The organism is Desulfosarcina variabilis str. Montpellier (assembly GCF_048565275.1).
GTDB classification, from domain to species: domain Bacteria; phylum Desulfobacterota; class Desulfobacteria; order Desulfobacterales; family Desulfosarcinaceae; genus Desulfosarcina; species Desulfosarcina variabilis.
In genome coordinates, this window is sequence record NZ_CP159846.1 from 7,609,613 (window position 1) to 8,532,358 (window position 922,746).

At 51.0% G+C, this 922,746-nt stretch carries 823 protein-coding genes, 1 other RNA gene, 9 pseudogenes and 10 riboswitches (2 of these 843 only partly in view); of the genes and pseudogenes, 344 read left to right on the top strand and 489 right to left on the bottom strand.

All coding sequences use genetic code 11. From position 1 onward, the window contains the following. The 11 genes from Dvar_RS34325 to gshB form a co-directional block, all read right to left on the bottom strand. A protein-coding gene (locus tag Dvar_RS34325) for an Npt1/Npt2 family nucleotide transporter (protein WP_419657630.1) crosses the window boundary here: on the bottom strand, window positions 1–774 show its 5' end (the start). It extends 2,457 nt beyond the left edge of the window; 774 of the gene's 3,231 nt are visible here — the first part of the coding sequence; the start codon lies at window positions 772–774; the stop codon falls past the left edge of the window. A 121-nt stretch (window positions 775–895) separates the two neighbouring features. After that, complete coding sequence (locus tag Dvar_RS34330; RefSeq protein WP_419657631.1) at window positions 896–1,792, bottom strand: formylglycine-generating enzyme family protein; 897 nt, start codon at window positions 1,790–1,792, stop codon at window positions 896–898. 12 nt (window positions 1,793–1,804) lie between these two features. Beyond that, a complete protein-coding gene (locus Dvar_RS34335) occupies window positions 1,805–2,083 on the bottom strand; it encodes a hypothetical protein (protein WP_419657632.1) in 279 nt (92 codons plus the stop codon). A 16-nt stretch (window positions 2,084–2,099) separates the two neighbouring features. Further along, a complete protein-coding gene (locus tag Dvar_RS34340) occupies window positions 2,100–3,368 on the bottom strand; it encodes a GAF domain-containing protein (RefSeq protein ID WP_419657633.1) in 1,269 nt (422 codons plus the stop codon). Further along, window positions 3,365–4,840, bottom strand: coding sequence for an adenylate/guanylate cyclase domain-containing protein (locus Dvar_RS34345; RefSeq protein WP_419657634.1), 1,476 nt, complete (start codon window positions 4,838–4,840; stop codon window positions 3,365–3,367). The genes Dvar_RS34340 and Dvar_RS34345 overlap by 4 nt, the downstream gene beginning before the upstream one ends. 26 nt (window positions 4,841–4,866) lie before the next feature. Further along, entirely contained in the window at window positions 4,867–5,853 is a 987-nt protein-coding gene (locus tag Dvar_RS34350; protein ID WP_419657635.1) for an oligopeptide/dipeptide ABC transporter ATP-binding protein, read from the bottom strand. After that, window positions 5,850–6,833, bottom strand: a complete 984-nt coding sequence (locus tag Dvar_RS34355; RefSeq protein ID WP_419657636.1) for an ABC transporter ATP-binding protein — start codon at window positions 6,831–6,833, stop codon at window positions 5,850–5,852. Before Dvar_RS34355 ends, Dvar_RS34350 begins: the two co-directional genes overlap by 4 nt. Beyond that, the gene (locus Dvar_RS34360; RefSeq protein WP_419657637.1) at window positions 6,830–7,786 is read right to left on the bottom strand and encodes an ABC transporter permease; all 957 of its coding nucleotides are present in this window, start codon (window positions 7,784–7,786) and stop codon (window positions 6,830–6,832) included. The genes Dvar_RS34355 and Dvar_RS34360 overlap by 4 nt, the downstream gene beginning before the upstream one ends. A 1-nt stretch (window position 7,787) precedes the next feature. Next, window positions 7,788–8,765: an ABC transporter permease gene (locus Dvar_RS34365; RefSeq protein WP_419657638.1), complete on the bottom strand. Its 978-nt coding sequence runs from the start codon at window positions 8,763–8,765 to the stop codon at window positions 7,788–7,790. Between the two features lie 89 nt (window positions 8,766–8,854). Continuing rightward, window positions 8,855–10,516 carry an ABC transporter substrate-binding protein gene (locus tag Dvar_RS34370; RefSeq protein ID WP_419657639.1) on the bottom strand — a complete coding sequence of 554 codons (1,662 nt, stop codon included), beginning with the start codon at window positions 10,514–10,516 and terminating at the stop codon, window positions 8,855–8,857. A 53-nt stretch (window positions 10,517–10,569) separates the two neighbouring features. Next, window positions 10,570–11,580, bottom strand: a complete 1,011-nt coding sequence (gene gshB / locus Dvar_RS34375; protein WP_419657640.1) for a glutathione synthase — start codon at window positions 11,578–11,580, stop codon at window positions 10,570–10,572. A gap of 385 nt (window positions 11,581–11,965) precedes the next feature. On the opposite strand from gshB, the gene Dvar_RS34380 reads away from it, so the two are divergent. Genes Dvar_RS34380 through Dvar_RS34390 form a run of 3 tightly spaced genes read left to right on the top strand, consistent with a single transcriptional unit; the run spans window position 11,966 to window position 15,251 of the window. Continuing rightward, window positions 11,966–13,198 (top strand): GNAT family N-acetyltransferase, encoded by a 1,233-nt coding sequence (locus tag Dvar_RS34380; RefSeq protein ID WP_419657641.1) that lies wholly within the window; start codon window positions 11,966–11,968, stop codon window positions 13,196–13,198. Next, window positions 13,191–14,102, top strand: a complete 912-nt coding sequence (locus Dvar_RS34385; RefSeq protein ID WP_419657642.1) for an ATP-grasp domain-containing protein — start codon at window positions 13,191–13,193, stop codon at window positions 14,100–14,102. The genes Dvar_RS34380 and Dvar_RS34385 overlap by 8 nt, the downstream gene beginning before the upstream one ends. Before the next feature lie 6 nt (window positions 14,103–14,108). Beyond that, window positions 14,109–15,251, top strand: a complete 1,143-nt coding sequence (locus Dvar_RS34390; protein WP_419657643.1) for a hypothetical protein — start codon at window positions 14,109–14,111, stop codon at window positions 15,249–15,251. A gap of 104 nt (window positions 15,252–15,355) precedes the next feature. Here the strand turns inward: Dvar_RS34390 and Dvar_RS34395 are convergent, their stop codons facing one another. Together Dvar_RS34395 and Dvar_RS34400 are read right to left on the bottom strand one after the other, a co-directional pair. Beyond that, window positions 15,356–15,613 carry a BrnA antitoxin family protein gene (locus Dvar_RS34395; RefSeq protein WP_419657644.1) on the bottom strand — a complete coding sequence of 86 codons (258 nt, stop codon included), beginning with the start codon at window positions 15,611–15,613 and terminating at the stop codon, window positions 15,356–15,358. 39 nt (window positions 15,614–15,652) lie between these two features. Next, window positions 15,653–15,838: a BrnT family toxin gene (locus Dvar_RS34400; RefSeq protein ID WP_419664204.1), complete on the bottom strand. Its 186-nt coding sequence runs from the start codon at window positions 15,836–15,838 to the stop codon at window positions 15,653–15,655. A 558-nt stretch (window positions 15,839–16,396) separates the two neighbouring features. On the opposite strand from Dvar_RS34400, the gene Dvar_RS34405 reads away from it, so the two are divergent. The 4 genes from Dvar_RS34405 (at window position 16,397) to Dvar_RS34420 (ending at window position 22,387) form a co-directional block, all read left to right on the top strand. Beyond that, window positions 16,397–17,125 carry an Ig-like domain-containing protein gene (locus tag Dvar_RS34405; RefSeq protein WP_419657645.1) on the top strand — a complete coding sequence of 243 codons (729 nt, stop codon included), beginning with the start codon at window positions 16,397–16,399 and terminating at the stop codon, window positions 17,123–17,125. A 206-nt stretch (window positions 17,126–17,331) separates the two neighbouring features. Then, window positions 17,332–21,477: an RHS repeat-associated core domain-containing protein gene (locus tag Dvar_RS34410; RefSeq protein WP_419657646.1), complete on the top strand. Its 4,146-nt coding sequence runs from the start codon at window positions 17,332–17,334 to the stop codon at window positions 21,475–21,477. Window positions 21,478–21,517: 40 nt separating this feature from the next. Then, window positions 21,518–21,829, top strand: coding sequence for a hypothetical protein (locus tag Dvar_RS34415; protein ID WP_419657647.1), 312 nt, complete (start codon window positions 21,518–21,520; stop codon window positions 21,827–21,829). 273 nt (window positions 21,830–22,102) lie between these two features. Next, the gene (locus Dvar_RS34420; RefSeq protein WP_419657648.1) at window positions 22,103–22,387 is read left to right on the top strand and encodes an IS110 family transposase; all 285 of its coding nucleotides are present in this window, start codon (window positions 22,103–22,105) and stop codon (window positions 22,385–22,387) included. Window positions 22,388–22,502: 115 nt separating this feature from the next. On the opposite strand, the gene Dvar_RS34425 is transcribed toward Dvar_RS34420, so the two are convergent. The 8 genes from Dvar_RS34425 to Dvar_RS34460 all read right to left on the bottom strand — a co-directional run bounded on the left by Dvar_RS34425 (window position 22,503) and on the right by Dvar_RS34460 (window position 28,176). Then, on the bottom strand, window positions 22,503–23,312 hold the full coding sequence (locus tag Dvar_RS34425; protein WP_419657649.1) for a transposase: 810 nt from the start codon (window positions 23,310–23,312) through the stop codon (window positions 22,503–22,505). A 261-nt stretch (window positions 23,313–23,573) separates the two neighbouring features. Continuing rightward, window positions 23,574–24,047: a hypothetical protein gene (locus Dvar_RS34430; RefSeq protein WP_419657650.1), complete on the bottom strand. Its 474-nt coding sequence runs from the start codon at window positions 24,045–24,047 to the stop codon at window positions 23,574–23,576. A gap of 214 nt (window positions 24,048–24,261) precedes the next feature. Next, the gene (locus Dvar_RS34435) at window positions 24,262–24,939 is read right to left on the bottom strand and encodes an ATP-binding protein (RefSeq protein WP_419656561.1); all 678 of its coding nucleotides are present in this window, start codon (window positions 24,937–24,939) and stop codon (window positions 24,262–24,264) included. Then, window positions 24,936–25,616 carry a hypothetical protein gene (locus Dvar_RS34440; RefSeq protein ID WP_419657651.1) on the bottom strand — a complete coding sequence of 227 codons (681 nt, stop codon included), beginning with the start codon at window positions 25,614–25,616 and terminating at the stop codon, window positions 24,936–24,938. Before Dvar_RS34440 ends, Dvar_RS34435 begins: the two co-directional genes overlap by 4 nt. Window positions 25,617–25,734: 118 nt before the next feature. Continuing rightward, complete coding sequence (locus tag Dvar_RS34445) at window positions 25,735–26,613, bottom strand: hypothetical protein (protein ID WP_419657652.1); 879 nt, start codon at window positions 26,611–26,613, stop codon at window positions 25,735–25,737. 66 nt (window positions 26,614–26,679) lie between these two features. Next, window positions 26,680–26,952, bottom strand: coding sequence for a hypothetical protein (locus Dvar_RS34450; RefSeq protein WP_419657654.1), 273 nt, complete (start codon window positions 26,950–26,952; stop codon window positions 26,680–26,682). Between the two features lie 224 nt (window positions 26,953–27,176). Continuing rightward, on the bottom strand, window positions 27,177–27,440 hold the full coding sequence (locus Dvar_RS34455) for a CHC2 zinc finger domain-containing protein (RefSeq protein ID WP_419664205.1): 264 nt from the start codon (window positions 27,438–27,440) through the stop codon (window positions 27,177–27,179). Between the two features lie 100 nt (window positions 27,441–27,540). Continuing rightward, window positions 27,541–28,176: a hypothetical protein gene (locus Dvar_RS34460; protein ID WP_419656557.1), complete on the bottom strand. Its 636-nt coding sequence runs from the start codon at window positions 28,174–28,176 to the stop codon at window positions 27,541–27,543. 214 nt (window positions 28,177–28,390) lie between these two features. Between Dvar_RS34460 and Dvar_RS34465 the strand changes: the two genes are divergently transcribed. Together Dvar_RS34465 and Dvar_RS34470 are read left to right on the top strand one after the other, a co-directional pair. Continuing rightward, window positions 28,391–28,714 (top strand): transposase, encoded by a 324-nt coding sequence (locus Dvar_RS34465; protein ID WP_419657655.1) that lies wholly within the window; start codon window positions 28,391–28,393, stop codon window positions 28,712–28,714. Between the two features lie 404 nt (window positions 28,715–29,118). Further along, window positions 29,119–29,760 carry a hypothetical protein gene (locus tag Dvar_RS34470; protein WP_419657657.1) on the top strand — a complete coding sequence of 214 codons (642 nt, stop codon included), beginning with the start codon at window positions 29,119–29,121 and terminating at the stop codon, window positions 29,758–29,760. 437 nt (window positions 29,761–30,197) lie between these two features. On the opposite strand, the gene Dvar_RS34475 is transcribed toward Dvar_RS34470, so the two are convergent. The 34 genes from Dvar_RS34475 to Dvar_RS34640 form a co-directional block, all read right to left on the bottom strand. Beyond that, a complete protein-coding gene (locus tag Dvar_RS34475) occupies window positions 30,198–30,818 on the bottom strand; it encodes a hypothetical protein (protein ID WP_419657659.1) in 621 nt (206 codons plus the stop codon). Between the two features lie 84 nt (window positions 30,819–30,902). Then, on the bottom strand, window positions 30,903–31,817 hold the full coding sequence (locus tag Dvar_RS34480) for a hypothetical protein (protein ID WP_419657661.1): 915 nt from the start codon (window positions 31,815–31,817) through the stop codon (window positions 30,903–30,905). Between the two features lie 398 nt (window positions 31,818–32,215). Beyond that, a complete protein-coding gene (locus Dvar_RS34485) occupies window positions 32,216–32,974 on the bottom strand; it encodes a DNA adenine methylase (protein ID WP_419657663.1) in 759 nt (252 codons plus the stop codon). Window positions 32,975–33,127: 153 nt separating this feature from the next. Continuing rightward, window positions 33,128–33,823, bottom strand: coding sequence for a hypothetical protein (locus Dvar_RS34490; RefSeq protein ID WP_419657664.1), 696 nt, complete (start codon window positions 33,821–33,823; stop codon window positions 33,128–33,130). Further along, entirely contained in the window at window positions 33,823–34,368 is a 546-nt protein-coding gene (locus Dvar_RS34495; protein ID WP_419657666.1) for a YmfQ family protein, read from the bottom strand. Before Dvar_RS34495 ends, Dvar_RS34490 begins: the two co-directional genes overlap by 1 nt. After that, on the bottom strand, window positions 34,359–35,441 hold the full coding sequence (locus Dvar_RS34500) for a baseplate J/gp47 family protein (RefSeq protein WP_419657667.1): 1,083 nt from the start codon (window positions 35,439–35,441) through the stop codon (window positions 34,359–34,361). The genes Dvar_RS34495 and Dvar_RS34500 overlap by 10 nt, the downstream gene beginning before the upstream one ends. A gap of 2 nt (window positions 35,442–35,443) precedes the next feature. Next, window positions 35,444–35,989 (bottom strand): phage GP46 family protein, encoded by a 546-nt coding sequence (locus Dvar_RS34505; RefSeq protein ID WP_419657669.1) that lies wholly within the window; start codon window positions 35,987–35,989, stop codon window positions 35,444–35,446. A gap of 9 nt (window positions 35,990–35,998) precedes the next feature. Beyond that, window positions 35,999–36,694, bottom strand: coding sequence for a phage baseplate assembly protein V (locus Dvar_RS34510; RefSeq protein ID WP_419657670.1), 696 nt, complete (start codon window positions 36,692–36,694; stop codon window positions 35,999–36,001). Next, window positions 36,688–37,725 (bottom strand): phage baseplate assembly protein, encoded by a 1,038-nt coding sequence (locus tag Dvar_RS34515; protein ID WP_419657671.1) that lies wholly within the window; start codon window positions 37,723–37,725, stop codon window positions 36,688–36,690. Before Dvar_RS34515 ends, Dvar_RS34510 begins: the two co-directional genes overlap by 7 nt. After that, on the bottom strand, window positions 37,718–38,935 hold the full coding sequence (locus Dvar_RS34520) for a DNA circularization protein (protein WP_419657672.1): 1,218 nt from the start codon (window positions 38,933–38,935) through the stop codon (window positions 37,718–37,720). The genes Dvar_RS34515 and Dvar_RS34520 overlap by 8 nt, the downstream gene beginning before the upstream one ends. Next, a complete protein-coding gene (locus tag Dvar_RS34525) occupies window positions 38,935–40,707 on the bottom strand; it encodes a phage tail tape measure protein (protein ID WP_419657673.1) in 1,773 nt (590 codons plus the stop codon). The genes Dvar_RS34520 and Dvar_RS34525 overlap by 1 nt, the downstream gene beginning before the upstream one ends. Window positions 40,708–40,843: 136 nt before the next feature. After that, entirely contained in the window at window positions 40,844–41,188 is a 345-nt protein-coding gene (locus Dvar_RS34530; RefSeq protein WP_419657675.1) for a phage tail assembly protein, read from the bottom strand. Then, on the bottom strand, window positions 41,188–41,550 hold the full coding sequence (locus Dvar_RS34535) for a phage tail tube protein (RefSeq protein WP_419657677.1): 363 nt from the start codon (window positions 41,548–41,550) through the stop codon (window positions 41,188–41,190). The genes Dvar_RS34530 and Dvar_RS34535 overlap by 1 nt, the downstream gene beginning before the upstream one ends. A 38-nt stretch (window positions 41,551–41,588) precedes the next feature. Then, window positions 41,589–43,055, bottom strand: a complete 1,467-nt coding sequence (locus tag Dvar_RS34540; RefSeq protein ID WP_419657679.1) for a phage tail sheath subtilisin-like domain-containing protein — start codon at window positions 43,053–43,055, stop codon at window positions 41,589–41,591. Continuing rightward, complete coding sequence (locus tag Dvar_RS34545; RefSeq protein ID WP_419657681.1) at window positions 43,052–43,237, bottom strand: DUF2635 domain-containing protein; 186 nt, start codon at window positions 43,235–43,237, stop codon at window positions 43,052–43,054. Before Dvar_RS34545 ends, Dvar_RS34540 begins: the two co-directional genes overlap by 4 nt. 66 nt (window positions 43,238–43,303) lie before the next feature. Beyond that, window positions 43,304–43,687, bottom strand: a complete 384-nt coding sequence (locus Dvar_RS34550) for a hypothetical protein (RefSeq protein ID WP_419657682.1) — start codon at window positions 43,685–43,687, stop codon at window positions 43,304–43,306. Then, the gene (locus tag Dvar_RS34555) at window positions 43,684–44,022 is read right to left on the bottom strand and encodes a hypothetical protein (RefSeq protein ID WP_419657684.1); all 339 of its coding nucleotides are present in this window, start codon (window positions 44,020–44,022) and stop codon (window positions 43,684–43,686) included. The genes Dvar_RS34550 and Dvar_RS34555 overlap by 4 nt, the downstream gene beginning before the upstream one ends. A 13-nt stretch (window positions 44,023–44,035) precedes the next feature. After that, entirely contained in the window at window positions 44,036–46,267 is a 2,232-nt protein-coding gene (locus tag Dvar_RS34560) for a hypothetical protein (RefSeq protein WP_419657686.1), read from the bottom strand. A 14-nt stretch (window positions 46,268–46,281) separates the two neighbouring features. Continuing rightward, window positions 46,282–46,824: a hypothetical protein gene (locus Dvar_RS34565; protein ID WP_419657687.1), complete on the bottom strand. Its 543-nt coding sequence runs from the start codon at window positions 46,822–46,824 to the stop codon at window positions 46,282–46,284. After that, on the bottom strand, window positions 46,821–47,360 hold the full coding sequence (locus tag Dvar_RS34570) for a phage virion morphogenesis protein (protein WP_419657688.1): 540 nt from the start codon (window positions 47,358–47,360) through the stop codon (window positions 46,821–46,823). The genes Dvar_RS34565 and Dvar_RS34570 overlap by 4 nt, the downstream gene beginning before the upstream one ends. Next, complete coding sequence (locus tag Dvar_RS34575; RefSeq protein ID WP_419657689.1) at window positions 47,357–47,779, bottom strand: gp436 family protein; 423 nt, start codon at window positions 47,777–47,779, stop codon at window positions 47,357–47,359. Before Dvar_RS34575 ends, Dvar_RS34570 begins: the two co-directional genes overlap by 4 nt. Before the next feature lie 3 nt (window positions 47,780–47,782). Continuing rightward, window positions 47,783–48,070, bottom strand: coding sequence for an HI1506-related protein (locus Dvar_RS34580; protein WP_419657691.1), 288 nt, complete (start codon window positions 48,068–48,070; stop codon window positions 47,783–47,785). 63 nt (window positions 48,071–48,133) lie between these two features. Continuing rightward, window positions 48,134–49,054 (bottom strand): Mu-like prophage major head subunit gpT family protein, encoded by a 921-nt coding sequence (locus Dvar_RS34585; RefSeq protein ID WP_419657693.1) that lies wholly within the window; start codon window positions 49,052–49,054, stop codon window positions 48,134–48,136. Between the two features lie 50 nt (window positions 49,055–49,104). Further along, window positions 49,105–49,497: a hypothetical protein gene (locus Dvar_RS34590; protein WP_419657695.1), complete on the bottom strand. Its 393-nt coding sequence runs from the start codon at window positions 49,495–49,497 to the stop codon at window positions 49,105–49,107. 30 nt (window positions 49,498–49,527) lie between these two features. After that, the gene (locus Dvar_RS34595) at window positions 49,528–50,538 is read right to left on the bottom strand and encodes a phage protease (protein WP_419657696.1); all 1,011 of its coding nucleotides are present in this window, start codon (window positions 50,536–50,538) and stop codon (window positions 49,528–49,530) included. A gap of 83 nt (window positions 50,539–50,621) precedes the next feature. Continuing rightward, window positions 50,622–51,527 carry a phage minor head protein gene (locus Dvar_RS34600; RefSeq protein WP_419657698.1) on the bottom strand — a complete coding sequence of 302 codons (906 nt, stop codon included), beginning with the start codon at window positions 51,525–51,527 and terminating at the stop codon, window positions 50,622–50,624. Continuing rightward, the gene (locus Dvar_RS34605; protein WP_419657699.1) at window positions 51,517–52,986 is read right to left on the bottom strand and encodes a DUF935 domain-containing protein; all 1,470 of its coding nucleotides are present in this window, start codon (window positions 52,984–52,986) and stop codon (window positions 51,517–51,519) included. The genes Dvar_RS34600 and Dvar_RS34605 overlap by 11 nt, the downstream gene beginning before the upstream one ends. Before the next feature lie 80 nt (window positions 52,987–53,066). Beyond that, a complete protein-coding gene (locus tag Dvar_RS34610; protein WP_419657700.1) occupies window positions 53,067–54,410 on the bottom strand; it encodes a terminase large subunit domain-containing protein in 1,344 nt (447 codons plus the stop codon). Next, a complete protein-coding gene (locus tag Dvar_RS34615) occupies window positions 54,403–54,966 on the bottom strand; it encodes a DUF3486 family protein (RefSeq protein WP_419657701.1) in 564 nt (187 codons plus the stop codon). The genes Dvar_RS34610 and Dvar_RS34615 overlap by 8 nt, the downstream gene beginning before the upstream one ends. A gap of 3 nt (window positions 54,967–54,969) precedes the next feature. Next, on the bottom strand, window positions 54,970–55,266 hold the full coding sequence (locus Dvar_RS34620; RefSeq protein ID WP_419657702.1) for a hypothetical protein: 297 nt from the start codon (window positions 55,264–55,266) through the stop codon (window positions 54,970–54,972). A gap of 2 nt (window positions 55,267–55,268) precedes the next feature. Further along, window positions 55,269–55,694: a DUF2730 family protein gene (locus Dvar_RS34625; protein WP_419657704.1), complete on the bottom strand. Its 426-nt coding sequence runs from the start codon at window positions 55,692–55,694 to the stop codon at window positions 55,269–55,271. Next, window positions 55,684–55,890 carry a TraR/DksA C4-type zinc finger protein gene (locus tag Dvar_RS34630; RefSeq protein WP_419657706.1) on the bottom strand — a complete coding sequence of 69 codons (207 nt, stop codon included), beginning with the start codon at window positions 55,888–55,890 and terminating at the stop codon, window positions 55,684–55,686. Before Dvar_RS34630 ends, Dvar_RS34625 begins: the two co-directional genes overlap by 11 nt. Before the next feature lie 4 nt (window positions 55,891–55,894). Then, window positions 55,895–56,155 carry a hypothetical protein gene (locus tag Dvar_RS34635; RefSeq protein ID WP_419657708.1) on the bottom strand — a complete coding sequence of 87 codons (261 nt, stop codon included), beginning with the start codon at window positions 56,153–56,155 and terminating at the stop codon, window positions 55,895–55,897. A 116-nt stretch (window positions 56,156–56,271) separates the two neighbouring features. Next, entirely contained in the window at window positions 56,272–56,583 is a 312-nt protein-coding gene (locus Dvar_RS34640; protein WP_419657709.1) for a Mor transcription activator family protein, read from the bottom strand. A gap of 367 nt (window positions 56,584–56,950) precedes the next feature. Here Dvar_RS34640 and Dvar_RS34645 point away from each other — a divergent pair, with 367 nt between their 5' ends. After that, window positions 56,951–57,439: an N-acetyltransferase family protein gene (locus Dvar_RS34645; RefSeq protein ID WP_419657711.1), complete on the top strand. Its 489-nt coding sequence runs from the start codon at window positions 56,951–56,953 to the stop codon at window positions 57,437–57,439. Between the two features lie 310 nt (window positions 57,440–57,749). Here the strand turns inward: Dvar_RS34645 and Dvar_RS34650 are convergent, their stop codons facing one another. The 15 genes from Dvar_RS34650 to Dvar_RS34720 form a co-directional block, all read right to left on the bottom strand. After that, window positions 57,750–57,938, bottom strand: a complete 189-nt coding sequence (locus Dvar_RS34650) for a hypothetical protein (RefSeq protein WP_419657713.1) — start codon at window positions 57,936–57,938, stop codon at window positions 57,750–57,752. Beyond that, the gene (locus Dvar_RS34655; RefSeq protein ID WP_419657715.1) at window positions 57,935–58,489 is read right to left on the bottom strand and encodes a hypothetical protein; all 555 of its coding nucleotides are present in this window, start codon (window positions 58,487–58,489) and stop codon (window positions 57,935–57,937) included. Before Dvar_RS34655 ends, Dvar_RS34650 begins: the two co-directional genes overlap by 4 nt. Before the next feature lie 43 nt (window positions 58,490–58,532). Further along, on the bottom strand, window positions 58,533–58,985 hold the full coding sequence (locus Dvar_RS34660) for a gp16 family protein (protein WP_419657716.1): 453 nt from the start codon (window positions 58,983–58,985) through the stop codon (window positions 58,533–58,535). Between the two features lie 4 nt (window positions 58,986–58,989). After that, the gene (locus tag Dvar_RS34665; protein WP_419657718.1) at window positions 58,990–59,382 is read right to left on the bottom strand and encodes a helix-turn-helix domain-containing protein; all 393 of its coding nucleotides are present in this window, start codon (window positions 59,380–59,382) and stop codon (window positions 58,990–58,992) included. A gap of 11 nt (window positions 59,383–59,393) precedes the next feature. Continuing rightward, an RNA gene (locus tag Dvar_RS34670) (hammerhead ribozyme type II) lies at window positions 59,394–59,456 on the bottom strand. Further along, on the bottom strand, window positions 59,456–60,067 hold the full coding sequence (locus Dvar_RS34675) for a DUF3164 family protein (RefSeq protein WP_419657720.1): 612 nt from the start codon (window positions 60,065–60,067) through the stop codon (window positions 59,456–59,458). The genes Dvar_RS34670 and Dvar_RS34675 overlap by 1 nt, the downstream gene beginning before the upstream one ends. Then, a complete protein-coding gene (locus Dvar_RS34680; protein WP_419657722.1) occupies window positions 60,051–60,260 on the bottom strand; it encodes a hypothetical protein in 210 nt (69 codons plus the stop codon). Before Dvar_RS34680 ends, Dvar_RS34675 begins: the two co-directional genes overlap by 17 nt. A 2-nt stretch (window positions 60,261–60,262) precedes the next feature. After that, entirely contained in the window at window positions 60,263–60,565 is a 303-nt protein-coding gene (locus tag Dvar_RS34685; protein WP_419657724.1) for a helix-turn-helix domain-containing protein, read from the bottom strand. Next, a complete protein-coding gene (locus tag Dvar_RS34690) occupies window positions 60,555–60,887 on the bottom strand; it encodes a hypothetical protein (RefSeq protein ID WP_419657725.1) in 333 nt (110 codons plus the stop codon). The genes Dvar_RS34685 and Dvar_RS34690 overlap by 11 nt, the downstream gene beginning before the upstream one ends. Further along, window positions 60,887–61,606, bottom strand: a complete 720-nt coding sequence (locus tag Dvar_RS34695) for an AAA family ATPase (RefSeq protein ID WP_419657727.1) — start codon at window positions 61,604–61,606, stop codon at window positions 60,887–60,889. Before Dvar_RS34695 ends, Dvar_RS34690 begins: the two co-directional genes overlap by 1 nt. A 49-nt stretch (window positions 61,607–61,655) precedes the next feature. Beyond that, complete coding sequence (locus Dvar_RS34700) at window positions 61,656–62,006, bottom strand: hypothetical protein (protein WP_419657729.1); 351 nt, start codon at window positions 62,004–62,006, stop codon at window positions 61,656–61,658. A 50-nt stretch (window positions 62,007–62,056) separates the two neighbouring features. Next, window positions 62,057–64,168, bottom strand: a complete 2,112-nt coding sequence (locus tag Dvar_RS34705; protein WP_419657730.1) for a Mu transposase C-terminal domain-containing protein — start codon at window positions 64,166–64,168, stop codon at window positions 62,057–62,059. A 40-nt stretch (window positions 64,169–64,208) separates the two neighbouring features. Then, complete coding sequence (locus Dvar_RS34710; protein WP_419657732.1) at window positions 64,209–64,985, bottom strand: hypothetical protein; 777 nt, start codon at window positions 64,983–64,985, stop codon at window positions 64,209–64,211. A 10-nt stretch (window positions 64,986–64,995) separates the two neighbouring features. Then, complete coding sequence (locus Dvar_RS34715; RefSeq protein ID WP_419657733.1) at window positions 64,996–65,529, bottom strand: hypothetical protein; 534 nt, start codon at window positions 65,527–65,529, stop codon at window positions 64,996–64,998. Between the two features lie 110 nt (window positions 65,530–65,639). Next, entirely contained in the window at window positions 65,640–65,858 is a 219-nt protein-coding gene (locus Dvar_RS34720) for a hypothetical protein (RefSeq protein WP_419657735.1), read from the bottom strand. On the opposite strand from Dvar_RS34720, the gene Dvar_RS34725 reads away from it, so the two are divergent. From Dvar_RS34725 to Dvar_RS34750, 6 genes are all read left to right on the top strand, one after another. Next, window positions 65,857–66,342, top strand: a complete 486-nt coding sequence (locus Dvar_RS34725; RefSeq protein WP_419657736.1) for a hypothetical protein — start codon at window positions 65,857–65,859, stop codon at window positions 66,340–66,342. The two genes, Dvar_RS34720 and Dvar_RS34725, sit on opposite strands and share 2 nt — an antisense overlap. Window positions 66,343–66,597: 255 nt before the next feature. Beyond that, complete coding sequence (locus Dvar_RS34730) at window positions 66,598–67,137, top strand: helix-turn-helix domain-containing protein (protein WP_419657738.1); 540 nt, start codon at window positions 66,598–66,600, stop codon at window positions 67,135–67,137. Window positions 67,138–67,842: 705 nt separating this feature from the next. Further along, window positions 67,843–68,517: a hypothetical protein gene (locus tag Dvar_RS34735; RefSeq protein ID WP_419657739.1), complete on the top strand. Its 675-nt coding sequence runs from the start codon at window positions 67,843–67,845 to the stop codon at window positions 68,515–68,517. Window positions 68,518–68,610: 93 nt separating this feature from the next. Continuing rightward, window positions 68,611–69,177 carry a hypothetical protein gene (locus Dvar_RS34740; protein WP_419657740.1) on the top strand — a complete coding sequence of 189 codons (567 nt, stop codon included), beginning with the start codon at window positions 68,611–68,613 and terminating at the stop codon, window positions 69,175–69,177. A gap of 102 nt (window positions 69,178–69,279) precedes the next feature. Then, window positions 69,280–69,891: a hypothetical protein gene (locus Dvar_RS34745; protein WP_419657742.1), complete on the top strand. Its 612-nt coding sequence runs from the start codon at window positions 69,280–69,282 to the stop codon at window positions 69,889–69,891. Beyond that, a complete protein-coding gene (locus tag Dvar_RS34750) occupies window positions 69,891–70,880 on the top strand; it encodes a DUF262 domain-containing protein (RefSeq protein WP_419657744.1) in 990 nt (329 codons plus the stop codon). The genes Dvar_RS34745 and Dvar_RS34750 overlap by 1 nt, the downstream gene beginning before the upstream one ends. A 551-nt stretch (window positions 70,881–71,431) precedes the next feature. On the opposite strand, the gene Dvar_RS34755 is transcribed toward Dvar_RS34750, so the two are convergent. From Dvar_RS34755 to Dvar_RS34765, 3 genes are all read right to left on the bottom strand, one after another. Continuing rightward, the gene (locus Dvar_RS34755; protein ID WP_419657746.1) at window positions 71,432–71,602 is read right to left on the bottom strand and encodes a hypothetical protein; all 171 of its coding nucleotides are present in this window, start codon (window positions 71,600–71,602) and stop codon (window positions 71,432–71,434) included. A 334-nt stretch (window positions 71,603–71,936) separates the two neighbouring features. Then, window positions 71,937–72,149 carry a YgiT-type zinc finger protein gene (locus Dvar_RS34760; RefSeq protein ID WP_419657748.1) on the bottom strand — a complete coding sequence of 71 codons (213 nt, stop codon included), beginning with the start codon at window positions 72,147–72,149 and terminating at the stop codon, window positions 71,937–71,939. Further along, entirely contained in the window at window positions 72,146–72,535 is a 390-nt protein-coding gene (locus tag Dvar_RS34765) for a DUF4258 domain-containing protein (RefSeq protein ID WP_419657749.1), read from the bottom strand. Before Dvar_RS34765 ends, Dvar_RS34760 begins: the two co-directional genes overlap by 4 nt. A 471-nt stretch (window positions 72,536–73,006) precedes the next feature. On the opposite strand from Dvar_RS34765, the gene Dvar_RS34770 reads away from it, so the two are divergent. Both Dvar_RS34770 and Dvar_RS34775 read left to right on the top strand, forming a co-directional pair. Beyond that, window positions 73,007–73,240: a type II toxin-antitoxin system Phd/YefM family antitoxin gene (locus Dvar_RS34770; RefSeq protein ID WP_419657750.1), complete on the top strand. Its 234-nt coding sequence runs from the start codon at window positions 73,007–73,009 to the stop codon at window positions 73,238–73,240. After that, the gene (locus Dvar_RS34775) at window positions 73,237–73,665 is read left to right on the top strand and encodes a type II toxin-antitoxin system VapC family toxin (protein ID WP_419657752.1); all 429 of its coding nucleotides are present in this window, start codon (window positions 73,237–73,239) and stop codon (window positions 73,663–73,665) included. Before Dvar_RS34770 ends, Dvar_RS34775 begins: the two co-directional genes overlap by 4 nt. Here the strand turns inward: Dvar_RS34775 and Dvar_RS34780 are convergent, their stop codons facing one another. Together Dvar_RS34780 and Dvar_RS34785 are read right to left on the bottom strand one after the other, a co-directional pair. Next, window positions 73,666–75,033 (bottom strand): sigma-54-dependent transcriptional regulator, encoded by a 1,368-nt coding sequence (locus tag Dvar_RS34780; protein WP_419657753.1) that lies wholly within the window; start codon window positions 75,031–75,033, stop codon window positions 73,666–73,668. Continuing rightward, entirely contained in the window at window positions 75,030–76,763 is a 1,734-nt protein-coding gene (locus tag Dvar_RS34785; RefSeq protein WP_419657754.1) for a two-component system sensor histidine kinase NtrB, read from the bottom strand. The genes Dvar_RS34780 and Dvar_RS34785 overlap by 4 nt, the downstream gene beginning before the upstream one ends. 410 nt (window positions 76,764–77,173) lie before the next feature. Here Dvar_RS34785 and Dvar_RS34790 point away from each other — a divergent pair, with 410 nt between their 5' ends. The 7 genes from Dvar_RS34790 (at window position 77,174) to Dvar_RS34820 (ending at window position 86,112) form a co-directional block, all read left to right on the top strand. Further along, window positions 77,174–78,583, top strand: coding sequence for a TolC family protein (locus tag Dvar_RS34790; protein ID WP_419657755.1), 1,410 nt, complete (start codon window positions 77,174–77,176; stop codon window positions 78,581–78,583). Beyond that, complete coding sequence (locus tag Dvar_RS34795; protein ID WP_419657756.1) at window positions 78,580–80,148, top strand: TolC family protein; 1,569 nt, start codon at window positions 78,580–78,582, stop codon at window positions 80,146–80,148. The genes Dvar_RS34790 and Dvar_RS34795 overlap by 4 nt, the downstream gene beginning before the upstream one ends. Window positions 80,149–80,249: 101 nt before the next feature. After that, complete coding sequence (locus Dvar_RS34800) at window positions 80,250–81,719, top strand: efflux RND transporter periplasmic adaptor subunit (RefSeq protein WP_419657757.1); 1,470 nt, start codon at window positions 80,250–80,252, stop codon at window positions 81,717–81,719. Then, the gene (locus tag Dvar_RS34805; RefSeq protein WP_419657759.1) at window positions 81,716–84,871 is read left to right on the top strand and encodes an efflux RND transporter permease subunit; all 3,156 of its coding nucleotides are present in this window, start codon (window positions 81,716–81,718) and stop codon (window positions 84,869–84,871) included. Before Dvar_RS34800 ends, Dvar_RS34805 begins: the two co-directional genes overlap by 4 nt. Next, window positions 84,868–85,377, top strand: coding sequence for a hypothetical protein (locus tag Dvar_RS34810; protein WP_419657761.1), 510 nt, complete (start codon window positions 84,868–84,870; stop codon window positions 85,375–85,377). The genes Dvar_RS34805 and Dvar_RS34810 overlap by 4 nt, the downstream gene beginning before the upstream one ends. Window positions 85,378–85,388: 11 nt before the next feature. Beyond that, the gene (locus tag Dvar_RS34815; RefSeq protein WP_419657763.1) at window positions 85,389–85,844 is read left to right on the top strand and encodes an adenylate/guanylate cyclase domain-containing protein; all 456 of its coding nucleotides are present in this window, start codon (window positions 85,389–85,391) and stop codon (window positions 85,842–85,844) included. Between the two features lie 4 nt (window positions 85,845–85,848). Further along, entirely contained in the window at window positions 85,849–86,112 is a 264-nt protein-coding gene (locus tag Dvar_RS34820; RefSeq protein ID WP_419657764.1) for a DMT family transporter, read from the top strand. A 302-nt stretch (window positions 86,113–86,414) separates the two neighbouring features. Here the strand turns inward: Dvar_RS34820 and Dvar_RS34825 are convergent, their stop codons facing one another. After that, window positions 86,415–87,482, bottom strand: a complete 1,068-nt coding sequence (locus Dvar_RS34825) for a GGDEF domain-containing protein (protein ID WP_419657765.1) — start codon at window positions 87,480–87,482, stop codon at window positions 86,415–86,417. Between the two features lie 69 nt (window positions 87,483–87,551). Further along, window positions 87,552–88,124, bottom strand: coding sequence for a carboxymuconolactone decarboxylase family protein (locus tag Dvar_RS34830; RefSeq protein ID WP_419657767.1), 573 nt, complete (start codon window positions 88,122–88,124; stop codon window positions 87,552–87,554). A gap of 440 nt (window positions 88,125–88,564) precedes the next feature. Between Dvar_RS34830 and Dvar_RS34835 the strand changes: the two genes are divergently transcribed. After that, on the top strand, window positions 88,565–88,750 hold the full coding sequence (locus tag Dvar_RS34835) for a hypothetical protein (protein WP_419657769.1): 186 nt from the start codon (window positions 88,565–88,567) through the stop codon (window positions 88,748–88,750). Window positions 88,751–88,752: 2 nt separating this feature from the next. Here the strand turns inward: Dvar_RS34835 and Dvar_RS34840 are convergent, their stop codons facing one another. Then, the gene (locus Dvar_RS34840; RefSeq protein ID WP_419657770.1) at window positions 88,753–89,172 is read right to left on the bottom strand and encodes a VOC family protein; all 420 of its coding nucleotides are present in this window, start codon (window positions 89,170–89,172) and stop codon (window positions 88,753–88,755) included. Between the two features lie 204 nt (window positions 89,173–89,376). Next, the gene (locus Dvar_RS34845; protein ID WP_419657771.1) at window positions 89,377–89,571 is read right to left on the bottom strand and encodes a hypothetical protein; all 195 of its coding nucleotides are present in this window, start codon (window positions 89,569–89,571) and stop codon (window positions 89,377–89,379) included. A gap of 128 nt (window positions 89,572–89,699) precedes the next feature. Between Dvar_RS34845 and Dvar_RS34850 the strand changes: the two genes are divergently transcribed. Beyond that, on the top strand, window positions 89,700–90,773 hold the full coding sequence (locus Dvar_RS34850; protein WP_419657773.1) for an XdhC family protein: 1,074 nt from the start codon (window positions 89,700–89,702) through the stop codon (window positions 90,771–90,773). A 14-nt stretch (window positions 90,774–90,787) separates the two neighbouring features. Here Dvar_RS34850 and Dvar_RS34855 read toward each other — a convergent pair whose 3' ends face one another. The 6 genes from Dvar_RS34855 to Dvar_RS34880 all read right to left on the bottom strand — a co-directional run bounded on the left by Dvar_RS34855 (window position 90,788) and on the right by Dvar_RS34880 (window position 97,662). Continuing rightward, window positions 90,788–92,008, bottom strand: coding sequence for a CynX/NimT family MFS transporter (locus tag Dvar_RS34855; protein ID WP_419657775.1), 1,221 nt, complete (start codon window positions 92,006–92,008; stop codon window positions 90,788–90,790). Window positions 92,009–92,161: 153 nt separating this feature from the next. Next, window positions 92,162–93,046, bottom strand: coding sequence for a transporter (locus Dvar_RS34860; RefSeq protein WP_419657777.1), 885 nt, complete (start codon window positions 93,044–93,046; stop codon window positions 92,162–92,164). Window positions 93,047–93,328: 282 nt separating this feature from the next. Continuing rightward, on the bottom strand, window positions 93,329–94,663 hold the full coding sequence (locus Dvar_RS34865; RefSeq protein WP_419657778.1) for a uroporphyrinogen decarboxylase family protein: 1,335 nt from the start codon (window positions 94,661–94,663) through the stop codon (window positions 93,329–93,331). An 85-nt stretch (window positions 94,664–94,748) separates the two neighbouring features. Beyond that, window positions 94,749–95,381 carry a cobalamin B12-binding domain-containing protein gene (locus Dvar_RS34870; RefSeq protein ID WP_419657780.1) on the bottom strand — a complete coding sequence of 211 codons (633 nt, stop codon included), beginning with the start codon at window positions 95,379–95,381 and terminating at the stop codon, window positions 94,749–94,751. A gap of 415 nt (window positions 95,382–95,796) precedes the next feature. Further along, on the bottom strand, window positions 95,797–96,582 hold the full coding sequence (locus Dvar_RS34875; protein ID WP_419657781.1) for a transporter: 786 nt from the start codon (window positions 96,580–96,582) through the stop codon (window positions 95,797–95,799). 273 nt (window positions 96,583–96,855) lie between these two features. After that, entirely contained in the window at window positions 96,856–97,662 is an 807-nt protein-coding gene (locus tag Dvar_RS34880) for a dihydropteroate synthase (protein ID WP_419657783.1), read from the bottom strand. Between the two features lie 287 nt (window positions 97,663–97,949). On the opposite strand from Dvar_RS34880, the gene Dvar_RS34885 reads away from it, so the two are divergent. The 6 genes from Dvar_RS34885 to Dvar_RS34910 all read left to right on the top strand — a co-directional run bounded on the left by Dvar_RS34885 (window position 97,950) and on the right by Dvar_RS34910 (window position 104,931). Next, a complete protein-coding gene (locus Dvar_RS34885; RefSeq protein WP_419657785.1) occupies window positions 97,950–98,741 on the top strand; it encodes a GntR family transcriptional regulator in 792 nt (263 codons plus the stop codon). Further along, the gene (locus tag Dvar_RS34890; RefSeq protein ID WP_419657787.1) at window positions 98,734–99,459 is read left to right on the top strand and encodes a cobalamin B12-binding domain-containing protein; all 726 of its coding nucleotides are present in this window, start codon (window positions 98,734–98,736) and stop codon (window positions 99,457–99,459) included. The genes Dvar_RS34885 and Dvar_RS34890 overlap by 8 nt, the downstream gene beginning before the upstream one ends. A 354-nt stretch (window positions 99,460–99,813) precedes the next feature. Beyond that, complete coding sequence (locus tag Dvar_RS34895) at window positions 99,814–100,614, top strand: class I SAM-dependent methyltransferase (protein ID WP_419657789.1); 801 nt, start codon at window positions 99,814–99,816, stop codon at window positions 100,612–100,614. Beyond that, entirely contained in the window at window positions 100,608–102,035 is a 1,428-nt protein-coding gene (locus Dvar_RS34900; RefSeq protein WP_419657791.1) for a sigma-54-dependent transcriptional regulator, read from the top strand. The genes Dvar_RS34895 and Dvar_RS34900 overlap by 7 nt, the downstream gene beginning before the upstream one ends. A gap of 518 nt (window positions 102,036–102,553) precedes the next feature. Next, a complete protein-coding gene (locus tag Dvar_RS34905) occupies window positions 102,554–102,724 on the top strand; it encodes a transporter (protein WP_419657793.1) in 171 nt (56 codons plus the stop codon). A gap of 95 nt (window positions 102,725–102,819) precedes the next feature. Further along, a complete protein-coding gene (locus Dvar_RS34910) occupies window positions 102,820–104,931 on the top strand; it encodes an ATP-binding protein (RefSeq protein WP_419657795.1) in 2,112 nt (703 codons plus the stop codon). A 13-nt stretch (window positions 104,932–104,944) separates the two neighbouring features. On the opposite strand, the gene Dvar_RS34915 is transcribed toward Dvar_RS34910, so the two are convergent. The 5 genes from Dvar_RS34915 to Dvar_RS34935 form a co-directional block, all read right to left on the bottom strand. Beyond that, complete coding sequence (locus tag Dvar_RS34915; protein WP_419657797.1) at window positions 104,945–105,754, bottom strand: SDR family NAD(P)-dependent oxidoreductase; 810 nt, start codon at window positions 105,752–105,754, stop codon at window positions 104,945–104,947. A 224-nt stretch (window positions 105,755–105,978) separates the two neighbouring features. Beyond that, a complete protein-coding gene (locus Dvar_RS34920) occupies window positions 105,979–107,619 on the bottom strand; it encodes a phytoene desaturase family protein (RefSeq protein WP_419657799.1) in 1,641 nt (546 codons plus the stop codon). 62 nt (window positions 107,620–107,681) lie between these two features. After that, window positions 107,682–108,470: an electron transfer flavoprotein subunit beta/FixA family protein gene (locus tag Dvar_RS34925; RefSeq protein WP_419657801.1), complete on the bottom strand. Its 789-nt coding sequence runs from the start codon at window positions 108,468–108,470 to the stop codon at window positions 107,682–107,684. Further along, on the bottom strand, window positions 108,470–109,459 hold the full coding sequence (locus Dvar_RS34930) for an electron transfer flavoprotein subunit alpha/FixB family protein (protein WP_419657803.1): 990 nt from the start codon (window positions 109,457–109,459) through the stop codon (window positions 108,470–108,472). Before Dvar_RS34930 ends, Dvar_RS34925 begins: the two co-directional genes overlap by 1 nt. Before the next feature lie 39 nt (window positions 109,460–109,498). Beyond that, the gene (locus Dvar_RS34935; protein WP_419657805.1) at window positions 109,499–111,433 is read right to left on the bottom strand and encodes a heterodisulfide reductase-related iron-sulfur binding cluster; all 1,935 of its coding nucleotides are present in this window, start codon (window positions 111,431–111,433) and stop codon (window positions 109,499–109,501) included. A 198-nt stretch (window positions 111,434–111,631) separates the two neighbouring features. On the opposite strand from Dvar_RS34935, the gene Dvar_RS34940 reads away from it, so the two are divergent. Then, a complete protein-coding gene (locus tag Dvar_RS34940) occupies window positions 111,632–112,543 on the top strand; it encodes a LysR family transcriptional regulator (protein WP_419657806.1) in 912 nt (303 codons plus the stop codon). 210 nt (window positions 112,544–112,753) lie between these two features. Here Dvar_RS34940 and Dvar_RS34945 read toward each other — a convergent pair whose 3' ends face one another. The 11 genes from Dvar_RS34945 to Dvar_RS34995 form a co-directional block, all read right to left on the bottom strand. Beyond that, window positions 112,754–113,365: a hypothetical protein gene (locus tag Dvar_RS34945; RefSeq protein WP_419657808.1), complete on the bottom strand. Its 612-nt coding sequence runs from the start codon at window positions 113,363–113,365 to the stop codon at window positions 112,754–112,756. Between the two features lie 85 nt (window positions 113,366–113,450). Next, window positions 113,451–114,464, bottom strand: a complete 1,014-nt coding sequence (locus Dvar_RS34950; protein ID WP_419657810.1) for a zinc-dependent alcohol dehydrogenase family protein — start codon at window positions 114,462–114,464, stop codon at window positions 113,451–113,453. Between the two features lie 71 nt (window positions 114,465–114,535). Beyond that, the gene (locus Dvar_RS34955) at window positions 114,536–115,639 is read right to left on the bottom strand and encodes an NAD(P)/FAD-dependent oxidoreductase (RefSeq protein ID WP_419657811.1); all 1,104 of its coding nucleotides are present in this window, start codon (window positions 115,637–115,639) and stop codon (window positions 114,536–114,538) included. 38 nt (window positions 115,640–115,677) lie between these two features. Then, window positions 115,678–116,217 carry a universal stress protein gene (locus Dvar_RS34960; RefSeq protein WP_419657813.1) on the bottom strand — a complete coding sequence of 180 codons (540 nt, stop codon included), beginning with the start codon at window positions 116,215–116,217 and terminating at the stop codon, window positions 115,678–115,680. Window positions 116,218–116,276: 59 nt separating this feature from the next. Next, the gene (locus Dvar_RS34965) at window positions 116,277–117,506 is read right to left on the bottom strand and encodes a Tm-1-like ATP-binding domain-containing protein (RefSeq protein WP_419657815.1); all 1,230 of its coding nucleotides are present in this window, start codon (window positions 117,504–117,506) and stop codon (window positions 116,277–116,279) included. A gap of 194 nt (window positions 117,507–117,700) precedes the next feature. Next, a complete protein-coding gene (locus Dvar_RS34970; protein ID WP_419657816.1) occupies window positions 117,701–118,951 on the bottom strand; it encodes a Tm-1-like ATP-binding domain-containing protein in 1,251 nt (416 codons plus the stop codon). Between the two features lie 57 nt (window positions 118,952–119,008). Further along, window positions 119,009–120,607 carry an AMP-binding protein gene (locus Dvar_RS34975; protein ID WP_419657818.1) on the bottom strand — a complete coding sequence of 533 codons (1,599 nt, stop codon included), beginning with the start codon at window positions 120,605–120,607 and terminating at the stop codon, window positions 119,009–119,011. 33 nt (window positions 120,608–120,640) lie between these two features. Continuing rightward, window positions 120,641–121,834 (bottom strand): acetyl-CoA acetyltransferase, encoded by a 1,194-nt coding sequence (locus tag Dvar_RS34980; protein WP_419657820.1) that lies wholly within the window; start codon window positions 121,832–121,834, stop codon window positions 120,641–120,643. A 60-nt stretch (window positions 121,835–121,894) separates the two neighbouring features. Continuing rightward, window positions 121,895–123,313: an OB-fold domain-containing protein gene (locus Dvar_RS34985; protein WP_419657822.1), complete on the bottom strand. Its 1,419-nt coding sequence runs from the start codon at window positions 123,311–123,313 to the stop codon at window positions 121,895–121,897. A 113-nt stretch (window positions 123,314–123,426) separates the two neighbouring features. Next, the gene (locus Dvar_RS34990) at window positions 123,427–124,914 is read right to left on the bottom strand and encodes an acetyl-CoA carboxylase biotin carboxylase subunit (protein ID WP_419657823.1); all 1,488 of its coding nucleotides are present in this window, start codon (window positions 124,912–124,914) and stop codon (window positions 123,427–123,429) included. Next, the gene (locus tag Dvar_RS34995; RefSeq protein ID WP_419657825.1) at window positions 124,907–126,667 is read right to left on the bottom strand and encodes a pyruvate carboxylase subunit B; all 1,761 of its coding nucleotides are present in this window, start codon (window positions 126,665–126,667) and stop codon (window positions 124,907–124,909) included. Before Dvar_RS34995 ends, Dvar_RS34990 begins: the two co-directional genes overlap by 8 nt. Window positions 126,668–127,006: 339 nt before the next feature. On the opposite strand from Dvar_RS34995, the gene Dvar_RS35000 reads away from it, so the two are divergent. Further along, window positions 127,007–127,954 (top strand): LysR family transcriptional regulator, encoded by a 948-nt coding sequence (locus tag Dvar_RS35000; protein ID WP_419657826.1) that lies wholly within the window; start codon window positions 127,007–127,009, stop codon window positions 127,952–127,954. Window positions 127,955–128,048: 94 nt separating this feature from the next. On the opposite strand, the gene Dvar_RS35005 is transcribed toward Dvar_RS35000, so the two are convergent. Both Dvar_RS35005 and Dvar_RS35010 read right to left on the bottom strand, forming a co-directional pair. After that, window positions 128,049–128,339: a hypothetical protein gene (locus Dvar_RS35005; RefSeq protein WP_419657828.1), complete on the bottom strand. Its 291-nt coding sequence runs from the start codon at window positions 128,337–128,339 to the stop codon at window positions 128,049–128,051. A gap of 101 nt (window positions 128,340–128,440) precedes the next feature. Next, window positions 128,441–129,283, bottom strand: coding sequence for a SphA family protein (locus Dvar_RS35010; RefSeq protein ID WP_419657829.1), 843 nt, complete (start codon window positions 129,281–129,283; stop codon window positions 128,441–128,443). Between the two features lie 833 nt (window positions 129,284–130,116). On the opposite strand from Dvar_RS35010, the gene Dvar_RS35015 reads away from it, so the two are divergent. The 5 genes from Dvar_RS35015 (at window position 130,117) to Dvar_RS35035 (ending at window position 133,635) form a co-directional block, all read left to right on the top strand. Continuing rightward, the gene (locus Dvar_RS35015) at window positions 130,117–131,409 is read left to right on the top strand and encodes an acyl-CoA dehydrogenase family protein (protein WP_419657831.1); all 1,293 of its coding nucleotides are present in this window, start codon (window positions 130,117–130,119) and stop codon (window positions 131,407–131,409) included. Window positions 131,410–131,466: 57 nt separating this feature from the next. Continuing rightward, window positions 131,467–131,823, top strand: coding sequence for a hypothetical protein (locus Dvar_RS35020; protein ID WP_419657833.1), 357 nt, complete (start codon window positions 131,467–131,469; stop codon window positions 131,821–131,823). Continuing rightward, complete coding sequence (locus Dvar_RS35025; protein WP_419657834.1) at window positions 131,807–132,385, top strand: aldehyde dehydrogenase family protein; 579 nt, start codon at window positions 131,807–131,809, stop codon at window positions 132,383–132,385. The genes Dvar_RS35020 and Dvar_RS35025 overlap by 17 nt, the downstream gene beginning before the upstream one ends. A 132-nt stretch (window positions 132,386–132,517) precedes the next feature. After that, window positions 132,518–132,964, top strand: a complete 447-nt coding sequence (locus tag Dvar_RS35030) for a hypothetical protein (RefSeq protein ID WP_419657835.1) — start codon at window positions 132,518–132,520, stop codon at window positions 132,962–132,964. A gap of 104 nt (window positions 132,965–133,068) precedes the next feature. Beyond that, on the top strand, window positions 133,069–133,635 hold the full coding sequence (locus Dvar_RS35035; protein WP_419657836.1) for a hypothetical protein: 567 nt from the start codon (window positions 133,069–133,071) through the stop codon (window positions 133,633–133,635). A gap of 97 nt (window positions 133,636–133,732) precedes the next feature. On the opposite strand, the gene Dvar_RS35040 is transcribed toward Dvar_RS35035, so the two are convergent. The 8 genes from Dvar_RS35040 to Dvar_RS35075 form a co-directional block, all read right to left on the bottom strand. Beyond that, complete coding sequence (locus Dvar_RS35040; protein ID WP_419657837.1) at window positions 133,733–135,547, bottom strand: acyl-CoA dehydrogenase; 1,815 nt, start codon at window positions 135,545–135,547, stop codon at window positions 133,733–133,735. Window positions 135,548–135,603: 56 nt separating this feature from the next. Further along, window positions 135,604–136,461 carry a 3-hydroxyacyl-CoA dehydrogenase family protein gene (locus Dvar_RS35045; RefSeq protein ID WP_419657838.1) on the bottom strand — a complete coding sequence of 286 codons (858 nt, stop codon included), beginning with the start codon at window positions 136,459–136,461 and terminating at the stop codon, window positions 135,604–135,606. Window positions 136,462–136,762: 301 nt separating this feature from the next. Then, window positions 136,763–137,959 carry a thiolase family protein gene (locus Dvar_RS35050; RefSeq protein ID WP_419657840.1) on the bottom strand — a complete coding sequence of 399 codons (1,197 nt, stop codon included), beginning with the start codon at window positions 137,957–137,959 and terminating at the stop codon, window positions 136,763–136,765. Window positions 137,960–137,972: 13 nt separating this feature from the next. Beyond that, a complete protein-coding gene (locus Dvar_RS35055) occupies window positions 137,973–139,286 on the bottom strand; it encodes a TRAP transporter large permease (RefSeq protein ID WP_419657841.1) in 1,314 nt (437 codons plus the stop codon). A 2-nt stretch (window positions 139,287–139,288) separates the two neighbouring features. Continuing rightward, window positions 139,289–139,801 carry a TRAP transporter small permease subunit gene (locus Dvar_RS35060; protein WP_419657843.1) on the bottom strand — a complete coding sequence of 171 codons (513 nt, stop codon included), beginning with the start codon at window positions 139,799–139,801 and terminating at the stop codon, window positions 139,289–139,291. Between the two features lie 141 nt (window positions 139,802–139,942). Further along, complete coding sequence (dctP, locus tag Dvar_RS35065; protein ID WP_419657845.1) at window positions 139,943–140,956, bottom strand: TRAP transporter substrate-binding protein DctP; 1,014 nt, start codon at window positions 140,954–140,956, stop codon at window positions 139,943–139,945. Between the two features lie 144 nt (window positions 140,957–141,100). Then, the gene (locus Dvar_RS35070) at window positions 141,101–142,735 is read right to left on the bottom strand and encodes an AMP-binding protein (protein ID WP_419657847.1); all 1,635 of its coding nucleotides are present in this window, start codon (window positions 142,733–142,735) and stop codon (window positions 141,101–141,103) included. A 259-nt stretch (window positions 142,736–142,994) separates the two neighbouring features. Further along, on the bottom strand, window positions 142,995–143,573 hold the full coding sequence (locus tag Dvar_RS35075; protein WP_419657848.1) for a TetR/AcrR family transcriptional regulator: 579 nt from the start codon (window positions 143,571–143,573) through the stop codon (window positions 142,995–142,997). A 468-nt stretch (window positions 143,574–144,041) separates the two neighbouring features. On the opposite strand from Dvar_RS35075, the gene Dvar_RS35080 reads away from it, so the two are divergent. From Dvar_RS35080 to Dvar_RS35090, 3 genes are all read left to right on the top strand, one after another. Then, window positions 144,042–145,535 (top strand): succinate CoA transferase, encoded by a 1,494-nt coding sequence (locus Dvar_RS35080; RefSeq protein ID WP_419657850.1) that lies wholly within the window; start codon window positions 144,042–144,044, stop codon window positions 145,533–145,535. A 107-nt stretch (window positions 145,536–145,642) separates the two neighbouring features. Then, a complete protein-coding gene (locus Dvar_RS35085) occupies window positions 145,643–146,044 on the top strand; it encodes an HIT family protein (RefSeq protein WP_419657852.1) in 402 nt (133 codons plus the stop codon). Between the two features lie 156 nt (window positions 146,045–146,200). Beyond that, window positions 146,201–146,992 (top strand): metallophosphoesterase family protein, encoded by a 792-nt coding sequence (locus Dvar_RS35090; protein WP_419657854.1) that lies wholly within the window; start codon window positions 146,201–146,203, stop codon window positions 146,990–146,992. Between the two features lie 25 nt (window positions 146,993–147,017). On the opposite strand, the gene Dvar_RS35095 is transcribed toward Dvar_RS35090, so the two are convergent. The 3 genes from Dvar_RS35095 to Dvar_RS35105 all read right to left on the bottom strand — a co-directional run bounded on the left by Dvar_RS35095 (window position 147,018) and on the right by Dvar_RS35105 (window position 149,445). Beyond that, complete coding sequence (locus tag Dvar_RS35095) at window positions 147,018–147,674, bottom strand: class I SAM-dependent methyltransferase (protein ID WP_419657855.1); 657 nt, start codon at window positions 147,672–147,674, stop codon at window positions 147,018–147,020. 271 nt (window positions 147,675–147,945) lie between these two features. Then, window positions 147,946–148,401 carry a GNAT family N-acetyltransferase gene (locus tag Dvar_RS35100; protein ID WP_419657857.1) on the bottom strand — a complete coding sequence of 152 codons (456 nt, stop codon included), beginning with the start codon at window positions 148,399–148,401 and terminating at the stop codon, window positions 147,946–147,948. A 588-nt stretch (window positions 148,402–148,989) separates the two neighbouring features. Then, a complete protein-coding gene (locus Dvar_RS35105; protein WP_419657859.1) occupies window positions 148,990–149,445 on the bottom strand; it encodes an IS1096 element passenger TnpR family protein in 456 nt (151 codons plus the stop codon). A 329-nt stretch (window positions 149,446–149,774) separates the two neighbouring features. On the opposite strand from Dvar_RS35105, the gene Dvar_RS35110 reads away from it, so the two are divergent. Further along, on the top strand, window positions 149,775–150,572 hold the full coding sequence (locus tag Dvar_RS35110) for an IS110 family transposase (RefSeq protein ID WP_419657861.1): 798 nt from the start codon (window positions 149,775–149,777) through the stop codon (window positions 150,570–150,572). Between the two features lie 441 nt (window positions 150,573–151,013). Here the strand turns inward: Dvar_RS35110 and Dvar_RS35115 are convergent, their stop codons facing one another. Then, window positions 151,014–151,277, bottom strand: a complete 264-nt coding sequence (locus Dvar_RS35115; RefSeq protein ID WP_419664206.1) for a HigA family addiction module antitoxin — start codon at window positions 151,275–151,277, stop codon at window positions 151,014–151,016. Window positions 151,278–151,293: 16 nt separating this feature from the next. On the opposite strand from Dvar_RS35115, the gene Dvar_RS35120 reads away from it, so the two are divergent. From Dvar_RS35120 to Dvar_RS35135, 4 genes are all read left to right on the top strand, one after another. Continuing rightward, window positions 151,294–151,581: a metallophosphoesterase family protein gene (locus Dvar_RS35120; RefSeq protein WP_419657862.1), complete on the top strand. Its 288-nt coding sequence runs from the start codon at window positions 151,294–151,296 to the stop codon at window positions 151,579–151,581. A 10-nt stretch (window positions 151,582–151,591) separates the two neighbouring features. Beyond that, the gene (locus Dvar_RS35125) at window positions 151,592–151,879 is read left to right on the top strand and encodes a hypothetical protein (RefSeq protein ID WP_419657864.1); all 288 of its coding nucleotides are present in this window, start codon (window positions 151,592–151,594) and stop codon (window positions 151,877–151,879) included. A gap of 308 nt (window positions 151,880–152,187) precedes the next feature. Further along, a complete protein-coding gene (locus Dvar_RS35130) occupies window positions 152,188–153,864 on the top strand; it encodes a methyl-accepting chemotaxis protein (RefSeq protein WP_419657866.1) in 1,677 nt (558 codons plus the stop codon). A gap of 32 nt (window positions 153,865–153,896) precedes the next feature. Further along, window positions 153,897–154,247 carry a hypothetical protein gene (locus tag Dvar_RS35135; RefSeq protein WP_419657868.1) on the top strand — a complete coding sequence of 117 codons (351 nt, stop codon included), beginning with the start codon at window positions 153,897–153,899 and terminating at the stop codon, window positions 154,245–154,247. 270 nt (window positions 154,248–154,517) lie between these two features. Here the strand turns inward: Dvar_RS35135 and Dvar_RS35140 are convergent, their stop codons facing one another. From Dvar_RS35140 to Dvar_RS35155, 4 genes are all read right to left on the bottom strand, one after another. Then, a complete protein-coding gene (locus Dvar_RS35140; protein ID WP_419657870.1) occupies window positions 154,518–154,784 on the bottom strand; it encodes a Txe/YoeB family addiction module toxin in 267 nt (88 codons plus the stop codon). Then, on the bottom strand, window positions 154,778–155,020 hold the full coding sequence (locus Dvar_RS35145) for a type II toxin-antitoxin system Phd/YefM family antitoxin (protein ID WP_419657872.1): 243 nt from the start codon (window positions 155,018–155,020) through the stop codon (window positions 154,778–154,780). The genes Dvar_RS35140 and Dvar_RS35145 overlap by 7 nt, the downstream gene beginning before the upstream one ends. A 129-nt stretch (window positions 155,021–155,149) precedes the next feature. After that, window positions 155,150–155,365 (bottom strand): hypothetical protein, encoded by a 216-nt coding sequence (locus tag Dvar_RS35150; protein WP_419657874.1) that lies wholly within the window; start codon window positions 155,363–155,365, stop codon window positions 155,150–155,152. Window positions 155,366–155,553: 188 nt separating this feature from the next. Then, window positions 155,554–156,531, bottom strand: a complete 978-nt coding sequence (locus Dvar_RS35155; protein ID WP_419657876.1) for a transposase — start codon at window positions 156,529–156,531, stop codon at window positions 155,554–155,556. A 226-nt stretch (window positions 156,532–156,757) separates the two neighbouring features. Here Dvar_RS35155 and Dvar_RS35160 point away from each other — a divergent pair, with 226 nt between their 5' ends. The 9 genes from Dvar_RS35160 (at window position 156,758) to Dvar_RS35200 (ending at window position 162,440) form a co-directional block, all read left to right on the top strand. After that, window positions 156,758–157,177, top strand: coding sequence for an IS110 family transposase (locus Dvar_RS35160; protein WP_419657877.1), 420 nt, complete (start codon window positions 156,758–156,760; stop codon window positions 157,175–157,177). 36 nt (window positions 157,178–157,213) lie between these two features. Further along, a complete protein-coding gene (locus Dvar_RS35165) occupies window positions 157,214–157,534 on the top strand; it encodes a hypothetical protein (RefSeq protein ID WP_419657879.1) in 321 nt (106 codons plus the stop codon). Between the two features lie 201 nt (window positions 157,535–157,735). Next, window positions 157,736–158,371, top strand: a complete 636-nt coding sequence (locus Dvar_RS35170; RefSeq protein WP_419656557.1) for a hypothetical protein — start codon at window positions 157,736–157,738, stop codon at window positions 158,369–158,371. A gap of 66 nt (window positions 158,372–158,437) precedes the next feature. Further along, window positions 158,438–158,734: a CHC2 zinc finger domain-containing protein gene (locus tag Dvar_RS35175; protein WP_419656558.1), complete on the top strand. Its 297-nt coding sequence runs from the start codon at window positions 158,438–158,440 to the stop codon at window positions 158,732–158,734. Window positions 158,735–158,750: 16 nt separating this feature from the next. Beyond that, window positions 158,751–159,305, top strand: coding sequence for a DNA methylase (locus tag Dvar_RS35180; RefSeq protein WP_419656559.1), 555 nt, complete (start codon window positions 158,751–158,753; stop codon window positions 159,303–159,305). Further along, entirely contained in the window at window positions 159,296–160,042 is a 747-nt protein-coding gene (locus Dvar_RS35185) for a hypothetical protein (RefSeq protein ID WP_419657881.1), read from the top strand. Before Dvar_RS35180 ends, Dvar_RS35185 begins: the two co-directional genes overlap by 10 nt. 166 nt (window positions 160,043–160,208) lie before the next feature. Continuing rightward, window positions 160,209–160,970: a hypothetical protein gene (locus Dvar_RS35190; RefSeq protein ID WP_419657882.1), complete on the top strand. Its 762-nt coding sequence runs from the start codon at window positions 160,209–160,211 to the stop codon at window positions 160,968–160,970. Next, window positions 160,967–161,644: an ATP-binding protein gene (locus tag Dvar_RS35195; RefSeq protein ID WP_419656561.1), complete on the top strand. Its 678-nt coding sequence runs from the start codon at window positions 160,967–160,969 to the stop codon at window positions 161,642–161,644. The genes Dvar_RS35190 and Dvar_RS35195 overlap by 4 nt, the downstream gene beginning before the upstream one ends. 214 nt (window positions 161,645–161,858) lie before the next feature. Further along, a complete protein-coding gene (locus Dvar_RS35200) occupies window positions 161,859–162,440 on the top strand; it encodes a transposase (protein ID WP_419657884.1) in 582 nt (193 codons plus the stop codon). 412 nt (window positions 162,441–162,852) lie between these two features. Here Dvar_RS35200 and Dvar_RS35205 read toward each other — a convergent pair whose 3' ends face one another. Continuing rightward, entirely contained in the window at window positions 162,853–163,131 is a 279-nt protein-coding gene (locus tag Dvar_RS35205; protein ID WP_419657886.1) for a transposase, read from the bottom strand. A gap of 190 nt (window positions 163,132–163,321) precedes the next feature. Between Dvar_RS35205 and Dvar_RS35210 the strand changes: the two genes are divergently transcribed. Beyond that, entirely contained in the window at window positions 163,322–164,617 is a 1,296-nt protein-coding gene (locus tag Dvar_RS35210) for an IS110 family transposase (protein ID WP_419657888.1), read from the top strand. Window positions 164,618–165,031: 414 nt separating this feature from the next. Here Dvar_RS35210 and Dvar_RS35215 read toward each other — a convergent pair. The 7 genes and pseudogenes from Dvar_RS35215 to Dvar_RS35245 all read right to left on the bottom strand — a co-directional run. Then, window positions 165,032–165,376, bottom strand: a pseudogene (locus tag Dvar_RS35215) (IS1380 family transposase); the annotation flags it as partial. A gap of 201 nt (window positions 165,377–165,577) precedes the next feature. Next, window positions 165,578–165,862 (bottom strand): hypothetical protein, encoded by a 285-nt coding sequence (locus Dvar_RS35220; RefSeq protein ID WP_419657890.1) that lies wholly within the window; start codon window positions 165,860–165,862, stop codon window positions 165,578–165,580. A 19-nt stretch (window positions 165,863–165,881) separates the two neighbouring features. After that, window positions 165,882–172,808, bottom strand: coding sequence for an RHS repeat-associated core domain-containing protein (locus Dvar_RS35225; RefSeq protein WP_419657892.1), 6,927 nt, complete (start codon window positions 172,806–172,808; stop codon window positions 165,882–165,884). Window positions 172,809–173,520: 712 nt separating this feature from the next. Further along, window positions 173,521–175,230, bottom strand: a complete 1,710-nt coding sequence (gene ade / locus Dvar_RS35230) for an adenine deaminase (RefSeq protein ID WP_419657894.1) — start codon at window positions 175,228–175,230, stop codon at window positions 173,521–173,523. Between the two features lie 198 nt (window positions 175,231–175,428). After that, window positions 175,429–176,745: an amidohydrolase family protein gene (locus Dvar_RS35235; protein ID WP_419657896.1), complete on the bottom strand. Its 1,317-nt coding sequence runs from the start codon at window positions 176,743–176,745 to the stop codon at window positions 175,429–175,431. Beyond that, window positions 176,742–178,058, bottom strand: a complete 1,317-nt coding sequence (locus tag Dvar_RS35240; protein ID WP_419657898.1) for an amidohydrolase — start codon at window positions 178,056–178,058, stop codon at window positions 176,742–176,744. Before Dvar_RS35240 ends, Dvar_RS35235 begins: the two co-directional genes overlap by 4 nt. After that, window positions 178,055–178,894, bottom strand: a complete 840-nt coding sequence (locus Dvar_RS35245) for a purine-nucleoside phosphorylase (RefSeq protein WP_419657899.1) — start codon at window positions 178,892–178,894, stop codon at window positions 178,055–178,057. The genes Dvar_RS35240 and Dvar_RS35245 overlap by 4 nt, the downstream gene beginning before the upstream one ends. Window positions 178,895–179,365: 471 nt before the next feature. Between Dvar_RS35245 and Dvar_RS35250 the strand changes: the two genes are divergently transcribed. From Dvar_RS35250 to Dvar_RS35285, 8 genes are all read left to right on the top strand, one after another. Next, on the top strand, window positions 179,366–179,719 hold the full coding sequence (locus tag Dvar_RS35250) for a DRTGG domain-containing protein (protein ID WP_419657901.1): 354 nt from the start codon (window positions 179,366–179,368) through the stop codon (window positions 179,717–179,719). Between the two features lie 207 nt (window positions 179,720–179,926). Beyond that, complete coding sequence (locus Dvar_RS35255) at window positions 179,927–181,978, top strand: RnfABCDGE type electron transport complex subunit B (protein WP_419657903.1); 2,052 nt, start codon at window positions 179,927–179,929, stop codon at window positions 181,976–181,978. Window positions 181,979–182,122: 144 nt separating this feature from the next. Continuing rightward, entirely contained in the window at window positions 182,123–182,605 is a 483-nt protein-coding gene (locus Dvar_RS35260; RefSeq protein WP_419657905.1) for a SoxR reducing system RseC family protein, read from the top strand. A gap of 3 nt (window positions 182,606–182,608) precedes the next feature. Further along, window positions 182,609–183,085 carry a PilZ domain-containing protein gene (locus tag Dvar_RS35265; RefSeq protein WP_419657906.1) on the top strand — a complete coding sequence of 159 codons (477 nt, stop codon included), beginning with the start codon at window positions 182,609–182,611 and terminating at the stop codon, window positions 183,083–183,085. Window positions 183,086–183,364: 279 nt separating this feature from the next. Continuing rightward, complete coding sequence (locus Dvar_RS35270; protein WP_419657908.1) at window positions 183,365–184,276, top strand: iron transporter; 912 nt, start codon at window positions 183,365–183,367, stop codon at window positions 184,274–184,276. Between the two features lie 13 nt (window positions 184,277–184,289). Further along, complete coding sequence (locus Dvar_RS35275; RefSeq protein WP_419657909.1) at window positions 184,290–185,150, top strand: DUF3108 domain-containing protein; 861 nt, start codon at window positions 184,290–184,292, stop codon at window positions 185,148–185,150. A gap of 9 nt (window positions 185,151–185,159) precedes the next feature. Further along, window positions 185,160–186,158, top strand: a complete 999-nt coding sequence (locus Dvar_RS35280; RefSeq protein ID WP_419657910.1) for a peptidylprolyl isomerase — start codon at window positions 185,160–185,162, stop codon at window positions 186,156–186,158. A 176-nt stretch (window positions 186,159–186,334) separates the two neighbouring features. Further along, on the top strand, window positions 186,335–186,538 hold the full coding sequence (locus Dvar_RS35285) for a cold-shock protein (protein WP_419657911.1): 204 nt from the start codon (window positions 186,335–186,337) through the stop codon (window positions 186,536–186,538). A 263-nt stretch (window positions 186,539–186,801) separates the two neighbouring features. Here Dvar_RS35285 and Dvar_RS35290 read toward each other — a convergent pair whose 3' ends face one another. After that, complete coding sequence (locus tag Dvar_RS35290) at window positions 186,802–187,218, bottom strand: secondary thiamine-phosphate synthase enzyme YjbQ (RefSeq protein ID WP_419657912.1); 417 nt, start codon at window positions 187,216–187,218, stop codon at window positions 186,802–186,804. 124 nt (window positions 187,219–187,342) lie between these two features. On the opposite strand from Dvar_RS35290, the gene Dvar_RS35295 reads away from it, so the two are divergent. The 3 genes from Dvar_RS35295 to Dvar_RS35305 all read left to right on the top strand — a co-directional run bounded on the left by Dvar_RS35295 (window position 187,343) and on the right by Dvar_RS35305 (window position 190,499). After that, window positions 187,343–187,645, top strand: coding sequence for a hypothetical protein (locus Dvar_RS35295; RefSeq protein ID WP_419657914.1), 303 nt, complete (start codon window positions 187,343–187,345; stop codon window positions 187,643–187,645). Between the two features lie 207 nt (window positions 187,646–187,852). Beyond that, window positions 187,853–188,389: a hypothetical protein gene (locus Dvar_RS35300; RefSeq protein ID WP_419657915.1), complete on the top strand. Its 537-nt coding sequence runs from the start codon at window positions 187,853–187,855 to the stop codon at window positions 188,387–188,389. Between the two features lie 451 nt (window positions 188,390–188,840). After that, entirely contained in the window at window positions 188,841–190,499 is a 1,659-nt protein-coding gene (locus Dvar_RS35305; protein WP_419657917.1) for a protein adenylyltransferase SelO, read from the top strand. Window positions 190,500–190,521: 22 nt separating this feature from the next. Here Dvar_RS35305 and Dvar_RS35310 read toward each other — a convergent pair whose 3' ends face one another. From Dvar_RS35310 to Dvar_RS35320, 3 genes are all read right to left on the bottom strand, one after another. Beyond that, complete coding sequence (locus Dvar_RS35310) at window positions 190,522–191,100, bottom strand: FmdE family protein (RefSeq protein WP_419657919.1); 579 nt, start codon at window positions 191,098–191,100, stop codon at window positions 190,522–190,524. A 139-nt stretch (window positions 191,101–191,239) separates the two neighbouring features. Continuing rightward, window positions 191,240–191,710 (bottom strand): TerB family tellurite resistance protein, encoded by a 471-nt coding sequence (locus Dvar_RS35315; RefSeq protein WP_419657921.1) that lies wholly within the window; start codon window positions 191,708–191,710, stop codon window positions 191,240–191,242. Window positions 191,711–191,960: 250 nt separating this feature from the next. After that, window positions 191,961–192,992, bottom strand: a complete 1,032-nt coding sequence (locus Dvar_RS35320; RefSeq protein WP_419657923.1) for a radical SAM protein — start codon at window positions 192,990–192,992, stop codon at window positions 191,961–191,963. Window positions 192,993–193,397: 405 nt separating this feature from the next. Here Dvar_RS35320 and Dvar_RS35325 point away from each other — a divergent pair, with 405 nt between their 5' ends. Both Dvar_RS35325 and Dvar_RS35330 read left to right on the top strand, forming a co-directional pair. Further along, window positions 193,398–193,616: a hypothetical protein gene (locus tag Dvar_RS35325; protein WP_419657925.1), complete on the top strand. Its 219-nt coding sequence runs from the start codon at window positions 193,398–193,400 to the stop codon at window positions 193,614–193,616. 254 nt (window positions 193,617–193,870) lie between these two features. Next, the gene (locus tag Dvar_RS35330) at window positions 193,871–198,130 is read left to right on the top strand and encodes a transporter substrate-binding domain-containing protein (RefSeq protein ID WP_419657926.1); all 4,260 of its coding nucleotides are present in this window, start codon (window positions 193,871–193,873) and stop codon (window positions 198,128–198,130) included. 4 nt (window positions 198,131–198,134) lie between these two features. Here the strand turns inward: Dvar_RS35330 and Dvar_RS35335 are convergent, their stop codons facing one another. Continuing rightward, window positions 198,135–198,905, bottom strand: a complete 771-nt coding sequence (locus tag Dvar_RS35335; RefSeq protein WP_419657928.1) for an ADP-ribosylglycohydrolase family protein — start codon at window positions 198,903–198,905, stop codon at window positions 198,135–198,137. 305 nt (window positions 198,906–199,210) lie between these two features. On the opposite strand from Dvar_RS35335, the gene Dvar_RS35340 reads away from it, so the two are divergent. From Dvar_RS35340 to Dvar_RS35365, 6 genes are all read left to right on the top strand, one after another. Then, on the top strand, window positions 199,211–201,157 hold the full coding sequence (locus Dvar_RS35340) for an ASKHA domain-containing protein (RefSeq protein WP_419657930.1): 1,947 nt from the start codon (window positions 199,211–199,213) through the stop codon (window positions 201,155–201,157). A gap of 642 nt (window positions 201,158–201,799) precedes the next feature. Then, entirely contained in the window at window positions 201,800–203,380 is a 1,581-nt protein-coding gene (locus Dvar_RS35345) for an acetyl-CoA decarbonylase/synthase complex subunit delta (RefSeq protein ID WP_419657932.1), read from the top strand. A 42-nt stretch (window positions 203,381–203,422) separates the two neighbouring features. Beyond that, window positions 203,423–205,456: an anaerobic carbon-monoxide dehydrogenase catalytic subunit gene (gene cooS / locus Dvar_RS35350; protein ID WP_419657934.1), complete on the top strand. Its 2,034-nt coding sequence runs from the start codon at window positions 203,423–203,425 to the stop codon at window positions 205,454–205,456. Between the two features lie 40 nt (window positions 205,457–205,496). Beyond that, window positions 205,497–207,713 (top strand): acetyl-CoA decarbonylase/synthase complex subunit alpha/beta, encoded by a 2,217-nt coding sequence (acsB, locus tag Dvar_RS35355; RefSeq protein WP_419657936.1) that lies wholly within the window; start codon window positions 205,497–205,499, stop codon window positions 207,711–207,713. A 106-nt stretch (window positions 207,714–207,819) separates the two neighbouring features. Further along, window positions 207,820–209,157, top strand: coding sequence for an acetyl-CoA decarbonylase/synthase complex subunit gamma (gene acsC, locus Dvar_RS35360; RefSeq protein WP_419657938.1), 1,338 nt, complete (start codon window positions 207,820–207,822; stop codon window positions 209,155–209,157). Window positions 209,158–209,304: 147 nt separating this feature from the next. Then, window positions 209,305–210,201: a dihydropteroate synthase gene (locus Dvar_RS35365; RefSeq protein WP_419657940.1), complete on the top strand. Its 897-nt coding sequence runs from the start codon at window positions 209,305–209,307 to the stop codon at window positions 210,199–210,201. Between the two features lie 74 nt (window positions 210,202–210,275). Here Dvar_RS35365 and Dvar_RS35370 read toward each other — a convergent pair whose 3' ends face one another. The 5 genes from Dvar_RS35370 to Dvar_RS35390 all read right to left on the bottom strand — a co-directional run bounded on the left by Dvar_RS35370 (window position 210,276) and on the right by Dvar_RS35390 (window position 214,672). After that, on the bottom strand, window positions 210,276–211,055 hold the full coding sequence (locus tag Dvar_RS35370; RefSeq protein WP_419657942.1) for a 2Fe-2S iron-sulfur cluster-binding protein: 780 nt from the start codon (window positions 211,053–211,055) through the stop codon (window positions 210,276–210,278). Between the two features lie 3 nt (window positions 211,056–211,058). Beyond that, on the bottom strand, window positions 211,059–211,508 hold the full coding sequence (locus tag Dvar_RS35375) for a CBS domain-containing protein (protein WP_419657943.1): 450 nt from the start codon (window positions 211,506–211,508) through the stop codon (window positions 211,059–211,061). A gap of 32 nt (window positions 211,509–211,540) precedes the next feature. After that, window positions 211,541–211,753 (bottom strand): hypothetical protein, encoded by a 213-nt coding sequence (locus Dvar_RS35380; protein WP_419657945.1) that lies wholly within the window; start codon window positions 211,751–211,753, stop codon window positions 211,541–211,543. 59 nt (window positions 211,754–211,812) lie between these two features. Continuing rightward, window positions 211,813–213,966 carry an FAD-dependent oxidoreductase gene (locus tag Dvar_RS35385; RefSeq protein ID WP_419657947.1) on the bottom strand — a complete coding sequence of 718 codons (2,154 nt, stop codon included), beginning with the start codon at window positions 213,964–213,966 and terminating at the stop codon, window positions 211,813–211,815. Window positions 213,967–214,156: 190 nt separating this feature from the next. Next, window positions 214,157–214,672, bottom strand: a complete 516-nt coding sequence (locus Dvar_RS35390; protein WP_419657949.1) for a 4Fe-4S dicluster domain-containing protein — start codon at window positions 214,670–214,672, stop codon at window positions 214,157–214,159. Between the two features lie 697 nt (window positions 214,673–215,369). On the opposite strand from Dvar_RS35390, the gene Dvar_RS35395 reads away from it, so the two are divergent. The 5 genes from Dvar_RS35395 to Dvar_RS35415 all read left to right on the top strand — a co-directional run bounded on the left by Dvar_RS35395 (window position 215,370) and on the right by Dvar_RS35415 (window position 220,799). Then, complete coding sequence (locus tag Dvar_RS35395; protein ID WP_419657951.1) at window positions 215,370–216,533, top strand: sulfite exporter TauE/SafE family protein; 1,164 nt, start codon at window positions 215,370–215,372, stop codon at window positions 216,531–216,533. Window positions 216,534–216,704: 171 nt separating this feature from the next. Continuing rightward, window positions 216,705–217,319: a hypothetical protein gene (locus Dvar_RS35400; RefSeq protein WP_419657952.1), complete on the top strand. Its 615-nt coding sequence runs from the start codon at window positions 216,705–216,707 to the stop codon at window positions 217,317–217,319. A 73-nt stretch (window positions 217,320–217,392) separates the two neighbouring features. After that, window positions 217,393–217,881, top strand: coding sequence for a hypothetical protein (locus tag Dvar_RS35405; protein WP_419657954.1), 489 nt, complete (start codon window positions 217,393–217,395; stop codon window positions 217,879–217,881). Then, a complete protein-coding gene (locus tag Dvar_RS35410; RefSeq protein WP_419657956.1) occupies window positions 217,881–219,398 on the top strand; it encodes a two-component system sensor histidine kinase NtrB in 1,518 nt (505 codons plus the stop codon). Before Dvar_RS35405 ends, Dvar_RS35410 begins: the two co-directional genes overlap by 1 nt. A gap of 3 nt (window positions 219,399–219,401) precedes the next feature. Continuing rightward, window positions 219,402–220,799 (top strand): sigma-54-dependent transcriptional regulator, encoded by a 1,398-nt coding sequence (locus Dvar_RS35415; protein ID WP_419657957.1) that lies wholly within the window; start codon window positions 219,402–219,404, stop codon window positions 220,797–220,799. 36 nt (window positions 220,800–220,835) lie between these two features. Here the strand turns inward: Dvar_RS35415 and Dvar_RS35420 are convergent, their stop codons facing one another. Beyond that, on the bottom strand, window positions 220,836–221,246 hold the full coding sequence (locus Dvar_RS35420) for an Hsp20/alpha crystallin family protein (RefSeq protein ID WP_419657959.1): 411 nt from the start codon (window positions 221,244–221,246) through the stop codon (window positions 220,836–220,838). Between the two features lie 24 nt (window positions 221,247–221,270). Further along, on the bottom strand, window positions 221,271–221,747 hold the full coding sequence (locus Dvar_RS35425; protein WP_419657961.1) for a rhodanese-like domain-containing protein: 477 nt from the start codon (window positions 221,745–221,747) through the stop codon (window positions 221,271–221,273). A 321-nt stretch (window positions 221,748–222,068) separates the two neighbouring features. On the opposite strand from Dvar_RS35425, the gene Dvar_RS35430 reads away from it, so the two are divergent. Continuing rightward, window positions 222,069–222,257: a CooT family nickel-binding protein gene (locus Dvar_RS35430; protein ID WP_419657963.1), complete on the top strand. Its 189-nt coding sequence runs from the start codon at window positions 222,069–222,071 to the stop codon at window positions 222,255–222,257. A gap of 5 nt (window positions 222,258–222,262) precedes the next feature. On the opposite strand, the gene Dvar_RS35435 is transcribed toward Dvar_RS35430, so the two are convergent. Beyond that, window positions 222,263–222,736 (bottom strand): hypothetical protein, encoded by a 474-nt coding sequence (locus tag Dvar_RS35435; RefSeq protein ID WP_419657965.1) that lies wholly within the window; start codon window positions 222,734–222,736, stop codon window positions 222,263–222,265. Window positions 222,737–222,855: 119 nt separating this feature from the next. Here Dvar_RS35435 and Dvar_RS35440 point away from each other — a divergent pair, with 119 nt between their 5' ends. After that, on the top strand, window positions 222,856–223,335 hold the full coding sequence (locus tag Dvar_RS35440) for a hypothetical protein (RefSeq protein ID WP_419657966.1): 480 nt from the start codon (window positions 222,856–222,858) through the stop codon (window positions 223,333–223,335). Window positions 223,336–223,405: 70 nt separating this feature from the next. Next, window positions 223,406–223,906: a hypothetical protein gene (locus tag Dvar_RS35445; RefSeq protein WP_419657968.1), complete on the top strand. Its 501-nt coding sequence runs from the start codon at window positions 223,406–223,408 to the stop codon at window positions 223,904–223,906. A gap of 1 nt (window position 223,907) precedes the next feature. Here the strand turns inward: Dvar_RS35445 and Dvar_RS35450 are convergent, their stop codons facing one another. After that, on the bottom strand, window positions 223,908–224,525 hold the full coding sequence (locus Dvar_RS35450; protein ID WP_419657970.1) for a DUF3786 domain-containing protein: 618 nt from the start codon (window positions 224,523–224,525) through the stop codon (window positions 223,908–223,910). A 274-nt stretch (window positions 224,526–224,799) separates the two neighbouring features. On the opposite strand from Dvar_RS35450, the gene uvrA reads away from it, so the two are divergent. Together uvrA and Dvar_RS35460 are read left to right on the top strand one after the other, a co-directional pair. Beyond that, window positions 224,800–227,709, top strand: coding sequence for an excinuclease ABC subunit UvrA (gene uvrA / locus Dvar_RS35455; RefSeq protein WP_419657972.1), 2,910 nt, complete (start codon window positions 224,800–224,802; stop codon window positions 227,707–227,709). A gap of 225 nt (window positions 227,710–227,934) precedes the next feature. After that, window positions 227,935–230,001 carry a methyl-accepting chemotaxis protein gene (locus Dvar_RS35460; RefSeq protein ID WP_419657974.1) on the top strand — a complete coding sequence of 689 codons (2,067 nt, stop codon included), beginning with the start codon at window positions 227,935–227,937 and terminating at the stop codon, window positions 229,999–230,001. A gap of 11 nt (window positions 230,002–230,012) precedes the next feature. Here the strand turns inward: Dvar_RS35460 and Dvar_RS35465 are convergent, their stop codons facing one another. The 4 genes from Dvar_RS35465 to Dvar_RS35480 form a co-directional block, all read right to left on the bottom strand. Next, window positions 230,013–231,092, bottom strand: a complete 1,080-nt coding sequence (locus tag Dvar_RS35465) for a response regulator (protein WP_419657976.1) — start codon at window positions 231,090–231,092, stop codon at window positions 230,013–230,015. 3 nt (window positions 231,093–231,095) lie between these two features. Then, window positions 231,096–234,788 carry a PAS domain S-box protein gene (locus Dvar_RS35470; protein ID WP_419657977.1) on the bottom strand — a complete coding sequence of 1,231 codons (3,693 nt, stop codon included), beginning with the start codon at window positions 234,786–234,788 and terminating at the stop codon, window positions 231,096–231,098. After that, the gene (locus Dvar_RS35475) at window positions 234,788–235,639 is read right to left on the bottom strand and encodes a PhnD/SsuA/transferrin family substrate-binding protein (protein WP_419657979.1); all 852 of its coding nucleotides are present in this window, start codon (window positions 235,637–235,639) and stop codon (window positions 234,788–234,790) included. The genes Dvar_RS35470 and Dvar_RS35475 overlap by 1 nt, the downstream gene beginning before the upstream one ends. 134 nt (window positions 235,640–235,773) lie before the next feature. Next, window positions 235,774–237,033 carry a serpin family protein gene (locus Dvar_RS35480; protein ID WP_419657981.1) on the bottom strand — a complete coding sequence of 420 codons (1,260 nt, stop codon included), beginning with the start codon at window positions 237,031–237,033 and terminating at the stop codon, window positions 235,774–235,776. Window positions 237,034–237,365: 332 nt separating this feature from the next. On the opposite strand from Dvar_RS35480, the gene Dvar_RS35485 reads away from it, so the two are divergent. Both Dvar_RS35485 and Dvar_RS35490 read left to right on the top strand, forming a co-directional pair. Next, complete coding sequence (locus Dvar_RS35485) at window positions 237,366–238,628, top strand: NAD(P)/FAD-dependent oxidoreductase (protein WP_419657982.1); 1,263 nt, start codon at window positions 237,366–237,368, stop codon at window positions 238,626–238,628. After that, a complete protein-coding gene (locus Dvar_RS35490; protein ID WP_419657984.1) occupies window positions 238,618–240,603 on the top strand; it encodes a DUF1365 family protein in 1,986 nt (661 codons plus the stop codon). The genes Dvar_RS35485 and Dvar_RS35490 overlap by 11 nt, the downstream gene beginning before the upstream one ends. 28 nt (window positions 240,604–240,631) lie before the next feature. On the opposite strand, the gene Dvar_RS35495 is transcribed toward Dvar_RS35490, so the two are convergent. Then, on the bottom strand, window positions 240,632–242,017 hold the full coding sequence (locus Dvar_RS35495) for an SDR family NAD(P)-dependent oxidoreductase (protein ID WP_419657985.1): 1,386 nt from the start codon (window positions 242,015–242,017) through the stop codon (window positions 240,632–240,634). A 407-nt stretch (window positions 242,018–242,424) separates the two neighbouring features. Continuing rightward, complete coding sequence (locus Dvar_RS35500) at window positions 242,425–243,063, bottom strand: SOUL family heme-binding protein (protein WP_419657986.1); 639 nt, start codon at window positions 243,061–243,063, stop codon at window positions 242,425–242,427. A gap of 258 nt (window positions 243,064–243,321) precedes the next feature. Between Dvar_RS35500 and Dvar_RS35505 the strand changes: the two genes are divergently transcribed. Continuing rightward, window positions 243,322–244,761, top strand: a complete 1,440-nt coding sequence (locus tag Dvar_RS35505; RefSeq protein ID WP_419657988.1) for an ISNCY family transposase — start codon at window positions 243,322–243,324, stop codon at window positions 244,759–244,761. Window positions 244,762–244,925: 164 nt separating this feature from the next. On the opposite strand, the gene Dvar_RS35510 is transcribed toward Dvar_RS35505, so the two are convergent. The 11 genes from Dvar_RS35510 to Dvar_RS35560 all read right to left on the bottom strand — a co-directional run bounded on the left by Dvar_RS35510 (window position 244,926) and on the right by Dvar_RS35560 (window position 253,931). Beyond that, window positions 244,926–245,945, bottom strand: a complete 1,020-nt coding sequence (locus Dvar_RS35510; protein WP_419657990.1) for a hypothetical protein — start codon at window positions 245,943–245,945, stop codon at window positions 244,926–244,928. A 288-nt stretch (window positions 245,946–246,233) separates the two neighbouring features. Further along, the gene (locus tag Dvar_RS35515) at window positions 246,234–246,560 is read right to left on the bottom strand and encodes a hypothetical protein (RefSeq protein WP_419657992.1); all 327 of its coding nucleotides are present in this window, start codon (window positions 246,558–246,560) and stop codon (window positions 246,234–246,236) included. Between the two features lie 227 nt (window positions 246,561–246,787). Continuing rightward, window positions 246,788–247,009 carry a hypothetical protein gene (locus Dvar_RS35520; protein WP_419657994.1) on the bottom strand — a complete coding sequence of 74 codons (222 nt, stop codon included), beginning with the start codon at window positions 247,007–247,009 and terminating at the stop codon, window positions 246,788–246,790. A 462-nt stretch (window positions 247,010–247,471) separates the two neighbouring features. After that, window positions 247,472–248,197, bottom strand: coding sequence for a hypothetical protein (locus tag Dvar_RS35525; RefSeq protein WP_419657995.1), 726 nt, complete (start codon window positions 248,195–248,197; stop codon window positions 247,472–247,474). Window positions 248,198–248,713: 516 nt separating this feature from the next. After that, window positions 248,714–249,157, bottom strand: coding sequence for a GNAT family N-acetyltransferase (locus Dvar_RS35530; protein WP_419657997.1), 444 nt, complete (start codon window positions 249,155–249,157; stop codon window positions 248,714–248,716). An 18-nt stretch (window positions 249,158–249,175) separates the two neighbouring features. After that, on the bottom strand, window positions 249,176–249,928 hold the full coding sequence (locus tag Dvar_RS35535) for a class I SAM-dependent methyltransferase (protein ID WP_419657999.1): 753 nt from the start codon (window positions 249,926–249,928) through the stop codon (window positions 249,176–249,178). A gap of 266 nt (window positions 249,929–250,194) precedes the next feature. After that, complete coding sequence (locus Dvar_RS35540; protein ID WP_419658001.1) at window positions 250,195–250,740, bottom strand: SelL-related redox protein; 546 nt, start codon at window positions 250,738–250,740, stop codon at window positions 250,195–250,197. Between the two features lie 15 nt (window positions 250,741–250,755). Next, a complete protein-coding gene (locus Dvar_RS35545) occupies window positions 250,756–251,169 on the bottom strand; it encodes a CBS domain-containing protein (protein WP_419658003.1) in 414 nt (137 codons plus the stop codon). Window positions 251,170–251,251: 82 nt separating this feature from the next. Then, complete coding sequence (locus Dvar_RS35550) at window positions 251,252–252,343, bottom strand: S1C family serine protease (RefSeq protein ID WP_419658005.1); 1,092 nt, start codon at window positions 252,341–252,343, stop codon at window positions 251,252–251,254. A gap of 198 nt (window positions 252,344–252,541) precedes the next feature. Continuing rightward, complete coding sequence (locus Dvar_RS35555; protein ID WP_419658006.1) at window positions 252,542–253,510, bottom strand: alpha/beta hydrolase family esterase; 969 nt, start codon at window positions 253,508–253,510, stop codon at window positions 252,542–252,544. Window positions 253,511–253,619: 109 nt separating this feature from the next. Beyond that, entirely contained in the window at window positions 253,620–253,931 is a 312-nt protein-coding gene (locus tag Dvar_RS35560) for a hypothetical protein (protein WP_419658008.1), read from the bottom strand. 923 nt (window positions 253,932–254,854) lie between these two features. Between Dvar_RS35560 and Dvar_RS35565 the strand changes: the two genes are divergently transcribed. From Dvar_RS35565 to Dvar_RS35610, 10 genes are all read left to right on the top strand, one after another. After that, window positions 254,855–255,841, top strand: coding sequence for a fasciclin domain-containing protein (locus Dvar_RS35565; RefSeq protein WP_419658010.1), 987 nt, complete (start codon window positions 254,855–254,857; stop codon window positions 255,839–255,841). A gap of 445 nt (window positions 255,842–256,286) precedes the next feature. Beyond that, window positions 256,287–257,450 carry a sensor histidine kinase gene (locus Dvar_RS35570; protein WP_419664207.1) on the top strand — a complete coding sequence of 388 codons (1,164 nt, stop codon included), beginning with the start codon at window positions 256,287–256,289 and terminating at the stop codon, window positions 257,448–257,450. A gap of 18 nt (window positions 257,451–257,468) precedes the next feature. Beyond that, on the top strand, window positions 257,469–258,818 hold the full coding sequence (locus tag Dvar_RS35575) for a sigma-54-dependent transcriptional regulator (RefSeq protein ID WP_419658012.1): 1,350 nt from the start codon (window positions 257,469–257,471) through the stop codon (window positions 258,816–258,818). 360 nt (window positions 258,819–259,178) lie between these two features. Further along, entirely contained in the window at window positions 259,179–261,953 is a 2,775-nt protein-coding gene (locus Dvar_RS35580) for a monovalent cation/H+ antiporter subunit A (RefSeq protein ID WP_419658014.1), read from the top strand. 19 nt (window positions 261,954–261,972) lie between these two features. Further along, window positions 261,973–262,332, top strand: a complete 360-nt coding sequence (locus Dvar_RS35585; protein ID WP_419658016.1) for a Na+/H+ antiporter subunit C — start codon at window positions 261,973–261,975, stop codon at window positions 262,330–262,332. Further along, complete coding sequence (locus tag Dvar_RS35590) at window positions 262,332–263,864, top strand: monovalent cation/H+ antiporter subunit D (RefSeq protein WP_419658018.1); 1,533 nt, start codon at window positions 262,332–262,334, stop codon at window positions 263,862–263,864. Before Dvar_RS35585 ends, Dvar_RS35590 begins: the two co-directional genes overlap by 1 nt. Further along, window positions 263,845–264,348, top strand: a complete 504-nt coding sequence (locus Dvar_RS35595) for a Na+/H+ antiporter subunit E (RefSeq protein WP_419658020.1) — start codon at window positions 263,845–263,847, stop codon at window positions 264,346–264,348. Before Dvar_RS35590 ends, Dvar_RS35595 begins: the two co-directional genes overlap by 20 nt. Beyond that, window positions 264,342–264,611 (top strand): K+/H+ antiporter subunit F, encoded by a 270-nt coding sequence (locus Dvar_RS35600; RefSeq protein WP_419658022.1) that lies wholly within the window; start codon window positions 264,342–264,344, stop codon window positions 264,609–264,611. Before Dvar_RS35595 ends, Dvar_RS35600 begins: the two co-directional genes overlap by 7 nt. Before the next feature lie 12 nt (window positions 264,612–264,623). Next, a complete protein-coding gene (locus tag Dvar_RS35605; RefSeq protein WP_419658024.1) occupies window positions 264,624–264,974 on the top strand; it encodes a Na+/H+ antiporter subunit G in 351 nt (116 codons plus the stop codon). A 152-nt stretch (window positions 264,975–265,126) separates the two neighbouring features. After that, window positions 265,127–266,248: a hemolysin family protein gene (locus tag Dvar_RS35610; protein ID WP_419658026.1), complete on the top strand. Its 1,122-nt coding sequence runs from the start codon at window positions 265,127–265,129 to the stop codon at window positions 266,246–266,248. Window positions 266,249–266,387: 139 nt separating this feature from the next. On the opposite strand, the gene Dvar_RS35615 is transcribed toward Dvar_RS35610, so the two are convergent. The 13 genes and pseudogenes from Dvar_RS35615 to Dvar_RS35675 form a co-directional block, all read right to left on the bottom strand. Further along, complete coding sequence (locus Dvar_RS35615; RefSeq protein WP_419658027.1) at window positions 266,388–266,897, bottom strand: HPP family protein; 510 nt, start codon at window positions 266,895–266,897, stop codon at window positions 266,388–266,390. Between the two features lie 178 nt (window positions 266,898–267,075). Then, complete coding sequence (locus Dvar_RS35620; RefSeq protein WP_419658029.1) at window positions 267,076–267,417, bottom strand: cation:proton antiporter; 342 nt, start codon at window positions 267,415–267,417, stop codon at window positions 267,076–267,078. 365 nt (window positions 267,418–267,782) lie between these two features. Then, window positions 267,783–268,592, bottom strand: a complete 810-nt coding sequence (locus Dvar_RS35625) for a M48 family metallopeptidase (protein ID WP_419658031.1) — start codon at window positions 268,590–268,592, stop codon at window positions 267,783–267,785. A 156-nt stretch (window positions 268,593–268,748) separates the two neighbouring features. After that, window positions 268,749–269,216 (bottom strand): annotated as a pseudogene (gene ccsB, locus Dvar_RS35630) (c-type cytochrome biogenesis protein CcsB); the annotation flags it as partial. 151 nt (window positions 269,217–269,367) lie between these two features. Next, window positions 269,368–269,841 (bottom strand): DUF2294 domain-containing protein, encoded by a 474-nt coding sequence (locus Dvar_RS35635; RefSeq protein WP_419658032.1) that lies wholly within the window; start codon window positions 269,839–269,841, stop codon window positions 269,368–269,370. A 310-nt stretch (window positions 269,842–270,151) separates the two neighbouring features. Further along, window positions 270,152–270,769, bottom strand: coding sequence for a hypothetical protein (locus Dvar_RS35640; protein ID WP_419658034.1), 618 nt, complete (start codon window positions 270,767–270,769; stop codon window positions 270,152–270,154). 138 nt (window positions 270,770–270,907) lie between these two features. Continuing rightward, window positions 270,908–271,054, bottom strand: coding sequence for a hypothetical protein (locus Dvar_RS35645; RefSeq protein ID WP_419658036.1), 147 nt, complete (start codon window positions 271,052–271,054; stop codon window positions 270,908–270,910). 61 nt (window positions 271,055–271,115) lie between these two features. Beyond that, window positions 271,116–271,676, bottom strand: a complete 561-nt coding sequence (locus Dvar_RS35650; RefSeq protein ID WP_419658038.1) for an HPP family protein — start codon at window positions 271,674–271,676, stop codon at window positions 271,116–271,118. Window positions 271,677–271,688: 12 nt separating this feature from the next. Continuing rightward, a complete protein-coding gene (locus Dvar_RS35655) occupies window positions 271,689–272,129 on the bottom strand; it encodes a response regulator (RefSeq protein ID WP_419658040.1) in 441 nt (146 codons plus the stop codon). Between the two features lie 192 nt (window positions 272,130–272,321). Next, on the bottom strand, window positions 272,322–273,902 hold the full coding sequence (locus tag Dvar_RS35660; protein ID WP_419664208.1) for an SLC13 family permease: 1,581 nt from the start codon (window positions 273,900–273,902) through the stop codon (window positions 272,322–272,324). Between the two features lie 123 nt (window positions 273,903–274,025). Beyond that, entirely contained in the window at window positions 274,026–274,427 is a 402-nt protein-coding gene (locus tag Dvar_RS35665; protein WP_419658042.1) for a response regulator, read from the bottom strand. Between the two features lie 25 nt (window positions 274,428–274,452). Further along, the gene (locus tag Dvar_RS35670; protein ID WP_419658044.1) at window positions 274,453–274,884 is read right to left on the bottom strand and encodes a response regulator; all 432 of its coding nucleotides are present in this window, start codon (window positions 274,882–274,884) and stop codon (window positions 274,453–274,455) included. Between the two features lie 68 nt (window positions 274,885–274,952). Continuing rightward, a complete protein-coding gene (locus Dvar_RS35675; protein WP_419664209.1) occupies window positions 274,953–276,770 on the bottom strand; it encodes a sensor histidine kinase in 1,818 nt (605 codons plus the stop codon). A 278-nt stretch (window positions 276,771–277,048) separates the two neighbouring features. Between Dvar_RS35675 and Dvar_RS35680 the strand changes: the two are divergent. Both Dvar_RS35680 and Dvar_RS35685 read left to right on the top strand, forming a co-directional pair. Next, window positions 277,049–277,333 (top strand): annotated as a pseudogene (locus Dvar_RS35680) (DUF533 domain-containing protein); the annotation flags it as partial. A 29-nt stretch (window positions 277,334–277,362) separates the two neighbouring features. Next, window positions 277,363–277,455: a hypothetical protein gene (locus Dvar_RS35685; RefSeq protein ID WP_419658045.1), complete on the top strand. Its 93-nt coding sequence runs from the start codon at window positions 277,363–277,365 to the stop codon at window positions 277,453–277,455. Between the two features lie 38 nt (window positions 277,456–277,493). Here the strand turns inward: Dvar_RS35685 and Dvar_RS35690 are convergent, their stop codons facing one another. The 5 genes from Dvar_RS35690 to Dvar_RS35710 all read right to left on the bottom strand — a co-directional run bounded on the left by Dvar_RS35690 (window position 277,494) and on the right by Dvar_RS35710 (window position 280,661). Next, window positions 277,494–278,036, bottom strand: coding sequence for a hypothetical protein (locus Dvar_RS35690; RefSeq protein WP_419658047.1), 543 nt, complete (start codon window positions 278,034–278,036; stop codon window positions 277,494–277,496). Between the two features lie 66 nt (window positions 278,037–278,102). Beyond that, window positions 278,103–278,426, bottom strand: coding sequence for a P-II family nitrogen regulator (locus Dvar_RS35695; RefSeq protein WP_419658048.1), 324 nt, complete (start codon window positions 278,424–278,426; stop codon window positions 278,103–278,105). A 117-nt stretch (window positions 278,427–278,543) separates the two neighbouring features. Beyond that, entirely contained in the window at window positions 278,544–279,311 is a 768-nt protein-coding gene (locus tag Dvar_RS35700) for a DUF1538 domain-containing protein (RefSeq protein WP_419658050.1), read from the bottom strand. A gap of 87 nt (window positions 279,312–279,398) precedes the next feature. After that, on the bottom strand, window positions 279,399–280,151 hold the full coding sequence (locus tag Dvar_RS35705; RefSeq protein ID WP_419658052.1) for a DUF1538 family protein: 753 nt from the start codon (window positions 280,149–280,151) through the stop codon (window positions 279,399–279,401). 441 nt (window positions 280,152–280,592) lie between these two features. Further along, window positions 280,593–280,661 carry an Hsp20/alpha crystallin family protein gene (locus Dvar_RS35710; protein ID WP_419664210.1) on the bottom strand — a complete coding sequence of 23 codons (69 nt, stop codon included), beginning with the start codon at window positions 280,659–280,661 and terminating at the stop codon, window positions 280,593–280,595. 51 nt (window positions 280,662–280,712) lie between these two features. Here Dvar_RS35710 and Dvar_RS35715 point away from each other — a divergent pair, with 51 nt between their 5' ends. The 4 genes from Dvar_RS35715 to Dvar_RS35730 all read left to right on the top strand — a co-directional run bounded on the left by Dvar_RS35715 (window position 280,713) and on the right by Dvar_RS35730 (window position 283,897). Then, on the top strand, window positions 280,713–280,856 hold the full coding sequence (locus tag Dvar_RS35715; protein WP_419658053.1) for a hypothetical protein: 144 nt from the start codon (window positions 280,713–280,715) through the stop codon (window positions 280,854–280,856). Between the two features lie 213 nt (window positions 280,857–281,069). Next, window positions 281,070–283,040 carry a putative DNA modification/repair radical SAM protein gene (locus Dvar_RS35720; protein ID WP_419658055.1) on the top strand — a complete coding sequence of 657 codons (1,971 nt, stop codon included), beginning with the start codon at window positions 281,070–281,072 and terminating at the stop codon, window positions 283,038–283,040. A gap of 274 nt (window positions 283,041–283,314) precedes the next feature. Next, window positions 283,315–283,566, top strand: coding sequence for a hypothetical protein (locus tag Dvar_RS35725; protein WP_419658057.1), 252 nt, complete (start codon window positions 283,315–283,317; stop codon window positions 283,564–283,566). A gap of 112 nt (window positions 283,567–283,678) precedes the next feature. Beyond that, on the top strand, window positions 283,679–283,897 hold the full coding sequence (locus tag Dvar_RS35730) for a hypothetical protein (RefSeq protein ID WP_419658059.1): 219 nt from the start codon (window positions 283,679–283,681) through the stop codon (window positions 283,895–283,897). 339 nt (window positions 283,898–284,236) lie between these two features. Here Dvar_RS35730 and Dvar_RS35735 read toward each other — a convergent pair whose 3' ends face one another. Next, window positions 284,237–284,476 (bottom strand): MoaD/ThiS family protein, encoded by a 240-nt coding sequence (locus tag Dvar_RS35735; RefSeq protein WP_419658060.1) that lies wholly within the window; start codon window positions 284,474–284,476, stop codon window positions 284,237–284,239. Window positions 284,477–284,967: 491 nt separating this feature from the next. On the opposite strand from Dvar_RS35735, the gene Dvar_RS35740 reads away from it, so the two are divergent. The 3 genes from Dvar_RS35740 (at window position 284,968) to Dvar_RS35750 (ending at window position 287,124) form a co-directional block, all read left to right on the top strand. Continuing rightward, the gene (locus Dvar_RS35740; RefSeq protein ID WP_419658062.1) at window positions 284,968–285,492 is read left to right on the top strand and encodes a hypothetical protein; all 525 of its coding nucleotides are present in this window, start codon (window positions 284,968–284,970) and stop codon (window positions 285,490–285,492) included. Window positions 285,493–285,506: 14 nt separating this feature from the next. Next, the gene (locus Dvar_RS35745; RefSeq protein ID WP_419658064.1) at window positions 285,507–286,010 is read left to right on the top strand and encodes an SDR family NAD(P)-dependent oxidoreductase; all 504 of its coding nucleotides are present in this window, start codon (window positions 285,507–285,509) and stop codon (window positions 286,008–286,010) included. A 61-nt stretch (window positions 286,011–286,071) separates the two neighbouring features. Then, window positions 286,072–287,124 (top strand): ADP-ribosylglycohydrolase family protein, encoded by a 1,053-nt coding sequence (locus Dvar_RS35750; RefSeq protein ID WP_419658066.1) that lies wholly within the window; start codon window positions 286,072–286,074, stop codon window positions 287,122–287,124. Window positions 287,125–287,242: 118 nt separating this feature from the next. On the opposite strand, the gene Dvar_RS35755 is transcribed toward Dvar_RS35750, so the two are convergent. The 7 genes from Dvar_RS35755 to Dvar_RS35785 form a co-directional block, all read right to left on the bottom strand. Then, window positions 287,243–288,097: a hypothetical protein gene (locus tag Dvar_RS35755; protein ID WP_419658068.1), complete on the bottom strand. Its 855-nt coding sequence runs from the start codon at window positions 288,095–288,097 to the stop codon at window positions 287,243–287,245. Window positions 288,098–288,188: 91 nt separating this feature from the next. Next, window positions 288,189–288,350, bottom strand: coding sequence for a hypothetical protein (locus tag Dvar_RS35760; protein ID WP_419658069.1), 162 nt, complete (start codon window positions 288,348–288,350; stop codon window positions 288,189–288,191). A gap of 94 nt (window positions 288,351–288,444) precedes the next feature. Further along, complete coding sequence (gene aprB / locus Dvar_RS35765; RefSeq protein WP_419658071.1) at window positions 288,445–288,882, bottom strand: adenylyl-sulfate reductase subunit beta; 438 nt, start codon at window positions 288,880–288,882, stop codon at window positions 288,445–288,447. Between the two features lie 365 nt (window positions 288,883–289,247). Continuing rightward, window positions 289,248–289,865 carry a class I SAM-dependent methyltransferase gene (locus Dvar_RS35770; RefSeq protein WP_419658073.1) on the bottom strand — a complete coding sequence of 206 codons (618 nt, stop codon included), beginning with the start codon at window positions 289,863–289,865 and terminating at the stop codon, window positions 289,248–289,250. Window positions 289,866–290,127: 262 nt separating this feature from the next. Further along, on the bottom strand, window positions 290,128–290,406 hold the full coding sequence (locus Dvar_RS35775) for an AhpC/TSA family protein (protein ID WP_419658075.1): 279 nt from the start codon (window positions 290,404–290,406) through the stop codon (window positions 290,128–290,130). Beyond that, window positions 290,403–290,837 carry a site-2 protease family protein gene (locus Dvar_RS35780; protein ID WP_419658077.1) on the bottom strand — a complete coding sequence of 145 codons (435 nt, stop codon included), beginning with the start codon at window positions 290,835–290,837 and terminating at the stop codon, window positions 290,403–290,405. Before Dvar_RS35780 ends, Dvar_RS35775 begins: the two co-directional genes overlap by 4 nt. A 285-nt stretch (window positions 290,838–291,122) precedes the next feature. Continuing rightward, complete coding sequence (locus tag Dvar_RS35785) at window positions 291,123–291,884, bottom strand: hypothetical protein (RefSeq protein WP_419658079.1); 762 nt, start codon at window positions 291,882–291,884, stop codon at window positions 291,123–291,125. Here Dvar_RS35785 and Dvar_RS35790 point away from each other — a divergent pair. Beyond that, window positions 291,884–292,435, top strand: a complete 552-nt coding sequence (locus tag Dvar_RS35790; protein WP_419658081.1) for a fasciclin domain-containing protein — start codon at window positions 291,884–291,886, stop codon at window positions 292,433–292,435. The two genes, Dvar_RS35785 and Dvar_RS35790, sit on opposite strands and share 1 nt — an antisense overlap. 567 nt (window positions 292,436–293,002) lie before the next feature. After that, window positions 293,003–294,346 carry a clostripain-related cysteine peptidase gene (locus Dvar_RS35795; protein ID WP_419664211.1) on the top strand — a complete coding sequence of 448 codons (1,344 nt, stop codon included), beginning with the start codon at window positions 293,003–293,005 and terminating at the stop codon, window positions 294,344–294,346. 115 nt (window positions 294,347–294,461) lie between these two features. On the opposite strand, the gene Dvar_RS35800 is transcribed toward Dvar_RS35795, so the two are convergent. After that, window positions 294,462–294,857, bottom strand: coding sequence for a fasciclin domain-containing protein (locus Dvar_RS35800; protein ID WP_419658083.1), 396 nt, complete (start codon window positions 294,855–294,857; stop codon window positions 294,462–294,464). Between the two features lie 698 nt (window positions 294,858–295,555). Here Dvar_RS35800 and Dvar_RS35805 point away from each other — a divergent pair. Then, a complete protein-coding gene (locus tag Dvar_RS35805; protein ID WP_419658084.1) occupies window positions 295,556–295,789 on the top strand; it encodes a hypothetical protein in 234 nt (77 codons plus the stop codon). Between the two features lie 53 nt (window positions 295,790–295,842). Here the strand turns inward: Dvar_RS35805 and Dvar_RS35810 are convergent, their stop codons facing one another. Beyond that, window positions 295,843–296,694 carry a ChaN family lipoprotein gene (locus Dvar_RS35810; protein ID WP_419658085.1) on the bottom strand — a complete coding sequence of 284 codons (852 nt, stop codon included), beginning with the start codon at window positions 296,692–296,694 and terminating at the stop codon, window positions 295,843–295,845. After that, window positions 296,691–298,811, bottom strand: coding sequence for a M1 family metallopeptidase (locus Dvar_RS35815; RefSeq protein ID WP_419658086.1), 2,121 nt, complete (start codon window positions 298,809–298,811; stop codon window positions 296,691–296,693). Before Dvar_RS35815 ends, Dvar_RS35810 begins: the two co-directional genes overlap by 4 nt. 379 nt (window positions 298,812–299,190) lie before the next feature. On the opposite strand from Dvar_RS35815, the gene Dvar_RS35820 reads away from it, so the two are divergent. Then, entirely contained in the window at window positions 299,191–300,477 is a 1,287-nt protein-coding gene (locus Dvar_RS35820; RefSeq protein WP_419658088.1) for a PQQ-dependent sugar dehydrogenase, read from the top strand. Window positions 300,478–300,547: 70 nt separating this feature from the next. Here the strand turns inward: Dvar_RS35820 and Dvar_RS35825 are convergent, their stop codons facing one another. The 3 genes from Dvar_RS35825 to Dvar_RS35835 form a co-directional block, all read right to left on the bottom strand. Beyond that, the gene (locus Dvar_RS35825) at window positions 300,548–301,573 is read right to left on the bottom strand and encodes a dihydroorotate dehydrogenase-like protein (RefSeq protein ID WP_419658090.1); all 1,026 of its coding nucleotides are present in this window, start codon (window positions 301,571–301,573) and stop codon (window positions 300,548–300,550) included. A gap of 8 nt (window positions 301,574–301,581) precedes the next feature. After that, window positions 301,582–301,770 carry a hypothetical protein gene (locus tag Dvar_RS35830; RefSeq protein WP_419658092.1) on the bottom strand — a complete coding sequence of 63 codons (189 nt, stop codon included), beginning with the start codon at window positions 301,768–301,770 and terminating at the stop codon, window positions 301,582–301,584. A gap of 214 nt (window positions 301,771–301,984) precedes the next feature. Beyond that, window positions 301,985–302,767 (bottom strand): hypothetical protein, encoded by a 783-nt coding sequence (locus tag Dvar_RS35835; protein WP_419658094.1) that lies wholly within the window; start codon window positions 302,765–302,767, stop codon window positions 301,985–301,987. 281 nt (window positions 302,768–303,048) lie between these two features. Here Dvar_RS35835 and Dvar_RS35840 point away from each other — a divergent pair, with 281 nt between their 5' ends. Continuing rightward, window positions 303,049–303,324, top strand: a complete 276-nt coding sequence (locus Dvar_RS35840) for a fasciclin domain-containing protein (protein ID WP_419664212.1) — start codon at window positions 303,049–303,051, stop codon at window positions 303,322–303,324. A gap of 283 nt (window positions 303,325–303,607) precedes the next feature. After that, window positions 303,608–303,859: a TAXI family TRAP transporter solute-binding subunit gene (locus Dvar_RS35845; RefSeq protein ID WP_419658096.1), complete on the top strand. Its 252-nt coding sequence runs from the start codon at window positions 303,608–303,610 to the stop codon at window positions 303,857–303,859. Here Dvar_RS35845 and Dvar_RS35850 read toward each other — a convergent pair. The 9 genes from Dvar_RS35850 to Dvar_RS35890 all read right to left on the bottom strand — a co-directional run bounded on the left by Dvar_RS35850 (window position 303,793) and on the right by Dvar_RS35890 (window position 312,136). Continuing rightward, on the bottom strand, window positions 303,793–304,104 hold the full coding sequence (locus tag Dvar_RS35850; RefSeq protein ID WP_419664213.1) for a S1C family serine protease: 312 nt from the start codon (window positions 304,102–304,104) through the stop codon (window positions 303,793–303,795). The genes Dvar_RS35845 and Dvar_RS35850 overlap by 67 nt on opposite strands. Continuing rightward, window positions 304,104–304,397: a HAMP domain-containing protein gene (locus Dvar_RS35855; protein ID WP_419658098.1), complete on the bottom strand. Its 294-nt coding sequence runs from the start codon at window positions 304,395–304,397 to the stop codon at window positions 304,104–304,106. The genes Dvar_RS35850 and Dvar_RS35855 overlap by 1 nt, the downstream gene beginning before the upstream one ends. Further along, window positions 304,306–306,222, bottom strand: a complete 1,917-nt coding sequence (locus Dvar_RS35860; protein ID WP_419658099.1) for a UbiD family decarboxylase — start codon at window positions 306,220–306,222, stop codon at window positions 304,306–304,308. Before Dvar_RS35860 ends, Dvar_RS35855 begins: the two co-directional genes overlap by 92 nt. Before the next feature lie 298 nt (window positions 306,223–306,520). Further along, a complete protein-coding gene (groL, locus tag Dvar_RS35865; protein WP_419658101.1) occupies window positions 306,521–308,146 on the bottom strand; it encodes a chaperonin GroEL in 1,626 nt (541 codons plus the stop codon). A gap of 17 nt (window positions 308,147–308,163) precedes the next feature. Next, window positions 308,164–308,451 carry a co-chaperone GroES gene (gene groES, locus Dvar_RS35870; protein ID WP_419658103.1) on the bottom strand — a complete coding sequence of 96 codons (288 nt, stop codon included), beginning with the start codon at window positions 308,449–308,451 and terminating at the stop codon, window positions 308,164–308,166. A 403-nt stretch (window positions 308,452–308,854) separates the two neighbouring features. Beyond that, complete coding sequence (locus Dvar_RS35875) at window positions 308,855–309,193, bottom strand: hypothetical protein (RefSeq protein ID WP_419658105.1); 339 nt, start codon at window positions 309,191–309,193, stop codon at window positions 308,855–308,857. Between the two features lie 397 nt (window positions 309,194–309,590). Further along, window positions 309,591–311,015, bottom strand: a complete 1,425-nt coding sequence (locus Dvar_RS35880) for a sigma 54-interacting transcriptional regulator (protein ID WP_419658107.1) — start codon at window positions 311,013–311,015, stop codon at window positions 309,591–309,593. Window positions 311,016–311,433: 418 nt separating this feature from the next. Then, window positions 311,434–311,697 (bottom strand): hypothetical protein, encoded by a 264-nt coding sequence (locus tag Dvar_RS35885; RefSeq protein WP_419658109.1) that lies wholly within the window; start codon window positions 311,695–311,697, stop codon window positions 311,434–311,436. A gap of 265 nt (window positions 311,698–311,962) precedes the next feature. Continuing rightward, on the bottom strand, window positions 311,963–312,136 hold the full coding sequence (locus tag Dvar_RS35890) for a hypothetical protein (RefSeq protein ID WP_419658111.1): 174 nt from the start codon (window positions 312,134–312,136) through the stop codon (window positions 311,963–311,965). Window positions 312,137–312,429: 293 nt separating this feature from the next. Between Dvar_RS35890 and Dvar_RS35895 the strand changes: the two genes are divergently transcribed. The 5 genes from Dvar_RS35895 (at window position 312,430) to Dvar_RS35915 (ending at window position 319,663) form a co-directional block, all read left to right on the top strand. Next, the gene (locus tag Dvar_RS35895; RefSeq protein ID WP_419658112.1) at window positions 312,430–313,527 is read left to right on the top strand and encodes a pyridoxal-phosphate dependent enzyme; all 1,098 of its coding nucleotides are present in this window, start codon (window positions 312,430–312,432) and stop codon (window positions 313,525–313,527) included. Then, a complete protein-coding gene (locus tag Dvar_RS35900; protein WP_419658114.1) occupies window positions 313,524–314,612 on the top strand; it encodes a DUF1611 domain-containing protein in 1,089 nt (362 codons plus the stop codon). Before Dvar_RS35895 ends, Dvar_RS35900 begins: the two co-directional genes overlap by 4 nt. A 2-nt stretch (window positions 314,613–314,614) precedes the next feature. Continuing rightward, window positions 314,615–316,975 carry a creatininase family protein gene (locus tag Dvar_RS35905; protein ID WP_419658115.1) on the top strand — a complete coding sequence of 787 codons (2,361 nt, stop codon included), beginning with the start codon at window positions 314,615–314,617 and terminating at the stop codon, window positions 316,973–316,975. Window positions 316,976–317,116: 141 nt separating this feature from the next. Then, window positions 317,117–318,187 carry a mandelate racemase/muconate lactonizing enzyme family protein gene (locus Dvar_RS35910; RefSeq protein ID WP_419658117.1) on the top strand — a complete coding sequence of 357 codons (1,071 nt, stop codon included), beginning with the start codon at window positions 317,117–317,119 and terminating at the stop codon, window positions 318,185–318,187. A gap of 195 nt (window positions 318,188–318,382) precedes the next feature. Then, entirely contained in the window at window positions 318,383–319,663 is a 1,281-nt protein-coding gene (locus Dvar_RS35915) for a 4Fe-4S dicluster domain-containing protein (protein ID WP_419658119.1), read from the top strand. Between the two features lie 21 nt (window positions 319,664–319,684). Here Dvar_RS35915 and Dvar_RS35920 read toward each other — a convergent pair whose 3' ends face one another. The 10 genes from Dvar_RS35920 to Dvar_RS35965 form a co-directional block, all read right to left on the bottom strand. Then, window positions 319,685–321,697, bottom strand: a complete 2,013-nt coding sequence (locus Dvar_RS35920) for an ATP-binding protein (RefSeq protein ID WP_419658121.1) — start codon at window positions 321,695–321,697, stop codon at window positions 319,685–319,687. Between the two features lie 370 nt (window positions 321,698–322,067). Then, window positions 322,068–325,709, bottom strand: coding sequence for a DUF748 domain-containing protein (locus Dvar_RS35925; RefSeq protein ID WP_419658122.1), 3,642 nt, complete (start codon window positions 325,707–325,709; stop codon window positions 322,068–322,070). Window positions 325,710–325,911: 202 nt separating this feature from the next. Beyond that, complete coding sequence (locus tag Dvar_RS35930; RefSeq protein WP_419658124.1) at window positions 325,912–326,994, bottom strand: pyridoxal-phosphate-dependent aminotransferase family protein; 1,083 nt, start codon at window positions 326,992–326,994, stop codon at window positions 325,912–325,914. A gap of 28 nt (window positions 326,995–327,022) precedes the next feature. Further along, window positions 327,023–327,706, bottom strand: a complete 684-nt coding sequence (locus tag Dvar_RS35935; protein WP_419658126.1) for a YkgJ family cysteine cluster protein — start codon at window positions 327,704–327,706, stop codon at window positions 327,023–327,025. 84 nt (window positions 327,707–327,790) lie between these two features. After that, window positions 327,791–328,273 carry a cyclic nucleotide-binding domain-containing protein gene (locus Dvar_RS35940; protein ID WP_419658128.1) on the bottom strand — a complete coding sequence of 161 codons (483 nt, stop codon included), beginning with the start codon at window positions 328,271–328,273 and terminating at the stop codon, window positions 327,791–327,793. A 273-nt stretch (window positions 328,274–328,546) separates the two neighbouring features. Next, entirely contained in the window at window positions 328,547–329,620 is a 1,074-nt protein-coding gene (locus Dvar_RS35945) for an AI-2E family transporter (protein WP_419658130.1), read from the bottom strand. A 115-nt stretch (window positions 329,621–329,735) separates the two neighbouring features. Further along, entirely contained in the window at window positions 329,736–330,383 is a 648-nt protein-coding gene (locus Dvar_RS35950; RefSeq protein WP_419658132.1) for an acyloxyacyl hydrolase, read from the bottom strand. Beyond that, the gene (gene trxB, locus Dvar_RS35955; RefSeq protein WP_419658134.1) at window positions 330,355–331,332 is read right to left on the bottom strand and encodes a thioredoxin-disulfide reductase; all 978 of its coding nucleotides are present in this window, start codon (window positions 331,330–331,332) and stop codon (window positions 330,355–330,357) included. Before trxB ends, Dvar_RS35950 begins: the two co-directional genes overlap by 29 nt. A 2-nt stretch (window positions 331,333–331,334) precedes the next feature. Further along, window positions 331,335–332,810, bottom strand: a complete 1,476-nt coding sequence (locus tag Dvar_RS35960; RefSeq protein WP_419658136.1) for a 30S ribosomal protein S1 — start codon at window positions 332,808–332,810, stop codon at window positions 331,335–331,337. Between the two features lie 128 nt (window positions 332,811–332,938). Further along, window positions 332,939–333,142, bottom strand: a complete 204-nt coding sequence (locus Dvar_RS35965; protein WP_419658137.1) for a hypothetical protein — start codon at window positions 333,140–333,142, stop codon at window positions 332,939–332,941. 69 nt (window positions 333,143–333,211) lie between these two features. Here Dvar_RS35965 and Dvar_RS35970 point away from each other — a divergent pair, with 69 nt between their 5' ends. The 6 genes from Dvar_RS35970 (at window position 333,212) to cobT (ending at window position 339,924) form a co-directional block, all read left to right on the top strand. Continuing rightward, window positions 333,212–333,661, top strand: coding sequence for an Hsp20/alpha crystallin family protein (locus Dvar_RS35970; protein WP_419658139.1), 450 nt, complete (start codon window positions 333,212–333,214; stop codon window positions 333,659–333,661). Window positions 333,662–333,665: 4 nt separating this feature from the next. Further along, entirely contained in the window at window positions 333,666–334,634 is a 969-nt protein-coding gene (locus Dvar_RS35975) for a class I SAM-dependent methyltransferase (protein WP_419658140.1), read from the top strand. A 239-nt stretch (window positions 334,635–334,873) separates the two neighbouring features. Further along, entirely contained in the window at window positions 334,874–335,941 is a 1,068-nt protein-coding gene (locus Dvar_RS35980; protein ID WP_419658141.1) for an alkane 1-monooxygenase, read from the top strand. A gap of 30 nt (window positions 335,942–335,971) precedes the next feature. Further along, window positions 335,972–336,282, top strand: a riboswitch (cobalamin riboswitch). 202 nt (window positions 336,283–336,484) lie between these two features. After that, a complete protein-coding gene (gene trpD / locus Dvar_RS35985; RefSeq protein ID WP_419658143.1) occupies window positions 336,485–337,585 on the top strand; it encodes an anthranilate phosphoribosyltransferase in 1,101 nt (366 codons plus the stop codon). An 18-nt stretch (window positions 337,586–337,603) separates the two neighbouring features. Next, the gene (locus Dvar_RS35990) at window positions 337,604–337,825 is read left to right on the top strand and encodes a hypothetical protein (protein ID WP_419658145.1); all 222 of its coding nucleotides are present in this window, start codon (window positions 337,604–337,606) and stop codon (window positions 337,823–337,825) included. After that, the gene (gene cobT / locus Dvar_RS35995; RefSeq protein ID WP_419658147.1) at window positions 337,816–339,924 is read left to right on the top strand and encodes a nicotinate-nucleotide--dimethylbenzimidazole phosphoribosyltransferase; all 2,109 of its coding nucleotides are present in this window, start codon (window positions 337,816–337,818) and stop codon (window positions 339,922–339,924) included. Before Dvar_RS35990 ends, cobT begins: the two co-directional genes overlap by 10 nt. Window positions 339,925–340,067: 143 nt before the next feature. On the opposite strand, the gene Dvar_RS36000 is transcribed toward cobT, so the two are convergent. Then, window positions 340,068–340,655 (bottom strand): hypothetical protein, encoded by a 588-nt coding sequence (locus Dvar_RS36000; RefSeq protein ID WP_419658148.1) that lies wholly within the window; start codon window positions 340,653–340,655, stop codon window positions 340,068–340,070. A gap of 719 nt (window positions 340,656–341,374) precedes the next feature. Here Dvar_RS36000 and Dvar_RS36005 point away from each other — a divergent pair. From Dvar_RS36005 to Dvar_RS36035, 7 genes are all read left to right on the top strand, one after another. After that, complete coding sequence (locus tag Dvar_RS36005; RefSeq protein ID WP_419658150.1) at window positions 341,375–342,022, top strand: TetR/AcrR family transcriptional regulator; 648 nt, start codon at window positions 341,375–341,377, stop codon at window positions 342,020–342,022. A 232-nt stretch (window positions 342,023–342,254) separates the two neighbouring features. After that, window positions 342,255–345,542: a fused isobutyryl-CoA mutase/GTPase IcmF gene (icmF, locus tag Dvar_RS36010; RefSeq protein WP_419658152.1), complete on the top strand. Its 3,288-nt coding sequence runs from the start codon at window positions 342,255–342,257 to the stop codon at window positions 345,540–345,542. Window positions 345,543–345,727: 185 nt separating this feature from the next. Beyond that, window positions 345,728–346,903 carry an acetyl-CoA C-acetyltransferase gene (locus Dvar_RS36015; RefSeq protein ID WP_419658153.1) on the top strand — a complete coding sequence of 392 codons (1,176 nt, stop codon included), beginning with the start codon at window positions 345,728–345,730 and terminating at the stop codon, window positions 346,901–346,903. Between the two features lie 237 nt (window positions 346,904–347,140). Further along, the gene (locus Dvar_RS36020; RefSeq protein ID WP_419658155.1) at window positions 347,141–347,989 is read left to right on the top strand and encodes a 3-hydroxybutyryl-CoA dehydrogenase; all 849 of its coding nucleotides are present in this window, start codon (window positions 347,141–347,143) and stop codon (window positions 347,987–347,989) included. A 185-nt stretch (window positions 347,990–348,174) separates the two neighbouring features. Next, a complete protein-coding gene (locus tag Dvar_RS36025) occupies window positions 348,175–348,726 on the top strand; it encodes a helix-turn-helix domain-containing protein (protein ID WP_419658156.1) in 552 nt (183 codons plus the stop codon). 305 nt (window positions 348,727–349,031) lie between these two features. Next, the gene (locus Dvar_RS36030; protein ID WP_419658158.1) at window positions 349,032–350,186 is read left to right on the top strand and encodes an acyl-CoA dehydrogenase; all 1,155 of its coding nucleotides are present in this window, start codon (window positions 349,032–349,034) and stop codon (window positions 350,184–350,186) included. A gap of 51 nt (window positions 350,187–350,237) precedes the next feature. Beyond that, window positions 350,238–350,738, top strand: a complete 501-nt coding sequence (locus Dvar_RS36035) for an amino acid-binding protein (RefSeq protein WP_419658160.1) — start codon at window positions 350,238–350,240, stop codon at window positions 350,736–350,738. Window positions 350,739–350,922: 184 nt separating this feature from the next. Here the strand turns inward: Dvar_RS36035 and Dvar_RS36040 are convergent, their stop codons facing one another. The 11 genes from Dvar_RS36040 to Dvar_RS36090 all read right to left on the bottom strand — a co-directional run bounded on the left by Dvar_RS36040 (window position 350,923) and on the right by Dvar_RS36090 (window position 362,454). Then, window positions 350,923–352,764 carry a hypothetical protein gene (locus Dvar_RS36040; RefSeq protein WP_419658162.1) on the bottom strand — a complete coding sequence of 614 codons (1,842 nt, stop codon included), beginning with the start codon at window positions 352,762–352,764 and terminating at the stop codon, window positions 350,923–350,925. A 12-nt stretch (window positions 352,765–352,776) separates the two neighbouring features. Next, window positions 352,777–353,433, bottom strand: coding sequence for a hypothetical protein (locus Dvar_RS36045; protein ID WP_419658164.1), 657 nt, complete (start codon window positions 353,431–353,433; stop codon window positions 352,777–352,779). A gap of 2 nt (window positions 353,434–353,435) precedes the next feature. Next, window positions 353,436–353,924 (bottom strand): hypothetical protein, encoded by a 489-nt coding sequence (locus tag Dvar_RS36050; RefSeq protein ID WP_419658166.1) that lies wholly within the window; start codon window positions 353,922–353,924, stop codon window positions 353,436–353,438. A gap of 1 nt (window position 353,925) precedes the next feature. Then, window positions 353,926–354,636, bottom strand: a complete 711-nt coding sequence (locus Dvar_RS36055; RefSeq protein ID WP_419658168.1) for an ATP-binding cassette domain-containing protein — start codon at window positions 354,634–354,636, stop codon at window positions 353,926–353,928. Window positions 354,637–355,065: 429 nt separating this feature from the next. Continuing rightward, window positions 355,066–356,124: a hypothetical protein gene (locus Dvar_RS36060; protein WP_419658170.1), complete on the bottom strand. Its 1,059-nt coding sequence runs from the start codon at window positions 356,122–356,124 to the stop codon at window positions 355,066–355,068. A 4-nt stretch (window positions 356,125–356,128) separates the two neighbouring features. Next, on the bottom strand, window positions 356,129–357,205 hold the full coding sequence (locus Dvar_RS36065) for a hypothetical protein (protein WP_419658171.1): 1,077 nt from the start codon (window positions 357,203–357,205) through the stop codon (window positions 356,129–356,131). Continuing rightward, window positions 357,192–357,926 (bottom strand): hypothetical protein, encoded by a 735-nt coding sequence (locus Dvar_RS36070; protein ID WP_419658173.1) that lies wholly within the window; start codon window positions 357,924–357,926, stop codon window positions 357,192–357,194. The genes Dvar_RS36065 and Dvar_RS36070 overlap by 14 nt, the downstream gene beginning before the upstream one ends. Next, the gene (locus Dvar_RS36075; protein ID WP_419658175.1) at window positions 357,901–358,614 is read right to left on the bottom strand and encodes a hypothetical protein; all 714 of its coding nucleotides are present in this window, start codon (window positions 358,612–358,614) and stop codon (window positions 357,901–357,903) included. Before Dvar_RS36075 ends, Dvar_RS36070 begins: the two co-directional genes overlap by 26 nt. Before the next feature lie 11 nt (window positions 358,615–358,625). Further along, window positions 358,626–360,437 carry a hypothetical protein gene (locus Dvar_RS36080; RefSeq protein WP_419658177.1) on the bottom strand — a complete coding sequence of 604 codons (1,812 nt, stop codon included), beginning with the start codon at window positions 360,435–360,437 and terminating at the stop codon, window positions 358,626–358,628. A gap of 61 nt (window positions 360,438–360,498) precedes the next feature. Continuing rightward, window positions 360,499–361,269, bottom strand: coding sequence for a hypothetical protein (locus Dvar_RS36085; protein WP_419658179.1), 771 nt, complete (start codon window positions 361,267–361,269; stop codon window positions 360,499–360,501). 48 nt (window positions 361,270–361,317) lie between these two features. Further along, a complete protein-coding gene (locus Dvar_RS36090; protein WP_419658180.1) occupies window positions 361,318–362,454 on the bottom strand; it encodes an OmpP1/FadL family transporter in 1,137 nt (378 codons plus the stop codon). A 1,063-nt stretch (window positions 362,455–363,517) separates the two neighbouring features. Here Dvar_RS36090 and acs point away from each other — a divergent pair. Continuing rightward, window positions 363,518–365,506: an acetate--CoA ligase gene (acs, locus tag Dvar_RS36095; protein ID WP_419658181.1), complete on the top strand. Its 1,989-nt coding sequence runs from the start codon at window positions 363,518–363,520 to the stop codon at window positions 365,504–365,506. 82 nt (window positions 365,507–365,588) lie between these two features. Here the strand turns inward: acs and Dvar_RS36100 are convergent, their stop codons facing one another. Together Dvar_RS36100 and Dvar_RS36105 are read right to left on the bottom strand one after the other, a co-directional pair. Beyond that, on the bottom strand, window positions 365,589–365,792 hold the full coding sequence (locus tag Dvar_RS36100) for a DUF6485 family protein (RefSeq protein ID WP_419658182.1): 204 nt from the start codon (window positions 365,790–365,792) through the stop codon (window positions 365,589–365,591). A gap of 1 nt (window position 365,793) precedes the next feature. Continuing rightward, window positions 365,794–366,375, bottom strand: coding sequence for an HDIG domain-containing metalloprotein (locus Dvar_RS36105; RefSeq protein ID WP_419658184.1), 582 nt, complete (start codon window positions 366,373–366,375; stop codon window positions 365,794–365,796). Between the two features lie 173 nt (window positions 366,376–366,548). Between Dvar_RS36105 and Dvar_RS36110 the strand changes: the two genes are divergently transcribed. The 4 genes and pseudogenes from Dvar_RS36110 to Dvar_RS36125 all read left to right on the top strand — a co-directional run bounded on the left by Dvar_RS36110 (window position 366,549) and on the right by Dvar_RS36125 (window position 370,237). After that, window positions 366,549–368,078, top strand: coding sequence for a hypothetical protein (locus Dvar_RS36110; protein ID WP_419658186.1), 1,530 nt, complete (start codon window positions 366,549–366,551; stop codon window positions 368,076–368,078). Window positions 368,079–368,160: 82 nt separating this feature from the next. Further along, on the top strand, window positions 368,161–368,841 hold the full coding sequence (surE, locus tag Dvar_RS36115; protein ID WP_419658188.1) for a 5'/3'-nucleotidase SurE: 681 nt from the start codon (window positions 368,161–368,163) through the stop codon (window positions 368,839–368,841). Window positions 368,842–368,912: 71 nt separating this feature from the next. Then, window positions 368,913–369,637: pseudogene (locus Dvar_RS36120) on the top strand (transposase); the annotation flags it as partial. A 45-nt stretch (window positions 369,638–369,682) separates the two neighbouring features. After that, window positions 369,683–370,237, top strand: coding sequence for an NUDIX hydrolase (locus Dvar_RS36125; protein WP_419658189.1), 555 nt, complete (start codon window positions 369,683–369,685; stop codon window positions 370,235–370,237). A gap of 70 nt (window positions 370,238–370,307) precedes the next feature. Here Dvar_RS36125 and Dvar_RS36130 read toward each other — a convergent pair whose 3' ends face one another. The 41 genes from Dvar_RS36130 to Dvar_RS36330 all read right to left on the bottom strand — a co-directional run bounded on the left by Dvar_RS36130 (window position 370,308) and on the right by Dvar_RS36330 (window position 424,958). Then, window positions 370,308–372,101, bottom strand: a complete 1,794-nt coding sequence (locus Dvar_RS36130) for a KamA family radical SAM protein (protein WP_419658190.1) — start codon at window positions 372,099–372,101, stop codon at window positions 370,308–370,310. A gap of 318 nt (window positions 372,102–372,419) precedes the next feature. Continuing rightward, a complete protein-coding gene (locus Dvar_RS36135) occupies window positions 372,420–374,477 on the bottom strand; it encodes a fibronectin type III domain-containing protein (protein WP_419658191.1) in 2,058 nt (685 codons plus the stop codon). A 418-nt stretch (window positions 374,478–374,895) separates the two neighbouring features. Next, window positions 374,896–375,657 carry a fibronectin type III domain-containing protein gene (locus Dvar_RS36140; protein ID WP_419658192.1) on the bottom strand — a complete coding sequence of 254 codons (762 nt, stop codon included), beginning with the start codon at window positions 375,655–375,657 and terminating at the stop codon, window positions 374,896–374,898. 365 nt (window positions 375,658–376,022) lie between these two features. Next, the gene (locus Dvar_RS36145) at window positions 376,023–377,300 is read right to left on the bottom strand and encodes a hypothetical protein (RefSeq protein ID WP_419658193.1); all 1,278 of its coding nucleotides are present in this window, start codon (window positions 377,298–377,300) and stop codon (window positions 376,023–376,025) included. Window positions 377,301–377,342: 42 nt separating this feature from the next. After that, entirely contained in the window at window positions 377,343–378,578 is a 1,236-nt protein-coding gene (locus Dvar_RS36150) for a polysaccharide biosynthesis tyrosine autokinase (RefSeq protein WP_419658195.1), read from the bottom strand. 314 nt (window positions 378,579–378,892) lie between these two features. Continuing rightward, window positions 378,893–380,665: a hypothetical protein gene (locus Dvar_RS36155; RefSeq protein ID WP_419658197.1), complete on the bottom strand. Its 1,773-nt coding sequence runs from the start codon at window positions 380,663–380,665 to the stop codon at window positions 378,893–378,895. 307 nt (window positions 380,666–380,972) lie between these two features. Further along, on the bottom strand, window positions 380,973–381,527 hold the full coding sequence (locus Dvar_RS36160; RefSeq protein ID WP_419658199.1) for a polysaccharide biosynthesis/export family protein: 555 nt from the start codon (window positions 381,525–381,527) through the stop codon (window positions 380,973–380,975). Window positions 381,528–381,639: 112 nt separating this feature from the next. Beyond that, window positions 381,640–383,232 carry a glycosyltransferase family 4 protein gene (locus Dvar_RS36165; RefSeq protein ID WP_419658200.1) on the bottom strand — a complete coding sequence of 531 codons (1,593 nt, stop codon included), beginning with the start codon at window positions 383,230–383,232 and terminating at the stop codon, window positions 381,640–381,642. Window positions 383,233–383,520: 288 nt separating this feature from the next. After that, window positions 383,521–384,624, bottom strand: coding sequence for a glycosyltransferase family 4 protein (locus tag Dvar_RS36170; protein ID WP_419658202.1), 1,104 nt, complete (start codon window positions 384,622–384,624; stop codon window positions 383,521–383,523). Window positions 384,625–384,660: 36 nt separating this feature from the next. Further along, the gene (locus Dvar_RS36175; RefSeq protein ID WP_419658204.1) at window positions 384,661–385,749 is read right to left on the bottom strand and encodes a polysaccharide pyruvyl transferase family protein; all 1,089 of its coding nucleotides are present in this window, start codon (window positions 385,747–385,749) and stop codon (window positions 384,661–384,663) included. 173 nt (window positions 385,750–385,922) lie between these two features. Beyond that, entirely contained in the window at window positions 385,923–387,053 is a 1,131-nt protein-coding gene (locus Dvar_RS36180; protein WP_419658206.1) for a glycosyltransferase family 1 protein, read from the bottom strand. Window positions 387,054–387,076: 23 nt separating this feature from the next. After that, the gene (locus tag Dvar_RS36185; protein WP_419658208.1) at window positions 387,077–388,252 is read right to left on the bottom strand and encodes a glycosyltransferase; all 1,176 of its coding nucleotides are present in this window, start codon (window positions 388,250–388,252) and stop codon (window positions 387,077–387,079) included. Between the two features lie 61 nt (window positions 388,253–388,313). Beyond that, the gene (locus tag Dvar_RS36190; protein ID WP_419658209.1) at window positions 388,314–389,660 is read right to left on the bottom strand and encodes a hypothetical protein; all 1,347 of its coding nucleotides are present in this window, start codon (window positions 389,658–389,660) and stop codon (window positions 388,314–388,316) included. A 620-nt stretch (window positions 389,661–390,280) separates the two neighbouring features. Beyond that, window positions 390,281–390,799, bottom strand: coding sequence for a hypothetical protein (locus Dvar_RS36195; protein WP_419658211.1), 519 nt, complete (start codon window positions 390,797–390,799; stop codon window positions 390,281–390,283). Between the two features lie 136 nt (window positions 390,800–390,935). Continuing rightward, window positions 390,936–391,739 carry a sulfotransferase family protein gene (locus tag Dvar_RS36200; protein ID WP_419658212.1) on the bottom strand — a complete coding sequence of 268 codons (804 nt, stop codon included), beginning with the start codon at window positions 391,737–391,739 and terminating at the stop codon, window positions 390,936–390,938. A 1,221-nt stretch (window positions 391,740–392,960) separates the two neighbouring features. Then, window positions 392,961–394,529 carry a right-handed parallel beta-helix repeat-containing protein gene (locus tag Dvar_RS36205; RefSeq protein ID WP_419658214.1) on the bottom strand — a complete coding sequence of 523 codons (1,569 nt, stop codon included), beginning with the start codon at window positions 394,527–394,529 and terminating at the stop codon, window positions 392,961–392,963. Window positions 394,530–395,720: 1,191 nt separating this feature from the next. Beyond that, a complete protein-coding gene (locus Dvar_RS36210; RefSeq protein ID WP_419658215.1) occupies window positions 395,721–396,839 on the bottom strand; it encodes a glycosyltransferase family 4 protein in 1,119 nt (372 codons plus the stop codon). 74 nt (window positions 396,840–396,913) lie between these two features. Then, window positions 396,914–397,930 (bottom strand): nitroreductase family protein, encoded by a 1,017-nt coding sequence (locus tag Dvar_RS36215; RefSeq protein ID WP_419658217.1) that lies wholly within the window; start codon window positions 397,928–397,930, stop codon window positions 396,914–396,916. A gap of 169 nt (window positions 397,931–398,099) precedes the next feature. Then, on the bottom strand, window positions 398,100–399,260 hold the full coding sequence (locus Dvar_RS36220; RefSeq protein ID WP_419658219.1) for a glycosyltransferase family 4 protein: 1,161 nt from the start codon (window positions 399,258–399,260) through the stop codon (window positions 398,100–398,102). A 78-nt stretch (window positions 399,261–399,338) separates the two neighbouring features. Next, the gene (locus tag Dvar_RS36225) at window positions 399,339–400,316 is read right to left on the bottom strand and encodes a glycosyltransferase family 2 protein (RefSeq protein WP_419658220.1); all 978 of its coding nucleotides are present in this window, start codon (window positions 400,314–400,316) and stop codon (window positions 399,339–399,341) included. 147 nt (window positions 400,317–400,463) lie between these two features. Beyond that, on the bottom strand, window positions 400,464–401,696 hold the full coding sequence (locus Dvar_RS36230) for a glycosyltransferase (RefSeq protein WP_419658222.1): 1,233 nt from the start codon (window positions 401,694–401,696) through the stop codon (window positions 400,464–400,466). Further along, window positions 401,696–402,652: a glycosyltransferase family 2 protein gene (locus Dvar_RS36235; RefSeq protein WP_419658224.1), complete on the bottom strand. Its 957-nt coding sequence runs from the start codon at window positions 402,650–402,652 to the stop codon at window positions 401,696–401,698. The genes Dvar_RS36230 and Dvar_RS36235 overlap by 1 nt, the downstream gene beginning before the upstream one ends. A 22-nt stretch (window positions 402,653–402,674) precedes the next feature. Then, window positions 402,675–404,201, bottom strand: a complete 1,527-nt coding sequence (locus Dvar_RS36240; protein ID WP_419658225.1) for a hypothetical protein — start codon at window positions 404,199–404,201, stop codon at window positions 402,675–402,677. Further along, complete coding sequence (locus Dvar_RS36245; RefSeq protein ID WP_419658227.1) at window positions 404,198–405,037, bottom strand: acyltransferase; 840 nt, start codon at window positions 405,035–405,037, stop codon at window positions 404,198–404,200. The genes Dvar_RS36240 and Dvar_RS36245 overlap by 4 nt, the downstream gene beginning before the upstream one ends. Beyond that, window positions 404,967–405,869 carry a hypothetical protein gene (locus Dvar_RS36250; protein WP_419658229.1) on the bottom strand — a complete coding sequence of 301 codons (903 nt, stop codon included), beginning with the start codon at window positions 405,867–405,869 and terminating at the stop codon, window positions 404,967–404,969. Before Dvar_RS36250 ends, Dvar_RS36245 begins: the two co-directional genes overlap by 71 nt. After that, entirely contained in the window at window positions 405,870–406,532 is a 663-nt protein-coding gene (locus tag Dvar_RS36255) for a 4Fe-4S dicluster domain-containing protein (protein ID WP_419658231.1), read from the bottom strand. A 74-nt stretch (window positions 406,533–406,606) separates the two neighbouring features. Beyond that, window positions 406,607–408,277 (bottom strand): GMC oxidoreductase, encoded by a 1,671-nt coding sequence (locus Dvar_RS36260; RefSeq protein WP_419658233.1) that lies wholly within the window; start codon window positions 408,275–408,277, stop codon window positions 406,607–406,609. Window positions 408,278–408,349: 72 nt separating this feature from the next. After that, window positions 408,350–409,513: a sugar-transfer associated ATP-grasp domain-containing protein gene (locus Dvar_RS36265; protein WP_419658234.1), complete on the bottom strand. Its 1,164-nt coding sequence runs from the start codon at window positions 409,511–409,513 to the stop codon at window positions 408,350–408,352. Window positions 409,514–409,718: 205 nt separating this feature from the next. After that, complete coding sequence (locus Dvar_RS36270) at window positions 409,719–410,966, bottom strand: hypothetical protein (protein WP_419658236.1); 1,248 nt, start codon at window positions 410,964–410,966, stop codon at window positions 409,719–409,721. A 25-nt stretch (window positions 410,967–410,991) separates the two neighbouring features. Beyond that, window positions 410,992–412,245: a hypothetical protein gene (locus Dvar_RS36275; RefSeq protein WP_419658238.1), complete on the bottom strand. Its 1,254-nt coding sequence runs from the start codon at window positions 412,243–412,245 to the stop codon at window positions 410,992–410,994. 37 nt (window positions 412,246–412,282) lie between these two features. Beyond that, complete coding sequence (locus Dvar_RS36280) at window positions 412,283–413,032, bottom strand: sulfotransferase domain-containing protein (protein ID WP_419658240.1); 750 nt, start codon at window positions 413,030–413,032, stop codon at window positions 412,283–412,285. 111 nt (window positions 413,033–413,143) lie between these two features. After that, window positions 413,144–414,481 carry a polysaccharide ABC transporter ATP-binding protein gene (locus Dvar_RS36285; protein ID WP_419658241.1) on the bottom strand — a complete coding sequence of 446 codons (1,338 nt, stop codon included), beginning with the start codon at window positions 414,479–414,481 and terminating at the stop codon, window positions 413,144–413,146. Window positions 414,482–414,534: 53 nt separating this feature from the next. After that, window positions 414,535–415,395, bottom strand: coding sequence for an ABC transporter permease (locus tag Dvar_RS36290; RefSeq protein ID WP_419658242.1), 861 nt, complete (start codon window positions 415,393–415,395; stop codon window positions 414,535–414,537). Window positions 415,396–415,444: 49 nt separating this feature from the next. Next, window positions 415,445–416,731 carry an NAD(P)H-dependent oxidoreductase gene (locus Dvar_RS36295; protein ID WP_419658244.1) on the bottom strand — a complete coding sequence of 429 codons (1,287 nt, stop codon included), beginning with the start codon at window positions 416,729–416,731 and terminating at the stop codon, window positions 415,445–415,447. Window positions 416,732–416,744: 13 nt separating this feature from the next. Further along, window positions 416,745–417,566, bottom strand: coding sequence for a sugar phosphate nucleotidyltransferase (locus Dvar_RS36300; protein WP_419658245.1), 822 nt, complete (start codon window positions 417,564–417,566; stop codon window positions 416,745–416,747). A gap of 37 nt (window positions 417,567–417,603) precedes the next feature. Continuing rightward, complete coding sequence (gene rfbC / locus Dvar_RS36305; RefSeq protein ID WP_419658247.1) at window positions 417,604–418,137, bottom strand: dTDP-4-dehydrorhamnose 3,5-epimerase; 534 nt, start codon at window positions 418,135–418,137, stop codon at window positions 417,604–417,606. Between the two features lie 7 nt (window positions 418,138–418,144). Further along, window positions 418,145–419,479, bottom strand: a complete 1,335-nt coding sequence (locus Dvar_RS36310; protein ID WP_419658249.1) for a UDP-glucose dehydrogenase family protein — start codon at window positions 419,477–419,479, stop codon at window positions 418,145–418,147. Continuing rightward, complete coding sequence (locus tag Dvar_RS36315; RefSeq protein ID WP_419658251.1) at window positions 419,479–420,597, bottom strand: NAD-dependent epimerase/dehydratase family protein; 1,119 nt, start codon at window positions 420,595–420,597, stop codon at window positions 419,479–419,481. Before Dvar_RS36315 ends, Dvar_RS36310 begins: the two co-directional genes overlap by 1 nt. A 55-nt stretch (window positions 420,598–420,652) precedes the next feature. Next, complete coding sequence (rfbF, locus tag Dvar_RS36320) at window positions 420,653–421,429, bottom strand: glucose-1-phosphate cytidylyltransferase (RefSeq protein WP_419658253.1); 777 nt, start codon at window positions 421,427–421,429, stop codon at window positions 420,653–420,655. A gap of 662 nt (window positions 421,430–422,091) precedes the next feature. Beyond that, window positions 422,092–424,617, bottom strand: a complete 2,526-nt coding sequence (locus tag Dvar_RS36325; RefSeq protein WP_419658255.1) for a PKD domain-containing protein — start codon at window positions 424,615–424,617, stop codon at window positions 422,092–422,094. A gap of 194 nt (window positions 424,618–424,811) precedes the next feature. After that, a complete protein-coding gene (locus Dvar_RS36330; RefSeq protein WP_419658257.1) occupies window positions 424,812–424,958 on the bottom strand; it encodes a hypothetical protein in 147 nt (48 codons plus the stop codon). 528 nt (window positions 424,959–425,486) lie between these two features. Between Dvar_RS36330 and Dvar_RS36335 the strand changes: the two genes are divergently transcribed. The 4 genes from Dvar_RS36335 (at window position 425,487) to Dvar_RS36350 (ending at window position 431,996) form a co-directional block, all read left to right on the top strand. Next, complete coding sequence (locus tag Dvar_RS36335; protein ID WP_419658258.1) at window positions 425,487–428,216, top strand: PKD domain-containing protein; 2,730 nt, start codon at window positions 425,487–425,489, stop codon at window positions 428,214–428,216. Window positions 428,217–428,808: 592 nt separating this feature from the next. Further along, window positions 428,809–430,233 carry a VWA domain-containing protein gene (locus Dvar_RS36340; protein WP_419658259.1) on the top strand — a complete coding sequence of 475 codons (1,425 nt, stop codon included), beginning with the start codon at window positions 428,809–428,811 and terminating at the stop codon, window positions 430,231–430,233. A gap of 408 nt (window positions 430,234–430,641) precedes the next feature. After that, window positions 430,642–431,193 carry a DJ-1 family glyoxalase III gene (locus Dvar_RS36345; protein ID WP_419658260.1) on the top strand — a complete coding sequence of 184 codons (552 nt, stop codon included), beginning with the start codon at window positions 430,642–430,644 and terminating at the stop codon, window positions 431,191–431,193. Window positions 431,194–431,210: 17 nt separating this feature from the next. After that, complete coding sequence (locus Dvar_RS36350) at window positions 431,211–431,996, top strand: P-loop NTPase (RefSeq protein WP_419658261.1); 786 nt, start codon at window positions 431,211–431,213, stop codon at window positions 431,994–431,996. Here Dvar_RS36350 and Dvar_RS36355 read toward each other — a convergent pair. Then, complete coding sequence (locus Dvar_RS36355; RefSeq protein ID WP_419658262.1) at window positions 431,983–432,921, bottom strand: LuxR C-terminal-related transcriptional regulator; 939 nt, start codon at window positions 432,919–432,921, stop codon at window positions 431,983–431,985. The genes Dvar_RS36350 and Dvar_RS36355 overlap by 14 nt on opposite strands. A gap of 331 nt (window positions 432,922–433,252) precedes the next feature. Between Dvar_RS36355 and Dvar_RS36360 the strand changes: the two genes are divergently transcribed. The 3 genes from Dvar_RS36360 to Dvar_RS36370 all read left to right on the top strand — a co-directional run bounded on the left by Dvar_RS36360 (window position 433,253) and on the right by Dvar_RS36370 (window position 438,238). After that, window positions 433,253–434,062 carry a DUF3786 domain-containing protein gene (locus Dvar_RS36360; RefSeq protein ID WP_419658263.1) on the top strand — a complete coding sequence of 270 codons (810 nt, stop codon included), beginning with the start codon at window positions 433,253–433,255 and terminating at the stop codon, window positions 434,060–434,062. A gap of 19 nt (window positions 434,063–434,081) precedes the next feature. Beyond that, the gene (locus Dvar_RS36365) at window positions 434,082–434,705 is read left to right on the top strand and encodes a DUF3786 domain-containing protein (RefSeq protein WP_419658264.1); all 624 of its coding nucleotides are present in this window, start codon (window positions 434,082–434,084) and stop codon (window positions 434,703–434,705) included. A gap of 1,478 nt (window positions 434,706–436,183) precedes the next feature. Then, window positions 436,184–438,238 (top strand): polysaccharide deacetylase family protein, encoded by a 2,055-nt coding sequence (locus Dvar_RS36370; RefSeq protein WP_419658265.1) that lies wholly within the window; start codon window positions 436,184–436,186, stop codon window positions 438,236–438,238. A 756-nt stretch (window positions 438,239–438,994) separates the two neighbouring features. Here Dvar_RS36370 and Dvar_RS36375 read toward each other — a convergent pair. Continuing rightward, window positions 438,995–440,104 (bottom strand): IS110 family transposase, encoded by a 1,110-nt coding sequence (locus Dvar_RS36375; RefSeq protein WP_419658267.1) that lies wholly within the window; start codon window positions 440,102–440,104, stop codon window positions 438,995–438,997. 286 nt (window positions 440,105–440,390) lie between these two features. On the opposite strand from Dvar_RS36375, the gene Dvar_RS36380 reads away from it, so the two are divergent. From Dvar_RS36380 to Dvar_RS36485, 22 genes are all read left to right on the top strand, one after another. Beyond that, window positions 440,391–441,470: a Druantia anti-phage system protein DruA gene (locus Dvar_RS36380; protein ID WP_419657124.1), complete on the top strand. Its 1,080-nt coding sequence runs from the start codon at window positions 440,391–440,393 to the stop codon at window positions 441,468–441,470. Window positions 441,471–441,475: 5 nt separating this feature from the next. Further along, complete coding sequence (locus Dvar_RS36385) at window positions 441,476–442,195, top strand: ISAs1 family transposase (RefSeq protein ID WP_419664188.1); 720 nt, start codon at window positions 441,476–441,478, stop codon at window positions 442,193–442,195. Between the two features lie 131 nt (window positions 442,196–442,326). After that, window positions 442,327–443,112: a transposase gene (locus tag Dvar_RS36390; protein WP_419658269.1), complete on the top strand. Its 786-nt coding sequence runs from the start codon at window positions 442,327–442,329 to the stop codon at window positions 443,110–443,112. A gap of 280 nt (window positions 443,113–443,392) precedes the next feature. Next, window positions 443,393–444,409, top strand: a complete 1,017-nt coding sequence (locus Dvar_RS36395) for an IS110 family transposase (RefSeq protein WP_419658271.1) — start codon at window positions 443,393–443,395, stop codon at window positions 444,407–444,409. A 723-nt stretch (window positions 444,410–445,132) separates the two neighbouring features. Then, the gene (locus Dvar_RS36400; protein ID WP_419658273.1) at window positions 445,133–445,933 is read left to right on the top strand and encodes a hypothetical protein; all 801 of its coding nucleotides are present in this window, start codon (window positions 445,133–445,135) and stop codon (window positions 445,931–445,933) included. Between the two features lie 358 nt (window positions 445,934–446,291). Beyond that, on the top strand, window positions 446,292–450,401 hold the full coding sequence (locus Dvar_RS36405; RefSeq protein WP_419658275.1) for an ABC transporter substrate-binding protein: 4,110 nt from the start codon (window positions 446,292–446,294) through the stop codon (window positions 450,399–450,401). Beyond that, window positions 450,398–451,021 carry a response regulator transcription factor gene (locus tag Dvar_RS36410; RefSeq protein WP_419658277.1) on the top strand — a complete coding sequence of 208 codons (624 nt, stop codon included), beginning with the start codon at window positions 450,398–450,400 and terminating at the stop codon, window positions 451,019–451,021. The genes Dvar_RS36405 and Dvar_RS36410 overlap by 4 nt, the downstream gene beginning before the upstream one ends. A gap of 424 nt (window positions 451,022–451,445) precedes the next feature. After that, the gene (locus tag Dvar_RS36415; RefSeq protein WP_419658279.1) at window positions 451,446–451,817 is read left to right on the top strand and encodes a response regulator transcription factor; all 372 of its coding nucleotides are present in this window, start codon (window positions 451,446–451,448) and stop codon (window positions 451,815–451,817) included. 15 nt (window positions 451,818–451,832) lie between these two features. Next, on the top strand, window positions 451,833–452,768 hold the full coding sequence (locus Dvar_RS36420) for a hypothetical protein (RefSeq protein ID WP_419658280.1): 936 nt from the start codon (window positions 451,833–451,835) through the stop codon (window positions 452,766–452,768). Window positions 452,769–452,902: 134 nt separating this feature from the next. Beyond that, window positions 452,903–454,591: an amidohydrolase family protein gene (locus tag Dvar_RS36425; RefSeq protein ID WP_419658282.1), complete on the top strand. Its 1,689-nt coding sequence runs from the start codon at window positions 452,903–452,905 to the stop codon at window positions 454,589–454,591. A 25-nt stretch (window positions 454,592–454,616) separates the two neighbouring features. Further along, a complete protein-coding gene (locus Dvar_RS36430; RefSeq protein ID WP_419658284.1) occupies window positions 454,617–455,975 on the top strand; it encodes an amidohydrolase family protein in 1,359 nt (452 codons plus the stop codon). 50 nt (window positions 455,976–456,025) lie between these two features. Further along, complete coding sequence (locus tag Dvar_RS36435; RefSeq protein ID WP_419658286.1) at window positions 456,026–457,174, top strand: membrane dipeptidase; 1,149 nt, start codon at window positions 456,026–456,028, stop codon at window positions 457,172–457,174. Between the two features lie 123 nt (window positions 457,175–457,297). Further along, window positions 457,298–457,618, top strand: coding sequence for a hypothetical protein (locus Dvar_RS36440; RefSeq protein WP_419658288.1), 321 nt, complete (start codon window positions 457,298–457,300; stop codon window positions 457,616–457,618). 36 nt (window positions 457,619–457,654) lie between these two features. Beyond that, window positions 457,655–459,031 carry a serine hydrolase domain-containing protein gene (locus Dvar_RS36445; protein WP_419658289.1) on the top strand — a complete coding sequence of 459 codons (1,377 nt, stop codon included), beginning with the start codon at window positions 457,655–457,657 and terminating at the stop codon, window positions 459,029–459,031. 57 nt (window positions 459,032–459,088) lie between these two features. Beyond that, window positions 459,089–459,301: a serine hydrolase gene (locus tag Dvar_RS36450; protein ID WP_419664214.1), complete on the top strand. Its 213-nt coding sequence runs from the start codon at window positions 459,089–459,091 to the stop codon at window positions 459,299–459,301. A 204-nt stretch (window positions 459,302–459,505) separates the two neighbouring features. Beyond that, complete coding sequence (locus Dvar_RS36455; RefSeq protein ID WP_419658291.1) at window positions 459,506–459,883, top strand: hypothetical protein; 378 nt, start codon at window positions 459,506–459,508, stop codon at window positions 459,881–459,883. Beyond that, on the top strand, window positions 459,816–461,219 hold the full coding sequence (locus Dvar_RS36460; RefSeq protein WP_419658293.1) for a M81 family metallopeptidase: 1,404 nt from the start codon (window positions 459,816–459,818) through the stop codon (window positions 461,217–461,219). The genes Dvar_RS36455 and Dvar_RS36460 overlap by 68 nt, the downstream gene beginning before the upstream one ends. Before the next feature lie 86 nt (window positions 461,220–461,305). Next, a complete protein-coding gene (locus Dvar_RS36465; RefSeq protein WP_419658295.1) occupies window positions 461,306–462,745 on the top strand; it encodes a serine hydrolase domain-containing protein in 1,440 nt (479 codons plus the stop codon). 55 nt (window positions 462,746–462,800) lie between these two features. Beyond that, complete coding sequence (gene bla / locus Dvar_RS36470; RefSeq protein ID WP_419658296.1) at window positions 462,801–463,799, top strand: class A beta-lactamase; 999 nt, start codon at window positions 462,801–462,803, stop codon at window positions 463,797–463,799. A gap of 48 nt (window positions 463,800–463,847) precedes the next feature. Continuing rightward, complete coding sequence (locus Dvar_RS36475; protein ID WP_419658298.1) at window positions 463,848–465,251, top strand: dipeptidase; 1,404 nt, start codon at window positions 463,848–463,850, stop codon at window positions 465,249–465,251. A gap of 202 nt (window positions 465,252–465,453) precedes the next feature. Then, window positions 465,454–465,936, top strand: coding sequence for an HdeD family acid-resistance protein (locus tag Dvar_RS36480; RefSeq protein ID WP_419658300.1), 483 nt, complete (start codon window positions 465,454–465,456; stop codon window positions 465,934–465,936). 375 nt (window positions 465,937–466,311) lie between these two features. Then, window positions 466,312–467,964 (top strand): amidohydrolase family protein, encoded by a 1,653-nt coding sequence (locus Dvar_RS36485; RefSeq protein ID WP_419658302.1) that lies wholly within the window; start codon window positions 466,312–466,314, stop codon window positions 467,962–467,964. Between the two features lie 528 nt (window positions 467,965–468,492). On the opposite strand, the gene Dvar_RS36490 is transcribed toward Dvar_RS36485, so the two are convergent. The 4 genes from Dvar_RS36490 to Dvar_RS36505 all read right to left on the bottom strand — a co-directional run bounded on the left by Dvar_RS36490 (window position 468,493) and on the right by Dvar_RS36505 (window position 472,253). Continuing rightward, window positions 468,493–468,825: a gamma-glutamylcyclotransferase family protein gene (locus Dvar_RS36490; protein ID WP_419658303.1), complete on the bottom strand. Its 333-nt coding sequence runs from the start codon at window positions 468,823–468,825 to the stop codon at window positions 468,493–468,495. 1,001 nt (window positions 468,826–469,826) lie between these two features. Beyond that, window positions 469,827–470,198, bottom strand: a complete 372-nt coding sequence (locus tag Dvar_RS36495; RefSeq protein WP_419658305.1) for a hypothetical protein — start codon at window positions 470,196–470,198, stop codon at window positions 469,827–469,829. A gap of 326 nt (window positions 470,199–470,524) precedes the next feature. Further along, a complete protein-coding gene (locus Dvar_RS36500; protein WP_419658306.1) occupies window positions 470,525–471,550 on the bottom strand; it encodes an ankyrin repeat domain-containing protein in 1,026 nt (341 codons plus the stop codon). 484 nt (window positions 471,551–472,034) lie between these two features. Then, window positions 472,035–472,253, bottom strand: a complete 219-nt coding sequence (locus Dvar_RS36505) for an ankyrin repeat domain-containing protein (protein ID WP_419658307.1) — start codon at window positions 472,251–472,253, stop codon at window positions 472,035–472,037. Here Dvar_RS36505 and Dvar_RS36510 point away from each other — a divergent pair. Next, entirely contained in the window at window positions 472,180–472,494 is a 315-nt protein-coding gene (locus Dvar_RS36510; protein ID WP_419664250.1) for a hypothetical protein, read from the top strand. The two genes, Dvar_RS36505 and Dvar_RS36510, sit on opposite strands and share 74 nt — an antisense overlap. A 627-nt stretch (window positions 472,495–473,121) precedes the next feature. On the opposite strand, the gene Dvar_RS36515 is transcribed toward Dvar_RS36510, so the two are convergent. The 4 genes from Dvar_RS36515 to Dvar_RS36530 form a co-directional block, all read right to left on the bottom strand. Next, on the bottom strand, window positions 473,122–473,967 hold the full coding sequence (locus Dvar_RS36515; RefSeq protein ID WP_419658308.1) for a leucine-rich repeat domain-containing protein: 846 nt from the start codon (window positions 473,965–473,967) through the stop codon (window positions 473,122–473,124). 60 nt (window positions 473,968–474,027) lie between these two features. Further along, entirely contained in the window at window positions 474,028–474,729 is a 702-nt protein-coding gene (locus Dvar_RS36520) for an immunity 49 family protein (RefSeq protein WP_419658310.1), read from the bottom strand. Between the two features lie 161 nt (window positions 474,730–474,890). After that, on the bottom strand, window positions 474,891–477,347 hold the full coding sequence (locus Dvar_RS36525; protein ID WP_419658312.1) for a hypothetical protein: 2,457 nt from the start codon (window positions 477,345–477,347) through the stop codon (window positions 474,891–474,893). A gap of 642 nt (window positions 477,348–477,989) precedes the next feature. Further along, window positions 477,990–479,792: a clostripain-related cysteine peptidase gene (locus Dvar_RS36530; RefSeq protein ID WP_419658314.1), complete on the bottom strand. Its 1,803-nt coding sequence runs from the start codon at window positions 479,790–479,792 to the stop codon at window positions 477,990–477,992. 376 nt (window positions 479,793–480,168) lie between these two features. Here Dvar_RS36530 and Dvar_RS36535 point away from each other — a divergent pair, with 376 nt between their 5' ends. Then, window positions 480,169–480,369: a hypothetical protein gene (locus tag Dvar_RS36535; RefSeq protein ID WP_419658315.1), complete on the top strand. Its 201-nt coding sequence runs from the start codon at window positions 480,169–480,171 to the stop codon at window positions 480,367–480,369. A 134-nt stretch (window positions 480,370–480,503) separates the two neighbouring features. On the opposite strand, the gene Dvar_RS36540 is transcribed toward Dvar_RS36535, so the two are convergent. The 26 genes from Dvar_RS36540 to ftsH form a co-directional block, all read right to left on the bottom strand. Continuing rightward, a complete protein-coding gene (locus Dvar_RS36540; protein ID WP_419658317.1) occupies window positions 480,504–482,402 on the bottom strand; it encodes a hypothetical protein in 1,899 nt (632 codons plus the stop codon). A 629-nt stretch (window positions 482,403–483,031) separates the two neighbouring features. Then, window positions 483,032–484,966, bottom strand: coding sequence for a hypothetical protein (locus Dvar_RS36545; RefSeq protein ID WP_419658319.1), 1,935 nt, complete (start codon window positions 484,964–484,966; stop codon window positions 483,032–483,034). Between the two features lie 190 nt (window positions 484,967–485,156). After that, window positions 485,157–487,688, bottom strand: a complete 2,532-nt coding sequence (locus tag Dvar_RS36550) for a hypothetical protein (protein WP_419658321.1) — start codon at window positions 487,686–487,688, stop codon at window positions 485,157–485,159. A gap of 316 nt (window positions 487,689–488,004) precedes the next feature. Next, a complete protein-coding gene (locus Dvar_RS36555; RefSeq protein ID WP_419658322.1) occupies window positions 488,005–488,406 on the bottom strand; it encodes a prefoldin subunit in 402 nt (133 codons plus the stop codon). 76 nt (window positions 488,407–488,482) lie between these two features. Beyond that, window positions 488,483–489,049 carry a FliH/SctL family protein gene (locus Dvar_RS36560; protein ID WP_419658324.1) on the bottom strand — a complete coding sequence of 189 codons (567 nt, stop codon included), beginning with the start codon at window positions 489,047–489,049 and terminating at the stop codon, window positions 488,483–488,485. Between the two features lie 260 nt (window positions 489,050–489,309). Next, window positions 489,310–490,125 carry a type III secretion system inner membrane ring lipoprotein SctJ gene (gene sctJ, locus Dvar_RS36565; RefSeq protein ID WP_419658327.1) on the bottom strand — a complete coding sequence of 272 codons (816 nt, stop codon included), beginning with the start codon at window positions 490,123–490,125 and terminating at the stop codon, window positions 489,310–489,312. 8 nt (window positions 490,126–490,133) lie between these two features. Then, entirely contained in the window at window positions 490,134–491,168 is a 1,035-nt protein-coding gene (locus Dvar_RS36570) for an EscU/YscU/HrcU family type III secretion system export apparatus switch protein (RefSeq protein WP_419658329.1), read from the bottom strand. Then, window positions 491,165–491,953: a type III secretion system export apparatus subunit SctT gene (gene sctT / locus Dvar_RS36575; protein WP_419658331.1), complete on the bottom strand. Its 789-nt coding sequence runs from the start codon at window positions 491,951–491,953 to the stop codon at window positions 491,165–491,167. Before sctT ends, Dvar_RS36570 begins: the two co-directional genes overlap by 4 nt. After that, the gene (sctS, locus tag Dvar_RS36580) at window positions 491,950–492,216 is read right to left on the bottom strand and encodes a type III secretion system export apparatus subunit SctS (RefSeq protein ID WP_419658333.1); all 267 of its coding nucleotides are present in this window, start codon (window positions 492,214–492,216) and stop codon (window positions 491,950–491,952) included. Before sctS ends, sctT begins: the two co-directional genes overlap by 4 nt. Before the next feature lie 13 nt (window positions 492,217–492,229). Then, entirely contained in the window at window positions 492,230–492,886 is a 657-nt protein-coding gene (gene sctR / locus Dvar_RS36585; protein ID WP_419658335.1) for a type III secretion system export apparatus subunit SctR, read from the bottom strand. Continuing rightward, window positions 492,886–493,911, bottom strand: coding sequence for a type III secretion system cytoplasmic ring protein SctQ (gene sctQ, locus Dvar_RS36590; RefSeq protein WP_419658336.1), 1,026 nt, complete (start codon window positions 493,909–493,911; stop codon window positions 492,886–492,888). Before sctQ ends, sctR begins: the two co-directional genes overlap by 1 nt. Window positions 493,912–493,928: 17 nt before the next feature. Beyond that, window positions 493,929–494,414, bottom strand: coding sequence for a type III secretion system stalk subunit SctO (gene sctO, locus Dvar_RS36595; RefSeq protein WP_419658338.1), 486 nt, complete (start codon window positions 494,412–494,414; stop codon window positions 493,929–493,931). Then, window positions 494,411–495,763: a type III secretion system ATPase SctN gene (gene sctN / locus Dvar_RS36600; protein WP_419658339.1), complete on the bottom strand. Its 1,353-nt coding sequence runs from the start codon at window positions 495,761–495,763 to the stop codon at window positions 494,411–494,413. The genes sctO and sctN overlap by 4 nt, the downstream gene beginning before the upstream one ends. Before the next feature lie 42 nt (window positions 495,764–495,805). Further along, entirely contained in the window at window positions 495,806–496,510 is a 705-nt protein-coding gene (locus Dvar_RS36605; protein ID WP_419658341.1) for a SctK family type III secretion system sorting platform protein, read from the bottom strand. Window positions 496,511–496,535: 25 nt separating this feature from the next. After that, window positions 496,536–496,934 (bottom strand): hypothetical protein, encoded by a 399-nt coding sequence (locus tag Dvar_RS36610; protein WP_419658343.1) that lies wholly within the window; start codon window positions 496,932–496,934, stop codon window positions 496,536–496,538. Between the two features lie 63 nt (window positions 496,935–496,997). Then, a complete protein-coding gene (locus tag Dvar_RS36615) occupies window positions 496,998–497,378 on the bottom strand; it encodes a tetratricopeptide repeat protein (protein ID WP_419658345.1) in 381 nt (126 codons plus the stop codon). 188 nt (window positions 497,379–497,566) lie between these two features. Beyond that, the gene (locus tag Dvar_RS36620; protein ID WP_419658347.1) at window positions 497,567–497,755 is read right to left on the bottom strand and encodes a hypothetical protein; all 189 of its coding nucleotides are present in this window, start codon (window positions 497,753–497,755) and stop codon (window positions 497,567–497,569) included. Between the two features lie 94 nt (window positions 497,756–497,849). Further along, window positions 497,850–498,107: a hypothetical protein gene (locus Dvar_RS36625; protein ID WP_419658349.1), complete on the bottom strand. Its 258-nt coding sequence runs from the start codon at window positions 498,105–498,107 to the stop codon at window positions 497,850–497,852. Continuing rightward, on the bottom strand, window positions 498,104–499,459 hold the full coding sequence (locus Dvar_RS36630; protein ID WP_419658351.1) for an FHA domain-containing protein: 1,356 nt from the start codon (window positions 499,457–499,459) through the stop codon (window positions 498,104–498,106). The genes Dvar_RS36625 and Dvar_RS36630 overlap by 4 nt, the downstream gene beginning before the upstream one ends. 37 nt (window positions 499,460–499,496) lie before the next feature. Further along, a complete protein-coding gene (gene sctV / locus Dvar_RS36635) occupies window positions 499,497–501,587 on the bottom strand; it encodes a type III secretion system export apparatus subunit SctV (protein ID WP_419658353.1) in 2,091 nt (696 codons plus the stop codon). Window positions 501,588–501,692: 105 nt separating this feature from the next. Next, a complete protein-coding gene (locus Dvar_RS36640) occupies window positions 501,693–502,040 on the bottom strand; it encodes a hypothetical protein (RefSeq protein ID WP_419658355.1) in 348 nt (115 codons plus the stop codon). 4 nt (window positions 502,041–502,044) lie between these two features. Continuing rightward, on the bottom strand, window positions 502,045–502,449 hold the full coding sequence (locus tag Dvar_RS36645) for a hypothetical protein (protein WP_419658357.1): 405 nt from the start codon (window positions 502,447–502,449) through the stop codon (window positions 502,045–502,047). Between the two features lie 84 nt (window positions 502,450–502,533). Further along, window positions 502,534–503,049, bottom strand: a complete 516-nt coding sequence (locus tag Dvar_RS36650; RefSeq protein ID WP_419658359.1) for a SctD/MshK family protein — start codon at window positions 503,047–503,049, stop codon at window positions 502,534–502,536. Between the two features lie 80 nt (window positions 503,050–503,129). Further along, entirely contained in the window at window positions 503,130–504,923 is a 1,794-nt protein-coding gene (gene sctC, locus Dvar_RS36655; protein WP_419658361.1) for a type III secretion system outer membrane ring subunit SctC, read from the bottom strand. Between the two features lie 1,657 nt (window positions 504,924–506,580). Continuing rightward, on the bottom strand, window positions 506,581–508,017 hold the full coding sequence (gene cls, locus Dvar_RS36660; protein ID WP_419658362.1) for a cardiolipin synthase: 1,437 nt from the start codon (window positions 508,015–508,017) through the stop codon (window positions 506,581–506,583). Window positions 508,018–508,035: 18 nt separating this feature from the next. Next, the gene (ftsH, locus tag Dvar_RS36665; RefSeq protein WP_419658363.1) at window positions 508,036–509,838 is read right to left on the bottom strand and encodes an ATP-dependent zinc metalloprotease FtsH; all 1,803 of its coding nucleotides are present in this window, start codon (window positions 509,836–509,838) and stop codon (window positions 508,036–508,038) included. 374 nt (window positions 509,839–510,212) lie between these two features. Here ftsH and Dvar_RS36670 point away from each other — a divergent pair, with 374 nt between their 5' ends. Continuing rightward, complete coding sequence (locus tag Dvar_RS36670; protein ID WP_419658364.1) at window positions 510,213–510,647, top strand: DUF4124 domain-containing protein; 435 nt, start codon at window positions 510,213–510,215, stop codon at window positions 510,645–510,647. Window positions 510,648–510,660: 13 nt separating this feature from the next. Here Dvar_RS36670 and Dvar_RS36675 read toward each other — a convergent pair whose 3' ends face one another. Continuing rightward, complete coding sequence (locus Dvar_RS36675; RefSeq protein ID WP_419658365.1) at window positions 510,661–511,491, bottom strand: OmpA family protein; 831 nt, start codon at window positions 511,489–511,491, stop codon at window positions 510,661–510,663. A gap of 7 nt (window positions 511,492–511,498) precedes the next feature. Beyond that, window positions 511,499–511,885 (bottom strand): hypothetical protein, encoded by a 387-nt coding sequence (locus Dvar_RS36680; RefSeq protein WP_419658367.1) that lies wholly within the window; start codon window positions 511,883–511,885, stop codon window positions 511,499–511,501. Between the two features lie 104 nt (window positions 511,886–511,989). Here Dvar_RS36680 and Dvar_RS36685 point away from each other — a divergent pair, with 104 nt between their 5' ends. From Dvar_RS36685 to Dvar_RS36735, 11 genes are all read left to right on the top strand, one after another. After that, on the top strand, window positions 511,990–512,433 hold the full coding sequence (locus Dvar_RS36685) for an Lrp/AsnC family transcriptional regulator (RefSeq protein WP_419658369.1): 444 nt from the start codon (window positions 511,990–511,992) through the stop codon (window positions 512,431–512,433). Between the two features lie 13 nt (window positions 512,434–512,446). Then, window positions 512,447–512,845 (top strand): glycine cleavage system protein GcvH, encoded by a 399-nt coding sequence (gene gcvH / locus Dvar_RS36690; RefSeq protein ID WP_419658370.1) that lies wholly within the window; start codon window positions 512,447–512,449, stop codon window positions 512,843–512,845. A gap of 5 nt (window positions 512,846–512,850) precedes the next feature. Continuing rightward, on the top strand, window positions 512,851–514,185 hold the full coding sequence (gene gcvPA / locus Dvar_RS36695) for an aminomethyl-transferring glycine dehydrogenase subunit GcvPA (protein WP_419658372.1): 1,335 nt from the start codon (window positions 512,851–512,853) through the stop codon (window positions 514,183–514,185). Then, complete coding sequence (gene gcvPB, locus Dvar_RS36700) at window positions 514,182–515,636, top strand: aminomethyl-transferring glycine dehydrogenase subunit GcvPB (RefSeq protein WP_419658373.1); 1,455 nt, start codon at window positions 514,182–514,184, stop codon at window positions 515,634–515,636. The genes gcvPA (Dvar_RS36695) and gcvPB (Dvar_RS36700) overlap by 4 nt, the downstream gene beginning before the upstream one ends. Window positions 515,637–515,707: 71 nt before the next feature. Continuing rightward, window positions 515,708–516,457: a lipoyl(octanoyl) transferase LipB gene (gene lipB / locus Dvar_RS36705; RefSeq protein WP_419658375.1), complete on the top strand. Its 750-nt coding sequence runs from the start codon at window positions 515,708–515,710 to the stop codon at window positions 516,455–516,457. Continuing rightward, on the top strand, window positions 516,454–517,332 hold the full coding sequence (gene lipA, locus Dvar_RS36710) for a lipoyl synthase (RefSeq protein WP_419658377.1): 879 nt from the start codon (window positions 516,454–516,456) through the stop codon (window positions 517,330–517,332). Before lipB ends, lipA begins: the two co-directional genes overlap by 4 nt. 139 nt (window positions 517,333–517,471) lie before the next feature. After that, complete coding sequence (locus tag Dvar_RS36715; protein WP_419658379.1) at window positions 517,472–518,065, top strand: TetR/AcrR family transcriptional regulator; 594 nt, start codon at window positions 517,472–517,474, stop codon at window positions 518,063–518,065. Between the two features lie 94 nt (window positions 518,066–518,159). Then, entirely contained in the window at window positions 518,160–519,308 is a 1,149-nt protein-coding gene (locus tag Dvar_RS36720; protein ID WP_419658380.1) for an acyl-CoA dehydrogenase family protein, read from the top strand. Between the two features lie 31 nt (window positions 519,309–519,339). Next, window positions 519,340–520,122, top strand: a complete 783-nt coding sequence (locus tag Dvar_RS36725) for an enoyl-CoA hydratase-related protein (protein ID WP_419658382.1) — start codon at window positions 519,340–519,342, stop codon at window positions 520,120–520,122. A 27-nt stretch (window positions 520,123–520,149) separates the two neighbouring features. Further along, window positions 520,150–521,316, top strand: coding sequence for a pyruvate carboxyltransferase (locus Dvar_RS36730; RefSeq protein ID WP_419658383.1), 1,167 nt, complete (start codon window positions 520,150–520,152; stop codon window positions 521,314–521,316). 99 nt (window positions 521,317–521,415) lie between these two features. Continuing rightward, window positions 521,416–522,069, top strand: a complete 654-nt coding sequence (locus Dvar_RS36735) for a cupin domain-containing protein (protein WP_419658385.1) — start codon at window positions 521,416–521,418, stop codon at window positions 522,067–522,069. A 79-nt stretch (window positions 522,070–522,148) separates the two neighbouring features. Here the strand turns inward: Dvar_RS36735 and Dvar_RS36740 are convergent, their stop codons facing one another. The 7 genes from Dvar_RS36740 to Dvar_RS36770 form a co-directional block, all read right to left on the bottom strand. After that, the gene (locus tag Dvar_RS36740; protein WP_419658387.1) at window positions 522,149–524,242 is read right to left on the bottom strand and encodes an invasin domain 3-containing protein; all 2,094 of its coding nucleotides are present in this window, start codon (window positions 524,240–524,242) and stop codon (window positions 522,149–522,151) included. 70 nt (window positions 524,243–524,312) lie between these two features. Beyond that, a complete protein-coding gene (locus Dvar_RS36745) occupies window positions 524,313–526,562 on the bottom strand; it encodes a type IV pilus secretin PilQ (protein WP_419658389.1) in 2,250 nt (749 codons plus the stop codon). A 166-nt stretch (window positions 526,563–526,728) separates the two neighbouring features. Continuing rightward, window positions 526,729–527,343: a pilus assembly protein PilP gene (locus Dvar_RS36750; RefSeq protein ID WP_419658390.1), complete on the bottom strand. Its 615-nt coding sequence runs from the start codon at window positions 527,341–527,343 to the stop codon at window positions 526,729–526,731. 19 nt (window positions 527,344–527,362) lie between these two features. Beyond that, window positions 527,363–528,001: a type 4a pilus biogenesis protein PilO gene (locus Dvar_RS36755; RefSeq protein WP_419658391.1), complete on the bottom strand. Its 639-nt coding sequence runs from the start codon at window positions 527,999–528,001 to the stop codon at window positions 527,363–527,365. 15 nt (window positions 528,002–528,016) lie between these two features. After that, window positions 528,017–528,499, bottom strand: coding sequence for a PilN domain-containing protein (locus Dvar_RS36760; protein ID WP_419658392.1), 483 nt, complete (start codon window positions 528,497–528,499; stop codon window positions 528,017–528,019). A 74-nt stretch (window positions 528,500–528,573) separates the two neighbouring features. Next, complete coding sequence (pilM, locus tag Dvar_RS36765; protein ID WP_419658393.1) at window positions 528,574–529,632, bottom strand: type IV pilus biogenesis protein PilM; 1,059 nt, start codon at window positions 529,630–529,632, stop codon at window positions 528,574–528,576. An 11-nt stretch (window positions 529,633–529,643) separates the two neighbouring features. Continuing rightward, the gene (locus Dvar_RS36770; protein ID WP_419658394.1) at window positions 529,644–529,841 is read right to left on the bottom strand and encodes a helix-turn-helix transcriptional regulator; all 198 of its coding nucleotides are present in this window, start codon (window positions 529,839–529,841) and stop codon (window positions 529,644–529,646) included. A gap of 650 nt (window positions 529,842–530,491) precedes the next feature. Between Dvar_RS36770 and Dvar_RS36775 the strand changes: the two genes are divergently transcribed. Together Dvar_RS36775 and Dvar_RS36780 are read left to right on the top strand one after the other, a co-directional pair. Beyond that, window positions 530,492–531,916, top strand: coding sequence for a sensor histidine kinase (locus Dvar_RS36775; RefSeq protein WP_419658396.1), 1,425 nt, complete (start codon window positions 530,492–530,494; stop codon window positions 531,914–531,916). After that, window positions 531,916–533,304, top strand: coding sequence for a sigma-54-dependent transcriptional regulator (locus Dvar_RS36780; protein ID WP_419658398.1), 1,389 nt, complete (start codon window positions 531,916–531,918; stop codon window positions 533,302–533,304). The genes Dvar_RS36775 and Dvar_RS36780 overlap by 1 nt, the downstream gene beginning before the upstream one ends. Before the next feature lie 126 nt (window positions 533,305–533,430). Here Dvar_RS36780 and Dvar_RS36785 read toward each other — a convergent pair whose 3' ends face one another. The 6 genes from Dvar_RS36785 to recN form a co-directional block, all read right to left on the bottom strand. Then, window positions 533,431–534,117 (bottom strand): tetratricopeptide repeat protein, encoded by a 687-nt coding sequence (locus tag Dvar_RS36785; protein ID WP_419658400.1) that lies wholly within the window; start codon window positions 534,115–534,117, stop codon window positions 533,431–533,433. Next, window positions 534,117–535,106 (bottom strand): adenosine kinase, encoded by a 990-nt coding sequence (locus Dvar_RS36790; protein ID WP_419658402.1) that lies wholly within the window; start codon window positions 535,104–535,106, stop codon window positions 534,117–534,119. The genes Dvar_RS36785 and Dvar_RS36790 overlap by 1 nt, the downstream gene beginning before the upstream one ends. A gap of 109 nt (window positions 535,107–535,215) precedes the next feature. After that, window positions 535,216–535,653, bottom strand: coding sequence for an SH3 domain-containing protein (locus Dvar_RS36795; protein ID WP_419658404.1), 438 nt, complete (start codon window positions 535,651–535,653; stop codon window positions 535,216–535,218). 5 nt (window positions 535,654–535,658) lie between these two features. Then, window positions 535,659–536,351 carry a transcriptional repressor gene (locus Dvar_RS36800; protein ID WP_419658406.1) on the bottom strand — a complete coding sequence of 231 codons (693 nt, stop codon included), beginning with the start codon at window positions 536,349–536,351 and terminating at the stop codon, window positions 535,659–535,661. A gap of 48 nt (window positions 536,352–536,399) precedes the next feature. Continuing rightward, window positions 536,400–536,648, bottom strand: coding sequence for an FmdB family zinc ribbon protein (locus Dvar_RS36805; RefSeq protein WP_419658407.1), 249 nt, complete (start codon window positions 536,646–536,648; stop codon window positions 536,400–536,402). Between the two features lie 53 nt (window positions 536,649–536,701). After that, the gene (gene recN, locus Dvar_RS36810) at window positions 536,702–538,465 is read right to left on the bottom strand and encodes a DNA repair protein RecN (protein WP_419658408.1); all 1,764 of its coding nucleotides are present in this window, start codon (window positions 538,463–538,465) and stop codon (window positions 536,702–536,704) included. Between the two features lie 607 nt (window positions 538,466–539,072). Here recN and Dvar_RS36815 point away from each other — a divergent pair. From Dvar_RS36815 to Dvar_RS36895, 17 genes are all read left to right on the top strand, one after another. Next, on the top strand, window positions 539,073–541,130 hold the full coding sequence (locus tag Dvar_RS36815; RefSeq protein WP_419658409.1) for a serine protein kinase PrkA: 2,058 nt from the start codon (window positions 539,073–539,075) through the stop codon (window positions 541,128–541,130). A gap of 40 nt (window positions 541,131–541,170) precedes the next feature. After that, window positions 541,171–542,565 carry a DUF444 family protein gene (locus Dvar_RS36820; protein WP_419658411.1) on the top strand — a complete coding sequence of 465 codons (1,395 nt, stop codon included), beginning with the start codon at window positions 541,171–541,173 and terminating at the stop codon, window positions 542,563–542,565. Between the two features lie 17 nt (window positions 542,566–542,582). After that, a complete protein-coding gene (locus tag Dvar_RS36825) occupies window positions 542,583–544,235 on the top strand; it encodes a SpoVR family protein (protein WP_419658413.1) in 1,653 nt (550 codons plus the stop codon). A 37-nt stretch (window positions 544,236–544,272) separates the two neighbouring features. After that, window positions 544,273–546,561: a serine protein kinase PrkA gene (locus Dvar_RS36830; protein WP_419658414.1), complete on the top strand. Its 2,289-nt coding sequence runs from the start codon at window positions 544,273–544,275 to the stop codon at window positions 546,559–546,561. Between the two features lie 134 nt (window positions 546,562–546,695). Continuing rightward, window positions 546,696–547,256 (top strand): GNA1162 family protein, encoded by a 561-nt coding sequence (locus tag Dvar_RS36835; RefSeq protein ID WP_419658416.1) that lies wholly within the window; start codon window positions 546,696–546,698, stop codon window positions 547,254–547,256. A 26-nt stretch (window positions 547,257–547,282) separates the two neighbouring features. Further along, complete coding sequence (locus Dvar_RS36840) at window positions 547,283–548,146, top strand: endo alpha-1,4 polygalactosaminidase (protein ID WP_419658418.1); 864 nt, start codon at window positions 547,283–547,285, stop codon at window positions 548,144–548,146. A gap of 55 nt (window positions 548,147–548,201) precedes the next feature. After that, window positions 548,202–550,229 carry a polysaccharide deacetylase family protein gene (locus tag Dvar_RS36845; RefSeq protein ID WP_419658420.1) on the top strand — a complete coding sequence of 676 codons (2,028 nt, stop codon included), beginning with the start codon at window positions 548,202–548,204 and terminating at the stop codon, window positions 550,227–550,229. Next, the gene (locus Dvar_RS36850) at window positions 550,226–552,661 is read left to right on the top strand and encodes a tetratricopeptide repeat protein (protein ID WP_419658421.1); all 2,436 of its coding nucleotides are present in this window, start codon (window positions 550,226–550,228) and stop codon (window positions 552,659–552,661) included. Before Dvar_RS36845 ends, Dvar_RS36850 begins: the two co-directional genes overlap by 4 nt. Further along, complete coding sequence (locus Dvar_RS36855) at window positions 552,658–554,139, top strand: tetratricopeptide repeat protein (RefSeq protein ID WP_419658423.1); 1,482 nt, start codon at window positions 552,658–552,660, stop codon at window positions 554,137–554,139. The genes Dvar_RS36850 and Dvar_RS36855 overlap by 4 nt, the downstream gene beginning before the upstream one ends. A gap of 192 nt (window positions 554,140–554,331) precedes the next feature. After that, window positions 554,332–555,774 carry a GAF domain-containing protein gene (locus Dvar_RS36860; protein WP_419658425.1) on the top strand — a complete coding sequence of 481 codons (1,443 nt, stop codon included), beginning with the start codon at window positions 554,332–554,334 and terminating at the stop codon, window positions 555,772–555,774. Then, complete coding sequence (locus Dvar_RS36865; RefSeq protein ID WP_419658426.1) at window positions 555,761–556,852, top strand: HEAT repeat domain-containing protein; 1,092 nt, start codon at window positions 555,761–555,763, stop codon at window positions 556,850–556,852. The genes Dvar_RS36860 and Dvar_RS36865 overlap by 14 nt, the downstream gene beginning before the upstream one ends. Before the next feature lie 3 nt (window positions 556,853–556,855). Next, window positions 556,856–558,376 (top strand): GT4 family glycosyltransferase PelF, encoded by a 1,521-nt coding sequence (gene pelF, locus Dvar_RS36870; RefSeq protein ID WP_419658428.1) that lies wholly within the window; start codon window positions 556,856–556,858, stop codon window positions 558,374–558,376. Beyond that, complete coding sequence (gene pelG, locus Dvar_RS36875) at window positions 558,376–559,749, top strand: exopolysaccharide Pel transporter PelG (RefSeq protein ID WP_419658430.1); 1,374 nt, start codon at window positions 558,376–558,378, stop codon at window positions 559,747–559,749. The genes pelF and pelG overlap by 1 nt, the downstream gene beginning before the upstream one ends. Window positions 559,750–559,943: 194 nt before the next feature. Then, window positions 559,944–560,930 (top strand): HAD family hydrolase, encoded by a 987-nt coding sequence (locus Dvar_RS36880; RefSeq protein WP_419658432.1) that lies wholly within the window; start codon window positions 559,944–559,946, stop codon window positions 560,928–560,930. 262 nt (window positions 560,931–561,192) lie between these two features. Beyond that, on the top strand, window positions 561,193–562,542 hold the full coding sequence (locus Dvar_RS36885) for a cytochrome b N-terminal domain-containing protein (RefSeq protein WP_419658434.1): 1,350 nt from the start codon (window positions 561,193–561,195) through the stop codon (window positions 562,540–562,542). A gap of 8 nt (window positions 562,543–562,550) precedes the next feature. After that, on the top strand, window positions 562,551–563,072 hold the full coding sequence (locus Dvar_RS36890; RefSeq protein ID WP_419658435.1) for a ubiquinol-cytochrome c reductase iron-sulfur subunit: 522 nt from the start codon (window positions 562,551–562,553) through the stop codon (window positions 563,070–563,072). Between the two features lie 9 nt (window positions 563,073–563,081). Then, complete coding sequence (locus tag Dvar_RS36895; protein ID WP_419658436.1) at window positions 563,082–565,400, top strand: tetratricopeptide repeat protein; 2,319 nt, start codon at window positions 563,082–563,084, stop codon at window positions 565,398–565,400. A 75-nt stretch (window positions 565,401–565,475) separates the two neighbouring features. Here the strand turns inward: Dvar_RS36895 and Dvar_RS36900 are convergent, their stop codons facing one another. Both Dvar_RS36900 and Dvar_RS36905 read right to left on the bottom strand, forming a co-directional pair. Beyond that, window positions 565,476–565,814 (bottom strand): STAS domain-containing protein, encoded by a 339-nt coding sequence (locus tag Dvar_RS36900; protein WP_419658438.1) that lies wholly within the window; start codon window positions 565,812–565,814, stop codon window positions 565,476–565,478. A gap of 24 nt (window positions 565,815–565,838) precedes the next feature. After that, window positions 565,839–567,506, bottom strand: coding sequence for an ATP-binding SpoIIE family protein phosphatase (locus tag Dvar_RS36905; RefSeq protein ID WP_419658440.1), 1,668 nt, complete (start codon window positions 567,504–567,506; stop codon window positions 565,839–565,841). 105 nt (window positions 567,507–567,611) lie between these two features. Between Dvar_RS36905 and Dvar_RS36910 the strand changes: the two genes are divergently transcribed. The 14 genes from Dvar_RS36910 to Dvar_RS36975 all read left to right on the top strand — a co-directional run bounded on the left by Dvar_RS36910 (window position 567,612) and on the right by Dvar_RS36975 (window position 581,051). Then, on the top strand, window positions 567,612–567,746 hold the full coding sequence (locus tag Dvar_RS36910; RefSeq protein ID WP_419664215.1) for a four helix bundle protein: 135 nt from the start codon (window positions 567,612–567,614) through the stop codon (window positions 567,744–567,746). A 210-nt stretch (window positions 567,747–567,956) separates the two neighbouring features. Continuing rightward, window positions 567,957–568,142 carry a four helix bundle protein gene (locus tag Dvar_RS36915; RefSeq protein WP_419664216.1) on the top strand — a complete coding sequence of 62 codons (186 nt, stop codon included), beginning with the start codon at window positions 567,957–567,959 and terminating at the stop codon, window positions 568,140–568,142. Between the two features lie 143 nt (window positions 568,143–568,285). Further along, a complete protein-coding gene (locus tag Dvar_RS36920; protein WP_419658441.1) occupies window positions 568,286–568,888 on the top strand; it encodes an alpha/beta hydrolase in 603 nt (200 codons plus the stop codon). A 339-nt stretch (window positions 568,889–569,227) separates the two neighbouring features. After that, window positions 569,228–570,283, top strand: coding sequence for an acyltransferase (locus Dvar_RS36925; protein ID WP_419658443.1), 1,056 nt, complete (start codon window positions 569,228–569,230; stop codon window positions 570,281–570,283). 284 nt (window positions 570,284–570,567) lie between these two features. Further along, complete coding sequence (locus Dvar_RS36930; protein WP_419658445.1) at window positions 570,568–571,113, top strand: MarR family winged helix-turn-helix transcriptional regulator; 546 nt, start codon at window positions 570,568–570,570, stop codon at window positions 571,111–571,113. A 46-nt stretch (window positions 571,114–571,159) separates the two neighbouring features. Continuing rightward, window positions 571,160–572,377: a glycine betaine/L-proline ABC transporter ATP-binding protein ProV gene (gene proV, locus Dvar_RS36935; protein WP_419658447.1), complete on the top strand. Its 1,218-nt coding sequence runs from the start codon at window positions 571,160–571,162 to the stop codon at window positions 572,375–572,377. 86 nt (window positions 572,378–572,463) lie between these two features. Further along, complete coding sequence (locus tag Dvar_RS36940; protein ID WP_419658448.1) at window positions 572,464–573,294, top strand: ABC transporter permease; 831 nt, start codon at window positions 572,464–572,466, stop codon at window positions 573,292–573,294. 78 nt (window positions 573,295–573,372) lie between these two features. After that, window positions 573,373–574,407 carry a glycine betaine/L-proline ABC transporter substrate-binding protein ProX gene (gene proX / locus Dvar_RS36945; RefSeq protein ID WP_419658450.1) on the top strand — a complete coding sequence of 345 codons (1,035 nt, stop codon included), beginning with the start codon at window positions 573,373–573,375 and terminating at the stop codon, window positions 574,405–574,407. A 382-nt stretch (window positions 574,408–574,789) separates the two neighbouring features. Then, window positions 574,790–575,443, top strand: coding sequence for an AAA family ATPase (locus tag Dvar_RS36950; RefSeq protein ID WP_419658452.1), 654 nt, complete (start codon window positions 574,790–574,792; stop codon window positions 575,441–575,443). 43 nt (window positions 575,444–575,486) lie between these two features. Continuing rightward, window positions 575,487–576,080: a putative metalloprotease CJM1_0395 family protein gene (locus tag Dvar_RS36955; protein WP_419658454.1), complete on the top strand. Its 594-nt coding sequence runs from the start codon at window positions 575,487–575,489 to the stop codon at window positions 576,078–576,080. A 250-nt stretch (window positions 576,081–576,330) separates the two neighbouring features. Further along, a complete protein-coding gene (locus Dvar_RS36960; RefSeq protein ID WP_419658456.1) occupies window positions 576,331–577,575 on the top strand; it encodes a DUF2202 domain-containing protein in 1,245 nt (414 codons plus the stop codon). 149 nt (window positions 577,576–577,724) lie between these two features. After that, window positions 577,725–578,126: a hypothetical protein gene (locus Dvar_RS36965; RefSeq protein WP_419658458.1), complete on the top strand. Its 402-nt coding sequence runs from the start codon at window positions 577,725–577,727 to the stop codon at window positions 578,124–578,126. After that, complete coding sequence (locus Dvar_RS36970; protein WP_419658460.1) at window positions 578,123–579,706, top strand: sensor histidine kinase; 1,584 nt, start codon at window positions 578,123–578,125, stop codon at window positions 579,704–579,706. The genes Dvar_RS36965 and Dvar_RS36970 overlap by 4 nt, the downstream gene beginning before the upstream one ends. A 16-nt stretch (window positions 579,707–579,722) precedes the next feature. Further along, the gene (locus tag Dvar_RS36975) at window positions 579,723–581,051 is read left to right on the top strand and encodes a sigma-54-dependent transcriptional regulator (RefSeq protein ID WP_419658462.1); all 1,329 of its coding nucleotides are present in this window, start codon (window positions 579,723–579,725) and stop codon (window positions 581,049–581,051) included. 32 nt (window positions 581,052–581,083) lie between these two features. Here Dvar_RS36975 and Dvar_RS36980 read toward each other — a convergent pair whose 3' ends face one another. Continuing rightward, on the bottom strand, window positions 581,084–582,004 hold the full coding sequence (locus Dvar_RS36980) for a DMT family transporter (protein ID WP_419658463.1): 921 nt from the start codon (window positions 582,002–582,004) through the stop codon (window positions 581,084–581,086). Continuing rightward, window positions 582,004–582,306, bottom strand: coding sequence for a hypothetical protein (locus Dvar_RS36985; protein WP_419658465.1), 303 nt, complete (start codon window positions 582,304–582,306; stop codon window positions 582,004–582,006). The genes Dvar_RS36980 and Dvar_RS36985 overlap by 1 nt, the downstream gene beginning before the upstream one ends. 46 nt (window positions 582,307–582,352) lie before the next feature. Between Dvar_RS36985 and polA the strand changes: the two genes are divergently transcribed. Further along, on the top strand, window positions 582,353–585,058 hold the full coding sequence (gene polA, locus Dvar_RS36990; protein ID WP_419658466.1) for a DNA polymerase I: 2,706 nt from the start codon (window positions 582,353–582,355) through the stop codon (window positions 585,056–585,058). 20 nt (window positions 585,059–585,078) lie between these two features. Beyond that, entirely contained in the window at window positions 585,079–586,068 is a 990-nt protein-coding gene (gene sppA / locus Dvar_RS36995; RefSeq protein ID WP_419658468.1) for a signal peptide peptidase SppA, read from the top strand. Between the two features lie 22 nt (window positions 586,069–586,090). Here sppA and Dvar_RS37000 read toward each other — a convergent pair whose 3' ends face one another. The 6 genes from Dvar_RS37000 to Dvar_RS37025 all read right to left on the bottom strand — a co-directional run bounded on the left by Dvar_RS37000 (window position 586,091) and on the right by Dvar_RS37025 (window position 588,688). Next, entirely contained in the window at window positions 586,091–586,435 is a 345-nt protein-coding gene (locus Dvar_RS37000; RefSeq protein ID WP_419658470.1) for an alpha/beta fold hydrolase, read from the bottom strand. Between the two features lie 181 nt (window positions 586,436–586,616). Further along, window positions 586,617–586,901, bottom strand: coding sequence for a hypothetical protein (locus Dvar_RS37005; protein ID WP_419658472.1), 285 nt, complete (start codon window positions 586,899–586,901; stop codon window positions 586,617–586,619). A gap of 2 nt (window positions 586,902–586,903) precedes the next feature. Beyond that, complete coding sequence (locus Dvar_RS37010) at window positions 586,904–587,638, bottom strand: alpha/beta fold hydrolase (RefSeq protein ID WP_419658474.1); 735 nt, start codon at window positions 587,636–587,638, stop codon at window positions 586,904–586,906. Continuing rightward, window positions 587,628–588,056, bottom strand: coding sequence for a hypothetical protein (locus Dvar_RS37015; protein WP_419658475.1), 429 nt, complete (start codon window positions 588,054–588,056; stop codon window positions 587,628–587,630). The genes Dvar_RS37010 and Dvar_RS37015 overlap by 11 nt, the downstream gene beginning before the upstream one ends. Next, window positions 587,951–588,319, bottom strand: coding sequence for a hypothetical protein (locus Dvar_RS37020; protein ID WP_419658476.1), 369 nt, complete (start codon window positions 588,317–588,319; stop codon window positions 587,951–587,953). Before Dvar_RS37020 ends, Dvar_RS37015 begins: the two co-directional genes overlap by 106 nt. Window positions 588,320–588,379: 60 nt before the next feature. After that, window positions 588,380–588,688, bottom strand: coding sequence for a hypothetical protein (locus Dvar_RS37025; protein WP_419658478.1), 309 nt, complete (start codon window positions 588,686–588,688; stop codon window positions 588,380–588,382). Window positions 588,689–589,235: 547 nt separating this feature from the next. On the opposite strand from Dvar_RS37025, the gene Dvar_RS37030 reads away from it, so the two are divergent. After that, window positions 589,236–590,024, top strand: coding sequence for a hypothetical protein (locus Dvar_RS37030; RefSeq protein WP_419658479.1), 789 nt, complete (start codon window positions 589,236–589,238; stop codon window positions 590,022–590,024). Window positions 590,025–590,191: 167 nt separating this feature from the next. On the opposite strand, the gene Dvar_RS37035 is transcribed toward Dvar_RS37030, so the two are convergent. Together Dvar_RS37035 and Dvar_RS37040 are read right to left on the bottom strand one after the other, a co-directional pair. Continuing rightward, window positions 590,192–590,383 (bottom strand): hypothetical protein, encoded by a 192-nt coding sequence (locus Dvar_RS37035; RefSeq protein WP_419658480.1) that lies wholly within the window; start codon window positions 590,381–590,383, stop codon window positions 590,192–590,194. A gap of 305 nt (window positions 590,384–590,688) precedes the next feature. Further along, window positions 590,689–591,618: a LysR family transcriptional regulator gene (locus tag Dvar_RS37040; RefSeq protein WP_419658482.1), complete on the bottom strand. Its 930-nt coding sequence runs from the start codon at window positions 591,616–591,618 to the stop codon at window positions 590,689–590,691. A 118-nt stretch (window positions 591,619–591,736) separates the two neighbouring features. Between Dvar_RS37040 and Dvar_RS37045 the strand changes: the two genes are divergently transcribed. The 3 genes from Dvar_RS37045 to Dvar_RS37055 all read left to right on the top strand — a co-directional run bounded on the left by Dvar_RS37045 (window position 591,737) and on the right by Dvar_RS37055 (window position 594,905). Further along, entirely contained in the window at window positions 591,737–592,987 is a 1,251-nt protein-coding gene (locus Dvar_RS37045) for an adenosylhomocysteinase (protein ID WP_419658484.1), read from the top strand. 66 nt (window positions 592,988–593,053) lie between these two features. Continuing rightward, window positions 593,054–594,124, top strand: a complete 1,071-nt coding sequence (locus tag Dvar_RS37050) for a hypothetical protein (protein ID WP_419658486.1) — start codon at window positions 593,054–593,056, stop codon at window positions 594,122–594,124. Between the two features lie 151 nt (window positions 594,125–594,275). Next, complete coding sequence (locus tag Dvar_RS37055; protein WP_419658488.1) at window positions 594,276–594,905, top strand: ABC transporter ATP-binding protein; 630 nt, start codon at window positions 594,276–594,278, stop codon at window positions 594,903–594,905. Here Dvar_RS37055 and Dvar_RS37060 read toward each other — a convergent pair. Further along, entirely contained in the window at window positions 594,902–596,833 is a 1,932-nt protein-coding gene (locus Dvar_RS37060; RefSeq protein WP_419658490.1) for a serine hydrolase domain-containing protein, read from the bottom strand. The genes Dvar_RS37055 and Dvar_RS37060 overlap by 4 nt on opposite strands. A gap of 800 nt (window positions 596,834–597,633) precedes the next feature. Continuing rightward, a complete protein-coding gene (locus Dvar_RS37065; protein ID WP_419658492.1) occupies window positions 597,634–598,488 on the bottom strand; it encodes a hypothetical protein in 855 nt (284 codons plus the stop codon). Window positions 598,489–599,279: 791 nt separating this feature from the next. On the opposite strand from Dvar_RS37065, the gene Dvar_RS37070 reads away from it, so the two are divergent. The 5 genes from Dvar_RS37070 to Dvar_RS37090 all read left to right on the top strand — a co-directional run bounded on the left by Dvar_RS37070 (window position 599,280) and on the right by Dvar_RS37090 (window position 603,416). Further along, the gene (locus tag Dvar_RS37070; protein ID WP_419658494.1) at window positions 599,280–599,924 is read left to right on the top strand and encodes a heme exporter protein CcmB; all 645 of its coding nucleotides are present in this window, start codon (window positions 599,280–599,282) and stop codon (window positions 599,922–599,924) included. Between the two features lie 7 nt (window positions 599,925–599,931). Continuing rightward, window positions 599,932–600,606 carry a cytochrome c biogenesis protein gene (locus Dvar_RS37075; protein WP_419658496.1) on the top strand — a complete coding sequence of 225 codons (675 nt, stop codon included), beginning with the start codon at window positions 599,932–599,934 and terminating at the stop codon, window positions 600,604–600,606. Window positions 600,607–600,667: 61 nt separating this feature from the next. Further along, entirely contained in the window at window positions 600,668–600,796 is a 129-nt protein-coding gene (locus tag Dvar_RS37080; protein ID WP_419658498.1) for a CcmD family protein, read from the top strand. Continuing rightward, a complete protein-coding gene (locus Dvar_RS37085) occupies window positions 600,793–601,179 on the top strand; it encodes a cytochrome c maturation protein CcmE (protein WP_419658500.1) in 387 nt (128 codons plus the stop codon). Before Dvar_RS37080 ends, Dvar_RS37085 begins: the two co-directional genes overlap by 4 nt. Next, entirely contained in the window at window positions 601,176–603,416 is a 2,241-nt protein-coding gene (locus tag Dvar_RS37090; RefSeq protein ID WP_419658501.1) for a heme lyase CcmF/NrfE family subunit, read from the top strand. Before Dvar_RS37085 ends, Dvar_RS37090 begins: the two co-directional genes overlap by 4 nt. A gap of 140 nt (window positions 603,417–603,556) precedes the next feature. Here Dvar_RS37090 and Dvar_RS37095 read toward each other — a convergent pair whose 3' ends face one another. The 3 genes from Dvar_RS37095 to Dvar_RS37105 all read right to left on the bottom strand — a co-directional run bounded on the left by Dvar_RS37095 (window position 603,557) and on the right by Dvar_RS37105 (window position 605,339). Beyond that, entirely contained in the window at window positions 603,557–604,696 is a 1,140-nt protein-coding gene (locus tag Dvar_RS37095; protein ID WP_419658503.1) for an AAA family ATPase, read from the bottom strand. Window positions 604,697–604,801: 105 nt separating this feature from the next. After that, complete coding sequence (locus Dvar_RS37100; protein ID WP_419664217.1) at window positions 604,802–604,915, bottom strand: hypothetical protein; 114 nt, start codon at window positions 604,913–604,915, stop codon at window positions 604,802–604,804. Window positions 604,916–604,919: 4 nt separating this feature from the next. Continuing rightward, window positions 604,920–605,339 (bottom strand): hypothetical protein, encoded by a 420-nt coding sequence (locus Dvar_RS37105; protein WP_419658505.1) that lies wholly within the window; start codon window positions 605,337–605,339, stop codon window positions 604,920–604,922. A 6-nt stretch (window positions 605,340–605,345) separates the two neighbouring features. Between Dvar_RS37105 and Dvar_RS37110 the strand changes: the two genes are divergently transcribed. The 5 genes from Dvar_RS37110 (at window position 605,346) to Dvar_RS37130 (ending at window position 608,199) form a co-directional block, all read left to right on the top strand. Further along, window positions 605,346–605,471, top strand: a complete 126-nt coding sequence (locus tag Dvar_RS37110) for a 4Fe-4S binding protein (RefSeq protein WP_419658507.1) — start codon at window positions 605,346–605,348, stop codon at window positions 605,469–605,471. Window positions 605,472–605,984: 513 nt separating this feature from the next. Further along, window positions 605,985–606,167, top strand: a complete 183-nt coding sequence (locus Dvar_RS37115) for a hypothetical protein (RefSeq protein WP_419658509.1) — start codon at window positions 605,985–605,987, stop codon at window positions 606,165–606,167. A 231-nt stretch (window positions 606,168–606,398) separates the two neighbouring features. Then, on the top strand, window positions 606,399–606,566 hold the full coding sequence (locus Dvar_RS37120; protein WP_419658510.1) for a hypothetical protein: 168 nt from the start codon (window positions 606,399–606,401) through the stop codon (window positions 606,564–606,566). A 286-nt stretch (window positions 606,567–606,852) separates the two neighbouring features. Further along, window positions 606,853–607,788, top strand: coding sequence for a zinc dependent phospholipase C family protein (locus Dvar_RS37125; protein ID WP_419658511.1), 936 nt, complete (start codon window positions 606,853–606,855; stop codon window positions 607,786–607,788). Between the two features lie 3 nt (window positions 607,789–607,791). Next, on the top strand, window positions 607,792–608,199 hold the full coding sequence (locus tag Dvar_RS37130; protein ID WP_419658512.1) for a hypothetical protein: 408 nt from the start codon (window positions 607,792–607,794) through the stop codon (window positions 608,197–608,199). 250 nt (window positions 608,200–608,449) lie between these two features. Here Dvar_RS37130 and Dvar_RS37135 read toward each other — a convergent pair whose 3' ends face one another. The 8 genes from Dvar_RS37135 to Dvar_RS37170 all read right to left on the bottom strand — a co-directional run bounded on the left by Dvar_RS37135 (window position 608,450) and on the right by Dvar_RS37170 (window position 614,159). Continuing rightward, window positions 608,450–608,818 (bottom strand): hypothetical protein, encoded by a 369-nt coding sequence (locus tag Dvar_RS37135; protein WP_419658513.1) that lies wholly within the window; start codon window positions 608,816–608,818, stop codon window positions 608,450–608,452. Between the two features lie 256 nt (window positions 608,819–609,074). Then, the gene (locus Dvar_RS37140) at window positions 609,075–609,341 is read right to left on the bottom strand and encodes a BrnA antitoxin family protein (RefSeq protein ID WP_419658514.1); all 267 of its coding nucleotides are present in this window, start codon (window positions 609,339–609,341) and stop codon (window positions 609,075–609,077) included. Beyond that, on the bottom strand, window positions 609,338–609,640 hold the full coding sequence (locus tag Dvar_RS37145; RefSeq protein ID WP_419658515.1) for a BrnT family toxin: 303 nt from the start codon (window positions 609,638–609,640) through the stop codon (window positions 609,338–609,340). Before Dvar_RS37145 ends, Dvar_RS37140 begins: the two co-directional genes overlap by 4 nt. 475 nt (window positions 609,641–610,115) lie before the next feature. Continuing rightward, complete coding sequence (locus Dvar_RS37150) at window positions 610,116–610,961, bottom strand: leucine-rich repeat domain-containing protein (protein WP_419658516.1); 846 nt, start codon at window positions 610,959–610,961, stop codon at window positions 610,116–610,118. A gap of 60 nt (window positions 610,962–611,021) precedes the next feature. Beyond that, window positions 611,022–611,867 (bottom strand): immunity 49 family protein, encoded by an 846-nt coding sequence (locus Dvar_RS37155; protein ID WP_419658517.1) that lies wholly within the window; start codon window positions 611,865–611,867, stop codon window positions 611,022–611,024. Between the two features lie 17 nt (window positions 611,868–611,884). Continuing rightward, complete coding sequence (locus Dvar_RS37160; RefSeq protein ID WP_419658518.1) at window positions 611,885–612,316, bottom strand: hypothetical protein; 432 nt, start codon at window positions 612,314–612,316, stop codon at window positions 611,885–611,887. Window positions 612,317–612,870: 554 nt separating this feature from the next. After that, window positions 612,871–613,860, bottom strand: a complete 990-nt coding sequence (locus Dvar_RS37165; protein ID WP_419658519.1) for an MBL fold metallo-hydrolase — start codon at window positions 613,858–613,860, stop codon at window positions 612,871–612,873. 101 nt (window positions 613,861–613,961) lie between these two features. Beyond that, window positions 613,962–614,159 carry a hypothetical protein gene (locus Dvar_RS37170; RefSeq protein ID WP_419658520.1) on the bottom strand — a complete coding sequence of 66 codons (198 nt, stop codon included), beginning with the start codon at window positions 614,157–614,159 and terminating at the stop codon, window positions 613,962–613,964. Window positions 614,160–614,207: 48 nt separating this feature from the next. Between Dvar_RS37170 and Dvar_RS37175 the strand changes: the two genes are divergently transcribed. Continuing rightward, complete coding sequence (locus tag Dvar_RS37175; protein WP_419658521.1) at window positions 614,208–614,798, top strand: methyltransferase family protein; 591 nt, start codon at window positions 614,208–614,210, stop codon at window positions 614,796–614,798. 87 nt (window positions 614,799–614,885) lie between these two features. Continuing rightward, on the top strand, window positions 614,886–615,098 hold the full coding sequence (locus tag Dvar_RS37180; RefSeq protein ID WP_419658522.1) for an amidohydrolase family protein: 213 nt from the start codon (window positions 614,886–614,888) through the stop codon (window positions 615,096–615,098). A 321-nt stretch (window positions 615,099–615,419) separates the two neighbouring features. Here the strand turns inward: Dvar_RS37180 and Dvar_RS37185 are convergent, their stop codons facing one another. The 3 genes from Dvar_RS37185 to Dvar_RS37195 form a co-directional block, all read right to left on the bottom strand. Next, window positions 615,420–617,162, bottom strand: a complete 1,743-nt coding sequence (locus tag Dvar_RS37185; RefSeq protein ID WP_419658523.1) for a serine hydrolase — start codon at window positions 617,160–617,162, stop codon at window positions 615,420–615,422. 559 nt (window positions 617,163–617,721) lie between these two features. Then, entirely contained in the window at window positions 617,722–618,855 is a 1,134-nt protein-coding gene (gene eboE / locus Dvar_RS37190; protein ID WP_419658524.1) for a metabolite traffic protein EboE, read from the bottom strand. 38 nt (window positions 618,856–618,893) lie between these two features. After that, entirely contained in the window at window positions 618,894–620,093 is a 1,200-nt protein-coding gene (locus Dvar_RS37195; RefSeq protein ID WP_419658525.1) for a 3-dehydroquinate synthase, read from the bottom strand. Between the two features lie 255 nt (window positions 620,094–620,348). On the opposite strand from Dvar_RS37195, the gene Dvar_RS37200 reads away from it, so the two are divergent. After that, the gene (locus Dvar_RS37200) at window positions 620,349–622,244 is read left to right on the top strand and encodes an acetyl-CoA hydrolase/transferase family protein (RefSeq protein ID WP_419658526.1); all 1,896 of its coding nucleotides are present in this window, start codon (window positions 620,349–620,351) and stop codon (window positions 622,242–622,244) included. 19 nt (window positions 622,245–622,263) lie between these two features. Here the strand turns inward: Dvar_RS37200 and Dvar_RS37205 are convergent, their stop codons facing one another. After that, window positions 622,264–622,536 (bottom strand): hypothetical protein, encoded by a 273-nt coding sequence (locus Dvar_RS37205; RefSeq protein WP_419658527.1) that lies wholly within the window; start codon window positions 622,534–622,536, stop codon window positions 622,264–622,266. Beyond that, window positions 622,533–622,784 carry a hypothetical protein gene (locus Dvar_RS37210; protein ID WP_419658528.1) on the bottom strand — a complete coding sequence of 84 codons (252 nt, stop codon included), beginning with the start codon at window positions 622,782–622,784 and terminating at the stop codon, window positions 622,533–622,535. Before Dvar_RS37210 ends, Dvar_RS37205 begins: the two co-directional genes overlap by 4 nt. 65 nt (window positions 622,785–622,849) lie before the next feature. Here Dvar_RS37210 and Dvar_RS37215 point away from each other — a divergent pair, with 65 nt between their 5' ends. Next, a complete protein-coding gene (locus tag Dvar_RS37215) occupies window positions 622,850–623,239 on the top strand; it encodes a DUF1186 domain-containing protein (RefSeq protein ID WP_419658529.1) in 390 nt (129 codons plus the stop codon). Here the strand turns inward: Dvar_RS37215 and Dvar_RS37220 are convergent. The 7 genes from Dvar_RS37220 to Dvar_RS37250 form a co-directional block, all read right to left on the bottom strand. Further along, window positions 623,236–623,454: a hypothetical protein gene (locus Dvar_RS37220; RefSeq protein ID WP_419658530.1), complete on the bottom strand. Its 219-nt coding sequence runs from the start codon at window positions 623,452–623,454 to the stop codon at window positions 623,236–623,238. The genes Dvar_RS37215 and Dvar_RS37220 overlap by 4 nt on opposite strands. A 303-nt stretch (window positions 623,455–623,757) precedes the next feature. Further along, the gene (locus tag Dvar_RS37225; RefSeq protein ID WP_419658531.1) at window positions 623,758–623,979 is read right to left on the bottom strand and encodes a hypothetical protein; all 222 of its coding nucleotides are present in this window, start codon (window positions 623,977–623,979) and stop codon (window positions 623,758–623,760) included. Window positions 623,980–623,986: 7 nt separating this feature from the next. Continuing rightward, window positions 623,987–624,196, bottom strand: a complete 210-nt coding sequence (locus tag Dvar_RS37230) for a hypothetical protein (RefSeq protein WP_419658532.1) — start codon at window positions 624,194–624,196, stop codon at window positions 623,987–623,989. A gap of 173 nt (window positions 624,197–624,369) precedes the next feature. Then, window positions 624,370–625,890: a carbon-nitrogen hydrolase family protein gene (locus Dvar_RS37235; RefSeq protein ID WP_419658533.1), complete on the bottom strand. Its 1,521-nt coding sequence runs from the start codon at window positions 625,888–625,890 to the stop codon at window positions 624,370–624,372. A gap of 60 nt (window positions 625,891–625,950) precedes the next feature. After that, entirely contained in the window at window positions 625,951–626,964 is a 1,014-nt protein-coding gene (locus Dvar_RS37240; protein WP_419658534.1) for a radical SAM protein, read from the bottom strand. 128 nt (window positions 626,965–627,092) lie between these two features. Further along, window positions 627,093–627,317: riboswitch (cobalamin riboswitch) on the bottom strand. 178 nt (window positions 627,318–627,495) lie between these two features. After that, entirely contained in the window at window positions 627,496–627,693 is a 198-nt protein-coding gene (locus Dvar_RS37245) for a hypothetical protein (protein ID WP_419658535.1), read from the bottom strand. Between the two features lie 153 nt (window positions 627,694–627,846). Beyond that, the gene (locus Dvar_RS37250) at window positions 627,847–628,788 is read right to left on the bottom strand and encodes a LuxR C-terminal-related transcriptional regulator (protein ID WP_419658536.1); all 942 of its coding nucleotides are present in this window, start codon (window positions 628,786–628,788) and stop codon (window positions 627,847–627,849) included. Between the two features lie 150 nt (window positions 628,789–628,938). Between Dvar_RS37250 and Dvar_RS37255 the strand changes: the two genes are divergently transcribed. Together Dvar_RS37255 and Dvar_RS37260 are read left to right on the top strand one after the other, a co-directional pair. Continuing rightward, a complete protein-coding gene (locus Dvar_RS37255) occupies window positions 628,939–629,109 on the top strand; it encodes a TonB-dependent receptor plug domain-containing protein (protein ID WP_419664218.1) in 171 nt (56 codons plus the stop codon). Between the two features lie 2 nt (window positions 629,110–629,111). Continuing rightward, complete coding sequence (locus Dvar_RS37260; RefSeq protein ID WP_419658537.1) at window positions 629,112–629,534, top strand: hypothetical protein; 423 nt, start codon at window positions 629,112–629,114, stop codon at window positions 629,532–629,534. Between the two features lie 263 nt (window positions 629,535–629,797). Here the strand turns inward: Dvar_RS37260 and pepF are convergent, their stop codons facing one another. The 7 genes from pepF to Dvar_RS37295 form a co-directional block, all read right to left on the bottom strand. Continuing rightward, window positions 629,798–631,603 (bottom strand): oligoendopeptidase F, encoded by a 1,806-nt coding sequence (pepF, locus tag Dvar_RS37265; RefSeq protein WP_419658538.1) that lies wholly within the window; start codon window positions 631,601–631,603, stop codon window positions 629,798–629,800. Window positions 631,604–632,084: 481 nt separating this feature from the next. Next, complete coding sequence (gene bchH / locus Dvar_RS37270; protein WP_419658539.1) at window positions 632,085–635,855, bottom strand: magnesium chelatase subunit H; 3,771 nt, start codon at window positions 635,853–635,855, stop codon at window positions 632,085–632,087. Next, a complete protein-coding gene (locus Dvar_RS37275) occupies window positions 635,840–636,643 on the bottom strand; it encodes an ABC transporter ATP-binding protein (protein WP_419658540.1) in 804 nt (267 codons plus the stop codon). The genes bchH and Dvar_RS37275 overlap by 16 nt, the downstream gene beginning before the upstream one ends. Further along, on the bottom strand, window positions 636,609–637,589 hold the full coding sequence (locus Dvar_RS37280) for an ABC transporter ATP-binding protein (RefSeq protein WP_419658541.1): 981 nt from the start codon (window positions 637,587–637,589) through the stop codon (window positions 636,609–636,611). The genes Dvar_RS37275 and Dvar_RS37280 overlap by 35 nt, the downstream gene beginning before the upstream one ends. Then, window positions 637,586–638,374 (bottom strand): ABC transporter permease, encoded by a 789-nt coding sequence (locus Dvar_RS37285; protein WP_419658542.1) that lies wholly within the window; start codon window positions 638,372–638,374, stop codon window positions 637,586–637,588. Before Dvar_RS37285 ends, Dvar_RS37280 begins: the two co-directional genes overlap by 4 nt. Then, complete coding sequence (locus tag Dvar_RS37290) at window positions 638,371–639,324, bottom strand: ABC transporter permease (RefSeq protein ID WP_419658543.1); 954 nt, start codon at window positions 639,322–639,324, stop codon at window positions 638,371–638,373. The genes Dvar_RS37285 and Dvar_RS37290 overlap by 4 nt, the downstream gene beginning before the upstream one ends. Window positions 639,325–639,327: 3 nt before the next feature. Beyond that, window positions 639,328–640,986 (bottom strand): ABC transporter substrate-binding protein, encoded by a 1,659-nt coding sequence (locus Dvar_RS37295; RefSeq protein ID WP_419658544.1) that lies wholly within the window; start codon window positions 640,984–640,986, stop codon window positions 639,328–639,330. 772 nt (window positions 640,987–641,758) lie between these two features. Next, window positions 641,759–641,992, top strand: a riboswitch (cobalamin riboswitch). 299 nt (window positions 641,993–642,291) lie between these two features. Here Dvar_RS37295 and Dvar_RS37300 point away from each other — a divergent pair. The 11 genes and pseudogenes from Dvar_RS37300 (at window position 642,292) to Dvar_RS37350 (ending at window position 660,919) form a co-directional block, all read left to right on the top strand. Continuing rightward, window positions 642,292–644,328, top strand: a pseudogene (locus tag Dvar_RS37300) (TonB-dependent receptor). Window positions 644,329–644,532: 204 nt separating this feature from the next. Next, a riboswitch (cobalamin riboswitch) is annotated at window positions 644,533–644,740 on the top strand. Between the two features lie 244 nt (window positions 644,741–644,984). Beyond that, window positions 644,985–647,192: a TonB-dependent receptor gene (locus Dvar_RS37305; RefSeq protein WP_419658545.1), complete on the top strand. Its 2,208-nt coding sequence runs from the start codon at window positions 644,985–644,987 to the stop codon at window positions 647,190–647,192. Window positions 647,193–647,208: 16 nt separating this feature from the next. After that, complete coding sequence (locus tag Dvar_RS37310) at window positions 647,209–647,991, top strand: DUF4198 domain-containing protein (protein ID WP_419658546.1); 783 nt, start codon at window positions 647,209–647,211, stop codon at window positions 647,989–647,991. Between the two features lie 237 nt (window positions 647,992–648,228). Beyond that, window positions 648,229–650,424: a TonB-dependent receptor plug domain-containing protein gene (locus Dvar_RS37315; protein ID WP_419658547.1), complete on the top strand. Its 2,196-nt coding sequence runs from the start codon at window positions 648,229–648,231 to the stop codon at window positions 650,422–650,424. Window positions 650,425–650,741: 317 nt separating this feature from the next. Further along, window positions 650,742–652,850 (top strand): TonB-dependent receptor, encoded by a 2,109-nt coding sequence (locus Dvar_RS37320; protein WP_419658548.1) that lies wholly within the window; start codon window positions 650,742–650,744, stop codon window positions 652,848–652,850. Between the two features lie 282 nt (window positions 652,851–653,132). After that, a complete protein-coding gene (locus tag Dvar_RS37325; protein WP_419658549.1) occupies window positions 653,133–653,432 on the top strand; it encodes a hypothetical protein in 300 nt (99 codons plus the stop codon). Window positions 653,433–653,497: 65 nt separating this feature from the next. Further along, window positions 653,498–653,708: riboswitch (cobalamin riboswitch) on the top strand. A 215-nt stretch (window positions 653,709–653,923) separates the two neighbouring features. Further along, window positions 653,924–655,693 (top strand): ABC transporter ATP-binding protein, encoded by a 1,770-nt coding sequence (locus Dvar_RS37330; RefSeq protein ID WP_419658550.1) that lies wholly within the window; start codon window positions 653,924–653,926, stop codon window positions 655,691–655,693. Window positions 655,694–655,703: 10 nt separating this feature from the next. Next, window positions 655,704–657,824: an ABC transporter ATP-binding protein gene (locus Dvar_RS37335; protein ID WP_419658551.1), complete on the top strand. Its 2,121-nt coding sequence runs from the start codon at window positions 655,704–655,706 to the stop codon at window positions 657,822–657,824. 466 nt (window positions 657,825–658,290) lie between these two features. Continuing rightward, window positions 658,291–659,001 (top strand): response regulator, encoded by a 711-nt coding sequence (locus Dvar_RS37340; protein ID WP_419658552.1) that lies wholly within the window; start codon window positions 658,291–658,293, stop codon window positions 658,999–659,001. Between the two features lie 2 nt (window positions 659,002–659,003). Then, window positions 659,004–660,077 (top strand): sensor histidine kinase, encoded by a 1,074-nt coding sequence (locus Dvar_RS37345; protein ID WP_419658553.1) that lies wholly within the window; start codon window positions 659,004–659,006, stop codon window positions 660,075–660,077. Between the two features lie 38 nt (window positions 660,078–660,115). Further along, window positions 660,116–660,919, top strand: a complete 804-nt coding sequence (locus Dvar_RS37350) for a substrate-binding periplasmic protein (RefSeq protein ID WP_419658554.1) — start codon at window positions 660,116–660,118, stop codon at window positions 660,917–660,919. Window positions 660,920–660,929: 10 nt separating this feature from the next. Here the strand turns inward: Dvar_RS37350 and Dvar_RS37355 are convergent, their stop codons facing one another. The 3 genes from Dvar_RS37355 to Dvar_RS37365 all read right to left on the bottom strand — a co-directional run bounded on the left by Dvar_RS37355 (window position 660,930) and on the right by Dvar_RS37365 (window position 665,610). After that, window positions 660,930–661,484: an NUDIX domain-containing protein gene (locus Dvar_RS37355; RefSeq protein ID WP_419658555.1), complete on the bottom strand. Its 555-nt coding sequence runs from the start codon at window positions 661,482–661,484 to the stop codon at window positions 660,930–660,932. Between the two features lie 69 nt (window positions 661,485–661,553). Continuing rightward, a complete protein-coding gene (locus tag Dvar_RS37360; protein WP_419658556.1) occupies window positions 661,554–663,476 on the bottom strand; it encodes an alpha/beta hydrolase in 1,923 nt (640 codons plus the stop codon). Between the two features lie 151 nt (window positions 663,477–663,627). Continuing rightward, window positions 663,628–665,610, bottom strand: a complete 1,983-nt coding sequence (locus tag Dvar_RS37365; RefSeq protein ID WP_419658557.1) for a molybdopterin-containing oxidoreductase family protein — start codon at window positions 665,608–665,610, stop codon at window positions 663,628–663,630. A gap of 272 nt (window positions 665,611–665,882) precedes the next feature. Between Dvar_RS37365 and Dvar_RS37370 the strand changes: the two genes are divergently transcribed. Genes Dvar_RS37370 through Dvar_RS37380 form a run of 3 tightly spaced genes read left to right on the top strand, consistent with a single transcriptional unit; the run spans window position 665,883 to window position 669,289 of the window. Next, window positions 665,883–667,256: an FAD-binding oxidoreductase gene (locus Dvar_RS37370; RefSeq protein ID WP_419658558.1), complete on the top strand. Its 1,374-nt coding sequence runs from the start codon at window positions 665,883–665,885 to the stop codon at window positions 667,254–667,256. Window positions 667,257–667,267: 11 nt separating this feature from the next. After that, window positions 667,268–668,500, top strand: a complete 1,233-nt coding sequence (locus Dvar_RS37375) for a (Fe-S)-binding protein (RefSeq protein ID WP_419658559.1) — start codon at window positions 667,268–667,270, stop codon at window positions 668,498–668,500. A 48-nt stretch (window positions 668,501–668,548) separates the two neighbouring features. Beyond that, window positions 668,549–669,289 (top strand): (Fe-S)-binding protein, encoded by a 741-nt coding sequence (locus Dvar_RS37380; protein ID WP_419658560.1) that lies wholly within the window; start codon window positions 668,549–668,551, stop codon window positions 669,287–669,289. A gap of 129 nt (window positions 669,290–669,418) precedes the next feature. Here the strand turns inward: Dvar_RS37380 and Dvar_RS37385 are convergent, their stop codons facing one another. Next, the gene (locus tag Dvar_RS37385) at window positions 669,419–670,591 is read right to left on the bottom strand and encodes a double-cubane-cluster-containing anaerobic reductase (protein WP_419658561.1); all 1,173 of its coding nucleotides are present in this window, start codon (window positions 670,589–670,591) and stop codon (window positions 669,419–669,421) included. 282 nt (window positions 670,592–670,873) lie between these two features. Here Dvar_RS37385 and Dvar_RS37390 point away from each other — a divergent pair, with 282 nt between their 5' ends. Both Dvar_RS37390 and Dvar_RS37395 read left to right on the top strand, forming a co-directional pair. Then, entirely contained in the window at window positions 670,874–671,326 is a 453-nt protein-coding gene (locus Dvar_RS37390; RefSeq protein ID WP_419658562.1) for an acyl-CoA thioesterase, read from the top strand. Window positions 671,327–671,431: 105 nt separating this feature from the next. Beyond that, window positions 671,432–672,391 carry a YitT family protein gene (locus Dvar_RS37395; protein ID WP_419658563.1) on the top strand — a complete coding sequence of 320 codons (960 nt, stop codon included), beginning with the start codon at window positions 671,432–671,434 and terminating at the stop codon, window positions 672,389–672,391. 48 nt (window positions 672,392–672,439) lie between these two features. On the opposite strand, the gene Dvar_RS37400 is transcribed toward Dvar_RS37395, so the two are convergent. The 6 genes from Dvar_RS37400 to Dvar_RS37425 all read right to left on the bottom strand — a co-directional run bounded on the left by Dvar_RS37400 (window position 672,440) and on the right by Dvar_RS37425 (window position 677,622). After that, complete coding sequence (locus tag Dvar_RS37400) at window positions 672,440–673,474, bottom strand: galactose-1-phosphate uridylyltransferase (protein WP_419658564.1); 1,035 nt, start codon at window positions 673,472–673,474, stop codon at window positions 672,440–672,442. A gap of 44 nt (window positions 673,475–673,518) precedes the next feature. After that, window positions 673,519–674,424: a HAMP domain-containing protein gene (locus Dvar_RS37405; RefSeq protein ID WP_419658565.1), complete on the bottom strand. Its 906-nt coding sequence runs from the start codon at window positions 674,422–674,424 to the stop codon at window positions 673,519–673,521. A gap of 144 nt (window positions 674,425–674,568) precedes the next feature. Continuing rightward, the gene (locus Dvar_RS37410; protein ID WP_419658566.1) at window positions 674,569–675,105 is read right to left on the bottom strand and encodes a hypothetical protein; all 537 of its coding nucleotides are present in this window, start codon (window positions 675,103–675,105) and stop codon (window positions 674,569–674,571) included. Window positions 675,106–675,191: 86 nt separating this feature from the next. Then, on the bottom strand, window positions 675,192–675,536 hold the full coding sequence (locus tag Dvar_RS37415) for a hypothetical protein (protein ID WP_419658567.1): 345 nt from the start codon (window positions 675,534–675,536) through the stop codon (window positions 675,192–675,194). Window positions 675,537–675,644: 108 nt separating this feature from the next. After that, window positions 675,645–676,334, bottom strand: coding sequence for a hypothetical protein (locus Dvar_RS37420; RefSeq protein WP_419658568.1), 690 nt, complete (start codon window positions 676,332–676,334; stop codon window positions 675,645–675,647). A 91-nt stretch (window positions 676,335–676,425) separates the two neighbouring features. After that, complete coding sequence (locus tag Dvar_RS37425; RefSeq protein WP_419658569.1) at window positions 676,426–677,622, bottom strand: response regulator; 1,197 nt, start codon at window positions 677,620–677,622, stop codon at window positions 676,426–676,428. Window positions 677,623–678,423: 801 nt separating this feature from the next. On the opposite strand from Dvar_RS37425, the gene Dvar_RS37430 reads away from it, so the two are divergent. Further along, window positions 678,424–678,882 (top strand): DUF5658 family protein, encoded by a 459-nt coding sequence (locus tag Dvar_RS37430; RefSeq protein ID WP_419658570.1) that lies wholly within the window; start codon window positions 678,424–678,426, stop codon window positions 678,880–678,882. Window positions 678,883–678,998: 116 nt separating this feature from the next. On the opposite strand, the gene Dvar_RS37435 is transcribed toward Dvar_RS37430, so the two are convergent. Then, window positions 678,999–680,984 (bottom strand): hypothetical protein, encoded by a 1,986-nt coding sequence (locus tag Dvar_RS37435; RefSeq protein WP_419658571.1) that lies wholly within the window; start codon window positions 680,982–680,984, stop codon window positions 678,999–679,001. Window positions 680,985–681,046: 62 nt separating this feature from the next. Beyond that, window positions 681,047–681,140, bottom strand: a riboswitch (cyclic di-GMP riboswitch). Window positions 681,141–681,528: 388 nt separating this feature from the next. Here Dvar_RS37435 and Dvar_RS37440 point away from each other — a divergent pair. From Dvar_RS37440 to Dvar_RS37450, 3 genes are all read left to right on the top strand, one after another. Next, entirely contained in the window at window positions 681,529–682,713 is a 1,185-nt protein-coding gene (locus Dvar_RS37440; RefSeq protein ID WP_419658572.1) for a methyltransferase domain-containing protein, read from the top strand. Between the two features lie 58 nt (window positions 682,714–682,771). Next, complete coding sequence (locus Dvar_RS37445; protein ID WP_419658573.1) at window positions 682,772–683,161, top strand: pyridoxamine 5'-phosphate oxidase family protein; 390 nt, start codon at window positions 682,772–682,774, stop codon at window positions 683,159–683,161. Window positions 683,162–683,431: 270 nt separating this feature from the next. Further along, window positions 683,432–684,382 carry a YbgA family protein gene (locus Dvar_RS37450; RefSeq protein ID WP_419658574.1) on the top strand — a complete coding sequence of 317 codons (951 nt, stop codon included), beginning with the start codon at window positions 683,432–683,434 and terminating at the stop codon, window positions 684,380–684,382. A 65-nt stretch (window positions 684,383–684,447) separates the two neighbouring features. On the opposite strand, the gene Dvar_RS37455 is transcribed toward Dvar_RS37450, so the two are convergent. Further along, window positions 684,448–684,714, bottom strand: a complete 267-nt coding sequence (locus Dvar_RS37455; protein ID WP_419658575.1) for a hypothetical protein — start codon at window positions 684,712–684,714, stop codon at window positions 684,448–684,450. On the opposite strand from Dvar_RS37455, the gene Dvar_RS37460 reads away from it, so the two are divergent. The 3 genes from Dvar_RS37460 (at window position 684,713) to Dvar_RS37470 (ending at window position 686,750) form a co-directional block, all read left to right on the top strand. Beyond that, window positions 684,713–685,252: a hypothetical protein gene (locus Dvar_RS37460; RefSeq protein WP_419658576.1), complete on the top strand. Its 540-nt coding sequence runs from the start codon at window positions 684,713–684,715 to the stop codon at window positions 685,250–685,252. The genes Dvar_RS37455 and Dvar_RS37460 overlap by 2 nt on opposite strands. Before the next feature lies 1 nt (window position 685,253). Next, on the top strand, window positions 685,254–686,345 hold the full coding sequence (locus Dvar_RS37465) for a cytochrome ubiquinol oxidase subunit I (RefSeq protein ID WP_419658577.1): 1,092 nt from the start codon (window positions 685,254–685,256) through the stop codon (window positions 686,343–686,345). 204 nt (window positions 686,346–686,549) lie between these two features. After that, window positions 686,550–686,750: a hypothetical protein gene (locus Dvar_RS37470; RefSeq protein ID WP_419658578.1), complete on the top strand. Its 201-nt coding sequence runs from the start codon at window positions 686,550–686,552 to the stop codon at window positions 686,748–686,750. Window positions 686,751–686,822: 72 nt separating this feature from the next. Here Dvar_RS37470 and Dvar_RS37475 read toward each other — a convergent pair whose 3' ends face one another. The 4 genes from Dvar_RS37475 to Dvar_RS37490 form a co-directional block, all read right to left on the bottom strand. Beyond that, window positions 686,823–688,673: a GNAT family N-acetyltransferase gene (locus tag Dvar_RS37475; protein ID WP_419658579.1), complete on the bottom strand. Its 1,851-nt coding sequence runs from the start codon at window positions 688,671–688,673 to the stop codon at window positions 686,823–686,825. Between the two features lie 65 nt (window positions 688,674–688,738). Beyond that, a complete protein-coding gene (locus Dvar_RS37480; RefSeq protein WP_419658580.1) occupies window positions 688,739–690,655 on the bottom strand; it encodes an ATP-binding protein in 1,917 nt (638 codons plus the stop codon). A 325-nt stretch (window positions 690,656–690,980) separates the two neighbouring features. Next, the gene (locus Dvar_RS37485; RefSeq protein ID WP_419658581.1) at window positions 690,981–691,235 is read right to left on the bottom strand and encodes a hypothetical protein; all 255 of its coding nucleotides are present in this window, start codon (window positions 691,233–691,235) and stop codon (window positions 690,981–690,983) included. A 14-nt stretch (window positions 691,236–691,249) separates the two neighbouring features. Further along, on the bottom strand, window positions 691,250–691,549 hold the full coding sequence (locus Dvar_RS37490; RefSeq protein WP_419658582.1) for a hypothetical protein: 300 nt from the start codon (window positions 691,547–691,549) through the stop codon (window positions 691,250–691,252). A 497-nt stretch (window positions 691,550–692,046) separates the two neighbouring features. Here Dvar_RS37490 and Dvar_RS37495 point away from each other — a divergent pair, with 497 nt between their 5' ends. From Dvar_RS37495 to phaC (Dvar_RS37510), 4 genes are all read left to right on the top strand, one after another. Beyond that, the gene (locus Dvar_RS37495) at window positions 692,047–692,232 is read left to right on the top strand and encodes a hypothetical protein (RefSeq protein ID WP_419658583.1); all 186 of its coding nucleotides are present in this window, start codon (window positions 692,047–692,049) and stop codon (window positions 692,230–692,232) included. 424 nt (window positions 692,233–692,656) lie between these two features. Further along, a complete protein-coding gene (locus tag Dvar_RS37500; RefSeq protein WP_419658584.1) occupies window positions 692,657–694,525 on the top strand; it encodes a metal transporter in 1,869 nt (622 codons plus the stop codon). Between the two features lie 106 nt (window positions 694,526–694,631). Continuing rightward, window positions 694,632–695,534 carry a poly(R)-hydroxyalkanoic acid synthase subunit PhaE gene (locus tag Dvar_RS37505; protein ID WP_419658585.1) on the top strand — a complete coding sequence of 301 codons (903 nt, stop codon included), beginning with the start codon at window positions 694,632–694,634 and terminating at the stop codon, window positions 695,532–695,534. Between the two features lie 223 nt (window positions 695,535–695,757). After that, on the top strand, window positions 695,758–697,014 hold the full coding sequence (phaC, locus tag Dvar_RS37510; RefSeq protein ID WP_419658586.1) for a class III poly(R)-hydroxyalkanoic acid synthase subunit PhaC: 1,257 nt from the start codon (window positions 695,758–695,760) through the stop codon (window positions 697,012–697,014). A 156-nt stretch (window positions 697,015–697,170) separates the two neighbouring features. On the opposite strand, the gene Dvar_RS37515 is transcribed toward phaC (Dvar_RS37510), so the two are convergent. The 3 genes from Dvar_RS37515 to Dvar_RS37525 all read right to left on the bottom strand — a co-directional run bounded on the left by Dvar_RS37515 (window position 697,171) and on the right by Dvar_RS37525 (window position 700,173). Next, window positions 697,171–697,944, bottom strand: a complete 774-nt coding sequence (locus Dvar_RS37515; protein ID WP_419658587.1) for a TIGR04219 family outer membrane beta-barrel protein — start codon at window positions 697,942–697,944, stop codon at window positions 697,171–697,173. A 94-nt stretch (window positions 697,945–698,038) separates the two neighbouring features. After that, window positions 698,039–699,091 carry a KamA family radical SAM protein gene (locus Dvar_RS37520; RefSeq protein WP_419658588.1) on the bottom strand — a complete coding sequence of 351 codons (1,053 nt, stop codon included), beginning with the start codon at window positions 699,089–699,091 and terminating at the stop codon, window positions 698,039–698,041. 47 nt (window positions 699,092–699,138) lie between these two features. Further along, window positions 699,139–700,173, bottom strand: coding sequence for a DUF933 domain-containing protein (locus Dvar_RS37525; protein WP_419658589.1), 1,035 nt, complete (start codon window positions 700,171–700,173; stop codon window positions 699,139–699,141). A 575-nt stretch (window positions 700,174–700,748) separates the two neighbouring features. Between Dvar_RS37525 and Dvar_RS37530 the strand changes: the two genes are divergently transcribed. After that, on the top strand, window positions 700,749–702,452 hold the full coding sequence (locus tag Dvar_RS37530) for a C1 family peptidase (RefSeq protein ID WP_419658590.1): 1,704 nt from the start codon (window positions 700,749–700,751) through the stop codon (window positions 702,450–702,452). 489 nt (window positions 702,453–702,941) lie between these two features. Here Dvar_RS37530 and Dvar_RS37535 read toward each other — a convergent pair. Continuing rightward, window positions 702,942–704,387 (bottom strand): annotated as a pseudogene (locus Dvar_RS37535) (DNA translocase FtsK); the annotation flags it as partial. A 274-nt stretch (window positions 704,388–704,661) separates the two neighbouring features. On the opposite strand from Dvar_RS37535, the gene Dvar_RS37540 reads away from it, so the two are divergent. The 3 genes from Dvar_RS37540 to Dvar_RS37550 all read left to right on the top strand — a co-directional run bounded on the left by Dvar_RS37540 (window position 704,662) and on the right by Dvar_RS37550 (window position 706,319). Then, window positions 704,662–704,916 (top strand): hypothetical protein, encoded by a 255-nt coding sequence (locus Dvar_RS37540; protein ID WP_419658591.1) that lies wholly within the window; start codon window positions 704,662–704,664, stop codon window positions 704,914–704,916. Next, window positions 704,917–705,147 carry a hypothetical protein gene (locus tag Dvar_RS37545; protein ID WP_419658592.1) on the top strand — a complete coding sequence of 77 codons (231 nt, stop codon included), beginning with the start codon at window positions 704,917–704,919 and terminating at the stop codon, window positions 705,145–705,147. A 587-nt stretch (window positions 705,148–705,734) separates the two neighbouring features. Next, window positions 705,735–706,319 (top strand): hypothetical protein, encoded by a 585-nt coding sequence (locus Dvar_RS37550; protein ID WP_419658593.1) that lies wholly within the window; start codon window positions 705,735–705,737, stop codon window positions 706,317–706,319. Between the two features lie 127 nt (window positions 706,320–706,446). Here Dvar_RS37550 and Dvar_RS37555 read toward each other — a convergent pair whose 3' ends face one another. Beyond that, window positions 706,447–707,241 (bottom strand): hypothetical protein, encoded by a 795-nt coding sequence (locus tag Dvar_RS37555; RefSeq protein ID WP_419658594.1) that lies wholly within the window; start codon window positions 707,239–707,241, stop codon window positions 706,447–706,449. Window positions 707,242–707,675: 434 nt separating this feature from the next. On the opposite strand from Dvar_RS37555, the gene Dvar_RS37560 reads away from it, so the two are divergent. Continuing rightward, entirely contained in the window at window positions 707,676–708,011 is a 336-nt protein-coding gene (locus tag Dvar_RS37560; RefSeq protein ID WP_419658595.1) for a hypothetical protein, read from the top strand. A 51-nt stretch (window positions 708,012–708,062) separates the two neighbouring features. Here the strand turns inward: Dvar_RS37560 and Dvar_RS37565 are convergent, their stop codons facing one another. Further along, complete coding sequence (locus Dvar_RS37565; protein ID WP_419658596.1) at window positions 708,063–708,257, bottom strand: mechanosensitive ion channel domain-containing protein; 195 nt, start codon at window positions 708,255–708,257, stop codon at window positions 708,063–708,065. A 302-nt stretch (window positions 708,258–708,559) separates the two neighbouring features. On the opposite strand from Dvar_RS37565, the gene Dvar_RS37570 reads away from it, so the two are divergent. Next, window positions 708,560–709,561 carry a YhdH/YhfP family quinone oxidoreductase gene (locus Dvar_RS37570; protein WP_419658597.1) on the top strand — a complete coding sequence of 334 codons (1,002 nt, stop codon included), beginning with the start codon at window positions 708,560–708,562 and terminating at the stop codon, window positions 709,559–709,561. A gap of 26 nt (window positions 709,562–709,587) precedes the next feature. On the opposite strand, the gene Dvar_RS37575 is transcribed toward Dvar_RS37570, so the two are convergent. After that, entirely contained in the window at window positions 709,588–712,599 is a 3,012-nt protein-coding gene (locus Dvar_RS37575) for a hypothetical protein (protein ID WP_419658598.1), read from the bottom strand. Window positions 712,600–712,746: 147 nt separating this feature from the next. Here Dvar_RS37575 and Dvar_RS37580 point away from each other — a divergent pair, with 147 nt between their 5' ends. Next, window positions 712,747–713,625, top strand: a complete 879-nt coding sequence (locus Dvar_RS37580) for a diacylglycerol/lipid kinase family protein (protein ID WP_419658599.1) — start codon at window positions 712,747–712,749, stop codon at window positions 713,623–713,625. Between the two features lie 178 nt (window positions 713,626–713,803). After that, entirely contained in the window at window positions 713,804–714,373 is a 570-nt protein-coding gene (locus Dvar_RS37585) for a hypothetical protein (RefSeq protein ID WP_419658600.1), read from the top strand. Here Dvar_RS37585 and Dvar_RS37590 read toward each other — a convergent pair whose 3' ends face one another. Further along, window positions 714,374–716,779 (bottom strand): sucrose synthase, encoded by a 2,406-nt coding sequence (locus Dvar_RS37590; RefSeq protein WP_419658601.1) that lies wholly within the window; start codon window positions 716,777–716,779, stop codon window positions 714,374–714,376. It lies immediately after the preceding gene. Window positions 716,780–717,237: 458 nt separating this feature from the next. Between Dvar_RS37590 and Dvar_RS37595 the strand changes: the two genes are divergently transcribed. Next, the gene (locus tag Dvar_RS37595; protein WP_419658602.1) at window positions 717,238–717,882 is read left to right on the top strand and encodes a CerR family C-terminal domain-containing protein; all 645 of its coding nucleotides are present in this window, start codon (window positions 717,238–717,240) and stop codon (window positions 717,880–717,882) included. Between the two features lie 3 nt (window positions 717,883–717,885). Beyond that, entirely contained in the window at window positions 717,886–719,040 is a 1,155-nt protein-coding gene (locus Dvar_RS37600; protein ID WP_419658603.1) for a sulfotransferase family protein, read from the top strand. A gap of 245 nt (window positions 719,041–719,285) precedes the next feature. On the opposite strand, the gene Dvar_RS37605 is transcribed toward Dvar_RS37600, so the two are convergent. The 5 genes from Dvar_RS37605 to Dvar_RS37625 form a co-directional block, all read right to left on the bottom strand. Continuing rightward, window positions 719,286–719,627: a ComEA family DNA-binding protein gene (locus tag Dvar_RS37605; protein ID WP_419658604.1), complete on the bottom strand. Its 342-nt coding sequence runs from the start codon at window positions 719,625–719,627 to the stop codon at window positions 719,286–719,288. A gap of 33 nt (window positions 719,628–719,660) precedes the next feature. After that, window positions 719,661–721,112: an aryl-sulfate sulfotransferase gene (locus Dvar_RS37610; RefSeq protein WP_419658605.1), complete on the bottom strand. Its 1,452-nt coding sequence runs from the start codon at window positions 721,110–721,112 to the stop codon at window positions 719,661–719,663. Between the two features lie 37 nt (window positions 721,113–721,149). Then, window positions 721,150–722,652 (bottom strand): aryl-sulfate sulfotransferase, encoded by a 1,503-nt coding sequence (locus Dvar_RS37615; RefSeq protein WP_419658606.1) that lies wholly within the window; start codon window positions 722,650–722,652, stop codon window positions 721,150–721,152. A 288-nt stretch (window positions 722,653–722,940) separates the two neighbouring features. Further along, the gene (locus Dvar_RS37620; protein WP_419658607.1) at window positions 722,941–724,290 is read right to left on the bottom strand and encodes a sigma-54-dependent transcriptional regulator; all 1,350 of its coding nucleotides are present in this window, start codon (window positions 724,288–724,290) and stop codon (window positions 722,941–722,943) included. After that, a complete protein-coding gene (locus Dvar_RS37625; protein WP_419658608.1) occupies window positions 724,287–726,263 on the bottom strand; it encodes an ATP-binding protein in 1,977 nt (658 codons plus the stop codon). The genes Dvar_RS37620 and Dvar_RS37625 overlap by 4 nt, the downstream gene beginning before the upstream one ends. Before the next feature lie 453 nt (window positions 726,264–726,716). Between Dvar_RS37625 and Dvar_RS37630 the strand changes: the two genes are divergently transcribed. The 9 genes from Dvar_RS37630 to Dvar_RS37670 all read left to right on the top strand — a co-directional run bounded on the left by Dvar_RS37630 (window position 726,717) and on the right by Dvar_RS37670 (window position 733,955). Continuing rightward, window positions 726,717–729,638: a hypothetical protein gene (locus Dvar_RS37630; RefSeq protein ID WP_419658609.1), complete on the top strand. Its 2,922-nt coding sequence runs from the start codon at window positions 726,717–726,719 to the stop codon at window positions 729,636–729,638. Between the two features lie 184 nt (window positions 729,639–729,822). Next, entirely contained in the window at window positions 729,823–730,980 is a 1,158-nt protein-coding gene (locus Dvar_RS37635) for a putative sulfate exporter family transporter (RefSeq protein ID WP_419658610.1), read from the top strand. Between the two features lie 36 nt (window positions 730,981–731,016). Beyond that, window positions 731,017–731,169, top strand: a complete 153-nt coding sequence (locus Dvar_RS37640) for a hypothetical protein (RefSeq protein ID WP_419658611.1) — start codon at window positions 731,017–731,019, stop codon at window positions 731,167–731,169. A 106-nt stretch (window positions 731,170–731,275) separates the two neighbouring features. After that, window positions 731,276–731,473: a hypothetical protein gene (locus Dvar_RS37645; RefSeq protein ID WP_419658612.1), complete on the top strand. Its 198-nt coding sequence runs from the start codon at window positions 731,276–731,278 to the stop codon at window positions 731,471–731,473. A gap of 104 nt (window positions 731,474–731,577) precedes the next feature. Further along, on the top strand, window positions 731,578–731,883 hold the full coding sequence (locus Dvar_RS37650; RefSeq protein WP_419658613.1) for a ComEA family DNA-binding protein: 306 nt from the start codon (window positions 731,578–731,580) through the stop codon (window positions 731,881–731,883). Between the two features lie 8 nt (window positions 731,884–731,891). Then, window positions 731,892–732,524: a multiheme c-type cytochrome gene (locus Dvar_RS37655; RefSeq protein ID WP_419658614.1), complete on the top strand. Its 633-nt coding sequence runs from the start codon at window positions 731,892–731,894 to the stop codon at window positions 732,522–732,524. 15 nt (window positions 732,525–732,539) lie between these two features. Then, the gene (locus tag Dvar_RS37660) at window positions 732,540–733,022 is read left to right on the top strand and encodes a DUF1573 domain-containing protein (RefSeq protein WP_419658615.1); all 483 of its coding nucleotides are present in this window, start codon (window positions 732,540–732,542) and stop codon (window positions 733,020–733,022) included. A gap of 10 nt (window positions 733,023–733,032) precedes the next feature. Beyond that, the gene (locus Dvar_RS37665; protein ID WP_419658616.1) at window positions 733,033–733,419 is read left to right on the top strand and encodes a PDZ domain-containing protein; all 387 of its coding nucleotides are present in this window, start codon (window positions 733,033–733,035) and stop codon (window positions 733,417–733,419) included. Between the two features lie 281 nt (window positions 733,420–733,700). After that, a complete protein-coding gene (locus tag Dvar_RS37670) occupies window positions 733,701–733,955 on the top strand; it encodes a hypothetical protein (protein WP_419658617.1) in 255 nt (84 codons plus the stop codon). Window positions 733,956–734,069: 114 nt separating this feature from the next. Here the strand turns inward: Dvar_RS37670 and Dvar_RS37675 are convergent, their stop codons facing one another. The 7 genes and pseudogenes from Dvar_RS37675 to Dvar_RS37705 form a co-directional block, all read right to left on the bottom strand. Beyond that, window positions 734,070–734,240, bottom strand: coding sequence for a hypothetical protein (locus tag Dvar_RS37675; RefSeq protein ID WP_419658618.1), 171 nt, complete (start codon window positions 734,238–734,240; stop codon window positions 734,070–734,072). A gap of 444 nt (window positions 734,241–734,684) precedes the next feature. After that, complete coding sequence (locus Dvar_RS37680) at window positions 734,685–736,223, bottom strand: benzoate-CoA ligase family protein (RefSeq protein ID WP_419658619.1); 1,539 nt, start codon at window positions 736,221–736,223, stop codon at window positions 734,685–734,687. 188 nt (window positions 736,224–736,411) lie between these two features. After that, window positions 736,412–737,383 (bottom strand): annotated as a pseudogene (locus tag Dvar_RS37685) (sodium:solute symporter family protein); the annotation flags it as partial. Next, window positions 737,295–737,627: a hypothetical protein gene (locus tag Dvar_RS37690; protein ID WP_419658620.1), complete on the bottom strand. Its 333-nt coding sequence runs from the start codon at window positions 737,625–737,627 to the stop codon at window positions 737,295–737,297. The pseudogene Dvar_RS37685 and the gene Dvar_RS37690, both read right to left, overlap by 89 nt. A 374-nt stretch (window positions 737,628–738,001) precedes the next feature. Then, window positions 738,002–739,048: a GAF domain-containing protein gene (locus tag Dvar_RS37695; protein WP_419658621.1), complete on the bottom strand. Its 1,047-nt coding sequence runs from the start codon at window positions 739,046–739,048 to the stop codon at window positions 738,002–738,004. A 239-nt stretch (window positions 739,049–739,287) separates the two neighbouring features. Next, window positions 739,288–740,499, bottom strand: coding sequence for a class III poly(R)-hydroxyalkanoic acid synthase subunit PhaC (phaC, locus tag Dvar_RS37700; protein ID WP_419658622.1), 1,212 nt, complete (start codon window positions 740,497–740,499; stop codon window positions 739,288–739,290). A gap of 192 nt (window positions 740,500–740,691) precedes the next feature. Beyond that, on the bottom strand, window positions 740,692–740,904 hold the full coding sequence (locus Dvar_RS37705; RefSeq protein ID WP_419658623.1) for a dodecin family protein: 213 nt from the start codon (window positions 740,902–740,904) through the stop codon (window positions 740,692–740,694). A gap of 895 nt (window positions 740,905–741,799) precedes the next feature. Here Dvar_RS37705 and Dvar_RS37710 point away from each other — a divergent pair. The 11 genes from Dvar_RS37710 (at window position 741,800) to Dvar_RS37760 (ending at window position 753,190) form a co-directional block, all read left to right on the top strand. Continuing rightward, a complete protein-coding gene (locus Dvar_RS37710; protein ID WP_419658624.1) occupies window positions 741,800–742,345 on the top strand; it encodes a hypothetical protein in 546 nt (181 codons plus the stop codon). A 455-nt stretch (window positions 742,346–742,800) separates the two neighbouring features. Further along, window positions 742,801–743,520: a DUF5058 family protein gene (locus tag Dvar_RS37715; RefSeq protein ID WP_419658625.1), complete on the top strand. Its 720-nt coding sequence runs from the start codon at window positions 742,801–742,803 to the stop codon at window positions 743,518–743,520. Window positions 743,521–743,534: 14 nt separating this feature from the next. Next, window positions 743,535–744,239, top strand: a complete 705-nt coding sequence (locus Dvar_RS37720; protein WP_419658626.1) for a hypothetical protein — start codon at window positions 743,535–743,537, stop codon at window positions 744,237–744,239. Between the two features lie 26 nt (window positions 744,240–744,265). Continuing rightward, a complete protein-coding gene (locus Dvar_RS37725) occupies window positions 744,266–745,423 on the top strand; it encodes a M20 aminoacylase family protein (protein ID WP_419658627.1) in 1,158 nt (385 codons plus the stop codon). An 83-nt stretch (window positions 745,424–745,506) separates the two neighbouring features. Continuing rightward, a complete protein-coding gene (gene lpdA / locus Dvar_RS37730) occupies window positions 745,507–746,940 on the top strand; it encodes a dihydrolipoyl dehydrogenase (RefSeq protein ID WP_419658628.1) in 1,434 nt (477 codons plus the stop codon). A gap of 61 nt (window positions 746,941–747,001) precedes the next feature. Further along, window positions 747,002–748,267, top strand: a complete 1,266-nt coding sequence (locus tag Dvar_RS37735; protein ID WP_419658629.1) for an aminomethyltransferase family protein — start codon at window positions 747,002–747,004, stop codon at window positions 748,265–748,267. A gap of 57 nt (window positions 748,268–748,324) precedes the next feature. After that, on the top strand, window positions 748,325–748,735 hold the full coding sequence (gene gcvH, locus Dvar_RS37740; RefSeq protein WP_419658630.1) for a glycine cleavage system protein GcvH: 411 nt from the start codon (window positions 748,325–748,327) through the stop codon (window positions 748,733–748,735). After that, window positions 748,732–750,066, top strand: a complete 1,335-nt coding sequence (gene gcvPA / locus Dvar_RS37745) for an aminomethyl-transferring glycine dehydrogenase subunit GcvPA (RefSeq protein WP_419658631.1) — start codon at window positions 748,732–748,734, stop codon at window positions 750,064–750,066. Before gcvH (Dvar_RS37740) ends, gcvPA (Dvar_RS37745) begins: the two co-directional genes overlap by 4 nt. Next, complete coding sequence (gene gcvPB / locus Dvar_RS37750; protein WP_419658632.1) at window positions 750,063–751,526, top strand: aminomethyl-transferring glycine dehydrogenase subunit GcvPB; 1,464 nt, start codon at window positions 750,063–750,065, stop codon at window positions 751,524–751,526. The genes gcvPA (Dvar_RS37745) and gcvPB (Dvar_RS37750) overlap by 4 nt, the downstream gene beginning before the upstream one ends. Before the next feature lie 279 nt (window positions 751,527–751,805). Further along, a complete protein-coding gene (locus Dvar_RS37755) occupies window positions 751,806–752,345 on the top strand; it encodes a glycine cleavage system protein R (RefSeq protein WP_419658633.1) in 540 nt (179 codons plus the stop codon). Between the two features lie 167 nt (window positions 752,346–752,512). Then, on the top strand, window positions 752,513–753,190 hold the full coding sequence (locus Dvar_RS37760) for a TetR/AcrR family transcriptional regulator (RefSeq protein WP_419658634.1): 678 nt from the start codon (window positions 752,513–752,515) through the stop codon (window positions 753,188–753,190). 61 nt (window positions 753,191–753,251) lie between these two features. Here Dvar_RS37760 and Dvar_RS37765 read toward each other — a convergent pair whose 3' ends face one another. The 5 genes from Dvar_RS37765 to Dvar_RS37785 form a co-directional block, all read right to left on the bottom strand. Continuing rightward, window positions 753,252–754,478: an FAD-binding protein gene (locus Dvar_RS37765; RefSeq protein ID WP_419658635.1), complete on the bottom strand. Its 1,227-nt coding sequence runs from the start codon at window positions 754,476–754,478 to the stop codon at window positions 753,252–753,254. A gap of 30 nt (window positions 754,479–754,508) precedes the next feature. Then, a complete protein-coding gene (locus tag Dvar_RS37770; protein WP_419658636.1) occupies window positions 754,509–755,300 on the bottom strand; it encodes an electron transfer flavoprotein subunit beta/FixA family protein in 792 nt (263 codons plus the stop codon). Window positions 755,301–755,534: 234 nt separating this feature from the next. Beyond that, window positions 755,535–756,701, bottom strand: a complete 1,167-nt coding sequence (locus tag Dvar_RS37775; RefSeq protein ID WP_419658637.1) for an acyl-CoA dehydrogenase family protein — start codon at window positions 756,699–756,701, stop codon at window positions 755,535–755,537. A 179-nt stretch (window positions 756,702–756,880) separates the two neighbouring features. Next, the gene (locus Dvar_RS37780; protein WP_419658638.1) at window positions 756,881–757,954 is read right to left on the bottom strand and encodes an HD domain-containing phosphohydrolase; all 1,074 of its coding nucleotides are present in this window, start codon (window positions 757,952–757,954) and stop codon (window positions 756,881–756,883) included. 157 nt (window positions 757,955–758,111) lie between these two features. After that, window positions 758,112–759,080, bottom strand: coding sequence for a calcium/sodium antiporter (locus Dvar_RS37785; RefSeq protein WP_419658639.1), 969 nt, complete (start codon window positions 759,078–759,080; stop codon window positions 758,112–758,114). Window positions 759,081–759,894: 814 nt separating this feature from the next. Between Dvar_RS37785 and Dvar_RS37790 the strand changes: the two genes are divergently transcribed. Further along, window positions 759,895–760,191, top strand: a complete 297-nt coding sequence (locus Dvar_RS37790; protein ID WP_419658640.1) for a transposase — start codon at window positions 759,895–759,897, stop codon at window positions 760,189–760,191. On the opposite strand, the gene Dvar_RS37795 is transcribed toward Dvar_RS37790, so the two are convergent. Then, a complete protein-coding gene (locus Dvar_RS37795; protein ID WP_419658641.1) occupies window positions 760,182–761,108 on the bottom strand; it encodes a nitroreductase family protein in 927 nt (308 codons plus the stop codon). The genes Dvar_RS37790 and Dvar_RS37795 overlap by 10 nt on opposite strands. Before the next feature lie 171 nt (window positions 761,109–761,279). Between Dvar_RS37795 and Dvar_RS37800 the strand changes: the two genes are divergently transcribed. After that, a complete protein-coding gene (locus tag Dvar_RS37800; protein ID WP_419658642.1) occupies window positions 761,280–762,146 on the top strand; it encodes a YitT family protein in 867 nt (288 codons plus the stop codon). A 110-nt stretch (window positions 762,147–762,256) separates the two neighbouring features. On the opposite strand, the gene Dvar_RS37805 is transcribed toward Dvar_RS37800, so the two are convergent. The 5 genes from Dvar_RS37805 to Dvar_RS37825 all read right to left on the bottom strand — a co-directional run bounded on the left by Dvar_RS37805 (window position 762,257) and on the right by Dvar_RS37825 (window position 766,793). Next, complete coding sequence (locus Dvar_RS37805) at window positions 762,257–762,481, bottom strand: hypothetical protein (RefSeq protein ID WP_419658643.1); 225 nt, start codon at window positions 762,479–762,481, stop codon at window positions 762,257–762,259. 156 nt (window positions 762,482–762,637) lie between these two features. Continuing rightward, window positions 762,638–763,900 (bottom strand): porin, encoded by a 1,263-nt coding sequence (locus tag Dvar_RS37810; RefSeq protein ID WP_419658644.1) that lies wholly within the window; start codon window positions 763,898–763,900, stop codon window positions 762,638–762,640. Between the two features lie 284 nt (window positions 763,901–764,184). Beyond that, complete coding sequence (locus Dvar_RS37815; protein WP_419658645.1) at window positions 764,185–764,517, bottom strand: cupin domain-containing protein; 333 nt, start codon at window positions 764,515–764,517, stop codon at window positions 764,185–764,187. After that, entirely contained in the window at window positions 764,498–766,024 is a 1,527-nt protein-coding gene (gene rmuC / locus Dvar_RS37820; RefSeq protein WP_419658646.1) for a DNA recombination protein RmuC, read from the bottom strand. Before rmuC ends, Dvar_RS37815 begins: the two co-directional genes overlap by 20 nt. A gap of 511 nt (window positions 766,025–766,535) precedes the next feature. Beyond that, window positions 766,536–766,793, bottom strand: a complete 258-nt coding sequence (locus Dvar_RS37825; protein ID WP_419658647.1) for a hypothetical protein — start codon at window positions 766,791–766,793, stop codon at window positions 766,536–766,538. Here Dvar_RS37825 and Dvar_RS37830 point away from each other — a divergent pair. Both Dvar_RS37830 and Dvar_RS37835 read left to right on the top strand, forming a co-directional pair. Next, window positions 766,792–767,046, top strand: coding sequence for a hypothetical protein (locus tag Dvar_RS37830; protein WP_419658648.1), 255 nt, complete (start codon window positions 766,792–766,794; stop codon window positions 767,044–767,046). The genes Dvar_RS37825 and Dvar_RS37830 overlap by 2 nt on opposite strands. A gap of 311 nt (window positions 767,047–767,357) precedes the next feature. Beyond that, window positions 767,358–768,581 carry a fibronectin type III domain-containing protein gene (locus Dvar_RS37835; protein WP_419658649.1) on the top strand — a complete coding sequence of 408 codons (1,224 nt, stop codon included), beginning with the start codon at window positions 767,358–767,360 and terminating at the stop codon, window positions 768,579–768,581. Window positions 768,582–768,678: 97 nt separating this feature from the next. Here the strand turns inward: Dvar_RS37835 and Dvar_RS37840 are convergent, their stop codons facing one another. The 8 genes and pseudogenes from Dvar_RS37840 to Dvar_RS37875 form a co-directional block, all read right to left on the bottom strand. After that, the gene (locus Dvar_RS37840; protein ID WP_419658650.1) at window positions 768,679–769,017 is read right to left on the bottom strand and encodes a hypothetical protein; all 339 of its coding nucleotides are present in this window, start codon (window positions 769,015–769,017) and stop codon (window positions 768,679–768,681) included. A gap of 218 nt (window positions 769,018–769,235) precedes the next feature. Beyond that, window positions 769,236–769,871, bottom strand: coding sequence for a Crp/Fnr family transcriptional regulator (locus tag Dvar_RS37845; RefSeq protein ID WP_419658651.1), 636 nt, complete (start codon window positions 769,869–769,871; stop codon window positions 769,236–769,238). A gap of 452 nt (window positions 769,872–770,323) precedes the next feature. Further along, entirely contained in the window at window positions 770,324–770,590 is a 267-nt protein-coding gene (locus Dvar_RS37850) for a hypothetical protein (RefSeq protein WP_419658652.1), read from the bottom strand. 47 nt (window positions 770,591–770,637) lie between these two features. Further along, complete coding sequence (locus tag Dvar_RS37855; protein ID WP_419664219.1) at window positions 770,638–773,376, bottom strand: TonB-dependent receptor domain-containing protein; 2,739 nt, start codon at window positions 773,374–773,376, stop codon at window positions 770,638–770,640. Between the two features lie 216 nt (window positions 773,377–773,592). Further along, window positions 773,593–774,027: pseudogene (locus Dvar_RS37860) on the bottom strand (FecR domain-containing protein); the annotation flags it as partial. Between the two features lie 1,299 nt (window positions 774,028–775,326). Further along, window positions 775,327–775,902 (bottom strand): hypothetical protein, encoded by a 576-nt coding sequence (locus Dvar_RS37865; protein WP_419658653.1) that lies wholly within the window; start codon window positions 775,900–775,902, stop codon window positions 775,327–775,329. Window positions 775,903–776,133: 231 nt separating this feature from the next. After that, window positions 776,134–779,511, bottom strand: a complete 3,378-nt coding sequence (locus Dvar_RS37870; RefSeq protein ID WP_419658654.1) for a tetratricopeptide repeat protein — start codon at window positions 779,509–779,511, stop codon at window positions 776,134–776,136. Window positions 779,512–779,562: 51 nt separating this feature from the next. Next, window positions 779,563–781,827, bottom strand: a complete 2,265-nt coding sequence (locus tag Dvar_RS37875) for a CHASE2 domain-containing protein (RefSeq protein WP_419658655.1) — start codon at window positions 781,825–781,827, stop codon at window positions 779,563–779,565. 571 nt (window positions 781,828–782,398) lie between these two features. Here Dvar_RS37875 and Dvar_RS37880 point away from each other — a divergent pair. Together Dvar_RS37880 and Dvar_RS37885 are read left to right on the top strand one after the other, a co-directional pair. Then, window positions 782,399–783,211 carry a lipase family protein gene (locus tag Dvar_RS37880; RefSeq protein WP_419658656.1) on the top strand — a complete coding sequence of 271 codons (813 nt, stop codon included), beginning with the start codon at window positions 782,399–782,401 and terminating at the stop codon, window positions 783,209–783,211. Window positions 783,212–783,600: 389 nt separating this feature from the next. Beyond that, complete coding sequence (locus tag Dvar_RS37885; protein ID WP_419658657.1) at window positions 783,601–784,506, top strand: alpha/beta hydrolase; 906 nt, start codon at window positions 783,601–783,603, stop codon at window positions 784,504–784,506. A 34-nt stretch (window positions 784,507–784,540) separates the two neighbouring features. On the opposite strand, the gene Dvar_RS37890 is transcribed toward Dvar_RS37885, so the two are convergent. From Dvar_RS37890 to Dvar_RS37900, 3 genes are all read right to left on the bottom strand, one after another. Then, a complete protein-coding gene (locus Dvar_RS37890; protein WP_419658658.1) occupies window positions 784,541–785,284 on the bottom strand; it encodes a hypothetical protein in 744 nt (247 codons plus the stop codon). A 222-nt stretch (window positions 785,285–785,506) separates the two neighbouring features. After that, the gene (gene mtgA, locus Dvar_RS37895; RefSeq protein ID WP_419658659.1) at window positions 785,507–786,238 is read right to left on the bottom strand and encodes a monofunctional biosynthetic peptidoglycan transglycosylase; all 732 of its coding nucleotides are present in this window, start codon (window positions 786,236–786,238) and stop codon (window positions 785,507–785,509) included. An 8-nt stretch (window positions 786,239–786,246) separates the two neighbouring features. Beyond that, the gene (locus tag Dvar_RS37900; protein WP_419658660.1) at window positions 786,247–787,044 is read right to left on the bottom strand and encodes a TatD family hydrolase; all 798 of its coding nucleotides are present in this window, start codon (window positions 787,042–787,044) and stop codon (window positions 786,247–786,249) included. 259 nt (window positions 787,045–787,303) lie between these two features. On the opposite strand from Dvar_RS37900, the gene Dvar_RS37905 reads away from it, so the two are divergent. The 19 genes from Dvar_RS37905 to Dvar_RS37995 all read left to right on the top strand — a co-directional run bounded on the left by Dvar_RS37905 (window position 787,304) and on the right by Dvar_RS37995 (window position 810,242). After that, window positions 787,304–787,747: a DNA-3-methyladenine glycosylase I gene (locus tag Dvar_RS37905; protein WP_419658661.1), complete on the top strand. Its 444-nt coding sequence runs from the start codon at window positions 787,304–787,306 to the stop codon at window positions 787,745–787,747. A gap of 637 nt (window positions 787,748–788,384) precedes the next feature. After that, window positions 788,385–788,592: riboswitch (cobalamin riboswitch) on the top strand. A 111-nt stretch (window positions 788,593–788,703) separates the two neighbouring features. After that, window positions 788,704–789,741: a hypothetical protein gene (locus Dvar_RS37910; protein ID WP_419658662.1), complete on the top strand. Its 1,038-nt coding sequence runs from the start codon at window positions 788,704–788,706 to the stop codon at window positions 789,739–789,741. Continuing rightward, window positions 789,738–790,694, top strand: a complete 957-nt coding sequence (locus Dvar_RS37915) for a 4Fe-4S binding protein (protein ID WP_419658663.1) — start codon at window positions 789,738–789,740, stop codon at window positions 790,692–790,694. Before Dvar_RS37910 ends, Dvar_RS37915 begins: the two co-directional genes overlap by 4 nt. Window positions 790,695–790,701: 7 nt before the next feature. Further along, window positions 790,702–792,024 (top strand): 2-hydroxyacyl-CoA dehydratase, encoded by a 1,323-nt coding sequence (locus tag Dvar_RS37920; RefSeq protein ID WP_419658664.1) that lies wholly within the window; start codon window positions 790,702–790,704, stop codon window positions 792,022–792,024. A gap of 112 nt (window positions 792,025–792,136) precedes the next feature. Beyond that, on the top strand, window positions 792,137–792,922 hold the full coding sequence (locus Dvar_RS37925; RefSeq protein WP_419658665.1) for a DUF4198 domain-containing protein: 786 nt from the start codon (window positions 792,137–792,139) through the stop codon (window positions 792,920–792,922). Between the two features lie 266 nt (window positions 792,923–793,188). Further along, on the top strand, window positions 793,189–794,010 hold the full coding sequence (locus Dvar_RS37930) for an acyl-CoA dehydratase activase (protein ID WP_419658666.1): 822 nt from the start codon (window positions 793,189–793,191) through the stop codon (window positions 794,008–794,010). 13 nt (window positions 794,011–794,023) lie between these two features. After that, window positions 794,024–797,758: a cobaltochelatase subunit CobN gene (cobN, locus tag Dvar_RS37935; RefSeq protein ID WP_419658667.1), complete on the top strand. Its 3,735-nt coding sequence runs from the start codon at window positions 794,024–794,026 to the stop codon at window positions 797,756–797,758. Between the two features lie 120 nt (window positions 797,759–797,878). Beyond that, window positions 797,879–798,736: a glycerophosphodiester phosphodiesterase family protein gene (locus Dvar_RS37940; RefSeq protein ID WP_419658668.1), complete on the top strand. Its 858-nt coding sequence runs from the start codon at window positions 797,879–797,881 to the stop codon at window positions 798,734–798,736. A gap of 31 nt (window positions 798,737–798,767) precedes the next feature. Beyond that, window positions 798,768–799,451 (top strand): tetratricopeptide repeat protein, encoded by a 684-nt coding sequence (locus tag Dvar_RS37945; protein WP_419658669.1) that lies wholly within the window; start codon window positions 798,768–798,770, stop codon window positions 799,449–799,451. Between the two features lie 23 nt (window positions 799,452–799,474). Further along, on the top strand, window positions 799,475–799,978 hold the full coding sequence (locus Dvar_RS37950; protein WP_419658670.1) for a GNAT family N-acetyltransferase: 504 nt from the start codon (window positions 799,475–799,477) through the stop codon (window positions 799,976–799,978). Between the two features lie 87 nt (window positions 799,979–800,065). After that, window positions 800,066–800,512 (top strand): hypothetical protein, encoded by a 447-nt coding sequence (locus tag Dvar_RS37955; protein ID WP_419658671.1) that lies wholly within the window; start codon window positions 800,066–800,068, stop codon window positions 800,510–800,512. Window positions 800,513–800,539: 27 nt separating this feature from the next. Then, window positions 800,540–804,265 carry a cobaltochelatase subunit CobN gene (cobN, locus tag Dvar_RS37960; RefSeq protein ID WP_419658672.1) on the top strand — a complete coding sequence of 1,242 codons (3,726 nt, stop codon included), beginning with the start codon at window positions 800,540–800,542 and terminating at the stop codon, window positions 804,263–804,265. 28 nt (window positions 804,266–804,293) lie between these two features. Beyond that, window positions 804,294–804,641, top strand: a complete 348-nt coding sequence (locus Dvar_RS37965) for a prolyl oligopeptidase family serine peptidase (RefSeq protein ID WP_419664220.1) — start codon at window positions 804,294–804,296, stop codon at window positions 804,639–804,641. Between the two features lie 66 nt (window positions 804,642–804,707). Further along, on the top strand, window positions 804,708–805,337 hold the full coding sequence (gene cbiM, locus Dvar_RS37970) for a cobalt transporter CbiM (RefSeq protein WP_419658673.1): 630 nt from the start codon (window positions 804,708–804,710) through the stop codon (window positions 805,335–805,337). 9 nt (window positions 805,338–805,346) lie between these two features. Then, on the top strand, window positions 805,347–805,994 hold the full coding sequence (locus Dvar_RS37975) for a hypothetical protein (protein WP_419658674.1): 648 nt from the start codon (window positions 805,347–805,349) through the stop codon (window positions 805,992–805,994). Window positions 805,995–806,041: 47 nt separating this feature from the next. Further along, window positions 806,042–806,488, top strand: coding sequence for an ATP-binding cassette domain-containing protein (locus Dvar_RS37980; protein ID WP_419658675.1), 447 nt, complete (start codon window positions 806,042–806,044; stop codon window positions 806,486–806,488). Next, window positions 806,412–807,899, top strand: a complete 1,488-nt coding sequence (locus tag Dvar_RS37985; protein ID WP_419658676.1) for a TldD/PmbA family protein — start codon at window positions 806,412–806,414, stop codon at window positions 807,897–807,899. Before Dvar_RS37980 ends, Dvar_RS37985 begins: the two co-directional genes overlap by 77 nt. Continuing rightward, window positions 807,896–809,212 (top strand): TldD/PmbA family protein, encoded by a 1,317-nt coding sequence (locus Dvar_RS37990; RefSeq protein ID WP_419658677.1) that lies wholly within the window; start codon window positions 807,896–807,898, stop codon window positions 809,210–809,212. Before Dvar_RS37985 ends, Dvar_RS37990 begins: the two co-directional genes overlap by 4 nt. A gap of 577 nt (window positions 809,213–809,789) precedes the next feature. Continuing rightward, window positions 809,790–810,242 (top strand): GNAT family N-acetyltransferase, encoded by a 453-nt coding sequence (locus tag Dvar_RS37995; RefSeq protein ID WP_419658678.1) that lies wholly within the window; start codon window positions 809,790–809,792, stop codon window positions 810,240–810,242. Between the two features lie 15 nt (window positions 810,243–810,257). On the opposite strand, the gene Dvar_RS38000 is transcribed toward Dvar_RS37995, so the two are convergent. The 3 genes from Dvar_RS38000 to Dvar_RS38010 form a co-directional block, all read right to left on the bottom strand. After that, on the bottom strand, window positions 810,258–811,286 hold the full coding sequence (locus tag Dvar_RS38000; protein ID WP_419658679.1) for an efflux RND transporter periplasmic adaptor subunit: 1,029 nt from the start codon (window positions 811,284–811,286) through the stop codon (window positions 810,258–810,260). Between the two features lie 237 nt (window positions 811,287–811,523). After that, window positions 811,524–812,774 carry an ABC transporter permease gene (locus tag Dvar_RS38005; protein ID WP_419658680.1) on the bottom strand — a complete coding sequence of 417 codons (1,251 nt, stop codon included), beginning with the start codon at window positions 812,772–812,774 and terminating at the stop codon, window positions 811,524–811,526. Beyond that, window positions 812,767–813,447, bottom strand: coding sequence for an ABC transporter ATP-binding protein (locus Dvar_RS38010; protein ID WP_419658681.1), 681 nt, complete (start codon window positions 813,445–813,447; stop codon window positions 812,767–812,769). Before Dvar_RS38010 ends, Dvar_RS38005 begins: the two co-directional genes overlap by 8 nt. Before the next feature lie 629 nt (window positions 813,448–814,076). On the opposite strand from Dvar_RS38010, the gene Dvar_RS38015 reads away from it, so the two are divergent. Both Dvar_RS38015 and Dvar_RS38020 read left to right on the top strand, forming a co-directional pair. After that, window positions 814,077–814,283, top strand: a complete 207-nt coding sequence (locus Dvar_RS38015; protein WP_419658682.1) for an AbrB/MazE/SpoVT family DNA-binding domain-containing protein — start codon at window positions 814,077–814,079, stop codon at window positions 814,281–814,283. Next, window positions 814,283–814,657: a type II toxin-antitoxin system VapC family toxin gene (locus Dvar_RS38020; RefSeq protein WP_419658683.1), complete on the top strand. Its 375-nt coding sequence runs from the start codon at window positions 814,283–814,285 to the stop codon at window positions 814,655–814,657. The genes Dvar_RS38015 and Dvar_RS38020 overlap by 1 nt, the downstream gene beginning before the upstream one ends. 41 nt (window positions 814,658–814,698) lie before the next feature. Here the strand turns inward: Dvar_RS38020 and Dvar_RS38025 are convergent, their stop codons facing one another. Then, window positions 814,699–814,893 (bottom strand): SEC-C metal-binding domain-containing protein, encoded by a 195-nt coding sequence (locus tag Dvar_RS38025; RefSeq protein ID WP_419658684.1) that lies wholly within the window; start codon window positions 814,891–814,893, stop codon window positions 814,699–814,701. 935 nt (window positions 814,894–815,828) lie between these two features. Between Dvar_RS38025 and Dvar_RS38030 the strand changes: the two genes are divergently transcribed. From Dvar_RS38030 to cobN (Dvar_RS38055), 6 genes are all read left to right on the top strand, one after another. Beyond that, the gene (locus Dvar_RS38030) at window positions 815,829–816,065 is read left to right on the top strand and encodes a hypothetical protein (protein ID WP_419657311.1); all 237 of its coding nucleotides are present in this window, start codon (window positions 815,829–815,831) and stop codon (window positions 816,063–816,065) included. 344 nt (window positions 816,066–816,409) lie between these two features. After that, window positions 816,410–816,553: a hypothetical protein gene (locus Dvar_RS38035; protein ID WP_419658685.1), complete on the top strand. Its 144-nt coding sequence runs from the start codon at window positions 816,410–816,412 to the stop codon at window positions 816,551–816,553. Between the two features lie 4 nt (window positions 816,554–816,557). Next, window positions 816,558–817,133, top strand: a complete 576-nt coding sequence (locus Dvar_RS38040) for a DNA methylase (RefSeq protein WP_419657312.1) — start codon at window positions 816,558–816,560, stop codon at window positions 817,131–817,133. Continuing rightward, window positions 817,114–818,793: an integrase gene (locus Dvar_RS38045; protein ID WP_419658686.1), complete on the top strand. Its 1,680-nt coding sequence runs from the start codon at window positions 817,114–817,116 to the stop codon at window positions 818,791–818,793. Before Dvar_RS38040 ends, Dvar_RS38045 begins: the two co-directional genes overlap by 20 nt. Next, entirely contained in the window at window positions 818,769–819,437 is a 669-nt protein-coding gene (locus Dvar_RS38050; protein ID WP_419657314.1) for an AAA family ATPase, read from the top strand. Before Dvar_RS38045 ends, Dvar_RS38050 begins: the two co-directional genes overlap by 25 nt. A 972-nt stretch (window positions 819,438–820,409) precedes the next feature. Continuing rightward, a complete protein-coding gene (cobN, locus tag Dvar_RS38055; protein WP_419658687.1) occupies window positions 820,410–824,177 on the top strand; it encodes a cobaltochelatase subunit CobN in 3,768 nt (1,255 codons plus the stop codon). A gap of 486 nt (window positions 824,178–824,663) precedes the next feature. Here cobN (Dvar_RS38055) and Dvar_RS38060 read toward each other — a convergent pair whose 3' ends face one another. Further along, on the bottom strand, window positions 824,664–824,927 hold the full coding sequence (locus tag Dvar_RS38060) for a hypothetical protein (protein WP_419658688.1): 264 nt from the start codon (window positions 824,925–824,927) through the stop codon (window positions 824,664–824,666). A 228-nt stretch (window positions 824,928–825,155) separates the two neighbouring features. Here Dvar_RS38060 and Dvar_RS38065 point away from each other — a divergent pair, with 228 nt between their 5' ends. Then, complete coding sequence (locus Dvar_RS38065; RefSeq protein ID WP_419658689.1) at window positions 825,156–826,610, top strand: FIST signal transduction protein; 1,455 nt, start codon at window positions 825,156–825,158, stop codon at window positions 826,608–826,610. A 159-nt stretch (window positions 826,611–826,769) separates the two neighbouring features. On the opposite strand, the gene Dvar_RS38070 is transcribed toward Dvar_RS38065, so the two are convergent. The 13 genes from Dvar_RS38070 to Dvar_RS38130 form a co-directional block, all read right to left on the bottom strand. After that, on the bottom strand, window positions 826,770–828,230 hold the full coding sequence (locus tag Dvar_RS38070; protein WP_419664221.1) for a nucleoside hydrolase: 1,461 nt from the start codon (window positions 828,228–828,230) through the stop codon (window positions 826,770–826,772). 339 nt (window positions 828,231–828,569) lie between these two features. After that, window positions 828,570–829,487 carry a radical SAM protein gene (locus tag Dvar_RS38075; protein WP_419658690.1) on the bottom strand — a complete coding sequence of 306 codons (918 nt, stop codon included), beginning with the start codon at window positions 829,485–829,487 and terminating at the stop codon, window positions 828,570–828,572. Between the two features lie 35 nt (window positions 829,488–829,522). Next, a complete protein-coding gene (locus Dvar_RS38080) occupies window positions 829,523–829,870 on the bottom strand; it encodes a hypothetical protein (protein WP_419658691.1) in 348 nt (115 codons plus the stop codon). Between the two features lie 60 nt (window positions 829,871–829,930). Then, window positions 829,931–830,056 (bottom strand): hypothetical protein, encoded by a 126-nt coding sequence (locus tag Dvar_RS38085; RefSeq protein ID WP_419658692.1) that lies wholly within the window; start codon window positions 830,054–830,056, stop codon window positions 829,931–829,933. A 14-nt stretch (window positions 830,057–830,070) separates the two neighbouring features. After that, window positions 830,071–830,301 carry a hypothetical protein gene (locus tag Dvar_RS38090; RefSeq protein WP_419658693.1) on the bottom strand — a complete coding sequence of 77 codons (231 nt, stop codon included), beginning with the start codon at window positions 830,299–830,301 and terminating at the stop codon, window positions 830,071–830,073. 68 nt (window positions 830,302–830,369) lie between these two features. Then, entirely contained in the window at window positions 830,370–830,708 is a 339-nt protein-coding gene (locus Dvar_RS38095) for an SdpI family protein (RefSeq protein WP_419658694.1), read from the bottom strand. A gap of 20 nt (window positions 830,709–830,728) precedes the next feature. After that, a complete protein-coding gene (locus Dvar_RS38100) occupies window positions 830,729–831,370 on the bottom strand; it encodes a hypothetical protein (RefSeq protein WP_419658695.1) in 642 nt (213 codons plus the stop codon). Continuing rightward, the gene (locus tag Dvar_RS38105) at window positions 831,363–831,668 is read right to left on the bottom strand and encodes a DUF2089 family protein (RefSeq protein ID WP_419658696.1); all 306 of its coding nucleotides are present in this window, start codon (window positions 831,666–831,668) and stop codon (window positions 831,363–831,365) included. Before Dvar_RS38105 ends, Dvar_RS38100 begins: the two co-directional genes overlap by 8 nt. Window positions 831,669–831,761: 93 nt before the next feature. Continuing rightward, window positions 831,762–832,496, bottom strand: a complete 735-nt coding sequence (locus tag Dvar_RS38110) for a methyltransferase (protein WP_419658697.1) — start codon at window positions 832,494–832,496, stop codon at window positions 831,762–831,764. 284 nt (window positions 832,497–832,780) lie between these two features. Further along, window positions 832,781–833,128, bottom strand: a riboswitch (cobalamin riboswitch). 67 nt (window positions 833,129–833,195) lie between these two features. Next, the gene (locus tag Dvar_RS38115) at window positions 833,196–833,753 is read right to left on the bottom strand and encodes a hypothetical protein (protein ID WP_419658698.1); all 558 of its coding nucleotides are present in this window, start codon (window positions 833,751–833,753) and stop codon (window positions 833,196–833,198) included. After that, window positions 833,754–834,107 (bottom strand): AAA family ATPase, encoded by a 354-nt coding sequence (locus Dvar_RS38120; protein WP_419658699.1) that lies wholly within the window; start codon window positions 834,105–834,107, stop codon window positions 833,754–833,756. It lies immediately after the preceding gene. 67 nt (window positions 834,108–834,174) lie between these two features. Beyond that, window positions 834,175–834,459 (bottom strand): transposase-like zinc-binding domain-containing protein, encoded by a 285-nt coding sequence (locus Dvar_RS38125; RefSeq protein WP_419658700.1) that lies wholly within the window; start codon window positions 834,457–834,459, stop codon window positions 834,175–834,177. 53 nt (window positions 834,460–834,512) lie between these two features. Then, a complete protein-coding gene (locus Dvar_RS38130; RefSeq protein ID WP_419658701.1) occupies window positions 834,513–834,812 on the bottom strand; it encodes a hypothetical protein in 300 nt (99 codons plus the stop codon). A gap of 467 nt (window positions 834,813–835,279) precedes the next feature. Here Dvar_RS38130 and Dvar_RS38135 point away from each other — a divergent pair, with 467 nt between their 5' ends. Then, window positions 835,280–835,501 carry a hypothetical protein gene (locus Dvar_RS38135; RefSeq protein ID WP_419658702.1) on the top strand — a complete coding sequence of 74 codons (222 nt, stop codon included), beginning with the start codon at window positions 835,280–835,282 and terminating at the stop codon, window positions 835,499–835,501. A 122-nt stretch (window positions 835,502–835,623) separates the two neighbouring features. Here Dvar_RS38135 and Dvar_RS38140 read toward each other — a convergent pair whose 3' ends face one another. The 29 genes and pseudogenes from Dvar_RS38140 to Dvar_RS38280 all read right to left on the bottom strand — a co-directional run bounded on the left by Dvar_RS38140 (window position 835,624) and on the right by Dvar_RS38280 (window position 878,532). Continuing rightward, window positions 835,624–836,916, bottom strand: coding sequence for a nitrogenase component 1 (locus Dvar_RS38140; RefSeq protein WP_419658703.1), 1,293 nt, complete (start codon window positions 836,914–836,916; stop codon window positions 835,624–835,626). After that, window positions 836,894–839,104 carry a nitrogenase component 1 gene (locus tag Dvar_RS38145; protein ID WP_419658704.1) on the bottom strand — a complete coding sequence of 737 codons (2,211 nt, stop codon included), beginning with the start codon at window positions 839,102–839,104 and terminating at the stop codon, window positions 836,894–836,896. The genes Dvar_RS38140 and Dvar_RS38145 overlap by 23 nt, the downstream gene beginning before the upstream one ends. A gap of 562 nt (window positions 839,105–839,666) precedes the next feature. Next, window positions 839,667–840,821 carry an iron chelate uptake ABC transporter family permease subunit gene (locus Dvar_RS38150; RefSeq protein ID WP_419658705.1) on the bottom strand — a complete coding sequence of 385 codons (1,155 nt, stop codon included), beginning with the start codon at window positions 840,819–840,821 and terminating at the stop codon, window positions 839,667–839,669. 106 nt (window positions 840,822–840,927) lie between these two features. Beyond that, entirely contained in the window at window positions 840,928–842,079 is a 1,152-nt protein-coding gene (locus Dvar_RS38155; RefSeq protein ID WP_419658706.1) for an ABC transporter substrate-binding protein, read from the bottom strand. 23 nt (window positions 842,080–842,102) lie between these two features. Then, window positions 842,103–843,095 carry a TIM barrel protein gene (locus Dvar_RS38160; protein ID WP_419658707.1) on the bottom strand — a complete coding sequence of 331 codons (993 nt, stop codon included), beginning with the start codon at window positions 843,093–843,095 and terminating at the stop codon, window positions 842,103–842,105. Then, window positions 843,096–843,644 (bottom strand): annotated as a pseudogene (gene cobO / locus Dvar_RS38165) (cob(I)yrinic acid a,c-diamide adenosyltransferase); the annotation flags it as partial. It lies immediately after the preceding gene. Window positions 843,645–844,052: 408 nt separating this feature from the next. Beyond that, window positions 844,053–847,799, bottom strand: a complete 3,747-nt coding sequence (locus Dvar_RS38170) for a cobaltochelatase subunit CobN (RefSeq protein ID WP_419658708.1) — start codon at window positions 847,797–847,799, stop codon at window positions 844,053–844,055. A gap of 144 nt (window positions 847,800–847,943) precedes the next feature. Further along, entirely contained in the window at window positions 847,944–849,938 is a 1,995-nt protein-coding gene (locus Dvar_RS38175) for a TonB-dependent receptor plug domain-containing protein (protein ID WP_419658709.1), read from the bottom strand. Between the two features lie 72 nt (window positions 849,939–850,010). Then, window positions 850,011–852,068 carry a TonB-dependent receptor plug domain-containing protein gene (locus Dvar_RS38180; RefSeq protein ID WP_419658710.1) on the bottom strand — a complete coding sequence of 686 codons (2,058 nt, stop codon included), beginning with the start codon at window positions 852,066–852,068 and terminating at the stop codon, window positions 850,011–850,013. Window positions 852,069–852,185: 117 nt separating this feature from the next. Beyond that, window positions 852,186–854,189, bottom strand: a complete 2,004-nt coding sequence (locus tag Dvar_RS38185) for a TonB-dependent receptor plug domain-containing protein (protein ID WP_419658711.1) — start codon at window positions 854,187–854,189, stop codon at window positions 852,186–852,188. 199 nt (window positions 854,190–854,388) lie between these two features. Then, window positions 854,389–854,773: riboswitch (cobalamin riboswitch) on the bottom strand. A 177-nt stretch (window positions 854,774–854,950) separates the two neighbouring features. Further along, window positions 854,951–856,114: an adenosylcobinamide amidohydrolase gene (locus Dvar_RS38190; protein WP_419658712.1), complete on the bottom strand. Its 1,164-nt coding sequence runs from the start codon at window positions 856,112–856,114 to the stop codon at window positions 854,951–854,953. A gap of 85 nt (window positions 856,115–856,199) precedes the next feature. Then, window positions 856,200–856,934: an ABC transporter permease gene (locus Dvar_RS38195; protein WP_419658713.1), complete on the bottom strand. Its 735-nt coding sequence runs from the start codon at window positions 856,932–856,934 to the stop codon at window positions 856,200–856,202. A gap of 197 nt (window positions 856,935–857,131) precedes the next feature. Continuing rightward, window positions 857,132–858,091, bottom strand: a complete 960-nt coding sequence (locus tag Dvar_RS38200) for an ABC transporter ATP-binding protein (protein ID WP_419658714.1) — start codon at window positions 858,089–858,091, stop codon at window positions 857,132–857,134. Between the two features lie 102 nt (window positions 858,092–858,193). Then, entirely contained in the window at window positions 858,194–859,237 is a 1,044-nt protein-coding gene (locus Dvar_RS38205; protein ID WP_419658715.1) for an ATP-binding protein, read from the bottom strand. Beyond that, window positions 859,234–861,360, bottom strand: coding sequence for a putative cobaltochelatase (locus Dvar_RS38210; protein WP_419658716.1), 2,127 nt, complete (start codon window positions 861,358–861,360; stop codon window positions 859,234–859,236). The genes Dvar_RS38205 and Dvar_RS38210 overlap by 4 nt, the downstream gene beginning before the upstream one ends. Further along, window positions 861,345–861,722: a four helix bundle protein gene (locus Dvar_RS38215; RefSeq protein WP_419658717.1), complete on the bottom strand. Its 378-nt coding sequence runs from the start codon at window positions 861,720–861,722 to the stop codon at window positions 861,345–861,347. Before Dvar_RS38215 ends, Dvar_RS38210 begins: the two co-directional genes overlap by 16 nt. A 108-nt stretch (window positions 861,723–861,830) precedes the next feature. Next, window positions 861,831–863,597, bottom strand: a complete 1,767-nt coding sequence (locus tag Dvar_RS38220) for a TonB-dependent receptor plug domain-containing protein (RefSeq protein ID WP_419658718.1) — start codon at window positions 863,595–863,597, stop codon at window positions 861,831–861,833. A 96-nt stretch (window positions 863,598–863,693) separates the two neighbouring features. Continuing rightward, on the bottom strand, window positions 863,694–867,503 hold the full coding sequence (gene cobN / locus Dvar_RS38225) for a cobaltochelatase subunit CobN (RefSeq protein ID WP_419658719.1): 3,810 nt from the start codon (window positions 867,501–867,503) through the stop codon (window positions 863,694–863,696). A gap of 26 nt (window positions 867,504–867,529) precedes the next feature. Beyond that, entirely contained in the window at window positions 867,530–868,795 is a 1,266-nt protein-coding gene (locus Dvar_RS38230) for an ABC transporter ATP-binding protein (RefSeq protein ID WP_419658720.1), read from the bottom strand. 129 nt (window positions 868,796–868,924) lie between these two features. Further along, window positions 868,925–869,974: a FecCD family ABC transporter permease gene (locus Dvar_RS38235; protein WP_419658721.1), complete on the bottom strand. Its 1,050-nt coding sequence runs from the start codon at window positions 869,972–869,974 to the stop codon at window positions 868,925–868,927. Then, entirely contained in the window at window positions 869,971–871,098 is a 1,128-nt protein-coding gene (locus Dvar_RS38240) for an ABC transporter substrate-binding protein (protein ID WP_419658722.1), read from the bottom strand. Before Dvar_RS38240 ends, Dvar_RS38235 begins: the two co-directional genes overlap by 4 nt. A gap of 113 nt (window positions 871,099–871,211) precedes the next feature. Beyond that, the gene (locus Dvar_RS38245; RefSeq protein ID WP_419658723.1) at window positions 871,212–872,054 is read right to left on the bottom strand and encodes a hypothetical protein; all 843 of its coding nucleotides are present in this window, start codon (window positions 872,052–872,054) and stop codon (window positions 871,212–871,214) included. Window positions 872,055–872,103: 49 nt separating this feature from the next. Continuing rightward, the gene (gene ccsA, locus Dvar_RS38250; protein ID WP_419658724.1) at window positions 872,104–872,958 is read right to left on the bottom strand and encodes a cytochrome c biogenesis protein CcsA; all 855 of its coding nucleotides are present in this window, start codon (window positions 872,956–872,958) and stop codon (window positions 872,104–872,106) included. A gap of 11 nt (window positions 872,959–872,969) precedes the next feature. Then, on the bottom strand, window positions 872,970–874,346 hold the full coding sequence (locus Dvar_RS38255) for a tetratricopeptide repeat protein (RefSeq protein ID WP_419658725.1): 1,377 nt from the start codon (window positions 874,344–874,346) through the stop codon (window positions 872,970–872,972). Next, entirely contained in the window at window positions 874,346–875,050 is a 705-nt protein-coding gene (locus Dvar_RS38260) for an energy transducer TonB (protein ID WP_419658726.1), read from the bottom strand. Before Dvar_RS38260 ends, Dvar_RS38255 begins: the two co-directional genes overlap by 1 nt. Before the next feature lie 122 nt (window positions 875,051–875,172). Next, the gene (locus Dvar_RS38265) at window positions 875,173–875,589 is read right to left on the bottom strand and encodes an ExbD/TolR family protein (protein ID WP_419658727.1); all 417 of its coding nucleotides are present in this window, start codon (window positions 875,587–875,589) and stop codon (window positions 875,173–875,175) included. Between the two features lie 125 nt (window positions 875,590–875,714). Further along, window positions 875,715–876,326: a MotA/TolQ/ExbB proton channel family protein gene (locus tag Dvar_RS38270; RefSeq protein WP_419658728.1), complete on the bottom strand. Its 612-nt coding sequence runs from the start codon at window positions 876,324–876,326 to the stop codon at window positions 875,715–875,717. Next, on the bottom strand, window positions 876,323–877,762 hold the full coding sequence (locus tag Dvar_RS38275; protein WP_419658729.1) for a MotA/TolQ/ExbB proton channel family protein: 1,440 nt from the start codon (window positions 877,760–877,762) through the stop codon (window positions 876,323–876,325). The genes Dvar_RS38270 and Dvar_RS38275 overlap by 4 nt, the downstream gene beginning before the upstream one ends. Beyond that, window positions 877,759–878,532 carry a DUF3450 domain-containing protein gene (locus Dvar_RS38280; protein ID WP_419657429.1) on the bottom strand — a complete coding sequence of 258 codons (774 nt, stop codon included), beginning with the start codon at window positions 878,530–878,532 and terminating at the stop codon, window positions 877,759–877,761. The genes Dvar_RS38275 and Dvar_RS38280 overlap by 4 nt, the downstream gene beginning before the upstream one ends. A 138-nt stretch (window positions 878,533–878,670) precedes the next feature. Next, window positions 878,671–878,854: riboswitch (cobalamin riboswitch) on the bottom strand. A 128-nt stretch (window positions 878,855–878,982) separates the two neighbouring features. On the opposite strand from Dvar_RS38280, the gene queF reads away from it, so the two are divergent. Beyond that, window positions 878,983–879,387 carry a preQ(1) synthase gene (gene queF / locus Dvar_RS38285; protein ID WP_419658730.1) on the top strand — a complete coding sequence of 135 codons (405 nt, stop codon included), beginning with the start codon at window positions 878,983–878,985 and terminating at the stop codon, window positions 879,385–879,387. Continuing rightward, window positions 879,384–880,325 carry a hypothetical protein gene (locus Dvar_RS38290; protein ID WP_419658731.1) on the top strand — a complete coding sequence of 314 codons (942 nt, stop codon included), beginning with the start codon at window positions 879,384–879,386 and terminating at the stop codon, window positions 880,323–880,325. Before queF ends, Dvar_RS38290 begins: the two co-directional genes overlap by 4 nt. Before the next feature lie 102 nt (window positions 880,326–880,427). Here the strand turns inward: Dvar_RS38290 and dusB are convergent, their stop codons facing one another. The 3 genes from dusB to Dvar_RS38305 are packed head-to-tail and all read right to left on the bottom strand — an operon-like array spanning window position 880,428 to window position 882,677. Beyond that, window positions 880,428–881,411 carry a tRNA dihydrouridine synthase DusB gene (dusB, locus tag Dvar_RS38295; RefSeq protein WP_419658732.1) on the bottom strand — a complete coding sequence of 328 codons (984 nt, stop codon included), beginning with the start codon at window positions 881,409–881,411 and terminating at the stop codon, window positions 880,428–880,430. 8 nt (window positions 881,412–881,419) lie between these two features. Further along, on the bottom strand, window positions 881,420–882,295 hold the full coding sequence (locus Dvar_RS38300; RefSeq protein WP_419658733.1) for a DUF1848 family protein: 876 nt from the start codon (window positions 882,293–882,295) through the stop codon (window positions 881,420–881,422). 37 nt (window positions 882,296–882,332) lie between these two features. Beyond that, window positions 882,333–882,677 (bottom strand): hypothetical protein, encoded by a 345-nt coding sequence (locus Dvar_RS38305; RefSeq protein ID WP_419658734.1) that lies wholly within the window; start codon window positions 882,675–882,677, stop codon window positions 882,333–882,335. 472 nt (window positions 882,678–883,149) lie between these two features. Here Dvar_RS38305 and Dvar_RS38310 point away from each other — a divergent pair, with 472 nt between their 5' ends. The 4 genes from Dvar_RS38310 to Dvar_RS38325 all read left to right on the top strand — a co-directional run bounded on the left by Dvar_RS38310 (window position 883,150) and on the right by Dvar_RS38325 (window position 889,386). Next, window positions 883,150–883,896 carry an N-acyl homoserine lactonase family protein gene (locus Dvar_RS38310; RefSeq protein ID WP_419658735.1) on the top strand — a complete coding sequence of 249 codons (747 nt, stop codon included), beginning with the start codon at window positions 883,150–883,152 and terminating at the stop codon, window positions 883,894–883,896. Between the two features lie 341 nt (window positions 883,897–884,237). Continuing rightward, the gene (locus tag Dvar_RS38315) at window positions 884,238–886,646 is read left to right on the top strand and encodes a 3-hydroxyacyl-CoA dehydrogenase/enoyl-CoA hydratase family protein (RefSeq protein WP_419658736.1); all 2,409 of its coding nucleotides are present in this window, start codon (window positions 884,238–884,240) and stop codon (window positions 886,644–886,646) included. Between the two features lie 14 nt (window positions 886,647–886,660). Next, complete coding sequence (locus tag Dvar_RS38320; protein WP_419658737.1) at window positions 886,661–887,842, top strand: thiolase family protein; 1,182 nt, start codon at window positions 886,661–886,663, stop codon at window positions 887,840–887,842. A 452-nt stretch (window positions 887,843–888,294) separates the two neighbouring features. Further along, window positions 888,295–889,386, top strand: a complete 1,092-nt coding sequence (locus Dvar_RS38325; protein ID WP_419658738.1) for a 3-deoxy-7-phosphoheptulonate synthase — start codon at window positions 888,295–888,297, stop codon at window positions 889,384–889,386. 184 nt (window positions 889,387–889,570) lie between these two features. Here Dvar_RS38325 and Dvar_RS38330 read toward each other — a convergent pair whose 3' ends face one another. The 9 genes from Dvar_RS38330 to Dvar_RS38370 form a co-directional block, all read right to left on the bottom strand. Then, window positions 889,571–890,167, bottom strand: a complete 597-nt coding sequence (locus Dvar_RS38330) for a hypothetical protein (protein ID WP_419658739.1) — start codon at window positions 890,165–890,167, stop codon at window positions 889,571–889,573. Between the two features lie 124 nt (window positions 890,168–890,291). Further along, on the bottom strand, window positions 890,292–890,720 hold the full coding sequence (locus tag Dvar_RS38335) for a prepilin-type cleavage/methylation domain-containing protein (protein WP_419658740.1): 429 nt from the start codon (window positions 890,718–890,720) through the stop codon (window positions 890,292–890,294). A 458-nt stretch (window positions 890,721–891,178) separates the two neighbouring features. Beyond that, window positions 891,179–892,513 (bottom strand): YihY/virulence factor BrkB family protein, encoded by a 1,335-nt coding sequence (locus Dvar_RS38340; protein WP_419658741.1) that lies wholly within the window; start codon window positions 892,511–892,513, stop codon window positions 891,179–891,181. A 17-nt stretch (window positions 892,514–892,530) separates the two neighbouring features. After that, window positions 892,531–893,133, bottom strand: coding sequence for a nucleoside deaminase (locus Dvar_RS38345; protein WP_419658742.1), 603 nt, complete (start codon window positions 893,131–893,133; stop codon window positions 892,531–892,533). Window positions 893,134–893,252: 119 nt separating this feature from the next. Then, complete coding sequence (gene ettA, locus Dvar_RS38350) at window positions 893,253–894,935, bottom strand: energy-dependent translational throttle protein EttA (RefSeq protein ID WP_419658743.1); 1,683 nt, start codon at window positions 894,933–894,935, stop codon at window positions 893,253–893,255. A 198-nt stretch (window positions 894,936–895,133) separates the two neighbouring features. Further along, on the bottom strand, window positions 895,134–895,931 hold the full coding sequence (locus Dvar_RS38355; protein ID WP_419658744.1) for a methyltetrahydrofolate cobalamin methyltransferase: 798 nt from the start codon (window positions 895,929–895,931) through the stop codon (window positions 895,134–895,136). Between the two features lie 126 nt (window positions 895,932–896,057). Further along, complete coding sequence (locus Dvar_RS38360; protein ID WP_419658745.1) at window positions 896,058–896,681, bottom strand: corrinoid protein; 624 nt, start codon at window positions 896,679–896,681, stop codon at window positions 896,058–896,060. 228 nt (window positions 896,682–896,909) lie between these two features. Beyond that, window positions 896,910–897,836, bottom strand: coding sequence for a VanZ family protein (locus tag Dvar_RS38365; RefSeq protein WP_419658746.1), 927 nt, complete (start codon window positions 897,834–897,836; stop codon window positions 896,910–896,912). A gap of 15 nt (window positions 897,837–897,851) precedes the next feature. Further along, window positions 897,852–898,880 (bottom strand): 3-oxoacyl-ACP synthase III, encoded by a 1,029-nt coding sequence (locus Dvar_RS38370; RefSeq protein ID WP_419658747.1) that lies wholly within the window; start codon window positions 898,878–898,880, stop codon window positions 897,852–897,854. Window positions 898,881–899,219: 339 nt separating this feature from the next. Between Dvar_RS38370 and Dvar_RS38375 the strand changes: the two genes are divergently transcribed. Then, entirely contained in the window at window positions 899,220–900,161 is a 942-nt protein-coding gene (locus Dvar_RS38375; RefSeq protein ID WP_419658748.1) for an MBL fold metallo-hydrolase, read from the top strand. A 23-nt stretch (window positions 900,162–900,184) separates the two neighbouring features. Here Dvar_RS38375 and Dvar_RS38380 read toward each other — a convergent pair whose 3' ends face one another. Then, a complete protein-coding gene (locus tag Dvar_RS38380) occupies window positions 900,185–900,334 on the bottom strand; it encodes a hypothetical protein (RefSeq protein ID WP_419658749.1) in 150 nt (49 codons plus the stop codon). A gap of 246 nt (window positions 900,335–900,580) precedes the next feature. Here Dvar_RS38380 and Dvar_RS38385 point away from each other — a divergent pair, with 246 nt between their 5' ends. Continuing rightward, window positions 900,581–901,336, top strand: coding sequence for a CAP domain-containing protein (locus Dvar_RS38385; protein WP_419658750.1), 756 nt, complete (start codon window positions 900,581–900,583; stop codon window positions 901,334–901,336). Window positions 901,337–901,563: 227 nt separating this feature from the next. Here Dvar_RS38385 and Dvar_RS38390 read toward each other — a convergent pair whose 3' ends face one another. Next, the gene (locus Dvar_RS38390) at window positions 901,564–903,447 is read right to left on the bottom strand and encodes a GNAT family N-acetyltransferase (RefSeq protein WP_419658751.1); all 1,884 of its coding nucleotides are present in this window, start codon (window positions 903,445–903,447) and stop codon (window positions 901,564–901,566) included. Between the two features lie 91 nt (window positions 903,448–903,538). On the opposite strand from Dvar_RS38390, the gene Dvar_RS38395 reads away from it, so the two are divergent. Beyond that, a complete protein-coding gene (locus tag Dvar_RS38395) occupies window positions 903,539–904,243 on the top strand; it encodes an HAD family hydrolase (protein ID WP_419658752.1) in 705 nt (234 codons plus the stop codon). Between the two features lie 19 nt (window positions 904,244–904,262). Here Dvar_RS38395 and Dvar_RS38400 read toward each other — a convergent pair whose 3' ends face one another. The 10 genes from Dvar_RS38400 to Dvar_RS38445 all read right to left on the bottom strand — a co-directional run bounded on the left by Dvar_RS38400 (window position 904,263) and on the right by Dvar_RS38445 (window position 916,223). Then, window positions 904,263–905,777: an AMP-binding protein gene (locus tag Dvar_RS38400; RefSeq protein WP_419658753.1), complete on the bottom strand. Its 1,515-nt coding sequence runs from the start codon at window positions 905,775–905,777 to the stop codon at window positions 904,263–904,265. 239 nt (window positions 905,778–906,016) lie between these two features. After that, entirely contained in the window at window positions 906,017–906,613 is a 597-nt protein-coding gene (locus Dvar_RS38405) for a hypothetical protein (protein ID WP_419658754.1), read from the bottom strand. Between the two features lie 184 nt (window positions 906,614–906,797). Then, complete coding sequence (locus Dvar_RS38410; protein WP_419658755.1) at window positions 906,798–907,610, bottom strand: ABC transporter ATP-binding protein; 813 nt, start codon at window positions 907,608–907,610, stop codon at window positions 906,798–906,800. 28 nt (window positions 907,611–907,638) lie between these two features. Next, window positions 907,639–908,880 (bottom strand): ABC transporter substrate-binding protein, encoded by a 1,242-nt coding sequence (locus tag Dvar_RS38415; protein WP_419658756.1) that lies wholly within the window; start codon window positions 908,878–908,880, stop codon window positions 907,639–907,641. A 25-nt stretch (window positions 908,881–908,905) separates the two neighbouring features. Then, a complete protein-coding gene (locus Dvar_RS38420) occupies window positions 908,906–910,006 on the bottom strand; it encodes a branched-chain amino acid ABC transporter permease (RefSeq protein WP_419658757.1) in 1,101 nt (366 codons plus the stop codon). A gap of 179 nt (window positions 910,007–910,185) precedes the next feature. Further along, complete coding sequence (locus Dvar_RS38425) at window positions 910,186–911,070, bottom strand: branched-chain amino acid ABC transporter permease (protein ID WP_419658758.1); 885 nt, start codon at window positions 911,068–911,070, stop codon at window positions 910,186–910,188. A 32-nt stretch (window positions 911,071–911,102) separates the two neighbouring features. After that, on the bottom strand, window positions 911,103–913,043 hold the full coding sequence (locus Dvar_RS38430; RefSeq protein ID WP_419658759.1) for an AMP-binding protein: 1,941 nt from the start codon (window positions 913,041–913,043) through the stop codon (window positions 911,103–911,105). After that, window positions 913,027–913,848: an ABC transporter ATP-binding protein gene (locus tag Dvar_RS38435; RefSeq protein ID WP_419658760.1), complete on the bottom strand. Its 822-nt coding sequence runs from the start codon at window positions 913,846–913,848 to the stop codon at window positions 913,027–913,029. The genes Dvar_RS38430 and Dvar_RS38435 overlap by 17 nt, the downstream gene beginning before the upstream one ends. 164 nt (window positions 913,849–914,012) lie before the next feature. After that, window positions 914,013–915,551: a PAS domain S-box protein gene (locus tag Dvar_RS38440; protein WP_419658761.1), complete on the bottom strand. Its 1,539-nt coding sequence runs from the start codon at window positions 915,549–915,551 to the stop codon at window positions 914,013–914,015. Between the two features lie 9 nt (window positions 915,552–915,560). Then, window positions 915,561–916,223 carry a TIGR00730 family Rossman fold protein gene (locus Dvar_RS38445; protein WP_419658762.1) on the bottom strand — a complete coding sequence of 221 codons (663 nt, stop codon included), beginning with the start codon at window positions 916,221–916,223 and terminating at the stop codon, window positions 915,561–915,563. 226 nt (window positions 916,224–916,449) lie between these two features. On the opposite strand from Dvar_RS38445, the gene Dvar_RS38450 reads away from it, so the two are divergent. The 5 genes from Dvar_RS38450 (at window position 916,450) to rsmA (ending at window position 920,418) form a co-directional block, all read left to right on the top strand. After that, entirely contained in the window at window positions 916,450–916,722 is a 273-nt protein-coding gene (locus Dvar_RS38450; RefSeq protein ID WP_419658763.1) for an HPr family phosphocarrier protein, read from the top strand. 6 nt (window positions 916,723–916,728) lie between these two features. Next, on the top strand, window positions 916,729–918,495 hold the full coding sequence (ptsP, locus tag Dvar_RS38455) for a phosphoenolpyruvate--protein phosphotransferase (RefSeq protein ID WP_419658764.1): 1,767 nt from the start codon (window positions 916,729–916,731) through the stop codon (window positions 918,493–918,495). A 17-nt stretch (window positions 918,496–918,512) separates the two neighbouring features. Then, a complete protein-coding gene (gene smpB, locus Dvar_RS38460) occupies window positions 918,513–918,974 on the top strand; it encodes an SsrA-binding protein SmpB (protein ID WP_419658765.1) in 462 nt (153 codons plus the stop codon). Between the two features lie 77 nt (window positions 918,975–919,051). Further along, window positions 919,052–919,570: a DUF2062 domain-containing protein gene (locus Dvar_RS38465; protein WP_419658766.1), complete on the top strand. Its 519-nt coding sequence runs from the start codon at window positions 919,052–919,054 to the stop codon at window positions 919,568–919,570. After that, entirely contained in the window at window positions 919,567–920,418 is an 852-nt protein-coding gene (gene rsmA / locus Dvar_RS38470) for a 16S rRNA (adenine(1518)-N(6)/adenine(1519)-N(6))-dimethyltransferase RsmA (protein ID WP_419658767.1), read from the top strand. The genes Dvar_RS38465 and rsmA overlap by 4 nt, the downstream gene beginning before the upstream one ends. A 19-nt stretch (window positions 920,419–920,437) precedes the next feature. Here rsmA and Dvar_RS38475 read toward each other — a convergent pair whose 3' ends face one another. Further along, entirely contained in the window at window positions 920,438–920,983 is a 546-nt protein-coding gene (locus tag Dvar_RS38475) for a DUF2889 domain-containing protein (RefSeq protein ID WP_419658768.1), read from the bottom strand. A gap of 240 nt (window positions 920,984–921,223) precedes the next feature. On the opposite strand from Dvar_RS38475, the gene Dvar_RS38480 reads away from it, so the two are divergent. Beyond that, on the top strand, window positions 921,224–921,418 hold the full coding sequence (locus tag Dvar_RS38480; protein ID WP_419658769.1) for a hypothetical protein: 195 nt from the start codon (window positions 921,224–921,226) through the stop codon (window positions 921,416–921,418). A gap of 47 nt (window positions 921,419–921,465) precedes the next feature. Beyond that, a protein-coding gene (locus Dvar_RS38485; protein WP_419658770.1) for a response regulator crosses the window boundary here: on the top strand, window positions 921,466–922,746 show its 5' portion. Its footprint extends 3,552 nt past the window's final position; the window shows 1,281 of its 4,833 coding nt (coding positions 1–1,281); its start codon is at window positions 921,466–921,468; its stop codon lies off the right edge, out of view.

Here is a 922,746-nt window from a genome sequence, read left to right on the forward strand (position 1 = left end):
AAAGTTAAACTGGTAGTTCATGATGGGGATCACCACATTGGGCATGAAGGTGAGCACCACCAGTATTTTCAACAGGACCGATGACCGCAGCAGCGGGAAAATCGTTTTGAATTCCTTGACCAGCGAGGACCGCTGTTTCTCCATCCCCTTTTCTTGTTGCTGGAACAAAAGCGTGGGATAGCGCTGGCCCATGGCATGCACCACCCAGGCACCGGCCAGGGCGGTGACCGCGTATACCATCAGCAGATTGTCGACATAAAGCCAGCGCGCCACCATGGGAGTGGCAAAGCTGCCAAGAATCTGCCCGATTACCCCACCGGCGGTGATCAGCGGGAAAAGCCGCTTGGACTGACGGGTGTTGAACAAGTCGTTGGCCAGATTCCAGAACAGCAATCCGAGTAGAACTTCGTACTGGGATTTGAGCATGAACAGCAACGGGTAAATCAGTTCAACACCGAAAGGCACTGCCACGCGTATGGCCGCCACGGAAAGGCCGCAAAACACAAACAAGCGGGAGAGCAGACGCGCACCCGGCAGTCGGGTCGTCAAGCCGGTGATGATGCCCATCACAAAAAACGTCAGCACCGCATTGATCATGGTTACGATGGGCATATATTCCACGCCGTAACGCTTTAAAAAGGCCGTTTCGGCGTAGTTGTTCAAAAAGATCCCCGCACTGCGCACCAAGAACAAAAGGATCACGGTCCACAGGAACAGCCCGAGTTCCTCTTCGTGGACATTTATCCAACGCCCGACTGTTTTTAGCAGTGCCAATGCGGCGGTTCCTTTGTTCGGAAAATAGTAAATCCGGATCAGTCAGTGGTTCACGGCTGGTATTTCCCCCCACCTGGCGAACACGGAAGGAAATCGCTTTGCTGTAGGCATGAAATAGCCATCAGTCGGGTGAATCGGTCCGGACCGGCCGGACCGGTGGGAGCATGACCACTCGAAATCCTGTATTTTGCATCCGGCTCATGGGATGTCCATAAGCCCGGTTGGCACTACGACAGGCATATCCAGGGCTGAACCAGCTGCCGCCGCGGCGCACCCGGTCCTGACCGGAATCATCCTTGCACGGATCAACCTCGGATGCCTTGGAATAGCGCTGGAAAAAATCCGCACACCATTCCCACACATTGCCGTGCATATCGTAGAGCCCCCAGGCATTGGGGGGATACTGCTTGACCGGTGCCCGGCAACCGGGTTCCCACCCCCGGTCCCGATTGACGCTGACGCAGGCGTCATATTTCATCGGGTTGTTGGCGTACATGGCCCGGCGGCAATCGATCTGATCGCCCCAAAAATAGGCTGTGACGCTGCCGGCCCGCGCAGCATACTCCCACTGCGCCTCGGTTGGCAACCCATAATGCGCCCCGGTCATCCGGCTCAGCTTGCGGATGAATTTCTGGCAGTCCTTCCAGGAAACCTTGATCACCGGCATATCGCCTGCGCCCCGTTTGCGGGCAAAAAAACGCCGCCCCATGACCGCCCGCCATTGCGCAACGGTCACCTCCGTGGTCTGCAAATAAAAGGGCTGGCTGATGGTCACGGGGTGTTGAATTTCCGATGTGCCCCGATCGATCTCCGTTTCGGGGCTGCCCATCATGAAATCTCCGGCCGGGATCAGAACAAAGGTCATGCCCAGCCGGTTGGTCACCATCGGGTCTTGGGCAGCCGCCGGCAATCGGGTGCCATGCCCCATCAAGACCGCTGCGACCAGCACCAGCACCACTATCGACCACGACTGGCAACACCATTGGGGTAGACGTTTGGAGGGGAATCGCTGTGTCATGAAAACATGCCTTTAGCCGGGCGCTTGTTCGAGGTTGATGGTGGCGCGCAAGGCCTTCAGTCCGTAAACGCCCGGCAGATCCTCGATCTCCAGAAAATCGGTTTCTCCGGTCAGGGTCCCCTGCCCGCTTAAAAAATCAATATTGCGCCTGATTTCTTGCTCCTCTTCAGGATGGGAAAAAACCACGGCAACCTTGCCCGGTTGGGTCAATCGCTCATGGCTGCCTTTGACGTGCGCTTTGTCAAGCCTGGATTTAATAATTTCATAGCGCACATCATAGGCGCCGTCCACATCAAACCGTTTTTCATCATAGCGAAAACGGATCGACGTCGGTGTATTTCTCCTTGATGATACTCTGAACCTGAAGTTCCAGATCGCTCAAGGCCTTGTTGACGGCCACGGCAAACAGCGGCCCCAGCTGGCTCATCTGAAGCGTATCCATGGCGCTGAAGGCATCGGTTTGCGGGTCATTAACGGCCAGGGTGCCGATCACCGCATCCTGATAGATCAGGGGGACGATCATCATCGAACGGGCCTCGGGTATATATTGTTTGTGCCCGCTTGGCTGCTTGCCAAAGCTCTCGGCCACATCCCGGACCAGGACGCTACGCCGATTCCTGACCGCCTGCGCCCAGGGCGTGTCAACAAATTCCGACATCGGAACATGTCGGCTGCTCTGGAAAATGCAGTGGTCGACCATTTTCGAGCCGGTATTGATGAGCAGCACCTGGTCATCCTGAAGGGCCGAAATACCAGCGATCAGGTTCTTTTTGCGAAACAGAGAGCGCAACAGTTGCTGGATGCGGGCAAACCCGTCCTTGGAGATCAACGCCAACCGGTCGATCAGCTCACGTTCCAGGGCCGACACGATGCTGGCCACGGTCACATCCACGGCGCTGTGAACGATAAAACCGTGCAATTCAAAATTATCCGGAGGAATCAGTTCCATCAACCGGTTAGCGTCATTTAAGTGCTGACGAATGCGCGAAAGCATCTCGGGCGTTGGGGGATCGGGCATTTTTTTGGCGTTGACATCCAGAAAGCGGAAATCAAACCGGATGTCGTAATACCGGTCCAGTCCGCTCTCCGGGTCCTGGATGCGCCTGACAATCGGGACCCTCAATTCCTCTTGAATCCCGTAGTACTTTTCGAGGATGGACAGATAGCTGACAATGCGCTTGCCCTCCTCCAGTTGCCCGGCGTCCATGGTCATCTCACCTTTGAGCCGTCCCTGTCCATCCAGAAAAAGCGCTTCAAAACGGGGGGTGGCAAAAAACGGCCGGTCCGAAAAAGGCATCATGGCACAGGCGATCTCGCGTTCCCGGTACAAGAGCGGAAAAACCAATTCCATCAGGGCATTCATCAATCGGGGATGACGGGCAAGGATGGCATGATCCGTAATCGGCGCCATAAATTCCGGCACGTCGCCAAGCATGGCGGTCAATTCAGCAGAAAGGCAACTGCAGATTGATTCGCCCGGGATGGGAATCTTTTCAGCATGCCGGATCAGCGGCGCAAAACTCATCATACTGGTGATGGGTGCATCCGGATTGTCGAAGCGGGCGGCGGCGGTCATGGCCAAATAAACTCCTCTCCATGGGGTTTGGAGACGTCGATCCATCGGTTTAAGACAACTTTGTCAGCCTGGTCCATGTAGGTAATGTCCAGGCGATGAAGCGGCTGCTCCCGGCTGTCCTCGCTGTCCGCAATGGCGCTCACCTTGGCGTAAATATCCGAGAAACAATGCGCTTCACGGCAGACCGTAAATAACAGTTTCACATTTGTCAACGGCTCCAGCCGCACGGGAAGCCGCACGCTCAGCGTGGTGGGGCCGAGCCGTCGCGTTTCACCGGCAATGCTCTCGGACACCACCCGCTTGCCCGCCAGCCGCCACAACAAAAAAGGCAGATGAATCTCTGCCGCCTGTGTCGGGTCGCGCGTGACCCTCAGGTTCACTGCATAGGGCCCACCGATGGCCGTCACCGCATAGCACACCACCGGCCGCCTGAGCCCTTTCATCATCACCATCAAGGGGGGATCCGCCGATGCCATGTCCCTCACCTGATCAAAGGTCGCCTCCCCCACCAACACCTGCCCGCCGATGGTATTGGACTCAATGCGCGAAGCGATGTTGACCACCGCGCCCACGATACCGTACTTGGTGCGCGCCTCCGACCCCAGATTGCCCACCACCACCGGCCCGGTGTTGATGCCGATGCCCATCTCCAGGGGCGGCAACCCGTCACGCAACAGGTCCTGGTTCAAATCGGCCAGGGTATTTTGCATGGCCAGGGCGCAGGCAACAGCCCGGGCCGGGTCGTCTGGCTTCTCATCGGGGATCCCAAAAACGGTCAGAATCGCATCCCCGATGAATTCGTCGATCACCCCGTCATAGCGTTGGATGACCCGGGTCATGGCCTCCAGATAGCGGTTTAAAATACGCACCATCTCTTCCGGGTCGCGGGAGTCGGACAGATCCGAAAAGCCCCGCAGATCGGACATGAGGACGGTAACGGTCTGCCGGCGGCCACCGATGCGCCGGCCCTCGGGCGACTGAAGAATTTCATCGACAATTTTGCGGCTCATGTACCGGCCAAAGGTTTCGCGGATGAATTTGACCAGTTGAAGGCGCTGGTTGGACACGTTTAAAATGGCCTCGAGCATGCGCGCCCGGGTGGAGACAATGTCGCGGATTTCAATGGCGGCATCGTCATCCAAGGGAACATCATCCAATTCCGGATGGGCCACATTCAGACGCCGGTTGGCCTCGGAGACGGCCTCCATGGGCCGGATAATTTTTTTTTCCAGAAACCGTCGCAGGCTCAGCATCATGAACAGCAAAATGATGATCACCAGACCAATGATTCGCAGCGCATACCAGACAAGGTCCATGCCGCTTGCATCCTGGGCGACCATCCGGTAGCCCACCGACCAGACCAGAAGAATCATCTCAATGGTCAGAATGCGCCAGAACACCCCGGCCAGAAGGACATTGCGAATGCCCCTGTTCCTGTTTTTTTTGCTTGATGGTGAGGATGAGGATGGCATGGCATCCACTCCCATGATCGTCGGGGTTATTCAAAGCGGAAACAGGCCACCCGATGGCCGGGTTCAAGCTGTCTCAAGGTCGGCGCTTGTCGGTCACACACCGCGTCCAGGGCCATCCGGCAGCGGGGGTAAAAGGCACAGTGGGAGGCGTCCGGAACAGGCCGCTCTTCTTCACGCAGGGTGCTCAAGGGCTTTGGGTCATGATTGCCGAATCGGGGATGGGCCTCCAACAGCGCCTTGGTATACGGGTGGCGGGGACCCAGAATCGTTTCTGTAGCCGTCCCCTCCTCCACCAGTCGTCCCCGATAAATCACCCCCACGCGGTCGCACAAATGTCTTGCCGCTGCCAGGCTATGGGTAATGAACAACATGGTCACGGAAAACGTTTTGCGCAAGCGGTGCAGCAGCTGAAAGATCTGAAACGAGATGGAGGCGTCGAGCATGGATGTAGGCTCGTCGGCAATCAAAAAGTCAGGCTCCAGGACCATGGCCCGGGCAATGGCCACCCGCTGGCGCTGGCCGCCGGAAAGCTGGTGGGGGTAGCGATTCAAAAAGGATTCCGGTGGCTGCAGGCCTGCGACCTGCAGGGTCTGGCAGACCTTGGTCAAACGCTCGCTGCTGTTGCCGAGGCCATGGATCACCAGGGGCTCGCACACGGTATCGAAAACAGAAAAATGCGCATTCAAACTCTGGTAAGGATCCTGGAAAATCAACTGCACGGCGCGGGTAAAGGCCTTGCGCTGAGTTCCGCCAAGGCCAATAATCGAGGCGCCGGAAAAGTCGATCCGGCCGCCATCGGGCTTTTCCAGGCCGACAATGAGCCGGCTGACCGTGGTCTTTCCGCTACCACTTTCGCCGACCAGGCCGTAGATTTCTCCCGGTTGCACACTCATGCTGAAACGATCCAGGGCGATTACCGGATCACCCGCCCGGCCAAACAACCCTTGCCTCGCATGGTAAACCTTGGTCACCTCGGTGAGCGTGAGAATCGGGGGCGTATCCAATGCGCTCATCCTTCCCTCTTTTTCGCAGCAAGGCTGCATCGTACCCGGTGGGTAGCGGTCAAGTCCACCCATTCGGTTTGGGCCTGGCGACAGATGGCCCCGGCATCCGGACAGACCTGAGGAGAAAATCGGCAGCCCTTGTCCGCTGACGGCCCGTTTTTTTCCATGGTGCCCATGCCAGCCGAAAAATCAACGGGATCATCGGACAAGGTGATCAGGCTACCCAAAAGCATCCGGGTATAGGGATGCCCCGGACAGTCCAGAACTTCCCGCCGGGAACCGATCTCCACCAACCGGCCGTCGTGCATCACGCCGATGTGGCTGCACACATCCGCCACCACGGCAATATCATGGGAGATAAAAATCATGCCGATGTTCATCTCCCGTTGGAAAGTGGCGATGGCCGCTAAAATCTGATTCTGCACGATCACATCCAAAGCCGTGGTGGGTTCGTCGGCAATGATCAACGAGGGATTGCAGGCCAGGGCCATGGCGATAATCACCCGTTGGCGCATTCCGCCGGAAAACTGGTGCGGATAATCGGTAAGACGCTTTTCCGGAATCCTTACCAGGTTGGCCAGAGAGCGCACACGGTGGCTCACGGCATGGGCGGAAAGCTCAGGCTCGTGGGTAATGATCGCCTCGGCAATCTGGTCGGCAATGGGATGCACCGGGTTCAGGGCGTTCATGGCGGCCTGAAAAATCATGGAAATCTGTCGCCAGCGGATCTGCCGCATGCGGGCATCGCTGACAGCCGTCAAGTCTTCACCATCCAGCCGGGCCTGTCCCCCAACAATCCTGGCATTGGACGCCAGAAGGCCCATCAGGGCCATCCCGATGGTGGTCTTGCCGCACCCGGACTCACCCACCAGTCCCAAGGCGTCCCCCCGTTCCAGGCGAAACGATACATCGTCCACCGCCCGGTGGGTGCCACCGGCAGTGCGATAAGCGATGGAAAGATGATCGACTTCCAGGAGGGCGGGGCTCATGGTTTGGTCTCCTCCTTGCGCAAGCGCGGGTCCAGCACATCCTCCATGGCCCGGCCGGTCATGTAAAAGGCCATGGTGATCAGGGAAATGCACAGCCCCGGAGGCAGCAGCCAATAGGGCGCCTGGAACATGTGGCCGGTCTTCCAGACCCATTGCAGCATCATCCCCCAACTGACCGTCCCCGGATCACCAAACCCCAGAAAAGCCAGGGCCGCCTCGATGATGATGGCCGAGGTCACCCGGAAGGTCATGTAAAGCAGGGCCAGGGGCATCACATTGGGCAGGATGTGTCTGAAAATGATCCGCCGATGCGACGCGCCGGACACGCGGGCCGCCTCGATAAACGGCCGATGCCGCAGGCTAAGGGTCTGGGCACGGATCATGCGGGCCACGCCGGGCCAGCGAAACAGGGCGATCACCAGCACGATGACCCAGATGTTGAGCTGGCCGAACAGGGCCGACAGGATCAACACCACCAGCAGGGTGGGCATGACCATGATCATGTCCGCCAGGCGCATCAATACCAGATCGAGGGTTTTTCCCGCATACCCGGCAACCATGCCGATGGTGGTGCCGAAAATGATGCTCATCAGGGCCGATGAGATGCCCACCATGAAGGCAATCCGGGCACCGGCCAGCAGCTGGCTGAAAATATCCCGGCCGATATAGTCCGTTCCCAGGAAGTGGCGCAGGCTTGGACCGGTGCTGTAGGAAATGTCCGGGTCCACCCCGCTCATGGGATGGTAAATGGGGTCGATCCATTGGGGAATGAAGCTGGCGGCCGCCATCATAGCGAAAAGGGTCAGCAGCACCAACCCGATCCGGCCTACCAGATTCCGGCGATAAACGGCCCAACCGTCTTTCACACGTTCCAGCCAGTGGGACCGGCGACTGGCCACGACAATATCGTGGATCGGTTCGATTGTCGGATCAGGATGGGCAGGCTCGGTCATATCAGTATCGGATCCTCGGGTCTAAATAGGCGTAAAGCACGTCCACCAGCAGATTGGCAAAAAGGACCACGATGGCAATCAACAGGAAGGCGGCCTGGGCCAGGGGATAGTCGCTGTGACTGATGGCAAACACGAGCTCCTGGCCGATCCCCGGCCAGGAAAAAACGGTCTCGGTCAGAGCACCGCCGTTAATGGAAAAGGCCAGGCTAAGCCCCACGCTGGTCACCACCGGCAAGGCTGCGTTGGGTGCCGCGTGGCGGTCGCGGATGGTTTTCTCGTCCAGCCCCTTGGCCCGGGCGGTAAGGATGTAATCCTCCCGCAAGGTATCGAGCATGCTGGAGCGCATCACCAACAGGTAGCTGCCGAAATGAATCAGGACCAGAGTCAACAGCGGCAGCGCCATGTGATGCAGCACATCCAGGGTCTTGGCCACCACCCCGGCCTGCGGGTCGATCCATACCTGGGGCGAAACCATGCCGGTGATGGGGAACCATCCCACCTGGTAGGCGAAAAACCAGATCATCAAAAGGGCCAGCCAGGGCAAAAACAGGGTATGGAAAAACAGGGCACCGATGGTCATGATCGTATCCGTGCGCCCCCCCCGCTGCCAGGCGGCAATCTTACCCAGAAAGATGCCTAAAAGGGCCGAAAGAATAATGGACGTGGTAAAAAGCAAAATCGTATTGGGCAGGCGCTGCATCAGGATGCGGGTCACCGGCTCGCCGTAGTGAAACGACACGCCCATGTGACCGGTAAACACGTTTTTCAGGTAGATACGGTACTGGGTCAACAGGGGCTCGTCCAATCCCATGCTTTGCCTGAGCGCCTGGGCATCCTCGGGAGTCATGGACGGATCAACCATACGCTCCACCGGATCACCCGGCGCCAGCCTGAACAACAGAAACAGGACCGTCATGATGATGAAAAAGATCACTGTGATCTCTGTCAGGCGTTTTATGAGAAAAGCTCTTAAACCCATAATTGATAATTGGAAATGGATAATGGATAATTAATGTATTCTATCATTTTTTATTCCTTCATTCTCCATTTTCAATTAATTTCCCATTTTCAATTAGTCACTGGTTTGACCGTGCAAAGCGACCAAATATTACCAATGCCTTCCAGCATCGGCACCCACCCTTCGAAGCGGTCCGCCCGCACGGCCTCCACCACCGAAGGTTTGTAAAGGGGAATGTAAGGCAGATCGCGGGCAATGAGCATCTGCATCTGAATGACCAGCTCCCGGCGTTTTTCAGGGTCCATTTCGGATCTTGAGCGGTCGGCCAGGCGATCGAATTCCGGATTATGGTAGCCGCTCATGTTCCATCCGCCGGACTTGGCGCTGGACGAATGAAACAAATTGCGAACGTAATCCGGGTCCAGGCGAAGCCGCCCATAACCGAGAATAAATGCATCGAAATCGTGATTGCGCTTGACCTGCTGCAGCATGGAGGCAAAGGCCATGGGCCGGGCGTAGGCAGGCATGCCCAGCTCACGCAGCCACTCCTGGATCATCAATCCGCTGGTGGCTCGATGGGGATCGTAGTCGGCCGGCGGTGTAAGGATGGTAAAACGTGCCATGGGCCGGCCGTCGGGCATGCGGATCCCGGTGGCTGCCTGAAGATTACCGGCTGCATCCACGGGGGGGACGTCCCAGGTGTATCCGGCATCACTCAAAAGGCCATAGGCGGTTCGAACGCGCGCATCATGAGACATGCCATCGCCGTAGCGGGGCAATGTCGTACAGCACCAGAACCGGTTTTCCGCCGGCACCACCGAAAACATTTTGGTTCCCTGTCCCTGGAGGATGCGGGAGACGATGAAATCCTTGTCGATCATATAGGCCACGGCTTGGCGCAGGACCAGATCGTCAAAGGGCGGTTTGCGAAGGTTGAACCCTATAAAGTAGAGCGCGCTCTTTTCATTGGTGAACAGGCGAATATCCTGACGGCTCTCCAGGTCATCCATGTATCCAGGTTGGATCGGCCACCAGAACATGTCGATACTGCCTTTTTTAAGGGCCAGGATGGCCACATCGGAGGTGCCGAATACGGAATAGATCAGGTCGTCGACAAAAGGCCCCAAACGCATTCCATTGATCACCTTCCCGTCGGCGAAAAAATGTGGATTTTTTTTTAAGTGCAAGAATGCGCCTTGGCGCCACTGGGCCAGCGTGAATGGCCCGGTGCCAATGGGATGTTGCAAGCGGTGGTTGAGCAGTGTGGCCAGGGGGTTTTCGGTGGTCTGGGCGTGCTTGGCAATCGCCGCCCACTCCCGCTCCTGAACAATGGGCGTGGCCAGTGTCGATGAAAGAAAGGCGGCCATGGGTTTTTTGAGGTGAAAAACCACCGTGTGAGGGGTTGGTGTGTCGACCCGCGCGATAAAACTCCACTTGGACGCGTACCGGGGAACCTTGAATGTTTGAATCAGCCATCCGGTAAACACCACATCCGCCGCAGTGAAAGGGGTACCGTCGGACCACTTTAGCGAACGCAGCGTCACGGTGTACGTCAACGCATTCGGATCGTAGACCGGCATGGACTGAGCAAGCCAGGGGACCAATCCCAGGGTCTCTGGGTCGTTCATGTAAAGGGGTTGGTAAATCAGGGAGAGCACCTTGCGGGAGTTGGCGTCACTGGCCAGCCATATGTTAGTCGTGCGCGGTTCCTCGGCCAGACCGATGTTCAGGGCGTCGGGCCGGCCACCCTCATGGCATGCGGTCAGTGTCATCACGGTAACCAATAGGAAAACAATGCCAAGCCAACATCTTCCCGCTCCCATGATCACGCCCGCTTTCGTTGAGGCGGATGTTTAATCGCATCCACACGTCTTTCAATGAAATCGATCACGTTACATTCCAGTCGCACATTGTTGAGCCGGTTGATGCGCGGAATGCCGCCGGGGCTGACACAATTGATTTCCACCAACCGGCCGGCAATAATATCGATGCCCACGAAATAAAGTCCATCAGCAATCAACTTGTCTTTGATGGTCTCACAGATCCGCCGCTCCCTGGCCGTGACCCGATGGGCATGAACCTGGCCGCCCGCGTGCACATTGGTCCTGAAATCCCCTCTTTTTGGTTTTCTGCGCATGGCCCCGATGATTTCTCCGTTGAGCAGAAGAATGCGCACATCGCCGTCTTTTTTAACACTTTTGAGATACTCCTGCACCATGATCGGCTCACGCCGGGCATAGGTTTCATAGGCCCGGACATAGTAGTGAATCAAAGAGTTGAGATTGGTCCGGTCGCGGGTACTGACCTTGATCACGCCTTCTCCGCCAAATCGCTGCAGGGGCTTGACCACCATGTCGCCGCCAAAATCGTCAATGATTTTGCGCAGGCGCGAGGGATCACGGGAAACATGGGTTTCGGGAATGATTTCCGGAAAATTCAACGTATAGAGTTTACTGTTGCCCAGAATCTGGCCGGTGGTGCTGTTAATAATGAAAACGTGTTTATTAGCGGCTTGCAAAAACTCCAGAGTCTGATAATTAAGCGGTGGATTGCTGCGCAAGAACAACGCATCCAGGTCGGTAACGGTTTCGAACACCAGATGCTCCTGTTTGGCACAACGAATAATCGCCTGCCAGTAAGCTTCCATTCCCAGCCCCGGCTGAACACTGATATTGCGCATGCGGGCCACGACCTGACCTTTGCGGATATAAACGTCATGGGGCTCCAAAAAATAAATGGTATGCCCCCGTTCGTTGGATTCATACATCAGGTGGCTGGTGGTCTCGTTTTCCGGCTGGATGCTTTCCAGCGGGTCCATCAGGTAGGCAATCTTCATTATCCACACATCCACAGTTGTAGGGTTGGTGACAAAGACTGGATGATTATTTTTATATCGATTTTAGCGGATTGGCAACCCTGACGGATTAGTCTACCCAGGGTAACCGCATTTGGATGGTTGTGATGTTTTTCACGGGCATGGCCCGCTCCAACCGCCAACTGCTTAGCCATGTGTGGTTTTTTGTAGGAGCTGGCCATGCCTGCGACCCTTTTATTGCAGGATTCGGTTCCAAATGCGGTCACCCTGATTAGTCTACCGGTCAGATCTTGCCACCCAGCGATCGGACGCGTACAATGAGCAGGATTTTGTTTTTACCGATTTAGACCTCGGGTGTTTGTCAATCCCTTTAGAGCCTGTTTGAGAAAATGGAAGGCGTTTTTATATGTCCATGGCATCGCCATCGCCAGTACTGCTGCTCCAGATACCGTCTGATCAGAGGTTTTTGCGGCCCCCGGGCACCGTGTCGGAACTGACGGCCTTTGTCGCCGCCATCGTCGTAACCCCGTTTGACGGACCGTTGATCCCGGAAGGTGGCAGCAGGCAGGTTGAAGCACTGCTGAACATGATAGAATCGGTCGCAGCTGATGGAACTGCGGTGCGTTGTTTTTATCGACAAGCGCTTCACCCGGCATCGTTGCGGGCCTTGATGGGTGCATTGCCTGCCCGTGCGCACAACCTGAGCCTGTCGCTCATCTGCCGTCTGGGTGACAGGGCCGATGAAAAACCGGCCGTTCCCGCAAAGAGTGGCAATAGTGGTATTGTTCAAATCCAATGGCAGGTAACGAGGCGGCTGCCGGACATTGGTTTTTTCAAGGCGGTTTCCAAGGCCGGTATCTGGAATCACCTGATCCTGGACGGCCCGGCGGCAACCGAGGCCAATCGCAACACCATTGTCCGTCAGCCCAACATTATCAACAGCTGGGAAGATACGACCACCGGTGGCGGCAACACTATGGCCGATGACGGATATGGCCGGTTAACGCCGCTGCCCGGCCGGCCCTTGTGGCAAATCGCTTCCGATCCGCTCCACCGTTTCATGCTCATCGACCGGTTCGGGAAAAACTGGCTGATGCGATCCCGGGCAGAGGACGACACAGGCGAAATCATCACCCTGGGCGAGCGCATGGTCTACTATTTCTGCGCACCGGATCAGCTTCCCGACGGCTATCTGGACGAGATCTGCGCCATGGTCGCGGCGGGCGGTACGGTCGCCGCAACCCATGTACGATCCAACCTGCAAAAGGCCTATTTGATCGGCTACGTGTTGGAAAACGGGGTAATTGTGGGCAATTCCAGTCTCAAGCATCCGCGGCCGCAGTACATTCAAAGCGTGCGCCGAAAATCGGGTCTGGACCTGACCGGTTTTGTGGAGCGCGGCTACACGTCGGTACGCCCCGAGTATCGGGGCCTTGGCATCGGCACCCGGCTTTTGGAAGGGCTTACCGCCCGGGCCGGCAAGCGCAAGATCTTCTCGGTCATCGCCGAAGATAACGAGGCCACCAAAATCATCGCCCGCCGCAACCGCACCCGCCAGGTGGCCAGCTATTATAGCGAGAAAGCCGGCAAACCCGTAGGCATTTGGATGCCCGAATGGATGATCGACAACCATGAGTAAATCCCAAGGCAAAACAGGTACTCGCATTGGCATCATCACGGTCCGGGAGCGCACTTACCATCCCAACCGCAGACTTTTGGAAGCCGCCGGCAGGGCCGGTTGCCAGGCAATGCTGATCCATCCCTACCATCTGTGGCCGACGATTGAAGGCAACGCATTGGGTCTGATCGGCGAGCATGCCGACCGGCTGCCCCAGGTCGTGCTGCCCCGCCAGGGTGCCGAGATCGGTGATACCTGCCTGGCACTGATCAGCCATTTTCAGCACATGGGCATTGCCCTGGTCAATGACCATCAGGCGGTTTCCATCGCACGCAACAAATTTCTTACCCTGCAGACACTCTGCGCTGCCGGCCTGCCCTGCCCTGCCACGGTCTTTGTCAACGATACGCTGGGATTCCAACCGGCCGTGGATCATTTGGGCGGCTATCCGGTGGTGGTTAAACCGGTCAACGCCCGCCAGGGTGAAGGCGTCATGCTGGTGAAGGATGAAAGTGATGCGAATGGCTGCGTCCTGCCCACCCTGAATCGCCAGCAGGGGTTGATGGTCCAGCGTTATATGGTACCGGATGGGCGCCGCGATATTCGCGTTCTGGTCGTTGGCGGTGAGTCGGTGTGCGCGGCATGTCTCACGCCCCAAAAAGGAGAATTCCGCGCCAACTTTCATTTGGGTGGTGACATCCGTGCCATGGATCTGTCCGCCGATCTGGAAAAGCCGGCCGTGGCAGCGGCGGCGGCCGTGGGCTGCGATGTGGCCGGTGTGGACATGATGGTGGACAAAGACGGCTTGCCGCAAATTATCGAGGTCAACTACTCACCCGGATTCCGAGGGATGGAAGCGGCCAGCGGACTGGATATCGCCGGCCGTATAATTGACCTTTCCATAAAAAAATACCAGAAGAAGTAAAAATATATGAAATTATCCAACTTTCACATGGGAAAAGACAAAGGTCTTGCGTGCGCGACAGCCACCGTCCATTTTGAGGAAAGCGACCGCCCCCCCAAAAATATCTTCATTGAAACCGAAGCGACATTTGCAGACGCCCTGGCGGCCAGTCCCCATGCCTTTGCCGTGGGCTGTCTGATTCCGGCACTTTACTTTGCTGAACGGCGACTGGCCATTGACGAAGCCATCTGCCCGGTTCTGAAGGAAGGGCTGGAGACCGTCATGGCCATTATGAAGCACTGGAGTGCAGGTGCCCTTCGACCGCTCTCAATCGAGGCGCCCTTGCTAAAAACGCCGCTGTACGGGGAAATGCCGCGCCAGGCGGCCATTTTCCTGTCCGGCGGCATGGATTCGCTGGCCGCCCTGAAATGTATGATGGACACCTATGACCGGTCCCACCCCGCCTATCCCCGCGATGCACTTCTGATTCACGGATTTGATATCGGCGGCGTCATCTCTCGCGGGGCCAAGTATCATGTCTTTGAGCGTGCCAAGGCGGCCATGGCCAAGGTTGCCGCGGACGCCGGCCTGACCATGATTCCCATTTACACCAACATCCGCCACCTGTGCGATGATCGCGATTTGTGGCTCAACTATTTTTTTGGCGCGGTCCTGGCGGCAACGGCCCATGCCCTGGCCCCGCGCATCAATCTGGCCTGGCTGGCCTCGTCCTATGAAATGCCCCATTTGCCCCCCTGCGGCTCCCACCCGATACTGGACCCGGCGTACGGCAGCGCTGACCTTGCCATTCGCCACCGGGACATCAACCTCTCGCGCATGGACAAGCTGAAGATCGTTTCCGGTTGGGATACGGCATTCCAGAATATTCGCGTGTGCCTGGCCAACGTGCCGGATAAACTCAATTGCGGTCGTTGTGAGAAGTGTGTACGCACGATGATGGGCCTGGAAGCATTAGGGCTGCTGAACAAAACCCGGGCATTTGATGATGATACCGTTGATCCGGCCTGGCTGGACGCCTTCAGCATTACCATCCGCGGCCGCGAGCCCTTCTACGTCGAACTCATCGACCCATTGAAGAAGTGCGGGCGGACGGATCTGGCAAAAAAGATTGAAGAGAAATTAATGCAGCGGATCGAATACGAGAACTGAAATGCGTTAAAATGTATGGAAACCAGCGTAGATTTCAGTTTCGGGGATAGAAGCCCACTTGGGCTTCTAAATCGATTTCGTCTGCAAAATGGGCGTACGAATTATTAATGATTGGCTGCTCGGTCCAATTCTTCTCGAATTACTTGACGAATAACCGTCTCGTTGAGAGTTTTGCCGCTTTTAGAAAGATATTCTCTGAGGGCTTCGTTAATCATCGTTTGATAACCATATCCAGCTTTTTCAGCTCGTGCGCGAAAGTTATCAATGATGTCCGTATCAAGGTACATTGTAATTCTGGTTTTTCCTTTTGTAGGAACAACCTGGCCTCTTTTAGCTTTTGTATAATCATATTCCTTTTTCATATTGTTTCCTTTCCGTTGGTGTCGCCTTTCGGGCCAAAATCAAACGGATGTTATCTGGACGGTATATATATATACAACGGTGATTATTCGACCGACTGCATCAGAACCAACGGTCACGAATCGTTTTTCACCGGCAACCCAATGGTCTTCCAGGGTCATGGCAAATGGATCAAAAAGCACAAACTCTGCATCGGAAAAACGGACCCCATGTTTTTTAAAGTTGATTTCAGCTTAATTTGGATCCCAAGTTATGTCCATGTCAAAAGACATATGCATACAATATATGTATATGTCAATGGTTTTTAGTGAGACTTTGATGTAACACTATGAATATAAAAGATTTGATTCAAAAGACGCGGTTATATCCCAGCCCGTCAGGCCGCCCACCTGGATTCCATTGACGCGTTGCGCCACGAGTGACTATGTAGTAAATTACACATCCTGAAGTAGTTCACGGAACTTCATTTCACAATTATCGAATTCTTTTTCGCCGGAATTGACATCAATCATCTTCCAGGTACGACCCTATCCATCCGATTAAATAGGTATTTTAAACAGATCAAAATCTCTATTTTACTATTGGCATTATCTATGCTGTCGGATCATTCTTCGATTTTTTATGGGGGCGCTTGCTGCGTTTCTCAGCAAGGCAATGGAGAAGGAGTAGTAATAGCAAGATTTTATACGAAATACTGTTTTTAGTAATCGATTGACATAGATCATGGTTCACAGTGGGGTCTTGAAGCTGGTCTGCCATTGTTGAAAGGTGAAGGAGATGGAAGAATGATGAAGCGTTTTTTAGTGATATGTGCGTTGTGTGTAATTCTATGCTGGTCTGGAATTGCTTCGGCAGCGTGGGTGTTGGATTCTGTAGAGGGAGAAACAGCCGCCAATGTTTCAGTTATCGAAAATGAAGGATGGTTGGAAGTATCCTGCAATTCAACTTATGCGAAATATACATACTGCTGGAGTGGTCAAAACCCACCGTATTGTGTAACATATCAAAACGGATATATAAAACTTCTCCGTGATAAGATTTACAACGTATGTATCTCATATGGTAATGGTTGCACAGCTAAAATAAACCCCACTTCATTAGCCGATGGAACGTATCTAATAAAAGCAGAGGTAGGCGATAGTAATGGAACTTATGCCTTACAAACAATACCCTTCACCATAGATAACAAACCACAAATAGAAATAACAAGCCCCTCAAACAATGAAACTGTAGAAGGTACTTTCGATATAGCCGGCACAGTAGATTTTAAAGATAACCCGGAGGGTATAGAGGGCACAATTTCTTATTACATTGATGGTTCAAACCCTTATTCCAAATCGTTCGAAGGCACCAATGTATCTTTTAGCTATAATAACGGCAGCACCAAGGCTGACTTAAATGCGGCGACGAAATCCAACGGAGAACATACAATCAGGGTCGTTGCAAGAGCGTATAATATGGTAACAAGCGAAAAGTCACTAACTAAATTGTTGATAACACGCCTGAAATTTTAATCAATAAGCCTACACCATATCAACACTTGAACGACGAATTCGATTTTACCGGCACAACAACTTTCAAAGACAACCCGGAGGGAATGGAAGGCACACTATATTTCTACGTAGATGGAGCATATAGATACGGTAAGGGGTACGAAGGGACGAGTGTAGATTTCAGCTATAATAATGACAGTACCAGAGCTGACTTAGATGCTGCATTAATGAGTAACGGAATTCATGAGCTGAAGGTCAGTGCAAGCTCCTATAATGGCTCAAGTTCCAATAGTACGGTAAAATTTATCGTGGGTTGTAAGGATGAGGACTACGACCTTGATTTTGATGAAGACGGCGTCGTCGATTGCATCGATGCCTGCCCAACGGAGTACGGCAAAGGCACGGACGGCTGCCCTGATCATGGCCTTGATCCAACCGATCCCAAAATATGCAAGAATGGTAAGTTGGTCGCCGTATCCGAGCAAGGCAACCCGATCTCCATTTATACGGGTAACAAAGTAGAATCTGAAAAGGACCTGAATTTTACTTCTCCCTTTGCTGAAGGGCTCACTTTTAGACGATTCTACAACAGCCAGAGTGAAATTCACGGCCCAATGGGATATGGCTGGACCCATAATTACAATGTCACCTTAACAGAAGTCACCAATTCCAATGGCGAATATTTGCGGATCATGGATGAAACCGGATTCAGTCGGTATTTTAACAGAAAACCAGATCCGGAAACCGGGGCGTTTTTGCCCCGGGGTGGAGAACGAACCAGCCTGACGGCCCGGGATAATACCTACATATGGCAGCGCCATGATGGGACCACTTATACATTCCACATGGTGTCCAAGCAGTTGCTGCATATCGAGGACCCGCTGGGCAACCGATTGAACGTATTCTACTCATCAACCAATAACCAACTTATCGAAACGGTTACCGACGAAGCCGGCGACCGAGCCCTGGAGTTCTCCTATACAAGCGGCCTGCTCAGCACCATACGCCTTGTCTCTGGAGGTATTGACGCCGGTGTCCAGGTCACCTATGGCCATGATGAAAACAGAAACCTGACAACGGTGACCTTTGCTGACGGATCGGGATTTGTCTATACCTACGACGATACGAATAATGGTACCAGCGCAAAGCCATTCATCAACAACCTTACCCGAAAAGTGGATGCCGCCGGTCACTTTCTGGCCGGCTGGGCCTATAACAGTGCGGATCGCTGTTATTTCAATGAAACCCCGGACGGCAGGGGTGTGACCATCGATTACGACAGCACGGCCGATGGCGTCATCGTGACCGATGCCTACGGTGTATCCAGGACTTATGGTTTTGCCACGATCAGCGCCCGCAAACGCATCGCGACAGTTTCCGGTGGGGCCGGCTGCTCCAGTTGTTCGGATGAACCGATCCGCTGGGAATACGACCTGCAGTTGAACGTCACTGAAATTGAGTACGCCAACGGACGAATCGACCGGTTCGCGGATTTCGATGCGCGGGGCAATGCCGGTACAGCCATCCGGGCGGTGGGCACGGCCGACGAACAGACCATGACGTCCACCTGGCATCCGCTCTTGAACAAGCCATTGACGCGCGCGCAAGAGAGCGTAATGGGCGGCGGGACAAAAGTCACAACCTGGGATTATGATGATGACGGCAATGAAATCGCCAATGAGAATCCGACTCCCCTTCTCCATCGGATCGTCGTCAGTGGATACACCCGAAACGCATCGGGTGCGTTGACTGCGGTCGAATCGGTCACGTTATTTTCCTATGACAGCCGTGGCCTGCTTCTAGGCGTGGACGGTCCACTTGAAGGCGCCGGTGACACGACCACCTTTGCCTATGATTCGGCAACCGGAGATCTGCTCAGCGTCACCCGGCCGGTATCCGGCAGCACGACATTCAGCGAGTATGACGCCGCCGGCAGGCCTGGGCGTATCACCGATCCCAACCTAAACAGCATCGACTATGCCTATGACGGCCGGGGCCGGGTTTCATCCATGACCCGGATGTGGGACAGTGCAGTAACGAATTTCACCTACACCCCGGCCGGCAAGCCGGATACGGTTTCCCTGCCCAACGGCATTATCCTGAATTACGAGTATGACTCTACCACCGGCAGGCTGGTGAGTATTACCGACGTCCTGGGTAATCGTGTGGCGCACGGCTACGACGACCAGGGCAATATTATCGAAACCGGCTATCTGCTTGCTTCGGGAACGCGCACTTTCCTGGAACGGTTCGATTACCAGCACCCGAACCGGCCCGGTAAACTGTGGAAGCAAATCAACCCGGACGACAGTTTCTTTGAATACGCCTACGACAGCGTGGGCAATCTGTATCAGGTCACCGACCCGGAAGGACGCACGACCACTTACGGCCATGATCTGCTGGGCCGTCAGGCATCGGTTGTCCAGCCGGGAACCGTGGCCACGGATTTGAACTACGATGTCCAGGGCAACCTGGTGTTGGTCACCGATCCCGAATCGCGCACCACCGAGTATGTGGTGGACGATCTGGGCCGCACGGTGACGGTCAATTCGCCTGATACCGGCACCACGCGATATGCTTACGATGCCGCCGGCAACCTGACCTCAAAAACCGATGCCAACGGTATCACCAGCACTTATACCTACGACGATGAGTACCGGCTCACCGGCATTCACTACCCGGATGCGGGTCAAGATGTGACTTACACCTATGATCAGGGCGCTGACGGCGTGGGCCGTCTGACCGGCATGAGCGATGCCTCCGGCAGTTATGTGTATGGCTGGGACGAGGCCGGCAATATAGTCTCCGAAGAGAAAACCATCGACGGAATCGTCTACACCACCGAATATGCTTACGATGCGGCCGGTTTGCTCACGGCAATGACCTATCCGGACGGCACGGTGGTTTCCTATCAGCGGGATGCGGCCGGCAATGTCAGCCAGGTGAGTGCGGTGCATAACGGCACCACCACAGTCCTGGCCAGTGGCATCGATTACCTGCCCTTCGGCCCCATGCAGACCATGACCCTGGGCAACGGCATTGGTGTGAACCGGTCCTTTGATCTGCTTTACCGCATGACCGGCAACATCTCCACCGGCGTTCAGAATTCAGACTATGGTCATGATCGATTGGGCAATGTCACCGCGGTCACCGACAATCTGAATTCCACCCGCGACCTTTCCTTTGACTACGATGACCTGTATCGCCTCACCGGTGCCGGCGGGATCTATGGAACCTTAAGCTTCAGCATGGACGATACGGGCAACCGCCTGTCGCGCACGGCAGACGGTGTTACCGAAACCTATGCCTACACCACCGGCACCAGCCTTCTGGACCAGATCGTGGGTTCCGGGACCGTGGACATCACCACCGATGCGGCCGGCAACACCACGGTCTATGGCAATCGCACCCTTGACTATGATCAGGACAACCGGCTGGTTCGGGTTCAGGAAGACGGGATTACCCTGGCCACCTACGTCACCAGCGCCGACGGCCGACGCATGATGAAAACGGTGGATGGAAGTGTGACCGTGTACCACTACGATCTCGAAGGCCATCTGATTGCAGAAAGCGATGGACAGGGTAACCTGACCCGGTTATACATTTATCTTAACGGGGCACCGCTTTCGATGGTTGTCGCGGATGGTGAAACCGATGGCGTTTATTATTACCACAACGACCATCTGGGCACGCCCCAGCGGTTGACCGACGTCACCGGCACTGTTGCCTGGGCCGCCGATTATCTGCCCTTTGGCGGAGTGGATATCACCGTTGAAACGGTTGAGAACAACTTGCGGTTTGCGGGCCAATACTACGACGCCGAGACCGGGCTGCATTATAACTACCACCGGTATTATGATCCGGATACTGGAAGGTACCTGACTGCTGATCCGATTGGGTTGGCTGGGGGGATAAATCTCTTTGCTTATGTTTCAAATGATCCGGTGAATTATATTGATCCAACTGGAGAACTTGGCTTTAGTTTAGCAAGAAGAGTTTGGAAAAAAATCGTTGCTAAGCATATATTGGGAACAAAGCCCGCAGGCACTCTATTCAATCAAGAAGCATCTACAGTAAAAAAATTGATTCGAAAAACTATAAAAGATGGAGAAATGACTGAATTGGGTGGCAAACATGGTACTCATTTTACATACAATTTTAAAAGGCCCATTGGAACGGAAGGAGAAACTACTGTTCTAGTGACTGTAAAAAAAGGTTCAATTCGGTCTGCATATCCTGTTGCTGGTACCATATTAGGAATTATAGGAGTTTTGGTTGATCCTTTTGATGCGATATCAGGAGAATTAAGTAACAGCGAAACTGGTGCAATAACATGGGACTGGAGACAAAATAGAACGTCACAATGCCCTTAGCACACGAAAACTGTTCCAGAGAAGATAGAAGGAGCCTAAAATGGGTGCCATTCTTTCAGTTATTGACGATGATTTTCAGAAAATAAAAAATTATGGATACATCGAAGATAAATTTTTAACAACTATAACAAAAATAGCTGACGACAATTCATGCATATGTTTAAGTTACATTTTAGGTTTTGAGAATACGGTTTTCAATTCAGCTCAGATGGAAGATATAATAGCTGAACTAAAAAAAATTTACCCGTTTTTTAATGATGATAAAACAATTAAAATTTTAGATAATATTAAAGCTGCTATCGACTTTGCTTTGAAAGACCCACCTCTCTATTTATTATTTGAAGGTGATTAGCACGTAGGTTGAGTTGAGGAACGAAACCTAATATTGACTTTATAGTTTAACAGACGGCGGTGAAAAATTTTGGGGACGGGGATGAAATTATGCGTTTCTTAAACGAGAGATGACAAAACGCATAATTTCATCCCCGTTATATATTAAAATCATTACGGAATACACCGCCACAAGTAGTATAAAAATAGAAGCCTTTTCGCGTAGAAAAAGAGAAAACTTCCTGATAGATAATGAGAAATAATTGGGTTTATAGGATTACAGGAGGTTACAGAAATGGACGACATTGCCCGCTTTGAAATGTTTTGTAAACTTCGCGCTGAAATTCGCGGCTCGGACAACCACCTGATCGTCGGAATCGATATTGCCAAAGATAAACATCACGCTTTTTTCGGTACAGCCAAAGGTCAGTCACTATGGCGGCGCCTGATTTTTACCAACGATCTGACAGGATTTAACCGGCTCATCGAACAGGCGAATACACTCATGACCCAGCATAACCTGACATCGGCCGTGTTCGGCATGGAACCAACCAGCAACTACCACAAGCCGCTGGTCTAGCTTTGGTAGCTTTGGGGTCCCACCAAATTAAACAATTGTAATTAAATGAAAAAGGTTGATTTTTATAGCCCTTATTATTGCTTAGCTGGCCTGTTTTGACCGCAAAAACACCATTTTAAGGTCCTGGCTGGAAAATCCACGGGAAAGTATTGTCCCAAGACATTTTTAACTCGTCCATCTTCTGCGGATAGCCATCCCCATTTCCGTAATTTTCTATGGTTTCCCGTAGATGATATTCATCCCTTCGTAATTGACATTTCTTTTTGCCTAAAGCGTTAATACCCAAAGCTGTCTGTAGTTTCTTGATAAATGGTTCGCCACCAACAGCAATACTTTCCACGAAATGTTTTTGACGCTCCGGTTTTTCTTTCAGCTGGCTGGATATCCATCCAGAGTGGGATGTGGCCAAGGCTTCATTTGAACCCACATTGAGAAACCTTTGCAACGCATTGTGATCGATCAATCGGTAACGGTCCTTAGGATGTTGGATTTCATGATATCCACTCCATTTCCATTCTGACGGGTGGTTCACCACTCCAGCGCGAACCATGTTCAAATCGACATATACCATGCACCGCCACAGATGTTCTCCAGACTCGATGGCGGTTGCATGATAACGGTCTTGCCAAAAGGCACCTTTTCGTTTTTTGCGTCGATTATATTCCTGCGCCGTCCTGCCGGCTATAAGCTGCATGGCTTTGGGAATGGCCTGGATATTTTCACTTGAAGAAAGAATGAGATGGGTATGATTGGATGTAACGATAAAATTGAGGATGGACAGCCGAAACTTCATTTTTGCTTCGAAAAGGAGTTCGATCCAACGATTGCGATCTTTTGCAAATTTTAAAAGGAAATCTCTCTTATGGCATCGGTGGGTGATATGCCAAATATATCCCGGTATAAAATGTCGATAAGCACGTGCCATCGCTCATATTCGCTTAGAATAGGTTTTTTACCCCCAAAAGTGGTCGCCTAAGGTACTTCCAGATATCATTTTTTCACCTTTTATCTTTTTATGTCAATTGGTTAATTTGGTGCGACCCAAGTACCCACAAATTCGATCTCGGCCTTTGCGCAGAGCTTTGGGGTCGCACCAAATTAAACAATTGTAATTAAATGAAAAAGGTTGATTTTTATAGCCCTTATTATTGCTTAGCTGGCCTGTTTTGACCGCAAAAACACCATTTTAAGGTCCTGGCTGGAAAATCCACGGGAAAGTATTGTCCCAAGACATTTTTAACTCGTCCATCTTCTGCGGATAGCCATCCCCATTTCCGTAATTTTCTATGGTTTCCCGTAGATGATATTCATCCCTTCGTAATTGACGTTTCTTTTTGCCTAAAGCGTTAATACCCAAAGCTGTCTGTAGTTTCTTGATAAATGGTTCGCCACCAACAGCAATACTTTCCACGAAATGTTTTTGACGCTCCGGTTTTTCTTTCAGCTGGCTGGATATCCATCCAGAGTGGGATGTGGCCAAGGCTTCATTTGAATCCACATTGAGAAACCTTTGTAATGCATTGTGATCGATTAATCGGTAACGGTCTTTAGGATGTTGGATTTCATGATATCCACTCCATTCCCATTCTGACGGGTGGTTCACCACTAAGCGCTGGCGAATAGTGTAACGCCAATGTTCGCAAAATAATAATGCTCGCATTTTGCATGCCCCTAAGATATCGATAGTTTACTTCTCTTACAAGATGACATCCAAATGCAAAAAACCGGCTCGGTTTTCTGTCATTTTTCATTTTTTGACTGATTCCGGTCAAAAGCCCCCGGAAGTATGCAATCTAAATGATGGGGATTTTGTTCAGATCCTCGGGTTAAAGCTTAAAATGAAGGGGGTTGGATCGGTATCGGCTAAAGTCGGATCAATGGTTGGAGGGAAGATCGGTGAGGACTGTCAGGGCTAAATTGATATCCACAAGGCTATACTTGAGCTCCTTGGCCTTATCCTGGCATTCTATGCAGATTTCTTCAAATTTTCGCATATCACCGTCGGTGGCGGCATATATCTGCTCAATGGCTTCCGAAGAAAAATTTTTATACTCGGCAATAAAGTCTTCAACGATGATAGGATAAATCGTCAGTACCTTTAAACGGCTGAGAATATCCGGATGTTCACTGGCCAGATACGTTCTGACCTTGGGCAAGCCTGCAAAAACCATCGGGATGTATGCATCAATAATTCTTTTAAAATACGGCCAGACCCGGCGATCCAGATCATTGGCCTCATCGATTACAATAAAAAAACCGGTCAGGCTGCAGATTTTTTTCAGATTCCGGGACGTGTGCCAATGGGTTGCCACACCTTCATAATTTAGCTCCTGAAGGATTGATGCCAGGATTTCATGTTTGTTGTCCAGTGATTCGAGCCAAACCGGTTTTAATTTTTTCGGCTGGATCAATTGTAAAAAGCGGGTCTTGCCGGCGCCGTAGGCGCCCTCAATCAACACGCTTTTGCCCCGGTACATGCGGGTATAGACGCTGCTCAGATACGATACCCGACGCTTGTCATTGATGAAGTGTTCTTTGCGCTTTTTTTTCATGGCCCACTCGCCTTGCCCGGTGCAAGCTGATTTCGCCGATACCGATAATAATCGATGGCAAATGCGTTGAAGCGCACAAAACCGGCTCTGTCTGGCTCGTCTAGCTTGGCCACAAGCCGATCATAGCGTTTCGTGTTGTTTTCAAAGACGGCCTTTGCGATATCAAACGTCAGTCCGTTTCGGTAGCAGGCAATCAGGCTTTTCATATCAACGCTCATTTGCCTGGCTTCAAGATATGCAGCAATCTGTTCAACCTCATTTTGTTTCAGCCTTTTTTCTGACTTTTCCACCACGGATTTGGGTTTTTCCGACCGCTGCTGGCACAATGCCTCGCCCAAAAAAACGCCGTCTTTTTGGGGCTCAAAAATATAGAGTTTGTTGTTGCAGCAAGACACCTGAACGGGCGTGCTTTTGTGCGAACTGAATTTCTCAGCCCCCACAACCACGGTATATTTCTGTTTGTCGTAGGTGATGGTTTTTTGCGTGGAGACAACGGCTTTTCGCTTATCAAATCCATAGCGGATAAAGCCCTGCACGTGATCCGGATCAAATGCCAGGGTATCCTGATCCGACAAATATGCCGCAAGCTTTTCCCTGGGTACCCATTTTACCGATTTACCGGCCTCGGTAAATCGGTGAAGGCTTTCATTGTGCTGCCGGCGATACAATTCAAGCATCCGGCTGTGTCTTAACTGATCGAGGCTGATGTCCAGAAAGGTAACGACAATGGGCTCTTTTTTATTGCCTTTAAAGGCCCATCCCGGTTCGGTTTTTAAGATTTTGTCGGCAAACTTTTTAATGATACGGATCTACAAAATGATGCAGACTGCGATGGCTCGACTCCAGATGCACCTTGTGCTTCGGTGACCTTGGGCCGGTAAAGTCCGGCTCCATATAAAATCCATCGGGCAGCGAGTATTTGATGTTCAGTTCGTGGATAGGCCGCTTCAGGTTCAAAAACCCTTTGGCGCGATCCGGACGCAGCCGGATGCGTTTTTTGGGAAACGGCCCGTACAGTAAAAACCGGGTAAACAGATCCAGCGCATTGAGGCTGGTTTCCGAAAAATACAGTTCCAATACGAACATATACCGCGATCCGGTATCATAAAATTCGATCACCTGCGGTTTACGCCACTTTCCGTTTTCATCTTTGATTTTGATGTACTGAAAGCTGCAGCCGTCAACCTGCACCAAATCAAAAATGTCCTCGGGGTTGAAAAACCCCTTGGCCGGCAGTTCATCAAAATCGGGCTTTTTCAAATACAGATGCAGGTTTTCCTGGCGAACCAGACGGTAAAGGGCGTGTATGGAGATCTTTTTCTCAAATTCTTCTTCCAGAAATTGATGAAAGATCGTGATCTTTCGCGCCTTTCGGGTAACGTAGATAAAATTGTCGTCATCGGCATCACAGGCGGCTTTGACCATTTGAATAAAGCGGTTTTTTACGTCACAAGACAGCGCACGCGGCCGTCCGCTGCATTTTCGGCCCTCCATGATGCCGCGGCCGGCAAGCAGCAGTGGCTTGGGGATGATACCTGTTTTTTTATACTGGTCCACATAATACTTTTTGGCGCGGCGCTTGGCCGAACCGGTCTTGTTCATAATCTTTTTATGCAGCAAGATCATGAATTGATCATCTAAAGAAAGCGTTGAGATGTCCTGCTCTATCGCCACAATATTTTCTCTTTCATCACATTGTTCCAATACAAAGCGGTTTTTTGTGACGTTTTTCTCCAGCCGTCATTTTGCGCAATGCGGATCTGACAGAGCATCGCACGCACGGCTTTTTGGTAATCGGTGCTGATGACCTCGCGAAAGGCCGTCTTTGGTTTTTTGCTCACCCAAGTGAGCCGATACGAACTTTTTGATATTCACCGCGGTGAGCGTTTGGCCGGTTTCTAAAAAATCGCGCCACACCCTTCTTTGGCTAAAGGCATCTATCCGGGTGAGGGGCCGGGCCTGTGATTCGTTTTTGGGCAACACCTCCCCAATTGGCGACAGGTTATCGATCACCGCAGCGGCCTCAATGAGCCGGTAGGCAGTAGAGCGGCCCATATCCCATCGACGCCTGAGATAACTTTCAAAGCTGTTAAAGGTCAGCTTGTGATAATGCCGGCCATCGCGGATCTCTCTGAGCGCTTTTCCAACGGCATAAAAAATCCTGTCGATATTGTTTAATCACCGATTCCAGCTGCGAAAGGCGCCTTTTGGACAGAGCCATTTTCTGTACCCGATTCCTATCCATTTGTGCGGGTATCGGTCAGATGAGGTTTCAAATACTCAACCGTTTCCACGAAGCTTTGGGCGGTGACCGCCATGACCAAATCAATGGGATTAAAATTAATTTTGCACTCGAAGCATCTAGCCAGGTTGGTTTTTGGGTTGGTCGCCGTGTGAAATCCGTGGCAAACCGGACAGCGAAACCGGAGGTAGTTTGTACCGGTTCGCGTTTCTAGTGCCAAGGTGTGGATCATCTGGTCAATATCGATCTCATTGCGCAGCCTTTTTTAAAAAACCATCCGTGTATGAACCCATAATCGCAGCCTCCTTTTGTGCTCGCCCGTTCAAGTTGGGGCGTTATGAAGGCACCGTATATCAAGTTCACACAGATGTTATTGCAAAGTCGGTGAAATCCGATTTGTTCAAAAACGCCACCGTCTTGAAAAACCACCAGCAGACAAAAAGGCAATGCTTCCTTTTGGGGGTTTTGTACTTTCTTTCAGGGATTTGTATCAGATCCAGATTTTCAAAAGACTGTGCAACGCTGCTTTTTGGAAGTGATTTTTTTATCCCATCGCAGGTAAGATCGGCTAATGTGCTGATCCAGCGATGGACGCTCGATGGTGCCAGGGCCTGGCCGCTGACCGGCCGTTCGGGGACACCATCATCGGTCATTACCGCATCTTCGTAGGTCTTGTGATCATCTTGCACATAGGCGCGGCTGAAGCTTTCAATGCTCTGGCGGGTGTAATGCTTGTTAGCAATGGCAAAATCCGGATAGCACGTGATGGTCTTTCCGCAATCCGGGCACCTGAAGCGCACCAATGTGCAAAGCACGGCTTCGACAAGCAACTCAACGATAATCAAAAACCGGCGTTCGCGGTATGCATGCAATTTGAAAAATCTGGACTCAACCTGACAGCGCGGGCATGGCGGAAGGCTGTGCGGTGTGATTTTATCCTTTTCTACTTTTTCCTGATATGCTCTAATATCATTGTATGTCGCTGTCGGCGGCATCGCTTATCCCTCCTGTTTATTAGTGTTTTGTGGTGATTCACTTCATAATACAGGGGGGATATTTTTTCAAAAGTGCGGGGTATGTCCATTTCATTCCCGGGCGGGATATCCGGATCGCACAGCAGCGGGGTAGCTTTGCCAGCGGGGTATAAATTTGTTACTGTATTTTGTAAAACCTTCCGTTACACTATTCGCCAGCGCTTAGTTCAAGCAGGTGATCCAGCTGGCCGGTCTGGATCTCAACGCCAGCCGCAGCGGAAAGAAGAGCCAGGAGAAGGTTCCGGTAATTTCCAAACGAGGTGATGCTGAACTTCGCTACGGCCTGTATCAGGCCGCCCTGATCGCCTCTTATCACAACGATGCCTTCCGCCGTATATACAACCGCATGCTGGAAGGTCGCCAGGGAGAGCGGGTAATCAAGACCAAGGCCCGCGTCAAGATCGCAGCCAAGATGCTGGAGATTGCCTGGACCATGCTGAAAAATAACGAATCGTTCAATCCAAACTATCTGCTGGCAGAGCCCGTTCATCCCCGTTGAAGCATCGATTTCGGGAGGGACAATCCTGGGCCTGCCAGCTCCGTATTAGAAGTAATACATCTCAAAAAAATGAGGATTAGATTGAGTAGCTCAGTATAAGCACCGCTTTAACATTTTCGGCGAGAGAGCCCGATTAAGGACGTTGAGGTGAAATAACCTCGGGAGGGACAATCAGAGGGCCTCTCTTTCGAACTTGAGAATCTGGATAAGGAATGATTGGCGGTTCCGCTGGTTCGGATCATGCCGGATAAACGTAACGATCAGATCATAAGTTCGCCGAAGGAAGAGAATACCTCGCCACCAATTTTGTCAGAATCAATAGGAGATGTGCGTATTTTGAACCAGTCCGTTTATAACCAACTGTTTTTAAGGTATTATTTTTTTATTGACATAAGGAATATAGAATGTCCCCAATTCATTTGCAGGGGTTGAAAACCCTTTTTCTTCTTGTAGGTGGGTTTCACGCCATGCCGGCATTTTGCATCGTCATTGTCCAGGACCATTGTATCGATGCCCAGTTCGATTACATCGGGATCCGTAATGCGCAAGCGCCAGATAAAAAGGGTCTGCAAAAGGCGCCGAAACAAAAACACGCGCGTCCAGGCAAATGCTTTGAAAAAACGTTTAACCTGATAAGAGGAAGCCATGTTCTCTTTTGGCGTCTCTATACTACCGGCATAGCCTTCATCGCGAGAAATCTGGTCGAAGTAGGTCAGGCGTCGGCTGCTGCCATCGACAAAAAAGCACAGCACTTGTTTGAAAAGTTCAGTAATTGTGAGACCTTTTCGGCTTTTTCGGATGGAGCCGAACCACCGATCCAGCCAGCTGAAAATTTGGATGCTGTGCATATATGTCACGAACAGGCCCAGCCCCGCCCTTCCTGTCAATCGGTCGGAGGTGGCTTCAATACGTCGGATTTTGGTTTCATTTTGTCGGTAGTTTTTGCTATGCTTGTTCATAGAGTCCTTTACCTGTTGGGTGTGTTAAATCTTGTTGTAAACTTGGTGGTTTTTAACAATTATTATAACACTTTATCCAACAATTGAGGACTCTTTTCTTTTAAAAATCGCCTACTTTAGGTATCAGTCTTATATCGGGGTAGGGAATAGCCTCACTGCTCCCCTCCTTCCATCACCACCCGTCATACGGATCGGATACTGTTTTCTTGCTAACCCGAGCCGTGATAGATACGATCCGGTAAAATTCCATAAATTTTGAATATGAACGGTGGTGGGAAAATGATTTTTTTCTTTAATCGCTGTTTTTTCGTTTATTTTAGGACGCGATTATGTAACGCGCCACATGGTTTGAACCCAGTTAACGGATGGTTTGAAACCGCGTAAATGGCACTTAAATTGTGTCCCCCAAGATGATCTGCTGAAATCTGATTCAGAATCGATCGAATCGTTGTTACTAAATCCTGGGGAGCTCGAAATCCAAGAAAATTAAATCTGTCGAACTGGGGTCCTGTTGTAGAAAGTGGTTAAGCGCGATCGTTTTCGGGTATCATTGGTTTTTCATATGCTTCAATCTGCCATTTATCGTCATAACGCATTTGATCGGAAATTTTTGGGATTACAGTGTCAGCAATCTTCGAAACTTGAACGAGACACCTATGCAGGTGAGCTCGAAGCATCTCCAGCGCAGCAAAGTACTGTTCGCGAATTAGAGGTGGACGTCTAAAATCACGCGGTAAATCAATTGGCGTGGAGTTTAGCGTCGCTGACTGATTCAATCTTTGTTCAAAGGTCATAAATTGGCGAATTGCCTCCACCTGCAACTCAATAAGCAAATATAATGGACTATCTGGAATGACCGAAAGCTCAACCTGTTTATCAACCAGGATTCGACGGATTTCCTGCAACGAGGAAAGTGCATGGTTAATACAATTGTCACAGCACTCAAAAGCATTTAACACGCGTCTATCTGCCAGTCGGATAACGATTTCTCTTGCAACTCGCCTTTCGAGATCCTCTGGATTCACGGAAAATGAAAAAAATGGGAGATTTATTGAAACCGAACCTATGCGTGTATTTAGTTTTCGACGCGCATCTTTTAGTTGTGTTTTTAAATCAAATTTGAAAGGCGGTTTTGATTCTCGCATATTTTTTTCTTAACACTTATTAGCCTTCACCGGTGCAATGAAGCGCAGTGAAATTGACATCCGATTTTAATGCATGGTTAGTGCTCACTCGAGTCCATAATACTTTGCAATGGCTTTCGTTAATAGCGTTCCAGCAGAGCTATTGGCTATTTTCCAAGCTGAAGTTCCAGCTTTCTTTAACATTGTTGATATCCACCCCGAGACACTTTTCCCAATTCTTGCCTGATTTTCAGAAACTTTATCCTTGGAAATTGCCTTTTCTAATAAATTTATGTCATCTTCCGAAACGTCGTTATCTTTCAAAAATGCTTTAAGGCTTGAAAAATCACCTTTTCCAATTGCTATTTGAACACTCTGAGAAAAATTGGAACTCCCTGTAGCGATATTGTGTACATTGCCAAGGATATATGTATTGAATACTTTGGTTACCTTATTTTCGGGGATAGGTTTGGTATTCGGCGGCGCTTCCCCAGCATTTGGAGCTTCCTTTTCTATTTCAAGTGAAAAACTTAGAATACGATTTCTTACTGAGTCTAAAATCGCTACGACATCTCCTTTTGAAACCCTGAGCCAAGCACCATATAGACTATATCCATGATAAATTTTATCAGCAACTGATGCTACTAAATCCCCAGGCCAGTCACAATGAATCTCATCACCCTCTCCTTGAGCTAATTGCTCTAATGAACTAATGGGTTGTACTAATAATACTCTTCTTGCCCAATCTCTTGCCTTTTCCGGAAGGCAAGAAACAGGTATTGTAATGTTTCTCATTTCCGCGCCAAAAGGGCCTCCCAAATTACCAATAGCGGAACATTCGATCATTCTATATTTTGGCAAAGTATCATGTGAAGGATAGCCGTTTAATTCGTTTTCTACCCACTGATCTAATTCGGCATGATGGAGTCGCGCTGCTAAAATTTTACATTTACGCAACAAATCAGAAAGGCTATTCTTAGAGTCAATTGCCGAATTTTGTATATCTCTCAAAAGCGTCATTTTATTATCCAATAAAAACTTGCATTAATCAGTTTTTTTGAAGATCTATACATCATCACCTTTTGAACCACAGATGTATCAAGATTACCTTGCATCGCAAACCCTGTCAAATTTTGTGATAAACTGGTCTATGTAACCTCGTTTAAAAATGACTTCGAGTAAACATTACAGGATATTCTGATAAAACTTAGCCCATTATATTGTTTGATTACATCCCAATATCTGCAAGTGGGCTGTTCTCTGCGCCTCCTTCATCTGCCGGTCACCAGTTTAGTTGGTATAACTCGCCAGATGGTTTGAAAAAAATGTAAAACATATTTAAACGGTAGGTGAAAACATAAAATGTTAATGCAATACCCGCCAGGTTATCATTGCGACATTTTAGAAAATAACCTCCTTTAAAAGTTTGTGATTATCAACTCCCTTCCTTTAGTCTGTTTTCCCCTGGCCACGGTGTAATTCAAGGAGACCGGTTTGATTTCGAATGATCCGAAAACATCCCGAATATCCGGATGATCGTTAATGCTCAAAATAAACTGGCTTTTAATCCCTATAAGGATGGAGGCCATGCTCTGAAAATCGGCCAACTCCATGTTATGCTGATAGAAAGGACACTTGTAATATGGCGGGTCACAATAAAACAGCGTGCCAGACTTATCGTACCGTCTTAAAAAATCCTCCCAACTCAGATGTTCGATACTGACGCCGATAAGACGCAGGTGAACCGCAGAAAGTTCCTCTTCCATGCGTAACAGATTGATCCGTGGCTTATGCAACGGACCGGCACCGAATGTTCGCCCCCGTACCCGCCCCCCAAAACAGAGCCGCTGCAGGTAATAGTAGCGGGCGGCCCGCTGGATATCGGTGAGCCCGCCGGCTTCCTGCTGGCGCTTCCAGTCCTCAAACCACTCCCGTGATGATAGCAACCATTTGAACTGTTTTAAAAATTCCTCAAGGTGATTCTGCAGAACCCGATAAAAAGTAACGAGATCGCTGTCGAGATCGTTGATGACTTCGTATTTCGAGATAGGCTTTTTGAAGAACACCCAGGCCGCCCCGGCGAACACTTCGCAGTAGGCTTTATGCTCGGGCATCATGTCGATAATGGTGTTGGCAAGTTTAGACTTTCCGCCAATGTAGGCTAATGGGCTGTTCACGGCGTCTCCTTTTCGCATTGGCCCCATACCTGGGCCGTCTGTTTTCAGATGTCTGGTTGTCCGCTATCAGCCATTCGCCCCGGGGATGTTGGAGCATCCACCGGGGCGGCCCTTTTTTATATCAATTCCGTTGTTTGGATGTAATCAGCATGGTTAACCCCGGTTGATGCCGTACCCGACCAATGACAAGTAGAAATAGAGATTGGGGAATTCTGTATCCCCGGCCAATTCACCATAATTTAGGAGGAATCGTCTCGAATTCACCGGTATTTTCCGTGTCAGTTGGAAATGTTGTTCACAATCGCCGTTACCATTAGTATATCCTGCGATATCAAACAGCCCTGCGACCTGAGTGGCCTGGGATGGCGTCCCTCCATATTCAACGATAAAGCCATACGATCTGAAATAGGCGTACGCGGTTTGCGAATATGCTCCGACGTGTCCAGTCACAAAAACTTCAATCCAATCTATGTCCTCTGGGACACTGTTAAGCGCGGTCCAAATATTGTCCGCGCCCGACCCGGTCGGACCAATCGAAACAAACAGTTGGCCCGTTGTCGGCACAACCGATAGATGGTTAGGTACCTGCAAATAGCTATCAGCTATATTCGGGTGGCCGTTCGAATTATTGACGAATACGGATTTCGTCAACTGCCGCACTGCCTGCAATATCTGCGTGTCGTCGGCATCATCCAGCGTCAACCCGGCGCTTTCAACAAGATTCACGCCCTCACGCTGGATCGTGTTGAACCATTTGGCCCACAGTTCCGTGGCCAGAATCCCGGATGCCTCGTCTCCATCGGTAAACTCGTTGTCTTCAGTGGCGTTGGGCGAATCGATCTTGTGCATCAGGTTCCTCCATAGGCGAATAAAACGGTTAAATGGGCCGGGTTGACGGACAGGATGGCGCACTCCAGGATCTCATTGCCCCAGGTGCGGATCTTGTCGCCCGCACGTGCCTGGCCGGCCCTGGCCCAGCGCACGGAGGTTTCCGGGGCGTTGACGCGCCAGACCGTCGGATCCCCGTCAACGTTCTCGTCGATGGTGATCGTATACCCGAGCGATTCGGCCAGGCGGATGAAGAATCCCGGCGACTGGCCGCCCACTGACCGCACCCGCGCCAGTAACGCGGCCCGGCGATCGCCCAGGGTGTCGAGCGGGCCGGTGCAGGGATCGGGCAGCCCCCACACGGTTTCCCATTCGGTGAGCAGTTCCACGGTCTTTGATGGGTCCATTTCGTCCAGCAGGTCCTCGATGCGCTCGTGGATCCGGGCCGGCTCGGCGGATAGCCCCGTCATAAAAAGGTGCATGTCGGATCCCGTGTCACGGGTCCAGGCCCATCCGGGCGGCAAGAGGGCCTTCAGTTGAGAGGCATATCTATCGATCAGGGCCATGTGATCGTCCCCATTACCGGTATGGCAACGCTGGAACAGACAACATCGTTCGCCGGCACCGAAACAATGTGGCTGGTTTCGCCATTGGCCAGACTGATCGCCTCATGGATGCGCGACAGGCAAATGGTCCCCCCGGGGTCGCCGTCATTGCGCAACAAGGCGGTCAGTTCGGCTTCGATAGCGGCCCTTACCGCTGCCGTGTTGGGCGTGGGCGTGATCGTAAAATCAATCGCCTCCTCATCCGGGGCGTCAACCACCATGGTCACGTTGACGGCCCGGCCCACCAGTTGGCCGGTGTTGGCGTCCGTGTGCTCCTCGATGTAGTCGCCGACCTCGGTGATCTTGTTCGCATCAGGAATAATCGGATTGCTATCATCGCAGACGAACAGCAGGGTCACCGATCCATCGGCCGGCGTGTTCTCATACACCCAGGCCCGGGTCACGCCGGCGCATTCCAGCGCCCACTGCTTGTACACGGCGGCATTGGCGCCGGTAAAATACGTCGCCGTGCGCTGCATAACTCTCTGACGGTAGGCATCGACGGTTTCAACGTCCCGCCCGCCCGAGATCCCGCCGCTGTCGATGGTGGCCGAGGCGTTGACGCCATCGATGGGTGACACCAGATCCAATGTCTCACCCGCATCGGTGTTTGTGCCATCCCCGATCTCCTCGGCGCGCAGAGAAACCGTCGCCGAGCCACCGGAGATTTCCGTCTCGGCCAGGGTGGTGAAGGTAACGCCGTCCGACCGCTGCCAGAGCGTATCGCTGGGGATCACGGATCCGTTGGTGCCCGTGGCCGTAACCGTTCCTGTGGCATAGGCACCCTCGGTGCGCGTCACACCGAAGATGGCGCCGTAGCGCAGCAGGATGTCTTCGTCCTGGGTGTCGGGCAGGATCTGGAGCGATGCCCAGTTGACATACCCGTACAGGCCGTGGGCCAGCCCGGCCAGCACGCGGCCGAATACCCGCGCCACCATGCGCCGCAGCAGGTTGTTGGTCGTTGTGAAACGGCTGGTGATGTCCGTTACCGTGCGCGATATCAACGTCTTCAAGTCAGGCCGGTCAAACGCCACAGCTAAATCCTCCCCAGGTGGTTGTCCATAATCACGGATCCCGATTGATCGGTGAGCGCCGAGCCCGATTCATCGTCAATGGACAGATCGGACGGGTAAAAGCGGACCACCGTACCGGTGCCGGACACGGCGGCCGTGTAATCGTATTCCTGGCCACTCCGGTCCCGAAGCCGCAGGCTCAACAACAGCACGCCGGTGTATGGATAAGATGCGGTCACCGCCAGATAGGTGATCTCGCCGTCATCCAGCATCCACTGCAAGCCCTCGCGGGCATAAGTCTCCGCCAAACGAAGGTTGGCCTTGGTCTGCTTGGCGCGAGACAGCAGCCACAGGCGTGAACCGATCAGGTCGCCCTCCACGTCCGGATAAACATCCCCCCACCATCCGCGCCGGTCGTTGGTGCCATCCGGCAGTACGTCGGCGTCATTGGCACGCCGGTCGGAAAACAGGCTGATGATCACGGCCGTGCGCAGGCCCTCGTCGGTGACCGTGCCGGCGAAGTCCAGGTCGAAAATTCCATCCTTATATATGAGAGCCAGGTCCGGCATGCTTTGTCCTTACATGGTCTGGTTCGGTGTGCTTGTGACGCTTTCGGTTTCGTTGTGGTCATGGCCGTTGTAGATCGCCCGGTCGGCGGCCATGCTGCGTGTGGCATCGGAGATATTGCCGGGCGTGGTGATGTCGCCACTGCCGCTGGCGCCGGTCATGGTCAAGCCGCCGCCAAAAGACCCGTTTCCGGTAACGGACAGGTTGCCGCCAACGGACATATTCTGGGTGCACTGCACCAGCGGCGTGTCCAGCGTGACCTGGGTGGAGGCGGTAACGGTAACCTCCGGGCAAGTAATGACCGCATCCGCGCCCACATCGGCCACCAGATGGTCGGTGCCATAGACATGGATCGTGTTGTCGCGCATCAAATGGACAACCTGTCCCTGGTCGTCGTAAATGGCTACCTCCCCCTGGGATAGGCCCACCAGCCGATATCGGCGGTCATCCACACGGACCGTGGCCCCATGATCCGTGTTCCCACCAAGAGCCAGCACCAGAGCCTCGGCACCAGGGTGCGGATGACTCGTCATCCCATAATCCTGCCAGCGCTCCACCTTGTCGCGGACCTCACCTGCAAAGATCGCCAGCTGCAGTTCCTGCATTCTCGGATCGTCATACACCAGCCGCACCACAGCTCGCCGGGCCATCAGGCGCACGCGCCGGGCGATCGGGGCCAGCAGGCGATTGATTGCACGGGCTACCATGGTGACCCTCCGTCGCCCTCCGGCACCGGCAGCAGTTCGAAAGCCTCCGGCCGGCACAGCTCGATGTCCGCATGGGTGCCGCTGCTGTCCAGCCGGTAGGCGACCGCCACGATCAGCATGTCCCGGTCCAGGTACAGGTAAGGGCACTCCACGCGCACCAGAGTGTTGGGCAGCCACAGGCCATCGGCATGATGCCAGCCCTGCACGGTGATCAGCGGACGGGCGCTGCGTCCCATGCGCACCGCCGCCTCCCATAGCGCACGATCCTTCAAACCTGCTTTATCCGAGATATCCTCAGCCACGATGATCAGCGGGCGGTACCGGCTGACGTTGTTATCGCTGGCTTCGCCTTTAGGCCCGGCGTTCTGGTCCGCCGTGCTGGTGTCGAACCCGATATTCTGCCCTTTGCACACATACTGGCTGTAACGGTCGCGCATGCTGAAGGTGGCGCGAGCAGCCTTGATGTTCTGCCCCTGAACCAGAGAAGTGGCCACGCGGTCGGTACCGGCGCGGGTGATGATCAGCCCGCCTTGGGCATTGGACACCACCAGCACGCCGCGCATGCGAGCGGCCCGCTCGATGGCCTCCCAGGCCGTCTCGCCTTCCTGGATGGCGGCGGTTTTGAACTTGGTGCCCACGCTGGTTTCGGTGCGCACGGATATGCCAAATGGACGGGCGATGTCCGTGGCCACTTGCAGCAGGGTGCGGCCGCGCCACTGCCCGCTGGCCGCGATCGCACTGCAGTCGACCAGGTCGCCGGTCTTGTCCCGGCCGACAATGGTCACCCCGTGGCGGGCGTTATCGAAAAACGGCAAAACTTCGTCGACATATCCGGTAATGACCGTCACGCCGTCCACGGAAAGCGTGCACGCACTGCCGTGCATGATCGGCCAGGCATCATCCTGCCCAACCCACCGGTCGGTGACGGTGACTTCGAAGGTCCCGGCCACCTGCTCGATGCCTCGGCGGATTTTTATTTCCTCCCACCCGGCGTAATCCTGGCCGTCAACGCTCAGCACTACATCAGTCATCGATCAACACCTCCAGGGACTCCCCGCCGGGGACAAATCCCGGATGGGCGATGTTGTTGCGGGTGACGATGGCGTCGGCCTCGGTGGCGTCACCATAGATGGTCTGGGCAATCACCAGGGCCGGCAGTGTAGCGGCCGGGGTGTAGGTGTCGACCCTGGCCAGATCCGCGCCGCGTGCGGTAAAATCGGTGACCATTGCCGCACGCAGGTCGCAAATGGCGACAAAGCAGGCATCGTCACCGGCCAGTTCCGCCTCTGCATCAAGCCGGTCCGCCAGTGTGTCCCGGTCGGTCTCCGCATCATCGACGCTCTCGTATTCGATGCCGGCCGTGGTGCGGACCGCCTCGACCACGGCCGCACGCCGGACCAGGGCGTTGATGGCGATCTCGTTGCGCGCCTGCCGCGTCAACCCCACGGATTCCACACCGGCTATGCTGACCGTTTCCGTCACGGCCCTCTCGTCGCTGAACAGGTCGGCCAGCTGGCCGTAGGCGTCCAGGGCACGCTCGATGCGGTCCGGCAGGCCGGCGATGTCCGCCACGATACCGTAAATGTCCGCCGCCAGATCCGCCGGTGCGCGAATCAGCGACTCCGCCGATTGAGCAAGCGATTGAAGATCGTCCACAAAATCCGTAACCATCTCCGGCACGCTGGGAATCAATCGCCGAACGGCATCGATTTTATCGGCGACTCTTGAAACCAGTGATTGGGCGTTGTCCATGACGTACCCTGGAGAGGACGCATCGAAATTTTGAGAGAACTCACGTTTGGTGTAATACGCGGTCACTTGGGCGTCATCATCCACAGCCTGGGTGGTGTCGGCCGTGGCTTTCGGAAAAACCTTGTCTCCGGATTCGGCAAAGGTCACGGAAAACCGCGCCATGCCGCCCTCGCGGGTGCTTTCTCGCGGGCCGCGCACCTCGGTGGCCGTAACGGTCAACTCTCCCAGGTAGGGGTGGATCAGCTTGCCAGGTCCGGGCTCCTCGAACGCGGCGATCAGCGCATCCCTGGCGGACATATAGTCGGCGCCGATGACATAGATGGTCATCGAGAAACGCCGGGCCTTGCGGCCCAGGTCCTCGGCATAGGGCTTATCGCGCAGGGGAAACTCGTGCAGGGCCGTGCGCCGTCCGATCTCGCCGTCGGTCGATTCGGTGACGAACGGCACCTCGCGAAACGATCCGGCAAGCAGAGAATCTTTCCAGCTCATCAGTGGGCCACCATCATCCTTCCGCTGTCAAAGTCCATGTCGAGGTTTTCTCCTTGAAGTTTATCGACGGTGACGAACCCGCGCGGGTCAATGCTGATTTTGAGCTCACCGCGCATCTGTGCGTCCTTGAGTCTGGTCTTGGCCTGACGGTACTCGTACATGTGCGTCGATCCCAATTTTGCCCATTTGTTCATCGTGTTGGCCAGGGTTTCCAGGTCATAGTCGGACAGGCGCTTGTCGACCTGGGATCTGGCGAAATCCTTGGCCATGTCAAACGCCACCACGGTGGCGCCGATTTGCGTCATGGCGCCTAAAACTTTTGCACCCGTCCCCAGGCCGCCTGGTCTTGATGTCTTCGAGGGGGATGCTTTCCCGGGCTTGCTGCCAGGTGCGTCCGGGTTCCATATGGATGCCGGGCCATTGACCACATATACCGGCACGGCGTCACCGAACCGTCCTGCCCCCAGCTCACCGGCGCTCGACATGGCGCCCTTCTTGCCTCGGGAGAGAAGTTTTTTGCCCAGCTTGAAAACACCCAGTTTTTGCGCTGCCACCAGCCCCCCACCGATCATGCCGATATTCTTGCCCAGCTCCAGCCAGCGCTCCACCGTGCCAGGCTTCAGGCCGTCCAGGTACTCGGTCAGCTTTTTGATCGGTTCGGTTAGCTGGTCGTCAGAGAATTTATGCCAGACCGTATAAAGGCCACGAAGCGCGGCATTGAACGTTTTGGCAGCCCGGATCGAATCCCTGGTGATCGTGGTGCCGTCGGCCTGCACGCCATAGAACCGGTCCAAACTCTCCACGCCGCCGATGCGCAGGAACTCCGATATAGCCGCGTTGAAGGCCCGCACCGCCTCGCTGTCGCCGAGCACCTGCTGGATGATCGACCGGTCGCCCTTTGTGCGCTCGACCAGCTCTTTCATCAGCTCGTTGATCGGCCGGAGCACCTTGCGCCCTTCCTTCAGCGCCTCCGGATCGAACACCTTGATGCCGCCGCTCTGGAACAGTTCGATCTTCTTTTTATCGCCCAGCACCCGCATCAAAGCCTCGAATGATGTCGCGGCCTGCTCGGACGACCCGGTGCCCTGGCGGATTACCTGCAGTACGGCGCCCATTTCGCGGATCGCCGTCACGCCGCCGCGTCCCATGGCCGTGTAGGCGGTCACCACACGCGGACCCAGCGCGGCCAGGTTCTGAAGGGTGAATGCGCCCTGTTTGCCCTGCACGGTGAGAATATCCAGGGCTTCGAAGGCCTCCCTGGCGCCCATCTCCATTTTCTGAAATTCGGCCAGAATACCGCCAATGGAGAGACCTTCCGCGCCTGTTGCCGATATGGCCAGGCCGATGTTGCGGATGTTCTCCTCGGCGAATTTCAGGTCGCCGGTTTTCTCGATGATCTCCTCGACTGCGGACAGGATCTGGCCCGGATCGACACGGATGTCCGGGGCCTTGGCTACCTCGAAAATCCGATTTTTCAGGCCGTCGATTTTTTCCTCGCCCACATCGGCCTGGATCCCCAGCCGGGTCAGCCGTTCTTCCAGATTCCCCACCTGGCGGATGGCGCCGATACCAGCTGCCCCGGTGATCAATGCGGTGTAGCGATTCCCCAGGCGGGCCAGCCCACGGCCGGCCACGGCCACGCCCCGGCCCAGCAGACGCATGCTGGCCGATCCCCGGCGCCCCAAGCGGTCCAAGCCGTTGGTGAACTGCCGGGCGCGGGACTGCAGGTTGCCCGAAAGATTGAGGAGAATGGATGTTCTTAAATCGCCCATTTAATCGCGCTTTAAAAAGAATTGAAGGGTAGTTAAAAAACGCCTCAATGACAGACCAATAAGCTCCGACCGGGTGAACCCGGTGCGGGCGGCCAGAATCAGCAGGCCGGGTGCCACCGTGTTATCCACCGCCTGCCTAATCTCGCCCCCGGTCGGTGATCTCCGCCATGGTCACCGCGTCCATGGCCTGCGCCGTTTCCTGGAGCAGGGACAGGTCCGTGGCACTGAGCTTTTTCAGCTCGGCCATGGAAAGCGGTCCCTTGTAGTCGCCCACGCTAACGATCTGGCGGCGCAGGGTGTTGAGGCCCACCTGTGTCGGGCTAGCTATCAGCTGGTACCCGTCAGGCGTCTTGACGATCTTCTCGCTCTCGTCGGTGGCATCGATCAGGTCGGCGGCCGTGGCTTCCCGTATCGTGGCCGTTGTGTGCGTTTTCTCGCCAATGGTCAGGCCCCTGGTCAGATCAACATTCATCGTAGCCATCAGAGCATCTCCTCAGCGGGCGGGCCTTCGAACTCAAGCGGTATGCGACCACCTTCGCTGGCGGTCATTTTCGGGGTATTGGTCAACCATGCGCCCTGGACAACGTACTGCTGGCCGGTGTCGCACTCGAACGATAGCGTGACATCATCCCAATCGCGCATCTTTGCCAGGCTTGTTTCTTTTCCGACAGGGATCTCGCATTCCGCCCGGCTTTGCTTGGGCGTCTCATAATTGCCTTCCACCTTGTTGGCGCCCACAACGGTGGTCCGTTCACTCCCGCCGATGTCCAGGCTTGCCCCGGGCAGGGACTGCAGCTGGGCCCCGTCCACCTTAATGACAAACTTGCCTAATAACTTGGCCATTTCGACCTCCTATATGCGTCGCATGGGGCGACTTGCCCCTACAGAATAAACTGCACCTTGGCCGCGAAAATTCTCAGCTGGTTGACGATGTCGGGCGGGATCATCAGGTCGGCGCGGTTGCGGTCGCTATCGTTGCGCTCGACAATCAGATCCTGCTTGTACTGATCGAGATTTTCCACCAGGCCGTCTCTTTCCCATTCCAGGGCCAGGGCGATAAGCTCGGCACGCAGCGTGGACGGGGTGACGATGGCCTGGCCCGGTCCGAAGTTGGTGCCATCGTCGGCCAGCTTATGACGCGGGTATTTATTGGTAATGCGCGCACGCACGCTGTACCGCAGATAGCTGAGCGTGGCCTGGGTGGTGATGTCCAGATAGCTGGGATCGTCCACACCAAAGGCGTTGGTCTGGTACATGCTCACCTCACGCTCGATGCGCACCTGACCGCCGCTGTCCACCATGGTGGTGGCGATACCGTCGTAGAGCAGCAGATTGCGTTCTTCCATGGTCCAGCGGTCGGCCTCCATTGGCGGCAGGATGCCGTTCATCACCAGGGTCTGCAGCGGCCGGGCCGGGTCCGTGGAAAGCGCGGCCGCCGCCTGGCCGGCATAGGCCGAGGCCCACAGATAAGCCGGCATGGGGCTGTCGCCGGTGCCCATGCAGGTCACGTGCGGCGAGTTGCGGCCATTGCCGTAGGTCCCCGTGACGCTGTGCGTGCCGCGATAGGCGCAATATGCAATGCCGTCTATCTGGCGCGTGCCGCCGAACCGGTCGGACAGCTCGGTTTCCAAGAGGGTCATGTTGGCCGCGTCCGTGTATGGCATGACAATGGCCTGGTACCACTCATCCCCCATGGCCGCGATGGCGTTGGTGATGTCCGGGTTGCCGGCGCCCGATGCCATCTGCACCACGGCTGCCGTCAGGCCGCTGGGCAGGGTCTCGCCCTGGTAGTAATTGATGCGGATGTCGATGTCGTTGCACCATTCGCCCATGTTGCGGGATGTAAGTGTAACCACGCCCTCGGCCGCCGCAGCCGTTACCGGCAGGCTGGTATCGGCGTTGATCGCAGCTGCCAGGGCCGTGGCAATCACCGCCGGCGTGTCTCCGGCAGCAATGGATATGCGCACCCGCGTACCGGCGATGTAGCAGTAGATGATCCCGCTGGTGGTGGGCAACCCGCTGAAGGTGATGGTCCCCGTGGCGGCCACGCCGGCATCATCGTCCTCAAGCGGGATGGCCCAGCTTTCGGTGTACCGGTTATTGCCCTTGAGCACGGCGAACATGCCCGCCAGCTGGGATCCCCGGCCGAACAGGGCTTCGGCCTGGTCATAACTGGTGATGCGCACCGGCGTTTCCACGGCTGCCGATCCGCCGGACAGCATCTGCCCCAGTACCAGGATTTTGTAGGGTATGTCGGGCGTGCCCAGCAGCGCCCGCGTGTTGTCGAACTCAATGTATGCCAGAGGCACGCGCAGCGTGGACGGTATGGTGTTGAAGGATACGCTCATTTACTGGTCTCCTTTTTCTTGGCGGTTTTCAGGTTCACCCGCTCCAGCGAGCCCTCACGGATCCGGCGCAGATAGTACTGTCTGGCCGGAACATCGATGGCGGTCTCGGGCAGGAATTCTCCTGGCTTTTCGATCCGTCTGATCCGCATGCCCTTGGCCGGTTTGACGCGAATGGTGTTCATGTAATCCTCCGTGCGTTACGATGGTTTCGATAAAGCAGCCGGCATCATCCGCAGTGCCGGAGATGCTTATTCCGGCGTCCCCTGAATCCGCAGAATCGTCGGGGACGTTACCGAAAAAGGGTATGAGATTTCTCCATTGTCAAAGGTGATGCCGGCTTCGCCGGATCTGGACGACTCCGTCCCGTTGACCGAAATCACGGCCGCAATGCAGAACCAGTACGTGCCGTCGTCGAGGCCTGGGATCTCCGCCAGGCGTTCATCCGCCGCAGGCGTTGCAACCGGATCATCGGGATACTCACCGCCATCGGTTCGCATATAAATTGAAAACCCGCTGATGTTGCTCTCCTCGTCAAAGGAAAAATCCCACTCCAACTGCACCCTGTTGGCCGCCATGGCCGGCACGGCGCTCAACAACAGAACCGCCAATAAAAAGATGAAATTCCCTTTCATGAATTTCCTCCGATATGCGTGATTTTTGGGATCGACACCGACGTGTTGGTGTAGCTCACTTCGTTCGAATCCACGCTTTCCAGGTTTCCATCGTAGGCACGCACAACGTAATAATGCGTTTGTCCGAACAGGGGACCGCCCAGCACAACATTGTTTTCGGCGCCCTGCCAGGCCGGCTGGGTGTAGTCGTAGGCATCGCCTTCAAGCCGGATGAAAACCCGGTATCCCTCCGGCGCCGGATTGTTGGGATCCCAACAAAGCATTACAGATGCGCCGTGTGCCATGATCGATAACAGGGCCAGCAAGGCCGTGATAAAAAGCGTTTTAATCTTCATCACCAAGAATGCATTATTGGGTTGTTCCAACAAAACCTACTAATGATTGAATCCACAGTGTTCCATCGGTTGACAATGTTACACTTGAAGATTCAGTTGCACTGTTGATTTTATAAGCAACGGGTCTTCCAAAAGTGGACTCACCGTCATAAAGCCAGGTCCAATCCTCAGTCACATAGCATGCGCCACCATAGTCATTATGCCCACCGATAAGCAGGATCTCATTTGCGGCGCTTGTGGTGTACGAAATCTCATTTTCTGAAGACAGTGTGCCGGTAACATCTATGGGGTTAGATGTATCTACGCCAGACAGCTCAAACACTTCGATGCTTCTATATCTGCCACTATTAGCCATTGTGACAGTATTTTCATTGGACGTTGACGCAACTGCATAATACCAGACACCATGGACTTGATTAGTAACAGATGTCCCTGAAATTGCGGTATAAGTATTGCCCTCTGTATCACTAATGCCTGTAACAGATCCGCTATAACAGGCTGCAAAAACTGCTACCACATTACCGGCAGTGAAAGTCATCGCAGGTGCGTCCAAAGATCCTTCAGCCGACGAAAAATCTGTTGTCCTGTTGTATTGCACGATCGATAGACTTGATGATGCACCTTGAGTAGAATTGTTGCTCACGCTTGCCCCGGTAAATGTAGCCAGGTCGTTACCATCGGCATCCTCGATGCCATCGCCGGGTTGGGTGTAATCCAGCCCGCTGGATACGGTATCACCACTTTGAACCGTGACATCTCCGGTGTAGACCAGCGTGCTTGTGCCGTCTCCGGAAGAATAAGTGAGCGTAATGGCGCCGGCATTGGTCATGGTGACCGAGAAGCCTCCGCTGCCGCCGCTTCCGATGGTAACCGCCTCGGAAAATACCAACGTCCACGTTGTGCCGTCAGACCCTATGGCAGCCGAAGACAGGTTGGGTGTGGCCGACCCATTGACGGTCACCGTCCACCCTTTGCCTTCCAAATTTGCCTGGGAAGTCAAACCCGCAGTTGAAGGAGAAGAAGAGGTTCCGCCGGACAGATCCACTTCGCCATTGCTGGCGCCATTGGCATCCAGCGTTGCCAGAATGTAATCGATGTTGGTCTGGGTAAGCGCGCACCCGCTGGCATCCAGTTCGGTCAATCCAGGGCAATTGTCGATGGTGATCGTTGTGCAATTCGGGTTATCATAGGCGTCGACATAGTGGGTGCCGCTGGGAAACGCGCCGGACAGATCGATGGTTGAAAAATCATTGTCGTAGAGCCATGCGGATGTAATCGAGGTCGATGTGATACTCAGGTCGCCCGTCAATCCATTGCCGGATATCCACATATCCTCCAAAACGGGGAACTGCTCCATGTCCGGCCATGTGGACGGATCAAGCGTGCCGTCGTTTTCACGAACACACATATGCCATAGATGCTGTCCAGTCGTTCCCCATCTGATTTCCGTCAGATCGCAGTAGGATCCGCGCACATCCTCCATCAGTGGTGAAGCCGAGAAATCGAGAAAACCGACCGGACTGTGTTCGAAACAGGCCCTTCGCAGGTTGGATGTTCCGTAAATATCCGCTGCCACAAGGTCGTCACAATCGTAAAATTCGAGCGTGTGCAGGGCGGTAAAATTTCGGACATCCAACGATGTGATGGGGCAGCCGCATGCAGCCAGATACACCAGGCTATCCTGTACCAAATCCAGGTTAGTGATCGCCGTAACCGGCTGTGAAGCCACCTGTTCAAATGTATTGCCCAATGCGTCGGTTGAGGCACCACCGTCAGCGCCCGCGTATCCGATATTGATACGATAAAGGTTTGCCCACGGTGTTACCTTGAGACGCTGCTGTCTGGTGGAAGCCGACCCGAAATCGACGGTCGGTGTGGTTGAATCGGACGTTGTACCATCGGAGAAAGTCCATTCAACGGTTGCCGCACCATTGAGTACAATGGTTGGTGCAAACGCAGAGCCAGTGGTCGTGAAAACGATTTCTCCGGGATAGATTCCCTGCTCATTAAGCGCTGCGATAATTTCCGTGTAATCCTGACTGCCCCCTTCACCTTCAAACTCCGAGGATGGAATCCGGATAATTCGCCATTGATTGCTGGTCGGGTTTTGGAGCGCTAAAATATGCTCGCTCCCGTCCGGCGATTCCACCAACGGGTAGGATATTGCCGAATCGGCGTGACAGATGGACGCGGCCGCGATGAGCATGGCCAGGATCAAACCGATAATGATGCTTAAACGTCTCATTTTCTCCTCACATGTTAGTCGGCCGGCAGCGAGATGATGTCGCTCGCATCGGTCTCGCCGTCCTGGTCAATGTCCCAGTCCACATGGGCACGCAGGAAATCATCCAGGCTGCTGATATCGGTCGGGTCGATATCCACCTTGTGGCGCCAGGTCACGGCCCACAGGGCCACGCCGATCCTGTCGATGTCCCGCGAGAAAAGATTGTCCGCCCGCACCTGGCTGGCGCCGTCGACACGCTCATCCAATCCCCATGTGGCCGTGGGAATGATGGCGGCCAGGCCGGTCACCAGATCCAGCGCCAGACTGTCGCGCGGCGCCTCCGCCTGGTCACCGCAGACCACGAACGCACCCCACATCACGTCGGCTTGGATGCCAATAGATGCCTGTTCAATGCCCGTTATCCCCAGGCAGGCCACGCGCACCGACGGGCTGCGTGCCGCGATGGCCTTGATCTCCGCGAGCGTGAACCGCCCGCCATGGCTCTTGACTTCGCGCAGGGAGGAAATCCCGGTGCCGATACCGGAAACAATCGCATCGCGTAAATCGGCCAGGATCATTTCAGCACCTCCAATAGAAAATCTTCGATCACGTCTTCCAGCTCGGCCTGGTTGTCCTCGGACAGGCCCAGATACGGCCGGGCCGGAATATTCTGGTTGAAGGCATACGCCTTTACATTGGCCCATACCGGAAAAGGCAGATCCCGTCCGAATGCTTTGGTTATTCGCCGCTGGTGGGCCGGCACGTTCACCGGCTCGTCTCCGGATCCATCCTGGTGGATGCGCGCATAGATCAGGTTGCTGCCGATCTCCACCGCGTCGGCCGACACTTCGTGGGTCAGGCTGTCGATCAGATTGCCATCGCCTTCGAGCAGGCCATGGCCGCCATGCCGGGTGCCGGCGTATTGCTCGGACCACGCCTCCCATGGTGTTCCGTCCGGCGAGCGTTTCTCGTTGGCAAGGCGCTTGCGGGTCTGGGATTCTACAACAGCACCGATCGTTTGCATCAGGCCGCGCCGGTCCAGATCGGCAAGCCTGGCGATGCGCTGGTTCAGCCGGTTGATGGCGGAAAGGTCGTATTCCAGACGCACGCTCATCGCAGATCCCTCATGGAGTCGCGCGTAAACTTACGGTCGCCGGCGCTGAAACTGGCCCCGCTGCCGCCCATTGGCGCGCTCGGATCGTCGGGCAGCAACCGGATCTTGCCCTCCGCCACCCGCGTCAGGTAGGTTACCGCGTCCTGGTACCGTCGCCGGCGCTCATCCGTGACCACGGTCTCCACCGACCCCTTGTAAAGCGCGATGTCCACGGCCAGAAAAGTGAGAATTCTGGGCGGATCGGCCAGAGGCAGGTTGTAGCGCCCGGCCAGGTAGCCGTCGATCTCGTCGGATGCATCGGCCAGGGCAGCTGTTACCGCGTCCTCGTCAACGGCCCCGTCGTTGTCGCGGTCGAAGGCGATGGTCAGCTGCTCCTCACCGTAGCGGTCGATGATGTCCTGCTGGGTGGCGTAGGCCATGGGTTACTCCGATTTCTCCTTTTTTTCCTTAATGGCGTCGAGAATGGCCTTGAGCTCGGCCTTTTTCGCCCCGGCCGGGTAGTCGACCTTCATCTCGTCGAGAAGGTCCTTGATGTCCTGGACGGTCATTTCCTGCTCCTGGACGATTTCCACCGCCAGCAAGGGCTCGGCCTGGAGTTTTTTAATTTGTTCATCGCTGAAGGTGCCGTCCGGATGTTCCGTGGCCTCCTTGGGATGCGCCATCCCGCAGCGCCTGAAGCCGTCCTGCATTGCCGTGATTCTGATCATCATGGTCTCCTGTCGGGTTTATTATGGGACGACCGGCCGGCCGCCCCTACATGCGATAATGATTGATCATCCCTGTCCGGTTGAACCGTAACTCATCTGCCACAGCCCATACCCGCCGTTCCCGGAAGACTCCGCACCGAACTTGTACTCACCGCGATCGAACACATTGTCGCTGTCCATGTTCGTCTGCTGCACGAACACAGGCGCCTTACGCCGTTGGAAAATGTATGGCTTTATGGGGCGGTTGGTAACGTGAAGGAACCATGCGGTGGTGCTGGTCAGCCATGGATTGACCAGCAGCTTGGCCGTGCCCTTGTACGGGTTGGGTGTATCGTCGGCCAGCTTGTCGTTTTCCATCAGCATGCGGCCCGTGGTCGCCAGGGCCGGGGGCACTTCGAGCGTGTCGGGGAGCAATCCCAATGGCCGGCCCTCGTCGTCTTTGAAGGACATGATTGCCAGGTGGGCCGCACCGTAGCCGTCCGCCGCGGCAGCCTGGGTGGCGTTTGAAAGCACGGCCGTGCCCCTGTTGGAAACGCTCTGCTCCACGCCGTCAGCACCCTTGACCGGGTGGTCCGTGTCGTAGAAATACTGCCCGTCATAGCACAGACTGTTGAAAGCGTTGTTCTTCAGCGCGGCCACCAGCTCGTCAGGCCACTGCTTGGCTGAAAATCCGGCATCTTGAGCCATCGGCGCATAGATTCCAAGATTGTCAGTCTCGATATCGACCCGCCGCACGCCAACGGTCGCTTCCCATTCCTTGTTGACGATGGTGTATCCCTGGGCCGCCAGCGCCTTGACCACCTTGTCGCCGATCCACTCCCGCATCTTGGGAAAGCGGTCCAGCCAGGCGTAGTCGTTTTGCACGCCGGTCGACGGAACCAACATCGCGGTCTGCGCCCAATTGGACGGGGCGCCGTCAAATGCCTTGTTGAAAGTGGTTTTCAAGTTAATAAACACCTGTGACAGATTTTCTCTATTGACCAGCATGTTTTATCTCCTTTTATCCATGATACTTCGAGTTGATGCGCCGTTGACGGCTATCGGATTTCGACCCACACGCCGTCGGTGTCCACGCCCATGCACACACCGGCCACGATGCTGTTGGTCGTGGCGGATGCCACGGTCTCGCTATCCTCCACGTAGACATTGGATCCTACTTGAGCCTGGGTTACAGCGGAGGTGGACGAGTTTTTGAATTTGAACACCTTTTTCCGGCGCACGCGGATAATCTTGTCCCCATCGGCGCCGGACGTATTGTCCACGGTTTCGTCGGCCACGCCGGCCACGACGATGGACGCCGTATCCGACGCCATGACCGCATACCCGTCAGCATTGAGCGCCGCCATATTGCCGGCTTCGATTTCAGTCGCCGCCGCCAGTTTAAACGGCAGCAGCTGCCCGTCCTTGAAGTGTGTATTTCTCTCGGCCATGATTTCTCTCCTTGATTATTTTTGGTGCAACTATTTTCCGTAATTGGCGATATCCTCGGCGCTGTTGCCGAACATCTCCGCGATCATCTTTTGCTCGGTGTTCAGGGCCTTTCCATCGTCCGCCGGGGGCCGCTTTCCGTCCAACCCGGACGGGTCGCCGATCACCGGTGCGGATTCCAGGAACTTCTTGAACTCGACAAGCCCGTTCTCCTGCCGGCACATGGCCGTGTAGTAGTCCCTTGTGGCCGGGGTGATCTTGCCCGCCTTGAGCGCCGCGTCGACCGTTTCGGTGATCTCGCTTTCGAGAACTTCCTTTTCCTTGTCCGCCAGCGTTTTCTCCGCATTGGTGGCACGGGCCAGCGCAGCGTCGTAGTCTGCGCGCGGGACAAATTTGGCCAGGTCAGGCGTTTCGGCACGGTTGGTGGCGACTTCAAGATCGCTTTGCAGCTTTGATACGGCATTGAGCGCCTGATCTTCGGTGGCGTCCTCGGAAAGCCCCAGGGCCTTTAAAAGTCTCTTCCACATGGTGTTTTCCTCCTGTGTTTGCTGATGGTTTAACGCCTTCAGGCGCAAATTGGGTTTGTTGGTCAACGCGACACTGGACAGCTTGCGGATGCGAAGTGTGTCCTTCTCGTATGCGAACGCCGGGCTGTAGTATCGGTACCGGCGGTTGGCAATGTGATCACGGCCTTCGCCGTTCCATGAGACATGCCCCCAGACGGCGCCGTCACGCATTTCCAGTTTGTCGATCCATCCAACGGCTGGGGCTTCTTCTCCGATGGGCGCCTTGATCTCCGTGGCGTGCTCAATGTCGAAAACGATATCTCTCCCATCTGCGTTGAAGGCGGTCAGGATCGATTCAGGGACGTCGTTCAACCACTGGCGGCCGTCGCGACCTCTCACCAGTCTGTCGGCAGGGATCAGCTCAAGCCATTCCGGAGGATCGCCGTCCGGGAGCTGGAAATTCAGCGCCACATGCTCGCACGCGTCAGAAATGCTTTCAGCGTTCAGCGCCATACTCATAAACCGTATTAAAACCATCTTTAAATTCCTCCACATTTAACGCTCGAGCCTTGGTGCGACCCGTTAGGCGTAAAATTCGAGATCGTTCAATTTTAGGCTTCTCAGGCGCTCGCCCGGTTTTGATAGAAATCAATGTCTCTCTTCGCCACGGCGACGACTTCCCTGGGCATGCCGGCCAGCTTTCCAGCCAGCACTTCTTCAAGGTTTTGCTGCCTGGCCTTGCCGGGGTTGGTGTCCCATCCCGGATCGATGCCTTCGGGCACCATTTCGGTGACGCCGGTGCGCTTGTTTTTCCAGGCCACGTGGTGGATTGCTGGGGCCGTGGTCTTCACCGGGGTGGTCTTCTCTTCCCGGTGTCCGGTGGGCAGCCCGGTATCCGAATCGATGACCTGGGCACGGCCTGGCGCTGGCGTGCCGTTTTTAACCAGCCGGTCATACTCCCGTTGGGTGACCTGTCGCACCCGGCACTTGCAGCCCCAGCCGTTGGGCGGCATGTGGGTGTCCCACCATGGATCGTCGACGGGCAACAGGGTGCCGTGCCAGGCCTCATGCTCGGCGCGGTGCTCGCGGCTGGGGCCGAGTTCGTAGATCAGGTACGGCAGGGCCTTTTTGGTGCGCTGGGCGCGCTGCCACTGGCCGGCCGCGCGGGCCGTGCGCATGTTGGCCCGGTAGATGGTTTTCAGCCGCCGGGGGCTGCCCAGTTGCACGCCTTTGACTTCTCCGGTGAGCGGATCCTCCATGATGGCTTTGCCCCACCAGCCCATGCGCTGCAGCTCCGGCGTCAGCTCCCTGGCGAATTGGCGGTAGGTCCGCCCCTCGGCCAGGGCCTTGTCCAGGGCCTCGCGAATACTGTCCAACACGTCAAGCTGGGTGGCCTTGGCCACGGTAAAGGCGTGTGCGTGTTCCTCGCGCCAGATGTCGCGCCAGTCGAATTCTGGTTTTGAAACCTTGGCCTTGAAATACTGCAGGGCGTCGGATGGTATAGGTCCGGGGCCTTTAATCAACATTCTCGGCCCCCTTCAGGCGTGCGCGGAACAGGGCCTCGGCCAGGCTGTCGACCAGCGATTCCGGATTCTGATTCTCAAAGATGCCGGCCAGGCGGGCCTGGAAATCGGCCGCGTCCGCCGATGCCTCCAGGGCCTCGCGGATTGGATCCACCAGGGGCCGCATGACAGGCTGCCATTCGTCCAGGGCCTCCTCGGCGTACCGGTCGATATCATCCTCACGGTTCAATGCAGCCCGTAGAGGCGACCGGCCGGCCACCTTCAATGCGTGATTTATTGCCTCTTCAACCTGTGTTGACACACCCGGAGCGGTGAGGATCTCGGCATCATCGTCCGGATCAGGCAGGCCCAGCTTGTCGCGGATCACGCTTTGTTCCACACGCAGGCCCAGGGGCACCAGCTTGGCCAGGGAGTCGGACAGGGCAACGACGTCTTCCTTCTCGGCCATGCGCAGCTGGACTTCCGGATAGTTTTCCTGGGGGCCGAAGTTGAGATCGATAAACGGTTTGACCAGGTCGCGGCCCAGGGTCGCTTCCAACTGCTCGGCGTCGTCGTCGCGGATGTCCTCGCGGACTTCCTTCTGGGCCTCCTCGTTGCCGAGTTTCCCGGGCGTGCCCTGGGTGGTGGCCGTCTGCCCCAGGATGCCGCGCGACACCTGGGCGTCCAGGTAATCAGCCAGCAGCTGAAAAAAGTCGGTGCTGCCGGCCTTGGCCGCCTCCACCAGCTCCACTTCCATGGAGGCTGGGAAAATGGCAGCGGCATCGCTGCCCAGGTTGGCCACTGCCATGCGCAGCACGGCCTTATCGTCCTCGCTGGCGCCGGCCTGGTATTTTCCTAACCGCAAAGGCATGCCGAACACCTCGGCGAAGGCCAGCCAGTCCTTGATCGTGTATCCCTTGCACATCCAGGCCCAGGCCGCGATGCGGGCGATGCCGCCCCGGATGGGGATGCCGCTCTTGATGCGCGGGAGATGGCGGATAAACTTGTAGGCCGCCAGGTCGATGCCTTCGGCCATGTTTTCCTCGTCGCGCAGGCGGATCTTGGACAATGACACGTGGTCGAAGAGGAAAAAATGAGGATCGCGCCATTCGTATCCGGCCGGTGTCCAGCGCTTGCTGCTGCGGTCCCACATGATCTCGCAGACGGAAAAACCCTTGCCCAGGGCGTCCAGCATGTCCTTGAGCAGGTTGCGGAACCCCGGTTTTCTCACGATGTCTCGCACCGCGTCGGCCATCTCCACGTCTTTGGATGCGTCGCTGTAGGATTCTACCGTGATCGGCAGCCGGGACACGGCCAGTTTGCGCTTGGACAGCTCACAGGCGTAGTGCAGATCCCGCTCTTCCATTTCCTCGGCCAGGGTCAGGTAAGTGTCGTGATCGCCGTCGGCTGCGTCGCGTAGCACTGCCGCCAGGCGCATGGGCGTCAGGCCGCCAGCCACGGTTTCGTTCCAGATCGTGCGCACGCCGGTCAATGTCGGCGCCGCGTGCTCGCGGGTCAGGTCCTGCGTTTTGATCGGCCGGCCGTACGCGTCGTAGAGAGGCATCACCACAATCCTTTCCCCATGCCGAGCCCGGCCGTGGCCCGCACCGGACGGTCATTGTGGTTTCTGAGATGTCGGCCGACGGGTTCGTAGGCGTATTCAACAGCCGGGACGGCAGAGGCGTTGACAGCGAGAAAGCAGGCCCATGTCCGATCGGCATGGCCGGCGCTGTCCGACTCGGCCACAAAACGTGGTGTGCCGGTCGGCCCGGTCACCCGCTGAAGCTTGTGCAGGTCGGCGCGCAGGGCCACATCGCCCATGGGAATGCGTATCCGGCGGTCTTCGAATGTTTCCTTGCCGCGCGTTGCCAAAGTGATCTTGTTAGCGACGGTGAAGAGAACGCCCTCCACCCGGTACTCGCCGTGTTTACGCTGGGCGTCCTCAACCGGTTTTTCACCCATGCCAGTCTGGTCCATGCAGCAGCGCACCACGCGGTAGCGAAGGAACACATCGTCCAGCAGCATCTCCTGCTCGGCGAATTTGATCCGCCTGCGCGCGATGATCTCCCGCGTCCACAGCACGTCTCCGATCTGCTCCAGCACGACAATCACAAACAGGTCGTTGCGCGCCCCGATGTCCACGCCTACGTAAACAGGGCCGCCCTGGTAGGCGTCCGGATCGCCGGCCTGATCGTGCTCGCATGAGGAGATCAGTTCAAAGGACAGCCAGGCGCTGGCCTCATCGAGCCACTTCAGTTCGTATTCCTGTTCCCAGGCGTCATCGTCGGCAATCCCGATGCGCAGCTCCTCGATGTTGCGCGGCAGGCCGTCGGCCACGGCCTGATAGATATCGCAAGTTTGCCGGTACCAGATCTTGTCGTCACCGGTCATCAGGTCGTAGAATTTGTTGCCCTTGCCGTTGGGCGTGCTGACCACGCGCAGTTTCCAGCCGGCGGAGATCACGGGAAAAAGGGCCGTCCAGATCTTGCGGCTGTCCTGATGAAAGGCGAACTCGTCAAGGAACACGTTGGCGGAAAAGCCGCGCGCCGTGTCCGGGTTGGCCGGCAGGGCCGTGATCCGGCTGCCGTTGGGATACTCCACTTCCATGGCGCGGTAGGTGGCCTCGTTTGTGCGGTATTCCTGCTCGTAAGCCCTGACGATGCTGCCCAGGGCCTGGGCGTGGCGTTTGACGCCTTCCTCCATGGCCTCCTTGGCTTGGCGTTCCCCGCGCGAGAGGATCACCCAGCGCGTCCGGCCGGCGTCCAGGTCGGCCAGCTGGCAATCCTCGGCCACCTCGAACGTGGTGCCGAAGGTCTTTCCGGTCTGGCGCGCGAACATGCCGATCTTGAACCGGGCTTTCTCGCTGATCCAGCGGCGCTGGTATGGGTAGAACAAAGCGTCAGACACCGTACACCTCGCGGATCTTTTCCTTGAGCGCCTCGGCGGTCATGGGGCCGGATGCGGTGGCCTTTTCAACGACCTTCATGGTTTCTTGTTTCAACCGTTCGCGTTCAATTCGCCGGATTTCCTCCTCACGCTTCACATTCTCGCTGGCCGCCCGCTCCAACCGGTCGATGGCAATGGCCATGTCCTTGAGCATCTTGGGTTCCACCGGGGCCTCGCCCTCGGCCATGGCCACGGTGGCGTCAAAGGCGAGATTACGGACCATCTCATTGAGTAGTTTGCCCACCTCGCCCTGTGGTTCAGCGCCCAGGCGGCCGATCCACATTTTGGCCACCTCGCGGCTCTGGCGGATCTTTTCGCCCACCTTGTCCATTTTCAGCTTGTAGCGGTTGATTGCGCTGTAGCTGAGTTGTTCCTCGTGACCATCATCTTCCAGAATGGCGTTGATCTTCTCGCGCACCGCGATCTGGGTAAGGCGCGGATCCCGCAGCATCTCGTTGAGCTTTTCGCGGATATCGTCAGGAAGGCGGTCGATGCTCGATTGCTGGTCCCTGGGCATGGGCTATCCCTTCGGCCGGGGGCGCTTCACGCCGTCGACATGGGACCGGCCGCAGGCAACATCGGCCCCGCGCCCGGTCAGGTTGGCCACCAGGATCCCGGCCACTTCATTGATGCGCACCAGTCCCTGTTCCTCCAGCCAGCGCATTTCCGTGCGCACCCGGTCCCGGCTGACCGCATGGCCGAAATAGCCCAGCACGTCCTGGAGCATGGACTCGTTGAGGGAATCGCCGTCATCATCGATGCTGCGCAGGATCACCAGGCGCATGTCCTCGGTTTTAAGCTGGCTGAAACTCAACATGATTACGCCTTCCCCTGATTGATGAGATATTCGTTCATCAAATCAACGGCCCGGTTAATCCCCTTTAAACGGCCGTTGAATTCGGATAGAGAGCCATGCAGCTGGTCAATGCGGCTGGAGAGTTCTTTCATATCCCTGTGGCTTGGCATGAGATCCAGCTTGGTGCGCATGATACGGGCCTCTTTTTCGACATCGTCGATGCGCCGTTCCCGTGGCCCGCAGCGGGCATCGATCTTTTCGATGGTTGGGAGCATGGATGTCATGGTCGACTCCATTTCCGACTGGCGGGCCTCGATGCCGGAGAGGCGCTTTTCAGTAATCTTTTTGCGGTTGACCCACCAGACATAAGCGCCGATGGCTATTGTGCCGGCTGTCTGGACGACATCGAACCAAAAACGCCAGGCTGTGTAGTTGATATCAACACCCATCCTGTTCCGCCTTCTGTTGGCAAGAAATGCATCGCTGGCAACCCGGCACGGCTTTTCTCCTCTCCTCGGGAATGACTTTGTCACAATCGATACACGTCATCCGGCTATCCCCGCGTGGTGTTTTCGATCGCTGATGGGCCAGGGCATTGGCCAGCATGAAATCGGCCGCCGCCCGGCCGCGATCGCCATCGTCCATGCCATTAATTCAACATGCCGGTTCGAAGGAAGATGCCGATGAGCGACGTGATGCCGGTTTGGATCGCCTCTGCGGATGACATGTCACCGGTAAAGAATGCGCCGGCTGCTGCAACGCATCCGGCGATGCCGGTCCATACGGTTTTGGATTGGTACCAGTTTTTGCTACTTTGTTCGCTGTCCGCCATTTTCTGCTCCTTTACTTTGGTAAAGCATTGGTGGGGAAGGACATTAAAAATGCCCTCCCCACCGAACAAACTCGCCATAAGCACACCCCTATGCTTGGATAAGGGGTACCTCGACTGGCCGAAAAGTGTCCAAAAAAGGAGTTAAAAAAATGGGTTTACTGGTGGGGTTTAGGTGAGGAAAATATTGCGGATGGTTAGAACAGTGATTGTTGCTTGTCAATAATATCGACGCCGGTCTTGCTGGACTTTCCGCCACCGACGATGGTGCGGATCCAGACCACGGTAAGGCCATATTTCTTTGCCAGCTCCCTGTAATTGTGCCCATCGAATTCTGCGCGGATAGCACGGTCCCTGGCTGCACGGCTGATCTGGTCGGCCTTTGGGACGTATATGCCGTCCCCACCGCGCAGTTCCACCAGGTGTAGGGCCGCATCCATACCGATTGCCTCGGCAATGGTACGGAATTCTGGGGGGAGATCCTCTAATTGAATGTCGTTATAAATCATTCTGGCCTCATCATCCTTGCATTATATTAAAGACGACCTGTGAGCGTCCGTTTAAGCATCGTAGCTAAATAACCTATTGAGAATTTGTGATGGCACTGAATGACATTCCCTGCAAACTCGTATCCCGGAATTATCTGTAAATACGATAAGTAACCATATTTGGGGTCAAATCCGCCGTTTTTCTTGCACATTACTAATTGAGAATTCACAGCAGTTTATAGAATAGTGTATTGATTAATCGATAGAATTTGCTAATAATTTGGAAAATTCGAAGTTATTTCCATGTTTTCATAAAAATAATCGATTTTTTGATAATCGGTGCTCATCGTATTGCGGTGAGCAACAATGTGCGTTTCAAAGGTTTTCAATGATTAGAGAGGCAAAAGAATCTGACTGCATCAATTTGGTAGCACTATCTTTGGAGGTGTGGCTAACAACATATTCCATTGATGGCATTCGAACTGAAAATTCAAAATACGCTTTATCTACTTTCACAGAAGATTATTTCAAAGCTCTGTTAAATGATCCCAAATGTCCATTATTGGTTTCTATAGACGGGGTTTATCTTAGAGGTTTTGCTCTCTTAAATCTCGAATCTCAATTTGAGAAAGCTGAGAATGGTTTTGAAATTCAGAAACTTTATGTACATGGTCCTTTCCGAGGTCAAGGTATTGGGCAGAATTTACTGTCCGAAATAATAGCTCGATACGGAAATAAATTTTGGCTCTATACTTGGGTTCGAAATAAGTCTATAGCGTTTTATAAAAAATACGGCTTTGTAGACATTGGGCAATACGATTTTATTTTTGGTAATCATATTATTGAAAACCGTGTCTTGGCCTATGGCCGCACATAACAATCATTTCCACCAGAGCACAGGGGCCTTGGCATTTTTGAAGTACTTAATTTCATATAAGCTTTTTTCATCTCAAAAGCTTTTGATATTCATTGCCTGCGCCCTGGTGAAATGAGGCGTTACCATCACAAATTTTCAAAGAGCGATAAGGCCGGATCAATAACCGGCTTTTTTCATCTCAATAGGTTTCGAACTCCCCATGACTACCAAACAAACCAAGTGTAAAAAATTAGCAGACTGATCAATGGAACGATGATCCGCACCCGGTCCCAATCGCGAATTAGCGGAGCTATGAGTGATCTTAATATTTTCATGATGTGATCGTCGCCTCCATTGACGTGACAGCCCGCCGGGCCATAATATCGGCCAGATCGTCCACAGTGTGGCACCAATTGGCGCCATCCCAGCCGAAGCCATCGGTTTCCCTGGCCTCCGCGACAAGTTCCCTGGCGATGTCCCGCAGTTCGTTCTCAAGCGCTATCTTTTGCAGTTTGTTCATCGCTTTTTCCCCATGTTCTTTTCCCGGATCGCCTTCATCTCATCCATCGTCATCGCCGGTTCCAACTCCGCTTGGGCTGCCGGCCGGTCAACCATCACGGCTGCTCGAAATGATCCATCTCGCTCCACCTGATTGTGCCGCACCTCCCTGGCCCGGTCCGCCTCGTCTGCGAGATCATAGGCGATGGAAGTCAGGTATCCATGGGATTCAAGCGGCAACCGACGCGGCGGAGAATTGACCATCCGCTCCATAGATAGCCCCCAAAGATGAGCGTCGATGGGCCTGGATGGCTTTCCCTTCCATTGGATGTGCGTCTCGGCGACAAGCTGAGCCACCTCACCGGCCAGGCGCAGGGCTCTGTTCCATACAAGCCCCCTGTATCCTTTCGCCCCGTTATACTGCGACCTGAAAAGCGATAGATAGGGCAGGATGTTCCTCGATACGCTGGACGGCATTACGGCAACGGCCTTCAGGCATTGCCTGGCATCTGCATTACCGGTCCACGCCTCGGCGCTGGCCACGGCCCCACAAGATGGGCAGATCAACTTCATTCGCTTCCTTCCAGAAAATCGGTCCCAAACACAACCAGTGGTTTCACTTCTGCCTCCGTTCACCGGACAGGTCCCACCCCCCGCGCTGCGCCTGATACCGCAACGCCGTGATGATTTTATAGAGTTTGCCATCCGGCACCCACTCTATCCGGTCCGCCTTGCAGATGCGTTTGGCAAGCGCATGGGCGTATCCCCAGGGCTTGCCGCCAACAGTCAGTAGCGCCTCTATCTTCTTCAGTTGATCGGCCCGGCTGCCGCCCCGGTCCATATTCATCGGCCGGCCTGGATATTTGCTCCGGCGCCGGGCACTGAACCCGGCCTGGCCAAGGTGCGCCAGCACCTGTCGGCGGCCGGCGGCATTCAGATCAGCGGCGCTTTCCACCCCGGCCACCTGCATGAGCATTTCGCGGTATGTGGCATCATCCAGGCCAAGCTGTTTTTTTGCGATGTGTATCTTCGCCAGGTCCTTCTGGCGATTGGTTTTGACATTTTTCATGGTGTTAATTTCTCTTTGCGAGAAGTTTAATTATTCTATTCAGTTTTTCTGAAATGTCATAAAGCAAACCTAAAGCCGTAAATTCCATGCCTGGCCTTGATTCAATTCTACCGAGTCCATCGCCTAAAGCGTATGCTCCATCTTGTCTATTGACCTGTCTTTTGTCCTCTGTCCTTCCGAGTAGGAGGAACTCTGTTGAACATCCAAAAACTTCGCATATACGTTTGAGATTGTTTTTGTTCGGGAAATTACCAGCCTCAAATCGTTGGTATGTGCTGTATGCGACACCAATTGCCATTGCGGCTTCTTTTTGAGTTAAATGGTGCTCACATCGAAGTTTTTTTAATCGTTCTGCGAAGTGGATTTTGGCCAGATCCCGCTGGCGTTTGTCTTTCATGTCCTTACTGTTTCTGGCTGCTCGTCAGGCCCAGGCCGCCGCGCCCGGACGACGCCCCGCAGGGCGTTTCGCATCAACAGGCCGCGATATCCAATGGGATCGTCTCCCAGCGGCCATTCTCATCCTTGGTGGAGAAACGCAGGTACGCTCTCGACCCGACAACCACAATGCTGTCGTAGATGATATCCATGGCCTTGGCCCAGTCCTTGTCTTTGATATTCAATTTCTTCAGGCCCAGGACACGGTCCCGATCGATGTTGCCTTTTTTGTCGACCTTAAACGCATCCATGACCAATGCCTTTATCTTGTCATCAGAGCCTTTTGACCATTTGCGGATGCAGTCGTCGATGATCGATTTGGCCAGCGCCAGGCGCTCGTCGAACTCGATGAATTTGTTGATCCGCACCTCCATGCGAATGCTGTTCGAGAAGTTGGAAAGCATCTTATTGCCTTCCTTGGTGCGCGCCTCGACATCATAGTGCGTCTCAAGGTCACTGAGATATTTTTCCACGTCGTCCAACACTTTCCGGCGAAACACCGACAAGCGCTTGTTCAGATCCATCGCGGTTTTGTGCAGCCGCTCCACAAGGGCATCCCGTTTTTTATCCACCGGGCTGACATATTTCGGAGGCACTGGCTGCCCGGCGGCGTCTATCCATCGTCCGTCATCATCCTTGATCGCCATGGGTACCTCCCTGGATTGCCAGATCATGCCGCAGCCCCATGTCATCCACATGCCGGCGTAAACCGATAACGCCGAAAATGGCCTTCTCTCTGCGTTTTCGGCTGTCGTCATCACTCACTTTAACCTCCACGATATCGGAGAAGACATCGTTGATCAGTTCATGCAGTTTCTTCACTTGCTCCTGGTTTTCCATAATTATCTCTCCTTACATCGTTGACATTCGAGAAAAAGCTTCGCCCGCTGGGGGCTGGTCGCCCCGAACGCCTTGCGCCGTTCAGCGGCGCATCGCCGCAATGGGATTTCTCCCATCACCGGGCAATGAACTGTCCCGTCCCCATATGTCTCGGCCACCCGCTGCAGCATATTCTCCAGGCTGCTGCCATAGGTGCCTTTCAGGGCCTGATTGATGGCCGATGGCGAGTAGCACAGTTTTCTGGCCACCGCCGCCTGGCCGTGCCTTTCAACAGCCTTTAAGAGCAGTTCCATGTTATCGTTCATCGTTTTTCTCCGGCTCGCAAGGTTCGCCCAGCACACGGCCGCAGCGCTCGCACTTCATCGGATATTCACGGCCGATATTCTTGACTAATCTCCAACAATGGTAGGATCCGGTCTGGCCGGAGACATTGGGTTGATGCATGGCTACGTAACCGTGCTCTACCAATCGATGGATGAACTTTCGGACGTTACTAGACGACGCCCCGGATGTACGGCACAGATCCGGTATGGTAAACCGGCCCATGATGCGCATGCTTTGCCATACCTTCATGCGGACAGCTGTCCTTCTGGGTCTGCTATCAGTCATGCCTTTGATGCCGGGCATCAGCGTTTTCTCCCAAAAGTCGGTTGATCGAAGAATAGGGGACGGTCACCCCAAACGTCCAACGACATGGATTCTAATTTATTGAACTTTGCCAACCGTTCGATGCGCGATAGGCCAGTGGTCATGCGTCCGATATTGGCTCTCGATGCCTCGTGCAACCGGTTGAGAAGGTCGTCTTCCACCGCCACTTCGCAGATCGTGTCGGCCAGGGTGCGGGCGTCTTTCAAGGATATTCCCCGAAACTCGACCCATTGGGTGATGCGCCGACCGAATCGGCCTTCAGCCTGGACTTTGCGGGCCATCTCCTCCATGCCGATCAAAATAACGGGTGAACCGGTGTTGTCGTATATGTCGCGCATTTCATCCAACATATTCGTCTGGCGGAGCAAGTAGTCCGCCTCGTCAATGAAGATCGGTCGCGGATGCTCCATAAGGCATTTTACAGCTGTATCGTGCATTGGGGTTCGGAATCGTCCACGGGGTTGCCCAAGTTCGATCATCAGGGCGCCCAGCATACTGGTAAGTGTCCAGCAGACGTTGGCCCGTAGGAAAATGCCGTCCAGGGTGTTGGTGGCATAGGCGACCGTGGTGCTCTTGCCCTCGCCGGGCTGGCCCCACAAAAGCCCCATCCCCTCTACCGTAAAAGAACGGTCGTTCAGTTCACGAACTGCGGCCAGAAAGCGCCGCACGTTCGTGGTCATTGCCATTTCGTGCTTCATTTGCTATCCTCCTGTCATTGTGTAGGGTCGATTTTTTCGACCGTTCCCATCAGGCCGGTGTTGGCGCACCGGCCGCCTCTTTTTCAGCCCCAAAATACTTTTCCGTCAGACCGTTCTCGGCGGCCATTCGTTTGGCCGAGGCGAACAGCGTCTCGGCATTGTAAATCTGGCGCCGGGCATCAACATTGAGCCCGCGTCGTTTGACAGCCGATTTACAGGTTTTCATCTTCTTGACGGTCTTTTCATACTGGTCCGCAAAACCTGCCGCCTTTTTCAGTCGTGCTTCGATGATTGCCCCGGCGATCAGATCCTGGCGAACCGGCACCCCGGCCGCTTCCACAATCGCCACCAGGGCATCTTTGGGCAGATCCTTGATCTGCAGTTTTCTTTTCTCTACCATCGCGCCTTGTCCTCTCTGATATCGATGTGCGTCCAGTTCGGATCCCTCTTTTAAAATCCCAACGTTTCCTTCTTTCCCGTTTCCATGTAGATCTCGTACCGTTTCATCCACGCCAGGTCCGCGTCGTCCAGGTCGCGGCCGGCGGCCAATTCATTGATTAGGTATTCGTATTTCTCGAATGGCATCATGTTCTCCAGTGCCCGCGTTTTCTTCTCGGCAAGTTCGATCACCGCGCTGGCCTGGCGTTCTTCATGCTCGCTGATGCCGATGGGTGTCGGGCCTAACTCACGCTGGCGAACATCCTCCACGGCCCGCGCCGCCTGGTCGAGCATGGGCGTGGTATAGGGTTCGGACGCCTTCGGCATTTCCCTGATGTTGGCGATCTGGGCCTCGCGGTAGCCCAAAATCTCTTCAAAGATGAATTTGGTCTTGGCCTCGCGCGCGACCTTTTTGGCTTCGGCGGCCATTTCATTGATCACCCGTTTCTGCACTGCCTTGGCCTTGGCCGAAATCTCGGACCGGTCATGGCCCGAGCGGGCCGGGTTGACTGCCCGGCAGATAAAGGCCCCGTCCTGGGCGAACACATAGATGGTGCCGTAGTCTGTTCGGTCCATCAGCACCCGCACGGTCTCGTCTTCATGACCGGCCAGTTCTGGCGCGATGAAATAGGCGTTCTCGACTTTGATTCCTTTCTTACCCACAACCCGCATGCCGTTTTGATCCGGTGCGGGACAAAGCAGGATATCCAGCGCCCGTTCATTGGTGATGTAGCGCACCGGGCCGGTCCACTCGCGGGCCACCTGGGCCGGCGTTTTCCCTTTCAGGCCGCTGTGAGGATTGTGATGGTAGATCGCATCGACCCAGCGGTCGCAGATAGACTGGAATTCTTCGGAGGAGAGTTTGATTTCCACCGGGTCCGCGTCACGGTTCATCAACCGGCTGGCGAACGTCCGGCGGGCCTCGATGGCCTTGCGGTCCGCCACGCTATGCCCGATGTAGCCGGGCAGCAGTTCGACAATGGAGTGCAGATAGGTTTGAAAAAACCGTTCTATATGAGGCTTTTGCTCGGGGTGGAACGGATCGCAAAGGATCTGCTTGATTTCAAGATCCTCAAACACTCTGACCATATGCTTGGAAACGTAGTCCTGCCCATTGTCCGTCTTGGCGTTTTCCTCGACCCCCCAGTGGAGCATGGCCCGCCGGTTTAAAGCGGCGATCGATTCGGCTTTTGAAGTCGGCGATACAAGAAGCTTGGCCCGCCGCGAGTACACGTCGATCACCCCGATCAGCGTATGCCGGCCATCGGTAAGCATCACGTCGCCCGGCGTCGAGTCGAACTCCCATAGCTGGTTCAGTCGCACAACCGTTTCGGATGCATCGCCAAAGGCGAACATATTGCGGTTCTTCCATTCGTCCGGGTTGGTCAGGAAGAGAAGCAGCGATTTGTTTTGCTCTTTCCATCGCACCACGAACCGCCGCAGCGCCGAATTGCTGGGGATGTTTTGGCCGTCGAAACGCGCCTTGATGGCCTGGCGCAGATCAGGAATGGAAACGTGTGGGTGATCGGTCAGCATGGCCTGGATAAATTGCTGCATGTGTTCCGGCACCGATGTGGCCTGCTTGCTGACATACTGCCCGGCCAGACCGGCGCGGCCCTGCTCCTGATATGCCTTTTCCCACCGGCAGATTGTCGACCATGACAGAACCATCTTGCCCTTGCGGCGCGGGATGGCCCTCATTACATCATCCGGCAGGCTGACTGTTCCGGCCTTGAGTTCCTTTATATATAGGAGGGTGCCTTTCTTTTTTTGCAGTTTGGTGGCGGTCAGAAAGGCGTCCCTTGACTGCAATACTGCGTGTCTGGCATCGGCTTCAGCTTTTTTTTCCGGCGGTAGCGCGTTATATGCGGCCAATCCGGCCTCGCGCGCCGCCATGTGCTCGGCATTCACTCTCACACCGCAGGAGAATCCGGCGGCCGAACTTTCCGACGCGCGGTTATATATCTTGGCCCGCACGTCGTCCGGCAGCGATGATTCCGGGAACAGGTAGCGGTACCCGCCGCGGACCCTCTGGCGGACCATCGGCCAGGATTCTCTTTTGGCCCGCATGCCGATCATCCGAGATGACAGCCCGACATATTCGGCGATTGATTCTTTGGTCAAACACTGCTCCATGAATATTCCCCGGTCGCCTTTATCATCTTCACAGCGGGTGCTGTATCGCCTGCAGAAGTGCATGAACAAACCGCGCCGCCTCGTTGGGATCGGTTTCCTTCCAGTCCTTCAGGCGTTCATCATTGATGGCGTCCATCATGGCGTTGAAGGCCTGGCGGAAAGCGTTGCTCATCTTCACGGCCGGGCTTGATGTTTCTGTCTTGGCCTTTTTAATCGTATTCTTCACGATCTCGCCGTGGATCCGCCGCGCGGTCTGTTTGATGTGGGCCGCCGTGATACGGCCGTCGGCGGTTTCAACTGCCTCGCGCCAGATCTGGATTTGTTTGTCTTCGGGGTATTTGGCCAGGGCTCTGGCTTGACGTTCGTTTTGAGGGAGTACCATTTTTGATTGTCCACCATGGTAGACAACTTCATTTCGTCTACAATTTGTGGATAACTCTTCTTCAAGAGGCAATAAACGATCTACGATATTAGCGGCATCAATCATTTGATAAGCGCGTGCCCTGGCCATATCCCAGAGATCCTTCACATAATCAGCGAAATTGGAATGCGTTTCACGATAAAGCAATGACTCGCTAATCTCGCGCAGCGCACTCCCAACCTCATAAAACGCCTTGAAATTCCTGGTGACGACATCTTCCAGCTCCGCCAGGCGCTTCTTTTCCCTTACCGACATCGGCGGCATGCCGGGAAATGTCTCATTCATGGGGATGATGTCCGCGCCGCCTTCATCATCAACGATTTCAGGCTCGAGAGCTGGCTGCGGCGTGGTACGTCGTATTAAAGGGTTGGTCCGTTTTGACATGGTTCCTCCTTCATCTCTTCTTTAATTCCCGTTTAAGCCTCTGGGTCTCGGTAAGGATCTGCTCCAACTTGCCCAGTTTCATCTGCCTGATCTCCGCGCCGGTAGCCACTTTTGCGTTTTCCGCAGACACAATCGTTTCTGCCGGCTCAAGGCTGCCAGTGACATGGTGCACCGCGTACAGATAGTATGCGGGGATGGGATACTCCGTAGGCTTCGATAAATAGTTGTTGAACATATGGATGGAGAGCGGTTTGCGACAAACTGGCGGATCTTCGGCTGCCCCCGCTTCGCTGCGGCCGAAATAGGTGTTGATTCCATCAACAACCTGGTCCCGGCTCATGCCTGACTGGCGAATGGCCCGTTTGACCGCAGCAGCGATTTCTACACAGGCCTCGAATTCGTTCTCTATGGCCAGGGTTGGCGCTTGTTCGTTTTCGACTGCATCGAGAATGTCCTGTTTGGCGCTGATATAGCTGTCAAGCTTGTCCTCGAATCTGAACTCGAAGTTGAGCTGGTTCGGATCGGGGCGGGCTCGTTTGGTCATTGACGCGTTGACTCCTGGTGGGTTAGATTAACTTGTTAACCTGTGACGTCTATTTTTTTCCTCGGCATTGACGTTGACCGGACACTGAAAAGCGGGATAACCTGCAACCATCAGGCGCATTCCGCTTCACGGCATTGGTAATACTCGGACCAGATATCCTCGACTCGTCTGCCGATTGCTCTGGCGACGGCACGCCGAACACGGTCAGACACACACTGGTCATGGATCACGCGGTGCACCTGGGCACGGGAACGTTTGCACGCCCTGGCAATGTCTGCCTGGGTGATGTCGGCTCTCAACAATTCGATTTTGATGTCCTTTGGGGTCATGATGAATTTTCCTTTGGATCTGAATTTCAAAAAATGCATCAAAGAGTGTGATTTAGTTGAAACGGAACTTCGCAGTTGTCTGTCGCCGATGGAGATCAAAGTGCTGCGCGCTGAAATGAAATCTCTCGGGCGAGATGAATGGCTGCTTTGGTCTTGCACGCACGCCGCATCAATCGATGAGTTTCTCGCCGAGCCACCTTCGATAAGGCGGCGGCAGCCACACTGGAAGATGGACGAAGTTCGGCAACGTTTTCTGCTGGCGGCCATTCAACGGGTCCGTCAGGCCCGCAGAATGCTTCTTCACATTGATCGGCACTGTCTGTTCCCGTGGGCAGGCGGTTCGGGCCGGGACGCTGCTGTTCGAGCGGCCCAGGCATTGGACGATGTGGAGAATTACCCGGAACCGTATTGGCCGTTTGAAGGTCCGGATCCTTTTGAAGGTGCTGGTGAATCGGCCCGTTCCGTTGAAAATCATCAAGGATGATTTCCGTAATATACCGCTTGACGGTTTTCATTATGAATCGTGATGACTGATGAAACATCTCGACTCCTTTTTTGATAGAGGTAAATCAACCAGGCCATTGACCTCGAATAGGGAAAGGCATCTGTTTTGAATCAGGATGGGTAGCATGGTGGTCCTTTTTGTAATCTGAACGTTACACGGGCTTTGTTACGCATTGGATACGGCGCTTATATACACGTATTCGTTACCCTGTCAAGGCAAACAGTAAACACTTTCATGGATTTTAAAGATATAATAAAGCGCATAAAAGACTATACTGGTTTTTCTCAAAAAATTATTGCGCAAAAAATATTTGACATTTCAGACAAAAACCTTTCAAACAAAATAAGAAGAGGTAGTGTTGACCTGGCGGCACTTTTAAGTTGGGCAAGTAACGAAAACGTAGATTTAAATTGGCTTTTTACCGGAGAAGGATCACCGATTTCTGGTCAAGTCTCAGACACACAAACGCTGGGAGGCAAAACAACAGTCGACCATATTTGCATTGTAAAAGACTTCAAGAACAAAGAAGAGGCGATGCAAATTAGCAAAATATTGAGGGAAATAGAGAGCATTGATGAACGCCAGTTCTTCAGAATTCTTGGTCGATTAGAAATAGAATTGGAAAAAATTAAAACCGAGGCAATTCCGAAGGATAATAATCCCAATCGGCGCAGGAGCGAACGACGTTTGAAGAAAGACCCAGAAAGTATTCCAGGGGGAAAGGATCGCCGCAGTGGCCGGGATCGCAGGAAGGCCGCGGGCGGCGATCATTGATGGGGTGTGACCGGAGCGGTCCCTGGCCGTGCCCATTTAAAGAGGTTTGTGTATCGGAAAATAAATACTGCATTTGGAAAGTGATCTGCGATTGCTATATTCTCGAAAAAATTGAGAATCAGGGATAGTTTTTACCTGACGTTATTTATTTTAGACACAATTTAAGCAAAGACAACTATTTTGTAACACATTGAAACTTGAAACGGCTGCAGCAGCTGAGTGGTATTATGGTGGTGGAAGACTAACGCTTTGCCTGGGACAACGGAGAACGCCTTCAACTTAGGGTGCGTAAATGCCTGATTAACAAGTTGGTGTGAATCAATCAAAACTTCAACTTAAGGAGTGTAACAATCGATTTTGATAAGGATTCAGTGCTTTTTTTAAGCAATATCACAAATAATTGAAGCGAAATCATCTTGCAGATCGCTCTGTACAAAATCTATATCTTTGAGCAATTTCTGACGAGATTACATAACCCCATCTATCACAACATTTGACATGGTTGGCTGGCGCAAGGTAATCTCTATGTGTCTGTAAACTTAATCTCCTGATAAAAATATGTTCCAAATACGATGACAGGCTAAAAAAGTCAATTTTATGCCCCTATTTGGAATGTTATCAAGACGTCCATATAACATCACTATATGGTATATAAAATAGACCTCTTCAGAATATCAATGTTCGGTGTGGATGAGAGGCCAAGCAATGGCGAATCAGAAAAATCAGGGAGTTTTTTCTGGATATACAACCTTGGAGGCCAAAACAGAAAGAATACTTGATGCTTATAAAATTCAATTAGATTTCTGGAAAGTACAGAATGACAATTACTTTAAAAGAGTACAAATATTGATGGTGGTAATCCAAGTAACTTTATTGACAGCCGCATTCAAATTTATTCCCGTGAAAACTGGATCGTGTTATGAGGTTTTTGCCTTGATGGGGATAGCGATATTAGGCATTCTTTCATCGTGGCACTGGTCTTCCCTAAATGTGAAGCAGAACCAGTACATGGAATTTTGTCGTCGTAATCTTAGGAACTTAGAGTCAAAGCTCGTTGATTTGGGTGTGCCTCTCAGATATTTTACACTTGAGGCGCATGTCTTTGGGCCTTTACGCACAGAGATTACAAGCTCTGCCGGAACATCCGTACAGGAGATAAATAATCGCCACATTACACAATTTGACTGGAGTAAAGAGGTTTACCCAGATCCTGATACGAAAGATGCCAATATTCATGAGCTCACCCGGGTTAGTGGTGGGATGATCGCCTTCGAAAAAGGAATTGCAATAGGCTTAATCTGGATATGGGCTATAGCTCTTATTTTACTGATTATTATATGTAATTCTCGGATAGTGTTTCAATATTGGAAAGCAATTTAATTTTAACATCGATCCTTATGCTTTACTCGGACTGGTGCTTCGCTGCCGCTTCGCACCAGCCGGTAAGCTTGGCCGTTATAAGTTGAAGAATAAATGACAGATAAATTTTACTCAGTTGATCGAAGAGGATTTTATCAAACTGGTCTTTCTCTTGACCTTATGAAAGCAGACCCATTAAAACGTCCTCTTTTGCATTTAGATGGATGTTATACAGAGGATGATCTCAAAGCCCATCTTCAAACGCTTTTTCCTGAGGGCTTGTCGCTGCATGGCTGGCACTATTCAGTAGAAATGCATAACGCCGTAGCTCACGCTCACGAGGAAATAGAAACCCTTTATGTAAATCACGCAATTACAGTTGAGCTTCTTTTTGAATATGTTAGGCGTGCGTATTTCCCACAGGAACGGTCGAGGTTTCAATCATTTTTTGCATGGGAATCACTGGAAAAAGCGATCGAATTTCGGCAGGATGACCAGCCTATCTATCTGATAGAATCAGACCATATTCTGCGTGCGGATCAACGTTGGCTCAGTATTGGTGTTCAAAACATTGCAGGCTCACTCACAGCCCACAATTATTGGCGTGGCATTCCGACAGATCAACCTTGTTGGGAAGCAGTTTTATCATGTCCTGTGAAAGTCAAAGAGCGTGTAGTGTGAAAGTCTGATGTGAGCAAGCTTTTAACCTGGCACTTGTGAGGACGCAGAGGGCGCGCCGCACAGTACCGCGAAGACAGTTGTTGATAAAAATTAGGTTTAAAAATGGTGCTTGAAGAATTTTTTTCCTTATTAGATTCAATAAGTTCTGATGAATCTATATTGGATTTTTGTCGCAAACACGTCTTGCACGGTACCCCTTTTATTTTTGCAGAAAGAGATGATGACTTTTATGAATTTCGAAAAAGAATTGGTGATAAATTTAGAATACCTTTTCATGAGATATATATTACGGGTTCGGCCAAATTAGGATTTAGTCCTTTTAAAAGAAAGAGTTTTGATTACGATTCTGATATTGATGTGGCACTGATTTCTCTTAATTTGTTCGATTCTATAATGAATGATATTTCAAATTACCAGATGTCATTTAGAAAGAACAGGCAAGTCGTTCGGGAAGTTGAACTAAAGATGTATCATGATTTTTTAGAATACACAGCTCTTGGTTGGATTAGGCCAGATAAACTTCCGATTTCTTTCCAGATGAAAGCTTTTAAAGATGACTGGTTTGATTTTTTTAGAAGTATCTCATATGGAAAATCTGAAGTTGGAAATTATCAGGTTAATGCCGGTGTTTTTAAAAGTTATCAACATTTTGAATCTTATGTTTTTTCTGGCATTAAAGATCTTAAGAGACACAAGGTAGCGAGGGGAAGTTAATGGCAACTCAAATTAAACCATCGGTTACAAATCCTACAATTGCAGATATCTATGAAAAAATTGATACAAACCGACTTATTCTATCACCAGACTTTCAGCGGAAGTTTGTTTGGACGCATGAACACCAGGAAGAATTTCTTGATACAATTCTCAATGGATATCCTTTTCCTGAAATTTATGTATGTCAAGGAGAGACTGACATAAAAAAGCTGCGCACTACACAAAAAGTTATTGATGGACAGCAACGCCTAACAACCATAAAGAATTATATTGAACACACTTTCAAAAAAGATTTAAAGATTGTCCCAAGCTTTGATAGTTTGTCAGAGGACCAAAGAGATGACTTTTTATCATACCAAGTTGTAGTTCGAGATATAGGAAAGGTTGATGCGGACTTAGTAAAGGAAATATTTAGAAGGATTAATTTAACGAAATTTAAGCTTGAAGACATTGAAATACACAATGCGATTTATGACGGGAAGTTCATTCAAATTGCAAAAGAACTTTCGAAGGAAGTAGAATTACAGCAATTCGGAGTTTTTCATGAGTCTGAGTTCACTCGAATGGCTGACATTCATTTTTTTTTAATTGTAATGGCGACTCTACAACGCGGCGGCTATTTCCCTAGGGATAATGAACTTGAAAAATGTGTTGCCGAATTTAATGATGAATTCCCAAATGCGCATAAAATAAAATCTAAAATATTACACGCGATTTCGGTGATTCAGGAGCTAAAACTTGATTTAGACTCTATATGGTTTAGGAAGTCCTGTTTTTTTACACTTGTAATTGAAATCTGTAATGCAGATTCTTTACCTGATAATTTTCGAAATAAATTAATTGAATTTGATAGCATTGTTTTAAATAGCAAGAATAAAAAAGAATCAGATACAGGCCTTTTTTACCATTATATGTATTCTGGAACAAACGATAGAAAAGCAAGGGTTACTAGGTCAGAAATATTTAAAAAACACATATTAGATAAATAGCTTCTAACCTTTTGCTTCTCCAAATTCGGGCCAAAAAGCGGCCCTCTCTGGTGGGCAATACGATGGCGTGGACGCTTCGCGCCACACCATCGGGCTGCGGATTGCCATCCGCTTGATGACTGTCGCTAATTCGCAGCCCGTTACTGATATTTCCAAATAAGTTCAAGTCTGCTCTGATTACAGATAAATACATTTCATTCATCCGAAACCTTCCAGTGCACCAACATAACAATACCGTACCTTTTGATTGCCTTGATTTCAGATACACTCAGAATCCAGGATAAAAAAGCTACCGAATACCTGAATTGGTTCCGAACTCTCAAGGATTAGTCAGATAGCGTAAAGTAGATTTTCGAAAAAAATCATCTAATAGCATTTCCAGCTTTCACGAACCACACAATGCACCTTTACGATTTGAAAACATTACAAAAAGACCATTTTTACCCCAGCTTGAAATCATTTCTTCACATTTCCTGACTTTTTTAATTTCGAAATTTCACTAAACAGCCTTTCAAACGCCATTTAAAGCCACAATCAACGCGCGTTCATGTCTATTTCAAGCCCCCACCGTAGACAATTCCACTGGTTTCAAACCATCCGTCAAATCCCCCTAAAAACGCGAAATTGGTTTCAAACCTCTTTTTGCCACTATCCAACGCATCAAAAACGCCCAACTCACCAACATCATAACATAATCGCCATTCACCACCCATCACCGCCATTCACCGCCATTCACCGCCTTGGGTTCAAACCATCTGGTGGGTCACAGATTACGCGGTTTCAAACCGAGTGTCAGATTACATCTTTGCCTACGTATCCAACGACCCCATTAACTTTATTGAGCCTCTGGATAGCGGGGATACGATTTTACATAACATTCGATCTCGGCCTTTGCCCTTATTTGACGTAACCCCACCCCGGTCGTTAGCGGGGCACGATTTGACATAAGGCCCAAATCCGGTCATCTACCAGGTTCGATTTGACCTCCCCCCACGCCGGCCATGACAGTCCGCTTCTTGGGAAGCAGATCTTAAGCGGTGGCATAGGTGGGTTGGGTCATGCAGCGGCGGTCAATTTCTTGGTTCGATCCTCAATGGCCCGGATAATCTCTTGAATCGAATCAACCTCCGGCTCATCAAAATAGACCTCACCGCATTGCTGGCACACCCAGGCCGGGACAGCATCGAGGGTCAAATGATATTCCTGGCGGTCAATATGAAACGGTGCCGATCCTCTTTTCATGGTTCCTTGGCAATGCATGCACTTCATTGTTTTTTCCTCTTTCGATAACCGCGTTCCCATTCCTGATCGCTGGGAAGATACGCAGTGATGATGGCTAAATAATCGTCCTTGGGTGCGCATACAATGTGAAGGGGTCGTAGGTTCGCACCCCCCAATATGAGGCAGCTATGCCCCCTCACATCATTTGGGTAATCCTCGATGATCTCACCGGTTTCAATGACCATTCGTATTTCTGCCGTGGTGATCATTCGATCCGGCTTGGCCATCTGCCGTATTGCATGCGGAAGGAACAGAATTCTTTTGGCCGCGCTATTACGAACTTGCATTAAAATGGTTGAATAATCAGTCATTACCCCGATCAAACGGTAGTGGTCAATTTTGGACACACTGAAGCCAGCCGCCCAGTACATCATTCGCCAAATATCAACGATTTAAATGTAACGTAAAATCGATCGGTAATCAATCGGCGGCAATGAAGTTGCCATCGATGCTGTCGAAGGTCCAATTACCGCTGGTTGTCTTTCAAAAAAATGCCAACCCTTCTGGCAAATTCATTTTTTCCACCGCTACAGGCCCGTTTACGCGGTTTCAAACCAAGTGTAAAATGGTTTCAAACCGAGTGTCAGATTACAGGTGGGTCACACCTCTGATATCAAAACATAATCACCATCCACCACCCATCACCGACATTCATCGCCTTGGTTTCAAACCACTTGGTGGGTCACTAGAGCGCCGGACTTCGAATCAGTAGTCCGCAAGTTTGAATCCTGCACCCTCCATGGAACGGACAGAACTGCCGCTCATCTCGCGCCCATTGACCTTTAAAACAGCTTGACATAATGCCCTCCTATATGTACATTACAGTGTACACATGGGAGGGCATTATGAAAACAGTCAATTTTACTGATTTTAGAAAAAAAGCATCCAGTTTTATTACTGAAGTAGAGCATGGCGAAACGATAATCCTTGTGAGGCGTGGAAAGCCAATAGCAGAGGTTGTTCCATTTACTGACCGGCATACACGAACACCATCCTGGAAAGAGCCAGGTATTCATTTACAGATTAGCGGAGCAGATTTATCATCGGCTATTGTGGAGGATCGTGAGGCAGAATCATGAAGCTTTTTTGTGATTCATCCGCTCTTGCTAAAAGATATGTATATGAGCAAGGTTCTGAGAGTATGGACTCTCTTTTGCAGAAGGCGTCTCAGTTAGCACTGTGTACAATTTTAGTGCCTGAAATAATTTCTGCGCTAAATCGAAGACGGAGAGAGCAAAATTTATCGTTGCGCGAATATCGCACGATTAAGAGACAATTGCTGGAAGATGTCCGTGACGCAATCGTTCTTCAAATTACCCCCGCGGTCATTTCCCGTTCTGTGCAGCTATTAGAAAATAATAACTTAAGGGCAATGGATGCTTTGCATGTCGCCTGCGCCCTTGAATGGCAGACCGAAATTTTTGCAACTTCTGATAAAAGACAGTTTGTTGCAGCTCAGAACGCTGGACTTCTGACTGAGTTCATAGGCCAACAAGGCAGTTGATCAGTTGATGCCATATTCCTTTAGTTTCAGCTGCAGCGTCCGGCGGCTGATCCCCAGGATTTTTGATGTCTTCGTCCGATTCCCGCCCATATCATCGAGAGTTTTGAGTATCATGTCCTTCTCCACGGCTTTGAGCGAACGACCTGATGCCAGGATGGCCGACGAATCTGTTTTTGAACGGTCCTGATCGCCAATGGTGCCGGGGAAGTGCTCAGGGCCGATGCGCTCACTCCTGGCCATGATGACCGAACGCTCGATGACGTTTTCCAATTCCCGGACATTGCCCGGCCAGGCATATCCCATGAGAAGATCCATCGCCCGGGGCTGGAAGCCTTTGAATGTGCGACGATTCTTGGCGGCATAGTGGCTGAGAAAATGCTCCGCCAGTAAAGGAATGTCTGAGGTCCGGTCTCTTAACGGCGGCACCGTCAGGGTGACCACATTCAGGCGATAGTACAGATCCTCACGGAATCGATCCGCTTCAATCTCCTCTTCCAGATGACGATTGGTCGCCGATATGATGCGGGTGTCGACCCGGATCGTTCGGGTGCCGCCCACCGGTTCAAACTCACGCTCCTGAAGGACGCGAAGGATTTTGGCCTGCGTGGCCGGCGTCATTTCGGCGATCTCATCCAGAAACAGCGTGCCCTGATCGGCCAGCTGAAAGCGGCCCTTTTTGGGACCGGTGGCACCCGTGAAGGCCCCTTTTTCGTGCCCGAAAAGTTCATTTTCAAGCAGCGTTTCCGGCAGCGCCGCACAATTAACCTTGATGAACGGCCTGTCTTTCCGGGGACTGTTGTGATGAATGGCACTGGCCACCAGCTCTTTGCCGGTGCCGCTTTCCCCCTGAATCAGTACGGTGGCCTCGGACGGGGCCACCAGGGTCAGGGTTTCGATCAATTCCCGCATGGCCGAACTGCTGCCGATGATATTGCCGAGATCAAACGTTTGGCCCAGTTGCTCTTTGAGGGTGAGGTTTTCTGCCTCCAACTGATGCTGGCGCAGTGTTTTTGCGACCGTGATAATCAGCTCGTCAATGTCGATCGGTTTGGTCAGATAATTTTCAGCGCCCGATTTGAGCGCCTCCACAGCCGAGCGCACCGATCCATAGGCGGTCATGATCACCACCGGAAGATCCGGATTGATGCGGACCATTTTCTTCTGGGCGATATCCCCGTCCATTCGTTTCATGCGCAGATCCATGAGCACCAGATCGAAAATATCGTTCTCCACCATGGTGCAGGCCGTGTCGCCGTCATCGGCTTCATGAACATGGTACCCCTTATCGGAAAGCACAGCCTTGAGCATGGTCCGGTGTGCGGCGTCATCATCGACAATCAATATCCTGGCAGCGTCGGGCGTGTTCATCGGTCAATATCCTTCAGTGAAATGGTAAACCGGGTTCCGCGGCTTTTTCCTGGCGGCGGACTTTCTACCGTAACGCCGCCGCCATGGTGCTCAGCGATTTTTCTCACCATGGCCAGCCCTACTCCGGTTCCCCGTTCACGGGTGGTGTAGAAGGGCTCGAATATTTTTTCCGTTAAATCCGGTGCGATTCCCGGTCCGTTGTCTTCCACGTCAATAATAACGCCTTTTTCCTGATCAGCGTTGCCGGCGCGCACATCGATCACGCCGCCGTCTTCCAGTGCATGAATGGCATTGAGTATCAGGTTGAGGATCGCCTGAGTGAGTTGATTGGGGTCTGCCATGATCCGGGAACAATCGGGGTCGATGTGAGTCTGAACGTCGATGCTTTTCGCGTCGGTATCCGCGGATACCAACACGAGCACATGCGCGATGATGTCGGCAAGGCAGATCTCTTCCGGTTCCAGGGTCATCGGCCGGGCAAAGTTGAGCAGGTCTGAAACCACATGGTTGATGCGGTCGATTTCACGCACCATTACATCGGCATACTCGCGTTCAGGGGATTCTTCATCGTGGCCTTTACCGAGCAGGTAGGCAAAACCACGGATGGAACTCAAGGGGTTGCGGATTTCATGGGCCACACCAGCGGCCAGGCGACCGATTGCCGCCAGTCTTTCCGTTCGCTGGACCTGTTTTTCGAGCTGTTTGATGGCGCTCATGTCCCTGACGACCACCACGGCGCCGCGTCGATCGCCGGCTTCGTCCTTTATGGGCGTGGCCGTGAGCATCAGCGGGAGTGCGTCCCCGGCGCGCCGCCCGAACCGGATTTCATGGTTCAGTACAGGTACCCCTGCATCTAATGTCCGGGCGATGCCGGTGGCATCGAAATTAAATATCTCACCAAGGTCCAGACCGTCCACATCCGCTTCCGGAATGTCCAGCAGCGCCAGGGCCTGGTGATTGAAGGAGACCACGCGGCCATCCGTATCGATACTCAGCACGCCATGGGCCATGCTGGCGATCACCTGACGGGTGTAATCCCGGGTTTCCTGCAATGTCCGGCTGAGCATATAGTAACTGCGCAGCACGATGAAAAAATAGATCACGCCGCCGCCCAGCACCAGAACGATGCCGCCCATGATGACGGCATGCTGCAAATCCGATCGGCGGGCCGTTTCATAGGCCGTCATGCTCATGCCCAGGTAGACGGTGGCACGCGCGTGAAAATGGGCCGGCGTCCCGTCTGCCGGGTTCTTCCCGGATGGCAGTGCAATTTCTTTTCGGGTCCCCAGAGGGTCGAACGGCTTGGCCACTTCGTACACCCGGCTGCTGTTCGGAAGTTGTCTTACCCGCGTGTGAACATCATCCAAACGGTCAAATATAGGAATCCATGAGGTAAGTGTGCCCTCCAGTGAGGGAATGGAGTGGTGCACCACACGACCGTTTTCATCAACCAGGAAGATGTAATTGATGTCTTCCGAGCGTCCGATTTCATGAATCAGACTGCCGATGGCATCCATCCCGGCCATCTGCATCATCATGCCCGCCCTTGCGCCGGCTTCGAGCGCATTTATCAGCGTCAGTGCCTGGCGATGGACGGTCTGCCTGGCCGCGTTGCGTTCCCGATTCAGATTGTGCACGGTCGAGATGCTGATGAAGACAAGCAAAAGCAGAACGACAAACAGAATCGAAAGTGCGGTCAGATAGAGTTGTCGGCGGGGTACGGCGTTCATGGAAGATGAATCCTTTTACCCAGAATATCCAAAACCAGAAACGGCACCTCTCACCCGATTTCGGCGTTGGGCAACAAATTCAAATCCTCAAAATATAACCAATATTCATCCAGTTTGAATTTATTGCCCGCCTTGAACTCGGGCGAGATTCACCATTTCTGTAAAAGCACCCAATAAGGATAATGCGGTATTACTTCAGGTGCAAATTTTTTTCGCACCCGGCCGGATGATACGCTTCAAGCGAGTAATTTTTTCGCACCCCCATCCCTGCAAAAAAAATCCAAATCAACATGTAATCGTTGAATTATCAAATAGTTATCAATGTGGCACGGCAATTGATGAGACTATTCTTCTGAAAAGGTTGGAATCGGCTTTTTCACGCACCCATCATCAAGTGCCAGGAGTTCAACATGGGTTTTCAATTTTTATGCTCTTTACAGATTATGGTGGCCACGCCACTGTTCGGTCGGAAAAGGCGGCGCGTCACGGTCCCCCTTGCCATGATAATGCTTCTGGTCGGGGCCCAGGTATCGGCCGGTGATGTCAATCCTAATCCCAACCGCGCAAGCCTCACCACGTCACCGACGGTGGGCCTTGCCGATCTTATCGATCATGCCTATGCCCACAATCCATCGATCCGGAAGGCGCGTGAAGCCTGGCGGGCAACGGTGGAACGCTATCGGGTGACCACCGGTTACCCGGACCCGCAGCTGATGGTGACCTGGTTTCCCGAACCCATCGAAACCCGCCTGGGCCCCCAGGACTGGAACGCCCAGATCTCGCAGATGATTCCCTTTCCGGGCAAGCTGTCCAAGGCCGGGGAGCTGGTGGCAGCCGACGCCCGCATCGCCCGCCTCAATCTGGACAAGACCGTCAAGGAAACCATCCGGGCCGTCAAGGCGTCCTACTTTGAGTTGTGGTATATCCGTCAGGCCAGAGCCATCACCGGGCAGAACACCGACCTGTTGAAGCACATCCGCAAAATCGCCGAGACTGCCCATGCCGATGACCGGGCCACCCTCACCGATGTGATCAAAGCCCAGTCCCAGGGCGGCCAGCTGCAATACGATGCCCTGCTGCTGGAAGAACTGGAGCAGACGGAAATCACCCGTCTCAACGGACTCCTGGACCGTGATCCCGATGCAGCCATCGGAAATCTGGTCACGCCGGTCATCCATCCCCTCGCAGTCGACCTTTCCGCCATCTACCGCCTGGCCGAAGCCAATCAGGAAGACATTCTTATGGCCCAGGTGGGGGTGGAAAAAGGCGATACCCAGGTGTCTCTGGCCCGGTTCCAGAACCTGCCCGACTTTAAAATCGGCTTGTTTTACGCCGGTATCGGCAATCCCGACATGCCGGTCCCCCCCGAGGATGCCGGACGGGACGCGATCGGCGTCCAGGCGGGCTTTTCCATTCCCTTGTGGTTCGGCAAAAACAACAGCCGCGTGGACAAAGCCATGGCGGAAAAAGAAAAGGCCCGGGCCGATAGAAAGCTGCGCATCAACACGGTGCAGACAGACATTCGCACGCTGTATTTCAAGACCCGCAATGCATTACGCGTGGTTCAATTGTACGAAAACGATCTGTTGCCCCAGGCGGCCAGATCCATGCAGATCGCCGAGGTCTGGTACCGGGAAGGCGAGTCGTCGTTTACCGATTTCATCGAGACCCAGTCCGTCTGGTACAACTTTCAACTGGCCCTGGCCCGCGCCAAAGCGGACTACGGCATCAGCCTGGCCGGGCTCGAACGCCTGGCCGGCACCCATCTGACCGGTGATGTTCAGTTGCCGTCGCCACCCGATGCAAAGGAGGCGCAATGAAGACCCTGGTTTTACTGGTTGCCGGCATTCTTGCCGTCTGGTTTTCCGGGATGGCCGGGACAGCCGTTGGCGGATACCGTGATCTGAAACAGGACATTGAAGCCTATTCCCCGCCGGCATTGCTGCATGTGTCGGCTGCGCCCCAATCCCCGGACACAGTCACGGCCGATGCGTTCGATGGTGAGACGCAGTCCATCAATGCCATGCGCGATCGCTGGGCCGAGGCACTGCGCTGCCGCATCCAGCCTGCCCATGCAGGAGAACTGGCCGTTGTAGCCAGGGATGATGCGAACACACTTTCCATTCTCAAGCATCAATTCTCACTCGAGGCGACCCGGCAGCTGATCCTGCTGCGCAATCCGTCGATCAAAGCGGCTGCCACCCGCGTTAAGGCAGCACTGGAAGGCTTCGGCCAGGTCGAGCAATTGGATGCAATCCTGCGCCAGTATTCCGCCTTTACCGAAGGCGTCATGGCCGGGGTCGGACCGATGCGCGGCGGGGCGGACACGATCCAGATGAAATTCCCTTTCCCCGGTGTGACGGCCCTGAAAGGCCAGATCGCCGAGAAGAATGTGGAAGACAGGGTTCACCAGCTCGATCGAGTTCGGCGGGATGTGGTTGCCCAGGGCAGCAAGGCCTACTGGAACCTGCTTTACACCCACCAGGCGCTTGCCATTACCCGCGACACGCTGGATCGGCTGAGCCACCTGGAGTCGGTGGCCACCACCCGTTACGGGGCGGGCAAGGCCAGCTACCAGGATGTGGTCAAGATCCGCATCGGCCGTGAGAAATTGATCGAGCAGCTGACCACCCTTGAAAAACAGCGCGTCAATCTGGAAACCGAACTGCTGACCCTGATGGATATGGAGCCCGGGCCGTCTCTTGGATGGCCGCAGTCGACCGTCCCGGACACCCGGATTCCCAGCCTGGAAGATTTGTATCCCCTGGCGCTTGCCAACCGCCAGGAGCTCAGCCGCATGCGCACCCTGATCGCCAGGATGCAGCGCATGATCGAGATGGCCGAGACCATGATCCAGCCGGCGCTTTCCCGGAATACCGCACTGTTCACGGATGAGGCCGCTGTCCAGGTGGGCAGCGGCGGCATGAAACCGTCGTTCGCGACCAACCTGTCGCCGACACGGGGCAAGGGGCTGCCCCAAAATGCCTGGTTCGGCAGCCGGGACGCCTATCTTCGCGAAACCCGCCGCAAACTGGTCGCCCTGAAGGCGGATCTGGCCGAGGCCGAAGCACGCACCCGGCTGATGGTCCGCACCGGCTGGTTCGATCTGGACAAAGCCAGGCGTGAGCGATCCCTGTTCAACAACCGGCTGCTGGAACTGGCCCGGACCTCCCTGGACGTGTCGACCCGCGGGTATGAATCCGGCAAGGTATCCTTTGCCGACGTGATCGCCTCCTACACCGGCTGGCTGGACGTCAACCTGGCCGGCCAGCGCCGCAACAGTGATGTGGGCATTGCCCGGCTTGAACTGGAGTGCCGCGTCGGCACGCCACTATTAAAAAAGCCGGCGGACGCCAGATCCGGCGTTGCCAGGGGATCGCAGTAAAATGGTTACGGCTTCACCCTTGACGCATTGGCGCTGACACCCTTCGACCTTTTGATCAGCGAGGCCGTCTGGTTGGGTTACATTGGAAAGGAATTTTGATAATGTCTGCAAATCAAATCATCACTGCCATTGCCGCATCGTCTATCGCCCTTGTATTGACCCTTTATCCGTCACCTTGGGCAAGCGATGGGTCTTTGTTTTCTCTTCCGGCACCGGCAAATGCCCGGGCGGAAGAAAGTCTTAAGGCCGGCATGCTGGATCCTGCGACCGGCAAGAAGATCAAGTACTGGGTGGCGCCCATGGACCCGACTTACATCCGTAACGAGCCGGGCCAATCCCCCATGGGCATGGACCTGGTGCCGGTCTACGAAGAAGAAGGCGGGGAAAAAGAACCCACCTCCACGATCCGCATCGATCCGGTTACCCGCCAGAACATGGGCATCCGGCTGGGGCGCGTCGAAAAAAGGCGCCTTTCCAAAACGATCCGCACATTCGGCACGATCACATACGATGAAACCGGGCTCTATTCGGTGAACACCAAGTTCAACGGCTGGATCGAGACCCTGTACGTTGATTTTCTGGGGGAACCGGTGGAAAAAGGCCAGCCCCTGTTCGATATCTACAGCCCCGACTTACTGACCGCCCAGCAGGAATACCTGATTGCCGTTCGCCAGCAAAACGGACGCAAGAAAAACGCCCGGCAGGAAAGCGACAGTCTGCTGGACGCCTCCCGCACCCGGCTCGCCTACTGGGATCTTACCAATGCGCAAATCGCCCAACTGGAAAAAGACGGCCAGATCCAGAAAACCATAACGATCTACTCGCCGGCCTCGGGTGTGGTCATCAAGAAAAGCGCCCTCAAGGGGCATTACGTCAAGGCCGGGGAACACCAGTACGAGATTGCCGACCTGTCCACCGTGTGGGTGGATGTGGACATCTACGAATACGAACTGCCCTGGGTGCATAAGGGCATGGCCGCCAAGATGGAGCTGGCCTATATTCCCGGGAAACGCTATGCCGGTGAAGTACTCTTCATCTACCCGTTTCTGGATCCCAAAACCCGCACGGCCCGCCTGCGGCTCTCCTTTCCCAATCCGGACAACCTGCTCAAACCGGGGATGTACGCCAATGTAGTTCTGAAAAGCGTTCTGCCCGGACCACGGCTGGTGGTCCCCCAGGAGGCGGTCATCGACAGCGGGGTGAGAAAGCGGGTCTTCGTCTCCCGCGGCAAAGGCAAATTCGATGCCCGGGAGGTCACCCTGGGCGTCGAGGGCGGCGACTATCTGTTTGAAGTGATCGACGGCCTTACCGAAGGTGAGCAGATCGTCGTCTCCGGCCAGTTCATGCTGGATTCGGAGAGCCGGCTCAAGGAAGCCATCGCCAAAATGCTCGAGGCACGCACCGGAGCAGGCAGCGAGGATGCCGACGGCCTGGATATGCAGGGGCTTACCATGGACGACGATCTCGACATAGAGGGACTCACCATGGAAGCGGACATGGACATGGAAGGTTTGAATATGGACGCGGAGAATCCGGCAGATTCGAAGACGTCGGAAGGGGCGACACCATGATCGGAAAAATCATCGACCTGTCGATCCAGAACAAGTTCCTGGTGATCCTGGGCACCGCCTTTGTCGTCGCCGCCGGCATTTATGCCATCGCCCGCACGCCCCTGGACGCCATTCCCGACCTGTCCGACGTGCAGGTGATCATCCTCACCGAGTATCCGGGCCAGGCCCCCCAGGTGGTTGAGGACCAGGTCACCTATCCGCTGACCACGGCCATGCTGTCGGTGCCCTTTGCCAAGGTCGTGCGCGGGTTCTCCTTTTTCGGGATCTCCTTCGTCTATATCATCTTCGAAGACGGCACTGATCTGTACTGGTCGCGCAGCCGTGTGCTGGAGTACATGAACGTTGTCGCCGGACGGCTGCCCGACGGGGTGAATCCCACCCTTGGGCCGGATGCCACCGGTGTGGGCTGGGTCTACGCCTACACCTTAGAGAGCGACCGCCACGACCTGGCCCAGCTGCGATCCATTCAGGACTGGTTCCTGCGCTATGAGCTGGCCAGTGTTCCCGGGGTGTCCGAGGTGGCCTCCATCGGCGGATTCGTCAAGCAGTACCAGGTGGTGGTGGATCCCAACAAGCTTCGCGCCTACAACATTCCCATCCAGAAAATCCGCAAGGCCATCCAGCGCAGCAATACGGACGTGGGCGGCCGGCTGGTGGAGATGGGCGAGACCGAGTTCATGGTTCGCGGGCTGGGGTATATCAAAACCATCGAGGACCTGAACACCGTGCCCCTGGGCGTGGACCAGCGGGGCATTCCCATCCTGCTGCGCAACGTGGCCACGGTGAGGATCGGACCGGAACTGCGCCGGGGCATCGCCGACTACAATGGTGACGGCGAGGTGGTGGGCGGCATCATCGTCATGCGCTATGGTGAGAACGCCCTGAAGGTGATCGACAACGTGAAAACGCGCCTGCAGCAGCTTGAAGCCGGCCTTCCCGATGGGGTGAGGATAAAAAGTGTATACGACCGGTCGGGGCTCATCCTGAGGGCGGTGAACAACCTCAAGACCACGCTGATCGAAGAGAACCTGATCGTCGCCATTGTCTGCATCGTCTTTCTGTTTCACTTTCGCAGCGCCCTGGTGGGCATTTTCACCCTGCCGGTGGGGGTACTGATCAGCTTCATCATCATGCAGCGCCAGGGCATCAACGCCAACATCATGAGCCTGGGCGGCATCGCCATCGCCATCGGCGCCATGGTCGACGGCGCCATTGTCATGATCGAAAACGCCCACAAGCACATCGAACGCGACGGCGGCAAAAAGCCCCATTGGGAACTGATTGCCGAGGCTGCAAAAGAGGTCGGCCCGGCCCTGTTCTTCTCCTTGTTGATCATCGCCGTGAGCTTTCTGCCCGTGTTCACTCTTCAGGCTCAGGAGGGACGCCTGTTCCGTCCCCTGGCCTACACCAAAACGTATGCCATGGTTGGCGCGGCCCTATTGGCCATTACCATCGTGCCCGTTCTCATGGGCTACCTGATCCGGGGCAGAATCAAACCCGAGAGCGAAAACCCGGTCAACCGATTTCTCATCTGGATCTACCATCCGGTGATCAAAGTGGTATTGCGCAAAAAGGCCCTGGTTATCGCCGGAGCCCTCGTGGTGCTGGCCGTGACCGTGATTCCCATCAAACGCATGGGATCCGAATTCATGCCCCCGCTCAATGAAGGCGATCTGTTGTACATGCCCACCACCCTGCCGGGTATTTCGATCACCAAGGCCAGGGAACTGCTACAGCAGACCGACCGCATCATCGCCACGTTTCCGGAAGTCGAACATACCTTCGGCAAAATCGGCCGGGCGGAGAGCGCCACCGATCCGGCGCCCCTGACCATGATCGAAACCACCATTACCCTCAAGCCCGAGTCTGAATGGCGGCAGGGGATGACCATGGAGAAGCTGGTCGACGAGCTGGACAAGGCCATCCAGTTTCCCGGCCTGACCAATGCCTGGACCATGCCCATCAAGACCCGTATCGACATGCTCTCCACGGGCATCAAAACCCCCGTGGGCATCAAGATCATGGGCGAGGACTTGAGCGTGCTGAGCAGTCTGGGAGAAAAAGTGGAGGCCATCATCCGCCAGGTGCCGGGAACCCTGAGCGTGTATGCCGAGCGGGTCACCGGCGGAAAGTTCCTGGACTACGACATCCGTCGTGAAGCGGCCGCCCGCTACGGGCTCACCGTGGGAGACGTGCAGGACATCATCATGACCGCCATCGGCGGCATGAACATCACCCAAACCGTGGAGGGGCTGGCGCGCTATCCGGTCAACCTGCGCTACGGCAGCGAACTGCGCGATACACCGGAAAAGCTGCGGCGCATCCTGGTTCCGACACCGGCCGGTGCCCATATCCCAATCGGCCAGCTGGCCGACATCCGCATCGTCAAGGGACCGCCGGTGGTCAAAAGCGAGAACGCCCGTAACAGCGCCTTCGTCTATATCGACATTACCGGCATCGACGTGGGCACCTATGTCAAGGTCGCCCAGAAGACCGTGAAGGAAAAGCTGGAACTGCCGGCAGGCTATTCTCTGGTGTGGAGCGGCCAGTACGAGTATATGGTCCGCGCCCAAAAACGTCTGATGATCGTGGTCCCCATGACCCTGCTGATCATTTTCCTGCTGCTCTACTTCAACTTCAAGAATATGTCCGAAAGTCTTCTGGTCATGCTCAGCGTGCCCTTCTCACTGACCGGCGGGTTCTGGCTGATGTACCTTTTGGGATACAACATGAGCGTGGCCGTGGGCGTGGGCTTCATCGCCCTGGCCGGCGTGGCCGCCGAAACCGGCGTGGTCATGCTGATCTATCTGGACATATCGTACCGGAATTTCAAAGCCCGGTACGGCCGGCACTTCAACCGGCGCCACCTGTACATGGCCATCGAGGAGGGCGCGGCCCTGCGGGTACGCCCCAAAATGATGACCGTGGTGGCCACCATGGCCGGGCTGGCCCCCATCATGTGGAGCCACGGGACCGGCTCCCAGGTGATGAAACGCATTGCCGCGCCCATGATCGGCGGCATGGTCAGTGCCACCGTATTGACCCTGATCGTGGTGCCGGTGATCTATGCACTATGGAAAGGATGGCGGCTGCCGGAGGGAAACGGCGATGACGAATCACTATTTAATTCAACCTTGGAGGTCAAACCATGAAAAAACCATTATTTCTCATTTCACTTTCAATCATCATTCTTATCGCCGTACCGGTCATGGGGATGCAGGAGCACGGCAGCCACGGATCCGGTGGCGGGCATGACATGCAGTCAGACGAGCAAATGGATCACACGGCTCACGGTAAATCCATGGATCATGGTGGCATGGGCGGCACCTTCAAACATACGGCCACCGAAGGAGGAATCGAAGCGGCGTTCGAGGTGATGAGCCTGGCCAGCATGAACATGACCTCGGACAAGGGCGACACCCATCACATCATGGTCAACTTGAAGGAGGCGGAAAGCGGTGCGCCCATCAAAAACGCCATCGGCAAGATCAAGGTCATCGCTCCGGACAAGACGGAGCAGATCAGTCCCTTGAAAAACTACAGCGGCATCCTGGCCGCGAACTTCACCTTTGATAAACCGGGGAAATACGGCGTCATCTGCCTGCTTAAAGAAAGCGACAAAAAGCAGGTGTTCAAATTCTGGTACCATCATATGTAGCCGTCGAGGCCATGTCTGCGGCCATCACCGTCAACAACGGCCTGGTGCTGCAGTTTATCGGCGATGAAATAGAGGCGGTTTTCGGTGCTCCGATAGCCATGGAAAATCACCAGGAATGCGCCATCCATGCAGCCATCGAGATGCGCAAGCGCCTGTCTCAGGTCAACCAGACGCTCACCAGCCAGGGCTATCCGCCCCTTCAGCATGGCATCGGCCTGCACGCCGGCAAGGTCGTAGCGGCCAATATCGGCAGTGCGCAGCGGCTTTCCTATGCCCTGGTTGGCGAAACGGTGAACGTCGCCTCTCGAATTCAAGACCTCAACAAAACGTTGGGCACGGACATTCTACTCAGTGATGCGGTCCAAAAAAAGGCGGGATCGAAAATTGCGCTGCATCCACTGGAACCGGTTTCCGTCAGCGGCGTCCGTGACCCGCTTCGGCTGTTCACCGTTCAATCTATGGGTTGATCTTTTGCACCTGGAGATCTTATCGGTTCCCCTGTATTACTACCGCGGGGGCATCTACGGCGTGATATTCGTCCCCACGATCCTGATGCTGGCGCCGCGCATCGGCATCGCCAACACCCTTGTGGCCACCATTGTCGGTCAATTGATCCTGTCGGTTATTTTCGACCATTTTGGGGTATTCGGCCTGGCCAGATATCCAATCAGTGTTCCCCGCATTCTGGGATGCGCCGGACTGCTGTTGAGTTTGTATCTGATTCAATACCGGTAACATTGACGGATTCGTAAAAAGCCCGATATCGGCGTTACGCTTCATCCTTCGTCACTGCGGAGTACTCTATGTACGCCTCATTCCTCAGGATTCGCAAGCCTTGATCTCGGGCTTTTTACGAATCCGCCCGAACGGCAACTTTTTACGAGTGCATCAACATTGATAAGCGTATAAAAAGTGCCTGACGCGTCATGCCGGACTGGATCCGGCATCCAGAACAGATTGAACTGCCTGAATTAGGCTGATGGTAGCTTTTACCGCCTTTCCTGGGATAGATGAGGACATTCTCATATTACCTTGTTTCACAACGATCTGCCATTTGTCCCCCCCATGGTCGCACGATTGCGCCCGTTTGCCTTTGATCGATAAAGCGCATCATCGGCCTGCTTGAGGAGGGCGTCGGTCCTCACACCCGCATGGATGCTGGTGCTTGATATGCCAAGGCTGATCGTCACATCGACCGGCCTGCTCGAGTTCCCGCCTGGAATAATCGGTGAGTCGGCAATGGCTTGTCGGACACGCTCGGCCACCGTTAACGCCCCTTCGGTATCGCATGGATAAAGGAGGAACAGGAATTCTTCTCCACCGTAACGTCCCACGCTATCGTTGTCACGCAGTTGCGCCTGAAACCGGCGTGACACTTCACGGAGCACGGCATCGCCCACAAGATGCCCGTGGCAATCGTTGATGACTTTAAAAAAATCGATGTCCGCGAGAATCACACTCAACGGTTGATGACTATGATTGGAAAGTTCCAGGCACGCCTGGAGCCTTTCAATGATGGCACCGCGGTTCAGCAGGCCGGTCAGGGCATCGTGTGATGCTTTCTGTATCAATGCTTCGGTCGCCTGGCGGCGAAGCAAGATATCCGAAATCCGATCCGCGAAGTGAGAACCAAAGATACGGATGAACCTGGTGTCGAGTTCGCTGAAAGGTTCATTTCTGGCGGCAACACTCAAGAGCGCAATCCAGCGGTCTGCGCGTTTGAACGGGAACACCCGGACCTCTGCGATCCGCTTGCCGGCCAGGTGCTCGGGCGGCGGTGGGTGCCCCGGAATCAAATTGCCCCGCATATGGCTGGCGCACGGGCGTTGCAATGACCGGTGATAGGCATCCCAGCGCGACAGGGTGGTCTTTTTTTGGACATGCGCTTCACCCCGAAAGCCGTCAATCACGCAGAAGCGACGCTCATGAAAAACAACCATCCGCCAACTGCTGACGCTGGCAAAATATTTCCACTGCATGGCGACCTGGTGCGACATCGCGGGAATTTCATCAAGCCCCTGGATATCATCGAGAAGCTTGAAAAGCGCTTCGTATCTCACCAACTGCTGAGCGGCGAGTTCTCTCCAGGTTGATCCGGTATCCATGGCGGTCGGGACCTCAGTAGTAAAGAACTGAGCATTTTAAATTTTGGCATTTTTGAAATGTGTCAAAAATCACAGAACCGCGCAGTAATCCGGATCCAGGTCCAACCGCAAGGTACTCGTGTAGATGTTGAACATGGCGGCCAGATCAATGACAGCGATAATTTCGCAGACCTCCTGTTTGCTGAACCCTTCATCCAGCAGATCTTCGAAATCTTCATCGGTCATGGAATTCGCATCTTCGGCAACCTTGGATGCAAAATCGACGACGATTCGATAGTAGGCGGGCATCTCGAAATCAGAATTGGATTTGACCGCAGATTTAAGGTCGTCGAGGGAGAACGCCTTATCCAGATTCAACACGCACTGGGCATGGCAGGCGGAACAATAGCGGGCGCCGTTTTTGGCGGAAACGATAAATACAATCATTTCCTTTAGTGGCAGAGGGAGGCTACCGCTAAAAAGCGTTCCTTTGGCCCGTTCCCAGTAGGCCTTGGTCAGGGCACTGCTATGCCCCATGCTCTTTAGCCATACGGGCACCGATGTTGATCCGGTGGTGCGCAGATAGTCGTCATAAACTGCTTGCGTTTGTGTGGAAGCATCTTCGTATTCGGTCAGTGTATAGCGCTGCATCTTGGTGTCCATCCTTCCTGCTATGATTTAAAATCAAATTCCTAGGAAAAAAACCGCAACTTTGTGGCACTATGGTCTGAACCGTTTTTTGAAAAACAAGTCAATTTTTCACAACCATCTGAAATAAAACGTTTTATTGTCATTTACCCAATTCTTGAATTTTACATTGAGAAAATATTTTAAAGAACAATGAGAACTATTGATGAAAACGATTTAGGATTTCTCATGAACATATCGGCTGAAAAGGATACTTCTTTAAAAAAAATTGCACGCTTCGAATGGCTATGCAAACGGTGCAGTCAAATTCGCGGCTCGGACAACCACCTGATCCTCGTAAAGAACGGGTTCCCTGTCCGCCCTGTTTTTGACATCAGACGAGCCTGTATTAGATTTCCGTGTAACGATTTTACAGGACGAGCATCACCAACCCGTCAAGCAAAGGAGCGTCAGCCATGCTGAGTACAGATAAGATATCCAGCGCATTCAAGGCAATTTGTGAAGAGGCAGAAAAAATTCAGGCCCAGGAGATCCCGGAATCGGTCAAGACAGGCATTTCAACAATCATATCCATCGCCAAGCATCAAAGTGATATCCGTCAATCGCCCAAGGGCAGTTGTTCGGCCCACGACAAGGGATAGGGTTATTTCTTGAGTTCATCCCATTTGTAATCGATAAGTTCCAAAAGGACGCCGTTGACCTTTTGGGGATGAATGAATGCATATTCACAATCCCTGAAAGGTCGGGCGCCACCGATAAATGGATAGCCCTTGTTCTTAAGCGTTTCCATGGATTCACGCGTGTCGTCGACGTTCAGGCTGAGCAGCATGATGCCTTCGCCATGTTTTTCTATGTATTTGGCGACATCGCCGTCCGGCGTGGTGGATTCCATCAATTCGAACCCGACCTCTCCCACCCAATACCGGGCGACATTTATTTTTTCCGGCTCATCGATGTATTCATCATCCGGCGCGCTCTTGCCCAGGATCGGCTCCCAGATTTTACGCGCGGCGGCCAGATCTTTTACGGCGATACAGATGTGATCGATCTTGTTGACTGTCATCCTTATCATCTCCCCAAGCTGAGCGTTTTTTTAATCGTAAACAAACACAAGTCCGGTACGTGACATTGCCTTTCAACTGGTAAACAAAAAATGACGGTTGCTTGACGTCATCGCCTCGGCATTCATAACAAAAAAAGGCTGATTGTGCCAGATGCGTGATGCGTCTGGGGCCCATGCTCCGCAGGGGGGCATCAACTGGATTGATTATTTTTTTTCGCGGGCATGGCCCGCTCTTACAACCGGCAACAGCTTGTTCATGTACTGTTTTTTGTGGAGCTGGCCATGCCGGCGATTATAGGCGGATAGCCGTTTGGGCTGAAGGCTGAAGGGCAAGCGGAATGCTATCGATTCGATTTCTCCTAAGCGCAATCCATCACCCGATCTGTAGGCGCTGGCCATGCCTGCGACCCAATGCGGTTACTCAGCGCGGAAAAAAATAATCGTTTGCATCTTAAATCCTTTCCTTATAGTCTTGCCGAATTTTGGCGTGTCCATATACAATCAGCGACCATAAGGAAAGTTTTACCATGAGTTCGAGCAACGACTATGTCAGAATCGCACGTTTTTTAGCCCAGGGCCGCTCAATGGTCTGGATTCGGATTATCAACAGGGACGGATCTGCGCCCCGCGATGTCGGGGCAAGCTGTTTGTTGCTCGGTGGCAGTACACTGGTCGGCAGCATTGGCGGCGGCCAAATGGAATATGAGGTGCTGGAAAAAGCCAGACAACTCGATCTGCAAAAAGGTCCCCAGGTCATCCATTACAGCATGATCGGAAAAGAAGCGGACGATTCCGGGATGATTTGCGGTGGCAGCGTCGATATTTTGATGGTACCGCTTCCGCATACCGATGCTGAGGTGGTTTCCTTTTTTGAGGCGACAAAGCAACACATTCTGGATGGTATCCCCGGCACCTTTGTGTCCCTGGTCAAAACCGCCGGAGGAGAAGCCCCGCTAACGGGTGAGCGGATGTTTGTGGGAATGGACGGCCAGGCGCTCGGCACCATTTCCGGCGGGATATCCTCGCTTGGTGATCTGGCCCACATCGAATCGCCGGGTTTGATCCGCTGCCCTGAAACCGGACGGGAATTTTTTATCGATCCCCTTGAACGGACACCGGTACTGCTGCTTTTCGGGGCCGGTCATATTTCGATCTGTCTTGCGCCCCTGGCGAAAAGGCTTGGGTTTCGCATCATCGTCGTCGATGATCGGGCCGAATACGCCAACGCCGATCGATTCCCAGATGCCGACGAGATTCATGCCATGCCGATCGAGCAGGCCGTAAGGCAGATTCAGACGACTTACGCCACGTATATCGCGATCATGACCCGGGGTCACGCCCATGACCGGCTCGTTCTGGAAGCGATGCTACCAAAGCCCCACGCCTACCTGGGAATGATCGGCAGCGTCAACAAGCGTGATGTAATTTACGATGTGCTGATGAAAAGCGGTTTTTCACCGGACGCCTTGTCCGCCGTTTATTCTCCCATTGGATTGGATATCGGGGCGGAAACACCAGATGAAATTGCTGTGAGTATTATCGCCGAAATCATTTCACTGCGCGCTGAAAAACGAAATGCATGGAAGACGGCTTCGGCATGAGAAGAACCGTTTTTTTAACAGCCTTGAAAGTTGCCTTCCGAAGCGGGGGCCATGTTTTTCTCACATCGGCTGAACCGCGCGTAGACCAGGCCGGCAAGGATCACAACCATGGCGCCGATTTCCACGACCAGTGTACCGGCGCCCCACCCTTTGCTTTCCACCATGGCGCCCACAGCAACGGGAGCGATCATGATCGCCAAAAAGCAACCGAAATTGGCGATGGCAACGGCCCAGGGGATTTCCGACGGATCGGCGGACTCTCCGGCCGCGCCCGTAAAACAGCTGATCACAATAAATCCGGCCATCAGCCCCACGACAAACATGAAGGGCAAAATCCATAAGGCGGGCAAGGAAAAGGAGAACGCGGCGACAACCGCCGTCGACACACCCGAAACCATTAGCAACACTTTTCGGCTGACGCCCCGGTCAATCAGCATACCGCCAACGATGGTTCCCACCAGCTGAACCAGATAAGCAAAACTGTTTAAGAAGTTTGCCCTCGAGGCGCCAATGGATAAAACGTCCTGAAAATATTTGGGCGCCCAGGTGGAAAACCCGACATCCCTGAATGCGGTCCCGAAAAAGGCCAGTCCCAGCGCCAAAATGGCAACATTCTTAAAAGCGGAAAGGCCGCTGCCGGTTTTTTGCGTATCGCTCCGGCTGACGCTGGCCGGCGTATCTTTTTCGATACAAATGAGAAAAAGGATAAAGAAGATGGTGTTTAAGCCCGCACAACACCACCACAGACTACGCCAGCCACCAAAAATGGTGCACAACGGAACAGCCAGATTAAAAATGAGAACCACGCCAATGGGTACCCACCCGGCCCAGATGCCCATGGGTTTTCCGCGTTCCTTTGCATTAAAACTGCGGGCGATGATGGTCGGGGCCACCACACTGATAAATGCGGAGCCCACGCCCTCGATCACCCGGCTGATCAGCAAGAGATGGAAGTTGGACGTCAGCACGCCGAGCAACGGTCCCACGGCCGAACATCCGATGGCCACCAGTCCGGTTGTTTTCGCGCCGATCCGGGACAACACGAAAGCGGCCGGGAACACCAGAATGATCACCGTCAGCGCATAGACCGACATGACCATTCCGCCGGCAATCATATCCAGGTTCAGCGCCCCCATCATCTCCACCATCACCGGGGGCACTTTGAACTGATTCATGGCAATAGTGATGCTTGCCAGAAAAACGACCGTAAATCCAATCCACCTGTTTGCCGCCATTGTCTGTTTTTTCCTCTTTATTCGTTTGGCAAAAAAAAGGCCCGCCGCGCGGCAAAAAGAGCAATTCTGCCGTTTGGCGGGCCTTGGGGTAGTCAATGAATATGATCAAAAAACAATTCCTCAAACAACCCATTGATCATTTAACAAAAACGACTACCAAAAATATGCCAGCCGGGTACCGATGTAATTCTGCTCGACACCGTTTTCCCGTTCCAGCTCGGTATGGTATTGAAGGAGCAGTTGGACCTGGGGCGCCAATTTTATTGCCCCGGTGAATCTCAGGGCCTGGGTTTCAGTCTTGTCATCCATATCGACACCGTCCACGGTCGTTTCACCGCCGGTATAAAAGTAGTGGCTGACGCCGACCCAAAAGGAGTCGTTGATATCATAGCTCAGATGGGTCTGGAGCCCAAACAGCGGATCCTGTTCCTGGTTGGACAAGGCGGGGGTATACTCGTCATTATCGGTGTAGAACTGAGCATCACCGGTAAGCTCTAACACCAGGGGCCCCATCTGCCAGATCACGGGAGTAAACTCGAATTTGTACGCCCACCGGTTGGCGCCCAAATTCACCGCTTCGTCCGCATCATAATCGCCTGTTGGCGCCGTCAGATAAAAGCCGGCAGACATGCCGTATTTCATGGTTTCTGATGGCATCAACCACGGCGTATTAATGTGGGTGGCCACGCAGGTATCCCCCAGTCCGTTACCGGCGCCATCGATCCCGAGCGCCTCGACTTCAAGATCCATGCTGCCGAAAGGCTGAACAATATCGTAGCTCCAGGTCCAATTTCCAAGGCTGACAAAATGGGCATACCGTGCGATGGCCAGCTCAAATTCAAAATCGGTTTTGCCATCCAGTTTGTCTCCATCGACAAAAAAATCGTTCCCGTTGTAGTGCCGGTAGTAAAAAAGAAAAATATCCGTTCCACCGGGCGCCGGAACACCGTCTCTGGGATCATTATCCGCAATGGCAAGAGCAGGCAGCAGCAGTGATGCAATAACAATTGTCAATACCAGCAGTTTTTTTGTCTTCATCAAGGTTCTCTCTCTATATTTTCTTATGTTGCGTGTGCGTATTACCGTGGTTCTATATTCTAACCTGGGGACCGCGAATCTTCCTTTTTCCGCGGTCCCCAGGCATCCAGCAGCAGAACACCAAGCCGCTGGTTAGTCCCCATACAGAAACGGCGCCTCTCACCCGATTCCGGCGTTGGGCAACAAATTCAAATCCTCAAAATATTACCAATATTCCTCCGGTTTGAATTTTTTGGCCGCCTTGGACTCGGGCGAAATTCACCATTTCTGGTCAGATATTAGTTAGTATTTACCATAGGTTTTTCCAGCCTCCACGAATGCTTTCATGGTATCGTGTTTGGCTTCATCAAGGGCGCATCCAATGCTGAGAATATAACCTTTGTCAGCGGCGGCCGTGTCGATGAGTTTCTTGGTTTCCTCTTTCACCTGGTCTACGGTTCCGGTCAGAATCAAGGACACCGGAAAGCCCCCGGCGATGCAGACTTTACCGCCCAGCACCTGGCTGGCCTTTGCCATATCGGTGCGGTCAAACAGGTACATGGAGCGAATGTCGGCGGTCTCGCCCAGATACTCGATACGCTGATTATACCCGCCTTCCACAAAGCAGGCCGGCACACATCCCGCCTCGGCCAGACCGTACATGACGGCTTTGAGAGTCGGCCAGTAGAACTTCTGGAACTGTTCATCGGACATGAACCCGTCGGCCCCCTTGTGCAACGGGATGAATACAATGGGATTGCCATTGGCCACGGCGCCGCTCACTCCCTGGTCGATCATGGGCTGGACCAGACGCTGGGTCGCCTCGATCACTTTTTCAGGACGACGGTAAAGGTCCATCATCAGCGGCGTGGTGCCGCGGAAGGAGTCGCTGAGCACGTCAAACGGTGCTTTCGTGGCCCCGCCGGCGCCGAACGGAAAGCCGCTGGCCATGATCTGGCCCAGGATCGGGCCCATGGTGTTGATCCAATCAAAGCATTGTTTGCCCGCCTTCATCAGCGCCTGGAGCGCCTCCTGTACCGGCGGAGTCCCCATGGCAACCAGCCAGGGGCCAAGCATGGGCAGTTCCATGGCGCCGTATATGGGAGGAATGTTGGCCAGGGGTGCCAGGGCACCGTGGGTTTTGGGCATCCAGGAACGCAGGTAGAAATCCGTCGGATCACTGATCAGGTGATCGTATTCTTCGGGTTTCATGTACTCTTTTTCGTTAAACTGATAGGACAGATTTTCGGCAACCCCGTGCCCGGGCCATTTGTAAAGATTGTACTGCAGGGTTTCCAGGGCCGGACCATACATCAGCATCGGTGCGGCACCGGCGGTATCCGGCTGGTAGGTGGTGCAGAAGTCAAAATATGCCTGACCGGCGGCTTCCGGATTGTACATGGCTTCACGGCCGCTGAGACCTTTGAGCATGGTCGGTGCAAAGGTGGTCAGGGGCATGATCGGCACCCGTTTGATGTCCGGGCTGATCTTCAGTGCATCGGCAACCAGGCCGGCACGCTCCTGATAGGCAGCCTTGCTTTCCGGGCTTGCGAATTCAATGCCTTCTCCCGATGCCCACTGGGCTAAAAACGCATCCTGTCGCTCTGTGACCGACAGTTTGTTGTTTTGGTCTACCATAATTTTCCTCCCGTGGTTATGTTGTGCCCATCCAGAAATGGCTGATTTATAGACGGACACTGGATATATTTTTTTACTATCGGCCTTAGGCGACCCATTGTTTACATTGGTTGATGCCGGCCACCGCATCGGTCACAAAGGCATCGGCACCGATGTAGTCACAAACCTGCTGATCCAGCTGGGCACCGCCGACAATCACCTTGTATTGGTCACGCAAACCGGCGTCCTTCAATTTGTCCACCAGCCCCTTCATGGGATCGAATGCCAGCGTCAACAGCCCGCTCACACCGATGATGTCCGCGCCGAATTCCTTGGCCTTCTCGATAATCGTGTCCGCCGGTACATCCACGCCCAGGTCCAGGACCTCGAAGCCGTTCAAATCCATCATCATGGCAACGATGTTTTTACCGATGTCATGAATGTCCCCTTCAATGGTCGCCAGCAGAAACTTGCCGATTTTTTCCGTGCCTGCGCCCGATTCCGATCCATTCAGATACGGCTTGATGACTTCGCTGCCGGACTTCATCATTTCGCCGGACATGATCAGCTCAGGAATAAAGTAGGTGCCACCCTCAAACCGTTTGCCGATTTCTTCCATGGCACTCTGATAGGCCCGGAATACTTCCACCGGATCTTTGCCGTCTTCCAGATACTGTTTCGTCAATTCCAGCACCTTGTCTTCCATCATCTCTACCATGGCATCAATTAGTTCTTGCATCGCGGCTCCTTTTTGTTCAGTTCCCATGCACCTGAATCAACGTTGTTTGAATTGGTTATCCGATAATAAGTAAACCCGATTAAAGCGGCCTGGAAACCCGGCTGGATCAGGCAAGGGAGGAGTCTTTCCAACCGGGTTTCAGGGCCGCATAGCCAATAACAGCCAAATCAATATATTCTTATAGATGACTATAGCATCCGACCCACCATAAACTAGTCCATCGGCTAAATGTCAAGCATTTTTTTTAATATCCGGTTTTTTCAGCGAAATGGCATCCGCAATCCGTTTCGCCCGCTCCTGGTAGGTAGATTCTGAATCAGTCATAAACTTAGATTCCTTTCGTTTAGCGATGCCAATGCCGGCGGGCAGGTCCAATGTTGACCGTATTTTCCGCAAGCATAAGGTACTTGACGCCTTAAAATGACCCCGTAATCGCGAAGGTCGCATTGTCGCCTTCGGTCTGGTTTTCCACGCCATACTCAAACTCGTAACGAAAGGTAAGATTGATAAACGGCTTGAATATGGTCAGCTGGATTTCCGGTCCGACGCCATGGCCGGAGAACTTGGTGTCGGCTGCCTCCGGCCCGCTGTCCGCCGTCAACTGGTAGTAGGAGTATCCGGCCACACCGATCGTGGCCAGAAGGTTCTGACTCAAGGAGAAATCCTTGCCAAGACCGTATTCAAAAATCATTTCATCACCGGCGGTCGTGTCGGTGTCATCATCTTTTGTACTCTGTTCAAACCGGACCCGCGCCGCAGCCGTTAAGGTGCGGGCCGTATCGAAATACACGGTGCCCCCAACCTGCTCCATAAAGGTCCAGTACCCTTTGCCCGGTGATGTCGGCTCGTCATGCTCGCCGGTTGGCATGTAGGCCCCGGCGGCCAGAAAGGCGTCCCACTGCTTACCGTGCCATCCCAATACCAACGGATCGATGAACATGTCGCCCAGACCGAACGTATTTTCATCAATACCGGCCGGTACGACCTCAAGATCCGAGTAAACAAAAGGGATGAAGAAATCCAGGCCATAATCGGCACCGAACAGCTTTTTCTCGGTCATCCAGCATAGTTGGGTCACGTTGGCATAAACCATCAGGTCCGTTCCCGCACCCTCGACCGCGTTGCCACTGTCATCCATTGTTGTATCGGCACCGATGTAGTCACAAACCTGCTGATCCAGCTGGGCACCGCCGACAATCACCTTTATACAGTTTCCGGCTGGTCTGAAATGTTGCAAAACCCGGAAGACACCAGAACCAGGGCTTTAGGGGAGCCCTTATCGTCGTCTGCCGCAACCGGTAGGCAACGCCGGGGCCGGCATCTTCCGGATTTTCCCGAAAGGGAAAAAAGATTGAGAAAAATAAAAAATATTTTGGGAGAACACAGAAGAAAAAAGGGATGTGGCTTAGCGAGAACATTCATTTTGATCAGCTACTTTTCCTCAATCTTTATGATGCAACGTTATGAATTGGAATTAATCGGGTTTGGGACCGATCTTACCGGCCCGAAACGCTTTGTTAAACGTGAGACAGTATTTGTCGCGGTCCATCAGCATTTCCGCAGTCATGATGGCGGCTTTGAGTTCCCTGTCATTGGGATTGATGATGGCGCTGTCCAATCCAGCCTGAATGGCCAGGGCCATGAAATAGCGGTTGATGATGGGCCGCAGGGGCATGCCAAAGGAAATATTGCTGGCCCCGCCGGTAATATGAACATCGGGGAACTCGCTTCTGATGGCGCGGATGGTGTCAAAGGTCAAGATGGCGTTGCCCGTACCGGTGCTGATGGCCGTGACCAACGGATCGATATGCAACTTTGCCTGGGTGAGCCCACCGTCCAGGGCCATGCCGACCAGTTTGCGAACGATTTCCATGCGGCCTTCCACGGTTTCCGGAATGCCCTTGTCATCCAGGGCAAGCAGGATCAGGTCGGTCTGATGCGCCAGGGCCAAGGGCAGCACGCCGTCGATCCTGGCCTGCTCGCCGCTGACCGAGTTGATCATCGGGGAGGTGTTGACGACGTCCAGGCCGGCTTTGAGGGCCGCGGGATTGGCGCTGTCCAGGCAAAGTGGAAGGTCACAAACCGCTTGAATGGTGCTGACCAGCCACGCCATGTCATCGGGTTCCCGTTCCGGGGCCGTGCCGGCATTTACGTCAAGATAGGTGGACCCGCCCTCTGCCTGGCTCGTTGCCAGATCACGGATGAACTGCGCATCTTTTTCCCGAATGGCGGCGGCTACGGCTTTGCGCGTACCATTAATTTTTTCTCCAATGATAATCATGCTTAGGACCTCTTTTGCATTCATTTAAAAAGGAAAATCACATTGGCATCCAACCAAAACTCCATACTTATATTCTTATAGATGACTTTATCGTCTTGACAGGAATAAACAAGTCTTATAGAGGAATGTCAAGCGTTTTTTTGGAAATTGATACGAACGGTCCGGCTGGTGTTCCCATCTGTCAGGGGCGCTTTATATGAGCAAGATCGTGTCGGTTTTGAAAACAGATGGGCGCAAGGCCCGTTTTTACATTTACAGTCAGTTCTCCAGACGGCAGGATGCCATTCATGGTGCGAAGTTTTTTTGATCAATCGCGGATATCACCAACTGAATCCGGTAAAACGGAAAAAATAGACAAGAAGAGCTATTTGCCGGCCTATGTCCAGCTGGCCACTATACTGAAACAGCGTATCTCGGCGGGCACCTACGAGCCGGGCAGCCGTCTGCCGTCGGAGGCATCCCTGGCCAAACATTTTGGTCTTTCCGCCATGACCGCACGTCAGGCCGTTGGTGTGCTCGCTGAAGAGGGGCTGGTCAAACGGGTTCAGGGCAGCGGGACTTTTGTCCAGCGCATTGGTGTTGCCACCAGCCACTTTGGCCTCGATGCGCTACGGAATGTTTTTATGGACAAGGACCACCTGGATGTGCGCATTATTAAAGCCACGGTTGAATCTGCCCAGGGCGCCCCATGCAAGGCCCTGGAGGTGGAAAATGGCGAGCGGCTGGTGGTGGTCGAACGGCTCATTTTACACCAGGGCCACCCGTTTACCATCCAGGTCGGATACGCCCGTTTCGATCCGGAGTCCCCCATCGTGGAGACCATGCTGGACACCAAGATGCTCACCGGGCTTTTTTTCGAACATGGTCCCTCATGCTTCATGAAAGGTGAACTTCGCCTGCTGCCCGCATGCTTTAACGAAAAAGAAGCCGAACTGCTCAACAGTAAGGCGGGAGATAGTGCGTTCAGGCTGGAACATATATTCTACGATTTCTCAGACCAGCCCGCCTCATTCGGCTGGTTCACCGTCAGTCCAGAGAAGATGCCGTTGATCAGCAAAGTGGGGGTGTGGAATGAATAAGGGACGTAATCCAGGCAAAACGAATTCGGTCAGCGCAGCACGGCTGAAAAAACTGGTTCAGCTGGTTGTCGATCTGAAGGAAACGCAATGCATCGCCGAAGTCAACGATATGCTTGACGCCGGCGCCCCCCCTCAGGATCTTCTGGACAGCTGTCTTGAAGGAATGCAGGAAATCGGGCAACGCTTCGAAGATGGCCGCTACTATATTTCCGCGCTGATCATGGCCGGTGCCATCATGCGCCAGATCACCGAACTGCTCGAGCCCCATTTGGAAACGGAGAAGACCGCCCCTGTTATCGGCACCCTGTTGCTGGGAACCGTGGCCGGTGACATCCACGATCTGGGAAAAAATCTATTTGCCATCCTGGCCCGCTGCAAGGGGATTCATGTGATCGATCTGGGGGTGGATGTACCGCCGGCCACATTTTTATCCAAAGCCCAGGAACACAAACCCACAATGATCGGCATCAGCTGCGTGTTGACCACGGGATGGCCGAAACTGGAGGAAACCGTATCCTTGCTGCACAAGCACCTGCCGGAACCCAGGCCGTCGATTATCATTGGGGGTACCAGTATAGATGAGCACGTGTGTCGCCACGTCAACTCGGATTTTTGTGTCAAGGATGCTTCAGAGGGGTTGGCGATTTGCCATCAGGTGATGAATAAATCAGAAAATACGCCCTCTCAGGAAGAAACGGAGGAAAACGCGCAAAGTTAGGGTGCAGGTAAAAAATAATTCCTCCAGATGGCGCCGGATTTGTGTTCGTCTACAAGGCACATCTGCCGGTGCATATCAGGATATGTGCCGGTGGTAGACGGACGCAAGGACAAGCAAGATGGTGGAATTATTTCTTGCCTGCACCCTTAGTCCTACCCCCCAAGAAACAAACCGCTTTTGATTTTTTTTGACTTTTTGACCATCACAATCAAATGGTCCCGTCAAAATTTTCTGGCACATCCGCTTCAAGTTTTGATACACTGCTTGCCGATTCGATTATTGATTGACAATTATTCACACCCGTGCCGCATTCGCCGGACATGGGCCGGACTGTTTCAACGATGGGGGGAACGGATGAGCAAAACGGCTTTCAAAGATAAAGTCAAGCGTAACGTTGCAGGCAATTTTGATCAAAGTTTTCAAATTTATCAGGACTTTGAAGATAAGTACCGGTTTTTTAACCGCCTGACCCTGAAAATGGCCGAATCGATCGGTTTGAAAAAAGGGTCCTCGGTTCTGGATGTGGGTTGTGGAAATGGCATTTCCCCCAAGGCCCTCAACGATCAGTTTGGCTGCCGCGTGCTGGGTGTGGATTTATCCGAGCAGATGATTGCCGCGGGAAAGGCACTTTGCACATCGCCGGACATCCGCCTGATCCAGGGCGACGGTGAAACGCTGTCGCGGATTGTGGACGATCAACGCTTTGATTACGTGCTTTACAACGCCTCGATCTTTATTTTTCCTGATGTTGATGCCACCCTCGATGAATCCGTCAAGTGCCTTCGTGCGGGCGGAAAAATCGCCTTTTCCTTCTATCCTCAGCTGCTGGGCGAAAGCGATGAGGATTTGATGAGCGTGGCCTATAAGCGATTGGGCGAGCCGGAACCCCGGTTTCGCGTGATTACCGATTACGACAAGGCCAGCCGGGCACTGGAGGACCGTTGCGGTAACATCCGCCATCATCAATGGGTCAGGCCCTTTGATGTCGGTTTCCTGCAGGATTTTTTCTCTATTCCGGCCCAATCCGCATCCCTTTTTCCAGGCCTTGGGTATGAAGCGCGGCGTGAGCGGGTCATCCAGCTGTTCTCCGGTCTGGGTGATATGCAAGACACTGGACGCATCGTCTGGCGAATTGCGGAAGCGGTTAAGTGTTAAGAGAAAGAAAAAAACCGGACTTCCCGATCCTCGTGGTCGATGATGAAGCGCATTCCCTGAAAAGCTTTGAGCTATCCCTGCGCTCCCACGGACTGAACCATATCATTCTATGCTCGGACAGTCTTAAGGTCATGGATATCCTCGGGGATACCGAAGTTGAATTGATTCTGCTCGACATCCTGATGCCGGGACTGACCGGCGAAGCGCTGCTTCAACAAATCGTCGAGCAGTATCCACAGATTCCGGTGTTTATGGTGACCGGACTAAACGAGGTGGAAACGGCGGTGCGCTGCATGCAGGCAGGCGCGTTCGACTATGTGCTCAAGCCCGTTGACAAGAACCGGTTGATGGCCAGCGTGAAAAAGGCCATCGAACTTCGCCACCTGCGACGCGAAAATGCTCGGCTGACCGAGCATTTTTTGTCCGATACCGTTGAGAATCCCGAGGCCTTCGCCCCGATTCTGACCCGCAATCGCAAGCTGATGTCGATTTTCAAATACTGCGAGGCCATCGGCAAAGGCAGCCGTCCAATTCTGATCACCGGTGAAACGGGTGTGGGCAAAGAGCTGATGGCCGAAGCCATTCACGCCGTCAGTGGCCGGGAGCAGGCAATGGTCGCCGTCAATGTTGCCGGTTTGGATGACAATGTTTTTTCCGATACGCTTTTCGGCCACATCAAGGGGGCATTTACCGGCGCGGCCAGCATTCGCCGTGGGTATATCGAAAAAGCCGCAAGCGGAAGCCTTTTTATGGATGAAATCGGCGATCTGTCGATGGCCTCCCAGGTCAAATTGTTGCGTCTATTGGACAAGCGCGAATATGTTCCCCTGGGCGCGGATATGGCCAAGGCCACCGATGCCCGGTTTATTTTTGCCACCCATAAAGACCTTCCCGGTCTTGTCAAATCCAACGCGCTCCGCAAGGACCTGTTCTTCAGGCTTCAGACCCATCACATTCACATCCCCCCGTTGCGGGAGCGCCGGGATGATCTGCCCGTGTTGCTGGATCATTTTATCGCCGCGGCCGCGGCGGAATTCCAGAAAGAAACGCCCGTCTTCGAAACCGAGCTGGTGGAGTATCTGGCCCAGTACCGGTTTCCCGGTAACGTCCGGGAACTCAAATCCATGGTGTTTGACGCGGTCGGCAGGACCACCGCCGACATCATCTCCCCCCATTGTTTTGCCGGCGCCATCGAAAAAGGCGGGCAAAATCTGTTGGACGCTTCGTCCCCAAGCCTTCCTTTGGCCGGAGAAAATGGTCAGGCATGGCTCTCCGGACTGGTGCCACTACCGAAACTCAAGGCGATGACCGAAGATCTGATTGCCGAGGCGCTGCGCCGAACCAAAAACAATCAGCGGCAGGCCGCTCGAATACTGGGCATCACCCCGCAGGCATTGAATCAGCGCTTAAAAAGGAAGTAAAAGGATTTCTGTGTTGACCATATAACAAATCCGATTGTATAGCGATTTTTGATAAATACCGATTCTCAATGCGACTTCTTCTTTTTGATGTAATCACTCCTTCCCATTACCTTGTGCTTTCGCTGACAACCGAAAACGCCATTTATTTAGTGCCCATCCACGAATGGCCAATTTGCCCGATATCGGCGTTGCGCGAAAAATTTTATCCTCGGAATATCAACCATATGCCTGTGGTAAAATTTTTCGGGCGCCTTGATCTCGACCAAATTTTCCTATTCGTGGATCGACACTATTTAGATGTCCACGACATGTTGCAAATGATGCCAATGCATTTTGGGGCACCTTGAAGGGCTGCGATAGACAAGCCGTTCCATGGTGTACGGATGACGCCGTTCCCCTTATATCAACAAGTTATGAAAGGAAAAAACATGTCCGAGGAATGAGAAAAATTATGGGTTTTCTTAATCGGTTGCGCGTTGTTCTTGGCCGGAACGATCATGCCGGTCCAGGCGGCAACAATGGGTTCTCACTCCCGATACAAGGACGACAACGGTGATGATCTACCCGTCGAGGTCGACCTGGACGTCCTGGCCACGGTGCACCGCTTCCTTCACGTCACAAAGTTTCAAATCCTGGGCGCCAACTACGCTTACGAAATGGTCGTGCCGATTGTCGAAACGGTTACATGACCAACCAAAGGGTTTCAAATTTTGGAAGATGATATTAAGGTAACCCGCAGTCGGCATAGCTAATGTTCAACAAAACCGATAACAGGACATGTTTAATGGCAACGTCAGATGATTCTTCCAAGATTTGCCTTCTCCAATCGAGTCGTTTTTCCACGTCCGCGCCACCAGTGGATCTGCGATCGCCTGGCGCCGATTCACAGATTCCTTTCGAATCCCTGCTCGATTCCATGCCCGAGTTTATCATTTACTATGATCAAAATTTAAATGTGTTGTGGGCCAACCATGCTGCTGCCGCGGATCATGGGCTGAAACCCGACGATATGATCGGCAGGCCTTTTTTCGAGGTCAGTTGTATGCTCAAAGAGCCTTGCGAAGGCTGCCCGGTGATCATGGGTATGAATTCCGACAGTGCTGAAGCCATTGAAAACAATCCGTATGTCGGCCGCCTGTTTTACACACGCAGCTATCCCGTATTCAGGCAGGGCAAACTGATCCCCAGCCGGCTTTTTGTGGCCCAGGATATCTCCAACCTGAAAAATCGATATAGCGTTACAGAAATTCTCAATCAGATCAATGAACTGTTTCATACCCGGGATGAGTTGCCCCGCATCTGCAAAAAATTGATCAGAAGCATCGTCAGTAGCTTCGGTTATGTCTATGGTGCCATCGCCCTGTCCGATGACAATCCCGAGCAAATCATCGCCATGGGCCTCGTCGATTTCTCCGGCAATTTTTCCAACATCGGCAAACGGCTGCCTGCGTCCAGATGCTTTACCGGCAAAGTGATGGCCGATGGTGAAATGCTGAATATCACCCATTTGAGTCAAATCGATGAATTTGACGGATACCTGCTCAAGCAAAACGGGGCGGAAACGGTTTTGGCGGTCCCGCTGAAAATAGAAGACAGAACCATTGGTGCCATTGTTCTGGCGGACCTTATTCCGCGCATGGAAACCCGCCTGATCATGGAACGGCTCTGCACCGTTGCCAATCGGCTTGCCGCAGAAGTTCAACGCAAACAGGCCGAGGATCGCCTGCGGGAAGAACGCAACTTTACCACCGCCGTGCTGGACAATGCCGGACCGCTGATCATGGTCATGGACCGGCTGGGCCGCATCGTGCGTTTCAACAAAACCTGTGAACGGTTGACCGGATACTCCTACAAAGACGTGATTGGACGTTATGTGTGGGAAATCGGCATCGCCGAGACCAATGGCGATGGGGATACCATGAAAAATCTGTTCCCTTTCACCAGGGACAAAACACTGCCTCCTGCTTTTGAAAGCACGATTATCACCAAATCGGCCGAGAAACGACTCATCTCCTGGTCAAACAGTATCATGGGCGGCGCCCCGCATCCTCACGTGCACATCGTATCCATCGGCATGGACATCACGGAAAAAATCGCGGCCCAGGAAGAAGCCGATATTCGCCGGCGTCAGCTGGTTGAAGCAGACAAGATGGTATCACTGGGAATTCTCGCCTCGGAAGTGGCCCATGAAATCAACAATCCCAATAATTTCATCGCCATGAATGCGCCCATCCTCAGAAAGGCGTGGGAAGACATTGCTGTCATTTTAAACAAATACAATGACGCCTGTGGCGATTTTCTGGTTGCCAATGTCCCCTACTCCGAGATGTCCCGGGAAATACCGGCCCTTTTCGACGGTATTGAAAACGGCTCCGAACGCATCCGCAAGATTGTCAAAAACATGAAAAACTATGCGCGTATGGATGAACCGGCCAGCGTTGAACCGGTGAATATGAACACGGTGATCCATACGGCCCTGACCCTGCTCTCAACGCAGATCAAAAGCAGCGCCGGTGGGATTTCTCAACACCTGTGTGAGCCGTTGCCACCGGTGATGGGAAATTTTCAGCGACTGGAGCAGGTCATCGTCAATCTGATTCAAAACGCCTGTCAGGCGCTTTCGGGAAAAGGTAGCCCGATTACCATCAAGACATCTGTTGATCCTGAACGTAATCTTGTATGTGTGCGCATCTGTGATCAAGGCGCCGGCATCCGCCCGGAACATGTATCGCGCATTTTCGACCCCTTTTTCACCACCAAAGCCGATAGCGGTGGAACGGGCCTGGGACTCAGCGTGTGCGCGGCCATCGTAAAAGAGCATAAAGGAGATCTGGCCTTTGACTCCAGCGTGGGCAAGGGAACGACGGTCACCCTTTGCCTGCCGGCCTGCCAGTAATTACCACATCCCATCAATGCGCTGTCCACCCCCCATCGGAAGCGATGACCTGCCCGGTGATATAGGAGGACGCATCCGATGCGAGGAAAAGCAACAATCCCTGCAGTTCTTCAATTCGCCCCCGTCTTCTCATTGGGGTACGAGCGACGAGCCTTTCTTCTCTTTCATCTTGCTCTTTTGTTGTTTGAACATCGGACCTAGCCTTTGAAAGAGAAGTACCTGAATGCCAAGCCGGAGCAATGGCATTGACGCGAATGCCGTATTCAGCATATTCGACAGCACCCTGTTTAGTGAGTCCATTAACGCCATGTTTGGACGCGATATAATTGACACGCGGATTCATATCGGCGAACAGCCCGACCAGCCCCAAGATAGAAGAATTATTGATGATGCTCCCTCCGCTTTCCTGCTTCATCATCAGTTCGATCTCCTTTTGCATGCACAGGAAAAGACCGGTAAGGTTCACGGAAACAACCTTCTCCCAGTCTTCAAAACGCATTTCATGAAAACGTACCGGCGGTGAGACGATTCCGGCGTTGTTAACAGCAATATCCAACTTTTTAAAGACGGATGCCGTCTCGTCGATCATTCTGGCCACATCCTCTGGTCTGGAAACATCGGCAGCAATGCATAGGGCTTTTCTTCCGGCCTTTTTTATAATCCCTTCAGTTTCTTTCAGGCGTGCCAGGTCCCGGGCGGTAATGACGACATCGGCTCCGGCCTCAGCCAATGTCTGCGCAAAACTTTGTCCCAGTCCATATGAGGCACCCGTAACAAGGGCTGTTTTGCCCTCCAAATTGAACAGGTCTTTTTTCGAAGGCATCGTTATTTCTCCTATATTCTTCTTGTCACTCCAATCTGTTAAGCAAACCCCGCAAGAACTACGGTCATAATTGCGATCGCGTTGACAAACTGGTTCATCCCAACTTTATCTTCCGGTTGATGGCCCTTTTCTGAGCCATCAACCGGTATCTTGGATGAGCCATCCTTGATTTAGCATACCCTTGCTGAAATCACGGAAGTCTTTCCTTGTGGCGCCCTTTGTCTCTAGTCAGGCTGACGTAATCCAAAATCATTGGCGATCATCTTATAGCAATTATAGCTTGATCCCCGTGCGATTCCGCCGCCACCGAACATGGCCGACGAACACATGTAAATGTTATCGATAAATGTCCGGAAACCATCCACAGGTGTTCCTCGAAACCGACCCGCCTGGGAACCGGCCATGCTGCCCACACTCCAGCACCCGCCTTTCATATCCAAGTGGGTATCCTGCAGGTCGACGGGATTGATCACGCGGTAGCCGATCACATTGCTCTTTTTCATATTGGGGGCGTATTTTACCCATTGGCTGAGGAGCTCTGTAAAAAATTCTTCCGACATCTGGCGCCACTCTTTCCTGGATTGAAAATACAAGGGCCAGGTGTAATCCTCGTAAGCCACGGAATGCTTGCCCTCGGGTACGCGCGTGGGATCCCAGACGCTGTCGGGCGCCGACAGGCAGAAGAACTTGGAGGCCATGCCCAAAACCATGATTTCATGCATGTATTTGTCTTCAATGTATGCCAGGTCTTTGGGCCCCCAATAGGTTCGAGGCGTGGCATTGATATCCGGATTGTTTTTTGCCGCAATATAATCAGGGAGTTCATGGACGCCCATGGTTCCCCACCAGGCATGACCCCGGTCATATAAATTGGTATCCAGTCGACGCTGCATATCGTCCGTTTTGAGATCCGGATTAAGCATGCGATCGAACAACTGGGCGTTACCGATATCACCGATGACCATTTGCTTGGCGGCGATTTCAGTACCGTCCATCAGTCTGATGCCGGTGGCTTTACCGTTTTCAACGATGATCTGGTTGACTTCGGAATTGACAAAATATTCTACCCCGAGTTTTTTCCCAGCGGAAACCAGCGCCTTGGTGATCTCTCCTGTTCCGCCCTTGGCAATGGCGGCCGATTCCCATCCGAGCACCAGATGGATCGCCGCGATCATCATGCCAATTCCCGGGACATCATTGGGGTAGATGCCAGCTGAGGTCAAAAACCCCCTATTGGCCAAGATTCGCAACTCGTCGCTTTTAAAAAAATAACGGGCAAACTGTTTGCAGTTCCAGAACTGCATTGACGGCTCAATCAGACTGCCTGGATCATCGAACAACTCTTCAAAGGAGTCAGGGGTGCCCCAGGGTGTCGGCGGACGATAGCGGAACCGTTTGAATGCCGGACGCCATTTTTCCTTGTATATCTCTGTCAGCCGAAGATAGTTTTCGGCATCCTCCTTTGAAAACTGGGCGATCTGATCATATGTTTTTTTCATATTTGTTTCGCTGAATTCCACCTGCCCGGTATCAGGGTCGACGCACCGCCACGTGGCATAGCTGGCGTAAGACGTTCCGTCGTCAAAAATCATGCACTCATTTGTTTCTGGGAAAATATATTCCAGTCCTTCATCGCGAAGGTTGAACTCCTTGTAGGCCGGGTGGCCGAAAAAGCGGGTAAAATGCGCGCAGAAGTTCATCTTGTATCCCGGTGCCGGCCCTTCCTCCGTCACCGCACCGCCGCCGAGATGGTCCAGCCGTTCAAAAACGCCGACGGATAAGCCGGCCTTAGCCAAATAAGGCGCAATGATGGTACCGTGATGTCCGCCGCCAATAATAATCGCATCATAGGATTTGTCAGCCATGGGATCTACCTCCTCTTATTGAATGTTAATATAACCGATGTGATTCAACTTGAAATCGTGCCCTAGCGCAGGGACGTAAAAACCTCGGCCAGTGCTGCAGCCTGCTGATCGGGCGAGCCTTCAAGATACTGGCAATCCCGGGTCATGTCCGGCGGTGTGCTCAGGGAGACGATCTGCATCTTGTCGATGGCATCGCCGGCGATGCCGATTTCACCGGCGTCCCAAGACGGGATGTTACCCCCACGCATCATCTTCAGCATCCGGGTTCTTGAGATGTAGCGCAGCTCACCCACCTCGTTGCTCACCGTGATCAGGGCGGGCAGCTTGGCCTTGACCCGCTCGTAGCCCTCGGGCACGGTCTTTTTGACGATGACGCTGCCGTCTTCGACTTGAATTTCGCGTGCCAGGCTGATGCAGGGCAGATCCAGCATCTCACTCAAAATCAATCCCACCTGACTGGAATCCCAATCGCCGGCCTGACGACCGGTTAGCACCAGGTCATAGTATCCGATTTTTTTTATGGCTGCCGCCAGAACCGCAGCCGTGGAATGACTGTCCAGCTTTTCGAATCCGCTGTCTTCTAAAAGGACCAATTCATCGGCGCCGGCCGCCAGGGCTTTTCTCAGCACGCTGTCCGATAGTTTTTTGCCCATACTCAAGACAGTGATTTTCCCATCGTGTTCTTCACACAATTGGATGGCGACTTCCAGGGCATTTTCATCAAAGGGGCTGATGACCTGGGGCGCATCAACGAGGACCTCCATGTTGTCGGCGTCGATGCTCACATCGGACAGCGGTGCTTCAGGGTCGGGGATCTGTTTGACACAGACGATAATATTCATTTCACTCATTACAGTACCTCCTCCAGTTTCTTTACCAAGGCTGGCACAACCTGTTCGAAGTCTTCGACAATGCCGTAATCGGCGACCTTGAATATGTTGCAGCTCGGATCGGTGTTGATGGCAATGATCTTCTTGGAGTGGACCATGCCCACGAGATGATGGATCGCTCCGGATATCCCCACGGCCACATAAATATCCGGAGCGATAATGGTACCGGTGAGGCCGATCTGATGGTCGGAGGAGATCCATCCTTTATCGACGGCCATACGGCTGCAGCCGATCATCACGGAACCAAATGACTTGCCGAGGGCCTCAGCCAGTTCCTCGAGCATCTCAAACCCATCTTCATCACCAAGGCCCGCACCGCCGGCGATCACGACATTGGCTTTGTCCAGGGCGATCGTATCCTCTGCGACAATTTCAAGCGATTCCAGGCGGGACATGGATTCGTCGATGGTAACGTTGATGGGAATGATGGCACCACCGGTGCTGCCGGCTTCGGCCGGCTCGAACACATTGCCCCTGACCGTCACCATCTGGGTCGCGCCTTTGCATTTAAACACGCACATGGCATTGCCGCCCGATACCGGTTTGGTTGCCAACAGCCCTTCATCATCCGGATCAATGGACAGGTCGATACAATCGGTGGTCAAACGACTGCCAAGGCGGCAGGCCAATCGGGGCGCCAGTTCCATGCCGATAAACGAATGACTGATTATAAGCTTCGTGGGTTTGATCTCCGCGCAGGCCTGCTCCAAGGCCGCCAACCAGAGATCCGGGTTGAATCCTTTCAGCAGCGGGTTTTCAAGCTTGTAGACGGTGTCCGGGCCATACCCTGTGGCCTCATCGGCGAGGTCTCCTATCCCATCCCCCATGAGAAGGACCGACAGCTTGTCCCCCGAGACGTCGGTCAGTTTTTTTCCAGCGCCCAGTAGCTCGAGTGTTCTCGAGTCCAGGGATGCGTCTTTCACTTCCCCTAAAATTAATAACTCACTCATTGCCAACCTCCTTACCATGCGTTTTCGCCTGAGTTGCGATTATTCGTTTTGCATTGCTTCCAGAAGCAGTTCATTGAGGTCCATGACCCGAAACCCCTCCTTGGTCCCGGCGGCCTTGCGGGCATCCTCCATCATGATGAGGCATAAGGGGCAGGCCGTAATCAGAATCTGCGCGCCCGTGGCCTCGGCTTCCCCGATGCGGACCTCACTCATCTTGCGCTCCCCGGAAAGGTCCTGCCACATACGGCCCCCGCCCCCACCACAGCACAGACTGTTTTCCCGTGTATGCTCCATCTCCACCAGCCTGACGCCCGGAATGGCGCGAATCACATCCCTGGGTTCATCGAAAATGCGGTTGTGCCGCCCGAGGTAGCAGGGATCATGAAAAGTGACGGTCACGTTCAGGCGCTTGTCAAAAGAAAGCTTTTTATTGTCCAGGAGTTCTTTGAGAGCCATGGTGTAATGGCGGGCCTTGAACGGTGTGTCCGTGTAATCATTGGCCAGCGTGTGAAAGCAGTGGGGGGACGATGTCACGACATCGGAGATGCCGTATTTTTCAAACAAGGATTCACATTTTTCCTTTTGTTCTTCAAAAAGTCCGAATTCTCCGACTCTGCGGCCGATGTCACCGCAGCAGGGTTCCTTTTTACCCAGGATGCCGAAGCTCACGTCGGCATGTTGCAGGACTTTCGAAAACGATTTGGCGATCGCCATGGCCCGGTCGTCAAAAGAGGTGGTGCAGCCCACGAAATAGCAAAGGTCGGCCTCTGCTCCCCGTTTACTCAGATCGCTAATCTCAAGCCCGTCAGCCCATGCGCCGCGTTGCTTTTTGGACGATTCCCAGGGGTTGTCATAGCGGAACAGTTTTTCCAGGGTCTGGTTCAGCAATGCGGGCACCAGGGTGCCTTCCTCCACGGCCTGCCGCCTTTCCTTGGCCACCGCCTCGAAGGCCGCTCCGTAAACAGGGCATACTTCCAGGCAGGCCCGGCAGGTCGTGCAGTACCACAAACTCTCATTGACACCGTCGGTATTGCCGCCACTAAGCAACCGGACGTCCGGGTAGGGAAACTGGGTCTGCCACATCTGTTTGCGCGCCCACTGAACAAAATCACGCGGTGCATAGGATTCTCCGGCGCCGGCGGACGGGCAGGCTTCCACACATCGTCCGCAGCGCATACAACCATCGTAGAAAACCGCCTCGGCCACGTCTATCTTGCCGGCTTCGTCATCGAGGCTCGGCGGTGAGACTTGGGAGGCACTGCTGAAGAAGATGCTGGCTGGCGCACCGATAATGTGAAACATCTTTGAATAACACGCCACCGCGATAAAACCCAAGCAAAGCAGCGCGTGCACCCACCAGAAGGTTGGGTAGAATTTTTCGGATGCGGCGGCAGGGATAATACCGGCGGTCCAATTACCGACAAAGGACCAGGCCGCCCATTGAGGGGGATTCGCGGCCAGCCTAGCGCCTTCCAGCAAGAACCCGGAAAGGACCATTAAAATGAACCACAGCGGCAACACCGCATCCTCCGCTCGCCTTTCCAGCCGGGGAACGCGTTGCAGGTAGCGACGAATAATGGCCCAGACAATACCGACCAGGAGCGAAACCCCGCCAATTTCCATCAACAAAGAAAACCAAAGGTATAATCTGCCCTCAAGGAACTTAACCAGGTATTCATGGGCAGCCAGCACACAAGTACCAACAAAGAGTAGAAAAAAACCCCAGAAGATTAAAAAATGCATCAGCCCTGCCGCCAGGTCACCCCGGAGCAGTCGTCTTCCGCTAAAGATATCGACAATCATCCGGGTTAACGCCTGGCCAACGTTTGCAATGGACAACGATTTACTGCTTCTTCTCCATACCCATATGTGGCTGCCGGCACCAATGAGAAACAAGACGACGGCGATCGCCGACAAAAGATAAAAGAGCCAGGTGTGTTCAATTTGCCAGTACATAACACGGTGAGCTGACATAGTTATTTCTCCTCTAACTTCTTTTTATAATCCTACTACGAAATATCTTGGAGTGGCGTATGATAAGCATTTCGTTCTGCATAGTATTTGTTGATGAGCTAATTTATCCTAAGATAACCACGAAGCTTCTTGACAAAGCAAATTAGAAAAAATAAATAAAAATTAAGAAAAACTTAAAAACACCGTATAGGATTTTTTATGCCTCTGAACATCAATCAGCTGCGTTCTTTTTATACTGCCGCCAAGTATGAAAGCATTACTATGGCTGCCTCGGAATTGATGGTGACGCCTGCCGCTATAACCTCACAGGTAAAGATTTTAGAGGAGAGTATTGGACTCAAACTCCTTTTTCGATCGGGGCACTCAATGCGCCTCACAGATTCCGGCCGGAAGGTGTATGAAGAAACAAAAGAAATATTTGAAAAAATCGATAAACTCGAAGTGTTCATGTCAAACCTGAGTAAAGGAAAAACAGGAACGGTTAAAATCGGATGCTCGGAAACCGCTGCATTATATGTAATTCCCAAGCTTCTGACTGTTTTTCAAATGGAATATCCGGAAATCAGGGTCATCATCGATCGTGGCACCACGCATGATATGCTGAGAAACCTGATGGATCGGAAAATTGATTTGATTTTAGCTCACTACCTGACTGGCGACAAAAGGCTCAAGATGAGGTATTTGGGGAAAAAAAGAATTTCCTTGATTACCGCCACGCAGTGTTCCCACCTGAAACATGAGAACATATCGGTCAACGATTTGGATAGGATTCCGCTTATTTTACCGGTCAAGGGGTCCGCCACTCGAAAGATCATCCAAAAATATCTGCAGCAACACGGCGTGACCCCCAAGATAGTAATGGAAACCCCAAGCATCGTGCTTACCAAGACGCTGGTTCAAAATGATGAAGGCGTCAGCTTCGTATGCCGTCAAGGTGTTGAAGAAGAACTTGCCAATAAAAAGCTGAAAGAGATTCATATACAGGAATCAGTGCCCGACATTCCCTATGGCATAGGCTATTTAAAGAGACGCGACCTGTCCGAGGCATCCCTCGCTTTCATCCGGATTATCGAAAAGGTGAAACAGGAGAATGTTCTGGAAACGGAATAGACCCCAAATTTTTTTAGAGCCTGTTTGAGAAGTCTGGATCAGGCCCGATAACAAGGCGGAAAGTGGCTCAATTGCTGCGCATATATGTAATATGTGAGCATTTTGAGACAGTTTCCAACGCCGTTAGCGGGCCTTAGACGGATTTATCAAACAGGCTCTTATGCAACATTGGGGTCGAGACAACTTCTCTTATCGGTCCGGCACCCCTAATTACACACTCAATTCCGGGTTATCCACCAGCCGTTTGACGATGTTTGGTATCCCCATGGTCAAAAGCATTTCCACCTCTTCAATTGTTTTGGATACATGTTTTAAATTTTCCTCCCAATATTCCCAGATATGGTCTTGCTTAAAGGCGTCGGAAGCATCTTCGCTGACTGCAGCGCCCTCCCATTTTGCAATTTCTTTGAGGGTAACCATGTTTTGCTGGTAATCAGGATACAGCTCCGCTAATTCCTTTTTCTGTTCAGGCAGGGAAACCACGATCAGGTCCGCCTTTTTTACCATTTCAGGGCTAACGTATTTTGACTGCCAGACATTGGGCACGGCAATTCCTTTTTTAAGTAGCAGGTTGCGAACATGCATGCTCATATCACACCCATAAAACGGATCTGGAGGCGCAGCGTTGAGTTTATCTAAAAACGCCTTGACCTCCTCCGGGAAAAAGCCGGCAGACCTGACCGTAATTTTTTGTGATAATTCTCCCCCCATCGTTTTGAGCTTTTCTCTTGTAAAGAGCTCGGCAAAAACACTTCGAACCCGGTTACGTATGCAAAGAAACAACAGGTTGGAAGACGTTGGACTTTTTTTATTGTTTTCCATGATTTGATTTTATCCGTCCTTGATCTTTCATTGCAGGAAGAAACGATTAGGGTCTTACCTTGTTTTTTGTCCTCCACATACTCGCTTAAAGTGTATCCAACTTCAATACAATTTTTCCGAAATGCTTGCCTTTTTGCATGAATTCAAAGGCATCGTGTATCTCGTTGAATGAAAATACACGATCGATGACTGGATTGATTCTGTTCACGTATAGATAGTTATGCAGCTGTTTTTGCATATCACGGCTTCCCACATAGATCCCTTTTACAGATAATGATTTCCTGATGATGGGCATGGGATTGACAGCGCCTTCAGTCCCCGTCAACACGCCTACCATGCTGATACGTCCATTGATCTTGGCAGCCGCCATCGACTTGCTAAAGGTTCCGACCCCTCCCAACTCCAATACCAAATCAACGCCTTGCCCGTTGGTTTGCTCTAGTACATTTTTTTCCCAATCCGGATTCTTTTTATAGTTAACCAAACCATCGGCACCCAGCTTTCTTGCCATCTCCAGCTTCTCATCGCTGCTGGAAAGTAAAATAACCCTTGCCCCTGTCTTTTTTGCAAGCTGCAAGGCAAATAGCGCCACGCCGCCTGTTCCGAGAACAAGCAGCGTTTCACCGGGTTTTAAGTTCCCGTTGACGATCAATGCATTCCAGGCCGTCACTGCCGCGCACGGCAATGTTGCGGCTTCTTCATAGGAAAGGTATTCAGGGAATTTTACAAAACCGTCTGCATGACCGGTTACCGATTGCGCCAGCATGCCATCGACGCCGGCACTACCTCTTACACAACCAAATTTGGTTTCATCGATTTCCCCGCTTTGCCATAACGGAAAAAAGAGACCAACCACCCTGTCACCCGGTTTTAGTCCGTTTACCTCTGGGCCCACTTCCTCTACAACGCCTGCCCCATCGGATAATGGTATCAATTCCTGGTCCACGCCCCGTGTAAGGGCGACAATATCCTTATAATTGATCGATGCGGCATGCACCTTGATTCTCACCTCGTTTGCGCCTGGTTTGCGAGGTTTCATGTCCTGGATGGCAAGCGCACCCATTCCGGTTTGGCCAGGCATGATAACAGCCTTTTTCATATTTTTACCTCTTTGGATAAACAACGGGGAAAATAGTATTTATATTGTAATTCAGATGATTCGATTTCATCTCACGGTTGTTGTAGCTTAAGCGTTTCTTCATAAGCGCGAACAAGCGCATCGAGAATTTTTTCTTTATTGCCGGCTGCCTCTTTTTCAGCTTTTTTGTTCACATGCACCAAATGACCAATGGCCTGAACGATGGGTTGTATTTTTTCAAGATACTGATCGGCGGTTTCTTTCTTTTTGTTTGAAACCGCCTTTATGGCTTCAGCGGCCATCTTCCCGCTTTTCAGCGCCGTACCGATCCCCTCGAAAGTGATCGGCAAAATCAATCCGGCGGCATCGCCCACGAGCAGGACGTTGCCTTTTACCGGTACAAAAGAGCCGGATATCAGTGCTTCATGCAGAACCGGCTCCACGCAGCCATCCCGCCAAACCGGCTTTTTATTGGGATCAAAGCCATATTGCGCCAGGATGGTATTGATTTCGGGCCGCAGTTCCTTGATGCCGCTGCCTTCAATCAAGAAAACCTCGCCTTTATGATTAACATTGAACCGTGGCCGTGGCTGTAGTTTAGGGAAGAACCAATGGATGTAGTCTTTTTTCAAATCCAGTGCGCCCCGGTAACACTCTCGGAGGGGCGTCGTGTATTTTACCGAAAGTTTTGGGAAAAGGCACTTTCGGGTTCGTGATGCGGCTCCGTCGGCACCGATCATATGGCTGCACTCCAATTCAACGGATGCATTGCCCCGATCTATTGAGAGATTGACCTTCCCGTTGGTATTCAAGACGGAAACCAGCCTGGTTCTATCCCAAACATCGACATCCTCTGCCACGGCTTTCTCCGTAAGCCATGAATCAAGGTCCAGTCTCCAGGCAATTGGCGTATGCCATTCAAGAGATTTTGGCTGCATGCCAGGAACGTGAAACATGTTCCCGGAAAGGTACTTTGGTTGGGTGAGAATTTCTTCCGGTATGGTTCCAAAGTGCTCCTCGATCAGGTTTTTGGCCCACGCGCCCATGACCATTCCTGAACAAACTTTGTCACGGGGAAGCCTTTTCTTTTCGATCATCAGCGTCTTGAATCCTGCCTGAGCACATAATAGCGACGCTAATGAACCGCCCGGACCAGCGCCGACAACGATTACATCGTACTTTCGATTGACTGTCATTAAATGCCTCGCTGGATCAATTCCGTTCCAATTTGGTTTTAGTCAGCCAACCCGGCAATCGCCGGATTTTTCGGGGGAGGTATAATGAATGTCGGTATTGTCGAGGCTTTAACGACCTCCTTAATGGTTTGGGATATCAATGTTCCTGGAAGGCTGCTTTCATGCGGACTCAAAATAATCATATCACATTCAATTTCATGAGCCGTGGATAGGATTTCATCCACGACCTTGCCTTTTTTAACCAGAATTTCGTCGGGTTCTAAAAACTCAGGATTGTTCTCTTTTGACTCTTCACAAAATTTTGAAAGGGCGGTTAGAATAATCTTGCTGTCTTTTCTCTTTGCAATCAGAATATTTCTTGCATCATTTTCATGCTCTTCCATGATTTCATCAAATCGATGTTCACCGAACAGCTTTTTAACTCGATCTTCTAGAGAAATCGGAAGATCTTCGATAACGTGCAGCAAGGTGATGGACCCGTTTAAGGCCATGGCCAAATGGACGGCCATAATGTATGACTGTTGACACTCTTTCGACAAATCGGTTGCAAATAGTATCTTTTTTGGTGCGTTAATCATGGCAAACCTCATTTATAGTTAAATTTCCCGCGGTAAGCGATTGTTCTATCTGCCAGTGTTTAAATTTCAGCAAAATACTCAACAGACAATTCGCCAACCCTGACAAGGTACTCCAGATCATCCCAATGGCAATCCAATATTTCCAAATGAATTTTAGGGTCCAAATTCTTTTCAATCGTTTCTATAAAGGCTTCTCTTCCTTCAGGATTGTGATACATCTGGCCTTCCTTGTCATAAATGAAAAAGCCTCTTCTTGGAATTACAAAGGCCACCTTGCCTTTGGATCGATTCAATCTGTCCGCCATAATTTCAGCTGTCTTGATCATTTCATCTATTGTCGCTTTCGCTGTTCCAATAATTTCATTGTGGGTAATCGTAAACCGCCCCTGCTTATCGAACTTGGTCATGTCCCGGGCGGTAGGGGCAAAGGCGCCGATGTTCCCTGGTCCAACAATTGTGGGGATCCCCATTTCCGCAGCAGCGGTGAGCCTGTTCTGGGCATGACAAGCCGCTCCGGTTATTTCGTGAAGGATCTCAAACGAACATAGATCAATCATTCCCTTGATCACACCTTGTCGAATCAAATCCTCCAAAATCGAACTTTGCATGCTGATGGAGTGGGCAACGGCGACTTTGAAACCTTTTTCTTCTAGAAGTTTTTTTAGTGGTCCCGCACAGGAAGCCACCCAGCCAATGGCTGTCAACCCAATCCATTTTCCCTCCTCCAGCGGATCTTCTTCGGCAACGACGGTGCATAAGCTTAACGCGGCACGTTTCAAATCCCTTTCGGACCATTGGGTCAGGCCAAAAAAATCTGAGATGGGTTGAACAAGGATGATGTCTGATCGAATAAACTGCGGGTGAAGGTAGTCGGATACGGCAACAGTGGAAACCAATACTTTGGGAAAACCAACGGGCAAGACCCTGAGCGTTCTCAATGCCAACGCAGTTCCCATACTTCCACCGATGGACAACACACCATCTATTTTTCGATCTTCCACCAATTCTTTCATTATAATTTCAGCGCCGCCGCCTAGCTTTTCAACAGCGACTTCATAACGCCCTGCCTTTGCTTCTTCCATTAGCTCTTCCAAAGAAGACCCGATGGCCTGGCTTAGATCATACCTTGTATAATCGGGTGTAAACTGAGCCGGGTCTGATTTTAATCCAAGGTCCAAAACCAAACAGTTAATGCCCTTTGATTCAATCAGTTTTTTCATATAGAGAATTTCATCGCCTTTAGTGTCACAGGTCCCTGTAATAAGAATCGTTTTTTGCGGCTGTGTCATTTCAATTCACTCCTCATTTGGCTGTCCATGTCCGGCTCCCGGCAAGCTATCATTGTCGATATCCATCAGTCTTCAACGGGAACCGTTCCCCCCCCCCTTTGCCATCCGACTTGCCAGCGAAATGCGATCATACGTTATGAACTGGTTGATGCACAAGTCGTCTGTTGCCACCAAAGCCTAAATCAATATATTAATCAGGCATTTACGACCCCTTTTATTGCCCCGGACACCATCATGGCATCCAGGCTGTTGACCATTCGTTTTGCTGTTTCCATCTCTTCCAGATTCGCATCAATCGCTTCGATTTCAATGGGTTTTTTCAGTTGGTTTTTAAGCGATTCAATAAAATAAGCATCTTGCTCGGGGTCATAAAGAACACTCCCCGGCTTATCGATTGAAGACCACCCCTTCAAAGGGACCACCAGTTTTACAGGCCCTTTGGCATTGTTGAGCTTCTCGGCATAGAGGCTGGCTCCGATTTCGAGTTCGTCTTTCGGAAAACGGGCCATGGCTCGCATGTCGTCAATTCTCAGCACCCGACCGGAGGCTTCGTATTTTTCTCGGTTTACCCTCGTCGGACCAGCGCCCGTGATATTCAGGCAGCATGGTGCCCATACCTGGGGGATGCCTCGATTCCCGGCGGCATCCAATCGGTTCATATCCGCAGCTCGATTGCCGTTGGTTTTTGCTTCTATGAGCCCTGCAGGAACGATGTCGATCACACCATCGAAGAATCCTTGGCTGATCAGTTTGTCCATGGCCCGGTCACTGATTCCCTGGGCATGGAACGGGAATACGGTATATCCTTTTTCTTCCAGCAAGGTTTCCACGTTTTTCGCGCAACGATCTGAAAACCCGATTTGGGTGATGGCGATGGACCCTTTGGGCAGTTTTAATTGGCGGTGGTCGGCTGATGCGGCAGCCATACCGCAAATGGCACCGGCCACTTGTGAAATGGCATTTTCAATCAAATCGTTGGTTCCGGCGATTTCCATGATCAGCTGCATCACCGTAATGTCGGTTGCCCCGAACAATTTTCCGACATAAGCAGGCATGGCTGCGGTGGTGCCAATCACTTTTGGTATCCCAAACGGCAGTTGTGACATGATCCTGGCACCAATCAACGCGATGCTCATGCCGCCCACGGCAACGATGCCGTCAAGCGAATTTTCACCGAGCAACGCCCGTGCCTTTGCCACGGCCCCCTGGGTCATCCAGCCGGTGATGACCGATCGGTCCGTTTCAGCAAAAACATCCTCCATTTGTTTTCCCGCGAGCGCTGCAATCTCACCAGGCCCGATATCTGCTTCATAACCGTGTTTTCCGCCCATGCTAAGATCCATCAACAAGGGCTGATGACCGATCGCGCCAATTTTTTCCTTGAGCATCATCAACTGCTCGCCCTTGGTGTCCATGGTTCCGACAATGACTATTTTTTTCCCCATTTTTCGTCCTTGATAATCGTTTCAACCGTTATTTCGCAATATTAGAGTTACCGTTAGCTACCCGCGGCCGATCTTTATTCCGGCCTGTTCCCGATCCCAGGTGCTGGCCGTAACACCGGCTTTCTTGAGCAAGTGTTTCTGGATTCTTTCAGTCGGTGTTTTGGGAAGCGTTTCCATGAATTCGACAAAGCGGGGAACGGCAAAATAGGGCATCCGGTCATTGGCATAGGCAATCAGTTCCCCATAATCGAGGGTCTCGCCGGGCTGAAGGACAACGCAGATTTTCACTTCGTCTTCGGCAAGCTCGGATTTCACAGCCACCGCCGCCGACTCCAGGATTTTGGGGTGCGTGTTGATGGCCCTTTCCACTTCAAAGGAGGAAATATTTTCTCCTCGCCGGCGCAGGGCGTCTTTTTTGCGGTCAACAAAATAAAAATATCCGTCCGCGTCCTTTTTGGCCAGGTCGCCTGAGTGAAACCAGAGATTGCGGCACGCCTCCAGGGTTTTTTCAGGCATATTGTAATATTCGAGCATCATGACAAAGGACTCCTTGGGCCGGAAAACGATTTCTCCGATCTGTCCCACCGGCACTTCATTGTCGTCATCGTCGACAAGCCTGATTTCATAGATATCCATGGGTTTGCCGCACGATCCCTTACGCCGGTCCCCCACCTTCACATGGATGGGGATGCCGATTTCGGTCATGCCAAACCCTTCGAGACATTTGATACCAAAACGGGCCTCCACCTCGGCCATCACATCGGCCGGACATCCCGCGCCCAAAGCGATGACCGCCGGGTTGTCAAGGTCGGCATCCTTTTTGGGCTGTTTGGCCAGAATCGGCATGACCGCCCCCAGGTAATTGAATTGGGTCGCCCCGTATTTGCGGATATCGTCCCAGAAGCCCGAAGCGCTGAAGTGGTCGGAAAGCACCATCTGGGCTCCGGCCACCAGGGCCGTCAGGGTTGTGAGCACCTGGGCGTTGAAATGGTAGAGCGGCAAGAAAGTGTAGAAGATATCGTCTTTTCCGCCATTTCGATACTCAAGCATCTTTTCCGCGCAAACGATCCAGAATTTGTGCGGCTCCAAGGCCCCCTTGGAAAGGCCTGTAGTCCCTGATGTGTAGATGATGCTGACCGGATCACTGGGCAAGACCTTGATGTCGACGGCTGCGTCAGAGGCATTGAAAAAGTTTTCATAAAAAACTGCCGGAATGCTGAATTTCTTCGTGTCAACATCCCCGGAAGCACCGAAAACGATGATTTTCTCTAGTTTGGCAAGATCAGTCTCGATCAGCTTTACCCGGTCCAGATACTGTGCATCGATCACCAATATCTTCGAATCGGACTGGTCGACGATGTGCCTTAAAAATTCACCTTTATAATTGGTATTGACCGGGACTTCGACGGCACCGATTTTGGACAATCCCATCCACAGGTAGATGAACTCAGGGCAGTTGGGGAGCATGATACTGACTTTATCTCCCTTCTTGACGCCCAAATCGGCAAAGGCGTTCGCACAGCGATTCGAAAAAAGATCGAGCTGCCTGTAGGTAATCGATTCATCCTTGAATCGCATGAAAATTTTGTCGGCATTTTCTTTTACTCTATCGGCAAGAAGCTCGCCGAGAACCTTTGGTAGATCAGACTTTTTCATGGTTATCCTTTGGTTTTCCTTTTGCATCACAGGTTATGATTTCTCATTGCCAAGCACCACACAGCTGGCGATGCCCATGCCGGCGTTTCCACCCAGATTGTGGGCCAGGCCCAATCTTGGATTTTTCACCTGCCGGGGGCCTGCCTTTTCCTGCAATTGTTTATAGATTTCGTACATCATCCGTAAACCGCTTGCGCCGAGCGGATGGCCGAAGCATTTAAGCCCACCGTCCGTATTGACCGGCAGTTCTCCGCTTAATGTGAAGGTTCCCGCTTCGATGTCCGCTCCGGCCCCACCTCTGCGGCTGAACCCCAGATCCTCATAAAGAATCAGCTCATGGGTGGTAAAACAGTCGTGGACCTCGGCAAGACTGATCTCTTTTCTGGGGTCGGTGACACCCGCCTGATCATAGGCCATTTTCGATGCACGAACGTTCTCTTCCACATGGACGTAATCATAATCCTGGCGCATGACCCCTTGCCTGGCGCCTACGCTGATCGCGAGACCTTTGACATAGATCGGATCCGGCCGGAATTTTTTGGCCATGTCGGCACGGACGACAATCGCGGCGGCGGCGCCATCGCTGACCCCGCAGCAATCGAACAAGCCCAGCGGCCAGGCCACAATCGGGGCCTTGACGACCTGCTGTACCGACAGCTTGTTGTGGAAATGGGCCTTGGGATTTAAAGCGCCGTTGTCATGGTTTTTTACCGCAATCCTTGCAATCAGTTCTTTTCCGTATTCGGGTGCCAGATGGTAGTGATGGAAATAGCGCGTACCGAGATAGGCAAACGAAGCAGGTGCGCTGAAACCCGAACCGATTGCGGAACTGCCATCGGGGTTGTCGCCCACAATCGCCGGCCCCTTCACGCCAGTTTGCCCCGAGTCCTTGAGTTTTTCCACCCCGATGGCCAGGGCGATATCGCAGGCGCCGGAGGCAACGGCATACGCCGCTCCCCGCAGCGCCTCCGAACCTGTGGCGCACATGTTCTCGACCCTGGTCATGGGTATATACTGCAACCCCAAGGGCGACATGGTAATGGCCGTAACCCCTGAAAAGACGGTTCCCAACCAGGCGGCCTGGACGTCTGACGGCACAATACCGGCATCTTCAAAAGCTTCATGGGCAGCTTCAACCAGAAGATCTTCAACCCCCATATCCCAGCGTTCGCCGAAATGCGTGCAGCCCATGCCGACGATGGCGACTTTGTCTCTGATACTTTCCATAGTTACCTCTTTACGAACCAAGACGTGTAGGTTTGCCAGAAAATACTTCTTTACCTGTTCTTATCGTGCAACGGGTCTGGCCTTCCAAAAATAGTTGACAATGCCTTCTCCCTGGGAAAGCTTCCGAAAGGTCATTTCCAAAGGCATGCCGATTTCAACGCGGTTCAGATCATAATCGGTCAACTCGCAGATCAATCGGCCACCGCCTTCAAAATCAATAACGCCATTGAGTCCTGGAGGATTTTTGGTCGGTTGAAGATGATCCACGGCATAGGTAAACAAAGACGCCTTTTTATCTGAAAAACAATAGGGGTCGAAATCGTCTTTTGTCTGACAGCCAACGCATATTCTGATGTTTTGTCCCAGCGTGTGAATTTGCGGCAACCCGCAGTTTCTGCATTTAACGCCGGACAGCGTTGAAATGACATGGCGCTGGCGCCACCGACTGGATAGCGACGGTTCTCCCCTGGGAGGCAGACTCGGCGCTTCGAGCTGCATCAGATTGCGCCAATTCAGATACGTACCATAATCAATCGACCGGGATGACGCCACTGGCTTCTCCAATCCGGCCTGAAATGGGCGTACCGCTTCGGTTATCCGCAATACAAAGGCGTCTGCCCCATCACCATAATTGGCCAGCATTATCCGATCTCCCGGCTTGGCCTCGCCCAAGGCCATGCTCAGCATGATCATTGGCCCGGCTGCACCGGCATTGCCGATACGGTCAAATAGGGGATCCTGGATCTGCCCGGCTTTGAAACCGAGCTTGCCAGCGAGTTTGGCATGCGTCCGGGAATCAGATGCCGGAAATACAATTTTTGAGAAATCTTCCGGTTGTAGATTGCCGGCTTTCAGCAACCCGCTGATGGTTTCGATCAGGATGGGTTGATACCCTTGCTCCTCGACAAAGCGCCCTTCACCGGATTTGACAAAACGATCGGCTGTGGTTCGCCAAACACCGGTGAACTCACTGTTTAAACAGTGACTGGATTCCACTTCGGCGATAACGTCCTCGCGGCCGATTTCCAGACAAGCCGCCGCATCACCAAAAAGCTGTTCGTGCATTCCTTTGGGCGCACCCAAGCGGCAATCCGAAGCAACCACCAGTACATTTCCGGCAGATCCGGAATCCACAGCGTCTAGGGCTGTTCTCAGCGCAGTTGTGCCCGCCCTTAGGGAATTGGTAATATCCGCCGTGACGGCATGGCGACCCATTTGGACGGCACTGGCAATGATGGCTGCGCTTTGCTTTTCCTGGTAGGGCGCGGTTGTGGTCGCAAAGTAAAGCCTGTCCGGTCCGGATGAATTATGCGTCAAGCATTCCTGAGCCGCGGCCACGGCCATGGTGACTGCATCCTCGTCATATCCAGCCACCGCTTTTTGTCCTCCGATTGATCGCGTTCCCCACATTCTGGCGATCTCTTCGCGGTGCAGCCTGTATATGGGAATGTAAGTCCCTAATGATATTATCCCGGTCATCCTTGTCCTCCCTGTAAATTATGATCAACCGTTGCCGGAATTTGTTTGGTTACCCATGGTTACATGAAAATGAACACTTCGCCGCCTGCAACTTGACGTTGCTATTGCTCATCTCAGCTTTTATACTGACGGTAGATCTGGTTCACCACGGCCGCCGCGGCAAGGGCGGCAACCCGTTCTTTCTGCATCGACTTATTGGGTAGCTTATCAACAAGCATTTGTTTCTGTTCTTTAATCATCTTCATGTCTTCAAACAGTCCGGTTTCTTCCTCTATAAAATGGGTGTCAAATTTGCCCTCAAGGAAGCGCGGGTTTTCCAGCACCGCTTGATGAAACAAAATGTTGGTTTTAATGCCGCTGATGATATATTCGTACAACGCACGGCGCATCCGCGCCACGGCTTCATTCCGGTCTCTGCCCCAGGCAAGGAGCTTTGATATCATGGAATCATAGAACGGCGGTATGGCGAACCCCGCATAGACACCACTGTCCACGCGTATCCCGGTTCCACCCGGAGACCGGTAGTTTTTCAGCTTTCCGAAACAGGGCGCAAAATCATTTGCCGGATCCTCGGCATTGATCCGACACTCTATGGCCCAGCCGTTGATTCGGACATCTTCCTGCCCAAAACTAAGGGGATTACCAGATGCGATGCTGATCTGCTCCTTGACGATATCAATCCCGGTGATCATTTCCGTTACCGGATGCTCCACCTGAACCCGGGTGTTCATTTCAAGAAAGTAAAAATCCCCATTCGAATAAATGAACTCCATGGTGCCGGCCCCTTGATAGCCGATCCATTTGGCCGCGTTGACCGCTGTTTCACCCATTTTTTGGCGGACTTCCGGCGTCAACGCGGTTGATGGTGCTTCCTCGATCACCTTCTGATATCTTCGCTGAATCGAGCATTCCCGCTCATTTAGATGAACCGCGTTACCATAGGCGTCACCCAGTATCTGAATTTCAATATGCCTGGGATTTAAAACGTATTTCTCGATAAAAACGTCGGCGGTCCCAAAGGCGTTGGCCGCCATCGCCTTGGAGGCTTCTATCGCCTTCAAAAGATCATCCCGGGAATGAACAATCGACATCCCGATCCCGCCGCCGCCATCGGCCGGCTTGACGATCACCGGATACCCGATCTCCTCTGCGATGCGCAGCGCCTGTTCATGGTCGGCGGTTGCCTCATCTGTGCCCGGAACCACCGGTGTACCGGCCTTTTTCATCTCTTTTCGAGCCGATATCTTGTTTCCCATGACTTCGAGCACTTTTGGGGAAGGTCCGATAAATATTATACCCTCTTCTTCGCATCGCCGGGAAAAGGTTGGATTCTCGGCCAGAAATCCATAACCGGGATGAATCGCCTCGGCACCGGTTTCATGGGCCACCTGAATTATTTTCTCAATATCCAGATAGCTCAAATTCGGCGATGGCGGACCGATAAGAACGGACTCATCCGCATACTTGACAAACAGGGCCTCCTTGTCCGCTTCCGAATAGACAGCAACCGTATCAATCCCCAACTCTCGGCAGGCACGCATCACCCTGATGGCAATCTCGCCACGATTGGCAACGAGTATTTTATTCATCTTTTTATTCATCTTTCTGCTCCACGACAATTAACGGATCCTCGGCATCGATCATATCCCCCACCTGAACGTAGATATCCGACACCGTCCCGTCATGGGGCGCCAACACCTCCCGTATCATTTTCATTGCTTCTGTTTTCGCCAGCAAATCCCCTTTGCAAACGGCCTGGCCCTTTTCAGCGTCAACGGAGACCACCAGACCGGCCATGGGTGCCAGTACAGCCCCTGGAGAAATCTCCCTCGGCTTTGCCGATCCCATCGACTCGCTCGCGCTCCCTTGCCCATCATCGTCTAATGGTGTGATTTTCACGTTGAAGGTCTCACCATCCACATCAATGGCAAAAGCGTTCGGTATGCTTGAAAAACCGCCGATGGGTAGGCCCTGCTGTTTTGTCTTTGGTGTCGGCCTCGTTTGCCTGGGATTCTTGCCGGTACCGGGTCTTGCCGTCAGCCCCGGAATAAGAACCCGAAGCAGGAACTCGTCATCATCATATGCATGCCCAATTTCATCCCGCAGGACGGAAAGGGGTTTGCCCCGTCCCTCAGGTGTCCAGTTCAGCAATTTCTGGGTTTCCGGCGAGGTTTTGATACGTTCCATGAGGCCTTCGTCGATGGGGCCGACAACTTCACCATAATGTCCCATCACGTATTTGACGGTTTGATCAAGTATCTTTTTGTAACGCTCACCTTGCATTACATTCTCCACCGCCTGGGTGCCCACCACCTGTGAATATGGGGTGGCCATGATCGGATAGCCGAGATCCTTGCGAACCTGAACGATTTCAGTGAGAAATTCATCCAGCCGATCCTCCATCTTCATTTCCGCAAGCTGACGCTTCAGGTTCGTCATCATGCCCCCCGGCACCTGGTGCTCGAAATGAAAAAGATCGTATTCTTCGGGCACACCGATTGGAAATCCGTTTTCTTGGGCAACCTTTGTAAAATGCGCCGTCACGGTCTCAAGCGCCTCATCATTGATGTCTGTCTGATACCCCATGTGACGCACATTCTTCAGGATGTTTTGAATCGCCGGCAAGGACGTTCCGTTAGCAAGGGGCGCAACTGCCGTGTGCAATATGTCGGCACCCGCCTTCACCGCCTCCAAGTAGCACAGCGGCGCCAGCCCCGAGTTGCAATGGGAATGGAACTCAATTGGAATACCGTTGCTGTTCGCCTTGACGGTTGACACAAACTCATATGCCTTGTCTGGCGTTAAAACCCCGCTGGCATCCTCAATGTAGATGGCATCGATCATATCGCCGGCTTCAACAAGTAGCTTAGTCCGCTTCGCCCAGAGTTCCGGCGTATGATAGGGGCTTTCGGAGTACATCAAGGAAGGGACGCAGCGTGCGCCCAGATCCTTTACGGTTTTGGCAAAATAATAAAATCGTTCCATATCGGTCTGGTAATCGCACACCCAAAAGCTTTTCACCCCATTAACCACTTGATTCTTAATCCACAGATCGATCACATCCCGGGGTGTATCCACGTCAAAAGAAGCAAGCGCCGCCGTCATAAAAGATCCCCGAATCGGCGTGTTGGGCATCAATTTGGCAAGCAACCGAATCCGCTCCCAGGGATCCGTGTCGTAGTAACGAATTTCCACTACAAAACCGTTGCTTCCGTTGGTTGCAATCTCATGATAGCCGATCTCATCCATGACGGGGGCAATGGGCGTTATCATGTCCGTGCTCATCAGAAGGCCCCAAAGACTTTGTTGGGCATCACGGATGGTCTGATCTACAAAATGAATTTTCCTGCTCATGCTCAGCATTCCTTTCTTTCTGATCTAAATTCTATTCGAACATGCCGCCATCGATGAACCGGGTGATATTTCAAACCCTGTTGGCATTTTGCGCAATCTGGTTATGGTCTATAAACAGGCCGCGGCTTGATGCGATACCAAATGCTTATTTTTTGAAGAGTGTTTATTTTATTAGCGCGAAATGAATTTATTAAGAATACCAATTACCTAATACTTATATAACCAAATTATAAATTTGTGTATTGACAATGGGTTACAAAATCTTATAAATCCAGACAAAAAATTGCGTTTAACAATTTGGGATCGGACAATCTACAGCATGGCGGGTCTGGAATTCAAATGGGACGTTTTCAGCTCAACCTGCATCACATCATATCTTTTTATTTCCTGGCAAAAGCACAAAGCTTCAGCGGCGCCGCTGAACAATTGGGGATCACTCAGCCAGCGGTTACCCAACATGTTCGCGGCCTTGAGACGCAATTTGGCATAAAACTGATCAATTTAAAGAAGCAGCGGGTCTACCTTACAAAGGCCGGAGAAAATTTAATTGCCTATGCTGAAGATCTGTTCAACCAAGCCGTCTTGACGGAAAATTTTCTAAAAAATTATCGCTCAAATAATCTCTCCATCGGCATCGCCGGTGGGTTGATTTTATCTTTTACCAGTCTGATCGACCATTTCAAAGAGATCTATCCTTCTATTAAGGTTTCACTAAGGGAAGCGCCTTCCAAAATTTTAGTCGAAGAACTGCTCGGTTACCAGCATGATATTTGCATCGCCGGAACAATGTCTTTATATAGCGATCAGTTAAAATGTTACCGAATCAATTGGGATAAACCGATGGTTTTCGTGGCCAGCCCGAATTATCCGATTGACTGGTCAGTACCGGCGAAATGGGCAGAACTGGCTTCTCACCCCCTTATCATTCCTTCGGAAGGTTCGGACGGGAGAGCCATCACGCTGTATGAATTTAAAAAAAGAGGCTTGAAGCCTAATATCGGCACCGAGGTCAGCAATATCGAAATCGCCAAGGAGCTTGCCAAGCAAAATAAAGGGATCGCTCTATTATTCGAGCCTAATATACGCCGACAAGTTGAAAAGGACGAACTGAGAATAATTCGAGCCGAAGATGACGAAATAAGGATGGGCGCGTTCTATGTCATGACCCACCGTGAAGTAAAGCTCTCTCCTCCCGCCAGATCTTTTCTTTCATTGATAAAGAAGCAATTTAATAAAGATTTTCATGATCTTTTGGATGATTACAAGCCCGAAGTATGGAAGCAGTAGGCATTTGTTTCATCCAAGCACAAACATTTCAAAAGAAATTGTGTATTCCACAAAAATGACGGTTCCGTAAAAAGTCGAAAATCCCATTTTGGCGTCATTCCGGCGTAGGCCGGAATCCAGTTTTTTCAATATGTTCTGGATGACGGATCAAGTCCGGCATGACGAATCCGGAACTTTTTACGAGTTCATCAAAAAATGGTATTGGAAAAATACGATTTTTTAAATCATTGTCTCTTTTGTCTGATTTAAGCCCCTTCACACCTGTTGGAGGATTTTTTTTGGGAAGGTATGAAGGGGTATGCAGGAGGTTGTATCGCTCAGAGCCTGTTTGATAAATCCGTCTAAGGCCCGCTAACGGCGTTGGAAAGTGTCTCAAAATGCTCACATATTACGTATATGCTCCGCTTTTGAGCCACTTTCCGCCTTGTTATCGGGCCTGATCCAGACTTCTCAAACAGCCTCTAAGACTACTTTTAATGGATTTAGCTACCACGACTTGGTTAGCGTCAGGCACACCTGGGATCCCTGGGTGGTATTTTTGGCGCCGAATTCGCGTAGTACTCTTACGTTAAGCTGAAACAGCTTGGGCGGCAGCCAGAAAAAGTTAATTTCCGCGCCCAAGGAAAAGGCCTCCTTGCGCTCATCGGCAACGGTTGCCGGCCCATCGTCACTGTCGTCTTCAATCTGCCAATAGGCCGACCCGCAGATACCCGGCCGGATGGAGAGCTTGTCGTTGATGCCGATCTCCTTGCCCAACCCATACTCGACGACGAATTCCGAACCGGGGGTCACCTTGGTTTCATCCTGTTCGGTGTGCATCAGCGTACGCGTCATGGCGCTCAGCGACAATGTCCGGTCGGCATCGAAAAACACCGTCCCGCCCAGCGTCAACATACCCGACCAGTATCCCAGGCCGGGTGAGGCGAGTTTTGTACTGTCGTATTCACCGGTCGGGGCGTAGACGCCCAAGGTAAATGTGGCGTCCCAGCGCGGGCGATTCCAGGCCAGGGCCAGGGGCTCGAAAAAAACATCGCCCAAGGACAGGGACTTGCTGTCGGACAGCGCCCCGAAGGTAACATCTTTTTCGACAATCGGCACGACCACTTCGTAAGCGTAGTTGGCGCCCAGGATTTGAAACTTTGTGACGTGAAGGAAGCGGTGCACCGTGGCCACGACGTCGACGTTGACATCGACGGGTAGAGCATCACCGTTGTCGTCCTTGTACTTGGTGGGATTGGTAAACGTCAGATAACCCCGGTAATGAAATCCCGGTGGTGGTGCGCTTCCCGCGGTAACGCCTTCGCCGCCGAACGGGTAGTGCGAACCCATGGTTGCGGCCTGGGATTGCAAGCCACTTGCAAATAGAAACAGCACGAAAAAGCTGGCCATTATTGGAATTCGGCTATTTTCTTTAATCAAATCCCGGATGTCCCATGTATTGGTATAATTGAATAAGATTGAAATAAAATGACCTTTAGACATCTTTTCTTTCACAATCCCCTCCTTGATTTAATTCAAAACTTGAACCGTCTTCATCTGGTTAGCTTAAAACAGCTTGAGAGGGAATATAGATTACGTAATACTTTTATTAGCTAATAATGAAAAGATTGTTTTATTTATAAGTTATAATCATTTTTAAAAAAAAATGGGCTTTACTGCAATGAGTACTCTGGCTTTGAATCCAATGGTCAAGGCTGGTCTATAAATAATATTCAAAGTTGCTCTAATGGTGCCTGCGACCCGTCAAGATTCGTTGATCAATCAAGAGATGTTGATATTGCCTGTCTTGCGGTTGTCTGTCCTGTTCATCAACCGATTAACCTGTGGCATAAAGATATCTTGATATCCTGATACCACTGTCGCCCCGCTTCATCCCATCATAACAAACTGATATTATAGATCTAAATAAAATTGTAAAGCATGGCACAGTTTTTCCTATTGTACGCGTAATGGCGTGTTCGAAAATTGATGGACTCGTAAAATGAGCCAGACTCGTCATGCCGGACTTGATCCGGCATCCATAAATTATTTACCCCTCGTTCCCACACTCTGCGTGGGAACGAGGGGTAAATGGGCGAAGTTAGAACCAAGCCCAACATTTAACAAGACGTGCTCCAGCAGATCACCCCGGATTGCACAAATCAAATTAAAGGAGGTCGGGCATGGCAGATTTAAGCCAAGTTGAGAAAACAAAATGTAAAGGCATCGACGATTTCATGAAACCGCATCATCTGATTTCTGATGAAACACGCAGGTTCTGCGAAGCCTTGCGCGAATTCGCCAATAAGGAAATCATTCCCAACGAGGATGAATTTGACAACTACTGGGACTGGACCGAACGGGATGATGCCTCACTGGTTCAAGGCATCTGGAAACGGTTGTTGATCGATATTGGACTGCAGCATACCTTCATTCCACCGGAATTCGGCGGTATGGGGGGCGGCTCTATCGTCGAGGCATGCGCAACGGTGTCTGAGGTGTCCCGGGCCGATTTTGGTTTGGCCTGTTCAGGCTTTATCAGTTCATGGTCCATTGCCTCCATATCCATGCCCAAACCCAATGCAGAACTATTGCAAAAATTGGGCAAGGCGCTGTGTGGCAACGATGTCTGCATGATCTGCAGTGCCATCACCGAACCCCATGCGGGCGGGTCGGTGGAAGACATCCGGCTGAAGGGGGCGCATATCCGCACCACGGCTCGTCTGGACGGCGACAAATGGGTGATCAACGGCCATAAATTATGGCCGTCGGCGTTCAGGGAAGCAAAATGGTTCAGGGTAATCTGTAGGGTCGAAGGGGAGGATTATCCGCGAAACATTGCCCAGATATTCGTTCCCGCCGATACCCCCGGCGTGTCCACCAGCAAACCCTATCAAAAAATGGGAGCCAGCCTGGACACCAACGGAGACATCTGGTTCAATGATGTCAGGGTGCCCAAAGCATACCGTGCCCAGGAGGATCCCGAGGACGATCTTTTGTCAGTGGCGGGCAATATCGCCATCGGTCGCCTGACCTCGGCGGCATTTCCGATGGGAATTATGAAAAGAGCCTATGAAGTCATTAAGGCATATGCTGATATCAGGGAGATTGCCGGCGTACCGATGAGAGAACACGGTGTGATCGTTCACGAACTGGGCACGATTGCCAAGGAATTGCTGATGGCCGAAAGCTTTTTATACGCCGTGGCCGAAAAGTTTGATCATCCTGAGGTCTATGGCCCTCCCTGGAGTCAGAAAAACGTCGCTTTGGCCAGCGCCTGCCAGAACGCCGTGAGCGATCTGGGATGGCGTGTGGTGAATCGCTGTCTGGACCTGATGGGATCCTACGGTTACTCCAAGGAAGGCAAAATCGAAAAGCTGCTCAGGGATCTTAAAATCACCCAGATCATCGTCGGCGGTCCCATGCTGCGTCTGACGGAACTGTCACGCTATTTTTTCGGTACGCAGACCATTTAATCAAAGGCGCTCTTTCAATGCTCCACATCAACGATCTTAATCAATATGGAGGTATCAATGGCAAAACAGATTATCCTGTACAACCTGCGAGACGATGTGACCGATGAGGACTACGCAAAATGGTGCAACACGTATAAAGGGCCGCTCCTTTTGGGCCTGGACTCGGTAAAACAGTTCACGCTGGTCAATATGCTCGGCGGCATCAAGGGCAACGGCAGCAAAGGCATGGCACCGGAAGAAACACCATCGCCATACAAATATATCGGCATCGTGGATTGCACCGATCTGGAGGCCATGCAAAAAGACAGTCAGACCAAGGCGTTTAAAGAGGAATTCTTTCCCCAGTGGTTTTCAAAATGGGTGGGGGATTTTTATGTGCTGGTGGGAATGGAGGTTTTTGACGGTAAAAAATGACGACCGGTCGGTTGAAAAAGAATTTCTCGAGCGGTTCGTGGACGGTGTAAAACAATTAAAAGTGGGCAATCCGGCGGAACCGGATACCATCATCGGCCCGATCATCAACCAATCCCAGTTGGACGGGCTGAACCAAAAGATAAAATCTTCGCAAAGCGGCGATGTCAAGTTGGTGTATGGCGGTGAAGCAGAGGGGTTATTGCTCCCGCCGCATGTTTTCAGCCCGGTGGAGGAAAGCCATCAACTGTGCCATGAGGAAACATTCGGCCCGCTGGTCCCGATCACCATCGCCGATAATGAAGCCCATGCCCTGCAATTGGCCAACGATACGAAGCATGGGTTGTCCAGTGCGGTGTTTACCGAAAACATGGAGCGGGGTTTGAACTTTGCCAGGGGCATCTATGCCGGGATGACCCATATTAATGATATTACCGTGGACGACCAACCCTTGGCGCCCTTTGGCGGTGAAAAAAATTCCGGCACCGGCCGATTCAACGGGGATTATATCATGGAAGAATTTACCCGAGCCCATTGGATCACCTGGCAAGGCACGGGGCAGTAGCAACTCATGCGGTTGCCCTTTCAAAATGTACTTTTTAACTTGATTTGAATTCATTTTTATGGAAAGGTTTGGTTTTGAGCAAAAGTTTATAATTGACGGCAGCTTCTTTCCCATGGATGGCAAGGAGATTCAATGAAGCATTTTTCAATCTGGCTGGTTCTTCTATGCTTGGGTTCATGTTTCACGGCCTGTGCACCCTATCAAGTCAATCACAAGGTTGTCGGTAATGCGGACCTTTCCCAAGCCAAGCGTTTCTACATTGCACACAATCCCGACGATACCACCCCGCTTGATGTTATCATCGAAGCGGAGTTAAACAAGCAAGGTTTTTACGCTACGCATGGTGACAAGGCGGATCTTCCAGAAGATACGGACATTCTAATAACCTATGAGTTCCATTGGTATTGGGATTTTACCAACTACCTTTTGCAATTCGAGATCGAACTTAGAGACCCGAATACCGGCGTCCCACTCGCAAGGGGAGAATCATGGCGAGCTTCTCTGGCGAGACGAACACCGGAAGAAATGGCGAATGAGATCCTTGAACCGCTATTGAAGCCCTCATCAGCAACCGAGTAAATGGGGCCTGGGGGCCGCGTCTCTACCCCCTATGGTTGCATAAAACGATCCGTTCTACCAACCGCCAAACCGGATTCTTTGGCGACCACAAAAGGGAATTAGAAATGAAATGTCGGTTATCACGATTGAAGGAAAACATCGGTTGGGGATTCGTCTTTTTTATGATCATCACCATGCTGACGGCTTGTGGCCCCAGCAGCCATGCAATCAGGCCTGATAAAATCACACCCGATGCAGTCAACATCCCACAAGGCCATCATGGCCGTGTGGTGTTTAAAGTCGACGGAGGGTGGGAAGAAGCAATCCTCGGTTTACAGGCTATGCCCAATAGCGCGGTAATGGAAGCACTTAGTAAAGCCGTAAAGGAATCAAAACTTTTTGATGAAATCACTTCCGCAGATAATGCAGACTATTGTCTGCAGGCTTTCATCTACGATGTCGACCAACCACTGATGGGGGCAACGGCAAATGTAGCGGTAGAGATGGTCTGGTGGCTGACCGATATAAAAACAAAGGCAGTCATCTGGCAGGAATCCATAGAGACAACCAATACCGTTGGACGGGGTGTTGCGATGGGGTTGAGAACAAAATGCAATTGGGCGGCTGAAGCCGCTACCAAAGAAAACATTAAAATCGCTCTGGAAAAAATAGCTGCCCTGCAACTCATGTAAGCGCTGCCATCGCCCTCAAAGCAATCAACACGCATTTACAAACAACCATAAAACAGGCAGAGCACCCAAATCGGTGTCTCTGCCTGTTTTTTACGTTTCACCCCCCAAAGGCCTCCTCACTGATATTCACCACGGCATCACCGCCGGAGACAATGGCATCCATCTGCCCCAGGGTTTCGGGTAGAACTGATTTGATAAAATACTCGGCACTGAAAATCTGTCCCTGATAGAAGGCCTGATCCTTGCCTTTGCTGGCTTTCTCCAGCTTTTCACCGGCAATGCTCGCCCGCCAGAGCAGCATCCAGGCCATGATCACATCCCCCATGACCATGAGAAACGGTACTGAATTGGCGAAGGCGACCTTCATCGATGCCGACTGCATGGTCTCCAGGATGTGTTTGGTCAGCGTTTCCAGACGGGTGATGGTCTTGCCAACCTCAACGGCCAATGGTTCCAACGGCTTGATGGCCGCCGCCCGATCGACGGCATCGCGCATTTCCTTGATGAACGCCTGAAACACCGCGCCTTTGTTCATGAGCAGCTTACGGCCGATCAAATCCATGGCTTGTATGCCATCGGTGCCCTCATAGATGGAAGTAATCTTGACGTCCCGGGCCAGCTGCTCCACCGGAAAGTCCTTGGAATAACCGTAACCACCGTAAATCTGGATAGCTTTAACGCAGACGTCGAATCCTTTAGCTGCACAATAGGTTTTCAGCACCGGTGTGAGCAGTGCGGTCACGCCATCGTAATAGGCCTTGGCGTCGGCATCGTCTGTGGTTTCGAGCAGATCAAAGCTGCGGGCAATATAGTAATCGAGGCTGCGCATGCCTTCCACATGGGATTTCATCCACAACAACATCCGCCGTACGTCCGGATGCCGGATAATCGGCACCTGCTCGTCATCCCCTGTCTGCTTTTTGCCCAGATCATACCCTTGCCGACGCTCGCGGGAATAAGCCAGCGCATACTGATAAGCCGCCGACCCGTGAATAAGTCCCTGAAAACCGACTTTTAGACGGGCTTCGTTCATCATGTGGAACATGATCATCATACCCTGGCCAGGCTTGCCCAACAGAACGCCACGGCATTTGCCCTTGCTGCCCAGGGCCAGGCTGCAGGTCGCACTGCCGTGGCTGCCCATTTTCTCCTCAACGCCTGTACACACCACATCGTTGAATTCACCCAGACTGCCGTCGTCATTGACCCAGTATTTTGGCACGATGAACAGTGAAAGGCCCTTGCTGCCCGGCGGATCTCCATCGATACGGGCCAGCACGGGGTGGATGATATTCTCGGTCAGGTCATGATCACCGTTGGTGATGAATATCTTGTCTCCAGTGATGGAATAGGTCCCATCCGGGTTAGGCGCCGCCGATGTACTCAAAGCACCCACGTTGGATCCGGCATGGGCCTCGGTCAGCAGCATGGTACCGCCCCAGTGGGCGGTGTAGAGTTTTTCGAGAAAACGTTTCTTCTGGTCGTCGGTACCGAAAAGCTCGATCATCTTGGCGGTCCCGCCACCGAAGGTCGCATAGCTGTTACAGGCCAAGTTGGCTCCTACGAGAAATTCGTCGGCAGCCACGCTAATGGTGATCGGCAGTCCCTGCCCGCCCCATTCGGGACTCTCTGCCAGCGCAGACCACTCTCCCTCGCGCAGGAGCCGAAAGGCGCGATGAAACGAAGGCGGCACCTTTACCTGACCGTTCTCGAAGGTCACGCCGATACGATCCCCGTCCACCCAGGTAGGCAATAGTTCCTTGAGGGCAAAATTTCTCGCCTCATTGATGATCAGATCAAAGGTCTTGCGGTTGTAACCTTTATATTTGGATAGTTTGGTCAGTGCCAGAACGTCCAGCTGTTCGTAGAGCACAAAATCGATATCCCGCCGGTCTGAAATCAAGTTTGCCATAATTGTTATCCTTATTTTGTAGAAACTTTCTCAAAAAACAGGGTTTGAGAGGAGTTCTAATTGTACGTATGCCATCCCTGGCCGGTCTTGCGTCCCAGGTGACCGGCGGCAATACGCTGCCGCAGGGCTGTGCCGAAGCGGAACCGCTCCCCGTAATTCTCCAAAAGCAGGTTGCCCACATCCAAGGCCATGTTTAGATCAGCCATGTCCATCAGGGCAAAAGGCCCGATGGGATGCCCCAGTCCCAACTGGCAGGCCATGTCAATGTCCTCCAGGCTGGCCACCCCTTCGTCAGCCAAGCGCACGGCTTCGTTGAACAGGGAAAAAAGCAGCCGATTGACCACGAAACCGGCCGAATCCTTGACCTGGATCGGCTGTTTCTTGATCATTTTGCAGGCCGCCAGCACTGCCTCAACCGTCTCCGGCGCGGTTTCCAGTGCGGGAATCACCTCCACCAGTTTCATGATGAAGGCCGGGGCAAAGAAATGGGCACCGATAAACCGTGGATGCCGCTGTTTCTCCACAGACGTGGCCAACAGGGTAATGGGAATAGAAGACGTATTGGTGGCGATGATGCATTCGGGTTTGACCACCTTGTCCACCTCGGCCAGAATAGTCTTCTTCAACTCGATTTTCTCAAACACCGCCTCGACCACCATATCGGCATCGGCCATGGGCGCATAGTCACCGGTGGGCTGGATGCGATCCAACGTGGCATCGCGCTGGTCCGCCGGAAAACGGCCTTTGTTAACCGCCTTGTCCACCACCTTGACCAGCCGGGCCTTGCCTTTATCCGCCGCGGCCTGGTCCACATCTTTCAAAATCACCGCACAACCAGCGACTGCGAAACAAAGACCGATCTCAGCCCCCATCATGCCGGCGCCCAATACGCCAACCGTTTTAATACTGCTCATTTGCATTGCCTTTCCGTGTTCCAAATGCGTTATTTTTCTTAAAGGCGTTGGGTTTCGTTCTTCAACCCAACCTACGATGCTGCTCAGTTTGGGTTCCCACGCAATAGCGTGGGAACCAGGCAGTGAGAATCGTGGCTATTCAGAAATGGTAGCTTTCGCCCGAGTTCAAGGCGGGTGACGGCTTCGAACCGGAGGCGCCCCGCAGGAAGTGCCCTTGGGGTAAATATATGGAATATTTTGAGGATTCGAAACCGTCGCCCAACGCCGAAATCGGGTGAAAGATGCCGTTTCTGGATGGGCACTACTCTACGCGTTCTATTATTATGGCCTGCCCATGCCCACCGCCACCGCATAGAGAGGCCAGCCCCCGGCTCAACCCCCGCTTCTCCATCTCGTGAATCAGGCTGACCGTGATGCGGCAACCGGTATCACCGATGGGATGGCCCAGGGCGATGCCGCTGCCGTTGACATTGACAATGTCCCGGTTGAGCCCCAATTCCTTTTCTACGGCTACCGAAGGCGCGGCAAAGGCCTCGTTGATTTCGATCAATTCGATATCGTCGATCGTGTACCCGGTCTGCTTGAACAGTTTGCGGACCGCATCGATGGGGCCGATGCCCATGATCTTAGGATCGACACCGACGGCCGCCGATCCGACCACGCGCCACTGACTTTTCATCTGGTACTGGTCTGCCATGGCCTTGGACATCACCAGCACCGCGCTGGCGCCGTCGTTGAGCCCCGAGGCATTACCGGCGGTAACACTGCCGTCCTTTTTGAATGCCGGCTTCAGATTGCTCAGCTCCTCCAGGGTGGTCTGCGGCTTGGGATGCTCGTCCGTATCGATAATCTTATCGGGTTTGCCGCGCTTGCCGGGAATGACCACGGGCACGATCTCATCCTTGAAACGGCCGGTCTCCAGGGCTTTTTTGGCGCGCATCTGGCTGGTGTAGGCGAATTCATCCTGCATCTCGCGAGTAATCCCGTATTTCTCGGCCACGTTTTCCGCGGTCATGCCCATGATCAGGCCGGTGTGATGGTCGAACAAGCCATCCCAGATGCCGTCGGACAGTTCCTGATGGCGCCAGCCCAATCCCCAGCGGGCATTCTTGATGCTGTAGGAGACATTGCTCATGCTCTCCCCACCGCCGGCCACCACCGCCTGGGACTCGCCCAACCGGATTTCCATGGACGCAATGCGGATGGCCTCCATACTCGAGCAGCAGGCACGGTTGAGCTGAACAGCGGACACATTGTCCGGATATCCGGCTTTGAGTACCGCACCCCGGGCCAGGCCGTTTTCATCACTTCTGACCATAACGGTGCCCCAATACACATCGTCAACCAGATCCTTGGAGAAATCCACCCGCTCGCAGACTTCCTTCAAGACCGTCACAGCCAAATGCTCATGGCTGGCCGCTTTCAGTGATCCGCCAAAAACGCCGATGGGGGTTCTTACCGCCGATACAATGATCGGGTCATTTGCTTTGTCTGTCATCTTCACGTTCCTTCTATTTGATTAACAAATTAGGTAGCCACATAACGATCTGTGGGAAAAATATGAGCAGAATCAGGGTTAGTAACTGGAGTAGAACAAACGGTATGATCGACCGGTAGATGTCCATCATGGTTACATCGGTCGGCACGATGGTTTTCATGTAGAACAGGTTGAACCCAAAAGGTGGCGTCAAGTAGGCCATTTCCATGTTGACGATGAAAAGAACACCGAACCACACCGGATCGAATCCCAGCGATTTGACGAGCGGCACGAAAACGGGCGTACAGATCATGATGATGCCGCCCGGGTCAAGCACCATGCCCAGTAAAAACAAAGAGGATTGTAGTCCGATCAGCACTACATATCTGGATACCGGCAGCATGGTAACCAGTTCCTTGATCAGGTCAACGGCGCCGATGGCGGTGTAGACCGATGTCAGACAGGAACCGCCAATGATAATCCATATGATCATGCATGACAGGCTGAGCGTAAAATAGCAGGCCATCTTGATGATCTTCCAGTTCAGGCTGCCGTTGACCAAGGCGCACACCAATGATCCCATCGCCCCAACGGCAGCGGCTTCGGTGGGTGTGGCGACACCTTTGAAAATGCTTCCCAAAACGACCATGACAAGGATAATCGGAAGCAAGACCCCCTTCAGGGCACTTATCTTCTCACTCCAGGTGGCGCGCTCGTCCTTTGGCACCGGAGGAGCCAAGGCCGGATTGATCCATGCCCGAATACCGATATAAACGATGAAAAAAACGGCCAGCATCAAACCGGGAAAAACCCCTCCGGCAAACAGCTTTCCAATGGACTCATCGGCAAAAAGGCCGTAGATAATCATCAGAACGCTGGGCGGGATGAGAATCCCCAAGGCACCACCGGCCGATATGGAACCGACGGCAAGGTCCTTGTGGTAGTTGTATTTAAACATGGACGGCAGGGCGATGGTTCCCATGGTCACCGTGGCAGCGGCGCTGATTCCGGCCATCGCGGCAAAAATGGTGCATATCACCACCGTCCCCATGGCCAGTCCGCCGGGAAGACCGCCAATCCATTTTTGAATCATCTCGTAAAGCTTCTCAGCGATCCCGGAATGCTGTAGAACGACGCCCATGAAGACGAAAAGAGGGATGGAAATCAGGATAAAGTTATCCATGATTCCGAAGGCAGTGGATGCCGAGAAATAAAGCATCTCGGGCCCCAAAAAGAAATAGGTGAAGACGACCGCCACACCGCCAAGCACAAAGACAAGCGGAATACCCAAGGCCAGAAAGAAAATGATGCTGGCGAAAAGAAGAATGGTCACGATCCCAGTACCCATGCTTATCGCTCCTTTCCACGGCCAAAGAGGATAAGAACATCACGGAAAAACGTGACCGTGATCTGCAGCAAAAAGAGAAATGCACCCACGGGCAGCATCAATTTGAACGGCCAGATCGGCGGTCCCCACGGTGTTGAGGCATGCTCCAACTCGGATATGGACTGCAGGGCATTACGTCCCCCTTCCCAGACCAATACCCCTAAAAAGCAAAGCCCCAATGCAAAGCCGATGATATCGATCAATGCCCGGCCGCGTTTACTTCTTCGTGAATAGAAAATATCCATGTTGGCGTGCCCTTTTGTATAAAAGGTATAGGCCCCACCAATAATAAAGAAGGTTCCGTAAAACATGGTCGACAATTCATGACACCACAGGGTCGGCCGGTTGAACGCATACCGCGCAACGACTTCGTAGCAAATGATACTGCAAAGAATAATGATCAAAAAACTGGCCAATCGTCCTGACCACAGGCTGATCGCCCCGACAATCCGTTCAATGTGATCCAATACTTTCATGATGGACCTTTCGCTGTAGCTCAAGCTACGATCAGAGGATACCGTGCAAACCGCTTTATTGATCACTGCGATACTCGGCCCCCCTGCCCTTTCGGGCGGGATTGCCGAGTATTTAGGCCAACACTTCACCAATGGAACAATTTACTTCAGATATCCCAATTCTTTCATATACACTTTGAGTAGATCGATTCCCTTGGCGCTGAGTTCGTCTTTCTTGGCAACATCCTCCCAGACTTTCATGGAAGCGGCCTGCATTTTCTCAACTTCTGCTTCAGGAAGTACATTGACCGTTACGCCGGCTTCATCAACCATTTTATGCAAGGAGCTTTTGCCTAGAATACGTGTTGCACTGGATGAAACAGCATTGCCACACCCCATGGCCGCGGTTTCGATCATGGTCCGCTGCCTCGGTGTCAAGGACTCCCAGAATTTCAGGTTAAAGGCCAGGCTGGCCCAGGAGACCACCGGCTCGGGCACCATGTAGTTTTTCAAAACCTCATGAAACCGCATTACGTACATGGGGCCGGCATCGCCCCAGTGGGCGCCTTCCACGACACCGGTCGACAAGGCCGTGTAGAGTTCTCCACCAGGAATGTAGATGGTCGAAGCCCCCATTTTCATCAGCCATTCGGCAAAGGGGCCATAGGAACGCAGTTTCATTCCTTTGAAATCATCCATTTTCGTGATCGGTTTATTGGTCATCAGGCCTACGCGGTAGGTTTCATAAGGGATGATATAAACGCCCAGCTTGAGGTAAGCCTTTCTAAGCAGATCAACAAATCCTTTCTCGCGCATGAAGTACCGGGCTTCATCCAGATCGCGGCAGGCAAAAGGCAGTCCGGAGGCGATGGTGCTCACGGGGACCTGCTTCTCATAGTAGCCTTCCGGGAACAGCGAAACCTTTACTGCGCCACGCCGGGTAGCTTCCAGGTAATCCTTGATCGGAATCAACGCATTGATGGGAAAAGGCTTGATATCAACAGCACCATCGGTGACCTCCGATACCACGCTGATGAATTTGGGCAGACAACGTTCGACGTCCGTGGGCGTAAAATAAGTCGGCATGTTGATCTTTTTGGCAACGCTTTGCGCTGGCAGGATCAATCCCAGTGACAGAACAACGATGAGAGCAAACAATTTCATTCTTCCACGCATTTTAGTCCTCCATTTCCCCTCGAATTAGAAAAAAGGCCAACCGATTGGCCCGAACACACGACACAAAGAGATGTCCCGATGAGCGCAAGTATTTCCAATCGTGCTCATCCATCAATGTACACGGTCTATCTTGAGCGGTTACGATTAAAGCAATCTTTTTAAAATCTTGCCGGCGCCGGATTTTGGCAGTGAGTCCCGGAACTCAATTTCTCGGGGACGCTTGTAGGTCGCCATGTTTTCCTTGCACCAATTGATAATGTCATCTTCCGTCACTTCTTCCTGATATTCCCCTTTCAAGACGACATGGGCCTTGGGCGATTCTCCCCGGTAATCATCTGGTACGCCGGTCACGGCAACTTCGAGGATAGCCGGATGCTGGCTCAAGATATTCTCAAGATCACTGGGGTAGACATTGAAACCGGAGCACAGAATCAGCTCCTTTTTACGGTCGACAATTTTCAGATAGCCCTCTTCATCCAACAACCCGATGTCGCCGGTATAGAACCACCCGTCACGGATGACCGCCTCGGTTTCCTCAGGCTGATTCCAGTATCCCAGCATTACCGTAGGGCCTTTGATGAGAATTTCCCCCTCCTGGTTGGCTGGCATTTCCTGTGTTCCCATTTCGAGATCAACAATTTTAAGGTCGTTGATCATGGGAATCCCGCAAAAGCCCTGTTTCCAGCGACCAAGGGGGGTATGGACCCCGCCCGCGGCCAGGATCTCGGTCATGCCATAGCCCTCACCCAACTGGCTGTTGGGGGCAAGTTCTTGAAAACGCTGTTGCAGACTGAGTGGAACGGGCGAACCACCGGTCACGATGATCCTCAAGGAGGAAAAGTCAAAAGTTTCGACGTCCGGCATATTGACCAGGGCGGTCAGCATGGTCGGTGCCGCCACCCAGACCGTACAGCCTTGCTTGGCGATGGCCTGAGCGATGGTTTGTGGGACGAACCGGCTCATCACCAGAAGGGTGCAACCGGCCACCAGGCACGGCACCATGGTCACCTGCAGCCCCATGATGTGGAAAAATGGTGCCACCCCCAAGCTGATATCCGCCGGCGTCAACCGATACCAGTTGCAGCAGACCGCCACAGCCATTCCAAAGGACCGAACGCTGATCATGGCTGCCTTGGGCACTCCCGTGGTGCCGCCGGTCAGCTGAAGCATGGCCAGATCCGTGTCCATATTCTCTATGCGACATACCGGCACCGGCTCCCCTGCAGCCAGAATATCTTTGAAGTCAACCGTTCCGGGAAAGCTGTCGGTGGCGCCCATGGCTTCGGCCGGAGGTGAAAACAATGGATCTTCAGGAATAAAATCAGCAAACCGGGCCACAATAACCGTTTCAATTTTGCCGGCGTTGCCGGCCTTTTTGAATTCCGAGCACAGCGTGTCCTGCACGATGATCGTTTTAAAACCGGTTTTTTCGATGATCGGCGCAAGTTCCATGGCTTTGAACATAGGATTGAGATTGACCACGACGCCGCCGGCCCGGATGATCCCGAAAAAGGAAATCACATAGTGGGGACTGTTTTGCATAAAGATGCCAACCCGGTCCCCCTTGGTCAGTCCCCTTTCGATCAAGGCATTGGCAAATTGATCGACCATACGATTCAAGTCCCCATAACGGATCTCGTAGCCATAGAAACCGATCGCCACAGCATCCGGCCTCTCGGTTGCCTGGTCCCGAAAATACTCGGTAAACGGTTTGTCCACTTCGGCGTAACGCGGTACTCCATCCGGCCATACCTGCTCCCAACACTGATGTCTGTCCATGCCTCCCCTCCTCCTTGCGACAAATGCCAATGACCATTGTAATGTGACCGTCCGACCGGTCAGCGTTAAAAGAATAAAAATGAAACCATACGGCTCAGCCCACGGTTCTCCCAGCCTAATGCGAGTCAGCGCCCTTTTTGACGATCGATACAAGCGCACATCTGCCAATGGCAGATGTAACCGTCCGACCGGTCAGGTCTGAATGCAAAAAAAAGCACGCCATGGGGTAGTACGTCTTTAAACCCATGGCGACAAAAAACTAAGGTGTGTCGTTATGAGCGTTCAATAATCCGTTAAAAAACAAATCGGCAAAGGTTTCAGCCAACTGATCGGCAGTTTCTTTGCGTTCATAGTCAAACCAGTAAAAGATCCATGAACACATGCCGATCGCGGCAAACGTCGAAAATGCCTTGTGTGGTGCCTTGATTTTTCCCTGAGACTCCATTTGAGCAATGGCGTCGTGAATCAGTTGATACACCCGAAGATGACGGGCTTTTATTATTTTTGAATGTTGGGGATCCAGACGATGGGCCTCATGCAGTACGATACGTGATTGCCTATCGCTGGCCAGCAGTAGTGTATATTTTTTGATAAAATAACGCAGCCTTTCCTCAGGATCCGCAATGGCTGCGGCATGGCCCAAAATCGGCGATAGTTTTTCCTCCATCGAGCAATCAATGATGAAAAAAAGCAGTTCTTCCTTGTTGGAGAAATAGTGGTAGAGAATTGCTTTGCTGGCGCCGAGCGCTTTGGCAATGTGGGACATGGGCGTGTTGTCATAGCCCCGTTCACAGAAAAGCTCCATTGCCTTTTCACAGATTTCCTGCTTTTTTGACATCGTGGTGGACCTTGCTGGTGTTAGTATTGACCGGTCGGTCGGTTAAGCAAACATTAGATCGACGCGATGATTTTGTCAACACCTATTTTGCCATGACCAATGTAAAAGCAGCAACGCTGCATGGCTGAAACCAAATGGGGGGATTCGTCATGTAGCTTGTTCACCGCCCCTTGACAAGAGAAATCGATTTTTTAAATTCACACGCAAAATGACCAATGCAACATAACAAAACCTTAACCATCGCGTGTTAGCAGACGATAAGCGTGTTGTTCCCAATCAAGTTGTTGTGGGGATTTTATGGCTGGACGATATGGATAGGCATTTAATTTATCAAAAAAAGGGGTGTTAAATGGTATATAGAGGTGTCAGTTAAAGCAAGGGGGATGATCGATAGCTGTAGTATGCATCCGGCAAGACAAACCACACCCACAAGGGTCAAAGGGTACTTTTAAAAAAACGGAGAACCAAATGCTCGAAAATCGAATTCGCTTCAAGCCGCTGCTGGATAAGGTCACTGATCCGGACACGGCATGTCGCCACATACAAAATGGAACCAATGTGTTTATCTCCGGCTTTACCGCCGGCTATCCCAAACTGATTCCCCCGGCCCTGGTTCGCCGTGCCAATCAAGGGGAACGGTTCAAGATCAATCTGTTTGCCGGCGCATCCACCGGAGATGCCGTGGACGGCGTGCTGGCCGACGCCGATCTGATCGCCTGGCGGCGCCCCTATATGAGCAACCGTGGTATGCGCGAAAAAATCAATCATGAGCAGATCCGTTTCAAGGATGACCACCTTTCCCGATTGTCCGCCCAGGTTCGCGACGGCGGCTGGGGTGAAGCCCATGTGGCTGTGGTGGAAGCCATCGCCATAACGGAAAAAGGCCATCTGATTCCCACCATGAGCGTCGGGAATACGCCGACCTATGTGCAGGAAGCAGAAAAGATCATCATTGAAATATCATCGGAACCGCCCGAACTGGAGGGGATCCATGATATTTTCATTCCCGAGGACCCGCCCTACCGGATGCCCATTCCCATTTACCGCGCCGGCGATCGTATCGGCAAACCGTTCATCGATATGGACCCGAACAAAGTGGTGGCCATTCTTTACAGCCGGGAGGAGGACAGTTGTGCGGTGTTCACCGAACCTGACACCGTATCAAAACGGATTGCCGATCACATCCTGGATTTTGTTATGCATGAAATCCGCCACGACCGCATGCCCCCTTCCCTGCCCTGGCAGTCCGGTGTGGGCGATGTAGCCAATGCGGTACTGAGCGGATTTATAGAAAACGACTTCTTTCATACCATTGATATCTATTCCGAGGTTCTGCAGGATGCCGTCCTGGACCTGATCGATTTAGGCAAGGTGCGGGCCGCCTCCGGTTCCGCCATGACGCTTTCCCACAAGGCCAGAGACCGTTTTCTCAATGAGATATATCGCTATCGGGATAAAGTTGTGTTGCGGCCGGTGGAAATATCCAACGCCCCGGAAGTGGTCAGACGCCTGGGGGTGATTGCCATCAATACGGCCATCGAGGTCGACATCTACGGTCACGTCAACTCCACCCATGTCATGGGGTCCCAGATGATGAACGGTATCGGCGGTTCCGGCGATTTCATCCGCAACGGCGCCTTGTCGTTCATCGTTACCCCCAGTACGGCCAAGGGCGGAAAAATATCGGCCATCGTCCCCATGGTCTCCCATGTGGATCACAGTGAGCACTCGGTGGATGTGGTCGTCACCGAATACGGCCTGGTTGACACCCGCCCCCTGACCCCGCGTCAGGTGGCCGAACAGGTGATCAAAAAATGCGCGCATCCGGATTATCGGGATCTTTTATGGGACTATTACCAGAATGCCATCCGTGCCTCAGGCGGCCATGAACCGCACATCCTGAGTGATGCTTTCGGCTTTCATGAACGCTTTATGGCCACCGGTGACATGCGGGCCCGATAACAGCAATGTCACATGCCAATTGAAGGCATTCTCTCGTTTGGAGCATTATCAATCGGCGTTATTCTTCAATTGGCATTTTTAATAGGACACTCAATAGGAATATTGTGATGATCGATCATGGCGCGCATCGTGAAGAAGAATGCCTGTTTTGCCGGTGGATTCGGGAAGGTGCCGTGGTTGACCGCCTGGGCACGGTGGCGGCCGTCAAGGACGGCTTTCCGGTCACCGACGGCCACCTGTTGATCATTCCCCGAAGACACACCCCGGACTGGTTTTCCATGACCGACGAAGAGATGGCCGATTGCAGGGCACTGATCCACCACCTCGCCGAAAGTATCAAGAAAGATGATCCCAGTGTGACCGGATTCAATATCGGCACCAATAGCGGTGCCTCGGCCGGACAGACCGTGTTTCATGCTCACATTCATCTGATTCCGCGGCGTGACGGGGATTGCGCCAACCCCCGGGGCGGTGTAAGAGGAGTCATCGATGGGATGCGCATCTACTAAATAGTGCCATCCACGAATGACCAATTTGCCCGATATCGGCGTTGCACAAAAAATTTTATCCTCGGAATATCAACCATATGCCTGTGGTAAAATTTTTTGTGCGCCTTGATCTCGACCCAATTTTCCTATTCGTGGATGAACACTAAATAAGGAACCATGACTACTTTTGCTCACATTTCCGATTTGCACTTTGGACGGGAAGTTCCAAAGGTGATTGACGGCATGCTGGAAAGTCTCCATCAAGTTACCCCGGACCTTATCATCATCAGTGGCGATCTGACCCAACGCGCCAGGGCCAGCCAATTTCAGAAGGCCGAACGGTTTCTCAATCGACTGCCGTGCCCCTTTCTGATCGTACCGGGCAATCACGATCTGCCACTTTACAATCTGTTCAAACGGTTCCACCGCCCCTGGGGAAACTGGACCCATTTTGTTTCCACTGACCTTGCGCCGGTGGTTCACGGAGATGATTTCATTGTTGCCGGCGTCAACACGGCCCGGCGCTGGGCCACCCTCTTCGATCAGACCCGCGGCCGGATCAGTTCGTCTCAGACCGGTTCTGCAATCAACCACCTCAAGGCGGCGCCGGATACGCATCTGCGTATTCTGGTGGCCCACCACCCCTTCTGGCTGCCTGCCGATCAGATGCGGCGGCATCTGATCGGCGGCAGGGATAAAGCCCTGACCGATCTCGCCCAAGCCGGCGTAGACATGATTCTAAGCGGTCATGTGCATGTGGCCTTCTCCCAACTGGTCGACGGAATCATCGTTGTTCACGCCGGCACCGGTATATCCAACCGCTACCACGGCCAGGCCAACAGCTTTAACATCATCCGCAACGACCGTCACCGCATCACCATCGATGTCAGAGTATGGGATGAGAAGTGCTTCAACGAGGCTGAAAAGCGAACCTTTGTACGCGCCAATAATCAGTGGACGGTCGCTTAAACAGGATATATATTTTTCCCGTCTGTTAAGTTTCAACTTTAAGGATTTGAATAATCATTTTGTCTTCGCATACTATTGGATCTGAATTAATCTTTTCCCCTAAAAAGTTAGAAATTTCTTTAGTAGTATCATAATCAAAAGGCATATCGTAATATTCAAACACAGAATTAAACAGATCAATTTTATTCTCAAACACCCAATCTGATGTAAAGACTTCTGATTTTCCAATTTTCAATCCACTCATATCGATGCAATTCTGAGCAAAATATTTCTCTTTGTTTTCGTTATGAAGAAACGAAAATATTATTTCAATTTCTCCTTCAGGAATAGGCTCTATAACTAAAATTTTTCCACCTGTTTTTAATACTCTCGTAGCTTCGTTAAGCGCTTTTTGAGAATCCTGATGGTGTAATGAAAGAGTAAATATTACTATGTCAAAAAAAGCGGCAGGAAAATCAAGCGCTTCTCCAGAACCAGTTCTAAAATCAACCCCAGAAACATTCGCTCTGGCTTTTTTGATCGCGTTTTCATCCGGGTCAATAGCAACCAATAAATTTGTTTTTGTAGATAAAATTGAAGATATTCTCCCAGTACCACATCCGATTTCAAGAATTTTCAGATTTTTTAACTCCGTATATTCAAATATCTTTTCGCATATTTTCTGACCACTATACTCTTTCATAATAAATTTTACCCTTTTTGATGCACACCGGCCCGAACTGACCTGCCGGACCGATAAGGAACGTTGATGGCAAGCCATCCTTTTATACCCGAGTTGCTGACATGCTTTATCAGCGCCAGCCAGTGACAGCCACCACGGCGTTGGAGCGGCGTGCCGCTCAACTCGGGCCGGTGGCGCCGCGCGCAGCGGGGCACCCCCGGCCCGGCTCATTTGGCGCAGGGGTTTGCAGAAACCATGCAGGAGCCAAAACCTTTGTTTAACCTAAATTCTTTCAAAACGCCTCGGCCCCTGTGCTCAAGTGGAGCCGGTTGTTCGCAAACTTTCGTCTTTCCAGTATTTTTTCTGGAAATGCAGGTACTTGAAAACCGAATTTTTGGTAAAGCCCATGAGCGTCCTTTGTATCAAGGAGCCATCGGAGATTTTTTAAAGATTCATCGTTGACGATATAATTTACCAAACTTTTGCCAAACCCACGACTTCTGTGACTTTCCAAAATGAAAAGGTCCAATAAATAGGCAAATACAGTATAATCCGTTACAACGCGAGCAAATCCGACAAAAAAACCGTCTTTGTCGTAAACGCCATAGCACAAAGAGTTGTCAATACTTTTCCTTACTGTTTCTATTGTTCTACCTTTTCCCCAATATGACCTATTGCATAGATAATCATGGATTGTAGAAATATCTAATTCATTTTTATCAGTGGATATTGTGAAATCATTTTCCATGGATGATTCCTTTTGGTTGCGAACGCTTCAGTTCACCAGGGCGCAGGGATTGTTGAAAGCCTTTTAAAAGAAAAAATGTATTTAAAAAGCGACGTAGTTCAAAAATGCCATGGCCCCTGCACTCTGGTGGAACTGATTGTTATGATTTCAAACTGCCTATAAAAAAATCATCTCTATTGCTTTTTTCTTTCGCCCTTTGTTTCCGAATCATCGGAACAGGCTTTATCACCTTGAATATCTATTGTAATTGATAAGATTGAATACACGATCAAGGCTATGCCAATAAACAATAAGGCGAGAAATTCGCGTTCCTCAAGATAGGCTACACGGCTTGTTGAAGAATCTGAAGGAATAAATTCGAATATCGTATTAACCCAGACCATGCCAGCATAAACTATTATGGCTAACCCTGAAATTAGAGATATTATCCTACATATCAGATTTGTAGCCATTCTTTTCATTTTATGGAATCAAATCGGGCCGGCAACAAACGTTACCGATGCTTTCGGAAGACCGCAAATTTCAATAAAGAAAGACGGTCTGAGTGGCATCGTTTCTCCCGGTCCGATTAAGCGTTTGGTTGGCAAACTAAAAATCATAGTTCTTATATTGAATTAATTTAACACCGTTGTCCGAGACAACACGTGGATATGTATTGTCTTGATTAGGTTTTGTCTTTTTCCTGCTCTTGCGTATTTCGAAAATCCAATTGTCGCCGTAGTCGAAAAGATAATAAAGTTTCAATCCATTAAGAGGGTAGATGTCTTTTAATAAGGTATCTTCATACTTTCCACCCTCGTATGGCGTTCCGGAGTCTTCAGAAAAAATTACTTTGCGGTTTTTATCGTTTCGACCTGCATAAAAATCAAACAAATGATCATTATCGAAAGAAACAATCTTTTGAATGAAAAGGTGAAAACCAAATAAAGAAAGAATGTCTGGAATTTCAATGGTAGCTTCCCAGAAGTTCTTATCCTCAACAGGATCCCATATATTGCAAATATTCAAAGTATATAAATCAAATTTTGCTTCAATGATTTCCATGACATCTCTTTTGTCAACGTTTCAGTTCGCCAATGCGCAGGGCTTTTTGTTAGCCTTTATGAGAAAAATAGCATTTAAAAAAAAGATGCAATTTAAAAATGCCTCGGCCCCTGCGCTCTGGTGAAACTGATTGATACTAGTTATGGCCTCCCGAAGAAACGGGGCCGAAGTTAAACCCTGCATCATGTTTCCTGTGCTTTTTAAGAGTCACTGGAATGAAATGACATCTGATGCACAGAAAACATGATGCAGGGTTGCCCCCTCTTACTTGCACCGGTAAACTTCTGTTACCCCTAACATTAGTTTTCCAAAGCAAAAGGAGGCATAGCATGAAATTTTACAATCAGCAGCACAAGTATTATTGCGGTATCGATCTGCATGCCAGGAAAATGTACGTTTGTATCCTGAACCACAAGGGAAAGGTCGTCGTCCATGAAAACATCAAAACCGATCCCGAACTCTTTTTCGAACTGATCTTCTCCTTTCTTGAAGACGTCGTTGTCGGGGTTGAATGCGTCTTCTGCTGGTACTGGCTTGCTGATCTTTGTAGTGATCACAAAATTGACTTTGTCCTTGGACATGCATTGTACATGAAAGCCATACATGGCGGCAAAACAAAAAACGATAAAATCGATTCCTACAAGATCGCCATGTTACTTAAAGGTGGCAATTTCCCAACCGCCTATCCCTATCCAGCAAAATGGCGGGCCACGCGGCATCTTTTGCGAAGACGCATGTACATTTCAAGACGATGCAGTGAACTGGTCGCCCATATCACCAATACCAACACCCAATACAATCTGCCGGCATTCAAGAAAAAGCTGTCTCGCAAATATAATCACGACGGTGTTGCCGAACGGTTTGACGATCCCGAAGTCAGAAAGAGCATTGAGGTGGATCTGGAAATGATCAATGCCATGAACCAAACCCTTAAGAAACTCGAATGGCATATTGAGAAAACCGCCCGTCAGCATGATTATCATACCTTGTATCTACTTGGGAATCTTTACACACAAAATGGGCCGAGTCATCTATTTCATGCTCAAAAACAAAGAGGCATTCGATATGAAACGATTCTTCGATCAATAGGTTTGGAACCGGAGGGTGATAGCTTGTCGCCTAACTGAGATCATACGGGCGGATCTGATTCTCTCGATTCATGACATGCAGCCCAGACTGCGAAAAAAGAGTGGACCATTTGCCCGAAACTCAATGTGATTGATTGGCAGCACCTTCCGGTTCCATACACGGATACGGATTGCTTAACAGGTGATGATCACGTTCTGCCCCTTATCCGAGTGACACCCTAACTGGACGCCCATAGCGGCGAGCCGATTCTTTTGACTGCGCCGGAATAAGGGAACCGAAATATATTCTGAAGCCGTCCTAAGACGGCACGCTGATTGTCAAAGAACCTTTATGGCAGATCAGTCAATCCCGATAGATGTTTGGTGCAGACGTGTTATCCAAACGCTCTGACGCCCGCGATCGAAGACGCAAGTCAGAACCAGCGAGTTGCTTGTTGAGAAATCTGAATTAAGAGACGGAACAAGTCGCATTAGATTTTTTTACCTTTCCGATCCGCGGGTGAAGTTTTTTCTTGACAAGGGGAGGCCATATAGATGTTGGGCGCTGGACTTATTCGTATCAAGATGGTTCAAAGGCAGCGGTTTTATATCATTCAATGCATCTGATTCAGATTTCATTGCGAAATAAAGATCCCATCTGAGTTGAATATTCATCCAAAAATCAGCCGAAACCCCAAAAACCTTAGCAAGCCTTAAAGCCGTGCTGGGCGTAATACCACGCCTGCCATTGATTATTTCATTAATCCGTTAGTAAAGAACCATGACGACTTTTGCTCACTTTTCCGATTTGCATTTTGGGCGGGGAGTTACAGCGGTGATCGACGGCTTGCTGGAAAGTCTCCATCAAGCGACCCCGGACCTTATCATCATCAGTGGCGATCTGACCCAACGCGCCAGGGCCAGCCAATTTCAGAAGGCCGAACGGTTTCTCAATCGACTGCCGTGCCCCTTTCTGATCGTACCGGGCAATCACGATCTGCCCCCTTTACAATCTGTTCAAACGGTTCCACCGCCCCTGGGGAAACTGGACCCATTTTGTTTCCACTGACCTTGCGCCGGTGGTTCAAGGAGATGATTTCATTGTTGCCGGCGTCAACACGGCCCGGCGTTGGGCCACCCTCTTCGATCAGACCCGCGGCCGGATCAGTTCGTCTCAGACCGGTTCTGCAATCAACCACCTCAAGGCGGCGCCGGATACGCATCTGCGTATTCTGGTGGCCCACCACCCCTTCTGGCTGCCTGCAGAGCAGATGCGGCGGCATCTGATCGGCGGCAGGGATAAAGCCTTTGCCACCCTTCGCCAAGGGAAAGTGGACATGATTCTAAGCGGTCAGGCAGTCCATTAACCGCTCCCCAAAAAAGAGAAAAGGGACAGGCACTTTATGTACTCTGCGCAAAAAAAGCCCCATTTGTATTGGTGCCAAGCAAAGCTCGACATTTATCAAACACAAAAAAACGATTGAAACTACATTATCTCTTGGAATTTACAGACGGCGATTTTTTTCAATCTATTTTATGCAATATTGAGGTAAAGTTTCGAAAGTGAAAGGCGATATATTTTAAAAGGTTGCAAACGTTTTTTATGGTTGGTGGTCCCCACACGTTAACATAAATGTAGCAATTTCAGATCACCGGAAAGGAAAAGGTAACTGAAATGGGTATTTTCAAACTGTTTGCCAACATGCAAATCAAATTCAAACTGATTGCTGCCTTTTTTTTCGTGACGATCCTTTTTACGGTTGTCGCCGGAATCTACCAGTTCTCCAACCAGTCCATTATCAAAGGGTATGACTTTGCCATCGATAATCCCATCGCCGGGGCATTTCGCCTATATGAGGCCAGGTTGCAAATCAACCAGAGTCTGACAAATGGCGAAAAATTTAAAAATACACAAAATATCGAAAACTTAAGAAAAATGGATGAAAACATGAATCAGATGATCACCATCGTCAAGGACGTGCGGAGACTCGCCAAGGCTTCCGGACGAGAAGATCTGATGAAAGTGTTTGACGCCATAATGAAAAAATACGAAGGGTACGAAAAATTATTCGGCCGCTTGATGACGGCGTCGAACAATTCCCATTCATCGGAAACCATCCAGCATCTGATTGAAGAGGAGAGTCAGGTGTTGATGGACCTCGAATCGGAAATTGGAACCATTCAGAATGCCGCATTCAATGATCAAAAATTATTTGTAAAGATGACACAGGACAAATCGAGGAAAATGTCATCCACAGCCATGATTATCGCCGTGTCCGTCGTTTTGGTGGGATTGTGCGTCAGTGTGTTGATGAGCCTCAGCATTTCCAGGCCAATCGTTAAGGCCATAAGGTTTGCCGAAAAAATTGCCCAAGGTGATTTTTCCTCTTCGTTGGAAATCCAGCAAAAGGATGAAATCGGTACACTTTCTGTTTCGCTGAACACGATGAAAGGCAATCTTTCGAACATGATCAACGAATTGAAAGGAACGGCACAACGATTGTCAGGATCCGCCACGCAGTTATCCACCATATCCTCGCAAATGGCTTCCACGTCGGATGAATCCGCCAACATGGCCAACAACGTCGCTGCTGCCTCCGAAGAGATGAGCACCAATTTGAACTCCGTTGCAGCAGCCATGGAAGAGGCCAGCACCAATACCGGAATGGTTGCAACCGCGGCCGAGGAGATGTCATCAACAATCAATGAGATCGCTCAGAATGCAGAGAAGGCCCGCTTGGTTTCTGAGGATGCCGTCGATAAATCCAAAAAAACAGGCATGAAGATGAACGAATTGGGGAACGCCGCCCAGGCCATCGGAAAAGTAACGGAAACCATTACCGAAATTTCCGAGCAGACCAACCTGCTGGCTCTGAATGCAACCATTGAGGCCGCCCGGGCAGGCGAGGCTGGAAAGGGGTTTGCCGTGGTTGCAAATGAAATTAAGGAGTTAGCCAAACAAACGGCCGAAGCGACACTGGATATCAAGACCAAGATCGAAAGTGTCCAGCATACGACCAGTGAAAGCACTTCCCAAATCGATAAAATTTCCAGTGTTATCAACGACATTAATTCAATTGTCGAAACGATCGCCACCGCAGTGGAAGAACAATCTTCCGCAACCCAGGAGATCGCCAGCAACATTGCCCAAGCCTCCACCGGTATCCATGAGGTCAATGAAAATGTCAATAACAGTTCCGAGGCTGCATCGACCATTACCGAAAATATAACACAGGTCAGTACCAAGGTGCATGACGTGGCCGATGCCAGTGGGCAAGTCAACAACAATGCCGAGGAGTTGAATCAACTTTCGGCAACGATAAATGAAATGGTCAATCAATTCAAAGTCTGAAGGAATACAAACTTGTCAAGAAGGGAAAAACATTGGATGCAAATACTGTCTTCAAACGGAATACAAGTACAGATTACAGCCTGATTAATCAAAATCCCAGACTGATTAGAGCCTTTTTAGCAATCGATGGGAAAAGCTCCCTCGAGACGATTGCCAGCACGAATAATTACGAAATTGATGCTCTGATCTCGATCGTTGATCAGATTGAAAAAATGGGATTGATTACCCCGGAGGATGACACCCAAACAAAAGACGACGCGATCCTTTCCGACACATCCTCTGTTGAGTCGCCTGCCGAGGGTCATACGCAAATCGAAGCTGCCGGCGAGCAGCATCATGGTAACCGTACTTATATTTTCCGAGGGGTGCGTGTCGAAGAGTAGACAAGTAAAGATCCGCATCCAAAGGGCATGGCGTTAAAAGATCACCCTTTAAGTGAGACAAGGCCCTGCTCCCAAAATGGGGGCGGGCCGTGTAAGTTGTGCCGCTGGTATAATACTCAGTCGATTGCGGTGTCACCCAAAAACTGGACAATGTGATAAGCTATAGACTATGCCAAAGTCTAAGGAGGATCTGACCATGGGTAAAAAGCGAAACACACACAGCCCCCGATTCAAAGCTAAAGTCCCGCTGGCCGCAGTTGTTCTGCGCAACTATTCATAATGAGTCCACATTCGGATAACCTTCACTATTTTTTCATCCTCAATTACTTCATAGACTAACCGATGCTGGATATTGATACGACGGGAATAGGCGCCAGCCAAATCTCCCACAAGCTTCTCGTAGAAAGGCGGCGTTTGATAAGGATTGTCTCGTAGGATCTCAAGAATTTGTTCAGCCTTTGCCTTAAGGCCGGAGGCAAACAATTTTTTCGCGTCTTTTTGCGCTTGTTTTGTAAAAACGACCTTGTAATTTACCAATCGAGTTCCTCTTTGCAATCCTCAACTGGTGTTGCCAAACCTTCACGAATTGACTCGCGCATGCCTGGGATGTTTAACAGGTACATTGTTTCTTGGATTGCCCGCCAATCGTCCTCGGACAGCAGAACAGCATTACCTCTTTTACTTGTAATTACAATAGGTTCATGAGAAATGGATGTTTGGTCAATAAGACGGTAAAGTTTCGATCTTGCCTCAGTGGCTGATAAAGTCGGCATAAATCACCTCAACGTATTTTTAGATAACGTACGCCAATACGTACGTTTTGTCAAGAACTTTACAGGCGGAACGATAAGTCGTACATTCCGCACCCCAACGAACACCTCTGTGGGTCATTTAATTGTTGTTCAAGGAACGGTAAACGCGTCAGCAGTGACGCCCAGCGCCTTCAAATACTCCAACTGAAATGGTTTTAAAGGTTTCGCCAACTGCCTGTGTTTGCCGATGGTAATGACCATGATCGAAGTAAACTTGGTTGTCATCATGAGGGCGGTCGGTTTTCTTGTTTGCCGGCGCACCCATCCGGGCATTTCGCAGTCGTTGGTTTCGACATACTGGCGCATGGAACGCTCCATCAAGCGCCAAATAAAAAGAGAGATTAACAATACCAAACCCAATACTTCGATCCGCCGGGCCTTCTTCAAAAAGATGCTGTTTACGATGGCTGGATCTTTCAGGAAACTGAAATTTTTTTCAATACCGATTTGGCTTTTGTACAACGAAAGGGGGTATAATAGGGACGTCTATGCTTTCATACTTTCTTAGTTATCAGCTCGAATCGATTCTCTTTTTCAATTCGTTCGCCGCGTTTTGAAGAGCGACTCGCCGCTGGCTGGCTTATGTTGAGCCGCTTGGAGATCTCGATGGTGGTCATACCAAGTTTCCGATGCGCCCAAAAACATAACAGCGAGCGGGCCTGGACGGTCTGGGGAGACTTCCCGTAGGCGGTTACCTGGTCCGGCTCAATGTTCATCACTTCCGCAACTCTTCGTATCACCTGGTCAAAATCAATTCCCCGGGATTTCAACAGATACTTTTCTTCAAGTGCCTCCTGGGCCGATGCAAGAACAGTTTCAACAAAATCACTGTCACCCAGGATACGCTCATCCCCTTTGACGCGAATGCCTGCTTTCCGTAAGTTCTTGAGTCCTGTCCAACCGCCTATACTTCGCAATAGTCCGCCGCCTGTTAAATCCGGGCGCTTCCCTTCGGAAATGCCATTTACCACAAATCTTCGGTAGCTTATACGGGCTTCCCTTTTTCGGCTGGAAAACAGGCGGTAGACGTATTCGATATTCTGCCACGGCTGTTCGCTTTTTCCCATAAGCACACTGTGACCACACCATGGATAGGCATCTAAGGCTTTAATGTCATCCACTAAACCGGCTCTCAATGGATTCAGGTGAATATAGCGGACCAGTTCTCTAAGGTAAGGATCTTCCTGACACAAAATGGATTTGTAGCGGTTCTGAAAAAGCTGTCCGTGACGCTTGTATTTACGATTAAACCAACCGGCGTACCCAGTAAGGAGGCGGCTCATGAAAACGGAAATGGGAGCGGAGCCGGTTCTCAGCAATAAATGCACATGGTTGTCGAGCATTGCCCAGGCAAAACAATTGGTACTCGTCTCGGAAACCAGAACCGGCATACGGTTCAAAAAGTTTTTCCGATCAAAATCGGAGCGGAATATTTTCCGTCGCTCGATTCCCCTGATGATAACATGATGCAACGCCCCTGCGGCATCGATTCTTGCTTTCCGTGGCATGCTTACTCTTTATCATAGGTGGGCATGCACTGTAAAGTATGAAAGCATAGACGTTATATATTAAAATCATTACGGAATACACCGCCACAAGTAGTATAAAAATAGAAGCCTTTTCGCGTAGAAAAAGAGAAAACTTCCTGATAGATAATGAGAAATAATTGGGCTTATAGGATTACAGGAGGTTACAGAAATGGACGACATTGCCCGCTTTGAAATGTTTTGTAAACTTCGCGCTGAAATTCGCGGCTCGGACAACCACCTGATCGTCGGAATCGATATTGCCAAAGATAAACATCACGCTTTTTTCGGTACAGCCAAAGGTCAGTCACTATGGCGGCGCCTGATTTTTACCAACGATCTGACAGGATTTAACCGGCTCATCGAACAGGCGAATACACTCATGACCCAGCATAACCTGACATCGGCCGTGTTCGGCATGGAACCGACCAGCAACTACCACAAGCCGCTGGTCCACTGGCTTACCGAGCAAGGTCATTTGGCTGTCCTTGTGGGCGGCAAGGCGGTGAAGGATAACCGTGAACTGCTCGATGGGCGCTGGGACAAAAACGATACCAAGGATAGCGCCAATGTGGCTGATCTGATCAGTTAAGGCAAGTGCCTGTTCTATGAAAATCCAGAGGCAGACATGCTAACCCTGCGCAACCTTTTGTCAGTCCGCCGGCAGCTGAAAAAAGAAGATCATCGCTTACGAATGCGCATCCGCAACGGCTTGCTGGCCAAATACTTCCCTGAAATGGATCGCCACTGGGGATCGTGCTTAACTGAAAACCTGGCCATCGTCCGGTGGTATCTGGACCCGCGTCAGATTGCCGCAACCGAGTTCGACGTTTTTGTTCGCCATGTCACAACAACCACTCGGGGGGCACGTCAGGTGAGTCGTTTGAGAAAAATCTACAATGCAGCTGAACATTCCATCGGGCTTCCCGTGGATGACGCAGCCCGATAAGCGCTGGCGAATAGTGTAACGGAAGGTTTTACAAAATACAGTAACAAATTTATACCCCGCTGGCAAAGCTACCCCGCTGCTGTGCGATCCGGATATCCCGCCCGGGAATGAAATGGACATACCCCGCACTTTTGAAAAAATATCCCCCCTGTATTATGAAGTGAATCACCACAAAACACTAATAAACAGGAGGGATAAGCGATGCCGCCGACAGCGACATACAATGATATTAGAGCATATCAGGAAAAAGTAGAAAAGGATAAAATCACACCGCACAGCCTTCCGCCATGCCCGCGCTGTCAGGTTGAGTCCAGATTTTTCAAATTGCATGCATACCGCGAACGCCGGTTTTTGATTATCGTTGAGTTGCTTGTCGAAGCCGTGCTTTGCACATTGGTGCGCTTCAGGTGCCCGGATTGCGGAAAGACCATCACGTGCTATCCGGATTTTGCCATTGCTAACAAGCATTACACCCGCCAGAGCATTGAAAGCTTCAGCCGCGCCTATGTGCAAGATGATCACAAGACCTACGAAGATGCGGTAATGACCGATGATGGTGTCCCCGAACGGCCGGTCAGCGGCCAGGCCCTGGCACCATCGAGCGTCCATCGCTGGATCAGCACATTAGCCGATCTTACCTGCGATGGGATAAAAAAATCACTTCCAAAAAGCAGCGTTGCACAGTCTTTTGAAAATCTGGATCTGATACAAATCCCTGAAAGAAAGTACAAAACCCCCAAAAGGAAGCATTGCCTTTTTGTCTGCTGGTGGTTTTTCAAGACGGTGGCGTTTTTGAACAAATCGGATTTCACCGACTTTGCAATAACATCTGTGTGAACTTGATATACGGTGCCTTCATAACGCCCCAACTTGAACGGGCGAGCACAAAAGGAGACTGCGATTATGGGTTCATACACGGATGGTTTTTTAAAAAGGCTGCGCAATGAGATCGATATTGACCAGATGATCCACACCTTGGCACTAGAAACGCGAACCGGTACAAACTACCTCCGGTTTCGCTGTCCGGTTTGCCACGGATTTCACACGGCGACCAACCCAAAAACCAACCTGGCTAGATGCTTCGAGTGCAAAATTAATTTTAATCCCATTGATTTGGTCATGGCGGTCACCGCCCAAAGCTTCGTGGAAACGGTTGAGTATTTGAAACCTCATCTGACCGATACCCGCACAAATGGATAGGAATCGGGTACAGAAAATGGCTCTGTCCAAAAGGCGCCTTTCGCAGCTGGAATCGGTGATTAAACAATATCGACAGGATTTTTATGCCGTTGGAAAAGCGCTCAGAGAGATCCGCGATGGCCGGCATTATCACAAGCTGACCTTTAACAGCTTTGAAAGTTATCTCAGGCGTCGATGGGATATGGGCCGCTCTACTGCCTACCGGCTCATTGAGGCCGCTGCGGTGATCGATAACCTGTCGCCAATTGGGGAGGTGTTGCCCAAAAACGAATCACAGGCCCGGCCCCTCACCCGGATAGATGCCTTTAGCCAAAGAAGGGTGTGGCGCGATTTTTTAGAAACCGGCCAAACGCTCACCGCGGTGAATATCAAAAAGTTCGTATCGGCTCACTTGGGTGAGCAAAAAACCAAAGCGGCCTTTCGCGAGGTCATCAGCACCGATTACCAAAAAGCCGTGCGTGCGATGCTCTGTCAGATCCGCATTGCGCAAAATGACGGCTGGAGAAAAACGTCACAAAAAACCGCTTTGTATTGGAACAATGTGATGAAAGAGAAAATATTGTGGCGATAGAGCAGGACATCTCAACGCTTTCTTTAGATGATCAATTCATGATCTTGCTGCATAAAAAGATTATGAACAAGACCGGTTCGGCCAAGCGCCGCGCCAAAAAGTATTATGTGGACCAGTATAAAAAAACAGGTATCATCCCCAAGCCACTGCTGCTTGCCGGCCGCGGCATCATGGAGGGCCGAAAATGCAGCGGACGGCCGCGTGCGCTGTCTTGTGACGTAAAAAACCGCTTTATTCAAATGGTCAAAGCCGCCTGTGATGCCGATGACGACAATTTTATCTACGTTACCCGAAAGGCGCGAAAGATCACGATCTTTCATCAATTTCTGGAAGAAGAATTTGAGAAAAAGATCTCCATACACGCCCTTTACCGTCTGGTTCGCCAGGAAAACCTGCATCTGTATTTGAAAAAGCCCGATTTTGATGAACTGCCGGCCAAGGGGTTTTTCAACCCCGAGGACATTTTTGATTTGGTGCAGGTTGACGGCTGCAGCTTTCAGTACATCAAAATCAAAGATGAAAACGGAAAGTGGCGTAAACCGCAGGTGATCGAATTTTATGATACCGGATCGCGGTATATGTTCGTATTGGAACTGTATTTTTCGGAAACCAGCCTCAATGCGCTGGATCTGTTTACCCGGTTTTTACTGTACGGGCCGTTTCCCAAAAAACGCATCCGGCTGCGTCCGGATCGCGCCAAAGGGTTTTTGAACCTGAAGCGGCTATCCACGAACTGAACATCAAATACTCGCTGCCCGATGGATTTTATATGGAGCCGGACTTTACCGGCCCAAGGTCACCGAAGCACAAGGTGCATCTGGAGTCGAGCCATCGCAGTCTGCATCATTTTGAGATCCGTATCATTAAAAAGTTTGCCGACAAAATCTTAAAAACCGAACCGGGATGGGCCTTAAAGGCAATAAAAAAGAGCCCATTGTCGTTACCTTTCTGGACATCAGCCTCGATCAGTTAAGACACAGCCGGATGCTTGAATTGTATCGCCGGCAGCACAATGAAAGCCTTCACCGATTTACCGAGGCCGGTAAATCGGTAAAATGGGTACCCAGGGAAAAGCTTGCGGCATATTTGTCGGATCAGGATACCCTGGCATTTGATCCGGATCACGTGCAGGGCTTTATCCGCTATGGATTTGATAAGCGAAAAGCCGTTGTCTCCACGCAAAAAACCATCACCTACGACAAACAGAAATATACCGTGGTTGTGGGGGCTGAGAAATTCAGTTCGCACAAAAGCACGCCCGTTCAGGTGTCTTGCTGCAACAACAAACTCTATATTTTTGAGCCCCAAAAAGACGGCGTTTTTTTGGGCGAGGCATTGTGCCAGCAGCGGTCGGAAAAACCCAAATCCGTGGTGGAAAAGTCAGAAAAAAGGCTGAAACAAAATGAGGTTGAACAGATTGCTGCATATCTTGAAGCCAGGCAAATGAGCGTTGATATGAAAAGCCTGATTGCCTGCTACCGAAACGGACTGACGTTTGATATCGCAAAGGCCGTCTTTGAAAACAACACGAAACGCTATGATCGGCTTGTGGCCAAGCTAGACGAGCCAGACAGAGCCGGTTTTGTGCGCTTCAACGCATTTGCCATCGATTATTATCGGTATCGGCGAAATCAGCTTGCACCGGGCAAGGCGAGTGGGCCATGAAAAAAAAGCGCAAAGAACACTTCATCAATGACAAGCGTCGGGTATCGTATCTGAGCAGCGTCTATACCCGCATGTACCGGGGCAAAAGCGTGTTGATTGAGGGCGCCTACGGCGCCGGCAAGACCCGCTTTTTACAATTGATCCAGCCGAAAAAATTAAAACCGGTTTGGCTCGAATCACTGGACAACAAACATGAAATCCTGGCATCAATCCTTCAGGAGCTAAATTATGAAGGTGTGGCAACCCATTGGCACACGTCCCGGAATCTGAAAAAAATCTGCAGCCTGACCGGTTTTTTTATTGTAATCGATGAGGCCAATGATCTGGATCGCCGGGTCTGGCCGTATTTTAAAAGAATTATTGATGCATACATCCCGATGGTTTTTGCAGGCTTGCCCAAGGTCAGAACGTATCTGGCCAGTGAACATCCGGATATTCTCAGCCGTTTAAAGGTACTGACGATTTATCCTATCATCGTTGAAGACTTTATTGCCGAGTATAAAAATTTTTCTTCGGAAGCCATTGAGCAGATATATGCCGCCACCGACGGTGATATGCGAAAATTTGAAGAAATCTGCATAGAATGCCAGGATAAGGCCAAGGAGCTCAAGTATAGCCTTGTGGATATCAATTTAGCCCTGACAGTCCTCACCGATCTTCCCTCCAACCATTGATCCGACTTTAGCCGATACCGATCCAACCCCCTTCATTTTAAGCTTTAACCCGAGGATCTGAACAAAATCCCCATCATTTAGATTGCATACTTCCGGGGGCTTTTGACCGGAATCAGTCAAAAAATGAAAAATGACAGAAAACCGAGCCGGTTTTTTGCATTTGGATGTCATCTTGTAAGAGAAGTAAACTATCGATATCTTAGGGGCATGCAAAATGCGAGCATTATTATTTTGCGAACATTGGCGTTACACTATTCGCCAGCGCTTAGCCCGATATGAAGCGACCATGCTGGTGGAGCGCTTCAAGTCTGTCGAGGAACAACTTGCCAGTGTCATGGATCAGGTAAAGTCCGTATGTAATCGTTTGCCTGCATACAAGCTGTTACTGACTATTCCCGGGTTCGGTGTTTACATTGCGCCCCTGGTACTATCTGCCCTGGCCAATCCCATGCGGTTTAAAAGCCGCAAGCAAGTGATCCGTCTGGCCGGTCTGGATCTCAACGCCAGCCGCAGTGGGAAAAAAAGCAAGGAGAAGGTTCCGGTGATTTCCAAAAGAGGCGATTCTGAGCTGCGCTACGGGCTGTATCAGGCTGCGTTAATCGCCTCCTATCACAATGATGCCTTCCGCCGTATCTACAACCGCATGCTGGAAGGCCGCCAAGGGGAGCGAGGAATCAAGACAAAGGCCCGCGTAAAGATCGCAGCCAAAATGCTGGTGATTGCCTGGACCATGCTGAAAAATAACGAACCGTTCAATCCAAACTATCTGCTGGCAGAGCCCGTTCATCCCCGTTGAAACATTGATTTCGGGAGGGACAATCCTGGGCCTGCCAGCTCCATCTAAGAAGTAATACATCTCGATGAAGTGAGGATGAGATTGAACAGCTGACACAAGCACCGCTTTAACATTTTCGGCGAGAGAGCCCGTCCATAGACGTAGAGGCGAAAGAACCTCGTGAGGGACAATCAGTGGGCCTCTCTTCCGAACTTGAGAATCTGGATAAGGAATGATTGGCGGATCCGCAGGTTCGGGTCATGCCGGATAAACGTAACGATCAGATCAAAAGTTCGCCGAAGGAAGAGAATACCTCGCCAACCCTTTTATAAAATCAACAAGAGAGGTGCGTATTTTAAACCAGTCCGTTTATAAACAATTGTTTTTACAGTATTAATTTTTTTGTTGACATAAGGAATATAGAATATCCCTATTATATCCCTTTACGATTAAACCAACCGGCGTACCCAGTAAGGAGGCGGCTCATGAAAACGGAAATGGGAGCGGAGCCGGTTCTCAGCAATAGATGCACATGGTTGTCGAGCATTGCCCAGGCAAAACAATTGGTACTCGTCTCGGAAACCAGAACCGGCATACGGTTCAAAAAGTTTTTCCGATCAAAATCGGAGCGGAATATTTTCCGTCGCTCGATTCCCCTGATGATAACATGATGCAACGCCCCTGCGGCATCGATTCTTGCTTTCCGTGGCATGCTTACTCTTTATCATAGGTGGGCATGCACTGTAAAGTATGAAAGCATAGACGTTATATATTAAAATCATTACAGAATACACCGCCACAAGTAGTATAAAAATAGAATCTTTTTCGCGTAGAAAAAGAGAAAACCTCCTGATAGATAATGAGAAAAAATTGGGCTTATAGGATTACAGGAGGTTAAAGAAATGGACGACATTGCCCGCTTTGAATTGTTTTGTAAACTCCGTAGCCAGATTCGGGGCTCGGACAACCACCTGATCGTCGGAATCGATATTGCCAAGGACAAGCACCATGCTTTTTTCGGCACCCCCAAAGGCCAGTCACTGTGGCGGCGCCTGATTTTTACCAACGATCTGACAGGGTTTAACCGGCTCATCGAACAGGCGGATACACTCATGACCCAGCACAACCTGAAATCGGCCGTGTTCGGCATGGAACCGACCAGCAACTACCACAAACCGCTGATCCACTGGCTTACCGAGCAAGGTCATTTGGTTGTCCTTGTGGGTGGCAAGGCGGTGAAGGACAACCGGGAACTGCTCGATGGGCGCTGGGACAAAAACGATACCAAGGACAGCGCTAATGTGGCTGATCTGATCAGTCAGGGCAAGTGCCTGTTCTATGAAAATCCAGAGGCCGACATGTTGGCCCTGCGCAACCTTTTGTCAGTCCGCCGGCAGCTGAAAAAAGAAGATCATCGCCTACGAATGCGCATCCGCAACGGTCTGCTGGCCAAATACTTCCCTGAAATGGATCGCCACTGGGGATCGTGCATAACTGAAAACCTGGCCATCGTCCGGTGGTATCTGGACCCGCGTCAGATTGCCGCAACCGAGTTCGACGTTTTTGTCCGCCATGTCACGACCACCGACCGGGGCGCACGTCAGGCGAGTCGTTTGAGAAAAATCTACAATGCGGCTGAACATACCATCGGGCTTCCCGTGGATGACGCAGCCCGATATGAAGCGACAATGCTGGTGGAGCGTTTCAAGTCTGTCGAGGAACAACTTGCCAGTGTCATGGATCAGGTAAAGTCCGTATGTAATCGTTTGCCCGCATACAAGCTGTTACTGACCATTCCCGGGTTCGGTGTTTATATTGCGCCCCTGGTACTATCTGCCTTGGCCAATCCAATGCGGTTTAAAAGTCGCAAGCAGGTGATCCGGCTGGCCGGTCTGGATCTCAACGCCAGCCGCAGCGGCAAAAAAAGTAAGGAGAAGGTTCCGGTGATTTCCAAAAGAGGCGATTCTGAGCTGCGCTACGGGCTGTATCAGGCTGCGTTAATCGCCTCCTATCACAATGATGCCTTCCGCCGTATCTACAACCGCATGCTGGAAGGCCGCCAAGGGGAGCGAGGAATCAAGACAAAGGCCCGCGTAAAGATCGCAGCCAAAATGCTGGTGATTGCCTGGACCATGCTGAAAAATAACGAACCGTTCAATCCAAACTATCTGCTGGCAGAGCCCGTTCATCCCCGTTGAAACATTGATTTCGGGAGGGACAATCCTGGGCCTGCCAGCTCCATCTAAGAAGTAATACATCTCGATGAAGTGAGGATGAGATTGAACAGCTGACACAAGCACCGCTTTAACATTTTCGGCGAGAGAGCCCGTCCATAGACGTAGAGGCGAAAGAACCTCGTGAGGGACAATCAGTGGGCCTCTCTTCCGAACTTGAGAATCTGGATAAGGAATGATTGGCGGATCCGCAGGTTCGGGTCATGCCGGATAAACGTAACGATCAGATCAAAAGTTCGCCGAAGGAAGAGAATACCTCGCCAACCCTTTTATAAAATCAACAAGAGAGGTGCGTATTTTAAACCAGTCCGCTTATAAACAATTGTTTTTACAGTATTAATTTTTTTATTGACATAAGGAATATAGAATGTCCCTATTATATCCTTCATCGTTTCTCAATAGTTCGATGTCCTGTAGGCAGGATCCGCCAACCAGGTAATTATAGCTAATATTGAGGATATGGTCAGATTCATGATATGGCAGGTGGCGTTCGAGCAATTGCATGTGATTATCGATTTCATCGATCAAGCCACTACGAACAGCTAACTGATGGATGTTGCCGATTCCGCCATAGGCAGTACCCTGATGACGTCCGTCGATGTCATAGACAATATTACTTCCGGTCATCATCGGTTTCAGTTGATGTGGCCATTGTTTCTTTTTGATGCGCTTATTGATTTTTTGCTTGCGTTTTGCCAACTTTTTGATGATACTTTTTTTCACTCGAAATGTTCCTTTCTCTTCAGTTATTTTTTTTGATCAAACATCTAATAAACTGAATTAAAGGATATTTCGAGTTTTTTTTGAGAAATGAGTAAAAAATTCTCGCTTATTTTGGGATTAGCCAAATGGCTTCTGGTTTGGGTGCCGAATATACGTTATGTACCCTCTACGCAAAAAAAAAGCGCCCCATTCGCTGTTTTCTCAACGAAAGACTGGAATAAAAATTAGTACAAAAAAAATAACTACTAAAAAGCAGTAAATAATTTTTTCTGCATAACTTTTACTTAAAAACTCTTTTAGTACAAACAAGGAATACAAAAGAGCTGTAACAGCTCCAACTATCCATATTATATCAAAAATACGGTTGTAGTCTTCTTTACTGAACTCATAAATTACATTTATCATTGGTAAAATAACAACCCCACCAGCTCCCATAACGATAAAGAAAATACAAAAAGGCGCTACTATATTTCGTTCAAGTTTCATTGTTTATACCTTAGTAAATTTAATTATATGGGGTATTTTGAAGTAAGGCATCAGCTGCATTTATTGAGCCTAAGCTGTTTAAATACTGATCCGCATTTCCCCAGTAAGTATTACCAAATTTACCTCCTCCCTCTAGTAAACGATATCCAAACTCATTGTATCTATGAGGAACTGTCGCCATCCTTGATGCACGGATACTCATTAAGTCTATTGTTAAATCTGTAATAGTTGCAAGCTGCTGTGCAGTTTCATTACACGGGGCAGCGATATCAGCTATATCGTTCAAAAATGCCCCTCTACTGACAGGTCCTTCATCTTGTAAAGCAGCTGTTAAATTTCTGAAATTAGCTGTTGCTGCATAAGAGGATTTAAAAACAACCACACCACCTAATACTGCGCCAGTTCCACCAGTTCCAACGGCAAACACAGCACCACCAATTACACCTAAAGAATTCCCAATTAATGCGGAGCCTGAACGAAGTGCTTGCCCAAAATCTACTAATCCAAAGGGGTCAATAGAATTAACCGGATCATTTTGGGCATATCCAAAAAGATCAGTATCGCCACCGGCGAATCCGATTGGGTCTTTGGCAGTCCAACGCCCAGTATCCGGATCATAGTCCCGATAGCCGAATCTTACAAGTCCAGTGTCCCGATCATGCAATCCTCCGGCAAATCCAAAGGGAATAGCAAAGGAACTGTCGGTGTCGGCCAGGATGTTTCCAAATGAATCGTAATCGATGCGCTTGACCACATTTCCGGATCCGTCGGTGACGGTACGCAGTGAACCAACCTGGTCATAAGCCAGATAATAGGTGACCCCACCCTGGATCATTGCAACAGGTATGCGGGCGTCGGCATATTCAAAACGCTGGATCAGATTGTCGGAACCATCGTAAACGGCCAGCAGCCTTGTCATCCCTTGCCAAAGGTATTTTTCCACTATAATGCCGTCAATGCGCTTGGCGATCCGTCGGCCCAGGGGATCGTGGTCGTAGATAACGACGCTTCCATCCGGAAGGTTTACCTGTAGCAACTCTCCTCGGAGGGAATAACGGTAGGTGGTAACATCAGAGCCGGCTGTTTTGCTGGTTAAAAAACCGTCCAGGTCGTACTGATAGCTTGCACTGCCGGCTGTTAGTAGATGGTCTTCATCTGAATAGCTGAGACTGCGACTGTTGATGCCTTTTAAAGTGTTGGTTTCCGAGATGCGCGTACCGTTCAAATCATAGGTATAGTTCTCTACCAGAGCACCGTCTTTATTCACGGTTACCAATCGTCCCATTAAATCGTAGGAGTAATCGTAATTGGCGGTGATACCATCGACGGCCTCGGTCTTCTGGATGATGCGTCCGCTATTGTCGCGGGTCACGGTCCACTGCACGATTGTGTTGCCGCTTACATTAACGGTTTGACCGTCCAATTCACCATAGCCGTTGAAGGTGCGGTCGATAGTAAGAGAATTTCCAGTGATTGCTTCCGGCAAACCGTTGCCAGCGTTTCGCGTGATGGTATAAGCGCCAGCCGAGGTCAATAACCCGTCATTGTCATACTCATAGGAAGCGGAATCACCTGCGTAGGCAAAGTCGGCAACGGCGAAATCATTATTGTATTCGTAGGCCAAAGTCTGGCTCAGTGTCCCGCTGATTATTTCGGAAGTTACCAATTTGCCATCATATTCATAGGTAATGGACTGGAAACCGCTTGTAATCGAATTGATCTTCGTGCCACATAAATAGCTGTAGTCGATATTACCTTCCGGAGTCTGTACCTGCATCAGCCTGGTAGTATCGTAGACATTGAAAAGCTGCTTGCCGGATGGAAATTTTGTTTGAATCAAGCGGCGATCAGCATCATAGAGGTATGAATAGCTGCCGCTAATGGGCGTCTGATATGACTTTGTCAAATTGACTCCATTAAATCCAAAACCATGGCTGACATCCGACGGGTTGGTGAGTACAGTCATATTACCGTTCCCATCGTATGAGAAAAAGATATTGCTGAAATCCGGTCGATAGGCAGCGGTCAATCGTCCAACGGAATCGTAGCCATAGGTGGTCGTAGACCCTCGCGGATCGGTGATAGTCTCAATGTTCCCCTCATTATCATAAGTAAAACGGATTTGGCGGGCATTTGTCAGAATCGAAGTCAACCGCCCTCGATTGTCGTAGCCATATTCAGTATCAAATAAATTCGGGATGCTGATGCTGTTGGTCAATAAATTATCGGCGTCATAGTTGATGGTAACCGTCCTTCCTACAGGAGAGGATATGGTTCTCTGAGATTGGAGGATATCATTCTGGATGGTTATCGATTTATAGTTGATGGATACGGTTTCGGTGATCAGATCCGAGACTTCATCAAAATCGGTATCCTCATAGCTCTTATCCTTTTGTGTTACCCTTGACAGCCCACTGGGCGTAGTTTCGGTCATTTCTTTAACAAATTTAAATTTGTATTCAGAATCAAGATCATATTTAAAATATAGGTCCATTCCGCAAGGAAGGGATTTGTTCACTTTTAAGCCATCACCAGTCCTACTAAATACCGTTTGAGCACCCGTTGGTTGGGTTATGGTGGAGTTGTAAGCCCCCCATGAGTAAGACTTATCCAAATACGTCGTCAAATTTCCTTCGCCGGTCAACACCTCTGTCAGAACGGCACCGTTTTCTTGAGCAGTCCTTTTATACCTCCAGTGCCCACCTTCATCATCAGTGGCATCGGTTAGCCTTCCAGATTCATCATATTGGTGTTCGAAGCGGTTCCTTCCTGGTTCTACTTTAGCAAGCAACAAGCCATCATTTGTATATTCAAATTCATATGCGCTTCCATCCGGATATGTGATATGAGTCAAATCATTATCAGAATTTATTGTCAGCTTCGTTGTAAGACCATCTGGAGAAATAATTGAGGAGGGAGTGCCATCTCCAAACCGGTTAATCGTTATCTGATTGCCGAACTGATCGGCAATTGATATAAGGTGATCGTTTTCATCATACTCGAATTCACGTAGGGTTACTCCGTTATCAAGATCAATTGTGGATTGATGAAGTCCGGATATGGAAATGATGTGACCGATACCGCTTTTCTCCGCAAAAGGGACATCTCCTATGTTCAGTGAAGCTTCAAATATGGAAGGAGGACATATTTTTCTGACACGACTGTTATTTGTATCGGCGATAAAAAGGCTCCCCGCACTGTCAATGGCAACTCCAAAAGGCTGATAAAGACCGGCATTTATAGCAATCCCTCCATCTCCATAAAACCCCCACGAGCCAGTACCTGCGACTGTGCTAATAATTCCATTTGCATCCACTTTCCGAATACATTGATTATTCGAATCTGCAATAAATAAGCTACCGACACTGTCAACCGTAATACCACGTGGATCATTCAATTTGGCAGTGATCGCCGGATCGTTATCGCCACTATAGCCTGCTTCCCCCGTACCTGCTACAGTAATGATAATTCCACTCGGAGTAACCTTGCGAATACGGTTATTCGATGAATCGGCAATAAATAGGTTACCATCATGGTCTACAACTACACTTCGCGGAAAATACAAATTAGCTTCAATGGCGAAGCCACCGTCTCCGCCAAAATTTCCTTCACCGTTTCCTGCTATGGTAGTGATACAACCGCTTGGGTCAACTTTTCGGATTCGATGGTTGCAGGAATCAGCAATATATAAATTCCCAACATTGTCTACGGCAACACCATGCGGTGAACACAATCCGGAGTTAGTTGCAGGACCATCATCACCGCTAAACCCAGGAGATCCATTACCTGCTATTGTGGTAATATTTCCGTTAATGTCAAGTTTTCGAACGCGATGGTTTTCTGAATCGGCGATAAAGAGGTTCCCAAGGCTATCCGTTGCCATACCGATAGGCCTTGAAAGAGTATTATCAGTGGGGAACCCCTCACCTTCACTGTTTTCCTCGGCACCAACCCCAGCTACAGTAGTGATGATGCCGTTGCTACAATGTACCTTACGAACACGGTTGTTCTCGGTATCGGCGATAAAAACATTTCCGGCACTGTCCACAGCTACAGCTTCGGGGAAAAAAAGGCTAGCGTCAGTTGCCAAACTGCCATCGCCACACAAGTCATCGTCTGACGCGTCCTCTTCACCACCCTCAGGCAACTCCCCTGTGATTGCAGCAATAGAAAAGATTGAAGGATTAACATCGTCGCAGATACCATAACCTACAGCACCATTTCCCGCTACAGTTTCGATAATTCGGATACTATTTTTGAGTATTGTACCGTCACCTTTCTTTAAAAGGTTAGGATTGGTAGGGCTAACTTGGTGATATGAAGACAGTGTCCACCCCTTAGCAATGTCATTTTCCCCTCCATATTTACAATCGACTAGTAATTCATTATGCTTCCATAAAACCATTTCTTTTCGGGCGGGAATGTCTGTGATTTCATTTCCAGCTTGTGCAAAAGCTTTTGTAGTGGTTGTGGATGCACCACTATAGTTGTATTTATATGCAAAACCAACGCTAATATGGGCTATTGTTCGGCCTCTGACTATTCGGCCCAAATAGTCCAAACCATCCCAAATAAACTGTGTTTTTTGATTTGGTAAAGTTTCCAATTCTTTTTCAAACCGTCTACCTGCCAATTCTACTTTTACATGTATTCTCTGGATAAAGGATTGAATTTTATCCCCACTGGCAGGAACGGATACTATTGTTTTATATCCTTCTACTCGGTTACTTTCATAGTGAAGTTCAATATCAGTTCCAGGCAAATAAACATCTTCGTGAAAAATTCGGCTTCTATCCTCAACAAAAGAACCGGTAAAAGTTAAGCAATCCTCCTCAAGTTCTTGGTCAATATCCGGCTCACCTTTTGGGTTTGGAATCATTGCAGGTGCAGGAAGCCCCGGAGAAAAGTTGCCATCCCAGGGGGTGAAATGAGAGGCCAATATTCGCCAAAATGTACTATTTGGCTGGTATACGTTTTTATTATTAAGGCCGATTACTTCATTGTGATATCTTCCGTCCTTGTCAAGATCGTTTGGTTGGTCATCGCCATCCGAATCCAAGGCATCTATCACCCCGTCTGAATCCGTATCTAATAGCCGTACTACGATTCCGTTATCCGCTGGTACCCAAACGCCGTGATCACGGTCATAGTACCCCACCGGCACGACTTCTCCCACATCAAATCCAAGAAAGTTGTCAACATAGGTCACCACTGGTTTATCAAAACGAACCCGCTGGGCCTCATCAACACTAAACTCTACACAGTAAGTAAATGCTGAATTTGGCGGCAGTTTAGCCGGCATGGATTCAGGTGTCACAAATTCTGTTGCACGTGTAGTAATTGTTGTTAATTCCTGAATGTCATTGCCGTTTTCATCCACCAGCCAAGCACGGTTGTCCCCAGTAAATATCACAGTGGTAGATCTGGATCCGAATTCGTCGGATACCAGTGTACTGCGATGGGTCACCACCGTATCCGCGTTACCATCGAAAACTACAGTCGTGGCCACGGTATCCTGGGGTATCATTTGAATAGTCTCAGCAATGGCGATGTCGTTCCAGGGTACATTAACCTGACGATGGGAAGTGATCAGTCCGTCTTTTTGATAAACGACGGTCATTACGGAACCACCCTCAACGGGTATTGAGAAACGCCCCTGGTCATCCGTGGTTGCCGTGCCATATTGTGAATGGCCGTGAATGGTCACGGATACACCAGCAATCGGCAGATCAAAAGCATCCTGGACTAAACCGGTGATAACCGAAAAGCGTTTCGAATCATAGGCTTCGATGATCGCATCCGGTGGAATCAGATCCTCGTACTGTTGACCGAAGGAGCCGTCCGGTTGGGGATCGACGACCGATTTTACCATAACCATGGCTTGGGCGCTGGCCGTACCTCCAGGACCGGTTACGGTGATTGTATAGGTGGTGGTCCCTTCAGGGGTGACCGTGATCGAACCGGTTATATCAACACTGCCGATTTCCTGATCGATACTTGCGGCATCCGCATCAGATGAATCCCAAGACAAAGTGGTTGGCTCACCGTATGTAATGGTCTGCGGGCTAACTGAAAGGCTCACTGTCGGTGGATTGTAAACCGTAATGGTCACTTCATCAGTAATCGTCCATCCGGAACCACTGGCGGTAATGGTATAAATGGTGGTCTCGTTGGGTGACACAGATACCGAACCTTCAGGGGCTACACTGCCGATATCCGGCTCGATCACGCAACTGTCGGAATAGGATGAAGTCCATGACAAAGTTGTCGATTCACCGGCGAGAATGCTAATGGCACCGGCACTGATACTCACTGCCGGTGGATAATTGACCATAACGGTGACCGCAGCGGTCGTCGTTCCTCCCGGTCCAGTGGCCGTCATGGTATAGGTCGTCGTTTCTGTCGGAAAGACATCGGTTGAGCCATTGGTGTCCACTTCTCCGATGCCGTTATCGATGCCGACGCTTTCCGCATCAGAGGTTTCCCAAGTCAGAGTGGCTGATTCACCGCTGAGAATAGTATCGGGATCGGCAGAAAAAGTAACCCGTGGTTGGATAACCGTCCCCCCTGCTTGACTGACCAAGATGCTCACCGAGGCACCAGGCTTGCCTCTCAGAAACACCACTATCCGATTGCGTGCCTTTGGTAAGCATGCTTTCTGATAAGTAATTTCATCTCCCTTGAAAAAAGACCCCAGGGAAATATATCTGCCATTGAACAGGACAAACCCGCCGTTGATTTCTTTGTCAGGCGTGTTTTTAGTAACAGTAATGCTTCCGTCGCCGGGATCATCAACGCTAAAGACGTGGTTGGAAAAGTGCATATGCCATCTGCTGATCTGTAAGGATTCAGGTCCGAATACGATCTGGTCATTTGCCGACAAGGCCGTTATAGAAGTTAAAGAGACCACACAAACAGCAAGATAAAAGAAAAGATTTCGAGACATTAGATCCCTCCTGCAAAGATGAAGGTTCTGCTGTCTTTTCAGAGCTGGTCAGGTCTGAAGACAGCAGTCTGATCTACTGTTGCTGAATCTGAATAGATGAATACCAGTGTGGAAAAGTATTTGATGGCAAAGGTAGAGCAGACTAACTTCCAGGATGAGATCCGACAGGCTTGTTAAACTATGGTAGAAAATACACAGATCAAACTAACATCAATAAATTATATTATTTAATCATATTGATGTTGACAGAAGAAGTAAAGGGAAAAGAGCTCCAGCGGCCATTTTTATCCATACTTCCATAAAAACGGCCGGTCTATCGTTTGCCCAGGGTAACCGCATTTGGATCGCGTTGATGTTTTTCGCTTTTAATGCTGATCCGGGCACGCCTCCGATCCGGATGGATATCCAGCAAGGTCAAACGATATTGGGGAAAGATAGGTACACGTAACTTCGCAGCTTGGAAGCGGTCGCCGGAAGGGTTTCAAGTTTTGAAGAGTGATATTGGCGTTACAAGGTATTGATGGACTACCTTTCTGAAATAGCCAAATTTGATGCTCTCGTAAAAAGTAAAAAATTTTAGTTTGGCGTCATTCCGGCGTAGGCCGGAATCCAGTCTCTTCAATAATTTCTGGATACCGGATCAAGTCCGGTATGACGGGCCGGGCATTTTTTACGAGTTCATCAAATTTGCAGGGCTCGGCTAAAAGGAGCATCAGACAAACAGCGGCACCACCTCAAACCGGGTAACATCCACAAGCCCCCTGTCGGTCAACTTCAGGTCCGGAATCACCGGCAAGGCCAGAAACCCCAAAGTCATGAAAGGGTCGCTAAGGGTGGCACCCAGGTCACGGCTGGCGGCGATCAAACGATCCATCTGATTCCGGACGGTCTCCAGCGGTTGGTCGGACATCAGCCCGGCTACCGGCAGGGGCAGGTCCGCGATGGTCCGGCCGTCACTCACGGCCACGAGCCCTCCCCCCATTTCCGCGACCCGCGCCACGGCGGCAATCATATCCGCATCATTGGTACCGGCAACGATGATGTTGTGGGAATCGTGAGCCACGCTGGAGGCGACGGCGCCGCGTTTCAGCCCCAGACCGGTCACGAACCCCAGACCGGTACGCGCCTCACCGGTATAGCGATCCACCACGGCCAGCTTGACGATGTCGCGGGTCACGTCGGCCACGGCCAGTCCCTGGTGGTCGGTAACATCCATGATCTCGCAGCCGGTAACCACCTGGTCGGCAATGGCCCGGATGACGCGCATGCGTTTGCCTTGCCTGCGGATTGAGAAATCGAGATGGCCAGGATCGATGTTCATGGCCGGCGGCACCGCCACCGGCGGCACGGTGGCAACGTCCGGCAGCAGATGACCATTTTCAGCCACCAACTGTCCCCGATGATACACGGCCTGGGCCCGGATGTCGGTCAGGTTGGAAAAAACAATCAGATCGGCCTTGCGCCCCGGGGCAATGGCGCCGGCATCCCGGATACCGAAATAATCGGCCGGGTTGATGGTGCCCATGCGGATGGCTGTGACCGGGTCCAGTCCCTTGGTCACGGCCTTGCGCACGATGGCGTCCACGTGGCCGTCGGAAAGAATATCATGGGGGTGGCGGTCGTCGGTGCACCACATCATGCGCGGCCAGGTTTTGCCATCGATGACCGGGAACAGGGCATCCAGATTACGGGCGCAGGTGCCTTCGCGAACCATGATGTGCATGCCCAGCTCGAGCTTTTCCAGGGCCTCTTTGCACCGGGTGCACTCATGATCCGAGGCGATACCGGCCGCCACGTAGGCATGCAGCTGGGCTCCGGACACACCGGGCGCGTGCCCGTCCATGGGCCGGCGGTGGCGTCTGGCCAGGTCCAGCTTGGCCATCACTGCCGGATCTGCAAAAATTACCCCAGGATAGTTCATCATCTCGGCCAGGGCCACAATGCGCGGATGATCGAAAAACGGCGCCAGATCGGCGTCCGTCAGTCGGGCACCGGCGGTTTCCATGTCCGTGGCCGGCACGCACGACGGCAGGGCGAACAGACAGTCCATGGGTTGCCCCTCGGCCGAGCGCAGCATGTAATCGATACCCTGGGTGCCCAGCACGTTGGCGATTTCGTGGGGATCGGCCACGACCGTGGTCGTTCCCAAAGGGGCCACGGCACGGGCGAACTCGGTGACGCAAACCATTGCACTTTCGATGTGCACATGGGCGTCAATGAATCCCGGAGCCACATAGCGGCCCTGCATGTCCGTGGTCTGGTCCGCCGGGTAATCACCAAACCCCACAATGGTGCCGTCCTTGATGGCAATACTGCCCTTGACAATGCGACCGGAAAACACATTGACAATCCTGGCATTGGTTAAAAGCAGATCAGCCGGGGCATCACCCCGGGCAGCGCTGATGATGGTTTTCAAATCCATATAGGTTCCCTTCCGACGATTTCAAATTTGACGGATTCGTAAAAGGTCCGATATCGGCGTTTAAGCGTATCCTTCGTCACTGCGGAGTACTCTATGTACGCCTCATTCCTCAGGATTCGCAAGCCTTGATCTCGGACCTTTTACGAATCCGTCCGAGTGGCGACTTTTTACGAGAGCATCAAATTTGGGATTTGAAATTCAGCCGGCCTCGCCGGCCTGAATCCGATGGGCGATTCGATTCACCTGTCCCATGATCGCATCGACATCGATGCCCGTCAACCGTCGATCTCGAACCAATCGATTTCCAGCCACCAATACATGGGATACGTCGCTGCCGCCGGCGGCATAAACGATGTGGGATTCCGGATGATAGAGAGGGGTCAGATGCGGGGCATGGGTGTCGAGTACGATGATGTCGGCCTGCTTGCCGGTTTCAAGGGAGCCGATACGATCGTCCAGCCCGATGCTGCGGGCACCGTCGATGGTGGCCATGCGCAGGACCGTGGCGGCGGAAAGAGCGGTCGGATCACCGGTGGCCACCTTGTGCAGCTTGGCGGCCGTGCCCATTTCACCGAACAGGCTCAGGTCGTTGTTGCTGGCGCAGCCATCGGTGCCCAGCCCCACGCACACCCCCCGGGCCATCAGGCCGGCAATCGGGGCGATGCCCGAGGCCAGTTTCATATTGCTTTCCGGACAATGGGTGACCGTGCATCCCCTATCGGCCAGGATCTTCATGTCCGCGTCGTCGACCCACACACAATGGGCCAGAAGCGTCTGCGGGTCAAGCAGTCCCAGTCGGTCAAGGTGGGCCACGGGACTGAGCCCCTTTTCCTGAATCGATTGATCGCGTTCGAAACAGGTTTCGGCGGTGTGCACCTGGAACAAAAGACCCAAACGCGTCGCAGCAGCCTTGGCCGCCTGCAGGGTGTCGTCACTGCAGGTGTAAGGCGCATGGCAGAAAATCGAAGGCGTGATCAGCGGATGCCGGTCCAGCCAGTGTCTGGCATAGCCTTCGGCATGGGCGATGTTCTGCGACGGGTCGGGCACGCCCGGCGCCGGGAAATCGATCACCCCCTGGGCCAGCACGGCCCGCATCCCGGTCTCAGCCACGGCCCGGGCCACCGCGTCTTCATGAAAATAGCCCCCGCAGCAGCAGGTGGTGCCGGACAACAGCATCTCGGCGCAGGCCAGCAGCGTGCCCCAATGCACGCTGTCGGGGGTGATGTGACTGGCTTCGGCCGGAAAGATATGCTCGTTCAGCCAGGTCATCAGCGGCAAATCATCGGCCAGGCCCCGGAACAGGGTCATGGGCAGATGGGTGTGCGTGTTAACCAGACCGGGCATGACGATGCCACCGGCCGCATCAATGCGCTCCCGGGCTGAAGGCGGTGCGGATCCGGTGTCGATGGCCTGAATGCGGCCATCTCCAATACCGATCCAACCGGACCGGATAATCCGCATGTCCATGTCCACGGTCACCAGGGTGCCGTTATAGATAATGGTATCGAACATCATGCTTTCTTCGCTCTGATCTGGTCGGCGATCTGCCGGGCGTCGGCCATGATTTTCGAAAGGTCCAGGTGCATCAGCTGGCGGTCCTTCATCAACACCCGGCCGCCGACAATGGTGGTACTGACATCCCCGCCGCCCACGGCGTATACCAGGTGGGAAACCGGGTTGTACATGGGGGTCAGATGCGGTTTGCGGGTGTCGATGATGATCAGATCGGCTTTTTTACCGACCTCGAGGCTGCCGATCTGCCGGTCCAGTCCCAGGGCGCGGGCCCCGTCAATGGTGGCCATGCGCAATACCGTGGCCGCATCCAGAACAGTGGGATCCAGGCTGCTGGCCTTGTGCAGCTTGGCAGCCATGTCCATCTCGGCAAACAGATCCAGGTTGTTGTTGCTGGAGCAGCCGTCGGTGCCCAGCCCCACGCACACCCCGCGGCCGATCAACTCGGCGATTGGCGCAATACCCGAGGCCAGCTTCATGTTGCTCTCCGGGTTGTGGGCCACCTTGACATCATGCTCGGCCAGCAGCGCCATGTCCGCGTCACCGACCACCACGCAGTGGCAGGCCAGAAGATTGGGTGCCAGCACGCCCAGGTCAGCCAGGTGCTGAACCGGGGTAACCCCGTATCGCTCACGGATCGTATCGACCTCGGTTTGGGTCTCGGACAGATGGATCACCAGGGGCACGCCGTTTTCTCCGGCGATGTCCGCCGCCTGAACAAGCAGTTCCGGGGCGCACAGGTAAGGCGAATGGGGTTCCACGGCAATGGTGACCAACGGATCACCCCGCCACCGGTCGATCAGCCGGCGGGTGTAGTCAAATCCCTTTTCAATGGGCCCGTAATTGGGTGACGGAAAGTCATAGAGCACCTCGCCCACCACAGCCCGCATGCCGGCCGTCCGGGCAGCCCGGGCCACGCGATCTTCGAACAGATACATATCGCAAAAGCAGGTGGTGCCCGAGAAAATCATTTCCACGCAGCCGAGCAGGCTGCCGGCATAAACCTTGTCCGGATCCAGCAGGGCCTCGGCCGGGAAAATATGTTCATTGAGCCAGGTCATCAGGGGCAGGTCGTCGGCCAGTCCCCGGAACAGGGTCATGGCCGCATGGGTATGGGTGTTGATCAGGCCGGGCATGATGATGCCGCCGGCCGCATCGATGGTTTCTCTGGCGGCCAGCGTCCCCAGACTGGCCGCGGAATCGACGGCCGTGATAGTATCCCCCGTGATCGCCACCGCACCGTTGTCGATCATGGGGCGTTGTGGGTCCATGGTCAGAACGATGCCGTTGGTGATGAAAAGGTCCGCAACGGTCATGACTGGTCTCCCCGGCCGATCCCCGCCACAACGGCCTCGATCAGCGATCTGAGTCGGGGCGCGGCCTGGTTGGCGACCTCCACAATCTCCTCCAGGGTTGCCGGTTGGGGATGATCCGGGTCATTGATATTGGTAATGGTGGAAATGCCAAGCACCCGCATGCCGGCGTGCACTGCGGCAATGGCCTCCATGACCGTTGACATTCCCACCGCATCGGCGCCGATGGTCTTCAAGAAACGAATCTCGGCCGGCGTTTCCAATGACGGCCCTTTCAGCCCGGCATACACACCGTCCTGCACCGCGATACCAAGGCCATCGGCAGCCTGTCGGCACAATGCAACCAACAGAGGGTCCCAGGCCGCCGTCATCTCGGGAAAACGGGGTCCCCAATCATCTAAATTGGGCCCGACCAGCGGATTTTCACCGGTAAGGTTGATGTGGTCGCCAATGATCATCAGGTCCCCTTGGGAAAAGGAGAGATTCAACCCGCCGGCCGCATTGGACAGAATCAGATGCCGCACCCCCAGGGCCTGCATGACCCGCACGGGAAAGGTCACCTGGATGGGCGTGTAGCCTTCATAAAGATGAAAGCGGCCCTGCATAACCATGACCTGCTGCCCGGCGAGCGTGCCGACCATCAATTGTCCCGAATGCCCTACTACGGTGGAAACGGGGAAATGGGGCATGTCCCCATAGTTGATAGTAAAGGCGCCCTCCAGCGTGCCGACAGCGCTTCCCAGTCCTGTTCCGGTGATCACGCCGATGGTGGGCGCATGGCTCAATCTGGAGGATAGAAATTCAGCCGCTTCTTTCACATTTTCTTGGAGTTGGTTCAAAGGACGCCTCCGATTTTTCTTTGTGGGATCGTACGCTTGATTCTGGTCAAAAGGCCGCTTAACGGGGTCATCATACGCGGGTTTTCAATGGGTTATAGACCAGCTTGAAGGCCGCCGTCAAGCGGTCTGCCGCAGACACTGACAGCCACGATATCGTTGACATTTTTATGCGATTATGAAATGTTTTCATGCGGTCACTTACGGCATGGGTTGATTGCCGGGCCCATGACCCATTCGGTGGAGAAAGGCACCAACAGAAAGATTGCTCCCCTTACGGTCATCGGAATAGTGTAAACATGCCCCACAATCACCACCCGAAACACCACTTGAACCACCCTGATATTAATGCTGACATAAGGGCACGAATCGATACGGTTATCGATGAACACAGAACCGATCAAGATCCTTTATTGCGGAGAACGCTTCTTATGAAAGCTTAACCAATAACCCATTTTGCACAAACAGATGACCATGAAAATTTCAGAAATCAAAGACATCCTAAAAGCCAATGTGCTTTGCGGAGAAGATCAGCTGGACACAGTCGTTGTGGCCGGTGGGGCGGCGGACCTGATGGACGATGTACTGGCTGCGGCCGCCAAAGGCTGTGCGCTTTTAACGGGTGTCACAACCGACCATGTTATTCGGACCTCAAAAATTGTTGGTGTGGGTGCAATCGTTATCGTCAGAGGGAAAAACCCACCCAAAGAGTTCATTGATATGGCCAAATCATTCCAAATCCCTCTGATGGTAACCGACTATTCCTTGTTTGTAGCCTGTGGCAGGCTCTATATGAACGGCATTCGAGGATTGGACGGTTCCTGGTAAAAATCGCTCAATGACAATACATGTTTCAATTGTCCGACCGGCTGACACATTAGCCGGTTTGATGTCATATTTTAATTTTTGCTTTCCATTTCCGAAAGGGCCCAATACGGCAATGGAGGCGATAGTTGCATCACTCCTCAACGCCGGCTATCCAAAGTCGATATGGATGGGGATTGGATGCGATACCGGAATAGGGGGAGTGAGGAAATGACAATAGCGATTATCTTGATGGGTGCATTGGGACTCGTAGTGGGGATTGGATTGGCGCTGGCTTCCAAAATTTTTTACGTCTACGTGGATCCCAAAATTGTCGCCGTTGAAGATGTTCTACCCGGCGCCAATTGCGGTGGTTGCGGTTATCCCGGTTGCAGTGCCAATGCCGAAGCCATTGTGGCCGGAAAAGCCTCGCCCAACTCGTGTGTGGCGGCCGGTGAAGAAGTGGCGCTTGCCATTGCCGGCATCCTGGGTGTCAGCGTGGAAGCCAAGGAACCGGATATCGCCCTGCCCGGCTGTACCTATGGCGTGGCCGATGCAGCGGTCAAATACAAATACGATGGATTGAACGACTGCCGGGCCGCCGCCCTGCTCGCGGGCGGGATGAAAGTGTGCAACATCGGCTGTCTGGGACTCGGGACCTGCGCCGCGGCCTGCCCGTTTGGCGCCATCACCATGGGGCCCAACGGCCTGCCCGTGGTGGACGAGATCAAATGCACCGGCTGCGGGACATGCGAGCGGGTCTGCCCGAAACACATCATCACCCTTTCCTCGGTCACCCGCCGCATCCTCAAAGAGTACACCACCGAGGACTGCACCACGCCCTGCCAGCGGGCCTGCCCGGCCGGCATCAATATCAGTCGCTACATTGAGCAGATCGCCGATAGTGACTATCTGGGTGCAGTGCAAACCATTAAAGAGCGCAACCCTTTCCCCACGGTCATCGGCAGAATCTGTCCACGGCCGTGTGAAAATGACTGCCGCCGTAAATATGTGGATGAACCCGTGGCGATCAACTTTCTCAAACGCTTTGCCGCTGACTACGAACGGGCCCAGGGTGAGCGGGTCCAGCCGTTCAAGGCACCTGAGACCGGTCGGCGTGTGGCCGTGATCGGCGGTGGCGTGCAGGGACTTTCCACAGCCTTTTTCACCGCTCGCCTGGGTCATACGACCACGGTGTACGAAGGCACGGACCGTCTCGGCGGCCTGCTCAATACCGCCATCGCCAAATACCGTCTGCCTGAAGATATCCTTGCGTGGGATATCGACGGGATACTGGAAATGGGTGTGGAGGCCCGCACCGGACAGATGCTGGGAAGCGATGTAACGGTTGCCGGTCTTCTGGACGAAGGCTATCAGGCGGTATTTCTGGCTACCGGCGGATGGGACAGCCGTCTGTCCCGTGGCGCGGAGAAGGCCGTGGAGACGCCCCTGCCGGGTGGGTATCTGCTGCTTGACCTGTTGCGGTCCGGAAAAGAGGGGCATGGCACGGTCTCCTGCAAAGCCGATACCGTGATTGTCGGTGGTGAGAACCTGGCCGCCGAAAGTCTGGCCAAAGCCCGTTCGCTGGGCGCTCAGAACGTCACCTTTATCTTCCGTGATCATCCGGGTGAAGCCGCTGCCACGGCGCTTGCCGAGGATGGTGCGACGGTTCTGACCGGTGTCGGTATCATCCGCCTTTCCGGTGAAGGCGACGAACTGAATGCCATCGAGGTGATGGATACGGCGACCAAGGAGATCAGCCAACTGCCCGTACAGACCCTGATCTTTTCCGCGGGTCGATTTCCTGAACTGATTTTCACCCGCCCGGGCGAAGAAACAGAAAACGAGAACTCGCAGGCCTGGTCAGCGATCCCGCCGTATAAGAATCCGGCCCTGGCCACCGAAGCGGGGTTGTTTGCCAAGGGCGATTCCCTGACCGATTTCAGTGCTGCCATCAGAGCCATTGGTGCCGGACGCCGGGCCGCGGCCACCGTTCATAAGCTGCTTTATGACATTGACATTGATCTGCCGGAAAATGTGCTCAAACCGAACGCGGTGATTCAGAATGTCGACCATGTGGACACCGTCACACCCGACCAGCGGCGGATCATGCCCCTGGCCCAGCAACGCGACATCGAGCAACTGATGGAACTGGAAAAAGGATTCGAAACAAAAACCGCCATGGAGGAAGCGTCACGCTGCCTCAATTGCGGATTGATCTGTTATCAGCACGAAGAAAATCAACCGTCCGTCCAGCAGATTCGCGAGACGGTCAACGCCTGATTTGTAGGGGCAGGCCCCTGTGCCTGCCCTCAAACCAGCAGGCCCTTTCGGCCTGCCCCGACATTAACCCTTGCAGGCCCTGTCGGCCTGCCCTAAGATCTGTTGTAACCACGTTCAGGCACAACGACAAAAAGAGAAACAGCTATGGCCATCGAAGAAGGTGTTGTTTTTAAAATGGGAACAGCGGGTAAGGCGTGGGTTCGAACCACCCGGTCCAGCGCATGTGAATCCTGTTCATCCCGGGATACCTGCCAGGGCGAGGGTGCTGGGCAGGAAATGGAAGTGGAAGCCATCAATACCGCCCAGGCCCGGGTGGGGGATCGCATCGTGCTCAACATCAAAACCGCCTCTTTGTTGAAAGCCACCTTCTTATTGTATGTATTTCCGATCCTGGCCATGTTGGCCGGTGCGATCATCGGGCAACGCATAGCCGAGGGGCGTGGATCGGACCCATCGGCCATGGCCGCTTTGTTTGCATTTGGTTTTTTCGGGTTGGCCTTTGTGGTGATTCGCATCACCGGTCGACGTCTGGCCAAGGACAACAGCTACAGACCCGAAATTATAAAGGTCCGCAACCATCCACCACAGCCGTCAGAGGATTTGATGGCCCACCAGGCAGAGCCTTAATTTATGGATCAGACTGTATTCATATCCAGCAACAATACCGCTACATTTCGTTGTCCGCAATGTGGTAAGACAAAAACAGCGGATGTGAGTCAACAGGCTACAAGTAACAAAAGAATTTCAGTCACCTGCACCTGTGTTTGCGGTCACAAATTTCGGTGTCGGCTGGAGAAGCGTCGGCAGTATCGCAAGACCGTTGATTTCCCGGGGAAATTTATCCTCCTGGGAAAAGACGGCCCTGCGGATACCGGTTTGATGACCATCGTGGACATTTCAACAAGCGGGTTGAAATTCAAAACCACGGTTCCCCGTAATTTTGCGACCGGCACTGAACTGCGGGTCGAGTTTTGCTTGGATGATCGTAACCGGACCCTGATGGAAAAACGGGTCATTGTCCGCAATGTCAGCGGTTCTTTTGTCGGTGTATCCTTTCACCCGAAGGAACTGGAAGACCCTGCCCTGGGGTTTTATTTGATGCCTTGATCGATTTTCATTTCGACACCAACAGAAGATCAATGCGCTCATACCTGAAGATTATCAACAACAATGGCCGATACCGCCATCAAGGATTCCGACCTTCATTGCCTACCTGTTTAAGCTGTGATATCACTAAGTCGATCATTGATTATACTGGCACGATTATGATCGATTTAACAAAAATCCATTAATACCGCACAAAGGCACGGCATGACACTCCCCCTTCGACCCATCACCATTGCAACGCGACGTGGCGCCGTTAAAGGATGGCGGGGATTTATCTGGATGCTTAAAATCATTCTGCCGGTTTCTTTGGCCACCTTTCTACTGGACTATTCCGGTTGGATTCATCAGTTGGACGGCATTCTCGAACCGTTGATGGGTGCGATCCATCTGCCGGCCACGGCGGCACTGCCATTGCTGGCCGGTCTCTTGACCGGCATTTACGGTGCCATTGCTGCCATGAGCGTTCTTCCTTTCACGGTCGAGCAGATGACGTTAATGGCCATCTTTTTGCTGATCGCGCATAGCCTGATCCAGGAGGGAATGGTTCAACACCGATCTGGGTGCTCGGCCTGGACGGCCACCCTGGTGCGACTGACCGCTGCCGTATTGACCGTTATCGTTGTGGGCTGGATAATCGGTCCGGTCGCCACACAGCAGCTGTCCGGAGACGTGATCATCGCCCCAAGGGATTCGTTCTGGCCAGAACTTTCCGATTGGGCGGGGCAAATGGGCATTTTGAGTCTAAAAATTCTGCTCATTATCACCGCCCTGATGATGGTTATGGAAATCCTCAAGCAATTTTCTCTGATCGATAAAATGATCCTGGGCATCAAACCGCTCATGGGTGTGTTGGGCCTGGATCGAGAGGTCGGCATGCTGTGGTTGACGGCGGCAATCTTTGGGATCACTTATGGCGGCGCTGTGATTGTGGAAGAGGCCGAGGATCGTCATCTATCTTCGGAACAATTGAAAACACTGCATATTTCTATCGGGATCAACCATGCCATGGTAGAAGATCCGGCACTGTTTTTACCCTTGGGTATTCATCCTTTCTGGCTATGGGTTCCCCGGTTGGTTACCGCATTCGTGTTCACCGTCATTTACCGTATGTGGCGATGGATGAAACCCCACCACCGGGCGATGACTGTAAAAACGGCTCCATCTGTGAGTACGGCACCATCTGATGGTTAACGAAGGCGATTCGATGCAATGTCCATCTCCCACCGTCAACAGACCGTTCAATCCAAAACGCATCCAGCCGATCATCACACAGGCGATCTGCATGGGGATACTGGTGGTGGCGCTGTGTCTGGCCACAATTTCAACGGGCAGGGCCAGTGACCCAACCATCCTTCCAGTTGCATTCACCCCCGGCGAACGGTTGACCTTCGAGCTCAAATGGACCATTATCCCCGCTGGAGAAGCGGTTTTGGAAATATTGCCCCTTGAACACATGGCCGGGCGCAATGCTTATCATTTTGTTCTCACTGCAAAATCCAACGCATTTGTCGATGTCTTCTACATGGTCCGTGACCGTATCGATGCCTGGGCGGACACGAATCTTGACCAGTCACTGTTATACCGCAAGAAACAACATGAAGGCGATAGCCGGCGAGACATCACCGTCTCATTTGATTGGGATGAAATGACCGCCCAATACATCAATCGGGGAACCAACAAGCGCGAAGTCGGCACCCCCATTCCAATCTCAAGCGGCACGTTTGACCCGCTTTCCATCTTCTATTGGTGCCGGTCGGTCGACTTGGCCGTTAATAAACAAATTCAACGTGCTGTGACTGACGGCAAAAAACACATCATGGGGGTGGCCGTCATCATTCGTAAGGAAACAGTAACGGTTCCGGCCGGAACCTTCGAGACTTTTCTGCTTGAGCCGGAACTATCCCAGGTGGGTGGCGTGTTCGAAAAAAGCCCGGATGCCAGCATCCAGATTTGGGTAACCACGGATCATCGGCATTTGCCCATCAAGCTGGCCAGCAAGGTGGTGGTGGGTAAGTTTACCGGTGAGCTGACAAGCATGACGGGAACAGCCCTGCACAACCATTAAGGAGAAAATATGAAGAAAATAATGATCATCCATGCAAACAACACCGTGTTGTCGATACTCGCTTCAATCCTGGCCATCGTGATTATCGGGCCTGTATTTTCCGCGGCCGCCGCCCCACCTGACGGAAAGATTGCCATGGTGAACAACGCGACCGTATCTCGCCAGGACCTGGATCGGGAAATGAAGATGTATGCCCTGAAACTGAATACTCAGGGACGTCCCATCAATGACCAAGAATTGAAACGCTACGAGGGCAATTTCCGTGAAACACTGATCAATCAAGTGCTATTGTTACAACAGTCTGAATCCGAGGGCGTCACGGTCAAAGATAGTCAAGTGACCCAGTCCGTGAACGAATTCAAAGCCAATTTCAAAAATGAAAAAGACTACCAAAATGAACTAAAACAGATGGGCTTCACCGAGGAACAACTAAACGATTGGTTCAAAGATAAACTCACCATTGAAGCAGTATTCGAAAAAAACATCACTCTCAACACGCCCATATCAGACAAAGAGATTCGTGCCTTCTATGACAAGCGCCCCGATCTGTTCCGTCAGCCGGAGCGGGTCAGGGCCTCTCACATCCTGATTCAGGTCCCAACAGATGCCGATGAGGCTAAAAAGGAAACGGCTTTGGCATCCATTAAGTCGCTTAAACAGCGGATCGACAATGGAGAGTCGTTTGCCAACCTGGCCATGGAATACTCCGATTGCCCCAGCAAAGCCAAAGGGGGAGATTTAGGTTTTTTCAGCCGCGAACAAATGGTTCAACCTTTTTCAGAAGCGGCCTTTGCCCTGCAACCCGGACAGGTCAGCGATGTGGTGACTACCCAATACGGTTATCACCTGATTCGTATCGTCGAACGGCAAGATGCTCAGATGATGGCTTTTAATGATGTAAAAGAGGAAATTTCCAACATTCTTCGGCGAGAACAAAAAATGAAACAGATTGGCGATTACATAGAAAAAATAAAGAAAAAAGCAGATATTCAAAGATTCCCAATGTAGTTTTTCTCTTGACAACGAGAAATATAGAAGTTAGAAAAATTTGCGGATGATATCTTGGCCGTAAACAATCTCTGATCTGATATCTTCTGAGCGGTAACTTTCCATGCGCCGGAGTATCGTCTGCAAGGGCAAGGGACATTTTGGGGGAGAACTACCGAGAAGAGGAGGTCAGTGTTTTGGCGAACGGGATCGTAAAATGGTTTAATGACAAAAAGGGGTATGGCTTTATTAATGAGGATCAAGGACGAGACATTTTTGTCCACTTTTCCGCCATTGACATGCAAGGATTCAAAACCCTTTCCGAAGGGGACGTGGTCATGTTTGACGTAGAAGAAAGTGATCGCGGCCCTGAAGCCAAAAACGTTAAAAAAACCAATTAACCCTTTACCTAAGTTTTATTGCCGGGGTCCTTGAATCGATTCAGGGACCCCGGCTTTTTTTTGTGCCCTTCGCCCAACATGTCGTATCGCCAGCAAATTCCTTTTCGCAAAATTCGATTAATTGTGGTTTTAAAAGCCGCTTATTGTGGTAAGCTTATTATAGTATTCAAGATACGGATAGCATTAGCTGGCACAATAATGAGTGTTAGTCAATGCTAGCAGTATTCACTATTGATTTTTTTGATTACTAATGAGAAATTCGTTTACTCTCCGATGATCTTGACCAGCACGCGTTTTTTTCTTCGCCCGTCAAATTCTCCATAGAAAATCCGTTCCCAGGTACCAAAATCAAGCCTGCCATCGGTAATGGCGACCACCACTTCCCGACCCATGATCTGCCGTTTCATGTGGGCATCGGCATTATCCTCACCAATATTGTGATGATATTGGGATACCGGTTCATGGGGCGCCAATTTCTCCAGCCAGACATCGTAATCGTGGTGCAAGCCGCTCTCATCGTCATTAATGAAAACGCTGGCTGTGATGTGCATGGCATTGACCAGTACCAACCCCTCCTTGACCCCGCTTTGGTCAATGCATTGTTGGACCTGGCCGGTGATGTTGATAAACGCTCTCCGGGTGGGCACTTCAAACCACAGTTCTTTGCGATAGTTTTTCATTTTTGGATTCCCTTTGGTCTAATCAATGGCCTAAAATTGTTTTATATAGTAGCAATCTGTTATTCTGAGAAAATATCCATGTCAATCTTTTTGATTGCATAGGACACAACACCGGAGTCGATCCATGGAAAACGGGTTTGAATTTCATTGGTCAATGCTGCTCTGGTTCCTGGCCGCCATCGCCTATTTTGAAATCATGCGACGCCTTGACCGGTACTGGGCCAAGCGCACACCGCTAACCGATGAGGAACGGCTGTGGAACCACGCCCGTAACCAGCGAATCAGTGAACACGAGGTGTTCAAACAGGCCGCAGCCACATGGTCGCTCGGCCCACAAACGGCTGATGCGGACTTTCACGACTACCTGAAAAAAGGACGCTTGCCCCACTATGTCCGCGACTACCTTCGAAAAATGGATCACCATTAAACGATCAGACGATTTTGCTTATTTTTTAGCATTCAGTCGTTGAGAATACGGATAAAATAGATTAAAGAAAGATGACCCTGAACCGTTCGCTCAAGGGACATATTTGTATGACCAGTTCCAGCTGGCAACCCACAAGTCTTTGGTAACCAAATGAATTCAATTGTCCGTTTGATCCTATACTTTTTTGCCCTTTTTGGATTGGGAAACATGGCAATGCAACCGGCCCTGGCTCAGCAACCGTCACCGGACCCGATCGTCAGCCTGTCCGTGAAGGACGAAGCCCTGGTCAGCGCCCTGGAGACCATTGCCTCACAAACCGGATACCAGTTCGACTTGACCCCCAAATGGGAAAAACACATGGTCAGTGCCACCATCGACCACCAACCGTTAGAGCAGGTGCTCAAGCGTCTGCTTCGTAGCCTGAACTACACGATCCTCTGGGAAGCGGATAAAGTCGTTGTCATTAAGGTTTATGGCAAGGCCGACGCATCTACGTCCAGTGGAATCTCCTTTGCCGCCCCTCCCCAAGAGATTCTGGAGGAAGAGTTAACGCCCATCGAGTCCGATGACGAATCGCTCGAGGAAGAAGGTGAAGAAGACGATGAGTCTGAGGCCGAGGCTGATGAGGCCGATGAAAAAGAACAACCTGATCTTCAAGACAAGCCAGGTCCTAAAGGCAAAAACCCGGCAATTAAAAAGCCCGCTGCCGTTGGCCGCCTGATCGATTCCAAACGCAATGAGTGATGAAATTTCCCGGCTGCCGGTATTATCACTGACGGCAAACACTTTTTTCGTCCTGTTCCGGAACCAAAGCCGGCAACCAAGCTCTCGATTCAGGTCTGCGCTGACTAGTATCCATCCAGAAACAGGCAAAGCCTATTTCTGGATGCGCACCAACTACAACGGATCGATTTTACTATAGCATCCCCCGTCCTGTCACTGGGCCGTGAAATTCACACGCCCTCGTCGCATTCCCCCAATAGGTATCATTGCCATCACCCAATCAATGCTTACACTGATTGAACAATGCAAAAAAAAGCAATCTGGTTATTTGGAAAGCTCCAGCTGACATCTGTTCCAGCATAGCAGAACATAAAGAACAATAGCGTCCCCTCATCGCGCGGTGTGGTTGGCCATCATCGGAAACACAGCGCTGCAAACATCGATCCCAACGGAAAAAGAAAGGACGCCTGCCATGAAATATATGCAATCAGCGGGTTTAACCGCTACCCGTCAAGCCGCGACGCAATCATCAGGGGGGCTTGACGCGCTGATATTCGATAACCGATTCACAGACCAGCTACCCGGTGATCCCGACCCGGTCAATCGACGCCGTCAGGTACCGGATGCCTGTTACTCGCTTGTTGCGCCCACTCCGGTAAACGCACCGCAACTGGCGGCATATTCCCGGGAAGTGGCCGACCTGGTGGACCTTTCACCCGAGACCTGCCAATCCAAGGAATTTACAGAAGTCTTTACCGGCAACCGACTGCTCCCGGGCATGAAACCCTTTGCCATGTGTTACGGCGGTCATCAGTTCGGCAATTGGGCCGGGCAATTGGGTGATGGCCGAGCCATCAACCTGGGCGAGGTGATCAACACCCATGGCGACCGTTTGATCTTACAACTCAAGGGTGCCGGCCCCACCCCCTATTCACGCAATGCGGATGGCCTTGCGGTATTGCGCTCATCCATCCGTGAGTTTCTGTGCAGTGAGGCCATGTTTCATTTGGGCGTGCCCACCACCCGGGCCTTGAGCCTGACCCTGACCGGCGAAAAAGTCGAAAGGGACATGTTCTACGACGGCCATCCAAAAATGGAACCGGGCGCCGTGGTGTGCCGGGTGGCCCCCTCTTTCCTGCGGTTCGGCAATTTCCAGATTCATGCGGCTCGCGGTGAGATCGACCTGTTGAAAAAGCTGGTGGATTATACCATTGCGACCGATTTTCCAGACTTAGGCAAACCGTCAGCCCGGACATACGCACAATGGTTTGATGACGTGTGTCGCCGCACCGCCGAAATGATCGTCCACTGGATGCGTGTGGGCTTTGTCCATGGGGTGATGAATACGGACAACATGTCCATTCTCGGTTTGACCATCGATTACGGTCCCTACGGCTGGCTTGAAAATTACGACCCCACCTGGACCCCCAACACAACCGATGCCGTGGGCCGGCGTTACCGGTTCGGCCACCAGCCGGCCGTTGCCCATTGGAATCTGGTCCAGCTGGCAAACGCCATTTATCCACTGATTGGTGAAATCGACCCGTTGCAGACCGCTCTGGACCACTATGCCCATGCCTACCAGTCCGGCTGGCAGGAGATGATGGCCGGCAAACTGGGGTTCACCCGGTATGAACCACACAGTGATCAAGCATTGATCACGGATCTGCTCGCGATCCTTGCCCAGGCCGAAACCGACATGACCATTTTTTTCCGCCGGCTCGCCGGCCTCGACGGGCATGATCCGGCAGCGGAGGAAAAAACCGATGATGAACTGATGGCCCCTTTGATGGAGGCCTATTACGTTCCCGACCAGTTGACGACCGACCTGCGCCGCCAAACCGCCGACTGGATCCGCCGCTACATGACGCGCACCCGTCAGGATGACATGCTGCCGGCAGCGCGCCGCACGCGCATGAATGCGGTCAATCCCAAGTATGTGCTGCGTAACTACCTGGCCCAATTGGCCATTGACAAAGCCGAGGCCGGTGACGTGACAATGATCGATGAATTACTTGAGCTGCTGCGCCATCCCTATGACGAGCAGCCCGGTAAAGAAGGATTCGCCGCCAAACGGCCCGACTGGGCCCGCCACCGGCCCGGCTGTTCAATGTTGTCGTGCAGTTCATGAAAGGAATCAAATTTTGAAACGCTCAGCTTGGCAGGTAATACGCCTTACCCTGGCAGGCGCTGCACACAGGGCCGCACCTGAGGTTGTAGGATTCACCGCATTTCTCACAAATGCCGGTCTTTTTCTTTTTAAACACATGATCCTCGCCCACGATACGAACATCACGCACCCCGATCAGATCATTGCGGGCCTCAAAAAAAACAGGCACCAGGTCATCGAATTTCGGTGAATCCCCTTTTCTCTGGGCAGGGTTGAACCAGTCGTTGATCAATGGCCATTTGGCCACGGCATCGGCAATCACCCACGTACGGACGCCTTGCATGGTTTCCCGGTTGGAAGCGGTCAGGGCAAACTTGCCCCAGTCATAGACCTTCAGGCGGCCGTTGCCGGTGGTGCAGGATGTGAGCACCTGGGCCGCATCCGGCAGGCAGGTAACGGTTTCAACGGTAATCACCAGATCAGGGGACTCCGGGACCTTTTCAAGCACCGTGTCCAGCATCAGGGCACCAACAATGATACCCGGTGCCCGGGCACCATGAAAATCCTCCATATCATAAACAAATTGTTCAAAATCCATTCCGCAAATGGTCTGGCTGGTCATCGTTATCGTCTCCTTGAGCAGAAATATTTTACAATGCCGATATGGGCCAACGCCAAAATTGGTTTGGCCATTGATAGACGGGCACTAATTAACGTATGACCGGCTGTATCGTCAATGGCCGTCATCAGGCAAGGATAGGTTATCGGTCTGCGGATTCATCCCCGTGCAGGACTTTCAGCTTGGCATCGATCATCTGTTTGTGGGAAAGGCGCAGCAGATTGGAAAGTTTGTTCATCAAATAATGCTCGTGCGCGTCCATTTTCCCGTCGACATAAACAATCCGCCACAGGCGCTCAATCAATTTTTCCTTGCGGCCATTACTGAAATTATCATTGATCACCCGGGCGAACTGCCATAGGTCGACACTTTCCTTCAATTCACGGTCCGCTTCTGCCATCAAGGCATCGATTTCTTCCCGGGCGAGACCGTATTTTTCGGTCAGAATATCAATCACCGCCACCATTTCCTTTTTGGTGAAGGTTTCATCGATACGTCCCATCTCAACAAACAAGGCGCAAATCGCCACCGTTAGATCATGTTCATTGTTCAGGCCACCGGCTTTGTGACCATTGTCGTTGTTACCCAAAAGCCGTTTTAATATATCGATCATCGTATTGGCTCCCACTTTTAATGGATAAGACTCACAAAAAGTATTAACATACTGTTTATTGCAACTAATATAGACGTCATTGATGAATTGTCGAGTCAATCCAATGGGAGAAGGAACCAAACGCCGCCTTTGGAAAACAAGGACGGCTACCGGATTCACGATCACGGCCACCAAACCCTCAGAGGAAGACAAACTCCACTGCAGGTTTACGAGGTGCAAATGCCAAGCAAGGGATAACACCGACGCATGTTCACCGCATCAATCCTTCGTCGATCAAATCCAGCACCCGCTGTTTTTCCTCGGGGAATTTGTATCCTTCGTAGCTTTGGGAAAATAAAAGTCGGCCCTGCCGGTTGCGCCAGTGATTGCCGGCATGGTCGAAACACACGCGTCCGGTGACCGACAGTTCCTGCATGGTCAGGCGCAATTCCTCCAGCTGCTGCCGTGACGTCAACATTTCAAACCGTTGTTCGGCCACCGCCTCGGCCAAGGGGGTGCCGTTCCATGGCCTTAAGGGACGTGATCGGATATAGTGCGGATCAATGGCGCTGAGGACCCGGGCCGTATTGCGGGCATGGTCCTGCCACAAGGCGTTGCCCCCCAGCCCGGGCATCCAGTACTCCGAGAGCTGAAACCCGGCGGCAAGGGCCTTTTGCCCGCCTTTGATATGGATCTCGGCGGTGGCGCCTTTTTTAATGTTCGCAAGGACGGTATCATCTCCGCTCTCGAGCCCCACGTGCAACCGATCCAGGCCGGCCTGACGAATGGCCTTCAGGTCATCTATCGATTTTTGTACGATGGTTTTTGACCGGGCATAGGTGGTCACGCGAACAATCGAGGGAAATGTCCGGCGCAGGTATTCGAGCACCTCAAGCAGTTGATCGGTTTTCATGATCAGGCTGTTGGCGTCCTGCAAAAACACGGTTTTGGCACCGGACACCAGCCAGTGGTAGAGCATGGCAAAACCCTGGTGGGTATTGAGATGAGGATTTTTTTCGATCAGGGCAATAGCGGCCTGGTGGGTGATTTCACCGCCGTGACCCAATTGCCGTGAGAGCGCCGCCAGATCATCGCGCACGGCCGCCATGGCATCGATATCCTGTTTGATTTCGTCGACCGACCGCAACTGGAATTTCTCGGTTTTGTACATCCCGCAAAACGTACACCGATTCCAGGGGCAGTTGCGGGTCAGCCGAACCAGCAAGGAGTTGCTGCCGCCTTCGCTGGGGGGCCGATAAATTCCTGTCTCAAAATCATATTTTTTAGCCGCTGATGCAATCATAACTCATCCTCTTTTCCATTTTTTGAATGTGGGCGCCTGTTTGTGAATGCGCTGAATAGGGTATGTTCCATCAAGACTCCCATAGCACTTGTGCGCCTTGATGATAAAGGCCCCGGCAACATTTTGTTTTTCCCTAAACTGGGCGATTCAAATTCTGGTATGTATGAAAATGGGTAAGCATGGTAATAAGATAGGTCAATATTGCCTCCCAGAATTTGAATCGCCCAGTTTAGTTTTCGTATCCGCTATCCGAGGCATCGAATATTACCATTTGATAATCCTGCTGTCACATTAGTGCAAGCTTTGGGCGGTAAGGTGTTTTCTCGAATTAACCGTCTCTGGTTTTGCACCAGGAGGCTTTTACCCCCACCTCAAGTGTAAAGAAAGGAAAGGATAACGAGCCCCATGCAACCCATCAATGTTGATATGATTGTACAGGAAATCCTGACCGATATGTCTCTGAAAGATAAAGCCGCCATCGCCAATACCGGCCCGGCCTCGGACCCGCAGCTTGACACGGTGTTCGAAGAGCTGACCCGTGAAGATGATGAAACCAGCAAAGCTGTTTTACGTAAAATCTGGCAGGAATTGCATGAGAGTTATCGAATCAGGCGTGTAAAATAACCCAAATAACCGTGACCGTTTCATCAAATGGCGGTCAGAATCAACTCCTCTGACCGCTTTCCCTTCCCTTCCGATTCGTTCGACCACTCGAGATAAGCCTTGATATTGAATAAAATTAGAGATATAAACTTCCTATCCGTCAATTCACATGACTGAGTACCCATTTGTGCACCCCATCTGCTACGGAAGCTGAAGTGATTTTTCTCTTGGCGGCAATGGCTCAACTTCAGATCAAAAGATTTCAAGGTGACCATATGCTCAAGCGGGTTCTCAGCATTCGGACCGCTGCTTTATGGGCAGTGATGATCTTGGTATGGGTGATCGTTTTACCCATCCCATGGGCCCGGGCCGCAGCGTCGCCCCCCACAACCGTCCGTGTCGGAATCTACGAAAACCCACCCAAGGTGTATACCAATCCGGACGGTATCGTGGCCGGTATTTTCCCTGATATCCTTGATACCATTGCCCACGAAAAAGGATGGCACATCGATTATTTATTCGGGACCTGGGAGCAGTGCCTTCAGCGACTGGAAGAAAATAAAATCGACATCATGGTCGATATCGCCTTTTCTAGAGCACGAGGGAAAAAATTTCTTTTCTCGGATGAATCCGTCTTTTTGAACTGGGCGGCCGTTTACACTCAAAACGGCACCATCGCCGAGAGTCTGCTGGACCTGAAAGGAAAAACCATTGCCGTGGTCAGCGCCGATATTCACACCGTCGGCGATAACGGCATTGAGCAATTGGATAATAAATTTGAACTGAATCTCTCCTACGTGCATGTGGACAGCTATCGCCAGGTTTTTGAAGCGCTCGATCGCGGCGACGTGGAAGCCGGAATCGTCAACCGGCTATATGGTTCCGTTTCCGAAAAAAAGTACGACATTACCCGCTCGCCCCTGATCTTCAATCCGGTACGGCTTAAATTTGCCTTTTCCCGAACCAATCCCCGGGCGGTCAATCTGCGCCGGGATATCGACCAGGTGGTCGGCGAACTGAAAAAAGATTCTGATTCTGTTTTCCATGAAATCATCAATTCCTATCTGGCCGGGGTTGAATTTGACCGGCGCTTTAAAGGCGAGATGCGAACGGTTGTACTGACCAAGACCGAAAAGATCTGGCTCAGACAGCATCCCACGCTGCGTATCGGCGTCGATCCAAACTATCCACCGTACAGTTTTATCGATCCGGATGGCCACTACCAGGGCGTCGCCATGGATTTCATCCGTCTGATCGGTGACCACCTGGGACTGAATATCGAGGTGGTCGATGGGTTGGACTGGCCCCGGATACTGGACGGCGCCAGGAACCGCTCGCTGGACTTGGTGCTGACCGCCACCAACCGCGAGGACAGAAAAGATTATCTCGCCTTCAGCGATATCTATATCCCGACCCCCCTGGTCATCATGGCCCGGGAAAACGACGACAAAATGGATGGTCCGGAAGACCTGGACGGCCAGACGGTCGCCCTGGTCAACCGCTATGCATCCGCCGAGCAGGTGATGAAAGCGCACCCCACGGTGAATCCGGTGATGGTCCCCACCCCCATCGAAGGCCTGACCAAGGTTTGCGTGGGGGAAGCGGATTATTATGTAGGGGTACTGGGCATCAACGATTATCTGATGCACCAACACGGCATTTCCAATCTCAAGGTGGCGGCCCGCTACGATATGCGCTTTGGCGGCCAGAGCGTTGGCGTCCGCAGCGATTGGCCCGAGTTGATAGCGATTCTGAACAAGGCCCTTACGTGCATTCCGGAAAAAAAGAAAATCGCGATGTTCAACGCTTGGATTCCCATGGGGGCCCACCTTGACGGCCCCGCGGCGCTGCAGCACCAATATGCCCTGACGGCCGAGGAGACGGCCTGGATCAAAGACCATCCGGTCATTCGCTGTGGAATTGATCCGGAGTTTTTGCCATTCGAATATGTTGCCAAGGACGGCAGCATGGCCGGCATCGCCTCCGACTACATCAACATTTTAAGCAGCCGGCTGGGGCTCAACTTTGAGGTGGCAACGGGTCTTTCCTGGAGGGAAGTCACAACCCAGGCCGAAAATCGTGAGATCGATGTACTGCCCTGTGTGGCCCGGACCCGTGAAAGAGAAAAATATCACCGCTTTTCGATTCCCTACGCCAAGTTTCACCGGGTGATCATCACGCCGACGGATACGCCTTTCCTTTCCTCCCTGGACGACATTCGGGACCGCCGTGTGGCCGTGCAGGCCAACTCATCCCATGCCGGCTACCTCAAGGATCACACGGATATCACGCCCATCCGTTTTGATACCCTTCAAGAAGCGCTAAGAGCGGTTTCCGAAGGCTCGGCCGATGCCTTTGTCGGCAATATCGCATCGGCCACCTATTGGATTCGCAAGCAGCATCTGACCAATCTGAAAGTCGCCGCACCGGTTTCCTATGAGGTTCAGAAACTGCACTTCGCAGTGCGCAAAGACTGGCCCACCCTGGTGGGGATCATCGATAAGGGGCTGTCCTCGATCAGTTTGGCCAAAGAAGACAAAATCAGAAAAAAATGGATCGATGTGGAGTACAAACCCGGGCTCAATCCCGGTGATATCTGGAAATACATGCTAAAAGGGCTTGGTGGTGCGCTTTTTATTCTGATCGCTATCCTGGCCTGGAACTATCAGCTCAAAAAAGAAATCGTCAAACGCAAAAAAGTCGAGCAAGATCTGACCTACCGCCTTGAATTCGAAACCCTGCTGCTGGAGATGTCATCGCTGTTCATCAGCCTGAAAACCGAACAGATCAGCAACGAACTGAACATTGCCCTGAAACACATCGCCGAATTCATCTCCGCGGATTCCGGTTTTGTATTTCGCCTCTCGGATGACGGAAGCTGTATATCCAACACCCACGGCTGGTTTTCCGGCACGACCAAAACCAGTTTGCACGCGTTTCAGGAAATGGATGTGACCCAGATGCCTTTTCTCACCGATTTACTCAAAAAAGGAGAAGTGCTTTCTGTGCCTGCTGTTGATAATCTTCCGCCAACCGCCGCCAATGAAAAACACTTTTTGTTGTCGCTGGGTATCAAAGCCATTGTAAGCATCCCCATGAAAATGGGTGGCAGCACCATCGGCTTTCTGGGTATCGCATCCACTCAGGCGCGCAGGGTGTGGAGTGACGATGAAATTGCACTGTTGGAAGCGGTCGGACAGATTTTCTGCAACGCATTGCAACGCAAAAAAACGGAAGAGGCCTTGCAGCAGACCCATAACGAGCTGGAGTGTCGTATCGAGGAACGGACCGCCGATCTGGCCATGGCCAACCGTACCCTGCAGCAGGAAATCAACGACCGTAAACAAATGGAGATCGAAAAAGAGAATCTGGCCAAACAACTGATGCAGTCCCAAAAAATGGAGGCCATCGGCACCATGGCCGGCGGAATCGCCCACGACTTCAACAATATCCTGATGCCCATCATGGGATATACGGAATTGACCCTCAGCAATTTGGACACCGGTTCCAAGGACCGCGATTATCTTCAGCAGGTGATTCGCGCCAGCCACCGTGCCAAGGACCTGGTCAAACAAATTCTCACCTTCAGCAGGCAAGATGAGAATGAGAAACGGCCCATCGAAATCAATCCGCTGGTCAAGGAAACCGTCAAACTGCTCCGCTCGTCGCTCCCCTCAACTATTGAAATCCGCGAAACCATTGATTCCTCGGACGGCTGCATCCTGGGCTGCCCGACCCAAATTCACCAGGTGGTGATGAATCTGTGCACCAACGCCTACCATGCCATGCGCATGCAAGGCGGCGTGCTCGGGGTCACCGTAAGCCATACCCTGCCAACCCCAGTCGATGACACGGTTCCCCCGGCGTTGATCGATGATGGATTTGTACGCCTTACCATCAGCGATACGGGCCACGGTATCGATCCGTCCATCAAAGATCGCATACTGGAGCCCTATTTCACCACCAAGCCTGCCGAAGAGGGAACAGGACTGGGGCTTTCCGTTGTACACGGCATCGTTAAAAGCCACAAAGGGCATCTGACCTTTGAAAGCGAGCCGGAAAAAGGAACCACCTTTCATCTCTTTTTTCCCCGGATCGCCCGGTCTGACGTCCCTGTCGAAACGGGTATGGTCAAACAGATCCGCGGCGGCCATGAAACCATCTGGGTCCTCGACGATGACGCCATGATCGCCCACATGGAAAAAAGCATGTTGGCCCATTTCGGGTACCCCGTGCGTGTCTTTACGGACAGTCAGAGCCTGTGGGAGGCGTTCCAGTCGTCCACGAACGAGGTTGATCTGGTGGTGACCGACATGACCATGCCCAAGATGACCGGAGCCGAACTGGCGGAGAAAATCATTGGCGTCAGGCCGGATCTGCCCATTGTCATCTGCTCCGGTTTCAGTGAGACCATCAACGATCAGAAAGCCCGGGCCAAGGGCATCTGTGAATTTATCATGAAGCCGGTGGTCATGAACGATCTGGCCGAGGCGGTCCGGCGCCTGTTGGACGAAAAGGCCCGGCCGGCCAGCTGAGATGTCAATATGCACAGTTGAATTGCTCGGCAAACCGGTCCACCACCGCCAGCAGTAACGGGGGCAGTTTCTCACGAATCTGGATAATGATATCAGAAGGGACGGTTTTGTAATAGGCTTGGGCGATGGCACCGGCAATACAGGCCATGGTATCCGCATCACCGCCCAGGGAGATGGCATTTTTAATGGCGGACTCGAAATCCTTGCTGTCCAGGAAGGCAATGATCGACTCGGGGACCGATCCCTGGCTGGTCACATCAAAGGCATAGACAGGTCTGATCTCATCCAGGCAACGGCCCAGGTCATAGGCAAACCATTTTTCGATCTGCCTGCGGATACAGGCTTTATCCTCTCCTTTACGGGCCAGAAAGACGGCCAGCGCCGTTGCCTGGGCGCCCTTGATGCCTTCAGGATGGTTATGGCTCACCGCAGCGGTTCGCAACGCCTGGTCCATCACCATGTCAATGGATTCAAAGGCAAACCCCACCGGGGACACGCGCATGGCCGAGCCGTTGCCATAGCTATAGTAAGGCAGGCAGTTGGGATCCCAAATCCAATGCCAAAACGATCCCCCGTATGGCAAATTGGGATATTGCCGGGCGAAGGACTGGATTGATTGGCCATAGTCCTGGCCATGCAGAATGGCGTCGGCCACGGCAATGGACAGCACCGTGTCGTCGGTAAAATCCGCCACCACCATGGGAAAGGCAACGGTCTTGATGGGGTCGTGCTCGTAAGGAGAGCCGATCATGTCGCCTGCTATCGCGCCGATCATTTTCTAACCCTCTTGTTAATAAAATGGTAATATGTTATTGAAAATCGGGAATGCATCGAAAAACAGAGGGGAAGCAGAAAACAGCGTGTCGCGGAGCATCAACATGGAGAAAAACCATTATTTCTTTCTTTTACTGAAATTAAGGACAAATTTCAATGTGTAATTCCTCGCCATTAAATGATAATAGAAAGCTTGATTCGCGAATTTAACCGGTCTGCACCCGATACGTCAATTGTATGGCCGCCGCTGCCCTGGCGACTGTGGGGAAAGCTATCCATAAAGCAAAAAATGGAGGGAATCGACTGATGGTCCATACGATTACATTTCTCCCCCATAACCGGGAGATACAGGTAAACGACGGTGAGAAGCTGATTCGCGCGGCCATGGATGCCGGCGTGCATATCAATGCGTCCTGCGGTGGTGAAGGGGTCTGCGGCAAGTGCCGGGTTATCATCGAAGCCGGCACGGTGGAAGGCGGGCTGAGTGAACAGGTCAGCCCCGAGGACCGTGACAAAGGGGTTCGCCTGGCCTGCCGGTCGACGGTCACCGGGGATGTGACGGTCCGCGTGCCGGTGGAGTCGACCATCGACGCCAGTGTGCTCCGCCAAAGCTATGTCCCGCGGCGCACGGCGCGTATCCAGCAAAAGGATCTGAACGATCTCAAAGAAGCGGGTCTGTTCCTGCCGCCGGTGGAAAAGATTTATATTGAACTGCCCAAACCGGACAACCAGGACCATCTGCCCGACGTGACTCGGCTGGTCAGCCACCTGAAACTTCATCACGATGAGCACCGCATGACGGTCAGCCTGCCGGTGATCCGCAAAATTCCTGATGTGTTACGTGAAGCTGAATTCCGGGTAACCGCAACCATGGCCAGGCCGATCATAGAAACTGGCAAGACCGAAATCATCAACGTCCAGCCCGGCGACACCACCGACTACAACTACGGCATCGCCATGGACATCGGCACGACGACCATTTATGGTCAGCTGATCGACTTGAAAACCGGCGAGGTGCTGTCCGATCACGGTGAGTTCAACGGCCAGATTAGCTATGGGGAGGATGTGATCAGCCGCATCGTGTTTGCCGAAAAAGGCGATGGCCTGGACCGGCTGCAACGGGTCGTGGCCAACACCATCAATACCATCATCAATAAGATCATAAAACGGGCCAAGGTCGATCCGGACAACATCTCCGCCATCACCCTGGCTGGCAACACCACCATGACTCAGCTGTTTCTGAAGGTCAATCCGCGCTATATCCGGCGCGCCCCGTATGTGCCGGCATCCACGCTCTACCCGCCCATCCGGGCCAAGGATCTGGGTCTGGACGTGGAAGATCATGTCACCGCCTTGGTCTATCCAGCCGTATCGAGCTACGTGGGTGGCGATATCGTGGCCGGCGTCATGGGCTCGGGGCTATATCTCGACGAGCCACTGACCCTGTTTATGGACATCGGCACCAATGCCGAGATTGTCATCGGTAACCGTGACTGGTTGGCCTGTGCAGCCTGCAGTGCGGGACCGGCCTTTGAAGGCGGTGGCATCAAATTCGGCATGCGGGCGGCCAAGGGTGCCATCGAGGATTTTTCACTGGACCCGGTGACCTGGGAACCGATGCTCATGACCATCGGCAATGTACGCCCTAAGGGTATCTGCGGCAGCGGCCTGATCATCATGACCGCCGTGATGTTCGAACTGGGCTTGATTAACAACCTTGGCAAATTCAACCGTGACCTGGCCACCGATCGCCTGCGAGAAGATGAGGGCGTGTGGGAATATGTGCTGGCCTGGGCCGAGGAAACACAGATCGACCGTGACATTACCCTCACGGAAATCGATATTGAGAACCTGATCCGTGCCAAAGGTGCCATCTACAGCGGCTGCATGACCCTTTTGGCCGAGGTGGGCATGGGCATGCAGGATATCGAACGCATCATCCTGGCCGGCGGGTTCGGCAGCTACGTGGATCTGGAAAAAGCCATGACCATTGGTCTCTTGCCTGAAATCGATCCGGAGAAGGTGACCTTTATCGGCAACAGTTCCCTGATGGGGGCCAAAATGAGCAGCCTGACCAACCGTATCCGACGCGATGTCGGAGAAGTGACCCGCAGCATGACCAGCTTCGAGCTCTCCGAGACACCATCGTATATGGACAACTACATCGCCGCGCTGTTCCTGCCCCACACGGATCTGGACCAATTTCCGCGTCTCAAGGCGCGGCTTGCCAACCGATCATCGAAAGTCAACTGATATTGAAAAAAATGACGCGCCGGTTTACAACAAAACCGGCGTTGTTGCTTAAGGTTCCGTTATCGAGGACCTGATCTGCTGATAAGATCTGTTTTCTCACACCGCTTAGTTTTGAGTTTTTGTTCAAAAAATACATTTTTGTTTTTTTCTTCTAAAGCACATTTTTTTCTCGTCCCACAAAGCCCATAGATGAAGCCAATCTAGTAGGAAATTGGGATTTAATCACTTTCATCTATTGACAAATAAACCAGCCAAGATATAAGAATAACGTCTGGTTTTCTGCCTTAGGGAAGCAGCGAGCCACCTTGAACCAAACGACTATTTCGTTATTTTTACAACCTATTGTTGCGGCAGGCAAATAAGTCATTATTTGCACACCCGAGGACTGTTTATACGATGAGGCATTGTTTGAATAGGAGAAAAAACAACCACATCTGCCGCTGTCTGATTCACTGCCCACCTATACGATTCCCTGGCTTTCTATCTACCGTCGTAGATTTTACATATATAAAATACATTATGAAAGGGGGCCTAAGATTTTCAGTTCCAGGCTGATATTCTGCGCATCGGCCGCGACACGCATCATTTCAAACAGTTGTAGATAACCTCGATTATTAACCGGTAGCTGATAAGGAGGTAACGTTGAGTTTCGAATTTTACAAAGAATCCTATGCAGGGGGGATCAAGGCGATCTCCATCGGTAAGGGTGACAAGGCCATTACCGTTGGCGGCGAGACCTGCTATCCATTCTATCAGTTTGAGGGGGAGATGCCCCACAAACCAAGGATTGCCATGGAAATTTGGGACATGGAACCTGAGGAATGGCCAGCAGCAGCCTTGGAACCGTTCAAGGACGTGGTATCCGATCCAGCCGCATGGGCCAAAAAATGCGTGGACGAATATGGTGCTGAAATCATCGTCCTGCAACTCAAAAGCACCGATCCCAACGGCAATGACGCCAGCCCGGCGGATGCATCGGCCACAGTCAAGAAGGTACTGGGCGCCGTCGATGTTCCCCTGATTGTCTGGGGTGTTGCCAATCATGAAAAAGACGAAGCGGTCTTCAAGCAGATTGCTGAGGACTGCCAGGATGTTCAGCTGACCCTGGGCCCCGTCGAAGACAAAAACCATAAAGGTATTGGCGCCGCCGCCATGGGCTACGGTCATGCCATTATCAGTTCGTCTCCGATCGACGTCAACCTGGCCAAGCAAGTCAACATCCTGCTCGAAAACCTGGGTATGCCCATGGACCGCGTGATCATCGATCCAACCACCGGTGGTTTGGGCTACGGGATGGAGTACTCCTACTCGGTTATGGAACGTCTCAGAATGGCGGCCATGGCTCAGGGGGATGACAAACTCCAGATGCCGATGATCAACAACCTGGGTAATGAAGTCTGGAAGTGCAAGGAAGCCAAGCAGACGGTCGAAGACGCCCCGACCCTGGGTGATCCGGAACGCCGTGGCATCCTGATGGAAGCCGTGGGAGCAGTCACCTATCTGATGGCTGGCTCTGATGTTTTGATCATGCGCCATCCTGAGTCGATCCGCCTGGTCAAGGCCTATATCGATGTGGCCATGGATGGCGGCAGCCTCGAAGATCTGGCACCCATTGCCAAACGCCTGGATGGGGTCGACGTAGATCTGGCCGCCCTGGCACCGGAACCGGACCTGACCATCGAGGAAGAAGAGAAGAAAGCCGCACCGGCTGCCAAGGCCGCACCGAAAGCTGCTGCCAAACCGGCTGCCAAGGCCGCCGCTAAACCTGCTGCCGCTGCCCCGGCTGCTAAACCTGCTGAACCTGCCCCGGCCGCTGCCCCGGCTGCACCCGCAGCCGATCCCGAAGCTGAAGCCAAAGCCAAGGCTGAAGCCGCGGCCAAGGCCGAAGCCGACGCCAAGGCCAAGGCAGAAGCCGACGCCAAGGCCAAAGCAGATGCAGAAGCCAAGGCCAAAGCGGATGCAGAAGCCAAAGCCAAGGCTGACGCCGAAGCCAAAGTCAAGGCTGAAAAGGAAGCCGCAGCCAAGGCTGCCGCCGAACGTGAAGCCGCTGAAGACGCCCTGCGCCAGAAGCGTGCCGCCGAGCGTGAGGCACATGCTGCCCAGCGTGCCACCGGTGCCAAGGACGAGGTCATTGCCATGACCCCCGCCGCCGAACAGAAGAGCGATGTCGAAAAAATTCTGGACAAGCTCAACTGGGTGCACAGGCGTGTACCGCTGTACTAAATCGCTAACCCTTGCCAAAACCAATACGAGGAGGAACCTCTGATGGCAGAAATTAAAAAACCAGTCGCGAAGAAAGCCGCGGCCCCGAAATTGGCCGATCCTATCGCCGCAACCATTGATCCGGCCAGCCAGGAAATGATCGTCCGCGCCCAGAAAATGGGTATCGATACGGTATTCGACCGCGCCGTGCAGATGAAACCCTGTAACATCGGTGTTCAGGGCATCTGCTGTAAAAACTGTTCCATGGGCCCCTGCCGCCTGCCGCTGCCCAAGGGCGGCATCCAAGGCGAGGATACCCGCAAGGGCCTGTGCGGGGCCACGGCCAACACCATCGCCGCGCGTAACTTCATCCGCATGATCGCCGGCGGTGCCTCCGCGCACTCCGACCACGGCCGTTGCGTGGCCGAGGTGTTTTTGAGCGCGGCTCGCAAGGAGACCGAGGCGTATAGGATCAAAGACACCAACAAACTGCTGCAGATCGCTCCCTGGCTGGGCGTCGAGATCACCGTTGAGGAAGACGGCGAGGTCAAGGATCGCGACATCGACGAAATCGCCCTGGAAGTGGCCGAGAAGGCCATGAACGAGTGGGGCAAGGCCGAAGGACAGCTGCTCTTCGCCAAGCGCGCCCCGGAGGCACTGTACGAAAAATGGAAGAAAAACGGCGTGATTCCGCGCAATATCGACCGTGAAATCGTCGAGATCATGCACCGCACCCACATCGGCGTGGATATGGATTACAAAAACCTGATGAAGCAGGGTACCCGCGCCGCCATCGCCGACGGCTGGGGCGGATCCATGCTGGCCACCGACCTGCAGGACGTGCTCTTCGGCACCCCCTACCCCCTGCAGTCCGAGGCCAACCTGGGCGTGATGAAGGAAGACCACGTCAACATCGTCGTTCATGGCCATGAGCCGGTGCTCTCCGAGATGATCGTGGCCGTCTGCCAACGACCCGAAATCATCGAATACGCCAAGTCCAAGGGCGCCAAGGGCATTCAGCTGAGCGGCATCTGCTGTACGGCCAACGAAGTCCTGCAGCGCCACGGCATCCCGTCGGCCACCACCTTCCTGTCCCAGGAACTGGCCATCATCACCGGCGCCTGCGACGCCATGGTGGTGGACATCCAATGTATCATGCAGAACCTGGCCAACGTGGCCGCGTGTTTCCACACCAAGCTGATCACCACCCACCCCATCGCCAAGATGGAACAGGACAACGTGATCCACATCGAATTTGACGAGCATTACGCCCTGGAAGACGCCGAGAAGATCGTACGAATGGGCATAGACAACTTCGAAAACCGCGGCGCCGAGGTAATGATTCCCCAGCAAAAGTGCACCCAGATCGCCGGGTTCGGCGTGGAGTCGATCCAGTATCACCTGGGCGGCACCTTCCGCGGCAGTTACTATACCCTGAACGACAACATCATCAACGGCCGCATCCGCGGCATCGCCGGTGTGGTGGGCTGCAACAACGCCCGCACCCGTCATAACGAAGCCCACATCGAAGTCGTTAAGGAACTGATCAAGAACGACGTCATCGTCCTGACCACCGGCTGCAACGGCATCGCCTGTGCCATGGCGGGCCTGTTGACCCCGGAATCCGCCGCGGTGCATTGTGGCCCGGGCCTGGCCGAGGTATGTGAGGTCGTGGGTATCCCGCCGGTCCTTCATATGGGATCCTGCGTGGACAACAGCCGCATCCTGCTGGCGGCCACCGAAGTGGTCAAGGCCGGCGGACTGGGCAAAGACATCTGTGACCTGCCGGCCGCGGGTAGCGCGCCCGAGTGGATGAGCGAGAAAGCCATCTCCATCGGTCACTACTTCGTCGTTTCCGGCGTGTACACGGTCTTCGGCGTCACCCTGCCCACCTCCGGTGCGCCGGTGTTCCACAATCACATTTGCAAGGAATATGAAAAGCTCTACGGCGGCATGTGGGATATCGAGGCCGATCCGATCAAGCACGCCCACCTGATGATCGCCCATATCGACAAGAAGCGCCAGGAACTGGGCATCGACAAGGCCCGGGAACGCGTCCTCATGGATATGGCCGACCGCCAGGCACTGGAAGGGTAGTTGATCTTCAACCAGATCCTCAACGAAGGAGGAATACGATATGTCTAAATTAGTCGCATTTGCCGCCATTCAGGGTGGATACAAGGTGGTTTCCACCGCTGAAGGCCGTTACAAAAAAGCACTGGATACCTACAACGCCGATACCAAGATCGGGTTTCCCAACACGGCTTACTACCTGCCGGTGATCTACTCGCTGACCGGCATGAAGGTCGAGACCCTGGAAGACCTGAAAAAACCCCTGGAATTTGCCCGCGGCCTGCTGCCCCCGCACGTCAAAGGTAAAAACCACCTGCCCTACCTCGGGCCCCTGCTGGACGCCGGCATGGCCGCCATCTTCTCCTACGAGATCATCGAAGCCCTGCGGATTCTGGACCAGCCGGATTTCTACCAGCCTGAAGCGGAGGACCCGGACATCGACAATGGCAAGATCTGGTTGGGACCGGCCGACGACGCTATCCTGAGAAAGCGTGGCGTGGAGTTCGTGGACGGTTCTGCCCCCGGCTTCGCCGCCGTCGTGGGCGCCGCCCCCACACCGGAAATCGCCAAGGACATTATCGAGGACTATCAGCGGCGCAGCCTTTACATGTTCTGTGCAGCCAACCACAACGGCACTTCCGTTATCGAACAGTTGCTCGAACTGGGTGTGCAAGTCGGATGGAATACGCGCATCGTGCCCTTCGGCCCGGACATCAGTTCGGCCGTGTTCGCCCTCGGGTTCGCCAACCGCGCCGCTATGTCCTTTGGTGGGGTAAAACCCGGCGATCATAAAAAGATCCTGCTCTACAACAAGGATCGAATCTTTGCCTTCGTCAACGCCCTGGGCGACATCGGCACAGAATGGGGCGTAGCCGCTGCCGGTTGCGTCAACTGGGGTTTCCCGACCCTGGCCGATACCGACATCCCCGAGATCCTGCCCACGGGTATCTGTACCTACGAGCATGTGGTCGCCAATGTGCCCCATGACGAGATCTGCCAAAAATCGGTGGAAGTCCGCGGTCTCAAGACCATCGTCTCCGACATCGAAATCCCCTGCGCCTTTGGTCCGGCTTACGAGGGTGAGCGTGTGCGCGGCGCCGACCTGTATGTTCAGTGCGGTGGCGGCAAGACCCAGTGCACCGAGCTGGTCAAGATGGCCGAAATGAACGAGATCGAAGACGGCAAGGTCATCGTCGACGGTCCCGATGTAGGTGATCTGAAAAAAGGCGACACCTTTCCCATGGGTATATTCATACAGGTGGCCGGCCGCGAAATGCAGCCCGACTTCGAGCCGATCCTCGAGCGCCAATGCCATCATTTGATCAACTACATCCAGGGGATCATGCATATCGGCCAGCGCGATATCTCCTGGGTACGCATCAGCGACAGCGCCATCGAAAAGGGTTTTACCCTGAAGGACATCGGCGTGGTGCTGCATGCCAAGTTCCATCAGGATTTCGGTAAAATCCTCGACAAGGTCCAGGTCACCCTGATGACCAAGAAGGAAGACGTGGACAAACTCACCACCCGAGCCCGTGCCGAGTACAAGATGCGTGACGAGCGCGTTGAGAAGATGACTGACGAGGATGTGGAGATCTTTTACTCCTGCACCCTTTGCCAGTCCTTCGCCCCCAACCACGTGTGTTCGGTCAGCCCCGAACGGACCGGTCTGTGCGGTGCCTACAACTGGATGGACTGCAAGGCCTCTTACGAGATCAACCCCACCGGCCCCAACCAGCCCATCGAAAAGGGCGAGTGCATCGATCCGGTGCTGGGCCAGTGGAAAGGCGTCAACGACTTTGTCTACAAAGCCTCCCGCGGCGCCGTCACTCATTATAACTTCTACTCCATGGTCCATGACCCCATGACCACCTGCGGGTGCTGCGAGTGCATCGCCGCCATGCTGCCCTCGTGCAACGGCGTCATGACCGTCAACCGCGACTACTCCGGGGAAACCCCCTGCGGTATGAAATTCACCACCCTGGCCGGGGTCATGGGCGGTGGGGCATCTTCGCCCGGGTTTGTGGGCCACTCCAAGTTCAACATCACCCAGAAAAAATTCATCAAGGGTGACGGCGGCCTGCACCGCATGGTCTGGATGCCCAAAATCCTCAAGGAAGAGATCAAGGAGCGTATAGAAAGATACGGCAAGGAAAATGGTATCGATAATTTTTACGACATGATCGCCGATGAAACCGTGGGTACCACCGAGGAGGAGATCCTGCCCTACCTCCAGGAAAAAGGCCATCCGGCCCTGTCCATGGATCCGATCATCGGATAAACGACATAATGACGGGGTGGGCATGGGCTGTCTGCCCCGTTTATGCGAAACGATTCCCCGGCCCATTGCGGCCGGGTGAATTGCCCATACAGATAAGGAGAAGAGTATGGCATTAACCGGTATTCAGATATTTAAACTCCTGCCCAAGACCAACTGTAAAGAGTGCGGGGTTCCCACCTGCCTTGCCTTTGCCATGAACCTGGCATCCGGTAAGGCCGAACTGGACAGTTGCCCCTATGTTTCCGACGAAGCCCGGGCCCAACTCTCAGAGGCATCCGCCCCCCCCATCCGTCCCTTCACGATCGGCAAGGGTGTGCGCAAGGCGGGTACCGGTGGCGAAACCGTACAGTATCGTCATGAGAAAACCTTCTACAGCCCGACCCTGTTGGCCGCCCAGGTGGGTAGCGACATCGCTGCCGCGGACCTGGAAACCAAGCTCAAAACCTGGAACGCCTTCCAGTTTGAACGCGTGGGATTCAACCTGCGCCCCGAACTGGTGGCGGTTAAGGATGCCGGCGGCGATGCTGCGGCATTTGCCGCCGTGGCCAAACAGATCGCCGAAACATCGGAATTCAACGTGATCCTGATCACCGAGGATGCCGCTGTAATGAAAGCCGGCGTGGAAGCCTGCGGGTTCAAACGGCCCCTGATGTACGCGGCCACCGAAGCCAATGCCGACGATTTCGGTGCCATCGCCCTGGAAAACGATCTGCCCCTGGCGATCAAAGCCGATTCGGTTGACGGCCTGACCGCCCTGTCGGAAAAACTCACCGGCATGGGCATCAAGGACCTGGTGCTGGATCCGGGTTCCCGTGATCCCAAGCAGTCCAACCAGGATATGATCGGCATCCGCCGCGCCGCCCTGAAGGACAGCAACCGTGCCGTGGGTTTTCCCACCATCGCCTTCCCGTGTGAGATGGCCTCCAACATCGACGTGGAAACCATGCTGGCCGCCATGTACATCGCCAAATACGGCAGCATCGTGGTGTTGTCCGACTTTACCGGTGAAAACGTCTTCCCGCTGCTGCTCGAGCGGCTCAACATCTTCACCGACCCGCAGCGGCCCATGACCGTTACCGAGGGCATCTACCCGATCAACAACCCGGATGAGAACTCCAGGGTGCTGATAACCACCAACTTTGCTCTGACCTACTTCATCGTTTCCGGCGAAATCGAGGCCAGCAAGGTTCCCACCTGGCTGCTGATCAAAGATTCCGAAGGCCTGTCGGTTCTCACGGCCTGGGCCGCCGGCAAATTCGCGGGCGACGATGTGGGTATGTTCGTTAAAAAAAGCGGCATCACCGACAAGATCAAACATCAGGAAATCGTCATTCCCGGCTATGCCGCCGCCATCGTTGGCGACGTGGAAGAGGAACTGCCCGGCTGGACCATCACCGTAGGTCCCCGGGAAGCCGCGCACATCCCCGGCTTCCTCAAAGCGTAACCGCTACATGATAATCAAACGGTCAGGGTCACAGGCCCTGACCGTCATTTCCTGGCCGGCTTGCCGGCCATTTATTGGCAATAGCGTCATTCGTGGCCGGAACACTGGCCGGAACATGATGCCGAGTAAAAGAAAGGAAGTGAGAGTATGTTACTGATCGGCGAAAGCTTGAACGTTATCTCTACAAAGATCGGCCGCGCCTTCAAAGAGCGTGATCCCAAACCGATCCAGGAAGAGGCCCTCTTCCAGAAAGAAAAACGGATGGACTACATCGACATCAACCTCGGACCGGCCAAGAAAGACGGCCACGAGTTGATGCCGTGGGTGGTTGAAGTGGTTCAGGATGTGGTTCCGGATGTTCCCCTGGCCCTGGACACCTCCAATATCGATGCAATCGAAGCGGCCCTCAAGGTCATCAAGCAGGTTCCCGATGGAACCCCGCACATCGTTAATTCCATCATGTGCCGTCCGGAACGCTACGAGCGCATGGTCCCCATGACCGCCGAGCACAATGCGGACTTCGTCGCCCTGATGTGGGGTCCCGATGGCTTGCCCCGTGACGAGAACGAACGCGCCGCCCTGTGCGTGGAACTGCTCTACTTCGCCAACGAAGCCGGCATTCCCAATGAGAAAATCTGGGTCGACGGCATCGTCACCCCGGTCAACATCCAGCAGCCCCAGGCCATCAGCCTGATGGAATTCCAGAAGATGCTTCCGGATATGGCACCGGGCGCCAAAAGCACCTGCGGCCTGTCCAACATCTCCAATGGACCGCCCGATCACCTGCGTCCGATCCTCAACCAGACCTATACCGTGATGCTGATGAAATGCGGCATGTACTCCATCATCTCCGATCCCCGCGACGAGCTGCTGACCCAGATCTGCAAGGGTGAGCGTCAGGACATCGTTGATCTGATCTACGGCATGATGGACGGCAATCAGCCGGATCGCAGCAGCCTCTCCAAAGAAATGCTGGACTACGCCAAGACCGTGGATGTCATCCTCGGCAACACCCTGTTCTCCGACTCCTGGCTGGAAGTCTAACAACACCACCATCTACCAATAAAAAAAGCCCCTTCCCGCTGGAAGGGGCTTTTTTTATTGGTAGATGGTGGGTCTTAATGGCCGGGCATACGGGTCTTGATCGAATGCTCAACAGCCGCCCGGGTGCGATCGGAAAACAGCTTGGCGCAGGTCGGGCAATAGTGGTGGGTTTCCTTGACATGGGGATGCGGAGCCGTACGACGCTCGATGAAGTCCATAAATCGGGTGGTCGCAAACCAGCGGCCACACCCCTGACAGCGTTCCAGCGGATGCTTGCCGATAATTTCGTCACGGATGATGATCGATCGGACATTCTCATTGTCTTCCACCCGTATGGCACCGGTGGGACAGAGGTTGGCGCATGTTCCGCAACCGATACAACGATCAGGCTCGGGCACGACAAACGGTACCCCATCGATCTTCTTCATTTTGAGCGCACCGGCCCCGACGATTTCCTTGCACACCCGGATACACAGGCGACAGCGCACACAACCGTCCGGCGGAGGCCCCAGGTCAACACCGTACTCGGCGGCCATGCGGCGCAGCCGCGTGGACTGGGGCGCCATGCGCAATAAGTTTTTAAAGGCTTTGCTGCGGGCGGCATCCACGATGGGGCCACTGGTTTGGATTTCAAGGCCATCCGAAACTTTGAGAATGCAGGAAAGCATGGCAATCTGACGGCCACCGGTGCGGCCGCTCATTTCCACCGCGCATAGTTTGCATGCCCCGGATGGTTTCAGGGCCGGATGATAGCACAAGGTGGGGATGTTGATCCCATTGGCGCGCGCCACCTCAAGTGCACTCTGTCCTTCTTCTGCCTGGTAAGCCGTGCCGTCGATAACCACAGTAATCATAATTTAGTCCTGTACGGCGTCTTGTAGATCCGTAATGTATTCCTGAAGGTAATGGAGTTCAGCGGTCAGTTCACCCACATGATGCTTGACCAGATCGGAAATGGTGAGCATTGCGGCAATCTGCCGATCCTTGACCACCGGCAGGTGCCGGATATCGGCCTGGATCATCATGGCCATGGCGCTGCTGACCAGGTCCTCGGGCTGAGCCACAATCAGTTTGGCCACCATGGCTTCCCGCAGGGGCATTTCCCGGAAAAGCCGGCCGCGCCAGGCCACATGGCAGCGCAACACGTCCCGTTCGGTAAAAATCCCAACCGGTTTTTCACCATCCATGACAATCAGGGCCGAAGTCTGCTGCTCGGTCATCTGAACGATGGCGTCCTCGGCGGTTTTTTCAACCGGAATGGTATGCACCGTCCGGATTGCTTGCTTCATCACGTCTTGAACCCGCATGGTGATGGCGCTCCTTGTACTTGTATTCTGATTCACTCATCAATGGCCCGCAAACAATCCTGGGGCAACCGGTGGGTTCCCTTGCCATCCAGGCTCACCTCCACCAGGGCATCCGGGTCGTTGATAGCCGTATCCGGATCCGTGATAATGCCGTGCAGGCCGACAAAGCGGTCCATATAGGATTCCCAGCTTTCGTCTTTGCTGCGCTGGTACACTTCAACCTTCTGTCCCTTGCGAAACCCCATGGCGCCCCCTTTTTTTAAGATACAATTCAAACGAAGGAAATCACAAATTCTAAATATTTCTATACCGGTAGCGTGTCCACATTGAACCGGGCGGTTTTTTTACGGGCACAGTCCTCGCACACCATGACCTGTTCAGACACCTGGCCCACCGATTTTACACGCTTGTTGATGAAGTCAAGATACTTACGCGGTCCCATGGCCTTGCCGCAGGAATCGCAAAAGACCAGCTTTTGCCGGTTTAAGATTGTACCGCACAAGAGCAACAGGCGTTCATCGCCCCGATCCTCGATGCGCATGGCGCCGGTAGGACAGTTGGCCGCACAGGCTCCACAAAGGATACAACGCTCCTCGGTGATACGCAGATCCGTGGGCACGGGATGATCAAAGTCCATGTAACCCATGTTCAGGGCGCTGATGCCCATTTTGTCCCGGCAGACCTCGATACAGCGGCCACAACGGCGGCAGATATCGCATCGCAGGCAGCGGCGGGCCTCTTCGCGGACCATGTTTTCCGTATAGCCCAACTCCACCTGTTGAAACGTGGTCCGGCGGCGGTCCATACCAAGCATATCCATGACCGGCCTTTTGATGACGGTTTTGGTGCTGGCCGGCACTTCAATGCATTCTTCACGGCGCCTGCGCACCGGCACCGGCGGCATTTGCGGCTGGGGAATCCCCAGCAGGTAACGATCAATGGCTTCGGCCGCTCGCTTACCGCCGCCAATGGCCTCAATCACCGTGGCCGGCCCGGTCACCGCATCACCGGCGGCAAACACGCCATCAATGGACGTTTGCATGGTCACTGAATTCACATCAATGGTCCCGCGCCGGGTCCATCCCATAGTTTTCATCTCTCCCATGCACAATTGATCCACCTTCTGGCCGATGGCACTGATCACCACATCCGCGTTCATCGTATACTCACTACCCAGAATCGGTACGGGGGACATGCGGGTGGAGCCATCGCGCTGCACCAATTCGGCCCGCACGCAAGCAAGGCCTGTGATGCAGTTATCCTGTCCCACAATCTTGGCTGGAATGGTAAGAAACGAAAAACGTACGCCTTCTTCTTCGGCCTGCTCGACCTCTTCCTCATCGGCCGGCATTTCATGGCGCGTCCGGCGATAGGCAATGGTCACCTCGGGACAGCCCAGGCGCAGGCAGGTACGGGCCGCATCAATGGCCACATTTCCGCCCCCCACCACCACGACCTGTTTGCCGGGCTTGCGCCGGTCGCCCAGGGCCACGCGACGCAACAGATCGATGGCTTCCATGGTCTGAGGGAAGTCATCTTCTCCGGGAATGCCAAGCTTATAGGCCTTGTGGGCGCCGATGGCAAAGAAAAAGGCAACATACCCTTCGGCTTTCAAGGCATCCAGGGTCACATCCTGGCCAAAGCGGGTGTTGAAGGCAAAGGTGACGCCCAGTTCCTCCAGCATGGCCACTTCCCGGTCGATCACTTCCCGGGGCAGCCGGTAGCGCGGAATCCCCACCATGATCATCCCCCCGGCCATGGGCAGGGCTTCGATCACATGCACCCCATAGCCTTTGAGCGCCAGGTAATAGGCCGCGCTAAGGCCACCCGGACCGGCACCGATCACGCAAACCCGCTTGCCTTTGTCAGGCTCCTTGTCAGGATTGCGATAGGTGCCTTCGCTCATGGCCCGTTCAGCGGCAAAGGCTTTTAAAAATTTAATGGATACCGGCGTATCCATGCGCCCCCGCACGCACATGAACTCACAGGGCCGGGTGCACACCAGACCGCAAACCCAAGGGAACGGATTGTCACGACGGATCACATCGATGGCTTCGGCATCCCGCCCCTGGCCGATCAGGGTCACATAGGTGGGGACATCAATTCCCGCTGGACAGGCCATCTGACAGGGTGCCGGCGTCAACCATTCGCAGGTTTCCGTCGGACAGTTGTGGGTTTTGACGTGACTTTCAAACACCTCCATGTTGTCGGCAAGGGTTTGATTGAGGTGCTGGCCAAGGCGCCTGCCTTGCGGTTCTTTTTTTTCCAGTAATTCCTGGATTAAATCTTGAACCGCCGGCAAATGATCATCACCGGCACGGCCCCAGGCCACATCATTCAACAGGCTGTGGATTTCCTCGGCGATTCGCCGGCTGCGAGGGTGTGTCAATCCCCCCGAAGCAATGGTGTCATCAATAAAAAGAATACTTTCCGTGACCGGACATTGGTTGCTTACCATGCATGACCTCATAAGGCACCTTGATCCCGCCAACCGTTACTTTCGGGCCATGTACCGGAACAACAGATGCCATGATCATTGCACCGGTCATGGAAAAGGCCCCTCTTCGGGACCGGCCCTTAAGAATAATCCAGGATGGCGGGGTGGCGCTAGAAACATCGGTAATAAAATATTTCTATCAAAAAATCCGTCAGAATGCGGTGTGCTCCAGGGAAGCAACAGTCTGGGCATGACGTTCTCGACGAATCTGTGTCATATCTTCCACTTTGCCGAACTTCAGGCAGTGGGTCGTGCAGGTGGTAACGCAGGCCGGATCCAGCCCCTGATCGATGCGGTCCATACAATAGTCACACTTGACCACTTTACCGGTTTCCGGATTCCACTGCGGTGCTCCCCAGGGACAGGCTGAGATACAGGTTTTACAGCCTACGCAAAGGTTGTGATCAACAAAGACAATTCCATCACTGCTGCGCTGTTGCATGGCACCGGTGGGGCATGCCGCCACACACCATGGATTTTCACAATGAAAGCAGGGCATGAAAATATAGGCCGCACGGGGTAGCCCGCCGATCATTTTAGGCCCCACCTGAATAATCTGACATAATCGCGGACCGATGGTCAGCCCTTTATTGGCTTTACACTGCACTTCACAGGCATGACATCCAATGCATTTTTTGGTGTCCTGGAATAAATAGTATTTACTCATAATCCTCGCATCCTCGGTGAAGGCCGGCATCCAAGACCAATGGCCGGGCAGACCTTATATTAAAAAGCTGAACAGTTGAGTGGCCCCAATACGTTACCCGACAACGTATCGGTTGATTAAACGCGAAAGAATCGATTGTTCAATCAAGCAAGAGCTATACCACATATAAATCTATTATATACGGGTATATGGATACCGCAATAAAAAAAAATTTCTTTAAATTCAATTAGATCCAACTTGATTTTCAGAATCAGGAGAGACACGGATGACGCCCGGGGCGGATCGCAAGCAACAGAACGCAATTTTTTGTTAGCACCGAAATATTTTTATTGCATTTTTTTACTTACTGAAAATATAGTATATTCAATGCAATAAACAAATGGCAACAAAAACATTGCACAATATATTTGATGCGGTTCACGTATCGGATCCTTCGCGCACGCTAAACTGACTCACGATCTTCCTATCAAACTGTTAATATTGCGTTTTCAAGCATTTATAGCATTGTTTGCGCCTATCTTTGCCTGGCATGCAACTTGCTGGTCAACAAACAATTTTTTGTTTTAGTCTGACAGGAGGTGATGTCCCAAACACGTTAAGGACTGAAAGAAAAGGAGGATGAGAACCATTCATCCGTGAATTTAAAATTGGTCGAGCGGGTGTTCGGCCAGCACCATTAACATCCGGGAGGATAACCATGAAAAGAAAGTGTATTTTGCCCATCGTACTGTTGATGCTGTTTTCAATTATGGTTGCACCGGCATTGATCGACACCAATGCGTATGCCGGACAACTGGAAGATGCCATTGCAGCCACCCCCCAAGGAACCGAGCCCGGCCAGATTGATCCCAACGCCAAACCCGGGTTTTTAGGGATTCCCGGTGCCCCCGCACCCAGTATGATCGCCGGTTTTCTCTGGGCCATCTGGGTCGGCTGGATTTTCTCCACCGTGGGCGCCTTTGGCGGCATCATGTCCGGTGTCGGCCACATCACTGTTTTCGGCTTGGCCGACTATGGTAAGGGATTCAAACAGACCTCGCCCATGCTCAATAAATTGATCACCGATAGCATCCGTGTATCCAACCAGTGGATGGTGGGCCTCTCCGGCGCCGTATCGAGCTGGAATTACTATAAAATGGGACGTCTGGTCCTGCCTTTGGGCCTCATGCTGGCCATCGGCTCCATTTCGGGTAGCTTTTTGATTCCCGTCATCACGGCCGGCAAGATTTCCCTGAAAGCCTATCTGGGCTACTTCGGCTTGGTGGTGTTCGTCATCGGCGGTTTTCTGTTCTATGAAACCACGCCCAAGGGTCAGGCCGGCAAAAAAGAGGCCAAAGCAGCGGCCAAGGCCTTTGAAGAATCTCACATGAAAGGCGGCGCCAAGGTCGATGAGTCCGAACAGGGTGTCAAGGTCAAATCCTGGGGGTTCGGCAAGATCACCTTCACCTTTTATGGCGTCGAGTTCAGCTTCAATCCCATTGTCCCCATTATCGGCGGTTTTCTTATCGCCGCGCTGGCTTCTTTCTTGGGTGTCGGTGGCGGATTCCTGTTTGTTCCGTTCTTGACCAGCGTTGCCGGACTGCCCATGTTCCTCGTGGCCGGCACCTCGGCCCTGACTGTTCTGGTGGGCATGATCATCAGTATCTTCACCTACATGGTCGTTAAAGGCATACCGGTGTTCTGGCCCCTGATCGGCGTCGAGCTAATCGGCATTTTCGTGGGCTCCATGATCGGACCGCGCACCTCCAAATATATCCCGGACATCTGGCTCAAACGCCTGTTCGTCGTTTTGGCCATTTACGTGGGGCTGCGTTACACCACCAAGGGTTTCCTGGGGTACAGCATCGTTCCGCCGTTTTAATGGTTTAATGGGTATACCACCCGCAAACAGCATCTTTTGGTCCAGGCCGGCGCTCTCGCTCGGCTGATGTCCTCAACCTGAGGCATACAAAGCAATTGCAATTCCCGGGGTCAGCACCGACCGCTGCCCCGGGAACATTTCGGATCATTACAGCGTCCAAGGAAAGTGTCAATGGAATTACTCAGCGCCATATATAACGGGATCGACGGATTTTTAATTTCATTCTACCGCCTTGTCGAGATTCCGATCCTTGGGTACTACATCGGGACCGGTGTCCTGTGCCTGATCTGCGTCGTTGTTGGCCAGATGACCTATTGTTGGGCCTACCGCCGCAATCACCGGTTTTTCAGCTCGGATAGCAGCGAAATGATCCATATGCACAATTTGTCCATCAAGGCGCTTGGTGCCAAAAACAAAGCAGCATATAAAAGTTGTAACAAGCAGGCCAATGATGCCTTTGGTAAATATTTTTTCTCCCAGGTGGCGATTAATATTTCGTCGCTATGGCCGGTTCCCTTTGCTCTGGGATGGATGCAAAATCGTTTTGGTGACGTCGAGTTTGCACTTCCCATTTCACTCCCCGGTTTCGGTACGTCAGTCGGGTTCATGTTTACGTTCTTCCCCATCTATGTGCTGACGTACATTTTGTTCGGAAAAATAAAGCACAAAGTCCCCTACTTTTCATCTTTCGAACAATGGCGCAAGGTGAGCCATTCAGAAGCCGAGGAAATGATGAGCTTTTCCGATTTGGCCGGCCCCAAGGCGCCAGATTCAACCATCTCATAATCTGTCCACACGCCATTTCGTGCAGGTATTATCCTTGCGCTGGCGGTGCTGCAGTCGACCGTTTTGAGATCCTATGCAACCGACCTCGCATCATTCACACGCAATCGTAACGCTTATCATCGTCTGTGTCCTTTGGCCGGTGGATAGCCTGGCCACTCAGGGTCATGCCGGCATCGAAGGCGTATTGGTCCACCAGTTCGCCCATTTGTTTTTTCTTTTCTCCATGGGGCTTTTGATTTTCTGGCTGCGCCAGGCCGGATTGGTCAAAGCGCCGGGATGGCGTTACATTCAATATGCCGCCGTTTTTTTCATTCTCTGGAACCTTGATGCGTTTTTGGTGCATTATCTGGACGAACAGTGCCTGGCCGTGACGGTCACCTCCATCGACTCCTGGCACATTCGCATTGAGGCCATGAAAGGTCCGGATTGGCTGGCAGGATTGTACTATCTGACCAAGCTGGATCATTTGCTGTGTGTACCGGGTATGGCCTGCCTCATGCTGGGATTGCGCCACATGCTTCGGGAAACCCGCCAAACCGACCCGGGTGGGGGGACACCATAATGACCGTCACCGTTTTTCCCATCTGGTTCGTCGATGTTGTCGGGTCGGTTCTGATGATCTTTTTTTCCTTCATCAGCCTGGCCTATTGTCTCCAGCTGAAAAAAAAAGACCCCACCAACATCATTATCAATTATTTGTTGTGGGTATGCGTTGCCCTGGCCGTGTTCGCGATTTCCCGTTCCGCCGGGCATCTGCTCAAACAGATTCTCATCCTGACCGACCATCACGACTGGTGGACACAAATCCGGCCTTTCTCCGGAGCCGTTAACACATTCACCTTTATCGTTGTCGCCTCGGTAACACTCTTTTTCGAGCGCACATGGTCCATCTATGGGACCATTCTCAAAGATCGCCAGGCACTGCAGACCGCCCATGAGGGACTGATTTACCTCAACCAAAATTTAGAGCAACTGGTGGAACAGCGCACCGAGGCCCTGGCCATCTCGGAACAAAAATACCGGCGCATATTCGAGGTATCCAAGGATATGATCCTGGTCACCCGCACCGACGGTCGCATCGTCAACATCAACCCGGCCGGCAAACAGCTGATTGGCCTGTCTGCCGTCAGTGATCCCCATATCAGCGGACGGTTTTTCCAGGAGTACCTGTCAGCGCCCGAGGACTGGACAACGATCACCCAACATATCGAAAATCGGAGTTTTATTTCCAGTGAGGAATTCGACCTTTGTCTGGAAGACGGTGGCCGGCGGCGCGTGCTGCTATCCGGTTCTCTGGCAAAAAGTCCCAGCGAAGAGGGCGAAACCATCCATTTTCTGATCAAGGATATCGAGCAGCGCCGGCTGATGCAAAAACAGATGGCCCAGGCAGACAAACTGGCGTCCATTGGCGAGCTCTCTTCGGGAATCGCCCATGAAATCAACAATCCACTGGGCATTATCCTGGGCTACACCCAGTTGCTGTTAAGGGGTGAAGACCCGCAATCGGCCCGGTTCAATGACCTAAAAACCATTGAAAAACATGTTAAATCATGCAAGGCCATTGTCGAAGATCTGCTCAATTTTGCCCGGACATCCCGTTCTCAAAAAAAACGCCTGGATATCCACCCCATCATCGACGACGTGATTGGTTTTGTGCGCCACCATAGTAATGTGGAAAACATCCAAATCGAAACCCATTTTGCATTCGGCATTCCGGATGTTCTCATGGATGAAAAAAAGATCAAACAGGTTCTGATCAATCTGTTGATGAATGCCATCCATGCCGTCACCCCCGAGGGAACCATTCGGATCACCACGGGGCTGAATGGAAAAAACAATCGGGTAATGGTGGAAATTAGCGATACGGGACATGGCATTGCCAAAGAAAACCTGCCCAGGGTGTTTGATCCCTTTTTTACCACCAAGCCTACGGGAGAAGGAACGGGCTTGGGGCTTTCGGTCAGTTACGGCATCATTAAGGGGCATGGGGGTAACATCACCGTCTGGAGTAAACCAGACCAGGGTGCGACGTTCACCATCCTTTTACCGGTCAACCCGCCATCGCTTTCAGGGAGATAGATCATGCCACAGCAAATGCTAATTGTTGACGATGAGCCTGACATGCTCACCCTGCTTAAACGCAGCCTGGAACCGGAAATGGGATGCCGTGTGGATGTCGCCGCATCCGGCGAAGCCGCGTTAGAAATGATCCGCACCACCGACTATGATCTGGTCCTGGCCGACATCAAAATGCCGGGGATCAGCGGTCTTGATTTATTGGAACAGATCAAGACCGATCACGGTGAGGCAATTACCGTGGTGATGATGACCGCCTACGGCCAGATTGAACTTGCCGTGGATGCCATGAAACGCGGCGCTTACGATTTTATCACCAAACCCTTTGATCACGACGCGCTGGTCCTGCGACTGGAAAAGGCGTTTGAGCGCAGCCGCCTGCTCAAGGAGAATATCCAGCTGCACAATGTTTGCCAAGCTTCTGATATGTTTCAGAACATCGTCGGCAAAAGCCCACAGATGCTAAGGGTTTTTGAAACCATCCAGATGGTGGCCAAAAACGATCTGACCGTGCTGATCACCGGAGAATCCGGGACCGGCAAGGATCTGACAGCGCGCGCCATCCATGCACTCAGTAATCGCAAAAAGCGGCCCTTTATTGCCGTTAACTGCCCCACCGTGCCGGAACACATTCTGGAAAGCGAACTGTTCGGTTACAAAAAAGGGGCTTTCACCCACGCCACCCGAGATAAAAAGGGACTGTTTCAGGAGGCCCACAAAGGCACCATCTTTCTTGATGAAATCGGTGACATCACCCCCACCATCCAGACCAAGCTGCTCAGGGTGCTGCAGGAAAAAGAAATCAAACCGTTGGGGGATGCACGGCCGATTCATATCGATGTCAGAATTATCGCTTCGACCAATCAGCCATTGGCCGAAAAAATCAAATCCGGTGATTTCCGGGAGGATTTTTTCTACCGCCTCAACGTGTTGCCGATACACCTGCCCCCGCTTCGCGAACGGCCATCGGATATCCCGCTGATTGCCACCCATCTTTTGGAAAAGCACTGCGCCAAATTAGGCAAGCCCTTGAAACACTTTTCCCAGGAGCTGATGGATGCCCTCGTCAGCCGGCGCTGGGACGGCAATGTACGTGAGATGGAAAATATGATCATGCAGGGCATTCTTTTCTCCGGGGACGATGAAATAACGCCCAAGGATGTGGGTATCGGCCGCCCGCCAATCCCTACGATCGTAGCGGAAATCTCGCCGCTGCTCGACCTGCCTTACAAAGCCGCCAAGGAAAACAACCTCAAGGCCTTCAACGCCGCTTACATCGGGCACATGCTGACCCTAAGCAACGGCAATGTGACCCAGGCCGCCAAGGCCTGCGGTCTCGAGCGCCAGGCCCTGCAGCAGATCATGCGTCGCTACGGCATCACCGCGGATCCGTACCGGCAATAAAAAATGCGGGCCGGCTTTTATGCCGACCCGCATTTTTTACTGAACTGTAATTTTCTTGGCCTTGCTTGTTTCAGGCTTGGGGATATTCAGCTTAAGCACCCCGTCCTTGTACTCAGCCTTGTTTTTTTCCGAATCCGTCTCTTCGGGAAGGGTGAAAGAACGCTGAAAGGTTCCGTAAGTGCATTCCCGACGGTAGTAGTTTTTCTCCTTGACCTCTTTTTCGCCCGATCTTTCGCCCTTTACAGTCAGCACACGGCCATCCACGTCGATGGCAATCTTGTCTTTTTCGACGCCGGGCAGTTCAGCTTTGACCACAAACTGGTCGTCTTCTTCAAAGATGTCCACTTTGGGATTCCAGCCCTGGACCCAATCGGCACGCGGGTCGCTTAACAGATCACCGAAAAAATCATCGAAAAGGCTGTCAAACCGCCGTCTGAAAGGAGTCAAGCCTCTGGTTGGGTTAATAAGGTCCTACTCCACCGGATACCCATGATCACGCCAGCGCGTCCACCCATTTTCAAGATAAAAGACGTGATCAAACCCGTTAAAAAAGAGAAACTCGGCCAACTCCGGTGCCAGGTGGCAGTTCGGTCCATCGCAATAGGTGATGATCACGGATTGCGGATCCGTAGTGGCGATAAAATCAGAAAGCCAGGATTCGGCTTGATCAGTGGTCAGGTGAATCGCCCCACTAATGTGGCCGGCAGCATAATCAACCGCATGGCGCGCATCGATAAAAATCGCTTTGTTGGCTTGATACAGGTCAAAGGCCTGGTCGATAGGAATATCGGCAACCTGTTGGTCTTCCACTGCCAACGATTGCTGATCGGGGTCCTCGATCCCGACCGGCTTAGTAATCTTATCGGGCCGGACCCCATACACGACAAGGCCGAGGACACTGGCAACCACAAGGATGATGACGGCTTGTTTAACAGACTGTTTAAGCATCTTTGGTGTCTTTGATCACATCTATGCACGGTTAATTTTAAAGAAATGGATTGAAATGCCTGCTCATAATATCCATTTTAGGACAACAATCAACCGGCAATTGCCATCAAGACGGATATGATAGGGTGAGCAATCCGTTTGCGTATTTTATTGGCGACAGGACTAGTGCTCGTCCAGAAACAGGCAAATTAGCCATTTCACGATGGGTAATAGATTATCCACATTGACGAGTCTGGATTCAACCGATATACAATCGTCATCCCTTGAGCGAAATACGTTCCAAATGAATTTTACATAACAACCCACCAAAGGAGATTTACAATGTGTGACGTCAACGTATTTATCCTCAATAACGGCGTGGAAGAAAAAATCCTCGAAAATGTGGATTTGATCGAAGAAGTGGCCGAAGGAATGCATCTGGTCAACATTTTTGGGGAAGAACGGACGCTAAAAGCCAGGATGGTCCACTACAATAACAGTGAAAAACGAATGGTTTTTCAACCGGTATAGACGGTTCAAGCCGTTACACAAACAATACCGTGCAGGACGCCGGCGATAACTCTCTTCATCTGACCGATAACTGATTCTGATATGGCAAACGAGGTGTGCACGCGCAAATCATTCCGGGCTCGGCCGCACGACAGCATTTTCCCTTTCTTCAACCCATTTGTTTTGTTTTTCTTGGCCCTGATGGCAACCCTTGTGACTGCGGGATCGCCGTATGCTGCCGATCCCTTTGTACCAGCGGACATTCGGGTAACCGACACCGTTTTAACGCAAAATGTCGAGCCCATCGGCGCCAATCTGACCACCATCGCCGGCGGAACCAATTTTGCCATCAACAACCACGTCTGGAACAGCGGATTCGAGCCGATGATGCTGCGCAAATTCATTCGCATCGACCGGGCCGGGTCCAACTGGTTCGAATGGGACAATATGTGTACTACAAGTGCGATGACGACCAGGGACAGTGGTACAGCCAGCTGCATCCTGGCGCCGCCTACCGGGTGTCGGTGTGGATGCGCCAGGAGGGCCTCGGCGATAACGGCAACGTGCGCTTCATGTTTCTCAACAGCAACACCTACGCGGCGGTCAGCCAGAGCACACCGTGGACGGATACCAGCACCAGTGCTATCTGGGCTTTTCCAGTGGCAAATGGTGGTCTTCCCATACCCTGCCCGAAGCCTGCGGGTTCCGCGCCCACCCGGGCTGGCTGGCTCTGAAGCTGAGAAACCGGTATGCACCCGGTGAAACCATGCTGGCAACGGTTCACAACCAGCAGCCGACCATCCAGACCGACGGCGAGGATATCCCGCTGATATCCAGCTATGCGTTGACCGACGGAGACACGGTGTCGGTGTTTCTGCTCTCGCGCAAACTGGACGGGGTCCACGACAGCATCGATTTTGATGAGACCACCGGCGCAGAAGCAGGCGGCCTGCCGCCCGGCAGCATCAACCTGTACGTCTTCTCGCCAGTGGATGACAGCACGTGCATACTGGACAGCGAGTCGGAAAGGTCGATGCGGCATAATTACAATTTCTGGCAATTTGTTACAGGGGTAGGCAGAAAAGGTAAAGTATGGTAGAACCGTATCGGTTCAAAACATATTAGATATGTCCGTCCAGACCATGGACGGAGTGTAAGGAGTCATTTGCATGCTGCTGTCCAAGTTCTCCAATGAAGTCCTTTCCCGCGGTCCAGGCGCTGTTTTACCGCAAAACTTAGATCATTTCTGGCTGAAAACGATTCAAAAACTATGCGACGATTTTCTCGACAGGAATTTCGCCGTTGACCAGTGCACCTCGACACTGGATACGGGGGACCCGGTTCTGGTTGCCTGCGTTCATGAGGCCCTCAGGCATAGCCAGGGCCAAGGCATCGAGATCTCATCGGATGAGTTGGCCGAGGATGTAACCATTTATGCCCTGTCCGTCACCATGGAAACCATCCGCCGGGAATCCGATATACAAATGCCCCTGCCAACCATGCAAGACCTGCTTTCCATCGACAGGATTGTCCAGTTTGGTAAAATCAATTCAAAATTCGGTCGTTTTCTGGAACGCGCCTGCATTATCTCCGAAAATGAAAAGCAAGGGGAAGAAAACTGGTTTCAACGCCTCAAGAAAAAAATCCTCTCCCGCATTTCCAATAGCTGATCTATTTTACGAATAATAACCGTTGAGTCAATGCATGGCCCAGTATGGCCTGGCTCTCCGCATCCAGATAGCTGGCAGCGCGCTTTTCGAACAGCAGGGAGGCTGCAGCCGGAAATTCGTCATCCCTATCGTTGAACACCAACAGCAGGGGCACGTTGGGCAGGGGCAGAAAACGTCGGCACAGGTCGCAGGAAATATCCGTGTCCGGCAAATCCCCCGCCAAGACATTGCAGGCCATATCGAGCTTGTCGAGATGGCCGCCAAAGGTCTGCGCGATTGGCGCCTCCACAGTATCCCGCCAGAATACCGTCAACGGCCCGGCATCGGGAAAATCACGATAGGCCACCCAGGTTTTGTCTTTGGGTTCGACCGCCGGCGCCATGATCAGGTACCGGCAGATCACCACACAGTCGGAAAAATCAGGCCGCAGTCCGTTTTCATCCAACAGCCCGTCGGGCGTCAAGCGGATCGGATGATTGAAATAGGGCACCACCACAGTTTCGCCTTCAATGGTGATCCCCAGAACATCCGCTTTTTCTTTCAAGGGGTTGTTTTTCAATTCGTCCAGGTAATGCCGATAGGTCTGATCATAAACCGATTCGTCAGCGATCTGCGTCATAACAACGCCCTTTTAATTTATCCGGTTCATCGGAAAGCTCCAGCTGACATCTGTTCCAGCATGGTTGCATCATTTATCGGAGAACCGCTTTGCATTAAACTACTATCATAGACAAAGCGGGGATCGGGACTTATTTTTACGGACTCTATGACAACCAGCGGATATTTGGCAACCGGTTTATGGGCCCATGGGAAACATGCGGCACCCGGTATAACGCCAAATCAGTTGATAACAAGCGATCGTGAACACTCAAGACACGCACGGAAAGCAGCAAATGAAGAATCGTCCCAACGGCATCGCCCCGGTGGTAGCGCCCCGGCAACGTAAAAAACGCTCAACCATCGAACTGGATACGATCGAGGTCAGGGGGGCCCGCGAGCATAATCTCAAACATATTGACGTGAGCCTGCCCAAAAAGAAACTGATTGTCTTTACCGGTGTTTCCGGATCGGGAAAATCCAGTCTGGCCTTTGACACCATTTTTGCCGAAGGGCAGCGCCGCTATGTTGAGTCATTGTCGGCCTATGCCCGCCAGTTCATTGGACAGATGGAAAAACCGCGCTACGATACCATCCGTGGGCTGTCACCGACCATCTCCATCGAGCAAAAATCGGCCAGCAAAAATCCCCGTTCCACAGTGGGCACCATCACTGAAATATACGACTACCTGCGGGTGCTGTTCGCCCGCATCGGCCAGCAGACCTGTATCCACTGCCACAAGCCGGTTGGCAAGGGGGATGCCCAGGGCATGGTCGAGCGGATCCTTACAATGCCCGAAGCGACAAAAATTCTCATCCTGGCACCGGTGATCGACAATCGCAAGGGTGAGCACAAAGAGGTAATCGCCCGGCTCCAGCAACAGGGATTCGCCCGCCTGCGCGTGGACGGCGTGGTGCAGCCGATCGAGTCGGTGCAAAGTCTGGCGCGGTACAAAAAGCACACCATCGAAGCCGTGGTGGACCGCCTGAAAGTAGCCCGCACGGCAAATTTTCGCAAGCGGCTCACCGACTCTGTAGAAACCGCGTTGAAGCTGGGTGAAGGCCGCATCATTGTGCACCGCATGGACAGTGGCGACATTCCCATGAGCGAAGCGCGTTCGTGTTGCGGCGTGGCCTACCCGGAGCTGGACCCACCGATTTTCTCATTTAATTCGCCTTTGGGCATGTGCCCGGACTGTAACGGCATCGGTTCACGGCTGGCCATGGACGAAGACAAGGTCATCGCCGACGGTAAGCTGAGTATCCGACAAGGCGCGGTCATTCCCTGGCAGGGCCATTTTACCGGCAAAGGACGGCTCAACGGTTCCTGGACCGCCGAGCAACTCCGGGCCATGGAAACCCAGTGGGGGATCGATTTGGACACGCCCTGGAACAAGTTGCCCAAACGGCAGCGACAACTGATTCTTCACGGTTCCGGTGGGCGTGAGCTGACCGTCAGCTGGAATGCGGAAAAGATCCAGGGTTCCTTTACCACCACCTTCGAAGGGCTGCTCAATACCCTGATGCGGCGCTATACCCAGACCGAATCGGAAAAGGCCAAGAAATATTACGGCCGGTTTCTTTCCACGCGTCCCTGCGAGACCTGCGGGGGACGGCGTCTCAAACCCGAGGTGCTGGCCGTAAAAGTCGGCGACCGGTCCATTATCGACGTCACTGAAATGACCATCCGCGAAGCCCGGGATTTTCTGACCGGCCTGAAACTGACCGGTAACCGACGCATTATCGCCGACGAACTGCTTAAAGAAATCGGCGGCCGGCTGGGTTTTCTGATCAACGTGGGGCTGGATTACCTGTCGCTCAGCCGTAAAGGCCCGACCCTTTCCGGTGGTGAATCCCAGCGTATCCGTCTGGCCTCTCAGGTGGGCTCGGAACTGACCGGTGTGCTCTACATCCTGGACGAGCCCTCCATTGGCCTGCATCAGCGTGATAACATCAAACTGTTGCACACCCTTTGCCACCTGCGGGACATCGGCAACACCCTGATCGTGGTCGAGCACGACCGCGAAACCATGGCATCAGCGGACTGGATCGTGGATTTCGGCCCCGGTGCCGGGCATCTGGGCGGAGAAATCGTGGCCCTGGGCACACCCAAACAGATCATGCGCCGCAAGGCCTCGCTGACCGGGCGTTATCTCAGCGACAGGGAATGCATCGACATGCCGGCCCAACGCCGCACCATCAAAGCGAGCGGCAATCGGCGGATTACCATTGAAGGCGCCGTCGAAAACAATCTGGACAACCTCACGGTGGACATCCCCCTGGGCCTTCTGGTGGCGGTGACCGGCGTGTCCGGGGCCGGCAAATCCACCCTGATCAACCAGATCCTTTACCCGGCCCTGGCCGGCAAGCTTCACGGCGCCTTGCTTGAAACCGGCCGCCACAAGCGGATCAAAGGCCTGTCCCACCTGGACAAGGTCATCAATATCGATCAGAAGGCCATCGGCCGTACCCCCCGCAGCAATCCGGCCACCTATACCAAAGTGTTTGACTTTATCCGTGATTTTTTCGCCCAACTGCCGGAATCGAACATGCGCGGTTACAAGAAGGGACGCTATTCCTTTAACGTCAAAGGGGGGCGTTGCGAGGCCTGCAGCGGCGATGGGTACATCAAGGTGGAAATGCACTTTCTGGCCGACGTCTATGTTCCCTGCGAAACCTGTCAGGGCCGCCGGTTCAACGAGGCCACCCTGGAAATCAAATACAAGGATCACTCCATTGCCGACGTCCTTGATCTGTCGGTCATGCAAGCCCGCGACCTGTTCGCCAACCATCCGCAAATCCGCCGCATTCTGGATACCCTGATGGATGTCGGGCTCTCATACATCAAATTAGGCCAAGCCGCCACCACCCTGTCCGGTGGCGAGGCCCAACGCATCAAACTGGCCCGCGAACTGGCCAAGCGGTCCACGGGACGCACCCTGTACATTCTGGACGAACCCACCACGGGGCTGCACTTCGAAGACGTCAAAATGCTGCTTGCCGTGCTCCAGCGATTGGTGGACGGCGGTAACACCGTAGTAGTCATCGAACATAACCTGGATGTCATCAAAACCGCCGACTGGATCATTGATCTGGGACCCGAAGGCGGCAAGGAAGGTGGTCGTGTGGTCGCCCAGGGGCCGCCGGAAACCGTCGCCGAGGTCAAAAAAAGTTATACCGGCCAGTTCCTGCAGGAACTTCTGTAAGCGATAGGATCGCGTTTTCCGCACCGTTTTCGGTGTGGGCCGCGTTTTCCGGCAGGCCACAACAGTCGTTTTCTTTTCTTCCATAAATACTTCTTTTAACGCTTTAACACTAAAGTATTTTTTTAATACTACCGAAGTACCACTTAATACCACGGCAAGACAGATCCAGAACTATGCTTAAAATGGATTTCTGATTGATTTAACGGCCAATCGATGGACAAGCATATGAAAAAAATAAGCACCCGAATTTTACTTCCCGCCATCAGCGCAACCCTCCTTTTTTCCATTGTCCTTTATTTTGTTGCGGTATCCATTGTCGACAACATGGTGGAAGACAACCTGCACCAGATCGCCCGCTCAAAATTCGGTGATATTACGAGCAGCGAAAAACGCATTGCCGACAGGATGCTAGGTCAGGCGGCTCTGTTCAGTCAGGCAAAAGCCGTCCAGAACGCTTATGAAACAGCGTATCAGGGGAATCTCAACAATGCGGATGACCCGAATATGGAAACCGCCAGGCAGCAATTGCGGGACTATTTTAAAGCGATTGAAAAAGGTTACCGCGAGACTTATCCCGGCACGGACCTGCGCATCCATTTTCATGTTCCGCCTGCCAGAAGCCTGCTGCGCCTGTGGAAAAAAGGTCAGAATAAAAGCGATGACCTGAGCACATTTCGCGACACCGTGGCGACCATCAGCAGCGGCAGCCATCAGCCGATCACGGGTATTGAAATCGGTCGAGGGGGGTTTGCCATTCGTGGGATCGCCCCTGTAATTGCCGATGGCGGCAAATTTTTAGGATCTGTGGAGGCGCTGTCCACTTATGACCCACTGGTCAAGTTCAGTGTCAGCAATGACAAGGAATATATTGCCGTCTACATGAACAAGGCCTTCCTGCCCATTGCGACCCGCCTTCAGGATCCTGGGAAAAACCCGGTTATCGGCAATCAATTTGTTTTTATCTCCTCAACCAATAAAAAAATTACCGACACAATCGTAACCACGGATCTCCTTGTTCAGGGACAGGCGGGGATGAAATCAGTCCGGAGCGGCAATTTTTTTACCACGGCATCACCGATCATGGATTTCAGCGGAAAGCAGATCGGCGTCTTGGTGTACAGTTATGATGCCGGCCATCTGTATGCCAGGGTCGATCAAATCCAATCGAGAATCGCCATCTTGTGCGTGGTCCTGCTGGCTGCGATCATCGTTCCGCTGTTTCTCAGTGCCCGCTCCGTAACCGGGCCCATCAACCGCACGGTGTTGATGCTCAAAGATATCGCCCAAGGCGAGGGGGACCTGACCAAGCGCCTGGATGTTTTAAAAAAGGATGAGATCGGCGAATTGGCCGGCTGGTTCAACACCTTTCTCGACAAGCTCCAGTCAATGATCCGAAAAATCGCCGAGAATACCCGCGTCATCAACAGTGCGTCCGAAGACTTCTCCCAAATCGCGATCCAGTTGTCAGAGGGCGCCGGTGACACCTCTGCCCGAGCCAACAATGTGTCGACAGCCGCCGAAGAGATGAGCGCCAATTTAAGTAGTGTGGCCGCCGCCATGGAAGAGTCCACCACCAATATCAATGTCGTTGCCACGGCCACCGAAGAAATGAGCGCCACGGTCAACGAAATCGCCCAGAATGCCGAAAAGGCCAGAAGTGTTGTTGATCAGGCGATCCAAAAGGCGGGTACGACCTCTGGCCAGATGGACACCTTGAATCAGGCCGCCATGGGCATCGGCAAGGTGGTGGAAACGATTACTGAAATCTCCGAGCAGGTCAACCTTCTGGCCCTCAACGCCACCATTGAAGCCGCCAGAGCCGGTGAAGCGGGTAAAGGCTTTGCCGTGGTGGCCAATGAGATCAAGGAACTGGCCAAGCAGACCTCGGCGGCCACCCTGGAAATCAAGGAGAAAATCGAAAACATCCAGGGCAGCACCGACGGCACCGTCAAAGGCATCAGTGAAATTTCTGAAGTGATCCAACAGGTGAATGAAATTGTGGGAACCATTGCCACGGCCGTGGAGGAGCAATCCACGGCGACAAGCGAAATCGCGTCCAATATCGCCCAGGCATCCCAGGGCATGCAGGAAGTCAACCAAAACGTCAACCAAAGCTCCACCGTGGCTACGAAAATATCCAACGATATCGCTGTGGTCAATGAAAGTTCAAGCGGAATCGCAGGCAACAGCGACCAGGTCCGAAGCAGCGCCGAAAATCTACGCCGGATGGCCGGAGAACTCAAGACCATTGTTGGCAGCTTTAAAGTAGGGGATGGTGATGAGTCTGCCTGAGGTGGGATTTGCTATTCGTCCACCATGGAATCATAGAAGTTTTCGAAATCCGCCTCGATACTGAGAAACCCGTCGACAATTTTCGGTTCAAAATGCTTGCCACTCCCCTCGATGATGATGGCTTTGGATTTTTCATGGGGAAATGGCTCTTTGTAAGGCCGACGGGCCCGAAGGGCTTCATAGACATCGACCAGGGCCATGATGCGGGCGCTCAAGGGAATCGACTCACCGGACAGGCCTTCCGGATAACCGTTACCATCCCATTTTTCGTGATGGTATTTGGCAATTTCAATCCCCATTTTGATGAATTCATTTTTCGGGTATTGCTTGTGCACCGACTCCAGCGTCTCGGCCCCAATGGTGGTGTGGGTTTTCATGGTTTCAAATTCGTCATCGGTCAATCTGCCGGGCTTTAACAGAATTGCGTCGACAATCCCCACCTTTCCCAGATCATGCAGCGGGCTGGTATGAAAAATAGTAGTGATAAACTCAGGCGTAATTTTATACATAAATGCCGGTGTCTCGGCAAGGGCGGAAGCAAGCAGTTTGCATAGGTATTGCACACGTTCCAGATGAAGACCGGTATCATCATCACGGGTATGGGATAATTTGGCCAAAGCAAAAAGCATGGCCAACTGGGCGCTGTTGATTTCCTCAACCTGTTGGGCCACCTTGGCCTTGAGCTGCTCGTTGAACTGATACATGACCTTTCGCGCATTATGCAATTGCAGATGGGTATCCACCCGGGCATACACTTCTTCCATCTGGAAGGGTTTGGAAATATAGTCCACTCCGCCGCACTTCAACGCCCGCACTTTATCATCGGTATCGCTCAGCGCACTAATGAAAATAATCGGCACATCTTTCAAGTTAGGCTTTGATTTGAAGCTTTCACACACCTCATACCCATTCATCTCCGGCATGTTGATGTCCAGCAAGACCAAATCCGGCAGCTTGCGCTGCGCTGCCGCCAGGGCCATTTTACCCCGTGGAAAAGCAGAGACCATGTACCCTTTGCGCCCAAGCATGGCACTGAGTATCTGGAGGTTTTCAGGAGTATCGTCAACGATCATGATGTTTTCGGATTGCATGATTCATCCTTGTTCTGCCGGCACAGGCGAGGCTTCGAGCAGTTCCAGCAGTTTGATGTAGTCGTATTGATTTGCCAATTCCACAAGTTGGCGTTCCAGGCCGTTGTCAATCGTTGCCACCTGTTCAACCAGGCGGTTGAATTCCACCATATCGCCCAGTTCCACACTGGATCTGAGTGCTTCACGCAAATCGCCAGGCAGCGCGACATGGCCGGCACTGTCTGGTTGTTGCCTTTCAGACTTAACCGGGGCGGACTCGAACCGCGTTTCAACCGTGTACATCACCCCACAAAGCGATTGAATATGATTAAGAATATCTGCAATTTTGAAGGGTTTCACCACCAGTGCGTCAATTCCCACGGCGTCCGCCTGATGGCGCAGTTCATCCACGTTGATCCCACTGGCGGTGACAGCAATGATCTTGAGGCGCTGACCGGTGGGGAGTTCGCGGATGCGCCGTGCGGTCTCGTAACCGTCCATGCCTTCCATGACGATGTCCATCAGGACCACCTGTGGGGCAACCTGTTCCAGCATATCCAGGGCCGCTTCGCCGCTTTTGACCACATAAACATCAAATCCCACTTTTTGGAGTAATTTGGATAATAATTTGCTGCTCACAGGATCATCTTCAACAATCAGCGTCCGCAGTACCGGCTGCCCCGGCATCAATCCAGTGATAATTTGTTGTGATGAGCCTTTTTCAACATCCCATTGGGCGTTATCGATCTTGCCGGCCGGAAAGGTTAAGCGAAATACAGTGCCCTCATCGAGCCCACTTTTTACCAGTTGCAGGTCTCCGCCCATGGCCCTGGCATAGGCGCGACTGATGGAAAGTCCTAAACCCGTTCCCTCGGAGGTCTTCTGGCCACTTTCAGTCTGCTCAAACGCCTGGAAAAGCCGCCCCTGTTCGTCTTCGGCAATACCATGTCCGCTGTCAATGATATCGATGCCCACCATCCATCGCTGCCCACCATCCACGGTTGCCGCCGCGTGAAGGGTGATGCCGCCTTGACTGGTAAACTTGACCGCATTGGACATCAGGTTGATTAAAATCTGGCGAATCTTTCCGTGATCGGCAATAATCCGATCAGGCAACTGGCTGTCGGTTTCAGTTTTCAAGCTTATCTCTTTGCTCTGGCAGGAAAGCTGAAAAATTGAGTTGATGTCTTCGATCAAACGGGCCAGGTCCATGGACTCGTTATTGACTTTGATTTGTCCCGCCTCGATTTTGGACATCTCCAAAATGCCGTTGATCAGTTCCAACAGATGGTCACCACTGCGATTAATGGTTCGAATTTGCTCGAGATGGTCCGGCCCTAAAGATAGATCCTGCTGGAGTAATTGCGAATACCCCAAAATGGCGTTCAGCGGTGTACGAATTTCGTGACTCATGTTCGCCAGAAACACACTTTTGGATCGATTGGCGGCGTCGGCTTTCTCAGCCATCGCCTCAGCCTGGGCAATGGCGCCCGTCAGCTGCTGGTTGGCCTCTTTAAGGGCTTTCTCTGCAGCAATCCGGCTGCGGATATCGATAATGCATTCCAGCAATTTTTCTTCTGATTGGATAGATATACGGGTGACTGTTTTTAACACCAGCATTCTTTCTCCATCATGCCGGATCAATACCCGGTCCGAACTGTCAACGGTCTGCTTAAGATCCAGAATCGGGCAGGACGTTTCATCGGCCGGACACATGAACTGGTGGCAGCGATTCCCGACAATCCTGTCCATGGGGGCCCCGAACAGCTTGGCCGCCGTTGGATTGACCCGTTCGATAACACGCGTTTTGGCATCGATGATGATAAACCCGACGGGCAGACTTTCCATCAATGTGCGCTGGATATGCTCCTTTTCGCGCAGTTCAGTTTCCATGCGTTTGCGCTCGGTGATATCTTCCTTGATGGCCAGATAATGGGTCGCCAGGCCTTTTTCATCCCGAATGGGGGAAATGGAAACCGATTCCCAGAACTTCTCACCGTTCTTATGCCGATTGTGCAATTCCCCCTTCCACTCCTTGCCCGCCGAAATCGCGGTCCACATTTGCCTGTAAACAGACGGGGATACCGTACCGGCCTGAAGAATGCGCGGATTCTGACCGATGGCTTCGTCGGCAGAATAACCGGTTTTCTCCACAAATTTGGGATTGACATATTCGATGGTCCCATCAAGATCGGTGATGATGACACTGGCTGGATTCTGCTCCACCGCTGTCGACAGTTTACGGGCGGTCTCTTCACTCTTTTTCAGCGCTTCTTCCGTGCGTTTGCGTTCAGTAATATCATGAAACGCCGTTACCGATCCGATCCAACGACGCTGAGAAAAAATCGGCCGGCTGGCCACCTCAACCACCAACACGCGTCCATCCTTGCACTGGAAAAGTTCTTCCCCATCATGGTGTTGGGCTTGGCTTACGTGGCGGTAAAAAAGACAGTCGTGCTTGTCGACATACTCATTTTGCGCATGGCGATGAATACGGTCATGCACCGGCTGGCCAATCAATTCGTCAGGCGCATACCCCAGCATCCGGCAAGCCGCGGGGTTGATGCGCAGAATCAGGCCGTTTCGATCAGACACATAGACCCCTTCGGCCAGGGTATCGTTCATGACTTTCAGGTTATGCTGCTCCTGGCTGAGTGCGATCGTGCGCCGGCGCAGCCCCATTAAAAGCGCACTGATCATTCCGATAAAGGCGCCTGCCGTGGCAATGTAAATGAAAAATTCCTGCTGGTGCTCGGCCAATACCGGATCCGGTGCATAGGCAATCAGATAACCGGCCACCCGGTGCAAAAAATCGTGAATCGGCAGTAAAGAGATAATATAGGGTTGCCCACCGGCAAACGTACTGACGGTAACGGCCTCTCCCTTTTTCATGACATCTTGAACCATCGCGTTGCGCGCGAGGCGGCGGTTAAGCATCACCGCCGCTGACGAAAGGGGTGGCGGGCTGTCCGGCAGCAAGGCATCGGCATCCTCGACCATGAAATCCGGATGAAGATCGGACGGCCGATACAGCCAGCGTTGTTCAGGGAAAATAATGGGCTCGGTAAGCTGGCGGCTGAGCACAAAGGCGTATTCCTGGTGAGGATCCAATTCCGCCATGACGTCCCGGATGGCCTTTATCGTAACACTGACCTCCACGGAGCCCACATGCTTTGCCTGCCAGAAAATCGGGTAGACATAGCGAAAGCCGGAACGGACCCGTCCGGCTTCAAATCCATATACCGGCTGCTGCTTTTCATTGACCACATGAACAGAAGGCCGAATGTCCATCAACGAATCCCCATAGCGGTCTGGTTTGTGGAAACGCAGGAAACTCTTGCCAATGGTTGTATGAAAATGTAGTTGCACCAAGTTATGCGACTTCATGGACGCGTATTGCGCATATAACCGCCGATACAACCGTCCCCGCGCCAGATCCTGTTTTGCCTTGTCCGTAGCATTGATCCCCTCGGCAAAAAGCGCGGCGATTTCCGGACGGCTGATCGTATTGGCGTAAAAGGAATCCATGGCCAGCCGATAGGTCTGCAGACTGGCCTTGTAGGCTGTGGATAGGACTTCCTGGTGTTGAGAGAAATGGCTGTTTTGTTGGGCCATCCGGTTATAATGCAAAAAAAAGCCCAATCCGACGGTCACCAGGCTCAGCACCAGGAACATGAATACAGCGTTGTTCAGCAGGCGTTGCAATAAGCGAGGCACTAGAAATTCCCCGTGTTAGGAATGACCGCGTCGGCCAAAAAATCCCGCACCACCTGATAGTCATCATCGCTGGCCATTACCGCGCCGAAGCGGATGTTATCTCCCCAGGATGCAAGTAGCGCGCTGTCTTTCCCATCAGGGACCAAGGCAATCAGCGCCTGGCAAATATTGGATATCAGTCTAGGGGACACCGTTCTGGTATTGGCCACCAAGGCAAAAGAAGGCAGTGGCGGTGTCTCGACCAAAATCTGCAGCCCCAGATGGGCATATTTACGGGCAATGGCGGTTTTCACCCCTCCAGCGTCAAATTCCCCCCGGATGACAGACAAAGCCACAGCATCGTGCTTGCCCACATAGCGATAGTAATTGTTACCCAGGGAACTGCCATGGGCTCGCATCAGACCGCTGACCGACAGATATCCGCAAGTGGACAGCGGCTGGGTCAGAGCGATCTTCCTCTGGTTTGCGTTCTGGAGGTGAAAATCGGCATCCGGCACCGTAATCAGTGCACAGGTATATGTCGTATTACCTGACTTTTCCTTGAAATGAACCATGGGTTGAGCCTGGGCATAAGATGCCCTCAGTTCCACGTAAGGCAATGGTCCCAGGTAGGCCACATCCACTGTTGACTGGCGAAACTTGGCCAGGATATCGGCATAATTGTCCGAGTAGACATAATCGATGATCAGGTTAAGACGCTGTTCCAAAAAGGTGGTCATGGGCCGGAATTGTTTGACCACGGTTTCCCGGTTTTCCATAGGCAGCGGTGCGAAACGGATGGTTTCGGCATGCACCGCATTTCCAAAGGCCACCCAGGCGGCCATTACCGTTATTGCAAATGCCTTGATCATCTTTCGGCACCTAATTTGAGTGAAGGGATTTACCGTTTACCGTCTCTTCAGTAAAAACAGCGTTGCATCAACGATCAATATCGGTGTTTGTAGCCTTTTTCTTTAGGCTTGGAGATATCGACAAAGACGATTATTTAGTTGGTATTGGGATCTGACAACCTGCCAATGAACAGGATCTTTCTGGAGGGGTTGTGGCGAATGCAGAATAGAAACGGGTGATCAGCTTTGAAAACCTTAGGGTCTGGTTTGGGCATGGGCATTGCGGTAGCTCCCAGCATCACCGCGGTTGCCGCTGCGGCCGTGGTCCCGTCTTCGTCGACGACCACGAATGCTTTGTGAATGACCTCGGCAATGAAGATCCTTTCCGCTGTAGTCATGCCTGAAAAATCGGCCAACGTCTGCGAGAATGCATCCACCATGCCCAAGGCTTTTAGGATATTGGATAGACTGAAGCTGCTGGTAATCTTAAGCCTCGGAAAATACACCTTGACCTCTTCGCGACGAAGGGCTGCCATCCAGCCATCCAATTTCTCGGATGACAGGGATTTTTCTAAATCCACGAGACCGTCAACGGTTTTTGGCAAAAACACGATCATGGACAGTTCGTTGGCCTTATAAGGCATCTCCAGGGCCTGAAAGCGCTCGGTTTCCATGTACCGGAAATCATTCTTCTGGACCATCATCGATACAGGAACCTGGCTGGATCCGGAAACATGAAAGGGCATCTTTTGGGTTGCATGGTCGGGAAATCTGTTGTCCCAAGCAGCCTTGAAATAGATCGCGTTCGTCAGAATCAGGCGCATCATGGAACTGATGGCGCCTTTGGCAATCAAATCCTTGATCTGATCCCGGGTTTTCTCTTCAACCCAGCTGTTTATGGTGTTGCGGGCTTCTTCCGGCTGGTTGGCAAAATCGACCTCACGCATGCCTGCGCCGTACTTGGATTTGGTTAGGCTCAGAAATTCCTGTTTCCAGGGATAGCCCTGCTGCCCCCAAAGCGCATTGGCGATAACCAGTTCATACGCGGGTTTTTCGACCGTTTTGATCTCATCGCCGACCTGTTCGTAGGATGTTATCATCCGGGGGGCGTTGAGTTGTTGCAGCAGGGATTGGATTTCCGAGTGGATTCCCTGACCGGCGTTGCCAAAATGCAAAGCCTTGGCCATCTGTATGGCCGTTTGTTCCTTTGCGCCGGCGTAGGCCATGGCCAGGGCGGTCTGGATGCTCGCCGGTGAAAAAAACAGGTTGCCATTGGTCTTTGACAATAGACCATACAGATCCAGGGCGAAGTTGTTTCCGGCGTCGGGAGCGAATTCAGTTTTTGCGGAGGCTGTGCAGGCCACGGAACCAAATAAAAGCATCAGGCAAAGGGTTAAGGCAAGCTTTTTTCTCATTGGTCTTCCACCTTGGCTTAATTCTCATTTACTGGTATCGGCGGCAGCCAAGTCTGGCGGCTATTGGAACTATCTATCTTTAATCGGTCCAACGTTGTCATAGAGTATTACACGCTGTGCCGGCGCAAAGCAATCAAATGTTAGAATATCACAAACAGATCTGAAGACCACTTTTCGTTTCTTTAGTGCAGCGAAGGGACATATACCCACTGGTTGCACGATTTCTTTCTATCTGTTATTTTTTAAATGGCCGCCTATGATTGGGAATACTCGAAAAAATAGCCTCTAAAATCGTTTTTTTCTAATTACTTTTTTTTATAAGGATACCTCAAATGCGGATTGCAATTGTCGGCGGCGGCGTTGCTGGTATCGCCGCGGCCTATCTGATTCAACGAATTCATCAGGTCTCGCTTTATGAGAAGAATGATTATATCGGTGGTCATACCCACACCATTACGATACCCGACGGTCCGGATGCCGGTACACCGGTGGACACCGGGTTCATCGTCTTCAATGATCGCACCTATCCAATATTGAATCGGTTATTCTGTGAGCTGGGTGTTTCCAGCCGCAAAAGCGACATGTCTTTTGGCTATTTCCACGAGAAGGGCGGATTCCAGTATGCCACCAGTAACTTCAACAGCCTTTTCGCCCAGCGCCGCAACCTCCTCGCCCCCGGTTACTGGTCCATGCTGGCTGAAATTCTGCTGTTCAACCGGCTGGTACGGCGCAGATTGCAAAAAGACTTGCTGGAAGGCATTTCCCTCGGTCAGTTTTTGCGTCGGTTTCGATTTTCGGACCGCTTCAGAAAGCAGTACCTGTTCCCCATGGTGGCTGCCATCTGGTCGGCACCGGACGTGGATGTGGGCCAGTTTCCCATGCTCACCTTCGCACGCTTTTTTGACAATCATGGGTTGTTGACAATCCACCGCCATCCGCAATGGTACTATGTGGCAGGCGGCAGCCACACCTATGTCAAGGCGTTTCTCGATCAATTCCAGGGCGAGGTATATACGCGAGCCGATATTGTATCCATTCATCGCAATACCAATGGCGTCATCCTGAAACATGCTGACGGCTCGACGCAACCGTTTGACCGGGTAGTGATTGCCACCCATGCGGATGAGGCCTGCCAACTACTGGCCGACCCGTCCGATGACGAACGACGCCTTTTGGGTACCTGGCGATACAGCACCAATCAAATATACCTGCATACGGACCTCGCATGGATGCCTTCCAACCCCAATGCCTGGGCCTCGTGGAATATTATCCGTGGAATCCATTCTGACAACCGTTCGCCCGTAACCCTGACCTACCATATGAATCGCCTCCAGCAGCTGAAAACCAGGAATCAATACCTGGTCACCTTGAATCCTTTCAGGCCAATCGCCGAAGAGGAGGTCATTGCCCAGATGACCTATACGCATCCCGTTTTTACTTTCGAGAGCCTCAGGACCCAGCCCGAGCTTCCCGACCTGAACGGCGTGCGCAACACTTTTTTCTGCGGCAGCTATTTCGGATATGGTTTCCATGAAGATGCGGCCCGGTCCGGCGTTCAGGTAGCTGCCGCCATGGGGGTTCGGCATGAACTCTAAACTGTATACCGGAAGCGTGGAGCACGAACGATTCCAACCGGTCAGTCATCGGCTGGTCTACAAACTTAATATGTACGCTTTGGATCTGTCAGAGTTGGAGATCTTGGATCAACGTTTCCACTTGTTCGGATACAACCGCCTGCGACCCGTTTCGCTATACGATCGGGACTATCTGGGTCAGCAATCGGTAAGTATTCGTCGTAAAGTGCTCGAGCATTTATCGGCACATATCTCGACAGACGATGTAAAACAGATCATTTTGGTTACGTCCCCGAGATGGATGGGCTATGTCTTCAATCCGGCGAGTTTTTATTTCTGTTTCTCACCAAGCGGTCGCTTGCTGGCTGCGGTGACTGAGGTCAACAACACGTTTGGTGAAAAGCATGTCTATGCGCTCTCAACCCAATTGCAGGCAGACGGCGATTTTCCGGCCCGTTTTCAGGCGGACAAGGCCTTTCACGTATCGCCGTTCAACACTATGGAAGGGGCCTACCAGTTTACTTTCGCCGACATTCGAGAGAAACTGGACATCTGCATTGACCTGCATCGCAAGGGAGAACATATCCTGCGAGCCCACCTGCAGGGAGATCCTTTGCCGCTGACACCTTACAATCAAATGAAAACAGTGCTCCGACACCCCATCAGGCCTCACTTAACCATTCCCAGAATCTATCGGGAAGCGTTTAAACTGTTTTTCATTCGCAGGGTTGACTTCTTCAGCAAGCCGGTACCCCGCAGCCCCATGACCATTGGGAGGCTGCCACCCACAACGATCCAGCGCTACTGCATGAAATTAATCCTTGATCACCTGACCCGATCAAACCGCGGTCGGTTGCGCATCACCTTGCCGGATGGTTCGCATGTCGCGTTCGGGGAACAGGACCTTCAACACCAGGCCCACATGACGATCAACGACTACCGTTTTTTTTCGAGGGTGGTGCTGGGATCGGATATTGGCCTGGGTGAAGCCTTCATGTTCGATGAATGGGATACCGAGGATATCTCCTCGGTTCTATGCTTTTTTATCCGTAACCGCCAATCCGTCAAAGATGGCGATTTTAAAGCAGGGATACTGATAAAGGCGCTGGAGAAATTGCGTTTTTTGTCGCGCGCCAATACACTGAGCGGGAGCCGCCGCAACATCAGACGTCACTACGATCTGTCCAATGCTTTTTTCCAGACCTTCCTGGATGACTCCATGGCCTATTCGTGTGCCATCTATAGCCATCCGGGGGAGCACCTGGAAGCGGCTCAGAAAAATAAGTACCGAACCATCATGGATAAACTACGATTGCGCGCCGAGGATCATCTGCTTGAGATCGGCTGCGGATGGGGCGGGTTTGCCATTGAAGCCGTTCGACGAACCGGATGCCGGATCACCGGCATTACGATCTCCAAAGACCAATACCATCTCGCCCGGGAGCGGGTTCGCCAAGCCGGTCTACAGGATCGTATCCACATCCTTTTTCGTGATTACCGCAAAATGAATGGACACTTTGACAAAATCGTCTCTATCGAGATGCTGGAAGCCGTAGGGCATGCCTACTATGGCACCTTTTTCCGGCAGCTGGATCGCCTGCTGGCCTCCGATGGCATTGCTGTCATCCAGACCATCACCATCCCCGACCAGCGCTATGATACCTACCGAAAAACGCATGACTGGATTCAAAAGCACATTTTTCCCGGAGGCCTGTTGCCTTCATTGACGGTTCTGACCCGCGCCATGACCCGTCACTCCAGCCTGATGGTCGACCACGTGGAAAACATTGGCAACCACTATGCCACCACACTGGCCCAATGGCAGCGTCGATTTAAAGAGAACCAGGACCAGGTAACCCAATTAGGTTTTGACCGCGTATTTCTTCGGAAATGGGCATACTATCTGGGAAGCTGCGAAGCTGGATTCCGCGAACGGGTGCTGGGGGATTTGCAGTTGGTGCTAACCCGGGAAGGCAATCGTCGGCTGGCTGATTAAGCCAGACCGGACACTTCATCCAAAGCCTTTACCAGTTCAAGATTGTCTTTTGATGAACTGCGTGTGTGGCCAAAAACATGGGTCGTACGGATTTTTCGATCCAGCCAGAACTGCCGGATGCACGATGGGCGTCTGGCGCAGCCGCAAGCCAGACGATTGTATCGGCGCCCTGCGCCGGTGTCCGCAGCCAGGGGCGCAGCTGTCGGTGAAAGGCCGGTAGAGACCGTTCCAGGCCGGGGGTGTCGACCCAACCAGGATGCATGGCATGCACGCTGATTCCCGAAGCAGCCCACTTCCGGGCCCACGTCTCGGCAAGAATGACCAGGCCCCGCTTGGCCTGCGCGTAGGCCGTGGGACCATCGTAATCGGAGGGACGCGGAGTGAGCCCTTCCGCGCGCATCCCCTGGGTGTACATGCCCCCGGAGGCCACGTTAATGATCCGGGCGTCGCCGGAGGCTTTCAGCGGGGGAAGCAACAGGCGGGTCAGCAGGTAGGGGCTAACCAGATCCGTGGCCATGGTCCGCTCGATACCCTCTCGGGTTCGATGGTAGCGGTTGAACAGAGCGCCGGCATTGTTGATCAGGACGTCGATATGATCATGGCGGCGAAGCAGGCGCGCGGCCAGGTCCCGCACCTCGGCCAGCAGGCTCAAATCGGCCTGCTCGGTTTCGATGGTGCCCTCGGCAGGCAGCCCTGCCAGCTCTTTGCGCAGTTGGTTCAGTTTTTCGGCATCCCGGCCGACGACCACCAGTTTGGCTCCCCGGCGAACCAGTTCGCGGGCAACCGCCCTGCCGATGCCGGATGTTCCGCCGGTGAGCACCATGGTCCGCCCGGCGTACAGGGCGGACGCCACCGGCCGGCGATGTTTTCCCAGCGTGTAGCCCAGGGAGGTGAAACCTATAAGGCCGGGCAGGATGGCCCGGTCGGCCAAACGGGTCATGGGGGTGAGCGTCGGCACGGATCGGGGGAATCCGTTCAATACCGCCTGCAACCGTCGGATGGTCCAGCTGGCATAATGATCGAAGAGCGCCCGCCCGATGCGGTCAGCCAATGGGGAATGGCGCTGGTCGAAGGTTATCTCGACCGCGTAGGTCAGCCGGGTGCCGACCGGCCGCGGCTCCAGTCGGATCCGATCAACGGCGCGAAAGCCGGCCCCCTGGCCGGCCATTACGATCAGACGCGGCGGGGCCATCTCCCGGATGCGGTAGATCATGGGGATCCGCTTCCATCCCATGCGCAGGTTGACCGCGAAGCGGCTGCCCACACCCGGCATTCCCTTAGTGAGTTTACGCGCCGCGAAAACCGTGGGGTCCCACTCCTCCACCGTGTCCCACCGGCACAAATAGGCGAAGACCCGATCCGCAGGCAGGTCCAGGTCGATGGTCTTGTTGATGTGCCACACGCTTTTCGTCATTCACCCGTCCCTTCTTTAACTGGTTGGTCAATCCTATCATTTTAATCCCAATAATAATTCAATCTTTGGCCGCTGTTCATGCTTGTCAAACCAACTCGGGCAACTATTTTAAGAGCCACAACATGTATATTCCCAGCTATAGAGTAACCGGAGGGCAACGACGATATGGAATACTATCATCCCATATCCAGCGAAGACTTCGTTGAAATCGATTTTTACAGCCGAATATCTTGCGAAAACCAGATTGTTCGGTGTTTGTAACACTTCGCCCCGAAGCCAGTTCTTCAAAAAGTACCAATGCCTATGGAACGGGATATGTAATTCAAAAGCCAGTCAAGAGGGAGTCATTTCTTCCCTCCATCATTGCTTTGGTTAAAAAATGATTTTAGATAAAACTCACTGATGATTTATTGGCTTTGAACTGGAATCAAAATTTCGTTTCTTCTCATAAACCATGGCACAAAGGGTGGATTGTATCGCGCCCATATCGCCGCGCCGATAATTTTCCAGTCTTTTTTGGATATCCATTCTATGAGTTTGGTTGCATGTTCCTCATATCGCTTTTTACCCCAGGTTCCGGAATATCTGATAACCGCCACGGTTTTTTCTTTCTCTTCCCTCAACGCAATCCGCTCGTCATCCGGAATTGGCAGTGTATCCATGGTGTAGGCGGATGGCATCATAAACGCAATGCGCCAGCGACCGTTTTCCCGCGCCTGGCTGACTGGGGCGGTCATGGCAATTTTTTCGGATGCAGGATCCTGGCTGACGGGGGCAGTCATTGAAATGGATTCCTTTTTTTGGTTCTTTCCCCCGATGTAATCTGCCAAACGTCGAAAGCCTTCACTCCCGACCGCTTCGAAATCCCCTTGCACGTAGGTCTCTGCCACAATATATGGTGAATACTTGCGCAATTCAAAGTCGCCTTGGGTTTCCAGAACGCGGTAGCTTGGCTCTTCGATTGCCATGGCGGGCGCTCCCATTGAAATGAGCAGGGCTGCTATAAAGATGCCTACGCGCGTCGTGTCTTTAAAATTGTAAATCATCAACTTTTTCCGTTTTTTTTACATTTTTTTTGGCACCGTCTAACTAGTGCCTGGCCGGAAAGCCGAAAAGGATAGAATTTCAATGAATTAGCCTGGAAAATAAAAACGAAGATTTTTCGATTCGGTGCAGTTTTTACTTGCATCCGAAGGCCATAGTCGATAGTTAACATGTTGGTTAAACAAGAAAAATCAACTTTTACTGATTTTAGCGAATCAGCTTTTCAGACCAAAAACGAAAAATCTTCGTGAAAAAAGGCTATGAGAAAAATCATCGAAAATCAACTGAAAATTGGCCAAGTGGATATCTCAAAAATCGAACTGGATCTTCGCTCTCGGGACGAAATCCCGCAACTTCTATTGGGTCTGCAGGCCATCTACAATGATCGTCCGACTCGGCAGAGGGTATTTGAGATTTTGGAACAGGTCGTACCGGATGATATCGATACTGGAAACGGCAGGCCCGGTATGGAATTGTGGTCCATTTTAGTGCTGGGTACGTTACGGCTCAACTGCAATTGGGATTACGACAAGCTGTTGGAGATCGCCAACAATCATAAAACCGTGCGAGAATTTTTAGGCCATACGATTTTCGATTTTGATGCCCGGTATGCGTTGCAAACCCTAAAGGACAACGTCTCCCTGTTTACCCCGGAGCATATCGACCAGATCAATCAAGTGGTGGTAAAGGCCGGCCACAAAATGCTGGGATGTGATACAGAATCCTTAAGAGGAAGATGCGATTCCTTCGTGGTAGAAACCGATGTCCATTATCCAACCGATATCAATTTACTTTGGGATGCGATACGAAAAATAATTACCTTGATCGCCGTGGAGTGTTTTTCAATGGGGATTACCGAATGGCGTCAAAGCGAGTATATCCTTCGTAAAATCAAAAAGGCGTTTAACCTGGCCCTTAGACTCAAACGGTCGAATGCGAAAAGCGAAAAACGCAAAGCGGAACAAGAACAGCGGATCATAAAGGCCCACCAGCAATATATCGATTTGGTCAGTTCGTATGTTGAACGAGCCAAATTTTCGCTTGCATTTTTAAAGCAGTCCGGCATGGGAAATATAGCGAAAATCATGATGATCGAAAAATTTATCCTCCATGCAGAACGCCAAATCGATCAGATTTTCCGCAGGGTGGTAAAAGGCGAAAAGATTCCCCATAGCGAAAAGGTATTTTCGATATTTGAAGAACATACCGAATGGATCAGCAAAGGCAAGGCGGGTGTGCCACAGGAGTTGGGGCTAAAAGTTTGTATTCTTGAAGATCAGCACGGCTTTATCCTTCATCACCATGTGATGGTAGATCAGACGGACGATCAGATAGCAGTGGAAATGGTTGCTGATACCCAGAAAAAGTATAACGGGCTGACCAACTGCAGCTTCGATAAAGGATTTCACAGCCCGCAAAATCAACAGGAACTTAAACCGCTGCTGGATCAAGTCGTGCTGCCGCGAAAGGGGCGACTTTCAAAAGAAGCACATCAAATCGAAAATACAGAAGATTTTATCCATGCCCGGCGTAAACATGCAGCCGTGGAGTCTGCGATCAATGCATTGGAAAACCATGGTCTGGACCGCTGTCCCGACCATGGCCTCGACGGATTCAGCCGATATGTTGGGCTGGCAGTATTGTCCCGGAATATTCAAAAAACCGATTGCCGGCTTCACCCCACTCAGACTTTCAAATAAAGATACGCAGAACTAAGCGTTGATTTTATCGGGAAATTGGAGCCACAAGATCTTGTATGATGTGGCTTAATATATTGAATTAATATATATAAACGTCCATAGCAGTTGTGTTGCATTTGACAGATCACGATGTATGTTAACGCCATCTTTTGTCTTCCATTCTTCTAAGGGGCCCATTGATTGATTTGCACACGAAAACCATGCAATTCAGCCAAATGAGAAATTTCGTCTATCTGATCGACGGATATATCTCGACCGATTGTATAGCTTTCATAACGTCCTTCCAATGCCAATACCATCGTTTCCGCCATACAGGCATAAGCCATTCGAGGGGGTAAACCGAAATCAAAACGAAAATCGACCTTTCCCGGAATTTCTATCATCCCGCCATTGATAACGCGAACGTCTTTGCGGTGATGGCGTACATCGGCGGTAACATTAAAAGGCCGTGCAACATCACAGATGATTGCACCGCTGGATAAATGTGACGACTCTATGAATCCTTGTCTGGCGTTTGTAGCCGTTATTATCAACTGCGCATCAGCCAGTGCGTTGCAAGTCGTAGCCCATCGCACCCGCTTAGCACCAAATTGAGTGGATAGGCGTTTAACTGCCGCCAGGCGTTCGTCGGAACGACCAATGAGTATAATTTCTTTGACCAGAGGACTTAATTTTTTCACACAGGCTTGGCCTATTGATCCGGTTGCACCCACAACTGCCGCGACAGCCTCTTCCAGACGATAACCCTCCAGCCGGGCCGCATCAATGATGGCTTGAACGGTTGCAGCTACAGTATAGCTGTTGCCGGTTGTGATTGGTGTGTCCAGCATGCGGGATATGCTGATACCCGCATCGCCAACGCTTGATGTAAATGCCCCCAAACCGATAATCTTGGCCCCCATTCGCTGGCCTAATCTGCAAGCTTGAGCGATTTTATGGTAAGCTTCTTCGACTGGAATCGTCATCATTCGACGCGTAGTCAATGGACAACCAACAAACCAGCCCTCGATTTGTTTTCCGTTTGCAGCTGAACGAATACCGGTAATGTGGGACAGGTATGCGGGTGGGAAATAGCGAGAAATAAAATTGATCAACGATTCTGGGAAATATCGTAAAAATTTATATTTTTTCGCTACATCGGCTTTTGTGTTTATAGGGTGTAAAACAAATGCAAAATTATCCATAATCAAACAGCCGATATGGTCTATTCACTTATAACGTATCCGATTACATCAATATATACGATGTCCGTCAAAAATAAGACTTCATGCCAATTATAAGTAACAGTGTTTTGATCATTTTGGTTGATGCTTGGGATATCAATATTCTCATAATTACGCTCATTCCAAATATAAAGTAGCCCCAGCAAACGCTTTTTGTCAAATGTTAGAATAGAAGGTCAATGATAAAGGGAATGGAATATTAATGGACAGTCATGCAGGTGCTGGCTATCCAGCCCTTTATAGGTAGTACTATTGCTTATTCCTTTCTTGGAGCAATTTAAAAGTCGAAACGTGTGGCTTGTTTTTTATCTTTTTTCGTTTTGGTTTCGGTTTTTTCGGTCCTCGGGGATGCTTTTTGAATTTTGAAAGCTCTACCTTTGATGCAAGATCTCTGAGCACCTTCACCATTTGGGCATCTGTCATCTTATGAAACACTTGCCAATGGTCAGATTTAATGGCGATCTTCATGCCTGGATAAATGGTTGAAATTTCATTTGAAACATAATAGCCCGATAACTGTTGGTCTATAACGTCAGCACCATGTACGCTACCTAATGCAGCTTTGATGACTGACATGATGATATACGCCACCAAAGCGACACAAAAACCGAACAATGCGGCCCGAGGGTAGCCCAAGGTGTTTATTTCTGAGTTCAGATCTTGAGCCAGATGCTGAAACGCTGTTTCGATTGTCCACCGATCTTGATATAATAAAGTAATGGTTTTAGCGTTGGCGGCACCCTTGGATAAATTTGAAATGATACATATCTCGGTGTCGCCATTGCGTGTTTTTTTCTTCAGTTTTACGCGAATGCGCCTGAAGATGTGTTCTTTGCCATTATCGCCGTGAACCGATATGGAATGACTTCGATGGGCAAACGTCGCTCGATGTCGTATACAACCAATGATTTACCCGGAAGTGGACCGGAACTGATATCGCGCAGCTCTTTGAGCCGATGCTGACTTTTTTCAATGCAATTGCCATCGAGCAGTTTGATCCGTTTTCCCGGCAACAGTGGCGGCATGGTGCCCCCAAGATCACGAATAGTTGAACAACTCGTTCAGTTGGTCCGGATTCAATACACGTTCCATAAGGCCCCGGGCCATGACGCAAATCGGGCTTTGTTCCACAAACGGCTCGAACACAGAACTCAACATAATGATCCCCCCAAGTATGATTTTCGGCCATGCTTTATCTCAAACCGAGAGAAATGTTAATCATTATTATGAGTTCTCATAATCTCATTAGAGAATTTATAGTACTACCTTGAAAGGGCTGGATTTATTCACCAACGTAACGGTGTCCACGTCGAAGCTTTCAGGCAGGCCTTCGAGCCAGAAGCTACGACGACGTTAATCTCCATCTAATAAATCTAATTTCGATTCTTAAAAATTTGGTGCCCATGTCATAGCGTTTTTTTCGGTACTCATAAATAGGCTATACTGAGTGTTATCTACGAATAATTGGATCTTTAACAGTGGCATTTTCAAATTCTATTGCTGGCGGTTCTTATCACTTCAAAAGCATGAACTTTTATCTCTATTAATATTGGCCAATTCATGGGTTTGCCGCTGAGGCCTCTTGGTGTTACTTTTCTTACTGAAGGAAATAGTACGCCATTTTTTTCTTCATGCTTTAAAACAACATTGGTTGCCTGGGCATACTTGCTTATTATATCGGCTGTGTAATCATGCTGAAATAAAAGTCCATTATCCACATCAAAATGAAACGATTGTATGGCATTGTGAGTGGGAATCGAGTTGGGAAAGGTTGCTTGCAGGCAACTATCGGTCTTTTCTTCCCAGATTATTTCTTTATTCATTAATAGAGCAGGGAATGTAAAATAATTCCAAAACGCATAATTGGCAAAGTATGCCATATCCAGGTCGTCCCAGTAAAATAGTCTTCGCCCATATGGGAAATACGTCCTGGCATTTTTCCTTTCTGCAATTATTTCATTTCTTTGATTTTCTAATCTAACATTGCCATTATCAAGTATTCCAGAAATCCTTTTATCATTACCAATTGGTGTAAGTATTGAATATGGCCGATTTATTGCCATTTTTATGTTGGCGCGATTAAAAAACTGTCTTCTTTTAAGTGTAAAGGCTAATCCTTTAACACTTACTTCTGCTTCAATAACATCGGAATTTAGCCAAAGGTTAGCACCGCCATACACTTCAATCGCCTTTTTTGCTATCGGGCTCAGCATAACTATCCTTTTATTTTTCGTTCGTCCTCAAGTCTCATGAATCTCATATTCACGAATACTTTCAGTATCCGTGAATAAGGAATGTTTCAACAAAAGGGTTGCTATTCGAAGACCAATCTTAATCCGTCATTCTGTTAATTGCCAGCGATTCTATGGGATACACATCAACAGCAATCTCTCAGGTTAGACTTATTGCAGTATATCAGATTGTAACGGAGATAGGTGTTGATTTGGGGCATGGCGATAGTTCAGATGTTATAAATTGAAATTTCTTGGGGCGGCGAGCTTAATTAAAAGATTGAATAGTTGCTTAGCGGGCATTGATATTAAAATCATCCGGCCCGGAAGGTATGTTTTGGTTATCCCACGAAAAACGGCATGTTCGAAATTTCATGTATCTTGCCAGAACCCATAAATGTCAAGGAATACAGAAAATATGCATTTAGCAAATGGATATCGTAGGCAGCACCTTTGCTGCTGTCATATTAATTCGTCATTCAGATTGATTTGTACCTGCTATTTTTGGATCATGATCCTGTATTTCGAAAAAGTGAAATTCGCTTTACCGTAGGCCTTTATGGCAGCCTGGTTATTCTCATGTACATATAGCCGTAATTCCAAACCATTTTGTTCCTTCATTTCCGATCTAATCGCATCCAACAGTAAATCCATATACCCTTTTCCACGATAGTCCGGTTTGATGTACATACTTTGAATCCACCAATAATATCCAGCACTCCAATCACTCCACTCTTTCAGAGCGGATGCGCTGCCTACCGGTTCATTGTTCTGATTCATCAGCACCCAATACATGGCAATTGAACGGTCCTCAAGTGCCGCTTTGATTCCGTCCCTTAATGTCTTGGTATCCTTTTCGTGTCCCTCAGCTTCTCGCGCTTCTGCTGCGGTGAATTCGACAAGTTGATCCAGATCATTTATTTCAGTTCTTCTAACCTTCAAACTGGCCTCCGATATCAACTAAACTAATTTTCTGGCAATATAGACACCATAGCTGTATTGAGCTTTGTATTTCTCATACAGAGCGATTTCTTTTTTTTCGGCATTCACGATTGCCTGTGCTTTTTCACTGTTACCGTTCCGCTTTAGAAACGCTTCAAAACCGTCCTGCATAGGTCGGTAATAATTATCCAACCAGCAATGCTCCGGTAAAACAAAGTAGGCAACTGGTGAATAGCCGTTATTTTCCAGAATATCTATCTTTGAGGATGCCATGTCGATTTCTGGATATTCGTTTTTCCAATATTCCTGAAGTCCGGACGGACGGTCAGCCGTTAGCCAGGTGATCTCCGAAACGACGATCATTCCGCCCGTTTTGAGAAAACGCTTCCAGTCCTTTACGCCCTTTTCAAAACCGATATTGTATATCGATCCCTCGGACCAGATGACGTCATATTCCTCGTCGCCAAACGGCAGATTGTCCATCGAACAGCAAACGGTCGTTATTTTATCGGAAAGCCCCATGCGTTCTGCCCTGCCTTCAAGCACGTCAAGAAAATCCTGAAGGAAGTCCACTGCCGTAATTCGAGCGTCCAATAAGCGGGCCAGCAACAGGGTAGAAGCCCCCGTGCCACAACCGATATCGGCAATTTTTAACGGCGCAGTTCGGTCTATCATCGCCAAATTGAGGGCTTTCTCCGACTCTGCATCACCACCTGGGCCTTGCCGGTTCGCATTTTTATGAAGGTCTATCAAAAGTTGAAAGTCATCCAATGCTTTTTCCTTATCTGGTTGATGAAATGAAAGTGTTTCAATGATTTTCTTTATATCCTTGCTGCCTAATCACCAGTGGCCCGATGGTGCACACGTCAACGATGGTCATTCAAGCATGGATTTGCAGAGCATATCAGATTGTATAGAAAATACAAGATATTGAGGTGGCCGAAATGCCCGTTCGGTGCAGATTAGACCAGCAAAAAGAATCTATCACAGAAATATGCCGACCTGAGATTTATTGAGATAAGTGTCGCACCAAATGATCATGTAGCGCTTTCACTGCTCAGCACATCCAGCAGTACATCAGGCGACGGATGATCAGCCGGTCCGGAAGCATGGTGGCTGAACAGGATGCGGCCGTCGGTGCCGATGATGAAGACCCCTGGGAGCTGGCGCACGTCGCCTTGGGGAACGCCCATACCGTGCCCCTTGGCCATGGCCGTGACCCCCCGGAATACCATTTTGGCAGAGAGCAGGGCCACAGCCGAGGCCTGTTTGAGACGAAAAGCCTCGAAGAGCCGTTTTTCCGGGTCGGCAATCATAGGAAAAGGAACGTTGAACCGTTCTTTGAATGCCGCCGTTTGCTCGACGCTGCCCAGCCCAACAAGCACCACGTCAGCACCGAGGCGGTCAAAGGATTTTTTTTCGCGGCGCAACTGCGCCACCTGTTGGCGACAAAACGGTCAGCCGTAATGCCTTAAAAAAACCAGCACCAGTGGTTTCTGACGCCAGAAGTCGCCCAGCGACGCCTGCGAATGATCCCAAAGCTGAACCGCTTGTTGGCCGATTGCATGTATATCCAGTTCCATGGTCGACTCCTTTTCTCATTGGTTGGCCGTAGCTTCCCGAAGCCGTATGAGCGCACTTAAGCTGTCTGTCGTCACAACACCGACGAGCTTCCCCTCCCGGGTTACAGGCAGCAGATCGCATCGACATTCACTCAGTTTGGTGACGACCGAGTCCAGCATTTCCGTTGATTCGACGGAAGCGGCATCCCTGCGGATGATCGATACCACCGTTGCCTGGTCATCCTTACTGGACAATGCCGTGAGAAGGTCGGTCTGCCGCAGAACCCCCTCCAGAATGGCGTCGCTGACGACCGGGAAATCTTTCTGGGTGCCGGCCAGCGTAAACGCCGCCGCGCGCTGCAAACTGTCATCGGGGGCGAAGGCCTTGAATTCGCTGACCATCACCTGGTCAACCAGGATGCCACCAACAAGGGTAATGCGGCGTTTCAAGGGATGCGGTCCTTGTGAAATGGGTGGCCGGAAACCCGCAGTCGTCGCACCGCCTGCGGGAACCGACGGACGACCCGCTGAATCAGGAGATATCCATGATTGTCACCGTCACCGGACGCTCGCGATCACCCCGCCGAACCGTCAGACGGATGGATTGACCGATCTCAAATGTCTGCAGCATGCGCACGAAATCGTCGGTGTCGGCGACGGGTTGGTCCTCCACGGCGACAATGATGTCTCCCAGGATGCGCTGCCGGTAATCGATACCCTCGAGCCCGGCGCGATCGGCTTCCGAGCCGGGCATGACCCGGTCGATCACCACGCCGACGACGCCCATACTGGCGGCGGCCTGATCATCCAGAACGGCGATTCCGATTCCCGGCCGGGGGAATTTGCCCCTGGCGATCAATTGCGGCACCACCGTATTGACCACGTCCGCCGGTACGGCAAAACCGATGCCGGCGGAACTGCCGGATCCGGAGATGATCGCGGTATTGACGCCGATCAACAGTCCGCTCGAATCCAGCAGCGGCCCACCGGAATTGCCCGGATTGATGGCCGCATCGGTCTGAATCACGCCGGCCACCTCTCTTCCGGTGGCCGTGGGCAAGCGTCGGTTCAGGGCGCTGATCACACCGGTGGTTAGCGTGCGCGACAAACCAAAGGGATTGCCGATGGCCAGCACGCTCTGGCCAACCTGCAGGTCGCCGGATGTGCCCACGGGGATCGGTCGGATGTCGGTCGGTTGCCGCCGAAGACGGATCACCGCCAGGTCGTAATCCGGCGCACCGCCGACAAAGGTGGTGTCGATGGCTTCGCCGCTGTCCAGCCGGACCTGGATGCGTCGGGCCCCCTCAATGACATGGTAATTGGTCACCACATGCCCTTTATCGTCCCACAAAAATCCCGAACCGGCGCCCTGGCGGACCTGCCGGGCACCAAAAAAACCGGAGACCGCGTTTTCGGTGAAGATGTAGACCACCGACGGTGCGGCGGCGTTGAAAATGGAGATGGTCGTTTTTTCAATATCCGCCAGACTTCCCCGCGGGGTGATGATACGGGTATGGTCTTGAATACGGCCGCGCTCATCGGCCTGGCGGTTCCAGAAAAAAAGCCCTCCCGCAAGGGCAGCACCAAACAGTACAATTAAAAGGATGCGATGGGATGATTGCATTCGACAAGGTCCTTGTATGCGATTCGCGATGATGGTTTAAAGAGAATTCTCTTCAAATGCATATGAGAAATTGGGCCATCGTCTCTATCGAATATATCAAAAACAGCATGACCGGGTTTCATCGTTTGCTCTCCTTAACCGTTGCATGGACAATAGAAAGATCGGCCTGTCATTTTTACGTGTTGTGAAACATAGAGGTCAAGGGAATTGCTTGAAAAATGACCAGATCATTTCTGCGATATCAAAATCCAACAGGGGGTCATCATCTGGCAGTTGGGCGGTGAAATATGGACCTGGCCAACGATGTCCCCACTTTTTAACTTTGCACAAGACCGTAGCGCATGCATTCATGCAGTGGTCCCACCGCTGGACTTCGACCGCTCCATGGTAGAGACCGGATAAGGCCGGTGAGCCCTTGCAGCCGTTGGCTTCAATCCAAAATTGAGCCGAATCGTGAACGGAGATAAATGTTCGTTCACCCTTGCGGGCCCTCGATCGTCCGCCCTCGAAGGGGATATCGTCATCATCCATGCCATGAACGATAAGAATGGGCAGTGGTTTTTGGGGGGCTGGGATACACCATTGGGGGGCGTCGGCAGTTGGGCGGCCGCCGATGCTGGCGGCGATGGGGGCAACTGCGGCAAGCATATCACTGTGTTCGGCTGCAAATCGATAGGTCATCATCCCACCGTTTGAAAAGCCCGTCATGTAAACACGGCGTCGATCAACCGCCAGGCGCATACAGACATCGTCGATGGCCTTTTTCAGATAGGTCACGTCGTCGATCTGGTCTTCGGCGGCTTTTCCGCAGCAGTGTCCCGCATTCCAATGTTGCAGAAAGCCTAAGATACCGATGCCTTCCGGGTAAAGGACGATGAACTGTTCCCGATCGGCGAGGTCACTGAATCCGGAGAACCGCTCCATGCCCTTGGCCGTATCGAAGGCGCCGTGGATGACCACGACCAGCGGCAATTGAATCGAACCGTCATATCCGGAAGGAATGTGCACACGGTAATCGCGCTGAAATCCACCGGTGACAAGATCCATGTCTTGGCGGTAAGTGGACGGACCTTTTATGCTTGCCGATGGCAACGATCCGGTGCAAGCGTTCAGGAAAAGGATTGACGTCACCACGCCGAGCAAAACGAATTGAATGGGTCGGATCATATTTACCATAACCCTGTTAAGGCAAGACGTATCGGGAAGGCCCAATAATCACATGGTAAAAAGGCCGAATGATCGCATCCGGCCTTTATCGTATCGATGGGCGCCTCGATTATCCGGGAACGGAAACCGGAGCGGCTTTGCCGACGTATTCCATGGTTTCCTCATACTTGCCGCGCATGTCGATGGAACCCTGTTCCAGTTCTTTTTTAATGGGGCTCCAATCCGACGGACACTCCGTACGAAGTTGTTCAACCCGTTTGGCCATATCGTCCACCAGCATGTTAAGATCCTGAATGTTCATTAGCATCTTCTCTTTTTCGGCCGTTCCGAGTTTATCGATCTTTCGCATGGCATCGTACATTTTGGCTTTCCACGAGGTCATCTCCGATTCCATTGCCGAACAAAAGTCTTTAACATCCATTCCCATTCCTCCTTGTTTTTCAATAATGAGACATCGAAACAAATATGGAGAAAACTACAAGGTGGACCATGCTCAAAAAGAACGGCAAGATTGTTTATGAACAAGACAAAAGAGAGGCGCGAACCATAGGATCGGTATCTTGATTGGGAGCAATCCTTGTAGCAATTGATTGGATCATAGTACCAAGATCATGCTAAGGTCAAGGTTTGAAGTAGTGTGTTGGCGGCTGAATCGTCCCAACGAAACTGATAGGGGTCAAAAAGGGTCGGTTTTAATGGCATTTCATGTTATGGACATTTATCGAATCCTTCTGGTGTTGGCATCAACAACCGGACCCGTCAAAATTGATATCCCACAGTTGCAACCCCATAATTGAACCAGCTTAAATTGTATACATCATCACCATCGACGCCACCTTCCAGTATCCGGTAACCGGTAACCGCCTCATAGGCTCAGGCGATCATTCAGATCGTATCGCCATTTTAACGCCAGATCCAATGCCCGACCCGGTCCGCCCGCGAGTCCTTCGAAGTCGAAAATGGCTGCTTACCGTTCGGCAAAGGCCCACTCGGTAGTGAAGTTTAACAGGGAGGGCGAAGCCCACGTTGCCGTCAGATGCTGCTATAAACGCCCTGCCCGAGTCCTATGAAGAAGGCCAATGACAAATACTACTATTCAAAATAGAATATGGATGTTGTATAGGTCAAGGCGCAAGATGGTCAGGAATCATTGGATGTTCAGCTCAACCCATCGGGACAATTGAACTATTCCCTATATTTACTTCGAATGAAGTATCAGTAAAACAGGTGTTCCGGCAGTATTCACCTACCACTACATTCCTTTTCTCCTATCATTGCATCCAGTTAATTGATGTCAATACTGTCTCTTAACGATTTGATCAATAGCAAAAGGAAGGAAAGCCAATGAAATCTATCGACTCAAAATTCTTATCAATTATATCTTTGTTTTTACTATCTGTTTTCCTGCTTGCATGCAGTGATAGCGATGATCATGCACCGGTCAGTTCGGAACCAACGCTGAACATCGTGGAAACCGCCGTAGACGACGGACGATTTACCACCTTGGTCGCTGCCCTGCAGGCTGCCGAGCTTGACGATGACCTGTCCGGAGACGGTCCGTTCACGGTTTTCGCTCCCACCGATGATGCCTTCGACCTGTTGCCTGCGGGAACCGTGGATGCGCTTCTTGAACCGGCCAATAAGGCTACACTGATCGATCTGCTGCTGTATCATGTGATCGACGGCGAGGTCCCGGCAAGCGATGCAATTGCCTTGGACGGGACCAGTGCGGTGATGCTCAACGCCCTGAATGTCAGAATCGATGTAGTCGACGGCGACCTGATCCTTAACCTCAATGGAAACAGGGAGGCCATGGTGACGGTCACCGATATTGAGTGCACCAATGGTGTCATTCATGTAATCGACGCTGTTCTCGACCCCGGCGATGCGGTGGATAACATCGTCGATACTGCTGCTGCAAATGGAAATTTCGGTACGCTGGTTGCCGCCTTGCAGGCTGCTGAGCTTGACGATGACTTATCCGGAACGGGCCCGTTCACGGTTTTCGCGCCCACCGATGATGCCTTTGACCTCTTGCCTGCCGGCACCGTTGATTTTCTTTTGGATGAAGCCAATCAGTCGACGTTGATTGATGTATTGCTGTACCACGTCTTTGATGGATCTGTACTGTCAACCGCAGCGATCGCTTTGGATGGACAAAGCGTTACCATGTTGAATGGTGGAACCATGAGCCTTGACCTGGCAGCCAGTGAGCTGATATTGAATCTCGGAGGGAATCGACAGGCAACGGTAACCATAACCGATGTGCTCTGTTCCAACGGTGTGATTCATGTCATTGATGCGGTTCTTGATCCCGCCGATTCACCGTAACCTATATGAATATAAAGTGATAGTAAAAATCAGCCAATTGGCTATACATAAAAATGGCGATACGGAAAGGATTTGAAATGTTCTGTATCGTCGTTTTTGTTTTCGATTTCTGCTCTTATTGGAACTCGTATGCCATTTTTATTTTTTAACTGCAATTTTGGATGGTTAATGACCGCTCAAGTCAGCTGCAAACTGGGCGATAAATAGACTACATACAATCACTTCTTGTTTGGCATGGTAAAGAGGCCCGTGTTTTAGAAAGTAGATTTGCTTCACCAATAAGCTGTCATCATAATCGAGTTGAGATCCAAATTTTGATCGTGGCACTTCCTGCGGGGCGCCTGTGGCAAAATTTTTCCTGCGCCTTGATCTCGACCTAATTTTTCTATTTTCGGATGGTCACTAAATTCTTTGATAAAGATTTAGAAATTTGAGGACAGTGCAAATGGCGGTACACGACGAAAATCTTAATTATGTCAATCAGCACGGGGACAAACGTTCATGCAACCTTTCAACTGATGAAAAAGCCGGACTCATTGAAAAAATCCGAGTACTAAAATGCCTGTATCAGATTTCCGAGCTGGTGGTCGATGGTACCAATGCATTTGAAAAAACCATACTATCCATCATCGAGTTGGTACCGCAGGCCTTCGAATATCCCGAGAAGATTGCTGCGTCTATTTCGATTGGCGAAACGTGTTATCGATCCCCCGGTTTTAAGTTCTCTACGTCCAGCACACAAAAATCTATTGTCGTAAATGGTGAAGTTCGTGGGCAGCTTGAAATTGGCTGTGTTGAGGACGGATCCTTTGCACTAAGCGCAGAGGGCAACTGTACCATTGAAGAAAACAACCTGCTGGAGGCTGTAGCAAAAAAGGTTGCTTACATCATCGACCGAAAAGAGGCATTGGACAAAAAGAAAATCCTGGAGGAACAACTCAGACATGCGGACCGTTTAGCGACCATCGGTCAATTGGCCGCAGGAATCGCCCATGAATTGAACAACCCATTGGGAGATATTCTGGGGTTTGCCCAATTGGCGTCCAATTCTCCTGATTTGAATGATGATGTTTATCGAGACTTGGTCAAAATAGTAAAATCAACGTTGTATGCAAGAGAAATTATAAAGAAAGTATTGTATTTTGGTAGACAGACACATCCAAAGGAAGCACAGTCCGATCTGAATAAACTGGTTGGTGATTGGATCGATTTCTTTGAATCGCAATGTGCAAAAAGGGGAATCCAGATCGTTGTGGAGAGAGATGAAGGACTGCCGATCGTGAAAGGCGACCCTGCACAGCTTAATCAAGTGATTGTCAATGTCGTGATCAATGCCATCCAGGCCATGCCTGACGGCGGTACGCTGACCATCAGGACCATATCACAGGAAGACTGGGCGTCGATCCGCGTCGAGGACACTGGGCAAGGTATCGAAGAAGAGAATAAGGATAAGATTTTTCTTCCCTTCTTTACCACCAAAGACGTCGATGAAGGTACCGGACTGGGACTCTCCGTGGTTTATGGGATTGTCAATGAGCATGGTGGATGCATCGAGGTTGACAGCAAAAGAGGACACGGCTCAACGTTTGAGATCAAGTTTCCCATATAGATAAGACAAAAGGATTAAATGACGACTCAATCTGAACATGGATTTTCGATTTTGGCAGTTGACGACAACCGCAATGCATTGGAAATCATCAAACGAATTTTAGCCCGGTCGGGCTACGAAGTGATCACCTGTGAGGGGGTACCGGAGGCCGTCAACATATTGAATGATCAGCGAGTTGATCTGGTGATTACGGACATGAAAATGCCAAAGTACAGCGGGTTTGAACTCGTCCGCCACGTGAGCGAAAATTTTAACGATACGGCCGTTATCATGGTCACCGGCTATCCGTCCATCGAGGGTGCGGTCGAGGCGATTAAGATCGGTGCGGATGATTTTCTGGCCAAGCCTTATACCGATGATGAATTGCTTTCTGTTGTTCGACGGGCGCTTGACCGGTTGACAGCGCAGCGTGCGGCACAGAGTGTATTGGAATTGGACGTATCCTTTGGCATCGTCGGCAACAGCGACCCCATGAAAAAGGTATCCAAGCTGATTGCCAAGGCGGCTACCATGACAGCCAACGTTCTGATTTCAGGTGAAAGCGGAACGGGCAAGGAACTGGTCGCCCGGGCCATTCACTACCACAGTCCACGTTCATCGGCAGCATTTGTCCCGGTGAACTGCACGGCAATCCCCGAGAGTCTCATTGAGAGTGAGCTTTTCGGCCACGAGAAAGGCGCCTTTACCGGTGCGAATGCGACCCGTTCAGGTTTTTTTGAAGTGGCCGACGGTGGCACCTTGTTTCTGGATGAAATCGGAGACGCCAGCCAAAACCTTCAGGCCAAGCTGCTCCGCGTGCTGCAAAACAAGGAGATCATCAAAGTCGGTTCCAGTCAGATCATCAAAGTCGATGCAAGAATTGTAGCGGCCACGAACAAAGGCCTTCTGGACCTCATCAATAGGAAATTGTTCCGGGAAGATCTGTATTACCGCATCGATGTGATCGACATTCCCATACCGCCATTGCGCGAACGCGGCGAGGACGTGCCTTTGCTCATCCAGCACTTCGCGGCCCAACTCTGTAAGGAGATGGGTCGTGAACCGTTGTCTTTCTCGGATCGCGCAATGAATGCCATGACAGCCTATTCATGGCCGGGAAATGTCAGAGAATTGGAAAACCTGGTTCAAAAACTGATCGTCAGCGTGGACGGAAATAACGTGGATATTGTTGATTTACCCGGGAGAATGCGTTTTTCGATCGAACACCAGGCGGGCCTGAATCGTTCATTGGCGGCTGTCGAACACGAGTACATTCAGAATGTGCTGGCCAGTGTCGGCGGCAACAAAACGCAAGCCGCAAAAATTTTGAAAATAGACAGAAAGACCTTGCGGGAAAAACTGAAAAAAATAGCTTCCAATCAACAATAGCGGTGCGTTTCTCCCCACCGAGGCCGCTTTCCCCTCGGCCACCTTCCCTCTGACATCCTTTCCGTGTCGCCCCCCTGAAAGCACTATGTATTGAAATCTTAGTAAAAAATGACATTGGATCAGAGCCGGTCATGCCGCATGCCAATTGGTATCTCTTTTGCTTTCTGGAAAAACCATGTAATATATAAGCCCCTCCCACCAGGGACGGCGTGAACCCCCGGCACCAGAATCGCGATGACGACACGTGTGCCGGCCACTGGAGCGGATTCACATGGCAATGATGTCCGTATCTTACAAGCCGATGATACATCGTCATTCTAAAATGCACCCCGTCGCCAGGGATGCGAAGATCGGGGACATATGAGTCTTTTTTGGATTCCCACGGTATTGGTCCTGGGTGCGATCGGACCATTGATGGCCGCGCGTTGGGGACGCAGCGCCTGCACGACAATCACCGCGCTTTCTCCGGCAATCGCTATGGCCGCCGTGGCTTTCCGAATCCCGCGCATTTTCGACGGACATGTTTTTCGCTATGATACGGACTGGATCCCCATGCTCGGTTTGAACATCGCTTTCCGCCTGGATGGCCTCTCCTTATTGTTTTCTACCCTGATCCTCGGTATCGGCCTGCTGGTCATCCTGTATGCCCGCTACTACTTGTCTGCTGCGGATCCGGCCGGTCGATTTTATGCCTATTTGTTGCTGTTCATGGCATCCATGGTTGGTATCGTGCTCGCCAACAATCTGCTTTTGCTCTGGTTTTTCTGGGAGCTCACCAGCATCAGTTCATTCTTGCTGATTGGATACTGGCACCATCGCAGTGACGCCCGCAAAGGGGCACGCATGGCCCTGACGATCACGGGTGCCGGTGGACTGGCATTGCTGGGCGGCTTTATCCTCATGGGCCAAATCGTCGGTTCTTTCAACATCGATCAGGTGCTTTCAAGCGGCGAATTGATACGCCATTCCAGCCGATATCACACCATCCTCCTTCTACTTTTATTGGGGGCGTTTACCAAATCGGCACAATTTCCGTTTCATCTTTGGCTTCCGCATGCCATGGCTGCACCGACACCGGTCAGCGCGTATCTGCATTCGGCAACCATGGTAAAAGCAGGCATCTTCCTGCTGGCGCGATTGTACCCCGTCCTTTCCGGGACCACGAGCTGGTTCTTGATCGTCAGCGTTACCGGCATGCTGACGATGCTCTTTGGCGCTTACCATGCACTGTTCAAACACGATCTGAAAGGACTGCTCGCCTATTCCACGATCAGCCACCTGGGTTTGATCACGTTGCTGTTTGGCATGGGAACCGCGCTTGCTGCGGTAGCCGCCGTCTTTCATGTCATTAACCATGCCATTTTCAAGGCATCTTTGTTCATGGCGGCCGGCATCATTGATCATGAAACCGGCTCCCGGGACATGCGCAAACTAAACGGTCTCTGGAACCATATGCCTATCACGGCCACCCTGGCCATGGTGGCCGCCGCGGCGATGGCCGGCGTACCGCTGCTCAACGGATTCTTGTCCAAAGAGATGTTTTTTACGGAAACGTTGTACCAAAGCACGCTGGGGTCCATTTCCTGGATGGTGCCTGTGTTTGCCACCATCGGTGGTGCTTTCTCCGTCGCCTACTCGCTTCGGTTCATCCACGATGTGTTCTTCAACGGCGAGCCGAAGAATTTGCCCAGAACGCCCCATGAACCGCCCCGCTATATGCGCGTACCGGTCGAGATCCTGGTTGCGCTGTGTCTGATTGTAGGCATTTTCCCGGAATATACCGTTGGGGATGTGCTCGCCACCGCCTCAACGGTCGTGTTGGGTGACCGTTTGCCCGAATACCACCTGAGCATTTGGCATGGATTGAATCTTCCGTTGCTGATGAGCGTCTTGGCTCTTCTCGGCGGCGGTCTCCTCTATTATAACCGGCAGCGGCTCTTCAGGCTTCAAACCTATTTTCCGGAGTACAACGAGAGCCAACGGTTCGATGATGCGCTCAACAGGCTGCAGCAGCGCATGCGCCGCAGCCTGGACTGGTTTGACAACGGCGCCATGCAGCGCGCCGTGTTTTGGCTCTTTTTCGTGGCCCTGGTTTTTTCGATGGTGCCGTTGATGGAACTCGACATGACCATCGGTGCAAGACCCCAAATCCCCATCGATTTTGTCATGATCGCTGGTGCCACCTTGCTTTGTGTCAGTTCCGTCGCCACCGTCGTCTGGCATCACCAGCGATTGATTGCGATCCTGCTGCTTTCCGTGGTGGGCATGGTGGTCGCCATTGCCTTTGCGCTGTTTTCTGCACCCGATTTGGCATTGACCCAATTGGCCGTGGAAGTGGTCACGATTGTGCTGCTTTTGCTGGCCCTTCACTTCCTGCCTCAGCGGATCCGCAATTTTTCTTCCCCGAACAGAATCATCAGAGATACATCGCTGGCGGTGTTGATCGGTGGTGTCTTCGGGACCATCACCTTTGCACTCATCACCCGACCGCTCGAATCCATCTCCGGGTATTTCGTGGAAAATGCCAAAGCCCTGGGAGGCGGCACGAACATTGTGAACGTTATCTTGGTCGACTTCCGCGGATTTGACACCTATGGCGAGATCAGTGTGCTGGCCATCGCCGCCCTGGGAATCAGCAAACTGGTTGAAGGCATGCGTCCGGTTCGAACTGAGGTGGATGCCGATGGGTTGCGTTGGGCGAGCGACAGACATCCGATGATGCTGTCCGTCGTTTCCCAGGCGTTATTGCCGCTGGCCATAATGGTATCGGTCTATATTTTCATGCGTGGACATAATTTGCCCGGAGGGGGTTTCATCGCCGGTCTGATCACTTCAGTGGCGATGGTGCAGCAATATATTGCGCAAGGACACGCCTGGTTGAAAGCCCGGTTATCCATCAATTATCAATATCTGATCGGCAGTGGTTTACTGATTGCTGCTGCGACCGGCGTCGGCAGTTTTTTCTGGCGACAACCATTTTTGAAGAGCTGGCACGGTCATTTGCACGTCTCCGTGTTGGGTGAGATCGAGTTGGCCAGTGCGATGGCCTTTGATCTGGGTGTATACCTCACCGTTGTGGGCGCTTGCATGATGATCCTGTCCAGACTCGGGCGTTTAACAACCATCCCCGAGTAACCATGAAAGGATACCCGTTATGGAGTTGATTTTCGCTCTCTGCGTTGGCGTGATGACCAGTTGCGGTGTTTATCTGTGCCTTCGCGGGACCACGTTTACCATTGTCATCGGTCTGACCTTGCTCTCTTATGCCGTCAACTTATTCCTCTTCGCCAGTGGTCGCCTTCATCTCAATGCCGCGCCCATATTGGGGGTATCCCAGCGAATCGCCGATCCGCTGCCGCAGGCACTCGTCCTAACGGCAATCGTTATCGGTTTTGGAATGACGGCGTTTCTCGTCGTACTTGCCATGCGAACCTGTGCCGACTGGGGCAACGACCATGTCGATGGGAAGCCGCAAGCCATAGAGAACATCATTCAACAGGGGAACGGGCGTTGATGAACCATTTGTCGATTCTTCCGGTATTGTTGCCATCGTTGGCAGGCATCGTGATGCTGTTGCCGCCCTTATCCACACGGCTCAAAATGCAACGCTGGGTTGCCTGGGGGGTACTCATCGCGCTAGTGGCCATCGGGGGAATATTGGTTCTTCAGGCACAGCGTGAAACGCTTACCTACGCCTTGGGGGGCTGGCAACCGCCGTTCGGCATCGTGTTTGTCGTTGACCGCCTGGCAGCCTTGCTGATCGCTCTGACCGCAGTGCTTGCCTTTTGCGCCGGGTTGTACAGTGCCGAAAAAGAAGATCGAAAGGGGTCTTTCTACTATCCGCTGTTCCTGTTTCAGGTCATGGGCATCAATGGCGCGTTCCTGACCGGAGACCTTTTCAATCTTTTCGTATTCTTCGAAATACTGTTGATTGCATCGTATGCACTGATCGTGCACGGGGGCGGGCGTGAGAGAACAAAGGCGGGTTTTCATTACGTCACCTTGAATCTAATCGGATCGGCGCTCTTTCTGGTCGGTCTGGGTACCCTTTATGGAACCATCGGCTCGCTTAACATGGCAGACATGTCCTATCGGGTCGGACAACTCCTGCCCGAAGATCAGACTTTGGCCAAAACCGGCGCCTTGCTTTTGCTGCTGGTATTCAGCTTGAAATCGGCCTTGCTGCCGCTGCATTTCTGGTTGCCCAAGACTTATGGTGCGGCCTCAGCCGCGGTGGTTGCGTTGTTTGCCGTCATGACCAAAGTGGGGTTCTATTCGATCTGCCGGGTTTTCGCCGGTATTTTCGGAAACGAGGCCGGTGCATTGGCGAATCTCGCCACGCCCTGGATTTGGCCGCTGGCCATCGCCACCATTGCCATTGGAAGTGTGGGGGTTTATGCCGCAGCCTCCCTGCGGTTGATAACGGCAAACATAGTAATCGTTTCGGTTGGAACGTTGCTGCTTGCCGTTGTGATCGACGGCGGGCAATCCCTGTTCGTCGGTTTTTACTATATGCTGCATTCCACCATTGTCACCGGCGCGTTGTTCCTGATCGCCGATCTGATCGGAAAGCAGCGGGGAGTCGCCATGGATGAGATGGTCAGGGCACGTCCGGTAAACCAGGCAACGCTCTTATCAGGGGTGTTTTTCGCCTTTGCCATTGCTGCCATCGGCTTGCCGCCCCTGTCCGGTTTTGTCGGCAAAGCCTTACTCTTGCAGTCAACGAGCCGCTTTGCAGAGCAGGTGTGGGTGTGGCCGGCCCTCTTGATCAGCAGCCTGATGGTGCTGGTCGCGTTTTCGAGGGCGGGCAGTACTTTTTTTTGGCACGTTTCCCCCAAAGACGCGTCGGGCGGCCAGAACGTGCGGTTGAACCAAATGGTTGCTATATCCATTTTGCTGTCGGCAACCGTATTGATGACCGTTTTCGCTGATTCAATTTTGGCCTACGGCCAGGGTGCCGCCAGAGATATTCGCCAGCGGCCGACAATCATACAACCGCAGACCCAGAGCGACAGGAGTCAAATCCATGAGACCCATGAATCTTAGGCGCTATTTTCCCGATCCATTTAATTTCGCATTGTTGTTGGTCGTCTGGTTGTTGTTGACCCACCGATTTACGGTCGGCAATCTTTTGCTTGCTGCAATTCTGGCCTGGCTCATCCCATTGGGTGTCAGCAGAATTCGAACGACCACGACGCCCGTCAGAAAACCAATCCGACTGTTTGCTTTTTTAGGGGTGCTGGTGGGTGATATTGTTGTCTCCAATATTGTCGTTGCCAAACAGGTGCTGGGGGTGCCGGAGCGCTTGCAGCCCGGATTTGTCGCCATACCGCTGGACCTGAAAGAGGCCCTGCCAATTACGATACTGGCAAGCACGATTTCGCTGACACCGGGCACCGTGAGCATCGAAATCACCAAAGATCGAAAAACACTCTATGTGCACGCGCTGCATGTGGAGAGCGAAACCGAGTTGGTTGATCGTATCAAATATCGGTATGAGAAACCGCTGAAGGAGATTTTCGGATGTTAAACGCGATTATTTTGGCCGTCAGTGCGATCATTGGCGTCTCGCTGCTGTTGAATCTGTGGCGTTTCATGATAGGGCCCCATACGCTGGACCGCGTGATCGCCCTTGATACCATGTACATTAACGCCATCGCCCTGATCGTCATTCTGGGTATTTTTATGGAATCCCCGCTTTACTATGAAGGGGCACTGATCATCGCCATGCTGGGATTCGTTAGTACAACCGCGGTGTGTAAATTCATCCTGCGGGGTGATATTGTCGAATAGGAGGGGCATACCATGCCAATGGCAGAATTGATCACCGGATTTTTCCTCATCGTGGGCGGCGTGTTCCTGTTGGTCGGGTCCATCGGATTGTTTCGACTGCCTGATTTTTACATGCGCCTGCATGGCCCCACCAAGGCATCGACCCTCGGAATCGGGGCCATCCTGATGGCATCGATCGTCTTCTTCTCATTCAAGGAGGGCGGCATCAGCATCAAAGAGTTTTTGATCATTTTGTTTATTTTTTTATCGGCCCCGATCACCGCCAACATGCTGGCGAAGGCCGCCCTGCATGTCAGAAGAAAGCCCCGCGGCGATACGTTGAACCATGACCGGCTGGAGGCGATTCGGGAGCGCAAGCATTGATCACCGGCAGTTGGTATTGAAATCATCTCCGCCGAAATGATAACGCCACCAAAACCAATACAATGAAGATCGATCGACATTTTGCCATTGAGTTGCTCAGTCCTGCACTTGCGGGTGAGGCATAGAGTCTGGCGCAACCAAACTGTGAATCTATGAGTTCTGATATTTTGCAATTGATCGCATATGTGTTTCTGGCATTGGGCTTCTCATTTCTCTGTTCTGTTGCAGAAGCGGTTCTCTTGAGTGTCACACCTTCATACATCGAAGGACTGAAAGAGAAACGACCAAAACGCGCGGCAATTTTGAAACGGTTGAAGCAGGAAAAAGTGGATCAAGCGTTAGCAGCCATTTTGACGTTGAATACGATTGCCCATACGGTTGGGGCCATCGGCGCCGGGGCCAAAGCCACCGTGGTTTTTGGGACCTATTGGTTTGGTCTTTTTTCGGCGTTCATGACATTCATGATCCTTTTTATTTCCGAAATCATTCCCAAAACGGTCGGAGCTGTCTACTGGGCAAAGCTCACTGGCCCAACAGCGTTTTTTGTGCAACTGCTGATGGTATTGCTTTTTCCTGTGGTGTGGATTTCGGAAAAAATAACGAAGATGATTGCACGCAGAAAAAATGTGTACGTCTTTAGCCGTGAAGAGTTCGCCGCCATGGCAAGGATCGGCGAACACACCGGTCATATCAAAAAGCGTGAGTCACGGATAATTCGAAATCTATTCCGTTTCGAGTCCATAAGAATTACAGATATTATGACGCCACGAACGGTAATCTCGGCATTTTCTGAAAACATGTCGCTCATTGATGCATTGACGAACGTAACGACAACGCCTTTCTCCCGTTTGCCGATATACAGGAACGGTATAGACGACATAACCGGCTTCGTTCTCAAAGACGATGTCCTGGCATTGAATGCGCTGGGGCAGGGAAATAAAGAGCTCCACTCTTTGAGGCGTGACATTCTTGCAGTCCCGAACTTGATATCGTTATCAACGTTGTTCGAACAATTTCTCACGGATCATCAGCACATTGCCGTCGTTGTCGACGAGCATGGGGGAACGCAAGGACTGATAACACTCGAAGATCTGATCGAAACACTGATGGGAATGGAAATCGTGGATGAGACAGACAATGTCGAAGATATGCGAGCGCTGGCGCGGAAGAAATGGGTTGAACGTGTCAAGGCACTGGGTATCAGTAGTGAAATAGCTGAACAGAGCAAGGCATACAAAGGGGCTTCACCGGATGCAGCCAAGCCACGCCGGTGAGCACGGATTTTCCTCCAGATTAAAGTTGACGTAAACCTATCTTCAGTTTCTAAAAAATCCGCATAATTTCTCAAGGTAGTTATTCAACTTCCTTGATTTTTCAAGCCTACTTGATTCCAGCAGTGGATAGTACAGGGTACTACAGAAGGCGCATCTGTGCAGACAGCAGATCATTGTGGCGTACGACACCCACTAGTTTTTTGGAATTGTCTTTATCTACAACAAAGCGGTATTTGTCATTCGGGTGATCTTTGAGTGAGGCCATGGCTCTTTCAAGAGTGTCCTCAGGAGTGAGCGTCAAGTATCTTTGGGTGGTCATGTCATCGGCTACAACCAGATTTCTTAGGATAGGGTCATAGAGCGCATCCGCAATATCGGCGTATTTGATCACACCGACCAGTTCGTTTTGATCATTGACCACCGGCAAACTATCGTAACGAGAGTGACCGAGCGTTTTCAACACTTCATTAAATAAAGCCTTATTCGATAGTACTTCCACGTTTTGTCGCATTATATGGCCAATTCGTATGCTTGAAGGGTTCTTTTCGGCAGAGATGGCTGAAATGCCGAGGGTGTTTTTGACATGGATGATGATCTGATGCACGCCCTCGCTATACCCCACCGGACTTCGTTGGGATAGTAGATTCAATACCGGTACCTCTCCGGCATTAATCAGGGATATGCGTGTGAGTAAGGGCCCCCACTACCTCAAAGACCACCACAGATGCCAAAATGATCGTCTGCAAGGCATCACCAGGACCAGGCCATTCCATTGCCAGAGTGTTGGCCAAACCGATGGCAAGGCCGGCTTGAGCTAACATTGCCGGTCATAGCCAAGTCTGTATGGTTTGGGATGACCTGGCCACTCTGGCACCAAGCCGACAGCCGGAATATTTACCGATGGCCCGCATGGCCACGTATACCATTCCAATGGCACCAATTTGGCCAAGGGTTTCGAGGTGGAGTTCCGCTCCAGCCATGATGAAGAAAAGCACGTAGAATGGATAATCAATATCTGAAAGTTCATTGAGGATCCGCTTCTTGGTCGACGTAGCATTGACAGCAACGACACCGGCGAACAAGACTGCAAGCATGGCAAAGACATCGAGGAGCAATGCCATCCCGGTAGTAATGGCCACAGACGCAAGCACCAATATCTGCCGCTCCACCTGCCGGGTGAGGCGCTAATCCATCATGGCAATTACCACGCCCATGAACGCTCCCAGACCGAATGGCGCAAAAACCTGCACTATTACCATCATGAACGAAACATCAAAGATAAGACGCTGTTCTTAACTATTCGGAATGCTCTATGTTAACATTATATTTGCGTTACATCAAAGCACTATACTTAGCGATGTGCCGTGGTGTTTAAGATCGCCGCATAACGATATGCCTGCATATTGGGCGAGAGAGAATACTACCGCATGTTTGCTGATTATATTACACACAGGTATGACGATGCTTATCAAATTTAAAAATCAATCCATTGATTGCCTCGTTCGGCTATATATTACAAATTCAAACGGATACGTTATTTAATGAAGTCTTTCAGCCAATACCAATAGCGTTTCCAAACAGACGGTTTGGCCGCTGTATGAGGGCCATAATGATTATTGCTTAGGCGTTTTGCCCTAGCTTCCGGGGCCGGATGGCTGGAGAGGAAGGAGTGCTCGTTGCCAAGGGTGGCCAGTTTGGTCAGGGCCGAGATCGCCGGCTGCCGGTCATGGCCCAGCTTCCTCAGGTATATAATGCCGTAATCGTCCGCTTCCCGTTCCTCTTGTCGGGAAAATTGGGCGTTGAGTACTTTTTCGGCCAAAGCGCCCAGGCTGGAACGGGCAATTTCGCCGGCCTCGTTGCGCTGTGAGGCGATCGCCTTGCGAACCGCGCTGCTTGCATAGGCCAGCCGGATCTTGTTTTGGATGTGCCTTTGCACCACATGGCCCATTTCATGGCCGACGACGAAGAGCAGCTCACGGTCGTCCAGCATATCCATCAGCCCGCTGTATATCCGAATGGTACCATCGGCCATGGCAAAGGCGTTTACCGTAGGGGACAGGTACGCGTTAATGTTGAACTCATGGCCATCATATTCAACGTTGGTGCCGATGATGCGCTGTAGCCTTTGTGAATAGGGATTGTCAGCCGGCGCCACGGCGTGTTTCCGGTCCGATTGTTTGGCGACCTCATCGCCCAGGCGTCTGACATCCTCATTCGACAGAGTGACCGCCCGCACGGCGTCCGCGCTGGCCTGAACCATCATCCCGACATCCGCGTCTTCACAGGCCGTGAGGAGGATGAAGAGGAACAGGCAGGACCATCTGAATATGATCTTCCACTTCATGAGGTGCGTACCTTCAGTTATTTGGACCGCCCACTGCGGTTTTTCTTGCCCTTTCAAGAAGCGCACCTCGCCGACGATGAAAGCAAAGCGCCTTGCGGCTAAGGTATGCTGCGCCTTGTATGCAACCAAAAGCCTGGCTGCACAAACCGACCAAACTTACATGCTTCCATAGCTGTGCAGGCCAGGCAGCAGATTGACACCTAAATAGGTGAACAGCACGGCGCCAAACCCGACAATCGAAAGGATCGCGGCCTTTCGTCCCTGCCATCCGCGCATTAAACGGGCATGAAGGAACGTGGCATAAATGAACCAGGTGATCAGTGACCAGGTCTCTTTGGGATCCCATCCCCAGTAGCGGCCCCAGGCGGAATTGGCCCAAACCGCGCCGGTGATAATCCCCAGTGTTAGGAATAAGAAGCCCAGCATCACCATCTTGTGTGTCAGATCATCCAGCGAGCGGCGATCAGGAATTTTTGTCCAGATCGATCCCCTACCGTCCCGCGTCTCCTTCCTTGCGAGAAGCATCAGGCTGAGACAGAATGCAATTGCAAATCCCGCATAACCGATAAAGCAGGTAACAACATGCGCAATCAGCCAGTTGCTTTTAAGCGCCGGTAAAAGGGGAAGATCCAGGCGATGATATAAAGAAGGGCGGCCGTACCATAGACAAAAGTTGTGACCGAAAGTAAAAGAGAACTGTTCATAACCATGATTCTCTGCTTTTGATTGTAATAACACCGTTGTCTTGCACCGTAATCCAGGATGTCTTTCCACCTCACGGAAATCTTTCCCCAATCGCTATACAACGGAAAAATCCGGGTGCTTCTCCAGGGCCGGAAAACGAGCGGTACTCAAAGACCCGGCCGTCTTCCAGGGCAAGCAGGGATAAAACCGACGAATCCATAGTGAAAAGAATCACCCGTTCTCCGGTGACCGTACTGATATCCGTATGGAGGCTCTTTACTTTGATGCCCAGTATGTTCTCCACCGCTGCCTCAAGCAATGGTCTGCCCTGTTCCAAGAGTGTGATCCGAATGCGCTTGACCAGCTCTCGTCCGTCCTTGCTTTCGCGCACATCGGCCAGCTTCAACTCGGCTTGGGTGAGAACATTTTTTAGCCTCACCAACACCATGCCATCAATGATATAAGCCTTGGTTTCCAGGGGGCCTCTGCCCATAAACTCCTTTTCAAATTTAATGACGGTCTCGCAAATTTCTGCCTCTAACTGCCCTTTGGTTTTCTTTTTCATTTGAAGTCTTTTGGTTAATTTTATAATCAGTCTACAAAATTCGGGTTAATAAGCAATAAAAAGAGTCCCCAATCGATTGCATTTCTCCACAAATTTCTTCTTTTTGGAACCTCATCATAGGAGAACATGTTTCGCATCAGGTTTGGTTCGTCAACATCCTAAAGCGGAGGGGTTGACCCTGTATACGTCATTTGCCAATTTGTTTTCATGCTAATTCCCTCTTTTATTGTTCAATGGTTCACCTATCAGCCATCGGCGTGCTTTATCTTGAAGCTACCCACGGAAGGCTGGAGAATATATGGTGACGATGTCACGCCGGTTCAGGTGGCTTTGTTCGTGACTCAGCTACATTTGGGAAACACCCCGTTTGCATGCCGTCCCATTCTCGGTGGGTAGCCAATTTCTCTAGCAAATCGCTTGGATTATGTCCTTTCTCTGAAAGATACGGATCTACAAAGCTAACCTCAGATAAGATATGCAAAATTTTTGATATGTTTTGACTGGCTGTCTCAATGGCTTCAGAGGTTTTCAGGCCTTGGCGGCGTTGATATTCTATTTTGCTTAAAATCTGATTGTTATTAGTCGCAATATGCTCTGCCATAAGCGCCATAATTTTCTGAAAAGTTTCTACGGTTGTTTCATGTTTTTCATTTTTCACATCCAATTCATGAGCACGCTTTAAGGCCTTTTGCATGGAAAACCATAAAAAACAGGTCAGTATGGAAAACAGAATTTCAGCAATGAGAATCGGTAAAAATGGAAATGAAAAAGCTGACTGAATGAATTTTTTTTCAAAATCAATATTGACCGGCTTTTCAATCAGAAAAACATCTATTCCCACCACACCCAGATGTATTAATAGTCCAAGAAATGATCCGGTTATCAACAGCAAGCTGTATTTTTTAAATACTAAAATCGTAGATTTCATATTCATCCTGGACAGGCTGTAAACTCGGCTGTTTCTTATTCGATGCAGTATTATTAGGCTATACTTACCTTCCGTCTGGAATATTCCGCCTGATCTGGCCGCATAACTTCGGTGTCAGGTAGAGGATCAGACGGGACGTTAGGCAACGAAATTGGCCATGATAAGAATGGAAACGACACCATCAATATCGGCAATTTTTCTTTTTAAAAAAAGAACGTCTTCCGGATGATTCAGGGTGATCAGCACATTCACCGCACCGGCCTTGACGGTAACGTTAATGCTCACACCCTGGAACCGATCATAGGTTTGAACAATGTCTTTAACTCGGTGTTTGAGTACCTTGGCATCAGACTCGAGCCGGAGACATTAGCGGTTGTAAAACTGCTGAAAAGACATCGGTGAGCCTCAGGATACCGACGATTTTGTCATCCCACCGAACCAGTAAGGATTGTTGGTGCCCCATAACCAATAAATGGATGGCCTCATCCAGCCTTGAATCCTCGCTCACACATTCATCTGCAGACAACGTATGCATGAAATCACGGACATGGATATTGGCGGCCTTTTTCCTCAGATCCTCCAACGAGCCGTCAAAAAGGCGATCGTATTCGATCATTGAGTTCAGAAACATGCGGCTGAAATGACGAAATGCCCCTCGTGTATCTTGATTCTGTATCTCTTTGTATTTGGGTTCCAATGCTCGCAACGCATCGATTTGGCTGATTTTCCCTATCGGCTGCGGGTTGGTGTCCAGCACCAGGATCGCCCGATGGCGATATTTGTTCTGACAATAGGTCTCCTGGGCATGATCCAGCGCCTGAATGGCATCCGCCAAGGTTGCATCATTGGAAACCGTTGCATACTCGTCTAACGGAACCATCAGTTCCTTGATTGATACTGTCTGCATAATTCACTCCGATTATATGTTGCCGCCTTTGCGAAGCAGTTGCCTGGCTTCGGCTTTTCTGATGCGTTCGTCCTGTTCGGCCTTTCTTTGTTTGGCCCGATCAAGAATGCTTTTCAGTTCCTCGAAATCGGCGGGTTTCAGGAGATAGTCGAAGGCACCCAGCTTCATGCCTTGTATGGCGGTTTCTGTGGTTCCATGCCCCGTTAGCAGAATGACTTCGATCAGCGGATACCGGGATTTGATCTCTCTTAATGTTTGAATCCCATCCATCCCCGGCATTTTGATATCGAGGATGATCACATCAATGGGGGTATCTTTGAGCGTTTCTAAACACATGTTGCCATCATAGGCCGGTGTAACCTTGTCACCAGCATCCTCGAGCCGCATCGACAGCATTTCCACGAAATCTTTTTCATCGTCGACCAGTAATATGTTTGTGGGAACATGAATCATTGTCACCCTCTCCTCTTTACAAAGATTGATTACTTGAGACCGGGTGCATCACCGCTGAAAAGGAAGTCCTCTTTTCAGCAGCCTTTTGGCCAATGCATTTCGAAACTCGCTTTCGTCATCCACCAGTATCAAGGTGATTTGTTTCAATTGATCCGGGTCCATGTCTGTATCCTCGAAGTTGCAGAAACGGTATTATACGAGTCCCAGAATGTTCCACCATACCACGGCGACGACGATCAGCAAGATCAGCAGAACGGGTGTCGCCACCAATCCGGCGCGGGTGATATCAGCGGCCTTGAACTCCTTGAAACTGTATGCGATTGCATTGGGCGGACAGCCGATGACCAGCAGCATGGCAAAGGACGTGGCGGTTCCCATGCACAAGGCCAGTACCCTGGGATCCACGCCTTCCAGTTGTGCCATCGGAATGACGATGGGTAAAATCAACGCTGCCGCCGCCACATTGGCCATGGCATTGGTAACGAGGGCCCCGAAAATGGCTACACCGGCGAAGAGCAACAACCAGCCACCCCCTTCAACAAGGGGAAAAAACAGATTGGCAAAATAGGTCGCTGCTCCAGACTCCCCCATCGCCAAGCCCAAAGAAATGCCGCCTCCGAATATGAAAAGAGCGGTTCCCCATTCTAAGTTTTCATGGACGTCATCCCATTTCAAAATTCCGGCAAGTACGAGTGCAGCCACACCCAACATACCGGTCACCGAGTAGTGCAGCCCATGAAATTCCTTGGTCAGCCACAATATGAAGCTACTCACAATGATAATGAGTGTCACGATCTCATTCTTTGACCACGGTGGAACCTCGTCATCAAATTTTGGCAATCTTATCGCGGGATCGGGGCGAAAGACAAGGTAGACCACTCCCACTGCAGCCGGTACGGTAACGATGGCCATGGGCATCGCATACTTGATCCAGTCCATGAAGGATATCTCAATACCGGTGAACTCCTTTAAAAAAGCCGCGGAAACCATCGTTCGACCACCGCCAACCAGCGTGCCCATGCCACCGCATGAACAAGCGAATGCCAATGAAATCAACATAAACTTGGCTGTACGCGAGTGGGGTTCGATACCGGCGCTTCGCATGAGTGGCAGCATGGTAACGATACCGATGGACACCGCCGCCGCGTCATGCATGAAAGAGGAGGCCAGCCCCAGTCCCACGCTGATGATGAAGGTAAATTTCGTCACGCTGGTGCCCGCCTTGGCCACAATGAAGTGTCCCAGCCGTTTCGTAATTCCCGCCTTATCCAGCGCGATGGCGAAAATCAGGCAGCACATGATGAAGACCACGACCGGATGCATGTAGGGCGCCCACGCGGTTTTGACATCTACGATTTGCATCACAGCCAGAAGAACACCGATCAAAATGGCAGTAATCTCCAACGGAATGGGCTCAAACATAAACAAGAAAATCAGCACCGCCAATATCGCCAGAAATCGTTGTGCCTTCGGTGAAAGTCCGTCCTGATGCACCACCTCTATGTCGCTGTTTGGATGATTGGACGCCTGCTGTTTCAGGTACGTGCCCAACGGTTCCGGTTGTTGGTCTACTGTGGCGCGTACGGTATAAGCGTCGGGATTGGAACCAGCATTGGATATGATTTCAAATCGGTCACTAACCTTTTGGAAAAAAGAGCGATCAATGTCGCCTACGATCTTGAACGTCGTCCCGTCGGGCCTGGGTAGCACCAAGATGATAGCGCCCAATAAAATCGATATACAGAGCTGAAGCCCTCTATGTTTAAGGATCATCGTCATCTATTCATCTCCGCTCAATTGTCATTTTTACAGAAGTTGCACAAATCGCGCAGCCACCTTCATTGATTGGCGGTATGCCTATACAAAAACGTTTTTCGGCTTCACCCATGCCACCGGTCATAGCATGGGTCGTTTCTCGTACGCTTCCATGATTTTCGGGATTAACGCATTCAATTCACACGGTTTTGTCAGGTAATCGTAGGCACCTTGGCGAATCCCTTCCTGAGCTGCCTCCGCAGAGCCGTGTCCGGTGAGCATAATCACAACCATTTCAGGGGCCATTTTTTTTAGGACTTTAAGGACTTCTATACCGTCCATGTCAGCCATTTTTAAATCCAAAATGGCGACATCAAAACTGCGCTGGCGCAGAATCTGAAGCGCTTCAGAACCGCTGTTGGCCTTACCAACGTCGAATCCACGCTTTGAAAGCCTATTGGACAATACGTTTACGTAATCACGTTCGTCATCAATTAGCAGCAATCTTACTGGTGAATTCCGGGTATCCTCAACGGTCAGCATCCTATTCCCCTATTTTGTCGTTTACTTAGGGCCGACGCAAGGTAATCGCTTGCATCCGGGCTTCCATTATTTTCTCTTCCTGGTCCCGTTTGCGTTTGGCCGCTTCATTTACTTTCGCAATCAATTGGTCCATATCGCAGGGTTTCATAAGGTAATCGAAAGCGCCCATTTTCATTCCTTCGATTCCGCTTTCAACTGTGGCATGACCGGTGAGCATAATCACTTCAATTAGCGGAAACTTGCTTTTAATCTCTTTGAGAGCAGTCATTCCATCCATGTTTGGCATTTTAATATCCAGAATGACCACTTCGACACCCCTGTTCTCCTCCAAGCAAGATAATGCTTCAAAACCGTCATGGGCTGGAATAACCTCAATTTCTCGCTTTTTCAGACGTTTTGTCATGGTATCGACAAAAGGTTTTTCATCGTCTACCAAAAGAATCTTAATCGTGTTCATATTCGCTACCTCCGTGTCTACCGGACATGACCGGCGTCTTAGGTGGACCACCCACCGGTTGGTAATCGCTACCCTTCTAACTGCTGCGTATTCGAGTTTACTGACGCTTTTTGAGCTTCATTATTGTCAAAATCTATCTTGGGCGATGCGGATGCTTGTTTAATGGGAAAGCGGATCTCAAATGTCGCTCCTTCACCCTTTGTACTGTGGACGTTAATGTCCCCGCCGATTTTATTGATGATCCCGTAACAGATAGAAAGTCCCAAGCCCGTTCCTTTGCCGACGGGTTTGGTTGTGTAAAACGGATCGAACACGCGTGCTATATTGGCGTCCGCAATTCCCGGTCCGTCATCGCTTACGGTGATGATGATATGGTTAACGGTTTGTTTGGCGCCCAGCGTAATGATTCCTCCGGTTTTTTCCATCGCATCCAGTGCGTTGTTCACAAGGTTCAGGAAGACCTGCTGCATTTCGGTTTCGGATGCTGGAATCGGTGGCAGGTTTTCTTCGAAATCGGTTTTGATCTCGACATTGCTGTACTTTGCTCTCTGGGATGAAAGATGGGCAATTTCTGCAAGCAGGGTCGCCACCGATATTTCAACTATCCGCGAGTCGGTTTTACGGGCGAAACTCAATAGTTTGTGCGTAATTTCCTTACACCGCCGGCCCTGGGTTTTTATTTGAGACAATGCACGATAGAATTCCTCTTCGTTCTTACTTCCATTAAGTTCCTCATCCTCCAGAAGATCTTCGATCCAGCCGGCCTCTTCGATCATGATGGCAATTGGATTATTGATCTCATGGGCGATACCGGCAGCCAATTCTCCGACTGATGCCAGCTTGCCGGTTTCAATAACCTGCTGAGACATCATTTCCTTATTTCTAAGCGCCTGTTCTTTTTCCATATCAGCTTGCGAGATACGGTTAACAAGACGATTTGAAAGGATCAGGCTTGCGGCGATAATGCCAAGGCCACCAATCATAATGAAAAACAACACAATTCTCTGGGTTTTCTTCAATTCTGAAAAGGCATCCGACGCATCCTGTTGAATCACCAGAATCCAATCACCATTTTTCAGGGTGGTCATGGCATATATGATTTCGTTTCCACCGGGTGTGCGTTTCCTGGTTATCATGTTCGATTGATTGACGATCCTGCTGTCTTCAAAGAGACCAACCCATTCATCAGTATTGATGTCGGCGAAGGGGTTGGTCTGAAACTGGCCGTTTGTATTAAGAATGAAAGCGAATCCAGTTTTACCGATGCGTAGAAATTCAACCAGATCATTGAACTCTCTAAAATCTATGGTTGCTCTGAGAATCCATGGCCTGCCATCGCGTTCTTGGCGCACCGATACGATAAAATGAGGCGCCCCACGCATCCCCTTGAACACGTCACTGATGAAAAACGGGCTGCTGATCGCCTCTTCGAACCACTTGGCACTGGAATAGTTCACTCCGGTAAGCTCCAGCGGACCTGCATAGGCAATTTGGTAACCCTGATGATCCACAACCCCCAAATCAACGAATGAACGATCAAAGGCTCGCTGCAGTTCATTGAACCGTTGATTCAGGATGGCTTGATCAGTCAAATCCTCAAACCGGTTTGTCCTTGCTAAAAGGCGAATGTCCATTAACTTTTCTTCCAGAAAGATATCGATGCTGCGTTTGTGCTTTCGGGTCAGGACGTCGAAATGATCATAGACTTTTTGTTCATAGGAAACGCGAAATGCATCCAGGATAAAGATACTGATCACTACAGTGGGTGTAATTGACGTTAATAATATTGTGAGAACAATATTTCGCATAAGCGATCTGTAATAACTGCTTCTTTGTATCTCGGTATTCATTCCTAAGACTATTCCCAAAATTTGTCGGCACATCATCAATTCAACTTTTAATCGTTCAGTGGAGCAGTATTTGTGCCACATCAATTATTGACAATCTCATGTGCCATTTGACTGAATATCTATTTGTTTTTATATTTTAATACTGTTTTTACGAAATACATTGACAAATCGTTGTTTCATCATGTCGAGTGATGGAGATCGGGGAAGTTGGCCTCGGCGGGGCGAAACGCCCCAGGGCAAAGTGGATGTCTAAAGGCTAAATGGTTCGCGCAATGATTGCAGCGGCACGCTCGGATTGACGGCTCGATGCGAAGAAAAGCCAGGCCATATTCCAACGCATCGAAACGTTGGGGCTCGATCCCGATAGCCAATCCCTCATAGTAGCGGAAATGGGCCGTCCGGTTGATATGGATGCAATCGTCAACAGTGCGACTAGTCCCGAAGTGGCAGCCGAAATCTATATTGCGTCATTGCTTGCGATTGATATGGACACGCCGGCCGAGCAGTCGTATTTGGCTATGCTCGCCGCCCGTCTGAATATTCCGCCTGATCTGGCCGCAGAACTTCGGCGTCAGGTAGAGGCTCAGGCGGGAAGTTAGTCAACGAAATTCACCAGACCATGATTACCATGGAAAAATCCAGTGTGGTATACGAACTCTTTATGCAATCCCGCAATAAAGCCGTTGACGAACATAAAGAAACGATTCGCGCACCTATCTGATTAAGTGAACACGATGGGTCTTGATGGTGATGCGCTGATCATTGCCGGCTACCCTTGGTAATAGAATTGACACATCGCACTTGCTTTGCAAATTTTGTTGAGTCGCCGGAAACCGGTTTTAGTTTGGAAGCATCTTCCGGGGTAAGTATCGTCGCCATGGCTGGGACTTCCCTATCAGCCTTTATCGAAACCCATTCGACCAAAGCTTGGTGCTGAACGACAACCCCTTTTTCCAAATAGGCCTTGAAAACCAGGCTCTTAAAACCGATAAAACAGTTTTCCCCCACATCACAAGGACCAATGATCACAGTTTCGTGTGCCAATGTGGCCCCCTTTCCGATACGAACCAAAGTTCCGTTCAATGCGTGAATGATGACGCTGTCTTGGATGTGCACATCTGGTTCAACAACGATTCCTTCGAAATTTCCTTCAAGACAGGGTTCGTCGGCGCGTATCACGGCATTGGGCCCAATATAAACGTTCTCGCCAATATAAACGTTGCCAATGATCTTGGCCGACTCATTGATAGTAGCCGAATCCGCCACTGTGGGCTTCATTCCGGCAGGATTTTTATAGAGCATCAATATACCTCCACATAGTGCGTTACAGGCCTTTTGCGTACTTTGCCATGACCCCAAAAAGGTCAACTATTGCTCATTGGTCATCTGGCTTTCGATGCCGATGGCCGATTCTACACCGAGCACAAAAGCAATTCCGGTACCGGGTTCTTGAAATCGACCGGCTTTGTGAATGGCCGACAGCACCGGTGCAACCCCATCCTCACTGACAAGAAACAGCACCACCTCAGTGCGAATGTCGAGGCTCAATCCAAAAAACGTCTTGGCTTCTCGCGCACCGGTACCTGCTGCGTCGATGATGGTGGCCCCTGTTGCGCCGGCTCCTTTCGCCGAGTCGACGACCTTGTCGGTGAGATTTGGTTTGACCATGGCTACGATGCATTTAAAGGCCACGTTTGTCCTCCTCTGTGAATCAATTTCCGCAAGATACACGATAACATTACATTTCCATTGGGCGTTGCCAACCGGTTGCTTTTGGCGGTGCACTTTACCTCGTTTTATCAGGCCCCATCATGAGAAATCATTCCATCGGTCTTTCCTCCGGGCCATCCAATGGGCAAACTGTGCGTAGCCCAGTACGCTTATGATGGGAAACAGGCTGGCAAAGGCAATCAGGCCAAAGCCGTCCAGAACCGGACTGCGGTCCGGTACGTTGGAGGCGATCCCCAACCCCAACGCGGTCACCAGCGGAACCGTAACCGTGGACGTGGTGACGCCCCCCGAATCGTAGGCCAGTGGAACGATGACCTTCGGAGCAACCACGGTTTGAATGGCCACCACAGAATAACCGACAAGAATGTAAAGATAAAGCGGTGTGCCGGTGACAATGCGAAACGTGCCCAGGGAAATACCGACGGCGACACCCAGGGCCACGGCGACACGCAGACCGATGGCCGACACGGTTCTTTTGGATGCCTCCTGGGCTTTGTTGGCTACGGCGATCAGGGAGGGTTCGGCAATGGTGGTGGAAAACCCCACCAGGAATGCAAAGAGATACACCCACCCGTAAGCCGTCCAGGACACCGCGCTGACGAAACCCGCATTTTCGGTGAGCATTTTGGCCATGCTTCGTCCCACGGGGAAAAGCGCCAGATCGAGGCCGCCCAGAAAACAAGCCATCCCAACGAGGACCAGAAAAAAACCGAAGACAATGCGCCTGGGCCGGGGGATTGGCTGGCGAAGCACGACCATCTGAAAAAAGACCAGGAGCGCCAGCACCGGCACCACGTCTTTGGCGGTGGCAAGAAGCAGTCGAACCGGATTGAAAAGTATTTCCATGGTATCGTCATCTCCCGATGTGGCGGGTGGCCTTTTCGAATGGCGGTATTTGCGCCTTCAACCTGGGACCCTTTTCGACCCATCCGATCAGTGCATGACCAGGCCATAAACCATAACAAAAATCATCGGCGTCAGCGACGCCAGAGCGATGAGGCCGAATCCGTCCGTCAACGGGTCCCGACCTCGTATGGTGCGGGCGAGTCCCACGCCCAAAGCGGTCACAAGGGGCACGGTCACCGTCGAGGTCGTCACCCCACCGAGATCGTAGGCCAGTCCGATGATCTCTTTCGGGGCGAAAAGGGTCATCAGCATGACCATGCCGTAACCGCCTAAAATGAAATACGGCAGGGGCCACCCACGAAGGATTCGTAAAACACCGATGACGATCGCTGCGCCCACTGAGACAGCCACCGTCAAGCGGACACCCAGTGCGTATCCCGTAATGGATGCCTGGGTGCGGGGAATGAGTCCGGCATCCGACACGGCGAGTGCACCCTCGCGGGTAATGGCGATCAACGCTGGCTCGGCCACTGTTGTTCCTGATCCCAGCATAAAGGAAAACACCAGCAGCCAAGTAAGGCTTCCTTTTCGGGCAAACTCTTCGGCAAGCGCCTCACCCAAAGGGAAAAGGCCGATATCCAACCCAACGACGAAGAGGGCCAGCCCCACGACAACCAGCCCAAGCCCCATTGCAATAGAAAAAAACGCTGGAAAGGGCTGACGCAGGATTATCACCTGGAACACGGCGATGACGACCACAATCGGTGCAAGGTCACGGCAAGATCCCAGAATCGCTATGCCCAGCGCAGTAATGGTTTGCTTTATCATGGACACCGGCATATGGAAAAACCTCTCATCGATGAGGCGGCAGTGGACGACCCCATGGTGGCATCATGCCTATGTAAGACATCTACGTGAAAGGTGCCGCACGCCTTCGAGACAATTACCGGCATTATCTTTTCCTCCCTGCCATGGCAGCATCATTCTGGTGGTGTTTTAAACAATTGTTATTCAAAAATACTTTCATTATCCATGATTTCGGCAATTTATTCACCTTCGAATTGGTATCCTGTCGTCAATTCTGACCTATGAAATTATCAATGACAAGCGCTCCGAGTGGGCATGAATAACGAAAGCGTTGGGTATGATTTTATGAGCATAACAGTTTGATTGGGAAATGCAAGATGTCGGGGAATGGGATTTCATCATGGTCAATACACAACACAATAATGCATCTGAGCTTTCGGGATCATCTTCATCCTTGTCTTCAAAGGCCTTGACTTATCCCGTAACGCTCAGCACGTTGTCGTTCAGATCGATGGTGATATCATCGGAAGCCACACCGGGCATGTCGGCCAGCAGGGTAATCTGCTTGCATTCTCAAAGATATCCACGTCCGGAGTGAATACCACGCCGGGACGCGTCTGTTCTGTGGGAATCAAGCAAAAATCACTGTTCGATTACCTCATGGAAGACAAGGATGCCCTGCACGCGATTGTGGAATCGCGGCCGACGGATAGCGCGTACATGGCGCAATTCATCTGACCGGATAATGAGGACGGCTTCCCGATGCCAACAATGCCTCCTGAGCCAGAGGCGTCAATTCGATCTGATGTGTCGGCCGGTTTTTTGGCTTGATCGGTATTGGCTTGACGGATGATGCGGGTTCGCATTATTCATGTTTTATCAAAATTGCCGCCCGGCTTTGCGATGCCAGGATGATGGTTGTGATCCAATTCCAACCCTCAGGACGAGACGATGCGAATTGAAGCCAAGCTGACCATACTGGCCAATGCGGCCAAATACGATGCGTCCTGTGCGTCCAGTGGCAGCCGGCGGCGCAACAGCGGAAGGAAACTGGGGCATGCCGCCGCCTCGGGCATCTGCCACAGCTACACCGAAGACGGCCGCTGCGTCTCCTTGCTGAAGATTCTGTACACGAATGCCTGTATCTACGATTGCGCCTATTGCGTTAACCGCAGCAGCAACGACATCCCCCGCGCCATGTTCACCCCCCGAGAAATTGTCGACCTGACGATCGACTTCTACCGTCGCAACTACATCGAGGGCCTCTTTCTGAGTTCGGGCGTCATGCGCAGTCCCGACGATACCATGGAGCGTCTGGTCCGAACCGCCCAAGGGCTTCGAAAGCAGGGATTCAACGGCTATATTCATCTCAAATGCGTCCCCTTTGCCAGTCGCCGATTGATTCGGGCGGCCGGACGGCATGCCGATCGACTGAGCGTCAATATCGAGCTTCCCACCGAAACCAGCCTCAAGCGCCTCACCGGGCAAAAGACTTTCGCGGCCGTACTGACCCCCATGGATGTCATCCGAGAAACCATCGCCGAGACCCGCGAAGACCGCAAGCGGCTGCGTCACGTACCCGCTTTTGCCCCCGCCGGCCAGAGCACCCAGCTGATCGTCGGCGCCAGTCCGGAGTCCGATTTCGAGGTGCTGGCCTTGGCGGATCGGCTGTACCGGCAACAGTCTCTGAAGCGGGTCTACTATTCGGCCTACGTTCCGGTCTACCCCCCTGGCGGTCGTCTGCCGGATGTGAATCAACCGCCCCTGCAACGGGAGAATCGGCTCTATCAGGCCGACTGGCTGATGCGGTTGTACGGCTTTTCCATGGATGAGGTGATCAGCCGGTCATCGCCCTGGCTGGAGCTGGACATCGATCCCAAACAGGCCTTTGCCCGACAGCACCCGGAACTGTTTCCGGTGGACATCAATACCGCCGACCGGGAGATGATATTGCGGACACCGGGCATCGGCCTGAAAACGGCCCATCGAATCGTTGGCTTACGCAAAAAGGGACGGCTTCGATTCGAACACCTCAAACAGCTGGGCGCCGTGGTTTCTCGCGCCAAGCCCTTCATCCGCTGCGACGGCATGGAAACGACCCAGTGGACGGGGCCCCCAACGCGCCACCGGCCGAAGGCTGCAGCGCCTTCCCGCCGCACGGTATTCGAAACCGATGGCAGTTTTGAGGGGCTTTTGACCGCCGTCTTTCATGCTTACGCGACGTCTCTGATACCCGATGCGATCGCATCGACCGGCAACGGTCAGCGGGGCCTGTTCGACGACTGCGTACGAATCGACACCGACCCGGCGAGTGCCGGCCGTGTGTGGCGTGGGCTGAAGCGACATCTGGGCGCCAGCCAGCGGCAACGGCTGGTCCAGGCCCATCTCTCGGAACATGCCGACGTGGAAACGCTGATTATGCGGCGTATCGCAGAGGCCATTCCCGGCCGCCGAGGCCTCGCGCCATCAGTCGATCTGACGGTGGGCATCCGCATCGATCAACTCAGCCAGAAGGTTCGCCGCGAGGCCCATCGGATGAAAGGTTTCATTCGCTTCCAGAAGGCCGGCGACGATTCCTACCTGGCGCTGATCGCACCCCGCTATGATGTGCTGCCTTTGATTCGGCGCCACTTCGAAATCCGCTACGCCGACCAGGATTGGATCATTTACGATACGGCCAGAAAATACGGTCTTGGATACCATCGGCAGACGACGAGAGAAATTCGCTGGGACGGCCCGGTGCCGGACGCAATCGAGTTGGAAGCCGATGAACAGGAAATGGACTGCCAGGCATTATGGCAGCGCTACTTTGCCGCCGCTACAATCCGATCCCGAAACAATCCCCGGTTGCACCGCCGGCAGCTGCCGCGCCGCTATTGGCGATATCTTACCGAAAAGAATCCCAAGGGCAAGACCCCATGACCGCTTCCGCGACCGTTGAACCGCCACTCGTGAAATGGTAGGTATAGACTGCTACAATACAATTAGCCGCCCATCGTTGTATCTCCCTCCTGATGTCTTAAATTAATGGTGCGTATGTTGATCTATGGGCCAGAAACCGGAATTAATGGTGCATTGGCCGATTTCCAAGTTTGCATACTGGAAAGCTCCCGATGACATCTGTTTCAGCATGGCAGCAAGAATGAACGGGTCTCTATGCCGATGAAAAGGGTTAAAATTTAGAGGAATAAAGACAATGAACAACGGGATTCACAAGATTCGCGTCATCAAAGAAAAAGAGAAAATCAGGCAGGTCACGCATTGGGACTTGGACTATCTGCCGATCGATGAGGTACAGGATCTCTATGAACGCAAAACAGTCAACGGACGACAAAAAGAAAAAACCAGACATGCATCCGGAGAAAGCAATCAGAAACTGTCCTTGCTTCTGATCATGATCGGACTTTTTCTATTGGCCGCATCTCTCTACGTTGCCTCTTTGACTTGACGCTGACGATTAAAAGTCCATCAACCGTTCCCCAGGGATTGACTGTTCGCGATGATAAAATTCAAGACCGGCTTAGACAAAGCAAATTGACGATACCAATGGGAGGTTAAACATGAACAAAATAAATTGCATAACTGAAAAATACTCCAGCCGTGTGATCGGCCTGATCATGCTGCCACTGGCCCTGGCGCTCGGCTTTCTGGGGTTTCTGATTGTTCCTGTTGTGGGGCTCATCTTTTCCGTGCCCCTGTTTATTCTCGCATTCACATTCATTGCGGCACCTGAAAGCAAGGTATGCCGGATGATACTGAAGAAGGATTCCGAAACGTAATTCTTAGCGTTCTTTTCTCCAGCCAGCTTCGCTCGAAAACGCAGAAGGGGTTTGTTTCTGATCCGATGATTAGATCGTTCGTATCGGCGATACCCCTTTTTGCTTTTGGGCGAAGCCCACGCCATTCAATCGACAAGATTCATACGACCAAAAACCTTCATCCCTATACCGTCGGGGTGTTATCAGCCTGTGGCGCCGTGACTCTGCGACATATTGCCAATCGTTGGGACCGTTCGCAAATGACAAACGGTCCTTCACCCTAACGTTTCACAACGGCCCAACGACGATCGATTGACCAGTGACAGCACCCAACCACCGGTATTGGCATACGAAACCGATCTACATGCCTCCGGTGGGTGGCACGAACGCGACGCGATCCCCCTCGGAGAGTGTTGAATCCAAGCTGGCGTGCTTCCCGTTGACGAATACCACGGAGACATCCTTCTCGGAGATCGAAATCTGTTGGGCGAGTTGGTCGACCCTGGCCGCATCCTTTTCCATTGATATCATTCTTGACCGATCATACCGGCAATGATCACCATCTGCCAGTGTAGAAAAACATTTTACTGTGACTTTCATTTTACACCTCACCTGTTGATTCTGAAGAGTTATACCATCTTTGTGTTTTCTCCCCACCATTGATCCCATTGATCATTTTGTTTTCTCAACCGCACCACAACAGACACAGCCATTTACGGCTGACCTGCTTCGGTCCCGGTTGGCTTTTTTGTTTCTCATCAATATATAGTTGGCAGTTTTCGCGGACAAACAATACGAGCAAGTTGACCGTATGTTGGCAGGACAAAACTCCCCATCCAGAATCGACGCACCAAGAGTCTTTTGGGCATTCAGTAATAGGCCGAACCTACCGCCCAGCATTCTATCCACTTTAAATATGCTATCAATACAGGTACCTATCGACTCCCTCAATCACGACACCACTGGCATGAACCCGATCACGGCGGCTTGCAGATCCGGAACACGGTGTATAGCATGGGAGTACAAACAACGGAAAAACCTGACTTCCAGTAGAGACTGACGGCTGACGATTGACGAAAGGATGGATTTTGATGGGACACAATCGATTTCAGGAGAACCAGCGAATCGCGCGTGTGGTTGAAGAACGCGCCGGGGTTGGTACCACGGAAGTTGTTGCCGGATGGCAGGCGATGTTGGTGGATCTCTTGCGTCGAATGAGACCGTTCATGCGGCCTGGGGTCTTGGTCACCTTCAAGGACCTGTTGGAATCGGAAATCGCTTTCTTCGAGCGTTTGCACCGCGGCGTACGCATACCGCAATCGGCGGTCGCGATTTACCTTCCGCCCAGCGTCCGGCAACAGATGCTGGGTGAGGCTCCGGCCTCCATCGATGGCACCGGTCAACCTGACGCCGGGGTAGTGGTCGCCAGTCACCACGGTGCATTCGATGTCATCGTCAACGCATTGTTCGCATATCCCCCATACACCCCGGCGATTGACGTCTATGACCAGGGAGAACTGGCGGCGGGATATCAGTTTAAAGACATCGATGCATGCCGTAAGGAGTTGCCGCATGTACTTGGCCGTCATCTGGGGGTCCCGTTCACGAAATCATAACCCGATTTGGGTTGGTGTATTGCCCCGGATCCATCCGTCTGCGACCATTCCATCGGCTAAAGAGGGATGATTTCCTGGCAGACCTTGAAATCAACCTGCTGGGAGCGATCAACGCCATACAGGCCTGCCTGCCGGGTTTAAAGAGGGCCACCGAGCCGTCTTCCATCGTCCTTTTCAGCACGGTGGCCGTAGAAACGGGCATGCCCTTTCATGCATCCATCGCCAGCGCCAAGGGCGCCATCGAACGGTTGACGCGTTCCCTGGCTGCCGAGTTGGCTCCCAAAATAAGGGTCAATGCCATCGCGCCCTCACTGACGGATACGAATCTGGCCAAAACGCTGCTGTCCGATGACGGCAAGCGATCTGCAGCCGCGGCACGGCACCCCCTCAAGCGATTCGGAAGTGCTGCCGACATTGCTGCCGCGGCAACGTTCCTGCTCGAGGATTCATCCTCATGGATTTCCGGCCAGATCCTGGCCGTGGATGGCGGTATGGGCGCACTACGGACCTTCAAATGACGCCGATCCGACAGCAACCCCGGACCTGACTGTTTTGCTTTGCGCACATCGAGGAGGCAAGATGAAAGCAAGCGTTGATTTTCAATCCCGACAAAAAGGCGCGATTCTTGGGATGTTCATCGGAGATGCGTTGGCCATGCCGGTGCACTGGTACTATGATCGGCGGGCGCTGTACCGGGATTACGGCCGGGTGACCGATTATCAGGCCCCCAGAAATCCTCACCCTGACAGCATATTGTGGCGCTCGGCGTATGAGGCGGCCAACCCGTCGGCCGATATTCTCCACGACCAGAAAAAGTATTGGGGACGACATGGGGTTCATTACCATCAGTTTTTGAAAGCGGGTGAAAACACGCTCAACCTGAAACTCTGTGCACAGCTGATCGATAGCATTGTCGAAAACGGCACCTACGACAGCGATGCGTTCCTGAAACGCTACATCGATTTTATGACCACGCCAGGCAGGCACCGGGATACCTATGTGGAGGAATATCACCGCCATTTTTTTACCAACTATGCCAATGGCAGGCCGCTTCGGGCTTGTGGGATCGTCGAAAAGCATATCAGCGGCATCATCGGCATGATTCCGTTGATTGTGCGCTACGCCGACGATCCGCCCACGGCCAAGCGGCTGGCGCTTCAGCACCTGCGCCTCACCCACCTGGGGGGTAAAATGGCAGCGGCGGGTGATTTGCTTTTGGATATTCTGCTTCCGGTTTTAAAGGAAGCGTCGCTCAAAGATACCATCGTCGACAAGATCAAAAGCCAGGACAATCCCCTGATGGGCTTCCCATTTTTGCGCTGGCTGGCCGACCCCGACGAAACGGTCATCGGCAGCCGCCTCAGCAGCGCCTGTTACGTCGAAGACGCCCTGCCATCAGTCATATACCTGGCCTTGAAATATCCTCACAATGCCGCTGGTGCGCTGATCGCCAATACCAATCTGGGCGGCGACAACGCCGGACGGGGAGCGGTGTTGGGGGCGCTGCTGGGGGCGGCAAACGGGTCTCAGGCTTTCCCGAAAGCGTGGGTGGATGGATTGCGTCATCCACCGCCAAACCTGGAGCCTTTTGTCAGCGCGGCATTGGATGGGCGTCGATCTCATGCGGTTTAAAAGCAAAAACGGTTCTCGTGGACAGGCATACCCAACGAAACCGTCCGGGTGAAAGCAACAAATAGGGCCGGCAGCAATTTCCTCCTCCTCTGCCATGTCCCCACAAAGGGCGCCGGCCTCAGGAAACCGGGTTAATCGCTTCACCGGTGGTCAACTGATTCATAATGTTCTGCTGGGGCGACTGCGGGTAGTCACGCTCGAGAATCAGGGACATCAGCCGGTCGAAATTTTCGCGGTCCGTGTGTGGATCGATCGCCCCCAACAGGTGGGCCACCTTGCGAATGCGGTCCAGTGACTGGATCGACTTCTGGTAGTCGGAATAGAAATGGCCCAGCTCGCAGAGCAAATCGTTGTCGAAGGCAGTCTCTGGTGGCAGCCAATCATCGGCCTGGCCCTCCTGAATGCGTCGCCACCCCAGGTATGCACAGGCAACCTCGCGGTAAACCGCCTCAATTCGCCGCTGGACCGGCACGGGCAGCCGCGTCACATCCCCCAAATCGGATATCATCACCGCACGGATCCAGCCGCTCTCCTGGCCCCTGGACACAGAATGGCGTTTGCCGGCGGATTCTTGGCCAGAGGCCCTGAGCCCCTGCAAGATACGTTGATACAGGTGGATCATCTCCGCTTCACCGGTCGCTGACTGGCCGGCCGATCGGTCCCAATCCGCGCCGGGATCCGCAATCCGCAGGCGCCGGAGGACCTGCCGGGCCTGGTACCAGGTGGGCAGCCAGACCAGATGGCGCTTCATCTTTTCCTGATCGCCAAAAATGGCGAGAAAGCGCTGCATGCTGAGAATGAAGTAGATCCGTTTGGGAAAAGGCGACGGTTGGGCAATGATCCCCTCACGATCCCAGACGAAACATCCGACCTCGGGTTCCCACGGCAGGCCGGCCTGTTTCATTTGCAGCGCCAGCGCCATGATCCGATCGTCCATGGGGATGGGGGCCAAGCGGTGGGTTGTGTGGTCCATGGGTTCCCCCCTTTATGTGCGTTCGACACCACCCCGGTTGCGGGTGATGCCGGCCGGTGGATACGCGTCGTCGTCGCAGCCGCACCGGCGACTATTCTCCGACGAGATCGGCGATGGCACGGAAACAGGCGTCGACCGCCTCGTCCGGCCCATCCAGATTAATCATGCGACGATCAAGATCCAGGTCGACGATCCGGCAACCATGGTTCTCAACCGTCATCTGGAGTACATTCAAAAAGGTTGTTTCATCCATAAGAATATCCTTTCCGGTTGTTGAGCGGGCATGGGGAACCGGCGTTCCCCATGCGCGATTGAGCAGGCGCCCTGCGGTCAAAAACCGTCGATGCTCAACCTACCGTCTCGGGCCGCGGAATGAGATATCCATCGGCCTCTTGGGTGGACAGCAGGTTGCTCTCGAGGTCCTTGCCCTTAAGGTCGGTGTAAGCATTGGCCTGGCCTTCAGGCGTCGTACGGATGGGGAACTTGAACCGTTTGATGGTCCCGTTTCGAAACTTACAGGTCCACATGACGTCCTCGGTCCCCATCATGGGCATGATACTGCTGCCCAAGGGCACAAAATCGGCATATCCCCTGACCTCAATCGCTTGCGTCGGGCAGATCTTTACGCACGAGAAACATTCCCAACATTGGTCGGGTTCCTGGTTGTACGCTTTCATTTGATTCGGATCCAGGACCATCAGGTCGTTGGGGCAAATGTACATACACGCGGTTTTGTCCCCGCCCTTGCAACCATCGCATTTTTCAGCGATCACGAAACTCGGCATGATCCCTCCTTGCCTGTTCGAGTGAATGCGACGCGGAAAGCCATCTGTGGTCCGGTGGCGATCCGTGTCACGTTTCGAGCTATGCCCATCATAGCACTGGACTAAAATAGGTTCGCACACCTTATTGTCAATATTTTGTCTATTGTTTGTCTAATATTTGTATAGTTTTTCCATGTACGATCGCATGGCCAGCTAATTAACAGGGCAACCGGGGAAGGCAAGCTGTCTGAATCAGCCCTCTGCGGCCACTTCCGGGATAGCGTCGCCGGGCCATCGATTGATTCCCGGCAGCGCGATCATCGCCGGTGGCCAAATGCGCACCGCGTGGCGGCAGGTTCAAGCAGGTTCCGCGGTTTTGCTGAGAATCATCGGGGGGTCGCAACCGCAACGTCGGGCTTGATCGCCACGACCCAGAGGTACAAGTCCCCCCATTGCCGGCAGGCACGGATCTGGAACCCGCTGCGCTGCAATGCGAGGATGAACTGGGGCCGATCGAAGCGATCCGCTTGCGGATGATCCATGAGCCGGCCCAGCAACGGGTGGGTAATGTAGCGGCTGAGAATTTCTTCGCAGTAGAACGCACCGCCGGGTTTCAGGACCCGAACAATTTCGCCGATTGCCTGGCGCCAACGCACCACGTGGTGGATCGCCCCGAAATTGACGACCGCGTCGTAGGACGCGTCGGCCACCGGAATGTGCCGGAGGTTGCCCACCCACAGCCGGGTCCGGCGACTGCCGGCCCGTTGTCGCCGGCGAACAAGCGCAATCATCTTCGGATCGAGATCGAAGGCATCGACCCGGACCGCCTTGAACCGACGGTAAAGCGAATCGATGCCTAAACCGGGCCCGCAGCCGGTTTCCAATACATGGGCACCCGTCAGTGGGCCGCCCATGACCAGCAATTGCCGGGCTTCCCAGTGACGCTGCAAAAAGGACCGAACGGGACTGAGAATAAACAAACGTTCGATCCAATTCAGTTGCATGCCGACAAACTCCTTCTTTTTGCTTTGCGCTTGTCGAAGACCACGGTTAGGTTGACCATGGAGACCATAAACACACATTCATCGGCGACCGTCGGGAGTCTTCGTCTGCGGGGAATACGTCAGCCTGCCGGGCATTCAATGGGCGTTGCTGTCCGGTCGGCGAGCCGCCGATGCCGTCCAGGCTCATCTGCATGGCCAGCCCATTCGGCGGTAGTGATGACGGGCAGGCCCGCCCTGCAGCGCCGGTAAAAGAAGGGGTGGTTCAGGCGACGGCATCGGCACCGAGTGCCGTCAGCAACGTTTCTGGCCGGGGGTGATCATCCGGTCCGGATGCATGGTGGCTGAACAGGATACGGCCGTCGGTGCCGATGATGAAGACTCCTGGGAGCTGGCGCACGTCACCTCGGGGAGCGCCCAAACCATGACCCTTGGCCATGGCCGTGCCCCCCCGGAATACCGTTTTGGCAGAAAACAGCGCCCCAGTGGCGGCCCGTTTGAGACGAAAGGCCTCGAAAAGCCGCTTTTCCGGGTCGGCAATCATGGCAAAGGGAACGTCGAACCGCTCGTGGTGACCGTCAGACGCTGCATCGGCTCCCAGGCGGCCGTTGCCTGCAACCAGACAAACAAGGCCACGGCGATAACCGCGTTGACCGCAGGTCCGGCCAGGGCCACCCAAAATTCCTGCATGGGTTGGGAAGGAATCTTCTCCAAACGCGCCACACCGCCGATTGGCAGCAGAATGATGTCACGGGTAGCGATCCCATACCGCCTGGCCATCAGGGCATGGCCGAATTCATGCAGCACCACACACATGAAGATGGCGAGAATGAACAAAACACCCACCAGCACGGCGCCCACACTTTGACCACGCTGCCAGTGCACCAGCGCAACCCAACCGACGAGCAAAAGAAAGGTAAGATGCATATACACGTCGATGCCGACGAATTTTCCGATTCTAATGGACCATTTCATGGTAACACCTCCTGCAAGCGAGCGATCTTGAAAAGGACACGGCCTCTGTTCGATATCCTCGTAAAAAAAATATGGCCGCTCGAGATGGCTGCAATATGAAATGTTTGATCGGTTGCCGGTAGGCCAATCCTACCCATACCCGTATGCGGTTTGCCGTCTGGCGAAAAATCGCAACAACCGGCATCCGGTGCCCATGGGCTTGCCGTGCAGGCCGCCTGGAAAAGCACCGGTCAGCGATCCGGGAAGACACGGTTCAATCCTGAAGCGGTTCGTAAAATCTGCGCCTCAGAGGGTGTTCAGCGCCGCCCGGTAATGGTCGGCCTGGGCCAGCAGCGCATCCCGTTTACCGGCCGACATCCGATCCCAGGTCCGAACCATCATCGCCACGCGCGGATTGCCGGCCAGCGTCTGCCGGTGACGATGGACAAAGGCCCAGTAGAAACTGTTAAACGGGCAGGCCCGCGTCCCCACGGGGATCCGCCACCGGTAATGGCAGCGATCGCAATAGTCGCTCATCTTGTGGATATAATTGGCGGAGGAAATATAAGGCTTGGTGGCGACCAGGCCCCCATCGGCATATTGGCTCATGCCCCGCGTATTGACGATCTCCACCCATTGAACCGCATCCATGTATATGCCCAGGTACCACCGGTCGACCTCGTCCGGATCGATGCCCGCCAACAGGGCGAAATTGCCCGTGATCATGAGCCGCTGGATATGGTGGGCATAGGCTTGCGTCAGGGATTGGGATATGACCGTGTGCAGGCAGTTCATGCGGGTCTCGGCGGTCCAGTAGAAATCCGGCAGGCCGGCGGTGTGACCGAAGTGGTTCAGGGACGCGTAGTCGGGCATTCGGGCCCAGTAAATGCCACGCATGTATTCCCGCCAGCCGAGAATCTGGCGAACAAAGCCTTCCAGTTGTTCGATGCTCACCGCCTGACCGGATGCGGATCGGGCACGGGCGATGGCCGCCTGGATCACCTCCATGGGGTGGAGCATCTTGGTGTTGAGGGCAAAGGAGAGCAGCGAATGAAAAAGGGAAGACAATGAAACATACCAACCACAAAGTAGGTACACTTGTTCTGGCAATATTACTATCTGTTTCCCTGCTTGCATGCAGTGACGGCGATGATCATGCACCGGTTAGTTCGGAACCGACGCTGAACATCGTGGAAACCGCCGTAGACGACGGACGATTTACCACATTGGTGGCCGCACTGCAGGCTGCCGAGCTTGACGATGACCTGTCCGGAACCGGCCCGTTCACGGTCTTCGCCCCCACCGATGACGCCTTCGATCTGTTGCCTGTGGGAACCGTGACTGCGCTTCTTGAGCCTGACAATAAGGCCACGCTGATCGATCTGCTGCTGTATCACATGATCGACGCCGAAGTTCCTGCAAGCGATGCAATTGCCTTGGACGGGACCAGTGCGGTGATGCTCAACGCGCTGAATGTCAGGATCGATGTCGTCAACGACGACATGATCCTTAATCTTAACGGAAACAGGGAGGCCATGGTGACGGTCACCGATATTGAGTGCACCAATGGTGTCATTCATGTCATCGATGCGGTTCTCGACCCCGCCGATTCACCGTAACCCGTATGATCATAAAGCAATAGCAAGCGTTGGCCAGTTGGATGGATATAAAAACGGCGATACAGAACGTGTTTAGAATGTCTGTATCGCCGTTTTCATCTTCGAATTCTTTTTCAACGGGGATTCGTATTTTATGTTTCCGGTTCTCTGCGAAGCTCAAGTTGACGGGTTCCCACGCTGATGCGCATCCCCGTCAACTTAAGCGCATAGGAAGAGCCGTTATCTCGCTCCCATGCTCCGCGTGGGAGCACCCACCGCTGTTCACTTTTACAGGATGAGGGTTCCCAAGCGGAGCTTTAGAACCCGTTCCGTTGGCGGGGTTGTGCTCGGCATGGGAGCAAGATGATACATCCACTCACTGTTCCTGAATAAGCGGATTACAGTTCTATATTTTTGATTTAATTTTGGATAGTTAATCCTGCTCAAGTCAGCCGCAAACTGGGCGATAAATAGATTACATACAATCATTTCTTGGTTGAAATGGCAAAAGAGGCCCGTGGTTGAGAAAGTCAGTCAGCTCCGCAGATAAGCTGTCATCATAATCGAGTCGAGATTCAGATTTTGATCGTGACCATCAGACAAATTACCACCATTACACTATTATTTACTTTTTTGGTCCTCTGCTTCGGTAGTTTTGCCCCCGTACTCGGTACGGTATCTGAAAAGGCCGGTAACCAAACGGTCACTGTCCTTTGCTATATGAACGGGGATAATGATCTTTCAGAAGAGGTGTTTTACTCCCTCGATTTAATCGAAACCGCCGGTTCATCGGATAACGTGAATGTAATCGCCCTTGTGGATGGAAACCCGGAATGGATGGGACAATATGATATTTCATGGGCGGACACACGAATGTTGAAAGTCGAATTCGACGCCCAAATTGGAGTGATAAACGCTACTGTTTTAGAGGATTGGGAAGAAGCCAATCTTGCAGACCCCAAAACATTGGAGCAATTTGTTAGCGCCGCCATCGATCGTTATCCAGCCGACAGGTATATTTTATATACCTTCGCCCACAGCCAGGGGATCATCGATACCCGCACGTTTTCCATAAAACAACAAGTAAAAAACCTATCCATCTCCAACGATGACACCAGCAAGCAAAAAATGGATCTGAAACAGTTTCATGATGCGATAAAGCGTGGACTTGATGGTCGTCAATTTGATTTAATAGTCCTCTTTTCGTGTCTGACAAACATGGTGGAGATCGGATACGCGTTTTCTGATATCACACACTATTTCATAGCGAGCCAAGATGAAATAAGGCTTCTTAATGAACCGTCCGGAAGTTTCCAGATTCGCGGCCTTCAATTCGAAACCGCAATTGAATCACTTATCGAGGATCCCCATATAAACGCGACAGAACTCGGCCGAATGTTGGTGGACAGTCATGTTGACAGCTATATACACAAAGTGGCGGTGAATTCCGATTCGTCAAAACCTGCCGGCAATCAACTCTCGGCGGGCATGGCATTGGTGGCATGCAAAGCGTTGCCAATATTGGCTCAAAATTTGGACGAACTGGCTCGATCAATGATAGCGCATGCCGATGATCCCTCGGTTTTATATGCAATGCGTGATGCCTTGAATCGTACGCCCCGGTTTCCCAGTTTCTTGAATCTGGAATATTATGACCTCCATCTTTTTGTACAGAATTTACGGAATAACCTGCAGCAAGTGGAGACGATTCGAGCCTGTAATGCGGTGCTTCATCGGTTGGCAGACCAAATCGTGATCTACGAACGTCACACCCTTGATTACGGCGGAAAAGGTATGTCCATCTATCTGTCCAATCCGCTGGTCCCGGATAACATCTATGACGCCCATCAATTCATGTATTCGAGATCCCGATTCTCCCAAGACACCCAATGGGATGAAATGATAGCGTGCTTTCGACATCGCCTAAAATAATGTCTCTAAAATATTGATCTCCCTCCCTTCGGTGAATACGTAAAGAAAACAAAAGGGCGGGAACACCATAACGGTTCCCGCCCAATCTGAATTACCCCTGTAAATCGGTTACGATTCAAGGCATAATCACATGATCAATGACGTGTATGACACCATTGCTCGTCATAATATCTGTTTTTATAACCTTTGCATTATCGATCATCAAATCGTTACCGGACTGGGTTATTTTGAAGTCCTTGCCATTGACCGTTTTTGCCGAAGTCAAGTTTACCGCATCCTCGGCCATTACCTTGCCGGGAACGACATGGTAGGTTAGGATTGATTGAAGCTTTTCCTTGTTTTCGGGTTTAAGCAAATCATCGACCGTTCCTTCGGGCAATTTGGCAAACGCATCATCTGTCGGTGCAAAGACGGTAAAAGGCCCACTTCCCTTCAGAACATCAACGAGATCCGCGGCCTGAATTGCCGCAACCAATGTTTCAAAAGAACCGGCAGCACTTGCGGTATCCACAATATCCTTGGTCGCCTTGGATTGGGTGTAGTTGCCGGCTACTGCCAGCGCGGGAACCGATATCAAAAGAATAAAAATCGAAGCTTTGATTAGAGTATTCATAGTGCATCCTCACTTGTTCTTGGTTGAGATTGTTTGTGATAATGGAAAAAACGGTTGGCTAAACCGTCATCGACTGCAGGCCTAAAGTACGAACAAGATCCTCACTGGACAAGCGGGAAAAAAGTGGGGCAAAATGATAGGTGAATCCTACCGACATTTTCTTGCGAGCATATTATTCATTCGAGATAAAATCAGCAGGGTTGTCGTTTTACATCATCTTTAATTATGAATTCGGATTTGAAACCCTTTCGGGACTGCCGATCTCACCGCATCTGCGGCGTCAGATGGCTTACCGCATAGGCGATTATGGCGAAAAGCCATCTTCCTTGTAACTGCGGCAATTTCGACCATCGCTAACATGACCATCCGGTAATCTTGGTGTCACATATTCGTAAGGTTCAGGCAATAGAATGGTAAACCAATTTGAATACTAAGCTGACCATGCACAAGTTCCATTGATTTCGTTCTTTTTAAATCACATCAAACGACCCATTCAATCAAGATTGGCCCCATTTTTCCATAGGATGGTTTTGCTTATGAAAACTTCAACTTCCGATTCAATATCAACCATTTCCGATCAAGACATAAAGCCGATCATGAGATCCACCCGAGCCCTGTTTGTCGCCATATTGTCACGGGCACTCAAGGACATATTCAAACCCACCTGTGACGATTATGATCTTTGCAGAAGACAGGCGCTGCATTGGATTGAAGTCAATGATCCGGAATCGTTTACAAGTTTTGTGAACATATGTAATTATTTGGACATAGATGCGGATCGAGTTCGCCGTATCGTTATCTTGAAAACCGTCGAAAATGCATGCAATTGACCTGTCGTGTACGGTATCATCGAACCCAAAAGGCTCCCCGGCCGGCTGCGGGGCTAATCCTCCAGGCCGAGGATCAGGTAGTCGGCGTCCTGTTTTGATACGCTTCCGGGCGTCCAGCGGCCTTTCAAGGAGGGTTGAATCACTGCCTGTTCGACCCCGGCATTCTCTCGGGCGGCCTGTTCGGGTGCGGCTTTCTTCCAGGCGTGGATCATGCCGCAAAGAACGACAACCGTGCGCTCGGGATGATTCTTGAGGTGTTCCAGGGCATAAACGGCCATGGCGGTGTCCCAGACGAGCTGGGCTTCACAGAAGCGGCGAAAGCCCGACTCCGAGCCGTGGCTGCCCAGTACATGGCGCAGAAATTCCTCGTATTCCCGGTCCACGCGACAAACGATGGGGGGCAGTTTGCCGATCTCCTCGGGCGTCAGGGACTCGAAGCCGTTTCGCGCCACCTTGCGCGTGATGCTTCGCGGCACATTCAAGCCGATCATAGGGATCCGCCGGTCCCGGCAGTACAAGAAGATATCCCGGTACAAACCCCAATCCTCGCTCCAATTGCGGGCAAATGCCCGGCGCATCTCCGCCTCGCTCAACGCTCTGGCGATCCAGGCGTCGAGGATGCTTTGTTCGATGTGTTGAAACATCTCCAGCCCCACGGCCAGCGGGCGTTTGCGTTTGTCCAGGCTTTGGATCACAGCCAACTGGGCGGCGTGGTGGGCGGCATTGTCGTGGAATTCGCCGACATAGACGATGCCCGGTGACGGCAGTTTCCCGGCGGCCTGGTCCAGGCTGATTTCGGCTTTGCCGGCAACGTCCCACAGGGCGATTTCCGCGGCCTGAAGAATGGTGCCGGGGATGAACAGGAATAAAAACAGTAACGTTGGAGCAACAATACGCATTCTCATGAATCGTCTCCCAGATCGACGACAAGGGGCGATCCGGACACCGCGCCGACGCCTTTGCCGATATTTACGCTGCTTTTGAAGGACAGCCGGCCATAGCGGCCGTAATGGGTAATCTTACGGGCCGTCCGTGCCACAGTCTCGACGTCGGTGCCCGCGACGGGTAGGAACACGGCCACCATCCGCTGTTTGCGCTTGAAGACCGCAAACAGCGTGTCGGCATCGCGGCTTGAAATTTCCTCACCCACCCGAAACGCCCCGGATGAGAGCGCCACCCCATCGCCCAGCTGCGACAGCATGGCCCGGCCCTTTTCGCGTCTGGGCATGCCGAAGAAGAGGACGTCTTTACTGGCGGTATCCTCGGCAGCGAATCTGCTTTCACTCCAGACGGGTGTGCCACCGTGGTTGAGCCCCATCAGGAGGCCTCGGAAAACTTCCGCCCAGGGCTGGGAGGTATCTTCGGTTATCACGGCGGCGAGGGCGCCGGAGCCCTTTACCGCGTCGACGGTGGCCGGAATTTCCTCGGGGTAAAGAAGACGAAAAACGTCGAAGTTGGGGTCGGCGGCTACGGTTCTGGGCGCCTCTGGCATTTGGATGCTGAATGTCGCCGTGGCATCATCCAGAACAACGATCTCCTTTCGGCTCACCGGGGCACCGGTCACCGCTACCGGCACGCGGGCGTTGAAGTGTGGGGATTTTTGGATGAGTCCCCCCTCCACTTGCAAACGACCTGCCGCGGAAACCACCCGGGGACGATCCATGGCCAATTGCAGAGCACCTGGGCGGGTGATCCACTGATCGTGGAATGTACGCACCGCAACGCGACTCAAGCCGCCGTGTTCGGCAAAAGCATCCATGAAATGGCCCCAGTTGGTTCTCTGGTAAAGCCGCTTGGAATAAATGTCGCGCAAAGCAGCCCAGAACGCCGCGTCGCCGATTCTAAGGCGCATCATATGGAACACGAACATGGCCTTTCCGTAACCGATCGCCTGGCTGGCTGGATTGTAGCGACTGCGGAACATCGACAGGGGAAAGTCCTGCGCGCCTGCGGCGAGGAGCGCGTACTTTTCGAGCGTGCGCAGGCGATAGCCCCGGGCTTCCGCCAAGGACTGCTCCTCCTTGGAAAGGTAATCGGCCACATAGGTGGCCAGCCCCTCGCACCAATTGCCCCCGGTGGCATCCACCAACACGCCGTTGCCCCACCAGCAGTGGGCCACCTCGTGTCTGAGACTGGTATCGGGAATGAAGGGCAGTCTCAACACGCGGCTGCCCAGCAGCGTAAACGATGGAAAACCGTATCCGGTGGGAAAGAAATTTTCCACCACGGCGAATTTGGCAAATGGATAGGGCCCGTGAAGCGCTTCATAGCGGCCGATGTGACGCTGCACGGCGTCCAGATATCGGGTTGAAAGCCCGGCATTGGCTGGAAAGAAGTAGGTGGCGATGCGCACCTTGTCATGCATGCGTTCGCCGACGACGTAGCGCCCTGCAAACATGGCCAGCGGCCCCGATGGCCGATCCACCGACCAGATCGAAAGGCTCCTGTCTGCGTCATCGGTATGGGCTTCGAGTTTGCCTTCCATCACCGCATAGATGCCCTTGGGCGCAGTCACAACCACCCGAAAAGTCTCGGGGATATCTTCCATAATCATCGGGTACCAGCCGCTGCCGGCCAGGAAAAAAGCAGCATCCCGGGTGATGGTCCCCATGACACCCTGACCGGGGTTGTCCATGGAAAATGGCTCAGCCTCGAAGGGGTCGTCGAAGACACCCTCGTAGCGCAGGACCACGGTCTGCGAAGGCGCATCTGCGGTCTCTGTATTCAGATGCAGCACACCCGCTTTGAGTGTGTACGTGGCGCCCTGCACGGTAAGAATGCGCACACCGGGGCGCAAGGCCACGCGAAGGCGCGACATCCCCTTTGGTAGACGGATAGTGTCAATGCCGCGCAGGGTTTTGGCATCGTGAAGGATTTCCACCTCGAGCGCGTGGTGGAGGGCCGGCTGGGCCGCGGAACCGAAGGCCGCCGGGAAAAGGATGCACAGACTTGCCACGGCAGCGATGAAAAGAGAGCGCAGGCCGCGTAAGGGTTGCGTATGTCGACAATCGGATTCCATCATGGAAATAGTTTACGCATCAAAGTGGAATTTGCAATGGGTATCATTCTGATCGCCGAGTTTTCGGCCGGCCGTATTCTGCAAACTTTTATTTTCAGTGTTCTGGCATAGGGTTCCAGATTCTTTTCCATCGTGGGATATTTTCCCCTGATTCTGGTCAGTGGCGCCGGCGCGGCTGCACGAAATTCCATTGGCCTGTTTTTGGTGGGGAGAATGACGGTGGTCCATTGCCTGTGAAAAAAGATAGGATGCGGCGAATTCGGCATAGACGGTACAATCATTTTACTTCCGGCTTGACGGACCGGGAACGGATGCGGTAGCTACAACATAAGCGTTTCCGATACGATATATTCATTTAACCCCAGACCTAAGGGCGATTGGCATGCATATTACCAGATCCAAACCGCATGTAATCGCTGGCATTCGTTACTATAAGCCCACCGTTGATCGTTCAGAATACAGGGAAAAGGATCGATTGATGAAAGCACTCCCATTTCAGGTTATGATTGTATTTATGGCAACGGTTGTCGCATCCGGTCTTGCGGCACAACCCGTGGTCATTGATGGCGAGGTCCCTGCCGAAGGTGGTTTTCGTAGCGTCACTCTGCTGCAAGGGTTGGAACATCCATGGTCGATGGCGTGGTTGCCCAATGGGAATCTGCTTATCACCGAACGGCCGGGGCGGTTGCGCTTGGTGAAAGGCGGACGACTTGTAGCTGCTCCCGTCGATGGTGTCCCCGATGTATTTGCCGCTGGTCAGGGTGGCCTGCTTGATATCCGTTTACACCCCCGTTTTTCTGAAAATCGCCGGATCTATTTTTCATATGCTCACGGCAATGCCAAGGCGAACCATACGCGAGTCGCCGCGGCCCAATTCAATGGTGACCGCCTTGAACGCTGGACGATGATCTTTCAGGTCGGAATTCAGAAATCAGGCAGACAACATTTTGGTTCGCGGTTGCTGTGGCTTCCCGATGAAAGCCTATTGGTCTCCATCGGGGATGGTGGGAATCCACCGGTTCGACTCGCGGGTGATTGGATCCGCAAGCAGGCCCAGAACAAACAAAGCCATTTGGGGAAAATACTGCGGCTTGACGATACCGGCAATGCGACCTCGGATAATCCGTTTTCCGGCATGGTCGATGCCGAGAAAACAATTTGGAGCTATGGCCATCGGAACATCCAGGGATTGGCCTACGATTCACTCCGAAAAGTGGTGTGGGCATCGGAACATGGGGCGCTTGGCGGAGATGAGTTGAACCGCATTGTCAAGGGCGGGAATTATGGATGGCCGACGGTTACCTTCAGCCGCGAGTACTTGGGCGGTTTCAAAATCTCAGACCACGTCTCGAGACCTGGCATGGTGGATCCAAAGGTGGTCTGGATGACGGCCATTGCCCCCTCCGGGTTGATGGTCTACACCGGCGAGCGGTTTTCCCGGTGGCACGGCGATATATTCGTTGGCGGACTCAAATCCCAGGACATCCGACGAATCGACTTGGATCATTCCGGCCAAGTGATGGGCCAAACGGCCCTGCGCATCGGCCATCGGGTGCGAGACGTTCGTCAAGGGCCGGATGGACTGATTTACGTTCTCACGGATGAATCCGACGGCCATCTCATTCGCCTCGAACCGACCGTGGATAACCAGTCGCCGCCCTCACCATGAAAACGGAATCAGTGTAACCTCACTTCTTCTCCCATGTGGTTGTTTTTGATAATTTCGGTTCACCTGCCGTTTAGGTGACGACGTTCTTTTTTCCGCCATAGTAGCGCATAAACTGAACCCGGTCGTAAATGGACGGGTCTACAGTTTTTTTCTGACTCATTTTGCCTTTGAAATCACCAATCGTATTGAACCGGTTATCGGCCATCCAGGATTGAAGTCGTCCGATCATTTCACCCAGGTAGTCGATTCCGTTCTTGTACAGACAAGAGGCGACCTGAACTGCATCCGCGCCGGCCAAGAGCTGTTTGATCACTGCGTCCCCGTCGTGGATACCCGTGGAAGCGGCAAGGTCACAATCGACCTTCCCAGCCATAATGGCGATCCAGCGTAAAGACATGGAAAGGTCCGAGGGTGTGCTGAAAACAAATCCTTTGGTGATTGTAAATTTGTCGATGTCGATGTCCGGGCTGAAATAGCGGTTGAAGAGCACCAGGCCAGCAATTCCGGTCTGCGACAATTTTTGGATCATGGGACCCAGATCGGAAAAATAGTAGCTGATCTTCAGCGCCGTTGGAATGGCAAGCTTTTGGGTGACCGCCTCCGTGGCCTTGAAATAGATGCTTTTACGATCCACACGCGTTTTCTTGAAATCCGTGGGAGGAAAAAACATATTCAATTCCAACGCATCGGCACCGGCTGCTTCCAGTTGTTGGGCATAAGATATCCATTCAACAGACTGCAGAAAGCAGTTGATGCTGGCAATGACCGGTATCGAGACGGCCTTCTTGCTCTCTGCGACGAGGGTGGCGTACTTTTTCAGATTTTCCTCGCGAACGATATAGTCGTAGTACTCGATGGGAATTTTTCGCCCGTCGTAATCGAAATACTGGCTCTCCTTGGGAAACTGCCTGGCCGTCTTCATGAAGTCGGCGTACTCCAACGCCACTTCCTCCTCGAAGATCGATTTCAGGACCACCGCAGCGGCTCCGGCTGCTTCTGCCCTTTTGACGCTCTCCACCGAACTGGTCATCCCTGAGCTACCCACAATGATCGGATTTTTTAACTCAAGTCCCATATACTTTGTAGACAGATCCATAATTCCTCCTAATCAATGAATTGATTACACCCTTCTTCATGCACTGGATAGTCGTCAATGGTCGTATTGTGCAGTCCTTCTCTGAGTCCGGTCTTAAAAAATTTTTCTTTATGTAAATACTGTCCACCACGGATCAGCGCAAAGCCGATTAAAGCCACGACACAAATTAAAATAATTGTTATCATTTTGACGATCACTGCTTGCGTCTCCACCCATCTGGGATTTGATGCAGCCTTTGCTGCCGGCGTTGGCGACAATTTGGGATCAATCGGACATTCAGATTACAGCGGTGGCACCCAGCCCGGCACTTGTGCCGATGTCCGGAGAGATGTTTACTTTGGCTACCGGGAGCTTTCTGGCGAGTGCTTTCATTTTGTTCGTATTGAAAATAAACTACCGTATTCAACAACGCTAAAATTGATATCCTACATTCGCAAATCCATAATTGAACCAGCTAAAATTGTAAACATCATCATTATCCACGCCACCTTCCAGCATTCGGTAACCACCGCCGATGCTCCATCGATCCGAAAGATCGTAACGAATTTTCAAAGCCAGATCGAGTGCCCGACCGGGTCCCCCGGCAAGTCCTTCAAAGTCGACAATGGCTGCCCACCGTTCGGCAAAGGCCCACGCGGTTGAAAAGTTTAAAAGAGGGGCGACGCCCACGTTGCTGTCAGACGCTTTTATGCCGGCCTGCTCGAGTTCTATTTTGGCATCACGCACCAGAAGGGTCACGCCGACATGTAGGCGCAATGAACTTTTGTTGAGAAATAAATAGCGATAGGAAAGCCGGTATGTATCAAATTTGTATTGGCCTTCGGTTGGCGTCCCAGACGCAAACGTTGTGCCTGCAAAGGATACCGGTTGATCAAGCTGACCGTTTCCGTCGATTCTCAGCGGAGCCACCTCCAAACGCAATCCGTGCCGCTGTCTGATATTCCAGTCGACGGTTAATCGACCAGCAGCATAGGGCCCGCTTCCAGTCAAGTCCTTGAAAGAAAAATCGGTGCCGCTGTTTCCAGGTATGCGCACGTCATTCTTGGCTTGCCAAACTGGCCCGCCTTCCAACTCGAAACGAAAACGCCTCCAATCGTTCTGTTCATCCGCTGATGCGGCAATGGCCCCGAACCATGTTAAGACGCATAGACAACCGATATAAAATTCAACTTTCAGTAACAATGACAATGACATTTTATCTCCGGAATGATCGAAATCGATTTGGTTTAGGGTCGATGATGGCTAACTTTGGTTTTTAAACAGGAAAGAAGACCAATTACAAATACTACTGTTAAAAATAGAATAGAGATAATGTAAAGGTCAAGGCGCAAAATGGTCAGACATGATTGGAGGTTCTGCTCAACCAATTATAACCGTTGAAATCTTTTGGGTGCGTCTCCCCAACAAAACGATCATTGAGATCGTTATACTGGCAGTCTCCACCTACCATTGCAATCCTTTTCGCTTATCATTGAATTCAGTCGGTTGATGCCAATCAGTCGACGTTGATTGATGTATTGCTGTACCACGTCTTTGATGGATCTGTACTGTCAACCGCAGCGATCGCTTTGGATGGACAAAGCGTTGACATGTTGAATGGTGGAACCATGAGCCTTGACCTGGCAGCCAGTGAACTGATTTTGAACCTCGGCGGGAATCGGCAGGCAACGGTAACCATAACCGATGTGCTGTGCGCCAACGGTGTGATCCATGTGATTGACGCGGTCCTCGACCCAGCGGATTCCCCATGAAAGGTAAATCATGGGCGGCCGCACTTTTCAGTGCCTGGCGGCCCGACCGCTTTACCCGGGTGGACTGCACCTTGTGCCATGGCGCAGGCGCCTACACCGGGAATTTCAACATGCCCACGACTCATCTGCCCCGTCTCAGCGGAGATGCTTTCCTGGGGCCTGAGTTTGCAAAATACCCGGAAACCACCCGTTTGAAGCTGGATCGATTGGTGCCTACGATGTCTGAAGCCCTCGGCCTGAAGTCCTTCAACCTCTTTACCCGAAGAGGATTCGGCTGTTACTCATGTTGTTGGAGCAGGGCACTCTGGATGTGGCTCTGGCTGCCAGTCTGCCTGCCCGCGAAGCTTTCGAAGGAATCGAGCGCGATGCACCGACCCCGCTCAAGATCATCACTGCCATATACCCCACCTTCGGCACCTTCGCTGTCAAGAGGGGCTGCCCGGCGAATACGTTCTCCGATCTGGTCGGTCAGAAAGTAGCCTGGGGCACCAAGTCTTCGGGCCTGACCTTGCTTGGACAAGAGGTAACGGTGTGATTGAGCCCGAATGGATTGCCGATGGCCACTACCCAATCGCCGACCTGTAAGTGTTCGGAATCGCCCATGGCGGCTGCAGGAAAGGGCTTTTTGGCGTCGATTTTCAGCATGGCCAGGTCTGTTTTGGGACCGCGCCCTACGACCTGAGCTTCATGATAGTTCTTGTTGGCGAGGATGACGGTTACCTCGCTGGCATCTTCGACGACATGATTGTTGGTCAGGATAATGCCGTCACCGCTGATAATTACCCCGGAACCGGCCCCTTGGAATCTATGGGTTTAGGGTTGGCAAACATTTTATTTCTCCTTCTAAAGGAATCATCCAGCCGGTTTAGCATGTCGTTGAGTGTTTGGGCCAATCGGTCCAATTCGTCACCATTGCCCGTCATCGGGAGACGTGCGTCGATGCGTGTCGCGCTGATTTGCTGTGCCGTTCTTGTTATAAAATCAAATGAAGTTTGAACATCGCTCGGCAGCGCGTTTCTCCACAGTGGGGTCGGGTTGCAACAAAGAGGTGTGATGCGGTTTGATTCTGGCATCGGTGACCAAGGATTGGCGGCAGCCCCAATGTTTGGCCTCGAAAAAGGCCTGGATACCGTATGTATCGTGGCTGGGGTTGGATCGCAGAAAACACACCCATAAAAAATTGTCCAGGGTTTGCGCGCAGAATTCACTATCGTCAACCAGTACGATCCAGGCGACGCCTTGCTGGCGCATGAGGTTGGGGGTCAGACGATCCATTTGGGCGCAATAATCTTTGACCGGTGTCCTTGGATCGGCCAATGCCCCGTCGTGTGAATCTTCTTGATTGGACGTCCACGATGGTGCCTGCACAACCAAAAGGCCGGGTAAAATCAGACGCGGGTGGTCATAACCATCCGGCAGAACAAGACTTTCCGGGACTTCTAAGCACAGTGAACGACGCTTTTCCCCGGCTACGGCAACGACCAGCTTGGATCCCTTGTTGAGTTCAGGACCGGTATAATCCAGGGTATCCATGGTGGTCTGGGTCTGAAAATGAAGATCTTTGCGCCAATCCACCCGTTCCAGAATGTGCTGAAAATACGCTTTTACATCCGTTGCCTTGAGCGTGGGGGCATCCTCACCGGCACAGATAAACAGGTACTTGGCCAGTGAAATTTGATTGAAGCCCAATAGTGCGTTGGCCTGAGTCAATATCTCACGGGGCTGCCTCGGCGCATAGGGGACATAGCGTTCGGATCCAATGGCCAGCAGCAGACTGTGCACCCCTGCGGCATCCACGGCATTCACCTCGCGTACGCCCTTGACCTGGGTAGGCAACACATTTCCGGTCAGGCGGTGAACGAATTTGCCAAAAACACTGTCTTCCTGGGGCGGACGCCCCACCACGGTAAAGGGCCAGACGGCACCGTTGCGATGGAAGACTTTTTCCACGTTCAGGTAGGGAAACGGGTGCTTCAAGGAATAATATCCCAGGTGATCGCCAAAAGGACCTTCCGGTTTGGTGTCCGGTGCAACCGTGCCCAGGATGCAAAAATCCGCGTCGGCCGAGATCACCCAGCCATCAATCAAGGCATATCGAAAAGCCCTTGAAGCAAGCATGCCGGCAAAGGTAAGCTCGCTGAGGCCTTCAGGCATGGGCATCATGGCCGCAACCGTATGCGCCGGCGGACCGCCGACAAAGATGCTGACTTTCAGCGGCCGGCCCGATTCGATGGCCTGGGTATGGTGGATGCCGATCCCCCGGTGGATCTGGTAATGAAGGCCCACTTCTTGATTGGTAATATAATCGTTGCCGGACAGTTGTACCCGATACATGCCCAGGTTGGATTGCATTATTCTCTGTCGGTCTGCCGGGGCCATCGATAAAACCTGGGGGAGGGTAATGAAACTGCCGCCATCCATGGGCCAGGATTGAATCTGAGGCAGGTCCTGGATGCGGCATTCACATTCCAAAACCGGCAGCCTCGCACGCCAATGGGAGCGCATGTCGGCATTCACATCCCTTAACCGGATGGCAGCCGGAAGTCCTGTGCGAACACGGCGCGGAAGCGCGTTCAGGGCGGTTGCGGCAAGGGGGACCCATTGTCTGACCCGAGGCAACAGCGCTAGTGGATTACCGTAGTTATCCATGAGCGACTGCAGCGGCCCCTGGGATTTACGAAAAAGAAATTCCATACGCGCCATGGTGCCAAACAGATTGGAAACCGCCGGGAATGGTGTTCCCTTGATTTTCTCAAAGTAAATGGCCGGGCCATGATCACGGTGAACCTGACGGTGAATGGCAGCCATCTCCAGATAGGGATCGACGGCCTGCCCTATTCTCAGCAGCTGTCCGGTTTGTTCCAGTTCATCGATGCATTGGCGCATGGACTTGTACATTCTCGGCTCCCTGATAAATAAGCGTGCGCCATTATCTGTTGTCGATCAAAAAAAAGCAACCCCGCCCTGTTTCGCGTCATCGATTACGAGCACCGCTTCGCTGAGCACGAGCACGAATGACGGGCATTGGCGTTTTTTCGTGCTCGTGCTCGCAATCGATCATCATTTTGTACTATCAATCGATGGTATTCCTAAGGAAGGGCGCGCTCCCACGCAGAAGCATGGGAGCGAGAGGCAGGAAAAAATTCCAAATGCGGGTGCCCTGTTTAAGGTGATCTACGCAGCAACAGGACGGACGCTAGTACATATCATCGCCCATGGGCGGCATCCCCGCTCCGCCTTTTTTCTTTGCGGGCTTGTCGGCGATCATGGCTTCGGTGGTCAGCATCAGCCCCGCGACCGAAGCCGCATTTTGCAGGGCATAGCGTACGACCTTGGTCGGGTCGATGATACCGGCAGCCAGCATGTTTTCAAACTGGTCGGTGGCAGCGTTGTAACCGAAATCGTCTTTGCCCTCGATCACCTTGTTGATCACCACCGAGCCTTCCACTCCCGCATTGCAGGCGATCTGACGCAAGGGTTCCTGCAGGACGCGTTTGAGGAGTTTGATCCCGTTATTTACCTCGCCCTTGGCATCCACCGCCTCCAGGGCGCTGATGCAGCGCACCAGGGCCACGCCGCCACCGGGCACGATTCCCTCTTCCACCGCGGCCCGGGTGGCGTTGAGGGCATCTTCCAGGCGGGCTTTTTTCTCTTTCATCTCGGTTTCGGTCGCCGCACCGATGTTGATCACCGCCACGCCGCCGATCAGTTTGGCCAGACGTTCCTGCAATTTCTCACGATCGTAATCGGATTTGGTTTCTTCAATCTGGGCACGGATCTGCTTGACGCGGCCTTCGATGGCGCTTTTGGTACCGGCGCCGTCGACGATCGTGGTGTTGTCCTTATCGATCTTGACCGTACGGCATTTCCCCAAATCATTGATGGTGATGTTCTCCAGCTTGACCCCCAACTCCTCGGAAACCACCTGCCCACCGGTCAATACAGCGATGTCCTGCAGCATGGCCTTGCGGCGGTCACCGAAACCAGGCGCCTTGACAGCCGCGACCTTGAGGGTACCACGCAGCTTGTTGACGATCAGTGTGGCCAATGCCTCACCATCCACGTCCTCGGCAACGATCAATAGGGGTTTGCCTGTTTTGGCGACCGACTCCAATAGCGGAACCATGTCCTTCATGTTGGATACTTTCTTCTCATTGATCAAAATGAGAGGCTCCTCCAGTTCGGCAACCATCTTCTCAGTGTCGGTCACAAAATAGGGAGATAGATAGCCGCGATCGAACTGCATGCCCTCGACAATGTCCAGGGTGGTTTCCATCCCCTTGGCCTCTTCGACGGTGATCACGCCCTCTTTGCCCACTTTTTCCATGGCGTCGGAGATCATCTTGCCCACGGCTTCATCATTATTGGCCGAAACGGTCCCCACCTGCTCGATTTCCATACGGTCCTTGGTGGGTTTGGACAATTTTTTAAGGGCATCGATCACCGCGGCAGTGCCCATGTCAATACCCCGCTTGATGGCCATGGGATTGGCGCCGGCAGCCACCAGTTTCTGCCCTTGGGTATAGATGGCCTGGGCCAGCACCGTGGCCGTGGTGGTTCCGTCACCGGCCATATCGCTGGTCTTGCTGGCCACTTCCTTGACCATCTGAGCGCCCATGTTCTCGAACTTGTCGGTCAGTTCGATCTCCTTGGCAACGGTCACACCATCTTTGGTCACCAGCGGAGAGCCAAAGGATTTGTCCAACACCACATTGTTGCCCTTGGGGCCAAGGGTGACCTTCACCGCATTGGCCAGGGTGTTGACGCCTTTGAGCATCGATTCCCGCGCACTGGTCCCATAAATAATCATTTTTGCAGCCATGTTCTTTTCCTCCTGCCTTATTCGATAACGCCGAGGATATCATCCTCGCGCATGAACAGATGTTCAACACCGTTTATTTTTATTTCAGTGCCCGCATACTTGGAAAAAAGCACCCGCTCCCCTTCTTTGAGTTCCATAGGAACGTGTTTGCCTTTGTCATCCAGCTTGCCGGGCCCGGCGGCCACGACTTTGCCTTCCATGGGCTTTTCCTTGGCCGTGTCCGGGATGATGATCCCCCCGGCAGTTTTTTGTTCCTCTTCGACACGAACAACCAATACTCTATCATTCATTGGTTTGACCTTCATTTGTTCCTCCTCTTTTACGAAACGTGCTAAAAACCAACTAACATGAATGCCGTCCACCGACCACGGACGGACAAACCGTGAAAGACTGCAAGAATGCTCACCTGTCCATTTGTCAATGGGTATAGTAAAGGCGCCTTTTGATCAAAAAAGATACGCCAAATTAAAGCTGAATTGATTGTTGTCAAGCCCTGTTTGAACTATTTTATTAACATCAATTTCAACATGTTAAAAAATTTTCGTCAAACACTGATAAAATAGTGGAAAGTACTTGAAGACAAGCGGTGGCCCCCTATGGCAATGGGATAAAAAATGCCCACAATTTCTTCTATCGTGAGCATTTTATCATCAACTCGGCAGGCTTTACCAATATTTACCTTGAAAAGGGCACTTTTCGAATAACAGTTCAGGCGTCGTGGAATTTAACCTGGCCTGAAGATCTATCAAATTGACCGGTGTGCATAACCAGTTCCGGTCTTTCATCCAAAGAAGTCCAGTTCTTGACCACAAGTCCCGCCAGGTTCACTTTCGAAGGGTTATAGATTCTGAATTCTCTATTTTTCGAGTTACCTTCCAGAGGCCGGCTCACATACTTGAGCGACCACACCAGATCCGGATCCATATTCATCTCCACAACCATCTTGCGCCCCACCGCATCCGGTAAGTCCTTGGGCTTGTCAAATTTAATGGCGGTTGCGCTTCCACCGCTGCCAGCGTCTTGTTTTTTCCAGAATTTCCAGTTCATTGTTTGGTACCCTTTCCATCGTTCAACGATATTGGCCGTGCTGCACGGAATCGTTCAGCGCCATCGATGAGTCCGACCCACACGGAGTTGGAATCGCAAAAACACTCAAATCAAAAATCGTACCACATTCAACAACCAATTAATGAGCAATAGACGGTTGGAAAGGCCAGCCCCCGCCAAGGTCAGGTAAAAGGTGTCGCTACCGATTCATTTCTTTGGATTTTATGAACCAGATGGGCGTGGGAGAGCAGGTTTTCAAGGCGCAGCATAAGGGCAGGCGGGAAACTCTCATCCCATCTTAGCGTACCGATCCAGACAAAAGAGTTCCGATAAATTGGCGCAATAGGAATTGTGAGTTCTGGTTTCGTGCGGCCTCAACCGGATAATCCACGCTGCGCTATTTAGTATGACGGGGCTTGAAAGCGGATTTTTGCAGATTGTATTTGTGCATCAGCTTGTTTAACTGCCGTGCGCCCACCCCCGCTTCCAGTGCAGATGCGTTGATCTTCCCCTGGTTGCGCGACAGCAGTTCCTCAAGATAGCGGCGTTCGATGGCCGCCAGACCTCTTTTCCTCGCCTCGGCCAATGAGGCTGTGATGTCAATGGGGATGTCCCCTGACGGTGGGGATGAATCGAAAAGTTCGGAAGGAAAATTCTCCGGTGTCAGAACCGGACCGGTCTCCAGGATATAGGCGCGCTCAAGTAAATTTTCGAGTTCTCGGATATTGCCGGGCCATGCGTAGCCAAGCAAGGCATCCATGACCTCAGGGTGAACGCCCTGGATGGATTTGGTTCCAAATTGGTTGAATTTTTTCAGAAAGTTTTCCACGAAAAGGGGAATGTCCTCACTGCGCCGGCACAATTCCGGAATGTGGATCGGGAACACATTGAGACGATAATAAAGATCTTTTCTGAATTGCCCCTGGTCGCACATGTCTTTCAAATCAACATTGGACGCCGCAATCACCCGCACATTGGCGGTCAACGTCTGATCGCCGCCCACACGCTGAAAGATTGCCTCCTGGAGCACCATCAGCAGTTTGACCTGCGCCGCCATTGAAATGGTGCCGATCTCGTCCAGAAAAATCGTACCACCGGAAGCCACTTCGAACTTTCCCAACTTTCGTCGATGCGCACCGGTAAAAGAGCCTTTCTCGTGGCCGAAAAGTTCGCTCTCGATCAGGGTCTCAGGGATGGCACCGCAATGTACACTGATAAACGGCCCATTTTTACGGTTGCTTTGGCGGTGGATGCGCTTGGCCATAAAACTTTTGCCCGTGCCGGTTTCACCTAACAGGAGAACAGTTGTCTTGGTGGGCGCTACGGAAAGCACGTTATCATAAACCTTCTTCATGATGGGACTGAGGGTTCTGATAATGTCCAGGGAATCATCCTGCCAAAGCTGCTGGCGAAGATAAGCCAGTTCGGACTGCTGAAGCCGCTCCTTGGCAATCTCATCGACCACCAACCTGACCTCTTCCGCATCAATGGGAGCGGTAATGTAGTTGCTGGCCCCGTTTTTGACGTAATCCACCGCCTTGCGGACGTCCACGTTGGCCACAATGATGACAACGGCCATCAGCGGCCGCAGGCGTTTGAAATGGCTGATCAGTGCTTTGGGTGTTGCCAGATGGGGCGCGTCAGCCGACAGCGCCTCAAGCTGGATCAGGTCGATAAAAAGAAAATCACAGGTGTTAACGTTGATGGCATCGAACAACTGATCCGCCGAGTCGACGATCTGGATACGACAATCCCGGGCAAAAATGTGCCGGATGGTGTTAATCGTTCGCGTATTTTGCGTCGATATGAGTATGCTATCCATGGTATGCAATTAGAAAAATGGCGAAAACAGAGCCTGAACCAGGCTGAATATCGGTCATTGCCGCCTACCTAGTGTCCATCCACGAATAGGCAAATTGGGTCGAGATCAAGGCGCCCGAAAAATTTAACCACAGGCATATAGTTGATATTCCGAGGATAAAATTTTTCGCGCAACGCCGATATCGGGCAAATTGGTCATTCGTGGATGGACACTACCCAACCGCCTTTGTCACAAAGGCCTTACAAAGACAAGCAAAAAAGGCTTACGGGTGAGACCTTTTCAGAAAAATCCGGGTGTGTTGATGGGATTTAATCCTTGATGGGAAAACAGGCATGGCAAACTTAGGGTCACAAGACGGTCATGCTAGGCACCGGGAAAGGGCGGTGATGATATCCACCTCCCCTTCCCGGGGTGCCGTCTATTCGTCAAATGGCGCGCTTTCCAGCAATTCGTATTTTTTTATGTTGATCGCCCGGTGAACTTTTTTGCCGATTTTGACCAATCCCACGGCCCGGATGGGTTTTTGCACCAGATCCAGAAAACCCTGACTATTTTCAATAATGTATTCTTCGTCATCCGTTGCCGAAAGCGATACTTCACACACCTGATCGCTTTCATCCCATGCATAAGGGGTAACAATACCAACGAGTGTCTGGGTGGTGGCGCTTAACTTCTTTTTCATGTGTACTCCTGACCCCAAAAGGGAGTTCCGGCCAAAGCCCGATCCAGGCTTTGGGAACTCAATCGAAAATAAAGTTATTTTTGGAACTGATCGTATGTTGCTTGTCCGTCTTTTTTCGGATCATATCTCCCGGCCGGTCATTGTCCGACAGCTTTTTTCTACCATAGCAATCTACGCGCCAAAACAGTATCCATCCGATATTGTATTCATTTCCATCAGCTCGAAATCGAACCGGAACTCGTTGTTCGCATTTGGACCGAATTTGTCATTGCACGGCATGGATGGCTGGCAATTGCTCATCTTCACCATCGATTTTCCTTTCCGAAACGATGCAAAAGTCTTCATCACAAGCAATGCCCATCCAAATCAAAAAAAGCTTAACAACTTGTAATCCATATGATTTAAAATGACTTCCAACAGCAATTGAAAAACAGGCCATATCCCTACCCGTAAAAAGGGTGATCCATCCGGGGTATTGTCACGGTTATTGCTATTCCGGCAGCGTTTGCACCCATGAAGGACCATTGCCCCGGTCGTGTCCGTCAACGTGCATATAGCATTCAAGATAATGTTTTTGGACTGCGTTATCGGTCGAAAGCGGTATTGACTATACAGCTTGCTCCCTTAAGGCCTTGCCAAAAACATTATCTTGAACACTATGGAAGGTCGGCTGACCATTGATGGATGGACCCATTTTAAAAGCCTTTCTATAAACTGGGGATCGAATTCAAAATGTTAGATGAAAACAAAATATCAGACGGGCCTTTCGACCTGATGGACGGTGCCGTGGGCGAGTTTCAGCAGATCCAGCAGGATGTCAACCGGCAGCGCGCCATTGCCGCCGATATATCCCGACCGATGGCGCAGCGGCTGGAAGCCTATGAGGACATCATCGATTCGGAAGTGGGGGATACGGCTTTCATCCGCGCCCGCAACATTGAGCGTGAAACCGGCCTGCGCCAGATCTATTTAAAATTCGAGGGTGGCAATCCCACCGGCACTCAGAAGGATCGGGTGGCCTTTGCCCAGGCCATGGATGCCTTAAGACGGCAGTTTGACACGATCACTCTGGCCACCTGCGGAAATTTCGGCGTGGCCCAGGCCCTGGCCGCGTCCCTGGCCGGCATCCGCTGCGTGATTTTTATTCCGGGCACCTATCACACACGGCGCATTCAGGAAATGGAGCAGTTGGGCGCCGAAATCGTCCGTGTGCCGGGTGATTATGAGGGGGCGGTCAACATCTCCAGCCAGCGCGCGCTTGAAAATGAATGGTATGACGCCAATCCCGGCGGCAGCAACACCATGATGCAGCTCACGGCGTATGGCGGCATCTCCTATGAAATTTATGATGAGCTGAGCGATGCCCCGGCGGCAGTGGCGGCCCCCGTCTCCAACGGGACGACCTTTGCCGGGATTTACAAAGGATTTATCAGTCTATACCGCCGGGGCAAGACCTCGCGGATGCCCCGCATGGTAGCGGGCTCATCCTTTGGAAAAAATCCCATTGTCCAGGCGGTGCTCAAAAACAAGGCCACCTGTGAAGATCTGGTTCCCGGAAAAATCCACGAAACCCGGGTCAACGAGCCGTTGATCAACTGGCATGCCATCGACGGCAACCTGGCCTTAAGGGCCGTGCGCGACACCGGCGGCTGGGCCGGCAATGCCACCGACAAGGCCATGCGTCGCTATTCACGCCTGATCCGTGAACGGGAGGGGCTTGATGTGCTTCCCGCCTCCACGGCCGGTCTGATCGCCCTGATCGAACATCATAAATCCAATCCACTGCCCAACGACCGCTATGTGGTTGTGCTGACCGGGAGGAAATCATGAACAAGCCAATCCACACCGACGGCAACGCCATCGTTTATTGCCAAGGCGCCTTTAACACCCTCAACGGAAAAACCGCCCATGGCCTGGTAAGATTCTGCCGCCGTTACCAGGTGGTGGCCGTGGTGGACAAGACCTATGCCGGTCAGGATGCGGGTCAGGTGCTGGATGGCAAGCCGGCGGGCATTCCCGTGACGGCGTCCATCGACGCGGCCCTTGAAACCGCTGCTGCCGCCGGCAATCCCGCCTCTCATCTGGTGGTAGGCATTGCCCCGGACGGCGGCCGATTGTCGACCAGCGCCCGGCAGGACGTCATGCACGCCATCGACCAGGGACTCAACGTGGACTGCGGGCTGCACGATTTTCTGACCGAGGATGAGCAAATCGTCGCTCTGGCCCAAAAGCGGTCAATCATCATCCGCGATATCCGCAAGCCCCCCGAGAGGAACCAGCTGCACTTTTTCTCGGGCAAAATCGAGGCGGTGGACGCACTCAAGATCGCCATCCTGGGCACCGACTCGGCCGTGGGCAAACGCACCACGGCCTGGCTGATCGTCCAGGCGTTCGAGCGTCTGGGATACCAGGCCGAGCTGGTCGGCACCGGTCAGACCGCATGGATGCAGGGTGCCCGCTACAGCATGATTCTGGATTCGTTGATCAACGATTTCGTGGCCGGTGAGATCGAGCATGCCGTGTGGTCGGCCTGGAACGACCTGCACCCCGATGTGATCGTCCTCGAAGGCCAGGGCAGCCTGATGAATCCCGCCTATCCGGGCGGGTTCGAGCTATTGGCTGCCGGCCGCCCGGATCTGGTGGTTCTGCAGCATGCCCCGGCCAGAAAGGAGTACGACGGGTTTCCCGGTTATCCGATCCAACCCCTGGCCAGGCAGATCGAAGCCATCGAAATCCTGTCCGGCAAACCGGTGGCAGCCGTTACCGTCAACCATGAAGATCTCAGCGATGATCAGGTGCCGGCGGTCTGTGAAGCCATTGAAATGGTGGTGGGGCTGCCGACCCTGGACGTGCTACGGGATCGCGCCGACCGGTTGGTGAGCCTGTTGACCCCTTATCTCAAAGGAAAAGCCTGACCATGGCCGATGAAAAAATATCCAAAGCAAACAGTGAAAATGATCCGCTGTCAGCTCTGGTGGTCTTTGACCGGCTGGAGGTGGGACCGGTCAAACTGGAACCTAAACGGCTGGTGGCCCCCTATCGTCTGGTGACCGGCGGCAACACCGAGCAGACCGAGCTGATCTACACCTACGAAGAGGCTGTTTTCGATCCCGACACAGCCGAGTCGCGCAACCTGGCCGATATGATCGCGGCTCAGGTGGCCCTGAACTACGGCCTGTTCTGCCGCGAAATCGTCTATAATGGTCTGTTCGACAAAACCGACCGGCAGTTTCTGCGCGACATGGCGGAAAACACGGCCCGTGAAATCTACGTCAAAAAATTTCTGGAGCCCAACCCGTTTCTGGTGGGCGCCGTTGTCGGCCTTCCGGCAACAGTGGCCAAATCCTATCTGAAAGCCCGGTTGGTTTTTCCCCGTTCACCGCGGGTGGTGTCCCTGCGGCCCTGGCATCCCCATGCCGACCGCCACTGTGTGCTCTCCAGCGGGGGCAAGGACAGTCTGCTCAGTTTCGGCCTGATGGATGAACTGGGATGTGACGTGCATCCCATATTCGTCAATGAATCGGGTCGCCACTGGTTTACGGCCCTGAATGCCTACCGCCACTTTCGCGACAACATCCCGGGCACCGCCCGGGTGTGGGTCAACGCGGATCGCTTTTTCGCCTGGATGCTGCGCCGGATGCCCTTCATCCGCAAGGATTTTGCCAGCCTGCGCGCCGACGAATACCCGATTCGGCTCTGGACCGTGGCGGTTTTTCTCTTTGGCGTGCTCCCCTTGATGCAAAAACGCGGCATCGGCCGCCTGATCATCGGCGATGAATTTGACACGTCCCGGCGGATCACGACCTCGGGTATCCGCCACTATGACGGCCTGTACGATCAGAGCCGCTGGTTCGATGACGCCCTAAGCCGCTATTTCATGCGCAAAGGCTGGTCCATCGCCCAGTTCTCGATCCTGCGTCCCCTGTCCGAGCTGCTCATCGAGAAAATCCTGGTCAAGCGCTATCCCCATCTTCAGGAGCACCAGACTTCATGCCATGCCACCCACAAAAAGGATGACCGCATACGGCCCTGCGGACGGTGTGAGAAGTGTCGCCGCATTGTCGGCATGCTGACGGCCCTTGCCGAGGATCCCACCCGCTGCGGATACACCACTGAGCAGATCCATGCCTGCCTGAACGATCTTTTTAAAAAGGGGGTCTACTCCCAGGCATCGGCCGAAGCCGGCCAGCTGTTTTACCTGCTTTCACAGATCGAGCACATCAAAATTCCCGATGATGTGGTGCAAACGGTCAAGGAATATCCCGAAATCTTGCAGCTGCGCTTCGATCCCAAAGTGTCGCCCATAAACGGCATTCCCGCCGATCTGCGCACCGCGCTGTATCGCATTTATCTGGAATATGCCGACGGCGCGGTCGAAGCCAAGGGAAAAGGCTGGCAGCCGATCGACGCGCTCACCCATCCGGCCCTGAAGGCACCCTATGCCTTTGATACAGGAGAAAGGCACACGCCGGCCCAACCGGAGGCGGACACATCTTCGGGCACCTACTTTTGGGGGGAGCTGTGCTGGCCCCAGGCCGCCCGGCGTCTTGATATTGTCGACACGGCCCTGCTTCCCGTCGGGGCGGTGGAACAGCACGGTCCGCACCTGCCCCTGGACACGGACGCCTTTGACGCCGAATACCTGGCAAGGCAGGTTGCCGAGGGCTGCAGTGATCCCAAACCCCTCGTCTTACCGCTCATCGCCTATGGTGTGAGCTACCATCACGAGGCCTTCAAAGGCACCATCAGCATCAACAACGACACCCTGGCCAACCTGGTTTACGATGTGGGCATCAGCGTGGCCAAAAACGGGATCAAAAAACTGGTAATCATCAACGGTCATGGGGGCAATGCGCCGTCTCTCAATTTCGCGGCCCAGCGAATCAACCAGGATGCCCGCATCTTCGTGTGCGTGGACACCGGAGAAACCAGTGATGTGGATGTGGACAATCTCATCGAAACCCCCAACGATGTGCATGCCGGTGAGATCGAAACCAGTACCAGCCTGGCCATCCGACCCCACCTGGTGCGCATGGACCACCTGCAGATGGAAGTGCCCACCTTCACCAGCCGCTACCTGGATTTTTCTTCCAAACGCGGGGTGTCCTGGTATGCGCATACCCATAAAATCTCGAGCAGCGGGGTCATGGGCGATCCCACCAAGGCCAGCCGGGAAAAAGGCCAGAAAATGTGGGCCATGATGATCAGCCACCTGGTCAGCTTTGTGGACCAATTGAAACAGATGACGCTAAAGGAAATCTACCAGCGCAAATACTGACGACTTCCTTAAGACACCCGATATCGGCGTTATACGGATCACCCGTCACTGCGGCGTACTTGTATGTACGCCTCATTCCTTGGTGATCCGAAAGCCTTGATCTCAGGCGCCTTAAGAAAGTCGTCCAAAAAACAAAAGCATATGAAAATAAAACGCATTGAAGCATGGCCGGTGGTCATGAAACTGGCCGAGCCGTACACCATCGCCTATGAAACCGTTTCCACGGCGGCCAATGTGTTCCTGCGCATGGAAACATCATCGGGGATCATTGGGTACGGCTGCGGCGCACCGGATCTGTCGGTGACTGGAGAAACCGTTGATACCGTGATGGCCGCCTGCCACGATGTGATCGTGCCCGCCTTCAAGGGATCGGACCCCTTGCGGCCGGCCATGCTCATGACGCGACTCCGCAAGCCCCTCAAGGCGCATCCATCGGCCATGGCCATGGCCGACATGGCTCTTTTCGACGTCATGGGCAAGGCTGCCGGATTGCCGCTCTATAGGCTTCTCGGCGGCTTTCGCACCCGCATGCGCACCAGCATCACCATTGGTATCCTGCCGGTTCAGGAAACGGTGGATCGTGCACGGCAATGGGTGGCAAAAGGCTTTAAAGCGCTGAAAATCAAAGGCGGGATGGATGTGGACGCCGACATCGAGCGATTGATGCGGGTACGGCAGGCCGTGGGTGAGCGCATCGAACTGCGCTTTGATGCCAATCAGGGGTATACGGAAAACGATGCACTGCGGTTTGTCGACGCGGTCCGCACGGTAAAGATTGAGCTCGTCGAACAGCCTACGCCCAGGGCACGGGACGCGCTTTTGGGCCGCATTACCCAGGCAGTGCCTTTGCCGATCATGGCCGACGAAAGCCTCATGGATCTGAAGGATGCCTTTCGCCTGGCCCGCCGGTCACTGGTGGATATGATCAATATCAAACTGATGAAGGTGGGCGGCATCGACGAAGCCATGAAAATCAATGCCGTCTCACGCGCTGCGGGCATGGAAGTGATGGTCGGCTGCATGGACGAGTCGGCCCTGGCCATTGCCGCCGGCCTGCATTTTGCCCTGGCCCGGCCCAACGTCGCCTATGCCGATCTGGACGGCCATCTGGATCTTTTGGATGACCCGGCGGCCGGTGCGGTGATCCTGAAAAAGGGTGTACTCTACCCCACCGGACAGCCAGGCCTGGGATTCACCCCGGATCACGGGTGAGCCCAAAAGCGCCGATGCCCGTCGTACTCGTGCTCATAATCGTAATCGGAAAGGTCGACATGGCATAATACCAATCGCTGAAGACGCATCTGAGAGTTTGAACCTCAGGCCAAATTTTGATATAATGAGTTATGGTTCATATATGAGACGAAAAATATCACTGACCCGTAAACGGTTCGCGAACAGGAACATACCATGGCTCATATCGTCTCTCAATCCGCCTATCAGCGTCTCACCGATCGTCTTAACCGATTTCCTCAGGGGGCACCGCCGTCTGAACTGCTGACCCGTATCCTGATGGTCCTGTTTGACCGTCGGGACGCCGAATTGGTCTCACTGTTGCCGATCAAGCCGTTTACGGCACGGCAGGCAGCCCGTATCTGGCACCGACCGGAAAACGAAACCCGCCGGACCCTGGACCGGTTGGCCGACAAGGCCCTGCTGGTGGACATAGAAGTACATGGACAGATGAATTATGTTCTCCCGCCGCCCATGGCCGGATTCTTTGAATTCTCCATGATGCGCATCCGCAAAGACGTCGACCAGAAACTGCTGGCCGAGCTGTTCTACCAATACCTGAATGTGGAAGAGGATTTCGTCCGGGCCCTGTTTACCGATGGCCAGACCCAGCTGGGCCGCGCCTTTGTCAATGAAACCGTGCTTCCCGACCAGCAGAGCCTGATCGTTCTGGATTGGGAGCGTGCCAGCCATGTGATCCAAACCGCCTCCCACCGGGGGATCAGTACCTGCTACTGCCGTCATAAAATGTCGCATCTGGATAAGGCCTGTGATGCGCCCCTGGAAATCTGCATGACCTTTAACACCTCGGCCGCCGCATTGATCCGCCATGGTCATGCAAGGGCAGTCGGTGTGTCCGAAGCCCTCGACCTACTATCCCAAGCGCGCGACCATCATCTGGTGCAATTCGGCGAGAATGTGCGCCAAGGGGTCAACTTTATCTGCAATTGCTGTGGATGCTGCTGTGAGGCGATGCTGGCCGCGCGTCGGTTTGCCTTCATGCATCCGGTACATACCACCAGCTTTCTACCCCAGGTGGACAAAAACACCTGCAGCGGCTGCGGCAAATGCGTAGAACGCTGTCCGGTGGCAGCCATGGGCCTGGTATCGGCCAATGATCCGGAGCATCCCAAGCGAAAAGTGGCCCAGGTCGACCCTGAGCGCTGTTTGGGCTGCGGCGTATGCATTGACGCATGTGAGAAAACAGAGAGTCTCCAATTAAAACATCGTTCAAGAAGAGTTCTCACCCCTTTGAACACGGTTCACCGCTCGGTCATCATGGCGGTCGAACGCGGCAAACTGCAGCATTTGATCTTCGACAACCGCGTGTTGTGGTATCATCGTGCGCTTGCCGCCGTGTTGGGTGCGATCCTGCGCCTTGGGCCGGTAAAACGGGCCATGGCCACCGATCAGGTTAAGTCCCGTTATCTGGAAACATTGGCGCGACACTATTCATGAATGCTTAACTTTACGGGCCGCTCAATTTCTCAGCAGTGTTTTACCGATGGTTTGATCAAGCACCTGGCGCACGGTCGTACAAATTTGGTGCCGGAGAATCGGTTTATGCACAAACGCACGGATGCCAATGGCTTTGGCCCGCTCTTCGTCAACCGTGGCACTGAAGCCAGTGCAAAGAATGATGGGAATATCGGCTCTGATTTTGAGCATTTCCATGGCCAACCGATCGCCGGTCAGTTTGGGCATGGTCAGATCGGTCAAGATCAGATCAAACTGGTGAGGATTTTGTTGAAAAAGGGACAGGGCATCGGAGCTGGTTCGAGTCGCCGTCACTTGATAGCCCTGGGTCTCGAGCATACATTTTCCAAGTGTGCATAGCGGTTCTTCATCATCCACCAAAAGGATACGTTCCGTTCCTTTGGGCAGTTCTTTCAGAGGCCTGGTTTCAATGGCCACGCGCCTTTCGATGGCGGGCAAAAACACATGAAAAGAAGAGCCTTTTCCCGGCACACTATAAGCATTGATAACACCGCCGTGGCTTTTGACAATGCCATGCACCACCGCCAGCCCCATTCCCGTTCCGTCCCCTTTTTCCTTGGTGGTAAAAAATGGATCGAATATCCGTTCCATAACCTGATGGGGAATACCGCAGCCGTCATCACTGACGGTCAGTTTGATATGATACCCCACCTGCAGTCCGGGGTGCCGGTTGACGAATTCAGCATCCAATTCCAGACTTTCCAGCTCGACTTCCAGGGTACCGCCGTTTTCTCGCATGGCGTAACCGGCATTGGTGCACAAATTCAGGATCACCTGATGCACTTGGGTGGCATCGGCAAAAACATAGGCATCACTGTTGATGTGTGCTTTGATATCAATGGTCGCCGGTAGTGAGGCTCTAAGAAGCTTGAGGGTTTCTTTGATGATAATCTTGATCTGCACCGGTTTGAAAGACTGTTCCGTTTGACGGCTGAACGTGAGAATTTGAGAGACCAGATCCTTGGCGCGGTTGCCGGCCACGATAACTTGATGCAGGTCCTTTTGGATTTCACTGTCATCCGGCAATTTTAGCTGGGCCAGCTCGGTGTACCCGAGAATTGCCGATAAAATGTTGTTGAAGTCATGGGCAATTCCGCCGGCCAGGGTTCCAATGGCTTCCATTTTTTGCGTTTGCCGAAGCCTTTTGGACACCTTCTGGTCTTCATGGTGTGTTTTTATGCGGTCTACCAGTCGCCAGATGATCTGCACGAAAAAGGACATCAGAATCAGGCAGCCAAGCCCGCTGCACCACAGAATCAAACGATTTGACCATGGCGGCTGGGCGGCATGGGTCACCCAATTGAGCATCAGGGTCCATTGTTGATCGGCAACAAAAACCGGCAGGTGAACCGCACCGTGTCTAAAACAGTCCTTTCCGGAAAAAATGGTCCCTTCCCCGTCCAACAGGCAGCAGTTCAACTGATCGAAGTTGATTCCATCCATAGCCTCAGAAAGGAGAACAGGCACGTCATAGACAGCAATGGCCAGGCCGAAAAATGCGTCTGCGCTGAAGATGGGAACCCGCAAAACGACACCATTTCCACCTTGACGCAGGGCAAAAGGCCCCTGAAGGGTTGCCTGCCGAGTATCGATGGCTTTTTTCACAAAAGGTCCGCGTTGGGCGTCCGACAGCAAAACGTTGGGCTGTGAAATTGTTATTTCATTTCCCCTGGCCGGGTAAACATATTTGACACGTGTATCGCGATCTGCGAACTGAAGCGCACGGATGGGGGGATTGGCTTGAAGCAGATGGGCAGCAAACCCAGAGAAACCATCCGCATTGGTCTTTGGATGGGCCGCAAAAAGGGCGGCCAGTGCCTCGACGGCATTGAGCCGGGCAGTAATTGAATCCTCGATACGCACCTTGAGCAGTTGAGCCGATGCGTTCAGTGCGCTTTCCCGGTCCTTGAGCCAGTCATGGGTTTGCCATCGATCCACAACGATCATAAGACTGATCATCATGAATCCCAACGTAATAAAAATGACTGTCTTCATGAAACCATCCTTGTTAAAGATTTTGGTTAATCTTCAGAACAGTATCATGTCCGGCAAGCTGAATCCGGAACGTACAGTCGGAGTAAGATACGCAGAAAGGGGTCAGATAATCACGCTCAAGATGAACACATACGATGATTTGCCACCAGTAAATCAGCAAACTTACTGACACACAAGCAAACCCGCATCGTAAGAGCAAGAGAAGTGATGGGCTACCCTTTACAGTAAAAAGGCCCCTACAATGAAAAATTCAGAAGCGACGGTTGTCACGGTTTATAACAAATAAGTGCATCAACCGCTGGTATTGTTTTCTGATATGTAACATACATGTAATCATGTTGGCAACAATTGGAGCAAAATGATTACAGAACTATCTCAGGCTGAAAACAACACGGCCGGTTGCAGCCGTTTCCTGCCCCGTATCGGCAAGGCCGATTCGAGGCTCAACGATAAAAAGGCGGTGCCGCGCCACCTGGCCATGCTTGATGAGGTAATCCTTGGCATTCAAGGCACGCAGGTTCGCCAGATGGCGATAATCATTCTCAGTGACGGGGGTATGCTCAAGCAGTAATTGTTCCATGATTGAAGGCGTCAGGTCTACCGGTTTTCCGCTGCTGTCCACCGGCGCAGGAATGTCGGCGGAATCAAACACCGAGCCGATCAGGGACACTCGCTCCTTAGCACTGATCGTAATATCTTCAAGCGGCACAGCACTTTTTCCTGATTTCATCATCTCCCGCAATTTCTTGGCCTTGAGACGGTTTTCAAGCAAGATGGATTGCAGCCCTTGCCGGTCCGCCTGTGAAACGGCCTCGCCCTTTATATCCAGGTTCAATGCGGGCCGTTCAAACAAAATGGTGGCCAGTTTGTCCAACTTTGCGGAATTCTCTGCATTGATTACACTGCCGCCGGATTCAAATTCCAGGAAGCGCAATGCTTCGCCTTGTCCGCCGGCCAGATTGCTCAGGGCGGCAAAGGGAGAGGAAACGATTTTGACGACGAGGTTTTTCAGGACCGTCAGGACGACTTTGCTGACTTTAAAACGGGGATCGTCGAGACTGCCGCTCACCGGCAGATCCAACTGGATGTTTCCATCACGGTCCTTGAGCAGGGCAACGGCCAGTTTGATGGGCAGGTCCACGGCATCCGGGCTGTCCACCGAATCACCGAGGGTCAGCTGGTCGATGGAAATGCTGTTCTTTCCCTCCAGTTTGCGGTTCTCCAAAAAATAATCCACATTGAAGGTCAGTTTCCCTTTTTCCAGAATGTAGCCGATGTATTTTCCAGAATAGGGCGAGAAGGGGCTTAGCTCAATATCTGAGATGTTCAGGGTCAAATCCACGAACGGGTTGTCGATCAGCGGATTGATCTGGCCGCTGATTTTCACCGGGGCATGACTGCCCCACATCCCCTCCAGAAGTACATCGGCCTTTTTTTCTTCAATGGAAGCAAGGCCGGATACCTGTCCGCTTAATTTTTGGAATCGTGCCCTGAAATTGGGTTTGATGAACTGGTCGGAAAGGTCCACATCGCCACCGTTGAAGTGAATTTGGCCGATCTGGATTTTTGGCTGGTCACTGTTGTCCCCCGCATTGTCAACCGTCCCGGTTGAGGCGGTGGACGGATCGTCGTTTGTTGAGGGGGCGACCGGTGGCTCAAGCATGGTGATCAGGTTAAGATTGCCTTGCGGATCGACAATCACGCGGGCAAAAAAATCATTCATTTGAATCTGACCCACGGATACCGCCAACGGATTTGTCGTGACGCGGAGCGTATCAAACCGCAATCCCTCCCAGTTGAGAAAGTCATTGGCGTTTTTCCTATCGATGGAGGCAAAATGGCCGATCTGGGCATCCCCCTGGTAAACAATCTCAGGCAGATCATCGGTCTTTTTGTGGCTCAGTTGCAACTGTCCGCCGATGTTGAACAATCCCTGGGTGACGATAACCCCGGCATGCTCGGAAAGATAGGGCTGAAAAGGACGCATATCCAGGGAGTCGATATTGACGCTCAAATCCAGCGCAACCGGATTGAGGGCCACCTTGCCCCCGATCTGGACCTGTCCCTTGTCCGCCCAATTGAAACCCAACTCCGCCCGGCCCGTTTGGCCCGAGGCACTGGATAGATCCGTGGCCGACAGGGTAAGTTTGTCCATCCGCAGGTGAACCGGTTCTGAAGGCACGGCATCCACGACATCCACCGTCACATCGGAAATACCAAGGTTGGCCATGTTGACCACAAAGGACTCGGCGGGGCGTTTTGTTTCGGATTCAACATCCGGGGTCGGTGTCCTCCCATGCGTCTTGGAACCGTCGCAGGCAAACGGGCTGAAGGCCTCCACCCAATTCAGCCGGCCGTCTTTTTCCCGGCGGCAAAAAAGCTGGGTATCGTCAAGGGCAACACGGCCCAGGCTGATTTGTTGGCCGGACAGATCGAAAGTGGTGTCGGCCACATCCAACCGGCCCAGGCAAAGCAGCGGGGCATCGTTTTTATTATCTTGCAGGTTCAGGTCTTCAGCCTGCAGATGAAGCCCGGAAAAGGTCACCTGGGTGGAGTCAGCCTGGGAAAAACGAACGTTGCCACTTAGCGACAGCCGCCCCGAGGTGGTTTTGAACCCAAACCGGTCCTGAACATACGGTGCATAACGGGGGACCTTGATGTCCGTTAAAGAGACCTTGCCAACAGCCTGCAAGGGCTTTAAACAGGCAGTCCCCCGGAGGCTTGCCGCTTCTCCGGCATCGGTTTCCAGGGACAACCGGTAAGCAGCCATTCGGTCGCTGTTGAGTTCAATATTTTCAACGGCCAGGTCAAGGCGGGAAATGGTGGTGGAAAACGGCTGACGGTTCGACAGATCCGTCAGGTGCACGACAGCCCGGGACAGGTTCAAGGTGTTGATGGTCACCTCTGGCTGGAACATCCCCGTGGCATCGGTTTTTGCCTTCTCCTCGGCTTTTTCGAATGCGGTTTCAGCCAAAAATGGCAGATACACATTACCCGAGGCAAGGCGTTTCAAGTGATATTCCGGCCTATCGCTTTCGATCCTGCCGAACCGAAGTTCGCCAGTCAGTATTTTCGAGGGCAGCAGGTCAAATGAGAGGCGGGGGTGGTAAACAAAGGGGGCACCACGGCCGTCGGTCGCCCGTACATCATTGAATGTGGTCTGCCCGGCCACCACCAGTTCCGGCTGACCATCGGCCAGCAACCTGAAATCGATTTCGTTTTCCGTTTCCAGGCCGAAGGATTGGATGATCAAATTGGGCGGCAGGGTCACGTAGGGCAGATAGTAAAGCAGGCTGACCGTCGTCAGATGCATCGATGCGTGCGTCTGACGGTCAGTCCGAAAGGGTCGACTCTGCCCTTTCAAAACAACACCGGCATCGTTGATGCGCGCCGACAAGTCGAAATCGGTGGCGTCATCCACATCCGCCGGCCGAAAAGAGAGATGCCGAATGTTCAGATTGAGGTCTTCGATACGGTGGTTCACCGAGACCACCCGATCGTCCAGGGCGATGTGACCGCCCGTGATGGTTAGATCGCCGATCATCAGCCCGGTCCCGCCGGCATCGGTTGTTTGCTCGGCATCAGGGGGCTGGGCCGCAGCGTCCTGGCCGATATCCGAAAAATTAAACGCCGTATCGCCAAATCGCACCAGATGGATGTCCGGGGTGATCAGCCGAATGGTTTTCAGCACCACCGCCCGCCTGAAAACGGATGAAACCTGAAGGTTGGCATAGGCTTCATCCACCTGGATAAATGGCGTATCGTCCTTTTCGCTGGCTTTTAAATCTCGAAACGTAACCGACAAGGTCAGTGGGTTGACACGCACCGTTGCCACCGACACGGGGCGGCCGATAATCTTGGCCACTTTTTTTTCCAGAACACCACGCACGATCAGTGGTGCACCGAAAAAGCCAAAAAGAAGATAGAAAATAAAAACAGAAGCGACGATGATAACAATCCGCTTCTGACGAGGGGGCAACTTAGAAAGAGAGGGCAGCTTAAACAATGGCAACAACATCTCAGCGTATACTCTAAGAACAGCTGTTTATTGGGCGTTAATCTTGATGAACTCGTAAAAAGTCTTTGTTCGGACGGATTCGTAAAAAGCCCGAGATCAAGGCTTGCGAATCCTGAGGAAGGAGGCGTACTTTATTGTACTCCGCAGTGACGAAGGATACGCGTAACGCCGATATCGGACTTTTTACGAATCCGTCTTAAAGTGCGGCGGCAATCACATCCAATGCCTCATCGACCATTTCCAGATTCGCCTGGGACCCCATGTGTCCGATCCGGAATACTTTTTCAGCCAGCGGACCGTAACTTCCCGCCACCACCAGTCCACCGTCGCGCAAGCGCCGATCCCAGCTGTCCCAGGTAAACCCCTCGGGAATCTTTGCCGCCGTTACCGTGGGCGACGGGACGGCACCGGGTGCGGGGAACAGATCGATCCCCAGGTCCACCAAACGCTGGCGGCACCGGCGGGCCACTTGATCGTGACGCTTGAAACTGTTTTCCAGGCCTTCATCCAAAAGCAGCCCGGCTGCGGCAAATAGGGCGGCCACGCCCTGCCAACTGGGCGTGTAGGGGAAATAGCGGTTATCAACAGCCTGTTTAAAAGGCTTCAAGGCATCATATCCCACATAATCGACGGCCTCGATAATTTCCCAGGCCTTGGGACTTACCGACAAAAAGGTCATGTCCGGTGGCGCGGACAGGCATTTCTGGGATCCACCCAGACACAAATCAATATGCCAGTCGTCGGCAAGCACCGGTACACCACCGGCACCCGCCACGGTGTCCACATAAAACAACGGTACGTTGGATGTGTTTTTCAGTTCTCCCAACGCTTCCAGCGGGTTCAGGGTGCCTGATGGTGTTTCACAATGGACGGCCGTTATCATGCGCGGTTTAAAATCAGCAATGGCCGCTTCGATGCGGGCCATATCATTGATGGTCTCATCGTAGCTGAATCCGATGGTTTTCACATCGGCACCAATGGATTGGGCCATTTCACCGATACCATACCCAAACACCCCGGTCGCCACCGCCAATACGCGGTCACCCGGTACCAGACAGCTTTTCAAGGCGCTCCACAGGCCGAGCATGCCCTCTCCGGACATGATCACGATGTCGTCACGGGTGGTAAAAATTTCCTTCAACCGGCGCTGGGCGCGGGTATAGAGGTCAACAAATTCCGTTTCCAAATCACCGGAACCGTAAGGCTGTAGATACACTTGCCGGATGGTTTCGGGGACAAGAACGGGTCCGGGAACCATGGGAATGGGATAGGTTTGCATGACGTCCCTTTTCTCGGATAGGGTAAAATTAAACCTGGATGCTTCTGATCTGTTCGAGCAGGGGCTGAATCCGCTCGCGGTGCTCTGGTGGGATCATGAGTACGAACACGGGTTGATTGGCAATCAGGCCGTCTGGTGCCGGTCCAAGCCTGCCGCCGGCATAGTCGGCGCGATTTTCCGCGGATGCCAGGAATTTCATCACATCGGCAAAGTTACCGGTGTATCCCTGCGCGTCAATATGTTCCAGGTGTTGGAGAAACACATCATTGACCGTCAGGATAAAGGGATCCATATCGGCAGCACCGGTCTGCCCACAATTTCTGGCCGACACCATGCACCGACACCCATAGGGCCGTACCGCGTACAATGGACAGGCGTCTTTTTCCAAAATCGGACACGGGCCGGCCTCAGGGTTAAAATGTTCTTCCGGAGGATCGCCATCCTTGGCGCAGATGTCGGCCAGGTGATTGATTGTCACCTGGGGCACAAAACGGTCGGGATGCGCGTGTTTGCTGATTGTTTCCAGATATTGGCGTTGACCGGTCTTTTCCAGGTGAGCGAAAATCCGAGCCCCTTCCAGTGTGGTCATGGTAACATTGGCGGTGCAGCAGTGGGCACAGTATTTTTCGCATGCCAGATCAAATTGGCTGATAAATTTTTCATAAATATCGTCCAGCCTTGCCAGTATTGTCAATTTCGTGTCGAGATCCATAAGGTTCTTTCCTGATCAAAGGTGTTCAATTTCAGTTTCGTTTCCTTATAGCTCAAACGACACCTTTTTTCCAGTGACTCGAAACTAACCCCCAAACAAACTACGCCCCCCCAACAGTTGCGACGTGGTCGTTCTGAGACGCCCGGCCAGAACGCTCGCCAAAACTCGATAAATCACATATCCAAACGCCAGCTTTTCCGTTCCAGAAAGCTGCTCAATATAATAAATATCCGATGCCAGACAAACCGTTTCTCCGTGGGCAACCGCCGATGCGCTGCGTGGCGCGCAATCGATGGCCCCCATTTCACCAAATACATCCCCGCGGCTTTCGAGCATCGTCACGGGCTTGCCGTCCTTGACCAACCGCACTTTTCCGTAGATTAAAAAATAGAGCCACGTGTCGGCGCTGCCTTGGTTGAAGATAACTTCTCCAGGCTTATACTGCCGGATCTTGCTCATGGACAGCAGGTTGAGCAGCTCCTCTTCCTGAAAGGGCTCGAAAACAGGTAACTTTCTAATGTCGTTCAGAACTCTGGTGTTGTGCGTCAAAAAACTGGTTTCTTTCATGGTGGTCCTCGCTGGCCCCTCTATTCTCCATCAATCGCAGAGCATGGCGCCGAGATGAATAAAGGTTAACGAAACTATTGGTTACAGGTATCTTGCATTTTTGTCGACAATATCAATTCCGGACTGCGCTGAACAAAAGCAAATGGTGTTGATTTTCAAGGCGCATTCCAAACCGACAACGATCTGTTTCATACCTGAAGCAGCCGATTTGCAATTTACAAACCAAAACTGACAAAAAACAACAAATATTAGGATGGGAAATCAGGAAAGTAACTAAATAGTATCATCAGAGCGATGTTCCAATCTGGCAAACCAGGCTTTGATCACTGCATTGGCCAGGGTAGCCAATGGAATGGCGAAAAACAGCCCCCAAAGGCCCCATAAGCCTCCGAAAAGAAGGACGGCCACAACAATCGCCACCGGATGAAGGTTGACGACCCCGGACAGCAGAAGCGGCGCCAACACGTTGCCATCTAAAATCTGGATCACCGCATAGGCAACCATGGCCCAGGCAAATTCGCTGCTCCAGCCAAATTGGATAAATGCAATCAGGGCCATGACAAACCCCATGACCGTCACGCCAATATAAGGAATGATCACGGAAAGGCCCACAAAAAGCGAGATCAATAGTGAGAATTGCAGGTTCAACAACCGGAACACAGCATAACTGATCCCCCAGATGATCAGCAGCTCCCATCCCTTGCCACGGATGTAATTGGTCACCTGATCATTGGCCTCTAGCCAGACAGATTCGGTCAGGTCCATGTTGTCGGGCAGAAAACGCTTCCCCCAAGCCAGGATCATCCGCTTGTCCTTGAGCAGGAAAAAGACCATAAACGGCACCAACACCAAATACACGACCAGATGCATCAGCCCCACCACCGAGGCCAATGAAAGGGTCAAGACTTGTCGGCCCAGGGTGGAGATACCGGTGTTGAGGAAACTGATGAACTCCTGAACCTGGCTTTCGGAAATCAGATCCGGATATCGGGTGGGCAATTGCAGCAGTTGGTGGTTGACCATGTACAGCATACCCGGCAATTGCTGCACCAGCTGGCTGATCTGTTTGACGGTCAGAGGCATCAGCCACAACAGCATCACCACCATGCTGAGCATAAACACCGCAAAAACAATGGAGACGGCGGCGATTCGCGGCAAATGCGACCGCTGGAGCAATCCGACCATGCCGTCCAGCAGATAAGCGATAATGATACTGATAAAAACCGGCGTCAGCAGACCACCCAGAAAGTAAATCAAGCCCGCTCCGGCCAGCAGCATGAAGCCCAGAATCACTCGCTGGGGATCGGAAAAGTGTCTGTCTTTCCACTGTTTGAACAGTTCAAACATAATCGGCTTAAAATTCCTTCTGTTATTACATTGAGAACTTTTTAGACGAGGCCGAGATTGAATCAGCAGGGCATTTCAGGATGGACACAAATCATTTTTTCGGCAGGAAATCGCTTTAAAACCGGTACCCCACCATCACCCCCAGCGTATCCATCCCCTGGTTGGGGGAAAACAGATACGCATTGGATATGTGATCAAAAGCAAGCACAAGCCGGTAACGGGAATTGAGCACCCAACCGATTTCGATGGGAATCCTGAAAAGCACCTGTGCCCCCAAGGATTTCCGGTCAGCCAGATCCGTGTCGCGCTTACCGTTGTGCAGCGCCAGCCCCAAACCGGTCGACAACATGAGGGCGGTTAGCGGCTGCCATTCCAGCCGAAAACCGCCATACACCTTACTGGTGTCCCCACGGGTGTTGATTGAGATACCCGCATTCGGGTAAACGCCGATATCGATCCAATCGAACAACGAATCCAACAACGACCGGTTAAAAAGCACCTCGGCGCAAAGGTCCGGCCCTTTTTCTTTTGAATCACCACTCCACAGCCCATCAACATCGTGGGCCGCCACCCCGAAACGCATTTCTCGCATCAGGCGGGCGGGTGATGGCACGTCAAAGGCATTGACAGCATCACCGCCTACAATTAGCAAAAGGAGAACCGTCCCCAGCACCATGCAGGGGAAATAGCAGCGTCGACCTTGCCCTTTTTCGGCAAGGCCGCATGACCAACTACTATTGGTCACTACCCGGCGGCAACTCACAGGTGTCTCCCTGAACCGATTTTTTTTCTTCCACAAAATGGGCTGCCGCCAGCGCGGCCGTGCAGCCGTCAGCTGCCGAGAGTACGATCTGGCGGGCATACTTTTCCCGCAGATCCCCAATCACGTAAATACCGGGCGTGCGGGTTTCACATTTTTCATCGGTCACCACCAGACCATCGGCGTTCATCCGGGTACCGGCGGGGACCAGTTCATTGTTGGGGTTGAAGCCAATAAAAATAAAAACACCATCAACGTCCAGATCACGCGTGGCAGCGGTCACCGTGTCTTTCAGGCCGACCTTTTCGACGCCATCGCTTCCGGCCTTGATCTGGGTCACAACGGTGTTCCAGAGCATTTCGATGTTGCAGTCATCAAAAATACGCTGTTGGAGGATCTTGCTGGCCCGCAGCTCATCCCTGCGATGGGCGATATACACCTTTTTGCACAGTTTTGCCAGATAAAGGGCTTCTTCCGCCGCGCTGTCACCACCGCCGACGACGACAACGGTCTTGCCTCTGAAAAAGAACCCGTCACAGGTCGCGCAATACGACACACCTTTACCGTAAAGATCCTGCTCGCCGGGAACATTGAGTTTTTTGGGGTTACCGCCGGTGGCCAGAATGACGGCATGGGCTTTTATCATGTCCCCATTGGCCATTCGTACGGTGTGGTAATTCAGTCCCGGATCCACGGCGGTCACTTCCTGGGAAATCATTTCCAAATCGTAGGATTGGGCATGCTCGGAAAATTTCATGGATAATTCAGCGCCGCTGATATGGATGAAGCCGGGGTAATTTTCCACTTCATCACTCATGGTCACCTGGCCGCCAGGCACCCCTTTTTCGATCAGAACGGTCTTGAGGGCCGCCCGCATTGCATAGATGGCCGCCGAAAGCCCGCCCGGTCCGCCACCAATGATGATCAAATCGTGAATCGTGTCAGTTACCATGATCAGCCTCCATTTTTTTTCTGGGATAGTGCTTTTTTCAATTGGTCGCCCAGTGACCCCAATGAATCAGACCCGCCGCCGGAATAGTCCTGCCAGCTTTGATCGTCGGCGACATCTCCGGTGCCCAGGGATATTTTTCGTTCGGCGACGTTGATCTGATCAATGGTCACATTGATGATTGCGCCGGGCTTGGCGGATTCAATTTCGGACGCCTTTTCCGAGGCGGCGATTTTGGATTTGGGAAGCAACCCGGTGATGCCGGGTGCCAGGTTGACAAAAATACCAAAGCCTTCCTTTTTTTCCACCTGTCCCTTGACGGTCTTTCCAGGCTTGAATTTTTCTTCAACATCGGCCCAGGGGTCGCCTTCGGCATCTTTGATACTCAGCGAAATGCGTTTTCGATCCGGATCCACCTCTTTGACCATGACCATGATCTCGTCACCGGGGGCAACGACTTCTTCAGGTCGCATTACCCGTCTAGTGTAACTCATTTCACTGATGTGCACCAACCCTTCAATGCCGGGAGAAAGTTCGACAAACGCACCAAAATTGGCACAACGCGTCACCTTGCCCATGCGTTTTTGTCCCACCTGGACGTGCTGCAACACATCGGCCCAGGGATCGCCCATGGCCTGTTTGACGGACAGAGAAATTTTTTGGGAACCGGGTTTTTCGCCTGCTTTGATACCCAGCACCTTCACCTGCAACTGGTCGCCCACTTTTACCACCTGCTCCGGGGTGTCCAGGCGGGACCAGCTTAATTCACTGATATGAACCAGACCTTCCACACCCGGTGCCAGGGAGACAAAGGCCCCAAAAGGAACCAGGCGAACCACCTTGCCCGCATAGACGGCATCCTCGGTCATCTCGGCCATGAATGCCTTGCGGCTGGCATCCAATTCTTTTTGCAGGATTTCACGCCGCGATACCACGATGTTGCGCCCGTTTTCTTCAAACCGCTTGATTATAAACGTCAAGGTCTGACCCACATAGGTGGCGGGATCTTCAACATAAATCACGTCCATCTGGCTGATTGGACAAAAGGCCCGCCGCTTGACCACCTCCACATGAAACCCACCCTTGATGGAGGCAACGACCTTGCCTTCAACCGGAATGCGCTGCTGCCAGGCATCCCTTAGCATGTTCAACCCGCCGATACCGGAAATCGCCTTTGACAGCCGAATTTCGCTCTCATCGGCGGCAACCACATACAGATCCAGCTCATCGCCAACATCAAATGGAAGCTCGCCGTTTTCATCAAGCAGTTCGCTGCGCTCCACCACACCATCCACTTTGGTGCCGGTATCCACAAACACATTCGTGCTGCCGATGGAAATAATTCGCCCGCGGATGCTATCGCCGACATTGATATTTTCGTTCATGCCGGCGCTGTACGATTCAAACAGCTCGGCAAAACTTTCTTCATCCTCGGAAGGTTCTTTTTCAACCCCATCCTTTTCAAACTCGTCCTCGTTCATGCGTGTTCTCCCCATTTATTAAAATATCCAGCAACTTCACCAGAAAATGACTGGTTTTGCAAGCCAATTGTGGCATGCACGCCCTACTAAAAAAAGCATTTTCATATGACCCAAATATTGATGAACTCCTAAAAAGTCTCTATTCTTACGAATCCATCAGATATTGGTCCCCTTGGCACTTTTTGAGGCAGACCAGCCAGTACCGTTCCATCAATGGTCAATGGCTTATTCATGGATGGCAATTCAGCTTGGGGCTTGACAAGCATCGGTGGATGGATATGCTTTTCCCCAACGTTGCATAAAAAAGATTGAGAAAAATCGCCGATTGCCATATCCACCTTTTATCTTATTGGCTGCAACAATCACCAACGCCTGAATTCAGCAAAAACGGGAGGGCCGCCATGGCGATCATCAAATGGGATCCTTTAGGCAACATCGCAACCTTGCAGGACCGCATCAACAAACTGTTTGACGACTCATTTCCACGGCAGATGGACGAGAATGGCGACTTGTCCCTGTGTGCCTGGACCCCCAGTGCGGATATTTACGAAACAGATCTGGGGGTGGTTGTCGCAATTGACCTGCCCGGTGTCAGCAAAGAAGATGTAATGGTGGAGGTCAAAGACAACGTGATGACCATTAGTGGGGAGCGAACCACCGATCCCACCGGACAGGCCGTGAACTATTATCGCCGTGAACGCCTGTGCGGGAAGTTTCAACGCTCATTCACGCTGCATGCCATGGTCTCACCGGAACAGATCAAGGCCAAGTTCAAGAATGGGGTTCTGCTTGTTGAAATCCCCAAGCCCGAAGCAGACAGACCCCGGCAGATATCAGTGGATATAGAGTAGAAAATTGAGCACAGACGTCAATCCGACAAATCACTCTCATCGCCAGGCAGAAATGTTGGCCAACCGCGTAAAAAAGCGATTCCGGCATTTTTACAAGCGCTTTAGCAAGCAGAATATCGAGGTCTTCAGGCTATACGATTGGGATATCCCCGAAATCAGGGCTGTCGTGGATTGGTATGGGGGGCATCTGGTCATTGGTGAATACATGCGGCGCCAGTCTACTGCCGAGTGGCTGCCGTTAATGGCTCGGTTTGTTGCCGACGCACTGGCCGTGCCGCCTGATCGGGTGCATCTGAAACAGCGCTGGGCCGGCAAACAGGATGGCCAGCGCTATCAACGCATCGATTATACCGATCAAAAGATCATCCTTCGTGAACGGGATCTGAAATTTCTGGTCAATCCCAGTGATTATGTTGACACAGGCCTGTTTGCCGACCACCGCGACACCCGCCAGATGATACGCGACATGGCATCCGGCAAAGATTTCCTCAACCTGTACTGTTATACCGCGTCCTTCTCCTGTTATGCGGCCAAAGGCGGTGCTCGCTCAACGGTTTCCGTGGACCGTTCGGAAAGCACCATCGGGTGGGCAAAGAAAAACCTGATCCTCAACGGGCTCGATATGTCTGCCCACCACCTGGTACATGACCACACCTTTGATTTTTTGGAAAGCGCCCGCCGCAAAGGCATGCGTTTCGACCTGGCCGTGGTTGATCCCCCCTCCTACTCGAGCACCAAAACCCGCAACATCACTTTCGACGTTCTCAAGGATCATCCCCGGCTCCTGAAGGCGGTGGTGGCGATTCTTCGCCCGGGTGCCAGGCTGTTTTTCTCCACCAATCATCAAGATTTCACCGCCCGCATGGAAGCCCTCGACGTATCTCAGATAGAGGAAATCACTGCCCGCACGATTCCTGAAGATTATGTACACAAACGCAAGACCATTCATCGTTGCTGGGAAATCGTGGTTTAAACCGATCAACGCTATTTTTTCACCTGCGGTTTGTAAAGGTTGGAATAATTCTCATTTTTCAGACGATAAACAGCCAGGGTTGTTGCACTGTAACGGCGACAAGGCTATAATGCGATTCCATTTACTCAAACCCAATTTCAGTTTGAGCTAAAGTCCGAAATAACGGGTCTGGACCTGTTGCTCATTTTCATAGCCTATTTGTAAGCCCCCATGAAGCCAAACCGTATAAGGAGCATTCTATGAAGGCGTTGGAGTATGCGTTGATTTATCTCGTTCCCGTCAGTGTGATCATCGGGTTGATGTCCGGCAACCTGTTTATCTTTTTAACGCCTTTGCTTGTTTTTGGCCTGGTTCCCCTGTTGGACCTGGCCTTTGCCAAGGATATCGACAATCCAACGGCCGACCAGGCACAGGCCCTTTCCGGCAACTTGATCTATCGCCTTGTTTTCTGGGGGTGTGTTCCCCTTCAGGTGGTCATGGTCGTGTGGGGCGCATCGGTGGCAACCGAGTGGTCCCTGTCTGTGGAGGAACTGATTGGGTTTACCCTGTCCATGGGCATCAGTTCAGCGGTCATGGGCCTTACCGTGGCCCATGAATTGGCCCATCGGGAAAAAGGCAGTCTTGAATACCTGCTCTCGAAAATCGTGCTGGCCACCGTCCTTTACGCCCACTGGGGCATGGACCATGTGATCGGCCACCACCAGGATTTAGGGACCCCCAAGGATCCATCCACAGCCAAAATGGGCGAATCGCTGTACCATTTCCTGCCCCGATCGATTTCCGGCGGGTTCAACCGCATATGGAGCATTGAAGCCGCACGCCAGGAACAAAAGCGGCGTCCCGTATGGAATCTTAACAATCCCATGGTTACGGTTTTGCTTGGGCAGGTGGTCTTGCTGATCGGAATTGCCCTGGCCTTTGGTGCGCCGGGCTTTTTCTACTTCGTTTTCCAGGCCATGATCGCCGTGTGCCTGCTTGAGACGGTCAATTATATCGGCCATTACGGCCTGGCCCGCGAAATCGCGTCCGACGGTAGATATGAAGACGTCGCTTTTCACCACAGCTGGAATGCCGGAGGCCGCCTGACCAGTCGATTTCTTTTCAACCTTGGGCGCCATTCGGATCACTATGCCCATCCGGGCCGGCATTACCAATTATTGCACCACCACGCGCACAGTCCCCAATTGCCCGCTGGTTATCCCGCCATGGTATTGCTGGCCCTGGTTCCACCGCTGTGGCGCTCGACAATGGACAACCGGGCCAGTAATTCATCCATTCAAAGGCTTCTGGCCCGGCCTGAAGACTGAAACATTGACAAAAGCAATCAATTTTGCTTATAGCCTTCTCGGCTGACAGGTGCGGGGCCGATTGTCAAATGCGGCCCCGTTAAAAGGAAAGATGGTGAAAAGCCATCGCATACCAGCCATTGCTGTGATCGGGAACGAGGTGCCGCTTTGCGCAATTGTTTAAAAAAACATTGCCAGGCCACTGTCGACAGGGTGTCGATGGGAAGGCGCGGCCAGTAGGAACAGCCCCCCATTTATCACCGATGAATGGGAGGGTATGTGTTTTTTGCTTGATTGTTAAACACAATCCCTTTTACCAATGCCCGTAAGCCAGAAAGCCTGCCTGTCCATTGCCTGGCAACATGCGTGTTATCATCGTATCACTGTATGCCGCCCCACGGATACCCGCTGGAAGCTGTCCGTATCGATTTCGTCCGGCCGTTCAGACGAAGGGATACAGGATTGGTTCAAAGCGGGTTTTTAATTGATACGCCCAGCATCGTCCCGTCTCCTCACCTGTCCGGCTCTTAAATTCGATTGACCCTAAATGGAGTAAAAAAGAGCATGCATACGGACAAATCCTTTGGCGAGTTGATCACCCACCTGATCGCCCGGAAGGACATGACCCGGGATGAATCCCGCAGGGCGTTCACCTTTATCCTGGAAGACAAAACCACGGCCATGCAGCAGGGTGCATTTTTGGCGGCCCTTACTGCCAAGGGGGAAACCGAAGCCGAAGTGGCCGGCGCCTGGGAAGCGATCTATGCACTGGACACGGTCAAAGTTTCGGCATCCGGCATGCCCCTGATGGAAAACAGCGGCACCGGCATGGACGCGTTTAACACCTTTAACATCAGCACGGCCGCCGCCATTGTGGCCGCATCCGCCGGCGTGCCCATGGCGCGTCACGGCGCCCGGGCCATCACCTCGGTCTGCGGCACCGTGGACATGGCCGAATCCCTGGGCGTGGACGTGGAATGCAACGCCGAGCTGGTGGCCCACAGCATTGCAGAAGCCGGCATCGGCCTGTTCAATGGAATGAGTCCGGCCATTCATCCCATGGCCCTGGGCCGTATTCTGTCCCAGATTCATTTTGGTTCCACCCTGAACATCGCCGCGTCCCTGGCCAATCCGGCCATGCCCCGCCACGGCGTACGGGGCGTTTATGCCCGGGAAATGATTGGGCCGGTGATCCGGGTCATGAAAGCAATCGGTTATCAACGCGCTCTGGTTTACCACGGCGCTGTTGACGGAACCGACAAGGGGATGGACGAGGCCTCGGTATGCGGCCCCACCTGGTGCGCTGAATTAGCGGAAGACGGCAGTATTCGCGAGTATCAATTAACGCCCGCCGAGCTGGGCATCGCGCGCCATGCGCCGGGCGATCTGGCGCCGGAAAGCGATCCGCAGCAGGAAACCAGGCGTTTCGTGGCCTTGATCCGGGGGCGGGAAAACGGCACCGGTGCCCGCCGCCAGGCTTTGGTCCTCAACACGGCCCTGATTCTGAATGTGGCCGGCAAGGCGGCATCGATTGATGAAGGTATGGTCATGGCCGGCAACGCCATCGATGACGGCCAGGCCTTTGCCACGCTCAAACGCTGGGTCAAGGCCCAGAATCGTCAACCGGAAGCGGGCCTGGCAACGCTTGGGCAACTAACCGACTGAAGAAGGAAAAAAGCGCCAATGGATCTGTTAATCATCAAATGCGGCGACGACTATATCCGCATCAAGGAAGACGCATTTTTTACCGTGGGCCTGGACAAGGCCAGTGTTTTTCCAATGCATCAGCTGGATCAAGTCAGGGATCGGTTAAAACAGGTTCAGTCCGGCGGATTTGTCCAGGCGGCCATCTATCGCTTGACCCTGACCGAACGACCCTTTGAGGAGGCAGGCGCATGCAATTAATACTCAGAGGATTGAAACAGATCCATATGGGTCCGGCAAAGGAGCTGGAATCTGTAGCCGGCATGACCCGCCTCAGGGTCCAATACTGCGGTATCTGCCGCACGGATGCCAAAATGTGGAACGAGGGTCACCGGGACCTGATTTTTCCGCGGGTTCCCGGCCATGAACTGATTGGCCAGGATGCCAAGGGCAATCGTTTTACGGTCTGGCCCGGCCGCGCCTGCGGCCATTGCCGGTACTGCACATCCGGCCGTGAAAATTTATGTGAATCCATGCAGATCATGGGCTTTCATTTTGACGGCGGGTTCAGTGACCACGTGCTGGCGCCGACGCAAAGCCTGATTGCGGTGCCAGGCGATATGGCCCCGCACCTGGTCTGTTTTGCGGAACCGGTCGGCTGCACGATCAACGCCATAGACAAGCTGGATATACGGACCGGCGAGCGGGTGATCATCTACGGCGGCGGCAGTGTCGGGTTGATTGCCGCCCTGGTGGTTCAATCCCGCGGCGGCATTCCCCTGGTCATCGAAAAAAACGCCCAAAAAATCGCCAAGGCCGAACCGTTTTTGAAAACCTGCCGGATCGACTGCCACAGGGAAACCCATCAGAGCGAATTCGATGCGGCCATCAATGCCTGTCCGGATCCCATTGCCTTCAGTCAAAGCGTTGTCAAGCTGGCCAAAGGCGGACGCCTGGCCTTTTTCAGTGGATTGGGCAAAAACCAGTCCATTGAAACCAACCTGCTCAATCTGATCCACTATCGGGAAGCATCCCTGTTTGGCGCCTACGGCCTGACCCGGCAGAACATGACTGCAGCTCTGTCCATCATCCAGTCCCATCAACCCGCCTTTGAGCACTTGGTTGAAGCCATCGTGGTACCGGCCCGGATAGGTGATATGCTGCCCCGGGTCCTGGCCGGCGAGGTGTTGAAAGTGATTCTGGATTTTACCGGAACCGCCCATCAGCCCGCAACAACCGTCCGGCCATCGCCGACAGCCGCCCCGCCATCGGATATTGGAGCCGGCCCTTCCTCCACGTCCGGCCTTTTTCGGCAAATCGGCGAGGCTGTCACAGCTGTTGAAAAAACCCTGCTGCCGGCCATCCAGCACAAGATGGACAACAAGACCAAGCCCCTTGGCGCATTGGGACGGCTGGAGGCACTGGCCATCCAAATCTGCCGGATTCAGCAAACCCTCTTACCGCGGGTGGACAACAAATTTGTGTTTGTCTTTGCCGCCGATCACGGCATCACCGAAGAAGGCGTATCGGCCTACCCGTCCGAAGTCACCGGGCAAATGGTCACCAATTTTCTGAACGGCGGTGCCGCCATCAACGTGCTGTGTCGCCATCATGGGATTGACCTGCGCATTGTGGACATGGGCGTGAGCACCCCAATCGATCCCCATCCGCTTCTGATCGACAAAAAAGTGCGCCCCGGAACACGGAATTTCGCCTTGGCGCCGGCCATGACCGATGCCGAAGCCATCCAGGCCCTCGAGGCTGGGATGACCTGTTTTTTGGATGCCCATACCCGGCAGCCACTGGATATTATCGGCCTGGGCGAGATGGGGATCGGCAATACCACCGCCGCATCGGCCATCATCAGCGCGGCAACCCATATTGCGCCTGAACAGGCCACCGGACGCGGCACGGGTGTGGATGATGCAGGCATGCGCCATAAGATCAAGGTCATTAGAAAGGTACTTGATTTCCAGCAGCCGGTTCCCACCGATGGTATGGACATCCTGTGCAAAGTGGGTGGATTCGAGATTGCCGGGATGGCCGGCGCAACCCTGGCCGCAGCGTCCAAGGGCGTTGCCGTCGTCCTCGACGGCGTCATTTCCACTGCCGCCGGTCTGATTGCCTATCTGATCAAGCCTGAAGTAAAAGATTATCTGATCAGCGGCCACCGGTCCGTGGAAACCGCCCAGGCCGCAGCGCTAAAAATGATGGGGCTCACCCCGGTGGTGGATCTGGACATGCGGTTGGGTGAAGGGACCGGCGCGGCCTTGACCATGGATATTGTCGATGCCGCCTGCCGGGTCATGCGCGAAATGGCTTCCTTTGATGAGGCCGGGGTGTCTAAACAAAAAGAATAAGGCGTTTAACCTCACGTTTCAGACGGTTTCGTAAAAAGTTCGAGATCAAGGCTTGTGGATTCCGAGGAATGAGGCGTACACAAAAGTACTCCGCAGTGACGAGGGATACGCATAACGCCGATATCGGGCTTTTTACGGAACCGTCAAAAAAACAACCGTAGTCCGGCACATAGAGCATTAGACCCGCCATCCTCGGCCATGGTGCCGAATCCATCGGAACGATGGTGCAGGCGCAACAGAAATTCCCAGGCAGCTGTTGGTTTTGCAAAGGTCAGTTCACCGAACCAGTAGATCAACCAACGGCTGCTTTCATCATTGGTTTCAAGCTCAATTTCAGGGATTTGGGTGGCATAGGAAAGTCCGATGCCGTAGGCGAAACTCGTTGCCAACCAATGATCCCAGGGAAACCGGTGCCAGCGTAGTCCAAAAAGGGGCAGATTGAATTCCCAATGGTCCTGATCACCGATGTATTTGCCCACCTGAGCCTCAATTTCAAGGGAGAGCCGGCCGGACCAGAATTTTGCAAATCTACTGGTGCCGGCAACCACGAAGAGGGCGGCATCGGCAAATTCAGCGCCCGGAAATATGGACCGCTCCCACGTTTCCTTGGTCAACTGCCCTCCGTAAACCGCCAGCCCCCACTCCTGCGCCGCGGTGGATTCAATCCCCACGCCCGAAACAACGACCCAAAGGGCCACACAAAGGAAACGATGGCATGTCTTTTCAAGCATGTTAAAGGATTATCATCAAACCGGGCGCCAGGCAAGCTTCAGGACTCGTCACGGCCAGGGTAACCGCATTTGGAATTTCTCTTCTATTTTTTCTGAATGCCCGGATTTGCCCGCTGTTTTTGAGTCTGAAAAGGGCGGTTTAAGAAACCCAAGGTCAGCTTTCAGCAATCAGCCGTTAGGCCTGTTTTTTCTTTGATGACATGGTGATACCTGGTTGAAGCCCATTCACGGCATTGTGGTTATCACGGCCACCGTAGGGGCAACCCCCCGTGGTTGCCCTTTACCCCTCCCATTTATTTTGTTAGCCGATCCACACAACAAGATGATGGCCCGACTTCAAAACCAGGGCAGGCACAGGGGCCTGAAAAAACAGGGCAGGCACAGGGGCCTGAAAAAACAGGGCAGGCACAGAGGCCTGCCCCTACGACCCGATCGACCGCATATTTTTAATCATTTTAATTCGTTATAAAAATCTGGATTTTTAGCCTATTTTTACTACCATGTGAGTCGGCATGAATTATTATAAATGCGGTTACCCTGCTCGTCACGGCAGGGTAATGGCATCGGTTAATTTGCTAATCGCTAACATCGAACGGCTAATCGCTCAATTTCCGATTGACAAAACCGGGGTCGATGGCTTACAAGGAAATACGACTGAGCGTTCGCTCGGATTTTTCATTTGTATTGAAGAATTTCAATTAATTTTCTACGATTTGGATATGCCGCAAAAGAAACAAACAAACAAGGAAATTCCGACCCTGGTCAAAAACCAGGCATTGGTGGAGCAACGGCGTCGCCAGATCGTGGATGCCGCCGTCACCCTTTTTATCCAGAATGGATTCCATAAAACCACCACCCGCCAGATTGCCCAGGCCGCCGGTATTTCCATTGGCTCGCTGTACGAATACATCGCCACCAAAGATGATGTGCTCTATCTGGTGTGCGATGCCATTCACGCGGAAATCGAGCAAGGCGTGGCCGACGCACTGGAACGGGCCAAACGGGGCAAGAACCCGCTGGCCGAGGTGATCCGCGAATATTTCATGGTCTGCCATCGCATGAACGACCATATCCTTTTGATTTACCAGGAAACCCAATCATTGCCCAACAAATGGCGGCGCATCGTGCTGGAAAACGAAATCCGCATCACCGGCATTTTCACCAGTGTTCTGGCCAAACTCATGACATCCGGAGATATGCCGCGGATTTCCCCGCAGCAGCTCGACCTGATGGCCCACAACATCTCCGTTTTGGGCCACATGTGGACCTTCCGGCGCTGGTTCCTGGCCAATCACTATGCCATTGAGGAGTATATCGATTATCAGACCCGCAACATTCTGGGGATGTGCCATGAGAATGCATCTTAATTGGCTTTTTAGAATTTAACGATGTTTGCATTGAAAATGTTAAGATATTGTTTCCCGGCCTTTTCCGGGTAACCCCAACGTGTTCATTGACGCTGCGGCCTGAGTCATGCAGCCGTTACAATCAGCAACTTTCCATGCTTGTCCGGACTGACCCCATCGGTCTGATCACGGAAAAAAGGAAAGTCACCCGCTCGACGGCACGCAATCACCAGGACCAGCCACAGGAGGACGCATGAACGACACCATCCAGGTTTATCGGCCAGCCAACAATGTGCGGGTCGTGACGGCAACATCCCTTTTTGACGGCCACGACGCCTCGATCAATATCTTTCGCCGTATTTTACAGAGCACCGGCGCAGAAGTGATCCATCTGGGCCACAATCGCTCGGTCAAGGAAATCGTGGATGCCGCCATCGAAGAAGATGCCCAAGGGATCGCCGTTTCCAGCTATCAAGGCGGCCATATCGAGTTTTTCAAGTATATGGTGGATCTGCTTAAAGAGGGCGGCGCGCCGCATATCAAAGTGTTTGGCGGCGGCGGCGGCGTAATCGTGCCCGAAGAGATCAAGGAGCTGGAAAAATACGGGGTGGCCAAGATCTACGCCCCGGAAGACGGCGCCCGCATGGGGCTGCAGGGCATCATCAACCACATGGTCGAGTTGATGGACTTTCCCCGGGCCAACCAGAGCGCCCCGGATCTGTCGGATCTGACATCCGACAATAAACTCATGGTGGCCAATCTGATCACCACCCTTGAACAGGCCAAAGCCAAACAAAACGGTCATCTGGCAAATTTCCGGCAAACGCTGAAAGAAAAGATCGCCGATCGCAAGGTTCCCGTCATCGGCATTACCGGCACCGGCGGCGCCGGCAAATCGTCCCTCACCGACGAACTGATCCTGCGCATGCTCCATGATCTCAAAGATATCCGGATTGCCATCGTCAGTGCCGATCCCTCACGCCGTAAAACCGGCGGCGCCCTTCTAGGCGACCGGATCCGCATGAACGCCATCGGCAGTCCGCGGGTGTACATGCGCTCCATTGCCACCCGGCGCTCGCATACGGAAATCCCCGAGGCGTTGGGGGAGGTGCTCGATGTGGTCAAGGCCGCCGGCTATGATCTGGTCATCGCCGAAACCGCCGGCATCGGCCAGGGCGACTCCCACATCATCGACCTGGTGGACCTGTCCATGTATGTGATGACCAGCGATTTTGGCGCCGCGTCCCAGCTGGAAAAAATCGACATGCTCGATTTTGCCGATCTGGTGGTGGTCAACAAGTTTGAAAAACGCGGCGGCGAAGATGCCGTGCGCGACGTGCGCAAACAGGTGCAACGCAACCGCATGGTGTTCGATCGTATGCCGGATGACATGCCGGTGTTCGGTACCATCGCCTCCAAATTCAACGATGATGGCGTCACCGCGCTTTACCATGCCCTTCTGGACACCATCAAAGAAAAAACCGGTGTGGCCTTCGATTCCAGCCTGCCGCGTCCGGATTCCAAGCAGTCCTCTTCCAAAACCATTATCATTCCTCCGGAACGCACCCGTTATCTGGCGGAAATCGCCGACACAGTAAGAAATTATCACAAGGAAACCCAGGCCCAGGCCGACGCCATCAGGCGGGTATGGCAATTGGAAGAGACCGCCAAGACCCTGTCGCAGGAGGCGCTCTCTGGAGATACGGCAGCCCTGGTCGATCGCCTGAAAAACGAAATCGCCAAGGCTCGCAAGGCGCTCAATGAGGAAACCGAAGCGTTGGTGAATGCGTGGCAGACCACCAAAGCCGCCTACTCCGGTGACGAGTTGGTCTATACAGTGCGCGGCAAGGAAATCCGCGTTCCTTTGTATACCGAGTCCCTGTCTCATCAGAAAATTCCCAAGATCTCCCTGCCCCGCTATACGGATCCTGGCGAGATCTACAGCTGGCTGCGACGGGAAAACTTACCGGGCTACTTCCCCTTTACCGCCGGTGTGTTTCCCATGAAGCGTGTGGGCGAGGATCCCACGCGCATGTTCGCCGGCGAGGGGGACCCGGCCCGCACCAACCGCCGTTTCAAGCTGCTCTCGGCCAACAGCGATGCCAAACGCCTGTCCACGGCCTTTGACTCGGTGACCTTGTATGGGTATGATCCGGACCGGCGCCCCGACATTTACGGCAAGATCGGCAATTCCGGTGTCAGCGTCTGCACCATCGACGATGTCAAGGTCCTTTACGATGGATTCGAGCTGTGCGCACCGAGCACCTCGGTATCCATGACCATCAACGGCCCGGCGCCCATCATGCTGGCCATGTTTCTCAACACGGCCATCAATCAGCAGGTGGAAAAATACACCGCGGAAAAAGGCCGGCAGCCATCTGCCGATGAATATGAAAAAATCAAGGCCATGGTCCTTGAAAATGTGCGCGGCACGGTTCAGGCGGATATTCTTAAAGAAGATCAGGGCCAGAACACCTGTATCTTCTCCATCGATTTCGCCTTGAAAATGATGGGCGACATTCAGGAATATTTCATCGAGAAAAACGTTCGCAATTTTTACTCGGTATCCATTTCCGGATACCATATTGCCGAAGCCGGGGCCAACCCCATCAGTCAGCTGGCGTTTACCCTGGCCAATGGCTTTACCTATCTAGAGTACTACCTGTCCCGGGGCATGCCCCTGGACAGCTTTGCACCGAACCTGTCCTATTTCTTCTCCAACGGCATGGACCCCGAATACACGGTGATCGGCCGGGTGGCCCGCCGGATCTGGGCCGTCGCCCTCAGGGAGAAATACGGGGCATCGGTGCGCAGTCAGATGCTTAAGTATCATATCCAAACCTCGGGCAGAAGCCTGCACAGCCAGGATATTCAGTTCAACGATATCCGCACCACCTTGCAGGCCCTTTGCGCTATCTACGATAACGCCCAGAGCCTGCACACCAATGCCTTCGACGAGGCCATCACCACCCCCACGGAAGAATCAGTGCGCCGCGCCTTGGCCATTCAGCTGATCATCAACCGCGAATGGGGCCTGGCCAAAAACGAGAACCCCTACCAGGGCAGCTTTATTGTCGACGATTTGACCGATCTGGTGGAAGAGGCCGTGCTCATGGAGTATGACAAGATCACCTCTCGCGGCGGCGTGCTGGGAGCCATGGAAACCGGGTACCAGCGCAGCAAGATCCAGGAAGAGTCCATGTACTATGAGATACTCAAACACACTGGTGAGTATCCCATCGTGGGCGTCAATACATTCCGGGATCCCCATGCCGACGGTGCGGATCTTGTCGAAGGCGCCTCGTGCATCGACCTGGCCCGGGCAACACCTGAGGAAAAGGAATCCCAACTGACGCGACTGGCTGACTTTCAGGCCCGCCACAAAGACCAGGCCCCCGAGGCTCTGGCACGGCTCCAGAACGTGGCCCTTTCCGGCGGCAACATCTTTGCTGAACTGATGGAAACGGTCAAAACCTGCAGTCTGGGGCAGATTACCGGCGCGCTTTATGATGTGGGCGGGCAATACAGGCGGAATATGTGATCGAAAGTGTTAAGTTTGAAGTGTTAAGTGTTAAGCAAAGGCACATCGTCGATTTTAACCTATTAATCAGACCCAGAGCCGTTGCTTAACACTTAAAACGTAACACTTAAAACCAAACAACAGCTGCTGAGCATTCATTCGAACGCCGAATGAGCCGGCAGTCCACTGATTTCAGGAGAAATTCCATGAACGAAGCAGTTATTGTCAGCGCTGTGCGAACACCGCTGGGCAGTTTTAACGGGTCCCTGGCCGGCATCGGCGCCACGGATCTGGGTGCCATGGTAATCGAAGAAGCGATCAAGCGCGCCGGAATAGAAAAAGAGAGTGTTGATGAAGTCCTCATGGGCCAGGTACTGCCCTGCGGTTACGGCCAGAATCCGGCCAAGCAGGCGGCGGTCAAGGCCGGCATGCCCTGGGAGGCGGAGTGCATCACCGTCAACAAGGTGTGCGGCTCGGCCCTGAAGACCGTAATGCTGGGCGCCCAGGCCATTCAACTGGGTGACGCCGATATCGTGGTCGCCGGTGGTATGGAGAATATGAGCCGGGCGCCCTACTACCTGGAAAAAGCGCGCTTCGGGTACCGCATGGGACCCGGTCAGTTGCAGGATTCCATGATTCACGACGGCCTGTGGGATATCGTCAATGATTTTCATATGGGCCTGTCCAATGAACTGTGTTCCGAGCGCTACAATATTAGCCGCGAGGACCAGGACCGCTATGCAGCCGAATCCTACAGCCGGGCCATGGAAGCCATTGAAAGCGGACGCTTTGATGCTGAAATCGTTCCCGTGCCGATTCCCCAGCGCAAAGGCGAGCCCAAACTGTTCAGCCGCGACGAATGCCCCAGAGACACGCCTTACGAGGCCCTGGTCAAAATGAAAGCAGCATTCAAAAAGGACGGATTGGGAACCGCCGGTAATGCATCCATTATCAGCGATGGTGCGGCGGCAGTGGTGCTCATGTCCCGGGAAAAAGCCGAGGCTCTGGGTTGCACGATCATGGCCACTGTCGGTGCCCAGGCCTCCTATGGCATCGATATGAAATACGTGCTGGTAGCGCCCATCTGGGCGATTCCCAAATGCCTGAAAAAAGAAGGCATCGGCATCGACGAGGTGGACCTGTACGAAGTCAATGAGGCCTTTTCCGGTTCCACCGTGGCCGTGATGAACGAGTTGGGGCTTTCCGCCGACAAAACCAATGTCAACGGCGGCAGCGTGGCCCTGGGACACCCCATCGGCGCCAGTGGCTGCCGGGTATTGGTGACCCTGTTGTATGAAATGATTCGCCGCGATCAAAAGACCGGACTGGCATCCCTGTGCCTGGGTGGCGGTGAGGCCGTGGCCATGGTGGTCAAACGATAGCCCCGTGAACCGAACACCTTATGGCTTATACCTTACACCTTATGGCTTATACCTTAAGCCTTACAGCTTATAGCTTATAACTTACACCTTAAAGCTTAACGCTTATATCAATAATACGTTATGGAGTTTAGTCGTTAAATGAGCTAAAATGCCGAAATTTTATGCGCTGTGCCATCGCACAGCATATCTATTCGGCATTTTACGCTGAACAACGACGAACAAAGGAGGAAGGAAAACATGGCAATCAACACGTATGGCGTGATCGGCGCCGGTCAGATGGGCAACGGCATCGCTCAAGTGGCAGCAACCGCGGGTCTCAACGTAATCATGAGCGATATCAAGATCGAGTTTGCCGAAAAAGGACTGGCCAACATTACCAAGCTGCTCAGCAAAGGTGTGGATAAGGGCAAAATCACGGCCGAGGACAAGGAAGCCATCCTGGGCCGCATTAAAATCACCGCTGATCTGAAAGATATGGCCGATGCCGATTTCGTTGTCGAGGCAGCCACAGAAAATGAAACCCTCAAGTTCAAGATTTTTCAGGATATCGATGAAATCTGCAAGCCCGATATAATCCTGGCCAGCAATACCTCGTCCATCCCCATTGGACGCATCGCCGCACAGACCAAACGCCCGGAGAAAGTCATCGGCATGCACTTCATGAACCCGGTGCCGGTGATGAAACTGGTCGAGGTAATCCGCGGTATCGCCACCTCCGACGAGACCTTCCAGACGACCTGGGACCTTTCTCTGAAGTTCGGCAAAACCCCTGCCCTGTCCCATGATTATCCCGGATTCATCGCCAACCGTATTCTGCTGCCCATGATCAATGAAGCGGTATTTGCCCTTTACCATGGCGTCGGCACCCGGGAAGACATCGATACGGTCATGAAACTGGGCATGAACCATCCCATGGGCCCGCTGACCCTGGCCGACCTGATCGGTCTGGATACCTGCCTGGCCATCATGGAAACCCTGTATGAAGGCTTTAAGGATTCCAAATATCGGCCCTGCCCGCTGCTTCGCAAATATGTGGAAGCCGGCTGGTTGGGTAGAAAAACCGGCAGAGGATTTTACGAGTATTAATAAAAAGGGTTGAGGATTCGAGGGGTCAAGGGAGGCTGGATCAAGGCCCCCAAGCCCTCGGCCCCTTGACGCCTCGGCCCCTGATTATTGGAGGGTTCAAGGGTATCTGGATCAAGGCTCCCAAACACTCGACCCCTTGAATCCTTGAACCCTTGACCCCTTGAATCCTCCCAAGGAGATAACCCATGCCCCCCAAAAAAACGGGCCGTCTCACACCAGTCGGCAAAAAGATTAAAAAAGCACGTACCGACAAGAAAATCACCTTCGACACCCTGGCCAACGAAACCGGCTTTTCAATCGACTTTTTAAAAAAAGTGGAAGCCGGCAAAATCACCCCACCGGTAGGCTCACTGCTTCAAATTTCACGGGCTCTGGAAATTGACTCCGGAGATCTGCTCAAAGATGAAGAAGATCGCATGCAGGATCGTATCAAGGCCTATACCAAGCGTACGGCCAGCTATGCTTATACGACGCTTACGCCGGGTGCCGAAAACAAGCACCTCAAGGCGTTTCGTGTAAAAATCGACGCCATGAAAGACCATGAAGGCGTCAGTTATAATCATGAAGGCGAGGAGTTCGTCTATGTGCTTGACGGCACCATCGAAGTGGTGGTGGGAGAACATGTCAACACGGTTGCCGCCGGTGAATCATTGCACTTTAATTCCGGTATCCAGCATCTCTTGCGCAACGTCGGAGACACGGACGCCGAACTGATTGTGGTCATATATAATCCATGATGAAATAGTAAAAAGTCACCGTTCGGACGGATTCGTAAAAAGCCCGAGATCAAGGCTTGCGAATCCTGAGGAATGAGGCGTACTGTTCGTACTCCGCAGTGACGAAGGATGAAGCGTAACGCCGATATCGGACTTTTTACGAATCCGTCAATCCATAATCGATTGCATCAAAACGGCGATACACACTTGCCCGGGCCGGCCTTGCATATGACTCACCCTGTCATTGGGCTGGCACGTATCGAACCATCCACACCCTTAGTCGAAGCGCGTGTCGCCAATGGTTATATCATACAAAGGATGAGGCTATGTCTTTCAAGCTGACCGACGAACAACTGATGATTCAGTCCATGGTGCGTGAATTTTCGCGCAAGGTTCTGGCTGAAACTGCGGCGCAGCGGGATAAAACCAAGGAATTCCCTGCCGCCAACCTGAAAAAAATGGCCGAGTTGGGCCTTTTGGGAATGATGGTCCCCTTCGACTATGAAGGGTCTGACTCGGATAGCGTGGGCTATGTGCTGGCCCTTTCTGAAGTCGCCTATTCCTGCGCCTCGACAGCCGTGGTCATGTCCGTGCACAACTCGATTGTATGCGAAAGCATTCTCAATTTCGGTACCGAAGATCAGAAACAGCACTATCTCAAAGACCTGGCCATGGGCAAGTATATCGGTGCCTTTGCCCTGACCGAACCGGAAGCCGGATCAGATCCGGTAAGCCAGCAGACCACTGCCGTACGGGACGGGGATCACTACATTATCAACGGCACCAAACGATTCATCACCACCGGGAAAAACTGCGGTTTGGTGATCGTGACGGCCAAAACAGATCCGGATGCGCGCCACAAGGGCATCAGTGCATTTATCGTCACCAAGGACAACCCGGGGCTGGTGGTGGGTAACGTGGAGGACAAAATGGGGCTTCGCGCCTCGGACACCACCGATCTGCATTTCGAGGAATGCCGGGTACCCGCCTCGGATATGCTGGGCAAGGAAGGCGAAGGCTTCAAGATCGCCATGAAAGGCCTGGATGGCGGGCGCATCGGTATTGCCGCCCAGAGTCTGGGTGTGGCCCAGGCCGCCTTTGACGCGGCGGTCCGCTACGCCAAACAGCGGGACCAGTTCGGGCAAAAGATTTCCAAGTTTCAGGGCCTGCGCTGGATCATTGCCGATATGGCCACCCAGATCGAAGCCGCACGGCAATTGACCCTTTCTGCGGCCGCCATGAAGGATCGCAAGGAGCGCTATACCATGCAAGCATCCATGGCCAAGCTGTTTGCCTCTGAAATGGTCAACCAGATTACCGCCAAAGCCCTGCAAATGCATGGCGGATATGGCTTTATTTCCGATTATCCGGTGGAGCGCTATTATCGGGATGCCCGGGTGTTTACCATTTATGAAGGCACGTCCGAAATTCAGCGCGTAGTGATCTCCAACAATATCCTCAAAGATAAACGCACGCCTTGAAAAACCAACCATCCGTTGTATCGGCAGTTTAGGGCCACAAAGGAGGCAGTCATGGTCAGAACAGAAATATCCTTATTCCTAAAAAACGAACCCGGTGAACTGGGCAAACTAGCCCAGCTGATGGCTGACAGCAACATCAATATCGATGCCTTGACCATTCAGGATGCATCGGCCTATGTGATGGAACTGTTCAAAGCCCGGGGCAAGTCCCTCAAGCGTATTGCCTCGGCAGCCAGCTACAATTCCATGCGCAAGGATTCAGCGCAGTTCGCCCTGATCCGCTTGCTGGCCGAAGACGGGAAAACCAATGCGGCCATCGATTTGTTGTCCCAGCACGATTATACCTTCGACATAATGCCGGTAATCGCTGTTCAACTGGATAACAAGCCCGGTGAATTGGCACGTCTCTCTTCAAAGTTCGGCGAAGAAGGCATTAACATCAACTATGTTTACGGCTCGGTCGCCGGCCCGGATGCAAAATGCCTGTTTGTTTTTTGCCCCGAAGATATTGAACTGGCTTCATCTATTTTTGATAGGGAAAATTGTTCATAATATAGTCGTTTTTCGATTTTTTTGGGAGGGAAAAAAGAGGCTTTTTGGTATTTCCACCGATATGGTTTACCAGCAGATGTATAATATCTGAGTTCGATCGACAGTTACGATAGGGTTTCAAATTTTGGTAGCAAGCTTTCGACAAACTGCATTTTAAATCAAAATTTGAAGCCCTCAGATATTATTATTTATCTGAAATAATGCGAAATCCTTCACCTTTGAAAATACCATATTTCATTGTTTTTATCTCATCTTTAGAAGTCATTAGTCTATATTTCTTAACACTATTTTGATTGATCCATTTAATGAATTGATTTATACTTCGTTTTTCCATGCATAACATCGCATACTCTTTTGGATAGTCTTTTATAATTTCAATGCAATCTCTGTCCTTGATAATATCGTGGTAATTTAAATTATTATGGGATAAAAATATATCTACTGTTGCTTTTCTTATTTCATTTTCTGAAATGTAAAAAAAACTATCTCCAGTAGCTATTTTTTTCATTTTAATGTTTATTCCACAACAATTTTCATTATAAGTTTCATCATATTTTGTAATAGAATAAGGATCAGGTTTTGTGTGAGTAACATCTGAATATTTTCTTGAATCTGCGCTACGTTTTTCATAATTTACAGTTAAAGTAAACAATACCCCAATTTCGCTTCTATCGGTATAAGTTTGGATATAACTATTTTTGAATATAGGTATAAAAACTGATGATGCTTTATTATATTCTATTAGTGTTCCATTATTGACAATAGTTTGGATGTTGATCGTTTGTTTTTTGATTAAGTCACTAATTTCAATTAGTATTTCAGAAAGCGTGTTTTTGACTCCATTAATAAAGTCTTTTGAATATCTTTGTTCCATATGAACAAATTTATACTCAAAGCTTTTTTCGATCATTTTACGTTCATTTAGTTTACTTTTTTGAATGTTTATTAATAAATCTATGTCTTCAGTATTTTTAAGATTGAGCTTGCTCAGTAAATTGTAATTTGTTCTTTCTTTTTCATTTTTTAAATAAATTTTATTTTTTATTTCTGTTGTGTATTTTAGGTTAATCCTTTGTATTTTTTCTAAAACATTATTGACTCTTTTTTCTGCGGATTGAATTTTTGAAGTGATGTCACCAAAGGATCTTAAATATCCATCAAGCTCATTTAAATATCTTTCCGATTCATGCCCAAAAATTTGTTTTATAAATATAATTAATTCTGATTTTTCTTTTGGGTTAGCTAAATTCCAATGCTTAGTGGAATAGTTTTGAAGTTTTTTCTCAACGAGATTCTGCTTAACGCCTTTTCTCCTTTCTGTAAAAGGTTTGAATCTATACATATGATTAAAAAGAAACATAGACATATTATTTATTCTTAAAACCAAATCTTTTCCATCAAAACTTCTGACACCATCAATTTCAACAGAACCATTCTGTTCAGAAATTATTGTATCATCTTTCAAAGTAAAAAGATTTGTGTTTGATTGATTGATTATTTTAGTTATACCGTATTCTTCAATGATTTCTGGAACAATTTCTAAATCTATAAGCTTATTTTTAAATCGTTCATATTTAAGTGGAATTTCTATAAATGAAGCATATAAAACTGGTATATAGACATCATTATTACTTTTAATGAGGGATGAAATTGATTTCTGCTTATTTTGTTTAAGTATTTCAATTTGCTTTTTTAACGATTTTATTTCGTCTATATTGTTAATAACTTCTTCTAAGGTAATATATTCTTCGTTAAGGGTTCTAATTCTATCTTTGTAAACTTCAAATTTTTCTTCAAATTCATTAGCAATTTTGAACTTAATCTGTTGCGCCGTTTCTTTTTCGATGTTTTCTGTAGGATCAATTAGATTTATATTATCCATTATTTTTTGATCCATCAAATGGAAATCTTCAATATTTTTAAAGTTAATAGTTAAAGCATAAATGAACTTATTTTCTGTATCGTATAAACTATTAATTAAAAAAAATATTGTTAAAAATAATATTAATTTAATATAATTTATCATTGCTTTTCTTTTTTATTTAATTATTTTTTTTATATGTTCATTATATTTTTTGTTAATCCTAGTATTGTTTGTATTATTGTATTCGATTTTTATATTTGATATCATATTTTTTTTAAGATATTTGATATATTCCTCTTGATTTTCAAAATAGGTTATTCCTTCTTCGTTAACAATTTTAGCTGGCATCCAAATTGCCATCAATTTTTTATAAATTTTCTTGATAATTATTTTTTCTTTAAGGTATTCAGAACATATAATTTCAATTTCAAAAAGCGCTTTATTATCCAATAAATATATTATTGGCAATTCCAAATGCAGGTTTAAGGTTACAGAACTATCTTTTATTTCTTTTTGGTATTCAGATCCATATAAAAGATATCTTGAAATATTCAGTTTATATTTTTCTTTTAACTTTATTGCATAAATATCTTCAATTCCTTCAAAATTGAAATTAAATTGTATTATTTGAGGAACATCGTATATGTTGAAAATGATTAATTCACCGTCGTCATCAATATTAATTTCTTTTGTTGTTCTTTCTTTAAATATTTTTTCAAAATTAATTATTTTATTTGACATTAAATTTTCATTTTTTTTTAAAATTTGCTTGCATCCATAAGAAGAAAGAATAACTATAGCAAATATTATAGATAAGCTTTTAATTCTCATTTTTAATAAATTCTATTATTATATAGTAGTTCAGTATTATTTTTCTGAATTATATTAATAAATGAAAGATATGACGACACAGTAATATCATCTAAAATTTCATTACTAAGATTTTCAGCATTGGGAATATATTCGACAATTTTTTCACCTATTGCATTCCACCCTTCGAGACTAATAATACCTGATTTTAATTTTCTTTGATATAATAATATATCAGCTTCATTTTGGAGTAAAAATTTTTTAACATAATCTTCATTATCTGTAGCTATATGATTTATAATTTCATTGTAATTAGAGTCGATATGAAAAATTATATTTGAATTAAAATGATCCTTAAGTATCATTTTTAATTTGTAATTAAAAAGTGATACTTCACCTTTTTTTGACTTAGTCAATAAAATAATTTTTGTAAAACTGTTCTCATCACAGTTTCCAATATTGGCCATCATTGTGGCAATCATAAAAAGTAGTATTAATGTCTTAATTTTCAAACTATACCTCAAAAAGCTTCTTGTTTTTTATTGTCAATAAACGATCTATTCTATGATCTTTCTTTAGATGTTCTTTATGTGAAATGAAAAAAAGACCTTTTCTTTTTCCTATACCTATTTCTTTTGAAAGCAACCTTTCCCATATCGCCATTTCATCTTCTATAGGACATGATCTTAACATTTCATCTGCGAAGATGAAAGGAGAATCAATCATTAAGGCCCTTGCAATTGAAACCATTTCTTTTTGTCCGTTTGACAAACCAATAATCTTTTTTCTTTTTGCTAAACTTTTGAGATTTAAAAAGTTGTCAATTTCACTCCCTTTATCAAAGGAAAAAACATCATATAATAACGAAAGTTTGTTTTCAATTATATTTTTTGGTTGTTTAGTAAATACCGCTGGAAGGATAATGTTTTCTACTACGCTAAGATTGTTTAGAAAATAAAAATTAGAATAAATCATACTTATATATTTGTATCTAACTTTATTTGCTTCATAAATATTCCTGACCTTGTAATTGTTCCAGTAGATTTCGGATTTATTGCTTTGGGCTTTTACCAATCCGGAAAGTATGTTGAATATGGTTGTTTTTCCGGATCCTGAAGGACCATAAAGCAAAGTAATTTTTTTTTCAGAAAGTTCAATATCACAATTATCAAGATAACAGCGATTATCATAATAAACACTTAAATTTTTACAATAAATACTCATATTATCAATTCTCACTACAGACCATTTTATTGTTAAGTGTTTTCTCAAAAATCATTACAATAAATAAAATAATAACTGTTGATATAAATATCGCTATATAATTATCGATACTTAACTTTAGAGGTGCAAAATAAAATTGCTTCAAAATTTTATTGCTGTAATAATGAATACTTAAAATTAGTATTTGCGAAAAGGCTAAAGACAATAGCAATATAGCGGCTGTTAACCAAGTAAAAATATAGGTTTTTAGACCATTTATTATCATCAAATACAAATCCGATTTAAATATTATATAAAATTTAAATAATCTAACCGTGACAGCAATAATCATTATTATGTTAAATAACAAAGTTAGGCAAAAGAGTGCAATATAGATAACTTTTCGTTGAAGTCCCATATTTGGATAGCTTTCTATTTTTGCTACGACTTTCAAATTGGAAAATTTTTTATTAATAAATTCGAAAATTTTTTTTCTTTAAATATATCACAATAAATATTGATTAAATTGAATTTATTCTTAGTATTAAAAATAGAATCAAAATTCTTTTTATTCATTAAAATAAGATTTGTATTATAATTTTTTTCTGGCTCGAATTCAAATGATTCTATTATTTCTAAATCAATGGTTGTATTATCGTTTTGAAGAATTGTGCTTGTAATATAGCCATATGAACTAACATCCCTCATTAAGTTTCTTGTTATTAAAACTGGATTAGAATCATATGATTTCCCGAAGATCAAATTGAAATATGCAAGGATGCGTTTTTCTGAGTATACACTAAAACTATTTTGTTCTTCACTCTTATTAATATTATGAGCGTAATTATCAATGCCTATACCAGTATATCGAATATCTATAAAACGATTTAAAAAATCGTTTAGAAAGTTTCCAAAAATTGGTAAAAATTCATTACTAATCAGTCTTAACTTTGCATTATCATCTTTATTATAAACTTCCATATCTATAATTTTATCTTTATATCTAATTGTACATTTTCCATCTTGAAGATATTCAGGTTTTGATATTTCGATAAACCATCGTCCAAATTTTCCAATATTAATAACTTTGCACCGGAATTTTTTAGTATCTTGATATATTTCTATTTCCTGCTTATCATCAAAATCAATAGCCCATAACACTATATTTTTCTTTAAAGTTTGGCACAGGTTTCCTGTATCCTTATTTTCAAGCACAAAAAAACCATCGTCTAATTCTTTAAAATAGCCTTTATAGGTTATATCAACATCATTTTTGCTTTTTATATTTTCTATAATTTTGTCTACTTCTTTTTTACTTATACTATTATTGAATTGAGCAGAAATATTAGGCGTGAATCCAGTGTTCAAAGAGTAATAATAGCTATAAAGGCCTAATGTTAAAAAAATTAAATACTGTAGAACAAATAATGATATTAATGAAAGAAATAATCCAAAAATTTGCCACAGATATCCTTTAATGAAATTATAAAGAATTTTTATGAAATTCATATCCCTAGCTTATAAAATTTTTATTACTTTCATTATTAACAACTCGAATACATGCAAAATTACATAATAACAAAACCATTATCAACACTGATAGAGAAGATTGATTATAAATTATGATATTTGAACAGTTAAATTTCAATAATTTTTCTATTGAATACAAAATAAACAGGCCTAAAAAATATGACAAAAGCAAATTTGCTAGGAAATAAACATTAATAGCACTACAAAAAAAAGTAAGTATAAATTTCTTACTAATTCCATAAAATACAGAAAAAGATATTAATTTTTTTATTTCATCGATAGAATCTTTTGTGATTCCCATAATCATTATGCATACGACTATAAATAAACATATAGTAAAGATATAAAATGCCATATTCATTAATTTATAAAACATTTCATCGGAAAATGGTATTCTTTCTGTCCACCGCACAACTTGAAAATTTATCCCACTATTACTTACTATCTTTTCTATATTGTCATAATTTTCAGTATAGATTGATGTAATATTCTCTCCCAAATTAAGTTCTTTACTTAATGAATCAGGCATATAGATCCATGGCTTACTTCCTGCCATATCAAATTTCATAACCTTTACATAAACCAACTTATTTTTATCACCAACTAAATACAGTTTTTTTTGGTCTTGTTCATGGTTCTTATAAATTCTTTTCCACAAGTCGCTATTAAATAAAACACTTTTTTCATCTTTTAATGATTTACGAACTAATTTGGGTGCAAACTGAGATTTTGTTGATCTAAAACCAACGTTAAAAATTATGACACTATTCGTATTTTCGCTAAATTTAATTTCTAAATTTTTAGATAAATATAGAATTTCTTTTTCTAAATCTAATCCAACATCATCGATGTCTACTTTTTGCCCATGCGTCAGCAAAAATGCATTCGGATATAAACCCTTTAATTGTTCGATAAATGTGTTTTTAAAAGATTTTACAATATTGTTACAAACTAAAAAAATTGAAAAAAAAAGAATTAAGTTAAAAAATACAAAATACTGTCTATAGGAAGTTAAAAAATGATTTCTAATAACCGAGACATATATATTAGTAATTTTCATTCTGACCTATAAAATCTGATGTAAATTCAATATTAATATTTTCACTTGGATTTTGCTTTAGAAAATTGTATATCGTTTCTTCCAATACATTCTTAGATCTTCCTGAAAATTCCATATAATCAGTTTTAAATTTTAACAAAACCGTCTTTTCAGTAATTTTTTCATTTTGATATAAATATAAATTTAGTTCGACATATTTATCTTTTTTTTCCCTAAAAAGGCTGTTTTCAATTTTCATTTGCAATTTTTTCTCAAAAATTGACCATACCAATTTATCTATTTTTTTTTGTATTAATGTTTGTTGTAATTTGTACTGATCACTATTGATTATATTATAAAATTTGAAAATATCATCTTTTGTCAAACAACGTGGACCAATACCAATTAATACGTATTTTTCATTGTTATTTACGTTGCTCAACTCCCGGTTATATCTATTTATACCAGCACTCATACTATTATATACGTCAAGGCCGATATCGGATAATACGGTGTTGATTAGTTTTTTAGATTGAACTTTGCATTTTTTTAATTTTGTTAATTGATTATTTGAAAACTGATTTAAATTTCCGTCATATTCATTACCGTTGCAATAATTATAAGGAGGAGGTATTATCAGTATATTTTTTGCATATAATAAGTTGGCATCTATAGAAAAAAGAGCTGTTAAAGATAACAATATTGTCAAATAATAATCAATCCCAAAACGAATTTGGCTCATTTTCCTTTCTCCCACTGTCATCAACACTGATGTTGTTACCAGAATTCTCATCTTTTATATCTTCTTCATAATTGGATGGCTCAAAGTTCTCTTGAAGTGCCTCATCAAATGCCTCAGATATCGCCAAATGAATTTTTTGTTTTAGTTTATTGAAATGGACAAATGATTTTTTATCAATTTGTATATACTGCATTCCTAAAGTATTGCTATCCAAATTATAAACTCTGATAACAAAATTCAATTCATCTGTTTTTCCGTTTATGAATCTTTCGATATGATGTTTTTTTATTTGGTCAAAAATTAACAGTTTTGCTCTATTACATTTTGTAATCAACTGAAGATACTTATCAGCAGAACGTCGAACTGAATCGTGAAAATATTTGACTGCTTTGCTATTACTTGGTAAAAGAGCAATATTATTTAAGCTGCATTCCACTGCACTTTTTGGCTTTATTGATTTATTATTGATTTTGGCTGCTACCCTTTTAAAGGAAGTGTATTTCATCCAATAGCTTTCTTCCATCAAATCTTCAAAATTTAAAGCCCATTCTTTATTTTTTATGTCATTAAAATTTTCCATGCTTGCAAATATTATATAATTAGGACTTTTTGACAAAGCTACAGATGGAATAACTAAAAGAGAAAAAGTTGTTAAAACAATCCAATATAAAAGCCATAGATGTTTCATTGAAAAAGCTCCTAATTACAAATTTTTTTAGCATTTTTTATAATAGGATATTGCAATAACATATAATCTTCGCTGTACACGACTTCGTGCGATCTATTTCTAACCTTTTTATTATTAAGCAGAAAATTCTGCTTGACTCTTTCTCCATATTTTTTCAAATCAATTGAAGACGTTCCATAAATCCAACATTGACGATCTTTACAACTTACATTTGCATCGCAGCCTCTTAATTTCGTATGAACGATTTCATTGAATTTAAGATTAATTATATTGGTCAAATATTTTTCAAAATCAGATCTTTCAATGGAATAGATATACGCTTCGTTTTCTATGAATAATTGTTTTTTAATTTTTTCTAATATTTGTACTCGATTTAAATTTCCTTCATACCCCATTATCTGCCTATAAAAATAATTTGCAGCAAAATCCAAGTATTCATAGTTTTGAATATTTTCTTTATAAGCATATTGAATACTTATTGCTTGCGATCTATCAGAATATGATCTTTCCATGTTGTAAATATCAACTTCTGAATTATTTAGCTTTGTTTCTAAAATTACTTTTATTATTGGTCTAAATTCCACCTCAGTTATTTTCTCATTTTGAGAATTTAAAACGACAGCATACAGATCATTGCCAAGTCCAAGATACTTATTTTTGATTTCGTATTTTTCACCTTCCAACAATTTGTGCTTATAATTTATTAAGTCTTCAACATTATAGACGACGCTTTTATTTATTTTTTTATAATTACATGATTCATAGTTATAGCTAATTTTTATATCTGCACACAGAACTTTTTCTGGTATAATTATGTAAATTTTATCATCTATATTTTTTAAAAGTAATTTATCATTTAATTTAATTGATGAAAAAACTCCGGTAGAACCTGTTAAATTTTCAAATAAATAATTACGATAATGAATCCTATCGATTTTTTCCATTGGCTTACTGTTAATGGAAAAATCATATTTCATCATTGCGTTATTTATTTCTGTTTTATTTACTGTTAATTTGTAGTCGTTTCCAATTCTTCTGCTTAATTCTTCTTCAGCAATGTTCAAGAAATCATTTGACGTGTCATAACTGTTTATTATTTCCTCGCCAAGCTGATTGATCCTAAATTCCCATCGTCTTGAAAGGGATGAGATAGTTATTGGGATTCCTTCGTTTGTCACGTCTATCGAAAAAATTTTTTGATCATCTTTGTCACTCATTGTTCTAACCGCATAAAACCGAATTACTCCGTTACATTTGTAATCACTATAATTAATTGGTTCAATTAGTGTTTTCTCTTTTTCAAAATATATTCTAAATTTTGTTTTACTACCTGGCTCAAACAAAATCATTTTCTTATTTTCTTTAATTTTTCCCTTCATAAAAGCATAAATTATATTTTCAATTGTTACCAAAGGGATTCTATCGAAACTTAATATTGGTTTATTTATTTTATCATTTACGATAACGGATCGATTGGTTTTGTCACCTAAAATATAATCTAATACTTGTTCAGGGACAGAACCCGATTTTAAGTCATAATAAACAGAAAATTCATTATCATCGACAGACAGCTTGACGGCTTTATTACTTTCCTTAAAAAATCCTTCTTTTTTCTCACTATAAAAAGGTATTCGATCATCTTCTTTAATATTGTAGAATCGTGAAGAGAATTTATTATCAGAATATTTAATCGTAAAAGCACCTTTTTCTTTGTTATTAACTAAAACATTGTAATCTGCCGTAAAATTAATTTTTGCTATACAATGCTCAACCCCATTAAATAATAAAAAAATTGCGAATATTAAACGAATAAAATATTTCATACAGTCTCCAAATAATAAAATATCTTTAAAATCTAATATTAAATTATTTAAACAAAACATATTAATTATTTTGATAAAAGCCAACCGCTAATATTGGGTTTAACGCTTGAAATTTTTCAATTTTCATAAATAAAAAATTGATTTTACAGGGATTGTAATTGTATTTTTCCGATATTTTTATTGTGCTGCCTGTTTTGATTATCTTTTCCGGAAAAATAAATTTATTTTTCATCGACTTACCAGGCAATATCTCATCGATACTCATTAATTCTTTAGTACCCACTGCGAAATTTTGTTCTAAAACTTTTACATTTTCCATTCTGGTTTTTCCAATATTACTAATTTTTAAAAAGCCTTCTCCTTTACTTGGATTTATAACCATTAAAAAATATGGCGATGGCGGGAAATGACCTCGGATTTTTTTTATATATCGATTTGGATGGTATTGTTTTATGTAATTGACTCTAACATCCTCAAATTCTGGCCATCTTCCTTTTCCTGGTATTATTTTACTCTCAATTTCACTCCAGCTTAATCTTTCATTATCGTTAGGTACAATCTGTCTTGCTTTCATAAATATTTTTTCAGCTTTAAACATATCGGATTCTTTTTTATCCACCGAAGACTCATATATTTTTTTTCCTTCTTCGTATAATTTCCATGCTTTTTTTTCTATACCTTCAGCGATCGAAGACTCTACACTGATAAATAATGAAAAATATAAAATATAAAACATAAAGGAAATTAATCTTTCGACACTGTAACATTTTTTAAAAAAATTCATTTTATTTAATTTTTCTAAAAGCAGTTTTTTTACATCTATTTTTTTCAAGTTAACTATTCTCAATTTTAAATATTTATCATTTGTTTAAAGCAGTTATCATTTAGACCAGGTAAGCGCAACAGAATACAACCCAACCCTTTGATTATAATTGTAAAAATACGATTCCATTTCCATATTTCTATTCTCATAGGTGGCCTCTATTGCGAAATATTTTCCCAATTTAAGACCAACACCTCCCGTTATTCCGGTAACTTCAGGATAATAATAATCTTCATCTGGTTTTGAACTGTAATACCCGGCTCTCAATGATAAATACTTAATGCCCCCTTCCAGCATTTTTGTCCATTCTAATCCAAATGATACTTTATCATATCTATTTTCCATTACCCGGTAGGAATAATCGTTGGAATTTGCCTCTGACCAATCCGTATTGCCATACTGAACCGATGCAGTAATTGTTGATTTAAACCTCGTTATTCCTTTAGCCATGGACAATCCAAGCTCATAGCTTGGCGGCCTTCCAAATAAGATATTATCTTCTATTTCATCATCTGTTTTGGTATCACCAACAGAAGTCTTGAATCTATATACACCGCCAATTTTCATAGTAAATGCAGATGAATCAATTTTAATCGCATCCAAAAGGACTCCGATTGAACCTGAAAATCCCGAGGTTGAGCTATCACTGTTTGACTCCTGATACGTATATCCGTAACTATCACGATACAAGCTGCTGTCGCCATAATCGATTGTCACTAGCTCAACCGTTCCACCTATTTTCAGTCTTTCATTAAATGATGGAAACGCTAATCCAAAGCTTAGAACATTTATATCTTCTTTTAAGGTTCCATATATTGAGTTGGTTGATTCCGGATAATTCCAACTAATTGTATAAGGAGAAAAATAAGCTATGCCTAATCCAATTTTTTTACCTCTAAAATCTGCCGCTACAAAAAATTTGTTTTCCCCATTGGTAAATTCTGAATTTTCTATATCAACGGCTTGGCTATATTCAACGATTACATCAATTCCCTTTTTGCCGGTCAACCCCGCTGGATTATACCATATTGCTGATGAGTCATCTGCAACTGCAGTGAAAGCTCCCCCCATTGATCTTGCCCTCGTCCCAGGGTAACTTATCCAGGGGTCGGCAAGTACTGGTAAATTTGTGAAAATAAATACTAAAATCGAATAAATACAACCTTTCAAAATACGATTCGAAAGCCAATTCATTAAATTCTCCTCTTCGATCATTATTGTTGAGAATGACAAAATAGTAGTAGTATTTATTTTAATTTTTTTGGTGATAAAAATTATACCGTTAGGATGATGTGAACAGATTGACGCCTTTTTGATTGTTAGTTGGTAGAATTTGCATCATCAACATGACAATCCGGCACAAATTTCACTTTAACGATTGGTATGGACAAGTTCACAAAAAACCACGGCTCCTGATTACACTGCCCCCCAGCTAATAAAGCCTAATCAAACAAAGAAACCAGCTATTCCAGCAATCTTACGTGTCGTACCATCTTAAGGCATCCTTTTTGTGGCATAGGACTTTTGTAGGTGATGAAAATCATGCCTGATAAGTAGGCCTTTTTTCAAGTACTAATCGAATTGTTGTATTATTTATTTTTTTATTGGAATATTAGTTTATCGGCAGATTATCATAAAACATAACACCGATACGGGAAAAAGGGTAGAAGAGTTAGGAGACTATCGGAATGATTACTCTGCCGCTAACATCTTCCCTCAACAATTGTTGTTCGTTGTTTTGGATAGTTTTGTCGATTATTTTGCATATTGTTTATTAACAACAACTTAGGACTTTGATAGATATTTTTGCCACCGGATCCATCACAGTTGTACCTACAACATTAGTTGTAAATAAAAGGCATTCATTTAATAATCTGCACCTTACACATTTATCCACTTTCACCGACCACAACTTTTATTGTGGACTCCGCCGATACTCGTCATCTTTTTAAAATTCAATTTTTCATAGCCAATTATCTGTCCCATCTTTATATCCCATTAACATGCTGTTTTTATATTATATTTAAATAACTCAGCCTGCAGTATGAGGACATATATATTCGGATGGCATGCAATTTGTATATGAGTATCAAATACTGGTTGCAAAAAACTTTTTGAATTATATTCATTTTGCAGCTTTCAGAAGTTTGTCTGCAACAACGTTGCCGGTAATTGCAAAAAATAGGTTTAGTTTGCGCAATCTCGCGCATGTCGTATAGGTCATTCCACCCACTATTTTTATCACGCGGAGGTTTTTATGACAGAAGTGACCCTCAAAGAGATTTATCCGGTTCCCGAAGATTTCAGAAAAAAAGCCTACATCAACAGCTACGATCAGTACAAAGAAATGTGGCAGGAGTCCATCGACAATCCGGATGGCTTTTGGGGCAAGGTCGCCGAAGAGCAAGTCACATGGTTTAAAAAATGGGATAAAGTAGCAGATTTCAATTATGGCACCAATGCCGATGATCTTTACATCCGGTGGTTCACCAATGCCAAACTCAATGTGTCCTATAACTGTCTGGATCGGCATCTGGAAACCCGTGGCGATCAGGTGGCGCTCATCTGGGAAGGCAATGATCCCAGCGAAAGCAAGCAATTCACCTACAAAGACTTGCATGCCGAAGTTTGTAAATTCGCCAACGTATTAAAAAACAACGGTATCAAAAAAGGCGATGTGGTCACTTTTTACCTGCCCATGATTCCTGAACTGGCCATCGGCATCATGGCCTGCTCACGCATCGGCGCCATCCACGCGGTGGTATTCGGAGGGTTCTCCGCCGACGCGCTGGCCAGCCGTATCAATGATAGCGAAAGTGTCTTGGTCATTTCCTGCGATGGCACCTTCCGCGGTGCCAAAGCGATCCCCCAAAAAGCCAATGCGGACAAGGCCATCGAAGCATGTCCGTCGATAAAAACGCATCTGGTGGTTGAACGGGTGGGCGCTGACAAGGTTCAGGTGGACTGGAACAAGGATGTGGACAAATGGTATCATGAGGAAGTCGCCAAGGTCGACGCCGACTGTCCGCCCGAAGAGATGGATGCCGAGGATCCCCTCTTTATTCTCTATACATCAGGGTCCACGGGTACGCCCAAGGGCGTCATGCACACCACCGGTGGCTACCTGACCTATGTGTCCTACACCCACAAGATGATCTTCGACTACCACGACGGAGACATCTACTGGTGTACGGCCGATATCGGTTGGGTGACCGGTCATTCGTATATTGTGTACGGCCCGCTGTGCAACGGTGCCACCTCGATTATGTTCGAAGGGGTGCCCAACTATCCGGACTTCGGCCGGTTCTGGGCCATTGTCGAAAAATATAAAGTCGATATCTTTTACACCGCCCCCACGGCCATCCGCGCCCTGGCCAAGGAAGGCGACGCCTGGGTCAAACAGCACGATATTTCATCGCTGCGTCTGCTGGGCTCCGTTGGGGAACCACTCAACCCCGAAGCCTGGAACTGGTATTATCAGACCATTGGCCGCAGCGAATGCCCCATTGTCGATACCTGGTGGCAGACAGAAACCGGCGGTATCCTGATTACACCGCTGCCCGGGGCCATTGACATCAAACCGGCCCAGGCCACGGTACCGTTCTTTGGTGTCGAGCCGGCCATCGTGGATGATGCGGGCACCGAGCTGGAAGGCGAATGCCAGGGCAATTTAATCATCAAACGATCCTGGCCCGGACAGATGCGCGGCGTGTACAAAAACCCGCAGCGTTTCTTTGAAACCTATTTCACCCAGTTCGACGGGGTCTACACCACCGGTGATGGCTGCCGACGGGACAAGGACGGGTATTATCAAATCACCGGCCGCGTGGATGACGTGATCAATGTTTCCGGCCACCGCATGGGAACCGCCGAAGTCGAGTCAGCACTGGTCTCCCATCCAATGGTTGCCGAATCAGCGGTCGTTGGCTACCCGCATCCGGTGAAGGGTCAATCCATTTACGCCTTTGTGACCCTGAACTCCGGTGTTGAAAAAACCGATGAACTGAAAAAAGAGCTTGTGGCGCATGTCCGCAAAGAAATCGGTCCGATTGCCACACCGGAAATGATCCAATGGTCGGATTTTCTGCCCAAGACGCGTTCCGGGAAAATCATGCGGCGCATCCTCAAAAAAATCGCCGCCGGCGACTTTGACAAGGCTGCAATGGGCGACACCTCGACCCTGGCCGATCCGACCACCGTTGATCTGGCCATCGAAGGTGCCAAGAAACTTCAAACAGCCAATTAAATTAAGATGATGTAAACCAAACGGATAAAACTTCAGCCAAGGGTCGGGGTATGTTGCCCCGACCCTTTTTTATCGAAACGATCTACACCCGCCCTTCGCTTACCAGGCGTGCAAAATGCTCATAGCTGCGATCATAGGTTCGTTCGGCATCATTGGGGAATACGCAAGCCGGGAGCTGGCGCATCTTAATATGGTATTTAATACAATCGCAGCAGACGCCTTTGCGTGAGCAGGGCTCGTAGGAACAATTGCATCGCTGCAGGTTTGTCTCTTTTTTGCACTCCATCTTATGCATCTCCTTTCAAGCCGATGTCTTCGGCCACGTCACGCATGCCCATGATCGTATCGGTGATCAAATCGCCCAGCTCAACGCCTAGCATATCAGCCCCCTTTTGGATAATCGTGCGATCCACACCAGCAGCGAATCGTTTATCCTTCCATTTTTTCTTGACTGATTTGGCTTTCATGTCCATAACGCTCTTTGTCGGCCGCACAAGCGCTGAAGTCGCCACCAAACCGGTCAGCTCGTCAATGGCAAACAGCACTTTTTCCATGGTGCTTTCAGGCTTCACATCCGTACAGATGCCCCACCCATGGCTGACCACAGCGCGGATCAGATCATCGGGCCAGTTGTTTTCCTTGAGAATTTCTTCTGTTTTTTTACAGTGCTGATCAGGAAACTGCTCATAATCCAAATCATGAATCAGGCCGACGACGCCCCACACCGCTTCATCTTCTCCGTATTTTCTGGCCATATAGCGCATCACCCCTTCAACGGCTAAGGCATGCTTGATGAGACTTTCACTTTTGTTGTACATTTTTAAAAGGCTCAAGGCGGTTTCCCGAGAGGGAATTGGGTTGCTCATCATTCGTCTCCTTTTTGGCTTTAATAGGGTTGCACTGCCATCTTTATTCGATTACTTAATGGCGGGAGGGTGACCAGCTCAAATCGGGGTAACATCCGTATTGTAACTATCATCACAGTTGGAAATGGTTTACCACATTGCCCGGCTGTGCAACAACCCCTTACCAATGGATCGCCATGATTTACCGTGCACCTGAAATCCGTTCCGACCAACTGGCAATCGCCGTTCACACCCTTAACCGGCGTTGGGGCAAACATGCCCTTGCCATTTGGCAGGGGCATCGACCAGCCGCCTCCCCCGAGCTAATCTACAATGGTTTTGAATCCGTACTCACGCCTGAAATGATCGCTGCAACGGAAACGATTCCCGACTCCAGCCACCGTCTGCGTATCCGCCACGGCCTGATCGATCATTACCTGCAGCGCGAACTCATGCCCCATGAAACGGAAATGCAAGCCTGGAGCCGTGGCGCGGCCGCCCATGTGGATGGTGAAAAAATATATTTTCGGGATATCATTCCCTGGTGCCAGAAATCCAGTACCCTGGCCAAACGTCAGAAGCTCCAGCAGGAAACCAGTCCGCTTTGCAAACTGCTCAGGCCCTTTGCCGTCAACTATTGGGACATTGTTCTGAAAACCCTGACCAACACACTGGGCTTTGATGGCTATATCAACTACTGCCAATCGAAAAAGGGCATTGATTACCACCACCTGTATCAATTAACCCAGCAAATGGTACACCATACCGATGGATTTTATTACAACGCCATGGAAGCCTGGTGTCAGGACCGGTTCCGCGTTCCGCTGGACCACCTGACCCGCTTCGATGCCATGAACCTGCTCAGTTTGAGCCAGTGGGATCATTTGTGTCCGGTGGATCATGTGGAGACAACCCTTGACTTTTTCAACCGCTGGGAAATCGATCCCGCCCATCACCCCGGGTTGTATCTCGACATTGACGCATCACCCGCAAAAAGCGCCCAGGCCATCACCATGATAATCGCCATTCCCGATGAAATTCATCTGTTGATGCGTCCGGAAGGCGGCTGGGGTGACCTGGAAACCCTATGGCACGAATTGGGGCACGGGCTGTCCGCTGTGTTTACGGATCCGAGCTTGCCGTTGGTGGATCGCGAATTGGCAACCGCCTTCAATCTCTCCGAGGTCTATGCGTTTTTGCTGCAGCGCATGGTCCTTTCCCGGCCGGTGTTGGAGGCCCTGATGGACCTACCAGAATCGGTTATTGATACAATCGGTTTATACAAAGATTTGAAGGATCTTTCCGTATTTCGCCGGTATGCCGCCAAATTTATCAGTGAATATGAGATGTTTCGGGATGGGGATATTTCCGATGGGGTCCCCTATGCCGATACCATGGCCCGCATTACCGGTTTCTATCATCAACCGGAAAGTCATCTGTTCGATCTGGTACCGGAATTTTACTGTGCGGATTACCTTTTGGGATGGATCGGTGAGGCGCTTTTGGAGCAGTATCTGCAAACCCACCTGGGTCGTTACTGGTGCATGACCGAACGTGCCGGCAAATGGCTCAAAGGACTTTGGCAACAGGGAAATCAGCTGGACATCGATTCCTTCTTTAGGAAAAACGACATGGGTGAACTGGCTCCCACGGCCCTGCTCAATCGCTGGGATCGGCTGTCCGGCAGGATATCAACGACGGTATCCGGTTCACCATCCAATGTATAGCACAATCATGGGCTTGCATTCTATCCCATGGCTGGTATGATTGAGCGGTTTTGTCCCCCTCATTTTGAGCATGGAGTCAGCATTGAAAATTGTTGTCACCAATGATGATGGATACGATCAACCGGGATTGACGGCCCTGGCGGACGCGGTGCGACCATTGGGATCGGTAACCATTGTTGCCCCTGCCACGCCCCAATCCAACGTGGGCCATCGGGTAACCATGAGAACCCCGATCAAGGTTGAACAGCCAACTAGTGACACCTATGTGGTTCATGCCACACCGGCAGACTGCACCCGGCTGGCCATCAAATCGCTGGTCAAGGACGTGGATTGGATCATCGCCGGCATCAACCCCGGTGCCAACCTGGGCAGTGATGTCTATCAGTCCGGAACCGTGGCTGCAGCCCGGGAAGCCGCCATCCTTGGTGTTCGTGCCATGGCCGTATCCCAATACATCGCACCGGACTGGACCGTCGATTGGCCAGCGGCAACAGAGCAAGCCATCCGGTTGATTCCTCAATTCGTGTCCAAGCCTCTGGCTTTAGGGAAATTCTGGAATATCAACCTGCCCAGTCCCATCACGGTGGGTTCCACATTATCCCACCACAGGTGTCCATTGGACAAACATCCCCACCACTATCGATACATTGAAGATGAGGGCGTCTATCATTATGAGGGCATTATCCACAATCGCCCCCGGTCGACAGGCAGCGATGTAGACATCTGCTTTAAAGGGATGATTTCCATTAGGGGCTGTTTCTAAAAAAAGCCTTAACATTTTTACTCAGTTATGCTGGTATGCCCAGCATGAGAAGACATGAGATATCAGATGAGAAATGGAAAATTATAGGCCCTTTGCTGGTTCGTGAAAAAAAGGATCCGCGTGGCAGACCGCCTAAAGACGACCGATTAATGTTTAACGGAATTCTTTGGATCATGAAAACAGGAGCTCCTTGGCGCGATTTGCCTGAATCGTTCGGCCCATGGCAGACCGTTTACAAACGGTTTGCCATGTGGGCCAAATTGGCCATTTGGGATGACATCCTCTTGGTGGTATCGAAGGATGCCGACTTAGAATCGATCATGATCGACGCTTCTTATGTAAAGGTCCACCAGCATGGGACCGGCGCAAAAGGGGGCACTTCAATCAGGACATCGGCCGAAGCGCGGGTGGCCTGACAACTAAAGTCCATGCTTTGGTAGACGCATTGGGCAATCCTTTGCGTATTGGTTTGACCGGTGGAAACGTTCACGACATTGTTCCAGCTCCGGATTTGGTTTCCAGCCAATCGGCTGATAACCTTCTCGGGGATAAAGCCTATGACGCAGATCAGTTCATTGCTCAGGTGCAATCTCAGGGAATAAAGATTGTAATCCCGCCCAAACGCAACAGACAAGAAATGCGGGATTACGACCGCCATATTTACAAAGAGCGGCATCTGGTGGAATGCTTTTTTGCCAAGATTAAACAATGCCGTCGTGTTGCCACTCGTTATGAAAAATTGGCCCTAACATTTAAAGCCGTTGTCATGATAGCTGCTTGCTTGGTTTGGTTAGATTGATTTTTTTAGAAACAGCCCCTACTCAATTGGAGATTTAACCGGATGAACTTTTGCTCCCAGTGCGGCAGTCCAGTATCGCTGACAGTACCCGCCGATGATGACCGACCACGCTATGTTTGTTCATCCTGCGGCACCATTCATTATCAAAACCCAAAGGTTGTTGTCGGCAGCATCCCCATCTGGGAGGATCGAATTCTCATGTGCCGCCGAGATATCGAGCCCCGTAAAGGGTATTGGACCCTGCCGGCCGGTTACCTGGAAAATGGCGAAACCGCCGCCGATGGCGCTCGGCGCGAAACATTGGAGGAGACCGGTGCCACCATCGTTGATCTGGTTCCCTACCTGATGGTCGATATCATCCATATTGGGCAAATCTACCTGATGTACCGCTGCCACCTTTCAGCCCCGACCTTTCATCCCACCCGGGAAAGTGCCGAGGTAAAATTGGTGGATGTTGCTGAAATTCCATGGGACGATATTGCCTTCAAGGTTATTGAAAAGACCTTGCACCATTTTCTTCAGGACCGGAACGCTGGAGATTTTGCTTTCCGCACAGATATGATCGATTTAAATAAAAAACAAACGCCAACCGCTTAGAGGCAGTTGGCGTTTGTTTTTTGTGGAATGATTCGTTTGAATTGAATTATCAGTCGGTCTGCATGGATCATCAATAGTAGTACCATATCGTGCCATAATCGTGAACATTTTCTCCGATTGCATCCAGTTTTAAAAGGTAGTCGAGGATAGGCACATCTTCACTGAGGTGCGTTCTGGCCGCATTGGAAATATTTTTCTCCCACGGATGAAATTCGTATAAACGGGACCCATCCGGCAAAATGGATATCAGATCGCGGTGAACATTGGCGCGGAGATAATTCTTTCCCAAACCGGGAACATTATAAACCGCCTCGTCCGTTCGCGAAAGGCCTGGTAAAAGTCGGGTCTCTTCTTTTTGTTCCTGAAGCAACCTGGCGATTGGAACCCGATAGTCGATGGTCTCCTCCTTGCCTTTGGTATTAAATGTATAGTAAGGGTCAATCCCAATCCGGGTCAGCGTCCGGCGCAAAAAAGCGGCCTCGAATCGACGTGAGGTAAAAAACGTGTAGACCAGTTGATTGTAAACCGGTATGCCTCTTTTTCTCAGTCGTTCCACTGCCGAAACGGTTTGGGGGGTAAGTTCATAGCTGCTCTGAGCGTGAGTGACCACCGCGACCTGGCGCCGCCCAGGATCCCGAAACCGGGCAAAAATATCGGCAAGCTTGTCAGTGATGCGCATCGGCAAGGTAACCAGGGTACGTGATCCAATGCGAATGCGTTCAAGCGTGGGTATGTCGGCCAAACGCGTTAGGATCTGTTCAATTTGATCATCGGTCATGGCCAGGGGGTCCCCACCCGTCACCAGCACTTCATGAATGGCCGGATGGCTGCGAATCCATTGAATGGCTGCGTCGATCTTTTTTTGTGGAGCCATGGCGCCAGGCTCCATGGCATCGTCAATTTCCCAGTTGCGCTGACAGTAAACGCAAATCTGGGGACAGGTGTTAAATGGCTTGAAAATGCAAATGGACGGATACCGACGGGTAATCAGATCAATCGGTGACGTATCGGATTCGAGCATAAAATCCAGGCAATGTCCGAAACGCTGAGCCTCAGCCATTTTTTCCACATAGAAGCCCGAAGGGATCACCTGGGCCCGAATGGCTCGATCCCGCCCATCTTCAGGCTCGTCATCCATAAGGGACAAGTAATAAGGCGTGATACCAAATGGTATCCTTTTTTTCCGCGCCATTTTAATGGCGTTGTACTCTGATTTACTCAGGTTCAGCAAACGGGCGATCTCATCCGCGTCTCGAAGAATATGCTGGACCTGCCATGTCCAGTCGTTCCAATCGGATTCCGATCCCTGCATGGCATCCAAAAGCCGATCACGACGCGCCTTCCTGCGCTTGATGGATTCATCGTCCAAACCGGATGTGAATTTTGACAGGCGCCACTGCACTTCGACATGCAGTTCATCAAGTTGTCGGGATCGTTCCAGAGCCGCCTCACGATTTTCATAGCGGCTTGGAATCAAATGTAAATCCGCCAGTGTGGTCCCCGGACCACGTCCCTGAAGGCCGAGTATCAAATATAGCAGTTCGGCATAGAATGCCGGCGTTAGATCTGGCCTCCTTTTCCCACGGGCTAAATCCATAATGGCTTTCGCAACAGAAAAATTTGCCATATCTTCGCTGCGCCTTGTCATCAACCGAATCATCACTTTTGCACAGTCTCTGACTCTGATGACGGACCCTTCAGAAAAACTGTCATAGTCATCAAAGGCGTCGAACATCATATCGTTGGCTAATCTGGACAAACTAGCCCTGAGATCGTCCACCTCAGATAGATTGTTGGCGATGGTAAAAATTTCCGGCGCCTTTGCCTGAAGATAGGTTGGGTTGAATTTTGAAATATTAATCATCGCTTCCTCTGATTTGTATAAACATTCAGGGTTTTTAAACGCAATCATTATTACCGGCTAATTAATTTTTATAAATCTAACATATTTAGCATTTTTATACCATTAGGCGAAGCCCCCATTTTTTAGCAAAAAAGAGTGTAATTTTAATAAGCTGTTAGAACGTCAGGGATGATCGATAATTTTTCGATACAATGCAAATATGTTACAAATGGTGAGATAATTGGTAGGATGTGATGAGACTGGCAAGAATATTTTCCCGTACCATTTTATTAGGAAACAAACAGTGAAATTTCTGCAATAATCTATAATTTAGACATTTTAATAAAACACTAAATAATTGCTAACCGTGCCGCCGGAAAAACCGGTTGCCTTGTTGGCCCCCAAGTTCACGGTTGCACCCGCAGCATAGCTTTTCTGATATACTTTTAAATAAGGTTGAGTACTCAAAGAGGTGTATATCCGCTTACCGGTATTGCTGAAACCACGCAACCAGTTGGGAAGGCTGTTGGCGCGGCTGTCATAGGCCACGTATACCACCCCATCCTCCGGCATTGCAAAGGTCAGATAACCACTGGCTGCGGTATTGTTCCGTTCATCGTTAGGCGTCAAAATAGCTTCAGAATTCAGGTAGGCTGAAGGAATGTTGGTCAGTGTATAGTTCCTGTCAGTATAGTAGGTCATGCTTGTTGTGAGAATGTCTTGCTCAAACTTGGAAGCCAAATCGTTGGTTGAACTTGAGGTGGTCGAGGAACTTGTATCAGTGCTTTGGCCGTCTATTCCAAGCTCATATAAAACAAGATAGTTGCTAACCGTTCCTCCAGAAAAACCGGTCGCCTTGTTGGCACCCAAATTCACGGTTGCACCCGCTGCATACCATTTTTCAAAAACAACCAGATAGGGCTGTGTGCTTAAAGATGTGTATATTCTCTCGCCCGTTGCGCTGAAACTGCTCATCCAGTTAGGAAGACTCTTTGCCCGGCTGTCATAACCCACATAAACCATGCCGTCATCCGGCATTTCAAAGGTCAGATAGCCGCTTACTTTGGTGTTGTTTCGTTCATCATTCGGTGTCAAAATCGCACCCAAACCGGAATAATCAGAAGGAATATTGTTCAACGTATAAGCACGATCGGTATAGTACGCCATCCCTTTGCTGAGAACGGTTTTCGTAAACTTTGAACTTACACTGAGCGTCGGTGTGGTCGGTGTAGTTGATGTGCTATCACTGGTGTTATCGACACCCGTCTCATAAAAAACAAGGTAATTGCTCACTGTGCTGCCGGAAAAACCGGTTGCCTTGTTGCCGCCCAAATTCACAGTGGCACCAGCGGCATACCACTTTTCAAAGACCACCAAATAGGGCTGAGAACTCAAGGAGGTATAAATTCTGTCACCTGTTGCGGAAAATCCGCTCATCCAGTTGGGAAGACTCTTAGCCCGGCTGTCGTAGGCCACATAAACCATGCCGTCATCTGGCATGACAAAGGTCAGATAGCCACTACTGATAGTATTGTTCCGGCCATCATTAGGTAAAAGGATGGCACTCAATCCCAAGTAATCGGAAGGGACATTGGTTAATTTGTAGTCTCTATCGGTATAGTATGCCAATTTATTGGTGAGCGTAGTATTCTCGAAATTGGTGCTCAAACCAATACTACTGTCAGATGATTTGGATATATCCGTGCTGGTGGTCGGAGTAACCGTCAGGGTACTGGTATTGGCGTCCTCATTGCCGGATTGATCTTCAGCGCGAACGCCGATAGTATAACTCACGCCAGTGGTAAGGTTATTCAGGTTTGCAGCATAGGTAAAAATACCGCCAGTGGATGTGCTGATATGTGTTATTGTGTTATTTTCTGTCCAGTCTGATTTATTCCAGGTTTGAGTCGGAGCATAATAGACGTTAAAATTTAAGTTTGTTCCATCAACCGCATCTGTGGCTGTATCAAATTCGATGGTAACGCTACCCCCCGCACCGTTATCTTCCGCGGCACCGATGCCACTGGTAGCGCCACTCCAGGATGGTGGGGTTGTATCTGTTTCAGAACTAGTGTTCTCACTAGCTTTGAAAGTGACTTCGTTGGAGTCCATGCTTTCCAGATTACCATTATAGGCCCGAACGACAAAACAATACGTGTTCCCGCTTTTTAAATCTTTTATGACGCATGAGGTAGATGAGCCTTGCCAGGTCGGATTGTCATAGTCGTATTCCTGGTGGGCAAGACGATAGAAAACCTTGTAACCTTCAGGTGATGGTGTATTGGCATCCCAGTTTAGACTAACGCTAGCCGCATTAGCAGAGTTTGTATTAGCTAAAATAAAAAAAAGTACAGAAAGTAAAAGGACGACAGGGCACAGAATTTTTTTCTTGTCCATAGTCAAAAGCAGTTTTTCCGTTTCAGGTCTGAATAAATAATTCCAATTCAATAAATACACAGGGGAATGTCTAAAATAACTGTAGTGAGCAAATTAAGTGCCACTCATACAGACTTCTCCCTTATAATCCATAATCATTTAAAATATTTATACATTTTATCTTCAAACCCTCCGAAATTCAAACCAATCTTCAATCAAAAAAATTTGAACCGGAAATTTTCGTAACCACCCAAGTAAAAATATCGTAACTGGATGAACAAAAAAAACCCTGTGAGCATTTTATGCTCACAGGGTTTCTTAAAAATATCTCAGTGCGTTTAGTTCCAGAAAGCTAAATTCGAATCGCCTTCATTCATATAATATAAACCAGGGGGGGCACTGTTGAGTTTTTATTGTCTATCGGCACAGCAATGCCATTTTACTGACTAACATAACGCCCTCGAACTTGGGATTTAGTATTAGTATTACTGTCAGATGCTAAATCCGTGCTGACGGTCGGAATGACCGTCATGGTACTAGTATTGGTATCCTCATTGCCGGACTGATCTTCAGCGCGAACACCGATGGTATAACTCACGTCATTGGTCAGGTTATTCACACTTACAGCATAGGTAAAAAAACTGCCAGTTGATGTGCTAATAGATGTGATTGTGCTGTTTTGTGTCCAGTCTGATTGATTCCAGCTTTGCGTTGGAGCATAATAAACGTTGTAATTTAAGTTATTTCCATCAATCGCATCTGTGGCTGTATCAAATTCAATGGTGACGCTGCCACTTGAACCGTTACTTTCCACCGCACCGATGCCATTGGTAGCGCCGCTCCAGGATGGGGGGGTTGTATCTGTTTCAGAGCTTGTGTCATCAGCAACAGTAACAGTGACCTCATCAGAATCTATGCTTTCCAGACTGCCATCATAGGCCCGAACGACAAAACAATACGTGCTCCCGCTTTCTAAATTATTTATTACGCACGAATTAGATGAGCCTTGCCAGGTCGGGTTCTCATAGTCGTATTCTAGATTGTCAAGGCGAGAGAAAACCTTGTAACCCTCGGGTGATGGTGTATTAGCATCCCACTGGATACTTACGTTAGCCGCATTCACAGAGGTTGTATTGGCTAAAATGAGTAAAATGAAAGGGAGGAACAGGACGGCCGGGCACAGAAATTTTTTCTTGTCCATAGTCAAAAGCAGCTCTTTCAGTTTCAGATCTGAATTAATATTTCAAAGTCAACAAATGCACAGGGAAATGTTTAACACGATTATAGTGAGCAAATTAAGTGCCACGAATATGAACCATCACCTTATATTTAGTATATATTTGAAAAATAAATATATTATATTCTCCATGCTCCCAAAATCCAGGCCAATTACCAAATAAAAAAATTAAACGGGAAATTTTCGTAACCCAATAAGTGAAAATTTCGTAACCCAATAAAAAGCCCGTGAGCATTTCATGCTCACGGGCTTTCTCACAGTATAAAAATTCTCACTTATTATTCCTGTATCAGCTTGCCTAAGTTTCTATATGCTATATTTCAATATCTTTACAAGATTAACGGAATTTCATAAGCGAACTCAATCCAAAACCGGTTACGCTCTCTTGTGTTTTCACTATCGACGATATCCTCGGAGCTGTTTTGATATGCGTAATTTATTGACACATCTAGATTTTCAGTCAGCCGGTAACCCAAAAAAGGTCTTATTTCCAAATACCTTGAATCCTCAACATAATTTTCCTCATCGCTGCTCGTGCCCAATAGATCGTAGCTCAGTACGAATCGGCTGTATAATCCCATGCTAAATCGCTCAGTCAATCGGTAATTGTATCGCAATTTAAAATTGTCTACATTAATGTCGGTGCCTGCAGCAGTTGTATCAACATCATGGTAATACATAAATTCTAATGAGGAAGCAGGCCCTTTATGTCTTACTCTTAAGCTGGCCCGAACCCCCCATTTATCAAGATCATCATCGCTCTGTTGCTTTTCGACCATCGCGTATCGGCCACCAATCGTAGCGAGGCTGTTCGTGATTGGGCTCCAATCACGTTCCCAACCCAAATCAAGGGAAATGTAGTCAGTGTCGTTTACATTATTGGTACGGTGGTAGAAAGAGGGTCCGATGGAAATCGCGTCCTGCTGATTTTTCAAGCGGCTTTTATATCTCAAGTCGACCCGGTGCCGATTGTAATCGGTGTAACGGCTACTATCATAAATTGATTTTTCAAATCGATATTGAGTATCAATTGTGGATATTGTCGATATGTTATACGCCATACCTCCCATCGCATAAAAATACTCACGATCGATTTGATTAATTTCCTCAACGCGACCTGTTTCCTCAAGATAAGTTCTTAAGATATTGTCATTATAATAGTTAAAGCCAGCCCTTGAATCCCATCGTTGTCCAAAACGGTGGTTAGCCGTCAAACGATAATATTGATTCTCACGGTCAAATTCCTCTTCCTCTAAATAGCGTAAAACTTCCAAATCAGCGGAGAGATGGATGGAAGAGCGGAGAGATTCATATTCCACTTCAAGGCCAGGTTCTACGTTGACGACAGTTGAGGAAAGCTTTTCTTGTCCTTTAAATAGGATATTGTCATCATATCCTCCATAAACACCAATTTTTGGTACCAGTTTCCAATCAGCGGCGATAATAGGCGCAGGAAGACACAAAACGATGACGGCGACAAGCAAAAAAATGGCAACGGCTATTACCGATCTAACAGTGGGATTCGGTTTCTGCATAAAAATACCTCCACGTATCCTGAAATTCTGCCATGGGTCGCCACTGGCTTTTTGACCATTTGTCATTTCCACACAACCTTTTCCAAAGGAATTGTTTAGAAGGAAGAAAGCGTCTTACTCTTTATTTTTGTTTTTGTTTAGCACCGTACCAAATACGGTAACATCTTTCAATCGTGCCACCATCTTTTTCAGGTCATCTACGGATGTCCGTTCCGACTCGACAACGGCTAAAACGCCATCGACGTATTTAGAGAGGATCATCACGTCAGGGAATGGCAAAAGCGCCGGCCCATCAACAATGACAATTCGATCCGAGGGATAACGGCTTTTGATTTCAGCCATCATTGTTTCCATCTGTGATGAATTCAATAACTCAGGAGCATTATTGACTGGGAGGCCTGCCGGAATCAGCGTGAGTTTTTCAATTCCAGGGTTGATTAGAATATCAGAAATATCCACATCCCCCATTAAATAATCAGTGAGCCCCTTCTCAACCTCCAATGAAAAGAATTGAGTGGAAAAAGCCGTATGATTCTCGGTGGGTTTTCGAATGTCCGCATCAATGATCAGAACGGTCCGGTCAAACTCTTTAGCAATACTCACACCAAGGTTGATGCTGGTAAAGGTCTTACCCTCGTAAGGATTGGCGCTGGTAATCAGTACGCTGTTACCTCCCATCACTTTTAGTTTTCGCAACAACTGCGTTCGCAGCATTTTTATCTGATCGGTAGATTCGTAATCATCAAAAATGGAAAAAATTCTATTGTCTACCAACTGGTGAGGATCGTTCACTTGAACTTTAGTTCGTGAATAACGAACTTTGACCGGCTTGCCCGTTGGCGTTGTTGAAATAGTTTTCTTTTTATTTTGTGGTTCAATGGCATGTGGTTGCTCTGTAGCGACCGATTCTGCCAGTTCTTTCTTTAGCAGTGTTATATTCACACTTTCGGAAGCTTGAGTCATGGCCGGCCTGGCAGATGGAGCCTCCTTTTTCAATGGTTCAACGTAGCCCTGAACCTTTTCTACGCGCGATTGAGTATCCGTACTTTTAGAAAAATCTGATCTTCGCTGGACATTTTGCCGCTGCGCCCTTTGGAGCCCCGAATCGACGGCACTTTTTGTTTCTTTAAGCAAGATGTCGTGTGCTCTTTGCTTAAGCCGATGCTCCACTGTATTAGCACGCATCCCATGCTTCGCTCCGTCAAGGACCACTTTGCCTGGCTGACCCGGTGATGTCTTTTTTTGAGCAACGGAAGACTTTGTATTGATTTCCGGTATGGCACGCTTTGGAACCGGTCGCCGGGTTGTTTGTTTTTCTGCTTTCTCAAGTGCTTTAAAAATTTTTCCCATTTTATTATCCCACCAAAGGTCGATGAATCATGAATTCCACCTAAACTGGGCGATTGTCGAGCTTGCCGCATATACAAGGCAGATGTCTTTCCGCTATAGTCGACTATGCGGGAAGGCATCTAACGCCGTAGATGCGGTGAGATCGGCAACCCCGCCAGGGGTTCAAATTCTGGGAGGCAATAATGACCTACTGTATTACCATGCTTACCAATTTTCATGTATACCAGAATTTGAATCGCCCAGTTTAGGTTCCAAAAAATAGGATAGTGGCCATCCAGAAATAGCAAATTTCCTATTTCTGGACAGACATTAGTCTATGACTGATCGATAGTTTGTAGTTTTATTGATTCTCTCTCGATTGGCACACCGATCTCAAACAACCGATCCTCAAATTTGTCCCATAAATCACCAATTGGCATAACGAGCAAATTGACAAAAAAAGAAACTGTCATGATAACTAACAATACTATAGTTAATAACATCAGCCTTCTATTGCGACGCCTACGCCTTTGAAATGGAGAATCAACATAAGAAACCGCAGCCAAGACCGGAAAACCTGCGATACTTTCCAATTGCTTGGCCTCTTTTACGGAGGAGTCCATACCTTCCAATAATGCAGCCAATGTAGTTCCACCACCAATTCCCAAAGCAAACCCCAATAGGATGATAAATACGCGATTCGGTTTTGAAGGCTTGTCTGGTAAATGGGCAGGATGTTCTATCCGAAACCGTTCTCCACTTTCCGATTCATCCATTTCTTGCGCAATTCTAGCGGAATGCAGTTTATTTGCGACTTCGTTATATTCTTTTCTCGCATTGTCATAATCCAAAGTCAAAGAATTATATTCTTCATCAATAAATGGAGCTATTTCTAATTTTTTTTGATAATCATCTCTTTTTCTTTCGAGATTTTCTTTTTCTTTGGTTAAAGCGTTAATTTCTGATTCAGCAACGATAATTTGTGCTTTGATGTTCATGTACTCAGGATTATCGGTTCGATCTTCTTCGATATTTTGGTTGGATGGAGCTTCATTTATCTGTTTTCTCAACAATTCAGCTTCGTTGGTCAACCTTATGATTTCAGGATGTTTATCTCCGTATGTGGCCTTTAATTCCGCAATCTCTTTCTCTACCATAGTAAGGCGATCTATTTTTTCAGATGTCGTGTCTTGTCCACCGCCTTGAGCTTCTAATTTGGCAATTTCACTTTTCAATCGAATAATATCGGGATGTTTGTCAGATAGATTGGCTCGCATGCGGATCAATTGCAGCCTCAAATATTTCAGCCGATTATTAGGATTGCTGGCAACCTTTCCGTTCTCGGTTAGAATAGGGACAAGCCGATCGATATTCGCTAGTTGACTCTTAAGATAAACCGTCTTTTCCTTTAATGTGCGGATTCTAGTGGTAATTCCATCTAATTCTTGATCCATCCGTAGGATTGTCTGTTGAAAAATACCTGTTGACCCTGGAAGTTGATGGATATTTTCAGCTTTGAAGCGGCTTATCTTTTCCTCATTCATCTTGACCAACCGACGAAGATCTTCCAATTCCCTTTCAAGAAAGACTGTTGTTGCACTTGCTCGTTTTTTACGCCGAGCCTGGTCTTCTTCTACAAATAGCCCCCCTAAGGTATCAGCAACTATTTTTGCTTTTTCCGGGGATTTATTGATATACGCAAGTGTGAACGCAATGGTTGCCGAGGTTCGGCGTTGATCACCCACTGAAACATCAATGGTTTCTAGGGTGGTATCCTTCCGGAACCTACTAACTTTCTCACCGTTAGAATCCAGTTCAGCGTAAAGGTTATTTTCCTTAACAATTTCTAACAATTTTGTATAGCTTAGTATTTTTCTTTCTAGTAACTCAAGGCGTTCACTGATATATGACCTTGTCGTCGATTTAACATATTCCTCTGGAATTTCTTGATTTTCGACAACAATCATCACCTTTGATTCATACATGGAAGGCAGAACAAAGGCAATAATCAAGCACATGCTAAAAACCCCTATAAACGTGTATAGGAATACATTTCTACGGCGCCTGATAATTCCCTTTAATTCCGCGATGCTTATTTCATTGGACATTCAATTATACTCCACCTGGATATAACCAGCTACTATAGATGAAAATTTTACCTTTACCTAAACTGGGCGATTCAAATTCTGGTATACATGAAAATGGGTAAGCATGGTAACACGATAGGTCATTATTGCCTCCCAGAATTTGAACCCCTAACGGGGTTGCCGATCTTATCGCATCTTCGTCGTTAGATGTCTTCCCGCATAGGCGACTATAGCGGAAAGACATCTGCCTTGTATATGCGGCAAGCTCGACAATCGCCCAGTTTAGGTTTTAATAACCAAAAATTTCAAATTTCTCATCACCAATAGCCTATGGAACAACAATCACATCACCACGTTTTAATATGGGATCTTGATCTAAATTTTTACCCTTAAGTATTGATTTGTAGTCAAAATCAATTTTTATCGTTTTGCCCTTCATATACCGAAGAATATGAATGTCCCGTTCCGAAGCGAATGGTGTCAATCCTTGCGCCTGAGCTAATACCTGCATAACACGGGTTTCCTGTGTTATGGAAAAAGCGCCTGGGTTCTTCACTTGCCCGATCACATACACTTTTAGACTATTGATTTCTTTCAGTATGACGGCAACAGATGCCTCCGGTACATACTCTGATAATTTTTGCCTAATAGTCTCCCTTATTTGGGCTACAGACATTTCGTTCACGTCCACATCGCCAATAAGTGGGAAAGACAGTACTCCATCCGGAGGAACAATCAACTCACGGCTAAGCTCTTCATCTCTCCATATGGAAATTTCCAGGACATCGCCGGGCCCGACATGATAAGGTGCAGCAAAAACCACAGAGCCCATAGATATTAATGAATATATAAAAATGACATAGCAAAATATAATTTTTTTCATCCGTTCTCCTTCATACTTTCAATTTTTTCTTACCTAAACAGGGCGATTCAAATTCTGGTATGCATGACAATTGATAAGCATGGTAATATTGCTTATATATAATTGTTATAGATTATTTTAAAATTGTAAATAGTCCTTTTGCGATCACTAATACCAGAGCTATCGAAATGGAACACATCACAGAAGGCCTTTTTCTTAGCTCACCGACTAAAACCTCATAGCTATAATAAATAATTACTGTCTTAACTGCAACAAGTCCTAAAAGATGCCCCTTGATATTTTCTGCCGGCAAGTTAGGGATTAAGATAATTATAAAAATCACTAAAAAATCTAAGGTTGAGCTTTTAAAACCATTAGCCCTCCTTGTAAATTTCATCGTTACAAAAACGGCCAATAAAAGTATAAAATAAAATAAATTATATACCATATTTAAAAAAATGCTAATGGATGCAGTCAATTCTTGATCACAATTCAAAATAATGAATGGTGTAAAAAGATAAAGTGCAATTTTTGAAATCTTATTTAAAACATCGTTATTCGTTGACCAGGCAACCAACAAAAAGATCAATATTATGATAGATAAAATAAAATAGTTTGCATTTCCAGGAAGTTGATAAATTATGTTAAACATGAGCAGCGTTGGGACACCAATTTTCACGATCCCGAAAGAATACTTTATTACTTGACCTCTATCTTTTAATGGGCTCAGTTGCAATTTGATAGAATTAATAAAACCATCACGGTTAATACGGTATTCTGTCTTATTAAATAAGTGAAAAATCAGCAATACGCTGATGGAAAAAGCGAAATAAAATGAGATTATAAGCCAATCATTTGCCGAGCGATACAAGATCGCGAATAATATCAACACTGCTTGGACCAAGTAAATGGTCAATACTGATTCAGTATGAAATAAACCGATTTTCATCAACTGGTGGTGAAAATGATTCCGGTCCGCTGAAAAAGGAGAACGGCCTTGGATCATTCTTTTAAACATTACCGTTAAAGTATCCAGAACAGGAACGCCCAGTATGACCAAAGGCAGGGTTGCGCTAATGTCTGACGATTGTTGTGATAGCTTGATCAAAAGCACGGCGGCAACAAAGCCAAGGAGCTGACTGCCTGCGTCTCCCATAAAAAGCTGGGCGGGGTAACTGTTAAATCTTAAGAAACCGAGTACGCTGCCACCCACGGCAATAGCGATCATTGTCGTCACCCAATCATTCTGACTTAAGCCCAAGTAGCCGATGCATAACAGAATCATAAGCGACATGCCACCTGCCAAGCCATCGAGTCCATCGGAAAGGTTGGTAGCGTTGGTCACCCCTACGATAACAAAAATGGTCAGCGGTATGGCAACCCAGATAGGCATTCGGATTCCCTCTGCCACTAAGTTTCCTAAATCGGCAATTTGGACACCGCCAACCAGCGTAACAACCACTGCGGCCATAACCTGACCCAATAGTTTTAAGTTGGGCGCCAAGTCCTTCATGTCATCGGCAACACCGAAGATAACAATAATCAAGGCGCCGAGCAGAAGGGCATTCATAAAATTCGTTTTCGGTGCCCAGAGCATTATCGGAACGGACGCACCAACAGCCATCGCGATGCCACCGCATTTAGGCATGATACCTTTGTGAATTTTTCGATGATTTGGCTTATCCATAGCCTGTAGCTTGACTGCCAGTGCTTTTGAATATGGCATTATGACTATTGTTATAACTATGGATACCAATAAGGTAGTTAAATATGTCATTAGCTTCTATTTTATAATTTCTGCTGTATTTGATCTTTTTTCTACTAGGTAATAGCTGGACAGCAAATTCTGAGCCAACAAAGAGATAATTTAATCAAACCAGATTAATCGCTAATATTTTTGATTATTCATCCTTAAATGGAAGGCACGGAACAAATTGAATGGTGAACTGAGAAAATGTTTTCATAAAATCCTGGAAACTTTTTTCATAAGTGAAAATCAGAGAAAACCAGTACATTATTTAGAAATTAATGTCATGTAAAGATCATTCAACTGATCGGCTATCTTATCCCAGGAATAATTCCGGATAACATACTCTTGAGCGGTTCTTTTCATATTTTCTACCTTTTCAGGATGTTTTATGAGATCATTGAGCACTGCCCTGAGATCCTCAACATTACGATTTGCAAAAAAGTAACCATAATTTTTCATAGCTTCCACATTTTCAGGGATATTGCTAGCCAAACAACAGTTACCATAGCTCATCGCTTCGAGTAGGGCAATTGGCAGCCCCTCAATAGTGGATGGTAAACAAAAAATGTACGCGTTGCTGAACAGTTCCTCCAAATTCGCCCCAGAAACAAAACCAGGGAATAGGAATCGATCGTCCCCTGCGGCCATTTTTTTTAGTTTTGATTTATAACTTTCCGAATAGGCGGCATCACCTGCCACGACCATTTTAAAATCCGTATTGATGGAACGAAATGCCTCGATTAAAAAATGGGCTCCCTTTTCCTCAACTAACCTTGCAGCAAATAGAATATAGCGGTTCGGCATCAGGCCCTGCTTAATGATCCAGTCTGGCACCCGCCGCCTGACCCGATTTACTCCGGTGGGAATGTATACGATAGGCTTTTTGAACTTTTTTTCGTAATATGCTTTTTGGACCTGGGATACGGCGGTTGTGGCATGGGGAAAAAAAACCGCCGTCAGATCGGCGAGTTTGAAAAACAATCGACCAGCCGGTCCCCACTTGTCACGTTTCCACTCCAGCCCGTGAGTCTGAACGACGGTTGGAATGCCCATCAGGCGGGTAAACAGGGCAAACAAAGAAGGACCCACGGCGTGGATATGCACCATATCAAAGTGTCTTTTATCTTTTCGAACATCCAAAACGGCATTCAGGCAAATGGATAGTTTGTGCAGTGTTTTAGTATTTGCGGAAGGCACCGTCTTTATTTTCATGCCTTTGTAAATACAGTCCACTGTTCCATAGTCCCGACTGGAATAAACCACAACCTCATGACCGCGGGCCGCCATACGCGAACCGATTTCTTCGGTAAGCTTTTCAATACCACCGCCAATAGGCATCCCTTTTATCGCAATATATGCTATTTTCACACTGTAGCCCTCCATTTGTTATTATGGTAAGGGCAATTAGTTTATCATACCGATAGCATTTCTAATAAATTGTTCACTATTGTTTTCCATGATTTTCCTAATACCATTAACTTTTTCATAATTAATTTTTGAGTTAAAAAGTTTTTCAATTTTGAAATAATTTCTCTCTTCTATAATTCTTTCTGCTATATCAAATTGTTTTAGCAACGATCTGACTTTTGTAGATCTGCTCTTATTATTAGGTGTCAAATACATTAGGAAGTTTTTATTCATAATTATAGAAAAGACAGCTCCATGAAATGTTCCTGAAAGAATAAATTTTGCGTTTCTAAACATTTCAACCCATTGAAAAGGCGACATGTTTACAGTAATATCAGAATAATATGCTGCATATTCTCCGGCACCATATATCTTTAAATTTTCCCTTTTACAGTATGACTTTATTTTTTCAATTAATTCCTTAGGCATGCCAACACAATGATACATCAAAAAGTAGTTTTCTTTTTTAATCCTTTTTGTAAAATCATCTTCAATAATTGGAAATTTATACATTAAAGTGGGATCTAAAACTCTCACAGCCTTAAACCCCAAAACTTTTTCTACAAGTTTTTCCGACAATTCATCACGAACAGATATAAAAGAGAAGTTAGAAAGTCCTTCTCTAACAAAATCAGGTATTGGATGACTCAAATTAATACTACCAGAACTAGGTGCGTAAGATATAATATTTTTCGCTTTTAAGCCTAAAGAAAATTTTACTGGATCTATAGCATCTGATTCGTAGTGCCAGACTTCATCACTTCCAATTATAATACAATCAAAATTTTGATTGTTTATTTCTTCAATACTATAAACCCTTTTGGTTAAATTTAAATATTTACGTTCAGCGTTTTTAAAAGAACTTATAAGTTTAATTTTTTCAAAATATGATCTAAGACGTTCATTTTTTAAAGATATTCTAAAATAACCACCAATATTGATTATTTTATGTTTACGAACTATATAGTTAATAATGAATATCTCTGAATTGGGGAAAGCACTTTTAAGATATTCTTGCAAAGCATAAACCTGAAGAAATGCACCAAAATTTTTAATGTAATGGTGTGTGATAATTCCTATTTTCATGCGTTACCTTTAAAATAAGTTCATTCGTTTAAAGGAAGATTTTCTTTTTATAAAAAGGATCTCACTTTTCTACCATTCTAAAAAAGAAAAGCCATAAAAAATTTAATATATTTAGTCGAATAAAATAATTTTCTCAATCATGTTATTTCTAGAATTTATTTAAATAATTATTTTTAGTTTATCCTATTATTACAACTATTTTTTGCGAGCTTTATATATATGTCTTCCAATCTTTTTGCTTCGATTTTTATGTCATATCCCCCAAATTTCATTTCTTCCGCTACATCTCTCCTTACATAACCATTTACAGTCTTTAATATTAGTTCCGCCCATCTTTCTGGAGGCTTTTTAAGCGAATAGAATTCAGTGCTATCTGTAATCTTCGCTTCTAGTGTTATTGTATCTGAGAAAATACATGGCAAACCAGATGCTTGAGCTTCAATACCAACAACAGGTAATCCTTCATACCAAGATGGCATCACTAAAGCATCCATCGCTTGGTAGTATTCATTAACATTTGAAATTGAACCAAGAAAATATATTTTATCAGAAAGTCCTAAAGCAAAAGCTTTCTCTTGAATTCTATTTTTTAATTCTCCATCACCGATAAGGATTAATATAGAGTTTGGGTTTTTATTGTTTAATTTTTTAAATATATCAATAAGATAAGAATGGTTCTTTTGATGCATAAATCTACCAACATGACCGATTATGAGTTTATTTTCCCATCCATTACTTTTTCTAATATTATTTCTAACACTTATATTATAAGTAAATTTTTCTAATTCAATAGCATTCCTTATAAGTGTATAATTTTTTTCTTTTACTATATCTGATCCAAAGTAAAAACTGGCTGCAAGTTCACTACAAGCAAAAAAAATATTGGCTGTTTTAGTTAATCTACTTTTACAGAATTTTTTAATGAACCATTTTGCATCGAAATTTATATTAGTGTTATGACTGTGAGCGATTCTTATAGGTACTCCTGATTTCATAGCTGCAAATAAAGGAAAGAAAGATAAAGCGCCGTTATGTCCATGAACAATTTTTATTTCCGGATTTTTTCGAAAAAGAGTATCCATGAATTGTCTAAATTTGTGGTATTTATATGGTTGGTAACCAGGAGATCTAAAAATACGTGCTCCTAAATCTATTGCATCTTTTTCATATTCACCAACAATTTCCGAATTAACAAGAAAATCGAATTGAATTCTTTTTTTATCTATATGTTTATAATAATTCATCAACATTGTTTCAATTCCAGCTCGTCTTAAAAAACTTACTGAGTGTAAGACTCTATACATAGATAAAATACCAATTAAATTTTTTATTCGTTTAACAATTCGTTAAAAAATTTTTTAATTTTTAAAGCCTGCTGTTCTAACGTAAACTTTTCCAAAGCAGCAGATCTTGCTATTTTTCCTAATTCGTGCAATTCTGATCTACTATTTATAATTTTAAATATTCCTTTTGCTATATTTTCTGGTTGATGATCTTTGACAAAAATACCACATTTTAGGTTTCCAAGTGCTTCCCTATGCGCCTCAATATCAGTCACAATCACCGGTTTCCCCATTGAAAGATATTCAGTCAATTTAATGGGACTGCTAGTATTCCACGCATGTATATCAGGAAAAGGTAAAAGTCCCACTTTTGCAGACTTAATATAGTCAGGAACATGTTCATACGAAACTGCATCGTGAATCATTATATTATTTTGTAAATTTAGATTATTTATCAATTTTTCGAGCTCTGCTTTAGCTCTTCCTTTTCCTAATAGAAGAAACAAAACCTCTGGATGATATTTCTTCACAATTTTAATTGCCTTTATTGCCTGCTGTAGACCTCTTTGAAAAGAAAAAACTCCATGATACATTATGACAAAACGATTATTTATTTTTAATTTGTCACTAATATCAATTGCTTTTTCTGGATCAAACATATCCGGATTAACTCCAGAAGACCAAATTCCAATCTTTTTGTTAAAATTATTTACAACGTTTTGAATATCTTTCTTCATTATCTTTGTGATCATGGTCAGACCATCAAAATAGCAAAAAGCAAATTTTACGCTAAACCAGAATCTCATTTTGCGCTGAAGATGTTTTATGTAAACAGGGTCATCAGTGACTATACTTCTGATGTCTAAAACGAATTTAGGAAGTTTCCGACCCAAAATTTTTTTCCAAAAGAACCATATTGGAAGAGATTCGATCAAATTGAATGGTCTTAAAACAACAACATCAGCATCTAAATTTTTTATGAGAGTAATTTGCTGTTCAATATTAAGTAAAATTTTCCCTAAGATACCTTTTTGCCTTAGCTTAATATAATAAACTTTATCTATCTCATTTATAGCTATTTTATCATTTATATAATTAAAATTTGCTCTGACAGAGACTCCCTGTTTTGATAATTCAATTAAAATGTTTTTTCTAAAGTTTACCTCAATGTCACGATCTATCATAGCTATATTTAGCCAGAAGCATTTGCAGTTCTTCATTTTAAATCCTTTGAAATTTTGGATTCCTTTTCTCTTTAAAATTTATTTTTCGACCAAACAGCTAAGATATTGGGTTAATTCGTGGAAATGTTTCTAAACCGCCATAATATTTACTATGACGATTCTTTCTTGTATAAATAACTGCCATTACATAAAAATATAACGCTGGATAAGTATCTCCCCAAACTGAAGACGTGTTATAAGCAAAAAAGAAGAATAACATTGAAAATGAAAAGCCTACTGATCCATAAGCAAAGGCTTTCCAATATGGATCATCTTCTTGTTTTGAATATTTAATAGCCATCATTGTGAGATTTAAAATTATGTATAAATATGCTATAACACCCAATACACCATATTCAAAAGCAATTCTTGTAAATGCAGTCATACCGTAGCTAATCATTATTTCATCTTTCAATTCAATTTGTTTTTTAATATCTTTTTTTGTGTCAAAAAAAGATTTTGTTCTAGATCCAGGACCTAAACCCAAAAATATATTTATGATACCTTTTTTTGATAATATCTCAAATACTCTAATAGTAGTGGTAGTTCGGCCATAAGAATAACCATAACCATCAACTCCATCCATATAGTCTTTTGTATAATTCAAAGCGTATTTATAATTAATACTACCACCAACTTCTTCTTCAGGATTTAATGATCGATTCAAATAGACTACTGAACTAGACAAAATTAAAATGAAGATTAAAAAAAACACGAAAATACTGATTTTTTTTGTCCAATCTATTTCAAATCCCTTAAAATAAAAATAATAGTAAATAAAAACAAATTGAATTGGAAAAAGGTACAAAACTGCTCTTTTAGCACCTACAATAGAAATTATTATATAAACTAATCCAACAAGCAAATAGATAATACTCTTCTTATGAAATCTGTAAAAAGAAGCCATGAAAAAAATTACGGTAATAGGAATAGTTGTAGATAAAGAACCGTCAGGAGTCGAATATGCTCCCATGGTTCTTTCAGCGATTCCATATTTTATGAATTTTATAGCAACTACAGGAAACTGTAATATTAAATAAATAAACAATATCTTATTTAAAAATTTTAATGAATCATCACTAAGATCGAGAAGCGTAATTGCAATATAAAAAAAATAAAATCTATATAGCAACCTTATACTAAAAATCATTCTATGGTAAGATGTTTCATTCAGAGATATAGAACATAGCCCTATCATTATCATTATAAATAAGCTAAAAATCAAATGGGGGAAATATAACCCTTTAATTTTACGAGAAAATAGAGAAATTACAAAAAGAGTATATATCAGTATTTCTGTTAAGATAACTATAACATTAGGCAGGCCTAAATATAGTCTAATACCGCCTAACAAAGCGATAAAAAGTACAAAAGATATAATTGTTTTATTTAGAGAAAAAGTCATCTATAAAAGTAGTATTTTTTTGAAAATTAAAATATTAATATGAGCTTTGTTTTCTTTATCAAGCAATGCCTATCATAAACTTTTTTATTATATTATTTAATTTTTCCTATTTTAAAATCAGAATAATAATGCCATTTTGTAAAAATATATGACATTGTAAAAATCATAGCAAGAACTATAAAATTATATATAGTTCCGGAATTTTCCGGCACTAAAATGAAACCTAAAAAAAGATTAGAAATCACGTAAAATGAGAGACTTTTAACTCCTATCAGTGTTAAATTTTTACTATTAAGAAAAACATAAAATTTTTTATAAGACAAACACAATCTTAATGTTATAATAAATGCTACTATTAAACATGATGTTATTAATAACCATATCTCTCTAAAATGTATTATTTCTTTATATTCTGGATATGACACAATTAAAAATGAATGTAAAATTATTGTGAGCATAGAAATAAAACCTATTTTTTTATTAAACAAGACATTATATCTATGCTCACAAAATGATACGTAGAATCCAAAACAGTATACTATTAATGAAGCTACAAAAGGATAATAAATTGATTTATACCCTATTCCGAAAAATATTCCTAAAAAATTATTAGAAGAATTTTACATTGAATAATTTTGCACATATACTAAATAAACTATTATAAATAAGATAATTGATACAATCTTATTCACTTTGAATATTTTTAGTATTACTGGAGACATTATGTAAACAAAAGAAAAAGTTACTAACACCTTTGCATAAAATCTATGATTCCAAAAAAAATCAAAAAAATTATTTGGAATATTTGTATTCGTTAAAACTCTCATAAATGTTACAAATGAACAGTATACAAAAAGAATATAAAATCCTTTTTTTATCGACTTTATAGAATCATATTGTATATTTCGTTTATTATTTTTGTAATAATTTAAATACCCCATATACCCTGCAGTAAAGAAAAAAAAATTCCCAACATTGAATAAATGAGAATCAATAAATCTAAAGGGATATGCAAAAACGCCTAATGTGAATCGATTGTTAAAATGCAAAACAATGGCTGATGTAATTATTAATGAACGGAAAATATCAAAACTAATATCTCTATTTTCTACTATCATTTTTTCTTTTACAGTTTTCATTCATTTGATAGTTATATCCTAAAATTTTAGATAATTGCTACCAATGTTTACTAATAATTATGTAAAGGTATACAAATACAAAAACTTTTGAACAAAATTTATAGTTCTTTTTCAAATGGATAAATCAAAAAATATTTTATTTATATTTTAATGACCAACTATTGTCTGGCTCATAATTTAGATCAATTAACACCTGACACAATTCAGGCATTTCCTTCTCAATCAAAGACTTAATTTTTTTATGATGCTTTGGATTTTTCCATTTTTGGATAGTTGATAAATCAATCGGTCTAATACTATTTAATGCGTCCGTTCGAAATTTATCAGGAATTATTTTGTAAAAATTCCTAAAAGAATTAATGAAATTGCAGCCTATAAAACCCATCAATTCTCTTTGAATTTTATCTGTTTCTTTTACTAAATCTTCAAAGCGTAAAATAAATAAATCTTTTGTATTTTTTAGAGAAACAAGCGCGGAATATATAGATCGCCATCTATCAACAGAAACATAATAGTTTGAACTGCTATGATGAAAAGATGTTAAAATTGACCGTGGATCTCTTACCAAAATGATAAACTTTGGAGAAGTTATTTTATCTTTATAATATTTTTGTATTTCATCTATTAAAAATATATCATTTGGTCTTTTAGTAACAAGTATTGGGTGATTTCTTAATTTAAAATTTGCTACATCTAATGCATTGAGCTCTTTGCCAAAAGATAAAGCACCAGGAAGATTAGTTTCTAAAATTGCCTGAAGGAGAGTTGTACCTCCACGCGGAAAACCGCATATTACAACATGAGTTTCAAGCGGTTTTAATCCGAAAAGTCCTCTGTCTATTATATCATGGCAAAAATTAATAAAAGATTTGTGCAAAAATTTAATAAATTTTACTTTACCATAAACTTTTTTGATTTTTTCTGATATTAACATACTCATATCACTATTTTCTTTTTATAAATAGATACACCAACATTCAATCTTGAATGCTGATTAATCATTTTACAATACTTTTTATCAGAGACTCAGATAAATACTTAATATTGTTTTTATTTTTTTTCTCTGTGCTTTTACCCACCTCTATTGACTAATTCCTGCTTACAAATATAGACATTTGGACAAGAAAGCAAATTATACCAACGTAAGCCAACTGCAACCAATTTTATATGAGTAGTCTTCAAGTTGTTCATTCAGAAAGAGTGCTATCATAAATTTACTGTATTTAGCGATACCACGATAATCAAATAAGTATGCCAAATAAAAAATAGAACCAATGGATATATTACCAATAGTCGCTTGTTTATGGACTGACGAGTCATTAACTAAATGTATTATTTTTTAAGGATTTTCTTTTTGATAAAGATAATTTCTAATTAATTTTTGATTTAATCTGGCATTAAGCCACCACTTTTATTGGTGACGCGGATAGGCTCCACCGATCCAGCGAGAAATAGAATAGGTTCTTCCTTGGGAACATAGGAAAGCAACCTTGGAGGCATAAAGGAGAAAGAACCTATCCTGACAGGCAAAGTTCATCTCATGTACGATTGTACGGTAATTAGCATTTGGTAATTATACTAATACATTAAAAGAGAAACCTGTATGGCAAATTCAAACGCAAGGTTGGTGAAATATCGAAAAACCCGTGCAGGCAAAGAGTGCTGGAATTTCTGGAACAGTTGGTCTTGAAGAGCAACTATAAGGAACTATATCCGCCAGCAAGAAGCGCTTGAGAAACAACAAATAGAACTTGATTTCGAATAGGTAATTGAACCAAGCCCCAGCGGGCTTTTCCCGACGTCAACGCCGCCTTTGAGGGGGCATCCCGATACCATCTGCTATGTAGGTGGAGAACATTATTTCGCAAAATTAGTTTCATCGGTTTTTGCATACTTCATATTGATTCTCTGTTATCAATATAAATTTCTAATCTACCCACATCAAAGAAGAACGACCAAAGCGTAGCTTCCTTGACATGGGCTGATCAGAAAAATACATTCGAATTGGCAGTTTAAAAGAAAAGATCATAACCAGAAAAAGTGGTTACACACTTACGGTTTTTTTAACCATGGCTGAGTCCATAATTATGTAAATTTCCTTTCAAACTGATAGCCGCTATTTAAAATCAAAAGTAAGTAAGAACCAAATAAACTAATATTTTTAATTTAAAGGAGAAATTTCTACATTTTCCACTCGTTTTAGTTCAACCGTGGAATTATTAAAAAAAGCACCAATTACTTCATTAGTTGCAATTGTCGTACTTACAGAAAATGGATTACTTTTGAAGTCAACACTATGGAGTCTATCCTTTTTATGGTCTTCAAAGTATTTACCCATTGTGAATGCAATACTGTCAATATTTGGTATAAATTCATTTCCAGTCAATTCTCCAACAATTTTTCTCCAACCGGACATTTTTGTTAACTTTGGATTGTCCGTGATTGCACTTTTTGCTGCGTTTCCAGAAATAGCCCCACCGTAAAATATGTTGTTATCCCAATCAGCGCCAGTTGCACTTGCTCGGTCAGTATGCTTGCACGAACTCAAGTTTTCATTAGTTATTATTGATATGTTGTTTTTTATTTCGTATGAATCTCCAACAGTCCGTGTACCAAGATGGATGTTTATGTCGTTGTCTATAAAAATATTGTTATAAATCTTCTCGTTAGGATGGCAAACAATGTCATTATAATCATTTACAGATTCAACAACGCAACTAAGGCTCATACCACGACGCATTCCAGCTACGATATTGCCGTACCACTCATTATAGCCATTATATCTCTCACTTGACCTTGTTTCTTCAATACCACTAGCAAAAGCAAATGAGGATCGACTTCCTTTATACTGTGGAGAGGAAGGATCAGACCATCTAGAATTAGATTCTTCATAAACTATATTGTATCTAAAAATATTGTTTTTTGAAGCGCCATTGTATATATGATAAGATCTTATATTATATACTACATTCTTCTCAATGATGCAGCCATTTACATTTTTATATAGGCCTATACCTTCATGCTTACTGTCAAAGACTTTGTTCTTAGTTACGGTTATGTCATGTGTAGCACCATCTACATATGCAGAAGTCAATTCAAGCGCTGCCCCCACACCGTTCCAATCAGGATATCCTATCTGTTCGAAGGTTGAATTACTTATAGTTCCATTTTCAACTTTTATGTAAACTAGTCCTCCACGTGATTGATAAAAGTAGCAATTGTCAACATCTATGTAATCGCTACTTTCTACAAACAAAGCTGTAGTTGAAACACCTGCCTTACCAATATTTTCAAATTGAATGCCTTGGAAAGTCACATAAGACTGTTTATAGACTCTTACAGGGTAAGAATAATTCGTTTCAGGATAGCTATTATTGTCCCCACTTATAATGGCCCTGTTTCCACTTTCATGTGGGACGGCCCCACATTCAAAGTCATCTTTTTCATCATAACTACCTATAATAACCCTATCATTTGAAGTTCCTGACCACTCGATTTTAAGTCTATCATTATCTGAATTTATTTTACATGTAGTATTGTTTTTAAAATATACATCATCACCTGATTGAAAACTGTGCTGGTTTACAGCCTCAATCGTATTCCATGGATTATAGTAACTGCCATCACCATTCGTATTTGAACTGCAATCAACATAATAGGCTGTTCCTGCAAAGGAAGAAACAGGGATAGCGATAATAAAAAAAATTGTTAAAAAATTAATTATTTTCATTTTACCACCTTTGTATAGCACCAATTCGAAGAAAAATTGTAATATTTTTTGAAACCCAATTTAAAAGAATCTAATAATAGTCAAAATCATAAATCACCTAAAACAGATATATGCTCTTTCCTACCATTGACAACACAACCATCTATCATCATTGTAATATTAGTTCAATAAGCTCCTCCTTTAAACTTTCAAAATACCCGTTGATTCATCACTACCACAAGAACTGTTATCAGCCATACAGGATCTGTGCCAAAAAAAAGTGGGCAAAAAGGTGGGGGGGATTGATGAGGTCGCATTAGAGGATACGCAAATTCACAGAAGGATAACTTTATTGCTTGGATTTTTTAAAAATTGTCTGCCGCTGTCTTTATATCTGAATTTCTGTCTCCCATTATAAACGCTGCAGTTTTTGACTGTGTTTAGTCAATGTCATCGACATCAAGCATTCTCATTGCATAACATTCTGATAAATTAACTATATTTTTTATACCAAAAATTTAACTAGCGCTGCACAAAATTATAAAAAAGAAAGGGGCACTAATCAAAACCAGAGAAAATCGCAAATGCTCATAACATCTATCTCAATTCTGAAGATTTATTTTTGCTGATCATAGCTATGAGAGTTTTTGGCTATTTTAGCTGATCCTGGAAAGTTGAGCAAATATTCGTGCCCGCATATCTTGCAATAATCTTAAAATTGTCAAGGCGTTTTTACGGTCTGGAGAGCCGCAGCGCACAAGCAAATACGCCTGTACGCCCAGTTTGGCACGCAAGTACGACGAATTTAACTTGAATAAAAACCGCTGCAGTTCCGTCTGGTGCGCATTGATCTGCCGACGGGTGGAACCGAAGTGTTGACCACTTCGTTAACCGACTAGAAAAAGTATCCGCACGATGATTGTGGCGATTTATATCACCATCGCTGTCAGGTGAAAAAAGATTATAAGTTCATGAAATCGCCTATCAAAATCGTAAATTATAGAGACAGAACGCTTCACTCAATGTATCTGATTTTTTACGCCAAGATATTCACCATAAATTTTACAGCCATCTTGATCCAAATCGTCAATGATCGGACTGAAGCAATTACGGCCAAACTGTCTTTATGCTTACAAGGCTAATTTTAGCAATGTCTTGGCGATGACCCCATATAGGGAATTTCACTTTGGGCAATTAAAAATTCTCTCCTCTTTAAGTTTCAAAAAGTTCTATTGCAGAACTAAAACCATCAGCCATTTTAATATAATTGTTTTTACTTTCGAAAAGCATTCTAGAGTTATTGCCCATTTTTATCGTATCTAATTTTTTAATTTTAGTCATCGCATTGTATAATGATTTAATATTATGCTCTTTTACTATAAATCCATTATATCCGTCTATTATTAGGTCAAATGACGCACCTACAGCTGTGGTCGAAATGACTGGAAGACTCATACTAATTGCTTCATTTACAACAAGGCCCCAAGATTCATATTGATTATCTTTAAAATAACAAGGTAAAATAAAAACATCAGCCTGTTCATAAATATCTCCAACATTTTGTCGATCGACAACACCTAAAAAAGTAATGTTTTGAGTTTTCAACTTTTTTGCTAATCTTTCACATTGTGAACGAAAAGGACCATCTCCACCTATAACTAGCGACACATCTTCCTGTAATTTTTCTATTTTTGAAAAGGCTTTTATAAGTAAATCCAAACCTTTTAACGGTATAATTCTACTTAGATATAGATATGTAAAATTTTTTTTATTATTTTGAGTTTTAAAAAATATAGTACTTTTTCCTCTACTAATATCATTTGAACATTGAAATGCAACAAAAATGCTATTTTTATTTTTTCCTAAAGATAGAGCTAGATTCTTTGATGCTGATCCACCAACAACGAGAGCATCAGACATTTTTATGAGGTTAGTACTAACTGTCCATCTAATAAATCTCCAAAAATCAACCAGAATTCGATTCGAAAATGAAGGTCTATTTTTCCATTGAAGACTCCAAAGAATAAAATTCTTCTTAAAAATTTTTGAATAGATAAATGAAATAAAGCTATTCATTGAAGTTGGATTTGAGGAAATGACTATTTTAGGTTTAAATTTTAACAGATAGTATATTAGACCTATCCACCATTTACTAAATTCTTGATCTAAGAAAGTGCAAGGCAATTTTCCGGTTGTGATATTGCCAGGATAGGTATTTTTTGAACGTTCAAAGAAAAAATGTATATCGTGTCGCTCAGAAAGTAACTCAAAAAGACGCTTTCTATAGTGAGCATACCCCGGCTGAATAAAAAAGATTTTATTTTTTAACATTCTATTCTGTACCTTCTGTCAGGTGTTTCTTGCATCAGACTATGCTGACAGACATAACGCACAAAAGCCTATTATTATGTATTATTATGAACGATAAAAAGTTCTTCAACTGGACGTTTCTCAGAGTTTGCAACTGTCACTGTATCAGGAACAGTACCGGCAACAATAAACATGATAATAACTTCCGAATCGGAAATGTTAAGTATTTTTCTAACCTTTCGATCCTTTTTGGTTTTTACACACCAGTTCAGGGCACATGTACCTAATCCTTCATCATGGAGGGCATAAATTAATGACATTGAAAAAAGCCCGCCATCTACGTATGCTTCATTGCGTTCTTTGACGCTGTTAAACACAGCCAAATCCATTGTTATGATGAGTAGCCAGGATGCGTCACATCCAAAGCCCCTACAGCCCCCTTGAATATCTAAAAGCCTATTTTTTATATTCTCATCTGATAAAGCGTGTACACGCCATGCTTGACGATTACAGACTGAAGGTGTGAACCTTGCTATACTGATCGCTTTTTCTATAACTTCTCGTCTAATTGGATTTTTAGTAAAAATCCTAATGCTTGAACGCTTTCTTGCTATTTTCTCAAAACCATTCAAATCATTAAAATCATCAGCTTTAATTTTTTTTGTTACAACTGATGGTGTATCTGAAGGCAACAAATTTTCTATTTTTTTTTCTAACTTCCCCAAAGGAAATCCAACGCGATTATGTTCGTCAAGATAGTAACGTAAGGATCTGATGGCCATACGATAACCAAGTGTATTTTTCGAATAGTTTCTCTTTTTGTATATGCCAATCAGCTTCGACAATTCAAAAATTGTATCACGGCCGAACCCATTTCTTGTCTCTGACAAAGCGTACGCTTTTTCTATTCGATGCGACAACACTATCAAACGATTTTCTAAACTACTTTGAGAATAATTGCGTCTTATTGATGAAGACCAGACTACATAACGCCAAACATCATAAGTTAAAATTTCGAGTCCCCACCAAAACTGTGCTAACCAATCTATTTTCAAAAAAATCCATGTCCCTAAAGGACTTTTTTTAGAAAAGTTAATCATTATTTCTTTCATCTTCTATTCCTATTTTCTCTAAGTCATTTTTTCTAAAAAGATAGATATTTTGCAAAATATTTATGTCAACCACAATCCTTGCATTTTACTTTCGGATTTTTCTTATAAACTCGTCATTCCATGGTTTAGCGATGTCAGGCTACAAGTGGCAATTGAACATCATTTTCGCTCATATCGACGACAGCAACTCATCGTAAAGTGGAAGAAAATACTTTTTGCTAATATAGTTGAAATCGTAATGCAAAATGCTATTACGTGCGTTCCTTGCTATTAGTGTCCGCAGATTTTTATCGGTCAATAATTTTTTGATCGCCATGGCATAATCATCTGGAGTATCGCTGGCGATCGATCCGTTATAGCCATCTACGATGACCTTACAATTGCTTTCAGTGTTCGTCGCAATGGTCGCCAAACCACAGGCCATATATTCATATGTTTTGAGGGGTGGATTGTAATTATAGCTGTAATTCACCGGAATATAAGACAGCCCAATGTCCGCCATTGCGATCAATTTCCGGACATAGCGATAAGGAACCCTTCCGGTGAAGATAACCTGTTCTTCAATATTCATCCTTTTTACTAATGCCTTAATATCCGAAAGCGCAACGCCATATCCAACCATTAGCAATTTTACATCTGGTTGAGAATCCAGCACCTGTTTGAAAGCTTGAATCAAATAGTCAATTCGTCGATGATGGGAAATCGCCCCACAATAAACCAAAACCGGTTGGTCTTCCCGCAAACCGAACCTTGCTCTCATTCTTGATCGTTCGGCAATCGATCCAGGATAAAAGTCATCCTTGTTAAACCCCACAGGTATGACTATTGCTCTACTGAATTTACGCAATCCAATCCAGTTTCTTTTCAGCTCTTCGCTTTGGACTGCCACTTTATCTAAAAAGTAACATTGAAATGCTGTGCCCAGCATACGCCTTTGTGATTTACGTAAGATGCTGGAAATCGGATAAGATAGAATCTGAAAAATGGATTTAGCATAAAAGAATGTTAATAGCCTGATAAGAATGAAGAATGAACATGTGCTCGTAATTTGGACAATCGAATAACGATTGCGATTAATTATTAGGATGGCTTTCCACAAGAAAATTAAGCGGTTGAAGAAATGGTAAGTATGAAATCTATTGCAAAGAGAAATTTTGTAAAACGTCCGTCCGCCATCTATCTCATATTCCTTTTCTCCCTTTCCACGTAACCTGATAACTGTTACATCATAGCCAGCATTATTTGCCGCTTTTGAAAAATTATCAACAACTGTGCACTGGACCTTTCTATACGATAAAAAACATATTTTCTTTTTTCCGGAAGGATTCATATATTAATCTCAAGGCGAGCTGTTAAGCTTTCAAAATTACTGTTATACTATATACTCACAATTTTCGCTTTTTTACACTCACCTCGCCCCTCTTCCAAAGAGAGAAGAGTTAAAGGATTTGTGTAAAACCCGTTCGGATATCGCTTGCGATACCGCCACAATGAACAGAAAGGGATGGGATAGAATATCCTTTGAAAAAGATATAATTCGCTGGCAATAATTATTAAACTCCAGATTTTGGCTTTTCAAAGACCGCAATACAGAGTAGAGATAGCGATTAAACAAAAAGGTCAAGCGATTACTGGATAGACTATTATCGCAAGCCCAGTTGAACAGCATCTTCCAGTAGAGATACTTATCGAGGTGTTTATCTTTTTGGTTCAGAATACGATTTTCATCATGAAAAGTCCGCATGGCCACAGGTTTACTTAAATGCCCAGGAACAAGTTTGCCCCAAACAGACATCTTTACAATCAAAGCGGTATCTTGATGCACTTTTAGGCTTTCGGGAAAGTACCCGCATTTTTCGAATAGGCTCTTCTTGACCGTCAGACCATTTAGATGAATTGTGCCTTTTCCATTGACCAATGTCTCGAAAAGGTTATCAGGTTTAGCACAATCTACCATGTGACCATTATGATGAAAGCCTTTGGCCAGCCACTTTTGCCTTCCCGCCTCGGTGAGGAACTCAAAACCCACAGCTTCATATACGCCGTCTACATCGGAAGATTTTTCAAATAGCACCTTGGTATGCGCGAAACGGTTCTCTAAAAAAAAATCGTCGGCATCCAAAAAGGCGATATACAAAGATTTTGCGTTCAATATGCCTAAATTTCTAGACGCGCCCGCACCATGGTTCCCGTGATCTGGGTGTCGTAACAAACGGACGCGCTTAAATTCGTTTTCTAATTCCCGGCAAATTTTCAGCGCGTTATCCGGAGAAGCATCCTCGACCAGCAGAACTTCCGCCGTTTCTGGTTGTGCGAGTGCCGATTCAACGGCTCGTCGCATATACCTTTCTGCATTGTAAATTGGTATGACAACTGATACTTCCATTAAAAACTCCGAGCTAAATAAACCCTAAACGGGGCGATTCAAATACAGAAGAAGAAATTCTGTATAAAATATGGCGCTATCAGGAATAGGAACGATCAAGTTGGCTATGCAGCCCTCTTGATAACCATCAGGAGGCCGCCTTTTTTGTCATTGTTGGGATAACTTCCGAAAACATTTAGCCAAATCGTCATTCAGTGTCTGAATATTATAATTAGCCGCCACTATTTTTCGCCCTTCGGCTCCAAATCTCGCCAACACATCAGGGTTTGAAATAAGAAAGGTTATTTTTTCCGCCAATCCTTTTACATCTCTTTCGTCGACGAGAAAACCAGTCTTATTATTGATCACCAGTTCTGGAATGCCGCTATGATATGTGCTAACCACCGGCAATTCATGGGCCATCGCTTCCATGATCACAACCGGGATACCTTCCTGGTCACCGGTTTTACTTGTTACACTTGGTGCGAGGAAAATATCTGAACGGTTCATATTATCAAAAATTTCCTCTTGCTTCATCTCTCCCACGAGTTTAACATTCTCGTTCAATCCCAAACGATTTATCAGACTTTGAAGTTCGTCTTTAAGAGGTCCGCCGCCAATTATCAAGTACTCAATATCCCTAAAGTTCTCGATTACCTTTGAAAAAGCTTTTATTCCATACGCCAGGCCTTTTTTATCAACCAGACGTGCAACCGACAATATCCTCAGGCATCTATCATGATATGTTTCTTTTTTTATCGTTTTAATTTTATCAAGATCTATGCCCATTCGATGAACTTTGATTTTATTTCTACTGCACCCCAGCTCAATCAGCTTTCTCTCCCACCGATTGCTTATCGGTTGAAACAAATCACCTTTTAAAAATAGTTTTTGGTAAATTTGGGGATCATTTTTTTCCAGATAACTGGTTAAATCATAACCGTGGAACACGGTTACAATTTTTCCAGAAATGACTCCGGCATCCCGCAGCACAGTAGCGATATTCCCGTTGATTCCAAAATGGCAATGAATTATATCAAATTTATTATCTTTTAAAAATGGTATGGTTTGGAAAAGCAGAGACAGTGAGGCTGATAGTTTTCCGTGTTTACCAATATTCAATGCATTTAGTATTGCTTTTACATTGCCTGGTAGATATTTAGCGACTAATTTAAATCCATTTATTACGCGAAACACTCTGGACTGCGGTAGTTTTTGAAAATAGTGGGTGCATTTTATTAGCCCGTACTTTATTACATCATCATGAACTTTTATATCCTTTCCTTCCCTTCGTGAGAAAATACTTACCTCATGCCCACGATCTATGAGACCCGTTATCTGATTTAGAACAAATGTCTGGGATAACGATGGAAATTCAGAAACGATAAATGCAATTTTCATTACGATTTCATCAATCTTTTTGGTCGTAGGAATTCAATGGCAGAGGTGCGCAAACATTGAACAAACCGACGCAAAACGAAATATTCATAACCAAATTGGTTCAGCACAGTCAACAATGCCTTAAATCTACCGACAGGGGAGGCAACCGCCATCGCCCGTTTAAAGTTCAAAAGTGCAAAAAAGTGAGTTCCTTTTCTTCGAATAAAGGGGACCTGCTCCTCCGATATTCTGCACATGAGCTCAAGCAAATCAAGGGAATCTTCGCACCACGCCTTGACCTTGACTTTAAAAGTCCTTTCTTCTTCATGTTTACGGAACCCCGCTTTTACATCCTTTACATCAATACGACCATAATTTGCAGCCATTTGGACTTCAGCCATCACATCCTGGAAAAGATTATGCCGGGAGGAAAATCCGCCTAAAGATTTCAAATTTTCAGTATGGAATAATGTGCTACACAGATACAATGCTGTTTTGTCATTGAACCAGCCAAGAAAAAAATCCTCAGTTGAAAGGCCGTTAACATTATTGGGCATCTCTTTTATAGAGTGCCCTTTTGAATCAATCAGGCGGGTTCCGGTTCGGATTAAGCCGACCATATTTTGGTTGCCGGCAGCTTGCATACAAATTTCAACGAAATCCTCGTCTATCAGATCATCGTCATGAAGCAGAAGGAAATACACGCCCCTGGCCTGCTCCAGGCAATAGTTAAAATTGTTGTTGGCCCCGATATTTTGTTCGTGCCTAAAGTAGCGAATTCTCGGATCGTCAATACCATTGACCAGATCCGGTGTTCCGTCACTGGAGCAATTGTCCGAGATGATAATCTCGATGTTCGTATAGGTCTGTTGGATGGCACTTTCAATGCACTCCCGTAAATACCCATCGGCACGATTGTAGGTAGGAATTCCAATGGAAACCAAGGGACCGTCTGACTGGTGTTGCGTATCTGGCATTCGATATCCTCGTCGGCAATGCTTATCTTCTTCTCAGCAGTTGTTTGATTGATTTTTTAATTGGGTATGGAATCTTGGATATTACCACCGCCGTCAGCCTGGGTTTGCTTTGATAGTGAGGGTTGATGGGAACCTGCAGAACATCCGGCCAAAGGGTGTTGATCAGCTCGTTATAGAGCCTGCAGTCCGTCCCTTGGCGATGCCGGCTGTCCACTGAAAGCAATAAGGTCAGCAGGTTTCTGCAATTGAACGGTGAGTAGAGATCCTTCCAGGCCATGTCGAATTCCGTGTGGCACATGGCCAGCCAGTTACCGTGCCCTTGCTCCCACTCGAACATGTCCAGCAGCGGAACATTGTGAATATTGCCCAGACCGGACTGCCATTCACCGAACGCTTTCACCGCATAGGCCTGGCGTCCCATTTTTTGCAGCCGGGCAAGATCGTAGGCATCGATCGGTTCGGTCTCGGGTTTTCTAAGCAGCATTCGAAAAGAGAGCCGACCGATTTCGGAGATGCTACCGGTCACGGCCACTCGCTTGCGCTGATAGCGGTTGTAAATCGCCTGCGCATCCGGAACATAAATATAGTGGGGCAAGGCCGTGTGCTGTTTGAAGCTTTGCAAAAAGGCGTCATCGATGATCAGTGAACTCTTGATGATATCGTGGCCAAGCCCCAGCAGGGATGCCAGTTGGGAAGCCACCTGAACATCGGCATGATCGTCCGGCTTGTCGATCTGACGCACGGTCATGACCGGGTTCTTCCCCACCACATTCCGAGCGGCCGCCAAGACGGTACGACTGTCCAGACCTGCGGTCAGGGACACGGCCAGGTCGAACCGACGCGCCACCGCCTCCACGCCCCCTTTGAGATAGGCCGCCACTTTCGGCACCGCCGCTTCAACCGACACCTGCGGCAGGGGCCGATCCGGCCAGTAGCGTTGACATTTGCCCGAGTTCAGATCGAGACGATGGTTTGGCAACAGATGAAATACCCCCTTGTATGGGGATCCCGCACCTGGCCAGCGATACTCTAAATTTTTTCGGAATTCATAACTGTCGATGAAAGATGCGGCGTCGGCATCCATTTGTTGATCGGTCAGCTCGGCCAGGATACGGGGTTGGGAGGCACACCACAGGGGAAGGCCTTCGGTCACGGCCGTATAGAAAACCTGCCGGTGGCCCACCGCATCGGTAATCAACTCCATGGTTGAAGCCGTTCTGGCGATCAACACCCACCGTCCGCCCAGGTCACCCGTCGCATCGACATACCCTTGGCCAGCCGCCATTCGTTCATGCACCCGCTGCAGAACCGCTTCGTCGGAAGCCTGCGGGTTCAACGGGTCGATCATATAGCCCACCGCGGTCAGGGCAATTCCCCCCGCCTCAATCTGAGTCACGTGCAGGTTTGGATGAGCGCTCAGGTGGCAGGTGCTTGTCACCGGCACATGCTGCCACCCGCCATAGCGGGTGAGTGGTTCAGGCCCGAGAACAAATTGATTATGGCATAGAAGATGAGGCATGCCATTATCCGGTTTAGCCATTGGGCTCATTGCTGGGATGCTCCTTCCGGTATGGGGGGATTTTTGGACAACTCGCTGCGCAAACGGACTGTACGGGCCGGATTACCCACCGCGATGCCGTCGGGGGGAACGTCTTCGCTTACCAGAGAACCGGCGCCGACAACCGCCCCGGCCCCGATGGTGACACCGCCGAGGACGATCGCGCCAACCCCCAGCCATGCGTTGTCACCGATAATGATGGGGCCTTTGGAAACCAGGGCCTGCTCACGAATCGGCGTTCCCGGAACGATACCATGATCATAGGGATAAAGGGCACAATTGGGCGCCAGCATCACCCCTTTCCCAATGCGAATATCCGAAACATAGGCATTCAACTGACAACGGGGATGGATACTGGTATCGTCGTCGATCTGCAGTCCCCCGCCATACCCCGTTTCCAAAATAGTGTCACGATAGATGTAGACCCGGTCTCCGAAAGTAATGGGCTTGCCCTGTTCCCGCTGAAACAGAACCACCCGGTCATCGAGAAACACATGCCCGCCATGGTAGAAATCTCCGTGATGGAGGACCGCCTTGGGAGAAATGAATCCCTGCTTGTTCATGCGCGCCAGATACACACGGGCCTTGTGTGGGTGGGCGCAAAGGGCCGCCAGACGGCTGGCCAGACGACCATGCCAGCTCACTCCCGCCCATCGCATCCAAAACCGCATCCAGCGCATTTGCCACCGGCTGTTTTTCATGGACTGGCACCGATGGTAAGCGTTTTTCTGTAATAAATCCGTTTGCCGGGATAGATTATTCACCATGGGCACCGTATCGATGGAAGAAGTTCTCGCCACGCTGGATGGGACGAAGGCTGTTCCCATCCAGGACCACATCCGCTTTTTGAGCCAACCCGCCGGCCAGCACCATCAGTACGGTCATGGGTATCAGCGAATGCATCAGAACGCCTTGGCCGTCTCCAATGGCATTGATCACCAATACTGCAACCAAAAGCAGGAATGGCAGCAGATGACCGACGCCGAGAGCGATGAGGAAAGATGAGGTCTTGAAGAGCGGTATGCGGGCATTGCGGTGCTCAGTTGTCGGCCGGTGGCGAAGCAACACAACCCACGCCCCACCATCAACAAGTATCAGCACCATGGTTGCGGCCATCAACACCATCTGTGCCGTGCCCGTCCACAACGCCACCCCAAGCAGGAGGGCTGCAGCCGCAAGCAGATTCGCCGACAGGCATTGAAGGGGAACGATGGCAGCGCTCCATAATGTCACGCCCTTGCTGTCGTACAACATCATGGCTTGGCAGACAGACAGGCAAACGGCAGCGGCAATGGCCAGCCATTTTAAAGCCGGCAGAGACGAGAGGGCATATCCCACGGCACCACCGATAAACAAACCACCGGCCAGGACCTCGCGCGACATCCATGAACGGTGCAGATGCTGCAACAAGAAAACGGCATGCCGGGGTTTACCGGCTTCGGTGACCACGGCTAAAAAGCCCAGCGCGCTCAGGCCGGGACCAATCAGCCGCCAAAAGCCCCATTCGTTCCCAGGCGCATGGGCCGACAAAGAACCATCAAACAGGAAAGAAACCGCATAGAACAGCGAGCCCATTCCCCCGAGAAAAAAATTCAGCACCGCCGGCCAGCCCCAGATCGTGTGTCGGACGGCACCGACGAACGGAAAAAATCGTGCCATCTATTTCTCGTCCTCTTCAAGGGTATGAATATAGAAAAGATGGGGATTCGTATTGAGCTCGGGTTGAAGCGTGCAGACCTTGCTTTCGGCCATCAGGCGACGAACCGGGCTGTCGGCATCCTCGATGTCTCCGAAAGTCAGGGCCTCGGATGTGCAATTGATCACGCAGGCCGGGGTGGCCTCTTTGTCTACTCCGGGAACCAGCCCCGCGGACATCCCGTGTTCGACACGATCCCGGCAGAAATTGCATTTGGTACAGACCCCCAGGTAGGTGTTCTCGGGCAGGGTGTTTTCATTGTCAGATGCCATGCGCGCCTGTTCACTGGCGGTTTCATTCTGATACAGAATTACCCTCGCCAGGTATGGACAGGCGACCATGCAATAGCCGCATCCAATGCATTTTTCCGGATCGATATCGACGATTCCATCCGAACGCACGTAGGTTGCCGTTGTAGGGCAAACCTTGTGGCAGGGAGGATCGGCGCAGTGCATGCAAGACATCGGAACGTAAAGGTGCACTCGATCCGGCCCGGGACCTGAACCACAATCGAAAACCCTTCTCCAAGAGTTGGAATCAACATGGTTATGCATCCCACAGGCAACCGCGCAAGCACCGCATCCAATACATCGGTCTAAATTGATGATCATGGCCCAGCGAGCCATGGCAACTCCTTTTGTATATTCATCCCCGTCCCGCCGACAGCCCGCGATGCGGGTGTCCGTGGGACAAGAGGTCGTTATTGTTTCAAATGGTCAGCCAGCCGAACAGATAGCGCAACGATCGTAAGCAGTGGATTGGCGTAGCCACTGGTCGGAAAAACCGAGGGACCGGCAATAAAAAGATTATCAACACCATGCACCCTGCAATCCGAGTCCACAACGCCTTTACGTTGATCCGCATGCATTCGCGTGGTTCCCATGTGATGCCATCCACCCTGGATATTATTATCCAACCGCCTCACATCCGCATCGATCTTCAGATGCCCCAGACCGGCCTGGCGCAATTCTTCGTCGATCAGTTGCTGGGACCGGATGATGCTGCGCAGGTCCAGTTCGGTTAAGCGCCAGTCCAGTTCGATCCGGCGCCGCCCAAAGCGGTCCTTTTCCGATCCAAGATAGACCCGGCTGTCCGGATTCGGCACTTGTTCGGACATATGGTTGATTTTAAAGTCCATGGGGGTGGGGCGCAGCCGATCAGCAAGCCCCCCCAAAAGGTGGCGGGCAATTTTGCCCCCTCCCGCACGCAGGGCCCGGATTCTTTTCACCAGTTCCCCGGTCACCATCGACGTTGGGGGCTGGCAATCCCCATCGGCAGCAACGATCCCAGTTCCCTCCGCTCGATGGCCCTGCCGGTAGGCATCCGAAACAAAAAGCGGCCAGCTGTTGATGGGCCACTGAGGGGCGACATTGGTCCGATGCCGCTTCACGTTCAAATGCAGTGAGATGCAGTGATTTAATAATTCATATTTTCGTTGGGCGGCATCCGTTGTTTTCAGTTTCCCCAATATGGACATTTTCCCGGCCTGGTGATGTGAATAAAACCGGAGCTGATCGACATTCATCTGGGATGAGGCCATGTAGCGGCCGGTCCAGACATGGGGGTGTTCCATAAAATAGCGTCCGACCAAATCGTGTTGATTGCCCAGACCGCGCTGATGAACCCGGTCACTTAAAAGCAGTAAACGGGCAGACTCCAATGCGCCGGCGGCGAGTACGAAACGCTTGGCGCTGACCTTAAGCATCTGCCCCGTTCCAGTAGCCAGGCGCAGGCCCTGCACCTGGGTTCCGGCATCGTTGGTATCAAGATCAAGGGCCGTGGCATGCGTCAATAAATTGATCGTTGGCGATGCTTTGATTGCTTCCAGGGGATGATGAATAAACGCATCCCTTGATGCGAACTGAAAAACCGTTGACTCGACGTTCCGGCCCGGCAAGGGCAGCGTCGGCGTTCGATCCGCCTGGGACCATGGACTGGGATCATAGCTGAATGGGCCAGCCATGCAATATTGCTGGGCAGCCTCGTAATAAGGCACCAATTGCTCGTAACTGAATGGCCAGCCGCTGTTGGGCACCCAGGATCGGGTTTCAAAATCAATCGGTTCAAGGGGATGGAGTCTCGCCCCCAGTGTTTTGTCGGGCAATTGAATCAGCCATTTGTGGCTGGACCCACCGACGCCGCAACAACGCGCGGTATCCAATCCGTAATAGCTGTGCCCGACATTGCGCCCCCAAAACATGCTTTGTGCCAGCTTTTCGGGACGTCGTCCGCCAGCTTCAATGACCAGCACATTCACTGTATCGGTGGACAAGGCGCGCGCAAGGGTGATTCCCGCCACGCCTGCACCGACAATGCACACATCGGTATCAAGCAAATGGCCATCGGCCAATTCTCGTGCGTCGGTAATCAAACGGCAGTCCTCCAGCTATTCAACGTCGGATTCAAGTATTGGGAATACGCCATCTTCACGCCTCACCCGAATTCAATAAAACTGAATCCCATATTGGGCGAACAGTTTTTGGTTCTTTTCCGTGAGCAACCCGCCATTGGCCGCCTGAATCCCGGTGGTTCCCCAGCTTTCATTGCCTTCGAGAATAACCGGACCCGTCGGCGTAATCGCAATATCAATGGCATTGGCCTTGCCATGGCTAAATACCATCTGCGCTTTGATCGCCGTGTTGAGGACCTCATTCCAATATGGCAACTGAAATCCTTCGAATTTAAAATCGGTCAGCGGATGGCGTTTGAATACTCTGCCGGGATGCTTGGACGTCATCGTCTTTATCTCGTTCAAAATCTCCTGAATCGTATCCGGGTCGGTGGTCTGGCGATTGTCGATCACAGCGTCCGGCGAATAAAATTTGACGTAGCCATCGCTTCTCAGCCGTCCTGTCGTCAAGTCAATGCCGACGCCGATACCGCCCAAGCTGAAATTGTCGATGGGTATCGAGGAGGCACTGGCCTTGAGCATCCCTGACATGACATCGACCGTTCCATCCGGACTCAGAAAAGTGATGAGCCGGATGGAATTCACCGAGTGGGGATTAATTGCATTCAATTCAGGATGCTGCTCGATGGCCTCTTCGATCAGAAAGGCTTCCCGGTGCAAGTTCTTATCCGCACAGATGGATTCCAATTGGTCGGGACTGAAAAACTGGATACCGACACCGTTCTGGCCGAGGATCGGTTTTAAAACCAATGTCTTGGGGTTGTGCCGCGCAATAAGGGTCAACGGGCTTTCCTTGCCCCCCTCGAGTTTTCCGAATCTCAAATGACCGTAGTGACGGGGAATCGGCAGATTGTTATAATCGCATATCAGTTTAAAAATTTCCTTATCCCGAAGAATAATGCCGTTACGCCAGAGTGTTCCGATTTTGCGCCGGACAAACGGCTCGTCCCAGGGCTCGCCAAGATAATTTTTAAACTCACTTCGCTTTTTGCCATCGAACCCGAAAAGGTGGTAGTTCTCGGGCATTATTTTAAGTCCGAAAAAAATATATAGGTAGTCCATCACCTTCTCGGCCAGTGATTTTCTATCTTTCGGATTCTCCAGAAAGCTCTTTGACCAAAAACCGCCAAAGAGTCTGTTGATTCTCTTGTAATGCGCAATGTAAAGCTTCGCTTTACCGGCCAATCCAAATAGCATGATTCAATCCATCCTTTTGGCTTAGGGCTCGCGCAAAAATAACTTCACATTTTCAGCGCCGATCCATCCCGCTCAGCGGTGTTGCGAAAACACGGAATATGCCTGATATTCCTTTGTCTTCGCGCCTTGCTGAGCGGGCGCCTGAACACTGACAATTTGCGAATTTATTTTTGCGCGAACCCTTAGAATCGGGAATATTATAAGTTCAACGAGTAAACAGACTGTTCGCCGGACGGACAATACAGCGGTTTTTATATGCTTCAGGAATCGCCGCTTCAATGGCACCGGCCTGATCGCCGAAGACATACAGCACCATCTTCTCAATCCCGTTAATCAGATACGATTTACACACCTTTTTGAATTTTTTAGGTGTCAACGGCTGATCGGGATTGATGAACACCGCGCTGTTCAGGCAACCTGATTCAAGATAGATGAAAGGAAAATCAGTGAGAAATTGTATGGTTGCGGCGGATGCCGAGAGGACCTGCAGATTGAAGCCCTGCTGGGTGAAACCGGCGTTCTGCAGTGGCCATTTCTTTTTATAGTTCAACACGCCGTCACTATGAAACGGACGCGTCCCGCCAAAATGAACCCAATCATACCCTTTCTCTTTCAGATACACGATAAGGTAATAATAAAGCGCACCCACCGCACCCGTTTTCATGTAATCCGGATTGGCATCCGTTACTCCCACGGCCCAGTTTCGGGGATATTTTTCGATTTTAACGATATTGGGCCCGGCATTTTTTACGCCGACATCCCAGTTTTTGGAATATTCCGTCTCATATTTTATTAACATGCCGCTGAGATATTCCTGCCCCTGTTTGATAAACATCAACTCGCAGTTCTCACGATCAGCCTGAATTTCTTCTCGGGTCAAAAAGTGCGCCGTGCTGTCAAATCGCCTCTTGATGTAAGGCAAATACATGGAATCGTAAAACAACGCATGGGCCTCATCGTTGTCCACAATTTCGTACTCCAGGTTGTTGGTTCTGATTTTGCCCAGATTGTATTCAAGCGTCCGGGCGGATTTGACCATTTTTTTCATATCGCCGGAAATATCAGCGATCCAGCCCAACCAGAACGGCAGCATGAATCCGGCATGGTTTGAATCCATGGAATTTTGATCGGCATCATACTCGGAAATGAGAAGCGATGCATCAGGACCGATGGCGCGGCGCAGCCGATGGTTCCAGACCCGTCCTAAATTTTCTTCCTGACAGTTGCCGTCGAAAATCACTTCTTTGAGATATTCCTTGTTTTTCTCACTACCCGCATAACCAAGCATCAGTTGATGGTCTTCATTCCAAGCGCCCTTCAAACGCCAAAGATTTGTCCGCTGGGAGGAAATATAAGACCGGAATCGCCGGTAGAACGATTTCGGAGAGTATCGGTTCGGCCTGTGTTCCTGATGTGAGCCTGCCGTCGTTTCATCGTTGTTGTCTAACTTCATCACGCCTCATTACAAAATAATTGGGTTACCGCCTGGCGGACCGTAGCTTGCGCAAACTGGAAAACGCCTTGACGCATTTTCCATTAAAAAAGGTTTGATCGAGCTGTTTGATGCCGCGTTTCAAAAATGACGCTTTATCCTGGTATCGCTTCAGGCAAAAGCGAACCGCGTCGGCAAGTTCAGGATATCCCTTTGCAGCCAGCGGTTCGATCAGGTCTTGATAGGTAGCTTCGGTATAATCATCATATATGTAGGCACTTCCCCTCACCAGACCCGGATCGATTCTCGGATCTTCAAACACCGTGGTTTTATCCAGTGCATCCAGGGCCAGCAGCGCCAGTTTGGTTTTCACGCATTTTGCACAAACACCGCAATTCTGCGCATTCGAAGTATATTGCTTGATCAGATTGCACACCCTCAAATATTTAAGCGGGACCGCCTGATCATGAATCAACGCTGTTTTTTCGAAGCGACTGCGATTGGCGCCGTCATGACGAATTTTTAAATCACAGCTGCTGTAGTTGGCGTCCAGCAGCGGGTGGGAGCCCCAGGGTTCCAGATGGGCGATATCGGCATTGGAGGCAATCGAAACCACCGACAACCGCTTGGAAAACGCATGGGCGATGGCGGCAAACGTCGCCCCCATCAGCTCATTGATCCAAAATGAGAAATTTTGCCTCGTATCTTCTTCCCGATATTCCAAATAAATATTGGTATACACCGGAATGAGCATAATTCCCAACGCTTCGGTAGCCTGCTTCAAACTGTCATAGACGTAGCTGAAGGCCTGGGGGTCATCTATTTCCAGACCATACACCAGCAGACCGTCCTTGATGAAATAAGGATGGTCCGGGGCAAATCGTTTTCGATTACCGTAAAAAGAGGAGTATGCATCAATACCGCCGGAAAAGAAAAGCCCTGCCCGCCCCACTTTATCTGCGTACATCACCTTTTTGCTGATCGGTGCCTCGATACGGACCAGATCCTTGGCAGGCGGATAAAACCAGCGCCGGATCCATTGCATGGCGCTGACCAGCCCCTCATACAGCTCCGGGCAGATGTCGTGATTAAGAAGGACCCTTTTTTCTCCATAATGCATTGCCGGCAGCAACGTGCCGACCAGGAAAGCATGCGGATTCAATGTCAGATCGTCCGCAAACGCGGCGTCGGTCTCAAAATACAGCGTATAGGGCGATCGCTGGCAATCTTCCCATGTAATATCCGCTGCCACTCCCGGCCGGTTATTTTCTGTAGTATGTCTGAGATTATCGATTTTCAATTATTCACCCAGATGGCAAGGCACGTCCCATTGATTGTTAACAAAAATGTTCCAATGCATGCCGATAGATCATAAGGTCATAGCGGCAAAGGTGTTCGACTTTTTCGCGAACGGCGGGGGTAATCTCATTTCGTTGGGTATAGTTGGGCGTCGGATTTTTGCGCATGTTTCGGATATTCAGTGAAATTCCATAGCGCTCCTTGAAGCGTGTGACAAATTGATCCATATGCTCCAGGCATCCCACCAAATGAAAACGGTTCAAGTTCTCAATGGCATTTTGTACCGTCTGTTCAGGATCCACCTCCCAATTATTCTCATCCCCCTCTAGCATGGTGGAATAGGTACCGGCCGAATTTTGACCGTGGGGCGATGCCAGATAGGCCTCCAGACTTAAATCGGTTTTTAAAAATTGATTCGATTTATTACGGTTGAAATAATACTGTGAAAACCAGCGCGCCACAGGGTCTCTTAAAATCGTGATGAAGTCCCAGGTATCGCCGAAATGTTCATGGGCGGTCTGGCTGAAAAAATAATGACCGGTGATGTAGGTGGTCTGTGGATTAGCCATGGCATAAAGCAATAGGGTTTCGTTGTAAGCTTTCCATGTCATTTTGCTTAGACGGGCAGCTGTAGCGGCAGCCTCTGCGTTCATGTGGAATTGATGCCGGACGCTATTGTTATGGCGGTGAAGCCGGATGGCATAATCCACCGATGTACCACCACATTTGGGAAAATGCATAAAAAACAGTCTGGTGTCAAAGTGTCGGACCAGACGTTTTTTGATCATCAAATAAGTATTCTTGGCGAGACGCATATTCATGATTTCTTATCTCAGGAAAGAATCAGACTTGGAGTTACCATGTTCGTGTTGGGTCACAGCAATAAACAACGTCTATGATTAGGCCACAATGGTCTCCCAATTGAGATAGGGCCGCACAACCCCTGGAATCTTTGCGCTGTAGTCGACCCGAGCCGTGTCGCCGTCTAGATTATCACTCACGTTGAATGAGACCACCGCCCGTTCGATAAATTGTGATTCATTGGGCTCCAGGGTCATCATCGCACTGTTAATGATGTACATGCCTTCGGCCAGCAGATTACCCGGAACGTATACCCGGCTGACAAAAACACCTGCCGGCCGTTTTTTGCCGCGCCATGCATTGTCATTGTCAATGGTGACAAAAACCTTGATGCCCTGATCATTGACCAGATGAATATGGGACTGCAAAATGTAGCCGGCATCCAATGTCTCATATTCCATTTCAATGCTGAACGTCTGCTTGATATCAATGTTTTCCGACACCTCGCCCTTGGCATTGCGGACCCTCACGGCAATCAGTCGTACGGCTTTACCGGTAGGTGCCCTCTGGGAGTCGTTCCACTCACGCGCCGCCGATGTACCTAGCTCGGAAGTCAGGTAGCGGCCGACGACATCACCGGCAGGCCCGTCGTCTTTTACCTGGCCGTTTTCGATGAGTAGCCCCCGCTGACACAAACGGGTGACCGCAGGCATGTTATGGGACACGAACAGCACGGTTCGTCCGCCCTCGCCCACGTCCTGCATTTTATCGATGCACTTTCTCTGAAATGCTGCATCACCCACAGCCAGAACTTCATCAACGATCAACAGCTCCGGTTCAAGATGGGCGGCAACGGCAAACCCCAGACGGACGCGCATTCCGCTGGAGTAGCGCTTAACCGGCGTATCGATAAACCGTTCCACCCCCGAGAAATCGACGATCTCGTCGAATTTCTGGTCCACTTCACGCTTGGTCATGCCCAAAATGGTACCATTGAGGTAGACGTTCTCCCGGCCGGTGAGTTCCGGATGAAACCCCGTGCCGACTTCCAGCAGGCTGGAAATCCGCCCCCGGATACTGGCGGTCCCCCTGGTGGGGTGGGTAATCTTGCAAAGGACTTTCAGCAAGGTTGACTTACCGGCCCCGTTTTTGCCGATAATGCCGACAATTTCCCCCTTTTTTACCTCAAAGGAAACCCCCTTCAATGCCCAGAGCACATCATCCCGCTCTTGGATCTGATCACCGGCCATCACTACATCATCAAACTTGTAGAGAGACCGGTAGTAGCGGTAATTGGTCAGGGGACTTCTGATGAATTCAATCGCCGATGAAAGGAAATTGTCATGCTGTTTTTCCTTCATTCCGAGGCGGTACATCTTACTGATATCGGACACTTTGATAGCAAGGTCTTTGGCAATCATTGTTTTCACATGCATTTAAAGTTCGTTTGGTAGGGTTCTGGTCGTCTTGCCCGTGGACGCGATCCTGATCAGATCACATCGACAAAGATTCGCTCCATGCGTTTGAAATATAGGGCACCGCCCAACAACATAATGGTACAGGTGATCATTCCCGGGAAAATATAGGTCCAGGGGATGGGTGTGCCTAAAAGACAGGCGCGGAATCCTTCGATCACACCAACGATCGGGTTGAGGGAATATAAGAAACGATACTTGCCGGGTATGGAAGAGGCCGAATAAACGATCGGCGCCGAATAGATCAACATCCGGATCACGAAGGGCATGGCGTGCTTCACATCCCTGAAACGGATGGCCATCGCCGACAACCATAACCCGACACTCAATGGGATACAGATCATCATTCCAAAAAACAGGGGAAAAAACAGCAGATTCCAGGTCGGCATGACCTTGTAGTAGATGGCCACGGCCAACACGACCACCAATGAGATGGCAAAATCCACCAGCCGGGCCAGTACCGGCGTCACCGGGAAAATCAGACGGGGAAAATAAATTTTTCCCAGCATGCTTTGGCCGCTCACCAGGCTCATGCTCGACTGACTCATGGCCTGGGAAATATAGGTCCAGGGAATGATGGCAATCGTTGAAAAAAGCATATAGGGGTAACCATCGGTGGAAACCTTGGCCACCTTGCCAAAAACAATCGTGAAAATCACGATCTGAACCAACGGCTGCAGGATGGCCCATGAAAACCCCATGATCGTCTGGGCGTAGAGCACTTTGATCTCTCGCCAGACCATGAAGAAAAATAGATCCCGGTATTGTTTGAGTTCACTAAAATTCGCTATCTGCCAACCCGATGTGGGCGCGATCAGCGTAACCATTTCAGAAAGCCCCGCATCGGGAGGCATTTGTTTTTCTTTTCTAAACATACCCATTCATTTCCATTTGAGACGATGCCGATTGCCGGTGCAGATCAGATCACACCGCAGGAAAAAAGCTGTCCTGCTCCCTACGCAATTTATCAGATAGACGTCCATCGGGCACTTGAACATCAGCATAGCCAATGGCCCGGTCTTTGGGTATATCCCTTGTCAATCTACAACCTTCGCTTAGGCCCATGGGCAGCAGGTTGTCACTTCGGCAGACACTCGAATTTTCAATCATGCCGTAGCAGGTAAAGCCGCCGATGCCGTCCAGGGTTTCGCCTTTTTTAAGATCCCGCTTGGCGATGGTGATGACATCGCACACCGGACCGGCAATGGGCGCCACCGCTGCATCGTGAAACAGCACCGCCCGGGCAACCGTCAGCGGTACTTCCAGATGCGGCAGATGGTAAGGCACATAGAACGAATACAGCGGGCCATCGCCCATCTTGAAATATTTCATGTAGTTTCGACGTTCCGGATGGTCGTTGTATCCCAGCACAAAAACACCGGGGCCAGGTTCCGCACCGATGATATAATCCACCAGACCGTCGGCCATCAGCTTATCCATGGGAAACAGGTTGACCGCCTCGTTGGCATGCTTGCACCGGGGGCCGTACATGCCACGTTTACCGACCTTGAAACCGGTAGCGTTGGCCACGATGGCGTTTTCCATGGAAATTTTGGTCCCGTCCGCAAAAGAGGTGGCCATTTCCGGAGAAAGGCCATGCGCGTCGGCGAATCCTTTCTGGGTTTCAGGGGTCCGGTAATAATCCTGAAGCCCTTTGATATTTCCGGCAAGCACAGGATGATACCCGATGGATTTTACGAACCGGTAAAGGTTCATCATTACCCCCGGCTGATCACCGTCGGCATTGGTCACGATCACACCGGCCCGGTCGGCGTAGACTTTGAGAATCGGCCCCACCGTGGCATCCAGTTCCGCATTCATCAGGATCATGTGTTTTTTGTTTTTTATCCCGTTCAACGCCACATGGGCGCTGAATTCCACATGCCCGGTGGCTTCGATGATCGCATCGATCCCTTCGGCTTCGCATAATAATTGGGGATCATCGGTCACGGCACGCTCGCCCTTGGCAAGGCAATCATTGATCTGGTCGGTGCTGGTCACCGTTCGCACCGATTCGATACCGGCTTCGTTAAACGCACGGGTCGCTGATGACAGCGTCCGGTTGGCAATGGCCGCAACCGTCATCCCGGGCACATGCTTTTCGATTTGCAGGGTTGTTCCGCGTCCGATATATCCAGCCCCCACCAGGCCCACCTTGATGGGCTGATTGGCTTCGTCTCGTTTTTTTAACGCTGTATCGACGATAATCATCTCTACTCCTTAATTATATTATCCTGTTCGTCATTGCTGACACCAGACTGTCAGGTGTTCCGATATCTGTATAGGTTTCATTGTCAAAAATCACATGCGCAATCTTAAGATTCGATTTCAGCGCCTCCTGGATTACCTGCCCCACATAGTACTCGGATAATCGGTCCGTTGGTGGGCGCTGAAATTCACGTCGCACAGACGGCTCAATCCGATCGAGATAGGCCTTCATGAAGGCGGTGAATGCAGGTGACCAAACCGCAATAATCCATGTGTAAATCAAGTCCGTTGCTTTCGGTTTGATCTCGATGGCCTTGATCGCTTTGTTGTCATCGAAATCAACCATGTCCATCTTTGCCGGTTCAGTGGCCTTGAACAACCCCAATACCAAATCCGCACCGGTACCGGCTTTTTTTTCCAACAAGCGGTCAAAGCCATCCACCGCAGACATGATAATATCAGGAAATCCAAGCAGGATGGTGGCATCCGACACAAAAGGGAATGCCTGCTTCAAACTAAAGGGCGCTCCATAAGGGTAATCCGTAACCACATAGGCCAGATCGATTCCGGTCAACGTACCGGGACCATAATAGGCGGGGATGTCCCATTTCCCGCGATTGATCACCACATAAGCCTGCCGGACGCCGGCATGATGCATACTCTCCAAAAGATAATGGCTGACGGTTTTGGGACGCAGACTCTCCTCTCCCTTCCCTCCCACCGGTTGAAAACCGATGGGCAACAGCTCCTTGCTGCAAGGCAGGGGTTGGATTCGGCTGGCTTTCCCGGCAGCCGGCAGCAGACCGACCAGACGCGGCGTTGAAAGCGAGTGACTCATGGATAGCTCACGATTCGACAGGTCGCAATACCATCATTCAGGGGTTAAAATCCGGCCATGCACGGTCTTTGTCCGATAACAGGATGTCATCACTGATCGGCCATGCGATGTCGAACCGTGGATCGTTCCATCTCACGCCCTTTTCCGCCTGGGGGGTATAAAACTGGGACACCAGGTAAAACAGTTCCGTATTGTCCGCCAGCGCTTGATACCCATGGGCGAAGCCCTCGGGAACATATAATAGTCGGTTGTTTTCTGCAGTGAGTTCAACGCCGACCCACTGGCAGTAGGTTGCAGATGCAGGTCTCAGGTCAATGGCGACATCAAATACGGCACCACGGATGCAACGGACCAGTTTGGCTTCCGCATAGGGCGCCTGTTGATAGTGCATCCCCCGCAATGTCCCCTTGCGGTGGCTGACCGCGGTATTGCCCTGGACAAAATCCGATTTAAGACCCTGGTCATCAAATTCCTTTTTACAAAATGCACGCGCAAAAGAGCCGCGCTCATCCTCGATTTTCTTGAGCTCAACAACAACTACGCCGTCTATTTCAGTAGGTGTAAAAATCATAAAGTTCTCACATGCCGATGCCTACATAGCGCTCGAAGGCTGTTTTGTCCAGCATTCGCCGGCCGTCGATGACCAGCGGCTGGGGTTTTATGGACTGAATCAAGCGGGGCAGATCCTGGAATATCTCCCAACGGGTGAGCAAAACGACCGCATCACAGGATTGCAACGTCTCTTCAACGGTGTCCGCATAGTGGATCGTATCTCCGAACAGTTTGGCGGCTTCATGCCTGGCAACGGGATCAAAGGCCGATACCGTCGCGCCCTGCTCGACGAGCGTACGAACCACCGGGATAGCCGGGGATTCCCGCATATCATCGGTTTCAGGCTTGAATGCCAAGCCAAGAATGGCGATGCGCAGCCCGTTGAGGGATGGGAATTGTTTTTGCAGCATGGCGATGATCTGCCCTGGCTGCATTTGGTTGATCTTGATCACGGAATCGAGCAGATGCATCGGTTCGCCCAGGGCCTTGCCATAGGAGATCAGCGCTTTGACATCCTTGGGAAAACAACTGCCACCAAAACCGCACCCGGCCTCGATGTAGGTGGTAAAGGCGGGAACCACCCGCCGGCCGCTTTCCAGAATGGGACTCAACCGCTTGTCCAGATGGACGCCCTGCATCACTTCGGTAACATCCACATTCCCGGATCTCTGGCACAAATTACCGATCTCGTTTGAAAAGGAAATCATGGTGGCCAGCAGGGAATTGGCGGTGTATTTAATCATTTCCGCGGTTTTGGGCGAGGTGCTGAGAACATCCACGGATTCAAAGGGAGTATAAAGCTGTTGCATCACCGCCAGAGTCCGGTCATCACAGGCGCCCAGCACGATCCGATCCGGCGACATGAAATCGACGACCGCATCGCCTTCGCGAAGAAACTCGGGGTTCATGCCCACACCAAAATCCGGACCGACCTTTTTACCGGACGCGCTTTCAAGCAGCGGCGTCACCACGGTGTCGGTGGTGCCGGGCACCACCGTGCTCTTGACCACCACGACATGGTAGCCGGGTTTGGTTTTCAGCGCGCGCCCAATATCCTTGGCGACTTCACGAATGTAGGTCAGATCGATCTGTTGACCGTCAAAGGGTGTTCCCACGGCAATCAGCGACAAATCGGTGTCGTGAACCGCCTGCTCCAGGTTTGTCGATGCCGTCAGGCGTGTGCCGACATTCTTTTCGAGCAATGCATCCAGGCCTTTTTCGTAAATTGGCGCCACACCGTTGTTGATCTGTTCAACCTTGGACGCATCCACATCCACACAGGTTACCGTGTGTCCCACTTCCGCCAGGCAAACACCGGAAACCAGGCCCACATATCCTGTACCGACAACTGAGATTTTCATCAGGCCTCCTCCGCGACCGGATTGCCCTGATACCACAGCAACGATCGCCTCAACCCCTCGTCAATATCGGTTTGCGGGCAATAACCGATTTCGTTGACGGCTTTATCGATCACCGGACAGCGCCGGTTGGGATTATCCACCAGATACTCTTTTTCATCACTGGTGGTGGTAATCACGCGCCCCGTATAGCCGAACAACTGTTTTGCCTGATCAGCCATGCGCCGGGCCAGCTCGGCCATGGAAATTTCCGGTGTCTTTGTGCCAATGTTGTATGCCTCTGCCTTGCCGCCATTGACGAGGATTTTGTAATATCCCACCACCGCATCGGCGACATAGCAAAAGGTACGCGTCGGCTTGCCGTCCGAAAGCATGACGATATCCTGGTTGCCCAAAATGTTGCGCGCAAAATCAGGAATCACCCGGCGATCGCTGATTTTCAGGCCGGGGCCGTAGTTGTTGAATGGACGGGCGATTTTGATCGGCAGATCAAACTGACGGGCAAAATTCACGCAAAGGGTTTCGCCGTATCGTTTGGATTCATCATAACAGGCACGCGGGCCGGTAAACGATACATTGCCATTGTAGTTTTCCGCCGTGGGTATCTGATCCGGTGTCGGATCACCGTAAACTTCGCTGCTCGAGTAAAAAAGGAACCCCCCGGGAGGGTATTGGCCGCTGGCCTGCTGTTTTTTAAGATACTCCAGCAGGTGTCGCAGACCATTCACATTGGCATCCATCGTTTCAATGGGATGTTTCCGATAAAATGTCGGAGATGCGATGGACGCAGCATGAATGATGAATCCAAAATCATCGTCCATGTCATCCGGAAGGGGCCGAGAAATGTCATGTTGGATGAGCCGGATAGCGGATTGCCCTTCAAGCTGCGCGAGCCATTCCGGCAGCCCGCGAATCAGATTATCGAAAACGGTGAGAGGAATCTTTTCCGATGGGCGAAATTCACGATTCCAGAAATCGACGACTTGAACGAGGTAATACCCGAGAAAGCCGGCACCGCCGGTGATTAACAATTTTCTGCCCCCCATGGCGCCCAATTCCGTTTCCAACTGCCGGCACATGGAGGCTAAATCTTGTTGGACGATCGTATTTGCGTTTTCCATTGTCTCGTCTATAGTTTATGGTATTAAAAAATTCATGAAATTGAAGGTGTTTAGACTACCAGACCATCCAGGGGGCCTTGCCTGAACGCCACAAATCGTCCAAAACATTCTTGTCCCGCAGGGTATCCATTGGATGCCAGAACCCGTAGTGACGGTATGCGGCAAGTTTCTTTTCCCGGGCCAGGGCCTCCATCGGCTCACGTTCCCAAACCGCGTCATCTCCGCTGATGAAATTCATGACGGCAGGCTCCAGCACAAAAAAGCCGCCATTGATCCAGGCGCCGTCGCCGTGTGGCTTTTCCTTGAAAGAATCCACAATATGATTGTTCTTTTTTAAATTGAACGCACCAAATCGACCCGGGGGTTGAACAGCAGTCAGCGTTGCCAGGGCCTTCTGGGCGTGGTGAAAATCAACCAGTTCCTTGATATTGACATCACTCACACCGTCGCCGTAGGTCAGGCAGAAGGTTTCATCCCCAATATACTTTTGCACCCGTTTGAGCCGGCCGCCGGTCATGGTCGATTCGCCGGTATCGACCAGCGTCACCTTCCACGGTTCGGTGCCGTTCTGATGAACCTCAATGCCGTTGTTGCGCAGATCAAAGGTAACGTCAGAACAATGAAGGGTGTACTTGGCGAAATATTCCTTGATCATATAGCCCTTGTACCCCAGGCAAATGATGAAATCGTTGATCCCATGTGCTGAGTAGATCTTCAAGATATGCCACAGAATCGGTCGCTCGCCGATTTCAACCATCGGTTTCGGCCTGACGCCCGTTTCTTCAGACAATCGCGTTCCGAAGCCGCCTGCCAAAATCACTGCCTTCATCATACCCCCTATAAATTCCTTACGTATTTTTTGACTCGTCTACTATCTAATCGTCACATAGCTCCGCCTTCTCAGTTACAACATCGAACCAAGCCTTCCAGCCCGAACGCTGTCAAACGGAAAACGCTGTCATCTAATCGTATTGATCTGCCAAAAACTTAGTATTGTAGGCGCTTGCCAGTGCACGATCAATATCATGAATATGGTTTGGATGCTATGCTGATCGCTCCAATTCCTTGCTCAGTTAATATCGACCGGTAAACCGATATTAATATACCAATCTACAAAGATATTGAAGTGCAAAAACAAAGCAAAAAATATGCAAAGATATCAAATCATTTAAAAAAAGCAGAATTTTTCATTAATTGTAAGCGGTTAACCAAACACCTGCGCAGGACGAACAGCGAAGCGACAATATCCTTGAGTAATATTTACCACCATTTTAGGAACAACTATCACCTATAGGTAACAGGACATCAATCGACCCCAAAAACGGTATCGCAAAATATTATGCATGGCCAATGGCCATATCCAATCGATCATTTATCCATTTTTCGGGTAAACGTAAAATGAAATCACCATAAGTGGAGCGGGAACTTGTCGCCACTCCGCTTATGGTGAATCAATGAACCTGCTGACAGGATACGTTTGTTGGTAATTTCCGTTTAGAACATGGAATCGATAAAACAACCGCCGCCGCCGCCATCGCCGCCATCGCCGCCGCTGTCACCGCTACTATCGCCGCTACTATCACTGTCGCTATCACTTGAAGAGGCAACATCGTTAATAAGAATATCTACAGTGTCGGTTGCCGTTAGCCCGCCGTCGTCGGTGACCGTCAGCTGGAAGGTCAGGGTCGCCCCCGCCGCATCGACCTCCGGTGCGGTAAAGGTGGGCTGGGCAATGGCCGCGTCGGACAGTGGCGCCTCAAGACCGGTGTTATCCGTCCGAGTCCAGGCATAGGTCAGGGTCCCGTCTGCACTGGCTGCACTGGAAGCGCTGCCATCCAAGGTCACAGTAGCCCCTTCTTCCACTTCCTGATCCGCGCCGGCATCAGCATCTGGACTGGTCGTAACATCCCCCACGGTAATATTGACCGTGGCCGGAGCGCTGCTGGTGCCGTCCTCAGTAACGATCAATTGAAAGGTCAAAACGGCGCCGTTTACATCAACCTCCGGTGCGGTAAAAGTCGGTTGGGCAACGGTCGCATCAGACAGTGTCACAGCAAGCCCAGTCGTATCGGTCTGCGTCCAGGCATAGGTCAACGTGCCGCCTGCACCGGCGGTGGACGCCCGACCGTCAAGGGTGACGGTATCTCCCTCGGTTACACTCTGATCCGCACCGGCATCGGCGGTGGGTGCCGTGACCGCTGCGGCGGATACCACCACATTGACACTGGCTGCGCTGGACGTCTGGCCGTCTGCGGCGGTGACCGTCAACTCAAAGGTCAATGTACCTTCCTCTGCTGGTGCGGTGAATGTGGGTTGAGCCGCAGTGGCATCGGAGAGCGTGACCGTTTCTTCAGGTGTTTGCGTCCACTGGTAACCCGTGATCTGAGCATCATCATAGCCAGGCGTGGAACCGGTGCCATCCAACGTAACCTCGGCACCCGTAGACACGGTTTGCTCTGTGCCGGCGTTGGCTGTCGGCGCAGGTCTGGCCGTCTCAATGCTGTTGCCCCCGGAGCCGGCCGTGTAGTTGTCATCGATTTCCTCTGCGGTCAGCGCCTTATTGTAGACGGCGACTTCGTCGATATACCCGTCAAAATAGTACCCCAGCGAGCCATCATTGTTCAGGAAACCCAGGGTAAGCGGCGCATCCGCGGACGCAAAACCGTTTACAAAGTCCCCGGAACCGCCCGTTGTCGGCAAATCCACCGCCGTGTTGTCCACATAAAAGGTGTTGACATTGTTGACGCCGTCTCTGGTAAACACCACGTGATGGGGATTGCCGTCTGAAATGTCGGCCCCTTGGCCAACACCGTTGATCCTCGCACCGCTGCCGTCCTGTACCCAAACGGACGCAAGCCCGTCACCGTTCATCCCAATCCACCACTGAATGCTACCCTCATCCCTTGCAATGGCGACCATGGTGCTGCCGGGGGTGGTGTCGCCTTCGGTCTGGATCCACAGCTCAATGGAAAAATCGTCGTTGCTGGTCCAGTTGAAAGCACTGCTCGCACCGACCTGCAACCCGTCCGGACTGCCGGCCACAAACCGCTGCGCGCCGTTGATCATTACGCCGGTAGCAGGATCCGGATCACCAGGGTCACCATCAGCCGTCACGGCATTGTTGCCGCCAATGACATCCGTATAAGTCGATCCACCGGTTTCATCCAGATGCCACAGGCCGGTGATGTTATTCGGGTAAGGCGCAAAGGCGGAGGATGCGGCGCTGCTTCCGCAGTAATCTGTTCCCGACGCATAATTGGTGCTGATTTCCGCAGCGGTCAGGACCTTATTGTAGACGGCGACTTCGTCGATATACCCGTCAAAATAGTACCCCAGCGAGCCATCGTTATTCATGTGCCCCAGGGTAAGCGGCGCATCCGCAGAGGTAAAACCATTTACAAAGTCCCCGGCACCGCCCGTTGTCGCTATCTCCACGCCCGCGTTATCGTCCACATAAAAAGTGTTGATATTGTTGATGCCGTCTCTGGTAAACACCACGTGATGGGGATTGCCGTCTGAAATGTCGGCCCCAGCGCCGACGCCGGAGATCCTCGCACCACTGCCGTCCTGCACCCAAACGGAAGCCAGCCCGTCACCGTTCATCCCAATCCACCACTGGCTGTTACCCTCGTCCCTTGCAATGGCGACCATGGTGCCGGAGGGGTCGATGTCGCCTTCGGTCTGAATCCACAGCTCAATGGAAAAATCGTCGTTGCTGGTCCAGTTGAAAGCACTGCTCGCACTGACTTGCAGCCTGTCCTGATCACCGGCCACAAACCGCTGCGCACCATTGATCAGAAGACCGGCAGCAGGATCAGGGCCATTGGCACCTTCGGGCACGACGGCACCGTTGCCGCCGATAAAATCCGCAAACGTCGAACCAGAGGTCTCATCCAGTTTCCAGTAACCGGTGATCCCATCCGGACAGGCTGCCATGGCAAGCCCGGTCACCGTCAATGTAAACATGGCAGCCATCCCAGTCAGAAATAGGCTGAACAAAAACACTCTCATTTTTTTCATTTTTACCTTCCTTTGTTGATAAATTGATCAATACCGATCACCCAATCCACCTGTTTTTCTTGATCAACCAGCCACCTATTATAGCCAGATGGGAAGGTGATCTCGTAATGGTGTCGATTACAATAAAACTTGATAGCCTCACGATAGCAATTGGCATACCAACGCCACAAAACATTCAAGTGATATCATTTATTTTATATTATTTCAGGTAGTAATGGCGAAGGCCAACTGAGGCCATTTACTTTCAGATAAACATGTCCGCAAAAAGAAAAGGCTGATTCAAGCATAAAAATTAGGAAAAATGGTATTTTTTTTCCCATAGCATGGGAAACATCTTTCATTGATCCTCATCAACCTGTCGGAACCGCACTGCTTTTCCTAACGGTATCCAAAAAAATTCAGCAGACAACCAAACGCCGATTTCCTGCTGTTTATAGGTCCTGATCCAACGCAACCCTGATGGTAAAAGCATTACCGGCAATGCATCTTCATATGTTTGTGAGTATGGCTAAAGTATAGTGGCTTGTTTTTTGCTTAGAAAAATTCTGTCGTTACTGGAGATATTGCCTGGCAATGTACCACAATCGTCAAAGATAAAAAACAGATTAGTTGGCTTAATAACACTTGACAAGATACGCTGCTTCAACCATTTGATAGATTCCTGATGGCAGGTTGGACCGTTTTGCCCCTTCGGCCAAAAGTAAAGTCGTGCAGTGTCACGCCACACATGCCGGCAATAAGCATGTTGTCAAAAAGGGATAATATGGTTAATGTGCCGCAGATCGAATTAGTCACCACCACACCGGAACAGGAAAATCAATTATAGCGTTTGAGCGGATCAGGATGGGATTTCAAGGAGGATAGGAATAGTGGGTTTACAGGTAAAAAAATCAATCGGCTGTTGTCTTATCGTGTTGTTGCTTTTTGGCTGCGGTGGCAGTGGCGGTGATTCGGAAGAAACAGAGAACCGTACCCCATCGGTCTCCGCCGGTGCGGATCAAACCGTTTATATTATCGATTCTGAAACGCAAACCATCACGCTTTCAGGAACGTCCAGCGACAGCGACGGCACCATCGTCTCCCACCTGTGGGAATCCAGCGATGGCAATGTGTCCTTAAGCGGCGCCGATACCAGTACGGCCACATTTACCGCTGATGCGACGGCACAGACCTATACCTTCACCTACACGGTGACCGACGATGATGGGGCCAGTGCATCGGATGAAGTCAGTATTACCGTGATCAACAATAGTGCACCGACAGTGGATGCCGGTGCGGATCAAACAGTGTTGATCGAGGATTCTGAAACGCAAACAATCACGCTTTCAGGAACGTCCAGCTACGAATACGCGGCCATCGTCTCCCACCAGTGGGAATGCACCAATGGCGATGTGTCGTTAATCGGCGCCAATACCAGTTCGGCCACATTTACCGTTGATGCGACGAACCAGACCTATACCTTCACCTACACGGTGACCTACGGTGATGGGGCCAGCGCCTCGGATGAAGTCAGCGTTACCGTAATCAACAGCAATCCCCCGACAGTGGATGCCGGTACGGATCAGAGCCTGTCCATAAACGCCTCACAAACGCTTACGGTCACCCTTTCCGGGACAGCCAGCGACAGCGACGGCACCATCGCCACCTATCAGTGGGAGCAGACCGAAGGAACAACAGTGACGCTCACCGGAGCAGATTCGGCAACGGCCACCTTCACGGCTGAGGCAACCGCGCAAACCTACACCTTCCGTCTGACGGTGACCGACAACGACGGCGTTCAAAGCTCGGATGAAGTCAGTGTTGTGGTCACCCTCAACGAATCGCCAACCGCCGAAGCCACCGCGGATGACGGCATTGACGAGCCCATTACATTGGCCGCTTCAGGTTCACAAACGATTACGCTTTCAGGAACCGCCACTGATAGTGACGGCGCCATCGCCACTCATCAATGGGAGCAGACCGACGGAACAACAGTCACGCTAACCGGAGCAGATTCGGCAACAGCCACCTTCACGGTCAGCGGAACGACCGATGCCTATACCTTTACCTACACGGTAACCGATGATGGCGGGGCCCAGGCCAGCGACACGGTTACCGTTTACGTCACCCGCATCATGTACGCGGATGATTTTGCCAACGCTAACAACTGGACGTACACGGATGACACCGGAGGGGGGGTCAACTGGGGCGTGGTAAACGGCCAGCTTCGTCAAACCATGTACGATGTCGGCCGGTTTGACTCCGACACCACGACCTATCAGCTGGGCACCTACGCATTGCTTGGCGCATCCAACATCACCAGCGCTTCGTATCGCGTCAGCGTGGATATCACCCCACTAACCAATGGTACCGGCGAGGCCGCCAGCCAGGGCAATGATGTGGGCATCATGTTCCGCTATAGTTCAGGTAATTACTACCGCGTGGCGATGAACGCCAAATTCGGCTATACCCGGTTCGAAAAATACAGCGGGGGCAGTTTTGAACCCCTGGCGGTCAATGCCATCGGCTATGTGGAAGACCAGCAACTGACCATGCAGGCTGAAGTCAACGGCAGCACCATTATCGTCTGGATCGATGATGTACCAATTTTTGCGGTGGTGGATGACGATCCCATCACCTCGGGAACCGTGGCGCTCTACTGCCAGGACAATGCCCAGTTCGACAATGTCGTGATCACCGAAGCGACCTTGCAACCAACCGTGGCCATCGCCACGCCGCTGGCCTATTCGGTCGCGCTGACCGAGGACGATGGCAGCTCGCTGTCGGTTGAGGCCGTGGCGCTCAACATGCCCAGTGGTGGAAGCGTCGGCTTTACCCTCAACGATAATGCGGAAGTTGCAGCAGAGTCATCAGATGATTACTATACCACCCAGTACACCGGTGTGGCGAATGGCAATCACACGATCACGGCGGTCTTGAGGGATGCCGAGGGGCAATCCGTGGCCAGTGCGACCAATGACACCGTCGGTGTCGGGGGTAACTATTATATCGCCATCGGAGACAGCATCACAAACGGCGAGGGGGACGAGGACGATTCCAACAACTGGACCGAACGGATCGTGGCCAACCGGGGTTACGAGGCCCCGCTGGCCGATTTGCTCACAGACGCAACCGGTCGGCCACAGATCGTTTTCAACGAAGGCATCCCCGGTGACGAGAGCGGTGATCTGGAAAACAGAATCGCTTCCATTCTGGAGCGTCACCCCGGGGCGAACCGGGTGCTGATGATGATCGGAACCAATGACAGCGACGGCAATGCTGCAACGCTAGCAGCTTACCAAGGCCATATCAGTAACATCGCCACGGCCATCGTCAACAATGGCAAGGACCTTTGGATCGCCTATCCATTGCCGACCTATACGGATTCTCCGCCAACGACCCTGGACGGCACCAGAAACGGTAACATCGAGGACTTTATTACAGATATCAATACCGTTGTCGCAGGCAATTCGAATATCAGCGTTGGGCCGAACTTTTATGATAGTGAGTTTCGCATCGATAATAATCCCGCTGTTGCTGCTTATTTTTATGACAGCCTGCATCCCAACGACGCCGGATATGAGGTTATGGCTGTTGAATGGGCTGATATATTGCCCTGATCCTGATTTTAAAAGGATTCAATAAAACAACCGTCCCATGGCTGCCTTTTCATAACCAAAGCCGTGAGGGCTTCAAACATCGTGTTGCCGAGTGATGGGGGTAGAAACCAGTACCGCTTTGCCCACTCGCGCCTTGTATTTGAAACCTTGCGGCTTTCGTGTTTTACTACTTATCAATGCAATAATTTTTAATCCCTGCCTCATTTTCAAGCATTTTATGCGTTGCATTGTTTTGAAGCAAAATAATTTATTATAAACAATAACAATCAATTTCCCCTCCTTCTTTTTTTGTCTGCTCCATTTTAAAGCAAAGTTTGCATTTACCAATAACGACAAAAAGTCCTATTCGCAAAAGCGCATAACTTTCCAACACACAAAAGAGGAAAATACTGCCAACAGCCGATAGGAAAAATAGTAAATAGTAGCAATAAGGGTAGAGAAAAAAAATTCCTAAACCCGCCACTAATGGGAACAGCAACATGCTACAAGTACTTAAATTAATTCCTTTATAATCAAAAAAGAAAAAGAGGCACGCTCTTTGCTTTTTACTACCGCAAAACAAACTTCATTACAATCAGGAGCAAATAGAATTATGATGACCAAGAAAAATTTTATCCTTTTGGCACTATTTCTTTCAATGATCTTTTCCTTCTCACTGATGGGTTGTGGCGGTGGCGGTGGCGATGATTCTGATGAATCGGCGGCATCCAACTCAACCACAACGACGAACACAACCACGACGACTACCACAACATCGACGGCACCTGAAATATCGGTGCTACCGGAAAGCTTTGATTTCGGCATCGTAACGGATGTTAATTCTGTCGAGCCTCTGGAAGTCACCATCCAGAACAACGGTGCGGCGAATCTGGTTGTATCTGACATCACGTTGTCGGATACAGTCAACTTCAGCCTGGATTTAAACGGTGGTACCACCCCATGCGGATCCAGCACACCCACCATCGCGGCTGACGCAAACTGTACCGTGATTATTGATTTTGATCCTCAAGATACGACGATCCCCGCAGAGGGTATTGATTATCCAGCGGTTCTTAGCGTCCTGTCCAACGACACCACATCACCGCAGGTCGACATCGACTTAGCGGGCAAGCGGCAGGATATCACTGAGATCAATGTCACCATCAATCAAATCGATGCCTGCCCGCGTAGTGTCGGCGAGCAGGTGAAGGCCTATGTATCGGTTACGGATCAAGGCGGATTCCCGGTAACCACACTGGAGGCCACCGATTTTGCCTTGACCGAGACCGTGAGAGGCGCCTCAACAGCCTACAGTCCATCAGCGGATGCCACTTTCATTGACGCGGATAGCGCCAACCCTGTCACCATTTCCATCGCACTGTTAATGGACTACAGCTTCAGTATTACGCAAGAACCCGACAATGTCACCGATATGGAAAATGCCGCGCTCAGCTTTGTCTCTCAACTGGGAGAAAACGATGAGGCGGAAGTCATTAAGTATTCAACAACAATAGAGAGAGTCCAACCATTTACAAGTGATCAAACATCGCTGAGTACGGCAATTCAATCCACTTGGAGCGGCGCCGGTGGAAAAACAGCCCTCTACGACGCCATCGCACTGGCGGTCGAGGATATTTCGGCCAGCACCAAGGATAGAACCGCTATCATCATCATCACTGACGGTGAGGATAATGACGGCTCGGGCGAACCGCTGTCGGACAGTACACTGGAAGAGGTCATTATTGATGCCAAGTTAGACGGAGTTCCGGTTTTTACCGTTGGTCTCGGTGATCGAGTCAACCCTGATCTTTTGCAGTTCATTGCGGATCAGACCGGCGGGACCTTTTCTGCTTCGACGACGTCGGACAATCTGGCGACCGTTTATCAGCAATTGGCAAGCCTTCTGTTTACCAACCAGTATGTATTGACCTACAATACAACCCTGGATAGCACCCAGATCGGAGCGCTCCAGGTAACCGCCACATACGCAACAGGAATTACGGGAACCGATACAATCGATATCCTTACATGCGATTGATCCCTTAGAGCCTGTTTGATAAATCCGTCTAAGGCCCGCTAGCGGCGTTGGAAAGTGTCTCAAAATGCTCACATATTACATGATTAAGCTGGTCTATGGGCCAGTGTTAAGTTTAAAGTGTTAAGGAAAGGCATCCTATCGATTCCTATATAAAATCAGATCCGATCCACCACTTAAAACTTAACACTTGAAACTTAACACTTTTACAAAACAACCTTGCCGCGAGCTTTTCGTCTCTAACTTGAGCTTTCTGGAGAACCGCGTAGCAGAAAACCACCGGGCATATGCCCGGTGGTTTTTTATTGGCCTGATTCACGGTTTCAGGCACCTGGGCTTTGAAAAAGACGCCTTGCTGGTGTATATAATTCTGTGAAATTCCTTCCTACAATCCCAATCAAGGAGTCGGACATGGAAAAATCCGTATTGGTGCCCGTTGCCGACGGGACCGAAGAGTTGGAAGCCGTGGCCATCGTCGATATTCTGCGCCGGGCCGGAGCGACGGTCACTGTGGCCTCGGTCAGCGGTAATCTGCAAATCACCGCCTCGCGAGGGGTTGTCATCACCGCCGACACCCTGATCCAAGACTGCGTGGACAGCGATTACGACCTGGTCGTACTGCCCGGTGGAATCCCCGGTGCCCAGCACCTGCGTGACGCCCCGGATCTGATTCGCATCCTTAAAAAACAACGTGAAGATGGAAAACTGTACGGCGCCATTTGTGCCAGCCCGGCCATTGTCCTGGATCATCACGGGCTACTCGAAGGACACCGTGCCACCTGCCACCCGGGTTTTGCAAAGGAGATGAACGAAAAACACCATAAGGACGAGCGTGTCCTGCTGGATGGCAATTGTTTGACCAGCCGGGGGGCGGGAACGGCCGTGGAATTTGCTTTGGCGCTGGTGGAAACGCTATATGATCAGGCAACGCGGCAGGAAGTCGCCGGTTCACTGGCGCTATAATAATAAGGAAAACCATCGTGAAGATATTGATCTGTGGAAAAGGCGGCAGCGGAAAAAGCACCCTGACCTCGATTCTGGCCCGGGCATTGAATAAAAACGGAAAAACCGTTCTGGTGGTTGATGCGGACGAATCCAATCTTTGCCTCAACCGGCTACTGGGTGCCCGCATGCCCGATGTTCTCATGGACGCCATGGGCGGACGAAAAGGGGTTAAGGAAAAATTGAATCCCCCGCTGCCGGTTCAGCCGGAGGAGGCGTTTCTGAAAGATCCGTTGACGCTTGCCGACATCCCCGAGGCATGTCTGGCTGACGCGAATGGCGTCAAGTTGCTGGTAGTGGGCAAAATCCGTGCATTTGGCGAAGGATGCGCCTGCATGATCGGTAACATTTCCAAGACCGTTCTCAATCGTTTGCAAACAAAGCCAAACGAAATTGTGCTGATTGATGCCGAGGCCGGCCTGGAGCATTTCGGGCGGCGCGTGGATGCCGGCTGCGATTTGATCCTGTGCGTGGTCGACCCGACCTTCGAATCCTTCACCCTTGTTGACAGCGTCCAGCGCATGGCCGAGTCCGCCGGCATTGAGGTAGCCTATGTTCTCAATAAGGTCGACGACACCGTCCGTCAGCCCATGACCGAACGCCTGGATTCGCGTCAGGTACTCACCGCCATCCCCAAAAGTGAAGTGCTGTTCACGAAAAGCCTCAACGGTGACCCCCTGGACGTGGACTTTCAGGAGATTCAACCGATTTGCGATTTCATTGAAAGGTTCGAGAAACCATCGGTGACATTTAAAATTCTATAGGGTCCGCCAGGTCCACGACCCCGTTGAGAGCTCCCCAGGCAGAGGCCTGGGCGCGGTCATTGACCCCGATCTTGTTGAAAATATGAATCACATGGCTTTTCACGGTATGCGGAGAGATATCCAGATGTCTTGAAATCTCATTGTTTGTGGCCCCTTTGGTGATCCAACGCAGGACCTGGATTTCACGCGGGGTGAGGGGGGTTGGCAGTTGGGCGTTGGCCAGGGCGATGTCCGCTTGCCGGCGACGCTCAAAGGCCGACACCTGCGCCTCAAGGGCCTCGATGTGCGCTTGTTTCTGACTTATTTTACGGCGCAGGCAGGTGGTATCGATATCCAGTGAAATCGTACGAGCAATGCCGCCTTTTTCGTCATAGACCGGAAATGTGGCTTTTTCCTCCATGGGGTTGGCCAGATGGGGGCAGTTGACCATGGATGTACGCCCGCGTGAAAGCGCTGCGGCAAAGGCCATGCAGGTGAGAAAGCCACAGTCCCGGCAATTGGAACCAGGCAACAGCCGGTAGATATCCAAGGCTGAAACAGGCTTGAACTTCTTGTGGTTGGGGGTGATCTGCGGACGGCGTCTGCTCAGATCCCGAATAAAATCCAAAAGGGTCGGCAAAAACGCCATGGCCTCGGTCAATGTCCGCACCGGAGCAAACGCGCCTTCGGTGGAATAAAAGGCACAAAGCCGCTCCGCAAGCATGAATCTGATGTAAACCGGCTTTTCATAGTACTGGGCATGATCGGCCACAGCATTGATATACGGGAAAAGCGAGGCCAGCTCGCAGTCCAATTCAAAGCGCGCACCATTGGCTCCGCAATCGATTTCCGCGTTCTGGCCAGCCAACGGACCGGATGTAAAAAGGCTCAAGGTTGCGTAGGCTGTGGAGAAATCATGGTTCGCAAGGAAAATGTCTTGACGCATATCGCCATCCATGGGGGTTGCCACGAAATCATCTAAAATCGATGAACTCGTAAAAAGTCGCTGTTCGGACGGATTCGTAAAAAAATTGAGCAGTCGTTGAAATACTCAGAGCCTGGGAAGCTGCATTCATCCCTCCTATATTCCCTTCCCCAAAAAGTAAAGATTTTTAGGCTGGCCGATCGGTAAACCATTCCCTATTCCTTCCGACGGTTTCATAAAAATACAATGAAATGCTCAAAAAAAAGGGGAAATCGCCCAAATGGGGGATTTCAGACGCGGCCTTTCTTTTTATGATCGCCGGCATTGACCAATCAATAGAAAGGAGCTCCCCATGCCCCGATTCAACACGCTCATGGATGTGTTCAAGCTGCTGGAAAAATCCAATTGCCGCAAGTGCAATGAAAAAACCTGCCTGGCCTTTGCCGCCGCCGTAATCGGTGGTCGTCGGCCGCTTTCGGATTGTCCCCTGGTGGATCCCGAGATCGCCCGAGAGGTTGACGGCCAAGCCCCCAAACGGGTCAATGTCCAACAGGAAGTCGAAAACCAGTTGGCCAAGCTCAAAGCGCAGCTGCGGCAAGTCGATTTCACCGATGCCGCCCGACGCATTGGCGCTGCGTATGATGGCAGGAGACTGGTTGTTAAGGTGATGGGTAAGGATTTTGGGTTGGATGCCGACGGCACGGTCTACACGGACATCCATGCCAATCCATGGGTGACGACCCCGATTGTCAATTATATTCTGCACTGCAAAGGAACCCCGGTCAAAGGTGAATGGGTCCCGTTACGCGAATTGCCCAGCGGCGCGGATTGGTACCGATTGTTCGGCCAGCGCTGCGAAAAACCCATGCAAAAAGTAGCCGATGGATATCCTGACCTGTTCAGCGATCTGGTGGACCTGTTCAATGGCCGGCCGGCCGGGGAGCAATTTCAGTCGGATGTGGCCCTGATTCTTTTTCCCTTGCCGCTGGTACCGCTTTTGGTCTGTTACTGGCAGGCGGAAGACGGCATGGATTCCAACCTTAATCTTTTCTTTGATGTCACGGCCGAGGAAAATCTGGGTATTGGTGGCCTGTATGCTCTGGGCGCCGGGATCACTCGCATGTTTGAAAAGCTTGCCCTGCGGCATGGCATAAGCGCATAGCTGAAAATGGAGGTATTCAATGACAACACGGGCACCTATTTTTGATCAGATTTTAGCGGATTATCGACAAAAGGTAAAAGACCTTGGCGAGGACGCCGGGCGGTGCGAGACACTGGGGGTCACGCAAACGCAAACCGGGTTCACGGTTCCCCTTTTCAACCAGTCCATCACCATCACCCCGGATCGAATCGTTGATGAAAACGGTGTTCCCCCCAGCCATTCGGCCAGTGTCCTGGTCTGCCAATATTTGCTGCTTTGCCCCGACTATCCGCAAACCGATCGCACACTGGTCACCTACAAGGATTTCAAGGACGCCGCCCCTTATGTGATCGGTTTTAAAAACACGGCCGAGCATGCAATCGCCAAGACATTTTCAGGCCGGTTAGATGCACTTGAAATGGCTTGCCAGGCACTGGACGGACAGCCCTTCGACACGGATGTGGCCTGCCAGACGGCCTTTCAATTCCAAGCCCTGCCCCGGGTGCCGATCTTTTTGCTTTTCAACGATGCGGACGATGATTTCCCGGCCCAGTGCACGCTGTTGTTCTGGAAAAATGCGGCCGGTTATCTGGATATGGAGTGCCTGGCCATGATCGGTGGAATGTTGGCGCACCGGCTTCAGGAAAGCTATAAGCTCAGATAAGGCCGGTTTTATCGCCCCTCACCCCGGCCCTCTCCCCTCGCGGGGCGAGGGAGTGATGGTCTGGTGGTACCGTGCCCGGGATCAACATTCGGCATCGTCAGGCAACACCAAGTTACCGGCTTATTGCCGGTACCCTCATCCAAACGTCCCCTCGCCCCATCGGGGAGAGGATAGGGTGAGGGGGATTGACCGATTTCCGATATCAAGGTCTAAAACCATGGGAGTGGCATGCAACCGATTTTGACGTCCAACCACTTTTTAATGAAATCGTAAAGAGTCCAATTTTCGGTGGGTGACTTCCTTAGAAGTCCTTTTCCAGAGGCCGTTATTACCAAACCAAGAATCCGTGGTAATGATAATTCACACTTGACGAAAAACCCGGGCGATGTCCACAATCATTTCTATACTGAGAGCAAACTTGCTTTTGAATGACTCGCCATTTTTCGGAATCATTTCCCAGCGTGTCTGCCATAATAATCGTTTCCATAGAATTTGGGGGGGAAGCCATGAATGTGTAAAATCTTTTTCGGGGTATCCCTGAAAATCCGAAAAGTGTTTTGAGACTTCGAAAGATAACAGATTAAATACTACCAACGGTCATTCCCTTTTTGCTGGTCTTGATCGGTTCTGCCCCTCAATGTTGATAGTGTGCCCAAATGGTTGCTCTATTTTTTGCTTTCCGATAGAAAACAAATCATTCACTGAGAGATGCTGCGTGTATCTCGTTTTTATTGACATGTTTCAGTAAAAATAATATCATTAAATACTATTTAAACGAAAACCTTTTTTAGATATTTTCGTTTAATATAATAAATAGTTACATTCATAGAAGGCCAATTTTAGCATCTCCATAAAATGAAGATTTGCACGTGAAGAAGTAATTCTTGTAAGTATTATTTCTGCTACATGCTAATCAATAAAAAATGTTGTGTTCTATATTCTACTATAGATACTTTTGCCACAACAGATCTTCGGTTTGCAAAAGACAAAAAGATGCTGATATCAAATTAAAAAGCATCTTTCCAGTCAAGCACTATATAGCTTATATTCTTTGGTAGAAATTCCAAAGTGTTCGATAGTTATTTTTGATCTGCTTCGCTGGACAGCAATAGCACAGATATACCAGAAAGATACCTAAACTGGGCGATTGTCGAGCTTGCCGCATATACAAGGCAGATGTCTTTCCGCTATAGTCGACTATGCGGGAAGGCATCTAACGCCGTAGATGCGGTGAGATCGGCAACCCCGCCAGGGGTTCAAATTCTGGGAGGCAATAATGACCTACTGTATTACCATGCTTACCAATTTTCATGTATACCAGAATTTGAATCGCCCAGTTTAGGAGATATAAGTTGATAGACGATTATATCTTTCGAGGGAGTCATTGCATCTTACGGTTGTGATTAATCATACATTAACTTTCTGAAGTAATAATAAAAACAAGTTCTTCAAATTCAAAATATTCACAGGAGGAATGTATGAAAAAAACAATATTAATTATGACAATCTGCTGTTTTTTGTATTCTGTTGCTAATGTCGGCGCTTCAGGATTTATTACTTACTCTTTTGATGACGGCGATACAAACACATACAATGTAGCCTATCCTATCCTCGCCGCCCATGGACAGATTGGAACTGTGAATCCAGTGCTAAATCGTGTTCTTTCAGGCACTTATTCCTCGATGAATGTTCAGCAGTTGCTTGATCTTCAAGCAGCAGGTTGGGAAATTTGCTCTCATAGTGTCATTCATGTAAATATGGAATACCTGCCATTAACTTATGAAGATGAAACTTCGGGATCTTCTAACTCTGCTGAACGAGAGTTGGAAATGTCAAAAATCGGTTTCAATGACTTGGGATTGAACGTGCAAAACTTTGTTGTTCCAGGTAGTCGATGGAATAATGACTTGGCTGCCATTGCAGCCAGGTACTACAATAGTGCAGCAACAGGGGGAGTATCCGCAAACACATTGCCCTTGGAGAATCGATGGGCGATAAAACGCAGATGTGTCAATGCTAAATATAGTGTAAGCGATATTATTGCCTGGATCAATAATGCCGTTAATAATGATGAATGGTTAATCTTGATGTTCCACAACATTTGTGAAAGCGAAACATGCGGGTATGCGCCCTGGGCTGAATCCAAACTTGACGCACTGGCCACCTGGGTGGAAAATCAAGGAATAACGGTTGTTACTCAACAGCAAGGCTTAGCGTTATCAAACACACCTATTAATGATAATTTTGCTTGCGGAGCCTTAATAGACACCTATTTTTTGAGAGATACCCTTAATAATGGAATGGAATGCTACACAGATCGCAATTATACGCTGACCAGTGTCCCTTCCGCCTATATCGGCATGGATGCAATCCTGACGCCCAACGATGATCGTAACGACACCGATGCCACTGACTACCTGACCTTTACCATGCCCGACAATGGCATGGTATATGTGGCCTATGATGCCCGTGCCACCGCTTTGCCGACATGGATGAGCGGTTTTAGCCGTACCGGAGATAGGATATATACCTCGCTGAGCACACAGCCTTATTTGAACGTTTACAGTCGCAGTTATAACGCTGGAGAATGTGTTAACCTTGGCGCAAATAAAGGCAGCGGTTTTTCAGGCAATACGGTTAGCAATTATCTGGTGTTTTATGGTGATGGAGCAAATTTGCCATCTCCTACTTGTATTTTGGATTACGATTTCGAACAGACAACCCTTGCAGCGAATATGGAATACTACACAGATCGCAATTATACGCTGACCAGTGTTCCTTCCGGATATATCGGTATGGATGCAATCCTGACGCCCAACGATGAGCGTAACTACACCGATGCCACCGACTACCTGACCTTTACCATGCCCGACAATGGCATGGTATATGTGGCCTATGATGCCCGTGCCACCGCTTTACCGAATTGGATGAGCGGTTTTAGCCGTACCGGAGATAGGATATATACTTCGCTAAGCACACAGCCTTATTTGAACGTTTACAGTCGCAGTTATAACGCCGGAGAATGTGTTAACCTTGGCGCAAATAAAGGCAGCGGTTTTTCAGGCAATACGGTTAGCAATTTTATGGTGTTTTATGGTGATGGAGCAAATTTGCCCTCTCCTACTTGCATTTTGGATTACGATTTCGAACAGACATCCCTTGCAGCGAATATGGAATACTACACAGATCGCAATTATACGCTGACCAGTGTTCCTTACGGCTATATCGGTATGGATGCAATCCTGACGCCCAACGATGAGCGTAACTACACCGATGCCACCGACTACCTGACCTTTACCATGCCCGACAATGGCATGGTATATGTGGCCTATGATGCCCGTGCCACCGCTTTACCGAATTGGATGAGCGGTTTTAGCAGTACCGGAGATAGGATATATACCTCGCTGAGCACACAGCCTTATTTGAACGTTTACAGTCGCAGTTATAACGCCGGAGAATGTGTTAACCTTGGCGCAAATAAAGGCGAAGGTTTTTCGGGACAGACGGTTAGCAATTATCTGGTGTTTTATTAGCAGATAGTGAATTTCAATCCACTCCATTCTCGCATCATCGCGTTCCCTCGCCCCCGGGGGAGAGGGACAGGGTGAGGGGGCAAAAATGGAAGATTGCCGATCAGAGTAAAGTTGAAACAAAAAATCCGTCACCATCAACCCACCGAGTGGCCAAAACGATGATCAAGGCCACTCTTCAGCCTTCAGCCGAAACGGCTACGGCCTATAATCGCAGGCATGGCCAGCTCCTGATATGGTTGAACATTTGTCAAGGGAAAAACCGATCCATAACCAAAAAAATGGGTTGATGCTTTTCATCGAGCGTTTGGATTGAGGCGGGGTTTGCAATAACGACGGTTGAGCACTCTGATATTCGCGGATTGGGTACCGCCTGACTAGGCTTCGTCGTGGAGCTGCCTCGGTCTACAAGCGGGAGTTTCAGCCGCAAGGCTTATTCCGATAGGAGCAACGAGGGTTCTCCAAACCGCAACCGCGCCTCCATCCAAACGCTCGATGGCTATGTTTGTTCTTTGATAAAGCGAGTCCTTTCAGCTCTATTTTTTGGGTTGCTAAAACCGTTTAAGAAGAAGTATTCTTCCAGCTTCTTGAGCCGGAGCGACAGTCGCGCTTCTCTCGCCGTCGCTAAGTTTCATCCAGCGTGGAAATTCAGGACTGTCAAGGCTGCGAGCTTAAGCGAGCACCCGTAGGGCTTGGCCTTGATAGTCCTGGGTTTCCACGCTATACCTCCGCATCAATTAGCGGCGTCCATCTCAACCTTTAAACCGCTATTGGAACGGCACGAGCAATGGCCCAGATGAAGCCGGACAATTCTCGCGCGATCGCGGTGACAACCACGTTATGGTTCTTTCCCTTTGCGATCAGCCGACGGTAACGCTGGCACAGCCGCAACTGCGCATTCCAGGCGATCTCAAGCACTTCTTCGGGTAAGCCTTCCTGACGCTTGCGGATAGCCTTACTTTTCCGTGCCGGCAAGCGATAGGATTGGGCCGATTCAATCAATGTCCTCCGGGCATGGCTATTACCGGTTTTGGTAATGGGTCCCCTTTTGATGGTTGGGCCGCTTGAATGTTCCGATGGAACCAGGCCCAAATAGGCCATCAGTTGTGAGGGGTGATCAAAACGGGTTAGATCTCCCAGTTCAGTAACGACAGTTACCGCGCTGATCAAACTGATTCCCCTGAGCGCTTGCAGGGCCTCGACAACCGGAAGAAGACGCCAGTTTTGGCAAGATGCCACAATTGATTTTTCGAGTCGTTTGATTCGGGCCTCTTGGTTTTCCATGGCATCCAGATACTCGGTAAGGGCAATCTGTTGGGCCGGATGCGGCATCTTCAAATCTGCCAACCAGGTCAAATGGCCTTTACTCCATTTGCTTTTGCCCGAATAGCTCATCCCTTGGCGCAACACGAATGCATTGATCTGTTGTTTAACCGTTTTACGCGCGGTTGTAATATCTTTTCGGGTACGAACCAGGTCACGAAGGACTTCATCGCTTTCATCAGGGACATACACCGGCGTGAGATCTCCGGAGCGGTGAAGCGTTGCCAGGTTGGTCGCATCCCGGCGATCATTCTTAATCCGATCGCCCGTTTTTTTGGGGATCAGCGCCGGGGCCACAACAACGCAATCGATCCCCTGATTTGTTAAATGCCTGCAAATCGTGTAGCCGCAGGGACCTGCTTCATAGACACAATGCAATTCACTGTTTTTTGAAATCAGCTTACGCATGACCTTATCAATCTGCCCCAGGTCGTTGTGGATTTTACCATACACCCGAACGTTTCCGTCACGGCCTTCATCGGCAATAGCAATGGTAATCGAATCTTTGTGGACATCCAAACCAACATACTTTATTATCTTGCTCACGGCCTGCCTCCTTGATTTTGGCTCTGTAGTTAGGGTTTGTAAAAATGCTTACTATAACCCACGTTTTCAAGGTTTGGCAGGCTTTTCTATTGGCTGCGTTGGTTAACGTTCAACCATATTGTCTACATGGGGGCACGGAGGATGGGGGCGAATGGGTAATTTACTGGGGTTTTACTGGGGGTCGCCAACACGGTGATTTTGTTCTGATGTAAAAATATCCGAATTAACAAAATTTTGTATGCATATATGGACAATCCCCTCTAAATGAGGTATGTAAGCAGTCATTATGACATTTCATTCAGAGGCCGTAGTGTCTGATTTAAGCGAAATCATTGTCCGTCCTGCTGTTCCGTCTGAAGAGCATCGTTTCAAACACCTGATGCAGTCCCACCATTATCTGGGATCTTTACCCAAAATCAGTGAAACTATCTGGTACATTGCCACTTGTGGTGACGCCTGGGTTGCGTTACTTACTTTTTCCGCCTCAGCTTTAAAATGCTCAGTCAGGGACCGTTGGATCGGTTGGGATCTTCGTTATCAATACGGTCGCCTAAAACTGATCACCAATAACAGTCGTTTTTTAATCCTTCCCGATTGGCATTTGCCAAACTTGGCCTCCCGGGTATTATCATTGTGCCAAAAAAGACTACCGGACGACTGGCAGAAAAGGTTTGGTCACCCTTTATTACTGCTGGAGACATTTGTCGACCCACAGCGATTTCACGGCACCATCTATAAAGCCACCAACTGGATTTATTTAGGCGAAACCAAAGGCTTCCGACGAACTCGAGAAGGTTATAGCGCCAAAGACAACTCACCGAAAATGGTTTTTGTTAAGCCGTTAACTTCCCACGCGCAAATACGATTATCTCAACCATCCCTTCATCCAGACTATCGTATCGGAGGTACTAAAATGATGCTCACGGCACAGCATATGCGAACCTTACCAGACTTTTTTACCGAGATTCCTGATCCGCGCCGTGCCCAAGGCCGGCGACATCGACTGACAACGATTTTGGCTATTGCCGCTGCTGCAACGCTTTGTGGGATGCACGGATACCAGGCCATCGCGGATTGGGCCAAAGACCTCGGCCAAAGAGCGCGACGCCGATTTGGTTGCCGTAAAGTTAACGGAAAGTTCCTTGTCCCTAGCCTGAGTATCATCCGTGATGTACTCATCCGCGTCGATCCCGTCCATCTTGATCGCGCATTGGGGCAGTGGAATGCAGCGCATGCACAAGATGACGAAAGCCTGGCTATCGATGGCAAAACAATGTGCAATGCGATTGATGCCGATGGATATCGCACCCATATCTTAAGCGCCATCGGGCATCAGAGTAAAAACTGCTATACCCAAAAAAAGTAGGCACTCTGCCGGGAAACGATGACACCGTAAAACGTACTAATGAAATCAATACGATCATCCCTATGTTGGATGCCATCAACATCCAAGGCAAGAACATCACCACGGATGCTTTATTGACCCAACGCAAAGTCGCCACTTACTTGGTCGAAGAACGCCACGCCCACTACCATTTTACCGTTAAAAACAATCAGCCAGGACTTTTTCAAGACATCGCCTTGTACTTTGACGATCGAGAAGAACCCGATTTTATAATTTGTGATCCGCCAGACCATGGCCGCATTGAAATCCGAAAAATCTGGATAACAACCGAACTCAACGGGTATTTAAAATTCCCTTATGTCCGGCAAGCGTTTGTCATTGAGAGAGAATCCACAACCAAAAAAACTGGCAACGTCTCTCATGACATTGCATACGGCATCACTAGTCAACCCCCGGAACAAGCATCCCCCCAAAAAGTCCTTGAAACTAATCGTGGTCACTGGAGTATCGAGAACAGTTGCCATTACATCATCGATTGGAATTTTGACGAGGACCGAAGCCGTATTCGTACCGGCTATGGCCCCGAAAACGTATCCCGCTTACGCCGTTTTGCTGTAGGGCTCATCAAATCCAAAGGGGTACGCAGTGTCTCTCAAAAAATGCAGCAACTTAATCGCAACATCCGAGCGGTATTTGACTTTCTCCGCATGACTAAAAATGCCATGCCATGCAAATTAAGCCATTAGAACAAATTTACCGTGGGGTCGCCAAATTAACCGATTGACATAAATAGATAAATGGTGGAAAAATAAGCCCTGAAATAGTCTTAGGCGAACACTTTTGGGGTTAAAAAACCTATTTTAAGCGAATATGAGCGATGGCACGCGCTTATCGACATTTTACCCACCGATGCCATAAGAGAGATTTCCTTTTAAAATTTGCAAAAGATCGCAACCGTTGGATCGAACTCCTTTTCGAAGCAAAAATGAAGTTTCGGCTGTCCATCCTCAATTTTATCGTTACATCCAATCACACCCATCTCATTCTTTCTACAAGTGAAAATATCCAGGCCATTCCTAAAGCCATGCAGCTTATAGCCGGCAGAACGGCGCAGGAATATAATAGACGCAAAAAAAGAAAAGGCGCGTTTTGGCAAGACCGTTACCATGCGACCGCCATCGAGTCCGGAGAACATCTGTGGCGGTGCCTGGTATATGTCGATTTGAACATGGTTCGGGCAGGAGTGGTGAATCACCCATCAGAATGGAAATGGAGTGGATATCATGAAATCCAACGTCCTAAGGACCGTTACCGCTTGATCGATCACGATGCTTTACAACGATTTCTCAACGTGGATTCAAATGAAGCCGTGGCCATATCCCACTCTGGATGGATATCCAGCCAGTTGAAAGACAAACCTGAGCGACAAAAACATTTCGTGGAAAGTATTGCTGTCGGTGGCGAACCATTTATCAAGAGACTCCAGACAGTTTTGGGTATTAATGCTTTAGGTAAAAAGAAGCGTCAATTGCGAAGTGATGAATATCCTCTACGAGAAGCCATAGAAAACTACGGCAATGAGGACGGTAATCCGCAGAACAGGGACGACATTAAAATATCTTGGAACAATACTTTCCCGTGGATTTTCCAGTCAGGACCTTAAAGTGGTGTTTTTGCGGTCAAAACAGGCCGGCTAAGCAATAATAACGGGTATAAAAATCAACCTTTTTCATTTAATTACAAACGGTTAATTTGGTGTGATAATCATTAAAGTGCGGTTGCGGCCAGCAGAGAACCATCATGAACTCTGAAGAGCTGTTACGATTTTACCTCAATGCATGATGGTTCTCTGCTGGCCGCTAAAAAGAAAGGCACCTCCTTTCCATAGCGACCATCGCTGTGGAATAATAGAGTAACCAATCAACCAAATTGGGAGGTGCCATATGAAAACTTACGCTGGAATCGATCTTCATTCAAGTAACAGTTTTATCGGGGTAATCAACCAGAATGACGAAACGCTCCACAGTCGTCGTCATAACAACAATCTCAAAGAGATTTTGAAGGTGCTCAGAAAGTATAAAAAAAGCCTTCAAGGGGTTGTCGTCGAATCAACCTATAACTGGTATTGGCTGGTAGATGGGTTGCTGGAGCAGGGGTACAAGGTTCATTTAGCCAACCCGGCCGCCATCCAGCAATACAAGGGGTTGAAAAACAGGGATGACAAATATGATGCATTTTGGCTTGCGCACTTGCTTAGACTTGGCATCCTGCCACAAGGCTACATTTATCCCAAGTCATTACGTCCGATAAGAGATCTATTTCGGAGGAGAATAATGTTCGTTAAACAACGGACAGCTCAAATTCTCAGTTTACAAAGCATGATTGCCCGCAATAAAGGGGTGGAGCAAAGCGCAAGTGCCATAGCTCGATTCCGCGACGATTTCATCAATCAGATGTTCGATAGCCCACATCTGGTATCCACCGCCCGTCACCAAATGGAAACAATTCGTTTTCTCGACAATCAAATCAAAGAAATTGAGGCAGAAATAGAGGGCATCGTAGAAATAGACAACGCTTATCAAAATTTACTCACCATTACCGGAATCGGGAGAATTTTGGCCACAACCATCATGCTTGAGGTTGGAGATATTCATAGATTTAAAAATGTGGGTAACTATTCATCTTATTGCCGCTGCGTCAAGGCGCAGAGCACATCCAACGGAAAAAAGAAAGGAAACAACAACCGTAAAAACGGAAACCGCTACTTGGCTTGGGCCTATGTGGAAGCCGCTAATCATAACAAGAGAAATTGCCCTCGTGCACGGAAATTTGTCGAGCGCAAAACGGCCGAGAAAAACTACACAGTGGCTATCAAGGCCCTTGCCAACAAGCTGAGTAAAGCATCGTATTTTATCATGCGAGATCAAACAACTTACGATCCATCGCTGTTGTTTGGGTAAAATTAGGGTACGGCAGCAACCCAAGCGTAGGGACTGGTACAATCCATATGGTCTGATTGGTGCTGCCGTATCCCGTCTGTTTTCGATTCGTCCGCCCATGCCGTGAACCACACAATGGGCGTGAACCACACAATGGGTGGCATCAACCACAGGTCTGAAAATACATTTGGAACCGGTATGGTACCGAAGGTCTTCTGGGGCTCTTTGAGCCAGGGATGGCATAGACCATCTTGATCCCGATGGGTGACTGGTGCGGATCGACCACAGTCGATCTAACCGACCAAATTGAAGCTACGGGCGCGGAAGAAAAGAAACAGCGAAAACGTCGTTTAAACAAATAATATTGGCCAAGCGAAAAAAGTCTATTTTTTCGGACGGGATGGTGTTTTTTTACTTGACCCGCACTTTAATGGGTGACCCCAAGGTAGATCATTGCCGTTATTTTCGAAAGCTGAAGCCACACCATCCCTGTGTTTCTGTGTCTCCAGTACAAATCAATCTATGGATCCGGTCGCTCGGCAAGGCGGAGTGACGGATACCTGTGAATCGTGTATAGAGCAGAGATGTGACCGGCAATAGGGCCAACATGTCCCGCCCAAGCGACGAAGCTGAAGCCGTAGGCGTTGAAATTCAATGATTTTTTCCATGCCCGAATTTCCGATATGGGATGGAAAATTGATGAACTGCGGGAATTGCCATGATATCGACGGGTGAAAATTGGGGATGAAAGGATCTATCCTTTACACCAAATTGCAACGGCCGCCCGTGGCGACGGATATTGTGCCGCGGGACCGTCTGCTGGATCAGCTTAATGAGGGGCTTCACCGGCCCTTGACATTGATTTCGGCGCCGGCCGGCTATGGCAAGAGCACCTTGGCCAGTCGCTGGGTCGTTGCATGCGATCGCCCGAGCGTGTGGGTGTCGCTGGACAATGACGAAAACGACCTGCGCCAGTTTTTAAACTATCTACTTGCCGGCATTAAACAACGCTTCCCCAAAAGCAAACTACGCAGCGAAACATTTTTGGATGCCGACCGGCTGCCGGCTACCAAGGAGCTGGCACGATGCCTACTCAATGACCTGAGCCAGGTGCCAGATTCGTTCATCATAGTCTTTGATGATTACCAGCACATTACAGAGATCTCCGTCCATGATTTGGTTGCCTCACTGCTGGAACATCCAGTCCAGACCATGCATTTGGTCCTGCTGACACGGCATGATCCTTCACTGCCGATCGCCACCATGCGGGGCCGCGGGTTGGTGACAGAGATCCGTGCGTCCGATTTGCGATTTACTCCCGACGAAGCGGCGGCATTCCTGAGCCGGATGCTCAATGTCGTGGTTGATGAAACCACGGCCACCCTCCTGGAAATCAAAACCGAAGGATGGGCTACGGGTTTGCGGCTGGCCGGCCTCTACCTGAAAGGTAAGAAAGAGCTGAAACGGTCATTACAGCAATTGAGCGGAAACTCAAGGCATATTGCCGAGTATCTATTGGCCGAAGTTGTGTCCACCTGTCTGTAATACATTCGGTATGCGCTGAACTATCATTTCATGCTGGTAGAAAAAGAGAATCAAAATGAAAACTGTCATTGCGGTTTTGAGTACTCTGGCCCTGTTACTGGTAGATGCACGCTCTAACCGTGCTCATTGTTTTGCCTGGCTTCACTCAAGACTACGTCCCCGAGCTTGCAGGAACAAACAACTGGCGGCCAGTCCGGCCTTAATTCATTGACATTCACCGGTCAGAGACCCTATTTTAATAATGGCGATCGCTTAAGTTCAGTCAGCAAGACGTAAAAAGATGACAGGGCAATCCCAACCACCAACCGTAACGAAAACCATCAGATGTCTCGGTGGTCGTTTGCTCGGATGGTTTACCATGAAAAAAGATTTTAGACTGAAGATCCTTCTCTTTGTTGGGATTCTCATTTGCCTTTTTGATTCGGGCACGAGTGTTGCCACCGTGGAAATTCCCGAAAAGGAGGCGGTGACGATTCAGCTGCGCTGGTCGCACCAATTCCAGTTCGCCGGTTACTATGCGGCCATCGAAAAGGGTTTCTATGCTGACGAAGGGCTTGCGGTCACGCTCGCAGCGGCGGCCCCCGGAACAGATCGGATTTCGCCGGTACTGGATGGACGGGCCCAGTACGGGGTCGGTGATGCAGGGGTCCTGGCACTGAGGACCGACGGCCTCCCACTGGTCGTGCTGGCCCAGATTTTTCAGAATTCCCCCAGTGTGCTGATTGCCAAACGGTCAAGCAATATCCTGGGCCCAGGTGACTTGGCTGGCAAAAAGATCATGCTGTCCGGCGACGCCATCGGTAGTGCAGCCATTCCCACCATGATAACGGAAACACTGGGCGGGATGGACCGTGTTCGCGTGGTTCCCCGCACCCAAGGGGTTGCAGGCCTGATCAGCGGCAAAGTGGATGCCATGGCCGGCTATCTGTCGAATGAGCCCTTTTTTTTGAAGCAAATGGGCGTGGATGTCAACGTCATCGATCCGCGCAGCTTCGGCGTCGACTTTTACGGTGACAACCTGTTTACCACCGAACGTGAGCTCGCCGACCATCCCGAACGGGTAGAGAAGGTCTTGCGGGCCACCCTTAAGGGCTGGGATTATGCGCTGAAGAACAAGGACGAAATCATCCGATTGATTCTGGCCCGCTACAATCCGCACCTCACCCGCGACCAGCTGGCCTTCGAGGCCAAAGTGATCGACCAGATGATCATGGCCGATCTGGTACCTATCGGGGACATCAACCCCCGACGCTATCGGTTCGTAGCAATTAGCCTTTATCGTCTCGGCCTGTGCACATCGCCCGACGTTCCGGAGGGCTTTATCCACAATGAAAGGCCTGAGGCTACCGTCGCCTTGAGCGCGGAAGAGCGCGCCTGGCTGAAAGCCCACCCCGATATCCGATTTGCTTATTCGGATGATTTTCACCCGGCCCTGATTGTTCATGAAGACGGCCGCCTGACCGGCATCTTCAGGGACATGCTTGATCTTCTGAACCAGCGGCTGGGGACCGATTTTACCATTGTTGTCGACAATCTTCCTACTATTCGCAACATGATCAAAAACCGCGAGGTGGCCGGCCCCCTGGCCATGAGTCCTATCGCCGGGAAACGCTATCAACTGCTTCAGACCAGCGCCCTTTTAACAAGCTTCCCGGTGGTCTATGCCAGGTCCAATACGGGTGGCACGATCGGCGGGGTCGAAGACCTCTCCGGCCGGACCTGTGCCATCATCGGCGGCAGTCCGGAGATCGAAAGGCTGGTAAAACCCTATGATGACCGCATCACGATCACCCGAACCAAGACGGCGAACCAAGCCCTCAAACTGCTTTACGAAGGCAAGGTTGATTTTTTTATCGGCTTTGCTCAGCACAATTACATCGTTCATACCAACCAGCTCGTGGGCATTCGGCCGATCCTGGCTCTGACGGACCATACGTTCGACGCTGTGATGGGGGTTAGAGATGACTGGCCGGAGCTGGTCGGGATCCTCGACAAAGGGTTGGCCGCCATCTCGGATGACGAACGCAACGCCATTTATGCCCGATGGGTAAAACTCCCCCGATCTATTAAAGGATTTCCGCTGGTTCTCTCTGCGCAGGAAAAAAGCTGGCTGGCAGAAAAACACACGGTGCGGGTTGGACTCATTGACCTTCCACCGTTTATTTTCGCCAGGCAAGGGCAGCGGCCTGCCGGAATATCCATTGACATCCTCGACAGGATCGCTCAGCGAACCGGACTGAAATTCAGCTATGACGATTTGTCACCCCCTGTGGATGACGCAACTGAAACCGAAGCCAGCCCTGTCGGTCCCGACTTGGTCCCCTGCCTGGAAACCCCAGCGGAATCCAGCGATTCTATACTGCATTCCAAAGCCTATATGCAGACCCCCCTGGTCGTGTTCACCGATCAGAACGCACTGCCCGTCAACGGCATGCAGGATCTACTCAAGCGGACCGTCAGTGTAAAACAAGGGTCCACCCTGCAGGCGTTGATCTCGCGGTTGTATCCCCAGATCAAACTGAGGCGCTTCGAGACGGAACAAGATGCCCTGAAAGCCGTGACATTAGGCAGGACCGAAGCTTATATTGGCGGACTGATGATGGCTTCCCAAATGATTTCGCATAACGGTTGGACCAATCTCAAGGTGGCCGGTCCTTCAGGGCTGAAGGATCTGGAACTGTTTTTCGAAATCCGCAGCGACAGGCCCGAGCTTCTCAGCATCGTCGACAAAGGGCTTGACAGCATTTCGGAGGAAGAGCGCACGAAGATTCGCAACCAGTACATGGCCATGCGGTACGATCACGGCGTCTCCCCCCGGGATGTGATCAAGTGGATAGCGATTGTCGCCGGGGTGTTCGGCGGATTGCTGGTGATGGCCTTCCTCTGGAACAGGACCCTGGCCAGGCGCGTTCGCCACCGCACGGCTGACCTGGATCTTGCCAATAAACACCTGCAGGACGAAATTGGCGAGCGGTCACGGGCGGAAGCGTCGCTTGAAGAAAGTGAGCAGTTGGCGCGCGTGCTGCTGAACGCAACCACCGACCTGACGCACCTTCTCGACGAAGACGGCACGATTATAGATCTCAACGATGCCATGGCGGACGTGCTGGGGGGCGCACGGGAGGATCTGATCGGCACTTGTGTTTTCGACAGGTTTGCCGAAGAAACAGGCAATTTGCGGAGGAAATTGCTGGAAAGGGCTATTTCAGAAAAGAAAACGGTAAAAGTGACCGATGAAGCGCAGGGGGGGAAGGCATACGATGTCCATATCTATCCGATCGAGACACCCCCTGGACAAAAGCATCAGGCCGTTTTGTTCGCACACGATATTACCGCGCGCAAGCGAATGGAAGAAAATCTCAAAGCGAGCGAGGAGAGGCTGCGCAAAGCACAGGAAATCGTCCATCTGGGAAACTGGGAACTCGATCCCTTGAACGGCACTTTTACATGGTCGGATGAGGTTTTCCGGATTCTTGAAGTTGACCCGGCGCATTTCAGTACATCATACCAAGCGTATTTGAATGCCATTCATCCGGATGATCGCGACAGGGCCGACAGTGCATTCAAATCGTTACTGGAAGCGCGAAAATCATTCAATATCAAACACCGGCTCCTGTTGCCGGATGGCAGGATCAAATACGTCCGCGCAAAGGGTGAGACCGCAGACAGCCCCGAGGGTAAGGCACAGGGGGCGATCGGGACCCTTCAGGATGTCACTGAGCGCGAGAATTTTGAAATTGAGGCAACCATGCTGCGGCGTGATCTGGCGCATCTCAACCGGGTCTTGACCATGGGCGAACTGTCCGGCTACCTGGCTCATGAAATCAACCAGCCATTGGGTGCCATCCTGAACAATGCCTCCGCCGCTCAAGTGATCCATTCTCAGTTGTCGGAGAGGGATGACGTGTTGGGCGAGATTCTGGAAGATATTTCCAAAGACGCCTATCGCGCAGGACAGATCATGCGCAAGATTCGTGGCACTATCAAAAAAGAGGAAGCCAAATTTGAGCGATTGAATATCAATGACCTGCTGGATGAGGTTGTGGGATTGCTTCAAAACGTGTTCAGTCTGGATGGTATCTCAGTTCGGCTGGATAAACACCCGGGGCTGCCTCTGATCAGAGGGGATCGCGTCCGTTTGCAGCAGGTGGTGATCAATATCGTGACCAATGCCGTGGAAGCCATGCGCGATAGCAGCCCGATGATCCTGACCATCCGCTCAGCCGTGAAACCTGATGCCGGTGTTGTCGTCAGCATCACTGATTCAGGTCCCGGCATCAATGGCGCATTGAAAGATGAATTGTTCCAAGCGTTTTTTACCACAAAAAAGTCCGGCTTGGGTGTCGGGCTTCGCATCTGCCGTTCCATCATCGAGGAGCACGGCGGTCAGATAATAGCGGAAAACAATCCGGACAGGGGGGCAAGCTTTCACTTCACATTGCCGACGGATCAAGGAGCTATTCAATGAATGATTCCGAAGGGATTGTCTATATTGTAGAGGACGATGCCGCTTTCCGCCGCAGCGTGGCACGGTTGATCCAGGTCAGCGGGTTTGCGGTCGAGGCCTACGCGTCGGCTGAAGACTTTTTGGCGAACGCCGCTATCAGGTACCCCGGATGCATTCTGTTGGATGTTCGGCTTCCGGATATTGACGGACTGAGCCTTCAAAAGTCCCTCAGAGAAAATGGCTGTTATCTGCCCATTGTTTTTATGACCGGACATGGCGATATCCCCATGAGTGTCAATGCCATAAAAAACGGAGCGATCAATTTTTTACCCAAACCGTTCAAACCGGATGAACTGCTGAGCACCATCCACGAAGCGTTCGCGTTCAATATCGGCGACATGCAAAAAAAACGCGAAACGGAACGTATCCGCGCGCTGATCGGCACTTTAACCCCCCGGGAGGAAGAAGTTTTTCGGTGGGTGATCGCCGGCAAATTAAACAAACAGATTGCCTATGAATTGGGTACAAGCGAGAAAACCATCAAAGTCCACCGTAGCCGCGTCATGCAAAAAACGCGTGCAGCCTCTCTGGCGGAGCTCGTCCGCCTGGCGGAAAAAGCCGGTATTTCCCCGGCTGAATGATCACCCGGCGATCCCCCTGTCGTAACTGCCTGCCAAATTTCCTGAAACCCTGACAAGCTCCCGCACCATTGGAATCCGCTTTATCGGCACGTTTGTGACGGGTCGCGACAAACCGCCGGGGCAACCGGTATTGGACTAAGGTCCAATAGACAAGAGACGCATGGTGACATAATTTACAAACAGTTTGTTTGAAAAAACGGTTTTATTGCCGGTTATGCGAATTTCCTATCCTTGGATCGCGTGGCTGGGCGGCAGTTCGTTCAGGGCTGAGTCGTTCAAAACGGGTAGGACCTTCTTATCTGACACTCCTATTTCCCCATTTTCATTCTGACTCCCATTAGACTCGGTTCCTCCATATAAATCGTTCGATGATCGGGAAATGATCAATTTTTAAGTAGCCGGCGGCAGGTGTCAAGGTCGAATAATGAAAAAGCCTCGAATATGCGTATTTGTTGTCGATGATGACTGTTCTTTCAGAAAATCCCTCCAGCGGATGCTGCAAAGCAGGGGCATGTCTGTTTGCTGTTTCGAATCGGCCTCGGCTTTCCTGGATTCGGTCCCATCCGGTCAGAAAGGCATCGCCATCGTAGATATCCATCTGCCCTTGTTCGATGGATTTTCCCTGATGGATAGCATGAAAAAAATGGGCTACGGCATGCCGGTGATTCTGGTTACCGGGAAAACGGAGGCCAACACACGAGATCTGGCCATGGAAGGGGGCGCGGTTGGGTTCCTGCAGAAGCCTTTTCTTGCAAGCTCGCTGATGACCCTTATCGAAGAATTGCAAAACCAGTAATAAAGGAGACTGCGGATGACAGACAAACCCATTTACAGACAATATCAAAGTGGCATCCACTTACCGTTTACCGTATTTTTTCTTGCGTTGTTAGTCTTTGGCATTTCCTCGTTTGCTGCAGTTTCTGAAACAAGCGGGCAGGAACAATCGGCTGATGCCGTGGCACGTGAGCTTGCCAATCCAAACTCCTCTTTGGCAACCCTGACACTGAAAAACCAGTATCGATGGTACACCGGGGACCTGCCAGGTGCCGATGACCAGAACAACTTCACCATGGTATTCCAGCCCATTTTTCCTCTTTCAATGCCTAAGGATGACAACGGCAACGCCAGGACCGTGTTCTTTCGGCCAGGCTTTCCGCTGCTTTTCGATCAACCCGTACCGCGGGTGGAGAACGGTGCGCTCGATTGGGACGGGATAACGGCGCTCGGTGATATTGGATTTGACATCGGCTACGGCGTCTCATCAAAAAGCGGTTTCATATGGGCTGTGGGCATGGTGGGTACCCTGCCTACCGCAACCGACGATGATGTGGGAGGAAAACAGCTGCGGCTTGGACCGGAGTTTCTGCTGGCAAAGTTTGAGAAGTGGGGTATCTACGGTATCTTCCCGAGCCACCAATGGAATGTTACGGGCTGGTCTGATGAATCTTTCAGCACGACCCAGTTCCAACCCGTTCTCAAATTCCTTCTGAAAGATGGATGGACAGTAGGGACTTCACCCATTGGATTTTACAACTGGGAAAGCTCCGACTGGACCATCCCGATCAACCTGAATGTTTCCAAGACAGTCATACTCGGCAAGACACCTTGGAAGTTCGCTCTGGAAGCCAATTACTACGTCGAGCAACCGGATGCTTTCGGCCCGCAATGGATGATCGGCTTCGACATTTCTCCCGTCGTCAAAAACCCGTTCCAGAAAGGGTTTAATCGACTGATTGGAGCCAATTAATTGAGGTAGGTCGCCTACCGGGCAGTTCCGCTGGCTGGCAGCCAAACAACATTGGTATCTTATTCAAACTGAATATTCAGTAAGCTGATCAAGAACCTTGCTCAAGGTTCTCAACCCTAACAAGGAAAAATGAAATGAAACGACTTGGAGTACTTATGAGCTTGTTGGCTCTAAACCTCATTATGGTCCTGCCGGCAGTGGCCACGGATTACGATGTCGTGATCAACAACGGCAGGGTCATGGACCCGGAAACTATGTTTGATGATGTAGCAAATGTTGGGATCAAAGACGGGAAAATCGTTGCCATAACTAAAGCCCTAATTAAAGGTAAGCAAACCATCGACGCCACCGGGCATGTGGTAGCACCCGGTTTCATTGACACGCACTACCATGCAACAGACGTCTTCGCAAGCAAGATGGCGCTCAGAGATGGTGTCACCACAGGTATGGACCTTGAAGCTGGTTCATTCAATGTAAAGGGTTGGTACGATGAGAAAGCAAAGTCTGGTTGGCAAGTCAACTACGGAACGTCTGCGAGCTTGTTATATTCCAGAATGGCTGTCCTTGATCCTGAGACTGAGCTTAGCGCTCCTATCGACTTTGCGGATATTCAAGTTTATGCAGCCAAAGCTTTAGCAGATGGTGTTCAAGGCTGGGCAGATAAAAAATCTTCAATTGAAGAAATGAATAAAATCATGCAGATAGTGGATGAGGATTTACGACAAGGAGCTATTGGTATTGCTGCTCCTCTTGCTTATATGGCTAAGGGGATGACCAGCTACGAAGTTTTTGAAGGGCAAAGGGTTGGTGCAAATTATGGTCGTCTCACGTCTGTTCATACAAGGTATCATCTTTTATCAGAAACACCCACTGAAGCGCCGATAGCCTTTGATGAGGTGTTTACAAATGCAATGTTATTAGACGCCCCATTACTCATGGCACACAACAATGATTATGGCTGGTGGGAAATTGAGGAAAAATTGCAATTAGCAAGAGAAAAAGGACTGAATATGTGGTCTGAATACTATCCTTATGCTGCTGGTTCAACAGCCATCACAGCAGCGTTCTTAAGACCTTCTGAATGGGTGGAGAAAAAAGGCTATAAATATGAGGATACCATATATGACCCTATTGATGATAAATACCTTACTAACGAAACCTATGCAGCACTGATGAAAAATGATCCAGGTCGGTCGGTTGTGGTTGAATTTCCTTATCGAAAAGCGTGGATGAATCACTGGTTGGCCATTCCTCACATGACCATTGCGAGTGATGCCATGGCCGGTGTTGGTGAAGATGGTAAATTGCTGCCATGGGATGCGGATTGGTCTGAATACCGTGGCCATCCACGTACGTCTGGATCGCGTGGTGCTTGCTTTAGAATGGGACGTGAACAGGGTATTCCACTGATGTTTACGATTGCACAGGCAAGTTACTGGCCAGCCAAACACTTAGGTGATTCAGGCCTTGAATCCATGAAAGAACGTGGTCGCCTGCAAAAAGGTAAAGTTGCCGATATCACCATTTTTGACCCAAAAACGATTACAGATAATTCAGGCTTTAAAGTCGGTCAGCACGGTATTCCATCAACAGGTATCCCTTATGTTATTGTTAACGGCACGATTGTGGTGAAGGACAGCAAGGTGCTTCGCGTGAAACCAGGTCAGGAAATTCGCTTTCCAGTCGAAGCTAAGGGTAGATTTAAGCCTCTTAAGCTTGATGGTTGGTTGGACAAACATACGATTGGTCTAAACCCTGATCTTCTTGAGCATCTGCATGATGACACTGGTGCTGGCGTGATTCTGAAAGGCGACAAAAAATAACTTTGCATTCAGTCATGGTTCATTAATGGAAAACATGATGAAAAAGATAGCACTATTATTTAGTGTAATAGTCTCGTCATTTGTTGCAGTTCAACCGGCATTTGCTCAGGAGCAGCAACAGGTGCCGACGCTCGTGCTCATCAGCAACGTCAATATTTTCGACGGCAGCGACAAGCTCGTCGCCGATATGAGCGTGCTCGTCGAGGGCAACAAGATCGCGAAAATCGCCAAGTCGATCGAAGCGCCTGCCGGGGCGACGGTGATCGACGCGAAAGGCCGCACGATGACTCCGGGGCTGATCGACTGTCACGTCCACCTTGCCTGGGTCATCTCGAGCCCGTATGCCATGTTCGATACTCCGGCTGATTACCAGGCCGCTCTCGCGCTCGTGGAGGCAAAAGCCATGCTGATGCGCGGCTACACGAGTATCCGTGATACTGCCGGGCAGGTTTTCGGTACGAAGCGAGCCATTGACGAGGGGCTCTTCCCGGGGCCGCGCATCTGGGGCTGCGGCGCCGCGATCAGCATGACCTCCGGGCATGGGGACTTCAGGACGCTCAATACCGAGTCTCGCCAGATGGGCGGTTCGAATTTCACTGAGGTCGAACGCATCCAGTTGGTCATCTTCGCGGACGGCGTCCCGGAGGTGCTGACCGCAGCGCGGATGCAGATGCGCAAGGGTGCTCATTTCGTGAAGATGTTTACCGGTGGCGCCGTCAGCGGACTGCGTGATCCATTGGATATCACCGAGTATTCATTCGACGAGATCAAGGCGGCGGCGGACGAAGCCAAGCGCTGGAATACCTATCTGTCGGTGCACTCCTACACGGACGCCTCCGTCAAGCTGGCGCTCGAGGCCGGCGCCATGTCGATCGAGCACGGCAATCTTCTGACGGACTCAACGATGAAACTGCTTGCCGAAAAAGGTGCCTTCCTCAGCACCCAGACCGGACTTTTCCTCGGCGAAGCACCAGCCGACTGGAACCCGGAGCAGAAAGCCAAGCAAAAGGCCACAAAGGATGGCTTGGACACCATGTTTGCCGCGGCGAAAAAGTACAAGGTGAAGATCGCCCTGGGAAGCGATCTGGTTGGTCCGCCTGCGGCCAAGGCGGAACAGGCCAAGGAGCTCTCATTCCGTCTCCCCTGGTTCACCCCCGTGGAAATCCTCAACCAGGCCACGACGAACAACGCGGAATTGTTGGCCATGTCCGGACCGCGCAATCCCTACCCGGGCAAACTCGGAGTGATCGAGGAAGGCGCCTATGCGGATCTCCTGCTGGTCGATGGCAATCCGCTCGAGAACCTCCACCTCTTCGATGAGCCTGAAAAGAACCTCGCCCTGATCATGAAGGACGGCAAAATCTACAAGAACACTGTTAACTAAACTGATCGAGAGCCTTGCTAATGGTTCTCTCCACTAAAAAGGAGATGAAGATGAAGACTATAGATGATGTTGTTATGACCCGCAGAGACTTTTCCAAACTCGCAATTGCCGGCGCAATTGGCGCTGCTTTACCAGGGTCTGTATGGGCGCAGCAGCCTGCGCAACCAGGCGGACCGTATCCAGCGAACTTTCGGGCTATCCACGACGAGATGATCGCCATCGATGGAACTGCTCCGTTGCTTGGCTACCCACCGCCGGGACAAATCCTAGTCGATCCCTGGGACCTCTATAAGAAGGGAGGCGCTGACATCGTTTTTACTACAGTAAGCAGCGGCAATTTAGAAGATACATTGAACTTTCTAACCTATGTCGCCAAGCATATGGCTAAGGACCCAGACACATTGCTGATCAAAAAGGTCGCCGATGCCCATGAGGCCAAGAAGACTGGCAAGTTGGGCGTGGTCTACCAATTTCAACCACCCCATGCGTTGTATGGCAACCTCGAGTGGGCCTGGTTTTTCAAGCAGGCTGGCATCGGAATCTGCCAAATGACCTACAACCAGAAGACTGAGTTCGGGTACGGAAGTGGTGAGAAGGTGGACAAGGGACTAACCCAGAAAGGTCGTGATTTGATCAAAGTTCTGGATGAGGCGAAAATAATCGTGGATGTAGCACACGGTGGTGTAAAAACGGCGCTGGACACGATCGATGCAGGATCTACTATCGTCGTTTGCTCCCACGGTAACGCGCGCGCGGTGATCAATAGCGACCGTAACTTTCCCGATGAAGTGCTTAAAGCCGTCGCTCAAAAAGGCGGCATATGTGGCGTTGCGGGCTGGCCACCGTTCATTTCTAACAACAACCGTCCGAGTATGGACGATATGATTCGCATGATCGACTATATGGTCGAGCTCGTTGGAGTCGACCATGTTGGGATCGGTATGGACTACATGCTGGGACAGGCTGGTACAATTCCCGACGAAGATGCCAAGGCTCTCTATAAGCAATTAGTCGATAAAGGGGACTGGAGCCCTAAAACCTATCCGCCACCGCCATGGTATTACCCCGAGGGAATTGAACTCCCAAGCACGCTTTTTAACCTGACCGGGGCCTTGCTTGCCCGCGGCTACAAGAAGGAGGATATCGCCAAGATCTGGGGCGGTAACTGGCTGCGTATTATGGGCCAGGTCTGGGGTTGAGTTAAAGAGTCGTGAGGCCGACATTTTGGTGGGCCTCATTTGCCAGACTGGAACACCGTTGAGTAAACATGCAGAACTGAACAAAGACCATGATTAAAGTAAAGCGTAATAGCGGAGCTTAAAATGAAAAACAAAGGCAGAATTAACGATATTTTGGACAAACAAATGCAAGAAGCTGCGGTAAGCAACCAGTGGTCCTCCGCCAACGAAACGAATGTGGGGCGCCGTGAGTTTATCAAGACCGCGGGCTTGAGTGCGATCGCGTTAGGCGCTGGATTCAGCGCAATCCCCGCCTTTGCGAAGGAGGCTTCCTCGGCCACGTACAAACCTGTCACCTCGAACTACATGCAGGTTCACAAAGATCTGGTGGTCATCGACGGTACGACCAACCTGACGGGACTCGGAACAGGATCTCGCAGATGCCGTTCCGAACTCAACGGGTAAAATTCTAGTAAAACCAAAAAAACGAGGAGTGTGCTGATGTACAAGTTTCTAAACTCGGTGGCCGTGATTGCCACCATTCTAACGCTTTCTGGAACGGCCGCACTTGCCCAGGATCCGCCTCAGGTCGTGGAAGCCCTGAAGGTCGAGGGTGCGCGCGTAACCTTGCCGGTGAGCGTGGCAATCACCAAGGATGTCTTTACGCCGGAGTTCATTCGCAGCGCGCGCGAGAACTGGGGCAACTTCCATTTCCAGATGGGCGGCGATCACGCGCTTTACTACTCGATGCACCTGGGCGAGTTCATGCCCTCGGCCGAAGCCTCGCCAAACGTCAACTATAAGGTTCTGGAACGGGATCTCCGGCCCGAGTTGCTCCATCTCAAGCAGTCCACGAGCAAGGGCGATTTAACGCTCCAGGAATACATGGTCGATCCGCTCTACCGTGCACAGGCCATGATCATGGTGCATAAGGGCAAGGTCGTTTACGAGAACTATCCGGGTATGCGCCCGACCGACCGTCACCTGACGGCCTCGACCGGCAAGATCACCGTTGGCGCGGTCCTTATGCAGTTGATCGCCGAGGGTAAGGTCGATCTCAAGAAACCGTTTACCGAGTATGTGACGGAACTGAAGGGCACCGTCTGGGATGATGTGTCCACCTACGCCGTGGCTAATATGACCACGGGCCTCGACAACGAGGAAACGGTCGAAGCCCTTCTGCAGCCGGACTCGCCCGTCACGCGCTTCCTCGCCGCCACCTTGGGCTCCCCTCGTGCGACCACGGGTGTAGTCGAGGGCTGGATCGACGTGGCGCGTGACCAGAAGAAGTTGGGTAATGGCGAGAAGCCAGGTGATGTGACGCGCTATGCCTCGCTCAACACGACTGTCTTGACACGGTTGATCGAGAATATCGAGAACAAACCCTTCGTTGAAGTTTTCGAGGAACGGTTCTGGTCGAAGCTTTATGCCCGTCAGTCGATGATGTTCGGCCTTACGCCCGATGGAACCGCGCTGCCGGTGGGTTTAGCCATGGCGACCCCCGAGGATTATGCGAAATTCGGGGTGATGTTCACGCCAAGCTGGAGTGCAGTGGCGTCCAAGCGCGTCGTGACCGACGAGATGATGAAGATCCTGTACGACAATGTCGACAAGGAGCGTTACGCAAAGGGGGCCAAGCTGAAGTCGTCGAAAGCACAGTTCAACGAAGCGGCCCAGGGCTACGCACTTCAGTTCGATTACGTCTGGGATGACGGTGCGATCGCCAAGAGCGGCAACATGGGGCAGATGATCTATATCGACCCCAAGCGTGATTTCGTCAGCGTCTATTTCTCGACCATCCCGTTCGTTGACGGCTACGGCGAATTCAAAGCGGGCGCCTATCAACGTGCCGCAGCCAAGATGTTGGCCGGGGAATAATGGTTCAATGCGTTGCAGTTGGCGGTATGGTCACATAAATAAACTTATAAAGGTCTTCTGCCAAAAGGAACGCCAGTCGCCCACAAAACAGGGACTATTGGCGGTGTTGCTAATGACGTGGGCTTCATTACTCTACCCGATGGTCGTCGTTTTGCTATTGTGGTATTCACCAATAGCAGTACAACTTCCACAGCTGACCAGGATCGAGCCATTGCAGAAATAAGCCGGATTTTATACGACTTTTATTATTTAACGGCACAAGACAAATAACCTTTGTCATGTCTGACGCCTTGGTTGCAGCGGACGGCTGGCTGAACGAACACACCATCGGTCTAAACCCCGATCTGGCTAAGATCAAGTTGCATGACGACACTGGCGCAGGGCTGCAGTTGTTGCACAAAAGCGAATGAACGCTGTTAATTAAGCTGGTCGAGAGCCTTGCTAATGGTTTTCTCCACTAAAAAGGAGATGAAGATGAAGACTATAGAGAATGTTGTTATGACCCGCAGAGACTTTTCCAAACTCGCAATTGCCGGCGGAATTGGCGTTGCTTTACCAGGGTCTTTATTGGCACAACAGGAGCCAAAACAACAAGGCGGGCCGTATCCAAAGAACTCTCGGAATATCCACGACAAGTTAAGAGTCTCCTATGTTGGTTTTTTCCATGAAACCAACACCTACCTTACCGAAGGCATGGGCGAAACCACGCTCGACAGAATGCGCACTTTCCGGGGCGATCAGATCAAGAAGCAGTTGAAAGGGACTGCCATTGGCGGGGCAGTGGATGTGTGCGAGGAAAAAAGGCTGGGAGCTGCTCCCGGGTGTCCTGTTCTATATAGACTGGTGCTTTAGCACGGTGAATGATCAGGCTTGGAAAGATGCGAAAAAGGAGATCATGGACACGCTGAAAACACAGTTACCGATGGACATCGTCTACCTTGGTGTTCACGGTGCCGGTATGGTGAATAGCACGCACGATCTTGAAGGAGACTTAGCGGAGTCGGTCAGAGCCCTGGTCGGAAAGGACACGATGATCGTCTGGTCGGGCGACCTGCATGGCAAGATCACAGATAAAATGAAGGACAATATGAATTTCTTCAGTGCCTGCAAACAATATCCTCATATGGATATGAATGCATGCGCACGTGATGCAATGTATCGTGGCGCTGCTATCCTGGCAGGACAATCGCATCCTACCCCCGCCTATCGCAAAGTGCCCCTGATGATGCCGGTGAGTAATACCGAAGAGGAGGGCACCTTTGCAAATCGACTTAAAGAAAAGTGCATTGAAATAGAAAAGCGACCCGGTGTTCTCAACTGCTCTGTTATGCATGGTTTTCCATACCAGGACAGCGATTTTTGTGGCGTGTACCCGATGGCCACTACCGAAAACAACCTCAAGCTGGCACAAGAACTGGTGGACGAACTGGCGCAGTGGATATGGGATCACCGAGAAGAATCCATCCTCCAACTGGAAACTTTGGACAAAACGATGAGCACTGTGCTGGCCATGCTCGAGAAGGACGGCCACTATGTGCGTAAATTGCCAACGAAAGGCGATGTCATCGACCATACCCCGATCGTGATTGGGGACGCTGCGGATAACCCGGGTGGCGGAGCCGGTGGTGGCGGCACCCACCTGCTGAAGGCCCTTATGGAGACCAAAGGCTTGGGGAAAGTCGCTTTCATGTCCATACACGATCCGGAAACCGCAAAGGCCGCAGTCGCTGCCGGTGTCGGAGCGACAATCGATGTGAGCCTCGGTGGAAAATTTGAGACATTGGCGGGCGAACCGATCAAGACCAAAGCCTATGTCAAGTCAATTTCGGATGGGAATGAGACCGTTCGTGGAGGGACCGCTTTCAACGGCCCATTCCAGCTTGGCCCTACCGCCAGGTTGGTCATCGAAGCGGTGAATACAGTAGATGTCATCGTTATTTCCGGCCTATGCCAGACCTATGATGATACGCAGGGACGGCCACATGGCATCATCATTCAGGAATATGACGTTATAGGTGTCAAAAGCGGGATGCACTTTCGAGCGTTCTATGAAAACTTCACCGACAAGTTGTTGATCGCTGATGTTCCCGGAACCACTAGTCGCGACATAAGTATTTTCAAACATACCCAGCTAAAGAGTCCTATCTATCCGCTGGACGCAAATACGACTTTTAATATTAAGGATTAGTGAAAATCTATAAAAACACTCTTCACTAGGTAACTGGTTCGTAATGCTTCGAAACCTGTAAGTTTTAAAAATAGAGAATGGAAAACATGATGAAAAAGATAGCAGCATTATTCACTTGTTTGGTCATCGGCGTAATGCTGACCGTTCCAGTGCCGGCAGCTGCCCAGAAAAACATGGACACGCGGTTTGAGGAAATTAGGAGCGAAGCTCAGCGACTCATGGACGAGATCAAAGTCCCAGGTATAGCCATTGGGATCATTCGCGATGGCAAGGTCCAAATGGCCGGCCTCGGCATTACCAATCTTAACGATCCTCAGGCTGTCACTGAAGACACCGTGTTTTATATCGGTTCCGTGACGAAGCCTTTTACGTCCACCGTAGTTCTTAAAATGTCAGAACGCGGAGAGCTCGACCTCGAAGCCCCGGTTCGGAAGTATCTCCCGGAGTTTTCGGTCCTGGATAGAGAGGCTTCAGAAAAGGCGAAGGTCATCGACCTTTTCCAGCACCGGACTGGCTGGCAAGGCGACTACTTTGAGGATCCCAGTTCGGGGGAAGATGCCTTGGAGAAGGCCGTGCGGGCTTTTCGATTCCTACCGCAACGCACACCTTATGGCGAGGTCTGGGCCTACAACAATATCAACTTCGTCATTGCAGGACGCCTCATTCAAGTCGTAAGCCGTGCAAAATCTTATGAACAAAAAGTTAAGGACGAGTTGTTTCTGCCCCTGGGTATGACGCACACCTCCTTCTTCATGTCGGAACTAATGGCAGACCGCTTTGCTGTTGGCCATGCCGGAGTATATGACGGGACGTCCGAACCTCAGGTCAGCTTTGCGCCTTTTCCGCGCAGCGTCTATCCGGCCGGAGCCATACTCAGTAATGCCAGTGATATGATGAAGTGGATCCAATTTCAGTTTGACGGTAAGGACAAGGACGGCACTCAACTGTTGTCTACAAAGTTGCTGGACATGGCGCACAGTCCCTTGGTCGAAGGCGAGCTGAGTGAATACATCGGCGTTACGTGGTTCGTTGAGGATATCGGCGGTGTGCGAACCGTTTTTCATGCCGGTCGGTCGGCAGGGGCTACCGCCAAGATGCTGTTTGCACCGGATAAGAAATTTGGGATCGTTGTTCTTACGAACAGCGACCGTGGTATTGAGGTGTACGATGCGGTAATCGCACTGGCTCTCAAAAAGTATTTAGATATTGAGAAAATACCCTTGGTTGCAATCACTGCAGATCGTAGTTCCCTTGAACCTTTCGAAGGTCTTTGGTTAGGGGATAATGAAGACTACAAAATCTATTTTGACAACGACCAGCTCATGGCTGAGCGCTTGTACAAACCACTAGGAGGAGTCCAAATTTATGAGAACCCTCCACCGATTTCGATGAGTAGCGCGGGTGAAGACATGGTTATCATGACAGATGGTCCCTATAAAGGAACGGTTGGTGAGTTGCTGCGTGACAAGTCCGGAAAGCCGGCGTTCCTTAGCATGCAGCACCGGATCTTCCGTCGTGCGGAATAGGTTTCATGGTTTTTGCCCTAATGAGATAAACACAATGATTCAAAGGAGAAGTCCCATGAAACGAAACATAGCACTAATTTTTATTGTAATGGTCTCGTCATTTTTTGCAGTTCAACCGGCATTTGCTCAGAAACATAATTTCCAAGATATTTCTCAGAAGATTGAGAAACTTTCGCAGGGGCTGGTTGGCCGCATTGGTGTGGCTGCACAGGAAATTGGCTCAGGTGTGAGTGTCACAGTAAACGGTGACGAAACGTTTGTTATGGCGAGCACCTATAAAGTGGCAATTGCGGTCACCTTGCTAGACCGCGTTGATAAGGGCCAAATTAAACTCTCTGATTTAATTGATCTCCCACAAGACGAGATGGTCGTAGGTGCCAATGCGATCGCAGAGAGCTACGTTCATCCCGGTGTACAGTTTTCTGTGGCCAACTTGATTGAAGTGATGATAACGGAAAGCGACAACACGGCGACGGACTTCAGTTTAAAGATAGCGGGAGGTCCGGAAGCGGTCACTAAGAAATTGCGCAGCCTTGGGATTACAGATCAACGCGTTGATCGGTCTACTTCCGAAATCTTAAGAGATTTCTATGGTTTGCCCGACAAGGCCTTTTTTCCCGTCGTGACAAAAGCCATTGCTAATGACCCCACACTCCTAGTAAAGATGACTCAACCAAACATGGAGTTCGAAAAGGACCCACGTGACCACTCAACACCCAAAGCAATGTTGCAACTGCTTCTAGCTATCGACAGCGGAAAGGGCTTAAGTGCGAAAAGGCGCGAATTCCTGCTTGCTACAATGTCTCGCACACGTACAGGCCCAGGTAGGCTAAAAGGTCTTCTCCCAAAAGGAACGCCAGTCGCCCACAAAACAGGGACTATTGGCGGTGTTGCTAATGACGTGGGCTTCATTACTCTACCCGATGGTCGTCGTTTTGCGATTGTGGTATTCACCAATAGCAGTACAACTTCCACAGCTGACCAGGATCGAGCCATTGCGGAAGTTAGCCGGACTTTATACGACTTTTATTATTTAACGGCACAAGACAAATAATCTTTGACTATACCCTGATATTAACCAAATTATAAAAGAGATTAAATCATGACTAAAGACACGCTCCCTGGGATTGACTCAGATAAAATTGTAAAAAACACAGGTTCAATTGACTTGGTTGGAAAGGAGAAGAACGATTCAATTTTCTCTCCAGAGGTGACAGACCTGAGCCGCCGGACGATGCTCAAGGCAGTGATGGGAACTATGGTCGGAGGGGCCGCAGCAATGCTACTCTCGCCCGGCATATCACGTGCCGCCGATGTGGTTCCCAACGCTGCGCAGGGGAGGAATCCGTACGCAACCAAAGACAATCCATACGCAACCAAAGACAATCCGCGTGCGACTCAATATAATCCATATGCAACTGGCACGGATTATTCCAAAATACCACAGCGTTTACACAAATACCCCTCTTCTAATAAAGCGAAAAAAATCGTACATGACTCCATAACCATAGACACTCTCTTTTCCGGTACTTGGCCAGAGCAGTGGTCAACTCCTGAAGCCCCTGAGTTTCATGACGAGATGGATCGTTGTATTGCTGGAGGCATGAAGATCATGGCTGTATGCCCCTCAGCTGATGCATTAAACACCTCTTCTGCAGTAGCGATGAAGGCTTTGCAATTCTATCTAAAGAAGATCAACGAACGCCCTGACAAGTACAAGATTGTCCGTACAACCAAAGATATTGATGATGCAATCAAGGAAAAGAAACTAGGATTGTATTTTACGCATCAGGGTACAGGACTTTTTGAAGGTGATGTCGATAATGTCGCAATTTGGCGTCAACTCGGTTATGGATACTGTTTATTGGCTTACAATCAGCGAAATCCTGTGGGAGACGGCTGTTTTGTAAAAGAAAACGGAGGGCTTACTGCCTATGGAAAGACATTGATTGATGCCTACAACCATTACGGCATGCTCGTAGATGTGAGCCATACGGGTGAGCGTACATCACTAGATGCTATTGAGCGTAGTAGTCAGCCGGTCATATCATCCCACGCAGTAGCCATGGCGATAGCAAACTATCCTCGTAGTTTATATGATTCGGTTATCAAAGCGATCGCCAAGAGCGGTGGGGTCTGTTCCATCAATATGGTTGGTGCTTTTGTTGATACCTCCAACCCGGATATCGTGACGACTGACATGCTTTTCAGACATATCGATTATATGGCTAACCTTGTTGGTATTGACCATGTTGGTTTCGGTTCTGATTATATCCCGGACATCACCTTCACAGCTGATGGGATGAAAACACCGGCTGGCCAAGAAATCTTCCCTGATGGTGGCTATACCACCAAAACGGCGTACAAAGGATTCCCAACACCTTCTTCTTATCAGATCCTCCCAGCATTATTAGATAAGATGCTATCAAAAGGTTATACTGAAGAAGATTGTCAAAAATTCATCGGTGGCAATATGTACCGTGTCATGAAGCAGGTCTGGAAGTAAGCTTGCAGATATGGCGCCACACTTGGCTTTCATGATTCATCCGCAAGCAACCAAATGCTCCGCTAATAGACGTCCATGGACGACAGGCTCGATTAAAATGACAGCCGGATGCCATACGCTGACGGAGAGTGAAAAATTAAAGGTTAAAACAATGAATGAAGAACCCCCCATTTTACAGAAAGTTAGCAGCAGGATGAGACTCATGGGCTGGCTGTCCATCATTTTTGGTGCCCTGGCGATCGCCATGCCCTGGATTGCAGGTCAATCGATACTGCTGATGGTCGGCGCACTGGTCATTGCCGCAGGTATCATGCGCATGATCTGGGCTTTCCAGGCAGGCAGCCTGGGCAAGGGTGTCCTGGTTTTCCTGATCGGCGTTTTGACCTTGCTGGCAGGCGTTACCGTTATCGCGAGTCCACTGGTGTCGTCAGCAATATTGACCATCATTTTGAGTATCTACTTCTTCGTTGATGGGCTCTCCGAGTTGTTCGCGGCATTCTCATTACAGGATGGTAAAGGCTGGCTGCTGTTCGACGCAGTGGTTACGATTCTCCTGAGCATCATGATTTTTACAGGCTTTCCGCTGGCCGGGACGGTTGCGATTGGGGTGTTCCTCGGCATCAAGCTCATATTTGTTGGTGTGACGATGTTGTCGATAAGGTCGCTAATCCATAAAGGAGTGTAAAAATGAAAAACTAACAGACGATGAAAAATGGGAAAAAGCCCAAAAAGAAATTGCAGAAATAAGTAAAAAGCCAGGGGCTTTTGTTTCAGAAGTTTCAACACCTATGATCCGATCGAGTTGATTGTCTGTGTAGCTGCCTCGCTCTTGACCTTCTTCTTCATCACGAGCGACATCCCGCGTCGCAAGGGCATAGTGTGGTCGGACACCCTTGGCGGTGTGGTGGTGGGGATATTGCCAGCGATGCGTTGCTACCGCCGTTCACTCTCTGACGGGCTCAGCCCCGAGATTGGAGGTTGATCATTATTTACGAATACTTGAGCAGTCAGTATTACCGGTAAAATGAATCGATATATTAACTTAAAAAGGAGAATTCAAATGAAGAACTTGAAAGTGGTTTTGGGCTTGATAGCACTCAGCCTGATGATGGTCATGCCGGCCATGGCGGCCGATTATGACCTGGTTATCAACAATGGCCGGGTCATGGACCCGGAAACCAAGTATGACGCCGTCGCCAACGTCGGTGTCAAGGACGGCAAGATCGCTGTCATCACTAAAGACAAGATTACAGGCAAGGAAACCATCGATGCCAAAGGGCTTGTGGTTGCGCCGGGATTTATCGATGGCCACCAACATTGTATTGAGCCCTATCAATACCGGTTGATGCTACGCGACGGTCGTACGACGCTTCTGGACACAGAGATCGGTGCTCACGGACCAAAGCTGGGCGAGTGGTACAAACGACGAGAAGGAAACGCACCGGTGAATTTCGGTGTGGCGGTGGCTCACGAATTTGCCCGTGCGGAGGTCCTTGATGGCTTTAAAGACTGGAAACATCTTTACACTCCCGACGCCGCGCAAACCCGTTCCACAAAGGAGGGGTGGTCGAAGACCCGGCCCACCCTGGAGCAGGGTAACCAGATCCTGGCCCTGATTGACCAAGGCCTGCAGCAGGGAGGGCTGGGAATTGGTTCTACCGTTGGCTACATGCGCGCGGGGGTATCGGCCCGCGAGATATTCGAACTGCAAAAGCTGGGCGGGCGCTATGGCCGTTTTATCGCCATGCATTTCCGTTATACGCCCGGTGATGATACCAGCGAAGTCAACGGTATCCAGGAGATGCTGGCCAATGCGGCGGCATTAGGGACACCGGCCATCGCCTCCCATTTCAACAATCCGGGATACAATATGGTGCATGAGCTTTTGGTGCGGATGCGGGAACGGGGCTACAACGTCTGGGGTGAAATCTATCCATACGCTGCAGGTTCTACAGCTTTGAATGCCGTGTTTCTCGAACCTGAAGTCTGGGTAAAGGCCCTGGGCCACAAATACGAAGAGACGCTTCAGGATGTTGCCACCGGCGAATTCTACACCCAGAAATCCCGTGAGGAGATGCTCAAAAAAGAACCCACACGTCTCGTGGTTGTCTACAAGATCCCCGAATCGGCGATTGTTGACTGGATCAAAATGCCCGGCGTTGCCATTGGCAGTGATGGCATGCCAATGATCCCCGACGACAACCTGACCTGGGACACTCCCTATGAAGATCTGCCCAATACCCACCCGCGGACTTCCGGGTCTTTTGCCACAGTGCTTCGCCTTGCCAGGGAAAACAATATTCCGCTGATGCAGGCCGTATCCATGACCAGTTATAATTATGCCAAGCCTCTGGGCGATATGGGCTTAAAAGCCATGCAGGTACGCGGCCGTATGCAGAAAGGCATGGTGGCCGACATCACGATGTTCGATCCTGAAACGGTAAGGGACAATTCGACCTACGCCAAAGGGACGCTTCCGTCCACAGGAATTCTGCATGTGATTGTCAACGGGACGATTGTCATGAAAGACCAGGAACCTCTGAAAGGGGTGAATCCTGGACAGCCGATCCGCTTCGAGCCGGTTGAGAGCAAGTTCGAGCCGCTCACCAAAGAGGGGTGGACCCAGACCTACTATGCCTCCCCGATCGATTCCGGAGGTGGGATTCCTGGTTCTCAGCCGAATCAAGGGGGATCGCCCGCCACGCCACGGTAAATTTGTTCTAATCCTAACCCACTGAAATGATGGATTCGCTTTGCATTCCACAGGCATGTAAAATCAATGAGTTACAAATAGAACAAATTTACCCTGCCCGCCACGCTGCCTCATGTAGACTGACAAGGGGAGCGAAAACACGAGATACCTATCAACAGACTGAACACGGATTGGGGAAAGCAGTGCGACGAAAGTAGCTCTGCTTTCTCCATCCGGTTAAGCGCCTACACAAAAATTGTGAAACAATTGGAAAAGACATTCAATTAGGGAGGGTTTATTTATTCTGGGGATGTTCGGCAACCGGTCCGGAGATCGACTACCATATGTTGTATATGAAGAAAACAAGGTCTGGCAACAGATACCTTGCCATCGAATTTAACTATCAAGGATCATGTAGAATTTGCATTTAGCATCTGGATATCATAGTCAATCTTTACGTGCTGCCCAAATACAAAAACCCTATAGAAAAACGGAGTGGATTAATTGTTATAGTTGCAGGCATGCCTTCTATGCAACGGCTTCGGCAACTTACTTTTCTCTAAGCTCATAAATGTAAGCGTCCACGGTTTTATTGTTTTCAAGCTTTACTTCGGTCAGTACACGCTCATAACCTTCGCCTTCAAACTCGTCGAGCCGAGCCCAATGGTCGGATAGCTTTTTCGAGCTAAATAGAAACCCTTGAACTTCATTGCCATGTTTGTCCAGTATTATTCCTGGATAACCCATCGCAGCGCCCCAACCCTCCTCGTGTAATATTCCAGTGACGGTACCGGCCTCCCAAGTACCTCCTATTTCACTGAGAACCTGCTCGTTCGGTCCTCCCGGGACCAAGGTTCCGTATACAAATAGTCGTTGAGTCATCAATTCTCCATGTAAAATGAAAATTCCATCTGTATTATTGATACCCGCCCTACATTAATTTTTCAATGGGTAGGTGTCTCACTTACATTGGCACAGAGGGCTCAGCGTTTAACGTCAGCTGTTGAAAATAACCGGGAATTGATTGCTTTAAGAAAGCAGGGTGCAGAATAGATCACAAAAATTGAATCTATCTGGCTCAACGCTTTTTCCAGATAGCTTGCCATCATCTGCAGTTTACAGCCGGAAGTAGGAACCCCAAGATATTGTGGTCGGCTCAAAGCAAGTAAAAGTTGTGATTACATACCAGTATCGCCATCCAATATCCTTTGCAGATTATTGAACATCCTTTTCGCACCGGGAAATAATGGTGGTAATCGGGCACAGCCAGCCTGCCTTTCAAACACATATATTTAAAGGAAGTCCACGGGGCGGAGAAGTGTTGAGACTCAGGCTGAAAGACCTTCAGGATCAAAAACTGGTCCTTGAAGCGCAGAAGGTAGCCCCCCTGTGTCAAGATAGTTGTCGCATGAACTGAAAAACTTTTTTTCAAATGGTTATGACAGTCCAGTACTTAATATGCATTGCATCAGTTCTGATTCTCCAAATAGATCAACCAAAAATCTTATAAAACTAACAGATTGACGATATCCAATTTACCATGATGCTGGTGATGCCAACGGTTAAAGCTGACCACATATCCAGTCAATGATCCTTGCATCAAACCTGAAAGTCCAATAGATCCGAAGCGGAATAAAAATTGGGCGTTATTGCTGAGCAAGGTCCAGACGTAGCAACTTGTTTGCGTGTTTGGGCTGAGCTTAGCATAGTACTCAAATTAGCAAATTTTGTCTTCCAGCCCCCTTGCTATAGGCTCATCTAATTCGAAAATCCATTTCCGTTTATCAATGATTGTGAAATTTAGGCGGTTACTACACCCTTAATTGCGGTATTCTACATCGGCTATCCGAAACTTTTTAGGCTACTAAAGTTAAACCAAAATCTTATGGATTTATATGCATTTGTTCTCTAAGAAAATTTAGAATCGTGTCTTTATCAATGGAGTATCTTCCAAGAAAAAGGACGCCAAAGAGATCAGGAATCTTTGGTTTTACCCATTGGATTTCAATGAGCGTACCCGAGTTACCGACCTTAAGTGAGCCATGTGCCCGGAGAGAAAAAAAAGGGTCCTTACGGTTTCTCAATTCAAACATGTTCCCAGCAAAAGTGCCGCAAACACTTGAAGTTCCAATATATCTAGCAGCGTTGAGAGAAACAACACACTGAAAAATGCTGGGCGTTTGATCGATCTGCTCGGCAAGAATTCGAAGTATTCTTTTTTCTGAAAAAGGTGAATAATACGTATCTGTTTTCATGTCAAAAATGATATTGGTTCCTTATTCAGTGATCCAATCCCACAAGGATGATAGATCTTCATACATATCGGCAAATGAATAGCTATCCGTATAAGTCGCAGAAGCAGATAAGCCCAAGCCGGGGCCACCCGAAATACCAATACCATTAAATCCTTGGTCACTACCGCTTATGGTTGGAGAAATAGACCATAAAGTTTAAACGTGATATCCGTTCTGAACTTCGGACTCAAGTCTCCTGACCAGACACCAGTTGCATTCGAGTCTATCGCGATGCGGCCCATGTCCCGTATAGCTTCACTTAAACACATTACTTCAACCTGCGTTTTCTATTCCACCGCACCAACTTCTTCGAGTATTTTTGAAACGGCTTTTTTCTTTGCTTTATTTGCGACCCCTAAGGCGGTTAATTGAAGCCTATCGGTTGTCCTGGCATTGACATCCGCCCCATTTTCCAGCAACAGTTTAACAACCTTCGCATGACCATTTTGTGATGCCAGCATAAGGGCGGTGGCACCGGTTTTCGGCAGTCTTGCCTCAACATCAGCCCCCCCGGCCAATAACAGGTCTACAACATCCACATGGCCTTTTTCCGATGCGATCAGCAGGGATGTATAGCCGTTTACCGTTTCTCTATGGTCGATATTAGCCCCTTTTTCCAACAGCAGTTTAACAACCTTTGTATGGCCGTTAAAGGAAGCCAACATAAGGGCTGTGTCACTGCCTTTCGTTCCCTTTGCTTCAATATTCGCTCCACCGGCCAGCAACAGTTCAACCACATCTGCATGACCATTTTGTGATGCCTTCATAAGGGCGGTGGCGCCGTTTCTCGTCTGTCTTTCTTCAACATCAGCCCCCCCGGCCAATAACAGGTCAACAACATCCACATGGCCCTTTTCCGAAGCGATCAGCAGGGATGTTTTGCCGTTTACCGTTTCTCTATGGTCGGTATTAGCCCCTTTATCCAACAGCAGTTTAACAATCTTTGCATGGCCGTTATAGGAGGCTAGCATAATAGCCGTTGCACCATCTTTGGTGCTTTTTAGATATAGATTAGGATCTGCGCCGCAGTCCAAGAGGAGTTCGACGATTTTAAGAAGGCCTTTCTTCGATGCCAGCATAAGTGACGTCATGTCGTCATGATCACTCCATTTTGCATCGACATCGGCACCGTCATGGATGGCGGCCTGCGCTTTGTCCAAGTCGGCATTTTGTATAGCGTCTAACAGGCGATCATTTTTCTCTATTTGTGAGTTATCTCCGCTGTTAATAGTGCATGAAGCCAAAATGAAAACAGCCCCAATGATGAACAACATCCTGTTTGAAATGAGAATCTGGTTTATTTTAGATTGCAAGACATCCCTCTTTCATCGAACTGAGTAAAAATAAAAAAAAGGCCTTATCCAAAAGTGTCCTGGAAGCACTGATATCTGTTTATGTTTACATTAGAAACCGGATGGCCATAAAGGGAGCCAGCGCCCATCCGGCTGCACATATGGCCGTGCCGGTCACGAATGAGCAGCGCAATCGGGAACGTCAGGAACTCAGAAACCATGTGGCGGCAATGAGCCGGTAGCGAGGAAGACCAGTTGAAGCTTGATCGGCTCCACTGGGTTATTCGCCATCATGGTCTCGATGTGTCACCCGAGGCACTGAAGCGCGCCCAGCGAAGCATAAAGGCAGATGAACTCGAAGCTATTCGGTAGACTGAAGCCGCATTTTTAAAAGCAATCTTACAATCGAGCAAAAGCAAAAGGCATGGGAGCTGTTTTGTCAGTTCCTGAACAATAAAAACTTGGAGAGCAGTGTTACCACCTCTTCATGATTTTGTTTGAATTTTTATTGCCCTATCACAAATAAGAATTTGACCATGTCTAAATGATGGTTGGCCGATGCTATAATAAGCGCCGTGATATTGTGATAATGATTCCATTTGGCATTGATATCGGCACCCTCATCCAAAGCAGTCTGTGCTTGTGCAATATTGCCACGTTCTGATGCGCCAAATAAGAGAAGGTTTTTATCGTGCTGCGATTTTACTCCACTGTTACCGCTCACATCAAAAAGAGGCGATGCCGAGCTGCGCTACGGCCTGTATCAGGCCGCCCAGATCGCCTCTTATCACAACGATGCCTTCCGCCGCATCTACAACCGGATGCTGGAAGGCCGCCAGGAAGAGCGTGGGATCAGGACCAAAGCCCGTGTCAAAATCGCCGCCAAGATGTTGGTGATCGTCTGGCCTATGCTGAAAAAGAACGAACCCTTCAATCCTGGTTATCTGCTGGCAGAGCCCATGTAACAATGTAGAGACATTGATTTCGGGAGGGACAATCCTGGGCCTGCCAGCACCATAAGAAGTAATTCATCTCTATGAAGTGAAGAGGCGATTGAAAAATTGACACAAGCACCGCTTTAACATTTTCGGCGAGAGAGCCCGTTTATAGACGTTGAGGCGAAATGACCGCGAGAGGGACAATCAATTGGCCTCTCTTCCGAACTTGAGAATCTGGATAAGGAATGATTGGCAGTTCCGCTGGTTCGGATCATGCCGGATAAACGTAACGATCAGATCGTAAGTTCGCCGAAGGAAGAGAATACCTCGCCAACCCTTTTATAAAATCAACAAGAGAGGTGCGTATTTAGAACCAGATCGTTTATAACCAATTGTTTTTAAAATATTATTTTTGTTGACATAAGGAATACAGAATATCCCAAAACTACACATCGCCTATAATGCGATTTTTATGGCTGAAAATCGCAAGAAGGCCCCAAATAGACTAACTTTTTTTGACACTTTAAATTTTAATTTCAATTGGTTGGCATTGCCCGTCCCGAATCTTTAAATCGAATTTTCCGAATCTGTGTCACGTACGTGAACGATTAATTCATAAAGCTCCATCACACTATTTGCGTCTTAGCAGACGGTTTATCCATACGCTCTGTCCGTTACCAATATTTCGCAATCTTTGAGAACCGCCCGGGCATAATCGATTTGGTCTGGCTCCACCGGTGTGCGACGCAGGTCCAGCCAGCGCAGCGATGTCAGGCGGCCGATTTTTTCCGGCAGGAAGACGATCTGGTTCTCGCGAAGACTGAGACACTCCAGGTTACGGCATTCAAGCACGCTTTCGGGAATATCCGGGAAATCGTTGTTATCAAGGTAAAGGGCGCGAAGTTTCGTGAGCTGGGAAAAATCAAAGGATACCGGCCAGCCGATCTCATCGTCATTGTAGTGGCCGCCCAGAGCAAGGGACATGATGTTGGGGCAGGCACTCAGCTCGGCAAGGTCTCCGTGGAGCGGGGCATCGTTGAGGTTGACGCGGCAGGCATCCTGGCCCGCCCGGACCGCCTCGTCAACGCCGGGAAAAATATTGGCGCAGGGAGCGATGCAGGTCAACCAGTTCTCGTAAAACCTTATGTCGTCGGCCAGGCCTTCGGCCCCGGCACGCGCGATGCGCCCGGCTTGGGCCAGGAGCGCGTTCAGCCGCGCCACGCACTCCGCCTCGTGATCGGCGTCCTTGAAGGTCACCGTGCGGGGCAGGCTGAAAATATCATGTTCCATGCTGTCGCAGACCGACTCGAGCTCGGCCATGATCGCCTCGTAGTCGAGCTCGGGTTCACGCATCAGGATCGGCTCGGCCGTCGGTATCATCCCGCCAGGCGCAATCAGCATCACCAGTTCCCAGATGTGCCCGGCCACGGAGGTGTCCTTCATGGTCCAGGCGCGTTTCACCCCGGCACCTTGCGGTGTTGACGGGAATTTACTGTTCATCCTGTTTCCTTTTCATGGTTTTTGATTTTTCCAGAATGATGCCGGCAGACTTTCGTTTTTCTAAAACAGATAGGTGCCTTCGATGAGAAAGCGGGGAATATAGTCCGATTCCACGGTCACCGGATCACCCTTATCATGGGCCATGCAGGCCATGCCTAAAAGCGCGATGGCGATCCAGCTGTCCACCGGCTCGATATTTTCCGGCGTGTGGCGCTCGTAGTAGCGCCGGTGAGAGCCCAGGTGCTTGGCCAGGATCGCGTTAAAGTCCAGATCCAGTATTTGGGTCAGGGCAACCATGGTCTCGAATTTGCCCATGGTGATGTACATGATCCAGTCGCTGGCGGATCGCATATCGAACGTGCGCGTAAATCCGGTCATCCGGGTTTCATAGTCGGGCCGCCCCAGGTGCAGGCTTTGAATGGCCTCTACCAGCAGGTACTCCGGCGACTCGTTTTTCGTGGCGCTCTTGCGCAGCAGATCCACGGGAAAACGGGCCAGGGAATCCATGCTCTCCCGGTCGCGCATGACCGCGGCTAGAAAGTAGGCCTCCTGCCAGTCCAAGGCAGATATCATTCCATCGTCGATAATCCCGCGCCCGTCCCAGGTGACCGGCGGCAGGTCCAGGATCCGGATGGTCTGCTTTTTTTTCGGCTCGCGGGCCAGCTCGAAGTAGGCCGCATAGGCCTTGCTGCCGTAGCGCAGCCACTCCACGGCCAGGCGGTCGTTCTCCTCGGACCGGCGGTAGCTCAGATGACGGGCCATCCAGAGGGATTCTTCCCCAATCCTCTTGATGTTGTTTCTGACGATACCTATCTTTTTTCGGACATCCCTGTTGATTACGTGATTAATTGTTATATCAAGTCCTTCTTGCCACGGCTCATATACCCGCCGGTGATCCACTTCCATGGGTTCTGCTCCTTGTTCTACTGTGAATTGGCGATGGCCTTTTGATCGACCTTGAACTCGCTCATTTTTACGTCCTCGATCATGGCCTTGCCCTGGGCGTCGAAACCGATTTGTGTTTCGACTTTATAGTATCTCAGTTTGCCTCTGTCGGCGGCCTCTGTAATGGCATCTGCGGCATTTTTCGCTGCAGCAGCATCCGCAACCGAAACATTGCCGCCAGGTTTCATAGACGCCATATTTCGGGTAGTCGCCTGGGCGTATGGGGTTGTGCCTTGCTCGAAGTACTGTCCGTTGAGTTTTATTTTCCCAAGGGACTGGGGCGCTGACGTTCCACCCTTGAACTCCACGACCCAGACCTCGTCATTGACTTTAAAGACCTTATCGAATTCTCCTGTTGTGTTGCTGAACGTTGCAGTTGTTGTTGCGTTTGGATAGATGGGGGTCGCATTTTCGAATTTACTCATAAAAGCCGACCCGACTTTCTCACCGATATTGCCCGACAAGGGGGCAATTTCTCCGCCGTTGACCTTATTCCATTCAGACTTTGTTGTGGTATTGTTCCTTTTCGTTAATAGATTGTCATAGGTGCTCAGGTCGGTCTCAAGCCCCAACTTAGCGTCACCCATGGCATCGTTTATAACCGCCGAAGAATCAATACCCGAATCAAAAGATGTATAGCTTGCTTTGTTGACTGTTACATCCGGCCTTTTCAATTTCCCATTGACAACATCAAGGTCTTCGGTGGACCAAAAAGCTCCCGGCGATTTCCTAAGTTCGACCTCACCAGCCTTGCCACCGGAATTGTGAGTGTATTTATAATAGCCTGCATCTTTAAGTTCTTGTTTAGATACTTCCGATAAATTATTATTTAACAAATACTTTTCAACGTAGCCGGAATTATCTGCCAAGTTTTCTTTGGCACTTAAATTTTTGAAAGGGTATTGTCTTTCGATTACACCATTTTCGTTGATATTTAATTCTTCGGTAGAAAAATCATTGTTTCCATTTCTTCTGAGTTCAACGGTACCTTCCTTGTCGCCTTTATGGTAAGTGTATTTGTGGTACCCTCCCTTCGTAAGTACGTTTTCGGATACATCGGAGAGTTTCCGACCATCCAAATATTTTTCAACATAGCCGGAATTATCTTTAAATTTGTGCAAGGCATTTAAACCTTTAAAGGCATTTTTACCTTTTGTGGCAACACCTGCAACTACCGCAGCCCCCTTGATCGATCCAAGCGCAGCGGAACCCGCATTACCTAAACCAATACCAGCGCCAACAGTCAAGGATTTTTCCCAGCTTTCAGCTGAAAAACCAGTGGTAAGGATCTCCCTGATCGTATCCATATCAGGGTCGGTCAGGAAATTCATGAGCTCTGTCGGGCCATCTTTAACAATTGTATTGATTGTGCTTGTCGTCTCGCCAGCCCAGTTCATTAAATCATCTGTTCTCTTTTCGATATAGGGCCCCACCCCCTTATCCATAATATATTGAGAATCGTGCAAAACGGTATTTGTCGTATCAACATACTGATTCCACAAATTATTGGCGGCGTTTGGGGGCACTTTCAATGCGTTCAAGGCAATGTTGTTACCATAGGAGTAATTATCCACGTAGGCATCTATTTGATAATAATTCTGATCTGATGCAGAATTTTGAGCAAGCGAGGTATCCACAACTTCTAATGGACCGCCTTCCTGAAAGGTATCAGGATCAAAGGAATCAACCATCTGGATATCGACGCCGGCAGTGGATGAGTCTATAGGATAACCACTAAACAAGTTCGTGAAATTTGTTTCATTACCGGGGCTGCTGTTGTCTGTTTGTCCGCTGAAATAGGAGCTCGGGTTGGCAAGACCGACGAGGCTGTCGTAGCTTGACGGACTATCACTATCTATTCCTCCAATACCTGGGTTATTACCTGAGCTGCCTAAACCACTATCATCGCCTGGAGGACGAGTACTTAAATCAATATAATTTACATTTTGCCCCGTCAAACTATCTTTAAATGTGTTATTGGATATTGTAAGATAAGTTCCTGTATCAGGATCATAAATTGTATTAGAGCCTGTATTTGACGAACCTAAATCAGAGCCTATATCCCACGAACCGTAATTAAGGCCCGTATCCAATGAATTGTAATTAAGGCCCGTATCCCACGAATTGTAATTAAGGCCCGTATCCCATGAACCGTAATCAAGGCCCGTATCCCATGAACCGTAATCAAGGCCCGTATCCCATGAACCGTAATCAAGGCCCGTATCCCATGAACCGAAATTAAGGCCCGTATCCCATGAACCGAAATTAAGGCCCGTATCCCATGAACCGAAATTAAGGCCCGTATCCCATGAACCGAAATCAAGGCCCGTATCCCATGAACCGAAATCAAGGCCCGTATCCCATGAACCGTAATCAGAGCCCGTATCCCACGAACCGTAATCAGAGCCCGTATCCCACGAACCGTAATCAGACATAGCACCTCCTTTAATCCTAAAATAGGCGAGCATTAAGTAAAGAGAGCAGCAAACTCGTCGGCCAGCTTTTAGCAGTATTTAATGCTACATTGTAATTGATTTTGCTGCTAATTAAATGATAATTGTTGCAAGTTTTTATAGTACTACTTTAAAAGGACTGATCCCTGTGGGAGTACTTAGGGCATCCTGTGTTTACGGCTGCCATCATGGGGCTTGAAATGAAGAAGGTCGAATAAAGAGAATTTGATCCGCCATAAGAGCCCGGATTGCCAATTCCGAGGCCACTATAATCACCCTCACTATCTATACTGTCAACCATTTCAGCATCCTCTTCTTTTATGTACGAATGATATGACCGCCCCGGGCTATAGACACTACCGGGGCGGTGGTTTAAGAAGATGTTCGGGCAAACGGAATGACCCTTTCGATTATTCGGATATGGGCACCGTTGTTATGCAGGGGAGGATTCCCAGAGTTTTCTGAAAGGTGAGATTGTCGGTCGAAGGATCCATATTCAGAAAAGAGGGACTATACGGCTTCGAACTGTACGCTCGTCATCCGCAATCTTGATCACTTGACATATTGCTTTACGAATGATTAGCGCTATCGAAAAAACGACTCGCTCTTCTTGCATGCCGGGCCTCATTTCATAGGGATAAAATGTAAATTAAATTTCTTATTGCCTGACTCAAATGTGAGTTCGCTTCTATCACCTTCACCTGCGGTGATTGTCATTGGCCACCACCAGTTGCTGTAATCGTTAAGATCTTCCAATGTACCGTCGAAATCATCCGGATTTGGATTGCTGAGGTCCATCCTTACGGGATCTATCTCTTGCCACCCCGTCGAATCCAACATATATCGCAAAGAAACATTCGCATAATCGGCATCGACCCCGCTGCCATCATAATTGATCGTGATTTCATATTCGCCTGCTTCTCTGTCCTCATTGGCGACGTAATACTCTTCAGACACACCGCTGAAAGTTGAATCCAACGAAAACTGCCCATTGGGAGTAGTCAGTACCGTATTGCTGCCGTCATACCAAGTCCCGTCGGGTTCACGGACAAAAAGATCGACATCTGCATCGGTATCCCATTGGATATCAACCGCAAAGGATGCGCCATCAATGTCAGGATCCGGATCATCCGGAGCATTTTCAACGATCATATTAATCGCATCCAGCCATGTACTTCCTCCGTCCGCATTACAGGCCAGCTGACCGTATTGCGATAAGTCACCGTCAGCAAGTTGATCTTCGGTGGGCACGTAGATCGCCAGTCCATTGGAACCTGCCACCCTATCGCCATGGTATTGATTGGCGATGATGGCCTCGTCCAGCACAGATGCAACAGTAGCCGCGGCTGTTTTGGCATTTCCCGATTCAAGCGCCTGATCAAGATAGTTTGCGAAATCGAATAGATCGTGATTCGCCGGCAATACATATGCTTGCGTTCCAGCCTGCGCTTCAGAAATGGCCGTAGAGACATTATCGTACTCCTCAATGATTCCGTCAGCCAACGCGGTGAGACTTTGGTGAAGCGAGTCGATTTTTGACATATCGATCGCAGACTTGGTGATTGCCGCATTATCTTCTGAAAGTGAAAAGCTATAGAATTCATAATATTTATCCACAATCGTCTTCGCCAGGGCACTACCAGACATGGTCGGATCTGCGTTGAGCGCCGCAAGGATGGTATCGTAGGGATCTCCTACTCCGGGCTCCGATTCTTCGGAAAAGACCATGTAATCGGTCAGCCCCCTGAATTCATACGCGACTTCGTACATCCCCATAAAACAGGCATCAAAGTTGATCAGATCAAACTTGACCCCTGAATCCGAAACAGCCTGGGCCAGTTCCGGCAGCGTCATCATGGAGTTATTCGTTGTATCGACAACCGCCCCCCGCGACGGCGCCGCCGCCAACCTTGCCGCTTTCCATCCCGCCCCATGATCCCAAATGACGAGTGCGTATTTATCCGCGGGATAATTTTCCTTGGCCCAAGTGATAAAATCGCTTAGCTTATCAGGGGATGCCGAATTCAGGTTCAGCCCGATGGATGTGGCAGACGACAGATCAAGATCATCTTCATTGGTATCATTTTGCACCAGCATACGAATTGTATGACCCATGTATTCCAAATGGTTTTGCCAAAAATCCATATGTCCACTCCAACTCAGAGCGTAACTTAATTCCGTTTGAAGCACAATGTTCACGTTTGCACTGGATCCCACCATCTCCATCTCGTTCAAGTCGGCAAAGCCATAATCACAAAGATCGTTGTCGGCCCCCATATAGACCATATATGTCCATGTGCTACTTATCTCTTGATCATCAGTAGGCGAACCTTCATCGCCACCACCACAGCATGCAACAAGAATAACAAGTGTCGACAGAAACAATCCAACCCTCAAACTATTTGGCTTAATTCCAACCCTTTTCATAACTTCTTCATCTTCATTTTCTTTATTGATTCACACGCAGTTCCGGCGTATCGGATCACTCAGATACTTTCATCCAACACATAAAAAAAGCCATGGGAGTGATGGCAAAAGGCCGCTTAGTCCAAACCCTTTGCTAATTGAAAAGCAGGAAAAACGAAAATGGACGGCATTACACGCTTCGAATGGTTTTGCACAGACTGCGCAACCAGATTCGCGGCTTGGACAACCACCTGATCGTCGGAATCGATATTTCCAAGGACAGGCACGATGCTTTTTTTCGGCCCCCCAAAGGGCAGTCACTGTAGCGGCGCCTGATTTTTACCAACGATCTGACAGGGCCGCTTCCGAACTTGAGAATCTGGCTAAGGAATGATTAGTGGTTCCGCCGTTTCGGGTCATGCCGGAGAACCGAAACGATCAGATAAAAAGTTCACCGAAGGAAGAGAATCCCTCGCCAACCCTTTTATCAAAATTAACAGGAAAAGACCTGGCCTTCCCTTTTTATGCAGGTTTTGGATTAAGCGGCGGTATTGTCGGGTTGCGCCTACCACCTTTTATCAGCATGATTTTTCGCTGATTTTAATAAAGGTGTGTTTGCCGTGACGCAACTCAACACCGAATGCCGCTTAACCCAATCTACACTCCATAACTACTCAGGATTCCTTTGTGGGGGTAGTCTTCCACAAAAATATCATTACACCAGAGATACTATCAAGCATTCTGGAATTCGGGAGTGTTCATCCATGCTGGTGTTTGCCAGAGATTATTAGCGGGCTGCGCCTGTTCAGAATCTCCTTGACCATTAAGTCTTGCTCCCAAAATACCACCCGGCGCAACGCCATCTGCCATAGTACCTTGATCACCTACATCAATTATAATTAAATCTTCCCAGTTAACATTAGCTTTCTCATAAATGGTATACCCACCATTTGTATGAATAACAGGATTAGGTTGATCTCCTGGACGAGCTTCAATACCAACGGTACTGCCATCTGCTAGCTCAATGGGTGTTTCAGACAAGTCTATTCCATCCTCCCAAACGTAAATACCTTCATTGTTCCGAGTGCCCTGAAAGACTTTATTACCATCAACAATCGATATGCGCTTTCCATCATCACTGTACGCATATATCCGCTGAGAACCAATACGACCATGGGCAGTGATCGTAGCCACCATCTCGAGGTTTCTCTCTTTAAATAAAGTATATGATTTATTAGCTTCGAATCCAGATCCCGGTTCCCGATGGTTCAATTTGGCCTGAGCACCTGCATTCACACCATAAGAAGGAACACCATCAGTGGTAAGACCGGTGTTCGATACTGTAAACTCTACATTTTCAACATCAGCATATACACGGATTACATCCCCAGTTTGCCGTTGAATATAATCGGTATAGTCAATGGTGTGAGTTCCACCATTATCAGTAGTAATTTGATGTGCCTGAATTTTATAATCACCTGAAGCACCCTGCAATCTTACAGTGTCATTTTCTCCTTCACCACCATGTACATTCCCTGTAAAGGTTGGAATTGTCCCATTCACTAAAGACGCTACTCTACCTTCAAGATTATAAATTGATAGATCAATATAGTCATCACCGGCACCACCATCAACATCACTAGTTGATCCTTCATCAGAGGCTGCAAAACCAACGGCAATATTGTCATTGCCGCCGCCGCCGGCAACAGTGCTGTTAACTAATTGCGTGACATTAATCTCATCTACACCTTCACCGCCGGCAATATTACTGCTTCCTTCCGCACAAGTGATAGCAATTACATCCGCTCCGGTGCCACCGTCAACCGTACTTGCTCTGACAGTATCAGCAATGATTAGATCATTACCATCATTTCCCTCAATTAGTGAGTTTTCAACCTCCAACTGCCCTCCCTCAGTATTAGTCTGAAGGGTAATACTATCATCACCACCATCTCCATGAATATACCATGAGTCCATGTAATCTTGATTTTCATCCCCATGGAATGAGATTCCGTTATTATTGTCATCAGCATCATTATATGTATTCTCATATTCAGAGGCTCGGGTATCATCATCACTGTCGTCCGTTGAAGCGGTATCATCACTGTCGTCCGTTGGAGCGGTATCATCACTGTCGTCCGTTGGAGCGGTATCATCACTGTCGTCCGTTGGAGCGGTATCATCACTGTCGTCCGTTGGAGCGGTATCATCACTGTCGTCCGTTGGAGCGGTATCATCACTGTCGTCCGTTGGAGCGGTATCATCACTGTCGTCCGTTGGAGCGGTATCATCACCGCCTGAATTATTGGAATCTCGAAATGAGAGCAATTCACTATTAGATATATAGCAATCGCGTTCTGAACCATCAAAACCATCAAGTTGCATAAGATCCGACCAAGAGATTCCGTCTTCACCATCCTGGGCGGCAATGTTTTTACCTAGTTCAGTTAAATTACCGTTCGCATCAAAAAGAAGCAGTTTAAATTTACTTGCCTGTTCTTTTATACCTTCATCCGAATTTGTAAATTCATCAAAGTTTCCTATTTCTTCCTCTAAAAGAACGCAGTCTCCTTCACCAGTAACTTTATCCCAAAAGTTATATAAATTATTTACCTCTGAACTAGTAGCCATGTTTGAATTCCTTCCAATTGGTTTGTTTTAGAAAAATGATTATTTTGCCAAGTTGTAATAGGTTGTTTTTACCACCTCCTTTCAAAATACTTTTCTTATTCCGCAAATGGTAAACAGAAGTACGCGATCCCTCGCGGAGAATGGGAGCACGATGGACAACAGCCCTTCATACACGCTCAGGTTGGCGGATATGCGCAGAGGGTGGGAACGAGAGATGAAAAAAGGAATAGTTCGAGACAAGAAAAGCATCAGCAAAAATATAAACTGGTAGCAACAGCCGAAACCAATGATGACCGATAGTAATAATGGGTGTATATTAAACGCATCGGTTGCCGAACCGATACCGGTGAAAAACGTTAAAGGGCACTCATTAATTTTTGCCTGCGCCTTTGCTCCAAGGTAGTGAATTCCAGGGTGTTTCAGCTTATCGTGGTTATGGCTGATTCCGCATTCAGGGTGCAGGCAAAAAAGTAGTAACTGAATCTTTCATAAAAGAATAAGGCCATTCGATTTGTGAAAGATTCAGGCATTAAGCGTTCTTGCTTCCCATCGATTTTTTAATGACGGTAGTATTGAAAAAGAGAAGTGGTTAGTGGTGCGTGTTTAATTATGCTTTGCCCTCAATGTTATCATTGCATAGCTGCAGCATTGCGTGGCTCGGTCCCGCGGCCAGCCTGAAGCATCTTGTCAAATGTGTTCCCGGCATTGACATCCCCCTGATCGGCGGCCTTCCGATACCACTTCAACGCCTCATTATCATTTCGATCGGTTCCCCGGCCGAGTTGATACATGATTGCCAACCGGTATTGCGCATCAACATGCCCCTGCTCTGCGGCTGCCTGGTACCATTTCACGGCCTTGGCGTCGTTTTGCCTGACCCCGCGGCCGTTTGAATACATCTCACCCAGTGCGTATTGAGCGCCGGCATGACCATGGTCTGCCGCTTGTTGATACCGCCTTACAGCCTTGGCATCGTTTTGCTCAACCCCGAGACCGGCAACATACATATCACCGGTATCGTATCTGGTGTCGGCAAGCGCTGCGTCGGCAGCCCGTTCGCACCATTTGAAGGCCTCATTTCTGTCTTTCTCAACGCCGTGGCCGGTTAAATACATATCTCCTAATTTGGACTGAGCAATGGCATGCCCCTGGTCGGCGGCTTTGTGATACCATCCGGCGGCCTCGGTATTGCTTTGCTCCACTCCCAGTCCGTTTAAATACATTCTCCCCATCGTATACTGTGCACCGGCATCACCTTGAACCGCTGCCTTTCGGTACCATTTAACCGCTTCTGGATAGTTTTGCTCAATACCGCGGCCCTTTTCGACCATGACACCCACGTTGAATTGAGCATCGACATACCCCTTGTCGGCAGCCTTACGATACCACTTCACGGCTTCGGCATCGCTTTGCTCAACCCCGCGACCTGTAAAATACATCCCGGCAAGGTTGTACTGGGCGATTGTATCCCCTTTTTCGGCGGCCCGTTTATACCACCTCGCAGCCTCTGTATCGCTCTTTTCAGCGCCCTTCCCCGCCTCGTACATCGTAGCCAGATTTTTTTGGGCTTGAACAAAGCTCTGGACTGCGGCTTTTTGAAACCAGCTGACGGCCTCGGTATCGTTCTGTTCAACACCCCACCCATTTAAACACATCATCCCCAACGAATACTGGGCACCGGCATCACCCTGATTGGCGGCCTGTCGATACCATTTCAACGCTTCGGCATGGTTTGGACCAACGCGACGTCCTGCTTCATAAACAACACCCAGCTTGTATTGGGCGACGGCCACGCCTTTGCCTGCCACCCGTTTGTACCACTTGATGGCCTCGGCCTCGTCCGGCGCCACCCCGCGTCCCATCAGATACATTTCTCCCAATTTGTACTGCGCATTGGTGTGCCCTTTGTCCGCGGCCCGCTGGTACCATGTTGCGGCCTCGGCATCACTCTTTTTAACCCCGCGTCCCGCTTCGTACATCCCACCCAGGGTGTATTGGGCGACGGTCAGCCCCTGCTCTGCAGCCTTACGATACCATTTCACAGCCCTGGCATCGCTCTTTTCAACCCCGCGTCCCCGTAGATACATCTCACCCAGCATGTAGCAGGCGCAGGCATCCCCTTGATCGGCGGCTTTTTGAAACCACCTTGCGGCCTCGGTATCGTTTGGCAAAATGCCCTGTCCGTTTAAATACATCATCGCCAGGGCAAGCTGAGCAACAGAATCGCCCTGCTCGGCGGCCTTGCGGTACCACTTCACGGCCTCGGCATCGCTCGCAGTGATCCCGCGCCCCGTTTCGTACATCACTCCCAGGGTGTACCGGGAAGCCGTTACCCGCTGCTCGGCAGCTTTGCGATACCACTTCACGGCTTCGGCATCGTCTATCTCCACCTTGCTGCCGTTGAGGCGGCCATTTAAATAAATCCCTCCGAGCTCGTATTGGGCCTCGGCGTCCCCCTTTTCGGCCTTTTTCCTGATGGCTGACAGGCTTTCTTCGCCGCTGCAGGGATAAGTGAAAAGCGCTATCATCAAAACAATGGCACATGGAACCATTAAACGCTGCATCTGTTAAATCTCCTGGATTTTACCGGTGCTGCTCACTGATGCTTTTTAGAAAACAGCCGCCGCCATCGTCATTTTATTCCTCCCAGGACACCACCATAATTTCAGTCCACTCAAATCTCGCATTGTTGCGTGCCCTCGCCCCCCGGGGGGAGAGGGACAGGGTGAGGGGGCAAAAATGGAAGATTACCGATCAAAATAAGGCTGAAATAAAACATCCGCCACTTCCACCACCACCACCACCACCATCACCACCACCATCATCGTTGTCATCGTTATCGTTGTCGTTGTCATCATCGTCATCGACGTCATCATTTTCACATGTGCCGGCTTCACATTCTCCTTGATAATCGAGCTCTGACCAAAAGTCCTCTACGGTACAACTACTGTCCGTACCACCCGGATTAATGTGAAGGACTAATCGTTCTTCATTTTGTTTAAAAATAACAAAGGGGACATTCGTACAATCATCACCGATATCTATTGTCCCCTTGGAATTATCAAAATCTATGGTGCCGGATACCGGGTTCGGCTGGAATTCATCTGCAATGCTGCAGATAGTCGATGAAATGCAATAGTACATTCGCCATTGACCGCTAAACGTGCCATCATCGCAAATATTGACATCAAGGTGAATACTGTCTGCGCTGCCAGTCTCGTGCGACAGCCAATATCCAGGCCCTGCAGATGGCAGGGTCTCCGGCGTTTCATCGGCATTGAACCGGCAGACAAAGGCATCAGACGTAGTAATACCAATGGTCTCTATCATATAGGGAAAATCAGAGGACCATGTTTCTCCGGCAACAAGAATGTCATCATTGTTAGCCAAAATTGCCGCAGCGTGGTCATGCGAGTTTCCGCCAAGATAGGTTGATCCGATCAAGGTAGTAAGCGCTTGATCCATAATGGTTAAGAATCCATCGCCCTCATAAAAGTCATCCGTATTGCCCCCATTGAAAGCGCCGTCATGACAGTCCTCGGTCACAGGGAAGTCGGAAGAGCCTGTACCGCCGCACAGAAACACCGTGCCGTCATCCTGAATCACCATATCGCTTACCTGATCGGTGCCGCTTCCCCCAATAAAAGTGGACGCCGAGATTGCGGTAAGGTCGCTATTCAGCCGGCTCACAAAACCGTCTTCATACACGCTGTAGCTGGTATCGTAATTGCCTTGAACGACCGGGAAATCAGAAGACTTGGTCCATCCGGCGACAACGATCTCGTTGTTCGCATCGATCGCCAGCACATTGGCTTTTTCTTCATTGGCACCGCCCAAAAAGGTGGATGCCAGCAATTGCTGAAGGTTTGGATCGAACTTTGCAGCAAAGGCCTCTGATTCTCCCTGAAAACTCGCGTCCGCGCAGTTGTCGGTTACCGGAAAATCCGCTGAGCGGGTTCTACCCGCCACGACGATGTTGCCATCGGCGTCGATGACAACGTCAAAGGCGCTGTCATTCACATACCAGTCATTTCCGTTCTCTTCACCATTACTGCCCAGCAGGGTTGAGGCCTGAAGGGTCTGCAATCCACTGTCCAGTCGCGCGATAAACGCTTTTGTTTTACAATACTGACCGGGGCTGGTGTCATAGGCACCAGGTGTGGTTGGGAAAGGGGTGTCGTCTTCAGCAGCTGAAGCACTATTTACCGGATTTTTCGTTCCGCCTACCACATACACATCGTCGTTGGCGTCAATTGCCAGTCCAAAGGCAACATCACCCCCATCCTCACCAATGAACGTCGATGCCAGAATCGTGTTTAGATCGGCATTATATTTAATGATAAATCCATCCGCATCGAAGTAATAGTCATCTCCACGTTGTAAAGCAGTGTCAAATGAGCCCTCGGTAACAGGAAAATTTTCATCTTCTGTACCACCGACAAGGTAAACGGCATCCTGACTGTCGATTGCGATGTCGTAAACACTGGGATTACCATCCCTGGACCAGGTTCCGGAATCACTGAAAAGCGCAGATCCCAGCAATGTTTCTAGCCGGCTGTCAAACTTGAAAACAACCAGCTGTTTTGCTGAATGCCCAGCAACATAAATGTTACCCTGGCTGTCAGCAGCCATGCATTTGGGCATCGTGCATTCATCCGTGGTGCCTTGGAAAACCGCAGTGATCAGTGGATCGATGATCAGCTCCTTTGTACGATCGTATGCGGCTACCTGGAACCCGTATGATTTTTTACTTACCGCGTAAGCCACATCCACTGGTTTTTTTTTGCCTTCGATGTGTTGATAGGCCACCGGCCGGGTAAAACGCATCGATCTCGTACCGGCAGTGACCTCCAGTTCCCCTTGTGGCGTCAGCTGCAGTGCATCGGCCCCTTCAACGGTCAACTGGATCGATTGCGGGTCCGCACCCGGTTGAACATGGAATATTTTCTCTACATTATTGCCGTGGGCTTGCAGGTTGAGCCGGATTCCCTTGTAGATTTCTCCCATATCAACAGTGTTGAATGTGGAAAGATCCCTGCCCCATTTTGCAGGATCCTTGCCCCTGAAATGGCTAACCTTGGCGAAGGCCTTCTGCTCGCCTGAGGGTAACGGTTTCAATGCGCCGCCAAGCTTTTCCCTTATGGAATGGTGCTGTTTTTCTTTATCTCCACTGGATGTTCCAAGCTCATAGCCGATGCTTGCATCCTTGTTTACCGACACTCTGCCGATAAACGTATTTGAATAGAATAAAGTTTTCGAATCCTCCAGCTGACCTTTGTTTTCCACAAACGGAATCTTAATGCGATTAACTTTGGTTATTACCTCTGCTTCGTTTTTTTTAGATACCGCACCCGATGCGATCGTTGTCAAAAAGATCAGCGCGATGAATGATAGGACGGCTGGTTTTACTCGGCCCATAGTTTTCCTCTTTTATTCTCTTTTAACGCTTGTGCCAAAAATTGGTCTGGTTATTCCTTTTTATTGGTCGCAGGCATGGCCAACGCCTACAGGCCGAAGTTTAGATGAAAGGTGTAAATTCTAAAAGCTGTTGGATTTTCTTTTAATGCCGATATCTGGCAAATGGGTTGTTTTCGGAGGGGGATCAGTTATCTGTATCTTTGATGAGCTTGGACATATCAAATATAGATTTATCATCATCCAATGTATGATCATTTGAAGGCATGTTATGATTTGTATTGAATTCAGCACCAAATCTTTTATATTTTAAAAGATTGGTTTCAAATTCCGTTTCGGTTTTTTTCAGCTCTGATGCCATCATTGTCTTGTTTTCTTCAAGTTCCTTAATTAACATATCGACATTCTTTTTTATCAGGATATTGCCTATAATTTTATAGACATGGGTTTCATCGGTTTTATGCAACTCAACCAGTGCCTTTTCAGTCGTTGAAATTTGTGTATATATCATTTTTTTCTTATTGCTTAAAATGCCCAGCCTTTTTTGAAGCATGTAAAGTTCACGATTATAGTTTATTTTTTTTTCCATTATTACAACTCCTTTTAAGTTCCTGTATTTTGAATAAATCGGAAAAATGGAAATTATATTTTATTTTATTTTTTTATCATTCATTAAAACAATGAGAAAAAGCATCTTTAATAGCAGCCAACTGCGTTTCAATGCTTGCATCCACAATACCGATAGGACTTTCCAAAATCAATTGATTTTCATCCAGTCGATCATCAGCTAAAATTTCTATTTCATGAATATTTGGGTATGATATTATAATTTCATCAACTTTTAGATTTAAATAATCTAAATGAATCGGTGAAATCTTAAGTTTAATTTTCTTGTGGTTTTTCATCACGTTGAGCGACTTTTTTACCAAACCACTAATCATCTCCCTATTGTCCATTCCATCGATGATTTTTTTTACTGTACCCAAAACAAGTTCAGTAATTTTATCCTCAATAGAATGTATATATCGATCTGAATTAATAATAGTTCTATTGATTACACTTGCCATTTTATCCTGGCTTTTCTTTAAGCCTTCCTTATAGCCTTTTTCTTTTTCTAAAACATATGCTTTGTTTGCTTGTAATTTTATTTTCTCAGATTCCATTTTGGCATCATGAATAATTTCATCCGCTTTTTCCTTGGCCTTCAAAAGTATATCTTCTACTTCAACCATTACAGTATATTCATTGGACTTTATCAATTGTGTTGAGGCAGGGACTCTAATTTTATTATTTTCAATAAATATATACATATTGATCAAAAAAACAGTTTCACTTTGGTTGTTATTGAATAAGTTGATCGTTTATCAGTTAGCAAAAAAATGTCAAAGAAATCAATGTATCATGGCATTTAAAGTAAAATTAAAAAGTGAAATTAATGATAAAAGATTAACAGCTAATTGCTAAAAGCTAACCGCTCACCTTGGGTATTTGTCTATCTAACAATTTGATTAACACCATCTTTTAATAGCATCTTTTTGTTTACAGAATTTTCGAACTTATATATTTTCCAAAGCAGATAACCGCAGGCAAGAAATGCGATAGCAAGAAAGAAAATCAACCCATAAACCAACAGACGTAATCTTGGTAAATATTCATAGACTACTTCAATACCAAAAATTCTTGCATGTCGCTGCGTGGCTATCTTCACCACAGAACTTGCAAAAGGAACGACAGATACCTTATCATAGCTTAACCCTTCGACACTATTGACTACGAGCTGTTTTACTTGATGAACATGAGATTGAATATCAAAATTTTGCAGATGCTTAATAAATACAGAAGCAGACGAAGGCTGAAAATATTCACTCAAAGGATCATTTTCCGGTAGAACAATGTGAACCCTGGCAGTTATCACACCGTCGATTTTTGACAGGGTTTGTGCCATTTCTTGGGACAAAGCATAAATATACCTGATTCTCTCTTCCAAAGGCGAAGAGACAAGCCCTTCTTTTTTAAACATTGTTCCCATATCAGAAAACTCATCTTTTGGATAACCATTGCTTTTCAGTATATCAATAGCTTCTGATAATTGGTTTTTGGAAACCCTTATTTCACATAGGTTATCTTTTCTGTTAATCTTGTCACAATCAATTCCTTGCCGCAATAAAATCGCCTGCATCTCCACAGCTTCTTTTTCTTCAATGTTCGAGTATAAATTGGCATCATCGCAACCCAAACAGATAGCCCATACTAAAAATAAAATTACTAATAGCGAATGTTTCTTCATATCTTGCAAATCACGTTTCATTTTGATGTTTAAACACGGACAATTGATCGAAGCAAGTTTGCCATGGGAGCTATCAATTCACCAAAGATAAACCCATTTTCCTTTCCAATTTCAAATAACTTATTAGCCAAATACATATCATGAACGATAGGGATATTATTTTTTCTAGCGATTTCAATGATTCGTTCCGCCACAAAGTATTTCCCTTTTGCAGAAACGATGGGTAGCTTGGTCTTTCCATGTACGTAGTGAATGGCAACGGCTGTCTCATTTGAATCTGCTATGATGACAGCAGACTTTTGGATGCGAGTAACAAGATTTTCAACAACTGCGAATTCCTGCTGGATTTTCCGCCGTTTGCTTTTTATTTTTGGATCCCCCTCTCTATCCTTGTACTCTTGTTTAACATCATCGATGCTCATTTTCATTTTATGCATAAATATTTTTTTTTGAAAAAAATGGTCTAAAATCGCAAAAAAAATAAATACACATGATACATACAGCATCAATTTCCCAAAAATCGTTGCCAGAAGAGGCATAATCTCTTTAACACTTGAATTAGGAAGATGCACAAGAACTTTGATATGAGAACGTATAATGATATAGATTATTCCTCCGAGCAATCCTATTTTGAGAATTGTTTTTATAAGTTCGAGCATGTTTTTCCATGAGAAAATACTTTTAAACCCCTCGACCGGATTGATCCTATTGAAATCGGGTTTTATAGGTTCGAAGGCGAATAAGACACCGAATTGAAGCATGTAGGAAAGCATTGTAGCTATTGTCGCACAAATTGCAAATGGGACTGACAACAGAATAAACTCTTTGATTAATATTTTTGAAATTTCAATGTAAGCCCATGAAAAATCAGTTTCATATAAAACAGTTGGTGTGCTGATTATTTTGCAAAGGTGTGAAAAATAATGCTTTGAGCAAATCCACAATATTAAAAATAGTGTAACGATTGTAGCGCAAGTAGCAATTTCCTTGCTTTTTGCGATCTGTCCTTTTTTTCTAGCATCTCGCAGTCTTTTGGGTGTTGGTAGCTGCGTTTTTTCTTTCATTTCATCACAATCTTTAATATATTGAGAACATTAGCATTTTGGACGATATAATTTTTAAGGTAAAAGAGAAAATATGGCAGGTATAGTATTAATAAAAGTATTCCTAAAACACTTTTTATTGGCATACTCAGAAATAATATATTTAGTTGTGGGGCAAACCGATTGATTATCCCCATGCCAATATCACTAATAAACATTAGGATAATCAAGGGAGCAGTGAGCAGGAGTACCATCTCCATAAAATCGTCAATCTTGTTTAAAGAAAAAATTGCCACCTTCGAACTTGGTACAGGCAGATAAGAAAATATCGGCCATGCTTGAAAGCTTTCGTATATAGCGGATAAAAAGACGATAAAGCCACCGCTTGAAAAGAAAATCATTATGAATAGCGGCATGAGCAAATTTCCAATGGGCGACATCTCTCCCCCGAAACTCGGGTCATATGCCTCTGCGACATGAGCCCCCCTTTGGTAGTCAATAATCTTCCCAACAGCTTGAATACCCCAGAATAATAGCCCAACCATATACCCCAGGGCTGCGCCGATGACACTTTCCTTTGCTATTATGGCTAAAAAAACCAGTGCTGAGATGTTTTTCTCTCTAACCACAGGAAAAATAATCGGGAAGAGAATCAACGAAAAACTTACAGCGATACAATTGCGTGTGACTCCGGTAACATACCCCTGACGAAGAAAAGGCACTACAGTAAAAGCGGCCAGGATCCGCGGCATGCATAGTGCCACTGCAAGGACTAATTGCGTAAACGCGCTGAATGAATCGCTCATTGAACAAAATATGGGATATTATCGAAAATGTTGGCCGCAAATATCAATACCTGCCCACCAAGCCATCGCACTGTGAATATTAATGTTATGGTAACACTGATGAGTTTAAATGCAAAGGAAATGGTCTGGTCCTGGATTTGTGTCACAGCCTGAATAACACTTACAGCAACCGCAACCAAAGATGCCACGATAATCGGTGGCAATGAGACAACTAAAACCAATATTAGCGCTTTATAGGTAAGCTCGGCTATCCGTGCATCCATAGTCTTCAATCCTTTATTGAAACGATAGAACCAAACCGTGGATGAGTTTGGTCCAGCCGTCAAGCAATACGAAAAGCAGAAGCTTAAAAGGCACGGAAATCATAATTGGCGAAACCATTATCATTCCCATGGCTAATAATATGTTGGATACAATTAGGTCGATGATTACAAATGGAAGATAAATTAGAAAGCCAATTTTAAAGGCCCTTGTCAGCTCGTTTACAGTAAATGCAGGAACCAAGACAATTAGATCATCCTCCTTCAGATTTTTGGCCTCCTCGTTTTTCCAAAGCTTTATCGATGACTGAACAAAAAAAAGTCTCTCCTTGGCATTGGAGTGCCTCATTAAGAATTCTCTTAGTGGTTCCTTGGCCTTTACAACCTCTTTCATCAGCTCCTGAAAATTTTCTTCTTTTTTCAAAGCATCAGTTACAATGTTGAACATGTCTTGTCCAACCGGAGCCATTATATAGAATGTCAAAATTAAAGCAAGGCCATGAATAACCATGTTTGGAGGAACCTGTTGTAAACCCAATGCATTACGAACCAGTTCCAAGACGATTGAAATTTTAATGAATGAGGTTACCATTAACGCGGCAAATGGTGCCAAGCCGAGCCCAAGCAAAACGATTGTAATATATACTGGATCAAAACTGTTGGCTGAGAACATTATTTTTCCGTTTCAAATTCCAATACCCTTACGCCCAACCGATCACCGATCTCCACCAATTCGCCCATCCCCACCGATTTACCATTGGCCTTTATTTCCACTGGCTTTTCCAGACCATTATTCATTTCAAATATGTAACCCGGTTGAAGATCCATCAACTCGGCGAACGTAATCTGAGTCTCACCCACTTTGAAGGTAAGCTTAACCGGGATATCACCAATTAACGGTTCGGCAAGACGCCTGGGTTTATTCTCTTCTTTTTCCATATCTTCCCCAATTCTTTGAATGGCTTTGTTACCGAGTACAATTTTTCCTGCCGGATTATTGTGACCATCGAAAATAATTAAGTCACCCATATTAACGATGACATGCGATTTCTGCGGCGATAATCGATTATCAATTAAGATGATATCATTTAGTTCGATGCCATCGATTTCTTCTATACTCATTAATGTATACCCGATTTCAAAATTGACTTTTAAGGGTATTTGAAAGCCTTTTCTTTCATGAAGACTTGGTAATTGATCATATTTTTCCAAAAACCAAACCATTCCTTCAGGATTGGTTTCGATACTGCCATGAAAACATGCACTATCTTTTTCACGCAACAGTTCAAATTGAAGGTAAATTCGCTCTTCTTCAGACTCAACTATTTTTGAAGATTCAACGATGGTACTTTTGCAATTGCAATATTTTTCAAAACTATCAAGAATTTGCTCTGCAGCGATTTCTAATGCAATATTTCTAAGGTAAACTGGAATTTTATTTAATTCCGCCATGCTTTGATGCTCACCGAACGTATTGCTGATAAATTCATTTTCCAAAGTTAAAATATAGAATAAGCGATCATCAATACAAACAACTATATTAGTGCTTGACTCTATTCTTTTCTTAAAGAATGAAAAATTGACTGAATATTTTTCTTCACCTAAATCAAATTCTAAATGCCGTTTGCATTTAAACATTCGATTAAATATATGGATGTATTTGGGGTTAATTTTTTTAATTATTATCCGGTTCTCCATGAAGCTTCAGTTGTTTTTTAGAGTAAACGCATAGCATTGAATCTCATGCTGTTTATCTCATCTATTTTGTTTTCTTCACTGTGTTGATCAAACGTCATTTTATTCATCAACCATTGTTCCTTATGCTCTTCCAGTTTTCTTTTTTCACGATGACATAATTGATAATCTTCATATGATTTTTTAACTGCTTCGTCGGCTTGTACTACGTTCTGTTTAGCTTGGTTTAGTTGATCAGTAAGTTTGTTTTGTTCCTTTCTTAATGAATCCACACATTGATTGTAGTAAATTAACTGATAAATGGTATTATATTTTCTTTGTATTTCATCAAACAACCGATCTTCTTCATTCTTGCGCCATTGAATAAAATTTGATAATTGGTCGGCCTTTTTTTTTGCTGCGTCTTTCGCCTCTACCAAACTTTTTCTGGCTTGAATTATACTGTTCAAAGCGGATTGTTCTCTGCGCTTACGTATTCTCAGCAAATCTTCTAAAATGTAGGTCATTGATCCACTATAAGGTCAAGCGTTTTTAATGTCTGCTTAAAATTTGATGATTCACTAAAATCCTGTTTGAGAAATTTATTGACAGCACCTATTTTCGATATCGCTTCGTCAGCATATTTATCTGCACCTTGTTTATACTCGCCGACCTTTACCAGCAACTCCATTTCTTTGTATTTAGCAATTATTTGTCTGGCTTTAGAGGCGTTTTTTTTGTGCTTTTCATCAACTATGGAATTCATTACACGACTGATGCTATTAAGAACATCAATTGCCGGATAGTGATTTTTCGCTGCCAATTCTCTTGACAGAACAATATGTCCGTCTAAAATGGATCGCGTTTCATCAGCTACCGGCTCGTTCATATCATCCCCTTCAACCAATACCGTATAAATTCCTGTGATAGAGCCTTTTTCCGATGTTCCGGCCCGCTCTAGTAGTTTCGGCAAAATATTAAAAACTGAAGGAGGGAATCCTCTTCGTGTGGGTGGCTCACCAGCGGAAAGTCCAATTTCGCGTTGTGCTCTCGCGAATCGTGTTATTGAATCGATCATAAGCAACACGCTTTTTCCATTGTCTCTGAAATATTCTGCAATGGCGGTAGCCGTATAAGCAGCCTTTAACCGTTCCATACTGGATTTATCCGAAGTAGCGACCACAACCACGGACCTTTTCATGCCCTCTTCTCCAAGGTCTTTTTCAATGAACTCCCTTACCTCCCGGCCACGCTCCCCGATTAGGGCCAGAACATTGACGTCCGCGATGGCGTTTTTCGCCAAAGTTGCCAAAAACTGGCTTTTACCAACGCCTGCTGCGCCATAAATCCCGAGGCGTTGCCCTTCGCCACAAGTCAACAATCCATCCATTACACGAAGACCTAAGCAGAGTGGCTTTGAAATTATCCTTCTGCTTAAAGGCGTAGGTGTATTTTGATGTAGTGGATAGTATCCGACCGGCTTTATAGGGCCTTTTTCTTTTACATCCATCGGATAGCCCAATCCATCCAAAATTCGACCAAGCAAGTTTGCCCCAACAGGAGCCATCAGATATTTGCCAGATGGATAGACATGAGCATCATGAGCAAGTCCGGAAATATCGCCTATGGGAGATAACAAAGTTTCATTTTTGGTAAACCCAACGACTTCGGCAAAAAGATGTGAGCTTTCAAATAGATTCTTAACGATACACAATTCCCCGATTTTTAGACCTGAAACGGTTGCCCTGATCATCGTACCGGACGCATGAATGACTCTCCCGTTAATCTTAAGCGGTTGTACTCTTTTTAAGGCTGCACTCAGGGATTTATCAATATATTGCAAATCTTTATTGAATTTATGTTCATTCAAATCCATTGAATGCCTTTTTTATTGCGCCAACAAATAGTGTACCACAAGCTAACATATGAACTGTTGCCAGCGCGTATCAATGACATGCTTCATAATTCGTAAGAAAAAAGTTAAAATGATTGACGGATCAATACCGAATTCAAGAAAGTTATCAACCAGATCGATATTTATATCTTTCGGAAATTTTAACAATAAGCGCTTGTAAAATGAGTTCTGTTCGTTTTTATATGCAAATAAAAGAAAAGCAGATCCGCATTCTTGTAAAAATCTTTTTGGATCATCCGACTGAATTATTGTATCCGGTTTAGGCATTAAATTTCCAACCAGTAAAGGAGAACTTACAGTAGCGAATCGATATGCACTATCTCCGATCTTTTCGACTATTTTTACTTTTCTATTTTTAGAAATACAAGTTTTTATCTCTTTGTGCCATAATGCAAGACCACCATAAAAAGTCAATTTTTTTAGTACATCACAAGGTAGCAACGCTAATCGATATTTTTTTTCATAGAAATTGTAATAAAAATCTTGGTCAAGATTGTGATGCTGCAAAATCAGTTTTGATAGTTTTTTCAGACCTCTTTTTGACTTTGACAACCGGGTGAACCAGTGATTTGAGATAATGGGCGCAATCCAGCTCATATGTGCGTAGCTTGTTGGAGCCATATTAAACTCATAAATTAAATGAAATAATTCATTCTTATTCTTTATCAGTTTAACGTAATCATTTTTTCTATCAGATTCTTTTTTCATATTATAGCATTAACTAAACATAATGCTATTGAGTCTGAAAAAGTGTAGTAATTCCATTACTGACTTTATCGCTTGTGTTAGTAACAAGTGTGACTTCAATAACATATGATCCAAGTTCACATTGCAATTTAAGCAAATCCGTTAAACTGTATTCTGCCGGGCTGTTAATAAAGCTACTTAGTTCATCTCTTTTTTGATCAACGGATAATTTATATTCACCAACTTTCTCAAATAAAGCATTATCGAAATTGGTAACAACATTTTCAACGTTAAGGCTGTTAAACTCATCAATTCCGTTTAATTTGAATGCCTGTTCGAAGGCTTGAACATCTTGGTCAAAATCAACACCTTTCATTGGCTTTATTTCAAGTTGAACCATATTTCCATATGATTCGATAGACCCTATATTTTGATATATCTCCATCCCTTTCTTTTCTCCATTTTATTTTTAACCAAATTCATTAATAAACCTAACCTACTGAAATCCTCACTTTTTGATTTCAAATAATAGATCACTAGCGAACCTTATCGCAACATCATATTTCCCTTGCTCAACTATATTGTTTAATATTGTGTAAGCTTCCTCTCGGTAATCAGCAAGGATTAAGGCTTTACCTAAGAAACTATCGCGAAGTTCTCGTTGCATGTAATCCTGACAAGACGCATTGCGAAGAGTGCTTATCGCGTTTTCAAACTCTCCCTTATACATTTGTACGCGCGCGATTCCAATTAATGGATAAGCGCTTTCCGGCTTACAATAAGAAACAGCGTCAAATATAATACTGGATTCATTTAGGAATCCTTTGTTATAATTCAACATAGCGATTTCCATCAACAAACTGAGCAGCTTTCCATCAACATTTGTCATGGTTTCACGTTTTCTTTTTATCGATATACAATTTTCAATCATTCATTTATTAATTTATAACTTGCTATTTAGAAGGAAAGCTGGAATGAAAGACACTCTACTTACGCGTCCTTTAAATATGCTTTAGCAAATTATAATTACCTTTCATTCCAACTTTTTGTAGTACTAATTACGCGTAAACAGCCATGTTACTGACCAAGGTTTTTCGCAGCAGTCTTGGCCGCTTCTTCCTCAGATTCAATGGCACTTGATGCTGTCTGATACATTGCCGTCCACTCTGCAACTGCTTGTTGCGATTCCAACAACGATTGTGATGAGCTAGTATCAACCTCTGGTTGAGAACCAATACCAGAGACATCAACACTAATTAAAGACATTGCTTTTCTCCTTTTTTGATATTTAACAATTTAACTACATTTATATCTATTTTAGCAGAAATTAATCGTGTCTATTTTCCTCCTTTCATTCGGGTTAATAAAATAAATTATTGAAAACACCATTCTGTTCGATCCCAGGTCTTTTGCTTTCAATAATATTAATCGCTGCGTTTATTGCATGGATCAAATATTCACATTGTTCATACTCGTCTGCTGGAAGCATTTTACCTTTAAATTCCTCGAAATGATTTTTATGCTGCCTCAATTCATCAAGAAGCCAATTTTTATAATTCCCTGTTGTATCTTTTGCAAGTTTTGTCTCTACATCATCAGATGAATTCTGGCTATTCATGATTTTTCTCCTAACTTGTAGTCAACTTTCGAGCCACTACAGTCAAGTTGGACTCTATTGGATTGTATATGCTCAATTATACACCCGTTTTCAAGCCTTCCGCCTTTAAATACTTTGCTGCCGTCATCTAATTTAACATATTCATTAACGCCTGTATTTGCTCCAACAATATTCAATTCCTTAGGTAAAAACCGGATTTGATTATCTACCGTTATTTCAGGAATAGTTTTAGCAATAACTTTTTCAATTTTTGGAATAATATTTAGATTTTCCGTAATTCCATTTAATGTTGCTATTTTATTTTCAATATCAAATTCAACGATTGGATCTTTAATTTCTTTTTTCCTCAATATCTTTTTACATGCATCTGAAATATCTTCGGCCGCGACAACTTGAAACCTTACAATATCCCCTAAATTAGCCAATAGCCCTTCGCGATCATCTTTTTTCAATGTAAAGCCTTCAACCGTAAATGTTTCATCGCTTTCTTTTTTTAAAGTAATATCAAGGTCTGTTATATTTAATATATTTTTTCCTTGATAATTAATCTCTTTTCCACTTTTTATATCTTCTAACAATCTATATCGCCATTTTTCATAAAGATATTCTCTCACTTTTTGCAATGGCTCTATTTTACATGCACCATCCGTATCTATCTTTAACGCCGGTTCTTTAATTCCAGACCCAACCAATCCACAGTCAGCAAATTTGTTTAATATTGAGTTTGCATTTATAAATAAACTTCCATCGTTTATTTTATTTAGTGCTGAATTTCCATTTGAGTAACAAGATTTATTTATTCCAGATTGCACAAAATCAATCCAAAACGAGAGAAATATAATACAAAATATTATTATTCCCGTTATCAATTTTTTATCGAATTTCTGAATTGCATTTTTAGCTAATTGAGAGAGATCTTTCGAAATCCTTTTAAAATCTTGCAACCACAATGTTCGGCCTTTAATATCAATCGGAACTAAATCTCGACAATTTGAAAAATTTTGGCCTTTTTTTATTATAGCAGGAGCTAATATGGGCCATTTTTCCTCAACGGGTCCAATGGTAAAATGTGCATCTCCAATAGTGATTACTTGGTATGCGTCTATTTTCTTTTCTTGTTCAATCAGGATTTCTCCATCAATAAAAATATTGTTGGATTTTTTGACGACCATAAAATTATTTTCTTGTGAGTATAAACATATATGTTCTTTATCGACTCCATTATCAACCAAAATGATATCGCAATTGTCACTGCTGCCAATTGAATATTTTTCATTAGGATCGATGATTAGTTCAGCACTTTTGTGGATTCCCGCCAACACTTTTAATTTATATTTCGAAGCATAACTCATTTATTTCAACCATCTGTTTAATTTATATTCATGAGCTTTATGACGTAAGTTGTATACGGCCCAACGGCTGGACCAAAACATCTTGAGATATTTCCTGATATGAAAGAACTGATAAATTTTTAATTTCTTGCTCAATAAATTTTTTTACATACCTTCGAATATCCATCGAAGTTAGCAGAACCGGATTTGTTGCATTACCATTATTTGTACCAATTTCTTTTTTAATTGCATCCAATATTTTTTTTCTTTTATCTGGACCAAGAACCAAATAATTTGTACCCGAGCTTTTTCGTATGGAATTCCGTATCTCTTCTTCTATCTGCCTATCAAACATGTAAACCGCAATCATATTTTTTCCGGCACTGTATCGATGACTTATATACCGTTTAAGTTCAACCCTTATATATTCCGTAAGCAGGATAATGTCTTTTTCTTTTTGTCCCCATTCAATTAGATGATGAAATATAAGTTTCAAATTTCTTATTGAAACTTCCTCTTCTACCAATCTTTTTAAAACATTTGTTATTTGGGATACATTTAATATCTTATTCATTTCCTGAACTAGATCAGGGTATTTTTCTTCGGTCTTTTTTATTAAATATTTTGTTTCTTGTAAACCTATGAATTCTGAAGCATTATCCTTTAAAACAACCGCAAGGTGATAGGTTAATATTTCAGATGGCCCCATATGTTTAATATTAGCTATTTCAAGTTGACGCTTGTAATCTTTGGGCACCCAAATAGATGTCTTGTCTGATATAAATGGTTTTTCGTATTTCGTTTCTATACCCAGTATTGATAGCGTAGTTTCGGACTCCATCACCAAATAATGTCCAGGGATTATGTAACCATGGGAGACAGGAATTTCATTAACCAAAATTGTATATTGTCCATTTTTACCTGATTCAGTGATGTTTAGATTTATTTTAGGAAAAAGGATTCCAATATCTTGATATAGCGCTCTTCTAACCTGTATTAATTTACTATTGAAGCTAATTGGATTTAGAAACTTTTGAATTTCCATATCCATGTCAATTTGTAATGGTATGGTTACTAATAAAGTATCTTCTTTATCTTTTTTTGTATATATATCTTTTGAAATGTGAGATAATAAGTATTCATTGATATCAATTTGATTATTGGAGGGGCTTTTAAAACTAATATGGAATATTAGACCAATTGTCAAAATCAGCCCACCTATAATCATAAATTGAAATGCTGGAAAGCCTGGTATCACTGAAAATGAGCATAGAATAATTCCACTGATTAATATGCTTTTTGGTTGAGATAAAACCTGAAAACCGATTTCACTTCCCAAATTAGGAATTTTATTATCATTACTACGTGTAATTATTATTCCAGCGGCAATTGAAATTAACAAAGCCGGTATCTGTGCTATCAACCCATCACCAACAGTTAACACAGAATACGTTTCTACGGCTTTATTTATTTGCATTCCTTTTTGAAATATGCCAATACATATTCCAGCCAAAATATTGATAACAGTTACAATCAACCCAGCAATGGCATCTCCTTTGACAAACTTCATGGCACCGTCCATGGCGCCATAAAGAGAGCTTTCCATCTGGATCAATGTTCGTCTATTTTTAGCCTCTGTGATATCGATTATTCCAGCTCTCAAATCGGCATCAATACTCATCTGTTTTCCAGGCATTGCATCCAGCGTGAACCTTGCTGCAACTTCGGCAACTCTTTCAGTTCCCTTGGCAATTACCAGAAATTGAACAATTGTGATGATTAAAAATACAACTGCGCCGACGACAAAATTGCCTGCTACAACAAAATTGCCAAAAGTATCAATTATTTTTCCAGCATCTGCATCAAGCAGAATCAGCCGTGTGCTGGCAATATTTAAGGAGAGTCTGAAAAGTGTTGCCAAAAGCAAAAGAGTTGGAAAAGTTGATAGAGCAGTCGAGTTTGGTATATATGTAGATAACATCAATAAACTAATTGAGACGCCGAGATTTATAGAAATAAAGGTATCCATTAAAGCTGTTGGAAGGGGTAAAACGATAAGAGAAATTATAGCAACAACAAGCACTGCCAAAAGGATATCATTATGACGAGTAATGTAGATAACAAACGTTTTTGCGTTGTTTAGTAACATAGGTTGTGCCTAATAAAGAACTTTATGAAACACCTTTGATATATATTTTTTTGTTATCGAATATTCGAAATTTAATGATCCATTAATTTTTCAATATCTTTATATTTATTTTGTATCGTAAATTTTTCTTGCACATTCTTTCGCCTCATCCACCAGTCCCAACGCAAAAAGGGCCTTGCTTTTAATAAGACGCCCTTGTTTGAGTTTACCCTTCCGGTTTGTTAAATAAATCTCTGCATAAAAAAGTGTATCCTCATAATTGTTAAGTTTGAGATATATATAACTCAAACACAAACAAAAAATATCAATGTCTGGATATAAATGATATAGCGCTTTAAAAATAATGACAGATTTCTCCAGCTTATTACTTTTTAGATAATTATATCCAAGCAGCAATAGGAATTTCTTTTGCTGTTCCTTAATTAATGGATTCCTTTCTTGATACTCATTCATTAGTTTAAGCCTTTTGCAACCAGTTCGAATAACTTTGAAATAGTGATGCTAAATTGGTATTTTCCATAAGCAGCTCAACAAGATCGGTTAGCGATTGTTGTATTTTTGAATCCTGTACATTTTCAATTTCATGTTTTATTGCTAAAAGCGTTTTTTCTAACAATACTGAAAACTTATTCGTATCAATATTTTCCATATCATCGATAACAGATAGAATTATCTTTTCGATTTGATATTCCAAAGATTCTCCCGAAACTGTGGACATGGCCGATGGTATAAAATCCGAATTTTCATTGGTAATTAAATTGTTGTTTATTCCTATCTGGTTTGTTGTTATACCATTAAATATCTCTTCCAAGTTATATATTCCGGAATCAAATGCAAAAAGCCTATTGATTGAATCATTCATAATCTTTCCAATCTATCCTATGCACTAATTTGTTATATATTTGCCGCGTATTTTTAAAACATCCGAATTCATTACCTCATATATTTACAAAATTATTTTTTGCTTTAGTCCATTGCAATTGATAACAATAGAATCTGTATCTATCTCTTCAATAATGCATTGGTTGTCTAACCTACCACCTTCGAAAACTTTTTTACCGTTACTAAGAATAACATAAGGAAGATTCCCAATACTTAAACCACAAATGCTTTTCTTTTTATATTTTTTAACATTGTTATTTGTCTTATAAAAAATTTCTGATAGAAGACTAATATTTTTGTTTTTTCCTTTGTTTTCTTTATCAGTTTTTTCTTCTAATTCTTGATCATATTTCAGATTTCTGTTATTTTTAATCCTACTTAGCCACGCTTTATTTTCATCATATTTTTTTGTTTTTTTGGCAACACCTTCATTATTTTTTTTCTTTAATAATTTTATATTTTTTTTCTTCTTCTTTGGTAATTTTTTGTTTTCTGTCTTATCATTTGATATTTTAAAATTGGACTCTGCCATCACTATTGACAATTGACATATTTGCATAACGCGGTAGTCTATTGACATCGAAATGATCATTTTAATTAATAAAAAATTAACGAAAATTTTGACTATTCGACTGATTGACAGCACCATTATTTTAAATATTAATTGCTTCTTTTAAATTTAAAATTGTTTCGATTTTCATTATTATTTAATCTTACTCTTGTATCACTACTGCCATAAGGCTTTATGGTTGGTGTTATAAGAAAAAGCCGTTCAATTTCCTTGCCTTCCATGAACTTTGTTTTGAATAACCAACCGATGAAAGGAATTTTTCCCAAACATGGAATTGATTGATCGATATCAACGTTGGTTTCTTTTAGGTAACCACCAAGTAATAGGCTTTCATTGTGACCAATAATGGCCTGTGTATTGACCACACTTTTTTTCACTGTCGGGATATCATCGACCTGTTCATCCAACAACAACTCTCCATCCTCTATCTGTATGGAAAGCTTTATCAGGGATGAATAATTTTCTTCAATAATATGCGGGGTAACTTTTAGCACCACACCTGTGTTAATGTCATAGAGGTCAACTTCATTTTCGCCTTCCAAACGAACGTACATGGTCTGGCTGTTTTCTAATTGTGCCTCGATATTGTTAAGGGTTAATACTGAAGGCCTAGATAATATTTTTGCATGATTTCTCTCTTCCAAAGCATGCACTTTCGCAAGAAAATAATCTGCTGCGTCACCGATAACCGTAGCCAGATTCAAGCCATTTCCTACCGGAAGTTGCAATCCGTTATCCATTGAGAATTGATCGCTAGTATCACTAGTATTCCATACCCCTTGGTATACATTCTCACCATCTCCGGTTGTCGATTTAAACTCCCATTCTACGCCTAAATCCTCGACACTGCCTCTATCAATATCGATTATGGTTGCCTTGATTTCCACCAATCCAGTCGGTACATCCAGCGAATCTATTATTTCCTTATAATAGGGCATTTTCTCTTCACGGTCTCTAACCGCAACAGCGTTTTGCCTTATATCTGCTTTAATCACACCAATGTCATTTTCTTCATCGTATACAGTAGGGTATTGATAAATCTCTTGTTCTAATTGCTCGTCTGTTTGACCATTATCTGATTTTTCCCTATTTATATTTTTTTCCTGTTTATTTTTTCTCCTCGCTAATCCTTGACCCTTTAATTTTATAAGATTTGTGCTTAGTTGCCTTGGCTGTTCGGTTTGCACTTGGTTTGGAGCCGTATTTCCAGATAATAAATCTCTAAGAATTGTTGCCACTCCTGGAACGGTTAACTCCCTATCACGAAATATTATGGTTTTATCTTCCGCCCATGCATATTTAAGCTTAAATACTTTTACGATATCGTTTTCACCTCGCATTGCCCAGGCTTTCTCATCTAATTGTTCAGCCAAATTTGAAATGAGCTCTACGTAACGTTGGGGGCCCGAAATATAGACAATGCGATCCTTGTCAATTATTCGAACAACAAACTTAGAATCAAGAATATCCAATTCATCCAAGTTCTTTCTAAGCTGTTGCATGTTCAGGTATCTCAGATTCAGTATTTTCGACGTCATTTCATGTGCAGAGTATATATATACTGCTGCGCCGTCATAATACCAAATCAGATTATATGCATTAGAAATGTTAATAAAAAAATTTTTTGGCTTTTCATTCTTAAAATTTCCGCTTACTGCCCCCTTCACATCCTCGCTAAAAACGACCCCGATACCTTGAGATGCAAAAAAATCTGTCAGCAAATCTTTGATATCCTCTTTTTCTGAATAATGGCTATATCTTTTTTTATTCCAATTTACCTCAGATCCAAGAGCATTTGTATTTTGCCATATAAAGATCACAATGAAGAGAAATAAGACAATGTCTAAAATAGATGATATAATTTTTTTTTTGTATTTAAGCATAGATTAAGTACGATTCGAAAATATCTTTAAATGACATACACTATAACCTAAGGAATAGAAAAAATTTATGTTGCCAACTTGTCGTTTTTCAAAGCAAATATTATAGCTCCGCCCTTTCGCTTACATCCAGCTGCAAAATATGCAAAAAATGCGACGTTGATTGTTGATAATAACGATTTTTCGGGAGGTTATGCCAAATTTTGGATTCAGATAGATGTTCAATTGTCAACTTTAATCGATTACTCTGGGCAAACGGTTTGTTTGGCACAAACATATCCCTGGTTCCTTGAAGACCTGATAGAAAAAAAGGATCCATTATCATCGATTATTGAACGGAGATCGGAGAGTGGAATTGTAGGGCAGCGTATTAATCGATGAATCAAAAACTAGTTTATTTTTGATTTCTTTTTTGTGGAACTTGAGAGCAGTCTTAATACCTCTTATATCAATCTGACTTTCTCAAAGTAGAGCAATGGTGAATTTTACTTATAAATGTTAAATAGATGTTACGAAATTATCAAGATGATGCTATTTTTTTTCGTCCCAATGCCTCCTTCACGAATGGTCATGAACCATGAGAATAAAGCCTTTCGGGTGCCATTGACTCAACTTCTCACCGAAGATCTATAAGCCAATCATTCGCTTAAATGTGAATTTGAGTTATCAGGCATAATCGCTATTGTCAAGCTCTGTTTCAATATGTAATATTACTTTTTTATCTTCTCTCTGATTCACCCGAAAACTTTCTATCTACATGTTTTTATTGACTATCCTATTTTTCTATTTAATGGCCTATGGATAACAAAAAATTATGTCAACACACGCATCAATCCACTACTCTCTAATAAAGGGTTTAATATCAATACGTTTTGTTTGTTTTAACAAGAATCATAGATTCTCAATGATTTTTAAAGATCTAAAAATAAATATTTTCACCGATAATGAATTTTACAAATCAGACAATACCTGCTAACTAAGTTAGGTATTCGAAGTAATCATTCTTTTTCTAAGTACTCATTACAGCCTTATTATTTAAATGAGGGAAAAAATGGTAACTGGTTCTTAAAAAAGTACGATTTTTTCTCACCTTACACACTTAATCCCACAGTTGCAAAAGCCAGAAAGGGAACGCACCAGGGGTGAAGGCTATTATCGCTGGCCGCGATCCATTGGCAACGTCTGATCTGGTGTCCTTTTCACTTTCCGATTTGTCAGGTCGTGTTTATGAGAAGCCTTGAGACAAAAATATGAAAAAATTCACTTCAGCCTGTGATTCACCGGTGGTTGATTTCAAAAATGATTAACAGATGTGTCTCTTAATCCAACAAGAATCCGTATCATCGTTTTTTTGTTTAAGCTTGAAGTGTAAAATGCTATCTCTAACACCAGATCGATGAACCCAACGATCAACGAATTGTACGTATCTTTTTTGGTACAGAACGTGATGAAAGTCTTATCACAGCCTTGATTCAGGTGACTTTCTCTAAAAAACGACGATGTGTTTAACTTGAATGCGTTAGCCAAGCGTTACAATATTGTTAAATTTTAGTAGGTCTTTTGTTAGCATTGTTTCATTTCTTAATCATTCACTTTATTGTTAAAGATTTGCTCTTAATTGCTTTTCTGCTGTTGTGAATGATTGGCTTGGGAAGTAAAATTACAAAATGGGTGAGAATAGTCTTGCGGCACGGATTGCCAATCGGAAACCAAATGAGCGCCGATAAACATCATCCGTGGTCAGGGGATTGGATACGGCAAAATCAGCCAGGCACATTTTCTCTATTTTTTTAAGAAAGGCCGGCGCGGTAAAAACCATGGTGATCTCAAAATTGATTCTTAGCGAACGGTTGTCAAGATTAGCGGTGCCGATGCCGGCAAGCGCATCGTCAACCAAAAACACCTTTTGATGCATAAAGCCTTCCCGGTAGGTGTACATCCTCACACCCGCCACGGCAACTTCGGACAAATAGCTGTGGGCGGCCCACCACACGACCCGTTTATCCGGGTTGGCCGGTATGACAATCCGCACATCCACCCCGCGCATGGCCGCCAGTTGCAGAGCCTTGATTACGGCCACGTCCGGCACAAAATAGGGGCTGAACATCCAGCACCGCCGTGTAGCGGCATTAATAGCCTGGACGATCATCAGCGAACAGCTCTCCACCAGATCGCCTGGACCGGTGGGAATGCAAAGCACCGGTTCGGCGCCCACAGTCGGTGGCGGCGCCCAGGAGACCTCGGGAAGTCTGCCACAAGCCCAGTGCCAGTCCTCCACAAAAGATAGCTGTACGGCCAGCGTCACCGGTCCCGCCATCATTACATGGGTATCCCGCCAGGTTTTAAAACGCCGGCTTTTCCCCAGGTAAACATCACCGATGTTGTGACCACCCACCCAGCTTTTTTCACCATCGACAACAATGACTTTGCGATGATTGCGAAAATTGACACGAAAGCGGTTCAACCAGCCGCGCCCGACCCGAAAAACCCCCACATGCACACCGGCATCCCTCAAATCAGCGATATACGCGCGGGGCAGCCGCACCGAGCCGACCTTGTCATAAAGAAAATAGACGTTAACGCCGGCCCTGGCACGCTCGATCAGGGCGGCCTTGATTCGATTGCCCAAGTCATCCGCGTGGACGATGAAAAATTGAATCAGGATATAATGTTGCGCAGTGGCAATGCCATTTAAAATGGAATCGAACGTGGCCTGGCCGTTAATCAGGAGGCTGCAGTGGTTCCCCTTCATAATGGGAAACTGGTAAATATCACTGAGCACATCAATCTGCGGCGTTTCCCTGACCATCAGATTGCGCAGTTGACGGTCCTGCCGCAGTTGTTTGCCCAGGTGGTGGATGTCGGTTGTACCGGACTGGTGGGCGGCAGCATAATCGTCGATGCGCCGTGCACCGAACATCATATAGAGAAAAACGGCCAAATAGGGGAAGAAAAACAGTGCCATCACCCAGGCGATGGTTCCCTGACTGGTTCGACCGTGCATGAGGACATCGAAAATAAAAACGATACCCACACCATGAAGAATCAGAGGCACCAGCAGCACCCAATATTCAATCACCAATTCTACTGAAGGCATATCACCAAGCTTTTGTTATCATCCATTGGAATTGACCATCTTCATGAATTCATCTTCCATGATCACTTCCTTTTCGAGTAGCAGTCTTGCAACAGCAACAAGCACATCTTTTTTCTCATTTAACAAGTCGGTCACCCGCGTTTCACGTTGATGAAGAATCTGTCGCACCTCATCATCCAGCCTGGCAGCCGTCTGCTCACTGTACTCTCGTGATCCGCCACCACCAAACTGGTTATTCAGGAACCCCGGCCCCTGGTTACGCGGGTAGGTTGATAACCCCAGCGTCTCCCCCATGCCGTATTCGGAAACGATGGCCCGGGCAATATCCGTGGCTCGCTGCAAATCATTATGCGCACCGGTAGTAACATCTTCAAACATGATCTTCTCGGCCACACGGCCACCCAACAGAACATCGATTTTGGACAACAGCTCCTGACGGCTCATCAGATATCGGTCTTCCGTGGGGCGCTGCTGAGTATAGCCCAAGGCGGCAAGTCCTCTGGGAATAATTGAAATTTTGTGAACGGCATCGCATCCCGGCGTCAGGGCGGCCACCAGCGCGTGGCCAACCTCGTGATGGGCCACGATTTCCTTTTCTTTGGGATTGATCACCCGGTTTTTCTTCTCCAACCCGCCGATCAGCCGGTCGACCGCTTCATCCAGTTCCTCAAGACCTACTGCAGATTTATGTTTTCTGGCTGCCAGCAGTGCCGCTTCGTTGATCACGTTGGCCAAATCGGCACCAGAGAACCCGGGTGTTTTCTGAGCGATCACCACTAAATCGACCGTATCATCCAGCTTTATATTCTTAGCGTGAATCTTTAAAATTTCTTCACGGCCCTTCACATCCGGACGGTCCACCAGTACCTGGCGGTCAAATCGCCCGGAACGCAAAAGCGCCGGGTCAAGTACTTCAGGACGGTTGGTGGCGGCCATGATCACCACCCCTTTACGGGAGTCAAACCCGTCCATCTCCACCAGCAGTTGATTGAGGGTCTGTTCGCGTTCATCATGCCCGCCAACCATTCCGGCCCCGCGGGCCTTGCCCAGGGCGTCCAGTTCATCGATAAAGATAATGCATGGTGCTTTGTCCCGGGCCTGGGTAAACAGATCCCGAACCCGAGCCGCGCCCATGCCCACGAACATTTCGACAAAATCCGAGCCGCTGATGGAAAAAAACGGTACGCCGGCCTCGCCGGCCACCGCCCGGGCCAAAAGGGTTTTGCCGGTTCCCGGCGGTCCGACCAAAAGGATTCCCTTGGGCATACGGCCACCCAAGTTTTGGTAACGTTGGGGTTCGGTAAGAAAACTCACAATTTCGTCAAGCTCTTCCTTGGCTTCGTCGGCACCCGCCACATCTAAAAAGCGGGTTTCAATATCGTTTTCACCGATCAATTTGGCTTTGTTCTTCCCCAGGGTCATCATCCCGGCTGCACCGGTTTGCATACGCCGCATCAGGAAAAACCAGATCACATAAAAGATGGAGATCGGTATCAACCAGGAAAAAAGGGTTTTGAAAAAAGTATTTTCAACCTCACCGGAATATTTTACCTGGTGCTGCGACAGCTTGTTGGCCAGGTCATTATCTACGCGGACGGTTTTGAAAAAAATTTCATCGCCTTTTTCATCTTTCATTTTTCCATGAATAGCGGTCTCACTGATAGAAATCTCCTTTACCCGATCGTCAATGACCGCCTGAACAAATTCGCTGTAAGGAATAATTTGGGGCCTGAACTGGGCCATGAGCAAATTCTGCAAAATCAGAACGCCCAAGATGGCCATCAAGACATATGACAGATTGAATTGGTGTTTTTTATCCATGCGCTTTCCTTAATGAATTTCTGATTAATGCTCAGCAGAAACGGGCTAACAGTTCATCGCTAAAGGCGAATCTAACCTTGGGTAAAGTAAATATAGTATGAGTTGATATTTTTTCTACCATAGAACCCAATTTGTTGACAATAAATCATGGCCGAATCATCACATGGCCAGTGACGATATTTGATGCAGATTGTCATATTTGGGTTGACTTGCAGTATTGATCGTTTATAATTTACTTGTATTTTCATATAGTTGAATATTTTTAGAAAGAAGCGTCAAACAAGTTTTCAAGCTTTCAGTCAATATTCGCTTGACCTTCACAGGAGGCACAAATGGATAGAATAATAGCATTATTCTGCTTGGTTGGCTTTTTCATGCTCGGCAATGCGGCCTTGGCGGGCACCATTTATACATGGACGGATGCGGATGGCGTCAAACGGTATTCCAACGCCCAGCCTCCGGAAGATGCTCAGGATTTTGAAATTATTAATGAATTTCGGACTGATCAAGATCACAGCGATCAGCTTCGGCAAGAATATGACCGCATGGTAGAAGAAGCGAGTCAGGAAGCCGACCGTCATTTTGAAGAGCAGTCTGAAAGAAAAGCAAAGGCCAGACAAGCTGCACAGCAGCAAAAGGATGAGAAACATATCCAACAGCTTGAACAGGAACGGCAAAAACTCCAAAAAGAGCTCGAAGGCATCCGCAACCGAGGCCTTGGCCCCACCTTTTCCACCGGCCAGAAAGAGCATTTAATCAAGCAGGTTCAGGACAAACTCGATCAGCTTGATAAACAACTGGAGCCCTGACCCAGCAAATATTTTATTTACTGATCAACGAGATCTCCACTCGTCGGTTGCGGCGTCTATTCTCTTGATTCGTATTGGGAACAAGGGGATTGAATTGCGACTGTCCCTGAATGACCAACTGACCAGGAGAGACACCGCTTTGCACCAGCGCTTTGGCCACGCTGGCGGCACGAGCTGCAGACAACTCCCAATTGGATGGAAAGGCACTGGTATGAATGGGGCAGTTATCGGTATGCCCGGTGACAACAACCTGGCAGTTGTCAAGCTCACTGATCAGCTGAGCCACGCGCCTCAATGCATCATGCGCGTCGACAAGCAGGATTGCCTCGCCAGCATTGAAAGTGATCCGTTCCCCGAGTACAATGACCGGCTGGCGGTCATCCCATCGCACATAAAAATCGTTGCTAAACCCATCCTCCAGATTCGCCAGCATCCGATGGTTCACGCCTTCATCCGTTTGAAGCACGTCAGGCTGCATGGCAACAGGCGCCTTTTCCACTGACATCTCAGGTTGCTTGTTACCAGGCTCACCCGCCTCGATGTCCAGCACCGGCATTTCTTTGCTGCGTTCTGAAAATACGCCAACCAGACTATCATGGGACATGGTTGTACCGGGTTTTTCTTGTTCCGCAGCGTGTACCGGCCCATCCAACAATTGACTGACGGCGTTGGAATAAAGCATGATAAAGAAAACAAGTAAGAGCGTCATTAAATCGGCAAGACTCCACAAAAAAGCGTCGTTTTCTCCGCTCTTTTGGCCACAAGCTGTCTGAAATCTGGCCTCCTTCGTGCAGCCGGAAATTCGGTGAATACGCCAGGCAATAGATGGTCTGCTTGCCTGCATCACTTTTTTACCTCACCAAACCGTTTGTTTTCATCATTGATGACCACTTTTGCCAGATGCCAAACGGCTTTGACGAGCCGACGGCGTGGGTAATCATCCCGTCGGTTTCAACATACGATAGCAACAGATGAGATATTTCTACAGACGTACATTTATCGAAAATGGCCAACACGCCCTCGATGACAATATTCAAAATCAGGGTTTCACGTTGAATGTATGCAGCCAGCCTGCCAGCCAGATCTACTGCGGCCATCAACGGGAACCAAAAATGTTTTTTGCCCCCTGGCCTGGAAAAATTTTTCCATAAAAGTGTGCCTTTCATTTGTTTTTGTATTTTATTCTGAAGATTTCTGCATAAAATTAAAATATATTTGACAGTTTTTTCATATAGCATGTAAAATTAAAATTATCTCCAAGGTTGTTAACCAGGTATTCGGTATAATTTAAAATGGAGGTAAGGACAGCTTCCGAAAATCCACTATCCCTAAAAAAATACATATGAAAATCGACGAGTTGAACATCTCCATCATCCGGCATCTGCAACAGGGGCGAAAATCCTACAAGGTCATCGCCGATGAACTTGGCGTATCGGAAAATACGGTCCGGTCAAGAGTCAGTAAACTGGAATACGAACACGTGCTTGAAATCAAAGGCCTGGTGGATCCAGAGGCCATCCCCCGACATCGAATCGTAATGGTGGGTGTCAAACTGAGCACCATGGACCTGGTCAAAAAAGGCGAGGAGTTCAGTCGCATTCGTGGCGTGGTATCCGTCAGCGTGGTTACCGGTCGTTTCGACCTGATCCTTGTGGTGCTGCTCAAAGAAGGTTTTGGTCTACTCGAATTCTACACCCAAGAAGTTTCTAAACTGGATGGCGTACAGTCGGTAGAGACATTTGTGGTTTATAAGAGCTATAATTTAAAGATACCGTACATTTTTTAAAGGGAGGAAAACCATGAAAGAGATCAGTGAACTGAATCTGCCGGAGGATGTCCGATACGCCGATGACCATGAGTGGGCCAAAGAAAGCGGCGATACGGTGCGCATCGGTATTTCCGATTACGCTCAGGATCAACTGGGAGATATTGTCTTCGTCGAGCTGCCCGAGGTCGGCAGCACATTTAGCAAGGGCGATGAATTTGGCACGGTGGAATCCGTCAAGGCCGTGTCAGAACTCTATATGCCCATCAGTGGCGAAATCACCACCATCAATGAGACATTGACCGATCAACCTGAATTGGTCAACACGGATCCATATGGCGGTGGTTGGATGATTGAAGTCAAGGCCAGCGATCCAGCTGAAATGGATTCGCTTAAATCCAAGGCCGATTATCTTGCAATGCTGAAAGGATAATTACCATGCGATACCTGCCCCATACCCAGGAAGACATCAAGCAGATGCTTCAGGTGGTGGGCGCCAAGGATCTGGATGGGCTCTTCGCCAGCATCCCCGACGACTGCCGCCGCAAGGAAGCGATGAACCTGCCCGAGCCCCTGACCGAATGGGAGCTCAACCGGCATATGGATCAGATGGCCGCCGCCATGGGTGCCGCCTCCACCCATAAGGTGTTCATGGGCGCCGGCAGCTATCATCATTATATTCCCGAAATCACCCGCCAGCTCTTGCTGCGGGGTGAACTTTTTACCGCCTACACCCCCTACCAGCCGGAAATCAGCCAGGGCACCTTGCAGACCATCTACGAATATCAGACCCTGGTCTGCCGCCTGCTGGGCATGGATGTGGCCAATGCCTCCATGTACGACGGGGCATCGGGACTGGCCGAAGCCATGCTGATGACCATCCGGGTTAGCCGACGCAAGAAAGTGGCCGTGTCCAGCGCCATTCACCCCCTGTACCGCAAAGTGGTACAGACGTATTTTGCACCCACCGGCTTCGAGGTGGTGGAGCTTCCCGTGGGTAAAGACGGTCGTACGGACCTCTCAACCTTGAAGGATCTTGGGGAACTGGCTGGTGTGGCCCTACAAAGCCCCAATTTTTTCGGCTGCATCGAGGACCTTACCGCCGCCGGCAAAATCATTCATGCCGATTCCAAGACGCTTTTTGTGGTTGCCTTCAGTGAGCCGCTGGCCTATGGCCTGCTCAAAAGCCCCGGTATTTGCGGCGCCGACATTGCCTGCGGCGAAGGCCAAAGCATGGGTATTCCCCAGAGTTTCGGCGGTCCCGGCCTGGGTATGTTCGCGGCTAAACAGCAGTACCTGCGCACCATGCCAGGGCGCTTGATCGGCAAAACCATGGACCGGGACGGCAAGACGGGTTTTGTTCTCACCCTGGCCACGCGGGAGCAGCATATCCGGCGTGAAAAGGCCACGTCCAATATCTGTTCCAATCAAGGACTGTGCGCCACGGCATCGACCATGTACATGGCGGCCCTGGGCGGTACGGGTATCCGGCAACTATCAAGGCTCAATCGAGACCGGGCAGAATATCTCAAGGCCAGCCTGGCCAAGGCCGGTTACGCCTCGCCGTTCAGCGCCCCCACATTCAACGAGTTCGTGGTGCGTTTTCCAGGTGGGTTTGAGGGCACCTGGGAGCGGCTGTTGGAGAAAAAGATCGTCGCCGGTCTGCACCTTTCACCGTACTATCCCGAGCTTTCCGACTGCTGGCTATTGTGTGTGACCGAAACCATCGACAAAGCCGACATCGACACCCTGGTCAAGGAGGTGGCCAAATGAAAGAAAAAATGGGAACCACCGGCCTGATTTTTAACGAACCACTGCTTTGGGAGAAAGGCTCTCCCGGGCGCACGGGCATTTCCCTGCCCAAGCGCGATGTGGATGAAGCCCCGTTGGACAAACAGCTCGTGGGTGACGGCCCTGATTTTCCAGATCTTTCCGAGCTTGATGTGGTGCGCCACTTTACCAAACTCTCCCAGTGGAACTTTGGTGTCGACAGCGGCATGTATCCGCTGGGATCATGCACCATGAAATATAACCCCAAGACCAATGAACGTCAGGCAACCCTGCCCGGTTTTGCCGGCGCCCATCCCTTGCTGCCGAAACGCCTTTCTCAGGGTATTCTCTCACTGATGTTCGAACTACAACACCTGCTGGGTGAGATTACCGGTCTGCCGGCGGTCACCCTGCAACCGGCTGCCGGTTCCCACGGCGAGCTGACCGGCATGCTGATTTTTGCCGCCTACCATAAACACCAGGGCAAGCCGCGCAGTAAAGTTCTCATACCAGATACGGCCCACGGCACCAATCCGGCCAGTGCCGCCCTGTGTGGATTCAAGGCCGTGGCGGTGCAGTCCGGTCCGAACGGTGTTCTCGTGCCGGAAGCGGTGGACGCACTGATGGACGAGGATACGGCCGGGATCATGATCACCAATCCCAACACCTTGGGCCTTTTCGAGGACAATATCCGACAGGTCGCCGACATCGTTCATAAAAAAGGCGGGCTGGTCTATGGCGACGGAGCCAACATGAACGCGGTGATGGGAATCGTCAATGTCGGCAAGACTGGCGTGGATGTGCTGCACCTGAACCTGCACAAAACCTTTTCCACGCCCCATGGCGGGGGGGGGCCGGGGGCCGGGCCGGTTTGTGTCACCCCGCAACTGGAGCCCTTCCTGCCGACTCCGCGGATAGTTAAAGAGAAAGAGATATACCGCTTGGACGACAATCATCCGCTTTCGGTGGGCAAGGTACACGCCTTTTATGGTAATGTGGGCATTCTCATCCGTGCCTACAGTTATATTCGAAGTTTAGGCAGGCATCTCAAAAAGGTCAGCCAATACGCCGTGCTCAACGCCAATTATATCAAGCAGCGCCTCAAGGACGTCTATCACCTGCCCTATGACCGCCCCTGCATGCATGAATGCGTATTCACCGACAAGCATCAGCAGGCCCATCATGTGGCCACCCTGGACATTGCCAAAAGGCTGATGGACCACGGGTTCCATCCGCCCACGATCTATTTCCCGCTGGTGGTCAGCGGCGCCATCATGATCGAGCCCACGGAATCCGAATCCAAAGAAACGCTGGACCTTTTTATCGATGCCATGCGGCAGATTGCCCAGGAGGCCGAGGCCTGTCCCGACTGCCTGCACGAATCGCCTCAATATCCCAAAGTGCGTCGGTTGGATGAAACCTTGGCAGCCAGGAAGCCCTGCCTTAAGGGGTAAAGCAATAATTTGAAAAAGTGTAGCCGATAGGCCTGTCTTGTATTTTTCCGGTAGGGATCTTAAAAGGGCTTATGCAAACGGAATATACATCATCGCCAATCCCTTCTTGTTGGTGGGTCGATCTGCCTGAAACCGCCTATGACAAGGCCCTTGAATTACAGCTGGCCATTGTTTCCGCCAAAACGGATGGACGGCTTGTTGCTGACGTGATTCTGTGCCTGGAGCACCCCCGCGTATTCACCCTGGGCCGGCGCGGCGGCCGAGAAAATCTGTGCGTCAGTGATCAATTTCTCGCCGAAAAAGGTGTACAGGTGATACCCACACATCGCGGCGGCAACATCACCTATCACGGCCCGGGCCAGTTGGTGGTCTATCCGATCATCCACTTAAGCCGGCGTCGGCTGAAAGTGGTGGAATTCGTCAGTGGACTTGAGCAGGCCATGATACGCACCGCCGCCCATTGGCAAATCCGTGCCCAAACCGATCCAGCCAATCGCGGGGTCTGGCTGAGCGGCGACAAGCTGGGCAGCATCGGCATCACCGTACGGCGGGGGGTGAGTTTTCACGGACTGGCGCTGAACGTCAACACGGACATGGTCCCCTTTGGCTGGATCAATCCCTGCGGGTTGAAACAGGTCCGCATGACATCCATTGAACGCTTCCTGGGCCACGCCGTTTCCATGGCAGAGGCCAGGCGGGTCATGGCGAAAAGCGTTGCCGAAATATTCGGTTTCGATTTAGACTGTCTATCACCAGAGCAGCTTTGTAGAGATCTGAACGTGACCCTCGACCCCTTAACCAATAAAGGCCACCCATCATGACCAAATCCGCCACAAGACCTATCCGCACCGGCAAGCCTGCCTGGTTAAGACGCAAACTGCCCACCGGTGCCGACTACGAAAAAATCCGCCGCATGATCGACAGAGGCCAGCTTCACACGGCGTGCCAGGAAGCCAATTGCCCCAACCAGTTCGAGTGCTTCAGCGCCCACACCGCCACCTTTTTGATCATGGGGGCCACGTGTACGCGTAACTGCCGGTTTTGTAATATCGACGGCGGCAAGCCGGGTCCCCTGGATGCCGACGAGCCCCGACGGGTCGCCGAAGCCGCAGCCCGGATGAAGCTGCGCTACGTTGTTGTGACCGCGGTGACCCGCGACGACCTGCCCGATGGGGGGGCCGGGCATTTCGTCGCCACCATCCATGCTTTAAAAGAAACAATCGCCGGTGTACAAATCGAAGTCCTCATCCCCGATTTTCAGGGCGATCCAAAAGCCCTTCAGACTGTACTCGAGGCGGGTCCCAATGTACTCAACCACAATATGGAAACCGTTCGGCGCCTTTACAGCAGCGTGCGCCCCCAGGCCGATTACGATCGCTCTTTGGAACTGCTGGCCCGGGTGAAGCCCATGGCGCCGTCAATCCCTGCCAAATCCGGTATCATGCTGGGCCTTGGTGAAACAAAACAGGAAGTCCGGCAGGTCATCCGTGACATCCACCATACCGGCTGCCGCATGCTCACCATCGGCCAATATCTTCAGCCCACAGCCGAGCATCTTCCCGTGGTGGAATACATTCCGCCGGAATCATTTGACCAATGGCGCGAGTTCGCCCTGCAAACCGGTTTTGCAAAAGTGGCCTCGGGGCCGTTTGTCAGAAGCTCCTACCATGCCGGCGCGATGTATGGTGGCAGATAATGATCATCATCTAACTGAATCACTTTCACTTTTTAGACTTGACAACAATACAAGGACTACGTTAATTAAAATATACCTAACGACCGGTCGGTAAAATAATCTTTTCATGCCCTCTTATGTCAGGAGTTCCAACCTCACCATGACCGAGATGAAAGCAAAAATAAAAGCGGTATCCATCAATCTCTTTTTCAAGAAAGGTTACTTTGCAACCAGTATCAGTGACATCGCCAAAGGCAGTGGCATCCAAAAAGCCAGCATTTATTATCATTATGCCAGCAAAGAGGAACTGCTTTTCCATATTTTGGAATCCACCATGCTCGAGTTAACCGCTTTTTTAAAAAAATGTCTGGAACGAACCGAAGACATTGAGAATCAGATGCGGGCCGCCATCCGCGGTCACGTTCGTTTTCACCTGGAACGTCAAAAGGAAAACTTCATTGCCAACAGCGAACTGCGTGGCCTCAGCGCCGAGCACTACCGGGCCATTGTCAACATTCGAGACGAGTACGAGTTGATATTTCAGGATCTGATCCACAAAGGCGCTGAAGAAGGGGTGTTCAAGGAGGCAGACGTCAAGATTCTCTCTTATGCCATCTTGACCCTGTGTACAGCCGGCGCCTCATGGTACAAACCCGGCGGGCGCCTGAAAGTTGATGAAATATCTGATATTTATGAGAATTTTATCATCAGCGGACTGAAACAGGGATCGCTTGACGCCCCTGCCAGCCCCTGAAATTCTCTATCTTCAACGACGTTTTAAAAAAGGCCGGCAATGCGTCATGAAAACATCGCGCTGCCAGCCAAAATGGCGCGGAAAGGAGGTCTTCGTGGACTTTGACTTAACCAAAGAGCAGGAAATGATCCGCAAAGAGGTCCGCAGGTTCGCCCAAAGCGAGATCGCACCAGTGGCCCTCGAACTGGACGAGAATGAGCAATTCTCCTGCGAACTCACACAAAAAATGGGAGAGATTGGGCTGTTCGGCATGTTTGTTTCCGAAGCGTATGAGGGACAAGCCATGGACTATATCTCCTATATCATCGCTGTTGAAGAAATTGCCAGAGTAGATGGATCCCAGGCCGCCACTATCGCGGCAGGCAATTCATTAGGCATCGGCCCGCTTTATTATTTCGGCAGTGAGGAACAAAAAAAACGCTACCTGCCCAAATTGTGTCGCGGTGAAGCACTGTGGGGATTCGGACTGACCGAGCCGACTGCCGGGTCCGATGCCGGTGGATCGAAAACCACAGCCGTTCGCGATGGAAATGCCTGGGTGATCAACGGTTCCAAAATCTTTATCACCAATGCGGCCAGTGAAATGACGCTGGGCGTAACGGTTCAGGCTATCACCGGCACGCGCCCAAGCGGAAAGCCCGAATACACCTGTTTTATCGTTGAAAGCGGGACCAACGGATTCAAAGCCGTGCCCATGAAAAAGAAAATGATGTGGCGGTCCTCCAACACCGCCGAGCTTTATTTTGATGATGTTCGCGTTCCGGCAAAAAACATTTTGGGTAAGCAGGGCGATGGTTTTCATCAGATGTTGAAAACGCTTGACGGCGGCCGGCTTTCCATCGGTGCCATGGGCCTGGGGGGGGCTCAGGGCGCCTATGATATTGCCCTTAAATATGCTCAGCAGCGGGAGCAGTTTGGCCAGCCGATCTCCAAATTTCAGGCCGTGGCGTTCAAACTGGCGGATTGTGCCATGGAAATCGAATGCGCTCGCAACCTGCTTTATAAAGCCTGCTGGCTTAGGAACCAACACAGGCCTTTTGAGAAAGAGGCCGCCATGGCCAAACTTTACTGTTCCGAACTCATGGGCCGGGTGGCCAATCATGCCGTCCAGATTCATGGGGGCTATGGATTGATGAAGGAGTATGACGTGGAACGGTTCTACCGCGACCAAAAGCTGCTGGACATCGGAGAAGGGACCTCCGAAGTTCAGCGAATTGTCATCTCCCGGCACATCGGTTGCTGAACTTGCCCCACTATCATTCAAGGAGGATGGGATGAACGATTCTATTTTGCTTACCGAGCAGAAGGATGGCGTAATGGTCATCACCTTGAACCGACCCGAGGTGATGAATTCTTTCAACTGGGCGTTGTTGCACGCCATGGAAGCCAAAATCGCCGAAATTCGCTTCGATCCGAGCATCAGAGTGGTCATCATTACCGGCGCGGGTGAGCGTGCCTTTTGTACGGGTGCGGATCTGAAAGAGCGCCGCTCTTATACGCCCATGCAGGTCAAGGAATACGTATTCACGATTCGCAACCTGTTTACCGCCGTTGAACAGCTCAACAAGCCGGTTATTACGGCAATCAACGGCATCGCTTTAGGAGGCGGTACCGAACTGGCGCTGGCATCAGACATCCGCATTGCTTCGCAAACGGCAAGTATGGGCCTCACCGAAACAAGGCTGGCAGTGATCCCCGGTGCCGGCGGCACGCAACGTCTTCCGCGTCTGGTGGGTAAGGGCCATGCCAAAGAAATGATTTTCACAGCCAAGCGAATCAATGCGGACGAAGCCCTGTCCATTGGACTGGTCAATCGTGTGTGCGCAGCGGGCACACTGTTGGAGACCTGTCGACAACTGGCTGCAAAAATATGTGAAAATGCTCCCATCGCCATCGAACAGGCCAAATATGCCATCAATTACGGCATGGAAACCGACCTTTCCACTGGGCTGTCCATTGAATCCAATGCCTACTGGGTCTGCATCCCCACCGAGGATCGGCTCGAAGGTCTGGCTGCTTTCAGGGAGAAACGGAATCCCGTATTCAAAGGACAATAGTTCAAATGCACCCCAACAGGAGGAATCATGACTGAATACGACTATTGGAAAATCTTTCCGCGGATGCCCAAAAAAGTAACCCTTGGCGATATTACCGTCAGGGACGGCTTTCAGCACCTTGAAAAATTTATCTCCACACGCGCCAAAATTTTTTACGCCGAAGAGATGATTTTTGCCGGTTGCCAAAACATCGAGGTAACCAACCTGGGCAACGCCTATCTGATGCCTCAGTTTTCGGATGCAGAAGCGATCCTGGCCCACCTGCGCAGTGAGCGTTTCCGTAAGCGCTGCATTAAAAAAGGGGTCAATCCGGATGATCTGACCATCACCGCCGTAACCATCCGCGAATCAGCCGTGGACCGCGCCATTGCCTTGGCCGGGCAAGGGGTTGGCCCGGACCGCTGTTTGATGATGGTCTCCACCGAAGAAGAGCATCATTTTGCCAACTCTGGCACCACATTACCCGACTACTGGAGAGAATGCGAACGCGCCATCAAAAAATGCCGGGATGCCGGATTGAAGATGTGCGGCACGGTCAGTACCATTTGGGGCAGTCCCATTGCCGGGGCAACCGAGCTTAAAGATGCCGTTGAGTTCACCAAGCGCTGGCTTGAAATCGGCGCCACCGACATCGAGCATGCCGACCACGACGGCAGCGCATCGGCACCCGAGGTGTACCGCTATTTTTCCATGATTCTCGACGAAATTCCCGATACGTCGGTGCATATCGCTCATTTTCATGAAACCAAACGCATTGCGTCGGCTTCCGTGCTGGCCGCCCTGCAGGCCGGCATCTGCCACTTCGAAGGCACCCTAGGTGGATTGGGTGGACAGCCAGCCAATTTTTTGGATGACTGCCCGGTACCGGGAACCGGTGAGTACTACTATGAAGACCCCCGTTATGTGGGCTTGACCTGCCTTGAAGATATGCTGGTCCAAATTGACGAGATGGGTATCGATCACGGGTACAACGTGGATCGTGTGCTGTGGCTGGGCCGCCAGCTTGAACGCACCGTTGGCCAACGCCTAAGGAGTGAAGCGGTGATCAACGGCCGTACCCTCAAGAAGGGCCATCCCAAATTTGCCCGACCGGGATTGAAGACGCTCAAGGAAAAGTTCGGTGAAAAGCCGGGGCAGAATCTGCCCGCCGAATGGAGAGAAAAGGCGGTCCTTCCTGAACAGTATCGCCCCTGATTGATTTATATGCTATGGAACCGGTATGCGAAATTACCCACGCTTTGAATTTAAAACAACCGTAATCAAGGGATAAAATCCCAAGCCAGGAGCATTGTTATGGAAACAGGCGAAAAGAAACCCCACATCAATGTGGATTATTTCGAGGACCTGACCGGAGACATCACCCCTGATACGTGCAGCCAGGCCGAAGGCAGCGAGGCGGATATCGGCCAACGAATTAAAACCATTCGCCAAGCCAAAGGTATTTCACTGGATGAGCTGTCCAACCTGACCGGTTTTGACGTTGACCTTTTGGCAAGCATCGAGAACTGTGAGGTCCAACCCCAACTGGGAACGGCCATCAAGCTTTCCAAGGCCCTGGACAGTGCCTTTGGCCGGCTGGTGTCAGGCGTTGGCGAGCAGCTTTACGCGATCACCCGCAAAAGCGATCAGAAAATCGTGCATCGCTCGACATCACAGAAAGGTAAAAAACAAGCGTACACTTACAAAAGTCTGGCTCCGGAAGTAAAAGGCAGACACATGGAATCCTTGATTGTCGAACTGGAGGAGGCCGCCTCGGATGCGGATCGTTCAATCCACGATGGGGAAGAGTTTATCTATGTGCTGGAGGGCAGCGTCTCCCTGGATATTGGTGACGATCATTTTGAGCTTTCACCCGGAGACAGCGCCTATTACTTGTCAACCACACCGCATCTGATCGCTGCGGCCATTGGAACGGCAACCATTCTGGCGGTGCTTTACGAGGGATGATGGGAAGGCTGGAGACAGAAATGGCTGCCGGTTATCCGGCAGCCATTTTTGTATCCCTTAACACCGAGAATCAGTGGAATTAGTAGATTTGACCGGAGAACGCAGTCTCATAGGTACCGCCCTCCCAACTGACCGTGATGACAATGGTAACATTCCTAAGCTTTGTTTCATCGGCTGCATCGTCGGAAATGGTGGCCGTATATTCGATTCGGCCCAAATGCAGCGCTAAGGCCGTGGCATCGGCAAGATTGTCTTTTTCGCCTGCTACGAAGCTGTAATCCGGAGGTTCTGTCAGGCCTGAATTAATCCTGACTTTTCCCCCACCTTCGGCCGCCACCGATATCGTACTACCCGCGCTAATGTAGTTCAGGTTGCGGTCACAAACGATAAACGTAAACGATTGACTTCCGGCATTAGCGATAGAAAAACCGGGGATTGTCGGCACATAGGTAATAATCGGCTCTCCTGTGATCAGGAGCCTGTTACTGCTGAAAATATCTTTCTGGCTGTCCCAAACACCGTTATAGCTGTCCCAGCCTGGATTGACATTGCTGTCGGAATACTCTTCAAAGGGATCAACGCCGCTTCCGTCATCGTGCGTGTCATTATCGTTGACATCGATGAAGGGATCATCGTGGGTGTCATCATAATCCTCGCCAGTATCGTAAATACCATTGGCATTATCATCACGGAAATATTCCTCTCCCTGGGTAATGGCCAGTATGGAAACCTGACCATCCCGTGGATGTGTTGCATTGGGTAGACTGGGAGAAGTAAAATTGTAAGTTGTCAGCAAATAGGACGCAAGATTAAGCTCCCACTGCAATGGTTCGACATTCAGTCCACCGGTGCTGGATGCAAGAACCGGATGCTGCGTCCGGGCACTGACCGTGGCGGTCCCGTCCTCATCCACCGTGGCTTCCGACGCGTCAACGGACAGCGCTGTTTCCGACCAGAAGGAAACCGTTGTTCCCGACAAAATGTTGTAGTTACCGTAGCGATCGGACATCCAGGCCGTGATATCGGTGGTCACGCCATTTAAATCCAACCCAGGGATATTGCGTGGATCTGCGGAAATGGAAAACCGCGACGAGGTTGGCACCCCACCACCGATGGAAACCACCGAGGCGTTGGTCGAGAAAGTCACGCCGTCCACGGTGATGGCCCCTTTGAGGGTCACCGCGCCGGGTATCGTTCCGCTTCGAAGGGTCACAAGGGCAAGCCCATCGGCATCAGAAGATATGACAATTTCTTTGGGTGTTGCATCGTCGTCGATATATTCTCCGCCGTTTGGCCCTTTTTCGATATTCACGGCCACGCTCACACCCTGGACAGCCTCGCCATTACCATCAACCACTTTAAATGTTACATCCGAGCTTTCGTTTCCACCGGATCCCTGGAGCGCAATCCGCTGGGGATCAGCGGAAACGAATTGCAGGGCAGCCGGCTCGGTGGCATTGATCAGGATATCAACGCTGTTGTTAATGGCGCCAACCGATACTTCAACGGTAGCAGTGCCTGGCTGCTCGAGAGCGGTGAAGGTTGCAGAGGCCGTTCCACCGGAAGTGGTTGCCAGGTCTGCTGACATGGTGCCAAAGTTAGAATTGGAAACAGTAAAAGACACCGCCGTACCATCCGCAATAAAAGCGCCGGTTTCGTCAACCACTGTAGCCTCAATATTTGAGGTTCCGCGGATCAATATGGTACTTGGGGTTGCCGTCACATTGATCGTATCGGGTGAGACCCCCGAAAGGATGCCCAGCGATGCTTCATTGCTGGTCACGTCTCCGCTGGTGGCGGTGATCACTACGTTCCCCTGGTTATCGCGGGCGGTCAATGTTGCACGAGCGACGCCGTTTGCATCTGTTGTGACAAGACTCGGTGAAATTGAAGCCAATGATGGCAAATCAAGGTAGAATTGAACTTGAACACCTGATATGGGACTGCCGCTTGAATCGTAAACCGTGGCGGTGACTGCACTTGTTTCCGATACGTTGATTGAGCTCGGATCGGCTTCGACGTATATTTCGGTTATATTGACATCTTCCGGATCGACTATAGTTCCGTCTCCTTCATCATCATCGGCACCGGAAGAACAACCTATGACAAAAAGCAGCATCAATGTAAAAACGAAAACTATTTTCATTGACGGTATCTCAAAACGGTATTTCATTTAAATTCCTCCGGATATGGCCCCATTTATAGCTAATGACGGTATTCTTTTCAGGTACCCAAAGAATTGTTTAGTTAACATATTGGCGTTGTTCCAACTGGACGATCTTGGGATTCATGAAAATGAGCAGTTCCTTTTTCTCTGTTTCATCCAGATTGTTTTGAAACAACCAGCCCAAAACCGGAATCTTGTAAAGTCCAGGGAAAGCCGTTTTTTCTTTGGTTTCAGAATTTTTGATAATACCACCGATCACCACGGTATCCCCATCATTGACCAGCAGCTCGGTTGTGGCCTCGTTGGTGGAAATAATCGGTACGCCGTCGACATAATCAGTAACATCGTTTTTGGTAATAAAGATCGTCATGGAAATGCGATTGTCGGGCGTCACGTGAGGCGTCACTTCAAGCTTCAGATCGACCTTCTTGAATTTCACGGATGATCCACCCGCTGAATCCCTTTCAAGATATCCGACTTCCGACCCCTGGCTGATCATCGCTTTTTTGTTGTTGAGCGTGACAATCTTGGGCGCTGATAGAATTTTTCCATTTCCATTGGCTTCTATGGCAGTCAGTTTGGCGTCAAGATAAAACGGTGTCCCGGCAATTTTATCGTAAATCAGTTCAAAGCCGTTGGTCGTATTGGCGGCAGCATAGTTCATGGCAATATTATTTGTATATTCGGTTCCATGCTCGTTCATATTTACCGGCCCGATACTTCCCGACCAATTGATACCGATCTCTTTGGTAAAGTTTTCTTCGACTTCCACCACACGGGCCTCAATAATCACCTGAGCGGTCACCTTATCAATCAGCATGGCGATTTCGCTTGCCTGACCGACCTTGTCTGCGGTATCGGTAATGATCACTTGATTGTTCTTTTCATCCACCGTCGCAGTTCCTCTATCTTTGGTAAGAATATTTTCGATATGAGGAAGGATTTCCGTCTTGGCATCCGAATAACTGATTGGAATGTAACGCGTTTCCAATGGTTCGAGAGCTTTAATTTGTTCTTTTTCTTTTTGAAGGGCGGCAATCTGGGCTTTTCTCAGATCATTCTCCTTTTTCAGTGTGGCCAGGGTGGCAATTCGATAGATGTCACCTTCGACAATCATGCCCAATTGATTCATGCGCAACACCAAATCCAACACCTGGTCCCAGGGAACCGGCTTTTCCAACGTCAAGGTCACTTTGCCGCTGACGTCCTTATCGATGGCAAAGTTTTTTCCACTGACCTCACGCAGAATCCTAAATACATTTTTGATATCTGTCTGAAAGAAATCCAGGGCGATTTTTTCACCGGTAAACTTTTTGGTCTTTTTCTTTAACACCATGGCCTCATCAACGTCATAGACCTTCTCAGCGGTGTCAGCATCCTGGAGTTGCCCAGGCGAACCTGGCGTTTCTATTTTTTCAGTATCGCCAGTCAGATTCTCGGCGGAGGCAAGTGATGCAACATCAACCGGGCCGATGGCTTCCTCGAGCGCCCTTTTCCATGCTGGCAGATTAGTCTCATCGGCTGGCGCGGGTGGAATCGATGACGCATCAAAGTGAATCAAAAGGAGTCCTTCGACCTGCTCGGTATAGTAAGCCACTGGTTCGCGCAACTCGATGGAGAACAGTGAAAAATCTTTCATTGTCGGTAGTTGAACCGGCATGATGCGGTTTACCGCACTTTGGAATCGGGTAGTGATTAGGGGACGCTGCCTAAATTCAGCAATATTCGTATTTAGCAACCGCAATTCCAGCATTGTGTCTGATACCTTTCGGATATCGAAATCAACCTTTTCCGTTGTTTCAATAGATAAGGTCGACCGCCCGCCGGGCTCACCGAGAAAGTCAATTCGATTGACCCATATCTGGTTTTCGATCCCAACTGGGCGTCCCGTGCCCTGATATACATCAGACGGCCTAACGACCCCTTTTTCATTTTGAGATTGTTGGACAGGCTGCGGATTATTCTCCGCCGGAACAGGTGCATCAGCCTCGGCCAGGGCCGCAGAAACGTCCTCGCTTTGGTCTTTCACCAAACTGGGTTTGGCAAACTGAAGTTTAAGCGCATTGCCATCTTGAATTACATTATACGCGACATCAGACGCCAGATTGATCTCGACTCTTGAAGTATTGCTGGCCGAATCAACCTGGTCCGCGTGAATCTCAGTAACCGGTGGAATCCCGACTGGCAGATTGGTATCGTCAAGGGCTAACCGGGTGTTGGGGAAATAAAGGACCACACCAAGTGGCACCGGCTGCTTGACCGACGTATAAGTAAGCGGCATGGAACCGCTAATTCTTACATTGACTGCATCGATTGTTTCTGACAAGCCAACAGAAATGATTTCCAAAGATGAGGAAGGATCAACATCAGCAGCGCCTGTCTGTTTTACTGAATTTTGTGTTGCACAGCCTATGAGCAAGATAGTAACGGCCAATCCAAAGCAAAAGGCGTGTACCGATCTCCCTAAACGTGTGATCCTGAAAATGCACATATTACTCTCCAGTTTTTTTCTGAAGTTTTATCTCGGTATTCTGAAGAACCAGTTCACCCATTAAGTTTTCTATTTCTTCTTCAATGACGATACTTTCGGCATTGATCTGGGTGACAATCCCTGAATTCAGACCGATATAGGTCCCATTTTTAATGATATATCCTTTGCCGCTATTGTCCTCGACAAGCGCCCTATTCCCGGAGGGTGCACGGATAACCGCTCTGAGATGGAGTTGTTCAAGGCTTATTCTTTCCAGCGGTGTCTGTGGCACTCGTTTTTTTCTTTTGGAGGTATTCGGTAATGCAGCTGAATTTTTCTCCTGGTCGGGCTTAAACAAAGGAATGAACGGATTTAAGCGGTTCGCAGGATCGTATATTCGCTTTGAGGCGATTACCTCTTCAGCAGCCTCTGTATCGGCGATATCCTTTGCAAGAGCTTCTTCTTGTTTGGTATCCGCCACAGCTTCCGGTTTCGGTTTCGGTTTGTCTTTATCCGAGATCTTTTGGCTGACGACGAGAGGCTTGGATTTTTCTGTGGGTTGGTCACCACAGCTCCAAAGCAAAGACGTGGCAAGCAAAGTAAGCGCTACAATTCCATGAAAATATCTATATTGCATTCGCATGCCTCTATTGATTTTATTTTCGTCTAGACCTGGCTCTAGACTTTTTTTCCGGTTTTTTGGAGGGTTCAATGAACTTATATGTTACCGCCGTACAGGTGGTGCTGAGATTACTACTGTCCTTGTCAGGCGTTATCGTAATGTCTCTGATGTTTACGATTCGATTCAAACCCGCCACACTTTCGAAAAAGGTGGCCACACCATGATAGTCTCCGCTCACCTTCATCGCGACCGGAATTTCAGCATAAAATTCCTTTTCAACATCAGGCTTGGGTTGAAATAATACAAAATTTAAACCAGAATCTTTGCCAGCCTTTGATATTCCGGTAAGCAACGTCGGGATTTCCTCTTTTTCCGGAAGGGCGCGCATTACAATTTTGAATTGTTCTTCGGCATCCTGCATCTTTTTTCTGTATTCATTGAGTTGACGCGCATTTTTTTTGGCAACCTGGAGTTCCTTCTCAACTTTTTTTAAATTTGTATTCAACCTGTCTATTTTCGTATATTTCGGAACGTATGCGAAATAAACAAAGCCAGCGATGAGTAAAACCATTACTCCGGCCCAAATGGCGATGCGCTGTATTTTTGAAAGTTGCTCAAGCTTTTCAAAAACCGGGGAAGCTTTTTCGATCGCAACCGCTTTATTCTTTTTCATTTCCTGTATACCTGTTTAGGTTGTTTTGTCGGGGGTTGCTTTTTTGAAACTAATTTCAAAACGTTTGAGCTGAAGCCCTTTGATACTATTATCCTGATTGATTGACTTGAGCTTGACATCAATATACTTTTTCGATGTCTCGATGCGAGTCATGTATTCTGCAATCGTCGGATTGTCTAAAGCAATTCCAACAATTTTCACACCATCTGATTTTTCGGACAGCTCAATCAGCCACATTTGCTTATCGACCACGAGTTTCGACATATCATCAAGCAGTTCAACCGGTGCTTTTCGCGTCAAATCCAGTGACTGAATCACATCAATCTTTTTATTCAGCACGTCCAACTTCTTTTTTATTTCGGCAATTTCTTTATTGATCTTGTTGTACTTTTCTACCTGTGCCTTGGTATCTTTAATCCGTTTATCCAATGTTTCTATTTTACTGGACAACAGCCAGTTAAACCATAAGGCGGCAATGGTCACCAATACAAGCGACAAGAAAAATATGGATACCTGCCGCCTTATGTTCTCTTTCTTTCGTGCTGCTCGAAATGGGAGTAAATTTATGCGTATCATTTATCGTCAACTTTTCTTGTTGCCAACCCCATGCTAATCGAAGCCTGGGGAGCGATTCGTTTTAAAAACTCCACATCAAACCGGTTTTCATCTATGGAGAACATCTCAAATGGATTAATGGTGGTCACTTCGGCAGATGTTTCAACAGACAACAACTGTCTGAGTTCCTTAATATTACCACCACCACCACTCAACACTATTTTCTTTATTTGATCATCAGGATACGTTGAATAGAAAAAATCAAGAGCTCGCCTGATCTCCGTACACCAATCTGAAACAACTGATGAAATGATGTCGGATAAATCGCCACTGGTTATTTTATCTGATTGACCACCAAATTTTATTTGTTCTGCTTCAATAATCGAGCAGTCAATCAACGAAGCGATCTTCTGATTGATCTGGCCACATCCAAGAGAAACATCCCGCATAAAAACAGATGTTTTACCTTTTAGTATATTAAGCGATGTTTTGCTTGCACCAATATCGATCAACGCAATATTCTCACCATCTTCAGGAGAATGATTAAGTTCATAAATATTTTGGAGTGCAAACGCATCAACATCGACAATGCAGGGATTCAATCCAGCCATTTGGGCAAGGTTTACATAATCATTAACCATCTCTTTTTTTGCGGCAACCAGCAAAACGTTCATTTGGTTGGGATTGTTTATATTTTCTCCCAAAATTTGGAAATCAAGATTTACATCTGATATGTCAAATGGGATGTATTGTTCCGCTTCAAAACTGATTGTCTCCTGAAGCTGTTCTTCCGACATGGATTGGACATTTATTTTTTTAACGATGACCGAGTATCCGCCAACCGACATGGCAACATTTTGGCCTTTTATACCGTAATCTTTAAAAAGGCCACGGATCATTCCCGCTATCTGCTCTGCATCTTTTATGGCACCATCTTCGATGAGACCAGGGGGAATATCAACGATGCCAAAGCGTCCAAGCGCATACCCTTTTTTGGTTTCTGCGATCTGAGCCGCTTTAATGGATCTTGATCCAATGTCCAGGCCAATAAGTCGGTCTTTTTTTCCAAAAAACATGGTTTGCTCTTCTATTCACTAAAAATTTTTTTACTGTCTGAAAGGCTATATCCCAGTGCAAGCAAAATTTTTCTTTTTGTTTCCAACCGGCACGGTTTTCCCTCTTCAATCCGCGAAATCGTAATCGGCGATACATTCGCTTCTCTGGCTAGCTCCGATTTACTCATCAAAAGGGATTCTCTGATTTTTTTTAAAGAATTCTTCGCCATTTGAACCATCGTCTTTATGGCAATCATTTTAAAATAATTGCCATCTTCGCTTGTCTACACCAATCAAGCATTTCATTAAAAGTTGCAAATAGTTGTCACCTTCTTATGATGATTCAAAACCCAAAATTATATGTTGTCAAGTAAAATTAAATAACTTTTATATATAATTCTATCTATTTAAGCTATATTGTGGTGCTATAAAATTTCATAACCTTTATCTTGTGACATGGCTGTATTTTTAATTTTTATTTAGACATTAGACATGAAGCGAATGTATCATTTTTCTTCGTTATTTTTGGCAATTCCATAATGGCGTGTGAACTGCCGATGGATTGGAACGTTAATTCAATGATTAAATACTTCATTCTCATGGTATACTATTAATTTGCCTGTTAACGATCCCGTTTAACGATTTGTGATACATTTCGGTCACCGCACATTGACATGCAGCACCTGTTGTTTTACATGGCAATACGGTTATTATTGGAGGTACAATTTCAAATTCGGCATTAATGTCCAAAACTTTAGTGTGATATTAACTTCTCAATAAAAAAAGATCCAAAACATCTCCTGGCCTGATCAAATCACGGACCTTGACGTCATCAGGCCTGAGCCATCGATCGATCTCGATGTATGAGGGCCACGGATTTATGGAACCGTCCACACTGACAGAGCGTGCTAAACCATTTCGCCTGGTAAAATATTTTACTTTTTCCAGTTTGATTGTGATTTTTATTGGAACCATTATTCTTTCCGTGCTCAGCACCCATTGGGTCCGATCAATGCAATACGAAAAAAGCGAAGACTATGCGCTTTTGCTGATCGAGAACCTAAACCATCAGGTATTTTTGCAATTCATCCTTCCAGTGGGGTTAAAATATGGGAAAATCGAATTGAGCAACCAGGAACAATTCGAAAGAATGGATAGTGTTGTTCGTAGCACCCTGCACAGCTTTAAGATTGAAATGGTCAACATCTACAGTAAAGACGACATCATCGCCTATAGCTTTTCCAAAGAGCTGGTTGGTATGCAAAACGCTGGAGGGACTTTCTATAAAAATGCCCTGGAAGGCAAAGCATCTTCCAAATTGGTTCAAAACGGTACATTCTGGGAAATTTTGTTAGGTATTCCCAAAGAGATCAGTATTGTTACCTTTGCCCCACTGCGAGCGGAAAAGCCACTTTCGCCCATCTCGGGGCCTGTATTGGGGGTCGTCGAAATCAGGCAAAACCTGTATCAGGAATACAGAAAAATATTCAAATTTCAAGTTGTTGTGATATGTACCATTAGTTTTGTAATGAGCATTTTGCTGCTGATATTGATTTTCGTCGTGAAACGGGGAGAAAGTATCATCGAAAAGCGGGCTGTTGAACGGATCCGGCTCAAAGATCAGCTATCAAAAGCCAAACATCTGTCATCATTGGGAGAAATGGTGGCCGGTGTTTCCCATGAGATTCGAAATCCATTGGGAATTATCAGTAGTTCTGCAGAATTATTAAAGAAAAAAATGAATCCAGAGGGACCTTTAAATGCCATCGCCGATATCATCGTGGCTGAGTCGCATCGGTTGAATGATATCATCACCGATTTTTTAGACTACGCGCGGCCCAAAGCCCCGAACCAAAATCCTTGCCGGATTGATGAGGTAATCGCAAAAAATATCCATTTCCTGGATCAACAGCTCAAGGAAAACGGTTATGTCATTCGAACTGATTTTAGTGCGGATACGCCGGTAATCAGGGGCGATGCAGACATGCTGTATCAGGCGTTTTTGAACTTGTTGATCAATGCGATGCAATCCATGCCCGAAGGGGGGCTGATTGATGTAACGATTAAAAATAAAGACCGGTTGTTGTGTGTCACGATCGAAGATTTAGGAGAGGGAATTTCTCCATCTGTTATGGAAAAAATATGGGATCCTTTTTTTACCACTAAAGAAAAGGGGACAGGGTTAGGCCTGGGAATTGTACGTAATATTATTGAAGCGCATGATGGAATGATTCACCTTGAAAATCGCCGGGAAAAAGGTGCCCGGGTTTTAGTCCAATTCCCGTTAAACCAGGAGACGTCGTAATGGAAACCATTTTGATTGTGGATGATGAGCTAAACTATACACTGATTCTCGCAGCCGTGCTTGAGGATGTCGGATTCGAAACGTTGACGGCCAACAGCGGTCCTGAAGCCATTCGCATTTTGTCTGATTCTGATGTGGATCTGGTATTGACGGACATGAAAATGCCATCCATGGACGGTATCGAATTACTCGAGCATATAAAAAAAGCGGATGCCGACCTTCCCGTCATTATGATGACCGCTCACGGAACGGTCGAAAAAGCCGTGGAGGCCATGCAAAAGGGGGCTTACAACTATATTCTCAAACCCTTCGATAATGAACAACTCGTCTTGTATGTAAACAAAGCCGTTTCCATGTATCGGGTCGTCAAAGAAAACCGCCACCTCAGAGACGCCGTGGAAAGCCGCTATAGTTTCCACAATATCATTGGCAAAAGCAAATCCATGCAGGATGTTTTCCAAACCATCCGTAAAGTTGCACCGGCGTCGGCAACAGTCTTGATCGAGGGGGCCAGTGGTACCGGGAAAGAGTTGGTGGCCAATGCGCTTCACTTTAACAGCCCCCGCAAGGACAAGCCGTTTATTGCTGTCAATTGCTCAGCTTTGGCAGAAACCCTTTTGGAAAGTGAATTATTCGGTCATGAAAAAGGAGCGTTTACCGGTGCGGTATCCATGAAAAAGGGCCGCTTTGAAATTGCCGACGAAGGAACATTGTTTTTGGATGAAATTGGAGAGTTGTCCGCCGGATTGCAGGTAAAGTTGCTACGCGTATTGCAGGAAAGAGTGATCGAAAGGGTTGGCGGGGTTAAGCCTATTCCCGTTAATATCCGCCTCATCGCGGCCACCAATAAGTCATTAAAGGAAGAGGTGGCCGGAGGTAATTTCAGAGAGGATCTGTTTTACCGTCTTAATGTTGTGCCCATCACCCTTCCCCCACTTCGCGACCGGTTAGAGGACATCCGACCGCTGGTCAAGCATTTCATCGACAAATACAGTAATGAACGAACTACGGGCGCACCGATAACCGGGATTGATCGAGAAGTCGAACGCCTTTTTTATGAATACGATTGGCCGGGAAACATTCGGGAACTGGAAAATGTGATTGAACGGGCCGTCGTGCTGAGCCCTGAATCGATTATTCAAGTCTCTGATCTTCCAAAAGACTTTGTTGATAACGCCCATAGCACCCTTCATATGGACGGTATCCCCGTGGATGCCAATTTATATGACACGCTGGCCCTGGTCGAAAAGAACATGATCATCCGCGCCCTGAAGAAAGCCAATTATGTCCAGACACATGCAGCGGACATGTTGGGTATTGGTAAAAGTGGATTAAATCAAAAAATAAAGAAATACAAATTGTTTCAAAAAAAGCACCATGGCCTGTAGGCCATGACAAATGGTAAGCACCGATGTCCTTGCGTGAAGGTTTATTTGACTAAAATCAAGGCAGGCGGAGAATTATAGCCGACGTAAGATAAAGAAAATTGGGCTGCCAGTGCCCACAAATAAGGCTTATCCCCCAATCTTTTCTTTAATGAGTTCCCCATACGATGTGTCAGGAAAGTCAGCCAATATCTGTTTATATTGGGCAACGCTACGCTCTTTTTCACCGTTGGTTTCATAAAGCCAAGCCAAATTAAAAAGGGCGTCGCTGCGTAGCGTTTTTTCTTCGGAAGCCGTGATCATTTCAAAATAGCGAATTGATTGCGGGTATTCTTTCTTCAAAAGATAAGCATACCCCAAGCCGCTTAGAATAATATTTTTCAATCCTTGGGATTGGGTGAAATCGTCGAGGGCGTGACTGTACATAGCGATGGCGGTGTCGGCGTCACCGGCGGAATAGCTCATATCCCCATAAACGATACGGGCAATTTTGACCGCACGCTTCGACCCGTAAACATCAAAAAGATCATTAAAATCGCTTTTCACCTGCTCATAAGCCACCTTGGCATCCTCATCTTGCAAAACAGAACTGTATTTGGCCACCAATTTTTCAACACGCTCCGACGCCTTGACTTCATTGCGGCGAGAAACCTGGCTCACCGTTGCAATAATGATCAGCGAAACAAAAATGACGGCCGCGCAGCTCAAAATGACTTTAAGATGGGACTTTGCATAGGCAATCAATTTACCTGTGAAAGTCATAAACTTGTCAGGCTCATTGAGCAGTTGTTTTCTTGACACGCCCCCTTTGGCCATTATGCCTCCAAATTGCGTTTGATTCTCATCCATCCATCGTCGGGTATATCCGCACCAACCACCTGACAGACTTCATACCCACAGGCTGAGGCCAATGCACCACTCTTCTCATGGGTAAAGCCTTGAACCAATCCGTATAAAAAGCCGGACGCCCAGAGATCACCAGCACCCGTGGTATCAACCGCCGCACCGTTTCCCAAGGGGGCAATGCGACAAATTCCGGTACTGTTTTGGATGTAGCTGCCTTTGGCACCAACTTTCAAAGCAGCGATGTCCACGTACCTGGATAATCGCTGGATCGCCTCTTCTTCAACCTTAATACCGGTATAGGCCAAGGCTTCGTCCTCATTGGCAATAAGAATATCGACATAATCATGGACAATATCCTCGAGAACCGATTTAGACTGCTCGACCACGGTAAAGCTGGCTAGATCCAAAGAAACCAGTGCCCCGGCTGATTTGGCGGCTTTTAAGGAAGCCAGCATCAAATCAGGGTTAAACAGCAAATAGCCTTCGATATGGACAACCGCACAGTCAGCGAAACAATCCGATGTAATCTCCTCTGGTTGGGTATCCGCAGACGCTCCCAGGTAAGTGAGCATGGTGCGCTGCGCGTCGGGTGTGATAATGGACAGCACCCGGCCGGTAGGAAGTGACGAAATCATCAGCTGAGGGTCGACGTCGCACTGTACCAATGCATTCTCAAAAAATCGGCCAAGGTCGTCATCTCCGCGTTTTCCCACAAAGCGTGACAAGCCCCCCAATTGCCCAACCCCCACAGCGGTATTGCATGCCGATCCACCTGGGACAGTGGTTGTGTCCGTTGAAACCTGGGATAAGATGTCCTCCAGTGCCGATACATCCACAAGGGTCATCCCCCCCTTTTCAACACCGACACGCTGAATAAAATCATCGCTTTCATGAACCAGAATATCCACCAGCGCGGATCCAAGTCCTGCGATCCGATTTTTACCATTTTGAAATTTCAAACTGACTCCTTACCAACTTTTATCCATCAAGGGTCATCGCCATTGGTGGATCATAATTGAAGACTTAAATTATGGAAACATCTTTTAATCAAAACTGTATCGTATCTATCTACCAAACCAGCGAATTATGAATCCACCCGTCATCGCCATCCGCATGAACAATATGGATCCACCGGCCTTGTTCTCCCAACACTTTGAAAGGGACGCCACGGTCAACGGTAAATCGGACATCGGCATTTGTGTCTGGTTCCGTTCGGACATTGCATTTTTCTTTTGTTACAATAACCGTTCGGGTATCGTCCAACAGTGAGCAGGCAATCCAGCCGCGGTCACCCTCAAAATCTTCGAACAAACACCACGCACCCTGCCTCTGCGTCACATTCAATGGATGGTATTTTTCCACCTGCCAAATGACGGTTTCCTTGGTATCAGGTCCCGTACGGATATTGGCAACCCCGACGTTGACGCTGAGTCGTTCCGCCCATGCGGCAGTAGGCCCACTCAAAATCAGACTGATTGCTAAAAAAAAATAAACACGTTTAAACATAGGATTCATTCTGCGTCGTTGGGTTTCACTTGAACCAATAGTTTTGCAGCCAATCCGCGACCCAGCACGATCCGCTTGTAATCCACACCGATAACCAGTTGCCCCTGGCCGGAATTAACAATAACATCGACTTCATCGCCAATACGAAGCCCCATGGCCATTAACCGGGCACGCGCTCTGGGGCCACCGTCAATCCGGGCGATAATCAACCGCTCACCGTTGGGGGCCTCGGACAGCCTGAGCAGTTCCTTGCGCTTGGCCATACATTGTGCACAGATGCCATACATTTCCATTTTATGCTGCAACAAGTGGAAACCATGGCGCTCAGCAGTTTGGATTTGGATCCGTTCCAACTGGGGATCTTCAAACTCCACGATTTTTCCGCACTTGGTGCAAACCATATGGTCATGGTGTTGTCCAAGATGCAGGTGCTCGTATAGTGTTTCACCATTATTGAACTGTTGCTTGCTGGCGAAACCATATTGACACATCAATTTCAGCGTGTCACGGACAAATTCAGGTTCCAGTTGATACCCCAATTCGTTTAGCCGCTGTACCATCTGCGAAGATGAAATGTGCCCTTCAACTTGCAAGAAGGCTTCCATCACGGCGAATCGATTTTCAAAGTCTGTGATCTGATCCTGTTTAAACAGTTTGCTGAATTGTTCTTTTTCCCGTTTGTGCAATTTATGTGGCATGCAATGACCTTGATTGGACAATACAATCGATGTGGAAACAAACGCCAATCAGGGGCCAGGGATCGTATAGGTCGTACATGATCCCGAACTGCAAGTCCGTGTTTGTGACGTCGCACCGGAATTCGCCGAGGCCCCGCCCCCCCCGCCGGCAATGGCATGGTTGGTGGTCGAAAGGATCCGTTCCAGGTTCCCCGAGCCGCAATGCGAACAAACCATTTCAATTTCTTCTTGTTTGTTCATGACCAAAATTTCCATATATTGGTCACAATCTACACATTTGAATTCGAAAATGGGCATATTGGTCTCCTTGTAAATAAAAAGGTCTTTTTTCTTACATTATCCGTAAATTGTCAAGTATCAGCAGCATGGCTTCGTGTGGCCACCAAATTGCGAGCATGTTCCAGGGCCGTCGGGGTTATTTTTTCGCCACCCAACATCCGGGCAATCTCCTTGATCCGCTCTTCAGTGTCCATGGGCCGGATCGTGGTGATCGTCCGACCTTTTTTGACCTGCTTTTGAATATAATAATGATGATCACCGTAGCGGGCAATCTGAGGCAGGTGGGTAATGCAAATCAACTGGTGCTTTTTAGACAAGGCCGTCAGCTTTTTTCCCACCACATCGGCCACGGCACCACCGATTCCGGCATCCACCTCATCGAAAATGACCGTGCCCACCATGTCGGTTGACGCTAAAATGGCTTTTAACGCCAACACCACACGCGATAATTCCCCGCCTGATGCCGTCGCTGAAAGGGGCTTTAAGGGCTCCCCGACATTGGGAGCGATCATAAACACCGCCTGATCAATGCCCGTGGCCGATAACTGGCTGCCATCCACACCCAGCCAGGCGCTATCGGAAGAGCCATATGGTAATAAGGAAAATTGAACCTCGAAATGGGTTCCGGACATCCTCAAACTTCCCAATTCCGTTTCTACGGCGCGGGCGAAATCCGCAGCCACATGCTTGCGCTTTTTGGAAAGCCGCCTGGCCAGATCCGCGATCTGGTCATAGCAATCGTTAATCTGCCCCCGGCGCGTTTCGATATCGTCATCCAGATGATCAATCGCCCTCAGCTGGGCGTCGATCCCATCACGGGTTTGAAAAAGCGTTTCCAGGGTTCCGCCGTATTTTCGTTTTAAACGATTGATCAGATCCAACCGGGCCTCCACCGACTCAAGACGATCCCCTTCCATATCCATTGTGTTCAGCCGGTCTTGCAGCATCTGGGTAACATCTTCAAGGCCATATAAATGATCGGAAAGGCGGTCTACCGCTGTCGAGAGCATATCGTCCAGCTGTGAGGCTTTCTCCAGGCTCTTGCGCACTTCGCCCAGCTGCTCGACAATGGCCCCATCGGCACGCTGAAGGGTTTCAATGGCCGTTTGAATGGACCATTGCAGGCTCTGGGCGTTTTTTAGGCGAAGCCGATCTTTTTCCAGCTGTTCGTCTTCCCCCGGCTGGATGTCGGCATCGTTGATTTCATCGAGCTGGAACTGGAAAAGCGCTTTTTCTTTGTCTTGATTTTCTTTCTTTTCGATCAGCGCCTTGAGCGTTTGCAGCATGGGCACGAATTTCTCGTACAAATCAGACACTTTTCGAACCATTGGCAAAAGCGCGCCAAACTGATCCAAAATCGTCAGATGGGAATTTTCTTTGAGCAGTCCCTGATGCGCATGCTGACTTGAAATACTGGCCAGACCGGATGTGACCGCAGACAGCATCTGCATGGTTGCCATGCGGTCGTTGACGTAAATGCGGTGGCGGTCATTGGCAGCGATCACCCGCCGGACCAGCAGGCCTTCATCGGGATCGTAACCGTTTTGGTTCATGATTGCGGCAGCGGCGGAGTCTTTAGGAACATCGAAAAAGGCGGACAACTCTGCACTGTCACAGCCGTCACGAATCATTTTGGCACTGGCCCGCGATCCTAATAACAGATTCACGGCGTTGATAATAATGGATTTACCGGCGCCGGTTTCACCGCTTAAAATAGTTAATCCATCGTCAAAACGAATATTCAAGTCATCAATAATGGCAAAATTCTTGATCAACAACTCTCTGAGCATGGTTTTCTCCGGCCGGGGGATCGTTTGACAGATTGCCGTCATCATAAAAAAGCCAACCCGGGGAATCAAGCATTATCGTCGGTCTATCACCGGTGGTCTGGGTCATTTTGGATAACCTGTGATTTCAACAATTTTTTTGTACAGCGGCTTCAACCGGCCATACATTCGTTTATATACACAAAGGTTTTGCCTAAATAAGATTTTCCAACACCACCAAGAATGGCATGCCACGCTCGGCATCATTTGTCCATAGCAATGACACCGTCGTCAGCCGCGCCGTCCTTCTGATGAATTGCTGCCTTTTTTCGGGTTGAAGTTTAACCATCAAGTGCTATACTCATTTCATGGCAATGGATTTCTCATTCTGATTTGTCTGTACCATAAATTCTTTTTGCATTGTAGGCTGCCGCCCAGCACCGATCCTTGCCAGCTGCACCTTTCGTTGAAGTCAAATGGAACCTTACCCGCATCCGGATGAATGACGAATGTCGTCGACCACGCAATATCCGCGGATGCAATGAATTGACGACCAGATCGGGAGCCCGGCGGGAAATCTCTTCATCACGATCTTGTTACGACGCGATAACAAGGTGATGCCTGGAAACGGATTATACCTTTTTTGTGCCGGTCATCTAAAATTTAGGGGGAAACCATGGGAAAGAACACATCAGCGCTTCACCAGCACCTGTTGGAAGTCAAGGAGGGAAAACGCTGTTTCGAAAACGCCTTTCAGGGTGTAGCCCGGATGATTCTTGAAAGCGACATCCAAAAAGTGGTTGTAAATGGAAAAACGACCTATGATTTCAGCATCTTCAGAGAAGGCAAAAAACATATCATCGGCATGTATGATGAAATCAACAGTTTTGTTTCCTATGTCAAGGATGCCGCAGAAAATGGGTCCTCCAAAGAAATGGCCTTCGTGCTGGTCGGCGAGCCCGGCAATGGGAAGACCTTTTTGGTGGATTATATATGCAATAAATACAGAAACTTTTTGTCTATTGACGGCAATCGTAAATATTCTTTCCGCTTCGTTGGTCTGGATAAAATCGGTGGTTACGGCAAAATCAATGCCATTGAATCCCAAACCTATGAAGACCCCATGATATTGGGGATGAACATTCACGATAATTCAGATAAAAACCGTGAATTTTTAGCCGAAGAGATCGGCTTTTCCGATAACGAGTTGGAAAGACTCTGGGTGGATTATCGGCCATTGGGCGCCTGCTCGGCATTCATATGGAACGATATCAGAAACGTTACCAACGGAGACCTATCTCAAATGCTTGATTTTGTGGAGATTATACCGGTCCCCATGACCGAGAGTCTGGGTACCGTGACCGGAAAATACCCGGCCAAGGACAAAATCACGAGTTCGGCGGTGGATCTGTTGGGAGAGGAGTCCATCCAGCGCTTGATGCACATCACGGAAACCAACAATCCCTACCGGTTTGATCTGCGGCGCGGTGCGCTGGCCCGTGTCGCCGGTGGCGGGGTTCATTTCTCCGATGAAATTTTCAAGAATAAAAAAGATTTGGTTCAGGTGTATTTAGGGGTGATCCAAAACCGCAATATTGAAATTGACGGGTACAAATGGCCCATTGACACGCTGATCATCGCCACCAGCAACAGCTCCGAATTCAACCGCTTTCTGGCCGAAAAGGAAGAAGCCCCCATTGTCGACCGCTGCCGCATCTGCTATGTGTCCCACAACACCAACTACAAGCTTCAAAAAGATCTGACCACCTATGCCATCGGCAATGAAACCCGCACGACCCTCAACCGCGAGTATCTGCATCAGGATCCCAACGTCAACTACGCGGCCTCGGTTGCCGTGGTGCTGACCCGCCTGGCCCGCTCGGAAAAACTGACCCCCATAGAAACCATGAAACTGGCCGCCGGTGAAGTGGCCGGTGAAAAAAGCATCAAAACCCTGGCCGAAGTCATTGATACGCTCAATCAAAACCCGGATATCACCAAACGCTTTGGTCAGAAAGGGCTGGGGCAACGCAATTTGGGGCGGGCCATCCAGCTGCTTTTTGAAAGCTCGGAGACCAATGAAGGCAAGTGCATGTTTGCCTATGACATTTTCAAGGCCCTGGAGCGCATCATTTTGGACTATGTGACCGAAGCCAACGATCGCGCCAAATACCTGGAAGACCTGAAAACCGCCAAAGGGCTTTACCGGGAACGCATCATGACCGAGATGTTCAATGCCTACATGGATGAACCCCTGGCCATCCGCAAAGACGTGATGAACTATGTCAACATGATCATCGGCATTGATGCCGAGAACCTGGGGCCAGACAAGATGTGGAAATACAAAGACCCGCAAACCGGTGAACTGCGGGCACTGAAAATCGATGAACGCTATATCAAAAGCGTGGAAGAGCGCCTGGGGCTGAAAACAGCGGAACAGCGGGAAACCTTTCGCACCTCCATCCGTAAGATCTATGGTCAAAAAATCTCGGTGGATCCCAACTACGATTTCATGGACAACCTGGAACTGGTCAAGGCGGTCACCGACGTGCGCCTGAAATCGGACATTGCCGGTGCCGGCAGCCTGATCGGGGCCCTGGCCAACCGGACCAACGAAGAAAACCAGAAACTTTACGATCGGATGGTGGACACCATGCTCAACAAGCTGGGCTATTGTCAGACTTGCGCGCAGAAAACGATCGAATATTTCTGTTCGCAAGAGGACGAAAATTAAACTGCACGCCCACAGTGTCTGCAAATATGGAACTTAAGCCATGGAACCTAAACTCGAAAAACTATATAGCGATCTGAAAAAGGCCGGACTCACGCCTGAGCAGGAGCAGAAAATGCTCCTGGAACTCAGCGATGACCGGCAGCACGGCATGCCGGCGGTGGCGGGCAACATGGCCATCGTCACCACGGATGAAGGTGAGATTCGGCTGCTCAACCTGTATGATTATCACGATCTGATGACCCTGCAGGCCATGAGCCAGCCCAAAGGCTCGTATGTCAGCCATATTCGCTCCATCGATGAACTTCTGGAAAAAGACCGTCAGCGGGAAAAAGATGGATTTCCACGCAAAATCCGGGTGGGCAAAATGATCAAACCCGGCAAGGCCGGAAAAGGCAAAGTGGTGGTTGTCCCTACCACGGTCGAAGAGAAGTTTATTCATGATCCCAATTTTGCCGAGCAGGAAGAAGGCCAGGGGCAAGGCGGCAGCGGTGATGGAGAAGAAGGTGAAGTCATCGGCGAACAACCGGTACGCGATCCTGACCAGTCCGGTGAGGGCGGGCCGGGCCAAGGGGAAGGCGGCCAGCATGAAATGGAATCATCGGCCTATGACCTGGGTAAAATCCTCACTGAACAATTTGAACTGCCCAACCTCCAGGAAAAAGGCAAAAAACGATCCCTGACCCGCTATACCTACGACATGACCGATCGCAATCGCGGTTTTGGTCAGGTACTCGATAAAAAAGCGACCCTGCGTGAAATTTTGGAGACCAACATTCACCTGGGCAATGTTCCCGATGTGACCAACATCGACCCCTCCACGTTTATCATTTCTCCCAAGGACAAGATATATCGCATCCTGTCCAAAGAGAAAGATTTCGAATCCCAGGCCGTGGTCTTTTTCCTGCGGGATTACTCGGGCTCCATGTCCGGCAAGGTGACCGAGCTGGTGGTCACCCAGCACGTATTGATTTACAGCTGGCTGCTCTATCAGTACGCCAACCAGGTGGAATCCCGATTTATCCTGCACGACACCGAGGCCAAGGAAGTTGAAAACTTTTATACCTACTACAACTCCAAAGTGGCCGGCGGCACCCAGGTGTTCTCCGCTTTTGAAATGGTCAACCGCATCGTCAAAGAGGAAAATCTGGCCTCGGATTACAATATCTATGTATTTCATGGCACCGATGGCGATGACTGGGACACGGAAGGCAAAAAAGCCCTACCGGCCATCAAAGAGATGATCGGCTATGCCAGCCGCATTGGTGTAACCATCGCCGAGCATGCCAGCACCTCCCAGAATAATACAGAAGTCGAACGCTACTTGAAAAAATCAGGCATTCTGAAAGAGCACCCCAAACATATCCGATTGGATGTCATCAATGAAAGCAGCGATGAACCCAGACTGATAGAGGGGATTAAAAAACTGATTTCCTGAGGCGAAACGGTTAGATTATGGAACTGATTGATCAGCACACCAAAAAAATAATGGAAGGCTGCAAGGCCCGAGCCCGCGACGCCGGCTTGACCTTTGAAGATGAAAGCCTGGAATATATTGTCACCAATCGGGATCTTATCGAGCTGTCCCCCAAAGTCATGATTCCCACCTTATACGACTACTGGGTCCAGGACGTGGAGGTGCTCAAGGAAAAAGGGAAATACGAACTCTATCCCGGCAACCCTTACGAAACGGTGATCAATACCCGTCCGGCGATCTCTTTTTACAATGACAACAATCCGGACTGGCTCAACGTGATGATCTTCTACCACGTGATCGGCCATATTGATTTTTTCCAGAACAACCTCTATTTCCGGCACACCTGGGACTATGATTTCAACGGCGAAGCCCTGTCGGACAAGCGCACCATCGCCAAGCTGCGCTCCGAGCGGGGACGCTGGGTGGATTATGTGATCGAATTCACCCGTGGGATCGATAATCTCGTGGGCTACCACAGCCTGCTTTCCGATCTTTTTTCATCTCCGAACAACGGATTTTCGGCCAAGGTCAATTATTATTTTGATGTTTATTTGCAGGAAATCGTCAAGGTCAACATCAGTAAATACATCAAACAGCTGGAAACCTACAACACCTGTGTTACAGAAGACCCGGTCCTGGGTGAAGAGACCTTTTTTTCAAAAATCGAACGCCGCCACCCGGAATTCGGCAATCTGTTTAAAAAGTATCAGGAAGAAAAACGGAAAAAACCTCAGGATCTGATTCAGTTCCTCATGGAGCATTCCAAAATGCTTCGCAAGGAAGAGAATCAGTGGATGCTGATGGTTATGCATGTGGTGCGCAAGACCGGTCTGTTTTTTCAGCCCCAAATTCGTACCAAAATCATGAACGAGGGATGGGCATCCTACTGGCATGAAACCCTGTACCTGAATGATGACCGCATTAAAGGTCATGAAGTTGATTTTGCCAGGGTCAATGCCGGCGTGACGGCCATGCCCCGCGTGGGCCTGAACCCTTACGCCCTGGGTATGCGCCTGTTTTATTTCCTGGAAAAAATGGCCGAAAAAGGCAAAATTTCTTGGGATTTCCAGCGCATGAACGATGCCAAAATGCGCGATGATTTCGATACCCATACCGGCCAGGGAAGAGATTTTATTTTCAAGGTCCGGGAAAATTTTTGCGATTTTACCTTCATCCATAATTTTGTCGACCAGGATTTTGTGACCACCAACAAACTTTTCGTGGCCGGCAGACGCTTGAACCAGAAAAAGATGGTCTGGGAATATTTCGTGAAAAGCCGCAGTGCCCAGGATTACCGTAAGATGCTCATGGAATCCCTTTACCATCCACCCCACATCGAGATCGATTTGGAAAAAACCAAAGACAATGCGCTTTATCTGATTCATCAATTTGAAGGCAAGCCCCTGCTGACCGAATACATTCCCAATACCATGCTGGGGATTGAATACTTGTGGGGAGGGCCGGTACAACTGGAAACCATGGAAGTCGTGTCCACCCCCCAGGCAAGCCGGACGCCTTCCATTCCGGGCCTTCCCGGACCGGCCACAGATCCTCCGAAACCGCGCAAAATAAAATGGAAACGGGTGTTATACACAATGAAAAATCGGAAGCTGAGCAAAAATACCCTGTAGACCGTAACCCCAATCCATTGGTTTAAAAAGGCTATCCATGGAAAATATCAAAAAAGCCATGCGGCATATCGATATCAGTGATGAAGGATCGAATCATCGCCACGCTATCCCATTCAGCGAATTTCTTGAGGTGGTGCTGAAAAACCCGACAGGTACAATACGCAACGTGTTTCAGGTGTTTCACGATTTGTTCACCGAACACGTTGGCGAAGGCGTGGATGAATATCCCAATGATCCGGAATCGATTCAATATGTCAGCTATGATTGCAGCAAATTGCTTGTCGAAGGCGCTGACCATCCGTTTTTTGCCGACCGCCTGTTTGCCAACCGGCTGGTGAACATTGTCGAAGCCCTTAGGACCGGGGCCCAGCAGAATAAGATCTATATTTTTGACGGCCCTCACGGATGCGGGAAAAGCACCTTCCTCAACAACCTGCTCAAACGCTTTGAAGAGTACGCCAACACCGATTCGGGCACCCGATACGAAACCGTGTGGCGCCTGGACCGCCGGCAATTGGCGGAAAAGGGCGGCAATGAAACCGCTTCCATTCTGGAAAGTCTGTTTCGCATGCAACAAAACCCCAACAAAAAGCAGTTTGACACCATTCGCACCATGGCCCTGCCGGAATCGGACGGGCAATTCATCGAGGTCCCCTGCCCCTGCCATGATAACCCGCTATTGCTGATCCCCAAAGCCCTTCGCCGGCAGTTTCTGGATGACCTGTTCGACAACAATGAATTCAAATACACCCTGTTCACCGACAAGGCCTATGAATGGATTTTTCAGGATGTCCCCTGTACCATCTGCGGGTCCCTGTACGATGCGCTGCTGACCCGCCTGAAGAGCCCGGCCAAGGTTTTTGAGATGGTGCATGCGGTTCCCTATACCTTTAATCGCCGATTGGGCAAAGGCATCAGTGTATTTTCTCCCGGAGACCGCCCGGTCAAGCAGATCATCCTGACCAACGAGTATCTGCAACGCACGATCAATCAGCTGTTTTCCGACAGCAACCAGGTTCGCTATATCCATTCCCGGTATGCCAAAACCAACAACGGCATCTACGCCCTGATGGACATCAAATCCCACAATATCGAGCGGTTGATCGAGCTGCACAATATCATCAGCGAGGGGGTGCATAAGGTCGAAGACATCGAAGAAAACGTCAGCAGTTTGTTCATGGCGTTGATGAACCCCGAAGATAAAAAAAATATCAAGGAGTTTCAGTCTTTTTCCGATCGGATCGTCTACATCAACATTCCGTATGTGCTTGATTTGAATACCGAGGTGGAAATCTATCGCAACATTTTCGGTGTGCGCATCGATGACAGCTTCCTGCCCCGGGTGTTGCATAACTTTGCCCGGGTGATCATCTCATCCCGGATCAGTTTGCGATCCGAAGCCATGCTCGAATGGATCCCCAAACCGGAAAAATACAGTCGCTACTGTGATAAAAACCTTCAGCTGCTGAAAATGGAAATCTATACCGGATATATCCCGGAGTGGCTCTCGGAAGAGGATCGCAAGGCCCTGACCGCCAAACGGCGTCGCCGGATCATCGGGGAATCGGAAAATGAGGGCCGGCAGGGCATTTCAGGCCGCGACTCCATTAAAATTTTCAATAGCTTCTACACCGCGTACGCAAAATCCGGTGAAATGATCGACATGGCCATGCTTTGCAAGTTTTTCCACTCGCAAAAGGATCTGAAGTCCTCCATTCCGGATGGTTTTTTGGACTCCCTGCTCCTGCTTTACGACTTCTCCATTCTTCAGGAAGTCAAAGAGTCGCTGTATTATTACAACGAGGACCAGATTCATCGTGAAATCTTAAATTACATGTTTGCCGTCAATTTCGAACCGGGAACCTCCGAAACCTGTAAGTTTACCGGTGACAAAGTTCATATCACCGACGAACTGCTGGAGGGATTTGAACGGCGCATGCTGGGCAGCAAGGCAGACAAAGAAAAGCTGCTCAACCTGCGCAAAGACACGCAAAAAGAATATACCTCCAGAACGCTGACCCAGGAAATCCTGGTCAGTGGCACCCCCCCCACCGAAACCCGCCTGTTTGAATCACTCAAAGACCGATATGTTTTCAACCTGAAAGAAAAGGTCCTGGACCCCTTCCTGGAAAACGAAAATTTCAGGCGGGCCATCAAAGATTATGCCGAAGAGGATTTTAAAACCTACGATAAAAAAATCCGCGATGATGTCACCTTTTTGATGGACAACCTGATGAAAAAATATCGTTACACCGAAGCTGGCGCCAAGGCGATCGGTATATATGTGATTGACAATGACCTGGCCAGAAAATTTACCAATCCTTAGATTTTAACCTGTAGGCAATCGGCGAAAACTTAATCTTTTTCGCGAATGACCGATATCGTTAACAATTCGGTCACATGTCAAGGTTCGTCCCAATACAGCAACAATCTTTATCATCGCCAGGGAGATATCGAAAAATGTCCGCATCTGTCAGATATTTGGTTTTGGCCCCCCTTTTATTGATGCTGATGGCATGCGCCTACGAACAACAGTACGTCCGCCACGCACAGATTCAATCCAGGGCCCGGTATGTCGCGGTGCTGCCCATGGTCAACCTGTCGTCCTATCCCCACGCCGGCCGTATCGTGAGCGATATCCTGGCCACGGAATTGTACGCACAGTCCACCTTTCAGCTCATGGAGGAATCCGCGGTCATCAACCAGATTCGAGGTAATGCCCTTGATCTTGATGACGTGCTCGACAAAATGGTGGTAATGGATGCGGCCAACGATTTGGGCGTCGACACCGTGATTTATGGCTCGGTCAGTGAGTACCGCTACAAACGCGGCCTCAACGAAGATCCGGTCGTGGGCGTCAATTTGCGCATGCTGGATGTTAAAACACAAAAAATTCTGTGGGCCGGGAGCAAATCCCGCACGGGCGGCTGTTTCTGGTTTTGCGAAGACTCGCTGAACCGGCTGGCCCAACAGGTCTGTCACGAACTCGTCGCCACCATGCTGGCGGATGAATCGCGGTAGGACCGCCCTTACCACCGGGAGGAGCATTGAAGACCATTCGACATCCGTGTTGGTGCCTGATATGGATCGTTATTATGGTCCTTTGGCCGCTTGGCGGCTTAGCCGAGACGCCGCCGGTAATCCACAACTGGCTGTGCTATTACGGCGATGTGTTCGGCCCTGACATTTATTCCCGATTCGATCTGGTGGTGCTGGACAGCCATCATCATCCCCCGCTTCCCACCACATCTGAGCACCCCCCGATGCTTGGCTATCTCTCTGTCGGCGAGGTGGATGAAAATGGCCCCTATTGGAAGATGGCCCGCCATCAGGATTTCCTGGTCATCAAGAACGCATTCTGGAATGCCTGGATGGTCGATGTCCGCGATACGGCCTGGCAGCGGCTGCTGCTGTCTGTTGCCGTGCCGGCCATTTTTGAAAAAGGATTCGAGGGGGTGTTCCTGGACACCTTTGACTCCAGTCTGCACCTGCTCACCCTTGGCGATGGTCAGCGCTTCAAGGGGGTTGACGATGCGCTTTTAAAAATCGTCAAATCCATCAAGTCCGCCTTTCCGGACAAGTGGATCGCCGTCAACCGGGGGCTACCAATTCTGCCGGAGATCGCCCCCTGGATTGATTTCGTTGTTTATGAAGACCTGTACAGTTACTACAACGATCAAACAAAGACCTATGAAAAAGTATCCGACGCATCACGGGCGGCACTCATGCCGTACGTTAAAAAGGGTCTGGCGGCCAATCCGAATCTGGTCCTGCTCAGTATCGACTACGCTGATGCCGACCAGCCGGAGATGGCCCTGGAAGCGATCCGCTTCGCCCGCAGCAAAGGATTCATCCCCTATGTCAGCACCATTGAACTGGATCAGATTTTTTATTATTCCCTTGATCATTAGCCTCTTGGTGATACCGGGATCATCAAACCGAACACGGGCTGCCGAAACGGTTCGGATGGAACCGGTCTCGCGCCGGATCCTGGCCCTTTACGACAGCAATGAAGGCGTTACCGCCGACACCAACACCATTGTTGAAAACTGTCAGACGATTCTCAATTATCTTGGATTGGTTGTGGACTACCAGGATGTCAACCAGCCCCTTCCCGATCACAAGGCCATGGCCGGCTACCGGGGCATTTTAACCTGGTTTGAATCCGATGGCATCAAAAAGCCCCAGGGCTACCTGTCCTGGCTGGACAAGCAGATCCGCCGAGGCACGAAGCTGGTTGTTTTTGGGTCACTGGGCGTCACTGACAAAAATTTGCCCGCCGAATTCCAGCAACTCGCCAAAGCAATCTATGCTCACCTGGGACTTGGGCATGGCGGAGATTTCACCAACCAGCGCATGCGTCTGCGGTACGCAAAAAAAGATACAGCCATGGTGGGCTTCGAGCGGGCCTATCCACCGGTGCCCATGCAGTATGAACAATTTTTTGCCTTGACCCCTTCGGTAAAGACATACTTGAGTCTGACGCGGACCGATCGCCCCGGCAACGAAAGCGTGGTGGTCTCCACCAGCCCGGGCGGCGGCATGATCTGGGGCCCTTATATGCTCTGGCGGGAGGCCGGGCCGCCCTATCGCCGGCAATGGTATGTGAACCCTTTTGCCTATTTCACCCATGCTTTTGATCTAGTGTCCCTGCCCAAACCCGATCCTACGACCCTCAACGGCCGTCGCATCGCCTTTTCGCACATCGATGGCGACGCCTTTGCCGGTTTCACCGAGGTGCGAAACAATGCCGTGTGCGCGGATATCATTCGTGACCGTATTTTGACACGCTATCCGTTTCCGGTCACCGTGTCGGTGATCGTTGCCGAAATCGACCCATCGGCCAAGGGCAGCGAAAAGCGCGTGGCCCTGGCGCGTCAGATATTCGCTCTGCCCAACGTGCAGCCCGCCTCACACGCGTACTCCCATCCGTTTTACTGGGATCCGGATTTTGACAACACCCAGGCCGACTACCCCAGCCAATATGGAATGAAAATTCCCGGATATGAATTCGATGCCGGCATGGAGATCGACTATAGTGTGCGCTACATCAGCGACGTCCTGGCCCCACCGTCAAAGCCCTGTCGGGTCTTTTTATGGACCGGCAACTGCGAGCCGCTGGCCACGCACATCAAGCGCTGCGACGATCTGGGGCTATTCAACATGAACGGTGGGGATACGATCTTCGATGCCATCTTCGATTCCTATACCGGTGTGGCGCCCCTGTATCGAAAGGTGGGCGGCCGCTATCAATACTATACCGGCCAGGCCAATGAAAATATCCTGACCAATTTGTGGGAAGGGCCTTATTACGGTTTCCGGGAAATCATCACCACCATGCAGCGCACGGGAACTCCCAGGCGCGTCAAGCCCATCGATATTTACTACCACTTTTACTCGGGTCAGTACGCGGCATCGGTCCAGGCTCTTGAAACGGTTTACCAGTGGGCGCTGGACCAGCCCATCGCGCCCATGTTCACCTCAGCCTACATCCAGATTGTCAAAAGCTGGCTGGACTGCCGTTTGTTGGCCGATCCTTCGGGCGGGCGTTACCAGGTGAAAAATTACGGCCAATGCCTGACCGTCCGTTTTGACGCGGAAAAACGGGTCCCTGATCTTGGAAAGTCGCGCAACGTGCTGGGCTTTGTCAATGATCCGCAGGGCCTTTACGTTCATTTGGCGCCGGGCGCCTCAAGCGCTGAAATTGTTTTTGCAGACCCGTCAAAGCAAGCGTCGGCCGATGAATCCCGCCCCTACCTGCATCAGGCCAGTGGATGGGTCCGTGATTTCCAGTCCACGGACAAGCACATTGCTTTCCAGTTTGAAGGATTCGGCAATGGTATGGTTGAGCTGGCCGGCATGCCGCCGGGCAGTCGCTGGCAGCCCGCAGGCAATACCAAGGCGTCATCGGCAATTATCCATGAAGTAGATCAACAAGGCCGTCTGGTTCTATCACCGCTAAAAACCGGGACTGTGGAGATCGGACGCCGTTGAATGTCAACCTATGGCAAATTCTATGTTTTCTGGCCGTTATCATAGGGGCGACGATCGTGGTGTTTCCCACCCAAAGAAGCATGCTGCCCCACCTGATCGATAACGGAAAATACGCCGCCGCCGGAATCATTATTGAAAAGCTGTTGAACAAAACCCACCGGGATGGGTCTGTGGTGGACCAATCCGTTCGGCTGTACCTCCTGCAAGGCCATCCGGAAAAGGCCATCGACTGCCTGGAAACACTCCACCGGCAAGCGCCGCTCACTGCCGAGCGTTTTGAACAGCTGGCCAGACTTTACGAATGGAACCGCCAGCCGGCAAAGGCCCAAGACACCTGGAAGCGCCTGCTATCCATCGCCCCCGATCACCCGGCAGCCTTGAAACGGCTGATCGGATACTATCGCTACAACGGCGATTTGACCCGGGAAAGCACCACCATTGGTCAACTGGTCCGCCTGCAGGGAACCCTGGGCCGGTGGCAGGACAATGGGAAGCGGTTGACCGACCTGATCGCGGTGCAGATCAGCCGGCTGGAACCGGTTTTAACCCAACCGTCCGTGCCGCCGCTGACCGCCATGCTGGCCAGCGGCCTTTACCAGTTATACGAAAAGGAACTGGCCGAGCCCTCAATGCAAGCAACGACAAGTGACCAAGCGGCCATGCATCGCTGTCTGGAGCAGTTTGTCTGGACCGGGCATCTTGCCGATGGCCAGGCCTTTGCCGCACGCGCCGATCAGTTGTGGGACACCGGCATCGACCAGCAGATGCGGTTGGTGGATGTACTGCGCTGGGCCCAGATGGACCAAGAAGCCCTTGCCCTGTTAGAGCAACTTCATCAAGAGGCTCCAGAGAATCGCCGGGTGCTGGTGGCCATGGCCGAAACCGCGAAACTGGCGGACAACGCAGCGGCCGGCATCGCCGCCTATCAGGCCCTGATACGCATGGCACCGTCCAAGCCCGGCTACCGGCAACAATTGATGTCGCTTTACCAGGAAACCAGTCAAACCGCTTCCCTGTTCGATGAATACGAGCGCCAGCTGCATGCCACGGGCGATGCGCGTCTGATCGATCAGTTGTTCAAACTGGCCCGGCAATCAGGTGATCCAAAGCTGCAACAGCGCGCCCTCGACCTGGCTGCCCGGACAGATGCCGATGATTCGGAATTGCTCAAGCAGCAAGCTGACCTTTACCTGGCCATGGACCAGCCGGGAAAGGCATATCCGCTGTTAAAACGCATTGCCACCGGACCCGATGGGTCAGCAGCGGATCTTAAAGCCATGATCCAGGTGGCCGGTTACACAGGGAAACCGGCCCTGCTTGGCGACGCACTGCAAACCGGCATTGCGCTTGCGCCCCAGGATGCCGACTTGACACTTCGCCTGGCCAGGCTTCATCTGGCCCAGTCCAGGCAGCCCCAGGCCATCGACGCCTTTAAACGGTATCTCGAGATAAAACCTGATGATGTCAAGGTCCAAAAGGAGCTGGCCCAGGTCTACGAATGGCAGGGCCAACCGCAACAGGCCCTGGCCATTTACCGGCAAGTTGTCCGCGATCACCCCGAGGATGCTTCGGCCACCACCACGCTGGCCCGCCTGATGGCCGAAACCGGTGACCAGGCAGGCCTGATCGCGCTTGCCATACAAAAGGCCGACGCCGCCCCGCAAAATGCCGACCTGGCCCTGGCCGCCGGGCGGGCGCTGGTGGCCGAGGGTCAGCTGGAAAAAGGCGCGCTGTATCTGAAGCGGGCTGCGGCACTGGCCCCCGGTCAATCCGTCGTCTGGCGGGAATTAGCCAATGTTTACCAATGGACCGGCGAGTCTGACCGGTTGATCGACGCGCTCGAGCACCTGGCCGCCACCGGCGGGTTGGATCAGCGCCAGACCCTGCTTCTGGCCGAGTCGTATTCAAACCGCCGCCGCTGGGCCGATGTGGTAACGCTGTTGGTTCCCGTTGAAAACCAACGTGTGCTTCCCCGCCGTGAAGGACTCAAGCTGGTTGATGCTTATATGCAGACGGGCAGGCAGGCGCAGGCCCTGGATCTGATCCAGCGCCTTTTTGATGAGAACAGGAATGATCCGGTTTTTCTGGCCGATCTGGGTCAGCGGGCCCAATGGCAGCAACGCTTGAATCTGGCCCTTCTCGTTTATGAAGCGGTGTTGCAAAAGGACCCTGTCAATCTCAAGGCCCTGAAGGGCAGCGGCCAGATCTATGCCTGGACCCATGCCCCCAAACCGGCCATCAAGGCCCTTGAAACCTATAACCGGCTTTATCCGCACGACTATGAAACCCAGTACCTGTTGGGTGAGCTTTACATGGCGGCCCACCGTGACGCCGATGCGCAGAAACAGTACCGCAAGGCCATGCGACTGATCAATTCCGGCAGGCGGGAAGATGGCGCCGACCCGCCTGTCCAGGAGCCAGCACGACCATGAACCGGAATCTTTTCCATTGGGGGAACCAACGGTGGTGGGTATGGATGCTCATGCTGCCGGCCTTTTGCATCGGCGCCCCCGCACTGCCGGTTTGGGGCGCAGAGCCAAACGCTGCTGTCCAGGCACCCATGCCTGATTTCAACCACCGGCAGGCGGCCCTGATCGAAGCCCGCATTTACAGCCATGCCGGCGACGTGGCCAAGGCCATGGCCATCTACCGGCGTCTGAGGGCCACCGATCCCTCGGATCGCGAAATTCACATGGAATATTGCACCTTTTTGGTGGATCAGCGACAATATGCCTTGGCTCAGGCTCAGTTGACGGATCTGTTGACCGTTGATCCCATGAATCAGCGCGCCCAGCACCTGCAGGCCCGCCTGTACAGTGAACAGGCACAGTATGGCTGGTCGGTCTATCTGTATGACCGCATTGTTCAATCAGACCCCAACGACAGCAACGTCTGGTCCGACTATGCCGGCGCCCGCCTGGCCAGCGCCCAGTGGGCCGCCGCCCTGGCCACTTACAGCCGGGTACTGGAGCAGGACCCGGACAACCGGGATGTTCGTCAATTGGTCCATGAAATCATTAAAACCCATGGCCCCCGACTGGACATCACCCATCGCCGCTATGAACAATTGGCCGACGATACAACCATCGACACCGGGTCCATCGGCTGGACCACCCCTGTTTCCGAAGCCACGCGTCTTTTCGCGGATTATCGCTATATTGACCTGGCCCGTCCGGCACAGCCCTTTGCCGGCAGCGTCGACGGGTATTTCAGCGATATTGTGCTGAAACTGGACCACCAGTTCAACCAACGCTGGTCGGCCGCTGCCGGCATCGGCGGATACAAGGGCGCATCGCGTGATACCAGCGTCCTGGTCGGCGCAGGGCTGACACCGCTCACGGGCATCAACATCAATGCCGAATACCAGGTGAACCGTCCCTGGTATGATCCGGTGGATGCGGTGGAAAACGGCGGGGCCTATGATCGCTTACGCCTGTCTGTGGACTGGAACGACGGCCGGCGAACCAGTGTGCTGGTACAAGGGGAAGACTGGCGCTACCATACCGATGGCGCCGCCCACTATGGCCGGCAGCAAACGATTCTGGCGATGCTTTCCCTGCGGGTCTTGCCGTCCCCGGAACTGGTCGCCGGGTATTCCTACTACCGGGCCGGGTTTGAGTACGAAACGGATGATTACCGCCCGGTGGCCATGGTGGAAGATCAGGGCTGGCACAGCCTTTTTGTATCCTTGGCTCACCGCCCCTGGGACTACGGGTCCTGGGGGGCATATGCGGGGTTGCGCTATGATCATGTGCGCAACTTAAGCGGCTGGTTCGTCCAGCCGGCCTTCAACCTGTCCCTGGGCAACCGCCTGGAGCTGGACGCCAGCTATGACTATGCCAGTGAATCCACGGGAACCGTGGGCGGCGAAACCCAAACGTTTCAGGTGGCGGCGCGCCTGTACTTTTGACGGATTCGTAAAAAGTCCGATATCGGCGTTACGCTTCATCCTTCGTCACTGCGGAGTACGAACAGTACGCTGCCTTCGGCACCCGCGATAGCGGTATTCCTAAGGATTCGCAAGCCTTGATCTCGGACTTTTTACGAATCCGTCCGAACGTAGACTTTTTACAAGTCCATCATTTTTGAATTCGGTGAAAAAATGACTGAGAACGCTCAACCCACATTAACAGCAGCCGACACCAACCCCACACCGGTGTTGTTGAAGCTGCCCAAATCCGAGTACACCGGCAGTATTTTGGGGTTGGCGGTTCTGGTGGCGATCAATTTTCTCTGGTTTTCCGATCGCCTCGGCTTCAGCGGTTTTTCCCCCCACCCGTTCTGGCTGGTGGTGCTGCCCATGGCGGCGCGCTATGGTTTCAAGGCCGGAGCCACCAGCGGTCTTCTGGCCGGCCTGCTCCTGCTCGGTCTGCAGCAATTGGACCGTCCCCACCAGTCGTGGCGGACCTTGCTGGCGCTGTCCAACCTGACCCTGCCGATCCTGTTCGTCGGCGGCGGCATCCTGCTGGGCGAAATCCGTGAAGCCCAGAAAAAACGCTACCAGACGCTGGTCGATGCGTTCAATCATCTGACCAGCACCCACGCGGACCTGGGCCAGCGCTATGATGCCTTGAGCCGGGCCAAACAGGAGCTCGACACCCACATTATCTCCCAGGAGCAAACCCTGACCACGGTTTACGAGGCGGCCAAGGGCCTCAAATCCCTTGACGAAGAGGATATTTTTCCGGCAGTGGTGGAAATTATGGTCGATTTTCTCGCGGCCGAAGCCTGCAGTGTGTATGTACTCACCGAAGACCGGTTGGTGCTGGCTGCCGGACATGATCCGGAAGGCGAATTCAAGCGCCGCAATGAACTGATTGTGGACGAAGGCATGGTGGCCGAGGCCGTGACCTCCCGCCAGACCGTATCGCTCAATGCCCTTACGCCATCGACAAATTTCACCGACCTGGCCGCAGAGGGTATTGTCATCTGCGTGCCCCTGCTCAACAGCAAGAACCAGGTTCTGGGCGTATTGAACATCGAACGGCTGCCCTTTATCAAATTCAACCCCCAGACCGTCAGGCTGGCGTCCATCATCGGTGAGTGGTGCGGCAGTGCCATCGAAAATGCCCGCACCTACCAGGACACCCGGGATAAGAATATCTCCGATGACATTACCGGCGCCTACACCTACACCTATTTTCTCAAACGCCTGCAGGAAGAGTTCATGCGCGCCCGGCGCTACAGCCAGGAAATGAGCCTGATCGCCTTTGAAATTGCTGATTTTCAAAAAATCGACAAGGGCCATCAACAAGACATTCTCACCGTGGTCAGCCTGGTCTTTAAAAACAAACTGCGGGCGGTGGATCTTTTCTTCCATGACCATGACGCATCACGCTATTTTATCCTTTTGCCGGGGACACCGCGCGCCGGCGCCCAGGTGGCCAACCAAAAAATGATAGAAGAGATCAACGCATTTAAATTCCGGCCGTACACGGATAACGATGAGCGGGCACTGGCCATCCGTACTGGTACCACCGCCTTTGCGCAAACCATGCAACAACCCGATGAAATGATTACACAGGCCGTCAATGAAATCCAATAGATCTACCGCCACCGATCCATTACCGCATGCAGCCGCGCATATCGCAGGCGCCTGGCTGGGTGCCGTGGTCCTTGAAGGCACAGCCGTGTTCCTGGCATGGCGGGTGGCGCCGGCCGGCGGATATGGATGGTGGATCGGTGCCGCTATCTGTCATCTACTTAGCGCCGGCGCCCTTCTGGCTCTGGGCGTTACCAAACGCACACCGGCAAAGGCCGTATCAACGGATCAATACCGCGCGCGCCTGTACGGCTGGCTGGCCATGCTTCTTCCCGTCGTAGGCCTTATCGGCAGCCTGATTCTGCAACTGGTTTGTGACCGGTGGATCCGCGCCCGCGGACTGGTTGAGGATTTCCAGGCGGAAACCGAACACCGGGTCATCGAACCCCGGCGTATGGACGTTCAAAAGGACCTGACAGCCTATCTGGATGAAGAATTGTCCGTGCAGCCCGTGATGGATATTCTGGCCGGCTCCGATGACAACCTGAAACGCGGCGCCATCGACACCCTGCGGCGGATCGGCACCCCCGAGGCCATCGTCATTCTCAAAAAATGTCTCACCGACACCAGCCCCGAAGTCCGCTACAGCGCCCACACGGCCCTGACCCGGCTGGACGAAACCTACATCAAAGCAATCAAGGCAGCCACGGCGGCCCTTGAAACCGGCCGGTCAACACCAGCCCATGATTTGGATTACGCCAGGCAGTGCCTTCGTTACGGTCAAAGCGGTCTGTTGGATGAGGATACCCGTCACCACTACCTGCAGATGGCACGCGATGCATTCATGGCGGCCCAGGCCAAGGGGGTATGGGATGCGGCCCTGGCCCTGGATCTGGGGCGATTGGAAATACTGCTCGGCGACTATGATGATGCTGCCGTCCATTTTCAATCCATTCTGGATCAGGATGCGTTAAACATCAACGCCTTGATCGGCCTGGCCGAAGTCCACTACAACCGTGGTGATGCCCAGGGGCTGAAAACCATTGCCGGCCGGATGAACGCCGCGTTGACCACCAACGTGGAATCGGTCAACGAAAGCATCCTGCTCCATTTCTGGGCATTCGAGGAAAAGGCGACCTGACCCATGCAATCATCCCAGCCATATGATGTGTGCCTGATTCTGGAGGGGACCTACCCCTTCGTATCCGGCGGTGTGAGCACCTGGGTCCACAATCTGATCCGGGCCCTGCCGGACATTCGCTTTTGCGCGGTATCCATCTTCCCTTCAAAAAAGGAAACCCGGGAGCTCAAGTACGACCTGCCGGAGAATTTTCACCTGGCGCAGATTGTCTACATTCACGAATACGACCTGGGCCCTGCCGGCACTGCCAGCCGGCGGCAACAGCGGCAACATGTGGCCGCGATCGCCGATTTCCATCACCGGATCAAAGGTGGCGATTTCAGCCAGTTTGAGAAAATCGTAACCTTGTTCCAACATCCCGAGAAAAGCGGACTTGCCGTTCACAATCTGATTCACGGCAAAAAGGCCTGGTCCTTTCTGGTAGAGCAGTATGGCCCTGAAGATAACACGGTTTCCTTTATCGACTACTTCTGGACATTCCGCTTCACGCATCTGCCCGTCTTTAAATTGCTGGGCGCCCCGATCCCCCGTGCCAGGGTCTACCACACCATCTCGACAGGGTTTGCCGGCATGCTTGCCGCCATGGCCAAGCATGTCCATCAGCGCCCCATGCTGCTGACCGAGCACGGGATTTACACCAAGGAGCGCAAGATCGAAATCGCCCAGGCCGAGTGGATTTACGTTGCCGGTGGTGAACGGGTACGGGTCAAAAAGGACGTCAATGCCTTTCAGCAGTTGTGGATCAATATGTTCGAATCATTGGGACGCATGACCTACCAGATGGCCGATCGTATTTTCACGCTTTACAGCGGCAACCGCAAACTGGAAATTTCCGAGGGAGCGGATCCCGAGAAAATTGAAATCATTCCCAACGGCATCGACATCGCGCGTTTCAGCACCTTGAAACCAGCGATCTTCGATGAAGCGGAGAAAAGCAAAACCCGGTTTAAGGTGGGATTTGTGGGCCGCGTGGTGGCCATCAAGGATGTCAAAACCTTCTTGCGGGCTTGCAAAATCGTAGCCCTGCAAATGCCTTCCGTGCAGTTTTTCATCCTGGGCCCCACGGATGAAGATCCACAATACTACCAGGAATGCAAGGAATTGGTGAAACTGCTGCGCCTGGGGGATGGGGTGATCTTCAGCGGTCGCATCAATGTCATGGAATACTATCCCAAACTGGATCTGCTGGTGCTGACCAGTGTCAGCGAAGCCCAGCCCCTGGTGATCCTGGAGGCCAATTGTGCCGGCATCCCCGTGGTCGCCTCGGATGTGGGATCATGCCGGGAACTGATCGAAGGTCGCACCCGCAACGACCGCATGATCGGCCCGTCGGGTATCGTCACCCCCGTGGCCGACCCGGTCGGCACGGCGGGCGGCATCATTCGCATCCTGTCCGATCCGAAAACACGGGAGCAAATGGCCCTGGCCGGCCGTGAACGGGTGCGTCGCTATTATCAGGAACGGGATCTGAACCGAAAGTATGATGCCATCTATAAACAGTATATGAGTAAAGAGGAGATATAATGGCCGGCATCGGGTTCGAGCTGAAAAAAATCCTCAATCGCCAGACGTTTCTGGGCGATCTGACGGCCTATTTGTATGCCGCCATGGTCTCATCCGGCCCATGGCTGATGTCCATCGTCTGCCTGGCCGTGCTCGGCGTCTATCAGGGCGCCGGCCTGACCCGCATAGAACATGCCCTGTTCCGGTCAACAGTGGTTTACACCTATGCCTTTTCCCTGATCCTGGTGGGCATCGTTCAGATGATCGCCACCCGTTACATGGCCGATCGCCTGTATGAGAAAAAGATCGACGTCATCCTGCCGACCCTGTATACCCTGACGCTGTTGGTGCTGTTTGCCGGTAGCGTGTTTGCCGCCGGCAGCTATCTGTTCTTCAAGGTTTCCCTGCTGCACAAGGTATTGGGCGTGATGTTGTTTCTGGTGGTCAGCCTGATCTGGTTGTGCATGATTTTTCTGTCGGCCATCAAGGACTACAACGGCATCGTCAACGCCTTTGCGCTGGGCGCCGGCATCAGCATTGCCGGAGCGATTTATCTGGGCCGCCCTTTGGGAACCGAAGGATATATCGCGGGATATTTGCTGGGCCAAACAGTGACCCTGTTCTGGATCATGGCCAAGATTATGGTGGAATTTCCGCCAACCATATTCTGGAACGCCGATTTTCTGGGCTATTTCATCCGTTACTGGGATCTGGTGGGCATCGGTTTTTTGTTCAACCTGGGCATCTGGGCGGATAAGTTCGTGTTCTGGCTGGCGCCGGACGCCCGGGTAATCGTCCCCTGGTTCACCACCCACGATATTTACGAAGGGCCGGTCTTTTTCGCCTACCTGACCATTGTGCCGGCCATGGCCATCTTTTTGCTCAAAATCGAAACGGTTTTCTATCAACACTACCGTCAATACTACGCCAAGGTTGTCGGCAAACGCTCGCTGGCCGATATCCTGGCCGAAAAAAAAGCCATGGTGGATGCCCTAAAAGGCAGCATGCGCGATGTTTTCGTGATCCAGGGCACGGTATCCGTCTTCTGCCTGATATTCGCCCCCCGGCTGGTGGCCTGGGCACGTCTGTCAACCCTGCAGGTCCCCTTGTTCCGCATCGTATTGATCGGCTCATTTCTGCAGATTCTGCTGTGTATCAATGTCATCATTCTGTTTTACTTCGACCTGCGACGGTCAGTCCTGCTGGTCAGCGTCGTTTTCGTCGTCGCCAATGCAGGGCTCAGCGCCCTGAGTATTGTCTTGGGCATGTCGTTTTACGGCTATGGCTATACCTACGCCTGCCTGATCGCCTTGATGGTGGCCTTTCATCAATTGCACGTCAATGTGCGTGATCTGGAGTATATTACCTTTGCCCAGCAGCCGGTGGCCTCCTGAGAACCTAAAAGTATTGCATGATCGGGCTTTTAAGGTTAGACTTGTCTATAATTCCTTTGAAACCGTCGTCTCTTGAGAAAAAGATTACACGCAGCATGACCATGGGGGGTCTCTAATCGTATGGTCTCCACCGCAGGGCGCCCTAATGGGGTGCCCTTTCTTATTTTCCCAATATAGAAAGGAAAGGACGGACCATGAAAATGCGCTTCTTTTGGCTGCTCAGCACAATCATCATTGTCATCAGTGCCATTGCCGCCCAGGCGGCCGGCCCGTTACCCGCCTGGAACGACACGATGTCCAAAAGGGCCATTATCGCCTTTGTCGAAAAGGTTACCATACCGGGCTCGCCCGATTATGTTCCGCCCGCCGAGCGGATCGCCGTCTTTGACAACGACGGAACCCTCTGGTCTGAGCAGCCGCTTTATTTTCAATTTTACTTTGCCATTGACCGCGTCAAGGAACTTTCCGCCAACCATCCTGAATGGAAAACCCAACACCCCTTTCAGGCCGTGCTGGAAGGGGATATGAAGGCATTGGCAACATCGGGCAAAAAAGGGCTGGTTGAGTTGATCATGGCAACCCATGCCGGCATGACCACCGACGAATTTGCCGGCATTGTTTCCGACTGGGTTCAAACCGCCAGGCACCCCGCCTTGAACAGGCCCTACACCAGTCTTGTGTTTCAGCCGATGCTCGAATTGCTGGACTACCTGCGCGCAAAATTTTTCAAGACGTATATTGTCTCGGGCGGCGGCATCGAATTCATGCGCCCCTGGACGGAAGCAGTCTATGGTATCCCACCGGAGCAGGTGGTGGGCAGTTCGATTGTCACAAAATTTGAAATGCGCGATGGAAAGCCGGTTTTGGTGCGGGAGCCCAAGGTTCATTTTATTGACGACAAAGAAGGCAAACCAGTGGGTATCAACCAACATATCGGCCGGCGGCCGATTCTTGCCTTCGGCAACTCCGACGGCGACCTGCAGATGCTGCAATGGACCATGGCCGGGCAAGGTACTCGACTCGCCCTGTTGGTCCACCACACGGATGGCAAGCGCGAGTGGGCCTATGATCGCGAATCGCACATCGGCCGCCTGGACAAGGCCCTCGATGAAGCCCGGGCAAAAGGCTGGACCGTAGTAGATATGAAAAACGACTGGAAGCAAATCTACCCGGGCAAATAATGCCAACAAGCAATTGGCTAAAGGTGTTAGAGACGGATTTACCAAACAGGCTCTTAGAGCTTTTTTGAAAAGTCTGGATCAGGCTCTTAGAGCCTGTTTTGGAAGTCTGGATCAGGCCCGATAACAAGGCGGAAAGTGGCTCAAAAGCGGAGCATATATGTAATATGTGAGCATTTTGAGACACTTTCCAACGCCGTTAGCGGGCCTTAGACGGATTTACCAAACAGGCTCTTAAAGGCGACCCCCTCAACGGAGAACAACCTTGCCGCAGCAGGTTTTCAAATCCATTTTTCCCCCGTCATGGGGCCCCCACGCCGGGCACCGGCATCGCCGTTACCTGTTGAGAAATCTGGCCCTTCATTTCAGGCCGACGACCATCCCGCGGGAAACCATGCGGTTTTCTCTCACCTGGGGCCTGGGCGGCATGGCCGCCACCCTGGTGATGCTCCAGTTGGGAAGCGGCTTGTTGCTCAAGTTTATCTATGAGCCGACACCGGCTGCCGCCTATTCCTCCGTCAAGGCCCTGATCACCGGCACGCCTTACGGCAAATTGATCCGCAACCTGCACTACTGGTGCGCCCACCTGTTGGTGGCCATGATGCTTCTGCACATGTTGCGGGTCTTTTGCACCGGCGCCTTTCACCGGCCGCGCCGGTTCAACTGGGTTGTGGGTCTTGGCGTGATGGCTGTCGTGTTGGGTGCCAATTTCACCGGCTACCTGCTGCCCTGGGACCAGCTCGCCTACTGGGCCGTCACCGTCTCCACCGGCATGCTGGAATATATTCCTCCGATTGGCGCCTATCTTAGAGAAACAATCCTCAGCAACGGAGAACTCGGTCCACAGACCCTGCAACTTTTTTATGCCCTGCATACCGCTGTGTTGCCGGCGTTGCTAATCGGCCTGATGGCCTATCACTTCTGGCGCATCCGTAAAGCCAAGGGCCTTGTGATCCCCCGGCCGTTGCATACACCGGTGGTAGAAAAACCGGTCCGTGCGAATGTGGTTCCGGATCTTTTGCTGCGCGAAACCACCACAGCGCTGGTGCTGATTGCCGCCGTGTTGCTGCTCTCGAGTCTTGTGGACGCCCCCCTGGGCGACCCGGGCAATCCCGGCCTGAGCCCCAATCCGGTCCGGGCCCCCTGGTACTTTGCCGGTTTGCAAGAGCTTCTGCTGCATTTCCATCCGGTGTTTGCGGTTTTTATCATTCCGCTCATCGTCGGTCTGGGACTGCTGGCGGTTCCCTATTTGAAGTACGATGCAGATACAAAAGGAATCTGGTTTGCATCCCGCAGGGGCCGGAAGATGGCGGGCGTGGCCGCTGCAACGGCCATGGTCGCCGTGCCGCTGCTGATTTTGGCCGACACCTGGTTTGCCGCTGCCGGATCAGTTCCCGGCGCGATTGCCCCGGTCCTGGTAAAGGGATGGATTCCAACCCTGGCGGTACTGCTGGCCATTGGCGGGTATACCATCATCATCAAAAAAACCTTTGCCGCCACGACCAACGATACCGTCCAATCGGTCTTTATTTTGCTGGTGACATCGTATGCCATCCTGACCATTACCGGTGTGTGGTTTCGGGGGGAAGGAATGGTCCTGACGTTGCCTTGGTAAGAAAAGAGATGCGTTTGGAAAAATCGGAAAACAACTATAATGATATGCTGGCTCGCAGGCGGTTCCTGTCTTTTCTCTGGGTGGGGTTGGGGTTGGCGGCCCTGGTGGAGCTTTTCTGGGTCATGGGATCTTTTCTGCGCCCTGGCCGCTGGACCAGGCAGGGCGGGAAACCGGAAACATTCATCAAAGCCGGAGGAGTAGACACCTTTGCGCGCGGGACAGTGACCGCTTTTCCCAGGGGCCGGTTTTACCTGGCCAGATTGGCCGACGGCGGATTTCTGGCGCTGTCCCGGCGGTGTCCGCACCTGGGGTGCACGCTTCCCTGGGTTGCGGAAGAGAAGAAGTTTTTGTGCCCTTGCCATTCCTCGGCCTTCGATATCCATGGCGATGTCCTGCGCTCGCCGGCCCCCCGGGCCATGGCCCTGCATCCGGTGGTCATCGAAAATAATGTTGTACTGGTGGATACAGCCAGAACGATCAAAAGGGACCGGTTCAGACAAGACCAGGTCGTCTATCCGAAAAAGGCTTGAATCCAGCCGATGATCAAAGACCCCAACACCACCTGGAAGATCGTCGGTATGATTGCCACCCTGGTGATCGTCCTGAGCCTTCCGATCTATCACCTCAAAAACCGGCCCTCCCTTTCCGTTTCCATGGGGGACAATCATGAACAGGCCGCCGAATTCACGGGCAGCGAGGCCTGCCGGGACTGCCATAAAACAGAATACGACAAGTGGTCCGATTCGCACCATCGTTGGGCCATGGCACCGGCAAGCGAGAACACCGTCCTGGGCGATTTTGACAATGCCGAATTCACCCACTTCGGCCAGACCTCCCGGTTTTACCGCCGCGACGGCAATTATTTCGTGCATACCCAGGGCGTGGACGGCAAGCCTGGCGATTTCCAGATCACCCATACCTTTGGCTGGTATCCGCTGCAGCAATATCTGGTGCCCTTTCCCGGCGGACGCCTGCAATGCCTGCCCATTGCCTGGGACGTGGTCAAACAGCGATGGTATCATCTTTATCCGGACACGCCCCTGGATCCTGGGGACTGGCTCTATTGGACCAACAATGGACAGAACTGGAACGGCATGTGTGCCGAGTGCCACGCCACGGATCTGAAAAAAGGGTACGACTACCGCACCGACACCTATGCCACCACCTTCTCGGAAATCAGCGTGGGCTGCGAGGCCTGCCATGGGCCCGGCTCGGCACATGTCGCCTGGGCCCGGCTTCCGGAAATGGGCCGCCCGGCGGTGGAGAACCTGGCCCTTGCCGTGAGAACACGGGATCTCACCGCCGGGCAACAGATCGACCTGTGCGCCCCCTGTCACTCCCGGCGCATGTCCATGGATGACAACATCCATCGTCATGCCGATTTTCTGGACTACGGCCTCCCGCAGCTTTTGACCGAAGGGCTGTATTATCCCGACGGGCAGATCCTGGATGAAGTGTATGTGTACGGGTCATTCATGCAGAGCAAGATGTACGCCCGGGACGTTCGCTGCAGCGACTGCCACGACGTGCACAGCATTCGGCGCATCAAGGACGGAAATGACCTGTGCCTGCAATGTCATCGGGCAGCCATCTACGACCAGAAGGGACATCATTTTCACAAGACCAAGGACGAGGCCGGCGAGCCGATTCGATCCGCATCGGGAGCGGTGCTTTTCGAGGTCGGCAGCGGTGCCCGGTGCGAAGCCTGCCACATGCCCGGCCGCCATTACATGGGCATTGATTATCGTCCAGACCACAGCTTCCGCCTGCCGCGACCGGATTTGACCTTGCGCATGGGTGTCCCCAACGCCTGCGATCGCTGCCATGTGGACAAAAAGACCGCGTGGTCGGTGGACGCCATGGCCAAGTGGTACGGACAAACGCGGCGGCCCCATTATGGAGAAGTACTCGATGCCGGTCGGAAGCGCCGGCCGGAAGCGGTCAATGCCCTGGCATCTTTGGCCAAGGACCGGCTCTACCCGACCATCGTTAGGGCCACGGCCCTGTCCGAGCTGGCAGGCTATGGGGGTGATGCGGCCCTTTCTGAGTTGGCGGCAGCGCTAAGCGATGAGGAATCCATGGTTCGGCAGACAGCAGTGCGCCGGCTGCCCCAGGGTGATCCCGGCCAGCGGCTGAAACTGCTCTCGCCCATGCTCTATGATCCGGTCCGGGCGGTGCGCATCGAAGCCGCGGCTGCGCTGGCCGCCATTCCCAAAGAGGAACTGCCCCCGGATACCCGCCGGCAGTTCGAAACAGCCCTGGCCGAGTACCTTCGGGCCATGGAGAGAACCGCCGATTTTGCCCCCTCCCGTCACAATCTGGGCAATTTATACGTCAGCCTCGGTCGTTTATCCGACGCCGAGCAGCACTACCTCAAGGCCATTGCCATCGACCGGCAATTCTACCCGGCCAAGGTCAACCTGGCCATGCTCTACAATGGCCAGGGCAAAAACAGTGAGGCGGAGCGGCTGCTCAGGGAGGTCGCCGCCGACCACCCCGACTTTTACGAAATCAAATACTCACTGGGGCTTTTGCTGGCCGAGAAAAACCAACTGGATGAAGCAGTGGTGTTCCTGGGTGATGCAGCCGCCGGTTTGCCGCAGCGTTCACGGATTCAATACAACCTGGGGCTTCTTCTGCAGAAGATCAAACGCGACGATGAAGCTGAAAGTGCGCTGAAGCGCGCCCTTGGTGTGGAGCCTGACAATCCGGACTATCTTTATGCGCTGGCGGTCTTTTACATGCAGCGCGGCCGCTGGGATCAAGCGCGGCTGATGGCCGAGCGCCTTCAGACCGCCAGGCCGGAGATGACCGCCGCCCGTGAGATGCTGACCATCATCGAAAAAAAAGGGCATTGATGGTTATCAGGGTCACCGTATTTAAAATAGAATGGAAAGGGGCTTGATCCCGTAAAACACTATTGGCCACCCTTTTTACTCCTCGAAAGCGGCAATGGCCTCCTCCCGGGTGGCCATAATATCCATCAAGCGGTCAAACGCCATCAGGCGGAACAGGGCCGCCAGTTTGTCCGACAACCCGCAGATCTTCAATTCGCCGTCTTTTTCACTCAGCCGTTTGACACAGTTGGGAAAGATTCCACAACCGGTGCTGTCGATAAAATCCACTTGTGACAAATCAAAAATCAGTTGGGTAGCGTCATCCAGCAACGGGTCGATCTCATCCCATAGCGCCGGGACATTGCCGGCTTCAACGGTGGCCTGGACAAAGGTGATAATGGTGGTCCGATCGATTTTCTCAATTTTCAGGGACATAGGAATGCTCCTGTTACGAATCCGTTATGATTGGGCAGAATGGTTTTTAACCAGACGAATGCACTTCTCGCCTGGCCGTTTGGTCCGGTAGTCAATCACATCCACACAGCGGTTGACCAGGTATAGACCAAAATGGGCGGTCTGCGACCCGTCCAGAAGCGGTTCGGGAACCCGATCCGGATCAAAGGCCCGGCCGTCATAGGTGATCAAGAATTCGGTGCGGTCGCTAAAGGCCAACCCATCGATTCGAATCATATGGCTTCCACCGTCGCCGATGGCGTGCCGGATAATATTGGTCACCGTCTCATGCACGGCCAGTTCCATCGACCACGCCGCCTGGTCTGTTTTCTCGGCAAAACGAACCTGTTTGCAAAACGCGTCCACAAAACGACGCACCATTACGGCTTGATCGAGGGTCCCCTCAATCTCGATCACCCGGTGAATCAACGGCGGTTCTTCTGCATCGGCAAAAAAAATCGACGCACCGGTATACTCAATCGCAAGCAGGGTCATATCATCGCCAAATACCCTCGGGCCATTCCACTGGCGTAACTGGCGGCTCAAGGTCTGCACGGTGGTCACCAGACTTTCCTGGCGGGTTTTGACCAACAGGCGGATCAGGCGGTCCTGGCTGAATTCCTCTTGCCGGGCATTCATGCATCCGGTGATGCCGTCCGAGTATAGGATCAGCCGATCCCCTGGCGCCAGTTGCACCGCATAACTTGAGTAATCCAGATTGGGCAGGATGCCCACGGGAAATCCACTTTGTCCAACGCTCCGGGCCTGTCCGCTGCCTTGCACCAGCACCGGATGGGGATGTCCCGCCTGACACAGCCGCACCGCACCGGTGGTTCGGTTGATGATACCGTATATCATGGTGAAGTAGCGGCTGAATGTCTCATGGCTCTGAAAGCGGTCATTCAGGTCACGGACCACGTCCTCCGGCGGCACCAGCTGGTAATAGGGCGGATCGGGCAGGGATCGTTTGAGTAGATTGTCCTGGGCGGTGTCCGGCACCAGCAATTTACCGATCATCACCGACAGCATGGCCGCAGGGATACCGTGCCCGGAGACATCCAAAAGGTAAAACCCCAGATGGTTCTCGTCCATGGAGAAGCAGTTAAAGATGTCTCCGGCCACGTGCGCGCAGGGTTGAAACATCCAGTGAAACCGCACACCGGGATGCACGGTGCTTTTTCTGGGGATCAGACTCTTTTGAACTCGTGCCGCCGCCTCCAGGTCTTTCTGCATGATGCTGTAGGCATGCTGCAGGCGGTCTCTGGATTCCTTGAGCTTGCGGTTCCGTTCCTCTAGCCGGCGCTCCAGTGCCAGGATGCGTTCGCCGGCCCGAATGCAGGCCCCCAACACCTCCCGGTTGACCGGTTTGACCAGAAAGTCATCGGCACCGGCATCCATGCCGTGAATCAGATCCTGTTGCTCATCCTTGGAGGTGACGATAATCGTGTAGATGTAGCGGTCAAAATGGGTTTGACGGATTTTATGGCACAGTTCGATGCCGTCCATGCGCGGCATGATCCAGTCGGTCACCACCAGGGAGATCTCCTCGGACCCGATGATCTCCCAGGCCGCTTCACCGTCGGCACAGGCGACCACCTCGTATCCCGACGCCGTCAGGTGATGAGAGATAATCTGCCGGTTTACCCGATCATCGTCGACAACCAGAATCCGCATGGGTGCCAAACCTCTTCTGAATTGCTGTTTTTATTGAAATTATTGTATATTTTCAGCCACCAGGAATGGTTTGTCAAGTCCCAAGGTAACTGCATTTGAAACATAATACGACTTTCTGCTACTTTGCCGGATACTCAAGAAGGACGAGTCCTCCGTAATCAATTGACAAAGTCCGGCACTTCTGTTGGTGCGAACTATCGGGAAGCAAACAAGTCCAGAAGTAAACCAGACCTAAGCTGAGCGTTTCAAATTTTGGTTAGATTGAGATTTACTGTAATGGCAACGTGCTACGTGACGATAATACCACCTTCCAAAATTTGAAACCCTTTCGGGATTGCCGATCTCACCGCATCTTCTCGACGGCGGGATCTTCGAACCGCGTTAGATGGCTTACCGCATAGGCTACTATAGCGGAAAGCCATCTTCCTTGTACCTGCGGCAAGCTCGACAATCGCTCAACTTAGGTCAGAGTTTTTTAGTCGAATTCGCATTTGCGAAAGCGAGGCCAGTGAAACGCAATACTGGATTGAAATCATAATGGAAATTGCGTGGATTACCGGGGAAAATATACAATCGATTCACAGTGAATGTTCAGAACTGCTCGCCCTATTTTCATCAATCGGAAAACAAAAATAGACAGAATCCCTCAACTTTAGGCACTTTAGCGCACTTGTAACTTTAGGCACTCCGAACACCCCCTCCCCCTTCAAACCCACCCTCAAATATGATATGCCAACGCATCATTCATTTTACCCGTTCCCCAATAACCGAGGTAAAGCATGCAAGAAACAAAAGTCCATTTTCGATCCGGTGATTGCGAGATCCAAGGTTTGTATCAGGATGGCAATACCGGCATGGGCGTTGCCATTACGCATCCGCATCCGTTGTATGGTGGAGATATGTACAATCCGGTGGTGGAGGCCATTGTCACGGCCTATACAAGAAAGGGATTTGCCACGCTGCGATTCGATTTCAGAGGCACGGGCAACAGCACCGGCAGCCATGCTCAGGGAATTGGCGAACAGACCGATGTCGCGGCCGCGGTGACATTTTTAAAATCCAGGGGCAGCCAGCACGTCCACCTGTCGGGCTATTCCTTTGGCACCTGGGTCAACGCCATGGCCGTGACGGGCGGCCTGACCGTCGAGGCCATGACCATGGTGGCCCCGCCGGTGGCGTTCATGGATTTTGGAACGGACATCCGGTTGCCACAGCTTTTCTTTGTAGTGGCCGGCGGCCGCGATGAATTTGGCCCACCCAAGCTGATTCGCCGGGCCATTGACCATTGGAATCCCGATGCCCGGCTTGAGGTCCTGCCTGACGCAGACCACTTTTTCTTTGGGTATCTGGATGAGGTGACCCAAAAATTGATGAACTCGTAAAAAGTCGCTGTTCGGACGGATTCGTAAAAAGCCCGAGATCAAGGCTTGCGAATCCTGAGGAATGAGGCGTACTTACCGTACTCCGCAGTGACGAAGGATGAAGCGTAACGCCGATATCGGGCTTTTTTACGAATCTGTCAAAAATTGGTTGATTCGATTTGATACCCGCATCAGTACGACTATTGGACAAGCTCCAGTTCCTGGTTTGGTTCCCATTGTTAAAGCGAATTTGTTGAGTTGTACGTGCCCATTGTTCCCAGCGACCCGTTGAAAGGAAAGCGCATGTCCCCATTTCGTAATCGTCTTAGATCAACGCTCCCATCCCAGCTAAAAGATGGAATGCAACCGAATAGCAATCTTTTTTATGTCGATATGATCCGGGCCTACGCCATTATCATGGTAGTCCTTTTGCATACCGCTGCGCCGGCCATGTTGAATTTTTCATCGATTTCCACGTCCTCCTGGTGGGTTACCAACATATTGTTTTCATTTGCGCATCAAGGCGTTCCGTTGTTTATTTTTATAAGCGGTTTACTGCTGCTTGATCCCCAAAAGACCGAATCCACGACAACTTTTTTTCGGAAAAGAATGAGTAAAGTTCTTTGGCCCTTCCTGTTTTGGAGTGCGTTTTACTATTTTTGGCGACTTTTCTATCAAGACCAGAACCTCACCACCAGTGATGCGTTTGCCCTCGTGGTCAAAGGCCCCATGTATTATCATTTGTGGTTCGTTTACGTGATCATCGGGCTTTACCTGGCGACACCGATTTTGCGTTCCTATACAAGAAATGCACCCGTTGCCAATATCCTTTATTTTGTGGCTGTTTGGGCGATATTTTACAGCTTTTTCCCTTTGTTTTCGTATTTTACCGGATCCCATATCGGTATTCGCAACGTCCTGTTCAACAGTTTGGTGGGTTATTTTTTACTGGGCCCCTTGCTCAAGGAATTCAATGTACCAAGAAAATATAGCTGGTGGATTGCCATTACCGTTGTCGCGGCAACCCTTTTCACGGCCACCGGCACCCATTGGCTGACCCTGCACTCCGATGGACAATACCAGGACAAATTCATCAGACTTTACATGCCCAATATCAATGTCATCTCCATGGGTATGTTTGTGCTGCTGTTAAAATGCCGCCATGCCGGCATTTTAAAAAAGCAATGCATTGCCGTGCCGATTAAGCACATTGCAATGTACTCTTTTGGTATCTATTTGCTTCATCCTGCCATCATCGAACTATTGGATGCCGGATGGCTCGGCTTTTCACTGCATGCCATGATCATTCACCCGGTCGTTGGCATCCCGTTAACGGTAATGGCCACCATAGCCATATCCTTTTTGGTGGTCGCCATGCTCAGGCAGATTCCTGTCTTGAGGAACGTTGTGCCCTAAGGGCGCAGGAAAAAAATCGCTAAATTAATTTGAGCTGAAAATGTTTATTTCCCTTTAGTAAAAAGGAAAATATAGCTGTTTTCTATCCCTCAAGTAAGCCAACGATTGACCTTTCAGTTAAAAAATTATAATATTTCTGTTGAGTTGACAGTATTTATCTGGTAGACAGTATCTATTCAAAAAATTGAAAAGGAAAGTTTTTAGCCCTATTTTATCGAAGAAATTATAGTTAGTTTCTTTGAACTCAACATTATAGGGTTGTATCTTTCAATGAGCGACACACAATGGCACCACCCACAGACCAAGCTTCCTCCTCCAGCCGATCCGTCTCCGACAATGTCATCATCAGCCTTCGCAAAATCATTCAGGCAATCGACATGAATTCCAAAAAGCTGAATAAACGTGTGGGACTGACAGGACCACAACTTGTCCTGCTTCAGGAAATCGCACGATCCGGTGAAGTCACCGCCGGAGAGATCGCGCGAGCGGTAAGTCTCAGTCAGGCCACGGTTACCGGCATTCTGGAACGTTTGGAAAAGCGGGGTCTGCTCGTCCGCCAGCGCAGTGAACGCGACCGGCGGCGCATCATGGTCAGTATCACCGAAGCCGGCCAAAAGATTCTGGAAACCGGACCGCCCCTGATGCAGGAAGCGTTTGTGGAAAAATTTTCCAGCCTTCAGGAATGGGAACAGACAATGATTCTGAGCGCACTGCAGCGTCTGGTCACCATCATGGATGCCAAAGCGATCGATGCGGCACCTTTTTTATCGACCGGCCCGGTCGACAGCCAAACCGACAAATCTGGGGAGGAACCGCCAACATCGTTTTGACAGGCCATCGTGTTAAGCAAACCATTAAATCGGAAAAGGTGTATCCGTGGATAAAATCGTAGTCGAAAATCTGTACAAAATTTTTGGTGACAACCCGAAAAAAGCCATGCAGCTCCTAAAAGAGGGGCACAACAAGGAATCCGTGCACGATAAAACGGGTATGAACGTCGGCGTTGACAATGCCAACTTTACCATTCAGGCCGGCGAAATCTTCGTTATCATGGGCCTGTCCGGCTCTGGCAAGTCCACCATTGTACGCATGCTCAATCGGCTGATCGAACCCACCGCCGGCAATGTTATCGTGGACGGTGAAAATGTAACCCAAATGAACCAGGATGAACTGGTTCAGTTTCGCCTGAAGAACATGAGCATGGTCTTTCAATCCTTTGCCCTCATGCCGCATCTGACGGTTCTGGACAATGCCGCATTCGGCCTGCAGCTTGCCAAGGTCGACAAGGAAACGCGCAATAAACGCGCCATGGAAGCCCTGGAGCAGGTCGGCCTGGCCGGCTGGGAAAAATCGTATCCCAAGGAACTCAGCGGTGGCATGCAGCAACGGGTGGGCCTGGCGCGTGGCCTGGCCGTTGACCCGGACATCCTGCTCATGGACGAAGCCTTTTCCGCCCTGGATCCCCTGATCCGGACGGAAATGCAAGATGAGCTGCTCAAACTCCAGGAAGAAGACCAGCGCACGATCGTATTTATTTCCCATGATCTGGATGAAGCCCTGCGCATCGGTGACCGCATTGCCATCATGGAGGGCGGCAGAGTCGTTCAGGTGGGCCCCCCCGAAGAAATTCTGCAGAACCCGGCAGACGATTACGTCCGTGCCTTTTTCCGGGGCGTCGACCCGACCAACGTGATTTCGGCCGGCGATATCGTGCGTGACACTTACCCGACTCTGGTCGTTACCAAAAAGGGAAGTCTGCGCACGACCCATGAACTATTGAGCAGCAGTGAGCGCGATTACCTGTATGTGCTGGATGCCAAACATCGGTTTCTTGGCATTGCCTCCTCGGATTCGGTGCGTGAGGCCCTGGAAAGCGGCAAGCCCGACAACCCGGTCAGTCAGGCGTTTATCGATGACGCAAATGCCGTGAATTTAGGCGACTCCATGCAGGATATTCTGCCGCAGGTCGCTTCCAGCGCCTGGCCGATTCCGGTGGTGGACGACCAGAACGTGTACAAAGGGGTCGTGTCTAAAAATCGTTTCCTGCGCACCCTGCACCGTACCGAAGAGCAACTGGAGGCATCGGCCTCATAAAGGAAATGGACTTAAGCGGTGGCTTCCCCCGGTCACCGACAACTCATTAAAACCAGGCAAATCACCTGGTGAGCGGAGAATCAATTATGTTTGAAGACAAAGTTATCCCCCTGGATATTTGGGTGTCCCAATTCGTGGACTACCTGGTCGACAATTATCGGGATATTTTCCAGGCCCTCAAATGGCCGGTAGAGCAAACCCTTTCCGGTCTGGACGCCGGTTTGAATGCCCTTTCCCCGATCATTGTCATCGTGGTGATGGTACTGGCCGCCTGGCGGTTTTCCGGCAAAGGGCTGGCCATCTTCACCGCCATTACCATGACCTTCGTCGGCCTCTTGGGTCTATGGGAAGAAACCATGACAACGCTTGCCATGGTGTTATCATCGGTGATTTTCTGCGCCATCGCCGGCATCCCGCTGGGCATCTGGGCAGGTCGCAGCGACGCCTTTGAGGCCGGCATCCGGCCGGTGCTCGATGCCATGCAGACCACGCCGGCCTTCGTCTACCTGGTGCCCATTGTCATGCTCTTTTCGGTCGGCAATGTGGCCGGCGTGCTGGCCACCATCATCTTCGCCCTGCCCCCCATTATCCGCCTTACCTGCCTGGGTATCCGCCAGGTTCATCCCGAATTGGTCGAAGCGGCGCAGGCCTTTGGCGCCACTCGCAGCCAGGTGCTGATCCGCGTCCAGGTCCCGCTGGCCATGCCCACTATCCTGGCCGGATTGAACCAGACCATCATGATGGCGCTGTCCATGGTCGTCATCGCCGCACTCATTGGTGCAGGCGGGCTGGGTTCACCGGTTATCCTGGGCCTCAACACCCTGGATATCGGTCGCGCCGTAATCGGCGGCCTGAGCATCGTCCTGATGGCTATTGTGCTCGATCGAATCACCCAATCCGTGGCTCAGAGAAAATAGGACTCGTGTCCCGATAGGATCATCGGGACTCGGGATATCAAATCCCAATATAGCGCCAAAAACAAAGAGGAGGTAGGAATGAAAAGGTTAGTTCGTCTGGTACTGTTGACAGCGGTCTGCTTGTCGTTGGCGGTCATCCCCGTATCTGCGGATGACATGAAGCCCGGCAAGGGCATCAAGGTCGAGCCTGCCCGGGCCACATGGAACACCGGTTTTTTCCAGGAAGCCCTGGTACGCAAGGCCCTTACCGAGCTCGGCTACAAGGTCAAAGCCCCCAAAGACCTGCAGAACCCGATTTTCTACAAATCCGTCGCCCTTGGCGATGTGGATTACTGGACCAACGGCTGGTTCCCCAACCACGACAGCCAGCTGCCCAAGGGATTCTATGACGATGCCGGTGTATACGGCTATGTTGTGAAAGCCGGTGGCCTGCAGGGTTATCTGGTGTCCAAAGACGCCGTGGAAAAATTCGGGATCAAATCCCTGGACGATTTCAAGCGTCCTGAAGTCATGGAAGCCTTCGATAAAAACGGTGACGGCAAGGCCGATCTGACCGCCTGCCCGCCGGGCTGGGGCTGTGAAAACGTGATTGCCCACCATATGAAGGTTTACGGTCTGGACGACTACATCAATCCGGTCAAAGCCTCCTATGAAGCCGGCATGGCCTCTGCCCTGGGTGACTTCAAAGGCGGCAAGCCGATTTTCTTTTACACCTGGGCCCCCAACTGGACCATCTTCAAGCTGGAACCCGGCAAGGACGTGATGTGGATTAACGTTCCCGAAATTATGCCCAAGGATTCTCAAAAATCGGCCGTCGACCGTATGACTGTTTCCGGCGTCGAAGGTGCGGTCAGTGATCCGATCAAACTCGGATTTGTGGTTTCCGACATCCGCATTGTGGCCAACAAAAAGTTTGTTGAAAAGAATCCGGCCGTCAAAAAGTTTTTCGAGGTCTTCACCCTGCCACTGGCAGACATCAACGCCCAGAACGCGCGCATGAACGCAGGCGAGAAGTCCGAAAAAGACATCCAGAAACATGTGGATGAATGGATTGCCCGAAATACGGACAAATGGAACGGCTGGCTGACCGAGGCGCGTAACGCGGCCAAGTAATCCACCCTGTAATTTAGTTGCCATTCGCAAAAAAAAAGCCCGAACCCGCTGGAAAGCGGCTTCGGGCTTTTCGTTGACTATATTGGCGTTGTTGACTATAGTTTTCTTAGAAGTCGGTAATTTACCGGTGAGTCAACAGCGCCTGGTTTTAACCTGCTCGTTCCTTTCTTCCAAGGGTGCTTCGCTCCATCGATTTGGTAACATCCATATCACGCTCCGGATTCAACCCGCTTATGCTTTGGTTTCAAGGTTCCTCCTCAGCTCCCGGTGAATAACCGCCATCGGGCATCACTTCTGTTTTAATGAACGGTGGCAGATTGTGCCCTCGTTAGCGGCCTAACGACCGGCCGACAGAATAACCCATAAACAGGAAGGAGGCGCCATGAAAGCCATTCATCAACTCATCGAAGAACAGGTGCGGCGCTGGGAAATCCAGAGAAAGGAAAAACAAGATCTCAAACCGCAGCCCGTCATCACCCTTTCCCGTGAACCGGGCAGCGGCGGCAGACTGGTGGCCCAAGCCGTTGCAGACCGATTGGGCCTGGATCTGTTTCATCAGCAAATCATCAATGCCATGGCCCAAAATGCGGACACCACGACCCGCGTCATCCGGACCCTTGATGAACGCGGCATCTCCATGATCGATGACTGGGTCTCGGCCGCCATCAGCGACCGGCATTTATGGCCGGACGAAATGGCCAAGGTACTGATGCGGGTAATCGGAGCCATTGGCAACCACGGCAAGGCAATCATTGTAGGCCGGGGCGCCAATTTCGTCCTTCCGCCGGAAAACCGCTTCCGGGTACGCATCATCGCCCCCATGAAAAAACGGGTGGATTGTGTGGCGGAGTCCTTCGGCATTTCCAAGGAAGAGGCCAAGCGGCGGGTCATGCGGACTGAATCCGATCGCCGGGCATTTATTCGCAAATATTTTCATAGTGACATCGCTGATCCGGCAAATTATGATATGATACTCAATACCGGAACGCTATCCATTGAATCGGCCGCCAACGCCATTTGCAGCGCGGTTGGTTGACGATGGGCATACAAAACGTTAATAGTAAATCATGATCGATCGTGTGCAAAACCATGCCGTCGTCTCTAATGCTTTTGCCCGAGATGAAGGCACCCGTCAATCCGGCGGTCTCCAGCGCGGCACGGCAAGTCCTGATCAGACAGACGAAAGCCAAGCCCAGGGAGACCGCCTCGAGCTGTCGGAATCCGAAGAGCGGCAGGTTCGGAAGCTGCAAAAGCGGGATCGGGAAGTCCGTGCCCATGAGCACGCCCATATGGCGGCCGGTGCCGGTGTTGTTCAGGGGGGCGCCAGCTTTACCTACCAGCGTGGACCGGACGGCCGGAATTACGCCGTGGGCGGTGAAGTCAAGATTGACACCTCGTCGGAATCCGACCCGGATGATACGATCCGCAAAATGCAGCAGGTGAAACGGGCGGCCCTGGCCCCGGCTGAACCATCGGGCACCGATCGTGCGGTGGCGGCTCAGGCCGGCCGAATCGAAGCCCAGGCACGCCAGGAAAAAACCAAGCTTGAAAAGGAAGAACAACAGGCCGCCCAAAACGAGGAAGACACTGCCCCCCAAACCGCCGGCGCAATGCCGGGCAGACGCCCCTACAGCACCGAAGATGTGGGGCAGATGCTGAATATTGCCGTGTAGCTCGTTTGGATCATTAAAGAAATAGGGTAGGTTGCAAGTTTTTCAATTATTAATCCCCCCCAATGCCTACCCCATCCCTGACACCGTCCCCGTCGACAATATTGTCGAGCCCCTGCAGCCGTTTGTCGAATCAAATCCCATCAAATAGCTATTAAATATTTGAAATAATATCATATTTTATTGTGGCACGAACTTTGTAGTAGTATTGGGCAAGATTTTGAAAATTCTTACCCCCAAGGAGAAGACTAAAATGAAAAAAACGATGATCAAAATGGCGGTGACCGGTGCAATGGCCGGTTTGATGGCGACCACGGCATGGGCGGGCAATATGGGAACCTCTCAGCCCTATGGCCAGGGATCGGGAATGACGGCTTACGTGATGACCCTGCCGGCCGGCGAGCTGAGCGAGGCCGAAATGGCAACCCTGCTCCACATGCGGGAGGAGGAGAAGCTGGCCCGTGACGTCTACACCACCCTTTACCATACCTGGAACCACTGGGCCTTCGAACGGATCTCCAATAGTGAACAGCGGCACATGGATGCCGTTCTGGCACTGATGGAGAAGTACGATGTGGCCGATCCGGTTACCGATGATGCAACCGGCACCTTTGCAGACGCTGATATGGCAGACCTGTATGAACAGATGGTGGAAACCGGGACCCAATCCCTGGCCGATGCCCTGCGTATGGGTGCGACCATCGAGGACCTGGACATTGCCGACCTGCTGGATGCCATTGATGAAGCCGACGATGAAGATTTGGTGGCCGTTTATCAGAACCTGCTCAAAGGATCCCGCAACCACCTGCGTAGCTTCGTGTACCAACTCGGGGTCCTGGGGGAAACCTATACGCCTCAGTACATTTCAACCGAAACGTTCACGGCCATCGTCACCTCGGCCCGGGAACGCGGTCTGGTGGATGCGGATGGCAATCCTGTGGTTACCGGTAATGGTCAGGGACGCCGCGGCCGTGGCAAGGGCACCGGGGATTGTCCTACCACCATTACCGATGATACGGAAGCGGACACCTCCACAAACCTGTCGGCCATCTTGCCGATCGACCACACACCGCTGTTGGCCCGTGGCGGCAAAGGTGGCGGCGGACGCGGCCCCGGTGACGGCACCGGCAACGGTGGCAAGGGGCCAAAAGATGGCAGTGGCAATGGCCGTAAGCGCGGTACCTGCATCAACACGGATGCGGCGTCTGCGGGTACGGACATGCTCCTGGCCCGTGGCGGCAATGGTGGCGGTGGGCGCGGCCCCGGTGACGGTACCGGAAACGGTGGCAAGGGACCCAAAGATGGCAGTGGCAATGGCCGCAAAAGCGGTACCTGTATCAACACGGATGCGGTGTCTGCGGGTGCGGACATGATCCTGGCCCGTGGCGGTAACGGTGGTGGCGGCCATGGTTCCGGCAATGGCTCCGGAAACGGTGGTGATGGCCCGGGAGATGGCACCGGTAACGGCAGCACCGCCGGTGACTGCTCCAGTGTTTGATGCAGATTTTTCAACCTGGCTTGTGCGATCTTCCGCCGTGGCATCCTCCCCGCAGCGGAAGATCGATATTTTGATGCTTCTGGAATCATGACCGTTCGTGTATATTAGTCGACGTGGGTGCGACAATCCGATTCCAACATGGTGATCCGATGCGGCGTACATTGTTATTTTTAGCGCTGTTGACCGTCTGGACCGCCCTTGCCGGTGGGAATCCCCTTCTGGCAGGTCAGGTGATGCTCGGCCGCGTCCTCTCTATCGACAAGGAGCGAGCAGAGGTGGTGGTGACCCCTGTAGGTGGCGAAGCCAAAGGCGAGGGGATGGTGAACGATCAGGAAATCCGGGTCACGTATCCCCCCGATGGCATCCCGCGCCGGCTGAAAGAAGGCGATTTGGTGCGCATCCGGGGGGATTATTCAACCTCGGACCCATCCCGGTTCGATGCCTCCCACATGGGATACGGCCACGGTCGGGTGGATCCCACCGGGGTGCGCTCCCGCATCGGACGCACCCGCAGGATGGGGCGTGGCGGTGGTAACGGAGGGTGCCAGTGACTTCTGTTGCCCCCTTGCGGCCGTTGTGGAAGACCAATGCCGTAGTGATCACCTTCCTGATTCTGATTTTCCTGGCTTACTACTACTGGCAGATTCGTCAAGCGACCCAGGCGTTCTCCAGCCATGTGCAGGACCATGTGCAGATGGTTGCCGGAGCCATCCGCATGAACGCGGACCGCGCCCTTTTATCCCGGGAAACCATCGAGGAGATCCTGACGACCTTTCTGGGCAGCTCGGCCCGGTTTGTGGATTATCTGGACGCCGTCGAGCCTTTTTCCGATGACGAGCTTGCTGCATTCGCCAGGGAAGCGGGGCTGCTGGGCATCCGGGTGGAGCGTGCTGCTGGGGTTGCCCAGGGCCCGGCCGGCTGGTTCCCGGCCGAGGCAGAGGCTGTCGAATGCACTGAAAACCGCCTGCGCCATTTTGCAGGCCACCATCTCTATCTTTTCAGCGCACCGGCGACCAGAGGTGGCGGCTGCATCCGGGTGGCCCTGGCCGACCGCCGTCTGGCGGAGCTGCAGCAACGGATCGGCCTGGACGCGCTGATCGAACAGATCTCCCGCCTGGCGGGAATTCGCTACATTCACTTCGCCCCCATCGTCGAGGCCGACAAGGCAGATACGGCGCCGCCGGAGGCGATTCCCCAGGTCCGCTTCGAGGGGTCAGGGGAAAACAAAACGGCTCGGGCCACCATGCGGTTGGGCCGGAATCTGTTGGTGGTCGGCGTGGAAGCCAGCCATTTTTCCATAAGGATGACACAACTCCGCCATGAGTTTCTGGCCTTCACGGTAGTGATCGTGGCCCTGGGCCTGCTGTTTTCCTGGCTGCTGAACCGCTTTCAGCGGGCCCACATCGACGCGGTGCAGCGCTTCGAGCAGCGTTTGGCCCGCGAAAAGGAGGACGCCGCCCTGGGCAGGGCCTCCGCCACCATTACCCACGAGATCCGCAACCCGCTCAACGCCATCAGCATGGGGCTCCAGCGCCTGCGTATGGAAGCGGCCGAGCTGACGCCCCAACACCAGGCCCTGCTCGATTCTTTAGGACAGGCCGTGCGTCGTACCGACACCATTGTGGGAGAGTTGAAACGCTACACCCGTCCCCTCTCTCCCCGGCACCAGCCTGTCGAGCCGGGGACGCTGGTGGAGCAGATCCTCATTCTCTACCGGGAAACCTGCGCCGCAAACGGCATCGCGGTGACCGGCAGCGCCCATGACGCCGGCAGTCTTGTGGGCGATCCGGATCTTCTGGCCGAGGTCTTCGAAAATCTGATCAAAAACGCCGTGGAGGCCCAGCCCCAGGGCGGTGATCTGCAGATCAGCGCCTGGCGTACCCAGGAGCAGGCCGTGGTGCGCATGGAAAACGGCGGTTTTTCCAAAGGGGAGGATGTGGCCAGGCGTCTGATGGAACCCTATTTTACCACCAAAACCAGAGGCTCCGGCCTGGGCCTGGCCATTGCCCAGCGCATCGTCCAGGCCCACGGTGGCACCATCACCCTCACCCAGGTTCCTCCGGAGCGGCTGCGCATCGACGTGGCCCTGCCCCTGTTAAAACCACGCCCGGCTGCTTCGGCGGACGCCTGAACGGAAAAGGAGCGCCATGCGGATTCTCATTGTGGATGACGAGCCCCTGCAGCGGGAGTTGCTCAAGGGCTTTCTGGAAAACCAGGGTTACCCGGTCGAGGACGCGGAGGATGGCCCTGCGGCCCTTAAACGCTTTCGGGAGGTCCCTTTTCAGCTGGTGCTCTTGGATCACCGCATGCCCGGCATGACCGGGGACCAGCTTTTGGAAGAGATGAAAGCCCTCAATCCCATGGTACGCAGCATCATGATCACCGCCCACGGCTGTGTGGATACGGCGGTGACGGTGATGAAGCTGGGAGCGGACGATTTTCTGGAAAAGCCGGTGGACCTGACCGATCTTCTTGAGCGTATCCGCCGTATCGAAGAGTCCATCAGCATTGCGGAAGAGGCGGCGGAGGTTTCCGATGCGGCCGAATCCGCACCGCTGCCCCTGCAGGTGATCGGCGACAGCCCGGCCATGCGCGAGGTGCTCTCCCTGGTCAGCCGCGTCGCCCCCACCCGGTGGGCGTCCATTATCACCGGTGAGACCGGCACCGGCAAGGAGCTCATCGCCCGCCTGGTCCACCTGTTGAGCCCCCGGCGGGACCAGCCGTTCATCGAGGTCAACTGCGCCGCCATCCCCGAAAACCTTTTCGAATCCGAACTGTTCGGCCACGAGAAAGGCGCCTTTACCGGCGCAGCATCCCGGCGCAAGGGCCGCTTCGAGTTGGCGGACCAGGGCACCCTTTTTCTGGACGAAGTGGGGGAATTACCCCAGCCCCTGCAAGCCAAGCTATTGCACGCCCTCCAGGAAGGCCGCATTACCCGGGTGGGCAGCGAATCCGACATGGCCGTGGATGTGCGGGTGCTGGCTGCCACCAACCGGGATCTCAAGGCAATGAGCGCCGACGGCCGGTTCCGCGAGGATCTTTACTACCGCCTCAATGTCCTGGAGATCCCCATCCCCGCCCTCCGGCAGCGACGGGAGGATATCCCCGCCCTGGCGGCCTTTTTTCTTGACAAATACAGCGGCCGCCCCATGTCCCTGCATCCCGACGCCCTGGCCACCCTGGTCAAATACAGCTTCCCCGGTAATGTCCGGGAGCTCGAACACCTGATCCAGCGCATGACCACCCTGGTGCGGGGCAGCGTGATCCGTCCCGCCGATCTGCCCCCCGAGGTCCGCTTCCACACGGCCGACGACAAAGGCACTCTCCAAGAGCGTCTGGAGGCGGTCGAGCGGGAGATGCTGATCACCGCCCTGGAAACCCATGACGGGATCCAGACCCGTGCCGCCGAACACCTGGGTATCAGCGAGCGGGTGCTGCGCTACAAGATGAAAAAGTTCAGGATTCAGCGGGAGTAATCAAAGGATCAATCAGATATCAGCAGATCCTCTTATTGCGCCGATCCCGGCGCAGGCTCGCCCTTAACCACAAATCCATACAACTGTGATACCAGCATGCCACCAAACATCAGCAGGCATCCCAACATGCCGCGGCCGGTCATGGTTTCATCCAGGATAAGCCAGCCGCCCACGGCGGCAAATACCGATTCCAGGCTGAGCAGGATGGCGGCATGGGCCGGGTGGGCGTTACGCTGGGCCACCACCTGAAGGGTGTAGGCCACGCCTACGGAAAGCACACCGCCGTAAAGGATTGGCAGCGCTGCGGCCAGGATATCGCTGACTCCGGCCGATTCGATGGCCACTGCCGTCAGCAGGCTGGCAAGCGCACAGGTCATAAACTGGGTGAAGGCCAGCGTCAATGCGTCTGTTTTGGGTGACATCCAACCAATCAAATGGATATGCGTGGCCCAGATCACGGCCCCGATCAATTGCAGCAAATCTCCGAAACCGATCGTCAGGTCTTCGTTGATACTGAGAAAGTACATGCCCACAGCAGCCAGCAGCGCGCCGATCCAGGTACCGGTGTTGGTGCGCTGTCGCCACAACAGGGCCATGATGGGCACGATGACCACATACAGCCCGGTGATGAAGCCGGCTTTGCCTGCGGTGGTATAGATCAGGCCGACCTGTTGAAGTGAAGCGGCGCTGAAAAGGGCCAGACCGGCCAGGCCCCCATAAACGATCACGCTTCCTGTGCTGCGCGGACCAAGGGATTGATTGGCAAAAACCGATTGGTGTCGACGGCGATAGATAAAGGGCACCAGGACGATGGCGCCCAGAAAGAAACGGATGCCGTTATAGGTGTAGGGGCCGACATGATCCATGCCCATCCGCTGGGCCACGAAGGCAAATCCCCAAATGGTGGCGCTGAGGAGGAACAGGAGATCGGATCTGAGGTAATGTGTTCTCACTATTGGTTGCCGAATCCGTTCAGCCCCCCACAATCCGGGCACTGCCAGGTAATCCCGTTGCAGGACAGCCCCCACACATTTTCATACATACAGTCCTGGCACATCATAAAACCGCAACGGCAGGTCCAGCAAAAAGGAAATTCTTTTCCGCAGCAGTGGCAAATTTGGGGTCCTTTTTTACGGCGCCCGTAACGACGCTTCTTTTTTGGTGTCTGATCGTTCATTGTTATCGTTAGTTCGTCCACATCTTGTTGTTTGTAGTGGTTAATGGTACCATGCGCCAAATCAATATTCGATCTCATCTCAAGGCCCATCAAAGAAAAAAATACTTAATGCAGGAGCGCAATCGTGTCAACGCCAATGGATGAAAGCCGGAACAATTCCTCGCCGACCTTGTACCTGATCGACGGCAGTGCATATATTTACCGCGCCTACCACGCGGTCAGAGGGTTGTCCAACAGCACGGGTCTGCCCACCAACGCCACGTTTGGATTCACCCGCATGCTGATCAAGCTCATGGCCGACCGCAAGCCCAGCCACGTGGCCATGTTTTTCGATGCCAAAGGCCCCACATTTCGCCATGAACGCTACACCGAATACAAGGCCAACCGCCCCCCCATGCCCGATGACCTGGTATCCCAACTGCCCTGGATCCATAAAGTCACCGAGGCATTCAACATCCCCATTTTCGAGCAGCAAGGCTACGAAGCCGACGATTTGATCGGCACCCTGGCCCGGCAGGCAGAGGAAAACGGCTTTCAGGTGGTCATGGTCACCGGCGACAAGGACTTCATGCAACTGGTCACCGATCGCTGCACGATCTGGGACCCCATGAAGGACAAGGTCATCGATCCTGCATTTGTCCAGGAATCCTTTGAGCTTACGCCGAGCCAGATGATCGACGTCATGGGCCTGTCCGGCGACACCGCCGACAACATTCCCGGCGTGCCCGGTGTGGGGCAGAAAACAGCGGTCAAGCTGATCAAGACCTTTGGCAGTATGGCCGCCGTGTATGAGGGGATCGATACCATCACGGCCAAGAAACAGCGTGAAAAACTGATTGCCAACAAGGAGCAGGCTCTGCTCAGCCGTGAGCTGGTGACCATCGACCGGCACGCGCCCATCGAATTTAATGCAGACCAGTTGAAAAGTCAGGAGCCGGATGAGAAAGCGCTGGGCAGTCTGTTCGCCGAGCTGGAATTCAGGCAGTTGCAGCAGGAATACGCCCAGAAAGACAAATCCATCGAACGGGACTACCAGGCCATCATGGACGAAAAGGGGCTGGAGGCGCTGTTGGAACAGTTGAAAAACGCCAAGCGCTTCGCCCTGGACACGGAAACCACCGCTACGGATCCCATGCAGGCGCGGCTGGTGGGACTCTCCTTTTGCATCACGCCCGGCCAGGCCTGGTACATCCCGGTGGGTCACAACTATTTAGGGGCGCCGGACCAACTTGACCTGAAAACAGTGCTGGACCGTCTGCAGCCGATTCTTTGCGATCCGACCATCGAAAAGATCGGGCAGAATATCAAGTACGACTGGATGGTACTGCGCCGCCACGGCGCGGACCTTTGTGGGGTGACGTTTGACACCATGATCGCTTCCTACCTCTTAAGTCCCGGCAAGCGTGCCCACGGCCTGGACCAGATCGCCCTGGATTACCTGGGACACAAGAATATCAAATACGAAGAGGTAGCCGGCAAGGGCAAAAACGCCGTCACCTTTGACCAGGTGATGGTTGAAAAGGCGGTGCCCTATGCCTGTGAAGATGCCGACGTCACCCTTTCGGCCTATGAAATATTTCTACCGCTGCTCGAGGAAGGCGGGCTGACCGGCCTGATGAAGGACGTGGAGATGCCGCTGGTGCCGGTCTTGCTGGAAATGGAGATGAGCGGCGTGTGCGTGGATCAGGACAAGCTGCATGACCTGTCCAAATCCTTTGCAGGGCAGCTGGATCAACTGGAAAAAGAAATTCACGCTCAGGCTGGTGAGCCGTTCAACATCAACTCGTCCCAGCAGTTGGGACATATCCTGTTTGAGAAAATGAAGTTGCCGGTACAAAAGAAGACAAAGAAAAAAACCGGCTATTCAACGGATGTGGAAGTCCTCACCACCCTGGCCCGCAAGCATGAGCTGCCGGCTCTGGTACTGCGGCATCGGTCTCTGGCCAAGCTCAAGTCCACCTATGCCGACGCGCTTATCGAACTGATTCACCCGGAAACCAAACGCATCCACACCTCTTTCAACCAGACCGTGGCCGCCACCGGCCGTCTGAGCAGCAGTGATCCCAATCTGCAGAACATTCCCATCCGAACCGAGGAGGGGCGTGAGATCAGAAAGGCCTTCATTCCCCGCAAAGGCTGGCAGCTTCTCTCGGCCGACTACTCCCAGATCGAGCTGCGCATCCTGGCCCACTGCTCAGGCGATCCGATCCTGATCCAGTCCTTTCAGGAAGACGAGGATATCCACAGCCGCACGGCGGCCGAGGTTTTTCAGGTGTTTCCGCAAATGATCACCGACGATCTGCGCCGCCAGGCCAAGGCCATCAACTTCGGCATCATCTACGGGATGAGCGCTTACGGGCTGGCCAAAGACCTTGAGATCAGCAACAAAATGGCCCAGACTTACATCGATCACTATTTTGCCCGCTACCAGGGCGTCAAGGCCTTCATCGATCAAACCATCGAGACGGCTCGCGAAACTCGCCGTACCAGCACCTTGTTAGGGCGCATCCGCCAGTTGCCGGACATTGCCAGCAGCAACCGTAACGTCCGCCAGTTTGCCGAACGCACCGCCATCAATACGCCCATCCAGGGATCGGCGGCCGATCTGATCAAGCTGGCCATGATCCATGTACACCAAGCCCTGCATGAGAAAAAGATGCGCACCACCATGCTGCTGTCGGTGCACGACGAGATGATCTTCGAAGTGCCGCCCGAAGAGCTGGACGATGCCAAGGCCCTGGTTCGCGAAAAGATGGAAGGGGTCTGGGATTTGGCTGTTCCCCTGAAAGTCAATATGGAGAGCGGTGTCAACTGGGCTGAAGCCCATTAGTTAACAAAAGGAGAATAACCATGCAAGCATTCAAATGGACATTTGTGGCCGCATTCGTTGTCATCCTATGTTTCGGCTGCGCCGGACCGCGCATCACCCTGTTTCCCAGTGCGTCGGACCCATTGCGCGAAGTGACGCTGGAAGGCACTGCCGACGATAAAATCCAGGTGATCCCCATCACCGGATTTATTTCCGATACACCCAAGGAGCGCATGGTGGGAACAAAGCCCAGTGTGGTCCAAGAAGTCGTGTCTCATTTGCGTCTGGCTGAAAAAGACGAAAAGGTCAAGGCGGTTTTGCTGAAAATCGACTCCCCCGGCGGCTCCAGCACAGCCAGTGATATTCTTTACCACGAGATTGTCGCTTTCAAGGAACGTACCGGCAAAAAGGTGGTGGTTTGCATGATGAATATCGCCGCCTCCGGCGGCTACTATGTCGCCCTGCCGGCCGAGATGATCATGGCCCACCCCACGACGGTCACCGGATCGGTGGGCGTGATCCTGATACGGCCGGAAGTGTCACAGTTGATGGAAAAAATCGGGGTGGGCGTTCAGGTCAATAAATCCGGCGTAAACAAAGACATGGGATCACCCTTTCGGCCCATCACACCGGCCGAGGAAAACATGCTGCAGGACCTGGCCGATACACTGGGCAAACGCTTTGTCGACCTTGTGGCACAGCACCGGAAACTGGACGGAGAGCACCTGGCCACTGTGGCCGACGCCCGTCTCTTTCTGGCCGATGCAGCGCTCGCCGCCGGAATGATCGACAAAATCGGTTACCTGTCGGATGCCATTGCGCAGGCCAAACAGATTGCCGGGATCGATGCCGATGCCCGGGTGGTCACCTACCGGCGCACTGAATATGCCGACGACAACCTTTACAACACCCTTACCAGCGCCGCCCGAACCGAACCGGTGGCATTGGTCGATATGGGCCCCCTTGCCGACCTTTTCGCCCTGGACGCCGGCTTTTATTATCTGTGGCCCCAGGCGCTTGGATCGCGCTAAGCGCCTGTTTGAAAATTCTGAATCAGGCCTCGAAGAATTCCTCAAAAATTTTTGCGAATGCGTCTGGATCCTCCAGGTTCAGCGAATGCCCGGCATTGGGAATCACTTTGAGCACACAATTGGGAAGCAGCTTGACCATTTCCTCTACATGGGCTCTGGGGATCCATGCATCCGATTCCCCCCACAGGACCAGGTGCGGATGCGTAATTTGTTTGAGCTGATCGGTGAGTTCGCCAGCGTTGAATTCTTTGGCCAGTTGAATGGGGGTGCCAAACCAGATGCCATCACTCAATTTCCTGGTCTTTTCCACGATGGTATGAAACAGCTCTTTTTGGGAATCGGTGGTTTGGCTGGAAAACGACGGCATTTGACCGGGCTTGAGACTGTCGGCATCGAACAGGGTCGGTGTGGTGCCGGCCAGACTAGGTTCATCCAGTCATGGCAGCCCAGGTTGCCGTGCACAAAAACGATTGTTTTGTCACCCGAGCCAAACTCGGCATAGTGGAGCCGGATATCTCCGGCGTTTACAAATGGCATCATACCCTCCTTTAGCGCCTGTTTGATGATAAAAAATGGATCACCACTGACCAAACGGCCACCAGCCACCCAGCGGGTTGAGCAATCCAGTGGCATCGGTTCCCTCCCGGCACACCGCTGCCAGCAGATCGCAAAAAAGGTCGCCGACGATTTGCCGTTTCGTATTTACAATCTGCTCCGGCCTGCTTGAGCGTTGTCAGAAACAGGCTGATGCGGGTCTGCGCGTCCGCCCCCAAGGCATGGGTGGCAAAATAATCGGTGGCAATGGCTTTGATATCCCTGGCATTGTCTAACATATTCACCCCGCACGATAGCTTTTGAAAAAAGGAATGTTGCGTGTGTGATCCCCTTGGCACGGCAAGGCGATCTCATCGGCCTCTGGATCATCGGTGGCCACCCAGACGGACTTGTCGCCCACCCACTTACCGGATTCCACCTGATCGACGAAATCGGCAATCACCCGGCAGGTGATCTCCGGGATTTCAATGGTAAAGGCGTGGCAGACATGCTGCATGAGCATCAGTCTGGAATTGCTGATATGGATGCGCAACAATTCATGGGCCCAGCGCGGGGTCAGGCAGTCGAATTCGCCGTTGAGAATAAGCGTCGGACAGGCGATCTTGCAAAGTTCATGAGTAAACGGCTTAAAATCCCGGATCGATTCCATGAGATTTTGAATGCCGTAAAGGTCATTGTAGGATGCGGCATTACGTTCCAGAAGCGGGATGCTCTCCTGATTCTCGGCCATCCAGCGGGAACTGAAGTTAATGGGAATCAGCAGGCTGACCAGATATTCGAAACCGACATTGACCATCCCGGTGTACAGGTTGCCGCCGATCTTGTACAATTGTGCGTCCATCTGTGTAAAACAGCTCATGGGGATCAAGCCCTTGACCCGCTCGGGATACAAAATGCCGAAACGCAGCACGATGATGCCGCCGAAGGAGACGCCGCCAAGATAGGTCTGCTCGACGTGCAAATGGTCCAGCAAACTGGCCAGGATTTGCGGGTTCTCGTCAAAATCAACGAACAAGACCGGCTTGGAAATTGTATTTCAGGCAGGTTCGATTGCGCACGATCATGTCGTTGATGTCAAAATCCTCGGCCCGGGCAACCAGATTCTCGCCCGCGCCGTTTCGGGGCTGCCAGTAAAACACATCGCCCTTGACATCATCCCAGGCCTGCTGTGAGCGATAGTCAAAAGTCAGGGCGGTGAGGCTCAGGATCGACCAGCCAAACATCAGGCCCTGGCCGGGCTGTTTGTTACGGGGCAGGTGGTAGTAATTTCCCCCGGTGGCGCGCCAGACCGGGTCGGACTGCAGGCCGGCATTCATCAGCAGAAAAATCAAGCGGGCAACGTTGTCGGGCGTCGAGTTGGCGGCAATGGGCATGATGGCATCGACGAATTCAGGATGCAGCAGGGCCCAGACATAACAGACCGATCCGCCCATGGAGCCCCCCCCGTGGCCAGCTTGATCCGGGCGAGGTTCAGCTTGTCCCTGAGCAGCCGATAACTGGCCTGCACCATGTCGAAATAGCTGTATTGAGGAAACCGCATGCCCAGGCCGTCGCTGGGCTTGCTGGCCCCCCACAGGCCGATGGCATCCAAAAGGACCACAAAGAATTGATCCGTATCGATCAGTTTGCCCGGCCCGATTACCGCGCCTTGGCAAAAGGCATTGCCGGGTTGCCCATCCACCCATTTTTCATACACGGAGGTGGAATCTGCCGAATAGTAGCTGTTGACAATTATTGCATTGACAATCTTTCCTTTTTAATCCTTCTTTAGGGTGCCAAGGGCAATGTACCCGATGCGAAGCGACCCATGGCCCAGGGATTCAAGCGTCACGCCGCCGTTGCCGCCACTGGCAAAGGAGGCCGGATCATCAAGATCATATTCACCGCCGATCTTGAAGTTTGGGATCTTGTAGTACTTCTTTAAATGGGCCAGGGACGCGATTTCAGCCGAACGGGTAATCGGCGCATCAAGACCGGTTGTGGCCCAGCCTACCGTTGATAACAAGAGTATTCCCAAGACGGCAATACACCCGAGACAACCCCTCTTCTTCCATGTTGATGCCATACACACGTTCCTTTCCTTTGGTAAATCACCATCAATGATTACACTGACAATTGTTATGGATTGGGCTATCATCGCAGGCATCTTGCAAAAACAGGAAATCGTTCAGCAAAACGGCCTGCCGAACCCGATCTTTAAATGAGACTATTGTTGCAAGGTGGAGAACGTTATTTCATTCAATCATGGGAGGAACTTGACCGGCTACAATCAATAAAACCGCGCCGATTAGCGGAGCAAAGATTGAAACGTATGCTGCCCGGTGTTTAGACATCCATTTTAAAAAAATGAAAAGAGAAGAGTAGATTTTTCTGGTACACTGGCAATACACGTGCCAGAAAATGGATCAATTAATAGAGAGCATGGAATATGGTATGGATGTTGGCAAATTTTTAATGCAGAGGCCAATCCAGCCTAATGGGAAAGAGGCTGAAGTGGCCTTTTGTCCCAGGAATTCATCGTTTGAAACGGATCTGACAATCATTTTTGATAAAGAATTTATATCGACGGCCGATATGTTATCATAAGCAAATCGATCCATGAGGTGCCTCAGATGAATCCCATTTTCAATTCAGAATCGGTTATCCCCTTTTCGAGCGGCCCCTTTGCCACCACCGGAAATGCTCAGCGTCAGCAGACGGTCGTCGGCTCAGCATCCCTTTCACAAAGCACAGATGTGACCCTGACCACCGATGAAGGCGACACTGTCACACTGAACCTGGCATCGTTTGTGGAAACCCATGCCGGTATTGATCAGGGCACGCTTGACCAGGGCGATCGACAGGTGTTTTCCCGGACTACCTATTTTGAATCTTCCCGCCAGGATGAGATGGCCATTGAAATAAACGGCGATCTCAATGCGGATGAAAGGGAAGATATCCGGGCGGCCCTTCAAACCATCGGCACGATGATTGACGATTTTTTAAACGGTAATCTCGATGAAATGGTAAAGGACGCAACCCTGTTGGAGGAGTTGGATACGATTTCCAGCCTGGAGGCGTCATTCTCTTACGATCGTCAGGCCATGGTGGCAACAGAAGAATCCGTCGTCATAGAAAGCGCCATGCATCATGCGCCGCGTGGTCGCCTCCAGGCACTGATGCGTCATATCGACAACTTTTCCGATGACTTGGTTCAGGCCGTCAAGGATTTCGGCGGACGCCAGGATCGACTGGCCACATCCGTTGCCGCCTTGCTGCACAGCCGCCGTGATGAGAACACGGCCAGCCCAACCATGCAGCATCTGACCGACCAGGTTCTGCAAACCACCCGGTCCGCATATATTCAGAAAATGGAATTGGCCAGCATAACGGGTGGCTTTGAATTAGCGGTCAGCGCCTGATTAGTGCCCATCCAGAAATGGCCAATTTGCCCGATATCAGCGTTGCGCGAAAAATTTTATCCTCGGAATATCAACTATATGCCTGTGGTAAAATTTTTCGGGAGGCTTAATCTCAACCAAATTTTCCTATTTCTGGATGGACACTAATTATCCAGCCAATGGATCCATCAATCATCAGAACAAGCGTCCGTGTCCTGAACGGTGGCCGCCTGCTTGACGGTGTCATTCACCGTTCGATAAATGGATTTGAACGCTTCGGGAAAACCGGTCGGAGACAGGCGCCCGGTTTCGATGAATTTGACCACGATCTCCTTGCTTGCCCTTAAAATCTGTTCGTCTTGATTTGCTATCTTTCGCATTCTCACCCACCTTGTCCATTGCTGTCACTGAGTCGTGATTAACTAAACTGGGCGATTGCCGAGCTTGCCGCATGTACAAGGCAGGTGTCTTTCCGCTATAGTCGCCTATGCGGGAAGACATCTAACGCCGTAGATGCGGTGAGACCGGCAACCCCGTCAGAGGTTCAAATTTTGGGACGCAATAATGAGCTATCGTGTTACCATGCTTGCCCATTTTCATGCATACCAAAATTTGAATCGCCCAGTTTAGGCAGGAATCTTGATGTATAACAAGCCCGCTGATCCGGGTCAAAGTTTTTCATGGGTTATTCGGATTCCACCGTCCACCGCTTTTCCACATACCCGATAAAGCTCTTTTCCGTAATGGTGGGAATCTTGTTGGCCAGCTGGACAACGGCGATATGATTGATCATCGGCCGGTGTCCCAATTCGATACCGGTCAGGTCTCCCCGATCCAAAGCGGCTTGCACCAGATGGGCGGGCACGACGCCAAGGCCCAGATGATGCTCGACGGCGGTGATTACCGCCCGCACGCTTTCCACGGATAGGGCGATATCAGGCTTGAACTGAAACAGACCGAAATGATGCTTCGTCCAACTGCGCAAGGCCGGCGCAAAGGGATCATACGCAATGAAGGAAACCTGATCAAAAACATCCGGGATCTTTTTGCCTTTGATCCGCTCCTCGAAAAAAGGCGTCGAACAGACCAGAATCAATTCCTCTGCAACCAGGGGACGCGAACTGAGCCCATGCTTGCCGTCATCATCCAGATCATCAGCGGAAAAAATGTCGGCAAAGGCAAAATCGAGTTTCCCCTGGCGAACAGCAGGCAGGAGGAAACTGGGATGCCCCAGCTGCAAATGGAACCGCACCTCAGGGTGCCGTTTGCGGTACATGGCCATGTACCGGGGCAACACACTTTCACCAAACGCCATTGGGGCACCCAGGCGCAGCAATCCGCGGGGCTTGCCACGGGCGGCCTGAATTTCCTGAAGCCCCTGCTCCAGGCCGACCACAAAAGGCTGCAGGATGGCGAACAAGCGGTCCGCAGCGGGTGTTGCCACCAGTTTGCGCGGCAGGCGGGTAAACAATGGGGTGCGCAGCTCATCCTCCAGCTTCTGGATGTGCTGGCTGACGGCCGACGGACTGAGATGCAACGGCTCGGCCGCGGCGGCAATACTGCCCAACCGATGGACATGATAAAAAACTTTGAGGCGATTGAAATCGGGAAGCATAAGCCACACTGGGTTAACAGATTAAATCAATTAATTTCACTAATGCATCTTCTCCGGCTATAAAGGTAATCAGAATCTATTGTCAATAATGAAGGGATATGAAAAGGAGGATCAGACCATGGATATTCACGATAAAAGCCTGGCCGGACAGGGCCGTAAAAAAATCGAGTGGGCAGCACAATCCATGCCCGTACTGACCGCCATCAAGGACCGTTTTAGCCGGGAGCAACCGCTGGCCGGCAAACGCCTGGCCGCGTGCCTGCATGTCACCACCGAGACGGCTGTGCTCATGCAGACCTTGAAGGCCGCCGGCGCAGATGTCCATCTGTGCGCCTCCAACCCCTTGAGCACCAAAGACGACGTGGCTGCATCCCTGGTGGTCGATGACGGAATCGACGTAAACGCCATTCACGGTGAGGACCGGAACACCTATTACCGCCACATCCATGCCGTACTGGATGCTCAGCCCCACCTGACCATGGATGACGGTGCGGATCTGGTCAATACCGTTCACAGCCAGCGCCGTGATCTGATGGAAACCATCCTTGCCGGCACCGAGGAGACCACCACCGGTGTGATCCGTCTGCGTGCCATGGCCAAGCAAGGAGTGTTGGAATATCCGATTATCGCCGTCAATGATGCCGCCACCAAACATCTGTTCGACAACCGCTATGGCACCGGCCAGAGCACCATCGACGGCATTCTGCGGGCCACCAACCGGCTGATCGCCGGCAGCCATTTTGTTGTCGCCGGATACGGCTGGTGCGGGCGGGGCGTGGCCATGCGTGCCGCCGGCATGGGGGCACGCGTGATCATCACGGAAACCGATCCGGTACGGGCGCTGGAAGCGGTAATGGATGGCTACCAGGTGATGCCCATGGCTCAGGCCGCGCCTATCGGTGATTTTTTCTGTTCGGTGACCGGCGACACGCGGGTCATCACTCACGCGCACATCCAAGCCATGAAAGATGGCGCCATACTGTGCAACGCCGGCCATTTTAATGTTGAAATCGATCTTGAAGCATTGGCCGCCATGGCCATCACCAGGGATGTCATTCGCGACAACCTGGAAGCATTCACCCTTGACGACGGCCGCCGCATCCATCTTTTGGGAGAGGGGCGCCTGGTCAATCTGGCGGCCGCCGAAGGACATCCATCCAGTGTCATGGACATGAGTTTCGCCAATCAGGCCCTGTGCAGTGCGTATCTGGTTCGCGAGGCGGCCCGATTGAACAATCGCGTCTATAGTGTACCGGAAGCCATCGACGCCGAGATTGCCCAGCTCAAACTGGGCGGCATGGGTATTCATATCGATAATCTTACTAAGGAGCAGAGACAATACCTTAATTCCTATGATATGGGAACCTGAGGGTTCTGATTCGCAAGCACCCATTTGACTGACTGCAACAAAAAATTACAATTAAAGGAGAACCTTATGTCATCACGCCTACAACCCGCCTGCCTGCCCATGCTCATCGGCAGTATCCCTTTGGACGATCATCCGGCGGCATCGCGATTAATTATGGATTATACGCCGGCCATCCCCTTGTGGGTACAGCTGCCGGTTTTTGCTCAGGAAGGCATGATTCCGCAGTTCATGCCGGGCATGCCGGGTGTGGTGGAGCAAGGCGGCAAGACCTTTATCGACACGACTGCACAAAACTTTGACGCCGAACTGCTGGCCTTTTTCGAGGATTACATGGCGCTGAGCGAGGCGCCGGAGCAGCTGGCCGGTTCCCGCTTTGCCCTGGCTGAATCCACGGGCAAGGGCGTTGCCACGCTGCTTGATACGCTTGGCCATCTGAAGGACACGCCAACAGCGGTCAAGGGCCAGGTGACCGGCCCGATCACCTTTTGCATGGGGGCCAAGGATCAGGACGACCGGGCCATTTTTTACAACGAGACCCTGCGCGATGCGGCGGTCAAGCATCTGGGGCTCAACGCCCGGTGGCAAATCCGCACCCTGTCGGGACCGGGCTGCCCGGTAATCATTTTCATCGATGAGCCGGCACTGGCCGGGTTTGGATCATCGGAAATGATCAGCGTGTCCAAGGACGAAATTCTGGCCTGCCTGAAAGAGGTGGTGGACGCCATCCACACCGAGGGCGGACTGGCCGGCATTCATGTGTGCGCCAACACGGACTGGTCCCTGGTACTGGAATCCGGTGCCGACATCGTCAACTTTGACGCCTATGCCTATTTCGACCGGTTTATTCTTTACGGGGCACAGATCAAATCGTTTATCGAAGATGGCGGGATCATTGCCTGGGGGATCGTCCCCACCCTGAAACCCGAGGAAATCGAACGCGAAACGGTCGACAACCTGCATGCCGTCTGGAAGGATCAATTCGCTCAGGTCGAGGCCCTTGGCGTATCGCCTGAGACCCTTTTTCAGCAGTCGCTGATTACCCCCAGTTGCGGCCTGGGGTCCCTGACCCCGGAGCTGGCCACGCGCGTTTTGACCTTGACCCGGGGGCTGTCGGAGACCATCCGTCAATCGAAATAATGGTTATCAATAGTGCCTGAGAGGCTGTTTGAGAAATCCATCCTGACGGCTGAGTTTTGGTAAGGTTTATTTCTTTGATTTCAAAATCCCCGAAATGGGGGATTTGAACTTTGCTTTTATGTAGTAAACTGGAACTGAATTCTGCAAACCTATGGGCACAACGTATTCTCTAAAAGTCGAAGGCCTGGGCAAACACTACGCCAGCACCCTTTTGTTTAAAAACATCTCGTTTTCGTTGAGCTGCGGTGATGTGCTTGCCATTACCGGCTGGAACGGATCGGGAAAAAGCACCCTGTTGCGCATCATTGCCGGGCTGACAAGCGCTTCAACAGGGCAAATCAGCCTGACCAAAGACAATACCGCCATCCCAAAAACCGACAGGCGCAGATATATAGGTCTGGCGGCCCCTGCGATTTCACTTTACGATGAGCTGACAGGACTTGAAAACCTCGCGTTTTTCTGTAAGGTTCGGGGGCTTTTGCGTGACCGGTCGGGTCACTTGGAAATGCTGGCGGAAGCCGGCCTTACCGGACAGGCGGACAAGCCTTGCCGGGAGTATTCTTCAGGGATGAAACAACGCCTCAAGCTGGCCCAGGCACTGGTTCATGCCCCCCCGTTGCTGCTTTTGGACGAACCCGGCGCCAACCTCGACAGCAAGGGATTTAAAATCGTTGAGCGTATTGTTCACAAGCAACGGGGAAGCGGCATGACCATTATCGCGTCAAACGATGGTCGGGAGGTGGCATACGCCGACCGAACCATCAACCTGTCTCGGGACTAGTCAGAAATACCGGGGCTTAACCGTGAAAAGAAACCATCCCAGACAGACATTTCCGTTGCTGTAGAAGCAGGGGGAGACAATCGCACGATGACCATATTCCATTCTGGAACAACAAAACAAAAATTCCTGCTTCTTCCATGGAAAGTATAGGTTTTAGCCGGTGCCGACGGCCAGCGCCTCGCACCATTCACACCGATACCGTTGGTCCACCATAAATATCCCATTCTACCCCGCTGATCCGGTCCTTGGTTGGATATATCCAGGGGGACCTGGTTGGTTGTCGCCTCATCGACCCAGCCAGGGCTGAGTATTTGCCGGCCATTCCAATTGCCCCGATTGAGATATAGCAGGCCATATCTGGCAATATCCAAAGCCGTTGCGTGGATTCCGCCGCCATAGATGCCGGAAGGATTGAGGAAATTCGCCACAACGGTAGTGGATTCTCCGTTATTACCATAACCGCAGTGGTGCCACTGCCAATTCTGCATACCAATGATGTCGGCCACTTTTGTTTTAAAGGTTTGTTCCAGGCCTTCACCGGATACCCTGGTCAAGATGTTACCCAGCTGATGCATGCCCGGATCATGGTAGTTAAATTGGGTCCCGGGAGGTGCCGACGGTCTTCCTGGTGTCAGGTAGCCATTTGGATTACCCCAGTGCATGTCGGGTTTCGCCGTTATATCTGCAGTGTATCCTGAGGTGAACGTCGCCAGCTGCTTAAGGGTAATCGCCGAATATGCCGGATACTCGTCATCCAGGCGTGGAAGATATTTTACCGCCCGATCATTGATCGAGGATATGCGCCCCTCCTTGATCAATAGGCCTAAAACCGTCGTCGTAAATGTTTTCGTGCCGGAATAAATGGAGTGCCTGGAATTTGCGGCAGCACCGTCATAAATGATGTAGCCGTTACGTACGATGACCATCTCATCGGTGCCGACTCCGGCCAGATTTTTATCCAGGTATTGCATTGCATTATCGAGTGCATCGCCATCAACGCCTTGACTGTCAGGGGAAGCCTTTTGCCAGTTTTTTCCGGGAAAAACGCTTTCCTTGTTTTTCAAAAAAATAGTCGCAAAATCAGTGCAATTATCAATGGTCGTTTTTTCAATACCCAAAATATATAACAGCTCCACCGTATCTGAAAAGTCCAGCTTCCGGCCTTCCGGCCAACCTTGATCAGTGACCAGGCTCAGGAAATCAAAGGCCGCTTGCCAAATATCCGCGTATCTGGATTTTTCCGCCTGCCGCATAAAGCGTTCAATAGTCGACTTGTTATTGGAGCTATATTTCAGCATCAATCCTGCTGTATCATTTTGGTCGGAATTGCCATCATCAATCTTAAGATAATGGGTGTTTTTTTTCACATAGGTCAGCCTATCCGGCGTGGAATGGTTTTCGTTCCAACGGCTGTGCTGGATAATATGGATGCGTTTTCTGGTTGTTTGCCGATTATACGTATGGCTTACTGATTTCAGCACATCCGCCGTAAAGTCGGCCATCCCGCCTTCGGCAATCCATATATGCCCGCCGTTGTCGAGTGTCTTCCGCCAGGCATCCGCCGCCTTTTTTACGGATCCTTGCCAATCGGCATGAGCATTCAGCCAGTTGTTGCCCCAAGCGGCCTGCATAACCACTTCGCCTTTGGTCTGATAGTTATTCTTGCCAGTTTCATTGTATCGGTCATGGGCGCCCGCCACAACCAGCGGGATTATACCGTATTGCGAGACAATGGTCTTGTTGGCAACGGTGGCATGACCATCATCCGGGTCTGGCGCAAAATCATGATGGAGGCAAATCAAATCTTTGTCGGGCCTGAATTCAACCTCTGATTGCCCATGGTTCACTGTTAGGGTACTGGCATCCAAGCAGTTAAAGTGAAAAATGCTGATGAAAATAATACAAAATAGCCGTCTATATAATGTCATAAAATCAATTCCTTTCCATAAAAATTATTTTGACGAAGCTCTGGCTGATTGTCAGGGCCGCGGAAAAAATGAATAGCACCAGATTGCGCCGGACGTTGGTTCAAGGATAAAACGCATCGATGCGTCGCCTATTGAAATTTTTGGCCGTCAATGCAACGTAAGCAGATGATGCAAAAGAACAAGTCTGATGGTACAAAATTTTTGTTGCAACTTTTAAACCAATGCTGGAGTAGTGAGAACATTATTAATCTGGCAGCAGAATAGACAAGGGTTAAGCGGCATAGGCAAGCTTCGGATGATTGCGGTGTTTTCTGACCCGGCTGGGCAGATTTTGAATTTTCCTATGGAGGGAAAGTACCTTTTTCTTATAGTATCATTTTTTATCCTTGCATGAATGACTGTTGCAAAACCGGAAGGCAGCAACGCCAAGGGTGAAGAGTGCTTTGGTCATCGGTTTGACTGAGCCGATTTTAGTGGTTTTTAGGTGATGAATACGAGAAATTACGGTAGTGATGCATTCTTCTAATATTGAAACAATAACCATAACATAAAAAATCGCATTTCAACTGATCAACGCCTCAGTAATTGCAATAATAAACGTTACGAATTCAAATCAAACCATAGCATTTTAGTTTGTTACCCGCAGCGAAGCATCTAAGGGCTCGCGCAAAAATAATTTCACATTTTCAGCGTCCATCCATCCCGCTCAGCGGCGTTGCGAAAACACGAAATATGCCTGCGCGCCTTGCTGAGCGGGCGCCTGAACACTGACAATTTGCGATTTTATTTTTCCGCGAACCCTAAAATTGTTGATTCACGCCTTGTGCGCCCACCATCGTGTAAGTCACTCCATCAATCGTGGTTGCTGTTCCTCTAAAGCTCGTGGCAGGATTACCTGAAAATGTGCCTTCAAAACTAAATCCTTGCGCTGTATTCTCGCCTGACCATTGGCTGTTGATCAATTCTCCCGAAAAAATATTATCCGTATCGTAGGCAAGATAACATTCTGACTTTCTGAGCTGGCCACCGGTAAACGTTAAAAGCGTTGTACCTCTGTACTGCCATGCGAACTCCCAGTCGCCTGTAACAACAGAGACACAGTCTTGAGTATTCTGTTCCTTCGTTCCATGGTAGTCTTCGACCCATTCACAATACCGATCTTCTATTTCATAGCGGAAGATACCCGACCCTGTAAACTCAGTTGAAGAGGTTAATTCTAAGGTTCCTTCAAAAGAGACATTGCCCCCATCTGCTTCAAAGGAGCTGATGTAATCGCATTGTGATCCATTTAATGTTCCATTCAATGTGGCTACATCGGGAATGGAAATAGTCGCCGCATTGCCGTCAATCGTAATGTTAGAAAGATAAGTACTTTCATTATGAATATTGCAGGAATAATTACTATCCAGAGTGACAGGATCGGGCGTTCGGGTAATAAGCCATTCACCTTCATAATTCTCGGATGAAACTGAAGAATCAGTTCCACCTCCGCCGCCTCCTCCGCCACCACAAGAAATAAAAAATATAAGCATGAATGCTGACATTAAAATGACATCCGTGGTCAGCACCCCTTTTACTCTGATAGTTTTGTTGAAGATTCGCAGCATTTTCTCTCCAAAAGATATAACCAAGATTTTAATCACACTATTTTTCATAGAGCCTCCTTTCTTGTTAGTTATGGCGTTAATTCATTCATCAGGGTTATTTTAGCATTCAAGATAAAGTTTTTGGGTTTTCTTTACCGTCGAAAGCGGTATTCATTATACAGATTCCTTCATATAGTCTTGCCCAAAATATTATCTTAAACACTATCTTTTTCTCTACAAAGTAGTTTGACATCCCCTTCTCTCCCGTTCCCTTCACTTTTCGCTCCATATGCTGGGTTGAGAAACATTAAAATTCTTAACGGTATTTATCCAACTCTGTTGATCTTTATTCAAATTTGATCCACTCAGTGAGTTTTCTGCTGAGTTTTTCCCGTTTTGGTCATCGGCCATGTTACTATTCTATTTATACGATCAATCGGATGCAGTTTTCCCTTTTTTTTTGCACCCTAATTTTTTTCACAAGTATTTCGTTGTATGCAGTCTCTGTAGACTTTGAGGAATGCGGTCTTTGCCCTTTTTCGACAAGCGTCGATGACACCATGAGAAACTCCCGCTACAGCTGCAATTTGCTTAGCGCATGGCAAGATATTAAGTTTGAATGATCAGCGATAGAGATTATAAAAGATTTAAAATTTTGGAGAGAACCTATTATTTTACGCTGCAGTCTGTATACATCATCGTTTGGATGCCTATCGTATTTTTTTCTTGATGATCAAACATGACTTGAAAACCGCGACTTTTTCTGTAAGGTTCGGGGCGTTTTTTGTGAATACGGGCGCAGGAGGTGAAATACGCAGACCGAATCATCAACCTGTCTGAGTGAAGCGACGGCGATCTGGATGCGGGATCTTAAAGCTGAGTTTAGAACGCGGTATGCCGTCAACGCGATTCTGATGTTTGCCTTGACCACCCTGATTGCGGTCAGCTTTTCCATCGGCGCCCATCGCATCGCGGATACTGAAAAACCGTTTATCAACGCCGTATTGCTTTGGATTATCCTTGTTTTCTCGGCGCTTTCGGGCCTTTCCAGGTCCTTTGTCAAGGAACAGGAAGCCGGCACCATGGATGTGCTCAAGCTCAGTGCAAGGCCACAGGCGGTGTTTCTGGGCAAGCTGTTTTTCAATCTGACCCTGCTGGGCGCGCTGGAAATCATTATTGTGCCGGCCTTCGTGGTCTTGATGGGATACGACATCCGGCTTTTGGGGTGTTTTTGGGCTATGATCGTCAGCGCGGGTCTGGGCCTTGCCGCCGCAACCACCATCGTCGCAGCCATGATCGCCCAGGCCAGCGCCAGGGGCGCGTTGTTTTCCGCCCTGTCCTTTCCGCTTTTGCTGCCACTGATGATCACGGCCATCAAGGGATGTGAGCGGGCCGCCATCGGACTGGACCCGGCCGGGTGGCCTGAGGTGCGCATCGCCCTGGCCTACGCCGTGATCATGACGGTCATGTCCTTATTTTTATTTCCGCTGATTTGGGAGGAATAACCGGCTGGTGAAAATTGTATATAAAATAGGGCTATTATTGTGGATGGGATTCATCATCATCGCCGCGTTCCGGCTAACCGAGGCGGCCCAGGGTTTTCCAGGGCAGACATCGCGGATTCTTTTTTTTCATGTTCCCCAGGCCTGGGTGGCGAGCCTTTCTTTTTTGCTTTCCATGATCGGCAGTGCGCTGTTTTTGGCCAGACGGCGCACCCGGGCCGATCACCTGGCCCTGGCCGCTGCTGAATTGGGGTTTATTTTCTGTATCCTGGCCACGGCCACAGGCTCCATTTTCGCCAAGGTCACCTGGGGATCGTATTGGAATTGGGATCCCCGGGAAACCTCCATCGTTCTGCTGCTAATGATCTACGGGGCCTATTTTGCCCTTCGATCGGCCGTCCCGGATGAAGAGAAAAAAAAGCGCTTTGCCGCTGTTTATGCCATTCTGGCCTTTGTCACGGTTCCTTTTCTGGTCTTCATCATGCCCCGCATCACCCTGTCGCTGCATCCCGAAGATACCATGAACCCGGTCAGCCCCGGCATGGATTCCGTGACATTGAAGGTGTTTATCGGATCGATGGCCGCCTATACGGGACTTTACGTCTGGATGCTGCGGCTCAGGATGCGCGTACTGGTTCTGGAGCATCGCCGTGCATCGGTGACGCCTTTTGGTAACGATCGGTGATCGTATATGACGTTTGTTGTTAATCATCAAATTCGACCATTACAGTCGCTGGAGGAATAGCATGAAAGACGGTTTGGGATTTGTCCTGGGAGTGAATCTGGTCATCTGGCTGGGCATTGCGGCGTACCTTTTTATCCTGGATCGAAAAATCAAACGCCTTGAGAATTTGGCGGAGGGCGACCACCGATGAAATTAAAAAAAGCGCATATCATCGGTGGCATCGTTATCGTCCTTGCCATGGGGCTGGCTTTTAACGCCTTTCAGTCCGCCCTCACCCCTTACGTGACCGTGGCAGAAGCCATGGCTCATGAACGATCGGTGCAGGTGGCCGGAATGACGGTCAAGGGGTCGGATCAATACGATCTTGATACGAATAAGCTGGTTTTCACGCTTCGGGAAGACGGTGGCGCAAAGATGGTTGTGGAATATGATGGCCCAAGGCCCGGAAATTTTGACGACGCCACCAAAATCGTGGCCATCGGCTGCTATGCGAAAAAAAAAGCGGTTTTCGAAGCCAGTGAATTACTGGTCAAATGTCCCACCAAATATGAAGGGCGGGTTAACGGCGAATGAACAATCTTGGCGGGCTTTGCATGTGGCTTGGACTGGCGGCCCTTTGCATTTCTTCAATCGGTTATCTCTTTTTACTACTCAAACCAGACCCGGTTGGTATCAAAACCACCGCCCGGCTGGGGTTTACCGCGTTTACCGCCTGCGTTACCGTGGCCAGCATCTCCCTGATGCTGGCCATTCTGGGCAACGACTTTGTTTTCAGTTATGTGGCCCGCTATTCATCACGCGATCTGCCCCTTATCTATCGGATCAGTTCCTTCTGGGCTGGCCAGGAGGGCAGTTTTCTGCTCTGGGTTTTTCTGGGGGCCTGGCTGGGTCTTTTTCTTATCTATCAATCCGGACGCCAGGAACCGCGCGTGATGCTCGTTTACAACCTGAGCAACCTGTTTTTGGTGATCCTGTTGATCAAGCAAAGCCCGTTTCATATGTCGGCCGTGCCGCCGGCCGACGGAAACGGAATGAACATGCTGCTGCAGGACCCCTGGATGGCCATCCACCCGCCCATTGTTTTTCTGGGGTACGCCGCCTATGCCATTCCTTTTGCCTTTGCGATCAACGCCCTGTGGAGCCGGGACTACGACGGCTGGATCAAGCCCGGACTGCCCTGGGCCATTTTTGCCTACGTCACCTTGGGAGCCGGGATCATCATCGGCGGATTCTGGTCTTACAAAGTCCTCGGGTGGGGCGGCTACTGGGGCTGGGATCCGGTGGAAAACGCCTCTTTGCTGCCTTGGCTGGCCGGCACGGCCCTGGTGCACGGCATGATCCTGCAGGACACCAAAAAGCAGCTTCGTAAAACCAATTTCTTTTTAGTAACGTTTGCCTTTGTTCTGGTTATTTACTGCACATTTCTCACGCGCTCCGGAATCCTGGCCGATTTCTCCGTGCACTCGTTCACCGACCTGGGCATTACCGGTCTGCTCGTGCTGTTCATGGGCGTCTTCATCGCTCTGGCGGTTTGGCTCCTGGCCCTGCGCTGGAAGGATCTGCCCGCCCCCGCCAACACTGAAATCGCCTATTTTTCCCGTGAATTCGGTTTTATCGCGGCCATCGCCCTTTTATGCATGTCCTGCCTGGTCACCGGCCTGGGCACCTCGGCACCGCTGATCACACGCATGATGGCCAAGGCCTCTAAGGTATCGACGGACTTTTATGTGCAAACCAACCTGCCCCTGGCCGTTTTGATCCTGCTTTTACTCTCATTCGTCCCCTTGATGGCCTTTGGCCGCAATCAGCCATCCCGACTGATCAAAAAACTGCCCTGGGCCGCCGCAGGCGCCGTCATCGCCCTGGCTGTCACGGTTTGGCACGGCGCTTTTGACATTCGCAGCCTGCTCGTCGCTATTCCCGCCGGCGGTGCAACCGGCCTGAACCTGGCACTGGTCACAGGCCTTGCGCGCCGGCGTTTCTTGTTGTCCAGCGGCGCGCTGGTTCACCTGGGGGTGGGCCTGATGTTTTTGGGCATCATTGCCTCATCTGTGTATGACCGATCGGAAAAACAGCGCTTTTTCCAGGGGGAAACGAAGCCGGTCTTTGGTTATGCCATCACCCTGTCAGCGCCTCAGATTTTTAACCACGGCAAAGGAGAACGCCTGGAACTGCCGCTTGACATTGAAAAAGGAAAGGCAAGATTTCTTGCCCGACCGGATATTTACGTGGAGAGAAAAGAAGGCGGTCAACCCCAGCGGTTTATTCATCCGTATATCAAACGGGGAATTTTCTCGGATCTTTATATTTCTCCGGTGGACTATGATTCCGGTCGAAAAAAAGCACCGGCCAATCAGATCGTAATAAAAAAAGGCCAGACCATTCACCGCGATCCCTACACCATCACCTTCAACGGATACGATATCCATGGTATGGGACAAAACGCAACGACCGGCGTATCCGTGGGCGCCCGGCTGACGGTCGCTTACAAAACGGAAGATTCCGTTGAATTATTGCCGGTGATGAAGATGGGGCAAGGACAACCCAAGGCCGCCGAGCGCCGCGAGAAACTTCCCGGTAATGAAGCGGCATTCGTGAGCCTGGTACAAATCAATGCCGATGAGAAAACCGTCACCCTGGTTTACGACGGGCCCGGCGTCGACGCTGAGAACGCGCAAAATGCCGAAAAGCCGAAAGCATCGGTGATTATGGACGTCAGCATCAAACCGGGCATGACCCTTTTATGGGTCGGCACTTTTCTCATGCTCTTTGGCGGTGTGGTTGGAATCATCCGGCGCCGACCGCGATGAATTCGCTGTAACAGTGCTATAGTGTTTAAGATAATGTTTTTGGCAAGGATAGAGGGAGGAAGCCGCATAATCAATACTGCGACGACCGATAACGAAGCCCAAAAACATTATCTTGAATGCTATATGAGGAAAAACGGTGCCTAAAGCTTTCCGATTTCCCTGATCCAAAACGGGAAAAACAGATCGGAAAAGCGGTACTGGGCGCCAGGGCCTTGGCGCACCAAGATTCCTTTTTTTACCAGTGAAGCAAGCGATGCATTGATCGAGGATGCGGGGCCGATCTTATGACGCAACAGAAACGCTTTGGAAAAAGGCGGTGTGTCGGGATCCTGCGCCAACGCGATCAACAAAACCTTTTGCGTGGCGCTGATCGTTTGCCACAACACTTCGTAGTGGGGGGCATCCTGCTTGACGATGATTGCCTGCAAGGTTTCGGTCAACGGCGCATCAATCGTTTTCGACTCAATGGCAGCCTCCCATGCGGTATGACAGAGTCGTTGGACATTATAAGTGATACCCTGGCCCAGATCGATAATTTCGCGAACACAGTCGGTGGAAATCGAATACCCCCCCTTTTCAAACCACCCCTTTATAAACCCTTCGTACGTTTCCTGTTTGATTGGTTCCAGGGCCATGATGCGCCCCATCTTGTAAAAGGCCCGTTTCTTGTTCTGCACCATGGAAAGCATCACGGACATTTCCGAGCCGGAAAAGATGTAACTGGTGTGTTGATGCGTCTGGATCTCAGCGCGTAACGCCTTTTCAACCGCTCCGCCATTGTATTTTTCGATGTCGGAGAATTCATCAATGATAATCGCAAGTGTCCTTCTTTTTCGCTGGGCCAGCGCATCGGCATGGGCGAAACCTTCGATCAGTGCCGCTATGGCCTCTTTTTCCTCAACAGCTAATTCGAGGCTGGCGCTGACGTCGCCTTCAGAACCAATGCTGATATTTGGCCGTAACCGTTTAAAGCCGGCAAATAGTTTAATCAGTTTATCCGTGTTTGTTTCAAGCGCCTTTGTTGTTAGACTGGCGACGGCACCGGCAAAAGATCGCAGGTCCGGAAAAGCGTTCAGGTCGATGTAGGCAACGGCATAGCCATCCGGATCCAGGCTGCCCATGAGGTTGTGCAGCAGACACGTTTTGCCGAATCTGCGGGGTGAAACAAGGAACACGCGATTGAGGTTTTCGATTTCGCGTTTCAAGGTTTTGATTTCCCCGGACCGATCGGCAAAATATGGCCCAGTGACGATGCCGCCGTATTTGAATGGGTTACGCATTTTGACACCAATACGTTATTAACGTTACTTTTTTCATGATACGTTATTAACGTATTTCGTAAGCGAATAAAAGTCAAATAGTTATTATCCTAAGGGAGGCAGAAATCAGTCGATAATGCGTCGAAATTGTTTGCGGTACGTTGTCGGCACCAGGCCGGTATGTTTGGCAAAGATTCTTCGGAAGGTGCTGCTGTCTGCATAACCGACCCGGTCGGTGATTTCATCAAAGGAGTGGAGTGGGCGCCATTTTCCAGCAGTCGTTTAATTGCAGAGCCACTTCATACCCGCAGTATTTTTCCACCAGATACAGCGACAAATCGAGTCCGGCGCTGTAGCCGCCTGAGCAAAACAAGCTCCCTTCATCGGTAATCAACCGTTCCGGTTTGAGTTTGATCTGGGGGTAGCGTTTTTTAAATTCTTCTGCGAAAGCCCAGTGAGTATAAAACAGAAGGGCCTGGGGCGCCGCATTTCCCAGGCGGAGGCCCTGGCGATTATCGGCCAGGGTGTTGAAGCCGGGTTGGTGCTTCAGCCCTCGAATTCTCAAAATCCGTTTGTAATCTGAATGTGTTGCGGGTGCTGTTGCCTGTTCCTGAAAAATCTCAATCGGCTGGATCAGCCGGCCAAAATCGCCAACACAAATCATTATGCCATGGTGGACACGGAAAGCTGTACCGGCTGTGGGCGTTGTGAAGCCATTTGCCAGATGAATGCCATCACGGTGGTGGACGAATCCGCCGTCGTCGATTTAGACCGATGCATCGGCTGCGGGCTCTGAGTGGCGCGGTGTGAATGTAACGCGGCTGTTCTGGTTGCCAAGGAAGAGTCAAAACGGCATGCAGTTCCGGTCGACACATCTGCGCAATTTATGCGGATGGCCCGGGAGAGAGGTCTTGGATGATGCGCAACATTCTATGAAGCCTCTATCTTAGGGAAAAAGAATGAGCCGATGCGGAAAATAAGCGCTTTGATATAATCGGCGCGTTATTGTATGTTGAAGTCACACCTTATTATTTAGGCTCATGTTGGATTCCAGGGTCCTATTGGTGAGATTTTCCTTATTTTCCCCACCCAATATGAACGCCATCATGAGCAGTGTCCAAAAAAAAACAGTATGGGCTTGCTTCGAGAACTGTGGCAACAATGAGATTAATCGGTCAAATGCTGAGCATGGCCCTTGTCACCCTTGCCTCTGGATAACTTGCTTAATAGGAGAAACTAGATAATGGTTTCTGGAGTATATCTTTCTCCAATCACCTAAACCGAGCAACGGCTTCAATGAAGGATCCAAATGACTTTTTCATCTTTTTTTTCTCAGCAGGCAAGAAAGCCAAGCGGCATATTTGGTTGGGTTATTGCGCCCATCATATTTGACAAGGGAAACGTCGAGCTCAATGATTTTGTATATAACGCATTGGCGATCAATAAAAAGGATCATCTTTTAGAAATAGGGTTTGGTACGGCAAGCTCATGAACAAGATTACCTCGTATCTGGTAGAAGGATCGATCGATGGTATAGACTTCTCAAAAACAATCAGATGGCCGATGGCCTCCTCGACCACTTCAATCTGGTCCTTTTATAATCTGAAAATCAAAGGGCTGATAATGGATGAACGGATTTTCAAAATAGGAATTTATTTTTTGATACTTTCGGTGATGGCTGCTTTTCAGGCCGCGGCCGGAGATGGTCAATGAGACGGAAGTCTTGAAAAATTTTGATCAATTGGTAAGAGAGGTCAACGCGCTTCGCCTGATCAAGAAAGGCTTTTCTTTGATTGACATCGTCAAGGATATGAACCCGGTGCTCGGCGCTGGTGATCCTGATTCTTACCGGATTCCGGAAAGCCGCCTTACGACCGGCCTTCACCGCTAAAAAGGCGGTGGCAGGTAATTCCACAAAAAAAATAGACTCATATTGGATTCCAGATGCGGGATATGGTAAAAATACATCTTTTACTCACCCCCCCAAGGTGGAAGCCGCAGTCCAAAATACGCATAAAACACTTGGATGGATAAGCCGGGGTATGGTTGTCGGTTTTTCTGAAGTCTCTGGATCCCACATGCTTTGAATAAAAGACGGGATCCTGTCAGGTGCTTTTATCGGAATGTGTCTGCAATTATTTGTGGAATAATTGATTTCGGCCAACAAGGAGATTTTCATGTCTGGTGCATATACTCACATTACACTGGAAAATGAGATGAGAGAGCCCATGCGACTGGAAGCAATTCCAGGGTTTCCGGAGGATGCGATCATCACGATTCTGGATTATTTCAAATTCTGTGAACTGGGAGCCGTCAGTCCTGATTATCCCTATCTTGCCATGGATGACAGCAGTGCCGCAAGGTGGGCGGATGCCATGCACTATACCCAGACCGGTGAGATGATTCATGCAGGTATCCGGTACCTTAAAGAAATGGACGGTGATGCGCAGCAGAAAGGTCTGGCCTGGCTGCTGGGGTATTGCGCCCATGTGGCCACCGATGTCACGATTCATCCTGTGGTGGAGATGAAAGTCGGTCCTTATGATGAGAACAAAACCATGCACCGGGTCTGTGAGATGAACCAGGATGCCTATATCTTTCAGCGAATGAATCTGGGAGATATCGTGCTGGCGGAGCATCTTGATTCGGGGATCGGGCGATGTGGAGATCTGGAAGACCCGGATCAACTCGATCCGGACATTCGGGAATTGTGGGAAAAAATGCTCCGGGACGTCTATCCTGATGAATTTGAAGCGGGGCCGCCGGATATGAATAAGTGGCACAGACGATTCAAGTTCATGGTGGAAGAAATTGCCGGTGCAGACAATATTCTCATGCCCCTTGCCCGTCACGTTTCAGCAGGCCTGGGGCTCTTGTATCCTGAAGCCGAGGATGTTGATATGCAGTATGTGGAAGCCCTGGAAACCCCGGAAGCGCCCATCCATTTTGATGACCTTTTTGACAAAGCTGTCGGCCATGTGGGGACCATGTGGTCATGGGTTGCCCGCGGGGTGCTGAGCGATGATGATGCGTATCTTGAAACCATCGGCAACTGGAATCTGGATACCGGCAGAGATGAAGATGGCCAACTGGTATTCTGGGATGGGGAATAAGTCATGAAAAAACTTTTTTTTATTTTTTTTATAATCGTACTGGTGATGGCAGGATGCGGGAAAAAAGAGAAAATTGATGAAAAGGAGATGAGCCGGCTGGGTTCGGCCCTGACTAAACTTTCATCGGCCGTGGAATCAACGGTCCGATATAAAAAACCGCCCAAAGGAATCAGTGACGCGGATTTGCTGAAACTGGCAACCCAGCACGATCCCAAGCTGCTTGAACCTTTTTCAAAATATACGCTTAAAGTGCAGCAGGAAAACAGGCACGGCATTGTGCTGGTCTGCGATAAGAAGGGCAAGCGTGGATTACTGGAAGATGCCGGTTGCAGCAGAGCCATGGACGCTAATTTATGGAGATCCAAAGCGTCCTGCAAATTTACCCTGAATGCGGACAGCGTGTGCCGGTAAGAGTTTCGGGACCTGTTCAAAAGATAAAGATAGGAACTTGCTTTTTGTCGGACCGAGTATGCCAAGGCGTCAATTGGGTGTTAAGGACTATGATGACGCAATATGTAGTGCACAGCAAGACTTGACGAATTTGGCGATTGAGAACATGCCGCCCAATGAATCTCGCCATACCTCATTTTGAGATTTTTAGCTGTCCAACAAAGCGTTTTCGCGAAAATTTGGACGCAGATAGACTGTCCAGTAAGATTCACTATTCAAGCCAATAGTCAATGGGCGGTAGCTGAGAATAGGCGTCGGCGTAAGTGAGCGCATCGATTGATAGGGAAGAATCGGGGGCCGTCGGGTCATGGTTGTGGGTCTCCCATAGCCCCAGATGCTTCAGTATTTTTTTGATAATCCAATCGTCCTCGATGAACGCGATAATCCGCATGAGGCCTTGACATTTCGGGCAGGTGAGCGGATTGATCTCGTATATTTTCTGGATCAATCGAGCCCAGTTTTTCCGAAATGCCGCCGAGGATACTGACGACTCGACCAGCGCTGGGACCTGATCATCGCTGCCGGCCTTTTTCCGCATGCCGCGCGATTTGTTTGAATAGTAGCCGTAATATCGCACCATCTGCTCGTAACGATTTGGGATATGGGTGACCAATCGAGCCAGCCAAGCCCCATAGCGCTACCGGATAGCAGCCACACTGTTGAATTCGAGAATTGAACGGGGGTGTCCGTAAGGCGCAATTGAGATGTGTAGATTAAATCGGCGGTTAAAGTATTTCTGACAGCCGCTTCAACGAAAATATCACATCAAGCCCCTTTACCGCTTTGGGCTTTTTCTCTTTGTGGGATTGAAAAAGATGTTTGAACTGACGAGTGGATTATTGCCGTAATTCAGAATCAATGCGTTCCGACAGAAATATTTTTAACAATGACTGATAAGGGACATCCCTCTTGTTTGCCAGCAGCTTCAGATCTTCAATCATGGACTCAGGAAGACGGATGGATATGGTTTTTGTCGTTGGTTTCAAGCGAGAAAAAACCACTTCCTCCGCATCAGTCCAGTCAATATAATCCTTAGAATCGTTTTTTTGCCAGAACAGGCGTTCTTCGGCCTCACTGTTAAATTTTGGTGGTTTCTTTTTCATTTAAGGTACCTTTCCATCTCCGAATCGGTCATATCCCGAGCGGAAATGATCCTTATTTTTGAATTTCGGATTGTAAACACTGCAAATAGGAATCGGTTCAGGTTCGTTCGGCCAAGAGCGTAATATCGATTTTCAAGTTTAGAATGTTCTTTGTCACGGTTAACGATAATTGGCTTATTGAAAAAGATCTGTTCACACTCGCTGGTTGAGACGTCATGGAGTTCCCAACTCTTGGTAATATTGCCTTGATCCCACTCAAAACCAATACAATGGGATAGAATTGTGTTGGGTTTCACCATACATTCCGTATATTATGGTTATATACAGCATGTCAATCGAAAAAGGCAGCCATGGCGGACATAGCCATCATAGCCCCGGATGACAAACATTAATGGTTAATAGCTTTGTCAGAAACGATCTTTGCGCCTTAAACAAAATTCATCCAAAAAAACAGAAAATGAAGCGGCGGCTAAAGAAAAAAATCTTCACCTGCCGTCCTTTTTCATATTTTCACAAACTTGACCGGAGGACTCCTTAAAGCGCTCTGTTTGACCATCAGCCTATATTGCGATTTTCAGCCCCGAAAATCGCCAAATAGGCCCAAAATAGGGCTACATTTTTAACCTTTTCAATTTCATTGCAGTTGGTTAGCGCGGCCCGCACTTTAATGGGCGCACTTTAATGGGCGGCCCCGGTACATCGTCAATCTGTGTCACGTACATGAACGATTAATTCATAAGGCTCCATCACACTATTTGCGTCTTAGCAGACGGTTTATCCATACGCTCTCTCCGTTACCAATATTTCGCAATCTTTGAGAACCGCCCGGGCATAATCAATTTGGTCTGGCTCCACCGGTGTGCGACGCAGGTCCAGCCAGCGCAGCGAGGTCAGGCGGCCGATTTTTTCCGGCAGGAAGACGATCTGGTTCTCGCGAAGACTGAGACACTCCAGGTTACGGCATTCAAGCACGCTTTCGGGAATATCCGGGAAATCGTTGTTATCAAGGTAAAGGGCGCGAAGTTTCGTGAGCTGGGAAAAATCAAAGGATACCGGCCAGCCGATCTCATCGTCATTGTAGTGGCCGCCCAGAGCAAGGGACATGATGTTGGGGCAGGCACTCAGCTCGGCAAGGTCTCCGTGAAGCGGGGCATCGTTGAGGTTGACGCGGCAGGCATCCTGGCCCGCCCGGACCGCCTCGTCAACGCCGGGAAAAATATTGGCGCAGGGAGCGATGCAGGTCAACCAGTTCTCGTAAAACCGGATGTCGTCGGCCAGGCCTTCGGCCCCGGCACGCGAAATGCGCCCGGCCTGGGCCAGGAGCGCGTTCAGCCGCACCACGCACTCCGCCTCGTGATCGGCGTCCTTGAAGGTCACCGTGCGGGGCAGGCTGAAAATATCATGTTCCATGCTGTCGCAGACCGACTCGAGCTCGGCCATGATCGCCTCGTAGTCGAGCTCGGGTTCACGCATCAGGATCGGCTCGGCCGTCGGTATCATCCCGCCAGGCGCAATCAGCATCACCAGTTCCCAGATGTGCCCGGCCACGGAGGTGTCCTTCATGGTCCAGGCGCGTTTCACCCCGGCACCTTGCGGTGTTGACGGGAGTTTACTGTTCATCCTGTTTCCTTTTCATGGTTTTTGATTTTTCCAGAATGATGCCGGCAGACTTTCGTTTTTCTAAAACAGATAGGTGCCTTCGATGAGAAAGCGGGGAATATAGTCCGATTCCACGGTCACCGGCTCGCCCTTGTCATGGGCCATGCAGGCCATGCCTAAAAGCGCGATGGCGATCCAGCTGTCCACCGGCGCGATATTTTCCGGCGTGTGGCGCTCGTAGTAACGCCGGTGAGAGCCCAGGTGCTTGGCCAGGATCGCGTTAAAGTCCAGATCCAGTATTTGGGTCAGGGCAACCAGGGTCTCGAATTTGCCCATGGTGATGTACATGATCCAGTCGCTGGCGGATCGCATATCGAACGTGCGCGTAAATCCGGTCATCCGGGTTTCATAGTCGGGCCGCCCCAGGTGCAGGCTTTGAATGGCCTCTACCAGCAGGTACTCCGGCGACTCGTTTTTCGTGGCGCTCTTGCGCAGCAGATCCACGGGAAAACGGGCCAGGGAATCCATGCTCTCCCGGTCGCGCATGACCGCGGCTAGAAAGTAGGCCTCCTGCCAGTCCAAGGCAGAGATCATTCCATCGTCGATAATCCCGCGCCCGTCCCAGGTGACCGGCGGCAGGTCCAGGATACGGATGGTCTGCTTTTTTTTCGGCTCGCGGGCCAGCTCGAAGTAGGCCGCATAGGCCTTGCTGCCGTAGCGCAGCCACTCCACGGCCAGGCGGTCGTTCTCCTCGGACCGGCGGTAGTTCAGATGACGGGCCAGTACAAGGGCGTCTTCCCCAATACTCTTGATGTTGTTTCTGACGATACCTATCTTTTTTCGGACATCCCCGTTGATTACGTGATTAATTGTTATATCAAGTCCTTCTTGCCACGGCTCATATACCCGCCGGTGATCCACTTCCATGGGTTCTGCTCCTTATTTTACTGTGAATTGGCGATGGCCTTTTGATCGATCTTGAACTCGCTCATTTTCACGTCCTCGACCATGGCCTTGCCCTGGGCGTCGAAACCGATTTGTGTTTCGACTTTGTAGTATCTCAGTTTGCCACTGCGGGCGGCGTTTTTAATGGCATCTGCGGCATTTTTCGCTGCAGCAGCATCCGCAACCGAAACATTGCCGCCAGGTTTCATAGACGCCATATTTCGGGTAGTCGCCTGGGCGTATGGGGTTGTTCCTTGCTCGTAGTACTGTCCGTTGAGTTTCATTTTCCCAAGGGACTGGGGCGCTGACGTTCCGCCCTTGAACTCCACGACCCAGACCTCGTCATTGACTTTAAAGACCTTATCGAATTCTCCTGTTGTGTTGCTGAACGTTGCAGTTGTTGTTGCGTTTGGATAGATGGGGGGTCGCATTTTCGAATTTAAAAGATAGGAACTTGCTTTTTGTTGGACCGAGTATGCCAAGGCGTCAATTGGGTGTCAAGGAATATGATGACGCAATATGTAGTGCACAGCAAGACTTGACGAATTTGGCGATTGAGAACATTCCGCCCAATGAATCTCTCCATACCTCATTTTGAGCTTTTTAGCTGTCCAACAAGGCGTTTTCGCGAAAATTTGGACGCAGATAGACTGTCCACTAAGATCAGATCATCACGGCTAAAAAACAAGGTGGGAATAAACGCTTTATTCTGGCTCCGGGGTGTGTGATCCCGTCTCACTGCCCCAAACGGGTCATTCAAATCGCCAGCGAAGTCGCCCAGGCGGCTGATTGAACCCCCCAGGTTGCATAAAAAAGATGGAGAACACATCGAAAACAGTGATGGGCGTTGAATCTATAGAGTGTAAATGCTGATTTCCACCCTTATTTTCGACCGCTGGACTTGACGATATGGCGGGCCGGTCTTCTGACCGGCCCGCCAATGTGTTCGTGCCTGAAAAGGCCCTGATTATAATGGATTAAAATGTTATAGTTGGTACACGCCTCCTGCCCGAAGGACGTGAGTATTCGCGTTCAATTCATTTTTGAATCGCTTCAGGGAATAATCACACGTGTCATGCGCCGACAAAAAAACATGCCGTGGGTTCGCCCGATTGATTGCATGAATACAATCGGTCAGATCATCGTCGGTAATTCTCTGCCAGGGCGGTTTTCCCGTCCCAAATACCATCGCCGCCTCCAATCCCGGCTTTTTCAATCGACTGGCCGTAACTGGATAGTGGAGGCCACCGCCCAATGCATAAATGGGCTCTGGTGATATTTTCCGCACCATTTCCAAGATAATGGTAATGCCCGGGTGACCGCAACCGGTAAAAACGACGAGGCCTTTGCCCTTTAAACGCCCCATGAGAATTTGCTCTTCACACCACCCCATCAAAAACAAACTGCGGGCCAGGGGGCCGGTTGATCCCAGACCGGCGCCCACCAATGTCGGTTGGGTGACTTGGATTGGCCGAAAACCTGGTGCGTTGCATCGATCGGGCAAAAAACAGGGAATAGTTGATGGTTGGCCAAGTTCTGCCGGCACACGGACCGTTTTTTTGAGTGAGGCTTTGCTTCCTCCCATATGGTCCAGATGAAGGTGCGAAATCACCAAGGCATCCACCTGATCCCATGAGATCCCCTTAAGCTTAGCATTGTGAGCAAGTACACCGTCTTCGGGTCCGAACCCGACATCGAACAGAAGCGTTCCTTGATCCGTTCGAAACAAGTATGAGACACCCGGCGCACCGTGGAATCCATCTTTGCGTTCCCATTCCACTACAGGTGTCAACTCGAGTGTTTCCAACAGGGGCAAGTCAAGCTTGTCGGCCGTCGACATTCTTTTTTGGTTGATCTGGCGTGCTTTTGCCTGTCTGTTTTTAAAAATGGCCAGTTTGATAACCAGAAATGGAATCAATACAGGACTGGCAAGGACAAACAACGGCCACCACCAAAGGGCGATTCTTCGCGTCATGATTGTCTCCCATTATATCGGTAGGATTTAAATGAATTGATCAAAATCGCATTAGTTCCAGCCATAACCATGCCACATATTTTTCATATCAATCCAGCATTTTATATTTTCCAACCAGACATGGCGTTGTATTTCGCATTATTATTGCGATATATCACGGCGAAAACGATATATCCAGTGGAGGAATAATGGGGCAAAAAGCCAATCGAGAGGTTTTCTTCAAGGAAACCATTTTGAAAATCAGCAGCAGCCTTGAAATGGAATATGGGTGTTAACCCGTCAACCTTGCGTTCGCGCATGAAAAAATTAGGCCTTATTCACAACGCAAAAAAGTTGAGGAAAAACAAATGATTGAAAAACAATTGGTCGTGCTCCTGCCGGTGATTTTTTTGGTTTCCTTTATTGTGAGGAATGTATTGGTAAAAATACGTACAAAGGAACGAATCAGATCGAGCAATCCGATCTTAACCGCTTCCATTGCGTTTATCAGTTTGTCTTTCGTGGTCACCATTCTTTCTGCAAGCTCGGACCGGTTGTATAAATACGCGATAGCGATTTCGTTTTTGAGATTCCCCATCATTTCGTATTCCGGGATAGTGCTGTTTGCAATCAGCATCATTTTAGGCTGGTTTGTTTCCGCTCAGCTAAATGAATCATGGCGTGTGGGGATCCATCACGATCAAAAAACCAGACTCATACAGGATGGCATCTATGGATATGTCAGGAATCCCTATTTTCTTTCCTACTATATCATGCTGTTCAGCCTGTTCCTGATCCGTCCCAGTATATTGATTTTGGTGTTGGTAACGATTACAATCTTTCTATTTCATCGCATGGTTTTGGAAGAAGAAGCATATTTAAGGAAAGTTCACGGAAAACCATACAAAACCTATGTGCAGAATACAGGCAGATACATTCCGATATTGGCAAAAAAATAGGCGTGGACTGTTTGAACCCTGGACGATGTTGAAAATTTCCATGGACCAAGCACGCTCCGAGAAATCGAACTGCTGGGCCGTGCTGGCATGGCTCCCATGGACGTCATTTCATCGGCCACACGGATTCCGGCGAAAATGATGGGGCTTCAGGATCTGATCGGCACCGTGGAAGTCGGCAAGCAGGCGGGTCTGATCGTCGTGCAGCATGACCCCCTTGAGGACTTGACGGCCCTGCGTTCATTGATATGGACGATCAAGGCGGGTGAGGCCCATACGCCTGAAGAGTGGGTGCAATTATAGCGTGTTTCAACAATCGGCTATAACGGAATAACAAAATTTACACCCATCATAATTGGTTTCAATGGTAAATTTAGTCAAACATCAGGATCAAGCCCAGTATGTATTTATTTTTGAGTGGGCCCTGAGGGCTCGCGAAAAAATAACTTCACATTTTCAGCGCCCATCCATCCCGCTCAGCGGCGTTGCGAAAACACGGAATATGCCTGATATTCCTTTGTCTTCGCGCCTTGCTGAGCGGGCGCCTGAACACTGACAATTTGTGAATTTATTTATGCGCGAACCCTTAGCCAGAAAATATCCTTCACCAAACTTTCTATCTGCTCAACTACTCTGGGATGAAATCGTTATGCCCATGGTTAATATCTTGAAAAATTCGTTCCATTTATCCACTAATGAAGATCCCTCTTCTGCTGATTGCCGTGCGATTACCATATTCCATTCAGGTATTACAAAAAGGAAATTGCCCTTATAGCCATAGGCGTAATATGCATTCGGAGGAGCATCTGGCATCAACCTCTCATTTTCAGAATTTAAACCATTGACACGCCAATAATATCCATACCGGCCACTATAACACACACTACTTGGGCAGGGTGTTGAAGCCGGCACTTGGTTTGTTGTCGCATTATTAACAAATGACTCACTTAGCAACTGCTCACCATTCCAGTTTCCTTTGTTAAGATATAATAGGCCCAATCTTGCAAGATCCTCTGGAACAGTATGGATACCCTGCAGGCAGTATCCTGTCGGTTCATTCATAACAACACCATCAATGTTGCAGGCTTCTGTCTTCCAATCCCAATTTGTCATACCTATAGGATCTGCAATCTCATTTCTAAACTTGCTTTCCAGCGACTCTCCACTCTCTTGAATTATTATCTCCGCAAGCTTTCGTAAATTTTGATCCCTATAAGCCCAATGTTCACCAGGATTTACTTCAGGCGCAGAAGGAATTAAATCGTATTCACAACGAGCATATACTGGGCTGCCTTGTATAGGGCATGGTGAATCTGGCAATTCCAATCCATTATATCCAGATGTCATCGTTGCCAGATGTCTCACCAGTAAATTTTCATATTGAGAATAGGTACCATCTATTTGGGGAAGGTAGCTTTTTACATATGCATCAATATCTACGAGCCCATCATCAATGACAAGACCTAAGACAGTGCTTGTAAAAACTTTAGTTGCAGAGTATATTCCTTCTTTTACATCTAATTCACTCCCTTCCCATATTTTATATCCATTCCGTATGACTACGGTTCTATCAGAACCGTTTCCTAGAAAATTATTATCCATATAATTCATTGCCTGCTGCAATGAGGCAGAATCCACACCTTGACTTTCTGGCGTTGCTGTGTTCCAGTTTTCTTCTGGGAATGTCTCAGTTACTGTCGTATCAATCTCCAGTACTATAGAATCAGCTTTTGACCATACACCAGTCTCGTTTTGCACTTCGAAAAAGATTGTGTGAGTGCCCGCTGACAGATTCGAAACCGAAAATTGTTCGCTATTGCTCAGAACACCGTCTAAACTGGAACGCCATTGATAACTTGTAATTGTTCCCTCCGAATCACTGCCATGCCCTGCAAAGGTGATTGCATCTCCCTTATTGACTGGATTGGGTGACACAGTATCGATGACTGCCATGGGGGTGGTGGCACCATCTTGGTTGAAGGTCCACCGAATAGCATCGGCACAGGTGCTGAAGCTATCGGCTACTGACGTGACGGTTACCGCATAAGTCTCCCCGGCGACAAACGGGTACATCCCCAAACTGTTCCACTGCCCGGGGTAGATGCGCTGGTTGACCAATACATTGGTTGTACCGCTGGCATGGGTGATTTGATGCGGGGCGGCAGTGGTCCTGGATGACCACTTGGATGACCAGCCCGAATGCCACTCCCAGACTTCGTAGGTGCCGGTTTGAGGTGCCTGAAATAACCAGGTAAAGGTGTCTTCTCCGCCACTTGCCCACAGGGAATTGGCCGTCGCGTCAGACGGACCGAATGGATCAGATCCGCTCGACACACTCCAACTACCGGTAGATTCGGTATTGCTCATTTCACTATTGTCCACTGTCACATCAGCATGAGCAATGTTACTGCAATTCAATTGCACTGTTAAGGCCAGTAACAAAACAGAAATAAGGCACAATCCTCTTCGCAACATAAAGCTTACTCTCCCTCATTCGCAGAAAAAAGTTTATCACAGTATCAACAATGTAGCATTAGTTGCATTATTTAATTTCCTCATGAATCGTAGTTTTTTCGTGAAATAGCCTGACATCAAGACCAAAAAAAGCGCATTTTAAATGTTTTTCTCTACCAAACTTCTAAACGCTAACAAAATAAGATTCAAAATATTGAGCTTTACCTATCAAAGCTTGATGTATTTTCGCAAGATGTTTTCCCACAATTCGACGTGGTTGATATTTTTCATGGTAATATTGGGGAGGGTATGTGACCCCATGAGATGAGTTTTGAAGATTTTGGGGGCTGGGTGCGTGCGGCTACAACAATTAATTCGGCCGCTCATACCTTAAGGAGCTACTCGAATCCCGCCGTGGCGATCACCAGCCAGCCACAAAAGGCTGACTATCCTTTGACCTGTGCGTTACCATTCATGAGAGGTTACGGCGCACCCACGCGATCTCCTCTATCAGGCAATCCGTGACGGAGCCCCCCTGCAGTTCCTTTGGCAGAATGGTCCAGGTGTAGGTTTCCACCTCCAAAATCAGGTGGGCGGGGAACAGGGGCAGGATCTGCTGGAGAAAAAAGCGAGTGCTGTCACAATCCGTTGTCCTATCGATAAACACCGGCACATGAAAATGGACCCGCCACTCCTTGACATCGACCGGATCATCGGCCACGGCCAGGTCTAGATCATCATAGCGCAGCAGCTCGCCGCCGGCCTTCCTGCCTACGGTCTGATGTAGGTAACAGGATTCGTGAAAATGTTGCAATCGACCGATGTTGGGATTCATCAGCCGCAGGGCGGAGGAAACCTGCACATGGCCGATGCGGATGTCGTTATCCGCGAGAAGTTTAAGGGAATCTGCCGGATCCTCGAATTGCAGCGCCTGGTGGCAGCAGTCGTAGCATACCGCCAGCGTTACCTGCTGAGCCGGCGGCAGGGCGAGACGATCAAAGAGTTCCACGACATCATTCGTCGTCTCCAGAATACAACCGGGCTCCGGCTCCATGGAGAGCAAAATTTCCTTACCGGTCCGCTGGGCCAGGTGGTCGAAATGGTCAAGGGCGGCCTGGATATTCTTTTTCACCAGTGGAAAATCCTGCCGATCGATGGTGCGTCGGAATCCCACCGGCACCGTGGAAATGGAACCGGTCTGGTTCTCCGGCAGCCACCGGGAGAGCAACTCGGCAAGTCGTTTGGTATAATCGAGCCTTTCGCTAAACCGCCAATCCGGTAGATAGACCGATTGTTTGACCGGGGTGTGGTGAAAGGTGCCATAGGGGAACCCATTCACACTGGCCACATGGAACCCGTTTTCCTGACACCAGGCGTAAAAATCGGCAGCATCCCGATCGGTGATTTCCCCGGCCGCCCGGCCAGAAAGGCGCAGGCCGATGGGAAAAGAATCGCTTGGACAGACCGCTTTTTTGACCACCGGCGCATATTGACGGACGGCGGCATCCATCTCCCGCCAGCTCTCGCCGGGATGGATGTTGGTGCAATAGGTAACCGCCGGACGCGCTGGACGGCCTCCCGCTGTGTTGTGCGTCTTGCTTGCCATGTGATTAGTCATCCCTTTGCAGCTGCCAGGAAGGGTTGTCAATTGAGTTCTCCGGCCAGGGCGGCAGCGTCGCCGGTGTGATCAACGCGCTGCACCCGGCCATCGTCATAGTCCCGCAACGCCTCGATACAGCGCTCCATCAAGGCGGCGTCGATATGGTCGACCTCTTTTTTGCTACCGATGCCGGTCAACAGCGTGATGGCCAGTTCCCCACCCAAGTGCTCCCGGAATTCACCCAGGGCGGCAGCGACATCCATTTCGGACAGTGCCGGATCATAGCAAGGCAGTTCAAGATCGCCCAGCAGGGCCAGAATTTGCTGCAACTCACCATCTTCGATCATGTTGCAGCGGTTTGCATAGAGGCTGTCCAAGGCCATGCCAATGGAGACGGCTTCGCCATGATTGAGCCGGCCACGGGTGATCTCCTCGAGTTTGTGCGCCGACCAGTGCCCGAAATCAAGGGGACGGGCCGAGCCCAGTTCAAAAGGATCGCCGCCGTTACCGGTATGCTGCATATGCAAAGCCGCACAGCGATAGATCATTTCTTCCATCGATTGCGGACGGAACCGGGCCAGATCACTGCGCTGATCATAAAGCGCGTTAAAAAAAGATGGGTCCTTGATCAGGGCCACCTTCACCGCTTCAGCCATACCGGCTCGCCGCTGCCGGGGGGAAAGCGTCTCTAAAAAGGAAAAATCGTTGATAACGGCAACCGGCGGTGCAAACGTCCCGATAAAATTCTTGCGGCCCAGCAGATTGATGCTGTTTTTCACACCGATACCGGCATCGTTCTGGGCCAACACCGTCGTCGGCATGCGGATCAGCCGCAGCCCGCGATGGGCGATGGCCGCACCATAGCCGACGGCATCGAGGACGGCGCCGCCGCCGATCGCTAAAATATACGAATGCCGACACAGATGATGTTCTCGGACGCTTTTCAATAGCGTTTCGATGATCGTCGGCTCGTTTTTACAGCGCTCCCCCCCTTGGGCAACCAGAATGGGAGTGCACAGCTGCATCACGTCCTGATGTTTCGCCGCGTAGGCGTCGATCTGTTCGCAAAGCGATGGATGCGCATCCAGAAGGCCTGAATCGACCACACAAAGGACATGATGGCGTTTTGGCCCGCCTTGCATCAATGTCGAGGCCAAAAGCGGGTTTTCCTCCTTGAAGACCTTCCGGTCGAAAAAAACGGAAAAACGATATTGAATACTGAACCGTTGTTCAATTGTCTTCATCTAAAGCATTCCAATTTTTGTTAAAGCAGATATGACCATGGGCGACCTTTCCGCCATACCTTCAAAATCGCAAAATTACAACATTTGAGTCAGGTTCATGGAAAATCAGTCGAGACCGACAAACAGAAAACAGTCAGATCCATTCCTGCGTTGGTTTGGCGTTTTCATTGTTGATCCAATCATTGAAAGATGCCACAAACCTATCCAAATTTGAAGCCACCGCAGTTGTTGACATCATTTTTAAGGAGTCAGGCCATGACAAGATCACAATCCTTTTATTGGGCAGATAGCTATGTGGAAAAACGCAGAACACCAGCAGAGGCCATATCCCTAATTCGTCCTGGGCAGCGGGTGTTCATCGGCAGTGCCTGTGGAGAACCCAAGGCACTGGTCAAGGCGTTGTCCGAAGCGGCCCTGAGACTAAGCGGTCTTGAAATCGTGCGGTTGATGAGCCGGGAAACCACGTCCTTATCTGAAATTGCCGACAAAACCCAAGATCACAGCCTCAATATCCGGACCATTTACCTGGGATCATCGGACACGGAGAGTATCGCGCGCTACATGCGCTTTATTACCCCCATGAACATGTCCGAGGTGCCCGGTCTGTTTTTATCCCGCAAGCTGCCCATCCATGTGGCCCTGATTCAGGTCGCACCGCCCGACGATTTCGGATGGCTGAGCCTGGGGGTCTCGGTGGATATCACCCTGGCCGCCGCCCAAAGCGCCGATCTGGTGATCGCCCAGGTCAACCCGATGATGCCCCGCACCATGGGGCAGAGTTTTATTCATGTCAACCGTGTGCATGTCATCGTGGAACACGAGGAGCCGATTTTATCGGTTGATCTGCGCAAACGCTCCGGTGCCGCCGAATGGGCGGGCAAGCATATTTCGCGCTTGATCGAGGACGGGTCCACCCTCCAAATGGGCTTGGACGCCGCGTCTCAGGCCACGATCAAGGGGCTTGGCGTGAAAAACGACCTGGGATTTCACTCCCAATACATCACCGATGATATCATGCACCTATACGCCAAAGGCGTAATCACCAATCTCAAAAAAGGACTCAACGATGGAAAGCTGGTGGCCTCCTGTGCCATCGGCAGCCCCAGTCTCTACGAGTTTTTACACGACAACCCGGGCGTGGAATTCAGGCCGTCGGACTATGTCAACGACCCCTTCATTATTTCTCAACACAATCGTATGGTCTCGGTGAATGTGGCCCATTCCATAGATCTTACCGGTCAGGTGGCGGCCGAGGCGTCCGAGCATACTTTTTTTGCCGGTGTGTCCGGTATCTCGGATTTTGTACGCGGTGCCAAACGATCCAAAGGCGGCAAGTCGATTATCATGCTGTACGCTGCGTCGCAAGATGGTAAGCGCAGCCGTATTGTGCCGTCCCTGGGCAGTGCGGCCGTGGTGGTGCCGCGGGGGGATGTGCACTACGTGGCCACCGAATACGGGGTCGTCAACCTGTTCGGAAAAAGCCTGCAGGAACGGGTGCTGGCCTTGATCGGCATCGCCCATCCAGATCATCGCGATTGGTTGTTCAGCCAGGCCAAGGAAGCGCGGTTGATCGGCAATGATCGCCGTCTGGGGGAAGCGACCAAAGGCATCTATCCCATCCACCTGGAGGAGACCATCGAACGGGACGGTGAGCAGATTACCATCCGACCGTCCAAGCCCGTGGACGAGCGTCGTATCCAAGAGCACTACTACAGCCTGAACAAGGAAGACGTACGACTGCGTTTTTTTCATGACAAGCATAGCTTTGATCGCAGCGATGTGGAAACCCTTTCCCAGATTGATTATATCAAAGATTTGACGCTAGTGGCGGTGGTGGGTGAGTTTGGCTTCGGCCGGGTCGTGGGGGTCGGTGAATATCTCCTGCTCATCGAGAGCAATATGGCCGAGGTGGCATTCTCCATTTCCGCTGATTATCAGGGCAAAGGCCTGGGCAAGCTTTTATTGCGCAAATTGGCCCGGGCGGCCCGTGAGAATGGCATTTTTGGGCTGGTGGCCTACACATGGCCGAAAAACAAGGCCATGATCAATCTGTTCAAAACACTTCCGTATAAGGTAAAAACGTCGTTCGATGCGGAATCGTTGATTCTCAATTGCCGGTTCGATGAGATGAGCGATCTGAGACCGGATTAAAAAGCTGGTTATCCAGTTTTTAACCTTGCCGGTGACGGCCGGCGATACAGGCCCAGGTGGTAAGCGCCAACCGGTAGTCCCCATTGAGCATGGCCGCACAGGCCAGCAAACGGCCGTGGGCGATCGTACGGTGCAGGGAAAAACAGCGCCCGGCATGGCGCAGCATCTTTTCAAAGCGGCCCTTGGCCTGGGCCTGAAGCGCTGTTTGATAGTGTGTATAGGCATCGTTTTGCGCCTGCAGTGTGCGGGTCAGATCCGTTTTGCAGCGCCGGCAAACCGGAGCGCCTTTCAACAGGGCATTATATGCTTGTCGGAGTCCTTTTCCACGGCCTTGATCTTGAGAATGCCGTTGAGATTCAGCGGGATCGGTTGGTCGGCGGGCTGCTTTTGATGAGCCATTTTAATGGTTTTAAGGGCTTCGCGAAAATTGCCGGAAGCCAAAAGTGCCTCGCCTTTTTGGACCAGGTGCCCCACTTTCATTTTTTGGAGTTTTTGATCGGCCTGCTTGCGCGCTTTGCGGCTTTTGTTTTTTTTCGCCATTTTTCACTGTAGTTCGAAGGGGGTGATTCCGGGAAATTGTAAATTAACCGTTAAAGCCTGCGAGTATGTCTGTTGATTTTTTAGATGTCAATAATGAATGTGGGACAGCCCAGGGTAACCGCATTTGGGGTGACTGCTTTGGTCCAAAGCGATGGGTGACCTTAAAAAATAAAGAAAAAATGACAAAGACAAAAATCCAAATGTCAATTGAAGGATGCAGATATGATGTCAGATTCTGGGGACTGCTGGCAATAGCTGCCTATGGTTTATATACAAAGGAAATCATGGATATAATCCAACAGGTTTATGCGGACGAGTTAATCGCCCCCGGGATGGTCCATTACAGTGATTTCGAAGAAGCCTTGGAACGGGATAAAGATAATTGCCTTGAAAAATTGAAATTCGACATGGAACGAAAACAAGCTAAGGCTTTAAAAAAGAAAAACCGTCGTTAGTTAACCGCAATAAGTTGCTCTGCCATTTTTTTCTGATTCGGGTACAGATCAGGTGGCACGTTTGGTTTGCCAAGTTTTTTCATAACAATATATCTGGCACAATTTGTGTTGTCCCCCAGGCAAAATTTTTTCTTAAACATATCAGCGGTACCAGGCTTGTTGGCCATCTTGTCGTTAAAAAATGGGCATGTTGGTAAACATTCACATTCTGCCATAGTGATCACCTTTTTAATTTTTTGAGTTTATATCAAATTCGGCATAATCAATTCTGCTATCGCTCAATTCCAAAAAAACTTGATTAAAAATACTGCTAATATTCATCTAATAAATTGAGTTGCTTCTTGATAATTTTGGTCAATAATGATTGGGGCCTTGTATATGCGGCAAGCTCGACAATCGCCCAGCTTAGTTTAACAATAGAGCGTCGGTAAAGGGATAGGGAGGTAAGCGTTAAGGAAAAGGTCCCGCTCGACAAAATCTGGTGTGAATAAAGGAGATAAGCACAAGTGAACTATGGATTATTTGGGTGTATCACCATCACTATCTACTGAATCAATTTTGAAGCAAGATCCAGCTCTTCTTTCATTGTTAGATCTTCTTTCAGGGATGTGTATATCGTATAGATATTGCCGTCTTTCAAGATTTATCCTTCGATCTTTTTTATAAGGATCTTCAACAAACATAATTTTCTTATTTTCTTGAGGGATCAATGGAAAATCTATATTTTTTGAGATCATCATAAATTGCTCAAAGTTTATTGTTTTTTTTATTTTTTTTTCTCGATGCCCCTGCAAGTCCAAAAAGTCCAATACCTAACAGTAACAAGCTGCTTTGCTCATTGATTATTAAATTAAATGCAGAACGATCATGATAATCGTTTTCACTTTGAATTACGATATAAGGAAGCTCATTTTTAATATAGAAAGGGATATGAATAGGAACTGAAGCAAAAACCATGCAAAATCAATATATAGTTGTCGTCTTAGAGACAAGGCCTACATATTGTGTGTTTTCTACAATCAATAAGAAATGAAAGTAATAATTATTATGAAAGAAATTTCACATGGTGAAAAACTTGACTTACTTACGCCCAGGATCAGCCATGTGAAAATCGGTCGGCCCAGGCCACCTCATTGGGATCCATTTCTTTGCAACAACGTGGCAAAATCGATATTATCCTGAAATCGCTTTTGGCGGGTCCGATGGGTATCCAGGGCAACGTGGCAAACCGCGCCCGATCCGGCCACCCGCTCTTGCCAGCGTTGATGTCCATCGGGAGGCAGCCAGATGCCTGCCATGCTGGGCGTAGCGCAGGCTACGGCCAGGTGTTCGATGGTACGCACACCAGCCTGCAACCGTTTGTTTTCATCCAGGCTTTCGCCAAAGGTGACCATCAGATCGCAGCCCTGTTTGGCGGCCGCCACTGCATTCTCGGGGTGGGATAACAGGTCGAGGGTAACCGGTTTCAGTCGGGCCGAACCAAAATCGATCCACGAGAAATCGGCGGCCTGCCCGCCGGTGGAGGAGACCAGAGGCCAGTGCTGGGTGTCGGCATCGGCCGGGAAAGCAAAACAATCATATTCATTGGATTCCCGGCGGCAGGTGATTACGCCTGCCTGGTATTTAGCGGCAATCTCAGCGATACGCGTCAGTGCCTCATCCGCATAGGCAAACCGGGGCAAAAGAAACAATCCGGGCGGGGCGTTTTTATCATCCAGACTGCGCAGCAAGGCATCGATGGGATGCTCGTCCGCTTCGGGCACGACGCCATAAACATCCAGGATGTCAGGCGACGGCAGGTTTAAAAACGTGGTCAGGTTCTGGATGGGACGCAGGTTCAGATAACAATTGTTATACTGGTCAGGACATCTGCTGGCCATGCACTGCCGACGCATCGTATCGTCCAGGCGGCCCTTTTCCGTCAATGGCAAATCCACAGTATAGATTTGCGAGTCAGCATGGCTCGCATCCAACAGGATCCCGCCGTTGGGATCAACGGCGCATGAAGCGGCCTGACGACAATCCATGGTTCGATCGATGCCGGTACGATTGCAGGCCGCCAGATAAATGCCGTTTTCTATGGCCCGGGCGCGCCACAGTTCCCTGGGATCTAGTCCTGTTGGTGGCCAGTTGGCCGGCACCAGCAGTAAATCCACACCCCGCAGGGCGGTAACACGTGGCATCAGGCCGTAATAGGAGTCTGAGCAGATCAAAAGGCCGACGCGTCCCCAAGCCGTTTCAAAAGTATTGTCCTGCCGGGCATCTCCCGGGCAGGCCCAACGGCTTTCGGCGTTGATTTTATCATAACGGCAGGCCACCTTGCCGGTGGGCTCGACCACTACGGCACTGTTGTGAAAAATACCGGTCTGGGGCTCCTCAAGGGCCAAACCGACGCACACATAAACGCCATACAAGCGAGCAAGCTCGCCCACGGCAGTAACGGTCGGTCCGTCAATGGTTTCCACAAGCGGTGCGATGGCCTCACGGCTGTCAAAGGAATAACCGGGCAAGGCCATTTCAGGCGCAACGATCAGTTCTGCACCCGCCCCGGCCGCACGGCTAATCATATCCAACAGGGCCTGACGGTTTTCATCCACCTTCCCATAGGCAATGGCGGCATGCAGCAGAGCAATTCTCAAAGTTTTACTCATCTTAATCTCACAGCATTATGGTTTTTTGTTGCTTGTCCAAGGTTTGTGGTTTCCGGCTCTTTAATTTTTCATTCTCCATTTTCCATTATCAATTGTTCTGTATACCGTGCAAATGAGGTCCGCATTAATCTTACGGTTATAATACAGCCGGCTGGGGCAGTCGCCAGGGCACACCGCCGCAATGTCGCAACTGTTACAGGATACCCCCAAAGGCTTGAATTCCCGAAGCGATGTGAGGCGGTCGTATTGCGGCTGCCAGATGGTACCGGCGGAAAAGGTCTCATCCCCCAGGGTCTGCCCGCAAGGGTAAAGCCCTCCGTCCGGATCAACAGCCAGGCTTTCTCCCCGACAGGCATGGCAAAAAACAGGTTTTTTCTTGGTTTTTCCAACGATCAAATCCTGTTCGCGCAAACGGATAGGCAATGACCTGCAACGGTTAACATCCGCCAACACGTCCAGCATGCGGAAAAGCCCCTTTTCAAGGGTTGATGCATCCGCCGGTGCCACAGCACCGAACGCGCCGGCGCGCCCTTTTCCCACCAACAGATCCAGCCCGATGCCCCGGGCACAGCCAAATCCTGCCAGGGTCAGCACCAACCGGTCCAGCGCGTCAGCATTGGTCTGGGTAACCACCGTGGTCACCCGGAAAGGGATACCGGCGGCTTCCAACATCTGCAACCCGCGCAGGGTCTCGGCAGCCATACCGCGTTGCTGTTGATGAATTGCGGGCGGCCCGTCCAAGCTGACCCCCACCTGCACATCATGGGTTTTGAAAAGCCTTAAAAGATCCGGTGTCAGGCAAGTGGCGTTGGTCTGGATGCCCAGGCTACGGCAGCGTCCGGTATCGTACGCCAGGACAAGCGCTTTTTCTATAGATTCCGCCACCAGGGTTGGTTCACCACCAGTCAGCTGAAGATGAAACGGCTCTTTTTGGGACGCTACCTCCTGGATCGCCTGCGCTATTACCGCTTCGGGCATATCCACGGTTTTGCCGTTCCCCTCGCCGTTGTAGCAGTAAACGCAACGCAGGTTGCAGCGACTGGTGAGTGAAAGAATTAGATACCGGATGGCCATAATAGATTCGTAGTAAAAAATAGACAAAAAAACGGATCGATAAATCGATCCGCGTCGGCCCTGCTCTTCCGCGAAATGGTTGGGGTATAAACGATTGCCTCGTCGTCACCCGAAGCGCCAATTGCACATCAACGTGTTACGATTCAGGCAGGTCTTCTGACTTTCGGATCATCCTACCGGCGGCCCCTTCCCATCTCACTTATTCTTTTTAGAGACAGTGGTAAATATGGCAGCCTTCGTCACCGATTACAGCGGCGGGCCCGTCACCGAGTTTCACGGTGTTCCCTTTTCATCACGGTGGTTGGGTCTTTTATCTATCCCAACCTCGTCAAACCCGAATCTGATTGTGGTTAGCTGATATGCATAGCTGGAGAAAGGCGGATTGTCAACACCGGTGTGATGATTCTTGGAAAGGTTTTGAAAATGCCTGGATTAAGCCCGCCAGCAAAAAAAAACGGCTCGAACACGGCAAATAAAGAATATTTAATTAACCGTGTTGAGCCGTTTTCCGATTATAAGCGGTTTGTCGGCTTAGGCCTCTACGGCCACCAGAGAAACCCCCAATTTCTTTTCCGTATCCTGAACTTTCTGCAGTTCATCGGCACTCAGGGCCGACGGTTTCAACGCATGACAGCTGAAGGCCAGAAGGGTTTTTCCCAGATCCTTTTCAAGATCGTTAATTGTCTTCAAAACAGCGGCATCGATATTATTGGTAAGTGAGCAGATCATAATGTCCTCCTTTGATTGAAAGCGGTAGAATTGCCAGTTAATCGTCGATGATTGGCAATTGGCCAGAGACCTTGACTGATGGATAATTTATACAAACAAGGCGGCAAACAGACAATCCCTGAAGAATGACGGTCTACTGACGGGCAAAAACCGTCACTGTGTCAGGTTCATCAGAAAGGATTGCAAATTCGTGGCGGTGTTGCTGAGGCTCAGTTTTTTACGCAGGTTGCGCCGGTGAAAATTCACCGTGGTGATCTCAAGATGGAGTTGGGCGGCGATTTCTTTGGTGCTCAGCCCCTCCCGGATTAAAGAGGCGACTTCGATCTCCTGGGGCGTCAACACGGATTCAAGGGTGGACAGCCGTCTTAAAAACGGCCGGGTCAATTCAGCCAAGCGTTTGTCCAGGCTGGCGATCAACGCCTGGGCCGGCCCTTGCAGTTTCATCTTGGTTAGCCGAGCGAGCACCGGGCGAATCAGCCGATGCAGGTTATCAATCACGTCGGCTTCCATATCCTGCCGATGCGCTTCCGTTCTCTGTAAAAGGACTTTCAGGGCCGTGTTGGCCTCTTCGAGCTTTTTCTTTTCCTGATGCAAGGCTTCCTTGCTGTCGCGCAGCCAGTTTTCCGTCTGTCTGAGGGCCGTGATATTCTCATGGCTGACGACAATGCGCATGGGGCCCGGTCCTCTGGCCCGGGTCACCCGCATGTAAAACCAACGCTGCTCGTCAGGTGAGTGACAGGGATAATCCAGGACAAACTCCTCCAAGCCGCCGGCGATTACATCACGAATGCCCTTGGCCACATTCGACTCCCCCCCCTCTTCGGCAGCGGCACTATCGCAAATTTCAAGATAGTTGAGGTTTTTTGTTTCCGGCCGCATGCGCAACTGATTCTGGTGGGCAAATCGTTTCCAGGCCCGGTTGGTTTCCAGAATAAAGCCGTTCTCGTCCAAAATAGCCACATGCGCGGACAACGAATCAAGGATTGTCCGGGCAAGTAGATTGTCGTTTTGCATTAACAAATCTTTTGAGTACTGGCTTTTCGCTTTTTTTCTGCGGCTTTTCAAGGCCGCCGGTCTGGGCGATAGCTTCGCCATGGTCGTGTCTCCATCGATCAATGTGCACGTTTTTCCAATAACCAAAAAGGATCATATTTCAGTTGACAAGTCAAAAGCATTCTTATTATGGAACAATGTTCATTTTAGGCATGTTTTGCAAACTCTCGTTCAAATTCGACAATAACCGAAATATATGCCGATGTGGAGGTTATTGGCAGTGAGGATATCGCCAATTCTTCCAGCAACAACGTACTGGATCTGCTGCGGGGAATTCCCGGCATGGACAACCGGGGGCAGACCGGGCCGGGAGGATGGTTCTCCACGGACATCCGGGGCATGGGCAGCAGCAGGAGGTGTTGAGGATGGAAACCGACGGTTTCGAAACCGGCTTCAAGGGCAGGTTGACCTCATGGTTGTCCTTCAACATCAACTACACCTACACCCATTCGATTGAAAAGGGCGCCGGCCGTCTGCCGGATGTTCCCCTGCATCAGGCCAATTTCAGCCTGGGAACCAATAACGATATCGGAAAATATCTTTGCCTGTATACCGCCCTTAATGCCAGGTACAGTGGGGAAACCACCTACGTCGACAGCATGACCGGCACAACCATAGAGGAGCTGGACGATTTCACGGTCATGGATCTTGTCCTGCGCCTCTCGATACTGGAAAAACACATCGTTAAATTCGCCATGTACAATATCCTCGACGAAGAATACCAGGTGCACGGATCCAACCTTGGCCCGGAGCGGTATTATTGGGTTGGGGTGGAGGCCACATTTTAGCGCCCCTCCATATTGCGTAGGGGCGGACCTATGTGTCCGCCCTTGCCCTATGTGTCCGCCCTTGCCCTATGTGTCCACCCTTGCCCTATGTGTCCGCCCTGATATCACCGCCAACATCCACCCCCATAAACCACGGCAAACAGGGTGGATAAAGAGGGCAAGGACAGACGCATAAACGGGCAGACACATAGGTCTGCCCGTACAGGGAACGAATTGTGCGCAATGATGATGGATTACATACGCGCCGCTGCGCCTTTCCGTTATTATTCGACCAGGCTTTCGAGACGGTTGATCAGCTGTTCGAGAACTTTGAAGCCAGCTTCAACGGGCTCTGTCGAAAGCATATCGACACCTCCGATAGCCAATGCTTCCAGAGGGTAAACATAGTTTCCCAGACTCAGGAATTTCAGATAGTTGTCCACTGCGCCGTCTTTGCCTTCGAGAATTGTGAAACACAGCGCGTGCGCGGCGGAAATTCCTGTGGCGTACTGGAACGTGTAGAACGGCTCATAGAGATGTCCGAATGTGGCCCAGGTGATGGATGTTCTCTTTTCATCATCTTTAAGCGTATCGCCGTAACCTTCCGCATAAAACCCTTTCATAATCTCCTGCAGGATATCGGCATTTAGGGGGGCACCCGTTTCGAGCCGTCTGTAAACTTCAAACTCAAACCTTGCCAGTGTGGGCATAATGAAGAAATACCTGTGCAGGTTGTCCATGGCCTCCTGTATGACCGCAAGCTGAAAATCCCTGTCAGCGCGGGTTTTGAACAGATAATCGCGCACCATGGCCTGATTGAAGTTGGACGCCACTTCGGCAACGAACATGGCGTAATGGGAATCGGAATAACTCTGGTTCTCATGCGTCAGGTAGGAATGCATGGAATGTCCCAGCTCATGGGCCAGTGTGCTAACCTCGGACAGCGTATTGTCATAACTGAGCATAATGCAGGGGTAGGTATCGTATGTCCCATGGGAGAACGCTCCCTGAGCCTTTCCCTTATTTCTGGCATAATCGACCCACCGGTCTTCCAGACAGCCCTTTCGGATCGAATCGACGTATTTGTTACCGAGAGGCGTCATCCCCTTACTGATCAGATCAACCGCTTCTTTGAAAGAATATTCGGGCTGCTTCTTTGTCAAAGGCGCCCATATATCGTAGGGCCGCATCTCATCCAGCTTCAAAAGTCTGCTTTTTACATCCCAGTAGCGGTGCCAAATGGGCAGTTTGTTTTTAAACGTTTCAGTCAGATTGTGAAAAACTTCCGTGGGAATGTTATAGGGAGCCAGTTTGTACTGGAGAACCGAATCGTACCCTCTGATTTTTGCCAGGGTAACTGCCTGTTTGGCTGCAGTCAGGTAATTCCCCGCATAAGTATGGCGGAGACCGAGATAGGCGTCGGCGTAATGATCCATGCCGCTTTGTCTGATCTTGCAGTCGGGATGTTTCTTGATCTCCTCGATATTGCTTTGGGTTACATCCATGGCATTTCCGTCGACACCCTGAGCATTTTCGATTTTCATATCCATGGATGAAAGCATCTGAAATGTCATTTCCACACTGCCGAAAGGATCGGATACAAAGCCAAGCACCTCTTCAACCTCTCCGGACCGGACATGTGGTCTTGTGCGGAGAAGATTCTCAAGACTGTGATTATAGGGCGCCAGATCTTTTTCGGATTCGAGCCATCCCCGCAGAATTTTCTCATCCATGGCCAGAATTTCGGGATCCGCGAAAGCGGAGCTGGCGGTTATATCGGCCCCCAGGCTCTGAATCTGACCCAGCATTGCAGTCGCTTCGGCATCATCACCGTCCACAGCCATCGCCATATACGCATAGAATGCCAATTTTTCGGCATTCCGTGATAGACGTTCTTCGGTGTTCAGCCATTTTACCAGATTTTTGGGGCTTGTCGATAAGGTTCCGGCAAACCCTCCAATAGCGGGCAGTTCTTTTTTCAGTTCACCAAAAGCATTTCTCCAGGCGTCTCTGCTGGAGAACACCGCTTCGGCATTCCATGTCTGTTCTTTCGGAATATCCGACCGTTCGGGGACACGTGCATTTTTCATTGAAAGCGCCTTTCTTTTTAAGTCCATATTTTTTGATTTTGGGTAATTCTTTTTTCAGTGCCCCATATCCAGAGATCAGTTCCGCCAGCTCTTTTTCCGAAAAAACGGGGACTGAAAATCATCCTGCTTTAGAACCGCTTTTTCATCCTGCTTTTTACGCTTTTTCAGAAGGCTCACCTTTTCTTCAACTAAATTTTTCGTAAGGATACGGTATACGATGACCAGATTTTCCTGGCCGATCCTGTAGCTTCTGTCGATGGTTGGGTTCTCGATGGCCGGGTTCCACCAGGGGTCGAAAAGAAAAACAGATCCGGCTTCGGCCAGGTTCAGTCCCCCGGTTTATAAAGATATGAATGTCAAGGTTGTTGTAAGTAAATCGATACGCAATTGTCATTTTGAAGTGCCAGAAAGCTAACCGCTGACGGCTCACGTTTAGTTTTTAACTTTCATGAACGCAAGAGCCTAACCGGCCAGGTGCGCGTTAATCTTGGTCCGTTCTATCTTCGATATCGCCTTCAAGTTCCAGATACATCTGCCTGAGCGTGTCCAATTCCGCATCCGATGCGTCCCAGTAGCCCCGCTTTTGCGCCTCGAAAAGGCGCTGGATGATATCGCCGACGGCATAGATGTTGTTCTTTTTGAGTTTTTCGAACATCTCCCGGTCATCGAACAGGGTCTCCTTCACGGCGCTGAAAATCCAGTTTTCCACCCGTCCCGTGGTGGCGCTCAGGCCCACCAGGTTTTCGACCCGGTCGGCCAGGTGCTGGGCCCCGTGCACCCCATGGGCCAGCAGGCCGTTGATGTACTCTGGGTTCAGAAGCCGCGTGCGGACGCTGATCTGAACAGCCTTGCCGGCCTCGTCCGCGTATATTTTGCTCGACGACGAATCGGTATAGAGCATGACCGGCATTTCTCCCCTCACCTCGCCGACGGCTTTGGACAGGCCACCGAAGTATTCGTAGTAATGATCCAGATCGGTAATAGAGTAATCCACGGAACTTCTTACCTGGGAAACCACCTCCACCTGCTTTAGATTGGATTCAAACAGGTGGCGCTGGGCCTGGCCCCGTCGGGTCCGGGTATACAGATGCTTCTGGGCGCTCAAATAGCCCTGGGCAATCTCGGATTCATCGGTCCAGGCCTTGTTTTCAATCATGGTGGTCAGACCCGTTCCGTACTGTCCTTCGGGAGGACCGAAGATTCTGCCCCGGGACAGTTGTACGGCCTCCGCTTCATCCATCGTCTCGCGCAGTTCGGCCTGCCGCTGGTCGGCATGTTTTTTGATGAAATTCATCCGATCCGGTTCGTCGGCCGTGCACACGGCGTCCACCACCTCGTCCAGAAAATCGATCATGTTGGGGAACATGTCCCGGAAAAACCCGCAGATGGTCATGACCACGTCGATCCGCGGCCGACCCAAGTCCTCCAGGGGAACCAGGGCAAACTTTTTCTCAAATGCGTTTTGGGTGGGAATGATCTTCACCCCCAGGTAATGCAGAATCTGACCGATGGTCTCCCCCTTGGTTTTGGAAGTCTCCAGCCCCCACAGCACCAGGGACACGGTTTCCGGATAGCGGCCGTTTTCCTTGTGAAAAAAGGCCAGGGTACTCTCGGCGATCTGACGCCCTCTTTCCACGGCCACCTCGGATGGTACCAGGCGGGCGTCGAACTGGAAAATGTTGAAGCCCGTGGGAAAGACCTCCGGATCACGAATGACATCGCCCCCGAGATGCGCCTCCAGGTACTGGCCGTCAAGGCAGCGAAGCAGCCCGTTCAGCTCATCGCTGGTTTCCAGCCGCCCAAGGCAATCCTTCCCGAAGGCCAGGGCCTTGTCAAGCGCTTGCGCTTGATCGGGGGAAAGCCTCTTTCGGATTTCTTTTGCATGGCGGCCGTTGCCAAAATAGTGGTCCGCCATTAATGCCTCAGCGATCTCGCAGGCCCCTTCTTCCCGCCGGATAGGCGGGACATCCGCCTCCACCAGAGGCTGGACGATTTCGCTTAGGGGAAGCAGGTCACCGCGCCTCCAGCTCAAGATCGCCGAAAGAAAAGCTGCCTTTTCGGCATCTGAAAACACCGTTCCGATGCGGTGCAGTCCCAAAGGCATCAGGGATGTCTTCATGCGGATCAGCTCACTGGCGATGCAATCCACATCTTCCAGGTCATCGACGATGAGCTTCATTGCTTCGGTTTTCTCGATGATCTTTTCATACAGATCGTTGCGCTGCACCGGTGCAAGACTCTCGGACGCCTCGTAATCGGCGATCAGTTCCTCAAGGGCCAGAATGTCTCCATAGGCGCCGGAGCGTTTAAAGGCCGGTCCTGAATAAGAGACCAGGCAGGCGTGGGTGCGCCGCTTGGCAATGGTGGCTTCGCTGGGGTTGCCGGTATAGTAATAGTAAAAATGGGGACAGGTCCCGATCAGATAATCCGGGTAGCAGTCCGCTGACATGCCGCTTTCCTTGCCGGGCAGAAATTCAAGACTCCCATGGGTGCCCACGTGAACGATGGCATCGGCCCCGAAATCTTCCCGAAGCCACTGGTAAAAGGCGCTGTACTGGTGCTGGGGCGGCATTACCTTGTCATGGTAATTTTTGGCCGGGTCTTCAAACCGTCCCCGGGAGGGTTGCAGCCCGACAAAAATGTTCCCATCGATGATGCCCGGAATGAAATACTGCTCACCGTCGGCCATGATGGATCCCGTGGGGTCTCCCCATTCAGCAATGCTGCGCTCCAGAAAACGTTGTTTCAGAGTCTCGTGAGGCTTGGGCAAGAGCGCCTCCCGATCAACGTGCAGCATATCCTTCGAATGCCGCGACCATTGGGCCGTGTTGCAGCAGCCCCCGTCCATAAAGGCTGCTTCGAGCCGCTTGGCCGTGACATCACCCACGGCATAGCCGTTTTGACCAAGAAACCGGCAGATATTTTCAACGGACTGGAAGGTATCCAGAAACGCCCCGCCGCCGACGCTGGCTTCCCCCGGCGGATAATTGTAGAGAATAAAGGCAACTTTCTTATCCTTGTTTTTTTTCTTGCGCAGCAGGGCGTATTGATGGGACTTCTCTTCGATCTTATCGAACCGGTCGGAAATCAAAGTCAGTTCGGAAAGATCCGGGATGGTCTGGCTGGGAACGGACTGGAGCCCGGCAATGGGAATGGTATCGACCACGCCGTCTAGCTCCGGCAGCATAATACCGATAATCAGCTCTGCCGGTCCGAAGCCGGTCAACAATTCCTTCCAGTCCTCTATTTTGCGTTTGTTCATGAAAATCGGGTGCATGACGGGCACGCCAAGCTGCCTGAACACAGCAAGCCCGGCCTCCTCGTTGCCGCCCATGGGACCGGCGCCAAAGCGAAAGGGAAGAAAATCCCACACCACATCCAGTTTTAATCCATCGGCCAAGTGCTTTTCGATGAGGATGAACTTTTTCTCGCCCGGGTAGATGCCCAGGGGCACCACGTTCCAATTGGCGGCCAGACGATCCATGATCTGTGAAACGATGCCGAAACTGTAATAGGGGTAGTTTCTCAGGGAATAGAGCAAGCCCACGGTCGGCCGCCCGTCGTCCCAGGCAGCGTTTTGCCGGAATGTGTCATAGCGCTTGTAACCGGTCTGGGTGCGGGGATCGAACAGCACCAGGTCGGAATAATCCACAATCGGCCCGGGCGCCGGCAAGGCCTTTATCCCGCAATAGCGCCTCAACACCAAGAGAATCATGTTGCGGATGTTCTCGAATCCGGCAAAGGTCCAGGCCTTCTGCAGCAGCAGCCAGTCGTGCATGCCCCTGGCGGAGCGACTGATCTTGCCGGCCACGGCGGTCATTTTCATCATCCGCTCCAGGTTCATGTTGCGCATGCCCGACGCGGCCTTGTTTTTACCTTTGCTCATTTTTTTCGAGAATTCGTCAAATGCAAAGGCGCCCAGCCGGGTTCGGCTTCTCAAGTACTCCGTACCACTGCCCATGACCGCCAGGTCCTTCTGGTAGTCGCGGACTGCCTGCTCGATGACCTTCACCGTCGCTCCATCGGCCCCCATGAGATCCAGAAACACGAAATCCGATGCGATGATGCTCTCCCGAATTTGCCCGTGCTTGGCCGAATAGTCCTTGGCCTCGCCGATGTAAAAGCTGCTGATCTTGACCTCATCCGCAAGCACCCTTTTGATTTCAGCGGATTTTCTGAAATAGGCGACGACCTCGTCCACATATTTCAGCCCGGCACTGGAGATGCAAACAAACGTTAAACGGCAAGACATATTGACTCCTTCTTTAAAAAACAGCCACCCACGGCGCTGCGCACAAAGCGGCGCGTGTAGGCATGTTGCGGGGCATCAAGGATTTCTCTGGGCATGCCCATCTCCACGATGCGCCCTTGCTGCATGACCGCGATCCGGTCCGCGATGGTGGCCGTCAGGGGCAGATCGTGAGAAATGAATATCATCGTAAACCCGTGGTCCTGTTTGAGATCCATCAGCAGACGGATGATTCTGGCCTGCACCGAGGTATCCAGACAGGAGGTGGGTTCGTCGGCAATGATCAGTTGCGGTCTGATGGAAATCACACGGGCGATCAGGATACGCTGCAGCTGCCCGCCGGAAAGCTGGCATGGCCGGCGGTGCAGTAATTCCCGGCCGAGGCCAACGGCGCTTAGCCGGCGGACGATGTCCGTCTCGCTGATGGGCTGATAGGTCTTTTTGCCAAGCATTCGAAACACCTCTCGCATGCTCTCCATGACAGTCATGTCCGGATGAAGGGCGTCACTGAAATTCTGGGTGATCATCTGCACCCTTTGTCTGAATTCCTTTTCGTGCATCCGTTGTTTGCCGAAAATATCGTTTCCATCCACAATCACCTGGCCCCTGTCCGGAAGTACTGCCCGCAGCAGGATCATCGCCAGGGTTGTTTTTCCAGATCCGCTTTCGCCCACAATCCCGAGAACCTCACCCCGCTTCAGGTCAAAGGACACATCATCGAGGGCGGTTATTTTGCGCCTTGAAAACAGGCCGCCGTCAAAGGTCTTGGAAATCTTGCTGACTTTCAGCATTGATGCACCATACCGTGTGGTTATCGTCTATTTTTCTGGCTGCATAGGGATGCGGGGCGTCAACGCTTCCCCACCGGCACCGGTTTTGAAACGGGCAACGGTCGTGGGAATCACCATGCGCGGCTTCTACATTGTCCTCAAGATCGGGCGCGAGCCCGTTTTCGGGCATGGCCCGAATCAACATGCGAGTGTAGGGATGGGCACTTTGCTCCAGCACCTGCCGGCTGCCCCCCTTTTCCATGAAACGCCCCTGGTAGAGAATGCCGACATGGTCCGCCAATCGGTGGGCGACCGTCAGGTCATGGGTCACCAGCACCATGGACGCGCGTCTGGAGGACTTGATTTCCAGCAGTGTTTCCAGCATGGTTTCTTTTAGTACCGGGTCCAGTGCCTTGGTGGGTTCGTCGGCAACGACCAGCACGGGATCACAGCAATAGGCCAGGGCAATGAGCACCCGCTGCTTCATGCCCCCCGACAGTTGATATGGATAGGCCCGGTAGATTCTGCCGGCATCCCGCAAGCCAAATGTCTCCAGAAGGTGAATCGACCGGTCCTGGAGTATCTTTTTTTGTATGTTCGGGATATGAGCGCTTAGCGTCTCCGATAAATGCTCACCGATGGTCAGCAAAGGGTTCAGGGCCGTCGCATGCTGGGGCAACACGGCGATCTCTTTGGCATAAAGGTTTCGCAGCGCTGTTTTCCCGAGGTCAAGCATCGGCTGGTTGTTGAACCGGACCTCGCCCCTCACCGAGGCACCCGGTTCCAGCCGGTTAACGATGGCACGGCAGATGACCGATTTCCCCGCCCCGCTTTCACCGGCAATGGCAAACACCTCCCCCTTGCCCACCTGAAAGGAAACCCCTGACAGCGCCCGCACGGGTCCTTCAGGAGTGGTAAAGCTCACCTGCAGTTGCCGGACATCCAGCACGATCGGATCTTTTCTCATGCGTTGTCCTTCTTGAGTGCCTCTCCCAAAAGATTGAAAGAGAGAACGGTCAGACAGATCAGGATGCCGGGGAAAATCGCCAAGTGCGCAGCGGTTCGGATATAGGTCGTACCGTTGGTCATCATGGCGCCCCAGTCCGGTGTCGGCTCGGTGATGCCAAGTCCCAGAAAACTCATGGATGAGGTCATCAGGATCATCATCCCCATGCCCAGGGTGCCCAGCACGATCAACGGTCGGGCAATGGCCGGTAAAATGTACCGGCGCAAGATGTATAAACTGCCCAGCCCGGTCAGCCGGGCGGTCACCACATGGTTTGCGTTTTTAACGCTTAGCACCAGGGAACGGGTCAGGCGGGCATAGCGGGTCCACCCGGTAAGCGCGAAAACAAAAATCATGTTCCCGATACCGGCCCCCAGGGTACCGATCAACACCATGGCCACGATAAACGAGGGCAGCGCCATGATGGTGTCCGTCACGCGCATGAGCATTTCATCCACCAGGCCGCCGAAATAACCGGCAATCATCCCGATGCATGCACCGGTGACAAGACAGATGACCAGAATCGATGCCGCCAGGCCCAGCGACACCCGCACACTGCAGATCAGGCGGCTGAACATGCACCGGCCCAACTCATCGGTGCCGAAAAGAAAAGCAGCCGACGGCGGCAACAAGCGCTGATCGATGTGGGTCTGATAGGGATCATTGGGCGCTAGGCGCTGGCCGCCGACAGCCAGTACGATCAGCAAAAGGATGAAAAGCACATACGGTTTGATGAAAAGATTCATGAACGCACCTGGGTCCCGGCGACCTGCACGCGCTGATCCATGAGAATATAGAAAAAATCGACAATGACGTTCATGCCCACGATCAGCACGCCCATAAACAATACCAGCCCCTGAATCATGGTAAAATCCCGGCCCAACACCGCATCGGTCAAGCATTTGCCGATGCCCGGCCAGGCGAAAATGCTCTCCACGATCACCGATCCTTCCAGAGCCATCAGAAACTGAAGCGAAAGGTGGGTAACAATGGGAATCAGAGCATTCTTCAGAATATGAACAAAGAAGATTCGATAACTGGGCAGCCCCCGCAATTCGGCATAGGCCACATAATCCGCCGACATCAGGTCAGCGGTGGTCGAGGTGACCAGGCGGGTGGTATACCCGACTCTGGCGCTCACCAAAACGGCCAACGGAAGCACAAAATGGGCAACGGACCCGTATCCGTAGGACGGAAGCAGGGTCCATTTGACCGTCAGGCCGTAGATCAAAACGATGGCCAGGTAATAGTCCGGGACCGAAACCGTAATTGATGCAATCCACTGGGTCAGCCGGTCCACGAGGCTGTCCTGGTGAACCCCGGCGTATATCCCCAAGGGAATGGCGATCGCTGATGTGAGAAGGATGGAAAGCACCGCCAGTTGCAGGGTGTAGGGAAACCGTTGCATGATTTCATCCCAGACCGGCGCATCGCTTCTCAAGGATCGTCCCAGATCGCCGGCCAGCACCCGGCGCACCCAGTTCAGATACTGAATCGGCAACGGGTCGCACAGGCCGTTCTCGGCGGCCAGCCTGTCGATCACGGTGTTTGAAATCAATGATGATCCGTATTTGTCCAGGGCAATAATGGTTGCCGGGTCGCCGTCGGTAAAACGCATCAGGCAGAAGGTCAGCGTCACCACCCCAACCAGCACCAGCACGGCGTTGATCAATCGCTTGAGAAAAAAGCCGGCCATGGTTCAGCTGTTTTTCATGTTCCAGAGATTCTGATCCGCCCCCACCCACTCTTCGGGGGGGAACACGAACTCACCGAGATCACGTCGATACGCGGCTACTTTCTGCTCGTTGACGGCAAAAAGGATGATCTGCTTTTCATGCACGCGCCGCTGGACCTCAAAGGCACACTGTTTGTAGTCATCCCAATCGGTGCTCTGATTATACTTCTCGATCATTTTTTCCAGCACCGGGTCGTCGATATGCATGGACCATCGCCCCCCTTTGTTCGAGAATTGCTGACTGAGATTGAGGTAAAAAGAGGGAATATTGCTGTGCGTGGCAATATCGAACTGCATCTGGGCCAGAATCTGGAACGTACTGCCCGTTTCCTTCTGCTCGATGGCCAGATCAATGCCGATGTCCCGGAAAAATTCCCGCATCAGCACGCTGACCGTGGGCACTTTTCCGGACAGGATGGACAGGCGCAGTTCCCTGCCGTCATATTCCCGGATACCGTCACCGTTCGTATCGATGATGTTTTTATCGTCCAGGATGGCACGTGCCTTTTGCACATCATAGGGTTGCAGCTTCAACGCGGGGTCGGTCAGGGGGGAGGTGGGGCCCAAAGGACCGGGGCAGACCGTCACCGTATCGCCTATCATTTCCTGAATTGCATTGACATCAATGGCGTACTTCAAGGCGCTTCTGACCTCGGGATCATCAAACGGCGGCCGGGTGTGGTTGACAATCATCAGACGCGTACCCCAGTTGTCGGCCGTTGTTACTTTTAACTTCTTATTATTTTTCAACAGCTTGATGTTTTCGGGCCTCAGGGTGCTGTTGGGTGTCTCGCCGGTTAGGTCCACTTTTCCCGATTCCAGGGCGATGGCCCGGGCTGCGGCGTCTGGAACGACCTGCCAGTCGATCCGGCTGAATCGCGGCATGCCCTGCCAGTAGGTATCGTTGCGCACCACACTGAAGCTCCGGTTTCTCAGATGCCGCTCCCCGTCCCAGACATACGGCCCGGTGCCCACCGGCCAGGCGACAATATAACCGGGGGAAGCCGTCGCGTTTGCCGCAACGGATTTCTTCATCATTGCTATGGCCTTCTCATCGCCAGGTCCGGGTTTGTCTTTCATCATCATTGACGCACTGTCTGCCGGCGATTTGGCCTTTATGCTGGTTGGGGCAACGATGGCGCTGGTGGAACTGGCCAGCTGGGTAAACAAGGTAGGATGGGGACGATTGAGAACCAATTCGACCGTGTGTGAGTCAATCGCGTTCACACTTTGTAATATGCGTACGACGTTCGACCAGTTCCCGCATTTCAGTTTCTCGACATTTGCCTTGACCGCCGCGGCATCGAACGGGGTACCGTCGTGAAAAGATATGCCTTTTCTCAAAGAAAACACATAGGTTTTCCCATCTTGCGATACCGTCCACGACTCGGCCAGACAAGGCACGGGATTGCACCCCGCATCCAGGTTAACCAATGTCTCATAGATCAGTGCTGCCGGCTCCCACATGCCGTATGGGGAATAATCACTGGTGCGGGTGGCATCACGGCCTGTTGCGATTGTAAGAATATCAGAATCTGTTTCTCCTGTGTCTTTGTCTTGGAAAGTCAGAATCAAACCCCACACCAGTAGAAGAATCACAGCAACAACACCAAGCTTTTTCATCAGCATCACCTTCAACGCCGCTTCAGTGGATACACGTTTTCCCAAAACAAAAACGGGGCTTTTATATCTCCAGTCAGCAGATATAAAAGCCCCGTTTTAGGCCTCTTGTGTTTATGTGTTTTACACGCTCCCTGTGTAAAACAAACTATTCGGCAGGTCTTCTGGCTATCCCGCCTTTACAACGGCCTTCCCATGACCCGATCCGGGCAACAGTGGCGTTTTAGAGCCTGTTTGACAAATCCGTCTAAGGCCCGCTAACGGCGTTGGAAAGTGTCTCAAAATGCTCACATATACCATATATGCTCCGCTTTCGAGCCACTTTCCGCCTTGTTATCGGGCCTGATCCGGACTTCTCAAACAGGCTCTTAGAGGTGATAAGCCAGCGGGTTCGACAACCCACTGAAGGTCGATCCAGGGCCTATTGGTTTTATTCCCTGGCCGAACGCAAGCCTACCACCTGATATTGTAAAGGTTCCCTCGTTCAAAGGGTCGGAATTACAGCGACGGGTCCGCTTCCGATTTTCACGGAATTCCCTATTATGCGCCGCAGCGCACCGAACATCAAAGATAGCATTAGTTGTACAAATGCTCTCAATTGTCAAGAGCCTTTGCGAAGCAAAATGACAGTATGGCGTTAAAATTCTCAATTTGGAAAAACGACAAATACGTCTTCTCGGTACTGACCGATCTTTTTTGCTTGACAATTAAAAAACAATTTTCTATTGAGCTAATGCTCAATTTTTAAGTAGTGTTCGTCTGTAAGATACAAACAAACGCATTACCAATCATGGGTGTCCGTTTAGGACATAATAGGGAATCCCGTGAGAAACGGGAGCGGACCCGCCGCTGTAACACAACCGCTTTGATTCTATCAAAGCGAGCTTTCCGGCCACTTTGGTCACTGTTCGATACAGATCGAATGGGAAGACCGCCGAGAAGGTAGATCCTTTATTTCAAAAAGGATCGATGTGAAGCCAGAAGACCTGCCCATAGATTGACTGCAATCGCTTCCGGGAGATGGAGCACATTGCAGTAAACAGTTATGCCATAAGGGATTGAACACGGAATCCCCGTTTCCAGCAATGGAAGCGGGGATTTTTTTATTTGCTGACTTTCAACGCGCTTTGAACAACCCGCATTCTGCAACGTTGTAGCTAAAATCCACCACCAATTGTCCTATGAAAAAGGAGGTTCAAGTTGAAAAAAGCTGTTAAGATGATGTTGTTTATCGCTGTGGTCTTATCCCTGTCGACGCCCCGGATCAGTTTGGCAGAAAAAGCAGAGGATGTGGTTGAAATTGAAGAAATGACGGTAACGGCACCTAAAGAAAAAGAAAACAAAGGCGTCACGCTTAAGCCAAGATCCACAACAATCAATGTTGAAGAGTTCAAGACGCCGGGCACTTCGCAAAATGTGGTCGATGTTCTAAAAACCCGAGCAATAATCGATTTCAGGGGCGGAAGTGATTTATTTCTGGAAAGAGATCCTATCTACATGAGGGGGTTCGATGGCAAACGGTTTAGTGTCGCCGTTGACGGATTATCTCTTCAAACGGCCCACCATGGAAATGACGATGTGGACTACAACCAACTTTCATTACCACTGATAGAAAGTATTGAAATCATTCCGGGGCCTCATTCGGCGCTCTATTCGGGCAATAGCATTGGAGGCGTGATCAACATAAAAACACTAGGACCAAAGCGATACGAGACCGTAAAGCCGGATGTTAAGGCAGCCGCCAGTTACAAATCTTATAATACCCAGAACTACAGTTTTGAGCTCAACGGTGGCGCGGGCTCATTTGTTTATGACTTCTGGTACCAGAAATATCATACTGATGGATATCTCAGGAATCATGAGGCGGATTTGGACATCGTAAGCGGTCGTCTCGGCTATCTGCTTCCATCTGATGGATATATTTATTTAACCGCCACACACGGCAATTCGGACTATGAAGAATACGTGATCAATGACCCTTCAAGAAGTGACTATGACGCCGGGTATCCAGTCACACCATCAGTGTGGCGGTCGTATGAAGCCTGGCAGAACCCGGCCATGAACAAAGAAGACGATTCTTTTCGACTGGATTACAATCAACCGACGCCTTTTGGGCTCTGGTCATTGGGAGCGTATTACCACCAACAGCATCATACCGGCGAAAAATGGGATTATATCGACGCAGATGATGAGTCCCAAGGAATTGAAAGAGTATCATCCAGAGATGAAAAATGGAGAGAGTGGGGAGGAAGAATCCAGGATGAGATACAGCTTTTTGAAGATCATCTCATAACGTTTGGTTATGACATGAACAATCTATATAGAAACCTCGGGCTGGCATCCTGGGACCGGCCTGAATCCCGCGGAAAATATCAGAAAATCATCGCGCTGTCCGGATTATATATTCAAGATAAATGGCAAATCTTTCCACGCCTTTCCGCCATGCCAGGGTTGAGATATGAGATGGTTGAAATTAACTGGAGGAATTGGAACGAGAAGGCCCAGGAATACAGGAACCCTGAGGTCCAGAAGGATTTTGTCGCAAAGGACTATGATCAGGTGGTACCGAAATTTTTTGCCACCTATGAACTCGATGATCTTTCTGATGCGTTAAGGGACACATCCATATCCGCTGGTGTCAGCAAGATATGGACGCCGATATCCTATTGCATCGTCTGAACCGGGGGCGTGGGGGTCGAGGTCGATCCCGAACATGGCGTTGGCTATGATTTCATCCTTTCAAGAAGAATTTGGCAAGACATCAACATCAAGGTCGATTTTTTCCACTATGAAATAAAAGACTATGTGGTATCGCGTAACTATAGCAAATATGGGGGTACACCTCCCATCTATGGCAATACTCGGATGAACCTTGAAAAGGTACATAAAAACGGAGTGGAGGTAGAACTCAACGGGCATATTCTTGATGATCTCTCATTGTATGTCAGCTACGCCTATCATGACTGGGAGAGCAAGGGCCCGGAACCGCAGGGCGCTGAGCTGGGAGATCGGGCCAAAAACCGGGTAACCGCAGGTGTTCGCTACAATCTTTTTGAGAACACCCTGCTTATGCTGGATTATAAATTCCAGGATGAACAAATTTCTCATGTCAACGAAGAAGTTCCACCAAACTCAGGGAACTGGGTCTGCTATGACTATCCCATAGATGCGTATCATGTGTTTGATTTTGGGATAGAACAGACGCTTTTTAAAAATCGCAGATTCATCAAGGATGCGGTTTTAACACTCTATGTGAACAATCTTTTTGATTCAGAATATGAAAACGCCGAGGGGTTCCCGATGGCAGACCGAACCTTTGGCGCCGGTTTGTGCTTTAGGTTCTGATCGTCAATAATAATGCTCGTTTTTCTCTATGATCAATGGATATTCCGCTGGTTACCAGCAAGTCCTCTTATGCTTTTGAAGCTTTGCGTGAAGAGAAAAATGGGTGTCAATAGCAGATACATTTAGTCACTATGAACTGATCTTTTCGCTTGACAATTAAAAACCAATTTTATTATGTGTCAGCGTTTGATTTTTGGTAGAACAATCGCGTCACCAATCATGGGTGTCCGCTTTGGACATAATAGGGAATCCCGTGAGAAACGGGAGCGGACCCGCCGCTGTAACACATATGCTTTGGTATAATCAAAGTGAGCTTTCCGGCAATTTGGGTCACTGTTCGACATCGCTTGAATGGGAAGACCGCCGAGAAGTGTGTGAAGCCAGAAGACCTGCCCATCGATTGACTGCGATCGCCCCCGGGTGATGGGGTAAATTGCGGTAATATAATGTTATACAAGGGATTTAAAACGGAATCCCCGCGTCCAATAGTGGACGCGGGGATTTTTTTTGACGAGGAATATTACGCTTACGAGATCGGCCGGGAACGCAGTTATTTTGCCGAGGTACAATTCAACTTGTAGCCGATCCCAATGTGGAATCGACGTTGGCTTTAATTCTCTTTCAATCTGCTGCGAAAAATAGAAAGGACGCAAAAAATGAACATGACGATCAGGCGCACTGCGCCCACGCTGGGGCTGATCCTGATGCTGATTTGGCCCACGATGGGGATGGCCGAGGAAAAGACAACGGTGTTGGATGAGATGGTGGTCTCGGATAGCGCCAGCGAGGTCAAGGTGCTAAGCACGCCCGGCACAGTCAACATCTTCACCGCCGAGGACATTGAAAAAGGCGGCTATACCAACGTGGCCGATGTCATCAACGGGCTGCCCGGCATCACCAATGACACGACCAATCCGGCCACGCCCAAATACAATTTTCGCGGCACGGCCTATCCGCACTCCAGAGGGGCCACGGTTTACGTGGATGGCCGTGAAATCACCATCGGCAGAATCGGCTATGGGGATCTTGGTTTCGTGGATATCGACGACGTTGAACAGATTCAGGTCATCAAGACACCAGGCGTTCAATTCGCCGAGCCCTCCCGGGGCATCATCTACATCACCACCAAGCGGGCCAAGGAAGACGGTCATCGCCAGCGCATCAAGGCCCAATACGGCTCATGGGGGCTTCATAGCGAGAATGTCTCAGCTTGGGGCAGGCAGTCGGCTATCGACTATCGCATCAGCGCCAACAACCAGGGCGGCGACGGTTACAGCCACACGGATGACGAACGCAAAGGCGTCAATCTGAAGGCCGGGTATAACTTTGACGAAGAGACCCGGCTGGGTTTCGGCGGGGGATACCAGAAGCAGGATTATTACTCCCTTACCAGTTTGAAAAAATGGCAATGGGACCGTGATCCGCGTGACAACACCCCGCCCAATGATCCGGACGATCCCACCTATAATTTGAGCCCTTATGACTACGACATCGAGATATACGACGGGTTCGCCGAGTTTAATACCGAGAAGGAACACTGGTTCGCCAAATCCCTGCTCAGCTTCATGCATAATGAGACAGAATACCTCTCCCAAAAAAACAAAAACAACCCGACCTACGCCGATGGCAACGACACCAGCAGCTATCTGCGTGACTATGATGAAGACCGACTGACATTCAAGGTTTCCGGCGGCTATAAGTTTTCCGGGGCCAATTATTGGGACACCCTGACCCTGGGAGTCGAGTATGACGGTCACGACTATGATCAGGTACGCTCCTATCCCTTTCTGGACGACACTACACGGCGGGAGGATGAAATCCAGCAATACGACCTTAATATTGCCATCGATCGAAAAAGTGTTTTCCTGGTCAATGATCTGGGACTTTTTGATCATTTCAGTCTCCAGACCGGCGTGCGTTACGATGATGTGCAGCTTTGCTTTGAGAATCAATACCCGGAGGACCCGGATGTGGAAAACAACTACCGTGAAACATCGTGGCATGTCTCCCCCGCCTATAGTTTCAGCGGCCAGGATAATCTCTATTTCACCGTCAGCCAGTCCTATTTTTATCCTAACATCGACTACACCCGCATGTCGGCCCAGGCCAATGACGAGTATCCGGAAAATGACCCCAGCAATCTAAAACCAGAGGATATCCTCACCTACGAAGTGGGCTTCAAACAGCAATTAAGCCGATTTTTCAACTACTCCATCGCCCTTTACTATATGGACATCGATGATAAATTTATCTTTCAATCTAAATTTGATGAAGAAGGAGGAGAGTGGAATTCTATCGGTGCCGTCAATCTGGGCAAAGCCGTTCACAAGGGTATTGAAATCGAACTGGATGGCAGGCCCTGGCACTGGCTCGGATACCGCGTGAACTACGGCTACATGAATGCAAAATGGGATGACCCGGAGGCGGTCTACAGTTCCTATGTCTGGGCGGATGACCCGGCGGATGATTATCGGACAGGCATTTCGGTTGACGGATATAGACTTTCACGCACTCCGGAACATAAGGTCACGGCTACGGTTAACCTCTATCCGACCAGCCATCTGACCGCTTGGTTCAATCTCACCTATGTGGACGATCAATATGTCGACTATTTAGAACGCGTCGTCCAGCCGTCGGTGACCACCCTTGATTTCAAGCTTTCCTACACCTTCGACGGCGGATCTCTCGGCCAGGTGCAGTGGCAGGACATTACCATCCACGGCCTGGTGAAGAACCTGACCGACGAAAAGGATGCGTACTACTCCAATTCCTACGGCACACGTAATGATGACGGCAGCCTGGACACCAACTATTATCCCTACGCCGGCCGTTATTTTGAAATCGGACTGACCATGAATTTCTAACAAAGGAGGAAATCCCATGCGCTATTTGAAACCCAGTATCTTGGCCGGTATGTTTTCCGGAATTTTTCTGCTTACTACTGTTGCCCAGGCCCACTTCCTGTGGCTCAACGCCCACGACTACACTCCCAAGGCCAATCAAGCGGCCCGCTTCACGGTCGGCTGGGGACACGCCTTTTACAATCCGGTCGGCGACATTCTGGAAGGTAGTGATATGCTCGGCGGCATCAGCATGATCGACCCGCAGGGCAAGACCATTGCCATCAAGCCATTCAACAGTTTTCAATACGAATCCGAGCGCCCGCTACCTCAAGGGACCTACCTGGCCATGGTCAATCGCAAGGAAGGCTTTTCGACCAAAACCGTGGACGGCTACAAACACCAGTCCCGCAAAGGCCTTAAAAACGTAATTCACTCACGCTACACCGGGATGTATGGCAAGGCTATCATCAATGTGGGTGCGCCTACCGACAGCCAGGCAATGTTAAAGCCCGTGGGCGATGCCCTCGAGATCGTGCCTCTGGTCAACCCTGCCAGTCTGAAGGTCGGTGATTATTTCCGCTTCAAGCTGTTGTACCAGGGCAAACCCGTTGCCGAATATATCAACGCCACCTACGTGGGATTCTCTCAGGACAATGTCTGGGCCTACAGCACCCGCACCGGTTCGAACGGCGAGGGTGAAGTAAAAATGCTGCAGTCCGGTGTGTGGGTCCTCAAGGCCAACCACAAGGCGCCCTACCCCAAGCCGGAAGAGGCGGACGAGTACTCCTACACCACCTCGCTGACCTTCGAGGTGCGCTGATGGCGTCGACTGGCGTCAAAAGCGCCTTGCTGATTTTAATTCCGGGTGCTTTTGAAGGTCTTCTCGAATCCTTTTTATAAGAAACATTTTGGGAACAAAACAATTATTCCGAAGTCACGACAGCCGCGTAGGGGCACGGCGCGCCGTGCCCCTACACCGGCCGATGGTGATTACTCGGTTTCCGAGCAAAGCGAGAGCGAATAGGTATAGCTGGATAAATCATTATGGAAATTGCCTATGAAATCAGGGTTTAGCGCTTTTTTACTACTGTTGATGGTGAGTACATTTACGATATTTCCCGGAATTGTGCGGGGTGAAGAGGAGGCTCGCGAGGATAAAAATAAAACCAGCACCAAGGCCTCTGCGTTGGATGATCTGGTCGTGTCGGCCACACGAACGGAAAAGGATGTGGACAGTGCACCAGGCAATTCTACGGTCATTACCCGCAAAGATCTGGATGCCAGAAACATTCACACCCTGCAGGATGCCTTGATCCATGAGGTCGGTATTTTCAACGGCCAGCTGCGGGGTCTTTCGGGCCAGCAGTACACTCTGGTCATGCTAAACGGCATGCCGCTGAACAATGGGTGGCGGGGGCTTATCAAATGGGAAAATATCGCCATCGACAATGTGAAACGCATCGAAATCATCCGCGGCCCGGCGTCCGCCTTGTACGGCGGCAACGCCATGGGCGGGGTGATCAACATCATCACCGATTCGCCCAAGCAGCTGGAGGCGGTGGCAAAGATCGGCTATGGCAGCGACGAAACGCTCCACCATAGCGTTTCCCTGGGCAACCGCTTCATGGACAAACTCAACCTGCGTCTGGGGTATGAAATGGAAGAGTCCGACGGCTATGCCAAGGATCTGGTCACCCGCAGCATTTCATCCGGCGAGGGGACACTGACCGGTGGATATGCCACCTTAGACACGTCCGGAACATCCAAATGGGCGGTCGGTGACAAGGGTGATGAATACTACGATCGCTGGAATGTCAACCTGGATGCGGTCTTAAATCTGACCGATACAGGAACGCTCTCCTTCAACTTTCAGTGGGGATCCCGAGAGTATGGATTTGACCACCCGGATACATATCTCGTGGACGCTGCAGGCAACCCGGCCTATGACGGCAGTGTGGATGCCGGCGACGGTCAGGCAGCCGATGTCTCCCTTGCCAACTACATCACCACAGGCCCAGGAGCAAGCGAAACCCCGTCTTATTTATTGACTTACCAGGAAATCTTCGGTGCCGTCGGCCTTAGCGCCAAGGTCGGCTACCACCATGAGTATCAGTGGTACGTAACGCCTTTGGTGGGAGAGGGTGAAACATATGACAATGCTGACGGCTTCATCAAGGAATTTGATTCGGATGTCTGGTTCAGTGATATTCAAACCAATATTTCCATCGGTGACAACCATCTGCTCACCTCCGGAGTGTCCTTTCGTTATGACGGGTTCGACGGCGGCCGTTATGAATTGACCTACTACCGCGATGAGGATTCAAAGACCGGACCGCGCAGCGACATCACCGAAGGCAAGGACAGGCTCTACGCGCTTTATCTTCAGGACGAGTGGCAATTCCTGGACAGCCTGTCGCTGTTCATCGGTGCCCGGCTGGATTACTGGGAAACCTATGACGGCAAGGCGGTCATCGGCGATGAAATAAAAACCTTCGATCAGCGCGATGATTCGGCGATCAACCCGAAAATATCCGCGGTCTGGCGGCCGCTGGCGGACACTGTGATCAAAGGCTCGGTCGGCCGTGCATTCCGTCCACCATCGCTGTATGAACTCTACCGCAATTATCGGATGGGCAACGGGACGGTCAATTCCAACCCGAACATGGACCCCGAGACCCTGATCAACTATGAACTGGGTGTGGCCCAGTACTTTTTCAAGCGCAGCCTGAAAGTGTCGGCTACCGCCTTTCATCAGGATATCTCCGATCTGATCTACTACTACAAAGTCGGCAATGACCGGTTTAAGGAAAACGCCAGCGAGGCGACCATCGACGGCTTCGAATTGGAGGCATCCCTAACGCCATTCGACTGGCTGAACGTCTGGGGCAACTACACCTACAATGATAGCGAAATTAAAGAGAATGTGCACGACCCTGAGATGGAGGGCAAGCGAATCACTTACATGCCCGAAAGCACCATCAATCTGGGAACGGACATCACCTATCGTTTTCTGACCCTCGGCCTGATGGGTCGCTACCTGGGAAGAATCTATACGCAAACAAACAATGATGACATCGACGATGTCTACGGCGGCTATTCCAGGTGCTGGCTGTGGGAAGGCAAGCTGACGTTATCACCGTTCGATCACGTGGCCATCTCGTTTTGCGTAGACAACCTTTTTGATGAGGAATACTTCGAAAACAAACTGGGCCGGGAACGCAGCTATTTCGCAGAAGTATCGATTAATTGGTAAAGACCGGCGTGCATTGCCCCTGTGCCGACTACAAACGGTTGCCTGTTTTCACGCAAGACTTGGGTGTAAAACGGCAAGCCTAATTAAATGTTAGGATAAACGTTTAAGGAAACCATTCTTTACCTTAGGATTTGGCAGTAAACCGGCAGACAGAGCTTGAGCTGTTTGAAAAGGATATAGAAAGCAATTCTCAATACATTGAACGAACCCCAGAGAGATGGAGTCTGTATATGGAATCATGGAGAGCAGCGATTTTAATACTGATAATGACACTTATCGTTACGGTATTTTCAGGAATTGCGGTAGGAGAAGATCAATTGACCAAGGATAAAGATAAAACCACTGCCAAGGCTGCCGCCTTGGACGATATGGTGGTGACGGCCACCCGCACGGAAAAGGATGTGGATAGCGCGCCGGGCAATTCCACCGTCATTTCAAAAGAGGATCTGGCGCTCAAGGACCTTCACACCATCGAAGATGCCTTGGTTCATGAAAGCGGCTTCTTTGACGGCAAACTGCGCGGCATGCCCGAGGCGCATCAAACCCTGATCATGCTCAACGGCATGCCGCTCAATACCGGCTGGCGCGGCCATGTGCGCTGGGAAAACATTGCCACCGATAATGTTGAGCGTATCGAAGTCATCCGCGGCCCGGCATCGGCCCTTTACGGTGGCAATGCCATGGGCGGCGTGATCAACATAATCACCGCAGCGCCGGAAAAATTGGAAGCCACGGCCAAGGTTGGCTACGGCAGCGACGAGACGATCCGCCACAGCCTCGCCCTGGGAAACCGTTTCATGGACAAGTTCAGCATCCGCTTGGGGTACGAGTTCGAGGAATCAGACGGTTATCCGGATTCCCTGGTCACCCGCAGCATTTCGTCCGGTACGGGAGAGTTAACCGGTGGCTATGAGACCCTTGACAAAACCGGCAAGAGAAAATGGGTAGCCGGGGATAAAGGTGACGAATATTACGAGCGCTGGAATACCAATCTGGATGCCGTATACGATCTGACGGACACGGGAAGCCTGGCCTTTAACTTTCAGTGGGGATTCAGGGAATACGGCAACGACCGTCCCAACACATACCTTCAGGACGCCGACGGCAATCCGTCGTTCAGCGGCAGCATCGATGCGGGAGAGGGCGAAAGTGCCTCGGTATCCCTGTCGAATTACATCACGGCCGGCCCTGGAGAGATCAGCACCCCGTCATACCTTCTGACCTATAAGGAAACACTCGGACCGGCCGACCTTGTCGTCAAGGCCGGTTATCACCATGAGGACCGGTGGTATACCACACCCAGGATCAGTGGTGACGAGACCTATGACAATGCGGATGGCTATTTGAAAGAATTTGATACGGACGTGTGGTATGGCGATATCCAGACCAACCTTTCTGTTGGCCAAAGCCACTTGCTGACCACCGGTGTTTCCATTCGCTATGATAAATTCGATGGCGGTCGCTATGAGCTGACCGATTATCATGACGAGAATTCCAAATATGGCTCACGCAGCGATATCACCCAGGGCGAGGATCGTCTGTATGCCATCTATCTCCAAGATGAGTGGAAAATCATCAATAGCCTGTCGCTTTTCCTGGGGGCGCGTTTTGACTACTGGGAGTCATTCGACGGATTGGCCGTGGTCGAGGATGAGAGCATCAACTTTGATGACCGCGATGATTCCTCGTTCAATCCCAAACTGTCGGCCGTCTGGAAACTATTTGACGACACCATCATCAAGGGATCCGCGGGTCAGGCTTTCCGGCCGCCGTCACTTTATGAATTGTACCGAACCTACAGAAGCGGCGATGGAATGGTCAACTCCAACCCGGAACTTGAACCCGAAACCTTGCAGACTTATGAAGTCGGCGTGACTCAATATCTTTTCGATCGCGGACTGAAACTCTCGGTAACCGGATTTCATACGGATATCGATGATCTGATCTACTATTATGAAGTCGGCAATGATCGTTTCAAAGACAATGCCAGCCAGGCCAAGATTGACGGGATTGAAGTAGAAGCCTCGTTGTGGCCATTTGAATGGCTGAACCTGTGGGGCAATTACACTTACAACGATACGGAAATCAAGGAAAACGTCCATGATCCGGACATGGAAGGGAAAAAAATCACCGGTATGCCCGAGCGCACCATCAATCTGGGATTGGCGCTAAGTTCCAAATATGTGCGCGCCAGCCTGATGGGTCGCTATCTGGGCAGGATCTATACACAGGAATACAATGACGGCATCGACGATGTTTACGGGGCCTATTCCCAGTGCTGGTTGTGGGAAACCAAGGTGACCATTTCTCCGCTCAAACACGTGAAACTCTCTTTGTCCGTTGACAATCTTTTTGACGAGGAATATTTCGAAAGCAGCGTGGGCCGGGAACGGAGTTATTTTGCAGAAGTGATGATCGACTGGTAGTCGGTATCTGAATCTTAACCGCCATCGCCAGGATGCTTCACCTGTTCGTGAACCGGTTGCTGCGGTTCAAACAAAATGTATTAGAGCCTGTTTTGGAAGTCTGGATCAGGCCCGATAACAAGGCGGAAAGTGGCTCAAAAGCGGAGCATATATGGTATATGTGAGCATTTTGAGACAGTTTCCAACGCCGTTAGCGGGCCTTAGACGGATTTACCAAACAGGCTCTTACAAGGGCACGGCGCACCGTGCCCCTAATGCCAATAGACGCATGAGGATGTTGATATGGATGTTCACATGGCGAGAAGCGGAAAAACGTTTGCAAAGATCGATGAAACTCGGTCCATCCATAAAAAAGACATGGCCTTTGAAACCTGTTGGCACCTATCACCCGACCTGGGCCGAGGCTACCTGATAAAAGCGTGTCTGAAACCCGATCTTGTCCTTTATGTGATGGACTATGACCCGAACAACGCTTTCCGAATGGCCATCAATGCCGTGCCCCCGGGATTTGGTTTTAAATTTTTCCTCTCCGGCGCATATGGAATTGGAGAAATGGTATTGGATATCGGGCGTAAAGTGTAACCACCTTTGGATTATCTTTTCTATTGACATTCGGAAAACAATTCCATTATGGGATTAAGTTCGTTTTGTTTTACGCCATCATGGGTGTCTGTTGAGAACGGACGTAAGGGAATCCCGTTAAAATCGGGAGCGGACCCGCCGCTGTAACACATATGCTTTGATCGTTTCAAAGCGAGCCTTTCGGCAATTTTGGTCACTGTTCGACATCGCTTGAATGGGAAGGCCGCCGAGAAGGTGTGTGAAGCCAGAAGACCTGCCCATGGACGGGCTGCAATTGTTCCCTGGAGATGGAATGGTTTGCAGCAATGGATATATGCCAAGGGATTGAAAACGGAATCCCCGCTTCTAACGATGGAAGCGGGGATTTTTTATTTTATAGCATTCAAGATAATGTTTTTGGCTGCGTTATCGGTCATCGCGGTATTATTTATACAGCTTCCTCCCTCTAGCCTTGCCAAAAACATTATCTTAAACACTATAGTAAGTCTTTCATGCGCACAATCGCAATCATAACCAAAGATGTTCGCAAGTATTGGTGGCTGGTAGCCGGTGGATTGACGGCGATATTTGTGCTTGAGATGTTGGCCCTTTACTCTCCCCAGCTGATCAAAAAGGCCATCGACCGTTTGGCTGCCGGCCAGGCAGATCCCCATGGCCTGGGCTTGATTGCCGGTGCCATCGTTGCCCTATCCCTGGGCGTCGCCGTCCTGCGGGCCGTGGGTCGGCCGTCCATGCTGGCCTTTGGCCGCATTGTAGAAAGGGATCTGCGTAGGCATTTCTTCGCGCGGGTCATTGCCCTGCCCCGTTCGGCTATCGACAAACAGCCGGCAGGTGATATCATGGCCCGCGCCACCTATGACATCGATAACATCCGCTTGGCCGCCGGGTATGGCTGCCAGGCGGCAATCAACTCTATATTGACCCTGATTCTGGCCCTGGTCTACATGATTTGGATGAGTCCGGTCCTGACCCTGCTGGCCATGGTTCCCATGGGCGCCATTCCCTGGCTGACCCGCCGCCAGAGTATTCGTTTCCATCAATGCCACAAATCGATCCAGGAGTCTTTCTCCGCCCTGACCGAGGAATCCCGGGACAGCCTCAACGCCATTCGCCTGATCAAAGTTTTTGACCTGACCGCGGTAAAGGACCGGCAGTTCGACCGCCTGGCCCAGACGCACCTGGACAACAACATGCAGTTGGCCCGGGTCAGTGCCCTGTACCTGCCGGTCATGACCCTGGTCACCCACCTGAGTCAGGCCGTGGTCTGGGGCTGTGGCGGCGCCATGGCGGTTCTGGGGATGCTCACGGCCGGTGAGATCGTGGCCTTCTCCGCCTATCTGGTCATGCTCAAAACGCCGTTGGTTTATTCCGGTTATTTGATCAACCTGTATCAGCGCGCCAAGAGTTCCTGCACAAGAGTGGATCGAATCTTAAACCAATTCATCGAAGCGTTGGATAAGTCATCTCCAGGCCAAGTCGTACCTTGCCAAGACAAAGACACGGATATTGTGATCAAAAATCTCACCTTCACCTACCCTGGAGAAAGCCGGCCGGTCCTTACCAATATCAGTCTGAGGTTTCCACATGGTACCACCACGGCCCTTGTCGGCCCGGTGGGCAGCGGCAAATCCACCCTCTTGCAATTGCTCACCCGCATCCACGAGCCCCCCCAAGGCACGATTTTTATAGGCCATACGGACATCACCCAAATGCCTTTGCACCGGTTGCGATCCACCATAGCAATGGCTGCTCAGGCCCCTTTCGTTTTCTCCGATACTATTCGCGAGAACCTGCTTTTGGCCTTTCCGCAAGCAAGCGATGACCAGCTATGGCAGGCCATTGAGGCAGCCGGCCTGACCCCCGAAATCCGTGCCCTGTCCCAAAAGCTGGACAGCCTGTTAGGGGAAAAAGGCCAGACCCTGAGCGGTGGTCAGCGAGCGCGCCTGTGCCTTGCCCGAACCATACTGCCATCAAGGTCCATGCTTTTACTGGATGATCCGTTATCGTCAGTGGATACAAAGGCCGAAGCCCGCATACTCGAACAATTGTCTCACTTGAGGAAGGGATTGACCAACCTGATTGTCAGCCATCGTCCTTTATCCTTGTCCTTTTGCGATCATATTGTCGTCTTGGATGGCGGTTGCCTCGAGGCCCAGGGCAACCATGATGATCTGATCAAGACCTGTCGATTGTATAGGCAGCTGGTACTATCACAGCAGATAGCTGCCAAACTAAACCCCACGGCTGCGATGTCGGGGTAAAGGGGGGCTGATGAGCAATCACGACACTGACTATCTCGAAGGCGACCGGCCCACCCAATCCCTGAATAGCGATCTGGTAAAACGCATGGCGAATTTTCTCGCGCCTCATCGGCGCCAGGTAATCATCGCTGCGCTGTTGATCCCGCTGTGCATCGGGCTGGAACTTTTACTACCCGTTATCACGCGCACGGCGATCGATCGTTTCCTGGTGCCTTATCGTCTGCGCGTGGATGCCGGCCGGCTGACGCCTGCCTTGGGACAGACCTTATCAGAGGCCCTGCCATCCGGGAAAATCTCAACAAATGAGAACAGTTGGTATGTGCCTGAAAACGAATGGCGTGACCTGGATCCCGCCCTGATCGCCCGGGTGCGTGAAGCTGGCGCAGTCGATTCCATGCGCTGGTATGCCGCTCCTGCCGATGGGCCGGCCCGGATGCTGGCCGAGCGTTATCCTGATCGTTTTCAACGCTCGGGGGACCAAATGCTGATTGCCGAGGATCACCTGAAACAGCTACCGACTGAGGACCTGAAACAGTTTCGCAGGTCCGACGCCATTGGCTTGATCGCCATGGCCGCGCTTTTTTCAACCATGGCGGCGCTCTTGCTGGCGGTCTCCTTTGTTCAAACCGTCTGCCTGGAACGCGCCGGCCAGCAGATGATGAAAGATTTGCGGCTTTTTCTCTTTCACCATATTCTCACGCGCTCCCAATCCTTTTTCAGTGCCAATCCCGTGGGAAAACTGGTCACCCGCGTCAACAACGATGTGCAAAGCATGGCCGAGTTGTTCCGCAACATGGTGGTGGGGCTGTTCAAAGATCTGGTCATGTTTATCGGCATCACGGTGGTCATGTTCGCCCTCAATGCACGGCTGGCGGCAGCCTGTATGCTGGTGGTCCCGCCAATGGCCGTGCTCGCTTGGTTTTTCGCCCGTATCTCCAAACGTATCTTTCATCGCATCAAAGGTTATACGGGACGCGTGAATACCGGACTCCAGGAAACCATTGCCGGCACGACCACAATCAAGCTTTTGGGGGCGCAAACCACCGTTCTGGGCAAACTGATCCAGTTCAACAACCGCTATTTTCAGGCCGGGATGGCACAAACCAAACTATTCGCCGTGTTTACCCCGCTGATGGAGCTGATGGGCAGCCTGGCCATTGCCCTGATCGTCTGCTACGGTGGCGGCATCGTGGTCCAGGACCGGCTTAGCCTGGGAACCCTGGTGGCCTTTCTCACCTACATTCAGATGCTGCTCGTCCCCATCCGGGACCTGAGTGAGAAATACAATCAATTGCAGGGCGCCCTGGCCAGCAGCGAACGCATTTTCACCTTGCTGGACGATAAGCGCACACTATCAACATCAGACGCCGAAAAACCAGCCCCCCTTGACAGCGATACCGACATTGTCTTTGCTGCGGTAGAATTCGGTTATCACCCGGACCGAATGGTGTTGGATGGATTTCATTTGACAGTTCCAAAAGGCCAGACCGTCACCCTCGTCGGGCCCAGCGGCGGCGGCAAAAGCACCCTGGTCAACCTGTTGTTGCGGCTGTATGATCCATCCGGTGGAACAATTCTTCTGGGCGACAGGCCCCTGACGACCATCACGCCACGCGAGCTGGTTCGCCACGTGGCCCTGGTCAGCCAGGAAATGATTCTCCTGTCGGCCAGCATCGAGGAGAATATCGTCCTTGGCCGCCGTCAGGTCACATCATCCATGCTGGAAAGCGCCATTGAAATCAGCGGTGTGGGCACCTGGGTGAAAGCGCTGCCCCAAGGCATCGCCACCCGTGTCGGTGAGGGTGGCCGACCGCTCAGCCAGGGGCAGTGCCAAATGCTGGCCCTGGCCAGGGCATTGGCCGGCGATCCCCGCATCCTGATCCTGGACGAGGCCTTCAGTCAGATCGATCCGGAAAGCGAAAAGCTGATCCTATCACGCCTGCCGGCCATCATGGCCGACCGCACCTGCATTACCGTTGCCCATCGCCTGGCAACGGCCCGCTACTCACAGCGCATCCTGGTCGTGCAAGGTGGTTGCATTGTTGAAGACGGTGACCACCAGGTGCTCATGGATGCCAAAGGGCTGTATGCCGATATGGTGGCCCTGGACCGCCTGCACTGCAAAAAGTAATGGATAACAATCAATAATTCACCCCACATGCGGTTACCCTGCGCTCAATCCCCCGTGCTCTTGTTTTTAATGCCCATGCTGAATACAATACCTAAAAAAGCGATTCGCTGTCAGCTGTTAGCGATTAGCAATATAATTTCAAAGAATTGTTAAGGGCTCGCGCAAAAATAACTTCACATTTTCAGCGCCCATCCATCCCGCTCAGCGGTGTTGCGAAAACACGGAATATGCCTGATATTCCTTTGTCTTCGCGCCTTGCTGAGCCGGGCGCCTGAACACTGACAATTTGCGAATTTATTTTTGCGCGAACCCTAACGTTTTGCATGAACCTCAGTCAGTGGTCATCGAATTGCTGATAAATTAACTGCGGATAAAGGCTAACAGTTTATTGCTAAAGGTTGACCGATCACCTTGGGGAAAATTTGTTGACCCGTTTCATCTAACGAGGTCAGGGGAAAACATAATCATGGAACCGCAGAGCAAAAAAACAGTTCTGGTGGTCGAGGACGATGAAAACACCGCCTCCCTGATCGCCGTCTACCTGGAACAGGATGGATTTGCGTGCCTGATCGCAGGCGATGGCGAAAAAGCCCTGGCGCTGGCCGCCCGGCATCACCCGGTCCTAGTCATCCTTGATTTGATGATTCCCAAAATCGATGGCTGGGAAGTGTGCCGCCGATTGCGCCGGAATTCATCGGTGCCGGTAATCATGCTCACCGCCCGCGGTGATGAGATTGACCGGGTGGCCGGCCTGACCCTCGGAGCCGACGATTATGTGGTCAAACCATTCAGTCCCCGCGAGCTCATGGCCCGGGTCCAGGCGGTGCTGCGGCGCACTTCACCCGCTTCGCGTGCAGCGGACCAGGTACTGGTCCATGGCCCGGTTCGTTTGGATCTGGATATGCGGCGCCTGACCGTTGATGGCCGGACCGTGGCCCTGACGCCCCATGAATACGCCCTGCTCGAAGCCCTGATGGCCACCCCCGGCCGCACCTTTACCCGGGACGAACTGTTGAATCGGCTCTATCCCCATGGTGAGGCAGCGGTCATCGATCGGGTGGTGGATGTGCACATCGGGAAAATTCGCCAAAAAATCGAGCCCCACCCGGCCGAACCGACTTATATTCTCACCGTTCGCGGCGTTGGCTACCGTTTCGCCGACCGGCTGGAGTTGTGATCATGGTCAAACGTTACCTGATCGTCAAACTGCTGGCCGTCAATCTGCTGGTGGCCGGATTTGCCGTGGTTGTCGTATGGCTGGCCATCGACACCCTGGCCGCCGGCTATTTCGTCACCCTCATGGAAAAATACCACATCTCACCCGAACCGGCCCACGCCATGTTTGTGGATTCGGTCCACCGGTACCTGGTCTGGGCGCTGGGCGGTGCCATTGCCCTTTCCGTGGTGCTCAGCTATGTCATCAATCGTCGCATCCTGAAGCCGCTCACCCGAATGAACGTCATCACCGAAGAAATCGCCACCGGTCAATTTTCGGCACGCGTGCCGGTATCCACGGCCGACGAGGTGGGTCAACTGGCCCTGGCTTTCAACCGCATGGCCGAAAACCTGGAAAAAATCGAAACCCTGCGTCGCACCCTGATGATCGATGTGGCCCACGAGTTGCGTACGCCCCTGACCAATATGCGGGGATACCTGGAAGCACTCAACGACGGTGTGCTGCCGCCAGCTCCTGAGACGCTTGCGCTTCTCCAGGATGAAACCTTGCGGCTGGCGCAATTGGTGGAAGATGTACTGTCATTAGCCCGGGCCGATGCCGCCGGCGGTCGTCTCAATCGAACGCAAGTGAATCTGAAAGGGTTGGTCGAGAGAAGCCTGGCCGCCCATACCCTGACCATTGAGGATAAAGCGCTTACGGTCCGGATCAAGGCCGACACGCCGTCGATGGTCATTCATGCCGACGCGGATCGTCTGGCACGGGTCCTTCGGAATCTGACGGACAACGCCATCCAGTACGCCCCGGATCAAAGCGTTGTGGAAATCCGAATGGCGTTAGACAGCTCCAACGTCAGGGTGGACTATCTCAATACAGCGGTGGATCTTCCGGCTGAAGATCTGCCCTTTCTCTTCGAACGGTTTTACCGCGGCGAGAAATCGCGTTCCCGGCATCATGGCGGTGCCGGCATCGGCCTTTCCATCGTCAAGGAACTGGTGCAAGCCCATGGCGGATCGGTACATGCGCGCCTGGCCGGTAAGTGTGTTGAGATTGGATTTATTCTACCGACAGTGGTATAGAAGGGACCGATTGCGTTTAGTGTTAACGGAGGCAGCCATTGCAACGGATAACAATAATTGTTCTGACTCTTTATGTGTGTTCGTTCGGGTTTGCCCAGATGTCCGGTGCGGAAACCATCGTCATGGGGTATTTTGACTTGAAGCCCCACATGTATAAATCCAAGAAAACCGGGCAGGTAAAAGGAGCATCGGTCGCTTATTTTGAAAAAATTGCGGAAAAAATGGGGTGCGATGTAAAATGGATTGGCCCTTTGCCATTCAGTCGGTTGATATTTCATTTAAAGTTTAAGGAGATGATCGACGGAACGCCATTGATGTCGATGACCGAGGAAAGAAAAGCGATTTTCTACTATCCAAAACATTTCTATTACCTTTGCAAACCGAATCTGATTGTAAGATCAGACAACACCCTGGAAAAAATCACATCGGTCGATGACCTGAAAAAGATGACCATCGGGCAGTTCAGTAAAGCCGCGAATTCCAGATTCATTACGGCAAATCACCCATCATTGACGTTCGATATCGTATCCGCGGGACTGACATTGTTTGAAAACCAGTTGAACAAGCTGATCAACAAACGGATCGATGCGATTCACACATTGGATGAATATACCCTGTTGTTCACGGCAAAACTCATGAACATCGATCATCAGGTCAAAATTCTATTTCTTCCTGAAGCCCCCTGGCCATTTTATACGGTTTTCAGCAAAACTCAGCGAGGGAAAATGCTGGTGGAAAAATTTGATCAGGCCTTCATCGAATCGGGATATAAGCCAGAGGACTATCACGTCATGATCAAGTCTGAGTTTGATCGTATTACCGATCATTTTGACAAAAAGTAATTTTTACGATTTATCGCCAGCTAAATTTTAACATATTTATTTTATTATAAAATTCGGCAACAATCATTCGAATCGAAGACAGGCCGAAATTTTCCACCTTAATCTCGGAAAAGGGTAGAAACCTGGCCGATATGATTTCATCCATATCGGCCTGCGGAGTCGAGGAAAGGCTGGTCTCACAGCTAAAAGCAACGTCTACTGTTGAGTATACAACGCCACCATAGTCGTATTCGTTGGGTGCCGAGCAAAAATAACGAAGAGCAAAAATATCGAGGTTAAGTTCTTCACGAAGTTCCCGCCTCAACCCCTGCTCATAGGTTTCACCGGGATCTAAAAAACCACCCGGCAAATCCCATGTGCCTTTGGCCGGGTCACGATTGCGCGTGACCACAAGCAATTCACCATCTGCGTTCATCACCAATCCGGCCACAGCCGCGGCTGGATTGAGATAAAAAACAAAATCGCAAGCCGGGCATCGGAAGGATTTGACAGAAGCGGGAAGTAGCTCATTATTGCCGCATTTGGGGCAATGTTTAAAAATAAGGTGGTTAGGGTTGCTTTGCATGGTGTTAAGCTCTTTGTTAAATCCTGATTATCTTTGCCGTTAAAGGCTACGGCAAAAAAATATGAAGCCCTACCATCTCAGGTTGCGCGAGAGTTGAATGTGAGGGATGTTTCCAAATTGTCCTGGCGTCACCCGGTAGTTTTCCGAATAAGCGCGGTACCCATCGGCAACAACGGTCACGCGATATATCCCTTCGGCTAAGCCATAAAAACAAAAAAGATTGTCATGGAAAAAATCTTTTTGGGAAAGCGCGGCGTCATAAATGCTGTTAAAAGCGAAATTATCGGGAAGAATCGTTCGATCGACACCCGCACCGTACAAATTAATGGATACAATTTTTTTAGGCGCATGAAGGCCACTCGCAGACCAAATAAAATTTGTGATAATGCCTTCGGGTGAGCCTCCAAAGCGGATTGAGGTCGTCTGCCCTGCCCTTACTCTGATTGCTTTTCGTATGGGAATAACATGAAAAGCGGGAATTAGAAGACTGGCCAGGTATTCACCGTCTGGAATACCATCAATGGTCTGTTCTTTCTGAAAAGGGTCAAGATAGATTACCTTTTCATGGAATTTTTTCCCCAAGGTTTCTAGAATCAAAAGCATATAAACAATGTTTGGCCTGTGTTCTTGAGATTTTAGGTCCACCGAAATGGAAATGGTGCCGCTTTGTTTCAGGCCTTTTTTTTCGGGCATCTCCTGCTCAATAATATCGTTGAGTAGTGTCGCAGTTTCTTGAGAATTCAATATCCCCGCATGGTCTTGATTAACCCCATAAATACGGACGGCCTCTTGTTGGGCCCGTTGATCCAGCATGCTTTCCATCGTCAGGGTGCCATCATTATTCGGCTCAAAGGGATTGCGGTTGCCCCGGTAGCTGAAAAGAAGATAGAAGCGAGTGTTTTGCGGCAGACGGTTTTGATACAGTGTTGAGATGAAATCGCTGCCACTGGCGACATCTTTCCAGGCAGGAATCACAACGGGAGAATTTTCAGCACCCATTTTTGCCATATTTACACCGCCCCAAGGGGTTGAGATGGAGACAAAGAGCTTGATGAATGGAAAATATTTTCTAAATCGGGTCATGCAGGATCGCGCCACAAGTCCGCCCATACTGTGGGCGACGACAGCCATCCGGTCAAATCGGTATTTGGCATGCAGCCTTAAAATTTTTGAGGCAAGGATATAGGCGCTGAATTCCAAGTCCAGTCCGGATGGGTAATAAAAAAAACAGGGTTGGAAAACCGAGCGGTCTATTTTTTGAAATAAGAACTCCCATCCCGAAGCCGTACCACTGGCCCCGTGAATAAAAAGAACCGGGATTTTTTTTGGATCATAGGGTTGCACAAACCAGATGTTGGCGCCAACTTCATTAAAAGCGCTAATGGGCTCCCAATACCCCTGACTGGCGTAACTATCGAGGCGTGCCAACCGATCCCGGTCGGCGACTTCTCCTGCCACGGCCCGATCAACGATGTCGGTCTTGTTGATCGAAATACCGGATAAGTGAGAAACCGCATCGGGCTCTGGAGGATTCAGGACAATATTCAACTGATCGATATTATTTTTTGTTTTGGCATCTACAAGATCTGGGGTGCCGAACTGGCCCACAGCTTCATTAGGATCATGTTTTCCGTTGCCATTGACATCCTGGAATGCCCCAACATAATACTTTCCGTTGGGAACTAGTAGTTCATAGCAACCCGTTTGAGAAAGGCGTACATGTCCACAAACGTTTATTTCACTATGGATGCGTTCATAGGCAACGATAAAAATAGGGCCACTTTGCTCTGATTTCATGATTACGCAGCCCTGTAAAAGAGAAGCGCTTTTTCCCCTGTCAATATCCTGTTTGAGTTTCAGCAGGGCACAGCCGCACAAAAAGCATGCGATGCATAAAATAAAGACCCCAAAACCGAAGTGATGTTTGCTTTTCATGACAACACGCGGTGTTCGCCCTGTTTTGGGTGGAATGTCCCGTCGCGGTATGGTCATCTCACCTCCCTAGCCAACCCGATCCATGATCATCAAAACGAATTCAGAACCCTTTCAGTCAGAAATCATTTTCCACCCTAATCGCTGGATGAAACATACTCAACCCTAATGTTGACGGATTCGTAAAAAGCTTGATATCGGCGTCTGCGCTTCATCCTTCGTCACCATCATTTTCCAAGCAGTGCCGCACCCGAACCATCGTATCATAGTAGGGGGTTCCCTCTCCCACCCGGCTGGCCACGTCCAAGGTTAACCGGTTGAATCCATGACCGGCCTTGATCCACCCGCCGCGCTCAGCCACCAGGCAATCGGCCCGGACATCTGGGTCGATGAAAAGTCGCGCACGAATGCGTCCCACCGGGCTTTCCACCCAAACCGTCGTATCGGCGGCCAGTTCCTGACGGGCGGCGGCCTGCGGATTCATCCGCACCGTTGGCAGGCGATCGTGCTCGGCTAGGGTGCGCTCCGAGCAGATGAATCGGTGGGGGGCAATGGTAAGCAGGGTATAGGGATAGTCTGGCTCCACCGACGCCAAATCCGTTGGATCAAAGCTGGTCATGAACTCGAATTTACCTGATCGGGTGGGAAATTTTCCGTCCGTATAAGGAGCCATGGGGGCCTTGAGGCGAAAAGGCCCTTGTTTAAGCTGCGCCAGGCTGCATCCCTGGCGGACAATGGGCGCACAGATATCTTCCAGCCACCCATCCACACTGCGCACGAACCGATCGGCAAAGGCAAACCGCCGGGCCAGACCGCAGAACATCTCGAACTCCGACCAGCACTCACCCACCGGCTGGATAGCGCGGTTGACCGGCCCCACGTAATTGTGACCGTAGGTGGCCATAATATCCTTCTCTTCCAGAAAAGTCGTGGCCGGCAGGAATACGTGGGCCTGATCGGCCGTGTCATCCAAAAAGTGACCCGAGTAAACCACAAACTCGGCCTTTTCAAACGCACGCCTTACCTTGGCCGAGTTGGGGGCCATGCACACCGGGTTGGCAGCAGTGGTAAAAATCATGCGAATCGGTGGATCCATGCACTTGAGAATTTCATCGCCGATGGCCGGCATCAAAAGCGTTCGTCGGGGGGCGTTGAGATGATCGCCCCAAAAGGTTTGATCATAGGGGCCGTACTCCTCGAAGCCCTGGCTCACGCCGCCGCCGGGCACACCGATATTTCCGGTTACAGCGGCCAGGGCATCGATGGCGCGAATGGTGTAATGGGCATGCGCGTGCCGGTGCAGTCCCCAACCGAGCAGGGTGGCCGTGGGACTGTGGTGGATGAAGACCTGGGCCAGGGCGTCGGCATCGGCCTCGCTCACACCGGCCAGACGGCACAGTTCACTGAAGCTGAAACGGTCCACCAAATGTTTGTAATCATCTGCTCCCAAGGTATGATGGTCAAGGAAATGTCTGCTTTGGACGCCTTCATCAAATACCCGCTTGGCGGCCGCCATGGCCAGATAAACATCCCGGCCTGGCGCAGGGGCAATATGCCGGTCGGCCAACGAGGCGGACCGGTTTTTATACGGATCCACCAGAATAATCGGTGCACCCCGTTTTTTGATTTCCCTGATGATCGGCACCAGGCTGATATTGGTGGAAACCGGATTGCGGCCCCACAGCACCAGGGCGTTACTGTTGAGATGATCCAGGGGATCGTGGGAGATGCGTTCCCCCAAGTCCAGATTTTGTGAGGCCTGGCCGGTGCCGCCGCACAGCGAACCGCGCAGGGTGGTCACCCCGCCCAGGAGATTGAAAAAATAGCGGTTGAGCAGTTTCAGGGCCGTGCGTTCACCATATCCCTGGTAATAAAGGATCGCCTCGGGACCATCTTGGGCGCAAATACGTTTTATCTGCCCGGCGACCACATCCAGGGCCTGATCCCAGCCGACCCGCTGCCAGCCCCCGTGTTTGCGCAGCGATCGCAACATGGGATAACAGACCCGCTCGGCACTGTAGACCCGATCCACATACATGCCGGCCTTGACACAGGCCCGCCCGCGGGTCAGTGGATGGTTGTCAGATCCGGTGAGCCCCACAAGGCGGCCGTTTTCCACGACGGCCTCAAGGCCACAGGTATTGGGACAGTCACGGGTACAGGTCGTGTAAACCGTCTTCCTGTTTTGTTTCATCGACATCTCCTTTGGCTCGATTCTTTTTGTGTTGCTTCAAGGCAAAAGATAATGTTCAGTCAACTTTTGTGCCATGTTATGGATAAGTCAACAAACGCCTTGGAATGGGCATATACTCGCGGTATTCTGGGTCTTGCAGGGTTTTCATTTACAAATCCGTTTGTATTTTCTACAAAATTGTCAGCCTGAAATGGCCCGTTGACCGTTATTGACATCCTCGAATTTTTTTTGGGGGGTATGGTACCATTCATTATCTTTGATATGAGGAATACATGCTTAACGCCAAAATCAGAAAAAGCCTGCAAACCATCGTGGGACCTGAGCGCCTGATCGATGCCCCGGAAGACCTGCTGGCCTACTCCTACGACGCGTTCGTGGAGGAGATGACGCCGGAGCTGGTTCTGCTGCCCGAGTCCACGGCCGAGGTGTCGGCGATCATGGCCATCGCCCATCATGAGGGCATCCCGGTCACCGCCCGCGGCGCCGGCACCAGTATTTGCGGCGCATCGGTTCCCATCCGTGGTGGAATCGTGCTTTCGCTTACCCGCATGGACCGCATTTTAGCGGTCAGCACCCCCAATCGCTATTGCATCGTGCAGCCCGGCGTGGTCAACGGTGACCTTCAGGCACGCCTGGCCAAGGAGGGATTTTTCTACCCACCGGATCCGGGCAGTTACATGGCCTCGACCATTGGCGGCAACGTGGCCCAGAATGCCGGTGGGCCACGCTGTCTCAAATACGGCGTGACCGTGGATTATGTGCTCAGCCTGGAAGTGGTCCTGCCGTCGGGCGAGGTGATCCGTTTCGGCAGCCGCAACGTGAAAGATGTGACCGGCTACCGGCTCTCGAGTCTTTTCTGCGGCTCGGAAGGCACCCTGGGCATCGTCACCGAAATCACCCTGCGCGTGGTGCCCCTGCCCGAAGCCAGCCGCACCATCCTGGCGGTTTATAATGATCTGGACGCCACGGCAGCCACGGTTGCCGATGTGATCGGCTCGGGCATCCTGCCCGCCGCCCTGGAACTGATGGACAAAACCGTGGTCAACGCGGTGGAGGATTCTGCCGGCATCGGTCTGCCGCGTCACGCCGAGGGGCTATTGCTCATCGAGGTCGACGGCGTGGAAGAGGCGGTGGAAAAAGAGATGCGCACCATCGTGGAAAAAGCCCGCGCCCACGGCGCCCAGGAAGTCATCGAAGCGCGCACGGCCGCCGAGCGTGACAATCTCTGGACCGCACGCCGCTCGGCTTACGGGGTGTTTGCACGCCTGGCGCCGGACTGCATCGTGGAGGACGCAACGGTGCCGGTCAGCCATGTGCCCGACATGATCCGTCACATTCGTGAGATCGCCGACCGTTACCGGTTGCGCATCGGCATCCTGGCCCATGCCGGTGACGGCAACATGCATCCGCTGATCGCCACCGACACCCGCGACAAGCAACAATGGCAACGGGTCGAGGCGGCCAATCGGGAAATCTTCGAAAAGGCCATGACGTACAACGGCACCCTGTCCGGCGAACACGGTATCGGCCTGGCCAAAACCGACTACCTGCCCATGGCCCTCAATGACGCCACGCGTGATTTCATGGCCAAAATCAAACAATGCGTGGACCCCCAGGGGATTCTCAACCCCGGGAAATTCGTTTAGGGAATGCAATCATGAAAGCCGATGAAGCCTATCAATGTGGCAAGTGCGGGCTCTGTCTGACCGTCTGTCCGGTCTACCGGGTGACCCGTGAGGAAACCGCCGCGCCCCGGGCCAAGGTGCATCTGATCCGAAGCTATGCCGAGTCGCGCCTGCCGGCCACGGACCGTATGCAGGAAAAATTGCAGTGCTGCCTCATGTGCGGCACCTGCACGGCCATGTGCCCGGGCGGGGTGCACCACGACACCCTTTTCATGCGCATGCGCGATGAAATGGGCGCTTGGTGTGGTCAGTCAAGGCAAGTCAAGGCCCTGGGCGCCATCCTGCCCAGGGAAAACCGGCTGCGCATGGCCGCCAGGGCGGCCCGGGTGGGCACCGGCAGTCTGGCCCAACGCATCATCGGACGCATGCGCATCGGCAACATCCCCATCGAAAATTTTCCGACGCCCAACCGTATCCCATTTCGCGATCAAGTGCCCACGGTCATCAAACCGGCCGGCAGCCCTGTGGGCACCGTGGTTTACTTTACCGGATGCGCCACCAATCATATCTTCGAGGGCACCGGTCATGCCGTTACAATGGTCCTTCAGTGCATGGGGTACCGCATCATTATCCCCCCGGATCAGGGATGCTGCGGCCTGCCGCTTTTTTTCCACGGCGACACCCAGCGGGCACGCAGCTCGATCCTATCCAACATCAAGGCGTTGCAGCTCAACGGCTGCGATGCCGTGATAGTGGATTGTGCCACCTGCGGATCGGCCCTTAGCCATGCCTATCCGAAGCTGATGGATGAAATGCGCCTTTGTGCCGACCCGGCCCGTGATCTGGCCGCCAAGGTGTGGGATGTTGGAGAATTCATTCTGGAAAAATTCTCTGATCTGGAACCCCACCTGGCTACCGGTCAAGCAAAGGAAAAAGTAACCTACCACCTGCCCTGCCATCTGAAAAATCACGGTCGAGGCAAGGACAGGGTCGAAACCCTCATGCAACGGCTGCCCCATGTGGATTATCAGCGAACTGTGGATTGGGATGCCTGCTGCGGTGGCGGCGGGTTCTTTTTCAATGAATATCCCGACATCTCGAAGCAAATGGTCGACGGCAAAATTGATAATGCCGTCAACAGCGGGGCCCGCTCCTGGGCCACGGGCTGCCCGGGGTGCCGGGTGCAGTTGTCGGGCAACCTGCCCCGCAAAGGAATGCTTGATGTCTGCCATCCTGTGGAAATTATCGCCCGGGGGCTAAGGTAGTTGAAGGGAATTGATTTGAAATTTCAAATTTGAGAAAGGGGACCATTCATGCCGGCCCACACATCCATGCCCAAACAGGTCACACTTTTCGTCCAATGTATTGTCGATGGCATTTACCCGGAAGTCGCCGAGGCCATGGTTCGCATCTTCGACCGTCTGGGCATTGCCGTGGATTATCCCCAGGATCAGACCTGCTGCGGCCAACCGGCATTTAATTCCGGCTATCGCACCGCAGCACGCAAGGCCGCCCGGCATTTCATCGAGGTGTTTGAGCATGCCCCCTTGATCGTCTGCCCCTCCGGATCATGCGTGGCCATGGTGCGCCATCACTATGCCGACCTGTTCACCAACGACACGGCCTGGCAAACCCGGGCCAGGACCGTGGGCCGGCGGACCTTTGAGCTAACCGAATTTCTTGTGGATGTACTGGGAGTCACCGATCTGGGCGCCCGTTTTGACGGCCGGGTCACCTACCATGACTCCTGCCATCTGCTGCGCACTCTGGGGATTGGGTCCCAGCCGCGAACGCTGCTTTCCCGCATCCACGGGCTGGAATTCGTTGAAATGGCCGATTCCGATCGCTGCTGCGGGTTCGGCGGTGCGTTCTCCATTAAATACCCCGACATTTCCACAGCCATAGTGGCCGAGAAAGTGGATACCATCCTGGCCACCGGTGCCGATACCGTGGTCGGGTGCGACATGGGCTGCCTGATGAACATCGAGGGCTATCTGTCCCGGCACAATCACCCCGTGCAGGTCCGGCACATCGCCCAACTTTTGGCGCCCTAACGGGTTGACCACAAATTATGCGTGCCGAATCAAGTCCGGCACTTTTGACGGATTCATCAATAGTCGATAGCGATAGCGATTTTATCGTTGAATCAAACGGTTGGCACTGCAGTCCAATCCCATGCCGGCTCAGGCATCGGCCCTGACAATCTCGAGCATGGCCTCCACCCGGGTACGAATTCGGCCCACGTCGCTGTCCGAGTAGTCGGATTCAACTTTTAAGAACGGCAGGCCGTGCCTGTCGGCCACGTGTTCACCAACCTTGTGGGATTCCACATTATAGGCATGGCAGGCCTGAAGAATGAAATCGACCACCACATCTGGACGGAACTGTTCGATCATCTCGGAAACCCCATCCAAGCGGCGCTGGTTGGGAGTCATGCAGGCACAGGGAATCTCAAGGTAGCGGCGGGCAATGGCGGTGATGGGATCGCCTGTGTTTTCCTCGATTTCGCCCATAAAGGCTTTCATTCCCGAGCAGGCATCCAGGGCCACTACCATGGCCCCGGCCTCTTCGATGATGCGGAAAATCTTGGTCGCATCGCCCCCCACCGGACATCCCGACACCATGACCCGCGGCGCATCCGGATCACCAAACCCAATGCCTGCGGCCGCCCGCTTTTCCAGTTTCTCCAGCACCGACTCCAGAATCGGCACCATCTCCTCGCCGGTGGCCGGGATGGCCAGGAAAGCCAGGTCGTAAATCTCCTCCCAGGAGATAGCCGGTGGCGTACGGGCGGCATAATCGAACACCTTGCGCATCAACCGGTTTTTGCGGTTGTTCCAGACAATGGCAGACTCGATACGTTCATCCGTGGCCTTACAGTCAAACTGCCCTTCGAGAAACGCCTGCAGCTTTCGGATCATTGCCTTCCAGTTTGTAATCGACTCGGGTTCATCGGCCAGTTGCGGCAGATCCATCACATGGGTGGGTTTCACGTCGGCAATCAGCTCGAACATCTTTTTCTTGCCGTCACAGGTGGTTTCCGCGACCACCACGTCACTCAGACTATAGAACGGACAGGTCCCCTCCTGGATGAACCCAAAACTGGATTTGATCAGCGGGCATAAGTTGGCCGGCAGAATCGTCTCGGCCGTGGCAATGGGCGCTTCGGAAAAGGCGCACAGCACCGCCGGAACAATGTTCATGGCATGCATCAGTTCAATGGGCGCGTAGCCGCAATAGATACCGGCCACGGGATGGTTTTGTTCTTTGTGGGACTGGACATACTGAAGAACGCGTTTTGCCGGTGGCTCGTTTTCGAAACCGTCGACCAGCAAAGGCTCGATGCGTGTTGTCATTTCAATCACCTTGAGGAGTCGTTTCGCAATATTAATTAATAGGTAATAATAAAGGGTTGATCGCGTTGCCATTAACGGTGAAATCAATAAAATGTCAAAATGATAATCCCAATCGATTCAGGCATTCGAATAGATACAGACGATTGTGCCATCCATTGCTAAAATTTGGTGGATCGTGTAGCAATGCATTTGGGACATGATTTATTCAACACATTGAACGAATGGTCAAAATAATCACTCAGAGCCTGTTTGCTTTTTTTTCAAGCACAACCAGAGGTAGGTATGGTCAACTTGTTGAAAGATTATCCAATCATCGTTGAGTTCCCCGTGGCATGGGGAGAGATGGACGCATTCAACCACGTGAACAACGTGGTTTATTACCGGTATTTTGAAAATGCACGCCTGGCCTATTTTCATAAAGTGAAAATAATGGAAGTCATGGAGCAAACCGGTGTGGGGCCGATTCTGTCCAAAACCCAGTGCCGGTACCTTCATCAGCTAACCTACCCGGACACCTTGTCTGTGGGGGCCAGGGTGTCCCACATGGCATCCGACCGGTTCACCATGCAGTATGCCATTGCCAGCCAGACATCGGGACAGATTGCCGCCGAAGGGGAAGGCCTGCTCGTATCCTTTGATTATCGAAAAAACGAGAAAACCCCGATCCCGGACATCGTCCGACAAAATATTATCGACCTTGAAAACGGACGTCTGACGGATCCGCTGGACAGGTAGCCCCCAGGTTGTATAAAAAACGCTGGGGGTAGCAGAACATTTTTTATGGCCAAACACCACGATGCGGGTATAGTGGCCCTTATTCCAGTTTCAAGAATCAAAACAATGACGAGCAAACAGAAAACCAAACGTATCCACATCCCCAGCGAAATCAGGAGCCAGTTCGATCAGCCCCTGGCAGCCGGGCTCAGACGAATAATCTGGCGTCAAGTTCAAACAGGATTGGGGGCGATTATTGCCGCCGTCGGCTTCAGTGTTTTTCAGTTTCCATTCAAATTGGCTGCCGGTGGGGTGACCGGCATTGGGATTATCGTCAACCACTTTGTAACCATACCAGTCGGCATGATCTTTCTGGCATTGAATGTTCCGCTTGTCATTCTGGGCTTTTTTCAACTCGGCCGGTGGCGGTTTGTCGCGTCAACCGTGCTTTCGATTCTGGTGTTCTCCTTCGCTGTCGATCTTTTTAATCTCTACCTGCCCCAAGTCAATGAGAAGTGGCCGATCACCGATGATCTTTTACTCGCCTCCATTTACGCCGGTGTGCTCTTTGGCGTTGGCATGGGGATTATCTATCGCGCGGGAGGCACGATCGGCGGTACATCCATACCGGCGCGGATTCTTTATGAGCGACTGGGCTTTCCTCTATCCCAGTCCTATCTTTTTACGGACATGGCAATCATATTTGTTGCCGGCCTGGTGTTTCATTGGGAAATCGCCTTGCTCTCGACGCTAACACTGGTTCTGTCCGGAATCGTGAGTGATCTGGTATTGGAAGGCGTAAGTCAGGTTCGGACCGCCACCATCGTTACCAAAAATCCGGATTCGGTACGCCTGGCGATCATCTACCAACTCAGACGGGGTGTCAGCTTGTGGACAATTGAGGGCGGTTATACAAAAAGTCCGCGATCAATGGTCTTTTGTACAGTGTTGCGGTCGAGGGTGGCCGATCTGAAACACACCATTGCCACGGTGGATCCGGATGCATTTATTGTCATTGGGGTGGCTCAGCAGGTGATTGGCGGCTATGGCAAACGGGTGCCCTCTTCAAGTATAAAAGAAGTGTGATCAAGGGTGTATTCGCTGATTAATTTGGCAACGTATTTTCAAAAAAGATCACATCCAAAACGCCCGCGCCTTTTCCGCAGTATGCTCAGGCGCCGTAAAGGTGGCCATATCCCCCAACATCACCTCGAAACCGGTAAAATCACTGCGCACCCACGGCGCGTAATTACTGCGAACGCTGATAACGACCCTGAATTCCGCATCATCAGCGCCATCGGCAAAAAAAAGCAACCCAAGGTTGTAGCTGTTGCGCCCCAGACTGCGATAAAACCGTTGGGTGTTGATGATGCCTTGGGCCAAACCAGCCCAATGGTCGTCCCGGGTCTCGCGAAAGTCGGTTACATTGGGCAGAATGCCCCATATTTCAAAAAATCCTTCGGGCGCGAAAGCAGCCAACCAGTGCCAGCCGCCTGTAATACCGATGATACGCTCTTTTTTCTGCTGCTCTACCGATAGATAATCGCTAAACAAGCGCGAACCGGATTGTTTTCGGTAACGAGCGGCATGAGATTGCAGGCAGCGCTGATGGTTGGCAGGGATTCGATCGGCTTGCACCTGTAAATGGGGATGAACCAGTGATCCACCGGCGGAAGGCAGGTGATTCTGGGAAATGGCCATGAATACAGCCGCCGGGTCGTAGGATATGACCCGTTTCAGATAATCCCGGCAATTTAAAAAACTGTCCGTGTAGGACTGGTGGCTGGCCGTGCCGATCTCAACAAAGTGATCATCATCGAAAAGGCTGACTGCCGAATAGCGGCCATAAGGAAACAAATTGGGAAACAGGGTAGCGTTTCCACGAACCATACGCCCCTTGGCGCACAACGGCTTGATCATTTTTGGTGTGGCGCCCACCAGATTTTCTTGGCAGAAAGGACAATTGTCCCGCTGCCCGGCAAACGGCGGTGGCTCAGGCAACGCCTGGCCACCGTGTTCTCGCTCTTCATTTCGGCTGTAGGTAATCCGGCACGTACGTCCGGTGATCGGATGCGTACGGATTTCAATGGGCCGACGAGCGGTTTCACCGCTTGGTAGTATGATCCGGGCATAAAACGTCTCACGCTTGAATTGAAGCATGACATTCATATGCGTTACCCCACTGTTGCAACATTGGGGTTCACTCAATTTGATCAGCGAAACCGACTAATCCGTTCAATGGCCGTTTTCAGACTGATCCGTAATCGTTCCAATACATCGGCCAATTTCCCCATCTCATCTTGCGAGTCATGTTCAATCTTGCGGTCCAGATCACCATCCGCAAGGGACTGGGCGATCTGTGTAAACCGGGAGATGGGACTGATAGCGACGTGAATCAAAAAGAAAATCATCAGGATTGAGATAACCAGTACAGATCCCATAATGCTGCTAAGACTGATGGCAAGCTGACGCTTGTTATTCTCAATCCCTTCATGGGCCATGGCAATTCGAAAAACGCCCCAATGCCGGCCCTTTACGTAAATGGGAGATGAGATATCCCAGACCATCTCACCTGTATCACGCTGATATTCCTGTCTAAAACCCGCAGTTGTGTTCTTACAGGCACGCAGTGCAACAGGGTCCGTGTAGATCCGTTTCGTTCGGTTGTTTACGAGATCTTTTTCCAGGTTGCCGGAAGGCGCTACCTGATAACGGATGTTGTGGGTGGGAACATACCCTCTGACATCACTTGAGGTCGCATACAATAATTCCGGTGATTTGAGAAACTCGTCCTGAAAGGCCAAGATGGCTTTATCCGTATACCAGTCATACTTGGTATGGTACTTTTTGGGCTCGAAGCCGGGGATCTCCTGATAATCATAATCCATGATATCATCAATGGTCAGGACACCATTGTCCACCGCTTCTTCAAGAATTCGGCCCACACCCTTGGCGCCGATGATGGATAATATTTTTCCTCTAGCAAAAAGCTGGTCTTCGTATAGTTTGCCTTGCTGTTTCATTATGATGAGGGTTCCCCCAACCATAAGCAGCAGCATAACCAAGCAGACTTGAAGCGTGATGCGAACGCCAATTTTCTCCCGTATTATGTTCACCATGCCCATATTGCCTCCCTTCCTCTATGAATGGTCGCTTCAACCCGTAATGAATTACATACTTCCTCGCCGCAGCATGAACGAAGGACCCGAAGTGTACAGTAGAAATCCGTCTCCAGTCAATAATGTGGGCGGTGGTTGGGAATTTTAAGGGTGCCGATAGCCAAACCGGATTGCCCCCCAATGGCGGTCCCGAATAAAAATCGGCAGCGACATGTCATACAGAACCTCTCCTGTATCCCGAAAATAGCGCTGTAGGAAGAAAGGTTCGAGACTGCGCGAAGCCGCCAACCCGGCTTGATCGTTAAACATCCGTTTACTCCGGCTGGTCATGAGGTCTTTTTTCGGATTTCCACTCACCGGCTGGAAATAACGGCTGTTGTGCGTGGGAACATATCCGTTGACGTCCACGGCTACCACATAAACCAGACGATCGTGCTTTGATAGGTAACTGTCCAGCGTTTTTTTAAGGACTTTATCCAAGACGCGATCATATTGGGTGTGATATTTTGGTGGTTCTGAATTGGGGATGGGGATGTAAAAGGTATCGAAAAGCTGGTTTTCAGTCAGAGTCCCGGATTGAAGCAGGTCATCAAGTATCGCCATTACCGCATGTTTGCACTCACCACCCCAGCTTTTTACCTGTTGGTCGAATTCATCCAAGACCGTTACTTTCTCTCCCATTGCAATCTCGGGAGACAGGAAGACTCCGATTAAAAGGAACAAACACGTAAGGTGCCAAAGGAAAGAATTCCATTTGCATGGACGCATTAGCCTAAACCCTCATCTAGCTTGAAAAGTCGAGAAATACCGACGGCCAGCGCCGATGTGGACGCATCGGAAACCATCAGCGCGCCCAGGAAATAGTCACCCAAAGGAATGATAAAAAATCGTTTATGGTTGTTTTGGGTAAACACCATATAGCGAAATCGGGTCGTCCCAATGAACTTACGCATAACATCGGCGTTCAATCCGCAATACGAAATCATGGTGGACAACTCGGAAGGATTCTTGAGATCATGGGTCACTACGCGTCCATCGTTACGGGTAAGGATAAAATGTTCGATCCCCTTCAAATTCCCCATAATATTATGAAATTCACGTACCGTCGTCATTTGTATCCTCTGTAAAATTGTGCCATTGCGAATCCATTTGTGCACCCTTTTAAGACATCTTCAAGTTGGGCGGCACAAGAATTCAAGAAAACCGTTGAGCAACGATCATCATAGCCGTTTCTCGATGTAATCCGTTATTAATTCCTGAAATTTCCGTTTGTGATCTGGATCGTCGATATGGGACAGCACCATGTTCATCAGCATCGGAAAATCACTTGCATCAGTCGACGCATACTGCTTCCATTGGTGCACAGCATCCTGGAAAACGATCTTTGCAATGGGACCGATAACTTTGGCCAGACAGTTTTGCATGCCTTGCAGCACTTCATCCAAGGGAGCACTGTTGACCGCCGACAGATCTTCTTGGTTATCGATCAAGGTGGGCTGTTCATTCATGATGGATAGGGAATTGACAGGCGGTGGAGATTCAGCCGGCGAATCATCAACCAGAATTTGCTGGTTTACCCGACCAAGGGTTTCCTCCAGACTTAAATTCAGGCTCATTCCCAATAGTTCCAGGTTAACATTGGTTTCGCAAAGAAGGATAAGATAACTGTTTTCATCCAATGCTCGGGCGACCAGGATGGTTTCTTCATAACAGATGGAAACCTCTGCCACCCCATTGAGATTGGTTAGCCCGCTACTGAAAATTTTCAGCAACATGCGAGCCATTTGCTCCAACTTATCCGGTTTGAATACGGTAGGTAACTCGACTGCCAACACACCACGGTCCCTGTGGTAAAAAAAACCACCGATGACTCCGGGGATGGTTAGAGTGTCACTCAGAATCTCTTTCATCTGTTCCCCCGCTGGTCGCCTTCAGCATCGCAATGATCTTCGATGATACCGACCGGCTTGTGGCCGTCACGATCCACCAATTATCCGTTCGTCATTCAGGGATGGCATTTTTAAAAGTCCGAATCAGGTCTGCCGGCCTGGAATTCGGACGCATGGCGGCCACCACAACATGACGATGGCATTGAAACATTGCATAGCGCGTTTTTCCGCGCGATTGAATATTAATATATTTCAGCCCTCCCCCCAGCATACCATTGAGCTTTCCAACCGCCTTAAAGTAAACCGAGGGGGTAAATGCCGTCAACCTCTGGTCCGCACCATCACTTCTGGCCTTCAGGTTGTCATTTTCATCATAAACGGCATAGGCATCGATTCCCTTGTTTGCACTCACAGCCGATTGAAGCGACAACGGCAAAGCCGGTTCTTCAGGCGCTCCCGACAAGGCTGCAGAGATTTTTTCCGATTTTGTGGCAGACTCACGACTGGCCGGCGGTTCCGCTTCTCCTCCATTGGCAGAAGCCAGCTCCCCTTCTCCTGTTAATTCCAAATAGCATTTGCCATATTTAGAAGCTCCTGTTTTCCGGTCGGCACCGTCTTCCATAGTCGGCTCAGACGATGCGTCATTGGACTCGTCTCTACAGCAATGCCCTTCGATGAGCAAATGCGTGATTGACATGTTGACTTCACGCTCAACGGTTTTGCAGGATTCCACTACTTCAATCACGGCATCCTCCCAAAACAGCATTGCGTATACAGCCTGCGCACCGCGGGAGCCGTTGCTTTTGGCAGCCATGACCACACCGTTTCGGCAATAAATCGTACCGGTGCGTTTTCCTTTCGTTACAAAAAGAGTACAGGTTTTTTGTTCTAGTTCAACCAATTGAAGATAAGAAGACAGACTGATTCCCTGGATGGTGTAGCCGCGCTTAAGTTGCATCAGCTCAATCAAGCGGGCCATGAATCGATCGAGTTGTAGCGGTTTGTGAAATACTTCCAGCGGTTGAAAAGGACGGATACGATCTTCAATGGCGGGTGAAAAGTGCTGCGTCATTGCCAGCACCGGCAAGTTCGGGTACCGTTTACGAATGTACATCAACAACCTGATGCCATTTTCATTGGGCATGACTAACTCAGACAATACGAGGTCGACATCTACTTTATTCAGAATGTTTGCCGCCCGCTTAACTGAATCGGTCCCTAACACCCGAACATCACGGTAGGATTCAAAAAGCGCTGAAATCATAGAAAGATTCGAAATATCGCGGTCAACTACCAATACTGTCTTCATCTCAGCTTACCCATTGTCGAACTATGTCTGAACGCAGTCGCTTGCACTTGGATTGTTTAACAGAATACGCAGCCCTACTGATCAATAGAAGATTGTCCCGTGTATGTCGATAGGCCGGTACTTTTGGCCTATCGTCTGTTCATTCGCTTCCTTCCCCGCCGACAAATACGTATTCACAATGATTTGAAGGGGTTATTTTAGGGTTAGTTGGTTTTAGAATAAACCGGCAACTTCTTTTTTAAATTTTCTGTACCTATTATTAGAAATAGGGCATGTCAAGATGAAAAATATTATTATTAACATTCACAAACTAAATCAGTCTTCATACTTAGGTATGTTAAGGGGGATCAAGTTGTTTTTGTATTGGACACCTTGATCAAAGTGCGAATTTGCCGATTTCAAGACGATCATAAGTTACACAATATGACGTTAGGATTCAACCCCAAGTCCATTTCTTTGGCAGTATTATCGGATAAAATGGTTCGACGCGCTTGATCAACAGCTCGAATTTTCCATCCCCGTGCGGATACGATGCAGGAAAATAAATTCCTATTTTCTGATACATTTCCCTCACAGTTTTCCTCCTCCGCCCACGGTAAAAAAATACAACCCATTGATTATTTGTGATAAACATCATTGGTACACTTTTTGTTAGACAACTTGGTCAAAACCACTACCTGCAAAAGGGGGCATAGACAAACGGGCACCATTTTGAACGGCATGTGCATATGATTGTGGTGGATGTGAATGGATATGAAAACGAAACGTTGATTGGTGATATCTGATGTGAGGTGAAATCTGATGACAGGGTACGCAGGACCAGAACGTCGTTCCGGTAAAGATCGTCGAAATTATGGACGTTCTTTCATTAAACGCTTAAGAAAAAGGGGCATGCGTGAATACGCAAGGCGTGCTGAGGATCGTCAGCGAATAACCACGTTTGATAAATATCCACGCCCCTTGCTGATCGCCATCATTGTTGTTCTGTGCCTGAGTCTGTTGGATGGGTTATTAACCTTGATTCTAATCGCCCAAGGTGCAACAGAACTCAATCCGATCATGGATTATTTTCTAAGCTACGGCACGAATGCGTTTCTACTGGCAAAATACAGCTTTACGGTCTTATCGGTGATAATTATTGTCATTGCCAAAGAACCGATCAGCATTCGGTATCGTGTGTCCACCGGTATACTTCACGTTTTTGCCGCATTTTTCGGAGCTGTTGTGGTCTGGGAGTTTTATCTTCTTTCGATGCACTAAAAAGCCAAGTCTTGAACGGATGAAACGATCGGCAGTAAAAAAGTTGCCGGGGAAGCCAAGCACTGAGTGCAAAAATGACTTCCCCGGCAACGACTGTTATCTAATTTTTTTGTTTACTATTTCGTAAAGCGTACTGCATCCGCACAGGTGGATTTACCGTTACCCACCGAGACAACGACCACTTTGGCCTGGGTAGAAAAGTTGTAGACACCCAGCGAATTCCACTGGCCGCCGTCTTGCTGCTGATTCACATAAACCGTATCCAACAGCGTACTGCCGTCATAGATCTCGACCGGTACGGCGGTGCTGCGGCTGGCATACTCGGTCCACCACATCTGAATTTCATAGCTGCCGCTGGCGGCCAAGGCATAGCTGTAGGTCGCACCGGCATCTTTGCTCCAAACCGACTGGCTGCCGTATGGATTGGCGCCGCCGGATACAGACCAGTTACCGCTGGTGGATGTTCCGGTATCCCCATCGTCAAGGATCTCTTCCGATGAGGTGGGAGTAGATGTGGTTTCGGCGAACCGAACGGCATCTGCGCAGGTGGAGTTACCATTACCCACCGAGACGATTACCACTCTTGCCTGGGTGGAAAATTCGTAGACACCCAGCGAATTCCACTGGCCGCCGTCTTGCTGCTGATTCACATAAACCGTATCCAAAAGCGTGCTGCCGTCGTAGATCTTGACCGGCACGGCGGTACTGCGGCTGGTATACTCGGTCCACCACATCTGAATTTCATAGCTGCCGCTGGCGGCCATTGCATAGCTGTAGGTCGCACCGGCATCTTTGCTCCAAACCGACTGGCTGCCGTATGGATTGGCGCCACCGGACACAGACCAATTGCCGCTGGTGGATGTTCCGGTATCCCCATCGTCAAGGATCTCTTCCGATGAGGTGGGTGTGGATGTGGTTTCGGCGAACCGAACGGCATCCGCACAGGTGGAGTTACCGTTACCCACCGAGACGATTACCACTCTTGCCTGGGTGGAAAATTCGTAAACCCCCAGCGAATTCCACTGCCCACCGTCTTGCTGCTGATTCACATAAACCGTATCCAACAGCGTGCTACCGTCATAGATCTTGACCGGCACGGCGTTGCTGCGGCTGGTATACTCGGTCCACCACATCTGAATTTCATAGCTGCCGCTGGCAGCCATTGCATAGCTGTAGGTCGCACCGGCATCTTTGCTCCAAACCGACTGGCTGCCGTATGGATTGGCGCCACCGGACACAGACCAATTGCCGCTGGTGGATGTACCCGCGTCCCCATCGTCAAGCACGTCTTCCGATGAGACGTCTGTAGATTCGAGGAATCGAACCGCATCCGCGCATGTGGAATAACCGTTACCGACCGAAACAATGACCACTCTGGGCTCGCTGAAGAATTCGTAAACACCCAAGAAATTCCACTGACCGCCATCCACCTGCTGGTTGACATAAATGGTTTCCAGCAGGGTGCTGCCATCATAGATTTTTACCGGTACGGCGGTGCTACGGCTGGCATACTCGGTCCACCACATCTCGACCTCATACGTACCCGGCGCACCCATGGTATAGGTGTACGTTGCACCAGCCTCTTTGCTGTAGAAGGATTCACTGCCGTATGGATCAGCGCCGCCGGACACAGACCAGTTGCCACTGGTGGATGTTCCGGTATCCCCATCGTTGATCACCGTTTCGGTAGTCGTTTGGCCATCGTTCACCACCGGATCATTGAAATCCGTGTCAGTCCCGTCACTGGGTGCTGGCGCCATGAAGGACACTTCTTCGGAGTCCACACTCACCAAGCTCCCATCATAGGCGCGTACCACAAAGTAGTATGTGGTATCGTATGCCAGGTTATAGACCTGGGCAAGATTGTCGCTGCCGGTCCAAACCGGATTGCTATAGTCATACTTCTGACCACTTTCTCGCTGGTATACGCGATACCCATCGGGTAGCGGCGAATTGTGATCCCATGTGAGCTCAACGCCTGTGGTTTCAGGGACGCTGTAGGTTGCAGCAGAAACAGTTGAACTGACGTTTAACAAGACAAAACTAAAAGAAAGGCATAATAAGACAAACTTGTACAGCTGATTACAACACCGTTTAGACATAATACATCCTCCTTGGATTCTTTTGACAACCGGTGAATCCATGGAGGATGCATCCGCTTGCCTTCGGCAGCTCTGCGACCCTGTCCCCTGCAAAATTGAGGATTTAGGCCAGAAGCTTTGCGTCCCGCCTTTTCAGGCGGTTTGCCATTTTCGAGCAGCTTGGTAAAAACTGTCGCTGGGCACCTGTTTCCAACAGTTGGGTAAAAACTGTCATTGGCATCCGAAAAAGCAAAACAGATGCCAGCATTAAAAAAGAACCCAAAAAAACCTTGATAGCTTATTATTACTCAATCTTCTTTAGGTTGGTTTTCCCAAAAGAAACCTCCGTCGGCCATCGCCGTGCAAAAAAAAACACAGTGACAGTAAAAGAAAATTAAACCATTCAATCTGAATCGATGTCCGGATGGCAGCCTGATACTTCAAACCACACATTGTTAGTTTTTTCCCCTCACTCACCCATCATCCAACTCATATGGTTCTGCTTGCAATTCGTGACTAATATATAGTCAATCCAATCATCACGGAATGAAAGTCGGAGGGAATCATGAATGTGATTGACATAAATAGTGTTGTTGATATTTTTTTTAAGCTCCGGTGGAACAGTAGCGATGCAGTGCACAATGAAGCATATGCTGCTCGAGGTGTGAACATGTGGCGCGATTGGTTGCCGGAAAATGTTCACCGTTTACTGATTGGCAAACACCCTTGGGAAAAAATCTCGGTTGAATTTGGACCAGGTGAACTTTTTGGTAAAAACCAGCCGCCAGTAAAAATCGACCGCAATCGTTTTTTCAAGGTACCGCAGACCGGACGTTTTTATCCAAAAGGATTATTGCGTGGCCTGCCCGGTGTGTTCCCCCAAAACATCGAGCCGTTTCGGTGTATCAGTCTCAATAATGGCCATATGGAGGTCGACTTGAGTCATCCGCTGGCTAACCATCGGCTCAACGTTGATATGACCGTAGGGCAGCTTACGCAAAAAGAAACCGAACGTGGCGGCAGTAGCGCAGATTGGCTCGGATTGCTTACAGACGGTCCCGGAATGCAGGCGCGATGGTCGAATACACCAACAGATTTTTTCAGTGACAACCCTTTTGAGCGAACAGATGCAAAAGCAGACAGTATTTTCTATGGCAGCCCCAGATTGGTTCACCACTTGGATCAAACCGCCAGGGAAATGGTTACCGACATCTACAAACGGTTTGTGAAAGCGGATGCCAAGGTGCTGGATCTGATGAGCAGCTGGGTTTCCCACCTTCCCGAAACGGTTCGCTTTGAGCGTGTCAGCGGGTTGGGCCTGAACCGCGCCGAACTAGAGCAGAATCCGCAATTGACAGATATTCATGTCCATGATCTGAATACGAATCCATGGCTGCCCTATGACGATACGTCGTTCGATCTGGTCGTGTGCACGGCTTCTGTAGAATACCTGATTCACCCGCTTGAAGTCGTGAAAGCGGTGGGCCGGGTTCTAAAGCCCGGTGGCACATTTGTCGTCGTGTTTTCCAATCGCTGGTTTCCCCCGAAGGTGATTCGAATCTGGGAACAGTTACACGAGTTCGAAAGAATCGGTCTGGTGATGGAATACTTTCTGCGCAGCGGCGCGTTCGATGATGTGCAGACATACTCGATGCGAGGATTGCCCCGTCCACGGGACGATAAATATGCCCATGAACTGCAGTTCTCAGACCCCGTCTACGCGGTCTGGGGAAAAAGGAAGCCGTGTTAGTGCATGTGTTTGATCGTCCAACCCATTGTGTAGCGCAACGATAATCAAGGAGATAATTATGAATTTGGAGACATATTTTGAACAGACCAAGGGAATGGGCGTTTTGTCCACCGCTGATGACCAAGGCCATGTCAATGCTGCCGTTTATGCACGCCCCCATGTGATGGAAGATGGTTCTCTGGCCTTTATCATGCGTGACCGCCTGTCATACCATAACCTCCAGTCCAATCCCAACGCTGCGTTTCTTTTCCGTGAAGAAGCCACTGGCTACAACGGTATCCGACTGCACTTGAATAAAATTCGCGAAGAACACGACACACCGCTGGTTAGGGACCTATGCCGGCGATGCAAAATGAAGGACAACACCGACGTCACGCGCCATTTGGTATTTTTTAATGTTGAACGAAAACTGCCGCTGGTGGGTGACGGCGAACTTTCCCCAACGTAGTACCTGAATTTTGCACGAGCCGGAGGGTTTCATCTGCAAGGCACTTAAGGGCGCCGCCATAGTGGACTATTGCAAGCCCTTAATAACGCCGCAGATGGAAGCCTCCGACTCGCCCGAATTCAAAAGTCACCGATCGCTTCCGACCAAAGCAGTCTCCCCAGCTGCGATTGACCTGTTGCATTCCACACCGGGGGTTTTCAGTTGTCCTGTGGCGTGTTATGCTGTCTGTGAAACTGGCACCCTTCCACCTCATACAGTTGATATCAATCCATGACAGAAAAAATTAAAATCGGCGTCAGTACTTGTCTGTTGGGAGAAAAAGTTCGCTACGACGGCGGACACAAGCACGACCGTTACATCACCCAAACCCTGGGGCAATATTTTGATTTTGTCCCGGTTTGTCCGGAAACCGAATGTGGGTTGGGAATCCCCCGGGAACCGATGCGACTGGAAGGCGATGTGTCCGCGCCGAAATTAATCACCAACAAAACCAAACGGGACCTGACCGAGCAGATGACCCGTTGGATCGGGCCGCGCCTGGACCAGCTTGCCGGTGAAAACCTGTGCGGATTTATATTCAAAAAAGGCTCGCCCAGCAGCGGCCTTCACCGCGTCAAGGTCTATAATGCCAAAGGTCATCCGGCGCCTAACGGACGTGGCTTGTTTGCCGCGGCATTTACCGATCGATTCCCCCGCATTCCAGCCGAGGAAGAGGGGCGTTTACATGACCCAACCTTAAGAGAAATGTTCATCGAGCAGGTATTTGCCCTCAAACGCTGGCGCGATACCCTGAATAAAAAACACAGTGTCGGCAGCTTGGTGGATTTTCACACCCGCGAAAAACTCCTGCTCATGGCGCATAGTCCCAAGCACTATCGCAGCATGGGACAATTAGTGGCAAGTGGCAAGTCCATGCCATCTGGAACGCTTTATGGCATGTATGAATCTCAGCTGACAAAAGCCCTCAGTCTGAAGGCAACCGCCGCCAAACATACCAACGTATTGATGCATATATTGGGCTACTTTAAAAAACCGCTTTCTGCAGACGAAAAACAGGAAGCCCTGGAATTAATTGAAAAGTACCGACAAGGTCATTTGCCCCTGATCGTACCGGTTACCCTGATGAATCATTTTGTGCGCAAGTACCGGCAGCCTTACCTCAGCACCCAGACCTATTTGAATCCTCACCCCATCGACCTTCAGTTGCGCAATCACTGCTGATTTGAAAAGCACAAAAAATTCAGGCAATTTTAATTTATGGAAGGAGGAAAAAGATGGATCCAGCCTTATTGGTCGCGCATCCAGAGGCAATCCCCGTTGCCTACGGTTGGTTTCAGGCACTGCTTCTCCTTACCTTTGTGCTTCATCTTCTGGTAATGAATACCATGCTGGGAATTCGATGCACTGGGTGGCAGCCGCGCCATTTTCATCATCCTGGCCACTGGCCTGCTGCTGATCATCGGATTTTTTTTCACCACCAACATGACCCTCATGCAGCGGCCCGACACCTGGCCGCGATACTTTTCCAACCCGCGGGGGACCCTGCTGAACATGGCCGACCCCACCCTCTGGCCCCGGTATCTGCATTTTGTCGTGGCATCCATCGCCATTGCCGGCCTGGGCCAGGCCCTGTTGGCACACTGGCGCAGCTCCCGCACCGCAACCACTAGCGAAGCGGATGTGGTCCAGGGCCTGCGCTGGTTTTCCGCAGCCACGGCCGTGCAAATTTTCATTGGGTTCTGGTTTCTGATGGCGCTGCCAACCGATAAAATGCACTTGTTCCTCGGCAACCATGTCCTGGCCACCGCCTTACTCGGCATCGGGCTGTGCACATCCCTGGGCGCCTTGATTGCCGGCCTGCTTCAACGGGTCTGGATGGCCGCCGGAACAGCACTGACCACGGTGGTGGTCATGGTGCTGATGCGCGACATTCTGCGCCAGGCCTATCTGGCACCCTACTTCTCCCTGTCAGACCTTAAGGTCGTGGAACAATACAGCCCCATGCTGCTCTTTCTGGCGGCATTCGCGGGCGGTATCGGGGTCATCGTTTACATGTTGAAACTGGCCCTTGCCGCCGGAGAGGAAGGGTAACATGAACTATCCCGTATGGGCGCTCACCACGGCCGGCGGCGGTCTGCTCATCGCGCTGATGGCGGTTTTTCATGTTTATATCGCTCATTTTGCTGTCGGCGGCGGACTGTTCCTGGTCCTTTTGGAAAAAAAGGCCTATGCCCGGCAATCCGATGAACTGCTCGGCTACCTCAAGCGCCACGCCCGATTTTTCCTGCTGCTGACCATGGTTTTGGGCGGCATTACCGGCGTGGGAATCTGGTTTACCATTGCCCTGCTCAACCCCGCGGCCACCTCGAGCCTGATTCACACGTTCGTTTTCGGCTGGGCCACGGAATGGGTCTGTTTTGTCGGCGAAATCATCGCCCTTTTCATTTACTACTATACATTCGGGAAAATGCGGCCGGCCCAACACCTTCGCATCGGCTGGCTTTACTTTATCTTTGCCTGGCTTTCCCTGTTTCTGATCAAGGGCCAACCGGGGTTACTGAATTTTCCGGCCGCCATACACGGCTGGCACGCCAACTACCTGACCGATCGCGGCACCGAGGCCTGTTACCGGTGTCACCCGTCCCGCCCCGGCGGACCAACCCGCTGCCTGCGCGGCATTCATGCCGCAACAATGGACTGTACCCACTGTCATGGTACACTTGAGGATCATGCCTTGAGCCTGCTCAAGGGCGAAAAAATTGCCGGCAAACTTGGCGCCGAGCGGCTCATGCGTCATATAGAGCCGCGCATGGTCGCCACCCTGGATCAAATCAACGCCCGCACACCGTGGATCAACGAGCCGGACTGTCTGAACTGCCATGTGGATTTCAAACGTCCTGATCCGGCCACGGCCAATGCCTTCAACCAGTGGACCAGCGGTCCTGAAGCACTCTACCGCATACGCCACGACCAGACCAAAAGCATGATGTGCGAGGCCTGTCATGGATCGACCCACGCGGTATACCCGGCCACCAATATACTCGACGCGCAGCGGGACAACATCCAACCGCTGCAATACCAGGGAAACAATCGGTCCATCGGCCGCAAAAACTGCCGGCTGTGCCATACAAAAGCCCGGACCGGCGTCGGCCATCACCCGCTGCCGGCGACCGCCGGATTCTAATCAATCAATGGGCGGGTCAATGTAGACCCCGCCCACTTTCGATAATAATCATAATTTACGATATGGTTTTATTTACTTTTGTTCGACCATCCTTATTTTATTATATGAGTTAGATGTTCGAACGAACGGTGCCAGCAGGCCAATAAAATAGTAGTTATCTGCGTATGATCCAACCGAAACAAGGAAAAAGAGGGAGGATATAAAATGGCTGAAAAAAAATTTAAGCATGTGTGCGAGTGTAAGCACTGCGGTAATGAAGCGGAAATGGTAGTCACCTGTTCACTGGAAGATGAAAAAATCGTTGCATCCACCCCCAAAGTGGTTCCCAAGGGTCAGGGCAATACAACCGGCCATGCCGTGTGCAGCCATTGCGGCGGAGAAGCGGATATCTGGCTGGATGCCTAACGCGGTATCACCCCGCAATGATCTATTATAAAGGGAATGCAGCGGCCCCCCTTCACAACTGACTGTTGCCGGTCACCGGTCAGATGCATCAAACGGGATGCGGATATGATAAACGCCGGCCACCCGTTCCATGTGAAGGCCCAGGCCGCATTTTTTAAAAACCCTGACCATGGCGAAATTGGAGCTGAGCACGTCGGCCAGGAACCCTTTCAGCCCCCTTTGCTTTGCCTGGCCGATCAGCAGATTCAGCAGATAGCTGGAAATGCCCAGGTTCTGGTAGGGTTCGTCCACAATAAATGCCACCTCGGCCCACCCGCTATTGGGATCCACGAGATAGCGGGCTTCGGCAACGATCTTTTCTTCTTCGGGCCGGCCAACCAAGCCAACGATGGACATGACCAGGTTCCAGTCAACATTGACGTAGGTTTGCATGCGGGTATGCGGCATGGCCTTGAGTGAGTGAAAATATCGGTAGTAAACCCCCTCATCCGAAAACCGGTAAAACAACCGCCGCATTTCTTCCTCGTCGGACGGCCGGATAGGTCTGAAGCGAATCTCCAACCCGCCTTTAAACCGTTGGCGCACATTGATCTGCGACGGGTAGCGATGCACGCTTTCCGGCAGATAAATTTGATCCGGGTACAGAATCCGCTCGTCCTTGGCCGCTTTGACCAGATCGACCCGGTCATCGGGATGGGCGATTTCAATCAATGCCTGGGCCCGTTCACGAAGGGTGAGTCCCTTGAGGCGGGCCACCCCGTACTCGGTGACCACAAAATCCACCCCTTCTCTGAAATCGAACCTGTTTTTCAGCCCCTCGATGGAAACCGTAATATTGGCAACGCCCCGTTGGTTGCGGCTTGGCAGGCCGAAAATCGTCACCCCGCCCTCTGAAATCTGGGCCCCGCTAATAAAAGCGAGTACTTCCGCCGGCCCGGAGGCGATGTTGCCCAGGCCGCTGTGTAGTGCAATGCGGCCGGTAATATCCACGCGTCTGGCAGAAATGATGGCCACAAAATTTGGATTTCGGCCAATGCTCAGCGGATCGAAAACCTTGTCCACCGGCTGAAATTCAACGCACGGATTCTGATCCAGCCACTCGAGCAGTTGCGTTGAACCGCACGCATAGGAGGTAATGGATTTGCGTTTACGGTGCTGCTTGTAGCGATTGGTAACGGCGCCGCTTTTCACCAAATCCATCAGTGCATCACTGAAAAAGGGCGAGTGGATCCCCAGGTGCCGTTTATCGGTCAATGCCTTCCCAACGGCCTCGAACAGGGGGCCGATGGAAAAGGCAATACAGCTTTGATCCTCGACCAAGGAGGCAATATTGGCGGCAATGGTTTCAAAAACCGGATCGGCGGGTTGTCTTTCAAAAACCACCGGGGGAGCATCCGATTCCACCAGCATGTCAAATTCAGAAATATTGACAAACGTATCCCCCAAGGTACGTGGAATCTGCGAATTGATCTCCCCCACCACCAGATTGGCCTGCTCCATGGCCAACCGGGCGACATCCACGGACACGCCCAGGCTACTGTACCCATCTTTGTCCGGCGGTGTGATCTGCACGAAAACCGTGTCCACGCGGATCTTTTTCTTCTCCATCAGTCCGGGGATATGCGACAGGCAGCAGGGAATCAGGTCGACATGACCGGCGGCAATGGCTTCATCGGCGACCCAGCCGGAAAAAAAGGTTTTCAATCTGAATTTGTGACTCTGCAGGTTTTTCAGCGAGATGGCCTCGGCCAGGCTGACAATCTGAATCAGCTCAAGGTCTTGAAGATTGGCGTGGTGGGCCGCCATCAGATGTTTCACCAGTGTCCGCGGTTCGGCCGCGCCCGTGGAAAGAAAGACACGCATCCCCGGACGGATGCGTTCGATGACCCTGTCCGCAGACACCCGCTTCTCTTTCCATTGCATAACGTCTCCTAACGGTGATCTCCATTTGCAGATCGACTTTTCTCAACCCGTTCGTGGAGAATTTCTTAAGCGTTAAGTTTAATTTTTTTTCTGGGCAGAACAATTTCGAAGCGGCTGCCCTTTTCCGGCTGGCTGTGAACGGAAATGGTGCCGCCATGCTTTTCGATGATCTTGCGGGTCACATACAGCCCAAGGCCGGTCCCCCCCCTGCCCTTGGTGGAGTAAAACAGGTCGAAAATCGACCCCACTTTTTTGGGACTCATCCCCTCTCCGGTATCGGCAATCAGGAACGTCACCGCTTCCGCATCGGCTTGTACGTTGAAAATGATCCGGTGGTCGATGGGGGCGGTGCTTTGGATACAGGCCTCGATGGCGTTGTCGATGATATTGTAAAGGGCGGTGCGCATCAGATCGGCGTCAATCTCCATCTCTATCAACGCATCGGGAAAACTGGTTTCAAAGTGGATGTTGGCCCCCCGCACCTTCATCTCCACATTGGACGCCACATTCGCGGCAAAATGCATGATTTCCACGGGGACCGTATTGAGTTCCCGTTCCTTGGCATTATAGAGAATATCCGTCACCAGCTTGCGGATACGCTCGGCCATTAGTTTGATGGTATCCAGCCCCTCTTCGATCCGTCCGGGAATATCGCGGTAAAACCCTGAATCGATCAGGTAAAGGCCGGCATCCAGACCGGTCAGGCTGCCTTTCAGGTCGTGGGAAAGGGTGCTGACCATCAACCCCAGGTTGGCCAGATTCGCCTGCAGCTTTCGCAGTTGCGTCACGTCGGCAAAAATGGCCAGCACCTGAATCAGTTTGCCGGTCGGGCTTTTAATGGGCGCCGCCCAGGCCATGACATTGGTTTTGAGGCCCTCGTTGTTGGTGAGCACCATTTCGCCCTGTTGGGGCTCTCCAGTGCGCATGGTGCGGGTGATCGGATCCCGGTAGGCAGGAAAAATCCCGGGCCGGAAAACATCGAAAAAAAGCCGGCCGGAGTGCTCGCCAAAGACCTCCCGGAATCGCCGGTTCACGGCATTGATCCGAAAGCGCCGATCCAAGACCACGATGCTGGATGGCACGGCATTGAACAGCTGCTGGTAACGCTGTTGGGTATTGCGGCTTTCCTCGGCCAAGCGTTCGATTTCTTTGGTGCCGGCAAAAATTTCGATCACCAGATCGATGTTACCGTCATTATCATAGATCGGCGCCGTATGGACGGTGACCGGCACTTCGACACCGCTGGCATAGCGCACCAGGGCCCGCGTGGCCAGAACACTTTCTTTTCTGAAGGTTTGTCCCACCGGACAGCCCTCACGGGTACCCCGCCGTCCCGCGTAAATTCCCCAGCTCTCTTGGTACAGCCGGTTGCCCAGATAGCGCAGATAAGTCCCATTGGCGGCCAATACCGTCAGATCCTTGCCGTGGATGGAAACAAAATACGGCAGATCGTTGAAATAACGCACGCCGCCCTGGGCATCGCGGGTCACCTGACTGATGAACGCCGACATTTTCTCAACGATCTGGCGGACAGCTAAAAAACGCTCGGTTTCGATGATGCTGCGCACGCTGTCTTTGGCGCGGGATTCAAAGTTTTCGGCAAGGGAACGAATCCGGCGCTGAAGCCGAACGGTTTTTTCCATGCGCCGCAGCACGGCTTTGAGCATCAGTGGATCAACCGGCAGATCAAGAAACTCGTCGGCCTGGTCTGCAAAAGTGGTCATAGCGGTTTTCAGGTCACCGGCGCTCGTCACCAGAAACGGAATCGTTTGATCGCGAAGGCGAATGGCATCCATCATGTCCGGCACATCGGACATCTGGGCACTGGCAATCACCCAGGCCGGACGGATGGTCTCATATTCACGAAGCCCTTCAATAGCGTTGCGCGCGGATACCACACGGTACCCCAGGGTCACCAGGGCCGGCGCAATCGTACGTGTATAGGAAGCATTGTCAACGACCAGGATGGGCTGTTTAATCATACGTCGTCATTCGTTTTCATTTTGGAACTTAATAATCATCCCCAACCGACAGTTTTTCTATTTAATCCAATGCATAGTGAAGTACAATAATTTGCAATAAATGAACAAGGCGTTTTTTCGTGTCTTTTTTACCGGCACCCTTACAAAACGCTTACGAATCCGTCAACATAGGAATCAGGCTTATTGTACCGTATTGGAATGGCTTTGTTGATAATAAAAAAAGCCATCGTCCAGAAAAGATCATCATTTTCTGGACGATGGCAAAATGGGGCTGGAGTATAATGCAAACCAAAGTGAGGGGGATGGTAGGCGCTTGGCTACAACATTACTTCACGGCGGTTTCAGCGTTCTGAAATCCTTCATCGACAAATTTTTTAAAACTGGTGCGACCGGTTTTATAAGCCGACATCATCGTGTCATAGGACTTTCGGTACTCATTTGACGCCAGCCCTGTTTTGTCCAGGATCGTTTCGCCGAGCTTTTCTGCCTGATCCTGAAATTGAACAGACAAATCGAAGGCATTGTCAAAAAGCGTGTGATTGAATTTGATCATTCCCTGCAACACATTTTTTGCTTCCATTGAATCCTCCTTTTTTATTCAGTACTGTTTTGTTTAGTATTGGTCGACACAGTCTCGCTCAAAGGCGCCATCATTTCTTCATAAATGGCAAACCCCCGATCAACGAACGCGGTGTAGCGGTCACGTTCCTTTTTGATTAATGTACGCCAGTTTTCAATCAATTGGCGGTTCTCCTGGGGAACCCAGGCCTGATCCAACAATCGATCCATGGTACTTGATGTTTGCGTTTGGGCAAGCTGCCAAACGCTTTGGAAATTCTCAAAAGACTGTTTTTGAAAAGCAAGCACTTGTTGTGTGATTTTCTGCGGATTCATCAATGGTCCTCCTTTACTCCCTAATTTGTATTGATTTTGCATCGCGCCATTAATATTGGTTTCGACTGGTATTCACATTTTAGGACTTTTTATTGATTTGTCAATTTTATTTTTTTGCATTGCAGCATTTTCATCTAAAAGTGGACGGACACCACTATTGACGGGCGTGGTTGATACCGGTCCTGCATCGTTTTAAAGATTTTTGCTTGCATGATCAGGTTATTCGCGATAAGTTATATGTAAAGGTTTTGCTCTGTAGGTATTCCCTCATCTTTTTGATTTTGCCGTAGCCCTTCCTGAAGTAGTGGTACGTTGCAGAACCAATGCTGACAAGTTATCGAGTGTTAAAAACGATTATCCAATCGAATGGATTCGTTCTTTCTGTTTTTTGGAATACGATCATATCTCAAAGCGTAATTCGTTCCCCAGGCACCACCAAGCGCTAGCGTGATTAATTGAAAAGACACAATAAAGCCCATGCTTATGGGAGGTAAGCCATGGAAAAAAAAGACAAAATTCAAGAACACCAGAAAAATGGTACCGGTACTGAATCGGGTGAAAAGGATCGGCGCAAAAATCACCGGCGGACCCATGAGAGTCAAGGCTATGCCTATATAGAAATGGTAGGCTGGATGGATCGCCGAGAAAAATTGAGGCGAGATAGCGATCCAAACTGTTTTTAAAGGGCTACGGATTGTTCCCCCGGCGATCCCTTTCCCCTAATGGTTTGCCCTGAATTCAAGACCATCGTTTTTACAACGCAGTGTTCGATTACGTTTTTTTACAGATCAGCCTAATCATTGGCTAATATTTGTTGGTTGTAATGGCAGACAATATGTGAACCGCTTTCCTCGTTATATAAAAGCGTAATTGAACGCGCTGGATCAGCCCTGAGACAAACCTAAACGAAGCTGCGCAGCTGGTATGCTGCAGCTATGGATCAATGGAACCATTTTACTACGGCTGGCATGTCATTGTTATTCGGGCCCATCCAGTCTTTTCAAACAAGATGTAAATAAAAGTGCCTGATCCATCGATAGGATAACAAACACCTTTACAAGTGAGAAGACCCGGTCGGTCTTGATTTTGACCCAAAGGAGGATGAACATGCCCATTGCCGAAATGTTCTCTCGATCCGTCCCTTCTGTGGATGCATGGTTGGGAGATGGACTTTCCGCATTGCAAAATATCGTTTCCGCCAATCTTTCCTGCTTAACCGGAATGACCCGCTATACATCCAGTTTTTATCTGCCCTATCTGGCCGCTACCCATTATTTTCAGCAGGTAGAAGCAAAGCGTCTGGTAGAGGCCGACCCACTTGACAGCTTGAAAGCGTATTTGGGACTGATCGACAACAATATCGAACTGGCCTCACGTAGTCTCCGCGGCTGCAGCCAACTGATGGAAGCATATTTTCGCAGCGAAGCGGATGGCCTTAATGATGCATTGCAACAACAGCTTTTGGCAGGCGATACCACCAAACTGATGCAATTCATCTCCAGGCAGGCAAAATTGTTGGACCTGACCGTCAATGTCTACCCTGATGCCATTGATGCCGTGGGCCCCGAATATGGGTTCCATTTTGAAAGCGGCAATCACCCACTGGTGGACGAAACCGATCGATTCTACCTCTACCAGGTAGCCCCATCGCTTCCCGGGGTCACTATTAGAAAGGATGCCAAGCCGATTCTGATCATTCCCCCTTATGTGCTGGGCGCCAATATTTTGGGTTTTCTTCCCGGTGAACGACGCAGCTATGCCCATTGTTTTGCGAATCAAGGCTACCCCACGTATATCCGCGTCCTCAAACCGATCGAGACCACCCCGGCCTTGCAGGTGATGCGCGGGGAAGACGATACATTGGACACCCAACAGTTTTGCGCCACCATCCTCAAGTCCCATGGCAAGCCGGTTACCCTCAACGGTTATTGTCAGGGTGGATTTAATGCCTTGTGTACCATTTTAAGTGGCAAAGTAGACGATCTGATCGATGCCTTCATTACCTGCGTCTCCCCCATGGACGGCACGCGCAGCAAGGGACTGGCACACTTTTTGAGTCGTCTGCCAACACGCTTTAACGATCTATCCTATGGCACCAAACTTCTTCCCAACGGCAATCTTGTCGCCGATGGGAAGTTAATGGGGTGGGTGTACAAGCTCAAAAGCATCGAACATGAAATTCCTGCAGCGGCCTTTTTTCGGGATTTGATGATGTTCGCCCGTCAAAAAAACGGAACCCATCAAATCAGCAAAACCGCCGCCGCACTCAACTACTGGCTGCAAAACGAACGTAACGACCTCCCCCTGGCCATTACCCGTATTAGCTTCGATTCCTACAATATCCCGATCACCTCGGATGGGACCCTGCCGATTAAGCTGTTTGGCGGCAAACTCAATCTGAAACGCATCAGTGAGAAAAAAATTCCCTGGTTGATCTGCTATGGTCAGCATGACGATCTGGTTGAAAAGGAAACGGCACTGGCGCCACTTGACTATGTTGATGCGGAGTTGGCCGCTTTTCCCAAAGGCCATGTGGCCATCGCCACCTCATGGTCGCATCCGGAATCCAGCTGCGCCTTGCACACCCGCTTTGGCAATGAAAACTACCGCGGCCCGGTTCGCTTCCATATGGACCTGGATGCCGCAATGGATGATGCGGCCAAGCACCAGGCAGGCTCGTCCGCATCTGCTGGTGAAAAGGCGCCGATCAAACAGCCGGGCGATTCCACCGCCCCCACGCCATCCTCGGATGAAGATAAGCGATCCGCTGCATCATCAGCACCAGAGCCGAAACCCGAACCAAAGCCAGCCAAGAAGGCGGTCAAGGCAAAACCGGCAACCCAGAAAAAAAGCAAACCAACAGCCAAAAAGGCCGCCAAAAAGGCCAAACCCAAAGCATCGCGAACAATGAAAACCAAACCCAAAGCAGCACGGACAATGAAGGCCAAACCAACCGCTCGCACAAGGACAAAATAATCCTGCACGGCAGGCGGCGCGGTTGGCAAACGCCAACCATGAATGAATAATTCCCAGGAAAATCTGACAATAACCCATATTAACACTTAGCAAGCAGACCACGCCAATGAATGAAAAAACCGCCAATCCTTTTGACTTTTCCTCACAGATCGATACCTGGATGCAATCCATGGGAAATTTTTGGAGTGAAATGCAAAACCAGTCGACTACACAAACGAGCGAAGCCAACTCAAATCAGCAGGAAAACCAAACCAGCCATAAAACCAGGGACACCATTGCTGCCGCGATAAAAAACTGGCAGGCCTTTCTTCAGACCCTATCCACCCCTGAATCCATGCAGGCCTTCATTAAAAGCAGCGGCACCATGCCGGAAATGGTAGCCCAGCTGTCCAAAAGCTCCATGGACAATATAATGGACTATCATCAACGCCTCCTGCAACACTTCAGCCGTCTGGGCGAGTCGGTGGAAGCCTATCAATTTCAGGATATGGATGGAAATCCAAACCAGATGTGGAACGATGTTTATGAAAGTGAGTTTCGCCAGTTTTTTCAACTGCCCCAGTTAGGGTTGATGCGGCAGTACCAGGAAAGACTCAACCAAGCGGTAGACAAGTATCACCTGTTTCAATCCAAACTCTCTGAATACCTAAATTTACTGTCCATCCCCGTTACGCGTTCAGCCGGGGTCATGCAGGAAAAGCTAAGTGAGATGATGGAAAATGGTGAACTGCCCGATGATACCCACGTTTATTATAACCTCTGGATCAAGGTGCTGGAAGGGCATTTTATGACGCTTTTCCAGACCCCGGAATACGCAGAAACCCAGGCGTTGACACTCAATGCCCTGGCCGATTTTTCGACGGCCCGCGATGCTGTTCTCGAAGATGTCTTACAACTTTTACCAGTGGCGAAACAGACCGATCTGGATGATATGGCCCGTGAGCTCTATGAGTTGAAAAAACGGGTGAACCAACTTGAAAAAATACTGCACCAAACCGTCGACCAATAACCCTTTAGGTTGCATAAAATTATTACGGCTTCATCCGTGGCGCCTTGGCTCTGAAGCCCTCCAACTTTTGCAACGCTGGGGTAATTCGTCAGACGTTACCGTCAATGTTGGCCTTGTTGTCTGAAACACAATGGTTGCCATGTTACCCATCACGATTCGGTCGATTGAAATTGTGTCTGTTTAATGGGCAACCGTTAAAAAACTGATCATACAGGGGGAAGGTATGTCTCAACCCAAAATTCCAGTGGATTTGATTCTGTCCAAACTTGCGGACAATACCCAACAAGCTCAGACCCGCGCCCGCAAGGCATCCAAAGTTTTGTTAGATGATTTAGATACCGATTTGGCACCCACACCATTTGAAGTGGTCTACCAAGAAGACCGGGTCAAGCTGAAGCATTATGCGCCCCGGGTCAAAAAGCGCTACCGCACGCCGCTGTTGGTGGTCTATGCCCTGATCAATCGTGAAACCATGCTTGATCTGCAGCCGGGCCGCAGCGTCGTGGAACGGTTCCTGGACGCCGGCATCGATCTATACATGATCGACTGGGGGTATCCCACCCGTAAGGATCGCTTCCTCGGTTTTGATGACCACATCAACGGGTATATGGACAATGCCGTCGATTTTATCCGCCGGGCCACCCAGATGGAAAAAATCAACCTGATGGGGATTTGCATGGGGGGAACGTTCAGTGTAATCTACTCATCCCTTTATCCGGAAAAAATCAAAAATTTGGTGACCACGGTCACCCCCACCAGCTTCGATACCAAAAAGGGGCTGCTGCATGTATGGATGAAGTCACTTGATGTTGACCATGTGGTCAATACGTTCGGCAATCTATCGGCCGATATCATGAATCTTGGTTTTCTGCTGCTCAATCCCGCCCGGTTGATGATCGATAAATACGTCGGATTCTTTGAAAACATGGACAACAAAAAATTTGTTGAGAACTTCGTGCGCATGGAGAAATGGATTTTTGACAGTCCCGATTTGCCTGGAGAAGTATTCCGCCAGTTTATCAGAGACTGCTATCAGGGGAACAAACTCATTCACAACGAGCTGGTCGTTGGCGGCAGACGGGTCGACCTGAACAAGCTGACCATGCCGCTTTTGAATATCTATGGCAAATTCGATCACCTGGTTCCGCCTGAGGCATGCAATAAGCTGGTGAACCATGTGGGAAGCGATGACACGGAAGATATTTGCCTTGATACCGGCCATATCGGCATCTATGTCAGCTCAAAATGCCAGGAAGCCTTTGCTCCGAAAATCGCCACATGGCTTAAAAAGCGAGATGAACAGCCCGCGAAAAGTGAAACGCATTCCTCCGGCCAAAAGGACCCGCAGGACAATCCACCCGCAGCGCCAACCATCCAACACCAGCTAAAAGCGGATAGCGATGGCAATGACAATGACAATGACAATGTCGATCATAAAAACGCCGAATCAAAATCCGTCCGTCAAGTGGTCAACGGCTGACAAGCATACGCCCCCGCGTCCCACTCGTTCCCCCATGGGAAGCGGGGGCGACAGCAATACATCCCAATGCTACATGGAAAAGACAGTGTTGTCCGCAACGCCGTGGCGCTGTCGCCCTTGGGCTTTCGCAACATTGGGGCATACGTCTCTGTTGCTTCAGAAAGCTACACCCGCCTCCAAAAACGGCCCGCTGAATTCAATGTCCACAGCCACATCGTCCTCATCCAGTTTGAGTTTTTCGTACCGGTATCCACCAGCGGCAAAAAGTGGTCCAAAGATGTTGAATTTTACCCGCCCAATGATACTGTACAAATCGTTGCCACTATATGAGATCCCACGTCCTTCGACCTCCAAGGAAAGTTTTTCGATGGGACTGAACTGAACGGCCAGAAAAACCATCGGGATCGGCAACACGCCGCTCTCCGACTCATTGAGCCCGCTTGCCTCCTGGCGAACAGTCAACTCATAATCAAGAATGCGCACATTGATTCCCAGGTCTATGCTCAGTTTCTCGAAGGTGGCCGTTTCGAGAAAAGGAATGCCATAGTACAAGCCAACGTCCAGATTGTCCAAAACGCTCTCAGAATAAAATGGTCCCGGATCAAAATTGATATCCCCGAATTTGAACCCCTCATCCTTTTGACCGGTGGCACTGAATTGCATGGGGGTTCCCATCAGATAGATGTTCGGCAAAAACAAGGGCATGTCAATCGATGCCCGCACCGATAGGCGCGTTTCATCCGCATAGTTCAAATCCTGTTCCAAATCCAGAAGGTCTTCGTTATCAAGCACCTTGTAACCAATCGATCCCGAAGGATTCTGTTGCCATCCGCCGATGGCCACCTCCACGCCAAATGCGCCCGCGGAACTAGCGACCGCCATCACCAAGGTGCCCATCATCACCATGGCCAACAGGTATCTTCTCGTCATCTGTTATCCTCCTTAAATGAGATATGTATGGTTATAAATAAATGATGCATTCCCGTATGGCAATACGCGAATCATATCTGATGACCAGCAATAATTACGATTCTCGTGGATAATAAAATTGCCGGCCTTCGAAATTACGCAGGATCCAGTGGTCGGGATGTTTTTTCACCACATAGTCAGGAGTCAGGGGAACTTTGCCGCCGCCACCGGGCAGGTCCAGCATATAATGCGGCACTCCCATGCCGGACAGGCGACCACGAAGGTGCGTCATAATGGAAAGTCCGGTCTCGGGCGGCACCTGGAAATGCGCCGTGCCGGAAACACGATCCACCTGATGCAGGTAATAGGGCCGCACACGCATGGAAAGCAACCGCTGCAGCAAACGATACATGACCGCGGCATCATCGTTGACGCCCTTGAGCAGCACCGTCTGGCTGCCCAAAGGGATGCCGGCATCGGCAAGCTGGGCACAAGCCCCTTTCGAACGATCCGTGATCTCGTCAGGGTGATTGAAGTGGATATTGAGGTAAAGGGGGTGAAAGGCCCGCAACAGCCGCACCAAATCATCGGTGATACGCTGAGGCAAGGTACAGGGCATGCGGGAATGAACGCGAATCAATTCAACATGGTTGATCCTCCGGATTGATTCCAATAGGCCTGCCAGCCTATCGTCATCCAGCATGAGCGGGTCACCACCGGAAAGAATCACTTCACGAACCGCCGGGATGCGGCGCACGTAGTCGATTGCGCCATCCAGCAGATCGGATGGCGCCCCCACCCAGCGTTTACGCATGCAAAACCGGCATCGCATGGCGCATTGCCGGGACGCCAGCAGCACCACACGATCCGGGTAGCGGTGAATCAGCCCAGGCACCGGTGACAGCGTTTCTTCGCAAAGGGGATCGTCGCTGCCGGCATCATCGGCCAGTTCGGCCGGATCCGGCACCGCCTGTCTCCACAGTGGATCCTGGGGCTCCCGGATCAAAGACAGGTAGTAAGGATTGATCCGCATGGGGAAACCATCGATCACCGGTTTTAATGGCTCCGTTGACAGATCAAAACGCTCGGCCAATTGTTCAGCCGTTGTGATACTGTTGGCAAGCAAAGCCTTCCATCTGGGCAGCGAGGGTGACAAAACAAAGGTCATGAAATAATGGTTTTGATCCAGCAAATAAAGGTTAACATGCCAATCATTTATACATTGAACCGGAAATTGATAATATCCCCGTCTGCCACCGCATAGGTTTTGCCTTCAAGCCGTACAGTGCCCATTTTGCGCGCATCGGCATAGCTGCCCGCCGCCATGAGATCATCGTAGGCCAGCACCTCGGCGCGGATAAACCCTTTTTTGATGTCCGAGTGGATCACTTCAGCGGCATCCACGGCATCCGTGTCCCGTCCGATGGTCCAGGCCCGCACTTCATCCTCACCCACGGTAAAAAAGGAGATCAGCCCCATCAGCTCGTAGGATCGCTGGATCACCCGGTCGGTGGCCGAGGCGGTGATGTTGAATTCAGCCAGAAACTCCGTGGCTTCGTCCGCTGACATCTGGGCCAGTTCCTGCTCGAGCTTGGCGCGGATGACCATGCACTCCTCCCCGTCGGGCAGCTGACTGGCATCAGGCAGCTGGTCATCCTCATCGTCATTGTTAAAAAGGATCAGCATGGGTTTGGCCGACAAAAAGGCAAACCCGCGCAAAAGCTTGGCCGCAGTGATGTCGGGAAAGCGCCGCAGGGGAACCTCCTCGTCCAGGGCCTCCTTGCAGCGGTTCAACAATGCCACTTCCTCGGGACTGGGTTTCTTTCCCCGGCGCTCGTCTAAAGCCAGGCGCTCAAGACGTTTTTCCACGACCACCAGATCGGAAATGATCAATTCCTGGTCAATGGCGGCCACATCGTCCCTGGGCGTGGGAGCGTCAAGCCCATAGCCGCTAAAATTACGCACCGTATGAATCAGGGCATCGCAGTCGCGTACCTGGGTCCAGATGCTCTGGTCCTTTTTGGCCGCCCCCCCCTGATCCCCTTTGCCGGGCAGAAAATATTCCACCTGGGCAAAAATGGTTTTGCGCGGGTTGTACATGTCACTGAGGATATTTACCCGCTCGTCGGGTACGAAAATGGTGCCGATGCGGCTCTCCTGGCGGTTGCCATCACCGGCAACGCTCTGGGTCAGGGCCTCGAAAACAGTGGCTTTGCCCGATTGTGGAAGGCCAATGATGCCGAGTCTCATAATGTCAATGCTCCTTATTTTTTCCCAAGCTCAACTTAGGCTGCATTGGGGTATCAATGGTCGGGGCCAGATCGGTCATGCCCCGGCATGGTGCCTCGCATATCGATCTGGCATTCGCATATACGGCTCAATCCGTCAAGGTAAATGCGCCATTCCGCGCTTTACGCGTGGTGTGTCTCTAAAGGTCTTTTGGGGTATCGTCTGTTATTGATTCGAAAGTCAGACCAGAAAAACGATGACGCCGTCGCCACCGTCGATGGCCTGAAAAAATATAATGCACGGTTCGACTTCTTCTCGCGTAGATATTGTCTGTTGCGGTGACAGGCAATTTTCTGTATGTAAGGCAAGTTTTGATCAGTCGAGCGCTTTCCACCATCCCGGTCTGGCAACATTCGGGATCAGGGCCTTGGTCCTTAAGAGCCTGTTTGAGAACTACCCTTTTTATGTGATCACCAGCATAAATTCGGGCATGTTATTTTCCACACTCTGCGAATTGATGCAATACGACAGCGTAAGCGAGAAATTATCTGAATCACTGGATCACAATCGGACAAGTTGAAAGGAGGATGAGAAAAATGACAAGAAAGCGGGGTTGGTCGTTATCCTGCACAATCGTGCTGCTACTAATCGCAACCATCGCGGCGGCCGGGCCAAGACAATTGCAGCTGAAAGAAAGAGATGCCGATAAAGCGGTAGCGCTCCAGCCGGATACTGTAGCGGTGATCGAACTGGACAGCCAGCCGTCGACCGGGCATGGATGGAGAACGCCCAATGATGTTGACAGCCGCTTGAAAATTGTGGGTAGAGAATTCGAAGCGTCGTCTTCCGGTTTGATTGGCGGATGGGTGAAAGAGAAAATTTATGTCGTGGCCGCCGGACAAGGACAGGCGGATTTGCGGTTGGAATACCGACGTGCCTTTGAATCAAAGGCATCGGGTGAACTAAAGTTCAGTTTTACCACTGCGGGACGTTTTACGGAAACATTTACGCTTCCCGAGTCAACGGTGCAAGAATCTGATGACACGGTGCGGGACAGCAGCGTCAATGACGATGATACAACGCTGCCCAGTGCATTTAACTGGTGCGACAATAACGGCTGTACGCCCGTCAAGAACCAGGGCAATTGCGGTAGTTGCTGGGCATTCGCAACCGTGGGCCCGCTTGAGAGTCTGATCCAGATCAATGACGGGATAACCCAGGACCTCTCCGAACAATATCTTGTATCCTGTAACGACGAGGGATGGGGGTGCGACGGCGGCTATTGGGCGCATGATTACCTCCAGTCCACAAAAGTGGATGGCGAGACCGAAGCGGGTGCGGTTTTGGAGGACCACTTTCCCTACGAAGCCCAGGATATCACGTGCAATCCGCCCCATGACAAAGCATACCGCATCGATTCGTGGGGATATGTATGTCCAGGCTGCACACCGACCATCGCCCAGCTGAAGCAGGCGCTCTACGAGCACGGCCCTTTGAGTGTGACCGTTTGCGTCAACGCTGACTTCCAGAACTACAGCGGCGGTGTGTTCTCCGGGACGAGTTGTTCTACATTGAATCACGGCGTGGTCCTCGTTGGATGGAACGACGACGACGGCTGCTGGATCATGCGCAACTCCTGGGGTAGCAGCTGGGGCGAAAACGGCTACATGCGTATCGGATACGGCGTCAGCGGCATCGGCTCTGATGCGGTTTATGTATCCTATAACGATTCACCCAATCCTGATCCTGATCCAGACCCGGATCCAGAGCCTTCACCCGACCCCGAAGACCAAGAAATCGAAGACGGTCAGACCATTTCTGACCTGTCTGCCGAAAGCGGTGACTGGCTTTATTTTTTCATCAATGTACCGGAAAACGTATCCAATCTGAATGTGCGTATTTCCGGCGGCTCAGGAGACGCCGATCTGCATACCCTGCTTGGCGCCCGCCCCACATCTTCGGAATATGATTGCCAGCCTTACCAATACGGCAATAATGAAGAATGCAATCATGAGAATCCTCAAGCCGGCACATGGTACATTGGTATCCAAGCCTACAGAGACTTTTCCGGGGTCAGTCTTTCGGCCACTTATACGGATGACGATTCCGATTCGGTCACCACATGCATCACCACCGACAACCTGGACCATGTCGACCAGGGACGCGCCTATCGCTGCGGTTTTTGGAGTGCCTGTGCGGTCGGATCGCGTGACTACCTGGGATGGTTGCAAGACTCGGTCGTTTCTTCACTTCAAGAAGTCTCAGCGGATTATTGGGAAAAAACGGATAGCTGTCAGTGATCCAATATCGAGGGCGCGCAACCTCATTTGCCCCAGGTCATTTCCAGACCTTGCCGATCAATCTTTATGTGACATGAGGGTGTTCACGGGTTTTACCAACCACGAATTGCGCGGATCACACGAATCGTTTTTAAGCATTTTCATTCGTGTGATTCGCGGTTCCCTTTTTTCTCAACCGCCTGCCGTCCCTATGCATTCTTTAAATCACCATCAAAAGGGGATGTCTGAGAGGGGGAGAAACGGTGAAGGGGAGATTGGAAGCGCGGTGGAGGACTTGGTTATCAGTAATGTAGGTTGGGTTGAGGAACGAAACCCAACCTACAAACTTCAAGCCACCGCTTTTTAACCCCAATGTTGCAAAAGCCGGAGGGCGCCAGAGCCAAGACGCCAAGGGTGAAGGCTGTAGTCACCTGTAGTCGCCTACCGTAATCCCTTGGCAACGCTGGATCTGGTGGCCTCCGGCTTTCCTGAAGGTTGAAAAATAAGGCCCTAATAAGGCAGGCATTCTCTACGGTCCACCAACACCTGGCGGGGTTTGATACCGTCGGCAGGACTGACAATCCCCTTTTGTTCCATCAGGTCGATGATTCTGGCGGCTCGGTTGTACCCGACCCGCAATGCTCGCTGGACACTGGATATGCTAGCCTGCTTGCTGGACAAAACGAATTCCAGGGCCGCCTGGTATTTTTCGTCGTATTCATCTTCGCTGATCTCTGCGGCCTCAAGTTCGTCCTCTTTTTCCGAAATCACATCCAGGACATATTCTGGTTTTCCCTGACTTTTCAGGAAATTGGTAATGCTGATCAACTCATCTTCGGACAGGTAGGTGCCGTGAACGCGGGTCAGCCTTGCCGTTCCCGGCGGAACGAAAAGCATATCTCCCCGGCCGAGTAGGGTTTCAGCACCATTGGAATCAATAATCGTCCTGGAATCGGTTTTGGAGGACACCTGGAAGGATATCCGTGTGGGAAAATTTGCCTTGATAATGCCCGTGAGTACATCCACGGACGGGCGTTGGGTGGCAAGGATGAGGTGGATGCCCGCCGCCCTGGCCATCTGGGCGATACGAGTAAGAGAAAATTCAATATCCTTGCTGGCGGTCATCATTAAGTCGGCCAACTCGTCGATGATCACCACAATATAGGGAAAAATCTCAAACTCCTCATCTGTCAATCCATAACGCTGTGCACTTTTTACCTTGTTATTGTATTGCTCGATATTTCTCACCTGGAGTGCGGCAAGATTTTCGTACCGCCGTTCCATCTCCCGGACCACCCATTGCAGGGCGATATTGGCCTTTCTCATGTCGACAATCACCGGAGTGAGCAGATGCGGGATATCATTGAACAGGGAAAGCTCGATTCGTTTGGGATCGATCATGATAAACTTGACTCTGTCCGGTGGCGATTTGTACAGAATACTGGCAATCATGGCGTTCAGGGCCACGCTTTTTCCCGTTCCCGTGGCACCTGCAATCAAAAGGTGGGGCATTTTTTCCAGTCCCACCACCACCGGTTTGCCGATGATATCCTTGCCCAGGCAGATTGGCGCAGGAGAGCTGATATTAATGAAGTCATCAGATCCCACAATATCGACAAAGGGAACGATGCTCATTTTGGGATTGGGAATTTCAATGCCGACCACATCCTTGCCGGGAATCGGGGCAACGATGCGGATGCTGATCGCACTCAGGGCCAGGGCCAAATCATCCGCCAGATTCACGATCTTGCTGATCTTGATACCGGGCGCGGGCTTGTATTCAAAGGTGGTAATTACCGGACCAGGCGAAACCTCCATGACCTCACCCTTGATACCGAAATATCCCAACTTCTGTTCAAGAATTTCCGCATCCCGACGGATGGCATCATGGTCCAGAACGACAGTCTCATCAGACGTCCTTAAAAAGTCCAGGTAGGGGAGTTCAAAATCGTCGGCAACGGTTTGCCGGTCAGTCGATGCCATGCGATCCGGGGGGGTAATTTTCAACGCTGGGGCCGATGGCTGGATCGTCGATGCAGGCATCGACAACGGTTCGACTCGAAGTGATTCAGCAAATGGGGTTTCGGCTTCCGTCTCCCGATCGGCGTTTGTTGGTACCGGCGATGGATCAGGCAGGGGCAAAAGCTTTTTTGCCACACCCACCAAGTCCGCCAAAGCCGGTTGGGCGGTTAAGGCAGGCGGTGAGGTATCTTTTGTGGTAGAGTCTTGAATGGGATCGGTTGTCCGTTCCACCTTCCTTAAAACCATGGGTGCTGACGATGCGCGGGTCTTCTCGGCAGCGGTCGGGGTCGATACATCAGGCGGGACTGGCTGTGAAGTGGCCTGGAAAGAAGGCACTTTAATGGGATCGGCTGTCCGCTCCGCCCTCCTTAAAGCCACAGGCTCTGACGATACATTCGCCACCACGTTTGACCGTTGGACCGATACGTCAGGTTGCGGGACGTCTTGGGCATGGGGTGGTTGAATGGAATCAGTCGTCCCTTGTGTCTTTCTGAAAGCCACCGGATCTGCCGGTGCATTAACCGCCGGGCTTGACGACAGGATCGATGCGGTATCCTGTGGCGGTAAACCTGACGACGAACGCTTTTCTTTAGCCGAAGGTCGCAAGGGACGAACAGGCGCCTTTGCTCCCCAGGCTTCTGCAATCAGCTTCTCGCGCTCTAAAATAAGCTGTTTGTATTTTCTCTCAAGCTGAATATACTTGTCCGCGATATTTAAGTTGGTTAGTAATAATTTGGCGTAAGGGCTCGTTTTTTTTCTTGTCTTCTGAAATTTTCTCTCAACTTTATCGATCTCACTGACCATCAGCTCAGCAATTTTCTCTGCTTTGGTCAGGCTGGTACCGCTATCGATTTTAAATTTATATTCCCCACACTCCGTATGAATGAATAAAACTTCATTATCGAATCTAAAAGAATTTTTTTTCACACGCCCAACTTTTTTATTGAATTATGATTGATTTAGACAATTCCCAGGTCAGCGAGAAAACAAACTATGGTAGTTCTATATAACATACTTTGGTGCGGATTGCACCTATCGGATTAATTCGCACTCAATGATATCACTCTGTAATTAAATAATAAATCACATGATTACGGCTAAGATATGAGCAATTAAAAAAAATTTTACGAGAAAATAAGGAAACTAAGATTCAGGCTATCTGAAGTTCCGGAAGGCTAAAATTGCGATTGGTTCAATGCGCAAAGATCCAGTTTATTGACATCATACACCAAAGCATACAAAATAGGCTCATAAGCGTAATTCCTAACAGGTGAAAACAGCATGAAATCTTTTATTAAAATTACCATAACGGTTGTGTTGATTCTATTTTTTTCCTGCTGTACGCTGCAACAGCAGCTTATCGAAACCAAAAAGGACATCCCGGCGCCATCCCCCAACAATGTGGCAAGCAGCTTTTTAGGGATAAGTTTCAATCAATTCTTGGCGCATATTACATATGATGGGATTCAAATAGAGGAAGGATGTTGTTGGGGAATCAAAAGCAAGGATGAATTATTGGTTGTTTTATACGACAAAAAAGGGCTTTCTGATCTGATCGTAAGAAATTTTGAAATCTATTCACCCACAATTACATTCAACAATAAAATCCGCACAGGCATGAGCATAGAAAAATTATTGGAATTTTTTCCAGCTATCGAATTGCTGATCGATGAGAATGATTACAAAATCGAATATTTCTCACCGTCTGAGTTAATGACCTACAAACCAGATGGTAGTCTTGATACCGTCGTGGTTTTTGAAGTCGAATCTGAAACGGGAAAGCCATTATCTACCAATGCGAATTATCCAACCCGGCAATTCAGCAAAAAAGGCCATATCTCCAAGATTTCCGTATTCGAGTGGTAGAAAGGGTAGAAAGATGCTGAAATCATTGGCGGTCAGTATTATTGCCGATCATTTGCATACCAACAATGATTCCAACATCTTTCTACCCTTTCGGCAAAGCATTATAGTCTGAATCGCTGGCCGAACATTATTGTTGTTCTGAGCCTTCATCCGTCGTTAAGGGAAGCGTTTCTTCTCCTGTCGTGGTGACGGGTGTCTCCATGTCTACCTTGTCCTGTTTTATATTCTCATACTGAAAATAAACTTCATTCTCTTCTTCATTAGTCGAGATTTTAACCTTGTCATCTTTTTCAGTTGAGATTTGGATCTGGATGGGGCGTTGCCACTGTTTTTCTCCACCCATTTTAATGAATTCCTGGGCGGTTCTTCTGGCCGTGTGTTCGGCAACTTCTTTGGTAAAGGATGAAATGGTCAGCTCCCATGGGAACAGAACACTCTGGCCATCCAATTCACCCTGTCCCCAGGAAAATCGATTCAAGACATCTTTTTCCTGAATTGCAGCCGGAATACTTGCTTTGTCAACGAGGTAACAATTAACAATTTTGGTATCATTGGGTATGGCTTTGAGTTTGTCGCCCATCGTGTTGCGGACGTAGATTCCACGCCGTGTGCTGACGACACGGTCGTTATTACCAAGGATCCCCAGCATTTTTTGCCGAGCCTCTTCAATCGATGTGGTTCCACGAGCGTATTCCTGCTGAAGATTTTCAAAGTCTTGTTTTTGTTTTACATCTAAGTCATTAACCAGTTGGGCAATCTGGGAGGATTGATCCCCAAAAAGTTCGTCCAACGTTGATCGTTTCGTTGCCTGAATGAGCAGGTCCACCTTTCCTTCCAAGCGCTGAAAATCCTTTTTGGTTGCACAGCCGGCGAATAATACGGCAACGGCAAGAAAAACAATCCAGTGACATCGAAACTTCATGTTCCCCCCTTTATCCGGTTTTCATTATTGTCAAAATGGGAAATGGTAGTGGACAGTCTGAGTACCAAAAGATTCCTGAGATTGACAGGCTGGATCAATATGGCGGTACAGTTTAGATTTTGTTTCCGCTGTTTTTAATATGTTCATATTACACCTCAAATGAAATGTATGGAGTACGGTATTCCGTATACCTTGTCAAGTTTTTACACAAAGGCGCAAATGATGATGCAAGCGTGGGATGGTGTTTTATGTCTAAAAAAGCATGCGGTTAAATATTAAACCATTTTCTGATATCGTACTTTCACCGACCTTGCTTTTTTAGTTCGATTGGAATTGAGGACTTGTTCATTGCCGGTGGTTATGCTACGCGTGCTAATCGAAAATTTTTGCAAGAGTGGGGTTAAAATCATCATTGCAGCGTAAGGCGCATTCCCATGTCATTTCTCAGCGTATCAAAACGCCTGATCATCATAACGGTATTTATGCTCGGCATCGTGGCTGTCATCGGCTGTGCCACCACAGATAGCGACCCAATGGCAACCCGACTGGCCGCCATGTCCGACGAAGAACTGATCAGCTATTACCACGGCATCAACGATCGCTTAAAAGAAATCCAGCAGGGAACGCGGGACGCGGACCGTCAGGGAACGGTGACAGAGCAGGACCAGCTCGCCAAAATGCCTTACATCATCGGTGGAGAAGCGTGGGCGTTGGAGCAAAAACGCGAGCGAGTCAGTCGCGAGTTGAGTCGCCGCAATCTGAAACCATGATCAAATGGGCATTCCTGAATTTAGCGGGCTCAATCCGCTTTCATGCGCCATTCACATGGCGTCTGTTTTTTGTTCGTAAATATGAACGTCACGCTGAGGGAAGGGAATGGTTATCCCTTGAGCATCAAACGCTTTTTTAACCTTGGTTTTCAGCTGGGTCGTAAAGATTTGAATGGATTCGACGGTTCCGGCAACACCCGCCCCCTCAATATAATCACCGACCTTAAACGGCCTGAATATGATCATCAATATAGCGGCAGCGAAATCTGTAATTCGAAAAAATTTGAAACGCCCAGTTCAGTAGAAGTTTTCGTGGGCCTTGATCTGAATGCCTACCCACCGGGTCGTTATTTTTTTCTTGAAATCAAAGGAGGGCTGTACAATCATTAAAAAACCAATGATATTTTTGGACTTATAGGCGCCTGTGTCATGTAACACAGCCGATAAATCCAAACCCAACCTGAATCTGATCATTGGCGCCCGGGTCGCATATCTGGACAACATTTACGGTTAATCCACGTTTATTTACGCAACCAAGGAGATCAGCAATGACAGAAAAAACCTTCAAGGCCATGGTGGTGTCGGAAACCGAAGACAAGCAATATCGACGAGAAATTCTCACTCGGCAGGTCGATGATCTGCCGGCCGGGGATGTGCTCGTCGAGGTCCACTACTCTTCCCTTAACTTTAAAGATGCGCTGTCCGCCAGCGGTAATAAAGGCGTGACCCGCAAATACCCCCACACGCCGGGCATCGATGCCGCCGGCGTTGTGGCCGAAAGTTCGGACAGCGCTTTCAAACCCGGTGATCCGGTAATCGTCACCAGTTACGATCTGGGAATGAACACGGCCGGTGGATTCGGCCAGTACATCCGGGTGCCGGCTGGCTGGGTGGTCCCCTTGCCCGACGGCATGAGCCAGCGGGAAGCCATGTGTTACGGCACGGCCGGCTTTACCGCAGCCCTGTCCGTCCACCAATTGACCAGCCACGGCGTGTTGCCGGAGCACGGCGAGGTACTGGTCTCCGGTGCTACGGGTGGTGTGGGTGGCATCGCCGTATCCATTCTGGCCAAACTGGGCTATACGGTGGTCGCTGTCAACGGCCTTGCCGACCAGTCGGCATACTTACAGGAAATCGGGGCCAGCCGTGTGATCAGTATCGATGAGGCCACTGACAATAGCGGGCGCCCGCTGCTCAAAAGCCTGTGGGCCGGCTGCATCGATGCGGTGGGCGGCGACATTCTGGCTACCGCAATCAAATCCATGAATCCTTATGGTGTGGTCACCACCTGCGGCAATATCGCATCGCCCGAACTGCCCATCAACGTCTACCCGTTCATTTTACGGGGCGTCATCCTGGCGGGCATTGATTCCCAGAACTGCCCCATGCCGCTGCGACAAAAAACTTGGGAAAAATTGGCTGATGAATGGAAGGTTCCCAAGATGGAGGCCATGATCGAGGAAATCCCCCTAACGGATCTGATTCCGACGATCGAACGAATGCTTGGCCGTAAACGCAAAGGCCGGGCGGTGGTAAAGATGACCGGTTGAACAAAATGATTCTGTCAAATGGAAGATTACAGGTTTCTCTGCATCCACGCAGCCACATTGGCCCAAAGAATTTTCAGTTTGAAATCGTTGGGGATTTCAAGCTCATGGTCGGTAGTGGGGGTTCGCTGAAAACGGATTTGGGGTGAGCGTGCCGATGTTCGTCCATTGGGATAGACCGCCTGGATAAAGGCGTTGAAGGACTCATGGCGACCTGTAAATTCGTTGGCATTGACCCGGTAGGTCGTTGCGCTGGTCACATACGTCGCGGAGTCACTTCCGTTTGGGGATGCAAGGTGAATGCGATAGCGCACTCCTTTGGCGGGATCACCCTCCCAATGAAAAACCACCCCCGTCTCATCCGCAAGCGCCAAAAATCCCGCCGGCGCCAAACCGGAAACAGCAGCGGGTTGGGGCTTCGCATCGGTTTGCAGACCAATGGCGGCCGGCCGGTCGGCAAAGGCAAGCAGGTCCTGCTTCAGCCGATCGGGAATGGCGTCCCCGTCGAAAAAGCCCACCATCAGATCGAAACGGTCCGCGTATCCGTTGTAGGTCGGCCCGGCACTGTGCAGTTGAGGTGCCGACAGGATAACGGCCTCGTAGCCCAACCGGTTCCCGCGGGTCGGCGGAACGATCTGGCTGCCGTAATAGGTGCCAAAGGGATTGGCCTGGATGGCAAATGTATCGCTTTGGGTCAAATGTTTCAGCTTGAGCGGACTGAAGGCGAAATTGGCCCTCACGGCATTGTTCATGGCCACGGCCATGCCGTGTCCCCGGGCGCTTATCCCCACATACGCGGCGGTAATATGGTTGTTGATATCGGCCACATTGACATTGTCGGGTGAATGCCGGAAGTAATCCACCGCATAGGCATCCTCGCTGCCCAGAAAATTACGTTTGTGAACAACAAAGGGATGGGCCCGGTTGGTGCGGTGAGAAAATCTCAGTTCAACCGGGGCCACTTCCTGCCAGCCGGCATCGACCTTACGGGCCAGCAAGGGTTTGTCGGGCTGAATCACGGTGTTGCGACGGGTATCCGGGTAACGGATGCACCCATCGACAAAAAGATAGGGGACGTCTTGCAACAGCCGCAGCCGGTAATCGACCCACCCCGGTGCCCGGGTCATGGCCTGCGGGCCGTTCCAGGGGCCTTGAAGGCGCAGCGCGGCCACACCGTGCCGCCCGGTTTGCTCTACGGTGACCGTCAAGCGGCCAGGACGGTATTGCTTTCCCTGGTAGACGATGTACGGCACCAGACTGCCTGGATCCAGTTGCCGCACCCCGTCACAGGTCACGCCGGCCACATGCCCGTTGGCATCCAGTTGAACACGGATCGATTCATTCTTCAAAAGCGTTACATCGGCAAAAACAGGGTTATCGGATGGCAACGCCGCCTTTTCAGCAGGCGGCATTCGATAAAGGGTGTAAATGCCATCGGGCATCTGCTCATGTCTGGAAATATAAAACCCTGCCGATTGTCCGGCGGGTCGCCCATCAAGGGTTTCCAGGGTGGTCGGGATGACCTGTCCAAGGGTATCGGCAATGATGAACCGGTCGTCCACCGATACCTGAATCGGCAGATTGAAGGTCAGATGCCGCTCTGTGGAACCCTCCGGGGCCAGATAGACAAAGGTTTCCAGCGCCTCTCCCGAAGGGTCTGAGAGTGGATTCGGCCGATGCGAGGCAATCATTTTCCGGGCACGATCGTTGAGACGGGACTGGATCTGGTCGCTGTACCAGTCCAGACGCCCCAAAAGCTTATCCATGGCCGCTTCCCGCGGGCGCGTCAAAAACGGGGTGGCCAGTCCGAAGTTGGTCGTGGACAGGGCCCTGAGCCGGGTTTCAAATGATCCGTGCAGCAGATCGGCAAGATCAGGTGACATGCCCGGCGCATCATTGGCGGCGAGCAGGTTGCGCGCCACGCGGTGAATCCGCCGGTTACGCGCGATGCGCGTCCAGTAGTCCGAGGCACAGGCTTTCTCAGCCCAGGAATTGTAGCCGTTGAAGCTGCCATCGGCGGTATCCTGGCTGAACTGCACCGTTCCCACCGGCTCGTGGCCGGCCAGATAATCGCTCACATTACTGAAGGTAACAAAATCCAGATCAGCCACCGACTCGACCAGTTGGGCCAGCCCACCAGTATTGGGCAGCCAATCCAGATGCCAGGGCAGATCAGCGCCGGTCCAGAACTCGGCGTCGGCATCGAAATTGATGAAAATCAGCACATCCCGATCGATCTTGCCTTCGTCCTGTAGCCGATGCAGCCGCTCGGCCCAGTCGCGCAGGCTAACATTTTCCACCAGGTCGCCGGCATGGTAAGTGGGCAGGACGACGATCTGCTCATCCGTGGCCGGGTTGCGGTAGGTGACCGGGTTATGCGCCTGCGCGGGCGTCAGCACGTGTGAGAACATGCGAAACGCATCAAAGGGCGTCGCACTGTAGTAAAGGGATACCGCCTCAATGCCTAACGCTTGGTAGCGTTTGAAATTCCCCGGCGTGGTCATCATCTCCTGGGGCCGGACCACCGGAGCAACCCGCGCGAATAGATCCTTCACACCGCTGCCCTGTTCATTGCTCATGGCCCGCTGCATGGCGGTCATGAACTCTTCGTCGGTCATGGCCGACATCAGGCCGTTATTGTAGGACATCAGGATGACGTCGTCGTTGTTCTCCCTGACGCGGCGCTGAATATCGGTTATGATATCCGGTGCATGCGAGGGAAGAATCTCCTGGAGAGAAAACAGGTTGTCAAAGTCCCACACGCCATGCACGGGAATGCCCTGCCGGTTGAACCGGTCCAGTTCGGCAATGGTATGACGGATCACGCGGATGTCTTGGCCGAATCCATTTTCGTCGTTGGTATCGCCGCGAAAAGAATGATATAAATTGACATGAAACCCGAAGGCGATATGAACCTTATGGGGCGTGCCGGCGGCCGGGGATGCCGGATGAAAGGCCCTGGGCAGCCATAGTACCCCTACCCCGACGGCAATTAGAAAAAGCAGGACGTGTTTTCGAAAATTCTGGTGAATGCTGCCCATGGTTGTCTGTCGCCATATGTTTTTTGTTGGTGGTTGCTAACACGCTTCTAATCATACACTAACACAAACCTAACAATTCTCATTTGGAGGATCAACGGCAAACCAACGGATTCGTAGGTAAGTAATGAAAGTCATGGGAGGAGACAGGTGAGCGACAACACCCGCTACTGCATCATCGCCAACCCGGCCTCCGGGCCATATCCCCCGGAGCAGCGCCGTCGTTTGCTGACTGCCGTTGGTGATGTACTCAAGGCAAAAATTGTCGGGCTGGATACCACCAGTTCAGATGCGCTGGCCGGCGTTGCCCGAAAAGCATCCCGGCAATCGGACGTTCTGGTCGTGGCCGGTGGAGACGGAACGTTTTCCCTGGTGCTCAACGCCGTCGACCTGTCACAGACCACACTGGCCTTTCTGCCTTTCGGCACCGGCAACGCCCTGACCCATACCCTGGCCTACCGCGGCGATCCGTTGGCCATCGCCGAACGAATCCGCAAAGGCCTGGTTTATCCGTATGACTTGATCGATTGCGATGGCAGAAAAAAGGCCTTCATGGTTTCACTGGGAATCGACGGCACGGCCATCCGGCTGTATGAGCATTACCGGGACATGGGGTACCGGGGATTCAAGGCCCATCTGCGGGCGGGGCTGGTGGCATTTTTCAGGGATTATCAGGCTTCCGGCGCTTGGATCAGCACGGATGGAAAGAAACGACGCGCAGAACGGTTGCTCAGCTTCATGGTGGTGAAACAGCCCTATTTCGGCATGGGGCTCAAGGCGGTGCCCCGAGCCCGGTGGGACGACGGCCATCTGCACACCCAACTTATCGCCTCAGGCGCCGTTGGGGCATTAATGGGGCTTTTGACCGGATTCACAATTGGCAACCGGGCCGGAGAATATCGGGCCGGCCAGCATGTCAGCGTAAGGCTGGATACGCCGGTGACGGTTCAGATCGACGGGGAGCTGGGATGGACCAGTGATCGGTTTGGATTCAGGGTTCTGCCGGGCGTGCTCCGGCTCAAGCACTGATGGGAATCTATTATCTAAGGCTAATCATACCGTAACACTTGCCGGTTATCGGTTGCTCAGATCCAAAAAAGAGATGTTGGCCTTTAGCGCTAAGCCTTTATCTGCCAAGTACATATCCATATTTTAATTTTCGGCATTTTACGAAACCATCATGGTTCAACAGGAAACAATTATTTCTATGATAGCTCAAGACTTGCATATCCATACCATCTATTCAGCCACCGACAGCGTCATTGTTCCCGAGCAAACCATCGAGCTGGTGGCGGCAGTCCGTCATGCCCGGGTGGTGGGTATCAGCGACCATTTTGAGAATTTGGTCAGTGGCGCGTTTGAACGCTATGCCGGGGAAGTTAAAAACGCGGGATTCAAACTCGGGGTCGAGGTGGACGGGCATGCCTGGGCATCCGAGGCCGCCGATTACCCGGTGGAGTACTACATCGTCCACTGCCGGGATCAGGATGCGGACTACATGGCCCTGGAGCAGCTGCTAAAAACCGGCCGCCCGGTGATCATCGCCCATCCCACGGCATTTGCCACCGACCTGAATCGGGTGCCCCCCGACTGCCTGATTGAAATCAACAATCGCTATGTCTGGCGCTCCGATTGGAAACCGTACTACGCACCGTTTGTGGATCGGTTCAGGTTTGTCCTCGGCTCCGATGCCCATCAACCCAATTGGCTGGGGCAGGCCGTCGCCCGGTATGTGGCAACGCAGCTCGGGGTAACAGAACATCTGCTTTTCAATTAGTTAAGCAATCTTTTCCGCTCGCTTGCGAAAAAGGAAATGGTAAATAAAATCACAGTAGCGATCCAATTTAACCCGGCCCTGGTTGGCCACTGAATAGCGCCAGAAGCCGTAAAGGCGGGTCAGGAATATCAGTGTATCGCTGTATCGTTTCCAGGTAAAGTGTTCCTCCACCCGGCGCACGCTGTTTTTGGATATTTTACCCCAGTAGCTGGAATCCTGCTCGCATTCCAGTATGAATTTTTCCAGACTGCCTGCGATCAGCGCCGGTTCGCTGGTATTGAGCAGAAACCCGCTGACCCCATACTCGATGATTTCGAGGGGGCCGCCGAATTTGGGTCCAAAAGTCGGCAATCCAGAAGCCATGGCCTCAATAATGGTCAGTCCAAACGCTTCAAACAAGGCCGGCTGGACAAATATGCCCTGGCGCCGGGCAATGATCCGATACACCACACCGGTATCCAGTTTATTGATACTGGGTAGCCACCGTACCTTGTCGGCTAAATCGTATTGTTTGATCAATGCGTGGGCTTTACGAATCTCTGCCCGTTCTTCATTATCTTTAGACTCTTCCACCCGCGTGGTACCTGCTGCAAAAATCAGATTACAGTGCTTTTGCAAGATGTTACTCATGCCAAAGGCTTCGATCAGACCGGTGATATTCTTGATCCGGTCCAGACGGGCCATGGTAAAGATAGGACGTTTTGCGGTATCGGTCAGTTGGCCGAAAATATCGTCGGATTCGTCATGCAAAAGCCGCTGGGTCCAGGCCTTGGTTTTCTGCGCTGAACGCTCATCCTTTTTATCAAAGGGGAAATAGAGGGTTTCATCGACGCCGGGACGAATGACATTAAACTTGGGGGCATAGAGATTGATCCCGCTGACCACCTGATATAGATCAGGCAAGGTAAAAAACTGATAGGATTCATACTGCCCCATGGTATCATCAGTGCCGAATATTTCCTGATAGGTGCTGGTAATAATGAAATCCGCCTTGTTCATGGAGAGCATATCGGCCGTAAACTGCAAGGAAAAATTGTAGTCCTTTTCCATTTTCTGCCAGAATAAATCGGAAAAAAGGTATTTTGTTTTTTCCAATGCGTGGGCAATCGTGCAATGGATGACATTGAGTTTATCCGATAGCAAGCTGGCCACCAGATTGCCATCTGAATAGTTACCGATGATCAGATCGGGCCGCTGGTGGAATGCGCCGAGCAGTTCCTTGGCGGCATCATCGGCAAAGGTTTCCAGGTAGGGCCAGATCTTAAACCGCGAGATCCAATCTTGAAGAATGTTGCCCTGGGCATCTCTAAACGGCACCCGCAGGATCCAGGCATTTTCCGTTTGAAACACTTTTTCCATGTGCTGGTTGCAGGTCGTATCCCCGGCATTGGGGATCAGCCGGCTAAGGATGATGATTTTGGGGGTGACCTCGAGCCCCGTGAGCCTGATCTCTTCCTTGAGGTGTTTTTCCAGGGCCCTGACTTGATCGAGGATATAGATGACCTGACCACCGGTGTCCGGTTTGCCCAACACATTGGTCTGTCCGAACCAGCCATGGGGCGATATCACCGCGATGTTGGCAATCAAGGGCATGGGAACCCGGCAGATAAATTGCCCCAGCAATGTGGCATTGGGCTCGTTGATGAGATCAATGAGCAGTTGCATGGTTTGAGCAATGCGCCCGGCGGTATGGCCCCATCCAGCTTCGAATCCGGCCCGCTTCAATCGAGATGCCACCTTTGTGTAGGGTGTATCCGCTTTTTGCTCCCTGAGCCATTTGAGCACGGTTTCAAGCGCGCTGAAAAACGTTGCAAAATCCTTGATCAAGGTCCCGTTGACCAGAAGTTGTTTTTCTTTGTATTTATGCAACTTGATGAAATCAAATAATCTGGCGTGCCATTTGTCCGGAGCAGTAAAAATTTGACTGCACAAGTAACGGTTCAGGTATCGAATGCCATCTCCGATATTGCGGGGATCTTTAATGGAAGGAACATAGTCATAAAAGGGCATGAAGTCGATCTTGAGTGACGCGGGACGACGGCCGTTGTCCAGGACGTGAGAATCCTTTAGTTCCAAATAGCGGGCACTGTCAATGGCCTCCATAAAGGCACCGTCCGGACGCAGCAGGTAGAAGTGGTACTTGGCGATATCATAGCGATGAACGACCACGATTTGGCCATTGCTGATAAAAAGCTCCTGGATCTGTTTTAAAAAAGAAAAAAGTGAGGATTTTTCACGAAAGCGCTTTTTTTTGTTGTTGGCATCGCAATATTCATGGAATATCAGTATAATTTCGTTGCGCAGAAAAAATTTCTTCTCCTTGCCTGTCAGCAGCGTTATGTACGCTTTGAATTCTTCACGGTCTGTTCGAGTGAGCAAAGTTGAGATGAGGTTCTGATTCGTCATTCCAACACACCTTTTGCTTTTCTTCAATTCAATTTGAAAGAATGGAATTCCTACCGGACGAAAACCCAGCGATGTCCCCAGGGGCCCACCAAATTACAAGCCCAGCCTGCGCTCTTGGCCGTTTTTCCTTCTGCGAAGCCCATCGCCTCTTCGGTCTGTTCTTATCCGTCTGTCCGTTCCGGATCTTCGATCAGAAAAATGGATTGTCAGATAATTTTTGCGTCTCTCCAATTTCCGTCGTCGATCACTTTTGGCAAAGAATGTCTTCATCCCCTCTCCTTCTGTAAAATGAAGTAAAAAGAGTATTTAAAATATATATTACCACCAAACCGCAACAATAGAAAGGATCGTGGCCAGTAGGGCCGCAAACAAATTTCATTAAAGCACTTGACAAAGTCAATACATGCGTATTAAATTCATATTTAATACGCATGTATTAATTATTCGAGGAGCGATTCATGTCATCCAATCAAACAGACAACACCCGGGAAAAATTGTTCAATGCAGGCGTTAAAGTGTTTGCCGAAAAGGGATACCGGGACGCCACGGTACGTGAAATCTGCAAGGTTGCCGGATCCGGCAACATCAATTCCATCAATTATTATTTTGGTTCCAAAGAGAATTTATATCGAACCATCCTGGAGGCCATTTTTTCCGCGTATGATCGGTTTAGCCAGGAAGAATGGGACCGCAAAACACCCAAGGCGCAGCTCAAATCCATGATTTCCAGTTACTGTGCCATGCTCTACGAAGACAATGCCTTTGCCTCTGATGTCACCGCTATTTTTGTGACGGAGATGATCCGGCCGTCTTCGTTCATCAAGGATTTAGTGGACACCTACAACGGTCCTCGGGTGAAGCGGCATCTCAAAATGTTCCGTGCACTGTTAGGCGATGGGGCCAGCGATGATAATGCCCGCGACTGCTTGGTGTCTGTGGCCGGCCAATTGTTCTATTACAGTTTCGCCTGGCCTGTTTTTTCTCGTCTGTTCCCGGACTATTCCCCGGACCAGCAATATGAGCAATGGGCGGAACATGTATATCAATTTTCTTTGGGCGGTATCGCGGCAATAAAAAAACAATTAAAGCAAAAAGCGAGGTAGGCGATGGGGATTACAATTGCATGTCAGCCGTTCGTACAAAACGCCATTGAGACATCCGGCCTGGAAGATTTTGGCGGTCACAGTTTTGAAGCCGGCCTAACCGCCTTGATCCATTCATTGAATACCGATCTGGACTTGGGGGAAGCCATGGCCGTCCACTTTCAACAAATAATCTCCCAACTGCTCCTGAACCGTCTGGAAGTCACCCAGTTATCAAAGGAACATCCCGAAATTATGGACGAAAAAATCGAGGCCCCGGTTTTTATTGTGGGCCTTCCCAGAAGCGGTACCAGCATCACTCAAACGCTGATGGCATTGGATCCGATGTCCCGGTATCTGCGAAATTTTGAATCTATAGCAGCGATCTGCCCGCCACCGGGACTGATGCCCCGTGTACCGGATCCCCGGATCCAGCCCATTCATGAGGCCATGGAAGGTTTATTCAGCCTGGGAGCGCAGCTGCGCGGGATCAACGGGATCAACTTCATGGCCCTGGGCACGGCAGAGTGCCAGAATCTGATGGCCCACGAATTCGTTCACGCCGGATGGAGTGCAGGCCATAGTCTGTTCAGCCATGGCAACTGGCTGGCAGAATGTGACATGGCACCGGCCTACGTGTGGCATAAACGCCTGCTCCAGGTACTCCAATGGAGATCGCCCAATGAACGCTGGGTGCTCAAGGCGCCTATCCATCTTTTCGGCCTGGACTGTCTGGTGGACACCTACCCGGATGCCAGAATTGTGTTTACCCATCGCAATCCCCTGGATGCCATGGTCTCCGGGGTGAGCATGGTCGCCAACTGGACCCGCCTGACCACCGGCCAGGCGGATATACCGGCCATTGCCCAGTGGTATCCGGCCCTTTGGGCCAAGGGGCTCAAGCGGGCCCTGGCAATCCGGGAAAAATTGAAACCGGATCAGGTGTTTGACCTGTTCCACAAGGATCTGGCCCGGGAGCCTGTAGGCACCATTGCAGCCGGTTACGATTTTTTTGGGATTCCCTTCAGCCGGACCACCCGAAAGCGAATGCAGGTCTGGCTGCGGGACAATCCCCGCTCCCAGTTCGGCAATCACACCTGTTCGGCAGATGAACTGGGCTTGCGTCCTGACCTGGAAAAGGAACGCTTTGCATTCTATCTAAACCAGTTTGACCTGTAGTTCATGGCACCCCTTAAATAAAGTCAACATTTCATCGTTTCTTGCAAACTCAGATTGTATTTTTTCAATTTTAATTGATGAACTCGTAAAAAGTGCCAGACACGTCATGCCGGACTTGATCCGGCATCCAGAACATAATCAAAAAAGGAATGTCGGCCCAACGGAATCTCAATTGGACCGACATTTTCAGGGGGGGCGACCGACATCCTTTTGGATTTAGGCGCTTGGAAAGGTGACGGTTTACGTTAACACTTAGAAGGCGCCAGGGCCGGTTCAGCATCCGGGTCGTAGACCACATCGCCATCTTGCATGACCGGATTCAGATCTTCCAGAAAATCCTGGGTCATCCCCGGCACTTTTTGCAAGTCTTCGGGCTTTTTATAAGGCCCGTTTTTTTCCCGGTAATCCACGATGGCCTGGGCTAGTTCTTCGGGCACATCGATATCCTCGATGGCCACTATTTCTTCAACGGTGGCCGTATTCAGGTTGACAATGCCATCGTCGGCATTTGCGTTCATTGGCGCGGCCAACGCGATCATTGCCATGGCTGCCAGTAAAAGCATGCAAAACGGGGTGACTTTTTTCATATGTTTCTCCTTTCCTCTACCAGGCGGCATTGTCTATCCTTGCGGTTTAATACGGAAGGATGACCGCTCGGGTGGAATCACGGCTTTTTCAGCCGGTTTGGTCAGCTGCGGCACATAGTCGTAGGGAACCCGATAGGCCCGGTAGACCAGGTTGTAATTGCCTTTTTTATTGTAGTATGGACTGATGTATTCCCAAACGATTTCATGGTCCGGCGTCACTTCCTGAAACTGCCCGACGGCGCCGTTGGTGATCAGGGTATTGCCGTTGGGCAGACGCTGGGCCGAGCTGACATAATCCGAATAGAACTGGTATTTGTTGCGCATTCCCATCTGCTTGGCGGAGTGCTCCCAGACCACCTTCAACGTACGCGGATCAAACTCGACAACGCGGGAGAAATCCCTGCGGGCGTCGGACCAGCCAAAATGGGCGCCGGGGTTGCGCGGCCCGTAACCGGCATAGCCGCCGTTGTCGTATACCAGAATGTTGCCCTCTCCGGGAAGCCCTTTGGGGATCATGTGGGTATGGTGCTGGCCGATGATCTGTCCAAGTTTTTTATAAGCCCTCTTGTATACCTTGCCGCCGAATTTCCATTTCACGTCTTTGTAGTAGAGGGGACCAATCTGCCAGACGACCTTGCCGGTGGCTTTTTCGATGATGCAGCTGGTGTTGGTCTGGCGGTTGGAAATGATGATGTTTTCCGGGTTGAAAACCTTGTAGGCTACCGGATCTTCATCCCACCATTTGTTCGGCCCGAGATAGGACGCTGCGTTAACGTGAATCCAGTCGCCACCTTTGACGCCAGGCGTGCGCGTCATGGAAAAAGTGGGGTACTTACGCATGGTTTTCTTGACGCTTTCCGGGAAATTCATCTCGTCGAAATGGTCACTGGCCAGCCACTCCCAGACGATCTTCCCATCGGCATCCACCTCGGCAATGTAATCGTCGTAGAGGTCTTTGTCGGTGATTTTCGGATTCTTGACCATTTTATGGGAAAGCACCAGCATTTTCCCTTTGAAATTGTCCACCACCTGACCCGGCGCATGATAGCCGGTTGAGCTGCCTTCAAACTGGTAGTCGTGATGCATGCCGGCCTGCGGTATCCTGCGCACGACTTTACCGTTCCAATCCACCACGACCAGGTCGGTGGAGTGCGGGTCACCCCAGATGCGGCCTTTTTTTTCGGGCGCCGGCCTTAAGGTGCCGGCCAGATAGCCGCCCTTGAGCATCTTGGGGGGATGTTCGGCCTGGCAGATGTTTTTCCACTGCTTGACCACATTGCCGTTCATGTCAATCAATACGGTGCCTTCCGACTCGACTTCGGTGCCGAAAACCGTGTAGCCGCTCCAGCATTTTTCCGGCTTGTAAATCGTCGTGCCGTGCGGAAATACCGTGGGAAAGGCAAGCAGGCTGCCGGGATTGACCATCGCCGCCGCCACGGTCAGGGCCACGCCGGCGCTGTATTTTATAAAATGTCTTCGGTTCATGGGTGATTAACCTCTCTTGGGCTGTAAATTCGATCAACTAATAAGAATGCATGGTGGGACCATCTTCTTCGTCTTCTTCCTCGTCATCCGCAACATCCTCATCGGCGGATAGGGCCGCGCCTTTCTTGAAATCACTGAAAAAGCGGGGGCAGTCATCTCCACAGATGTAGCCTTCTGGCGTAAGATCTTTACCTGCCAGGCCGGGATAGTCGGTACCGTAACGAAAGGCCCGGTGAATCATGTTGGACATGCCGTTGAGATGGCTGGTATGGGGAAGCGCATCTTTTTCGCCCACCACGCATTTGGTCTTCCCGGCATGAATCGGGCTGACGAATTCCCAAACAACCTCTTTGTCCGGGGTGACTTCGAAAACATGCCCACCGTGGGTGGAGCAAATGAGGGTGTTGCCGTTGGGCAAACGCTGCACCCCGCCCTGGCGATGAGAAAAAAAACTGCTGGTATGCCGGGTTTCGAATTCCCAGACGATTTTGCTGGTTTTCGGATCGACTTCCACGGCCCGGGAACGCCGAAATTCAGGCCGCTCGGAGCCGTTGTCAAAAATAAGCACATTACCGTTTTTCAAAGGAGTGGCGCAGTGGGACCCCCAAACCATCTGATCGCCGTCATCATACCAGCCCGGTTTTTTCGCCTTCGGGTCGTGGGTGGTGGGATTGCCCCAGCGATAGGTGATCTTCCCGGTCTTATGGTCGATGAAATAGAACTCGGCAAAGTTGCGGGAGTTCAGCACCACCGTGTCTGTTTCGGGAATATAAAAAACCGTATTGAAGTGTGACCAGTCGTAGTAGTGGTACATTTCACCAATCGGTCTGGGCAGTTGATAATTAAAATCGAGCTTGTCCGGGCCTTTGCCGATATGATCGCTGACATGCCATTCCCACACGGTCTTTCCTTCGGGGTCTACTTCGCGGACGAAGTCGTTCCAGAAATCGTAATGTTTCGTACCTTTGTAAACAATGCCTTTGCCCTTGGGCGGCAGGGCTTTGGGATCGCGGCCCCTTTTGATGGCTTCTTCCCGGCTCATGCGTTCCCAGCCCAGAATCAGGGTGTTGCCGTTGGGCATGCGATGAAAGGTGTGGTGCTGCATCTCTTCATTGGCTTTCGCCATGGTGTATTCCCAAACCACATTGCCGTCCCAGTCGTACTCCTGTATCATGCCGCCAGTACCACCGATATTGACATAACTATCCTGTTTATGTGGCCACTTATCACCGAGTTCCGCCAATTGTTTTTTCTGGTTGGCTTTGCCGGCGCGCAGAAGGTTGCCGTTGGGAAGCAGTTCGGCGTATAGCCCGGGAGGCGTCTGGCATTTCCATTGGTGTACAATGTTTCCTTCCATATCGATGAGATAGGTCGTATTGCTCGCGACCATGGGACTGAACAGGGTATAGCCGTCAAAGGCCTTGTCCTTGTCATAGTAAAGCACACCCGTCGGGCCGGTGATGGCCTCATAGGCATATGCGGGCGTGAACCACGCGGTGAGCAGCGCTAAAGCCGTACAAACAAACAACGCTCTTTTCATATTACCTCTCCTCTCTGTAAATAAAATGATGTCCTGGAATAAATTCGGCCGGACGCTTACATTGCTTTGAAGTTAGCGATTCTTTAATGGGGTTGATATAGAGAGAAGTAGAGCAAAACCCGGTCCAAATTGATCAATTTTTTTTATAAATATAAATTTCAGCGGGTTATTCTTTTGTTGGCGAAAGGATGGGAGTTAAAGCAAAGCCACTGCCGGTGAAACGCCCAGCATATTGTGCGAGTCTACGCACACGAACCAAGGTGAGGGTATGCGGTTATCTGCACACTGCTACTCAATTCCATACATAGTCATTTTGTCATACAGCGTGCGGCGCCCGATGCCCAATGTTTTTGCCGCTGCCGTCCGGTTGCCCTTGGCATCGGCCAATGCCCGGCAGATTGTCTCCTTTTCAACCTCTTCCATGATTTCTTTCAAAGAGGCGTTTTTTTGTTGGGCAAGCGTGCAGGCGGGATGCATGGGCGCAAATCCGAACAGATCGCGCGTAATCGTATCGCCGTCAGCCAGCAAAACGGCCCGTTCAAGGGCGTTTTCCAGTTCCCTGATGTTACCCTTCCAAGGCATTTGGGCAAGCATGGGCAGCAGCCCGGCATCCAGGTGGCACACCTTCTTGTTGTAGCGTTTATTGTACTTCTTGATAAAATACGAAATAAACATCGGCAGGTCTTCCACCCGTTCCCGCAATGCCGGCATTTTGATGGGAATCACCGCCAGTCGGAAGTATAGATCTTTGCGAAAACGGCCAGCCTCGACTTCTGCATCGAGATCGCGGCTGGTCGCAGATATAAAACGGACATTGATCTTAATCGGCCGGTTGCCGCCCACGGGCTTGATTTCAAGCTCCTGAATGGCTCTCAGCAGTTTGACCTGGGTGCCGGTGGGCAATTCGCCGATTTCATCCAGAAAAATGGTTCCGCCATCGGCCTCTTCCAACAGACCTCGCTTGGCCGAAATGGCGCCGGTAAAGGCACCTTTGACATGCCCGAACAACTCGCTTTCCAAGATGGTTTCGGTCAGCGCGGCACAATCAATGGTAATAAATGGGGCTGTTTTTCGTCGGCTGTTGTCATGAAGATATTTGGCGATCATGCTTTTGCCGGTGCCGGTTTCACCCAGGATCAAGGCCGGCGCGTCCGAGTCGGCGATCTTCTCAATCGTATTCAGGATTTCAGTGATCGCCGGCGTCTTTCCCACCACCCATTCATCGTCCTGACCGTGCTTGGCGTCCGCCTGCTCCAGACTTCGGTGCATACGCCCCGCTTCCACGGCCCGATTCACCAGCAGGACGAGATCCTTGGGGTCAAACGGTTTGGTAATATAGTGAAACGCACCCTGCTGAATGGCTTCGACCGCGCTCTCGATGGTGCCCACACCAGTCATAATCACCACCGGCAGGATGGAATCGAAAAGGCGGATCTCACGTAAAAGATCCAACCCGCTCATGCCCTGGGGCATGGACATGTCCGAGATCACCGCATCGAACTGGATCTGGGCGACCAATTCCAATCCCTTTTCGGCGGATACGGCCGTTTTCACCGCATAATTCTCAAACTCAAAATAATTCTCCAGCACATGTAAAAAGTCCGGCTCGTCATCAATGATCAGGATGATCGGTTTCATGTTACGGTTCCTGTCTGGTTCGGTGTTGTCGTCAATGGCAGTTCGATGATCATCTGCGCGCCTTTCCCTTTTTCCGATTCAGCATAGATCATACCATTGTGACGCTCGATGATGCGCTGGGAGATAAAAAGGCCCAGACCAAATCCTTCTTTTTTGGCATGGGTGAAAAAGGGGTCGAATATTTTCAACAGCATCGCCTTGTCGATGCCCGGCCCGTTGTCCATGATCTTGACCCGGGCCAAGGCCTCCTTTGGATTGCTGCAGCACGTCACGGTCAATACCGGTGCGTCGCAACCGTTCATGGCATCTTTGGCATTTAAAAACAGATTCACCAGGACTTGCTGCAAGAGATGTCGGTCACCATAGACGACCGGTACATCCCCGATATCCTGTCGCTCGATGGTAACTTTTTTCAGCTGGGGCCGGATCATGTTGAGGGTCAGTTCCACCAGCTCGCGCAGATTGACCGCTGTCATGACGGCATTGCCGGGTTTGGTAACGGCCAACAGATCTTTGGTGATTTTACCGGCCCGTTCCGTGTTGCGGCGAATCGCGTCCACAAAATCGTTGGCGTCCTCGGCGAACCACCCCCTGGAGGCGATCAGTTCCAGATTCGCACGCACGATCCCCAGCGGATTGTTGATCTCATGGGCCACGCCCGCCGCCATCTGACCGATCATCGCCATCCGGTCGGCCTGCACGAGTTCACGCTCGATGCGATTCCGGTCCGTTACATCCCTGGCAAAAAAGCAGGCCACCGGCTCGGTTACCAGATCGTCATTGGCAATCCGGGATGCGGCAATGCTCAATTCTCGGATCTGTCGGGTTGTATTATGGAAACTCAATTCCGTGGCGGCCTGTCCCTGCGTAAAAATTGAGGCGATAAACGCCTGAAGCTTCGCCTTGTCGCCCTCCACGGCGAAATCGATGAGTTTGGATGACTCCTGAGGGTCAATCGCATCCCCCAATATCTGGTAGCGGGCTTCCTTATTGGCATTGACGATGTCGCCTTGGGGATTGATCACAAAGATCATGTCCGGCGAGGACTCGATCAATGCCCTTGATTTGCTTTCACTGATCTGCAGGTTAAGGGTCACTTTGCGGATCTGCCGCTTCAATTGATGGTTCCAAAATAAAACCGCGCACAGGGCAAGGCCGGTCAGTCCAATCCCGATAAGGATCAAGCGGCCGTATTGACTCCAGTAGTCTAATGGAAATGCCACCCCATGCCATTTTTCTTTAATGGATTGCATGACGCCGCGTTCCTCCAGCGTCTTGATGGCATCGGACAGACCGACGTATAATTGATCGTCGTCGGCCCTCACCGCAATGTAAAGCGGTATCAGATCCAAAACCATGCCTACCCGGCGCACATGCGTCAGCTTCTTTTTTTGAATGTGGTATTCGGCGATCATCTCCGACGGGACGATCATGGCGTCCAGTTCGCCCCGATTGAGTTTTTGAAGCCCCTCCAGCTCCGATGTGACCGCAACGGCCTCCCCCATCTTGGGATACCGGGAATAGCCCTCGCCGATTAAAATGCCGACCCGTTTGTCACGCAGGTCCTTGTTGCAGACAACCGTTTTGCAGCTTTGATGGACGTAGATGCGGCGTTTCAGGGTAATCCCCACGGGAATATAATGGACTCCGGAAAGGTGATGTCCAGCGATGGTAGAGAGAACAATGGCGTCGATTCTTTTCTTTTCCAGCATTTCCCAGCGGTGTTCGAGATCCACGATGTCAACATAGACAATCCGGGCTTTCATCAGTTTACGGACCTGCTCCATGATGTCGATATTCATCCCGCGCAGCCTGGGCTTGTCAACCGTATCGTCGAGAAAACAAAGGGGTGGCGCAACCGAACGAACCCCCACCCGCAGTGTGTCGGCCAGTGATGAGGCTGGACTGGCGGTGAGAGACAGCAGCAAACCGATCATGCAGGCGAAAAAAAACGATTGTCCGGTAGTCTTCATGGAAGTCCCCATTCACTTCCCTATCAGTTCATTGTTGCCTGGCTCCCAAGCTCCTGCGCGGCACCCTTTGTTCAGTCCGGTGAAGCCCAACGGGTGCTCCCACGCGAAGCATGGAAGTAAGGTGGCGAACCAACTTGAGCGTTCTGGATAAACAACAAATATATTATATCCCAACCTCGTTTATAGCGAAAGTCATGCCAGCCTGTCTGAAGGCAATACCGATTGAAGAATTGGCTCTGTGAGCATCTACCGGCACACTGAATTCTTGAATTTGTGCGGCAGTTCGCACATCGATGCCCACAACCGTTGCTTTTTCAAACGGGAACAAGACTTTTCATATATGGTTACAGTTGGTTATGACTATTGGCATACATGTTGTATTGGTGGGGTAAACACAACCACACGTTGACTGATGATTAAAACACCCAAGTTAAAATCAGAGGACCCCATCTTATGAACAGAACCTGCCGATATCAAGCATCAGCCCTGCTCGCTGCCGGCCTCATCATCCTGTTGGGCGCATTCGGGACAGCCGAGACCATTGCCGCCGAATCGCCCCACGGTCTGGCGCCGGCCAGCAACATGACCTTCATGCCGCATCTGCCGGGACTGCGCAACAAGACCTATCGAAACCATTTCGGAAAATCAAAAAATCTTTCCGAAGCCATTGTACTGCGACAGAGTACGATAAAGGATGGACACGCCACAGTGCCGGCAGCCGGACTGTTTTACATCTCCGAAACCAGCGGTGATGCACAGCCGTTTCACCGGGATCCCTTTCTGGTGTTGGGCGAGCACACCTATCTGGTGGACCTGATGCCAACGAAACGGGCAATCAAGGACTTTACCGTGAAAAGAGGAGAAAAGCGGTTTGTTGCCGATACCGGCTATCGCATGTGGTTCGACTATGCCACCGATCATTATGACAAGCCCTATGCGGAACTGGCCCTGATCTCGCCCTCGGGCGGATGGCCGCTGGAATTTCCCATTGCCACGGTTTTCCCAGGCCGGGAAGCGGTCACCCAGCTGCAAAACGAGCAAGGGCATGTGGGGCAACTCAAGGATTTTTATCTGGACAACGAATACTACTATGGGGCCATGAAAATGAAGGCCCGCCGCATTGATTTTGATACAGCGGAATTTGACAGCGTTGAATTTCCCGCCATCAGCGAGGCGGTGTTTTCCATGCATCGGCCTATCGTCCTGGATGTGCGCCAGGAGGATTTCCGCTTCTACTTTGATAAACGCATCTATGCGTTCCGGCGTCCGGATGGATTTTTGGTACGGGTTACCAATTTCAGCGGCAGCGAAGTGATCGCCGAAAAAATGGTCAAGCCCATTACCGGCCAGGGATATAAGAGCCTGGCCAAGGAAAAAGACAAATACCATCTGACCATTGACGAACTGAACATGCGCATCGAAATCATGGTGCATCCCTCGTTCATGAAGCACTCGGATTTGGTGCCCTGGTCCACCGGCAAATCCCATGGATTCCAGAAAGGCGAACTCAATTTCGTGATTTACCGCGAATTGATGACAGTCAAGGACGGCCAGCCCTGGCCCCTGGACCCGCGCTATACCGTCCGCCTGGAACCGCACATGATGACCGGCATGCTGCAGCGCCTGATCATCGAAAACGCTCAGCCGTTGACCTTCTCCAGTGACAGCCCGTCCCATACCGGCCCGGTCAAATACTCGGACGTCTGGAACCGGCCGGCCTTCAAAGTCGTGGCCACGGATTTCGATGCGGATGTGGTCAAGAATCTTTACCTTCGCGACTACTTCGGGATGCGCACGGACAACATGATTTTCTGGCCGGGGGAGGGACGCGAGAACATCGATTTTTTCGTTGGTTCTTCGCCTGTGCTGGAACCGATTATCGAGGACACCTTCCTGACCCGCCTGGCCGACTCCTCGTTCGGCACCGTGGTCGAGGAATCCCACTTTACCTCTTATCCCAAGGTGGTATCGGACAGTTCCTTTTTCGAACCGGATCATACCGCCCCGTTTGTTCCGCGCCTCAAGGGGCTGATGCGCAAGTTTGCCCGCAACCGCAAAAAAGAACGCCTGATTTCAGCGGAAAGTGTTTTCATTCGCGGGTCGTATGTGGACTACCGCAACAATCGCATCGTCATCCCGCCGGCGGGTCTTTGCTACAGTTCCCGCAATGCCCGCAATATCCGCACCCTGGCTGGCGAATCCTTTTTCATGCTGGGCAAGAAAGCCTATCTGGCCGAATTTTCATCCACCACCTTTGTGCGCAAAAACGTTCACCTGGATTTCTGGAAAAATCAGCCCATGGGGGACGGCAATCTCATGTACTGGCAGGACGAACTGTTGGGGGTACGCAACAAAGCCCTGCGGTTTACCGGCCATAAATATCTCGACGACCGGCCCGTGGCCGAGCTCTCGTTGATGAAATACTCCGGCAACCGCTGGGGCGCCCATTTTCTGCTGGCCCAGGGGCTCGATCCCCAGGGGGACAACCGCTATCATCTGCCCGAGATATTTGCCGAGGGCGCCACCTACATCATTCCGGAATACATTGGCTCCAATTACGCCAAGATCAAGGAATTCGGCACCCCATCCATCGAGTCGATCCGCTTTACCTATAAAAAGCCCAAGGCGAAAACCCTGGGGGTCGGAGAAACAGCCAAACTGGGGCCGTTTACCCTTGCGTGCACCGGCATCGATAAAGCCGCCATGACGGTGAGCCTGACGATTAGCGATGCCAGCGGCGCGATCGTCGCCCAAAAAAACCTGGGTCCCCTGAACGACGACATGAAGGCCCTGCTGCCCCAACATCAGATTGCCGCGCGGGCCATGCAGCTTGCCCACGCCGATGTGCAGGCCGAATGGGACATCAACGAACCGTTCAAGGGCGACAAGGCCAAGCTCTACCTGTTTACCGGTATTCAGCTGCTGGAGCGGGATACGCCCTTCGAGTTCGACAATCGCTTCATGGTCCGCCCCGATGTGTGCGGCCATTGCTACCAGTTCAACGAAATCCTGCTCGACAACCCCGAGGCCATCATTCTGGATGCGGACAACCCGGTGTATGAAGGACCCAAAAGAAAGGACGGGACGCCCCTGTTCCGCATCGTCATCGACCATTTCGACGGCGAGCGCATCCACGCCTGGCATATCGAGACCGATTACAAGGACGAGATTGAAAAGACCGACAACCTGGCATTCCGACCGCGGAACAATGTGGATGTACTAGTCGGCGTCACCGGCACCATCGAGGGATTCTTGCGGCTTTCCATGCTGCCGCGCTTAGGCTTCATGGAGTATTGGCGCACCAGTGCCAAGGCCCCACATACCAAACTGTCAGGCGCCGTCAACACCGGTGGATCGGCCCACATCAAGCGTTGATGAAAACAAACGGATTTTATTAACCCGGCGACAAAATAGGTAATACAGCGTCATGCCGGACTTGATCCGGCATCCAGTAAATTCCTGGATTCCGGCCTACACCGGAATGACGACCACCTTCTGTATTTAATTGCCGAAGCAATATTTGCCAGCGAATCGATTTGCATAAAAAAGGACGACACCCATGAGCGCAACCATTACCGCCGATTACGATGTCAGACGGCGCAGTTTTCTCACATCGCTGTACAGTTTCAAGGAAGTGCTGCCCGGCCTGTTGGCCATGCTTTACATCGCCGTGTTCGCCAACAATCTGCCCGGTGTACCGAATCCGTTCACCCTGCAAAATCTGTTTTACTGGCTGGACGGCGTGGTGGGGCCGCTTCACCACCAGCCCCTGTTCCAACTGCTCAATTCCAATTTTGTATGGAATCCGCTGCTGTTGGGATTGATCATCGGTAACCTGTTCGGTGTGCCCGACCGTTGGAAGCGCGGCCTGTCCTATATTCATATGTTGATGCCCCTTGGCATTATCATGCTGGCGCCCCATTTCATGGTGTTTCAGGCGGCCAAACTCGGCGTGGTGCCCATCGTGATCTGCACCATCTTTCTGTTTTTGACGGCTTCCCTGACCCTTTATACGGCCAAACTGCTGGGCCTGGATGACCGCCACGGCGCCATTATTGCCGGCGGGCTTTCCACCGGCGATCCCCATGCCTGTGCCATCTTAATGCCCCTGATCAAGGCCAAAGGCGGCCAGGTGGTCAACGCGGTGGTCTGTGTGATCGGTTTCGGTCTGATCGCCATGATCGTCCTGCCGCTTGTGGGCAGGGTTTTTGGCATACCCGAACCGCTCATGGGGCTGGCCTCGGTTGTGGGAGTGGGCAACGGTGCCCAGGCCCTTTATGCCGCCTTTGGCACCGGTTACGAAGCCGGCCGCTATGCCGTTTGGTATGACGTGGGCCGGCATGTAATCATGCCCGCCGGTTTTTTGTATGTGTTTATCGTCATGTTCATCCGCAAATTGCGCAACCGTCATAACCCGGCCATCCATGCCACCCGCGGCATCAAACGTTTCCCTACTTGGTTAGGTGTGTTTATCTTTTTCTGGGTGCTGGCCTGCCTGCACGTTTTTAAGGAGCCCGCCCACCACGCCATATTCAACCTGGTCAAATGGGATTTCTCATTGGCCGCCGCCGCGCTGGGGCTGAGCCTGTCATTCAAGGATATCACCGCCGCCGGCATCAAAGGATTTCTCGTAACCTGCATTGCCGGTGGCCTGCGCATTGTTCTGCTGTTGATAGCCTTGAGCGTTTGCATCAAGGCCGGCTGGCTCACCGTATAAATGTCAATTGCCATGTATAACGATCGAGGAGGTGCCATGAAACGCAATTCACACACAACGGATCAAACCGGATTCGACTACATGACCAATAAGGGAAAAGAAGAACAGGACAGGGACCTGTGCGGCCTGCTCATCGCCAGTTTCCTCATATTGGCCTTAACGATCATTCAATACGCCGGGATGTACTGATTATCAATCGCAGGCGATAAGGGTACGAGCATAGCAATTGTATCTGCTATCCTTCCCTTCAGTCTTTAAGCCTAATCCCCCTGAATCCCTAATCATGAGGTTTGTCATGTTCATGTCGTTTGTAGGTGTCTGTCTGTTGATTTTACTGGTCCTTTCCGGCGGTACCGCCCTGTACCTGGGTCTTTTCAAGGCTGACGGAAAGACCGTGTCGTGGGGCCGCAAAGCCTTTTCGGGTGTGGTCAGCTATGGGGCCTCGGCCGGCGTCTGGTTTTTCATTTACAGTTTTCATTACCTGGGATGGTAACGGGGCCATCAGTCGTTTTCTTATAGCGACAGGGTGTGCGGTTGATTTCCCCAACAGCCACCCTGAACGTTGATTTCAACCTGATTTACAATGAGGAGTGCGTCATGCAAAAAAAAACAGTAATCCGCTTGGGCAGCCTGATTCTGGCCATCTGTTTCCTGTTGTCGGCGGCTGCGTTTGCCGCGGATGACAAAGAAGGCAAAATCAATCTGAACACGGCTACCAAAGAACAATTGGTGGGAGTTGGACTGGATGCGGAACTTGCCGACCAAATTCTCGAACTGCGTGAAGAGAATGGCGAGTTTGTCGATATCGAGGAGTTGTCCGATATCGACGGTGTCGATGCCAAACTGATCCGTCAGCTGAAAAAGAAAATCTTCATCGAGGCTGCTGCGGGTTGCAACTGTTAGGAGCGATCATGAAACAAGCAATTCGAATGATTTTGATCTGCCTGGTGATGGGGCTGGCCAGCAGTCCGGTTCAGGCCGAGATCATGGGTGATTACCTTGGCCATACCGCGTGTATCGAATGCCACGAAGAGATCGTTGACGGGTGGCAAACCACCGGCCACGCCCATGCCTTCGACACCTTGAAAGAGCAGGGTGAGGAGAAGCAAACCATTGCCGGATGTGTGAAGTGCCATGTGGTGGCCTTTGAAAAGGATGGCGGTTTTATCGACATGACCCTGACCCCGGAGTTGAAGGATGTGCAATGCGAAGCCTGCCACGGCCCGGGTCGCAGGCATGTGGAATCGGACGGGGATCCGGCCGAAATTCTCGTAAAGGCTGACGAGGCCATGTGCCGCACGTGTCACACAAAAGGGCAGGATAAAAATTTCGACTACGCCGTCAAGGCGCAATTTGTCCATGGTGGCGGGTCAGCATCCATCGCCCAGGCGACAGCCAAGGATCAGGACGGCGGGCACCTTTTGGCCGATGTCCGGGATGTCGATTTCGGCAAGATGGTGGAGGGGGTGGTGGCCAAAAAGATGGTCCAGCTGAAAAATACCGGCAATGCCCCCCTTAACATTACCAATGTCACCACGTCCTGAGCGTGCACCTCTACCGTGCTGGGTCAGCACGAACTTATGCCAGGGCAGACAGCGGAACTGACAATCGTTTACAACACCTACAAGTTTCCCGGAAAATTTAATAAATTCGTCACTGTCTTCACCGACATCGACAACCAGAAGAAACTGCGCATCGATATCCATGGGTTTGTCAAAGCCATTCCCATGGGCGTTCTCGAAGTCGATCCCCGCAAAATCGCACTGGGCGAGGTCAAGGTGGGCGTGGCGGCGTCCGGCATGATCACCGTTAAAAATACCGGTGATGCGCCAATGAAGATCACCAAAGCCGTATTGAAAAAAGCGAAAACGGTCTGCTTTGAGGGCAGCGTGTCCATACCGGCCGGAAAAACCCATACCATCCCCTTTTCAGTCACGGCGCCAAAGACAGGCCGCCATATCGACTACGTCCTGATCCATTCGGATGCCAGAAATGTGACTAAAAAAGGATATAAAGTGGTTGTTACCGCCAATGCACAATAAGGAGGTTACCGTGAACCATCATAAAAAAATCCGCAACACCATTTTACTCGGATTGATCATGATACTGGGCTGCGCCTTCTCCGCCTATGGCCTGGAAGAAACCGGCGGCATCGGTATGAAGGTGGCGCAGCTTTACGACTATATCCGGGATGATCACCGGGGCAGTATCGTCGTATTGGATGTCTTTCCGAAAAGCCCTGCTGAAGAGGCGGGCATCCAGCGCGGTGATATTTTGACTCACATTGACGGCAAACTGACCCGTGGCAAGGATTTTGAGAAGGTTTTACAGGAAGATTTGCGCGGAGACGAAGGATCTGAAATTAAAATTAAAGTTTGGCGCTCTTCCTCAAAACAGCGATTGGAGATGACATTGATACGCGTACCGATGGTCTATTGACAGAGAAAGATCCTTTTTGAAAACGGGTATGAAGAGTTGTACAAATCATTCCCCATCCATGTCGCTTTTCTACGCGGCACGACGGTGGCCCCGGTCGGTAACATCACCATGAAAAAGGAATCCATGGTCCTTGACGCGCTTTCCATGGCCCAAGCCGCCAGGGATTCCGGTTGGGTGGTGATCGTCCAGGTTGAACGCCTGGCCGACCGGACCGGGGGACGCTCAACGCCCGCGACATCATTATTCCCGGCATCCTGGTCGACTGCGTGGTGGAAAGTATATTGGCGCCCCTCGACCAAAAGGTCCACACCATCGCCAACTACGACAATTTCAATGTCTCACCGCACCTGGTGGACGAATACGTGGAGATGGTCAAATACACGGCGGAATTTTATGAGAGCGTAACCCGGTATACACCCAGCACCGTCCTCAGAATGAAGCTGGGCGATGAGCTCGAGAAACGGGGAGTGGCAACCCACATCTATGAAAGCCGGGAAGAAGCCCGCAAAGCCCTGGCCGGCGACGCCGTCGGTTGATATCAAGGCAATGGAATGGGGGAGCGGTAGAGTCGCATTCCGTTCCGAATTCAGGCGTCTGAAATGGCTGGGGTTATCTTATCATTCGAAAGTGCCAAGCCAATACCAACTTGTTTAAATGGCAGCCCCGATGATGACTGTGCTCGGGTCAGGGCACAACAATAAATCATTAACCTTTTTCAACAACGCCCTATTGGAAAATGGCTTGGCAACATAATCATCAGCACCCAACTTGGCCTTGATCATCGTTTCGGCCAATGGGCCATGTCGTCGTTTCGCTCCCATGCTCCGCGCATCCCCGTCGACTTAAGCGGTAAGATCGTCAGCAATTGTAATTTTGGAGGTGTTCAGCGGGAATTTCATCGATCGATAGTAAAAAATGATGATCGATTACGAGCACGAAAAATACCAATGCCCGTCGTGCTCGTGCTCAGTGAAACGGTGCTCGTAATCGTAATCGAGAAAGCAAAATGATGATTACGACGACGATAACGAGCACGAAGATATTACGCCAAGGGTTTTTCATCTCCCTCCCATGCTGAAGTGTGGGAGCACGTTCCGCTGTTCACTTGAACGTGATGCGGGTTCCCAAGCGGAGCTTGGGAACCCGTTAAGTTGACGGGGATGCGCAGAACGTGGGAACCCGGTGCCTTCTGGCCGAAACGATGATCAAGACCTCTTATTGGTTTCATCGTGTGTCAGTTTTATGTTTGCCATAGTGCTGGTACCCTAATCCTTTAGCATGAAACGCTTTATCTTTCCGGTTGCCGTTTTGGGCAGTTCATCAACGAATTCGACCCACCGTGGATATTTGTAATGGGCAAGGGCTTTCTTTACGTAGGCCTTGATCTCGGCGGCCAGTTCTTCCGTGGCAGACGTCCCCGTTTTTAGGACCACAAAGGCCTTGGGTTTGATCAGATTTTCGTCATCCGGCGCCCCGACCACGGCGCATTCCAGCACACTGGGATGCTCCATGATGCAGGCTTCCACTTCAATGGGAGAGACCCAGATTCCACCGACCTTGAGCATATCGTTGGAACGGCCCACGTAAAAGAAATAGCCGTCTTCGTCGCGGAAGAACTTGTCATCCGTATTGATCCACTGACCGATCATGGTGTTCTTGGATTTCTCGTGTTTGTTCCAGTAAAGCGCCGCCGTACTGTCGCCCTTAATCAAAAGTGTGCCGACCTCACCATCGGGAACATCGTTAAAGTCGATGTCCACGATCCGCGCCTCGTATCCGGGAACCAGCTTGCCGGTGGAGCCCGGTCGCATGTCATCCACACGATTGGAAATAAAGATATGCGAAATTTCCGTCGACCCAATACCATCCATGATGCCGACATCAAAACGCTCTTTCCAGCGTTTGAGAATCTCCGGCGGCAAAGCCTCGCCCGCCGACACACACACGCGTACGCGGCCCAGGCTGCCCGCTTCGGTGAGCATGCTGCCAAAAAGCGTGGGAACGCCAAAGAAAATGGTCGGCTGATGCTTTTCAATCGTGGCATACATGGTATCCGGCGTGGGCCGTCCCGGATGATAGACCGTCGTCGCCCCAACGCTGAAGGGGAAGTAGAGCCCATTGCCCAGCCCGTAGGCAAAGAACAACTTGGCGGCGGAAAAGCAGACGTCATCCTCCTTGACCTTCAGCACCTGCTTGCCATAGGTTTCGGTGGCATAGACAATGTCGTGCTGGAGATGCACCGTGCCCTTGGGCAATCCGGTGGAACCTGAACTGTAGAGCCAGAAACAGGCATCGTCGGGTGTGGTCGGCGCCACGTCCAATTCATCGGATTTATCCGCAACCCATTCATCGAAGGTGACATTGCCCTGGCCTGCATTGGCACCAACAACAACCACATGCTCGAGGAACATCAGCTTCGGTTTGATATCCTCGATGATCGGCAAAAGGCTCTGGTCCACCAGCAGCACTCTGGCCCGGCTGTCATTGAGAAAATACGTGTAGTCTTTGGGCCGCATCAAGGTGTTGAGGCAGATGGGCACGGCACCGATCTTGATGGCGCCGAAAAAGGCCTGGGGATAGACTTCGGTATCCAGAAGCAACAGGGCCACGCGTTCCTCCATCCGGACAGCAAGCGATTTAAGCGCATTGCCGACCCGGTTGACCCCCTTTTGGACCTCGCCGTAGGTCATTTTCCGATCTTCACAAAGGATCGCCACCTTGTCGGCACGGCCCTCGCGAATATTGCGATCCACAAAATAATCGGCTGCGTTGAATTGTTCCGGTAGGGTTAACTTAAATTCCATCTATCTACTCCTTTCAATGCCTGACGGTTCCACAAAAAGTCGAAAATTTCAATTTGGCGTCATTCCGGCGCAGGCCGGAATCCAGTCTTTTCAATAGGTTCTGGATGCCGGATCAAGTCCGGCATGACGAATCTGGCACTCTTTACGAGTTTATCAATGCCTGGGGCATTGCTAAAAATGGGTAAGGACTAAGCATTAATTACCGTTTTATCGATATTTACCTTAACGCCGGCCTTGAGTGACGGGTGAAAGAACAGATCCAGGCTCTTCTCTTCCACACGTCCAGGTTTGGTAACGAGGCAGACAACGAAGAACACCACGCCGGTAGCGATAAAAGCAGCCAGAAAACCATTGAGCTGGAAAAGATTGGCCTGGGGGAACAGCACCATGTTCTTGCCGCCCCAGAAGAAAAAGACCAGGTTCAGGCCCAAACCGACGATGGTGCTGGCCATGGCACCGGCGGCGGTGGCACGCTTCCAGAAATAGGCGCCCCACAGCGGAAAGATGGTGACGGCCACGGTGCCGAAGGCAAGCACGGACAACTCCGCTACCGGGGTATTCGGATTCCAGGCGAGGACCACGCAGATGGCCATGATCACGGCCACCGACCAGCGCGCCGCACTGACCAGTCCTTTTTGATCCGTATTGGGGGCGACCAGCTTGAGCAGATCATTGGCCAGGTTGGTGGCATTGCCGAAGACCAGGCCGTTGACCGTGGACATGGCTGCCGTGAATCCACCGGCCACCGCCAGCGCGGCCAGCCAGTCAGGAAGGATGCGGGAGGCCACGATGCCATAAACCTTGTCCGCTTCCACGCCTTTCAGCCCGGGAACGATGACCGTGGAGGCGATGCCCACCAGGGTCGGCATGGTGATGATGATCAGACAGATCCCGCCGAAGCTCAGCACCATGGCCTTGAAGCCCTTGGCCGTGCGGCTGGAATAGGCGTGCATGTAGGGTTGGGGAAAGCAAACGCAGCCCAGGCACATGGCCGCGGCAAACCCGAACACCATGGGATAGCTCCACAGTTTGCCGCCTTTGGCCCCCAGTTCAAACAGATGCGGATGGGCATCATGAACCAATTGCATGGTGGGCATAAAACCGCCGTTTTTGGCCATGACGGCAAAGAAAAGCACAAACACCATGATCGAGAAAAAGACCCCTTGGACCGTATTGACCCAGGCGGCGCCCTTCATCCCCCCCACGATCAGGTATAAGGTAAACCAACTCGATCACAAACATGACCGCACCGATCGCCAGGGCGGCGACAGCCCAGCTGGGCATTCCTAAAATCAGGGTCGGCGCACCATAGGCGCCATAACCGATGGGGCACCAACACAGCAGTGTAACCACCGCGAATACCACCAGAAAAACAGCCTGTTTCAAACTCGGTCCGTTTTCCATTGGTCCTCCTTATTTCGTGTGCGTGTAAATCATTTCCAGATAGCCTAACCCGGTACCGTGGGCGTTGGTAGTCCATACCAATGCAAATGAAGTGCCTTCTTTCATTGAATTTAATTTATCTTTTAGTTGTTTATAAATTCGATATTATATCTTATATTTTCGCAGACTGTGACGGGCTTTGTGGAGTATTGGTAGTTGCTGGTGTACTGAAAGAACTTTTCAAGGATAGAAAAGAGTTTTCTAGTGATCTTATTTATAGTGTTTAAGATAATGTTTTTGGCAAGGCCTTAAGGGAGGAAGCTGTATAATCAATACCGCGACGACCGATAACGCAGTCCAAAAGCATTATCTTAAACACTATAGATGGGTAGTTTTTAGAACCATGAGCGATAGCTCCAGATGTCCTCTTCCAGGGATTTTTTATCTTCCTGAAGCTTCAGGTACATTGAAGCATTTTGGATAGCCAGGCCACCCTGGTGGGCCAGGGCTTTGACCATCAACAGAACATCATCAGGAAATTCTCGTTTGATTTCGCTGTAAAGGCGCAATGTGCCGATCACCTTGTCCCTGACCATAATAGGCGTAACGATCATCGAGACGATTCCCTCGGCCTTCATTGCTTTTTTAAAAGTGATGCGATGATCGGCGCTAGCGTCACTGATGACGATGGTTTCCCCCTTTAAAGCCAGCTTGGCAGTCTCGGTGGTGGTAACACGCCCCTTTTCCAGGAAGCCTTGACTGAGCCCGTAACTGGCCACAAGATTCAGTTCGTTTTGGTCTTCGTCCAATAGGCGGATTGCTGCTCCGCGCATATCCAAATTATAGCAAATGATCTCGGTTAGGTTTTTGAAAACTTCCTTGATCTCCAAGGATGAATTGATATTGGAAGCCAAGTCCAAAAAAAGCATGGCATTTTTTTGCATCCGTTGGTACAGCCGGTTGTTTTCAATGGCAATGCCACCCTGATCGGCAAGGGCTTGCAAGAATTCTATTTCTTCAGGGTTAAATTCGCGCCTGCTTCCTGTGTAAAGGGAAAGCACACCGATGGTACGGTTGCTGACCCGCACCGGTACGGTGAGCAAAGAGGCAATACCTTCGGCTTTTTTAGCATCGTGGTTTTCAAGGCGCGGATCGGTGGTGGCATCGGTAAAATCAAGATAGCCGTTTCCCTCCAAGGCGGTCACGATCCTGCGGGCTTTCATAGGGTTAGCGTGCAGATAGTTTTTCGACAGGCCGCTCTGGGCCGTGGGCACAAATACATTCTGACGTTCATCAGCCAAAAACAAGCAGGCGGCCTTGCCGTTCATGGATTCCACGGCACTGTCCACGATGAGTTTCAGCAACTCATCTTGTTTGGCGGTGGTGCCGAAGGCCTTGCTAATTTTACAAAAGGTTTTGAAATAGTCTATCTCACGGGGCATGGAGCACCTCCTATTCGTATGCGCGGCAAGGATTGGCTGCGGTTTGTTTCTTATTCGCTTTCCATTACGCTGTTTTCGTATTTGGGTGCAGGCAAAAAATAATTCCTCCAGATGGCGCCGGATTTGTGTTCGCCAATCTTAATAAAATCAGGCAAGGCACATCCGCCGGTGCATATCAGGATATGTGCCGGTGGGGTTAACGCCGCAGACACCACGCGAGGACAAGCAAGATGGTGGAATTATTTTTTGCCTGCACCCTTAGTCTTTGAAGTCGCGCGACTGGCGGTGGTTTTTTTAGCCGCTGGTTTTCGCTTCGCTTTTGCGGCTGGTTTCTTCGCGGAGGGGGGCTTGCGCGAAAGCTGATTGATAGGTATTTGGTCCCGCTCCTTGAGCCAATTGGCAATCTTGGGGGCGAATTCCTCCTGATATTTGGAACTGACATAGATGCCGATGTGGCCGGTGTTGAGGCAGATATCCTCGGTGTCATTGCTGCCCACCCTTTTCACCAGTTGATCGCAGGCTTCCGGGGGCACCAGATGGTCGAATTTACCGTAAATGTTCAGCAGCGGCATGGTCAATTTTCGCAGATCCACGCGCTGGCCGCCGACCTCCATCTTGTTTTGCAGAAGCTTGTTGCCCTGATAGCAATCGCGAATAAACTGGCGAAAAACTTCACCAGGCAGATCAGGACTGTCGAAGATCCATTTATCCATGCGGACAAAATTTTCGACGAACTGCTTGTTTTCGACATTCTCCAGAAAACCGACATACTTGTCGATCATCAGGCGGGCAGGATTCAACAGCAGAAACCCCAGATTCATCATGTCTGCCGGCAGATTGCCAAAGGTGTCGACGACACGATCCACATCGATATGCTCCATCCACACATGCAGCAGCCCTTTGCGGGTGTCAAAATTGGTGGGCGTCACCGTTGTGACCAAATTTTTTATCTTGTCCGGATGCAAAGCAGAATAGATTACACTGAAGGTTCCGCCCATGCAGATCCCCATCAGGTTGATTTTTTCAACCTCGTTTTGTTGGCGAATAAAATCGACAATATTATCCATATATCCATTGATGTGATCATCAAAGCCCTGAAACCGATCATTGCGTGTGGGGTATCCCCAATCAATCATATACAGATCAATACCAGCATCCAGAAAACGTTCCACCACACTGCGGCCAGGTTGCAAATCAAGCATGGTCTCGCGGTTGATCAAGGCATACACCACCAAAAGCGGTGTCCGATAGGAACTTTTCTTACGGGGCCGATAATGCTTAAGCTTAACTCGATCTTCCTCGTAAACCACATCATACGGCGTCTTGGCCAGTTCGGTGTCCAATTCACCCAGCAGCACTTCCGATGCTTTCTTGGCGCGGGATTGAACTTTCTGTGCGTCCTCGGCTATCTTGGACAAGATCAAATCAACCGGAATTTTGCTTTGCGACATATGCTATCCCCTCTAAATAAATGGATTGGGACACTTGATCGCGTTCAGGGTGTCAATGGTTTTTTGGTTTTTTGGGTGTTGTTCATCCCAATGTTGCAACAGTGGGATTTACCTGCGGGAAGTTGAATTCAGGATAGGAATCGGTGGAGGGCAAAATGCCCTCCTACCATCGTAAAAAATTTAATTTATCGATCAATCGGCTGCATATTTGAATGAAAGGGCTACGCGCGCCCGGTATGCGGTAATTTTACCCCCCTCTACCTTCATATCCAGCTTGGAAATTTCGGCCACCCGTAAATCTTTCAAAGATTTGGATGCGGTTTCAACTGCTTGTTTAGCGGCATCCTCCCAAGATGTGGGGCTGGTTCCGACCAATTCAATAACTTTGTAAACACTTTCGCTCATGGTTCCCTCCTTTTTTGATTTCTGTTGATATGGCATTCAAGATAATTTTTTGGGCGGCGTTATCGGTCGAAAGCGGTATTGAATATACAGCGTCCTCCCTCTATCCTTGCCAAATACATGATCTTGAATGCGATAGATTCCTGGTAATCAAAAAGCAAAGTCCAATTCGCCCGGCAGCGCCGATGGTAGAATGGATAGTCACCGTAGAAGTACAGAAAAGAATAAATTTATATGTTCAGAGAAGAATAAGGCTTAATTCAAGGTTCGTTGGGCTTTAAAATAATATTAATGGATGTCAGAAACTTCGTCAAGATGAAAAGCTTCACTATTTCAAGCAATGTCGGTATTACATACGGTTTATTGCAGGATCAGGGAGGTGTTTCTCCTAAAAAATAGCAGAAATGATCTCAGATGGTTATAGAATGGAAAACTGAAAACTTCGATTTTTCAGGAGACTGTCAAAATTGTGAATTGTTTTTTACACCTTAACTATGTCAATATAGACATCAATACTACACGTTCTGCAGGGTGCATTTCAGCTTTTAGAAATCTGTGAGAAGTATTTTTCAGCGCACATTAGATCCGAAACATCTTACAGATATTAATCCAGTCCATAGTTTTCGCAATTCCTACGCAATGAGAATACTGTTTTTCGGGTGACTCGATCACCGGCATCAATAATCGATTGGGGCATGGAAACCTTCTATACACGACTTATTGGGATATGGGTCGATTTTACAAACGAAGCATTTAGGAGCAGTTTTGCCTGTCCAATTCGTCGATGATAGCCAACCCCCCGAATTAGATGGGTTAATCGGTTTGGACAAAAAAAATGAAAAAAATTTTTCGTCCCACTTTCCATATATTGCCACTGATGCATATCGGAGAATAAACAATGATGCCACAAAGACAAACGATATTATCGACCTATTCTCAATGGACGGCACATTCCGCTCTGAGATCTGGTGCTCCAATTAAAAGTAGAAATGACGTCAATAAGCTAATTGAAAAAATTGATTTTGATCCGATTCTGGACACTACAAGAGCCCGTATTTCTCAGGATGAGTTCGAGGTATGGCATAAAAGTGTCTTGGATATGCTTGTAATTGAGACCACGAAACTAAACAATCAATATGGCTGGGCAGCGAAGATCGTAAATGTGTATCTAAAGACCTATTGCTATGTTGGTGATGGTGGGCGCGAAAATATTCGGAATTGTTTACACCCACCATTTGCCACCGATCTATGGAGTTGCGTCTTCAATAGATTCTATGGAAATCAATCGATTATAAACGATACGCATAAGGTTACCTCGATCAAGGCAATCAACACACACGAGAAATATCTGCGCATAATTAAAGGCTTACGTGCTGCCAGCACGAAATTAAAATGTCCATTAATCGAAATTGAACAACTCTGGGAAGCGAATGGAACGTCATAAGAGGGTTTCCCCCATCCATACCCCGATAAATGAGCGAGCATTCTCTAAATTTTTACCAAGTATAAAAAATATACTTTAGTTTAATTTTTTACTTGACTATTTTTTTAGATCATAATATTTAATTTCTATGCCCTGGAAAAGAAGGGGTATCGAACGAATAGGCTGGCAGCTGAAGATGGGCCTCGAATAAAACCTGGGGCTTGGCTTTGATTGGTTAGCCGGCCTGGTTCAGATTCCTTGCACTAAAAGAAACGCCTTTGCAGCCGAAAGATCTCCTGTCCCTGCGCCCTGCGCTCCCATAGCCGTAACCGCAACAGTTTCGATGAAGTTGTCGAAACCATGTACGAAACCGGTTTTGATGTAAAAAACGCCTACCGTGAAACGTCAATGAGAGGGTTGGCCCTGCTCAAGGCCAGACCGAACTGTTAAACAATAAATAAAAATAGGGGGGACCTATGGAAGCAGTGATGCAGTTGGCCAACAGCCCGGCATTATGGATACTTGCCCTCGCGAGTATCTGCATCGTTTTATGGCAAACCTGGCTCTACTTCAAGATGGCCAAAGACTACGTAAGAGATACCGGTGTGATGACCCAAGAAGAAATCAAATTATCGTTGAAAGTCGGCGTCATTTGCACGGTAGGCCCTGCAATCGCCGTATTCACGGTTGCCGTCGTTTTGATCGGCTTAATCGGAGGACCGATCACTTTGTCGCGCATTGGCGTCATTGGCTCAGCTGCCTTCGAGAGTCTGACATCCTCGGCGGGATCGGGGGGGACTGTCGGCACACCGGATTTTACGTTTACAATGTTAGCAACCGCTTCTTGGGTTATGGCTTTAGGCGGGTCAGGCTGGTTGGTCACAACCTTTTTCCTCACCAAAGGGCTGGATAAAACCCAGGAAAAGATGAAGAAGGCCAACCCCAAAATGATCCCAATGGTTGGATCGATTGCCCCGTTCATGGTTTTCTTCGTCATGGGGTATGGCGAGGCCATGAAAAAAATCAAAGCTGAAACCCCCACCTTTGGGGTGCTGGCCGCTTTGATCGCCGGCGCCATCTCCATGTACGGTTTTAACCGTCTCGCCCATGTAAGCAGCAAATACAATTGGCTGCGGGAGTGGTCCATGGGCTTTGCCATTATTATCGCCATGATTGTGGGCATCATCGTCGATTAAGGAGGATTGAAAAAATGGAAATATCAAACATGGATGCGTATAACGACACATTTAACCGCAAAGTTCATTTCTGGGGAAGACTCTCCATCGCCATCGCTTTTTTTATGAGTTTTTCCATTCCATTTTATTTAACTTTTATTGCAGGGCACCATGTGGACCTGACCGTCTTCGTCAAAGGAATCATTTTTGTACTCGGGTTTGTCGGTATCATCTATTTTATCGAACCGGTTTCCTACTTCCCGGTGCTGGGTCCGATCGGCACCTACATGTCCTTTCTGTCAGGCAATATCGGCAATATGAGAATGCCTGTTGTCGGCGCTGTTCAAAATGCGTTGGACGCCGAAGCCGGCAGCAAAAAGGCGGAAATGGCGGCTGTATTTGGTTTGGCGGCATCCAATGTGGTTAACTTGGCTATTTTATTTGTCGTCATCATCGGCGGCACGGCCCTCGTGAGCGCATTGCCGGCCAACATACTGGGGGCGTTTGCCTACGCGGTCCCGGGTATTATTGGTGCGATGATCGTTACCTTTGGGATCAAGATGAGCATAAAGCATATCATTTATACGGTTATCCTTGGATTGGTGGTCATCCAACTGATTAAATTTATCGGCAAATTTGCCCCGGCACTGGGTAAGCTGCTGAGCATCGGCCAGATCGGTGTGGCTGCGGCATTCGCCATCGCATTCGCGGTCTATCTGGCAAATAAGGCAAAAGAATAATCGACTTTTTCTGAAGGGGTGATAAAATGAACGCATTGTTGTCCGATGTTTCCAAAGTTCAAAACCAAATGGCGGAGTGGCGCCATGAGATCCACAAACATCCCGAAACCGCATTTGAAGAGGTTAAAACCTCAGCCTATGTTGCATCCCTGCTCGAATCATGGGGATATGAGGTCGTCACCGGGATCGGTAAAACCGGTATTGTCGCTTCCCTGAAAGCCGGGCAAGGTGAGAAAACAATCGGCTTGCGGGCCGATATGGACGCGCTCCCCGTTACCGAAGCGGTTGAAAGTGATTACAAGAGCCAGACGCCTGGTAAAATGCATGCGTGCGGCCATGACGGACACACGGCCATGTTGCTCGGAGCGGCCAAATACCTGGCCGACAAAAAGAACTTCAACGGGACGGTACGCCTTGTCTTCCAGCCTGCCGAGGAAACCATCAGCGGTGCTTCGGCGATGATCGCTGATGGACTTCTCGAGCGTTTCCCAATGGACGCCATTTTCGGCATGCACAACATGCCGACGCTGGAGCAGGGTAAATTCTTTTTCAGGGCCGGACCGATGATGGCGGCCGTGGACAACTGGGAGATCGAGCTGACCGGGAAAGGCAGCCATGGTTCCATGCCCGAGAAGAGCATTGATCCCATCGTCGCCGGCGCGTCGCTGGTGATGGCACTGCAAACAATCGTATCCAGAAACGTTGCCCCCATGCAATCGGCCGTCGTTACCGTGGGCGCCTTTATTGCCGGCGATGCCGGAAACGTAATTCCCCAAAGCAGTCTTTTGCGGCTCAGTATCCGCAGCACCGAGGACGACACCCGCCAGCTGGTTCTGAACCGAATCAGGGAGATTACGGCGGCTCAGGCCCAGGCTTACGGCGTGAGCTACACGCTGCGCGAGGGACCTCCGGGAGCGGTGCTCGTGAACGAAGACACGCAAACCGAATTTGCCGCCCAGGTGGCCCGGGATGTGTTCGGGGCAGACAAGGTATCGATGGACGCCCCTAAACTCATGGGCAGTGAAGATTTTGCTTTTTTTATCCAGGACAAACCCGGCACGTATTGTTTTATCGGCAATGGCGACACCCCCATGGTGCACAATCCGGACTATCAATTCGATGATCGCAACCTCTCCATTGGTGCCGCTTACTGGGTTGCGCTGACCCAAGCATTTTTAAAATAATGCGAAGAAGCCGTCGCCGAAACCGTTGGGACGCGACCACAAACAAACGCAAAAAAACTTTTTTAAGGGAAGGGGCAGGACTGATGACAACCAAAATCACCATTCTGGGGGCGGGACCCGGGGGGTACATCGCCGCCATTCGGGCGGCCCAATTGGGTGCCGAGGTCACCGTGATCGAAAAGGAAAACGTCGGTGGGACCTGCCTGAACTGGGGCTGCATCCCATCCAAGATCATGATCACGACGGCCGACATGCTGGAACGGTTCCACCAGGCCAAAGCGTTCGGCATTGCCTTGGAAGGCACGGTTAAGGCCGATATGCAGCAGTTGATGGCCCGCAAGCAGTCGGTGATCCAAAGCCAGAGCAAGGGGATCCTGGGGCTTTTCAGCCACCACAAGATCCAGTACATTAAGGGAACCGCCACGATCGACGGGCCTAACCGGGTTCGTGTCACCCAGCCGGATGGCGAACAAAACCAGGTATCCTGGGACAAGCTGATCCTGGCCACGGGGACTCGCCCGCTCGAAATTCCCTCCTTTCCCTTTGACGGTGAAACCATTCTTTCCAGCAACCACGCCCTGAGCCTGACCCAGGTCCCCAAATCGGTAATGATCGTGGGCGGCGGGGTGATCGGGTGCGAGTTCGCTTTTATTCTGTCCTCCCTGGGCGCCCAGGTAACCGTCGTCGAAGCCCTGGATCGCCTGCTGCCGCTGCCGTCAGTGGATGCGGATTGCTCAAAAGTCCTGCAGCGAGAAATGAAAAAGCGCAAGATCAAATTCCTTGTCAACCGCACCGCTCAAACAGTCGAAGCCGGTGACGGTGGACTGAACGTGACCATCGGCCCCTCCCCTTTTATGGAAGCACCGTCTGAAAAGGACAAACAACCAGTGACGGCGCAGGTGGAAAAAATGCTGGTCTGTATCGGCCGTCAGCCCAATACCGCCGACCTGGGGCTCGACACCATCGGTCTCGAGCCGGACAAGCGGGGCTGGATCACCGTAAACGATCGGATGGAGACCGCTGTTTCCGGCGTATACGCCATCGGCGATGTACTGGGACCGGAAAAAATCATGCTGGCCCACGTGGCCTCCACCGAGGGGCAGGTGGCTGCCGAAAATGCCATGGGAGCCAAGCGTGAAATGGACTACCAAGTGGTGCCCGGAGCGATCTTCACCACGCCGGAGGTGGCCAATGTGGGGCTTTCCGAAGCCCAGGCAAGAGACAAGGGAGTTGATGTGCGTGCCGACAGCGTGCTGTTCCGCACCCTGGGCAAAGCCCAGGTAATCGGAGAAATTGCCGGGCAGGCCAAGATCGTTTCCGAGAAGGACAGTGGCAAAATCCTGGGCGTGCATATCGTGGGCCCCCACGCCACGGACCTGATCGCCGAGGCCGCGCTCGCCATGCAGATGGGGGGCAGCGTCACCGATGTGGCCGCCACGATCCATGCCCACCCGACCTTGGCCGAGATCATGCTGGAGGTTTCATGTAAAGCACTGGATCGATCGCTACACGGATAAAGGATAGAACACCATTGAGGGCGATCAGGACCGATTCGATCCCCAGAGAGGAGAGATAATAATGGAACAAGGAGTCAAAAAAACGGCGCTTCACAGCTGGCATGTGGCCCAGGGGGCCAGTATGGCCGATTTTGGTGGTTACGAAATGCCGTTATGGTATTCATCGGCCAAAAATGAGCACCTGTCGGTACTGCAACACGCGGGACTGTTCGATACCAGCCATATGGCCGCGGTGATGGTCACCGGACCGGGGGCTCGCGATCTGTTGCAATACTGCTTTACCAACGATCTGGATGCCTGCGTGGGGCAGCTGAAGAAACCCCTCTCCCCCGGCCGCTGCGTTTACGGCGCTTACCTTAATGCACAGGGCGAGGTGATCGATGACAGTATCATCAATCAACTTTCCGAAGACCGCTACATGGCGGTGGTCAACGCCGGCATGGGAGCCGTGGTGGCCGATCATTTCAATGCCCAGGCCGGAGACCGGGACGTCTCCATCAACGATCTGACCGACAAACTGGGCAAAATCGACATTCAGGGACCGATGGCCGCCAAGATTCTGAGCAAGGTCCTTGCCGCACCGGAATCCGCTTTTGATAAACTGTTTTATTTTTCCTTCAAGGGTCATTTCGATCCGACCTCGCCCCTGGCCGATGCCGTGCGGCTGTCCGACGGCACGCCCATATTGCTTTCCCGCACCGGCTACACCGGAGAGTTTGGGTTTGAAATTTTTGTCTCACCGGACCAGGTGGTGCAGACCTGGGAGATGATCTATGCGGCCGGTCAGGAATATGGACTCACGGCCTGCGGACTGGCCGCCCGGGACTCTTTGCGGGGCGGGGCCGTACTGCCGTTGTCTCACCAGGATATCGGACATTGGCCCTTCATCCACCACCCCTGGCCCTTTGCCCTGCCCTTTAACGCTGATCAAAGCGGATTTACCAAGTCCTTCATCGGTGATCAGGCGCTGCTCACCGTTGACCGTCCGGAATATACCTACGCCTTTGTGGGGGGGGACCTGCGCAAGGTGACCACGCCGGCGACAGTGCTGGATGCAGAAGGCAATGCGCTGGGAATTGTTCTCACCTGCGTCTCCGACATGGGCATCGGCTATCACCAGGGGCGGCTGCTCAGCATTGCCAGTCCCGACAAGCCCCAGGATTTCAGCCCCCGCGGTCTTTGTTGCGGTTTCATCAAGGTAAAAGCGCCCCTCAAACCAGGAGCGACGGTGGTGCTCAAGGATCAGCGGCGCACACTCAACGTGACCATCGTCACGGATATCCGCCCGGATCGCACCGCCCGGCGACCGATCAAGGAAATGATTTGAGTCGTGCTTAGAGCCTGTTTGAAAAGTCTGAATCCCAACCATTAAGGAGGACACACCATGAGCAAAGCCATCAGCGATTTGGTTTTTCCGGATGACGTTCGCTACACCGACGATCACGAATGGGCCCGCCAGGAAGGCGAGACCGTCAAAGTGGGCATCACCGATTATGCCCAGGATCAATTGGGAGATATCGTCTTCGTGGAACTGCCCGAGGTGGGAAGCACCTTTGAACACGGTGAAGAGTTCGGGACCCTCGAATCGGTGAAGGCCGTTTCCGAACTCTACATGCCCATCGGGGGCGAAATCGTGGCCATCAACGAGGCCCTGGCGGATACGCCGGAACAGGTCAACGGCGATCCTTACGGCGATGGCTGGATGATCGTCATCAAACCCGCCGATATCGGTGAATTCGAGGCGCTCAAAGACAAGGACGCCTATCTTGCCATGCTGAAAGGATCGGAAGGATGAGATATCTACCCCATACCAACGAAGACATCACCGCCATGCTTGAGAAGGTGGGTGTCGGCAGCCTGGAGGCCCTTTTTGATTCGATCCCTGAATCATGCCGCCGCCAGTCAGCGCTGGATCTACCGGCCCCCCTGAGTGAATGGGACCTCAACGATCACATGGACAGCCTGGCCGCCGATATGGCGACATCTCCACAATACAAGGTGTTTCTGGGCGCCGGCAGCTACGACCATTTCATCCCTGAAGCCGTGAAACATCTGCTCCTGCGGTCCGAGATCTACACCGCCTACACGCCGTACCAGCCGGAAATCAGTCAGGGAACCCTGCAGACCATTTTTGAATACCAGACCCTGATCGCGCAGCTGTTGGGGATGGAAGTGGCCAATGCCTCCATGTACGACGGCGCATCAGCCCTGGCCGAGGCACTGTTGATGGCCATCCGGATCACCCGTCGTAAAACGGTGGCCATCTCCCGCGCCGTGCATCCGTTGTATCGCCGGGTCGTTAAAACCTACCTGGCGCCCACCGGTTATGAGATCGTGGAGCTTCCCTTTACCGCTGACGGCAGAACCGATCTTTCAGCCGTGGGCGATTTGTCCACCCTGGCTGCCGTGGCCGTGCAGTCGCCCAACTTTTTCGGTTGCGTCGAGGATCTGCGGGCCTGCGCCGATACGGTTCACGCCGACCCCAAAACCCTTCTGGTGACCTGTTTTACCGAGCCCCTGGCCTATGGCATCCTGAAAAATCCGGGCAGCTGCGGCGCTGATATCGTTTGCGGTGAAGGTCAGAGTTTGGGCATTCCGCGTTCCTTCGGCGGTCCTGGCCTGGGTGTATTCGCTTCTTTGCAAAAGTATGTGCGCAACATGCCCGGCCGGCTCATCGGCCAGACCGTGGACAAGGACGGCAAGCGCGGTTTTGTTCTCACCCTGGCCACCCGCGAGCAGCATATCCGAAGGGAACGGGCAACGTCCAATATCTGCTCCAACCAGGGACTGTGCGCCACCACGGCCACCCTGTACATGGCCATGCTGGGCGGGACCGGATTTCGCGAGCTGGCCGCCCTGAATCATGACAAAGCCGCCTACCTGAAAGCCGAGTTGCAAAAGGCCGGTTTGACCATCGCCTTTGACAGCCCGGTCTTCAATGAGTTCGTTGTCAAATTTCCATCCGGCTTCGACACCACCTACCAACGGTTGTTGGAGAAGAAAATTGTCGCCGGGCTGCCGCTGGCCAAATACTATCCCGAACTTGCCGATCACTGCCTGGTATGTGTCACAGAAACCAGCCGCCGGGCGGATATGGACGCCCTGGTCAAGGAGGTCGCATCATGAAAGAACCCGTCGGTACCACCGGCCTGATATTCAATGAACCGCTGTTGTGGGAGAAAGGGGCCAAGGGGCGAACCGGTTTCTCAATGCCCCTGCGCGACGTCGACCGATATCCCGTGGCGGATTCGGTCAAAGGCGACGGCCCTGACTTTCCCGACCTGAGCGAACTGGATGTGGTGCGCCATTTCACCCGTCTTTCCCAGTGGAACTTTGGTGTGGACAGCGGCATGTATCCGTTGGGGTCGTGCACCATGAAGTACAACCCCAAAACCAATGAACGACAGGCAGCCCTGCCCGGACTGGCCGGCGGCCATCCCCTTTTACCGGAAACGCTTTGCCAAGGGGCGTTAAAGCTGATGGCCAACCTGGAGCGCTTCCTGGCCGAGATTACCGGCCTGCCGGCGGTGACCCTGCAGCCGGCCGCCGGGTCCCACGGCGAACTGACCGGCATGATGGTGATCGACGCCTTCATGAAAAGCAACGGGCAGCGCCGCACCAAGGTTCTCATTCCGGACACGGCCCACGGCACCAACCCGGCCAGTGCGGCCTTGTGCGGGTTAAAAGCCATTCCCCTTAAATCCAATGAAAAGGGAATTCTCTCAACCGAAAATGTTGCCGAACTGATGGATGAGGATACGGCCGGTATCATGGTCACCAACCCCAACACCCTGGGGCTGTTCGAGGAAAATATCCAGCAGGTGGCCGAGATTGTCCATGCCAAAGGCGGCCTGGTCTACGGCGACGGCGCCAACATGAATGCCGTCATGGGTATTGTGGACATCCAGAAACTCGGCGTGGATGTGCTTCACCTGAACCTGCACAAAACCTTTTCCACCCCCCACGGCGGCGGTGGTCCCGGTAGCGGACCGATTTGCGTAACCGAAACGCTGGCACCGTTTCTGCCGGTTCCCCGGGTGATCGAGAAAAATGGCCGCTTTTTACTGTCCGAGGATTTCCCCCAGTCGGTGGGTAAGATTCACGCTTTTTACGGAAACTTCGGTGTGCTCGTAAAGGCCTACAGCTATATTCTCAGTTTAGGGGCCGATCTGAAGAAAGTGAGCCAGTATGCGGTGTTGAATGCCAATTACATCAAGGAAAGCCTCAAGGATATCTATCATCTGGCCTATGACCGGCCCTGTATGCATGAGTGTGTGTTCAACGACAAACACCAGGAAGCGCATAAAGTAACCACGCTGGATATCGCCAAACGGCTGATGGAGTATGGGTTTCATCCACCCACGGTATACTTCCCGTTGGTGGTGCACGGTGCCATCATGATCGAGCCGACCGAAACAGAATCCAAAGAGATGATCGATGCCTTCATCGATACCATGCGCACGATTGCCGAGGAAGCCAAAGCAGACCCCGAGCGATTTCATGAAGCCCCCCGGATTACCAAAGTCCGGCGCATGGATGAAACCAGGGCGGCCCGTAACCCATGTCTGACGGGATGCGGACGATAGCCCATATCCACAAAAAACCGCTGAGTGCCGGTACCCGTGGTCATGGAATGCTGAAACACGATTCCATGACCACGGGGATTAAGGGTGCAGGTAAAAAATAATTACACCAGACTGCGCCGGATTTGCGCCTCGTCTACAAGGCGCATCCGCCGGTGCATATTTGGAATCTGTGCCGGCGGATGGAACGCCGTAGACGGGTGCAAGGACAAGCAGGATGGGGTAATTATTTTTTACCTGCGCCCTAATGTCGCGCTTCATTCATAAATACGGAGGAAAACCATGCCCAATAAATTTTTACTGACCGCTTTCAGCAAGGACCGGCCCGGTGTCGTGGCCGATATCGCCCAGGTGATCTATGAAAACAACTGCAGTTTGGAGGACTCGGAAATGGCCAACCTGGCCGGCGAGTTTGCCATGATTTTTCTGGTATCCCCACTGTCTGCCGGAAACGAAGCCGAGCTGGAAAGTATCCTTGCCACGGAGTGCCGCCGTCTGGAAAGGGATAAGGGCATCACCGCCTTTATCCGACCGGTGACGCCGGGCCAAGCGCCCCCCGCGCAAGCGATCTACACCCAAACCATCCATGTGGAAGGATTGGACCACGCCGGAATTGTTTACAAGGTGAGTCGGTTTCTGGCCGACAACCAGATCAACATCCGGACGCTGAATTCAAACGTGGCGTCTTCACCGGAAAGCGGCGCCGCTATTTACCAGATGAGGCTGCTTGTTGACATTCCTGTCAAGATCCCGATGGATGTCGTGGAAAAAGGATTAAACGATGTCGGGGATCAATTGCATGTGGACATTACCATCGAGTAAGTGCTTTCGGCTTGACGGTTTTGGCGCCCTATTTCCTATGGGGACCAACAACAAACTTCATATTTGATGAGTGCATCCGAACCCATGTTCTATATACTGGATTAAATTTAAACTATACTCTATAGTAGCACTGCAATCTAAAATCTCAATTTGGCGGGAATGGCAACGTGACCCATCTAAAAGAGTTTCCCTTAAGAGAACGTAAAAAAGCCCAAACCCGTTTATCCATTTTAGATTCTGTAATTGGGCTATTGTATGACAAACCGCTCGCTAACATAACCGTCGAAGAGATTTGTGACGGCATACAGATTTCCAAAGGCACATTTTTTCAATATTTCCCCCAAAAAACAGATGTGCTTGTTTTATATGGACTCCTTTGGAACCTTGAAGCAATGTGGCTGGTAACAAAGTCGCCCACGATATCTCCTGGTCTTGATGCAATCAATTATATTTTTAAAGACTTGGGTAAAAAAGTAGAAGACCATCCGACACTGTGGATGGAAATTATTGCGGTTAGAGCTCTCCAACCTCAAAAATTTGCTCAAATGGGCAGCCGGGAAACAGATCAGGTCAATACTGTTGAACGTCTGATACGGTTTCCCAAGCTTAAAGGCATCGAATCCATACCAGAGGGAAATTTCCGACAGTTTTTCCTTCTCAATCTGCAGGCTGCCATAGAAAAAAAGGAACTCCCTAAAAAAACGGACATAGAAACCGCCTACATGTCATTGGCGTGCATATTTTATGGCGTTCCGTTGATGTCTTTTGATAAAACGCCCCTGAATTGTAAAGACGCCTATAAAGATCAGCTGGGTCTGCTGTGGAAAGGGCTGGGCGTGCGGTGATCTGGCATAGCCAGATCACAGCGTATGGCTTCTGCAATGTGCTATTCAAACGAACACAGGCTTATTGGCCCTGGCAGGCGCAGCGGGCCTCGAGCTGTTTGGTGACCATGGGAATGATTTCAAACAAATCACCGATGTACACATCATGGGCAATCTGGTTGATGGGCGCCTTTTCATCTTTATTGATCGAGATGATGTGCCTGGCGCCCATCATCCCGGTCAGATGCTGAACCGCACCGGAAATGCCGCAGGCGATATACAGATCCGGCTGGACCGTTTCTCCGGTTTGTCCCACCTGGCAATGTGCGTCTATCCATCCGGCATCCACCGCCCCGCGGGAGGCAGCCAGTTCAGCGCCCAGGGCATCGGCCAGCCGCCTGAGCATGGCAACCCCTTTGGCCCCTTTCACCCCCCGGCCACCGGCAACAATGATTTTGGCATCGCTCAGTCGGCAAGGGGGGGGCGGTGAAGCCACGATATCGACGATGCGCGTGGCATAGTCATGACGATCGATGCGCGCCACCACCGTTTCCGTGGTGCCCCGACGGTCCTTTTGGATAGGGGCCGCCATCATCACCCCCGGCCGAACCGTGGCGATTTGGGGGCGCCTGTCCGGGCAAACAATCGTGGCCATGACATTCCCGCCAAACGCCGGGCAGGTCTGCAACAAAATGCCCTCCTGCGGACAGATTTGCATGGCCGTACAGTCGGCGGTCAGTCCGGTTTGCAGCCGGTTGGCAATTCTGGGCGCCAAATCCCGTCCCATGGCTGTCGCCCCAAACAACAGTATTTCCGGCTTCAGTTCCGCCAGAACATGGACACCCACATCGGTGAAAATCTCCGTATGGTAGGGGCCCAAATCATTTCCCGTGACCATCAGCACATGGTCGGCACCACTTTCGATCAAACGGGCCGGCAGATCGCCAAAAGGCCCACCGATGATCAGGGCCGTGACGGTCACCGCTGGCCTTTGCCCGGCCAGCTCATCGGCCAGTTCGCGGGCCTTGCCCAGCAGTTCCAGGCTGACATCGGCCACACATCCATTGGTCTGCTCGACAAACACACAGATGCCGTTAAATGCGGAAATATTCATGCGCAGGCGGCTATCGGGTGACGCAACCTGGATGGCATCAAAGGCACACGTATCGATGCAGGCACCGCAGTGAACACACGCATCGGTAATAATCTTTTTCCCGTCGGCAAAAACAATGGCTCCGTAGGGACAAGCAGGCAAACACAGCTGACACGCCTGCCCTTTGCATTTGGTCATATCGGTTACGACTGGCATAACTAGGGCTTTCCAATCACATGTTTCTCATTAGATATAGTTGTTTTGCGCTAACAGGGCGACCATCCCCTCGGCCAGCTCGACCGGGTCCCCGGTATGAACAGCCGCGCGATTTTCATAGGTCGGACAAAAAATCTTCTGGACCCGGGTCGGCGACCCATTGATACCGATGCGTATGGGATTGAGATGAAGGTCGCTGTGTTGCCAAATCGTTACAGTTTTATCCCGAAAGGCCCGCAACACGCCATTCATGGTCTTGTAGCGGGGGCTGTTAAGGCTTGTCGATACCGTAATCAGCACCGGCGGTGAAACTTGGATGATGCGATGCGCACACTCGAAATGACTTCGAATGGTCAGTTTCCTCTGATGCCAGACAATCGAATCGGCATGGGTCACCTGAGGAACGTTTAAAAATCCCGCCAATTGGGGGCCCACCTGCCCGGTCTCGCCGTCAATGGAATGGCTCCCGCACAAAATGATACCAACATCCCTTAATTTCCTGACGGCCCGGCTGAGGGTATAGGCCGTGGCCAGGGTATCCGCCCCAGCAAAAACCGCATCGCACAACAGCACCGCCTGATCCGCGCCCATGGCCAGCGCCTCCCGCAGAACCCCTTCGGCCTGGGGCGGTCCCATGCTCAGGGCAGTCACCGTTGCCTTATCGTCCATTGCCGCTTTGAGACAAAAGGCGGCCTCCAGGGCGTGTTTGTCGGCAGGATTGATCATGGACGGCACCCTGCCGCGCTCCATGATTCCTGTTTGGGAATCAATGTTGACCGACTGGGTGCGGGGGACTTGTTTAACCGTAACAACTATGTTCATGGTCGTAATATTCCGAGGATAAAATTTTTCGCGTAACGCCGAGATCGGCCAAAGCTAAGATTGCTTGGTCATTTTTGGGTGGACACGATCTAAGCGCCTGTTTGAGGAGTCTGGATCAGGCCCGATAACAAGGCGGAAAGTGGCTCAAAAGCGGAGCATATATGGTATATGTGAGCATTTTGAGACAGTTTCCAACGCCGTTAGCGGGCCTTAGACGGATTTGTCAAACAGGCGCTAACAGCCAATAGCCCTGGAGATAACCAATTTAAGCATTTCCGAAGTCCCTTCGCCGATTTGCAGCAGCCGCTGATCACGATAGAACCGTTCAACCGCGTATTCCTTGCATAAGCCATAGCCCCCGTGGATCTGGACGGCCTCATCGGTCACCGATTTGGCAACCTCGCTGCAATAGAGCTTGCTCATGGCCGCCTCTTTGGCAAAGGGCTGATTGCTGTCCCGGAGTCGGCAGGTCTGATACAAAAACGTCCTGGCCATTTCGATCTGGGTGTGCATGTCAGCCAGTTTGAAGGCAACCACCTGGTGTTTGGTCAGCGGCTTGCCAAACTGTTTGCGATTTTGGGCGTAGTGCAGGGCGGCCTCGTAGGCCCCTTGGGCGCACCCAAGCCCCATGGCGGCAATGGACAAGCGGCCACCATCCAACGTGTGCAGCATCTGTTTGAATCCATCGCCGACGTTTCCCAAAATGGCGTCACCGGGCACCCGGCAATCCTCAAAATATAACTCGGCCGTGTTCGATGCGCGCCACATCATCTTGTTTTTCATGGAAACCGCAGAAAATCCAGGGGTGCCGTTTTCAACAACAAAACAGGTGTGCTCGGGCTTTCCGTTGGCACTGGCCCCCGTATTGGTCTGAACGATGGTGCCTTTGCTGATGGGGGTCGCTGAATTGGTAATGAACATCTTGCTGCCGTTGATGATCCAGTCGTCACCGTCCTTTTTGGCCCGCGTGCGGGAAGCACCGGCATCCGACCCGGCATCCGGCTCCGTCAATCCAAATCCCATCAGCGTTTTGCCCTTGCAAAGATCGGGAAGATATTTTTGTTTCTGTTTTTCGGTGCCGAAGTAAAGCAGCGGGTTGATGCCCAGGGAGTTGCCGGCCGCCACGGTCGCGGCCTGGGACCCATCAATGCGGGCGATCTCCTCCACGGCGATGATGTAGGCCAGATAATCCAATCCCTGGCCCCCATAGGCCTCGGGGACAACCATCCCGAACAGGCCGATGTCGCCCATGGCATGGGTCAATTCCACCGAGAACACGGCCTCGTTTTCCAATGCGCCGGCGATTGGTTTAATCTCGGTTTCGGCAAATTCCCTTACCGTACTGCGGATCATTTCGTGCTTCTGGTTCAGCTGATTCAACATGATTGGACCGTCACCCATTTCGTGTTTCCAAAGACGAAACTTCTTATCTGCCAATTCAGTGATTGTCAACACATTGAATTTTTCGGATCATCTTAAAAACGCAGGTAATCTGGCAGGACAGGCGCAAGCCGCGATCACACGGTTAAAGCCATTGAACCTGATATGAACGGATTAATCGGATTGGTGATAATCGCCAGTCAAAGCGATTGCATCTGGGTGGTGACCACCACACGATTGCCCTTGATCGGGCTTTTGAGTTTGAACCCCGGTTGGTTGACCAGCGACAAACAGGCCTCGACCACATCGGGGTCGTACAGGCGCCCGCTGTTCTCTTTCAACTCATCCATGGCTTTTTTGACACCCAAGGACGGCCGGTAGGGTCGATGGGAGCCAATGGTCTCGAACACATCCGACACGGAAATAATCCTGGCCTCGAGCAGGATCTGATCTCCTTTCAGACCACACGGGTAGCCCGAGCCATCCAAGCGTTCATGATGCTGAAGGACAATATCGGCCAGAGGCCATGGAAAATCGATCTTCTTAAGGATATCGTAGCCCGACTGGACATGGGTCTTGATCATCTCATACTCCGGTCCGCTGAGGCGACCCGGCTTGCACAAAATTTCTCCGGGGATGGTGATCTTGCCCAGATCGTGGATCACGCCGGCCATGCGCAACCCGTAAATGCGATCCTCGGCAAGTCCCATTTTCCTGGCAATGCCAGCGGCCAGATCCGCAACGCGATCCTGATGGCCGGCGGTGTATGGGTCGCGCATCTCAACGGCCAGGGAAATAGCCTGGACAAACCCTTCCATGGCCTGTTGAAAGCGGGCCACATTGTGTCGCAGTTCCCTGGCGGTGTCTTTGAGCTTGCCCCGGATCTGTCGCTCGTTTAAAACCCGTTTCAGCCTCGCCACAATCTCTGCCAAGCGGATAGGTTTTTCAATGAAATCGCTGGCCCCCTCGGCAATGATCTCTTCATAGTGAAAATTTTTGACCAGCCCGGTGATAATGATCACATCGGCATCAAAATCGGCCTTGACCAGGCGGCACAATTCCAAACCGCTCATCCCATACATTTGAACATCGGAAACGACGACCTCAACCGGCTCGACCTTGAGCAGCTCCAAGGCGGATTCGCCACTGTCGGCGGTCAGGCACCGACAGCCGGACCCTTTGATGCCATAGGACAGGATATCGCGGATATCATCATCATCATCCACCACCAAAATCAGCGGGGATGCATTTGTTTCAGTTGTCTCGGCGTTCATGGAAAGCCTCCTCAACATGTTACCTTAGGGAGTATTGAATGGATTGTTATGATGCACGTATTGCAACCAGTCACTCGGCTTAGGAAAGAGCAATATCAAAAGGGAAAAACGCTCAGGAGTTCTGGCAGTTAAAAAATCAATCGCACCGGTAGCGGGACTAGAAGAGTAAATAGATCACATAACCAACATAACAGGCAACTAAAATCAGACCTTTTCTGCGCGTAATTGTCAAGTCCCGTCTCATCAAAATCAACGGCATCGCGCTGACGATCATCATGACCAGATAATCGATTACCAGACCGCTGTGGAAAAACCCGCCGGCAATGGGTATCGGCCGGACCATGGCCGTGGCGCCGACCACACTGAGAAGATTGAACACATTGCTGCCGACCAGGTTGCCCAGGGAAATATCCATCTCCTTTTTCAGGGCCGCCACAATGGACGTGGCCAGCTCCGGCACGGATGTGCCAAAGGCCACAACCGTCAGGCCCACCACTTTCTCGCTGACTCCCAGGGCGGACATGATGCTCACCGCCGAATCCACGAGCAAATCGGCACCGACCACCACCGCCGACGTGCCCGCGATAACCATCGCCCCCTGAATCCATTTTTTTTCCATCAACCCGGAGGCTGGGGCCGGTTGATCCGCATCGCCGGTTTTGGGCCGGGTCCGATTGACGCGCAATGCCACCGCGTAATTAAACCAGGTGTAGGCAATAACCCCGCTAAACAGGATAACCCCTTCGATCCGGCCAATCATCGAATTCAGGGAAAGCAATAGTAAAAATGCGGAAATGCCCAGCATCAAAGGGATATCGCGAACAATGACAATGCGGCTGGTGGTCACCGGTTGGAACACTGCCGTCAATCCCAGCACCAATGCGATATTGCAAATATTGCTGCCCACCACATTGCCTAGAGCGATCATGCTTTTGCCTTTCATGGCCGACACCAGACTGACCACCAGTTCGGGAGCGGACGTGCCAAAGGCAACCACTGTAAGACCAATGACCATGGGAGTCAGTCCCAGGCTGCGGGCCAGACTGGATGCACCCTGTACCAGCCAGCCGGCCCCGTAGTAAAGCAGCAGCAGCCCTGCAACAAATGCAAAAAATTGGGTAAGCAATTAATTGGCTCCCTTTCATGGATCAATGGTAACAGGCTCGTCAAAAACAGGCCTCTATATGACATTGTTACCGATGGATTTCAATGTCCATCGGTTTTGAATCCAGGGTAATCGCATTTAAAATAATCCATGCCGACTCACATGATAGTAAAAATAGGCTAAAAATTCGAATGATTATAATAATTTGAAATAATTCAAAATATGCGGCTACCCGGGTCGTAGGGGCAGGCCCCTGTGCCTGCCTTGGTTTTGAAGTCGGGCCAAAATCTTGTTGTGTGGATCGGCTAACGAAATCACTGGGAGGGTTAAAGGGCAACCACGGGGGGTTGCCCCTACGGTGGCCGTGATAACCACAATGCCGTGAATGGGCTTCAACCAGGTATCACCATGTCATCAAAGAAAAAGCAGGGCTAACGGCTGATTGCTAAAAGCTGGCAGCTCAGCTTGGGTTTCTTAAACCGCCCTTTTCAGCCTCAAAAACAGCGGGCAAATCCGTGCATTCAGAAAAAATAGAAAAGAAATTCCAAATGCGGTTACCCTGCCATCTTTTGAGTTTGTTTGAGAAGTCTGGATCAGGCTTGATAACAAGGCGGAAAGTGGCTCAATTGCTGCGCATATATGTAATATGTGAGCATTTTTAGCCACTTGTAGGCGCCGGTAGCGGGCCTTAGATGGATTTATCAAACAGGCGCTTACACAATCCTAACAATAATCGAATATCATGCAGCTGTTGGGCCTTGGTGTCCCGGCTAAGGCACGACATGCCCCCGATATTGCAACAGGGGGAATTCACATCCAAGAAACGTCAGATACAATGGTCGATGACATCCACAAGTGCCCCCGTTGCGGTTCAACCGCCTTTTATCGCTACGGCCGGGCGAAAAACGGCAAGCAAAGGCACATTTGTCTGATCTGCAACCGGCAATATGTTGTCAAACGACGGCAAAGCGAAATGGCCACGCGGCCGGTCTGCCCAATCTGCAACGAACCCATGCACGTCTATCGCCGGGAAACCAATGCGGTCCGCTATCGATGCCGCAACTATCCGGCTTGCCGAAAATTTGTCAAAATAACACTCCCGCAGCCTGCACCGGCATCGGATCATGCATAACGGATCGTCACCGGCCTGCGTCCGGCGGTGCGCTGGTAGGTTTCATCGGGCCATCCCAGGGCAATCACGGCATAAGCGGTTTCCTGTTCGGGAATACCCAGGTTGCGGACAATGGACCGGTCTCTTTGCATGGCCTCGATGGCAAATCCGATCAGGCAGGTGCCAAGCCCCATGGCATGCGCGGCCAGCAGAATCTGACCGGTGGCCAGCAGGGCATCTTCACTCGGACAGGAGGCATCGTTTCGGGCGGCAACAACGATTGCAGCCGTTGCCCCGTGAAAGAGCAGATCACGCCCTTGCTTGTCCCACGCGTAAAGGCCCATTTGCACCGTCGCATGATGAAGCCGGTAATAATTGTCCAGCCCCGGCTTGCCAAAAAGTTTAAGTCCCCAACGAAGCCAGCGTTTTTCGGCCATCCGATTAATTTTCCTGAAAAAATCACCGACCTGTTGGCCCAGCCGACTGACGGCGGCCCGATCCGGCAAAAGCGTGAACGTCCATGGCTGGCAATTGGAGCCGGACGGTGCCAGGATACCGATTTTGACCAGATCCTCCAATAATTCACGATCCACCGACTGGTCGGTATAGTTGCGGCAGGACCGCCGCGACCCCATCAGGTTAACCAAGGAGGCGGTGTCGAAACGGCCGTGGGGCAACCAGCTGCAATTGGCTGAAAATGTTTTAAATCGGTACAGACTGGAATCAATGGAGGCCACCTGAATGGCCTCAGTGGGACAAACCGCGGCACAATGATCACAATTAAGCGAGTCAGTGCCACGGATTACCGCTTTTCCGTTTTCGATGGCCAGCGTCTGCAGCGGGCAAACCAGCGTGCACATGCCGCATCCAATACATCGATCCGCATCGATCAGGGCCGTTACGGTGCGGTCCGGGTCTGTTTTTTCTAAGTTACTCATTTTTTTTTAATGCCAGGTGGCTTGACATAAGGAAATATGCGGTTAAACTCCTCGCCTTTAAAAGTTGCCGTATCCATCTTGGGGGGCAACCGTTTGGTGGCCTCTTTTAAGAAACCATCGCCATTTACCGTTCATCTTAACCGATTTTTTTGGCAATAAAGGGTCGTGGGCATGAAAAAGCTTTTTTATCACAAAATCATCTCATCCGTCGTCTGGAATCTGATCCTTATTTCCGCAGGCGCGATCATTTTTGCGCTCGGTCTGAAATCCATCGCCATTCCCAAAGGATTCATCACCGGTGGTGTCTCCGGACTGACCTTGCTGATTTACTATGTCAGCGGCCTGCTGTCACCGGGTTTATGGTACCTGTTGGTCAACATCCCCATATTCCTGGTCGGCTGGCTCCATGTCAGCCGTCGCTTCTTTTTTTACAGCCTTTACGGCATGACCGCACTGTCGTTTTCTATCGATATGGTTTGCTTTATCGCCCCCATCCAGGAACCGATACTGGCCGTGCTGGCCGGCGGCGTGCTGATGGGCACTGGATCAGGACTGATTCTCCACTCCTTGGGATCAGCCGGTGGGCTTGACATCATCGGCGTCATCCTGAATCAGAAATATTCCGTTCGCCTGGGATCATTTTTCTTTTCTTTCAATCTGCTGTTGTTCGCGTTCAGTTTCGGTGCCCTTGAAGCGGATCTGGTGCTTTATTCCCTGTTCATGAGTTTCATTTCGTCCCAAACCATGGATTATGTGATGACCTTTTCCAACCAGCGCAAGATGGTAATTATCATCTCCGATCTCAACACGACGATCGCCAGCGCCATCAAGGAACGGCTCAACCGGGGCGTGACCTTTCTGAATGGTAGTGGGGCCTATACCGGCAAGTCAAAACAGGTTATCCTCACGGTGGTTCACAATTACCAGCTCAAGCGGTTGGAAGAAGCCGCCCTTTCCATCGATCCAGAAGCATTCATCATTACCGAAAACACGTTTAATGTGTTGGGTCGCGGGTTTTCGCGGCGAAAAGTATACTAAGAAGGGTGAAGGGTGATGGGTGATGGGTGATGGGTGGGTCAATAGAAAAAGGGCGCTGCCGGATCCGTTGTGGAGAGGGAATCCGGCGGCGCTTGTTTTTTGTTGCCAATCTATTGATCGGCGGTGACCGGTTTTTCAGTATCGGCGGTCTTTGACGCCGGCTCTGTGGTAATGACAAATCCTCCATCCTCACCCGAAAAAAGCCCCGGGCCGTGCTTTTCCTCCCGATCGTCGTGATACTCAAAGGGCGTGGATGTCAAGGCGCAGGCGGTGATCACGATCACCGTGATCCAGACCAGACCGATCCTGAAAAAATGTTTCAATGTGGTTTCCATTTAAAATTTGACCCTCGTAAGAAGTCGCCATTCGGACGGATTCGTCAAAAGCCCGAGATCAAGGCTTGCGAATCCTGAGGAATGAGGCGTACTGATCGTACTCCGCAGTGACGAAGGATGAAGCGTAACGCCGATATCGGGTTTTTGACGAATCCGTCAAAATTTGACCCTCGTTCCCAGCATAAGGGCATTGATGCTGTCATAATCCGTCCCATTGCGATCCAATTTGTGAAATCGGCATCCCAGGTAAACCTCAGTGCCCCACTGCGGAATATCCTGCACCATCTGAAAACCGATGGTGTCGGCATCATCGCCATCTTGCCCGACATCGGAATAGCGACCGTAATCCAGCGACAGGGAGGTGGCACCCAGGGGACACCAGCGGGCCCGGTAACCGAATTTGGAATAGAAGAAGGCCCCATCATCCCGACCGGCTTGCTTATGTCCGCGCACCCCCATGGCAAGCGTAACGTTTAATCCCGATTCGTGGAGGGTGGAAACGGAACCGGCCAGCTGTTCGTCAATCGTATTCGACGCACTGCCCGGATTGGAAAATGCAACCGCCGTTGCCAGTTTAAAGGTATTGATTGTGGCCGTGTAGCGGACGGCCACATCGCCACCGCCATCGTTGATATAAGAAGCCGCTCCGGTGAGGCCGTGAAACGATGGACTGTCATAGCGAATGCGCTCGTCGCGGCCCAGACCGTCCATGTTGGAATACGCACCGCTCACCGAGGCGCCCGTGAGGCTGTTTGTATTGCCATCATAAAAGAGCTGGCCGCCGGCCATATCGGCAACGTCCGAATATCCCACCACACTGGTTCCGGACAGGTCCATTTCGGCCGTGCCGTCCGAGGCGGTGGACCCCCATCCCAGAGACAATTTACCGATAAGACCGGCATCGAACCAAAGATCCAGATGGCGTTTTTCAAACCCAGCATCGTCAGGACGCCTGACGACCTGGTTGACCACATTGCTTGGATTGGTCTGGTATTCGACTTCAATCTTGGTGCCGATTTCAAGCCTGCGGTTGGTTTTAATGCTCCCCACAAGGCCCAGGCGAGTGGAGGAATTGTCATTGTCCACCAGGTAGGTATTGGTGTCATTACCGTCATCGCTGATCAGCACGGCTTTATTGATTTGCCCGTAAATTTTGACGATTGCCTTGGGATTCTCGTTTTTTATGGCCGCAGGGCTGCTCGCCGCGGCGTTGTTCTCTTTTAGGGCATCCACCTGCGATTGTAACTGTTCCAGCGATTGTTGCTGAACCCCTATTCGGATTTGCTGTTCCTGGATCGTTTTTTCCAAACGGTCCAAATCTTTATCATCCGCTCCCCAAACCGTAGCGACGGATAGTGACCAGAAAAAAAAGACAGCCCCCACCCACGATAACGGTTTACCGTTTTTCCTGAATCTCATCCGATCCTCCTTTTGCACACGTTTTTCATCGCGTTTATTTGAAGCCTTTTCCATCAAGTCCAATCGAAACCATAAACCGCTTGGGTAGCAAGGTATAAGTTGGACCAATGGATAAAACGGCGGGCAATGAAAACCAAAATTGTCGGAGCGCAATAGAGCTTAAGGATAAATTGCCACTTAAAATGATTCCATCGTATATGATTAAAGGAAAAGGAGAGAACACGACTTAATTGTGGCTTTCACTATCAATTTGCATATCACAAAAAAGTGTTCATGAAAACGAGCTATGAGCTAAATTTCAGGTAATCCTCCCTTACCGGCGAGAATACCTCCACGGCCACAGAATCCTCAATCGCTCGGGCCGAATGAGGAACATCGGGCCCAATGCACCAGCTGTCCCCAGGCAGGGCCTCGTGATCAACGCCATCGATGGTAAGAATAATTCGCCCGGAAATCAAAAGCCCGGTCTGCTCGTGCGGATGAGAATGATCCGGCAGATCCGAGCCTTTTTCAAGCCTGAACTGCGCCATAAGGGTTTTTTCTCCATGCACCATGGTGCCAAGCTGCACGCCTTCGATCAGTTGGCGGCAGGCCAGATTAGCTTGTTTCTTGAACATCGTCGCTCCTTGATTGAGTGTTTACATGTTTGTTTTCCAATTCCAAAACTGCGGCATAGGCGTCCGGCATTGATTTATTGGCTTTCACGCCCAGCGCTCTGAGTTGCTCGGCCCGCCGTACCAGGTTGCCCCTGCCCGTGGAAAGGCGGTCCCGGGCCGTCCGAAAGGCCCCCTTGGCCCGGTCCAGCTGGCGCCCCACCTCCTCTAACGCCTCAATGAAACCGACGAATTTGTCGTACAGTCCACCGGCCTGTCGGGCAATTTCCAGGGCGTTCTCATTCTGGTCGGCAAAGCGCCAGATGTTGCAGATGGTTCTGAGCGTCACCAAAAGGGTAGATGGGGAGACCAAGATAACGTTTTTTTCAAAGGCCTCACTGAAAAGTGACTGATCATGGGTCAGAGCCGCGAAAAAGGCCGCCTCAATGGGCACGAACATGAGCACGAAGTCAAGGGTACGGATGCCCTCCAGATCGTTGTAGTGCTTATCGCTGAGCCCCTTGAGATGGCTGCGCAGGGAGGCCAGATGGTCTTTCATCGCCGCGGTGCGGATGCCATCATCGGCAGCGCTGTGATACCGTTCATAGGCTTTGAGCGATACCTTGGCATCCACGACAACATCCCGTCCCTCGGGCAGCCGAATAATCACGTCCGGCTGAAAGCGGCGACCACGATCATCAGTCAGGCTCACCTGGGTCTCGTAGGCCCTGCCCTTCTCCAGGCCGGAAGCCTCAAGAACACGTTCCAGGATCACTTCCCCCCAACCGCCCATAGTCTTGACATTCCCTTTAAGGGCATTGGTCAGGTTCAGGGCATCGTTACCGATGCGCTCATTGAGGTTTTTCAGGTGACCAATCTCGTTGAACAGCGCCGCCCGGTCGCGTGATTCCTTGTCGTAAACATCCTCCACACGTTTCTTGAACGCCCCCAACTGCTCCCGCAATGGGCTGATCAACCCGTCCATATCGGTTTTGCTGCGCTCGGTAAAGACCTTGCTCTTTTCGTCCAGAATCTGCTCGGCCAGCAACTTGAACTCCACGGTCAAGCGCTGCCGGGCATCGGTTAGCAAGGCAATTTTCTCCTCGGCCTGCCGGCGCTCGGCATCCAGGGCGGTGGAAAGCTGGGAGAGCTGTTTTTCCAAACCAATGTTGTCCGCCTGGAGCGCATCCTGCCCCTGCCTTTCTTTCTCCAGCGCCTGTTCCAAAGCGGGAATCCGTTCGGCGGTTTTCGCCAGCGCGGCATTTCGGGCCTCGGCGTCGGCCAGTTCATTACGGCGTTGATCCAGCGCATCGGATACGGCAGCCAGCTCGGCGCGCAGCGCGTCTTGCTGTTGCCGGCTGTCGGCAATCTGCGTTTCAATGCCCGCCCGCTCGATTTCCCAAAGCCGTTTCATGGAATCGAAATCGGCCTGTATGCGGTAACGGGCCACAACAAGAATGACCACGGCAATCAATAACACACCGGCGATACCACTGACCCAATAAATGATCTGGAGTTGCGTAAGGTCCAAAAATCCCCCTGATTATTTGGGCCGCGGCCCTTTTTATAATTTTACTGGCTTTATTTATACGTGAGTTGGCAAGATAAATCCATACCAGGCGCATCTTGCAAAGGACAACGGTTTAATCAGTTTTTGATTCTACTTGCGATTGCCCTGCGGCATGCCTTGTTTTTCCTTTATTGTTCGCGCAGAATCGATTATATTTTTTTCCATTTTGAAATGCTTTACTACCAACCTTGAAAAATTTGTCGACTTCGATTACGACTTTTTCGCAGTAAAGTTTCAAAATTTTCCCATCCGGCTTCTCTTCACGTCAAAATTGTAACCATTCACATTGTTTTATTAAAAATAAAAGCTTTAAAACAATACATTACTACCGAATAGTAATATTTATCCCAATTTGGCAAAGTAATTGCTTTCATATCTGCCTTCAGGATAACGTCCTGATTGAAGCAGTTTGTTTTCTGAGTGTATTCAGGATCAAAATGCTGATTGTTCTTTGAAATGAAACCGTTTTGTTTTATGGGCCTGATTCAAAAAAGGCATGTGTATCTGGATGAAATGCTTCCACAGCAAAAGACATCCGGTACGACAGCATATCATGCCAATGCCCTTCATACGCAGATGTCCTCCGTCTGTTACACCTGTGTTTTTCGCCCCTTTTTCTCCCATCGCTTTTGCGGACACCGATCATCTTCAACGCTGGATCCACCAGCAAAACATAGGTCGACATCGGCTTGGCCCATTGACTCAGATCACCGATAAAGGTTTGCGGCATGGTTTTGTCTTGTTTGCGCGGCCATATTTATTTTGAGCAATTCTTTGTGGGTGAAAAAGCGCACTACGGTTTCATCACTACGTTCGATTCAATAGGTCTCCCTAATATAGCCATGAAAAGCGTTGGCCGCTCAAAACGCCCAATCCGCCTTTTGTGGTGGGTCAATAAGCCCAGCGAATGCTGTGGCTTTTTAACCATTGATTATGGCCATTCTGCCATGTCTCTCTTTAACGATCAGGCCATCGCTGCCTGATCGGTTGAAATAGGCGATCCATTTTCTCAAGGCTCGATCGGCTGCCAAAAGTGTAGATCAACCCAGCTCTCTTTTGGCGTTTGAAAGACGCATTTTGGCAGTCACACAGCGTGTAACTGTGCAATTGGAGTCAGCCGAGAAAATCACTTGCGTTCGCCGGTGGTACCGTTTTCCGGGTTGGGCATGAACAGTAAACGTGCCGCAGGAAGTACTATAGGATAATTTTGCACAAACGAATATAGATGCTTTATTTAATTAATTCAAATAATTACACAACAACAAACTTTAAAACAGGAAAATTGGGTTAGCTTATGAAGAAAAAAGGGCTTAATAGAACTGCCTGCATCGTTTTCATCCTTTTCTCTCTCTTGACAATCTTCTTTACAACATCCCCCACCATGGCGTTTAATGTGACACTTGCCTGGGACGCCGTTGATGGTGATATCAATGGATACCAGGTATTCGCACGCGAGAGTGGACAGTCCTACAATTTCAGTGATCCCGTCTGGCAAGGCACGGCCGCCACCTGTACGATAGACGATCTCGAAGATCAGACCGACTACTATTTCGTGGTCAGAGCCTATACCGACAGCACGACAAGCAGTAGCTCCAATGAAGTTTTCTACCCCGCTGATGACACTGACAGTAGTGATAGCGGCGTTTTAGCCTCAAAGTTTGCCGAAACCACGCTTACCAGTGGTATCGAGTACTATACAGACAGGAGTTATCAGCTGACCAGCGTAACTTCTTTCTATGACGATATGGAGGCGATAATCACGCCCAATGACGACCGCAATCGCACCGATGCCAGTGGTTACCTGACGTTTACAATGCCCTACGATGGAACCGTCTACGTGGCCTACGACAGTCGGGCGACATCGCTTCCAAATTGGATGGATGGCTTTATCGACACCGGTGATGTTATCGAGACCTCCCTGTCTACTCAGCCGTATCTCAATATATACAGTCGTGTCTACGAGCAAGGGGATATTGTCAACTTGGGGGCCAACAAAGCTACCGGATTTGTTGGTGATACGGTCAGCAATTACATTGTTTTTTACAGCGATGGCAGTGGTGGTGTTAGTGATAACACAGATGAAACAACATCGGCCGATAGTAGTTTAGCAGGCAGTTTTGAAGAATCCTCAGTGGCTACCCGGGCATATTTATACACCGACCGAAGTTACTACATCACGGGTGGAATCCCAGACTGGATGATCGGGCGCACGTTGATTCAAACGCCCAATGATGAGAGATACAATAGCGCCTCCAGCGGTTATATCAACTTTACCAATACAGTTGACTGGTGGGTTTATGTGCTGTTTGACAGCCGCTCTGCATCAATCCCCAATTGGTTGGAAGACTGGGAACTTCGCTCAGATTATCGAATCTATACGTCTTTGAGTACGCAACCGTATTTGAAGGTCTACCGCAAAATGTTCGATGCCGGGGAAATTGTCGATTTAGGAGGCAATTATGGTCCTGGATCATCTGATGAAACCCGCAGTAACTATGTGGTGGTTTATGGGAAATAGCCTTAGCGCCTGTTTGATAATAACGTCATCAATATGCGAAAAAGTCAACTCAAGGCGATGGTGTTCGAAATAGTGCTCCAACGCCAGGTGAACACTTTTATCTTATCTCGCTGATTTTTTTAAAGCCATCGGACTGTCCAGAACGATTCGCTTGGTTTTCATTCAGGGCAGCATGCTGCATTGAAAGGTCCAGATACGGCCTTGCCAGCCATGCGTTGCTTCTGCAAACGCATGTGGCGCCATTTTCCCGGCATTCCCGGCATATTACGGTTTTGCAGTTGATACATTGAAAGGCACGCCGTTGCAGCGTTTTTTCTGCCAGGAAAAGCAGCAGACTCTGTTGATCTTCCAAAAGCCTGATGCGACGGCCGCAACACGCGCACGTTTGCCAATACGTTTGTTGTTGGGTCTGGCTGGCGACGGGAATCGTTGTCATGATGCCCTCCTGCTTGATGGAAATGGTGCGATGGGTTAGGTTTAAATTAACGCAGAGGGCTGTCCAAGGATGTGATGCAATTCACACCTAAAATGTGATCTGGCACACAAATTGAGCGGTTAGCTGACAGCTAAGTGCTAAAGGCTCACCTTGCGCATTTTCACAAGCCGGGAAGAATCCTTCTGATGGGGGGTGTGGGGGAAAGGCAGCTTTGAGGGTTAGAATTCGTAAGGAAGTGGCTTCATAATCTTCATACGCCCCTTCTCTTTGGCAATATACCCCCCGGAAACGAGTTCATTGTAAATGCGGCAAACCGTTTCCCGGGAGGAACCGACAATGTCGGCCAGATCCTGCTGGGTCAGTTTTTCCTCAATAACACCGTCGGCATTCTGGTTTTCCACTAAAAATCGGGAAAGCCGCCCATAAACGTCCATGAAGGCCAACTCCCCGATCAGTTCAGTGGCTTTTCTTACTTTTTCCAGAAGGCTCTTGATCATGTTGGGGTACACTTCGGGATGATCGGCGGCAAAATAGAAAAACGCCTTGCGCGTCAGGACCATCAAGGCGCACTTTTCCTTGGTGATTACCGTGGCGCAACGTGCGCTGCGGTCGAACAGGCTCATTTCGCCGAAATAATCATAGGGACCGAAACGATTGATCACGAACTGCCTGCCCGCTTCATCACTGCGCAGGGCATGGGCCTTGCCACTCAGCAGTACATACAGGCAGTCCGTTTCATCTCCCTCGTTGATCAAAAGGGTGTTCTTGGGCACCGTCCGCTCCAGGCAGATGCCTTCCAGGTCGGTGATGTCCTGGTCATTTAAGTTTGAAAAAAGGGATACGCGTTCTAACATGTCTATTCACTGTATTGATTGAATAATTGAAGCCTCAGATGCTTACATTCACCAATCTCCTGTCTTATGATCCAAGTGTTTTGTACACTGCACCAACGTATGAATGTCGATAAATTCGCAAAACGTCGCGGGTACGTCATACCCGACTTGGTAAGCCTGACCCGAACTCGATCCGGAGGCATCCATAACATATTTAAATGAATGAATTCCGGCATGCACAGAAATGACGCATAACTGTAATTCTATACTTTTTACATAACTATTATTATATCAGCAAACACAAATTATGGATATATTTTAATTAGATAGTGTTGAAGCAGGTATAGCCAGGGCCTAAAAATCGGAGCATGGAGGAAGGTTTGGAATTACAAAATCGACAGCATTCCACCCGACCTTCACTTTTTAAGCTAAACGGCTACCAGCCTATTATCGTCTCCACCTTTCATGTTGTTTTATTCGTAAACGATCACATCAACATATCTTTTATCTCCAGTCGGCGTCATATAGTAAATACGGATTGTTGTTGGATTCTTTTTAAACACATCAAACCATAGTACCCTGGAACTTATTTTCTCCGATTCTCGTAAATCACCGTCTGTGATTTGGGCCCCCTTTTCTGGTCGTATATCGATATGCCCATTACGGTCGATCAAAATTTTGGTAACAACGGCCGACTCATCAAATTCAGTTTCTGTATATGTGTTTTCTTCAATAATCATACTCACCTCCTTGTTTGTTTGGCGAACTCGCCAAGTTGATTGCCTTACTAAAAAGTAAATGTCACACGTCCAATGATGACACGGTCCGGAATAAACTCCGGGCTTGTCGGTTCCGGTTTACGAAAGTTATCATCCTGAAAGCGAAATTTTTTATCAAATAAATTCTGCGCTTCCAGACTGACAATGCCCCTTCTTTTTGGTAGACGAAAACCAATTGTAGCGTTCACAAGAATAAATGACTCATTCCCATCTTCCATACTCGATCCCGCTGACCGCTCTACAGACTGATAAATAAAGATGGGGCTGAATTTACCAAAAAAACCCAAGGGACCAAAATAATTCAAGCTGATCGGTACGCTTACCGTGTCAACCTTTATTGGCTCATTGACATCGCCCTCTTCTTCGAGCTTGAACTTTTCCATATAAAAATCACTCGAAAACGCAAGCGATGAGAACGGCGTCCAATACAAGTAGGCCCGATAGAGATCTTCCTGCTCATCTTGAAAGATCACGTCATCGTTTTGGACTGGCACTTCCAGATCTCGGCGTGAAACCTCGCCACCGATGTATAGCGTCTTTGTCAAATGGACATCCAAACCAATCCCATAGCGTCGAGCTTCTGTTCCGTTTGGGTCGTCGAATAACTGGTTGAAGCCTGAAACTTGCGTGGGTTCGATCGTCTGGTCCACGATCAACGCTCGCTTGATGGTTTTAAAAGCAGCCGCCCGTACTCGCAAATTATCCATAAGGTTCCATTCCAGGCCTACTTTCGGGCTCCAATCATCCATATCCAGAGCATCCTCTTCCAGAGAGTCATAAGCGATTCCAAGAGTCGTTGTTACCCGGCTGCCAAAAGTTGGTTTTGTATAAGCATAAACGTTTTGATGCTTTCTGGTAAATTCTGTTTTATCATCAGGAATTTGTGCGATTGGAGGCGTTAACTCGAATGACGCAATTCCATCAGAATCGGTGGAATAGTATCCGCCACCGACAGTCAGATCAAAATGAGGCAACGTCATCAGGTATCTTGCTTCCACCTGATACCCTTGTTCTTCCACTTCTTGGCGGGTTTCGGTTGTTAAGGCAAATCCATAATCAGTGCTTGTCGATGAGGTGGGGCCTTGTTTTCCATCGAAGTCATTGTGTGCCAATGAAAAAATGAAGTGTGAACGGGGATGCAAGGATAGTCGACCGCCGAAACGGACAGTGTCCTGTTCAACCGTTCGTCTTTCTTCCGATGAGAAGTCTTCCATAATAAAATTTAAATCAAGATCGCCCTGATCTGTTTTGCGGTGGCGAAACTCCGCCTGGATGTTTAAGGAGGGGCTGATCGCCGCTTGGGCAAACACATCGTAAATGTCATGTTTGTAGTCATTATTTTCTCGGAATCCGTCAGTTTCAAAATGAAACTGACCAAGACTAAAGGACATGAAATTGTATAGGCCTGACAGCACGATCTCTTCGCCAATAGATTTGTTGCTACCGAATAAACCGGAACCGGTAAGTTGCATTCTGTTTCGCTCAAACATTGATGTGAATTCGTTAAAAGATGCTTCGGCTGGACCACCTCCGGCAACGACATTTAAATCTGTAATAGATAGACTCGGTTGAACTGGGTTCATATTGATCGGCTGTAGAAGTTGCGCTTGGAGCAGTTCACTCACGCGGGCAATCTCATGACGGGGAAGTCTGGCATAAATGTCTGAGAGGAATCGGTGGGCTGAATGATTGCCCGGATCAAGGTCCAAGGACCTTGATGCCTCGATCAACCCCAATTGCTCAAATCCCAAATCGTCGTAGATTCGCGCAAGGCTCGTTCCACGGCTGGCAAGATCTTCATCCAGCTGCAGGCGAGACCGGTAAATTGCCCGGTTATCGTTAAGCTCGATGGATTTCTGCAAATCCTGCAACGCCTCAACCGGCCGGTTTACGGTCTGTTTGCGGATGGCATCGTAAAACCAGGGAGTGGGATCGTTGGGATCCAATGTCTTTGCGATCTCAAATTGCTGGCCGTCCTGGGGATCACGCTTCTCATCAAAATAGGCCTTGCCCAGATAGCTGCGAATCAGGGAATTGCCGGGATCCAGACCGGCGGCAATTTCAATTTCCGATCTACCCAGTTCCAAATTTCCATCGCGGATGACAGCCAGCCCAAGCCCCAGCCTTGGCAGGGGGGCAGCGGAATCCAAACCAATCGCCTCATTGAAGGATTCGCGCGCTTTCCTTGTGTCGATACGAGTTAAATGGGCAAACCCCAGGATCGTGTGGGCATGGGCCGTTCGCGGAGCAAGTTCCGCGGCCTTCCGGGCAGCGCGAACGCCCTTATCCAAAGCGCCTACCGAAAGTTGCAGATCCGCCAGACGGGCCCAGGCCAGCCCACTGCCAGGGGCCTGGACGACGGCCTCCTGAGCGGCGTCAAGCGCCTCGGACAGTTTGAACTGCGCCTGCAGTGCGTAAGAAAGTGCGATATGCGCCGATGCGGATCGAGGGCGGTGCTGTACAGCCTGTCGGGCCATGTCAACGGCTTCGGCGGCCCGGTTCTGAACAACGGCGATCACGGCCTTCAGGGCCAGGGCATCGCTATTTTGCGCGTTCATAGCCAGGGCGTGTTCGATATCCGATTGGGCATGGGCGATACGACCAACATGCAGGCGCATGGCTGCTCGGCAGGTATAAAAATTCGCATCCCGGTTTCCGGGGCTGATGGATTCCAATCGGACCAGAGCGTCTGTGGTTTGCCCGTCGTTGAATAGGGCCAGTGACTGGTTGACATCGGCGGAAAGCATTCCTGCTTCCATGGCCAGAACGGGCGGATAGTAAATGGCCCATTGCACGCTGTCCCGCGGCCGAACCAGAATATAGCGCTGGGGGGCTTTTCCGGCCTGTGCCACAGCGCCATCTCCTTTGGTCAATTCTAACATGCCCTGGTCGTTCCGGGCGAGAATCCGGCCCTCGAACAATTCGATACGGGTCTGACGGCTATCGACTTGGACAAAAAATTCAGTTCCTTCAATCACGCCGTTAACGAACGGGGTAAGTATTTTCAGGCTGCGTGGCCGGTGGCTGAAAAAATTGGCCGCACCTTCGAGGAGTTTGAAGATAAATGTTCGCTTTTGCTCGATCTCGGTAAAAATCAGAAAGGAGTTTTGATCCAAACGCATCAGGGAGTCGTTGCTGAGCAAAATTCCGGCCCGGCTGTTCACCTCCACATGGATCTGATCGCCGGCGAAAAAAGTATCGTTCAGTTTAACCGGCTGCCAACGGGTTTGGCCATGACGCCTGACCCGCACCGTTCCCTGAATCGATACGATTTTGCTTACCCATCCGGCACTGTCCGACTCATTGGCGGCTGACATTGTCGAGGACCCAATGATACCAATAAAAACCCCGGCGATTACCCCCCACATGATCCACATTTTATTATGAAACAGTGTCATTTCTTTTTCCGGCTTCTTTAATGTCCAAGCAAAAATGCCCAATTTGCCCGATATCGGCGTTGCAGGAAAAATTTTGACCCGTGCAGTTACATATCAGCTAAATACTAATGGCTAATTGCACAGCTTATAATAAATACGCTTATTTCTGGACGGACAATAGTTAAAAGTATGCTTGTCCCAGGTATCCAATCATGATCTTAAAGTTGGTGGATCTTAAAAAGACGGAAAGTCACTTCTGATTCAGGTAAGCATCGAATTACCAATAAATGACAGGCAGTTAAGGGCTAACCGCTGATCGCTAAAAGCTAACCGCTCACTTTGGAATCCCATCGATATCCTGTTTTATTATCCAGGCGTTACTTGGCAAGCGTGTTGTTCGGTACACCAACCTCTTGATATTGATGAACTCGTAAAAAAGTCCCGGATACGTCATACCGGGCTTGCCTTATCCCCACAACACACTGAATTAAATAGGATTCTGGCTACACCGAATTGACGCAAGCCTATAAGCGCTATGCTTTTTTACATAACTATTATAATTATACCAGCAAACGCAGATTATGGATATATTTTAATTGGATAGTGTTTGACCACAAATACCCCTCCCACTCGATTGTAATGGTCACGGTTGGCGATCCCGATAGTGATGCTGCACGGATATTTGTAGGTTGGGTTGAGCTTAAGCGAAACCCAACACAGACAGGGAAGACGGGCATGATTTTGTTGGGTTTCGTTCCTCAACCCAACCTTGTGTATACAAGGAAGCGGTGGTTAAAGAAAAGAATCTTCAACCGCCGTCCATATTCGCCTTTTCCAACATTTACCGGATGATTCCTTAAAACGCCCCTGTTTTTAGCCTAAACCCGCACCAATTGGACTTCCAGTTTGGTCTGTCCCCAGTCCTCCAGACAATGATCGATTGCACATTGTCACGGGCATGGAGAAAAGTCTGAGAATACAAAACCGATAGGATTCCGGCTGGCCTTCAGCCTTCAGTCTAAAAAGCTATTAACCTATTATCGCAGGCATAGCCAGCTCCAACCGAGGCATGCAGGACGGTTTGGGAATACAAAACCAATAGCATTCCACCCGCCCTTCAGCCTTCAGCCTAAATGGCTATCAACCTAATCATCACCTCCCTCTTTCATGTTGTTTTTTAGAACCAGTTATAGATTTTTCCTCTTACCAACAAAAGCACTTTGTTCCATCGTAATGATATCAGCCAGTTTCCCAGTTGATCGAAAGGATTAGTTTGCGGATATCCGAAGGTAACCCAATAGCGTCTTTCTGGTAAAGACATCAGGGGCAGGGAGTACCATAATCAGTCCAGGACGGGTAATCCGGGCATTGGGGTGCACACACAGTATACGTATATTTAACGCCATTTAAAACATACGTGTATACACATTTGTAATCCGTCAATGTTGTTGTTGCCATTGTCAGGCGCGCCGAAGAGATTGTACTTTCTTCGGCAACAGAAGAATTTCGCATGGACCCGTTATCCCACCAGACCCCATCTTCAGGGCATTCTTCCGCATAGAAGGTGAGAGTTCGCTCCTCCCCATCAACATCATACACAAACACGCATTCATGAAGATCCGACATTTCAGAGGCCTCTTCCTGGGACGTTGAACTGGTTAACTTGGCAGTGACATCAGCATTGCGCGTGGGCCCGTTGTCCCACCAACCCTCATCGTCAGGACATTCCTCTGCATAAGAGGTGAAGGATTGCTCTTCCCCATCGACATCGTACACATACACGCATTCGTGAGCTACTGATGCCTTGGGTATCTTTTTTGGAAACGCTAAACTTGGGACACTGGCAACAGCCACGAGCAGAAACATCAGCACAAGGACAAGTGTAAGTCTTTTCATACCATTCCTCTTCAATTTCAATATTGTATTTCAAAATCCAACAGTCGCTATTCCAACTTACCAGCAAGCCAATTACACGAGGTACCACAATCGATCAACTGATTTCTGAAACCGACCAAATCAATTCGCTCAGTGGAATAAAAAGTTGAAATCTTTTCATTACAGCCCTCCTTTGGTTGTATGTATAAAAAACCGATACCTCTTAAACCTGATTACTCTATGTCGCACCCTTCAAAACGCCAGGGCAACCCTGGCGAAGATGGTTTGATCGGGAATATACATGGGGGTTAAGGGTTCATCCGTATTAAAATTATAATCCTGGTAATTAAATTTCTCATTGAACAGATTTTTGGCACCTAAACTGATGGTTCCCAGCCGTTTGGGGAGCCGGAACCCGACAGACAGATCCGTCACCCAAAACCGGTCCTTGTCAGAACTCCACGAATTCTCGAAATCTTGTTTCACAAGGGTTAACACCGCCTTGGCATAAAAACCGCCGGGCAGGAACCAGGCGGCCGAGAGCGGAAACCGGTAGGTGGTCAGGTGGGCGGGCTGGCTAACGACGTTATCGAATTCCTCCTGGAATGCCTCGGCCATCAGCGCCAAGCTGGCAACGGGGAGCCAGCCAAGATAGGCGCGGTGAAAGGTTTCCTCCTGGTTTTCAATGGTGGTAGTTTCGGTAGTACGGTCATAGGAAGGCAGATCCACATCCCGCCAAGAAAGCTCCAGCCCGGCAAAACAACCGGCGGGCAGTTTGAGGTCCACGGCCGCGCCATACCTGACCGTTTCGCTGCCGTACACATCATCGAAGAACTGGTTGAACCCGGCCACCTGGGTGGGCTCCAGGGTCTCCTGGGCGGTGAACGGGCGACCGACATCCTGGAACCAGGCCCCGCGGAAGGTCATGGTCCGGTGCGGCGACCAGATGAGGCCGCCCTTGAAATTGAAGCGATTGTTTTCGATAATATAGCTGTCGTAGGCAATGTAGGAAACACCAAACGTCCAGGTCATATTCCTGATGCCGTTAAAATTGGTGTACAGGTAGCCGTTGGAATGGTGCGTGACATGGTCCTCGGTGGTGTCTGTAATATCTGACTCCGGCGGCAGGGAAGGAATAACCTCTATCGATCGGATAAAGGTATCTTCGGTTTCATCCTGGTAAAACGTGCCGGCCCCGGAGACCAGGTCCAACCGGTCCCACTGGCGGATGTATTGCAACTCCCCGCTAGTTGCATCGGCCGTTGTATTGATATCCTGCTCGTTACTCCACTGGAACTCTTGGCCTATAGTCTCGCTGTAATCGGTATAGTGGCTGTCCAGTTTTACATGGTTCAAAGAAGCGATGATGTTGTCGCGCGGGCCGAGTTGGAAATTGCCGCCGACGCGAATGCTGTGCCGTTCCTCTTCAATCCGCTTGTTAGGGTCGAAATAGTCGGGGTCGAAATGCATGCTCAGATCTCCCCGCTCCGTTTCCCTATACCGGTACTCAGCCTGAATACTATGCCGGCCGGCAAACGAGTACTGTGTGAACACATTGTAGATATCGTAAGTGAGATCGTTGTTATCGCGGAAGCCGTCTGTTTGATAATGCATCTGACCCACGGCATAGGAAATGTTGTCATGAACCCCCGATAGCGTCAGCTCGTCACCCAGGGTATCGCGGTTTCCGGCGATGCCGGAAGCCTGAAAGGCCAGATCGTTGCCGACAAACAGCGGATTGAACTCATTGAACGAGGGTTTCGACGGTCCGGCGCCTTCCAGAATGAGCAACGAGGCGTCATTCTGCTGGGGCTGCAAGGGGGTGAGGTTGATCGGCTGGAGTAGTTTGGCCTGGAGCAGTTCACTGGCCTTGGCAATCTCATGCCTTTTAAGCTTTGAGTAATTGTCCGACAGGAAGCGGTGGCCGGAGTAATCGGCATAATTGGTATTGACCGCTTTCCAGCCCTCGGACAGCGCCAGCTGCTCGAACCCCAGGTCGCTGTAAATCCGGCCCAGACTGGCGCTGCGTGCGGCCAGGTCCTCATCCAGCATCAACCGCGAGCGGTAAACCGCCCGATTGTCGTTCAACTCGATGGATTTCTCCAGGTCCCGCAGGGCTTCCACCGGCCGGTTGAGGGTCTGTTTGCGGATGGCATCGTAGAACCAGGGCGTGGGATCATTGGGGTCCAGGGCTTTGGCGATTTCAAACTGCTGCCCGTCCTGGGGATCGCGCTTTTCGTCAAAGTAAGCCTTGCCCAGATAGCTGCGGATCAGAGAATTGCCGGGATCCAGGCCGGCGGCGATTTCGATTTCCGAGCGCCCTTTTTCCAGATCCCCATCCCGAACGTCGGCCAACCCGAGTCCCAAACGCGGCAGGGGGGCAGCGGAATCCAGCATAATGGCCCTTTCAAAAGCCTCACGGGCCACTTTGGTCTCGATACGGGTCAGGTGGGCAAACCCCAGCACCGTGTGGGCATGGGCCGTGCGGGAAGCAAGCGACACGGCCTTGCGGGCGGCATCCACGCCCCTGTCCAGATCCCCGACCGAGAGTTGCAGATCCGCCAGGCGTGCCCAGGCCAGCCCGCTGCCAGGTGCCTGGACAACGGCCTCCCGGGCTGCGTCCAGCGCCCCGGGCAGATCGAACCGGGCCTGCAGCGCGTAGGAAAGAGCGATGTGAACCGAGGCGGATCCCGGGGTGCATCGCACGGCCTGGCGGGCCAGATCAACGGCTTCGGCAACCCGGTTCTGGACTACGGCAATCACGGCGCTCAAAGCCAGGGCATCGCCATTTTGCGGGTTCAGGCCCAGAGCCTTTTGGAGATCCGCCTGCGCCAGGGCGATACGCCCGACATGCAGGCGTATGGCCGCGCGACAGACAAAAAAGGCTGCATCCCGATTCCCGGAGGCAATGGATTCCAGTCGCTGCAGGGCATCGGTAATCAGTCCGACCTCAACCATAACCATGGCATCGTTTATTTCGATGGATGGCTGGCCCGGCCCCAAAGCCAGGATCGGCGGATAATACATAGCCCACTGCACGCTTTCCCGGGGCCGAACGAGAAGATACCGCTGCGGCGAACTGCCGGCCTGAGCCAGGGCGCCTTCGCCTTTTTTCAGTTTCAGCGCACCATGCTCGTTTTCGGCCAGGATCCGGCCCTCGAACAAATCGATGTGGGCCTGCATGGCATCCACCTGAACATAGAACTCCGTGCCTTCCACAACACCATTGACAAAGGGCGTGAGAATTTTCAGACTGCGCGGCCGGTGGCTGAAAAAATTGGCTGCCCCCTCGAGGAGCCTAAAAATAAATGTTCGCTTCTGCTCGATTGCGGTGAGAATCAGTGTGGTGTCCTGATCCAAACGCATTACGGCGTCGTTGCTGAGCACAATGCCGGCCCGGCTGTTGGTCTCGACACGAATCTGATCACCGGCAAAGAAAGTGTCGTTGAGTTGGACGGGCTGCCAGCTGGTTTCTCCCTGTCGCCTGACCCGCACATTACCCTGAAGCGAGATGATTTTGCTCACCCACCCGTCGCCATTTGACTCTTCGGCTTTTAAAATCCCAGGAGGTCCCAAAAACCCGATTGCGGCCAATACGAATATCCACTTGATCATCCTGATGCTCTTCATGCGCTGTTTCATTTCCGTTTTCGTATTTTTCAGTAAAGGCGAACGCAATTGTTATTTTTCATGAAGACGAACCACGCCGCTCCACACCCCGTCTGGCGGCTGATGCTTGAAGTTTCGACACTGCTCGATATAAAAAAGGGAAGGCCCATTGGCCGGATCGATCCGCAGGACCTTATGAAACCAATGATTGGCATCATCCCATTGCCCCCGTTGAAACGCGACCACCCCGGATGCAAACAGGCGGTCCACCACCTTTTTTCTCTCCATGACGACGCGATTCGGGGTCAGCAGCTCATACACATGGACAGGCCGGGATTTGCCTTTGAATACAAACCGTCCGACCGAACGCGCCGGCAATCGATTATCCTGGCTGATGACATCACGGGAAACCAGGACGTTTGTTCCCAAAAATTTATTCAACCCCTCCAGGCGTGAGGCGGTATTGACAATGTCCCCCACCGGCCGGTATTCAAAATGATTCATCGCACCGATGTTGCCAAGCAGCATGTCTCCGGCATGAATACCGATCCGGGTCGGCATGGCATGCCGCCCCACCCGCCGATTGAATTGATCCACGGCAGAAATGATTTCCACGGCTGTTTTACAGGCCGCATATTTTATTTCATTATTCGGTTCCAATGCGGTCCACAGGGCCATCACCGAATCACCCACAACTTGCAGCACCAATCCGCCATTGGCCTTAATGGGCTCAAAAATCGCAGCGTAATATGTATTCATCAAGTCAGTCAGGCTGGCCGGGTCCATGCTTTCCGACAGAGAGGTGTAATTCTGGGCATCGGTAAACAGACACACCCCATAAAACACCTGCCCGCCCAGATTAAGGGCCTTCAGATTGGTAGACAGACGGTCCACAACGTCATCGGGAAGATAGTAGCCGAACGCCTCACGGATATTTTTACGCTCAGCCATGCCCCTTCGATTCTTGTAGATCAGACCGGTAATGCAAGCAACCGGTGTCTGCAATAAAATAGGGACCACCAGAGGAAACCAGGTACAGCGGGTTTGGAATTGAACAAAAGCAATATAGAAATACACGCCGTTCAGCAGTATCAACCCGGTGACGGAAAAGGTGGTGGGGAAATAAAAACTGATCCAGACCAAAAGCGCCCCCCAACCGAAAAGAAGGATCAGGGTGCCCACGGGTTTCAGCGGAAAAACCCCTTTGCCCTCCAGCAAGTTGGCAAAAGCGGTTGCCGCAATCTCCACGCCGCTGATATCCTGTGCCGATTCTCCGGAAAAGGCCGTGTAAAAGCCGTCATGGGTCTTGATCCAGTTACTGTCCGTCTGTCCCACAAACACCGCCGCCCCTTTGAGGGATTTCAAATTCTCATGGGCTTGGGGGCTAGTGGATGCGTTCACCAGACGATGGTAGGAAATGGTCCTGATGTTTCCGGGCGGACCATAAAAATTGAGATAGCGGCTGTTTCCAGACGCATAGAGCATAAGCAGGCTGCGAATCAAGTCCTTGGTGCGGGGGGGCATTGTTTTTGTAGGATAATGTTCAAGCCGATCAAGGGCTCTGGGCACCAGTGTGGCATCGTCTTCAAATCGCGCCCGCAAGGGCTGGATGAGCTGAATCATCGTTTGAATATCAACCCGGCCCTCATCCGGCATGGCCAGCGCATCCGCCAAATGCTCGTCAACGTCAGCCAACAAATCAATGAAATCGTCAAAGGCATCCTTGGCGTAGATATGAAAGGCCACAACAGGCAGGGTCGGCTTGTTGCCCGAGGCGGACCGGAAGCACCAGAACTGGTTCAATTTGATCGGTATCTTGGGCAGCGGAAAAGGCGCCTGCCCGATGGCCGCATCGGCGAAAATCGGAATCGCCGATACCAAACGCTCGATCATCACGTGAGTCGTCCGGACACCGTTTTCATCAAAAAGCGGCATGGCCTGCCTATCGATCGCTTGAGTTAGTATGACATTACCAGCGCTGCGCATGGCGCCTGCAAGGGCGTGATCGTTAACTTTGTCCTGGGGGGTTTGAAACAACAGGTCAACGGCAACCACCGCCACGTGCTGGCGGGTCAGTTGGTCGATCATTTGCGAATGAAGCATCCGCGGCCATTGATGGGGATCCAATGGCATATTCAGAGCACTTGCCGATTCACTATCGATGGCGACCACGACAATATCCGCCGGTGCCTTCACGGGCCCGCGCAGCCTGTAGAGCAGGTGCAACCCCAAATTTTCCTCGGCATCCGTAAAAAGTGGCAACATGCTACAAAGAACGCCAAGCAGGCCGACCCCCATACACAGGCAGTACAGCACCACCGGTTGCCGATGGAACATGCGAACTCCTCAGATTGAGGCTGCAATGGAAAAGCCATCCTGCAAATGCAATATGGCCACACTCCCCCCCGCGGCATAACGGGTGCAGCCCCGATTTACCCAATCCCTGCCATGGCCATCAGCGCGCCAGGGCTTATATTCCGCATTGCGGACGAAAAAGGACTTGAAATTAGTGGAAATTCATTTGAGCTACTGTCTGAATAGTAATCTATTGCAAAATCCACATAAAGTGTCAACAGTCCAAGCGCTGGCCATACCTGTCGACACAAATGGCGAAAAATGAGTTTATGCCATAAATATAGGTAATTTAAAATAGAATTGGTGACCATCGAATTTCCGATAAATACTCAATCGATAATGGCTGTCAGCTGATTGCTCACCTTTAGCAGGGACGATATCGCTCATCATTTTCTAACCATTTACTAATCAAATCCTAACAAATCGCTTGACCCCGCCTTTTGTCACGGTTAATTTCAGCAATAGTGAACTTGAAAATTTAGTCATCAATAACAAGCCGTTGCGAACACACCCCCAATGTTGCGACATTGGGGACAAAAAGGGCAATTACCCCATGGCGTTCAACCACTCCTGGCAAGTGGCCCTGCACCCGGGCCAAAGCGATGATTTTTTCACACTCGACAATCCGAGTCAATTTATGGCCAATGCCCATGGGTTCAGCCCTATCAATGCCTGGTGGCTGTCCGAACTTTCCCGGCTGATCTACAAGCGGGATCACACCGAGGGTATGGTATCCCCCCTGTCACGCGGCCATTATCTGGGTCGTGTCGGTCTGAAAGAAAGCCGGTTTTTCAATCACTCCAACATCCAGGCGGCACTCGTGGAATCAACGGCACCGGGCAAGGCATCCTTCGCCGTCCTGGTCTTTCGCGGTACCGCCGGACGTCTGTCCAACTGGCGCTTCAACCTGGACATGGCCGCCTGTCCGTGGCCGGCTGGCGGTCGGGTTCACCGGGGCTTTGGCCACCTGCTCATGCAAATCTGGGAGGATATCGCGACAAGTCTGGACCAAATCCATCAGCCGCTATTTTTTACCGGCCACAGCCTTGGCGGTGCATTAGCGATCCTTTCCGCCTCACTGCATGCGCCGCAAGCGGTTTATACCTTTGGTGCGCCCCTGATCGGTGATCGCGCCTTTGCACGCACCCTTTCGAGCGTCAGCATTTATAACGTCGTCAACCCCCACGATGTTGTCACCCAACTTCCTCCAGCAAGCCCTGGTTTTCGTTTTTCCCGTGTCGGCGCGATTATCCAAAATACAGAGCACGTCCCTTCTCGTCGACCATTGGGCCAGGCCCCGAAATTCCTTGCCGGCCACGCGCCGCTCAACTATACGGCGCAGTTGCCCGTCGCTTTTGATAATTGACGAATTCGTAACAAGCCCGATATCGGCGTTACGCGTATCCTTCGTCTCTGCGGAGTACGATCAGTACGCCTCATTCCTCAGGATTCGCAAGCCTTGATCTCGGGCTTGTTACGAATCCGTCAGAACGGCGATTTTTTACGAGTTCATCAATAATTGACGGTTCTGTAAAAACCAAATTGTAAAGGAACGAGCGGTTTTTGTTTTTACTTGCGATTGCCCTGATGCACAAGCCGTTGACCATGTGCGCCGATCTCTGATACATGACCCCTTACCCAATGACATGGCATTCCGTCGGCCGGCCCGCTGACAACGGCCCGGCCGAAAATCTTTGTTTACCGATGGTTAGGGCTCGCCCTGAAGTGGACGGAAATGAAAAAGACACATGGAAAGTGGTATATCGTACTGTGACCGCACCTGTTGACAAGTTGATCCCCCAGCGCCTGGACCGGTTGGACAGCTACCTTGGCACCCGAGAGTCCGCCGTTGATCCGATCAGACCCAATTGTGAGAAAAAAATCATCTGGTATGGGGGAAGGAAACAAAAAACCGCCGATGCCATCGTCTATATCCATGGTTTTTCGGCCAGCCGTATGGAAACCTGGCCACTTTGCGATCAACTTGCAGCACGGATGGGCGCCAACCTTTTCTACACCCGTCTGAATGGACACGGGCAAAGCGGCCTGGCCATGGGCAAAGCTCAGGTTGAAAATTGGCTGGACGATGGCTTGGAAGCGGTCACCATCGGCAGCCGCATCGGCCATCGGATCATTCTGATCGGCACCTCCACCGGCGGCACCCTGGCGACATGGTTAGCGGCCCATCGCACCACAGCGCCGCGGATTCACCGTCTGATCCTGTTGTCCCCCAACTTTTTCCCCAAAAACCCGATCGCGGCAGCCGCCCTGTGGCCACCGGCCATGCGCTTATATGAAAAGGTGTTTGGCGCCTGGCGAAGCGTTGCCGTAACCAACCCGATGCAGGCCCGTTATTGGACGGCAAAATACCCCATCAAAGCCATTGCAACCATGATGAAGCTGGTTCGCCTGGCCTGGCAGGCCGACCTGCGTCAGAGCAAAATGCCGGTGCTCATGCTGGTCAACCCATGGGACCCGGTGATCAATGTCACGCTGGCCCTTCTGCGTTTCAGACGCTTTCCCTCCAGACGGAAAAAAGTGGTTTTTTTCAGAGGCTATAAGGATCTGGGGCGGCATGTGCTGGCCGGAGAAATTTTATCAGGCCAAACCACCGGACAAGCCTTGACCATTATAGGCGATTTTTTAAGCCGCAACGCGTGATGATTGCTTATAAGGCGATGGCTTCAACGCGATTTCAGAACGTATAGGAAACGCCGATCCCATAATAGAAATTGACATCCAAGGTTCCGGGCCGGTTCAAGTCCCGCAGATTGTCATTATCCATGCTGTCCGTGTATTTGATAAACGCGGATACACTCAGTGCCTCATCCAGTGCGAATTCTCCGGATATGGAAAAATTATAGTCATACAATCCGGCGCTACCATCAGCACAATACTCATCACCGGCATAGGCAATGGAAACACCGGCGCCAAGGCTCAACTGATTGGTAAAATCATGGGAAAAGTCAAAGCCCATGTTGATGTAAAGGTCATTGACTTCATCGAAATCGTAGAAGAGGTCGATTCCCAAGAAAATATTTAATGGCAGCGGAACTTTCAGGCCGCCAAAAACTTCACGGGTTCCCGACTGTCCGCTGCGTTTGGTGGTAGGATAAAGATACTCGATATAACCGATGCCCAGATCCACGGTATCGAGATCGAACACATAAGTTGCCGAAATATCGACTTCGGAAAACTCCGCGGATTCATAATTGTCATTGTAATCCTCGATATCAAAATTCCCCCACACGTTGAGCCCGAATCCCCCCTTGACAATATCCACACTGGGTTGCACCACCAGCCCGTCATTGAAGGTCTGGCCCCGCCACACATAAGCCGAGTTGATATCCGCAGCACCGGTCACATCCGCCGCCCATCCCGGTTGGACGGCAAAACCAATCAACACCACTGCCACCAATACAGCAAAACTTTTTTTCATCGTTTCCTCCTCATTGGAAATAGCATCGGTTTAGGGTTACGGCAAACCTCAGCCATAGCCCGTAACGCATTGATACGGGGTCACCATCATCTAAGTTGTAGGGTTATAGATATTTATATATTTATTACCACAGACCTGCAAGCAGATCAAAGCAAGAGACAATACACTTTTAGCGCAGTCGCGTTTACTTATCCCTGGATACCCCTGCCCGCATGACAGGTTTTAATCTAAGTATTGCTCTAAGCCCTGCTTTAGAGAATTCGTCCCCCCAAGGGCCCTCATCTGTTGCATAATCTGCCGGGTTCGGTGACGCACGTAGTCTGACGGGCGCAAAACCGACATTTGTTTGGGATTGGGTAACACCGCCGCCAAGGCGGCGGACTCGCGACGGTTCAAATCAGCCGCCGCTTTTTGAAAAAACCGCTGACTGGCGGCCTCTACACCGAAAACACGATTGCCCATCTCGGCAATGTTTAAATAGACCTCCAAAATTCGCTGTTTGGGCCACAGCTGTTCCATTACAATGGTAAAATAGGCTTCCATGATTTTTCTGACATAGCTATGGCCCGGCCATAAAAACAGGTTTTTTACCACCTGTTGACTGATCGTACTGGCCCCCCGGGGAGTTTTACGATGCTGATTCTCTTGGACGGCATCGGCAATGGCCTTGAGATCCAGCCCCCAATGCTTGAAGAAATTCTGATCCTCGGAAGCGATAACCGCCAGGGCGGCATAGGGAGAGATGCGGCTTATGGGTACCCATTGGTAATCGATTTTTACCCCGACCATGCGCTCTCTGATCATAAACGCCGTGGTGGGCGGAGGAACCCAGCGAAACAGCAACACCACAGCCAGCGTCAGAACCAAAAACGCCGCAATGGTAATGAGAACGAACCGCCGCAGTCGTCCCCCAAATGTTGATGGTCGTGTGGTTTTCTCTTTCTTGGTCAGCATGATGAATATCAGCCCATGCGGTCGGGAAAGGCAAAAAACTGTGCTGCCGTCCCCTCAAACAGACGCTCACGAATATTTTCAGGAAAATCCTCATTTTGACGACCACGCACCAGGTCTTCAAAAAATTCAGTTCCCGAATCGGTGTTGACCATAATCCGTTCAATCCGCTTGGCCTCGTCCGCCACAATCTGTTTCAACCCATCCCAGGAGGTCTTGACGGTGCTCAGTGTCACGCCGGCCCAAAAACCGGCATCAAGAACCGCACCGATGGTATCATCGGTGCAGTGGTCCACAACCAATGTGTCGGCAAGATCAGAAAATCCACGCAACAGATCCAGGGTGGTTTGCGTGATTGCCGGCTTATTGGATCGGGGCGTGTGAACCCCCACCACGGCACCACGCGTGATCAGCGATCGTCCCAGTTCGAGCTGGGCGAGAAGTACTTCCTTTTCCTGTGCATTGCCTGTTTCCAGGCCGATCTCACCGATCCCCAGGCACAAATGATCCTGCAAATGGGCTTCAAGCAATCCTTTAACTTGCTCAGGCTTCAGGTCCGGTGGGATGGAACGGGGATGAACACCGACGAGAAAATGACATCTCAGCCCCGATGCGGACTGCTCATGGATGCAGCGGGCCTTGGCCTCAAGACATTCCTTGAAATGGGAAACCGATTGTACGCCTTCAAAATAAGCCCATGACACCACACCGCAGCCCTTGTCCATGAGCCATTGAATGCGGTGAGGGTGGTGGCGCACGATCAGATCCAGGTGAACATGACTATCGATCATTGTTGCAGGTAACGACATAATAAAAACCTTCCCGGAATGATTTGCCGAATTGTCGTCAAACCCGATGCTGATGAACGCGTAAAAAGTGCCAGGCACGTCATGCCGGACTTGATCCGGCATCCAGAACATGCTGAAAATCAAGGTTGAGGTTAATAAAACACAAATTCCCGCAAAACGCCATCCATTGAACGAGGCCAAAGGCTTGACATTTTAACGGCGGCATGCACAAAAACAAGCTGTCCATTGGCCATGAGACAAATACAACGAAACCCAATAGTTGCATAAATATAGCATTCAACACGATAGGTGCCAACCTTGCCGACCGCATTTAAAATATGATTTCGATCCATGCCAGGTGGCGACCATGTCCGAGGCGGCTATCGCCAAAGCCATGATCAACCCGGCGATCGTCCGTAATCGGCTCAAGATCCGGGCTACCGTTACCAACGCCCGTGCATTTTTAAGGCTTCAGGAAAAACATGAATCCTTTGACGCGTTTATCTGGGCATTTACCGAGGGTCGGGTCATTCACAACCATTGGCGCACTGCCGACGCGGTTCCGGTGACAACCGTGCTTTCCGACACGGTCAGCAAAACCATGAAAAAAGCAGGATTCAGCTTTGCGGGCAGTACCATCTGTTACTCTTTTTTACAGGCCGCCGGGGTGGTCAACGATCACCTGGTAAGTTGCTTCCGGCATAAAGAACTCATGGTATCGTAAGGGCACGGCGCGCCGTGCCCCTACCGGCAGCCCCGGCATCGCCCGGTATTCGATTCCGCACGTCCATCGAATCAATAATATACATGCCAATGTCGAAGGGCCTTTTCTCCAACGCAGCGTCCGTCAAAGTCTGACGAACTCGTAAAATTCGGTTACTCTGTCTGTCTTTGGAAAGAACTTGACAATAAAGGGCCACCGACAATATAAGATGTTACCAGAAAATTAGAGAAATCTCACCGGCATTTCGAAAATGCCTTTCTCAAAAAGTTAGAAAAACCACCGCAATAACAACGCACGCCATGAAGGCAAATTGGTAGCACCCAGCTTTATCGACCGGTTTGCAATAACACTGCGCGATTCCGCAAAATAGCTGTGTTTGCCCCACTTTTGCAACATTGGGGTGACATCTTTTCGAACCGTCGAATAGCGACAGCTTGTCGTGATGCCTAAATTGAAACGCCGGCATCAGGGAGCCTGTTTTGAGACTTTTTCGGTCTTTAAAGGACTTGTGCGATGATCCTTCATTTAAGACTCAATGTTCGTATTGGCAATGCGAATAATTCGGCATATTACCGAGTAAAAGCTCAAAAAAACTACTTGACAACCAAAAGAAAATATCGCTATGGAGTAAAGTTCGTCTATTTTATCAATCAAAGGTGTCCATCAGGACTTAATAGGGAATCCCGTGCAAATCGGGAGTGGTCCCGCCGCTGTGACATCCATGTTTCCGCGAACGCTGGAAACAACGCTGTTGGCCAAGACGCCACTGTTCGATTATTCTCGAACGGGAAGGCGGCCAGTAGTTGGATGAAACCAGAAGACCTGCCTTTGATGAATCGGTAAAACCCAACGTGGAGGATGGTGTTTTACTCAAATATAGTTGTTCGGTTCGGGATAAAAAACGGTATCCCCGCGTTTTAACAGGCGCGGGGATTTTTTTTGGGGAGAACATTGAGATGAAAATTTGTATCGCGATTGTATTGGCCATGGCCGTTTTTATAGGTGCCCCTGACATCAGCCTTGCCGACAGCACCGTACCCATTGCTTACTGGAAACTTATGGATGAAGAGCGCTACATCCGTCGTTTTGATCTGGAACGTTTCGACTGGCGAACAATCAGAAAAATTCGCCGTCAGAACATGGATGCCGGCAAGGCGGCCAAGTTTCTGACGATCAATGCGCTGCCCCCTTCAGGCAATATCGGCGATATGCAAAAACTGGATAGGCGTTACCTGGGGCAAGCCAGCATCCTGGTACGCGATCCCAACGGAGACATCTCCCAAGTTCCTTCTATGACCACAGAAGATGACAGCGTCAGCCTTCCCAAAGACAAAAAACTTATGGGTCGATACCTACTCGGCGCCCGCATTCCCCTGGGAGAACGTGACGTGGACGCCGACGGTATCAACGAATCCGTCTTTCTTTGCGCCAAACACATAGTCGTTCATCGCAGGCATGGCGGCCGAATGGGACGCGCCTCGGTGGTTTTTTTCGACGATGGCGAGAAGATGCCCCTTGAAATCGGACCGGCCATCAATACGGCCAAATCTAAATTTGGCGGCAGCATGCAGATGCCTCACAACACCTATGAAATGATGGTCAAATACCAGGGCCGCCCCCTGCCTGGGGCAACCGTCACGGTAACCACCGAAGGCAGCCAGTGGGGGAAAACCGTTGTAACCGACAAGGCCGGCAAATTCGAAATCATGCCTACCGATGATCGATTTTCCCAGCACGAATGGCAAAATTACCTCTACACAGCGACCCACCACGATCGTGAGAAGAACACCTACTACGTCGCAACCCTGCCCACGGTTGTTTATCGGAACCAGCCTGAATGGCGATCCAAGGCCATGGGATTTGCCTTCTGGTCTATCATCGGCACCGGCGTTACGCTGCTGATGGTGGCCGGCCTGACCCGCCGACGCCGGCGCCGGGACCGTCAAGCCTTGATCGTATTTGAAAATCACAAAATTCAAAAGGATCTGCCATGAAAATATCCACCCTGCGCTGGACCATCCTGACCGCCGCCTTTGTCATCCTGCTCTTTGGCGCCTACGGCGGATTATATTTTGGTTATTTTCTGCCGACTTTTTCCTGTTGCTGGGTGCGCGCCCGGGCCGGTACCTGCTTCATGCTGACCCTGCAACGGACCCTGGGCCTGTTCACCTGGGAAAGCATGTTCATTTTACTGATTCAGTTTATCTACTTCTCGCTTTTAGTCATCATCATCGGCCGGGCCTGGTGCGGCTGGGTGTGCCCGCTGGGGTTCGTCCAGGACCTGCTCGACCGCCTGAGGCAGGCTGCCGGCCTGGGATATGTGCGTTTCTCTGAAAAACTGCGCCGCAGCCTGGCCTGGATCAAATGGGCCTTTCTCGCGGTCGCCCTACTCCTGCCTTTATGGGTGGCCTTTCCGGTGATGTGCCCGGCCGTGGCCCTGGGGCTGCAGATTCCGTTCTGCCAGCTTTGCCCGGGCAAGTATATCCTGCCGCTATGCGTGGGCAACCCGGACCGGATATCAGTCAACTATGAGAATGGCACGCATGTGGTGATGTCCATTTTAGGATTGGGTTTTTCCATCGTGGCCCTTCTCGGAGCATTGATCAAACGCCGCTTCTGGTGCAGTTTCTGCCCCTTGGGCCTGATTCTTGGGTGGTACCGTAAAATCAGTTTCCTCAAACTCAAGAAAAACGACGCGGCCTGCACCCGTTGTGAAATTTGCTACAACGTCTGTCCTTCGGAAATCATGGAGGTCTTTCGATCCCAAGGGAAAGTGGATGTCACTACATCCGAATGCATGCTGTGCCTGAAATGTGTAGAAAATTGCCCTGAAGAAGGCGCCCTGAAAGCCACATATCTGGGCAAAACCATTTACCAGTCCTCACCCGACAAATTTTTCGCCAAGCGCTGCCTTGACATAACTGCAAATCAAGCTGAAAAGGGATGATAAAAAAATGAAACTCAGTGATATGGCGGATAAACGATCCCGGCGTCTGCTGAAAAGCGTCGCCCGCAGTGCCGCCACCGAATTGGAGCAGCTGCGCTCGATTCCAGGCACGCCAAAGGAGTTAGACTTTTTCTATGATGTTCTGGAAGCGGCCTTCGTGCGTAACGCTCCCACGCCGATGTTAGGCGCCCGGTCCGAGAAGAAGCTGTTTGTGGGCGTCTACTGTATGGTGATACCCGAAGAGTTGATCTACGCTGCCGGCGCGATTCCGGTGCGGCTTTGTGCCGGATGCTTCGAGTCCTCACAAATCGGAGAAGACCGGGTGCCCAGGGACGGCTGCCCGCTGGTGAAATCGTCCATGGGTCTTTCCATGCAAAAAGGGCTCAAGGCCTTCGACCTGTGCGACGTGGTGATCATCCCCACGACCTGCGATGCAAAGCGCAAGCTCGGGGAGGAACTCTCGGCGTTCAAGGAAGTCTGGATGATCGAAACACCCCACATCAAAGATGCCGATTCCTCCCGTCGCATCTGGATGGAACAGATGTACGCCCTGAAAGCCAAGCTCGAAGCCCTCAAGCACAACGGCAACCACGGAAAACGGGTCAACGCCCGACGCATGGCCGCCGCGATTCAAAGCACTGCCCGTGCACAAGCCGAAATGCGACGGCTGCTCGCACACCGAGCCACCCAAACGCCGATGGTTTGGGGACGTCAGGCCACCGCGGTAGTCAACGCCTATGCCTTTTGCCATGTTACCCGATGGACCGAGGCACTGGCGCGACTGAACGACCGGCTAACTGCCATGACCGATGACGATCAACCGGTGCATCATGATGATCGGCCACGCATTTACATTGCCGGCAGTCCGTCTATTTTTCCCAACCTTAAAATTCCCACCCTGGTGGAGGAGATGGGCGGCATCGTCGTGGCCGACGAGTCCTGCGCCGGCGATCGCTACCTATATGATCCGGTGGGCAGTACCGAGAAAAACCTCAACGACCAGATGTTAGGCGTGGCCTCACGTTACCTGGCCCCGTGCGTCTGCCCCTCGTTCACGCCCAACGACGATCGGGTGACCCTTATTCAGCGTATGATAACCGACTTTGCCGTGGATGGGGTATTGTATCACGTGCTTAAAGGGTGTGTGGTCTATGATTTCGAGGTAAGCCGGGTTGAAAATGCGCTACGAGATAACCAAATCCCATTGCTGCGTGTCGAAACAGACTACAATCCTGAAGATGTGGAACAGCTCAGGACACGCATCGAGGCGTTTATTGAAATGCTTAAATCCAAACGCAGCAGAGCGAAAAAGGCAGCTTCCAACGGCTGATGGAGCGAAATCAACACGTCGATGTCCAGGCACGCAAAAGAGTCTTGCTATACCGGGCGCAGTTTCAGGGTAAAGCTCGATATTGACTTCAAAAAGATAAGGAGAATCAGCAATGAAGAACAAAGAAATGTCGAAAGCAGTGATCCTGATTATTGTCTCTTGCCTATGTCTCATCCTGGCACCATCTGCATTCGCCCATAAATTGTGGATCAACACAACCGACTACTACCCTGAGCTTTTTTCACATCCCAAATATGCGCCGGTGCCCCAGGCCAAGATCATGGTCTATTTCGGCTGGGGGCATAAGCTTCCGGTTTCTGACGCTTTCAGTGCAGACTATTTCAACGGCCTGAACATGATTGAACCCGATGGGAAGAAAAAAGAGTTGAAGCCGGGGACCGGGGCCTTCATGGCAACGGAGGTCATCATGAAGGATGAAGGCGCACGCATTTTCGCGGCGTCGGTCAAGCCCGGGTTTTACGGTGACGTCAAGGGAAAGAAGAATTTTTACAAAATGCGCTACGAAATGTATGCCAAAACCCTGGTTGCCGTCGGCAATGCTTCCTCAGACGCGTTTTCCAAGCCAGTGGGTCAACGCTTTGAAATCGTTCCGCTTCAGAATCCTCATGATCTGAAAGCCGGTGATTGGATTGCCTTCAAGGTGCTGCTGGACGGCAAGCCGGCCAAAGGGGCAGAAATCAGCGCATCGCCCTATGCAAAACCGGAGGTCACGGTGGTCGACAACCTGAGCAACAAGAAAGAAGCCAAAATCAGGGTTGTCGATTACACCGGCCCCTGGATCGTTACCGCCAAACTCGAATTGCCTGCCTCTGAGGAATTCAAGGAAAAATGCGAAAAGCTCCACTTTGTCTCGACCTTGACATTCAGCGTGCCATGATCGTCCATATTAACCCGGTGACAAATAGGTGATACCGCGGCATGCCGGACTTGATCAGGCATGCAATGAATGTCTGGATTCCGGCCTGCGCGGGAATGACGGACATTTTGTGTGTTTAATTGCCGAAGCATAAAAACATGAAATTCATTTTTCGCCATACACTTTTCAATAGTCTGAATCTGGATCCGTATTGATCTGAAACTGAGTACTGCGCCCCTATCCAAATTTTTATTGAAGCATTAACCAAAATATAATGGAGAACAAACATGAGCCAAACCTACTTTGCTGGTATTGATGCCGGCTCTACCTATGTTAAAGTCGCCTTGATGGACGAAGACAAATCGCTGGTGGCCTTTGATCAGCACCCCACCGGTATCGACGCGGATGGTACATCACAGAAGATGATCACCGCCATGGTCGACGCCAATGGCATCCAATTGGATCAAATCCATAAGATCATCGCCACCGGGTACAGCCGGCGTAACATCAGCCTGGCCCAGGATACAGTCACGGAAATCAAGGCCCATGCCCATGGCGCGGCCTGGGCCGCTCCGGATGGTATCGACATTCGAACAGTCATCGATATTGGCGGGCAGGACAGCAAAGTCATTGTTCTGGATGAGGACAATGAAATCGTCAATTTCGCCATGAACGACAAGTGCGCGGCCGGCACTGGCCGCTTTCTCGAATCCCTGGCCCGGGTGCTGGAACTGGACATCAGTGAACTGGGCCCCCTTTCCCTCCAATCGACCATGCCTCTTAATATCAACAGCACCTGCGTGGTGTTTGCCGAGTCGGAAGTGGTTTCCCTGGTAGCCCGCAAAAAAAAACGCGAGGATATCGCTGCCGGCATCCACCACTCGCTGGCCAAACGCATCGCGGCCATGGCCCGCAAGGCCGGTGCACGCGCCGAAATCATTCTCACCGGTGGTGGTGGACGCAACGCCGGTATTGCCGACGCCCTTGACGAGGCGCTGTTGATGGACATTCATGTACCGGAACACCCCCAACTCAACGGAGCGATCGGTGCGGCCCTGTTGGCCCAATACACGGATGAACAGCCGGCCCAACGGGCCTGTGCGGTATAAAGGAAACCAACCCATGAAAACCACGCACCTGGTGATCTACAGCATGGCCAGCAGCGCCAACAGCCTCAACCTGGCCCTGTCCAATATCAACGAATCCTTTCCCGGGCAATTGAAAGTGACCATCCGCGGCCGGGATGAGCTTGAAAACGATGCCGTGCTGGAGGCATACCTTAAGGCGGTCCGCAAGGCCGATCTGCTCATGATCATGACTTATGGCGGCCGGGCGTCCATCCCTGTCTGGGACCAGTTGCAGAAGGCCGCGCAAAACACGGACGTTTATTGGCACCCCTCGGACCGCGACGAAGACGCCACCAGCAGCGGGATCTCAACGGACTACGGCTCGGATTTTTTCCTGGACACCGCAAGGTATATTCGATTCGGCGGTGTTAAAAACTGGAGCAATCTTTTCAAAAGTATTTTACAGCGCTACGGCGGGCAGCCATCCATGGAAATCAAACCGCCCCGCCCCCAACCCTGCCAAGCCATTTATCACCCCGAAACGGGCGCCGTGGACACGCTGGAAGACTACTTGCATCAACGGGGCGTGTCCGTTGAGGACCTGGCTGATGGTTCCCGCACGGCCCTGGGCATCTGGTTTTATCCCCACTACTACATCGAATCCAATCTTGAGGCCATTGATGCCCTGGTCAGAGAAGTGGAGCATCAGGACCTGGTGCCGATCTGTGTTTTTTCCAGGCGGTTTCCCGATCCCGAGCAGGACATGAAAGGCAATCGCTGGGTAATAGAGAACTATTTCAAGCATCATGGCCGCAACGTGATCCACGGGCTGATCAACACCACCGGTCATTCCGTTCGGCAGGCAGACGCAAAAAACGCGGACATCTATCAGATCCTCGATGTGCCGGTCGTCCAGGCGCTGCCCCTGAGCGTGGACCGGGAGTTCTGGACGAACACCTACCAGGCGGTGTCGCCCATGGACATCAGCGCCCATGCCGCGCAGCCCGAATTCGACGGAGTACTGATCAGCGTCCCCTTTTCCACCCGTGAGCTCGCAGGTGAGCACCCCCTGACCGGCATGCCCGTGATCCGGCAAAGACCGATTGCCGAGCGGATCGCCAAAATCGTGCGCTTGACCGGAAACTGGGCGAGGTTGAGCCAAAAGCCCAACCATGAGAAAAAAGTCGCCATCATTTTTCACAACTACCCGCCCAGAAACGACCGCATCGGGTGCGCCTTCGGCCTGGACTCCTTCGCCAGCGTGGCCGACATGGTCAAACGATTAAAGGATGAGGGGTACGGTGTGGAAACGACCTGGGACGATCCCCAGGATCTGGCCGACCGGATGCTGGGCAGCCTGACCGCCGACCGCCGGTGGCTGACGGCGGATGCCATGGCCGAGCGGGCCGCGGACAGCGCGGAGCGCCCATGGCACGCGGCATGGCACGCCGAACTCCCGGAAACCGTAAGGGCGGCGCAGATAAAGGATTGGGGCGATCCGCCGGGGGATCTGTTCGTTTTTGACGATCAGATCCTGATCAACGGCATCGTCAATCAAAATGTGTATATCGGCATACAGCCCCCACGCGGCTTCATGGAGCAGCCGGAGAAGATCCATGACCCGCTCCTGCCGCCCACCCATCATTACCTGTGTTTTTACCGGTGGATTCGCGACGTTTTCAAAGCCGATGCCGTGATCCACGTGGGCAAACACGGTAGCCTGGAATGGTTGCCCGGAAAAACCGTCGGGTTAGGGCCCGAGTGCTACCCGGATCTGGCCATCATGGAGCTGCCCAACCTTTATCCCTACATCATCAACAATCCCGGAGAAGGAACGCAGGCCAAGCGCAGGTCTTACTGCTGCATCAACAGCCATCTGATACCGGTCATGACCAACGCGGATTTATATGAAGATCTGGCCGAAATCGACAATCTGGTGCTTTCCTACGTGCAGACCCAGACGCTGAATCCCACACGGCTGCCTGTGATGCAGGAAGAGCTCTGGTCAGCTGCGGAGAAAGCCGATCTGGACAAGGATCTGGGAATCACCAGAGATGAGGCGTTTTCGGATTTTGACGCCTTCATGGAGAAATTGCACGACTATTTGAGCCAGTGCGCCGACACCGCCATCGCCGACGGACTGCACACCCTGGGGCGACCACCGGAAGGGGAAATGCTCGTGGAACTGGCAACGCAAATGGTGCGCATCAACAACGGGAGCACCCCTTCGCTGCGGGAGGCGGTTTGCGCCCACTGGGGCTATGATTACGACAAGATGCTCGACAACCGCGGACGTATCGACCATACCGGTCGCTATACGACCTATGCCGAAGCCATCCGCGGGATTCACGACGCCTGCCGGGAGGTGGTTCGCAAAACAGCCGGGAGCCAGCGTCATGAACTGGCCCGCGAAAACCGCGACATCCAGGCCGTGGACGCATTTTTGAAAAACACCGTGCTGCTGAAGATCCAGCAAACCGGTGAGGAAATGGAAACCATCGTCCGGGGGCTTTCCGGCGAACATATTCCGCCGGGCGGCAGCGGCAGCCCCACCCGGGGCCAGGTGGATGTGCTGCCCTCCGGCCGCAACTTTTATTCCGTGGATCCTTACAAAGTCCCCAGTCCCGGTGCATGGCGCATCGGAAAAAATCTGGCGCGGGATCTGGTAGCCCGCCACCGGGAGGAAACCGGCAGTGCGCCCGATACCATGGGCATGGTGCTCTGGGCCAGTCCCACCATGCGCAACCAGGGTGAGGATGTGGCCGAAGCCCTGTACCTGATGGGCATGGAGCCGGTCTGGAATGAGGCCAGCGGCCGGGTGGAGGATCTGAAGGTGATTCCGCTCAAAGCCATGGATTTTCCCCGTGTCGACATCACCTTCAGAACGTCTGGTCTTTTTCGGGACACCTTTCCCAACCTGTGCGAACTGCTCGACAAAGCGGCCTGTATCGTGGCGGCCCTTGACGAACCTATAGAAAGCAACATGCTGCGCAAAAACGTGGTGGCCGAGGTTGAGGACTTCGAAAAAATGGGCCTGGATCCCAAGGAAGCCTTTCGAAAAGCGACATTTCGCGTGTTCAGCGACATGCCCGGGGCCTACGGGGCCGGGGTCGATAAATCCATCGACGCCAAAATGTGGGAAACCAGCAATGATCTGGGTGAGACCTATGTCGAATGGGGCGGCTATGCCTATGGAAGAAAAACTTACGGCGATGACATGCGCGAGACCTTTCGGGGCCGGCTTAAAAAAATCGGCCTGGTGGTGCAGAATGTCGATTCCCGGGAACATGATATCCTTGCATGCGTGGACTACAACGCCTACATGGGCGGATTCACCGCGGCGGTAAAGATGGCCAGCGGTGTTCAGCCGGTCACGATTTCCGGCGACGGGTCCGATCCGGAGCGTATCAAAAGCCGCACCATCGCCGAGGAGGCCAAACACGTCTTTCGCTCACGGATCCTCAATCCCAAATGGATCGAAGGTCTGAAACGCCACGGGTACAAAGGTGCCGGAGATCTTTCACGTACCATCGACATCTCTTTTCATTGGGACGCTACCACGGAAATCATCGATGACTGGATGTACGAGCGTCTGGCCGACCGCTACGCCTTTGATGCCGACATGCGGGAATGGTTCAAGGATGTTAATCCGTATGCCTTGCAAAATATTACCGAAAGGCTGCTGGAGGCCATCAGCCGGGGTATGTGGGATACTGACCAGGAGACAAAAGATAAGCTTGAGGAGATCTACCTGGAGATAGAGGGGGAGATTGAGGAAGTGACGGCTTAATATCGGTTATCGGTTATCGGTTATCGGTTATCGGTTATCGGTTATCGGTTATCGGTTATCGGTTATCGCAAAATAGGATGGTCATGAGAAATTTTCAAGAACTAAAAACCAACGGTTGAAATGATACGATCCAGAATTTTCCGATTCCATTTGCTGGCAATGATTGTAATGATCATCCTCGCCGGTGTGCCCTGCGCAGTTGGCGCTGGGGGCAAGCAAGCATTGCTCGATGTCAAGCTTATTTCTCACCGAGGTTTACACGGGGAATTTCCCGAAAACGCCATTTCCTCCATCCAATCGCTTATACAAAAAGGCATCCACGGCGTGGAAATCGACCTGAGAACAACGAAGGACGGCCATATCGTATTGATGCACGATGAGCGGCTGGAGCGTACCACCACCGGTAAAGGACGGGTCGACGAAACGCTCTGGAAGGAGATCCGCGATCTGAAGCTCAAAAGCCCCGACGGCAGCCCTACATCCGAAAGCGTACCCGATTTCAAGACTGCGCTGCAGGTCATTAAGGGCCATCCGGACTTTGGGCTGGCCCTGGATTTAAAAGCCGTAGATGCTGTTGAGGTTGCCGGCATGGTCATGGCACAGGGCATGCAGCCCCAGGTTCTCTTTTCCATCGCCGATCCCATGAATACGCAGCTGGCCAAATCCCTGAAACGGCTTGATTCGAAACTGCGAATCTCTGTAAATATGCTCACCTGGTGGAAAATCGAGGACGTGCCCCTGTTTGCCGCCCGTGCCCTGGATGCGGATTCGCTGTTCGCCAGCGAGTGGTTTTTCCCTAAATGCGGCTTTAAAGGGCTGGCACAGGAAGGGATACCGGTCGTGGTCTATCTTCGGGGCCGCCACGATCTTGAAAAGCGCTTCCGGCAGGCCGTGAGATTGGGCGTGAAGGGCGTCAGTTGTGATGATCCACTGTCGTTGCTGCCGTTGGTTAGACCAGCTTCTCATCAAATCCAATAACGATTTGGATCTTTTTTTGGAGGAAAAAATTATGTTAAAAGGTTTAAAATTAGGAATGTATTTTTGCTTAATTGTTTTTTTCTTCGCGAGCTGTGCTTCAAACGAAACAGGAAATTTAACTTCAGGAAAAGACACAGAAACGAGCGACATAATAGCTTTTCGCCAAAATATGATTACCGGAGCAAAAGCCGCTAAAGACGAAAAATATGAACAGGCATTGAAATATTTCTATAAAGCGGAAGAGATTAGGCCGGAAGATGAAAATGCAATCAGATTTATTGGGCAAACCCTTTATCACTTAGAAAAACCAGAGGAAGCGATAGCATACTTCAACAAATTAAAGGATATAAATCCATACGAGTACAGAGCTTATGCCCATCTTGGGATGATTTATAGAAATCTTTTTGAGTACAAAAAGTCTATTGAGTATTTTGAAAAAACCCTTGAGCTGAAGAATAATGATAAATCCGCAATAGCCAATCTTGCAGATATTCACTTTAAGTTAAAAGAATTCTCTGCCAGTTATAAGTACATTCTTTTATTTGAAAAAATAATCAATAAAGAAAATATTTTATTGTTACCACAACAAGAACGAATAAAAATAAAAAAAGCTACTGAGAAATTTTCTCATTACAAATCCGTCATAAAAAAAGCTCATCCCGAGGTATTCAAGGAAACTATGAATAAGCATAAAGAACAAAAATCTATTATATAGCATAAGACAGATAAGAAGGAGTAATGAATATCCACATCGAAAAATTTGACATCAGAGACACAACTGAAGCTGTGTACGCCGCACTTAATCAATGCTGCAACCAAATTCGGCGTGAACAATTACCAGATGATCCTCCCATTCCAATAGACGAAGCAATTCAGGGATTTCGGAATTTTCCCGATTACATTGAAGTAATTGCCTGGATGGCAAAACGAAATAAAAATGCATCTGATCTTATAGGGTATGGATTGGTTCAGTTTTCACGAGAAGATAATTTGCACATGTTACAGTTTGTGATCAATATTCTGCCAGAATTTCGCAAGCAAGGTTTGGGCAAGGCGTTTTTATCAAGGATCGTTAATATTGCCGAGAAAGAAAATCGAAGTTTACTCATTACGAGCACCATGGCTCGAATTCCGGCTGGCGAAGCCTGCATGCAGCGTATCGGCGCCGAAAGGGGACTGGAAGGCCATACAAATCAGCTTACGATCGCTAATCTTGATCCTAATTTAGTGCATCAATGGTAGAAGAGGGCCAGTGAACGCGGCGCTGATTTTGAGATCGGGCCTTGGGAAGGCAGCTACCCAGAAAAAGACATCGAGACTATCGTCGAATTGTATGATCTGATCAATCAGCAACCCTTTGGAGATCTTGATATCGAAAATTTCACGATGACTGCTGACCATATTCGTCAAGACGAAAAAGATTTGTTCGCATGTGGCTATGAACGCTGGACCTTCTATGCAAGAGAAAAACAGACCGGTAAGTTTGCCGGATACACGGAAGTGTTCTGGAATCCGAATCGACCAGGCATCATTGGTCAAGGAATTACAGGGGTATTTCCCCAATACAGGAACAAAGGGTTGGGGCGCTGGCTCAAAGCTGTAATGCTGGATAAAATTCTCAAAGAACGCTCTCAGGCCAAGTTTGTGCGCACCGGAAATGCAGATATGAATGTTCCCATGATGAAAATTAATACTGAATTGGGATTCAAACCATACATTGCAAACTGTATCTGGCAGGTTCACACAGATAAGGTAGCTGAATATCTTAATGCCTAATTTGCTGGCTAAGAAGGAAAACGTTAGATGAAAGCTGTCTTTATTGTATTCAACCATGAGCTGTCACATGTATCATCTGCTGTAAAAGCATTATATAACAAACACGATATAACCATAGACGTCTGCGCCAGTACGCCTGAAAGTTTTACGGATTCAGGCAAGTTAAACGAGTTTCTCCAATCGGCCGAAGGCGCTGATATCGCCCTGATGCATCTGATGGGCGGCAGGGCCTGTCTTTCCGGCTTTGATCAGATCATTTCCACATTTGGCCAGTGGAAGATTCCGGTTTTCGCTGCCAGTGTTCCCTTTGACGAGGAATTTATTACCACTTCAACCGTTGACAAAAACACTTATGATACGATTCACGGGTACATCAAATGTGGTGAGGCAGAGAATTTCGAGAACCTTCTTCTTTTCCTGACCAACCATTTCACAGGCAGTGAGTTCAAGGTCAATCCGCCGAAACAATTTCCGTTGGAAGGCATCTATCATCCCCAAACCGGTTATATTCCCACACTGGATGAATACCTGGGAAAAAGATATTCACCAGACAAACCGACCGTGGGCGTGCTTTGCGGTCATAACCCTGTAAAATCCGGCGATTCAGGTTATCTTGACAGCTTGGTCGAATCCATTGAACGTCAGGGCGCCAATGCGCTGGTCGTGTTTCTTTCAGCGACGGATTCTTCTGCAAAAAGTCTGACGTGGGTTGTTAGCAACTATTTTATGAAAAACGGGGAAACCATTGTTGATGTTGTGGTCAGTACTCAGGCGCATTCTCTTGCCGCATTCATGCAGGGCGCCGGATCGGTGGACGATCTTTTTCAAGCGCTTGGCGTGCCTGTGCTCAAGGCCATTGTCACGTTTAACACCTTTGAGGATTGGCGTGACAGTCTTCAGGGATTGAATTTCAGCGAAGTGTCCTGGAATGTGGCCATGCCTGAATTCGATGGGCTTTTGATCACCGTGCCGATTGCCGCCAAATGCGTATCTGAAACAGATCCCATAACCAATGCCAAAACCGTTTCGCACAAGCCTATTCCTGAGCGGCTTGATAAACTCGTTCGTTTGAGCATCAACTGGGCCAGGCTGAGGCATATCCCCCCTGAACAGCGAAAAGTTGCCATCATTTTCCACAATTACCCGCCACGCAACGACAACATCGGCTGCGCGGCTTTTCTTGATTCCGCTCCTTCGGCCATTAACCTGCTGCGAAGCATGCAGGCGCAGGGCTACCAGCTGGATGGTATTCCTGAAGATGGGAAAGAACTGATGGAGGCCATCATCAGCGGCATGACCAACGATCAGCGCTGGCTGACGGATGATGAGCTGGCAAGAAGAGCGGTGGCCCAAACGCCCAAAAACCGCTACGCAGAATGGTTTGCTGAACTGCCCGTTGATGCCAGAGAGAAGATGGAGAAGCACTGGGGGCCGCCGCCCGGAAAGCTTCTCAGCTATAAAGGCAATCTGCTGGTCGGCGGACTGCTGAACGGTAATGTTTTCATCGGTCTTCAACCGCCTCGTGCGTCAGAAGAAGATGCAGCCGACATTTATCACAATCCCGAGGTGCCCATCCCCTATCATTACCATGGCTATTACCGCTGGATTCGGGATGAATTCAAAGCCAACGCGGTCATCCATTTTGGAACCCACGGCACCCTGGAATGGCTGCCGGGAAAATCCGTCGGACTTTCCGCATCCTGTAACCCGGATATCGCCATTTCCGACCTGCCCAATGTTTACCCGTATATCATCCACAATCCGGGCGAAGGCACCGGTGCCAAGCGGCGCAGCTATTGCTGTATTGTGGACTATCTCACCCCGGTGATGCATAACGCCGATTTATACGAAGATCTGGCCGGCCTGGATGTTCAGTTAAAAGAGTATTATGCCACAAAAGGTTCGGACTCGGGGAAAGCTGAGGTTTTACAGAAGCTGATCTGGGAGGCGGTTGTGAAGGCCAACCTTGACCGCGACCTATCACTGACCGAGGAGGCTGTCTTTGAAGATTTTGACGGTTTTCTGGAGCGGGTGCATGCCTACTTGAATGAGCTGTCCGATACCCATATTCAGGATGGGTTGCATGTTCTGGGCGAACCGCCGACCGGTGCCGCCCTGGAGGAATTCCTGGTTGCCTTGACCCGGTTAAGCAACGGCAGTGTACCTTCGCTACGGCAGTCACTTGCAGAATTAAAAGGCTATGATTATGAGGATCTGCTATCCAATCGGGGGCGGCTGCGCTCTGATGGCCGAACCAATGGCGATGTCATCAATGCGCTGAACACCATCTCGCTTGAGCTGATGGCAAATTTTCATACCGATGGCTTTAAAGCACAATGCATCGACGAGCTGCAGCAGACGGTGATCGGCCGGGAGTATGCGGATGTACGGCGATGCCTGGAATACATTTCCGATTTTCTTGTTCCGGCTTTGCAAGCGACGACCGACGAGTTAACCCATACGCTTGATGCCTGCCGAGGGTGTTATGTACCGGCAGGCCCCTCGGGTGCGCCGACACGTGGTACGGCTGACATCCTGCCGACGGGACGTAATTTTTATTCCGTCGATCCCCGGTGCATCCCTTCGGTTGCCGCATGGAAGGTCGGCGTGGACTTGGCCGATGCCCTGCTGGAACGGTATCTGGAAGAGGAAGGCAAATATCCGGAAAGTGTCGGCAATGTTCTCTGGGCGACCGACACCATGCGCACCAACGGTGAATGTGTGGCCGAGTGTTTGTATTTGATGGGCATTACGCCGGTCTGGGAGCAATCCAGCGGTCGGGTGTTGTCCATTGAGCCGATTGCCCTGGAAACACTGAAGCGCCCCCGAATCGACGTTACGGTTCGTATCAGCGGCTTGTTCAGAGACAATTTTCCCAACCTTGCCCATCTTCTCGATGAGGCAGTAGAAATGGCGGCCTGTCTTAAGGAAGCCCATGATCAAAACTACATTTTAAAGCATGTTGAAAACGAGGTGGCGGAGCGCCTGGCCCACGGCGTCAACCCCAAGATTGCCCGTGAGGAAGCCCTTTATCGAATCTTCGGTGATAAACCGGGAGATTATGGGACCGGTGTTGGCGAAGCGATCGAGTCAAAAAACTGGCAGACGCAAACAGACCTCGGCAATATTTACATTACCTGGGGGGGCTATGTTTACGGGAAGAAACACTTTGGCTTGAGTGCGCCGGAAATATTCAAAAGACGCCTGAAGCACGTTGAAGCAACCACAAAGAACATGAGCAGCCGAGAGTACGATGCACTGCAGATCGATGATACCTATGGATATCATGCCGGCATGGACCTGGCGGTCAAAGCCGTCACCGGCAATTCCCCCCGATCGTATTATGGCGACAGTTCCGATCCTGATCGCGTCAAGATTCGCAGCACGGCCGAGGAGATCAAATACTGTTTCCGGTCACGTCTGGTCAATCCAAAGTGGATCGAGGGCATGCAGCGTCATGGGTATCATGGCGCGGCTGAGTTTTCCAGACAGATGGATTACGTTTTCGGCTGGGAAGCCACCGCAAACGTCATTGAAGATTGGATGTGGGATACGTTGTCGGAAAAATTTGCACTGGACCCGGATATGCAGCAGTGGCTAAAAGATGTGAATCCTTATGCGCTGCAGAACATGAGTGAACGCTTATTGGAGGCTATCGAGCGGGGATTGTGGCAGGCGTCAGAGGAAATGAAACAGCAATTACAGCAAATTTATTTGGATATTGAGGGCGTCATCGAAGAGAAAAATGAATAATTTGGATGAAGTCGTCTCTGGATAACGCATTGACGAGCAAAGAATTTACCTTACCGGCCTCAGCATGGGCGGTTTCGGCACATGGCGCCTGGCCATGGCCTATCCAAATCGATTCGCCGCCATCGCGCCGGTTTGCGGCGGCGGTGACCCCGAACAGGCGCCGCGCGTCGCCCACCTGCCGACCTGGGTTTTTCATGGTGCAAAGGATGACATTGTGTCGATTGAAAATTCCAAACGGATGGTCGCTGCATTGAAAAAAGCCGGTTGCGACGTGAAATTCACAATCTATCCGGATGCCGGCCATGATTCGTGGACGGAAACTTACAATAATCCAGAACTGTACGACTGGTTTCTAAAGCAATCAATAATGAAATGAGTTCGTAGTTTATGTGGCAAACGTGCGGTCAAATAAAATACCAACCCAATCAATGGAGGACAAGTCATGCACATATCAGAAGGTGTTCTTTCAGCACCAGTTCTCATCGGCAGCGGTGTCCTGACCGTGGCAGGCACGGCCATAGGATTAAAAAAAATGGACTATGACCACATTGCCCAGGCGGGGATTCTGTCGGCAACCTTTTTCATGGCCTCCCTGATCCACGTTCCCATCGGCCCGTCCAGCGTCCATCTCATACTCAACGGGATTGTGGGACTGCTGCTTGGATGGGGGGCCTTTGCGGCCATCCTCGTGGGGCTGGCCCTGCAAGCCATGCTTTTTCAGTTCGGGGGAATTACCGTTCTCGGGGTGAACACCCTGAATGTGGCCGGCCCGGCCGTATTGTGCTATTACCTGTTCGGCCGTCTGGTAAAAAAAGACAACAGCTTCGCCCTGGTCGGGGCCTTTGCCTGCGGAGCATTGTCGGTTTTTCTGACGTCACTCATGGTCGCACTTTCCCTGCTTTTTACCGAGGAAAGCTTTTTTGAAGTCGCCGCCATGGTGGTGACCGCCCACCTTCCCGTAATGATTATTGAGGGTATTATGACTGCATTTTGTGTTGGATTTCTCAAAAAGGTCAAACCCGATTCGCTGCCCGGCTTTACGGCGAGTCCTACTACAAGCATGATCGAATAAGGAAAAATCATGAAACGAAAACAACCAGCAACACTGTACCAAGCAAAGCGATTCCTCTTCCGGACGAGTTTACCGATCATTTTATTCATGCTTGCAGCAGCCGGTCCCGCCCTGGCCCACAAGTTTCTCGCCAGCGGATGGGTCGAGGAGGACTCGATTTTTATTGAGTCGGCCTTTGGCAACGGTGACCTGCCCCACAATGCCGAGGTCCTTGTTTTCGATGAGGCAGGCAAGCAACTTCTCTCCACTACCACCGACGATGAGGGAACCTGTTCCTTTAAGATTCCCCAAAAGAGTGCCCTAACTGTCAAGATAAATGCCGGCATGGGGCACCAAGCCGAGGTCTTAATTCCTTTAGAGGAAGTGGCAGCCGCCTTTTCAGGAGAGCACGCACCTGCCGCTGCGGCGGCATTGCCATCAACCCAAACACCAAAAGCCGCAACGGCTGATGCGCAGATGGTTTCAGGTCTTAGCGCACCGGAAATTCAGGCCATCGTGGAAAAATCCCTGGATAAAAAACTGCGTCCCATTGTCCGTAAACTGTCGGTAAAGGAGAATACCGGCCCAAACGTTAAGGACATCGCCGGCGGCATTGGCTATATCTTCGGGCTGGTGGGCATTGGAACCTATTTCAAATATAGGCACAAAAAGACCTGATTCACCGATGTTTTGCTTATCCAGGCCGGAACCAGGTCCTGAAACAATTGAATTTCAGACTGAAAGCGAAACAGCGCCTGCGCCTGATCGGCCCCAACGGAAGCGGCAAATCGACCCTCATGCATCTTTTGATGGGGCTCAACAAGCCCGATTCCGGAACGATCCGGATTCTCGGCCAGCCCATGCGTGGGGAGAAGGATTTCAAGCTGGCCCGGCAGCAAATGGGTTTTGTGTTTCAAAATGCCAATGATCAGCTTTTCTCCCCAACTGTCATAGAGGATGTGGCCTTCGGTCTGCTAAACATGGGCAAGCCCCTGCAAAAAGCGGTGGAATTATCCAGAAAAAGGGGTAACTTTCATGAATGGCGTCAACCGACGTTCTTTCATAAAAAACTGTTGCGACACAGGAGGCATGCCATTGACAACGCCATACAAGGACAGTTACCACTCATCTTCACACCCCAATCCCCTGAAAGCCGGCTACTTCGCCAGTGAGTTCGGCATCGACGAGCGTTTGTGCGGTAACCTCCTGGACATCGCGCTCTCACACGGTGGCGACTTTGCCGATCTTTTTTTTGAGCACACCGTGAGTAATTGGCTGATACTTGAAGACAACAGCGTGAATAAATCCCACACGACCATCACCCTGGGCGTTGGCATTCGTACGGTGAATGGCGATCAGGTAGGGTATGGGTATACGGAAGATCTTTCTCCGGCCGCCATGATCGCTGCGGCAAAAACCGCCGCATCCCTGACCGATCGTCAGGCAACAGCCAAAACGTTAACATTCGCGGCGATGGATCACGACAATTACTACCCCCTGAAAAACATCGACCCGATTGCGCTGGACCGAAAACTGCCCCTGGTCGAAGCGATCGACCGGCGCTGTTTTGAAAAAGAGCAATCCGTTGTTAAAGTAAGCGCCGGGTTTCACGACAGCCTCAAACGGATCATGATCGTAACCAGCCAGGGAACCGTGGCCGAGGATACGATCCCCCGCAATTTTCTTTACGCCAATCTGATCGGCCGGAAAAACGGACGCCATGAGCGGAGTAGATGGATGCTTGGCGGACGGCATGATTTCTCTTTCTATACCACCGATACGGCCCGAAAAATTGCCGATGAGGCGGTAAAGCGCCTGTTAACGCAATTCGGTGCCGTCGCCCCGCCGGCCGGTGAGATGCCGGTGGTCCTGGGCCCCGGCATTACCGGCGTTCTGCTGCACGAAGCCATCGGACATGGCTTGGAAGCTGATTTCAACCGCAAGCGGATATCGACCTACAGCGACATGCTGGGGAAAAAGGTCGCTGAACCATTCGTGACTATCGTGGATGACGGCACCGTCGATCACCTCGTGGGATCGATCAATTTCGACGACGAAGGCTCACCGAGCCAGAAGACGGTCTTGGTGGAAAAGGGAATCCTGACCGGATATATGCACGATAAAATTTCGGCCCGGCACTATGGCACCGCGCCCACCGGCAACGGCCGCCGCCAAAGCTATGCCCACTATCCGCTTCCGCGCATGAGAAACACATACATGCTGGCGGGGGAACAAGCCCCGGAGGATGTCATCCGTCAGGCGCAAAACGGCATCTATGTTGAGGATGTGACCAATGGTCAGGTGAAAATCGGCGAGGGTGATTTCGCCTTCTACGTCTCCAAGGGCCGAATGATCGAAAACGGCCGGCTAACCGCACCCATCAAGGACGTCAACATCATCGGCAACGGTCCCAAGATGCTTGCCAACATCGTCAGCGTGGCAGGCGACCTTGAACTGAATAAGCGCGGTGGCGGGAACTGCGGCAAGGCCGGGCAATGGATTCCCATAGCCTCTGGCCTTCCCACCTGTCTGGTAAAATCGATGACCGTCGGAGGCGCACGCCAACAAGGAGGGAAAGCATGAGGCACGAAGACCTTTGCCAGTGGACCATGGAAACGGTGATGAAACAGGGCGCGTCCGACTGCAGGGTGAGCCTTACCAGACATCTACAGGTTGAAATCAGGTATCGCATGAATCGCCCCGAATCGGTAAAGGAGGCGACGACCCGCAGTCTCTGGCTGATGCTTTACGCAAACGGCCGATATACGGCGCAATCCACATCCGATATGAGAAAAACGGCACTGGCGGAATTTATTTCCTCGGCATTGGCCAACCTGCGTCACATGCCCCCCGACCCCTGTCGAACCCTGCCGCCGAAAGCGTATATCGAAAATCAGCCCCAGGCCGACCTCAATTTGTACGATCGGCAACTGGCCGAAATGCTCATTGACTCTCGCCATCGACTGGTCGCCTCAGCCTCCCAGGCCTGCCTGGATAACGGTGGCGACCAAATGATCCATGTTCAGGCCAGCGTCACGTTTTCGGAGAAGAAAAATTTACGCATGTCTACGAATGGATTCAGCGCAGCGACCACCGACACGACCGTCCGGTTGGGAGCATCGATGACGGCCAGGGACCATGGCGAGAGAAAACCGGCCGGCTATTATTTTGCCGGGTGCAGACATATTAATGATCTACCTGAAGCAACGGATATCGGCAGGCAGGCCGCCGAACGGACCTTGAATCTTTTAGGTGCTAAAAAGATGCCTTCAGAGACCCTTCCCGTTATCGTGGAAAACCAGGCGGCCAGTGGTCTGCTGTCAAGCCTGATCAACAGCCTGAAGGGAGCCAACATTCAGCAGCAACGCTCTTTTTTGGCCGATAAAAAAGGCGTATCCATCGGCGGACCGGACCTTTGTCTGGTCGACGATCCACTGATCGTAAAAGGCCTGGGAAGTCGCCTTTGCGATCATGATGGCCTGCCGTCGAGACCCCGCACACTGGTCGATCGTGGGCGGATCAATCCATTTATGATCGACTGGTATTACAGCCAAAAGATGAAATGTGAGCCGACCAGCGGAAGCGTTTCCAACCTGACGATCCCTCCCGGGAGCCGTTCGATAAAAGAGATGATGGCCGACGTGGACCGGGGCATATTGATTAGCGATTTTATCGGCGGTAACACCAACCCCACCACCGGCGACTTTTCGATGGGTATTTTCGGCCAGTTGTTTGAAAAAGGCCAGCCCGTCCAAGCCATCGCCGAAATGAACATTGCCGATAACCACTTGAACTTCTGGAAAAAGCTGGCAGCCGTGGGAAACGATCCGTGGATATACGGCAAATGGAGAATTCCCAGCTTGCTTTTTACGGATGTCATGGTGGCGGGGTTTTAAGATTCACAACATTACCCAATGAGGAAAAACCGAAATCGATTGACTTTTACTAATAAATCTATCTAAATTGCATACTACAAAAATATACGTCATTGATGATAGCAGAAGCTATCTGCGATCTACTCTCAATAGAGAAAATAAAAAGATAGGGGACCTATACCCTACGGGCGGGTTCAACCTATTTCTTAATAATTCGAATTCAAGGCCATGAAGGTCTGCCCACAGGATGGGGATGATCTCGTGGCTTTTTTTTTGCTGGACGCCCAAGCTTGACGGTTCCGTACAAAGCCAACAATTCCAATTTGGCGTCATTCCGGCGTAGGCCGGAATCCAGTTTCACCTAAACTGGGCGATTGTCGAGCTTGCCGCATATACAAGGCAGATGTCTTTCCGCTATAGTCGCCTATGCGGGAAGACATCTAACGACAGAGATGCGGTGAGATCGGCAACCCCGTCAGGGGTTCAAATTTTGGGAGGTAATAATGGCCTATCGTATTACCAAGCTTGCCCATTTTCATGAATCCCAAAATTTGAATCGCCCAGTTTAGGTTTCAATATGTTGAGGAGGGGAAACCAGATGAATGGGGAAGAATTGGTGCAAATTGCGACGATAACCGAGGCGGATCTGTCGGCATTATCTCATTTATATGGATTGCTTTTTCCAACAACCACGCCCCTGACGCGAATGAAACAGATATTTGTGAAAATGAATAATAGTTCTGGATACTTGCTGCTCGGTGCCAAGGCAGGCAACCGTCTTGTCGGCTCCGCCATGGGCGTCATCTGTGCAAGTCTGTCCGGTGACTGCCGACCATTTATGGTCATCGAAAACATTGTTGTCAGCCCCGAGTCAAGGGATAAAGGCATCGGCAAGGCCCTGTTGCAGGAGCTTGAGCTTCAGGCTGCAGCACGAAATTGCTGCTATGCGATTTTAGTCTCTAAAATGGGGCGGGAATACGCCCATGTGTTTCTCCGATCGCTGGGTTATAATATGGATGAATACCGCGGGTTTAAAAAGCATTTTAAATAGTACCCATCCATCCCCTCATAATTTAATCTTATCTTTTTCCGTCAATCCATCAATCACCTCTACGCGAATACCATCGGACAAACCCAGTTTAATGTCCCGCCGTTCTAATGTCTGTCCTTGTCTTTGAAGCTCAACATAGGGCACATCCCCATCGAATGCCAGACACTTCTCGTCGATGGACAATACGTTTTTTCTCTCCTCCAGCACAATCTGGGCATTGGCGCTGTACCCCGCACGGATGAAAATATCGGGATCAGGCGTGATGTCGGCCTTGATCTGGAACTGAACCTGCCCCTCATTTTCCGATTTTCCTTTTGGAGCGATATAGGTGAGAATGGCGTCTATTTCTTTATTTTCAACGGCTCCCAGTTTCAATTTCAGTTTCATTCCGCATGCGACCTTACCGACATCCGATTCATCGATCACGCCTTCAAAGATCAGCGATTGCATGTCCGCAATGGTTGCAATCGTGGTTCCCTCATTAAACGTGTTGCTTTCAATCACCGTGTCACCAACCTTCACAGGCACGTCCAGGACCATGCCGGAAATGGTCGCGCGAATAAGGGTCTGGTTTTTATTGTCTTCTACGCCAAAGCCGCCTTCTTTGATGATTTGCAGGTTGTTTTCAGCAGCCTTTAAATCAGTAACCGCCAGCTCATGCTCAAATTTGGCTTTCTCAAAATCCTCTGTGGACATGGATGAATAATTACTGTCACGAAGAAATTTTCTTCGTTTGAGTTTGCGTTCTGCTTCCATCAGATTGATTTTGGCTTTTCTTAAGCGATTGTAGCCTTCATTGAGCAGGGCCTGATCTGGAACCACCCGCAATTCCGCCAACACCTGGTTTTCTTTGACCTCGTCTCCCGGCTTCACGTCGACACGTTGGATGATCCCCGGGATCTTCGGGGTAATCTTTACCTCTTCGCGCGGGACAACACTGCCCGAAACCAAAACGATCTGTCGTATATCCCTGAATGCTGGAGACTCGGTCTTGATCACCACCGGCGGTGATTTTGATTTCTGGTACAAATAGTAGGTGGCCATGACGAATGATCCGCTGACAGCCATCAAGACCATACATAAAGTTGTTATTTTTAAAAGCTTGGACATATTCATACCTATATTGAGCGATTAGCCATTAGCGGTTAGCGATTAGCAAATTAACTCAATAGAATTGCAGCATTTTGGCATCTAGCCGAACAGGTAAGCATCAAATTGTTGATAAATGCTTAACAGATAAGGGCCAACTGCTAAAAGCTAATCGCTAACCTTGGGTCATAGTCAATTGCTTCTTAGCGCTTCAATCGGGTTAATACTAGCCGCACGGTAAGCGGGCATCAGGCCGGCAAAGAGTCCAGTAATCACCAGCAGTGCAAGTGCATATAAGGCAATGGTCAAATCGATCTCCGGATTCTGGAAATAATCATTGTGCAAATGAAATTTTTCCATAACATAGCCAATGGATTGCAGTATGAAAACGCCGACGACCAATCCGATATAGCCGGAGACAAAAGTGATAATAACCGATTCCTGCAAAATCAGCTTGATAATGGAAAACGGCGTTGCACCGACGGCCTTGCGGATGCCGATCTCCCGCGTTTTTTCTTTCACGATGATCAGCATGATATTGCTCACCCCAACAATACCTGCGGTCAGGGTACCGATGCCCACGATCCATACGAAGATATTGATCGCTTTAAACAAATTTTTGACTGTGTTGAACTGTTTTCCGCTGTTATACGACATGATTCCACTGCGATCCTGTGGTGATACATGGTGCCGCTGCTTTAACAAAGCAACGGTTTTTTCTTCGATTTCCTGGACCTGAAAATCCTCATATACACCGACACAAACCCAGTGGATGGTGTTTTCGAGCTTGAAGGTCTGTTGCAGGGTAGACACCGGGATGTATATGCAGGCTGTCGGGTCACTCCCGCTTTCACCCTGAATGATTCTGTTAAACACACCGGCCACTTTGAAATAGACGCCATTGATCTGGATATATTCTCCAAGAGGGCGATGGTTGCCGAACAACACCTGCATTACGTTTCTACCGATGATGGCGATCTTTCTCTTTTGGGTGTAATCCAGTTGATTGATATACCGCCCCGCATCCATGGTGATGCTCTCGATCACCTTTAAATCAGGCATACTACCGAGAATTGTAAAGGAGCCGCGGGTTTGACCGAAATTCACCGTAAACTCACCATTCAGGAAGGTGCTCCCGCTCAGATATTGAATTCCGGGGATCTGTTCCCGGATCGCCTCCAGGTCCGTATTCGTAAGCCTGACACGCCGTCCTGGATTCATTCCCTGGTATGGGAGTGAAGTTTTTTGCCCCCAGGCAAAAAAACAATTACTCACATGGTGGGCAAACTGTCTGGCAAACCCCTTTTCGAACCCCCTGCCCAAACCCATTAAAAGCAGCAATAAGAAAATACCCCAAAAAACACCGAACCCGGTCAGAAACGTTCTGAGTTTGTGCTGTTTGATGGACAGATATATTTCTTTCCACTGGTCGATGCTAAACATTATTGTTTGAGTCCTTTTCAATCACCCCGTCTTTCAGATGAATAATTCGATCACAACACTCAGCGACTTCCTTCTCATGGGTGACGATCACCACGGCAACACCCGAACGGTTGATTTCTCCGAACAAGTCCATGATTTCAACAGTTGTGCGTGAATCCAGGGCACCGGTGGGCTCATCCGCCAAAACCACCTTCGGCTGGGTGGCCAGTGCTCTGGCAATGGCCACCCGCTGCTGTTCACCGCCCGAAAGCTGATCCGGATAATGAGATCGGCGGTTCTTCAATCCGACTCGTGTCAGCAACCCTGATGCCACTTTTGCTCGATCACGATGCGGTACGTTTTTATAGAGAAGTGGCAAAGCGACATTTTCCGCTGCGGTTTTAAACGGAATCAGATTGAACGATTGGAAAACAAACCCAAAAAATCGATTTCGATACTTTGCCGCCTTGGTTTCCGACAGGCCATTGACCAAATGACCGTCAATCCAATATTCCCCGTCAAAATCCAGATCAAGCAGTCCCATGATATGCAGCAGGGTGGATTTGCCTGCACCAGACTGTCCCATAATGGCCACGAATTCAGTCTTAGAAATATTCAGATCAATTCCGTTCAGGATTGAGATGAACCGATCACCCGACTTACATGTTTTGGCTATTTCAAATAGTTGGAGCATTGGACAAGTCTCATCACTCCCGCTTTCACAGCATTGGGGGATATTTTTAAGGTTAGAATGATAAAATTTTGGACGCTGTAGGTTGGGTTGAGGCACGAAACCCAACAAGCGATTGTCGGGTTTCGCTACACTCAACCCGACCTACGATATCTCAATGCAAAAACAAGGTCTGGAAAATTCTTACCGACACGTTAACAACGCTGATACTCACGAATCAACAGGATTGGTGCAGGTCAGGGACGATACACGCTGGAAAACTACTTGACAAGTAAATTTCGATATCGATAGAAATTATTTTTTTTTAATCAGCGGTATCCCCGTGCCCTCACCGGTGCGGGATTTTTTTTGGCAACAACAGCTATGCGCAAGTTTAGGGAAACGCCCAGGCGGCCATGCGCAATTGCTGCTATGCGCTTTTGGTGTCTTCCATCGGAACGAGCTATACCCATGTATTTTACCGCTCGCTGGGTTACAATATGGATGATTATCGTGGGTTTCAGAAAGCATTTTAAATAGTTCCACCATCCAGGAATGACGAATGTCCAGCAATTGACACATGAATTTGAACCTTGACAATGGCCAGTCGATTTCTTACGATATCTGTATCGATCAACAAAAAGGGGAATTTTATGTTCGCCACGATTTCAAGCAAATATCAAGTCGTCATTCCAAAACCGGTCAGAGAACGCCTCAACCTCAAACCGAAGCAAAAGCTGACCGTTATCGAAAAGGATCGAATGCTCATTCTGATCCCTCAAATCTCGCTTGACGACCTCAGAGGCATTGCCGCCGGGGCTAAAACCGACGACTATCGCGAAAAGAAAGAACGGTCTTGATGATTATCGTTGATTCCTGCGGCTGGCTGGAATGGTTTACCGACGGACAACTGGCCGACGCCTATAAGCCCTATCTTGAGGATACGGATAACCTCTTAATGCCTTCGATTATTCTTTACGAGGTATATAAAATTCTTAAACGGGAGATTGGCGAGGAGAAAGCGCTTATCGCTTCAGGGTATATGAAAAGCGCGACGGTCATACCGATTGATGAGACGCTTGCGCTTTCGGCTGCGGACATTTCGTTACAAGAAAAATTGGCCATGGCCGACGCTATCATCGTTGCTGTGTCCCGCGCCCATCATTCAAGAATCATCTCCTCGGATGCGGATCTTAAAAGTCAATCCTGTGTGGATTTCATTCCTAAAAAGTAACTACCGGCGTATGAGCCTTTTGGGCAACCAGGGCTGTCGTTTCACATGCAGCACTTTTTATATTTCTTCCCGCTTCCGCAAGGACAGGGATCGTTTCTTCCGACTTTTTGCAAAATCGATTCCTGCTTGATGGGTTCCGGCTTGAAATTTTTTTTCTTGCAGTTGGCGTAAATTTTCCTGAGTCGCGTGTGCCGGCTGCGAAGCCGCCTGTAAAGATCGGGAAACGCCGCTTCCATGGCCGGGCCGACCTGGCGGCAGGGATATCAGCTTGTATTCCAATCGATTCGACCACCGCCCACCGCTTTTTCTGGTAGTCCGCTTCAACCGCGAACAGTTCTTTGGAGTCCGGATCTGTCTTTCCGCCCTCTTGGACAAAGGACAAGGTGGCGGTTTTGCATGAACACTTCGACTTCAGGCAATATTGATCGAAAACCATACAATCCCTGCCATTCATTTCGGTACGGAGCATCTCCCCGTAAGGAAGGACCTCCGAATAGGCGTACATAGCCCCTTGGTTCTCGACCATATCGAAGTCAAAGACGGCGTCGATGGCATCGAGCGGCGCCGCTTCGGTTTGTTCATGTTTGTATGCGAAATGAACTCGACTCAATAGCTGAAAATCCGCTTCATCCATGTTGGATAGCAGCAATTTCGCGAACGCCAGGTGGTCTTTGGGAACCCCGCTTTCATCCTTGTAGGCGAGTTCCTTTCGATCGATATCCAAGTCGACGCGATAGGGAAACCCCGGAGCCTTTCGGTCCGCGGGATCCAGTGGGGTGAAATGCTAAGACAAAAATAGTGTAACGGCCTACCTCGCCTATGCGGCAAAAGTGTAACGGTTGGTTCTACTATCCCGCAGCGATACCCCGCCCCAAAAATGAATAAACGTACCCCGCCTACCCCGCTGTAAAAGCTCCCGTTGGCAATCGTCTTTTCTGCAGTTCTATTGTAAACCGTAATGGGGCATTCGTATGGTCCAGGAAAATGAAGAGAAAGCCCGGAACTATCCCTTCCGGGCTTTCAAGGTGAACTCCGTATCAAGGCCGGATGTTCAATATGTAAATTACTTTAAACTCCGGCGACGTTCAAGGCCGGATGTTAAAGTTGATCCAAATATCCTGTCGTTGGTGCAAAAACGTTTTTTGTATGTGCCGGCGCTGCTTTCGTGGGCATGCTTATTGTTGCGATGCATGCCGCATCGCCGGTCGTCTCCAGTCCCGCCGAAAAGCGCAGCGACGCTACCGTCAAACCCCAAAAGGCAAAAAGACCCACTGTTTGGCCGAAAACCGCCGGCGGCATCGGAAAATCAATCCACCTTCAAAAAATATGGATGATCATACTACTACAGGCCCTTGGCAATGGGGTACGGTCCTGTCACGGGAAGAAAATCCAGTACATTTTCGCATAGGTTCTCGATGCCGCTGCCATTTTTGCGGTCGAACAGGTGAAATTGTCAGCCATTTTCCTCGCCGTGGCTATGGGTAAGATCTTTTTCACAGAATTTTTCACGCAGATAAGGAGGCATTATCATGAAACGACGGTTTACAGGGGGGAGAGCTGTTTCAACTGCGCAATCGAATCCCGGTTGACTGGCTGATCAAAGAACAGCTTCATATTCCATCTAAAGTGATCGAAGGTATTTTCCGGTTCCTATGCCCGCTGTGCAATGAATTTCAAACCGCGACCAACCCCAAGACCAATCTTGCCAGGTGCTTTCTTTGCGAGAAAAACTTCAACCCGATTGATTTGGTCATGACCGTGAAAGGTCTTGGATTCGTTGACAGCGTTAAATATTTGCATACCCTTTTGCCTGACACACCGGATACACCTACAGACCAGCGGCTAAAATTGAATCAACTGCTGGGCGATATCGGGAAACGGATGAGCATCGGGTAAACAGATGGCTGATAATCGACTCATCCAATTGGAAGATATCATCGCTGCCAATCAACACCATTTTTACCAAACCGGTAAGGCATTAAAGCAGATTCGTGACGATCGATTATTTCGCGATTTGCTGTTCGAGTCGTTTGAAGCCTATGTCAAACAACGATGGGATATGGCCCGATCCCAGGCATATCGCCTGATTAAGGCCGCAAATGTCATCGACAATTTGTCCCCAATTGGCGACGGCATCCTTCCGGAAAATGAATACCAAGCCAGGGTCTTAGCGCGTTTTACAAAAGAGGATCAACGCAATATTTGGCGTGCATTTATCGCATCCGGCATGGCGCTTACGGCCAAAAATATTCGAAAGTTGGCCTACCAAGCCTCAAAAAACAAGCCCGTCAAAAAAGCGAATGCGCCCATGGTCGATATCATCAGCGCTGACTATAAAGCGGCTGTAATGGCCATGCTGGAACAGATTCGGTCGGCGCAAAACGACGATTGGCAAACGACCTCCAGACAAACTGCTTTATTCTGGCTGAAAGTGATGAAAGAGAAAATCATACATCATGAAAGACAAAGACTTTGAACGGCTGCCCATGGACGAACGTTTTCTGATCTTGCTGCACAAAAAGATCATGGACAAGACCGGCAGCGCCAAACGCAGGGCCAAAAAATATTACATGGATCAGTACCGTAAGACCGGCGTCATTCCCAAACCACTGCTGCTTGCCAGCCAAGGCATCATGGAAGGCAGAAAGTGCAGCGGCCGCCGCCGGGTCTTAACCGAAAAAATCCAAAAACGCTTCATCGAGATGGTCAAGGCCTCCAGCGATCCATTGGACGATCGTTTTGTATTTATCACCCGCCATGGACGAACCATCAAAAATTACCACGCCTGGCTCGAACAAGAGTTCAACCGCAAAATTTCACTTGGCGCTTTAAGGCGTTTTGCCAGGCAAGCCCACCTCAAGGTCTATCTGGAAAAACCGGACTTCGAGGAAGAGGCGGATCCCGGCGTCTGCTTTCAGGACGAACCGGTTTTCGACTTGATTCAGATGGACGGGTGCAAATTTCGCTATTTAAAGATTCGCTGGGGCAAGGGCGCCTGGGCCAAGCCCCAGGTGATCGAGTTTTTTGACACCGGATCACGCTTCATGCTCGTGCTTGAAGCCTATTTTAGCGAAAGCAGTCTAAACGCGGTGGACCTGTTCGAGAAATTTTTGGTGAGCACCCCCTTTCCCGCAAAAAAGATACGGCTGAGACCGGACAATGCAAAGGGTTTTGTCAACCTGAAACGCCCCATCAACGAACTGAACATCAAGTTTTCATTGCCAGGCGGGTTTTATCTGCAACCGGACTTCTCACGCATCCATGCGCCCAAGGACAAAGCACATCTGGAGTCATCCCATCGCAGCATTCATCATTTTGAAATGCGGATCATCAAGCATTTTGAAGATCGCATCGCCAAGACGGAACCGGGCTATATCTACAGAAACGGCAAGAAGGAAAAAATCACCGTCACCTATCTTGACATCGATCTTGAAACGCTGCGCCAAAGCGACCTGCTCGAATCCTATCGCCGGCAGCACAATGAGCAAAAGCACTATTATTCTGTGAACGGTAAAACATCGGCCTGGGTGCCGAAGGAAAAATTTGACGCCGGCCTTGCCCAGTGCGAACGGTTAACGTTCGGTGCGGATGACGTACGCCATTTCGCCAAATACGGCTATGACAAGATCAAGGCCACCGTGGGAGCGAAAGGCATCATCACCTTCAATAATCAGACCTACCATGTGGCCGTTGGTGCACAACACTTCAGCCGCCACAAGAGTACCAAGGTGTATATCTCCGATCTTGGCGACAAGCTGTTCATCTTCGAGCATAAAGAAAACGGTATCTTGCTGGGTGAAGCGCTGCGACGGGAACCCTACGAAAAGCCGGTCAACCAGGCAGTTGCCGAACCCAACGCGGTCGAATTGATCAGCGCTTATCTGCAGGAGAAAAAGATGGCGGTGGATAGGCCACGATTGATTGACATCCACCTTCGGGGCTTGACCCTCGATGCCGCCAAAGCCATCTACCGACAGAATCGAAAACGATATATCGCTTACGCGATCAAACTACGCCAGCCTGACGCCATCACCGGCAAGGCGCTTTTCAATGCGTTCATTTTGGATTGCGAAAGACAATTGTCAAACAACCCTTTGGTTGAGTATGCCCCATGCAGCGAAAACAAAGTTTTATAAATGACAAGCGCCGAGTATCCTATCTGTCCGCGGTATACAACCGGATCTACCGGGGACAGAGCGTATTGATCGAGGGCGAATATGGCGTCGGGAAAACCCGTTTTCTTGAACTGCTCAAACCCAAAAAGCTTCAAGGCGTATGGGTCGAGTCGCTTTGCAATGTGCATGAAATTTTGGCTTCCATCCTTCAAGGGCTGAACTACGAAGCGGTGGCTACTTACCAACGCACCCACCACCATTTGAAACTGATCAGAAGCCTGACCGACTATTACATCGTCATCGACGAGGCCAATGACATCGGCAAAAGGGTTTGGCCTTACCTGAAGCGAATCATGGACGCGCATGTACCCATCGTTCTGGCCGGACTGCCAAAGGTGAGAACCTATTTAACCAGCCAGCATCCGGATATCCTCAGCCGATTGAAAACCTTGATTCTCTATCCCATCGTTGTCGAGGATTTCATTCTGGAATATAAAGATTTTGAATCTGAAGCCATCGAACAGATTTACGTTGCCACCAGGGGAGATATGAGAAAGTTCAAGGAGATTTGCACGGATTGCCGCGACAAAGCCAAAGAACTGGGCCATAGCTTCGTCGATTTAAATCTGGTGGTCGACTTTCTCGCCAATCTTCATCCCATGTAGGCTCCAAAAAATAATCTCTTCCTTCACTCTGCGGCATATTAGCCTTCCCCCAAAACCTATCAAACCGACATCTTACCTTTTGTTAAACGCGTTCGCGTAGCCGATTACGTAACGATGCATCGTTTTTCTAATAACCACTAACGGCGCAACGGCATAAAGTGATTTAAAATAATGAAATACGATGGAAACGTGACATTATTTTACCACGCCTAAAAAATGGTTCGGGCGCATTAAGGTACTAAAATTTTATGATTATTCCTTGTGTGAAGCCTCAAGTAACGGGAAAGATAGCGTTACACTTTTTGCGTCTTAGCATGAAACTCAAATACAGGACCATACAGGTACACACCGGGTTGTCGCATGTACCTATTTCGCATTGGTAGGTCCGGGCATTGTCGATGTTTGGGATGGCTGCCATCAACCCTCGGTTTGATCATCGATAAAAAATACCGATCCCTTCATGCTCTCAATCGTCATATTATCACCTTTTTCGTTCATCCTGGGCTGGCTTAGGTGTTTTCGATTTGCCATGCATTTGTTTTGTAATGAATCGCGAATCATAACGCAAGATCTGCTCAAAATAATCTTTAAATAGTCCCACCATCCAGATCGGTAATCGGTAATCGGTGATCGGTGATCGGTGATCGGTGATCGGTGATATAGGTTAATGGGGAAAGGATGTTTGAAACTCAAAACCAATTGACAACTAAAAAAGTCAAGCCTGTGTAGATTTCATTCCTAAGAAAGGAAGACACGATCCTTTTGTGAAAACTCCCTCCACGCCACCCGTTTTCTTATACATACTAATCGCTGGCCATGCCTGCGACATCAATTTCTCATATCGTGTATCATTGAATTTTCGATCCAGTCATTCTTGACGATTACACGTCAGCCCATTTATAAGGAGGAGTCGGTGAATCGAGAAAAACGCTACGTGAAATAGAAACCAAAACCGAAAGAAAGATAACACCATTGAAATTCGTCTACTTCAGTGTGACCTCCAACGAAGTTCCCAACCTTAGTGAAGCTGCCCGGCTGTTTATGGAAAAAGTCGCCCCGCTTGAGATCTATGCTCGTACACGCAGCCAGTTAGAAGACAACCCGGACAGCCAGGCGAATTTTGTGCAACGGGCCATGGCCGCCGATGTCGTGGTGGTCACCCTGATGGCTGGAAGTCATTCCTGCCCAGCCTGGGAAATGCTGATTCAAGCACTTGAGAATCAACGAAGAAGCGGTTCACAGCATCCTTACCTGCACATCCAGCCTACCGGCAGCAATCCGGAAACACTGGCTTTGGTACAGGCGCATTCCGACGGCCTGGACGATGATGCCTGGCAAACCCTGAGTCGTTATTACCGCTACGGCGGGGCTGACAACCTGCACAACCTACTGATTTTTATAAATCAAAAGGTGTGTGGGGGCAGTATCCTCGCCAAGGCGCCCCTGCAGCCGCCCTACGAGGGATTGTATCACCCGGATCACGGCTATATCATTGATGCCGAGAAATACCGAGCGGCCCTGGACCCGGCCAGGCCCACGGTAGGCATCTGGTTCTACCAGAATTTCTGGACCAGCAACAACAAGGCCCACATCGATGCCATGGTTCGGGAGATCGAGTCCCAGGGCGCCAATGTGATCTGTGTTTTCCACATGCGCTTCAAGGACACGGTGCTTGGCAACCAGGGGGCCGACTACGTGGTCGAGCATTTTTTCATGCAAGATGGCCGGCCCGTGATCGATGTGCTCATCAACCCGGTCATGTTCAGTCTGCAGACCGCCTCACCAGAGTACAAAGGACTTTTGGCGCGGCTGAATGTCCCGGTCATTCAGGCCATTGCCACAGGGCGCAGCATCGCCGAATGGGAGCAAAGCGACCAGGGCCTCAACAACGTAGACATCACCATCAGCGTAGCCCAGCCGGAACTCGACGGTGTGATCATCAACGTGCCGGTGGCTTCCAAGCAGTGTGTGGACATCGATCCTTTGACCGGCGCGGCCGTCAACAAATACGTGCCCATCCCCGAACGCATGGCTAAAATGGTGCGCCTGGCGCTGAACTGGGCGGCACTACGGCATAAATCCAATGCCGAGAAAAAAATCGCCATCGTGTTCCACCACTACCCACCACGCAATGATCGCATCGGCTGTGCTGCGGGCCTGGATTCGTTTGCCAGCGTGGTGGATCTGCTCGGTGCCATGCAGCGTCAGGGATACCATGTAGAAACCGACTACCCCGATGGTGATGCCCTGGCCCACGACCTTTTGGCCGGCATGACCTGTGACCGCCGCTGGCTGCCCATGGATCAGATGGCGGCCCGGGCCAGTGCCTCTGCCGGTCCGGAAGATTTCAACGACTGGCACAACAGCCTTCCCGATTCCGTGCGCGAAAAAATGACCGGGGACTGGCAGCCCATGCCCGGCGACCTGTTCGTGCACGACGGCCGTCTTTTTTTTCCGGGGCTGATCAACGGCCATGTATTTCTCACCATTCAGCCGCCCCGGGGATATTTTGAACAAATCGATAAACTGTATCATGACCCGCACCTGTCGCCGCCCCACCACTATCTGGCCCACTACCGCTGGATGTCGAACGTGTTCGGGGCCGATGCCGTAATCCATGTGGGCAAGCACGGCAGCCTGGAGTGGTTGCCGGGCAAGGCCGTGGGGCTTTCCGAAACCTGCTACCCGGATCTGGCCATCGCCGATCTACCCAACATCTATCCATACATCATCAATGATCCCGGCGAGGGCACCCAGGCCAAGCGAAGGTCTTACGCCTGCATCATCGATCATCTGCCCCCGCCCCTGACCAATGCCGGGCTCTACGAGGATCTGGCCGACGTGGAAAACCTCATGTCGGATTACCAGGCGGCAAGGCTTCAGGATCAGGGCAAACTCGATCTGTTGGCCCGCATGATCTGGGAGGCCGCCGAAACGGCCGAGATCACGACTGATCTGAATCTTGAAAAAACAACGGCCCTTGGGGATGTGGATGAGTTTCTGGAAACGCTGCATCACTACCTGAGCGAAATCGCCGACACGGCCATTGCCGACGGCCTGCACATCCTCGGCCGGCCACCGGCCGATGATTTTTTGGTCCGCACCCTGGTGCAGATGACCCGCCTGGCCAATGGCGAGGTGCCGTCCCTGCGCCGGGCCGTTGCCGCGGCCCTGGGCTATGACGCGGATTTTCTCACTCAACACCGTGGCCGCATCATCGATACTGAATCTGGTGCCACGGGTGGCCAGCTTCTGGACAAGGTTCATAGCCTGTGTGAAAGACTGGTGGCCGATTTATTGGCCGGCAGTAATGCGCCGGATGCCGTGTTAACCGTTCAGCAGCGCCACCTGGGCAAAACCGAGCCGGACGTCACCCAGGTTTTGTCCTTCATCCGTGACGACCTTTATCCCCGCGTGCAGCAAACGCGAGACGAACAAACCGCCTGCCTAAACGCCCTGGACGGAAAATTTGTGCTGCCCGCTCCCTCGGGCGCCCCCAGCCGGGGCCAGGCCCACATCCTGCCCACCGGCCGCAACTTTTACTCGGTCGATCCTCAGAAGATTCCCACACCGGCGGCCTGGGCGACGGGGAAAAAGCTGGCCGATGCCCTGATTGCCCGATACCGGGAGGAACACAGATCCTACCCCGACAACGTGGGCCTGATTCTGTGGGCCAGCCCCACCATGCGCTCCAAGGGCGATGATGTGGCCGAAATTCTCTACCTTCTGGGTGTGCGTCCGGTGTGGCAAAAAGGCTCGGGGAATGTACGCGGGGTGGAAATCATCCCGGCGGCTGAACTGGGCAGGCCGCGCATCGACGTCACACCGCGGGTTTCCGGTATCTTCCGCGACGCCTTTCCCTTGTTGATGGATTTGATCGACAAGGCTGTGCAAATGGTGGCGGCGCTGTCGGAAAAACCGGAGAGCAATTTCATCCGCCGCCATGTAATCAAAGATGTCAAGGATCTCACCGCCGAAGGATTGGATGCGGATTCCGCATTCCGCCAGGCCACGTTTCGCATTTTCGGGTCCCCACCGGGCAGCTATGGCGCCGGGGTGGCTCAGTTGGTGGAATCCAAACAGTGGGAAACCACCGATGACCTGGGTGAGATGTATATCCGCTGGTCGTCCTACGCCTATGGCCAAAAAACTTTTGGTGTACCGGCCGAATCCGATTTCCGGCGCACCCTGGGCCGCATGTCGGTCACGGTCAAAAACGAGGATACCCGAGAAAAGGACATGATGGCCTGTACTGATTTTTACAACTATCACGGCGGCCTGATCACGGCGGTGCATGCTGTGCAAGGCCGGCGCCCCTTCTCCCTGGCCGGCGACAGCGCCGACCCCGATAATGTTGTTGTGCGCACCACCACCGAAGAGGCCCGGCACATCTTCCGATCCCGCCTGCTCAATCCCAAATGGCTGGAAGGCCTTCAGCGTCATGGATACAAGGGCGCCGGCGATATCTCCAAGGCCATGGACATCATCCTGGGATGGGACGCCACCGCCGACGTGGTGGACGATCACATGTACCGGCGGTTTGCTGAACGTGTACCCTTGAACCCGGACATGGCCGCCTGGATGAAAGACGTCAACCCGTATGCCCTCGCCAACATCATCGACAAGCTGCTGGAGGCTGCCGGCCGGGGGTTGTGGAATGCCGATGCAGACACCCTGGATGCCTTGCGCGAGGCGTATTTGGATGTGGAGGGGGAGATTGAGGAGGCTGTTGATCGGTGATCAGTTATCTGTCATCAGTTATCGGTTGCCGGTTATCGGTTATCGGTAAATTGAGAATGGAAAATGGAGAATTGTGAATGGTTAGGTGGTGGTTGGTGATCAGTGGTCAGTGATCGGTTATCGGTGGTCAGTAGACGGTAAGTGACCAAAGAGATGGGTGGATTCAGTGACTGGGTGATGGGGTGAAACGGAGAGTGGGGGATTGGGAGTGTCGGTGGTCGGTTGCCGGTTGCCGGTGAACTGTAATCGAGGTTAATCGCAGAAAATGGTCGAAGCTCAAAACCGATTGACGACGACAAATTATCATTAAAATCAACGATCATGGGCGAAGAGACACAGATCAAAATGGCTATAGCCAGACAACGTTTCACTCCATCTGCAAATTGAATTTTCAAGAAACACGGGAGTTCACGTAGGGGCACGGCGTGCCGTGCCCTTGTTCGACCTGAACCCGGATCATGGCGTCAGCGGCCAGAAAGATCCGGATCAGAAACCAACACTGACCCCGGCCTCCACATAGGCCCCATCCTGAACATAATAGGCCGTTGCCGGGCCACCACCGGCTTCGGTCAGTTCACCGTCACTGTTGATGGCGCGCTCCACCTCCGCGTCGAAGATGTTCTTGACCAGCACCCAGATTTTATATCGGCTCCAGGAGTAGGAAACGGACCCATCCACGGTGGTTTTGGATGGATACTCCACCCGGTTGGCGTAATATAGGTAGTATTCGCCCCAGATGTTCGCTTCCACGCTGGCCTTGAGCCCATCGTCTGAATCATTCTTTCAATTGATTCATCCAGGATAAAAAAATAGCGGGTAGAACGATCATCCAACCGTCAGGATTTCTTGACACATGATAATCATTATGAGACATTTGTTCTTACAATTCGTTATCCAACTATTGGATTCGTTTGGTCAAAAATGCTGCCGAACCGAGCATTGCATCTATTGACTCGAGCGGGATGGGAGTGGCTTACCATGATATGCTTCAACATTCAGTACAATGCGAAAACGGATCTATTGGAGGCCAGGAAGAAACTCTCACCCGCTTCTTATAGGCAATTGTTGATCAGTGTCTTTTGCGGCGTGCCGCACGAAGGATATATTCTGGATCTGATTGATGCACTCACTGCGGTTTTCCCTGAAGCTGCCGTGCTGGGCACCACCACCGCCGGTGAAATCATGGACGGCGGCGTGCTTGATCAAAAAACCGTCATCGCCTTCTCCCAGTTTCAAAATACATGGGTCTGTTCGGGCCTGGTGAAGGAAAACAATGACTTGTATCAGACCGGCCGGCAACTTGCCGCCCAGACCGTCCAGGCAGACACGCAGGTGGCGTTTGTTTTCGGATGTGGCATCAAAGACGGCGGTGCGATCAATGGCGAGCCACTTTTAGCCGGTTTTCACAACACTCGCCCCGACCTTCTAATCGCCGGCGCCCAGGCTGGAGATAATGGACAGGCCAGGCGAACGTTCGTCTTTACTCAGGATGGGATTACCGACTGCGGAGCGGCCGCAGCGTCATTGAGCGGCACCAGCCTGACCATCCAGAATCACTACAATTTGAGCTGGGTTCCACTGGGCAGGGAAATGGTTGTCACCCACGCGCAAGGGCCCATCGTCCACACCATCGATAAAAAGCCGGCCAAGGAGGTCTACGCCCATTACCTGGGCGAAAATGTCGGCGAACGGCTTCCTCACTCGGCAGCCGAATTCCCGCTTATGGTTGATCGGCACGGCATGCAACTGGCCCGGCATGCCAACCGGGTTCTGCCAGACGGATCATTGGCGTTCATGGCGCCCTTTCACACCGGCGAAAAAGTCCGCTTTGCCTTCTGCCACACGCAGCTGGTTGCCGAGTCGGCGCGGCACACCTTCGATGTTTTCGCCTCCCATAACGCTGAAGCCATCTTTATCTTCTCCTGCCTGTCGCGTAAATGGGTGTTGGGAAAGGATATCGAACTGGAATTGGCGCCTTTGGGAGAGCTGGCACCCACCGCCGGTTTCTTCAGCTATGGTGAATACTACTCCCGCAATGGCAGGAACCATTTCTTGAGCCAGACCATGACCGTATTGGCACTTTCCGAGAAGCTCCCCACGGATAACAAAATCAGAGACCGTCAATTACCGCCCCGTTATCAGCCTCCGGAGACCAAACAGATTCAGGACCTCAAAGCCCTCCATCGCCTGGTGGAAACATCGGCCAATGAGAGAGAACAGCTGATCGAGGAACTGCAGGCCGCCCTGGCAGAAATTAAAACGCTGCGCGGACTCATCCCGATTTGTGCGAGCTGTAAAAAAGTCCGGGATGACAAAGGTTACTGGAACAAAATCGAAGAATACATTCAGAACCATACCGGCGCCCAGTTCACTCACGGCATCTGCCCCGACTGCGCCAAAGAACTCTATGCCGAGGTTTTCAAGGAAGATTGAGGGGCGCGGTAAAAAAGAATTACACCAGATTGCCCCGGACTTTGGTTCATCTGCAAGGCGCATTGGCGGTTGCATATTGAAATATGTGACTGTCGATGCAACACCGCAGATGGGCCAAAGAACAAGTAAGATGGTGTGATTATTTTTTACCGCGGCCCTTTAGACGATCCCTCTTGATATGCCGATGCGTCGTCCCGCCTCCATCTCCCATTGGATTCCGTATTTATCGATCCAATAAAAGAAAGTAATCGGGAAACCGTCCAGTTTAACAGGATGGTAGTTATCGCTGGGATTGATCATTTTGACCCCTTCCTGCTTACGAAGAAATTCGAACACTTCTTTACAATTCGATACTTCCAGGGCAATGTGCCGCGGCCCGCCCACGTCGTAGGTTTTCGGTTGGGGCGGGATCATCTGGTTTCCCTTGGGGGCATGATAGGCCATCAGTTCCAGATAGATATTGGCCTGGGGATGCTTGAGAAAGCGAACATCCACATTGACCTTGGCATCCATAATCCCGGCATCCAGAGCGAAGGGTTTCATCTCAACGCCGGTATAATCCATTTTATTACCATCTGAATCATACGCCTGCTGAAAGCCGAGGACATGTCCATAAAATTCAGTCGCCTCATCCACACAGGGCACCACGACGTTGACGTGGGATAACCCCAAAACAAAATCTGACATGTCATGAACGCAGATTCGTTCCAGCATCAGTGTTCGGCAGATATCATCCACATACACACAATAATTCACCTGACGTCCTTTTTTGATATCCGGATTGCAGAGAAGATAGGATTTGCGATTCTCGTGATCGGTGTCATCCGGACCTTCCTGAATCGTTGCCTTCCACTGATGCCATTTAAAAGACTGCGGGTTAATGACATAACCTGCGGCAACCATGTCAAATGGATTAAATCCCTTGGCACCAAAGATCGCCTCCCACTCGGCCAGCCATCCCAGGGAGCGTTCAGCCAGAAAGCGCCCGATTTTGCTGGATTCACCGAGCCTGGCCAGATCCCTCGGCCTGATCCATACCTGATGACAGGCCTCGAAAGGGACCAGTGTCAGCTTGACTTCACTACCCAACAGAACTTCAAAAGCGCGGACATCAGATTCAAAATTCAAGTCCCTGAAAGGCTTGGCCTGCCAGAGACCGGAGATAAAATGCTGGTCCATGCTACGTCGGCCGGCGACCAGGACGATCTCGTCGATACGATCCTCAAGATCCGGATATTTCAGCAGCAGGAGGGCAATATTCGTCACTGCACCGATGGCCAGGATGGTCAACGGGCCTTTTCTGAGGGCCGCGGCCAGCTGTTCGACCGCCTCATTCGTGGTCGCCTTGGAAGACTCCTCGGGCAGGGTCGATTCGGCACCCTGATAAACGGACACGCTGTTGGGACCATAGGTTGAGATAAAGGATCGGGCCGTATTGGTGGTGACCTTGATATCATCCGTATTGCCCAGGGTGGAACTTACGCCAACCACACAGACTTCCACCGAGCGAAGCAACACGGCCAAGGCATATGCGTCATCCACATCACACAATCTGAAAAGACCTGATTCATGACCGATGGCGATATCCGTATCCACCCAGACGCGCTTTTGTGCATCCATTTTTCCCACTGTCGTTCCTCCATGCATGTTACGTTAGCATTGTTCTCAGGCAATTTTGACGGATTCGTAAAAAGTCCGATATCGGCGTTACGCTTCATCCCTCGTCACTGCGGAGTACGATCAGTACGCTGCCTACGGCACCCGCGATAGCGGTATTCTCGGGATTCGCAAGCCTTGATCTCGGGCTTTTTACAATTCCGTCCGAACTGCGACTTTTTACGACTCAGGCAACTTTAATGCTTTTACATTCTCAGGCAGTGGATAGCTTATCGGTTTTGATATCAAATATCTTTAGTGATATTGACGACATCGCAAAAAGAAGAGAATAGAATGAAAACGTTAATAGACAAACTGCTGGTTTCGCCTGCGAAGCTCGGCAACAATTTCAGGCGAAAGCGTATTTTCGTATACATGACTGGGGATCCGTGGTGGCAGATGATACTCTTCACACAGGGCAAGCAGTGTGCGATTCAATTGCTGCCGGTACCAGAGCGGCGGTTGCGGGTTGCCGTTGTATAGTTGGACGACGTCTTCCATGAGGTTTTCGTCCATCGAAGCCAGAAGCGCCTGCAACCGTTGCTGATGGCGGCCTTCATGGATCCACAACGGCTCCCAGAGGACAAAATCCGGCGAAACGGTTTTGAAGCCGTCGAACATCTGAATCAGGGAGGCATCATCATCGGTTAAAAAAGGAAAAATGGGAATCAATGCCACGCCGCAAGCAATGCCCGCCTTTTTCAAGGCGGCAATGGCGTCAAGGCGTTGCTGCGGCGAGGGCGTTTGCCCTTCGAGATGCTTGGACAACCATGGGTCGAGCGTTACCAGGGTCATTGCCACAATGACAAAGCTCGACCGGTTGATTTCAGTCAGAACCGGGATATCCTCACATACGGCAGGGCTCTTGGTAATGATCACCACCGGGCGGCGATGATCCCGCAGCACATTCAGAACCTGACGCGTGAGACGGTACTTTTTTTCAGCGGGTTGATAGGCCTCTCCTCTTCCCAGGCACAATACTTCATTAGAGGGGATATCCGCCAATTCCAAAGCCAGTCGTCTGGGTATGTCTGTATCGACAACGACTTCAGATTCAACAAAACCGTCATCAAATGCAATGCCGTCACAATACTGGCAAGCAAATTCGCATCGCCCGGCATACAATGAGAGGTTATAATCAGATAGAAACATTTCGTTCAGTTCATCTCTTTTGGGAAAAAGCACTGGTCTTTCCAGCTTCTGCTTAATATATCGGGGCATTTCGAAACTCCTGAGTTCCGTTTAATATCTTCACTTCAAGTTTTTCGAAGCAGCCCTTTCGCTTGGAAAAGGTCTGCGACACGATCAACATCCTCCGCACTGAATCCGATTCGCCACCATTTTTGGCGGCGATGAATAAGGAATGCGTTTTCCCTTGAGGGACGATCCATGTCTAAAGCAAACCATGATCGGAAGTCTCCTGTTCCTTGAATCCGGTACCGTCCGGTCCAGAAGTTGAGATTGATAAGCTCGATCATTCGTATCGTATCAAAATCAATTCTCTTCTTCCCGAACGGCCCGAAGAAATATCCTTTTAGAATCAGAAACTCGGGATACACTTCAATATATCTGTCCCGGTACAGGTTATTTTCATTCATCTTCAAACACGAATTTCTCCGATCCTTTCTGTCATTGGGTTGGGCAATGCGAATAGTAATCTGCAACTAAACGCTCCGGACAAACCCGATAATGACTTCAACCAGTTCTCTTTTTATTGGCAAATCCGGTTGGTTGTAAGTCTGAAGATTTTTCATCCGATCGATATCCGCTTCTTTGAAAATGTGGTTCATACCCTTGATCATTTTCAGTTTGGCAATCTCTTGGTCATCCCAGGAAGGTTGCCATCCCTGTCGACAGGACCGGAGCCGGCGATAATCAGTGCGGCAGGACCTTTTTCTTTACCGTTTGGAGCAAGCAGTGACCCTTCGATCGTTCCTGTTTCTGTTTTAAGTTTAATGATCGTCTCAGACTGAGCTTCACACAACGTGCAGATCATCAACAAAAGTATGCCAGATAAAAAAAAACAGCTTTTCATGTGGGTTTCTTTCCTCTTTAATTCCAATTGAAACAGTCATTCTCTAATCTTCGATGCGTACCATTGAGTCATAGATGCTTTGCATAAAAATAGCTGATCAGCACAGGAATCAGATAAATCAAGGGCGCAAGAAACAACACGGCAATCCAAAGCGACCGTCTTGCCAACGGCAGAAAAAATGGTGCCACCCCCAGCAGGATCAGTGGAATCGACCAGCCCATCATCTGACTGCCACCATACCTGTTTATCTCGACCCACATCTCCTGAGACTCGAATGATTGCTCGAACCGAATGCCATATATTCGATTCATCGGCACCTTGTTGGCGACGAGAGGAAAACTGATGATGATGGTTAGCAGGCCAACCATGATATTGCTGACACCGATGATCTTTATCGACAACGCCATACTGAGCCTCCTTTTTTCAATTAGGCAACCATGACGATGGGAAACAAATGGTAAATGAGTATTTTGGAAATAATCTCTCCGGCAACAAGAGTAACAACAAAAACGGTTACGCCAACGGCTCCCGAGACATTGCAACTCAAGGCAAAGGCCCGGTACATGAGTAAAACCATCCAGACCAGCATCACCAGTCCGAAACAAACCATAAAAAGGAAAGCCGCCATGTCAGCGGAAAATTGATTCCACAACGCGTGGCCCTCTAATAGCGCGTGAGTGAATCGATTGGCGCCGGGCATCAGCGCCACCAGCGATAACAACAGATAGGGGAATCGCGCCAGGGCTTGCGTACCGAACACATCAATCAAACGCGGCCTGCTTTTGGAAACAATTTTGCCGGCCAAAAACAAAAGCATGCCAAGCAGCAACCACGACAATAAATTTTCGGTGATATGACCCCATATGGACAGTGGCGGAAGTCCCAGGTGAAAATCGAGAATACCGTCAAAACGGGTTCCCCCCAAAAAACCCAAAATACCGGTTGGTAAAAGAGCAAGCAGTCCAATCACCAATGCCTTTGCCCCAGCCACATAGTAAAACGGATTGAACAGCCAGCGGCTGATTTCCATGCGCCTGCCAGGGCCTTTTTCCCATACGCCTTCATGCATCACCATCCTCCTCGGCATCAGTGTTCTTCTTGATTTGAGCGATCTTATCAATCAGCGAATCCAAACGGTTGCGTATGGTGGGATAGGAAAGCCCGTAAACACGGGCCATTTCCTTCAAGCTGCCGCTGGCCTCGATCAACCGGATGATGAAATCCTGGTCTTCACTTGGCAACCGCGCCAGTATCGGCAGATCGAAACTGCCGCCAACCGTTGTTTCACATGTATCGCATGCGAGGCGTTGGACTTTGAGCAAGCCCTGACAACTGGGGCAAATGATTGGCAATTGTTTGCGAATCAAGGCACGATCCTTTAATAATGTTTATTTAGAGTTACACATTATTAAAAGACAACTAACTTTTTGTCAATATTATTCGCGAAATATTTAGACAGGCTACTCGGTTTTCTTTCCAACCACACCAATGTAGTAAAGCGGTTCTTCACAAATGGAAAGTCGGTGTACATAGCGTTGGGATTCAATGATATGCAACCGTTCTTGCACCAAGTCACGGATGGTATCCCTGAATCCGCTGGAATCTTCCTCGGAGAGAAAACGGTCTTTGATGTTAAAAGCGATCCAGGCATCTTCGGAGACGATTTCAAAGGCGTTTAAAAATGCCTCGGTGCCGATGTGGTCGTAGCCCAAGGCCGCCACCGAGAACAGGGTATTGAAATCATAGGATTCGAGGATGTCTTTTTCCTTTTTATCCAGGTCGGTAAAGTCGGCCACCAGATAGTCATCGTAAAGCTTCGACCGGTCTCTTAAGGCGGCTTCTTTTGCCTCCTCGATGATATCAACGCCCACAATGGTTTCACACCCGACGTTTTCTTTCAGGCGTTCACCGGCGACACCGTTTCCGGCCCCAAAATCAAGTACCCGGAGTGCATCGCTATCATTTTCATGGGCGTCCATGGCTTTGTTGAGCAAACCGCAGAGCATCTGCGGCGAACAACACTTCAGGCGTTTGTAGACTTCTTCGTAAAGGCCGGGTACCTCAAAAAACCGCTGGTAATCGTGCAGCATCACTTTCTCGTGGCCCTTTTCAGCCTGCAGGATAATGAATTCCTCGTTCTGGTCCAGGTCTTGAGCATTGTCGGGAAAGGCAATTTCATAAGCGTCCTGGTCCATAAATTCCTCCTTTGGTTGGTGTGATCGTTTGGCGATGCAAATTCATTGCATTGGATAAAAACCGTTATTGCATCGCGGACAAAAACAGTGATGGATTGGACTGATTACAACATTGACGACCAGCAGAAGCGGCGCTCAGAGCAGAAAGGAGATTCAAAGCAAAGAAAAGTTAAAGCTGTATTAGGGCCGCGATAAAAATAAAAAACCCCTCACACACAAACCATGCATGAAGGGTAACACCCGTTTTCTTCACCCAGCAAAAATACACTGCCACTGTTCATCGCAGATAGTCGGCAAACTAAGGCAGGTCTTCTGGCTCTCCCGCCTTCACAACAGCCTTCCCATCACCCGGTCGAGCGACAGTGGCGTTTCCCTGTTGTAAAGGTTCCTTGGAGCCTGTTTAATCAACCCGTCTAAGGCCCGCTAACGGCGTTGGAAATTGTCTCAAAATGCTCACATATGCCATATATGCTCCGCTTTCGAGCCACTTTCCGCCTTGTTATCGGGCCTGATCCAGACTTCTAAAACAGGCTCTCAAAACGAAGGATCGGGATTACAGCGGCGGGACCGCTTCCGATTTTCACGGAATTCCCTTTTACGCGCCGTGGCGCACCTTATATGAGAATGTTATTAATTATATAAATACCCAGGATTGTCAAGGTTCATTCCAACAGACCGTTCAAGATGCCCACTATACACCTATCTGATTTCAATAAACTTTAACGCGGCCCCAATTACAGCCGCTTGTTCTTTGCTCATTTCGCCCAAACTGCCACGCCGTTCTGCCATTCTTCTGAAGCGGGTAAAATCTGTCGGTAAAGCTTCGGTATCGACAAGGAAAGCTATTTTTTTGATGATCGCCTGAATATCGTTCGGATATTTAATTCGGCCTTTGATCTTAGCAAAGTATTCCAATTTCAACCGGCCTCTGATCCTATCAAATTCTAGATCTTTCACTCGATGCACTGCCAGAATTATATAATCTCCAAGCGCTTGCCAGAAAATTTCATCATGATTTTTCCATTTCGGGAGAAAAAATCGCAACAACGCCGGCTGTTTTTTCCCGTTTTGCGCAATATGTTTATAAAGGATTACAGGAAAATCGTTTATTTTATTATTATCAATCTGTTCAAGCATTCCAAACAGGGTCAATCGTTGTTGCTTACGGTAGCGTTTATCGATCTGCTCTAAAACACTGCCCTGACCTACACCGGAGTGCACTTTTTCAAGTGCAATTGAAAGTGAGTTCGCCATCATTCATCTCCTTCTTTGTGTGTTTTCAAGGAGTATGGGTGCCACGGGAATGATCGCCAGGTCGGCATATTTTAGGACCGATTGGGTCACGCCGGACAGCGCCGGTGGCGTATCGATGATCAAGTGTTTATACACTGCGGATAATTTGGATAGCTCCCGTTTTGAGAAAGGGGTAGGATAGTGTTTGACATTGAAACGGGGACGACTGCTGATCGCGTGCCATTGCAAGACACTGCCTTGGGGGTCGGTGTCAATCAGGCAAACAATCGGCGATTGTTCACTAAGCAAACCGGCAAGATTGACAGATAGGGTAGTTTTGCCCACCCCACCTTTTTGGTTGACGATGGCAATAATCATTGGGGCTCAGAGTTAAAAAGGTATAAAATTAGATTATATTCAACGTATATGATAGATATATTGCGTGTCAATCAGTCTTTTTAATGATCGCGACCTTTAAATATTGTCTGCATTTAGGATAATTACTGCACCGATATCTTATAAAATCTGACCGTCGCTGATACACGTGCATCGGTTTGTCGCAAACTGGGCAATTCGGCCTGTCCGGGATCTCGTCCCATGAGTGGTTAACAACATATTGGCTATTGCAAACAAGGCATATTCTTCTCTCTTTGCCGTTTTGTGTCTTACCATAGCGGTAAAATGCATCAGAACCACATTCAGGGCATCTTGTCCTATTGTTCAACATCATTCATGTTTTCTTGTAACAATCGCTTAAACCGATGATTTGTTGGTTCAACGCATCTATTGATTCGCTTGGAGGCACTCATTGAGGTGGTTATCATCCCCCCAATATTTCATGTAAAGATTGTAGGTTTTTTTTATGTGTCGACGAGGTTTCACTGAATAACGGTGATAATCGATGAGTTGTTTCAGCTGACGAGAGTAAGTCTGAATATCCTCAATATTAAATTGCTTACCTTTCTTTATCACAATACGATCTGCTTTCGTGGATTCCTGAAGTGCTAATGTAATAACTTCTTTGGGATCTTTATCCTTTACAGCATTTACAAACTCTTCAATCTTGAATTCTTTGGAAATCATCGGAACCTCCTTTAATGCTAAAGGTTTTTTTTAAATCCGACAATTTAGTCATCAGCACAATATCCGGAAGGTCTATTATATCTATCTTATGTTAGCATTGTTAGCAGAATGTTAGATTTATGTTAGGATAAAGATTTTTTAAAGAAAGCAGTTGATAAAAATGAAGGATCGCTAACAAATTTCTGATCGTTCACTAATATTCATGTAACGTAGCCAGGATACCTTCACTTCAGACGTGATCGGAATGAAATGGTGGCCTCTGTGGACGTTATGCGATCTGTGATAACAAGGCCGCTCACGATATCTACCGGCTGCGGGTTCCTCCCGTAACCGTTGACATACAACCGACCTCCTCCTTTCCTGTGAACTGCTCTGCAGCCATGCCTTATCACGAGCAATCCCACGGCAGACAGGGCAGTTCCAACTTCCAAAAAACGATGCGGAATATTGCAACCGAGGACTATCATATGGACAAAATTAGTGAATTAATTCGAGTATTAGAAGACCAAGCGGTCGTCAAACGCAGCCTTACCGCCAGGGGGACCCAGACCTGCAAGATCTGCGGTAAGCCGGCAGATCACTTTCGCTCTCCCTTCTCAAAACTTGAGTATAGCATATCGTCCATCTGCCAGGCGTGTCAGGACTACTATTACCTGGAAGGCGGTTCGGGGCATCGTAAAACAGCATAAACAATGGAACGATTGGGCCTATATCGGCCGTTGGCCTTAAAGCGCTGGTTGTTTGCGAACGCTCTAAAGTTGAGAGTGATCCCGAATGGTCGCTTTAACTGGCCTGGCCATGTCTGTGACCATTATCTCTCCAACAGGCCGTTCGATATATGTTCGAGCAACCAGAGCGAACCGGTGGCCCCCAACTGACATCGGTCAATGATTTCGATGGCACCGCTTCCCGGCAGGGCGATATCGATGCCCCCCACCGGAATGCCGCGGGCTCGAAAATGACCGATCACCCCTTCCCCACCAAACACCAGGTCCGGCTGAACCCTGGACAGGTCAGCGTTTAAGGCGTCGGCACAATCGATATCCGTCAGAAACCGGGTTAAGACCGCCGCACAATCCGGTGTGGTTTCCTGCAGGATCACCGCCACGGGCACCATGCCAAGGTAGTCATAGAGCCACCGGGTCATCGGCAAGGCAATGGACCCGTCGGCGATCAGGGCAAAGGTCGCTCCCCGGGGCAAACCGGTCAGGGCATTGAATCGGCTGAGGATGGCATAGGCCCGCTGCCTGGCCCGGTCGATGGCCGCCAGCGCCGGGGTGGCATCCACGGCCAGCGCTTCACACACCTTCTCGATCCAGTTCCGGGTCTGCCCAAATCCTAAAGGCGCACCCTGAATCGGGTCCAGCGATGGCATGTCCAAATGAGACCTGAGAAAAGGCATCAGGCGGTCGGCAAATTCGTCGTGCACCACCAGGTTGGCCTCGGCGGCGGCAATACTTTCCAGTTCATCAACCGTGCAACCGGCGCACAGTACCGTGTTGACTGTAATTCCGCATAGCCCGAGCAAATGGGTCAGCTCGGCCACATCGCCTGCCCAATGACGGTGAAAAACCGACAGGCCGATGAGATTGACCTGCCCGCGCCGGACCGGCAATCGGGACGGTGCCAGCCGCTGGAGCACCCGCACCACCGCCTCCTGGAACCCCTGGGAAAAACGATCGGAAAAACCGGCGCTCTCCAGGGCCAGGCAGGGAACCGGCACCCCGGCAGCGACGATAAAGCGCTCCAGGTCGTCGCCGATCAAGGCCGCACCCGGTGAATTGACCACGGCAATCAGCCGGTGGCCCTTGGCAGCCACGGCCGGCAGGATCTTCTCCAATTTCTCGGTGGCCCCGAAAACGTAATCCTGGTTGTCCAGGTAGGTGGCCGGCACCCGCGGCTGACCAAAGTAAAACTCCTCGGCGAATTGCAGGGGGTCCATGGACGCCTGCCTGGGAAGCTGACCGTCGGACATGGCCCCGTGGTAGAATTTGCACCCCGTGGGACCATTGAGCAAAACGGCGGCATCGCGGATGCCCTCCACAGCCATAATGGCCCCGGTGAATCCGTCGGGTGTCAGATCAGGCGGCTTCTGGGGCATCATCGCGCCATCCCTCCCTTATGGGGGCCTTGAGCAGTGTCGCCCACCGGCGGGCCAGGGCCACGCCGCCGCCAAAGCCCACATCCGGGCAAAGCGGAATTCCATCGGCGTGCACGGTGATGGGCAGCGCGCCGGGCACATAATTGCACAGCAAAAGATCGGGCCGGATGTCGGTCAGATCCTGGTCCCGCTGCTCGGCCGTGTATCCGGTTTGCACCACGAAGCGCCCTTCGTAGCGGGTGCGAAACAGATGATCCTGGGTGTAATCCAGAATGCCGACCTTTTCCACATGCATTCCCGCATCAAAGGCGGTTTCGAGAATCCAGTCCACATCGTGAATATAGCTGACGATCATCAACCGACGACCGGTCAAATGCGGGCGCAGCCGGTCCATCTGCTCTCGGTAGCGCTGCCGGTGGTCCGCGATCAATTGCTCGGCCGCGCCGGTTTTACCGAAATGGGCGGCAATATCCGTCAACCAGCGTGCACTCTCAAAAAAGCCCACCGGAAAGGGATGTGCGGCAAAAGCCGAACCAAACCGATCAAGAAAAAAATCGCGCAGCACCCGCCCGAAATGATCGTCATAGGCCAGCAGATTGAGGCGTGCCTTGCCAAAGTTTTTAAGATCGGCCACGGTGGTGTCACGCACGAAGCGGCAATTGACCGTGATCCCCAGGCAAGCAAGAAGATCGGCCACCATTCTAAAATTGGATTCGGCATTGTTGGCGATGTTTTTCTCAGCCAGGACGTTGACCCGATCTCCTTCAGGAGACAACGCCGGATCAATCAAGGCTTCGGCGCCTTCGGTGCAGGCATTGAGTACGCCCTGCATGAAGTCCCCGCGAATGTTACCGTCCGCCGTGATAGGCAGGATAGGAACGCCTGGAAAATCGCCGGTCACGTCGCGGATAATCGCTGCCAAATCATCACCAATCACCCCAGGCGGGCAGGAATTGACCACAAACACCGCACTCGGACTTTCGGCCAGCACCCGCTTCAGGGTCTGCCGCAGGCGATCTCCCCCCCCGTATACCGCGGTTTCCTCGTTCATGTCGGAACATACCAGGGCCGGTGCCAGTTGGCGGGGCATGATATCGCCGCCATGACGCCGGGTAAGGATTCCGCCGGCCAGAATCGTGCGCAGCGCAATATGGCTGCAACTTCTCGGGCCGTGAGCCACGGTAACGGCGCCGCGAACCTGGGTCGTCATGCTGATGGCGCCGGTAAAGGCGCATCCGTGCAAGGGTTCGCGAAAAAGCATGCTTTTGGACAGCAGTGCGGCCGTCCCCCCGCCCTGGGCAATGACGTCCAACGGCGCAGGCGCATCCTGGTCGATAGGGAATGCGCTGGATGACACGGCAGCGTCTTCGATAACGGTTGAGCCATCACCGCCCAGCACGATTTGCTCAAGCAGCCCGTCATCCAGCGGCCGAGCAGGAACCCGAACCGGATTCTGAGCCAGCCGGCGGGCCAGATCGTAAAACAGATCCGCCTCAGGAGTGTCGGGATAGGCCGCCACCACCGTACGATGGGTCTTTTCCGCCTGGCGGAAACGGTCGCTGCGGGGAATCCGGCCAATGATCGGCGCAGCAACGGCCTGGGCAAACCGCTCGACCGGCCGCGGGTCTTCGTCGATCCCGCGGCTGTTGAGAAGAATGCCGGCCAGGCGCGGGCCGTCGCCATCGAAATTGTGGACCCCTTTGAGAATATTGTTGGCCGCATAAATAGCCATGAACTCCTCTGAAGTCACGACCACCACCGCATCGGCAAAACCTTTCCTGAGTGGCACGGCAAACCCACCGCAAACCACGTCGCCCAGAACATCGTAGAGCACGACATCAAAATCCTCGGTATTGAGGCCCAGGCGCTCGAACAAGGCAAAGGTGCTGAGAATTCCCCGTCCCGCACACCCCACTCCCGGCTCCGGCCCACCGGCCTCGGCACAGACCACACCGCCATATCCGGTGTGCAGCAAATCATTCAACGATTGTTCGGCGGGCACCGTCTGGCGCATGTAATCCAGCGCGGTGACGACCGTGCGGCCGGCCAAGAGCAGCCGGGTCGAGTCATGCTTGGGATCGCAGCCGATCTGCAGCACCCGCCGCCCGTCTGCCGCCAAGGCCGCCGACAGATTGGCCGCGATGGTCGATTTGCCAATGCCGCCTTTTCCGTAGATGGCAATTTTTATCACTGTTAATTTCCTTGTGCTTAGGGCTCGCGCAAAAATAACTTCACATTTTCAGCGCCCATCCATCCCGCTCAGCGGCGTTGCGAAAACACGGAATATGCCTGATATTCCTTTGTCTTCGCGCCTTGCTGAGCGGGCGCCTGAACACTGACAATTTGTGAATTTATTTTTGCGCGAGCCCTTACCAGAGATCAGTTCCGGCTGACGCCAAGCGTTTCACACGAATACAGGCCTGCGGCCATAGCCAACCCGGTCATATTCTTGCGCACCCACATCTGCAAGCATCGGACCAGGCCCGGATCATGAAAATGGATGACCTCCCCCAAACAGTCCAAATCGTTCTGTACGCGCCAGTATAAGTGCATCATTCCTCCCTTAGCGCCTGTTTGAAAACCCCGCCTAAGTCCCGCTATCAGCGTTGGAAAACGTCTCAAAATGCTCACATATTAACATATATGCTCCGCTTTCGAGCCGTTTTCCGCCTTGTTATCGGGCCTTATCCAGAATTTTCAAACACGCTCATAATAATTATAACCCAATTGGTCTATTTCTGGGCAGACACAAACTATCCGGCAAACGTTTTCTGAAGATTACCTCGTCGAACTATCAGCCAAACGATTACCGGCGCCCCCAAAAGGGCGGTAACCGCATTTAACGGCAGCACTGCCTGACTGCCGGGAAATTGAGCCAACAAATCGGCGGCCAGGGCGGTCATTGCCCCCAACAGGGCCGTGGCCGGCAGCAGGCGCCGATGGTCGGCGCTGCCCAAAACAACGCGTCCGAGATGGGGCACGGCCACGCCGATAAAAGCCACCGGCCCGCAAAAAGCCGTCACCGTGCCGGCCAACAGGGCCGTAAGGCCGATGACCACCAGACGCAGCAGGTTGATTCGCAGTCCCATGCTGCGGGCGTAGGCTTCCCCTAAAAGCAGCCCATTCAACGGCTTACGGATCAACAGGCAACCGGTCAGCCCGATAAGAACGACCGGCACAAACAATTTCAGGTCGGTCCAGGTGACGGCTGCAAAACTACCAAACGTCCAACTCACATAAGCCTGAATGCGTTCAGCCACGCTGAAATGGATCAGCACACTCACGGCGGCATTAACGGCAAACCCGCACAGGATGCCGACGATCAAAAGGGTCATCACATCCTTGACCCGCCGGGCCAGGGCCAAAATTGCGGCAAGCACCATGCCGGCCCCCAGTCCGGCGGAGCAGACCATGGCCGCTTTACCGGTCAGGCCCAGGTCAGCCACAAACCGGGGACCGATACTGCCGGACGCATTGTACAACACAATCACAGCCACGCCCAGGCTGGCGCCGGCGCTGATACCCAACACTGACGGGCCGGCCAGCGGATTGCGAAACAAGTTCTGCATCAAAAGACCGCTTAACGCCAAACCAGCTCCGGCCAGGATAGCGGTGATGGCCTTGGGCAGCCGGAACAGCCAGACGATTTTCTCCCAGGATGCCCGCTGGGCATCACCTCCCAAAAGGATGTGCAGCACCTGATCCGGGGCAATAGGCACGGAACCGGTCATCAGGTCGAGCATGAACAGGCCGGCCAGGATGAGTGATAGAATTGGAAAAAGCCAGCTTCTGGATGAACTTGCGTTAGTCAGAAACCCGGCAAAATTGGGACGGGGAGAGTGGGAGAGTGGGAGACGTGGTGACGGGGTGATGGGGTGATGGGGTGAATGAGAGAATTTGTTGTTCATTTCTTTTCCTAATGTCATGTTTTTAGATTGCCATTTTCAGAATCATTATACGAATAGATATATTTGCGCTGAACTCACCCCGTCCCCCACTCCCCCATTCACCCCATCACCTCTCAAGCCGCCGATAATAAACCAATTTATGATCCGTCAAAAGGCCAGGATGCAAAATGGCAATCAGATCGGCCAGCACCACTTCCGGGTGCAGCATGCCCGATTCCCAGTAGTCATTGCCTCCCCAGCGATTGAGGCGTTTGTTGTTGTTGACCATGCGCCCTTTTTCCAGTGCGGGTATGATGCCAAAACGCGGATCGGCGGCCAGAGATTCATCAACCCGTTTCCAGCTTCCTGTGTTGATCCATACGTCGGCTGAAAGGGCCCGTTCATAGACGCTTTCAATATCCATGGGAACACTGCTCACGCCGGGAATGTTTGCCCACAGGTAATCGCCACCGGCATCACGGATATAGCGCGCGATAAAGCTGCCGCCCCTGGCAACCCACCAGTGACCCTGGAACGGCGCGCCGGTCAGTACCCGCGGCCGTTTGCTTACGGCAACGGTTTTCTCCACCAACTGCTTATACTCGGCTACGGTTTGATCGAACAACTGGCAGGCATGCGCATCCGTACCCAAAAGCAATCCCAAAAATTTGATCCACTCCAGGCGTCCCAGGGGATGGGCTTCCATATGGTCGATCACCATCACGGTCGGCAATCCAGCCTCCATCAATTTGGGATGGCTATCATAGATCGACCCCGACGCCGAGGTGAGAATCAGATCAGGAGATAGATCCATTATGGTTTCGATCCGGAGGTTGGAAAAGTTCCCCACCGCTTTGACATTCCCGGCCTCGATACGCTGGATCACCGACGGTGTGTTGACATGCTTGAAATCAGCCAATCCTACCAGGCGATCCGTGCATCCGGCAGCATCGATGTAGGCCAGGTGGGTGGTCGATAAGGATACCACTCGCCGCACCGGAACAGTGATGATCTGAAGCGCCGGGTCTTTAACGGTTATCTTCTTTCCTCTGGGTACCAGCAAATAGCGAACCGCGCTTTCATTTTTATCCCATGCCGGATGAATGGTCACCAGGATTCCAAGCGCATGATGCTGCATCTGAAGACCACGGGCATACTGCAGCGAGAAACCCTTGTCATCCGCCCGCACCACACCGGCAGCCACTGCGCAAAGCATGACCGCAGAGATAAACAACAAAAGGATGAGAACATATGTTTTACAGCAGAAGAAGCGATTCATTTGTCTAATTCCAAGCTGCGGATTCATCTGTCCCACAGGCAGGCCTGCAGTGCGTTTTTCTGGGTGGCAATCTTTTGTTCCCACTGGTCTTTGCTGTTGAAGGTAAACTCGAACACCACATGATCCGGATCGATCTTGTCGAACAGTTCACCTACGCAAGCGGTCCCAAAAGGATCGTGGCGATCAATGCGGCCTACGTGCCGCCGGGCCTGATCCAGGCGCTGCCAGAAGGTTTGATCGTTCGCATAGGGCTCGGCAATGCTTTGGGTCTGGCGGACATAATCCCCGGAAAGGCTCTTGGTCAGATGCACGGTGTGAATGTAATCGATCTGGCTGCCCAATTGGTCGACACACGCCAGCAGGTAGTCGGTAGCCTGCCGCTCGTCGGTCAATCGTGGATTTTTGTTGAGCAGGTGACCGGTGTCCAGGGCAATGCCACAATTAGGATAGTCGACACGGGAAAGCAGATACTCGAACTCCCAAGGGCTGTCCAGCCGGAAGCTGCCCGGCCACCAGAGATTCTCGAACAATATCAGCCCATCGTAACAGCTGGCGGCCGTGGCCGCATTGATCACCTCGGCGCACAGGTCCAGGGTTTCTTCCACCTGCCAGGGAAACTGCCAGTTGTACACATAGTCCAGTTCACAATGTACCGGGTGAAAGACCACATACGGCGCGCCCAGGGTCCGGGCCAGGTCAAGCTGGCGGGCATAGAATTCGGCGATCCAGGCGGCATCGCGTCCACCGTAGAAATGCTCGACGGTCTGCCAGTCGCCGAAAATCTCCAGTAGTCGCCGGCGGTCATCTCGCCAGATAGGGGCCAGGATGACGAAAAAGCGCAGATGCACACCACCAATAATCGAGGCCGGAATGCGCTGGCAGGGATAATCGCCCACCGGATACAGCTCGAAGCCGTCAAACCCCCAGTGAGTGAGAAAACCCGCGGCCTGCCCCCAATCATCATTGAACATCTCCGGCTCCCCCGGATGAGTGCTGATGTTGAGCAGTTTTTTCATTTAGAATTCAATTCCCTTCTGCGCCCTTACCCCCGCCTGCAGGGGATGCTTGACCGGCTGCATCTCAGTCACCAGATCGGCGGCCTCGATCAGTGCCGGCGGTGCCGCCCGTCCGGTCACTACCACGTGCAGATCTTTCGGTCTGGAGGTCAAGGTTTCCATAACCGGCTGCAGATCAACCATGTTGTACATCAACAGGTAGGTGAACTCGTCCAAAACGACCAGTTGGTATTTATCGCCGGTCATGGCCGCCTGAGCCAATCCCCAGGCATCACGCGCCGCAGCGCGGTCTTTTTCCAGATCGTCTGATTTCCAGGTGAACCCTTTGCCCATAACATGGAAATCGATGGTATCCGAGAATTTTTTTACGGCATCCAATTCGCCATATTTCCAGCTCCCCTTGATAAACTGGATAAAGCAGACCTTGAGGCCATGCCCGGCGGCCCGCATGGCCATCCCCAAAGCAGCCGTGGTTTTCCCCTTGCCGTCACCGGTATTGACGATAAGCAGTCCTTTTTTCATTTTTTTCCTTCTGTTTTGTGTTTTTGTCGGTAAACTGTTGTTTTTGGCAGTGCGTGTTGGCGGTTTGGTTTAAAACGAGTGTTAAGTTTTAAGTGTAAAGTGTTAAGGGAAGGATAAGAATCGATTTAGAATAGGCAGAATACATTAACTTAACACTTAAAACGTAACCACTTAATACTATAGTTAGTGCCCATCCAGAAATGACCAATTTGCCCCATATCGGCGTTGCGCGAAAAATTTAATCCTCGGAATATCAACCATATACCTGTGGTTAAATTTTTCGGGCGCCTTGATCTTGACCAAATTTGCCTATTTCTGGACGGACATTAGCTATTTATCACCCCCAAACATTCTCAATTTTCCATTCTCCATTTTCAATTATCCATTCTCCGATCACCGATCACCGATCACCGATTACTGATTACTGATTACTGATCACCGATCACCAATCTTCCACCCCAACGACCATTTCTCCACTTCCCCAGCAGTCAACACCTCCACCTTACTCCCCTGGAATTCACCATCCACATCACCCATGATCTCTTCCATGTCGCCTTCGATCTCCAGGGCCGCAGACTGAACATGATCCAGCATTTCCTCATCGGCATCCCACAGCGCTCTGGAGGCGGCTTCCAGCAGACGCCGGGTAATTTCTTCTAACGCGTACGGATTTACCTCTCGCAGCCAGCGGTAGTTTTCTTCGTCCATGATGTAGGTCCGCACCACGTCATCGAAAAGCTGCTTGGAGACCTGGCCGCTGGTGGCGCTCCATTTGAACAGGTTGTTGACCCGGCTGGAGGCGTTCTCGGCCCCCTGGTATCCGTGGGCACGCATGTGCGCAATCCAGGCGGAATTGAGCAGTTTGGTGCGGGCGCTGCGCTGAATCGTATCAGCCAGATCCTCGATGGGATTGTCCGCCATAAACGTGCTGTCGCCCCAATAGCACTTGGAGGGTTTCCCCCCGACCGCCGCCGCAGCCGCGGCCATGCCGCCTTGGCTGACCGCATAGCATCCGCAGTCCAGCACGTCGTATTCCGCCGAACCTTGCTTCATGTAAGTCACATCGATGCGGGCCAGCTGATCGGCCAGCACCTGCCGGGCCTCCAAGCCGTAAGACAGGGCGTCACTGTCATCAGCGGTATAGGCATGTCCGCCCCAGTTTATATATATCTCAGCCAGGTCTTTGGCTTCCTGCCAGGCCGAGGCATCCAGGGCCAGCCCGACCCCGAGACCATAGGTACCGGGCGCGGTAGAAAACACCCGCACGCTGGCCATGCGCCGCATCTGGGCATCGGAGAGCCGCTGGTCGGTGCGCTCGCGCAGAGCGTTCATCTGCTCCTGGGTGTGCTTGCGAATCATGTTGCGATCGGTTGGCTCGTCCAGCGCACTGACCAGCATCACGGTGCGATCCATTAACTCGCAGAAATTGGGCACCAGATCGCGCATAATCGATGAGGTCTGGATGGTCACATCCACCCGCGGACGCGCTGTTTGGCTACCATCGGGCAGGGTAAGGGTAAGTTCTTCCAGATCGATGGTTTCAGTTTCGTGCACCCTGCCCTGGCTGTCCCACACGGGCCGGGCGCCCATCAGGTAGAGAATCTGGCAGAGCAGTTCACCGTCGGATTTAAAGGCGTCGGAGCTCCAGATGCTGACGCCCACGCTTTCGGGAAAGCGGTTCTCCTCGGTGAGATATTTGAGCAATAGACTGTCGGCCATCTGCCGGCCGATCTCCCAGGCAGCCTTGGTGGGCAGGACGGTCACATCCGTGGCAAAAAAATTGCGGCCCGTGGGCAGGGCCTCGATCTTGCCGCTGCTTGGCGCACCACTGAGGCCCGGAGCAATGAAACCGCCGGCCAGGCCATGCAGCAATTGATCGATCTCTATATGGCAGCCGGCGATGCGGTCGGCCACATCATTGCAGAAATCGGCCAGGGGCCGGATTTGCACCCCAGCGCCATGGACCTGACCGCCTGACAGCAATTCTTCCAACACGGCCGCAGCACGATCGTAAACAGTCGACTCATCAGCCGTTGACCATTCGGCAATAGCATGCATATCCGGCAGACCCGGGGGCGGGGTTTGAAGCAGGGTCGCCAGCATTTTGGTCACGCCTTTGCGCTCGGGCGGGGTGGACAGGCGGTGCAGGCCTTCGGGCATCAGAGATCTTCGCATGCGCGCAATTTGCCGGCGGGCCGTATCAACCAGGGCTTCCAGGGTATCGCCTTCCGGGGCTATTTCCACCAGGCCGCAATCGACCATGAGCGGCGCCATGTCCCGGCCGATTGTCGCCAGCCGGCGAGACTCGCCGCCGGCCTGGGCCTTGGCGTATTCCTCCAACAATACCGATAGCTGCCGAAAGTGCGCATCCAGGGGCGCGGGCCGATAGACCGGTGTCAGATGATCCACCAGCACGGCCTGCCCGCGCCGCTTGGCAGTCAGCCCTTCTCCGGTGACATCCATGGCATAGACGTAGAGGTTGGGCAGATCGCCAATGGAAATCTCGGGGAAACAGCTTTCTCCCAGTCCGGCCTGCTTGCCGGGCAAAAACTCCAGGGCGCCCTCGGTACCAAAATGCACCACCGCATCCGAGTTCTCCTGAATGTACTTATAGACCGCCAGCCAGTGATGGGGCGGGGCCAGTTCAGGATCATGCAGGATGCGGCACACCTCGCCGGTGCACTTGGGGCCGTAGCACCCGCGCTTGGGCTGGAGCATGATACGCACCTTGCCGAATTCGATCCCGGTAATGACCAAAACGTCCTTGCCGTCGTCATTGTAGGCCATGCTCAGGCCGGGAAAATCATCCCAGTCGGCCAGCACGCGCCGGCGGGCCGCTTCGGGCAATCGGTTGAACCAGGGCATGTACTCTTCCCGGTCCATGCGGTACAGATCCCCACCCTTGGCAATGATCTCATCCACCGTGGTCCACCGAAATTCGGCCACGGCCTTGCGGCTCATGATGGCCTCGAGCAGTTCGCGGCCCGTGGCCGGTGCCTGGCCAATGTCATAGCCGGCGGCGCCCATTTTCTGTATGAAAAGTGCCAGGCTGTCGAAGGTGTCCAGCCCGACAGCCATGCCCACCGTGGCCTCGACGCCTTTGCAGGGGTTGTTGTGCAGGACAATGGTCACGCGCTTGTCCACGTTGCTCAGGCCCCGCAACCGCACCCAGCGCTGAACCCGGTGGCAGAGGGTGTGGATCCGATCGGCAATAGGGATAAACGTCCGCCAGCCGTGCATGGGCTCACCCGGCCGGGGCGGGAGGCTGCCGGCCACCATCACCGGCGCTACCGCACCAAAGGTTTCGGGCTGAGCCAATGAGAAAACCGTGGTCATGCCCGGCAGCCCTTGTGGATCATCGCGCCACTGGTCAGGCGTCTGGCTGTGGGCACGCAGAAGCTGGATAATAGGCACGTCCAGCCCCTTGAGCAGGTCCACCTGATCGCTGGTTTTGAGCAGGCGGCCAGCCATGAAACTGAGCAACACCTCGATACCCGGTGCCTGCCTGAACAAATCCAGCCAGGGCGGGCCGTCGGGGCTGGCGGCACTGGGTTCTTCGGCACCGGCGCCAAACACACACAAAGGCGCCAAACCGTGGGCTTCCAAGGCCAGGATCACGGCATCCACCTCGGCCGTGTTTTCCTCGGCCAACTGGCTGTAGTAAAACAGTATTCCGATCCAGGGTGCATCCGGATCATCCACCCGGCCGCTAAACCAGCGCCGGTAGGCAGCCACATCCTCGAAAGGCTGCGGTGCATCCGGATGATAGATGCCCGTGGTGAGCACATTCTGGGGCGGATCGAAATTGACGGCCATGCCGGTTTGGGCCGCCAGAAAGCGCATGCCATTGGTAAAATTCTCCGCAGACACCGCCGACAGATATCGTCTGAATTCGGATGCCACATCACCTGCAAAGGTGGTAAAATCGGCAGGGGCCTCGGGTGACAGGCCGATACGCTGGGGGATGGACCGGCCGGCAACTAGCAGCCGGTCGTAACCGGGCATGCCCACGGTAAGATCGGCGACCAGCAGATCGATGTCGCCTTGTGAGCCATCGATTAACTCACCGGCGGCGGTCTGGTCGGCCAACAACAGGTCGATGCCGTCTTCTTTCAAACGGTCGACCACCCGCCGCCAGGTGCGGTGGTGAAACATGAGACTGTGGATGTATAGGATTCGCATGGAGGCTCCTCTTATGCTGCTATATCAAACTGTAAGGGCGAAAAATTTTTCGCCCCTACCATAGGCCACTGCCACGATGCACCGTTACCCCTCGTTCCCACGCAGAGCGTGGGAACGAGAGACAAAGACCGGGATTTGGCTATATTACAGGTGCAGCTTCACACCACCGTATACCGTCATGCCAGGCATGCAATACCCCGACTCGGTGTAATCCTCATCGAACAGATTCTCAACTCGGGCAAAAACATCCATGAACTTCAAAAGCTTGTAACTGGCGGCAAGATCAACCGTGGTCACGGCGTCCTCTTCCCAACGGACCGTGGTGTAACTTGGATCATTAAGCTTTACGACCTTCTCATCCTGCCAGCTCACATCACAGGTGAGGGTCAGCGGCTCCACGGGGGTAAACGTGACCAACAGATCAAACGTGTTGCGGGGCAGGTACTCCTTGCGGGTCCACTGCGTAGCTGTTTTATCTGCCTTGTATTTGGAATCGACGTAGGTATAGGCCAGATCGACTTTCAGCATCTGCCAGGGAGTCAGGCGAAGGTAGGCTTCCACCCCGGAGGCTTCCGCTTCGGATGCATTTTCGTATCGATTGAGCGTACCGTCGTAAATAATGCGGTCATCATATTCGGTAATGAAATAAGTGGCACCGATGGAAACCCGGCCATTGAACACGGGCTGGTCAACGCCGAATTCATAACCAAAGCTCTCCTCAGACGTCAAATCCGGATTGCCGATGGTAATCAGGGTGCCGTTTGACAGATATCCACCGTAAATCTCGTAGAGGCTTGGGGTACGGTAACCCGACCCTACGTGGGCATGAAATTTGGTGTCCGTTGCCTGGAGGATATAAGCACCCGAAGCCTCCCATACCGCCTGATCGTCGAATTCCTCGTGGTTGTTGTAGCGACCGCCCAGGGTAAAGAAGAGACTGCGTTGTAAAAAATTGGTCTGAGCCTGGGCAAAGGCGTCCCAACTGCCCCATGACTCGTCATAGTCGACCGCTGAATAATCGCCGGCATACTTGTTTCGCGGCTCCCGGCCGTCATAGACCGCCTCTTCATAATCCGCACCGACGGTTAAAGTCAACCATTCGGCAGCGTCCAGATTGTGCTGCATCTCAAGATAGGTGGTGTTGCCGTCATAGTTGGACTGGTCACCATCGGTTTGAGACCAAAAGTAATGACGTTCGGTGGCACCATAGGACCCTTTGAGTGTATAATTATACGCATTGGTCACGGCATGGCTCCAGGCAAGTCCCAACTGGTATAGCAGACTTTCACGATGTTTTTCTGAACTGGCCTGGTTTTTGATCAGGTTCCCGTCGGCATCCAGGGATGGTGAATTTGCGGACAGGACCAGATCATTGTCGGAGAACAAGGTACTGAACTCCAGCGCCGTCTGATCGGTAGGTTTAAAGCCAGCGCCAAGGGTAAACCCCTTGCTATCATATTCATAGCTGTCCTCTCCACCATAATCCTCACCGTCGGTGGTCACATAGATCGGATTGAAATCGACATAATATTTTTCCTGGCCATAGGCCAAAAGGGCATTGCCAATATAGGTGCTGTCCGGACCGATTTCGCTGCGCCACTCCACCACGGGCTCGGCGTGCCACTTACGGGGCATGATGTTGATCACCCCGCCCATGGCCTGGGAGCCATAGAGGGTGCTGTTGGTGCCCTTGAGAATTTCGACACGTTCCAGGTTGCTGCTGCCGTACATATCCTCGATAAAGTACTGCATGGTGCTCTGGGTGTCGGCCGCATCGCGCAGCGGCAGGCCATTGTATTGATACTGGACATCCTGCGCACCACTGCCGCGGATGCTGATTGTGGAAAATTGACCGATGCCACCGTTGCGTTTCAGATAAACGCCCGGCTGATTGTCAATCAGTTCAGGCAGAAAATATTGCTGCTGCTCCTCCCGATCCGACGCATAAATCACATCGACGCTCTTGGTTGTCTCGGCCATGGGTGTTTCGGTACGTGTGTCAGTAACCACCATTTCCTCAATGGTCTGGGTATCTGTTGTATCAGCTTTATCATCGGCAAAGGCCGACAATGGGATAATAAGAAAAAAAATAATTACTACAAGAATTATCATCCATCCAAAACAGTATTCTTTTTTCATCTTTTCTCCATTCCCTTTTGCTACAACGTGGCCCCAATGATTGGGGCCACGGGTTGATCATCGTTCGATTGGCTAGAACTCAAAGCTATAGGAAGCGTAGAAGCAACGACCCGGTTTGGGATACCCTTTCTTCTCGTAGTAGTCCTTATCAAAAATGTTGTCGATTTTGAAAAGCAGGTGATGATGATCAAACATCGTTACGCCAAGAGCCAAATCCACAACGGTAAAAGACGGGTATTCGATTTCCGGATAGCCCATGGCGTTCCAGTCGGTATCCTTCATCTTACCCTGGTTGCGGACATGCACTTTGCCGTCGAACAGGCCGTCATTGTACTGGATACCGTAGTTGATGGTGTACTCGGCCACATTGTGAATATCTTTCATGGTGCCGTCTGACTGCTCTTCCTCGGCCTTGAAGATATGGGTCGAGTTGGCGAACAGTTCAAGGGAACGATCCCAACCCAAGGGTGCGCCAAGATCAAAGGAGAGCATGGTTTCCAGACCCTCGATTTCAGCACCCAGGCCGTTCTCATACGTTTTATAGGTTTCGCTTACCTGGACATCTACAATCTTATCGTCTATATCCGTGTGGAAATAGGTCACATCCAAGGACAGGCCCCATACCGGCCGGTCGAATCCCACACCGGCATCCCAAGTGAAAGAAGTTTCCGGATCCAGGTCGGCATTACCCTCTGTGATCATGATACCGTCCTCTACCTCCCGCTCTGAATATATGGCCAGCTGAGAGGCGCTGGGCGGAACAAAGGCCTGGCCGGCAGTGGTGTGCAAGCGAGCGCCCATATCAAAAAGATAATTTAAACCCGCGCGGGGGCTGAAAGTAGAGAATTCTTCTGAATTGGCAGTGAAGTCGCTTTTGTAGGGCGTATCAACGGTTTCCACATTAAACGTATCGTAACGTCCGCCGGCCGTGGCGGTCAACCGCTCGTCCACGAACTTCCAGACAGTCTCCAGATACCCGGCCCAGTTTTCACGGCTCTCATCAGGAGAGGACGGCGCCTTGCGCGTGCCATCGTCATTGTAGCTACGGCTTTCCTTGTCGATAATCTGATAATCGACACCTAAAAGGAACCGGTGCGCGGACCAGGAAATCTCATCCTTGATTTGGAGTCCCCGCCAGCTGGTCTCCGAGTCATAGCTGCGATAGGCCGGCACAATTTCTGAACCGCTGTAGCGCCTGTAAGTTTCAGACTCCTCGCCGGTGTAATAACCGGTAAAGGAAAGGTGGTTGTTTGCTCCCAGGCCGCCACCAAGGGTAAAATCCATGCCATAATTATCGATGTCCTTGTTTCCGGGCCGGGTATCGCCATCAGCAAGATCACCCGGCGTTTCGATATCGCGGCCCTGGTAAAGGTCACCGCTCACATCGATACGCCAGGTTTCACCCAGATCGGCGCCCAGACGGAGCCCTCCATTCTTGGTCTCAAAGCTGGTATTGGCTCGTTTTTCACCATTGCCCATGGTAAGGTTGTCCTGCTGATCGTATCGCCGTCCGTAAATATCGAAGTCAAAACGCGAGCCAAGCCCCCCACCCAGGGATGCCTTCTGAAAATTGGTTTCAAAGGACCCAAAGCCGATTTCGGCATTACCGGTCAGCTCCTCGGTGTTTTTCTTGGTAATGATATTGACCACACCGCCCATGGCCTCCCCGCCGTAAAGTGATGAGGCCGGCCCTTTGAGGACTTCGATGCGCTCGACATTATCGACCAGAACGGTAGCCAGGTTGGATGCGCCCACCGGGCGACCATTTTTCAGGGTCAGCGAACGCTTGGTGATGCCGGAAAATTCCGGTCGGAACCCCCGGATGCCGATACCGGCCAGGGCGCCAGGGTATTCGATAACACCAATGGAAGCATTCTTTTTCAATTGTTCGGTGACCGTTTCGCCCACAGTCATTTCGAGATCCAAATTATCAATCACCTCGATTTTAGTAGGGATTTTTTTCACATTTGTTTCACTACGAGTGGCTGTGACCACCATTTCGTCCATTTCAACGGATTTTTCCGCCTCCTCGGTAATCTCCTCAGCAAGCGCCGGCATCCCCGTCGTCAACACCATCGCCACAATTATGATCAGCAGTTTCAGAACAGTTCTTTCATTTTTTCGCATCATTGTCCTCTGTCTCAGTCTTTCCGTTGTAGTTGCAGGGCATCGAACGAACGGCATCCGCCCCAATGGTCGGTCAGGGCAAATGCCATCCTTAAGTTTAACAAAAACCATTCATGGGGCTTAAAACGTATACGTCAGACCAACCCGATAGTTTCTTTCAGCCATCAGGTACCCCCGAACCCACTCGACCTGATCGTCAAACAGGTTCAACACACTGCCGCGCACCTCCCAATGGTCCAGAAAACGGTAGCGCAGGGTCAGATCCCAAAAATCGAAACTGCCCTTTTCTTCATCTTCATAGGTGTCGTAGTTGGTGATCATCTGAGGTCCCACGAGTACATGACTCAACTGGGTGCTGAAACCGGCATAGCTGACACTCACACCGCTTTTCACCTCGTAGTCGGAAATGTATTGCAGGTCTTCGCCAGTATCTTTGTCATCCTTGGTGGTATTGAAGGCGGCGTTGGAGTAAACAGAAACACCGACCGTCCAATCGAACATCCGGTCAATCCACCACTGGAAGTTGACGTCGAAACCGGCCATTACGGAATCGCCGTGGTTTTCGTAGGTGCTGACCGCATCACCGTCCACCTCATCGGTAACCTGCACGATCTTGTCTTCGTAATCGGTATGGAAGTATCCGACTTGCAGGGTGAAAAACTCGTGAAAGAGATCAACGCCCACGTCATAGGTCAGACTGGTCTCGGGATCCAGATCCGGATTCCCCAGATAATGCGTGCCGTTGCTGTGGACATAGTCGGCAGAGAGTTGATCGGCGGATGGCGATTTGAAACCTTCGCCGACGTTGGCCCGCAAGCGCAGGAATTCATCGATAACCTTTACGCCGATGCCTACCTTGGGAGAAACGTGATCGTAAACCTCATTTTTTTCGTTGAAATCAGGCAAATCACCGGTTTTGGGTCTCACCGTGGTGACATCGAAGCGATCGTACCGGACCGCGGCAATGACATTGATGCGATTATCCCACAAATCCAGGGAGTCCTGTGCGAACAGGGCCTGGGTATCATACTCCATGCCCGGCGTGTAGGGCGTGGACGGCTGCCCATCGGACACGCCCTCGGACTCCTTTTCCAGCCATTCCAGATTGAATCCGACGAGCAGCCGGTTCCAGGAATTCATGTGCCATTCGAACTGATGGTCGGTTCCTAATGTTTCGTCGATGTATTTGGTCTGATCGGATTCCGCAACCGGGTCTCCCCAGTACCAATGATTTTTATCCCGCAGGTAATAGGCCAGGCCCCGCCAGTGGACCGCATTACCGAAATAATCCCCATTGTATTCCAGATCGGCATAGGCGTGGTCTTTCTCGTTGTGTTGACTGGCGTCCTCCCGATAGCGGGTATACGCATCGCCGTCCCAATCGGGTGATTCGCTGGTCAGATCGGCATAGTTACCTCCCAGCCGAAGCTCGTGGTTTTCGTTGACGGTAAACACGAGGTTGCCGCCGACATTTTTCCGCGTGACGCCGGTGTTGTATACGGTCCCGAATTCAGGATCATCATAGTCATCGGTGTCTTCATAGGAACCCGTCAGATGGAAACGCAACCTGTCATTGACCTCGCCACCGGTAGACAACTGGCCCTTGTAGTAATCGAAGCTTCCCGCATCACCGCCAACCGAAACGAAAAGATCCCCGTCTCCTTTTTTGGTGATCAGGTTGATCACGCCCCCCATGGCCGCCGAGCCGTACAGGGCCGATGCCGGCCCCTTGGTTACTTCGATCCGTTCGATGCGGTCCATATTGATCTTGGCCGCATTGCCGGTGCCCACCCGATGACCGTCAACGAGCAGCAACACGTACCCTTTGACGTCATCTCCGTGGCTTTCGGTCCGGAACCCCCGCAGGCCCACGGGACTCAGCAGGCCGTTGTACTTGTGGAAGTGGCCGGTAATATACTTGCCGATCAGGTCGCCGATGTCGAGTGCACCGGACATTTCGATCTTTTCCCTGTCGATCACCTGAGTGGTGACCGGCACATCGATAGCGCGTTCCTCACTGCGGGTGGCGGTGACCACCATTTCATCCACGGACTGGGTGCCTTGCGTTTGCTGGCCAAAGGCAGCCGCACTCATCATCAACATGATCACCATTGCCGTAATCATCCTCTTCAACACTGTCCTGTTTTCATCTCTCATCTTTTCTGCATCTCCTCTCTGATTGATAGAGGGGGCAGCATTGTCCGTATAGCGAACACCTGAAATAAAAAAGCCCCTAACGGGGCTTGATAACTTCTCGATAACGGACAAGGGGCTCCCCCTGCCGGTATATAAAAAGTCGACCGAATCCACGTCAGTACGATTCACTTTTTTGACTGCAACCGGCAGGTCTTCTGGCTTCGCCGTTCGATGGACGGCCTTCCCATCCTTTTTCAACAGGACAGTGGCATTAACGCCCATGAATTTCTCAGAGCCTGTTTGATAAATCCGTCGAAGGCCCGCTAAACGGCGTTGGAAAGTGACTCAAAATGCTCACATATTACATATATGCTCCGCTTTTAAGCCACTTTCCGCCTTGTTATCGGGCCTGATCCAGACTTCTCAAACAGGCTCTCAATTTTGATCTTCCCCAGAATAGGAATATACAAGAGACAGCGTTACAGCGTCGGGTACGCTCCCGTTTTTCACGGGATTCCCTATTATCGCCCGGCATTAATATGTTCCAGGCGACCGGTTACAGGTTATATTGATATACGTTTTTTTCCTCCTTTTCAGTGGTTCTGAGTCCGGACTTCTAATGACGGGGAGATAGGGTGAGGGAGAGACACGGGGAAAAAGCTATCTCTCCCAATCTCCCCGTCTCCGATTCACCCAATCACCTTGTCACCCAATCTCCCACTCACCGATCACCGATCACTGATAACCGATCACCGTTTCTCATCATCACTCCACTTATCCGCAAACCCCACAGCAAAAGCCCGGCAAGCCAAATCGACAAACCCGCCGTTGTTACCTTGCGAACGGGTAGGCGCCAACTTCTCCCGGTATTCGGCAAGGCGCCGGTAATCACCACCTATCGCACAGGCCACCTGGGCGGCATAAGCACCCATCACCTCGCTCCAGCAGGTGGAGGGCAGCACGCCCCAGGCAAATTTATCCTTGAGATGCGCCATGGCAGCCACGGCAGCCACAGTCACCGGATCACGCTCGATTTCGGTAAAATTGTCACGCAGCAGTCGGGCCTGTGTTTCATTCAGATGCCGACAGATGGCGTCCTGCAATCCGGCCCGATTCAGACCAAACCGCTGGAGGTGAATCTTGGCCGAGCATTGACCCGCCGGTGTCAGATTGTTCTGATTAGCCAGGGTCTGTTTAACCGCTGCCTTTACCGCCCGCCCGATCAGTTCTCCGAGCTTGGCATGCTTGCCGGCGCTGGTCAGGGGCGGGTCATCGGTCTGCATGGCGGCCACGACAATCTGGTCGGTACCCGTGCCGGTGGCCAGGCCGTCAGAATAACGCGAGTTCACAGCCAGTTCCTGGAGGGCCGCACTCTTGGCTTCTGTCGCGGTCATGACGGTTCGGGTCATGGCGCCGGGAATCAGCGGCTTATTGATCAGGATCATGCTGTTGATGGTGCCCGGTCCCGGCTTGCTTTCCGCCGGCGGCAGTGTTTCGAACCCGTCGGCAGTCTCGAAAATCGAAGCCGGGTCACCGGCCCGTCCGGCATTGCCTTCGACGCCGCCGGTAATCACGGCCACCACCTGCAGATCGCGGAACTGTTCACACACAAAGGCGGCATTGTTCATATTGGCCGCCGTGCCCATGGTGGCACAGGACTCGGCTGGAAGGCCGTATGGCTCGCAGGTCCGCTCACGGTAGAGGGTAGGATCACGCCACAGTTTGGCTGCTATGCTGTGACTGTGACCGGCCGGCTCGCAGCTCTGATGGTTGTAGATATGCTCCAGCCCGTCCTGCAGGCCACCGGCCGCCCGACAGGTGGAAAGCACCTGGTGGGGCCGGATGAATCTGGCATAGATGATCTTCTCTTCGCGGTGGATCTCTACGCCTTCGTAGTAGGTTTCGATCAGCATCCTTCTTTCAATGCTCCTTATAGTTATTAAACCTTTTCTCCGCGTCTCCCCGTCTCCCCTTCCCCCGCTCTCCCCTTCATTTTCATCAGTCTCTGGCTTTATTAACCGTCCCCAAAGCCAAAACAAAAAACACCAGCCCGGCCACACTGAGCATGGCATAGGCCTGCCAGGTGGGAGACTGGCCAAAGGCCGTGCTGCGAATGGCATTGGACGCATGGGTGAGCGGCAGAACCGACAAGGTCTTCTGAGCCCAGACGGGCAAGCGGTCCAAGGGAAAAAACGTGCCGCCCAAAAAGGCCATGGGTGTGATGACGAAACTGGTCAACAGGCTCTGATCGGCGTGGGATTTGACCAGCATTGCCAGGGCCACGGCCAGGGAGGCAAACACGAAGCTGTTGAGCAGTACCGCCAGCCAGAGCAACGGCCCGTAGTTCAGATGCACGCCGAACAGCAGGCTCAGGATCAAAATCACGCCGATAGCCATAAGCGCGCGGGTCATACCAGCCAGCACCTCTCCGGCGACATAGGCGATATTGCGGATGGGTGCGGCCTGAAATTCCTCAAAAATATACCAGTAAAAACGCGCCACATTGATATCCGTGGCGATGCCGAAGCTTTGGGTCATGCTGCTCATGGCAATCAGGCCGGGGATGAGAAATTCCAAATAGGAACGGCCATCGACCCGCACCGCGCCTCCCATGGCATAGCCAAAGGCGATTAAATAGAGCAGCGGCGAAACCGCCATACCGGCAATCTGACGTTTGAACCGGCGTTTGAGAATCAATACTTCGCGGAGGTATACGGCGATGAATCCTTGCATGGTTGTGCCTTGCGTTATAGGTAACTATTGCTTTCTCTCATTGTTGGGTTTCGCTCTGCTCTACCCAACCTACGTAATTAGAGTGTTAAGTTTGAAGTTTGAAGTGTTAAGGAGCGGATCGGATCTAATTTTTAAAAATCGATAGAATACCTTTACTTAACACTTAAAACTTTACACTTAACACTGATTAATAGCTTTTAGTGCGCACCATGACCGGCATGGGCCTTACTCGCATGCCCACCATGCCCGCCACCATGTGATCCATGCCCATGACTACCATGCGCCTGCCCGCCATGGACCGGCTTTGTCTCACCTGGAGCGGCATCCACCTTCTTGCCGGTCAGGGATAAAAACGCATCTTCCAGGTTGACCCGGCGCAGGGTAAACCCATTGTTGCTGGCCGCACCCGACGCCTGGGCTGCCTCCCGGCTGGGAAAGTAGGTGGATTTCATTCCATCCTCGGTGACCCAATCGATGGCCCAATGGCCGACACCGGCCATCAGCGTGGTGGGTGTGTCCACGGCCACGATTTGCCCACTGTCCAGAAACGCCACCCGATCGGCCAGAAACTCGGCCTCCTCGATGTAGTGGGTGGTGAGAAATATGGTCGTGCCTTTTTGTTGAATCTTCTTGATCAACGACCAGATACGCCGCCGGATACTGGCATCCAGCCCTACCGTAGGCTCGTCCAAAAATAAAATACGCGGATCATGCAAAAGGGCGCGGGCAATCATGACCCGGCGTTTCAAGCCACCGGACAGCTGTTTGACAAGACTGCCCGCACGATCACTAAGCTCGATATAGGTCAACAGTTCTTCGATGCGCTGTTTACGGGCTGACGCCGACATGCCGAACAGGCGGCCGTGGATATCCAGATTCTCGCCCACGGTCAGCTCGCTATCCAGATTGATATGCTGGGGGACCAGGCCGCACTGCCGTTTGGCCGCCATGGATGCGGTTTTGATGTCATGCCCGTTTAAGGCCGCCGTTCCCGCCGTCAGCCGGGTCAGACCGGTGAGAATACGGATCGTTGTGGTCTTGCCGGCCCCATTGGGACCCAGGTAGGCGAACAGTTCGCCTTCGGGAACGCGCAGGTTGATGCCGGATAGGGCCTGGTGGCTTCCGTATGTTTTTTTTAGGTTTTGTATGTGAATCATAATATTTCCTATTAATGAACAAGAGGGGGAGAAACGGGGATGGGGAGATGGGGAGATTTTCATCCACCCACTCACCCCATCCCCACTCACCCTATCACCCTATCACTGTCCACCGGCCACCGCTCTTCGCGATTTCAATTTCTCAACATTATCGGCGATCTCCATAAGCGGCTGGCGGCGCACCCGATGCGGCAGGGCCAGTTCGGCGGCGATCTGGATATCCTTTGATTCCACCTCGGTGCGGCCCTCGTAGGCGGCCAGGGTCTTGGCGGTCTTCAGGATGATGATGTCTCCCCGGTGTCCGTCCACACCGACATCCAGACAGTATTGAGCGATTTCATAAAGTCGTTCCCTGGCGACGGCTACCTGGGAGTATAGATTTTTGGCGGCCAGGATACGTTCGGTCAATGCCTCGGATTCGGATGTCCACTGGCTGATGAAATCCTCCGGGTGATCATCAAACGCGGCACGTCGCTCCATAACCGCCACGCGGTCGTCGGCGCCGGTGATGCCTTCGATATTGACACACAGCCCGAATCGGTCGAGCAATTGCGGCCGCAGTTCGCCCTCCTCGGGGTTCATGGTGCCCACCAGGGTAAAGCGGGCCGGATGAGAAAAAGAGACCCCTTCCCGCTCGATACTGTTAACGCCCATGGCCGCCGAATCCAATAGCACATCGACCACATGATCGTCGAGCAGGTTGACTTCATCCACATAAAGGATGCCGCGGTGCGCCGCGGCCAACAGTCCCGGCTCGACCCGTTTTTCTCCTTTTTTCAGCGCATGCTCCAGGTCCATGGTGCCCACCACGCGATCCTCGGTGGCGCCCACGGGCAGTTCAACCACTCGCACCTTGCGCGTCTTTGTGGGGGGGACACCATCGCCGGAAAGGTTCAACAATTGGGCGATTTCCAGATAGACCGCCTCTTCTTCTTCGGGCGCCAGCTGAAAGGGATCATCGGCATACACCGCAATTTCCGGCAGGATATCGGCCAGGGCCCTTACCGCCGTTGACTTGGCGGTGCCTTTTTCACCCCGGATCAGCACGCCGGAGAGCCCGGGATTGATCACGTTGAGAATCAGAGCCAGTTTCATCTTCTCCTGACCAACGATGGCGGTGAAGGGGTAGATCGATGCTTTTTTCACAGTTGTTGTCCTTTCACAATATTGACCAGGCTTTGGGCCTTGAGGTCGTCGATTTTGAAATAGCGGGCCTGAAGAGCGGCTGCCAGGCGCTGAGCCAAGCCAAAGGTAACCAGGCCGGCCTCCTCGGTATCCACCACGATATGCTGAATCCGCTCATCCCGGCCCATGGCCGTGGCCAGACGCATGGCTTCATCCACCGGCTTGCCCTCGCCCAAGGCGACATTGCTTTTCCCGTCGGTGATCAGAATCACAATAGGACGGGCGGATGGGTCCTTGAGCAGCATGTTGCGCACCTGCTCAAAGGTTTTGGCCAGGCCAGCCGACAGCGGGGTACGTCCGCCAACCGGCAATTCTCCAAGCAGTTTGCCGGCCAGGTCCACTGAGGTCGTGGGCGGCAGATTGACAATGGCTTCGTTTCGCCGAAACGAGATCATGGAAACACGGTCCCGTTTCTGGTAGGCGTCAAGCAAAAGCGACATGACGGCCCCCTTGGAAGCGGCCATGCGCCCCCGGGCCCCCATGGAACCGCTGGCATCCACGGCAAAAAAGAGATAATTGCCGATACGCTTCTCGCGGATCTTTTCGCGGATGTCTGTATCGGTCAGCTTGACGCAAAGGCCGTTGCCGTTCCCGTTGCTGCGCGATTTCTGATAGGGCGCGGCGGCCCGCAAGGTGGCGTCCAGGGCAATATCGCCATGCTGGCGGTTCATGCAGCTTTTAACGTATCGCCCCTGTTTCTGGGAAACGCGGGTGCGCGACCGGCGCCCGGAACCCCGCCGGAACAGGCGGTCTTTGGGAACCGAGAGCGGCTTGACCTTGAAGGTCGCACCGATCTCAAAGATGCGATCCTCGGCAGACTGGGGTTGCGGCGTCGCCTGGTCAGGCTCAGACTGGTTTTCGCCCGGTGACTGATCCGGCTGGGACGATTGAGGCTGCTCCTTTTCCTGGCCTTCCTGCTGTTCAGGCGGCTGCTCCTCCTCCGGCGGTGGATCTTCCTGGGGTGGTTCGTTGTCCTCATTGTCTTGAGAATCCTCTGGCGGTGGTGGTGGCGGCGGAGGGGGCGGCTGCGCTTCCCGGCGCCGGTGCACCAACACCATGGGCGCCACCTGCCGAATGTGATCGACGGTCACCTCGTTTGCCGACGCCAGAGCGGCCACAGCCAGGGCGGCCTGTTCCATCACCAGATCGGCCCGATGGCCGGCCACATTGTTTTCGGTACACAATTCACCGATGAAGCTGCGCAGATGACGGGGCATACGCACCCCCGGCAGGTTTTCCCGGCCGGTCTCGATCCGGCGGGCAATGGCCTGGTTCTTCTCGGCAATGGCTCTCATAAAAGCGGCCGGGTCATTGTCAAATTCCTCTCGACGCTGCATGAGGGTCACCCGGTCGTCAGGGGATTCAGCGCCGGCGGTTTCCACACACAGGCCAAACCGATCGAGCAGCTGGGGGCGCAGTTCACCCTCCTCGGGATTCATGGTGCCCACGAGAATAAACCGCGATGGATGGCAAAATGAAATCCCCTCGCGTTCGATAATGTTCTCGCCCGATGCTGCCGCGTCCAGGACGATATCCACGATGTGATCGTCAAGCAGGTTGACCTCGTCCACATAAAGGATTCCCCGATGGGCATCGGCCAGAAGCCCCGGCTGCAATGCACGCTGCCCCTTTTGGATGGCCAATGAGAAATCGATCCCGCCGACCACGCGGTCCTCGGTGGCGTTCAAGGGCAGATTAACGACCCGCACCCGCCTTCTGGCCGCTCTCAACCGGCTGCCCAACTGGCGGCACCCCTCGCAGTAGGACTCAGGTTGATCGGGCAGGCAGGCATGCGGACAGCCCTCGACCACATCGATCTCGGGCAACAGGGCTGCCAGGGCTCGAACCGCCGTGGATTTGGCCGTGCCCTTTTCCCCCCGGATCAACACTCCGCCGATGGCCGGATTGACGGCATTGAGCAAAAGGCTTTGCTTTAGATCGTCCTGGCCTATTATTGCGGCGAAGGGGAAGACGGGGTGAGAGGGAGATGGGGGGACACGGAGACGGGGGGACGCGGAGGCAGGTTGGTGCGTAGACCCGCCAGTTGCTTTTTTTACATTTGAAAGCATTAGTTGATGCTCCATTTTTCTGGTTGGTTGAGCATGTTGACTATTTTTCCCTGGATATTCTCATAATCCGTATCCAGCGCTTTTGCCTGATCTTTTTGCAGATACTTGCATTTGTAAGCAAACTCGATCCACACTTGGGTTTCGGCGGCTTCAGCCTCTGCGTCACTCAATTTGCTGACAAAGGCCTTGGGGTATCGTCTCTTACGCCACGCTTCGGCAATATTCGCACATACCGATCGTGAAGCCCGCCGGATCTGATCGGTCAATGAATAGCGTTCCTCAACAGGGAATGTTTTGCTCATAACAAATATGTCCATCGCCGTTTGCATGGCCAATTGATAAACATCCAAATCCCGAAAATGTCGAATACACCCCACTCCTCATCCTCCTGTCACCCACTCACCCACTTACCCACTCACCCCATCTCCCCATCTCCGCATCTCCCCATCTCCGCATCTCCGCATCTCCCCATCACCAATTCTCCGTCAGATTTTCCAATTAATCCCCGCCACCCAGGTAAACGGCGGTGCCAACAAACCGTCGGCATAGTAATAGGTTTTGTCGAAGAGATTATCGATATCGGTAAACAGGGAAAAACGATCGAAGGCGTATTCAGCCCTGAGGCCGACAACCGTATACGCCGGCACGGTCTTGGTGTTGGCACTATTGCGGTAGACCTTGGACGCATAATTACCGGTCAGCACGATGGAGATGGGTTTGGCCGGCTGCCAGTATGCATCCAGCTTGACTTTATGTTTCGCTTTGCAGGCCAGCCACAAGTCGGTTTCCTCATCCACGGCCTCCATGTAGGTATAGCTTCCTTTGACTTTGATGGTTTCATGGGGTTTCCAGGTGAGTGCCATATCCCCCCCCGTATAGGTCACCAGCCCGAAGTTCTGGTATTGGCCAATACCGTCGTCACCGGTCACATAGGTGATGCGGTCGGACAACCGGTTGTAGAAAAACGAAACGCTGCCGGACAGGATGTCCCATGGAGCGACAAACAGAGAGACGCTGTAGTTGTCGGCCGTTTCCATAATCAGGTCGGGATTGGGGTTGGTGGAGCTGGTCTGGTTGTACCGCTGGCGAAATGACGGCGTGTTATTGGTCCGACTGTAGGCAGCGGTGGTCCGCCAGTGCTTGCGCTTGTATGTCAGCTTGGCTTCCGGATTAACGGCATCGTCAAAAGCTGAATTGATGTTGGCCCTGAGCCCTGCGGTCAGACTGATATGATCGTCGAGTCCGCTTACGGTCTGGGCGGCAAACATGGAATAGGTTTCCTCTTGCTGATCGTCAAAATCACTGCCGCTGGCCAGACCTTGCCGGAATGCGCCGCCAACGCTTAATTCCCCCCAATCTCCGGTAGCCATCGAGGTCACCAGGTCCTCGCCCCACTCGGCGACCCGAAGGGTCTGATCGATCCCCCGGGTAACATCGGTATTATAATTGTTCCCACCGTTATAGTAAGTGGTGCTGGTTACCGGGCTCCAGTTTGCTTGAAGCGATAGACTGGTATTATCCGTGGACTTGCGCGAAAAAGGGGTGGGATGTTCGGGCAGACCACTAAGCCCCCGCTCATCATCGAGGTAATCGCCGATGAATGTAATGCTTCTTTTCGCATCGCGATTGTAGCCCAACCGGACGCCCCCCTGCCAGCGTTCCTGGTCATTATTGACTTTATAACCGTCGGTGCTTTCGAAGCCACCGTTCACACCGAATACCCAGCGACCGACGCTGGTTTGCAAATTGGCATATCCGTAACCGGTGCCGTAGTTGCCCCCATAGGCCTTGACATTCCCGGTCAGACGCTGAACCTTCCTGGTGGTGATCAGAATGACACCGCCAGAGGCGTCCTGACCGTAACGCAGTCCGCCTTTACCACGCAAAATTTCGATACGTTCCACCTCATCGGGTGAGACCAGATCCCACTTGATGCTACCATGACTGGAGGTCGGATCGTTGATGGGCCGGCCGTCCACAAAAACCTTGACCTTGACGGAACCGCGAATACTGACCGACGAAGTACCGGCATTCACGCCAGGTACGTGATTGAGTATATCGGCCATTTTGTGGGCCTGCATGGCACGGATCTCCTCGGCGGTGATAATGATGGTATCGCCGTTTTCAGTTATCGGTGATCGGTGATCGGTGATCGGTGGATGTTCCTCACCAGTGGCGGTGGATTGCTCATCAGCGAAAATCGTAGGCGGCTGCATCAACAGAATAAATAGACAGATCAACAAGGTACGCATTATCAGGAATTCCAATCTCTTTGAGCAGAAATTCAATTATCACCCAGCTACCAACACCCACTTACCGATTACCGTTCACTGATCACCGATCACAGATCACCGATCCCCAACCACCTGATCACTGGACACCGGGACCTCGTCACTCCACTCCTCGATCTCCCCTTCCATCTCCAGATAAGCGTTGCGCAGATCCTCGGTCATCTCTTCACTGGCGTCCCACATGCCGCGATTGATAGCCTCGAGTAGCTTATCGAGGATATTCTGCAGAGCAAAGGGATTGACCTCTTTCATCCATTCCTGCATCTCGGGATCCAGGGCGTAGGCGTTTGCGATTTTCTCGTACATCCAGTCGTCGATCACCTCGGCGGTGGCATCCCATCCCAGCACCACATCCATCATGTGCGAGATGTCGCCGGCGCCTTTGTATCCGTGGCGCTTCATGCCCGCCAACCATTTGGGATTGACCAGCCGGGAGCGCAGCACATGCTTGGCCTCTTCGAAGGTGGTGCGCATTTTCACCCGCTTGGGATCGGAGCTGTCGCCCATCATGGCAAAGGGCAGGCTGCCGCGCACGGTCTTGGCTGCCACGATCATGCCGCCATAGTAGTTGTAATAATCGGTACACGACATCATGTCGTATTCCCGGGAATCCTCGTTCTTTACGGTCACGTCCATGCGCGCCAGGTGCCGCCGGTAGACGTCGGGTTTCTGCTTTCCGTAGCTGCCCCGACCGTAGGCGTGAGAGGAATAACGGATATAGTTGTTGCCCAGGTCTTCCTGGGTTTCCCAGTTCTTGGACTCCACCAGTTCGGTCACCCCGGCGCCGTAAGTACCCGGCGGGCAGCCGAAAACACGGAAGGTGGCCTCGCGATAAGCATCCTCTTCACTCATGCCTGCCTGGCGGTATTCCTCAAGATCTTTGTACACGTTGCGCCGCACAAAATTGGACTCCGGCGACTCTTTGAGCGCCGAGACGATGCGTACGGCCTCGTCGATGCGCTCGACCAAGTTGGGAAACGAATCCCTGAAAAGCCCGGAGATACGCGGGGTCACATCAAGCCGGGGACGCTTGAGCTCGCTTGACGGAATCACTTCCAGGCCGGTCACGTTGCCGCTGCCCTTGGCCCATACCGGACGCACCCCCATTAAATAATAAACCTCGGCAATATCATCGCCCCGGGTGCGCATGGTGCTCGTGCCGTAGATCAGGATACCGATGTTGTCCGGATAGCGACCCGACTCGGCCATGTAACGCTCGATAAGCGCATCGCCCAGGCGCACGCCCACCTCCCAGGCTGCCGGGCTGGGAATCTTGTTGGGATCCACACTGTAAAAGTTACGGCCCGTGGGCAGAATGTCGGCCTGGCCGCGCGTGGGCGCCCCCGAGGGCCCGGGTGGCACGAAGCCACCGGTAAAACCGGTAAAACTGTAGTCAATTTCCTCTACGCAGCGCCGGATGTTGGGCACCAGGGTATCGGCAATATACGTTAGCACTTCCTCGGCTTCCGCCGACGGACGATCGAGCAGTTTCCCCACCAGTCCCGGTACGCGGTCCGGCTGGTAGTCCGTAGCTGCCAGACCGCGGGCCAGGGCCAGAGCCTTTTCATGGGCCTGGTGAACAATTTCAGCCCCGCTCAGGCCGTTAAACCGCGCCGGGCGCTTGCCGCGGTGATCCAGCACATCGTCATAATCGAATCCCATGGCGCGTACCATAGCCTCACGCAGGGACGGCACACTGCCGTTGGCCAGACGGGTGAGCTGGACCACAAACTCCTCCAGTCGTTCATCCTCGGGCGGGGTGCCCATCGTGTGCAGACCGTCGTTGATCATGGTGTCGGAAAGCTCTTCGATGTAGGCATGCAGCCGTTCCAGAAATCCGTCGAAATCACCCAGGGCAGTTTCCCGGTCGATTTCCAGATCCTTGTCCAGGCTGGCCTCCGCAACCGCTTCCCAGATCATGGGCTGCAGGATCTCCACCTTGGCCGGGTCCTCACCCACCGCCACGGTATAATCGTTGACCAGGCCCTGCACCTTGCCCAGATCATCGTACAGGTCGGCGTTGGTGTATGCCGGGGTGAGGTGGTCGATGATGCAGGCAAAGCTGCGCCGCTTGGCCTGGGTACCCTCACCGGGATCGTTGATGATGTAAGGGTAAACGTTGGGCAGTTCCATGATCGCCAGGTCCGGGTAACAGGTCTCGGACAGGCCCAGGGACTTGCCCGGCAACCACTCCAGAGAGCCGTGCTTGCCCACGTGCATGACCACATCGGCCTTGAACACGTCCCTGATCCAACGGTAATGGGCCAGGTAGTGATGGGGCGGAGAGAGATACATGTCGTGGTAGATCGCATCGATGTTCTCAAAGTATCCGCGGGGCGGCTGGATGGTCATAAACACATTGCCGTTGATGATCCCTGCAAAATGCATCTGATCGTCGTGGACGAACAGGTCGCCGGGTATTTCTCCCCAGTCGGCGGTCTGCTTCTCACGGATGCTCTCGGGCAGTGCCTTGTGCCAGGGGGTGTACCACTGCCGGTCGGCATGGGCCTCGGCCCGGGCGGCCAGTTGATCGGGCGTCAGCCAGCGCTGATCGCAGGTCATGCGGCTGAGCATGTCATGGGCCAGTTCGTCACCGTCCGAGTAAGTCTGATCAATACGGTAACCGTCCCGCTGCATACGGTCCAGCAACCCCTTGACGCTGGCGAAACTGTCCAGACCGGCGGCGCAGCCGATGCGGTCGTTACGCGGCGGATAGTGGTGAAAAATGATGGCCACCCGGCGCTCGGCATTGGTCTTGGCCGACAGCCGCCCCCAGTTGAGAGACAGCCGCACCATTTTGTTGACCCGCTCCTCAATGGGCATGTACTTGGCAAGCAAGGCGCCGGTAATCGGATCGACTGTCTCCTGCTCACGGGTGGCCACCGGCACGGTGATCAGGGCCCCGTCGAACTCGGGCTGGGCCGCCGAGTAGGAGATATCCATGGTGTGCATACCCTGAAGGCTCTCCTTCCACAGGGCGTATGGATTGAGCGTCACCATGGCTTGAATTAAGGGCACGTTCAGACGCGGCAAAAGCACCTTGTACTCGGGTGCCGCCAGGGTAAGGGAGAACATCAACGGGTTGATCAGCACCTGGATGCGAGGCCGGTCGCCATCCATGAAAAAATGCTCCACAATGTAATCGGCGCCGCGGTTACCGCGATCGGCGTCCTTGTAGCGTTGATGGAATACCGGAATCACATTGGCGCCCTGAGCCTCGACGCAGCGAATGATGGCGTCGATGAAGGCCAGGTTGTTGTTCAACCAGTAGGTCTGGTAGAACCACAGGCCCACGGTGGGTTTGTCCGGATCGACCTTTTCTCTCAGGTAATCGTCAAGATCCGGAATCCCGGACAGGTCCGGATGATAGATGCCTTCAAAGGGAAGAACCACGGCCGGCTGGCAGGTCTCCTCGGCGGAAAAAAGGTGATTGTACAGATAAATCAGCAATTGATGATAGTTGATATGGCCACCGTGACCCAGGTAGCGCTGGATGTCATCCCAGACCGGGGTGCCAAATACCGGTGAGTGCTCCCGGGCGGCCTCCACCGAATCCTCATCGCCGCCGGTGGGCTGGATGTGCAAAAAAGGCCGATTCTCCTCGGGCAATGCGTCCAGGGCCTCAATCAGCTGGTCGAAGGCTGGAAAAGAGGGCTTGCCGCCATGCAGGGTGACAATAATGGCATCGGCTTTGATCGCCTGGTCCACGAAGGCCTGCTGACGGGATTTATCGAACAATTGGGTTTGCGTGCGGGCATGAACGTTGATATTGCCGCCGGCATCAAGATATTGACGCACCCCCTCGCTTAAGGAGGGCATTTCCATGGCCGTGGCGGAATAGTAGCATAAGGTGTAAGATCGCATCATCTCTCCATCTCTATAGATTGTATTTGTCATACCACTGCCAATATCTCAGCCTGCGGGTCTTCTTTTTTCATGCCGGGAAAATGCTGATCAAGCGCGTCCAAAAGCTGGGCCACATCGCCACAGCGCACGATCTGGTCGTCCGCCTGGGGCGGCAGCTGGCCGTCAACGCCGTTTCGACGCAGGCTGAGCACCGTTTTACCTTTTTCCAGAGCGGTGTGCAGCAGTTTGACATTGCCCTGGTTCATGGGGCCGACTTGAAAACCACAGTCGATGACCACATCGCACGCTTCCAGCCGGCTATCGGCTTCGGACAGGGCCGAGTCATCGATCGTCTGCATGGCCTCCTGACTGGTACACTCGGCACCCAGGGAGCGCGCCACAAAGTAATCCAGGTCATTGGTGTGCAGCACGCCGGTGGTGATGCTGAATCCGCGCTTGGACAACATGCGGTAGATCAGCGCCCCGCTGCCCATGCCGGCCAGCACAAAGGCCCGGCCGCTCTTGCCGTTGCCACGCAGTTCAATACTGCCCAGATTGTGGTCGAAATCCGCACCATCAAAGTCGTACAGCCCGGCCACGGTGTTGTTTTTGAGCACGGATTCGGGAATTCCCCAGTCGACCACGGCCCCCGACTTGACCAGCGCCACCCGGTCGGAAACTTTGGCGGCCACATCCACGTCGTGCAAGGAAGCGACCACGGTAATCCCCTCGCTGCGGCACAGGTTGCGCAGGATCCCCATCACCTCCACCCGGTGCTTGAGATCCAGATGCAAGGTGGGTTCATCGAGCAGAAGCAGACGCGGCTGTTGGGCCAGGGCCCGGGCCACCAGCGCCTTCTGGCGCTCACCGTCACTCAGGTCACTGAAGGTACGTGCGGCAAGGTTATCGGCATGCACGGCACAAAGGGCGTGTTGTACCGCTTTGTGGTCTTCATCCCCCAGCCGGCCAAGAAAATCGGTGTGCGGATAGCGGCCCAGGGCCACAAATTCGTAGACCGTAAAAAGCGGCGGAGAAACCTTGTCGGTCAGCACCACGGCCATGACCATGGCCAGCTCCATGGTGCTCATTTGAGATAACGGCCGACCCTCGATTTCGATTTGGCCCTCGAGCGGGTCCAAATGCCGCGACAGGGTGCGCAGCAGTGTGGTCTTACCGGCGCCGTTGGGCCCCAACAGAGAAATGAACTGACCGGCCTCGAAGTCCAGGTTCAACCCGCTCAGCACGGCTTTGTCCTTGTAGCCGACGGTCAGGTTGCGGCAGCTGAGGATGGGTTGCGTTGTTTTATAATCCATTGCGCACCTCATGTTGTGAGTAATTTTTTATAATCCGGATACGAAGGAAGATGGACGAGGGACGAAGGATGAGAAAATAAGCCCGCGCGTCCGTCGTCCTTCTTCCCTCTTCCTTCGTTTATCCTATCGTCACATCTTAACGCTCCGTTTAAGCAAAAGTGCAATCACCACCGGTGCACCGAAAAAAGCGGTAATCGCCGACAGGGGCAACTCCACCGGCGAGAGCACCATGCGGGCAATCAAATCACACAGGCTGGTAACCAGCCCGCCGACCAGGCAGGCACCGGGAATCAGAATGCGGTTGTCCGATGTCTGGAAGATCAGGCGCGCCATGTGAGGTACGGCCAGGCCGACAAAGGCCACCGGTCCGGCCACGGAGGTGATCATACCGGCCAGGGCACAGGCACACAGCAGAATCAATACGCGGAACCGGCGGATATTGACCCCCATGGAAGCGGCATAGGTTTCGCCGAGCAAAAAAGCGTTGAGCGGTTTACTCAGGAAATAGACCAGGGCCAGGATCAGACCGCCGCAAATAACCATGATACCGATCTCGCTCCATTTGAAGCCGGAAAAGCTGCCCAACTGCCAGAGCACAAACCCCTTGATTTTCTCTTTCTCGGCCAGGGCCGTGAGCACACTGGTGACCGCATGGCACAGGTACCCCATCATAAGCCCCACGATCAAAAGCGTGATCCCGTTTTTGACCTTTGATGCCACGGCCACCACGATCATCATCACCCCATAGGCACCGGCAAAGGCGGCGATAGTAGTCATAAACGGTGAAAGCACGGTCATGCCCACGGTCAGCGTGGTGAGCATCACCAATGAAACCATCACCGTTGCCCCTGAGGAAATTCCAAGAATAAAAGGTCCCACAATGGGATTGCGGAAATAAACCTGCAACAACAGCCCTGAGGTGGCCAGAAACGCACCGCCTAAAATGGCGGCAATGGCTCTAGGAATGCGGATTTTCCAAAGGATCGATCCGGTGGTGGCGCTCAAGTGGGGATGCACAATCGCCTGCCAGACCTCGGCAGGAGAAAAGGAAACCGATCCAATACCAATATTGACAATCAGCAGGATCAGGGTAAACGCACCCAAAAGGGTGAAGGCGACCGTCGGTCGCCGAAGAGTTATGGGGCTTACGGTAGGAATGGTTTGCTCTGCTGTGCTCATGACTGTTCTCCATTTTCTTCCGGGTCTGTATCGGGTAATTCCGTGAAATAACGGTACGTATAGTCAGGGTAGACTTCAGGATGGAGGATCGCGGCAATTTCGGTCAGGATTTCATCCAGGTGATCGCCGGACTGAACGTAATGGGGCAATGGCGCATACACCTTGCCCTCCTTGATCGGCCGGATATCGGCCAATAGCGGGTTCATGCGCGCCAGTGCCGCCTTGGAAGTAATGCCATCCTTCGACGTTCGATAAGTGAAAAAAATATCGGCATCTTCCCCGCTGTAAAGAAAACGTTCCACGGCAATTTCGATACAAGAGGTGCCATAGACATCGTCAAACAGGTAATCGCTATCGGCAAGCCCCACCAGTTCGCCAACCCAGGCGTTGCCCGGTTCCACCAGCACCCGCTTTTCATAGATGTCTCCCCACATCACATTGGGTGGTTCTCCGCAACCGGCCGTGCGATCCCGAATGTCGATCAGGGCCAGGTTTACCCGGTCGAAAAAGGCCTCGGCTTCCTTCTCGCGGTGAAAAAAGGGAGCCAGAAACTGGACGAAGCGCATACGCGCATTGAGACACATGGCCACCGGTGTGGAAGTAACGGCGCAGGGAATGCCCAACTCCTCAAGCATGGGAATCACGGCGTGATCCCAGGTGAGCACCAGCTCGGGCTGCTGCTGTTTGAGCCGTTCAAAATCGATGCTGCTTGAATCACCCAGGAAAGCGATTTTTCCGGCGGCCATTCCCTCTTTGACCTCGTCAATGTACCAGCGATCTGCCGGCGTGGTCACGCCCACCAATGTATCCTCCAGCACCCCTAAAGCACGCATGATGGCCACGTCAAAATAGCCGTAGGCCACCACCCGTTTTACCGGTGTGCGCACGATATGATGGGGGGCCACATCCTTGGGTGCCGGTGCATCACGCGGAATCAGTACCAGGGTGCGACCGGCCCCATCGCGAACATCAGTGCGTTGGTCAGATACATGATTGATGGCAAATTCGCCAATCTGGATAAAATCACCCTGCTTTTTTCCTCCGGAATCAGTGCACGCACAGACAAGCAACAGCATGAGAAGAAGCGTCACAACAGCAATAATCGATTTCATTGAGGGTTGCATTTATTGTTTTCCTTGAATGACCTTTTTTGTTTGGAACGTTTTTATGCAATAGGAAATTTTCCATTCACCATTTTCAATTATCCATTTTACCTTTCACCCTTACCGGCTTGGCGTTAGCCTTTACGAACCGCCATCCACTCGGCCAGATACATGGCCATCCCCACGGTAAATAAAATGATGCCGGCCAGATATAGTATCACGCCTGGATCCTTGCGGATGGTCAGGTCGATTCTCACTTTTCGATTCATGCCTCCATCTTTTCGTTTGGGATTGAAATCCTTTAAAAACATGCTGTAGCCATGGCATCGAAGGGGTCGGTTATAGGTCAGCATGGCCGATTGCTGCCGGTCACCATCCATGATCTGTAGTTTTGCCCGCGGTTGCAGCACCCGGTCCTCGAAGGCCGGCAACCGATCTCCTTTGTAGTAGAGTGGATCAAGTTCGATCAGGGTGATACGGGCATCGGTGCCGGGCAGATTGAATGGCACATCCGGAATCAATGTGCGGGTAATCAATACTTGTGAGAAAAGGTAGCTGCAAAGATAACCACCAAGAATGATAATCATGGCATAATGCATGATGTGCGGGGCGAATTTAAAAAAAAGGCGACGGGGTCTGAAGTGTCTGCGCCGGGCGATGAGCGACACCACCCGGTCCGTGGTGCAGACAAAGGTATTGACGCACAAAAGCGTCAAAAGGCCTAAAAGGACAAAAAACCACATGGTATAGACAAGATTGGATTTGCCATAAGTCTGAATCCAGGTGGCCAGGCCGATGTCGTTTAATGGGGCAAAAAGAATCGTTCGCCGATTCAGACAAATATATCCGATGGTCAGGTCGGCGGTCAGAAGCAAACAAAGGATCACCGTCAGGTGGATACTGCCCAGTTTATTCCAAACCAAGCGCACCACACTCGATGCCGACTTATTGGGCTGTGATACAGCAAGTTCTAGCATAGCCACACCATGTTTTTTTAGCTGAGTTTACGAGTGGTTATTACAATATTTACAAGGGCCACCGAAATGGTCCCAGTTCCGGTACGCAATTCAACACCAATACCACCAGGGCGCCGGCGGCGGCATACATACCACGACCACGGGCGGTCCATGAGCCGGTCAGGTGCAGATGCAACAGACAAATATAAAAAAACCAGGTGGCCATCGTCGTCGTGATAGCCGGATCATCCCAAACCACCGGTGTTCCCCACCCCAGGTAAGACCACAATTCTCCGGTGAACATGGATAAGGTCCAGAGGGTGAAGCCCCAGACGGTCCATTTCATTGAACGAGAAGCAGGGGAACTATTGTGACGGGGGGGTGCGGAGAGGGGGGGACGGGGAGAGGGGGAGACGGGGTGACGGGGGGATGATTTAAGCTGCGTGTCTTCGTTTCTCCCCCTCTCCGTTTCTCCCCGTCCCCGAATCAGTCCCGCCATGGCCCAGGCGGCAGCGATCAAAAAACATCCCCGGCCGGCCACACCAAACCAGAAAAACAGATGGGCCCAGATGGTTTGCGATTTGACAAATGGGATGTAGTAATCCTTGGGAAACAAAACCGCCGCCAGGGCAATCACCACCATCAGCGTCAGAACGGCAGGCCACGTCCAGCCACCGTCCCGATGACGACTTAAGGCGAGCATCACGCCTAAAAACAGGGGTAATACCACAGGTCCCATATACATGGGCAGCATGGGCCAAGCCAGCCAATAGCGCCAACCCACCGCTGCCATATTGGCCAGGAGGCCTAAAACGAGAACCAATAACGCAGTCCTTGACCGCTGGCCGAAAACAAAGGCGCAAATCAGACTCATTCCGTAAAAGCAGGCGGCAATTTTGAAAAGCAGTTGTGCGTTGATCAACACGGTTCTTCCTGTTAGTTTGAATGGTGCTTGGATGGATGCGGGTTCATCTCGTCCACGGATAACATCGCCAATTGCTTGAGGGCCGTATTGGCGGCCTTGCGCTGCTTACGATGCTTGGCGGCCTTGGCAAAGGCGTCTTTACTGGTGGCGATATCGTTCATCTGCCAGGCGGCGTATCCGGCCATCAACCAGGCCCTGCCAACATGGCGGCCCTTGTTCCGGGCGGCCTTTTCATAGGCCGCAACGGCCTGATCAAATTTATCCATGCTGTAATACAGCTCGCCCTTGAGCAGTATGATATCGGCATCGTCCGAATCCGGATCCACCGCATTGATGACGGCCAGGGCGGTTTCCGGCTTGCCCAGCTGGCGATAAGCGGTGGCCAGTTGCTGCAACATCGATTTGTCTTTTTTTTCTTTCAAACACGCTTCGTAAAGCGGAGCGGCCTTGACCGGGATGTTCAACTGCAGGTTCAAATCGGCCAGCAATTTTTTTTCTTCCATGGACAGTGGGGTGAGAAACGAGTAGATGGTCAGCGCCATCAATGCGTCTTCATACTTTTCGACATTCAATTGGATGTGAGCCAGTGCTTTCCACCACTTGGCCAGCGTCGGCGTCTGCCGGGTGAGTGTATGTGCAAGGTCAAGGGCTTCACGTTGCATGTCAAGTTGCATGTACTGGTGAAGCAGAATCTCCTGCCATTGAATCTGCTTCTCACCGGTAAAGGCCGCTGCCAGTTCCTTGATATACGGCAAGGCTCGCCGGGGCTTTTCCGCGGCGAGCAGGGCATGGACCATGTGTTCTTTCCACTCCAGCTTGATCGCCTCCGGGTGAGCCGCGAACAATTCTTCGAACAGGCCGATGGATTGCTTGTAGTCATCGGCCATCAGATAAGCGACCGCACTGTAGTAAAGGTACTCTGGCTTTTTCTCGGTTGCTGTCTCGTACGCTTTTTTAAAGCAACTGGCGGCATCGGCATTATGGTTCAGTTCATAATGAGCGTTGGCCAGATTCAACCATGCATACGTATGGCCGGGGTCGCGGGCAAGGGCTCGCTGATACGCCGCCACGGCATCTTCGTACTGCTCACCCATCAGGTAGCAGTTGCCCAGACAAAATTCGATTTCAGCATGGTGATAGCCCTTGGGGTCCTTATCGCCGAGTTTGAAATCGGGACCGCCGCGGGCCTGAAATGTCTTGAGCGTTTCGATGGCGCGCGGGTATTCCTTGGCCTCGATCATGGGCTGGACTTTGGCTAAAATCAGCTGTGCCGGCAGCGGCAATGGCGGGGCCTCATCTTTTTCACGTGCCATCCCCAGTGCCGGAATAAAAACCAGGACCAACAAGAGGCCTGCCAACCATTTGAAGTATTTAAATATTTCCATCATTACTCCAATTCGAATCGGATCACCGTCTCCACCTGCGCCTTCACCGGCATGCCCTCGACCGTGCCGGGCTTGAACCGCCAGCCACTCACGCAGCGTTGAACACTCCGGTCAAACAGACCCTTCGGGTCGGCATCCAAAATGGTGATGTCGCCCACCCGGCCGGCTTCATCCACCACAAAGGACACCTTGACCCATCCTTCAATTCCACGCCGGCGCGCCTGAACCGGATATACCGGTGGAATGCGCGTCAAGGTGGTCAGAGGACCATCCAGCTGCCCCACGGAAAACGCACCTTGCAAGGCATTGGCGTTGGCCAGTGGCGCACTTTTGAGCGGCGGCAGCACCAGAGAGTTGGGGCCGCCGGGAAGCCGCGGGTTAACCTTGAACGGCAGGGTCAATTTTTGTCTCATGGGTTGCCGGGGCGCGGCGTCGGGCTTGCGCATCTTTTCGGGTTCGGGTGGCTTTGGCGGTGGGGGCTGTTTTCGTTTGACGTCGGAGTCCGGTCGTTTCATGCGAATGACATTGACCTGGGACAAGAGCGTGTCGATGGAGGGCCGGGCCGGCGCGGGATCCACCAGATGCGGCATTAGTAAAAACAGCACCAGATTCAATCCGGCGGCAACCATTGCGGCACACACCCAGGTGCCCCAGGTACGCCGGTGAATGGCGTCGAAATAATCGTTACATTCGGTGATCACTGACATGTTCCATTACCATTGACAAACGTAAAGAAATGAATCGGAGATGGGGTGAACCGGTGACGGGGAGATAGGTAAACCATCTACTCTCCCCTTCTCCCTATCCCCCATTCTCCCATTCTCAAGCATCATCCCTCAGGCACACTGGCGGCCAATGAGACATTAGCGGCCCCGGCCATGCGGCAGCCATCCATCACCTGAATGGCCACACCGGTACTGCTGGCCTTGTCAGCCACCACCACCACGGCCCCTTCCGGATTCTCGGCCAGTGCGCGCTCCACATTGGCCCGCACGGCACGAGGATCGATCTCCCGATGATCCATGAACAGCCGGTTGCTCTGGTCGATGGCGATCAGAATCGTGGCCTTATTCTGCACCATGGCCGTGGATGCCGTGGGCCGGCTGACATCGATTCCGGTTTCCTTGACGAAACTGGTGTTAACCAGAAAAAAAATCAGCAAAATAAAAACCATATCGATCAGCGGGGCGATATTCAACTCCGGTGTCGACCGATTTCTGCGGCGAGCCGATGATATATTCAACATGTCTCCACTCTCCAAAGCCTTGACAGTTCGTCTTTCGTCCTTCGTCTTTCGTCCATCACCCTCTCAGCCATAGCTACTCGCCCTCACCGTCTACCTTCATTCTTCATATTCCGGATGGTCGTTCACTAAAGCTGCCGTCTCAAATAATACCCCGCCCGGGCCACCCGCTGCTGCAGAATTCGCGCCCGGCGATCCAGAAACCCTTTCATATAGAGCCCGGGGATGGCCACCAACAGGCCGGTCTGGGTCGTGATCAGGGCCTCGGAAATACCGCCGGCCATGCCCTTGGCGTTGCCGGTACCGAAAACCGATAGAACATCAAAGGTCCCGATCATACCGGTAACCGTGCCCAACAGGCCCAGAAGCGGCGCAACGGCGGCCAGCACACCGATGACGGCCAGATGGTCGTTCAAAGACCGGTTGATGGTGACCACGGTCTCATCGAGGATAAACCGATCCAGCATGCGCTCAAAGCTGCGCCGCTGGATAAAGCGCGCCACCAGAAGCGACACCGCCCCGCGGTATTGATTGGGGTCCGGCAATCGGTTCTCATGGATGTGCGCCAACGCCTTTTGTAGCGGCATGTTCTTGAGATGCAGGCGTCTGAAAAACAGCGCCCGCTCCACAATCAAAAGCCACATGCCCACACTGACCAGCGCCAGGGGCAGCATGGTCACCCCACCGGCACGCAGGTACTCCTCCAAGCGAAGGGACTGAGTGATTAAAAGATCAATCACAGTACTTTACCCCTGTTTTTATGGATGACATTGACCAGCGCGACCGCTTTTTCTTCCAGCTCGCCAATTTTTTTATCCACGGCACGGCTCAAAAGGGTCTGGGAGAGCATCAAGGGAATGGCCACGGTCAGCCCCAGCATGGTCGTTACCAGGGCCTCGGAAATGCCACCCGACATCAGACGCGGATCACCGGTGCCGTGCAGGGTAATCACGTGAAACGTATCGATCATGCCGGTGACGGTGCCCAGAAGCCCCAACAGGGGGGCAATGGCAGCCAGCATGCCCAAGGTGGACAAAAACCGTTCCATGGGGGGAATTTCTCTTAAAATGGCTTCCTGCAGCGAGTTCTCCATCTCCTCACGCTGCATCTGGCAGCAGTCCAGGCCGGATTTCAGCACCCTGGCAACCGGAATATTCGGATGACATTCACACGCTTTTTCGCAGGCCAGCCAATTATTTTCGGCAGTATGCGATTCAATGGTCTGCACCAATTTGTCGGCATCCAATTTTTTGCGCAGCAAAAAAATCACCCGTTCAAGGATAATCAAAATCCCCACGGCCAGAATGATCAGAATCGGCCAGACAATCGGCCCGCCCTTGGGAACCTGTTCCCAAAGCTTGAGTTCATGGGTCAGCTGGCGCAAGGCACCCCCGCGGGAGACGTCCATGGGAACGCTGTCGCTTTTACCGCTTAAGTATCGCCTCAGCTGTTTTTGCATGCGATTGTCGGGAAGCCGTGAAAGCGCATAGAGTTTTCTCCCCGTGGCTGAGTAATTGCAAAATCCCACTTCGCTGCCGATCCGATAAGCCGCGGTAAACGGCCCCAGCACCAGCACATCCGCCTTAACCTCACGACCGGCCCGGTCAACAATCAAAGATTCACGAAGCATCACTTCACCGGCAGCGGCAATCTGCGCGCGCAGCCCCTCGGCCAGGGCACGCACATCATCCATGCCGGGAAAGCGCTGATTTTGGGAGATGGTTTCGAGAAACAAGGTGGGCTTTTCATCAAGGGCGGTTTGCAGATTCTGGGTGATCAATGCATCGACATCCTTGGCATTGATGCGGATGACGCCCACCAGTTCGTTGATCATGCTGTCGGTCTGCGCCAGGGACTCGCTGAGCTCCTGCTCATGCTGGTCCAGGTCTTTACTCTCCTGCTTTAAGGACTCGACCGCTTGATCCAATTTTTGGTTGGCGGCTTCAAGATCGGCAATGGCTTTTTCCAGAGCGCTGCGATCCTGCATGATCTTGGCCCGGCTCTCGGCAGCCGCTTTTTCGGCAGCGGCTTTTTCGGCCGCTGCTTTCTGGACCAATTCCGCTTTGGCTTGCTGGGCCTCCATCTGAATCGCCCGCATGTCCTGGGCCGCTGATGGCGAAACCATCATCAAGCTAATCAACAATACTGCCAGTAACCAACAAATACGTGTCTTCATTTGACCACCATCCTTCCTACCGGCAGGGTGAGCATTTCCACCGGCTTGCGTTTGGCGGCGATATCGATGGCGGCATGGATGGATGGGTTATGGGACCCAGGCAAGGGTTGCCACGCATTGTCAGCAATATTGTAAAAACCGCACTTCTTGCGGTCCAGGCTCTGGTAGAACAAGCTGAGCCGTCCCAACCGAAAGATATCGACCAGCATGGTCTGCCCGTCGATGGTGATGGTTTCCTGGTAAGTCTCGATGGTCGTGCCGTATTCGGCCTCCACCATAAACGCTTCCATGACCTTGCGATACTTTTCGCTGACCGATACGTCCGGATCGGTCATCAGATGCTCAAGATTGTCGATGCGTTTTTCTCGCTCTTCAGGAAGGAAGGGATAACCATCAGATACTTGTGTTTTTAAAAGGGCGAGCATTTCTTCGAGGAAGGGCTGGATTTGGTCGGAAATCTGCTGGATGTCGGCAAGCTGTTTTTCCTTGGTGGCAATGCGCGCCCGGCTGGCGTCAGTATAATCCTGCAAATCCTGTCGCTGCGCCTGCAGCTGTTTCTGCTCGGCTTGCAGTTGTTCAAATTGAGCGGTCAGCTTCTCTTTTTCCAACCGCCATTTTTCCTCTTCCTGCTGATTCACCTGGCGGGTCTGGATGGATTGGCGGACCGGTTTTTCAACACGCTGCTCCGTATCGCTGGCAAGAACGGGCAAATCAGGTAAAAACAACAAGCAACAAATCAACATCCATATCAACAACATCTTTATCGTCATCTATCGGTCTCCTGAACTGTGTAACCTTGATGAACCCCAAATAAAAAAACCCGAACCGTATGATTTTTATACGATCCGGGATATCCCTGTTTTACCCACAGATGAAATGTTGGGAAGAAACGACGCCGTCCACGCAATCATTTCCATACATGCTCAGGCAGGTCTTCTGACTTTCGGATCATCCTACCGGCTGCGCCTTCCCAACCAAAAGGTCAGTGGCATATGACAGCTTTCGTCCCCGATCACAGCGGCGGGCCCATCCCCGAATCTCACGGGGTTCCCTATTAAGCTCGTTATGAGCACCTGATCAAGATCAGATAGCATAAGAAAATGGGAGAAAAAGTCAAGTGTAAATTTTCCGGCTTTTTTGCTGAAAGGCATGAAGAGTATTTGACAGGCTTTTCGGCTTCCATTAAAAAGCATGTCAAACGAAATACATAGGAGCTTTGTATGAAAAATTATGACCATACCATCCGCTATAAGGTAGATAAGCCGGACATCGTGACCACCGATATGCTGGATCCCATTGAATATCACTATAAGAACAAGCGTGATGTCAGTATCACCATCGCCCAGCCGGAGTTTACCTCGGTCTGTCCCATGACCGGCCTTCCCGATTTTGGTACCCTGACGATCCATTACACACCGGCTGAATTTATCATCGAACTGAAATCGCTGAAATATTATCTGTTGCAATTTCGCACGGTGGGGATGTTTTACGAACATGTGGTCAACCGGGTTCTTGATGACCTGGTTGCGGTGCTCAGCCCCAAAAAGATGGAAGTCATCGGTGAGTTCACCTCCCGTGGGGGCTTGACGACACGGGTCTGCGCCCGGCATGAGGTATCATCATGATGACCCCAGCCAATTCGCAAAAAACGGCCTTGCCAATTTTGATGGTGTTGCTGCTATTGGTTTCAGCATGTGGTATTTCCGCGCCTTACCGTCCGGCGGATAAAAAAACCATCAGGGACTTTAACGCCAGCGACACCTACCGCAAAAGGATCGGCATTCTGGCATTGACCAACACCACTGCTTTTACCAGTGATCAAATCACAGCCCCCTTTATGAAGCATTTTCTCGAGGGGTTGAAATCGGAGGTTTCAAAGGCTCATCTGCTGATGCCCAATGATGCGCCAAATGCACCATTTCTAAGCAATCCGCCACGCCTGGACAATGGCGATATCGAGGTATTCAGTCTTTGTGCCCAGGCTCGTCAGGCAGGCATCAATGCCGTGGTGAGTCCCATGATCATCGACATCCGTACAAGTAAAAAGAACACTGGGGCCTGGTTTTTCCGGGATGTGTCCTACATCCTTCAAATCCAGACGGCGGCAGCGGCTTATGATACGATCACCGGCGCCCGGATTTCCCTTGGAATTCTGACCGAAAAGATCGATATCAGTGAGCAGCAATCGCAACAGATCATAAACGGCCAGGAAACAAAAATCGATGCATTGGTCGACGTCGCCAGAGAAATGGGAGATCAGTTGGCAGAGCAACTGGGGGAAGCGATCGAAGAAAGCAGATGGGCATCCACTATTGTCTCTATTAAAAATGGACGTTGCGGGATTCCCGCCGGCAGCGAAGTGGGAATCAAACCCGGTGATCGGTTCAGTGTTCTGGAAGTCGGCGATGTACTGACCGGCTTGAATGACCAGCAGTTTATCGTCCCGGGGGTAAAAATCGGCGACATTACCATTGAGCAGGTCACCGACCAAGATGCTTTTGGCGCTCCTGAATCGGGCAGCCTTCCGCCTGTGGGCAGTATTGTGGTGCCGGATAAAAAATAGTGCCCATCCAAAAAATAAGGTTTCTGGTTCTGAGTTTGGGGGGTGGAGTTCCTTGTCACTCCCCCTTCAACCTTCAACCTTCCACCTTCTACCTTCTACCTTCTACCTTCTACCACCGAGCACCACACCGATGGATGCCGCGTACGCCCGGATCAGCGACTCGGCCTCCTGCTGCGACTCAATGAAGCGGATAGAATTACGGAACTGCCCGGCACGATGCATGCCTTTGACAAACCAGCACAAGCGGCTGCGCATCATCAGGCAGGCCGTCGACTCTCCCAGGTAGCGCACCGAATCCGCCAGATAATCGAGCATCATCACAAAGCGCTGATGTACATCGAGATCAAGCACCGGCCGCCCCTGTGCCGCAGCTAAAATCTGGCTGAAGATCATGGGATTGCCAATGGCTGCCCGTCCCACCATCACACCGTCACAACCGGTTTCCAAGAGCATCTGCATGGCATCACCAGGAGCGGTGACATCACCATTGCCAATCACCGGAATCGAGACTGCCTTTTTAACTGCTGCGATAATGGTCCAATCGGCCTTTCCCCGAAACCCCTGGGTTGCCGTGCGGGGATGAACCGCAACGGCATCCACGCCGCACGATTCGGCCAATTGCGAAATCTCAACGGCCTGGCGACCGGAGGGTTCCCATCCTGAACGAATCTTGATGGACAAAGGAATGGTCACGGCGCGTCGTACCGCGTCCAGGACCCTTTTGACCAACGGTGCATCTTTCATCAGTGCCGAGCCTGAATTGCTCTTCAGGATTTTGCGTACCGAACAGCCCATATTAATATCCACGATATCTGCACCCGAATCCTGGACCAAGCGGGCCGCATCAGCCATCATCTGTGGATTGGATCCGAAGATCTGTACCGACAGTGGTTTTTCTTCAGCCGCCGAATCCAATAGCTGCACAGTTTTCTTAGAGCCATAAACCAGGCCGTTGGAGCTGATCATCTCCGAACAAACCAGCCCGCATCCGGCTCGCTTGGCCAAAAGACGCATAGGCAGATTGGTGATTCCGGCCAGGGGTGCCAGCACGGTGAAGTTATCGATTTCTACGGCGCCAATACGCATGGTTTTCTCTATCTTCGATCACGGGACGGGTTAGCATAACAGAACAAACAATTATGATAGCAGGGATGCAAGTGGTACGATCCGATGTCCACGGAAACACTGCAACCGCATCCCGACGCCCTGCGCTGGCCCGAATCTCGCCGCGTGGAAACGCGTTCGCCATGCACGGCTATGATGCGCGGTCCGGAAATGCATGCGGCGGAGCGAATCCTTGATCCCAAAGGCAATGTATCCAGCACATTCTGTTCACAACACAGAGCCAGATCAATGTTTAGTGGCGTCAAAATCTGTTGCATATCCTGCACAATCGCTGTTTTCTGCGCCGCCGACGGTTCCACAAATGTGAATCCATCCTCAACCCGCCGGGCGATTTTGCGATAGTGGTCCATGAAACTGGTGATACACAGATCAATCCCACACTGACCCGCAACAGCGGCAATAGTTCTAAAATCCGTAAGATTGTTTTGAACTCCGCCATCTGCCATGCGGAAATGGCAGATGGGGTCGAAACGCCACTGCACCGAGGCCTGACCAAAACGGCGACAAAGCTCACGAAGCTGGTCCAAACGCGTTGACAGCCGGGGGACACCCGGTTCCAGGATCGGCAGCTGCGAATTCACCGTAAAGTTAAAAAACAGGTGGTAGCCCATGGCCTGCAGCTGTTCACCATAGCCGCCATCCAGGAAAGGGGCGAAATTCTTGGACCAGAAAACCATGGTGTGCAACCGTTCAGGGGAAACCTCGACCCGCCTGACATGCCGGTTGAACGGGTTGACGACCTCAATGATCCCGCCTCGCAGCTGATCCATGAACCATGGCATGTAAAAGGCAGGAATATCGGTGCGCCTGGAGACGGAAAGGATCTGTTTGGGTTCGGGTTTCATCAAAAACGTATAGGGCAATGATCTTAAACAAGCCAGCCTAAAGTTTCCGTTTATCTTTGAAAGAAATCACGGTTGCACTGCCATTGGTCGATGCCACTGGTTTTTCAGCCGGTTTTTCGTTAAGCTTATCATCGGCTTCCGTCAGGGGCTCGGGCGAGACCACCCGTTCCAACCGCATGCGTTTGCCGTTCATGGTAAATTCGTCTCCGGAAATATACCGATCACGCAAAATCCATGTCACCACCTGCAGTGGAACCTGAAGCATCAGCAATTTTACATGGTACCAATCCGGCTTGCTATCGGGAAGGATCTGCTCGATGCGGGCAAAACTCAGCGGCTGGTCTTCAAAGTAGATCAATACAATATCATTTTCCGTGGTCATGAATCCGTCCTTTGGTCAGCACCAGCCAGCATATGGCTGTGCTTTTAATATTTTTTAACAAATGCGAAACGAAAGAATCGAGCTGAATATAATTTTGAAATCGAAAACGCATCCTTTCATTCAGTATTGTCTTGTCGGGCACATGTATAGGAACAAACCTGAACCTGTCAACATTGACGGATTCGTAAAAAGTCCAATATCGGCGTTACGCGTCATCCTTCGTCACTGCGGAGTACGGTAAGTACGCATCATTCCTCAGGATTCGCAAGCCTTGATCTTGGGCTTTTTACGAATCCGTTAAAAATTGGACTTTTTACTATTTCATCAACATTGGATAATCCCGTTACCTAAAACCATTGACCTAAAAAAGCATATACCCTAAAATCGTTCGACACTGCTCGCTTCAGCTCAACCGCTAATTCGGATGATTGTCGAACTTGCCGCAGACCAAAAAAGGAAGGAGGTCCATCAAGTGGCCCGCTATCGGATTCACCCCATCGTTATGGGTACCAAACAGTTTGATAAAGGCATGATGACTTACCAGCATGACTACGGTAAACCCTACACCATTCCCATCTATTGTTGGTACCTGGAAGGGGGAGACCGCACCATTCTTGTGGATACCGGAGAAATGAACCCGGTACAGTCTGAAGATCGTGAACAGGCCATTGGCGGACGCATCTACACCTTTGAAGAGGGACTGGCACGCCACGGATTGACGCCGGAACGTATCGACACGGTCATCCACACTCACCTACACAACGATCATTGCGAAAATGACTATAAATGTACCAATGCCGAGTTTTTCGTTCATCCCAAAGAACTTGAACACATTCATGATCCCCATCCCCTGGATTTCAGATATATTCCCGACTACATTGAAGATGTGGAGGAAAACGGTCAGGTCCGTCTGGTGGAAACGGATCAGGAAATTGTGGAGGGAATTCGTGTAATGCATACCCCGGCGCACACTGAAGGCGGGCTCACCGTCCTGGTCGAAACCAATGGCGGGACGGCAGCCATTACCGGATTTTGCGTCATCAACGACAATTTTTTTCCTCCAAAGCAAATTCGGGCCATGGAAATGGACGTGATTCCTCCGGGAACCCATGTGAACGCCTACGAGGCCTATGATATCCTTGTAAAAGTGAAAGATATGGCGGACATTCTGTTGCCCCTGCACGAACCGGCCTTTGCCAACGGAAAAACGATTCCCTGACTGAATATTAATTCATTTACCATCAGCGATTGACGATGCGCTGCCGCCAGCCCACCGTAACGGAATAAAATCCGCCAGCAAGGGGTAATAGCATAGCCAAACGGGTAGTTGCACGAAACCCAACAGGTATAAATTGTCCTTGACAGTTAATTTGATGCTCTGATAATTGAATGAATATTCATTCATAAATGTGGTTTCGCTCAACCTTGTTCGGCCCCATCGAGACCTTGGCTCAACATTTTTACAACCGTCCAAAGACTGTATCCAGAATCCAGCATGGTGTTCCAAGGGCTTACGGGAACCGGACAAGGAAGGGCGAATAACTAGTGCAGGAGGGTATTATGATCAGAAAAATCAGGAAGGCGGCGGTCATCGGCAGCGGTGTCATGGGAGGCGGCATTGCCGCGCTGCTGGCCAGTTCGGGTGTAAAAACCCTGCTTCTGGACATTGTCCCGCCTGATCTTACGGATGCGGAAAAAAACGACCCGGCGGCCCGAAACCGGATCGCCAAAAAAGGCCTCGATACGGTGCTCATGACCCAGCCGGCCCTTTTTATGCAGCCCAAGGATGCGGACTTGATCAGCATCGGTAATCTGGAAGATGATTTCGATCAGTTGGCCCAATGTGACTGGATCGTGGAAGTCGTTGTCGAAAACCTGAAAATCAAGCAGGCATTGCTGGCCCGCATCGACCCGGTCAGAAAACCCAATGCCATTGTCTCTTCCAACACCTCGGGGATTCCCCTCAAGCAGATGAGCCAGGGCCTGAGCGACGGATTCAGACAGCACTTCCTCGGCACCCACTTTTTCAATCCCGTACGCTACATGAAATTGCTGGAAATCATTCCCGGCGAAGAAACCCTTTCCGATGTGCTGTCCTTCATGGCTGATTTCGGTGAACGCATCCTGGGCAAAGGTATTGTCTGGGCCAAGGACACCCCCAACTTCGTGGGCAATCGCATTGGCGTCCAAGGGATGGTCAAAGCCATGCAGATCATGACCGAAGACGGCATTTCCATCCCAGAGGTGGATGCCCTGTTCGGCCCCGCGTTGGGTCGCCCTAAAACCGCCATGTTCAAAACCGCTGATCTTGTCGGCCTGGACATTCTGGCCCATGTGGCCAAAAACACCCATGCGCTGGTCAAAGACGATGAAGCCCGCGACGATTTCATCGTCCCTGAATTCGTGGAGCGGATGATCGCGGCCAAAATGCTGGGCAAAAAGAGCAAGGTGGGGTTCTACAAAACCGATTTGACTCCTGAATGGAAAAAAATCCGTAAGGTGATCGATACGGCCACACTGGAACATGCCGAATACGACAAACCCGATTTGCCCTGTCTGAAAGCGGCCAAGGCTGCCAAAACCCTGCCGGAAAAAATGAAGGCCATTGTTTATGGCGACGACAAGGGCGCCCGGTTCACCTGGAAAGCCCTGGCCGCCAATTTGATTTACGCGGCCAACCGTATCCCGGAAATCTCGGATACCATTGTTGAAATCGACAATGCCATGCGTTGGGGCTTCAACTTTGAACTGGGGCCTTTTCAGACCTGGGATGCCATCGGCGTGAAGGAATCGGTGACCAAAATGGAAACAGGCGGGTTCACGGTCCCCGACAAAGTCAAGGCCATGCTGGATGCGGGCAATGACAGCTTCTATAAAATCGAAAACGGACAAACCGTTTACTATGATTTTTCTTCCGCCAGCTACAAACCGGTCCAGACCAGTGCAGCCATCATATCCCTGGCCGGTCTTAAAGCCGCCAATAAAACGATCAAATCCTGTAAATCCGCATCCCTGATAGACATCGGCGACGATGTCTTCTGCCTTGAATTCCATAGCAAAATGAACATCATCAATGGTGAAATCGTCGATTTCATGGCCGATTGCGTGGATTATGTGGACGAAAACGGCGCCGGCCTGGTAATCGGCAACCAAGCCGGTGGGATGCCCGGCGCGTTTTCCGCAGGCGGCGATCTGGCGTTCATGGCCGGGCTGGCCAAGCAAGGCAAGTATGCCGAAATCGACGCATTTTTGAAAAAAGCCCAAACCGGCATGCAGCGGGTACGCTATTCGAGTTTTCCTGTTGTAGCGGCGCCCTTTGGATTAACCTTGGGCGGTGGTTGTGAAGTATGCCTGGGCGCAGCGGATCGGATTGTCGCCCACAGCGAGCTTTACATGGGGCTGGTGGAAATCGGCGTGGGCCTTTTGCCCGGCGGCGGCGGATGCCTCAACCTGTGGAAAAAAATGACCGCCACCATCCCCGATCCGGTGGCCGATGTGGATCTGACCAAATTTTTCGTTCCCACGTTCATGGCCATTGGCATGGCCAAAATCTCCATGTCCGCCGCCGAGGCCCGGGCCAACGGCTTCCTCGGCCCCCAGGACCGCATCGTCTTCAACCGCGACTACCTGATTGGCGAAGCCAAAAAAGAAGTTCTGAAAATGCTCGACGACGGCTATGCACCACCGGTTAAACGGCCCATCAAGGTCGCTGGAACAGCAGCTCAGGGCATGATCGACTCTGAGCTGTTCAATATGCAATCGGCCAAGTTTGTCAGTAAATACGACGTGTTTTTGGCCAAACGGATCGCCTTTGTGATCAGCGGCGGTGAGATTCGCTCGGGCAGCGCTATCGATGAAACAGTCATCCTCAACCTGGAACGTGAGGCCTTTATCGATTTTTGGAAACAGGAAAAAAGCGTGGCCCGGGTCGAGCATATGTTGACCACCGGCAAACCACTTCGAAATTAATAGGAGATACTTCCATGAGAGATGCATATATCGTAACGTCTGTCAGGACTCCCGGTTGCCGCAGAGCCAAGGGGGCCTTCAAGGATACCCGCCCTGATGACCTGCTGGCCTTTATCCTCAAGCAAGCCGTGGAAAAAACCGGCAAGATCGAGCCCAAAGACATTGACGACGTCATGGTCGGCTGCTCCTTTCCTGAGGCCGAACAGGGGCTCAACGTCGGCCGCATGGCCTCCCAGATCGCCGGTTTCCCGGTGAGTGTCTCCGGCGCCACGGTCAACCGCTTCTGCTCTTCCGGCCTGGAAGCCATCTCACTGGCGTGCCTGCGGGTCATGGCCGGATGGTCCGACATCACCATCGGTGGCGGCGTGGAGTCCATGACCTTTGTGCCTATGCCCGGCCACATGCCCCGCCCCAATCCCGAGTACTCCAAAGTCCATGCCGATCTGTACGCGTCCATGGGCATCACCGCGGAAAACGTGGCCAATCGCTACAAGGTTTCCCGTGAAGATCAGGACGCCTTTGCCTATAGCTCTCAGATGAAGGCTGCCAAGGCCCAGAAAGAAGGCCTGTTCACCGAAATCGTGCCCACACCGGCGGCCCGCTATGTACTCCAGGACAACGGCACCTACAAAAAAGAAACGTTCATTCAGGCCCACGATGATGGGGTACGGCCCACGACCACCAAGGAAGGTCTGGGTAAACTGCCGCCGGTGTTTGCGGCGGGCGGTTCGGTAACCGCCGGCAACTCCTCCCAGACCACCGATGGGGCCGCCGCGTCCGTTATCGCCAGCGAGGCCGCCGTTAAAAAATACGGCCTTACGCCCATCGCCAAACTGAAATTCTACACCACAGTAGGCTGTGAGCCGGACGAAATGGGCGTGGGACCGGCGGTGGCCATCCCCAAATTACTCGATATGGCCGGTCTGAAAACCTCTGACATCGGCTTGTGGGAAATCAACGAAGCCTTTGCCTCCCAGGCCCTGTACTGCCTTCGCACACTGAAAATCGAGGACCAGATGGACAACATCAATATCCACGGTGGTGCCATCGCTTTGGGCCACCCCTTGGGCTGCACCGGTGCCAAGCTGTGTGCCACCCTTTTGGCCAACATGCAGCGCAAGGGCGTTCAGTACGGTGTGGAGTCCATGTGCATTGGGGGGGGGATGGGAGCAGCAGCACTGTTTGAACTCTGCTAAAATTTAATGAACCCTTAAAAAATCGCCATTCGGACGGATTCGTCAATTTTAATTTGTTTGTTTGGCAATCCTGTGCTAAAGGCGACATAGACAGAATAATAAAGGAATCGATGTAATGTATTCGTCAGCAATCACCAGCGCCACTTATTTTGGTTATTATTTTTATTTTAGCCGAGGTGCGCCTGTGGACTGCTGACCCGTGATATAAAGGACAAAGCAAAAGCCGCAGGCGAGACCGCCTGCGGCTTTTTTATTTTTAACGGTTCCGTAAAAAGGCCGATATCGGCGTTACGCTTCACCCCTCGTCACTGCGGAGTACTATATGTACGCTGCCTGCGACACCCGCGATAGCGGTATTCCTCGGGATTCGCAAGCCTTGATCTCGGACTTTTTACGAAACCGTCGAAACGGCGTCTTTTTACGAATCCATCAATCTTAACGGGAGGAAAATAATGGAAAAAACCTATGACATTCACGTGGAAAAGTTCGAGCGACTGATTTCACCGTCTCAATTAAAAGATCGCGTCCCCTTAAGCGATGCGGCCCACCGTACGGTGGTCGGTGGTCGCCGGGCCATTGCCAACATTCTGGAGGGGAAAGATCCCCGGCTGCTGGTGATCACCGGTCCCTGTTCAATCCATGATGAGAAATCCGCATTGGAATATGCCGACAGGCTGAAAAACTTGAGCGAGCAGGTGGATGACACGATGCTGCTGGTGATGCGCACCTATTTTGAGAAACCGCGCACCACCGTCGGCTGGAAAGGGTTGATCAACGACCCATGGCTCGACGGGACCTGTGATATCGGCGCCGGACTTGAACGGGCCCGCCGCCTGCTGCTTGAAATCACCGAGATGGGCGTGCCCACGGCAACGGAAATGCTGGACAGCATCGTGCCCCAGTACATTGCCGGCCTGATCTGCTGGGCGGCCATCGGCGCCCGCACAACCGAATCCCAGACCCACCGCGAAATGGCCAGCGGTCTTTCCATGCCCGTGGGCTTTAAAAACTGTACAGACGGAGGGCTGTCCACGGCCATCAACGCCATGATTGCCGCCACATCGCCCCAATCGTTTTTGGGCATCGATCCGGACGGTCAGGCGGCCATCGTAAAAACCACCGGCAATCCCCACGCGCATATTGTCCTGCGCGGCGGTTCACGCCCCAACTATGATACGGTCAGCATCAATGAAGCGGTCTCCCTGCTGGGTAATAAAGGGCTGCCCCAATCCATTCTAGTGGACTGCTCCCACGACAACTCCAAAAAAAACCATACCCTGCAGGCCTCGGTATGGCAGGATTTGGTCAATCAACGCATCGACGGCAACCAGGCCATCATCGGCATGATGCTGGAAAGTAACCTTGAGGCAGGCAATCAGAAAAACACGGGGGATCTTGCCACCATGCAATACGGCGTTTCCATCACCGACGCCTGCATCGACTGGCAGACCACCGAGCAATTGATTCTTTCAGCCCACGACCAGTTGATCGGTTGTAGCGAATTTGGCGGCGATGGGTATGCAAAGCGCTATAAAGTCGGATAAATGCCGGATTCGTAAAAAGTCCGATATCGGCGTTACGCTTCATCCTTCGTCACTGCGGAGTACGATTCGTACGCTGCCTACGGCACCCGCGATAGCGGTATTCCTCAGGATTCGCAAGCCTTGATCTCGGGCTTTTTACGAATCCGTCCGAACAAAAACTTTTTGCGAGCTTACCGATAACTAACTACTCTGGGGGCGGTGTCGGATCCCAGGTCGAAACCACATCCCGACAGGCATCCACCGACTGCTGGAGCTTGTCGATCAGTTCGGCGGTTTCCGGTGAAACCTCCTGCAGCGATAGGAGCGATAGGGTTGCGGTTATCTGATTGACATACTCACCCAAAATCATCCTGTCATTGTTTAGGCGGTCGATGATCGCATTGACCTGGGCGGCTTCGGCTTTAAGAAAATCGTTTTTACGCAAATGCACCTTGCTGGAAAAATCGCCTTCAGCCATTTTGGCGAAGGTGTGACCAAAATTGATCAGCGGACCACAAAAACGGTGGGACAAAATAACCTGATGGGCCGTGGCCAGGATTAAAATCAACAGCATCGCCAAGGAAATGCGCTGAAGCAAAATCAAAAACAGGCTGCCGGATACATGCTGCACCCAAAGGTCTTCTGCCTTGAGCATGTCATAGTACAAGGGCGAAAGTAGTACCGCAATCAGCACGACGCAAACAAGACCCAAAAAGACCAGATTCGCTATAATGATAGGCAATTGCACATCCCGGCGAATCATGAAATTTTTCAATCTGCGTTGATTTTGCGTATCGTTCATGGCGATTGGCCCCATTAGGCGCAAGGCATATGCGCCATCTATTCAAAGTTGGGGATTTTTTGGTTAATCATTGGTATAAAACCAATAGATCCCCTTCTGGTTTTTCATCCTTAATAGAATCGGGTCACATGTCGGCAACTTTGCCGACGTATGCGCCGTTAAAGGCGCGAACGATATCATCCTTGCTGAGATCGTCGGTAAACGGTGCGACACTCACCCCGTCTAAACCCATGCTGTAAAGATCGAAATCCGAATTGGCCGGCACCATAAGGTCATCCTTGCGCGGCTGGCCTTTTCCTTTTATCTCCCCCTCGTCAATGCGCAGGTATTGATAGGCGTTTCCCCATGGATCGCGTAATTTCCCGAAACCGATTTGTCCCAGGGTGTCGGGAAATTCGCCGTTTATTACAGCATAATTTAAAACCTCCGCTTCAACGGTTTTAATCTCGTTAACAGCCACCACCACACGGGCCTGTTCTCGATAGCTGAGAAAAAAAGGCGAGGTGATGGCAAGGAGCACCCCGATAATGCAAGCGGAAATCGCGATTTCCATCGAGGTAGCCCCTTGTTGATTCATCCGGCTACTGGGTTTTAGCGGATCGTTCACAGTCAATCCAAGGTGATCGAACACTAACTATTTTAATGAAATATATAAAATCATAATCAATATCTGTTGCCCTGCATACACCACGCGTATCCTTATTTTCTGTATTATCGGTTGGAACAAATGAAATGTTAACCAGCAGCCTGACGAAAATGGTGCACAAACGCCTGATAAATCCCCGGATGATTTAAAAATAGTGAATATCTCTTCAGTAATTTTTAAGGTTTTTCGGGTGGGTCAAATGCGGATTTGAATACGCCTTAGCGCCTGTTTGATAAATCCGTCTAAGGCCCGCTAACGGCGCGTTGGAATGTGTCTCAAAATGCTCACATATTAAGTATATGCGCCACTTTCGAGCATTTTTCCACCTTGTTAGCGGGCCTGATCCAGACTTCTCAAACAGGCTCTTAAATATCCATGATCAGCTGGTTGTCGGCGGATCGATCCAGTTCATGGCGGAATGCCAACAGCACATTTTTCAGACTGTCCACATCCGGCACCTGTGCCAACCAATTATTGTTTCCGCCCACATCGGCAAGGGCGGCAATGACGGTGTTAACCGTCAGCCGGTGGATATCCTGGGCCGGCTGAACAGCCGGCAGCTTGTCCGACGCATCGTCAATACGCACCAGAATGTTTGCTTTGATCAGGGAATCGGTCAGATTGTCCACCAAGGCTTCGGGAAGCGACAATGCATCGGCGATCTGCTCTATGGACGGGGCGGGCCGGCCCTGGTGAAACAAACGAATCACGTGACGGCAGATGGCAAGGGCGATCAGCTGGGTCTCGGCAATGCTCATCTTTCGCCCACCACCGGTCAGATCGACATGTGCCGAGCGCTGATAGGCATGGGAAATTTCCGCCCCGATGATCACGATCAGCCAACTGATCTGCAGCCACAACAAGAACAGCGGCAGCGCGGCAAAACTGCCGTAGATGGCGTTGTGTTTGGCGACAACAATCTGGAAATGAATGTAGGAGGCCTGGACCGCCTGGTAAGCGCTGCCGGCGATCACACCGGCCAGCAGGGCCCCGTCAAAACGCACCCTTGTGTTGGGCATGATCATGTACACCAGGGTAAACAGAATCCAGATCAAGGTAAAAGGCAACAGCTTGAGCCCCAGATAAATGGCCGGCCCTACCATCTGCAATAGTTCGAACTGTCCGGAGATGGCGGATACCTGATGGGTGATATAAACGGTAAGGCTACCGGAGACAATCATCAACAACGGACCGATCAGCATAATCGTCAGATAGTCGCTGAGCTTGCGGACAAAGGTCCGTGACCGCACCCCCCAAATGTGGTTGAAGGAATTTTCAATATTGCCCAGAACCTTGATCACCGACCAGAATAGAACCGCCACACCGATACCGGCAATCATGCCGCCTTTGGTGTTATCCAACATATTCTGGGCAAAGGCAATCACCTGCTGGACCACCTCCTGCTGGGCGGAAAAATTTTGCAATAATTCCTGCTGCAAACGCCGCTCGAATCCGAACCCCTTGGCAATACCAAAAGCCATGGCCGCCACCGGCACCAGTGACAACAGGGTGAAAAAGGTCAGCGCCGATGCCCGCAGGGCCCCATGATGCCGGTTGAAGCCTTGAACCGCCATTACCAGGGTGCGCGCCAATCGAATCAGCAGCCACTGAAACGTCGATTGATCACTGCGCCGGGAATACCAGACCGTTTGATTGAAACGCTCAATCCATCCCTTGAGTCGGGTATTGATGGTTTGCATGGTAACCCGTCCGGTTCCTAATTTTCTTTTGCGCCAAACGCCCCTTGCCGCGGGTTATAAATCACCCCGCCCCGGGCCGCATAACCTTCGAGCACCTGGATCGATGCCGCCCGCCCCACATCCTGCAAAACAGTGATGCCGCGCGCTTCCAAGGCTCCGATCCAGTCATCCGGTTTGGGTCCCTCGTCAAAACCAACCGCACGGGCATCTGCATCACGGGCACCACAGACCAGGCGCCGCACGCCGGACCATACCACGGCCCCCAGACACATGGCACAGGGCTCGGTACTGGCAACCAGTTCCATTGGCGGCAGTCCGTCAGCCCCTAAATCATACGTTCCAACGCGATTCTGGGCCAGCATCATGGCCACAATCTCGGCATGGGCCACCGAATAATTGGCCGACATGACAAGATTGACGCCCGGGGCGATCAGGCGACCCGAGCGCATATCAAAAATTCCAGCCCCAAAAGGCCCGCCGGTACCCGCATCCACGTTTTGACGCGCCAGGGCAATGACCAGGTCCATGCGATCTTCAGGCCTGGGATAGACCTTATTTTCATCCGGCAAGGCCGTGTCGAGCCATTCCGGCAAAACAATTTCAATAGCAGGAAATATCATCGTCTATCCATGATGGTTCAGAAACAGGTCAATTGGGTCGAAATCAAGACATATAAAAAACGTAATACTGCCACGTATTCATCCGGAAATGGCAGGTTGCGCCCGTTTTCGGTTGAATACTATCGGGTCAGTTGCCTGTATTTGATCCTATGCGGCTGATCCGCATCCGAACCCAGGCGTTTTTTACGGTCTTTCTCATAGTCGGAATAGTTACCTTCAAACCAGACCACCCGGCTGTCGCCCTCAAACGCCAGCATGTGGGTGGCAATGCGGTCCAGAAACCAGCGGTCATGGCTGATCACCACGGCACAGCCGCCAAAATTTTCCAGGGCCTCTTCCAGGGCACGCATGGTATTGACGTCCAGGTCATTGGTCGGTTCATCCAAAAGCAGTACATTGGCACCGGATTTGAGCATACGCGCCAGGTGGACCCGGTTGCGTTCCCCACCGGAAAGCACGCCGACCTTTTTTTGTTGATCACTGCCGGAAAAATTGAAACGCGCCACATAGGCCCGGGAATTGACCTGACGATCGCCCAGTTCGATGGTGTCCTGGCCGCCCGAAATGATTTCCCAGATGTTCTTTTCCGGATCCAGGACATCACGGCTCTGGTCCACATAGGCCAGACTGACCGTATCACCGATGCGGATCGATCCGCTGTCCGGCGTTTCCTTGCCGGTGATCATGCGGAACAGCGTTGTTTTACCTGCGCCATTGGGGCCGATCACCCCGACAATCCCGCCGGGGGGCAAGGAAAATTCCATGCCTTCGACCAGCAGCTTGTCGCCGTATCCCTTGCTCACCCCATTGGCCTCGATGACCACATTTCCCAACCGGGGGCCGGGCGGGATATAAATTTCCAGGTCCTTGGCCAGGCGCTCGCTCTCCTGGTCCAAGAGCTTCTCGTAAGCGCTGATACGGGCCTTGGATTTGGAGCGACGCGCCTTGGGAGCCATCCGAATCCACTCCAGTTCGCGTTTGAGGGTCTTCCGGCGGTCGCTTTCGGACTTTTCCTCTTTGGCCAAGCGGTTTTCTTTTTGCTCCAGCCAGCTACTGTAATTGCCCTTCCAGGGAATCCCGTGCCCACGGTCCAGTTCCAAAATCCAGCCGGCCACATTATCAAGAAAATAGCGGTCATGGGTCACGGCAATGACAGTGCCGGTATACTGCTGCAGATGTTGCTCCAGCCAGGCCACGGATTCGGCATCCAGGTGGTTGGTGGGCTCATCCAAAAGCAGGATGTCCGGTTTTTTCAGCAGCAACCGGCAGAGGGCCACACGGCGCCGCTCTCCACCGGAAATGACGTTCACCGGTGTATCGGCGGGTGGACAGCGAAGCGCATCCATGGCCATTTCCAGCCGGGCGTCCAGGTCCCAGGCATCCAGCGCATCGAGTTTTTCCTGTACCTCGCCCTGGCGCGCGATCAGCTTGTCCATCTCATCGTCCGACATGGGATCGGCAAATTTTTCATTGATCCGATTGAACTCGTCCATCAAATCAACTGTTTCCTGAACGCCCTGCTGGACGATTTCTCGGACGGTCTTGGTCTCATCGACCAGTGGTTCCTGCTCCAGGTAGCCGATGGTGTAGCCTTTGGAGAGAATGGTTTCGCCGTTAAATTCTTTGTCGACACCGGCCATAATTTTTAAAAGGGTGCTTTTACCCGAGCCATTCAGCCCTAGCACGCCGATCTTGGCGCCATGGAAATAACTCAGGGAAATATCTTTAATTACCGGTTTTTTATTATAGAATTTACTGACCCGGATCATCGAATAGATCACTTTATTGGGATCGGTGCTCATCGAATCGGTTTTCCTTTTTGAATATGATTGGGTTAATGGATAAATACTGGATTATTCAAATATAATTAGCAGAAAGTCAAATGCGGATTTTTTTAGCGGGTAAAAGGCAGGACCGCCTCCCCAGACAAAACGGACAGGAGGCGGCATAAAAAACAAACCAGCATGGATGGAACAGCACCCCTGCCGGTATTGATCGTATTAGCTGTCGAACAGGCCTGCGCGGTATGCCTTGAGGTAGTTCATGCAAAAATTGTCTTTGCCGGCCAGGGCTTCGGCGGCGATAATGTTGGACATCATGCGCTGGTCCAGCGGATTGATGATCGCACCGTCAAGGCCCTTGGCGATGGCCATGGTCATGAAAGTCTGATTGAGAAACTTTCTGGCCGGCAGGCCGTAGCTGATATTGGACAGGCCGCAGGCCGTATGAATCCCTGGGTAAGCGGCCACGATCCGCTCAATGGCATTGATGAATTCCACGCCAAAGTTGTTCTCCACCGATATGGGCTGCACCAGCGGATCAACGAAGATGTTCTCGATCTTGACATTGTTTTTGAGTAGCCCACCCACCAGTTCGTCGGCAATCTTCATGCGGTCGTCCACGGTGCGCGGCATTCCCTTATCGCTCATGCAAAGAGCGATCACTTTCATGTCCGTGCCGGCCACGATGGGCATCAGTCGCTCGTATCGCTCTTTTTCCAGGCTGATGGAATTAATCATGGGGGTTCCCTGGTGCACAGACAACGCCGCTTCCACGGCTGCCGGGTCCGGACTGTCAATGGCACAGGGTTTGTCGACCACGGCCTGTACCGTCTCCACCAGCCATTTCAGGTATTCGGGTTCTTTACCCACGAAAACGCCGGCGTTCACGTCGATGTAGTCGGCGCCGGCCTCAGCCTGGTCCTTGGCCACCTGCTGGATCGCCGCTGTGTCCTGAGCCTCGATGGCTGCCTTGATCGCCTTACGGCTGGCATTGATTAGTTCGCCGATGATGATCATGGTTTTGCTCCTGTTGGTTTTGGGGTTTGGGTTTTGGCGCTGGGTGTTTTTAGCTGTATGATTGCGGCTGAACGCCGCACCGTCCACCGACCCTTAGGCCTTCAACCTTCAGCCGTCAACCTGTGTTTACGCTACCAGTTGCTTGACCAGTTTCACCGCGCCCGGTGCATCGGCACTGTAGCCGTCCGCACCGATCTGATCGGCGAAGGCCTGGGTCACCGGTGCGCCGCCGATGATCGTTTTAATCGACACACCTGCATCCCTCAACGCTTTGATCGTCGTCTCCATGGCCGGCATGGTCGTGGTCAACAACGCCGACAAGGCAAGCACATTGGCGTTATTGTCAGACGCTGCCTTCACGAACGCCTCGCTGTCCACATCTACCCCCAGGTCGACCACATCGAACCCTGCACCTTCCATCATCATGGCCACCAGGTTCTTGCCGATGTCGTGCAGGTCACCTTTGACCGTGCCGATCACCACCGTTCCCTTACTGCTGCTTTGGCTCGAGGCCAGCAACGGTTTCAATATCTCCAAACCGCCCTTCATCGCCTGGGCCGCCATCAGCATTTCGGGCACAAACAACTCGCCACTGCTAAATTTCTCTCCAACATGGTCCATGGCGCTGATCAGCCCGTCGTTGAGGATGCTTTCGACGTCGGTGCCGGCGTCCAGTTCGGCCTGGGTCTTTTCTTTGACCCCTGCTTCATCAAATGCCACTACTGCATTGAAAATGTCCTGCGTTGCCATAAATACTCCTCCTTTTGGATGTAAGCAAATTTGTATTGTTATAATATTATTTTATTTCAGTATGTTAAATGGACATTGCGGACTTTTCAAAACGTGAATTGATAGAAAAACTGATTTTTATAATTGATCCTTCATAACATGTCAATGTTTTATTGGCAAACTCCGGAACGTACCAGCTGCCATCTGTTCCAGGAAGGCAGCATGATTTAACTGGTCTATAGACCAGAGTTAAGGTTCAAGCATTAGGTGATCTAGGTAAATGGTTCGCGGTTCAGGCAGGCTAATTGAAAACAATTGAAATACGGTGATCCAAGTCAAATCCATTTCACGATCTTTGGGCGCCGACACAGCATCGGCAAGGTCGATTTTTATATGATTCCATCCCGGCAGAATGTCACGGGAGCGGTTGAACCGGTCTTCAAAACGGTATCCGGTCATATCATGATGATGATCATTGATCTTGAAGGTCAGGCGGATTGGCGCTGTGTCCGGGTTGAAAATATGACACTTCAGTTGCCCCCAGCCTATCCAATTGCCCGGGAAATAATCGAGTGCGGCGCCGGAATACAGGTCGGTACCCAAATCAATGCGCAGTGCCGACCGTCCTGCCCAGACGTGGGTATGATCAATAGTCAGTGCAGCGTTACCCGACCAGCGGTCCAGTTCAAAAGGGGCTTCAAAGTCAGCCAGCCGTGGGAATTGTCGCCATGCCGCCCATTCATCGACCAGGCTGCGGGTCACAGGCACAAAAGCGACCAGCAATGCCGCGATAAAAAGGGTTTGCAGCAGGCGACGCCAGGGTTGTCCCAGATCAAGTCTTTTGGGGAACCAAAAGAGCAAAGCCAAAAGACTGCCGATCACATCCCGGATCAAATCATCCACTGAGGAATAACGCCCGAAAACACTCTGCCCGAATTCTATCCCCGTTCCCACAATCATGCACAGCATCAGGACCACAAGCGCCTGCATTCCAAACGAAACTGCCCTGAGCCAGGGCCAATGGCGCAATAAAAGTACGGTCCAGATGGCAAACAAAAAAATATGTCCCAGATCCCACGCATGTTTAAAGGATCGGGTATCGACGAGGTCGGACCCGCCGAAAAAAAGCCCCACCAGACCGATGAGGGCAACGATAAAAAGCGTTCGATTGTTCATGGACAATTCGTTGGGTCACCAGGTAACGCTCATGATCGAGCAATTCAACCCACTGCCGATGCCCATAAGCGCCACATGGTTGCCCGGGCGGATGCGACCCATTTCATCGGCCTGACAAAGGGTGATGGGAACAGCAGCCGGTCCGATGTTGCCCAGGGTTGGGAAATTGAGGTGGTGTTTTTCCGGCGTCAGGCCGAGCTTTTGGTTGAGCACGTCCATGTTGCGCTGGCTCACCTGATGGGGAATATAGGCGTCGATTTCATCATCGCTCCAATTGGCCAGGCTGCGGCAGGCCAGATCCCATGTCTTTTTGGCCAATTCAACACCATGAATCATGACCTGGGTGGCATCGGCAATCATATGGGTCCGCTGCCCCAGGCAGAGCCGGCTATGGCGGGTGGCCGCGCCGGTCACCGCACCGTTGACCGTATGGCCGGAGGAAGCCAGATCCCGACGGCAGACGATCATGGCCACCGCACCGGATCCCAGGGTCAGGGTGGCAAACTGGTTGCGAAAGTCATCCGGGGTGGCATCCGGCCGTTTAAGACGATCGATGGTCGCCTCGACCACTTCCCGTGAGTTTTCGCCATCCACGATCAATCCGTAATCCAGCAAACCGGAATCGATCATCATGCCCATGCTGCCGATGGCATTGACAAACCCCAGACAGGCATTGCCGATGTCATAATTCAGGCAATGCTCGGCGAGCCCCAGATTGCCGTGCACCAGACTGGCCACGGAGGGCTCGATATAATCCTTGGAAACCGACGTGCTGATCAGGCAGCCAATAGACTCGCGGGGTATTCCCGCTTTGGCCAGTACGCGTTCAGCCGCCAGGGTCGCCACATCGCTGGCCTGCTGGTCTGCATCCCAGAGGCGACGCTCATGAATTCCGGTGAGTCCGACAATCAGTCCAGGTTTGAGCCCCATCCGTCCCATGGTGCCGGCCAGTTGGGCTTCAATATCGGCAGAGGTGATCACCTTGGTCGGCAACACGATTTCCACGGCTTCAATGGCGACATTACTGAAAAACATCGGTTTCATGAGCATCCTTTCAATACAAAAATGTCACGGCGGTAGTAATGCGGATACCAAATGGTGTCCATCCAGAAATAGGAAAATTTGGTCGAGATCAAGGCGCACGAAAAATTTAACCACAGGCATATAGTTGATATTCCGAGGATTAAATTTTTCGCGCAACGCCGATATCGGGCGAATTAGCCATTTCTGGATGGACACCAACTAACCGTCCGCGCCCGTCATATCATGGTTGTGGCAACCATGAAATACCTAGATAGTCTTTAAATTCCGGTCCAAATAAGATAAAATGGGCTTTTTATGAATGCAATCCGTCAACATGCTCAGCAACAGGTGAATGACCCAATGACGCTCACAACCGATTTGGAAAAACTGCCCTTTGTTCAACCGGTATCCCCTATCATCTACCTGGTTGGTGGGCCGGGAGAGGGCCGCTTTCCGCATTGCAACAGTTTTCTATTGCGTGGCGATAGAACCATCCTCATCGATGCAGGGATCGGTGTTCAACGAATCGAAGCCATCGATCGTGCACTTCGCATCGATACCCTGGTGGTCAGCCACCCGCATCCTGACCATATCCTGGCCTGGCACGCACTTTCCGACCGGGAGTTGCTGCTGCCTGCCCAGACGCCTGACTCGGTTTTCGATTTAAATCAGTTGGGCCGCCGATTCGTGGAAGGCCCCGAAGATGCGGCGTATTGGACCCACATGGTCAAAAAATGGCTGGACCTGCATCCCATGCGACCGCCGGACCGGCGTTTTGCCGATGGCGAGACGATAGACTTTGGCCCCATCCAGTTGCAGGCCATCCATGCGCCGGGCCACCTGATCGACCACTACTGCTTCATGGAGACAGGGTCGAGAACGCTTTTTTCCATCGACATCGATTTTACCGGATTCGGTCCGTGGTATGGCAATCCTGAAAGCGACCTGTGCCTTTTTCGCCAAAGCGTGGCCATGCTGCAAACGCTTGCATTCGAACGTATCTGCACCTCTCACAAAGCCCCCATTGAAGCGGCCGATGCCGGCCAGGCGTTTTGCGACTACCTGGCGGCATTCGATCGCCATCAACAACTCATTTTGGCCCTGTGCCGCAAGGGGATGGATTTAGCAGCCATGCTGCGGGAGTCCCCTTTTTACCGCAACCGTATGTCCGATGCCACCTTTCAACGGATTTTCGAAACGCAGATGATTCGGAAAAATATTGAGTTACTGATCACAGGCGGATGGGTGGTTGAGAAAAAGGGCCAGTATCTGGCCCTGGATTGCCCCCCCACTGTTGCATAAAAAAGATTGGGGCAAGAAAGCGCTTAGCGTGTTTTCAACAGTTCAGCACGAACAAAATCATCTAAATTCGGTGGATCGAAATCAACCTTCGGGTGAATCGTGCCTTTCTCAACAATCATGATTTGTTTACGATACCGTAACTGGTTGTTACCTTTTTTTCCTGTCTGATCCATCCCGAACCGCCACCCCATGCGGTCAGCCGAGAGAAGCGCCCGATTAAACGCTGCGCATATTTTTTCTCAAGGCGTGTAAACATAGGCAACCTCATCAACTGTTTCCGGTGAAACGATTCGGCCAAACCGCCTTGAGTAAAAGCATGGCATTTTTGTTGCCTCCTTCATTGTATCCATTTACATGAGTTCCCTCGACAAGAGTCGTTACTGATAGCCGCACCCCAAACTGAATCGTTGAAGGAGAAAATGATGAGAAAGTTGTATCCAGTACTGGCCACTGTTGTTTTGATGATTTTATCTTTCACCACCCTCGCCGCAGCCTCGGCATATACCAGTTGGGATCCTGTCGAAGAACAGGTGGTAGATTTAGTCAATCTTCAACGCAGCTTTTACGGGCTGTCCACCCTCACAGCGGATGATCGCCTCCAAACTGCCGCCGAGCTTCACTCCGAGGATATGGCCGAGAGCGGTTACTTCAGCCATACCAGCCTGGACGACACTGAATTCTGGCAAAGAATTACCACCCAGGGTTATGAGTGGACCTTTTGTTCAGAAAACATCGCTGCCGGTTATGCCGATGCCTACAGCGTCATGTACGGGACCAACGACCTGGATCTGCTGAGTACTTTCGACATCACTCTGAACGGTGACGGATTCTCAAGCTGGGATGAAGTCGGTGAGAACTGGACGACAAAAAATTGGGACCAATGGGCCGAGTGGGCCAAGCAAAATGACCTCAGTGGCGGCTGGATGGGCAGTACCGATCATCGGAAGAACATCCTATACGAAGATCTGACCGATATCGGTGTGGGATATTATTATCTGGCCTTGGACGACGGCAGCACCATTTATAACCATTACTGGACCCAGGATTTCGCTGCTGGAGACACAATGGAGGAGCCGGATACACCGGACGCCCCCGAAGCCCCGATTCCAGGCGCAATGATCCTGTTGACCAGCGGACTATGCGGCATGGCAGGCCTGCGCCGATTCATCCGATAAACCGCGTTCCATTGATCGCAACGGCAAAATGGCATGGGATTGCCCCCAATGTTGCAACATTGGGGGCAAGGGTCAGTAAAAAATGGATGCCTCATTATTTCGGACGGATTCGTAAAAAGCCCGAGATCAAGGCTTGCGAATCCTGAGGAATGAGGTGTACTGATCGTACTCCGCAGTGACGAAGGATGAAGCGTAACGCCGATATCGGGCTTTTTACGAATCCGTTGTTATTCATCTGCAGCCGGCTCGTCAAACCGGCAAGTCAACACCAGCATTTCATCCTCCACACGCGTTTTGACCCGGTACGGTAGCCCATGAAAAAGGCCAATCATACCTTGGTTTTCAGGCGAGGTGTATGCCAATAAGCCGGCGATGCCCTTATCCCGCGCCCCCATGGCAAGCTTTTGCTGAATTAATCGGGCCACGCCTTTACGCTGCCAGCTGCGGGACACCGAATACGCCACTTCGGCCATGTTGACGGCCGGGTCTAGCAGGTACTCGCCGATCCCCACCACCCGGCCGAAACCGAATTCACCCACCACGGCAAGGATGGTCAGATTGTTGATGTAATCCACCTGGGAAACGCCCCCCACTTCTTCCTGGTCAAAGCGCTGTTTGCGGTGAAAAAATCTGGCCGCCACATCATCGGCTTCCAGGTCGTAAAAGTGCTCCTGAATACGACGGGCATCCACCGGTTTGGCCGGACGGATGGTCACCACCTCGCCGTCAATCTCCAGCGTTTCTTCCAATCGCAAGGGATACACGCCGGTAATGGCGCCTTTCTGAACCTGCTCCGGCCCCAGTATGCCCATGCGCTTGGCCTGGCTGAACAGTTCATCGCGAAAATCCGGGTGGGCGATGCTGATCATGGCCAGGGCACGTTCCTGCAGGCTCTTGCCAAAAAGATTGACCACCCCGTATTCCGTACACACATAGTTCACATCGCTACGCGGAACGACAACGGCGGTGTCTTCCAAAAGCGGAACGACGCGGCTCTTTTTACCCTGGGTGCTGGTGGCCGGGAGCAGCAGCAATGATTTGCCGCCTTCGCTCATGGCCGATCCGCGGATAAAGTCGAGCATGCCGGTAACCCCTGAAAAATGGTTGTAAGGCAACGCATCGGCAGCCACCTGACCGGTCAGGTCAATGGCCATGGCCACGTTGATGGACACCATTCGATCATGGCGGGCAATCACCGCCGGATCATTCACATAGTCTGACGGATGAAATTCAATCGCCGGATTATCGTTGATGAATTCATACAGATTATTGGATCCCACGGCACTGCTGGCCACGATCTTGCCGTCGTTGAAGCCTTTGCGGCGATTGGTAATCACCCCCCGTGAAAAAAGGTGCATGATCGGATCGGTCAGGTACTGGGTATGGACCCCCAGATCGTTCTTGTCTTTCATCGCATCCAGGGTGGCTTTGGGGGTAGTCCCGGGACCGATCTGAATCGTGCTACCATCATCGATAAGTCTTGCGATCAGTTTGGCGATGGTGTCGGCGGCACTGGAATCCGGTGTCTTGCCGAGTGGGACCAGGGATTCATCGTATTCAACAAACAGATCCACATCGTTGACATGCAGAAAACTGCGCCCCATCACCCGCGGCATCTGGGGGTTGACCTGGGCGATCACCAGGTCGGCGGACAGGGCCGCGGCAAGTGTGATATCCACCGACACTCCCAAGCTTAGAAAACCGAAATCATCGGGTGGGGTGGTCTGAACCAAGGCCACATGAATGGGCAGCCGCCGGCTTTTAAAAAGCCGGGGAACCGCCGACAAGTTCATGGGGGTGAGAAAACGGGCCTGGCGCGCGATGGCTTTGGGTTTGGCTGACCCGGAATAAAACTGGCGGATATTGAGACTGGCCCCCTTGGTTTTATTGGCGATCAGGGTAAGCGGCGTGGTCTCCAAGGCCATGAGCCGAACGACTTCCAGATCAGCCAAATTTTCCGAGGCATTGGACAACACCCGTACCAGATGCTGGGGCTCTCCGCAGGACGAGCCGATGAACACCCGTTGGCCGGGCCGAATCCGGCCGATGGCATCAGCGGCTTTGCATGTTTTTTTTACGTAGTCGTCTGCCCAATAGTTGGCTGTATGCATACGTTCCCTTTCATGATAAATACCCCTGCATCGTTTACTTTTAACAAATTTTATCCTTTATGGTAAAAAACAGCAACCATTTGGAGGCCAGATGAAAAATATTAAAGGATTGTTTTTCGATGTCGGAGGAACCGTTTTTGATTGGAAAAATACAGCCCGCGAGAATATTCAAAAATTGGCGCTGGAAAAGGGAGAGCCTATAGACAGCGAAGCATTTGCCAAGACTTGGCGAGAAGAGATGTTCAAGGTTCATAACCAGGTGAGACAGGGGAACCTGCCCTGGCTGAATTCAAACGACATGCACCTGCAGGCCCTGGAAAACATGGCCGCCGACTTTCCGCTGCTAAAAAGCATCGATAAGGCGCAACTGATAAAATCCACCTGGCATCATCTCAACGCGTTTGCCGGCGCTCCGGAAGCGATCAGCCGGTTACGTCAACAGTACACGGTCGTCGTGCTGACCATCTTGAGCTGGGAGAGCATTGTCAGCAGCTCGAAGGCCGCAGGGGTGCAATGGGACGGGATCCTGTCCTGCGAGTTTTTAGGCTATTACAAACCATCCTTGCAGGCCTATCGCAAAGGCGTGCAGCTCCTTGGGCTGAAACCATCTGAAGCCATGATGATCGCAGCCCACGAAAGCGACCTGGTGGCAGCACAATCCACTGGGATGCACACCGCATTGGTCAGCGTCCCCGAAGAAGACGCTATTTTCAAGGCGGTTGAAATGCCCACAAATCCCCGATTCGACATCGAAGCGCAGGATTTCGATACCCTATGCCAGAAACTTGGCGTTTGAGTACGGACGAATCTGTCAGCTATTGCTCTCCTCCGTAGCGGGCCTTTACCGCCTGCCGGTCGATAACCCCATCTTTTTCGGGCAGGGCGGCCACGAATTCGACATACTGCGGCTTTTTGTAACGGGCGATGCGCTGGCCGACGAATTCGATCAGCGCTTCAGCCGTCAGCACCTGGCCTTTTTCTAACACGCACACCGCCTTGATGCCCTCTTTCCATTTTGGATCCGGCACACCGATCACCACGGTCTGCGCTACCGCCGGATGGTCCAGAATAACCCGTTCCACCTCTGCCGGATACACATTTTCACCACCGGGCTTGATCAGCTCTTTTTCCGGCTTACGACCGGCATACCACAAAAATCCGTCCGCATCGAAGCGGCCCATGTCACCGGTATGATGGCGCCCGTTGCGGAAAGTGTGAGCATTGTCCTGCTCGAGCCCCCAATAGCCCTTGAACACCATGGGGCCGGTCAGGGTAATCTCGCCTTCCTGGCCGACAGCCACCGGGTTGTCATTGTCATCGACCAGTTCCACCAGACCCAACGCAATGGGCTGACCGGCCGCGCCGGGCCGGTCATCATAGCGGCCCAGGGTCGCCAGGCACGAGGTTTCCGTTTGTCCGTACATGCTGTAAAAGGTACCGCCGCTGACCTTCTGGTAGCGCTCGATGGTATCCGGTGCATCCAGCCCCATAACGGCCCGCAGGCAGGAAATGTCGGCGCCTGTCTTGGCTTGTTCGTCCAAAATGGCACCCAGGATCGGCGAAAAGTCGAAAAACACGGAGGCATTTTTGGTTTGGATCAACGTTACGGCTTCTCCGGCATCGAAGCGCCTCATGTTGACATTCAGGGCGCCGGTGTGAAAAGCGGCCACAGCCATAAAAAGACCGGCGACATGGAACAGGGGAAGCAGGTTCAGGTGGACATCCTGGGTCGTCAAATCAAAGCAGTTATTGAAATGCATGCTGGCGCACAGCAGATTGGTGTGACTGAGCAGGGCGCCGCGTGGCCGTCCGGCCACGGCTGCGGTATGGATAATCACCAGCCCGCTATCGGCCGCAACCTCACCGCCGTCAAAGGGGGCGTCAACCATCACCGAATCAAAGGCATCCAGTGGTCCATCACCGGCCAGGTTGAAGAAACGCTTGACCGACGGCAAATCATCACGAATGGAATTGATCATGGATGCGAATTCAGCGTCTGCGAAAATTACGCTTGGCGTGCAATCATTTAAATTATAGGCCACTTCCCCCTCGGACAGCCGCCAGTTGATCGGCAAAACGATGGCCCCCAGCGCGGCTGCCGCGCCAACCAACTGAAAGAAGGCGAGGCTGTTTTGGCCAACGATGCCAATGCGATCGCCGGCATGAATGCCGGCACGCTGAAGTCCCGCAGCCAGACAATCCACCTGCTGCTTGAATTGACTGAACGTGATTGTTGCGCCAGTGGCGGATTCGAACCATGCCGGCCTGTCGGCATGGCAGACAGCATTGCGATTGATCAGATCATAGACTGTAAAATCGTAAAGCCCCATTATCCTCTCCAAAAGATAACCATTTTAAATTTATTATTATTTTTATGAGGAGGTGAAAATTCCGCGTTTGGACACATCCCACCTGTTTTTCCGAGCCACCGCTTTATTCAGATACGTGTGGTTCTGAAAAATTGATTCGGTAATTAGCTATATTGGAAATGGATGATCGACTCCGGCGTCTGGGAATTGACGCCGGAGCGCTATATTAAACCCAAGGGATAGTTATAATCAACACTCAATCAGGGAAATGTCGCTTCAAATGTGGACACCTTGACCATGTCTCCGGCCTTGAAGACCGCAGCCCCACCACTTACCATCACCGGGACCTCATAGTTGGGTATACCGGTCCACCATTTCTCTAAAGCGGTCCAGGCATCGGTCCCTTTTTCCTTTAGTTTGAAACCGCCGGTGACCAGCAGGCTGAGCAGGGATTGCCGCACATCGAAATGGGCATGCACAACCACCTGGTTGGTCATGCCCGCCGGAATCCACTGGGTGGCGTTCGTGTTGACCGTATTGAGTTCAAACTCCTCGAACAATACAGAGAACTTGAGCGATTCCAACTGTACCGGATAAGGATTTGGATTTTCCAGGTTGAAGGTAAAGGCCAGATCCATAGGAGCCCCGACATTGTCCGGCTTCCCCTTGGTTGGCTCGACTTTATTGGAGAAGTACCAGTATCCGAAGGCATGCGCCACTTCCATGTTGTCCAGGGTAACCACCGGTGCCTGGAAATTGTCTTCGCTCGGCTTGGCCGCCATCCCGGCGCACCCTGTGATCAGCGCTGCAGCCAACAAGACACTTAACATGATCCCCAGTCTACTCTTATTACGCATGTTCTCCCCCTTTAATCGGTGAAAGTGAGAGGCTCTCATCAAAGCCTATTTGGAAGCCCTGGATCAGGCCCGATAAAAAGGCGGAAAACGGCTCGAAAGCGGAGCATATATGAAATATGTGAGCATTTTGAGACGGTTTCCAACGCCGTTAGCGGGTCTTAGACAAGGGTTTCCAAATTGGCTTTTAGGCAAGCCATCGTTTTCTGCGCTTATAGTGTTTAACCTCGCGGAAACTTTTTCTGCGCCCGAAATCGGTCATGCCAAGGTAGAAGTCCTTGATATCCGGATTTTCACGCAGTTTCTCGGCCGAATCATCCATGACAATCCGTCCGGTTTCCATAACGTACGCATAGGGTGCCACACTCAATGCCAGCTTGGCGTTCTGTTCCACCAGCAGGATTGAGATTTTCTCTTCACTGTTGAGCTTTTGGATGATGTTGAAAATCTCATGAATCAATAAGGGTGCCAGCCCCATGGAGGGTTCATCCAACAGGATCAGTTTGGGGCTGGTCATCAAGGCCCTGCCCACAACAGTCATCTGCTGTTCTCCACCGCTGATAAAACCGGCCGTTTCACTGCGTTTTTCCTTCAGACGCGGAAAATAATGGTAGACCATTTCCAGCCCGTCCTTGATGGAACGGCCGTGCTTTTTCATATGGGCGCCAACCTTGAGATTTTGCTCCACCGTCAGGTGTTCGAACACACGACGCCCTTCGATCACCTGCACAATTCCCATCTTGGCGATCTTTTCCGCCCCCATGCGGTCAATCCGCTGCCCCATGAACTCGATGGAGCCATCGGTAACCTGTCCGTCCTCGTGTTTCAACAGGCCGGAAACCGCCTTCAAGGTCGTACTTTTACCGGCACCGTTGGCACCTAAGAGCGCAACGATGCCGCCTTCGGGAACCTCGATGGAGACGCCCTTGACCACGAGAATCACCTCATGATATTTCACTTCAATGTTGTTGATCTTCAGAATCATATTCTCTTCGGACAAAATCGGACCCTCCCTCAAGGGATTGATATTACCACCCCAACCATTCTTTTTCCCACTTTTCCGGCCACCGCGCTTTCAGATCAACGGCATCGATAAGAGTGAACTGACCGTTCTTATACTCGTAAATTTTGGCTTCGCTTTGGGGGCGGTGATCCGTAGGCGTAAACGTAGCCGGGGCGATGCCCAAACCGATTTCATAGCCTCGCATGGTCTCGAAGCCTTTCTTTAAAATGCCTTCCCCACTCAAATCACCGGCCTTGTCGGCCCGTCTCAGCGCTTCGGCCAGCCCCAATGCGTTGGCCCAGGCCTGAACCGTGTGAATGGTTCGCTTTTCCTGAGGAATCCCCGGGTTGTATTTCTTGGCATATTCGACGACCTTGTCCATCAAGGGAACATCCAACCCGTAAAAGGCCCAGGGGGCGCAGCCGATGGCACCTTCGGCGGCCTTGCCGGCCAGTTTGGGCAAGTTCTCGTCAAACCCCCAGCATTTGATCAAATTGTCGGCTCCCAGGCCCAGCGCGTAGGCATCCCGCAGGGTCGCCGCCACGGACATGACCGTATTGGTGTGCAAAACCACGTCCGGCTTGAATTCCTTGAGGGCCAGAATCTGACTCTTGGTATCGATGGCGAACAAAGAAACATCCTGATCCGGACCGATCTCGAAGCCGAGCATGGTCGCCTGGTCCTTGGCCGCTTTGATGGAAGAGCTGGAAAATGGAGAGGCAAACATGTAACACATGGCGATGCGCGGTTTGCGTTTGCCGTAATCCGGATTTTCTGGCCATTTTTTATCAAACCACGAAGTGATCAACCCCCGCGACTGGGTCGAATAGTCGGTTGAAAAGAACAGGTTGTAGGGGGTTTTTTCCGGCTTGCACAGGTGACCGGAATAGGAGGCCGATACATAGGGGATCTTGTCTTTGGCTACTGTGGGGGCCAGCGCCTCGGTATCACCGGTGCCCCACCCCAGGATGGCTGCGCATTTCAACCGTTTGAAAAGGTTGTACTTGGTAAGCGCCTCGGGAATCCGGTAGCCGTAATCAAACTGGTAGAGTTTGATCTTCTTGCCATTGATGCCCCCCGTATCGTTGATGTAATGAATCGCCTCGGCAATCCCCAGGGCATAATCCTTGCCGACATCGGATGTCGCCCCCGTCATGTCGTTGAGCGCTCCGATCTTGATGTCGGCAGCCCCGGCCAAAGGGGCAACGCCCAACACCATAATCGCCACCATGATCGTCAGTTTAGTCCATACACGTTTAGCGTTCATCCGTTCCTCCCTTTTTAGAAACCGGTTAATATGAAAACGGCCACAGGTTGAAATAGTTCTTTGTCTGCCACCAGCGGTAGGCCAGTCCATTGGGCTCGAAGATCATGAACGCACAGATGGCCAGGCCAAAGGCAGCCTCCTTGATGAACAAAAAGTCCATCAGCAGTTTGGGGAAGGTATCCGCCAGGGGCATGACCGCCAGCTGCAACCCTTCCATAATCACCACCATAAAAATAGAACCAAAGATGGCGCCGTGGACCGATCCGACACCGCCAATCAGAATGACCCCCACCAGCCACAGCGACCAGAACCAGGGAAAATGCTCAGGGCTGATGGCCGCCAGGTTGCTGATCCAGAAAGCACCGGCAATTCCGCCTAAAAAACCGGCCACGAAAAAGGCCAGCAGTTTGTATTTGATCACATTGATGCCCATTACCTCGGCGGAAATATCGTTGTCGCGAATGGCGACCCAGGCCCTGCCGGCCCGTGAGCGAAGCAAATTCACCAGGGCTGTTACGCAAAGGATCACCAAGACAAGCATCATGAAATAGACTTTCAGATCGCTGTCGATGGTCCAGGGACCGACCTTGATGGTGCCCGGCGGCAAAGAAAACGCCTGCCCCCGACCGCCAATCTGGCTGATATACTGGGTGATGATAAAGTCAACGGTGATGAACTGCGCCGCCATGGTGGTCAGAATCAGATAAAACCCTTTGACCCGCGCCGACGGCAGGCCAAAGAGCACACTCCAGATCCCGGCCACGAATGCCGCGATGATGATGCTGATGGGATAGGCAAGCCCCCACTGCATCATCCACCCCGGCCAGGGGAACTCCAGGATCAGCAGGGTGCTGGTATAGGCGCCCACGGCCAGAAAAGCGGCATGTCCCAGGGTGATCTGCCCGCAAAAACCGATCAGTAACTGGACGCCCAAGGCGCCTAAAATCGTATATCCGATTTGATTGCAGACGCTGAGCCCATAGGAATCCGCAAAAAAAGGGATGATTATAAAAAGGATGACCATCAGCAAAATCATTTTGCCGCGAATGAAATTCGTCTGCCACCACGCATGATCCTGAGCATAGGTTTCATGGTACACGCCGCAGGGAAGCCAGGTTGTTGACATATTTACTCCCGATTCAATGAGAAGTTTCTAAAATAGACAGTGGCTGTTCAGAAATAGGCCAAATGGCCCGAAATCAAGGCTTTCGAAAAATTTTACCACAGACATATGGTTGATATTTCGAGGATAAAATTTTTCGTATAACGCCGATATCGGCGCATTTGGGCATTTCTGGACGGTCACTAAACCCGTTCAATCCGCTCCCATCCCCATAGCCCATAAGGTTTGAAGAGCAAAAAGATCGCCATGAAAGCAAAAGGCGCGATCTCCTTGACTGCCCCGGGAAAATACCGGTCCAGGTAGGTACCGCACAGATTCTGCAGCACACCGATGATAATGCCGCCCACAATGGCACCGGGCACGGAATTGAGCCCGCCCAGCACCACGGCCGGCAGCACCAGCAGTCCGAGATAACTCACGGAAATATTCAGCCCGTTGATGTTCCCAAGCAAGGTCCCGCCCACACCGGCGGCCATGAAAGCAATGGCCCAGGCCGCCGCGTAAACGAACCGCGCGCTGACCCCCACGGACAGGGCGGCCATTTCATCGTCGGCCGTGGCCTGCATGGCCAGGCCCCAGCGGGTGTATTTGAAAAAGCAGACAAAGATGATCAACAGGACGATGGCGGCGATAAAACTCCACAGATACACCTGGCCGATGATCAGTGGGCCGATGTGGATCGGTTCAATGGAAAATACCGGCGGGGTAAACACCTGGGTATCGGTGCCCCAGATGAACTCCACGGTGCCTTTGAAAAAAAAGGAAAGCCCCACGGTAACCATGATCACCGTCAGCACCGGCTCGCCGATCAGTTTATCCAGAAAAATGCGCTCAGTCAGAATGCCCAGAATAAATCCGATAACCAGTGAAAACGCCAGGGCCAGTAAAAAGGGTACGCCCATGGAATAAAAACTCAGTGAGACATACGCGCCGATCAGCGTCATTTCCCCCATGGCCAGATTGAGTACCCCCGAGCATTTGTAGATCAGCACCCATCCCAAGGCGACCAGGGCGTAAATGCCACCCACCATGATCCCTGTTGTCACCGTCATCAGAAATAGTTCCATTCGCGTTTCTCCTGTATCCAGTCCAGATGGTATCAATCCGTCAGATGAATGATGCGCATATCGGTTTTGATGTGCGCTTCGCGACCATCCTCATATTTAATGGTCGTATCGATGTGCACGCTGTCGGCATCGGTATAGAGTGCATCCACGATCACGCGATAGCGTTTTTGTACAAACGCCCGGCGCAGTTTGCGCGTGCGGGTCAGCTCGTCGTCATCCGCATCGAATTCCTTGTAAAGATTGGTAAATTTGGCCACCTTGGCCGCATCGGGAAGATCCTGGTTGGCCTGGCGGATCTGCTTTTCGACCAGATCGTAGACCTCCGGTTTCTGGGAAAGCTCCTGATAGCTGGTGTAGTTGAGCTTTTTCTCATCGGCCCATTTGCCGACCACATTGTAATCGATGCACAGTACCGCCGTGATGTAGTCCTTCTTGTCCCCGATCACCCAGGAATCCCGGATATAGGGGCTGAACTTGAGGCGCGTTTCCAGGTATTGGGGAGAAAACGGTTTTCCATCCCTCAGGGTGAAGACATCCTTGGTCCGGTCGAAGACCACCAGATGGCCGTCATCGTCGAGAAACCCCTTGTCATCGGAGTGGAGCCAGCCATCCACCAGGGCCTCTTCCGTGGCTTCGGGGTTTTTGTAGTAGCCGAGGAATACGGACGAACTGCGGGTAATGATTTCGCCATCCTCGGTAATTTTGATCTCGGTGCCGGGAATGGGATGCCCCACGGTGTCGAATTTGATGTCCCCATCGCGATGGACCACGCTGATCCCGGCCACCTCGGTCTGGCCGTAGATCTGTTTGAGGTTGACCCCCAGGGCATGAAAAAAACGGAAATGGTCGGGCCCCATGGCTGCACCACCGGTGTACGCATGCCGAACCCGGGTAAGTCCCAGGTGATCCTTGAGTTTTTTCTGGACGGTCACGTAGGCCAGCCATTCGAGGATCTTCCAGACGATGGGCACCGGCTGTTTCTTGAATTTCAGGTTGGCCACACGATAGCCGATTTTCGACGACAGGCTGAAAAACTGGCGTTTGATCCAGCTGGCGTCCAGATGCTTGACCTGAACCGAGCGGGTCATCTGCTCGTACATGCGCGGCGGAGCGAACATGACGTGGGGACCGATCTCACGGATGTTCTCCTGGGCGGTTTCCGGCTCTTCAGGAAAGTTGATCGTGTATCCGATCTGGAGGCCGCAGGAAATAGACATCATCTGCTCGCCGATCCAGGCAAAAGGCAGATAAGAGACATAGTCGTCCGTGTCGTAACAGGGGTCCACGGCCATCAGGTGCTGGCCCATGGTGAGCATGTTGTTGTGGGAAAGCAGCGCGCCCTTGGGCAGCGAGGTGGTTCCCGAGGTATAGAACAAAAGGGCCACATCATCACCGTGCCCGCGACCGATCATTTCGTCGAAAAGATCGGGCTGCGCTTTTTCAAGCTCCCGGCCCAGGGCCATCACATCCTTGAAACTGTTCAGGTAGTCCTGGTGATAGTTGCGCATGCCCTTGGGGTCGTCCCAAATGACCTTCTCCAGCTTGGGACACTCCCCGATGATGGAAATCGCTTTATCGACCTCTTCCTGGCCCTCTCCGAAAAGAAACTTGGTGTCCGAATGATCGATGATGTATTTGACCTCATCGATCAGGCAATCCTGGAACAGCCATACGGCCACACCGCCGGCGCACAAGGTGGCCATTTCGGCCCACAGGCCCTCGGGCCGGTTGTCGCCGATCATGGCAACCTTGTCGCCTGGCGCCAGTCCCAACTGAACCAGCCCCAGGCTGAGATATTTCACATTCTCGAGATAGTCCTGCCAGGTGATGGGCCGCCACAGCCCGAATTCTTTTTCCCGCATGGCCACCCGGCTGGCGCCGTAATGCCGGGCCTGATGGACAAACAACTTCTGGATGGTCAGTTCCCTGGTAATCTCGATACCGCCGTCCGCCGACTTATGCACGTGTTGCATACAGATCCTCTTCACCCAGATAGGCTTTGATCACTTCCGGATTGTTTTGAACCTCCTCGGGGGTCCCATCCATGATCATGTTACCAAAATTCAGCACAAACACGCGATTGGACAGGTCCATGACCACCCCCATGTCGTGCTCCACCAGCAGGCAGGTCACCCGCCAGCGTTTTTCCTCGTTGATGTCGAGGATAAATCGGGCCATGTCCTCGACTTCCTCGAGGTTGAGACCGGCCAACGGCTCATCCAAAATGAGCAGTTCCGGCTCCAACGCCAGGGCGCGCCCCAACTCAACCCGTTTTTGAAGGCCATAGGGAAGCATGCCGACCGGCTTGTGACGAATCTGCTCGATCTCCAATAGATCGATGATTTCCTCCTCGATGAAGGTCCGGTGCTCGATCTCCTCCCTCTTTGTCTTTCCCAGGTAAAAGGCGCCGCTCAGGATTCCCGACTTGTAACGGACGTGTCGGCCCAGACGGATGTTGTCCAGCACCGTCATGCCGCCAAACACCTCGACCTTCTGGAACGTGCGGGCAATGCCCAGCTTTGCCCGTTGGTAAGGCTTGCGATGATTGATGGGAGTGCCTTTGTAGCGGATGGTTCCTTTTTGGGGGCGGTAAAGGCCGTTGATGATGTTCATCATCACCGTCTTGCCCGCCCCGTTGGGTCCGATAACCGAGTGAATTTCACCTTTTCTGATGGCCAGGTTGATGCCTGAAAGGGCGGTCACCTTTCCAAAATGCATGTGGACGTCCGCTAACTCGAGGAGGGCGTCCCTGTCTTTCAAATCATCTGCAGTTCCCAACCGTTCGCCTCCATTCCATTGATCCTGGCAGATTTTGCATACGACGATGAATTCAATTCATAAGATGATCTGCTCTTTTTTAATATATCTATACTTGACTTAACACCCGATTGCAAGGCGGTGTCAAGTTGATAAAATAGCAGGTTAATAGTGGTCAATAACCACTATTCTTCAAAGGAAAGCAGGTGCGTCCGCAAATTGATTTTCTTGTTGCGCAGGCCCAGTTTGGTACGAATGTGGTGCCGGTGAAAAAGCACCGTGTTTTTTGAAATCAGAAGCAGCTCGGCAATTTCCTTGTTGGTCTTGCCTTCCTTGATCAGATTGGCCACACGGATTTCCATGGGAGTGAAATTAAGATAGCGCGAAGAGATTTTGCTGATGAACGGCGAGATGATGTTTTCCAGATTGGCCTGCAGGATCTCCATCATGGTTTCCTGATGAGAATCCAGCCGGCCCCGTCGCAACCTGGCCAGGTATGGCAGTACCAGTTCCTTGATATTGGACAGAACGTTTTCCTGGACTTCACGTTTGTCTTCTTCTCGCTTTTTGAGCAGCACCCGCAGGGCCGTGTTGACCTCTTCCAGATGGCTGGATTGGGCCCGCAGCGCCGCCTCGGCCCGTTCCCTGACATCGACCTGTTGCTTGAGCCGGCGGTTGGCCTCGGCCAGCTCGGCCGTGCGTTCATGCACCAGCTCTTCCAGTTGGCCGTGGTATTGCTGCAGGGCCTCTTCGGCCCGCTTGCGGGCACTGATATCCCGCAGGGTCACGATGTTGCCCACCAGTTGGTCGTCTTGATTCTGCAACAGCGTAGAGCTGATTTGAACATCCAGCACCCGGCCGTCTCGGGCCAGGCGCTTGGTTTCAAACATGGTGATTTTCCTGCCGCTGAGCATGCGATCGATAGCGGCCTTGGTCTCCGGCCAACACGCTTCGGGAACAAAATCGATCTGTTTGCCGAGCAGTTCGTGACGGGAAAATCCAAAGGTCTGCTCGAAGGCGGGATTGACGTAGGTCGCCTCACCCTTCATGTCATAGACCACAATGGGGTCCGGCGATGATTCCAGAAATGAGCGATAGCGCTGTTCACTTTCACGGATCCGGGCTTCGGCTTTTTTGCGCTCGGCCAGCTCCTGAATCACCTTGCTGTACAAGGTGGCCTTCTCGAGGGCCAGCAAGGCAAGCGCCGCAAAACGTTCAAGAATGGCCACATCTTCCTGGTCGAATCGTTTGTCAGGATCAACATGGGCCAGTCCGATCACCCCTTGAACCTGTTGATCGGATTTTAGCGGGATGCCCACAATACAGCGTAAGCCGTCAAGGGACGGATCCGTCAGCCGGCCGGGCCAGGCACTGTAGTCATCGACCAGTATCGGCGCTTCCGCCTGCCAGACCGCCCCGCCCATGCCTTCGCCGATCCGTACCGATCGTCCCAACTGACCTGAAAAAAAACCTTTTCCAAGCCGCATCTGCATGACCTGCCGCTCGGGGTCGAGCAGGTAGATGTAGCCATGGGCCGTTCCGGTAATGGCGGCTGCCCGTTCAATAATGGTTTCCAGCAATTCTTCCTTTTCGATTTTGTCCAAAAGCCCCAGGGCCGTTTCGTGCAATGCCCTCAAAGAGGCATTTTGACGCTGGACCGCTCGATCGACAAAGGAAAGGTCCGGACCGCCGTGCGTGTCCGCGGCAGGATCTGGATGGGCCATGGGTTCAACCTATATCACCAAAATTTTGCGTACTGCATCAACGATTTCTTGCGGATCATCCAACACCTGAATGATATCCATATCTGTGAGTGAGATACGGGCATTTTTCAGTAACTGCTGATGGAGCCAGGCAATCAACCCCTGCCAATACTCACTTTCGACCAGGATAATGGGAAACGGACGGATCCGTTGCGTTTGCACCAGGGTGATTACCTCAAACAGTTCATCCAGGGTCCCGAATCCGCCGGGCATGACCACGTAAGCCGCAGCGTACTTGATAAACATCACTTTACGGATGAAGAAATATTTGAACTCCATCTGGGTTGTTGCGAAATCGTTGGGTTTTTGTTCAAACGGCAAGCGGATGTTCAGGCCCACCGAGGGACCGCCGGCGGCACTGGCACCTTTGTTGGCGGCCTCCATGATGCCGCCGCCCCCACCGGTGATGACACCAAAGCCGTTCTTAACGAAAAGACCGGCCAGCGCTTCCGCTTTTTTGTATTGCGGATCATCGGGCGTTGTACGTGCGGAACCGAAAAAACTGACCGCTGGTCCCAGGTCGTGAAGTCCTTCAACACCTTCTACAAATTCGCCCATAATTTTAAACAGCCGCCAGGATTCGCCCAGCTTCAGGTCATCGATTAAAAACTGCTTTTCAATTGCCCCCATCATTTCCCCCATCATTAATAGCGATTACAACATCTGACATTCAAATAAAATTTCAGATTCAGCGCACAATCGGTCGACAGTTGTTACTGCTACCTGAATTTATTAGCAATTATCTTATATTTCAGGATCAGGCTTGTCAATGTTTACACATTGACATTAGCTGCAACGGTTGATAAGTAATTTAGGTTTAATGAAAGGGAGGATTCCCTTTTTTTTATTTTTAAAAATTATGAAACCAGACAAATCGATTACACTTCGGATTATCAATGCCTTGGGGCTGCATGCCCGATCTGCTGCCAAACTGTCCAAAATGGCCGGCGAAGCCCAGGGTGCCATATGGATAACAAAAAACGGCAACACGGCCGATGCCACTTCTTTGCTGGACGTTCTGACCCTGAATTGTCCCAAAGGCACAGAGGTCACGATTACCATCGATGACGACGCCGATCAAAACATCCTGGCACGTATTGCGGCATTGATTCGTTCCGGGTTTGGAGAGTAGTTGTTCATGGAAGATCAAGAATCCCAGGAAATTATCCTCAAAGGGATCGGTGGATCCCCCGGTATCTGCATCGGCAAGGCTTACCTTGTGGACAAAGAAGGGGTTGATGTCGTCAAGCGTTATATTGTTCGCAAGGATTCGCTTTCCGCCGAGGTATGTCGTTTTAAAACAGCGGTAAAAAAAGCCCGCGAAGCCTTGCGCCAGATTATCGACAATATCCCCGAGGAGTTTCGCCAGCATGCCCAGATTTTAGAGACCCACATGCTGCTGCTGGAAGACAAGATGCTCTATGACCGGACCATTGAAGTCATTGAAAAAGAGCAGGTCAATGCCGAATGGGCCCTTAAAAAAGTGGTCTCCCTGGTCAAGCCCATGTTTGAAAACATGACCAACGACTATCTCAAGCAACGGGCCGAAGACATCACGCATGTATCCGATCGCATCATGGACAATTTAACGGGTGCAGACCATGTGGACATTGCCCGGATTGACAAACGGGTCATTCTGGTCGCCCGGGATCTGTCACCGGCGGAAACCAGCCAGATTCAGCTTGAACGCATCAAGGGGTTCGTGACCAACCGTGGGGGACGGGCGTCCCATACCAGCATCATTGCCCGCACGCTGGAAATCCCCGCGGTTTTGGGCGTGGGCAACGCCACGCTTAAAATCAACAATGACGATATCATTATCGTAGACGGCAAAGCCGGCATCGTGGTGGTCAACCCCACGGAAAAGACCCTTCTGGAGACTGAGGAGCGCCGGGAACGATACGAAATCCAACGGGCGCTGATGGTCAGGCAAAGCTATCTGCCGGCCCAATCCAAAGACGGTGTCCGGATTTCGGTGATGGGCAACATTGAACTGCCTGAAGAGGTAGTCTCTTTGCTGGATCACGGCGGTGACGGCATCGGCCTGTACCGAACTGAATTTCAGTATCTCAGTCGCCGGGATTTTCCCACGGAGGAGGGGCTGTTCGAAAATTACAAGGATGTGATCGATGTCATGGGCACGCGCCCCGTGACCATCCGCACCCTGGACATCAATGGTGACAAGGCCTTGAACTATATTCGCGACAACCCGGAACCCAACCCGGCACTGGGGTTGCGCGCCATTCGTTATTGTCTGCGCAAACCCGACATCTTCAAGACGCAGTTGCGGGCGATCCTGCGTGCGGCAGCTTTTGGTAATGTACGCATTCTCCTGCCGATGATCTCTGGGGTGGATGAAGTGCAGCAGGCCATAGTTCTACTTGATGAAGCCGCCCAGGAGTTGGCACGACAGGGGGTGCCTTATAACCGGGACATCCCCGTGGGAATCATGATCGAAGTTCCGTCAGCCGTGATTATGGCAGATATTCTGGCCGACATGGTCGATTTTTTCAGTATCGGAACAAACGATCTGATCCAATATACCCTGGCCATTGACCGGGGTAACCGTCATGTGGCCCATCTGCACCAACCGCTGCATCCGGCCATTTTGCGTATGGTCAAGCGGACTTGTGACATCGGCCGGGAAAAGGGCATCCCGATCTATATGTGCGGCGAAATGGCCGCCGATCCCATTTTTACACCCATTTTACTGGGATTGGGCGTGGATGAACTGAGCATGAACCCCCAGGCCATCCCCATGGTCAAAAATGCCGTCCGGGCCATGGACACATCGGATCTTGGGGCGTTTTTGGAAGAAGCGCTGCGGCTGACCACGCCGAAAGCCGTAGAAGCGCTGCTTAAGCAAACATACGGGTCCATCGTATCGAATATCGAGCCCGTATAACAGGAGTTAATCGTCCCTTGGAAAAAAACCACATCAAACTGGTGGCGGAAAACCGAAAGGCCCGGCACGATTACATTATCGAGGACACCTTTGAATCGGGAATCGTGCTGGTCGGCACCGAAGTCAAATCCCTGCGCATGGGCAAAGCCAACCTCAAAGATTCCTATGCCCGGATAAAAAACGGTGAAGTGTTTGTTTACCAGATGCATATCGGCATGTATCCGTTTGCCTATTACAACAATCACGAGCCACTTCGTCCGCGTAAGCTGTTGTTGCATCATTACGAAATCAAAAAGCTCTATGGGAAGGTCAATGAAAAAGGCTATTCCCTCATCCCCTTGAGACTTTACTTCAAGGCCGGCAAAGCCAAACTCAGCCTGGCCCTGGCCCGGGGCAAAAAAAGTCATGATAAACGCGAAACCATCCGGCGGCGGGATCAGAAACGGGAACTGGAACGGGAACGAAAAAACAACCGATGACACAAACGGTCGATGCATACGCCTCTACTCCAAGCCAGCAGCTTGGATCCTCACACAGGGGAAGCGCCACCCGAACCATGAAAAAGAAATCTGCCCCCCACTTGAAAAAGCCCCCGGTGTTCACTGGTCCAAGGGAACGGCTGAGCCAGATGCTGGTCCGTATGCGTCAGCTGGAAGGCAACCCCCACTATATCGCCCTGGGCATGGGGGTGGGTATTTTCATTTCCATTACCCCCATTATTCCGTTGCAGACGATCGTAGCCGTCACCCTGGCGTTTCTTGTCCGGGGAAGCAAGTCAGCGGCGGCACTCGGAACCTGGTTGAGCAATCCGCTGACCATTCCACTCGTCTATTACGCGGACTATAAGCTCGGCTGTGTACTGTTGAATTGTCAAACAATCGTGGAAAATATTGCCTTTGACTCCTTTTCCCAACTCATGGGTCTGGGTCTTGAGGTCACCAGTGCCATGTTGTTGGGCAGTCTGGTGATCGGATTGGTTTTGGGGGTCGCCGCCTATTTTATCACGTTTCGGGTATTTGCTTCCATTCGGCGTCAATCCAATCCATCATCCCCCCATTCAGGGCCAACGCCATGACTGCGCCGCGGACCCTGCTTACCGCTTGGAATATCCAGGCCAAAAAGCAACTGGGTCAAAATTTCTTAAGTGATGCCAATGTTGCCCGGCGAATTGTCGAACACGCCCAGCTGACCGATGACGACGTGGTGCTGGAAATCGGCGCCGGGTTGGGGGCAATCACCCTGCCTGCGGCAAAGGCCGCCCACCAGCTGATTGCCGTGGACAAGGACCGACAATTGATCGGGCTGCTCAGGGCCGAACTGCTGGCCGCCGGCATCAACAACGTCGAGATCCGGGAAGCCGATATCCTGCGGCTGGATATAAACACCCTCGCCGGCCAGGTTGACCGGCCATTGGTCGTTATGGGCAACCTGCCCTACAACATCTCATCCCAGGTGATCGTCAAACTGATCCACGCCCGGCAGTATGTGGACCGGGCCGTGCTCATGCTGCAAAAAGAAATGGCCCAGCGCATCTGCGCCGGGCCCGGTTCCAAAACCTATGGCCGGCTGTCGGTCATGCTGCAATACTGCGCAACGGCCCGGGAGCTGATGCAGGTCAAGGCAGCCCAGTTTTTTCCGGCCCCCAAGGTGGATTCCACAGTCATCGGTATCCGTTTCAGCGACCCGCCCCCCTTTCCCGCCATTGATGAAGCCCTTCTTTTCCGCGTCATCAAGGCCGCCTTCGGCAAACGCCGCAAGACATTGCGTAACGCCCTTTCACAAAGTGACTTGCAGCTGGACCCCGCTACCTGCGAAATGCTTCTCACCCAGGCCGAGATCGATCCCACCCGGCGCGCCGAGACACTTTCGGTGGCGGAGTTCGTGCGCCTTAGTAATGCGGTTGCAACCAAAGACAACAGTTAGCGCCTGTTTGAGAAATTCCTCAATCATAAGGTTTTAATATTTCAGCTAATGGGCCGCCGTCCCGCCAGGCCCAGCAGGTGTTTTTCAAATTGCTCATCATGCCCACATAAATTTCAGGATCGAGAGGCTGTCTGATTCTGGCGCTCCAGGCCCCCTGAAAGGCGGCCGGCGCCATGGCCGTCAACAACGTCAGCAGATGGGTGCACCCTTTTTTTCGATCAATCCGTTTTCTGACCTTTGCGGTAAAGCCGGCAGCAATGCGCATTCCCTTGATTGCATCCAGGCTTTCTTGCGTTTCAAGGCAGTCCCCACGGGGCACCGTGGGAAACTCCACCTCGATATCAAGGATCGTCAGCTCCGGCACATGAAGCGCCATGCGGATAATCATATGATGAACGGTATGGGGCGGCCGAACCTCTCCGGAGTACATGTGTGAGTCGCAAAACCGGCGGTCTTGAAGCTCGCCCTCGACGATGACGGTATCCTCCCGATCGCCTTCATAAATAACGGTATCGATTTTACGGTTATGGATTTTCTGCTGTTTGGTCTTGTCCAGTTTGATCATGGCTGTGGGAACTCCTTTTCGCTGGTCGTTTTACGGTAAATTGGCCATTTCAGCACGGACACTATCCACACAATGGCCTAACGACAAGCAAAAAGTTCATTAAAATTTTCATTGATATAAGTGCCGAATATTGACATACTTTTTGTAATATTATCCTGTTACGCCATCACATCGACCGCCGGTTTGGCGAGATGAACGGCGTGATCTGCTCCGTTGATGCACTGAACAGGGAAAAACGCCATGCAAACGTTCAAAACACCCTTTCGCAAGCCCGAATTCCAGGCGCTGATTGCCTGTTTGGCGTTATTGTTTTTCAGCTGGCCGATACTGACCATTCTTGAACCCATGCGAAACGGGTTTGTATTTTACTATCTCTTCGTTGCTTGGGGCGTTGTGATCGTTTTTTTATTGCTGATCGCCATCAGTCATCGATAGTTGGATTCGGAAAAGGGTCTTTCGAACCCGAGCCGAAGGACTGACCGATGTTCCACCCCCTTATCGTTCTCACGACCATCCTGCTGTATGCGGGCGGCCTGTTCCTCATAGCGCTCTGGGTGGAGCGGCGCGCTGCGGCAGGCCGAAGTCCGGCCAATAATCCCGTTGTTTATTCTCTTTCCCTGGCCGTTTATTGTACAGCCTGGACCTACTACGGAAGCGTGGGCATTGCCGCCACCTCCGGGATGCTATTTCTGACCATCTACTTTGGCCCGACCATACTGATGGTGCTCTGGTGGGCGGTATTGCGCAAGTTAGTGCGCATCAAACACTTGCAGCGCATTACCAGTATTGCCGATTTTATTTCCGCCCGCTACGACAAATCCGAAATGATTGCCGCCCTGGCCACGCTGATCGCCCTTGTGGGCGTCATGCCCTACATCGCACTGCAGCTTAAAGCCATCCTCTCCACATTCGACATCATCACGGCATCCCCGGACACAGCACCGGACTGGGTTCACTCACATATGGGCCTTGTCGTCGTCGGACTGATGACGATCTTGACCATCATCATCGGTGTTCGCAAGCTTGATCCTACCGAACGGCATGAGGGGATGATCATGACCCTGGCCGTAGAGTGCGTGGTTAAGCTATTGGGACTGATCGCCGCGGGGATTTTTGTAACCTATTTTCTCTACGATGGCTTCGGTGACATTTTGCAGCGCCTCGCGGACAGCCCATTTCAGCATCTGATGAGCATTGCCGGCGAAAAAACAACTCCGTATCTGACATGGATGACCTATCTGATTCTGGCCATGTCCGCCATTTTACTGCTACCCCGTCAATTTCATGTGGCGGTTGTCGAAAATTCCGATGAAAAACACATCCTCACGGCCATGTGGCTTTTTCCGCTATATCTGCTGTTGATCAATATTTTTGTTTTCCCCATTGCCGCGGGCGGACTTCTGAAAGGCTACCCAAGCTCGGCTGCAGATACGTTCGTTTTGCAGCTACCCATCGATTTTGGCGCCGGCTGGCTGGCGATGCTCGTGTTCATCGGGGGCATTTCGGCAGCCACCGGTATGATCATGGTCAGTTCCGTGACCCTGTCCACCATGATCATCAACCACCTTTTCCTGCCGCTGATCCGCGGCATCAGGGGGACGGCTTTTCTGCGCAAGCATCTTCTGGAATGCAAATGGGCCGCCGTGGTGCTTATCATCGCCGCTGGCTATTGGTTTGAACAAAGGGTGATGGCACCTTACAAACTCGTGAACATCGGCATCATCTCCTTCGCTGCGGTGCTTCAATTCGCACCGGTGGTGGTG

What these genes read in the sequence shown, in the direction of transcription:
- Dvar_RS34330 (WP_419657631.1), bottom strand. Translation starts at nt 1,792, where the DNA reads ATGACACAGCGATTCCCCTCCAAACGTCTACCCCAATGGTGTTGCCAG.
- Dvar_RS34340 (WP_419657633.1), bottom strand. Translation starts at nt 3,368, where the DNA reads ATGACCGCCGCCGCCCGCTTCGACAATCCGGATGCACCCATCACCAGT.
- Dvar_RS34345 (WP_419657634.1), bottom strand. Translation starts at nt 4,840, where the DNA reads ATGCCATCCTCATCCTCACCATCAAGCAAAAAAAACAGGAACAGGGGC.
- Dvar_RS34350 (WP_419657635.1), bottom strand. Translation starts at nt 5,853, where the DNA reads ATGAGCGCATTGGATACGCCCCCGATTCTCACGCTCACCGAGGTGACC.
- Dvar_RS34355 (WP_419657636.1), bottom strand. Translation starts at nt 6,833, where the DNA reads ATGAGCCCCGCCCTCCTGGAAGTCGATCATCTTTCCATCGCTTATCGC.
- Dvar_RS34360 (WP_419657637.1), bottom strand. Translation starts at nt 7,786, where the DNA reads ATGACCGAGCCTGCCCATCCTGATCCGACAATCGAACCGATCCACGAT.
- Dvar_RS34365 (WP_419657638.1), bottom strand. Translation starts at nt 8,765, where the DNA reads ATGGGTTTAAGAGCTTTTCTCATAAAACGCCTGACAGAGATCACAGTG.
- Dvar_RS34370 (WP_419657639.1), bottom strand. Translation starts at nt 10,516, where the DNA reads ATGACACTGACCGCATGCCATGAGGGTGGCCGGCCCGACGCCCTGAAC.
- gshB (WP_419657640.1), bottom strand. Translation starts at nt 11,580, where the DNA reads ATGAAGATTGCCTACCTGATGGACCCGCTGGAAAGCATCCAGCCGGAA.
- Dvar_RS34380 (WP_419657641.1), top strand. Translation starts at nt 11,966, where the DNA reads ATGTCCATGGCATCGCCATCGCCAGTACTGCTGCTCCAGATACCGTCT.
- Dvar_RS34385 (WP_419657642.1), top strand. Translation starts at nt 13,191, where the DNA reads ATGAGTAAATCCCAAGGCAAAACAGGTACTCGCATTGGCATCATCACG.
- Dvar_RS34390 (WP_419657643.1), top strand. Translation starts at nt 14,109, where the DNA reads ATGAAATTATCCAACTTTCACATGGGAAAAGACAAAGGTCTTGCGTGC.
- Dvar_RS34395 (WP_419657644.1), bottom strand. Translation starts at nt 15,613, where the DNA reads ATGAAAAAGGAATATGATTATACAAAAGCTAAAAGAGGCCAGGTTGTT.
- Dvar_RS34405 (WP_419657645.1), top strand. Translation starts at nt 16,397, where the DNA reads ATGATGAAGCGTTTTTTAGTGATATGTGCGTTGTGTGTAATTCTATGC.
- Dvar_RS34410 (WP_419657646.1), top strand. Translation starts at nt 17,332, where the DNA reads ATGAGTAACGGAATTCATGAGCTGAAGGTCAGTGCAAGCTCCTATAAT.
- Dvar_RS34415 (WP_419657647.1), top strand. Translation starts at nt 21,518, where the DNA reads ATGGGTGCCATTCTTTCAGTTATTGACGATGATTTTCAGAAAATAAAA.
- Dvar_RS34420 (WP_419657648.1), top strand. Translation starts at nt 22,103, where the DNA reads ATGGACGACATTGCCCGCTTTGAAATGTTTTGTAAACTTCGCGCTGAA.
- Dvar_RS34425 (WP_419657649.1), bottom strand. Translation starts at nt 23,312, where the DNA reads ATGGCACGTGCTTATCGACATTTTATACCGGGATATATTTGGCATATC.
- Dvar_RS34430 (WP_419657650.1), bottom strand. Translation starts at nt 24,047, where the DNA reads ATGCGAGCATTATTATTTTGCGAACATTGGCGTTACACTATTCGCCAG.
- Dvar_RS34435 (WP_419656561.1), bottom strand. Translation starts at nt 24,939, where the DNA reads ATGAAAAAAAAGCGCAAAGAACACTTCATCAATGACAAGCGTCGGGTA.
- Dvar_RS34440 (WP_419657651.1), bottom strand. Translation starts at nt 25,616, where the DNA reads ATGCTTGAATTGTATCGCCGGCAGCACAATGAAAGCCTTCACCGATTT.
- Dvar_RS34460 (WP_419656557.1), bottom strand. Translation starts at nt 28,176, where the DNA reads ATGCCGCCGACAGCGACATACAATGATATTAGAGCATATCAGGAAAAA.
- Dvar_RS34470 (WP_419657657.1), top strand. Translation starts at nt 29,119, where the DNA reads ATGTCCCCAATTCATTTGCAGGGGTTGAAAACCCTTTTTCTTCTTGTA.
- Dvar_RS34475 (WP_419657659.1), bottom strand. Translation starts at nt 30,818, where the DNA reads ATGCGAGAATCAAAACCGCCTTTCAAATTTGATTTAAAAACACAACTA.
- Dvar_RS34480 (WP_419657661.1), bottom strand. Translation starts at nt 31,817, where the DNA reads ATGACGCTTTTGAGAGATATACAAAATTCGGCAATTGACTCTAAGAAT.
- Dvar_RS34490 (WP_419657664.1), bottom strand. Translation starts at nt 33,823, where the DNA reads ATGCACAAGATCGATTCGCCCAACGCCACTGAAGACAACGAGTTTACC.
- Dvar_RS34495 (WP_419657666.1), bottom strand. Translation starts at nt 34,368, where the DNA reads ATGGCCCTGATCGATAGATATGCCTCTCAACTGAAGGCCCTCTTGCCG.
- Dvar_RS34505 (WP_419657669.1), bottom strand. Translation starts at nt 35,989, where the DNA reads ATGCCGGACCTGGCTCTCATATATAAGGATGGAATTTTCGACCTGGAC.
- Dvar_RS34510 (WP_419657670.1), bottom strand. Translation starts at nt 36,694, where the DNA reads ATGGTAGCCCGTGCAATCAATCGCCTGCTGGCCCCGATCGCCCGGCGC.
- Dvar_RS34515 (WP_419657671.1), bottom strand. Translation starts at nt 37,725, where the DNA reads ATGACTGATGTAGTGCTGAGCGTTGACGGCCAGGATTACGCCGGGTGG.
- Dvar_RS34520 (WP_419657672.1), bottom strand. Translation starts at nt 38,935, where the DNA reads ATGAGCTGGAAAGATTCTCTGCTTGCCGGATCGTTTCGCGAGGTGCCG.
- Dvar_RS34525 (WP_419657673.1), bottom strand. Translation starts at nt 40,707, where the DNA reads ATGGGCGATTTAAGAACATCCATTCTCCTCAATCTTTCGGGCAACCTG.
- Dvar_RS34530 (WP_419657675.1), bottom strand. Translation starts at nt 41,188, where the DNA reads ATGGCTACGATGAATGTTGATCTGACCAGGGGCCTGACCATTGGCGAG.
- Dvar_RS34535 (WP_419657677.1), bottom strand. Translation starts at nt 41,550, where the DNA reads ATGGCCAAGTTATTAGGCAAGTTTGTCATTAAGGTGGACGGGGCCCAG.
- Dvar_RS34540 (WP_419657679.1), bottom strand. Translation starts at nt 43,055, where the DNA reads ATGAGCGTATCCTTCAACACCATACCGTCCACGCTGCGCGTGCCTCTG.
- Dvar_RS34545 (WP_419657681.1), bottom strand. Translation starts at nt 43,237, where the DNA reads ATGAACACCATTCGCGTCAAACCGGCCAAGGGCATGCGGATCAGACGG.
- Dvar_RS34550 (WP_419657682.1), bottom strand. Translation starts at nt 43,687, where the DNA reads ATGAAAGGGAATTTCATCTTTTTATTGGCGGTTCTGTTGTTGAGCGCC.
- Dvar_RS34555 (WP_419657684.1), bottom strand. Translation starts at nt 44,022, where the DNA reads ATGAAGATTAAAACGCTTTTTATCACGGCCTTGCTGGCCCTGTTATCG.
- Dvar_RS34560 (WP_419657686.1), bottom strand. Translation starts at nt 46,267, where the DNA reads ATGAGACGTTTAAGCATCATTATCGGTTTGATCCTGGCCATGCTCATC.
- Dvar_RS34565 (WP_419657687.1), bottom strand. Translation starts at nt 46,824, where the DNA reads ATGATCCTGGCCGATTTACGCGATGCGATTGTTTCCGGTATCGGCACC.
- Dvar_RS34570 (WP_419657688.1), bottom strand. Translation starts at nt 47,360, where the DNA reads ATGAGCGTGCGTCTGGAATACGACCTTTCCGCCATCAACCGGCTGAAC.
- Dvar_RS34575 (WP_419657689.1), bottom strand. Translation starts at nt 47,779, where the DNA reads ATGGCCTACGCCACCCAGCAGGACATCATCGACCGCTACGGTGAGGAG.
- Dvar_RS34580 (WP_419657691.1), bottom strand. Translation starts at nt 48,070, where the DNA reads ATGATGATCAGAATCACGGCAATGCAGGACGGCTTCAGGCGCTGCGGG.
- Dvar_RS34585 (WP_419657693.1), bottom strand. Translation starts at nt 49,054, where the DNA reads ATGCTGGTCAATAGAGAAAATCTGTCACAGGTGTTTATTAACTTGAAA.
- Dvar_RS34590 (WP_419657695.1), bottom strand. Translation starts at nt 49,497, where the DNA reads ATGGCCGAGAGAAATACACACTTCAAGGACGGGCAGCTGCTGCCGTTT.
- Dvar_RS34595 (WP_419657696.1), bottom strand. Translation starts at nt 50,538, where the DNA reads ATGGTTTTAATACGGTTTATGAGTATGGCGCTGAACGCTGAAAGCATT.
- Dvar_RS34600 (WP_419657698.1), bottom strand. Translation starts at nt 51,527, where the DNA reads ATGTTGATTAAAGGCCCCGGACCTATACCATCCGACGCCCTGCAGTAT.
- Dvar_RS34615 (WP_419657701.1), bottom strand. Translation starts at nt 54,966, where the DNA reads ATGCCCAGGGACCAGCAATCGAGCATCGACCGCCTTCCTGACGATATC.
- Dvar_RS34620 (WP_419657702.1), bottom strand. Translation starts at nt 55,266, where the DNA reads ATGTTGAGTTTCAGCCAGCTTAAAACCGAGGACATGCGCCTGGTGATC.
- Dvar_RS34625 (WP_419657704.1), bottom strand. Translation starts at nt 55,694, where the DNA reads ATGGGTGTTGATATCAACTACACAGCCTGGCGTTTTTGGTTCGATGTC.
- Dvar_RS34630 (WP_419657706.1), bottom strand. Translation starts at nt 55,890, where the DNA reads ATGGACGATGGCGATCGCGGCCGGGCGGCGGCCGATTTCATGCTGGCC.
- Dvar_RS34635 (WP_419657708.1), bottom strand. Translation starts at nt 56,155, where the DNA reads ATGGCGAGTTTGTTCGGTGGGGAGGGCATTTTTAATGTCCTTCCCCAC.
- Dvar_RS34640 (WP_419657709.1), bottom strand. Translation starts at nt 56,583, where the DNA reads ATGATTTATAACGACATTCAATTAGAGGATCTCCCCCCAGAATTCCGT.
- Dvar_RS34645 (WP_419657711.1), top strand. Translation starts at nt 56,951, where the DNA reads ATGATTAGAGAGGCAAAAGAATCTGACTGCATCAATTTGGTAGCACTA.
- Dvar_RS34650 (WP_419657713.1), bottom strand. Translation starts at nt 57,938, where the DNA reads ATGAACAAACTGCAAAAGATAGCGCTTGAGAACGAACTGCGGGACATC.
- Dvar_RS34655 (WP_419657715.1), bottom strand. Translation starts at nt 58,489, where the DNA reads ATGAAGTTGATCTGCCCATCTTGTGGGGCCGTGGCCAGCGCCGAGGCG.
- Dvar_RS34660 (WP_419657716.1), bottom strand. Translation starts at nt 58,985, where the DNA reads ATGAAAAATGTCAAAACCAATCGCCAGAAGGACCTGGCGAAGATACAC.
- Dvar_RS34665 (WP_419657718.1), bottom strand. Translation starts at nt 59,382, where the DNA reads ATGAAAGACAAACGCCAGCGGGATCTGGCCAAAATCCACTTCGCAGAA.
- Dvar_RS34675 (WP_419657720.1), bottom strand. Translation starts at nt 60,067, where the DNA reads ATGGCGATCAAGGATGATGACGGACGATGGATAGACGCCGCCGGGCAG.
- Dvar_RS34680 (WP_419657722.1), bottom strand. Translation starts at nt 60,260, where the DNA reads ATGGAAAACCAGGAGCAAGTGAAGAAACTGCATGAACTGATCAACGAT.
- Dvar_RS34685 (WP_419657724.1), bottom strand. Translation starts at nt 60,565, where the DNA reads ATGAACGATAACATGGAACTGCTCTTAAAGGCTGTTGAAAGGCACGGC.
- Dvar_RS34690 (WP_419657725.1), bottom strand. Translation starts at nt 60,887, where the DNA reads ATGCCCGGCATCAAAGGCATGACTGATAGCAGACCCAGAAGGACAGCT.
- Dvar_RS34695 (WP_419657727.1), bottom strand. Translation starts at nt 61,606, where the DNA reads ATGAAGCACGAAATGGCAATGACCACGAACGTGCGGCGCTTTCTGGCC.
- Dvar_RS34700 (WP_419657729.1), bottom strand. Translation starts at nt 62,006, where the DNA reads ATGGTAGAGAAAAGAAAACTGCAGATCAAGGATCTGCCCAAAGATGCC.
- Dvar_RS34710 (WP_419657732.1), bottom strand. Translation starts at nt 64,985, where the DNA reads ATGTCAAAACGGACCAACCCTTTAATACGACGTACCACGCCGCAGCCA.
- Dvar_RS34715 (WP_419657733.1), bottom strand. Translation starts at nt 65,529, where the DNA reads ATGACCAAACGAGCCCGCCCCGATCCGAACCAGCTCAACTTCGAGTTC.
- Dvar_RS34725 (WP_419657736.1), top strand. Translation starts at nt 65,857, where the DNA reads ATGATGAATTTTCCTTTGGATCTGAATTTCAAAAAATGCATCAAAGAG.
- Dvar_RS34720 (WP_419657735.1), bottom strand. Translation starts at nt 65,858, where the DNA reads ATGACCCCAAAGGACATCAAAATCGAATTGTTGAGAGCCGACATCACC.
- Dvar_RS34730 (WP_419657738.1), top strand. Translation starts at nt 66,598, where the DNA reads ATGGATTTTAAAGATATAATAAAGCGCATAAAAGACTATACTGGTTTT.
- Dvar_RS34735 (WP_419657739.1), top strand. Translation starts at nt 67,843, where the DNA reads ATGGCGAATCAGAAAAATCAGGGAGTTTTTTCTGGATATACAACCTTG.
- Dvar_RS34740 (WP_419657740.1), top strand. Translation starts at nt 68,611, where the DNA reads ATGACAGATAAATTTTACTCAGTTGATCGAAGAGGATTTTATCAAACT.
- Dvar_RS34745 (WP_419657742.1), top strand. Translation starts at nt 69,280, where the DNA reads ATGGTGCTTGAAGAATTTTTTTCCTTATTAGATTCAATAAGTTCTGAT.
- Dvar_RS34750 (WP_419657744.1), top strand. Translation starts at nt 69,891, where the DNA reads ATGGCAACTCAAATTAAACCATCGGTTACAAATCCTACAATTGCAGAT.
- Dvar_RS34755 (WP_419657746.1), bottom strand. Translation starts at nt 71,602, where the DNA reads ATGGCGGTGATGGGTGGTGAATGGCGATTATGTTATGATGTTGGTGAG.
- Dvar_RS34760 (WP_419657748.1), bottom strand. Translation starts at nt 72,149, where the DNA reads ATGAAGTGCATGCATTGCCAAGGAACCATGAAAAGAGGATCGGCACCG.
- Dvar_RS34765 (WP_419657749.1), bottom strand. Translation starts at nt 72,535, where the DNA reads ATGATGTACTGGGCGGCTGGCTTCAGTGTGTCCAAAATTGACCACTAC.
- Dvar_RS34770 (WP_419657750.1), top strand. Translation starts at nt 73,007, where the DNA reads ATGAAAACAGTCAATTTTACTGATTTTAGAAAAAAAGCATCCAGTTTT.
- Dvar_RS34775 (WP_419657752.1), top strand. Translation starts at nt 73,237, where the DNA reads ATGAAGCTTTTTTGTGATTCATCCGCTCTTGCTAAAAGATATGTATAT.
- Dvar_RS34780 (WP_419657753.1), bottom strand. Translation starts at nt 75,033, where the DNA reads ATGAACACGCCCGACGCTGCCAGGATATTGATTGTCGATGATGACGCC.
- Dvar_RS34785 (WP_419657754.1), bottom strand. Translation starts at nt 76,763, where the DNA reads ATGAACGCCGTACCCCGCCGACAACTCTATCTGACCGCACTTTCGATT.
- Dvar_RS34790 (WP_419657755.1), top strand. Translation starts at nt 77,174, where the DNA reads ATGGGTTTTCAATTTTTATGCTCTTTACAGATTATGGTGGCCACGCCA.
- Dvar_RS34795 (WP_419657756.1), top strand. Translation starts at nt 78,580, where the DNA reads ATGAAGACCCTGGTTTTACTGGTTGCCGGCATTCTTGCCGTCTGGTTT.
- Dvar_RS34800 (WP_419657757.1), top strand. Translation starts at nt 80,250, where the DNA reads ATGTCTGCAAATCAAATCATCACTGCCATTGCCGCATCGTCTATCGCC.
- Dvar_RS34805 (WP_419657759.1), top strand. Translation starts at nt 81,716, where the DNA reads ATGATCGGAAAAATCATCGACCTGTCGATCCAGAACAAGTTCCTGGTG.
- Dvar_RS34810 (WP_419657761.1), top strand. Translation starts at nt 84,868, where the DNA reads ATGAAAAAACCATTATTTCTCATTTCACTTTCAATCATCATTCTTATC.
- Dvar_RS34815 (WP_419657763.1), top strand. Translation starts at nt 85,389, where the DNA reads ATGTCTGCGGCCATCACCGTCAACAACGGCCTGGTGCTGCAGTTTATC.
- Dvar_RS34825 (WP_419657765.1), bottom strand. Translation starts at nt 87,482, where the DNA reads ATGGATACCGGATCAACCTGGAGAGAACTCGCCGCTCAGCAGTTGGTG.
- Dvar_RS34830 (WP_419657767.1), bottom strand. Translation starts at nt 88,124, where the DNA reads ATGGACACCAAGATGCAGCGCTATACACTGACCGAATACGAAGATGCT.
- Dvar_RS34835 (WP_419657769.1), top strand. Translation starts at nt 88,565, where the DNA reads ATGCTGAGTACAGATAAGATATCCAGCGCATTCAAGGCAATTTGTGAA.
- Dvar_RS34840 (WP_419657770.1), bottom strand. Translation starts at nt 89,172, where the DNA reads ATGACAGTCAACAAGATCGATCACATCTGTATCGCCGTAAAAGATCTG.
- Dvar_RS34845 (WP_419657771.1), bottom strand. Translation starts at nt 89,571, where the DNA reads ATGGCCAGCGCCTACAGATCGGGTGATGGATTGCGCTTAGGAGAAATC.
- Dvar_RS34850 (WP_419657773.1), top strand. Translation starts at nt 89,700, where the DNA reads ATGAGTTCGAGCAACGACTATGTCAGAATCGCACGTTTTTTAGCCCAG.
- Dvar_RS34855 (WP_419657775.1), bottom strand. Translation starts at nt 92,008, where the DNA reads ATGGCGGCAAACAGGTGGATTGGATTTACGGTCGTTTTTCTGGCAAGC.
- Dvar_RS34860 (WP_419657777.1), bottom strand. Translation starts at nt 93,046, where the DNA reads ATGAAGACAAAAAAACTGCTGGTATTGACAATTGTTATTGCATCACTG.
- Dvar_RS34865 (WP_419657778.1), bottom strand. Translation starts at nt 94,663, where the DNA reads ATGGTAGACCAAAACAACAAACTGTCGGTCACAGAGCGACAGGATGCG.
- Dvar_RS34870 (WP_419657780.1), bottom strand. Translation starts at nt 95,381, where the DNA reads ATGCAAGAACTAATTGATGCCATGGTAGAGATGATGGAAGACAAGGTG.
- Dvar_RS34880 (WP_419657783.1), bottom strand. Translation starts at nt 97,662, where the DNA reads ATGATTATCATTGGAGAAAAAATTAATGGTACGCGCAAAGCCGTAGCC.
- Dvar_RS34885 (WP_419657785.1), top strand. Translation starts at nt 97,950, where the DNA reads ATGGTGCGAAGTTTTTTTGATCAATCGCGGATATCACCAACTGAATCC.
- Dvar_RS34890 (WP_419657787.1), top strand. Translation starts at nt 98,734, where the DNA reads ATGAATAAGGGACGTAATCCAGGCAAAACGAATTCGGTCAGCGCAGCA.
- Dvar_RS34895 (WP_419657789.1), top strand. Translation starts at nt 99,814, where the DNA reads ATGAGCAAAACGGCTTTCAAAGATAAAGTCAAGCGTAACGTTGCAGGC.
- Dvar_RS34905 (WP_419657793.1), top strand. Translation starts at nt 102,554, where the DNA reads ATGGGTTCTCACTCCCGATACAAGGACGACAACGGTGATGATCTACCC.
- Dvar_RS34910 (WP_419657795.1), top strand. Translation starts at nt 102,820, where the DNA reads ATGGCAACGTCAGATGATTCTTCCAAGATTTGCCTTCTCCAATCGAGT.
- Dvar_RS34915 (WP_419657797.1), bottom strand. Translation starts at nt 105,754, where the DNA reads ATGCCTTCGAAAAAAGACCTGTTCAATTTGGAGGGCAAAACAGCCCTT.
- Dvar_RS34920 (WP_419657799.1), bottom strand. Translation starts at nt 107,619, where the DNA reads ATGGCTGACAAATCCTATGATGCGATTATTATTGGCGGCGGACATCAC.
- Dvar_RS34925 (WP_419657801.1), bottom strand. Translation starts at nt 108,470, where the DNA reads ATGAGTGAAATGAATATTATCGTCTGTGTCAAACAGATCCCCGACCCT.
- Dvar_RS34930 (WP_419657803.1), bottom strand. Translation starts at nt 109,459, where the DNA reads ATGAGTGAGTTATTAATTTTAGGGGAAGTGAAAGACGCATCCCTGGAC.
- Dvar_RS34935 (WP_419657805.1), bottom strand. Translation starts at nt 111,433, where the DNA reads ATGTCAGCTCACCGTGTTATGTACTGGCAAATTGAACACACCTGGCTC.
- Dvar_RS34940 (WP_419657806.1), top strand. Translation starts at nt 111,632, where the DNA reads ATGCCTCTGAACATCAATCAGCTGCGTTCTTTTTATACTGCCGCCAAG.
- Dvar_RS34945 (WP_419657808.1), bottom strand. Translation starts at nt 113,365, where the DNA reads ATGGAAAACAATAAAAAAAGTCCAACGTCTTCCAACCTGTTGTTTCTT.
- Dvar_RS34950 (WP_419657810.1), bottom strand. Translation starts at nt 114,464, where the DNA reads ATGAAAAAGGCTGTTATCATGCCTGGCCAAACCGGAATGGGTGCGCTT.
- Dvar_RS34955 (WP_419657811.1), bottom strand. Translation starts at nt 115,639, where the DNA reads ATGACAGTCAATCGAAAGTACGATGTAATCGTTGTCGGCGCTGGTCCG.
- Dvar_RS34960 (WP_419657813.1), bottom strand. Translation starts at nt 116,217, where the DNA reads ATGATTAACGCACCAAAAAAGATACTATTTGCAACCGATTTGTCGAAA.
- Dvar_RS34965 (WP_419657815.1), bottom strand. Translation starts at nt 117,506, where the DNA reads ATGACACAGCCGCAAAAAACGATTCTTATTACAGGGACCTGTGACACT.
- Dvar_RS34970 (WP_419657816.1), bottom strand. Translation starts at nt 118,951, where the DNA reads ATGGGGAAAAAAATAGTCATTGTCGGAACCATGGACACCAAGGGCGAG.
- Dvar_RS34975 (WP_419657818.1), bottom strand. Translation starts at nt 120,607, where the DNA reads ATGAAAAAGTCTGATCTACCAAAGGTTCTCGGCGAGCTTCTTGCCGAT.
- Dvar_RS34980 (WP_419657820.1), bottom strand. Translation starts at nt 121,834, where the DNA reads ATGGAAAGTATCAGAGACAAAGTCGCCATCGTCGGCATGGGCTGCACG.
- Dvar_RS34985 (WP_419657822.1), bottom strand. Translation starts at nt 123,313, where the DNA reads ATGACCGGGATAATATCATTAGGGACTTACATTCCCATATACAGGCTG.
- Dvar_RS34990 (WP_419657823.1), bottom strand. Translation starts at nt 124,914, where the DNA reads ATGAATAAAAAGATGAATAAAATACTCGTTGCCAATCGTGGCGAGATT.
- Dvar_RS34995 (WP_419657825.1), bottom strand. Translation starts at nt 126,667, where the DNA reads ATGAGCAGGAAAATTCATTTTGTAGATCAGACCATCCGTGATGCCCAA.
- Dvar_RS35000 (WP_419657826.1), top strand. Translation starts at nt 127,007, where the DNA reads ATGGGACGTTTTCAGCTCAACCTGCATCACATCATATCTTTTTATTTC.
- Dvar_RS35010 (WP_419657829.1), bottom strand. Translation starts at nt 129,283, where the DNA reads ATGGGTTCGCACTACCCGTTCGGCGGCGAAGGCGTTACCGCGGGAAGC.
- Dvar_RS35015 (WP_419657831.1), top strand. Translation starts at nt 130,117, where the DNA reads ATGGCAGATTTAAGCCAAGTTGAGAAAACAAAATGTAAAGGCATCGAC.
- Dvar_RS35020 (WP_419657833.1), top strand. Translation starts at nt 131,467, where the DNA reads ATGGCAAAACAGATTATCCTGTACAACCTGCGAGACGATGTGACCGAT.
- Dvar_RS35030 (WP_419657835.1), top strand. Translation starts at nt 132,518, where the DNA reads ATGAAGCATTTTTCAATCTGGCTGGTTCTTCTATGCTTGGGTTCATGT.
- Dvar_RS35035 (WP_419657836.1), top strand. Translation starts at nt 133,069, where the DNA reads ATGAAATGTCGGTTATCACGATTGAAGGAAAACATCGGTTGGGGATTC.
- Dvar_RS35040 (WP_419657837.1), bottom strand. Translation starts at nt 135,547, where the DNA reads ATGGCAAACTTGATTTCAGACCGGCGGGATATCGATTTTGTGCTCTAC.
- Dvar_RS35045 (WP_419657838.1), bottom strand. Translation starts at nt 136,461, where the DNA reads ATGAGCAGTATTAAAACGGTTGGCGTATTGGGCGCCGGCATGATGGGG.
- Dvar_RS35050 (WP_419657840.1), bottom strand. Translation starts at nt 137,959, where the DNA reads ATGACAGACAAAGCAAATGACCCGATCATTGTATCGGCGGTAAGAACC.
- Dvar_RS35055 (WP_419657841.1), bottom strand. Translation starts at nt 139,286, where the DNA reads ATGGGTACTGGGATCGTGACCATTCTTCTTTTCGCCAGCATCATTTTC.
- Dvar_RS35060 (WP_419657843.1), bottom strand. Translation starts at nt 139,801, where the DNA reads ATGAAAGTATTGGATCACATTGAACGGATTGTCGGGGCGATCAGCCTG.
- dctP (WP_419657845.1), bottom strand. Translation starts at nt 140,956, where the DNA reads ATGCGTGGAAGAATGAAATTGTTTGCTCTCATCGTTGTTCTGTCACTG.
- Dvar_RS35070 (WP_419657847.1), bottom strand. Translation starts at nt 142,735, where the DNA reads ATGGACAGACATCAGTGTTGGGAGCAGGTATGGCCGGATGGAGTACCG.
- Dvar_RS35075 (WP_419657848.1), bottom strand. Translation starts at nt 143,573, where the DNA reads ATGTCAAAAAAGCAGGAAATCTGTGAAAAGGCAATGGAGCTTTTCTGT.
- Dvar_RS35080 (WP_419657850.1), top strand. Translation starts at nt 144,042, where the DNA reads ATGCTCGAAAATCGAATTCGCTTCAAGCCGCTGCTGGATAAGGTCACT.
- Dvar_RS35085 (WP_419657852.1), top strand. Translation starts at nt 145,643, where the DNA reads ATGATCGATCATGGCGCGCATCGTGAAGAAGAATGCCTGTTTTGCCGG.
- Dvar_RS35090 (WP_419657854.1), top strand. Translation starts at nt 146,201, where the DNA reads ATGACTACTTTTGCTCACATTTCCGATTTGCACTTTGGACGGGAAGTT.
- Dvar_RS35095 (WP_419657855.1), bottom strand. Translation starts at nt 147,674, where the DNA reads ATGAAAGAGTATAGTGGTCAGAAAATATGCGAAAAGATATTTGAATAT.
- Dvar_RS35100 (WP_419657857.1), bottom strand. Translation starts at nt 148,401, where the DNA reads ATGGAAAATGATTTCACAATATCCACTGATAAAAATGAATTAGATATT.
- Dvar_RS35105 (WP_419657859.1), bottom strand. Translation starts at nt 149,445, where the DNA reads ATGGAAATCATTGAAGCAAAATTTGATTTATATACTTTGAATATTTGC.
- Dvar_RS35110 (WP_419657861.1), top strand. Translation starts at nt 149,775, where the DNA reads ATGAAATTTTACAATCAGCAGCACAAGTATTATTGCGGTATCGATCTG.
- Dvar_RS35120 (WP_419657862.1), top strand. Translation starts at nt 151,294, where the DNA reads ATGACGACTTTTGCTCACTTTTCCGATTTGCATTTTGGGCGGGGAGTT.
- Dvar_RS35130 (WP_419657866.1), top strand. Translation starts at nt 152,188, where the DNA reads ATGGGTATTTTCAAACTGTTTGCCAACATGCAAATCAAATTCAAACTG.
- Dvar_RS35145 (WP_419657872.1), bottom strand. Translation starts at nt 155,020, where the DNA reads ATGCCGACTTTATCAGCCACTGAGGCAAGATCGAAACTTTACCGTCTT.
- Dvar_RS35150 (WP_419657874.1), bottom strand. Translation starts at nt 155,365, where the DNA reads ATGCGCCAGTATGTCGAAACCAACGACTGCGAAATGCCCGGATGGGTG.
- Dvar_RS35160 (WP_419657877.1), top strand. Translation starts at nt 156,758, where the DNA reads ATGGACGACATTGCCCGCTTTGAAATGTTTTGTAAACTTCGCGCTGAA.
- Dvar_RS35165 (WP_419657879.1), top strand. Translation starts at nt 157,214, where the DNA reads ATGCTAACCCTGCGCAACCTTTTGTCAGTCCGCCGGCAGCTGAAAAAA.
- Dvar_RS35170 (WP_419656557.1), top strand. Translation starts at nt 157,736, where the DNA reads ATGCCGCCGACAGCGACATACAATGATATTAGAGCATATCAGGAAAAA.
- Dvar_RS35175 (WP_419656558.1), top strand. Translation starts at nt 158,438, where the DNA reads ATGGGTTCATACACGGATGGTTTTTTAAAAAGGCTGCGCAATGAGATC.
- Dvar_RS35180 (WP_419656559.1), top strand. Translation starts at nt 158,751, where the DNA reads ATGGCTCTGTCCAAAAGGCGCCTTTCGCAGCTGGAATCGGTGATTAAA.
- Dvar_RS35190 (WP_419657882.1), top strand. Translation starts at nt 160,209, where the DNA reads ATGGGCCTTAAAGGCAATAAAAAAGAGCCCATTGTCGTTACCTTTCTG.
- Dvar_RS35195 (WP_419656561.1), top strand. Translation starts at nt 160,967, where the DNA reads ATGAAAAAAAAGCGCAAAGAACACTTCATCAATGACAAGCGTCGGGTA.
- Dvar_RS35200 (WP_419657884.1), top strand. Translation starts at nt 161,859, where the DNA reads ATGCGAGCATTATTATTTTGCGAACATTGGCGTTACACTATTCGCCAG.
- Dvar_RS35205 (WP_419657886.1), bottom strand. Translation starts at nt 163,131, where the DNA reads ATGCCACGGAAAGCAAGAATCGATGCCGCAGGGGCGTTGCATCATGTT.
- Dvar_RS35210 (WP_419657888.1), top strand. Translation starts at nt 163,322, where the DNA reads ATGGACGACATTGCCCGCTTTGAATTGTTTTGTAAACTCCGTAGCCAG.
- Dvar_RS35220 (WP_419657890.1), bottom strand. Translation starts at nt 165,862, where the DNA reads ATGAAACTTGAACGAAATATAGTAGCGCCTTTTTGTATTTTCTTTATC.
- Dvar_RS35225 (WP_419657892.1), bottom strand. Translation starts at nt 172,808, where the DNA reads ATGTCTCGAAATCTTTTCTTTTATCTTGCTGTTTGTGTGGTCTCTTTA.
- ade (WP_419657894.1), bottom strand. Translation starts at nt 175,230, where the DNA reads ATGGATTTGAAAACCATCATCAGCGCTGCCCGGGGTGATGCCCCGGCT.
- Dvar_RS35235 (WP_419657896.1), bottom strand. Translation starts at nt 176,745, where the DNA reads ATGATGTTCGATACCATTATCTATAACGGCACCCTGGTGACCGTGGAC.
- Dvar_RS35240 (WP_419657898.1), bottom strand. Translation starts at nt 178,058, where the DNA reads ATGACCGTTGCGGACCTTTTCATCACCAACGGCATCGTTCTGACCATG.
- Dvar_RS35250 (WP_419657901.1), top strand. Translation starts at nt 179,366, where the DNA reads ATGAAAATTTCAGAAATCAAAGACATCCTAAAAGCCAATGTGCTTTGC.
- Dvar_RS35255 (WP_419657903.1), top strand. Translation starts at nt 179,927, where the DNA reads ATGACAATAGCGATTATCTTGATGGGTGCATTGGGACTCGTAGTGGGG.
- Dvar_RS35260 (WP_419657905.1), top strand. Translation starts at nt 182,123, where the DNA reads ATGGCCATCGAAGAAGGTGTTGTTTTTAAAATGGGAACAGCGGGTAAG.
- Dvar_RS35265 (WP_419657906.1), top strand. Translation starts at nt 182,609, where the DNA reads ATGGATCAGACTGTATTCATATCCAGCAACAATACCGCTACATTTCGT.
- Dvar_RS35270 (WP_419657908.1), top strand. Translation starts at nt 183,365, where the DNA reads ATGCTTAAAATCATTCTGCCGGTTTCTTTGGCCACCTTTCTACTGGAC.
- Dvar_RS35275 (WP_419657909.1), top strand. Translation starts at nt 184,290, where the DNA reads ATGCAATGTCCATCTCCCACCGTCAACAGACCGTTCAATCCAAAACGC.
- Dvar_RS35280 (WP_419657910.1), top strand. Translation starts at nt 185,160, where the DNA reads ATGAAGAAAATAATGATCATCCATGCAAACAACACCGTGTTGTCGATA.
- Dvar_RS35290 (WP_419657912.1), bottom strand. Translation starts at nt 187,218, where the DNA reads ATGAAAAACTATCGCAAAGAACTGTGGTTTGAAGTGCCCACCCGGAGA.
- Dvar_RS35295 (WP_419657914.1), top strand. Translation starts at nt 187,343, where the DNA reads ATGGAAAACGGGTTTGAATTTCATTGGTCAATGCTGCTCTGGTTCCTG.
- Dvar_RS35300 (WP_419657915.1), top strand. Translation starts at nt 187,853, where the DNA reads ATGGCAATGCAACCGGCCCTGGCTCAGCAACCGTCACCGGACCCGATC.
- Dvar_RS35305 (WP_419657917.1), top strand. Translation starts at nt 188,841, where the DNA reads ATGAAATATATGCAATCAGCGGGTTTAACCGCTACCCGTCAAGCCGCG.
- Dvar_RS35310 (WP_419657919.1), bottom strand. Translation starts at nt 191,100, where the DNA reads ATGACCAGCCAGACCATTTGCGGAATGGATTTTGAACAATTTGTTTAT.
- Dvar_RS35315 (WP_419657921.1), bottom strand. Translation starts at nt 191,710, where the DNA reads ATGATCGATATATTAAAACGGCTTTTGGGTAACAACGACAATGGTCAC.
- Dvar_RS35320 (WP_419657923.1), bottom strand. Translation starts at nt 192,992, where the DNA reads ATGATTGCATCAGCGGCTAAAAAATATGATTTTGAGACAGGAATTTAT.
- Dvar_RS35325 (WP_419657925.1), top strand. Translation starts at nt 193,398, where the DNA reads ATGCAACCCATCAATGTTGATATGATTGTACAGGAAATCCTGACCGAT.
- Dvar_RS35330 (WP_419657926.1), top strand. Translation starts at nt 193,871, where the DNA reads ATGCTCAAGCGGGTTCTCAGCATTCGGACCGCTGCTTTATGGGCAGTG.
- Dvar_RS35335 (WP_419657928.1), bottom strand. Translation starts at nt 198,905, where the DNA reads ATGATCGGCGCGATAGCAGGCGACATGATCGGCTCTCCTTACGAGCAC.
- Dvar_RS35340 (WP_419657930.1), top strand. Translation starts at nt 199,211, where the DNA reads ATGGTCCATACGATTACATTTCTCCCCCATAACCGGGAGATACAGGTA.
- cooS (WP_419657934.1), top strand. Translation starts at nt 203,423, where the DNA reads ATGGCAGAAATTAAAAAACCAGTCGCGAAGAAAGCCGCGGCCCCGAAA.
- acsB (WP_419657936.1), top strand. Translation starts at nt 205,497, where the DNA reads ATGTCTAAATTAGTCGCATTTGCCGCCATTCAGGGTGGATACAAGGTG.
- acsC (WP_419657938.1), top strand. Translation starts at nt 207,820, where the DNA reads ATGGCATTAACCGGTATTCAGATATTTAAACTCCTGCCCAAGACCAAC.
- Dvar_RS35365 (WP_419657940.1), top strand. Translation starts at nt 209,305, where the DNA reads ATGTTACTGATCGGCGAAAGCTTGAACGTTATCTCTACAAAGATCGGC.
- Dvar_RS35370 (WP_419657942.1), bottom strand. Translation starts at nt 211,055, where the DNA reads ATGATTACTGTGGTTATCGACGGCACGGCTTACCAGGCAGAAGAAGGA.
- Dvar_RS35375 (WP_419657943.1), bottom strand. Translation starts at nt 211,508, where the DNA reads ATGCGGGTTCAAGACGTGATGAAGCAAGCAATCCGGACGGTGCATACC.
- Dvar_RS35380 (WP_419657945.1), bottom strand. Translation starts at nt 211,753, where the DNA reads ATGGGGTTTCGCAAGGGACAGAAGGTTGAAGTGTACCAGCGCAGCAAA.
- Dvar_RS35385 (WP_419657947.1), bottom strand. Translation starts at nt 213,966, where the DNA reads ATGGTAAGCAACCAATGTCCGGTCACGGAAAGTATTCTTTTTATTGAT.
- Dvar_RS35390 (WP_419657949.1), bottom strand. Translation starts at nt 214,672, where the DNA reads ATGAGTAAATACTATTTATTCCAGGACACCAAAAAATGCATTGGATGT.
- Dvar_RS35395 (WP_419657951.1), top strand. Translation starts at nt 215,370, where the DNA reads ATGAAAAGAAAGTGTATTTTGCCCATCGTACTGTTGATGCTGTTTTCA.
- Dvar_RS35400 (WP_419657952.1), top strand. Translation starts at nt 216,705, where the DNA reads ATGGAATTACTCAGCGCCATATATAACGGGATCGACGGATTTTTAATT.
- Dvar_RS35405 (WP_419657954.1), top strand. Translation starts at nt 217,393, where the DNA reads ATGCAACCGACCTCGCATCATTCACACGCAATCGTAACGCTTATCATC.
- Dvar_RS35410 (WP_419657956.1), top strand. Translation starts at nt 217,881, where the DNA reads ATGACCGTCACCGTTTTTCCCATCTGGTTCGTCGATGTTGTCGGGTCG.
- Dvar_RS35415 (WP_419657957.1), top strand. Translation starts at nt 219,402, where the DNA reads ATGCCACAGCAAATGCTAATTGTTGACGATGAGCCTGACATGCTCACC.
- Dvar_RS35425 (WP_419657961.1), bottom strand. Translation starts at nt 221,747, where the DNA reads ATGCTTAAACAGTCTGTTAAACAAGCCGTCATCATCCTTGTGGTTGCC.
- Dvar_RS35430 (WP_419657963.1), top strand. Translation starts at nt 222,069, where the DNA reads ATGTGTGACGTCAACGTATTTATCCTCAATAACGGCGTGGAAGAAAAA.
- Dvar_RS35435 (WP_419657965.1), bottom strand. Translation starts at nt 222,736, where the DNA reads ATGCAGCTGGCTGTACCACTGTCCCTGGTCGTCATCGCACTTGTAGTA.
- Dvar_RS35445 (WP_419657968.1), top strand. Translation starts at nt 223,406, where the DNA reads ATGCTGCTGTCCAAGTTCTCCAATGAAGTCCTTTCCCGCGGTCCAGGC.
- Dvar_RS35450 (WP_419657970.1), bottom strand. Translation starts at nt 224,525, where the DNA reads ATGACGCAGATCGCTGACGAATCGGTTTATGATCAGACCTATCGGCAT.
- uvrA (WP_419657972.1), top strand. Translation starts at nt 224,800, where the DNA reads ATGAAGAATCGTCCCAACGGCATCGCCCCGGTGGTAGCGCCCCGGCAA.
- Dvar_RS35460 (WP_419657974.1), top strand. Translation starts at nt 227,935, where the DNA reads ATGAAAAAAATAAGCACCCGAATTTTACTTCCCGCCATCAGCGCAACC.
- Dvar_RS35465 (WP_419657976.1), bottom strand. Translation starts at nt 231,092, where the DNA reads ATGCAATCCGAAAACATCATGATCGTTGACGATACTCCTGAAAACCTC.
- Dvar_RS35475 (WP_419657979.1), bottom strand. Translation starts at nt 235,639, where the DNA reads ATGATCAAGGCATTTGCAATAACGGTAATGGCCGCCTGGGTGGCCTTT.
- Dvar_RS35480 (WP_419657981.1), bottom strand. Translation starts at nt 237,033, where the DNA reads ATGAGAAAAAAGCTTGCCTTAACCCTTTGCCTGATGCTTTTATTTGGT.
- Dvar_RS35485 (WP_419657982.1), top strand. Translation starts at nt 237,366, where the DNA reads ATGCGGATTGCAATTGTCGGCGGCGGCGTTGCTGGTATCGCCGCGGCC.
- Dvar_RS35490 (WP_419657984.1), top strand. Translation starts at nt 238,618, where the DNA reads ATGAACTCTAAACTGTATACCGGAAGCGTGGAGCACGAACGATTCCAA.
- Dvar_RS35495 (WP_419657985.1), bottom strand. Translation starts at nt 242,017, where the DNA reads ATGACGAAAAGCGTGTGGCACATCAACAAGACCATCGACCTGGACCTG.
- Dvar_RS35500 (WP_419657986.1), bottom strand. Translation starts at nt 243,063, where the DNA reads ATGATTTACAATTTTAAAGACACGACGCGCGTAGGCATCTTTATAGCA.
- Dvar_RS35505 (WP_419657988.1), top strand. Translation starts at nt 243,322, where the DNA reads ATGAGAAAAATCATCGAAAATCAACTGAAAATTGGCCAAGTGGATATC.
- Dvar_RS35510 (WP_419657990.1), bottom strand. Translation starts at nt 245,945, where the DNA reads ATGGATAATTTTGCATTTGTTTTACACCCTATAAACACAAAAGCCGAT.
- Dvar_RS35515 (WP_419657992.1), bottom strand. Translation starts at nt 246,560, where the DNA reads ATGTCAGTCATCAAAGCTGCATTAGGTAGCGTACATGGTGCTGACGTT.
- Dvar_RS35520 (WP_419657994.1), bottom strand. Translation starts at nt 247,009, where the DNA reads ATGCCGCCACTGTTGCCGGGAAAACGGATCAAACTGCTCGATGGCAAT.
- Dvar_RS35525 (WP_419657995.1), bottom strand. Translation starts at nt 248,197, where the DNA reads ATGCTGAGCCCGATAGCAAAAAAGGCGATTGAAGTGTATGGCGGTGCT.
- Dvar_RS35550 (WP_419658005.1), bottom strand. Translation starts at nt 252,343, where the DNA reads ATGCAATCATCCCATCGCATCCTTTTAATTGTACTGTTTGGTGCTGCC.
- Dvar_RS35555 (WP_419658006.1), bottom strand. Translation starts at nt 253,510, where the DNA reads ATGATCCGACCCATTCAATTCGTTTTGCTCGGCGTGGTGACGTCAATC.
- Dvar_RS35560 (WP_419658008.1), bottom strand. Translation starts at nt 253,931, where the DNA reads ATGGATGTTAAAGACTTTTGTTCGGCAATGGAATCGGAGATGACCTCG.
- Dvar_RS35565 (WP_419658010.1), top strand. Translation starts at nt 254,855, where the DNA reads ATGAAATCTATCGACTCAAAATTCTTATCAATTATATCTTTGTTTTTA.
- Dvar_RS35570 (WP_419664207.1), top strand. Translation starts at nt 256,287, where the DNA reads ATGGCGGTACACGACGAAAATCTTAATTATGTCAATCAGCACGGGGAC.
- Dvar_RS35575 (WP_419658012.1), top strand. Translation starts at nt 257,469, where the DNA reads ATGACGACTCAATCTGAACATGGATTTTCGATTTTGGCAGTTGACGAC.
- Dvar_RS35580 (WP_419658014.1), top strand. Translation starts at nt 259,179, where the DNA reads ATGAGTCTTTTTTGGATTCCCACGGTATTGGTCCTGGGTGCGATCGGA.
- Dvar_RS35585 (WP_419658016.1), top strand. Translation starts at nt 261,973, where the DNA reads ATGGAGTTGATTTTCGCTCTCTGCGTTGGCGTGATGACCAGTTGCGGT.
- Dvar_RS35590 (WP_419658018.1), top strand. Translation starts at nt 262,332, where the DNA reads ATGAACCATTTGTCGATTCTTCCGGTATTGTTGCCATCGTTGGCAGGC.
- Dvar_RS35595 (WP_419658020.1), top strand. Translation starts at nt 263,845, where the DNA reads ATGAGACCCATGAATCTTAGGCGCTATTTTCCCGATCCATTTAATTTC.
- Dvar_RS35600 (WP_419658022.1), top strand. Translation starts at nt 264,342, where the DNA reads ATGTTAAACGCGATTATTTTGGCCGTCAGTGCGATCATTGGCGTCTCG.
- Dvar_RS35605 (WP_419658024.1), top strand. Translation starts at nt 264,624, where the DNA reads ATGCCAATGGCAGAATTGATCACCGGATTTTTCCTCATCGTGGGCGGC.
- Dvar_RS35610 (WP_419658026.1), top strand. Translation starts at nt 265,127, where the DNA reads ATGAGTTCTGATATTTTGCAATTGATCGCATATGTGTTTCTGGCATTG.
- Dvar_RS35625 (WP_419658031.1), bottom strand. Translation starts at nt 268,592, where the DNA reads ATGAAGTGGAAGATCATATTCAGATGGTCCTGCCTGTTCCTCTTCATC.
- Dvar_RS35635 (WP_419658032.1), bottom strand. Translation starts at nt 269,841, where the DNA reads ATGAAAAAGAAAACCAAAGGGCAGTTAGAGGCAGAAATTTGCGAGACC.
- Dvar_RS35640 (WP_419658034.1), bottom strand. Translation starts at nt 270,769, where the DNA reads ATGAAATCTACGATTTTAGTATTTAAAAAATACAGCTTGCTGTTGATA.
- Dvar_RS35650 (WP_419658038.1), bottom strand. Translation starts at nt 271,676, where the DNA reads ATGCAGACAGTATCAATCAAGGAACTGATGGTTCCGTTAGACGAGTAT.
- Dvar_RS35655 (WP_419658040.1), bottom strand. Translation starts at nt 272,129, where the DNA reads ATGATTCATGTTCCCACAAACATATTACTGGTCGACGATGAAAAAGAT.
- Dvar_RS35660 (WP_419664208.1), bottom strand. Translation starts at nt 273,902, where the DNA reads ATGATCCTTAAACATAGAGGGCTTCAGCTCTGTATATCGATTTTATTG.
- Dvar_RS35665 (WP_419658042.1), bottom strand. Translation starts at nt 274,427, where the DNA reads ATGCTGACCGTTGAGGATACCCGGAATTCACCAGTAAGATTGCTGCTA.
- Dvar_RS35670 (WP_419658044.1), bottom strand. Translation starts at nt 274,884, where the DNA reads ATGAACACGATTAAGATTCTTTTGGTAGACGATGAAAAACCTTTTGTC.
- Dvar_RS35675 (WP_419664209.1), bottom strand. Translation starts at nt 276,770, where the DNA reads ATGATGTGCCGACAAATTTTGGGAATAGTCTTAGGAATGAATACCGAG.
- Dvar_RS35685 (WP_419658045.1), top strand. Translation starts at nt 277,363, where the DNA reads ATGGAAAAATCCAGTGTGGTATACGAACTCTTTATGCAATCCCGCAAT.
- Dvar_RS35690 (WP_419658047.1), bottom strand. Translation starts at nt 278,036, where the DNA reads ATGCTCTATAAAAATCCTGCCGGAATGAAGCCCACAGTGGCGGATTCG.
- Dvar_RS35700 (WP_419658050.1), bottom strand. Translation starts at nt 279,311, where the DNA reads ATGGAAATACTTTTCAATCCGGTTCGACTGCTTCTTGCCACCGCCAAA.
- Dvar_RS35705 (WP_419658052.1), bottom strand. Translation starts at nt 280,151, where the DNA reads ATGCCGGTGTCCATGATAAAGCAAACCATTACTGCGCTGGGCATAGCG.
- Dvar_RS35720 (WP_419658055.1), top strand. Translation starts at nt 281,070, where the DNA reads ATGCGAATTGAAGCCAAGCTGACCATACTGGCCAATGCGGCCAAATAC.
- Dvar_RS35725 (WP_419658057.1), top strand. Translation starts at nt 283,315, where the DNA reads ATGAACAACGGGATTCACAAGATTCGCGTCATCAAAGAAAAAGAGAAA.
- Dvar_RS35730 (WP_419658059.1), top strand. Translation starts at nt 283,679, where the DNA reads ATGAACAAAATAAATTGCATAACTGAAAAATACTCCAGCCGTGTGATC.
- Dvar_RS35735 (WP_419658060.1), bottom strand. Translation starts at nt 284,476, where the DNA reads ATGAAAGTCACAGTAAAATGTTTTTCTACACTGGCAGATGGTGATCAT.
- Dvar_RS35740 (WP_419658062.1), top strand. Translation starts at nt 284,968, where the DNA reads ATGGGACACAATCGATTTCAGGAGAACCAGCGAATCGCGCGTGTGGTT.
- Dvar_RS35750 (WP_419658066.1), top strand. Translation starts at nt 286,072, where the DNA reads ATGAAAGCAAGCGTTGATTTTCAATCCCGACAAAAAGGCGCGATTCTT.
- Dvar_RS35755 (WP_419658068.1), bottom strand. Translation starts at nt 288,097, where the DNA reads ATGGACCACACAACCCACCGCTTGGCCCCCATCCCCATGGACGATCGG.
- Dvar_RS35760 (WP_419658069.1), bottom strand. Translation starts at nt 288,350, where the DNA reads ATGGATGAAACAACCTTTTTGAATGTACTCCAGATGACGGTTGAGAAC.
- aprB (WP_419658071.1), bottom strand. Translation starts at nt 288,882, where the DNA reads ATGCCGAGTTTCGTGATCGCTGAAAAATGCGATGGTTGCAAGGGCGGG.
- Dvar_RS35770 (WP_419658073.1), bottom strand. Translation starts at nt 289,865, where the DNA reads ATGCAACTGAATTGGATCGAACGTTTGTTTATTCTCAGTCCCGTTCGG.
- Dvar_RS35775 (WP_419658075.1), bottom strand. Translation starts at nt 290,406, where the DNA reads ATGATTGCCGACCCGGAAAAGCGGCTTTTCGAGGCCTTTCGTCTCAAA.
- Dvar_RS35780 (WP_419658077.1), bottom strand. Translation starts at nt 290,837, where the DNA reads ATGAAATGGTCCATTAGAATCGGAAAATTCGTCGGCATCGACGTGTAT.
- Dvar_RS35790 (WP_419658081.1), top strand. Translation starts at nt 291,884, where the DNA reads ATGAAACATACCAACCACAAAGTAGGTACACTTGTTCTGGCAATATTA.
- Dvar_RS35805 (WP_419658084.1), top strand. Translation starts at nt 295,556, where the DNA reads ATGAGATCCACCCGAGCCCTGTTTGTCGCCATATTGTCACGGGCACTC.
- Dvar_RS35810 (WP_419658085.1), bottom strand. Translation starts at nt 296,694, where the DNA reads ATGAGAATGCGTATTGTTGCTCCAACGTTACTGTTTTTATTCCTGTTC.
- Dvar_RS35815 (WP_419658086.1), bottom strand. Translation starts at nt 298,811, where the DNA reads ATGATGGAATCCGATTGTCGACATACGCAACCCTTACGCGGCCTGCGC.
- Dvar_RS35820 (WP_419658088.1), top strand. Translation starts at nt 299,191, where the DNA reads ATGCATATTACCAGATCCAAACCGCATGTAATCGCTGGCATTCGTTAC.
- Dvar_RS35825 (WP_419658090.1), bottom strand. Translation starts at nt 301,573, where the DNA reads ATGGATCTGTCTACAAAGTATATGGGACTTGAGTTAAAAAATCCGATC.
- Dvar_RS35835 (WP_419658094.1), bottom strand. Translation starts at nt 302,767, where the DNA reads ATGTCATTGTCATTGTTACTGAAAGTTGAATTTTATATCGGTTGTCTA.
- Dvar_RS35845 (WP_419658096.1), top strand. Translation starts at nt 303,608, where the DNA reads ATGTTGTTGGAGCAGGGCACTCTGGATGTGGCTCTGGCTGCCAGTCTG.
- Dvar_RS35855 (WP_419658098.1), bottom strand. Translation starts at nt 304,397, where the DNA reads ATGCCAGAATCAAACCGCATCACACCTCTTTGTTGCAACCCGACCCCA.
- Dvar_RS35860 (WP_419658099.1), bottom strand. Translation starts at nt 306,222, where the DNA reads ATGTACAAGTCCATGCGCCAATGCATCGATGAACTGGAACAAACCGGA.
- groL (WP_419658101.1), bottom strand. Translation starts at nt 308,146, where the DNA reads ATGGCTGCAAAAATGATTATTTATGGGACCAGTGCGCGGGAATCGATG.
- groES (WP_419658103.1), bottom strand. Translation starts at nt 308,451, where the DNA reads ATGAAGGTCAAACCAATGAATGATAGAGTATTGGTTGTTCGTGTCGAA.
- Dvar_RS35875 (WP_419658105.1), bottom strand. Translation starts at nt 309,193, where the DNA reads ATGAACTGGAAATTCTGGAAAAAACAAGACGCTGGCAGCGGTGGAAGC.
- Dvar_RS35880 (WP_419658107.1), bottom strand. Translation starts at nt 311,015, where the DNA reads ATGGATAGCATACTCATATCGACGCAAAATACGCGAACGATTAACACC.
- Dvar_RS35885 (WP_419658109.1), bottom strand. Translation starts at nt 311,697, where the DNA reads ATGAAAAAGAAGTTAAGCGCCACCACCCAGACACTCGTTGGTATTGTT.
- Dvar_RS35890 (WP_419658111.1), bottom strand. Translation starts at nt 312,136, where the DNA reads ATGGCCTGTTTTTCAATTGCTGTTGGAAGTCATTTTAAATCATATGGA.
- Dvar_RS35895 (WP_419658112.1), top strand. Translation starts at nt 312,430, where the DNA reads ATGTTAGATGAAAACAAAATATCAGACGGGCCTTTCGACCTGATGGAC.
- Dvar_RS35900 (WP_419658114.1), top strand. Translation starts at nt 313,524, where the DNA reads ATGAACAAGCCAATCCACACCGACGGCAACGCCATCGTTTATTGCCAA.
- Dvar_RS35905 (WP_419658115.1), top strand. Translation starts at nt 314,615, where the DNA reads ATGGCCGATGAAAAAATATCCAAAGCAAACAGTGAAAATGATCCGCTG.
- Dvar_RS35910 (WP_419658117.1), top strand. Translation starts at nt 317,117, where the DNA reads ATGAAAATAAAACGCATTGAAGCATGGCCGGTGGTCATGAAACTGGCC.
- Dvar_RS35915 (WP_419658119.1), top strand. Translation starts at nt 318,383, where the DNA reads ATGGCTCATATCGTCTCTCAATCCGCCTATCAGCGTCTCACCGATCGT.
- Dvar_RS35920 (WP_419658121.1), bottom strand. Translation starts at nt 321,697, where the DNA reads ATGAAGACAGTCATTTTTATTACGTTGGGATTCATGATGATCAGTCTT.
- Dvar_RS35930 (WP_419658124.1), bottom strand. Translation starts at nt 326,994, where the DNA reads ATGCAAACCTATCCCATTCCCATGGTTCCCGGACCCGTTCTTGTCCCC.
- Dvar_RS35935 (WP_419658126.1), bottom strand. Translation starts at nt 327,706, where the DNA reads ATGGATCTCGACACGAAATTGACAATACTGGCAAGGCTGGACGATATT.
- Dvar_RS35940 (WP_419658128.1), bottom strand. Translation starts at nt 328,273, where the DNA reads ATGAAAGAAACCAGTTTTTTGACGCACAACACCAGAGTTCTGAACGAC.
- Dvar_RS35945 (WP_419658130.1), bottom strand. Translation starts at nt 329,620, where the DNA reads ATGTTTGAACTGTTCAAACAGTGGAAAGACAGACACTTTTCCGATCCC.
- trxB (WP_419658134.1), bottom strand. Translation starts at nt 331,332, where the DNA reads ATGGTAACTGACACGATTCACGATTTGATCATCATTGGTGGCGGACCG.
- Dvar_RS35960 (WP_419658136.1), bottom strand. Translation starts at nt 332,810, where the DNA reads ATGAACGAGGACGAGTTTGAAAAGGATGGGGTTGAAAAAGAACCTTCC.
- Dvar_RS35965 (WP_419658137.1), bottom strand. Translation starts at nt 333,142, where the DNA reads ATGGCAATCGGCGATTTTTCTCAATCTTTTTTATGCAACGTTGGGGAA.
- Dvar_RS35970 (WP_419658139.1), top strand. Translation starts at nt 333,212, where the DNA reads ATGGCGATCATCAAATGGGATCCTTTAGGCAACATCGCAACCTTGCAG.
- Dvar_RS35980 (WP_419658141.1), top strand. Translation starts at nt 334,874, where the DNA reads ATGAAGGCGTTGGAGTATGCGTTGATTTATCTCGTTCCCGTCAGTGTG.
- trpD (WP_419658143.1), top strand. Translation starts at nt 336,485, where the DNA reads ATGCATACGGACAAATCCTTTGGCGAGTTGATCACCCACCTGATCGCC.
- Dvar_RS35990 (WP_419658145.1), top strand. Translation starts at nt 337,604, where the DNA reads ATGGATCTGTTAATCATCAAATGCGGCGACGACTATATCCGCATCAAG.
- cobT (WP_419658147.1), top strand. Translation starts at nt 337,816, where the DNA reads ATGCAATTAATACTCAGAGGATTGAAACAGATCCATATGGGTCCGGCA.
- Dvar_RS36000 (WP_419658148.1), bottom strand. Translation starts at nt 340,655, where the DNA reads ATGCTTGAAAAGACATGCCATCGTTTCCTTTGTGTGGCCCTTTGGGTC.
- Dvar_RS36005 (WP_419658150.1), top strand. Translation starts at nt 341,375, where the DNA reads ATGCCGCAAAAGAAACAAACAAACAAGGAAATTCCGACCCTGGTCAAA.
- icmF (WP_419658152.1), top strand. Translation starts at nt 342,255, where the DNA reads ATGAACGACACCATCCAGGTTTATCGGCCAGCCAACAATGTGCGGGTC.
- Dvar_RS36015 (WP_419658153.1), top strand. Translation starts at nt 345,728, where the DNA reads ATGAACGAAGCAGTTATTGTCAGCGCTGTGCGAACACCGCTGGGCAGT.
- Dvar_RS36020 (WP_419658155.1), top strand. Translation starts at nt 347,141, where the DNA reads ATGGCAATCAACACGTATGGCGTGATCGGCGCCGGTCAGATGGGCAAC.
- Dvar_RS36025 (WP_419658156.1), top strand. Translation starts at nt 348,175, where the DNA reads ATGCCCCCCAAAAAAACGGGCCGTCTCACACCAGTCGGCAAAAAGATT.
- Dvar_RS36030 (WP_419658158.1), top strand. Translation starts at nt 349,032, where the DNA reads ATGTCTTTCAAGCTGACCGACGAACAACTGATGATTCAGTCCATGGTG.
- Dvar_RS36035 (WP_419658160.1), top strand. Translation starts at nt 350,238, where the DNA reads ATGGTCAGAACAGAAATATCCTTATTCCTAAAAAACGAACCCGGTGAA.
- Dvar_RS36040 (WP_419658162.1), bottom strand. Translation starts at nt 352,764, where the DNA reads ATGATAAATTATATTAAATTAATATTATTTTTAACAATATTTTTTTTA.
- Dvar_RS36045 (WP_419658164.1), bottom strand. Translation starts at nt 353,433, where the DNA reads ATGAGAATTAAAAGCTTATCTATAATATTTGCTATAGTTATTCTTTCT.
- Dvar_RS36055 (WP_419658168.1), bottom strand. Translation starts at nt 354,636, where the DNA reads ATGAGTATTTATTGTAAAAATTTAAGTGTTTATTATGATAATCGCTGT.
- Dvar_RS36060 (WP_419658170.1), bottom strand. Translation starts at nt 356,124, where the DNA reads ATGAATTTCATAAAAATTCTTTATAATTTCATTAAAGGATATCTGTGG.
- Dvar_RS36065 (WP_419658171.1), bottom strand. Translation starts at nt 357,205, where the DNA reads ATGAAAATTACTAATATATATGTCTCGGTTATTAGAAATCATTTTTTA.
- Dvar_RS36070 (WP_419658173.1), bottom strand. Translation starts at nt 357,926, where the DNA reads ATGAGCCAAATTCGTTTTGGGATTGATTATTATTTGACAATATTGTTA.
- Dvar_RS36075 (WP_419658175.1), bottom strand. Translation starts at nt 358,614, where the DNA reads ATGAAACATCTATGGCTTTTATATTGGATTGTTTTAACAACTTTTTCT.
- Dvar_RS36080 (WP_419658177.1), bottom strand. Translation starts at nt 360,437, where the DNA reads ATGAAATATTTTATTCGTTTAATATTCGCAATTTTTTTATTATTTAAT.
- Dvar_RS36090 (WP_419658180.1), bottom strand. Translation starts at nt 362,454, where the DNA reads ATGAATTGGCTTTCGAATCGTATTTTGAAAGGTTGTATTTATTCGATT.
- acs (WP_419658181.1), top strand. Translation starts at nt 363,518, where the DNA reads ATGACAGAAGTGACCCTCAAAGAGATTTATCCGGTTCCCGAAGATTTC.
- Dvar_RS36100 (WP_419658182.1), bottom strand. Translation starts at nt 365,792, where the DNA reads ATGGAGTGCAAAAAAGAGACAAACCTGCAGCGATGCAATTGTTCCTAC.
- Dvar_RS36105 (WP_419658184.1), bottom strand. Translation starts at nt 366,375, where the DNA reads ATGATGAGCAACCCAATTCCCTCTCGGGAAACCGCCTTGAGCCTTTTA.
- Dvar_RS36110 (WP_419658186.1), top strand. Translation starts at nt 366,549, where the DNA reads ATGATTTACCGTGCACCTGAAATCCGTTCCGACCAACTGGCAATCGCC.
- Dvar_RS36125 (WP_419658189.1), top strand. Translation starts at nt 369,683, where the DNA reads ATGAACTTTTGCTCCCAGTGCGGCAGTCCAGTATCGCTGACAGTACCC.
- Dvar_RS36130 (WP_419658190.1), bottom strand. Translation starts at nt 372,101, where the DNA reads ATGATTAATATTTCAAAATTCAACCCAACCTATCTTCAGGCAAAGGCG.
- Dvar_RS36135 (WP_419658191.1), bottom strand. Translation starts at nt 374,477, where the DNA reads ATGGACAAGAAAAAAATTCTGTGCCCTGTCGTCCTTTTACTTTCTGTA.
- Dvar_RS36140 (WP_419658192.1), bottom strand. Translation starts at nt 375,657, where the DNA reads ATGGACAAGAAAAAATTTCTGTGCCCGGCCGTCCTGTTCCTCCCTTTC.
- Dvar_RS36150 (WP_419658195.1), bottom strand. Translation starts at nt 378,578, where the DNA reads ATGGGAAAAATTTTTAAAGCACTTGAGAAAGCAGAAAAACAAACAACC.
- Dvar_RS36155 (WP_419658197.1), bottom strand. Translation starts at nt 380,665, where the DNA reads ATGTCCAATGAAATAAGCATCGCGGAATTAAAGGGAATTATCAGGCGC.
- Dvar_RS36160 (WP_419658199.1), bottom strand. Translation starts at nt 381,527, where the DNA reads ATGAAAAAAATTATATTTTGCTATGTCATTTTTATATATTCATTAATA.
- Dvar_RS36165 (WP_419658200.1), bottom strand. Translation starts at nt 383,232, where the DNA reads ATGCCATATTCAAAAGCACTGGCAGTCAAGCTACAGGCTATGGATAAG.
- Dvar_RS36175 (WP_419658204.1), bottom strand. Translation starts at nt 385,749, where the DNA reads ATGAAAATAGGAATTATCACACACCATTACATTAAAAATTTTGGTGCA.
- Dvar_RS36180 (WP_419658206.1), bottom strand. Translation starts at nt 387,053, where the DNA reads ATGTATAGAGTCTTACACTCAGTAAGTTTTTTAAGACGAGCTGGAATT.
- Dvar_RS36185 (WP_419658208.1), bottom strand. Translation starts at nt 388,252, where the DNA reads ATGAAGAACTGCAAATGCTTCTGGCTAAATATAGCTATGATAGATCGT.
- Dvar_RS36190 (WP_419658209.1), bottom strand. Translation starts at nt 389,660, where the DNA reads ATGACTTTTTCTCTAAATAAAACAATTATATCTTTTGTACTTTTTATC.
- Dvar_RS36195 (WP_419658211.1), bottom strand. Translation starts at nt 390,799, where the DNA reads ATGAAAACTGTAAAAGAAAAAATGATAGTAGAAAATAGAGATATTAGT.
- Dvar_RS36200 (WP_419658212.1), bottom strand. Translation starts at nt 391,739, where the DNA reads ATGAGTATGTTAATATCAGAAAAAATCAAAAAAGTTTATGGTAAAGTA.
- Dvar_RS36205 (WP_419658214.1), bottom strand. Translation starts at nt 394,529, where the DNA reads ATGAAAATAATTAATTTTTTAACAATTTTTTTTATTATCGCTATCCCT.
- Dvar_RS36210 (WP_419658215.1), bottom strand. Translation starts at nt 396,839, where the DNA reads ATGTTAAAAAATAAAATCTTTTTTATTCAGCCGGGGTATGCTCACTAT.
- Dvar_RS36215 (WP_419658217.1), bottom strand. Translation starts at nt 397,930, where the DNA reads ATGAAAGAAATAATGATTAACTTTTCTAAAAAAAGTCCTTTAGGGACA.
- Dvar_RS36220 (WP_419658219.1), bottom strand. Translation starts at nt 399,260, where the DNA reads ATGAATCCTTCCGGAAAAAAGAAAATATGTTTTTTATCGTATAGAAAG.
- Dvar_RS36225 (WP_419658220.1), bottom strand. Translation starts at nt 400,316, where the DNA reads ATGGAAGTATCAGTTGTCATACCAATTTACAATGCAGAAAGGTATATG.
- Dvar_RS36230 (WP_419658222.1), bottom strand. Translation starts at nt 401,696, where the DNA reads ATGAAAATTGCATTTATCGTTTCTGAATTTCCATCGTTATCCCAGACA.
- Dvar_RS36235 (WP_419658224.1), bottom strand. Translation starts at nt 402,652, where the DNA reads ATGCCAGATACGCAACACCAGTCAGACGGTCCCTTGGTTTCCATTGGA.
- Dvar_RS36240 (WP_419658225.1), bottom strand. Translation starts at nt 404,201, where the DNA reads ATGAGCCCAATGGCTAAACCGGATAATGGCATGCCTCATCTTCTATGC.
- Dvar_RS36245 (WP_419658227.1), bottom strand. Translation starts at nt 405,037, where the DNA reads ATGGGAACAGCCTTCGTCCCATCCAGCGTGGCGAGAACTTCTTCCATC.
- Dvar_RS36250 (WP_419658229.1), bottom strand. Translation starts at nt 405,869, where the DNA reads ATGGCACGATTTTTTCCGTTCGTCGGTGCCGTCCGACACACGATCTGG.
- Dvar_RS36255 (WP_419658231.1), bottom strand. Translation starts at nt 406,532, where the DNA reads ATGGCTCGCTGGGCCATGATCATCAATTTAGACCGATGTATTGGATGC.
- Dvar_RS36265 (WP_419658234.1), bottom strand. Translation starts at nt 409,513, where the DNA reads ATGCTATTTGGATTGGCCGGTAAAGCGAAGCTTTACATTGCGCATTAC.
- Dvar_RS36270 (WP_419658236.1), bottom strand. Translation starts at nt 410,966, where the DNA reads ATGAAGTTAGACAACAACGATGAAACGACGGCAGGCTCACATCAGGAA.
- Dvar_RS36280 (WP_419658240.1), bottom strand. Translation starts at nt 413,032, where the DNA reads ATGATCAAAAAACGTCTGGTCCGACACTTTGACACCAGACTGTTTTTT.
- Dvar_RS36285 (WP_419658241.1), bottom strand. Translation starts at nt 414,481, where the DNA reads ATGCATGTGAAAACAATGATTGCCAAAGACCTTGCTATCAAAGTGTCC.
- Dvar_RS36290 (WP_419658242.1), bottom strand. Translation starts at nt 415,395, where the DNA reads ATGTTTAGAAAAGAAAAACAAATGCCTCCCGATGCGGGGCTTTCTGAA.
- Dvar_RS36295 (WP_419658244.1), bottom strand. Translation starts at nt 416,731, where the DNA reads ATGATTATCGTCGATACAGCGTTAAAAAAACGAGACGAAGCCAATCAG.
- Dvar_RS36300 (WP_419658245.1), bottom strand. Translation starts at nt 417,566, where the DNA reads ATGAGTCACTCGCTTTCAACGCCGCGTCTGGTCGGTCTGCTGCCGGCT.
- rfbC (WP_419658247.1), bottom strand. Translation starts at nt 418,137, where the DNA reads ATGATTTTTACACCTACTGAAATAGACGGCGTAGTTGTTGTTGAGCTC.
- Dvar_RS36310 (WP_419658249.1), bottom strand. Translation starts at nt 419,479, where the DNA reads ATGAAAATCTCAGTTGTCGGTACAGGATATGTGGGCCTGGTTTCCGGT.
- Dvar_RS36315 (WP_419658251.1), bottom strand. Translation starts at nt 420,597, where the DNA reads ATGGAAAACGCAAATACGATCGTCCAACAAGATTTAGCCTCCATGTGC.
- rfbF (WP_419658253.1), bottom strand. Translation starts at nt 421,429, where the DNA reads ATGATGAAGGCAGTGATTTTGGCAGGCGGCTTCGGAACGCGATTGTCT.
- Dvar_RS36325 (WP_419658255.1), bottom strand. Translation starts at nt 424,617, where the DNA reads ATGAAAAAAATGAGAGTGTTTTTGTTCAGCCTATTTCTGACTGGGATG.
- Dvar_RS36330 (WP_419658257.1), bottom strand. Translation starts at nt 424,958, where the DNA reads ATGAAAGATGTTTCCCATGCTATGGGAAAAAAAATACCATTTTTCCTA.
- Dvar_RS36340 (WP_419658259.1), top strand. Translation starts at nt 428,809, where the DNA reads ATGATGACCAAGAAAAATTTTATCCTTTTGGCACTATTTCTTTCAATG.
- Dvar_RS36345 (WP_419658260.1), top strand. Translation starts at nt 430,642, where the DNA reads ATGGAAAAATCCGTATTGGTGCCCGTTGCCGACGGGACCGAAGAGTTG.
- Dvar_RS36355 (WP_419658262.1), bottom strand. Translation starts at nt 432,921, where the DNA reads ATGCGTCAAGACATTTTCCTTGCGAACCATGATTTCTCCACAGCCTAC.
- Dvar_RS36360 (WP_419658263.1), top strand. Translation starts at nt 433,253, where the DNA reads ATGCCCCGATTCAACACGCTCATGGATGTGTTCAAGCTGCTGGAAAAA.
- Dvar_RS36365 (WP_419658264.1), top strand. Translation starts at nt 434,082, where the DNA reads ATGACAACACGGGCACCTATTTTTGATCAGATTTTAGCGGATTATCGA.
- Dvar_RS36370 (WP_419658265.1), top strand. Translation starts at nt 436,184, where the DNA reads ATGAAAAAAACAATATTAATTATGACAATCTGCTGTTTTTTGTATTCT.
- Dvar_RS36380 (WP_419657124.1), top strand. Translation starts at nt 440,391, where the DNA reads ATGACATTTCATTCAGAGGCCGTAGTGTCTGATTTAAGCGAAATCATT.
- Dvar_RS36390 (WP_419658269.1), top strand. Translation starts at nt 442,327, where the DNA reads ATGGCACGCGCTTATCGACATTTTACCCACCGATGCCATAAGAGAGAT.
- Dvar_RS36395 (WP_419658271.1), top strand. Translation starts at nt 443,393, where the DNA reads ATGAAAACTTACGCTGGAATCGATCTTCATTCAAGTAACAGTTTTATC.
- Dvar_RS36400 (WP_419658273.1), top strand. Translation starts at nt 445,133, where the DNA reads ATGAAAGGATCTATCCTTTACACCAAATTGCAACGGCCGCCCGTGGCG.
- Dvar_RS36405 (WP_419658275.1), top strand. Translation starts at nt 446,292, where the DNA reads ATGAAAAAAGATTTTAGACTGAAGATCCTTCTCTTTGTTGGGATTCTC.
- Dvar_RS36410 (WP_419658277.1), top strand. Translation starts at nt 450,398, where the DNA reads ATGAATGATTCCGAAGGGATTGTCTATATTGTAGAGGACGATGCCGCT.
- Dvar_RS36415 (WP_419658279.1), top strand. Translation starts at nt 451,446, where the DNA reads ATGAAAAAGCCTCGAATATGCGTATTTGTTGTCGATGATGACTGTTCT.
- Dvar_RS36420 (WP_419658280.1), top strand. Translation starts at nt 451,833, where the DNA reads ATGACAGACAAACCCATTTACAGACAATATCAAAGTGGCATCCACTTA.
- Dvar_RS36425 (WP_419658282.1), top strand. Translation starts at nt 452,903, where the DNA reads ATGAAACGACTTGGAGTACTTATGAGCTTGTTGGCTCTAAACCTCATT.
- Dvar_RS36430 (WP_419658284.1), top strand. Translation starts at nt 454,617, where the DNA reads ATGGAAAACATGATGAAAAAGATAGCACTATTATTTAGTGTAATAGTC.
- Dvar_RS36435 (WP_419658286.1), top strand. Translation starts at nt 456,026, where the DNA reads ATGAAGACTATAGATGATGTTGTTATGACCCGCAGAGACTTTTCCAAA.
- Dvar_RS36440 (WP_419658288.1), top strand. Translation starts at nt 457,298, where the DNA reads ATGAAAAACAAAGGCAGAATTAACGATATTTTGGACAAACAAATGCAA.
- Dvar_RS36445 (WP_419658289.1), top strand. Translation starts at nt 457,655, where the DNA reads ATGTACAAGTTTCTAAACTCGGTGGCCGTGATTGCCACCATTCTAACG.
- Dvar_RS36455 (WP_419658291.1), top strand. Translation starts at nt 459,506, where the DNA reads ATGAAGACTATAGAGAATGTTGTTATGACCCGCAGAGACTTTTCCAAA.
- Dvar_RS36460 (WP_419658293.1), top strand. Translation starts at nt 459,816, where the DNA reads ATGTGTGCGAGGAAAAAAGGCTGGGAGCTGCTCCCGGGTGTCCTGTTC.
- Dvar_RS36465 (WP_419658295.1), top strand. Translation starts at nt 461,306, where the DNA reads ATGATGAAAAAGATAGCAGCATTATTCACTTGTTTGGTCATCGGCGTA.
- bla (WP_419658296.1), top strand. Translation starts at nt 462,801, where the DNA reads ATGAAACGAAACATAGCACTAATTTTTATTGTAATGGTCTCGTCATTT.
- Dvar_RS36475 (WP_419658298.1), top strand. Translation starts at nt 463,848, where the DNA reads ATGACTAAAGACACGCTCCCTGGGATTGACTCAGATAAAATTGTAAAA.
- Dvar_RS36480 (WP_419658300.1), top strand. Translation starts at nt 465,454, where the DNA reads ATGGGCTGGCTGTCCATCATTTTTGGTGCCCTGGCGATCGCCATGCCC.
- Dvar_RS36485 (WP_419658302.1), top strand. Translation starts at nt 466,312, where the DNA reads ATGAAGAACTTGAAAGTGGTTTTGGGCTTGATAGCACTCAGCCTGATG.
- Dvar_RS36490 (WP_419658303.1), bottom strand. Translation starts at nt 468,825, where the DNA reads ATGACTCAACGACTATTTGTATACGGAACCTTGGTCCCGGGAGGACCG.
- Dvar_RS36495 (WP_419658305.1), bottom strand. Translation starts at nt 470,198, where the DNA reads ATGAAAACAGATACGTATTATTCACCTTTTTCAGAAAAAAGAATACTT.
- Dvar_RS36515 (WP_419658308.1), bottom strand. Translation starts at nt 473,967, where the DNA reads ATGAACAGTAAATTCCCGTCAACACCGCAAGGTGCCGGGGTGAAACGC.
- Dvar_RS36520 (WP_419658310.1), bottom strand. Translation starts at nt 474,729, where the DNA reads ATGGCCCGTCATCTGAGCTACCGCCGGTCCGAGGAGAACGACCGCCTG.
- Dvar_RS36525 (WP_419658312.1), bottom strand. Translation starts at nt 477,347, where the DNA reads ATGTCTGATTACGGTTCGTGGGATACGGGCTCTGATTACGGTTCGTGG.
- Dvar_RS36530 (WP_419658314.1), bottom strand. Translation starts at nt 479,792, where the DNA reads ATGAAAAGGGTTGGAATTAAGCCAAATAGTTTGAGGGTTGGATTGTTT.
- Dvar_RS36540 (WP_419658317.1), bottom strand. Translation starts at nt 482,402, where the DNA reads ATGGCTACTAGTTCAGAGGTAAATAATTTATATAACTTTTGGGATAAA.
- Dvar_RS36545 (WP_419658319.1), bottom strand. Translation starts at nt 484,966, where the DNA reads ATGCAGCGTTTAATGGTTCCATGTGCCATTGTTTTGATGATAGCGCTT.
- Dvar_RS36555 (WP_419658322.1), bottom strand. Translation starts at nt 488,406, where the DNA reads ATGGAAAAAAAAATAAACTATAATCGTGAACTTTACATGCTTCAAAAA.
- Dvar_RS36560 (WP_419658324.1), bottom strand. Translation starts at nt 489,049, where the DNA reads ATGGTTGAAGTAGAAGATATACTTTTGAAGGCCAAGGAAAAAGCGGAT.
- sctJ (WP_419658327.1), bottom strand. Translation starts at nt 490,125, where the DNA reads ATGAAACGTGATTTGCAAGATATGAAGAAACATTCGCTATTAGTAATT.
- Dvar_RS36570 (WP_419658329.1), bottom strand. Translation starts at nt 491,168, where the DNA reads ATGAAAGAAAAAACGCAGCTACCAACACCCAAAAGACTGCGAGATGCT.
- sctT (WP_419658331.1), bottom strand. Translation starts at nt 491,953, where the DNA reads ATGAGCGATTCATTCAGCGCGTTTACGCAATTAGTCCTTGCAGTGGCA.
- sctS (WP_419658333.1), bottom strand. Translation starts at nt 492,216, where the DNA reads ATGGATGCACGGATAGCCGAGCTTACCTATAAAGCGCTAATATTGGTT.
- sctR (WP_419658335.1), bottom strand. Translation starts at nt 492,886, where the DNA reads ATGTTCTCAGCCAACAGTTTTGATCCAGTATATATTACAATCGTTTTG.
- sctQ (WP_419658336.1), bottom strand. Translation starts at nt 493,911, where the DNA reads ATGGAGAACCGGATAATAATTAAAAAAATTAACCCCAAATACATCCAT.
- sctO (WP_419658338.1), bottom strand. Translation starts at nt 494,414, where the DNA reads ATGACCTACATTTTAGAAGATTTGCTGAGAATACGTAAGCGCAGAGAA.
- sctN (WP_419658339.1), bottom strand. Translation starts at nt 495,763, where the DNA reads ATGGATTTGAATGAACATAAATTCAATAAAGATTTGCAATATATTGAT.
- Dvar_RS36605 (WP_419658341.1), bottom strand. Translation starts at nt 496,510, where the DNA reads ATGAAAAAAGAATCTGATAGAAAAAATGATTACGTTAAACTGATAAAG.
- Dvar_RS36610 (WP_419658343.1), bottom strand. Translation starts at nt 496,934, where the DNA reads ATGGAGATATATCAAAATATAGGGTCTATCGAATCATATGGAAATATG.
- Dvar_RS36615 (WP_419658345.1), bottom strand. Translation starts at nt 497,378, where the DNA reads ATGACAAATGTTGATGGAAAGCTGCTCAGTTTGTTGATGGAAATCGCT.
- Dvar_RS36620 (WP_419658347.1), bottom strand. Translation starts at nt 497,755, where the DNA reads ATGTCTTTAATTAGTGTTGATGTCTCTGGTATTGGTTCTCAACCAGAG.
- Dvar_RS36625 (WP_419658349.1), bottom strand. Translation starts at nt 498,107, where the DNA reads ATGAATAGCCAGAATTCATCTGATGATGTAGAGACAAAACTTGCAAAA.
- Dvar_RS36630 (WP_419658351.1), bottom strand. Translation starts at nt 499,459, where the DNA reads ATGAGTTATGCTTCGAAATATAAATTAAAAGTGTTGGCGGGAATCCAC.
- sctV (WP_419658353.1), bottom strand. Translation starts at nt 501,587, where the DNA reads ATGTTACTAAACAACGCAAAAACGTTTGTTATCTACATTACTCGTCAT.
- Dvar_RS36640 (WP_419658355.1), bottom strand. Translation starts at nt 502,040, where the DNA reads ATGAATGAGTATCAAGAAAGGAATCCATTAATTAAGGAACAGCAAAAG.
- Dvar_RS36645 (WP_419658357.1), bottom strand. Translation starts at nt 502,449, where the DNA reads ATGAATGATTCAATCAATAGGCTTTTTGCATTTGATTCCGGAATATAT.
- Dvar_RS36650 (WP_419658359.1), bottom strand. Translation starts at nt 503,049, where the DNA reads ATGTCAATAGACTACCGCGTTATGCAAATATGTCAATTGTCAATAGTG.
- sctC (WP_419658361.1), bottom strand. Translation starts at nt 504,923, where the DNA reads ATGCTTAAATACAAAAAAAAAATTATATCATCTATTTTAGACATTGTC.
- cls (WP_419658362.1), bottom strand. Translation starts at nt 508,017, where the DNA reads ATGCCTTCAGTAGAATTGGTGATTGAATATTGGGTGCTGCTGGTGCCT.
- ftsH (WP_419658363.1), bottom strand. Translation starts at nt 509,838, where the DNA reads ATGGATAAAAAACACCAATTCAATCTGTCATATGTCTTGATGGCCATC.
- Dvar_RS36670 (WP_419658364.1), top strand. Translation starts at nt 510,213, where the DNA reads ATGCTCGGCAATGCGGCCTTGGCGGGCACCATTTATACATGGACGGAT.
- Dvar_RS36675 (WP_419658365.1), bottom strand. Translation starts at nt 511,491, where the DNA reads ATGCAGGCAAGCAGACCATCTATTGCCTGGCGTATTCACCGAATTTCC.
- Dvar_RS36680 (WP_419658367.1), bottom strand. Translation starts at nt 511,885, where the DNA reads ATGCTATATGAAAAAACTGTCAAATATATTTTAATTTTATGCAGAAAT.
- Dvar_RS36685 (WP_419658369.1), top strand. Translation starts at nt 511,990, where the DNA reads ATGAAAATCGACGAGTTGAACATCTCCATCATCCGGCATCTGCAACAG.
- gcvH (WP_419658370.1), top strand. Translation starts at nt 512,447, where the DNA reads ATGAAAGAGATCAGTGAACTGAATCTGCCGGAGGATGTCCGATACGCC.
- gcvPA (WP_419658372.1), top strand. Translation starts at nt 512,851, where the DNA reads ATGCGATACCTGCCCCATACCCAGGAAGACATCAAGCAGATGCTTCAG.
- gcvPB (WP_419658373.1), top strand. Translation starts at nt 514,182, where the DNA reads ATGAAAGAAAAAATGGGAACCACCGGCCTGATTTTTAACGAACCACTG.
- lipB (WP_419658375.1), top strand. Translation starts at nt 515,708, where the DNA reads ATGCAAACGGAATATACATCATCGCCAATCCCTTCTTGTTGGTGGGTC.
- lipA (WP_419658377.1), top strand. Translation starts at nt 516,454, where the DNA reads ATGACCAAATCCGCCACAAGACCTATCCGCACCGGCAAGCCTGCCTGG.
- Dvar_RS36715 (WP_419658379.1), top strand. Translation starts at nt 517,472, where the DNA reads ATGACCGAGATGAAAGCAAAAATAAAAGCGGTATCCATCAATCTCTTT.
- Dvar_RS36725 (WP_419658382.1), top strand. Translation starts at nt 519,340, where the DNA reads ATGAACGATTCTATTTTGCTTACCGAGCAGAAGGATGGCGTAATGGTC.
- Dvar_RS36730 (WP_419658383.1), top strand. Translation starts at nt 520,150, where the DNA reads ATGACTGAATACGACTATTGGAAAATCTTTCCGCGGATGCCCAAAAAA.
- Dvar_RS36735 (WP_419658385.1), top strand. Translation starts at nt 521,416, where the DNA reads ATGGAAACAGGCGAAAAGAAACCCCACATCAATGTGGATTATTTCGAG.
- Dvar_RS36740 (WP_419658387.1), bottom strand. Translation starts at nt 524,242, where the DNA reads ATGAAATACCGTTTTGAGATACCGTCAATGAAAATAGTTTTCGTTTTT.
- Dvar_RS36750 (WP_419658390.1), bottom strand. Translation starts at nt 527,343, where the DNA reads ATGCAATATAGATATTTTCATGGAATTGTAGCGCTTACTTTGCTTGCC.
- Dvar_RS36755 (WP_419658391.1), bottom strand. Translation starts at nt 528,001, where the DNA reads ATGAAAAAGAATAAAGCGGTTGCGATCGAAAAAGCTTCCCCGGTTTTT.
- pilM (WP_419658393.1), bottom strand. Translation starts at nt 529,632, where the DNA reads ATGTTTTTTGGAAAAAAAGACCGACTTATTGGCCTGGACATTGGATCA.
- Dvar_RS36770 (WP_419658394.1), bottom strand. Translation starts at nt 529,841, where the DNA reads ATGGCGAAGAATTCTTTAAAAAAAATCAGAGAATCCCTTTTGATGAGT.
- Dvar_RS36775 (WP_419658396.1), top strand. Translation starts at nt 530,492, where the DNA reads ATGGAACCGTCCACACTGACAGAGCGTGCTAAACCATTTCGCCTGGTA.
- Dvar_RS36780 (WP_419658398.1), top strand. Translation starts at nt 531,916, where the DNA reads ATGGAAACCATTTTGATTGTGGATGATGAGCTAAACTATACACTGATT.
- Dvar_RS36785 (WP_419658400.1), bottom strand. Translation starts at nt 534,117, where the DNA reads ATGGCCAAAGGGGGCGTGTCAAGAAAACAACTGCTCAATGAGCCTGAC.
- Dvar_RS36795 (WP_419658404.1), bottom strand. Translation starts at nt 535,653, where the DNA reads ATGTTTAAACGTGTTTATTTTTTTTTAGCAATCAGTCTGATTTTGAGT.
- Dvar_RS36800 (WP_419658406.1), bottom strand. Translation starts at nt 536,351, where the DNA reads ATGCCACATAAATTGCACAAACGGGAAAAAGAACAATTCAGCAAACTG.
- Dvar_RS36805 (WP_419658407.1), bottom strand. Translation starts at nt 536,648, where the DNA reads ATGCCCATTTTCGAATTCAAATGTGTAGATTGTGACCAATATATGGAA.
- recN (WP_419658408.1), bottom strand. Translation starts at nt 538,465, where the DNA reads ATGATGACGGCAATCTGTCAAACGATCCCCCGGCCGGAGAAAACCATG.
- Dvar_RS36815 (WP_419658409.1), top strand. Translation starts at nt 539,073, where the DNA reads ATGGGAAAGAACACATCAGCGCTTCACCAGCACCTGTTGGAAGTCAAG.
- Dvar_RS36820 (WP_419658411.1), top strand. Translation starts at nt 541,171, where the DNA reads ATGGAACCTAAACTCGAAAAACTATATAGCGATCTGAAAAAGGCCGGA.
- Dvar_RS36825 (WP_419658413.1), top strand. Translation starts at nt 542,583, where the DNA reads ATGGAACTGATTGATCAGCACACCAAAAAAATAATGGAAGGCTGCAAG.
- Dvar_RS36830 (WP_419658414.1), top strand. Translation starts at nt 544,273, where the DNA reads ATGGAAAATATCAAAAAAGCCATGCGGCATATCGATATCAGTGATGAA.
- Dvar_RS36835 (WP_419658416.1), top strand. Translation starts at nt 546,696, where the DNA reads ATGTCCGCATCTGTCAGATATTTGGTTTTGGCCCCCCTTTTATTGATG.
- Dvar_RS36845 (WP_419658420.1), top strand. Translation starts at nt 548,202, where the DNA reads ATGGAACCGGTCTCGCGCCGGATCCTGGCCCTTTACGACAGCAATGAA.
- Dvar_RS36855 (WP_419658423.1), top strand. Translation starts at nt 552,658, where the DNA reads ATGAACCGGAATCTTTTCCATTGGGGGAACCAACGGTGGTGGGTATGG.
- Dvar_RS36860 (WP_419658425.1), top strand. Translation starts at nt 554,332, where the DNA reads ATGACTGAGAACGCTCAACCCACATTAACAGCAGCCGACACCAACCCC.
- Dvar_RS36865 (WP_419658426.1), top strand. Translation starts at nt 555,761, where the DNA reads ATGAAATCCAATAGATCTACCGCCACCGATCCATTACCGCATGCAGCC.
- pelF (WP_419658428.1), top strand. Translation starts at nt 556,856, where the DNA reads ATGCAATCATCCCAGCCATATGATGTGTGCCTGATTCTGGAGGGGACC.
- pelG (WP_419658430.1), top strand. Translation starts at nt 558,376, where the DNA reads ATGGCCGGCATCGGGTTCGAGCTGAAAAAAATCCTCAATCGCCAGACG.
- Dvar_RS36880 (WP_419658432.1), top strand. Translation starts at nt 559,944, where the DNA reads ATGAAAATGCGCTTCTTTTGGCTGCTCAGCACAATCATCATTGTCATC.
- Dvar_RS36890 (WP_419658435.1), top strand. Translation starts at nt 562,551, where the DNA reads ATGCGTTTGGAAAAATCGGAAAACAACTATAATGATATGCTGGCTCGC.
- Dvar_RS36895 (WP_419658436.1), top strand. Translation starts at nt 563,082, where the DNA reads ATGATCAAAGACCCCAACACCACCTGGAAGATCGTCGGTATGATTGCC.
- Dvar_RS36900 (WP_419658438.1), bottom strand. Translation starts at nt 565,814, where the DNA reads ATGTCCCTGAAAATTGAGAAAATCGATCGGACCACCATTATCACCTTT.
- Dvar_RS36905 (WP_419658440.1), bottom strand. Translation starts at nt 567,506, where the DNA reads ATGCGGATTCTGGTTGTCGACGATGATCGGGTAAACCGGCAGATTATC.
- Dvar_RS36920 (WP_419658441.1), top strand. Translation starts at nt 568,286, where the DNA reads ATGCAAGAAACAAAAGTCCATTTTCGATCCGGTGATTGCGAGATCCAA.
- Dvar_RS36925 (WP_419658443.1), top strand. Translation starts at nt 569,228, where the DNA reads ATGCAACCGAATAGCAATCTTTTTTATGTCGATATGATCCGGGCCTAC.
- Dvar_RS36930 (WP_419658445.1), top strand. Translation starts at nt 570,568, where the DNA reads ATGGCACCACCCACAGACCAAGCTTCCTCCTCCAGCCGATCCGTCTCC.
- Dvar_RS36940 (WP_419658448.1), top strand. Translation starts at nt 572,464, where the DNA reads ATGTTTGAAGACAAAGTTATCCCCCTGGATATTTGGGTGTCCCAATTC.
- proX (WP_419658450.1), top strand. Translation starts at nt 573,373, where the DNA reads ATGAAAAGGTTAGTTCGTCTGGTACTGTTGACAGCGGTCTGCTTGTCG.
- Dvar_RS36950 (WP_419658452.1), top strand. Translation starts at nt 574,790, where the DNA reads ATGAAAGCCATTCATCAACTCATCGAAGAACAGGTGCGGCGCTGGGAA.
- Dvar_RS36960 (WP_419658456.1), top strand. Translation starts at nt 576,331, where the DNA reads ATGAAAAAAACGATGATCAAAATGGCGGTGACCGGTGCAATGGCCGGT.
- Dvar_RS36965 (WP_419658458.1), top strand. Translation starts at nt 577,725, where the DNA reads ATGCGGCGTACATTGTTATTTTTAGCGCTGTTGACCGTCTGGACCGCC.
- Dvar_RS36975 (WP_419658462.1), top strand. Translation starts at nt 579,723, where the DNA reads ATGCGGATTCTCATTGTGGATGACGAGCCCCTGCAGCGGGAGTTGCTC.
- Dvar_RS36985 (WP_419658465.1), bottom strand. Translation starts at nt 582,306, where the DNA reads ATGAGATCGAATATTGATTTGGCGCATGGTACCATTAACCACTACAAA.
- sppA (WP_419658468.1), top strand. Translation starts at nt 585,079, where the DNA reads ATGCAAGCATTCAAATGGACATTTGTGGCCGCATTCGTTGTCATCCTA.
- Dvar_RS37000 (WP_419658470.1), bottom strand. Translation starts at nt 586,435, where the DNA reads ATGCCGTCGTTTTCCAGCCAAACCACCGATTCCCAAAAAGAGCTGTTT.
- Dvar_RS37005 (WP_419658472.1), bottom strand. Translation starts at nt 586,901, where the DNA reads ATGTTAGACAATGCCAGGGATATCAAAGCCATTGCCACCGATTATTTT.
- Dvar_RS37015 (WP_419658475.1), bottom strand. Translation starts at nt 588,056, where the DNA reads ATGGGCGGATCGGTCTGTTATGTCTGGGCCCTGCTGCATCCTGAATTC.
- Dvar_RS37025 (WP_419658478.1), bottom strand. Translation starts at nt 588,688, where the DNA reads ATGGCATCAACATGGAAGAAGAGGGGTTGTCTCGGGTGTATTGCCGTC.
- Dvar_RS37030 (WP_419658479.1), top strand. Translation starts at nt 589,236, where the DNA reads ATGAATCCCATTTTCAATTCAGAATCGGTTATCCCCTTTTCGAGCGGC.
- Dvar_RS37035 (WP_419658480.1), bottom strand. Translation starts at nt 590,383, where the DNA reads ATGCGAAAGATAGCAAATCAAGACGAACAGATTTTAAGGGCAAGCAAG.
- Dvar_RS37040 (WP_419658482.1), bottom strand. Translation starts at nt 591,618, where the DNA reads ATGCTTCCCGATTTCAATCGCCTCAAAGTTTTTTATCATGTCCATCGG.
- Dvar_RS37045 (WP_419658484.1), top strand. Translation starts at nt 591,737, where the DNA reads ATGGATATTCACGATAAAAGCCTGGCCGGACAGGGCCGTAAAAAAATC.
- Dvar_RS37050 (WP_419658486.1), top strand. Translation starts at nt 593,054, where the DNA reads ATGTCATCACGCCTACAACCCGCCTGCCTGCCCATGCTCATCGGCAGT.
- Dvar_RS37055 (WP_419658488.1), top strand. Translation starts at nt 594,276, where the DNA reads ATGGGCACAACGTATTCTCTAAAAGTCGAAGGCCTGGGCAAACACTAC.
- Dvar_RS37060 (WP_419658490.1), bottom strand. Translation starts at nt 596,833, where the DNA reads ATGACATTATATAGACGGCTATTTTGTATTATTTTCATCAGCATTTTT.
- Dvar_RS37065 (WP_419658492.1), bottom strand. Translation starts at nt 598,488, where the DNA reads ATGAAAAATAGTGTGATTAAAATCTTGGTTATATCTTTTGGAGAGAAA.
- Dvar_RS37070 (WP_419658494.1), top strand. Translation starts at nt 599,280, where the DNA reads ATGCGGGATCTTAAAGCTGAGTTTAGAACGCGGTATGCCGTCAACGCG.
- Dvar_RS37080 (WP_419658498.1), top strand. Translation starts at nt 600,668, where the DNA reads ATGAAAGACGGTTTGGGATTTGTCCTGGGAGTGAATCTGGTCATCTGG.
- Dvar_RS37085 (WP_419658500.1), top strand. Translation starts at nt 600,793, where the DNA reads ATGAAATTAAAAAAAGCGCATATCATCGGTGGCATCGTTATCGTCCTT.
- Dvar_RS37090 (WP_419658501.1), top strand. Translation starts at nt 601,176, where the DNA reads ATGAACAATCTTGGCGGGCTTTGCATGTGGCTTGGACTGGCGGCCCTT.
- Dvar_RS37095 (WP_419658503.1), bottom strand. Translation starts at nt 604,696, where the DNA reads ATGCGTAACCCATTCAAATACGGCGGCATCGTCACTGGGCCATATTTT.
- Dvar_RS37105 (WP_419658505.1), bottom strand. Translation starts at nt 605,339, where the DNA reads ATGATTTGTGTTGGCGATTTTGGCCGGCTGATCCAGCCGATTGAGATT.
- Dvar_RS37110 (WP_419658507.1), top strand. Translation starts at nt 605,346, where the DNA reads ATGGTGGACACGGAAAGCTGTACCGGCTGTGGGCGTTGTGAAGCCATT.
- Dvar_RS37115 (WP_419658509.1), top strand. Translation starts at nt 605,985, where the DNA reads ATGACTTTTTCATCTTTTTTTTCTCAGCAGGCAAGAAAGCCAAGCGGC.
- Dvar_RS37125 (WP_419658511.1), top strand. Translation starts at nt 606,853, where the DNA reads ATGTCTGGTGCATATACTCACATTACACTGGAAAATGAGATGAGAGAG.
- Dvar_RS37130 (WP_419658512.1), top strand. Translation starts at nt 607,792, where the DNA reads ATGAAAAAACTTTTTTTTATTTTTTTTATAATCGTACTGGTGATGGCA.
- Dvar_RS37135 (WP_419658513.1), bottom strand. Translation starts at nt 608,818, where the DNA reads ATGGTGCGATATTACGGCTACTATTCAAACAAATCGCGCGGCATGCGG.
- Dvar_RS37140 (WP_419658514.1), bottom strand. Translation starts at nt 609,341, where the DNA reads ATGAAAAAGAAACCACCAAAATTTAACAGTGAGGCCGAAGAACGCCTG.
- Dvar_RS37145 (WP_419658515.1), bottom strand. Translation starts at nt 609,640, where the DNA reads ATGGTGAAACCCAACACAATTCTATCCCATTGTATTGGTTTTGAGTGG.
- Dvar_RS37150 (WP_419658516.1), bottom strand. Translation starts at nt 610,961, where the DNA reads ATGAACAGTAAACTCCCGTCAACACCGCAAGGTGCCGGGGTGAAACGC.
- Dvar_RS37155 (WP_419658517.1), bottom strand. Translation starts at nt 611,867, where the DNA reads ATGGAAGTGGATCACCGGCGGGTATATGAGCCGTGGCAAGAAGGACTT.
- Dvar_RS37160 (WP_419658518.1), bottom strand. Translation starts at nt 612,316, where the DNA reads ATGCGACCCCCCATCTATCCAAACGCAACAACAACTGCAACGTTCAGC.
- Dvar_RS37165 (WP_419658519.1), bottom strand. Translation starts at nt 613,860, where the DNA reads ATGACGCGAAGAATCGCCCTTTGGTGGTGGCCGTTGTTTGTCCTTGCC.
- Dvar_RS37170 (WP_419658520.1), bottom strand. Translation starts at nt 614,159, where the DNA reads ATGCGCGAACGCAAGGTTGACGGGTTAACACCCATATTCCATTTCAAG.
- Dvar_RS37175 (WP_419658521.1), top strand. Translation starts at nt 614,208, where the DNA reads ATGATTGAAAAACAATTGGTCGTGCTCCTGCCGGTGATTTTTTTGGTT.
- Dvar_RS37180 (WP_419658522.1), top strand. Translation starts at nt 614,886, where the DNA reads ATGGCTCCCATGGACGTCATTTCATCGGCCACACGGATTCCGGCGAAA.
- Dvar_RS37185 (WP_419658523.1), bottom strand. Translation starts at nt 617,162, where the DNA reads ATGAGCAATACCGAATCTACCGGTAGTTGGAGTGTGTCGAGCGGATCT.
- eboE (WP_419658524.1), bottom strand. Translation starts at nt 618,855, where the DNA reads ATGGCAAGCAAGACGCACAACACAGCGGGAGGCCGTCCAGCGCGTCCG.
- Dvar_RS37195 (WP_419658525.1), bottom strand. Translation starts at nt 620,093, where the DNA reads ATGAAGACAATTGAACAACGGTTCAGTATTCAATATCGTTTTTCCGTT.
- Dvar_RS37200 (WP_419658526.1), top strand. Translation starts at nt 620,349, where the DNA reads ATGACAAGATCACAATCCTTTTATTGGGCAGATAGCTATGTGGAAAAA.
- Dvar_RS37210 (WP_419658528.1), bottom strand. Translation starts at nt 622,784, where the DNA reads ATGGCGAAAAAAAACAAAAGCCGCAAAGCGCGCAAGCAGGCCGATCAA.
- Dvar_RS37215 (WP_419658529.1), top strand. Translation starts at nt 622,850, where the DNA reads ATGTCTGTTGATTTTTTAGATGTCAATAATGAATGTGGGACAGCCCAG.
- Dvar_RS37220 (WP_419658530.1), bottom strand. Translation starts at nt 623,454, where the DNA reads ATGGCAGAATGTGAATGTTTACCAACATGCCCATTTTTTAACGACAAG.
- Dvar_RS37225 (WP_419658531.1), bottom strand. Translation starts at nt 623,979, where the DNA reads ATGATGATCTCAAAAAATATAGATTTTCCATTGATCCCTCAAGAAAAT.
- Dvar_RS37230 (WP_419658532.1), bottom strand. Translation starts at nt 624,196, where the DNA reads ATGGTTTTTGCTTCAGTTCCTATTCATATCCCTTTCTATATTAAAAAT.
- Dvar_RS37235 (WP_419658533.1), bottom strand. Translation starts at nt 625,890, where the DNA reads ATGAGTAAAACTTTGAGAATTGCTCTGCTGCATGCCGCCATTGCCTAT.
- Dvar_RS37240 (WP_419658534.1), bottom strand. Translation starts at nt 626,964, where the DNA reads ATGGCCATCCGGTATCTAATTCTTTCACTCACCAGTCGCTGCAACCTG.
- Dvar_RS37245 (WP_419658535.1), bottom strand. Translation starts at nt 627,693, where the DNA reads ATGATCTGCTCACTTACCAATAATATCGATGCCGCTGTTTTGAAGACA.
- Dvar_RS37250 (WP_419658536.1), bottom strand. Translation starts at nt 628,788, where the DNA reads ATGGCGAAGCTATCGCCCAGACCGGCGGCCTTGAAAAGCCGCAGAAAA.
- Dvar_RS37260 (WP_419658537.1), top strand. Translation starts at nt 629,112, where the DNA reads ATGGAAACCGACGGTTTCGAAACCGGCTTCAAGGGCAGGTTGACCTCA.
- pepF (WP_419658538.1), bottom strand. Translation starts at nt 631,603, where the DNA reads ATGAAAAATGCACGTGTCCCCGAACGGTCGGATATTCCGAAAGAACAG.
- bchH (WP_419658539.1), bottom strand. Translation starts at nt 635,855, where the DNA reads ATGTCTTGCCGTTTAACGTTTGTTTGCATCTCCAGTGCCGGGCTGAAA.
- Dvar_RS37275 (WP_419658540.1), bottom strand. Translation starts at nt 636,643, where the DNA reads ATGCTGAAAGTCAGCAAGATTTCCAAGACCTTTGACGGCGGCCTGTTT.
- Dvar_RS37280 (WP_419658541.1), bottom strand. Translation starts at nt 637,589, where the DNA reads ATGAGAAAAGATCCGATCGTGCTGGATGTCCGGCAACTGCAGGTGAGC.
- Dvar_RS37285 (WP_419658542.1), bottom strand. Translation starts at nt 638,374, where the DNA reads ATGAATCTTTTCATCAAACCGTATGTGCTTTTCATCCTTTTGCTGATC.
- Dvar_RS37290 (WP_419658543.1), bottom strand. Translation starts at nt 639,324, where the DNA reads ATGGCCGGCTTTTTTCTCAAGCGATTGATCAACGCCGTGCTGGTGCTG.
- Dvar_RS37295 (WP_419658544.1), bottom strand. Translation starts at nt 640,986, where the DNA reads ATGAAAAAGCTTGGTGTTGTTGCTGTGATTCTTCTACTGGTGTGGGGT.
- Dvar_RS37305 (WP_419658545.1), top strand. Translation starts at nt 644,985, where the DNA reads ATGAACATGACGATCAGGCGCACTGCGCCCACGCTGGGGCTGATCCTG.
- Dvar_RS37310 (WP_419658546.1), top strand. Translation starts at nt 647,209, where the DNA reads ATGCGCTATTTGAAACCCAGTATCTTGGCCGGTATGTTTTCCGGAATT.
- Dvar_RS37315 (WP_419658547.1), top strand. Translation starts at nt 648,229, where the DNA reads ATGAAATCAGGGTTTAGCGCTTTTTTACTACTGTTGATGGTGAGTACA.
- Dvar_RS37325 (WP_419658549.1), top strand. Translation starts at nt 653,133, where the DNA reads ATGGATGTTCACATGGCGAGAAGCGGAAAAACGTTTGCAAAGATCGAT.
- Dvar_RS37330 (WP_419658550.1), top strand. Translation starts at nt 653,924, where the DNA reads ATGCGCACAATCGCAATCATAACCAAAGATGTTCGCAAGTATTGGTGG.
- Dvar_RS37335 (WP_419658551.1), top strand. Translation starts at nt 655,704, where the DNA reads ATGAGCAATCACGACACTGACTATCTCGAAGGCGACCGGCCCACCCAA.
- Dvar_RS37340 (WP_419658552.1), top strand. Translation starts at nt 658,291, where the DNA reads ATGGAACCGCAGAGCAAAAAAACAGTTCTGGTGGTCGAGGACGATGAA.
- Dvar_RS37345 (WP_419658553.1), top strand. Translation starts at nt 659,004, where the DNA reads ATGGTCAAACGTTACCTGATCGTCAAACTGCTGGCCGTCAATCTGCTG.
- Dvar_RS37355 (WP_419658555.1), bottom strand. Translation starts at nt 661,484, where the DNA reads ATGCAAAGCAACCCTAACCACCTTATTTTTAAACATTGCCCCAAATGC.
- Dvar_RS37360 (WP_419658556.1), bottom strand. Translation starts at nt 663,476, where the DNA reads ATGACCATACCGCGACGGGACATTCCACCCAAAACAGGGCGAACACCG.
- Dvar_RS37365 (WP_419658557.1), bottom strand. Translation starts at nt 665,610, where the DNA reads ATGAAACAAAACAGGAAGACGGTTTACACGACCTGTACCCGTGACTGT.
- Dvar_RS37370 (WP_419658558.1), top strand. Translation starts at nt 665,883, where the DNA reads ATGCTTAACGCCAAAATCAGAAAAAGCCTGCAAACCATCGTGGGACCT.
- Dvar_RS37375 (WP_419658559.1), top strand. Translation starts at nt 667,268, where the DNA reads ATGAAAGCCGATGAAGCCTATCAATGTGGCAAGTGCGGGCTCTGTCTG.
- Dvar_RS37380 (WP_419658560.1), top strand. Translation starts at nt 668,549, where the DNA reads ATGCCGGCCCACACATCCATGCCCAAACAGGTCACACTTTTCGTCCAA.
- Dvar_RS37385 (WP_419658561.1), bottom strand. Translation starts at nt 670,591, where the DNA reads ATGACAACACGCATCGAGCCTTTGCTGGTCGACGGTTTCGAAAACGAG.
- Dvar_RS37390 (WP_419658562.1), top strand. Translation starts at nt 670,874, where the DNA reads ATGGTCAACTTGTTGAAAGATTATCCAATCATCGTTGAGTTCCCCGTG.
- Dvar_RS37395 (WP_419658563.1), top strand. Translation starts at nt 671,432, where the DNA reads ATGACGAGCAAACAGAAAACCAAACGTATCCACATCCCCAGCGAAATC.
- Dvar_RS37400 (WP_419658564.1), bottom strand. Translation starts at nt 673,474, where the DNA reads ATGAATGTCATGCTTCAATTCAAGCGTGAGACGTTTTATGCCCGGATC.
- Dvar_RS37405 (WP_419658565.1), bottom strand. Translation starts at nt 674,424, where the DNA reads ATGGTGAACATAATACGGGAGAAAATTGGCGTTCGCATCACGCTTCAA.
- Dvar_RS37410 (WP_419658566.1), bottom strand. Translation starts at nt 675,105, where the DNA reads ATGGGAGAGAAAGTAACGGTCTTGGATGAATTCGACCAACAGGTAAAA.
- Dvar_RS37415 (WP_419658567.1), bottom strand. Translation starts at nt 675,536, where the DNA reads ATGACGACGGTACGTGAATTTCATAATATTATGGGGAATTTGAAGGGG.
- Dvar_RS37420 (WP_419658568.1), bottom strand. Translation starts at nt 676,334, where the DNA reads ATGAAAGAGATTCTGAGTGACACTCTAACCATCCCCGGAGTCATCGGT.
- Dvar_RS37425 (WP_419658569.1), bottom strand. Translation starts at nt 677,622, where the DNA reads ATGAAGACAGTATTGGTAGTTGACCGCGATATTTCGAATCTTTCTATG.
- Dvar_RS37430 (WP_419658570.1), top strand. Translation starts at nt 678,424, where the DNA reads ATGACAGGGTACGCAGGACCAGAACGTCGTTCCGGTAAAGATCGTCGA.
- Dvar_RS37435 (WP_419658571.1), bottom strand. Translation starts at nt 680,984, where the DNA reads ATGTCTAAACGGTGTTGTAATCAGCTGTACAAGTTTGTCTTATTATGC.
- Dvar_RS37440 (WP_419658572.1), top strand. Translation starts at nt 681,529, where the DNA reads ATGAATGTGATTGACATAAATAGTGTTGTTGATATTTTTTTTAAGCTC.
- Dvar_RS37445 (WP_419658573.1), top strand. Translation starts at nt 682,772, where the DNA reads ATGAATTTGGAGACATATTTTGAACAGACCAAGGGAATGGGCGTTTTG.
- Dvar_RS37450 (WP_419658574.1), top strand. Translation starts at nt 683,432, where the DNA reads ATGACAGAAAAAATTAAAATCGGCGTCAGTACTTGTCTGTTGGGAGAA.
- Dvar_RS37460 (WP_419658576.1), top strand. Translation starts at nt 684,713, where the DNA reads ATGGCCGACCCCACCCTCTGGCCCCGGTATCTGCATTTTGTCGTGGCA.
- Dvar_RS37455 (WP_419658575.1), bottom strand. Translation starts at nt 684,714, where the DNA reads ATGTTCAGCAGGGTCCCCCGCGGGTTGGAAAAGTATCGCGGCCAGGTG.
- Dvar_RS37465 (WP_419658577.1), top strand. Translation starts at nt 685,254, where the DNA reads ATGAACTATCCCGTATGGGCGCTCACCACGGCCGGCGGCGGTCTGCTC.
- Dvar_RS37470 (WP_419658578.1), top strand. Translation starts at nt 686,550, where the DNA reads ATGGCTGAAAAAAAATTTAAGCATGTGTGCGAGTGTAAGCACTGCGGT.
- Dvar_RS37475 (WP_419658579.1), bottom strand. Translation starts at nt 688,673, where the DNA reads ATGCAATGGAAAGAGAAGCGGGTGTCTGCGGACAGGGTCATCGAACGC.
- Dvar_RS37480 (WP_419658580.1), bottom strand. Translation starts at nt 690,655, where the DNA reads ATGATTAAACAGCCCATCCTGGTCGTTGACAATGCTTCCTATACACGT.
- Dvar_RS37485 (WP_419658581.1), bottom strand. Translation starts at nt 691,235, where the DNA reads ATGGAAGCAAAAAATGTGTTGCAGGGAATGATCAAATTCAATCACACG.
- Dvar_RS37490 (WP_419658582.1), bottom strand. Translation starts at nt 691,549, where the DNA reads ATGAATCCGCAGAAAATCACACAACAAGTGCTTGCTTTTCAAAAACAG.
- Dvar_RS37495 (WP_419658583.1), top strand. Translation starts at nt 692,047, where the DNA reads ATGGAAAAAAAAGACAAAATTCAAGAACACCAGAAAAATGGTACCGGT.
- Dvar_RS37500 (WP_419658584.1), top strand. Translation starts at nt 692,657, where the DNA reads ATGCCCATTGCCGAAATGTTCTCTCGATCCGTCCCTTCTGTGGATGCA.
- Dvar_RS37505 (WP_419658585.1), top strand. Translation starts at nt 694,632, where the DNA reads ATGAATGAAAAAACCGCCAATCCTTTTGACTTTTCCTCACAGATCGAT.
- phaC (WP_419658586.1), top strand. Translation starts at nt 695,758, where the DNA reads ATGTCTCAACCCAAAATTCCAGTGGATTTGATTCTGTCCAAACTTGCG.
- Dvar_RS37515 (WP_419658587.1), bottom strand. Translation starts at nt 697,944, where the DNA reads ATGACGAGAAGATACCTGTTGGCCATGGTGATGATGGGCACCTTGGTG.
- Dvar_RS37520 (WP_419658588.1), bottom strand. Translation starts at nt 699,091, where the DNA reads ATGACCTTTGTTTTGTCACCCTCGCTGCCCAGATGGAAGGCTTTGCTT.
- Dvar_RS37525 (WP_419658589.1), bottom strand. Translation starts at nt 700,173, where the DNA reads ATGAGACTCGGCATCATTGGCCTTCCACAATCGGGCAAAGCCACTGTT.
- Dvar_RS37530 (WP_419658590.1), top strand. Translation starts at nt 700,749, where the DNA reads ATGACAAGAAAGCGGGGTTGGTCGTTATCCTGCACAATCGTGCTGCTA.
- Dvar_RS37540 (WP_419658591.1), top strand. Translation starts at nt 704,662, where the DNA reads ATGGGATCGGTTGTCCGTTCCACCTTCCTTAAAACCATGGGTGCTGAC.
- Dvar_RS37545 (WP_419658592.1), top strand. Translation starts at nt 704,917, where the DNA reads ATGGAATCAGTCGTCCCTTGTGTCTTTCTGAAAGCCACCGGATCTGCC.
- Dvar_RS37550 (WP_419658593.1), top strand. Translation starts at nt 705,735, where the DNA reads ATGAAATCTTTTATTAAAATTACCATAACGGTTGTGTTGATTCTATTT.
- Dvar_RS37555 (WP_419658594.1), bottom strand. Translation starts at nt 707,241, where the DNA reads ATGAAGTTTCGATGTCACTGGATTGTTTTTCTTGCCGTTGCCGTATTA.
- Dvar_RS37560 (WP_419658595.1), top strand. Translation starts at nt 707,676, where the DNA reads ATGTCATTTCTCAGCGTATCAAAACGCCTGATCATCATAACGGTATTT.
- Dvar_RS37565 (WP_419658596.1), bottom strand. Translation starts at nt 708,257, where the DNA reads ATGATCATATTCAGGCCGTTTAAGGTCGGTGATTATATTGAGGGGGCG.
- Dvar_RS37570 (WP_419658597.1), top strand. Translation starts at nt 708,560, where the DNA reads ATGACAGAAAAAACCTTCAAGGCCATGGTGGTGTCGGAAACCGAAGAC.
- Dvar_RS37575 (WP_419658598.1), bottom strand. Translation starts at nt 712,599, where the DNA reads ATGGGCAGCATTCACCAGAATTTTCGAAAACACGTCCTGCTTTTTCTA.
- Dvar_RS37585 (WP_419658600.1), top strand. Translation starts at nt 713,804, where the DNA reads ATGATAGCTCAAGACTTGCATATCCATACCATCTATTCAGCCACCGAC.
- Dvar_RS37590 (WP_419658601.1), bottom strand. Translation starts at nt 716,779, where the DNA reads ATGACGAATCAGAACCTCATCTCAACTTTGCTCACTCGAACAGACCGT.
- Dvar_RS37595 (WP_419658602.1), top strand. Translation starts at nt 717,238, where the DNA reads ATGTCATCCAATCAAACAGACAACACCCGGGAAAAATTGTTCAATGCA.
- Dvar_RS37600 (WP_419658603.1), top strand. Translation starts at nt 717,886, where the DNA reads ATGGGGATTACAATTGCATGTCAGCCGTTCGTACAAAACGCCATTGAG.
- Dvar_RS37605 (WP_419658604.1), bottom strand. Translation starts at nt 719,627, where the DNA reads ATGAAAAAAGTCACCCCGTTTTGCATGCTTTTACTGGCAGCCATGGCA.
- Dvar_RS37610 (WP_419658605.1), bottom strand. Translation starts at nt 721,112, where the DNA reads ATGAACCGAAGACATTTTATAAAATACAGCGCCGGCGTGGCCCTGACC.
- Dvar_RS37615 (WP_419658606.1), bottom strand. Translation starts at nt 722,652, where the DNA reads ATGAAAAGAGCGTTGTTTGTTTGTACGGCTTTAGCGCTGCTCACCGCG.
- Dvar_RS37620 (WP_419658607.1), bottom strand. Translation starts at nt 724,290, where the DNA reads ATGAAACCGATCATCCTGATCATTGATGACGAGCCGGACTTTTTACAT.
- Dvar_RS37625 (WP_419658608.1), bottom strand. Translation starts at nt 726,263, where the DNA reads ATGAAGACTACCGGACAATCGTTTTTTTTCGCCTGCATGATCGGTTTG.
- Dvar_RS37630 (WP_419658609.1), top strand. Translation starts at nt 726,717, where the DNA reads ATGAACAGAACCTGCCGATATCAAGCATCAGCCCTGCTCGCTGCCGGC.
- Dvar_RS37635 (WP_419658610.1), top strand. Translation starts at nt 729,823, where the DNA reads ATGAGCGCAACCATTACCGCCGATTACGATGTCAGACGGCGCAGTTTT.
- Dvar_RS37640 (WP_419658611.1), top strand. Translation starts at nt 731,017, where the DNA reads ATGAAACGCAATTCACACACAACGGATCAAACCGGATTCGACTACATG.
- Dvar_RS37645 (WP_419658612.1), top strand. Translation starts at nt 731,276, where the DNA reads ATGTTCATGTCGTTTGTAGGTGTCTGTCTGTTGATTTTACTGGTCCTT.
- Dvar_RS37650 (WP_419658613.1), top strand. Translation starts at nt 731,578, where the DNA reads ATGCAAAAAAAAACAGTAATCCGCTTGGGCAGCCTGATTCTGGCCATC.
- Dvar_RS37655 (WP_419658614.1), top strand. Translation starts at nt 731,892, where the DNA reads ATGAAACAAGCAATTCGAATGATTTTGATCTGCCTGGTGATGGGGCTG.
- Dvar_RS37675 (WP_419658618.1), bottom strand. Translation starts at nt 734,240, where the DNA reads ATGGGAGCGAAACGACGACATGGCCCATTGGCCGAAACGATGATCAAG.
- Dvar_RS37680 (WP_419658619.1), bottom strand. Translation starts at nt 736,223, where the DNA reads ATGGAATTTAAGTTAACCCTACCGGAACAATTCAACGCAGCCGATTAT.
- Dvar_RS37690 (WP_419658620.1), bottom strand. Translation starts at nt 737,627, where the DNA reads ATGGAAAACGGACCGAGTTTGAAACAGGCTGTTTTTCTGGTGGTATTC.
- Dvar_RS37695 (WP_419658621.1), bottom strand. Translation starts at nt 739,048, where the DNA reads ATGCCCCGTGAGATAGACTATTTCAAAACCTTTTGTAAAATTAGCAAG.
- phaC (WP_419658622.1), bottom strand. Translation starts at nt 740,499, where the DNA reads ATGTCGCAAAGCAAAATTCCGGTTGATTTGATCTTGTCCAAGATAGCC.
- Dvar_RS37705 (WP_419658623.1), bottom strand. Translation starts at nt 740,904, where the DNA reads ATGAGCGAAAGTGTTTACAAAGTTATTGAATTGGTCGGAACCAGCCCC.
- Dvar_RS37710 (WP_419658624.1), top strand. Translation starts at nt 741,800, where the DNA reads ATGATGCCACAAAGACAAACGATATTATCGACCTATTCTCAATGGACG.
- Dvar_RS37715 (WP_419658625.1), top strand. Translation starts at nt 742,801, where the DNA reads ATGGAAGCAGTGATGCAGTTGGCCAACAGCCCGGCATTATGGATACTT.
- Dvar_RS37720 (WP_419658626.1), top strand. Translation starts at nt 743,535, where the DNA reads ATGGAAATATCAAACATGGATGCGTATAACGACACATTTAACCGCAAA.
- Dvar_RS37725 (WP_419658627.1), top strand. Translation starts at nt 744,266, where the DNA reads ATGAACGCATTGTTGTCCGATGTTTCCAAAGTTCAAAACCAAATGGCG.
- lpdA (WP_419658628.1), top strand. Translation starts at nt 745,507, where the DNA reads ATGACAACCAAAATCACCATTCTGGGGGCGGGACCCGGGGGGTACATC.
- Dvar_RS37735 (WP_419658629.1), top strand. Translation starts at nt 747,002, where the DNA reads ATGGAACAAGGAGTCAAAAAAACGGCGCTTCACAGCTGGCATGTGGCC.
- gcvH (WP_419658630.1), top strand. Translation starts at nt 748,325, where the DNA reads ATGAGCAAAGCCATCAGCGATTTGGTTTTTCCGGATGACGTTCGCTAC.
- gcvPA (WP_419658631.1), top strand. Translation starts at nt 748,732, where the DNA reads ATGAGATATCTACCCCATACCAACGAAGACATCACCGCCATGCTTGAG.
- gcvPB (WP_419658632.1), top strand. Translation starts at nt 750,063, where the DNA reads ATGAAAGAACCCGTCGGTACCACCGGCCTGATATTCAATGAACCGCTG.
- Dvar_RS37755 (WP_419658633.1), top strand. Translation starts at nt 751,806, where the DNA reads ATGCCCAATAAATTTTTACTGACCGCTTTCAGCAAGGACCGGCCCGGT.
- Dvar_RS37765 (WP_419658635.1), bottom strand. Translation starts at nt 754,478, where the DNA reads ATGCCAGTCGTAACCGATATGACCAAATGCAAAGGGCAGGCGTGTCAG.
- Dvar_RS37770 (WP_419658636.1), bottom strand. Translation starts at nt 755,300, where the DNA reads ATGAACATAGTTGTTACGGTTAAACAAGTCCCCCGCACCCAGTCGGTC.
- Dvar_RS37775 (WP_419658637.1), bottom strand. Translation starts at nt 756,701, where the DNA reads ATGGGTGACGGTCCAATCATGTTGAATCAGCTGAACCAGAAGCACGAA.
- Dvar_RS37780 (WP_419658638.1), bottom strand. Translation starts at nt 757,954, where the DNA reads ATGAACGCCGAGACAACTGAAACAAATGCATCCCCGCTGATTTTGGTG.
- Dvar_RS37790 (WP_419658640.1), top strand. Translation starts at nt 759,895, where the DNA reads ATGGTCGATGACATCCACAAGTGCCCCCGTTGCGGTTCAACCGCCTTT.
- Dvar_RS37795 (WP_419658641.1), bottom strand. Translation starts at nt 761,108, where the DNA reads ATGAGTAACTTAGAAAAAACAGACCCGGACCGCACCGTAACGGCCCTG.
- Dvar_RS37800 (WP_419658642.1), top strand. Translation starts at nt 761,280, where the DNA reads ATGAAAAAGCTTTTTTATCACAAAATCATCTCATCCGTCGTCTGGAAT.
- Dvar_RS37805 (WP_419658643.1), bottom strand. Translation starts at nt 762,481, where the DNA reads ATGGAAACCACATTGAAACATTTTTTCAGGATCGGTCTGGTCTGGATC.
- Dvar_RS37810 (WP_419658644.1), bottom strand. Translation starts at nt 763,900, where the DNA reads ATGAGATTCAGGAAAAACGGTAAACCGTTATCGTGGGTGGGGGCTGTC.
- Dvar_RS37815 (WP_419658645.1), bottom strand. Translation starts at nt 764,517, where the DNA reads ATGTTCAAGAAACAAGCTAATCTGGCCTGCCGCCAACTGATCGAAGGC.
- Dvar_RS37830 (WP_419658648.1), top strand. Translation starts at nt 766,792, where the DNA reads ATGGTTTTGTCTTGTTTGCGCGGCCATATTTATTTTGAGCAATTCTTT.
- Dvar_RS37825 (WP_419658647.1), bottom strand. Translation starts at nt 766,793, where the DNA reads ATGCCGCAAACCTTTATCGGTGATCTGAGTCAATGGGCCAAGCCGATG.
- Dvar_RS37835 (WP_419658649.1), top strand. Translation starts at nt 767,358, where the DNA reads ATGAAGAAAAAAGGGCTTAATAGAACTGCCTGCATCGTTTTCATCCTT.
- Dvar_RS37840 (WP_419658650.1), bottom strand. Translation starts at nt 769,017, where the DNA reads ATGACAACGATTCCCGTCGCCAGCCAGACCCAACAACAAACGTATTGG.
- Dvar_RS37845 (WP_419658651.1), bottom strand. Translation starts at nt 769,871, where the DNA reads ATGTTAGAACGCGTATCCCTTTTTTCAAACTTAAATGACCAGGACATC.
- Dvar_RS37850 (WP_419658652.1), bottom strand. Translation starts at nt 770,590, where the DNA reads ATGATTATTGAAGAAAACACATATACAGAAACTGAATTTGATGAGTCG.
- Dvar_RS37855 (WP_419664219.1), bottom strand. Translation starts at nt 773,376, where the DNA reads ATGCTTTCCGCCGATGTCAACCAGTCACTGGCCCTATTCAACGACGGG.
- Dvar_RS37865 (WP_419658653.1), bottom strand. Translation starts at nt 775,902, where the DNA reads ATGAAAAGACTTACACTTGTCCTTGTGCTGATGTTTCTGCTCGTGGCT.
- Dvar_RS37870 (WP_419658654.1), bottom strand. Translation starts at nt 779,511, where the DNA reads ATGAAGAGCATCAGGATGATCAAGTGGATATTCGTATTGGCCGCAATC.
- Dvar_RS37875 (WP_419658655.1), bottom strand. Translation starts at nt 781,827, where the DNA reads ATGTTCCATCGGCAACCGGTGGTGCTGTACTGCCTGTGTATGGGGGTC.
- Dvar_RS37880 (WP_419658656.1), top strand. Translation starts at nt 782,399, where the DNA reads ATGGCGTTCAACCACTCCTGGCAAGTGGCCCTGCACCCGGGCCAAAGC.
- Dvar_RS37890 (WP_419658658.1), bottom strand. Translation starts at nt 785,284, where the DNA reads ATGAAAAAAAGTTTTGCTGTATTGGTGGCAGTGGTGTTGATTGGTTTT.
- mtgA (WP_419658659.1), bottom strand. Translation starts at nt 786,238, where the DNA reads ATGCTGACCAAGAAAGAGAAAACCACACGACCATCAACATTTGGGGGA.
- Dvar_RS37900 (WP_419658660.1), bottom strand. Translation starts at nt 787,044, where the DNA reads ATGTCGTTACCTGCAACAATGATCGATAGTCATGTTCACCTGGATCTG.
- Dvar_RS37910 (WP_419658662.1), top strand. Translation starts at nt 788,704, where the DNA reads ATGAAAATTTGTATCGCGATTGTATTGGCCATGGCCGTTTTTATAGGT.
- Dvar_RS37915 (WP_419658663.1), top strand. Translation starts at nt 789,738, where the DNA reads ATGAAAATATCCACCCTGCGCTGGACCATCCTGACCGCCGCCTTTGTC.
- Dvar_RS37920 (WP_419658664.1), top strand. Translation starts at nt 790,702, where the DNA reads ATGAAACTCAGTGATATGGCGGATAAACGATCCCGGCGTCTGCTGAAA.
- Dvar_RS37925 (WP_419658665.1), top strand. Translation starts at nt 792,137, where the DNA reads ATGAAGAACAAAGAAATGTCGAAAGCAGTGATCCTGATTATTGTCTCT.
- Dvar_RS37930 (WP_419658666.1), top strand. Translation starts at nt 793,189, where the DNA reads ATGAGCCAAACCTACTTTGCTGGTATTGATGCCGGCTCTACCTATGTT.
- cobN (WP_419658667.1), top strand. Translation starts at nt 794,024, where the DNA reads ATGAAAACCACGCACCTGGTGATCTACAGCATGGCCAGCAGCGCCAAC.
- Dvar_RS37940 (WP_419658668.1), top strand. Translation starts at nt 797,879, where the DNA reads ATGATACGATCCAGAATTTTCCGATTCCATTTGCTGGCAATGATTGTA.
- Dvar_RS37945 (WP_419658669.1), top strand. Translation starts at nt 798,768, where the DNA reads ATGTTAAAAGGTTTAAAATTAGGAATGTATTTTTGCTTAATTGTTTTT.
- Dvar_RS37950 (WP_419658670.1), top strand. Translation starts at nt 799,475, where the DNA reads ATGAATATCCACATCGAAAAATTTGACATCAGAGACACAACTGAAGCT.
- cobN (WP_419658672.1), top strand. Translation starts at nt 800,540, where the DNA reads ATGAAAGCTGTCTTTATTGTATTCAACCATGAGCTGTCACATGTATCA.
- cbiM (WP_419658673.1), top strand. Translation starts at nt 804,708, where the DNA reads ATGCACATATCAGAAGGTGTTCTTTCAGCACCAGTTCTCATCGGCAGC.
- Dvar_RS37975 (WP_419658674.1), top strand. Translation starts at nt 805,347, where the DNA reads ATGAAACGAAAACAACCAGCAACACTGTACCAAGCAAAGCGATTCCTC.
- Dvar_RS37990 (WP_419658677.1), top strand. Translation starts at nt 807,896, where the DNA reads ATGAGGCACGAAGACCTTTGCCAGTGGACCATGGAAACGGTGATGAAA.
- Dvar_RS37995 (WP_419658678.1), top strand. Translation starts at nt 809,790, where the DNA reads ATGAATGGGGAAGAATTGGTGCAAATTGCGACGATAACCGAGGCGGAT.
- Dvar_RS38000 (WP_419658679.1), bottom strand. Translation starts at nt 811,286, where the DNA reads ATGGCCACCTACTATTTGTACCAGAAATCAAAATCACCGCCGGTGGTG.
- Dvar_RS38005 (WP_419658680.1), bottom strand. Translation starts at nt 812,774, where the DNA reads ATGTTTAGCATCGACCAGTGGAAAGAAATATATCTGTCCATCAAACAG.
- Dvar_RS38010 (WP_419658681.1), bottom strand. Translation starts at nt 813,447, where the DNA reads ATGCTCCAACTATTTGAAATAGCCAAAACATGTAAGTCGGGTGATCGG.
- Dvar_RS38015 (WP_419658682.1), top strand. Translation starts at nt 814,077, where the DNA reads ATGTTCGCCACGATTTCAAGCAAATATCAAGTCGTCATTCCAAAACCG.
- Dvar_RS38020 (WP_419658683.1), top strand. Translation starts at nt 814,283, where the DNA reads ATGATTATCGTTGATTCCTGCGGCTGGCTGGAATGGTTTACCGACGGA.
- Dvar_RS38025 (WP_419658684.1), bottom strand. Translation starts at nt 814,893, where the DNA reads ATGGAAGCGGCGTTTCCCGATCTTTACAGGCGGCTTCGCAGCCGGCAC.
- Dvar_RS38030 (WP_419657311.1), top strand. Translation starts at nt 815,829, where the DNA reads ATGCTTATTGTTGCGATGCATGCCGCATCGCCGGTCGTCTCCAGTCCC.
- Dvar_RS38035 (WP_419658685.1), top strand. Translation starts at nt 816,410, where the DNA reads ATGACCGTGAAAGGTCTTGGATTCGTTGACAGCGTTAAATATTTGCAT.
- Dvar_RS38040 (WP_419657312.1), top strand. Translation starts at nt 816,558, where the DNA reads ATGGCTGATAATCGACTCATCCAATTGGAAGATATCATCGCTGCCAAT.
- Dvar_RS38045 (WP_419658686.1), top strand. Translation starts at nt 817,114, where the DNA reads ATGAAAGACAAAGACTTTGAACGGCTGCCCATGGACGAACGTTTTCTG.
- Dvar_RS38050 (WP_419657314.1), top strand. Translation starts at nt 818,769, where the DNA reads ATGCAGCGAAAACAAAGTTTTATAAATGACAAGCGCCGAGTATCCTAT.
- Dvar_RS38065 (WP_419658689.1), top strand. Translation starts at nt 825,156, where the DNA reads ATGATATGCTTCAACATTCAGTACAATGCGAAAACGGATCTATTGGAG.
- Dvar_RS38070 (WP_419664221.1), bottom strand. Translation starts at nt 828,230, where the DNA reads ATGGATGCACAAAAGCGCGTCTGGGTGGATACGGATATCGCCATCGGT.
- Dvar_RS38075 (WP_419658690.1), bottom strand. Translation starts at nt 829,487, where the DNA reads ATGCCCCGATATATTAAGCAGAAGCTGGAAAGACCAGTGCTTTTTCCC.
- Dvar_RS38085 (WP_419658692.1), bottom strand. Translation starts at nt 830,056, where the DNA reads ATGAACCACATTTTCAAAGAAGCGGATATCGATCGGATGAAAAATCTT.
- Dvar_RS38090 (WP_419658693.1), bottom strand. Translation starts at nt 830,301, where the DNA reads ATGAAAAGCTGTTTTTTTTTATCTGGCATACTTTTGTTGATGATCTGC.
- Dvar_RS38095 (WP_419658694.1), bottom strand. Translation starts at nt 830,708, where the DNA reads ATGGCGTTGTCGATAAAGATCATCGGTGTCAGCAATATCATGGTTGGC.
- Dvar_RS38100 (WP_419658695.1), bottom strand. Translation starts at nt 831,370, where the DNA reads ATGCATGAAGGCGTATGGGAAAAAGGCCCTGGCAGGCGCATGGAAATC.
- Dvar_RS38110 (WP_419658697.1), bottom strand. Translation starts at nt 832,496, where the DNA reads ATGGACCAGGACGCTTATGAAATTGCCTTTCCCGACAATGCTCAAGAC.
- Dvar_RS38115 (WP_419658698.1), bottom strand. Translation starts at nt 833,753, where the DNA reads ATGATGGCGAACTCACTTTCAATTGCACTTGAAAAAGTGCACTCCGGT.
- Dvar_RS38120 (WP_419658699.1), bottom strand. Translation starts at nt 834,107, where the DNA reads ATGATTATTGCCATCGTCAACCAAAAAGGTGGGGTGGGCAAAACTACC.
- Dvar_RS38125 (WP_419658700.1), bottom strand. Translation starts at nt 834,459, where the DNA reads ATGATGTTGAACAATAGGACAAGATGCCCTGAATGTGGTTCTGATGCA.
- Dvar_RS38130 (WP_419658701.1), bottom strand. Translation starts at nt 834,812, where the DNA reads ATGATTTCCAAAGAATTCAAGATTGAAGAGTTTGTAAATGCTGTAAAG.
- Dvar_RS38135 (WP_419658702.1), top strand. Translation starts at nt 835,280, where the DNA reads ATGGACAAAATTAGTGAATTAATTCGAGTATTAGAAGACCAAGCGGTC.
- Dvar_RS38140 (WP_419658703.1), bottom strand. Translation starts at nt 836,916, where the DNA reads ATGATGCCCCAGAAGCCGCCTGATCTGACACCCGACGGATTCACCGGG.
- Dvar_RS38150 (WP_419658705.1), bottom strand. Translation starts at nt 840,821, where the DNA reads ATGAACAACAAATTCTCTCATTCACCCCATCACCCCATCACCCCGTCA.
- Dvar_RS38155 (WP_419658706.1), bottom strand. Translation starts at nt 842,079, where the DNA reads ATGAATCGCTTCTTCTGCTGTAAAACATATGTTCTCATCCTTTTGTTG.
- Dvar_RS38160 (WP_419658707.1), bottom strand. Translation starts at nt 843,095, where the DNA reads ATGAAAAAACTGCTCAACATCAGCACTCATCCGGGGGAGCCGGAGATG.
- Dvar_RS38170 (WP_419658708.1), bottom strand. Translation starts at nt 847,799, where the DNA reads ATGCGAATCCTATACATCCACAGTCTCATGTTTCACCACCGCACCTGG.
- Dvar_RS38175 (WP_419658709.1), bottom strand. Translation starts at nt 849,938, where the DNA reads ATGAAAAAAGAATACTGTTTTGGATGGATGATAATTCTTGTAGTAATT.
- Dvar_RS38180 (WP_419658710.1), bottom strand. Translation starts at nt 852,068, where the DNA reads ATGATGCGAAAAAATGAAAGAACTGTTCTGAAACTGCTGATCATAATT.
- Dvar_RS38185 (WP_419658711.1), bottom strand. Translation starts at nt 854,189, where the DNA reads ATGATTACGGCAATGGTGATCATGTTGATGATGAGTGCGGCTGCCTTT.
- Dvar_RS38190 (WP_419658712.1), bottom strand. Translation starts at nt 856,114, where the DNA reads ATGCTGATCGAAACCTACTACGAAGGCGTAGAGATCCACCGCGAAGAG.
- Dvar_RS38195 (WP_419658713.1), bottom strand. Translation starts at nt 856,934, where the DNA reads ATGCAAGGATTCATCGCCGTATACCTCCGCGAAGTATTGATTCTCAAA.
- Dvar_RS38200 (WP_419658714.1), bottom strand. Translation starts at nt 858,091, where the DNA reads ATGATTCACATACAAAACCTAAAAAAAACATACGGAAGCCACCAGGCC.
- Dvar_RS38210 (WP_419658716.1), bottom strand. Translation starts at nt 861,360, where the DNA reads ATGGAGCATCAACTAATGCTTTCAAATGTAAAAAAAGCAACTGGCGGG.
- Dvar_RS38220 (WP_419658718.1), bottom strand. Translation starts at nt 863,597, where the DNA reads ATGCGTACCTTGTTGATCTGTCTATTTATTCTGTTGATGCAGCCGCCT.
- cobN (WP_419658719.1), bottom strand. Translation starts at nt 867,503, where the DNA reads ATGATGCGATCTTACACCTTATGCTACTATTCCGCCACGGCCATGGAA.
- Dvar_RS38230 (WP_419658720.1), bottom strand. Translation starts at nt 868,795, where the DNA reads ATGGATTATAAAACAACGCAACCCATCCTCAGCTGCCGCAACCTGACC.
- Dvar_RS38235 (WP_419658721.1), bottom strand. Translation starts at nt 869,974, where the DNA reads ATGAGCACAGCAGAGCAAACCATTCCTACCGTAAGCCCCATAACTCTT.
- Dvar_RS38240 (WP_419658722.1), bottom strand. Translation starts at nt 871,098, where the DNA reads ATGCAACCCTCAATGAAATCGATTATTGCTGTTGTGACGCTTCTTCTC.
- Dvar_RS38245 (WP_419658723.1), bottom strand. Translation starts at nt 872,054, where the DNA reads ATGCTAGAACTTGCTGTATCACAGCCCAATAAGTCGGCATCGAGTGTG.
- Dvar_RS38255 (WP_419658725.1), bottom strand. Translation starts at nt 874,346, where the DNA reads ATGATGGAAATATTTAAATACTTCAAATGGTTGGCAGGCCTCTTGTTG.
- Dvar_RS38260 (WP_419658726.1), bottom strand. Translation starts at nt 875,050, where the DNA reads ATGTCAGTGATCACCGAATGTAACGATTATTTCGACGCCATTCACCGG.
- Dvar_RS38265 (WP_419658727.1), bottom strand. Translation starts at nt 875,589, where the DNA reads ATGTTGAATATATCATCGGCTCGCCGCAGAAATCGGTCGACACCGGAG.
- Dvar_RS38275 (WP_419658729.1), bottom strand. Translation starts at nt 877,762, where the DNA reads ATGAAGACACGTATTTGTTGGTTACTGGCAGTATTGTTGATTAGCTTG.
- Dvar_RS38280 (WP_419657429.1), bottom strand. Translation starts at nt 878,532, where the DNA reads ATGACGATAAAGATGTTGTTGATATGGATGTTGATTTGTTGCTTGTTG.
- queF (WP_419658730.1), top strand. Translation starts at nt 878,983, where the DNA reads ATGAAAAATTATGACCATACCATCCGCTATAAGGTAGATAAGCCGGAC.
- Dvar_RS38290 (WP_419658731.1), top strand. Translation starts at nt 879,384, where the DNA reads ATGATGACCCCAGCCAATTCGCAAAAAACGGCCTTGCCAATTTTGATG.
- dusB (WP_419658732.1), bottom strand. Translation starts at nt 881,411, where the DNA reads ATGCGTATTGGCGCCGTAGAAATCGATAACTTCACCGTGCTGGCACCC.
- Dvar_RS38300 (WP_419658733.1), bottom strand. Translation starts at nt 882,295, where the DNA reads ATGAAACCCGAACCCAAACAGATCCTTTCCGTCTCCAGGCGCACCGAT.
- Dvar_RS38305 (WP_419658734.1), bottom strand. Translation starts at nt 882,677, where the DNA reads ATGACCACGGAAAATGATATTGTATTGATCTACTTTGAAGACCAGCCG.
- Dvar_RS38315 (WP_419658736.1), top strand. Translation starts at nt 884,238, where the DNA reads ATGATCAGAAAAATCAGGAAGGCGGCGGTCATCGGCAGCGGTGTCATG.
- Dvar_RS38320 (WP_419658737.1), top strand. Translation starts at nt 886,661, where the DNA reads ATGAGAGATGCATATATCGTAACGTCTGTCAGGACTCCCGGTTGCCGC.
- Dvar_RS38325 (WP_419658738.1), top strand. Translation starts at nt 888,295, where the DNA reads ATGGAAAAAACCTATGACATTCACGTGGAAAAGTTCGAGCGACTGATT.
- Dvar_RS38330 (WP_419658739.1), bottom strand. Translation starts at nt 890,167, where the DNA reads ATGAACGATACGCAAAATCAACGCAGATTGAAAAATTTCATGATTCGC.
- Dvar_RS38335 (WP_419658740.1), bottom strand. Translation starts at nt 890,720, where the DNA reads ATGGAAATCGCGATTTCCGCTTGCATTATCGGGGTGCTCCTTGCCATC.
- Dvar_RS38340 (WP_419658741.1), bottom strand. Translation starts at nt 892,513, where the DNA reads ATGCAAACCATCAATACCCGACTCAAGGGATGGATTGAGCGTTTCAAT.
- Dvar_RS38345 (WP_419658742.1), bottom strand. Translation starts at nt 893,133, where the DNA reads ATGATATTTCCTGCTATTGAAATTGTTTTGCCGGAATGGCTCGACACG.
- ettA (WP_419658743.1), bottom strand. Translation starts at nt 894,935, where the DNA reads ATGAGCACCGATCCCAATAAAGTGATCTATTCGATGATCCGGGTCAGT.
- Dvar_RS38355 (WP_419658744.1), bottom strand. Translation starts at nt 895,931, where the DNA reads ATGATCATCATCGGCGAACTAATCAATGCCAGCCGTAAGGCGATCAAG.
- Dvar_RS38360 (WP_419658745.1), bottom strand. Translation starts at nt 896,681, where the DNA reads ATGGCAACGCAGGACATTTTCAATGCAGTAGTGGCATTTGATGAAGCA.
- Dvar_RS38365 (WP_419658746.1), bottom strand. Translation starts at nt 897,836, where the DNA reads ATGAACAATCGAACGCTTTTTATCGTTGCCCTCATCGGTCTGGTGGGG.
- Dvar_RS38370 (WP_419658747.1), bottom strand. Translation starts at nt 898,880, where the DNA reads ATGAAACCGATGTTTTTCAGTAATGTCGCCATTGAAGCCGTGGAAATC.
- Dvar_RS38375 (WP_419658748.1), top strand. Translation starts at nt 899,220, where the DNA reads ATGACGCTCACAACCGATTTGGAAAAACTGCCCTTTGTTCAACCGGTA.
- Dvar_RS38380 (WP_419658749.1), bottom strand. Translation starts at nt 900,334, where the DNA reads ATGGATCAGACAGGAAAAAAAGGTAACAACCAGTTACGGTATCGTAAA.
- Dvar_RS38385 (WP_419658750.1), top strand. Translation starts at nt 900,581, where the DNA reads ATGATGAGAAAGTTGTATCCAGTACTGGCCACTGTTGTTTTGATGATT.
- Dvar_RS38390 (WP_419658751.1), bottom strand. Translation starts at nt 903,447, where the DNA reads ATGCATACAGCCAACTATTGGGCAGACGACTACGTAAAAAAAACATGC.
- Dvar_RS38395 (WP_419658752.1), top strand. Translation starts at nt 903,539, where the DNA reads ATGAAAAATATTAAAGGATTGTTTTTCGATGTCGGAGGAACCGTTTTT.
- Dvar_RS38400 (WP_419658753.1), bottom strand. Translation starts at nt 905,777, where the DNA reads ATGGGGCTTTACGATTTTACAGTCTATGATCTGATCAATCGCAATGCT.
- Dvar_RS38405 (WP_419658754.1), bottom strand. Translation starts at nt 906,613, where the DNA reads ATGCGTAATAAGAGTAGACTGGGGATCATGTTAAGTGTCTTGTTGGCT.
- Dvar_RS38415 (WP_419658756.1), bottom strand. Translation starts at nt 908,880, where the DNA reads ATGAACGCTAAACGTGTATGGACTAAACTGACGATCATGGTGGCGATT.
- Dvar_RS38420 (WP_419658757.1), bottom strand. Translation starts at nt 910,006, where the DNA reads ATGTCAACAACCTGGCTTCCCTGCGGCGTGTACCATGAAACCTATGCT.
- Dvar_RS38425 (WP_419658758.1), bottom strand. Translation starts at nt 911,070, where the DNA reads ATGGAACTATTTCTGATGACGGTGACAACAGGGATCATGGTGGGTGGC.
- Dvar_RS38430 (WP_419658759.1), bottom strand. Translation starts at nt 913,043, where the DNA reads ATGCAACACGTGCATAAGTCGGCGGACGGCGGTATCGAGATTACCAGG.
- Dvar_RS38440 (WP_419658761.1), bottom strand. Translation starts at nt 915,551, where the DNA reads ATGGCCCATCCAGATCCTGCCGCGGACACGCACGGCGGTCCGGACCTT.
- Dvar_RS38445 (WP_419658762.1), bottom strand. Translation starts at nt 916,223, where the DNA reads ATGATGGGGGCAATTGAAAAGCAGTTTTTAATCGATGACCTGAAGCTG.
- Dvar_RS38450 (WP_419658763.1), top strand. Translation starts at nt 916,450, where the DNA reads ATGAAACCAGACAAATCGATTACACTTCGGATTATCAATGCCTTGGGG.
- ptsP (WP_419658764.1), top strand. Translation starts at nt 916,729, where the DNA reads ATGGAAGATCAAGAATCCCAGGAAATTATCCTCAAAGGGATCGGTGGA.
- Dvar_RS38465 (WP_419658766.1), top strand. Translation starts at nt 919,052, where the DNA reads ATGAAAAAGAAATCTGCCCCCCACTTGAAAAAGCCCCCGGTGTTCACT.
- rsmA (WP_419658767.1), top strand. Translation starts at nt 919,567, where the DNA reads ATGACTGCGCCGCGGACCCTGCTTACCGCTTGGAATATCCAGGCCAAA.
- Dvar_RS38475 (WP_419658768.1), bottom strand. Translation starts at nt 920,983, where the DNA reads ATGATCAAACTGGACAAGACCAAACAGCAGAAAATCCATAACCGTAAA.
- Dvar_RS38480 (WP_419658769.1), top strand. Translation starts at nt 921,224, where the DNA reads ATGCAAACGTTCAAAACACCCTTTCGCAAGCCCGAATTCCAGGCGCTG.